This window comes from Erythrobacter sp. 'gip.4 top 5', assembly GCF_056495765.1.
This window is the reverse complement of record NZ_CP200270.1, coordinates 1,386,760-2,294,532: the sequence shown is the minus strand read 5'-3', so window position 1 is coordinate 2,294,532 and position 907,773 is coordinate 1,386,760. Positions and strand designations below refer to the sequence as shown.

Below are 907,773 nucleotides of genomic sequence, written 5' to 3'. Positions count from 1 at the left end.
TCGGTGGCGATGCTGGTGATCGTGATGAGCGTGATGAACGGCTTTCGCGGCGAACTGCTCGACAAGATCGTTGGGCTCAACGGCCATGCAGTTGTGCAGGGTTATGATGGCAAGCTCAATAACTGGCAGAGCGTCATCGCGGATATCGAACGCACGCCGGGCGTGGTCAAAGCCTCCCCAATGATCGAGCGGCCCTTGCTGGTCAGCTATGACGGCCGGGTGGAAGCCATCTTCCTGCGCGGCCAGTCCGACGAGGATATTGCGGCGCTCGGCGAAAAGGTCATCCTCGGCGATATCGGCACGCTTCAAGACGGATCTGAGCGGGTCGCTATCGGCAGCCGGTTGGCACAAAACCTCGGCATCCGCGTGGGCGACAGCATCACCATTATCAACCCCCAGGGGCGCTCGACACCGTTCGGCACTACGATCCGGCAGCTCCCTTACGAGGTAGGCGTGATCTTCGAGGTCGGCATTTACACCTTCGACGAAAAATTCGTGATGCTGCCGCTGAAGGACGCGCAGTCGCTGTTGCTGATGGGCGATTCGGTAGCGCAGATCGAAGTCACTGTGGACGATCCGGACAAGGTGGGCGAAATCCTCAAGCCCGTTGCCGAGCGACTGACGGGCCGGGCGCTGATTTCCGATTGGAAGGCGATGAACTCGGCGTTGTTTGAGGCTTTGCAGGTGGAACGGGTCGCAATGTTCTTCGCGCTGAGTTTCATGGTGCTGGTGGCAGCATTCAACATTCTGTCGAGCCTCGTTATGCTGGTGCGCGCCAAGACTCGCGACATCGCGATCATGCGCACCATGGGCGCAACGCGCCGGTCGCTCCTCAAGATCTTCGTCACCACCGGCACCACGGTCGGCGCCATAGGCACAGCCGCCGGGCTGCTGCTGGGCGCGATCGTGCTGTTCTTCCGTGAGCCGATCGTCGATTTCATTGCCTATGCCACAGGTCAGGAAATCTGGGATCCACAGGTGCGCTTCCTTTCAACACTGCCGTCGCGCACCGATCCGTGGGAAGTGCTTGGCATCGTCGCGCTTGCGCTGACCATGAGCTTCCTGGCGACGCTTTACCCTGCGCTCAAGGCAGCGAACACCGATCCTGTGCAGGTGCTGCGTTATGAATAGCGGCCTGGTTCCCGGCGCGCCGATCGTGCGCCTGAGCGGTTTGAAGCGCGCCTTCGAACAGGGCGGACAGCGGATCGAAGTGCTGCGCGGGGTCGATCTGGACATCATGCCCGGTGAAATCGTGGCGCTACTGGGGCCATCGGGTTCGGGCAAATCGACCATGTTGCAAGCCGTGGGCCTGTTGGAAGGCGGTTTCGAAGGGTCGATCAGCATCGCAGGACAGCAGGCCGAGGCGCTGGCTGGGGACGAGCGCACGCAGCTTCGGCGGGACCATCTGGGCTTCGTTTATCAATTCCACCACCTGCTGCCCGATTTCAACGCCCGCGAAAACGTGGTGATGCCGCAGATGATCCGCGGCGTGCCTCGCATTGATGCCGAAACGCGGGCCGATAGTCTGTTGACCAGCCTCGGCTTGGGTGCGCGCCTGACCCACCGGCCCAGCCAACTTTCAGGCGGAGAGCAGCAGCGCGTAGCTGTGGCCCGCGCACTGGCCAACCGGCCCACACTGGTGCTGGCGGACGAGCCCACCGGCAATCTCGACGAAGCCACCGCTGATAACGTGCTCTCTGAGTTTCTCGCCTTGGTGCGGGGCGAGGGCAGCGCGGCGCTGGTGGCGACGCATAATGAACGTCTCGCCGCGAAGATGGACCGCGTCGTCCGGCTCAAGGAAGGCGTGCTGACGTAAAACGGAACCTTCGCCGTGTGTTGCCGCTTACGTCCGCGTGAAGGAGTCCATTTCCATGACAGATCATCCCAGCACATTTCAGGGCGATACCACCCCATCGGGCGAACTTGCCTGGCAAGACCGTGCGTCAATTCTTCCGACGGGTCAGCCGTCTCTGATTCCGGGCGGCGGCACGCCGCTTTTGCGCGGGTCGTTTGCGGACATGGTCCGGCACTTGGCCGCCTTGCCCGACAAGGTGCGCCAGGGCTACGTCATCGCCAAGGCCGGAGACCGCGAATATAGCGCACAAGAAGCGATGGAGCTTGCCTCCCACCCTGATTTCCCGCCACAACATCCCGGTTGAACTGAACAGCCACAGGGGGGCTCATGACCACGATTGCCGATTTCACCGTCACCACCAATCGCGGCCAGGCGCTTGATCTGAAAGACAAGCTCGGCACTGTGTTGCTGGTGGTCAACACCGCCAGCAAATGCGGTTTCACACCGCAATATGACGGGCTGGAGAAGCTTCATCAGCAATACAAAGATCGCGGTTTTGAAGTGCTGGGCTTTCCCTGCAACCAGTTTGGTGGGCAGGAACCGGGCAATGCCGATGAGATTGCCGAGTTCTGCAAGGTCAATTTCGGCGTGACCTTCCCGTTGATGGCCAAGGTGGACGTCAACGGCACCCAAGCTTCGCCACTTTACGATTGGCTGAAAACCTCGGCCAAGGGGCTGATGGGGTCGACCTCGATCAAGTGGAACTTCACCAAGTTCTTGATTGGCCGTGATGGCAAGGTGGTGAAGCGCTACGGTCCGACCGATGCGCCCGATCGGATCGCCAGAGATATCGAAGCGCTTTTGTAAAGCGAGGCTCGGCATTTCGGACCGCCGCCTTGCGCGACGATATGCCGGAAAAGCGCAGCGTGAGCGCTTGGCGAATCCGCGGCTGACCCGCATATTGACGTTATGCCTTTTGCTCCCTTCGTTCCGCTGCGCGTGCTGTCATCTTTTTCGATGCTGGAAGGCGCGATTGATCCCAAGGACATCGCCAAACTTGCAAAAGAGCGCGGCTACCCCGCCATCGCGATCTGTGACCGCAACGGGCTTTACGGCATCATGCCCTTTGCCGCTGCCTGCAAAAGCGAAGGCGTCCAACCGATTATTGGCGCACTTCTGGGCGTGGTTCGGGATGGTGAGCGCGGCACCGTCGATTACCTGCCGCTGTTTGCGCAAGATGATGCGGGTTACGACAATCTGTGCCACCTTGTCTCGTCCGCGCACCTTGATCGCCCGCTGGAACGCGAGCCGCATGTCACGCTCGCCGATCTGGAAGGCCGCACCGCTGGTCTGATCGCGCTGACCGGTGCGAATGAAGGTGGGCTGACGCGGTTGCTCGCCGAAGGGCAGCATGACGCCGCAATGCGCCTTGCTGATCGTTTGGAAGCATTGTTCCCCGGTCGTCTCTACGTCGAACTTGCACGTCACGGCGATTCTGTTTGCGAGCAGGCCGAACAGGCTTTGATCGATCTCGCCTATGTGCGCGACTGGCCGCTGGTCGCGACCAATCCTGCCAATTTTGCCGAACCGCATATGCACAAGGCGCATGACGCGATGCTGTGCATTGCCAATTCGACTCAGATTGACGCGGATGATCGCCCGCGTTCAAACCCGCAAGCCTTCGTCAAATCGGCCAGCATGATGGCGGAGGCCTTTGCTGATTTGCCTGAGACAACCGCCAACACGCTGGTGATCGCCCAGCGTTGCGCCTTCGCGCCGCCTTATCGCAAGCCGATCCTGCCCAGCCTTGCCGGTGATCTATCGGGCGAGGCGCAGATGCTGGCGTCGGATTCGCGCAGCGGACTGGAAGCCCGTCTGGCAGCCTATCCCGATCTTTCGGATGATGAGCGCAAGGTCTATTTTGATCGGCTGGAGTTCGAGATCGACGTTATCGCCGGCATGGGCTTTCCCGGCTACTTCCTGATCGTGGCCGACTTCATTAAGTGGGCCAAGGAACAGGGCATTCCGGTGGGGCCGGGGCGCGGCTCTGGTGCGGGTTCGGTGGTCGCCTGGGCGCTCACCATTACCGATCTTGATCCGATCAAGCTGGGGCTGCTGTTTGAACGGTTCCTCAACCCTGAACGTGTGTCGATGCCCGATTTCGATATCGACTTCTGCGAAACCCGGCGGGGCGAAGTGATCCGCTATGTGCAGGCCAAGTATGGCACCGACCACGTCGCGCAGATCATCACCTTCGGCAAGCTGAAGGCCCGCGCGGTGTTGCGCGATTGCGGGCGCATTTTGCAGATGAGCTACGGTCAGGTTGACCGGCTGTGCAAGATGATACCCAACCACCCGACCGACCCTTGGCCGCTTCCGCGCGCGCTGAATGGCGCAGCGGATTTCCGCCGGGAATATGATAACGACAAGGATGTGAAGCGCCTCGTCGATTTGGCGATGCAATTGGAAGGCCTGCCGCGCAATTCCTCCACCCACGCGGCGGGCGTGGTGATCGGTGACCGGCCGTTGGCGCAATTGGTGCCGCTGTATCGCGATCCGCGATCGGACATGCCGGTGACGCAGTTCGACATGAAATATGTCGAGTCAAGCGGCCTGGTGAAGTTCGATTTTCTTGGCCTGAAGACGCTGTCGGTGCTGCGTAAGGCGGTCGATCTGCTGGAAGCGCGCGGGATCACGATTGATCTGGGCGCGCTGCCGCTGGACGATGCGCAGGTTTATAACCTGATGCAGACCGGCAATACCGTCGGCGTGTTCCAGCTGGAATCCGAAGGGATGCGCCGCACGCTCAAAGCGGTGAAGCCCACGAACTTTGGCGACATTATCGCGCTCGTTTCGCTTTACCGTCCCGGCCCGATGGACAACATTCCCCTGTTCGGTCAGCGCAAGGCGGGTGTGGTGCCGATCGAATATCCGCACGAAAAGCTCGAAGGCATCCTCGCTGAAACTTACGGCATTTTTGTCTATCAGGAACAGGTGATGCAGGCAGCCCAGGTGCTGGCGGGGTATTCGCTTGGGGATGCAGACTTGCTGCGCCGCGCCATGGGCAAGAAGGTGCAGGCCGAAATGGACGCCCAGCGCGGGCGTTTCTGCGATGGCTGCAAGACCAATTCCGGCATCGAGGCCAAGCGCGCCAATGAATTGTTCGACCTGATCGACAAATTTGCAGGCTACGGTTTCAACAAATCGCACGCGGCGGCTTACGCGCTCCTCGCCTACCAGACCGCATGGCTGAAGGCGCATTACCCCGAGGAATTCTACGCCGCGTCGATGTGCTTTGACATGCACCAGTCCGAAAAACTCAACGTCTTTGTCGACGATGCACGGCGGTATCCCAATGGTCAGGGCGGTGTCGAAGTGCTGGCGCCGTGCATCGTAGCGAGCGAGGCCGAGTTCACGGTTGAACAGACTGATCACGGCTATGGTGTGCGCTACGCTCTCGCCGGGATTCGCAATGTCGGTGAAAAGGCGATGGAGGCCATTGTTGCTGAGCGGCAGGCGAGCGGGCCGTTTGCCAGCCTCAAGGATCTGTTCGAGCGGGTGCCGCAGGGCACCATGAACCGCCGCCAGTTGGAAGGTCTGATCTGCGCGGGCGCTTTTGATACGCTGGAGCCGAACCGTGCTGTGCTGCTTGCGAATGCTGATCTGCTGATGGCGGTGGCCGACGCGGCGGCCCGTGAACGGTCAAGCGGGCAAGCGGCGCTGTTCGGCGGTGACGCAGGGCCTGCGGAAGACCTGCGGTTGCAAGCGTGTGAGCCATGGTCGCGCACCGACCGGATGGCCAAGGAACGCGAAAACTTCGGGTTCTATTTCTCGGCGCATCCGGTGCACCAATATCGTGATGCCGCGTCAGCAAATGGCGCGCGTACGTACCAGAGCCTGATGGAAGCGGGCGGACCAGCCGGTGGGCGCGGATCGGCGGTCATGGCTGTGCTGGTTGAGGGAATCACCAAGGCGCGCACGCGCAAGGGCGGAACCTTCGTGCGGGCCGATTTTTCTGATTCCTCCGGTCAATTCTCCGCCGCTTGCTTTGAAGAGACACTGGTGCCGCAATTTGAACGCTGGGCCGCTGATGGAGAATGCCTGCTGCTGACGGTTGAACTGGATTCGCCAAGCCCGGACGAACCGCCTCGGTTGACCGTGCGCGGTGCCCGTCCGCTGGCGGCGGTGAGCGGGGCGACGGCGATGGAATTGACGGCGGAAATCGCTTCGGTCGCGGCCTTGCGCGAACTCCAGATTGAACTCCAGGCCGCAAAAGGCGAGCGCCCTACGGGTACAGGCGAAGTCGTGGTGCGCTTGATGCTCGCTGATGAAGGCGAAGTGGACGTGCGGCTCGGATCAAATTTCGTTCTCAACGGCGAACTGGCCGAACGTCTCGCCGCAGTCGACGGCATTGGCCAGGTCGCGTTGGTGCCATTGAAGAAGCGCAGCAACTTGCGATTGGTGGCCTGACAGCGTACGGCCAAACAGCGCCCAAGCAAAAAGGGGGCGGATTGCTCCGCCCCCTCGCTTAGTCGTCAGACCGTCAAGTCTTGTGACGATTACATGCCCGAACCCGGACCGTAGGTCACTTCGACGCGGCGGTTCTGTGCTTCACGCACGCCGTCGGCGGTCGGAACGCGCGGCTGGCTTTCACCAAACGCTTCGCCCGAAATCTGGCCCGAAGGCACGCCGCGGCCGGTCATGTAGCTGCGAACGGCTTCGTTACGACGCTGGGCGAGGCCCATGTTGTACTTCGCGCTGCCCGACGTATCGGTGTGCCCGGCCAACATCACGCGTGCCATGCCGCAATTGGCATAGGCAGTGACTGCGTTGTTGAGGATGGTGGAGGCTTCCGCCGAGATGTCCGAACGATCAAAGTCGAAGAACACGATGTACGGACCGGTGTTGCAGGCCGGACGCGGCGGCGGCGGCGGAGCAGCAACCGGCGGCGGGGGCGGCGGGGGAGCAGCAGCCGGCGGCGGCGGCGGCGGTGCCGGCTGTGCGGGGGCACCGAAGTTGTAGGTCAAGGTTGCCAGAACCGAGTGGGTTTCAAAGTTGTCCTGGTAAAGGTTGCCCTGCGAATTCACGAGCGACAGCTTGTCGATCACGAAATAGCGATACTTGACGCCGAAATCGACGTTTTCGCTGAGCGGCAGACGCGCTTGTGCGATGGCCTGGTAGGCAAGGCCGCCATCCTTGTCGATGACAATGCCCGGACCGGCGTTGTTTGCAGTCAGGTTAGCATCATAGATGGCATAACCAACACCGCCACCGGCGCTGAAGCCAATGCCATCATTCCCGCCGATGTCGAACAGCGCATTGACCATGCCGCTGGCGATATCGATGTTGCCGCCGATGTCATCGTAGAAACCGGGGACGCTCACGCCGGTGGCAAGGGGGATGCCAACGATCGGTGCATTGACGGTCTTCACGCCGAACTGCTTATAGGCACCTTCGGCTTCAAGGCGAAATGCGCCAAAATCGTAACCGAAGACAGCGCCGGCTTCCCAGCCATTCTTGTTGTCGATGAAGATTTGTTCTTCAACGCCGTTAACGTCGATCTGGTTGTCATTCGGGAAGGTCATGCCGCCTTCGATGCCGATGTAAGCTTGGCCGTCGCGTGCGTTGGCGGGCACAGCGATGATCGTCGCAGCCCCCAAGAGAAGAATTGCTGTTTTTTTCATTTTATTTTCCTTCAAATGCAATTTCGTGATCGCAGCCTGAGCAAGCGACACGCCTACGGGTCAGGCTGTTCCGGCCCGTGGCAAAGGGGGAGAGTGATTTGACAGCGTAATGTTCAATGCCATGCGGCAGGCCGTGTAAATATTGCGATGAAGGGAATTATGGACAAAGAAGCCGGCGACGTTAGCGGTTAAGCCACCGTAGAGCGCAAGATTAAGACGCTAACATTTTGGGAGAAATGCAACATGAGCGGAACCAAGCACGGAGCAATGCAGGAATGGACCATGCGGGTAACCGCTGTAATCGATCATGCGGCGCGCGAAGCGCCGACCCGCGAGATTGTTAGCCGCTGGGCGGACGGCAGTGAAACCCGCACTGACTGGGCAGGGGTTCGCCGTGATGCGCTAAAGATGGCCCAAGCGCTTCAGCGGCTGGGCATCAAGCCGGGCGACAAGGTCGCCAGCCTGGCGATGAACCACGCGCGCCATCTGGTCAGCTGGTACGGTGTGGCAGGGATGGGCGGGGTGCTTCACACCGTGAATCCGCGCCTGTTTGACGACCAGCTCGAATATATCGTCAATCACGCGGAAGACCGCGTGCTGTGCTACGATGCAGCGTTTCAGCCGATCGTTGATCGGATGCGCGACCGTTGGCCAATGGTTGAACATTACATCTGCTACGATTCGGGCGCGCATTCGCCAGCTTTCGAAGACTGGATTGGCGCCGAAGATGGCGATTTCGAATGGGTCACAGGTCCGGAAACCGATCCTTGCATGATCTGCTACACCAGCGGGACCACCGGTAATCCCAAGGGCGTGCAATATGAGCACCGCTCGACCGTGCTGCACGCCATCGCGGGGCTGCAACCGGCCAGCTTCAATTTCAGCGCGGCGTCCTTGATGCTGCCGGTGGTGCCGATGTTCCACGCAGCAAGTTGGGGCTTGCCCTATGCCGGCGCGATGGCGGGCATCAAGTTCGTGTTTTCAGCAGTCAATGATCCGGCGGTGCTGCACGATCTGATGCTGCGCGAAGGCGTGACCGATAGCGCGGGCGTTCCCACCGTCTGGCTTGCGCACTTCCAGTATTGTGATCGTGAGGGCCTTGACCTGCCACCCCTGAAGGCGGCGACCATTGGCGGGTCGGCGGCGCCCAAGTTCATGATCGAACGCCTGCTCAGGAACGGCACCCGCGTCCAGCACGCCTGGGGCATGACCGAAACGTCGCCCATCGGAACCGTTGGCGGGCCGACGTGGGATTGGGACACGCTGACCATGGAGCAGAAGATCGAAAAGACCGCGATGCAGGGCCGTCCGATTTTCGGCGTGCAGCTGCGCACGGTCGATCTGGACGACATGACGACCGAGCTGCCGCGCGATGGAAAAACCTCGGGCGCGCTGCAGATCCGCGGGCCGTGGGTGATCAAGCGGTATTTCAAGGCGGAAAAGGACGCGGTGGGCAATGACGGCTGGTTCGATACCGGCGACGTTGGCATTCTGCACCCTGATGGTACGCTGCAGCTGACCGATCGCACCAAGGACGTGATCAAGTCCGGCGGCGAATGGATCAGCTCGGTCGAGCTCGAAAACGCCGCCTGTGGTCATCCCGGCGTCGCAGAGGCCGCCTGCATCGGCATCACACACCCCAAGTGGGACGAGCGCCCGGTTTTGTTTGTGGTGAAGAAGGAGGGGACTGATCTTACGGCGGATGATGTGATCGAACACCTCAAGCCGATTGTCGCCAAGTGGTGGCTGCCCGATGCGGTCGAGTTTGTTGACGACATCCCCCACACTGCGACCGGCAAGATCAGCAAGAAGGATCTGCGGGATCGCTTTGCGGACTACACGCTTGGTTGATCTGACAATCCGGCCTGCGCGCGAGCAGGACGCGCAGGCCGTGTGCGACATTTACGCCTTCCACGTCGCACACAGCACAGCAACCTTCGACACGACTGCGCCCGATGCAGTGGCGTGGGCTGAAAGGATTGCGGCAGTTACGGTGCGCGGCTGGCCGTTTCTTGTGGCTGAGCGCCAAAGGGCCACGCTTGGCTATTGCTACGCCGCCCAATTCCGCGACCGCGCGGCTTATGCGCGAACCTGCGAGAACAGCATCTATGTCGCCGATGATACCCGCGGCGGCGGAATCGGGACAGCGTTGCTCGCGGCGCTGATCGGGGCAGCACGGGCCAGCGGCTTCGAGCAGATGATCGCAGTGATCGGCGGCGGCGAGCCGGGCTCGGTCGCACTGCATGCGAAGAGCGGCTTTGTCCACGCGGGCCGGATGCGCAATGTCGGCTTCAAGCTCGGACGGAGGCTTGATACCGTCTATATGCAATGTGATCTAACGAAAGACGCCGCCGCATGACTTGTGAAACCTATATTGAGCCATCCTTGGCGAACCTTCAGGCTTGGAAGGATCCCGCGCGGGTTGCCGATCAACATGCCCAATCTGCTGCTGTATCGCGACGTGGCGGAGTACTCCGAAGGTGAACAAGCGTGACGCCCTGATGTTGCTGGCCGGGCTCTTATTCGGCATCAGCGCCGGGTGGTAGTTGCAGGAGATGAACCTGGTCGACGCCTGCCTCGATGCGGGTGGACAATGGCAAAGCGGCGGCAGCTATTGCGAGGGCGTTAGTCCCAAAGCAGCCGCATCTGCCCGCCCACCTCTGGCGCCCTGAACCGCGAGCTATCCAGTTCGAACCGCGCTTTCCCAATCCCTGCCTGCTTGCACGCCAGCGTGAAGCGCGCTCGGATCAGATCGGCCCATACGCCTTTGGGGTTGAAGCGGCTGTGGAAATTGGGATCATTGTCCCGCCCGCCCCGCATTGCGCGCACGATGCTCATCACCTTGCCAGCGCGCTCGGGATAGTGAACGGCGAGCCATTCGCGGAACAGCGGCGCGACTTCGTGGGGGAGGCGCAAGGGTATCCAGTTTATGCTGGGCACGCCCAAAGCCCCGACTTCAGCCACAATGCCTTCGATGAATTCGTCGGTGATTGCCGGGATGATCGGCGAAATCGAACAGTGCACCGGCACGCCGAGCTCCAGCAGCTTGCCCAAGGCTGCAATCCGCTTGGCAGGCGCCGCGCAGCGCGGTTCGAGCTTGCTCGACAGCACCGGATCGAGGCTGGTTACAGAGATCGCCACCGCCACCAGATTCTGGCGCGCCATTTCCGCCAACAGATCAGCGTTGTCCAGCACCCGGTCCGACTTGGTGGTGATGGTGACAGGGTGACGCGTTTCGAGGCACACTTCGAGAATTCCACGGGTGATCCGATAATCTCGCTCGATCGGCTGATAGGGATCGGTGTTGGTGCCAAGCGCGATCGGCTTGGGCGTATAACCCCGCTTCGCCAGTGTCTTGCGCAACAGCGCCGCAGCATCGGGTTTGGCAAACAGTTTGGTTTCGAAATCCAATCCTGGCGACAGGTCGTGATAGGCGTGGGTCGGCCGGGCGAAGCAATAGACGCAGCCATGTTCGCACCCGCGATAGGCGTTGATCGAACGGTCAAACGGCACGTCGGGTGACTGGTTGAAGGTGAGGATCGACTTGGGCCGCTCTTGCATCACCGTGGTGCGCAGTTTGACAGGCGGGCCCCCGTCTTCTTTGGCCAGCGCCTCGACATGATCGCGCCAGTCCCCGTCAACCTCGCGTGCGGCGAGGCCAAAGCGGGTAGGCACCGCGTCTGACTGCGCGCCGCGTCCTTTGATCGGCAAATGTTTCACGTGGAACATTTACGGAACAAACGCCGCTTCGGCAACCCTTGGCAAGGCCTGATCAAAAGCGGGCGAGAGGGGGTCTAAGAAGGGTCTAGAATGGGTCTGGCATAACCCAAAATCACACCTCGCGCAGCCGCGGCATCAGGTCCACGAAATTGCAGGGGCGATTGCGGCTATCGAGCTGTTCGGCAAGAATGCCGTCCCAGCCATCCTTCACCGCGCCATTCGATCCGGGCAGCGCGAAAATATAAGTGCCGCGTGCCACCACCGCGCAGGCGCGCGACTGCACGGTGCTGGTGCCGATGGTCTGGAAGCTAAGCCAACGGAACAGCTCGCCAAAGCCGGGGATGGCACGGGCATCTGCGATCATCGCCAACGCTTCGGGCGTCACATCGCGGCCTGTAAGCCCGGTGCCTCCGGTGCTGACCACAGCGTCAATGGCGGGATCGTCAATCCACGCCTCGAACTGTGCGGCAAGCGTTTCCGCATCATCCTTGACGATTAAACGGGCCGCCAGACGGTGCCCCGCGGCGGTCACGCGGGCCACCAGAACGCTGCCCGAGGTGTCAGTCGCCGGCGTGCGCGTGTCCGATACGGTCAGGACGCCGATGTTGATTGGCTTGAAAACCAGGTTTTCGTCAATCGCCACAGGCATGCGCTCCCTTACTTCTCCAACCGTGCCGAGCGGGTGGTTGCCGCACGCGGAAACTCCGGCCAGCGCCCTTGTGCCAGCGCGCGGCGGCTGGGGGAGGTTGCGCCCGCGGCGCGCTCATACATCCAGTAATTGCGCATCACGATCGCGACATAGCCGCGGGTCTCCCAGTAGGGAATCGATTCCATCCACAGCAGCGGATCGTTCTGATCGTTGATCTCGGTGTTCCAGCGTTGAACCGGGGTGAGGCCAGCGTTGTAGGCCGCCATGATCTTGGGCAGCGTGCCCCCGGTCGCCGCGGAATCGCGCAGCATCTCCAGATTGCGCTGTCCGAAGGCGAGGTTCACCTGCGGATCGTCCAGATTGACATAAGACGCGCTCATATTGAGCCGCGGGGCGTGTTCGCGCACGGTGATCGGGGTGATCTGCATCAGGCCGCGGGCATTGGCCGGGCTGACGGCAGAGGCGCGAAAGTTTGATTCCTGCAAGGCATGGGCAAAGGCGAGCGCGGGATCGACCTGCCAGCCGCCCACCGGCTGCCAATGCGCCACCGGAAAGCGCAGCGCAGGATCACTGCTGGTGCCGTAGGGCGCGTTGTGCGCCATGAACAGCTGGGTCGCGGGCAGCCCCATTTCCCGCGCGAGCCGGGACAGGGCACCGAACTGATAGGCGGGGCCGATCCGCGCTTCATGCCTGAGCACGTCATCGGCAAGCGAAGGGCGGCCGATTTCTGCAAGGGCAACGGCAACGCGGACATTGGGTCGCTGCGCCACTTGTGCCCAGTCATCGCGGCTGAACGGCGGCGGCGGCGCGTGTGCGGGCAATTCGGCACCGAGCTGATCGGCGGCCAGCATTCCGTACAGCGTTTCATCCAGCTGCGCGGCTGCCGAAAGGTGAAGCTGCGCCTGCTGGGGTTCCCGGCACCGCACCAGCGCGCGATGCGCCCAGTAATGCCCGGCGGCGGACAATTCGACGTTGGATGCGCCGCTGGCGACCCGGGCAAAGGCTTCGGCGGCAAGCTGGCAATAGCCCATCCGCCATGCCGCAAGCCCTTCGACCCAGGCGCCTTCCGCAACCCACGCGCCGGTCCCTTGGGCAACCGTGCGCGCCAGTTCCAGAGCGGAAGCATCATTGTTTTCGATGTAGTAGCTCCACGCGACTCGTTCGCGCCATTCGGCGCGTGCATCGCTGGAAAGCATGGGATCAATCTCGGCCAGCAGGCGCTGGGCTTCGAACGGGTTATCCGCCTTGATCGCGCCCAGGATCAGCTCGGCTGTGGTGCTGGGCATCGTGCCGTCCGTCACGGACCGGGGCAGGATGCGCTTGGGCGCATAGGGTTGGCGTGCAAAGCCCTGTTCGGTGGGCAGCGGGGGAATGTATGCAACACCGCGCTTGGCACCCATCCGGGCCAGTTGTTCAGCTTTGGGCAGATCGGTCCCGGCGGCAAACCACCCGGAAATTTGTTCAGCCGCAATCTTCGGGCTGTTGGCATGGGTGTAATATTCGGCGCGCGCGGCCTGTGTCAGCACGCCATCGGGGCGCTGGGCAAGGAGATTTTCGACCACATCCCACTGCTCGCCGTCAATCGCAGCAAATAGCTGGCGGTAATGGGCGCGTTCCTCGCTGCCCAGAACCGGGGCTAGGGCAGAGCCTTCGGGCACCGCCCCATTCCACCGCGCCACAAGGTCGCTCGATTGCGCGGCGACCGGGGCAGGCACGGCTGCGGTGACAAACACCATGGCAGACAGCAGTTTCAAACGGGACTTCATAAGGGGGGCGACCATTCCATCCATCTCTTCCAAAACCGGGCCTTGAGCCGTGGCATTTCCAGCAAAGCATCGAGTGTTTCGCTCACGATAACCGGAACCTTGCCACCGGGATGGTTGATTTCACGTAAAGAATGATCGAGAGCTGCGCCGAGCATCGGGCCAAGGCCAGTACCAAACGCCAGCAACCGCGCCGGGCGCACGAGCGCGATGTGATGCGCGGTAACGCGGTCCATGCCGCCTGCCGCCAGAGCGGCAAGGTCGGCCATCGGCGTATGACAGGGCAGGGCCGAGGCGAGGTAGACGGCGCTTTCGTCCAGCCCCGTTGCCGCCAGAATATTGGCGAGCAGGCGTCCTTGCGCGCCGGAAAGCAGCGCATCGCGGTCGGCCTCTTCAGGCTGCGGCACCAGGATCATGAGCGCGGCAGCTTCTTGCCCGCGCGGAGCGATCCGTGGAAAGGCGCGCGCGGTGTCGATACCCGGCGCCGTCATCCACCAGTCCCGAAACGCCGCTAGATCGCGCGGCGGCGATTCGCCCAGATAGTCATGGCGCACAGGTGCAGCGGGCTGCGATAGAGAAACTGGCGCAGCGCGCACGCCCGATGTTTCGCCGGCTTGGCTGGCCTCGTTTTGCGACTCCAAGCCAGAAGACGCGGGCTTGCGGGAGTCTTGCGCGGACAAGGCTGCGGGTGGCTCGGCCAACCACGCCGTAGCGTCATCGGCGTAATCATAGTCGACCCCGGCCGCCTGCCACCAGGCAAGCGCGGCTGTACATTCGCGTGCTAGGGAAAGGTCGGGCTCGCTCATTGTGGGGTCATGCTATCCAACGCAGGCCTTGACTGTCCACGGTGGTGTTATCAAGTGGATAGTCAACGAAAACGTCAGACTGTGCGGTCTTCGCGCCAGACCAACAAGGATCAGGAAAGCTTCGATGAGCGAACGTGAATCAATGCCCTGCGATGTCGTGATTGTCGGCGGCGGGGTGGCGGGCCTTGCAGCGGCAATCCGGCTCAAGCAGATCAATGCCGAGCTGGAAGTGATCGTGCTGGAAAAAGGCTCCGAGATCGGGGCGCACATCCTGTCGGGCGCGGTGGTCGATCCCCGGTCGCTGGATGAATTGCTGCCCGAATGGCGCGACATGAAGTGCCCGATGGCCGAAACGCCCGTGACCGATAACTGGCACTGGGTCTTGTCGAAAGGCGGGAAGACATCGCTGCCCCACGCGCTGATGCCGCCGCTGATGGGCAACCACGGCTGCTACACCGGTTCGCTCGGCAATCTCACGCGCTGGCTGGCCGAACAGGCCGAAGGGCTGGGCGTGATGGTGTTCCCCGGCTTCCCGGCCGCCGACGTGATGATCGACGAGGACGGCCGCGTGGCGGGCGTCATCACGCAGGACATGGGCGTTGCCGCCGATGGCAGCCACAAGGGCGAATATCAGCCCGGCATGGAAATCCACGCCAAGTACACGCTGTTTGCCGAAGGCGCGCGCGGCAACCTGACCAAGCGGATGAAGGCGCGCTTCGATCTCGAAGCGAACTGCCAGCCGCAGGTCTATGGCCTTGGCATCAAGGAATTGTGGGACATTGATCCGGCGAAGCACAAGCCGGGCCGTGTGATCCACACGCAGGGCTGGCCGCTGACCGAAAGCGACAGCTGGGGCGGGGGCTTCCTGTACCATCAGGCCAATGGTCAGGTGGCTTTGGGCTTCGTGACCGCGCTCGATTACAAGAATCCCTGGGTCTCGCCTTATCAGGAATTCCAGCGCTGGAAACAGCACCCCGCGATCCGCGAATATCTCGAGGGCGGCAAGCGCGTCAGCTACGGCGCGCGCGCGATCAACGAGGGCGGCTGGCAGTCCGTGCCCAAGCTCGCCTTCCCTGGCGGCGCTCTGATCGGCTGCGCGGCGGGCTTTGTGAATGTGCCCCGGATCAAGGGCAGCCACACTGCGATGAAAAGCGGGATGCTGGCGGCCGAAAGCATCGCGGCGGCTGTGGCGGCAGGTCATGAAAAAACCGAATTGTCCGATTATGACGCAGCGGTGCGCTCAAGCTGGATCGCGGACGAATTGAAGAAGGTGCAAAACGCGCAGCCCGCGGTTGCCAAATACGGCGCCGACATCGGCACGGTGCTCGCTGGCGTCGATATGTGGATGCGCACACTCAAGATCGGCCTTCCGATCACGATGAAGCACAAGAAGGATTACACCTACACAGGCCGCGCCGATCTCTACAAGAAGATCGCCTATCCCAAGCCCGATGGCGTGATCACCTTCGATAAGCTGACCAACGTCGCCTACAGCTACACCAATCATGCCGAGGATCAGCCCTGCCACCTGCAGGTAAAGGATCTCGAGCTTCAGAAGGAAAGCGAGCTGGCGGTCTACGGCGGGCCTTCGGCGCGGTACTGCCCGGCGGGGGTCTATGAATGGCTGGTCGATGAGAAGTCCGGCGAGCCCAAGTTCCAGATCAATTCGCAAAACTGCGTCCACTGCAAGACCTGCGACATCAAGGACCCCAATCAGAACATCAACTGGGTCACGCCGGAAGGCGGCGGCGGGCCGAACTATCCGAATATGTGATCGGCGCGTGGATGCTCGGACTCCTCAGTTCAGGACACAGCTCATTCGTGCGCTGAAGAACGCGTATCCCGGGCGGGATTTTGACGTCAGGATCGTTACGACTGACGGGCTTCCCATAGGTAGAGAAGCCAAGTTTCTGGGTTCGAGGACCACCGACTTGAGCAAGTCGGCGCTGGAGCGTCAGTTTGGCATCGAGCCGGGTAAAGTGTGACTTTGATCGAAACCGCCTACGCCAAGATCAACCTCGCGCTGCATGTTCGCAGTCGGCGAGAGGACGGGTATCACGAACTTGAAACCTTGTTCGCCTTCGTCGATGCGGGCGATGTGCTGAGCGCCTCGCCTGACGCGCAGGACAGCGTCACCACGCTCGGCGAGTTTGCGGGCGGGCTGGACAATCCGTTCGACAACCTTGTGGCCAAGGCGCTCACCGCGCTCCCGCGTCCGCAGGGCCTCGCGGTGACACTGGAGAAGAACCTTCCCGTCGCGGCTGGTCTCGGCGGTGGATCGGCGGATGCAGGCGCGGTGTTCCGGATCGTCGAGGCTCTGCATGGCCTGCCGGACGGCTGGCAGGCGAGGGCGGCAAAACTTGGCGCGGATGTGCCCGCTTGCGTCCTCAATCGTACCCATATCGGCCTTGGCACCGGCACCGAGCAAGTCGAGGTGGAAGACGACCTCGCTGGGACCCCGGTGCTGCTGGTCAACCCGCGCGTGCCGCTCTCGACCGGGCCGGTGTTCAAGGCGTGGGCCAGTGTCGGGGGCGGTGAGGATCGCGGCGCATTGCCGGAAGGCCCCGCGAGCCGGATCGCAAGGGAAGGGCGCAACGATCTCGAAGGCCCTGCCATATCGCTCTGCCCGGTGATTGCCGAGGTGCTGACAGCGCTGGCGGAAACAAAGCCATGGCTCGTCCGCATGTCCGGCTCAGGCGCGACGTGTTTTGCGCTTTACGACACCCCCGAGGCCCGCGATGCGTCAGCGGCTGCGATGCCGAAAGCATGGTGGACCATGGCGGGGCGTCTGCGGTGAGCGCAGCCTTCCGCCAACTCGGCAGCCCGAAGCCCGGCCACATCGTCTGCACCGCCGACCACGCCAGCAACCATGTGCCCGCCGACATCGCCCTCGGCATCCCGGCCCACCTGCTGGATGACCACATCGCGGTCGACATCGGAACGCAGGCGATCGCGGAAATCCTCAGCCTAGATCACGCGATCCCCGCCCACATCGCCGCTGTCAGCCGGCTCGTGTGCGATTTCAACCGGGAGGAAACCGCCCCCGGCCTGATGCCCGAAATCAGCGATGGCCACCCGATCCCCGGCAATGCGGGCGCGGATAGCGAGGCGCGGCTGAACCGCTTTCACCGTCCCTATCATACCGCACTTGCCGAATGGCTGGCGGCGGCGGAGCCTGCGCTGATCCTCTCGCTCCACAGCTTCACGCCGCAGCTTGCCAGCCGTGATGAACCCCGCCCATGGGAGGTCGGCGTATTGTACAACGCGGATGACCGCGCCGCCCGCATCGCCATTGCACTGCTCTCGGCCGAGGGGCTGCATGTCGGCGACAATCTTCCGTATTCCGGGCGCGATCTCAATTACACGATGAACCGCCATGCCGAAGCGCATGGCCGGGCTTATTTCGGTATCGAATTGCGCCAGGACCTTTGCCAGGCGCCCGAAAGCCATGGGCGCTGGGCGGCATTGTTGGCGGATGTTGCGCAAAGGGTTGCCTCAAGCCTCGCCTGAAGGCAGGGAGCGTTTCACAAAACGGCCTTTTCAGGAAATCTTATGTCGCCAAAGTTTGACAAGTCAAAGCTGCCCAGCCGCCACGTCTCGGTCGGCCCGGAGCGCGCGCCGCACCGCTCCTACTACTACGCGATGGGCATGACCGAAGAAGAGATCGCTGCGCCGTTTGTTGGCGTGGTCAGCGCAGGCAACGACTCCGCGCCGTGCAACACCACCCTGAACGCGCAGGCTGATATCTGCCGCGAAGGTGTGATCGCCGGCGGCGGCACGCCGCGCCGGTTCAACACCATCACCGTGACCGATGGTATCGCGATGGGCCACCAAGGAATGAAATCTTCGCTCATCAGCCGTGAAATCATTGCAGACTCGATTGAGGTTTCGGTTCGAGGTCATTGTTATGACGCGCTTGTCGGCTTTGCAGGCTGCGACAAGAGCCTGCCGGGCATGATGATGGCGATGCTGCGGCTGAACGTGCCGAGCATCTTCGTCTATGGCGGATCGATCCTGCCCGGCACCCATCGCGGCGCGGATGTTACCGTGGTCGATGTGTTCGAAGCGGTGGGGCAATATGCTGCCGGAAACTGCCCCCTTTCCGAGTTGATCGCGCTCGAAAAGGTTGCTTGCCCCGGCCATGGCGCCTGCGGCGGCCAGTTCACCGCCAACACCATGGCCTGCGTGGGCGAGGCTATCGGATTATCGCTGCCAAACAGCAATATGGCGCCCGCGCCTTACAGGTCCCGTGATGATATTGCGGTAGCCGCAGGCAAGCAGGTGATGGAACTTGTCGCGCGCAACCTGCGCCCGCGCGATATCTGCACCCGCGCCGCCTTCGAGAACGCCGCGCGCGTCGTCGCTGCCACCGGCGGATCGACCAACGCCGCGCTCCACTTGCCCGCCATGGCGAGCGAGGCAGGTATTGAATTCGATCTTTTCGATGTGGCCGAGATCTTTAAATCAACGCCTTACATAGCGGACTTGAAGCCCGGTGGTAAATATGTGGCCAAGGACATGCACGAGGCTGGCGGGGTCTACATGGCGATGAAGACACTGCTCGACGGCGGGTTCATTGATCCAAATCCCATCACCGTCACTGGCAAGACCATCGGCGAAAACCTTGAAGAGATCACCTGGAACCCTGACCAGAAGGTGTTTTACGACGTGAAGACCCCGATCACTCCGACCGGCGGTGTCGTGGGCCTTAAGGGCAGCCTTGCGCCTGATGGCGCGATCGTGAAGGTCGCCGGCATGGCGCGGCTGCAATTTTCAGGGCCAGCGCGTGTGTTCGATTGTGAGGAAGATGCCTTCGCCGCCGTTGAACAGCGCGATATTGCCGATGGCTGCGTGATCGTGATCCGCTACGAAGGCCCCAAGGGCGGCCCCGGCATGCGCGAGATGCTCTCCACCACCGCCGCGCTTTACGGGCAGGGCATGGGCGAAAAGGTCGCGCTGATCACCGATGGCCGTTTCTCCGGCGCGACCCGGGGTTTCTGCATCGGCCATGTCTGCCCCGAAGCCGCTGACGGTGGCCCGATCGCGCTGGTAGAGGATGGCGACATCATCACCATCGATGCGGAAAGTGGCACAATTGAACTCGATGTGCCCGAGAACGTGCTCACTGCGCGCCGCGCTGCATGGCAGCCTCGCACCAATGATTACCAGTCCGGCGCTCTGTGGCGTTACAGCCAGGTGGTCGGCTTGGCGCGTTACGGCGCGATCACCCATCCCGGAGCAAGAACGGAAACTCATGTTTTTGCGGACATCTAGTACGCTTGCGGGGCTTGTGCTGCTGACAGGATGCGGACAGGCGGAAAGCCCGCCGCCGCCCGGCGAAAAGGTTGAATGCGCAATCGGTGCAGGGGCGGCGCTCTCGCCGGTTTGCACGCTGGAGCGGGCGGGCAGCGATATCATTGTGCACCACCCCGACGGGGGCTTCCGCCGCTTGATCCGCGATTCTGCGACAGACGCGCTTGCCACGCGTGACGGTGCCGAAACGCTGGTGCCTGAACAGGGCGGGGCAGAGGCCATCGCCTTTGCTATCGGCGCTGACCGCTACCTGATCCCGCGCAGTCTGCTCGGCCCGCCTGCGCAGTGAGCGCGGCGCAGGTTCTCACTGCGGCCCAGATGCGTAGCGCCGAGCAGGCGCTGTTCGATGCTGGTGTGGATGTGAGCGAGCTCATGGAGACCGCAGCCGGCGGTGCGGCCCAGTGGGTTCGGCGAGTTGCAGCAGGGCGACCGGTAACAGTCCTGTGCGGACCGGGGAACAACGGCGGCGATGGCTATGTCATCGCCCGCCGCCTGCGCGAGGCGGGCACCGCGGTAACAGTGATCGCGCCTCTTCCACCCCAAACCGATGCCGCACGCGAAGCGCGGCGGCGCTGGGACGAAACGGTCTCGACAGCGGCTGCGGGCGAGGGCGATGTGTTTGTCGATTGCCTGTTCGGTTCGGGCCTGTCGCGCCCCTTGGTGGCTGAACACGCGCTGCTCCTGCGCGATCTGGCGGCGCGGCACCGCTTCACGGTCGCGATTGATTTGCCGTCGGGCATCGCCAGCGATAGCGGCGCCGTTCTCAATGATAGGTTGCCTGCCTGTGATCTCACGCTGGCGCTGGGCGCGTGGAAATTTGCGCATGGGAGCTTGCCGGGCCGCGAATTGATGGGGCAGATGCGGCTTGTGCCTATCGGGATCGGTAAGGTTGCAGGCGCCGCGCAACGGATCGTGCGGCCGCGCCTGCGCGCGCCGGCGGTTGATAGCCACAAGTACCGCCGCGGTCTCCTCGCGATTGTCGCGGGCGCCATGCCGGGCGCGAGCCTGTTGGCTGCTGCCGCCGCCCAGCGATCGGGCGCGGGCTATGTAAAGGTGCTGGCGGACAAGCCCGATCTGCGCACGCCGGTCGAGGTGGTGACCGATACGGCGCCGCTGGCCGAGGCCTTGGCCGATCACCGGATCGCCGCGGTCCTGATCGGGCCGGGACTAGGGCGAGATGAAGCCGCAAGGAAGATGCTGGTCGAAACGCTTGCGCAAGCGCCCGCGCTGGTGCTCGATGCCGATGCGTTGATCATGCTCACGCCGGCGATGCTCGGGCGGGATGTCCCCATGCTCGCCACTCCGCATGATGGTGAATCGGCAACGCTGTGCCGCCATTTCGGTATCATCGCCGAATCTCGCCGTGACCGCGCCTTGGCGCTGGCGAAGCTGAGCGGGATGGCCGTGATCGCCAAGGGACCGGATACGATTGTCGCCGCGCCCGATGGACGTTTGGCGCTGGGCACGCCTTCATCAAGCTGGCTTTCGGTCGCAGGAACGGGCGACGTGCTCGCCGGTATTGCTGGCAGCCGGGTGGCGACGGGCGTTGATCCGTTCACGGCAGCTTGCGAGGCTGTATGGCTGCACGGCGAGGCGGCCAGGCTGACGGGACCCGCTTTCACGCCTTCGCAGCTTGCCCAAAGGGTGTCCGAGGCGCTAGCGGCCTGCCTGTGACCACATCTGAACCCATTATCCGTCTCGCCGCCAAGGGCGACGGCGTGACCGCCTCTGGCCGCCATATCGCACGCGCCGCACCGGGCGACATCGTCGATGAGGCTGGCGTTATCACGCCGGGTCCGCATCACATTGCCCCTGTGTGCCGCCATTTCGACCGCTGCGGGGGCTGCCTTTTGCAGCACGTGGACGATACGGCGCTGACAGCGTTCGTTGAGAGCCGGGTGCTGAATGCGGCGCGGGGGCAGGGGCTGGAACCTGCAGAGCTGCTGCCCGTCCACCTCTCGCCGCCGCACACGCGTCGCCGGGCCGGGCTGCATGGGCTTCGCACCGGCAAAAGTGCCGTGCTTGGCTACCGCGAGGGGGGATCGCACCGCGTGGTCGATCTGGCGGAATGCCCTGTCCTGCATCCTCGCCTCGCGGCGCTGATCGCCCCGCTGCGGCGCTTTGTGGCAGCATATGGCCCAAAAGGCATGGTCGGGATTGATCTGACGCTTGCCGATCAGGGCGTCGACGCCAGCTTCACGCAGTTTCCGATTGAAGGGCTCGGACCGACCGAGGCTGCGCTGGATTTCGCGCGCGAACACGAGCTTGCCCGGCTCAGCATCGATCAGGGCTATGGTCCTGAAACGCTATGGGAGCCCGAGCCTGCCACCGTGACGCTGTCGGGCATGCCAGTGAGCCTGCCGCCGGGCGCCTTCCTGCAGGCGACGGCCGATGCGGAAGCGATCATGACCGCCGATGCGGTACAGTGGCTGGCCGGCGCACGCGTTGTCGCCGATCTGTTCGCCGGGCTTGGCACCTTCGCCTTCGCGCTGCGGGAGGGACGCAAGGTTCTTGGCGTGGAGGCCGAGCGGGCCGCGCATCTTGCCTGCAAATCCGCTGGCGCGATGACGGGAAGCGGCGTGCTGGCGCTGCACCGCGATCTGTTCCGAAGCCCGCTTGAGCCTGCGGAACTCAACCGCTTCGATGCCGTGCTACTTGATCCCCCACGCGCTGGCGCGCGTGCGCAAATTGCTGAAATTGCTTCGAGCACCTTGTCGCGGGTGGTTTATGTCAGTTGCAACCCGTCAAGCTGGGCGCGTGACGCGGGCGTGTTGGTCGAGGCGGGCTTCCGCCTCGTCAAACTCCGCCCGGTCGGTCAGTTTCGCTGGTCCACCCATGTGGAATTGGTCAGCTATTTCGAGCGTTAGGCGCGCAACGCGGCGAGCAGTTGCGCTTCCAGCCAGTCACGATGGACAGGCTCGACATAGGCGTGACCTGCGCCCTCGCAGCGCGCGATGCGCGGATCGTTAGTGTCCCACGATGCTTCGAATACCTGCGCCGTGCGGTCAGCGGTTGCGAGCAGGATCCGAACGGGCCCCGCGAAACCAGCGAGGCCTGCGGCCATCTCCTGCGCTAGATTGGATGGCGGCGCAGGCGGGCGCAGCGCATGGGAGATGCCACGCGCAAGTTTTGAAAGGTTCACACCTCCGCTTATCAAGCGCATGACTTCTTTTGGATTTGTCAGCTTCTCAAGATAGCGCGTGCGGATCGCTGCCGGGGGCAGGGTGTCCTCCGCATCGCCGTTGCCTGCGCCGTCTTCAATGGTCCAGGGATTGGACAGCACCAGACCATCGCACCCCGCACCGTTCGCAAGCATCAGGGACGACGCGGCGTCGCAATTGCCAAAGGCGATCACCCGCGACAGGCGCGGTGCCATGGCTCTAAAAGCATCAATTGCGCATCTTATGTCTTTGGATGAAGACCGAAAACCTCGATTTTCACCCTCGCTGTCGCCGATCCCGCGGCGATCGAAGCGAAACACGGGAAATCCTGCGCGGGCGATGCGGGCCGCCATATCGGCCTGACCGCCAAACGCGCCTGAACGGATCTCGTTGCCGCCGCTGACGATCAGCAGTCCGGTGCGGCCCGGCGCGGTATCCAGTGTCCCGGCCAGTGTCAGGCTGCCGCAGCCAAATGTGTGAGAAAGCCGCGTCATGGTGCTGGATTTCGCAGACTTTCGACGATGACGGCGGCGAGCCTGTCGGCCTGACCAGCGTCATGATCAGGCTCGGCGCGCAACCACAGGCCTGCGCCACCGATGGCGCTCTGAGGAATGTCGGATTGCCCGGTGGTCAGTGCAGGTTCGGCGGCTTCGAGTTCACCGAACATCGTCGCCCCGATTGACCACCCGCCAAGGACGAGGCCTGCTTCCCGGCCCAAGGCACCAAGTATTTCTGAACTTTCGGCAATTCCGGCCTCTCGGGCAGCGATGGTGCGGGCACGGATCATGCCGCGCAGCAGCTTCGCCCCGGATTGCGGGGCATAGTGCCAGCCGGGCAGGCTGTCCGGTGCCACCAATGCGCCTGCGCGAAGGGCCAGCACGTGGGTTGCGCCCAGCAGGTCCGCTGCGGCGGCCATGCCAGCGCGCCAGTGTGCAAGTGTCTGCTGTTCAAGCGGAACGAGGCTTTCGTTGCAACCCGGTAGATCGGGTAGCAGGCTGTCGATCCCGGCGGCGTCGAGCCGTCGCATCACCTCGACTGTAAAGCGCCGCAGCTTGTTTGCTTCGTCAAACCAGGCCGGACACACCAGCACCCGCACTGCGCGGCTCCGGTCAAAGGCGACCAGCAATTCCTCGGTCGGCGGACTGTCTTCAAGACCCGGATTGTTCCACGTGAAAATCACCCGAGAGATGCTCTGCGGGGGGCCAAGACCAGCCTAGCGGGGATCAAGCTTCGCCTGCGCAAATGCCAGCAATCCGCCGTATGTCTCGAGCATCTCGCCGTCGACATCGTCATCTTCGATCACGATGTGGAGACGGTCTTCCATTTCGGTGAGCAAACCGGCCACCGCCATCGAATCGAGTTCGGGGAGGTGGCCGAACAATCCCGTTTCCGGACTGAAGGCAGCGGCCTGCGCCGGGTCCAGCCCCAGCACATCAGCGATCAACGCCTTAAGTTCGCGATCAAGGGCGGCGCTGTCGGCAATGCCCTTGGTGGTCGGAATGGTCGTCATCGGCCATGAAGTCCCTATGCTACGCCGTGGCGGCGGGGCTTAGCCATGCGCGGGGCCGGGTGCAAGCGCCGCAACGGTTGTGGGAGGCTTCAGACGGCGCTGCGGCGCAGCGCCCGCTTGGCCAGCGGCGCCCAGCTTCGTGGCTGTGCCGGGTCGAGACAATCCACGCGAAAGCGCGGGCGCACCTCTTCCATCCAATCCGCCTTGTAAGGCTGATCGCCGGTGCCGAAGTCGACGAGATCGACCCGATCATTGTCAATCACGTGCGCGAACAGAGCGGCGGTAAGAGTGGTGCCGGCAGACAGCGGCTTGTGGCTTTCAAGGTGTGCGAGCTTATGAATATAAGCAATTGAATTTTCAACCGTCCAGCATTGCGCGGCGACCGCAATGCTATCGGCCCGCGCCACACCGAGCCGCAAGCGTCCCGCAGCGCCTTCGGCTTGCGCAAAAGCGCGCAGCATGGCGGGTTGGTCTTCAGCCGGTTTCCAGCTGGCGGCGTAAATCGCTTCGTATTCAGCCCACACGTCTGCGTCGAAATCGTCAAGGATCTCGACTGTCACCTTCTTCGCCTTCCGCTTCAAGGTCGTGCGCAGCGGGCCGGGGCGGCTTTGCCAGTATTCGGCAAAGCTGCGGCCCTGCACCGGCAGGATATGATTGATATCGCAAGGTTCCACCACGACATTCCAGCCCGCCGCCCGAAATGCCCGCGCCAAGCGCACGGCGGAACCGTCCTCCCCCGGCACAGGCTCAAGCGTCACGCGATAGCCCCGGTTTTTCAATTGCTGCGCGATCGCTTCAAGCAGACGATCGCCCGCTGCGCCGCCGGGCGCAAGGTCGCGCCAGGTGAAGCTATACCAGTTGCGCAACGGCGTGATCCGTCCGGATTCTTCGGTAAGCGCGAGGGCGGCGCTTGCATCAGCATCGCTTGCGATGGCAATCAAGGGCACGAGCCCCGAGCCGGCCAGCAGCGCAAACCACTCCGCCCGGTCGAAGGGCGCGGTGGCCGCTTGCGCAGTGAGTCCTTGCAAGACGTTAACGCTATCGTGATACCGCGCTTCGATCACGTGAAAGAATGCTCCCGTCCATGCCGCACCAGCCCGATCCTCTCCCGCGTCCGCTCGATCATCTGGCCGAACTGGCCGGAACGGCGGGGCGTGGGGAAGACCCTGCGCTGGTGCTTCGCGAGGGAACGCTTAACCACAATGAGTTAAGACAGCGTGTTGCTGTGCTGGCAGGCTGGCTTGCGCAATTGGTGCCGGAACGCGGCGCGCGGGTGGCAAGCTGGGCGGCCAAGGGCGAGCTGACCTGTGTGTTGCCACTGGCCGCTGCGCGCGCCGGCCTTGTGCACGTGCCGATCAACCCACTGCTCAAGCGCGCACAGGCCGCGCATATTCTCGCCGATAGCGGCGCTGCCTTGCTGATCGGGACAGATGCACGGCTTGCGTCGCTTGCGCCGGATGACCTGCCGCCCGGCTGCGCGGCTCTGGGCGAGGCCGAGGCGCTCGCGGCAGCCGTCGCGGCGGAGCGCGAACGGGGTCCGTCCACGGCCGATCCAGCGGAATTGGCCGCGATCCTTTATACGAGCGGCTCAACTGGGCGGCCCAAGGGTGTGATGCTGAGCCATGCGAATATGTGGCTGGGTGCAGTGAGTGTGGCGCAGTATCTGGAGCTGGCACGCGACGATGTGACGCTGGCAGTGCTGCCCCTGTCGTTCGATTACGGTCAGAGCCAGTTATTCAGCACGTGGGTTTCAGGCGGCTGTGTGGTGCCGCTCGACTTCCTGTTTCCCAGGGATGTCGCCAAGGCCTGTGCCAAGCACGGTATAACGACATTAGCCGCTGTGCCGCCGCTATGGGTGCAACTTACCGAAATCGAGTGGCCCGCAGACGCAGCCAAACCCTTGCGGCGGCTGACCAATAGCGGGGGCGCGCTGACGGTTGATCTCGTGCGATCCTTGCGCGGCCTGTTTCCCGATGCGCAGATGTTCCCGATGTATGGGCTGACCGAGGCGTTTCGTTCGACGTATCTTGATCCTGCAATGGTAGATTCGCGTCCCACCTCAATGGGTAAGGCGATACCCTTCGCAGAGATTCTCGTTATCAATGATGCCGGGGACCCGGCTGCGGATGACGAAGAAGGCGAGTTGGTCCATTGCGGCCCGCTGGTGGCGCAGGGTTACTGGCAGGATCCGGAGCGCACGGCGGAGCGGTTCAGGCCTGCGCCTGTGTCCTCGTCCTACGGCGGCGTAGCTGTGTGGTCCGGGGACCGGGTCAGACGTTCAGCCAAAGGCCTGCTTTATTTCGCCGGTCGACGCGATGCGATGATCAAGAGCGCCGGCAATCGCATCAGCCCGCAGGAGATGGAGGAGGCGGCGCTTGCCACTGGCCTCGTTGCCGAAGCTGTGGCGCTGGGCGTTGCGCACGCGCGGCTCGGGCAGGCGGTGCATCTGGTGGTGCGCGGCGTTGGCGATGAAGCGGCACAGGCAGAACTGCGCAAACAACTTCAGCGCGATCTTCCCAATTTCATGCAGCCACAGCATATCCACTGGCGCACCGCGATGCCGCTCAACCCGAATGGCAAGATCGATCGCACGGCGTTGCAGGCTGAGCTTACGAAGGAATATGGCGAATGAAGCCCGTCGGCCCGATCCCTGCCGGATACGAGACCATTGAGGGCGAACTCGCTATTGGTGGCAGACGTGCGAGTGCGCTGGTGGCCGAGGCGGGGCGCACGCCGCTGTTTGTCTACTCCCGCGCGCATCTGGACGCCCGCGTGGCCGAATTGCGCGCCGCGCTGCCTGCCCGTGTGGAGCTGAATTTTGCTGTGAAGGCCAACCCGCATCCTGCTGTAATTGCGCATATGGCATCGTTGGTGGACGGGTTTGACATCGCTTCCTCGGGCGAGCTGGCGCTGTGCCCGGCGGCGGGGATTGATCCCCGGCGGATCAGCTTTGCCGGGCCGGGCAAGCGTGATGACGAGCTGGAAGCGGCGATTGCGGTGGGCGTGACTCTCAATTGCGAAAGCGAGGGCGAGGGCGCACGTGCGCTTGCGATCGGCCAGCGATTGGGCATCGCGCCGCGCATCGCGGTCCGTGTCAATCCGAGCTTCGAAATGAAGGGTTCGGGCATGAAGATGGGCGGCGGGGCCAAGCAATTTGGTGTCGATGCCGAACGCGTGCCCGCACTCGCCCGCCTGCTGATTGCCGAAGGGGCTGAATGGCGCGGGCTGCATATCTTTACTGGCAGCCAGACGCTAAGTGCCGATGCAATTATCGAAGCGCAGGGCAACGTGCTGGATTTGGCCGCAGAACTGACAGATGCCATCGGCCATGGCTGCCCTAAGCTTAATATGGGCGGCGGGCTTGGCATCCCTTATTTCCCGGGCGACACGCCCGTTGATCTGGCGCGGGTCGGCGCGGCTTTGCGCGATCGCGTGGCCGATCTGCCTGCCGCGCTGGCTGACACTGAATTGTGCATCGAGCTGGGGCGTTACCTGGTGGGCGAGGCGGGGGTGTATCTGACCCGCATCATTGATCGCAAGGTGAGCCACGGCGTCACCTACCTTGTCACCGATGGGGGGCTGCATCACCAATTGGCTGCATCAGGGAATTTCGGAACGGTTGTGCGCCGCAATTACCCATCTGCCATTGCAACGCGTTACGGGATGGAAGCGACAGAGGCGGTCAATATCGTCGGCTGCCTTTGCACGCCGCTTGACCGGCTTGCGGACAATGCCGCGATGCCGGAGGCTCAAGTCGGCGATCTGGTCGCAGTGTTCTGCGCCGGAGCCTATGGCGCTACGGCGTCGCCAAGCGCGTTCCTTGGCCACGGTCCGGCGGCTGAACTGCTGGTGTGATCGCGCAGACGACCGCTCGACAGCCCGACAGCAGGTGAGGCGTTAATCCCTGAAAAACCGGTGTCCCATAGCGGGAAGGGTCCTCATTTGGCCCTGTATGACTAACCCATTGTTCACCATTTCCTGCGACAAGAACCCGGATATTCGGACGCCTCATGGCGCAGGGTGCTCCTGCGCCGATGCGGGCGGCCCAGCGTGAACTGACCAAGGATCTTCGACAAATGTTGCACCGCCTGCCTTTTTTGCGCCCCGCGGTTCTCAGTTTGAGCGTCGCTATGCTGGCGGCCTGCACGACCACGGGCAAGGAACTTCCGACGGCGAGTTACGGTGACGGCAGCGTTGCGCCGTCGGAAGAATACACCATCGGTCCGCTCGACGAGATTACCATTCACGTATGGCGCAACCCGGAACTCAGCGCGGACAAAGTGCGCGTGCGGCCTGATGGGCGCCTGACGATCCCGCTGGTGCAAGACATCCCGGCGGTCGGCAAGACCGCGACCGAACTGCAGGATTATATCGCGGGCGAGCTTGCCAAATATATCGAACAGCCGATTGTTTCGGTGATCGTCAACACACCTGAAGGCAATTTCACGCAGCAGGTGCGCATCATTGGTGCGACCGGCCAGCCGGCCTCGCTGCCCTATCGCGCCAATATGACGGTGCTCGATGCGATGATCGCGGTGGGCGGCCTCAACGAATTTGCTGCCGGAAACCGCGCCAAGCTGATCCGGCTGAACAACGATACCGGCACGCAGGCCGAATATCGGCTGCGATTGTCGGATCTTATCCGCAAAGGCGATGCGTCGGCCAATGTCATGCTGAAGCCGGGCGATACGATCATCATCCCCGAGAGCCGGTTCTAAGGGGCGGCCCGGGGGATGAACGAAATTTTCGACGAATTGCGCGCGGCGCTGTGGTCGGTGTGGCACCGGCGCTGGATCGCGATTGCGGTTGCCTGGGGCGTGTGCGTGCTTGGGTGGCTGGCCGTCAGCATGATCTCCAACACCTACGAATCCAAGGCGCGCGTCTATGTTGATGTGCAGGATGTGCTGTCCAAGCAGCTCGGCATTGCCGGCGACGGCAAGGAAGAGATGATGCGCGTGCGGCAAACGCTGTCGAGCGCCAAGAATCTCGAAAAGGTCGTCACTTCTACCCGTCTGGGCGAAGGCATCACCGAGCGCGGCGCGCTGGATACGATGATTGGCGAGCTGGAAAAGAAGGTGAAAGTGACCAGCGAGCAGGACAACCTGTTCGAAATCACCGCCGTGATCGGTCGCGGCGATCTGACCGATGCCGAGAACGCCGTGCTGGCGCGCGATGTGGTGCAGAAACTGCTCGATATTTTGCGGGAAGAGCACGTCATCGGCAATCGCACCGGGATCAGCACGGCGATCGGCGATCTTGATCGGCAGCTTGATGAGCGCAAGCTCGAACTGGAACAGGCCGAGCAGCGTCGCCTGACGTTTGAAGCGCAATATCCTGACCTCGCTGGCGGCTCGGACAGCCTTTCCAGCAAGGTCCAGCAGGCGCGTACCGAACTGCGCAATGTCGATGCCGATCTGGCGGCGGCGGAAAGTGGGCTGGCGGCGATTTCCTCGCAGCTTGCCGGAACGCCGCGTACGATCGCCGGAGGGCCGCAGGCAACGGGACCGCGTGCGGCGCTGCAACAGGCGCAGACCCAGCTTGCCGAATTGCGCTCGCGCGGGCTGACCGATAGCCATCCCGATGTGGTATCGACCAACCGACAGGTCGCGATCCTCGCCAAGCAAGCTGCCGCAGCAGGTGACGACGCAGGCGGCACGCCCAATCCCGCTTACGCGTCGTTGATCGCCATCAGGAGCGAGCGGCAGGCCTCGGTTGAAGCCTTGCAGGCGCGCCGTGCGGCACTGCAAAGCAATTTCGCGGGACTGATGGCCAGCCAGGCGAGTGAGCCGACAGTTGCGGCCGAAGCCAACCGCATCAGCCGCGACTATGATGTGCTGAGCCAGAATTACGAAAAGCTGCTGCAAGACCGTGAACAGCTGCGCACCCGCGGCCAGGTCGAGGACAAGGCCAGCCAGTTCCGCTTTGACATCATCCAGCAACCCGGTGTGCCGCAAAACCCTGCTGCGCCCGACCGCCCGCTGCTGTTGTTTGGCGTGTTGATCGCCGGCCTCGGAGCCGGGGTGGCAGTGGCCTATGCCTTGGCACAACTCAAATCGAGCTTTGCCACGCCGCAGAAACTTGAACGCGCTTTCGATCTGCCGGTGATCGGTTCGGTCTCGTTGACGGTGTCGCAAGCCGCCCGCGTGATCGAACGGCGCCGCTTGAAGCAGTTTGCCGGAGCCTGTGGCGGGCTGGGCCTGATGTTTGTGATCCTTGTCGCCATTGAGGTCGTCTCGATCGGAACGATTGCGTGAGGATGGGGGCCAAAGCATGACCGAGCAAGGCAAGATCAACCGCGAAGGCGCACGGCCCGTATCGCTGTTCGAACGCGCTGATGCCGCCTTTGGAATCGGCCCGGTGCGCGTGCCTGCGGTGCCTCCGGTGCCCCAAGCGGTTCGCCGCGCGCCTCCGCAGGCGCAGCCGCAGCCTGGACCAACAACCCCGATGGCTACGGCAAGGTCTGCGCCGGTGCTTGAGCCTGTCGTGGCAGAGGGAGAAACGCCGCGTCCGGTGGCTTTCTGCGGGCCGTTTGCGCCGATCGACCGTGAGCACCTGCGCGAAGGCGGGCTGATCGTGCCGGAAGATCCCGTGACCGGGCTTCTGGAAGAGTTCCGCATCGTCAAGCGTGAGCTGCTGGCCGATGCCCGCGCAGGGGGCGTGGCCGGTCACGGGGCGCTGTCGCGGCGCATTCTTGTGTGTTCGCCCCATCAGGGCGAGGGAAAGACCTATTGCGCCATCAATCTCGCCATTGCCCTTGCCGCTGAACGCGGGCTTGAGGTGCTGTTGGTGGATGCTGACGTGGTCAAGCCATCGGTGGCTCTGCGGCTTGGGATCGAGGCCGAACAGGGCCTGATGGATGCCCTTGCCGATCCCGCGATTGCGCCGGAAAGTTTGGTGATCCGTACCGATATCGAAGGCCTGTTTGTGCTGCCTGCGGGCGCGGCGTCCTCGCTCGATGCCGAATATCTTGCCAGTGCACGGACGGGTGACGTGCTGGACCGGCTGACGCAAGGCGCGCCGGACCGGATCGTGATTTTCGACACACCGCCTGCGCTGGCCGCGTCGCCCGCTGCCGAACTGGCCCAGCATGTCGGACAGGCATTGTTGGTGGTGCGTGCGGATGAAACCAGCCGCGCCGCGCTGGAGGATGCCCAGCAGCTCCTGTCGGCCTGCGGCGATATCAAGCTTTTGCTGAATGCCGCGCGCTACAGCCCCTCGGGGCGGCGTTTCGGCACATATGGCACCAAGGGGAAATGACGATGCGTGCCCGCACATTTGCGACCGCACTGATGGCCGCCGGCTTCATCGCCGCTGCGGCCCCGGCGCTCGCGCAATCGCAAGATCTGGGGCAGGGGGGCGATGCGCCCGGCCAACGAGCCAATCGCGTGGTGCAGCCTTACATCGAGGTCGGGCAGATCGTTTCGGCCGAGCTCACCCCCGGCAATGATGTCGTCACCTTCACGCAGGTGGCCGTTGGCGTCGATGTCAATGTGCAGGGCCGCAACAGCGGCGCGGCTGTATCGGTGCGCTATGAGCGCAATATCGGCTATGGTGACAATAGCATCGATACCGATACGATCAGTGGGATTGCGCGCGGCACCCTGGCGCTGGTGCCGAACACCCTCAGCCTGGAAGCAGGCGCGCTGGCGTCGCGCAGCCGGATTGATGCGGGCGGCGGCACCACGGCCAATCCGTTGGTGCGGAACGATGGCGAGAGCCGCCTGTACAGTGTCTTCGCCGGCCCCAGCCTCAACACCCGCGTCGGCGTGGTTGATGTGCAAGGGTTGGCGCGGGTTGGCTACAACCGTTTCGAAGCTGACGACGCACTGGTGACGCAACAAGGTGCGGTGGTTGATGTGTTCGATGACAGCGTGACCTATCTAGGCCAGCTGCGCGCCGGGGTCCGTCCCGGCGACGTGCTGCCGGTGGGCCTGGCGGTGACGGCAGGTGGTTTTCAGGAGGACATCGGCAATCTCGATCAGCGCGTGCGCGATCTCTACGTGCGCGGCGATGTGACCGTGCCGTTGACCCGCAGCCTCGCCTTGGTAGCAGGCGCGGGTTACGAGGATGTGGAGATTTCCAGCCGTGATGCACTGCGCGATGCCAATGGCGCGCCGGTGATCGGCGCCGATGGCCGCTTTGTAACTGATAGCACCGCGCCGCGCCGGATCGCCTTTGATGTTGACGGGTTGCTGTGGGATGTCGGCGTGTTGTGGCGTCCGTCGTCACGCACCAGCCTGCAGGCGGCGGTCGGGCGGCGCTACGATTCCACCACCTATTACGGCACCTTCACCTATGTCCCCAATGCGCGCAGCGCTTTTGCCGTGTCAGTTTATGACGGGGTGAGCGGTATCGGCGGCACGCTGGGCAACGCACTCGCCGGGCTTGGCAGCGATTTCGAAGCAATCCGCAATCCTGTGACTGGCGATTTCGGCGGATTGGTCAGCGGGACCGAAGGGCAGGCCTTGATCGGCGGGATCGGTTCCACCCGTTCTGCTGTCTTCAGAGGCCGCGGAGTCCTCGCATCCTATCAGCGCACGATGGGCCGCACAGTGGCGGCGCTGGGCGCAGGCTATGACCGGCGCACCTTCATCGCAGCGGCGGGAACCGTGCTTGCTCCGGTAAATGGCCTCACGGATGAAAGCTATTACGTGATCGGCGGCCTCACGCGCGAAGTGGGCCGCAACGCCAACATCACCGCCAATGCCTATGCCAACTGGTTCGATGCGGCGGGCAGCAACAACGATGTGACGGCCTACGGCGCGTCGGCGGCCTATAACCAGTCGATCACCCAGCGCCTGACGGGACGGGCTGCGATTGCGGTTGATTACTTCGACAGCGAATTCAGCGCGCAGGATTTCGCCTTTGCGACCGCGCTGGTCGGCCTGCGTTACGATTTCTGACGGGGATACTCGGCTTATGTACGAACAATTCTACGGCTTCAGCGGACGGCCCTTTCAGCTCACCCCCGATCCGCAATTCTATTTTGAAAGCACTAGCCATAAAAAGGCGATGAGCTACCTTGGCTATGGCCTGGCGCAAGGTGAGGGCTTCATCGTCATCACCGGCGAAATTGGCGCGGGCAAATCCACGCTGGTGGCGCATTTAATGGAGCGGATCGATCCGGCGGCGCTAACGGCGGCGCAGGTCGTCACCAGCGCATTGGACGGCGAAGAGATCGTCCATATTGTGGCGCAGGCCTTCGGGTTGCAGGTCGAAGGACATGACAAGGCCACCGCGCTGGGCGCGATCGAACGGTTCCTGCAAGACGAAGCGCGTGCCGGACGCCGCTGTCTTCTGGTGGTGGACGAATGCCAGAACCTTGATCTCGAAGCGTTGGAGGAGCTGCGGATGCTGTCCAACTTCCAGCTTGGCGCGCATCCCTTGCTGCAAAGCCTGCTTCTGGGCCAGCCCGAGTTTCGGCGCACGCTCGCCCATCATCCGGGGCTGGAGCAGCTGCGCCAGCGGATCATCGCCTCGCATCACCTAGAAGCGTTGGATAGCGGTGAGGTGGAACATTATGTCCGCCACCGGTTGAATCATGTTGGCTGGACCGATCGCCCGCTGTTCGATGACGGGCTGCTGGACGCGCTCTATCGCCACAGCGATGGCATCCCGCGCCGGGTCAACCAGATTATGAACCGCCTGCTGTTGCTTGGCGCAATCGAGGAACGCGATACGCTCAGCCCGGCGATGCTTGACGAGGTCATCGCGGAAATGGCGTCGGATCAGAACCGCGGCGCGCGCGGGCAGAGCGATCTGCGCACGGCGCCTGCGGCTGTGCCCTTCGCCAGCCCGCCGGTGGAGCAAGGACACCTGCCTGCCACCGAAGTTGCCGCCCTGCTGGCCGAACGCGATGCCCGAACCGCTGAACTCGAAGCGGCGATCGGGGAACTGCAGGCTGCCGGGATGGACCAGACCGGCGCGGATGGCGAGAGCCTTTCGCCTGAAGAAATGCGCATGGCCGAGGCACGCTTCGCTGCCGCGCTGGCCCGCATCGAGAGCCGGCTTGAGGAGCAGGAGCAATCCTTCCGTCACGTGCTCACCATGCTGATCGAATGGCTTGAAGAAGACCCGTCGCGCGAGGCGGCGTAGATCATGAACGGTTCTTTTCCCTATCAGCCCGCAGGCGCGGCGCCCTGTATTGTCAACGGCCTGTCGGTCGATGTCGAGGACTGGTTCCAGGTCGGCGCCTTCGAGAACGTGATCGCGCGCGGCGAGTGGGACAGCATCAAGACCCGCGTGGAGGACAATGTCTACCGCGTGATCGACCTCTTCGCCGAGGCCGATGTCACCGCGACCTTTTTCACGCTGGGCTGGGTGGCGCAGCGCCATCCGGAGATGATCCGCCGTATTGCGGACGCCGGGCATGAACTGGCCAGCCACGGTTACGACCATGCGCGGGTGTTCACCTTCAGCCGCAAGGAGTTCGCAGACGATATCCGCAAGGCCCGCGCCATCATTGAGGATTGTTCGGGCCATGCGGTCACCGGCTATCGCGCGCCCAGCTTTTCGATCGACAGCCGCACGCCTTGGGCCTTCGCTGAATTGGCCGAGCAGGGCTATGTCTATTCCTCCAGCGTCGCGCCGGTCGCGCATGACCATTATGGCTGGCCCGAAGCGCCGCGCTTTGCCTTCAAGCCGCTGCCGTGGTCGCCGCTGATCGAGCTGCCGGTGACCACTGCGATCCTTGGCGGGCGGCGCGTGGCGGCGGGCGGAGGCGGGTTCTTCCGGGTGCTGCCCTATGGTTTTTCACGCTGGGCCATCCGGCAGGTGAACCGCGCCGAAGGCCGCCCGGCAGTGTTCTATTTCCATCCGTGGGAAGTTGATCCGCAGCAACCGCGCGTCGGCCACGCGCCGCTGCGCTCGCGCTTCCGGCATTACACCGGGCTGGCGCGCATGGCCGATAAGCTGCGCGGACTGGTGCAGGATTTCCGCTGGGGCCGGATGGATCTGGTCGCCCACCGCGAAGCGGCACGGGCCGAAGATCTGTACCTGCCCGCCGCCGGCCCGTCGGCGGCGGATATTGCGGCATGAACGCGCCGGTGAAGGCCGGGACACGTGTGCGCGCCGCCGACCTGCGCGATCCACTGGAGGTGCGCCGGATCGAGGGCTTTGTTGCCGATGTCGGCGCAAGCCTGTTCCACCGTCCGGCTTGGTTACAGGGTATCGAAGCTGGCACTGGCCAACGCGCCGGCGGGCTGGTGGCCGAGCGTTTGGGCGTGGTGACGGGCTGGTTGCCGCTGACCGAAGTGCGTTCGCCCCTGTTCGGCAAGGCCTTGGTGTCCAGCGGCTTCGGCGTCGGCGGCGGGATCATTGCTGATAGCGCCGAAGCTGCCGAGGCACTGGCCGACGCGGCGCAGGACCACGCGGTGCGCGGCGGTTTTTTCGGCATCGAACTTCGCGGGGGAACGATCCCGCAAGGTTGGGAACAGTGGAGCGATAAGCATTGCGGCTTTGAACGCCTGCTCGCCGCCGATGATAACGCCGAATTGCTGGCGATCCCGCGCAAAGCCCGCGCCGAGGTGCGCAAAGGGCTGGGTTTCGGTCACCGGGTGACAATTGGCCGCGGCGCCAGTGATGTTAGCGCGCATTACACCTGTTACAGCCAAAGCGTGCGCAACCTTGGCACGCCGGTGTTCCCCAAACGCCTGTTCACCGCAATGTTGACAGCCTTTCCTGATAACAGCGATATTCTGACCGTCTGGCAGAGCGATACGCCGCTCGCGAGTGTGCTGAGCTTCTATCACGAGGGGGCGGTGCTGCCGTTCTGGGGCGGGGGCGCGTTCGCCGCTCGCGCTGCCCGCGCCAATGACGTGATGTACTACGAACTGATGCTTCATGCACGGCGCCAGGGAGTGCAGCGCTTTGATTTCGGACGCTCCAAAACCGGCAGCGGGCCATTTGCGTTCAAGAAGAATTGGGGCTTTGATCCGCTGCCCCTGACCTATGGCGCATGGACCGCGCCGGGCCGGCCGCCGCGCAATATCGACCCGACCGACGCCAGCTATTCCCGCAAGATCGATCTGTGGAAGAGGCTGCCGCTGCCCATCGCGAATACACTGGGGCCGTGGATCGCGCGCGGGCTGGCGTGATGGGCGACATCCTGTTCCTTGCCCACCGGGTGCCGTTCCCGCCGGATCGCGGCGACCGGATCCGCTCGCACAACCTGCTGAAGGCGCTCGCGGGCCTCGCGCCTGTGCATGTCGGGTGCTTTGCCGAAGGGTCTGGTGCGGGTGCAAATGTGGGTGAGGACGCTTTGGCAGCGTTAGCGTCATCACACTGCATCGCCCAGCGCACCAAGCCTCTGCCGCTCGCCGGGATCGAAGCGGTGCTGACGGGAAAGCCGGTCAGCGTGACTGCGTTTCATTCCGGCAAGCTGGCCGATTGGGTGCGGCAAACCATTGCAACGCGCAACATCACGGCCATCGTCGTGTTTTCGGGCCAGATGGGGCAATATGTGCCCGATGATTTCGCGGGCCGCGTCGTTATCGACCTGTGCGATGTCGATAGCGCCAAGTTTGCCAGCTACGCCGCCGCGGGCGAGCGGGTCTGGCTCAACGCGCGCGAGGCACGACTGCTGGCGGTAGAGGAAGAGCGGCTCGGCACACGCGCCGATGCGACGATCCTGATTTCTGAAGCCGAAGCGGCGCTGTATCGCAGCCGTCTGACGGCGCCGGACAAGGTCAATGTGCAGGTGATCGGCAACGGTATTAACGCAGCGTTCTTCGATCCTGCGGCCACGACGCCCGATCCGGTGATGGCCGGCCTGCCGGGGCCGCATTTCACCTTTACTGGGCAGATGGATTATCGTCCCAATGAACAGGCCGCGCTGTGGATAATCGCGGCGCTGCTACCATCCTTTCGCGCCCGCTTCCCGCAGGCGGTCTTCCATGTGGTCGGTCGCAATCCCACCGCCCGGCTGATGGCGTATCATGGCACGCCGGGCGTCCGGATCTGGGGCGAAGTGCCCGACGTGCGCCCCTTCATCGCCGCTGCCGATGCCGTTCTCGCGCCCCTGCTGATCGCGCGCGGGGTCCAGAACAAGGTGCTCGAAGCGATGGCGATGGCCAAGCCCGTGGTGCTGACGCCAGAGGCCGCAACCGGCATCGCCGCCCGCGATGGCGCCGAATGGCTTATCTGCCCGCCCGATCCCGATGCCATGTCGGCCCGCATTGCGGATTTGCTTGGCTGTCCTGAGACCCCCACCCGCATTGGTGCCAATGCGCGCGCCTTCGTGCTTGAACATCATGGCTGGGAAGCAATGCTCGCGCCGCTTGCAGGCCTTTTGGCCAACCGCACAGAAAGCCACCGCCATGCCGCCTGACACGGTAACTCTGCCCGCTCCGGCAAGCGCATCGCGCATCCCTGCCGCATGGCGCGCACCGCTTGGCGCGCTTGCAGTGGCAGCCATGGCGCTTATCGCGGTTACGGCGCAAAGCTGGGGCGCGATGTTCCACCAGTGGTGGAATATCGACACCTATAACCACCTGCTGCTTGTCCCCTTCATCGCCATCTGGCTGGTGGCGCTGAAAGAGGATGAACTGGCCGCGATGACCCCGCAGGCCTTTTGGCCCGGCCTTGGGTTGGTCGCTGTAGGGCTTGGCATTTGGAGCGCGGGCGAGGCGACGGACATCAATCTGCTGGCGCAGGCAGGGGCCGTTGGCGCGCTGCAGGCGGCGGTCGTCACTGTGCTGGGCTTACGCGTCAGCCTGCTTCTGGCGTTGCCGCTCGCCTATACCAGCTTTCTGGTTCCGTTCGGCGACGAGATCATTCCTCCCCTGCAAGCGATCACCGCGGCCATCGCGATCACGCTCACGCACGCAAGCGGTGTCCCGGCGCAGATCGAGGGGATTTATATCGACACGCCGGCGGGCCTGTTCATCGTTGCCGAGGCGTGTTCTGGCGTGAAGTTCCTGATCGCGATGGTGACACTGGCGGTGCTGGTGTGCTTCACCCGGTTTGAACGCTGGCGCCGCCGTGTGGCCCTCCTTGCGGCCTGTATCATCGTCCCGATCCTCGCCAATGGGGTGAGGGCCTGGGCGACGATCTATGTCGCGCAATTTATCGGGGCAGAGCGGGCAACGGGCTTTGACCATATCGTCTATGGCTGGATTTTCTTTGCCCTTATCGTCGCGGCACTGCTGGGCGCCGCATGGCGGTTTTTTGAACGCGAACCAGAGGTCTATGGCTGGCGCGCCGAGACAATCGCCGGTTGGTCTTTGGTCACCCGCGCCGAACGGTTCCGCGTCGCGCCCGCAACAGCGGCGCTCGCGATCATTGCGCTTGCGGCAATTGCCGCGCTGACCGCGCTGCTCTAGGCGGCAAGACCATGTGCGGGATTGCCGGGATATTTCATGCCGAAACACCAAAGCCGGTCGATCCGTTACGGGTTGAGCGGATGTGCGACGCGCTGGCCCACCGTGGGCCGGACGGGGCAGGGGTGTGGACCGATCAGGGCGTAGGCCTCGGCCATCGCCGCTTGTCGATCATCGACGTTGCCGGATCGCCCCAGCCGATGCATTCGGCCGATAACCGCGCCGTGATCGTCTTCAACGGCGAGATCTACAATTTCCGTGAATTGCGCCGGGATCTGGAGCAGTCAGGCTTCACCTTCCGCACGTCGGGCGATACCGAAGTGATCCTGGCCGAGTGGCAGCGCTGGGGGCCGGATTGCCTCAAGCGGTTCGACGGGATGTTCGCCTTCGCGCTGTTTGACCGGGATAAGCGGCAACTGTTTCTGGCCCGCGACCGTTTCGGGGTAAAGCCCCTGTTCCATGCCGCACTGTCTGACGGCAGTATCGCCTTCGCTTCGGAACTGAAAGGCCTGCTCTCCCATCCGCTGCTGCGCCGTCGCGTGAACCCGCAGGCCATCGAGGCTTACATGACCTGGGGCTACGTGCCCGATACCCATTCGATCCTCGCGGGCGTTGAAAAGCTGCCTGCGGGCCATTTCTGGCTGCTGGAGCAGGGCAAGGCGCCGGGTCGTCCGCAGCGCTGGTGGGACATTGACTTCACACAGCGCGAGCGCGGGAGCGAGGCAGACCTGTCAGCGCAACTCATCCACCTGCTGCGCGAAGGCGTGCGGTCACGCATGGTGTCGGACGTGCCATTAGGCGCGTTTCTATCGGGCGGCGTGGACAGTTCAGGCGTCGTCGCGCTGATGAGCGAGGCGAGCGCTGCGCCGGTGCAGACATGCTCGATCGGCTTCGATGTCGCCGCCTACGACGAAACCAGTTACGCCCGTCAAGTCGCCGCCAAGTTCGGCGCGGATCATGCCGAGCGGATTGTGGCGACCGATGATTTTGGCGCGATCGACAGCCTGGCGGCGATGTTTGATGAGCCCTTTGCTGACGCTTCGGCGCTGCCAACCTGGCGCGTGTGCCAGCTTGCGCGCGAGCGGGTGACCGTCGCGCTTTCGGGTGATGGCGCGGACGAGGCTTTCGGCGGATATCGGCGGCAAGTGTTTCACCATCACGAGGAACGGGCACGCTCCGTTCTGCCCGCAGGCTTTCGCGCCCCGCTGTTTGGCGCATTGGGCCGCGCCTGGCCCAAGGCTGACTGGGCGCCGCGCCCGCTGCGCGCCAAATCGACCTTGCTCGCGCTCGCGGAAAGCGGCGAGGAAGGGTATGCGCGTGGCCTTTCCGTAACGCTCCCCGATGCCCGCCGGGCGCTCTACTCCGACGCTTTCACGGCCAGCCTCGAAGGCTTCCGGGGCGAGGATGAACTGATCGCACTGATGCGCGCCGCACCGGGCCGTTCGGGGCTCGACCGCGCACAATATGCCGACCTTGCGTTCTGGATGCCCGGTGACATCCTCACCAAGGTGGACCGCACCAGCATGGCGGTCAGCCTCGAAGCGCGTGAACCGCTGCTCGATCACCGTCTGGTGGAGTTTGCTGCACGGTTGCCTGAAGCGATGCGGGTAAAGGGCCGTACGGGCAAATATCTGCTCAAAAAGTCGCTCGAACGCTATCTGCCGCATGATATTCTTTACCGGCCCAAGCAGGGTTTCGTGACCCCGATTGCCGAATGGTTGCGCGGGCCGCTTGCGGGCGCGGCTCGGGGGATTGGCACAAGTGGCGGACTGGCGCAGACCGGGTTCTTCGACCAGAAAGCGATCAGCACTATGGCCGAGGCCCATATTGCGGGCCGCGCGGATCATTCGCGCACCCTGTGGCAATTGCTGATGCTGGAAAAATCGCTCACCCAGCTCGGGCCGAGTGCCTAGCCTTCCGTGCCGTGGCCCTGTGCCATGTATTCGGCGCTCTGCATTTCATTGAGACGGCTGACCGTCCGTTCGAACTCGAACGTCCCTTCGCCCGATTGGTACAACTCTTCCGGCACGGCCGCCGCAGTGACAAACAGCTTCACGCGGTGTTCGTAAAGCGCGTCGATCAGCTTGGTGAAGCGGATCGCCTCGTTGCGGTTCTCCGGTCCCATCTTCGGGATGCCGACGAGGATCACGGTGTGGAACGCCTGCGCGATGGCGAGGTAATCCGCCGCTCCGCGGTTTTCGGCGCACAGCTTCATGAAACTGAACACGCCCACACCTTTCAGGCATTTGGGGACATGCAGGCTGCGGCCTCCGCCCAGATCGAGCGCGCCGCTGGGCACATGGGCAGCATCCTCCGGTTCGAAGTCGGTCAGGCGGAAGAACGCCTCGCGCACCTGCGCCGTCGCAGCGTCGCCGAACGGTGCATGCCACGTCGCCAGATCGCCGATGCGGTCAAGCCGGTAATCGGTCGGGCCGTTCAGCGACACCACGTCCATTTCGCGCGTCACCAATGCGATGAAAGGCAGGAACAGCGAACGGTTGAGACCGTCCTTGTAGAGATCGGACGGGGGCCGGTTGCTGGTGGTGACGATCACCGTGCCGGCTTCCATCAGCGCGGCAAAGAACCGCCCCATGATCGCGGCGTCCGCAGTGTTGTTGACCACCATCTCGTCAAACGCGAGGCAGCGCACCTCGTCGGCAAGCTGATGGGCCACGGCAATCAGCGGGTCCGGTACGTGCGCCTTGCGGGCCGCGGCAATGCGGCGGTCGATATCGAGCATGAAGGCGTGAAAATGGACACGGCGTTTGGCCGCTATGCCGAGCGTTTCGTGGAACAGATCCATCAGCATCGACTTGCCGCGCCCGACTCCGCCCCAGATATACAAGCCACGCGGTGTCGGCAGCTTTTTCCCAAACAGTTTTCCCAGCAACCCGCCCGATGGTGCATCAACTTCGAGCTCAGTCTGGAGCGCCGCGAGCTTCTCCACCGCAGCGCGCTGATCGGGGTCGGCGCGCAGCTCTGCGCTGGCGATCAGCGCGTCATAACGGTCGAGGAGACTGGACATCAGGGGCTTGCGTCAGCCGCGCGGCTGCATCTTGCGCACGATGCCCGAATAGCTGGCGACCACGTTGCTCGCCTGCTCCACCATCCCGCGCACAAATACCAGCTTGCCGGTTTCCCGCACGATTTCGGTAACGGCATCCAAGGGCAATGTGGTATCGCCCCCGCCCACGAACTGCGTCGAAAGCTCCAGCGTTACGGAAGGCCCGGCATCGCCCGTTCCCAGCGTATGCATGGTGGTGAACAAAGAAATGTCGATCAATGACAGGGTCACCGCGCCGTGGATAATGCCTTGCAGGTTTTCATGCCGCCGCTGGGGAAACATCCGCAGCCGGGCCTTACCGTCAGGATCGACGCGGGTGATGAGCCTGCCCATCACCGCGCCGTTGAACAGCGTGGGGTCTTTCAGATTCCAGTGGTTCCAGCCGGGATTGTCCGGATCTGGTCCGTGATCAAAAACGTCGTCTTTCAAGCTCACCGGATCAGAACGCCCAATACTTAGATGGCACGTTCGGCCATCATCTTCTTGGTTTCGGCAATCGCCTTGGCCGGGCTGAGACCCTTGGGGCACACGTTGGCGCAGTTCATGATGGTGTGGCAACGGTACAGGCGGAAGGGATCTTCCAGATCGTCCAGACGCTCACCGGTCATCTCGTCACGGCTGTCCGCCAGCCAACGGTAAGCCTGCAACAGGATCGCCGGGCCAAGGAACTTGTCGCTGTTCCACCAGTACGACGGGCAGGAGGTCGAGCAGCAGGCGCACAGGATGCACTCGTACAGGCCATCGAGCTGTTCGCGCTGTTCGGGCGATTGCAGCCGCTCCTTGCCCGAAGGCGTCGGCGTGACAGTCTGAAGCCACGGACGGATTGACGCATATTGCGCGTAGAAATGCGTGAAGTCCGGCACAAGATCTTTGATCACGTCCATGTGCGGCAGCGGGGTGATGCGAATTTCGCCCTTCAGATCCTCCATCGCCGTGGTGCAGGCGAGACCGTTCTTGCCATTGATGTTCATGGCGCACGACCCGCAAATGCCTTCGCGGCACGAGCGACGGAAGGTCAGAGTGGGGTCAACTTCGTTCTTGATCTTGAACAGCGCGTCCAGAACCATCGGCCCGCATTCATCAAGGTTGATCTCGAATTTGTCATAACGCGGGTTCTGGCCGGAATCGGGATCGTAGCGATAGACCTTGAACGCCTTTACCCGGCCGCCGCCTGCATCCTTGGCAACTGTGTGGACCTTGCCTTTGGCATTGATCTTGGAATTCTTGGGAAGAGTGAAGGTCGCCATGGAATGATCCCGTTTGGTGTTGGGACCTATCTAGCGTCATTGTCCTGCGGTGCAAGCGGGGGCTGTTGCGCGCTTTCGCACAAGGGTTGATCGCGCGTCACGTGCCGGAACCATGCGGCGCGCAAAACGCTTGGAACCATGATGACAGATGCAACACACATATCGGATAATCCGGCTCAGTTCCCGCGCGTCGCCGCCGTCTTCGGAGCGAGCGGGGGCATTGGGCGTGCTTTGTGCGAGGCCCTGGCTGCGGGCGGCACGCAGATTATCCAAGCCGGATCACGCAGCGGGCATGCGCCCGACGCTGCGGGCGTTCGCCCGTTTGCCTTCGATCTCAAAAACGAAACCAGCATCGCCGCCGCCGCTGCCGCCATGCGCGATGATCCGCCCGCGTGGGTGATCGTGGCAACGGGTGTTCTGACCCTGGAAGAGGGGGCAGGGCCGGAGCGAACCTTCAAGCGGCTTGATCCTGCCACGATGGCTGAGGTGCTGGCGCTCAACACCATCGGCCCGGCCCTGATTGCGAAGCATATGCTGGGCATCATGCCGCGAAGCCGACCGTTTAAGTTTGCCGCCCTTAGCGCCCGGGTCGGGTCAATTTCTGACAATCGGCTCGGCGGATGGCATTCCTACCGGGCCAGCAAGGCGGCGCTCAACATGTTGCTACGCAATTTCGCGCTTGAGATGAGCCGCACCCATCCCGAAAGTGTGATCGCCGGCTTGCATCCCGGCACGGTTGATAGCGCGTTATCGCAGCCCTTTCAGTCAGGCCTTGCCGAGGGGCAGCTGACCGCGCCGCAGGATGCCGCCAACAATCTGCTGAGCGTTATGGCGTCCCTGACACCGGAGCAATCGGGCAAGGTGTTCGATTTTCGCGAACAAGAAATTCCCGCCTGATCGGGTTTCGCGTCGCTTTTCTTCTCTGCGCTTGCCGCTAAGCTGGAGGGGAGGGAGGCGCGAGCACATGGGCATTGCACGCTGGTACGAGGCCACGATCATGCCGCGCCTGATTACCTGTGCCTGCAGTCAGGGGCAGGTGATGAAACGCCGCGCGGCTGTTGTCCCGCTGGCCCGGGGCGACGTGTTCGAATTGGGCTGCGGGGGCGGGATCAATCACGCATTCTACAACGCAGGCGCCATCTCATCTTACGCGGGGATCGACCCGCATGAGGGCCTGCTGGAGGGCGCAAGAACCGCGGCGCGCCACAAGGGCTGGTTGGCGGACCTCAGGCAAGGGCAGGGCGAAGCGATCCCCTTTGACGATGCCAGTTTCGATTGCGTGGTCTGCACTTTTACGCTGTGTTCGGTGAGTGACCCCGCGCAGGTCATGCGTGAACTGCGCCGTATCCTGCGCCCCGGCGGACAGGTGCTGTTTCTCGAACATGGCCGTGCACCAGACAGTACGGTGCGCCAATGGCAGGACCGGATTGAACCTGTCTGGAAACGGCTTGCTGGCGGGTGTCACCTCACCCGGCCCATCGCCAGTGCGCTTGATGGCGCGGGCTTTACGGTCGAACCCCTGGGGGAGGGCTACACACCCAAAGCTCCCCGTTTCGCCGGTTGGATGGAGTGGGGCATCGCCCGCAAGCCCGCATAGCAAGGGGCGGAAACGGTTGCCCGCTTCCGCCCCTTGAATGTCTGCTAGATCGGCGTTTAATTATTCGCCGAAAGTGCGCTGCCACCAGCCCCGGCGCGGCTTTTCGCCGTCCGTGGGCGTTGCCGTTTCGGTCGGTGCAGGTGCCTTGTCAGCCACAGCGTCCTTGGCCGCTGTTGCTTCGGCAGTATTGGGTACATCGTCCGGTCCGGCGATCACAGCCATGTCTTCCTTGACCTGATGCGACAGGGACTCGCTGGCCTCGGCGACCTTTGCCTTGCGCGGTGCGCGCTTACGCTTGGGCTTTTCCACCGGTGGCTCAGGTTCAGCCGGGGCGGCATCCGCGGCATCAGCAGCGAGTTCCGGCGCGAGTTCGGTTGCCACTTCAGCAACCGGCGTCGGTTCCTTCTTCTTGCGCGGTGCACGCACGCGCTTGGGCTTTTCGACCGGCGCAGCTTCAACCACTTCGGACACCACGGGAGCAGCTTCCGGTTCTGCTGTTACGTCTGCGTCGGCGGCAGCGTCGGCTACCTCCTTGGCATCCGCGGCAGCATCGTCAGCACTGCCATCTGCTACGCTGTCTGCATCGCCATCATTGCTGTCATCCGTGCCATCGCGGCGTTTGCGCCCACGGCCACCACGACGGCGGCGCTTCTTGGGGCGGCCTTCGCTGTCAGTGGCATTGTCGCTGGCGTTGTCATTGGCGCTGTCATCATCACCTTCGTCATTGCCATCGGCATTCTGGGCCTCGCCATCATTGCCGTCGCTGTCGCGATCATTGTCGTCGCCATCCTCGGCGTTTTCGCCCTCGGAGCCGTCGTCCTGATCCCCGCGATTGCGATTGCGACCGCCACGACGCCGGCGGCGCTTTTTCTTGTTGCGGCCCGCCTCGTCATCGGTTTCCGTGCGTTCACGGCGCTGGCGGGGCGCGCGTTCCTCGGCCTCTTCCTCGTCGGAGCCCTCCTCCTCCTCGGGCAGATCTTCCTCTTCATCCTCGTCGATGATCGGCTCGAACTTGGGCGCGAACTCAGGCCGCGGGCCTGCACTCGACACATTCATCTTCGCGCCTTCGTCTTCGCCTTCGGGGAGGACTTCGACAACAACGCCGTATCGCTGTTCAATCTCGACCAGATCGGCGCGCTTGTCATTGAGCAGATAGATCGCCGCTTCGGTGCTGGCGGATAGCCGGATAATCGTACCCTTGCCGCGCGCGGCTTCGTCTTCGATCAGCCGCAGCGCCGAAAGTCCAGCAGACGATGCGGTGCGGACAAGGCCGGTGCCGTCACAATGCGGGCAGGGACGGGTGGTCGCTTCAAGCACGCCGGTGCGCAGGCGCTGGCGGCTCATTTCCATCAACCCGAACGAGCTGATGCGGCCCACCTGAATGCGTGCGCGGTCATTCTTGAGCGCGTCCTTCATCGCCTTTTCGACTTTTCGGACATTGCCCGAATATTCCATGTCGATGAAGTCGATCACGACCAGCCCCGCCATATCGCGCAAGCGCAACTGGCGAGCGATTTCCTTTGCCGCTTCAAGGTTCGTGTGCAGCGCGGTCGCTTCGATCCCGTGTTCCTTGGTGGAACGGCCAGAGTTGATATCGATCGATACCAGCGCTTCGGTCGGATTGATGATGAGATAGCCGCCGCTTTTCAGCTGGACCATCGGATCATACATGGCGCGAAGTTGGTCTTCCGCGCCGTAGCGCTGGAACAGCGGCACAGGATCGGAATAGGCTTTCACCCGGCGCGCATGGCTGGGCATCAGCATCTTCATGAAGGCCTTGGCCGACTTGTAGCCGTCCTCGCCTTCAACGACGACTTCCTCGATCTCCTTGTTGTAAATATCGCGGATGGCACGCTTGATCAGGTCGCTGTCCGAATGGATCAGCGCAGGCGCGACCGAGGCGAGAGTATTTTCGCGAATTTCGTCCCACACGCGGGCAAGATAATCGAAGTCGCGTTTGATCTCGGGCTTGGTGCGGCTCATGCCCGCGGTCCGCACGATTAGGCCCATACTGCGTGGCAGCTTGAGATCGGAAACCATGTCCTTCAAACGCTTGCGATCGCTGGTTGAACTGATCTTGCGGCTGATCCCGCCACCGCTGGAGCTGTTGGGCATCAGCACGGTGTAACGCCCAGCGAGGCTGAGATAGGTGGTCAGGGCTGCGCCCTTGTTACCGCGTTCTTCCTTTACAACCTGGACGAGCAGCACTTGACGGCGCTGGATAACGTCCTGGATTTTGTAACGGCGGCGCAGCGCCATGCGCTTGGCGCGCACTTCATCAACCTGCTTGGCGCGTGTGCGGCCGTTCTTGTTGGGGGTGGTGTCTCCGCCCTTGCTGCCCTGACGGCGGCGCCCACGCCGACCGCGGCCACGGTCTTGATCTGACCCATCGGCGTTTTCTTGACCGTTCTGATCGTCATCGCCGTCGTCATCTGCGTCGTCGTCCTCTGATGCACCGCCTTCAAAGGTGGAAACATCGTCTTTGTCGGACGTGTCGACTTCTTCGACGCCGTTTTCAGCAAAATCTTCGGCGAGCGATTCACCGCTGTCATCATCGGCGTCATATTCGTCGCCGGGAGAAATGCCTTCATCCTCGTCTTCTGAGCGAAGACGCTCTTCTTCCTCAGCCGCTTCGGCCTCTTCGGCGAGCAGCGCGTCGCGGTCAGCCTTGGGGATCTGGTAATAGTCGGGGTGGATCTCACTGAAGGCGAGGAAGCCGTGGCGATTGCCGCCAAAGTCGACAAAGGCCGCCTGAAGCGACGGTTCGACCCGGGTTACCTTTGCAAGATAGATGTTGCCTTTAATCTGCTTGTGTTCGGCAGATTCGAAATCGAATTCCTCAATCCGGTTGCCTTGAAGAACCGCCACCCGTGTTTCTTCCGGGTGGCGCGCATCGATAAGCATGCGCGTTGCCATTAAATCGTCTCCATGCGCCCGTCCTCGTCCGCAAAGGGACGTCAAGCGAGCGCGTATATTGTGGGGAACCGGCGTTCCAGTAGGGTATGCCGGAAGGGGAAATCGCGCATTGGCCGCCAGCGGCGCACAGCGCGAAGCTCGTGTCTGCAGAAAGGAACGTGCGGCCAGGTGCCGCGTCTTGACCCGCGAAGGCACGCACGCGCGGACTGCGCATTGTGCTCATCGAGTGGGAAAAACGTCTCGTCACTGCATCAACCTGTACTGTGCCGGGTGCGAAAATTGCATCGGTCCCGGCGAGAGAATGGCGCATTCGGTACGCAACCTGCGTGTTTATGCAACCTTTCTGCCGTTATCGCTAGCACTGTGGGGCAAACCCCGCAACTCTATTGCGTTGGCGGCAAACGAGACCCTAAGCACTTTATCATCATGAGCTTTCGCACTCTTCTGCTGATCGTGGTTCTGGTGCCCGTCGCGTTTTTGGGCGGTGCGATGGCACTGGGCGTGAAGGTGCCGGTGCCGGAGTGGGGGCGTGGCTATGTGCTGCGGTTCGATTTGACCGAAGCGCAGCCGCCGCTGTCGCTTCCACCGATTGCCGGGCCGGACGATCTCTCGCGTCCGCTGGTCGTGATCGACGCAGGCCATGGCGGGCGCGATCCTGGGGCGATCGGCACAGACCCGGAAGGGCGCGAGGTCAATGAAAAGGATATCACGCTGGCCTTGGCGCTGGCTTTGCGTGACGAATTGTTGCGGCAAGGCGGCATCAGGGTGGCGCTGACGCGGGCGGATGACCGCATTCTACCGCTCGCTTACCGCCCTGAGATCGCCCGCCTGCTTGAAGCGGACCTGTTCATTTCAATCCACGCCGATTCTGCCGGTGAGCGGGCCGATGTCAGCGGCGCGAGCATTTACACCCTTTCGGACGCCGCATCGAGCGAGGCGGCGGCGCGCTTTGCTGCGCGGGAGAATGATGCAGACCGTCTGAACGGCGTGACGATCGATGGACAAAGCGAGGCCGTGAGCGCGATCCTCGTCGAGTTGTCGCAGCAGCGCACGCAGGAAGAAGCGTTGGCGTTTGCGGGGCTGGTTTTGCGGGAAGGTGAGGACCGGCTTGCATTTGTGCCGCAGCCCAGACGGGCCGCTGCGCTTGCAGTGCTGCGGGCGCCCGATGTGCCTTCGGTCCTGTTTGAAAGCGGCTTCGTGACCAATTTAAAGGATCGTGCGCGCCTGACTACGGCAGAGGGTAGGGCGCAGTATGCTGCCGTCCTTGCGCGTGCCATCAAGGTGTACTTCGCCCGTCGCGCTGCGCCGACCACTAGCGGCGAATAGGATGGGAAACCGGCTAGCCTTGTTCAATCTTCGCGTGCTAATCGCCTTGCGTCCATGACTGAGCCCACCACCTCGCCCGCAGCCGAACCCGGCGCCGCTTCCACCTGGTCCTACCTGCGCTACCGTGTGAACCGCGACATCAGCGGCGCTTTCGTGTGGTTCCGCGACCGCTGGCGGCAGAGCCTACTGTTCAAGCTGATCGCCGCCGCTGTCGGCTTGGCGCTCGTGCTGTGGATTTCAGTGTTCGTTTGGTTGGCAAGCGACCTTCCTGAGGCGGACACATTGCTCGTCTATGAAACGCCGCTTCCCACAGTGGTGCGCGGCATAGATGGGGCTATCGTTCATTCATACGCGCGTGAACGGCGTGTGCAGTTGCAATATGCTGATTTTCCCGAGCAGTTGATCGCCGCGTACCTTTCGGCCGAAGACAAAACATTTTTCACCCACGGCGGGGTCGATGTGTTCGGCACCGCCAACGCCGTTTTCGATTATGCCAGCAAGTTCGGGTCTGGTGAGCGCGCCGTGGGCGGATCCACCATTACGCAACAGGTCGCCAAAAACCTTTTGTTGGGCGATGAATACTCGGTGACGCGCAAGCTCAAGGAAATGATCCTGGCTGGCCGTATCGAACAGGTGCTGACCAAGCAGGAAATCCTTGAGCTGTATCTCAACGAAATTCCTCTGGGGCGGCGGTCTTTCGGCGTGCAGGCCGCTGCGCGCGCCTATTACGACAAGGATGTCCACGATCTCGCATTGCACGAGATGGCGTTCCTCGCGATCCTGCCCAAGGCGCCAGAGCGCTACGGCCGCAAAGGCCAGGAAGACATGGCACTTGGTCGCCGCAATTTTGTGCTCGGTCAGATGGAGGCCAACGGTTTTATTACCGGGTCTGATCGCCGCGCCGCCGCCGCTCAGCCACTCGGGCTTGTCACACAGCGCAGCGAACGCAGTGTCGATGCGGGCTATTTCCTTGAAGAAGTGCGCCGTGAGCTCATCGATCGGTTTGGTGAGACGGCGGAAACAAGCCCCAATTCGGTCTATGCAGGCGGCTTGTGGGTGCGCACGTCGCTTGATCCCGACATGCAGGCAGCAGCGCGTGATGCGCTGCGTGAAGGGCTGCTGCGCTATCACGGCGGGCGGGCGTGGGCAGGGCCCGTGGCGACGCTCGACGTCAGCGAAGGTAACTGGGCTAGCCAGCTACAAAGTTCGCCTCTGGGTATCAATTATAAGGACTGGCGCATCGGCGTGGTGACAAGCCGGAGTGGATCATCCGCGCAGATTGGTTTCTCCGACGGTCAGGAAGCATCGCTCAGCGGCTTGCCCAATGCCTTAAAGGCGGGAGACGTGATCGCGGCCAGCCCTACCGGCAGTGGCTGGCAGGTGCGCACCATCCCCGAGGCACAAGGTGCATTGGTGGTCGAAAGCGCGCAGACCGGACGCGTGCTGGCGATGCAGGGCGGGTTTGATTACCGCCTGTCAGATTTTAACCGTGCAACCCAGGCGATGCGTCAGCCAGGTTCGACCATCAAGCCGTTCGTCTATGCCGCAGGGCTGGACAGCGGCATGACCCCTTCAACGCAGGTCGATAACAACCGTTTTTGCTATTACCAAGGCGCCAATCTGGGTGAAAAATGCATCCGCGGTACGGGCCGGGGCGGGCAGTTCCCGATGCGTTACGGGCTGGAACAATCGCAAAATATCATGACCGTGCAGATCGGCATGACCGCTGGCATGTCCAACGTGGTCAAGGGCATCGAAAAGCTCGGAATCGGCAAGTTTCCCTCCTATCCTTCGACCGCGCTGGGTGCAGGCGAGACGACGCTGGTAAAGATGGTTGCGGCTTACAGCGCGCTTGCCAATCATGGGCGGCTCAATCCGCCGACGGTGATTGATTACGTGCAGGATAGGCGGGGCAAGTTGCTGTGGCGTGCCGACAATCGCGATTGCCGCGGGTGCAACATGGCCAAGTGGGATGGCCAACCCATGCCGCGCTTTGGTGTGCGCGGCACGCAAGCCATGGATGCCCGCACTGCGTTTCAGGTGATGCATATGCTGCGCGGGGCCGTCAGCCGCGGGACGGCCACTGTGCTCAACCCGCTGAACTTGCCGTTGTTCGGTAAGACCGGGACGACCACTGGCCCCAAGGACGTATGGTTCATCGGCGGCACCCAGCAGTTGATCGCGGGCGCCTATGTCGGCTTTGATCAGCCCCGCAACATGGGGGGCTATGCCTATGGCGGCACGATTGCCGCGCCCATTGTCAAAAGCCTCATCGAAAAAACCAAATCCAAGTGGTCCGATCTTCCGGCGGTGGCGCCAGCAGGCGTGCGGATGGTGCGGATCGACCGCCGTTCGGGCAAGCGGGTGTTTGATGGCTGGCCAGCGGATGATCCGAAATCCGCGATTATCTGGGAAGCCTTTAAGCCAGACACCGAGCCAGAGCGCTTCACGCGGCAGGACGCGATTGCAGCTAAGCGTAACGAAATTCTCGCCTTGGTGCGGGCAGGCCGGCAAAGCGCGGAGAGCGCCGTTGTTGACGTGCCTGAACCCGAAACCATCTCATTTATCGAGGGTAACGGGATTGACTAGGCCGGTTTGGAACCGGTGGCGGGTTTGAGTGGTTGACCATCCATGAACCGCGCCCGCACCTATCTCGCCCCGCTTGCTGGCTTTGCCGTAATGGCCGCTGCCGCGATGACGATCAGTTCAGCTTCGGCCGAGTTGCCAAAGCGTGCCAAGGCGCCCGGCTTTTCGACGCAGGCGGCGCTGGCGGGCAAAGAATTCAGCTTCTCGCTCAAGGCTGCGCTCGCAAAGGGGCCGGTGGTGCTGTATTTTTATCCCAAGGCATTTACCGGCGGCTGCACATTGGAAGCCAACGCCTTTGCCGCTGCGACGCCGCAATTCAAAGCGGCTGGCGCGAGCATCATCGGCATGTCGAACGATACCATCGCGACCCTGAAGCGCTTCAGCCGTGAAGAATGCCGGGATGCTTTCCCTGTCGGCGTTGCCTCCCCCAAGATCATGGCAGCCTATGACGTTGATGGCGGCGGGTCGGCCTATGCCAGCCGCACATCTTATGTCATCGCGCCCAGCGGCAGTATCGTCGCGGTGCATTCGAACCCGGATTATCGCGGGCACGTCGAAAAGACGCTTGCTGCGGTTCGCGCGTTGAAGAAGTAGTGCGACTTGCCCGCTGCGAGGCTGCTTTACAATTGCGCCGCCGACGCTAAGCGGAGCGGCCTTGTCAGCATTATGATGAAGGATCGATCATGCGGGCCGAGGGCCAGGCTTACATCAACCGGATCGAAGCAGCGCTAGGCCTTGTACGCCTGGCGCTCGACTGGGATCGTGCGTTGCGCCGGCTCGATGAATTGAACGCGCGCGTGCAGGACCCTAATCTGTGGGACAATCCCAAACAGGCGCAGGCGATCAGCCGCGAACAGAAGGCGCTCGAAACGGCGGTGAACACGGTCAACGAAATTGCCGCCGAAATGGCCGACGCCATTGAATTCATCGACATGGGTGAGGCCGAAGGCGAGGACAGCATCGTCAATGATGGCCTGCGCACGCTGGAGCGCCTTGCGGACCGGGCTGATGCTGACAAGGTTCAGGCGCTGCTTTCAGGCGAGGCCGATGGCAATGATACCTACCTTGAAATCCACGCCGGCGCGGGCGGGACCGAAAGCCAGGATTGGGCCGAAATGCTGTTTCGCATGTACGGCCGCTGGGCCGAACGGCGCGGCTTCAAGGTCGAAACGGTTGAGTACCAGGGCGGCGACCAGGCAGGCATCAAGTCTGCCACGCTCCATATCAAGGGCGAAGGCGCCTACGGCTACGCCAAGACAGAAAGCGGCGTGCATCGTCTCGTGCGGATCAGTCCCTATGACAGTTCGGCACGGCGGCACACCAGCTTTTCGAGCGTGTGGGTCTTTCCGGTGATCGACGACAGCTTTGAAATCGATATCAACCCTGCCGATCTGAAAATCGACACCTACCGTGCTTCGGGCGCGGGCGGTCAGCACGTCAACACGACAGATTCTGCCGTCCGCATCACCCACCAGCCATCGGGTATCGTGGTCGCCAGCCAGCAGGATCGCAGCCAGCACAAGAACCGCGAGATTGCGATGAACATGCTGAAGGCGCGCCTGTACGAAGCCGAGATGCGGTCGCGTGAGGAAGCGGCCAGCGCGGAGCATTCCGCCAAGAGCGATATCGGCTGGGGCCACCAGATCCGCTCCTACGTATTGCAGCCCTATCAAATGGTCAAAGACCTACGCACCGGCGTTGTTTCCACCTCGCCCGATGCCGTTCTTGACGGTGCGATCGATCCCTTCATCTCGGCCGCGCTGGCTCAGCGCGTGACGGGTGAGAAGGTCGAGATTGAGGACGTGGATTAGGTTTTATGCTTCGCCGCTTGGTCCTGTCCGGTTTAACGGTTGGAGCCGCCCTGACTTTGTCGGCGTGCGATGGGTTCTTGCCATTCGGCGCTAACAGGCAGGTCAGTGCGGTCTTCCCCAAGCCCGACCGGCCGGTGGCCAAAGTCGTTTCTACGCAGTTTTCCAACGAGGACGCGCGGGACGAACGCAACGAAGCGCAGGTCGTGATGAACCTCGCTGATATCCGACCCGGAATGACCGTTGCCGACATCGGCGCGGGCGAGGGTTACTACACGGTCCGCCTTGCCGAACGCGTGGGTGCGGACGGGCGGGTCTTGGCGCAGGATATCAGTCGTGAAGCGCTCGACCGGCTGGGCCGCCGCGTTGAACGCGAGCGGCTTGAAAACATCTCGATCAAGTTTGGCGAGGACGACAATCCGCAGCTTCCGGCAGACAGTTTTGACCGCATCTTGATGGTCCACATGTATCATGAGGTAACTGAGCCCTACGCCTTCTTGTGGAACATGTGGCCCGCCCTGGCGGCCAATGGACAGATTGTCGTGGTTGAAAGCGAAAGACCCGTGGGTCGCCACGGCCTGCCGCACAGGCTGCTGTTCTGTGAGTTCGAGGCGATCGGCTATGTCCTGGTCGAATACACCGAGCGTCCCGATATCCAGGGCTATTTTGCGCGCTTTCAGCGGGGAGAAAAACGCACCGCGCCCGAAGCTATCCAAGTCTGCAATGCAAGCTGAAGCGTAAAGCAGTAAGGTTGCGACGCGCCGTCAGCCACCTTATGTCCGAAACACGAAAAAACGCGCGAGGTTTGCGCAGAGGGGATTTTCATTGTTCAAGGGATTGAGCCCGATCGTTTATGCGGGACGTGAAGTTTGGCCGCTGGTCGAAGGCGGCAAGGGTGTTTCAGCGAGCAATCACGCCAGTTCAGGGGCTTGGGCCGCTGCGGGAGGGATTGGGACCGTAAGCGCTGTCAACGCCGACAGCTACGATGCGGATGGTCATCCCATCCCGCAGGTCTATCATGGCCGCACCCGCGAAGAACGCCACCAGGAGCTGATCCGCTACGCCATCGACGGCGCCACCACGCAGGTCAAAAAAGCCTATGAAATCGCGAACGGCAAGGGCGCGATCAACATCAATGTGCTGTGGGAAATGGGCGGGGCGCAGGCCGTGCTCGAAGGCGTGCTGGAAAACACCCGCGGCATGGTTGCCGGCGTGACCTGCGGGGCCGGGATGCCTTACAAGCTGGCCGAGATCGCGGCGCGTTTTGATGTCTGCTATTTGCCGATCGTCAGTTCAGGCCGGGCGTTCCGCGCGCTGTGGAAGCGGTCCTATCACAAGGTGCCCGATTTGATGGCCGCTGTGGTCTATGAAGATCCGTGGCTGGCTGGCGGTCACAACGGCCTGTCCAATGCCGAAGACCCGACCAAGCCGGAAGACCCCTATCCGCGCGTCAAAACCCTGCGCGACATGATGCGCGCCGAGGGGGTTGCTGATAGCGTTCCGATCGTGATGGCGGGCGGGGTGTGGGCCTTGCGTGAATGGAACAATTGGATCGATAATCCGGAACTGGGCACCATTGCCTTCCAGTTTGGCACGCGGCCGCTTTTGACGCAGGAAAGCCCGATCCCGCAGATCTGGAAAGACCTGCTGCGCACTGTCGAGCCGGATGATGTTTTGCTGCACAAGTTTTCGCCCACCGGCTTTTATTCAAGCGCAGTCAAAACCCCGTTTCTGTATGACCTGATGCATCGGTCGGAACGTCAGATCCCGTTCTTCAAACGCGGCGCGGAGGAAGGCACGGTACAGCTTGGCGAAGACGGCAAGGCCCGCAATTTCTGGGTCAAACCCGAAGACAAGGTGCGGGCCGAGATGTGGATGCGCGCAGGGCACACCGAGCCGCTCAAGACCCCGGACGATTCCATCGTTTTCGTGACGCCCGATGCGCGCGATACGATCCGCAAGGATCAGCAAGAATGCATGGGCTGTCTGTCCCATTGTGCGTTTTCCAGCTGGAAAGACCACGATGATTACACCAACGGGCGCCTTGCCGATCCGCGCAGCTTCTGCATCCAGAAGACCTTGCAGGATATTGCCCACGGTGATGACCCTGACAACAACCTCGCATTCGCAGGACACGCGGCGTATCGCTTTAAGCAGGATCCGTTCTATTCGAACGGTTACACGCCGAGCGTGGGCGAATTGGTCGAGCGGATTTTGATCGGAGATTAAGCGCGCGGCGCTGGTGCGGTGGTTTTCAGTTCCGCACCAGCGCCGTTAGCACCTGATCGGGTGGGCGGTGCCCGTCGGCCCACATGCGGATATTGGCGATGACCTTGTGGCCCGAATCCTCGCGTCCTTCGGCGGTGGCGCTGCCGATGTGTGGGAGGGTCATGACATTGGGATGCGCGATCAGGCGCGGATCGACGTGGGGTTCGTCCGGGTACACGTCGAGCCCCGCGCCAGCTAAGTGCCCGGATTCCAGCGCTGCGATCAAGGCTTCATGATCAATCAGCTCACCGCGTGCGGTGTTGATGATGCTGCTACCGGGCTTCATCAAGGCAATCCGGCGCGCATCCACCAGATGCCGTGTGTCCTCCGTCAGCGGGCAGTGCAGGGTGAGGATGTCTGCCTCCGCCATCAGCGCATCGACATTGGCGACATAACGCGCGCCCAGCATCCGTTCGAGCGCTTCGGGCAGCGGCTTGCGATTGGTATAGGCGATCTCAAGCCCGAAAGCGCGGGCGCGGTGGGCAACGGCCTGACCGATACGTCCCATGCCGACGATGCCCAGCACCTTGCCTGCCAGCTTTCTTCCCAGCAGGCCCGAAGGCGCCCAGCCGGTCCATTTGCCGCTGCGCACCAGCCCCGTACCTTCCCGAATCCGGCGCGGCACGCCGATGATTCCGGCCATCGCAATATCGGCGGTATCATCGGTAAAGACGCCAGGCGTGTTGGTGACCAGGATCCGACGCGCTGCGGCTGCGGCCAGATCGATATGCTCGGTGCCAGCGCCGAAATTGGCGATCATCCCGAGGCGTTCGCCTGCGCCGGCGATCAAATCGGCATCAATTGTGTCGGTGACCGTCGGCACAAGAACGTCGCAATCCTGCATTGCTTGCGCCAGCTGTTCGCGGGTCAGCGGAACATCCGGCTCGTTTAGCACCACATCAAACAGTTCGTGCATCCGTGCCTCGATCTCCGGCATCAGATGGCGGGTTACGATCACGCGCGGAGCATTGGCGAGCGGGCGGGGAAGGCGCTGAGTCATGGCCGATGGGCTAATGCCACAGGGGCCGCGCGGTCAAGGCGCGGATGCATACGTGCTGCTTGAATCCGCAGAGATTTAGGCGCTATCGTTTTTATCATGCAGGGAACCCGATTTATTGCGACTCTTGGCGTTGTGCTGATGCTGGCCGCAACATTTGTTATCGCGCCGCTCAGTGCGCAGAACCGCACGCTGCCTTACTGGGCAAGCTTGCGCTATGAACGCGTCAACATGCGTGTGGGGCCGAGTGCGGAGTACCCTGTCAGCTGGGTGTACCTGCGAAAAGGTATGCCCATAAAGGTCGTGCGTGTGCGCGAAGGCTGGCGATTGGTTGAAGATCACGAAGGCACACAGGGCTGGATTGCGTCAAGCCAACTCGATCCCAAACGGGGCGCCTTAGTCATCGGCAGGGGCCTTGCAGAGGTACGGGCCGAACCGAGCAGTGCCTCGCCACTGAGTTGGCGGGCGGAGGCCGGGGTCGTGAGCCGGATCAAGAGATGCCGCACAGGTTGGTGTGAGGTCGATATTGCCGGGCGCAAGGGCTGGATCAGCGCGACGCGCCTGTGGGGCTCCGATCCGCTGCCGGGCGACGAATAACGCCGCCCGGCGCGGCCGGATTAAATCAATTCGACCGCAACGGCGGTTGCTTCGCCGCCACCGATGCACAGCGATGCCACACCGCGGGTCTTGCCCTGCTGCTTGAGCGCGTTGAGCAGCGTCACGATAATCCGCGTGCCACTTGCCCCGATGGGATGGCCCAGTGCAGTGCCGCCGCCGTTCACATTGATCTTGTCGTGGCCGATGCCAAGATCGCGCATCGCGAACATCGCCACGCACGCAAATGCTTCGTTCACTTCGAACAGATCGACATCGTCAACGCCCCATCCGGCGCGGGCGAGCACTTTCTGGATCGCCGGGATCGGTGCGGTGGTGAATTGCGAGGGTGCCTGTGCGTGAGAGGCTACCGCCACGATGCGAGCGACGGGCGCAAAGCCCTTCGCCGCGGCCACGCTGGCGCGGGTCAACACCACCGCTGCGGCGCCATCAGAAATCGAGCTTGATGTCGCTGCGGTGATCGTACCGTCCTTGGCAAAGGCAGGCTTTAACTGCGGGATTTTGTCAGGGCGGCCCTTGCCGGGCGCTTCGTCATGCTCGATCGTCACTTCGCCTGCGCGGGTTACGACTGTGACGGGAACAACCTCATCGGAAAATGCGCCGCTGGCAATCGCACGGTTGGCGCGGGCCAGCGACTCGATGGTGTAGGCGTCCATGTCCTCGCGGGTCATCTGGTAATCATTGGCGGTGTCCTGCGCAAAGGTGCCCATGGCGCGGCCCGCTTCGTATGCGTCTTCCAGTCCATCGAGGAACATATGGTCATAGGCGGTATCGTGACCCATGCGCGCGCCCGAACGGTGCTTTTTCAGCAGGTAGGGCGCATTGGTCATGCTCTCCATCCCGCCGGCCACCACGATGTCGACGGTACCGCTGGCCAAGGCTTCGCTGCCCATGATGACGGTCTGCATCCCGGAGCCGCAGACCTTGTTGACGGTGGTGGCTTCGACCGAAAGCGGCAAGCCTGCCTTGATCGCAGCCTGACGTGCAGGCGCCTGGCCAAGGCCAGCGGGAAGAACGCAGCCCATGTAGGCACGGTCCACATCCTCACCCGCAACGCCCGACCGATCGATTGCAGCTTTGATCGCAACGGCCCCAAGATCGGTCGCGGAGGCATCGGCCAATGCGCCTTGCATCGCACCCATGGGCGTGCGGGCGAAGGACAGGATCACGATCGGGTCGGCGGGAGAAAGATGGGTCATGGCAAAATCCTTGCGTGACGAAAGGGGTTGGCTTGCGCGCGATGTAATGTTGCCATGCGTCAAAGGCAATCACGCCGGCTATCGCTGGGGGCGAGGGGAAGCGTCTTGCCATGGCGGTGCCTTTGCGCAAAGACAGGTCGCAAATGAAAACGCATCCGCCAAGATGCGACCAGGTTTTAATGGGAGAACAACATGGCCGATGACCGCCGCGATGAACTCGAAACTTTGCTAGCGCGCCAACGCGCCGCTTTCACCGGTTCGCGGCCTGAGCCGATCTCCCTCAGGAAAGACCGCATCCGCCGTGCGATGGCGTTGATCAAGGATCATGCCGAGGAATTCGCCAAGGCGATGAGCGCCGATTTCGGCAACCGTTCCTACGCGCAGTCCATGCTCACCGATATCGCGACTACGGTGGGTGCGGGCCATCACGCCCTGAAGAATATCGACAATTGGGCCAAACCGGACAAGCGCAAGGTGCAGTTTCCGCTGGGGCTGCTGGGGGCCAGGGCCGAGGTGCGTTATGAACCCAAGGGCGTAATCGGGATACTCTCGCCGTGGAACTTCCCGCTCCAGCTCGCCTTCGGCCCCTTGATGCAGGTTCTGGCTGCGGGCAACCGGGCAATGATCAAGCCTTCGGAATTCACCGAGCGCACCAGCGAATTGATGGCGCAGTTGACTGCGGAGTATTTCGCGCCAGAGGAAGTTGCCGTTGTTACCGGCAGCCCCGAGGTCGCCGCCGCCTTTTCTTCGCTGCCATTCGATCACCTCGTCTTCACCGGTTCGACGGCGACCGGGCGCCGGGTGATGCAGGCTGCCGCGGCCAATCTGGTGCCGGTAACGCTTGAGCTTGGCGGCAAGTCGCCGGTCATCCTTGGCCGCAGCGCAGACTTCGCCAAGGCGGGCGAGCGCATTGCCATCGGCAAGATGATGAATGCAGGGCAAATCTGCCTCGCGCCCGATTACCTGATGGTGCCAGAGGACAAGCAGGACGAAGCCGTCGCCGGCGTGGTCAGCGCCGCCAGCGCGATGTATCCCCGCTTGCTGGACAATGACGATTATGCCTCCATCGTCTCTGACCGGCACTTCGAGCGGTTGCAGGGTCTTGTCGCGGACGCCAAGGACAAGGGCGCCGAGGTGATCGAGGTGAACCCGGCAGGCGAAGACTTCGCCAATGCCAACCAGCGCAAGATGCCGCTTACCATCCTCAAGAATGTGAACGACGGCATGGCTGCGATGCAGGAGGAGATCTTCGGTCCCATTCTGCCGGTGATGACCTACAAGGCGGTCGATCAGGCGGTGGACTACATCAATGACCATGACCGCCCGCTCGGTCTGTATTATTTCGGCGAGGACAAGGGCGAACAGGAGCGTGTTCTTACCCGTACGATCTCTGGCGGTGTGACCACCAATGACGTGGTGTTCCATGTTTCGATGGAAGACCTGCCATTCGGCGGGGTGGGGCCATCAGGCATGGGCAGCTACCATGCGATTGAAGGCTTCCGCGAATTCAGCCATGCCCGCGCGGTCTACCAGCAACCCAAGATCGATATCGCCAAGCTGGCCGGGTTGAAGCCACCCTATGGCAAGGCGACGGACGCGGCGGCGGCTCGCATGATGAAGTAGACGCCGGCGACCACGGCGGCGCTTCGCAACCTTTGTTCGATTTCATGCAACAGGCGTAGGGGGTTTTGCCCGAGTCGCAGGCTTGCACCCCGGGCGGGAGAGGCTTAGGGCGGCGTCGGGATTAACAAGTTGGACACCGCCGTGATCGATCTCAGCCAGTATCTTCCGATACTGTTATTCGTGCTCGTTGCTTTCGGGCTGTCGGTGCTCTTCGTTGTGGCACCGATGGCGGTCTCGCGCCTGACCGGTACGCACAATCCGGGCGCTGACAAGCTTTCCGAATATGAATGCGGCTTCCCTGCGTTCGAGGACTCGCGAAGCCAGTTTGACGTGCGCTTTTATCTGGTCGCCATCAGCTTCATCGTGTTCGACCTTGAGGCGGCCTTCTTGTTTCCTTGGGCCGTGAGCCTGGATGTAACCGGCTGGACTGGTTGGGGCGGGATGATGGTGTTCCTGTTCATCCTCGCGGTCGGGCTGGCCTATGAATGGAAGAAAGGGGCGTTGGACTGGGAATGAATACCATCGTTACTCCTCCCCAAGGACTTCCGGATATCTCTGCGCTGACCACCGCGAAAGGCGGTGAGGTGCGCCAGCCCGATGCATCTTACTTCACCGCGATGCAGACCGAAGTTAATGATAAGGGCTTCCTTGTTACTTCGACCGAAGATCTGTTTCAGTGGGCGCGCACCGGCTCGCTGTGGTGGATGACCTTTGGCCTTGCGTGCTGCGCGGTCGAGATGATCCACGTGAATATGCCCCGCTATGACATGGAGCGGTTCGGCGCGGCGCCGCGTGCGTCCCCGCGTCAGTCTGACGTGATGATCGTCGCCGGCACTTTGTGCAATAAGATGGCTCCGGCGCTGCGCAAGGTCTATGACCAGATGTCCGATCCCAAATATGTGATCAGCATGGGCAGCTGCGCCAACGGTGGCGGCTATTACCACTATTCCTACAGCGTTGTGCGTGGCTGTGACCGGATCGTTCCGGTTGACATCTATGTCCCCGGCTGCCCGCCGACCGCAGAGGCGTTGCTGTATGGCGTGATGCAGTTGCAGCGCAAGATTCGCCGCGTCGGCACAATCGAACGATAGGGGCAAGGCCTGTGGCAGTACTCCATTCCGCCCCGAAATATGCGTCCAATGACGGCGTCTCTCAGCTGCTGAGCGAGAGCATCAGCGTATGGTTGATCGAGGCGCATGAAGCGCATGGCGAACTGATCTTCCGGGTTCAACGCGACGCGATTGCGCGTGTGCTGGAAATCCTGCGCGATGATCACGCTTACCAGCAGCTGATGGAGATCGCCGGCGCGGATTACCCTTCGCGCGCGGAACGGTTCGAAGTGGTCTATATGCTCCAGAGCCTGACCAAGAACCATCGCATCATGGTCAAGTGCTCGGCGGACGAGAACACGCCTGTGCCGACGGTGACGACGCTGTGGCCCAATGCTGGTTGGCTTGAGCGTGAGGTGTTCGACATGTTCGGCGTGACCTTTGCGGGCAACCCGGACCTGCGCCGCATCCTCACCGATTACGGCTTTGAAGGGCACCCGTTCCGCAAGGACTTCCCGATGACGGGCTACACCGAACTGCGTTACTCCGAAGAGGAAAAGCGCGTGGTGTATGAACCTGTCGAGCTTGCGCAGGAAATGCGCAGCTTTGACTTCCTGTCGCCGTGGGAAGGTGCGGATTACGTGCTGCCGGGTGATGAGAAATCACGCGGGGAGTCGACTGTCACCGAAGTGAAGGTCACCGAAAAGGCGACTGAAACGGGTGCGGGCAAAGAAGCGAATAAGGCGGCCGCCAAGCGGGTCGCGCCCGGCGCGCCCGATCAGAAGGAAACGGGCAAGCCCGCTCCCGGTGCCCCCGATCCCACCTCGAAGGAGGGCGGACGATGAGCATGCAACGCGAAGATTCCCTCACCACCACCGGCGAGGTGATCTCCAACTACACCATCAATTTTGGCCCCCAGCACCCGGCGGCGCACGGCGTGCTGCGCATGGTGATGGAACTGGACGGCGAAGTGATCGAGCGGATTGATCCGCATATCGGCCTGCTGCACCGCGGCACCGAGAAGCTGATCGAGCAAAAGACCTATCTTCAGGCGCTCCCCTATTTCGACCGCCTCGACTACTGTTCGCCGATGAGCATGGAGCACACCTGGGTGCTGGCCATCGAGAAGCTGCTGAATCTCGAGGTGCCGCTGCGCGCTCAGTATATCCGTGTGCTCTTTGCCGAGCTCACGCGTATCATGAATCACATGCTGAACATGGGCGCGCATATCCTTGATGTCGGTGCGTTCACGCCGAACCTGTGGATCATGGACCTGCGTGAAGATTGCATGAATTTCTACGAGCGAGTCTCGGGCTCGCGCATGCACGCCGCCTATTTCCGCCCCGGCGGCGTGCACCAGGACGTGCCGGAAAAGCTGCTGGTGGACATCGGGGACTGGCTCGACAACCGGTTTTTCCAGCTGTTCGAGGACGCCATGAGCCTCGTGCTGGACAACCGCATCTTCAAGCAGCGCAATGTCGATATCGCTATCGTCGGTCGTGAAGACGCGATTGCCTGGGGCTTTAGCGGCCCGATGATCCGCGCGGCGGGCATTCCATGGGATCTGCGCAAGAGCCAGCCCTATGACGTGTATGACCGCATGGAGTTCGACATTCCGGTCGGCACCAATTCGGATTGCTATGATCGTTTCATGGTGCGCGTGAAGGAAGTTTACGAAAGCGCCAAGATCATCCGTCAGTGTCTGCGCGATATGCCGACCGGGCCGATTGCCAGCACTGATGGCAAGGTGTCTCCTCCCAAGCGCGGCGAGATGAAGCAGTCGATGGAAAGCCTGATCCACCACTTCAAGCTCTATACCGAAGGCTTCCACGTGCCGGCGGGCGAGGTTTATGTGGCGACCGAAAGCCCCAAGGGCGAGTTCGGCGTCTATCTGGTCAGCGACGGTACCAACAAGCCGTACCGCTGCAAGATCCGTCCCACGGCCTTCAGTCACCTTCAGGCGATGGACTTCATGTGCAAGGGCCACATGCTGCCCGACGCGACCGCCATTCTGGGCGCGATCGACGTGGTGTTCGGGGAGTGTGACCGGTGAGTATGTCGGCTAAAGAAAAAACCTGGCTGGTCGCTGTGATCGCTTTCATTTGCTATCCGGTCGGTGACATCCTTGGTTATTGGGGCATTGAGGCAATTGCTGTCTTGCTGTTCTCGGTTGTGCTTCTTTTCGCAGGCCGGAATTTGGGTCAGAGGAAGGGCCTCGATCATGGCTGACCGCACCCCCGCTCCCGACACCCCTGAACTGCGCGCCCGCTGGAGCGCGTTCGAATGGACGCCGGAAAACAAGACAACTGCCGATTGGCACATCGCCAAGTATCCGGAAGGCCGCCAGAAATCGGCTGTGATGCCGCTGCTTGATCTTGCCCAGCGCCAGGTTGGTGCGGAGACTGATACGCAGGGCTGGCTGCCGCTGCCGGTGATCGAATATGTGGCGCAATATCTGGGCATGCCGGTGATCCGCGTGCTCGAAGTCGCCAGCTTCTACTTCATGTATAACTTGAAGCCCGTGGGTAAATTCCACGTGCAGGTGTGCGGCACCACGCCCTGCATGTTGCGCGGCAGCGACGACATCATCGCCGCCTGCAAGCAGCGCGGGATGGCAAAGGGCCATGTTTCGGCAGACGGCCTGTGGACCCTCACCGAAGTCGAATGCATGGGCAATTGCGCCACCGCGCCAATGGTCCAGATCAACGACGACAATTACGAAGACCTGACGCCCGAACGTCTGAACGCGGTGTTGGATGCGCTCGCAGCGGGCGAGACGCCGAAAGCAGGCACGCAGGAGCCGGAACGGCATACGTCGGAACCTTCGGGCGGGCCGACCACGCTCAAGGACATGGTCAGCGCCAACCACGATTACCGGGGTGAATGGTGACCGGAGTCGTCTCCCTCCTCGGCGCGCTGCTGTTAGCGTTTATTGCCTACAAGCTGCTGATGGGCCTGGTCCGCGTGGGCGTGATCTTGCTCATCATCGCGGTGCTGGCGGGGCTGTGGCAATCGGGAGCGATCGGATGAATTCGGTGACACTGGCCTTTGCCGTGCTCGGCCTGTCGGGCTTCGCCTTGGGGGCGATGGTGACCGCACTTGGGCCGTTCGAAATGGGTGTGATCCTGATGGGTCTGGGGCTCGTATTTCAAGTGGTATCGCTGGTGCGGTTGAAGCGCGCCAAGCACAAGGCCAATAGCGAAGGACGCAATGATGCTCGCCGATAAGGATCGCATCTTCACCAATGTTTACGGCTTCCAGGACTGGGGGCTGAAGGCAGCGCAAGCGCGCGGCGATTGGGATGGAACCAAGGCGCTGCTGGAACGCGGGCCGGAGGCGATCATCGAAGAGATGAAGGCGTCAGGCTTGCGCGGGCGCGGCGGGGCGGGCTTCCCTACGGGTTTGAAGTGGAGCTTCATGCCCAAGGAATCGCGCGATGGCCGCCCCAGCTTCCTCGTCATCAACGCTGATGAATCCGAACCCGGTTCCTGCAAGGATCGCGAAATCCTGCGCCACGATCCACACAAGCTGGTCGAAGGCGCGCTGGTCGCCGGCTTTGCCATGCGGGCAAGGGCGGCCTATATCTACGTGCGCGGTGAATATATTCGCGAGGCCGAAACGCTGCAAAAGGCCATCCTCGAAGCCTATGACGCGGGCCTGATCGGCAAGAACGCCTGCGGGGCGGGATACGACTTCGACGTGTTCATGCACCGCGGCGCGGGCGCCTACATCTGCGGCGAAGAAACCGCGATGATCGAAAGCCTGGAAGGCAAGAAGGGCCAGCCGCGGCTCAAGCCGCCATTCCCGGCGGGCGCTGGGCTTTATGGCTGCCCGACCACGGTCAATAACGTCGAGAGCATCGCGGTCGCGCCGACGATCCTGCGGCGCGGCGCGTCGTGGTTTTCGTCCTTTGGACGTGAAAACAACAAGGGCACCAAGCTGTTCCAGATCTCGGGTCACGTGGAAAAGCCGTGTGTGGTCGAAGAAGAAATGGGAATCAGCTTTGAAGAGCTGATCGAAAAGCACTGCGGCGGCATTCGTGGCGGATGGGACAATCTGCTCGCAGTGATCCCCGGCGGTTCTTCTGTGCCGCTTGTTCCGGCTGCACAGATCCGCTCGGCACCGATGGATTTTGACGGGCTGAAGGAGCTTGGCTCGGGCCTCGGTACGGCGGCGGTGATCGTCATGGACAAATCCACCGACATCGTCCGCGCGATTGCCCGCCTCAGCTATTTCTACAAGCATGAAAGCTGCGGCCAATGCACCCCCTGCCGCGAGGGCACGGGCTGGATGTGGCGCATGATGGAGCGTCTACGCACCGGCGATGCGGCGATTGAGGAAATCGACATGCTGCACGAAGTCACCAAGCAGGTCGAAGGCCACACCATCTGCGCGCTCGGCGATGCGGCGGCGTGGCCGATCCAGGGGCTAATCCGCCATTTCCGGCCCGAGCTGGAGCGGCGGATTCACGAGCACAACGCGCAGTTTGCGGAGGCCGCCGAGTAATGCCTAAAGTCACCGTAGACGGCCTCGAAATCGAAGTCCCGGCGGGGGCGACTGTGCTTCAGGCGTGCGAGCTGGCGGGCAAGGAAATCCCGCGCTTCTGTTATCACGAACGCCTCTCCATCGCGGGCAACTGCCGGATGTGTCTGGTTGAAGTGAAGCCGGGGCCGCCCAAGCCGCAGGCCTCCTGTGCGCTGCCGGCCAGTGATGGCCAGGAAATCCGTACCGACTCGCCCATGGTCAAGAAGGCTCGTGAAGGGGTGATGGAGTTCCTGCTCATCAACCACCCGCTCGATTGCCCGATTTGCGATCAGGGCGGCGAGTGCGATCTGCAGGATCAGGCCGTCGCCTATGGTCGCGGCGGATCACGTTACGGGCGTGAGCACAAGCGCGCAGTGACCGAGAAATACATGGGCCCGCTGATCAAGACGATCATGACCCGCTGCATCCACTGCACCCGCTGTGTACGCTTTTCCGAAGAGATTGCGGGCGTGGACGAAATCGGCGCGCTTTACCGCGGCGAGGATATGCAGATCACGACCTATCTGGAACAGGCGGCTTCGCACGAACTTTCGGCCAACGTAATCGACCTGTGCCCGGTCGGCGCGCTGACCTCACGGCCCTATGCGTTCGAGGCGCGGCCGTGGGAGTTGAAAAAGACATTCAGCATCGATGTGTCGGACGCGGTGGGGGCGAATATCACGCTGCACTCCAAGGGCCGCGAAGTCATGCGCGCGCTGCCGCGTATCAATGACGACGTCAACGAAGAGTGGCTGTCGGACAAGGGCCGCTATCAGGTCGATGGCCTGACCAAGCGTCGTCTGGACCGCGTGTGGGTGCGCCGTGATGGCCGGTTGCAGCCTGCCGAGTGGACCGAAGCCTTCGGCATGATCGCGGGCGCGCTTGAGGGCAACACAGCCAGCATCGCGGCGGTGGCGGGCGATTTGCTCGATGCCGAAACGATGTTTGCCGCCAAGGCTTTGGTGAACGCCTGCGGATCGCAACTGACCGAAGCGCGCCAGACCGGCATGACCTATGACGTGTCGAACCTTGCGGCGGTGAACTTTAACAGCACCTTTGCAGGCATCGAGACGGCCGATGCGATCCTGATCGTCGGCAGCAAGGTCCGCTGGGAAGCCGCACTGCTCAACGTCCGCCTGCGCAAGGCGGTCAAGGCGGGGGCCAAGGTTTTTGTCGTCGGGCCGGAGTGGGAAACCACCTTCCCGGCAACTTTCCTCGGCTCCGATCTCAAGCTGCTCAACCGCATCCCCAAGGAGTTGGGTGACGTCATGAAGGCAGCCAAGCGCCCGGCGGTGATCCTCGGCGCGGCGGCGCTAGCCAAAGGTGCGCTTCCGGCGGCGCTCAAGCTGGTCGACAAGTTCGGCCTCGTGAAGGACGATTGGAACGGCTTCAATGTGCTGCACATCTCGGCAGCGCGGATGGCTTCGCTGATGCTCGATTTCACCCTTCCGGGCGGAATGGCGGACATCGCCGACGCTGCGCCCAAGGTGCTTCTAAGCCTCGGTGCGGACGAGATGGATTACGGTGCGTTTGGCGGCAGCCTCAAGGTCTATATCGGCCACCACGGCGACAAGGGCGCGCATCACGCGGACATTATCCTGCCGGGCGCATCCTATGCCGAGAAGGACGGAACCTACGTCAACACGGAAGGCCGGGTGCAGTTTGCAGAAAAGGCCGTCTTCGCCCCCGGCGATGCGCGCGAAGACTGGACGATCCTGCGCGCACTCGCAGATGCCCTGGGAGTAACCGTTGGCTTCGATAGCTTCGGAGCGTTGCAGGCCAAGATGATCGCCGCCGTGCCCGCGCTGGGCGAAGAGGGCCTCGCGGATTACGGCGCGCTCGCCAAGGCCGACAGCGGCGCCAAGGCCGAAGGCGAGATTGCGGGCTACCCCATCAAGGACTTTTACCTCACCAACCCCATCGCCCGCGCCAGCGAGGTGATGCAGTGCTGTTCGGATGAACTCCTGCACGGTGTGGAAGTGAAGGAGGCGGCCGAATGAGTAATCCCTCTGAAGTGCTGATCGCGATTGGGCTGATCGCAGTTTTCGCTGTGATCTTTATCGGGCTGATGCGCCTCCATAAAGCAACCTACAGAATGGATATGCACCGCAGTGCGGGCGATGGCGGCGGTGAAATCGGGATGTTCGGCGGAGATGCTGGGTCCTGTGATGGTGGTGGTTGTGGAGGCGGAGACTGATGACCGCTTTCTTCCAATCACTCGGTCTCAGCTACGAATGGGCCTGGACCGTCGCGACGCTGACCGGGATCATTGTGATCTCGCTGCTCGTCATGTTCAGCGTCGCCATGGTGATCTACGTCGACCGCAAGGTGCTGGGCGCGATCATGATTCGGCGTGGGCCCAATGTGGTCGGGCCATTTGGGCTGCTCCAAAGTTTTGCTGATGGTTTGAAGGTGTTTCTGCAGGAAACCATCATCCCGAGCGCCGCGAACAAGGGCATTTTCCTGCTCGCGCCAATCATCACGTTCACTGTGGCTTTGGCGGCCTGGGCAGTAATCCCGTTCTCTGCGGGTGTGGTGCTAGCAGACGTCAATGTCGGCTTGCTGTACATCCTCGCGATTTCCTCGATGGGGGTTTACGGGGTGGTGATGGCGGGATGGGCGTCGAACTCCAAATACCCGTTCTTTTCGGCGATGCGCGCGTCGGCGCAGATGATTTCCTACGAAGTCTCGATCGGCTTCGTTTTGGTCTGCGTGGTGCTGTTTGCCGGCACTTTTAACATGAGCGGGATTGTCGAGGCGCAGCGCGGGTTCGGGCTTGGCATTATCAACGGCTATGTGGTGCATCCGCTGCTGTTTCCGATGTGGGTGGTGTTCTTCATCTCCTCGCTGGCCGAGACCGCGCGCGCTCCGTTTGACCTGACCGAGGCGGAAAGCGAGCTCGTCGCGGGCTACCAGACCGAATATTCTTCCATGAGCTTCGCGCTGTTCTGGCTTGGCGAATATGCCAACATCCTGCTGATGTGCTCGCTGAATACGTTGCTGTTCTGGGGCGGGTGGTTGCCGCCGCTTGATTGGGCGCCTCTCTACATGGTCCCGGGTATCGTGTGGTTCCTGCTCAAGACCTTCGCGTTCTTCCTGATGTTCAGCTGGATCTGGGCGACCGTGCCGCGCTACCGTTACGATCAGCTGATGCGCCTCGGTTGGAAAGTGTTTTTGCCTATGAGCCTGCTGTTTGTCGTGGTCACCAGCGGGTGGCTGATGGCGACGGGGCATTTCGACACAAGAGCGCCAACTGCGCCTGCAAATACCACTGATTTCGTTCAAGCCACTCCCGCACAGCCGACCGCTGTGAGAGGACAGTCATGACCACCGTCTCCCACCTCATCAAATCCTTCACCCTCTGGGAAATTCTCAAGGCTCACGCCTTGACGCTGAAGTATTTCTTCAAGCCCAAGGTTACGATCAACTATCCCTTCGAGAAGGCCCCGCTCTCGCCCCGCTTCCGCGGTGAGCACGCGCTGCGGCGTTATCCGAATGGCGAGGAACGCTGCATCGCGTGCAAGCTGTGCGAGGCTGTGTGCCCGGCGCAGGCAATCACCATTGAAAGCGAACCGCGTGACGACGGCAGCCGCCGCACCACCCGGTACGATATCGACATGACCAAGTGCATCTATTGTGGGTTTTGTCAGGAAGCCTGCCCAGTCGATGCCATCGTCGAAGGGCCGAATTTCGAATACGCCACCGAAACCCGCGAAGAGCTGCTCTACGATAAGGCCAAGCTGCTCAGCAATGGTGACAAGTGGGAACGGGCTATCGCAGCCAACCTTGAAGCCGACGCCCCCTACCGCTAGGGCGCGCCGGTCGAAGGACACGGGGTCAGACTTATCGATATGTTCCGATGCCACGGGATCAGGCAGCGGGATCACACTTGGACTAGGGAACACATTGCCGCTTTCTGAACCTTGGCCTCGCGCCGGGGTGGCTGATCGGCGGAGTCATATCATGATACAGGCCATCGCCTTTTATTTCTTCGCGACGATCGTTGTTGCCAGCGCCGTGATGGTCGTCATGGCGCGCAACCCGGTGCATTCGGTGTTGTGGCTTATTCTGACGTTCTTCAATGCTGCTGGCCTGATGGTGCTGGTGGGTGCGGAGTTCATCGCGATGCTGCTGGTGATTGTTTATGTCGGCGCTGTCGCGGTGTTGTTCCTGTTCGTGGTCATGATGCTGGATATTGATCTTGCCGCGATGCGCGCAAGTTTTAGCCGCAATGCGCCGCTAGGACTGCTGATCGCGGTGGTGCTGCTGGCCGAATTGCTGCTGGCGGTGGGCGCATACAGCGCTGGTGGTATTTCGCTGGGTTCTCCCGATGGCGCCGCCATGCAGGCAGCGGACAAGTCCAATATCGAAGCCCTGGGCGCGCTGCTCTATGGCCGCTACATCGCGCTGTTTGAAATTGCTGGGATCATCCTGCTGGTCGCCATGATCGGCGCGATCGTATTGACCTTCCAGCCACCCAAGCCCGGCGCGCGCGCGCGGCAGGACGTGGGCAAGCAGACCCGGCGCCGCCCGGAAGATGCAACCGTCATGAAGAACCCGGAGATCGGGCAGGGGGTCGAGCTGTGATGAACGCTGGTGGCATCGGCATCGAACATTACCTCACCGTGGGCGCGATCCTGTTCGTGCTTGGGGTGCTAGGGATTTTCCTCAACCGCAAGAACGTGATCGTCATCCTGATGGCAGTGGAATTGATCCTGCTGGCCGTGAACCTGAACCTCGTCGCGTTCAGTGCCTTCATGCAGGATTTGGTGGGTCAGGTTTTTGCGATGCTGGTTCTGACCGTGGCTGCGGCCGAAGCGGCAATCGGGCTTGCGATCCTGGTGATCTATTTCCGCACCCGCGGCTCAATTGCGGTTGACGATATCAACCGGATGAAGGGGTAAGCGTTCGTGTCCACGCAGATCCTCATCATCGTCTTCGGGCCGCTGCTTGCTGCCTTGATTGCAGGGCTGGGCAACCGGATGCTCGGCAATGTGGCATCCAAGTCGATCACCACTGGCGCGCTGATATTGTCCGCTGGCCTGAGCTGGCCCATCTTCCTGGGCTTTTTGGGCGGTACCGAAAGCGCTGTGGTGGTGCCGGTTCTGAAGTGGGTCGAAAGCGGCACGCTCAGCTTTGATTGGGCGTTGCGGGTCGATACGCTCACCGCAATCATGCTGGTCGTGATCAATTCGGTGTCGGCGCTCGTGCACCTCTATTCGTGGGGGTACATGGAGGAAGACCCGGATCAGCCGCGCTTCTTTGCGTATCTGTCGCTGTTCACCTTCGCGATGCTGATGCTGGTGACGGCTGACAACCTCGTGCAGATGTTCTTTGGCTGGGAAGGCGTGGGCCTTGCCTCCTATTTGCTGATCGGGTTCTGGTTCAAAAAGCCAAGCGCGGGCAAGGCTGCGATCAAGGCGTTTGTGGTCAACCGGGTGGGCGATCTGGGCTATATGCTCGGCATTTTCGGCACCTATCTGGTGTTCCAGACAACCTCGATACCCGAAATCCTGGCAGCTGCTCCGGGAATGAGCGGATCGACGATTACCTTCGTCGGGATGCGCCTCTACACGATGGATATCCTGTGCATCCTCCTGTTTATCGGGGCGATGGGCAAGTCGGCGCAGCTGGGCCTGCATACGTGGCTACCGGATGCGATGGAGGGGCCGACGCCGGTCTCCGCACTAATCCATGCGGCGACCATGGTGACGGCGGGTGTGTTCATGCTCTGCCGCCTGTCACCCATGTTCGAAACCGCGCCGACGGCTTTGACGATCGTCACCATCGTGGGCGCGGCAACCTGCTTCTTTGCCGCCACGATCGGCACGACGCAGTGGGACATCAAGCGGGTGATCGCTTATTCGACCTGCTCGCAATTGGGCTACATGTTCTTTGCCGCGGGCGTGGGCGCTTATGGTGCAGCGATGTTCCATCTGTTCACGCACGCGTTCTTTAAAGCGCTGCTGTTCCTTGGCGCAGGCTCGGTGATCCATGCGATGCATCACGAACAGGACATGCGGTATTATGGAGGCCTGCGGAAGGTGATCCCCTTCACCTTTTACGCCATGCTGGCAGGCACGCTCGCGATCACGGGTTTGGGTGTTTATCATCTCGGTGTCGGCTTTGCGGGTTTCTGGTCCAAGGACGCAATCCTTGAAGTCGCCTTTGCGCGCGGCAACGGGGCTGGGCAGTTCGCGTTCTGGGCAGGGGCGATCGCTGCGTTGCTGACGAGCTTCTATTCCTGGCGCCTGATGTTCCTGACCTTCTGGGGCAAGCCGCGCTGGATTGAGAGCGAGCATATCCAGCACGCCGTTCACAAGACACGCGAACAGGCGGGCGCCGACACCACCGGCGGTTATCATCCGCATGAAAGCCCGGTCTCGATGCTGATCCCGCTTGGGCTTCTGACCATCGGCGCGATCGCGGCAGGCCAGGTGTTCGCGCCGGCGTTCCTTGATAGCGCCGCGTTCTGGGATGGCTCAATCTTCTACAACGAAGATCTGATCCACGCGATGCATGCCGTGCCTTACTGGGTGAAATATACCGCGCTGGTCGTGATGCTGATTGGTTTTGCAGGTGCCTATGTCGCCTACATTGCGAAGCCCGATATTCCGGCTAGGTTCGTCGCGACCTTCTCGGCTCTGCACAACTTCGTGTATCGTAAATGGTACTTCGACGAGCTGTATGATGCGATCTTCGTGAAGCCTGCCTTCTGGTTTGGTCGCAAGTTTTGGCAGCTCGGCGATGTCGGCACGATTGATCGCTTCGGTCCCAACGGGATTGCCTGGGTGGTCGAGCGCAGTGCGGGCGCCGCCAAGTCGATCCAGTCGGGCTACGTTTACACCTACGCACTGATCATGCTGCTCGGCCTGGTCGCTGCCGTCACCTTTGTTCTGCTTTAGGAGCGCGCTTCGTAATGGAAGGCCTTCCCATCCTGTCGCTGATGATGCTCGTGCCACTGGCCGGTGCGGCGGCGTGCCTGTTCTCGGGCGCAGCCGCTGCGCGCTGGATTGCGCTTGCCGCGACGCTCGTCACCTTTGTGCTTGGTGTCATGCTGTGGTCCACTTACCAAATTGGTGGCCCGCAGTGGCAGTTCACCGAGCGGGCCGAGCTATTCGCAGGCTTCAGCTACGCATTGGGAATCGATGGGATTGCACTGATGCTGATCATGCTCAGCGTCTTCCTGATGCCGGTCTGCATCCTCGCCAGCTGGGAGTCGGTCACCAAGCGCGTCGGCGAATACATGGCGGCCTTCCTGTTCATGGAAGTGCTGATGATCGGCACCTTCGCGGCGCAAGATCTGTTCCTGTTCTACGTTTTCTTCGAGGCGGGCCTTATTCCGATGTATCTGATCATCGGCGTGTGGGGGGGGGACAATCGCATTTACGCGAGTTACAAATTCTTTCTCTACACGCTGTTCGGATCGGTGCTGATGCTGATCGCGATGTTCTGGATGGTAGCCGAGGCCGGCACGTCCGACATCCCGACGCTGATGCAATACAGCTTCCCGGCCGAAGCGCAGACGTGGTTGTGGCTGGCCTTCTTTGCCAGCTTTGCAGTGAAGGTTCCGATGTGGCCGCTGCACACCTGGCTGCCTGACGCACACGTTCAAGCGCCCACGGCGGGATCGGTGATCCTTGCCGGCGTGCTGCTGAAGCTCGGCGGCTACGGCTTCATCCGGTTCAGCCTGCCGATGTTCCCCGAAGCGTCCGCGCAGTTTGCCTGGTTGGTCTTTACCTTGTCGATGATCGCGGTGGTTTACACCTCGCTCGTCGCACTGGTGCAAGCCGATATGAAGAAGCTGATCGCCTATTCCTCGGTCGCGCACATGGCGATTGTCACGGTGGGTTTGTTTGCCTTCAACGTGCAAGGGATTGAAGGCGCAATGATCGTGATGCTCAGCCACGGGCTTGTGTCGGGCGCGCTGTTCCTGTGCGTGGGCGTGATTTACGATCGTCTGCACACCCGCGAGATTGCACGGTATGGCGGGCTGGCGATCAATATGCCCTATTACGCGCTGTTTTTTCTGCTGTTCACCATGGCGTCGATTGGCTTGCCGGGCACCAGCGGCTTTGTGGGCGAGTTCCTGGCGCTGGCGGGGATTTACCAGACATCTAGCCTGGTCGCATTGATCTCCACCACCGGGATCATTCTGGGTGCAGCCTACATGCTTTACCTTTATCGCCGCGTCGCCTTTGGCGGCCAGGTGAACGAGGATGCTGCTGCCATGCGAGACATTTCGGCCCGCGAATGGGTGATGATGGCTCCGATTGCTGCAGCGGTCTTGTGGATGGGCGTTTACCCTGAAAGCTTCCTGTCGCCGATGCGTGCTGACATTGCGGTTCTCGATGCGCGGCTTGCTGCAGCGGCTCCGAAAAGTGATGCGGCACTGGCTCCGGGCGCGCCGCGCGCCGAAGCGGCCAATGCGATGCCTGAGCATTCGAGCGCCGAGGAGGGCGTGCACTGATGGATTTCGCTGCTTCTTTCGCGCTTGTGATGCCGGAACTGGTATTGATTGCCGCCGGCCTCGCCCTGCTTCTGGTCGCTGCCTGGGGCGGTGACAAGGCTGCGCGTCCCATTGCCATCGTCGCTGCCGCTGCGTTGTTTGCTGCGGGCTTTATGCTAGTGCCGGGTCTGCATACCGGCGGAAACGGTCCGTCGACTCTTGCCTTTGGTGGCTTGTTCAAGATCGACAGTTTTGCGCTGTTCGCCAAGGCACTGATTTACCTTGCCGCCATCGGCGCTCTGATGATCGCCCCTGCGTTCTTCGACGGACCCGCTGCCGGGGCCGAGCGCGGAATGCGCGCGGAATACCCCGTGTTGATCCTGTTCGCCGCGGTCGGCATGAGCATCATGGTGTCCGCCAATGATTTCATGAGTCTTTATCTTGGCCTCGAACTCAACAGCCTCTCGGCCTATGTCCTGGCGGCGATCCTGCGGCGTGATGCACGTTCGGGTGAGGCCGGTTTGAAATATTTCGTGCTCGGTGCGCTGGCCTCTGGCATCCTGCTTTACGGGATGAGCCTGCTTTACGGCTTTACCGGCGGCACGACGTTCACTGCGGTTCGCGCCGGATTGACCGGGGAGATGGGCACCGGCGCGTTGTTTGGCGTGATCTTCGTGCTTTCGGGTCTCGCGTTCAAGATTTCCGCCGTGCCGTTCCACATGTGGACCCCGGATGTTTACGAAGGCGCGCCAACACCCGTGACGGCCTTCTTCGCCACCGCGCCCAAGGTGGCGGCCGTGGCGCTGACCGCGCGCGTGGTGTTTGAGGTGTTCGGCGGACAGGTCGCCGCCTGGCAGCAGATCGTGATGTTTATGGCTCTGGCCTCAATCATTTTCGGTGCGTTGGGAGCGATAGGGCAGGAAAACCTGAAGCGCCTGCTCGCCTATTCGTCGATCAACAATATCGGGTTCATTCTGCTGGGTCTGGCGGTCGCCAATGCTGATGGCGCTTCGGCAATGCTGGTTTACCTGTTCATCTACGTTGCGATGAGCCTTGGCAGTTTTGTCGCCTTGCTCATGCTGCGCGGCCATGACGGTACGCTGTTCGAGACCTTCGCGGACATCCGGGGACTTTCGGTAACGCAGCCCGCGATCGCATGGGCGCTGCTGCTGTTCATGTTCAGCCTCGCTGGCATTCCGCCGTTGCTGGGCTTCTACAGCAAGTTCGTGGTGTTCCAGGCGACGATTGAAGCGGACCTCGTAGTGTTCGGCGCCATCGCCATCGCGGCGAGCGTTATCGGAGCGTTCTACTACATCAAGTTCGTGAAGGTGATGTTCTTCGATGAGCCTGCAGGTGTGGTTACGGGCAAGAGCGGCGCGGCGCATTGGGCGCTTTTGGGCATGACTGCGCTGATCGTGTCGCCGCTCGGCTATCTTCTCACACCGCCTCTGACCGATCTGGCAGACAAGGCCGCCGCCTCGCTGTTTCTCGCGGTTTGACGGATCTTGCGCACATTCAGCTGGTCGAGCAAACCGGATCGACCAATGCCGATCTGGCCGCTGCCATCCGCTCCGGCGAAGGGTGGAGTGAAGGGCGATGGCTTGTGGCGCGGCGCCAGATCGCTGGGCGGGGACGGCAAGGGCGCGAATGGTTCGATGGCGCCGGAAACTTTATGGGCTCGACAGTGGTCGCAGCGGGCGAGGGCGGACCACCCGCTGCGAGCCTTAGTGTGGTTGCGGCGCTCGCTGTGCATGACGCGGCTGCTGGAGCCCTGAATGGAGGCGCCGAACTTGCGCTCAAATGGCCCAACGATGTTTTGATGAATAACGGCAAGCTGTCGGGTATCCTACTGGAGATGGTTCGCGGCCACATCGTTGTTGGCATTGGCGTAAACCTCGCACGCGCGCCGAACTTGCCCGACCGAAAGACAGCCGCCATCGGTGATGTGATGCATTCGCCGCCGGTGATGGATTTTGCTGCCAGCCTCGCAAAGCATTTCGCTGATCGGCTCGATGCCTGGCGCAGCGATGGTCTTGGTCCGACGCTCCACGCGTTTCTTGGCCGCTCCATCCACGCTCAAGGTTCACCCGTAACTGTCCACGACATTGATGGATCGATCGTGTCAGGTTCCTTCGCGGGCCTTGAGGAAAGTGATGGCGCATTGCGGCTGCGCTTGGCGGATGGCAGTGAACGTGTCATTCGCGCGGGCGATATTTCGTAAGGAAGGACCGTCACAATGCTGCTCGCCGCTGATGTCGGGAACACCAATGTCGTCTTTGCCCTGTTCTCCTACAGCGAGGACGGCACCCATACCATCCGCGCGCGTTGGCGCATCGCGACTGATCCGCGCCGCACTGGTGACGAATACGCGGTCTGGCTGCTGCAATTGCTCAAGATCGAAGGGGTTGAGCGCGACGCGATCACGCAGATCATCGTCGCCTCGGTCGTGCCGCGTGCGGACCATAACCTGACCGTCCTGTGCCAGAAATACTTTGGCATCACGCCGATGTTTGCAGGGCAGGGCAAGGCAGCCTGGCAGTTCGAAATCGACGTGGACCAGCCCTCAACACTGGGCGCAGACCGGGCGCTCAACATCCTCGCTGCCCATCAGAAATATGGCGGCGATCTGATCGTGGTCGACTTCGGCACGGCGACCAAGTTTGAGGCTGTCGACTTTACCGGCGCGTACAAGGGCGGTTCGATCGCGCCGGGCATCAACCTCTCGCTCGACGCCCTCGTGGGTAAGACCGCAAAGCTGCCGCGCATCGCGATCCGCGCGCCAGCCAGCCGCAGTGTAATTGGCCGCAACACCGAAGACCAGATGCTGATCGGCGTGTTCTGGGGCTATGTCGCCATGATGGAAGGCATGGTTGCCAAGATGAAAGTCGAAATCGGACGGCCTGCGAAGGTTGTAGCTACGGGCGGGCTCGCCATATTGTTCGACGACGCAACCGAAATTTTTGATCACGTTGATGCCGATCTGACACTGGACGGCCTCGCTATTCTTGCCAGGCAGGCAGACGCCGCCTGACTCCTCTCACAGAACCGGAAATCCCTTGAAGAACGATTTTACTCCCGAAAACGAACTCCTGTTTCTTGCGCTGGGTGGCTCAGGGGAGATTGGCATGAACGTCAATCTCTATGGGTGCCAAGGCAAGTGGATCATGGTTGATCTGGGCATGACCTTTTCGGGCAATGAATATCCCGGCGTCGAACTGGTCTTTGCCGATCTCGATTTCATCGAGGAGCGTCGCAAGGATCTGATTGGCATCGTTTTGACTCACGCGCACGAGGATCACATCGGTGCGGTGCCCTATTTTGCGGGCGAACTGGGTGTGCCGCTTTACGCAACGCCGTTCACCGCCGATCTGGTTTCGCGCAAGCTGGAAGAGGCAGGGCTTCTCGGCAAGATTGAACTCAATATCATTGAGGAAGACCACGGCGAGATTGAGCTTGGACCATTCACCATCACCTACCTGCCGCTGGCGCACTCGATTGCGGAAGGCAATGCCCTGCTGATCGACACGCCGCATGGACGGATCTTCCATACGGGTGACTGGAAGCTCGATGACGAACCGATCATTGGCGAGCCGACGACGGAAGAAGAACTGCGCGAAATCGGCGATGAAGGCGTGCTCGCGCTGGTGTGCGATTCCACCAATGTCTTCAATCCCAACGCCTCAGGCTCGGAAGGCGCCGTACATCGCGCGTTGATGGACGAAGTCGCTCGCCATAAGGGTAAGCGGGTTGTCGTCACCACCTTCGCCAGCAATGTGGCGCGCCTGCAAACTCTGGGCGAAGTGGCGCGCGAAACAGGTCGGCAGATCTGCGTTGGCGGTCGGTCGCTCGACCGGATCATCGAAGTGGCGCAGGACAATGGCTACCTCGAAGACTTTCCTACCCCGGTCAATTTCGACACCGCGATGGGTCTCCCCCGCGGCGAGGTGCTGATTATCGCGACGGGCGGGCAGGGCGAACCGCGCGCTGCACTGGGCCGCATGGCAGACAAGAACCACCCGATCGAGTTGGTGGCTGGCGACGTCGTGCTGTTTTCATCGCGCCAGATTCCGGGCAATGAGATCCCGATTGCCAAGATCCAGAATCAGCTCGCCGCGCGCGGCATCCAGATGGTTACCGATAGGCAGGCGCTGATCCACGTTTCGGGCCACCCCGGACGCCCCGAGCTGGAAGCGCTCTACAGCTGGCTCAAGCCTGAAATCCTGGTCCCGGTGCATGGGGAAATCCGCCACATGGCCGAACAGGCCCGCGTCGGCAAAGAAAGTGGTATTCCGTCTCAAGTGGTCCAGAAGAACGGCGATCTCGTTCGCCTTGCGCCTGGCAAACCGGGCAAGGTTGCCGAGGTGCGCGCCGGGCGATTGGTGCTGGATGGCGACATCATCACGCCCGCTGATGGCGAAGCGGTCACCATGCGCCGCCGCGTTTCGGTCGATGGTTTGCTGGTCGTGGTGCTTGCCCGCGGCAGCCGGCCGGTGATCGAAGCGATCGGACTTCCGCTTGACGAGGATCTTCCTGATTTCCTCGAGGAAGCGTCAGAAGATGTGCTCAACGCGATCAAGCGGCTCAAGGGCAAGGACGCCCGTGATCAAGTGGTCATCCGCGAGGCCGCGCGCCTTGCCGCCCGCCGTGCTGCACAGCGCTGGTCAGGCAAGAAGCCGCAGGTGCGGGTGGTGATGCCGGGGGCGCCTGCCTGATGCAGATCACGTCGATTGCGGCGATCTACTTCCTGTTCTGGGTTATCAGCGCGTTCTTGATGCTGCCCTTCGGTGTGCGCACTGCAGAAGAGGTAGGGGAGGCGACTGTTCCCGGACAGGCGGAGAGCGCGCCAGTCGATTTCCGACCGAAAAAACTGATGCTACGCGCAACGGCGTTCGCCGCAATCGCGACCACGTTGTTTGTCGCCAATTACGAATATCGCTGGGTTACGGTCGCGGATATCGACATTCTGCCCAAACCGCCGTCCGCCGCCAATTAAGCGCGAAGGCGCTGGATTGCTTGCGCAAGCGCCACATAGAGCTTGCCCATGTCCGAACCCAACATTGTCACGCTCAAGACATGACCGTCACGGGTCGAGAGCGTTTGACGCAGTAACCCCTCAAAATCGTGAATGTAGCGGCTGACATTAGCCTTGAACATTTCATCGCCAGAATAGAGCGCGGCGATATCTTTGGCGGTACCGTTGTCGATCAATCGCACAGCGCGGCGGGTGAAGATCCCGCGATCGCCCTTGAGATACGCCTCCCACGCGGTATCGGCCACTTCGGATGACAGGGCGCTGGAGATGTCGATTGATGCGGAATTGAGGCTGTCGGTAATCAACGCCATGCGCCGCGTGAAGTCATTATTGACCTGTTCCTCGGCCAATTCGCGGGCGCGCGCCACGCGCTGTTCCAGATTGCCGGTGAGTTCGTTCACTTTCACCAACTGATCGCGCAATTGGATGGCGGCTTCGCGCCCGACGCCCGATGCGTGGGCAGCGGACTGTTCAAGTTTGCCGAGCGTCGAGGCTGTTTCGTTCCGAAGTGCCTTTTCAAGGACGTCTACGGCCTCGGTGCCAAGCCCTGTTGCCAAAGCCAAGATCCTGTCACGCGCGCCTTCGTCAAGCGTGTCGAACGCCTGGTTGATCGCGGTTTCAAGCGCCGCCAGCGATCCGCGCAGACGATCCTGTGTCTCACCAGCCAGCGTGCCACTTTCCTCCGCCAGTCGGGCAAAGCCGCCTCGCAGGCCCTGCAGCCGTGCAAGGGCATCATCAGTGTCGTCAGCGAGATGCGCTTTGAAGCCAGCTATGGCAACTTCAGCCGCGTCGATGTCGGACCGAGTCTGCAACAGATAACCGGAAAGATCGCTGCCTTGCTGCGTGCTGCGCATCATTAAGGCTTCGACCTTGCCAGCTCTCACCTCTATTTCATGCAATGCTGCATCAGCGCCGCTGATTGCTGTGTTCAGATCCTCGCGGCACGTGTGCGCACCGGACTGAAGAATTTCGAGCAATCGCACACTGCTATCGGTCAACCTGACGAGTTGGTCCTCGGTTGCAGCCAGCACCGCGCGCTTATCGTTCAGTTGCTGACCCAGCGTACCTAAGCCCGCGCCAAGGCTTTCGCGCGCCGCATTTCCTGTATTGCTGACATCGGCCAGCACGCGCCCAAGTTCCGCCACGCGCTCGGTCATCACTTCGCCTTGCAGGATCAGCTTCTCGATCTCGGCAACCTGCGCGTCGCGGCGTTGAGCGAGCGCATCGTCGAGCGCCGCCAGTCGCTGAGCCAAGACTTCGCTTGCCTGCGCCTCGTGCGTTTCGACGGCCGCCCGGCGCTGTTCAATCAACTCGTCAAACTGCCGATTGCGATCAGATAGTTGCGCGTCAAACCGCACGGCTTCTTCGCGCAGAAGTGTGATCCGCTCGCTCGCTGCAGTACCGGTGGTCCGATCGATCTGGTCAACGAGTGTTAGTTTTTCGACCAGTGTTTCATGCAGCGCCGAGATCGCAGCCGCAAAGCTTGTGCGGGCGGTGTCGCCCGCTTCGCGCAGCTGTTCTGCCAGTGTTTCGCTTTGATCGGCGAGGGTTTGCGTGCGGTCGGCGTGCGAAGAAAGTGCCTCGTCCTCCAGAGTTGCCATGCGTGTGCGATAGGCGTCGGCTTCGTTGCGCAAAGCGACAAAGCGTTGCGTGACCAGGGCCTCGACGTGATTGAGTTGCGTTTCATAATGACCAAGCGTGGTGCCGATGTGGTCACTAAGCCGCGTGACCTGCGTTTCGCTTTCGGCGCCAGCATTGCTCAGGCGTTCAAACCCGCCGGTCAGCCGCGCAAGCTGATCCTCGGCAACGCGTCCCGCACTGCCGATCTGATTGGCGACGTCACGCGCGGCGTTGGCGATCACGGGGAGGTCGTTTCGCAGGCGCTCCATATTCCCAAGCGCGGTTTCGCTGGTGGAACCGATGGCTTCGATCTGCGCGCTATTGCTTGTAATCAATGCCTGCAATTCACCCGCATGGGCAGACAAGCGTTCGGCAGCGATTCGGCCGAGAGCTTCGAGATCGCGGGCTTGCGCGGCCAGAAATTCGCGGGCGAGGCTCAATTCCCGGTTCACTACCTTGAGCCGCGTTTCCAGCGCTGCGCCTTCGCGATTCATGATCGCCGCGGTCGCTGCAAAGCGCCGCCCCTCGGCGTTCGAGGATCGCATCGCCAGCAGCCAGATGATCCCGACCAAAGCCACCGGAATGGCCCATTCGACAATCCAACTGGTCCATTGTGCGGGCAGGGCTGCGGCCTGCATTTCGCCAAGCTGGGCCCAGAGAAAGAACCCCGTCCATCCGACGATGATCAGGCTGGCAAGGCTCGGTGCGATCCAGCCGCGCTGTGCGGCGGCGGGCTCATCTGTGTCTTCGGTCCAGATTTCCGACAATTCCAATGCATCGTCGCCCGCGGCGTTCTGCCCCAGCGGCTCTTCGCGAGGCGTATTGTCCGCGCCGTCATTGCCGGTCTTGCGCCCCAAAGCGCGTATCTGGTGCCGTCCTGTCATAGCGCGATACATACCACAGCCAAAATCCGGATAAACCCCGCATTAACCCAATTCGGTTTATCGCGTTGTGATGGCTTTTAATCACGGTGCTCTTGATGCGACACTTGCGGCAGCGGCCGGCGGCGACGCTGCACTGCTGCGCGAGTTACGCGGAGCATTTCTTGAAAGCGCAGCGCGCCAACTCGATTTGCTCAAACGTTCGCGTTGCGACGGCAACTGGCACATGGCGGCGATGCGGTTGAAAGGTCTTGCAGCGAGCTTTCATGCCGAAGATCTGCTTCAGGCGGCCGAGATTGCGCTCCAAGCCGCGCCGGGTGAACCCATGGCAATCCGTGAAGTTGAAGCCGTGCTTGCTCGCTTTACCCGCGCCCAAATTCGCGAGCAGAACGCAAGACACCGCTAATCATCAGCCCCATCTGTCGGACTGCGGCAAAATGCGTGGTCTTGCTTGAAGGCCCGTGTTGAAACGGCCAATCCCCTGTCGACGTCGCCATCGTGGCTGCGGCGCAGCGTGGGAGCGAGACAAAAGATGCGCATCGGCTTGATCTCCGCGATCCGTCGCAGCGAGGACGGATATCTTCGCGCTGAGTTGCCACTTGCGGGACGCAGCATGCTTGCTTGGCAAGTGGCACTGCTCCTATCACTCGGTGTGCAGCGGATTGTTTGTCTGACTCAAGCTGCAACCGGCGAGATTTTGGCCATGCAGCACAATGCCGAAGCGGGCGGGGCAACTTTTCATGCCTTGCAAGGCTTTTCGGCGCTTGCCGGATTGGTGCGAGCTGAAGATGATCTCATCGTCCTGGCCGATGGTCTGATGCCTAATCCATCCGTGACCCGAACGGTATTCGCCAGACAAGAAACTCTGCAGCGTGTGGTCGCTGCGATCCCAGCCGATCATCCGCTGGCCACCACTTTTCCTGAAGATTTCGAGCGGATCGATGTCGCAAGGCATTGGGCAGGCATGCTTGCGATGCGCGGCGCCGCCGTACAGCGACTTGCAGATTTTCCCGCCGACGCCGATGCGGTGTCGCTGCTTCTACGGCTCGCTCTGCAAGCGGGAACGCCCTGCCATGATCTGCGTACCCGCGACCTCGCGCCGGAAAGCTGGCTTCTGGTCGATAGCGCGGAGGTTGCCGGCCATGCGGAGCGGGCCATGATCGAGGCAGCTGCGGTAAAATCTGATTGGCGTGCGCCTTCGTCAAGATTGGCCACAAGGTTGGTGCAAGAACTCGCTCCCCGCGGCCTTGTGCAGGGCGCGAATGTGGCAGGGGCGCTGGCACTGACACTGCTGTTGGCGGGCGTGATTACCGCTGCGTTGGGACCGGCCACGATTGGGCTGCTTCTGGTAGCGACCGGTGCGTTCTTTGCAGGTACTGCTAACGCGTTCAGCACCATGGCAAGTCGGCTGCGGCACGAGGCCGATGCCTTATCTAGCAAGGCGTTTTTGACATGGGTCGTGGACGGGTTTTCAGCCTTGGCCACTTTTTTCGTGTTGGCACCATGGCCTTTATGGCAACCGCTTGCGGCGCTCGGGCCCCTCGTTATCGGCCTCGTGCGTATTGTTTCCCGACAGGGGAATGGCGCGCTTGCGGTGATGGCCTCTGATCGGACAACTTTGTTGCTTGTACTGGCTTGCGCTGCCGCTTTCGGATTTCTCCCCGAAATCTTCGCCTGTCTCGCCTTGGGGCTACTTACAGCTTTGCTGCTGCGCCCCGATCCGCTTTGATCTAACGCCGTCTTAACTATGCCGGCACTATGCCTTGCAAGTATGGACGAAAAGATGGTGGACTTGGACGCCGACGTTTCAGTCGAGGCGATCCTCACGGACGAGCTTGCGTGCGAAACCCGCGCGGCGGCTGCGGTCGTCCCCGTTTTACGTCATCTGCTTGGTTGCGATGCCGATGCTTTGGTAAGTGAAGCAATCTTGGCGAAAGTGCGCGGAATGATCCTGGATCTTGCCGCGCAAGTGCTGACTGCTGAGGCCGGACAAGACCCGCTCATCCGTGCCTTTGCGGATGTAGAGCCTTTCGCCCTCGATAGACTTGCCCGGGACATGATGGTGGACGAAGCGCTGCTTGGCTTCTGCCATACCCTTGCTGTAGAGGGATTGATTGCCGAGCGATTGCAGATCCGCAGCGGGGTGGATCCTGTGTTGAGCCCGCTGCTGCAGGAACTGATCGCATCGCAGGATGCTGCAATTGCCAGCGTCGCCATGAGCACATTGGCAGCGCAATCGCGCTTTTTGCAGGCGCAGCGGCGGATGGAGTTGCCGCTGGGTGAATTGCCCGCCGAGCTTTTCCATCGTTTGATCGCGCGCGCCCATTTTGAAGCTAACGACAACGTCGCTTTGGAGCGCCTGCAGGCTGACTACGACGAGGCAACCAATCGGTTAGGCCTGCTGAACAGGCTGATTTCGGCAATGCGAGGCGGCGTCGTCGCTGCGCTTGGGCTGGATCACGCCGGATTGGCCCTATTTGTGAGCGCGCTCTCCACATCTGCGCGCCAGCAACGCAAAGATGCGGTGATGGCCTGTCATGAAGGGCAAAGCGTGCGACTGGCCTTGATGCTACGTGCAGGCGGCCAAAGCGTTGCCGCAATCGAGCATAATATCCTTCTTGTTCAATCGTCAGGCCGTTTGCCACGCGGTTTTGAGGCGCTCTCGGCAAATCAGGCTGCTGCGCTACTCGCCAGCAGCGGCGCGATGTGAAGAACGCCTTGGACGCGAACACCACCCTCGTGGGCGCTTATGGGCTGACCGACGCGCATGACCGGCTGATGAGCGCTGATGCGCCGCTGGCAGAGTTGCAGGAACATTGCGGCGGCGATTTACCCGGTACTCTTGCGGTTCCCGAATTGCTCGCGCTGGTGCAGCAGGCGCGTCGCATGGGGCTCAAGATTGCACGGGCGTTCAGCGCATTTGATGGCGATGCTGAGATTTCCGGATTTGCTCGCATCCATCCGCTGTCACAAGCTGAAGGCGGTGGCTGTGAAGTGCTGGTGGAAAACTGGCAGCGTAGCCTGAAGGCGCCGCCGAACGCACGGGAGCTTGCCGAAACAATCGACGCTATCGACCGCGCCACGGCCGAAATCACCGCCCGCCTCGATCCCTCTCAGCGCCTCCTGGTTCTGAGCGCCCGCGCGTCCGACGCTGGATTGCTTCAGGTCGCTGCGCTTTCTGCCCCCAGTACGCTATGGAGCGAGCTGGTCGAACTGACAGGCATCACCCATCACCAGCCGCTTCATTGGCGGCTGCTTGACGGGGCCACGTGTCGTTTTGCCGGCTCGGAGCGGCAGTGGCGCGTGCGGTTGATCCCTTTGGGTCAGGATCTGCAAAACCCCGCCGGGTTCGAGTTGCTTCTGATTGCCGAGGAGACTCTTGCCTTTCCGTCCTTGGCGGAGCTGGCAGAAGTCGAAACCCCCGATACTGCGCCCACACGCCTTGTCGGCACGGCGCTGACCCCGGTGCTGCGTCAACCTGTTGCCCGCATCATTGCCAATGCCGAAACGATCCGCGCGCGTCTTGCTGGGCCGTTGCGCGATGAATACAGCGAATATGCCGGGACGATCGCCAGCGCCGGACAGCACTTGGCAGCCATGCTCGATGATCTGGCAGACCTTGAAGTGGTCGAGACCCCCGATTTCGCTACAGCCAAGGAAGCGGTCGACCTTGCCGACGCAGCGGTGCGCGCTGCGGGTATTCTGGGTGTGCGCGCCCAGAATCGCGAAACGATGATGGTCGTAAATGGTGAGCCTGGCACAGCCGTCGCGCTGGCGGAATTCCGCCGCGTGCTCCAAATTCTCATCAATCTGATCGGTAATGCAATTGCATATTCGCCCGACGCCAGCACTGTCACCATAACGACGATTTCTTCAAGCGAAGGCCGCGTCGCCGTGACTGTTGCCGATGAGGGAGCCGGGGTTACTGCCGAACAGGCTGAGCGGATCTTTAATAAGGGCGAACGTCTGGGCCGTGGAAGCGAAAGCGGTATGGGTGGCGCCAAAGAGGCAGGGTCGGGCCTTGGGCTATATATCTCGCGGCGTCTGGCGCGGGCGATGGACGGTGAATTGACGGTGGAGAGCGCCCACGGCGGTGGCGCGTTGTTCAAGCTTGAGCTACCGCGCGGGTAACTGATCCGAGATCACATTTGTCGCGCGGGTTCTGTAAGCATTGGCTTTGTAAGATCGGCAATAGGCCACCCCCACCGCACGCGCATCACTGCCGTTTGTAGTAATGAACAAGCCCTAGCAGTGCAGCGCCGAGCGCTGCCGTTACAAGACCGAGCCGCACCCAAAGGTCTTGTCCGAGCATAAAGCTGCCCGCCGGCCAGCGCAGCCATTGCGCACCCTGTAGAGCCCAGATGATGCCCATTGCGATCAGAAAGAACCCGATCACGCGGAGCATCATCATGGGATTCAATGCCGTCAGCGCTTATCGAGCGGGATGTAATCGCGCTTCGTCGGGCCCGTGTAGAGCTGGCGCGGTCGACCGATCTTCTGGCCGGGATCGCTGATCATTTCGTTCCATTGCGCCACCCAGCCAACGGTACGCGCCAGGGCAAACAACGCGGCGAACATCGTGGTCGGAAAACCGATCGCCGAGAGGATAATGCCCGAATAGAAATCGACATTCGGAAACAGCTTTTTCTCAATGAAATAGGGATCGTTCAGCGCGATCTCTTCCAGCTGCAAAGCGGTCTCGAACAGAGGATCGGTTACCTTCAGCGCGTCGAACACTTCGCGTACCGTCTTCTGCATCACTGCAGCGCGCGGATCGTAGTTCTTGTACACACGGTGGCCAAAGCCCATCAGGCGGAACGGATCGTTCTTGTCCTTGGCACGCTCGATGTAGTGCGGAATCCGATCAGGCGTGCCGATTTCACGCAGCATGTTGAGCGCCGCTTCGTTCGCGCCGCCATGCGCGGGGCCCCACAGGCAGGCGATACCCGCCGCTATGCAGGCAAACGGGTTCGCGCCGGATGAGCCCGCCAGACGCACGGTCGAGGTGGAGGCATTCTGTTCGTGGTCGGCATGAAGGATGAAGATCCGGTCCAACGCGCGTTCGACAACCGGGTTCACCACATAGGGCTCGGCCGGGACTCCAAACGTCATATTCAGGAAATTGCCCGTGTAGCTCAGCGAGTTATCGGGATACACAAAAGGCTGCCCAACCGAATACTTGTAAGCCATCGCAGCAATTGTCGGCATCTTGGCAATCAGGCGGTGGGAACTGATCGTGCGGTGCGTCGGATCGGAAATATCGGTGCTGTCGTGATAAAACGCTGACAGCGCGCCAACCACGCCGCACATGATCGCCATCGGGTGCGCATCGCGGCGGAAACCGCGATAGAAGGTCATCAGCTGTTCGTGCAGCATTGTGTGCCGCGTGATGGTGTAGGTAAAGTCGTCCAGCTCGTCCTTGCCCGGCAGCTCGCCGTTCAGCAGAAGGTAGCTGACTTCCATGAAGCTGGAGTCTTCGGCCAGCTGCCCAATCGGGTAGCCGCGGTGCAGCAGCACGCCTTCGTCACCGTCGATGTAAGTCAGCGCGCTTTCGCAGCTGGCGGTCGATGTGAAGCCCGGATCGAAGGTGAAGGCGCCGGTTTGCGCATAGAGCTTGCGGATGTCGATCACATCCGGGCCGGTGCTGCCTTCAAGCACGGAATAGTCGAAGGGCTTGCCTCCAAATTCGAGTTTCGCCAGCTTGTCTGCCACGATGTGTCTCCTGTCCAAGTTTTTGTGCCCCTCGCGGCGGTGCCTCTATGCCGCTTGAGCGTCGAGGCGAGCGAGAGCTTCGTCCCGGCCCAGAAGGACCAGAACGTCAAAGATACCGGGTGAGGTGGTCGTCCCGGTCAGCGCCGCGCGCATTGGCTGCGCCAGCTTGCCAAGTCCCAATCCCTGCGCCTCGGCGAGCGCCTTCGTAGTGGCTTCGAGCGCCTCGCTTGTCCAGTCGTTTTGCGCTGCAAGTGCGTTGCAAATGGCGCGCAGGATGGTGCGGGCCTCGCCTCCCAGCAGAGCACCAGCCTTATCCGTCATTTCAAGCGGGCGCTTGGCGAAAAGAAAGCCAGCGCCATCAACGATTTCATCAAGGTTCTTGGCGCGAACTTTAAGAACGGGCATGGCGCGGGTAAGCAAAGCGGCATCGGCGTTCTCACCGATCCGGGCGGCAACTAAGGCGGCAAGCCGAGCATCGTCGGCTTCGCGTAAGTAGTGACCGTTCAGGTTCTCGAGCTTCTTGATGTCGAAACGTGACGGGCTTTTGCCGACGCCATTCAGATCGAACAGCGCGACAGCCTCTTTGCGGGTAATTTCCTCGCGATCACCGTGACCCCAGCCCAGGCGCAGCAGGTAGTTGAACAGCGCTTCGGGCAAAATGCCGAATTCATCGCGATAGGCCTCAACGCCCAGAGCGCCGTGCCGCTTGGACAGTTTCGCCCCATCCGATCCATGTATCAGCGGGATGTGGGCATAAACCGGATCGGGCCAGCCGCCTTCGATGGCATTCATCGCGCGGATGATCGGGAGCTGGCGGAAGGCGTTGTTCAAATGGTCGTCACCGCGGATCACGTGAGTCACACCCATGTCGTGATCGTCCACCACCACCGCAAGCATATAGGTGGGCGTGCCGTCAGCACGCAGGATGATGTAATCGTCAAGCTCAGCATTGCGGACGGTCACGTCACCCTGCACCTGATCAGGGATTGTTGTTTCACCGTCGGTGGGCGTCTTGAGGCGCACGGTAAACGGCGCGCCCTCCTGTGCCTCTGATGGATCACGGTCGCGCCAGCGCCCGTCATAGCGCATGGGCTGCTTGTTCGCGCGCTGCTCTGCACGCATCGCTTCAAGATCTTCCGGCGTTGCAAAGCACTTGTAGGCGTGGCCTGCCGCCAGCAACTGGTGCGCGACTTCGGCATGGCGTTCGGCCCGGTCGGATTGGAACACCGGCGGCGCATCATAGTCCAGACCGAGCCAAGCGAGACCGTCGATGATCGCGTCGATTGCGTCCTGATCGGAACGCTTGGCGTCGGTATCCTCGATTCTCAGCAGGGTTTGCCCGCCGTGGTGGCGGGCATAAAGCCAGTTGAACAACGCGGTGCGCGCGCCGCCGATATGCAAAAAGCCCGTGGGCGACGGGGCAAAGCGTGTCACGACTTTCCTTGGCGTGGCCGCGTCGGGGATGCTGCTTTCGCTTGCCATGGGCTTTGACTTCCTGTTCACTTTGAGCGGCTTGGACGCCTGCCAGGCCGGTCGGGGGGACAAGCCGATGCGCGATGTGCCGATCATTCCGATGGGGGACGATCCGGGTGGCCGCAAAGGCCCCGGAGAACCTGTGCCGCGCCCTTGGCAAACCATACGGGTATTGTCCAGCACGCGAGGCACATGCGCAGTAGCGCTGGACGCAGCGGAGCGGTTTCTGGACGAGGCAGGATTTGACCGCGCGCCGTGGTTGGCGGTGATTTTTGCGCTTGGGATAATCGCTTGGTTCATGCTGCCCGGGGCGTGGCATTGGGGCTTTGCGATGGCCGGGGGCGGGGCGCTGGCGCTGGGCGCGTTGATGATCTGGCCGCCAGGAACCGCCGCGGACGAAAGCCGTGCGAACTTGCGTCTCGCAATTGCCGTGTGTGGGCTGGTGTTTGCAGGCGGGATCGCAGTGATCTGGGCACGCTCGGCCGTTGTCGGGGCGCCGCCTATTCCGGCGCCGATGGTCGTTTTGCTTGAAGGACATGTGCTGGCCCGCGAGGACCAGCCTGCCGATGAGCGCCTGCGCCTGACCCTCGCGGTGCGTTTGCCGGATCAGCCGGCTGCGCAGAAGGTGAGAATAAATGTACCCTTTGCGGCCTTGAGTGAGAGCGGGGTGCCGCCGGGGCTTGGCGAAGGCGCGGTGGTGCGGCTGCGCGCGCGGCTGATGCCACCGGCGAGCCCGATGTTGCCCGGAAGTTATGATTTCGCCCGAGCGGCGTGGTTCAAGGGGTTGTCTGCGACCGGCACCATGGTCGGCCCTCTCACCATGGTCCGCGCCGCGCCCGCGCAAGGCGGGATTGCCAGCCTTCAGCGCTGGCTTTCGGCGCACGTTCGCGCGCGTGTCGATGGTTCGCCCGGCGCAATCGCGGCGGCATTTGCCAGCGGCGATCGCGGCGGGATTTCCGAGTCCGATGAGATCGCGATGCGCGACTCTGGCCTCACGCATCTCCTTTCGATCAGCGGGCTCCATGTGAGCGCGGTGATTGCGGCGGCTTACATTGTCACCCTGCGATTGCTGGCGCTTTGGCCGGCACTTGCCTTGCGCGTGCGCCTGCCGGTGGTGGCCGCAGGGATCGGCGCGCTCGCAGGGGTTGGCTACACCCTTCTGACCGGGGCGGAGGTGCCGACCGTGCGCAGTTGCGTGGCCGCGCTGCTGGTGCTTGGGGCGCTCGCGCTGGGGCGAGACGCGCTTTCGTTGCGGATGGTGGCGGTCGCCGCAGGGTTTGTGCTGTTGCTCTGGCCCGAGAGCGCAATCGGACCCAGCTTTCAGATGAGCTTTGCCGCTGTGCTGGCGATTGTCGCTCTGTCGAACAGTGACCCGGTGCGCGGCTTTCTCGCTCCGCGCGAGGAGCCGTGGTGGGCGCGCACCGGGCGGCGCGTGGTGATGCTGTTTGTGACGGGCGTAGTCATTGAGCTGGCGCTGATGCCGATCGTGCTGTTCCATTTCCACCGCGCCGGAATTTACGGCGCGGTTGCCAATGTGGTCGCAATACCGTTGGTAACATTCCTTTCCATGCCGCTGATTGCGCTGGGTTTGGTCCTTGATGTGGTGGAATTGGGCGGCCCTGCGTGGTGGCTGGTCGAGCAATCGCTTGCGCTGCTGCTGGCCATCGCTCATTTCACTTCGGCCCAAGCTGGCGCAGTGACGGTGATGCCGCAAATCAGCGGATTTGTTGTGGGCATGTTTGCTGCCGGTGGTCTATGGCTCGGCTTATGGCGGGGGAGGGTTCGGCTTGCGGGGCTTGTCCCTGTGGCTTTGGCGGGCGTGCTTGTGGTGTTTACCCCGATTCCCGACCTTCTGGTAGCGGATGATGGGCGGCAGGTCGGCATCACTGTCCCTGGCCGCGATGGAACACCGCGCCTGCTCTCCTTGCGTGACAGCCGCTCCTCCTACACCCGCGACAATCTGATGGAGCTTGCGGGCGTGGCGGCTGAGCCGGTGCCGCTTGCCCAATGGAACGGAGGCCGCTGTTCGACCGCCTTTTGTACGCTGGTGTTGAATCGCGGCGGGCGTGACTGGGTGTTGCTGCTAGGACGCGGGCGTGCGCAGGTGGAGGAACGCGCTTTGGCTGCGGCTTGCGCCCAAGCGGATGTGGTTGTTTCCGAACGGTTCCTGCCACGCTCTTGCCGACCACGGTGGTTAAAGGCGGACCGGCGCTACCTGCGGCAAAGCGGGGGGCTGTCCATCAACCTCGCCCACCAGCGCATCACCACTGTCGCCGCGGGGCAGGGATCGCATGGTTGGTGGCGGATCGAGCCTGATCGTCCGCGCCTGAAAAGGCACACCAAGCCACCGGCAAGCGCGGGTCTGGACGGATCAAGCAGGGGTCAAGCGTCACCAAGGCGGCATCTGGACGAGGCAAGGCCGCCTCTGGGTGCACCCTGAAGCGGCCTCATATTTACCTAAGCAATTGGAATACAGCGGAAATCATATTCACAGATGCACACCACAGCAGTGATGTACCCAAGCGTCTCAGTGATAGCGCCGCAGCAACCCTGCGAGCTTGCCCTGAACCTCAACTTCGTCGGGACGATAGAATTGTGGATCGTAGGACGCATTGGCGGGATCGAGCCGCACTTGACCCCCTTCGCGGCGCAGATATTTGAGCGTCGCTTCCTCGCCGCGCACCAGCGCCACCACGATTTCGCCATCGCGCGCCGTACTGGTGCGCCGCACCAGAGCAAAGTCGCCATCGAAAATCCCGGCTTCAATCATCGAATCTCCGGACACTTCAAGCGCATAATGCTCGCCTGGACCGAGAAGAGCCGCGGGCACTGGCAAGGTCGAATGTTCCTCAAACGCCTCAATCGGAGCGCCGGCTGCAATGCGGCCATGCAAGGGCAATTCGACCACGTCATTCGCCGCAACGGCTTGCGCAAGGCGCGGCGCTGGCGGAACCATCGGCACGACATTGCCGCCCGGCGCTGCTGCGGCGCGTGGTGCAGGCGTTGCGTCTTCGGGCTGACGGATCACTTCCAGCGCCCGTGCCCGGTTGGGGAGGCGCCGCAGAAAACCGCGCTCTTCCAATGCCGAGATCAGCCGGTGCACGCCCGACTTGCTCTTCAGATCGAGCGCTTCCTTCATTTCTTCAAAACTTGGCGAGATCCCGGTTTCTTCCAGACGCTGCTGGATGAAACGGATTAACTCGTGCTGCTTGGCCGTCAGCATGGATCAAATCTCCCTTGGTCGCATTCACACCAACCCCGATCGGGCCAGCGCCAGTCCCATCAGTGCTCCAAGAGGCACCGGCGCGGCAAAGCGCCAGGTGCGTTGCGTGCACGTCCCGTTCGCCATAGAGTGAACGAACAAGGAACAATTAGGCAACTGACATGATCGTGTCAAGCGCGCCACGCGGCAAACCCAAGGATTTCAGCCATTTTGGAGACTGAATACCTGGATCGGGGCGCCGCGAGGCACGGCGGGGGCGTGGGCCGGGCGGTCAATCAGGCAATCGGCCTCGGCCAGTGCCAAAAGCGCGCTGGAATCCTGCGATCCTGCAAGCCGCGCCGCATCGCCCCTGCGCACCGCCCGCAGAAATTCACGCCGTTGGCCGGTGGCCGGAAGATTCTCCCCTGCGTGCAACGTCTTGGACCGGGGAAGAGGTTCAGGATCACCTTGGCTGGCCCTCACCAGCGGCAGGGCAAACAGGTATGCCGTGACGAAACTGGACACCGGATTGCCCGGCAGCCCCAGCACCACCTGCGCGCCGCGGGTGGCCACCAGCAGCGGTTTTCCCGGTTTGATCGCGACTTTCCAGAAGGCGATCTGCGCGCCCCAATCGGTCAGCGCTGGCTTGATAAGATCATGATCGCCCACCGATACGCCGCCCGAGGTGATCAGGATGTCTGCGCCCTCAGCCGCCATCAGCGCCGTTGCCAACGCTGCCCGATTGTCGGGGACGGGGCCGATCCGCGTCACGTCGCATCCCAGCGGCGCGAGCATGGCTGCAATCATCGCTGCGTTGCTGGCGGGGATCTGGTGAGGCAGGCAATGGCCGGGATCGCGCGCCAGTTCATCGCCGCAATCCATCACTGCGACACGGACGGGGCGGGTGACAGTAACCGCGCCGTGTCCGGCTGCGAGGGCGAGCGCCATGCGCCCTGCTGTCATGCGGGTGCCGCAGGCCAGCAGACGATCCCCACGGTTAAAATCGAACCCGCGGGCGCGGATGTGGCGGCCGGGCGGTGGCAGGTCTGTAGCGGTTACGGCATCGCCGCTGCGGACCGCATCCTCTTGCAACAGCACACGATCTCCGCCTTCGGGCACGATCGCACCAGTGGATATGCGCACGCATTCTGTGGGGCCAAGATTGCCTGCAAAGGGCGCGCCCGCACGGCTTTCGCCCACCACTCTCCACGGCCCGTCGCCGGGTGCAAGCGCATAGCCATCCATTGCCGACAGATCGGCGGCAGGCTGTGTGCGCGCAGCGCGGATGTCCTCAGCGATGATGCGCCCGAGCGCGGCTTCGGTAGGAACGGAGATGAGGGGCAGCAAGGGAGCCAGAGCCAGCAGGCGGGCCTGTGCGTCTTCCAGGTCCAGCAGCTCGCTCAAAGCGGCGCGGCCCAATCGCCTGACTTGCCGCCGGACTTGGCGATCAAGCGGATTTCGGAAATGATCATGCCCTTGTCGATCGCCTTTGCCATGTCATAGATTGTCAGAAGTGCGATGGAAGCCGCTGTCATCGCTTCCATTTCCACTCCTGTACGCCCTGTCAACGAGGCCGTGGCAGTGACGCGGATGGCGCCTTCCTCGAACGCGAAATCGACGCCGACTGCTTCAAGCCCGAGGGGATGACATAGCGGGATCAGATCGCCAGTGCGCTTGGCGGCCATGATCCCTGCGATGCGCGCCGTTCCCAGAACATCGCCCTTGGGTGCGTTACCGGTGCGGATTGCGCCCAGCACTTGCGGCGCCATCGTGATCCGCCCTGATGCCACTGCGCAGCGGGCCGTCGCAGGCTTTCCGCCGACATCGACCATACGCGCCGCGCCGCTTTCATCCAGATGCGTAAGCCTGCTCATTGAGCCATTTGTGCGCCCAGCAGGGTGGCTGTGGCAATCGCAATATCGTCAGCCCGCATCAGGCTTTCGCCCACCAGAAAGGTGCGCACGCCCGCCGCTTCCAGCCGGGCGATGTCAACCGGCGTGTTGATCCCGCTCTCTCCCACCAGCAACGTGCCTTCCGGCGCGAGCGGCGCGAGGCGTTCAGTAACAGCAAGGCTGGTGGTGAAGGTCTTGAGATCGCGGTTGTTCACCCCGATCAGGCGCGATTTCAGATGCGTGGCGGCGCGCTCCATCTCGCTTTCGTCATGCACTTCGATCAGGACGTCCATGCCCAGTTCGCCAGCCGCCGCTTCGATCTCGGCCATGGCGGTATTGTTCAGCGCGGCGACGATGATGAGGATCGCATCTGCGCCGATGGCACGCGCTTCAAGGCACTGCCACGGATCGACCATGAAGTCCTTGCGGAGCACCGGCAAGGTGCAGGCGGCGCGGGCGGCGACGAGGTAATCCTCGTGCCCCTGAAAATAGGGCGCATCGGTGAGTACAGAGAGGCAGGTGGCTCCCCCTGCCTGATAGGCCGCAGCATGATCGGCCGGACGGAAATCGGCGCGGATCAGCCCTTTGGAGGGGCTGGCCTTCTTGATTTCGGCAATCAGGGCGTAGCCTGCGGCGGCGCGGGTGCGCAACGCCGCTTCAAAGCCGCGCGGGCTGGTTTGCGTGCGCGCCGCCAACGTGAGTTGCGCGTCACTGACCGCCTGCTTGCGGGCAGCCACGATATCACGCTTGGCGGCGCAGATTTCTTCGAGTTTGTTCATCGTCTCACTTTGCTAGCGCGGTAATTTATCGGGCGAGGGCAATCCATTGGTTAAGCAGGGCCAGCGCGCGGCCGGAATCGAGCGCTTCGCCTGCCATGGCGGCGCGGGTTTGCCAGTCTTCGCCGCGCCCCGCCACCGTAAGCGCGCCTGCCGCGTTGAACAGCACCGCGTCGCGATAAGGGCTGAGGGCGCCCGTCAACAGCGCTTTCAGAGCAGCCGCATTATGCTTGGCATCATCGCCGCGGATCGCCTCGATGGGTGCGTGGGGCAGGCCGGCTTCGCTCGCATCCAGCCGCGCCATGGTAAAGGCGTTGCCGGTGACTACCGCTACCTCGTTGCCACCTGCCAGGCTCAATTCATCGAGCCCTTCATCACCCGAGACAATCAGCGATGTGCCCGTGCCCAGCCGCGCCATCGCGCCGGCATAGATCGGCACATAGGCGGGTCGTGCAATGCCGATCAACTGGCTGGAGACCTTGGCCGGGTTCGACAGCGGGCCCATCAGGTTAAAGATCGTGCGCTGGCCGATCTTGAGGCGGATGGGCTGGATCCGTGCCATGGCCGGGTGATGGTTCTTGGCAAACAGGAAACAGATGCCGATGTCCGCAAGCGTCTTTTCCGCCGTGCGCCCGGCGGCGTCCATGTCGAGGCCCAGCGCTTCAAGCGTATCGGCTGCGCCAGCCTTCGAGGATGCCGCACGGTTGCCGTGCTTGGCGACCGGCACGCCGCAGGCTGCGACCACGAGGCTGACCGCGGTCGAGACGTTGAGCGTGTGGTGCCCGTCGCCTCCGGTGCCGCAGACATCGATGGCATTGTCCGGGGCGGTGATCGGGATCAGCCGTGCCCGCAAGGCCCGCGCTGCGCCGGCGATTTCGTCTGCCGTTTCGCCGCGGGCGGACAGGGCGACCAGAAAGCTTTCGATCTCCGCCTCGGACGGTGCGCCATCGAGCAGGACGCCGAAGGCCGCTTCGGCTTCGGCTTCGGAAAGCGGCGCGGATACATCGGGAAGAGCGCTCATGAATCAAGCCTCGCGGGCATCACCGGCTCCAGCCCGCACACGCGCGCGAAATTCGCCAGCAATGCGTGACCGTGTTCGGTGGCGATGCTTTCCGGGTGGAACTGCACCGAATGGATCGGCAGGCTGGCATGGCGGAACCCCATCACACTCGGGTGATCGGCACCCGGCGTTTCGGCATGGGCATTGGCAATCAGCTCGGCCGGCACGTTCACCACCTCAAGGCTGTGATAGCGCGTCGCGATAAAGGGCGAGGGCAGGCCGGCGAACACCCCGGTGCCGTCATGCGTCACGGGCGAGGTCTTCCCGTGCATCAAGCCGCCGCGTTGCACCGTTCCGCCGAAATACTGGCCGATCGCCTGATGGCCAAGGCACACGCCCATCAACGGTTTGCCCGCGTCCGCACAGGCCGCCACAAGGTCGAGGCTGATCCCGGCCTCGTTGGGTGTGCAGGGGCCGGGCGAGATCAGGAACCCTGCCGCGTTGGTGCGCAGCGCGTCTGCGGCGGTCAGCGCGTCGTTCCGCTCCACGCGCACCTCGGCCCCCAGTTCCATCAGGTAATGGACGAGGTTGAAGGTGAAGCTGTCATAATTGTCGATGACGAGGATCATTGTGCGGGCGCCTTTTCGCGGTTTGTCACGACGATGATCGGGCCAACGCGGGCTTTGTCCAGGCGTCCGCTGGCGGGATCCCAAAGGCTCGACACCTGGCCATCAAGGTAAAGCGCATTTGCGACATTCACTTCATCGCGGAAATAGCGCGCCAGTTGCCCAAAGCTGACCGGCGCGTCCGAGATCACGAAATGTGCCTTGCCCGCGCTGTCCACGCCCACGCCGTTGCGGATCGCCTTGGAAGGGCCGTCGTCCTGGATGTCCGGGTGCAGCTTGCCGTCAATCAGCAGCAGCGGGCCTGACTGGGTGCCGAATGCCGGGCGGTCACCCACGGTTTCGAAGAAGGTGTTGCTGCCCAGCACCCGCCATTGCCCGCCCGTGCCGAAAAACACGCCGTTGGGCTTCATGTAGAAATTGCCTGTTCCCTCGCCACGGTCGAGTTCCGACAGGCGCTCGCCCTGCTCGACGTAATAGCCGATCGCCTTGAGGTCATCGCCATACATCCCGCCATTGAGGGCAAAGGCGATGGTGGCGGAATCGACGCTGGCAGCAAACGCTGAAAGCGAACCGAAGGGCTGCTTGTCGGCACCGAGGTTTGCCATGGTGATCCGGTGCGTGGCGGGATCGGCGGTGCAATGGGTGAGAGTGACTGTCTCGAACGTCACGGCGCGGCATGCCGAAGGTCCCGCCGCTGCCATCGCACTGGGCGTAGGCGTCGGCGAGGACACGTCGGTGTTCTTCGACCCATCGAGATTGACCGTCACCACCGCCTCGCCCGCAGGCGCCTCGGAACAGGCACTCACACCGAGCATCAGGCCGGCAGCGAAAAACGCAGGGCGCATCACTGGCCGTATCCCGGCTCGCCAGCGACCCGCACGGCTTCGCGCGCGGCAGCGATCAGCGCGCCTGACTTGGCGCGGCATTCCGCGAGTTCATAATCAGGATCGCTGTCGGCCACTATGCCTGCGCCAGCCTGTACATGCATCACACCGTCTTTCACGACCGCCGTGCGCAGCACGATGCACGAATCCAGGCTGCCGTCCGGCGCGAAATAGCCGACGCCGCCAGCATAAGCACCGCGGGTTTCGGGTTCGAGCGCAGCGATGATTTCGCACGCGCGGATCTTCGGCGCGCCCGAGACGGTTCCTGCTGGAAAACCCGCAAACAGCGCATCGAGCGCGTCTTTTTCAGGCGCGAGATCGCCGACGACATTGCTGACGATGTGCATCACATGGCTGTAACGCTCGATCGTGAAGCTATCGGTCACGGCGACGCTACCTGCCGCCGCGACTCGGCCCACGTCATTGCGCCCCAGATCCAGCAGCATCAGATGCTCGGCCCGCTCTTTGGGATCCGCCAACAGGCTGGCTTCGTTGGCTAGGTCATCGTCCCGCGTTCCCCCACGCGGACGGGTGCCGGCGATGGGTCGAATGGTGACTTCGTTTGCGCCCTTGTCATTTGGGCGCACCCGGACAAGGATTTCCGGGCTCGATCCTACCAGCGCAAAGCCGGGCAGATCGAGAAAATAAAGGAAAGGCGAAGGGTTCACCCGCCGCAGCGCGCGGTACAGCGCAAGCGGTGGCAGGGTGAAGGGACAGGTGAACCGCTGCGCCAGCACGACCTGGAAGATGTCGCCCGCAAGGATGTAGTCCTTGGCCTTGAGCGCCATCGCCTTGTAATCCTCGGCCGCGATGACAGGCGTAAGATCGGGCAGGCCGTCCGGCACGGTATCGGCCGGGGCAGCAGGCATTGACCAACCAAGCTGGCTTAGTGTTGCATCGATCCGCTCACCAGCGCGCGCGACGGCAGCATGGGGATCGCTTGCTTCCCAGATCGGAGCAATGGCAAACAACGCGTTGGTGAGGCCGTCGAACACCAGAATGACAGTGGGCCGCACGAACAGCATGTCCGGCAGATCGAGCGGGCTGTCGGCGGCGCGCGGCAAGTTTTCCACCAGGCCGATGGTTTCATAGCCAAGATAGCCCACGAGGCAGGCAAGCGCCGGGGGCAAGCCTTTTGGCATCGGATCGACGCGGCACGTGGCCGCCAAGGCCCGCAATTGCGCCAGCGCATCACCGGTACAGGGGGAAAAGGCCTCTCTGTCGGTGCGCCAGTCACGGTTGATCTCGGCGCTGTTGCCTGTGGCCCGGAACACCAAATCGGGGTCCAGACCCAACAGGCTGTAACGCCCGCGCACTTCGCCACCTTCGACCGATTCGAGCAAAAAATCCCCGCGTCCCGGCACGATCAACCGCCGCGCTGCGCCCACGGGCGTATCGCTATCGGCAATGATCCGGCGCCACACCAGCGCAGCACGGCCTTCCGCCAGCATCGCAGCAGCGTGGGCGGCGTTTTCGGGCAGGTCTGTGGCAGCGCCAGAGGGAGAATCGGTCAGCAAGACATCACGCCTGTCGCTTATTGTTCGCCGGTGAGCTGCTTGCGCACCGCCGCGATCGTGGGCTCATTGCGTGTCACACCCAGCGATGCACGCATCGCAGCGGTCGCCTGATCGCGATATTCCTCGCTGAGCGCTGTTCCTAGCTGCTGACGGGTCTGCGCGACGAGTTCGCCCTGATTATCGAGCGATTGTGTGGTGATGTCGTCCAGCGCGACGACATACCATCCCAGTCCACGTGGACCTTCGAGCGACTTCACGGTGCCTTCGGCCATGCTGAACAGCAGCACCAGCGGCGGCGCAATCCGGTCGCGCTGGTTGGCGAGCAGCTGGCGGCGCTCCAGATCAATCGCCTCGCGCTCAAAACCCCGCTTGTTCTCGGCCGCCATAGCCGCCGCGAGCGGCGTTCCGCCGCGCACCTTGGCTATGATCCGTTCAGCCGCCTGCTTGGCCAGGATCGCGCCTTGTGCACGCTTCCAGCCGGCAATGGCCGCATCGCGAACGTCTCCCAGCGGCGGAGCGGTGGCTTCTTCGACCCGGGCGACTTCGAAAATCACGAACTCTTCGCCGCCGCCGACTTCGGCCAGCTGAGGCTCACTTTCCTCCATCTGGAACGCGGTGGGCAGGATTTCCGCAAGCTGCGGGACGATCTGGACCTGCGGTTGCCCAAAAGCACGCCCATCAGCCAGCAGGGCCGGCGTGGTTTCAACGGTGAGGTCATACGCCTTGGCGACGTCTGCCAGCGCGGTACCACCGTCAATCTCGGCCTCGATCTCCGAGGTCAGATCGGCAATGGCGACAGCGCGCTTTTCGATCGTGAGCTGCGCGGTGATCTCCGGGGTGGCTTGCGCCAATGTACGCGCCGGAACCCGCTCGACCGCGTCAACCCGCGCCACGTACCACCCAAGCGTGCCTTGCGCGGGATCGACGATTCCGCCCTGTGCGGCCTTGAAGGCGTTCTGGGCAAAGGCAAAACTGGTCGCACCCGCCATTGCTTCGCGATCACGCGCTTCGGCCTTCGACGCAGTGAAGTTTGCCTCCCGCGCAACGGCTTCAAGCGAGGCTCCGCCGCGGATACGCGCGGAGAGCGCCTTGGCTGCATCCTGAGTAGGAACAACAAAGCTGGTGACAACGCGGCGTTCTATCGCCTGGTACTTAACAGCATCGCGCTTGAAACGCTCGGCGATTTCAGCCGGGGTGGGGGTCGCATTGACCTCAAGCGCTTCAGGACCGAACACGGCGAAGCGCAAAGTGCGTCGCTCGGGACGAACAAACTGCGCGCGATTTTCGCTGTACCAGGTCGTCAATTGCGCGTCGGAGGGATTGCTCGCGGGCGCAAAAGATTGGCTGGGGATCAAAGCGATTTCGCCTTTGCGCTTCTCCAGCACTAGCGCGGCATATTGACGCGCGATTTTTTCGGGCAACTGCGGCGCGGCGACGGCTGAACGCAGCAATTGCTGTTCGATCAGCCCGGCCTCAAGATCCCGGCGGAATGTCGCGTCGGTCAAGCCGCGCTGACGCAGCGCACCCAGATAGGCTTGCTGGTCGAATTGACCGGTAAGACCTTGGAAAGCAGGGATCTTGAGAATTTCGCTGTTCACGAGGTTTTCGCCAGCGCGCAAGCCATAATCCTTGCCATATTCGCCCACGGCAAACCGGTCGATCAGCTGCTTGAGCACGGCGTCAAAGCCGCCTTCGGCCACGAATTCGGGCATGGTGATCGTCGGGTTCTGCTGGCGTACCTGATCAAGCGCGGTCGTGGCCGACACGGTCAGATCGGATGCCGGGATCGCTTCGTCACCGACAACCGCGATCCGATCGGAATTACCGACCCCGCCAAAGCTTGTGCCGGTGAGGTCAGCAGCCACAAAAGCCAGCGCCATCAACGCCAGAAACGCAAGAAAGATCGGGAGCCCGATCTTCGACTGAAAAAAACGGCGGAAAAACGAAATCATGACCTGATTGACCCATCCGAGGCTGGCTGATGGCAAGACGCAAGCGTGGCGTACCTACAATACGACAACGCGCAATGCGTTGGCGCTTTAGAGGCCCTGCGACCGCGCGGCAACAGGTTCGCGTGCGTTTTGACTAGCTGCGCTTCCTCAGCTAGCGGACGTGGCATCGGGGCACTACATAAACCTCGGAATCATCGCTTCCCCCGGGTTATCCATCTCCCTTATGAAAAGTGCAGGACACGACATGGCCCGCCGACCCTACATCGTCGGAAACTGGAAGATGCACGGCACCCGCGCCATGCTGTCAGAAGCGCGTGCGATTGACCGCGCCGCACAACGTCACATGAAGGTCGAGGTGGCCTTGGCGCCGCCTTATACGCTGATCCATCCCATCCACCGTGAAGCCGAACAGATTGGCGTTGGTGCACAGGATTGCCACCATGCCGAAGGCGGCGCGCATACCGGCGATATTTCTGCCGCAATGATTGCGGATGCGGGCGCGAAATTTGTAATCCTGGGCCACTCCGAACGCCGGATTGACCATGATGAGAACGACGCGTGCGTACGGGCGAAGGCGGAAAGCGCGCTGGCAGCGGGCTTGCGTATCATCATGTGCTGCGGTGAAAGCGCAAGCACCCGCGAAACCGGGAAGGCCGTTGCCTTTGTTAAGAAACAGCTCAAGGCCTCGCTCCCGCTGGCTGAACAGATGTCGGTTGAAGTCGCTGATAAGCTGACCGTAGCCTACGAGCCGATCTGGGCGATTGGCACCGGAACGGCTGCCACCACCGATGACATCGCCGAAATGCACGGGGCCATCCGTGCACTTTTGGTGGAATTGTTCGGCGAAGAGCAGGGGCGCGAAGTGCGCATCATTTATGGTGGCTCGGTCAAGCCCGAGAATGCTGCGGCCATTTTCGCGGTGCCCGACGTAGGCGGCGCGCTGGTGGGCGGAGCAAGCCTCACTGCAGATAGCTTTATGGGCATCGCACTAGCCGCAAGCGAGCCCTTCGACAGCTAGGCTCACCGAAGGTGCGGGCTTGCCGCGAGGCTGCTTGCGCCTTACATGGCGCGAAACCTATGCAACCGGGCGTTTGCGCGCCCCCGGCCACGAGAATCATTCATGTCCCTGTTCCTCTTCCTCACCGTGATACAGGCCCTCGTGGCTGCAGCGCTCGTCGGCGTCGTGCTGATGCAGCGTTCCGAAGGCGGTGGACTTGGCATCGGATCGAGCCCGGGCGGCGCTTTGGGTGCACGCGGGGCCGCAGATTTCCTGACGCGGTCGACTAAGTGGCTGGCCGTGGCTTTCGTGGCGCTCTCGATCGTGTTGGCTGCGCTTGCGGTGCGTGAAAGCCGCGTTGCCGGGGTGACGACGACACTGGATCGCGATGCGCCCAGCGCGGTTGCTCCGGCACGGCCGGATCTGCTGGCCGATCCGGTTCCAGTTCCTGCTCCGGCGACGGCGCCGGCACAAACTGATGCGGCACCGGCTGCTCCCGCTGAAGAAGGCGCGCAGTAATATTTCGCGTGGAGTGGCTTTGACAGCCCTTCACGTTTCGCAGAACACCGGCATTGTGGATGGGGCGGCAAAGCGTCCGCAATTCGCTTGCCCCGAATCCCTCCTGTTGCTTAAGGCCCGGATCCCATGGCGCGGTACATTTTTATCACCGGCGGCGTGGTCTCCTCGCTCGGCAAAGGTCTTATGGCAGCCTCGCTGGCAGCCCTTTTGCAGGCGCGTGGATACACGGTCCGAATTCGCAAGTTCGACCCCTATCTGAATGTCGATCCGGGCACGATGAGCCCGTATCAGCACGGCGAAGTCTATGTGACGGATGACGGGGCCGAAACCGACCTTGATCTGGGACATTACGAACGCTTCACCGGCGTATCGGCGCGGCAGAGTGACAACATCACCAGCGGCCGCGTTTACCGCGACATCATTGCGCGCGAACGGCGCGGCGATTATCTGGGCGCGACAGTGCAGGTGATCCCGCACGTCACGGACGAGATCAAGGCGTTTGCGCTGGCCGATCAGGACGATCATGATTTCATCCTGTGCGAAATTGGCGGCACGGTGGGCGACATCGAATCGCTGCCCTTCATGGAAGCGATTCGCCAGCTGCGGAACGAGCTCGAACCGCTCCAGACGCTCTCGGTGCACGTTACACTGGTGCCCTACATCAAGGCTGCCGGCGAGCTGAAGACCAAGCCGACCCAGCATTCGGTGCGCGAGCTTGCCAGCCTTGGCATCAAGCCCGACATTCTGCTGTGCCGCGCCGAGCATCCGATTCCTGACAGCGACCGGCGCAAGATCGCGCAGTTCTGCAACGTCCGGCCCGAAGCGGTGATCCCGGCGCTGGATGCACCCTCGATTTATTCGGTGCCGCAGCAGTATCACGCCGAGGGTTTGGATCGCGAAGTGCTGCGCGCCTTCGGGATCACCGATGCGCGAGAGCCTGACCTTGCCGCGTGGAATGATGTTACCGACCGCCACTTCAACCCTGAAGGTGAAGTGACCATTGCGGTGGTCGGTAAATATGTGGGGCTGCCTGACGCCTACAAAAGCCTCAATGAAGCATTGGTTCATGGCGGCCTCGCCAACCGGGTGAAGGTCAACATCAAGTGGATCGACGCCGAGATTTTTGAAGGCGAAGACGATTCGCAGATCATTGCTGCGCTGGAACCGATGCACGGCATCCTCGTCCCCGGCGGTTTTGGGACACGCGGGTCGGAAGGAAAAATCGCCAGCGTGCGATTTGCCCGCGAGCGCGGCGTGCCTTTCTTCGGGATCTGTCTGGGAATGCAGATGGCCTGCATCGAAGGCGCCCGCGCTGCCGGTTTTGCCAACGCATCATCGACCGAATTCGGTCCGACCGAAACCCCCGTTGTCGGCATCATTACCGAATGGATGAGCAAGGAAGGCTTGCAGGAACGCGCCGAGGACGGCGATCTGGGTGGCACTATGCGGCTTGGCGCCTATCCGGCCATGCTCAGCGCCAACAGCCATACCTCGCAAATCTATGGCGGCGCCGAGCAGATTTCCGAACGGCACCGCCACCGCTACGAAGTCAACAGCGCCTTTATCGAGCCGCTGGAAAAGCAGGGCCTGATCTTTGCCGGCATGTCGCCCGATGGTTTGCTGCCTGAAATTGTTGAGCGGCCCGATCACCCGTGGTTCGTCGGTGTGCAGTTTCATCCTGAATTGAAATCGCGGCCCTTTGATCCGCATCCGCTGTTCGCCGGCTTCATCGCGGCAGCACTGGAGCAATCGCGACTCGTCTGAGGCTAGAGCGGATCTTCATTTGGTGTAGACCTGCCACGCCGCGCCACGTGTGCGCCAAATTGAACCACATTTCCTTTTGGGCGCGCAGTTTTATTCTGAAGATACGCGGCATTGGGTTCGGATCGCATCAAACGCCGCAAAATGATGTTGCGCGTTGTTACCCTTACGCATTAGACGAAGGGTGTATTTCATGAATTTCTAGTGACCACCGCGCTAATTCCAATCCATCGCTGCTCCCTGAACAGTGGTGTTACCCGCGCGTTTCCTTGGTCATGAAACAAGCTTGTCTGGTCTTGTCCGTCTTCTGCGACCCGGACGGATAGGTTCAGACGAGGCGGCGAAAGCCGCGGGGGCGGATCGCAAGACCCGCCCCCTTTTATTTCAGTAACAATCCAATGTGCGCACGCGTCAGGCGGCGCTGGCGGCATCTTCACCGTCGGTGGCGGGCACCGCGGTCAGGGTGGCCGTGCCGCCGATAGCGATCTTGCGCGGTTTCATCGCGTCGGGCACTTCGCGCACCAGATCGATGATCAGCAGACCGTCGGCAAGATCGGCGCGTTCAACCCGGACGAAATCGGCAAGCTCAAACCGCCGTTCAAAACCGCGGTTGGCGATGCCGACATGGATCAATTCAGACCCGTCCTCGCCCTCGTCGCGCTTGCGACCCTGAACCACCAGCAGGTTTTGCTGGGCAGTGATGTCAATATCGGGCGAACGGAAACCGGCCACCGCAAGGGTGATGCGGTAATTGTCTTCGCCCCGGCGCGAGATGTTGAAGGGGGGGTAATTGTCACCTGCATTGAGCCGCGCCTGGTTTTCGAGAAGGTCGAACAGGCGATCAAACCCGACGGTGGAGCGGCGATAGGGGGTGAAATCAAAACGTGACATTGTGCAAATCCTCTTGTCTGAGCAATCTGGTTTGGTTGCGGGCCTGCATATTGCAGCACCCGCCTTGTCGCCGTTGCCGTTTCCCAAGACTGGCGAAACGTGGCGACAAAGCCTATCTGGTTTGCGCGTTCACGCTTTCAAGACCATCTTGTACGAGGGATTTATGGCTAGCCCGAAGATCGACATCTACACCAAGTTCGCCTGCCCCTACTGCGTGCGCGCCAAGCGCCTTCTTTCTCAAAAGGGCGCTGAATTCACCGAGCATGACATCACCATGGGCGGCCCTGCACGTGACGAAATGCGCGCCCGCGCGCCTGATGCGATGACGGTGCCGCAGATCTTTATCGGCGATACCCACGTGGGCGGGTCGGACGATCTGGCCGCGCTGGAACAAGCGGGCAAGCTTGACGCGTTGCTGGCGGGCTGATGCCGACAATTGCGATTTTGCAGATGTGTTCGGGGATTGACCCGGGCCGCAACTTCGACGTGATCCGCAACGCCGCCTTTGCCGCGCGCGATGGCGGGGCGGACATGCTGTTCACACCGGAAATGTCGTTGCTGCTCGATCGCAATCGGGGGCGTGCCGCTCAGCACATCGTGCGGCAGGACGAATCGCCTTTCGTGACGAAGCTTGCAGATGTGGCGCAAGAGAGCGGCGTGATGATCGCGCTCGGATCAATGGCGGTGGCGGTGCCGGGTGGTTTGAATGCCAATCGCTCCATGCTGTTTGTTCCTGGCGGGGAAAATCCCGTCACCTACGACAAAATGCACATGTTTGATGTTGATCTGGCAAGCGGCGAGGCATGGCGTGAAAGCGCGGCCTATCGTCCGGGCGAGGACGTGGTGAGCCTTGACAACACGCCTGTCGGGCGGCTTGGCCTGACGATCTGTTACGACCTGCGCTTTCCGGCTTTGTTCGGGGAGCTTGGCAACCGGCGTTGCGACGTGATTGCGGTTCCGGCTGCCTTCACCCGGCCCACGGGCGCCGCACACTGGCATGTCTTGCTGCGCGCCCGTGCAATCGAGGCGAGCGCGTTCGTCATTGCGGCGGCCCAGGTTGGGCAACACGAAGACGGGCGCAAGACCTATGGCCACAGCCTCGTGGTCGATCCATGGGGCGAAATCCTGCTCGACATGGGTGGAGCGGCAGCGGAGCTTGGTTTTTGCGACATCAATCTTGAACGCGTGGCCGCCGTCCGGGCGCAGGTGCCCGCGCTTGCCAACCGCCGCCCGATTGCGACATTGTGATTTGCCATGATCGTGTTTGACCTCTCCTGCGCACAAGGCCACCGTTTCGAAGGATGGTTCGGTTCTTCGGCTGACTACGAGGATCAGCGCAGCCGTAACTTGCTTGCCTGCCCTTTGTGCGGCATTGGCGAGGTTGCGAAAGCGCCAATGGCCCCTGCCGTGCCGGCAAAAGGCAACACGCGGCAGGAGGTGCTCCCGCCCGAACCCGCCAGACCTGTCGCCAATACGCCGATGCCGGCCGAAGTGCATGAGGCGCTGACCACGCTCGCTAAGGCACAGGCGGCTGCGCTTAAAAGTTCGACCTGGGTGGGTGACAAGTTCGCCGAAGAAACCCGCAAGATGCATTATGGTGAGCGTGACGAAGCGCCTATCCACGGGCAGACAAGCCTTGCCGAAGCCAAGGCGCTGATTGAAGAAGGCGTGCCGGTCGCGCCACTGCCATTCCCGGTCGCGCCGCCCGACAAACTCAATTGAAACGGCGGCCTGCGCTGCTAAGACATGCAGCGGGACCCCGTAGCTCAGCCGGATAGAGCACCAGATTCCTAATCTGGGGGCCGCGCGTTCGAATCGCGCCGGGGTCACCACCGTTTTCGATCTGCCATGTAAAAGGCAAAAGACGCTCGGCCTGACCGCAGTGACGATTGCCCTTCATTCGGTATTTGGCCGTAGCGCCTTTCGCGGATTTGTTTACCGGATTATCCTTAATAAACCGTAAAACAATGCCCGTACGCTGTCATATAGGCTGGGCGGCGGCCATCTGCTGCCAGCGCCGCTCGGCGTAAAACGATAACGCCAGCACGCCCAGCGACATGATCAGCATCAAAGTGCAGGTACCGCCCCATCCGGCAAAATCATAAACCGATGTGCCCAGCGCGCTGCCAATCGCGCCGCCAACAAACATCACCACGATGTAGGATGTGGTAAGCCGTGTGCGGATTTCAGGGGCGAGGGTGAACATCGTCATCCGGCCCGTCACGTCGATGCTCGGCCCGACCATGTTGACCACGAGCAACGGCACGAGCAATGCCCAGATGCTGAAGCCTAGCGGATAGAACAGCGCGATGCCGATGATCTGCACCGCCGCCGCTTTAAGACGAGCGTTGCGCGGGCCGATTGTGTCCGCCCAGCGCCCCAGACGCGGGGTGGTGAAGACGCTGATCGCGGCCACGCCCGCAAGGTAACCGACATCGTCAGTGCCGTATCCCATTTCAGGGCTGGTCAAGTAGAGCGCGAGCCCCAGCCAGCTGGCGGTGAAAATTGCGAAGTTCAGACCCTGAATTACAGCAGAAATCCGCATATCCGGATGCTTTGCAGCGAGTGTAAAGACCGACGCAATCAGCGCGCCATAGCGCGCTTCCGGCCGCTTGGGCGCCACCGGCTCGGTGCGCATGGCGATCGGCAAGAAGGCCGTCACCGCTGCCATCAGGCCGAGCGCGCCGACATAGACCGCGTGCCAATCGGCGTGTTCGGCAATGATCCCTGCGCCCACCCGTGCGACCAAGATGCCGAAGATCACCGCGGCCGTTAGCTGCGCCGTGACCAGGCCCAGCCGCTCGGGCGCGACGCGTTTGGACGCGAAGGCGGGGATCAGGTAGGGCGCAATGGTGACAAATCCCAACACGGTCGAGGCGGCCGTGAACAGCACCAGATCCTGCGCCAGCACCATCCCGGCAAGGCACACCGTCTGCGCGGTGACGAAGATCATGCACAGGCGGCGGTTCGAATAGAAATCGCCCAGCGGCAGCAGCAGCAAGATGCCCAGCGCCAGCGCCAGCTGATTGAGCGCCGGCACCAGCCCGATTTCCGCCTCGCCTACATCGAAAGCGCGCGCGACCTCTCCGATGATCGGATGAATGTAATAGGCATTGGCCGTCACCACCGCGATGGTGAGCGCGAGTGCCCGCTCCTGTGCTCGGGTCAACAAGGGCGGGCTGTGAGGGATGGGCGCAGCGGGGCTCATACGGAAAGCGCGTAGCAGATTGAAACCGGATTGCCATGGCCCGCGTCTTGCCCAAAAGCACGGGTATTGATGTGGTGGACTTGGTCGCGGCAAACCGGCAAGCCGCCGCCTGTCAGCAGAAAAGAGAGCTAGTGGATGTCCCGTCACGAACCCGAAGAACTCGCCGAAATCCGCCGTGCGGTGCGCGGGTTGTGCGCGGATTTTCCGGGCGAATACTGGCGCGCCAAAGACGCGGAGCGGGCTTATCCGGCGGAATTCGTAGATGCCTTGACCAAAGCGGGCTTCCTCGCCGCGCTTATCCCGGCCGAGCACGGAGGCAGCGGCCTCAGCCTTGAGGCGGCCTGTGTGATCATGGAAGAAATCCAGGCATCGGGCTGCAACGGCAGTTCAGCCCATGCGCAAATGTACATCATGAATACGCTGCTGCGGTACGGCAGCGAGGGGCAGAAGGCGCATTACCTCCCCCGCATCGCCAGCGGTGAATTGCGCTTGCAGGCCTTTGGCGTCAGCGAGCCCACCAGCGGCACCGACACGCTCAGCCTCAAGACCCGCGCTGTCAGGGATGGGGACGAATATGTCGTAACCGGCCAGAAGATCTGGACCAGCCGGGCCGAACATTCCGATCTCATGCTGCTGCTGGCGCGCACCACGCCGCGTGAGGAAGCGGCGAGCAAGACCGAAGGCCTTTCGATTTTTCTCGTCGACATGCAGGCCGCGTTGCGCAGCGGCATGACGGTCAAGCCGATCCGCACGATGATGAATCATTCGTCCTGCGAGGTCTTCTTCGACGATCTGCGCATTCCGGCATCGGCGCTGGTGGGCGAGGAAGGGAAGGGCTTTCGCTACATTCTTTCAGGCATGAACGCCGAACGCATCCTGATTGCAGCGGAATGCATCGGGGACGCCAAGTGGTTCATCGAGAAGGCCACGGCCTATGCCAAGGATCGCAATGTGTTTGCGCGGCCCATCGGCCAGAACCAGGGGGTCCAGTTTCCGATCGCCCGCTGCTATGCCCAGATGCGCGCGGCCGAATTGATGGTCCTGCACGCGGCGCGGGTTTACGATGAGGGCGGCAATCCGGGCGAAGAGGCCAACATGGCGAAACTGCTCGCCTCGGAGGCCAGTTGGGCAGCCGCAGACATGTGCGTCCAGACCTTTGGTGGCTTCGGATTTGCAGAGGAATATGATGTCGAGCGCAAGTTCCGCGAAGCGCGACTCTATACCGTCGCGCCGATCTCGACCAATCTCATTCTCTCCTACCTCGCCGAACACGTGCTGGGGTTGCCCCGCAGCTACTAAAAATGGCAATCGGCAGGGATAAATACCCAACGCGCCGCATTGTCCTTGCAGCAACGCAGCAAGTATGATTCTAAAGCGATTATCGGACGAGGGACCATTCGCGATAATGCGCAAGCCGGTATCAGAAAACAGGTTTAAGCGGTTTGGCGCCTTGGGCGCTCTGCTGTTGATGACGGGCGTGGCGGTGGCCGGTCCGACGGGCCTGCTTGCCTGGAGCGAAAACGCCGCTGCGCTTGAAATTCGCGAGGATGAAATCGCCAAACTCACGGCCAAACGCGATGCCTTGCGCAACCGTGTGATGCTGCTCGATCCCGAGGCCGCCGATCCCGATCTCGCCAGCGAGCTTGTGCGCAAACAGCTGGGCGTCATGCGTGAAGACGAAGTCGTCATCACGCTTGATGATGAATAGCACGCAGAAGGCCTGCCATTAGGCTGATTTCGTATGCGTGATGGGTCTTCCGTTACGCCTTGGCGTTGCGCCCCTCCTGTCTCCCTGCCTATAGAGCCCGTGATGCGCTTCTCCTCCCCATGAGTGCGCCACAGAGAGGAACCACTGTCTTGGCCAAGCAACCTGCCAAATCGACCGCACAGGCGAAAAACGACGTCACCGCAGGCGACGACACCGATTTTCTGCTTCACTCCCTGCAGGACGCCTTTGAATCCAAGAAGTGTTACGCGGCGAGCGATGCAGAAATGCTCGAATTCTACCGCCAGATGCTGCTGATCCGCCGTTTCGAGGAAAAGGCGGGCCAGCTTTACGGTCTCGGCCTGATTGGCGGCTTCTGCCACCTGTACATCGGTCAGGAAGCGGTCGCGATCGGGTTGCAGAGCGCGCTCGACAATGATCGTGACAGCGTCATCACCGGCTACCGCGATCATGGCCATATGCTTGCCTATGGGATTGATCCCAAAGTGATCATGGCGGAGCTGACCGGGCGCGAGGCTGGGATCTCGAAGGGCAAGGGCGGGTCGATGCACATGTTCTCGACCGAGCATAAGTTTTACGGCGGCCACGGCATCGTCGGTGCACAGGTGGCGCTGGGCGGGGGGCTCGCGCTGGCGCATCAGTACAACGAGGACGGCGGCATCTGCCTCGCCTATTTTGGTGATGGCGCGGCCAACCAGGGCCAAGTCTATGAAACTTTCAACATGGCGGCCTTGTGGAATCTGCCGATCGTGTTTGTTGTCGAGGATAATCAATACGCGATGGGCACATCGACCAAGCGTTCCTCGGCCGAAACCCGGTTCTATCGCCGCGGCACGTCGTTCCGCATCCCCGGCATGGAAGTCAACGGCATGGATGTGCTCGAAGTGCGCGCTGCCGCCGAAATTGCCTTTGCGCATGTCCGCGAAGGCAAAGGGCCGGTGCTGATGGAGTGCAACACCTATCGGTTCCGTGGACACTCGATGTCCGATCCGGCCAAGTATCGCACCCGTGAAGAGGTGCAGGACCAGCGCGATCACCACGATCCGATCGAACGGCTCAAGAAGACTCTGATCGAAGGCGGCAAGACCGAGGATGAATTGAAAGCCATCGACAAGGCGATCCGCGCCGAAGTGGCGCAGGCGGCCGATTTCGCCGAAACCTCGCCTGAGCCAGCTCCGGACGAACTCTACACCGATGTTCTGGTGGGGGAGTACTGAGCCATGGCCATCGAACTGAAGATGCCCGCGCTGTCACCGACGATGGAGCAGGGCACGCTCGCTAAATGGCTGAAGCAGGAAGGTGACCGGATCGAACCGGGCGATATCATTGCTGAGATCGAGACCGACAAAGCGACGATGGAATTCGAAGCCATCGATGATGGTGTGCTGGAAAAGATCGTGGTCCCCGCGGGAACCGAGGATGTCGCGGTGGGCGCGGTGATCGCGCTGATTGCGGCGGATGGGGAGGAGTCTGCTGAGAAAGTCGCGGCAGAGCCCGTTGAGACCGCAAAACCCGCACCTGCGCCCCAGGCTGATGCGCCCAAGGTTGAAAAGCCTGCTCCTGCTGCTGCCGCGAAAGACCCTGCCGTTCCTGAAGGGACCTCGCTTACCATCACGACCGTGCGCGAAGCCCTGCGCGATGCCATGGCTGAAGAAATGCGCCGCGATGGCCGTGTCTTTGTGATGGGCGAGGAAGTTGCCGAGTATCAGGGCGCTTACAAGGTCACGCAAGGCCTGCTCGCCGAATTCGGCCCCAAGCGTGTGATCGACACCCCGATCACTGAATATGGCTTTGCCGGGATCGGCACGGGCGCAGCGATGGGCGGGCTTCGTCCTATCGTCGAGTTCATGACGTTTAATTTCGCAATGCAGGCGATTGACCACATCATCAACTCGGCTGCGAAGACCAACTACATGTCAGGTGGCCAGATGCGCTGCCCGATCGTGTTCCGGGGCCCCAACGGTGCTGCAAGCCGTGTGGGCGCTCAGCACAGTCAGAACTATGGCCCTTGGTACGCCAGCGTTCCGGGTCTGATTGTGATTGCGCCCTATGATGCAGCCGATGCCAAGGGCCTGTTGAAGGCAGCGATCCGGTGCGAGGATCCTGTGGTCTTCCTTGAAAACGAGCTTGTCTATGGTCGCAGCTTTGATGTGCCGGACATGGATGATTACGTGTTGCCCATCGGGAAAGCGCGGATCGTGCGCGAGGGGAGCGATGTGACGATCGTGACCTATTCGAACGGTGTCGGCATGGCGCTGGAAGCTGCCGCGACACTGTCGGATGAGGGGATTGACGCAGAGATCGTCGATCTCCGCACCCTGCGCCCGCTTGACCGGGCCACTGTGCTCGAAAGCCTTGCCAGGACCAATCGCCTGATCGTTGCCGAGGAAGGCTGGCCAACCTGTTCAATCGCCAGCGAGATCATCAGCATCTGCATGGAAGACGGCTTCGACCATCTCGATGCGCCCGTGTTGCGGGTGTGTAACGAGGATGTTCCGTTGCCTTATGCTGCCAACCTTGAAAAACTGGCGCTGATTGATCCGGCGAGGATCGCTGAAGCCGCACGCAAGGTTTGCTATCGGTAAATTCGGTCAGCGCATCCGCCCTGGCTTTGGTCAGGTCGGACGCGCTGCTGAATACACGTTGCACCGGGCCACAGGCCCACCCGCGTAAATAGCTGTCAGATCGCGATTATCGCGGATATTGAAGGCGGCGGTGTAGGTGATACGCTTGCCTTTAAATATCGTGATCGGCGTAAGTGGTTCGTAATCATAGGCGATTTCGACAAACATGACCGCTGTTCCCTGCGAGGCGGTGATGTAGCGTCCTGGAACGCCCATGCCTGGAAATCCTGTTCCTGTCTTTCCATTGCCTTCAACACCGTAACTCGAATCATGTTTAAGGGCCCCGCGGCAGCGCTGCCAGGCGATCCATTGTCCGTCATTCGCATTGCGCTGCAAGCTTGAAATAATGATCCGCCCTTGGTCGAAGATATCGATGCTATCGCCGAGCTTTTCAGCGCCGATCAAGGTCTCGGCCATATCGCGTTCGTAAACCTTTCGCGCAGCCAGCACTTCCTGTTCACCCACCCGTGATGCGTTGTCGGCAACTTGCATGGCGATTTGGCTGACCTGCAAATGGGCGATGACCAGATATGCCGTGTCTGTGCCGAGCATCCCCATGCCGAGCACCAGCGGCGCGGCCAAGGCGAACTCGATCAAAGCAACGCCTGACGTGTTATCCCGGAGACAGGTGGCAAGCGAGCTAGCCGCTGCCGGTAACTTTAAGTGCGTATTACAGGTCATGGGCAAGACCTTTGCGTGGTGTTGCGATTTTTTTGTTCTTTGAACGGCTGGTTGCGAAGAACTGTTGATGCTTCGATCGTCACGTCCTTCGGCAATCCGGCGAGCCCATACATCGGGAAGAGCCGAGGGTATTTCACCTCTGCTGTGTAGAGGACCACGTTGCGGGCGCTGCCGATCCCTGCCGTTCCGCGGACCGCATCAAACCTGCCATTGTTGTTATCGTCGATGTAATTCTCGCCCTTGGCGCCTTCGCATTTCCCGTGACCTGGCTGCCCTACCGGGTCATCTCCGAGGATAACCTCTGACTCGCCAACGTCCGCAAAATCATAGTGCGACAGCGGGATAAAATTGATCTCTGCACCTTGCGGTATCACGATGGAAATCTGGTCACGCACCAGCTTTTCCAGATTGGCTTGTTGGTTCCCGGCGCTTTCCAATGTCAGATCGCGACCGGCTTTCTGCATTGCGCCGTGCAAAACCGAACTGGCATATTGCGTGTGGGCCATGTCCATCAATCCCATGATGATCAGCACCAGAACCGGGAAGACCATTGCGAACTCAATCAAAGTGGCGCCTTCGCGGTCGCTTTTCAGACGGCGGGTCAAGTCTGCGGATTTCACCAAATCACGGATCATGATGTGAGCCTTAAGGCAGCGATTTTCTGGGCGATTTCCTGGAAGCGGGCATTCAGCGTGATATTGTCAGTTGCCTCAAACGCGCGGCCGGGGTCAGCACAATTTCGCAAGCTATCGGTCAACGCCGTGCCGAATGCCACCACCCACACGGTGATGCCCTCTTGTTTCGCGGCGCGGCAGGCAGCCTGGAAGCGCGCTTCGTGACGGGCTCTGGCGTCCGCAATGACGCGAGCACCGTTTTCAGTAACGATTGCTCCGGCAGTTACACGGCGATCCCATGGTTCGACACCGTAGGTTGAATAAACAAACGGGCTGGGGGCTAATTGGCCGTCAGTCATGAAAACGATGTGCCGCGCGATGGAAAAGCCGTTGGGTGCGGTTGAATTATCTGCGGCAAAAATACCGTTTGGTGATATGTAATACCAAATCCCGATGAGGCTGACTCATGGGGGATTTCCAAGGCGCTGATTTTCTGATTCACCGGAGCAAGCACGAGGAGGCTTGCGATGGCGACGGCGATTGGTGTTCGATCAGATTTCACTTCGCGGGATTTGAGCCGATTTTCCCGACGATGTGACGATCCGGATCAGGTACGGCGGTTGTTGGCGTTGGGCTTGATCCTGGACGGCAGCAGCCGGAGCGAAGCGGCCAAAGCGGCTGGCGTGACGCTGCAGGTCGTGCGGGATTGGGTGATCCGCTTCAATGCTGATGGCCCGGACGGGCTGATGTCACGCAAGGCCCCCGACAAAGTCTCGATTCTGAGCGATGAGCAGCGCCGCGCTCTTGCGCAGCAAGTTGAAGCAGGCCCGATTCCTGCGGCGCACGGGGTTGTCCGCTGGCGTCTCATCGATCTGGCGCAGTGGGTGTGGGATGAGTTTGGCCTGTCGATTACCAAACAGACGCTGAGCCGTGAGATGCGCGCGCTGGGCTTCCGCAAGCTCTCGGCCCGCCCTCGTCATCGTGGCCAGAAAGCGGATGACATTGCCGATTTTAAAAAAACTTCGCAGGCCAGTTGGCAAAAATCCGACTATCCTTGCCGCACGGCACCGCGATAGAACTGTGGTGGCAAGATGAGGCGCGCATAGGCCAACAGACCAAGCTCACCCGCCGCTGGGCCAAGCGCGGAACCCGGCCCTGTGCGCCCAAAGACCAGCGCCGGGCCTCAGCCTGGATCTTCGGGGCCATCTGTCCCGCCGAGGGCAAGGGTGCTGGCATCGTCATGCCCCGTTGCAACAGCGAGGCCATGAGCATGCACCTCGAAGAGATCGCCTTCCACGTCGCGCCGGGGGCGCATGCCGTCTTGATCCTCGATCAGGCCGGATGGCATGGCTCGGCGGAACTGGTCGTGCCCGCCAACATCACTCTCATGCCGCTGCCGCCCAGGTGCCCGGAGCTCAACCCCGTCGAAAACGTCTGGCAGTTCATGCGCGACAACTGGCTCTCCAACCGCATCTTCTCATCCTACGACGACATCGTCGACCATTGCTGCTTCGCTTGGAACAAGCTCGTCGATCAGCCCTGGCGCATCATGTCCATCGGCATGCGCCAATGGGCGCATGGGTTCTGATCAATGGGACTTGGTATAACGTGCGCCCCAGATCATGCCGATGTCATGATAGGTGCCACCCAAGGCCTTGAGTGATGTTACATAATTGAAGAGGTCAGTCCGGGAAATTTTCGACAGTCGGCGCGCAGGCTGTACACACAGGTCCCAGGCCGGTTCTCTCGCCATGTTCCAGTTGGTTATATCAAGCGGTGTATTTACGGTGTTTGTGTTGGGAGTTCCGAAATTGGCTGTGGTCGTATAGCGCTGCCATACAGCGGCATTTAGCTGCGGCTTCCAACGCTGTGCTTCGTTGGCAGGTTTCAAATTGATATCGAGGTCGAAGGCGTTTGTCGGAATAGGGCTGAAAACGCCTGTGTTGACGGTTTGTGCCTCTTCGATACAACCCTTCCATGTCACTGTCTGCATGGTGCCATCCGTACCGATAGGCAACTGGATCGAGTTGTTGTTATAGATCGTGCTGAAGGCGACCGTTTCCCACCCGGCTGGGCTGCCGGCGGGATTTGAGACACCACAGGGCGTCGGGTCATTTGTATCGACTGTGCAATAGCGATAATAGTCAAACTCGATCCGCTGCTCTGTTCTGTCGGGGATCACATCGGCCGACGTAGCCGGCCTTGTCTTGCGGACCGTGCCACGGCAGCCAGCGCGCGAAGAGGATGGCGCGCTACCGTATTGGTTCAGCACATATTGCGTTGCGCTGATCGTCCAAGTCTGTGGGCCGACGTTGTAGGTGCCGCGATTGGAGATTTGGCAACGATCCCGGTCGGAACTGTCGACCCGGCTCGGATCATTGTTGCGGTTATTGTAGTAAAAATGGCTTGTGGTCGACGATCCCAGATTGCTGGTAAGGCGTGTGATCCATTCCGTACCTTCGGAAATAACGATCGGGTCGCCGAGCTTCACACCATTTCCGGGGATGACGTAATTCACGGTTTTGAAAACCGGTACACGCGACTGGTAGGTGTGATTGTTGGCCAGATACTGGCGTGGAAGATCAAAGCCGACATTGACCGAGTTGGCGTAGGGTACCACACCAAATCGAACCTGAGCATTAGGCGATGTCGCTGAATTTACTGTGTCATAGAAGTTCATAACCGCAGTGCGCAAACCTCGGATCAAGGAGTTGCTGACTTCGACGTTGTTGTTGTTTCCGGACGGACACCCGGCGATGTTGTTGTCAGGACAATTCATCGAACCTGTCGTGTCGAGCACAAACATGACGTCGGTGTTCGAAATATTGATTTCCGCCGAACAGGACACCGCAATATTGAACTCTTCAAAGCCGAAAGCTCTCATGATCGTTGTCGGCAGCCGCGAACTGGCTGTGCCTTGCACAACGCCCTGACCATTGCTGGTGTAATTGCGCGCGCGGTTTGCGCTGCCGAACATGTCGCTGGGGAAATTCTGATCGAAAAAGTTGAGACCAACCTGGCGTTGCGCCTCTGTAAACGTATCATTTGTCATCGCGCGCCGGGCGGCCAGCGCGCCAGCGTCGCAGGCGGCCTGCATGCGCGAAGCGGTCATGTAATAGCGACTTGCGTCAATCCCGCTGCCGACCATCGCCATGATGGGTACCATCGCTGCTGCGCAGATCACCAGCGTGTTGGCTGCGGTATCATGCAACAATGAGCGCATGAATGATGCGTTGCCCTGGTTTTCTCGCCCCATGTCTTTGCTGCCCTTCTTCCGATGCCCGCGGAATACTATCGCGCACAATCCAGATGCAGCCTTCTCCCCTAGAGTGTCCTGGTTAGCGGATTGCCAAAAGGTATGGTTAGCAAAGTCCTAAGCCGTCGCCCCGATCTGCTTCATTGGTGTGGTGTGCCACTGTCAGACAGTTTGCTTGCCAAGTGTGCAGGGTGGCGGTTAGGCGCTGGGGGCGTGACCGAGAACCTTCATGAAAAGCTGCCGCCCGAAGCGGAACTCGCTCTGGCTTGGTGCAGTCCTGACGCTCGTTGTTCATTACGCATTGCCTTCCAGCTAGATCGGCGCTTGGCGCGGATCGTGATGCGCACAACAGAGCCGATGCTCGGTCAGATGCGGCTGGCATGGTGGCGCGATGCACTGGGCAAGTCCGTCGCCGAACGTCCGCGTGGTGATGTGGTGCTCGATGGCATCGGGCGTCATTGGGCCGGCAACGAAGCTGCGCTTGTTGCGATGGTCGATGGGTGGGAGATTTTCGTCAGTGCACAGACCCTCGGCCAAAGTGATGCGGCGGACTTCGGTATGTCGCGGGGCGCTTTCTTTGCGGCGCTGGCGCCTGAGAATGCCAAGCGATTGGCCGTTGCAGGTTCCCGCTGGGCACTGGCCGATGCTGCGGCAGCAGTATCGGACGACGACGAACGTGCGGCGATCATCGCGGCAGGGCTTGCGACCATGAGAATGACAGTGATTAAGTCCATGCCATTTCCGAGAGGCTTGCGCGGCCTTGCCGTGCTCGATGTCTTGGCCCGGCGCGCACTTGAGCGTGGAGGGCGGCCATTGATGGAGGGGCGGGGGGCTTCGCTCGCCGCGTTCAAGGCTGCTATCTTTCCGAACTAATTGGGTATATTTACAAAGTCTACGCAGCAAATGGGGGCAGACCATTGCGACAGGCCGTGTTGGGAGCGTTCGGGGGGCTCGCCCTTGCCGGCGTCGGAATGTTCTGGTGGCAAGGCCGTGCTGCGGTCGAACAAAGCGCGCCGCCGCCGCCGGTCGCTGAGCCAGCGCCCGACCCTGATGCCCTTCCACTAGCCGACCCTGGCACCATGACCGGCCCGGCACCGCCCGAAGTCAGCGGCCTCAGCCGGGAGGAGCAGCGGTTTTTCCGCTATGATCGCAACCGGGACCGGCTCATCACGCGCAACGAAATGTTGTCTACGCGCACGGATGCGTTCCGCGCCCTCGACAAGGACGGCAACAATCTTTTGACGTTTGAGGAATGGGCCGTCGCAACCGTGAACCGCTTCGAGAAGGCCGATAGCGATGGTGACGAACGCCTGACCGTGCGGGAATTCGCCACAACGGCGCCCAAGCCAGCGGCGAAAAAGCCCGCCTGTAAATGCTGATCCTTTAGGCGGGCACTGCTTCACGCGTTTCGCTGATCCAGTGTGCCAGATCGGCTTTGGCCCTATCGGTATAGGCTTCCTTGCGCACCTTCTTGCCGACTTCGTGCAGCGGCGGAAACAGACCGAAATTGACGTTCATCGGCTGGAAGGTCGCCGCGTCGGCATCGCCGGTGATGTGACTGAGCAGGGCCCCCATTGCGGTGGTGGCGGGCAGGGGCTGCCAATCGCGCCCGGCAAGTTCTGCTGCAGTCATCATCCCGGCGACCAGGCCGATCGCCGCGCTTTCGACATAGCCTTCGCAGCCGGTCACCTGCCCCGCAAACCGGATGTGCGGCGCTCCGCGCAAGCGCAGCTGACGATCGAGCACTTCAGGCGAATTGAGGAACGTGTTGCGGTGCAGCCCGCCCAACCGCGCAAACTCCGCGTTCTCCAGCCCCGTTATGGTGCGGAACAGCGCGATCTGCGCGGCATATTTCATCTTGGTCTGGAAGCCGACCATGTTCCACAGCGTACCAAGCTTGTTGTCCTGACGCAGCTGGACCACGGCATAGGGCCAGCGCCCTTGGGGGAATTCAGGAGTGGTATCAAAGGGATTGTCCAGCCCCACACCCTTCATCGGGCCATAGCGCAGCGTTTCGACCCCGCGTTCGGCCATCACTTCGATCGGCATACAGCCATCAAAATAGGGTGTGTCCTTTTCCCATTGCTTGAATTCGGACTTCTCGCTCTCGATCAGGCCCGCGTGGAAGGCAAGATATTGCTCCTGGCTCATCGGGCAATTGATGTAATCGCCACCTTCGTTCGATGCCTCGTTGCGCTTGTTCCAGCGTGACTGGATCCAGCATTTGCTCATATCGATGCTGTCGTGGTGGATGATGGGCGCAATGGCATCGAAAAAGGCAAGCCGTTCGGCCCCGGTGGCGCGCACGATGCTGCCCGCCAGCGCTTCGGCAGTAAGCGGCCCGGTCGCGACGATGGTCAGGCCGCCTTCGGGTAGTGTGTCGACCCGTTCACGCACGATGGTGACATTGGGATGGGCCCGAAGCGCCTTTTCCACTTCGGCAGAAAAGACATCGCGGTCGACGGCCATGGCGCTGCCGGCTGGCACCCGCGCCGCTTCGCCTGCGCGCATGATGAGGCTGTCAAGCGCACGCATTTCGTGATGCAGCAAGCCGACCGCATTTTTGGTGTCATCGTCCGAGCGGAACGAGTTGGAACAGACCATTTCGGCGAGGCCATCGGTCTGGTGTGCAGGCGTCATCTCACCACTGCCGCGCATCTCGGACAGACGCACCCGGACCCCGCGTTGGGCAAGCTGCCAGGCTGCCTCGCTCCCGGCGAGGCCACCCCCAATGATGTGCACATCGTGCAAATTCGCTTTTGCGGTCATGGCAGGGCAGGTAATTCGGTGTTAGCCCACCTGCAAGCCCTGCGCGCACGGTATACGGGCGGTATCGGCCACAGGAATAGAGCAAGACATGGCAAAACAGGCGCTTATGCAACAAAGGCCGTGGCTGCTGGCAAGCATCACGGCGGCGACAGCCTATTATTTTCTGCGCGACAATCCCGTGGGCGAGGGCACCTGGGGTCTGATCGCCAAGGGCGCAAGCGTCGCATTATTAGCGTTGTACGTTCTGATGCGCGTTCCCCACACGCGCCGGGGCATTGATGGCGTGCTGCTGGTCATAGCCCTCGTGCTGGCGTCAGCAGGCGATATCGCGATTGAGCTCGATTTTGTCATTGGTGGTATCTTCTTCACGGCTGCGCATCTTGTGGCATTGGCGCTGTATCTCAGAAACCGCCACAAGCGGCCCTCGCCCACACAAAAGGCTATGGGCGCCGGTCTTTTGATCGGCACGCCTTTGATAAGCTTTGTGCTAAGCGCAGACCCACAGATAGCGCTATACGCTGCGTTCCTTGGCGCTATGGCTTCGGCCGCGTGGATGAGCCACTTTCCGCGCTACAGGGTCGGCACAGGCGCCGTCCTGTTTGTGCTGAGCGACTGGTTGCTCTTTTCGCGCATGGGTACGATTGACCTAGCGCCGCTGCCCGACGTGCTGATCTGGCCGCTTTACTACGCCGGGCAGGTCATGATCGCCACTGGCATCGTGCAATGCTTGCGCGGAGAGCAGCCCATCAGGTGACGGGCGGCTCGCCCGCGTCCGCTTCGGCACCACGTTCGGCAGCCACGGCTTCTTCTGCCGGATTTTCCGGTTCGGTCGTCTCGTCGATCAGGGCCGCGCCGACGATATGTTCGCCCTTGGCAACGTCGAAGATGCGCACGCCCGAAGAACCGCGTCCCGAGACCGAGAAGCCCTTGTGTTCGTCGAACCCGCCTTCAATCAGATGGCGGAAATCGATCCCCAGCCGGATAAGCTTGGCCTGATCGGTCACCAGCATCAGTTGCGATCCGTGCTTCACCGGGAAGCTGGCCACCACAGGCCCGTTGCGTTCCGGATTGCTATCAGGCGTGCCGATATTGGTAATCCCCTGCCCGCCGCGCGACGTGGTGCGGTATTCGTAGGCGGAAGAAATCTTGCCGTAGCCGTTGGCGGTGAGCGACAAAATGAACTCTTCGCCGTCGGCCATATCCGTCATCTGATCGTCGGACAGGGTGGGGGCGGTGTCATTGTTCTTCCACGCTGCGGCGCGAAGGTAAGCCTCACGGGTTTCCATATCGGCCGTGAGCGGGTCGAGCACCGCCATGCTGACGACCTTGCTGCCTTTCTTGAGGTTCATGCCGCGCACACCGATGCCGGTGCGGCTCTTGGTTTCGCGCGCGTCCGTGGCGGCAAAGCGGATCGCCTTGCCAGAATCGCTGGCGAGGAAGATCTGCTGCTCTTCCGTCAGCAGTTCCACCCCAATCAAACGGTCACCCGAACCTTCGACGAAGCCCATGGCATACTTGCCGGCAGTCGGCACGTTGGTGAAGGCGTCCATCGAATTGCGGCGCACCATGCCCTGTTCGGTCGCAAAGACGATGTTGAGATTGGCCCAGGTCGCCTCGTCTTCAGGCAACGGTAGCACGTTGGTGACGCGCTCTTCGGAGGCGAGCGGCAGCAGATTGACCATTGGGCGCCCTTTGGTTTGCGGGCCGCCTTCGGGCAACTTCCACACCTTCATCCGGTAAACGCGGCCTGTGTTGGTAAAGAACAAGACCGGATTGTGAGTTGAGGTAACAAACAGCTCAACCACGGCGTCCTCGTCCTTGGTCGCCATGCCCGAACGCCCCTTGCCGCCGCGTGCCTGCGCGCGGAAGGTGCTGAGCGCCGTGCGCTTGATGTAACCATCATGGGTGACCGTGATCACCATGTCCTCACGCTCGATCAGATCCTCGTCTTCAAGACCATCCCAGGCAGGCGCGATTTCGGAGACACGGGGGGTGGCGTAAGTGGCGCGAATTTCCGCCAATTCGTCGCGCATGACACCATAAAGCTTCACACGGTCTGCAAGGATCGAAAGATATTCTTCGATCGCAACCGAAAGCCCCTGCAATTCGCCGCCGATTTCGTCCCGTCCGAGCGCGGTCAGACGGTGGAGTCGCAGTTCGAGGATGGCTTTGACCTGGCGTTCCGACAGGCGATAGGTGCCGCCTTCCTGATCTGCGCTCGGCTCGATCGCTTCGACCAGCCGAATGTACTGCGCGATATCGCCAATCGGCCATTCTTTGCCAAGCAATCGCGCGCGGGCTTCAGCCGGGTTGGGCGCGGTGCGGATCATCACCACAACTTCATCTAAGTTGGCCACCGCGACTACGAGGCCAATCAAAATGTGTGCCCGTTCACGCGCTTTGGCGAGTTCGAACTTGGTACGGCGCGTAATCACCTCCTCGCGGAAGGTGATGAAAGCGGCAATGAAATCGCGCAGGTGCAGCGTTTCGGGGCGTCCACCGCGGATAGCCAGCATGTTCGCTGGGAATGATGATTGCGCCGGGGTGTGACGCCAGATCTGATTGAGCACGACGTCCGCCGTCGCATCGCGCTTGAGGTCGACCACCACCCGCACGCCCTCGCGCGAGCTTTCGTCACGGATGTCGGAAATGCCTTCGATCCGCTTTTCCTTGGCCGCATCGGCGATCTTTTCGACCAGGTTGTTCTTCCCGACCTGATAGGGAATCGAGGTGAACACGATGCTTTCGCGGCCCTCGCTCTTGGCACCGCGGGTGGCTTCCACTTCGTGACGGCAGCGCATCAGGATCGACCCGCGCCCGGTGGTATAGGCCTGCCGTGCGCCATGCGTGCCAAGGATCAGCGGCGCGGTCGGAAAATCAGGGCCGGGAATGTATTCGATCAGTTCTTCAGACGTGATTGCGGGATTGTCCATATAGGCAAAACAGGCATCGATCACTTCGCCCAGATTGTGCGGCGGCACGTTGGTCGCCATGCCCACGGCGATGCCGCCCGCGCCGTTAACCAGCAGGTTGGGATAGCGTGCGGGCAGAACGGTCGGCTCGCGTTCGGTCCCATCATAATTGGGCTGGAAGTCGACGGTATCCTTTTCGATATCGGCTAGCAGCGCCTGTGCGACGCGTTCGAGGCGTGCTTCGGTGTACCGCTCGGCGGCTGGCGGATCGGGGTCCATTGAGCCAAAATTGCCCTGACCATCAATCAGCGGAACCCGCATCGACCACGACTGGGTCATGCGCGCCAGCGCATCATAGATCGCACTGTTACCGTGAGGGTGGTACTTACCCATCGTATCGCCGACGATACGGGCGGACTTGCGATAAGCCTTGCCCGCAACATATCCGTTTTCCTGGCAGGTCCACAGGATCCGGCGGTGCACCGGCTTCAGGCCATCGCGGACATCAGGCAAAGCGCGACTGACGATCACGCTCATCGCGTAATCGAGGTAGCTCGACTTCATCTCATCGACGATATCGATGCGGTCAAAGCCGCCCATCGGTGAGGGGGCGGGGGAATCGAGAATGTCGCTGTCGTCGCTCAAGATCTGGGCCGTTTCTGCTTGTGGTTTGGTGCCGCTGCGGCACTTCAGGCCCTATCGAGCCCGATACAATACCCCTATCTAGTCCTCCGCTGTCGTTTGCGCCACCTTGTGCTCCGAACGTAGGGGGAACAGCGTGCATTTTTCCACATTTGCAAGCATATCGCTTTGACCATCTGGCAACGCCATTCAAAGCTCGTTCAGCACGGTACGCCTACCAAGATTTGCAAATGTCGTATGAGCCGTTCTAAGGCTCGGACGAAATTTCGGCAGCGTATGGGCCACTACTGGCGCGACGCCCCGCTTTATATCTGGAGGATGCAGTGACCTATTTGTCTTCGCCCCGTCGCCCCCGCCTTTTGGCTGGCAATCTGACGCGCCAGTTGGCTTTGGCCGTTGCGCTTGCCGGAGGCACAGCCGTGCTTACGGTTCCGGGTTTCACTGAGGCAGCTTACGCCCAGAAAAAGAAAAAGGACGCGTCGGCTGAGAAGGCTGCGCCTGCCTATTCAAAGGAATTCGTTGAGGCATACCAGCCGATCGAAGCTGCGTTGAAAGACCCAGCGGCCGATGTCACCGCGCTCAAAACCCAGATCGAAGCCCTTGCAACTAAGGCGTCGTCTCCCGACGAGAAACTTGCAGTGGGCAGTATGCTGTTCAATGCGGGGATCACCGGTAAGGACAACGCGCTTCAGATGCGTGGTGCCGAAACGATGTTGGCCAGTGGCAAAACGCAGCCAGAAGACACCGCCCGCTTTGCCTTCGTCGTTGCCCAGATCGCAACGTCGCTCAAGCAATACGAAAAGGCTGATACCTATCTGCAGCAGGCGATTGATCTGAATTACAGCGCACCCAATCTCACCGCCGCTGACGTGAAGATGAACCGGGCCGAACTGCTATTTGCCCAAGAACGCTACGCCGAGGGCCTTGATTACGTCAACACGCTGATTGCTGAGACCAAGGCCGAGGGTCAGCCGGTGAACCCGAAGTGGTATGCTCGCGGCGTACAAATTGCCTACAACAACGAGATCGAGCCGCAAATCTATGAACTCGTTCAGAATTGGGTGATGGACGTGCCCACCGAAAATAACTGGCGCGATGCGGTGAATATCACCCGCAACCTCAACGACTATGATGGCCCGGTTCTGCTTGATCTGCTGCGCCTTGGCCAGCGAGTGGGCACGCTCAAAGATAAGAATGATTACATCTTTTATATCGAGGCAGCCGATTCGCGTCGCCTGCCCATGGAGGTGAAGTCGATTATTGAAGAAGCCAATGCTTCTGGCGCGATCCCCAAAGGCAGTGATCCTTGGGTCGACGAACAATTCAAGACAGCCAGTGGCCTTGTTGCTGAGGACCGGGCAGCGCTTCCATCGTTTGAGCGTGATGCCAATTCGCCTTCGGCCAAGCTTCGTACGATTTTGGCGGCAGGAGATACTTTCCTAAGCTACGGTGAATATACCAAGGCAGCCGGTTTTTATGAACGTGCCCTTGGGATGCCCGAAGTGGATCGTAATCTTGCCATGACCCGCTTGGGCATTGCCCAGATCGGCGCTGGCGATGTTGCTACGGCGCAAGCTACCTTTGCAAAGGTGGATGGCACGCGTGCGCCGATTGCGAAATTGTGGAGCGCCTATGCCATGCAGACTGCAGGCAGTGGCGCGGGCACCGCGACCGCAACTGGCGGTTGATGGTTTGCTGACCTGATCGGCAAAAAGACGGGCGCCGGGCGGTTTAACCTCCCGGCGTTCTTTTTTGGCAGGGGCAATGCCGGAAATGCAACCAGCGCTGCGCTTGCGGGAGCAGGAATGCGCGCCTAAATGACGCCTCATGAATGATCTTTCAAGCACGCCGCAGCCCGCACTTCCTTCGAAGGACGCTGCCGACCGGCCCGCCCGCCAGCGCAAGCCTGACTGGATTCGCGTGCGCGCTCCTGTAAGCCAAGGTTACAATGAAACGCGCAAATTGATGCGCGAACTGAACCTTCACACCGTTTGTGAAGAGGCCGCCTGTCCGAATATCGGCGAATGCTGGACCAAGAAGCATGCGACGGTGATGATCCTGGGCGATGTGTGCACGCGGGCCTGTGCGTTCTGCAATGTCAAAACCGGGATGCCGAAGGCCGTCGACCCGTTCGAGCCGGAAAATACCGCGATTGCTGCGGCCAAGATGGGCCTTCAACACATCGTCATCACCAGCGTCGACCGTGACGATTTGCCCGATGGCGGTGCCTCGCAATTCGTCAAGGTAATCGAGGCGCTGCGCCGCAACACCCCAGACACCACGATCGAAATTCTCACGCCTGATTTTCGCGGGAAGATGCGCCGCGCGGTGGAGATGATCTGCGAGGCGGGGCCGGATGTGTACAATCACAATCTCGAAACCGTGCCGCGGCTGTATCCGACCATTCGCCCCGGTGCGCGCTACTACGCGTCGCTCCGGCTGCTGGAGGAGGTGAAGGCGCATAATCCGCTGACATTCACGAAATCGGGCATCATGTTGGGGCTCGGCGAACAACGCCTCGAAGTGCATCAGGTGATGGACGACATGCGCTCGGCCGAGGTCGATTTCATCACGATGGGCCAATATCTCCAGCCCACACCCAAGCACGCCGCCGTTGATGAATTTGTGACGCCCAAAGCGTTTTCCGCTTACGGTGCCATTGCGCGGGCCAAGGGGTTTCTTCAGGTCGCCTCCAGCCCGCTGACGCGGTCGAGTTATCACGCAGGCGACGACTTTGCGAAGATGCGGGCCGCGCGAGAAGAAAAACTGGCGCGAGCCGGAGCAAAGGCTGCCGTCTGATGCCTGGCATCCGCGAAACCCGTCGCCTCCCGTACAGCGCTGAACAGATGTTTGATCTGGTTGCGGACGTCGGCCGCTATGGCGAGTTCCTGCCGTGGGTGATCGCCACGCGCGTGCGATCAAACACCGAAACGGAAATGGTCGCAGACATGGTGGTGGGCTTCAAAGCGATCCGTGAAAGCTTCACCTCGCGCGTTACCAAACAACGCGCAGAGGAAATCGCAGTTCATTACGTTGACGGCCCGCTGTCTGATCTCGACAATATCTGGACGTTTCGGGTGGTGGATGATCACACCTGCGAGATTGATTTTCTGGTCGAGTTTACCTTCAAGAACCGTCTTTTCGAAAGGATTGCTGGGCAATATTTTGATCGCGCATTCCGCAAGATGGTCGAGGCATTTGAGACGCGTGCGGCGCAGCTCTACGGTAACAGCAATTCCAGCGCGCATAGCGTAGCCTGACGGCGAATTTCAGCGCGGCCTTCTGGGCCTTCGCCACCATCGAAAAACCGCAGTTCGCCTTCGGGATCGCCAGCGCCGTTGCGAACGACGCGGGCAAAGACCACGGTGCCGACCGGTTTGTGCGGTGTACCGCCGCCCGGACCTGCGACGCCGCTAATGGCCACGGCAACATCGGCTTTTGAACGGTCAAGCGCACCCTTGGCCATTGCCCACGCGCAGGCGATCGAAACGGCGCCGAAGGCTTCGATTATATCGCGAGCAACGCCCAGCATCTCCATCTTGGCTTCGTTCGAATACGTCACGAATCCGCGATCGAAGACGGCTGACGAGCCTGCGATTTCGGTCAACGCGCCTGCTACCAGCCCGCCGGTGCAGCTCTCAGCCAGAGCAACTTGCCGCCCGGCGGCGGCATTTTCGGCAATCACGCGGGCGGCAAGGGCGGCAATATCATCAGGCAACAAGGACAGGGGCACAGCAGACCTACTTCCGCGCCGGATCGGCAGGAGTAATAGCGCCGCAGATCGGTGGGCTTTTCATCTCGGTCATCGCAGCGATCAAAGCGACGAGACCGCCAAGGTTTTGCGTTGGCAGAGGGCTGATCAGTTCCAGCCCGCGCTCGATCTTGTCGCAGGAATCGCCTTTGATCCCATCGGCAAGCATTTGTCCAACAAGAGCATCGACGAAAGGACGCAAGGACTCTTCAGGCATGGCACTGAGCAACGCGCCCATCTCCACCGGCGCGCCGCTTTCGCCTGCGCTATCGGACGCCATGAAAGTCTTGAGAGTGCGAAACGCACCTGGCCACGCCTGGTTCTGCCCGGCGCGAAATTGTCCGATATAGGCTTCGCCACCGGTCGCCATAAAGCCGTTGGCCGAAAGGCGATTTGCGCAGGCCGTACGGGTCGCATCGTAAGCGATTGGCATGGCGTAAACTACGGCGTCCGACAGATCGGCCGGGGCGACGCAGGCCTGCGCCTGAGCAACGGCATTCTGCGAGGTGGCCAGCGCGGCCAAGGCAATGGCGGCAATCATCCGGTGAGTCATGTGGCAGTTCCTTCAACGGCAAGGGTGACGCATACGATGGCCTGTGCGGCAATGCCTTCGCCGCGGCCCGTAAAGCCGAGTTTTTCGGTGGTGGTGGCTTTGATGCTGACAGCGCCTTCCTCAATTCCCATCAGCCGGGCGACCTCAGCACGCATGGCCGGACGGTGAGGTCCGATCTTGGGTTCCTCGCAGATCAGTGTGAGATCGAGATTGGCGATCGCGTAGCCGGCCTTGCGCGCAAGGCTGACAGCGTGCTGGAGAAACTGCCCAGACCGCGCGCCGCGCCATTGCGGATCGCTTGGCGGGAAGTGCGTGCCGATATCGCCTTCGCCAACCGCGCCGAGCACGGCATCGGTAATCGCGTGGAGAGCAACATCGGCGTCGGAATGGCCTGCAAGGCCTTTGTCATGGGGGATTTGTACGCCGCCCAGCCACAATTCCTCACCCGGTTCCAGCCGGTGGACATCAAAGCCTTGACCGATGCGGAAAGCGGGAAGGGGGGCGGTGTTCACAAAATCCTCCGCAAAGGTGATCTTCTTGAGGCATTCATCGCCTTCGACCAACGCGACTGAACCTGAGCTTGCCATCAACACCTGCGCGTCGTCACCCGCATCTGTTGTGCCAATCCAGGCGCGGTGCGCGGCGAGGATGGCAGGGAAGCGGAAGGCTTGTGGTGTTTGCACACGGCGCAGGGTTTCGCGATCGGCCTTGCCCGCCATGACGGTGCCGCTGGCGATCGCAAGACTGTCGACCACCGCCAGCACCGGAATCGCTCCGGCGTGCTCGCCCAACGCCCTCAGCAGTCGGTCAACGACCGCGTGGGGCAGGTCGGGGCGTGCGGCGTCGTGGATCAGCACATTTTCGGGCGATAAAGCGTCAAGCGCCTCAAGCCCGCACCGAACCGAATCCTGACGGGTCACGCCGCCGATAACGAATGTAACGCCCGTTATGCCGGCCAAGGCTTGCTCGGCATGATCGCGCGCATCCGGCGCAATCACCACCACCAGCGGGTTGGCGCTAGCAGCTGCCAGGGCCTCGACGGATTGGCGGATCAACGGTTTGCCGTGCCATGCGCGAAACTGTTTTGGCATCTCGCCGCCCACGCGCAGGCCCTTGCCAGCGGCCACGACAATCGCGGCGAACGGGGGGAGGGAAGCAGAGCCAGCCATCGCGGCGTTCGCTTAGGGTCTGGACGCGCTTTCGGCAATCCACTAAGCGCTTGCCCAATTATTAGGCAATCATCGTGATATGACCACGCTTCCTCCTCCGCCGGCCCTGAAGCCGATTGCCATCGGCCCGGTCACGGTTGCCGAGCCGGTGGTGCTTGCGCCAATGACCGGCGTGACTGACATGCCGTTCCGCACGCTGGTGCGGCGCTATGGCTCGGGCCTCAACGTCACCGAAATGGTCGCCAGCGAAGCCGCGATCCGCGAGACCAGAGTGAGCACGCAGAAGACCGCTTGGGACCGGATCGAGGAGCCGGTGTCAATGCAACTGGTCGGCTGCGATCCTGCCAGCATGGCTGAGGCGGCGAGAATTCAGGAAGGCAACGGGGCGGCAATTATCGACATCAATTTCGGCTGCCCGGTGCGCAAGGTGGTCGGCCAGATGGCTGGCAGCGCCCTGATGCGCGAAGTTCCGCTTGCCGTCCGGCTGATGGAAGCCACGGTCAAAGCGGTGAAGGTGCCGGTAACAGTCAAGATGCGGATGGGCTGGGATCACGATAGTCTCAACGCACCCGATCTTGCCCGCATGGCCGAGGATATCGGCGTGCAGATGATCACCGTACATGGCCGCACCCGCAACCAGATGTACAAGGGCAGCGCCGACTGGGCGTTCGTCCGCAAGGTCAAAGACGCGGTGAACATCCCTGTGATCGTCAATGGCGACATCTGCACCATCGCGGACGCGTCCAACGCGCTGGAGCAATCGGGCGCCGATGGCCTGATGATCGGTCGCGGTGCTTACGGCAAACCGTGGTTGCTGGGGCAGGTGATGCACTGGTGGCGTACTGGTGAAGAACGCGCAACGCCCGGCATCGACGAGCAGTATCGTTTGGTGGTCGAACACTACCGTCGGATGCTCGACCACTATGGTCACATCACCGGAGTCAAGATGGCGCGCAAGCATCTGGGCTGGTATACTAAAGGGCTGCATGGTTCGGCCGAGTTCCGCAACATGGCCAATTTCATCGATGATGCTGATCAGGTGCTGGGTGAGATTGAGCGCTTTTACACGCCCTTCCTGATGCAGCAGGCCGCCTGAACTGTGCCAGCAATCCCGACTGAGGGAGTTGGTGGCGATCCGCTTGTGGCTCAGGCCCGTCCGGATCCCCGTTCGCAGCTGTCAGGGCTTATCTTCGCACTGCTTTTGATCGATTGCGAAGGACGGATAGCGGAAGTCAATCACGCCACTGAAGACCTGCTGGGGACCAGCGCAAGCCGGCTTTTGGGCACGTGCTTGGTGGACCGGATCGGACCGCTTGATCCACGGGTTGAGGCTCGTCTTCTCGCAAGTGATGAAGCGCTTGTAGCGCGCGATCTGTTGATCGCGGTTGGCAAGGCGCAGACCCGCATCAATCTTACAGCCTCACCGCTCGGCGGTTTTCCAGGCTGGCGCGTGGTGACATTGTCGCAGATCGGCCATGAGGAAGCGGCCCCCGGCGGAGAGGCGCTGCTGGGTGCGCCAGCCGTGCTCGCACACGAGATAAAGAATCCCCTTGCCGCGATCCGCGGTGCCGCGCAGCTGGCTTCGCGCAAGCTTGCACATGCGGACAAGAAGCTGGCCCGCATGATCACCGACGAGGTTGACCGGATCGCGCGGTTGATTGACCGGATGCAACAACTTGGTAGCACCCGCACAGGACCAGTGGATGCTTGCAATCCGCACGAAGCAATCCGCGCCGCTATCGCAACCATGCGCGCGGCGGGATCAACGCTTGGCGAAGTGGAAATCCGCGAAGAGTTTGACCCATCGCTTCCGCCGATTTTGGCCAATCGCGATGCGCTGGAACAGGTGCTGATAAACCTGATCTCGAATGCACGCGATGCGGCCTTGGGGCCGGGCGGGGCTGGCGCACAAAGCTTTGTGATCGTCCAGACCCGGTTTGTCAGTGGACTTGCATTCAGCGCCATTCGCAATGGCCGCGCGGTGCCGCTCCCGATCGAGATTACCATTTCCGATAATGGCCCGGGCATTGATCCCACCTTGCAGGGCCACGTCTTCGAACCCTTCGTCTCGTCCAAGCCCTCCGGCCAGGGCCTTGGCCTGTCGCTGGTGCGTAAACTGGTGCGCGATATGAACGGCAGTGTTAGTCACGAGCGCGATCCGCGCGCCGGGCTTACGCATTTTCGCCTGCATTTGCCGCAGGCTTAGGACCTTTTCGGCTTATGCCCACAACTGCAACCGATCTCATCCTGCTGGTCGAGGATGATGCCGCCATCGCCACGGTTATCATTGCCGCGCTGGAAGATGAAGGCTTTGCGATTGCCCACTGCAGCAGTATCGCAACGCGCGACAAGCAGCTTTCCGCGCGCAAATTTGCGGTGATGCTGACCGATGTGATCCTTGAAGACGGCGACGGGCTTGCCAGCCTTACGGCGGTACGTGACCGTGCGCCGGATATGCCGGTGATTGTGCTTTCGGCGCAGAACACGCTCGATACCGCCGTGCGCGCGAGCGAAAGCGACGCTTTCGAATATTTCCCCAAACCTTTCGATCTTGACGATCTGGTTCATGCTGTCCGGCAGGCTGCCGGCAAGCGCTCGCCTGCGGCCGAAGAACTTGGCCATGCGATGACCGGGAGTGAAAGCGAGAAAATGCCGCTGGTCGGGCGCAGCCAGGCAATGCAGGGCGTCTACCGGATGATAACGCGCGTGCTGCGCAATGATCTGACTGTTCTGGTAACCGGTGAAAGCGGCACCGGCAAAGAACTGGTGGCTGAAGCGATCCACGAGCTTGGCAACCGCCGCAGCGGGCCGTTTGTTGCGGTCAATACCGGCGCGATCCCTACAGATCTCGTCGAAAGCGAGCTGTTCGGCCACGAAAAAGGCGCGTTTACTGGTGCGATTGCGCAGGCCATTGGCAAATTTGAACAAGCCAACGGCGGCACGCTGTTCTTGGACGAGATCGGCGATATGCCGCCCGAAGCTCAGACACGGCTACTGCGTGCGCTGCAATCGGGCCGCATCCGGCGCGTGGGCGGACGGCAGGAAATTGCGGTTAATGTCCGAATCATCGCTGCGACCAACCGCGATCTGACCCCGATGATCGCCGCGGGCACTTTCCGCGAAGATCTGTTCTACCGCCTCAACGTGGTGCCGATTGTGCTGCCGCCGTTGCGCGATCGGCGTGAGGATATTGCCGCGTTGGTGCAGCACTTCCTGGTGCTGGCCGCCGAGGATGGTCTGCCGCGTCGATTGCTCACTCCTGAAGCGATTGAGCGGCTTGAACGGCGGGGCTGGCGCGGCAATGTGCGTGAGCTGCGCAACGTGGTCTATCGCCTAGCGCTTATGGCCCGCGAGGAGCGGATTGACGCTGACAGCGTCGACGACATCATCGGGCCGGAAAATACGCCAACAGCGCTGCCCCACTTGAGCGGGGAGGTCGGTTTCGGGACAGCGCTCTTAAGCTGGCTCGCAACTGAGAGCCCGCCTTCAGGCGCGGTCTACCACCGCGCACTGGCAGCGTTTGAGAGGCCTCTGATCGAATATGCGCTGGGCCGCACCGGCGGTAATCAGTTGCGCGCTGCGCAATTGTTGGGGATTAATCGGAACACGTTGCGCAAACGGATCGGCGAACTCGGGCTTGAGCCAGAGCGTTTCATCGCAACGTAACGCCGCTGGCGCGGGGCAGATCATCAGAATGATCTTGCATGTTTACCACACCATTGTTGTAAAGCGGCAACGATGGAGCCATCCCCACCCCATTCGCTGAGCATTTCGTTGCGCCACCCGCCGCGCTGGTGGCGGCGTTTTATGATTGCTGCGCGGCGGGCGAATGTTTTTTTGTGGCTTGAGGTCCTCGCGGTCATCGCATTGCTGACCGCCATCTGGGGGACATGGTCCGCCTACAGCCAGAGTGGCGAGCCGGACAATCTCTTGCCGACGATGTGGGTTTCGGTGCTGCTTATGGCGACGCTTGTGCCGGCGATGACGCTGCTCGTTTTGATCGGTCGTCGTCTGGCGCTGCGGCGCGCAGCAGGCAGCACAGCGCGATTGCATGTGCGGCTCGTTTTCTTTTTCTCGATGGTGGCGGCGATCCCGACCTTGTTGGTGGCGGGTTTTGCGGCCTTCCTGTTCCAGACCGGTGTCGATTTCTGGTTTTCCGATGAATCGCGCGGGCTGATGGAAAACGCCAATGCCTTGGCGCAGAACTATTACGACGCCAATCAGCGCAACGTCGAACAGAACACCGTGATCATGGCGACGGACATGCGCGAAATCCTTGCGCGGGTGCCGATCACCGATCCCGACTTTCCCGATTTCTATGCCTATCAGGCACAAGGCCGTGAGATTTCCGAAAGTGCGATCCTGCAACGCATGACCGACGGATCATTCCGGACGGCGGCTGCACTCAACCTGACGTTGGAAAGCAACCCGCTGACTTTCAGCCGGGATGCGGTGCCACAGCTCGATAGTGGCGCGCTGGCTGTCGTTGTCGGCAGCCCGGAGCGGATCGAGGCGCTAGTGCCGATCGATCCGCAGTCGGGTGTGTATCTCTATAATGCTCGAACCACCGAAGAGACTATGTTCAACTCATGGTCGCGCGCGCAGTCGATCGTGACCGCCTATGATCGTCTTACCGGTAGCGCACGCACGCTTCAGCTGCGATTCAACATTGCCCTGGTCGGGGTGAGCCTGCTGCTGGTGAGCCTCGCAATCTGGTTTGCGCTTCGCTTTGCCGATCGGCAGGTTGAACCGCTGACAAATCTCGTGGGCGCGGCACGCAAGGTGGGGCAGGGCAACTTTGCATTGCGCCTCGAAGGGCGCACCGGGGCGGACGAAATCGGCCTGCTCAACCGCGCGTTCAACCGCATGACCGGGCAGCTGGAAAAGCAGACGCAGGCACTGGTAAGCGCCAATCGCCAGATCGATGATCGCCGTGCTTTCACCGAAGCAGTGCTTGAGTCGGTGACCGCGGGCGTGGTGTCGGTCGATGCAGACGCGTGCGTGACGCTGATGAACTCTTCCGCCCAGGCCCTGCTTGGGTCGGAGGGCAATGGCGCGAGCGGCGTAGGCATGATTGGCCAGTCGCTTGAAATGATCTCGCCTGAATTGCGCCGCATGATCACGGGGCGCAAGGAGCGTGCGATCATAACTCACGCGAAGGGAACAGAGCTTCTGACCCTTGCGGTCAAGGTTGCGCCGGGGACCAGTGGCCATGTGATCACCTTTGAAGATATCACCCGGCAATTGCTGGATCAGCGGCAGGCTGCATGGTCTGACGTGGCGCGCAGGATCGCGCACGAAATCAAGAATCCGCTGACCCCGATCCAGCTGGCGACCGAGCGGCTCAAGCGCCGTTATCGCAAGCAGGTGAGCGACGAAGACCGCGAGCTGTTTGACGAATTGACCAGCACGATCGTCCGGCAGGTTGGCGGGCTTCGCAAGATGGTCGACGAATTTTCGTCCTTTGCGCGGCTGCCCAAGCCGGTGTTTCGCGATGAGGACGCCCTCGATCTGGTTCGGCAAGCCGTGTTCCTGCAAGAGGTTGCCCATTCCGGAATTGCCTTCAGCGTCGCTTCATCGGATCTGAGTGACCGTGAAGTTCATTGTGATCGCCACCAGTTTGGTCAGGCGATGACCAATGTGCTCAAGAATGCGGTCGAAGCGGTCGAGGCGCGCGCAGTTGAGGCGAAGGGCGCTTATGCTGGCGAAATCGCCGCCATTCTGCAGGACGCCGGCGATGCGATTATGGTGATTATTGAAGACAACGGCATCGGATTGCCCAATGATCGGGACCGGATCACCGAGCCTTACGTGACCACCCGTGAAAAGGGCACCGGCCTTGGCCTTGCCATCGTCAACAAGATCGTCGACGAACATGGTGGGGACATGAGCTTTGCCAGCACGCCCAGTGGCGGCACCCGTGTCTGCCTGCGTTTTGCACGCAACCCCAAACCTATCGAAGACAGGCCGCTGTGACCCTGCTTTCGTTTCCCCCTGAACTGACAGCCGAAGGACCAGCTCCATGGCGATAGAAATCCTGATCGTTGACGACGAACGCGACATTCGTGAACTGGTGGCCGGCGTGCTGGGTGACGAAGGCTATGAATGTCGCACCGCTGCCGACAGCACCGAAGCGCTCGCCAAGATCGACGAGCGCCGCCCCAGCTTGGTGCTGCTCGACGTGTGGCTTCACGGTAGCCAGATGGATGGGCTTGAACTGCTGGACGCCATCAAGGCACGCGAGCCGAACCTGCCGGTTATTATCTTTTCAGGCCACGGCAATATCGACACCGCGGTCGCCGCAGTCGGGCGCGGGGCGATGGATTTCATTGAAAAGCCGTTCGAGGCCGAGCGACTGTTGCTGCTGGTCGAACGTGCTACCGAGACGGAACGGTTGCGCCGCGAGAACAACCGTCTGCGCGAAGGTAGCTGGGGCAGCGCGGAATTCACCGGCAATTCGCCCGCAATTAACGCTGTGCGTGCAACCTTGAAGCGGGTGGCGAACACCGGCAGCCGGGTGCTGATTTCCGGGCCTCCGGGGGCGGGCAAGGAAGTTGCCGCACGGTTGCTCCACGCTTGGAGCTCACGCGCCAACGGGGCCTTTGTCCTGGTCAACTCTGCGCGCATCACGCCCGAACGTTTTGAACAGGAACTGTTTGGTGAAGAGTCGGGCGGCAAGCAGATGCGCCCCGGACTGCTTGAAATGGCGGATGGCGGCACGCTCTATCTCGACGAGATCGCTGACATGCCGTTGTCGACGCAGGCCCGCATTCTCCGGGTGCTGACCGACCAGAGCTTTGTGCGTGTTGGCGGAACTCGGCAGATCGGGGTGGATGTCCGGGTGGTGTCTTCGACCACGCGCGATCTTACCGTCGAAATGGCCGAGAAGCGTTTTCGGGAGGACCTGTTCTACCGGCTGAACGTGGTGCCGGTCGTGCTGCCGGCATTGTCGCAGCGGCGCGAGGATATTCCCGCGCTCGCCGAACACTTCTTCACCCGTTACTCAAATGATCAAGGTCTTGCTCCACCGGAGATATCCACCGAGGCGATGGCTGCGTTCCAGGCCTATGACTGGCCGGGCAACGTCAGGCAGCTTCGTAACGTTGTGGAACGCACCATCATCATGACCCCGCGTGAAAAGCTCGGCATTGTTGAGCCCGACATGTTGCCACCCGAAATCATTGGCGGTCAGATCGGCCTTGCCAGTGACAGCCTGTCAGCGATCATGGGCGTGCCGCTGCGCGAGGCGCGGGTGAGCTTTGAGCGCGAATATCTTGCCATCCAGATTCGGCGCTTTTCCGGCAATATCTCAAAGACCGCGACGTTCATCGGCATGGAACGCTCGGCATTGCACCGCAAGCTCAAGCTGTTGGGCATGGCCGACAGGCGCGATGACGAGGATTGACCGTAAGCCATGCTCGGTCATTTTTCCGTGAAATGAGTTCTTGTCGTCCGGCGGTCCAATCGCCATTATGAGCGATGTAGGGCGTTATGCCTCGTTTTTACGACGACCTGCTACCTGCGGCTCTCAGACCAGCCGCCAAGAACAAGGAGCCACGACCATGTCCAGCGGGCGAACGCTCTCTCCCCGTCCTGTTACGCGGCCCTCTGTGCCGAGCGAGCAAGGCGGCAATGATGCCAGCGGATCAGCGCCGCGCTTGGCAGGCAACCTCCAGGACGCGTTTCTCAACCTGCTGCGCAAGAACAAGATTTCCGTCACCATGTTTTTGGTGAAGGGCGTGAAATTGCAGGGGATCATTACCTGGTTTGACAATTTTTCGATCCTTCTGCGCCGCGACGGACAATCCCAGCTGGTTTACAAGCACGCGATCAGCACGATCATGCCGGGGCAAGCACTCGATCCTGCGCAATTCGGTAGCCAGTCCGGTAACCGCAAGCAAAAGCAGTTGCAGGACGTGTTTCTCAGCCGCGTGGCGGAAGCCAACGTGCAAGTCACCATGTTCCTTGTGAACGGGGTGATGCTTCAAGGCCGCATTGCGGCCTTTGATCTGTTTTGCATGTTGCTTGAACGCGATGGCGCTGTGCAACTTGCTTACAAGCACGCGGTTTCGACAATCCAGCCTGCCAGCCCGGTCGACCTTAGCGTTGGCGATGAGGATGGCGATGATTTTGGGGCAGACGACTGAGTTTTGATAGCGATCTTCAAGACGAGGTAACCCGCGGCGCGCGGGCCCTGGTCCTGTGCCCGGACATCCGGTCGCTACGTTATGATCTCGACTCAGGCGAACGTCTTGCCGAAGCCGAAGGTCTGGCGCTCGCCATTGGCGTTGTGATTGCGCATTCGGCGATATTACCGGTGCGCCAGATGCAGCCCAACACTTTGTTCGGCTCGGGCCAGGTCGAAAATATCGCGGTGTGGTGCGAGCAATATGAGGTCGAACTGGTTGTCGTTGATGGCGCGCTTACGCCAATCCAGCAGCGCAATCTCGAAGACAGGCTGAAGCGCAAGGTGATCGACCGCACGGGCCTGATTCTTGAAATCTTTGGCGAACGCGCGGCCACGGCTGAAGGGCGCCTTCAGGTCGAACTGGCGCATCTCGATTACCAGCAGAGCCGATTGGTGCGCAGCTGGACGCACCTTGAACGCCAGCGCGGCGGCTTTGGCTTCCTGGGCGGTCCGGGGGAAACCCAGATTGAGGCTGACCGCCGGATGATCCGCCAGCGCATGGGGCGACTGCGGCGAGAACTCGATCAGGTCAGAAAAACCCGCACGCTTCACCGTGAACGCCGCGGCCGCGCACCATGGCCCGTGGTGGCGCTGGTGGGCTACACCAACGCCGGCAAATCGACCTTATTCAATCGGTTGACCGGTGCTGAGGTGATGGCGGAGGACTTGCTGTTCGCAACGCTTGATCCGACGATGCGTGCCATCGGCCTGCCCGGCGTTGAAAAGGCGATCCTATCCGATACCGTAGGCTTCATCTCCGACCTTCCGACCCAGCTTGTAGCAGCGTTCCGTGCCACCTTGGAAGAGGTGACCGCTGCCGATGTGATCTGCCACGTGCGCGATATGGCGAACCCCAGTCACGCGGCTCAGAAAAAGCAGGTGCTCGACGTGCTGGCCGATCTCGGCGTGGTCGATGCTGAAACGGGAACCAGCATGGTTCCAATCCTGGAAGTCTGGAACAAGTGCGACCTTCTGGACGCGGATGATTTTGCAGAATTGCATGAAGCGTCCGAGGGGCAGGGGGCTGTGATCCTCTCGGCGGTGACGGGCACAGGCATTGATTTGCTTGAGAGTGAACTGGCCCGGATGCTCACCAGTGCGGCGCGCGAAGTCAGTTTTGTTCTGCCGGTGAGCGACGGGCGGCGGATCGCCTGGCTGCACGCGCATGGTGACGTCTTGGCCGAAGACGATGCCGAGTTCAGTGATGACGGGCCCATGCGGCGTCTGACTGTGCGGCTCAACCCCAAGGAACTGGGGCAGTTCGCCAGCCTTTCGTAGGCGTTTACTCGCCTTTCTTGACACGTTGCCAAAGCGCTTCCTTGGCCTCCAGTGACAGCGCGGGAAAGGCAGGTCCAGCGAGTGCTTCCATTCCTCGGAAGCGGTTTTCGAACTTCGCATTTGCGGCGCGAAGGGCGTCTTCGGCAGAAATGCCGTGTGCGCGGACGAAATTGACGACTGCAAACAGCAGATCGCCAGCTTCCTCGATCTTATGCTCTTTCGTAACTGCGGCTTTAAGTTCTTCGGTTTCCTCCGTTATCTTGGCTTCCGAACCTGACGGATCAGGCCAGTCGAACCCTGTGCGGGCAGCACGTTTCTGAAGCTTTTCAGCGCGCATCAGGGCGGGAAGTGCAAGGGCAACGCCCTCCAAAGCGCTTTCGGTCCCTTTGGCCGCGCGTTCCTTGGCTTTGAGATCCTCCCAGCGCGCTTCATCCATCCTTCCTCCGGCGTCGCCAAAGACGTGTGGGTGGCGGGCGATCATCTTGGCGTTTATTGCGGCCGCTACATCGTCAAAGCTGAAGAAACCTGCTTCTTCAGCGATGCGCGCGTGGAACACGACCTGGAACAGCAAGTCGCCCAGTTCATCACAAAGGTCACCCATGTCCTTGCGCGCGATAGCGTCCGCAACCTCGTAGGCTTCTTCGATTGTATAGGGTGCGATTGTAGCGAAGTCCTGCGCGAGGTCCCATTCGCACCCGCTGGTCGGATCGCGTAATTGGGCCATAATGGCGCGCAGGCGGTCGATAGGGGTCTGTTCAGAGGTCTCGGTCATATCGGTCCTCAAGTTTGATAATATATATTATGTAAAACTTAGAGCAAAGCGCTCGTGGTTCCCTGGGCCACAAAGAACCACTCCACGATGAGAAACAGCCCCAGAAAGATTGTTAGCCAGATCAGCGCCAATTTCGCCACCCGGCTCCATTGCAATCGGTAGGACGCCAACGCCGCAACGCACACGATCAGCCAACCCAGGCTCGTCACGATCGGCAACAGCAACTCGGGACTCATGCCATCATTTCCAGGCCATCGAAGCCAACGGTCACGAACGCAGGAACTTCCTCACACAGCTTGCGATAATCCATGCTCTTGTCGAGATGGCTCAGGACCACACGATCAGCTCGGGCTTTTTCGCCAAGCTCCATCGCCATCGCCAGATGCGCGTGAGTTGGATGCGGTTCACGTCGGAGGCAATCGCTCACCAAAATGTCGACGTTGTGGAACAGATCGATCATCTCATCGGAAATGGCACTAAAATCGGTGGCATAGCCGATACTCTTGCCGTCCGCTTCGAAGCGATAGGCGGTCGTTTCACCCGGACCATGTGCCATCTGGCACCAGTCCACGCCAAAGCCTGCAATCATTCGCAGCCGGTCAAGCGTTTCGAGCGTGCAGATGGTTGGATAGCCTTCTTGCCCTGCAAAGACATAACCAAAGCGCTGGCGCAAACGCCGCACAGTTTCCGTCTCGGCAAAACCCGGAATTGGTCCGCCACGACCATAGCGCAAGGTGCGCAGATCATCGATGCCGTGGCAATGATCGGCATGGTCATGCGTCCAGAACACTGCGTCGATGTGACCGACATGATTTGCCAGCAACTGCGCGCGGCAATCCGACGAGGTATCGACCAGCAGTCGCTTGCCTTCGTCGCTTTCGACCATGATGGACACGCGGGTGCGGCGGTTGCGCGGCTCGTCGGGATCGCAGTTGCCCCAATCGCCGGCGCCGTCGGGCCCACCCAGCCGCGGCACCCCTGTCGAAGTGCCTGAGCCGAGCATGACCAGCTTCACAGGCGCGCCTTGTTGAAAAGATTGAAGAAATTGGCGGTGGTTTGCGCCTTTAAATGTTCCACGTCTGTTCCACGAAGATCAGCGATGAACGTGGCGGTGTCAGCGACATAGGCCGGCTCGCACACCCGTCCGCGATGCGGGACCGGCGCCAGAAAGGGGCTGTCTGTCTCAACCAGCAAGCGATCCTCAGGAACGGTCTTTGCAACCTCTTGCAAGGCTTTGGCGTTCTTGAAGGTTACGATGCCCGACAGCGAAATGGTGAGACCCAGCGCCAAGACCTTTTCGGCAAATTCAGCCGACGCGGTGAAACAATGGATCAAGGCGGGGTAAGCGCCCTTCCCCATTTCCTCGGCGAGGATCGCGTGGGTATCATCCTCGGCATCGCGGGTGTGGATAATCAGCGGCAGCTGCGTTTCGCGAGCAATATCAATATGCATCCGAAACAAGGACTTCTGCACGTCTCTGTCCGACTTGTCGTAATAGTAATCAAGGCCGGTCTCACCAATCGCGATCACGCGGGGATGCTGCGTTGCCTCAAGCAGAGCAGCTCGCCCGAGATCGTGGTGTGCATCGGCTTCGTGCGGGTGAATGCCGACACTGGCGAACACGTCCGGTTCGCGCGCAGCGGTCGCAACCACCTGATCCCATTCGCTCTGCCGGGTCGAAATGTTGAGGAATGCCCCCACCCCCGCTTGCCGCGCGCGGTCCAGCACGTTCGCCTGATCTTCGACCAAGCCTTTGTGTTCAAGGTGGCAGTGGCTATCGACCAGCATCAGGCGGCTTCGCTCTTGTCAGCAGGCAATTCGAGGCGTGGGAACAGCGGTGTCGGCGCGGCAAGTCTGTAACTACGGGCAACGAGACGGGTAAACCAATCGCTATCGCTGAACGCGTCGTAGTCTCGTTCGTCGTCTGGAATACCAAGCTGATCGAGCAATGCTGCCGCTTTGTTCGGCACAACAGGCTGGATCGCGATGGCAAGATCGCGCAGCGCCACGAACAGCGTTTGCAACACGGCCTTCATTCGCTCCGGATCGGTTTTCTTCAATCCCCAAGGCGCCTGTTCGTCGACATATTGGTTGCAGGCATAGACCGCGCGCAACCACGCCTCAATCCCGGTCGAGAAGGACAGGGCTTCAAATTCGCGGGGCAGTTCTGTTCGGCAAGCAACCGCGACAGTCGTGAGAAGTGCGGTATCCGCTTCGGTCTGCTCAAAAGCTGAAAGCGTCCCGTCCATGTTCTTGACGATCATCGACAACGTGCGCTGCGCGAGGTTGCCGAAACTGTTGGCCAACTCCGCATTTGTCCGCAAAACAATCGCTTCAGGCGAATAGCTGCCATCCTGTCCGAAGGCGACGTCCCGCATCAGGAAATATCGCAAGGCATCCACGCCGAAGGTATCTGCGAGCGCCAGGGGATCGGTGACATTGCCGAGCGACTTCGATTCCTTCTGGCCGCGGTTGAGCAGGAAGCCGTGACCAAACACCTTTTTGGGCAGCGGCAAATTGGCGCTCATCAGAAACGCAGGCCAGTAAATCGTGTGGAAACGCACGATGTCCTTGCCGATCAGGTGCAGGCTGGCCGGCCAAAAATCGCCCATTTCGTCGGGATAACCCAACCCCGTCAGATAATTGGTGAGCGCATCGACCCACACATACATGACGTGGGCATTGCTGCCGGGCACCTTGACCCCCCAGTTAAAGCTGGTGCGGCTGATTGAAAGATCGCGCAAGCCGCCTTCGACAAAGGCGACCATCTCGTTGCGGCGGCTCGCCGGTTCGAGAAAGCCAGGTGTCTTCAGCAATTCGAGCAGCTGGTCCTGATGCTTTGAAAGCCGGAAGAACCAGCTTTCCTCGACCGTCCATTCGACCGGCGTGCCTTGCGGCGACAGCTTTTCGCCGCTCTCGCCTTCCACAAGCTCGCTGGCGTCATAATAGGCTTCGTCACGAACGGAGTACCACCCTTCGTAACGACCAAGGTAGAGATCGCCTGCAGCCTCCATTGCCTGCCAGATCGCTTGGCTGGCACGGTGATGATCGGGTTCCGACGTACGGATGAAGCGATCATAGGAGATATCAAGCGCGTCGCACATCGTTCGGAAATATCCGGACATTTCGTCAGCAAGGTCGGACGGCGTGCGGCCCTGCTCCTCGGCCTTACGCGCCATTTTCAGACCATGCTCGTCCGTGCCGGTCTGGAACCGCACGCGGCGGCCCTTTAGGCGTTGAAATCGCGCAATCACGTCGGCAGCGATAGCCTCGTACGCATGGCCAATATGCGGGCGCCCATTGGGGTAGCTAATGGCGGTGGTGATGTAGAAAGGGGTGTTGTCGGGTTCAGCCATGGGCCGGTTCGCTAGCGGGGGCAGCGGCGACAAGCAAGCTGCCGATCTCGAAGGGAAGCATCCCGGGATCGAAATTGGCAGTGGGCGCTTCGGCCGCAAGCCGCACAAGCGCGCCATGCGTTTCGATCAGACGCACGCGGGCGTTGTCATCGTCAGATGTGCGCGCAGCGCGGGCGACCAGCGATTGGGCGAGGTCGAGCACGGCCTGCACGCGATCACGATCTGCGCGCAAACCGATGAGACGAGCGAGCTCACCTCGCCCTGCAAGCCCTGTGTCGCCCGCGCGCAGAAGCCCGGAAATCACGCGTGCGACAGGTGCGAGATCTTGGGCGGCGAACCGCTTGGCTACACCAAAGGAACCTTCAGCCGCGGCAATAGCCTGCGGATCGGGCGCGAGCCCTTCGTCCGCCAGAAGCGCAGTCAGCTGGCTTTCGGTCAGCACCGGGAAGCGCAAGGTGCGGCAGCGTGAGCGGATGGTTGGTAAAAGCCGCGCTGGGCGGTGTGTGACAAGCAGGAAGAAGGTGCCGACCGGAGGCTCCTCAAGGCTTTTGAGCAGCGCGTTGGCGGCGGATTTCTCCATGTCGTCTGCCGGATCAATAATGATCGCGCGGCGGCTGCCAAGCGTTGGGCGGGTGATCAGCCGGCGCTGCATCGCACGGATCTGCTTGATGCGGATCGAGCGCGCACGCTCGAACGGCTTGCCATCGGCCTGCGCCTTTTCGCCCTTGTCGTCCTTGGGCCCGTAGGTCAGCGTAATGATGTCGGGATGTTCGCCAGTGGGCTCTGGGATGCCGGGTTCGGCGACAAGTTCGTGTGCGGCTGCAAGAGCGAAGTCGCATTTGCCCAGCCCGGCTTTGCCGGCAAGCAGCCAGCCATGGTGCATTCGCTCTCCCGAAAGCGCGTCGCGCCATTGGCGCCAAGGTTCCTCGTGATTGGGCCAGCGGATCATGCAATCAGGTTTTCAAGCGCGGCAAGGATGCGTTCATGGACGAGCGCCGGTGCGCCTATGCCATCAACCCGGCAAAAGCCATCCGGATCGGCGTCGGCAAGTTCGCGGAAGAACGCGACGACGGCGCGATGATAGGCAGCAGAACGTCTTTCGATTGCGTCTGTCGTTTGGCCGCGTTTGGCGAGTCTGTCGGCAAGAACAGTCTCTTCCCCTTCCAGAAGGATCACCCGATCAGGCCGGAGACTGTCGCTGCCAAAGGCGTGGATCGCAGTAATCGCCTGATCTCCTAACCCACCTGCTGCGCCTTGGTAAGCGCGGCTTGAATCGACAAAGCGATCACAGATGACCCATTCGCCGCGGTCAAGCGCGGGACGGATGAGATGCGCGACATGATCGGCGCGGGCAGCGGCGAAAAGCAGCGCTTCGGCTGAAGCAGGCCAGCCGGTCGGCCCCGGCGGATGAAGCAAAAGATCACGGATCGCTTCGGCACCTGGCGTTCCCCCCGGTTCACGCGTTATGACGACGGTCAAGCCGCGTGCCTTTAATGCTTCGGCCAGCAGTCGGGCCTGGGTCGATTTGCCAGCGCCCTCGCCACCTTCAAAGGCGATGAATCGGCCGCGCAGGGCGCTCAAGAGAACACCGCCGCGATGGCATTGATAATCCGGTCGAACGGGCGCGCAGTGCCGACGGCTTCAGCGGCATAAAGCGGTACACGCGCGGGCGCGACACCGGGGGCCGTTACTTCAAGCACGGCGATTTGCTGTCCTTGCGCGATCGGCGCACGCAGCGGCCCTTCGTAGCGGATCGTCGCTGTCAAGGCACCGTTACTTCCGCTTGGCAAGTTGATCGCTACCGGCCCTGCGGCCTTCAAGCTTACGCTTCGCGCGCTGCCATCCTGCACTCGCGCTGCGCCGATAACTGCGCCGGCCGCAAACAGGCGCCGGCGTTCAAAGGCGTTGAAGCCCCACTCGATATAGGCTTTGGCCAGCCGCGCCCGCAGCCGGCCGTTTTCCACACCGGCCAGCACCATGACCAGACGCTGCCCATCGCGCCGCGCTGTGCCAAGGTACGAAAATCCCGATTCGTTGGTGAAGCCGGTTTTGAACCCGTCCGCGCCAGGCACGCGCCCGATCATCGGATCGTGATTGATCTGCGCAATGCCTTTGTAATCGAAGCCGGAGCGACCGATGTAATATCCAAACTTGTCCGGGTGCCGGGTAATCACCGCCCGCGCCAAGGCCACCAGATCATTGGCAGTGGTGAATGTGCGCCCCTCGTCGGGCCAGCCATTCGGCGTGCTGAAATGGCTCCCCGTCATTCCGAGACCCTGCGCTGCGGCGGTCATGGCTGTCGTCCAGGCCGCAACCGAACCCGCTTGGCCCTCGGCCAGCACCGCCGCCGCATCATTGCCCGAAACATTGGCGATGCCGAGCAGCAGGTCATCAACACGGACCTGTTCGCCGCGATCCAGAAACATGGTGGAGCCTCGGCGGCGCCATTCGCGTGCGACGTTCGGACTCATCGTGAAGACCTGCGCAGGATCAAGGCGACCCGCTTCAATCAGTTCGAAGGCGAGATAAAGCGTCATCACCTTCGTTACTGAAGCGGGCATGAAGCGCGCATCAGGCCGACGGGCGTGAAGCACTTGTCCACTGCCAAGATCGACCAGCAGCGCCACGGGCGCCTCGGCGGCGCTGGGAACAGCGGGTGGGACCGCACCGGGATCCGGCACCCGCGCAAGCGCAGGCAACGCCATTGCGGCAAGGGTTAGGGCACATAGTCGAAGGATTTGCGGCAGTATCACGGCCCGGCCTATATCTGCCCCCTTCTCGCTTGGCGAGGCATGGCGATGTCTCAGTTCACGATTTCGTCAGCCAGCAGCCCCACGCTCATCGCGTAATAGCTTGAGCAATTATATTCGAGAATCGCGCGGTAATTGCCGGTTACCAGCCAAGCGGGTGCGCCAGGTCCATCTGGCTGAAAGAATGAGGCCATGACGTCATCGGCCAGACCGCGTTGTGCGATGACGCCCGCTGCGCGCCATTCCGCCACAGTCATCCAGCGGCTCAGGCGTTCATGCACGCGAGGACAGACCGGTGACACCAGCCGGGTGCGATAGGCCGAAACATCAAAGCCCGCAGGGACGCTTGCGCGAACACCCCAAGGCTGCCCCTGACGCCATCCAGCATCACGAAAATAATTGGCGATCGAGGCAAAAGTGTCAGCACGGTTGGAGAAGATGTCCGCGCGCCCGTCTCCGTCACCGTCCGTTGCAAGGCGAAGATAGACGCTGGGCAGAAACTGCGGATTGCCAAAGGCGCCAGCATAGCTGCCCACCAGTTGTGAGCGGTCAAAGCCCCGATCCGCGATCTTCATCAGCGCCACGAATTCGCCTGCAAACAGCTCGCGCCGCCGTCCTTCCCAGGCCAGCGTTGCAAGGCTACGGGCCAGATCGAAGTCACCCTTGACCCGGCCATAGCTGGTTTCATGCCCGAAGATGGCAACAATGATCGGCCCCGGCACGCCATATTCCGCTTCGATTCGGGCAAGCAGATCGCGATGCTGGCTGTAAACAGCACGCCCGCCTCCGATTCGCGACGCATCGACATGGGTGGCGATGTAGTTCGACATCGGCGGATAGCCGCGCGACGTTCCGCTGCCGGGCTGGTTGTTATCAAGCGCGATTACGCGAGAATTGGGTGTCAGCCCTGAGGTCATGCGCGCCACCGTAAATGGGCGCACACCTTCGCCCAGCGCGCGCGCTTTGAGAACCTCAAGATAGGCATCAAAGGAAATGCCATCAGCGCTTGCTTGCGCCGCCGCCGCCGGAGCAGCAGCTGGCGGCGCGCCAAAGATTGCGGCCAGGCTGAGTACCAGCGCTGCAGCGGGAAAAAGTCGGTTCATCATGTCCATACGGATGTCATACTCTACATGAATTCCCAACAACCGAACGGGGGATGACTTGAACAAATCTCTCGGCTAGAGGGCGCAGCGTCGCAGGTGAATGCACGATGCGCGCATGACATAAGCCGGATGCGATCGCGGACAGGTGGCCGAGTGGTTTAAGGCAGCGGTCTTGAAAACCGCCGTAGGTGCAAGCCTACCGTGGGTTCGAATCCCACCCTGTCCGCCAATCAAGCAAAAAAACCCCAAAATACCGTGGATTTTTGCAGTTTTGGGATTGGACTGCTAACCAATCTGATAACCAAAATTTGACCGGCTATGACGTTTCGTGACGTCTTCACCGTGCTTTTAGGGTGGAAAAAAGCCCCGGCGTTTTGAGTCTGGTTCATTCCCGGCTGAACCATGTCCCGATTTTAGGGGGGTAGGGCGGTCCAATCCCCAAGGGGGTATGGGGGGAGAGAGCGCACAGGGTTTTTGAGTGGGATTTGCGGGGGTTTTGAGGGGGTTTTCAGCGTTCTAATCGACCGAAAAAATCACCCAACCGGGGGTTTTCTCCGTCCCTACATTTCGATTTTCGATTTTGTTGGTCGTAAATAGTCGATCCATTGCCTGTTTAAATTTGGCTTTTGTTTGCCGACGCCGCCCGGTGCGACCCGCAGGCCTACATCAGCAAAATACATATCTGTCACAATGCAGGTAGGCGTCAGCGCGTCGGTATCGGCCCATTCTGCATCTGTGATCGGTGCAGGATCGAACACAGCATCATTCGCAGCGACGGGCAACGCAGCGCCCACTGGCCGCGCACCGGCTGGCATTGGTGGCATGATACCCCCGAACCAGCGCCAGCCCTTTACATTTTCGCAATCGGACAGCTCCGCAAGGGTGTGCCAATCGCCGCCGGTGCCAGCGGTTATGAAATTGGACCACGTGCGAGCGTTTGCCGCCGGATCGTTCGTTTCGCCGTGAGGCGCGTTCCATGCCTGCCAATCCGCAAGCCGCTGTTCGTCCGGTGCAAGGCCTTCCGACGCGGTGTAGAATGCGCCACTCACCAGTAGCCACTTGCCACGGTCCGCATCTGGATCGATTGTCTGCAACGCCTCCAGTGCCAGAGCATAGGACTGTGCGCGGTGGCCCTCACCCGGCTTGATGCGCTCCGAAGCCCCAGCCCGCCCGCCTGTGAGCGACCATTCGGGGGCCACCGCGCGGGGTGCCGTCAAAATCGCCGGATCGTAGAGCACTATGTGCCCACCATCGCCGCGACGATCCACACCGGACCCCAGCACGTCCCCATCGGTCGGTGCATGTGTTCCGGGCATCAGGTCCACGATGCAATGCCACCCGCCAGACTTGGTGCGCTGTGTGGCGGTTGGTGGCACGATCCAGCCGTTCGCTTGCAATGTGCCGGTATCTGATTTGCCGTTTTTTTTCGTCCAGATCGATAGCCATGCGACCGGACCCCATCGCCAACCCTATCCATGCGCCAGCCCGCTCACCGGCCCACATTCGCCGGATTGTCGCAGCGTCGGTAGTGGCATGGTGGACGCCCGCAGGCGCATCGGCTGGCAAGCCTAGCAGCTCATTCATGGAATCTTTGCTGTAACCCGTGCCGTTGTTCGGGACGATCGGGAACACGGGTCAGCCGCATGATGCAGCATGTAACGCCGCTTCCACGCCGGACGGGATGACTTGTCTTTTCGGCACATTTTGGGTAGCGCTTTCCATGAGGTAACTCGTTCCGCTCCGCACGCCCTGACCGGCGTTGCGGGACATCTTTTTGGGCCGTACGGAAGTAGTCTCCGCCGTTTCAATTGTTTTTATTCAAGAATTGTGCACGTTTCACGATGCCGCTCACCAATGGTGACGGTTTACGGCGATTTATGCCGTCAACGCCGCTTCGCGCTGCCGCGCCAGATACGCTTCGATGTCCGCACGCAAATAGCCGACGCGACGCGCGCTTAGTTTGATCTTTCGCGGGAATCTTGGATCGGATGCAGCTCGGCGGCGCATGGTCGGTTCGGACAGGCTTAGATCGCGGCACGCCTGTTCAACGGTCAAAATTGTGATGTCGGTCGTCATGGGATGGCCTCATGGGCTGGAATGTTTTTGGGAGCGTCCGGCATCCACCTGCAACGCACCGGCCCCTCCCCGGCACAGGGTCATCCAACCCTACCACCGGGCTTCCCGCGGTTTTTCCGGCATCCACCTGCAACGCCTTTGGTTATTAGACCTCAGGCCTGCCAACAACGTGGCATCGCCCAAGAATATGCGTTAGGCGTCAAAAGTCTTCAAGCGGAGAAGTGCAAATGATCGATTTTAAAAACGGGGTGCTATTCAAACTTAAAGAAAATGCTGAGTATGCAAGCAAGGTTCGAGACCTACTTTTGCCGGATGAAACTGTGATCGGATCGTTCAAGGCCATGCGTGACGGGGTTGTTTTTACCGATAAGCGTATCATTGCTATCAATGTTCAAGGTATCACTGGCAAAAAATATAGATTACTCATCGCTTCCATATAGCAAAATTATTGCATTCTCTGTTGAAACTGCTGGATCGTTTGACCTAGAATCTGAGCTAGAATTGTATTTTTCAGGCTTAGGAAAAGTGAAGTTTGATTTCACCGGCGGGTCTAACATCATTGAAATATCGAGAATGATTGCAGGATTCGCGCTCACTAATACCAAATCCCGATGAGGCTGACTCATGGGGGATTTCCAAGGCGCTGATTTTCTGATTCACCGGAGCAAGCACGAGGAGGCTTGCGATGGCGACGGCGATTGGTGTTCGATCAGATTTCACTTCGCGGGATTTGAGCCGATTTTCCCGACGATGTGACGATCCGGATCAGGTACGGCGGTTGTTGGCGTTGGGCTTGATCCTGGACGGCAGCAGCCGGAGCGAAGCGGCCAAAGCGGCTGGCGTGACGCTGCAGGTCGTGCGGGATTGGGTGATCCGCTTCAATGCTGATGGCCCGGACGGGCTGATGTCACGCAAGGCCCCCGGCAAAGTCTCGATTCTGAGCGATGAGCAGCGCCGCGCTCTTGCGCAGCAAGTTGAAGCAGGCCCGATTCCTGCGGCGCACGGGGTTGTCCGCTGGCGTCTCATCGATCTGGCGCAGTGGGTGTGGGATGAGTTTGGCCTGTCGATTACCAAACAGACGCTGAGCCGTGAGATGCGCGCGCTGGGCTTCCGCAAGCTCTCGGCCCGCCCTCGTCATCGTGGCCAGAAAGCGGATGACATTGCCGATTTTAAAAAAACTTCGCAGGCCAGTTGGCAAAAATCCGACTATCCTTGCCGCACGGCACCGCGATAGAACTGTGGTGGCAAGATGAGGCGCGCATAGGCCAACAGACCAAGCTCACCCGCCGCTGGGCCAAGCGCGGAACCCGGCCCTGTGCGCCCAAAGACCAGCGCCGGGCCTCAGCCTGGATCTTCGGGGCCATCTGTCCCGCCGAGGGCAAGGGTGCTGGCATCGTCATGCCCCGTTGCAACAGCGAGGCCATGAGCATGCACCTCGAAGAGATCGCCTTCCACGTCGCGCCGGGGGCGCATGCCGTCTTGATCCTCGATCAGGCCGGATGGCATGGCTCGGCGGAACTGGTCGTGCCCGCCAACATCACTCTCATGCCGCTGCCGCCCAGGTGCCCGGAGCTCAACCCCGTCGAAAACGTCTGGCAGTTCATGCGCGACAACTGGCTCTCCAACCGCATCTTCTCATCCTACGACGACATCGTCGACCATTGCTGCTTCGCTTGGAACAAGCTCGTCGATCAGCCCTGGCGCATCATGTCCATCGGCATGCGCCAATGGGCGCATGGGTTCTGATCAATGGGACTTGGTATAAATAGGCTCATGCAATAAGTTTTGCCCATTGCGCCGCATACAATGTGGCATCCATTGTTAGATAATCTGCCCATTGCTGCCCGCAGCGACGTTCAAATGCGTCGCCGCGACGATATGCCCGCTCCACTTTGTTATCGATCGTGTGCGCCAACGCTTATTCTGCAATCGCGTCCGGGTGCAATGTTGTTTCCGTGATCCAATCGCAGAATGCGGACCTAAAGCCGTGCACAGTCAGCCCATCGCCGCGCATCCCGCGCAGCATTTGCAGCATCGCCATATTCGACAGCGGACGCTTTGCGCGTGCGCCCGGAAAGACATAGGAACTGCCCTCTAGCCGGGGTGTGCTGCACAGTAATTGCACCGCATGTTGGGACAGCGGAACGCGGTGTTCCTTTCCTGCCTTCATGTGTTCCGCCGGGATCGTCCACGTCGCGGCGTCCAAGTCAAATTCTAACCATGTCGCCGCTAGGGTTTCGCTCGTGCGGGTGTCGCACAGGATCGTCAGCAAAAGCGCCCGCGCTGAATAGTCCGGCTTGGCCTCCAGTTCGGACACGAATGCCGGAACGTCCTTCCAATCCATCGCGCGATAGTGCGAGCGGACCTGTTTGCCGTTCAAGCCCGAATATCGCAGTGTCTGACGTTCAGCCGGGTTGTGATGATTGGCGAACAAGGCCTGCCGCGCTGGATTGCTGTTGTCGGCCATTGCCGCCGCCTTGGTGGAATTGATGACCGTTTCAATCCGGCTGCGCAGCCAGGATGCAGTCTCCCGTGCGCCGCCCCACAGCGTGCCAACATATGCGCCGCGAATGTAGGGTTGCTGGAGCACGCCCTTCACGTCCTCCAGCGTGATTTCATGCGTCAGTTTGTCGCCAATCAGCGGGTAGGCATAGGACTCTAGGCCGTGTTGACAGAAGGGATTCCCAAATCCGCTTTGTTCTGATTCAAGACTGCTTTTTGAGGAGCAGTCATGGGTCGCGGAGACTTGTCGGATGCGGAAATCGCGGCGCTTAGCATGATGTCCGGCCACGCGGTCGAATGGGGCTTTCTTAGCATGTTTGCACTGCTGTGGCTCGCTTCGGCATGGTGCTTTCACCGTGCCGTGACTTCATGAATCAGCCCGCCCAAAAAACGTGGGCGAGCAGCCTCATGCGGTCGCTGGCCAAGGATTGCGAGCATGCGCACATTCCACTTCTGTCGGTGAGCGCAGCACTTGCAACCTGTCAAAATGCCATGCGATCAGCCCCATCCGAGCGAACCGGTCCAGCCAGCCGCTCATGGGCCAGAAGCCCCACTTGTGCCGGAACTCGCCCGCATTGAACACGATGTCGTGAAAGTGCTGGAGCGGCGGATCGAAACTATCGTGGTACTGGTGGCAGGCCAGCGCGCCGCCCAGAAAGTACAATGGCACGCCCGCATCCCGGGCCGCGAAGCCGAAGTCCGTGTCCTCTGCGCCGTAGCCTGTGAACCGCTCGTCGAAGCTGCCGATACGGTGGAAGGTATTGCGCCGGATCGCAAAAGCCAAAGACCAGAACAGGCCCGGTTCACTTACCGCTGCCAACCCCTGCTTCGGAAAGGGACGAACGGGATGCGGTTTGCCTTTGTCCAGCAGAGCAGCCTCATCCCAATCACTCGCCGCATCGCCTGGCCCTAAATAGCGTACCTCTGCGCAGATCAAAGCGTCATGATCGGTACAGGCCGCCGACAGGTGCCCGATGCAATCGCGCATTGGGATGCAATCGACATCAAGGAAGATGAGCCGCTCGCCCTGCGCACACGCTGCCGCGCGGTTGCGGGCTTCCGCCAACGGCAGGCCGTTGGTCACCAGTCGCTCGATCCGCACGGGCAGATCATTCAGCGCGACAGACACGGGGGTGTCGCTCATGTCGACAATAACCACCTCGTCAGGCTGCACGGCACTGCGGCGAACCCCTTCGAGGAGATTGGCAAGATGAGCCGACCGATTGCGGACGATGGTAAGCACCGAAAGGCTCATAGCCGTTCCCATAGGTCGAGCCTGTAACCTTCATGCTGCTCGGCGGCTGCGCACCTGAAATGGCCTGCCGAAGCGAGTGCAAGAGCGCCCGTCGCCTCATCCGCGGTGCAGGGGTAAGTAAGCGCTGTCCCGAGCCCACCTTGCGCGGTTGATGTGAAGCGCCGAGTTTCTGCACCCTGATATTGGGTGAGGCGCTGCTCCTATGATAATCTCTGGTGATGATCCTGTGAGCAAGGGCGCTCAGCGGTTCGAGGTATTCACTGGCGCCGGCAAGCGCCGCGACTGGTCCGACGCGGAGAAGGCTTCGATCATTGCGGAGTGCTGGCCTGGCGGCGAGCCGGTCACTGCAGTTGCTCGCAGGCACGCAGTGGATCCTTCCCAGATATACGGATGGCGCAAAGCGCTGATCAGGCGGTGCAGGGATCACGGTGTGGCTGTTTCAGTTGCCTTGGAACGGCAAGACCCTGCATTCGTGCCGGCGGTGATCGCGCCTGACCCTGTCAGACCACGTCGACGTCGGCGGGCCGAGCCCGCGGCGATCGAGCTGGAGATCGGCGGCGTGCTGGTCAGGGTCGGCAGCAGCGCTGATGCAGATACGATCGCCGCGGTAATCACCGCCCTTCGAGCATCACGATGATCGGCCCGGCGCCCGGCGCGAAGGTGATGGTGGCAACGCGTCCTGTGGATTTCCGCAAGGGAGCAGACTCGCTCGCCGCGCTGGTGGCAGCAGAGTATGGCGGCAAGCCCTATTCCGGCGTGATCTATGTCTTCCGCGCCAAGCGCGCGGACCGGATCAAGCTCGTCTGGTGGGACGGAACAGGCCTATGCCTGATGGCCAAGAGGCTAGAGCAAGGTGCTTTCAAGTGGCCCCGGATCCAGGAGGGCGTGATGCGGCTGACTGCGGCGCAACTGGGCGCATTACTCGAGGGTCTGGACTGGCGCAGAGTGCACGGCGGACGCCGCCCGATCGCACCCCAGATTGCTGCTTGACGGGGTGCACCGAGCCTGATTCAACCTGCATATGCTGATGGAAGCCGACCTTCCCGATGACGTTGATGCGCTGCGTGCGCTCGTCCTCGAACAGGCCCGCGCATTGGCCGATCTCAGCGATGCCATCCTGCAGGTCGATGGCTATGGCGCCTACACCGCGCTTGCCCGGCGTCATCAACAGATCCGCCTCGCCTTCTGCTGGGCGCACGTGCGCCGCAAGTTCTATGAGCTGGCCGAGAGCTCGCCCGTGGCCGCCGACGTGCTGCGCCACATTGCTTCCCTCTACGCCATCGAAGACGATATCCGCGGGCTACCTGCTGACGAACGTCGCGACGTCCGCGATCAGCGCAGCCGTCCGATCATCGACGACCTGCACAGGTTCCTCGAAGCACGCGGTCGGCAGGTCAGCGCCAAGGCGAAGCTCGGCGAAGCGATCAGCTACGCCCTCAAACGCTGGGATGGGCTGACACGCTTCCTCGACGATGGCCGCATCGATCTCGACAACAACGTCGTCGAGCGCGCCATCCGCCCGCTGGCTCTCAACCGCAAGAACGCGCTGTTCGCCGGCTCCGACGAGGGCGGCGACAACTGGGCGGTGATCGCCACGCTGATCGAAAACTGCAAACTCACCGGCATCAACCCGCACACCTGGCTGACCGCAACGCTAACCAGCCTCGCCAATGGTCATCCCGCATCGCGCATCGAAGAGCTCCTGCCGCACGCTCACGTGGGCTGAAAACACCGCTTACGAGCATAAGGCCGAATATCGCCCCCAATTGCATTACTCGGCAATTAAACGCTGCCTACTCCGCTACTGCCCGATCTGTGATGGCAACGAGTTGAGGCGATCAATGTATTCCAGTAACCGTGTGGCCGTCATCAAGTACATCTGAAGCGGGCGCCGAGAGGCTGTATTGGAAGCCGCTAGGTTCAAATAGCGCATCCACCTCCGCATGCAGGGCATAGCGAGGCTGATCGATGATTAGTGCTGATCCAAAACCGTTTGCGCGCGGCTCGACGACAGGAGGGCCACCGCGTTCCGTCCAGCCGAACCGGAACATCTTCCCATTTTCGTCGAGCGACCAGCATATCTTCAGGGTTCCCAAATCATTGGAGAGGGCGCCGTATTTGATTGCGTTCGTGGCGAGCTCATGAATTGCCATACCGAGGACTTGCGCCGCAGTGGCTTGCAAGCGCAAATCCGGCCCCTCGATCACGATCCGCTGGTCAATCAGCGGTTTCAGAAAGCCGAGTTGTGACAATACCAGGTCCTGCGTCGGTATACTGCGCCAGGTATTATGAACCAAGATATCCTGATTGGCGGCCAGCGCCGCAAGCCGCCGTCCAAGCCTCTGCGCCAGATCTTCCGGATTTCCGGCTGCTGTCTGTGCCGCAATCGACTGTACGATACTGAGGAGATTTTTTGAGCGATGGTTGATCTCATTGATCAGTATCTTTTCCCGACGTTCCGCCTCCTTACGGTGTGTCACGTCATTTATTGACGCGAAAAACAGATTGTCGGGTTCGGCGAAATATTGAATCCGAACACTTACATCGTATCGAGAACCGTCCTTGCGACGATGCTGGGTTTCCAGCTCCAAACTCTCGATCTCCCCTTGGAGCAGCGGCTCGACAAATGTGCGAAATGCCCGTTCGTCATAATCGGGCTTTAGATCCCACGGCGTCATTCTCCGCAATTCGTCAATCGAATAGCTAAGATTTTCGCGGGCGCCCCGATTGACAGTCTCGAAAAGGAAGCCTTCGCAGAAAAGGCATAGGCTTCGCTCACCGATTCTTCGACGATCTTGCCGAGTCTTTCGTTGAGTGAGCGGGCCATCAGCCGTTCAAGCTCCGCTCCCGACCTGTTGGCTAACAGGGCAATCACCTCGGATATCCAATCCGAATTCAGTATAGGCTTGTCATCCAGGATCGTGAGAAAGCCGATGACAGTTCCGTCTGACGCCTTCAGCGGTGTGCCGATGCAACCCTCGGCACACGTCGTTTCTCCCAAAACGCCTTCTTTCGAAAATGTGTTATGCAGCTGTTCCGGGTAGATACAGTCCCCGCTCTTGAGAAGATGCTCCCATATCGAATTGCGCCACGGCAACCGCATGTTCGGAGCGATCCCCTTGTCGTCCCGGAAAATTATCGTCTGCGCAGCGTTTTCGTTTCCCAATTGGTATTGCCCGAACAGCACCCAGCGGACGCCGAGGACCCTTGCTAAGGTTTCGGCTGCCTCGGAAAAGAAAGCTTCCCCGACCACTCCAGCCGTCTCAAGGATGATCTGGACCGTCAATACCTCACGGTGAGCCTGGGGATCGGCCAAGCTTTCTAGCTGGGGCACTCAATTCACTCCTTGCTCGCTGGACTCGACCTAGGCTCACGCCTTGAAACACCATTTTCTTCTGATCCGACCGGAAAGCTCAGCCAAACAGAACAATGCACGCGTCCTCGACCGCCATCGGCTTCTGGCAGTGCGGAACATTTCTAAATCGCTCTGGGATGACGGCTCGATCATAGCCGGTTACAAACAGGAAAGGGACGTTGCGCTCCGTCAGCAAGTCTGCGACCGGAAAGGCCATGACCCCGTGCAGGTTGAGATCGACGAAAGCGGCATCGATGCAATCCGACTGAGCAATTATCCCGAGCGCGTCATCAACTCGTCCGACCGGGCCAAGGACCTGCACCCCTTTGGCCACAAGCGAGCGACACAAATCTGTAGCGATAAAAAAATCGTCTTCCACTACCAGAATGTTCTTACCTTCAAGCCGCTCCAAATCTTGTAGCCTTTCCTTTGCGGAAAGTTTGCCGGATAAAACCACTTCACGCAACAGCCACATCACATTTGATTCAAGAACTTTGCCTAATCGACGAAAATTCCGATTACGCTGCCAGGCTGATGGCGAGTCTTTCGCAATATATGATTGTGTTTGAAAATTAAATTTATCGCAGGCAGCGTTTACAACTGAAATTGGCAAAAAAGTTCAATATGTTTTATTCGTTGTCTGCTCGAAATGATCGATGATTTGCAAAGATTAGCAGTAATTCAAGCATATTTTCGAATGCGTTCGTGAAGATAATTTCCGTCAAACCCAGCGATTTCTGCCAGTTTTCGTGAGTCGATTATCTTGAGTGACCCTTGGCTCAGCTCCATAACCTTAGCCGTCTTAAGGGCCTTCAGAACCCGATTTACATGGACCGGGGTTAAGCCGAGCGCATCGGCGAGTACCAGCTGGGTTAGTGGCATGTGGCATTCGTCATCTGATGCTAGATCGATATTTCGCATGCGGATGTATAATTCGCACATGAGGTGCGCCACTCGCTCGACACTTTTGCGCCGCCCCATGCTCGCAATCCACGACCGCAAAATGCTCTGATCGACGAGCTGTGACCACCAGAAAGCCCGCGTAAGCGTTGGCTTTGTTTGGATCAATGACTCCATTTCGGCACGCGGTAACGACGCGACGCTTGCGGTGGTCAAGGTCATTATACTGTGATCAATCGCGTGAAGAACAGCGATATGAATGTCACAAAAATCACCAGGCAGGATAAATGAAATGATCTGCCGGCCGCCATCAGGCAAGATCTTATAGCCACATGCCCAGCCCTCAAGGATCACGAAGACTGGATCCGGATCATCTCCTTCACAAATAAGGTGGTGGCCTGCGGGAAGCTCGCGCACATTGCGACAGGCAGCCGAAAGCAGCGCCATCTCGGCCTCCCCCAGGCAGCTATATCCACTCAGATGTTTGATAAATGCGTTCGACATATTTCCTTAATGGCAAACTATCCGAAACAATCAGCAACCATGTTGATCTACATTGTGCTGGGTCCAAAAAATCCGAGCATAGTGAATATCGTAAATTTTTTTGAAAATATTTCAAGAATATCCTACAAAACAGACAAATATAATATTTAATGGGTAAAATCTCATGAATGAAATGATCGTCAACGAAGAGGGCGCTCCGGCCCCGCCGGAACCCGATGCCCATGGCCAAGCGGCACTCTTGCTGGCCGAAAGCATTCTGCATGCGTTGGTAGAGACAGATACGCTTTCGTCGGCGGAGGCGCTCTCCGTCATTGACACTACTTGCGAGGTCAAAATCGAACTGGCTCAACGTACTGGCGAATCAAATACGCGAATGAATGAGTCGCTATCTCTGTTAAGGCGAATTTCAAATAGTTTCAAAGCTGGAGTGATTTAAACCGCTAAAATGAAATTAAGATAAATAAATCAAATAAAAATTGAAATTCGATAGCAAGCGGTATTTCTGGTTGAAATTAATATAGATCAATCGCACGAATGCATTTTATGAAACAATCGCCTTTCAGATTATGAAGGGGATAATCCATGGGAAATTCATTTGTAAGGCGGTTGCGAAATATTACAAATTTACAAGAAGCAGATCGATGGATTTTAGAGGACATGTGTCAGATTCCACGAAAAATTTTGGCGAAGCAATTTATCTCTCGTCAAGGTATTGAAGTTTCCAATTTTCCTGTTTTGATAAGTGGTTGGGCGGCGCGATACCAAATACTACGGGATGGCGGAAGGCAAATTACTCAACTCCTTTTGCCTGGTGACGCACTTTACTTCGGATCACGTTCTAATGGAAAGATTGTAGATGAAGTGATTGCTCTTAGTGATTGCCAGGTTGTCGATATTTCGCATGCTGAAATAGAGCGCGCAATTGATGGTTCTCCCCCAATCTACAAAGCTATGCGAAACTACGGTTGTTTGGAGAATGCAATCCTCGCCTCTTGGATTGTGAATTTGGGGCGGCGCGATGCGCTTGAACGAATGGCTCATCTAATTTGCGAATTGCGCTATCGTCTTTCTTTGAACGACGACGTGACCACGGAGGGCGAATTTGTTTTTCCATTGACCCAAGATGATTTTGCTGATGTCCTTGGACTAACACCGGTTCACATAAATCGTAAGCTGCAGCAATTGCGACAAGGTAATTTGATTTGTCTGAGATCAAAGAAGATGCGAATACTTGATTTACCTGCGCTTGAATCGGTTGCTGGCTTCAATATTAAATACATGGTTTACCGAAACGTAAATAAAGATCGAATGCTGGCACCTGTTTGTTGAGGAGAAATAATTCTTTTAAAAATTTGACAGGCATTTTCAATCTGTCGGTTTTTGGATTTTCGCTGGCTCTCTGGCCTTCGGTTTTGAAAAAACCTACTTGGAGGCTCGTAGAGACGGTAGGTTTTTGGGACGTGTGTGTCCTCGGTTAAGCGTTATGTGCCTGACATGACCATTCCCTTATACCAAATCCCGATGAGGCTGACTCATGGGGGATTTCCAAGGCGCTGATTTTCTGATTCACCGGAGCAAGCACGAGGAGGCTTGCGATGGCGACGGCGATTGGTGTTCGATCAGATTTCACTTCGCGGGATTTGAGCCGATTTTCCCGACGATGTGACGATCCGGATCAGGTACGGCGGTTGTTGGCGTTGGGCTTGATCCTGGACGGCAGCAGCCGGAGCGAAGCGGCCAAAGCGGCTGGCGTGACGCTGCAGGTCGTGCGGGATTGGGTGATCCGCTTCAATGCTGATGGCCCGGACGGGCTGATGTCACGCAAGGCCCCCGGCAAAGTCTCGATTCTGAGCGATGAGCAGCGCCGCGCTCTTGCGCAGCAAGTTGAAGCAGGCCCGATTCCTGCGGCGCACGGGGTTGTCCGCTGGCGTCTCATCGATCTGGCGCAGTGGGTGTGGGATGAGTTTGGCCTGTCGATTACCAAACAGACGCTGAGCCGTGAGATGCGCGCGCTGGGCTTCCGCAAGCTCTCGGCCCGCCCTCGTCATCGTGGCCAGAAAGCGGATGACATTGCCGATTTTAAAAAAACTTCGCAGGCCAGTTGGCAAAAATCCGACTATCCTTGCCGCACGGCACCGCGATAGAACTGTGGTGGCAAGATGAGGCGCGCATAGGCCAACAGACCAAGCTCACCCGCCGCTGGGCCAAGCGCGGAACCCGGCCCTGTGCGCCCAAAGACCAGCGCCGGGCCTCAGCCTGGATCTTCGGGGCCATCTGTCCCGCCGAGGGCAAGGGTGCTGGCATCGTCATGCCCCGTTGCAACAGCGAGGCCATGAGCATGCACCTCGAAGAGATCGCCTTCCACGTCGCGCCGGGGGCGCATGCCGTCTTGATCCTCGATCAGGCCGGATGGCATGGCTCGGCGGAACTGGTCGTGCCCGCCAACATCACTCTCATGCCGCTGCCGCCCAGGTGCCCGGAGCTCAACCCCGTCGAAAACGTCTGGCAGTTCATGCGCGACAACTGGCTCTCCAACCGCATCTTCTCATCCTACGACGACATCGTCGACCATTGCTGCTTCGCTTGGAACAAGCTCGTCGATCAGCCCTGGCGCATCATGTCCATCGGCATGCGCCAATGGGCGCATGGGTTCTGATCAATGGGACTTGGTATTAGTCATAGACCGGACGTTTGGGAATTTTCACCGATCTTTCAACCGGTGCTGCGGATTTTAGTCAGACTTTGGCGGCGGACCGCTTGTGAAAGACCAGGCGGCTGAAGTTGTAGGCGAGGTTGGTAAGCGTCAGTTTGGCCAACACGCGTGCCGGCCGATGATCCGGATGAACAGGCCATCGCGTTTTTTCTTCAGCGCAAAGACAGGCTCGCCGTCAGGCTGGGTGAGCATGGCTTATACCAAATCCCGATGAGGCTGACTCATGGGGGATTTCCAAGGCGCTGATTTTCTGATTCACCGGAGCAAGCACGAGGAGGCTTGCGATGGCGACGGCGATTGGTGTTCGATCAGATTTCACTTCGCGGGATTTGAGCCGATTTTCCCGACGATGTGACGATCCGGATCAGGTACGGCGGTTGTTGGCGTTGGGCTTGATCCTGGACGGCAGCAGCCGGAGCGAAGCGGCCAAAGCGGCTGGCGTGACGCTGCAGGTCGTGCGGGATTGGGTGATCCGCTTCAATGCTGATGGCCCGGACGGGCTGATGTCACGCAAGGCCCCCGGCAAAGTCTCGATTCTGAGCGATGAGCAGCGCCGCGCTCTTGCGCAGCAAGTTGAAGCAGGCCCGATTCCTGCGGCGCACGGGGTTGTCCGCTGGCGTCTCATCGATCTGGCGCAGTGGGTGTGGGATGAGTTTGGCCTGTCGATTACCAAACAGACGCTGAGCCGTGAGATGCGCGCGCTGGGCTTCCGCAAGCTCTCGGCCCGCCCTCGTCATCGTGGCCAGAAAGCGGATGACATTGCCGATTTTAAAAAAACTTCGCAGGCCAGTTGGCAAAAATCCGACTATCCTTGCCGCACGGCACCGCGATAGAACTGTGGTGGCAAGATGAGGCGCGCATAGGCCAACAGACCAAGCTCACCCGCCGCTGGGCCAAGCGCGGAACCCGGCCCTGTGCGCCCAAAGACCAGCGCCGGGCCTCAGCCTGGATCTTCGGGGCCATCTGTCCCGCCGAGGGCAAGGGTGCTGGCATCGTCATGCCCCGTTGCAACAGCGAGGCCATGAGCATGCACCTCGAAGAGATCGCCTTCCACGTCGCGCCGGGGGCGCATGCCGTCTTGATCCTCGATCAGGCCGGATGGCATGGCTCGGCGGAACTGGTCGTGCCCGCCAACATCACTCTCATGCCGCTGCCGCCCAGGTGCCCGGAGCTCAACCCCGTCGAAAACGTCTGGCAGTTCATGCGCGACAACTGGCTCTCCAACCGCATCTTCTCATCCTACGACGACATCGTCGACCATTGCTGCTTCGCTTGGAACAAGCTCGTCGATCAGCCCTGGCGCATCATGTCCATCGGCATGCGCCAATGGGCGCATGGGTTCTGATCAATGGGACTTGGTATTAGATGAGCGCCAAGTACAGCGAAACCGGCAACCAGCTTTACGTGGGCGCAGGCGACCGTGAGCATGACTGACCTGCGCAAGGCCTTGGCGCGGGCGGGTGCGGTGGCGCTCGCCGTGCCCGCTCTGCTGCTGACCGGCTGCATCACCGCGCCCGAAGCCCCTGCGCCCATCGCCCGGGCCGAGGCACCGCTGTTCGACCCCTTCACTTTCTTCCTCGGCACCAGCCGCGGCGAAGGGGTGCTGACCAAAGCCTTCACCGATCCGGTCCCGGTGCGGGTGGAAAGCCACGGCACAATAGTGACTGAGGGTTTTCGCGAGTCCAGTTGGGCCGCGCCGCCGCGCCGGGTCATGGTGCTCGTTCAGGTGGTGCGTGAAGGGGACAAGCCTCCGCGCAAACGCCAGTGGCGCCTCACTGAAATCGCGCCCGGGGTTTACGAGGGCACCCTGTCCAGCGCGATCGGGCCGGTGACGGGCCATGTCGACGGCAACCAGCTGGTGCTGGAGTTCCCGGTCAAAGGCAGTTTCAGGGTGCGTCAGGAACTCACCGTGTCACCCGATGGTCGCCGCGCCCATAATGTCATGCGCGCCCGCCAGCCGGGCGTGACCGCGGCGGTGTTTGTAGAGAAAATTTGCAAGCCAAACTCTCAGTTTCAACACAGTAGGAGAAACTTGCCGCGCTTTCAAAATCAAACCTTTTTACCTCACTTGGTTTAGCGCACTTTCGATTGAAGTAGCGCACAAGAACTCCGATGTTGTTTTGTGGCAATCGTGAAAACTTGAATTCGTGAGCGATTCTTTACGCTCTGGTGCCGTCGCAGACTGCCGTTCATCGCGCACAGTTCGCCGCTTTCGGCGAAATGCGCTAATAGATAAGGACAAACATCATGACCAACTTTGGCAAGATCACGCATTACAACACGATCAAAGGCACCGGCATGATCTCCCCCGAGGATGGCAGTGATGCGCTTGCGTTTGACCGGACCGGTTTGCAGCAGCAGGCACAAGAGCCGCGTTCGGACCAGCTTTACACCTACGGCACGCAGATGGGCGCCAATGGCGAGACGCTGGCCGTGAACCTTCAGATGGAGCAGAGCCGCAGCGCCGATCCGCAGCACAGCGGCCAGAGCGGCAATGACGGCGGCTTTGATCAGACCGGGCAGAGCCAGGCCCGCGCCAATCAGGATGCCGCCCGTCGCCCCGGCGTGGATGCGCAGCGACCCGGCGTGGAGACGCAGCACGGCGAAATCAAGCGCGATCTTCCCAACGTCGGCGCCAGCGAATTTCAGCCGCTGCGTGCGGACGCTGGCGATATGCGCCAGAGCCAGCAGAGCCAAAGCCACAATCCGGGTCAAAGCGATGACACCACGAGTCACGCAGAAGCCGATCACGTAGGCGTAAGCCGCGCCGGGGTTCAAAACCCTGACACCGGCGGGATGCGCACCAATCAGGTGAACCACACAAGCAGCGTCTTCCAGCCGCTTGAACAGGGTCAGGGTCAAGCGCGCGTCAGTGATCCGATCAGCCAGGATATGCAGCACGGCAACGAGCCCGGCCAGAACCAACAGGGCTTGAATACGCAGAACCCGAAGCAGCAGGGCCAAACGCAGCAGAGCCCAGCCCCGCAGGCCCCAACCCCACAGGGCCGCGACGATCGGGACCACAACGACACGATTCAGTACAACCGGGACGGCGATCCGGTCATTTCGCAGAAACCGCGCGGCAACGCGCCGAACCTCGACAATCGCCGCTAATGGCAGCGGCGCTGATATCACGGGGCAGGCTCACGCCTGCCCATTCATGAACAGGTCGATCATACTGGCAGATACCGAGGTGTCCCATGTGATCATCCTGTTTAGAAAGATATACTTATCTACTGTCCCACCATTGAGATCGAGCTATCTTAGGTGACAGGATCGGGCGTTCGCTTCGCGCAAAATTGTGACGCGTTCCATACTTATTGCGAAGCGGCCGTCGTATCGGTTCCGGGCTTTTCCATGATCGTACTCCGGCGACCGCAATCATCGTCGTAAAAATGTTTGGTGGCCTGAAGATGGAAAATGCTGAGGGCCATATGACTACACCCAGGCTTCGCCAGACCCATCATCGCTGTTTCACGATCCGCCGGTTATGACCAAGTCGGTCGTTCCAGCCCACGGTGCCGGCTAGCAGGAATGTCCGAAACTCGGCCATCGTGGCCGATTGGCAATTTTGTCCGATTTAGTGTTATCCGCAGGCGCTTGGCGATGACCGATTTTAGGGCGCCTTTCGGGTCAGCAGTTTCATCCACCGTGGTTGACTACTTTCGGCTCGAATAGACATTGATCAGCGGGGACGGCATCCACTGGCTCTGGGTTGACCACGACTTTAGGGCCAGTCCCATGCACGAGCGGCAGCGCCGGTAGTATCAAAGGTGATCGGCGACTTTAGAGCCCTAGCAAATTTTGCTGGGGTATCTCTGGGGGTATACCCTAGCCACATGGCGCACCAAATTGGCGGAAGACGGGCATTATCTGCCGCCCTCGTGACTGCCACCCTGTCCGCCACTATCCATCCTGCCAAAGCTTCGTGGCCACTCCGGACCTAGATCTTGCATCGGCACACCTCTGGCTTTGCGTCAGTTCGCCTGTGTGTGGGCTGTCACCAACCACGCCTTGCTGGCGAGCATGACGCCTTCGCCAGCGCGGTGGTGGCGGGCGAACATCGCGCCAAGATCAGCGCGGGCGGCATTCTGTACACCCTCGCCATGATCAGCCAGCACCCTGCCAACCGCCATAGACGCCAGAACAAAGTCGGTGGCATCTTCGGGTGTTGCGCCGGCTCCGCCCACGGCCTGAAGCCCCTGATAGGTCGAAATATCAATGCCCGAAAAGCCCGCAAGGGTGAACACGTCCTCAAGATACGCAAGGTCTTCAAAAGCGAAAGGGCCGGGCGCGCGGGGAATGGCTGGGGGGATTTCCACATGGCGGCGCACCACGCCCATCACCTCCATCATCCACAGATTGTCGCGCGGGTTGGCCCACACCGCGAGGTCGATCCGCGCCTTGGGTGTGAGCAGACCGCGCAAGTTGACAAAGGCCGAGACAGGATCGTCGAAAAACATCGATCCGAAACGCGAGAACAACCGGTCGAAGAGCGGTTCGTCGACACGAGCGGTAGCCGCATCTGCGCAGACAAAGCGCGCGGTGCTGCCCGCGTCGGCTGCGCGCTCCTCAGCCCGCGCAATCAGCATCGGTGCGACATCGAGGCCAAGCGCTGCGCCCTGCGGTCCCACAATCTGCGCAATCGCAAGCGTCGTCGCCCCGCCGCCGCAACCCAAATCCAGCACGCGCTCGCCCGGTTGGAAATCTGCGCGCTCCAGCAGCGCGTTGCCAATCGGCGCGATCATGCCTTCAAACCGGTCGAGATTGGCAAGCCAGCGCGCACCCATCTCCCCGGCCCAGTCCTCGCCTTTCATCGTTTCAGGTCCGGTCTGGGTCATGGCTTGTGTCTCTGGTCTAGAAATGGATCGCCCGCCCGTAAGCGTCGAGCACGCTTTCGTGCATCATCTCGCTCAAGGTCGGGTGGGGAAACACGGTCTGCATCAGTTCGGCCTCGGTCGTCTCGAGTGTCTTGCCCACGGTGTAGCCCTGGATCAGTTCGGTGACCTCCGCGCCAACCATGTGCGCGCCCAGAAGTTCGCCGGTCTTGGCGTCGAAGATCGTCTTGATAAAGCCTTCCGCCTCGCCCAGCGCGATGGCTTTGCCGTTGCCGATGAAAGGGAAGTTGCCAACGCGGAGTTCGTATCCGGCCTCTTTCGCTGCGGCTTCGGTAAGCCCCACGCTGGCGATTTGCGGGTGGCAATAGGTGCAGCCCGGTATGTTGTTGCGGTTGAGCGGGTGCGGATGCACTTCGGTGTTGCCGAGTTCCTGCGCGATCGCTTCCGCGCAAGCCACGCCTTCATGGCTGGCCTTGTGCGCCAGCCACGGTCCGGGGGTGCAATCACCGATGGCCCACAAGCCGGGGGTTTTGGTGCGGCCATAGGGGTCGATCTGGATGAAGCCGCGTTCCATCTCAGCGAGGTTATCAATGCCGATATTCTCGGTGTTGGGGACGATGCCGATGGCGACGATTACGTGGGTGAAGTCGCGGGTTGCAGCCTTGCCAACCTTATCTTTGATGGTCGCGGTGATGACCGCGTCGGAAACCGTGATATCCTCCACCCCGGCGCCGGTCAGGATCGCGATGCCCTGCTTCTTGAGCGATTTTTCAAGGAAGCTTGAAACGTCGGCGTCTTCCACCGGTACGATCCGGTCGAGCATCTCGACGATGGTCACTTCGCTGCCCAGATCGTTGTAGAAGCTGGCGAATTCGATGCCGATTGCGCCCGATCCGATCACCAGCAGTTTTTCCGGCAATTCTGTGGGGGTCATGGCGTGGCGATAGGTCCACACGCGCTTGCCGTCTGCCTTGGCGAAGGGCAGGTCGCGGGCGCGCGCTCCGGTGGCGACGATGATGTGTTTGGCGGTGAGCGATTCTTCGCCTTTGTCTGATGTCACCATCAAGCTGTTTACGCCTGTCAACGTGCCCTCGCCCATGTGAACGGTGATCTTGTTCTTTTTCATCAGGTGACCGATGCCCAGATTGAGCTGTTTGGCCACCCCGCGGCTGCGCTTGACGATGGCGGCGAGGTCCGCTTCGATCCCCTTGGCGACGAGGCCGTAATCCTTGGCGTTCTGCATATAGTGGAAGATCTCGGCCGAGCGCAGCATCGCCTTGGTCGGGATGCAGCCCCAGTTGAGGCAGATGCCGCCCAGGTTCTCGCGTTCCACGATGGCAGTCTTCAGGCCCAGCTGCGCGCAGCGGATCGCCGCGACATAGCCGCCGGGGCCTGAACCCAGCACGATCACGTCATATTGATTAGCCATTATCGTTTTCCTTGGGGAGGAGCAGCGCTTCACTGGCGGCGATGGCACGCGGACGATTATCCTCACCGATCAGCACGAATTTGAAAGTGCCCTTGGCGACCAGCGTGGTGGCCTCGCCGTTGCGTTCCCGCGCGATGGCTTCGGCGGCGATGGTGAGCGAGGTGGTGCCGGTAGCGATCACATTAGAATAGACGCTGAGTTCGTCCCCCACGGCCATCGCGCCGGGAAAGGCGAAGTCGGTCGCGGAGACGACCACTGCCTTGCCCTGCCCCACACGGCTTGCGAGGCTGCCTGCGCCAAGCGCCATCTGCGCCATCAGCCACCCGCCGAACACCCCGCCATAGGGGTTGGTGTCAGCGGGCATGGCAGTGACGCGGATTTGGGGCGGACGGTCAGTCATATGCCAGCCGTTTTTCTTCGAGCTCAAACCAAAGGGCTGCTGCCAGACCGCCCCCTATCGCGCCCAGAGCGATAACAATCGGGACAGCTACTAGCCCAAGCCAGCCAAGCAGTATCACTGATGCCGCAACGGTGCCGACGCTCGTCCCGGCCGCAATCAGTACAGCGCGTTTATGTGCCAAGCCAAACTTCCGAAGGCTCAAAAGGGCAGGCAGTCCGAATGCTAGCCCGCCGGCAAAAACGAAGAGCGCATAGAACGGCGCTACTAAAAGCGGGTCCAATAAGAACTCGAACGGAGAGGGTAACCTGCGGTTGTCGGCCCAAGAGATAATGCCGCCGACGTAAGCGAGCGCAATCGAAACCAGAACTGCAATCAGCAGAAATGAGGCGATTGGACGAAACGTCGTCACACCACCAGCCCCATCGGGTTCTCGCACAGCTGTTTGATCGCCTCCATCAGCTGTGCGCCATCGGCCCCATCAATGGCGCGGTGGTCGAAGCTGCCGCTCGCGTGGAGCACCGTCGCCACCTCGATCTTCCCATCTACCACATAGGGCGCCTGCTGCCCTGCCCCGACCGCGAGGATCATGCCCTGCGGCGGGTTGATCACCGCGTCGAACTGCTTGATCCCGAACATGCCGAGGTTGGAAAGGCTTGCAGTGCCGCCCTGATATTCGTGCGGTTGCAGCTTGCCTTCGCGCGCCTTGCCCGCAAGCGTCTTCATCTCGGTCGCGATCGCGGCGAGGCCCTTGGTGTCGGCGCTGGTGATCACCGGTGTAATCAGGCCCGAAGGCGCGGCCACGGCCACCGACACGTCGGCGCGCTCGTAACGGCGCAGCGTGTCACCGTGATAGCTGACATTGCACTGCGGCACGCGGATCAGCGCGCGGGCCAGCGCCTTGATCAGCAGGTCATTGACGGACAGCTTCACGCCATCGGGTTCGAGCGACTTGTTGAGCTGCGCACGCAGTTCCAGCAGCGGATCGAGCCTGATGTCGATGGTAAGGTAGAAGTGCGGGACGGTCTGCTTGCTCTCGGTCAGGCGGCGAGCGATGACCTTGCGGACTTTCGACAGCTTCTCTTCGGCAAACGGCGCGCCGCCTTCCACCGCCGGAGCAGGCGCGGGTGGCGCAGCCGTGTCCGGGGCAGTACTGATTTTTGTCGCTGCCGCAGGTGCCGTTGTACCGGCGGTGGCCTTCTCGACATCATCCTTGACGACCCTGCCGTTCGGTCCGGTGCCCTTGATCTGCGCCAATTCGATCCCCTTGTCCGCAGCAATCCGCTTGGCGAGTGGCGAGGCGATGATGCGCTCGCCGGGATCAGCTGGGGCAGGTGCAGGTGCGGGCTTGGCGGCAGGGCTTTTCGCAGCGGACGGTGCGGAGGCCTCACTCTTGACCGGCGTCTTCTCGGCAGGCGCGGATTCCGGCTCCTTGGCCGCCGGTGCCTTTGCAGGGGCCTCTTCCTCGCCCTCCACCGTCAGCCGCGCGATAACGGCGCCGACTTTCACGTTTTCCGTGCCCGCTTCGACCAGAATCTCGGCGATCATGCCTTCATCGACCGCTTCGAACTCCATCGTCGCCTTGTCGGTCTCGATCTCGGCCATGATGTCGCCCGAGGATACCGTGTCCCCCACCTTCACCAGCCACTTGGCAAGCGTGCCGTCTTCCATGGTAGGCGACAATGCCGGCATCTTGATGTCCAAGGCCATGATCCGCGATACTCCCGTCATCGATCCTGCGTTGCGTCTCTGGCCAATTCCCCGGCAGCGGGCAAGGCCCAGCGTGGGCTTTGGCGCACAGGACTTGCCAATCCATACGAATGCATTGATACCTTCGCGCCAAACGGGGCGTCAGAACATGCGTACATTCCTGGTCATTATCGACGAGAGCGAAGAGGCGACCTGGGCGCTTCGCTATGCGGCGCGGCGCGCAGTCGCGGTGGGGGGCGCTGTGCATTTGCTGGCGCTGGTCCCGCAACAGAACTTCAGCGCGTTTGGCGCCGTGCAGGCGACCATCGAGGAAGAGGCGCGTGACCGGGCGGAGATGCTGGCGCATGGCGTCGCAGGCAATCTGCTGGCCGAAAGCGGGATCATGCCGACGATTTCGGTTAAGATCGGCCAGGGCCAACGGATTGTCAGCGACTTCCTGGCCGAGCATGATGAAGTCGCCGCGCTGGTGCTGGGCGCAGCCAAGGGCGCTGCCCCCGGACCGCTGGTTTCGCATTTCTCCACCGCGGCGGGCAATCTGCCCTGCCCGCTCTACATCATCCCCGCCGACTACGACGAGACCGCCAGCGATCATCACGCCTAGGCGCTATTTCTTGCGACCCTGATGGCGGATATTGCCCGGACGACCGCGCTGTCCAACGGCAAACTTGCCCGCCTTCCGTGGCCCACCCGATCCGCTCTTGCGATCATCCGGCCGCGCGCCGCGGGTCTCGATCGCCCCTGCATCAGCATCCGGCAGCACAAACTTGAGCGCGCCGGTGAGCGGATTGGCTTCGGCCAGCTTCAATTTCAGACGGTCGCCGCTGGCGTAAGTGGTTCCGCTGTCGGTGCCGACCAGCGCGTGCGCGGCATCGTCATGGCGGAAATACTCGCCCCCCAGCGTCGAGATCGGAACCAGACCGTCGCCGCCCATGCCGATGATGGTCGCAAAAAAGCCAAAGCTCTGGACGCCGGTGATGCGGGTTTCGAACACCTCACCCACCCGCGCCGATAGCCATGCCGCGACATAGCGGTCGATAGTGTCGCGTTCGGCCTCCATCGCGCGGCGCTCGGTCTGGCTGATCGCGTCGCTGACCTGTTGCAAACTGGCGCGGTCGCGGTCGGACAGACCACTGGTGTCGGGGATAGATCCCGGCGGAGCGGGCTGTTCCAGCTTATAGGCATCCACCAGCGCGCGGTGCACCAGCAGATCGGAGTAGCGGCGGATCGGTGAGGTGAAGTGCGCGTAAGACCCCAGCGAAAGCCCGAAGTGCCCGGCATTGGCGGAGCCGTAATAGGCCTGCGTCTGGCTGCGCAGCACGGCTTCCATCACCAGCGCCTTTTCCGCCTCGTCGGTCACGTCTTTCAGCATCCGGTTGAACAGACCGGGTGTGATGACTTGCCCCATCGCCAGCTTCTTGCCCATCGTGGCGAGGTAATCGCGAAGCGCGATCAGCTTCTCGCGGCTTGGCGGTTCGTGAATGCGGTACACCACCGGGGCGGTCTTGGCTTCCAGCGCCTTGGCCGCAGCGACATTGGCGGCGATCATGAAATCTTCGACCACACGGTGCGCATCGAGCCGTTCACGAACGGCAATCTCCGCGATGTCGCCTTTTTCATTAAGCACGACGCGGCGTTCAGGCAATTCCAGCGCCAACGGATCGCGCGCATCGCGGGCAGCGGAAAGCGCCTTCCACGCGTTCCATAAATGGCTGAGATATTCCGGCGGATTGCCGCTATCGACGGCCTTCTGGGCACCTTCGTAAGCGATGTTATGCGCAATCCGCACCAGCGCGCGGGTAAAGCGGAAACTGGAGATCTTGCCATCGGCGTTGATGTGCAGGTGGCAGGCCATTGCGGCGCGGTCCTCGCCCTCTTTCAGCGAGCAGACATCAGCTGACAGGATTTCGGGCAGCATTGGCACGACGCGGTCGGGGAAATAGACCGAATTGCCGCGCTTCCGCGCCTCGCGATCGAGCGCGGAGCCCGGGCGCACATAGAAGCTGACATCGGCAATCGCGACCAGTGCGTTAAAGCCGCCCTGCCCGTCAGGCTCGGCCCAGATCGCGTCATCGTGATCGCGCGCGTCGGCGGGGTCGATGGCAACGATGGGTAGATGCCGCAGGTCTTCGCGGGTCTTTTCGGACAGCTTAAGCTTGGCGGCGCGGGGCGCTTCTTCCAGCGTTTCTTCGGGGAAGACATTGGGGATGCCATGCTTGGCAATCGCGATCAGGCTGAAGCTGCGCGGGGCGAGCGGATCGCCGACCACTTCGACCACTTTCACGCCCGCCCGGTCTGACCGGCCGACGCGTTCGGCAATCACCAACTGCCCTGCCTCGGCCGCGCCGCGATCGGCAATCGGCGTGGACTGGCGTACGCGCTTGTCCACCGGGGCGAGCCAAGCCTTGCCGGTCTTGTCGATCTCGACCACGCCCATCAGCCCCTCGGTGCGCGAGGGCAGCTTTTTCATGACGTGCGCGCGCAAGCCTTGCTCGGTTTCCTCGGTGCGGGCCAGAACGCGGTCACCGCGCTTCAAGGCAGGTGGCCGCTTCATGCCGGGCTTGGGGCGTGGTTCGCGGATGGTGAGGCGCGGGGGCTTTCCCGGGGCTTCGGGATCCCAGTTGTCAGGCTCGGCGATCAGGTCACCGTCTTCAATGGCGACGATCTTCAAGGTCGTCACCTTGGGCACCCCGCCCAAGCGATGGAAGGCAGATTTCTTCCCGTCGATCAGCCCTTCTTCGGCCATGTCCTTGAGCAGGGCCTTGAGCTTGATTTTCTCCTGCCCTTTCAGCCCGAACGCCTTGGCAATCTCGCGCTTGCCAGCAGGAATGTCAGAGGACTGGATGAAGTCGAGCACCTGTTTTGCGCTCGGCATACCTTGGGGGAGTTTGATGGGCTTGGGCATATCCCCCCCCTACCCGTTCACCATAAGCTTGTCGAAGGGATGCACTTCACTTTTTGCCACTCTGAGGAAGAAAAACAGTGGTTGGCCTTTGGCCAGCTTCGCTTCCGACAAGCTCAGTACGAACGGAAGGCGGTTATTCCTTCGCCACTGGCTCAAACGCCCCGCCGGGGACAGCGCTGGAGACGGGCGAGCAGTATTCGCCGGCGCAGGCTGCAACGCCAAACATCCAGTCATCGCCGCGAAGGGGGATGGGAAGCGCGATTTCGTCAGGCTGCTCAAACTCGTCGCCAGCCTCCACCAACGCCTGCCACGTCTCGCCCTTGCTTCCTGCCGGCTGTTCCTTGCGCCAATCCGGTTCGTCAGGACGGCGGACGCGGATCCTGTAGCTTGCAGTGCCTACGGAAACCCATTGCAGCAAACTGTCCACCCGCACCGCGGCATCCACTGTCACCTTGGGTGGCATTGGCGCACGAGCCAACGCGTCGAGCGCGCGAACATTCAGCGCCGTCACGCCTGCAAGATAGGCGAAATCCATCTCCTCAATGGTGTCACCGTAGAACACCCCATCCTCGGTGCGCAGGTCCTGATGCTGGTGATCGTAATCCTCGACCCCCACGGAGAAACGGATCGCGGGGTAGCCCTTTTGCAGGAACGGCACCTGATCCCCGCCCCGCCCCATGCGGTCGGTGCGCCAGATCTGGCGGACCTGCATTTCGTCCGGATGCTTCTCGGCCAAATCGGCCACCCAGCGCGACAGGTTACGTCCTGGCGAATCGTTTTCGCCGCCATAGCGCGTTTGCGACGCACGCAGGCGTTCCGTCAGGTCGGCACGCGGACCTTCGGAAAAGACGCGCACCACCTTGGGCTCGCAATAGCCGTCTTTGCCGCAGGAATTGCCGATGATGTCGTTGTTGAGCACCGCCTTCACGGTGAAGCCCTGCGCCGCGGCCCAATCGGCGAGGATGCGTCCGCCATGCAGGCCCTGCTCCTCGCCCGATAAAAGCGCGTAGATGATGGTGGTAGGGTATGTGGTGCCGCTGAGCACACGCGCCGCCTCGATCACCAGCGCGGTGCCCGATCCATCGTCGTTCGCACCCGGCGCGTCGGAAGTCGCGTCCATCACGTCCGTTACGCGGCTGTCGATATGGCCTTGCACAATCACCACTTCGTTGGGTCGGTCGGTCCCGCGCTGGATCGCCACGGCATTGCGCACCAGTGTTGGCACAGGGATGCGCGGACCAGTGACGGTATCGCCCACCGGCAGCACCTCTAGGCATCCGCCGCACGTCGCGCCGATCCGCGTGAACTCCGCCAACCCCCAATCGACCGCCGCACCGATACCGCGCTTGGGATCGTCCTGCACCGAAAGCGTGTGGCGCGTGCCGAAGCCGACGAGCGTTTCGACATCGCTCTTCAGCCGGTTTTCCGAAACCTGTTCGGCGGGATGGGTCTGGGCAGCGATGGGAGCGGCGACGAGGGCGGTGAGCAGCAGAGCGTGTTTGATCATGCCCGCCTGTCTGCCCGCCTGCCGATGCCGACGCAAGCCCCGGCGCCGGTCTTTAGTACGCGCGGGCAATCAGGATGCGTTCGCTCGCCGGCTCGCCCGTAAAGATGCAGGTGCCGCCGGCCGGCTTGCCGCCGCGGGGCACGTTGCGGATGGTGAGCTTGAGCGCCTTCAGCTTCTCAACCACGGCGTCTAGCTCCGCGCCCGTTGGCTTGGCCCACTCGACTTCAACCCAGCCCGGATATTTGCCGCCCTTTTCGAAATGATCGGCCACGGCCTGCCACTCTGTCACATCGCGGGTGATATTGGCATCGCGGCGCGCGCGGGCTTCCTCGTAGAGGCTGGACTGGATCGCTTCGAGAAGTCCGCCGGCCTCGGCCACGAAATCGCCCTGAGCGGGGTAGGTGAAAGCAGGCTTGCCGTTGACGGTGTTCCACAGCTGATCGCGCCGAAGCATCGCGACCTTGCCTTCGGCCATGTCGCGGGGGCCGACCTCGATGATGATCGGCGCGCCCTTGCGCACCCAGTCCCAGCGCTTGGCCGCTGCCTTGCCAGGCTTTGTATCCAGCAGCACGCGCACCCGCTCACCCAAGGCTGTCTGGCCTGCCAACGCGACGCGCAATTCGGCGCAATAAGCAATCAACTCAGCATCTTCGGGAGCCTCACGCAACATCGGAATGATGACGATCTGCTGCGGGGCGATGGCGGGCGGCACACGCAAGCCGTCGTCATCGCCGTGGGTCATGATGACCCCGCCGATCAGCCGCGTTGAAACGCCCCAACTGGTGGTGTGGCAGAATTGCTGCGCGCCTTCGCGGTCCTGGAACTGGATCCCGGCAGCGTGCGCGAAATTGGTGCCGAGGTAGTGCGATGTGCCGGCCTGCAAGGCCTTGCCGTCCTGCATCATCGCCTCGATCGACCAGGTTTCGACCGCGCCGGGAAAGCGTTCATTCTCGGGCTTCTCGCCAGCGACCACTGGCAAGGCGAGATCATCTTCGGCACAGGCCCGGTACATCTCCAGCGCACGGTGAGTTTCTTCTAGCGCCTGTTCGCGATTCTCGTGCGCCGTGTGGCCCTCCTGCCAGAGGAATTCGCTGGTGCGCAGGAACATCCGCGTGCGCATTTCCCAGCGCACGACATTGGCCCACTGGTTGGTGAGCAGCGGCAAATCGCGCCAGGACTGGATCCAGCGTGCCATCGCATCGCCGATGATCGTTTCGGAGGTCGGGCGCACCACCAACGGCTCTTCCAGCTTGGCCGTAGGATCGGGGACCAACCCGCCCTTGCCATCGGAAATCAGCCGGTGGTGGGTGACGACCGCCATTTCCTTGGCAAAACCTTCGACGTGTTCCGCCTCACGGGTGAAATTGGCGAGCGGGATGAACAGCGGGAAATAGCAGTTCTGCACGCCTGCCGCCTTGATCCGGTCGTCCATCAGGCGCTGAATGCGTTCCCAGATGCCATAGCCCCATGGCTTGATGACCATGCAACCGCGCACGCCCGATTCTTCGGCCATATCGGCGGCGCTGATGACTTCCTGATACCACTTGGCAAAGTCGTCTTCGCGCTTGACGGTGAGCGCGTGGCGGATCTGGGACACGGGATCGATTCCTGTTTGAACGGGCACGGCGTCACGCCTGCGAAAGCGCGCCGCTTCGCGTTATTTGCCCAGTTCGTCCAGCTTCTTTTGCATCGCGGCCATTTGCTCGCGCAAGACGGCCAGTTCGTCGCTGTTTTCGCTCGTTTGCAGCTTGGCCTTGGGTTTGGCGACTCCGGGCAGGAAAACATCGGCGGCGGCGCGCATCATCGCCATGTTGGTTTCATGAATTGCAGCGAACGGGGTTGCACTGATGCCCTTGTCAAACGCCTCGCGGATCTTGGTCTGATTGTCGCGGAAGTTTGCCATGCTTGCTTCCAGATAAGACGGCATCATCGCCTGCATGGAATTGCCATACATGCCGATAAGCTGCCGCAGAAAACTGACGGGCAGCATCTGTTCGCCATTGGCTTCTTCGTCCATGATGATCTGGGTCAGAATCGAATGGGTGATATCATCGCCGCTCTTGGCGTCCAGCACCTGAAACTCGACATTCTCGCGCACCATCCGGGCAAGATCGTCCAGCGTGATGTAGCTCGACGAGGCGGTGTTGTAGAGCCGCCGGTTGGCGTATTTCTTGATCGTGATCGCATCGCCTGCTTGACCCGATGCTGCCTTCGCCCTGCCGACCATTGGTTTTTCGTCCCGTTAAATTTACCCGGATAGTCGGCCTTAGCACCTGCACAAGCTGCGGTGCAATAACCACCGCGCAAACAATCAGGTACGCCGCAGGCGTGCGCCGATAACCGTCAGCATTTCATAAGGTGACAGCGCGTTTTGCCGCGCAGCATCGGCAATGTTCCAGGGCACCTCCAGCCAGTCTGAAGCGGCAAGGTCTGGCGCGGCGGTGAGATCGACCACCACCATATCCATCGACACCTTGCCCAGGATCGGCAGGCGGCGCCCCTCGTGCCACAGGGCATTGTCCGGACCGCGGCTGCGCAAGAAGCCGTCGGCATAACCCATTGAGACGGTTCCAACCCGCATATGGGTGTTTGCGATGAAGACCGAATTGTAGCCGACGCCATCGCCGGGCCCGAGCTGGCGGCATTGCAGGACCTGCGCCTCGACGCGCGCGACCGGGAGGATAATGTCGGCCAGTTCTGCTCGGGGAACACCGCCATAAAGCGCAAGGCCGGGCCGGGTCACATCCAGCGCAAACCTGCTTCCCAGTGCAATGCCTGCGCTGTTGGCGAGACTCAATCGCTGGTGCGGTATCGTATCGGCGGCTTCGCCCAGCAGTTCCGCCTGCATCCGGTTCATCGCCGTGTTCTCGTCCGCGCTGGCGAGATGGCTCATCAGAATATCGACCTCAAGCGCCGCAATCGCAGGATCGCCAGCCTCTCCCGGTGCAATGCCAAGGCGATTGATCCCGGTGTCGATCATCAGGTGACACCGCCCCCCGCCGGAAGCCGACCACAAAGCGGCCTGTTCCAGCGAGTTGATGACCGGCACCGTCCCCACCGCCCGCGCATAAGCGCATTCAGCCTCATTCGATATGCCGTGGAGGACAGCGATCTGTGCGCCGGGCACATGGGTGATCACATCGGGCACCTCGCTCCAATGAGCGACGAAAAACGTTTCGCACCCCGCATCACGCAGCACAGGCACGCAGGTTGCCGTGCCGAGACCGTAACAATCCGCCTTCACCGCCGCCCCCGCGCTGGCACTGCCTGAGAGCTTGTCGAGCGCCCGCCAATTGGCGGCAAGCGCCGCGTTATCGACCGTCAAGCGCAAGCTGGGAGGGGGCAAAGACGGGCTGATACGTCCGGCCTCGTCACCCAAGATATTATCAGTCATCAGCAAAATCTTTCGGAGGCCCGCTTGGGATGCCCCACCAGGCCACTACCAACCCGAAGGCGACCACCGCGAAGGTGTACCACAGCCCGGCATAGATATCCCCGGTGCGCGCTACGATCACCCCGGCGATCAGCGGCAGGAAGCCACCCAGATAGCCCGCGCCAATATGGTAGGGAATGGACATCGAGGAATAGCGGATTCGCGGCGGAAACATCTCTGATAGCAGCGCTGCAACCGAACCATAGGTCAGCGCCGACAGCATCCCCAGCGCAAGCAACACATCGACGATCCCGATGATGTTGGCCAGTGGTGGCTGCTGCTTGGCAAAATCGAACCCGTACGCGCCCAGCGCTGCACGAAGCCCATCACGCCGCGCCGCGCCATCGGCGAACCACGCGGGATCAATTGCAATCGGATTGCCGCCTGCGGTGACTCGCAAAGCCTCGCCCGCTGTCAGCGCATAGGGCACGCCTGATGCCGTCAGCGTCTCCAGCACCTTGCCACAATCGGTTTGATCGCGCTGGAACAGCTCGGCAAAGGGATCGGTTTCGCAAGCCGGGCCGCTGACCACCACCGGCGCACGCTCTGCAGCGGCGGCAAGGCCGGGATTGGCGAAACTGCCCATCAGCCAGAACAGCGGGAACAGCAGCGCCAGTGATGCTGCCGCGCCGATGATGATCGGCTTCTTTCGCCCCACGCGGTCAGACCACTTGCCGATGATGACGTAAAAGCTCATCGCGATCAGGCCCGATACCAACAGCACCAATTCCACCGTCAGATCATCGACATGCATCGGCCCGCGCAAAAAGCTCATGCCCGAGAAGAAGGCCGTGTACCAAATGGTCGTCAGGATGCCGGTGATCCCGAACAGCGCGACAAACAGCCGCTTCGGGTTGCCGGGATAGGTCAGGCTTTCGACAAAGGGGTTAGACGAGGTTTCACCCGCCGCCTTCATCGCCTGAAACACAGGGCTTTCCGACAGTTTCAACCGCATCCACAGCGAGATTGCCAGCAGCCCGATCGACAGCAAGAACGGCACCCGCCAACCCCAGGCGGCAAAGGCGTCTTCCGGGATCAAGGCACGACAGGCCAGCACCACGATGATCGACAGCACGAACCCGCCCGCCACGCTCGCCTGGATGAAGCTGGTATAATACCCGCGCTTTTCCGGCGGGGCGTGTTCCGCGACATAGATCGCCGCCCCGCCATATTCGCCGCCGAGCGCGAGGCCTTGCAGCACCCGCAGCGCGATCACGATAATGGGCGCGGCGATGCCGATGGTGTCGACCGTGGGGATCAGACCGACGCCCGCCGTGGCAATTCCCATGAGGGTGACAGTGACAAGAAAGGTGTATTTGCGCCCCAGCCTGTCTCCCAGAAAGCCGAACAGAACGGCGCCCAACGGGCGAAAGGCGAAACCGACCGCAAAGGTCGACCACACCAGCAGCAGGCCGAGAGTTTCGTTATCGGTGGCGTAAAAGGCATCCTTGAGGATGTAGGCAAGCGTGCCGTAGATGAAGAAATCGTACCATTCAAAGATGGTGCCCGCGCTCGACGCGCCGATGACCAGCCGGATTTCCTTCTCGCTCGGCTCGCGCAGCGCGAGCGCCTCGGCTTCTGCCATGTGTGTCACATCCCCTTTGCGCCGCCGGCCCCTGACCGTGTCGGGTAAACTCTCATGGTCACCCCTAGCGTGCGCCTGACCCTTGGGAAAGCGCCTCGCACGCGGACTTCCACGGCAACAGCAGCGCGCCGTGGCGACCGGGGTGGGCAAGCGCGGGCGCGATCAGTTCAAGACCCGGCCAATCAGGCAGGTTGCCCTCACCTGCGAGCCATTGGCTGATCGCAGCCTGCGTGATGATGATCGTTGATGGCGCTGCACCGATCGCGCCTCGGGCAAGCAAGGCGGCCGAAGCCTGGCCGATAGCGCAGGCGCTAACCTGCATGCCGATCTGCGAAACCGCGCCGTCGCTACCAAGTGTCAGGCCCATCGCGATTACGCTGCCGCAGCTGCGCGACCGCGTCTCGGCGCGCAATTCGAGCGCCTGAGTCAGCGGAAATTGCGATAGCTCAGTGGCAAGGCCAAGCAGTGCGGGCGAATAAAGCTTCGCCGCCGGACGATTGGTCATGGCGATCAGCGCGTTGCCCGTCTGGCTGCGGCTTCGCGAGCAACCTGCTCGCTACGCAACCTGTCCCGTCGCACAGCAATGGAGGGAAGCAATTGGCGTGAGAACGCATCAGCGGCGGCGTAGGTGCGCGCTTGCGTGATCCACAGCGGTCGGCCAGCGTAACCCCAGCTCTGGTCAAAGCCGGTCACGAGCAGTGCGAAAGCAAAGATCGCGATCAGCGCGCCTTTGACGGCACCAAAGCCGAACCCCAGCACCCGATCAATCGGCCCGAGGACAGCCCCTTCGGACACGCTGCTGGCGTTGCCGATGATGACCTTCATCGCGGCATAGGGGATCAGCAGCAACAGCGCAAAGGCCAGCAACGACACGGCAGGTTCAGCCTGATAAAGCGTCCGCAACCCCGTGGTCAGATCGGAGTGAAGAAAGCGAACCGCTAAGGCGGCCAATACCCAGGATGCCAACGACAGCACTTCTTGCACCAAACCACGCATAAAGCCGCCAATGGCCGCTACGCCCACAATGATCGCAATGAGGATGTCGAGAAGTGCCATGGGGCTGAGGATTATGCGCTGCCCATCACCTGGTCAACGACGTTCGCAAGTGCGGCGAGCCCGCGATAATCGGAGCCTGCGCTATCGGTCGCCGCGCCTGCGGGCCCGTAGCACCGCGTAAAGCCGAGCTTGGCAGCTTCACGAAGCCGCAAGGGCGCGTGGGCGACGGGGCGGATTTCTCCGGCGAGACTGATTTCTCCAAACCACGCCGCCTTGTCTGGCAAGGCCCGGTCGGCCAGCGCGGAAACCAGCGCGGCCGCCACCGCAAGATCCGCGGCAGGGTCTGTCAGACGGTAGCCGCCCGCGATGTTGAGATAGACTTCGGCGGACGAAAAGTTCAGCCCGCAGCGCGATTCCAGCACCGCGAGCAGCATGGCAAGCCGCCCGCTGTCCCATCCCACCACCGCACGGCGGGGTGTTGCGCCCGATTGCAGGCGCACGATCAGTGCCTGAATCTCTACCAGAACCGGGCGCGTGCCCTCCAGGGCTGGGAATACCGCACTTCCCGCTAACGGCGTATCGCGCCCTGACAGGAACAGCAGCGATGGGTTGGCCACTTCCTCCAGTCCCTCGGTGGCCATGGCGAACACCCCGATTTCATCGACAGCGCCAAACCGGTTCTTGAGCGCGCGCAGGATACGGTATTGGTGGCTTCGCTCGCCTTCAAAGCTCATGACGACATCGACCATGTGTTCCAGCACACGCGGGCCGGCGATGGTGCCATCCTTCGTGACATGGCCGACAAGGACGACAACGCAGCCGGTTTCCTTGGCGTAACGGATCAGTTCAAGTGCGCAGCCGCGCACCTGGCTGACTGTACCGGGCGCGCCTTCGATCGTGTCGGAATGCATCGTCTGGATCGAATCGATCACCAGCAGCGCCGGCGGCTCGCCATTGCCCAGCGTTGTCAGAATGTCGCGGACCGAGGTTTCCGACGCGAGCCGGATCGGTGCGTCGGCCACGCCCATGCGGCTTGCGCGCAGGCGCACCTGCCCCGCGGCTTCCTCACCACTGACATAGACAACATCGTTCCCGCCGCGGGCGATGGTGGCTGCGCATTGCAGCAGCAGCGTTGATTTGCCGATACCCGGATCACCGCCGAGCAGCACCGCCGAACCCGGCACCAGGCCGCCCCCCAAAGCGCGGTCGAACTCGGCCATCCCGGTCGATTTGCGCACCGGCAGCTTGGTCGGGGCGTTCAGCGGCTCGAACGCCACAGCCCGCCCGCCGCTCGACAGATCGTGCTTTTGCGAAAACACTGTCGCCGGCACATCCTCAACCAGCGTGTTCCATTGCCCGCAATCAGCGCATTGGCCCTGCCAGCGCGGGGACACCGAGCCGCAGTCCTGACACACATATCGCCGTTTCGCCTTAGCCATAATTATGCGCCATAATGAGAACAGATGTTGAACGCAATTGCATCTCTTGCGTCTTGCCCGCTAGACAGTGGGGATGCGTCAAAAGGAATTACGGCTCGCTTTGGTGTGTTACGGCGGGGTCAGCCTTGCCGTCTATATGTACGGCATCACGAAGGAAGTCTGGCATCTGGCGCGGGCGAGCCGTGCGTTCCATCACACCTCTGCCACGACGCTTGGCGGTGTAGCGGCGGCCTATCGCGATTTTCTGCAGGCGCTGAGGCAGGATCACGGGCTCAGTTTGCGGGTGCTGCCTGATGTTCTGACCGGCGCGAGCGCAGGCGGGGTCAACGCGGTCTTCCTGGCGCAGGCGATCCATGCCGGTCACAGCCTGGAGCCGTTGACCGATCTGTGGCTTTCCAATGCCGATGTAAGCGAACTGACCGATCCTGACGCCGAACCCATGTGGCGCTTTGCCAAGCTGTGGGCGCAGCCGATTGCCGAATGGTTTCTCAGCCGCCCCGGCAATGCCGTCAGTGCGACCGTATCCCTCGAAACCCGCTCCGAAGTGCGCGCCAAGGTTTCGCGTCTGGTGCGCGGGCGCTGGTTCAGCCCGCCCTTTTCGGGCGCGAAGTTTTCCGCGATGCTGTTGGAGGCGCTGGGAAAGATGGAAGCGGAGGGTGATGGCTTTCCCTTGCTTCCTCCCGGTTATCCGGTCGATCTGATCGTGACCGCCACGGATTTTCGCGGGCATCCCAACCGGCTGCGGCTGAATTCGCCCCCTCATGTTGAGGAAACCGAGCACCGCTTGCCGATCACCTTTCGCGCAAGGGTGGGGCAGCGCGGCGCGGCGGGGATGTTGGCCGATCCGCTTGAACTGGTGCTGGCCGCCCGCGCTACGGCAAGTTTTCCGGGCGCCTTCCCGCCACTTACAGTTGCCGAGGTTGACGCGCTCGCCGCGGATGAAGGGCGCGAATGGGCTGGCCGTGATCGCTTTCTTACCCGCACGATGCCGATCCATGCCGCCAACGGAAGCCTGGATGAAGTCGCTTTGATTGACGGCGCGCTGCTGGTGGGCGCGCCCTTCGGCGCGGCGCTGGCCGCGCTCCACGGACGCCCAGCCCAGCACGAGGTGGACCGCCGCTTCGTCTATCTCGACCCACGCCCTGACCGTGGCAGCCCCGCGCCCGGCAACCGCACGCGCGACGTAGGCTTCTTTGGGGCTATTTTCGGCTCGCTCTCTACCATCCCGCGTGAACAGCCGATCAGAGATGATCTGGAGCGGATCGATCAGCAATCACGCGATGCAGCGCGCCTGAAGCGGGTCGTCATGGACTTGCAACCCGATATCGACCGTGCGGTGGAAAAGCTGTTTGGCTATACCTTCCTGCTCGACCGGCCGACGCCAAAGCGCCTTGCAGGCTGGCGTTCCAAGGCGCAGCAGGCCGCAGCCGAGCGCGCAGGCTACGCTTTTGGCGCCTATGCCTTGACCAAGTTTGACGGCATCTTGAACCAACTTGCGCGGCTGACGCTGAAGGCTGCCGGGCTGCCCATGGTGGATAGCGTCCCGCTGATTAACGCCTTGCGCAGAGAGCTGGAGTCGCGTGGCCTCGATCAATTGACCGATACGCAAAGCGGCGCAACGGCCGCTGCGATCGGTTTTTTCCGCGCCCATGATACGGGTTTTCGCATCCGCCGCTTGCAGATGCTGGCGCGCAAGCTGGCGCGGGATTGGCAGGTGGACCCCGACATTTCGCCGGATGCACTCGACCGTGCGCGGGACCGGCTGTACGAGATTCTCGCGCTCTACACCCACGCCGATGACGGCGTGCTGCAATCCTCCGCGTTCCGCAAACTGGCGGCGAACGCGGTCAATGCGCCGGGTGCGTTGCTTGATTTCCTCAGCGCCGAGCGTCTGCTCCCCGCAACCGATCTTGCCGCTGAGGAATTGTTGATTGATGCGCTGGAAGACATGCCCCGGCTGCTAAAGCGGCGGATGTTGCTGACCTACCTCGGCTTTCCCTTCTACGATGTGGCCACCCTTCCCCTGTCCCGCAGCGAAGGTTTTGACGAATTCAATCCGGTTAAGATCGACCGTATCTCCCCCGACGATGCGTTAAGCATCCGCGAAGGCGGCACAGCGGCGACCTTGCGCGGGATCGAGTTTTACAATTTCGGTGCGTTCTTCAGCCGCGATTATCGTGAGAACGACTACCTGTGGGGACGCCTCCACGGTGCGGAGCGGATGATTGATCTGGTCGCATCGACCGTGTCCGAAGGCGTCGCTGCGGATGCAACCAAAGCCGCCAAGCGTGCAGTATTCCTGGCCGTGCTGGAAGAAGAGGAGGCGTTGGGACGCTGCCAGAGCAGGCTTATCGACCAGATTCGCCGTGAGGTGCATGAGCGCATGGGGTGAACCCTTGCTTGCGATCATACCGGATCATAGCATCATCACGAGATTCAGCTTCCAAACACGTCCTTCAGCTTGTTGAAGAAGCCGCGGCTTTCGGGGCACTCGTCCCCGGTTTCAGTCGCCTTGAACTCTTCCAGGATTTCCTTCTGACGGCGTGACAGCTTGGTGGGCGTTTCCACCACAATTTCCGCCACCAGATCACCCCGGCCGCGCCCTTGCAGCACCGGCATCCCGGCGCCGCGAATTCGCAGCTGCTTGCCCGACTGGATCCCGACCGGGATTTCCAGCCGATTGGTCGTCCCATCGAGATCGGGGATTTCGACAAAACCGCCCAGCGCCGCCGTGGTAAAGGTCACCGGCACGCGGGTCGCCAGCGTGGTGCCTTCACGCTCGAACACCTGATGGGGTTTGACGTGGAGGAAGATGTAGAGATCTCCGGAGGGCGAGCCGCGCTGGCCGGCCTCGCCCTTGCCTGACAGGCGGATGCGGGTGCCGGTGTCGACACCTGCGGGAATATCGATCTGGAGCGTCTGGGCCTTGTCCACCCGGCCCTCGCCCCGGCAATCGCGGCAGGGATTCTCGATCACAGCACCGCGACCATTGCAGGTGGGGCACGGACGTTCGATCACGAACAGGCCCTGCTTGGCACGAACGCTGCCCATGCCGTTGCACAGGTTACATTGGCGCTCCGAGGTGCCGGGCGTCGCGCCGCTGCCATCGCAGGTATCGCAGGCCTGGCTGACCTCGATCTCGATCTCGGTGGATTTGCCGTGGAAGGCTTCCTCCAGCGTGACCTGCATATCATAACGCAGGTCCGCGCCGCGCCGCGTTTGCGGGCGCTGCGCACCGCCACCAAATGCACCGCCAAAAATGGTTTCGAAGATATCGCCGATATCGGCAAAATCGCCGCGACCGCCAAAAGGCCCGCCGCCGCCTCCGCCGCCACTCATGCCCTGCGTAAACGCCTCATGGCCGTAACGATCATAGGCGGCGCGCTTTTGCGGGTCTTTGAGCACGTCGTATGCTTCGCTGATCGCCTTGAACTTGGCTTCAGCACCGGCATCGCCCGGATTACGATCCGGGTGAAACTTCATCGCAAGCTTGCGGTAGGCGCTCTTGAGCGCGGCGGCATCGGCATCGCGCGCGCATTCAAGCGTGGCGTAGTAATCGGATTGTGCGCTGGACATGGTCTTGACCTATTCCCCGTTCCCACCGCCCGCCGCCGCGCCGGATCTGTGATCCGGTCGCTGCGGCGGTACGTTGGATTGCATCGAGGCGTTAGCCCTTCTTGTCTTCGTCGACCTCGGAAAACTCGGCGTCGACGACGTCTTCCTGGCCTTCGGGCTCGGCAGCGGCTGCTTCAGCATCTGGGCCTGCGGCCTGCTGCTGTTCGTAGATCTGCTGGCCCATCTTCATGGCCGATTGCGTCAGCGTCTGTGCCTTGGCGTTGATGTCATCGGCATCGCCGCCTTCAAGCGCAGACTTGACCGCCGCGATGGCTTCTTCAACTTCGGTCTTGATCGCAGCGTCGATCTTGGTGCCATGCTCTTCAAGCTGCTTTTCGGTCGCGTGCACCAGGCTGTCAGCCTGATTGCGCGCTTCGGCAGAAGCCCGGCGCTTTTTGTCCTCTTCGGCAAACTTCTCGGCGTCCTTGACCATCTGATCGATGTCATTGTCGCTAAGCCCGCCCGAAGCCTGGATCTTGATCGTCTGCTCCTTGCCGGTGCCCTTGTCCTTCGCCGCCACGGACACAATGCCATTGGCGTCGATGTCGAAGGTCACTTCGATCTGCGGCACGCCGCGAGGGGCCGGCGGGATACCGATCAGGTCGAAATTGCCGAGGATCTTGTTATCGGCCGCCATCTCGCGTTCGCCCTGATAGACCTTGATCGTTACCGCGTTCTGATTGTCTTCGGCAGTCGAATAGGTCTGGGTCTTCTTGGTCGGGATGGTGGTGTTGCGATCAATCATGCGCGTGAACACGCCGCCCAGCGTTTCGATGCCCAGCGAAAGCGGGGTCACGTCAAGCAGCAGCACGTCCTTCACATCGCCCTGCAAAACGCCGGCCTGAATGGCCGCGCCCATGGCAACGACTTCATCCGGGTTTACGCCGGTATGGGGCTTGGAGCCGAAGAACTGCTCCACCACTTCGCGCACGCGGGGCATACGGGTCATGCCGCCAACGAGGATCACTTCATCGACCTGATCCTTGGAAATGCCGGCATCGGCCAACGCCTTCTTGCAAGGGTCAAGCGTGCGCTGGATCAGCCCGTCGACCATCTTTTCCAGATCGGCGCGGGTGATGGTTTCCACCAAATGCAACGGGGTGGTGCTGCCACCTTCCATGCGTGCGGTGATAAAGGGCAGGTTGATTTCGGTAGTGGCCGCGCTCGAAAGCTCGATCTTGGCCTTTTCTGCCGCTTCCTTCAGACGTTGCAGCGCAAGCTTGTCGGTCTTGAGGTCCATGCCTTCCTTCTTCTTGAAGGCATCGGCCAGGAACTCGACGATCGCATTGTCGAAGTCTTCACCGCCAAGGAAGGTGTCCCCGTTGGTCGACTTCACTTCAAATACGCCATCGCCGATTTCAAGGATCGACACGTCGAAGGTGCCGCCGCCAAGGTCATAGACGGCGATGGTCTTGCCATCATCCTTGTCCATTCCATAGGCGAGCGCCGCCGCGGTCGGCTCGTTGATGATGCGCAGGACTTCAAGACCGGCAATCAGGCCGGCATCCTTAGTGGCCTGACGCTGAGCGTCGTTGAAGTAAGCCGGCACGGTGATGACGGCCTGCGTCACGGTCTCGCCAAGATAGCTTTCGGCGGTTTCCTTCATCTTCTGCAGAATGAAGGCGGAAACCTGCGACGGGCTGTATTCTTCCTCGCCGGCCTTGACCCAGGCATCGCCATTCTTGCCCTTGGTGATGGTGTAGGGGACGAGGCCCATGTCCTTCTTGGTCAGCGGATCTTCAAACCGGCGGCCGATCAGGCGCTTGATCGCGAAAAGGGTGTTGTCGGGGTTGGTAACCGCCTGACGCTTGGCCGGCTGCCCGATCAGGCGCTGGCCATCTTTGGTGAAAGCGACGATCGAGGGCGTCGTGCGCGCGCCTTCGGAATTTTCGATGACCTTGGGCTTGCCGCCATCCATGACAGCAACGCAGGAATTGGTGGTGCCGAGGTCGATACCGATAACTTTAGCCATTTTTACCCCATCCATAGGACAATTGTTGGACACCGCGCCGGTAGGCCTCCCCGATCCGGGCAAGGCGCTTTGGCGGCTCGTTTGTGAACGCGATATAGGTGTGGTTTCGCTTGGCACAAGAGATCGCACGCCCTAGTTTTCCGGCATAATCCACAACGGAGATCCTTTATCGTGATCAAGTTACCCAATGCCGCCATGGCGATATTCCTATGCGCCAGCGTGGCGGGCCTCTCCGCCTGTTCCGAAACATCCAATGAACCCGCCAGCGAAGCGGCAGCAGCCGGCCTAGCTGTGAGCAACCCGCGCATCGTGCTGGCCCCGGTCGCGGGAAACCCGGCGGCAGTCTATTTCGATCTTTCCTACAGCGGAGATGCGCCTGTAACTCTCACGCGCGTGGAGGTTGAGGGCGCAGGGATGACGATGATTCATGACTATGCTGAAAGCGCTGGCACCATGCAGATGAAGATGGCTGACGCCGTGCCGCTTGTTGCAGGAACGCCTGTGACCTTTGCGCCGGGCGGTCTTCACGTAATGGCGATGGAACCGACGGATGTGCTGCAGGTGGGCGCATCTGCCACTGTCACGCTGACGTTGTCGAATGGGACCACCGCGACCGTAGACGCCCCGGTGCGCGCTGCAGGCGAAGAACGCTAATGCTGCATGACCCGGCGCCCACCGGGTCGGCTGCTGTGCTGCACGGCGCCTGCCCGGTAGGCGGCGAACGCCTGTTAACGCAGGGTGAGATCGCGCTGGCTCGTAGCGTTTTTGGTGAGGCTGTCGAATATGCGACCGTGATGGTGAAGCGGCGAAAGTTTTTCCCGTTGCAACCGCGCGGGGTGACGATGGCGCCCATGGGCCATCTGCACTTTCATCCGAGCGCTGCGCATTACTGCGATGATTTTTCCGCTGCGCCACTGCACCTGCAAGCGCATTTCATCCACGAGATGACGCACGTGTGGCAATCGCAAATGCTTGGGCGCTGGTACCTAGTCCTGCACCGCCATCCTTGGTGTCGCTACGACTACGCCTTGCGGCCAGGGTGGAAGCTTGGGCGCTATGGCATCGAGCAGCAGGCCGAAATCGTGCGGCATACGTTTTTAATGCAAAACGGCGCGCCCGTTGCGGGCGCGCCGTCGTTGTTAGCTTATCAGGCGATCTTGCCGTTCAAGCGCGCCTGACGCGAGAAATTAGCGGCAGCGAACACGGCGTTCACGGCCACGGTTGTCCACGCGGTAGCAGTTTCCATTCTTCCGGATCAGCGATCCACCGGCACCGCCCACTGCGGCACCCACGGCTGCGCCGGTCGCAACATCACCACCGGTCACGGCAGTGCCTGCCGCTCCAGCAAGCGCGCCACCCAACGCACCTTCGCCAGCATAGTTGCCGGCGCACGCGCCAAGGCCAAGACTGGCGGTGAGCGTTAGGGCGGCGATCTTGAGACGGTTTGTCATGAAAAAACTCCTTGTTGAAAACACAAGGAATTAACCGGACAAAAGCCGTGATGTTCCACCGCCCACCGTGCGAGCGGTGGCATTCACCGCGTCAATCGACCGACTTTGCCACCGCCACCATGGCAGCCCGCAGCAATCGATCCTTGATCATCCAGCCCGCCTGCATTTCGGAAACCACGGTGCCGGGCTCCTGTTCGCTTGTGGGGACTTCAAGCATGGCCTGATGCTGGTTCGGATCGAGCGGCAGGCCCACCGCAGCGATGCGCGTGATGCCGTGGCTGGCAAAAACCTTTTCCAATTCGCGCCCCGTTGCCTCTATCCCGGCCACAAGACCCTTCATGCTGTCATCAGCACGCAGGCTTTCCGGGATTGCCTGCACCGCGCGGGCCAGATTATCGGCCACGCTCAGGATATCGCGGGCAAAACCGGTCGCGGCGTAGGCGCGCGCTTCGTCCTTTTCGCGCTCCAGGCGCCGGCGCACGTTTTGCGTTTCGGCCTGCGCGTAAAGCACCTCCTGCCTCGCCGCATCAAGATCATTCCGCAACGATTCAAGCGCTTCGGCCATCTGATCATCGGCATCTCCGCCTTCGCGCAGTTCCTCGGGCACGCCCTTCAATTCGTCTTCGGCCGCCTGATCGAGCGGCTTGTCATTCGTCATCATGATTGTCTTGGCTTTCCATTCAAGCGATGAGCTTGCCCAGGGAGCGGGCGGTCATATCCACCATGGGGACAACCCGCGCGTAATTCAACCGCGTGGGGCCGATCACTCCCAGCACGCCGACCACCCGGCCTTCGCGATCACGGTAGGGAGAGGCGATAACGCTGGAGCCCGAAAGCGCAAACAGGCGGTTTTCCGAACCGATGAAAATGCGCGTTGCATCCGCCTCCCGCGCCGAATCGAGAAGCTCGGCCACGGACTGCTTGTTTTCGAGATCTTCGAGCAGACTGCGCACCCGCTCGATATCGCCGAGCGCGCTTTCATCGAGCAGGTTGGCCGCACCGCGCACGATCAGGACGGGGCGGGCCGCCGCATCCTGGCTCCACACGGCAAGCCCGCGCTCGACCAAATCGCGTGAAGCATCGTCAAGCTGCGATTGCCCGGCATTGATCTCGGTCCGCATCGCTTGCGCCGCTTCAACCAGCGTCCGGCCTGCAAGCCGCGCCGTCACGTAATTGCTGGCCTGATCCAGCGCGCTTGGGTTCAGCGCGCCCCCGATCGTGACAATGCGGTTTTCCACCCCGCCGTCCTCGCCCACCAACACGGCGAGCGCCCGGCCCTGCCCCAGATCGACAAGGCTGAACTGGGCCAGCCGCTGCTCACGCGGCGCGACCAGCACCATACCCGCGGCGCCTGACAGATCGGAAAGGATTGCGCTCGCCTGCTTCAGGGCAGCTTCGACCGGCCCCGCTTCCGCCAGCCGCGCTTCGATCGCCGCCTTTTCCTGCATCGTCGGCTCGGCCACGCGCATCATGCCATCGACAAAGATGCGCAGGCCCGCATCGGTCGGCAATCGCCCCGCGCTGGTATGCGGCGCGGCGAGCAAGCCGGCTGACTCTAAATCGGATAGCACCGAGCGGATCGAGGCAGGCGAAAGATTCAACGTGCCGTCCGCCGCCAACGTCTTCGACCCCACCGGCTGCCCGCTGTCGATATATTCCTCCACCACCCGGCGGAAAATCTCGCGGGCGCGGGCAGTGAGTTCGGTGACGGGGAGCGCGGTCATCTGTGTATGTGTAGTCTTTGCGCTTGCGGCGGCAAGTGGCCCGCGCCTATTGGCCCCATCTTGCCAACGGAGACCTTCATGCGCCCTTCAGGACGCGCGCCCGATGAAATGCGCGCCATCACGATTGAAACCGGCTTTACCCGCCACGCCGAAGGATCAGTGCTGATCGGGTTTGGTGACACCAAGGTGCTGTGCACCGCCAGCGTCGAACGCGGCGTGCCGCCCTGGCTGCGCGGCAAGGGCGAAGGCTGGGTGACGGGCGAGTATTCGATGCTCCCGCGCGCGACCCACACCCGCGGCCAGCGCGAGGCAGCCAAGGGCAAGCAATCGGGCCGGACACAGGAAATTCAGCGGCTTATCGGGCGTTCTTTGCGCGCTGTGGTAGATCTGCAGAAGCTGGGCGAACGGCAGATCACGCTCGATTGTGACGTCATTCAGGCCGATGGCGGCACTCGTACAGCGGCAATTTCGGGCGCGTGGATCGCGCTGCGACTGGCGATCAACGGATTGATGGCCTCGGGCGATATCAAGCATGATCCGATCACTGCGCAGGTTGCTGGCATTTCTTGCGGCATCTTCAAAGGCACCCCGGTGCTCGATCTGGATTACGACGAGGACTCCAACGCCGAGGCGGATGGCAATTTCGTGCTGCTGACCGGCGGCAAGATCGCTGAAGTTCAGGCAACCGCCGAAGGCGCGACTTACGACGAGGAAGCGTTGCTGCGCCTCCTGCGCCTCGCTCGCATCGGCTGTGATCGGATCTTTGCCGCGCAGCTGGACGCGACCAAGGGCTGAGCCTTGCAACCGGTAAACTACTACATCGATGAAGAAACCTTCATTGCTTTTCAAAAATTGATCGCGGTTCAAGGGGTACCGCGATTAGCCGCGTTCATGGCGGTCTTGGCCGGCGTGATCTCAGTGATTGCGCTCTTATTGGAGAGGCCTGAAGCCATTATCGGTGCGGCGATCGGCGCGCTGATCGGGGCATTGTTGCTGCCTTTGCTCGCCCGCTGGTTTGTTATTCCCAGACAAGCGCGCAAAATCTTTAATGAGTATGTTTTGCTGCGCGAGGAAATGAGCTTGAGTGTAAGCGACGACGGCTTCTCCATCACGCAACAATCCGGCCATGTCAGTATGCGTTGGGATGACATTGTTCTGTGGAATGAGAACCAGACTTTGCTGGCAGTCCAGCCCAGCCGGCAATTGGCCTACATCTTGCCAAAACAGCCAATCGGGGAAGATCGCATTGCATTTATCAGGCAGTGTCTGGCAATGCATGGGCTTCCAAGACGGGGGAAACGTCGCAAATGAGAAAGCTCGTCGAAGGCTCACTGGTGATTGCAACGCATAACGCGGGCAAGCTCAAAGAGATTAGCGCGCTGCTTGAGCCTTACGGGGTGAGGTGCCTCTCGGCCGGATCGCTCGGCCTTGCCGAACCGGCTGAAACCGGCACCACCTTTGCCCAGAACGCGCTGCTGAAAGCGCGCAGCGCAGCGGAAGCTTCGGGGCTGGCGGCGCTGGCGGATGACAGCGGGCTGAGCGTCGCGGCGCTGGGAGGCCGCCCCGGCGTCACCACCGCCGACTGGGCCGAGCGGCAGTGGTTCGAAGGCGCGCCGGGCCGCGATTGGTATATGGCGATGGGCAAGGTTGAAGGCTTGCTGGCGGAAAAAGGGCCGGATGTTGATCGCTCCGCAGCCTTCCACTGCGTGCTCGCGCTCGCATGGCCTGATGGCGATTATGCGATTTACGAAGGCCGGTGTGAAGGAAGCCTCACATGGCCGCCGCGTGGGACTTTGGGCTTTGGCTATGATCCGGTGTTCGTGCCTTCGGGCGCTGAACAGACCTTCGCGGAAATCGCGCCGGAGGAAAAACACGCCATCAGCCACCGGGCCGACGCGTTTGCCAAGCTCGTCGCCGAACAGTTCGGCCCATAGTCACCGGCGCGAGCGGGCTTGGGCCACCTCAACCCGCTGGCCCCACACATTGCCGGCCGGCCAGTAACGGCACACCAGCACCTCATCGGCCTGCGTCCGGGCGATGGCGCAGCCGACCTCACGGGTCTCGGGCCAGATGATCTGGGTGTAGTGCCCCACATCGCTCCACTGGCCGGTGCGCGAGACATTCGGGAAGTCGCCAGGGCGGAAATTGCGCTTTTCCTCAACGAAGAAACCCACCATTTCCCAGGGCGACCACCGCCCACGCGTGCCGCGCCACAGATTTTCGCCCTGTCCCTTGCGCTGTTCGGGTGCGGCGTGCTGGTACAGATTGCGCGCAGCAAGCGTATCGGCCCAGCCTTGCGCGTCGCGGGCAAGGCGATCGCTCCACACCAGCATCGGCGCGCCAGCATCAACGCGGGCGATATTGTGCGCCCTCAAAAAATCGCGCTCCACCGGATCGGGGTAGTGCGAGGCTTGCGGATGAGCGGGAACAGCCGTGATGACCAGCATGACAGCAAAAGCTTGGGCAATGCGGGATCCAAGGCTAAAACGGCGCATTACGACAATCTATTCCACGATTATTAAGCGAGGCTGAAACCGGACCTGTGGCGCGCGCGCTTTATATTCACTGGCCGTTTTGCGCCAAGAAATGCCCCTATTGCGACTTCAATTCGCACGTGCGCGATGGCGTCGACGTGGCCGCGTGGCAGGCGGCCTTGATAGCCGACATGCGCACCGAGGCGGCGCTTGCCGGGGGCGAGGTGCTGACCTCGATCTTCTTTGGCGGCGGCACGCCATCGCTGATGCCGCCCGCGCTGGTCGCCGCGCTACTGGCAGAGGCCGAACGGTTGTGGGGCTTCGATCCTGAGATCGAGATTACGCTGGAAGCCAACCCTTCGTCGGTCGAGACCGCGAAGTTTGCCGCCTTGGCCGCTGCGGGGATCAACCGCGTGTCGCTCGGCGTGCAGTCACTTGATGATGCCGAACTGCAATTTTTGGGGCGGCTGCATGGTGCCAAGGAGGCGCTGGAGGCGCTCGACACCGCGCAGGCGCACTTCCAGCGGGTCAGTTTCGACCTGATCTATGCCCTGCCCGGACACACGCCTGAATTGTGGCATGATCGTCTGACCCGCGCGCTTGGCTTTGGTACCGGACATCTGTCGCTTTATCAGTTAACGATTGAACCCGGCACGCGCTTTGCCACCGATGTGCGACGCGGGCGTTTGGTGCCTTTGGATAATGATGCGGCGGCAGATTTGTTCGATATCACGCAGGCGCTCACGGGCGCTTCAGGGCTGCCGGCTTATGAAACGAGCAATCATGCCCGCAGCGGCGAGCAAAGCCGTCACAACCTCGCTTATTGGCGCTATCAGGATTACGCCGGGATTGGCCCCGGCGCGCATGGACGGCGCGGCGGGATGGCGACAGAGCGGCACAAAAAGCCCGAGAACTTCCTCACTGCGGTCGGCCGGCAGGGTGACGGCATCGCGCAAGCCCGCGTGTTGCCGGTGCCTGAACAGGCGGCTGAAGCGCTGCTGATGGGCCTGCGTCTGACCGAAGGCGTTGATCTTGCCGTGATGGGCGAACGGTTCGGATTAGCGCGGGCGGGATTGGTGGATGAAGCCGCCCTCGCCCGCTTGCAGAGCCTTGGTCTGGTATGGGCCGAGGGAACGCGGATCGGGGTTGCGCCTCCGGGCCGGGGGCTGCTCGATGCACTGCTGGCTGAACTGGTGGCCGATACTTTGGTTGCCGCATGAGCGCGTTTGCCGCGCTGATTGCGCAATGGCGCGCATACCTTGCCGACAATCGCCGCCGTTCGCCCCACACGGTACGCGCCTATGTTGCGGCAGCCGAACGTCTGGTGATCGCCAACCAGCTAGGCGATTGGCCCGCGGTCGCCCGCACCGAAGCGCACGCCCTGCGCGCTCATCTTGCCACGCGCCGCGCCGAAGGCCTGGGCAATGCCAGCACCGCGCGCGAGCTTTCGGCGCTCAAGGTGTTCATCGCTTTTGCCCGCGTGCAGGCGGGCGATCCCGAACCCGCCGCCCCGCGCCTGCGCGGCCCACGCATCAAGAAGGGCCTGCCGCGTCCCGTTACGCCGGACGAAGCGGTGAACCTGACCGAACTGGTCGATGCGCTGGCGGCTGACGATTGGATTGGCGCACGCGACCGGGCGGTGCTGCTGCTGATGTATGGTTCCGGCCTGCGCATCGCAGAGGCGCTTTCGCTGACAGGGCGCGAGGCGGCTTTGGGTGAGGTGCTGCGCGTCATCGGCAAGGGTGGGAAACCCCGCGTGGTGCCCGTGCTGCCGATCACGCGCGCGGCCGTCGCTGAATATGCGCGCCTGTGTCCCTGGCCCATCATGCCCGACGAACCACTGTTTCGCGGGGCCAAGGGCGGGCCGCTGTCACCGGCAATGGTGCAGCGGGTGATGGCGCAGGCGCGTCGCGCGCTCGGCCTGCCGGACACCGCAACGCCCCACGCCCTGCGGCATTCCTTCGCCACACATCTCCTGAGTGCGGGCGCGGATCTCCGAAGTTTGCAGGAATTGCTTGGCCACGTATCGCTCGGGTCGACTCAAATTTACACCCGTGTCGATGCGGCCAGCCTGCTAGAAAATTACCGCAAAGCGCATCCGCGCGGCTGATAGGCCTCAGGCTCGATCATCCGCCTCATGCGCTTTCACAGGCTTCCATGTGACCACGCGGTAAACGTAGAATGCTACGCCTGCGAGCACGAAGACGACGATCCCGTAACCCGCGAAACTTTCAAACCGTTCGACCAGCGGTTCGATGGCCTTCCCGCCGAAGATCAGGATCGCGTTCCATACGCCCGAGCCAAGGAAGGTAAACAGGCAAAAGCGCCACAGCTTCATGTGCGCCAATCCGGCCGGCAGCGAAACGATAGTGCGCAAGATCGGGGAGAACCGCAGGGCAAAGACAATCCCATCACCGTACTTGCGGAAGATATTGCGCGCTTTGGTGAATTCGTCCCACTCGAACGTCAGCCAGCGGCCCCAACGGTCGATGATCGCCTTGAGCTGTTCCTCGCTCCAGCGCCCGCCGATCCAGTACCAGAACAGGTTGCCGACTACCGTGCCCAGCGTGGCGACGATCCAGACCGCGCCGAAGGTCATTTCGCCCCGTGCAACCAGCACGCCGGCCCCGCCCATAATCACCTCGGACGGGATCGGCGGGAACACATTTTCGGCCATCATCAGCAGGAAAATGCCGAAATAGCCGCCTTTGTTGAGCAGTTCGAGCAGGAATTCGGTCATGGATGCGGCTATTCCGATTGATGGGTCAGGCGGCGGTGCGACGTTCGGCCAGTCGCCGTTCGATCGCATCCCAGATCATGCCCGCCGTATCAGTGTTGTTGAAGCGGTCAATTGCCACGATGCCGGTGGGTGAGGTCACGTTGATTTCCGTCAGCCATTTACCGCCGATCACGTCGATGCCAACAAAGGTGAGGCCGAGCCGTTTCAGATCCGGGCCGAGCGCCGCGCAAATCTCGCTTTCGCGCGGCGTCAACTGGGTCGCCTGCGCCGATCCGCCCATCGCCAAGTTGGAGCGGAACTCGCCTTCTCCCGGCACGCGGTTGATTGCGCCTGCTACTTCGCCATCGATCAGTACGATGCGTTTGTCGCCCTCGGCCACTTCGGGAAGGAAAGGCTGGACCATGTGCGGTTCGGGCCAGGTCTGGTTGAACACCTCGAACAGCGCCGTGAGATTTTCGGCATTTTCGCCAATGCGGAAAATCGCCTTGCCGCCATTGCCGTGGATCGGTTTGACCACAATCGCGCCATGCTGCGCCATGAAGCGCCGCACTTCGTCCACCGAGCGCGTCACGAGAGTGGGTGGCATGAACTGGCGGTAGTTCAGCACCATTACCTTTTCGGGCGCATTGCGGACATTCGCGGGATCGTTGACCACCAGCGTTTCATCGCTGATCCGTTCGAGCATATGCGTGGCGGTGATGTAGCCCATGTGAAACGGCGGATCCTGCCGCATCAGCACCACATCGATATCCTTGCCAAGATCGAGCCGAGCCTGTTCCCTGCGGGTGAAATGATCGCCCACAACGCGCTGCACCGTGACCGGGTAAGCATGGGCGAACAGGCGATCCTCTGCGTCAAGCGTCAGGCTTTCGACGTGATATTCATACAGCGCATGGCCGCGTGCCTGCGCGGCCAGCATCAGCGCAAAGGAGCTGTCGCCTGCGATATTGATGGTGTCGATGGGGTCCATCTGGACAGCGACGCGCAAGGTCATGGGTTCAACTCCGTGGGGGGATCAGCCGAAGGGCATCCAGGCATTTTCGATGTGGGTCGGCTTGTGGCCGGGCGCAAGCAGGATCACGTCGATGCGGATGTCTTCGCCGTTCGTCGCGTAATCCTGCCACACGATGGCGACCGCTGCGGCCACGCGGGCAAGGCGGCGTTCGTCGATGGCATCGCCCAGACTGGCGGCACGCGCGCGCCATTTGACTTCGACAAAGGCGACAAGCCCGGTGCGCTTGGCGATAAGATCGATTTCGCCCGCTTTGGTCTTGACGCGTTCAGCCACGATGCGCCAGCCTTGCTGGGCCAGGAACATCGCCGCCTCGGCCTCGCCTTCGCGTCCGCGCCGGTCAGCCTCTTGCCGTTGCCTGGGCGTGCGCGGGTTCATTCGCCCTTCAATTCCAGAGCGCGAGAATACAGCGTCGCGCGGTCGATCCCGGTCGCCTTGGACACGATGCCCGCCGCCTTGCCCGGCCCGGCATCGGCCAGTGCGGCGCGCAGCATCTCATCGGCATCCAGAACCGGAGCCTCGGCCTCGGTCGGCGGGCCGATCAGCAGCACGATTTCTCCCTTGGGTGGGTGCGCGGCGTAATGCGCAGCAAGGCTGGAAGCGGTGCCAGACCGGCATTCTTCGTGCATCTTGGTCAATTCGCGCGCGACGGCGACTTCGCGGTCCGGCCACAATTCGGCAATGGCAAGCAAAGAGCGTTCAAGCCGCGGCGCGGTTTCATAGAACACCAGCGTCGCCGCGACAGGAGCCAACCCTGCCAGTGTTTCGCCCCGCGCCTTGTCCTTGGCCGGCAAGAAGCCTGCAAACAGGAAGCGATCGCTGGGCAGACCAGCGATCGACAGCGCCGATACGGCGGCGCAGGGGCCGGGGATGCTGATGACGTTGATCCCGGCGTCGCGGGCTTCGCGCACCAGTCGGTAGCCGGGGTCGGAGATCAGCGGCGTGCCCGCATCGCTAACCAGCGCAACCGGCGCCCCCCTCGCTTCGTCGATGATCCGGGCGCGCACTTCGGGCGGGGCATGATCGTCAAGCCGCTGGAGCCGCGCCTTGATCCCGTAATGTTTCAACAGCTTGCCTGTGACCCGCGTATCCTCGCAGGCGATCACGGCAGCGCCTTGTAAGACATGCAATGCCCGCAATGTGATGTCGCCAAGATTGCCAATCGGCGTGGCGACGATATACAGCCCCGCCTCGGGAATGTTTGCGGGAAGTGATGGAAGCTCCACGGTCATCGCCACGTCCATGGAGCACGACTGAGGGGTCGGCAAGAATGAAGCTTTCGAACACATGGGATTGGGCGGCAGGCCTTGGGTCTGCGGCGGGCTGGCTGACGGGGCGTAATCTTGCGCTTGCTGGTGCGGCGATGCTGGCGGCGGGCTGTCAGGTGATCCCGAAAGGCGATGTGGCGCGCCCGGCTTTGCCACCCGCGCCTGCGCCTGAACCGTCCGCAACGGCGCTGCCGACCGATACCGGCCGCCACCGCATTGCACTGCTAGTACCGATGACAGGCGATACCGGCGCGGTTGGTCAGGCCATTGCCAATGCGACCACCATGGCGCTGTTGGATACCTCCGCCGATAATCTGCGGATCACCACCTACGACACCTCCTCCGGTATCGCGACAGCGGCGCGCAAAGCAGTTGCCGATGGCAATGCGCTGATCCTGGGACCGCTCACCGCTGACGCCGTGCCTGCGGTGCAGGCGGCGGCGCGGCCTGTCGGAGTGCCGGTCATCGCCTTTGCCAATGATCCTTCGGTCGCCAGTCCGGATGTGTTCGTGATTGGTCACATGCCCGAACAATCGATCCGCCGCTCGGTCGAATTCGCGCGCGGTCGCGGCGCGACACGCTTTGCCGTGCTGGCACCAGAAGGGGACTACGGCACGCGCGCTGTCTCAGCCTTGGAGAACGCGTTGCGCGATTATGGCGGCGCGATTGCTGGCAGGCAGACCTATGCCCGCGGCAACACCTCGATCGTCAGCGCAGCAGCGCGGCTGCGGGCGGCAGGCGGCTATGACACCGTGCTGATCGCCGACAGCGCAAGGCTGACTATTGATGCGGCGGACGAATTGCAACGGGGCGCGCGCAACCGTGCGCGGATCCTCGGCACCGACTTGTGGAGCGGCGATGCGACCCTCGCCCGCGCACCGGCAATGGATGGCGCGCTGTTCGCGGCCGTTTCGGACCAGCGCTACCGGCGCTTTGCCGAAAGCTATGCCGCACGCTTCGGCGGACAGCCGTATCGGGCAGCGACGCTGGGTTATGACGCGGTGCTGCTGACCTTGCGCGTTGCGCGCGATTGGAAAGTCGGCACGCCCTTTCCCAAGGGTGAACTTTATGACCGGGGCGGTTTCCTGGGCGTCGATGGCGCGTTCCGTTTTGGCCGCAACGGCGTGGTGGAACGCGCGCTTGAGGTGCGCGAAGTGCGCGGCGGCGAGATCACATCGGTCGATCCGGCTCCAACTGGTTTCGGTCGTTGAGTAAAACAACCGGGGGTGGCTTGTGAGGGCGTGCGCTGAGAGCTTATAACCCGCCCATGGCTGATACCACCCCCGAAGATCTCTTCGCCAATACCCCCACATCGAGCGGTGATTACAACGCCGCGTCGATCGAGGTGCTTGAAGGGCTGGAACCGGTCCGCCGTCGCCCCGGCATGTATATCGGCGGCACGGATGACCGCGCCTTTCATCACCTCGCCGCCGAAGTGCTCGACAATGCGATGGACGAAGCAGTGGCGGGTCATGCGACGCGGATCGAAGTGAAGCTGGAAGAAGGCAACCGCCTCAGCATCGCGGATAATGGCCGCGGCATTCCGGTTGACGAGCATCCCAAGTTTCCGGGCAAATCGACGCTGGAAGTGATCCTGTCGACGCTGCACTCGGGCGGCAAGTTTTCAGGCAAGGCCTACGCCACCAGCGGCGGGCTGCACGGCGTGGGTATCAGCGTGGTCAATGCGCTGTCTGTCCATACGCGGGTGGAAGTGGCGCGGGACAAGCAGCTCTACGCGCAGGAGTTCTCCCGCGGGATCACGCAAGGCAAGATCCAGAATCTCGGCCCCACGCCCAACCGGCGCGGTACCACGGTCAGCTTCGTCCCCGACGAGGAGATTTTCGGCGATCGCAAGTTCAATCCCAAGCGGTTGTTCAAGCTGGCACGGTCAAAGGCTTACCTGTTTGCCGGCGTGGAGATCCGCTGGAAATGCGCCGCCTCGCTGGCGAGCGAGGACGTGCCTGCCGAGGCGACCTTCAAGTTCCCCGGCGGCCTTGCCGATCACTTGGCCGAACAGATTGGCGCGCGCGAATGTGTCACCGCGCAGCCCTTCACCGGGATGCAGGAGTTTCCGCAGATCGACGGGCTAGGCCAAGGCCGGGTCGAATGGGCGATTGCCTGGCCGCTTTATTCCGACGGGGCGACAAGCTGGTATTGCAACACCGTGCCCACGCCCGATGGCGGCACCCACGAACAAGGCTTGCGCACCGCGCTGACCCGCGGCCTTCGTGCCTTCGGAGAACTGGTCGGCGCCAAGAAGGCCAAGGATCTGACCGCCGATGACGTGATGACGGGCGCAGAAGTGATGCTGTCCGTCTTCATCCGCGATCCGCAGTTCCAGTCGCAGACCAAAGACCGCCTGACCTCGCCCGAGGCCGCCCGCATTGTCGAAAACGCGGTGCGCGACCAGTTCGACTTGTTCCTCACTGACAATATGGACCGCGGCAAGGCGCTGCTGGGCGAAGTGATGGAGCGCATGGATGAGCGCTTGAAGCGGAAAGCCGAGCGCGAGATCAAGCGCAAGACGGCGACCAACGCCAAGAAACTGCGCCTGCCGGGCAAGCTGACCGATTGCAGCGGCGAAGGGACCCGCGAAACCGAACTGTTCATCGTCGAAGGCGACAGCGCGGGCGGCAGCGCCAAGCAGGCACGCGATCGCAAGAGCCAGGCGATCCTGCCGATCCGGGGCAAGATCCTCAACGTCGCGAGCGCCACTGCCGACAAGATCCGCGCCAACAGCGAAATCGCCGATCTGGCGCTGGCGCTCGGCTGCGGCACCCGCAAGGACTGTGATGCCGCCCATCTGCGGTATGACCGCATCATCATCATGACCGACGCGGACGTGGACGGTGCGCACATCGCCACGCTGCTGATGACGTTCTTCTTTCAGGAAATGCCTGACATTGTGCGCAAGGGTCATCTGTTTCTGGCCCAGCCGCCGCTCTATCGGCTGACCGCGGGCAAGGAGAGCCGCTATGCCCGTGACGAGGCTGCGCGGACGCAGCTGGAAGCGACCGTGTTCAAGGGCAAGAAGGTCGAGATCGCCCGCTTCAAGGGCCTGGGTGAGATGAACCCGCAGCAATTGCGCGAAACCACGATGGCGCCCGAAACCCGCGGGCTGATCCGCATCACCCTGCCACAGGAGTTTGAAGGCCGGGCCGGCGTGGCGCGTCTGGTGGACGAGCTGATGGGCCGCAACCCCGAACACCGTTTCAATTTCATCCAGAACCGCGCCGGCGAGATTGACCGCGATCTGATTGATGCCTGACCGCCAGTATCCCGATCCGCGCAAAGAAGACATCATGGCGGGCGACCGGCGCGTGTCTCGCCCGGACAGCGCCTTGCCGGATTCAATCATGCCGGACGCGTCCTATCGCCCCATCCCGATCGCGTGGTTTGCAGGCGCGCTGCTGGCGCAGATGGGGGCGCTGTTTGCGCTTTTCGTGGTGCTGATCAACCGGCCCGGTTGGGTGACAATCGGGCTGTCTGTGGCTGTGACGGTGGGTCTTGCCTCATGGACGTGGGAGCGGGGGATGAAGGATGCCGGCCAAGGCTGGCAGGTCGCCACCGCGTTGATGCTGGCGGGACAGCTCGCCTTCGTCTGCCTGGGCGCGGCGGCGCGGGGTTAGACCTTTTGCCTGCGATGGAGTGACCACACCATGATCCGCACCGCCTTGCTTGCGCTTGCCCTTGTGACCACCACCCTTTCTGGCGGACCGGCAGCGGCGCAGCAGGAAGAGCCAACCATGACCGCCCAAATCAGCCCGATGGAGACGCGCGCCGATCAGGTTGTGGCTTTGCTGAACAGCAAAGTGGAGCCCGCCGATATTTTCACACCCGGCTTCCGCGCCGCCGTGGCCGATGCACAGATCAAGGCGCTGAGCGCCAGCCTGACCGCGCAATTCGGCTCAGCCGAGGCTGTCGCTCTGCTCGCCCCGCGCGACGGCACGCGCGCCACCCTGGAAATCCGGTTCGCACGCGGCATTGCCAAAGGCGGGATTGCCATTGATCCGGCGCAGGACCACCGGATCAACGAATTACGCTTCACCTCGGTCGAGGCGCTTGTGATCGCTGACGATACAGCGGAAAAAATTGCCGCCGATCTTGCCGCGCTGCCGGGAAGCGTCGCCGCATGGTTCGGCCCGCTCGATGGCGGCGAACCGGTTATCAGCATGGGTACGGACACGTCCCTCGCGCTGGGATCAACCTTCAAGCTCTATGTCCTCGCCGCGCTGGCTGAAGACGTGAGGGCCGGGCGCCGGCAATGGACCGATGTCGTGCCGCTGACCGAGAAAAGCTATCCCAGCGGCCAGTTGCAGGACTGGCCCAAGAGCGCGCCGGTGACACTGCACACGCTCGCCAGCCTGATGATTTCGATCAGTGACAACACCGCGACCGACCAACTGATAAAGGTGCTTGGTCAGGATCGCATTCTCAAGCTGATGGGGGATAGTGGCCATAGCGATCCGGGCGCTAACGATCCGTTTCTGACCACGCGCGAATTGTTTCTTCTCAAAGCCAGTGATGATGAAACGAGAGCGGCCTGGCGCAGTGGTATCGCTGCGTCGATGGCGGATGTCGCATCTGCACTGTCTTTGGAAGACCCCTCGCTCGATCAGATCAATGCCGCCTTTGGTAATGGGCCCAAGGCGCTCGACATTGAATGGTTCGCCTCGCCGGCAGACCTTGCAAAGCTGTTCGCCCATATGCGCCGCACTGCTGACGCCAAACTATTCGACATCATGGCGATCAATCCTTCGGCAACGCAGGAGATAAAGGCCAATTGGGACTATATCGGCTACAAGGGCGGCAGCGAACCCGGCGTGCTCAATCTGACGTGGCTGCTTACCGACAAGGCGGGGCGCGATCATGTGCTGACGCTGGGCTGGAACAACGCGGATGCGGTGCTTGATGAAGGCAAACTGCAAGCGCTCTCCCAGCGGATTTTGCTGCTGGCGCGCTGAAGGCCCATCCGCCACCCCCTTGCGTCACTGCCGGGGGTTCCTTATCGCTTCGGCATAAGGATCAGTCTCACAAGGAAACCCGATGTCCGATCAACAGCGTTTCGAAGGCACCAAGGCCTATATTGCGACCGAAGACCTCAAGGTCGCGGTCAATGCCGCCGTGATGCTGCGCCGCCCCTTGCTGGTGAAGGGCGAACCGGGCACCGGCAAGACCGTGCTGGCGCATGAGATTTCCAAGGCGCTGGGCGCCCCGCTGATCGAATGGAACGTCAAGTCCACCACCAAGGCGCATCAGGGCCTGTATGAATATGATGCGGTCGCCCGCCTGCGCGACGGCCAGCTGGGCGAGGAACGCGTCCACGACATCCGCAACTACATCAAGAAAGGCAAACTGTGGGAAGCCTTCACTGCGCCTCAGCTTCCCGTGCTGCTGATCGACGAAATCGACAAGGCCGATATCGAGTTTCCCAACGACCTGTTGCAGGAGCTCGACCGCATGAGCTTCGACGTTTACGAAACACAGGAGCGGATCGAGGCCAAGGAACGCCCGATCGTCGTCATCACGTCGAACAACGAAAAAGAACTGCCCGACGCTTTCCTACGCCGGTGTTTTTTCCATTATATCAAGTTCCCGGATCGTGACACGATGCAGGAGATCATCGATGTGCACTTCCCCGGCATCCAGAAGATCCTGGTCAAGAAGGCGATGGATATCTTCTACGACTTGCGCGAAGTGCCCGGCCTGAAGAAGAAGCCCTCGACCAGCGAATTGCTCGACTGGCTCAAGCTGCTGCTGAACGAGGATATGCCGCTGGAGGTTTTGCAAAACAGCAACCCGGCCAGCGCGATCCCGCCGCTGCATGGCGCGCTGCTGAAGAACGAGCAGGACATCATGCTGTTTGAACGGCTCGCCTTCATGGCGCGGCGCAATCCGGGCTGAGGCAGGCGGTTTTTGAGCCGGTCTAGGTCAATCTAGACCCCTCCTAGGTCGCGCTTGCCCCCCCTTAGGTCGTTCTAGAGGCGCGTTTGGCCTGTGTTTCACGTGGAACATGGGCCGAACGCTGCCAGATCAATCGAAGCTATACGCCAGCTCGAAATCGCCCCAGCGCCGCCCGCCGATGATCAGCGGGACATAGACGTTGCGGACCACGTGATAGGTCTGCCCATCGCCCTCCTGGCGATAGACCGCCATCATGTAGGGGGCGTTTGACACCTTGGCCTTGCGGTCGATGGCTTCGAGCATGATGCGCCCGTTGCGGCAAAATTGCGTGTCGTGATTGATGTCCCCTGTCGGGGTGCGGGACCGGTCGGTCAGGTGGGTCGGCAAAAAGCCGTTCATGTCGGTGCAGGCGGCGGCCAGAACGCGGGGATCGCTCGCCCTCGCGCGGTCGAGGAAGGGGCGCCATTCGGCATGGGCCCAATCGGTCAGGCGGGTGCGGAAAAGCTGCGGATTGGTGCCGGGTACGGGCTGGTATTCGGTATCGAACAGCGCCGACACCGTGACCGCGCCCCGCGCCAGCGCGGCTTCGGTATGGGCTGAGATTTCCTGCATCATCGCCTGCGCCTGGGCCACCATCGCGCTGTCTTCGGGGCTGAGGCCTGCGTTGACAATCCGGTCGAACATTTCCGAAGCGGTGATTTCCAGCTCTTCCATCTTGCGATGGGCGCCGTGAAGCTGGTCTTCGTTGCTGCGCGCGGCAATATCGAAACCGGTCAGCACCCGCTGCACCTTGTCGACGTGACTGCTGATGGTGCCGGTTGACCGGGCGATGACATCGTTTTGCTTGTCCACCTCTTCCACCAGCGTGCCGACATTGGTGATCGTGCTTTCGATCTGCGCGACCGAGGCGCGGGCATCGCCGCTGGCCTTGGCGCCGGTTTCGATTCGTCCGATCATGACTTCCGCTTCACCGCCCAGCGCATCGATAGTGGCCGCAATCTCTTCCGTCGCTTTGCGCGTGTCATTGGCGAGGCTTTTGACTTCAGCGGCAACCACGGCAAACGTCCGTCCCGCATCCCCTGCCCGCATGGCCTCGATCGTGGCATTGAGCGCGAGGATGTTGGTCGTTTCAGCGATATTGTCGATGTCCTGCGCCGATCGGCGCACCTGCTCCATTGCGGCAGAAAAGCTGGTGACGTGCTGGCCGAGCGTGTCGACCAATTCGATCAGCGATGCGATCTGGCCGAGCGAGGACTGGATCAGCGCAGTCCCTTCAGACAGGCGCTCGATGGCGCGCTCTGACAACAGCCGGGCCTCGTCGCTCGCTTGGGCCACCTTGCTCTGATCGGTTTCGAGCGCGCGCACAGTTTCCGCCAGTGCCTCATGCTCTGAACGTAATGTCTTGGATGAGGCAATCACCGCTTCGACCACGCCCGCCACATCGGTGCAGCCCACCGTGACCGCGCCGCAGCTTTCCGGGATCATCCCCAAAGCATGGGCATTGGCGGTGTTGATGGCGAGCTGGTTCATGTGCGGAGGCGACCCTTTATTGCGTGCGAGCCCCATCTAGCGCGAAGATGGTAAGCGAAGCGTAAAGGGCGCCAGCAACCCCTCGCTAGATTGGGGACTGGTCAGGCCGACAGCCGCGGGTTAAACGTAGGTCCATGTTCTTCAACTTCATCGACGAGCTGCGAGCGGCCGGGATCAAGGCCAGCTTCAAGGAGCACCTCACCCTGCTCGAGGCGCTCGACCGCGACGTAATCGACCAGACGCCCGAGGCGTTTTATTACCTCAGCCGCGCCACCTTCGTGAAAGACGAAGGCCTGCTCGACCGGTTCGATCAGGTGTTCCACAAGGTGTTCAAGGGGATCATGTCCGATTACGGCCAGAACCCCGTCGACATCCCCGAAGACTGGCTGAAAGCGGTTGCCGAGAAATTCCTGACGCCCGAGGAAATGGAAGCCATCAAGTCGCTCGGCGATTGGGATGAGATTATGGAGACGCTGAAAAAGCGGCTCGAAGAACAGGAAAAGCGCCACCAGGGCGGCAACAAGTGGGTCGGCACCGGTGGCACCAGCCCCTTTGGCAACAATGGCTACAACCCCGAAGGCGTACGCATCGGCGGCGAGTCCCGCCACGGCAAGGCAATCAAGGTCTGGGAAAAGCGCGAGTTCAAGAACCTCGATAACACCAAGGAGCTTGGCACCCGCAACATCAAGATGGCACTGCGGCGGCTCAGGCGTTTCGCCCGCGAAGGCGCGCAGGATCAGCTGGATATTGACGCCACGATCAAGGGCACGGCCAAGCAGGGCTGGCTCGACATCCACATGCGCGCCGAACGTCGCAATGCGGTGAAGCTGCTCTTGTTCCTCGATGTCGGCGGATCAATGGATCCCTTCATCAAGCTGGTCGAAGAGCTGTTCAGCGCCGCGACGACCGAGTTCAAGAACATGGAGTTCTTCTACTTCCACAACTGCCTGTACGAAGGCGTGTGGAAGGATAACAAGCGCCGCTGGCAGGAACGCACCAAGACCTGGGACGTGCTCCACAAATATGGCCATGATTACAAGATCGTCTTTGTCGGCGATGCGGCGATGAGCCCTTACGAGGTCACCCATCCGGGCGGCAGCGTGGAGCACATGAACGAGGAAGCGGGCGCGGTGTGGCTGCAGCGCGTGGCCAACACCTATCCTGCCACCGTGTGGCTCAACCCGGTGCCGGAAAAGCAGTGGAACTATTCGCAGTCGACCAAGATGATCAAGCAGCTGGTGGGTGACCGGATGTATCCCCTGACTTTGGATGGTCTGGATGATGCGATGCGGGAGCTGAGCCGGAAGCACGGAGCTTAGACGACGACCGAGGAGAGGAGAGACGTGATGCGAATGATCATTCTACCAGCTACCGCTTTGGCACTTATGGGCGCAACCAACGCTGATGAACCCGCCATGCCCATTTCGGACGCAACCGAGAGCATCGTCCTGCCCCTGGACAATCCGACCTATTTGCGCACCCCGGCGCAAGCTAAGCTTATCGAACGCGCGCAGAGTGAGGCTCCGCCGTCAGACGAGCAATGCCGGGACCGGATCACGCAGGCGCGCAAGGATGCAGGCAAGCCACCGCTGCTCGATCGCGAACCCGCCTCGCCTGACAAGCCTTACCATATCTATGCTGTCGACCGGCGGCAGGATGGCTGTGCTGTGATGGTCATGAAGGGCGATGTACAGGACATACGGCCTTTGCCGGCGCCTGCTGAAGAATCTTCACTCATCATACCCGCTGACGTCGCCGATGCCGATGAATAGACTGTTAGTGCGGCGCCTTTAGAGACGCGCGGCGTGACTGTTGGCCTCACATGCTCGTCACACCGGCTCCGTGCGGCCAGCCAAAATCCGGACTACCCTTTATGGTCCAACTCTTCATCAAGGCGCAAACTGCACCGCCAGAAAAAGAACGCTGGCACTAATCCTAGCATCGCCGCGCCGTAGAGCACATAGCGCACGCTGTCCTCGCCATAGGTCGGTTGAAGCCAGTCCGACAGCATCCCGAAGAACAGCGGTCCCAGCCCCAGCCCGATCAGGTTCTGGAAGAATAACAGCGCGGCCGCTGCAATCGCCCTCGCCCGCAGTGGAACGAGGCCTTGTGCGGCCGAATAGGTCGGGCCGTAATACAGCGAATTGAACACGGTCGGCAGGAACAGTAGCGCCAGCGCCAACGGCCAAGTCGGCGCCTGATAAGCAGCAATAGCCAAGGGCACGGCCAACGCCATCCCGATTGCGGGCGCGCTCAAAACATGGCGCCGGTTCTTGGCGCCGAAGCGGTCGGCGAGATAGCCCCCTCCCCATGTACCAAGGATGCCGGCGGCTCCGCCCAGCAGCCCGAACCATAACCCCACCTGACCTGGTGAGAGGTTATGCGTGCGCTGAAAGAAAATCGTGGTCCAGGTGGTCTTACCGTAGGATAGAAATGCCGCCGATGATCCGGCGCACAGCAGGAGAACGAAGGCGCGTGAACGCATGACTTCACTCACCGCCTGGCCGATCGGCAGCACGGGCGCCGGGTTCTTTGCGCGCAGGATGGCGGCAGCATCACTACGACGCGGATCGCGCAGCACGAACCAGACCACGAACGCGAGAATGACACCCGGCAATCCGACAATCACGAAAGCCTCGCGCCAGCCCACAAAGTCAGCCAGCGTGCCGCCGATGATCATGCCAAGCAAGGTGCCAATCGGAATGCCGAGCGAGTAAAACGCCAGCGCTGAGGAGCGTTTTGCCGGCGGCACCATGTCACTGATCAGCGAGTGCGCAGGGGGTGTACATCCCGCCTCGCCCACGCCGACACCGATGCGGGCCAGCAGCAATTGTGCAAAGTTCTGAGCCATCCCGCACAGCGCTGTCATCGCCGACCACAGGCCCAGCGAAACGGCGATCAGGCGCGGACGGCTTGTCGTCGGGCGGTCAGCGAAGCGCGCAATCGGAATGCCCAGAACCGTGTAAAACAGCGCGAAGGCCAGCCCCGTCATCAGCCCGATCTGCGTGTCGGAAAGGTTCAAATCCTTCGCGATCGGTTCTGCGAGGATATTGACGATCTGGCGGTCGATGAAGTTGAAAATGTAGACCGTGAGCAGGATCCACAAGGTCAGCCTGACGGATTGCGACTGGGACGCTGTGTCCGCCGTGGTTGCCATGGTGTTCTCTCTCCCAATGGTGGCGGTTGCTCCGCCATCCTGTGTGGTGATTTGGCTGTGTGCGTTCGTGTCGAAGTGATGTCAGTCAGTAAAGCAGGTGCGGCCGCACTGCGGCAACCCATGCGGCCTCATCATGTGACGTCATGGCGTCAAGCTGGTCCGGTGTCGCGGCGGGATTGTCGACCCATTCGCGCAAGGCCGGCCCACCGTTGATGACGTCAATTGCCAGACGATCATGTTCGTATTCGTAAGCGAAATCACGCCACAGGGCGTAATCGGGATAAAGCAGCCGGATCGCCTTGAATGCGAGGGCTTGAAGACGCCAGGGCTTGAACGCTTCATGATCGTAAAACGTGCTTTCCGCATGGATCATCAAAGCATTGCACAGCTTACCTGCATGCTTGTGAAAGGTGGGCTCAAACCAGCATTCGCGAAGGGCGCATCCCTCCAACCAATCGGGCGCAAGCTTGCGCATCACCTTGAGCACGCCGCCTGCATCAATATCCGGCGCGCCAAACAGAACCTCAAGCGGGCGCGTCGTGCCGCGACCCTCTGACAGCGTGGAGCCTTCCAGCATGACAGTGCCGGCGTAGCAGCGCGCCATATTGACGTTGGCGGCGTTGGGCGAAGGGTTGATCCACAACCGTGACGTCGGCCATCCGAACCCGTCATCGTCAGGCCGCCAACGCTCCATCGGCACAACCTTGTAGGCGACGTCGAGACTGAAATGTTCGATGAACCAATGGCCCATCTCACCCATGGTCAGACCGTGGCGCATTGGCATTGGGGCAGCGCCAACAAAACTTTCCTGTCCCGGCACCAGCAGCGTACCTTCAACCGGCCGGCCGGCGGGATTGGGTCGATCAAGCACCCAAACCTCTTTGCCTGCCTTGGCGGCTTCTTCGAGCAGATAAAGCAGCGTGGTGACGAAGGTGTAGATCCGGCAGCCGAGATCCTGCAGGTCGAACAGGAACACATCCGCGCTCGACATCATTTGCCCCGTCGGCCGGCGCACTTCGCCATAGAGCGAGAAAATCGGGATGCCGTAGCGCGGGTCCATCTCGTCCGCGGTTTCGACCATGTTGTCTTGCTTGTCGCCCTTCAGCCCGTGCTGGGGGCCAAAGGCGCTATTCACCTCCACACCTGCAGCAATCAGCGCGTCGAGACTGTGGGTGAGGTCTGCTGTCACGCTCGCCGGGTGAGCGATCAGCGCAACGCGGCGCCCTTTGAGTTGGTGGAGGAGTTCGGGGTCGGCCAGCAGCCGGTCGATACCTGTTTTCATGGTGCAACGGGTGGAACACGCAGCCATCAATGGCAATGGTATTTGCACATTTCGTCGCTATATCGACAGCCATGGATTGGAACACTGCACTTATCGCAGCCGCGTGGGCTATCATTCTGGGGGGCGCGGGCGGCGTATTGACTGATATCGGCCCGTGGTACCGCGAGCTGAAAAAGCCGCATTGGCAACCGCCAGATTGGTTGTTCGGCCCGGCCTGGACCATCATCCTCGGCCTGTCGGGTTGGAGTTTCTACATCGCGATGATGGCCGCCCCGTCGCCTGAGGCCCGGTTCATCGTCTATGGTCTGTTCGGCGCGAACTTCCTGTGGTCGCCGCTGTTCTTCAAGCTGCGCCGGCCCGATTGGGCCCTGGCGGAGAACCTGTTTCTGTGGCTTTCGGTGACGGCGTTGATGGTTGTCCTGCCCCGCGTAACCGGTGACCGGTTCACGGGCTGGCTCAACGTGCCCTATTTTATCTGGGTCAGCTTCGCTTTCGCGCTTAACGGAATGATCGTTCGATTGAACGCGCCCTTTGGTGACGAAAAGGCCGCAGCTTAACGCTCGATTATCAACGTCCGGCATGCCTCGGAGTGAAATTCGGGCCTGCCGGGCGGGAACGCCATTGCCCAGAATTGCATAGCCCCGCCGCGATGTTCGACAATGGCGTTCAACGCCACCTGAGCGGGGTCAGGCAGATCAGCGGTAATGCTGGCCTTCAACACCAGTCCATCATCATTGTGCGAACAGGCGATGGCGATGGCCCCCACAGGCGCATCGCGCATCCCTTCGCGGAACGAGTCGAACTCATATGCCGCCCACTGACCCGAGGGCGAAAGGTTGAACTCGCGGTAGTATGTGCCGCCAATAGGCTGCCAGAAAACCTCGAAACACGTGGTCTTCCAGAGGTTGTCCGTCCGCTCAGTCGGCGCGCTCGGCGGCGAGAAAATGGCCGGGATATGGCCATCGAGACGAAATTCAACCTCGCACCCTTGTGCTGTCGCGGTGACGGACGCGGTGACGGCACGAATGGGGCCAAGATCGCAAGTTCGATGAAGCATGAGCGGGTGCATCCTCAATTCATGCCTGCGCTCCAGCAGCCGGGCAAGTCCCTTCCCGTCCTGCACCCTGGCTGTTAAGCGCGCACGCTATGAACACCTACGATTCCGCTCTCCTCCGCCTGCTCGACGAGCGTGGCTATATCCACCAATTGACGGATGCGTCCGGGCTTGATGCCTTGGCTGCAAAGCAGATCGTGCCTGGCTATATCGGCTTCGATGCCACTGCGCCTTCGCTCCATATTGGCTCACTGGTGCAGATCATGATGCTGCGCCGCCTTCAGCAGACCGGGCACAAACCTGTTATCGTCATGGGTGGCGGCACGACCCGCATCGGTGATCCCACGGGCCGTGACGAAAGCCGCAAAATGCTGACAGACGAGACGATCGAAGCGAACATTCGCTCGATCTTCACAGTGTTCGACAAGCTCCTGACCTTCGGCGACGGGCCGACCGATGCCGTGATGGTCAATAATCACGATTGGCTCGGGCAACTGGGATACATCGAACTGCTGCAGCAGGTGGGAACGCACTTTACCATCAACCGAATGCTGACCTTCGATTCGGTTAAGCTTAGGCTGGATCGCGAACAGCCGATGACCTTCCTTGAATTCAACTACATGATCCTGCAAGGCTATGATTTCAGGTACTTGTCGCGGACACGTGATGTGCGATTGCAGATGGGGGGGAGCGATCAGTGGGGCAATATCATCAACGGGATCGAACTTGGCAGGCGCATGGACGGGGCCGAGCTGTATGGCTTGACCACGCCATTGCTGACCACCGCAGACGGAGCCAAGATGGGAAAGACGGCGGCCGGCGCGGTATGGCTCAATGAGGACCAACTCCCCGCGTATGATTTCTGGCAGTACTGGCGCAATGTCGATGACCGCGACGTTGGCAAGTTCCTGCGGCTGTTCACTGATCTGCCACTGGATGAGATAAAGCGTCTCGATACTCTTGAAGGCGCTGAAATCAATGCCGCCAAGACGGTTCTCGCCAATGAGGTAACAAAACTCGTGCGCGGCAACGAAGCCGCGACCCGTGCCGAGGCTACAGCGCGGGAGACCTTCGCAGGCAGCGGAGCGGGCGAGGATCTTCCCACGCTGTCCGTGGGTGCAGAGGGGATGCGCATGGCGGCCCTGCTCACCGCGATCGGGCTCACCGCGTCAGGCGGCGAAGCCAAGCGCAAACTGGCCGAAGGTGCTGTGAAGCTGGATGGGGAAACAGTGACGGATCCGACGCATCTTGTCCTGCCTGCCAAAGGCGAAACGCTCAGGCTGAGCCTCGGTAAAAAACGTCACGCACTGGTGTTTCACTAAGCTTCCGCATTTTTACCAATTGTCAGCCTTTGTGCTGCATTTCCGATCGGGGCCCAAACCGACGGAAGGATCGCATCGCGTGACGGGTGGAGCTAATCTCAGCGTAACCGATTTGCGGCGTGCAGCGCGGCATCCGGTCGATTTCCCCGCGATCGTCGAGCACTTCGTGCATGGCGATCTGCATTTGCACGTCTGCAATTTGTCGGCGCATGGGTTCATGGTCGACGATGCAAAGCAATTGCAGCGCGGGGATCGCATTATCATCCGCCTGCCCGTGGTCGGCCGGATCGAGGCCTATGTCATTTGGACCCGCGATAACCGTGCAGGCTTCCAGTTTGAGCGGATCATCCGAGTTGATGATTTCGTGACAATTATCGACCAACTGCAACCCAATCCACGCCTGCGCCGCCAGCGATAGCGCAATCTTGGTCCGCGCAAGTTTCCCCTGCTTGGCAGCGGCGCAATGCCCTGCCATGGCGCGCAGGTGATTGAACCAACCTCTCCGCTTCAGATCGGCGATTACAGGCGCTATTGGATGGCCCGTTTCATGGCGGTCTTCGCCACGATGTCGATGGTGGTTCTCCTTGGCTATCAGCTCTACGAGGTCGCGCGCGACGATTACGGGATGAGTGTGGCTGAAGCCTCGTTCCAGCTGGGCCTGCTGGGGCTCGTGCAATTTATTCCTTTGTTTGTGCTCACGCCTGTTGCGGGTCTTGCCGCCGACCGGTTTGACAGGCGCCATGTCGCGGCCTTTGCCAATGGCATCGACGCATGTGTGGCGGTCGCGCTTGCGATTGCGACCTGGCAAGATGCCTTGACCATCCCGATGCTGTTCACGCTTGCCGCAATGCATGGCGCAGCGCGGGTATTTGTCGGCCCTTCGATGAGCGCGATTGCGCCCAACATCGTCCCGCCATCCTTCCTTCCTCGTGCCATCGCCTTGTCCTCGATCGCATGGCAAACGGCGAGCGTAGCAGGCCCGGCTGTCGGCGGGTTGATCTATGCAGAGGTCATTTGGCTACCGCACGCCATTTCCGCCGTAATGCTGGCGGGTGCGATGGTGTTGATCCTGACCGTGCGTCCGATCAAGGCAAAGCACGAAGGCCCGCCGCTCAAGCCGTTCAAGCAGATCATCGAAGGCATGATTTATGTCTGGCGTGAACGGTTCTTGCTGGGGTGCATCACGCTTGATCTCTTTGCTGTGCTGCTGGCGGGGGCAACTGCGCTACTCCCGGTATTTGCGCGCGATATTTTGTTCGTTGGACCCGAAGGCCTTGGGCTGATGCGTGCCGCTCCGGCGCTGGGGGCGGCGAGCGTGGCTTTGATCCTGTCATTCCGTCCGCTTGAGCACGAAGTCGGGGTCAAAATGCTCTGGGCGGTCGCGGCTTTTGGGGCCTTGACGATCATTTTCGCCTTTTCGCGCAGTTTCGCGCTGTCGCTGGCGATTCTGGCGATGATGGGTGCGGTCGATATGGTGTCGGTCTTCATCCGTTCGTCGCTAGTGCAATTGTTCACACCCGATGATCGGCGCGGCCGTGTCTCTGCCATTTCCGGCCTCGCCATCTCCGCTTCGAACGAACTTGGCGAAATGCAATCAGGCCTCGCAGCTGCCATCCTGGGAGCGACCGGCGCGGTTGTATTCGGCGGCGCGGGTGCGATATTCGTGACATTGATCTGGGCGTGGTACTTTCCAGAATTGCGCCGCGCCAAGAGCTTCGAGCCAGCTGCGCTCAAACGAGAGGTATCGACATGAAGGCTGACAACATTCTCGCCACCATTGGCAGCACACCGCATATTCGCCTGTCACGGCTGTTCCCGGACCATGAGGTTTGGGTGAAGTCGGAACGGTCGAACCCTGGTGGTTCGATCAAGGATCGTATCGCGCTGGCGATGGTCGAGGATGCGGAAGCTTCGGGCAAGCTCCTTGCGGGCGGTACCATCGTCGAGCCGACTAGTGGCAACACGGGCATCGGCCTTGCGATGGTCGCCGCGGTCAAGGGTTACAAGCTGGTGCTCGTCATGCCCGAATCCATGTCGATCGAGCGGCGCCGGTTGATGCTCGCCTATGGTGCGAGTTTCGATCTCACTCCGCGCGAACGCGGCATGAAGGGCGCCATCGAGCGTGCACAGGAATTGGTCGAGCAAACCCCCGGTGCATGGATGCCGAGCCAGTTCGACAATGCTGCCAACCCCGCAATCCATGCCCGTACGACTGCCCAGGAAATTCTTGCCGACTTTGCCAATTCACCGATTGATGTGATGATCACCGGGGTCGGCACTGGCGGGCATTTGACCGGCTGCGCAGAGGAATTGAAAAAACATTGGCCGGGCATGAAGGCTTTTGGGGTGGAGCCTGCACTCTCGCCAGTCATCGGCGGCGGTCAACCCGGCCCTCACCCCATTCAGGGAATCGGTGCGGGCTTCATTCCAGGCAATCTCCACACGAACGCCATTGATGGCGCGATTGCCGTTGATGCCGAGGAATCGAAAGAAATGGCGCGCCGCGCAGCGTCCGAGGAAGGGATGCTGGTCGGGATTTCGAGCGGCGCGACCCTTGCTGCCATCGCGAAGAAGCTGCCTGAGATGCCGCAGGGCGTGCGGGTGATGGGCTTCAACTATGACACGGGCGAGCGTTACCTCTCGGTGCCGGACTTCCTGCCGGTGGAATAGAGCGATTCCTTAACCGTGGCGGGCTAGGTTCAGGGCAGAATATTTGCGCCATTTTGCGTAGCTACTCGGGAACCGCCGCCCATGAAATTCGTCAAACTCCATTCTCGCGGCGGCAATTACCTTGTCGTTGCCAGCAACATCGCATGGCTGCGGACCGCCGAGAACGGCCAGACCAGCGTCGGCATGGTCGGCGGGCAACCGCTGCTGGTGGTGGGTTCGATTGAGGAGGTGGCGGAGCAGATCCTCAATTCAGCCGTCGAACAGGAAGCGCCTGTCGTCGTCCCTGTTCTTGCGCCGCAAGCTACCCCTCAGGCAGAGGCACCGGAACCGGTACCACCTGCCCCTGAACCCGCTGCCGCTATCCCGCCGCCCGCGCCGGTTGCAGTCGCGCCTGAGCCAGAACCGGAGCCTGTCGCAGTTTCCGCCGAACCCGAGCCGGAGCCGTTCGCACCGAATCCGGCTCCCGTGCCTATAGCGCAGCCTCGTGCGGCAAGCCCTGTGCCGCCGCGTCCGCTGCCTGTCGCGCGCAACGCGGCCTCGCTGTGGGAGCGCCCGGTGGCCGCCCCTGCCAATGGCCTTAAGGTCAAAGCCGGTTCACAGCGCATGATGGGCGCGCTCGACTAGCTACAATGCGAAAACGGGCCGCCATGCCACTGCATAACGACCCGCCTTACCTGTCACTTGTGAAGCGCGCCTATGCCGCTGTCGCGAAAGCCTCGGCAGGAAGCTTCATCATATATTCGCTGCCCGCCTCAAGCTTGCGTCGCAGCGCGCCGGCATCAGGCAAAAAACGCTCGGCATAGTAATTGGCAGAGACCAGTTTGGCTTCATAAAACGCCTTGTCCTCCGGCTCGTCCGCCAGCTTGGTCAGCGCAACCTTGGCCATCTTCAGCCAGAAATAGCCGAGCGTAACGATGCCCATGATGTGCATGTAGTGGTGCGCGCCGGCGCCCAGGTGGTTGGGGTTCGCCATCGCGTTCTGCATGAACCACATGGTGGCGGCCTTCTGTTCGCCCAGCGCCTTCTCAAGCCGTTCAGCAACGTCCTTCAATTCGGCAACCTGCTTGGCCGCAGCGATTTCCTCGTCGATCATCGCGAAGAAAGCCTGAATTGCCTTGCCGCCGTTAGACGCCAGCTTGCGGCCACACAGATCCATCGCCTGCACGCCGTTGGCGCCTTCGTAGATCATGGCAATACGGCTATCGCGAACGAACTGCTCCATGCCCCATTCCTTGACGTAGCCGTGCCCGCCATAAACCTGCTGCATGTTGGTGGCGATGTCATAGCCCTTGTCGGTGCCGTAGCCCTTGATCACCGGCGTCATCAGCCCGATCAGCAGGTCCGCGGTTTCGCGCTCCTCCTCGGTTTGGGCCTTGTGAGTCAGATCGACCTGCAGCGCGCCCCATAGGCACAGAGCCCGCATCGATTCCGTAAACACCTTGGCGTCCATCAACATCCGGCGCACATCGGGGTGGACGAAGATCGGATCAGCCTTGGCTTGCGGCTCCGCCGGACCACCCAGCGCACGACCCTGGCGGCGATCAAGCGCGTAAGTGACGGCGTTCTGATAAGCGACTTCAGCTTGGGCATAGCCCTGAATGCCAACGCCGAGGCGTGCGGCATTCATCATGATGAACATCGCGGCGAGGCCCTTGTTTTCTTCGCCCACCAGATACCCAGTGGCTCCATCATAATTAAGCAGGCAGGTCGCATTGCCGTGGATGCCCATCTTCCTTTCGATCGACCCGCAGGTCACGCCGTTGCGCGACGCCGGTTCGCCATTCTCATCGAGCGTGAATTTGGGCACGATGAAAAGTGAAATGCCCTTCGTGCTGTCAGGCGCGCCTGGCGTCTTGGCCAGCACCAAATGGATGATGTTGCTGGTCAGGTCATGCTCCCCTGCGGAGATGAAAATCTTGGTTCCGGTGATCGCATAGGAGCCATCGCCGTTCGGCACAGCCTTGGTGCGGATCATGCCCAGATCGGTGCCGCAATGCGGCTCGGTCAGGTTCATGGTTCCCGACCATTCGCCTGAGATCATCTTGGGGAGAAAGGCAGCCTTCTGCTCGTCCGACCCCTTGGCAATGATCGCCGAGATCGCCCCGGCGGTCAGACCGGGATACATTGCAAAGGCCTGATTGGCGGTGCCGTTGTACTCCTCCAACACGAAGCCGAGCACATGCGGCAGGCCCTGCCCACCGAATTCTTCCGGCTGCGCAAGCGTGCCCCAACCGCTTTCGACGTAAGCCTGATAGGCTTCTTTGAAGCCCGGAGGAGTGGTGACAGAGCCGTCTTCGTGACGGGTGCAGCCATGCTCGTCACCTGCCTGGTTCACCGGCGCAAGAACTTCGGCGCAGAATTTGCCTGCCTCGTTGATGACCGTATCGATCATGTCGGGCGTGGCGTTTTCAAAGCCCGGCAGGTTGCCGAAGCTCGCAAGATCAAGCACGTCGTTCAAGATAAAGCGCGTATCGCGGGTGGGTGCGGTATAGGTCGGCATCACATATCCCTTTGGTAAACGGTCTGAAAAGTTGGGCTATCGGCTCAACTCAAGTCAAGCTTCTCAATTTCCGCCACAAAATCGGTGAGTTCCTTGATCGAAGAGTCAATATCGTCACGCTGGGCCTTCAGTTTGGCAATGTGCGTGCGGCATTTGGCAATCGTCACGCGACGCTGTTCGACCCGGCCATCATCAAGATCATAGAGATCGATCATTTCGCGGATTTCCGTCAGACTAAAGCCGACATTCTTGGCTCGCATGATCCAGGCAAGCCGAGCGCGGTCGCGCTTGGAATAAACGCGGCTCAGTCCGACGCGGGCTGGATTGATTAACCCCTCATCTTCGTAAAAGCGCAAGGCGCGCGCCGTGCAGCCAAATTCTGTCGTCAGATCGGAAATGGTGAACTGTTCGCGCTCATACACATCCGGTCTGTCGAGATGCGCGCCAGTGCGTCGCGGTGCGTTGTTCGCGTCCTTTGCACCGTGTGCGGGGGCGCTTGAAGCGGTCGTAGATACAGAAACACTTGCCATGTCGTCTGCATACTTTCCGTTTACGTGAGCGTCAAGTTCCGGCGGGTTTCAGCTTTGGTTTTCCTTCACCCACCTCAACGAGCCGGTAAAAGCAGCTGTGCGCGCCCGTATGGCACGTAGGCCCGTCAGGCCTAGCCCTGATCAGCAGCGCATCCTGATCGCAATCGACCCTGATATCGACAACATTTAAAATGTTTCCAGAACTTTCGCCTTTCATCCACAAGCATTCACGCGACCGCGACCAGAAGTGAACCTTCCCGCTTTTGAATGTTGCATCGATCGCGTCAGCATTCATGTGTGCAATTACCAACACCTCGCCGCCAGCATTGTCGATCACCACTGCTGTTAGCAAACCAGCTGCATCGAATTTCGGCGCAAACACAGCGCCCCGTTCTCGCTCTACGGTGGTGAGACCTGACCCGTTCACACTCTTCTCCAGCTACGAATTAGACATGCGTCCAGAAGCTTTCCGGCACGCGAAAAATGTCGTCAATTTAAAACTCTTGCGACGATTGTTGCACGCACACAACAGCTCGCTGCAAAAAGTGCGCAATTGCACGGTTTGGTCTTCCGCTTGGCGCAACTCAGTGGAACAGGGTTATCACAACTTCTGCAAGGGGGTTTGCGTCCGGAACACTGGCATCGCCCGATGCCAAGTTCAGGGGGTCATCGGGCCGCAGGCTGGCTGTGGGGCGCCAGCGCGACCGATGGAACGATAGGGATTGAGCCCCGGCAGCCAAGTTAGGGGGTGGTTGCCACGGCCCGCAAGGGTGGGTTCACGCCGTCTCGTCACGTGGCGCCCGAGGTCGTAAGGCCTCGGGCGTTATGCTTTACTGGCGGGTGAGGCGATGATCCTGATCAGCCAATGCAAAACATGCGACGCTGATCGACGCAACATCGGCGTTGCCCAAGGCGGCGATACAAGCTCGTGTCGTCGCGCCGCTTGTCAGCACATCATCGACAAGTATGATATCACGACCTTTAATGTGGTCTGCAATCACTGGATTGATCCTGATCGCCTGGGAGAGCGCCTTTTCGCGCTCCACGCGACCAAGTGCGCCAAGGTTGGGAGTGCGCTTATACCGAACAAGGGCAGAAAGCTCGGCCTCTCCCTTTTTCATACGCTCAAGCTCTTGCACCAACAGCGCGGCCTGGTTGAAGCCACGCTGCCACAATCGCCATCGGTGAAGCGGCACTGGCACCAGTACAGGAAGGCTCTGCCCGGCGGCACGTTCCGGAATGCGCACTGCCATAAGCCGGGCGAGGAGCCGCGAAAGCGCGATCTTCCCGCCGTGCTTGTAAGCCAATACAAGTTGCCGCGTGATATCATTGTAGTACGCCGCAGCGTACACCGGCACCGCTCCGCCGCCCTGATCGTTCACAGGGGGAACTTCAATCGCGCTCCAGCAGCTCGTACATAGCCCATCTTGGCTGGCAATGGCCGTGCCGCAGGCAGGGCAGCGTGGCGGATACAGCATATCCACCACCGGCAGGAACTGTCTGGCAAACTCTGAAACCGTCACCACAACATGCTTAGTCGCACAGCTTGCGCTGGTCTTGCAAGCAAGGCAGAGCCCAGCGAATGAACTCCCAAAAAATTCCGACGATCTTCAGTTCACAACGCCGCGAATTGCGGCTGAAGCGTGCACGAAGTCGAGCGACTGCCAGCGGTTCTGCGCGTTTCATCATTGATGACATGGTCGATGATACGCGCGAACGCCTCGCCTTTTTGCGGCACAAGCCAACCCGTGCGTTAGTGCTGGGTGACTGGACAAGAAGTCTTGCACCCGCTTTGCGCACCGATGGAGCGTTGGTTGAAGAGCCGGAAGCGCTTGATCTTGAAGCTCCTCATCCGGCAGGAGGATTTGAGCTTATCGCTGTGCTGGGTTTGCTCGATGCAGTAAACGATCTGCCCGGTGCTCTAATCCATTTGCGTTCGGCCTTGGCGCCCGGCGGCCTCGTAATGGTGCACTTTGTCGGTGGACGGAGCTTGCCTGCCCTGCGCGCGGCCTTGATTGCCGCGGAACCGGATCGGCCGGCTGCTCGCATTCACCCTCTGGTTGATCCGCGCGCAGCGCCCGGATTGCTGCAACGCGCCGGTTGGAAGGACGCAGTGGTCGATACGCATGCACTTACCGTGCGCTATTCATCGTTTGATCGGGTTGTGTCCGATCTTCGCGATCACGGTCTGGGAAATGCCTTGGCCAAACCGGCCACTGCGCTCGGCAAAAACGCGCTCGCCCGCGCACGGACCGCCTTTGCCATGCAGGCCGATGCCGATGGCAAGACGGCTGAGACGTTTGAAATCATCACGCTGACGGGGCGCCGATCTCTGGCGGGCACTTAAGCATTCTTCAGGGCCGCCTGGGCTGCGGCAAGCCGCGCAATCGGCACGCGGTAGGGTGAGGCACTGACGTAATCGAGGCCAACCTTCTCGCAAAATGCAATGCTGGCCGGATCACCGCCGTGCTCTCCGCAAATGCCAAGTTTGATATCGGGCCGGGTCGCCCTGCCCCGTTCAGCTGCGAGTTCAACCAACTGACCGACGCCCTCGATATCAAGGCTGACGAAAGGATCGCGCGGGAAAATCCCCTTGTCGACATACACGCTGAGGAAACGCGCCGCATCGTCGCGTGACACGCCCAGAGTGGTCTGCGTCAGGTCGTTCGTGCCGAAGCTGAAGAATTCCCCTTCTTCCGCGATCTCGCCTGCCATCAACGCTGCGCGCGGCAATTCGATCATGGTGCCGACGAGGTACTCGACCCGCGTGCCGACTTCAGCGAACACAGCTTCGGCCACCCGGTCAATAAGTGTGCGCAAGATAGCAAGTTCACGCTTCGTCGCGACCAGCGGGATCATGATCTCGGGCAGCGGCGCTTCTCCACTCGTGATCTTTACAGCGCACACTGCTTCAAAAATGGCGCGGGCCTGCATTTCGTAGATTTCGGGGAAGGTGATGCCCAATCGGCATCCGCGATGGCCCAGCATGGGATTGAATTCGTGCAACTCGCCTGCGCGCCGTTTGAGGTGATCGACCCCAAGCCCGGTTGCATCGGCGAGTTCGGCGAAGTCCTCGTCGGCATGGGGCAGAAATTCATGCAACGGAGGATCGAGCAGCCGGATCGTGCAAGGCAGACCCGCCATAACCTCGAAGATCGAGGTGAAATCCGCGCGCTGTTCAGGCAGCAGCTTTTCGAGGGCACGGCGCCGACCGGCCTCGTCATCGGCGAGAATCATCTGTCGTACCAGCGAGATACGTGACGCTTCGAAGAACATATGTTCGGTGCGACACAGCCCGATGCCCTCGGCGCCAAATTGTCGCGCCATGCGGCAATCTTCAGGTGTCTCGGCATTGGTCCGCACGCCCATCCGGCGCAGCTTGTCAGCCCACACCATCAGCGTACCAAAATCGCCCGCCAGTTCCGGCTCCACCGTTGCGACAATACCCAGCATAATCTCACCGGTTGCCCCATCCAGGGTAATGGCATCGCCCTCCGCAAGCTCGGTCTGGCCGATCCGCAACGTGCGCGCCTTGCGGTCGATGGAAACACCGCTTGCCCCCGATACGCAAGGCCGACCCATACCGCGCGCCACCACCGCCGCGTGGCTGGTCATGCCGCCACGCGCTGTCAAAATGCCTTGCGCTGCGTGCATCCCGTGAATGTCCTCTGGCGAGGTTTCAACCCGTACCAGGATCACCTTTTCGCCGCGTCCGGCCCACTGCTCGGCCGTGTCAGCATCCAGCACGATCTTGCCCGCAGCCGCTCCCGGCGAGGCCGGTAGACCGGTGGCCAGGACATTGCGTTCCGCTTTCGGATCAAGCGTCGGGTGGAGAAGCTGATCCAACGCCATGGGATCAACTCTACCCACAGCCTCGCGCTCGTCGATGAGGCCCTCTTCGACCATGTCGACCGCCATTTTGAGCGCAGCCTTGGCCGTGCGCTTGCCCGAACGCGTCTGAAGCATCCACAGCTTGCCACGTTCTACCGTGAATTCAATATCCTGCATGTCCTTGTAGTGGAGTTCCAACAGGTCGAACACGCGGGCGAGTTCGGTGTAGGCGTCGGGCAGAGCCTCTTCCATCGACAGTGGCTTGGCACCTGCTGTTTCGCGCGCAGCCTTGGTCAGATATTGCGGGGTGCGGATGCCCGCGACCACGTCCTCGCCCTGGGCGTTGATCAGATATTCGCCGTAATAGGCCCGCATCCCGGTCGCCGGATCGCGGGTGAAGGCGACGCCGGTGGCGCTGGTGTCACCCATGTTGCCGAACACCATCGCCTGCACGTTGACTGCGGTGCCCCAGTCGCCCGGTATGTCGTTCAAGCGGCGGTAGACCTTGGCGCGGTCGCTGTCCCAACTGTTGAACACAGCGCGAATGGCGCCCCACAATTGCTCATGGACGTCTTGCGGGAACGGGCGGCCCAGTTCTTCTTCGACAATGCCATTGAACTGGGTGACGAGCGCCTGCCAATCTTCAGCCGTCAACTCCGTATCGCTGTAGAAGCCTTTGTCTTCCTTGACGATCTCCAGTGCTTCTTCGAACAACCCGTGATCGAGGCCGAGGACCACGTCGGAGTACATCTGGATGAACCGGCGGTACGAATCCCACGCAAAGCGCGCATCCCCGCTCGACTCGGCCAACCCTGCGACGGTCGCATCGTTCAAGCCGAGGTTGAGGACTGTATCCATCATCCCGGGCATCGACACCCGCGCGCCCGAGCGGACCGAAACCAGCAGCGGATCGGCGGCGTCACCAAACCGCTTGCCCACGGTTGCTTCAATATGCGTCAGCGCAGCGACCACCGCGCTTCGCAGACCTTCAGAGAAGTCCGCGCCATCTTGCAGATAACGCACGCATTCTTCGGTCGTGATTGTGAAGCCCGGCGGCACCGGCAGGCCGATGCTAGCCATTTCGGCAAGGTTGGCGCCCTTCCCTCCCGAAACGGTCTTGTCCTTCTGGCGGAGATCGTCGTGCGCGGCGCTGCCGCCAAAGGGATAGACTGTTTGCACGTCACTTCATCCTGTTAAGTTTCGCCATGGGAAGGCTGAACCGTGAGACACATGAGACACAGTCCAGGAAACGGAAAATCGCTACCCCTCAATCCGGCTGAAATCGGCAACCCGGTGCACCGCATCACGGAAACGCGCCAGCAAAGCAAGGCGCGCCTGCCGCTTGTTCGCATCCGCGTCATTAACGATCACCGCTTCAAAGAACCTGTCGATCGGCGCGCGCAAGGTGGCCAACGCAGCCATTGCATCGGCGAACCGCTCGTCTTCCACCGCCGCAGCGGCGCGCGGGGCCGCGGTATCGAGCGCATCAATCAGCGCCTGTTCGGCCGGTTCGGGCGTGTAGGAAAGGTGCTTTTCGGCAGCGTGACGGTCGGCCATCTTGGCGGCGATCACAGCTGTCATCTCGGGATCATCGACCATCGCCAGCGGATCTTCCTCGCCGGTCTGCGCGATTTCGCCTTCGATCCCGCGCCAGTCTTCCTTCTTGAGGATATTGGCCGCGCGCTTGTAGCCGGCGAGCAGGTTCGTGCCGTCTTCGGTGGTGACGAAAGCCTGCAGCGCATGGACGCGGGCGAGCAGGCGGACGAGGTCTCGCTCTCCCTCAATGTCGTCGTCGCCGCCCATATTTGCGACAGCGTCAATAAGATCGTGCCTTGTGCCCTCTTCACGCTGTTGAACCTTCAAACGCTCAACAAAGAAATCATTCAAGTAGTCCACTGCGACGATGCGCCCCATATCCTGGCCTTCAATGACCGGAGTTGCGGCGTAAAACATGTCGTACATTGATGCCCGAAGTGTGCTCGAACGAATGAGCGCAATTACCCCCAGCGCGGCTCGCCGCAGAGCGAAAGGGTCTTTCGAGCCAGTCGGCCGCTCACCGATTAAGAAAAAACAAGCTAACGTATCTAGCTTGTCCGCCAGCGACACCGCCACCGTCACCGGCGCGGTCGGCACCTCATCGCCCTGCCCGACCGGCTTATAGTGATCGCGAATCGCGTCCGAAACTTCCCGCGGCAGACCTTCCTTGGCAGCGTAATAACCGCCCATAAGCCCCTGCAATTCTGGGAATTCGCCGACCATTTCGGTGACCAGATCAGCCTTGCACAACCGCGCGGCCTGTTCGGCCAGTGCGGGATCGCCTGAAACAATCCCTTCCTCGCACAGCCACCGCGCCAGCTTGGCGACGCGCTCGACCTTGTCGGCAACGGTTCCCAGCTTCTCGTGAAACGTGATCCGCGATAGCTTTTCCGCATGAACGGCAAGCGGAGTCTTCTGATCCTGCTCCCAGAAGAACCGCGCATCGGACAGCCTTGCGGCCAGAACCTTGCGGTTGCCGTCCACCACCACTGCCGGATCGTTCGCGGCGATATTGGCGGTGCAGATGAAGGCGTTGGCGAGCTTGCCGTCGGGTCGTTCACATACAAAATATTTCTGGTTCACCCGCGCAGTCAGCTGGATCACTTCGGGCGGCACATCGAGAAAGGTCTCGTCAAAGCGGCCCAGCAGCGGCACGGGCCATTCGGTCAGGCCCGCATTCTCGATCACCAGGCCTTCGTCAGCCACCAGCGACAAGCCCGCGTCAGCCGCAGCCTTGGCCGCGCCGTCGCGGATGATGGCGGCGCGTTCCTCGTGGTCGACGATCACATGGCAGGCGCGCAGCTTTTCGGCATAGTCGCCGGCGCTGCCGATGGTGATCGGACCTTCGTGGTGAAAGCGATGCCCCATTGTGGCAGCGCCGGAAACGATGCCGTCAACCTCGCACGCCACCACTTCGCCATCCAGCAGCGCGACAATCCCCGAAAGTGGCCGCACCCAACGCAAGGAGTCCGTGGTGATCGAAGCGGCGCCCCAGCGCATCGACTTGGGCCAGCTGAAGTCGCGGATGATCGCCGGGATCGCGGCGGCCAGCACATCGGCCAAGGCCCGGCCCGGCTGCGCGATCACCGCAAAGTAGGTCATACGGCCCTTGACGTCACGCAAGGTCAAAGCATCGCGGGTAATGCCAAGCTTGCGGCAAAACCCGTCAATCGCGGCATCGGGCGCGCCTTCGGGCGGGCCTTTGGCCTCTTCGCTTACCGCCTCGGTCGCCAGCGGCAGCCCGTGTGCAATCAGCACAAGGCGGCGCGGGGTCGACCAGATGGTGAGATCGCCAAGGGTGATGCCCGCCGCGCTCAATTCGCGGCGGAACAGCTTTTCAAGTTCGGCCCTCGCCCCGGCCTGCATTCGGGCAGGGATTTCCTCGCTGCGCAGTTCAAGCAGGAAGTCAGCCATCACACGAGGCTCCAGCCAGGATATTTCGCTTCCCAACCCGGCGTCATCTTGGCTGCGTAAGCCTCGCACGAGGAACGCGCCAGATCGCGCACCCGGCCCATGTAGCTGGCGCGTTCCTGCACGCTGATTACGCCCCGGGCCTGCAACAGATTGAACACATGGCTCGCTTCGACCGCCTGTTCATAAGCGGCAATCGGCACGCCCGCGTCCAACGCGTTGCGGCACTCAGCTTCGGCCTTGGCGAACAGGTCAAACAGCGCGTCGGTATCGGCAACCTCGAAGTTCCATTTGGACATCTGGCGCTCGTTTTCGAGGAATACGTCGCCGTATGAGGTTCCCGCAGAATTGAATGCCAGATCATAGACGTTGTCCACGCCCTGAATGTACATGGCGAGACGTTCCAGCCCGTAGGTCAACTCGCCGGCGACCGGTTTGCAATCAAACCCGCCCATCTGCTGGAAATAGGTGAACTGGGTGACTTCCATACCGTCGCACCAGACCTCCCAGCCCAGCCCCCATGCGCCGAGTGTGGGCGATTCCCAATCGTCTTCGACGAAGCGGATGTCATGGGCCAGCGGGTCAATGCCGATCGCGCTCAGGCTTTTGAGATACAGGTCCAAGATGTCGCCGGGTGAAGGCTTCAGGATCACCTGATACTGGTAATAGTGCTGCAGCCGGTTGGGGTTTTCACCATAGCGCCCGTCGGTGGGGCGGCGGCAGGGCTGCACGAAGGCCGCGTTCCACGGCTCAGGACCGAGTGCGCGCAGAGTGGTCGCGGTGTGGAAGGTGCCTGCGCCCATGCGCATATCATAGGGCTGAAGAACCACGCAGCCCGCCTCGGCGCTCCAGAAGTCATGGAGCGTCAGGATCATATCCTGAAACGAACGCGCCGGATCACGCGGTGCGGGGGTATAAGAAGGGACGGCAATCATGGCTGCTCGCAATGGCTGAACGCCCTGCGAGCGTCAATGCCGCAGCGCAGCAACGCCCGCAGACCCACACATTGGTCATGTAGGTGCGACACAAAGTAAGGTCATCTTGACATAGTCAGCGAATCACGACATATAGTCATGCATACCTGACATATCGTCAGGTGGACCTGATGGATGAAAGACATGAAACCGGATCAAGACAATCAGCAACAATGCGGCAACACCATGACCCGTGATGATGAGATCGTGTTCTGGCTCCTGATGGCCGTCTGCCTTTTGACCGTTCTAAATTGAAAGGAAAGACCATGAAATCCCTGAACGAAGCGATCTGCCTCCGGACATGGCAGGCCATGGCCTTGCTGGGCGCGTCCGGCTTTGCGTTTCGCACAATCATGTCCAAAATCGCCATCGCACTGGGCTTTTGAGCGTATGGCCAGAACCCGTATCAGTAAGGCCAGCACCTTCATGGCAGCCAGCTGGGCCGGGCTGGCTGGTTTGCTGATGTATGGCGCCGCAAAAGGCCTATCAGGTTTTGCGGGTCTCGACGTGTTCGGGACAATCCTGCTTGTGGTCGCCAGCCTTGGACTGCTTTGGACACGCAAGGCTGATGAATATACCGAAGGCCTGTGGAATTCAGGAGCAAGCGCCGCCTTCGGGTCGATGCTGGTCATTGCCTTGGGCCTGTCCTTTGCGGCCGGCTTCATCGCCGGGATCACGGATAGCGAGGCCAAGAACCCTGTTTCTGCCGATGCGGTGCTCACGCTCGAAATCACCGCTTTCTATATCGGCCTGTTCGCCAAGCGCCTGCTGGGAGACCGATAATGCCTCTCAAGCCCGGTGCGATCGACGAGAACGACCGCAGCAATCAGTATCGGATGATGTGGGTTGGCGCAGGCGGGGCGATCTTCAGTTTTGCCAACCTGTTTATCGGCATGGATAATCTGCTCTCGGCTATGGCTTACGGGGCGATTGCAGGAGGGCCGCTAGGTGTCGCCTTCGGATCGCGCGCGGACGAATATCTCCGAAGCCTGATGGATACAGGGCTGCGCCGGATGAGCGCGATCCTTGCTGCCTACCTTATGGCGCTGTTTCTTTTGGCTTCCGGAGATGTGGCCGGCAGGCTGGGCTATATCCTTGGCAGTGGCGAAACGCGCGAACCATCGGGGGTTACAGCCTTGATCGCGACCGATGGTCTTGTGGTGGCTTTTTCACTCAGCCTCGCCTTTTACGCCGGTTTCGCCTTTCAATGGCTGCGCGACAGGGCCGGAGCGGCTGACGAGGTATGAAAAACCGCCTCAAAGTCCTGCGTGCCGAACGCGATTGGTCACAGGCGGAGCTTGCCGGGCGGCTCGACGTGTCGCGCCAGGCCGTCAATGCCATCGAGACCGGCAAGCATGACCCTTCCCTCCCCCTCGCCTTCCGCATCGCGCGTTTGTTTGACATGCGCATTGAGGAGATTTTTGATGACGAAATCTGATCTCGAGCAATCTTCCGGCGAGCCATCCGATGGTGTCGTAATTCTCAAGCGGGCTTTGTTAGGGATTGGCGGTGGCATCACACTGGTGATCATCGCGGGCATGATCGCGGGCCATACAAGCGTGTTGATCGAGCAGGACGATCTGCAACTGGTAGATTTCGCCATTCTCGCAGCGATGCTGTGTGCAGGGGCGCTGGTGGGCTACGGCATATGGCGGTTTTGGCCGCGCGGGATCGATGAACCACTATCGCCCCGCGTCAAAGGCGCCCGCAATCTGTTTGGCGCGGCCGCATTGCTTGGTGTGGCTTTAGCGATTGTTTTGATTTCGGCGGACGAGGGTTCGCGCGATATCTTGGCCAACACGCCGATCCAACCCGGCCTTGCGATCTTTGCCATTGTCTTGTGGATGATCGTTGGCCCGTTGCTGACATGGTTATGGTGGCGCAAGATCGACGAGCACGAAGCCGGTGCCTATCGCGATGGCGCGATGATCGCAGTCCATGCTTATATCTTCTTGGCTCCAGCGTGGTGGATCGCGAGCCGCGCAGGCTGGGTTGCGCCGCAAGAGCCAATGCTGGTCGTATTGGCCGTGTGCGCTGTGTGGTGCATCGTTTGGTTTATCAGGCGCTATTTCTGAACCGCCTTATGTCTTTACGCATACTTTTTCCGTTCCCTATGACACACTGAGGAGAATACGAATGAAACTTGCCAAATTGCTTTCGCTGACCGCGGCTCCCCTTGCCTTGTTCGCTGCGAGCCCGGCGATGGCCGACGAACATGCTGGTCACACGACAACCGCTGTCCAGACCAACGGGCCAGCCTTGTGGAAAGTCGCCGACGCAGACACGACCATTTACCTGTTCGGCACTGTGCACGTGCTGCCCAAGGAGATCGAATGGTACGATGCCACAATTGCCGAAGCGCTCACCGGGTCGGACACCATCGTCACCGAAATTCCCATGGACCCCGAAAGCGAAGCCGCGCTTCAGCAGCTGACCATGGCCAAGGGTAAGCTCCCCGCTGGCACGACGCTGCGTTCGTTGCTCACCGCCGAACAGACCGAGGCCTATACCGCTGCGATGGCGAAGATCGGCGCTCCGGCGGAAGCTTTTGATCCGTTCAAGCCGTGGCTTGCAGGGCTGACCCTTTCGATCCTGCCGTTGATGCAGCAGGGTTACGACCCTTCAAGCGGCGTGGAAAAGATCCTGCTGGCCAAGGTGCCGGAGATGCCGAAGGACGCGCTTGAAACCGCTGAATTTCAGCTCGGCATTTTTGACGGGATGGAACAGGACGCGCAAGTCGCCTTCTTGATGGAAGCTGCAACCGGGATCGACGAGGTCAAGCCGATGCTCGATCGGATGGTCGCCGAGTGGGTCAAGGGCGATGCCGATGCTCTGGCGGAAGTCATGAACGAAGGCATGACCGACCCGGCTGTGGCTGAAGCTCTGCTCTACAGCCGTAACGCCAACTGGGCCGAGTGGATCGGCACCCGTCTCGACACGCCTGGCACGGTGTTCATTGCGGTAGGCGCAGGCCACCTGGCCGGCACCAAAAGCGTGCAGGATTACCTTGCAGAAAAGGGCATCACCACGAGCCGGGTCAAGTGATCCGCGGTTTGGCACAATGACCTTGAAAGGGCGGGCGGGATTGGCCGGAATTAAACGCTTAATTGCGGCCGGGCTTCTCGCCTCCCTTGGGGTAATAGTTCTCGCCGGATGCAGCGATGCATCCGGCGATGCATATGATGGCCCTGCGCCCGATCCGCTGCTTTACGAAATTGCATCGGCCGATGGTACGGTTGAAGGCTGGATGATGGGCACCATCCATGCCCTCCCCCAAGGTGTTGACTGGCAGACGAGCGAGGTTGCGCGGGTCATTGCCGAGGCCGATTTGCTGGTCGTCGAAATTGCCAACCTGGACGATGGCGAAAATGTTGCTTCAACCTTTGCGACTCTCAGCACCACGCAAGGCCTGCCACCGCTCGCGCAAAGAGTGCCACAGGATCTTGTCACACCCTTGGGGTTGTTGATGGAACGTGCCGGGGCCAGCGCGCAACGCTTTGCCACGCTGGAGACGTGGGCCGCCGCAATTGTCCTGGCACGGGTCAGCGCGGTCGGCGATCCGGCCAATGGCGTAGACCGTGCGTTAATCCGCGACTTCGCCAGCCGATCGGTGCTGGAACTGGAAGGGGTGCGGGCGCAACTTTCGATCTTCGATCGATTGCCCGAAGCGCAACAGCGCGCCATGCTAGCCGCTGTGGTTCGCGAGGCAGGGGATACGGGCCGGGATCCCGCGCGCCTTCAGCGTGCCTGGTTGGCCGGTGACGTCGATACCATTGAACAATCGAGGCGCACCGGCATCTTGGCCGATCCGGCCGTTCGTGAGGCGCTGTTGGTGGCGCGCAACCGGCGCTGGGCTGCGACGTTAAATGCGACACTTGCCAAGCCACCACGTCCGTTGATCGCAGTGGGCGCGGCGCATCTGGTGGGCTCGGATGGCCTCGTAAGCCTGCTCGCCGCACGGGGATACCGCGTCAAGCGCCTGCCCTGAATCGGTTGCAAATCCGGAAAGGTGTCTCTATTGGCTCACGCTTCGTAGCACCGGTCATCCCTGGAGGCGGTGCGCGCGATGACACACAATCAACCTGCATTCGAAAGGCACGATAATGAGCGACGCTCTGAACCTGCCGGCTGAATCGCGCGAACGGGCTGGCAAGGGAGCCTCCCGTGCACTTCGTCGCGATGGTCGGACACCTGCAGTCATTTATGGCGGCAAGGAAGAACCCACAATGATCCATCTCGAGCAGAAGGAACTGGTGAAGCTGTTGAACACCGGTCACTTTATGAACTCGATCGTCAATATCGAGATCGGTGGGAAGACCGTTCGCACGTTGCCCAAGGATGTGGCGTTCAACCCGGTGACAGACCGCCCGGTTCACGTCGATTTCCTCCGCATGACCGGCGATAGCATGGTGCAAGTGCAGGTTCCCGTGGTCTTCATCAACGAAGATGCATCACCCGGCCTCAAGAAGGGCGGCGTGCTGAACGTTGTGCGTCACGAGCTTGAGCTGCTCTGCCCGAACGCCAGCATTCCCGATGACATTCAGATCGATGTCACCGGCAAGGATGTTGGCGATGCGATCCACATCAGCGAAGTGACCTTGCCCAAGGGCGTTACCAGCGCGATCACGGACCGCGATTACACTATTGCGACATTGGTTGCTCCGTCTGCGCTCAAGAGTAGCGGGACCGATGCCGAAGAAGAAGCACCGGAGGAAACCGAAGCCGAATAGGCGGCTGGTTTTTCTTAAGATCGTACGGCGCCGGGCTTCGGAAGAAGTCCGGCGTTTCGTTTTTTGTCTGTCGCAGCTAGGAACATGCCATGCAGATCTGGGTCGGCCTTGGAAATCCCGGTCCGCGCTACGCGCTTCATCGCCACAACATCGGGTTTATGGCGGCTGATGTCATTGCAGACATGCACGGATTTGGTCCGGTCCAGACAAAGTTTCAGGGATGGGTTCAGGAAGGACGCATCGGCAGCGAGAAAGTGCTGCTGCTCAAGCCCGCGACATTCATGAACGAAAGTGGCCGTGCGGTTGGTGAGGCATTGCGGTTCTACAAACTTGGAACCGACGCTCTGACTGTATTTCATGATGAGCTTGATCTTGCGCCCTTCAAGGTCAAGGTGAAGCAAGGCGGCGGTCATGCCGGGCACAATGGCCTGCGCTCGATCGACCAGCATTGCGGCGCCGACTTTCGTCGCATTCGCCTGGGCATCGGCCATCCGGGACACAAGGACCGCGTAACCGGCCACGTGCTTGGCAATTATGCCAAGGATGAACAAGACGATCTGATAGCCATGCTGGGTGCCCTTGGCGCGGAAGCCGGTTGGCTGGCACAAAAAGACGACGTACGCTTCATGAATGACGTGGCGCTTCGAATGCAAGGCTAACCATGCGGCGCGCGGATGCACCAATTAGGGACACCACTGGCCTAACCCTGCGACAAGATACTGCGTTTCTTGTAAACATCTCGCCATAGGTTTCGAACAGCGACAGGGGCTGATGATGACGGCGTTGATAAAGCAAGCATGTGGTAAGGCGTTCTCGGGAATGACCGCGATCGTACTGTTTGGCGCCGCCTTTGCGGTTCCGGCGCAGGCGATGAAAGAGCCCCCGACCGAGCCCGGCAGCAGTTCTTCAGGTGGATCGTCGAGCGGCGGAACAGCTGTGCCCGAACCCTCCAGCATCGTTCTGTTTGGGGCGGGTGCGGCTGCCTTCATGATGGCTCGTCGTCGTCGCAAAACGCAGGACTGACGCACATATCGAAGCTCGGGGCGGGAAACCGCCTCGGGCCCTGCACGCCCCGCATGATCGCCAATGCAGTGTTGCACTGGCTTGCACATTAGCGTGAACCCAATATCCTTGGACGGACCAGCCACCGCTAGGGATATCGACATGACCCGCCTCGACCGTCGCTCGCTGCTTGCAGGCGCCGCCGCCACCGCCTCGCTTGCCGCGACTGTGCGAGTCCGTGCTGCTGACCCGGTTTATTCGCCCCGGCATAGCTTTGAAGGCAAAAGCGTCCTGATTACGGGATGCTCCTCCGGCTTTGGAAGGCTGGCAGCCGAATTGCTGGCACGGCAGGGTGCCAAAGTGTTCGCTACGCTGCGCAACCTGCCCCGGCCCGAAGCCGATGAGTTGCGGGCTCTCGCATTGAACGAGCGGCTCGATCTGCACGTCCTTGCGATCGACGTCACATCCGAAGATCAGGTAAGCAAGGGCGTTGCCGAAGCGGAGCAGATTGCTGGCGGCGGCATCGACGTCTTGGTGAATTATGCCGGAATCGGCATCACCTCGCCCGTCGAGGTGCAGGACATGGAGGCCACCCGGCTGATGTTCGAAACCAATGTCTTTGGCCCGCACCGCATGGCGCGTGCGGTGTTGCCGGGGATGCGGGCCAAGGGCGCCGGACAGGTCATCCAGATTTCGAGCCAGCTGGGACGAGTCATCGCGCCCTATTCCGGGCATTATTCCGCCACCAAGTTTGCTCTCGAGGCCATGAGCGAACAGCTCGCCTACGAACTGGTGCCGCACAATATCGACGTCTCGATCATCGAACCCGGCGGTTATCCCACCAAAGTGTGGGTCAACCGCAACGCCTATTCCTTGGACCTGAAAGCGCGGGCAGCCGCCGTGCATACCAATGGCTACCCGCAACAGGTTGCCCGCATGGGGACCGAAGACGGATCGGGCCGCAGCAATGACCCGATGGACGTGGCACGCGCGATTGCAGGTTTGATCGCGCAGCCCCCCGGCACCCGCCCGCTGCGCCTGCCGGTATCGCCGGGCAACAAGCCACAGGTGCCGATAAATGATCTGACGTCGCGGGTGCAGACTGAATGGCTCGGCGCGTCACCTGCGGTTGGCCCATTAATCCGCGCGGTGCATCAAAGGTGAGGCTCTAGCCAGCGCCCCGCTCGCCCGCTAAGGCCCACCGCTTTCCAGCTAGTGAAGAGTACACATCATGGGTTTCCGTTGCGGAATCGTCGGCCTGCCCAACGTGGGCAAGTCCACCTTGTTTAATGCGCTTACCGAAACGCAGGCTGCACAGGCCGCGAACTATCCGTTCTGCACGATTGAACCCAATGTGGGGCAAGTCGCGGTGCCCGATGATCGGCTCCAGAAGATCGCGGCCATCGGCAAAAGCGCCAAGATCATCGAAACGCAGTTGGGCTTTGTCGACATCGCCGGCCTTGTGAAAGGGGCGAGCAAGGGCGAAGGTCTCGGCAACCAGTTCCTCGGCAATATCCGCGAAGTGGACGCCATCGTCCATGTGCTGCGCTGCTTCGAGGATGGTGATATCCAGCACGTCGCCAACAAGGTCGATCCGATTGCTGACGCTGAAGTGGTCGAGACCGAACTGATGCTCTCCGATCTGGAGAGCCTCGAAAAGCGCGTGCCGGCAGCAGCAAAGCGCGGCGCGGCGGGCGACAAGGAAGCCAAGGCCATGGCGAGCGTGCTCAGACAAGCTCTGGAACTCCTGCGCGAAGGCAAGCCTGCGCGGCTAACCGTGCCAGGCGACGAGGAGGAAGAGCGCCTGTTCAAGCAGGCCCAGCTGCTTACCGCCAAACCGGTGCTCTATGTGTGCAATGTCGCGGAAGAAGATGCGGCGCAGGGAAATGCGCTGTCCGCGCAAGTCTTTGCCAAGGCAGCGGCAGAAGGCGCCGAAGCCGTGGTCGTATCGGCGGCGATAGAGGCGGATCTGGTAACCATGCCGGTTGAAGACCGTGGTGAATTCCTCGAAGCCCTCGGCCTGAGTGAAAGTGGCCTTGCCCGCGTGATCCGGGCCGGATATAAGCTGCTGGTTTTAAAGACCTTTTTTACCTGCGGCCCCAAGGAAGCCCGCGCCTGGACCTTTCCGGATGGCGCGAAAGCGCCGCAGGCGGCTGGCGAAATCCACTCCGATTTCGAACGCGGGTTCATTCGCGCCGAAACCATCGCTTACGAGGATTATGTTACACTCGGCGGCGAAGCCGGTGCAAAGGAAGCGGGCAAATTGCGACAAGAAGGCAAGGAATATGTGGTGCAGGACGGTGACGTGCTGCTGTTCAAGTTCAACGTCTGACCGTCACAAGACGCGTGGTCGCGCAATTGTCGCGCAACGCGATTAAGGGTTCTGCCATGCATCGTTTCCTGCTTTTGCTCGCCGCGCTATTGCTGCCCGCGCCGCTTGCGGCTGACGACACCAGCCCTGCTCCACCGCGTGCGGTTACGATCCTGATCGGGATCGACGGCTTTCGCCCTGATTACCTGGAGCGTGGCATAACTCCGCGTCTCAGTGCCCTGGCCGCGAATGGTGCCAGCGGCGACATGCGGCCGAGCTTTCCAACCAAGACTTTTCCCAATCACTACGCCATCGTGACCGGGAAGCGGCCCGATCGTAATGGCATCGTGGGCAATTCGATGATCGATCCGCGCCGGCCTGGTCAGATTTTCAGTTTGGGCAACGCCCGGCAGGCGCTTGATCCGTTCTGGTGGAACGAGGCGGAACCTATCTGGGTAACGGCCGAGCGCGCAGGCATCAGAACCGCGACCATGTTCTGGCCGGGTAGCGAAGTGCCGATCAACGGCGTCCGACCCAGCGACTGGCTTCGGTTTGACCAGAATGTGAGCAACACCCAGCGGGTCAACACGATGCTGGACTGGATGCGGCGACCAGCAGCAATCCGCCCGGTTTTCGCAACGCTGTATTTCGATACCGTCGACACGCAAGGCCACCGCTTCGGCCCGGGTAGTGCAGAAGTGAACACCGCCATTGCCGAAATCGACGCGCGGATCGGCGATCTGGTGGACGGTCTTGCGGACCTCGACGTAACGGTAAATCTCGTAATCGTGGCTGATCACGGGATGCGTGAGGTTGACGCGGGGCGTGTCATCCGACTCGACGAACTGATCGATCGTGACAGCTATATCGCGGTCGAGACTGGTCCCTACGCTGCGGTTGAGCCGGTTACCGGCACCGACACCCGTGTTGCCGAGGCGTTGTTGGTGCCACACGAACACATGACCTGCGCTCGAAAAGAAGAATTGCCTGAACGCCTCCACTACGGAAGCAATCCGCGCGTGGCGGCGATCATCTGTATCGCCGAAAATGGGTGGACGATCCTTTCGGGTGAGCCAAACTACCCCGTCTCTGGCGGTGCGCATGGTTACGACAATGCCGATCCGCAAATGTTGGCGCTGTTCATCGCCACTGGTCCCGCGTTTTCGCAAGGTCACCGCATGGCCGTGTTCGACAATGTTGCGGTTGCGGCTTTGTTGCGCGCCGCGATTGGCTTGCCAGAAGACCCCGACGCCGATGGCACGTTGGCTGATGTAAGCGCCGCTCTGCGCCGCTAACATGGCGGCATGAGCTTGCGTGATTAACATGAAATAGCAAGCCTCAGGCGGATCTGTGGCTCAACCTCGATAAACCCTTCGGCTTTGCGCGCAGGTTAAGGGAACATCGACGCGTTCGATTCAGTTTGCCTGCTTAATGCTGAACCAGGGAAATGACCGTGATCGATAAATCCGAGAAATTCGAATGGTTGGTGCGTGCCGGATATCTTTCGCGCGCGTTGCTTTACGTAATGCTCGGAATGATCGCCCTCACGAACGCGAGCGCCATCAGCGAAGGCACCGACTGCATCTTTCAGGCGATTGAGAATTTTCCTGCCGGCACAGTTGTTCTGTGGATAATGGTGGTTGGCCTTCTGGCTTACGCTCTGTTCCGATTTGCCTCGCCCGTATTCGATATCGAGAATAGCGGTTCTGATGCGAAGGGCTGGGGCAAGCGGATTGGCCATGCAGGCTCGGGCATCGGTCATCTTGCGCTCGCCTGGACGGCTTACAAGTTTGCCACGAGCGTACCGGGGGGTTCGGGCGATGGCGCACAGACCGCAGCCGCAGGGGTGCTCGGCCTGCCGCTTGGCGAGCTGGCTTTGGGTGTCCTTGGCCTCGCCTTTTTCCTGACGTCCGTTTTCCAGTTCAAAAAGGCGGTGACGGGCGATTTCATGCAACGCATTTCCGGTGCGGCCCCGTCTTTCACGCGAATGTTGGGTGGCGCAGGCTTTGCGGCGCGCGGCGTTGTCTATGCCGTGATCGGATGGTCGTTGGTCAAGGCAGGCTTCATGGCAAGCGGCGCCGGCGGGGTTCGCTCTTTGGGAACGGCACTGGCGGATCTCGCGGGCACGGGGACCTTGTTCACACTTACGGCGCTGGGCCTGCTGATCTTTGGCGCTTTCAGCCTGATTCTGGCGCGTTATCGCATCATCCCGGAAATCGATCCCGATGCCGGTATTCCGAAATTCCGATTGGACTAATGCCGACCGAACAGTTTTTCGACGTCCTCCATCGACAATTTGACCCATGTCGGGCGTCCGTGATTGCATTGGCCCGATCGCGGCGTCACTTCCATTTCGCGTAGCAGAGCATTCATTTCTGTAACGCTGAGGGTGCGCCCTGCCCGCACAGAACCGTGGCAGGCCATGGTCGCAAGAACCAGTTCGAGCCGCTCTGCCAACAACAGCGCGCCGCTGTCTTCTTGCTTGCCGTGCTTCGCGATGTCATCAGCAAGATCCCGCAACAGCGCCGCGCCGTCCGCCTTGGGAAGGGCAGCGGGCAGCGCGCGCACAAGCATGGCCGATGGTCCGAATCGTTCAATCACAAGGCCGTAGCGCGCCAAGCCCTCGGCGGCATCTTCCAACCGGTCGCAATCGACCTCGTCCAGTTCGACCATATCGGGCACCAAAAGGGCCTGGCTTCGACGGTTGGCAGCGTCGGCCCCGGCGGCGCGCAGACGTTCGAGAACCAGCCGTTCGTGCGCCGCGTGTTGATCAACCAGCACCAGGCCATCTGCCGATTCTGCAACAATGTAGGTGTTGGCAACCTGCCCGCGGGCAACTCCCAAAGGGTATCGCTGTGCATCATCGGGGACAGACACAGCTTCCTCGGCGCGACCGTGCGGTTCAGCGAGCGGGCCATTCCAAGCTGATCGCGCATCGCTGAAACGCGGCTGTTGCGCGCTCCAATCGCGGCCCGAAAAGATGCTTTCGAGCGCCGATGATGCGGGAGGCGTCGGCACCGCAGGTTCGCTCACCCAGCGCCCCATGGCACCGCGATCCGGCCCTTGCGCACTGCGCCGATCACCTGTGTCCAATGCCTGCCGCAAGCCTGAGACAATGAAGCCGCGCACCCCGGCACTGTCGCGGAAGCGAACTTCGGTTTTCGCAGGATGGACGTTCACGTCGACATCCTGCGGTGGCAGATCGAGGAACAGCGCCAACACCGCGTGGCGATCCCGTGCCAGCATATCGGCGTAGGCTCCGCGCACCGCCCCGACCAGCAACCGGTCCTTCACAGGCCGTCCATTGACGAACAGATATTGGTGATCGGCAACCCCGCGATTGTAGGTCGGCAAGCCCGCAAGACCGGTCAGACGCATCACCCCGTGGGGCGTATCGCGTTCCTGCTCGATCGCGACCGAATTGTCTTTCAATTCATGCGCAATGATCCGCGCAACACGGGTCGCCAATTCTTCGCCGGGCTGCAAGGACAACACCGTTCGCTTGCCCGCTTCGGTGCTGGTTTCGAACGTGAAGCCAATATCCGGCCGCGCCATTGCGAGCCTTCGGACCACATCCAGACAGGCGGCATATTCGCTGCGCGCCGTGCGCAGGAACTTGCGGCGCGCGGGAATCCTGGCGAACAGTTCTTCCACCCGCACACGCGTACCGGGCGGTACGGCGGCGGGTTCATCGGCGAGCACGGAACCGTGATCGACCACCCGCCTCCACCCTTGCGATGCGCCGGCTTCGCGGCTTTCGATCGTGAGGCGCGCAACACTGGCAATCGACGGCAGCGCTTCGCCCCGAAACCCCAATGTCGTTACAAGCTCAATCGCGCCTTGGGGACCGATAAGCGAGTCAGGCAGTTTGGAGGTGGCATGGCGTTCAAGCGCCAGCGCGATACCGTCGGGCTCCATTCCGCAGCCATCATCGACCACCTCAATCCGGGCCAACCCCCCATCGGATACTGCGACGCCGATTCGGTTGGCGCCTGCATCAATGGCGTTTTCAATGAGCTCTTTCAGCGCAGCCGCAGGTCGTTCGACCACCTCACCCGCAGCAATACGGTTCACAAGCACAGAAGGGAGGCGGCGGATTTCGGGCATTTGTCGCACGCTAGCCTTCAGACATCGCAATTTCGAGGGCGCACCGCCGGAAATCGCCATGGCAGTGGACAAATATTTTGGCCTTTTGTCCGCGAATTGGCTAGGCGCGCGCTGTCATGTCATACACGGGCCGGATTTCTTCGTAGCCGTCTCGAAAACACCCGCCCGCGCCCTCTGCTTCGCCTTCATTGGAACACCACCACAGATGAGCTTCTTGTCCAATCTCTTCAAGTTTCGTTCGCAAAACATGGCGATCGATCTTGGAACCGCCAACACGCTGGTCTATGTGCAGGATCAGGGCATTGTCCTGAATGAGCCGTCGGTGGTTGCAATCGAGACAATCAACGGAATTCGCCGGGTGAAAGCGGTTGGCAATGATGCCAAAATGATGATGGGCAAGACACCCGACAGCATTGAAGCAATCCGTCCGTTGCGTGATGGCGTGATCGCCGACATCGAAGTGGCCGAGCAGATGATCAAGCACTTCATCCAGAAGGTGCATGGCAAGAAGAGCATGTTCCGCTACCCGGAAATCGTGATCTGCGTGCCTTCAGGCTCCACCTCGGTGGAGCGACGTGCGATCCGTGATGCGGCCTCCAACGCTGGTGCATCGGACGTGCATCTGATCCTTGAACCGATGGCTGCAGCCATTGGCGCTGACATGCCCGTAACAGAACCCGTCGGTTCAATGGTGGTCGATATTGGCGGCGGCACGACCGAAGTTGCGGTACTGTCATTGCGTGGGCTTGCCTACACCACTTCGGTACGCACCGGGGGCGACAAGATGGACGAAGCGATCGTTTCTTATGTCCGCCGCCACCACAACCTGCTGATCGGTGACGCCACGGCTGAACGAATCAAGAAGGATTACGGGATCGCCATGATCCCCGAAGACGGCGTTGGTGAGACAATTACGCTGAAGGGCCGCGATCTGGTCAACGGCGTGCCCAAGGAGATCACCATCAATCAGGCTCATGTTGCCGAGGCGTTGAGTGAGCCGATCGGCGCCATCGTGGAAGGCGTCCGCATTGCGCTGGAAAACACGGCGCCTGAATTGGCGGCGGACATCGTCGATCAGGGTATAGTGCTCACTGGCGGCGGTGCCTTGATCCGGCGGCTCGACGAGCATTTGCGTGAAGAGACCGGCCTGCCAGTTTCGGTTGCCGAAGATCCGCTTCTGTGTGTCGCCATCGGCACGGGACGGGCGATGGAAGATCCGATCTATCGCGGCGTCCTGATGACCGCGTGACGCGACCGCATGTAATCCAGAAGGGACTTTAAGCCATGGCGCCCCCCTCTTCGCGCCGATCGGGCTTTTCGAAGAAGGCGCAATATTCCGCGTTCACCGGCTATGTGCTGGCGGGCGCGGGTGTTGTGCTTGGTCTTGCTTTGCTGGCGCTATCGCTCTGGCAACCGACAGCATTTGCGCCCTTGCGCGGCGTGGCCAGCGATGTGGTTGCGCCGGTCGGGTCGGGCACCGCGGTTGTGCGTTCTGAGTCCCAAGGCCTTTTCGCCAACATTTCGGGCTATTTTCAAGCGGGTCAGCAAAACGCAACTTTGCGCCGTGAATTGGAAATTGCGCGGATCCGCCTGGCAGAAGCCGATGCGGTCCGGGCTGAAAATCTGCGCCTCAAAGGCTTGCTGGCGCTCAAGGAAGGCGCAGCAAAGCCAGTTGTCACAGCACGTCTCGTCGGTTCAACAGCCACCAGCGGGCGGCGGCATGCTTACCTCAGTGCAGGGGCAAACAACGGCGTCGAGCCTGGAATGGCGGTTGTGTCTGAACGCGGCGTCGTTGGCCGCGTGCTTGAAACCGGACGCAGATCGGCACGCGTCCTTTTGCTCACCGACAGCGAGAGCGTTCTTCCGGTGCGGCGTGCCAAGGATAATATCATCGCCTTCGCCGAAGGACGCGGAGACGGCCTGTTGCGGATCCGGCTGGTCAATCTTGGGGTCAATCCGCTGAAGGTCGGCGATATGATGGTCACAAGTGGAGCAGGCGGATATTACCGGCCCGGGGTTGCGGTGGCGGTGATCGCCAAAATAACGCCCGACGGCGGGATCGCGCGGCTCGTGGCGGAGCCCAGCGCCACCAATTTTGTGGCGGTAGAACCTGTTTTTCAGCCCGCCGCCGTGGCTGAATTGGATGAACCGAACGCGTCCGGTACAGAAGCTTCAGCCAGCGCTTCTGCAACGATCACCCAGTCGCCCGGTGCTGCGGATGAGGACGAATAATGGAGCGGCTTGATCCCCGCGCCCATGCGGATGTGTATGGTCGGCGGATCAATCGTGCGCCCTCCCCGCTGCGCGCGCTCAGCGTGCCTTATCTCACAATCATGCTTGGTTCCCTGCTGCCAGTGCTGTTGATCGCCGATGTGATGCCGCTGCTGCCATCGCTCGGCTTTTTGCTGCTATTAACCTGGCGTATGCTTCGTCCCGGATTGTTGCCTTTATGGGCTGGCGCACCGTTGGGTGCGTTTGACGATCTTGTGAGCGGCCAGCCCTTTGGCAGTGCGATCATGCTATGGTCCCTTGCCATGATCGTGATTGAGATGATTGAAACCCGCTTTCCATGGCGGGGACTTTGGCAGGACTGGTTCACGGTCGGGATCACGGCGGTGGTTTATTGGTTCGCGGCCCTGCTTTTTTCAGGTGCGGCCCTGACCCCGGAAATGCTTGTCATTAATCTGCCGCAGCCCTTGCTCTCAGTGCTGCTCTACCCGATTATTGCGCGCATGGTTGCCGGCCTCGATCGCTTTCGTCTCGCACGCGCGCGAAAGATCGACTGATGAAGATCCCGTTTTTACGCGATGGACCAGAGCGCGCGCCGCGAATGATCAATGCCTCGATCCTGCGCAGCAGTTTTGAGCGCAGGGGGCTTATCGTCGGCGCTGTGCAGGGCGGGATTGGCGTGCTGTTGGCGCTTCGGCTTGGATATCTCGCGATTGCCGAGAACGAAAAATATCGACTGCAATCAGAGAGCAACCGGGTCAACCTTACGCTGATCCCGCCACGGCGCGGCTGGGTTCTCGATCGCAATGGCGCACCGCTTGCCTCGAACCGCGCTGACTTCCGGGTCGATCTCATTCCAGAGCGCCTACAAGACGCCGATGCAACGATTGATCGGCTGGGTGAGTTGTTGTCGCTTGAACCGTCTCGCATCGCCGACATCAAAGATAAGGTGTCAACCTCGCGCGGGTTTCAACCAGTCGAGGTCGCAAGCGGCCTCGGTTACGAACAATTCGCAGCGTTGAGCGTGCGTCTGCCTGACCTTCCCGGCGTGGTACCGCAGCGCGGATTTTCCCGCTTCTATCCGACCGCCTCAAGCGTAGGTCACCTCATCGGCTATGTTGGGCCCGCGTCATCGGAGGAATATGAAAAAGAGCCCAATCCCCTCCTGATCACACCGGGATACAAGATCGGCAAGGACGGGCTTGAAAAGCAATTCGAAAAGGAATTGCGCGGGGTTCCGGGCGCGCGGCGGGTGGAGGTGACGGCTTCGGGCCGGATCGTGCGCGATCTTGAAACCCGGGAGGATATTCAAGGCCCACCTGTCCGGCTGACCATTGATGGGCCGCTGCAAGACTACGCTGCGCGCCGGATCGGGCTTGAAAGCGGTTCCGTGGTGGTGATGGACTGCCGCACCGGCGATCTCATGTGCATGGCATCAATGCCCAGCTTCGATCCCAATTCATTTTCCGACGGGATTGGCGGCGTTGAATACGCAATGCTGCGCGAAGACGAACGCGTACCGCTTCGTAACAAGGTGCTGAAGGGCCTTTATCCGCCTGGTTCAACCGTCAAACCCATGGTTTCGATGGCATTGATGAAAGCGGGGGTCGACCCCAAGGAAACCGTGTTCTGCGGCGGCGGTCTGCGCGTCGGCAATCGCGTATTTGGCTGCTGGAATCGGCGTGGCCATGGCGCGGTCGACATGGCCAAGGGCATTTATCAAAGTTGCGATGTGTACTTCTATTCCATGGCGCAGCGCGTGGGCATGGATCCGATCGCTGCCATGGCGCGGCGTTGCGGAATGGGGCAAGAATTTCCGCTTCCGGTCACCAGCCAATTCTATGGAACGGTGCCAGACCCCGACTGGAAAATGAAGAAGTGGGGCCGTGAATGGCAAACCTTTGACACAGTCAATGCGACAATCGGTCAGGGGTACATGCTTTCAAGCCCGCTGCAGCTTGCGGTTATGGCATCGCGGATTGCCACGGGCCGGCACGTGATGCCGCGCCTGACACTGGAAACTAAGCCAAAGGGCTTCGACGACATCGATTTTCCGATGGAGCAGGTTGAATATGTGCGCCAGGCGATGAGCGATGTGGTTAACGGACCTGGTACTGCCGGGCGTGCCCGGTTGCCGATTGATGGCGTACAGATCGCTGGCAAAACCGGTACGGCCCAAGTTGTCTCGCTCAGCAAATCCAACGGAAAGACGGGGCCTTGGAAATATCGCGACCATGGCCTGTTCATCTTTTTCGCGCCCTATGACAATCCGCGCTACGCCGGAGCAGTGGTTATCGAACATGGCGGCGGGTCAGGCGCGGCCTATCCGATTGCGCGGGATGTGATGACATTCATGTTCGACCCCGCCAAGGGTCTAGAAGCGCTGGATACGCTGGAAAAGCAATGGGGCGGGACCGCTCAGCAAAGGCTTGAAAGGCGATATGCTGCTTATGCCGCAGAGCGTGGGGCTGCCGTCAAACGTCCACCGCGCCGCGAGGAAGAGATCTTCGACCGCGTTGAGGCTGAAGCCCGGCGCGCAGCCACCCTGCCTGAAGCTATCGCTGACGAGGTGATTGCCCCGCGGCCCGAAGCCAACCCTTCGGGCACCCCGCCCGGTGCAGCCGTACTGCCGCAAGCTACACCATCTCCGCCCTCTGCCACGGCGACACCGCCTGTGGAGGTCAGCGAATGAACAGCCTCTCTGCGCGCGGTATTGTGCCCGAACCGATCGCACGCCAGCCCTGGGAGATGCTGATCCCGCTGGTTTTGCTGACCTGTTTTGGCGGTCTGGTCCTCTATTCTGCCGGTGGCGGTGCGATGCAGCCCTTTGCCCTGTCGCACTTCATCCGGTTTTCCGTTTTTGCTGTGATGACCGCGATCATTGCCATGCTCCCGCGCGAGGCCGTGCGGTTATTGACCTATCCCGCCTATCTGGTCGTCCTTCTTATGCTGCTCGCTGTGGAGATCGTTGGACAGGTTGGCGGAGGGAGCCAGCGCTGGCTTGAATTTGGACCGATCCGTATTCAGCCATCAGAACTGATGAAGCCTGCAGTGGTGCTGGCGATGGCGCGCTTCTACGAAACGTTGCCTTCCGGGATGATCGGGTCATGGCGATCAGTTGTTCCTGCAGGAATGCTTATTTTCCTTCCTATTGGGCTTGTGCTGTTGCAGCCAGATCTGGGGACATCCGTCGCTATTGCCTTTGGGGGCGTGGTGGTCATGTTTCTTGCCGGTCTGCCCTTGTGGTGGTTCCTGACTGCCGGAGGGCTGGGCATTGCTGCCATGCCACTGGTCTATTTCTTCGCGCTTCATGATTATCAGCAGGCAAGAGTGACCACCTTCCTTGATCCCGAGAACGATCCTTTGGGTGCCGGGTATCACATCGCGCAATCAAAGATCGCGATCGGATCGGGCGGGATCTTCGGCAAGGGCTTCAACAACGGCACTCAAAGCCACCTCAATTACCTGCCAGAGCCGCACACCGACTTCGTCTTTGCCAGCATGGCCGAGGAATGGGGCCTCGTCGGCGGCCTTTTCGTCCTGGCCATGTATTCGCTGATCCTGCGATGGGGCTGGAAGGTCGCAAATCAGTCGCAGGACCGCTTTTGTGCTCTGCTGGCAGCCGGAGCCACGGCAACGATCTTTTTTTATATCGCAATTAACCTGCTGATGGTGATGGGCATGGCGCCAGCCAAGGGCATCCCGCTTCCGTGGATGAGCCACGGCGGCTCGTCGATGATGACGAACATGATCTGTATCGGCCTTCTCATGATGGTGAATCGTTGGAACCAGGTCGCTCCGCGGCGGGGCCTAACGGTCTGAACAACGCTTTCTGAGAATATCCGCTTGCCATCAGACTCAGACGCGCTAAACGCAGCCCCTCACGCGAATCGAGGCACGGCATCGCCGCTCGGACGCGGAGACCGGCCCTTCGCGGGAATGCCGGAATGGACGCATAGCTCAGTTGGTAGAGCAGCTGACTCTTAATCAGCGGGTCCTTGGTTCGAGCCCAAGTGCGTCCACCACCTTCCCAGATCGATCTCCGTGTATTATCCCGCCAGAGGCTCATACGCCAGGAGGCGAACCGGAATCCTGAGTTGCGGGTGGTGCGATCGGCGTTGCCGCGCACACGGTGCGGAGTGCTTGTTTGAGGCCCTCTTCTATAGTCGGATGATAGAACGGCATCGTCAGCACTTCGGTGGCGGTCATTCTGTTTTGAATGGCCCATGCGAGCAGATGCCCCAAGTGTTCGCCAGCTGGGGCAACAAGGTCTGCGCCGATTAAAACTCCGTCTGGTGCCGCAGCATAAAGCGTCAGCGCCCCCTCGCCCCGAGCTTCAACCCGCGCTCGGCCTTGATCGGAAAAATCGGCCGTGCCGCTGACAGCACTGTCAGCTTCTGACGCGCCGATGCTGACGACTTGCGGATCGGTAAAGGTAATGCTGAACGGGACATAGCGATCGGTCTTGATAGCGACGGGATAGGCAGCCGCATTGCGCCCGGCGATTGCGCCATCATGTGATGCTTCGTGCAAAAGAGGCAGGTCGTTGGCAACATCGCCAGCCATAAAAACATTGCTATCGCCGCACCGCATGGTCGCGCGATCATGATACGGCACGCCGTTGTCATCGAGCGAGAGGCCTGCGTGTTCAAGGCCTAGCCCTTCTAGCACCGGGGGGCGCCCCACCGCGACAAGGACACGGTCAAAAATGGCCTCACCAGAACTCTTCCCCGTCCAGCGGACCCTGACCTGATCACCTTCACGCGAGGCCGTGACCTCGACACCGAGATGAATGTCAATTTCCGGCGCAAGAATGTCGTTAAGCGCGGCATGAACACGCGGGCAACGGACATTGGCCAAGGTTTCGGACCTGTCGAATACGGCGACCGACACACCTAGGCCCGCGAAGGCCTGAGCCATTTCCAATCCAATCGCCCCGGCCCCGACAACGGCAAGACGGCGCGGCAAGGTCTCAATTTCGAAGACGCTCCGATTGGTAAGCGCCAGCTCTCCCAGCGCCGCAAATGGCTTGGGCACCGACGGCTGGGAGCCTGTCGCAATAATGATTGTGTTGGCGGCAACGGTGCGACCATCGTCAAGCTTGAGCAGGCCCGTGCCTGCAAACTGCGCCTTTGCCGTGATGCGGATCTTGGCGGGGATTTCTTCGATTGAGTCTCGGGTCAGTGACGCGAAGCGGTCCCGTTCTGCGCGAACGCGGTCTAACAGCTTGCCTTCATCAACTGCAACGTCGCCAACATTTATGCCAAACACTTCGGCACGCAATACGGCGCGCCGCGCTTTCGATGCTGCGATCAGAAGTTTCGATGGCATGCATCCGACGTTGGCACAGGTCGTGCCGGCGAAATGCGGATCGATCAAAAGCGTCGACGCGCCATTGGCACGAGCCGCGCGCTCTGCTGCGAGACCCGCTGTCCCTGCCCCGATCACCGCGACATCACAGGAAAGCTGCTTGTCCTCACTCATACAACAAGCACGTGTTCATTGAGTTCAACTTCACTCACGTGCGGTGTCGTTTTATTGCTTTGGTTGATCATGATTGATGCTTAAGTCCGGTGTGTTGGTGGTTAGCCGAATTTAGCGCGGTGCGCTGCGAGCGTGTCTTCAACGTTATCAAGCGCGCCGAGGATCTCCGCTTCCCATTCCCCCAAATCCAGATCGCGGACGGCCGAGTGTGCCGCGCACACCGCTGGCGTTCCAGCCCATTCTTGCGCCAGATTACGCGCCCAATTGGCATAATCATCGGCAGCGCCGCTTCGCTCTTGAAGCGCCTTTTTCAGCATTGGATGAAAACGAAGGCGGGGTTCGGGGAAAAGGGATTTGAGAAGCGCGGGCGGCATCAGCACATTGATCGTGTCGTCGGCATGGACAATCCCGCTTGCCCGGTGGCGAACCAAAACAGAAGCAACGTGGACGCTCTCATCGGCGCTGACAAAATCAACACCGCGGGGTACCGAGAAGTCCAGTGCGTCAGCAAAAAGGCTTTGCGTTGCCTCATCCTCGATTGCAGCAGGGTCCCACTCAAGATCGGGTAGCTCTTTGCGGTGGCGGCGCGTGCCGATCAATTTTGCGTGCGGCAAAGCGCTTCGCAACGCTTTGCAGTGTACCGTGTGGAACGGGTGGACATTCAGGATCGCGTCGATCGCCGCACCATTATCGGTCGTCGCCAAAAGCTCCGCCAACGCATCGTCAGCAAGCTCGTAAGAGTCGATGACAACAGATCGCCCGTTAGGCCGCCGGACCAATGACATGTGCGTGCCGATGTCGATGACTTTCGCGATTTTGAATGATCCGCGAATATTCCAGAAATCGTCATGCAACCTGATCACGGGCGCTCCTGCCATTTATGCGAGTGAATCGTGCAAGGTTAAGGTTGACAGGGCACGGAAAGTTCCGCCCGGCCAGCCTGCCGAAGCTCGTGCATTCCACGCTGTTCCGCAGCCTCAGCACCATGATGAGGAAACATGTGGGAATGGCGGCGCTGAGCAATTTCAGCACGTATATTGATTTCACACTCCGATGTGATAATTGGGAGGCATGGACACATCGATCATCACACGCGTTCGCGACCTCGTCACATCGGCAACCATCACCCGCGCCGGTCTTGCCCGCGCTGCAGGTCTTCATGCTAACACGCTGAGAGATTGCACTGAGGACAGCTGGAATCCCACCGCCGAAACGCTATCGAAGCTGGAAGCGTTTCTTGAGGCCAATGCTGGCAAGCCCGTTCTGGCAACGATCGAGGAGATCATCGACGAAGCTCGCAACGGCAGGATGTATATTCTTGTCGATGACGAAGATCGTGAAAATGAGGGCGATCTCATCATTCCAGCGCAGATGGCCACCCCGCAGGCGATCAATTTTATGGCGACCCATGGCCGGGGCCTCATCTGCCTGGCGTTGACCAAAGACCGGGTCGATCACCTCGGATTGCAGCCTATGAGCCGCAACAACAAGGAATCGATGCAGACCGCCTTCACCATTTCGATCGAGGCGAAAGAAGGTGTGACCACAGGTATATCGGCTGCCGATCGTGCGCGTACAATCTCGGTTGCAATTGACGCTGCCAAGGGCGCAGACGATCTGGTTACGCCGGGTCATGTCTTTCCATTGATGGCGCGTGATGGTGGCACGCTCGTGCGTGCCGGCCATACCGAAGCTGCGGTCGATATCTCGCGATTGGCGGGGCTGAACCCTTCGGGCGTGATTTGCGAGATCATGAACGAAGATGGCACAATGGCTCGGCTTGATGATCTGATGACGTTTGCGCGCCGTCATAATCTCAAGATCGGCACCATTCGCGACCTCATCGCCTACCGGATGCGCAACGATCATCTGGTTGAACGCCTGGGTGAACGCGCTTTCACGTCTGACTACGGCGGTCAGTGGCGCATGATCACCTATCGCGACCGCGTTGCGGGGAACGAGGCTTACGTGCTGCAAAAGGGCCACGTGGTTCCGGGTGAGCCCACCCTTGCCCGCGTTCACCCGATTTCGGTGTTCGATGATGTTCTGGGCGCCCCCGGCGTTCGTAAGCGAACGCTCCAGCGCGCGATGCAGGCGATTGGTGTGCATGGTTCGGGTGTGATTGTGATCCTGACCGGGCGGGTCGGAACCGGAGAATGGAGCGCTGACGAAGAGTTGCGCAATATCGGCATCGGCTCACAGATCCTTGTGGATCTCGGCGTGAGCGAGATTGTCCTGCTGTCGAACAGTCGTCCCGATCTCGTCGCGCTTGAGGGCTATGGCCTGACCATTACCAACTTCCATCCCATTCCGGAGTAAACCTTCATGGCCGATATCCTCATCGTGGAAGCACGCTTCTATGCCCATCTCAACGACATGCTGGTTACGGGCGCTCGCGCCGCGCTGGAAGCCGAAGGTCACTCTGTTGAGGTAATTACAGTTCCAGGCGCGCTCGAGATTCCGGGCGCAATTGCGCTTGCAGCAGAAAGCGACAGGTATGACGGATTTGTCGCGATCGGCGTCGTGATCCGTGGAGAGACCTACCATTTCGAAATCGTCGCGGGCGAAAGCGCGCGCGCCATCATGGCGCTCACAATGGACGGCATTGCGATTGGAAATGGCATCCTGACTGTCGAAAACGAGGCGCAGGCGCTCGTGCGCGCCGATCCAGAGCAAAAGGACAAAGGGGGCGAGGCTGCCAAGGCTACCCTTGCGCTGATGGCATTACAGGCGCGTTTCGCCGGTTGAAAATTTTGAGCTCCAATGTCCCGTAATGGGCCTGGCCCTGAATTACGTAGTTTCCCTATGTATCTTTCGGTAGGGCGTTGACGCGATAGCCGCGCTGCTATTGCCGCTATCCGTGGGTCGGGTGCGATGGCGGTTGAAATAGCGACATCTTGGGATCTGACATTGGAAAACCTTCACCCGACCGCCGCGCACAATGTGCGCATCCTCGACGTGCTCGCTGCACTAGAACAGCAGCTCGCCGCTCTCGACCAGCTTGGTGCACACATCGCCGCTGCTCACGTGGATGCCGCGATCCAGCAGTTACGCCGGGATCAGGTCACGAACGGATAGAGGGTTAGGGCTGCGGCATTTCTTTCGGGAAAAGAGCAACCTGCGTATTTCCCCGTAAAGCCAGCTTGGCTGACTTCACCTATCATCGCACCCTCAGACACGCTTTGCCATTACGCGCAAAGCATTCCTGAAGGCGGATGCATGAGCGATACATCGCGCGGTTCTACCCGTGAATTAGACGACGTGAACCTCTATGAATCGGTTTCGATGCTTCATCCGTTTGCCGATGAGTTGATGGAAATCGCGGTGCGACTGCGCAAAGCAGCGCAAGGGCGACTGTCCGAGGACGCTGCTGACGCCGCTACAAGAGCTCGTTCCACGAAAGACTATCTTGTGATGGCACGAAAAGCCTACACTTTGCGCCGCAAGCGGGATGCCATTTTCGGCAATCCAGATCTGTTCGGTGAGCCAGCGTGGGATATCTTGCTCGATCTTTACATTGCTCAAGGTGAAGGCAAATCGGTGTCTGTTTCCAGTGCCTGCATCGGATCGGCCGCTCCAGCCACGACGGGTTTGCGCTGGCTAGGTGTGCTGGCCGACGAAGGCCTGGTGGCGCGTGAAAACGATGCTGACGACCACCGCCGTGTCCTGGTACGGCTGACAGGTGACGGGCGTACCGCCATGGAACGTTTTTTCGACGTGGTCGCCAGCGTTTAGATCCGCTCACCAAAACACGCCTTACCGGCATAATCCGCACTCGTTCCAAGTTCTTCCTCTATGCGGATCAACTGGTTGTATTTTGCGAGCCGGTCCGAACGGGCAAGCGATCCGGTCTTGATCTGCCCGCAATTGGTGGCGACCGCCAAGTCAGCAATCGTCGCATCTTCGGTTTCGCCTGAACGGTGGCTCATGACGCATGTATAGCGCGCCCGGTGCGCCATATCGACGGCGGCAAGCGTTTCGGTCAGCGTGCCGATCTGATTGACCTTGACCAGCAGCGAATTGGCAAGTCCTCGCGCAATTCCGTCCGAAAGGCGCGCAGGGTTGGTTACGAAAAGATCATCGCCAACCAGTTGCACCGTATCGCCTAGCTTGGCAGTCAGTGCGGCCCAGCCGTCGAAATCGTCTTCGCTCATGCCGTCCTCGATCGATCGGATCGGGTATTCAGCCGCGAGCTTGGCAAGATGATCCGCCATCTCGTGCGGGGTAAGGCTTAAGCCTTCGCCGGAGATTTCATAGCGGCCGTTTTTGAAGAATTCTGTCGCTGCGCAATCCAGCGCCAGCACGATGTCCTCACCTGGCGTGAAGCCTGCCTTGGCGATGCTTTCCATGATAAAATCAAGTGCCGCGCGGGTGCTGGCGAGGTTGGGGGCAAACCCCCCTTCATCACCGACGCTGGTGGCAAGGCCCTGCTGCGCCAAGCCCTTCTTCAAGGTGTGGAATACCTCCGCGCCCCAGCGTACGGCTTCGGCGATGCTGTCTGCGCCAACCGGCATGATCATGAATTCCTGAATGTCGATCGGGTTGTCAGCATGTTCGCCGCCATTGATGATGTTCATCATTGGGACCGGTAGCATATGGGCCGATACGCCGCCGATGTAGGAATAGAACGGCAATCCGCGTGCATTGGCTGCCGCCTTTGCCACCGCGAGGCTGGTGCCGAGTATGGCGTTTGCACCAAGTCGAGCCTTGTTTGGTGTCCCATCAAGCGCCATCAGCGCCACGTCGATATCGCGCTGGTCCTCGGCATCGAAAATGTCGGTCAGCAGTTCGCGGATCTCGGTGTTGACGGCATCAACCGCCTTCAGCACGCCCTTGCCGAGATAACGGGCGCTATCGCCATCGCGCAATTCCACTGCTTCATGCGCGCCCGTCGACGCGCCCGATGGCACCGCAGCGCGGCCAAAACTGCCGTCTTCAAGCAGCACATCGACTTCGACAGTCGGGTTGCCGCGGCTATCGAGGATCTCGCGGCCGTGGATGTCGATGATGGCGGTCATGGTTGGCTCCCGCAGGAATGTGTTGTAGATACATAATACACTCGGTTCGCCGTGATTCTGGCCGTTCCAAGTCGTTCGGCGGCCCTATGCCGTGGAACATTCCTGTGCAAGCGCACTTCCACCCAGTGTTCAACCACGAGAAAAATGGAAGCATGAAAATGGTAGACGACACCCCCACCGGTTCAGCCGCTCCCAAGACGCGCAAGACCCCGGCAAGCCCGATCAAGGGCGGGGCCGAGGCCACTGGAGCGCTGACCAAGACCGCATCGCGCAAGACTGGCGCCGTGATGAAAGGCGCGGAAACAGCACCTGCTTTTTCCCCCACCGCCACTGCGCCTGTCGCTGAAGCAAAAACCCGTTTCAATGCTGCTCTTGAAGAAGCCAAAGCGGGAGCCGCCGCTTTGCGTACCGAGGCTGAAAACCGCCTCACCGCTGTAAGCGGACAAGCCAAGGGCAAAAGCACCGATCTGGTTGCAGAAGCGAAAAACTATGGCGACCAAGCAAAGGGCAAAGCCGGAGAGCTGGCTGTAGAAGGCAAGCAGGTCGCCAGTGACGCGATTGCCTCGCTTGGCAAAGTTGTTGGCGATACCGCTGTGCAGATCGATGAAAAGCTTGGTGAGCAATATGGTGATTATGCTCGCAAGGCATCACGCACGCTTCAGGAAACATCGGCCAAGCTTGAATCCAAGAGTGTCGAAGAACTGAGCGAGGATGCTCGGTCCATGGTTCGCAAGAGCCCCGGTGCTGCGGTAGGTATTGCGGCGGTTGTCGGCTTTTTCCTTGCACGGATGCTCGGCGGAACGCGGCGCTGATCGGGCCAGAAAGGCACGCTCATGTATGATACCGAGCCGGGCCTCCCGCACACGCCGGACGGCACGATCACTGATCCGGCGTTCGCGCCGGATCCAACCCTCCCTGAAGAAGACGAAACAGATTTCGCGTCGCTGCGTGATGACATTCAGACTCTCGTGGATGACGCGAAGATCTATGTCGAAGCGGAAGTCGCTTTCCAGAAGACCCGCGTCAGCCTTGCCGGTAAAAAGGTCGGGCGCGTGGTGGTGCTGTTGGTGCTGGCCCTCGTCCTGCTCCACATCGCGCTCATCGCCCTGGCGGTCGGCGTCGTTACTGCGCTTGCGCCATACGTGACGATCTGGGGCGCCATCGCGATCGTTGTTGGCGTCATGCTGGTTGGCGTTGCAGCGCTGGTTGTCAGCGCGGCGGGCGAAGGCAAAGTTCTTTCAGCGATGTTCGGCCCAGGAGATGACAATTGACCCATCTTCCCCAGCGTTTCGTAGAAGATCGCCGGATGCGCGACGCGGCGCGCGCAGTGCTGACTGTCGATGTCGATCGGCTGCGGGCCAGCCTCAATGAAGAAGGCATCGCAAGTCGCGTGTCTTCCGGCGTTGGCTCAACCATTACCGGCCGCCTCCGGACAGGCGCACGTGACGTTTTAGCGCAAGCCAAAGTGCAGGTGGGTGATCAGAAAGGTGTGCTGGCAGTTCTCGTTGGCGCGATCATTCTCTGGTTTTCAAGAGGTTCGATCCTCGCCTGGTTTGATGGCAGCGCCGATACTGAAGCCGATCAAGAATACGAAGACGATGATGATGCCGCGCCCCCTGCTGCGGCTGCACAAGGAGATAATGCATGACTAACTTAACCCCCGTTGCAACGACTGATGGACGCGATGCGCTGCGTGCCCGGATTGAATCTGCTGAGCGCCGTAATGCCGAGCGCACCTTGGCCGATCAGGCCCGCGACGCTGCAAGCACGGCGGCCGATTACACCCGCGCAAATCCGCTAACAGTAATCGGTGGTGCCGTCGTCGCCGGCGTCGTCATTGGCCTGTTGACCCGTCCGGGCCGTGAGGTTGCTGGCAGAGCCATCCACTCGGCCAGCGACGCAATCTCGAGCGCTGGATCCAACGCGAAAAACTTTGCCAAGCGCCGCACAGGGATGGGCCAATCCATTGGTGATGCCGTGGTAGCCTATGGCATGACAATGATGGACGAGATCATGGATGCTGCGCGAGCCGGTCAGGACCGCGCCGAAGAGTTGGGCGATGTTGCCGGGTCGAAGGCGAAAAAGCTGTCGGCCAGCGCATCTGATGCGGCCGATTCGGCAGCAAGCAGCACGCGCGCGATGGCCCGCAAGACCCGTGCGGTCGCGGCTGACACGTTCAACGATCTCAAGCGCAAGGCTAAGCTGTAATCTAGACCTTTGGCGTGCGGGACTTGTCCTTGGCGCCGCACGCGCTAAGGGGCGCGCATCCTTCCTCCCCAAAGGCACAGCACATGGCAGAAACCACTCCCGCTCAGCGTCTCCACCTCGTGATGGGGGGGCGGGTTACCGATCCGCAGGGCATCGAGTTTCAAGATCCCGAAAGCATTCACGTTGTCGGCGTTTACAGCTCCTATGACAACGCGGTCGAAGCTTGGCGCGCACAGGCGCAGCGCACTGTCGACGATGCCGAAATGAAGTATGTGGTTGTTCCCATTCACAAGCTTCTGACGCCTGAGGACTGAAGGGTTAAAGTCTAACGGGTTGTGGCAGACCGACGCGTTGGCCGCTTCGTATCCGATGATGGCGACCCATGGCAGCATTTATGCTGGCAACGGGTTCTTGTTGATCCGCCAATTCAATGTTTTGACCAAAAGCCGCGCCGGTTGAACCCGGCGCGGCCTTTGGCATTGTAATGCGAATGAGCAGGAGCACGCCACACAGGACCGAAGGAGCACCGCGCGTTTCACGTGAAACACTGGCTAATGCCCGTCTAGAGGGGGTCTAGCAGGGGGCTGAACAGACCTAGAAGCCGCCTGCGAGCCGATCAATCGCTACAGTGCTCACGTAATTTCAACCGAGTTGATCGCACCCATGCCATCAGACGACAACGTGCATGCGATGCGCCGGTGCCGCCCTTTACGAACCCCTCGCCCGTCACCGGCGCGACCGGTTCGTCAGATGAATTCGATCTTGTCGACGTGGTAGAACTTTTCACCCGACGGCACCGTAACCTCGATGTCGTCGCCAACCTGCTTGCCAATCAGCGCACGGGCGAGCGGCGACGTGTAGGAGATCCGCCCCTGGGCGGCATCCGCCTCGGTCTTGCCGACGATCTGGTAGCGGATCGGCTTGTCACTCTCATCAAGCAACGTGATTGTCGCGCCAAACACGATCTTGTTGCCCGAAAGCGTCGTGGGATCAATGATCTGCGCGCGGCTGACCATGCCTTCGATGTCACCGATCATGGCCTCGACCTGGCCCTGACGCTCCTTCGCGGCGTGATATTCGGCGTTTTCCGACAGATCGCCGTGCGCACGCGCTTCCTCGATGGCCTCGACGATCTTTGGGCGTTCCTCGCGCAGCATCTTGAGGTCAGCCGTCAGCCGCTCATACCCCTCGGCCAGCATCGGCACCTTGTCCATCGTCGCCATCTATCTGTTCTTTCTATTTCTTGTGTCTGTCACCCGGCCCGTATTGAGAAAGAAATCGATCGCGGCAGTTCGATCCAAACGACGCCAATCACTTTCATTCTGTCGGGGGGAGACCTCAATCAAGTATTATAATAGTCCTGCATTGAGCGGACTTCAAGCTGGTCCGGCCGGATCGCCGAAATCGAGAGCGCCGCCGCAACCGATCCGGCGGCGGTTGTGTAGTAGGGCACTTTGTTTGCCAGTGCCGCCTGACGGATCGATCTGGAATCCATCAGCGATTGCCAGCCTTCGGTGGTGTTGAAGATCAGCGCGATTTCTCCATCGATGATTTTGTCGACGATATGCGGCTGGCCCTCGGCGACCTTGTTGACCCGTTCGATAACAAGCCCCTGTTCGGCAAGGTACGTTTGCGTACCGCCCGTGGCGACAATGCGGAAACCATGTTCGATCAGCTGGCGCACGCCGGCGACGATCACAGGCTTGTCCGTATTCTTGACCGAGACGAACACCGTGCCCGACTGCGGTGGTATCATCCCTGCGCCGATCTGCGACTTCAGGAACGCCGCCTCAAAGCTTGCATCAATCCCCATGACTTCGCCTGTGGACTTCATCTCGGGGCTGAGCACAGGGTCGGCACCGGGGAAGCGGGCCCAAGGGAAAACCGCTTCCTTGACCGCCATGTAGGGCAGCTCGCGCTTGAACGGCGGGAAAGTGGCGAGCTTCTCTCCCGCCATGATCCGCGCAGCGATCTTTGCCACCGGCTGGCCAATTGCCTTGGCGACGAAGGGCACCGTGCGACTGGCGCGGGGGTTGACCTCGATCAGGTAAACCTCGCCGTCTTTCACCGCGAACTGAATGTTCATCAGCCCGACGACACCCAGCGCATGGGCCAGCGCCTCGGCCTGCCGCTCCATCTCGGTGATGATCTCGCCCGGAAGCGAATAGGGCGGCAGGGTGCAGGCGCTGTCGCCCGAATGCACCCCCGCCTCTTCGATGTGCTGCATCACGCCTGCAATGCTCACCTGCTCGCCATCGCACAGCGCATCGACATCACATTCAATCGCATCGCGCAGATATTGATCGATCAGCACCGGGCTATCGCCCGACACATTGACGGCCGTGGCGATGTAATTGTCGAGCTGCGCTTCGCTGTCGACGATTTCCATCGCCCGTCCGCCGAGCACGTAGGACGGGCGCAAAAGAACGGGGTAACCGATACGTGCGGCCACAGCAGCGGCCTCGTCACGGCTGCGGGCGATGCCGTTGTCCGGCTGCTTCAGCCTCAGTTTGCTGACCAGCTTGGCAAAGCGTTCACGGTCTTCCGCCAGGTCAATTGCATCGGGTGATGTGCCTAGGATCGGGATGCCCGCATTTTCCAGCGCCTGCGCCAGTTTCAGCGGAGTCTGCCCGCCGAATTGCACAATCACGCCCACCAACTCGCCGCTTTGTTGCTCCACCCGCAGGATTTCGAGCACGTCTTCATCGGTCAGCGGCTCGAAATACAGCCGGTCCGAGGTGTCATAATCGGTTGAGACGGTTTCGGGGTTGCAGTTGACCATGATCGTTTCGAAGCCTTGCTCGGCAAGCGCGAAACAGGCGTGGACGCAGCAGTAATCGAACTCGATCCCCTGCCCGATCCGGTTCGGCCCGCCACCCAGGATCACGATCTTGCGCCGGTCGCTTGGCATGGCTTCGCACTCGGGCTCACCGAAGGTCGGGGCTTCGTAGGTCGAGTACATATAAGGCGTGATCGCATCGAACTCGGCGGCGCAGCTGTCGATCCGCTTGAACATGGGGTTCACCCCCAGCTTGCGGCGCAGGTCACGCACTTCATCCGCGCTGGTGGCCCCCGCCATCGCGACAAGCGCATCGTGGAGCAGACCGGACCGCTTCGCCTGCGTCTCGCCCATGCCGCCTGCAACACCCACGGAACGCACCGCCAGCGTGGCGAGGCGCTTGTCCGAAAAGCCCATCGCCTTCAGCCGGCGCAAGCCTGCGGCATCACGCGGCAACCCGTTGGCCTGCACTTCGGCTTCAGCGGCGATGATCGCCTCGATCTGGCGCAGGAACCACGGATCGTAGAAGGTGACTGCGGCAATATCGGCCACGCTCATCCCTTCGCGGAACGCCTGCGCGACTTTCAGCAGCCGGTCAGGCGTGCGGCGCGACAGCGCAGCCACGATCACGTCGCGGGGCTGGCCTTCAAGCTCGGGTATGCGGTTGAACCCGTCCAGCCCGGTTTCCAGCCCGCGCAGCGCCTTCTGCATCGATTCGGCAAAGCTGCGGCCAATCGCCATGACCTCGCCGACTGATTTCATCGCGGTCGAAAGATCGGTCGCCGCGCCCTTGAACTTTTCAAAGGCGAAGCGCGGGATCTTGGTGACGACGTAATCGATGGTGGGTTCAAAGCTGGCGGGCGTTGCGCCGGTGATCTCGTTGGTCAGTTCATCAAGGGTGTAACCCACCGCCAGCTTCGCCGCGACGCGAGCGATGGGGAAGCCGGTCGCCTTGGACGCCAGCGCCGAGGAGCGCGAAACGCGCGGGTTCATCTCGATCACGATCAGGCTGCCATCTGCCGGATTGACTGCGAACTGCACGTTGCTGCCGCCCGTCTCCACCCCAATCTCGCGCAGGCACGCGATGCTCGCGTTGCGCATGATTTGGTATTCCTTATCGGTCAGCGTCAGTGCCGGGGCGACCGTGATGCTGTCCCCGGTGTGGACGCCCATCGGATCGACGTTTTCGATGGCGCAAATGATGATCGCGTTGTCCTTGCGATCGCGCACCACCTCCATTTCAAACTCTTTCCAGCCCAGAAGCGATTCCTCGATCAGCACCTCGGTGGTGGGCGAGGCATCGAGGCCTTCGCGCACGATCTGGTCAAACTCGGCCTTGTTGTAGGCGATACCCCCGCCGGTGCCGCCGAGCGTGAAGCTGGGACGGATGATCGAAGGCAGGCCGGTGCGCTCAAGGATCTCGCGGGCTTCTTCCAGCGTATTGGCCACGCCCGACCGCGCGCTTTCCAACCCGATCGAGGTCATCGCATCGCGGAACCGCTGGCGGTTTTCGGCCTTGTCGATGGCGTCGGCCTTGGCCCCGATCATCTCGACGCCGTATTTGGCGAGCGTGCCATCGGCATCCAGCGCCAGCGCGCAGTTCAGCGCCGTCTGCCCACCCATCGTCGGCAGCAGCGCATCGGGGCGTTCCTTGGCGATGATCTTGGCGACGATATCGGGCGTGATCGGCTCGATATAGGTCGCGTCGGCGAACTCCGGATCGGTCATGATCGTCGCGGGGTTGGAGTTCACCAGGATGACGCGGTAGCCCTCCTCCTTCAGCGCCTTGATCGCCTGCGTGCCGGAGTAATCAAATTCGCACGCCTGCCCGATGATGATGGGGCCAGCGCCAATAACGAGGATGGAGGAAATGTCGGTTCTTTTGGGCATCAGGAATCCCTGTCGGCAAAGGCAAAGGTGAATTGGGTGTAGCGGTTGACCAGCGGCAGCACGTCGGGCTTGGACGCGGCTGCGCCGAAGATGAAGGTGCAGTTGCGGCGGATGTCGACCAGGCGCTCGCCATCGCGGGCCATGATGTAGCTGAGCACGTAGTAGGATCGCGGCGCATTGCGGCGACCGATCACATCGAGCTGCTTGATGCCGTCCGTGCCCGAAGCGAGGCGCTCTGTATCGTTGAAGCCTTCGTCCTTGCGCGCATCACGCACGGCGGCATGGCGGGCGGCAGGATCGAAGGTGGCTTCGTCAAACGGACTTTCCGCCGCAGCGACGCGGCAATCCATGCGGCCCGCGACGGGATAGCGGGTGCCCTCGTCATGCAACACCGGGCGCCAGAAGCTCAGCACCGGCAGGCCGGTTTCGGCTGACGCTTCGAGCGTGACGGAGCCATCGCCCTGAAATGCCACGCCCTCCGCGATCTCCGCACCGGGCCATTCAGCGAGCGGAGGCGGGGTCATCGCAGGGTTTTGGGCAAGAATCGGAGTTGAGATTGCTGCCAAAGTGGCGGCCGAACCGCACATCGCCGGAACAAATCTGGACGTTACGCAGATCACTTGCGCGCCTTGATGGCCTGCCTGCCAGAGTAACCGATCTCGCACGCTTGCCCGATAATAATCGGGGCAGCGCCAATGACGAGGATGGAGAAAATGTCGGTTCTTTTGGGCATCAGGCAATTGATCTCACAGAAAGCAATAACGATGTGGAATGACGAAAGACATTTCAGATGAACATATCGAACAGCAGCTGGATGAGACGTTTGGCCGCCTCTCCAATGGCCCCCCCTGCGAATTTTTCTGAAAGGTATTTGAGCGCGGGGGATATCCAACCCCAGAGGCTCAATAGCCTGAAGCGTTCCTTCTTCACGACTTCTTGCGCTATCGAAAATTCTTCTGCGATAATTAATCTCTCATCAGAAAGTGCAGAGCCGACTTCATTGTCAGAGCGAAGCAACTCAGCCACTTCATCAATAGCTGCGGCGATCTCATCAACTTCCCGTTGATTGTCGGTACGAGTTACGATCCTATCTGATCCTGGCACCTTCTCCTGTTCGAGATGCGAGGTGTCCAGCATGTTGACAGGGTCAAGCTTATGATCTTCATCGACCACCCAGCCAAGCTCTTTTGCGGCCCTAGTGATCGCGTTCACACGAGCTGCTGCTCCAAGCGTAACTAATCGCTGTGCTTGTGCGGTCTCGCCGCGCCAACCCATTATGAAACGGTCTTTGTCCGTTGAGTTCAAACGCACCCAGCTACCCGTGTATTCGTCTCCGGCTCTTTCAAATGCCGGTGAGGTCATGATGAATTCTACATCTGATTCCATGTCGGCACTGTTGGCTGGAACGTAAAAGCCCATACTGCCAAAACAATTTCGATAAACAGACTTTAGACTTTCATTTACCTCGTCGATTTCAACCCAATCTTTCGGGAAATTGTCATCGAACTCGTTCGAATAGACCTCTTCGAGGAAAAATGCTCGAACGTAGATTTGAGCACTCATTGCCCCAGCCCCCCCACAAACTTCTCGAACAGGTAAAAGCTATCCTGCGGCCCCGGCGATGCCTCGGGGTGATATTGCACCGCGAAGGCCCGCTTGCCCTTGATCGCAATCCCGCAATTGGTCCCGTCGAACAGGCTCACATGCGTCTGCTCCACCCCCTCCGGCAACGTATCCACGTCCACCGCGAAACCGTGGTTCATCGAGGTGATTTCGACCAGCCCGCTGGTCTCCCCCCAGCCTTCGCCCACGCGCTGGACGGGGTGGTTTGCGCCGCGGTGGCCCTGGTGCATTTTGATCGTCTTCGCGCCGGCTCCGAGCGCCAGGAGCTGGTGGCCAAGGCAAATGCCGAACAGCGGCACGTCCGCATCCAGCAACGCCTTGATCACAGGCACGGCATATTCGCCGGTCGCCGCCGGATCGCCGGGGCCGTTGGAGAGGAATACGCCATCGGGTGCGAGCGCCACTACATCGTCAAATGAGGTCTTGGCCGGCACCACCGTCACCCGCGCCCCGGCCTTCACCAGATTGCGGAAGATGTTGTCCTTCGAACCATAGTCGATCGCGACCACATGGGGCTTGGCATCCCGCGCTGCGCGGCCATAGCCCTTGCCGAGCGTCCAGTAGCCGCCCTCCCAGCCCTCATGCTTGTCGCGGGTGACGCGAATGGCGAGGTCCATGCCTTCCAGCCCCGGCCATTCCTGCGCACGCTTGACCAGAGCAGGAATATCGAACTTCCCATCGGGCGCATGGGCGATCACCGCATTGGGCGCCCCGCTCTGGCGGATGCGCCGCGTAAGTGCACGGGTATCGACACCGGCAAGACCGATCTTGCCGTTGCGCGCCATCCAGTCGGCAAAGGTCTCGATGCTCCGGAAGCTCGACGGCTCGGTCACGTCTTCGCGCACGATGCAGCCGACCGCGCCTTCCACTCGGCTTTCCACATCTTCGCTGTTTGCCCCGACATTGCCGATATGCGGGAAGGTGAAGGTCACGATCTGCGCGGCGTAGCTGGGATCGGTCATCACCTCCTGATAGCCGGTCATGGCGGTGTTGAAGCACACCTCGCCCACACTGGCGCCTGCCGCGCCAAAGCCGCGACCCCACACCACCGTGCCATCAGCCAGAACGAGGCAACCAGTTGCGCCGGAGGGTTGCGCACGGGAAGAAGCGGGGTCGGCCATGGGGCGCTCCGTTTGGGATAAAAACCAGCGATGTTGCTAAGTTTTGTCCGCTAAGCGCGGCGGCGGCCCGCGTCAACCTAGGCGTGTCGCCATATTTGCGTTAGGGGCGCGCCGAAGAGTTCAATCCACAGGAAACATCCGAATGATCCGTGACGATATCAAGGCCGCTACCATCACCGCGATGAAGGCGGGCGAGAAAGACCGCACCGCCGCGCTCCGCCAGATCAGCGCCAAGATCAAGGATCGCGATATCGAGGAGCGCACCTCGGCCAAGCCGACGCCCGACGATGAGCTGGTGGTCAGCGTGCTCCAGAAAATGGCCAAGCAGCGCCGCGAATCGATCGAAATGTACGACGCCGGTGGCCGCACGGAACTGGCTGCCATCGAGCGCGCCGAACTTGCCGTGATCGAGGAATTCCTGCCGCAGATGCTCAGCGAGGCAGAAACCGCCGCCGCCATCGATGCGATCAAGGCGGAGACCGGCGCGTCCACGATGAAGGACATGGGCACCGTGATGGCCGAACTGAAGGCGCGGCACGGCGCAGTGCTGGATGGGAAGCTGGCGAGCACGCTGGTCAAGGCAGCGCTTTCCTGAAAGCAACGTCGCGCTTGAACACCGCCGCGTTCGGGCGCACCTAACGCACTATGGCTATTACCCCGCAATGGAAGGACGAGCTGCGCGCGCGGATCACGCTGTCGACGCTTGTTCAGCGCTCGGTGAAGCTGACCCGTGCAGGGCGCGAATGGAAGGGCTGCTGTCCGTTCCACGAGGAAAAGACGCCGAGCTTTTACGTCAACGACCAGAAGCAGTTTTACCATTGCTTCGGCTGCGGCGCGCATGGCGATGCGATCAGCTGGATGGTTGATAACCAGGGCCTGCAATTCATGGATGCGGTCAAGGAATTGGCCGCAGCCGCCGGGATGGAGGTGCCCGCGCCCGATCCCGTTGCGGCGCAAAAGGCGGAAGCCCGCGCCAGCCTGATCGACGTGACCGAGGCAGCGCAGCGATTTTTTGTCCAGAGCCTTGCCGGGCCAAGCGGTGGTGCAGCGCGCGATTACCTCAAGCGACGCGGGTTTTCGACAGAGGTTATGCAAGAGTTCGGCTTTGGCTGGGCACCCGATGACCGTCAGGCGCTGCCCCGTGCCCTGATGCAGTTTGACGAGGGGATGCTCGAAGGCGCCGGCATGCGGGCCGCAAACGATCAGGGCGAGCATTATGATCGCTTTCGAGGCCGCGTCATGCTCCCTATTCAGGACGCACGCGGCCGGGTGATCGCATTTGGTGGCCGCATCCTCGACAAGCGGGACGGCGTCGCCAAATATCTGAACTCACCCGACACGGACCTGTTCGACAAGGGACGCACACTTTACAACCTGCACCGCGCTGCCCCCGCCGCCCGCCAATCGGGACGCGTGGTGGTGGTCGAAGGCTACATGGATGTGATCGCGCTCGCCAATGCGGGGATCGCGGATGCTGTGGCGCCGCTCGGCACAGCGCTGACGGAAATGCAGCTGGAATTGCTATGGCGCATGGTCGAGGTTCCGGTGCTGTGCTTCGATGGCGACGCGGCAGGCCAGCGCGCCGCCATGCGGGCTATCATGCGCGCGCTTCCGCTGCTGGCGCCGATGCGCTCGCTCAGTATCGTTCGCCTGCCGGCTGGCCTCGATCCCGATGACCTTATCAAGGCGCAAGGTAAAGCGGCGATGGAGGCGTTGCTGGCGCAGCCGGCCAGCCTGATCGAGACCTTGTGGACGTTCGAGCGCGACGCCCAACCGCTCACCACACCCGAGGCGAAGGCAGGTCTCAAGGCGCGGCTGATGGCCCATGTTGACACAATCGCGGATGCGGACATCAAGAGCCTCTATCGTCGCGAGCTGGGTGACCGGTTTTCCGCCTTCGCCTACCCGCCGCGCCCGCCCCGTCCGGCATTCCAGCCCGGCAGGTCCGGGCAGCGCAGTGACGTCAGAGCGTTCGGTCGCGGAGCCGCGATTGCGCAACAAGGCCTCTCCGAAGGCGCGCGCATACAACTGTCAGGCATGATGGCGGGCGGTCAGCGGCAAGGCTTGTTAAGTGCTGTTCTCACCGGCCTGGCGCGATTTCCGCAAGAGATCGCCCGCCATACCGAAGCCCTCTCAAGCCTGGCCAAACTCGACCCCAAAGCTGCTCAGTTGATCGAATCCCTGTTCGAACTTGCAGAAACGCTTGATTCGCGTGCGCCAAACGCCATATGCACCGTGCAAGGCCAACCTCCCCCGCCGGCAGATATCCGCTACGCCTTTCTCATCGAAGAAGGCAACGATCCCGGCACTGCGTGTGAGGAACTGGCCGAAGCTGTGTCGCTGCTGGTTGAAAGACCGGCGTTGGAGGTTGCGTTGGCAGCCACGATTGCGCGTTTCGAGAACGATCCTGAGGGCTCGTTTGCGGAGCAGTCGCGCTTGCGTGCACAGCTCATGGCAGTTGATGAGCGACTCAAGGCTTTCGGGCGCCGCAAAGCAGGCGCGGCGGCCCTGGGTGACGACACCGTCTGATCGGCGGTTATGGGATTAATTGGCGGCACCGTGCAATCTGCGGACCGCCCGGCAACGGATAGATAACAAAAATATGGCCGAGAAGGAAGACGCGCCGCTGATCGACCTCAATGAAGCTTCGATCAAGAAGCTTATCAGCAAGGCGAAAAAGCGTGGTTATGTCACCTACGACGAGCTGAATGAGGCGCTGCCCTCTGGCGAGATGAGCCCGGATCAGATCGAGGAGATCCAGACAGCTCTGTCCGAGATGGGCGTCCAGATCGTCGAAAGTGACGAGGACGCCGAAGCTGAAACCGAGGGCGAGGGCCGCGAGGTTGAAGAGGTGGTCGCTGACGACGACGACGAGGATGAGGATGATGACGAGAAAAAGAGCCCGGCCAAGGACGCCCGCGCCGGAAATCGCAAGCTCGTAACTGGCGAGCGCACAGATGATCCGGTGCGCATGTACCTGCGCGAAATGGGTGCGGTGGAGCTGCTCAGCCGCGAGGGCGAAATCGCTATTGCCAAGCGCATTGAGGCCGGGCGCGACATCATGATCATGGGGCTGTGCGAAAGCCCCATCACCTTCCACGCGATTATTCAGTGGTCCGAAGCCCTGAACAACGGCGACATGCAGCTGCGCGAAATCCTCGATCTCGACGCGATGTTGTCCAAGGAGCCGCCGGCTGACAAGATGGCTGAAGGCGCTGAAGACGAAGACGACGACGGCGAAATTTCCGAAGCCACCGCCGGCCCGACGATTCGCGAAGACGACGAAGTCAAGGACGAGCCTGATGCGGACGGCGACGATGACGAGGATGGCGAAGGTCGTCCCAAGCGCGATGAGGAAGAGGAGGAGGACAACACCCTCAGCCTCGCCCAGATGGAAGCTGCGCTGAAGCCTGAGGCGCTTGAAACCTTTGCACGGATCACCACGCTCTTCCTCGCTTTTGAAAAGCTTCAGGGCGAGCGGGTCGATACACTCGCGCTCGGCAATGCTTTTCCGGCATCCAAGGAAACCAAGTATGAGAACCTGCGCGAAGAGCTGACCGCAGAAGTCGAGAGCGTGCAGTTCCACGCCACCAAGATCGAATTTCTGGTCGACAATCTGTACGCCTTCAATCGCCGTCTGACCACGCTAGGCGGGCAAATGCTGCGCCTGGCCGAGCGCCATAAGGTCAAGCGCGTCGTCTTCCTCAACGCCTACATGGGCAATGAGATGGACGACGCCTGGATCAAGGAGCGCGCCAAGAAGGACAAGAAGTGGGCCGCCTTCGCCGAGCGTGAAGAAGATGCGATCGAGTGCATCCGCGCCGAGATTGCCGACATCGCCGCACAGACGGGCATGAGCCTTCCCGAGTTCCGGCGCATCGTGAACATGGTCCAGAAGGGCGAGCGCGAGGCGCGGATCGCCAAGAAGGAAATGGTCGAGGCAAACCTGCGTCTCGTGATCTCCATTGCCAAGAAATACACCAACCGCGGCCTGCAATTCCTTGATCTTATTCAGGAAGGTAATATCGGGCTGATGAAGGCGGTCGACAAGTTCGAATATCGCCGGGGTTACAAGTTCAGCACCTATGCGACATGGTGGATCCGTCAGGCGATCACGCGTTCAATCGCCGATCAGGCGCGCACCATCCGTATTCCGGTGCACATGATCGAAACGATCAACAAGCTGGTGCGCACGTCTCGTCAGTTCCTGCACGAGGAAGGCCGCGAGCCGACCCCTGAGGAAATGGCGCAGCGCCTTTCCATGCCACTCGAAAAAGTGCGCAAGGTCATGAAGATCGCCAAGGAACCGATCAGCCTCGAAACCCCCATCGGCGACGAGGAAGACAGCCATTTGGGCGATTTCATCGAGGACAAGAACGCGATCATCCCGGTGGATGCCGCGATTCAGGCCAACCTCAAGGAAACTGTCACCCGCGTGCTTGCCAGCCTTACGCCACGTGAAGAACGCGTGCTGCGGATGCGCTTCGGCATCGGGATGAACACCGATCACACGCTGGAAGAAGTCGGCCAGCAGTTCAGCGTGACGCGCGAGCGCATTCGCCAGATCGAAGCCAAGGCGCTGCGCAAGCTCAAGCACCCGAGCCGGTCTCGCAAGATGCGGTCATTCCTCGATCAGTAATATGCGAAAGACCCCGCCTTTGGCGGGGTTTTTCTTGGCCGACATCCCCTTGGTCGAAAAGCGATGTCCTAGGGGTGGAGAATCGTTGCTTGCGCGCCTATAGGCTGCCTATGCGCATTGCGATTGCCTCCGATCACGCCGCCACCGATTTGAAGGCGGAGCTTGCCGAATGGCTGGTCGAAGACGGCCACGAGGTCGCGGACCTTGGCCCGGCGCCGGGCGTAAGCGTCGATTACCCTGACTACGGTTACCGCCTCGCGGAAATCATCGCTGAAGGCTCGGTCGAATTCGGCGTTGCGCTGTGCGGCAGCGGGATTGGCATTTCGATCAGCGTCAACCGCCACCCGCAGGTGCGCTGCGCCTTGGTTAGCGAGCCGCTCTCCGCTGCGCTCGCTCGCGAACATAATGATGCCAATTGCATCGCAATGGGCGCGCGGCTCGTAGGGATTGAGATGGCCAAATCCTGCATCGCCACCTTCCTAGACACCGAATTCGCCGATGCCGGCGATCCGGCAGGGCGCCACCAGCGCCGCGTCGGCAAGCTCGGCAAGCCTCCGTTTCAGCCCGACCATATCGAGACCCACCAATGAGCACAGCCCCGATTGATTTCGCCGCCCGTACCCAGAACCCGATGGATGGCTTCTGGCATGACGATCTCGCCCATGCCGATCCAGAAATCGCCGCAGCGGTCGCCAAGGAACTCGCCCGGCAGCGCGACAAAATTGAACTGATCGCGTCCGAAAACATCGCAAGCCGCGCCGTACTGGAAGCAGCCGGATCGGTGTTCACCAACAAATATGCCGAAGGCTATCCGGGCAAGCGGTACTACGGCGGCTGCGATTATGCCGATGTGATCGAAACCCTGGCAATTGACCGCGCTAAGCAGTTGTTCGGTTGCAACTTTGCCAACGTGCAGCCCAACTCTGGCAGCCAGATGAATCAGGCGGTATTTCTCGCTCTGCTCAATCCGGGCGATACCTTTATGGGCCTCGATCTGAACTCGGGCGGGCACCTGACCCACGGATCGCCCGTGAACATGAGCGGGAAATGGTTCAACCCGGTGTCCTATGGTGTGTCGCAGGACACCGAAGTCGTTGACATGGAAGAAGTCGCCACCAAGGCGCGCGAACACAAGCCGAAGATCATCATCTGCGGCGGAACCGCCTATTCACGCACCTGGGATTTCCGCGCCTTCCGCGCCATTGCCGATGAAGTGGGCGCAATCCTCCTGTGTGACATGAGCCACATCTCCGGCCTTGTTGCCGGCGGCGCGCATCCCTCACCCTTCCCGCATTGCGACATTGTCACGTCGACCACACACAAGTCTCTGCGCGGTCCGCGCTCAGGCATTATCTTGTGGAATGACGAGAAGTTTACCAAGCCCCTCAATATGGCCGTCTTCCCCGGCCTGCAGGGCGGTCCGCTGATGCATATCGTCGCCGCAAAGGCTGTGGCTTTCCTTGAGGCGCTCCAGCCCGAGTTCAAGACCTATGCACACCGCATCGTCGAAAATGCCCGCGCGCTGGCTGCAAGCCTGGAAGACAGCGGCCTGCGGATCGTCAGCGGCGGGACTGACAATCACTCGATGCTGGTCGATCTTACCGCGATGAATGTTACCGGCAAGGACGCCGAAAAAGGCCTCGATCGCGCTTGGCTCACCTGCAACAAGAACGGCATTCCGTTCGATACGCGCTCGCCGTTTGTGACCAGCGGTATCCGCCTCGGCACGCCTGCGGGCACCACCCGTGGGTTTGGTCCTGACGAGTTCCGCACAATTGGTAAGCTCATCGCCGAAGTGGTTGAAGGTCTATCCAAAAACGGCCCTGAAGGCGATGCGCAGATCGAGGAGAGTGTGCGCCAACGGGTGAGCGAACTTTGCGCTGCGTTCCCCGTGTATCCGGGCATGTAAGGAGCCGCGACAATGAACGATCAAGACCCCCGCCAAGGCCCTGACTGGGTCGAGGACGTAAAGACCGAAGTGAGCGGCATGGCGAAGGAAGGGATGCAGCATCCTTCCACCAAGCCTGTCCTGACCGGCGCCGCGATTGGCGCTGCGGCCGGATTTATCCTGCCGGTCATTTCCATCCCCGTCGGGCTTATCGCCGGCGCTGGCTTCGCCCTGTATCAGAGGATCAAGAAGTAACCTTCTGAATGCGCTGCCCCTTTTGCGCCCATGATGACACCCAGGTCAAAGACAGTCGCCCGACAGAGGACAATGCCTCCATCCGGCGGCGGCGCCAGTGCACGTCCTGCGGGGCGCGCTTCACCACATTCGAACGCGTGCAATTGCGCGAGGTTGTGGTGGTAAAGTCCGGCGTGAACGGTGAAAACGCCCGGCGCGAACCGTTCGACCGGTCCAAACTCGAGCATTCCGTTGCGCTCGCCAGTCGCAAGCGCGGTATTGATCAGGAGAGACTGGACCAACTGATTTCGGGAATTCAGCGCCAGGTCGAAACATCGGGTGAGGCTGAGGTGCCTTCATCCCACATTGGCGAATTGGTTATGGATGGCCTCCGCCAGATAGATTCAGTCGCCTACATTCGCTTCGCATCTGTCTACCGCGACTTCTCCGAGGCACGTGACTTCGAAGAATTTGCCAGCACCGTTCAGCAAGCCGCGAAAGAATAACTGCAAAATGGCCGATCTCAACAAGCCGGTGATCGTGCTCGTGCGCCCGCAGCTTGGCGAGAATATCGGCAAGACGGCGCGGGCGATGCTCAATTTCGGGCTGACGGAATTGCGGCTTGTGACCCCGCGCGATGGCTGGCCCAACCCGTCGGCCGGCCCGGCTGCGGCGGGTGCAGATAGCGTTCTCCAGCAGGCCAAGGTCTATGCCACCACCGCCGAGGCTGTGGCCGATTGCGCCCACGTTCACGCCACCACCGTGCGCAAGCGCGGCGTGACCAAGCCGGTGATCGGTGCAGACGAAGCCGGGCGCCTGGTTCACACCCACGCAGGTCGCCATGCGATTATTTTTGGCCCTGAGCGGTCCGGGCTTGAGACTGAGGACGTGGCGCTGGCGCGCAATATCCTCACCATTCCGATCAACCCTGAATTTCCCTCGCTCAACCTTGCACAGGCAGTGATCTTGGTCGCCTATGAGTGGTCGCGGATCGGGCGTGAGATGGCAGAGGCTGATGTAGGCCTTGTGCAACCGTCGGTGGAGGAAATCCTGCCCCCCGCCCCGCAGGAGGAGCTCGAAGGGCTGATTGGCCACTTTGAAAAGCTGCTTGAACCGCGAGAATATTTCCTGCCTGAAGGCCGCGCCGATGCCACGCGCCGCACGCTGCGCAGCGTTTTGACGAAGCCGGGCTGGAATCATCTGGAAGTGCGCACCTTGCGCGGCGTTCTCACGACACTTGCCCGCAAGATCCGCGACTGAACCGCTTGCGCAAGCCGTCATCGGCTTGACCTCCACGTCCATCCTGCTATGCGCGCCCCTTCGCAATTGGCCCCGCACCCCGGTGAAGCGGTGGCCGCATCATGATCTTTCGTGGTGGTGCGATGCCGGGTTTGATGGCTGCCCAATGGGGGTGGCCCTGCAATTTGAAGGAAGACGTATGTCGAAGCGCAAAAGCGCCAAGTACAAGCTTGACCGCCGGATGGGCGAAAACATCTGGGGTCGTCCCAATTCCCCGGTGAACAAGCGTTCCTACGGCCCCGGCCAGCACGGTCAGCGTCGCAAGGGCAAGATGAGCGATTATGGCCTGCAGTTGCGCGCCAAGCAAAAGCTCAAGGGCTATTACGGCGACGTCACTGAAAAGCAGTTCAAGCGCACCTATGCCGAAGCATCGCGCATGAAGGGCGATACCAGCCAGAACCTGATCGGCCTGCTCGAACAGCGCCTGGACATGGTCGTGTACCGCGCCAAATTCGCGCCGACGATCTTCTCGGCCCGTCAGGTTGTCAGCCACGGTCACATCTATGTGAACGGCGTGAAGTGCAACATTGCCTCGCGCCGCGTGATGATCGGCGATGTCATCAGCCTCGGCAGCAAGGCCAAGGAAATGGCTTTGGTGATTGAAGCGCAGAGCCTGGCAGAGCGTGACATTCCCGATTACGTCCAGCCCGATGGTACGGACAAGACCACCTTCACCCGCGTGCCGAAGCTCGACGAAGTGCCCTACCCGGTCACGATGGAACCGAACCTGGTGGTGGAATTCTACTCGCGCTGATCCGGCATTCAAACAACCAATACAAAAAGGGCGGCCTCATCGGGCCGCCCTTTTTTGTTGGTAAATGGTGCTTTGCGTCAATCCCGCGTCCGGTCCCACTCGGCAAACTCATACGCAATCGACCCTTCGACGAGGCGCTCCCAGATGTCAGCAACGACGTCAGTCGGTATGCTACGGGCGTTCGCTTCGGCTACGGCTGCGGCAATCACACTCGCCTTTCGCGCTTCATCGCGCACCGCATCGCGCGTAGGCTTGATGCGGGCGGCCGCGCGCATATAGCCAAAGCGCGTGGCCAGCAACGCAACCAGCTCACGGTCGAGCGCATCGACCCCGGCGCGCACATCAAGCATGGTTTCGCAAGCGTCCGGGGATTTTACGGCAGTATCGGACATCAATCAGGAACTTCCAAGGTAATCGCGCCGGAACGTGGCGGCAAAATCAGCAAAACGTGCGGCCGCAATGGCATCGCGCATCCCTTGCATCAAGGCTTGATAGAAGCTCAGATTGTGCTCGGTCACCAGCATCGCGCCCAGCATCTCGCCTGATTTCACCAAATGATGGATATAGGCGCGGCTGTAAGTGGTGCAGACCGGACACACGCAGCGATCATCCAGCGGGCCGGTATCTTCCGCAAAGCGCGCATTGCGCACATTCATCGGGCCATTCCAGGTGAATGCCTGGCCATTGCGGCCGGACCGTGTCGGCAGCACGCAATCAAACATGTCGATGCCGCGCTCCACCGCACCGACCAGATCATCGGGCTTGCCCACACCCATCAGATAACGCGGGCGGTCCTTGGGCAGCATATCGGGCGCATAGTCGAGCACACCGAACATCGCCTCCTGCCCTTCCCCCACAGCTAGTCCTCCCACCGCGTAGCCATCAAAACCGATCGCCGTGAGTTCATCGGCGCTGATCTGGCGCAGGTCTGGGTGCAATGCGCCCTGCTGGATGCCGAACAAGGCGGCACGGTGTGCGTGATCCTCACCGCTGTCGAAACCTTCGCGGCTGCGTTTTGCCCAGCGCATCGAGAGTTCCATCGAAGCGGCGATCTCGTCCCGCGGCCTGTCCGCACGGGGGCATTCGTCAAAGGCCATCACGATATCGGAACCCAGCAGCCGCTGGATTTCCATGCTGCGTTCCGGCGTGATCATGTGCTTGGAGCCATCGATATGGCTGCGAAATTCGACGCCGTGTTCGGTAAGCTTGCGCAGATCGCTGAGGCTCATCACCTGATAGCCACCACTGTCTGTCAGGATCGGGCGCGGCCAGTTCATGAAGGTGTGAAGCCCGCCAAGCCGTGACACACGCTCGGCGCCTGGGCGCAGCATCAGGTGATAGGTATTGCCCAGAATGATGTCGGCGCCGGTCGCCCGCACTGCTTCGGGCTTCATCGCTTTGACGGTGGCCGCCGTGCCGACCGGCATGAAGGCGGGCGTGCGGATCTCGCCGCGCTGCATGGCAATCGTGCCAGTGCGCGCCTTGCCGTCGGTGGCGTGAAGGGTGAAGGAAAAGCGCGGTGTGGTCATTGGCCCCGCGCGCTAGCGAGGCGCGGCGCCCCTGTCACCCCCAAAGCAAACGGGCCGCCTGCCATGATGACAAACGGCCCGATGATATTCTCAATTCCGATCAATCGATCAGAACTTGAAGCCTACGCCGACTGTGCCGCGCAGCGTGTCGAACGCGATGGTATCGACGTTGGCGCGCAGGACAACCGAGCTGATCGGAACTTCAACGCCGACGCCGACCAGATAGTCACCCGCGACATCATCGACGTCAATGTTGTTGGCATTGAGGAAATCTTCGCTGATGCCGGTCAGGTTGCCGACATCGAGGTCGACCCACTGGTAGCCACCGCGTGCGTAGATCTTGGCTCCGCTGTCGGTGCGGAAGCCGAGGCGCGCCGAGACACCATACTCAGCGTCGATTGGGCCCGTACCAAACGAGGCGTTGCCTTCAACGCCTGCGAAAAGGTTGGTGCTGAGCGGGAAATCGACTGCAACGAAACCACCGTAGATTTCGCCGCTGTCGTCGATGTTGAAGTTGTTGAACTGGCCGTCATCGGCGTCGAGATCGCCAAGGTCGATACCGAGATCGTGAAGACCAACGGTGGCGCCAATGGTTACGTCGGGCTGCGTTGAACTTTGCGCCTGGGCTGCTGCTGGAAGTGCCACTGCGCCCATCGCTGCGCCGAGCGCCGCGAGCTTGAAGATTGCGATCTTTTTCATTCTTTTTATCCTTCGTTGCACCTGCCGCAATAGGGGGTACGGCGGGTTATCGCTCATGTAGGAATGCGCATCTTTCTGCGCAATGAACGAACGCAAAGGTTTTCATTAATGTCGGGCAGGCGGTGCATATGGTCCGACAAACAGGCGATGCCATCTGACCTGCGCTATTCGCGCAGACGCCATCCTGTTCGAAAAATCACTGCGATTACAATGATGCAAAGCGCAAGGAAGCCAAGCGTCAGGCCGAGCGATACAGCGATCGGCACATCGGCCACACCATAGAAGCCAAATCGTAATCCGCTCACCAGAAAGGCAATCGGATTGGCCAGCGCGACTGCGTCCCATGGCGCGGGCAGATCGCGGATCGAATAGAACGTGCCGCCGAGGAAGGTCAGCGGCGTGAGAATCAGCAGTGGTATGATGCCGAGCTTCTCGAAGGAATCGGCCCAGATTCCCAAAATGAACCCAAATAGCGCGAAGCTTGAAGCCACGAGCATGATGTAGACTGCGGCAAGAAGCGGATATTTTATCTCGTAGTCGACAAAAAACGTCGCTGTGCCCAAAATGATCGCGGCCAGAATGAGGCCTTTGGTAGCCGCCGCGCCGACGAAGCCTGCCAGCGTTTCCGCCACGCCGACGGGCGCCGACAGCAGTTCAAAAATAGTGCCGGTAAAGCGCGGCATATAAATGCCGAAGCTGGCATTGCTGGTCGTCTCACCCAGCAGAGTCAGCATCAGCAGGCCGGGAATGATGAAGGCGCCGTAGGGAACGCCGCCAATCGGCTCCATCCGCGCGCCGATGACTGTTCCGAACACCACGAAATACAGCGACGTCGTCAGGACGGGCGAGAGGATCGATTGAAACGCGGTGCGGAAGGCGCGGCCCATTTCCCGGCGGTAGATCGCATAGGCGCTGCGGATATTGAATGGCATCAAGCCGCCTCCTTCTCACCAAGCAGGCCGACAAAAATGTCCTCAAGTGAGGAATCATGAATATCGAGACTGGTGTAGGCGATGTCCGCACGGGTCATGGCCTGCGCAAGCTGCGCAACCTGTGCGCGGCCTCCACCCTGCCCGTTCCCGCCGCGGTAGACGATCTGCATTCCGCCTTCGGCAATCTCGATCGGGAAAGCGGCAAGTTCCGGCGGGATCGCGGTTAAAGGCGCGGCGAGCGTAATCACCGCCTCGGTCGTGCCAAGCCGGTCCATCATCGCCGCCTTCTCGTCCACCATCAGGATGCGTCCACCGCGTATGATGCCGACGCGGTCGGCCATTTCTTCGGCCTCTTCGATGTAATGGGTGGTGAGGATGATGGTGACACCGCGCTGCTTGAGCCGGGCAATCTGCTGCCACATATCCTTGCGCAGTTCGACATCGACGCCCGCAGTGGGTTCATCAAGGAACAGCAACTCCGGCTCGTGCGCCAGCGCCTTGGCGATCAGCACGCGACGCTTCATTCCGCCTGAAAGTGAGCGGATCTGCGCATCCTTCTTGTCCCACAGCGACAGGCTTCTGAGAATTTCCTCGAGCCGTGCCGGATCGCTAGGCTGGCCGAACAGACCCCGCGAATAGGAAATGGCCCGCCACACGGTTTCAAACATATCGGTGGCCAGTTCCTGCGGCACCAGTCCGATTCGCGCCCGCGCCGAACGCCAATCACGCGACAGATCCTGTCCGAAGGCGGTGATGGTGCCACCGGTGGGCCGCACCAGCCCGCATACCGCGCCGATCAGAGTCGTCTTGCCCGCGCCGTTAGGGCCCAGCAGCGCAAAAATCTCGCCCGAGCGAATATCCAGATCAACATTGTCGAGCGCACGCGTGCCGCCCTTGTACGTCTTGGTGAGGCCGCGGATCGACAGGATCGGTTCGTTCATGAAACCGATTTAGGGCAGCAACAGCGAGGAGTCACCATAAGAATAGAACCGATATTCATGCGCGATCGCATGGGCATAGGCCGCCATCATCCGCTCGCGCCCCATCAGCGCGCTCACCAGCATCATCAGCGTCGATTTGGGCAGGTGGAAATTGGTCATCAGCCCATCCACAGCGCGCAGTTTGTAACCGGGCGTGATGAAGATCGCGGTATCACCGGCAAAGGGTTGGATCTTGCCATCTGCGTCCGCCGCACTTTCGAGTAAGCGCAGTGACGTGGTGCCAACGGCGATGATCCGGCCACCTTTGGCACGGGCTTCATTCAATTGCGTTGCGGTTTCAGGCGCGATGCGGCCAAACTCGGCGTGCATCTGGTGATCGTCGGTATCGTCGGCCTTTACGGGTAGGAAAGTGCCCGCGCCCACATGCAATGTCAGCATCGCCCGCCCGATCCCGGCCGCGTCGATGGCATCAATCAGTCGTTGGGTGAAATGCAGGGAGGCGGTAGGTGCGGCCACTGCACCTTTCTCGCGGGCGAACATGGTCTGGTAATCCTCCAGATCCTGCGCATCGACACCGCGCTTCGACGCAATATAGGGCGGCAGCGGCATCGTGCCGGCGCGGTCGATCAAGACTTCGACTGGCTCTTCGCCCTCAAACATCAGCGTGATGGACCCGTCAGAAAGGCGTGCTTCGGCAATTGCGGTAACGCCTCCGCCAAAGATGATCTGATCGCCATCTTTCACCCGCTTGGCGTTGCGAACGAAAGCCTGCCAGCGCCGCAGATCAAGCCGCTTGTGCAGCGTCGCACCAATTTTGGCCTCGCCGCCGGCACGGCGGCCTTCGAGCTGGGCGGGGATTACGCGGGTATCGTTGAACACCAGCACATCACCGGAGTTCAGAAGACTAGGCAGATCGCGCACACCGCAATCTTCAAATGCCGCATCACCGCCTCGAACCACCAGCATTCGTGCCGAATCGCGGGGACGCACCGGACGCAAAGCAATCCGCTCTGACGGCAACTCGAAATCGAACAGATCAACCTTCATAGCGCGCGCCTAGCGGGAAGCGCCATCGTAGCAAAGCCCCCTAACCGATCGGCGCGCTCAGCATATCGGCGGAAATGGGCGCTTCCACGGTCGGCGCGGGCGGCGGGGGCGGAGGCAGATTGTCACTGGCAAGCGACGCCTGGAGGATAAAGGTCGGCTCGGCGGGCGGCTCACCCCGGTTGATCGCGTCGACCGCTTCCATATTTTCGATCACGCGGCCGAAATTGGTGTATTTCTTGTCGAGGCTGAACCGCGGGTAAAACACGATGAAGAACTGGCTGTTGGCGCTGTCTTCTTCGGCAGCGCGCGCCATGGCCAAACTGCCACGGACATGCGGCATCGGATTGAATTCAGCCTTCAGGTCAGGAAGCTCGCTGCCGCCTTGCCCGGTCCCGGTGGGATCCCCGCCCTGCGCCATGAAGCCTTCAATCACACGGTGGAAAACCACGCCATTGTAAAACCCTGCGCGGGTCAGTGTCTTGATGCGTTCAACATGGGCTGGCGCCCATTCATCCTGAAGGCGGATTTTGATCCTCTGCCCATTGGACAGATCCAGAACCCAGACGTCCTCCGGTTCAACCGCCGGATCGAAATTGATCGGCGGATAGGTGCGCGCCGCTACAGGAACAGCATCCTCGTCGGCCTCTTCGGCATTGTCACCGAAGGCCTGAGGCGGTGTGTCATCTTTTTGGGCCTGAGCGAAGGCCGCCTGCGGCGCGGCGAACAGCAAAAGGGCGGCAATGGCAGGAGCAATTTTTGTGATGATCATGGTTCCATCCGGATTTCAACGCGCGTCTAGCCGCGCCCGCCTGACACTGCAATGAATGAGAAGGGCAATGAATGAGAAGGGCAATGAGTGAGAGGAACGATGTGTGACCCGGGCGATGCGCCTCAGTAATCGCCCTTGAGGCCCACTTCGCGCACCCGTACATTCACTTCGTCGCACACCGGCGCGCTTACAAAGCGGGCGATGTCGCCGCCGTACATTGCGATTTCCTTGACGAGCTTGGAGGCAATCGGCTGGAGCGAGACATCGGCCATGAGAAACACGGTCTCGATATCGTCATCAAGCTGCTGGTTCATGCCCGCCATTTGATATTCATACTCAAAGTCCGCGACGGCGCGCAGGCCACGGATAATGACATTGGCGCGTTGCTTCTGTGCGAATTTCACCAGCAGCGCATTAAATCCCACCACTTCGACATTGGAAAGGCCCATGTTCGCCACTTCGCGCTCCACCATGCGAAAGCGCTCCTCAGTAGAAAACAGCGGGTTTTTCGAAGGGTTTGTCGTCACCCCGATGATCAGATCGTCGACCAGCTTCGACCCGCGCCGGATGATGTCGGCATGGCCCAGGGTTATGGGATCGAAGGTTCCGGGGTAGATGCCAATGCGGCGGGCTGACCTCACCTGTCTCGCTCCACAATATACCGGGCCAGCGCGCGCAAGATATCGGCCTCAGCGCCATAGGAAGCGAGCCGCAGCACGGCTTGATCGACCAGCGCCCGCGCTTGTTCGCGGGCCTTGTCGGCGCCCATAAGCGTCACAAAGGTCTGCTTGCCCTGGCTTTCGTCCTTGCGCAGGGCCTTTCCTGCCTTCGCGACATCCCCTTCGACATCGAGAAGATCGTCAGCGATCTGAAATGCGAGACCGATGTCGCGGGCATAGGCACGCAAATGCGCGCGACCCTGCGGTGCGACCTTGCCGAGGATGGCGCCCATCTCGACACTTGCGGCCAGCAACGCGCCGGTCTTGAGCTGTTGCAGGCGGGTGATGGTATGAAGGTCGTAGGTCACCCCTTCTTCGTCAGCGACCATATCCATCATCTGACCGCCAGCCATACCGTGCATCCCGGATGACTTGCCTAGCGTCAAAATCAACTCGCTGCGCGTAAAAGGGTCTTCGCTCGTTTCATTGTCAGCGAGGATTTCAAATGCCAGCGCGTGAAGCGCATCGCCCGCCAGCACGGCGGTTGCCTCGTCATAGACCTTGTGCAGGGTCGGCTTGCCGTGGCGCAAGTCGTCATCGTCCATGCACGGCAAGTCGTCATGGATCAGGGAATAGACGTGGATCGCCTCGATTGCCGCCCCCGCCCGCAGCGCCGCATCGCGCGCCACGCCGAACAGGCTGGCGGTGCTGACCACCAGCAGCGGGCGCACCCGCTTGCCCCCGCCGATCGCAGCATAGCGCATAGCCTCGACCAGACGCGCGCTGGTGTCGTCCGGTACCGGAAGGATCGCATCGAACAGCGAATCGATCTCCGACTGGACGCGCTTGATTTCCTCGCTAAGCGCACTGCTCTTGGTTTCGGCCAGCATCATTTCAGCCTTCCGTATCGAATGCCTGGGTGCCGATTGCCCGCCCATCTGCGGCTGTGACAATCCGTTCGATCCGCGCTTGCGCTGCGTCAAGCCGCTGCTGGCAGGCCGTGCGCAACGCCTCACCCCGTTCATACAGACCAATCGATTGATCGAGCGGCACGTCCCCTCGCTCAAGCGCCTGTACGATCTGTTCAAGTGCAGCCAGTGCCGCCTCGAAACTCATGCCTGCGATATCCTGCGCGCTGGTCTGTTCAGCGGCCATCGGTAATGCTTTAGCCTCGTCCATGGGTTGAGCATTGACGAGCCATGCAGGCGCGGTCAAGGCTAGGGATCACGGGCGGGAACATCCAAAACAGGAATTGCACGCAACATGCTTAAATGGATCATCGCTTATGGCGTGGCAGCGGTCGTTTTTCTGGCGATGGACGTGGTGTGGCTGCGCTGGGCAGCAGGTAATCTCTACCGCCCGGTCATCGGCGAGATCATGGCAAAGAATTTCAATGCCGGTCCTGCGGTTGCGTTTTATCTCATCTATATCGCTGGGATGATCTGGTTCGCGATCCGGCCAGGCATCGAAAGCGGCACGGTTCAGGCCGCGGTTCTCAACGGAATTGTTCTGGGCGCGCTGTGTTATGCTACCTTCGACCTGACATCGCAGGCGGTGCTGAAGGTGTGGTCGACACAAATCAGTGTTCTGGACATCCTGTGGGGCGCCTTCGTCACCGGCTCGGCCAGTGGCATCGCAACCTGGGTGGTTTTGCGTTTCGCACCCGTTTCAACCTGACTCAGGCGCCACATTCATGTTCATCGGCCACTTCGCCCCCGCCTTTGTCGCAGCAGCGGTTAGCCCCGAACGCCCACGGCTAGGTCTGATGTTCATGGCGGCGCAGTTGATCGACTGGGGCTTTTTCATCTTGGCCGCCATTGGGGTCGAACAGATGCGCATAGACCCCGATGCCAGCGTGATGGTGCCCTTCGACCTTTACGACATGCCCTATACCCACAGCCTGATTGGCACTGCGCTATGGGCGGCGGCGTTCTTTGGCGTCGTGGCCATCCACCAGCGCAACCTGCACCTCGGCGCGCTGGCTGCGTTGGTCGTGATCTCTCATTGGCTGCTCGATTGGATCGTGCATGTCCCTGATCTGACAATCGATGGCACGCCGCCCAAGTTTGGCCTTGGTCTGTGGAACTTGCCTTGGGTCGCGATCCCGCTTGAGCTCGCCTTGACGTTCGGCGCTTTCGCTTTTTATTTAAGGCGCACCCGCGGGCCGGCCGGCCCTCCAGCGGTGCTGCTGGGAACGCTACTGCTGCTTCAGGCGATCAACTGGTTCGCGCCTCACCCAGAAAACGCCGGGCTGTTTCTTTATCTCCAGGCGCTCGTCGCCTTTGCCATTCTGACTGCGCTGGCGATGTGGGTGGGGGAGAATCGCTGGTTCCGCAAACGCGGAAACTTGGCCTTCGCGCTCCAGTGATCTAGGGCGCGCTGCAAGGAGTTTCGCCCCATGACTATTACCTCCGCCATCACCCCCGAGATCGTCGAACAGCACGGCCTTTCGCCCGAGGAATATGCCCGCGTCCTGTCCGCGCTGGGCCGCGAGCCGAACCTTGTGGAGCTCGGCATTTTTTCGGTGATGTGGTCAGAGCATTGCAGCTACAAATCCTCGCGTCTGCATCTCAAGAAGCTGCCGACCGAAGCACCATGGGTGATCTGCGGCCCCGGCGAGAACGCGGGCGTGATCGACATTGGCGACGGTCAGGCGGCGATCTTCAAGATGGAAAGCCACAACCACCCCTCCTACATCGAGCCTTATCAGGGCGCGGCGACAGGCGTCGGCGGTATCCTGCGCGATGTATTCACCATGGGCGCAAGACCCATCGCCAATGCCAATGCGCTGCGGTTCGGACGGCCTGAGCATCCCAAGATGAAGCATCTGGTGCAGGGCGTGGTTGCAGGCATCGGCGGCTACGGCAACTGCGTCGGCGTGCCCACGGTGGCGGGCGAGACGAACTTCCACCCCGCCTATGACGGCAATATTCTCGTCAACGCGATGACCGTTGGCGTAGCCGATGCGGACAAGATTTTCTATTCCGCTGCCACCGGCCTGGGCAATCCGATCGTCTATGTCGGCAGCAAGACCGGGCGTGACGGCATCCACGGCGCAACGATGGCGTCGGCCGACTTCGGTGAGGATGCGGAAGCCAAGCGTCCCACCGTCCAGGTCGGCGATCCCTTCACTGAAAAACTGCTGATCGAAGCCTGCCTTGAACTGATGGCGACCGATGCCATCGTTGCCATTCAGGACATGGGCGCAGCAGGTCTCACCTCGTCCAGCGTGGAAATGGCGACCAATGGCAAGGCCGGCATCCGGCTCAACATGAACAAGGTGCCGTGCCGCGAAACGGGAATGACACCCTACGAAATGATGCTGAGCGAAAGCCAGGAGCGGATGCTGATGGTGCTGAAGCCGGGCCGTGAGCCCGAGGCCGAAGCAATTTTCCGGAAATGGGAACTCGATTTTGCGGTAATCGGCGAAGTCACCGACACGGGTCTCATGGTGCTCGAATTCAATGGCGAAGTGGTGTGCGATATCCCGTTGGGGCCGCTGGCTGCCGACGCGCCGCTTTATGATCGGCCCTATCTGTCAAAGGAAGACTACAGGGTCTGGGCAGGCGTGAAGCCGCTCGCCGAAGTGCCTGCCTGTGATGACATTGCGGCGGATCTTATCACCATGATGGCCTCGCCCGATCTCGCCTCGCGGCGGTGGATTGCGGAACAGTATGATTCGCAGGTCGGCGCAGACACGCTCCAGACCGGCGGAGACGCGGGCGTGGTGCGGGTACACGGCACCGGCAAGGCGCTGGCCATCACCACCGATTGCACCCCGCGCTATGTGTTCGCCGATCCCTACGAAGGCGGCAAGCAGGCGGTTGCCGAGGCTTATCGCAACCTATGCGCGGTCGGCGCCCGCCCTCTGGCGGTGACCAATTGCCTCAACTTCGCCAATCCCCAGCGGCCCGAAATCATGGCGCAGATCGTCCATGCGCTGGAAGGCATGGGCGATGCCTGCCGCGCGCTGGACTTCCCGATCGTGAGCGGCAATGTCAGCCTCTACAACGAAAGCAAGGCAACCGGCGGAGGGTCTGCGATCCTCCCTACCCCGGCGATTGGCGGCGTCGGCATCATCAATGATTTGTCGAAGATGATGACGATGCATTTCAAGCGAGCGGGCGACGCCATTTACCTTGTCGGGCCGGAATTTTGGGCCAAGCCTGATCCGACCCGTTCGCACCTTGGCCAATCGCTGTGGCTCCGCGTGGTCAAAGGCCTGGAAGCCGGACGCACCCCGCCGACCGATCTGGTAATCGAACGCACGGCAGGCGAAATTATCCACGAATTGATCGCTGATGGACTAGTGAACGCCGTGCACGATCTCAGCGATGGCGGACTTGCCGTGGCGCTGGCCGAAATGGCGCTGGCTGGTGGCATCGGGGCCGAGGCCGATCTGGCCGGCAACCCCGACTACACGCCCGCGCAGTGGTGGTTCGGTGAGGACCAAGGCCGCTATCTTGTAACGGTGCCCGATGTTGCGGCGCTTAATGCTGCGCTCGCCAAGGGCACGCGCGATGCCGATACCGCGCAGATCGGGTTCCAGCGGATTGGCACAGTGGGTGGCGATTCGGTGCTTGGCGTGCCGCTTGCCGAACTGCGCGCTGCCAATGCACGGTTTTTCGACGAGTGGATGGAAGGCTGAATAGTGGCCTCAGGCACCCCGCTCGTAAAGCAACTGACCCTGCGTGATGGGATGCGGGTGTGGTTCGATGCCATGCCCGAGAGCGTGATCGACGAGATCGACGAATATGCGCTTGAGCTGTTCTTCGTCGCCGATCCCTCCGAAATCATTGATGCGGCGCACATCTTTGTGACCGAGCGCGCTGATCTTGAAGCGAAGCTGGATTCGCTTCGCCATCAAATCACGCCCGATGGTCAGATCTGGGTCAGCTGGCCATCTGCGGTAGGCAATCAGCCGACCGAACTGTGCGAAGACGCAATCCGTGAAATCGCCCTGCCGCTGGGGCTGCTCGGTACCAAGCTCTGCGCGATCGATGAGCTCTGGTCTGGCCTCAAGCTCGTCATCCGCAAGGATCTGCGTTGAACGCCTAGGCGGCCTGCGCGCTTGTGCCGCCCAGTGTCAGCTGTTCGCGGAACGTGCCTTCGCTTTCGAGAATGGCAAGACACTGTCGATAGACTTCGGGCGTCCCGATCTTCATCCGTGCGCGCGCTTCGTTGATGTCTTCACGCATCAACGCTTCGATGTCCTGATGCGCAATCCTCGCCGCCGTGTGGCCCAGCCTGCGCCCTTCCCTGATCGCTGCAAAGACCGGCGCCTTCGTGCCACTGATCTTCTTGATCTGCCGTGCGCCCGCATAGGCGATAAAAAGAATGCCGCTGTTCAAATTCTGCTCTTAGGAAAAGGCAAGCAGGCTGACCTCACCCAACGCATCGCGGCCATAGCCGGTCAGTACATGAAACAGGTCATGCGTGTCGCGCAGACGATCAAAATACCACTGCGTCTGGTCGCGGGGCAGGCTTTCGGGCGGCGCCCAACGGTGACTTTCGGTAACCAGGCCAGCTGCTGACAGCCCTTCGCGCTTCATGAAAGCGAGGTAATGCGCCGCAACGCTGTTCGGCGCACAATCGGCCCAGCGTGCGTGATCATCGAGCATTGCCGGAATGTCGACGCTTTCAGCAAGAAGTCGCTGGCCTTCGGGCGAGCAGGCAAAATCGCGCGCCAGTGCAAGACTGCGGCGCCCCTTGGTGGCTTCGATGATATGAAACACCTGTTCGGTGTCTTCCTTGTTTTCAACCAATTTGCCAAAATGGTGCAGCACCTTGAGCGGGCGGAGTCCGGAAGTTCTGCGTTCAGGGGCGACCAACGGAAGTTCAATGAAGGCCATGGCGTCGGGTCCTTTGCGCATCTTGCAAATTAGGTTCAAGAAACGCCACTTACATTGATGTCAGTAAGTGGTCAATTGCGCTCGCGATAGACAGCAAACCCGATCCGACAAATGGGGAACCAATATCTAACGAAGATGATCATCAGCAGGCGCAGTGACGCACGGATTATGCGGCCAGCAATTCCGTCTCGGCAGGCTTGTTGGCGAGCAGATCATAAGGATTTAGTCCTTCAGCCTGCCAGACCCGATGACATTCGCGATACTGGGTTGGTTCGGGAATGCGCATCTCCGCCCTCACGTCAGCAAGCGGCCGTGCCAGCAATTCGCGAATCGGATAGGCCATCAACTGCGGCGCACCCTTGCCGGTGCGATGGGCCTGGCGCACGGCACCAAATACCGGCGCTGCGCTGCCTTTGACCATCTTGCGGATATTCGCTGCGCCCGCGTAGCCGATCAGCAGATGGCCTTGGCTTGGTGCCTGTCCGTGGGTGAACAACAACACGCATTGCTCGCCCAGTGCATCGCGGCCGTACCCCGTCAGGATGTGGAACAGGTCATGCGTGTCGCGCGAACGTTCAAGGAACCATTGCACGAGATCGGGATATTTCGGGCGACCGAGCCGCTCGGCTTCGGCCACCAAACCGGCCGCTGACAGGCCCTCGGCTTCCATGAAGTCGCAATAGGCATGAGCAAGGCTGCCCTGCGGGGTGCGGCGCAGAGAGCCGTGATCATCGAGGATTTCAGCAAGCGAAGGCTCGGTCGCACGGAGCATTTCGCCACGTTCGGAGAGAGAAAGATTGCGAACCCGATCTATAAAATTCGCAGCAGGAAGCGATTCGAAAATCTTGAAGACGAGGCTGGTGTCTTCCTTGTCCTTGATCAGCGCCTGAAAGCTCCGCACGGCGCGAACCGGTCGATAACGCGGCGTTGGCCGGTCCGGATGTCGCAAGACTGTCCCGTCTGCGGCGAACATCTGGCTGTAGGCTTCGTGATGCGATCCGGTCATGCGTTTGCTATCCTTCAAGATGAGCTATCGATAGCCCGACTTGCTTACACGAATGTTAATAGCATAATCCGTGACGCAATCGATACCTATTTTACGACCCGACCCCCAACGAACCGGTCAACACTCTCGCCACTGCTCACGCGGAATACCCAATAATTGCAAAACTGCGGTCAAATCGCCCGAATCGATACGGCCATTGGCGGCGGCACGCGCCTTGGGTTTGGCGCGAAAGGCGAAACCGTATGTAGCCTCCTCGATCATTGGAATATCGTTTGCCCCGTCGCCAGTAGCTAGGCTGTGCGCGCCTTCGCTCATACCGCCCAATTCGTCCCGAAGCACCGCTGCCTTGACCGCGCTGTCCGTGATCGGGCCAATCAGCCCACCGGTCAGCTTGCCGCCTTCCACACCCAAACGGTTACCCACGACGCGGTGAAACCCCAGCATTTCTGCGACCGGATCGGCAAAATGGTGAAAGCCACCCGTGACCAACACTGTGCGCGTGCCCAGCCCGGCAAGCGTGGCCACCAGTGTCGATGCGCCCGGCGTTGCAGTGATGCGATCGGCGAGGCAGGCGTGGATGGCATCCTCTGCCAAACCTTCCAGCAATGCCACCCGTTCGCGCAAAGCCGATTCAAAATCGAGTTCACCCTGCATCGCCCGCTCCGTAATCGCGGCGATTTGCGGTTTGAGACCGGCGTAATCAGCCAGTTCGTCAATGCATTCCTGACCGATCATGGTCGAATCCATGTCCGAGACGAACAGGCGCGGGACAGCGATGCTATCGCGCGCAACCAGCATGTCGGCACCTTCGAACGCAGCATCAATCGCTGCCAGAACCGCGAATGGCTCGCCGTGATCGAAGCGAAGTTCAAGAACGCCATGATCGTCTTGAACCGAAGTGGATGGATGATGTGGCACATCGCTTTGGGACAATGCCTCCGACAACGCATCGAGACGCGTTTCACATTCCTCCGTCTCTGCTATCAGCCGCGCAATGAGCATCGCCGTATCTCCATCAGCACCGCTCGCGCTCATTGCAGGGCCAACCGCCAGCGGCAAGAGCGCGATTGCAATCGCCTTGGCCCATCGCCTTGCCGAAACCGGGCAACGCGGGGTCATTATCAATGCCGACAGCGCGCAGGTTTACGCCGACCTGCAAGTATTGTCCGCACGTCCGTCTCAAGAGGATATGCAAGGCATCGAACACCGCCTGTTCGGTGCATGGGACGGCAACAAGGCTTGTTCCGCCGGCGCCTGGGCTGCTCGTGCCACAGCCGAGATCGACGCTTGCCACGCTGAAGGCATAGTTCCCATTCTTGTTGGTGGCACCGGGCTTTATCTCAAGGTGCTGCTCGAAGGGATTGCGCCAATACCTGAGATTGATCCGGCGGTTCGGGCCGCGGTGCGCGCTTTGCCGGAGGATGCGGCCTACAAACTGCTCCAGTTGGAAGACCCGCTGCGCGCCGCAGAGCTTGACCCCGGCGACCGCCAGCGCATCGCTCGTTCCCTTGAGGTCAAACGGTCAACCGGCGTGACGCTGGCAGATTGGCAACTGGCCAAGGTCGGCGGGATCGGAGACGACGTTACGCTTCATCCATTGATCCTGGAGCCAGACCGGCCCTGGGTTTATGAACGATGCGATCGGCGCTTTGAAGCTATGCTGGAAAGCGGCGCGCTTGCCGAGGTGGAAACCTTACTCGCGCGCGGTCTTGATCCAGACCTGCCGGTGATGCGTGCGATCGGCGTGCCAGAAATTGCCGCGTACCTGGAAGAAATCCTCAACCACGATGAGATGGTGGCAGCTGGGCAGCAAGCAACCCGAAACTTTGCCAAGCGCCAATTCACGTGGTTCCGGCGGCAACCACCGCCGCATTGGCCCCGCTTGCAGATCTTGGGTGAGCACGAAAACGTCAATTTGAACGACTATTTTGCATCTTTATTACGTGAATAAGCCTTGACCTATCATATTGTGACGGGTAGCGGCTGTGCACGGCGGTCCGATGCATCCTTTTGCATCGGGCCAGTTTCTTTTATTGTCGCCCCAAACCCTGTGGCTGCCCGTGTGGCCCAACGTGATCAATCAAATGGAGAGCCCCGTGCCCGGCATGCCGGAACCTGCCTCGAATAATGCTGCGCTCGTTAGCAAGAGCTCGGATAACGCCGCCGCCATGAGCGGCGCGGCCATTCTTGTGCAGTGCCTGATTGAACAGGGCGTTGAATATGTCTTCGGCTACCCCGGCGGCGCGGTGCTTCCGATTTATGACGAATTGTTCGGCAACGACGAGGGCCCCGGGGGCATTCGTCATATTTTGGTGCGTCACGAAGCGGGCGCAGCGCATGCCGCCGAAGGTTACGCCCGCTCAACCGGAAAGCCCGGCGTTGTCCTAGTGACCTCCGGCCCGGGCGCGACAAATGCGGTCACCGGCATTGCGGATGCATGGATGGACTCGATCCCGCTGGTCGTCATCACTGGACAAGTGCCGACCGCTTTGATCGGTACGGACGCGTTTCAGGAAGCGGATACTGTCGGCATCACGCGCCACTGCACGAAGCACAATTATCTGGTGAAAGACCCGGCCGACCTGGCCGCGACGGTTAAGGAAGCTTTCCGCATTGCCACCACCGGCCGGCCCGGCCCGGTCGTGATCGATATACCCAAGAACGTGCAGATTGCGGTCCCCTCGGAACGCCGGGCGCTCACCCGCGCGGGCGCACATCGCTACACGCCCCAGACTGTCGCCCCGCCCGAACAAATTATCGAGGCGATCGAGATGATCGCAACCGCGCAGCGTCCGATTTTGTACACCGGCGGCGGCGTGATTAATTCCGGGCCGGAGGCGAGCTGCTTGTTGCGCCAGCTTCAGGACATGACCGGCGCGCCTGTCACGTCGACCCTGATGGGTTTGGGTGCCTTTCCCTCGCAGCATCCCGATTGGCTCGGGATGCTGGGGATGCATGGCACCTATGAAGCCAACATGGCGATGAACAAGGCCGATGTGATGGTCTGCATCGGCGCGCGCTTTGATGATCGCGTAACCGGGCGCCTTGATGCGTTTTCACCAGACTCGACCAAGATCCACATCGATATCGACCGCAGCTCGATCAACAAGGTCGTGCCGGTCGAACTCGGTATCGTGGGTGACTGCGCAACTGTGCTTTCGCAGTTGATCGAGGCTTGGGGTTCGCGGCAGGCACGCGATCTTGGTGAGTGGAAAGCGCGGATTGCGGGTTGGCGGGCGCGGCAATGTCTTTCTTATCCGGAACGTTCGGTAAAGCATCCGGGCATGATCATGCCGCAAAAGGCGGTGGAGCGCCTCCACGCCCTTACCCATCACCGCAGCCCGATCATCACCACGGAAGTGGGCCAGCACCAGATGTGGGCGGCGCAATATTTCGGTTTCGAAGACCCGAACAAGTGGCTGACCAGCGGCGGACTTGGCACGATGGGCTATGGCTTGCCGGCTGCGATCGGCGCGCAGCTGGGCCATCCTGATGCGCTGGTGATCGACATTGCGGGCGAAGCCAGCATCCAGATGAACATTCAGGAACTTGGCACCGCCAGCCAGTATCGCCTGCCGGTCAAGGTCTTCATCCTCAACAATGAATACATGGGCATGGTCCGCCAGTGGCAGGAACTGACCTATGAAAGCCGCTATTCGAACAGCTATTCTGACAGCCTGCCCGATTTTGTGCGGCTTGCCGAAGCCTATGGCTGGAAGGGTATCCGCATCCATGAAGCAAGCGAGCTCGACGAAGGCATTGCCGCGATGCTGGCGCACGATGGCCCGGTTATGGTCGATTGTCTGGTGGCGCAGGATGCCAATTGTTTGCCGATGATCCCATCGGGTGCAGCGCATACTGACATGCTGCTCTACGGCGACACAGTCGAAGGCACGATGGACGACGAAGCCAAGGCGCTGGTGTAAGCCACCGCTTCACGGGAATACATGCCATGAAAATCACCGAAGCGGCTTCAGAGCGTCACGTTCTCACTGTTACTGTGGACAACGAGCCGGGTATTTTGGCCAAGATCACCGGTCTGTTCACCGCGCGCGGCTATAACATCGACAGCCTGACTGTGGCCGACATCACCGAAGATCATGCGGTCAGCCGCATCACCGTCGTCACCAATGGCCCGCCGCAAGTGATTGACCAGATTGAGGCGCAGCTTGATCGACTTGTGCCGGTGCACAAAGTTACCGACCTCACCACCGCAGGCCCGCATGTCGAGCGCGAACTGGCGCTCATCAAAGTCGCCGGGACGGGTGATAAGCGAGTCGAAGCCTTGCGCGTTGCGGAGATTTTTCGCGCGCATGTGGTCGACACGACCACCACAAGCTTCGTATTCGAATTGACCGGCGCACCCGACAAGATCGACAGCTTCGTCGCGCTGATGCGCGATCTGGGGCTGGTTGAGGTCGGCCGGTCGGGCGTGGTCGGGATGATCCGCGGGGCCCAAGGGGTCTGATCGAAAGTTTCAAAAATTCAACGCACAAGAGAGAACAGTGATGAAAGTTTACTACGACGCCGATGCCGACCTTGATCTGATCAAGCCCAAGAAGGTCGCCATTGTTGGCTATGGCTCACAGGGTCATGCGCATGCGCAGAACCTGCGTGACAGCGGCGTTGCCGAAGTCGCCATCGCGCTGCGCGAAGGGTCGGCCACTGCCAAGAAGGCACAAGACGCCGGTTTCAAGGTGCTTTCCAACACCGAGGCTGCGCAATGGGCTGATGTGCTCATGATCCTTGCGCCCGACGAGCATCAAGCTGGCATCTGGGAAAACGATCTCAAGGGCCACATGAAGCCCGGCAGTGCGCTCGCATTCGCACACGGTCTCAACATTCACTTTGGCCTGATTGAGCCAGGCGCGGATATTGATGTCATCATGATCGCACCGAAGGGGCCGGGTCACACCGTTCGCAGCGAATATGTGAAGGGTGGCGGGGTGCCGTGCCTTATCGCTATCCATCAGGATGCGACAGGCAGCGCCCATGACGTCGCGCTTGCCTATGCCAGCGCCGTTGGCGGTGGGCGATCGGGCATTATCGAAACCAACTTCCGCGAAGAGTGCGAAACCGATCTGTTCGGCGAGCAGGCCGTGCTGTGCGGCGGGATCACACACCTCATCCAGGCCGGTTTCGAGACATTGGTCGAAGCGGGGTACGCGCCCGAAATGGCTTATTTCGAGTGCCTCCACGAAACCAAGCTGATCGTCGATCTGCTGTATGAAGGCGGTATCGCCAACATGCGCTATTCGATCAGCAACACCGCAGAATATGGCGATATCACCACCGGCCCGCGCATCATCACCGCCGAAACCAAGGCTGAAATGAAGCGCGTGCTGGCCGACATTCAATCTGGGCGGTTCGTGAAAAACTTCGTGCTCGATAACCGCGCGGGACAGCCCGAATTGAAGGCCGCGCGCAAGACCGCGCAGGCGCACCCGATTGAACAGACCGGCGAAAAGCTGCGCGCCATGATGCCATGGATCGCCGCCAACAAGCTGGTCGACAAGGCAAAGAACTGACGGAACGACGGCCTGCTGCGGCCAATTGAGGAACATTACCGGGTTTTCGGGGATTGAGCCACCTGAACAAACAGGAGGCCAATCCCCGATGAACCGTTTTGCTTTTGCCGCCGCCGCTGCTGTGACCCTTGCCGGAGTGACCGGCGGGATCGCAGCGGCGCCTGCGATCTTCGCACAGGATGCTGCGCAACTGGCCGGCGCCAAAGATCCCGCGCGCGTCACCGCAGGCACATACACGCTCGACGCTGCCCACACGCTGGTCAATTGGCAGGTCAACCATTTCGGATTCAACGATTATTTCGGGCTGTTTGGAAACATCACCGGCACGATGACGATGGATCCGGCGAACATCGAAGCCGCCACCTTCGAAATCATGGTTCCGATTGCTGAGGTTAGTGTTGCAAGCTCGGGCCTTAAGGATCATCTGCTGCGGGCGGGCAAGGACGGCGCAGCACCTGATTTCTTCGGGCCATCGCCGGGCATGGCAAAGTTTACCTCGACGAGCGTAACGCGCACCGGTGCCAGCACTGCCAGCGTGATTGGTGATCTGACCATGAACGGCAAAACCGCGCCGGTCGCCATGGCGGTCGAATTTATTGGCGCAGGTGCTAATCCGATGAGCAAGAGGGAAACCGTGGGCTTCCATGCTCGCGCCATGATTGATCGCACTCAATGGGGCGTCAACTATGGCGTTCCGATGGTGGGCAAGGATGTGACCATGACAATCAGTGCGGCGTTCGAGAAGCAGTAAAGGCCTCTCGACACATATTCGGCAATCGGGCAGGCGTGTTGTACGATGCGCCTTTCCGATTGCCACAATATCGATGACTTTCGCAGGCTCGCCAAGGCACGCCTGCCCTTCCCCGTGTTCGATTACATCGACGGGGCAGCCGATGACGAAGTGACAAAAGCGCGGAACACATCCGCGTTTTCGGACGTCGACCTCGTGCCAGAAGTTTTGGCGGATGTGGCCGAGATCGATACCTCTTGCGTGTTGCTGGGCCGCAAATCCGCACTTCCGCTGATGCTTTCCCCGACCGCGGTGCAGCGCGCCTTCCACTGGCAAGGCGAAATTGCGGTCGCCAAGGCCGCTGAGGCATACGGTTTGTGGTTTGGCATATCGAGCCTCGCCACCCGGAGCATCGAGGAAATCGCCGCGCTCACCAGCGGGCCAAAGCTGTTCCAGCTTTATGTCCATAAGGACAAGGGCTTGAACACCCACATGATAGAACGCTGTCAGGCGGCGAAATTCGATGCGCTGGCGTTGACAGTGGATACGATTGTTTCGGGCTAGCGCGAAAGGTGCTTGCGCAGCGGTTTCACAACCCCGCCCCGCTTCACCCCGTCGAGCATTTTCAGCTACGCGACCCGGCCCCGGTGGACGCTCGATTACATGCTGCGCGAGAAATTTCGTCTGCCCAATCTTGACACGCATGTCAGCGAGGGGAGCGGTAAAGCGGTCAGTATTGCGGAATATTTCAATACGATGCTCGACACCTCGATGAACTGGGACGCTGCGGCGCAGATCCGCGAGCAGTGGGGCGGCACTTTTGTCCTGAAAGGTATCATGAGCGCCGGCGATGCCCGCCGTGCGGTCGCTATCGGGGCGGATGCGATCATGATCTCCAACCACGGTGGCAGGCAGTTGGATGGATCGCGTGCGCCGTTCGATCAGCTGCCTGAAATCGTTGATGCCGTTGGCGGCGAAATCGAGATCATTTGCGATGGCGGTGTCCGGCGCGGGACGCACGTAATGAAAGCGCTGTGTAGTGGTGTGACCGCAGCATCGGGCGGTCGGCTCTACCTCTATGCTCTGGCTGCGGCAGGTCAGGAAGGGGTCGAACGTGCGCTAGGCATTCTCAAGGATGAGCTGGAGCGCGGTATGCGGCTGATGGGCGTGACCCGCATCGACCAGCTGACACCGGATCGCTTGCGGCAAAGCCGGTAAAAGCGGCAATGTCATAAACCGGTAACGCAAAGCGGGTTTTGGCAGAGCAACCCAACTTGATGGATCTCGACACCATGATCGCTGCCCTTCGCGTATTCACCTTCGCCTCAGCCGCCCTTGCCCTGTCCGCTTGCGGCGCTGAGACGGAGCAGCCCGGCAAAGAGGCCGAAAGTTTTGCCGCCAGAATTGGTGGCAGCGATGCAACCGCGGCACCGGGAACCGCGCCAGCACCCGCCGCGACGGTAATCCCCACCGACGCTACCCCGCTCCCCGGCGCGGCTCCCGGTCCTTTCGCCAGGGGAACCCTGACCGATCCTGCCGCCAAGACCTGCGGCGCGCCTTTGATGGGAGGCTTCATCGGTAAGCTTGCCGATCAAACGACCCGCGCCGAGATCGCGCAAATTCTGGGCCGCACGGACAATCTGCGCTTCGTGGCCTTCGGCAGCGGGCTTAACGTCAACCCGGATTCCACAAACCCGCGCCTGTCGATCATGCTCGATGCGCAAAACATCATCCGCGACGCGCGTTGCGGCTGAACGGGTGACGGTTGAAATGCGGGCCATTCCCGGCTTGCACCGCACGTAATAATCGGCAAAGACTGCCGCCATGACGCGAAACGGACTTACGCTGCTTCGACTTATGCGCCCTTGGGCGTAGGCGACTGCGCGCACCGGACAGCGCGGCACCGCTCCCAAGGGTAACGGCCGCAGCTTCCCCATTCCTTTTCGCGATGAGCCTTTCACCATGCCCATGCTCAAGCAGCCTTCCTCCAAGTATCGTCCGTTCGGCCAGATCAACCTGCCCGATCGCCAGTGGCCTACGCGCCTGATCGAAAAGGCCCCGCGCTGGCTTTCAACCGATCTGCGCGATGGCAACCAGTCGATCATCGATCCGATGGACGCCGTGAAAAAGCGCCGCTTTTTCGATCTGCTCGTCGAAATCGGCGTGAAGGAAATTGAGGTCGGCTTTCCCAGCGCCGGCGCAACTGAATTCGATTTCATCTCCGGCCTCGTGAAATCGGACGCAATTCCTGACGATGTCATCGTGCAGGTTCTCACACAAAGCCGCGAAGACCTGATCCGCACCAGCTTTGCCAGCCTCGAAGGCGCGCGCGCTGCGATCGTCCATCTCTATAACGCCGTTAGCCCCGCATGGCGCGACATCGTGTTCCGGATGAGCAAGGACGAGGTGAAGGCCATCGCTGTCGCGGGTGCGAAGGTGATGCGGGACGAAGCGGCGCGGTATCCCGACACCGCATGGCATTTCCAATACAGCCCTGAAACCTTCTCCACGGCCGAGCTCGACTTCAGCATTGAGGTATGCGCTGCGGTGATGGACGTTCTTCAGCCCTCGCCCGATCATCCAATCATCCTGAACCTTCCCGCAACCATCGAAGCGGCCACGCCAAACATCTATGCCGACCAGATCGAGTATTTCGGCCGCTATCTGCCCAACCGCGAAAGCGCTGTATTGTCATTGCACACCCATAATGATCGCGGCACAGGCGTTGCGGCAGCGGAACTTGGCTTGATGGCGGGCGCCGACCGTGTAGAAGGCTGCTTGTTCGGTAATGGCGAACGCACCGGTAACTGCTGCCTCGTGACAATGGCCCTCAATCTCTACACGCAAGGGATTGATCCTGAACTCGATTTTTCCAACATCGACCGGGTGATCGAAACGGTCACCTATTGCAACGATCTGCCCGTTCATCAGCGGCATCCCTATGGTGGTGAGCTGGTTTACACTGCGTTTTCTGGCAGTCATCAGGATGCGATCAAGAAGGGCTTTGAAGCCCGCGAGACCCAGAATGACGAGGCTTGGCGCGTTCCCTATCTTCCTATTGATCCAGCCGATCTCGGGCGCAGCTACGAAGCGGTCATCCGCGTCAACTCGCAATCCGGCAAAGGCGGCTTTGCCTGGGTGCTGGAGAAAGACCAGGGCCTCAAGCTTCCCAAAAAGATGCAGGCCGATTTCTCCCGTCATGTGCAGGCAATGGCGGATGATCTGGGCCGCGAATTGAATGCGTCAGATATTTGGGATGCCTTCCGCAAGGCCTACCACGTAAAGACCCGTCCCAAGCATTTCCAGCTCGTCCGCTACGAGGAAAGCCGCGCCTCCGATGGAACCCGCATCTTTGCGGGAACCATCGCGGTAGATGGCGCCGAGCAAAGCGTTTCAGGCCGCGGCAATGGTCTCATTTCCAGCGTCATGGGCACTTTGCGCGAAGCGTTCGGCGTGGAGCTTGAAGTGGTGGACTACACCGAACATGCGTTGGGCGCTGGCACCGATGCGCGCGCGGCGGCCTATCTCGAATGCCGCACACCTGATAGGCGAACCATCTGGGGTTGCGGGATCGACGAGGACATCGCAACGGCCAGTGTGCGCGCGGTGTTAAGTGCTTCCAACGGAGCTGTGGCGCCAATCGCAACCTGACATAGGCTTCTCTTGCGCGCCGCCAGATTTACGCGCAACTTGCCGATGACGGAGGAGGAGTGTGGCCATGACCAGTTGGGAGCAAAACCCGCCTGTACCTGCAGCACAAGCCGGCTCTAAGATGGCCGAAAATCTGGCGTGGAGCGACCTGTCGACAGCGTTGGTAGCAGGGTGGCGGGATTTTCTCGCCATGCCGCGCTTCGGCCTGTTTTTCGGCGGTGTTTATGTCCTGTCAGGCCTCGGGATCGGGTGGCTCACGGTGACCGGCGGTGAACTCACGTGGCTGATCCCGGCGATTGCAGGCTTCCCGTTAATCGCGCCCTTCATTGCTGTTGGTTTGTATGAAGCAAGTCGCCGCCGCGCTGCCGGTGAGCCCTTATCGTGGCGTGGGTGCTGGGCGCATTGAAGGGGCATGACGACGACCAGATCCTCTCTATGGGCGTGATTGTGTTTGTGGCGTTTTCGTTCTGGATGATCGTCGCCCATGCGATCTTTGCGGTGTTCATGGCGGAAAGCGGGATGAGCGCCGCGCGCGGAGCAGATATGCTGGCGGCTTTCCTGATGCCCCAGGGGCTTGCTATGCTCGCGGTGGGAACCGCAGTAGGCGCAATGATGGCCTTCGCTTTCTATGCCATGACCGTCATCAGCCTGCCCTTGCTGGTAGACCGCAAGGTCGATTTTCTCACCGCGATCATCGCCAGCCTGACCGTGGTGCGCCGCAATGTTGTCGTCATGCTCGGATGGGCGGCCATCATTGCTGCACTGCTGTTCGTGGCGATGCTGCCGGGGTTCCTCGGCCTGCTGGTGGCGTTGCCGGTGCTGGGCCATTCGACTTGGCATCTTTATGTTCGGGCGTCTGATTAGCGACGCTTTTGGCTTTACACTTTTCTCTTTGCGGCCGGAAGCTTGCCGGGCTTAGGATGCGCACAAGGGAGAGAAACATGACCGCCACCACGCATCAGTCCGAAGCGATTCTTGAGCCAGAACTGCCGATCATCGACCCGCATCACCATCTTTGGGATTTGCGGCCGATGCTGCCCATGTTCCCTAAACCGCACCATCCCTTCATTGCTGCCCTGGTCGACAATGCACACTACACATTTGATCAGCTTCACGCCCACCTGAGCGGGGGCCACAACATCGTCGGCACGATCTTCATGGAGTGCGGGGCGTTCTACAACGCCGCCTATGGGGATGCGTTGAAACCGGTTGGCGAGGTCGAGTTCGTAAATGGCGTTGCCGCACAGTCGGCAAGCGGGCTTTACGGCCCTTCACGCTATTGCGCCGGGATCGTGGGCCATGCCGATCTGATGCGTGGGAGCGAGGCTGGCGACGTGCTGGATGCCCTGCACGCTGCGGCTCCACGCCGCTTCAAGGGGATCCGCCATGCCGGGGCATGGGACGCCGATGCCGAAGTGCTCGGCCCGCCCTTCCACCATCCCGAGGGCTTGTACCGCGATAGCACGTTCCGCGCTGGCTTTGCAGAATTGGGCAAGCGGGGCATGACGTTTGATGCCTGGGTGCTTGAGCCGCAGTTGCCTGACGTGATCGATCTTGCCCGCGCCTTTCCCGATCAGCCAATCTGCCTTGACCATTGTGGCACGCCGCTGGGAGCAATGGGCTACAAAGGCAAGCTACCCGAACGCTTCGACATTTGGCGAGACAACATCCACGAACTTGCACGCTGCGAAAATGTGGTCGTGAAACTCGGCGGCCTTGCCATGGCATTCTGCGGCCTTCCCGAAGATGGCCCCTGCGCAGGCCATGGTTCAGAATACCTCGCCGCTCTGTGGCGTCCTTATATCGAAACCTGCATTGAGGCTTTTGGACCGAACCGCGCCATGTTCGAAAGCAATTATCCCGTCGACCACTGGGGCGCGGATTACACTGTGCTGTGGAACGCCTTCAAACATCTTACCCATTCAGCCAGCGCCGATGAGAAAGCGGCGCTTTATGCTGGAACCGCGGCGCGCTTTTACGGGCTGGAAACCTTGCTGGAGCCTAGCTTGTCAAATTGACACTTGGCAGGCCCCCAGCCCGCGTTAGAGATGCAGACGCAAAACAAAGTTTTTTGGAGAAACCGATGCCGCTTCCCGCCCACTTTGATCGCTTGCGTTTGCCGCTGATCGGATCGCCGCTGTTCATCGTTTCGGGGCCGGAACTGGTCATCGCACAATGCAAGGCAGGGATTATCGGCAGCTTTCCGGCGCTGAACGCGCGGCCGCAATCGCAGCTTGATGAATGGCTCCACCAGATCACCGAGGAATTGTCGGCGCACAACCGCGCACATCCCGACCGGCCGGCCGCGCCCTTTGCCGTCAACCAGATCGTCCACAGGACCAACGACCGGGTCGATGCCGACATGGCGACCTGTGAAAAGTGGCAGGTGCCCATGGTCATCACTTCACTCGGGGCGCGGGAGGACATCTACACCGCTGTGCGCAACTGGGGCGGGGTCACCATGCATGACGTGATCAACAACCGCTTCGCGCGCAAGGCCATCGAAAAAGGCGCGACGGGTTTGATCCCCGTGGCGGCAGGCGCAGGCGGTCATGCCGGCGCGCTTTCGCCTTTCGCGTTAATGCAGGAAATCCGCGAGTGGTTCGACGGTCTCGTCGCGCTATCGGGTTCCGTCGGACATGGGGCGACGATCCTAGCCGCGCAGGCCCTTCGCGCCGATTTCGCCTACGCCGGCAGCGCCTTCATCGCGACCAAAGAAGCCAATGCCGACGAAGCCTACAAGAATGGCATCGTCGAAGGATCATCGGAAGGGATCGTCTACACTAACCTGTTTACAGGCGTGCATGGCAACTACCTGCGCTCCTCGATCGAAGCGGCAGGCATGGACCCAGACAACCTGCCAGAAAGCGATCCCAGCAAGATGAACTTCGGTAGCGGCGGCAACACCAAGGCCAAGGCATGGAAGGACATTTGGGGTTCTGGCCAAGGGATCGGCCCGATCAAGGATGTGGGCACGGTCGAGGATCTGGTCTCACGGATGGAGCAGGAATACCACGCGGCCAAGGCACAACTGCTTGCCAATTCCGGCTACGCCGCGTGGGGCGCGTTCGCTGAAGCTGCCGAGTGAAGGTTACTGCGCGCCCCATAGCGTCTCTGCCATCGTGTCGAGTTCGCTGAAGTTGTAGCCCGTGCCTAGCGGGTCTTTGCGATTGAGCAGAACCCGCCGGTGCTCGGCAAGCAACTGTCGCCTGAGCGCGCCTTGCAGAAGATGAAGACGCAGCAGGGCTTCGTTCAGCGCCCCCTCGGCGTCCTCATGGCGGGCAGCCGACCAGTGTGCTTCGATTTGCCCAACGCGCGCGATGACGACTTCGTTGTAGCGCGGGTGTGGACCGCGGTGCAGCGGCATTCCGGTGTTGACGCTTGCCGCTTCAGTAGCGGGAAGCAACAGCCCATTGCGGCGGAAGTCATCAAAGCCCACCCGCTTGCGCCCGACATCGACAAACATGGCGCCAAAACATTGCCGCGAGAGCAATTGGCGCGGCAGCAGGTGATGACGTTGTAGACCGGCGTTGTAATCGGGCGCGCCCGGCGTATTGACCGAACGAAAGGCGATCACGGTCCGGCTGACGGTGCGACCCCAAGGTGGCATCTATTCGCGCCACACGCCTATGATTGCACGATCGCTTGACGGGCGCAGCACCAGGCGCGTGCCATCCGGCGCGGTAATGTGATCTTCTGTCGCCAGACCTCCTGCAAGAACAAGGTGGTTGACGATGCGGATCGCCAGCCGCGTCGCTGCACTTCTGTTTGCGCTTAGCGGAGGTTCGATCCACAATTCCTGCCCGATCCAGAACGACAGCCCAACACTTTGCAACGCTGCATCCGCTGTTTCGACAAAGGCGGTCAGGCCCAACGCCGGGAATGGCCCGCCATCGAGCCAGGCAGCCGTGACTGATTCGAAGAAACGCCGCCCTATCGCGGTTTGTGCTGGACCCCATCCAACTGCAGCGAGCTGATCAAAATACCGCACCAGATCGCATGCCAGCGCCAACATCATGCGGGTCACGGGAAGACTGTTTTCGGACGTAGCGAGATGCGGCCCCGGACGAAGCGTCATAACCTCATATTCGCCTGGCGCCGGCAGTTCGGTCATATCGAACCGGTGGATAATTTCGGGAAAGGGGCATTCAGGCCCCGGCGCCAGGCCGCTTAGATCGAAGGTCAGCCCATCGCGCAACAACTCCAGCCAGTGTTGCTGGCCAGGCCACAACGCCTCGTGGTGGGCCGCGTCCGTACCGAAAGGGTCATGACTGATGCCAACCGACGGCCAGCGCGCTGCAAAGGCGCCGATCGCACTTCGATCGGGCCGTTCGCCACGGGCAAACAGCAGGTGCAGCTCAGCGTCATGAGCGCGCTGCGACTGTGAAATCTTTTGGCCCCTTACCTTTGCCAGATACAAGCAACTCAGACGCATACTGAATGACGTGTTTGGTTGACATCGTCGAGTCCCCAAAGGCGAGACCAGTCCCGTTTTGGAGCAATCTCTAGAACACGCCCAGCCGCAGTCCCTCAGCCAATGTTCTCCCGATTTCGCGACATTGATCCAAGGCTTCAAAGGGGACTGTTTTGGGTGCCAAAATCACTTTGGGGGCTTGTGCAGCGAGATTGACGATCATTGGCGCGGCCACCCGCTTCAATCGCCATCCGGTCACGATCCGGTCGATCTGCCGCTGGGCGCCCTCGCCGTCCGATCCTGCGGCAATAAGGGTTGCGTAAGGACGGCCTTCGATCCGGTTCAGTAGGGGATAATAGGCACGGTCGAACATATCCTTCATCAGCCCACTCATGCTGCCAAGGTTTTCGGGACAGCAAAAAAGGTAACCATCAGCGCCGAGCAGCATTTCCGGCTGCGCGTCTTCCGCCATGACAAGAGCGCCTGTGGCCCCTGCCCCTTCGAACGCAGCCTGCGCCATCGCTTCGGTTGCACCAGTACGGCTGTGCCAGATGATCAAAAGGCTAGGATCGGAAACCGTGTTGTTCATACAGACAAGCTCTGCCGCGCGCCTGTCGATTGTCAATCAGGCGTCCCTGTCAGTGAAGCAAGCTTTCCGCTATCAGGCACCATGGCCACCAGCACTCTCCCTCCGCCCGGTTTTGCTCCCGTCCTCGGCGTCGCCATCTCGCTATCAGGCAAGGCGTGGCGCTGGCGGGGTGGGAACATGGAGCTTGGCGAGGAACAGGCCGGCGGGCAGCACAGTCTCAATCATGCGATCCTCGATCAATTGCTGCTGACCCGAGGCGTTGCCGAAGATGACCTGGCGCGCCATGCCCAGCCCACGTTGCGAGCCTTTCTGCCCGATCCGTCGAGCTTCCGTGATATGGACACCGCTGCCGAACGCCTTGCGCACAGCGTAATGACCGGCGAACGCGTCACGATCTACGGTGATTATGATGTCGACGGCGCGACCAGTGCTGCGCTGCTTGTGGAACTGCTCCGCCAGCTAGGGCTTGAAGCGGGCTATTACATTCCAGACCGTTTGCTGGAAGGCTACGGCCCCTCGGGCGAGGCGCTGGTGCGCTTGGGCGAAGCAGGATCGAGCCTTGTCGTCACAGTCGATTGCGGAGCGATGGCACACGAAGCGCTCGGCATGGCGCGCGATGCCGGAATCGATGTGATCGTGGTCGACCATCACAAGTGCTCCCACGATCTCCCCCCCACCACCGCGTTGGTAAACCCCAACCGTCTCGACGAGAGCGACCTCGGAGCAGCACACGGGCATCTTGCCGCCGTCGGTGTCGCGTTCTTGCTGGGTGTCGCGCTGGTTCGTACTTTGAGGGAGCGGGGCTGGTTTGGAAACCGGGCCGAGCCCAATTTGATCGCACTGCTTGATCTGGTGGCCCTTGGCACAGTGGCCGATGTCGCCGCGCTCCATGGTCTTAATCGCGCGTTCGTGGCGCAAGGTCTGAAGGTGCTCGCACGGCGCAACAGGATCGGCATGGCCGCCTTGATGGACGCAAGCCGTCTGACACGCGCACCGCAGGCAAGCGATCTCGGCTTTGCCCTCGGTCCGCGCATCAATGCAGGCGGGCGGATCGGCGAATCGACCCTTGGCGTGCGATTGCTCACCACCAATGATCCCGAAGAGGCCCGTGCTATTGCCGCCCAGCTTTCACAACTGAATGAAGAGCGCCGCGCAATCGAGGCCGAGGTGCAGGAGGCGGCAGAGGCGCAGCTGGCCGGGCAGCACGACATGGCGGTGCAAGTGCTTAGCGGTTTCGGCTGGCATCCCGGCGTTATCGGGATTGTGGCCGGACGCATCAAGGAGAAGACCGGCAAGCCCGCGGTCGTAATCGCCCTCGACGATGTGCACGGCAAGGGCTCGGGCCGGTCGATCAGCGGCGTGGACCTTGGCGCGGCCATCATTGCTGCGCGCGAGGCCGGGTTATTGGTTGCAGGCGGCGGGCATGCGATGGCCGCAGGGCTGACGATTGATCCGGTGCGCCTTGCCGACTTTGCCGGGTTTCTTGACGAACGGCTCGCCCGCGATGTCGAACGGGCGCGGGCAGGCGCTGCGATGCTGCTCGATCTGGCGCTCGCGCCAGGTGGGCTGACGCCGGAATTGGTCGAGACGCTGGAGGCCGCCGGCCCCTATGGCGTCGGCTGGCCCGCGCCGCGTATCGCCGTGGGGCCGGTGCGGATCATCAAGGCTGATATTGTGGGCAAAGATCACCTGCGCCTTGTCGCCAGCGGCAAGGATGGGCGCAGCTTCAAGGCGATTGCCTTTCGCGTGGCCGAAACCGAAATGGCGCAGACCCTGCTCCACCGCAGCCAGGGCCGTCAATTCTATCTTGCGGGGCGTGCGCGCATCGATGATTGGGGCAATCGCCCGGCAGCAGAATTGCAGTTGGAGGACGCAGCATTCGCCGATTGAACGCAGGCGTGACGAATTTTTGCAGTGTAGCGCGCAAAAGGGTGTTGACCGATCCGTTTCCCCCCCCTAACTGCGCCCTCTCGCAATCGCGACGGCCCCTTCGTCTAGCGGTTAGGACGCGGCCCTTTCACGGCTGAAACACGGGTTCGATTCCCGTAGGGGTCACCACTTTTAAGGTGGCTGAAAAAGGTGGCAGGCTTCGGTCTTGCCGCCTTTTTTCATGTTCTGCGAACGTCGATCAATATCGCTCTTCGCTTCCCACGAACGCTGACTGGTTGTACAGGCCGTGCCATGGGCAGCGGCCAGAACATTCCGATCGCAGGCATCATGTTGGCGGCAGTGACCTTCGTGGCGCTGCTGCTGCTGGGGACCGAGATTGTCATTGCGCTCGCGGTTTTGACGGTTTGGGTCGGATCGCTTTTGGTCGCGGCAGGTCGTCCGCCCGAACCACCACGTGCCAAGGTGAAGCAGCGTCTCACCCTCGATTCGATCCGTGATTTGATCGAAGGCTCCAACACGCCGCTGGTCATTACAGAACGCAGCATCATCGCGATCGCCAATCGTGCGGCGCGCCGGATCCTGGGGCCGCATGTGATCGGTCAGGATGCGCGGGTTGCTCTGCGCCAGCCAGAGGCAATTTCGTTGCTCAACGAAAGTCGCCAGGGTGAGGCGATTGTGCGCGGCCTCGTTCGGCGAGGAGATATCTGGCAGATCAATCGCCAGATGATTGACGAACGCCTCGCGATGCTTGAGTTCATCAACCAGACGGCAGAAGCCGATATCAGCCGCGCGCATACTGATTTTGTCGCTAATGCGAGCCATGAATTGCGCACACCTCTCGCTGCGATCCTTGGCTATGTTGAAACTTTGCAGGAAGGCGATGCCGGCTTGGACACGCCCACGGCGCACAAGTTTCTTGGCATCATCGAACGCGAGGCGCAGCGGCTGCACGCATTGGTAAGTGATCTGATGAGCTTGTCGCGGGTGGAAGCGGAAAAGCACGATCTGCCTACCGCAGTGATCGACTTTGCCTCGCTGGTCGAACGCGCTGCGTGCGATGCGGCGGGACCGGCTAGGGGCGATCGGCTGAACCTTAAAATTGCCGTCGAACCGCTGGTGCTGGGCGATCGGCAACAGCTTGAACAGGTGGTTCGCAACCTCGTCGACAACGCACTGAAATATGGTGCATCCGATACCCCAGTGAACCTGGTGCTTGATCTTGCGCAAGGCGATCTCGCGCGGCTCGCGGTTGTCGATCAGGGCGAAGGCATCGCGCCTGAACAGATCCCGCATCTCACACGGCGATTCTACCGCACCGATCCGGGGCGCAGCCGCGCCTCGGGCGGCACCGGACTTGGTCTTGCGATCGTCAAGCATATTGTCGAACGCCATCGCGGACGGCTCGACATCACCAGCGAGCTTGGAAAAGGCACGCGGGTTGTGGTGCGCCTTCCGCTTGCCGAGGCTGATCCGCCGACGCAATCCTGTCCGCCTGACAACGATGACGCCACCATCCACCCAACGGAAGCACAACAACTGTCATAGCAGTGTCTTATTTCTTCAACATGCGGCCTTCATGCCATTTGGGCCGATTCCGGCGCCTGATCTCGTCCGGAGATTCGGCGAACTTTTCGCCTAAACGATTCTCCTTCAGGGAACACAGGTCACTTTCATGTCGCCGATCACGCTGATCCTGATTGCTCTGGGCCTTGGCCTGCTGGGCTGGCTAGCGGGCCGCGCCAAGGCTTGGGGCTTCCAGTCCAGCGATCCTGCGCTGCGACCCGCCTCTCGCCCGATCTACCATGCTTGGTATGTCGCGCTATGGGTGGTGATCCCAGTGCTCATGTTTGTCGTGGCATGGTCGGTTATCGCGCCGCAACTGGTCATGCAGACCGTTCTCGCGTCACCGGCGACCAGCGGTCTGCCCGCCTTTGGATTTGAACGCGATGCTTTCCTCGGCGAAGCACGGGCCGTGGCGCTCGGCCAGGCGCCCGGTGTATTCAACGACGAAGCAGAGCCGCTGATCGCGCCCTTCCGCGAGGCTTTTTCCTATTACAACACGATCGGCATCATGGTGACCGTGCTGATCGCAGTGGCGGGCGGGGCGCTGGCCTTCCTGCGGCTGCGCCCGCAATTCGGTGCGCGAACACGGGTTGAGCGGACGGTGATGATGATCCTGCTGCTGGCGTCGATGGTGGCAATCCTGACGACGCTTGGCATTTTCGTCAGCCTGGTGTTCGAAACCGTACGCTTCTTCGGAATGGTATCCCCGATCGACTTTCTATTTGGCACCAAATGGGGCCCGGATACGATGGGGAGCCCCGATGCGGTCGACCCGTCACGATACGGCGCAGTACCGTTGTTCTGGGGCACACTTTTCATCGGTGCGATCATCGCCATGATCGTGGCGATCCCGTTGGGGCTGATGAGCGCGGTTTACCTCACCCAATATGCCGATCCCAAGGTCCGCGCCTGGATCAAACCGCTGCTTGAGCTGCTCGCGGGCGTGCCCACCGTGGTGTATGGCTATTTTGCCGCGCTCACGCTGGCTCCGATGATCCGCGATGCGGCGGTGTCCATCGGCATCACCAGCGCGTCCACCGAAAGCGCGCTTGCGGCTGGAATCGTGATGGGGGTGATGATCATTCCCTTCGTGTCGTCGATGGCGGACGATTCGATGGCAGCGGTACCGGGCGCCATGCGTGACGGCAGCCTTGCGATGGGCGCAACCAAATCCGAGACGATCCGCCGCGTCCTGTTTCCGGCCGCGCTGCCGGGTATCGTTGCTGGCATCATGCTGGCCGTCAGCCGTGCAATCGGCGAGACAATGATCGTGGTCATGGCCGCATCGCCGGCGGCCAACCTGACTGCCAACCCGCTTGAGCCAATGTCGACCGTGACCGTGCAGATCGTCAAGCTTCTGACAGGTGAGCAAAGCACCGATCACCCCGCAACATTGAGCGCCTATGCCTTGGGCTTTGTCCTGTTCATGGTGACGCTGGCGCTCAACTTCATCGCTTTGCGCGTCGTCAAACGTTTCCGCGAGGCTTACGAATGAGCAGTTCTGCCTTTCCCCACGCTAAGGATGCCGAAGCGCCATCTCTCGGCCCCACGCGCACCTCCGCATTCGAGCGGCGTCTCGCAAAGCGTTACCGCGCCGAGCGCAATTTTCGGCTCGTTGGCATGAGCGCTGTTATATTCTCGGTCGCCGTGCTGGTTTTCCTGCTTGGCAATATGCTGATCAACGGCATCTCCGGATTTCAGCGGGCCGAGATTGCCGTCACCATCGATTTTGCCGAAAGCGGCGTGACGGGCGATGCGGTATCCTTGACCGCGCCCAGCGCGATGCAAACGCTCGAGATGCAGGGCCTGCCCGATGTCGTGACATTCTTCGCTGAAGAACAGCTTGGAGGGGATGCCGCCGCCGAAATTTCGCCAGAGGCTTGGCGCGATCTCGCCAATGCGCTGGCTGAAGATCCTTCACTGGTCACGGGCAGCAAGACATTCCACTTGGCGACAAGCTCGGCTCTGGCAGCCGGTCTGCAGGGCGAAGGCGCTCCCGAAACGCAAGCCTTGGCCCAGCGCCTGGCCCAGGACGGGAAGCTGTCACGCAATTGGGACTGGGGATTTCTTGCGCGATCAGACGCCACGAACCCGCGTTCGGTTGGCATTTGGGGCGCGCTCAAGGGCACTATGCTGACCATGCTGGTGACGCTGGTGCTGGCCTTTCCGATCGGTGTGCTTTCAGCGCTCTACCTTGAAGAATATGCGCCGCGTAACCGCTGGACCGACGTGATCGAGGTATCGATCAGCAATCTGGCAGCCGTGCCCTCGATCATCTTCGGTCTGCTAGGTCTTGCGGTTTTCCTTGCCCTGTTCCCCAACCTGCGCTCCGCGCCGTTGATCGGTGGGATGACGCTGGCACTGATGACTATGCCGGTGATCGTGATTTCGGGGCGCAATGCGATCAAGGCGGTGCCACCTTCGATCCGCGACGGCGCGCTTGCCATCGGTGCCTCGCCGATTCAGGTGGTGTTCCACCATGTGCTGCCACTGGCGTTGCCGGGCATGTTGACGGGCACCATCATCGGCATGGCCCGCGCCTTGGGCGAAACCGCGCCGCTCTTGTTGATCGGGATGCGCATTTTCGTAGCAACGCCGCCCGATGGCTTTACCTCTCCGGCCACGGTGCTGCCGATGCAGATCTTCTTGTGGTCCGATGAAATCGATCGCGGCTTTGTTGAGCGTACCAGTGCCGCCATTATCGTGTTGCTGGTGTTCCTGCTCGCAATGAACGGTCTCGCCATTTACCTCCGCAACAAATTCGAGAAACGCTGGTGACTGTAATCCATCCCAATATGACTGACGAAAGCGCCAAGATCCGTGCGCGTGACGTCTGTGTCTACTACGGCGACAAGAAAGCGATCGATGAGGTGTCGATCGACATCTCGCCCAATTACGTCACAGCGTTCATCGGCCCTTCGGGCTGCGGCAAGTCGACGTTTCTGCGGTGCTTCAATCGCATGAATGACACCATCGGTGCCGCCAAGGTGACAGGCCTGATCGAACTCGATGGCGAAGACATCCACGGCAATCAGATGGATGTGGTGCAACTGCGCGCTCGCGTCGGCATGGTGTTCCAGAAGCCCAACCCTTTTCCCAAGTCGATTTACGAAAACATCGCCTACGGGCCAAAAATCCACGGGTTGGCCGAAAAAAAGGCCGATCTTGACGTTGTTGTCGAACGCTCACTGACCCGCGCCGGGCTGTGGGACGAGGTCAAGGACAGGCTTGACGATTCAGGCACAGCGCTTTCGGGTGGCCAGCAGCAGCGGCTTTGCATTGCGCGGGCCATCGCGGTAGACCCGGAGGTTATCCTGATGGATGAGCCCGCCAGCGCGCTCGATCCAATCGCAACCGCCAAGATCGAGGAATTGATTGATGACCTTTCAGGTCGCTATGCCATCGTGATCGTGACCCACTCGATGCAGCAGGCTGCGCGTGTCAGCCAGCGGACGGCATTTTTCCACCTTGGCAAGATGGTCGAATATGGCCCCACTTCGGAGATTTTCACCAATCCGATTGAGGAGCGGACTAAGGATTATATCACCGGAAGGTACGGTTGATGGCTGAGCATACTGTCAAAGCCTTCGATGAGGACATTACCCGGCTGCGCGGTCTGATCGCCGAGATGGGCGGGCTCGCCGAAGTCGCCATCGCTGAGTCGCTTGATGCCCTGGTGAGGGGTGACGTGGCGCTGGCCGATCAGGTGGTAGCGCGTGACAAGCGCATGGACGTGCTCGAAATGGAGGTCGACAAGCTTGCGGTGCGGATCATCGCTCTGCGCGCGCCGATGGCTGACGACCTGCGCGAGGTGATCGCTGCACTGAAGATCGCCGGTGTATTGGAACGTATCGGCGACTATTCCAAGAACATCGCCAAGCGCGTCGGCATGATCGAAGGCCGCGCCCGGTTCGAGCCGCTCACGCTGCTGCCAACAATGGGTGAACTTGCAGGCGAGATGGTGCATGATGTGTTGACCGCCTATGCCGCGCGTGATCCCGATCTGGCCCGCGAAGTGATTGCGACCGACTCCAAGGTCGACGCCTTCTACAACAGCATCTTCCGCAATCTTGTCAGCCATATGGTCGAAAACCCTTCGACCATTTCGAGCGCCGCGCAGTTGCTGTTCGTCGCCCGCAATATCGAGCGGATCGGCGATCATGCCACCAATGTTGCAGAGATGGTCCACTTCGCCGCTACCGGAGTCTATCCGCCAGAAGGTGACCGGTAGTATCATGGCGCAGCGGCTCTTTGTCGCGCTGCGAATGAAAACCGTTTGGGTTTCATCAAATTGTCGCTCAAGTGACACATAGGCTCAGCCATCGCTCGCGTTTGCGGGCTTGAGGAGGCATCTTGCGCATGTCCGCTGCCAAACTGTTGCTGGTCGAAGACGATCCCGCCCTGTCCGAACTGCTCGAATATCGCTTCCAGAACGAAGGCTATGCCGTGCGCTGCACCGGCGATGGTGACGAGGCACTGGTCCTGGCCGCCGAAGAAGTGCCCGATCTCATCATCCTCGACTGGATGATCGAAGGCACCAGCGGCATTGAAGTGTGCCGCCGCTTGCGCCGCGATAAGGAAACCGCGCACGTCCCCATCATCATGCTGACTGCACGAGAGGCTGAGGATGATCGGGTGCGTGGGCTGGAAACGGGTGCGGATGATTACCTGACCAAGCCCTTTTCTCCGCGTGAACTGTTGGCGCGTGTTGCTGCCGTTATGCGCCGAATTCGTCCCGCGCTGGCGGGAGAAACGATTGAAGTCGGTGATTTGAAACTCGATCCGGTCGCACACAAGGTGCAGCGCCGGGGCCGCGCGCTCCAGCTTGGGCCGACTGAGTATCGCTTGCTTAAGTTCTTCATGGAAAGCCCAGGCCGTGTGTTTAGCCGCGGTCAACTGCTTGACGGCGTGTGGGGTACAGGCTCGGATATCGAGCTTCGCACCGTCGACGTTCATATCCGTCGCTTGCGCAAGGCGATCGGGGTGGAGAGTGCGAAGGATCCGATCCGTACGGTCCGTTCAGCCGGATATGCGCTCGAAGCCAGTTAACGGCAAACGCCTGCCCAGCGATCGTCCTGATCCAGATGAAAGTGATCGGCGTGGGCAGCGTTATAATCGGGCGAAAGCACTGTGGCGAAGCTGTCGCAGGCGCCTTGGCGGACCTGACGCAGGAAAGTAGCCTCTTCATCGCTTCCGTCCCAGTCACCAAGCACGCTGATCCGCCGTCCGTCTTCCAGCACAAAGGCTGCGATGTCGATGGCGTTGGCGGTGGCGTGCTCGCTCCATGCACCTTCCGCGCTGCCATACATCCGGCGGCACGAATAGGCGCCGAGATGCTCGATACGGGCGATCTCGCTCCCTAGGATTGAGCGAGCGGCCGGTGCAACGCTCTCACGCCGCCACAATTCGAGCGCAGCGGCGACCGGGCAAGTGACCGCCGGGGTATCGGGCGCCAGTGGATAATCGCCGAGCCGGGTACGGTCGGGCCTGGCGCACTCCCCTTCTCCTGTCGGCGGTAACGTAGTAAAAGCGATGTCGCTGCGACCGAGGATGGCGCGGCACTCCATCACATCGCTGCGCAACGCGATCAGTTTTGTACGGGTCGCCCAGCCTGGCGGATCGCGCAAATCGAGCGGAGCCAGGGGATTATGCTCCGGATGGTTTTGTAGCCACTGCCACCCCGCGATGGCGCCGATCAGCAGCACAAGCAGCATCATCGCCCGGCGCGCTGCAGCGTAATGAGGATTGGTCCGGCCCTTCTGATGTGGTCGGTTGTAGCGGTTCATGTTGTAACCCTAGTGAAAATCGCGTGACTTGGGTAGGATCCGATGATCGCGCGGATGTCCCGTGACGTTGGGGACAGGCGCAAGCTCGCTCGCCAAATCATGCGGCGCTGAGGGGCGCCGTCCGGAAAGTGGTGCGTTGACATGGTCGGCGCGCGCAAGCGGGGCATCAAGCAAATCGTCTGAGAGCGCATGAAGGCGCTGTGTTGCATCAGTCATGGACTGGGCAATCACATGGATTACCTCGTCATCATATTCCACCCGCCCGCGCACCTCCATCAGCCGCGCGCCCATCACCACTTTGCGGTTCTTCTCCTTGAGATCGGGCCAGATCACGAGGTTGATGACGCCTGTTTCATCTTCCAGCGTGATGAAGGTGACGCCCTTGGCGCTGCCCGGTCGCTGGCGAATCAGCACCACCCCGGCAACCTGCACCATCGAACGGAACTTGCGATGGCGCAGATCGGCGGCACGCACAAAGCCGCGCGCGGCCAGATCGGCCCGCAGGAAAGCCATCGGGTGCGCTTTCAGACTCAGACGGGTGGTCTGGTAATCAGCGACCACTTCTTCGGACAGGGGCATGGCAGGCAGGCCAATGCGCGCGCGCTCTGCCCCCTCTTCTCGAATTCCGGCGGCGCGGAACAGCGGCAGATCTGGCGCGGCGACGAGGCTGCGCGCATCCCACAAGGCTTGGCGACGGGTGAGATTCAGCGAGGTGAAAGCATCGGCGCTGGCAAGCCGCTCGATATGCGCGGGGCTGAGGCCGGCACGGGCCCGCAGGTCAGCAATATCACGGTAAGCCCCGGCCGCCTCGCGCGCAGTCACTAGCGTTGCGGCGACGTGTTCGGGTAGGCCGTCAATCTGGCGCAGACCGAGCCGCAGGGCCAGCGGCTCCCCCTCACCCTCAAGCGTGCAATCCCAGCTTGAATGGTTCACATCCACCGGCAACACCTTAACCCCGTGCTCGCTCGCATCGCGCACGATCTGGGCCGGCGCATAGAAGCCCATCGGTTGCGAATTGAGCAGCCCGCAGGCGAAGGCGGCGGGGTAGTGGCACTTAAGCCAGCTCGACACATACACCAACTGCGCAAAGCTCGCCGCGTGGCTTTCAGGGAATCCATATTCGCCAAAACCCCGGATTTGGTTGAAGCAGCGTTGGGCGAAATCGCGGTCGTATCCGCGCGCGACCATGCGTTCGACCATCATGTCCTGCAATTCATCGACCATCCCCCGGCTGCGGAAGGTCGCCATCGCCTTTCTCAGCCGGTTGGCTTCAAGGCTGGAGAATTTCGCCGCATCTAGGGCGATTTTCATCGCCTGCTCCTGAAAAATCGGAACGCCCAAGGTGCGCCCCAGGATGCTGGTCAGTTCATCTGGGGGTCCGTGTTCAGGCGCGGGCGCGGGAATCTGGACGGGTTCAGCCCCTCTGCGGCGCTTAAGGTAAGGGTGCACCATGTCTCCCTGTATCGGCCCCGGACGCACGATCGCGACCTGGATCACCAGATCGTAGAACTCGCGTGGGCGCAGGCGCGGCAGCATGTTCATCTGCGCCCGGCTTTCGACCTGAAACACGCCCAGCGAATCGCCCTTGCGCAGCATCGCATAGGTTTCCGGGTCTTCGCGCGGGACAGTAGCAAGCGTCAGGGCGCAGCCATGATGCGCGCCCAACAGATCAAGGCATTTGCGGATGCAGGTCAGCATCCCCAGTGCCAGCACATCGACCTTGAGGATACCCAAGGCCTCGATATCGTCCTTGTCCCACTCGATAAAGGAGCGCTCCGGCATCGCACCGTTGCCGATAGGCACCGTCTCAGTCAGCGCGCTTTCGGTAAGGATAAAGCCGCCCACATGCTGGCCCAGATGACGCGGCATTCCAATTATCTGCTCGGTGAGCTTGAGGACACGCCTGAGGTGGGGGTCGGTGATGTCGAGCCCGGTTTCAGCGGCGTGCTTCTCGCTGATCTCACGTCCCCACCCGCCCCACACGGTGCGAGCGAGCGCACTGGTCACATCTTCTGACAGCCCCATCGCCTTGCCCACTTCGCGGATCGCCATGCGTGGGCGGTAATGGATCACGGTGGCGCACAACCCGGCGCGGTGGCGTCCATACCGGCGATAGATGTATTGGATCACCTCTTCTCGGCGCTCATGCTCGAAGTCGACGTCGATATCGGGCGGCTCTTTCCGTTCCTCGGAGATGAACCGGTCGAACAGCAGCTGATGCTTGGCCGGATCGACGGATGTGATGCCGAGGACGTAGCACACGGCGGAATTGGCGGCGCTGCCCCGCCCCTGGCACAGGATCGGCGGATCACACCCGCGCGCGAAATCGACGATGTCCTTGATGGTCAGGAAATAGCGCGCCAGATCGAGCTTTGCGATCAAAGCGAGTTCCCGGATCAGCGTGGCGCGGACGGTTTCGGGCAGGCCTTCAGGGTAACGCCGCCTTGCCCCCTTCCAGACTTCGCTTTCGAGAAAAGCCTGCGGGGTCTGCCCGTCCGGATAGATCTCCTCGGGATATTCATACCGCAATTCGTCGAGGCTGAATTGACATCTGTCTGCCACCGCGCGCGCGGCGCGGATCGCGTGGGGCCAACGGGCGAAGAGGCGCTGCATTGCCTCGGGAGACTTGAGATGCCGCTCGGCATTGGGGTGCAGCAGATGGCCTGCTGCTGCCACAGGTGTCTTGTGCCGGATCGCAGTCATCACGTCCTGCAGCGCGCGGCGTTCGGCTGCGTGGTAGTGGACATCATTGGTGGCCAGCAGGCCGAGACCGTGCGTGCGCGCAAGACTATCAAGCCGCTCGATCCGGGCGATGTCGTCGCCGCGGTAAAGATAGCTGGCGGCGATGTGGCGCAGGGTTGGCAACTGATGGATGAGATGCGGCAAAAGATCGGCGAACGGCATCTCCCTTTCCTCATCCCGGCGAAGGCCAGGATCGCTTTCGGCAAGCGGGTCCTGATCAATCCCAGGACGACGGAAGGGGACGACATTGCTCGGCACTTCAATGCTGAACGCGACCTCCAGATCATCGGGCGGCAGCAGGATCAGTTGCACGCCTTCCGAATGCTCCGCCAGCATCGCCAGCGTGATCTGGCACACCCCCTTGTCCTGCCACGCGCCATTCGGGGTCTGCATCCGTCCGGCGCTGATCAACCGGCACAGGCGCCCATAGGCTGCGCGATCTTCGGGGTAAGCGAGAAAAGCCAGCCCTTCGACTGTCTCGATCCGGCAACCGATCACGGGGCGCAGCTTCAGCGTTCTGGCTTCGGTGTGCAGCCGCACCACGCCGGCCATCGAATTGACATCGGCGATTCCCAGCGCGTCATAACCGTGGCCGTGTGCGGCCAGCACCAGATCGACAGCATCCGATGCGCCGCGCAGGAAGCTGAAACAGCTTGCCATCCCCAGTTCGACAAAAGGCGCACGCACAGGCGCGGTGATGCCATCAGGATCAACCTCCAGGGTGCGCTTGTCGGGGGTGAGCGGGGCGTCGGGCATCAGGCCGCCTCCAACCGCTCCCGCACCCGCGCCAGATCGGCAGCGAACAGCATCGTCTGTTCCTCACGCGCCGCACCATCAAGCCGGAGCAGATAGGAAGGATGCACCGTCACCCACAACTCGGCCCCGTCATCGAGCATGATCGGCGCACCGCGTGCTTTGGACACGCTGACCGTGCGCCCCAGCATTCCGCGTGCTGCGCTCGCCCCCAGCGCCAGCACGATACGGGGCTGCACGATTGCGCGCTCGGCTTCGAGCCACCAGCGGCAGGTGTCGATCTCCTTGGCGGCAGGCGATTGGTGCAGGCGATGCTTGCCCTTCCAGGTAAACTTGAAGTGCTTGACCGCGTTGGTGACGTAAGCTGCGCTCCGGTCGATCCCGACGCGAGTCAGCGCCTGATCGAGCAATTGCCCCGCCGGACCAACAAACACGCGCCCGGCCAAATCCTCCTGATCGCCCGGCTGTTCGCCAACGATCATCAGAGCAGCTTGCTGCGGCCCTTCCCCCGCCACGGCGCGGGTGCCGCAATCGGCGATGGCACAGTCGCGGCAAGCCGCAGCCCCTTGCGCCACCTGTGCCAGCGTCGCAGGACGCACACGTTCCTCGCGCTCCCCTGCCGCCACCATCGCCGCTTCCCGCGCCTGTGCGCCTGCGATCAACTGCGGGATCAGCGCAGCCTCAGGCAAGTTCTTCCAGTATTTCTTCGGCATTTCCGACAGCATCGCGCCGACCTTCAGCCGCGCCGGATTGAAGATCGAGGCATAGTAGGAGCGCCACAGATCCTCGACCGGATCATCCCCCGGCGCATCCTCGCGGCGCGCAGGCGGGCCTTCGCGCATCACTTCCCCATCCCAGTGAATGGTCCCGCGCGGGGTCAGGATCGACCAGCGCATATTGGCGAAACGACGCATGAAAAACGCAGCCTCGGTGCGGACAATGTGGTGATCGGGTTCAAACCAAGCCACAAAATGCGGCGTGCCGTCGTCGTCTGCCACCTCGCGGAAGCGGACAAAGGCGTGCATCTTATGCGCATCACGGCGCACCGATTTGGCGAGCTCCTCGATCCGACGCACTTCGGGATCAGCCTTGTCTTCCATCAGGCGCGGGTTGCGCTGCAAGCGCCACAACATCCGGTAAAGCAGCCCGAAGCGCGCCGGATCGGTGTGAAGCGCGGCGCTGCGGGCAAGCGTGAGGAACCGCTGGCTGGCACGCACCGGAGGCGCATCAGCACTAGGGGCGGGCAACCGCTTGTCCCCACGTGACGGGCCTTCGGAGGCGAACAGATCGCCGGTTCCGCCCGGCTCGACCCATGACACACGGTCGGGCGGCACATCGCATTGGATCAGCCCACGTGCCTGCTCACGCCAGAAAGCGAAATCATCGGGCGCAGGCAGATATACAGCATAATGCGCGCCGAGGCTCACGTTCTGCATCACACTCATCAAAACAGCTCTAGCTGTTCCTGCTTTGGCGCAAGCAGGCGGCGCAGGTCAGCGCGGTCAGTCAGCAAAGTTGGTCGCCAGTCGAGCGCGCAGATGAAGGGGCGCACCTTGGCAATCGAGGCGGTCAGCCGCGCCACATCGTCCAACCGCAGCGTCCGGTGCCGCCGGGCGGCCAGGATCCGGCCCACGGCCTGCGTGCCCAGCCCCGGCACCCGCAGCAATTGCTCTTTTGCTGCGCGGTTCACATCGACCGGGAAGCTTTCGCGGAACTTGAGCGCCCATGCGAGCTTCGGATCAATATCAAGCGGCAGATTGCCATCCGCCTCGGTCGCATCAGCAACTTCGCCGGGGGCAAAGCCATAAAAACGCATGAGCCAATCGGACTGATACAAGCGGTGTTCGCGCAGCAGCGGCGGGCGCTTCAAGGGCAGAACCGCCGACGCATCGGGAATTGGCGAAAACGCGCTATAATAGACGCGCCTGAGCCCGAAGCTACCGTAAAGCCGGCTCGCCTTGCCGATGATCGCGGTATCATTGGCATCATCCGCGCCGACGATCATTTGGGTCGATTGGCCGGCCGGAGCAAAGCGCGGCGCGTGGCGAAAGCGTTTGCGTTCGTCCTTCGCCTCAATAATCCGCGCCTTGGTACGCCCCATTGCGCCTTCGATCTGGCTTTCATCCTTATCGGGCGCAAGCCGGTTGAGGCCGGCGCGGGTCGGCAGCTCGACATTGATCGAAACGCGGTCGGCATAAAGCCCGGCCTCATGAATGATCTCGGCATCGGCTTCGGGAATAGTCTTGAGGTGGATATAGCCGCGAAAATCGTGCTCTTCGCGCAGGATCCGGGCAACCTCGACCAATTGTTCCATCGTGTGATTGGCGCTGCGCACGATACCGGAGGACAAAAACAGCCCTTCGATATAATTGCGCCGATAGAAATTGAGCGTGAGATCGACCACCTCCTGCGGGGTGAACCGCGCCCTCGCCACGTTGGAACTCTTGCGGTTGATGCAGTAGTGGCAATCGAAGATGCAGTGATTGGTCAGCAAAATCTTCAATAGCGAAATGCAGCGGCCATCAGGCGCATAGGCATGACAGATGCCCATCCCTTCGGTTGACCCGAGGCCCTTCCCGCCCAGTGAATTCTTCTTCGCCGTGCCGGAGGATGCGCAAGAGGCATCGTACTTCGCTGCATCAGCGAGGATTTCGAGCTTCTGTCTGAGAGATTGCTGGGCCATGGATTAAGGGACGCCTTTCAACGTTCCTTATATGTTCACATGATCCCAACACCAAATGCAAAGCTTGCAAGCCAATGCCAGCGCAAGGTTAGCCGATGCGGCGCAGCCTCGGCCCGCTATCGCGTTCGTCTTGCTGATTGCACAAAAAGTCGATCACGGCTGGGTGCATCGCGCCTTCAAAGGCGACACCGGCGGTCGGCCCTTCGACCCAGGCAATCAAGCCCAGCGGCGCGTTGATCCCGTTCACCTTCATCGTTACCCGGTCGCCTACCTCGGCAAATCCGGCTTTAGCCTTGATCTTGCAGCCCCCTTCGGAAATGTCGATCAGGTCGACAAACACCACGCGTGAGCGCACGAGGCTTTTCACGGTGAGACTCATCGCCCGGCGTTCGGACGCGCGCGAGATGGAGTGCATGTTCATGACTGCAGACCTCGCACAAATCTGTAAAGGAAAGCTAACCGTGCCGGGGAAACGGGATAGATATAATCCCGGTCAGGCATAAAGCCCTTGCAGGAACCAGTCAGGCACGCCGCCGCGCCCGTCGCCTGCGATCCCCTGGCGGTAGATCCAGTAACGCCGTCCGGCCTCGTCCTCGATGCGGTAGTAATCGCGCAGACGCGTGGTGGAGCGTTCGCGCCACCATTCGGGTGCGATGCGCTCCGGCCCTTCCACCCGCGCCACCTCACGCACGCTCCCCCGCCAGCGGAACCGCTGCGGCACGCCATCGGGCGAGGCATAGAGCACCGCGATAGGTTCTGCCCGGTCAAGCAGCTTTAGCGGGCGGGTGTGGAAGGCGAGCGCGCCTTGGGCAGGTGGCACCAGCTCCATCGGCGGCTGCCAGCCCTGCGCGCGTTCGGGAATGTGGCTGGCACGCAGCACCGGGCGGGTGACGGCCTTGGCCCCCAAGCGCACGGTCAGGCGGTCGATGCAGGCGGCCAACGCGGTGCCGTGATGTTCGGCCGCCGCATCAAGATCGGCCTGCGCGATCTCAAGCGGCTCGCTCCAGCTGGCGCGCAGTTGCACTGCTTCAATCCCGAATCCGGCTTCGATATCATCAAGCCGCGCGGCGAACAGGCGGGTGATATGCCCCGCCTCGCGGGTGGCCGCTGCGAGTTCGACGCGGCGTTGCAACACCTCGCCATCGACCCGCCACAGCGCCAGTTCGAGCCGCCGTGCACCTTCGCCGCGCGCTTCGAGCGTGCGCACCATATCGGCGGCAAGGTCTTCCACCACCCGGTCAAGCAAATCGCGATGCCGCAGGGGCTCCATCAAGCGACGCTGCACCATCGGCATCACCTGCGCGATCACCGGCAGCAATGGCTCGGGCACGCGGCCGAGCAGTTGGTCAAGGCGCAGCAGCGGGTTGGCTGCGGGCGAACGGTGGTTACGGAAGCGGCGGCGCAGCGAATCGCGGGCGGCAGCCTCTGCAGTGGGATCGTCACCCATGCCGCTGACCCCGGCCAGTTCGCCCAGACGCTTGATCCCCAGACGCCGCAGCACCGTCAGCACATCATCGTCGAGCCGCAGCGCGGCCACCGGCAGATCGCCCAGCATCCGCAGCGGATTATCGCCCGGCGCAAGGATCGCACCCGGTCTTGCAGGGTGTGACCCGAAATGCGCGAGCGCCCAGGCCGCACCTGCCGTTGGCGCAAGCGCAGCGCGTGCCGTTAGCCCGCGGTGCGTAAAAGCCCGCGCAACATCGCCCAACAGCGCCTCTTCGCCGCCGTAAAGGTGAGCGACGCCGGTGACATCGATCAGCAGACCATCGGGTGGGTCAAGCGCGCTCCACGGCCCCCAACGCTGTGCCCACAGGGCAAGTTTTTCGAGGCTCGCCAGGTCGCCGGCAGGATCGCCCGGTACGGCGACAAGCTCGGGACACAGCGCCCGCGCGTCCGCCAGCAGCATTCCAGCCCGCGCCCCTGACGCCAACCCCGCATCATTGGCAGCGGTGATCCGAGGACCATGCGCGGTTTCAAGAATTAGCGCAGTGGGCGCAGAAAGTTCAGGCGCGTCAGGCGCGTGCCCGCGCTGCCAGCGATCGACCGACAGTCGGGCGAGCCAGACGGATAAAATCCGGCGCGGCGGCGAAGTCGGTGTCGGATTCAAGGGCGCTCGGCTCGGTGTGGAAGCGCAGGGTTTCGGTATCATCGCTCAACATCCATTCGCCCGGCGCATGGGCACGTGCACGAAACAATTCAGCATGCCAGCTGGCGGTGCCGGGGGCGGCCGCATTCCAGCGCGGTGGTGGCGACGGCGCGGCGCGTGCCTGCCAGCGCATCCGGGCCGAAGACAGGTCAGGCTGAGCATCAAGCCGCACCAGCCACAGTCGCACCCCGTGGCGTTCCGCCATCAGGCTGAGACGGCGTGAGGCGGTGAATGACAGCGCGCGCGGATTGCCCACGATCTCCCCGATCACGCAGGCAAGATCACGGCACTTCAGGCCTTCCTCCAGCGCAAACAGCGCGTCTTCGGGCGTGGCGGCTGAAACATGGATCACTCGGTGACGCCATTCGAGCGGAAGTCCAGCAAGGCAGGGCCGCCCCCCCAGTTGCATCGCCTTACGATCCTGCACCCACAGCAGCTGCCGAGTGTCCTGCGCCGAGTCTGCATCCGATGACGGACCCTTTGACACCAGGGCGTCACGCGCCAGCGCCAGCGCCAGCCCCGCCCCGCTCGCCTCTCCTGCCGGAGCGAAGATTTCCGAATGAAACGGTTGCGCAGACAGGCCCGGTCGCCAGCGCGTTTCAGCGAGGTGAGCAGGCAGAACACGGGCGGGTGACGGTTTGGATGACATAGGAGAACGACTCATTTGTTCGCATTATGTTCCAAGATATCCGGTTTAGCAATCACTGCTGCCAGACAATAAAAAAGGGGCGCCCGCTGCGGGGCGCCCCTCCACATGTCCGCGAAAGCGGGCGATCAGGATTTGGGTTTGTCGATCGGAATAATCGTCTCGTTACCGAGAACATCATCCACCACTTCCACAACCCCGCGCCCCAGATGACTGCGGCCGCGTCCGTAAAAGGCGTAGATCGCCACGCCGATCAGGGTCCACACCGGCAGAACGATCATTGCTTCGGTCGGCAGATTGACGAACAGGAACAGACAGCCTGCGATTGCCGCCGGAGCGATGATCATCAGGCCAGCGACCCTGAAAGGACGCTTCACATCGGGCCGCGTCCGGCGCAGCACCATCACCGCCAAGGCGACCAGCGCAAAGGCGTAAAGCGTACCGGCATTGGCAATATCCGCCAGCTTACCCACTGGCAGGAACGCCGCAGCCACTGCCACAACCACGCCGGTCATCGCTGTCACAATGTGGGGCGTCTGCCACTTGGGGTGCACCGTGCTCAGCACTTCGGGAAGCAGGCCGTCACGGCTCATCACGAAGAAGATCCGCGTCTGGGCATAGAGCAGCACCAGAATGACCGAAGGCAGCGCGATGAAGGCGGCATAGCCCAGCGCATTGCCGATGCTCGAATAGCCTATCTGGCGCAGCACGTGGGCCAGCGCCTCATCCGAACACACCAACGCCGCCGAATAGGCCGGCATGGCGCACTGGCGGGCAAGTTCTTCCGAACCGGCCGGGAATGGGACGCCGCCCGGGCCCATGATCGGCTGACCGCCGATGGTCCCGATCGCGCCAGCGGCCACCAAAATGTAGAACACCGTGCAAAACAGGAGCGATCCGACCAATCCGATTGGCACGTTGCGCTGAGGATTCTTGGTCTCTTCGGCAGCGGTCGAGACGGCATCGAAGCCCACGTAAGCGAAAAAGATCGTTGCCGCTGCGCCAACCGCGCCGACGCCCGACCCCAAGCTGCCAAAAACCCCAGCAGGAAGGAACGGGTTAAAGTTGGCGGAATCGATTTCGGGCAACGTCAGCACAATGAACACGGTCAGCGCGGTCACCTTGATGACGACGAGGACAGCATTCACCTTAGCGCTTTCGCTCGTCCCGATCATCAGCAGCCATGTGACGAGCAAGGCGATTATCAATGCTGGAAGGTTGATGATACCGCCTTCAACGCCGCCAAACGCCAACGGTCCGCCCGATAACGCCGCTGGAAGACTTACACCAAAAGTCTCATTGAGGATTGTACCGACGAAATAGCCTGACCAGCCCACCGACACCGCACTTGCTGCAATGGCATATTCAAGCACCAACGCCCACCCGACCGTCCAGGCGAGAAATTCGCCCATCGTGGCATAGGTATAGGTGTAAGCCGATCCCGAAACCGGGATCGTCGAAGAAATCTCGGCATAGCAGAGCGCTGCAACAATGCAGATCAGACCCGCAATCGCAAAGGCCAGCATCAGACCTGGCCCAGCCTTCTGCGCTCCGGCTGAAGTCAGCACGAAAATACCGGTCCCAATAATGCAGCCGATACCAAACAGCATGAGCTGCACAGCGCCAAGGGAGCGCTTGAGTGATTTCTTTTCCGCCGCTGCAAGGATCGCGTCGAGCGGTTTTACTCTGTCGAGAAACATCTGAAATAGGACTCCCCTTGATCGCAGGCAGATCCCCTGCGCGACCATCAGGGCATAACGCTAGCGCAACACGCTCGCAAAACAAGCGGCAAAGCACAGGCTTTCCCCCGAAGCGCGCACCCGCTAGAACGCGTGCCCATGTCCACAACCTTCCAGCTCGACACCGGCACCAGCCGTGCAAACCCCACCCCGCAGCCGATGCGGCGCCTAACGGTGCCTGCAATCCGCGCGCGCAAAAAAGACGGTGTGACGGCGCAGCCGCTGGTGATGCTGACCGCCTACACTGCGCGTCAGGCGCAGATTCTCGACAGCCACTGCGATTTGCTGCTTGTGGGCGATTCCCTCGGGCAGGTGATTTACGGACTGCCCTCAACCGTACCGGTGACATTGGAAATGATGGCCAATCACGGCGCCGCCGTGGTGCGAGGATCGTATCATTCGGTCGTGGTGGTCGACATGCCTTTCGGGTCCTACGAGGCTTCGCCCGAACAGGCTTTCCAGAGCGCGGCGTTTCTGATGAAACAGACCGGCGCGGCGGCCGTGAAGCTTGAAGGCGGCGCAGCCATGGCGCCGACGGTCGCGTTCCTCAATAGCCGCGGGATCCCGGTTATGGGCCATGTCGGTCTTACACCGCAGGCCGTCAACGTGCTCGGTGGCTATGGCGCACGCGGGCGCTCGGATGCTGAAGCGGACAAAATTGTGTCCGATGCCAAGGCGCTGGATGATGCAGGTGCCTTTGCGATCGTGATCGAAGGCGTGGTCGAACCCATTGCTATTGCCGCAACACATGGCGTCAGCTGCCCAACGATCGGCATTGGCGCGTCAGCCCAATGTGACGGGCAGGTGCTGGTCACAGACGATATGCTCGGAATGTTTGAGCGCGTTCCGCGCTTTGTGAAGCGTTATGAAGATATCGCAGGTGTGATCGACCGCACCGTCGCCCGCTATGCCGAGGAAGTGCGCGATCGCAGTTTCCCGAGCGCAGAACAGACCTACCAGCCTAAAGCCTAAGCTTCGGCCGTCTTGGCAAGGCGCGCGGCGAGCGGGGCAGCCAGCACCAATTGGGCCAAGTGATAAAGCAGCAGCGGCGCGATCACGAATCCGGCGCTTTCCAGAGGAAACAGGATCGCGGCAAGCGGCGCGCCAATGACGACGCTTTTTTGCGATCCGACAAACAGGAAAGCGATTTTATCTGCACGTGGCAGGCCAAGCAGACCTGCGCTCGTCCAGGCACCTGCGAGCGCCACCCCCAACATTGCCAACACCAGCACGATCAGCGCCGCCCAATTGCCCAGCGAAAACATCGCGCCCAAACCTTGCTCGACCGCGCCCGAGAAAGCGACATAGACCGCAATTCCGATCACCGCTCTATCAAGCCAGGCGATCTTTGCGCGATGGGCCGCGATCCGCTCGATCACTCGGCCCTGCACGATCTGTCCGATCACGAAGGGCAGCACCAGAATAAGACCGATGCGAACAACAGCTTCGCTGCCGATCTCTCCAGCCGCGCCACCACCCAACAGCGCAAACAGCGGCGCACTGATGAAGACGCCAAGGATGTTGATGACCGCCGCGCCGACGATTGCCAGACCCACGTTGCCTCCGGCTAGGCTCGTGTAGCTGGTGGATGACTGCACGGTTGATGGCAGACAGCCCAGATAGACAAAGCCCAAAGCCACTATCGGCGGCAGGACATTCTGCGCAAGACTGGCAAATCCAAGCCCACCAAGCGCCATTGCGCCGAACACAAACAGCAGCAACGGCCCGAAATACCGCCAATTGGCAAGGCCTCGCACGATCTCCGCACGGCGGATGCGCATCCCGTTCACCAAAAACAAAAGAAAGATGCCGGCATTGGAGGCAATGGTCGCAACGGTACGCGCGCCTCCCGTTGCGGGAAGTACAGTTGCAAGACCCGTTGCGAGCACCAGCACGGCAATCATGGGGTCGGTCAGGAATGGCAGGCGAGACGCAGGTTTGGACATTAGGCGCGCGCCCTGCCCTGCTGCATAACGCTTGTCGAGGGGCAGCGCGCCTAACGCTGCGCTAGCGTGCGTGGGCGTATCTCTGCCAATAGAGCGGCAAAGCGGCGTGACTCGCCTTCCCGTCCCATTGCCTGTGCTGCGCGCAATCGCAGGCCAAGCAAGACCGGATCATGCCCCGCGCCCATCGCTATGGCATGGTCGAGCAAAGGCGCCGCGCGCGCCCAGTTGCCGCGTTGGCTCAACCGCTCGGCGAGCGAGATCACGGCGTTTGCGTTGTTACGCTCGCCCGCTGCGTGTTGGGCTAACAGCGCATCGGATGCATCAATCTCGCCAGCCTTCGAATAAGCGAGAACCATTTTGCGCGTCAGCGGCCAAGGCCGCTTGACCCTTACGGTCATTGCATACGCGGACAAAGCATCTTGCAGGTCACCTGCACCCAGCGCGGCATCGCCTGCCAGCACCGCGACATCGGCGCAATCCGGGAAACGTGCTGACAACATTTTGGCATCTTTGCTCGCCTTGCCCCAATTGTCAGCAAGCCCAGCTGCACGAAGAGCCGTCGTCGGCAGCGGCAAGCCTTCACGCAGCGCCAGCACTCTTGGATTGTGACGCGTGCCCTGCATCGCTCGTTGCAGCAAAGGCGCCGCGCTTGCCCTATCGCCGCGCTGTTCATGAGCACGCGCCACCAACATCATGAGATAAGGCGATGCTTCCGGGCGGTTTGCATCAAGGCCAAATCGGGACGCAAGTTCGTCGACCCGCCCTGCATCAAACAGTGCCTTGGCTAGCAGTTCTCGCAGCCGGGCATTGGCCGGTTGGCGCGCGCAAAGATGTTCGAGGATCACAGCCGCGCTGTCGGCATTTCCCTCGGCCAGGCTGATGATCGAATCTAGTTGCAACGCCGCCGACATACCGCGATCTGTCATGCCACTACGCGACAATAGACTGCGTGCGAGCGGGTACTCGCCGCCGCGCGCTGCGAGAACCGCTTGCAAATACGGCACACGGGGATCATCCGGCGCGATTTCAGCAAGCCTGCGGACCGCCTCCAGCATGGTACCCGCTTCGCCGCCGTCGCCGAGTGTTGCAGCATATTCCGCCCATGCGTCGACATAGAACGGATCGGCCGTCAGTGTGGCGCGGAACCACGGCAAAGCTGCAGCATATCCATGTGCATCGCGCACCATGAGCGCCCGCAGCAACAATGCTGGGGGATGATCTGGACCAAGTGCCAGTGCACGATCAGCAGCCTCCAGGGCTGTTAGATTTTCTCCGCTGCGAAGGCGCATTCGAGAAATGGCAACCCATACAGCCGGATCGCCGGGCGCGATGCGGGCCGCCTCGTCCAGCAACCGTTGCACATCGGCCGATTGGCCGGCCGCCATTGCATTATCAGCGTCATTGATCAGTCGAGCCAATCCAGATGGGGGGGAGTCGGCCCCGTCGTGCGCCGCATCGTCACCACCAGAACAGCCCGCCAATGACAAAAGCATAGCGCACAAACAGGCGGTTGCATCATGCCTGAAGGTCATATTGCTTGAGCAAATCGTACAAGGTCGGACGGCTGATACCGAGCAGCTTGGCGGTACTGGAGATGTTGCCTTCGCTGCGAGACAGGGCGTGACGGATTACCCGGCGATCGGCCGCCTCACGCGCGGATTTGAGATTGAGTACATCGGAATCCTGATCTTCTCCCATCTCCAGATCAAGATCGTCCGCGTTCACGAGCTTGCCATCCGCCATGATGACGGCGCGTTTCACCCGGTTTTCCAGCTCGCGCACATTGCCTGGCCATTCGTGTGCATCGATTGCCGCCAAGGCATCGGCAGCAAAGCCGGATACGGAAGGATTCATTTCGGCAGAAAAGCGTTTGAGGAATGCCTTGGCCAGCAGCACAGGATCGCCATGCCGCTCGGCAAGCCCTGGAATCCGTACGACGATTTCGGCAAGGCGATAAAAAAGATCTTCGCGGAAACTGCCGGACGTGATCATGCTTTCCAGATTTTGATGGGTTGCACAAACGATCCGGGTATTGACCGCGATCGCCCGGCGACCGCCGACCCGCTCGATCGTGCGTTCCTGCAGAAACCTCAGCAGCTTGACCTGAAGCGGCAGCGGTATGTCACCCACTTCGTCCAAGAACAACGTGCCGCCGTTAGCACTTTCGATCTTGCCCTCCGTAGTTTTGACAGCTCCGGTGAACGCGCCCTTTTCGTGCCCGAACAACTCGCTTTCGAGCAGAGTTTCCGGGATCGCAGCACAGTTGATCGCCACAAATGGCCCATCAGCCCGATCGCTGGCGTCGTGCAAGCCCTTTGCGAGCAATTCCTTGCCTGTACCGCTCGCACCGAGCAGCATGACCGACACGCTGGTCTTTGCGACCCGCTCAATCGTCCGAGCGACTTTGACCATTTCCGGCGCGCCAGTGATCAATCTGCCGAGCACGGTTTTATCGGCACTGCTGGAAGCGACGAGGCGCCGATTTTCCTCTTCGATAGCGCGCAGATTGAAAGCTCGCCGCACAATGAGGCCAAGCGCGTCGATATCGATTGGCTTCTGGTAAAAATCGTAAGCGCCGCGCGCGATGGCGGCGAGCGCGCTTTCACGGGCACCGTGACCACTCGCAACAATCACCTTGGTATCGGGTTTCAACGCCATAATTGCGTCAAGCACGGCAAAACCTTCGGTCGTGCCATCGGGATCGGGCGGCAAGCCAAGATCAAGCGTCACCACACCCGGCACGTCAGATCGCAGCGCCGCCATCGCACTGTCCCGGTCGCCCGCGATCACGACCTCAAAATCATCGTAAGCCCATTTGAGCTGCGCTTGCAGGCCCGGATCATCTTCGATCACCAGCAGAACGGGTTTCCTGTCGGCCATTACGCGACCTCCTGCGCCGTCATATCGTTAGCGCCTTGCGCACCCAAAAGCTGCACGGCGTTGGCCAAGGGCAGGGCCACCGAAAAGCGCGTGCCCAATCCTTCCCGGCTCTCCACAGCGATCCGTCCGCCCATGGCCTTGACCAATTCCCGTGCCTCAAAGGCACCGATGCCGAACCCGCCTGCCTTTGACGAAATGAAAGGCTTGAAAAGGCCCGTGCGAACGAAGGCCGGGCTCATGCCAATGCCAGCATCAACGACATCGATGGCACCATGCAAACCCTCCGACGTAACGTCCAGAAAGACCGGCATTGTCGCTTCGCTGGCATCAATCGCGTTTTGGACAAGGTGGATCAACGCCTGTTCCAATGCCTCGCGATCGCCCATCACTCGGACCGGGACCTCGCGGGTGAGCGCCACGGGATGCCCGCCCTTGAAGCGATCAGCGATGCTGCGCGCCACATCGACCAGATCAATGGGATTAGGCGCGTTGACGTGCCCCGCGCCATAGCGACCGAGCCGCGTCAAAAGCGCTGAAAGCTTGTCAGCGGAATTGCGCAACGTCACCAACATATCGGCGCGAAACGCTGGGTTGTCGGCGTGTCTCTCGGCATTGCTCGCCAGTAAAGACAGCTGGCTCACAAGATTTTTGATGTCGTGCATCACGAAGGCCATACGGCGGTTGAATTCGTCAAACCGGCTTGCATCCATCAATGCCTGCTGCCCCGCTTGTTCAGCCAGGTAGCTTGCGAGCTGCTGTCCGGCGACGCGCAGGAGATCGAAGTCCTCCCAATCAAGCTGGCGCGGACTGCGCGGGCGGGCCAGCAGAATGACACCCACCAGCCGGTCAAAATGGATCAACGGCACTAATGCCCAGGCGTCCTCAGCTTCCTTGAGCCATGGCGGCACATGGGCCGCCTCGCCATAGTGATCGACCCCGCTGCGCACCTCATCAAGGGAGAGCACAAGATTGTGCTGTTCAAGCAGGTTTGAAAGCCCAAATGCGCCACCTGCCGCAGGCACCGTCATGGTTGGCCAGTTCCAGCGAGCCCTAAGCTCCAATTGCGCGTCTTCGCTAGGCATAAGCAGCAGACCGGCGGGGCTTTCGGTAATATCGGCAAGCGCCTTGACCGCGCGTTCCTCAAGGCTGGCATTGCCTGCGCCACTGAGCCCGATGGTGCGTGTGAAGCGCAGCCACTCCTGCCGGTAATCATAGCGATGCTGGAACAGATGCTTCGTTGCGCTAACGCGGAGCCAGCCCCGCAAACGCGGTGAAGGTAACGCCAGTGCAGCGCCGATCACGGCAATAACCAAGAAGACCGATTGGCTTGCGCGAGCCATCTCACCGCCTAGCAGCGCGAGTGATTTGGTCACTACCACCATTCCGACCAGATAACTGCCGATCAATAGCAGTGATAAGGTTCGAAAGGCGACCGCGCGTGACGGGCTGAATTGAACGCGTGGTCCGGGTGCATTCATACCCAGCGCGAAGATTGCCGTCATAATCCCGGCAAAAAGTCCCCGCAGATCTCCAAGTGCGCCGGCAGAGCTGCCGATCAAACAAGTCAGCGTGTGCAGATTGAGGTCGTAGGCAAAAATCCCGGCAAGCCCTATGCCCGTCCAGCGCAAGACCGGACGCAGCGCATTTGCAGCGCCCGCATAAAGATTGTGCAGCAACATCAGCGCGCCAATCGCCACCATCATGTCGATCAGAGCACGCACCTCAAGCACTGTATCCTGGATGTCCGCGACGCGAATCTCGACAAACAGGACCATCATCTGGAGCATCTGCACAAGCACCAGCGCAATGATCACCGGACGGATCGGCTTGAGGCTAGCCGTGCGGCCGTCAGCGGAAAAAAGGCACAGGATCGTCGCGATAAGCGCAAGATTGCGCAACATTGCAGCCATCGCGACTGCGCTGTGCTGTGCCCCGAGTCCGGCCGCCATTGCGCACCAGATGGCGCTGAGCCCCGCTGCGATCATGAGTGCCGTCCGATCGGGCCGCGTGCGCTCACCATGCTGCCACATCCATACCACTGCACCTGCACTCAGCACGGCGCCCGCCACCCAAGCCAGGAAGCTTGCCAGATGCACAATTCCGCTGAGCCAGATCATCGCGCACCCTCCGGCCAAAGGATCACGCGCAGGGTCTGGAGCAGGATCACAAAATCAAGAAACGGGGTGTAGTTTTTGGCATAATACAGGTCATATTCGAGCTTACAGCGGCTATCTTCGACCGACGCGCCATAGGGAAAATTGATCTGCGCCCACCCGGTGATACCGGGTTTGACCATGTGGCGTTCACCGTAAAAGGGGATCTCTTCTTCTAGGCTTTCGACAAAGGACGGGACTTCCGGGCGCGGTCCCACAAAGCTCATTTCGCCCTTGAGCACACTCCATGTCTGCGGAAGTTCGTCCAACCGCACCTTGCGGATGAAGTGGCCCAACCGCGTGATCCGCGGATCATTTTTTTCGGCCCATTTGGCCCCGTCCTTTTCGGCATCGGTGCGCATGGAGCGCAGCTTAATGAGCGTGAATGTTTCTCCGTACAGACCCACACGCTTTTGGCGGAAGAACGCCGGCCCTTTGCTATCAAGCTTCACCAGGCCCGCAAACAGTACAATCAGCGGTAATGTTAGCGCCAGAAGGATCACGCTCGCCGTGATATCGAAAATGCGCTTCACTGCGCTCGAGAACATGCGCGAACTTGAAAAGCCATCGGAGAAGATCAGCCAGCTGGGATTGATCGTATCGAGATCGACCCGGCCGGTCTCCCGCTCGATAAAGCTCGAAAAATCATTGACGTGCACGCCCTTGGTCTTGATCCGCAGCAGGTCCTTCAATGGCAACGCATTGCGCCGCTCTTGCAACGCCAGCACAACTTCGGACACACCGAGGTTTTCGACGAACCTTCCGAGATCGTGGATCGCGGCCCGCGGGATTGCCTCTTCAACTTGGCGCTGGTCCTCGCTCATGGCGATGTAGGCCACAATCGCAAAGCCGGTCTCGGGCTTGTCACCCAACTCGCGCAGCCGCTGGGCCCGGTCGCCTGCACCCAGCACCATCACCCGGCGGCGGAATGCAGAAGAGCCGAGGAAGGAATTGAGCAGCAGGCGGTCTGCCACAAGCACGACGATCGCCAGCCCCATGGTGTAAAGCAGGGTTGAGCGCCAAAACATGTCGTTCGGAAAGAGAAAGTCGACCACCGCCAATGCAATGATGCCCAGACTGATCGCCACAAGCACGCGCGCTCCGGCGAAACGCAAGCTTCGCAGCGCATAGGGGCCGTAAACCCCCACAGCGATCATCGCCAACCAGATCACCAACGCCGTCCCGACCAGTGCAACGCCGCGGCCGCTGAAATCGCCGGGGTTCATACCAATCTGATGCGCGCGCCATTGCCATGCGACCTCGCTGGCCAGCACCAGCAAGCCAAGGTCAAGCAGGCCGAGCAAAAGTACGGCATGGGGGATGTAATGCTTGAACAGGCGGATCATGGTTTGCGGTCCGGTTAACCTTCTTGATCCGCCGAACTACGCGCAAGAAATGAAATGTCGGTAAACTTTACACTTCAAGCCAAAACGTCCGTCAGTGCCGAATCACCTACGTCTGGCGCCTGCTGGCAAGCCGGAGTGTTGCAGGGGTCAAGCATTCCGTCCGCCCACAGCGCCCGCAAGGCGTGCCAAGCGACACCGCATCTTCGCGGTCAAGCGACACCCCGCGGGCATGGGCAAGGTCGCCAGCGAACCGTGCTTCGATCCCCAGCACCACGGCGCGCCGCCCGGAACACATCACGCCATCACCGTCCACGGTGCGCGTGATTGTAAACCAATGCCGCGCCGCTGCATCACCCTCGCCGAAAGTGACGGCTTGTGTCAGAACCGTGCCGGGCCGTTCAAAGGCGGCATAGGGCACCCAGGCAGGCCAACGTGCACTTTCTAGCGGATACAACGCGCCGCTGCCGCCGGCTGTAAATTTAGTCAGCCGCCCGGCCCGATCGATCGTCGCGATGAAAAACGGAAGCCCTCGCTCACCGATCCTGCCCAAGGTGGTGAGCCGCTCTGCAATCTGATCGAAGCTGGCGGCGAAGCGACGTTGGAGCACGGCCAGGTCGTAGCCGGTTGCCTCGCAAGCTCTCAGGAAGCGGCGATAGGGCAGCAACAGCGCGCCTGCGAGATAATCGGTAATGTGTTCGCGAAAAGCCTCGCGCGCGTCTGACGCAGTCAGATTAGCGCCCGCTACGAGTGTATCGATACCCTCCCGCATCTCGAGCGCGCCGACCTGCCGCGCGATTTGGAAACGGCGGGCGGCGCCGGGCAGCATCTCGGACAATTGCAATTGCCGAGCGTGAAGATCGAGCCGGTGAACTTGTCCGGGCATCACTTCGGCGGGCAGGATGCGGACAGAAATCTGGTGCTTTTCGCGCAGGCGCTCTGACAGCGCGGCGCTGATTTCCCCGCGTGAGAGGCGCAGTTCGTCCGCCAGATCCTCAGCCGCGTGGTCAAGATCGGCAAAATGGTTTTGCCAGCGTTCAACCGCACGGCGCGCAGCAGCGGCGGTGTCTTCAACCGCCAACCGCTCACTCCCGGCGGTGTCATAGAGGCGCACAAAAGCAGCCGCGATTTGCGGTGCCGCCGCGAGGAATTCCTGCACCTCTTCGCGGTCAATGCCAAGATCGCCAAAACGCTTGTCAGCCAAGCGCCGCACCAATCCGTCGATCCCACCGATGGCGTCGTCTTCCCGCAAAGTTTTCGGATCAAAATCGAAGCGCTCAATAACCTGCACCAGCACCCGCGCTGAAAGCGGGCGCTGATTGCGTTCAATCAGGTTGAGATAGGACGGCGAAATCCCGAGCATGCCTGACATTGCAGCTTGGGTCAGGCCTTCGCGTTTACGCAAACGCCGAATCGCGGGACCGGCGAGGAGGTTGGTATCTGACATGGGACTTTTGTAAATAAATTGACTGATTGACACAAGTTCGCGCAGGAATGTCTGCATGACGACACGATTTTCTGTAATTTTTCCTATCATGCTGCGTCGCAACACGCCAAGGACGGTTCATCCAGCGGCGCTAAGCCCTCAAGGCGGGCGCCACTCCCCAGGATGGACAGGAGATGCTCATGACTTATCAAATCACCATCACCCGGATGCACGATGTGGTGACAGCAAATGGGCCAAGCTGGGGAGCGATCGATCCGGAAAGCGCAGCCCGCATGGTTATCCAGAACCGCTTCAAGACCGGTCTCGACATCGCCAAATATACCGCTGGGATCATGCGCGCCGACATGGCGGCTTACGATGCTGATCCAGCGCAATACACGCAGTCGCTGGGTTGCTGGCACGGCTTTATTGCACAGCAGAAGCTCATCGCGATCAAAAAGCATTTCGGCACAACCAAGCAGCGGTACCTGTACCTGTCGGGCTGGATGGTTGCCGCGCTGCGCAGCGAATTCGGCCCCCTCCCCGATCAGTCGATGCATGAGAAAACTTCGGTACCTGCGCTGATCGAAGAGCTTTACACCTTCCTCAAGCAAGCCGATGCCCGCGAGCTGGGCGGCATGTTCCGCGCGCTCGACGCGGCTCGCGAAGCGGGTGACGCTGTCGAAGCCAAGCGCCTCGAAAACGCCATCGACTCGTACGAAACCCATGTTGTGCCGATCATCGCCGATATCGATGCGGGCTTCGGTAACGCCGAGGCGACCTATCTGCTCGCCAAGAAGATGATTGAAGCGGGCGCCTGTGCACTCCAAATCGAAAATCAGGTTTCCGACGAAAAACAGTGCGGCCACCAGGATGGCAAGGTCACTGTGCCGCACGAAGATTTCCTCCAGAAGATCCGCGCCTGCCGGATGGCGTTTCTCGAAATGGGTGTGGAAGACGGGATCATTGTGGCCCGCACCGACTCGCTCGGCGCCGGCCTGACCAAGCAGATTGCGTTCTCGAAGGAGCCGGGCGATCTGGGCGACCAGTACAACAGCTTCCTTGATGCCGACGAAGTTGATCCCGCCAACATCACCAATGGTCAGGTGTTCATCAGCCGCGATGGCAAGCTGCTTTCGCCCAAGCGTCTGCCGTCAAACCTGTTTCAGTTTCGCGCTGGCACGGGCGTCGACCGCGTCGTGCTCGATTGCATCACGTCGCTCCAGAACGGCGCTGATCTATTGTGGATCGAAACGGAAAAGCCCCACGTGGAACAGATCGCCGAGATGGTCGATCGCATCCGCGAGGTCGTGCCGAATGCCAAGCTGGTCTACAACAACTCGCCCAGCTTCAACTGGACGCTGAACTTCCGCCAGCAGGTGTTCGATGCGTGGGAAGCTGCGGGCAAGGACGTAACGTCCTACGACCGCGCAAAGCTGATGAGTGTCGATTACGACACAACCGAATTGGCCGTCGAAGCCGATGAAAAGATCCGCACCTTCCAGCGCGACGGCGCAGCGCGGGCGGGAATCTTCCACCACCTCATCACGCTGCCGACCTATCACACGGCGGCGCTGAGCACCGACAACCTTGCCCGCGAATACTTCGGGGAAGCGGCGATGCTCGGCTACGTCAAGAACGTGCAGCGCGAAGAAATCCGCCAGGGCATCGCCTGTGTGAAGCACCAGAACATGTCTGGCAGCGACATTGGCGATGACCATAAGGAATACTTCGCCGGTGAAGCCGCGCTGAAGGCTGGCGGTGCGCACAACACCATGAACCAGTTCGAAGCAGTATAAGCTCTGGGAGAGCGCCGGAAGGCTGCAATTTTGTGGCCTTCCGGTTGCCCGCAAAGCCGCCTAAGGACTGCGGGTAGGCACCCTAGGAGAGTGATAATGACCGAGAACGAAGCCCCAAATCCCGAGCCCGCCCGCGCCCGCGCGTTGCTTTCGACTGCGGATATGAAGCTGCTGCGCCGCGCGCTTGAAAGCCATGCGCGCAACACAGAAGACCGTGAAGAGCTGGCCAAGATCAACGCCTTGCATCACCGTCTGGGCACTTACGTCCCCTCGTAAGACCAACCTGTTTCACAGTTCTCCTGGGGAGGAGAAACGGCCGCCGGATCGCTCTTCGAAAAGGGAGCGGTCCGGCGGCCGAATTTTTTTGCGTTCGTTGTTCTGACGAGCTTTTTGCGAAGAACGCTCAGCCGCCCTTTTTAGCCATCAGATCAAGCGTCGCCGCCGTCAGCGCCTCGGTCGCCGTCGCAATCACAACCGGGGCATCAGGCGCCCAAAACGGGGAGTGCAGCGAGGGCAAGGTGATCTCCCCCTTTTCGGCCCTTTCCCATTCTGCCGCTTTCACGCCGCCCACCCAAAGGATCAGCGATTCCACGTTCTCGCGATCGGCGCGGTAGAACTGGCTAAAATCCTCGCCCCCCATCACAGGCGGTACTTCAAACACCCGCCCTTCAAAACGCGGCGTGAGGCCGGCAATTACACGGTTGGTCAATTCAGGGGTGTTGTAGGTCGCCGGGGTATAGGGATCGGCAACAGTGACTTTTGGAAGCTTATCCTCCGGCATCCCTGCGGCAAGCGCCTCGCCTCGGGCAATCCGGGCGATGCCGTCGAGCAGCGCTTTTCGCGTTTCGTCCGAATAGCTGCGAACCGTGATCTGGAGGCGGGCTTCGTCAGGAATAATGTTGTGCTTGGACCCGGCCTGGAAACTGCCAACCGTGACAACGGCGGAATCGGTCGGGTTGAGTTCGCGGCTCACCAAGGTCTGCAACCGCATCACGATGCTCGATGCCAGCACCACCGGATCCTTGGTCGTATGCGGATAGGCGCCGTGCCCACCCACACCCGGCACAACAATGTCCACGCTGTCGACATTGGCGAGGGCAAAGCCCTTGGCGTAGCCGATCATCCCTGCGGGCGACTGCGCGGCATCATGGAACGCGAGCACGTAATCAGGCTTGGGGAAACGGGTGTAGAGCCCGTCGTCCAGCATCGCCTTGGCGCCTTCGCCGATCTCCTCGGCGGGCTGGAGGATCATCACCAGCGTGCCTGACCAATCCTTGCGCCGCTCTGCCAGCTGCTGGGCGGTGCCGATCCATGCCGCCATGTGCGTATCATGGCCGCACGCGTGCATCACCCCGGTCTCGATCCCGGTTGCCGGCACAGCCCGCCGCTTGGAGGCATAGGGCAGTCCGGTCTGCTCGATCACCGGCAGCCCATCCATATCGGCGCGCAGCATCACCGTGGGGCCATCACCGTTTTTCATCACCGCCACCACGCCGGTCTTGCCAACGCCCTCGGTCACTGCAAACCCCAGCGCCCGAGCGCGGATAGCAAGTTTCTTCGCGGTTTCGACTTCCTGAAAACTGAGTTCAGGATTGGCGTGCAGGTCTTGGTAGAGCTCGACCAATTTGGGCAAATCAGCCGCGACTGCATCGCGCAATTCATCGGCCTGCGCGGGCACTGCGGCCAGCGCGAGAAAGCTTGCTCCTGCCCATGCTGTCGCTGTTGCCGTTGCCAGTTTCATGCCGGTACTCCCCTCAAATGATTTACAATCCGTACCATATCACCAGCAAGATCGAGAGCACGGTGACCATCAAAGCCACCAGCGGCACCCCTGCACGCAGATAATCGCCAAACTCATATCCGCCTTCCGACATGATCAACATGTTGGTTTGATAGGCAATCGGCGTAGCGTAACACAGGTTGCAGCCGAAGAGGACAGCCAGCACCAGGGGTTCGGGCGGCAGGCCGAGCTGCGATGCAATGCTGAAGGCGATGGGTGTGCCGATGGTGGCGGCGGTGGCGTTGGAGGCGAAATTGGTGACAATCGTTACGAACAGCATGATCGCAGACAGGATCAGCGCAGGCGGCAGATAGGCCAGCCCCAGCGAAAGCGCCTGTCCCAACCAGTCTGCCGCACCGCTTTCGTCAATAACCCGGCCAATCGCCAGACTGGCGGCGATCAATACGATCACCTTGGCCGAAAGCGCACGGCCAACGCGGTCAAACTTGACGCAGCCTGTAACAAACATGACGATCGCACCTGCCAGCGCCGAAATTGCGATGGGCAACTTGATCGGAGCGTAACTGCCGCCGTCAAACCAGGGCAGACCGATCGAAGCCGTTGCAATGGCACCCAGCATGATCGCGCCTGCCAGAACCGCTTTTGATCGGCGCGGCAGTTCGCGCGCGCCTTCAAGCCGCAGCAAGCCATCATTGCGGGCGAAGGTTTGCAGGTCGTCGTCAATGCCCATGACCAGCAGCACATCGCCTTCCAGAATGCGCAAATCACCAGCTTCGGAATAGATGTCCCGTTCGCCCAGCAACCGATCGGGCCGGTGAATGCCCAGCACGGCAACGCCGTACAGATCGGCAATTCCCGAGCTGGCTAACGTCCGGGTGATCAGGCGCGAATCCGCTGTCACCGTCATCTCAACCGCGACCACATCTTCGCCATGGACTTTGGAAACCCGGCGAATGCGATCAAGCACCCAGCTGGGCGCCAGTTCGCCCTTCATCACGCGCGCCGCTTCCTCAAGCGCTTCATGCGTTCCGGAGATATGAAGGCGCTGCTCGGGCTGGAGCAGGCCACTAGGCCTGTCATGGAAGGTGATGCCGTCTGGCAGTTTGGCAGTGATCGCTGACAGTTCGGCGCCTGAAAGCAGGCTGCTGGTGCCGACCCGCAGGCGGGTGTGGAAGGTCCGCCGAATATTGTCAGCCACCACGCTGTTATCCCGCAGCAATCGCGGCATCACGAGCCACAGATAGGGTAGCGCAAACATCGCAGCAATCAGCACAATCGGTGTGAATTCGAACACGCCCAAGGGCCGCATTCCGATGTCCGACGCAATGGATACCACCAGAATGTTGGTCGACGTGCCGATCGTGGTCGCCATCCCGCCAATCAACACGGCGGCATTGATCGGCATCAGTGTCTTGGAGGAGGCCATCAGTCCCTTGCCTGCCAGCGCCACAAGAATCGGCAGCAACAGGACCATCACAGGGGTGTCATTGATGAACATCGACAAGGTCAGTGCGATCAGCAAGGCCGCCAACAAGCCGATCTGGCCATTGATTCGAAAGACGCTTTCCAGCAACCGAGCAAAGGGCTCTAACGCGCCGGTCACCACCAGCCCTCGCCCCAAGATCATCAAGGCGCAGATCGTGATCAAGGCCTGGTGCCCGAAGCCGCCGAATGCCAGAGCCAACCCGTCTGTCGGCTTTGAACCTTCTAACGGCACGAAATACAGGCCCACCCCGATCACCGCGATGATGACGAGCGAGATAATTTCCTCAGGGTATCGCCCCCTGGCAAAGCCAATAAACATCGCGATTGTCACCGCCATGGCCGCTATTGCGTGATAGGATGGGGGTTCCAACATGGGGTGGTCTTAGGGGCTAGCCAATCGGAAGGGCGACCGGCAAGCGTTATCTGCAAGCTGCCGCGATTGCGCGTGGCGCACTGCGTAATGCCAGCACAAAACCCGGGCTGTATCGGCCCTCAATGCGTTATGATCGCAGATGGCCGGCACCCGCCTGATCTGGCGCTCTTCGCTGCATCCGCTTCGCATAGAAAAGGAATGGTGCCCCTGGCCAGACTCGAACTGGCACTTCTTTCGAAACTCGATTTTGAGTAGGTCGAGACTACCTTAACTGTTTGATATTAAACGATAAAATCTTAGCAATTGGATTTTTGTGTAAGGTTTTGTGTAAGTGTGTAAGACATGTGTAAGGGTTTCCCACAAATAATCGGATGCGGCTGACACCGTTCAACACCGTTAGTCGGTCCCGCCCTTGTAGTCCATATTTCGCTGCTTGGACCTCGCTCCTTTCGGCTTGTCCGCAGTGTTTCCCCCGCGCGCAATTTGAATTCTGCGCAGACAGTTGCTTCGGATGCGTTGGGAGCCTCTGGGCATAACGACGAGCTTCCCGAATTTTCGAGATTTAGGACAGCCGAAACCTGAAAAAACGAGACTTAAGCATTGCGAGTGACGGTCGGCGGAACTGGTCGGCGGAGGCTGTCAAACGCTCCAATCTTCGACCTTGAGGATATCGATCATTAAAAGCGCCTGATCGGCGCTGACAAGCGTGGCATCCAGCGCCAACGCATGAGCCGCAATCATCAGATCGAGCGGAGCGATCGTGATGCCTTCGGCTTCGAGCGCAGCTCGCAGGGTTCCGTAATGCGGCGCAATTGCATCGCTCCAAGGCAGAATGTCGGCATAACGCAAAAACTCGCGCACCAACTTGGCTAGTGACGTCGCCTCCGGGCGCTTCGCTAAGCCATAGTGCATCTCAGCGGCTGTGACTGAGGAAATTGCCAGGGCCGAAAGCGGCACCGATGCGGCGCGCGCGCAAACAGGCTCTCGCTGTCGCAGGATCGCGCTGGCTGCGTTGGTGTCGAGCAAATAGCGCCCGGTTTGCGCCGAACTCACGCCCCGTCCTTATCCTCGGTCGGCCAATCCTCGAAGGGATCGCGATCTTGCGGTGGCGTCAGCCGCTCATCGTTCCCGAGAAAGTCGTCGGGAATGTCGGCCTTCAGCTTTTGCGCAAAGGCAAAAAACTCGGCAAGGCTTTCTGGCTTGCGCGAGAGAATCACGTCGCCGGTCTGCTCATCGCGTCGGATACTGACTTCGCTCCCCTCAAAGCGGTAGCTAAGCGGCAGGCGCACGGCTTGACTCTTGCCATTCTGAAATAGCTTGGCGGTTTGACCCATGGCGAAAGCTCCTTGATATATACTATAGTCTATCACAATGAGCCTTAGGCAGCAAGCGAATCAGCGTGAACGTCTGCGGTGTGATCGCCAGTGAATTGGTGTTGGTGGGCATATCCATATTCATACCCATAAATATCCAAAGATCAGTGGTTGTCGTCTCCAGCCAAGCCATCGCCAATTTGGTGGCGCAGTCTACAGTTTTGGAAGCCGACGAACCACCGGCGTGGACTGGATGATGGCGGTGTCGGTCGAAGCCAGAAGCACAAATCGTCCAACTACCGCCTCAAGCTCCTGCACATCGCGAACCACCACCCTGACCAAGAAGCAATCCTCGCCCGTGACATGGTCGGCTTCGACAACCTCGGGGGTGTCGATCAGCAATTGCTCCAGACGCTTTATCTGACCGGGCAAGGCCCGCATTCGCACAAAGGCTGCGGTGTTGAGTCCGAAGGCCTTGGGATCGATGATCGCCGTGTAGCCCTGAATGGCCCCTGCGTCTTTCAGCTTCTCGATCCGATCGGTCACGCTGGGGCTTGACAGGTCAATCACTTCGGCAAGTTCGCGGAGGGTCATCCTACCGTTTTCGAACAGTGCCGAGATAATGGCTCGATCGGTTTTGTCGATTTGCCGGATAACATAACGGCTTCGATTCATTGCTCAGGCCTAGCTGGTTGACACCGGCGAGGCCTTGAGATTGCAAAGGCGAATGCTCGTTTTTGCCTTAGATATCTAAAGCCAGGCTATGAATCGGGCAGACAGCGAACCCATCCGGCGGCGACCACACAGTCCGCACGGATCAGGATTGAAGGTGAAAGACCGTTACGGCTTTCGATAGACGCATCGAAACACCGGAAACGCCTTAGCGAGTCCATGGCCGATCCAATCGCTGAACAGCTAACAATGGTGGCATAGTCGCGCAGAGTAATACTGCGCCAACTTGTAGCTTTGGGAGTATTTCAAAGTGATCGGGCAAGCACATCCGCGCTCAGATACCGCTACAAGGGGTGGTGCCGCATAATGGCCTACTCTGCGGCTGCCTTGCTTGCACTGGCGTCGCAATGCGCACCAAGCGTCGCACCCGAAACGGTGCTGGCGATCATTCAAACCGAAAGCAGCGGCGAGCCATTCGCCCTCAATGTCAACGGCGGACGACAACCCGCGCCCCAAGGTAACGCCGCTGATGCTGCCGCAATTGCGCGGCGCTATGTCGCGGCAGGCTATTCGGTCGATCTTGGCCTTAGCCAGATCAACTCGCGCAACATGCGGTGGCTCGGTCTGACATGGGAGACGGTGTTCGACCCCTGCACCAATGTCGCCGCCCTTGGCCGCGTTCTCACCAGCAACTACAATGCCGTCAGTGCCGGACGACATCCGCAAAATGCCCTGCGGGTGGCCCTCTCGATGTATAACACGGGCAGCCTGACGCGCGGTTTCCGAAATGGCTATGTCGCCAAAGTCGAGCGCAACGCGGGCGTTGCGCAGACCGTCACCAGCGCGCCGTTGATCTTTGCGACGGCTGCATCGGCTTCGGTCGATCAACGCGCCGTGTTGATGGCAGAAAACACCACGCCGGAAGCGCCGTCGGTCCAGACGCGCCCTGCACCGCCGCCAAGCTGGAACGTCTTCGAGCGTGCCGCTTATGACCGCGAGGCCCGATCCCTTGCCGAAAACGAAAGGCCCAGCACATGAACGTCATCCTGAGAGCCGGGCGCGGGGTCGGCACGTGGCGCGCCGCCTGCACCGCGAGATTCAACCGCTTGCCCAAGACCTGGCAAAACACGATCATCTGGAGCATCGCCCTAGTGGCGGCGATGGCCGTAACGCTTGCCAGTCCCGATCCAGCCTATGCGCAAAATCTGGAGAGCTTCGCCAGCAAGGTCCGCGCCCTGCTGTCGTCGACTCTGCTCCGCACCCTGGCCGTCATTGCCGTCATCGTTACCGGCCTACTCTGGTTCACGGGGCGCGCTTCGACGGCGGTGCTGGTCACCGTGATCATCGGCATTGCCATCGTGTTTTCCGCAGACGCCATCGTCGGCGCGATTGCCGGATAGCGCCATGACGGACGACGCCGAAACCCTGGCCAAGAACACGCTGTTCCTCGCGGTGACGCGCCCGGCGCTGTGGGCGGGCATTCCGATCGAGGCGGCGGTGTTGCTGCTGATTTCGAGCGCGTCGGTGCTGATCTGGAGCAACAGTCCGATCTATGCGGCACTGATCGTGGCATTCGGCTATTCGATCTCGCGGCTGATCGTGCGCCATGACGTCAATGCCTTCCGCCTGCTGTTCCTCTGGGGCCGTACCAAGGCGGGCAATCGCAACCGGGCGTTCTGGGGCGGAAGCAGCTATTCGCCGCTGCCGCTCTCGGGCCTGCGCCGCAAAGGCTTTGGCCGTCATGGCTAGGCTGCTCGCCCCAAGCGCCCTCATTTCTGGGGCGGTGCCGCTCAAGGTGGCACAACGCGAGGCGAGCCCGGAAAAATTCCTGCCCTATGCGCGCCACGTCAACGAGGAGATGGTGGTGCTCGATTCCGGCGACATCATGCTGACCTTCGAGTTGCAAGGCCGGGCCTTCGAGACCGCCGATGTCCGCGATTTGAACGACTGGCATACCAAGCTCAACGGGATGCTTCGCAACCTGCACGACGAACGGCTGTCGATCTGGACGCATCTGATCAGGATGCGGGTCGATCAATATCCAGGCGGTGCCTTTAAATCGGGTTTTGCCGCCGATCTCGACCGCGCCTATTTCGGGCGGGTCAACCGCGAGCGGATGTTCATCAACCGCTTCTTCGCGACCCTGGTGATCCGTCCGGCCGCCACTGGTGGCGACAAGATCATCCAGTTGTTCAAGCGCAAGGTATCGGGAGAGGCCAGGCAAGGCGCGTCGGCGGGTATTGGGATCGACGAGTCGCTGATCGAGCTGCTCGACGACAAGGCCCGCGATTTCGAGAAACTGATGGCGCGCTGCGAGCCGCGCCGCTGCGCGATCTACGAGCATCGCGGCCTCATGTTCTCAGAGACGATGGAAGTGGCCGACATGGTGATGACCGGACGTCGCCGTCGTGTCCCCGTTGTGCGCGGTCATTTGGGCGGTGCGCTCTACCGCTCGCGCACGATCTTCGGTGCGGAAACCATCGAAGTCCGCGACGCCGATGCGTCGGCGTTCGGTGGCATCTTCGGCATTCGCGAGTATCCCGCACAGACCACCCCGCGCCAGTTCGAGGCGCTGCTGTCAGTCGATTTCGGGTTTGTGCTGACACAGAGTTTCACTTTTCTCGGCCGGGCGGCGGCAACCGAGAAATTCCGGCTGCGGATGACGCAGATGGAAAACGCGGGCGATCGGGCTGTCAGCCAGGCCGATGCGCTGATCGATGCGGGCGATGACCTGATGTCGAACCGCTTCGTGCTGGGCGACCACCATTTCACGCTCGCGGTCTATGCCAATTCGATGAAGGCGCTGCGCGACCATCTGTCGGTCGCCCGCGCGGCGCTTGCCGACACCGGCATGGTCGCGGCCCGCGAAGGCGCTGCGCTCGAAGCCGCTTACTGGTCGCAGCTCGTCGGTAATTTCGCATGGCGCGCTCGGCCTGCGCCAATCACCTCGCTCAATTTCGCCGCGTTCGCGCCGTTCCATACGATTCCGGCAGGCAGTGCTACCGGCAACCACTGGGGCGACGCTGTGGCGTTACTCAAAACCAATGCCCGCAGCCCGTATTTCTTCAATTTCCACAAGGGAGACCTTGGTCATACGCTGATCATCGGCCCGTCGGGCGGCGGCAAGACTGTGCTGCTTAACTTCCTGATGGCGCAGGCCGAAAAGACCGGCGCGCGACAAATTTTCATCGACAAGGATCGCGGCGCGCAAATCTTCGTCCAGGCCAGCGGCGGCACCTACCTTGCACTGCATAACGGCATCGCCACGGGCTTTTCGCCGCTCAAAGCCCTGACCGACCGCGCCGAAGACAAGACGTTCCTGTCGATCTTCATCCGCCAGCTCGTCCGCGCCGACGGGAAACCGATCTCTGTCCAGGAGGAACGCCTGATCGAGGACGGCATCAACGCCGTGATGAAACTTCCGGTCGCCGACCGTTCCTTGAGCGCGCTCCGCTCGATGCTCGGCATGAAGGATTCGAGCGGGGTCGGCGCGCGGCTCGAAAAATGGACCTCGGAAGGCGCGCTCGGCTGGGTGTTCGATAACGCGGACGACAGCATGACGCTCGATGCGCGGTTCATCGGTTTCGACATGACCGATTTCCTCGACAATGCCGACATCCGCACGCCGGTCATGCTCTATCTGTTCCACCGGATCGACCGGCTGCTAACCGGCGAACGGATGATCATCTGCATCGACGAATTCTGGAAAGCGCTGGGCGATGACGCCTTCCGGCGCTTCGCACAGGACGGCCTCAAGACCTACCGTAAGCGCAACGCGGTGCTGGTGTTCGCGACGCAATCGCCCGCCGATGCGCTGAAAAGCGACATCAGCCATTCGATCCTCGAACAGGTCGCCACCAAGATCATGCTGCCGAACCCGTTCGGGGCGCGACGCGATTATGTCGACGGGTTCGCGCTGTCCGACGCCGAATTCAAGCTGGTGCGCGAAGACCTCGCGCCCGAAAGCCACAAGTTTCTGGTCAAGCAGGGCCATGACAGCGTGGTGGTCGAACTCGACCTCTCCGGCCTTGATGACGCGCTCGCGGTGCTGTCGGGCCGCGCCGAAACCACGGCTGTTGCCGATGACGTGATTGCCGAGGTGGGACGTAATCCCGCCGTCTGGCTCCCGCTCTTCCACCAACGGAGGCGTCCAAGTTGACCTGACAGCGAAAGGAAATCCGATGAAGACGATAGCCAAGATTATGAGCATGGCGCTGCTGGTCGCAGCCCCGATACCCGCATTCGCGCAAGGTTTGCCGGTCCATGACAGCGCCAATCTGATCCAGCAGATTAACGCCGTGCGCCAGGCTCTCCAGATCGTCGCGCAAGGCAAGCAGCAGATTGCCGAAGCGCAGAAGCTCTATCAGGATTTGAACCGGCTCACCGACATTCCGCAATTGGCGCAACAGCTCAAATCCGATGCCTTGCGCCAGCTCGATATCTCGGGCGGATCGCTCGAAGGGTTCGGCACCGGTAATCTCGGAGTCGTCGGTGCAGGCCGCGCCAAGGCCGATTCGGTCTACCGCGACTTGCTAAAACAGCTTGGTCTTTCGGGTTCGGACAGTGCCCGCGCCGCCTTCGATCTCAACGCCCGCAATATCGGCATTCAAGCCGGACTCGCTGAGAACATCGGTGCCGCCGTCACGTCGCGGACGGACGGCCTCAACCAGCTCCGCAGTCGCCTGACCACGGCGACAACCGCCAAGGAAGTCGGCGATCTGACCGCACGCTTGCAGCTCGAATCGGCGGCCATGCAGAACGACCAACTGCGGTTGCAGGGCATCGCGTTGCAGCAGCAGGCCCAGGAACGGGCGCGCGCGGCGGCGGGACAGGCGGCACTTGCCCAAAAGCTCGACACGGCCAGTCGCTATTATCAGGGCCAGTGAGAATGCGCGCCGCCGCCATGCTGGCCACGATGCTCGTGGCGGGGTGCAGAGAGATGGCACCTCAAGCCGACATGCCTGCGCGAAGCTGGCAATATTTCGTCGCGCACCCTGGCGAGATCGAGCCGATGCAGAAAATCTGTCGCGAGTGGTCGGGATCGAGCGCCCCAACCGCATCGCAGCCAGCCGTCGTGACGACCAATTGCCGGGCAGCGGCTTTCGCCAAATCGCAGCTCCAGATCGCCCGATGAACGCAACCCGAGGGAATTGAACGCCGCCATGGATTTCAGCGATCACGTCTTCACCACGATGTTCGAGGCGCTGAACACTGCGCTGGGGGCGATCGTCGGCAAATATGCGGCGGTGATCGGCATCGTCGCACCCGCGCTGCGCGTCGGAATCGTGATCTACATCTCGCTGCTCGGCTACGCGATCATGCGCGGCGCGGTGCAATATCCTTTCCGCGAATATACCTATCGCGGCTGCCAGCTCGCGTTCCTTTATTTCGCCGTGACCTCGCTCTACGGCACGCAGATCGGCATGTTTGCGCTCGGCGGACTACCCAGCCAGTTTGCCACCGCGCTCGGCGGGGCCGATGTCGGCGGGCTTGGCGGCTTCTACGACAAGCTCGCTGGCACCGGCTTCGAGACCGCCAACACGATGCGCAAGATCGCGGCTGAATATCAGCAAACCCAAGGCACGCTGCCCGACATTGGCTATGCGGTGTTTTCAGGTTTCCTCGTGGTCATGGTCATCGTCGCGACGCTGCTATGTGCGGCCATCGGGTTCGTGATCAGCGCGTTCGGCCTGTTCGCGCTGGCATTGCTCGCGGTGGTTGGGCCTCTGTTCGTCGCAGCACTGCTGTTCGAGTCAACACGCGGCTATTTCTTCGCCTGGCTGGGCGCCTGCATCAACTATCTGATGCTGATCGTGTTCGCGCTCGTGCTGACGCTGTTCCTGACGCAAACCGGCGATACGATCATCGCCACCATCTCCGAAAATGACGAAATCGGCATAGTCGCGATCAAGGCACTGGCCTTCTACGCGCTCGGCTTCTTCTTTTTCTTGCAAATTCCAATGCTCGCCGCGTCGCTCGGCGGTGGCGGTCCCGCGCTCGCCAACCAGTTCGCGTCGGCCATTGCGGCGGCAGGCGGGTTCGTCGTCGGGCGCGGCGCGACCGGCGCCCAGGCGACCAGCCGCGCCATCGAACGCGGCATCGCCCGGATGCGGACTTCGGGATCGATCAGTCGCGGCACAACACAAGGATAGGGCGATGCGTAAGGCAGTGATGAGCATGTTGGTCGGGCTGGCGCTGATCGCGCCGGATGCGACACTGATCGCCGCCCCGAAATCGCCTAAACTCGCCAGGTGCGACGGCAAGCAGCGGCGTCCGGCCAATCCCTATGGCTCGATCCTGCCGACCGTCGATCCGCTCACCGGCACATCGACGCCCGCGAGCCAACCACCAGGCCAAGGGCAAGCCCAAGGGCGCAACGGTTTAGATGTGTTCCCCGAGAAGGCGCCACCCGCGCCCAATCCCCCGAAACCCGGCGCCAAACCTGCCGCTCAAGTGCCGCCGATCAGCAGCGCCACCCCGCCAACCCCTTATCGGAGCTGCTGAAGGTCATGGCGAGCGGTGTCACCGACAGGCAAGATCTCAAAGCCTATTTTGCCGAAGCCGCGAGCTGGGATCACGACCGGCTGATTGCGGCGAACCGGTCGAAAAGACTGGCATGGACGGTCGCGGGCGTTGCGAGCGCGCTGGCCATTACCGGCGTCGCGGCGGTCGCGACGCTGACCCCGCTCAAGACCGTCGCCCCTTATGTCATCACGGTGGACCGGGCCACGGGTGCCAGCGAGATCACCTCGGGCATGACCGGCGATCGGCAAGTCTCCTACAGCGAGGCCGTCACCAAATACTTCCTCGCCGATTACGTCCGCAATCGCGAGGGCTGGATACCGCAGGCACGCCAGGAGTTTTTTGAAGGCGTTCTGGCGATGTCGTCGCGCGACGAACAGGCGCGCTGGACAGCATTTTACAGCAAGGACAATCCCAAGTCGCCGCAAGCGGTCTTCACAGACCTCGATACGGTGTTCGTGGCGATCAAGTCGGTGACCTTCGTTTCAAAAAATGTCGCGCAGGTGCGCTTCACCAAGACCCTCCAGCGCGGCACGTCCACGACTGACACCCCGGCCATTGCCACCATTACCTACGACACCACCGACACCCCGACGACCGAACAGCAGCGGTTCAAAAACCCGCTCGGGCTGGAGGTGCAGAGCTACCGCGCCGATCTGGAGGTGACGCAATGACGAAGAGCAACCGCGTTGCGGCCATCGCCCTGATGTTCGCCACCAGCCCGGCACTCGCCAGCGAAACGCCGCGCCCGACCGCGCAGGACAGCCGCATTCGCGAAGTCATCTACAGCGATGTTCAGGTCTATCGCGTCGTCGGCGTTTTTCGTTCGGCGACGCAAATCGTGTTCTCGCCCGGCGAACGCGTCGAGCATGTCGCACTCGGCGACACCGTGTCGTGGGAAGTGGCTCCAGCGGAAAACTCGCTGTTCATCAAACCGCGCGAACTGGCCGGAGCGACCAATCTGATCGTGATCACGCGGTCGAATGCGGGCAACCGCACCTATACGTTCGAGCTTTCGGCGCGACGGGGCGGGATCGGCCCGCACGCAGTCGATACCTTCTTTAAGGTCGTGTTCCGCTATCCACGCGAGGAAGCGGCTGCTGCACAGGCAGCGGCGACGCAGGCAGCTTACGCTCAGGCGGTCGCGCTGCAATCGGGCGCGATCCGCTCGGCACTCGATCTGGCTGTTCTCGAAGGCAAGCGGAACCTCGCCTACAGCGTGCAGGGCTCGTCAGCGATCCAGCCTTCCGAAATCACCGACAATGGCCAGTTCACCGCGCTGCGTTTCCCGAACCAGCGCGAATTGCCAGCGTTCTTCGCGATCAATCCCGATGGCAGCGAGAGCATCGTCCCGTTCGATGTCCGCGATGAATTCGTCGTGATCCACGGCGTGTTCGCCCAGCTTCGCCTGCGGCGCGGCAAGGAAGTGCTGTGCGTCTTCAACGAAGCCAGGGATTTCTACGGACGTGATCCCAAGACGGGCACCGCGTCGAGCATCGTCGAACGCACCGCGAGTCCCGCTGACGGGGAGAGAAAATAATGGCCGAGGCCACACCGCCACCGCGAGCAGCCGTCGATCAGACGCCCGATCCCGACGAAATCGACCGCGCCCCCGCCACCGAACGCGCCAGCAAGATGCCGTCGATGCCCGGCACGACGATGGACCCCAAAAAGATGATCGGCTTTGCCGCCGCCGCTGGCGCGGTGATGTTTACAGTGCTCGCGCTCGGAACGAGTCTAACCGGCAATGCCGACCTGCCGCCAGTCAAGCCCAAGCCCGCGCTCGAACCCGCGAAATATGACCCGAACACAGTGATCGCACCGACGCTCGCCGGTGCGGCGACCGATCCCAATGCCCCGATACCGCTGGGCGGGCCAACGGTCCCCGCAATCGGCCCGCAAGGCACGGCGGCACCGCCGCCTGCTGGCGCGACGCAGCCCCGCCAACCTTCACAAGCCGAGGCGCTGCGCGAAGCGGCGCGCCGGTCGTCACTGATCGCTTATGGCGGCGAGCGCGGAAACGGACTCGCTAGCGCGCTTTATGGCGATGCGGACGGTCTAGGTCGCACCGCGACACCTGCCACACGAGAGCCGACCACGCTCGATACGCTGCGGCGTGGTTCGGTGATCGGTCAGACGCAGGCGCGCCCGCTGCCCGACCGCAATTTCCTGATCACGGCAGGCAGCTTCATCCCGTGCGTGCTGCAATCGGCAATGGACTCAAGCCAGCCCGGCTATGTGAGCTGCATCGTCCCGCGTAATGTCTACTCGGACAATGGCCGTGTCGTCCTGATGGAAAAGGGCACCAAGATCGTCGGCGAATATCAGGGCGGCCTCAATCGCGGCCAATACCGGCTGTTCGTGCTGTGGACTCGCGCGGTCACCCCGCGCGGGATCGCCATCGATGTCGGGTCACCGGCAACCGATGCACTCGGACGCAGCGGGGTGGATGGCCGCGTCGACAACTTCTTCTGGCAGCGGTTTGGCACGGCGCTGCTGTTCAGCCTTGTCGAAGATGCCGCAACGGTCGGCGCGCAAGCGATTGGGAACACTGCCCCCAACTCCACCCGCGTCCCGTCGGATGCGGCTTCAACGATTTTGCAGCAGAATTCACAAATCAGGCCGGTGCTGCGAAAGAACCAGGGCGAGGATGTCGGTATCACCGTCGCGCAGGATTTCGACTTCTCGACTGTCTACGGTCTTGCGCTGAAATAATGGCCGCGCCCGGCAAAAATACGGCGGTTCTCGACAGCGTGACAGCGCCGTTACGCAGATATCTCGATGACGCGACCGTCACCGAACTCGTCATCAACGTGCCGAAAGAGGTCGGCATCGAACGGCGCGGGTGCTGGACATGGGAGAGCGAGCCGTCGCTCGATTTCAAGACGCTGATGGCATTGGCGACCGCCGCTGCCGCGTTCACAAGCCAGGACGTCACCCGCGAAAATCCTATTGTCTCGACGATCTTCCCGACCGGCGAGCGCGTGCAGATCGTCGTGCCGCCTGTCGTGCCGGATGAAACCGTCTCGATCACCGTGCGCAAACCATCGTCGGTGACGATGACGCTCGCCGATTTCGAAGCGGCGGGCTTGTTCCGAGATACACGGATTGCCGAGAAACAGGTCAGCGCTCAGGAGCTTGAATTGCTCGCGCTGCTCCGCGCCGGTCGCCACGTCGAATTCTTCGACCGCGCGGTCAAGGCGCGGCTCAATATCCTGATTTCAGGCGCGACCGGTTCAGGCAAAACCACGCTGTCGAAAGGTTTGATCCACCTCATCCCGCCCGAAGAACGCTTGCTGACGATCGAGGACACGCGCGAACTGGTGGTCGCTCAAAAGAACGTCGTCCACATGCTCTACGCCAAGGACGGCCAAGGCACCGCCAATGTCACCGCCAAGCATCTGCTCGAAAGCGCGCTCAGGATGCGCCCCGATCGCATCCTGCTCCAGGAACTGCGCGACGGGACGGCGTTCTTCTATCTGCGCAACGTCAATTCCGGCCATCCCGGTTCAATCACCACCATCCACGCCGATTCCGCCGAACTGGCGTTCGAGCAACTGACTCTGCTGGTGAAGGAAAGCGAAGGCGGCTCCGACCTCGCGCGCGATGACATTCGCGCGCTGCTCAAGATGCTCGTCGATGTCGTGGTGCAAACCAAGAAAGAAGGCGGCGAATTTCGCGTGACGGAGATCTATTATGACCCAGAGGGCAGGCACGCCGTCTGAGGGCGGCGCGGCGAGATTGCTGATCGGCATCCCGCTCGGGGCGCTGATCGCGCTCGCCATTGCCAGCATGATCGGCTGGCTGGTTCTCGGCCTGCCCGTCGCGGCCTATGACCCGATCAAAATGCCAGCGTTCATCTGGTATTATCGCGGTGACCCGCAAGTCATCCGCGCGATGGCAGGCGGATTGATCGCCGGCGGCCTGCTCCTCGGTGTCCTGATCTATGCCCTATGGGCGCGCGCCGCGCCGCTGCATGGGGCCGCGCGCTTCGCCAATGAGCGCGAGATCAAGCGCCACGGCTTCCGCGCACGGGACGGAATCGTGCTTGGCCGCAAGCGCGTTCGGTTTCTGACCTTTGGCGGGAGCGAGCATGTTATGGTCGAAGCTCCGACACGCTCGGGCAAAGGCGTCGGCATCGTCATTCCCAATCTGCTGACCTGGGCGGGATCGGTTGTGGTTCTCGACGTAAAGCGGGAAAATTACGATGCGAGCGCAGGGTTCCGCGCGCACTACGGACAGGCAGTCTATCTGTTCAACCCGACCGACCGCGACGGGCGCACCGCGCGCTACAACCCGCTCGCTTACATCGACCGCAGCGACACCGACGATGTGATCATCGAATTGCAGAAGATCGCGACGATGCTGTTCGTCGCGCCCGACCACGGCGAAGCCTTTTGGGCGAACGGCGCGCGCACCGGCTTTGCTGGTGTCGGCGCGTGGCTCGCCGAAACGAGCAACGAACCGCTGACAATGGGCGCGATCTATCGGTATCTGACCGACGGCGATGCGCGAACCTTCTTCAAGAAGGAACTCGCCAATACTCGCCTGAACTTGTCGATACCGTGCCGGACGGCGCTCGCCGACTTTGCCGGTGGATCCGACAACAGCTTTGCCGACATCAAGAAGACGATCACCAACGTCCTAGGCCTCTGGCTCAATCCGCTGGTCGATGCTGCGACGGCCACCAGCGACTTCGATCTTCGCCAGCTTCGATCGCGCCCCATGTCGATCTATCTCGGTGTCTCGCCCGACGAACTCGACCGGATCGCGCCGCTCTACAATCTACTGTTTCAGCAGCTCATCGACCTCAATGTACGCGCATTGCCCTGTGAGAACACCGCTGTGCCGGTGCTGGTCATTCTCGATGAATTTGCCCGGCTCGGCCGCGCCTCGGTCATCGCCAGCGCCTTTTCCTATGTCGCGGGCTACGGCATCCGCCTGCTCCCTGTGATCCAGTCACGCTCGCAACTGCGCGGCGTTTACGGCGAGCATGTCGCCGATGAAATCGTCGCCAATTGCGGAGTGGAAGTCGCCTTCACGCCCAAGGAACTGCGCGTCGCCAACGACCTTTCTGAGCGGCTGGGCTATGTCGGGCAGGCGAGCATCACCAAGTCGCTGACGATCAACGGGTTGCTCGCCAACCGCTCGAAATCGATCTCCGAGCAGCGCCGCGCGCTGCTGTTGCCGCAGGAACTGATGCAGTTTCCACCCGACAAGCTGATCCTGCTGCGCGGCGGCATTGCACCGATAATCGGCACCAAGATTGCCTATTTCAGCAACCGCTTCTTCAAGGCGCGTGCCTTTCCACCCCCGACGGTGAAATCCATCGCCAAACCGGCGCTCAATGCCGAACCCGTCCCTGCGTTCCGCGACATGACCGACGAAGAGGCTTCCGGACATGAAACCCGGCCGATGTCGCAGGACGATATTCTGACCGAGGACTGCCCGAGTTTCTTCGCCGACATGCTGACGCTGGATCGCGGGGGCAATGTCTGCGGACTTATCGAGGAAGGTGACGAACATGGCTGAGAAACACGAAGGGACCGCACCTTCGGGAAGCAGCCGCACGGCATCGCCGAAGGCGGACAAACCGAAGACCGAAACGGCCAAGCCGAAGCGCAAAGCGGAAACACCGACTCTCACCGACGACCTTACCGGCAAATTCCTGCGCGTCGGCAACAAGCTCTATCGAAACTCAGACGAGACCAAGCCGATTGTCCGGCTCGAGCCCGATCGGCTGAAGACGAGCAATATCGACGCGCTTCCTGACATCGTGCGGATCGCCAAAGCCAATGGCTGGACGTCGATCCGGATCAACGGCGGCGACACGTTCAAAAAGGCAGCCTATCTCGCTGCCGCCGCTCAGGGGCTAACCGTAGAGAATTATACGCCGTCGAAAGTGGTCCTGGCCGATGCTGACCGCTTGCAAGCACGGATCACCGAACGCGAGAAGCGCCGCGAAGCCAAAAGCACGACGGGCAAATCACCCCAGCCGACCGAAAAGACAATCACGCTCAAAGCCCTGTCGGAACGGTTCCTGAGTCAGACACACGAGCAAAATGCCCGCGATCCCGAACTGCGCCGCGCCCAAAGCCTTGTCGCCCAAACCATTTCGATCACGCGTGCGAAATACCCCAAAAATCCCACCAAGGCGTCGAAGGAAGTCGAGACCAGAAAGCAGGAGGTCGCGCGCCGCATTGCCAATGGCGACAAGATCGCAACGATACAGGTGCGCAACCAGCAAGCGCAACGCGTCCGGGAAGTCACACAGCATCAGGCAATGAGCCGCGAGGGGAGAGCGCGCTGACACGGGCAGATGATTTGAACACATATAAACCCGCCAAAATGTGTCAGCATTGAGCAATCATCGGAATATCCGCGGTTGGAATTTACGTGTGACTGCTTCCGACCAACTCACGCCGTTCCAACGCGCTAGTGGGAATGTCCGCTTACGCCGGAACCAGCCACTCGGAACGCTGACATTTGCCTGACAGCAAAGCGCCCTAAAGCCGGTCGTTGGCGGTGGCCTGTGCGTTTCCCAAAACCCGCCGTTCCTCATCCTGCTGACTACTCGCCACGAAGCTCGAATTTGGGTCGGAAACTTTCGAGCGCGCAAGCCCTAAAGCCGGTCGTCCCGGCGATTGTGCGCCGCGCCCGAAAGCAGGCTCAATCCTTCGGTGAGCGCGTCTATAAGCTGCTCGCGACAACAGCATGAGTAGGGCATGGTGAGCAAGCGGTTGATCCTTCTCGGTGCGGGCCATGCGCATCTGCTTCTTACCGGGCGGCTGGAGGCGTTGCGCGGGGCGGGGATCGATCCGCTGCTGATCGCGCCGCGGTGGTTCGACTATTCGGGGCTGGCGACAGGCGTGCTTTCGGGCGCCCTGCCGCCGGATGCGAACCGGATCGATGCCGCAAGCCTGGCAAGCAGGCGTGGGCTGGCCTTTGTCGAGGGCATGGCGACGGCAATCGACCGTGCCGAGCAGGTCGTGACGCTGGCGGATGGCAGCCGACATGGCTTCGACCTTCTGTCGCTCAACATCGGCAGCGTGGTCGGGGCGCATGTTACCGGAAGCCATGTTTGCCCTGTCAAACCGCTCGCCGGGCTGACCGCACTACGCGCCAGGATCGAATCGGCACGCGAATTTCCGCGCGTCGTGATCATCGGCGCCGGTCCGAGCGGGATCGAGGTCGCGGCGGCTCTGCTGGGGCTTGCGGAACGGATCGGCACCCAGCCGCGCGTCACGCTGGTTGCGCGCAGCGCGGACGATGCGCGGGGGTGGCATTCGCTTCTGGCCCGTCTTCAGCGGCGTGGCCTGATCATGCATCCTAATGGGGAACCGCTACCTGTTCACGATGTAACGATCGCCGCGACGGGCCTCCGCGCACCCGCCCTGATCGAGGAGGCAAAGCTAGCAACGCGTTGCGATGCTGGGGCCGTTGTAACCGCAACGCTGCGATCGACGGTCGATCCGGCGATCTTCGCAGTGGGGGACTGCGCGGACTTTCAGCCGCGCGCATTGCCGCGCCAGGGCGTTTTCGGCGTTCGTCAGGCACCGGTGCTCGCCCGCAATCTTGCTGCGGTCGCGCGCGGGCTGCCGCTTCAGCCCTATCGCCCGCAACGTCGCTGGCTGGCGATCATGGACCTTGGCGACGGCACCGGCTTTGCGACTTGGGGGCCGCTGGCTTGGCGGGGGCGCGCGATGTTGCGCCTAAAAAGGTACTTGGACTTTTCATTCGTGCGCCGGTTCCAATGACGGGCAGCGCCGGTATCAGCCCCATATTTCCTCGATGCGGGCATCCCTGCCGCAGGACAGCCGATAATATCGATACCGGATCGGGTTCTTGCTGTAGTAATTCTGGTGATAGTCCTCCGCCGAATAAAAGCGGGTGCGTGGCAAGATTTCGGTCGCGACCGGCTTGCCGATCACCCTGGCCGCTTCGGCCTTAGCCGCCAGCGCGGCTTTACGCTCGCCCTGATTGCCGACGAAGATCGCCGGACGATATTGGTCGCCGCGGTCACAAAACTGGCCGCCGCCATCGGTCGGGTCGGAGGTGCGCAGGGCGTGCCGGGCGAGCGTCGCATAGGTCACGCGCGACGGATCATAGATTACGCGCACCGCCTCGATATGGCCCGTGCCGCCCGCCGATACCTGCTCATAGGTCGGGTTGGCGGTCTTGCCGCCGATATAGCCCGATGTCGTCGCAAGCACGCCCGGCACCTTGTCGAAATCGGATTCGGTGCACCAGAAACAGCCGGTCGCAACCACGGCGATGGCCTGTTTCTCCTTTGGGGTCTGCGCCGGTGCCTGATCGGGCGTCGCCGCGGAACAGGCAGCGATGCCCGCCACGGCAAGCAATATCGATGGCATCCGCATCAATTTTCGTCCTCCAAAGGAAATGTCATCGCCATGCCACCATGCATGGATGCCGGCTGGTCATTCCATTCGCCATAACGCGCTGCAAGGTTACAGGATTGCAGATGGGAAGGATGCGTGGCGCCCGGCCGAGGCCGGCAATGCCCGACATGGACGGTGTAACTTTTTACGGTGCGGCGCGAACCGGATATTGAAGAGGGGAAGAGCATGCCCAGCGTTCGATTGGCCACCCTGTCGGCCTTTGCAGGTGTTGCCGGTGTGCGGCGGGGTGCGGACGGCCATCATGCGCCGGCTCCACGGACTCGTCCGATTGGCCGCTCCAGCCGTATCTTTTGCGCGGTCGTCACTGGGTAATTCTGCGCACTGGACTATCACGATCATTCGGCGGGCGATTGTCGGCCTGACCATATCGCAACAAAGGGGGTTTGACGATGAACGAAGGCGGGGCACTCAAGGCCGGCTCTCTTCTCGCGCTGCGCGCCGGCACCGGTTTATTGCTGGTGTTGTGGGGGGCCTTGCGGCTTGTCTCTCCGAACACCGGACCGGGCCTTGCCGACAAATATTATTCCGGTCTGCTCAACATGCAGGCGTTTCAGGTCGCCTTTGGTGCCGCCGAAATTGCGCTAGGGCTGCTCGTCGTGCTCGGGCTGTTTCGCCGTATCACCTATTTGCTCCAGGCGCTGATCCTGGTGCCCGGCGCCCTTATCATCTGGCGCTATCTGCTCGATCCGATGGGCGTCTGGCTAATGTCGCGCGAAGACAGCCAGATCCTGTTCTTCCCATCGATCGTAGTGGCCGCGGCAACTGTCGTGCTGATCGCGTTCCGTGATGAAGACCGCTGGTCGCTCGACCGGCGGCTTGGCCGCGGTGGTGCCCCGCGATGAAGGGCAAAGGCGGGAAGATCGCGCTGCTGCTATTCATTGCCGCCGGCATCGCCGCCTTCTTCTGGTTCGATCTTGGCCGCTTCCTGACGCTTGAATATCTCAAGGACCAGCAGGCGGCGCTGGCGGGGCTGCTCGCTCGCGAGCCATTGCTGGTGATCGGCGGATTCTTCCTCGTCTATGTCGCGGTGACGGCGTTCTCGCTGCCGGGGGCGGCGATCATGACGCTGGCGGCGGGCGCGGTGTTCGGGCTGCTGGTCGGGACGGTCATCGTCTCGTTTGCCTCTGCGATCGGCGCGACGCTGGCGTTCCTGTCGGCGCGGTATTTGCTGCGCGACTGGGTGAAGGGCAGTTTTCCAAAGGCGGCGCGATCGGTTGATGCCGGCGTCGAGAAGGACGGCAATTTCTATCTGCTGACGCTGCGGCTGATTCCGGTTTTTCCGTTCTTCCTCGTCAACCTCGTCATGGGGCTGACGGGGATGCGACTTGCCCCGTATTTCGTCGTCAGCCAGATCGGGATGCTGGCGGGCACCATCGTCTATGTGAATGCGGGCACCCAGCTCGCCGCGATCGAATCGACCGGCGACATAGTGTCGCCTGCGCTGATCGGATCGTTCGTCCTGCTCGGCATCTTCCCGCTGATCGCCAAATGGGCGATCGACGCGTGGAAGCAGCGCAAAGTCTATGCCGGATGGAGCCGGCCCAAGCGGTTCGACCGCAACCTGATCGTCATCGGCGCGGGCGCAGGCGGTCTCGTCACCGCCTATATCGCCGCGACGGTCAAGGCCAAGGTGACGCTGATCGAAAAGGCCAGGATGGGCGGCGATTGCCTGAACACCGGCTGCGTCCCGTCCAAGGCCCTGATCCGGTCCGCGCGCCTCGCGCACGAAATGCGCACCGCCGATGCGTATGGCCTGACCCCGACCGACACCCCCGTTCCCTTCGCCCAAATCATGGCGCGGGTGCGTGAGGCGATCCGGATCATCGAACCCGCCGATAGCGTCGAACGCTATGCCGAACTCGGCGTCGATGTCCGCCGGGGCCATGCCACCATCGTCGATCCGTGGACGGTGACGATCGATGGCGGCGAACGACTGACCGCGCGCGCGATCGTCATCGCGGCTGGCGGCGAACCCGCCGTGCCCGATATTCCCGGCATCGTGGACAGCGGCTATCTGACCAGCGATACGCTTTGGGATGCGCTCGGCGACCGCGAAACCGTGCCCGATCGGCTGGTCGTGATCGGCGGCGGACCGATCGGCATTGAACTTTCGCAGGCCTTCGCGCGGCTTGGCAGCAAGGTGGTTCAGGTCGAGGGCGGCGACTGCATCCTGCCGCGCGAGGACGCCGAGGTCTCCGCCTTCGTCGCAGATGCGCTGCGTGCCGACGGCGTCGATCTGCGCCGGGGCAGCCAGGCCGCGCGGGTCGAGGGCAAGACGCTGATCCTGAGTGACGGCAGCATCATCGCCTTTGACGAACTGATCGTCGCGGTCGGTCGCAAGGCGCGACTGGAGGGTTATGGCCTGGAGGCACTCGGCATCGAGACCGGAAAAACCGTGACGATCGATGATTTCCTGCGCACGCGCTTTCCAAATATCTTCGCGGTCGGCGACGTCGCCGGGCCGTATCAGTTCACTCATTTCGCGGCGCATCAGGCGTGGTTTGCGGCAGTCAACGCGCTGTTCGGCCGGTTTCGCAAGTTCCGCGCGGATTATTCGGTGCTGCCCTGGGTGACCTTCACCGACCCCGAAGTCGCGCATGTCGGCCATAACGAGCAGTCGGCAAAGGAAGCGGAGGTCGCCTATGAAATCGTCCGCTACGATCTCGGCCATCTCGACCGCGCCGTCGCCGAAGGGACCAATGCCGGGTTCGTGAAGCTGCTGATCCAGCCCGGCAAGGATCGCATCCTGGGCGCCACCATCGTCGCGCATAATGCCGGCGAGATGATCGCTGAGTTCGTGCTGGCGATGAAGCACGGCATCGGCCTCAACAAGATCCTCGGCACGATCAAGGCGTATCCGACGATGGCAGAGGCCAATAAATACGCCGCCCGCGAATGGAAGAAAGCGCACAAGCCCGAACGCTTGCTGCGCCTGGTCGAACGCTATCATGACTGGATGCGGACATGATCCTCGCGCTGTTCATCGTCGCTCAGGCATCGGTCGGCCAGTTTCAGGCCGAAGGACCGCCGCCCGCGCCGTGGCGCGTCGTCCGCATCGGCAAGAAAGTGCCGCCGACGCGCTACCGCATCGGTCGGATCGACGGCGTTACCGCGATCGAGGGCATTGCCGACAAGAGCATGGCGCTGCTGGCGCGCCCGCTGGCCGTCGATACCGACGCCACGCCGATTCTGTGCTGGCGGTGGCGGATCGACACACCCGTGGCCGCCGCCGACCTGCGCACCAAGAAAGGCGATGATTATGCCGCGCGCGTCTATGTCGCCTTCGATATTCCCGACGACGCAATGAGCGGGGGGACGCGGTTCAAGCTGGGCATCGCGCGCCGATTGTTCGGTTCGGCGGTGCCCGATGCGGCGATCAACTATGTCTGGGACAATCGCAACCCGGTCGGCACAAGGGTGCGCAGCGCCTATACCGATCGCGCCCACCTGATCGTCGCCGAGACCGGCGCGGACCGGGCGGGTCGCTGGGTGACCGAGCGCGCCGACGTCGCCGCCGATTTCGCCCGCGCTTTCGCAAATGTGCCGGGCAAGCCGATCCAGCTCGCGGTCGCGGTCGGTACCGACAACACCGGCTCGAGCGCCCGCGGAGCCTTCGCCGATCTGCATTTCGTGGCGCGCGACAAGCCTTGCACATTTTGACCGGGATGATGCGATAGTGAGTTACCGGGGGGAATTCTGCGCCGCCGCTGCAGTGCTGGCGATCACGCTCAGCGCGCCGGCGATGGCCCAGCAGGCCGGCATCCAGGTGGCGGTAGTGGATGCCGCCACCGGTGCCCCGGTGGCGGATGCCGAGGTGACGATCCGCAACGCCGAACACGCGATCCTGCGCGGCGTCCGCACCGATGCGCGGGGGCAGTTCCGGCTCGAACCGCTACCGACCGGCGGCAGCTATGTCGTCGCCTTCGCCGGATCGGCTGCCTTCGCAGCGGCCGAATCAGCCCCGGTGCAGTTGCGCTCCAACTTCACCCGTTCGGTCACGCTGCGGCTTGCCCCTGCCGACAGCGCGACGATCATCGTCACCGGCCGCCGCGCGGTGACCGGCATCAACACCGTCAACGCCGAGATTTCGGGCTCGTTGAGCGAGCGCGAACTTCGCGATCTGCCAGTGGAGGGCCGCGATGTCATCGGCGCGCTGGTGCGGCTGCCCAACGTCGTGCCATCGACCGGATTCTTTCCCGAATCGCCCGCCATCTCGATCAACGGAGCGAACGGGCTCGACACCAATTATCTGATCGACGGCCTCGACAATAACGAGAACTTCCTGGGCGGCCCCAAATTCCCGGTGCCGCTGGGCTTCACCCGCGAAGTCACGGTGATCGCCAACAGCTATTCGGTGCTGTACGGGCGCACGCCCAACGGCCTGGTCAACTACACCACCCCATCGGGTTCGAACGACTGGCGCGGCGAGGCCTATGCCCTGATCCGGCCCGGTCGGCCGTTCGACGCCACATCGGCCTTTCCCCGCCGCGATCTCAGCGGCAATTCGGTGGGCGAGAGTTTTGAGCGCTACCAGGCGGGCGGCGCGATCGGCGGGCCGATCGTCACCGATCGCACCTTCTTCTACACGAACTTCGAATATACGCGCGATCGCAACGTCCAGATCGTCGATGCGCCGGCGCTAGGCGTGGTCGAGAACGTGACCGGCAACAACCAGTTCGTCCTCGGTTCGCTGCGGCTCGATCACCGCTTGTCGGACGACTGGACCGCGACGCTGCGCGCCAATGTCGGCCGAGTGACGATCGACCGGCCCGGAGGCGGGCTGGGCGGCGGCAACGTCACCTTCCCCTCGGCGGGATCGGACCAGGACCGCTTCTCCACTCTCATCGCCGGTTCGCTCAGCTATGCCGGGGCAGACTGGAGCTATGACGGCAGCCTCCAGTTCAGCCGGTTCCGCTGGGATTATGGCGAAGCGCGCGGCGGGCCGGGACCACAGGTTGCGATCCGCGACCAGACCGGGCTGACCGTCGGCGTCGTCGGCCATCCCGGCTTCGTGTTCGACGATCTCGAGGAAAGCTGGCAGACCGTTCACCGCGTTCAGCGCCGGTTCGGCGATCACCGGATCAGCATCGGCACCGATCTGCTGCATTCGCGGTTCGCGCTGGCGGGCGGCGGAAATCCCGACGGCAATTTCACGGTCGCGCTGACCCCGGCGCAGCTCGCCACGCTCAACGGGCTGGGGCGCGGCCTCGAACTTTCGGCGGACGACGTGCTGGGGCTGAACCCGCAGGTCATCGACTATGCGGTCGAGCTGCGCCCCGCCACCTTCGGTCGGGACCAGAACCAGCTTGCATTCTATGTCGAGGACGAGTGGCGGCTGTCGCCGACGCTGACCGCGACGCTTGGCCTACGGTGGGATTATGATTCGCTGACCGCGCAGGGCGGCGGCGGTGGCGATTACGACAATGTCGCGCCGCGGCTGGCGGTCAATTTCCGCCCCGATGCGCGGTCCTCGATCCGGTTCGGGGCCGGGATTTTCCACGGCAAGCTGCTCTATTCGGTGATCTCCGACGCCTTGCAGCGCAACACTACCGCGCCCGCGCTGCTGGGTCAGCTCGACCGGTTGCAGTCGCTCGGGGTCATCCGCGCGGGGGTGCCGCTCGCACCGCTTACCTTTGACGGCAATCTGGCCGTGTCGGTGGCCTGCGCGACCGCCAGCGCCTGTCCTTCGCCAGAGGCGGTCCAGGGGCTGCGCGACACCGCAACGATCAACGAAGTGCGGATCCTGAACCCGGAGGGCTATGACAATCCGTACAGCCTGCAAATGAGCGCGGGCTATCAGTATCAGCTGACCGATGCGATCACGTTCGGGGTCGATGCGATCTACAGCCGATCGCGCAATCTGGTGCGGCTGCGCGATCTCAACGCACCCGCGCCGTTCACCCCCAATGCCGCCGCGCTGACCGATGCCAACATCGCGTTGCTGCGCGCCCAGCTCGACAATACGGCGCGTTTTGCCCTGGCCAGAAGTCTGGGGCTGGTCCGTAGCCAGGCCGATGCCGACGCCACCCGCCCGGTCGCGCTGGTCCCCGGTGGCGGGCGTCAGATCACCGTTTCGGAAACCGAAGGTCGGGCGCTCTACCGCGCGCTCAATTTCCGCGCTGAGAAGGCGCGCGGAGCGGACGATTACGCCTTCACCCTGGTCTACACGTTGTCGAAGCTCACCAACGATACCGACGACATCAATTTCCGCGCATCCGACGCCAATAATTTCGCCGACGACCTTGGGCCGTCGGCGAACGACCGGCGGCATGTGATCTCGGCGGTCGGCTATCTCTATCCGTTCGACGGCTTCACCTTCACCGCCGCCGGGCTGTTCCAGTCGGGCCAGCCGATCAATTTCGTCCCTGACGCAAGCATATTCGGCACGCAGGATCTGAACGGCGACGGCCAGTCGTTCGGCGAAAACTTCGTCGGCAATTCCGATCGCTACCCCGGCGCATCGCGCAATTCGGGGCGGCTCGACTGGTCGGCGAGCGTCGATCTCGGCGTGCGTTACGCGCTGCCGGCCGCGTTCGGCCGGGTTGAGCTTTCCGCCGATGTCTTCAATGTCTTCAACACCAACAACGAATCGGGTTTCGCCAACGCGGCGACGACCTCGAACCAGGTCCAGTTCGGGGGCGGCGCGCCCTTCATCCAGCGCAATGCCGGCCCGCCGCGGCAATTCCAGTTCGGCGCGGCGTTCAAATTCTGATCGAAAGGGGCCGGGTTGGCGATCATCCAGCAATTCCAAGGGCTGATCGGCATCACCTTGCTGCTGCTGCTGGCGTGGGGACTGTCGGAGGACCGCGCCGGGCGGCCGTCCTGGCGCTGGATCGGCGCGGCGCTGCTGCTCCAGCTCGGCCTTGCCCTGCTGTTGGTGCGCGTGCCGCTGGTCTGGAACGTCGTAACCCTCGCCAATGGGGCGGTCAGCGCGATCGAAAAGGCGACTTTGGTCGGGTCCAGCTACATGTTCGGCTATACCGGCGGCGCACCTTTGCCCTTCGCGCTTGCCCCCGGCCAGGCAGCGCCGGTTATCATCGCGTTTCAGATCCTGCCGCTGATCATCGTGTTTTCCGCGCTATCGGCGCTGCTATGGCACTGGGGTATCCTCTCTCGCATCGTGCGCGGCCTCTCGTGGCTGCTCCAGCGCAGCCTTGGCGTCAGCGGCGTCGTCGGCCTTGGTGCCGGTGCCAATCTTTTCCTGGGGGTGGTCGAAAGCCCGCTGGTGGTGCGCGCCTATTTCGAGCGGATGAGCCGCAACGAATTGTTCGCGATCATGGTGCTGGCGATGGCCACGGTATCGGGCGCGGTGCTGGTGCTCTATGCTTCCACGCTGTCGCGCGTGGTGCCGGATGCAACCGGGCATCTGATCTCCGCCTCGATCATCTCGCTGCCCGCCGCCCTGCTGATCGCCCGACTGATGATCCCCGGTAAAGGCGAAACAGGGACCGACGACGACGACGACCAACCCGCGCTGAAATATGATAGCAGCATCGACGCGATCGTCCGCGGGACGATGGACGGCGTGCAGTTGTTTCTGGCGGTGATCGGCGTCATCATCGTCATCTTCGCGCTGGTCGCGCTGGTCGATCAGATGCTGATCGCCCTACCCGTCATCGACGGCGCGCCGATCACCGTGCGGCGCGTGTTCGGCTGGCTGTTCGCGCCGCTGATGTGGACGCTGGGCGTGCCCTGGGATCAGGCGCCGCAGGCGGGCGCGCTGATGGGCACCAAGGCGATATTCAACGAATATGTCGCCTATCTCGAACTGGCGGCGTTGCCGGCGGGAGTGTTCAACCCGCGGAGCCAGTTGATCGTCACCTATGCGCTGTGCGGCTTCGCCAATCTGGCGAGCATCGGGCTGCTCGTGTCCACCATCGGCAAGCTGGCCCCGTCGCGTCGCGCCGAAGTCGCCGCGCTGGGGATGAAGAGCTGGGTCGCCGGGAATTGCGCGACCGCGATGACCGGCGCGGTCATCGGCCTGGTCACGTTCTGAGGCCGCGATGTTCGATGCCCGTCTCCGCCCGCTCATCGACCCGCCGCTGAACCGCGCGGGCCGTGCGTTGGCGGCGCGCGGGGTGCCGGCCAACATGCTCACGTTGATCGGGCTGGCTATCGGCCTCGCCGCCGCCGTCGCGATCGGGGCTGGCGCGTTCGGCTGGGGGCTGGCGCTGATCGTCCTGAACCGTCTGCTCGATGGCCTGGACGGAGCGGTCGCTCGCGCCGCCGGACCGAGTGATCTCGGCGGCTATCTCGATATCGTCGCGGATTTCGCCTTCTACGTCTCGGTGCCGGTCGGGTTCGGTTTCGCAGCGAGCGAAAACCTGCCCTACGCCCTGGTCCTGGTCGCGACCTTTGTCCTGACCGGGGTCAGCTTCCTCGCCTTTGCCGTGATTGCTGAGAAGCGCGGCAAGGCGACGCTCGCCCATGGCCAGAAGAGCTTCTTCTATTCGACGGGCATCGCCGAAGGCGGTGAAACGATCGCGGTGTTCATCGCCATGTGCATGCTGCCGTGGGCGTTCCCAGTGATCGCGACCGGCTTCGCGATCCTGTGCATCCTGACCGTGTTTCAACGCACTCTATTGGCTGCCAAATCCTTTCGATGAGGTCGGACGATCGCTTGCTGTCGGATCGCCGCCAAAGCAAGGTGAACAGGGCGAGCCTGCCGACCCACAAGCGTGTCGCAGAGATATTCGTCAGGCAGACCATCGCGAGCGCAGCCACGTTGCCATTTCCTTTTCGGATACGGGTTGCGGGGCGTCCGACTGAGATGTGACGGCATGTCTGCTACCAATCAGAAGCTCGCGCAAAGGAGACATACCGCTATCGGCCCAACCAACCTCGCTTACCCTAGACGTTGTGCTCTCGGCCAATGCTGGCCGAGGAGATGAACCATGGGATACTCACGATTTGACCCGGCGATCCAAGGCCGGACTGCTTGGAATGCTGGCAAGAATGTCGGGACGAAGCGTCCGCTGACACAGAAGCAGATATGGGCAGTCCGCTTTCATCTCGATCGCGAGGGACGGTTGCGAGACAAGGCCCTCTTCGACCTCGCCATCGACAGCAAGCTACGCGGCTGCGATCTGGTGAAGATCAAGATCGGTGATGTCATTGCGGGCACGGACGTTCGTAATCGGGCGATTGTCATTCAGCAAAAGACCAATCGGCCCGTGCAATTCGAGCTGACGGCGGACGTCCGCGCAACACTGCTATCGTGGCTGGAGAGACGGGGCGGCTCGACCAGCGATTATGTCTTCCCAAGTCGTGTAGACCATGCAGGCCACATGAGCACGCGCCAGTACGCCCGCCTGGTGGACGAGTGGGTCACAGCGATTGGATTGCGGAAATCCGAATACGGGACGCATTCGCTCCGGCGGACGAAGGCCGCGATGATCTATCGCGCTACCGGCAACATCCGCGCCATTCAAATCTTGCTTGGCCATACCAAGATCGAGAACACGGTCCGCTATCTCGGGGTCGATGTAGAAGACGCGCTGCTGCTGGCTGAGCGAACAGAGATTTGACCTACCTAAGCGGTCGGCCGTCAGCACCGGTCGACCGCTTTAAGCGCCGGGCTAGAGCACTATGTTCGGCTGAGATTGGGTGGAAGGCGGATTCGACCGCTTCAGTCCGACGACTGATCAAAGCAGACATTCGTTTCATTAAGGCGCAGCGACGACTAAGCGCCCCAATTTCCGCCGTTCGTGGCGATTGACAGTTGGCCCAAAAGCCGTCGTTCAAGTAGGCTATGCTATCGATCGAGAACAAGGACAGCGCCCATCACCGAGACTGTAAAGCCCGACTATTCCGGTCTCTCGGCGGTGTTCATCAACACCACGCTGACACCCTCGCCGCAGCAGAGCCATACCGACACCCTGATGGAGGTCGTCCGCACCATCATGCGCGGAGCCGGCGTAGCGGTGCAGTGCTTTCGCAGCGTCGATCATGATATCGTGCCGGGTGTCTATCCCGACATGACCGAGCATGGCTTCAAGACCGACGCCTGGCCGGAAATCGCCAAGGCGGTGCTGGCGGCGGACATCTTGGTTCTTGGCACACCGATCTGGCTGGGCGAAGTATCGTCCGAATGCCGCAGGATCATCGAGCGGCTCTATGCCCATTCGAGCGACATGAACGACAAGGGTCAATATGTCTTTTACGGCAAGGTTGCAGGCGCGATCATCACCGGCAATGAGGACGGAGTGAAGCATTGCGCGATGGGGATGCTCTATTCGCTTGCCCATATCGGCTATACCATCCCGCCCCAGCCTGACGCGGGATGGATCGGCGAGATCGGCCCGGGACCGTCCTTCGGCGACAAATTGGAGGATGGCTCGCGGGCGGGAGTCGACAGTGAGTTCACCGCGCGCAATTCGACCTTTCTTGCGTGGAACCTGATGCACCTTGCCCACCTGCTGAAACAGGCGGGCGGGCTGCCCGATTATGGCAATAGCCGGCGGGCCTGGGACGATGGTGCGCGTTTCGATCATCCTAATCCCGAATATCGGTAACAGGTGCCCGCCTGGCAGCAGCTGTTTCGCGGCCAGGGCCGAAAGGAAGTCGCGGATCAGTCTCCAAGGTCGCGCACGCCCACGCGGCTGACCGAGCGCATATCGACGATGCTACCCGGTCCACTGTGTGCTGAACCGGATTGATGTCGCGGCGTTGGCGAAATAGTGGGGAGTGATGTTCGTCGAGAGTTTCGCGACCGTGATGGATCAAGCGGCGCGCACCACGACACTGGCCAACAGCCACAATTTCAGCGTCGAACGTCTTTCACTCAACTTAGCCGGCACAGTCTCGGAACCTACCCCGGGAATGATGCTCGGCCGGTCAAGGTCGGCGAGGGCGAGATGGCCGCGGCTGACGCATGGATCAATTGCTGCCGCAGCGGCCGCGCGCTCCTGCCCCGCACGACGGGGTGATAAGGGATGTTGTCCCGGCGCAGCACCTGGTCAAATTCCAGCATACCATTGGTAGCCCGCCGAATCCTCCCAGTATCCCCCCTTGCCAGCGCCGACGCGCGCAAGGCCGTCGACGAGTTCGATCCGCATGATGTACTTCGCCTGCTTGTAGCCGAGCTGGCGTTCGACCCGGAGCCGCAGCGGTGCGCCGTGGCCGATCCCCAACAATCGGTCGTTCATCCCCCAGGCGAGGATTGTCTGCGGGTGATAGCCGTCGATCAGGTCGATGCTCTCGTAATAGGTATCGCCATCGAAATCGTCGGCGCAGTGGAACACGATGTAGCGCGCCGCAGGCAACACGCCGGCCGCATCGAGCGCCAGTTTCAGCGGCAGACCGGTCCATTGGCCGATCGCGCTCCAGCCCTCTACGCAATCGTGGCGCGTAATCTGGGTCCGCGCCGGCAGCGCACGGATCTGCGCGAGCGACAGCGCCAACGGGCGACGGACCAGCCCATCGACAACAAGCCGCCAGTCGGCAAAACGCCCGGCGGCGTGCGCTTGATAAGCCTCGCTTGCCGGCATGGTATTGCCGTTGGTGCGGAAAACGGGCGACATGTCCGAGGCAGCAAATTCGCGAGCAAGCGCGGTGCGATCGATGACGACGCTCTGCGCACTGCGCGTAAGCGCCTCGCCGGCTCCGAGCACATGCTTCACACTTGGTGAGGCGACGATGCGGTCGCATCCGGACAGCAACAGCCCGCCGGCCCCGATGCCGAGCGATCCGACCAGGCGACGGCGCGTGAAGATCGTCACGCCGCTCGGTCCTTGGGAAGCCTATACCAGCCGGTGATAATTGAACGAATTTCGTTTAACGGCCCGGCGATCACCACCATCGCGAGGTGGACGACGATGAAGCCGACGAGCAGCGCGGCGCAGATGAAATGGATCGACCGCGCCGACTGGCGCCCGCCGAACACGTCGAGCAGCCAAGGCCAGGCGGCGTTCATGCCCGGCGACATCGTCAGCCCGGTCAGCACGACCAGCGGCAGCAGCCCGAAGATGACGCCGACATAGCTCAACTTCTGGAGGATGTTGTAGTGGCGCGCGGCCTCGCCGGTCGGGAAGCGCAGCCGGGCATGATCCTTGATGTCTTGCCACAGGTGACGCGGCGCGAGTTCGTCGCGGGTCGGCGCCAGATCGCGCTGGACATGGCGCGCGACGAAGCTCCAAAGCCAGAAGGCGAGTCCGGGAACGACCAGCAGCCATGCGAAGGCGAAATGCCATTGCCGGGCCGCGGCCAAGTCGTAGCTCGACGGAATCGTGACCAGCGCGGGAAAGGCCCGTTCCTCGCCACCCGATATTCCCAGCACGCCAGTGGTGGGGATCGTCGCCGCCCCAAGCCGCAGGAACCCGGCGTCGTCGGCGCTGCCGATCTCGAGCCAGGGCTGCTCGTGATTAGCGCCATACTGGCCCCAGTATAGGCGGGGATGGGCGTTAAAGATCATCAAACCGCTCATCAGCATGACCAGCACCGCGAGCGCGTTCACCCAATGCCACAGGCGCACCGGACGGGGTTGCCGGTAGACGAGATCATCCCGCGCCAGCGAACCCGGCCGATCCGCCGGAACAGCGCCGTCGTCGTCCGGCAGCGCAACGGGCGGGCGCGAACGCGGAGCGCCCGGCACCGCGTCCGCGCCCATGGCCTAGTTGCCCTTCTTCATCATCGCGTCCTGCTTCATCATCTCTGGATGCATCTTCATCATCTTCACGCAGCCGGCGTTCTTCATCATCCGATTATGCGACATGGCGTTGCACGCCTTCATCTTCTTGGTGTCGGCCGCGGACATCTTCATCATCGAATCGGACTTCATGCCGTCCTTCATCATCGCATCCTGCGCCACGGCGGGCACAGCGACGGCGATCGACAGGGCGGACATCGCGATCAGGGTAGTCATTCGCATTTGATCTCTCCTTGTGGCGCCTTAGTTGGAAACGTGCCGCGACGCCGGCGGCAAAGGTGTTATCAAATCTTCAGTGCGGCCGTGATCGGCCCTCCGGCACCGCGCTGGACGATGAAGGCGGTGGCCAGACCGGCCCCCCCGGACACGGGGATCGCGAAGCTGGTGGCGGGTCCGCTCCAAGCACCGAGCTTCACCAGCTCGCGGACGATGCCGCGGTGCGGCAGTGTCTTGCCGCCGTTCTCGCCGGCGCGGATCGGCACCTGGCGGATGCGAGGATCATAGCGAACCAGCCAGACAGTCGACGGGGCAGCCACCGAGCCGGCACCGATCCGGAGCGTGCCGCCGGTGGCGGACAGCGTAGGGCCACCGCGCGGTGCGCCCGCCCGGGCGATAGTGGCGTCGAGCTGCTGGCGGTTGCTGCCGACGATCGCGGTGTTGCCGTTCACGATGACCTGCGGCGTGGCAACGTTTGGCCGGCCGGCATGGTTCGCATATTCCCACTGTCGAGCGGTCCAGCGCGGCGAGCCGAACGTGTCCTTCCACCCGAGCCGATCCCAATAGGTAACCGCAAACGACAGCGCGAGGACATCGGGCCGATCGGCGATCGCGTTGACGTTGGCGTTGGCCGGCGGGCACGACGAGCAGCCCTGGCTCTGGAACAGTTCGACCACCACCGGGTTCACCTTGGTCGCTCCCGGTGCCGCCGCGCGCTGAGCCTCGATCGATTGCGACAGTCCAAAGGCGGAAACTGCCGCCGTGCCGCCGATCAATGAAAGTATGAGGTTACGACCGATTGCCATGGTGCATCTTCCCGAGGGTTGCGGCTGCTGCTCGCTGCCGTGCTTGGACTACAGCTCCAGTACGGCCCGGCCTTCGCAGCGGTTACACTTCGACCCTGTGCCATCGCTCGCGACGGCGTTTGCCTTTAGCTTTTCGTCGGCTTTGTCTTACGCGCTCAACGCGCAATGCGCCCGGATGCACCCATACTGAGTTGATGCATCCTGCTGGAAACCCTGTATTCTTGCGAAAATCGTTATTGGGAGCGTCCGCCGGATTGTATGGATTGCCCATTGCGGCGCACGCTGCGGCGATTTCCGATCCCGCACGAATCGTGACATCCTGCGAAAGCGGTGGAAGCGAATCAAAGGATCGCTTGGCTGTAACGTTCTCGTTCCCGCGCGCGAACGAAGGAATTGGAGCGTGATGCGGGCGAGTGAAGAACAGCTGTGCGCATGGATGGTCGGTGGCCTCGACGGCGACCCGGCCGCCCATGCGGCTTTGCTGGGCGCATTGGTCCCGCTGCTACGCGCCTTTTTCACCCGCCGGCTGAACGACGGCGGCAGTGATATCGAGGATCTGGTGCAGGAAGTGCTGATTGCCGTCCACACCCGCCGCGCGACCTATGACCGCAACCGCCGCTTTACCGCTTGGCTGTTCGCGATCGCGCGTCACAAGATGATCGATCACTATCGCAAGACCCGACGCTTCACCACGATCGAGGGTCTGGAGGAGGTGCTCGCAGTCGAGGGTTTCGAGACGGCGTGCAACGCACAGATCGACGTCGAGCGACTGCTCGACACGCTGCCGCCCAAACAGGCGCGCGCGATCCGCCGCACCAAGCTCGACGGGCTGAGCATTGTGGAAGCGGCAGAGGACGCCGGGATCGGCGAGTCCGACGTGAAAGTGTCGGTCCATCGCGGCCTCACGGCGCTGGCGGCGCGCGTCATGGGCGCGCGGCGATGAACACCGACCAGCTGATTGCCGCGCTCGCCGCCGACGTGAAACCCGTTTCCCGTCACGCGGTCGGGCACCGGCTGCTGATCGGAATCGGCGCCGGCGGCGTGATCGCATTGGGGCTGGTGGCCGCCTGGCTCGGGCTGCGCCCCGATCTGGGTGCGGCAATGCACGGCTACGCCTTCTGGATGAAGTGGACCTACACGCTCTCGCTCGCCATCGGCGCCAGCGTGATGGTCGCGCGGCTGGCGCGTCCCGAGGCGGTCAGCCTGCGGCGCTTCTGGCCGGTTGCGATCCCGTTCGGCCTGCTTGCAATATTGGCCTTCGTCGAACTGGCATATATGCCAGCCGCCGACTGGCTGAAGATGTGGCTGGGCAACACCTGGAAGAAATGTCCCTGGGCGTTACTGGCGCTCTCGGTGCCGATCTTCGTCGGCCTGCTCTGGTCGTTTCGCCGGCTGGCACCGACCCGGCTGCGCGCCGCCGGTGCCGCGGCGGGCCTCGCCGCCGGCGCCTGGGCCGCGACGCTCTACTGCCTTCATTGCCCCGAGGTGTCGGCGATTTTCGTCCTTACCTGGTACACCCTAGGCATCGCCCTCGCTGCCGCCGTCGGTGCGTTGCTCGGACCGCGGCTGCTGCGCTGGTAACGTAACGGAAACAGCATTCTGCCGAAATTCTTCCGGTCAGTGAGGTTGGAAGTCGGGATCGTAAGCACGGCTAGTATTCCGGCGCAATTCCGGCGCTTGGCGTGCTGTTTGACGGCTACGTCCTAGGCAGTTTGTAATTGCAGAATTTAATGGCGGTCGGGTCGGGATCTGTGCCTGGCGCAGCGTGGCTTCTGACGGCAGCTAACGATGCTTCACACCCTAAAGCCGCCGGTCTGTAACCGGCCCAGCTTCAGTCGAACCACGATGGCATCCGACTGAGCCTAGAGCGTCTGCTTTCGCTGAAAGCGGCCATCCAAGTGGCGAGACGGGAACGACGGCTTCGTCCCAAGACCTGCCGGCAGCAGGCGACCAACTCACGCCGTTCCCCAATCGGCGCACGAAAGGCCGCTACTGCCAAGACCGGTAATTGGCTTTCCACCGAACCGCCCTTGAGTTCGAAGCGCAATATTCTTGAGAGGATGCGCTGTTGCCCTCGCATTCTCCCGCGCCCCTTCGCTTTGGAGTTTGCCTATCTTGCCGGTTTGGTTGGCGCTTCGATGAGGCCACGAGATTGCATCCACCACAGCAGTTCCGCGAACCAGTGGTCGCTCGTGGCGCCCTTCGGGTTCAGGTCGAAGCCGTGCCCACCGTGCTCGTAGATGTGGAGTTCGGCAGGGGCTCCTGCCTTCCGCCACGCGTCGTAAATAAGGGATGCATCATTTGGCTGGAACTCGTCATCCGCGGCCGCTGCAATGAAAGCCGGCGAGGCATCAGCGGGCACAGGCGTTCGCAGCCCGCCGTAGATCAGTGCGACAAAGTTCGGTCGTGATGCCTCGGCTCCGATCGCGAGGTCGGCGGCGAGGTAGGCTCCTGCGGAAAAGCCGATGAAGCCAACTCGCTTGGGGTCGATGTGCCAATCTGCGGCGCGTTGCCGCACGATCGTGATGGCGCGGGCGCCATCCGCTATCGCTTGCGGCTCGCCGGCAAAGGGCGGCACCTCGGCGGGCAGGCCAGTCTTGGCCCGCGCCATGATTAGCTCCATCTCCTTCATATGGACTGGCGGCAGTTGCATGGGATCAGCGGCGCTGCGGATCGTTCGGTATTTGAGCACGAAGGCGGTAATCCCGCGCTGTGCCAGCGCCCTTGCCACTTCGGTGCCGCCTGAGGCATAGCCGAGCCCGACAAACCCGCCTCCCGGCGCGACGATGATCGCGGTGCCGGTTTCATGCCCGGGGGCTGGGCGGAACATTTCCAGCGTGGGCTCGCTGACGTTGAAGATCATCGTCTCGCCGTTGCTCATTTGCGTTCGGCTTTCCGCGACACCGAGCGAGGCCGGTGCCCCGTTCGCCGTCTATCTGTTCAATCCGACTGACCGCGAAGGCCGCACCGCTCGATATAATCCGCTGGCCTATATCGACCGCCACGACCCGGATGATGTCATCATCGAATTGCAGAAGATCGCAACGATGCTGTTCGTTGCGCCCGAGCACGGTGAAGCCTTTTGGGCCAATGGCGCGCGCACCGGATTTGCAGGCGTTGGTGCCTGGCTCGCCGAAACCAGCAACGAACCACTGACGATGGGTGCCATCTATCGCCATTTGACCGATGGCGATGCGCGCAGCTTTTTCAAAAAGGAACTCGTCAATCCCGGACTGAACCTGTCGGTCGGGTGCCGGACGGCGCTGGCCGATTTTGCCGGCGGCTCTGACAACAGCTTTGCCGACATCAAAAAAACGATTACCAACGTCCTCGGCCTGTGGCTTAATCCCCTGGTCGATGCCGCGACGGCGGCAAGCGACTTTGATCTTCGCCAGCTTCGTAAAGTCCCCATGTCGATCTATCTCGGGGTGTCGCCCGATGAACTTGACCGGATTGCGCCGCTCTACAATCTCCTGTTCCAGCAGCTCATCGACCTCAATGTGCGGGAATTGCCCGACGAACAGACGCCAGTGCCGGTACTGGTCATTCTCGATGAATTTGCACGGCTCGGCCGGGCATGGGTCATCGCCAGCGCCTTTTCCTACGTCGCGGGCTACGGGATCAGGCTCCTCCCCGTCATCCAGTCACGCTCGCAATTGCGCGGCGTTTACGGCGAGCATGTCGCCGATGAAATCGTCGCCAATTGCGGTGTCGAAGTGGCGTTCACGCCCAAGGAACTGCGCGTCGCCAACGACCTTTCGGAGAGGCTGGGCTATGTTGGACAGGATAGTGTCACCAGATCGCTGACGATCAACGGGCTGCTCGCCAATCGGTCAAAATCCATATCGGAGCAACGCCGCGCCCTGCTGTTGCCGCAGGAACTCATGCAATTTCCAACCGATAGGCTGATTCTCCTGCGCGGTGGCATGCCGCCGATCATCGGTACGAAGATTGCCTATTTCAGCAACCGCTTCTTCAAAAGCCGCGCGTTTCCACCACCGCAAGTGCCAGCCGCTCCAAAGCGAACATCCACCACCGCGCTGCCCGCTCTGTTCCGCGACATGACCGACGAAGAGACAGCCGGACACGATACCCGGCCAATGTCACAGGATGATGTCCTCACCGAAGATTGCCCGAGTTTCTTCGCCGACATGCTGACGCTGGATCACAACGGCAATGTCTCCGGGCTTATTGAGGAAGGTGACGAAAATGGCTGAGAAACAAGACGGCACTGCCTCATCGGGAAGAAGCCGCACGGCAAGACCAAATCCAGACGCGACCAAGACCGTGACGGCGAAACCAAGACGCAAGGCCGAACCGCCTACCCTGACAGACGACCTTACCGGCAAATTCCTGCGTGTCGGCAACGCGCTCTATCGGACCTCGGATGATAAAAAGCCCATCGCTCGGCTCGAACCCGACCGGCTCAAGACGAGCAATATCGACGCCCTTCCCGACATCGTGCGGATCGCCAAGGCCAATGGCTGGACCTCGATCAGGATAAACGGGGGCGACACATTCAAAAAGGCAGCATTTCTTGCTGCTGCTGCCCAAGGGCTGGCCGTCGAGAATTACACGCCGTCGAAAGTTGTCCAGGCCGAAGCCAACCGTCTGCAAGCGCGCGTCGCGGAACGCGATAAGCGCCGGGAACCCAAAACTACCCCGAGCAAATCCCGCCAAGCACCTGACGTGACAATCACGCTCAAAGCCCTGTCGGAACGGTTCCTGAGCCAGACCCACGAGCAGAACGCTCGCGATCTCGAACTGCGCCGCGCACAAAGCCTTGTCGCCCAAACCATCTCGATCACTCGCGCGAAATACCCCGATGATCCTGTCAAGGCATCAAAGGAAGTCGAGACCAGACGACGGGATGTGGCGCGCCGCATCGCCAACGGCGACAAGATCGCAACGATTCAGGTGCGTAGCCAACAGGTGCAGCGGATTCGGGAAGTCACACAGGATCAGGCGTTGAGCCGTGAAGGCCGAACGCGGTGACTCGGGGTCATATTTTCGAATCACAGAACTCATGCGATTTGCGACGTTTACGCGCGACACCAGAAGCTGCAGTCGGAATTTTCTTGCGACTGCTTCCGACCAATTTAAGTCATTCCGGGTTCGAGGTTTGAATGTCCGCTCCAAACGAAACCGGCCGCTTGCTTGTCCAGTCGGTGACGCAACTCACTCTTTGCCGTTCACGACGGTCCGCCGCGTTTCTGAAACCATTCGTTCTTTTGCCCAGCAGACCTGGGCAGAAGGCGTGACAAGTTGCAGCGGGTGCGAGCCATCTCGGCTGGAGTAAGCCGGAGGGAAGCGGCTTGTTGACACGATATGCATAATTGCACATATGCGTTGACATGCATATTGATTCCTTTCAGACCTTGGCCGATCCGACCCGCCGCCGGGTGGTCGACGCACTCAGCAATGGCGAACGGCAGGTAAATGACCTCGTTGCGGAGGTCGGAATTCACCAGTCAGGCGTTTCCCGCCACCTCCGGATCCTACACGAAGCCGGTTTCGTCACGATGCGGCCTGAGGGCTCGCGGCGGCTCTATTCGCTGAGGCCAGATCGTTTCCGCGAACTTGACGAATGGCTCGCCAAATATCGCGAGCTCTGGGAGGCGCGGCTCGACCGCTTCGGCGTCGCGCTCCAGGCCCGCCAAAAACATCGCAAGAATATAAGGAGCACTCGCAATGACTGATCAGATTGAATCGAACCTCGTTATCGAGCGGACCTACGCAGCGGATGTCGATGATCTCTGGCAGCTCTGGACGACGAAGGAAGGCTTCGAATCTTGGTGGGGTCCCGAACAATTCCGCGCCGCCGTTTACACGATCGAGGCGCGTCTTGGCGGTGCCCTGCACTACGACATGGTTGCCAATTCGCCGGAGGCGATCGCAGCCATGAAGAGTATGGATGCGCCCACATCGCAGCCCTGCCGGGGCTTGTTCAGCGAGTTCAAGCCGAACGAGCGCCTGGTCCTCACGCAGGTCATCGATTTTCTGCCTGGTGTTGCCCCCTACGACAGCACGATGGCTGTTGACTTCCTCCCTGCTGCGGACGGTCGGGTGCGGATGGTCGTCACGCTGAGCCAGATGCACGATGCGGCCACGACAGCCATGCAGAAGGAAGGTTTCACCAGCCAGCTTTCTAAGCTGGATCGTCGCTTCGAAAACACCGCTCATAGTGGAAGCGAAGCGGGCGACTAACCGGTTGAATCTGCCCTGCCGATCAAGCGCAGCTCGATCGGCAGGGTGCTTCGGTCATCGCCAACTTGTGGGCGCCATACTGATTTACCGATAACTCAGCCGTCCAGCCAGGCGACGAGCCCATCCAGGGTCTGAAGACCGTACTCCACCGCGCCGAAGCCGATAACCTCCTGACGCCGCTCGCGGCTCCTGTGGAGCTGGCGCATCGTCAGCACCGTCTTGCCGTCGGCCTGCTCATCGAAGGTCACCGTGGTGCGGAAACGATTCGGGTCGTTGGGCTCGGGCGTGCCATAATCCATCACGATCCGCTCATTTGGCACGATCTCAAGAAAGCGCATTAGGTTCGGGAAGCGCTGCTCCTGGCCCTCGAATTTGCCCACCATATCGAAGAGCCAGACACCACCCTCGCGGATGTCTGCCTCGTGGCTCTCGATGCTGAGGCCGGCCGGGCCGTACCATTCGGCCAGTGCCTTGGGGTCCATCCAGGCGGCAAAGACCTTTTCACGTGGATGGTTCAGCAGCTTCACCAGCACGATCTCACGATCGAGCGACCAGGTATCAAACAGATTTTCCATGTCCTTCATCTTCCTCTTCAGTCTTGTCCAAATAGACTTCCAGCCGATTCAGCCGCTCGGCCCACCGACCGCGCTCTGCTTCCATCCAGTCCGCCGCCTCGTCGAAGCGCGCATGCACGAGCCGGCACCAGCGACTGCGCCCGCGCTTCTCGCTGACGATCAGCCCGCAATCTTCCAACACCTTGAGATGCTGGGCGAAGGAGGGCAGCGCCATGTCAAAAGGCTCGGCGAGGGCGCTGACTGGCAACTCACTTTCGACCAGCCGCGACAACACCGCGCGACGGGTGGGGTCGCTGAGAGCGTGAAATGAGAGGTCGAGCGGACTCGAATGGTAAGGCATGTGCCTCAGTAAGACAGGTCAGGGCTCTGGTCAATGGCACAAAGGTACTTGCCTTAGTATCTTGCTCCAGAAACGCGGAGTGCACCTCGCTCCGAAAAATGAGGTATGCACCTTGGCGTTCGGGAGGCCGGTCCACCGGGCCGGCGATCGGGCAATTCTTTGCTGATTGACTTGCCGGCATACACAATAGATACTTCGCCATATGGCGAAGCATTACATCTCGGGGATGGATCGTACGTTCTGGGCGCTGGCCGATGCCACCCGGCGTGGCGTCCTTCAACGGCTCATGGATGAGCCGGGGCTCTCCGTCACCGAGCTCGCCGGATCCTTTTCGCTGAAGCTTCCGGGCATGACCAAGCATCTGGACGTCTTGTCGGATGCCGGCCTGATCACTCGCACCAAGACCGGTCGAACGGTGGCAGTGTTCGTCGCGACCGCTCCGATGCAAGAGGCGATCGCCTGGCTCAACCGGTATCAGCGCTTCTGGTCGGTCAGCCTAGATCGATTGACAGCGCTCGTGGAAGAAAGCGACCCGCAATGACTCTACCGAGCGTGACCATCGTGCGCCGGATTAATGCACCTCCTGCCAGGGTCTGGGCAGCGATTACCCAGCCGGACCTGATGTTGGAGTGGTGGGGGCCTGACGCCGGCCCCACCCTGAGCGTGGTGGCCGATGTCCGCCCCGGCGGACAGTTCAGTGTCGTCTTCCGGTTGCTCAACGGCGAAGAGCACAATCCGACAGGAATCTACCGGGAGGTGGTTCCTGAGGCGAAACTCGTCTTCACCTGGGACCTCCCCGGCGAGCAGGAACCGAAATCGCTGGTGACCTTCCGGCTGGAACCGTTCGATGGTGGCACCGAGCTGACGCTCACCCACGAACATTTGCCAGACGAAAATGCCCGCGCCAGTCACGCGGAAGGTTGGAGCGGACTGCTCGACAAGCTTCCCGTTTTCCTTGGAGATTGCGAATGAGCGAATTGATCCTCACCACCTACGATTGGGTGCCCGAAATGCCGCGCGGGCTCGTGCGCGACCTACGGGTGCGCTGGGCTCTGGAAGAAGCCGGACTGGCCTATCGGGTGGAAAGCACGCCGTTCCGAGATCGCGGCCCCGACCATTTCGCGGCGCAGCCCTTCGGCCAAGTTCCGTGGCTGACGGATGGAGAGCTCACCATATTCGAGAGCGGCGCGATCCTGTTGCATCTCGGCGAGAAGAGCCCGGCGCTCATGCCCACGGACCTGCGCGGCCGGGCCGAAGTGTTGGAGTGGGTCATCGCTGCACTCAACTCGGTCGACCTGCCGTGCCAGCCGTGGGCACTGTTCCGCTTCATGGGTTATCCCGGCGAAGCGCCCGAGGCCAAATTTGTTGACGACTTCCTGAAGGCGAGGCTCGAACGGATGGAGGCGGTGCTGGCCGGCCGCGACTGGCTGGTCGCCGGTCGCTTCACCGTGGCCGACCTCCTGATGGTGGACGTGTTGCGGCAGGTGCATCGCTTCGATGGCCTCGCAGAATACCTCGCTTGCCGCGCCTACGTCGTGCGAGCCACAGCGCGACCGGCCTTCCTAAAAGCATATGACGATCAAATGGCCCATTTTGCCGCAGCAGACACAGCTTGATTCATGCGCCAAGGAATACCCCATCGCGCGAATTGAATCGAAGGGAAGTCGCGGTTGAGGGTTTTCGAGCTGGGTCGGCGGTTGCCCCCCAGTTCGACACCATAGCGCCAGCCGAGGTGTTGCATCCCTCTCATTCTGGAAGACGTGATTCAAGAATCTAGGCGGGAACGGCTGTTAAGTTTGACTTCCCGCCGGCAGGTCGCGACCCAGGCTATGCAAAAACCCGCCAGCAGGCTTCGCTCAAAAATGGTGGGAAGGGCTGGGCCGCGGCTTGGATTGGCATAAATCCTGGCCTCCATGCGGTCGAGCGCACCCTTCGTCACTTTCGCGTGGCCGATGATCATCCTTGATCCTAGCCTAAGACGTCGTTCAAGCAGCAAGGGCCTTCGATAGGACGAGGTGGTTTCGACGAGTGGATTCCCTCGATCTCACGCAACTTTTTAGTTGCGTCATAAATCGCATCATGCAAATTAGGCGCAACCCGGAGGTTGCTTATGAGTACCGATCAAATCCAAAAGACGATCATTTTACAGGCGACGCCTGAACGCGTCTGGAAAGCGGTCAGTGATCACACCGAGTTTGGAGCATGGTTCGGGGTGGAAATGGACGGCCCGTTTGTTCCCGGCCAGGAGGCTGTGGGCAGGATCGTACCGACCCAGGTTGACGCCGAAGTCGCTCGCTTGCAGGAGCCCTATCGCGGCACCGCCTTCCGTATCAGGGTCGAGCAGGTCGACCCGATGCGGCTTTTTTCATTCCGGTGGCATCCCTTCGCCGTCGACCAAACCCAAAACTACGACGCCGAACCGATGACGTTGGTCACCTTCGAGCTCGCGACCGTCGATGCCGGCGTTCGCCTGACGATCACGGAGACGGGCTTCGATCAGCTTCCTGTTGGGCGGCGCGAGATGGCGCTGAAGGCCAACGACGGGGGATGGGAACATCAGACGCGACTGGTTGACCGCTATCTCGCCCTGCACGACCAAACGAGCAGACCATGAACGGCAGTGCGCAGATACAATCGCGCATGCCGAGAACCGCGCCCATCTTCGCGGCCTTGGGCGATCCGTGCCGGTTGTCGATCGTAGAGCGCCTTTGCCAGGATGGCCCGCTGCCAACGATTGCGCTGAACGACAATGGCATGAGCGGGTCGCGCCAGGGCCTTACTAAGCACCTGCGCGTGCTTGAGGGAGCTGGTTTGGTGGATAGTTTCCGCGTCGGCCGGGATCGCCACTGGCAAATCCGTACCGAGCAGCTGGCAACTGTCCGCACCTACCTCGATCAGGTGGCCAAGGAGTGGGACGCCCGCCTAAAGCGCCTACAGGCGCTCGTGGCCGAGGGCGGCAGCGAGCCTGGCACGACCGGGTAAGCCTGACGTATCCCGTCTCGGCTAACGGCCAGAACCTCGTGGCGCAGGGACGATTAGAGGCGTGCCTTGGCGCCTCCATGCCAGCAATGGCTGGGTTCTTCGTCTACTTCCCGAGCTGTGCGCAGATGCTGCCTAAGCTACGCGGGTTTGTGGATTTTTGCACCCGGACCAACGCAGCTTACGCCTCAGAATCTCACCAGCACCGCGATTAGCACATCCGCCTAATCACGGCGGATACACGAAAGCGGACGGACGGCTGACCAGCAGGCGCGAACTTTTGCCCTCCTCCCGTGCAACGCACGTGAACGACAGCATTTAGGAGAAGCCGCCATTCGCCCCCGCCGTGGGGAATGACCGAAATGTCCCAATAGCGGGTATTTGAAGTCATTCGTTCAATTTTCGCTTCTGCCTGTCTCAGGCCAAACGAAAGCAAAGCTTATCGCCCGCGATCAGGCGGTAAAATTTCCTGCACTGACAAGTCAGACTTTACTCTCGCCGCCGACAGATTTCGGGCATGGTGCACGGCAAAGATTTCGGGTGTCGCGCTCATGTCGGGATGCTTGTCGAGGAAGCCGCGAACGTCGCTGGCTAGTATCAAGTCTTCGGGCTGTCCGGTCGCATCCAGCCAGGCCGCCACTTGGGTGTAGGCATTGCGTATCGCTTGCCAGCGCGTTTTGCCGCTGGCGATAAAGGGCGGAAGCTCGGCCTGACCGCGCGCGACGGCAATGGCCTGTTCGTTGGTGCGCCGGTCAGCATTAGGCATCACGCGACTTGTCCCGCTCGCCAGACGCGCGCGAAGCTTGACCAGCGCCATACTTGATCCGGCAACGCCTTTGCCTCGCGCACGTCTCGGGGTGGCTTCCGCCGCGACACCACGCGCGCGCAACTCGCGGGCAAAGCGTTCGCGGAAACGATTGAGCTGGACCGGACGCGGATTGAACCGCGTCCGATCAAGCCCTTCAGCCTGCACCGTTAAATGCACATGGGGGCGCGGCGTGTCGGTATGGAGCGCCAGGACATAATCGTGATTGTCGCTGAGTTCGGCGTGAGCCAAAGCGCGGACGGCTCCCAACACCTTGTCGGGGTCGGTGCCTTCGGGCATCGAGAAAATCAGCGACACCGATGATACGGTTGGCCGCGACCGCCATTCGAGCGTGTCGCTCCACTCGGCGGCACGCTCGGCAATATCGTCCTTGGTGGTCAGGATTTCACCGTCGCGGGTTTCGATGTCCACGGCACCTTTGCGCCCGATATAATCGAGATGGGCTTTGACGTGGCTGCCGCCCCGCTGGCGACCCGTGACCTTGACCACCACCTCGGGCGCACCGCGCACGATCCGCGCCAGCTTGGCGCGCGCCGTCTTCGCATTGGCAACACCGTAGCTGGCATAAAGCGGGATACCCGGCTGTCCGCCCGGATCATGGATATAGCGCACCCGGAACGACGGACGGCTCGCTTCCCACAGGGCCGATTCAAGGCCCATCAGTCTGCTACCGCCCAATAGCTCGCATCGCCGTGCATGGCATCGCCCACGGCCGCCACCTGCTCCGAAATCTCCAACCGCATATCGGCGATCCGTTGCAGCTCGGGTTCGATCTGCTTGTCGCCGGTTTCAAGCATCGAGGCATTGGCGGCCTTCATTGCCTGATTGAGATTTCGGCCGATGCGCAGCAACTGCATCCGGATGGGCGCGAGCTCGGCAAGCAAGCCATCATCGACACGCGACTTCAGCCCGATGTGACGCCGCACGAGCGCCTTGATCCAGCCGGCGCGATCAGTCGAACGCTGCGACGCGCGGTACGCGATCACGGCAATTTCGACCTCGGTAAACCGCAGCGAAACCCGATTGCGGGCCGCACCCTCGGGGCGGTCGATATGGGGGCGGTCGGCACTCTCTTGCAGCGTCCGTTCGATCATCTGCCGCACCAGCGCGCTCCGACCACCCCGGCCGACAGCGAAGCGGTCAAACGCCGTGAGCGCATCGGAATCGACGCGGAGCCTTAACATCGCAGTGGCCGGTCGGGAATTTGTCGCCATCTATCATGCCCGGTGAAGCAACGCTGAAATCATGGGGCAATGTAAGACAACACGCGCCGCTAGGCATATCCTGCAATAAAGACAAATCAGACAAACCCCCTAAGACAAGCGCACCCAAAGCGGGTTTCTACTTCTGACAATAAGGAGCTTTGGGTGCGCTTGGGGGTTTGAGGTTTCAGGCTGGATGGGAAGCCGGGCTTCCCATGCGGGCCGAAGATCGCCGCACGATTTCGTGCTGGCGGCTGGCGGTCGCGAGTCCCCATTCGGCGATCTCGCCAAGCGTGCGACCGCAGCCGGTGCAGACGCTAGCGCTGGTATCCAGCGTACAAACCGCTTTGCATGGGGATGGCGGGCGCTCGGTCATGGACTTGTCCAGCCACATGCCCAGCCTTTTCGCAAGGTCACAAATGCACCATAATTCGATAATCGTCGAAATATGGATTGACGTGTTCTTTCATTTTGATATTTCCATGATTATCGAATCATTGGAGTCGCCAATTTGGAACCCCAGTCTGTCATCAAAGCCCTGAGCGCGTTGGCACAGGAGCATCGCCTTGCTGCCTTTCGCCTGCTGGTTCAGGCGGGAGCCGAAGGTATGGCAGCCGGGGCGCTGGCAGAAGCATTGGGCGTTCCCAATTCCTCGCTGTCCTTCCACCTGGCCCAGCTCAGCAATGCCGGGCTGATTGTGCAGCAGCGGCGCAGTCGCTCACTGATCTATTCGGCGGACTATGCCGCGATGAACGGGCTGGTCGGCTATCTCATGGAAAACTGTTGCGGCGGCGGCCTTTGCGCGCCTGCCACTGATTGCATCGTTGAAACGGAAAGGAATGTCGCATGAAGCGGTTTCACGTCCACGTCGGGGTTGAAAACCTCGACCAGTCTATCGCCTTTTATTCAACGCTGTTCAGCGCCACACCGACCGTCACCAAGCCCGACTATGCCAAATGGATGCTCGACGATCCGCGCGTCAATTTCGCAATCTCGTCGGATAATCATGCCACCAAGGGGGTCGAGCATCTCGGTATCCAGGTTGAGGACAGCGCAGAACTTTCCGATGTCTATACCCGCCTCAAAGCCGTTGACCGCCCGATCATCGAGGAAGGTGCTACGACCTGTTGCTATGCCAAATCGGAGAAAAGCTGGGTCGCCGATCCTGATGGGGTGATGTGGGAGACATTCCTGACCTCGGGCGAAGCCACCGTTTATGGTGACAGTCCCGCACTGGAAAAGCTGGTTTCGGACAATGCCGCCGCTGGCCAATGCTGCACACCGCAGACCGCTCAGGGCGTATGCTGCGATCCCAAGCCCGAACTAGCCGCCGATGCGGCCTGTTGCGGGTGACATGAGATGAGCGACCGCATCTACAACGTCCTGTTCCTTTGCACCGGCAACTCGGCGCGAAGCATCCTTGGCGAGTCCATTCTCAACAAGGATGGCAGTGGCCGGTTCCGTGCGTTTAGCGCGGGCAGCTTTCCCAAAGGGTCTGTGCATCCAATGGCCGTCCAAGTGCTTAGGAGCCTCGGTTTTCCAACCGATGGCCTCCGCTCCAAAAGCTGGGACGAATTTGCCGCGCCCGGTGCGCCGCAGATCGACTTCATTTTCACGGTCTGCGACAATGCGGCGGGTGAAAGCTGTCCCTTGTCCCCCGTCAGCACCAATGGCACAGATTTGAGGTTGTGATTTAAGGAGGGTTGGGGCTTCGTCGTAGTGACGAAGGAACGAAGATGAAGACCCAATCCTCCTTGAAAAAATCCCCTCCCAAGAAGGCCCCTGCTGAGCGAGTGGTGAAGGACATCCGGCGTGCAACCCGCCGACACTTCTCGGCCGAAGACAAGATCCGCATCGTGCTGGACGGCCTGCGCGGCGAAGACAGCATTGCCGAGCTGTGCCGCAAGGAAGGCATCGCTCAGAGCCTGTATTACACTTGGTCGAAGGAGTTCATGGAAGCCGGCAAGCGCCGGTTGGCCGGCGACACCGCCCGTGCCGCGACCACCGGCGAGGTGCAGGATCTGCGCCGCGAAGCCCGCGCCTTGAAGGAATGCGTAGCTGACCTGACGCTCGAGAACCGCCTGCTTAAAAAAAGCATGATCGCGGATGGGGGCGACGACGAATGAGGTATCCTGCTTCTGAAAAGCTGGAGATCATCAGGATCGTCGAGCAGTCGCACCTGCCCGCCAAGCGGACGCTGGATAAGCTCGGCATTGCCCGTCGGACGTTCTACCGCTGGTATGACCGCTACCTCGATGGTGGCCTGGAGGCGCTCGCGGATCGACCGTCAGCGCCGAGCCGGGTGTGGAACCGCATCGCGCCCGAGGTGCAGGACCAGATCATCGAAATGGCGCTGGAGCAGTCCGAGCTGTCACCGCGCGAGCTGGCCGTGCGATTTACCGATGAACGCCAATACTTTGTGTCCGAAGCCACGGTTTACCGCCTGCTGAAGGCCCATGATCTGATCACGAGCCCGGCCTACGTCGTGATCAAGGCTGCCGATCAGTTCCACACCAAGACCACCCGCCCGAACGAGATGTGGCAAACCGATTTTACCTACTTCAAGATTATCGGGTGGGGCTGGATGTATCTATCGACCGTCCTCGACGACTTCTCGCGCTACATCATCGCCTGGAAGTTGTGCACCAACATGCGGGCAGAGGATGTGACCGACACGCTGGACATGGCGCTCGCCGCATCAGGATGCGACAGTGCAACGGTGCTGCACAAGCCCAGACTGCTCAGCGATAACGGCCCCAGCTACATCGCGGGCGAACTGGCGGAATACATCGAGGCCAACAAGATGAGCCATGTGCGCGGCGCTCCGATGCATCCGCAGACCCAGGGTAAGATCGAGCGCTGGCACCAGACCCTCAAAAACCGCATCCTGCTGGAAAACTACTTCCTGCCCGGCGACCTTGAGACCCAGATCGAGACGTTCGTCGAGCACTACAACCACCAGCGCTACCATGAAGCGCTGTGCAACGTGACGCCCGCCGACGTCTACTTCGGCAGGGCACCGGCCATCATCAAACAGCGCGAAAGGATCAAGCGACAGACCATCGAACATCGGCGCTTGCAACACCGCAAGCTCGCCGCCTAAAACCAAACCCCAGACGAGGCCCGCACTCCGCTAATCTACGCCGCACATTGCGCCAAATGTTCTGACGACGGACACGCGGGGGACAAGCGATAGCCCTGAACCGCGCGGGCGAGGACGAGGGTGACGGCTGCGTTGCCGCGCAGCAGGATGCGCAGCACGTCGCGCTCGACGGGGGTGTGAAAGCCGCTGATGACGGGCGCATCCTCCGGCCCGCGCGCGTTGGCCCAATCCTGCGTTTTCAGGATCACATCGCCGGGGCAGGAGCGTGAGCAAAAGAAAGCCAATGAGCGACCTAAATCACGACCCATAAGCGCCCTGACACCCACAACGGGTTTTTGGTGGTCCTCAGTTCCTTGTCTAGGGCTTTGAACTTGGAGTTGGTTGGCCCGACAACGCGATAGTCGTAACGATTCAAGCCAACATACCAGACTTCTAATATCGCTCCTGGCACAGCTTCGGGGATGTCCAAGGTTATGACTTTGGCGTGCCTGACAACCTTACGATCAAAAACTTCGCCACTTTTCAAATTTCGCAGTCGCAAGGTCGGCATTTCAATATCATCAAGCCCGACGCCGAAAAACTCCCTCCACGCGCCAGATGTTGGCTGAACCTGATGCCCAGAATACCCCTGCTGATCCGATGGCATAATCTGCGTGAGCAATCGTGTGTGCGTTTCCTTAGAAATGCTGGGAATTACGAACTTGGGTGGTTTGTAGCGCGCTTCCAGCCAGTCAAATGCTTCGTCATCAAGGCAATCCGTGGACAGACGCCTGACAAAGTTCCGAATGCCTTTCAGCGTTTGGGAGTCGGCAACTGCGACATTGGCCTCAATCAGCCGATTTGCAGAATTAGCAGAAGCATTGGTGGAGCCAACAAACCCAACGGAATCAAACGCAAACGCTTTGGCATGAAGCAAAGGCATCGAAAACACTTCTACACCACCGTTGTGAAGCCGACGAAGCGCTTTGGGATCGGTGATACCTGTCGTGACGGCACCTAAACTGGCGTCGACTACCAACTTGCTACCTTCCCTCAACGGAAGAAGCTTATCACCTTTGCTGCCAAAGTAGGCGACCGCCGCAAATGAAGGCATTTTCGCGTTCGACGCTGCCGCAGTGATCTTTTTCCACGCTCCATTTACGATCAACTGATTCATTTTTTCGCCTACTTATTCAACCAACAGGGTCTCGTCGTCGCCCTGTTCATCAAAATTTGTTTTCACGATCTGGCAATACGCGAGTTCCAAATCTGACACGCAATCTGCCAGATCCATATTTCGTGTCCAAATCATGTCTGACTGGTTTGTTGTCTCTCGGCAAAGCGCAAGATTGTAATTGCCAATCCGCTTTCCGGCGTTGAGCTTGAAAACGGTATTATCGAGCATTTTTTGACTCAGCTCAGCCGACAGAGCGACAAGCCGTTGCTTGTCGTCGGCAGGCAGGTTGGAAACGAATGGAATAGTCTCGAAGTTTGATTTGGTAACGTGAAAATCATCCCCAACGATTACCCACCAAATGAACGCGATTTTTCCATTCAAAAGGGTGTGAGCAAGGGTTGCTGACTCGCTACTGCCAAACGAAGTTTGGCCTGACTCGGTCGTAGGAAGCAATTTCCCATTGGCACCATATGCAGGTGCTGGTTCATGGGCGAATGACACCCAATTATAAGCCGATTTCTTGAAATGGAGCTGATTGCGGTTGGCTTGGTTCGCAATCTGGGCGTCGAGTGGATCAAATTTCTGCTTGGCACGCTCAAGCGCATTCAACAGCCGTTGGTTCCCCAGCTTAGGGATTAAACCATCCCAAACCGCTTCATCGAATTTGGCATATTCAATGCGTTCGACAAGATGCGGGCGCGCCTCTTCAAACCAGCGATGTGTGATTGTCGTATAGTGGCCGGAGCCGCCCGATTTTTGCCCGATGTGTATCGTGTTACGAACACGCACATCCGCGCTGAAAAGCGCTGCCGGAATGCGGGCAAATGACGAGAACCAGTTTGCAGAGAACTTATCAAGCAGGTAATCTCGAAGGGATTGGAAATTCCCTGAAAACGTCAAACTCAAAGGCACGATCATGCCGTAGTGGCCTTTTGCGGAAGTTAGCGTGGCAGCACGTTCCATAATCCAGGCATACATATCGGAACATCGATCAGTATCGTAGCCACGAATGGCGTAATCCTCCCGAACGTCGGACGCTTTGACGTAGGGCGGATTCCCGACCACCACATCGAACCCGCCGCTTTTGATAATCCCATAAAACTCGATCAGCCAATGGAATGGCTTGTGGCTGGATTTCCACGTCAGGAATTTGGCAGACGCGGCTAGTTCATCGCCGGTATCGACGCCATAATCCTTGGCCAGAAAGCGGTCGAGCTGGCTTTCCAGCGCACCTAAGCGGCTGCGCAGTTCTGATTTGTGATCGGCCTGTATTCCGCCGTGCAGCGTCGTTTGCTGTTCGCGGAATAATCGGAAGGCCTGGTCAAGGTCTTGTGCAGCCGCCTCGATCTTCCCGGCGCGGTCATCGAAATCAAAGCCGGTGGCCTCGGTTGCCTTTTTCACGTCCGCAATGGAGGTGTACCCGATCAGCGTGTTGCCAGCGCGGATATTGAAATCAATATCCGGCAACGGCTCGATCTGGTCGGCGCTTTCAAGCTGTGACGCAAGTTTGAGGAACAGGCGGAGCTTACAAATCTCCACCGCTTCATCCATAATATCGACGCCATATAGATTGGCGATGATGATCGATTTGGTGATGAAATAATCGCGGTTTGGATGCTGCGCCACCTGCGCCAGCACAGTGCGGAAATCGGAATAGAGCTGCCCGCGCCCGCCGCCGCTATCGGGGGCAGAGGCGACGAACTGCTCCATCCGTTCAAGGCAGGCGTCATACAGGTCATACTGGATATTGAGTGCCGCGAACAGGAACGCGCCCGATCCGCAGGCCGGGTCCAAAATCTTTATCGCCGATATGCCTTTCCAAAAGGCCCGCACGAGATCGGGGCTTTCGGCGTATTGGATCACGTCACGGGCAAACTGACGGATGTCGAGATTGAGGGTGATGAAATCTTCAATCCGGGTGATCTCGCCGCCCGCTGCCTTGGCGCGGATGGCCGCGTAGCGTTCGCGCCGCGCCACGACCTCACGCCAGGTTTCGGTGGGCAGGCCGTATTCGCGTGGGGCGGTCTTGTTCCAGTCGGTGCGCTTGGCAACATCATCGATGCCTGCCGCGATATTGTCGGGCAGTGGGTTTTCGGTGCCGTGGCGCACCGATTTGTAGATGTAGGTATCGGGGCTGTCAGCCAGCAACCGCCAGACATAGCCGCCCGGCTCAAACGCCACCTTGTCATGCCCGACCGCATTCTGAAACAGCCAGGGGACAACAGTGTTCTTGGTGATGTAATCGGTAATATCTTCCTTGGTGTAGTAAGCCCCCATCTGCTTCTGATTGATGTATTTTTCAAAGATGTGGCCGAGAACGTCGGGGTTGATTTCCTTGCCATCGGCCTGCTCGATGGGGCGGGTATCGAGCGTCCATTCATATTGGTCGAAGAAGTTGAACACGCTTTCAAACGCAGCATCGGCGATCTGCATAGTGTTGCCGTCGGCCTCAAGCGCATGAGGTTCAAACAGCCCGCCGTTGAGATAGGGGATACGCCCCAGCATCGCTGCCGTATCAGGATCGCGGGCGTCCCCCGCCGTCGCGAGCCCGCCGTGGAACAGCTTGAGCAGGAAGACCCGGTAAAAGCTGTGGAACTGGTCCGCGCCCTTGGCCGCGCGGACTTGGGCAAGGCGGTTTTTCAGATAGTCGATGTCGTTATCGAGGAAGCGCTTCTTCTGGATGAAATATACGAACATCAGCCGGTTGAGCATGAGCGAGGCATACCATTGCCGGTCGGTCGCGCTCGCTAGCCCTTCGATAAAGCCCAGGAAATGGTCATGCTGCTGCTTGAACGCTTCGTAAAACCGCTTGGTGATCTTCTCGCGGTCAAACGCATCGCGCATCCGCAGCGTGGTTCCGGCGAGGGTCAGCCCTTCCTCTTCGCTGAGCGCGAAGGCGATGTGATCGAGCTTCTGGATCAGCGCGTCGGGCGCGCTGCTGGCGAGCCAAGTGTGTTCGCGGAACGCGGCGGGTTTGCCTTTTTCGCGGGCAACCCACTGCCAGATTTGCTTGGTTTGCGCAGGGTCGGTGAAAATGATCAGATGTTCATAAGCGCGCTTGGTAATCTCGCGCTCAATCCGCTGGCGCGTGTAGCGCTCGGGAATGGTGTTGCAGTGGAATATGCGGACGCCGCGCTTGTCGGCCACCGGGGTAAGCATATGCTGCACGCCACCGGCTTCGATGGTTTCCGGCTGGCGTGATCCGGGGCGATCCCAGCCCAGTTCATCGATGAACAATTTGGCGAAATCGAATGCCTTCAAGTGGATGGCAGCACGGGCCTTGTCGATTGCCATAGTCAGCCCTTCAATCCCATTGAACAGATGATCCGCATTTCATTCTGCGCGTCGTCCTTGTCCTGCTTCATGATCAGCCGCCCATCCTCACGGAAGGCGATCACCATTTCGGCCAGCTTTATGTCGTTGATCCCGGTTTTCAGGTGACGATTGAGCGCGTCGATGGTCGATTGGAACAGTGGGTATTCGTATATATCGCCCATCGCCTTTTCGACATTACGGACGAAATGATCAGTGACGAACAATGTGCGCTCGTTGCCCAGATTTTCGAGGAAGCGCTTGAGGCGGTCATAGGTTTTGAAGCGCGCACCTGAGGGGCGGCCGAGCGCACCGTGGGTGGTGCGTTCTTCCTGCATCAGATGTTCAACGCCCGCGCGCACGATGTCGTGGTGGAACGCGGTGCGTTCCAGCGCGGGTTCTTCGGGCGCGCATTCGGCAGCGCGGAGAATGGCGAGAGGGGATTGGGTGAGGATTTCGCCTTCGCGGCTCATCCATGCCAGTGCATCGTTGTCGTCGGGCGTGCGGATATAAACGAGCGCGCCTTCCTTGGCATCGGGGACGGAAGGCGTCGCCTTGGTTGCGAACACAACGTCGGGCAAATCCTCGACTAGCTTTTTGAGCTTGGGGTCGGCGGTGATGGCGTTCTGCCAAATCTGGAAGGCGTATGAGGCGAGATCAACTTCGCCATCATCATCGCCATCAAGGATGCCAGACTTTTCACTGTAAAGGTCCTGGATCGGGTTGTCCTTGTCGTCATCCTCAAAGAAGGCCTCGTCAGAACCCACGACTTCCTGATTTTCCTTCAACCTTGCCCGGACGCGGGCGCGAAGGCGGATGATCCGCTCCACGCCGTCAGCGGGCAGGAAAGAATAGCAATTGATCGTGTCGGCCTGCTGCCCGATGCGGTCAACACGGCCGGCGCGCTGAATCAGCCGGATGATCGCCCACGGCAAATCGAAATTGACGATAGTGGCGCAATCCTGAAGGTTCTGGCCTTCGGAAAGGACATCGGTAGCAACAAGCACGCGAAGCTCGCCCTCGGCCTGCGCGACTTTCTCCTTCTTGTTCGACCTTGGGCTGAATCGCCACGCAAGGCGCGTGGGGTTTTCCGATTGGCCGGTGACGGCGGAGATTGAAGTGATCCCGGCTTGCACCAGTGCCGCCTCAAGGTAGCGTGCGGTGTCGGCAAATTGGGTGAAGATCAGTAGTTTGTCGTTTGGATGATCGACCCGAACGAGATCGATCAACGCCTTCAATTTGGTGTCGCGAGCCTCATCCCAAGGGCCGCAGATACGGAGCACTTCGCGAAGAGCATCGACATCAGATTGTAGGTCGGTCTGCAATGCGCGCTTGAATAGAGCTGCTTTGAGCCATTTGAAGCGGCGTTTTTTGGCATTGCTGTAAACGCTATAAATCAGAGCGGCCTGTTCCCGCTGCTTTTCGATTTCGCTGGTTATGATCTCAGCTTCGGCATCGTCGCCACCGTATTCGCCATTGGCGAACAGCGTTCCCGCCGCCTCGGAGTCTGCGTCTTCATCCGATACGTCGAGCAATTCGGCGTCCTGCGTTCCGATTGGCACTGGTAAATCATTTTCGAGCGCGTGGAGATAAACTAGATTGCGCATGATGTGGCGTTGCAGCGATTGAATGAAGGCAGGGCCACCGCTTTCGAGCCGCTTGAACAGATTTGTTTTGCAGAATCCCATGAGCCGGATTCCGGCACGGCCCAGCCCGTCCATGATCGTGTTTTCGGCGGGCGTTGGCGGATGCGAGGGGTCGGGGTTCAAATAATTGGCCAGCCCGTAACGCGGCAAGGTCAGCCCATCGACGGCCGATACCACGGCATCGGAATAGGCCTTGGCATAAGGATCGTTAGGGTCGGTGTCGTTGATTTCAAACTTGACTGATTTTGGCTGGCGCACAGGAAAATAAGACCGGGTGCCATCGGCGAAGGTGATGAACTTTCGTCCATTGGTGTCATCAGTCTGCGCGTAATTCTGAAGGATGAAGCCGCGCGTCCGGCGGATCATGTAAAGGCGCATTAGCTCGCGCCAATCGTCGGTCTGGTTGCTCTTTTCAAAGGCGGGAATCGAACGCACAGCGCATTGGTGCTTGCGAACAAATTCGGTTTCGCCACCGATGGCACGAATCATCGCCTCGGGGCGAACGCCTATGTCCTGGTCGTCCTCGATGAACAACCGAAGCTGCGAGGACAGGTCGATGAACGATTTGTTATAGGGTGTGGCGGAAAGCAGGATGCACTGGCTGTCATTGGAACGGATGTAATCCTCGATGACCTTGTAGCGCTTACCTTCGCGGTTACGCAGGTTGTGGCTTTCGTCGATCAGGACGGTTCGGTAGCGGCGAAGATCTGGCAATTCGCTCTCGACCCGCGAAAGCGAAACGATCTTGGCCGATAGATTGTAAGTTTCGACGTAATCGTCCCACATTTCGACAAGGTTCTTTGGGCAAATTATGAGGCTGCGGCCGTCGCTATCTTCCAATATCTTCAACAACGCTGATGCCATGATCGACTTGCCCAAGCCAACCACGTCGCCAATTACGACGCCGCCGCGCTTGTTGAGATGATGTGCTGCAACTTTGACCGCGCTGGTCTGGAAATCGAATAGCTTGTCGCCAAAAATGGCCGGTATCCTGAACTCTGATTGCCCAAGTCGCGCTTCTTGGGCGAGGTGATAGGCGATTTTCAGATACACATAGTAGGGTTGAACCAGCGTTTCACCCGCCCAGCTTTCTTCGATGATCGTCGCAAGTTCTTCGGAAATGTCGATGCACCAGCGATCGTTCCAGCGATCTTCGAACCACGCTGCCAGCTTGTCGCAAGCGTCGTGATCCATCACATCGACATTCAACTCGCCCTGGAAGGCCAAGCCGGCAAAAGTGAGATTGCTGCTGCCAACGAAACCAACCTTGGGATTGATCGGGTCGGGCCGGTGCAAAAGATACAGTTTGGCGTGAAGTGGATGGCGAAGGAACAGTTTGACGACAACTTTCCCCGCGCGGATTTGGCGTGCCAGACGCCGCAATCCGGCTTCGTCGCTGTTGGTCGGCGTGCCAAGCGCAAGCTGCGCCTTGAATTCCTCCGCCAGTTCTTTTTTGAGTTCGAGCGCACGGGCATTGTCTATTCCGTCATCATGGAACGCAGTTGCCAGTTTTTCCCGCAAACCTTTTTCAGGTGACTTGTGCATTCCGACTAGAAGGCGACAAGCATTACCATCCTGACCAGACCAACCTTCGATGTGTTCGTCAATTTTGCTCCAACCACGCAAATTGAAGTAACCGACACAAAAGTCAGCACGCTCTGAGACTGACAAGACTTTGCTCAGTTCAGGCAATAAAGCATTGTCGATGTTGTCAAAAATTCTCGGCATAGATTGCTTACTCGGGATTTAGCGGTGATTCCCTGCCTAACAGCAGCGGCTGGATTGGAGAAGCGAGATGATAACGCGCATAACGACGCTCGCCGGTGCGGATCAGCGCTCCTTTTTCAACTAGGTCGGCAAGATCGCGTGTCGCGGTCGCCAGGCTGGCTCCGGTGATTGTCCGGTAGTTTCCGGCGCTCAAACCGCCATCGAAGCCATCCGGCCCTTCACGAAACATGCGGATCAACGCCTTTTCCTGCCGTTCGTTGATCTCGCCCCGCAATCGATCGAGCAGCCGCGTCTTGTCGATCAGGAAACGGATGCGAGTAATCGTCCGTGCCTGCGCCTCAATGACAATATCGGCAAACCATGCCAGCCAGGCATCAATGTCGTTGTTCTGGCTGCCAAGCTGAAGCGCGGTGTAATAGGCTTTGCGGTGCCGGTGGATCGTTTCCGCGAGTGCCGTCAGCGTCGGGGCGGACAGGCTTTGCGCCAGTGCCTTTTCCGCAATGGCGCGCCCGATCCGGCCATTACCGTCTTCAAACGGGTGGATGCTCTCGAACCACAAGTGCGAGATGGCGGCGCGGGTGATCGCCGGAAGCGGGTTCGGTGACGAAGGCGCGCTGTCGTTGAACCATGCGATGAAGCGGGACATTTCTATCGGAATGACATCCGAGGGCGGAGCCTCGAAATGGACACGCGGCGCGTGGAGCGCGCCCGAAACGATCTGCATCGCGTCTTCATGCGTCCGGTAGCGCCCGAAATCTGCAATATCCCGACGTCCGTTCATCAGCATCGCGTGCCACGAGAACAGGGTCTGATCGTCGAGCGACGCAGCATGGTTGCGATAGACATCGGCCATGAGTTCGGCGGCCCCGGCCTCCGCTGCACTTGCGCGGCGCTGGTCGGCGGCAAAGCCGAGGTGCCTTGCGAGCGACGACTGGACACTGGCGCGGTCGAGGATTTCGCCCTCAATGGCGGAGCTATCGACGACCTCCTGCGATATAAGTTCGATGGTCAGGCCATCGCGCTCATCGGCGTCAAGGTGATGCAGCGCACCGACGACAACGCCGGAGCCTTTCAGAAATTGCTCTTCTGCCGCGCGGATGCGATCCGCGTCGAAGCGGAAATCAGGCCAGTCGGGAAGTTGCCAATTCCAGCGCATGATCGATAGACTACCTTTCTATCGATCACGATATAGGCCAATTATGATGGATAAAGCGATAGCCAATCAATCACCAAAGGCATATTGTCGCTTCGCTCGGTCAATTTGTGGCGATGGCCGCAGCCCGGACGGGCTGCAAAGTGCCAGCATGACAATTTCGTTCGATTGTCATTTCGCGCAGCGGAGCGCGGGACGTGCGACCCCAGGCGATCCGCTGATGCAGGCTCCTGTCCCTCGTGCGGTGGACTTTTCGGAGCCTGCTATCATGGATGGTGCGGGCGGTGGGAATCGAACCCACACTCCTTGCGGAACGGGATTTTGAATCCCGCGCGTCTACCAATTCCACCACGCCCGCGCTGCGAGAGGCCTATAGCGAGCCGATCAAAATGTGCAATGTCAAAAGCGAACTACTCACCCTATTTCGTTGGTTTCACAACCTTCTTCCGTGCGGCAACTGGTGCGGGTCGGGCTTTCCGAACATTGACAGCAGACGCGTCAATATTGTTCTTTAGATGACGCCCGTAGTATTTTTCGATCATTTCAACACTTGTTCGGCAGTTCTTCGCGACCTGATAAATGTCTGCGCCTTCGAGCAAGCGAAGGCAGATATAGGTATGCCGCAAACTGTAGCAGGTGCGGATATGCCCATCGCGGTCGAATTTCAGATTCAGTTCGTCTAGAACAGTGTTCATCAACTCGCGCGGTGATTTGCCGAACACGCGGTCGGTCGGTTTGAGCTGTTTGCGCTTGCGAACCCGCTCGAACGGCAGGATCGCACCCGGCATCGACTTGCAATAGCCTACGCCGCGCTTGCCGCGCACTTCAATCTCCAGGATCCGCTCGCCCGTCGATTCGTCGTCCACGATCTTGACGTCGCGCAGCTCAAGCCGCGACGCCTCATCCGGACGCAGGCCGGTGTTCCCCATGAACAGAACATAATCGTGGAAGGTCTCACAGACTTCGCGCCAGCGCGGCTTGGGCGGGTTTTTCGCCCGCTCGCGCGTCGCCTCGTAAAGCATCCGGTATTCCTCGGGCGAGAACCAGGCGCGATGCTCCAGCTTGCCGGAGGTCTTGTAGGGCGCGGACATATCAGGGATCGCCGGAATCCAGCCCTTGCGATTGGCGGTCTTCAAAATCTGGCGCAGCGTCACGATCTCGTGGTGCAGGGTCGCTCGGGCGGGCCGCTTGGGTTTGCCGGTCTTCACATCCATCCGCGACGACTGACGGTGCAACCGATACTCCTGCACCTTGCCAGCGGTGATGTCCTCAAGCGCGGTCTCGCCAAAGAACGGCATGAGATGCACCCGGATGATGTCGGACTTCGATTTCACATATCCGGCGTTGCGCTCGCCGAGGGTGATGACCTCGAACTCATTGGCGAAGGCGGTCGCGGCATCCTCGAAAGTTGGGCCGGTCGGCGTGCGGGGTCGCCCAGTTCTGGCCGACCGGTCGATCGGCAAGTCGGGTTCGACATTTTGTGGCTGGGCGGGAGCGCCAGCCAAGCGGACGCCACCGCGTCGGCGTTGGCGATCTTCGACGCACCGCTCCATGTACCAGTCGCGGGCAAAATCCTTGGCAGCGGCGAGGCTGGTTTCCTTGGTAGTCTGCCGATGATTGCGGCTGCCAAGGTAGGTCGCGCACTGCCAGAAACGGCTGCCCTCACGCCGGTAAACGTGGAGCGCCCCATCCATCAAAACATGGCTTTCAGCGGGCATTTCGAAAACTCCAAAATGTGTAAGACTTGTGTAAGTCTTTTTCGGAGTCTCGACCTTAGCTAAACCATTGGTTTTGCTGGATAATTGCCTACTTTTCTTAGGTATAACCCAATTTTGAGTCGAGCGCGTCTACCAATTCCACCACAGGGGCGCCGGATCGGGTGCGCAGGCTGTTAGCGAGGTGTGCGGCCTGCATCAAGCCTGCTGATGCACAAACCGTAGCAATGTTTCACGCGAAACATTGGCCTAAAGGGGGTCTAGCAGGGGTCTAGCAGGGGTCTAACCACAAGCTAGACCCGCCAAACCGGGGTCTGACAGCGCGTCAGCCCCGCCTGATCCCTATCGCAGTGCGCCCGCCAGAAGCTTGTGCAGCTTGGAATGCAGCGCATCATTCGCCGCCAGGACCTGCCCTGAATGGATCGGTTCGGACCGGCCCCGGAAATCGGTGACAAATCCGCCAGCCTCGCGGACGAGCAGGCAGCCTGCCGCTGTATCCCAGTCGCTCAGACCGCTTTCCCAGAACCCGTCAAACCGCCCTTGCGCCACATAGGCCAGATCAAGCGAGGCTGCACCGAACCTGCGGATCCCGGCCACTTCAGGGCCGATCGCGCCAAAAATTCGGCTCCATTCGGCAAAATCGCCGTGACCAAAGAACGGCACGCCGGTCGCCACCAAGGCATCGGCCATGCGTGAGCGGGCCGAGACGCGCAGCCGCGCATCCTGCAACCATGCGCCGCGTGACTTTTCGGCCCAGAAGGTCTGGTCGGTGATCGGCTGGTAAACCACGCCCGCGACCACATCGCCCCATCCGCTGCCATCAAGCTTGGGTTCCTGCGCGGCGATGCTGATCGCAAAATGCGGGATCCCGTGGAGGAAGTTGGTGGTGCCATCGAGCGGATCGACAATCCAGCGGGGCATACCGGGATCGCCTTCGATCACGCCCGCTTCTTCCATCACGAAGCCCCAGCCCGGACGGGCGGCGAGCAATTCGTCATAGAGCATGCGCTCGGCGCGGATATCCGCCTTGCTGACAAAATCGGCCGGGCCCTTGCGGCTGACCTGCAAATGTTCGATTTCACCGAAGTCGCGGCGCAAACGCCCGCCCGCTTTACGCGCGGCGCGTTCCATGACGCGGATCAGACCGGAAATAGCTGCCATGATCCGCGCTCAGTTCGCTTTGCCAACATAGGCTTGCTCGTACACATCGACGATGATGCGCGTGCCGCTGCCGATATGCGGCGGCACCATGATGCGCACGCCGTTGTCGAGGATCGCGGGCTTGTAGCTTGACGAGGCGGTCTGCCCCTTCACCACCGCGTCCGCTTCGACGATCACGGCTTCGATCTGCGACGGCAGTTCGACAGAGATCGGCTTTTCGTCCCACAATTCCAGGTTCACCTGCATCCCGTCCTGAAGGAACGGGCGGGCATCGCCGAGCAGATCGCCGGGCAGCGAAATCTGTTCGTAGGTGTCGTTGTCCATGAACACGAGATCGTCACCCTCGGCATAGAGGAACTGGTGTTCCTTGGTGTCGAGCCGTACGCGCTCGATCGTATCGGCGCTGCGGAAGCGCACATTGGTCTTGCGGCCATCCTGCAGGTTCTTCATTTCGACCTGCATGTAGGCCCCGCCCTTGCCCGGCTGGGTGTGCTGGATCTTGGCGACCTTCCAGATGCCCTTTTCATATTCGATGATATTGCCGGGGCGGATATCGACGCCGCTGATCTTCATGGGGCTGTGGGCCTTCTGCTTGACGATAAATGGATTAGCGGGCGCAGCGCCTGCGAGGCGCGGACCCGGAAATGATGCGCGCCCATAGCCGAGCCCGCCGGTCCGGGCAAGCGCAGGCACATGTGCCACAAATGGGCACTTCCATGCCACCGTAGCCGAAAGGCGTGGCCAGTTCGCGTGCTGGCTGGTAAAGGCCGCGCCATCATGAAGACGCGTTACGTATTTCTGCTATTTGTCAGCGCCGCAGCGGCAGCGGCGTTTCTGCCGGGCAGCGCGCAAGGGCAGGATCGCAACGCCTCACGCCCGCGAGGAAGCCCGACTAGCGGCACGCTCGGTATTCTGCAGCACGGTGAGTGGCAATGCGCGCTGCCGGGCGATGCCGGCGGCGAGGCCTTTGTCGAGGTTCCGGCAGAAGCCTTCCGGATCGGCACGGCCTCAAGCTACGAAAATCGTGACGGCAACGGGATCTACCTGCTGCGCGGCACCGAACTTGTGTTCACGCGCGGCCCCAAAAAGGATCAACGCTTCCGGGTGCGCGGCGAGAACACCATTCAGAAACTGAACCCAGACCGAAGCCTCAGCAAGCTGATCTGCACGCGGGTGGGCACCAGCAGATAGAATTTTGGTGCAGACGGGGATCGTGGCCGACCCGCTGCGTCCGCTAAAGCTGCTGCTAATTTAAAAGCCGCCGTTCGGCAATCGACCCCATTGTCGCCATTGATCGCGATTGGTAAAACATTGGAATGGAACCCATAGGTTACAATATTCGTGATCCGCGTCCGATAGCGCGTGAAGCCCCCTACACCTACTTTTTGCCGTCACCGGCTGAGATTGCCGCTGTGAGCAAGGGCGACATTGTGATGCTGATATTCAACTATCCCCATCAGATTGAAAAATGGGGGACGGAACGCATGTGGGTGATCGTTGACGAAGCCAATGACGAGGCACTTCGAGGTTCTCTCGACAATGACCCTGATGAGCCAACATCTCCTCTCAAGGCTGGCGATGAGGTAGTGTTCTGGCGCCACCAGATTATCAGTATCAACTGGAAACACCCGGATTCGTCCCCGCCATCAGCCGAATATCGGCAATACTGGGATCGCTGCCTCATCGATCAATGCGTGCTGGACGGACTAGAGCCAGTTGAATACCTATATCGCGAAGAACCAGACATGGCCGCCATTGGCGATAAGTATCCTGACAGTGGCTGGCGCATTCGCGGTCGAATGGGATCAGCGACTGACGTTGAGATCGAAGAGCGCGAAGCTGCCTATGTTGCTATCGGTGCCGTGCTAAATTGTGATGATAGCTGGATAGCATGGATCGACTCGCCCGTAGGCACCTCTCTGGTGCGTGATTTCAGCACTAACGAATACGTTCTGGGCGACTAAAGACTATAAGCCGCCATTCAGCAATCCACCCAACTCCGGGCATTCGTGTCGGAACGCAAACCGCCCGAAAGCCGGCAAACCGCGCGCCGAAGCCACCTAGGGAAGCCCCGGTCTCTACTCCCGCATCGCTTTCGCAAAAGCTTCAACCGCAGCAACCTCATCGCCGTTCCACACCGCGCCTGACACGGCGAGGAAATCCACACCGGCTTCGATCAGCGGCTTGCAATTGTCCGGCGTGATCCCGCCGATGGCGACGCAGGGGATTTCAAAGATCGACGTCCACCACTGCAACAATTCCAGATCGGGCACCTCGGCGTCCGGCGCCTTGTCCTTGGTGGTGGAGGGGTAGAACGCGCCGAAGGCGACGTAATCCGCCCCCGCTTCGCCTGCGTCCATCGCCATGTGGCGGCTGGCGTGGCAGGTGACGCCGATCTGCGCCTCGCGGCCCAATTCCTCGCGCGCGTCCCGCGGTGAGCCGTCGTTCTGGCCCAGATGCACGCCGTCCGCCTTCAACCGCTTGGCAAGCGACACCGAATCATTGACGATGAACGCCACATCATGCGCCGCGCAGATCGCCTGAAGCGGCTCTGCCAGGGCGGCGGCTTCGTGGCTGTCGATGCCCTTCACCCGGAACTGGAACGCGGTGACAAGCTGGCTTTTGGGCCCCTTGCCCGCCACCAGCGCCCGTTCAAGCCGTTGCGGAAAATCGCCATCCACTTTGAGTGGGGAAATGAGATAGAGCTGTGTTTGGATCATGGCCGCGCTCGCTAATCCTTCCGAGCGGTGCTGTCACCTGTTCACCTGCGCAAGGCCGCCTTCAGACGCTCGCGCTGGCGATCTGTTCAATGGCCTTGCCCAGCACCGTGTCGAACTCCGTATCCGACTGGGTCTTGCGCAAATCCTGAAGCAGCCCGCGGCTGAAGCTGGCGATCATGCCGGGGTTCTGGGCCAGGCGAGTGCAGGCATCGTCGGTCGAAAAGCCGCCGGACAGCGCGACGACGCGCAGCACTTTGGGATGCCGGGTCAGCGGCGTGTACAGGCCCGCCGTAGCCGGGATCGACAGCTTTAGCATCACCTGCTGGCCTTCGGGCAGCGCATCAAGATGCGCGTTGATTTCAGCGAGCAGCATCGCCTCGCCTTCCACCCGGTCTTCGGCGGTGATGTCGTATTCCGGCTCGATGATCGGCATCAGGCCAGCGGCGATGATCTGCTGGGCTACCGCGAACTGCTGGGCGACCACGGCGGCGATACCGGCGGTGTTGGCGGACGTGATGACCGAACGCATCTTGGTGCCGAACATGCCGTGCGCGGCCGATTTTTCCAGCAGCGCGGCCAGCTTCACTATCGGCTTCATCAACTGCACGCCGTCCGCTTCATCGGCGAGGCCTTCGTCCACCTTGATGAACGGCACGATCCCGCGCGCCTTCAAGGCGTTCGCGGTGGTCTGGCCGTCCACTTCGCCGTCCATCGTGCGTTCGAACAGGATCGCTCCGATCACCTTGCCACTGCCAAAGCAGGGCGAGGTGATGACGCGGGCGCGCATTGCGTGGATCGCCTGAAACATTTCGTCTTCGCCCGACCACTCGCCGTCGTCCACGCCGTAACCGCGCAGCGCCTTGGGCGTGGAGCCGCCCGACTGGTCTAGCGCGGCAATGAAGCCCTGCCCCGTGGCGATGCGATCAGTCATTTCACGGGTGTTCATTGCGGCGTTCTCCAATGGCGCGAAAGCGGTGCGTGATGCGGCCCTTTGGGGAGCGATGCATAGGTATGCAAATCCCCCTTCCCGAGCCTTTAGCCAGCCATTGCGAATGCTGCAACCGCGAAGGCGGACACAAGGCTGTCAGCGTTTGGAAAGACGCCGGATGATGCCGGTAAAGCTCAGGGCCGGTTGACCATCGCCCGTGACGATCCCGCGAACGAAAATCGTCTTCCCGCCGCCCCGCGTCACCTCGCCCCGCGCCTCGACCAGTGCGCCATCGGCCACCGAACCCAGGAAATCCCCAGAAAGGTTCATCGTCACCGCGTGATCGCCATTCAGAACATCGGTCGCAATCGCGAACAGCGCAAAATCAGCAAAGGTCATCAGGCATCCGCCGTGCATGAAGCCGCCGCCGTTCATGTGACGCGCCTCGGCACGGAAGGCGCTCGTGTAAGAGCCATCATCCTCGCGCCGGTAAAAGAACGGACCGGAGCGGGACTCGAACGGATCGCCCTGCCAGTAACGCCACCCGGCAAATTCACCGCTCTGCATGACGCTCAACGGCCCGTAACTGGTTTCGACGGCCTCGCTCATGATTACTTCCACAATTGCAGGCGGCTGAGTGACGCTGCCAGTCCATCCGTTTGATCCAACCGCCCAAGGCTGCACTCGGCCAGTTTCCATCCGCCGATCGCGCCTTTGCGCCACAGGTCGGTCACCAGAAAGCCGCCGCTCCAGACTTTGGGACCGAGCGCCAGTTCGAGTTCCGCGCCGGCCACGAACCATGCGCTTTTTCCGTAAGGGCGCACAATCACTTCGCGGAACGTAAAGCGCGTGCAGGTGAAGCCGCGCTCCATCGCTGCAAGAAAGCTTGGCCGATCAAGCAATTGTGGTGGCACGCTGCCAACCAGCATCATGAAATCGCGGGCGATCAGCTTCTTCATCGCCTTGGCATCGCCCGCCACCCAGGCGCGCATCATGCCGAGCGAGAGCGCCTCAATTTCCGCAGAAACCTCCGCCACGCTATGCTTCGAGAGCGGCCACGCCCGGTAGCTCGCGACCTTCCATCCATTCGAGGAACGCGCCACCAGCGGTTGAGATATAATTGAAATCATCGGACGCACCGGCCTGCGCCAGCGCCGCCACCGTGTCGCCGCCGCCCGCTACGCTGATGAGCGATCCTTCGAGGGTCAATGCCGCCGCGGTGCGCGCCAAGGCGACTGTCGCCGCATCGAAAGGCTCGGTCTCGAACGCGCCCAGCGGCCCGTTCCATACCAGCGTCCGGCAAGTTTTGAGCACATCGGCAAGCGCTTCGACCGCCTGCGGACCGAGATCGAGGATCATTTCATCGGCCTCAACCTCATGGACGTTGCAGGTGCGCAAGCTCGCCGGATTGGCGGCGAACTCCTTGGCCACCACGACGTCATAGGGCAGGTGGACGGTGCAGCCTGCCTTGTCGGCTTCATCCATGATCCGCGACACCGTGTCGGCCAGATCATGCTCGCACAGTGATTTGCCCACATCGACACCGCGCGCGGCAAGGAAGGTGTTGGCCATGCCGCCGCCGATGATGAGATGCTGCACCTTGCCCACCAGATGTTCGAGCACGGCCAGCTTGGTCGAAACCTTGGCCCCGCCAACAACGGCCGCGACTGGCTGTTCCGGCGCGCCAAGAGCGGCATCCAGCGCTTTCAACTCGGCTTCCATCGAGCGCCCGGCATAGGCGGGCAGGAAATGCGCCAACCCTTCTGTGGTCGCATGGGCACGGTGCGCCGCGCTGAAGGCATCGTTGACGTAAAGCGTGCCATGCGCGGCAATCGCTTGCGCCAGATTGGGGTCGTTCGCTTCCTCGCCCGGCCAGAACCGGGTGTTATCAAGCAACCCTATGTCCCCGGAGCGCAAGATGGTGCCGACCGCCTGCGCCACCACCGGCCCGGTGATCTCAGGGATGAACATCACTTCCTTGCCCAGCACCTCTTCAACATCGCCCACCACCATGCTGGTGGACAGCATGGACGAACGCTGTCCGCCCGGCCGCCCGAAATGCGCCAGCATCAGCACCTTGGCTCCGCGCCCCGAGAGTTCGAGGATCGTCGGCTTCACCGCCTCCACCCGCGTCACATCGGTTGCCGATCCATCTTTCATCGGCAGATTGAGATCGACACGCACCAGTGCCACCTCGCCGGTGAGATCGGCGGGCAGATCATCAAGGGTTTTGAATGTGGCCACGGTCAACTCCGCTGGTGAAATCGGATCAAAGGAACTTCGCCATCACTCCAGCGGTGTCGATCATGCGGTTGGAGAAGCCCCATTCATTGTCGTACCAGCTGACCACGCGGGCAAGCTTGCCGTCCATCACGCTGGTTTCGAGACTGTCGACAGTAGAGGACGCCGGGTAGTGATTGAAATCGCTGGAGACCAACGGTTGATCGGTGAAATCGAGCACGCCCTTCATCGGCCCGTCAGCCGCCGCCTTCAGCGCGGCGTTGATTTCCTGCGCCGTGGTATCGCGCGAAGGGGTGAACACCAGATCGATCAATGACACATTCGGCGTGGGCACACGCACCGACGATCCATCGAGCTTGCCCTTCAATTCAGGCAACACCAGCCCCACCGCACGCGCAGCGCCAGTGGTGGTTGGGATCATGTTCTGCGCGCCTGCACGGGCACGGCGCAGATCGGAATGGATCTGGTCAAGCATCCGCTGATCGTTGGTGTAACTGTGAATCGTGGTCATGAAGCCACGTTCAATCCCGATGGTGTCGTTCAGCACCTTGGCAACCGGTGCGAGGCAGTTCGTCGTGCAGCTCGCATTGGAAACGATCATGTCTTCGCCCGTCAGCGTTTCGTGATTCACGCCATACACGATGGTTTTGGAGACGCCCGTGGCCGGCGCGGAGATCAGCACACGCTTGGCCCCGGCCGCCAGATGCGGACGGCTCGCTTCGTCAGACTGGAAGAAGCCGGTGCATTCCAGCACGATGTCCACGCCCATGTCGCCATGCGGCAGTTTGCCGGGATCGCGTTCCTTGGTCACGGCGATGCGCTTGCCCTTGACGATGATCGCATCACCATCGGCGGTCACTTCGCCGTCGAACCGGCCATGGACCGAATCATAGGCAAACAGCAGCGCGTTTGATTTGGCATCGGCCAGATCATTGATCGCGACCAGTTCCAGATCGTGATCGGTGCGTTCGAGAATTGCGCGTGCAACAAGCCGGCCGATACGGCCAAAACCGTTGATGGCAACTTTGGTAGCCATAAGAAGTGCTCCTGTTTAGCTGTTCAGTTTGTTCAGGATTTGCGGGACGATTTTGTCGACGGTAAAGCCGAAATGGGCAAACAAATCGCTCGCCGGAGCCGAAGCGCCGAAGGTGTCGATGCCGATAGTGAGGCCGCCGGTGCCGGTGTACCGCTGCCATCCAAAAGTGCTCGCCGCCTCAATCGAAACGATCAGAGCGTCGGACGGGAGCAGGTCCGCGCGGTAAGCGTCCGGTTGTTCGTCAAACAGTTCGGTGCAGACCATTGATACCACATCCGCCCCGATGCCTTTGTCTTCGAGCTTCGCTGCACAGGCAAAAGCGAGTTCGACTTCCGATCCGGTCGCCACGAACACCACCTTGCGCGCCGCACCGGCTGCCTTGATCCGATAGCCGCCCTTGGACGACAGGTTCTCACCCGGCTCCAACCGCAGCTGCGGCAGGTTCTGGCGGGTGAGCGCCAGCACAGTCGGCCGGTCGTTCTGACGCAGGGCAATGTCCCAGCACTCGGCGGTTTCGACAGCATCGGCGGGGCGCATCACCAGCAGGTTCGGCATGGCGCGAAGCGAGGCAAGATGTTCGACCGGCTGGTGAGTCGGCCCATCTTCGCCCAGTCCGATGCTGTCATGCGTCATCACATAGATCACGCGGTCGTGCTGCAAGGCGGAAAGACGGATGGCACCGCGAGCATAATCGGTGAAGACCAGGAAGGTGCCGCCATAGGGGATCACGCCGCCGTGCAGCGCCATGCCGTTCATGGCCGCAGCCATGCCGAATTCACGGATGCCGTAATAGACATAACGGCCCGCATAATTGTCACGGTTGAAGGGGCCGATGCCGCCCGCCAGCGTGTTGTTCGATCCGGTCAGGTCGGCGCTACCGCCGATGGTGTCGGCCAGCATCGGGTTGAGCGCACCTAGCGCGATTTCGGACGCCTTGCGGGTGGCAATCTTCTGCGGCGCGGCCATTAGACCGTTGATATGCGTTTCCAGACTGAAGTCTTCGGGCAGGTCGCCCGCCATGCGGCGTTCAAAGTCCGCCTTGTGTGTGCTGGCTTCAAGCCGTCCGGCCCAGGCGCCGTGGGCGGTGCGCCCTGGCTCTCCTGCCATGTGCCAATCAGCGGCGATTTCGGGAGGGATCTCGAAAGGCTCGGCGCTCCAGCCCAGCGTTTCGCGGGCTGCGGCGATTTCCGCCCCGCCCAGCGCCGCGCCGTGCGTGGCGCTGGTGCCCTGCTTGTTGGGCGCGCCCTTGCCGATGATGGTGCGGCAGGCGACCAGCGAGGGGCGCGGATCGGCCTTGGCTTCCTGCAACGCCCGTTCGATATCCACAAAATCATGGCCATCACATTCGGTCACGTGCCAACCGGTTGCGACGTAGCGCGCCTTGATGTCTTCGGAGGTTGAGAGGTTGGTCGCACCATCGATGGTTATGCGATTGTCATCCCACAACACGTTCATCCGCCCGAGACCGAGGTGTCCGGCAAGGCCAATCGCCTCGTGGTTGACGCCTTCCATCAAGCAGCCATCGCCTGCGATCACCCAGGTGCGGTGATCGACCAGATCGTCGCCGTAGATCGCATTAAGGTGCCGTTCGGCCATCGCCATACCGACCGCCATCGCAAGCCCCTGACCCAAGGGGCCGGTGGTGCACTCGACGCCTTCGAGCATGAAGTTTTCCGGGTGGCCTGCGCACGGGCTGCCAAGCTTGCGGAAGTTGCGGATGTCATCGATCGTAGGTGCGGCATAGCCGGTGAGGTATAACAAGCTGTAGATCAGCATTGAGCCATGACCGGCGCTCAGCACGAAGCGGTCACGATCAGCCCAGTGCGGCGCCGCCGGATCGAACTTGAGATGCCCGGTAAACAGCACTGTCGCCACGTCGGCCATGCCCATCGGCATGCCGGGGTGCCCCGAATTGGCCGCTTCGACCGCGTCCATCGAAAGCGCGCGGATGGCATTTGCCATCGGTTGAAGGCGGGCGGGATCCAGGCTAATCGGCACGAAATTCTCCTGCTTCAGCGGCATTCCTCGCAAAGTGCGGGGCGCTGGCCGATCCGGTTTTCCGGTGAGAGCCGCGCAAGAAGCGCGCGATTCGACCCCGGTCGCGGTGGGCAGTGCCATTGCCGAGCCCAAGGGGGAGGTCAACCATGCGCACGCAAAGCGTCGCTCTATCTCGCCCGCGAAGGCGCCGCCCACTTATCAACAGCCCTGCCCAAGCCTTTGCGTGCCATGCATTCTGTTGGTATCGCTCAAGGCCATGAACGCCGACCGCATCGCCACCGCGCTTGCCCGCATCGAAGCTGCGATCACCCGCATTGACGCGGCGCGCAATGCAGATGCCGGCATCGAAGGCAAGACCGCCGCTGGCCCTGCACGGGTGGTCGAGCTGGTGAATGTGCACGAAAAGTTGCGCGAACAAGTCGCGGAAAGCCTGCGCGAACTTGATGACATCCTTATCAAGCTGGAAGACTGACCCGCGATGAGCACTGACCCGCGATGAGCAACGTCACGCTTGGCATCGGCCCCAAAACTTATATCGTCGCCTGCGCCGATGGCGAGGAAGCGCATATCGAGGGTCTTGGCGCGATGATTGCCGAAAAATATGCGCTGCTTGGGGCGGCGCGCGCGCCGTTGGAAGCGCAAAATCTTCTGTTTGCGGCGCTGTTCCTGGCCGATGAATTGGCAGAGGCGCGCAAATCGGCAGTGCGCGCGACGGATGCATCTTCGTCGGAAGCAGACACGCACGAAACCAATGTGCTGCGGGCAACGATTGCCCAGCTTGAAAGCGATCTCGAAACGGCACGCAAGAACGCCGCGAATATTACGCCCGATACGTCAAACCTGGCCGTGGATGAGTGCTCCGATGGCGCGGCTTTGGCCGAACAGCTTGAAGCGCTGGCGGCCCGTATCGAAGCCAGTGCAGCGGCGCTTGAAGCCGGGGCCACAAACGCCTAGATATGTCTGTGGCGGGACTGCCCGGCACGAGCCGATTGAACATCCCTGAGGCTATAAGTAATCCAAATGGGAGCTGTCCCTGCCCTTGTTTGCTGGTTCGTCCGGAAAACTTGGGCATATGGCGCCCACCTGACGTAAAACGCGTCAGAGGATTTCTAGCGCAAACGACCCATGGTGGTTCCGTCACACCTTTTCTTGAAGTTCCTCGCTCACGCGGCCTACGGGCCGCATCGCTGCGGGCGCCCGGTCGGGCTTGCGGCCCTGTAGGCCGGTCACCGCTTTAACACTGAGGTTGCAGAGCGCGTGCCCACAAAATCCGAACTCCGCGCCACATTGCGCGCTGCCCTCAAGACGCATGTCGAAGCCCTGCCCGATCAGATCCGCGGGTTGCTGTTTCATCGCCCCCCTGCGCCTGTCCTTACCCGCATCGCGAAAGATGCGGTGATCGGCCTTTATCACGCAGGGGCATGGGAGGCGCCGACGGGCGCCTATGCACGGTTTTTCCATGAAGCGGGACACATTATCGCCCTCCCCCATTTTGCTGCGCGCGATGCGGCCATGACCTTTCGCCAGTTTGATGATCCCCACGGTGAAAGTGATCTTGAGGTCGGCCCTTTTGGAATGCTGCAACCTTCGGCCAAGGCTGACGCTGTGATCCCCGATGTCGTGTTCGTGCCGCTGATCGGTTTCACCCCGGCGCTGGAGCGGCTTGGACAGGGCGGCGGGCATTATGACCGCTGGCTTGCGGAACATCCGCCCAGGCTGTCCATTGGGATGGCGTGGGACAGGCAAGCCTGTGACGTCCTGCCGACAGAACCCCACGACGTGGCGCTAGATGCCATTGTCACCCCCACACGGATTTACGGAAGCCTCTGATGCGCGAAACCCCGACCTGGCGAATCCCTTTTGGCATCATCGGCCTGTTCGTCCTGCTGATAATCTACGGCGTAGTGATCGCGCGCTATGCCCCCAGCATCATAGGAAACTGGTCGGGCGGCGCACAGACGGTGGTCTATGTCGTCCTCGGCCTGATCTGGCTGCTGCCGTTGAAGCGTTTTCTGATCTGGATGGAAACCGGCCACTGGAGCGCGGCGGCTGCGCTGCAGGCAAAGAAAAAGGCGGACTAAAGCCCGCCTTGATCTGTGCCGTAACGGCGTTCCTAGGGACAAGTGGCGCGAGTGACGGGACTTGAACCCGCGACCTCCGGCGTGACAGGCCGGCGCTCTAACCAACTGAGCTACACCCGCACATCTTGTCCTTTCGAGCGTTCCGGCGTTGCCGTGCCGCTCGTGGAGCAGCGCCATTAGGGCGGTCGCTTCGGGCTGTCAACGCCCTCAAAACCCCCCTGGCCCAATATTTTTCCTCAATCCACCAACAGCAACGCCGGGGTCTCGATCAGACGCTTGATCCCTTGCACAAAGCTCGCGGCATCATGGCCGTCAACCACACGGTGATCGCACGAAATCGAGATGTTCATCAGCTTGCGCTTGGCGATTCGCTCGCCCCCCACACCGTCGGAAATGAACATCGGACGCTCGATAATGCGGTTGGGGCCGATGATCGCGACCTCGGGCCGGTTGATCACCGGCGTTGTCGCAACACCACCCAAGGGGCCAAGCGACGTGATCGTCAAGGTCGAGCCGGAAAGCTCTTCCGACGTTGCCTTGCCGGTGCGTGCGGCCTCGGCCAGACGGCCGATTTCGCGGGCAAGCTGCCACAGGTTGCGGCTCTGCGCATCGCGGATCACGGGCACCATCAACCCTGCATCGGTCTGCGCCGCCATGCCCAGATGCACCGCGCCGTGGCGAGTCACCACACCGGCCTCGTCATCATAGCGCGCGTTGATCATCGGAAAATCGGGCACCATCTTGCAGATCGCAGTGATCAGCAGCGGCAACAGGGTCAGCTTGGGCCGGTCGCCGCGCGCGGCGTTCAATTGCGCGCGCAGTTCTTCAAGCGCGGTGACATCGCATTCTTCCACATAGGTGAAGTGCGGGATGTTGCGCTTGGCGGCGGCCATGTTCTGGGCAATGCGCTTGCGCAGGCCGATTACTCTGATCGCTTCGTCTTCGCGGGCTTTACCTGCAGCGCCAAAACCGCTTCCCGCGTTGTAAGCGAGGAAGGCGTCGAGATCACCATGACGCACGCGGCCATCTTCGGCTGCCTTTACCTCCGCCAGATCAACCCCCAAATCGCGCGCGCGCTGGCGCACGGCGGGAGAGGCCAGCACCTTCGCACCGGGTTTCGGTTCGGGTGCAGGAGTTGGAGCGGGGATCGGCTGCGGGTGAGGATCGGCCGCATGCGCGTCATCCGCATCCGATGCGTCAGGGTTTTCAACCTCAATGCGTTCGGCCACGGTTTCCGGCGTCGGCGCAGACGCACCATCGGCGCCATCGGCGTCCGACATGTCGTCCTCGATCTGCCCGGCAGCCGCTTCGGCGTCTTCTTCCGAGGCTTCACCCTCGCCTTCGACCTCGATTACCAACAGCATCGCGCCGATGGCGATGGTGTCACCCACCTCGCCTGCAACCGCAATCACCGTACCGGCAACCGGGCTTTCGATGTCGATCGTGGCCTTGTCGGTCATCACGTCGACCAGATGCTGGTCTTCCTCGACCCGGTCACCGACCTTCACGTGCCATTCGACGACTTCCGCCTCGGCAACGCCTTCGCCCACGTCGGGCATATTGAATGTGAACTTGGCCATTGTCGGGTCAGTCCTTCAGAAGCTTGTCGATCGCCTCGCCGATGCGGACGGGGCCGGGGAAATAGGCCCATTCGAGACTGTGGGGATAGGGCGTGTCGAAACCGGTGACGCGTTCAACCGGCGCTTCGAGGTGGTAAAAACAGCGTTCGGTCACGAGCGCGGAGAGTTCGGCACCGAACCCGCTGGTGCGGGTGGCTTCGTGGACGATCAGACAGCGTCCGGTCTTTTCCACCGAAGCCTCGATCGCCTTGATGTCGAGTGGCACCAACGTGCGCAGATCGAGGATTTCGGCATCCACGCCCTTCGCCTTGCACACGGCTTCGGCCACATGGACCATCGTGCCATACACCAGCACGGTCAATTCCGCGCCCTCACGAACGGTCCGCGCCTTGCCGAGCGGGATCTTGTAATACCCTTCCGGCACGACGCTGCCTTCATGCTTCTTCCACGGTTCAACCGGCTTGTCATAGAAGCCAGAGAACGGCCCGTTGTAGATCCGCTTGGGCTCGAAGAAGATCACCGGATCATTGTCTTCGATGGCCGCAATCAGCAGCCCCTTGGCATCATGCGGCGTTGCTGGGATCACCGTCTTGAGGCCAGCAACGTGGGTAAACAGCGCCTCCGGGCTCTGGCTGTGGGTCTGACCGCCAAAGATGCCGCCACCAAAGGGCGAGCGCACGGTGAGCGGCGCAATGTAATCACCCGCCGAGCGGTAGCGCAGGCGCGCCGCTTCCGAGATCAGCTGATCGAGTCCGGGATAAATGTAATCGGCAAACTGGATTTCCGGCACGGGGCGCAAGCCATAGGCCCCCATGCCCACAGCCGCCCCGATGATCCCACACTCGCTGATCGGCGTATCAAACACGCGGTTCTTGCCGTGTTTCGCCTGAAGGCCAGCCGTCGCACGAAACACGCCGCCGAAATAGCCGACATCTTCGCCCATGATCACCACATTGGGATCACGGGCGAGCATGATGTCGAGCGCTTCGTTGATCGCCTCAATCATGTTGATGCGGCGTTCTGTCACAGCCGGTTCGGTCACGGGTGCCATATCCTCGCTCATCCGAAGGGCCTTTCGCTACCGAATTTCGTGATGCGTTCACGGATCGCCTGGTCGGCTTGTTCTTCGAGGTTCCAGGGCAACTCTTCGTAAACATCTTCAAACATGGTGTGGAACGGGTGGTGGAGGCCGTGGCCGAGGATGCCGTTCTTTTCGGCTTCCTTGGTGGTCGCCTTCACCAGTTCGGCGCAATCGAGATCCATCGCCGCCTGACGCTCTTCGTCCCATTCGCCCAGCGCGATCAGATGATTCTTGAGACGAGTCACCGGATCGCCCAGCGGCCACTCCTCGCGCTCCTGTGCGCTGCGGTAGCCGGAAGGATCATCGGAGGTCGAATGTCCTTCCGCGCGGTAGGTGAAGTATTCGATCAGTGTGGGGCCATGATTGCCGCGGGCACGGTTCGCGGCCCACTGTGCGGCGGCATAGCAGGCCAAGGCGTCATTGCCATCCACCCTGAGCGCGGCGATCCCGTGACCCAGGCCGCGCGCCGCAAAGGTGGTCCGCTCGCTTCCGGCAAAGCCTGAGAAGCTTGAAATCGCCCACTGGTTGTTGATGACATTCAGGATCACCGGCGCATTGTAGACGGCCGCAAACGTGCAGGCGGCATGGAAATCACCCTCGGCCGTGCTGCCCTCACCCACCCAGGTCGCGGCGATGCGGCTGTCGCCCTTGATCGCCGAAGCCATCGCCCAGCCCACGGCTTGGGGGCATTGGGTGGCAAGGTTTCCGGAAATGCTGAAGAAGCTGTGCTCGCGGCTCGAATACATGATCGGCAGCTGACGGCCCTTCAGCTTGTCAGCCTTATTTGAATAGATCTGGTTGATCATTTCGAGCAGCGGGTATCCGCGCGCGATCAGGATGCCCTGTTGCCGGTAGGACGGGAACACCATGTCATCGCTGGCCAGCGCCATCGCGGGTGCGATCGAGGTCGCCTCCTCGCCCGTGCACTTCATGTAGAAGCTGGTCTTGCCCTGACGCTGCCCGCGGAACATGCGTTCATCAAATGCGCGGACCATCGCCATGTGGCCCAGCATCGTGCGCAGGGTTTCGGGATCAAGCCGCGGATTCCATGGCCCATGCGCCTGATTGTCATCGCCAAGAACACGGATCAGACCGTAGGCCAGATCGGAAATCGCAGAGGGGTGCACACTCTCATCGGGACGCGGCGAGGCGCCCGGTTCACCAATGTCGATATGCGAAAAGTCCGCAACATCGCCCGGCCTGTAGCGCGGTTCGGGAACATGCAGCGCAAGCGCTGGCTGATTGCTGTCCGCCGGTTTCGCTGGTTCGGCCATCCATGTGCTCTCCGCTTGCGCGCACCGGGCCGTGCCGGAGCGATCATTGCTTGAATACGTATTTTTATTTCAACACCGGGTGGTGGTCAAGCGCGGCAAAGGCCGCTTCATCAAACCGCAACAGGTGCGCTGATCGGAGGCATCGGGGCGTAATCATGCACCACAAAATCTTCGATTCCATATCCGAATATTGTTTCGGGCCGGCGCAGGATCTCCAACCGGGGGTGTCCCTGTGGCTGGCGACCAAGCTGTTCTTCAATCAGATGCGCGTGATTGAGGTAAAGGTGCACGTCCCCTCCCACCCAAACCAGCTCGCCCGGTAACATGTCAACCTGCTGCGCGATCATGCGCGTGAGCAGCGCCGCAGACCAAAGGTTGAACGGCAGGCCAAGCGCAACGTCACAACTGCGCTGATAGAGCAGGCAATTGAGCCGTGCCTCGGCCCCTTCACCGGTGACATGAAATTGATAGGTCTTGTGGCATGGGGGCAGCGCCATGCGGTCAAGCTCGGCCACGTTCCAGCCTTCGATGATATGGCGGCGGCTGCCGGGGCTGGTGCGCAGCGATTCGATCACCTGTGTGACTTGATTGATGCCCTCGCCCTTTTCGTAAAGCCCGTCGGACCGGTAACGGAAGGTCGGCCAATCGACCCACTGCTTGCCATAGACCGGGCCCAGATCCCCCCACCGGGATGCAAAGGCTTCATCGTCAGCAATCCGCGCCACGAAGTCTTCAAGACTGAGGGCATCGCCGGTTTCGCGCACATACGCTGCGTGCGGCCATTCATTCCAGATCTTGACGCCTTGCAGCACCAGCGGGCGGATGTTGGTCGATCCTGTCAGGAACCACAGCAATTCTCGTGTCGCGGTTTTCCAATAGACCCGCTTGGTGGTGAGCAACGGCATCGCGCCGCCTGCCAGGTCAAACCGCAACATCGCGCCGCACATCGATCGCGTACCGACACCGGTGCGATCAGCGCGCTCGCTGCCGGTCTCCCAGATGGTCCGCATCAGATCGAGATATTGCTGCTCGGGATGCGGCGTGGTGGAATAAGGATGAGGAATCGCGGTGCTGGCCATGGCGGCCACTATAAGCCGCAATTGCCTGCTTGCCACTGTGCTCATCCACACCTATAGGGCGCGCCTTGCCTCGATCCGCAGGGGGATTTAAGCCCTACGGAGCCGACACGGTCGGGGAGTAGCTCAGCCTGGTAGAGCACTGTCTTCGGGAGGCAGGGGCCGGAGGTTCGAATCCTCTCTCCCCGACCAAATTTTTTGCGCGCTGCTCCTCATGCGCCAGCGCTCGCCGTGGAGGCGCTGGTTCCAGCACCGGGATCAAAAGCTTCAACGGGTCGGTCATTGTAACGCGCGCGGCAATGCTGCGTGTAACCGCACCAAGTTTGTAAGGTACAATGACGAACTGTGTACACGGGCCGTGTACCTTGTACCGAACCAGGTGAAATGATCCTTTACGTTTCTGGACGAAGAGGCACGCTTATTGCCCGATGACAGCAGCAAATTGCTGAGCTAGGGGCTGGCCGAACATGTCTCCGCCCCGCTCCCTTAACCGCAAACGCGCACGGCTGATGCTGCTGTTGCTTTCGGTTGCCCTGGCCATAAAAGCGCTGGTGCCGGCAGGGTTCATGATCTCAGCAAGCGATGAGCGGTTTTTGACCGTGACGATCTGCGCCGATGCCTCCGGCGTGCCAATGCAGATGCAAATCGCAATTCCGGACAATCGCAAGGCCAGTGGTGAGCATGGGCAGGAGAACACCAACGGCCAACCTTGCGCGTTCTCCGGCCTAGGACACCTGGCAATTGGCGGCGCCGATCCGGTGCTGCTGGCAACGGCGCTTGTTTTCATTCTGCTTATTGGCATGGCGCCGTTACCTGTGCTTCCCATCAAGGACGTAAGCCATTTGCGCCCGCATTTGCGCGGGCCGCCCCTCCCCTCCGTCTGACCGCTGCGATCCACCTACCCGCCCAATTGGCGGGTACGCGGACCCATTTTGCTCAGGCGCTGCGCCCCAGTTGCGGGCCGCGCTGACGGATATACGGAAATTTACCATGCAATACATCGCTTTGCGGCGCTCGCTCCTGAGCGCCACTACGCTTGCTGCTGCCAGCATCGCATTCCACGCACCGCTTCAAGCGCAGGGCATTGGCCAGCGCCAAGACGAGATCATCGTCACCGCCAGCATTCAGGGCACGCCCACCGCGCCCACACCGGAGGCCGCGCGCCGCGCGCTTGAACGCGTCCCCGGTGCCACTGGGCTGGTCGAGGACGAAGGCTTTGCCGATATCTTCGCCCAGTCGATCGGCGATGTGCTGGAACTAACCCCCGGCGTGTTCGCTGACACCAGCGCCCAGCGCGAAAGCCGCATCTCGATCCGCGGCTCGGGCCTCAACTCCAGCTTCGAGCGGCGCGGGCTGACCGTGCTGCGCGATGGTGTGCCAATCAGCCGCGCATCGGGCGCAACCGAGTTTCAGGAGGTTGACCCGCTGACCATCCGCTACCTTGAGGTGTTCAAGGGCGCCAATGGCTTACGTTTCGGCGCGGCATCGCTCGGCGGCGCGGTCAATGTTGTCAGCCCGACCGGGCGCACAGCGCGTGCACCCGTTGCCTTGCGCGCCGAAGGCGGCAGCTTCGATACCTTCCGCGCCAATGCCTCGGTCGCCGGCACCACCGGCGATGTCGATTACTGGGGCGGGATTACCGGCCTCACCAGCGATGGCTACCGCGAGCACAGCGACGTGCGCAGCCTTTATGGCCATGCAAACCTCGGCTGGCGGGTGTCAGACACCATCGAGACCCGCTTCTACGCCACAGCATTGTCGGACAATTTCGAGCTGGCAGGCAGCCTTCGGTTGGCCGATGCGCTCGCCAATCCGCGCGCTGCCGGACGGCCGGTAACGGCGGGACCGGTCATCATCGATCCTGGCCCGGTGGCCGACGACTGGGACCGCAATCTCGACGTCTATCGCGTTTCAAACCTTACGGTGATTGAATTGGGCAGCACCGCCTTGGAACTGGGTGCATGGTATGCACGCCGCAATCTGGACCATGCCATAACGCGGTTTGCCGGGATTATCGTGCAGGGTGAGGATGAGGTCGGGGCTTCGGCGCGCCTTTCCGGCGCGTTGCCGTTTCTGGCCGATCAAAGCCGCTGGCAACTGGGTACCATCTACGCCGCGTCCAGCAACGATGCGAAAACCTTCGTCAACGATTCCGGTCAGCGCGGGGCGCTGCGCACCCGGTCGGATCAGGATGCCGATACGCTGACCATTTATGGTCAGGCTGATCTTGGTCTGACCGATGCGGTTACGCTGGTCGCAGGCGGGCAATATGTCCGCGCCACCCGTGATGTTACCGCAGTCCTTAACGCGGTAACGGGCCGGGGCGAATATGACCAGTTCAACCCCCGCATCGGTCTGCTGGTGGATGCTGCCCCTGATGTGCAGATTTTCGGCAATATCAGCCGCAGCTTCGAAGCGCCGAGCCTGTCCGATCTGACTTCGGGCGGCGCCTTCCCGTTTGCCCCCCTTGACCCCCAACGTGCGACGGTGTTCGAGGTCGGCACGCGCGGACAAGCAGGCATCGTCTCCTGGGATATCGCACTTTACCGGGCGGAACTGGAGAATGAATTTCTCGACCTCGCCGTCCCGGGTGCGCGCGGGCTTGTGACGGTGACCACCAACGGGGGCCGCACCATCCACCAAGGTCTTGAATTTGGGCTCGACGTGCGGCCCTTCAAGGCGGCACTGGAAGCAAATGGTCAGGCGCTACGGTTGAGTGCAGCCTACACCCTCAACGACTTCACCTTCAACGATGACGCGGTCTATGCCGACAACCGGCTCGCCGGGGTGCCGCGCCATGTGCTGATTGCCGAGGCGCGGTTTGATAAGGTGAACCGGTTCTACCTCTCCACCACTCTGCGTTGGATACCTGACGGGCCGTGGGCAGACTACGCCAATACCGAACGCGCGCCCGGCTACGAAACCGTCCAGATCACCGCCGGGGTCACGCTGACCGATGGTATCGAACTGTTCGGATCGGTCGAAAACCTGTTCGATACGGTGTTCATCTCCAACGTGACGACCAACGCCAATCAGCGCCTCACCAACGAAGCGATTTACACCCCCGGGCAAGGGCGCGCCGTATTCGGCGGCCTGCGCGCACGATTTTGAAGGAGGGCGCGATGAGCATGAAAAACAAAACGGCGCGTTGGTCCTACTCCAAGCATCAGTGGTTGGGGTTGATTGGCGGGATCAGCCTGCTGGTGTGGGGTCTTTCCGGGCTCACCCACATTGCGATGGTGCTGTTCGGCCCGCAGCAGGCGCAATTCATGCCACCGCCGGCGGCGGTCGCGTTGGAAGGGGCGCGGCCGATTGCCGAGACGCTGGCTGAACAGGGCATCCGTCAGGCGGTGGCCGTCAAAACCGTGCCTGCCGCCGATGGCGGCGTGCTGTGGCAAGTGACCGGCACCACTCTGACCGAGCGGCGCTATTTCCGCCCTGCCGATGGCAGCGAGGTGGCCGGCGGGGACCAAGCGCAAGCGGAATTCCTTGCCCGCCATTACCTGGCGACCGAAAGGCCGATCACTTCGGCCAGATTACAGACTGAATTCGACGCCGATTACCCATGGGTCAACCGCCTGCTGCCCGTGTGGAAACTCGAGTTTGCAGGTGATGACGGCTTAACCGCCTTCGTCCACACTGAGACCTCAAGCCTTGCAGCGGTCAACAATAGCACGAAAGAACGGCTGCAATCCGTGTTCCGCGCGCTTCACACTTGGGAATGGGTGCCGAGCGGTATGGATTGGCTGCGGGTGGTGGTTATCGGCCTGATGGTAGGCAGTTTGCTGGCGCTGGCCCTGACCGGTATCGCCATGTTGGTGACAGTCCGCCGAAAGAAGCGCTTGCCGGGTAGCCGGGGGTGGCATCGGATGGCAGGCTATGTGCTGGCCTTGCCGCTGATCATGTTCTCGGCTTCGGGCATCTATCACCTTGTCCAGTCGGCCCTCGTCCCGCCGGTAAGCCAGTTCACAAGGGGCAAGCCCGTGAATGTGGCCAGCGGCAAGTGGCCGGTCGAGGACGACTGGGCGCTGATCGCGAAGGGGCGCGACGTGGCCTCGGTTGCGCTGGTCGAGGGCGCCGATGGACAGCCGCTTTACCGCATTGGTCTTGCGCCACCGAAAGGTGCGATGGGAGGCGGCGAACACGATCATGGCCCTGCCGCGGCAAAGTCCGCTGACGGTATGGACGGACACGACCATGCCGCGATGATGGCTGCGCAGGCCGTAGCGAATGTCCCAACCACCGATGCGGAAATCCGCGAGGCGCGGTTCGCCGGGATCAAGCCCGATGGCCCGGCAATCTACGTCAATGCGGCCACCGGCGACGTGGCGCAGTCCGGTGACAAGGACCTCGCCCTTGATATCGCCCGGCGTTTCACCGGCGAGTCTGACAGCACCGTGACGGGAACCGAACTGGTCACCCGCTTCAGCCACGAATACGATTTCCGCAATAAGCGCCTACCGGTCTGGCGGGTCGATTATGGTGCGCCGGTCAACGCCAGCCTGTTCGTCGATACCGGGACGGGGGTGCTGGTCGACCGCGTGGCCGATCGCGAGAAGCCCGAACGTCTGGTGTTCAGCTTCATTCACAAGTGGAACTTTCTCTTTCCGATCGGGCGGCTGGGACTGAACCTTGTTGTGGGCACCTTTGTCATCGCCCTGATTGGCTTGATGGCGGTGTTAGGGCTCAGGATGGATATCGTCCGTCGGCTTCGCACGCGCCGATTTGGCCAGAAACGGCGCGAACAATAAGGCACCACGCCCGCTGGCAAATGATGTATCGCGTTCCTTTTTGCCGTTATTCGGGACAGCCTGCTGCGAATAGCGGCAAAGGGATCGCATCAAGATTTTCCGATGAGAGCGAAATTGGTGCGATTGCTGCCCATCCGGTATCGGGATCGTAGAGCGACTTTGCTTTTTACGGGAGATGAGTGGGAACACGACTGTCTGCTTTCCGCGCTTAAATCGTTGCGGCCAGAGGTCCGTAGCTCTTCCAATTACGTCATCGGGGCATCGATCAACTCTTCAAGGAACAAGGCAATCAGTTCCGTCTGTGCTTCGACCCCTGCCTTGGCATAGACCCGCGCAAGCTGCGCACGCACCGTCCCATGTGCCGATCCACGCAGGCCCGCAATCTGGGCAATGTCACAGCCCTTGAGCGCAAACAGCGCCACATCCGCTTCCGCTGGTGTCAGCCGCCATTCGTCAAATCGCAGCCGGATTAGGTCAGCCAGCGCACCTTTGGCGGCGGCGATTGCAGCTTCATCCCGGCGTGCTGCCGCAATCAAACCGCGCACCTGGAGCGCGCCGAGCACCACGGCAGCGATCAGGGCGAAGGCGGCCAGCGCCTCAACGATGATGTGAAAACCAAGCTCACCGCCCAGCAGGTCACCAATCAGGTCAGCGAGGAAGAAGGTTGCTGCCAGGGCTTGCAAGGCGACGAGGATCGTCATCCCCGTGGCCTTCCGCTCCAGCTTGCGTGCTCGTGTGTCCATCGGTTTTGCCTACCGGTGCACGGGCGACATCGCCACCAGAACCTGTTTGCCACTGCGCCGGGTTTCGAACACCACGCCGGCCAGATGCAGCAGGATGAGGATATACAGCAGATTGGCAGCGGTCTCGTGAACTTCGCCCAATATGCCTTCCTCTTCGCCTTCACCGCCCTCCCCGTGATTGTCGTCGCGCTCGTCACCGGTCACTAAGGCCGAAGCTTTGCCATGGGTCTCGGTGCTCTCGCCGGCGCTCATAGGCGGCACGCCTGCCATGGCGATTCCCGTGGCGATGATGGTGAGGAGGCAGCCCCAGATCGCATAGACCATGAACGCGCCCAGCGGATTATGCGACTTGTGATGGCTCGGCGTGCCGGAGCGGATTTCGTGCAGGTGGGCCAGCGCCTTGCGGGGGCTTGGCCAGAACGCGCCAAAGCGCGCTTCAGCCGGACCGATCAATCCCCACAGCAGGCGCAAGCCCAGAATGGCGGCAAGGCCGTAACCGACCCAGATATGCGGGCCGGATCCTTCCTCTGTGAAAACAGCATTGGCCAGCACGGCGGCCGCTATCGACCAATGCGTGATCTTGACCACGAGGTCCCAGCGGCGGCGGTGGACAGGCGGAGCGGTGATCGTCATGGCGGTGCTTCCTTTTTGCGGCGCGCGCCTATTGTCGGATGACGGAAGGCTATTGCGCTTGGGCACCCGGGATGTTGGTGATCACGCCAAACTTCGCGATTGGCGGATCGCTTATACAGGTCGCGATAAGCAGTTGCTTACACGTTCAATGTGCGGCGCCGCGCCTCAGACACTCACGCCAAACAGCCACCCGACCGCAGCAGTGATGGCCATCGCAAAGATGCCCCAGCCCACCACGCGCAGCACCGCTGGCACAATCGGCGCCGCCCCGGCCCTTGCACCCAGCGCGCCAAGAATGGCGAGCGCCGCGACAGAAACGATGAGGACTGCCAGAATGATCGCTGACGCTGGCGCAAGATAGGCCGCCACCACCGGGACTGCAGCCGCCACGCTGAAGGTGACGCCCGATGCCAGTGCGGCCTGCAACGGTCGGGCCGCAAGATGATCAGTCAGGCCCAGTTCGTCGCGCACGTGCGCTGCCAGCGGATCGAGCGCAGACAGCTCGCGCGCCACGATGTTCGCGGTCTCGGCGCTCAGACCGCGGGCCTGATACAGCGCGGCCAGTTCCTCAAGCTCGTGTTCTGGCGTGTCGGCCAGCGCCTGCTTTTCACGGGCAATATCGGCCTGTTCGGAATCGCGCTGCGAGGATACCGAGATGTATTCGCCCGCCGCCATCGACATCGCGCCAGCCACTAGCCCGGCAACTCCAGCCACGAGGATCGCCTGCGGATCGGGCGTGGCCGCCGCCACCCCGAGAATAAGTGAGGAGACCGACACGATCCCGTCATTGGCCCCAAGCACCGCTGCGCGCAGCCAGCCGGTGCGGTGGACGTAGTGAGGATCGTCGGGATGGGCACTTTCAAGCTCCATGGGTAAGCTCCTCCTCTATTTCCAAGCCGAGTGGTAAGGTGCGGATGTTGTAATGTACTGGCCCGCTGCAACCCAGCGCTGCTTTGCAGGCCAGGTCAATCATTCAGCTAAAGGTCGTGCGCATCGATCCGCAGCCTTGCAATTGCAAGCACTGCTCCTGTTCGGGCCTCGGCCTCGATCCGGGAGGCGCCGTGGACCATCTGTTCGCCCAGCAGCAGGTCAGCCAGATCGATCTCGCCAAGCTGAAAGCCGCGGCGCAGTTTTTCGAGTGCTGCCATCTGCTCTGCGACGCTGTCTCGCGCCCGCTGCCTGATCGACCTGTGCCTGGGACGACGCAGACAACCAGTCAAACCAATGACCCGCCAGCAAGAGGGCGGCCCCGTGCTTGGCATCCTCGGCGACGTTTTCAGAGACGGCGATGCCTTGTTCACCAATGGTCCGATCCAGCCGCGCCCTGCCCGAAATACGAATCGGGCGGCTCAAATGCCCGTCATATTCATTGAAGGCAGTGCCCCCGCTGACATCACAACGGGTGTAGCTGCCTTGCACGGTAAACTCGTTAGGGCCCCTGCGAAGGGCATCCCCGAGGGGTTAATCGAAAGCGCTCTCGCGGTCGGAACGCGGCTTGACGCCAACGTGAACGGCTCGGGACTGGACCTCGCATTTGCGCGAGATTTCAGCGCTGCAATGGGCATCAATCTCACTTTGCGCAGAGGCGCTAGCGGTTTGATCGCTGAACTACGCCATTCTCCCGTTGAGGCCGGAACACCTAAGAGCAGTCATGGCTGCTTGCGATGGACGTGCATCGCCTGAAAGGTTCAGCGGTCTCCGCCAGAGGACCCTCGGTTTCGGGCAATCTCACCCTTGACGTGTTAACCGCTAGAGCAAGATTTACGGCGTATCGCACCACTGATTTTCAACACTACTGCGAAGCCGAGGGCTTGTAGCGTCGCGGTTCACATGCACGATTGATCGCGATCCCACCAGCGGCGTTCAGCGCGCCACTAAAAGTCGAAAAGCGCACCTACCTTCTGCGTCGCCGACCATGGCGAAACTTGCTGGTTTCCAATTTGCAAATGAGCTTGGGCCGGCGCGTACGCGGTTTGAATCATCACGGTGCCGCGCGGGGTACGAAAACGGACAAAGACACGCAGGTCAATAAAAAAGCCCCGGTTTCCCGGGGCTTAATGGATTGAAGGCACTCAGGTTTAGCGGCTGCCAAACAGGTGCGACATATATCCCCACATGCTCCACATGATTTTTCTCCTATCAGCGCCAAAGGCTGTAGGATCTGTTTAACACTTTATTAACCTTAATCAACCGTAAATTGCAGTCCGCCCTCCCCCCATCATCGCGAGCAGTTCGGGCATGGCGATCGCTGGAGAGAACAGATAACCCTGCGCCTGGTCACACCCCATCGCGCGCAATGTGGCTGCGACCGAGATGTCCTCGACGCCTTCAGCCACCACGATTTTTCCGAGCGAATGGGCAATTTCGATCGTCGCCCGCACCACGGCACGGCTTTCCTCAGAGGTCGCCATGTGCTGCACGAAACGCTTGTCGATCTTGAGCTCGGAACTCGGCAATTTCTCGATGTAATCAAGGTTCGATTCACCGGTGCCGAAATCGTCGATCGAAAGACTGATGCCGCGCGCCTTCAGCGCAGCAATCGCCGGGGCGATCCGGTGGTCTTCGAGCTTTGCGGTCTCCGTCAGTTCGAGCGTCAGGTTCTCCGGCGGAAAATTGTGCCGGCCGAGCATCGTCATAATGTCGAACAAAAGGTGCGTGTCCGACAGGCTCTTGGCTGACATATTCACCGCCAGCTTGAACCGTGGGTCCAGCGCAAGCGCCTGCTTTCCGTCAACCAGCGCGCTTTCCATCACGACGAGGGTCAGTTCGTTGATCCGGTCGCCCGCCTCTGCGGCCAGCACCAATTCCTGGGGATTGATATAACCTTCGCCCTTTGGCTGCCACCGGATCAGCGTTTCGGCACCAACAATCCGGCCCGAGGCCAAATCAATCTTGGGTTGGTAAGCAACGCCGATATCCCGATCGCGCAGTCCTTTTTCCAACACGCGAAGCAGCTGCAGACGCGTGTTTCGCGCTTCCAGGTGCGCAGCGTCATTGATGATAAATCGAGCCCCGCGGTTCGCGGCCTCTTCCGCTGCCTGCATCGCTTTCTTGATCCGCAACGCCACTGACAGATCGTAATTGGTGTCAATGCCGAGCGCGGGGGCGCTGTTGGACGATTGCCAATCGTAATTGATTGCGGTCTTCAGCATCAAGGCCAAGCCATCGGCGTGACGTTCCAAATCATCGGTGTTCATGCGCGGAGAGAACCAGACCAGAATGTCACGCTCAAAAGCAATATCGCCCGCTTCGCCGGGGCCTTTGACATAGGTGATCAGCGTATTGACGAACTCCCCGATCTCGCGGGCCGACCAATCTTCCGACATTTCCGCCAGATTGGCGATCTTGAGCGCGTAGACATCGCGCTCCTCGTTCGGATTGTCGGAAGCAATCGCATTGGTTGTCATCGCGTCGACATCGCTGCTGTAGTATTTTTTATTGATTTTTTGAAAGCCGAACAGAGCCCAAGCCAGCACCAGAAGAGCGGGCATAACGTCAACATTGATACCAAATTCATCCAGCACAAGCGGTATCACAAGCAGCCCTGCGCCAGTCGCAACAATCAATTGGACCGACCGCGTTCGCCCCAATACCATTGCGCCCATTGCAAGGCCGGCGATGACAAAGGCAGGATACCACATCAGATCTATGGGAACGCTTCGCTCCAGTGTATGTGCGCCCATTATATGAAAATATGCCCCCGGGATTTTCCCATCTCTCAATGGCATCCGGAGATAGTCGGAGGATGCATAAAACGCTTTTCCGACGACCACTTTCTTTCCTGCAAGCAGGTCTGCTGACACCTTGCCACTTACGACATCGATGTAGCTAAAAGTAGGCACAGTACGTGGATCGTAGGCATAATCTGGTCGGTATCCGGCTTCCGGCCCGTCGTAATCGGCTAGCGCCGCAGAAATCGAAGGATACGTAATCCCGTCAAGCTGGACGCTCGTGCGGAAGCGAATTGATAAGCTGAAAGGACTTACGACGCCATTCATGGCGGCAAGCTCAGCATGATGCCGAAATTCGGGACGCGGAACGATTTCCTCAATAACTTGCATCCCCATTTCATGCCTGGGGGCTACACCGAGCCAAACCTTGCCTTTGTGGCGCGCAAGTGTCTGAGCGAAGATCGCGTCAGCCTCGGCACTTTCTGGATCGGCATGGGCACGATCAAACACGATTTTCTTGACGCCAGACTTGATAAGAATGTCGATCAAAGCACTGTCATTCATGCGCGTTGGCTGATTGCGGTCAAAAGTATTAAGCGTCCGGTCGTCGATCGCAATCATCGCAATATCTTGCGGCGCCGGGCGTGATCGAAGCTCAGCGCGAGCGGCGCGATAGAAATCCTCCGCTGGCAGAGGCAATTCGATCACCACAGCAAATGCGCCGAAAAGCAACGCGAATACAACCACCTTGATCCGCTTGCGGCGCAGCAGCGAAACGCCCGAGCGCAACACGTTTTCTTGCGGCGCGCCAGCGACTTCGTCACCAGCAGAGCCGAAAACGCGCCGTATCCTGTCGGCCCATGACTGTAGCGTTCTGTTTATCAAGCGTACGTTCCCGAGGGTAAACCCAAGGGCGAACGTAGTGTGCTTTGGTTAATTCATCGCAAACGAATGGCAGCAGCGAAGCTCTAAGTCCGAAGGCAGACCCGTAATCAGATGATGCGGCCAGCCAGGAATCCCAGAATGATCGTCAGGCCGCCAAGCCCAATCGACAGGTGCCAGCGCAAGCGCAGAAAATCGGGCGCCGCAAAACCGAGCGCTCGGTCGATCAGCGGTGATCCGAGTATCAATGCACCAAGGTAAAACAGCGCCGGTCCGGGCCATTCCCAACCGAGGGTCCAAGGCAAAAACAACGCCACAGCCAGAAGACTGGGCATGACGGCCAAAACATAGGCGCCTGTCGAGGCACGGCCATTGGCCAGTGCCTGGCCCCACCAGACACCGCCCAGGAAGCTGAAGATCGCAGCCGAATAAACAAAGCCGCCAGCCAGCGCCGTGTAGCGCCATTCATGACCCATCAGGATCAGCGCAATGCAAATGGCCTGCGGGATCAAGCCGGCATATCCAAGCAAGCGCGCGGCAGGCGAGAGAGAGGGAGTTGCGTGGGGAGTTTGTCCGTTCATCACGGCACAAGTCGCGGCGACCCCGCCCGGTTCCCGCTGCGCTAAGGAGTATTGACTGGTTCGCCGGGTGTACGAGGTCTTCAAACCCATCCAACGACATCGCACGGGCAAACGGTGTGGCTTGCAAGGGCCACCTGTAAATGGTTCGTCGTGGATAGCGACAATTGCTGCCGCTGCAACGCTTGCCCGTTTGTGAAATCGCTGAGCATTTCCCGGTTGCGTTACGGGCCGCCCGCCCCATTTCTGGTGAAACGCAGGGCAGTGCTGGCCGTTATCTGCAAAAGCCTCTTATAACCGGAAACCTTTGCCCGTGGCTGACAAAGACGACATCCCTGATTTCGACACCCTTCCCGAAGACCGCAATCGTCAGCGCGCTGTCCCATCGGGCCGTATCGCGCGGTTTGGTACGTTTGGACGATTGGTTGGCGGCGTCGCCAGCGGCATGGTGGCGGAGGGTGCACGGCGGCTGGCGAGCGGCGAGGGCATCAACGCACGCGATCTGATCCTCACCCCCGGCAATGTCCAACGGATGACCGACCGCTTGTCCCACCTGCGCGGGGCGGCCATGAAGATGGGGCAGATGATCAGCTTGGATGCCGGCGATTTCTTGCCGGACGAGTTGTCGAAAATTCTCGCGACCTTACGCGATCAGGCCAATTTCATGCCGACCAAGCAACTTGATGCCGTGCTACGCGCCGAATGGGGGCCGGACTGGCGCAAGCAGTTCCGCTGGTTCAACCCCCGCCCGATCGCCGCGGCCAGCATCGGTCAGGTCCACAAGGCGCTGACCCGTGATGGTGAAGAACTGGCGATCAAGGTGCAATATCCAGGCGTCGCCAAGAGCATCGACAGCGATGTCGACAATGTGATGACCCTGCTGAAGGTCGCCGGTTTCGCACCGCCCGAATTGGAAATGGAAAAGCTGATGGCCGCCGCCAAGCAGCAACTTCACGAGGAAGCCGATTACGCCCGTGAAGGCGCGCAAATGGCGCTGTATCGTGAACGGCTGACGGGCACGCCCGGATTTGTCGTTCCCAAGCTGCACGAAGGGCTGACGCGCGGATCGATCCTTGCCATGAGCTTTGAAGACGGCGTTTCGATCGAAGATCTCGGTAACGAGGCACCCGAACGGCGCGACGAGGTGTTCGGTCGGCTAATCCGGCTGGTGACGCGCGAATTGTTCGATTTTGGCGTCATGCAGACCGATCCCAATTTCGCCAATTTCCGCTATCGACGCGAGACAGGCGAGATCATTCTGCTTGATTTCGGCGCCTGCCGTCCGGTCGATCCGGCAGTATCGAATGGCTACCGCAAAATGCTGGAAGCTGGTTTGCGGGGGAACGCGTCTGAAGTGCAGGCTGCCACGATTGAAGCCGGGTTCATGATGCCGATCGTCGCGGAAAAGCATCCTGAACGGGTCAAGAAGATGATCGAAATCGTGATCGGCGAAATGCGCGAGGACGCGCCCTTCGACTTTGGCGACCGGGCGTTCATCCCGTTGCTGCGCGAAGAAGGCTACGCGATCGCGCAGGACAAGGACACATGGGCTTTTCCGCCGATCGAAACATTGTTCGTACAGCGCAAGGTTTCGGGCATCGCCTTGCTCGGGGCACGGCTCAAGGCCAAGGTCAATGTTCGGCGGATCACCGAGGATATTCTGGCGAGCACGGCGCCGCTCCCGCTCGCTGCTGCCTGACCCGCGCCTGACACTGTGAAGCCATTGTTAGACCCCCGCCGGATGCTCCCAAACCTACACCGCGCAGGTTTGCACCAGTGTCGAGATATCTTTTCCGCGAAACCAATACCATAGACGTGGACAGCTTCAGTATTTTCGACTAGCCGGGCATTATGCATGGGGGGTCAAGCAATAACATCAGAGTGCTGTTCGTGTGTCTCGGCAACATCTGTCGGTCACCGATGGCAGAAGGTGCGTTCCGCGCTGTCGCGTCGGAACGCGATCTGTCGTTTGGAATCGGTTCTGCCGGCACGGCGTCCTTTCATGTCGGCAGCCCACCTGACACACGGGCGATCACCGTGGCAGGTCAAAAGGGTATCGACATCGCCGGACAATCGGCGCGGCAGATCGAACGTGATGATTTCTTCAATTTCAGCCATATCATTGCGATGGACCGCGCCAATCTTGAAGCATTGCGGGCTCGCGAACCTCGTGGCGCCACAGCCAAAATGGCCATGCTGCTAGACGCTGTCGATGGCCGCCACGGAGAACCTGTGGCGGACCCCTACTACGGCGATATGGCCGCTTTCGAAGCGGCATGGAACGTCATTGAACTGGGCGCGCATGCCTGGGCCGATCGTCTCATGCGCGAAGCAGCAGCTCTCAGGGTCTGACACACTAGCCCCCGCGAAGTAGTTGTACCCCCCAATCGCGTTCAAACAGATAAAGTAGAAGCCGCGCCGCCTCTCCGCGGGAGCTGGTAAGACCGCCATCTCGCTCCATCAGCAGCCGCGCGTCACCATGCGCAATCGGCAGAAGCTTCTGCATTTGTTCAAGATTGGCGATTCTAAAAGCGGCTTCGCCCGATTGCCGTGTGCCGAGCAGCTCACCGCCGCCCCGCAGCGCCAAATCTTCCTCGGCGATCCGAAATCCGTCCTGCGTCTCACGCATCAATGCCAGTCTGGCCCGCCCGGTTTCAGACAGGGCACCGCCTCGCAGCAGCAGGCAGGTAGATTTCTCCGCGCCCCGGCCCACCCGGCCGCGCAGCTGATGCAGCTGGGCAAGCCCGAACCGTTCAGCCTGTTCGATCACCATGAGCGTGGCCGACGGCACATCGACCCCGACCTCGATCACCGTGGTCGCCACCAGCAGCCGCGCCTGCCCACTGGCAAACCGTTCCATCGCGGCGTCCTTGATCTCGGGACGGAGCTGACCGTGAACCAGCGCAACCGCTTCGCCAAAACGCTCCTGCAACGCCGCATAGCGCGCTTCGGCCGCAGCAATGCCGGCCAAATCGGGAGCACCATCCATCTCGCGCACCATCGGGCAGACCCAGTAGGCCTGCTGGCCGCTGGCAAGATGCCGCTCCACCCCCGCGACAATCTCGTCCATGCGCTCCTGCGGCACCACGCGCGTATCGATCGCCTGCCGTCCGGGGGGGAGCTCGTCGAGGCGGCTCACATCCATCTCGCCATATTGCGCCAGTGTCAGCGAGCGGGGAATCGGGGTTGCCGTCATGGCAAGTGTGTGCGGCGCACGGCGGCCCTTTGCCGCCAAGGCGAGCCGCTGCGCCACGCCAAAACGGTGTTGTTCGTCAACCACAACTAAGCCCAGATCGCGGTAATTGACGGTGTCCTGAAAGATCGCATGGGTGCCGACAAGCACCTGGATCGAACCATCCATCAGCCCCATCAATAGTCCCTCACGCTCGCGCCCCTTGGCCCGCCCGGTCAGCAGCGCGATGTTGACCCCCGTGGGGGCAAGCATCTTGCGTAAGGTTTCGAAATGTTGGCGCGATAAGATCTCGGTTGGCGCAAGCAGCGCGGCCTGCTTGCCTGCTTCGACCGCGATCAGCATCGCGTTCAACGCCACGACCGTCTTGCCTGCGCCCACATCGCCTTGCAGCAACCGCAGCATCGGAGCGTCCTGCGCCATATCGCCCGCGATTTCGGTGATCGAACGGGCCTGCGCACCCGTCAGCGCGAAAGGCAATTGCAATTTCGCCCGCAAGCTTCCGTCACCGCTCAGCGCCTGCCCCTTGCGCCGCCGCCCCTCTGCCTTGACCAGCAGCAACGCAAGACTGTTGGCCAGCAACTCGTCATAGGCGAGGCGATCATGCGCTTTGGTGTCAGTCGTCTCATGCCCCAGATGCATCGCAGCGCGCCACGCCGGCCATCCTGCGCGTGCAAGCTGGCCGGGTTCAATCCACTCGGGGAGTTCCGGAAGCCGTGCGAGGGCCTGGCGCGCAAAATCGCCGATGCGCGGCTGCGTGAGGCCATCGGACAGGCGATAAACCGGCTCGCTCAGACGCCCCATGTTGGCCGCACTGTCGGCCTCGATATGATCGGGATGGACGATCTGGAGCATATCCCCATACCGGTCGAGCCGCCCGGCAACCCAGCGCTTCTCGCCCACTGGCACCAGCTTCTTTGCAGCAAAGGCAGCCCTGCCGAACCATGTCAGCGCGCAGATATTGCCAATCTCGTCCTGTGCCAGCACGCGGTACGGTCCGCGGCTTCCGGCCCGCGGCGCGCGATGCTCCACGGCTGTCAGCGCGATAATCACCTGTTCGCCTTCACCGGCCGAATCGAGATCAGCAATCGCCGTTCGGCTCACGAAACGTTCGGGCAGGTGGTAGGCAAGATCCTTGATTCGGGTCAGCCCGAGCTTTTCGAGCGGCTTCATCAGCTTCGGCCCGACGCCATCAAGCGTCTGGACTTCGGCAAACAGCGGATTGAGAGCCTCGGGGCGCATCGCGCTTCGCTATCACTGCGTCGCCTGCATTGCGAGTTGAAGCAGCGCAAGCCTGTGGCTAGGTGGAGCTTATGACCGACACACCCTCCTTCGACCAACGGCTCGCCCGCGCAAAGTTCCGCAGCTGGCACCGTGGCACGCGTGAAGCCGATTACATGATCGGCGGCTTTTACGATCGTTATCATGCCACTTGGACCGAGGCGGAACTGGTCTGGTTTGAAGCCCTGCTTGACGAAGACGACGTTGATATCATGGCTTGGGCGTTGTGCAGCGCCACGCCGCCAGAGCATTTGGCGGGTGACCTTCTGGAAACTATGCGGCGCCTCGATTACGTCGATATTCCGCGCTGAACCACAGCGTCCTGCGGGAACCGTTTGGTCCCGTGCCGCTTGACTGGAAACCTATGCCCGATCTCAACCGCATCCTCGCGGCCCGTGAACCGCTGACCCTTGCCTCGCTTCCGCGGGGCGGCCTGCCATTGGTGCTGTCCGATCTGGCCCGCGCGGCAAAGCAGCGGGCTGTGTTCATCGCGCCCGACGATGCCGCCATGCGCGCCGCCGCCGAAGCGGCGCACTTCTTCGCGCCCGAGATTGAAGTGGTCGTCTTCCCCGCGTGGGACTGCCTGCCCTACGACCGCGCCAGCCCGGCCCTCTCGATCAGCGCCGAACGCCTCGCCGCGCTGCATCGCTTGCAACAGCCCGGCTCTGCCCAGCAATTGCTCGTCACCACGGTGAATGCCGTGTTGCAGCGCGTGCTGACCCCGTTCCGGGTGCGCGAGAGCGTGCGCGAGTTTCGCGTCGGCACGTCGATCGGCCACAAAAGCCTTGCCGCATTGCTGACCCGGCAGGGTTACGGGCGCACCGACACCGTGATCGACCATGGCGAATTTGCCGTGCGCGGATCGATTGTCGACATCTTCCCGTCCAGTCTCGATGCTGGCCTGCGGCTCGACTTCTTTGGGGACGAACTGGAAAGCCTGCGGCTGTTTGACCCCGCGACGCAGCTCACCGTGGAACGGATCGACGAGCACCTGCTGCTCCCGGCGTCCGAGGCGCTGCTGGACGAAGACAGCATCAAGCGTTTCCGCACCCGTTACCGTGAACTCTTCGGCGCCAACGCCACGCAGGATCCGCTTTACGAGGCGGTGTCCGATGGGCGGCGGCTGGCGGGCATGGAGCACTGGCTGCCGCTGTTTGAAGAGCGGATGGCAAGCCTGTTCGATCATCTGGGCAAGGATGACGTGGTCATCATCGACCAGGGCGCAATCGGCGCCGCCGAGGAACGACTGACGGACATTGCCGATTATCACCAGCAGCGCGGCAGCATCGCCGGCGAGAAGAAGGGCAGTTACCGTCCGCTCAAGCCTGACGCGCTCTATTTGACGCGCGGCGAATTCGACACTGCGCTCGCCGCAATGCCCGCTCACCGCGCCACTGGCTTTGCCGCCGACGACAGCGCGAACGTGCTGGATTTCGGTTTCCGTTCGGCCCGTGACTTCTCGCCCGAGCGCGGGCGCGGCGAAAACGTCTACGAAGCCGCAGCGGGGCATTTCAAGTCGACGGCCAAATCGGCGCGCAAGTCGCTGATTGCGGCCTATTCCAAAGGCAGCGCCCGGCGGATCGCCGCGATTCTTGAGGAAGCCGGTGCGCCGACCGCGCTGGCTGACAGTTGGCAGCAGGCCTTGGGCCTGGCGGCCAAGAACTCAACTGCGGTTGTGGTGCTCCCGCTCGAAACCGGGTTTGCCAGCGACACGATGGAGCTGGTCACCGAAGCCGATATGCTGGGTGACCGGCTGGTGCGGCGCAAGAAGAAGCGCAAGGATTCCGACGCCTTCCTCGCTGAACTGCAGGCGCTGGCCCGCGGCGATCTGGTGGTGCACATCGAACATGGGATCGGACGTTACCTCGGGCTTGAACCGATTGCGGTCGGCAAGAGCCAGCACGATTGCGTCGCGCTTGAATACGCAGGCGGCGACAAGCTGTTCATCCCGGTCGAGAATATCGACGTCCTCAGCCGCTATGGCTCCTCCGAAATTGCCGTTCAGCTTGACCGGCTCGGCGGTGAGGCGTGGCAGCGCCGCCGTGCAAAGCTGAGGGAACGGATTACCGCGATCGCGGGCGAGCTAATGCAGGTCGCCGCCGCGCGGGCCTTGCGCCAGGCCCCCGCCCTCCCCGCCGATCCCGCCAGCTTCGGGCAATTCACCGATCGCTTCCCATGGTCGGAAACCGAAGATCAGGAACGCGCCATCGCTGACGTTCTGGGCGATCTGGATAGCGGGCGTCCGATGGACCGGCTGGTGTGCGGCGATGTCGGCTTCGGCAAGACGGAAGTCGCCTTGCGCGCAGCCTTCGTTGCGGCAATGAACGGCCAGCAGGTCGCAGTCGTCGCCCCCACCACCTTGCTCGCCCGTCAGCATTACCAGAACTTTGCCGAGCGCTTCGCCGGCTTCCCGTTGCAGGTTGGCCGCCTTTCGCGGCTTGTGACATCAAAGGAAGCCGCAGAGACCCGTGTGGGGCTGGAAAACGGCCAGGTCGATCTTGTCGTCGGCACCCATGCGATCTTGTCCAAGACCACCCGCTTCAAGAACCTCGGCTTGGTGATCGTGGACGAGGAACAGCGGTTCGGTGTCAACCACAAGGAAAAGCTGAAACAGCTGCGCGCCGACGTTCACGTCCTCACCCTCACCGCCACGCCGATCCCGCGCACGCTGCAAATGGCGATGAGCGGCCTGCGCGAACTCTCCACCATTCAGACCCCACCGGTCGACCGCCTTGCGGTGCGCACCTATGTGATGGAGTGGGACGACATGGTGATGCGCGAAGCCCTGCTGCGCGAACATCATCGTGGCGGACAGAGCTTCATCGTCGTGCCCCGCATTTCAGACATGGCCAATGTCGAGGAATGGCTGCGCGAACACGTGCCCGAAATCAAGTCGGTCTCCGCTCATGGCCAGATGTCACCCAGCGAGGTCGAGGAGCGGATGAGCGCATTTTACGACCGCAAGTATGACGTGCTGCTATCGACCACCATCGTCGAAAGCGGGCTCGATATTCCTTCCGCCAACACCATCATCATCCATCGGGCTGACCGGTTCGGCCTCGCCCAGCTCTACCAGCTGCGTGGACGTGTCGGGCGGGCCAAGCTGCGCGCTTATGCCTATCTGACGCACGAAGCGGGTACGGCCCTTTCGGAAGTCGCGCAAAAGCGGCTGAAGGTGCTGGGCGATCTCGACAGTCTGGGAGCTGGCTTCCAGCTTGCCAGCCATGATCTCGACATTCGCGGCGCAGGCAATTTGTTGGGTGACGAGCAATCCGGCCACATCCGCGAAGTGGGCTTTGAACTCTATCAGGCAATGCTTGAAGAGGCGATCCTGGCTGCAAAGGCCGGCGAAATGGGCCTCGCGCCGGCACGCGACAAGATCACCCCGCAAATCACCGTCGATGCGCCGATCATGATTCCCGAGGAGTATGTTCCCGATCTCGCGGTGCGCATGGCGCTCTACCGGCGCCTGAACCAAGCCGAGGGGCAGAACGAGATTGAAAGCCTTGCCGCCGAAATGATCGATCGCTTCGGTGATCTGCCGCAGCCGACCAAGAACCTCATTCGCCTGATCGAAATCAAACATCAGGCGATCGGTGCCAACGTCGCCAAAATCGATGTCGGTGCACGCGGGACGCTGGTGACTTTCCACAAGGACGATTTCCCCGATCCGCTGGGCCTTCTCGCCTATGTGGACCGGCTCAATGAAGGCGGCAAAGACACAGCCAAGCTGCGCCCTGACATGAAGCTTGTGATCAACCGTGCCTGGGGCGATCCGCAAAGCCGCCTTAACGGTCTGTTTCAGTTGACCAAAGGGCTGTCAGGCATCGTAAAAAAGGCGGCGAAGGTGAAAAAGGCGGCCTAGCGCCAGATGCCCTGCGTTCAGGAAGGATCGGCGGCTGACACTGAGACGGATTGCCCCTTCATCTCCAGCGTTCCAAATGCTGTCAGAAAGGCGACATCGCCAATATCGCGCCCGACTCCAATCAAGGCCGTTGCGCCGACATCGGCCATGCCGGTAGCATCGACCATGTGCCACGCGCCGCCCAGAAACACCTCGGCAACTGCGTGAAAATCGGGGGGCGTGACGCCCAAAGCGTAAACACTCGCGATCCGGGCCGGAATATCGCTCGCACGGGCCAGCGCGATCACCAGATGCGCGTAATCACGGCAGATGCCTTCCTTGTCTGCGTAGGTATCGAGCGCGGTTGTTTCGGCATTGCTCGATCCCGGCACGTAAGACAGATGACCGGCAACCCAATCACAAATTGCTGCAATCAAAGCGCCGCCTTCGAGCCCGCTGAATTGTTCTGCAGCAATGTCCGCGAACTGGTCCGAGGGGCAATAGCGTGACGGCAAAAGATAGGGCACGGCGTCACCCGGCAATTCGTGCAGAGGAACGGCCAGTAAGGCCTTGTAATCCACCTGTTGCCGGTCAATCGCTATGATCGCCTCATAATCCACTATCACCCGCCCTTGGGCCTGAAGCCAGATACGCTCACCGATGTCATCCTGAGCAGAAACCCGCGAGAAATGCTCGATCGGCGCAACATTGATGTGCGCGTGTTCAATCACCTGTCCCAAGGCAGCGGCGGCTTCAATTTGCATAAGGACATCGCAGGTTTGCTCGAACCAGTAGTCGAGCTGGACGTTGATTTTAAGCTTCACGATTATCGATCCATTCGGGAGAGGTTGCGCGCGAGGCGTCACGCACTGCAAAAACCGCCCGAACACCGCTTTGTTTCGTGGCAGATCGTGAAATCGGCGGCGTTCTCATCTGTGCTGCCGTAATGAGCGGTTGAGCGCTGGTTTAGCACAGCGATCAACCGTGCCCCATGCCCCGGGCGGTCCGTGCAAGCGCAAGCACGCTTTCACTCGGCATCGGTTGTGCGCGAAGGAAACCCTGCCAGAAATCACACCCTTCTGCCGTGATCGCAGCGCGTTGGATTTCGTCTTCGATCCCCTCGGCATAGACCGCGAGGCCCAAGGCCTTAGCCAAGGCAATGATCGCGCGCAAAACGGCCAACGCCGTGGCGTCTGCAGGCACACCTTCAACCATCGCCATGTCCAGTTTCAACGCATCCAGAGGAAGCTCACGCAAGTACCGGAAATTGCAGAAGCCTGCGCCAAAATCGTCCAGCGCGGTGCGAAAGCCCAGGCCCCGAAGCGCCTTCAGCGCGCTTGCCGCCTGCGGCAGATTGCGCAGCAAAAGATCTTCGGTGATTTCCAGCATCAGGCGATGCGGAGCGATGACAGAGCGGCCGATCAACGCAGCAAAATCGGCCGCAAACCGGGGATCGCCAAGTTCTTCGGGGGTGATGTTAAGCGAAAGCGTCAGGTTGGCGGGCCAAGTCGCCGCATCTTCCAGCGCGCGTGCAACCACATGGCGCGAAAGCGGGGCGACCAGCGACGCTCGCTCAGCCACGGCGAACAAATCACGCGCGCCCACGGCCCCCAGGGTGGGATGCCGCCAGCGCGCCAGCGCTTCGGCTCCGGTCAGCGCGCCTGTCACGCACGAAAACTGCGGCTGGAACAGCACTTCGATCTCGCGCCTGTCGAGGGCCCGTAGCAAATCCGCCTCCAACACCTCCGGGCTGACACCCGGAAAGCGTCCGCGCGCCGAGCCACGCAACGATGTTCGACCCTGTTCCATCCTGTTCCTTTTACATCGTTGCCTCTTTATCACTGAATACAAACCTGCCCCGGATCAATTGCAATCCGCCCGAAACTGGCACATCAGGACGAACGCCTAGCGATACGCCGGGGATAAAGCGTAACGGCGACCGGAGGGGAAAACGTGGCGACCAACGATACGGGGTTTGAGCGGCTGGCGCTGCTCGCGTCGGATACACCTCGCGCAATAGAAGGCTACGAGGCACTTCGAAGTCAGGGGGACTGGGTGCCGCTGGAAGAGGCCGATGCTGTGGTTGTGCTGGGCGGCGATGGGTTCATGCTCCAGACCCTTCATGCGATGTTGGATGCAGGACGCGTGATCCCCGCTTATGGGATGAATCTTGGCACGATCGGCTTTCTGATGAACCGCTATGACAAGCGGGCCGCCATCGCTGCGCGCGTCAACAAGGCCCGTCATTGGTCGATCGCGCCGCTACGCGTTGAAGCCGAGACACAGGATGGCGCAATTCATGTGATGAACGCGATCAACGAAATCTCGCTGCTGCGCGAAACCCGCCAGACCGCGAAGATCGAAGTCAGCGTGGGCGATCGTGTGCGGATCCGCGAGCTGGTGTGTGACGGCGTTCTGGTGGCGACACCGGCGGGATCGACGGCCTATAATCTTTCAGCGCATGGCCCCATTCTGCCGCTGGGCAGCAAGATGCTGGCCCTGACCCCGATCAGCCCCTTCCGTCCGCGGCGCTGGCGCGGTGCGATTCTGCCGGACCGGATGAAGATCGTTTTGCGGGTGCTCGATCCAGCCAAGCGTCCCGTTTCCGCCGTAGCCGACCAGAAAGAGCTGCGCGATATTGGCGAAGTGCGGCTCGAAATCGCGCAGGATACTGCGCTGACATTGCTGTTCGATCCCGGCCAGAGCCTGGAAGAGCGGATCGTGGCCGAACAATTCATCACAGCGTGATGGATCGGTCAAAACCCCCTTGCAATCGCGCAGCACCCCCCATATACGCGCCTCTCCGCTCTTCCTGAGACCGCTTGGAAGAGTTGCTCCCCGATAGCTCAGCGGTAGAGTAGGTGACTGTTAATCACTTGGCCGTAGGTTCGAATCCTACTCGGGGAGCCAATTTTTACCAAAAACCGTAGATTGATAGGATCGGCGCGTCCGATGGCGCTGGGCATTGGTTGCGACGCCAACCTTACAAAGGTAAGGTCATCCTGCCATCAACCATTGGGTCGATCCATCAATTCGCTGCGGACAACAGGTACGATGCAAACGCGTTGATCCGCGTCCATTCCTACCGAATAGGCGTCAACCGCCGTATTTCACCATTCTCGCCGTCTGTGATGACAAACAGCCCGCCGTCTCGCGCAAGTGCAATGGAGCGGATGCGTGCGCCTAGATCGATCCGCTGCATTTCCTGCGCTTCGATCCCTCGCGTCCGGACCCGAACAATACCGCGCTGTTGCAAACCGGTCAGCAGAAAATCGTTATTCCAATCGAAAAATTCGTTTCCGACATAGCGGAGCATGCCAGCAGGCGCGATGGCGGGCGTCCACGTAATAACAGGCGCAATAAAGCCGTGGTCCGGTGCGTGTCTGCCGATGGTTGAGCCCGAAAGCGTGCCATTCGTTACTGCGGGCCAGCCATAATTCACACCTGACGCGATCACGTTAAACTCATCGCCACCTGTGGGCCCATGTTCAGACGACCACAAAAAGCCGTCAGCCGAGAAAGCCAAACCATACGGATTGCGGTGCCCTCGTGACCAAAGCTGTTGCGCTGCGCCTAGTACATTAAACCAAGGGTTGTCCGTTGGGATCGTGCCATCCGGAAAGATACGAATAATCTTCCCGGTGCCGTTGGCCAAAGAGAACAGATAATTAAAGTCCTCTTCCTGCCGATCCCCAAGTGTCATAAACAGATATCGCCCGTCTGGGCTAAATACGATGCGGGCACCGGGTTGGCCAATCCTGTTCGGCGAAACAATTGGCGCACTGCGGTAGATCGTCTGCACTGTTGCTAGCTGATTGCCGCTCGGCACAATTTGCCGATCGCTACGCCCTCAGCAAAATTGTTTGGGTCGTCAGCACCTCTGCCGATGCGCGGTGCGTTGATATCGCGATACATGTAGCTGAAGTATACAACCCGAGACGCCGCGAAGTCGGGGGCCAATTCGATGTCCAGCATAACAACGGAATCCGGCAAGCCAGACAGACTTGCCTTTGCGCCATCAGGAGAAACAAGCGTCATCGTGCCCGGCACCGTCCGGCTGCTTGCCAGAACACGTCCGTCATCCAGCACAACCAAATCCCATGGCAGAGGAACCTCGGCAATGGTTGTCTGCGACAGTCCAGTGATAGGCGCGGGATTAGGGGGCGTTGGCGTTGGCGTTGGCGCCACAATCATGGGCGGCGGCGGCGCACTTTCATCAGAACCACAGCCCGACATTAGCACCGCGACAAAAAGAAACGCACCCGAAGAGATTTTTTTTATTTGAATTTACTGGTATTTCCACCTCCGAGCGCAACCTGATCCGGATCCACTCAACGCATAAAGTTGTCGGGTGGCCGTTTCGAATCCGATCTCGTTCCGAAGCATTTCAGCGGGGGGGGCGACCTCATGAAATAACCACAGCCCTGCCACCTGTCCGGAACGGCCAGAGGATCCTAGCGCAGGCTCACCACATTGTCGGTCGCTTCGCGCACGCGCGTACCGTTGAACAGGCTCATCATCGGCTCGTCCGCAACCATCACGACCTGAGCGTTGCCATAGCCGTTAAAACCGGTCTTCATCGCCGCGCCATATGCGCCGAGCATTCCGATCTCAATGTAGTCGCCCGCCTGAATGTCCGCAGGAAGCGCAAACGGGCCCTTCATGTAATCGGCATCGTCGCAGGTCGGCCCGTAGAACGCGAAGTCTTCATCGTCCTGGATGAGATCATCCTCAAGCGCCTTGACGGGGAAACGCCAGGCGACATGGGCGGCATCGTAGAGGGCGCCATAGGCGCCGTCATTGATGTAAAGTTCTTCGCCGCGGCGCTTGTTCACCTGAACGATCATCGAGGAGTACTCGGCCGACAATGCCCGGCCGGGCTCGCACCACAACTCGGCATTATAGGCAATCGGCAGGCTCTCGAAATGCTTGGCGATGATCGCGAAGTAATCTTCCATCGGTGGCGGTTCGAGGCCGGGATAGGCGCTCGGAAAGCCGCCGCCAACGTCGATCATGTCGATCACCACCGAAGCCTCGGCAATCGCTGCGCGGGTGCGGTCGAGCGCCTGAACGAAGGCGAACGGCGTCATGGCCTGGCTGCCAACGTGGAAGCAGACGCCCAGCCAGTCGCAATGCTGACGCGCTTCGCGCAGCAGCGCGGGCGCCTCGATCAGATCACAGCCAAACTTGGAGGCGAGACTGAGTTCCGAATACTCGCTCGAAACGCGCAGGCGCACGCACAGCCGCAGATCGCGCGGCGCTTCGCCGGTTTCAGGCGAGCGGCAGGCGTCGATGATCTTCTCAAGCTCTTCAACCGTGTCGAGGCTGAAGGTGCGTACGCCGTGTTCGAAATAGGCTTCGCGGATCGCGGCCGGAGTCTTTACCGGATGCATGAAGCACAGCACGGCCGCAGGCAGAATGCCCCGCACCAGGCGCACTTCGGTGATCGAAGCCACGTCGAAATGGGTGACGCCGCCCTCCCACAACACCGAAATCAGATCCGGTGCGGGATTGGCTTTCACCGCGTACAGCACCTTGCCCGGAAACTTCTCAACGAAGTAACGGGCGGCGCGCCGCGCGGCATGCGGGCGGTTAAGAATTACGGGTTCGTCCGGCGAAAGAGCGCGAACTACAGCCTTAGCGTCAGGAAAAATGTGCAACTCAAGGGACCCCCGAAACGGTTTGATGAAACCATAAAACGACAAGCTGCCTTGCGGTTAGGAAGTCCCCTTGGGGCAGCGGGAGAGGGGCAACTAAGGCCTTGTGGCAAAATTGCAAACGAAAAATGCCCTGAGCCGGGGTGAAATGTTTCTTTTTGAAGACGATGACGTCTGCGCGACCGGAGTATGACGAACATCTGAAGAATCCAGCCGTTCAGAACCCGATTTTCGGCATGTGCTCCACAATGCGATACTCGCTCGCATCAAGCCGGTGAAGATCGGCATCGGCAAAACGGTGGGCGCCTGCAATCACAATCGCAGGGAAAGACACGCGCGCGAGAAGTTCTGACGGGCCACGGCAGCGTTGAGCGCCCGGCGCGCGGCAGCCAGCTTGTCCTCGATATCGCCAAGCTGATTCTGGAGCAATTAAAGCTTCGCGGTGGCCTTCAGATCGCGAAAGGCTTCGTCCAGAATTGGCAGATTATCGAGCGCGCCGGGCAATTGCACATCGTTATCGGCGACACCGTGCCGTGCGCTCTGCCTTTGCCCGGCAGTTTGTCAGCATCGCGGCCGGCACGCTGATCGCGTGGCCGGGTTTGCCCTCGCGATCAGTCAGAACGAACGCGGGCAGGTGCTTGAAAGTCACCTGCCACGCCCGGGCGACTTCAGCTAAGCCGGTCGCGGAAGTCGGAATACTCGAACCGCTTGATGCATTCGAGTGCGTCGGTTTCGGAATCCCACATCCAGATCGACGGCAAGGCGACTCCGTTGAAGGTGTTGGTCTTGACCATCGAATAGTGCGCCTGATCGAGAAACGCGAAGCGCGCACCCGGTTCGGCGGGCACCGGCAGACGGTAATCGCCGATCACGTCGCCTGCGAGGCACGACGGCCCACCCAGCCTAATCGGGATAACGTCCTCGCCAGCCATCTCGCCCAGCATGGCGGGACGATAGGGCGCTTCAAGCACATCGGGCATATGGCAGGTTGCGCTGATATCACTGATACCGATGGGCACTTCATTGAACATCGTATCGAGCAGCGTGCCGACCAGAATGCCGGCATCCAGCGCGACCGCTTCGCCGGGTTCCAGAATGATCTGGCAGCCGGTATCCTCCGCCGCGTCCTTGAGAAACTCCACCAGTTCCGCGCGCTGGTAGTCGGCGCGGGTGATGTGGTGACCGCCGCCCATGTTAATCCATTTGAGCTGACCGAAGAACGGCTCGATCACGTCGAACACCCGGTCCCACGTGGCCTTCAAGGGCTCAAAATCCTGTTCGCACAGATTGTGGAAATGGATGCCTTCCACCCCCTCCATATGCTCTTCAGTCAGCTGGTCGAGCGGGAAGCCGAGGCGTGAGCCGGGAGCGCTGGGATCGTATTTGGCGACCTCGCCTGTGACGATTTGCGGATTGATCCGTAGCCCTACGCTGACGCTCGCACCATTCGCCACCGCGTGTTCAAGGATCAGCCGCGCCCGCTGGTGCTGGAACGGCGAGTTGAAAATCACGTGATCCGACAGGCGGCAGACCTCCTCCAGATCCTCGGGCTTGAAGGCTGCGGAATAGGTCGCGATCTCGCCATCGTAGAACTCGCTGGCGAGCCGCGCTTCCCACAGGCCGGAGGTGGAGACGCCATCGAGATATTCGCCGATGATGGGCGCAGCCGACCACATCGAAAACGCCTTGAGCGCCGCGAACACCTTGATGTCCGCGCCATCAGCCGCTGCGGCATCCCGCACGCCCGCCAGCACGCGGCAATTGTCACGCAGCTTGGCCGCGTCCACCACGAACGCAGGACTATCGACACGCGACAGATCGAAATGGGCAAAGGCGCCCGGATCACCGGCTTTCGTTTGCATCAGAACGCGACCGGCCCGTCCATTTCCTCAACCGTCCAAGGCAGGCCGTGGGCGTTCAGCATCTCCATGAAGGGATCGGGATCCATCTGTTCGATATTGAATACGCCCTCCCCGCGCCAATCGCCGCGCACCATCATCGCTGCGCCGATCATGGCAGGCACGCCGGTGGTGTAGCTGACGGCCTGATTGCCGGTTTCCTCGTAAGCGGCCTCATGCGAGCAGATGTTCTTGATGTAGAATGTCTTTTCGCCGCTGCCATCCAGCGCCTCGCCCGTGGCGATCACGCCGATATTGGTGTTGCCCTTGGTCGTCTCACCCAGCGATTCAGGCTTGGGCAGCACGGCGGCAAGGAATTGCAGTGGGATGATGTCGCGGCCCTGATATTTGACCGGCTCGATCGAAGTCATGCCGACATTCTGCAGCACGGTGAGGTGGGTGATGTACTGATCACCAAAGGTCATCCAGAACCGCGCGCGCTCCAGTTCGGGCACGAATTTGGCGAGGCTTTCCAGCTCTTCGTGGTACATGAGGTAAGCGTTCTTCTTGCCCACCGCTTCGAAGTCGAACTCGGTCTTCACCTGCATTGCCGGCGTTTCCACCCATTCGCCATTCTCCCAATGACGCGCAGGCGCGGTCACTTCGCGGATGTTGATTTCCGGGTTGAAGTTGGTGGCGAAATGCTGACCGTGATCGCCGCCGTTGCAATCGAGAATGTCGAGCTGGCGGATGGTCTTGAGCTTGTGCTTCTTCAGCCACATGGTGAAAACGCTGGTCACGCCGGGATCGAAGCCGCTGCCCAGCAACGCCATCAGGCCTGCTTGGGCGTAGCGATCCTGATAGGCCCACTGCCAGTGATATTCGAACTTGGCCTCGTCCTTGGGCTCGTAATTGGCGGTGTCCATGTAATCCACGCCCGCTTCCAGGCAGGCGTCCATGATCGGCAGATCCTGATAGGGCAGCGCGAGGTTGACGACGAGGCTTGCGCCGGTCTTGCGGATCAGGTTGACCATCGCCGGGACCTCCTCGGCATCGATCTCGTAGGTCACCACATCGCGCCCGCAGCGTTCTTTCACGCTGGCGGCAATCGCATCGTACTTGGATTTGGTGCGGCTGGCGAGGTGGATTTCAGGGAAGATGTCCGGGTTGAACGCCATCTTGTGGACGCAGACCGAGCTGACCCCGCCGGCACCGATAACGAGCACCGTAGTGGATTTTGCAGCCGACATGATAGGAGCCTTTCGTAATGCGAATCTTGCGTGCGCCTTAGGGCAACGCGGACCGGGGGACAAATGATCCAGACAGATGTCAGAATGCCGACCGCCGATGGCGTGCGGGCCGCAGCCGAGGCCGTGGCCGCGATCTTGCCCCCCACCCCACTTCTGCCGGTAGAAATTGGCGGTGTGCGGGCATGGGTCAAGGCCGATAACCTGCAACCTATCGGCGCATTCAAGATCAGGGGCGCGTGGTGGCGGCTCGTCAGCCTTTCGCCCGAGGAACGCGCCGGCGGCGTGGTTGCGGTGTCATCGGGCAATCATGCGCAAGGCGTGGCGTGGGCGGCAAAGCGGCTTGGCATCCGCGCGACGATCGTCATGCCGCACGATGCGCCCGCGGTGAAACTTGCCAACACCAAGGCGCTGGGGGCCGAGGTGGTGTTGTATCAGCGCGCTCCCTTAGAACAGGGGGGAGAAGACCGCGATGCCGTCGCAGCGGCGCTGATCAAGGAGCGCGGCGGAACACTGGTCCATGCCTTTGGTGATCCGTGGGTCATTGAGGGACAGGGCAGCGCCGCCATCGAAATCACTGCGCAATTGGGCCACGCCCCTGCCCGCATCATCGCCTGCTGCGGCGGCGGGGGACTGGCGGCGGGTCTTTCGCTCGGCGCACCCGATAGCGCGATCTATCCGGTCGAACCAGAGGGCTGGGACATGGTCGGGCAGGCCATGGCGACCGGCGCCATCGTGCAGGCCGCGCCCGATGCCCCCAAAACAATCTGCGACGCACTGCAACCCAATGCGACCAAGCCGGTCAACCTCGCCGTGCTGAAAGGCCGCGCCGAATCCGGCGTTGCCGTTACTGATGCCGAGGTGCGCGTGGCCCAGCGCTTTGCCTTTGCCCAGCTTCGGCTGGTGGTCGAACCGGGCGGCGCGGCGGCGCTGGCGGCGGCACTGGCGGGCAAGGTGCCGGTGGACGCAGACACGGTCATCATGCTCACCGGGGGCAATGCCGATCCGGCGGCTTTCGCAGCGATGCTGACGGGCCCGGATTGAGCCTGTGGATACCGTCACATAGCCGACATTCTCCGGCCATATGACAGACGCCTCAAGTAACGGGAAAAAGGTACCCCGGTCACATGGCGACACAGGCAAAAGGCATCATTGAAGATGCGGTGATCCGCAAGGACGCAAAGGTCAGCGATAAGCTGCTCGACAAGGCTTTCGCGCTGGCCTTCAAGGGCCTTGTCTATGCCCAGATCTGGGAAGACCCGGTGGTGGACATGGAAGCGCTTGATATTCAGCCCGACAGCCGCCTCATGTGTATCGCCAGCGGCAGCTGCAACGCGCTGTCCTATCTCACCGCGAACCCTGAAAGCGTGACCGCGGTGGACCTGAACCACGCGCACGTCGCACTGGGACAGCTCAAGATCGCGGCCATCAAACACCTGCCCAATTACGAACGCTTCCACCGTTTCTTCGCGCACGCCGATCACAAGGAAAACGCCGAGGTCTACAAGACCATGATCGCGCCGCATCTTGATCTGGTCAGCCGTGCCTATTGGGAAAAGCGCGACATTCACGGTCGCAAGCGTATTTCTTACTTCACGCGCGGGATTTACCGCAAAGGTTTGCTTGGCAATTTCATCGGCTTGGCCCATGTTTTTGCGAAACTTTACAAGATCGATCTTTCCAAGGTGCTCGAAGCGCAAACCCTGGAAGAACAGCGCGCTGTGTTCGAGCGTGAGCTTGCCCCGGTGTTCGAGAAAAAGTTCATCCGCTGGCTGACCGATCAGCCCGCCTCGCTGTTTGGCCTTGGAATTCCGCCGGCACAGTTCGAACATCTCGCCGGCGATGAACGCATGGCCGAAGTACTGCGGCGGCGGCTGGAAAAGCTCGCCTGCGATTTCGAGGTGAAGGACAATTATTTCGCCTGGCAGGCCTTCGGGCGCGGATACAGCCGCGCCGAAAATGCGCCGCTGCCGCCCTATCTTCAGCGCGCCAACTGGGAGGCGATGAAGGACCGGATTGACCGGCTGGATGTGACCCGCGCCAATATGGTCGACTGGATCGGCGCACGCGAGGAGGCCAGCATGGATCGCTTCGTGCTGCTCGACGCGCAAGACTGGATGAACAACTCGCAGCTGGATGATCTGTGGAGCAAAATCACACGTGCCAGCCGCCCCGGCGCCCGCGTGCTGTTCCGCACTGCTGCCGAACCGAGCCTGCTGACAGGACGGTTGGACGATGCAATCCTTGGGCGGTGGCGCTATCTGGAAGAAACCTCCGCTGATTGCACCCGCCGCGATCGTTCGTCGATCTATGGCGGCGTGCATGTGTATGAGCTGGCCTGATGACGAGCCTCAACCCCTCCCATGCCGCGTTGATGGACGAGGTCTATCGCGGGCAACGCCATATCTATGACCTGACGCGCAAATATTACCTGTTCGGGCGCGATACGCTGATCGGCGGGCTAAATGCGCGGCTCGGTATGCGTGTGCTTGAGGTCGCCTGCGGCACCGGGCGCAACCTTGCCAAGATCGGCAAGGCGTGGCCGGACGTGCGCCTCTTCGGTCTCGATATCTCCGCCGAAATGCTGAAAAGCGCGCGCGCGGCGCTGGGGGCTGAGGCGCGGCTGGGTGCAGGCGATGCCTGTGCGTTCGACCCGCTCAGCCTGCTGGGCGAACCTGCGTTTGAACGGATCGTACTGTCGTACTCGCTATCGATGATTCCCGATTGGGAAAGCGCGCTTAATCACGCGGCAGGCCAGTTGACCGATAACGGCCAGCTGCACGTGGTGGATTTTGGTGATCTCCAGGGCCTGCCCAGACCGCTCCAGACCCTGCTCAGGGGGTGGCTTGCAAAGTTTCACGTGAAACCCCGCGCCGCCTTGCCTGCCGCCGCCACCCGTATTGCCCATGCACGGGGGCTGCGACTGGAAAGCTGGCGCGGCCCGCTGGGATACTATCAGCTTCACGTGCTGAGCGCCTGATCACAGGTCGAATCGCTGGATAACCCGGCATCGTACCTTTGCCTCACGGCCCCGCCGCCCTAACCCCATGGCGTGAACGCGCATATCGACATCGGCCAGGACGCAGGGCGGCACACGGTTGCCATCGACCTCGAGGAACTGCTCGCCACGCGCCTGCTGGTGCAAGGCAACTCGGGGTCCGGCAAATCGCACCTGTTGCGCCGCTTGCTGGAGGAGTGTGCCGGGCAGGTCCAGCAGGTGGTGATCGATCCGGAAGGCGATTTCGTCACGCTGGCCGATGCTTTTGACCATGTGGTGATCGACGGCGCGGCCTATTCACCGCGCGAGATCGAAGAACTAGCCGCCCGTGTGCGGCAGCACCGTGCTTCGGTGGTGCTAACCCTTGACGGACTTGAAGTGGAGCAGCAGATCCGTTGCGCTGCGCTGTTCCTGACTGCGCTGTTCGATGCGCCACGGGAACACTGGTATCCCGCCTTGGTGGTGGTGGACGAAGCCCAGATGTTTGCGCCCGCTGCGGCAGGCGAGATGAGCGATGACACCCGCCGTCTGACGCTTTCGGCAATGACCAATCTGATGTGCCGCGGTCGCAAGCGCGGGCTGGCCGGGATTGTCGCAACCCAACGCCTTGCCAAACTGGCGAAAAACGTCGCAGCCGAAGCGAGTAACTTCCTGATGGGGCGCACGTTTCTGGATATTGATATGCAACGCGCCGCAGACCTGCTGGGCATGGATCGGCGCCAGGCTGAACGCATCCGCGACCTTCAGCGTGGGCAGTTTCTGGGGCTGGGCCCCGCGATCAGTCGTCGTCCGGTGGCCGTCAATGTTGGCCCGGTGCGCACCGGAGGACGGGGTGGCGGCGCGGGCCTACTTCCTCTGCCGGACGCCGATGGCGATGCGATGGAGGCTTTGCTGACAGATCGGTTATCCGAGGCGGCCAGTGATACCGTAATGCGGCGACCTCCACCCCCGCCGCCGCGCCCCGCAGTCGACCTCGCGCAGGCTTTGCGCACGGCGAGGCCCTTACCGCCGCCACCTGCGCCCAGAGATGAGCCATCAGCGATTGCCGCGCCAGCGCAACCCTCGCCCTCGCCCTCGCCTGCGTCTACCCCTTCCGCGCCAGCCGCAAGCATCGAAGACATCGTGCGAGACATTGCCGCCAGCGAAGGCGCGACCTTTCGCCCGGCAACCGCGCTGTTCCGTGACTTTGCCATCCGCTGCCGTCAGCAAGGTGTCGCCAGCGCGCAGGTTGACCTTGCCCGATTCCGGCGTCTGTTTGCGTGCGAAATCGGCGGATTGTCGCGGCTCAGCGGCACACGGCGCTCACAGGTAGAAGCCATGATTTCGGCAGTCGATGACGATGTGCTTGCGCCCTATGTCGCGATGGTGATCGCCGAAGTGCTGCGCGAACCCATGCCGGACGAAGAGGAGCTGGCACGACTTTACGGCAGTTCCTCCCCCAGCCGAATCCGCCGCCTGCTCGATCATCTTGAGCGCAGTGGATTGATCGTGATCCGAGAGGAGTTCGGCGGCGACCGCATCATCATGATCCCCGGAATCCCGGATCCTGACGAAGCCACCAAGGTCGCCTGACCTCTTCGCAGAGGCAGCCGTGCGCGTCAGGCTTGCCGGACGCTTTCCATCCGCGTTACCCCGCCCGCCCATTCCGGGTCTTGCACCGCGTCAGCCAGCAATCTTGCAACATCGCCGCGTGCAGCCTCGCCCTGCGGATCGACAGCGTCACCCAAGCGAACGTCCCCGCCACCGTCAGCACTCGTCAGCGCGACGGGACGCAAGATGGCATATTCGAGGGGGGCTGCCTTCAGGTGTTCGTCGGCCGCGTGCTTGGCCTGGAGATAATGCGCCAGATCGCTGCCGGGAGCGGGATCGCCGGCGCCTACGCTGCTGAGCATAACGAAGCGGCGCACACCCGTTTTGGCGGCGATATCGATCAGATTGATCGCACCATCACGGTCAACCTTGTCGGTCATCTCTTCGGATGAACCTCCGCCGGCACCCGCGGCAAAGACCACCACGTCACAGCCTTCGGTTACGTTGTCATTCAAGTCGGTCAGATCGCCTTCGCGCTGTTCCACCATCTCAGGCAGGCCCGAGGTGTCCGAGCTTTTGCGCACAAGCGCGATGGGTTTGTGGCCGCGGGTATGCAGCTCTTGCACAAGCCGGGTTCCAGTCTGGCCGGTGGCACCGGCGATGAGAATGTTCATGGATTATCTCCGAATTTGTATTGTGGGGGTGTGGCCGGGGGCCGCACCTCAAGACGGAAGGAAGATCGCCTTGGCGTTCACGAATTCCATCATCCCAAATCCACCATGTTCGCGCCCGTAGCCCGAGTTCTTCACGCCGCCGAAAGGCATTGCGGGATCAGCCGCACCGAAGGAATTGATGCGCACCATGCCCGTGTCAAAATGATCGCGCGCAAGGCGGACGGCCTTCTTCTCATTACGGGAGAAGATACCGCCGCCAAGGCCATAGCGGCTGGCATTGGCGATCCGCAGCGCGTCCTCGTCATCCTTAGCGCGGATGATGGCGGCGACGGGGCCAAAAACCTCATCATCGTGTGCTGGCATACCCGGCTTGCAATCGGCAAGGACGGTTGCGGGATAATAGCAACCCTTGCCGCCCTCCGGATCACCGCCACACAGCCAGGTTGCACCTTTTTCGAGGCTCTGCTGCACTTGGCGTTCGATCGTCTCGAACTGCTCACGGCTTGCGAGCGGACCCAGCTGCGTGTCATCAGCCGTGGGGTCACCCATCTTGATGGCCTTCATCTGCTCCACAAAGGCCGAAACAAAGTCATCATAGACGGCAGCGGTCACGATAAAGCGCTTGGCCGAAACGCACGTCTCACCATTGTTGAACAAGCGCCCTTGCACACTGGTCTTCACAGCAAGCTCAATGTCGGCGTCTTCCAGCACGAGATAGGCGTCGTTTGATCCCAGTTCGAGCACCGTTTTCTTGAGGTTCTTGGCCGCAAGCTGACCGATATGGCTGCCTGCACCATCGCTGCCTGTCATGGTGACAGCGCGCACAAGATCATGCTCAATCACCTTGTCTGACAAATCATGGGACGCAAGAATGACATCGAACAAGCCCTTGGGCAGACCTGCTTCCAGGCACACATCCCGCAACAACAACCCGCTGCCGGTGCAGATTGAGGCGTGTTTCAGGATGACCGCATTGCCCGCCATCAGGTTTGCTGCGAGCACGCGCACCGGTTGATAGACCGGGAAATTCCACGGTTGCACTGAATAGATCACGCCGATCGGGGAATAGGTCACGATCCCCCGCTTCTTTCCGCCGCTGTGCGTGCGCTCTTCATCGGCGAGCATCTTGGGCCCGTTGTCCGCCGTGTATTCAAAGATGCGCGCGCACAATTCGATTTCCATCTTTCCGTCGCGCAGCAGTTTGCCCATTTCGCGGGTCATCAGATCCGCGAACTTATCGGCATTTTCGCGTAACGCCGTGGCGATCTTGCGCAGGGAAGGTGCGCGCTCTTCATGCGATTTGTGGCGCCAATCGAGATATGCAGCCTGCGCCGCTTCGATCTTGGCGAAGACCTTGGCTTCGTTATCAAGCGGATAGGTTTCAAGCTGTTCGCCTGTGGCGGGATTGCGTGTCGTGATGACTGACATATGTCGTCCTCTTGCTTTTTGAAAATTGAGCAGCTGCGAAGACGCGTTGGCGTCTGCAGCGCGGCTGCGACGTGCAGCTTGATAAGAAGAGCGTGAAAGAAGGATCGATGTTCCATCGCCAGGCACGATGATTCGACTGGCTAAGCCGAGCCGTGCGTCAATCAGGATGCGTCCGCAAAGGAGCCCGAAAAACCAAGCTGGGCCGCGCTTTCAGTCTCGCCCGCCGCAATGGCGTAGTGCCAGACCAGCGCCGACAGGCTGAGCCACGCCGTGAACATGATCAGATAGGGCCACCGACGCGGCAACAGCCTTCTGACAAGCAACGTCGCGGCGGCAGTGCCGCCAAGGGCAAGCAGAACCGTAATGGCCGCGCGGGTGCCCGTACCGGTAAGCGCCATCTGGATCGCCACACTGGCCCATTGTGCAGGAAGCAAGACCAGAAGCCACCTCGGCAAGGCGCCCGGAATTGCTAAGGCCGTTGTCAGCATGGCCGCCTCACCCGCAACCACTGCGACGGCGATCCACCATCCTTTGTCAAATGCGCTGCGGGCGAACAGAGCGCCGCGTGCGGCGAAACTGAGACTAGCGATAACGACGGCAAGCAAGAGCGAGAGCGGATGCCTCACCGGCGACACGTCCAAGCCATAGGCGACGACAATGGCGCCCGCGCCTGACAAAAGGGCCAGTAGTACGCCAACCCACAAGCGCCCGGCCGCTGCCGCGCCGATCATGCCAGCCCCCATCATCCCGACCGACACAATCGCGCCAATAAATGAAGCCTGCGCGGTCGAACCGTGCGACGCAGCGACCATCACGCCCCCGATTGGGAGCGCCGCCCCAATCATCGCCGCGACAAACCATGCGAAATATGCCTGTGCAGGCCTCTGCAACTCGGAAGCGGGCGTCATAGTGGCGACAGTGGTCCAAGGGCTGGTCCATGTCGAGAAGCTAAGGCCTCCTATTTTCACCAATCGTGCCGCAGGTTTGCGCGGAGGACTCACAGCCCTGCCAGCAGGCGTATCCCGACCACCAGAACCAGCAGAGCTGTCAGCCACCGAATCCATTGCGGCGGAAGCAGGCGCGCTGCCATCAGGCTGCCGATCTGTCCGCCAATCACAACCGCAAGCATTAGCGGCAGTGCCGCACCGATGGCCTGGCCGAACAAGCCAGGGCCATTCTTGAGCAGTTGCCCAGCCAGCCCGAACAGCGAATTGACGAGGATGAACAGGCTCGCCGTGGCCGCGATCCCGCGTGGTTCGCTCCACCGTGCCAAATGCAGCAAGGGTGCCAGAAATATCCCGCCACCGATTCCCACAAGCCCCGCAAAATAGCCAAGCGGCGCTGCGGCGATCGGCATCCAGCGTGCGAGCATCGTTGGCGCGCCGTCCATGTTTTTGCGCAAGGGGATAAGCATCGACAGGCTCGTCAGTACGAGACTGGCACCAAGCAGGGAGAGGAATGTCACCTCCTTGATAGGCGTTAGTCCGCCCACAAAGCTGGCCGGTGCGCCAAGGGCCACGATCACAAGCGCCTTTTTCCACGGGACCAGCCCCGCACGCGCAAAGCGGATCGAACTGCCGACCACCACCAGAATGTTGCACGCCAGCGAAACCAGCGGCAACAACCGATAATCGAGCCCCGATAAAGCGAGGAGCGCCGAGTAGGTCGAACCGCCGCCAAAACCCACGCTGGCATACAGCAAAGCGGTGACAAGAAAGGCGAGCGCCAGAAGCGCCGGAACCGCCCCGATCATCACCGCCCCATCCTAGCGCGCCTCAGCGCCCGTCAGGCGATTTGCGGTGCGCTGATTGCGCCATGGCAATGCTTGTACTTGCTACCCGATCCACATGGGCACGGCGCGTTGCGGCTGATTTCCATGTTTGCATATGGATTGTCCGTGTTTGCCCCTCCCGGCCCCGATGCGGCGCGGGTGCTGCCCGCAAGCGAGCCGAACAGTTCTGGCCGCAGTTCCGAACCATCACCATCAGCCGAATTGTCGAGCCCAGTGAACGGATCAATGTGGCCGGTGAGAAAGTCAGGCAGATCGGGCAGGTTCTCCGTCTGGGGCGCTTCGATCCGTAATTCGGCCCGGAACAACACCTTCGTCACTTCCTCGCGCAGGGTTTCGAGCATCGTCTCGAACAGCGCGAACGCTTCCTGCTTGTATTCGTTGATCGGCTGCTTTTGCGCGATGCCGCGCATCCAGATCACCTGGCGCAGAGCATCAAGCGTGGCGAGGTGTTCTTTCCAGTGGTGATCAAGCTGGCGCAACAAAACATCCTTTTCGACCACGCGCCAGATCCCCGGATCGGATCGCGAAACCTTGGTCTCCGTCAGCTCGTCGGTCAGCGTGCGCAGCTTTTCTTCGATCAGATCGGGTTCGACTTCATCCTCGCCAAGCCAATCGTCAATCGGCGGCTCAAAGCCGAAAACCTCTTCGCTGCGCGCCTTGAGGCCAGCAACGTCCCACTGTTCGGGGTAGGAGCCGGGCGGGCACGCGGTGCCGACGATGGCATTTACCGTATCATGCCGCATATCAACCACCACATCGTCAACCGCCTCGGCGTCCATGATTTCGGCGCGCTGTTCATACACGACCTTGCGCTGGTCATTCATGACATCATCATACTGCACGACCTGCTTGCGCATGTCGTAGTTGCGCGATTCGACCTTCTTCTGCGCGGTTTCGATCGCTTTCGAAAGCCACTTGGACCCAATCGCCTCGCCATCGGCGAGGTTGGAGTTCATCATCTTGGAAAACAGCGTGTCCGGGCCAAAGATGCGCAGCAAGTCGTCTTCAAGGCACAGGTAGAACCGTGACAGGCCCGGATCGCCCTGACGACCCGAACGGCCGCGCAACTGATTGTCGATCCGGCGCGATTCGTGACGTTCGGTGCCCAGCACGAACAGCCCACCGGCCTGCTTGACCTGTTCCTTCTCCGCCGAAATCTCGGCCTTGATACGCGCTTCGGCTGCCTCGCGTTCGGGGCCTTCGGGCATATCGCCAAGTTCATCGAGAACGCGGTATTCTAGGTTGCCGCCCAATTGAATATCCGTCCCGCGGCCCGCCATGTTGGTCGCGATGGTCACCGCGCCCAACCGGCCAGCCTGCGCCACGATGCGCGCTTCCTGTTCGTGGAAGCGCGCATTCAGCACGGAATGTTCAACGCCTTCCTTGTCGAGATACTGGCTCAGCAGCTCGGACTTCTCGATCGACACGGTGCCGACCAGCACTGGCTGACCGATCAGCTGCTTTTCCCTGATCGCCTTGGCAATCGCGCCGAACTTGTCAGCGATGTTCTTGTAGAATTCGTCTTCATCGTCGATGCGCGCGACGGGAAGGTTGGTGGGGATCTCGACGACGCCGACCTTGTAAATGTCCCAGAACTCCGCCGCTTCTGTCGCGGCCGTTCCGGTCATGCCGGAAAGCTTGGGATACATCCGGAAATAGTTCTGGAAGGTGATCGATGCGAGCGTCTGGTTTTCCGGCTCAATCCGCACACCTTCCTTGGCTTCGACCGCCTGGTGAAGCCCGTTGGACCAGCGCCGCCCATCCATCATGCGGCCGGTAAATTCGTCAATGATGACGACCTTGTCATCCTTGACGATATAGTCGGTGTCCCGCTTGCGGCCGAAGTTGGCGACCAGTGCTTGATCGAGATGGTGGACGACCTGCGTGTTCTCCACATCGAACAGGTTTTCGGTGGCGAGCAAGCCCTTTTCAAGAAGCAGCTTCTCCACCTCTTCCATGCCATCTTCGGTCAGCTGGACGCGCTTGACCTTCTCGTCGATGTCGAGCCATTCGACCGGGATTTCGCGTGCCACCTGATCGAGCGAAACATACAGGTCAGACTTGTCCTCAGTCGGGCCAGAGATGATGAGCGGCGTGCGCGCTTCGTCGATCAGGATCGAGTCCACCTCATCGACAATCGCGAAGTTGAATGGCCGCTGCGCCATGGAGGCGCGTTCGTGCTTCATGTTGTCGCGCAGGTAATCGAAGCCGAATTCGTTGTTGGTGCCGTAAGTGATGTCGGCATTATAGGCATCGCGTTTGTACTCTTCTGGCATACCCGGGACGATCACGCCCACTGTCAGGCCAAGCCAATTGTAAAGCTTGCCCATCTCGGCCGCGTCGCGCCGGGCGAGGTAATCATTGACCGTGACGACGTGTACGCCCTTGCCTTCCAATGCGTTGAGATACACGGCCAGCGTCGCCATCAGGGTCTTGCCTTCGCCAGTGCGCATTTCGGCAATCTCGCCGCGATGAAGCACCAGGCCGCCGATCAACTGCACATCGAAATGCCGCATCCCGAAGACACGCACCGATGCTTCGCGCACGGTGGCAAAGGCCTCGGGCAAGATCTCCTCGAAGCTCGCACCCTTGTCGATCAGGCCGCGCAGCTTGACGGTCTGGTCTTGAAGTTCAGCATCACTCAGCGCCTGAAGCTGCGGCTCCAGCGCGTTGACCTGCGCGATCACCTTGCGCGCTGACTTGATGTAACGATCATTGGACGATCCAAAAACCGATTTGACGAGGTTGTTCAACATGATGGCAAACCTTTGATGCGGACGGCAGCCCGGCCAGCGGGCCCGAAACGGAGTATGGGGGATCGGCGCGCTGCCCTGAGGCACGGCGCGCCGGAAATCACGAGGCGATCACGAACAGCGCGCCTATTCGAAGGCGCGTTCGATCCCCATCAGGACTGGCAAGCGCAGCGATCCTGACTTGGCTGGCAAGGAGCGTGGCACTTCGATCGCACGCGAAGCGCTGATCGTGGCAGGCACTCGCTGCACCGCAACGCTTTCGCTCGCCGACATCTGCTCTCCGGCAGCAGCAGCAATACTCGACCCGCACGCCAGCGCCTCGGCCAGCGACGCCTGTGCTGGACTGCCGAACGCAGTCAGACCAGAAAGCAAGGCCAGAAAAGCGAGAATGTGCCGGGTCATCGCCAACCCAAATAGGCAATTTTGCGCGTTTCGTCCACCAGCTTTGCCGATTTACTGCGCGCACTCTCGGGCCTAGAGGCGTCCGCCATGCAGATTGATCGTTCACCGCTGGCCCGTCCCTTTCCTGAACTGCCCGCAATTGCAGGCGTAACTTTGCGCATCGCCCGCGCGCACTACAAAACCTGGGACCGTTGCGACCTCACCTTTGTCGAGCTTGCCGAAGGCACCAGCGTTGCGGGCGTCTTTACCAAAAGCGCCTGCGCGTCCTCCGAGGTTGAATTGGGCCGCGTGGCGGTCAAGCAGGGCCGTGCAAGGGCGCTGATCGTCAATGCGGGCAATTCTAACGCCTTTACCGGATGGCGCGGGCGAGAAGCTGTCGAAGCAATCCAGGCGCAGGTCAGCGATGCTTTGAATTGCCCACATGATGAGGTGTTCGTTTCCTCAACCGGTGTGATCGGCGTGCCGCTGCCCATCGACAAGGCCCGCGCCGGGATCGTCGCAGCCCTCGTAGCCGCACCGTGCGGCTGGGAAGAGGCCACCAACGCCATCGGTACCACGGACACCTTCGCCAAGGGCGCGGGCGCATCGGCGATGATCGGCGATACCCGCGTCGAATTGGCCGGGATCATCAAGGGAAGCGGCATGATCGCACCTGACATGGCCACGATGCTGGGCTACATCTTTACCGATGCCAATGTGGCGCCAGCGTTTCTGCAAGAGGCGCTGGAGCGCGCCAATGCCGCCACGTTCAGTTGCATCACCGTCGACGGCGACACCTCTACCAGTGATACGGTGATGGCGTTCGCTACGGCCAAGACAGGCCATGCCCGGATCGAGAGCTGGGACAGTCCCGGCGCCGATGCCTTTGCTGCGGCGCTGGCCGATGTATGCCGCAATCTGGCGCAACTGGTAGTACGGGACGGCGAAGGTGCGACCAAGTTCATCACCATCCGCGTGAGCGGCGCGTCAAGCGATGACAGCGCCCGCCGCGTCGGCCTTAGCATCGCAAACTCGCCGCTGGTGAAAACCGCGATTGCGGGCGAAGACGCCAATTGGGGCCGGGTTGTCATGGCAGTCGGCAAAGCAGGCGAGCCGGCCGACCGCGACACGCTTTCCATCGCGTTCGGCGGCGTCTGGGCCGCTCGCAATGGCCTGCCCGTGGAAGGATATGACGAAACCCCCGTCGCTGCGCATCTGAAGAGTGAGGAAATCGACATTGCGGTCGATCTGGGCCTTGACGCTAACGGACAAGAAGGAGGGCGGACCACGGTCTGGACCTGCGATCTTACGCACGGCTACATCGCGATCAATGCGGACTACCGGTCATGAGCCTCTCCGCGCTCGACGCCGAGATTCACGATCTGATGCGCTTTGCCGCGCAGCGTTCAATGCTGCCGCGCTTCCGCAACCTTGCCGCAGGCGAGGTGGAAATGAAGGGCATGGATGATCCCGTCACCATCGTCGATCGCGAGGTCGAAGCCTTCCTCACCGAAGCTCTGACGAAGCTTGCTCCCGGCGTGGCGGTCGTGGGTGAGGAAGCGGTTCACGCCGACAAAGCCGTGCTCGATCATCTCTCCGGCTCGTGCTGGATCATCGACCCGCTGGACGGCACCGCCAACTTCGCAGAAGGCAAAGCGCCGTTCGGGATCATCATTGCGCTGGCCGATGCAGGCGAAGCGGTCGCGGGGTGGATCTACGATCCGCTCAAGGCGCGATTTTGTCACACCCGGCGCGGCGAAGGCGCTTTCGTAAACGGCGATCCGATTGCCGCGCGCACCACGGGGCACCAACCGCCCGTCACCGCTGTAAGCCGCATCTTCCTCACCCCGGAGGAATCCGCGATGGTCGATGCAAAGCTCGCTCCGCATTACACGCTGGTCGATATCCCGCGCTGCGCCGCTGAACAATATCCGCGCCTCGCCTTGGGCGAGAATGATGTTTCCAGCTTCAAACGGACATTGGCGTGGGATCACGCAGCCGGCGTCTTGTGGCTTAACGAAGCCGGCGGGAAGGCCGCGCGGCTCGATGGCAGCGCCTACCGGGTGGATCAGCATGGCCGCGATGACACCCTAGAAGGTCTCGTCGGCGCGTCCAGCCCGGCAATCTGGGACGAATTCGTGGGCCGGGCTTTGGCCTAGAACGCTTTCCTACAGGCGGCCACGCTGCCAGCGTCGCCCGCATGACCCGCCCTGCCCGCTTTCCTGCCCCGATCAGCGCCGCTGACCTGAGGGCAGGATTTCCGCTTCAGGACAGTGTCTCATGTGTCTCCAACAGCCATGCGGTCAGACACAAAAGGGCAGCCGCAGGTCATGATTCAGAGTTCGCTTTCGAGCCAGGCCTTCAGCTGGCCCTTGGGCGCGGCGCCGAGCTTGCGGGCCACGGCCTCGCCATTCTTGAACAGCACCATCAGCGGGATCGACTGCACGCCCATCTGCGCCGCGATATCGGTGTTTTCCATGATGTCGATCTTGGCAATCTTCACCTGACCCGACAATTCGTCGCTGATTTCCTCCAATGCAGGAGCGATCATTTTGCACGGACCACACCAATCGGCCCAGAAATCCACCAGCACGGGCGTGTCGCTGTCCAGCACATCGGCCTGAAAGCTTGCATCAGTTACGTTGACAGTTGCCATAATCGTTATCTCCTTGTCCCGGCGGCCATTGCAGCGCCAGTTGTCTGATTGCAACTTAATGCGCGTGCGCGATCACTCAACATCGGGCAGTGACAAGGATTGCTGCGTGGTCTGCAACGCCTGCTTGTGCACGCCAAGCTTATCGGGCGGCAGATCGAGCATCATCGGCGCATGGGTGTAGAGCACACCAGCGCGCACTTCGCGGCCCGGATAGATCGCTTCCAGCGCCGCGACATAGGCCGCCATCTGGCGCAATGTCGCGATGGGAACTTCGGCGAGGCTCGCAGGTGGACGGCGCGTGGTCTTGAAGTCGACAACCGTAACCCGTCGTTCCTCGATCAACAACCGATCGACCGTGCCCGCAACCACCACACCATCGACCGTCGCCGCAAGTGGAACCTCTGCCAACGCCATGGGCGAGAACAGGGCAGCGAATTTCGGATGATCGAGCACGCCCAGCGCCGCGGCCAGCATATCCTCGCGCATGGTTGGGCCAAGATCAGCCGCCTGTCGTTCGAGCCATCCGCGCGCCAAAGCCTCGCGGTCCGGTCCGGCAACATCGGGGAGGCGTTCCAGCAGCTTGTGGATCAGGCTTCCGCGCCGGGCGGCGTGACGCGCCGCCTCGGGCGGCAGCGGTGGGGCTGCGCCGCCGTCTTCGCCCGCGCTCGACGGCGCGAGCGGGCGCGGCGGGCGCGGTTCGGGGCCAATCGGCGTTGTCATCCAGCGCGGCAGGACAGGTGTCACACCCTCCCCCACGGTGGCAGCATCATTCGGCACCAGCGGTTCGGCACGCTCGCCCCATTCCTTGCGCCAAGCCCACACGGGGTCGGCCAGTTCTTCGCCCTCGAACAGCGGTGCAAGGCGCGCATACCAGCTGTCATCATTCGGCACGCCCTTCTTGGCCTCGTTCTTGTTAAGCGAGCCGCCGATAAACAGTGCTTCTTCCGCCCGAGTCAGCGCCACGTAAAGCAGCCGCCAATGCTCCTGCAGTGCATCCGCCTTCTTGATCTCTTCCGCTTCGGCGATCCGGCCTTTCTTTTCATCCTTGCTGAGCGGCGGCAGCGGCACAGCGCGCTTGCGATCATTCGCGATCCCGAGCGGATCATCCTCCAACGAAAGGTCCCCCGGGTCACCCGGCGCACCGGTCGCATCGGCGAGGATCACGATCGGCGCCTGAAGCCCCTTGGAGCCGTGCACGGTCATAACCCGAACCTGACCGCGCGCACTGTCCGAATCACGCTTCAGATCGCCGGTTCCGGCATCGAACCACGTGAGGAAGCCGGCAAGGCTGGGCCAGTGTTCAGCTTCATAGGCGAAGGCTGCATTGATCAGTTCGTCAAGCGGGTCATTGGCTTCGGCCCCAAGCCGTTCGACGAGGCGCGCACGGCCCTCCCACGGACCGGTCAGCAGCCATGCAATCAGCGCCTGAGGAGTCTGATAATCGGCGCGGCGCAGCAGATCGCGCAGGCGTTCGGCGGTTTCGGCCACAAAAGGCGGCGCGTCACCGCGGCGCAGGTGATCCCACAGTCGGATCTTTTCCGGCCTTGGCACATGGGCGAGAATATCGTCTTGCGTCCAGCCGATCAGTGGCGAGGCCAGCAAATTGGCAAGCGAAAGATCATCCTGGGGTTGCGCAGCAAAGCGCAGCGCCGCCAGCACGTCTTTCACCACCAGTGGCGCGCCCAGTCGCAACCGGTCAACGCCCGCCACCGGCACGCCGCGCGCGTAAAGCTTGGCGACGATCTGAGCGGCAAGCTCCTTTCGCTGGCGCACCAGCACCATGATGTCGCCTGGCTGCGCATGGCGGCAGCTGCCCTTTGCAAGAACAAAGGGTTCCGCGCCGCTGACCCAGCGCTGCACCTGATCCGCGATGTTCTGCGCCAACAGCGTATCGTGACGCGGCAACCAATCACGATTGTCGCTATCGTCCGCGTCATCCGCATCCTCCGCCGCCTCGCCCTGCTCCGGGGCGACGGGAGGCCACAGCGTCACCAGACCCGGTCGATCGGCACCGACATGGCGTGCCGGCTCCTTATCGAGCCCGAATTCTGCGAAACCGAGCATCCCGATCATGCGATTGACGAAGCCGAGCACAATGTCGGCCGTGCGGAACGAACGACCCAGATCAAGATCCTGCCAGCCGGGCGCACGGCGGTTTACGCGGCCTTGGCGTATGCCGTCCTGCGCCGCTGTGATGCGCGCATGGACACGGGCCTTGGCGCTAGCGAAGTTTTCCGGGCTGGTGCCCTGAAAGCCGAAGATCGCCTGTTTGTAGTCGCCCACCGTGAAGATGGTGCGCAGCTTGTCCCCGCGCCCGCCTTCGCCTGCGAAAAAGTCGTCAATCAGCGCTTCGACAATGTCCCATTGGCTGCGATTGGTGTCTTGCGCTTCGTCGATCAGGATATGGTCGAAGTTCCGATCGAGTTTGTAGCGGATCCAGTCGGCTGCCTCGGACTGGTTGAGCAACGCGGCCGCCTTGCGGATCAGGTCGGAGAAATCGAGCAGGCCTTCGCGCGCCTTTCTCGCCTCCCAGCGGACGGCAAAGGCCCGGCCGATTTCGAGCGCGCTGGTCACGATTTCAGCGCAGGCGAGCAGAGAGCGCCGGTCTTCGTATTCTTGCAAAGCTTCGGCGATGTCACCCTGATGGCGCGGGAAATCCGGATCGTTCTTCGCCGCCCCCTTCATCTCGCGAGAAAGCCCATCCGCTTTCAGGATGGTTTTGCGGAAGCCCGATGCCGCCGCAACGCGCGCCGGCAGATCGAGCGGGAGCCATTGGCGGATGAATTTCGCGGCTTCCTCGCCGGTCTTGGCTTTCCAGCCATCGAGCGCGGGAAGCATCGCCAACAGAATATCATCAGGGAACAGGTCGGGATCAAGCGGGTCGCTCGCCCAAGACTCGTCCGCGTCGGCGGGCATTCCCAGGGTTTGGTGAACCCGCGACGCCATCGGCGATTGCCAGCCCGACGGCCCAGCCCACAGATCCTGCGCCTCGGCTGCGCGCATCAGCCACTTGTGCAGAGCCGCAGGGTCTTTGCGGGTAGTAAAGAGCGCAATGCCATCGAGAATGCGGACATCATGCGTGCGTTCAGCCTCTTCGAACAGATCGGTCAGCACGTCGCGCGCCAACAGTTCCCGGCTGCGATCGTCGAGCACCCGGGTGCCCGGAGCAAGGCCCGCTTCCTCGGGGAAATTGCCGATGAGGAATTGCGCAAAAGCGTGAATCGTATCGATCCGGAGGCCGCCGCCGGGGCAATCGAGCACGCTGGCAAACAGGCTGCGCGCCCGATCTTGCGTGGCTGGTCCGATGTCCGCACCCAGATAACCCAGCTCCTTGGCCAGCATCGTCGCTGGCAGCCGCACCCAGCGTGCCAGCACTGCGTTAATGCGGTTCGCCATCTCGGCGGAACCGGCCTTGGTGAAAGTCAGACACAGGATTTGCGACGGCGCGACATCCTCACGCAGCAGCAACCGGAGCACACGCGCTGACAGAACCTGTGTCTTGCCTGTCCCTGCCGAGGCTGAAAGCCAGACATTGTCTTCAGGGTCCGCCGCCAGCAGTTGGTTGTCCTGGAGCGGGAAAACGAGGCCACCTGCGCCGCTCATGTCGCGTCCTCGCCATGCTTGTCGGAACCTGTCATCCGCACCAGCCATTCGTCCAGCCGCATCAGTTGATCGTAATCGGTGTAACCCTTGTAATCGGGGTTTTCGCGGGCTTTGAAAGCGTCGGTGCCCTTGATGAAGCGACGGATGGCTTCGGAAAGCTTGGCGGTGTGATGCGGGAGGAACTGTTCGGGGAGGAGGCCCTTTTCCCTCGACGTGAGTTTCATGGGGCTCTGGCGCTTGCCGAACCCATCGTCCTTCTTCCCGAAGGACCAGTATTCGTATTCGCTCGACGCGCCTTGCACGATATCGCCCGTTTTCCTGTCAGCAAATCGTCCGTGCTGCGCAATGAGGCCTAGCAATCCAAGTTGCAGGGCAAAACCTGCCTCAACTTCGGCTTTGGTTGGGACGCGTCCTGTCTTGTAGTCAACCACGGCCAACGTTCCGTCGGCCATGCGATCAATCCGGTCCGCGCGGCCCTGCACTTTCACCCCGTCAAAGGTCATTTCCCCATCAATCTCGGTGGCCAGCACAGTCCGACCCTTGTCCGCGGCGTTCTCTGCCAACCAGTGATCGAACCGCTCCAGCGCCGCGATCAGTCGCGGTTGCCACAGTGCACGGAACAGGGGATGGACGCGCTCGTCAGCGAAATGTGCAGCGGCAAAGGGCACAAGCGCGAGGTGCGGGTCATCCCGCTTTGTCCTATGCCACTTGTCGAGAAGGTCGTGCACCAGCGTGCCGCGCAGCGCCGGATCGCTGAAGGGATCGGCGGCGAGCGGCTGCAATTGCCGCAGATTGAGGATTGCCTGCGCGTAAAACTGGTAGGGATCGCCCAGCAGCCGGTCGAGCGCCGTGACCTTGATCGGCACATCGCGTTGTCTTGGCGAAGGATCGGGCGCAGGACGGGGGTATTCCGGCGCGGCCGGGCGCATCCGATCAAGGTGCGGCAAAAGTGCCGAGATCGCGCGCTCGCGATGCTCTTTGTCCAGATCATCGCCAAGCAGCGCCTCGACCCGCAGCAGAAAGCGTGACGGCAGCGTCGGCCCTTCGGCATCGCGTGCCGCGCGGCTCAGCACCACCTCTGGCGCGCCCATGGCTCCGGCGAGATCGTGGGCGGCCAAGCCAATCCTGAACTCTGCTCCGGGTACGCCCAGCGCCCGCAATATTGCAGGCGCCAGCAACGCATCAGCGCCGGGCGGCTGCGGCCATGTGCCTTCGTTGAGCCCACCGCAGATCACCAGATCAGCGCGGGCCATGCGCGCTTCGAGCAAACCGTAGATGGCAACGCGTGGGTGACCGCCGTAGCCGGGACGCACCGCAACCGCCTCCATGCAATCGCGAAGTATGCCTGCCACATCGGCAGTTTCGATTGTCGTCCCCGCGGCTAAAGCCTGTCCGCGCAGTTCTTCGATCATCGCGCCGAGTGCGCGGCCATCTTCGCGCTCCCATACCAAGGTATGGGCGAAGGCCTCAGCCGCATCTGACAACGAGCTAAGCGCATCAGCCAGCGGTATGTCCTGCGGCCAGTCAAGCAGCGGTTCGAGTAGACGTTCAGCCTCAGCCCACCAATCGTCAATCCCGGCCTTTGCGGCAATCTTGCGCAAGCTGGCCATGCCGGGTGCCGGCGAAGGCCCGCGCAAACGGCGGTCAAAGGCACGTGCGCCCGTGAGCCACGCCTGCCTCGCCTCGGTATCGTGGCCGCGTACGAGCGGATGCGCAAAGGCCGCGACAAGATGAGAGGGATCCGGGCCGTTTGCAGCAATTTCGGCAAGCAAGCCAAAAAGCCGGCCAGCCGGGGTCAACGCCAGCGGGCGCCAGGCCGAATCGTCGGCGGTGATGTTCCAGCGTTCCAGATGCTGCCCCACGCGTCGGGCAAGACCGCGATCTGCCGTGACAACCGCGATGCGCTTTTCAGGTTGCTCCAGTGCCTCGCGCACGAGCAGCGCAATCGCCTGGGCTTCTTCCTCGATCGTGGCATTGGAAAGCAGGCGCACCCCGGCCAACCGCCGCCGATCAGATCCCAGGTCGATCCAGGTACGGCTCGCTTGCGGGGGAAGGAACAGCGAAGAAATTGCGCGAGTTCGTGCCGGTTCTGCCGCCGCGGCGCCGCGTCGGTGCCACGGCAGAACCTCGGCACGGTTCACGCCCATGCGATTGAGCAGCAATTTGAGATGATATTGCGGATGGCTGAGCGCATCGCCGGATGCGAAGACCGTGCCGCCGGGTTCCTCGGACGCCCCGGCAAGTCCAAGCTCGGCCCACGCGTCGTCATCCATCGCCAGATCGAGATCGGGCAGCACCACTGCGCCTTCGGGCAGTTCCGCGACCACCCGCAACAGCCGCGCAAGGGAGGGCGCCGCGCTGGTCACGCCTGCGGCAACAAGCGGGTGAGCCGGCGGCGTATCTCTCCATCGGCGCGCGGCGCGATCAAACAGGAGGTTACGCCGGGTTGCCGCATCGACTTCACCGCGATCGGCCAGCGCGGTCTGCCAACGGGCATTCACGCGCGCAAACAGGCGGATCGAACGCTTCCAGTGATCGGCCAGATTGCCGAGCTGATCGAGCACAGGATCGGCCCACAGATCGTCCGGAGCTTTTTCTTCAACCAGAAGACGATCCATCGTTCGCGCCATTTCACGCGCAAGATTAAGGCGTGCGCAGCCAGGCAGCGGGTCCATGCCCTCAGCGGCGCGCTCTTCTGCAATCAGCCGATCGAGCATAAGCCAGCGCGCCATGGGATCACACGCCGGCGGAATATCGCCCGCGCCCAGCGGATCGAGCGCCGCGCCCAGCTTTTCGTCCAGATCGAGATCGCCCACGGCAATCATCCGCGGCATCAGCAGGCCGCCCTCGCCCGTTTCCCCGGCGTGGCGAATGAAAGCTTCGGACAATGTGCGCGCGGCGCGGCTGGACGGAACCAGCAAGGTCAGCCGCGCAAGACCGAAGCCAGGTTCGCGGTATCGCGGCACAAGGCCTGCCACCAGCGCATCAGCGAAGCCCCGGTGAGCGGCGATGGAATAAACGAGCGGGCCAATCCTGCGCGGTTCAGCCACCTTGCAACGCCTCCTCGGTCGGCCGAATGGCCTGCGGCGTGCCGACTTCGAACCACCGACCGGTAAAGTTGAGGCCGTAAAGCCGCCCCTCATTGATGGCTCGGTCCCAAAGAACGTTGGTGGAGAACGGTCCATCAGGCGGATCGCGCAATAGGCGGTGGCTTACCAATTGAATGCCTGTGAAGATGAACGGCGCAATCCGACCATCGCTGCGGCGGGAAATCCGTCCGAGTGGGTCCATGTGAAAATCGCCAGGGCCATGGAAGTTGGCTGCGCGTGCATGGGGAACGACCAGCAACAGCGCATCCATCGCTTTAGGATCCCAGCGGCGCGACAGGTCGTGGAAGGCATTTTTTGGGCCGTCCAGCCAGATGTTGTCAGCATTCAGCGCGAAGAACGGATCGGGCAGGTGCGAGAGGGCCTTGACCATTCCAGCCCCGGTTTCCAGCAACACCGCACGCTCGTCCGACACGGTCACTTTCGGGGCAGCGCGGGCCTTCACGTGGGACTCGAGCGCGTCGGCGAGGTAGTGGACATTCACAACCGCGCGCGCCACGCCGGCTTCGTCCAGGCGGTCCAGCGCATGATCGATAAGCGCCTTGCCCGCCACCCGCACCAATGGCTTGGGCTGGCTCGCAGTGAGCGGACGCATCCGTTTGCCCATTCCCGCTGCAAGGATCATTGCCGTGTCAGAGGCGAGCTGGCCGGAACTCATGAGCCAAAGGCACCATTGGCGGTGCGAAGATCATCGGGGATATTGGCATCGAACCAAGCCGCAACCGGGGCAAGTGCGGGATGCGCCAAGTCGCGTTCAAGCGCAGCCCAGACCCTCGGGATCATCGTCAGATACTTGGGCTTGCCATCGCGGCGGTTCAACCTGGTGAAAATGCCGATAATCTTGGCGTTTCGTTGCGCGCCAAGCGTGGCGTAATCAGCGAGGAATGCAACGCCGACTCCTCCAGCCCCTTCGACATAATGCAACAGCATCGCGTCCTCGAGTTCAGCCGGCACATCGCGCCTCGCATCTTGCAGCAGCGACACCAGATCATAGGCCGGGTGTCCCACCATCGCGTCCTGAAAATCGATCAAGCCCTGCGGCGCGGTGGCTTTGCTGCCGAGCAACATGATGTTTTCGGCATGATAATCGCGCAGCACTGTGACGCCGGGCGTTTGGCGCGAAACAACCGGCAGCAGCACCTCGTTCCACGCAGCAGCGTAACCTACCGCATCAACCGCAAGCCCCTGCGCAGGGCAAAACCAGTCGGTGAATAGCGCCGCCTCGCGCTGATAGGTCGCCATATCATAGGGCGCAAAAGGTCCAGGTGGCAGCCGGTGCAATGCAATCAGCGCATCAATCGCGGCGGTGTAAGCAGACTCCTCATCGCTGGGAAAATCATCAAGCCAGTCGCGCATCCGATCATCACCGAAATCCTCCGTCAGCACCCATCCTTGGACTGCGTCTTCTGCCAGAATTGCCGGCGCGCGCATCCTGTTGGCATTGAGCCAATGCGCCACATCGAGAAAGGGTGCGGGGTCTTCATGCGGCGGCGGCGCGTGCATGAGCATCGCGGTGTCATCCCCGCGCGCAAGCCGGAAATAACGACGAAACGAGGCATCGCCCGGCAATGGGGCAATCTCGGCGTCATCCCATCCGGCTCGGGCAACAAACTCGATTAGGCCTTGGGGAAGTTCACTCATGGCATCCGCCCTACCCAATCCGCGCCCCCGCGGGCAATTGCAATCCGCCCGCCTTCCCCGCTTTCTCCAACGGGTTCAAGGCTGACAGACAAACACCCTGGCTCATGTGCAAAGCCGCCCGCGTGATCAGGCCATTCTGCCAGAAGCGCCGCGCCCTCGCGATAATCATCCAGTCCGATTTCAGCGAGTTCGGAAGGGTCTTGCAGCCGATAAAAATCGGCGTGAACAACCGGCAGCCTCAGCGACGGCGATTCATAGGTTTCGATAATGGTGAAGGTCGGCGAAGGAACCTCGCCATCATGGCCGAGAGCGGCAATGATCGCACGTGCCAGCGTGGTTTTGCCCGCCCCCAACCCGCCGGTCAGCGCCACCACATCACCGGCCCGCAACCGCTTGGCGATTGCTGCGCCGTAAGCCGCCATAGACGGTAGGTCGGGAAGGCTAGACTGCAGCTCCGTCACGGCAAGCGGATCGTCGCAGTAGTGCCCGCGCCCTTGCGGCTGTCGATCTCAAGCGTCCCGTCATGCGCGGCGATGAGTTGCCGGGCGAGCGGAATGCCAAGCCCTGTCCGGCGCTCAGGCGTGCCTTCGCTGATGGGCTTTACCCCGCCCTGCGCCCGAGCAAGCTCCTGCGAGGTCATGCCACGGCCATTATCGGCAATGCTGATTTCCATACCCCAATCGGTTCCTTCAGAGGCCTTCCTGATCTCGATCACAATACGTCCGCCTTGAGGTGTGCCGACCACCGCGTTGTCGATCAGATTGCCAATGGCGCGGCCCAATTGTCGTGGATCCGCCTCTATGACACGTCCCCGGCGGCCCTTGAGATCAAGGCTGAGCGCGGCCGCAATAATGGCGGTTTCGCGCTCACGCACCAAGGTCGTCAAGAAATCGAGAACATCGAGGCGCTCCTTGCGGATCGGCAGCAGCCCTGCCTCGCTTTGCGAAAGGTCGAGCACGTTTTCCACCTGTTCGGTGAGACGAACGACCGCGCTGAGGATCGCGTCGACGTATTCGCTGGCAGCTTGCGGATCGGCGGCAGCGCCGCTTTTCAGCAATTCGGCAAAACCGCCAATCGTCGTCAGCGGCGTGCGGAATTCGTAAGACATATTAGCGAGGAAGCGAGCCTTGACGGCATCGGCTTCCTCCAACGCCTCGGCGCGCTCGCGCAAGGCCTGCTCAGCTTTTTGCGAAGCGGTAATATCGAGCACTGTCAGAAGTCCGTTGCCATCGGGCAATGGAATACCGGCAAATCGCAGGGTCCGGCCATCGGCGAGTTCCACCTGCCCACCCTTTTCGCGGCGATCGAGCGTCGCTGCGCGCACAGCGGCACCGATCAATCCTGCATCGTCGGGACGCACCAGATTGAGCCCGATCGCACGCAGCAACTCATCTGCGCTCGGGTGGAGATCGAGAAATTCGGGCGTCAGGCCCCATGTGCCGGCAAAGCTGCGGTTCCAAAGCTGAACTGATCCATCGGGAGCGAAGATCGCGAGTGCTTCGAACAGGCTGTCCAGCGTTGCTGTGCGCGTACGCAACAGCGTGTCGCGCACAGCAGACAGGGCAAGGCTTTCTGTCCGATCTTCGGTGAGCAGAACAAGACCGCCATCAGGCATAGGCTGGGCGACTATGCGAAGGTGTGTGCCACCGGGCAGAGGCCATGCCTCTTCGAGAGTGTCCTGCATGCCGAACCAGGCGGTACGCTCACGCCGCCATTCGGGGAAATCGCGCACCTCAGGCGTACGCCCACGCTCACGCGCCTCGGCAAGAAACCTCTGGAACGGAGTATTGGCATCGACCGCTTCTTCGGCGAGAGAAAACAACCTTCGAAACGGGCGATTGGCAAAGGTCAGGCGTTCTTCGCTATCAAACAGCGCGACTCCGACCGATAACTGATCGAGAAGGGCTCGCTGCGCATCGCGGAACGCGCGAAATTCTCGTGCGACCTGCTGTTGTTCTTCAATGTCGATGGCGTAGCCTGCCACACCTTCCGGCCCAAGCGGAAGATCGCTCACTCTTAGCGTTCGGCGTGCGCCGTGGATGGTGGCGGCGATGATTCGTTCGGATTTATCTTGACTTTCCAAGGTGCCAAGGGCGACATCGGCGGGAGATTTCCCGTCTTCGGGCTCAAGCAATTCGATTTGTCCCTGTACGACTTCCGCGGCAGTAAGCGCACCGACGGCATCGACATAGGCTTGATTGACCAATTGGAGGGTCAGGTCCGAACCGCGAAACCACATAGGCATAGGCGCTGCCTCAATCAGTCCCACCAGCGCAGCAAAATCGCCGGTCGCGCGCGCGGCTGCCGAACGTAGGCGCGCCATTTCAGCATGACTGTCGGTAAAGTCGAAGACCCACACAAGCGCCGCGCCGCCAGGAGAGACCTGCGGATCCGCTAACGTACCGTACAGCGCCAGGCTGCGTTGCGCATCTGGGAGATTGATCGCCATACGAAAAGGCGTCGCGCTTTTCTGAGTGATTTGGACCTTGGCCCAAAGCTGATCGATCTGCGCCTGCGTGAGACCGCCACCTTTGGGCTTTCCCACAGGCGTGGCAAGCTCGGACAAATATCGTGGCATCGTGGCCAGACCGAGCATCCGTGCTAATTTATCAGGCGCTTCAAGACGCCCATCGACACGTACCAACAAAGGCAAAGCTGGCGCCACATCGAGCAGTACCTGCATCCGCTTGAGACTGGTCCTCATCGCCTTGGAACGCTTCACGCTCTGATTGGCGCGCAACACAATGATCGCCGCCCCTACCGCCCAGGCAGCCAGAACGAGTGCAAACAGCACCAATGAGAGAGGCGAAAGTTCCATCACCCAACCGCTATGCGGGCGCGGGCGGGAGTGCAACGGGGGATAGCATTGTCCGCCCCCAGCCCCGTGATAAATCGGGGTGGAAGCGGACAATGGACATCACTTAGTAGCGGTAGTGATCAGGCTTGAAAGGTCCAGCCTGCGGTACGCCGATGTAACTTGCCTGCTTGCTGCTAAGCTCGGTCAGCTTCACGCCAAGCTTTTCAAGATGCAGCGCTGCGACCTTTTCGTCGAGATGCTTGGGCAGAACGTAGACATCGTTCTGATATTCGTCTGCCTTGGTGAACAGTTCGATCTGCGCCAAGGTCTGATTAGTGAAGCTTGCGCTCATCACAAAGCTCGGGTGACCAGTGGCACAGCCAAGGTTCACCAAACGGCCTTTCGCAAGGATCAGGATCGACTTACCATCGGGGAATGTCACGAGATCAGTGCCTTCCTTGATTTCCTTCCAATTGTAATTGGAAAGCGCGGAAATCTGGATTTCACTGTCGAAGTGACCGATGTTGCAGACAATTGCCATCGGCTTCATGTTCATCATGTGATCAGCGGTGATCACGTCTTCATTGCCGGTGGCCGTGACGAAGATGTCAGCGCGCTTGATGGCGTCTTCCATGGTGACAACTTCAAAGCCGTCCATCGCTGCCTGAAGCGCGCAGATCGGGTCGATTTCCGTCACCATCACACGGGCGCCGCCGTCGCGTAACGAGGCTGCCGAACCCTTGCCGACATCGCCATATCCGGCAACGCAGGCAACCTTGCCGGCGAGCATGACATCCGTTGCGCGGCGGATCGCGTCGACCAGCGATTCCTTGCAGCCATAGAGGTTGTCAAACTTCGACTTGGTAACGCTGTCGTTTACATTGATCGCCGGGAAAGGCAGCTTGCCCTGCTTGGCGATCTGATAAAGCCGCATGACGCCGGTGGTGGTTTCTTCCGAAACGCCCTTGATCGCCTTGACGGTCTTGGTGAGGTAGCCCGGTCGTGCAGCCACAAAGGCCTTCAAGGCGCGCTGGAATTCAACTTCTTCATCGTTGGTGGGCTTGCCCATTTCCTCGCCCGCTTCAAGGCGCGCGCCCCACAGCGCGAACATGGTGGCATCGCCGCCATCGTCGAGGATAAGATTGCAGGTGAGGTCAGGATTTTCATCGGTGGCCCAATCGAAGATGCGGCCAACGTAATCCCAGTAATCGGCCAGCGTTTCGCCCTTGATTGCGAACACCGGAATGCCGCTTTCGGCGATCGCGGCCGCTGCATGATCTTGGGTCGAGAAGATGTTGCAAGTCGCCCAGCGCACTTCGGCGCCCAGCGCGACGAGGGTTTCGATCAAGACTGCGGTCTGGATCGTCATGTGAAGCGAGCCGGTGATACGCGCGCCTTTGAGAGGCTGAGCAGCGCCGTATTCGTCACGCAATGCCATCAGGCCGGGCATTTCAGTTTCAGCGATCTGGATTTCATCGCGGCCGAAACGAGCCAGCGCGATGTCCTTGATCACATATTCATGTGTGGGGGCGGCAGCGAGGGTAGCCATAAATCATATCTCCTTAGCGCAGCGCCGCACAAGTGATTGCAGCAGTCTGCTTACGACCCAGCTCCTAGCGGTAAGGGCAGTCCGAAGCAAATATAAACTTATCTTTATATGTCTAATTGTTGCCCGCACGGCAGCACCCGTTATAGAGATCGTCTGGCACATCGCAGATATGAGGATACCCAAACCATGACGATTTCCGTTGGCGACAAAATCCCCGAAGTCACACTTGTCAAAGCAACTGCCGAAGGTCCGCAGGCCGTCAAGTCGTCTGATTATTTCGCCGGAAAGCGGGTCGCGTTGTTCTCGGTCCCGGGCGCGTTCACCCCGACGTGTTCGGCTAAGCACCTTCCGGGCTTCGTCGGTAAGGCGGGTGACCTCAAGGCCAAGGGCGTTGACGAAATCATTGGGACTGCAGTGAATGATGCCTTCGTCATGGGGGCGTGGAACCAAGCCTCGGGCAGTGACGACATCACCATGCTGGCGGATGGAAATGCCGAATTCGTCGACGCGATCGGTCTAACCATGGACGGCTCGGGCTTTGGCATGGGCAAGCGCGGCCAGCGATTCTCGATGGTCATCAATGATGGTGTGGTCGAGCAGCTCAATGTCGAAGCGCCGGGCGACTTCAAGGTGTCAAGCGCCGATCACATGCTCGGGCAGCTCTGAGCCTCTCGACCTTTTGATTTTAAAGGGGGCGCTTTTCAAAACCGGAAAGCGCCCCCTTTTCATATTAGGTGAGCGGCGGCGCGCCGTATGTCAGCCACAGCGTAAAGCCGAGGGCAAGCGCAACGGCCAACGTCGCCCGCCCCCATGGTGTCGGCCCGATCCCTGTCACGTCTGGTATGGGGGGATGGTCGCCGCTGACCATGGGGCTCACGAGATCATTGCCCCTGATGGCATAAAAACTGATCGCCGCGAGGTGCAGCGCAATCAGTCCAATGATAACCCAGAAAAATGTCTCATGCAGTTCTGTAAGCGTATCAGCGGTCATCACGCCGACAAGCGGATTGAGGGGTCCGGTCATCCCATCATAGGGATCGCCTGCAAACAGTCCCATGCTGACCTGCAGTAGCATCGCGCCCAGCAGCGCAAGCGTGCTCCATCCGCCCAGAGGACTGTGTCCGATCTGCGGGGCCACATCGGTTACCTGCCTACGCAAATAGACAATGACTTCACCTGGCCCCTTCACAAAGTCCGAAAATCGCGCCGTTTGCGGGCCGAGGAAACCCCACAAGATCCGAAATGTCAGCAGACCAAACAGCACCAAACCGGTTTGGCGATGCAAGGCCCACTTCGAATTTTCCGCCGTCCACCACATCATCGGAATAATCAGTAGGAAGCTCCAATGCGTTATGCGAAGCATGGGGTCCCACACCCGAACATCGCGCGCCTTTTCGGCAGAGGGAATAAACGGCGCCGTCATCCTTGCCTACTTTTTGTCATCTAGCCGAAACTGATCGTGACAGCCTTTGCACGTGCCACCCATCGTCACCGCTTGAGCTCCGGTTGCGGTTTTGTCGCCCTGCCCGGCGACTGTCACCAACTTGGCGCTCTCATCGACAAGCTTTTGTGCAGCGGCTTTAAATTCTTCGGGCTTCTCCCAGATCGCAGGGAGAGCTTCGGTATCATAGCCATCATCTACGCTGGTGCCAGCAGGGAAATGGCCTTCGATATTGGCTGCACGAGCGTTGATATCGCTCGCCTTGGCAGCAATGAGAGTGAAATCAGGCGTACCTTTTTCAAGCTCGCCACGCACCGCTTTGAACGCAGCGCCGATCCCTTCATAATTGTCCTGTCGCTCCTTGATGATCGGCGGAACCTCGCCTGCCGATCCGGTGCCGGTGGCGCCTTCGCCCGAGCAAGCGGCAAGCACACCAGCCAACGTGGCGGCAATGAGGACACGGGTGACAGGGCTGCGCAACATCAGCAATCTCCTTTTGCAAGGCCATTATACTGGCCTGCGGTGAGACTATTCCGCTTTGCAGCTGATCGCAAACACGAAAAAGGGGCGCCTTCTATGCAAAAGGCGCCCCGCATTGATGCGCGTTATTTCAGTGATCAACCGTCACGACGGGTTTTCAACGCACTTTCAGCTTCAGCGACGATAATGGCGCGGTCCTGTTCAATAACCGCTAGCATTGTGTTGCGAAATGTTTCGCTGTGGTTCTCGACCAATCGATCAATTGCTTTGGTCTGTGTCTTGCACCATCCCGAGCGCGAACCGCTGGTAACATCGTCGCGCGTCAGGCTGCGACGCGACTGCATGACATCACCGACCTTGGCGACCCGTTCGACGTTCAGACTGGCGGTCCAGTTGCACCGCAGCGTATTGGGGCGGCCAGCAACCCCTGGGACACCGACCTGTTTTGTTTCGATTTCAACCGAGCCTTTGTAATCGGCGGCGATTGGCCCAGACGCGTGATCGATCACGACGTCGTGCTCCAACGCCACCGAAGGCGAAGCGAGTGCCGCGGTCATTAACCCGGCGAGGAAAAATTTTTTCATGATGGTATCTCCTGCATGATCCCGGTCGTTGAGACCGTTGATGGTGAAATTATACCATTAGACCGCGAGATTTCCAATCAAACATGGTGCAGAATTAACACATCCAAGGAAAAAATGTCACACTTTGGCATGCGCTGCAACTTTGTCGATCAGTAGCCCATCAGGCTCATCACTTCCTTACGGCTGCGGTGATCATCGAGAAAACAGCCGAGCATCCGGCTTGTGATCATGCCAACACCCGGGGTCTTTACTCCGCGACCGGTCATGCAGCCATGCTGGGCTTCAATCACCACGGCTACGCCTTGCGGCTCAAGGTTATCCCATATGCAACTGGCAACTTCCGCCGTCAGTCGCTCCTGAATTTGCAACCGCTGTGCAAACCCATGCAAAACCCGCGCAAGCTTTGAAATGCCGACCACCTTTTTGTTGGGCAAGTAAGCAATCGCCGCCTTGCCGATGATCGGCGCCATATGATGCTCGCAATGTGACTGAAACGGAATGTCCTTCAAAAGCACAATTTCATCATAACCGCCGACTTCTTCGAAGATTCGTGACAGGTGGATCGCAGGATCCTCCTTGTATCCTTCGCAATATTCCAGCCACGCACGCCCGACGCGCTTGGGCGTATCGCGCAGTCCTTCGCGCGCAGGGTCATCGCCTGCCCACGCGATCAGCGTGCGGATCGCATCTTGGACGTGATCGGGCACTTCGGGCTTGCCCATCGGGTTTTCCGGATCAAACGTGTCATCGTGATCGTGGGCCGCGAGATAATTCATGGTCTGTCGTCTTTCTTTACGCAATTGCCCTGTCAAAGGCGCTATCCTGTCGATCCGAAGATTGATGAACCCGCAAGTCAGCGATGGGTTCCGAACCGGCACGGTAACCGCGCCCGGGGTGCATCTCGTGGGCCTTAACACATGTAAGTATAAAAACCGGGAAATCACCCCCAAGGGCATCGGAAAGGACGTCAATTTTGCACACGCCGAGCACCGCCGAATTCGAAACTGCTGCCATTGGCGTGCTGTCTCGCATTCCGGCACCGTTTCGTGATCAGTTGCATGATGTGGTTTTGCGGGTCGAAGAATTTGCTGCGCCCGAGCAGCTGCACGCTGTTGGCATGACGAACCAATGGGAATTAACCGGTCTTTACGAAGGTGTTGCGCTGACGGAAAGATCCCAGTGGGAGAGCGACGGTCTCCCGGCGGTTATAACGCTGTTCCGTCAGCCGCTCTTGGCTGAAATGCAGGAGACTGGCGTGAGTTTTGCTGCGCTGATCCGGCATGTGGTAATCCACGAGGCAGGCCATCATTTCGGTTTGTCAGATGATGATATGCACGCGCTTGAAGACAGCGATGAAAACTGATCCTGCGCCAGAAACCAACAACGCCCGCCCCTTTTTCAAGGGACGGGCGATGGTGGTGCACCCGGAACGATTCGAACGTCCGACCCCCAGATTCGTAGTCTGGTGCTCTATCCAGCTGAGCTACGGGTGCGCGCTAGGAGGCGGCACATAAGGGGGTCCATCAGGCTTGGCAAGCGCCGTTTGGCGTGAATTCATTTTTTTGAAACAGGCGCTCTGCAAGGCGCACATCAAGCGGCGGTTTCGGCAAGGCCAAAGCTTCTGATACGGTGAACCAGCCGACACTGCCGCCCTCCTGCGATTGCGGTTCACCATGCCAATCGCGGACGGTGTATAGTAGAAGAACAAGACTTTGACCGCCGTGATCAACGGCACTCTCAGCAAAGGTTGCGGGATGGCACTGGCTTTCTGCGACCGCAATCCCGAGCTCTTCCGCCAATTCCCGGCGCAAAGCCTGAACGGGTAACTCGCCGTCCTCCACCTTGCCTCCGGGGAACTCCCACAAGCCTGCGTGGTGCTTTCCCGGCGGACGGCATTGCATCAGCCACCGGCCATCACTGCCTAGCAACGCGCCCGCAACTACCATCATCAGGGTGCTCGTCATGTCGGAATATTTTCCACTCTGGCCGTGGTCATAAACTTTTCTTTAACCCGAATGGCCGATTTCTAGTGTCGTCAGGACACAGGAGGTGGGGGATTTCCCAATGTCGACGACTTTGTTTCAGAACCTGGTCGACGACGATGCGGGGGCCACTGCCATTGAATACGGCCTGATCGTTGCTCTCATTGCACTTTCCATTATCGTTTCGTTTCAGTCTGTTGCTGGCGAAAGCTTCGAACTGTGGGGCATTGTTGAAGACGAAGTGACAACTGTGAGCGGCAACACCTTAAATACGCCGCAAGCGGATTAGGGAAATATCAATAGTTGCCGATTAATCACAAATCTGTCGGACGCCAGGGGGCGAACGGCTCGGGTACCAAAGACCATATTAGGAGACCATACATGACCTTTTTCAAGAACCTCATCCGCGACGAGCAGGGCGCAACCGCCATCGAGTACGGCCTGATCGCCGCTCTGATCGCTGTCGCTGCCATCACCGCGATGACCGCCGTGGGCGGTGAAGTTGCGGATACATTCAATGTTGTCGACACCAAGCTCGACGCTGCCAACAAGACCGAAACGCCTGACACTGATTAATCCGCGTCGCATTTTCAGACAAAGAACGGCGGGGAGCAATCCCCGCCGTTTTTGCATCTGCTGTCATCAACTTCGGCCACGCGGCCAAATAACCGTTCAAATGTTACCGCGCCCGCACGACCAGCTTGACCTTCTGCCCCGGCGTTAAGCTCGCGCTACTTCCCAGCGCGTTCAGCACCCGGAACCGCTCTTCCTGCGCCGCGGGATAGGCCATCCGGCGTGAAAGGCTCGTCACGGTATCGCCGCGCGCCACAGTCACAACCTGAACTTGCTTGGGCACCACCGATGTCGCTTCGGTCTGCGTGATCCGGCGCATCGACTGGAACATCGAATTGAACGTGCCTGCACGACCCGCAGGCGCAATCGCGGTGAAGTGATACGCACGATCACGCGCAAATTCGTACGCGAAAACAACGATATCAACCTGGCTTTGGCCATTATTGACCCGCGCCGTGCCGTAAACCGCAGGCAGGCCATTGACCGTCGTGCGTTCCAGCTGCGCAGGTGCCAGATTGTTGTTCTGTCCACCGGCGGCGGTAAACTGCTGGCGCACATAGGTTTCCAGATTGCCGTTGTAGGCCGCCAGCGTCATCTGCGCCTGGCCGCCCTGCCCGTTGATGCTGACCGCGCGGGTGCCATTCACCATGTAGAAGCCCTGGGGCGCGGTGAAAGCAAGGCGAAGTTCGGGGTGGATGAAGGTGCTGCCCTCGATCATGCCCTGCGCCGGATCGTCCCCGTACAAAAGGCCATCAATCCGCGAAAGGAAGGTGTCGCGATTCGTTACACCGCCCGCCGCGGCCTTAGAAAGCGCGCTTTGCACCCGGCTGGCGGGATCGGGGTGGGTCGACGCCCATTCCGGAACACTGGCATTGCGTCCTGCAAGCCGCGCATCGAGCGCGTTTTGCGCCGCAAGGCTTGCGAGCACCGTGCCCATCGCGCGCTGATCATATCCCGCCTTGGCAAGGTACTGGATGCCCAGATCGTCCGCTTCGAGTTCCTGCTGGCGCGAAAAGCTGAGAGTCAGCATCTGCGAACCCTGAAGAACCCCGCGTGAAATGGTGTTGCCGAGGCCCGAATCGCCCAGCAAGATCCCCGAAAGGATCGCCAATCCGCCGCCCAGAAGCGAGTTCTGCTGCGCGTTCTGCTGACGCCGCTGCGAATGGCGGGCGGCAACGTGGCCCACTTCATGCCCCAGCACGCCGGCCAATTCCGCCTCGTTGTTCATCAACGTGACAAGCTGACGAGTGGTGTAAATATAGCCCCCCGGCACCGCGAAGGCGTTGTGCACCGGCGAATTCAGCAAGCTGACGGTGAACGATTCACGCGCATTGCCGAGGCCTGACTGCACCGCGATGTTCTTGCCCACCTGCTCGACATATTGCGCGTGCGTGCCTGTCATCGCGCCGCCGAATTCGGCCAGCAACTGCGGATGATACTGCGCGCCTTGCTGCGCTTCGGTTTGCGTGATCGGCGTGGAGGCCGATGGGATCGGTCCACCCATCCCTGCGCATCCGGCCAGCGCGATCGGCGCGGCACCCAGCACCAGAAGTCTGCGTGAAATTCGAGCCATGTTGGTTTTCTCCCGCGAAGTGTGGCCTGTCGGCCAAATGATGTCGAACAACGTCGCGCATCACTATGTTGCGGGAGGCCTTAACCTCCGATGGCGAGGAAACGTTCCTCTCGGGCAGCAATTAGTTGCTTGGCGGTCTTGCTGGAGAGCGTTTCAATCTCCTCAGTCAACGCGGCGCCGAGCATTCGCGCCGCGGCTATCGGATCACGATGAGCGCCGCCAACCGGTTCCTTCACGATCCGATCAATCACATTGTCACGCTTGAGATGCTGGGCGGTGATCTTCATTGCCTGCGCCGCTTCGGGCGCCTTTTCCGACGTACGCCACAAGATCGATGCGCAGCCTTCCGGCGAAATCACGGAGTAGACGGCATGCTCCATCATCAGCACCCGATTGGCCGCAGCAAGCGCCACAGCGCCGCCCGATCCGCCCTCACCCACGACTGCCGCAATCATCGGCACTTCAAGCGCAAGACAGGCTTCGGTCGATCGTGCGATGGCTTCGGCCTGGCCGCGCTCCTCCGCCTCAATCCCCGGAAACGCGCCCGACGTGTCCACCAGCGTCACGACCGGCAGGCCGAATTGGCTGGCCATTTCCATCAGCCGGATCGCCTTGCGGTAGCCTTCGGGCTTGCCCATGCCAAAATTGTGGCGGATGCGGCTTTGCGTATCGTTGCCCTTTTCGTGTCCGATCAACATGATCCGCCGCCCATTCAGGCGCGCAAAACCGCCCATGATCGCCAGGTCATCCCCGTAGAGGCGGTCCCCGCCCAAAGGTATGAAATCGCTGAAGGCATGCGCGACATAATCGCGGAAATGCGGCCGCTGCGGGTGGCGGGCGACTTGCGTCTTCTGCCACGGCGTAAGCGACGCATAGGTTCGGTTGAGCAGTTCGATGCTCTTGGCCTCAAGCCGCCCGATCTCACTGGCAACATCAACATCATGCAGCGCATTCACGCTGCGCAGCTGGGCAATGCGCTCTTCAAGGGCGGCGACGGGCTTCTCGAAATCGAGGTAGGAAATCATGGGGTGGGGCTAGTCGGATGTTGGCCGGGTTGCAAGCGGGTGGCGGGAATTGACCAGAGCAACCAACCGCGCACTGTCCACATGGGTGTAGATTTGAGTCGTTGAAATATCCGCATGGCCGAGCAGGGTTTGGAGCACGCGCAGATCTGCGCCGCCTTCAAGCAGGTGGGTTGCAAAGGCATGGCGCAGCACATGCGGGCTGACAGTGGCAGGGTCGAGACCGGCACGCATCGCCAGTGCTTTCAACAGTTGGAACAGGCGTACCCGGCTGAGCGGCTGGCCCTTGCGAGAACAGAACAGGTAACGCGACGTCGGCTCCTGCGGCCGCAGCGCCAGCCAGCGCGTGAGGGCATCCAGCGCACGCCCGCCAACCGGCACCAGCCGTGAGGCTCCGCCCTTGCCCGTGACAGTCAAGAACGGCGCATCACGGGGCACCGCATGAAGCGGCAGCGTCACCAGTTCACTTGCGCGAAGGCCTGATCCATAAAGCAATTCGATCAAGGCAAGAAGCCGGACTGCCTTGGGATCATCGCTTTGCGCCTCGTCTTCTGCGCGGGCGAACAGTGCCGCGATCTCATCATAGGCCAGTACCTTGGGCAGCGGCCTGCGGGCGCGCGGGCGTGGCAGCGCGCCTGATGGATCGTCACCGCGCCAACCCTCATCAACAGCGAAGCCGAAGAATTGTCGCAACGCCGACGCTTTCCGAGCCACGGTGGATGGCGCAAGGTCGGTCCATTCCCCTGCGAGGCTGGCAACCCCATCGCGCGGTGCCGCAGCGAGATCGCCGATGGCTTCTTCCGCTTGATCGAGGTCGCGTCGGTAAGCAACAAGGGTGTTGGCCGCTGCCCCGCGCTCAGCGGCGAGCATGGCGAGGAAAGCCTCTGTCGCCGCAGACATCAGCGCATCTCAGCCGCGCGCCACGGCCTCGGCCGCGATCATCCGGGCCTCGGCCTGCATTCCCACCCGATTGAGCGCAGAAGTAATGTGATAAAGATGCAAGGGGGTCATCTGCTGCCAGCTGGAGCCCTGCATTCCTAGACCTGCAAGGAACACCACCATCGCCGGATTGCCCACTTCGGCCGCACGCGCGATTGTGCGGCTCCAGCGAGTTTGGCGCGCCAGATCGAAATTGAGACCACCAGCAAGCGAACGGGCATCGCCATCGCTCAGGCGTCCCAAACCGGCGAGACCTGCGACGAGAAATGCCGATTTGCGTGCGCCATCGCTTCGGTCATTCCCGGTGAAGCTTTCGACGGCGCCCTGCCCCACGTCACCACCGCGCGGATTAGCCACCGCAATCAGCGCCCACGCGAGCGAACCTTCCTCCACTACACTGGCCCAGCGCGCAGCATTGGCATCGAGCCCGGCCGTCAGCATCGCTGCGATCAGATCACCGGCGGCATCCGCATTGGCTGCATCGGCAGGAATGCGCGCTGCGGCAAAAGCGGTCAGCACCCGTGCACCATAGCCATCCCCACCACCCAAAGACGACCCCGCCGACCAGAGCCTTTCCATCGCGGCGATGCGGGCTGCGGGATCACTGGCCAGATAGGCTTCGCGCAGAGCGGTCGCATGGGTTTGAGGATTTCCGTTCGCGCCAGTGCCAGCGTAGATCTCGGAGTACAGATCAACCATCGCACTGGCTGACAAGATGCCTTCGCGTGCGGCGCGCCCGGCGAAGGCAGCGCGCTCTGCTGCGGGCAGCATGGGAAGCAAGGCGCCCGCTCGTGCGTAATAACCACCATCCGCAGCGTTCAACGCGCGATCAAGCAGCCCTTCAGGCAACGGCTCGCCCACCGCGGTCGCAAGGCCGAAACGCCAGGGGTTCAGTTCCTCAACACCCTGCCACTCAATCTGCACGCCGCGCTGGCCGCGCCCCGCAGACCCGGCAAGCCGCCGCGCCAGCAACACGTCGATACGGGGGGCGGCCCCGCGAAACAGCGCGCGATCAAGCTGAGAGGCGGCCAATGCGGTTTCGCCCGCATAGGCATTGCAGATTGCCTGCCACATCTGCCACGCGCCATCATTGCGCGAGGAGCCTTGCAAACGCACGGCGGGACAGGCGCCCGTTATATCGCCGCTGGCGAGGTAAGTGGTCAGAGCCTCTTGCGTCAGGCTCTGCGACCATTCGGCGCTGTCGATATCCTGCACTACCGCGCGGGCGAGCGCATATTCGCCTATGCCATTGAGCACGCCGACACGCAGCGCAGCAAATTCAATTGGGTCCATACCCAGCGGCGCGGCAAGGCGGCTGGCCAAAGCGCGGCGCAGCAGAATATGTCCCCACCGCGACACCATCGGCCTGCGCGTGCCCGCCAGCACCGCCCGGACCAGCTTTTCCGGTTGACTAGCCAGCGCGATCGGCGGCAATCCGCCCTCGTCGGTGGCCAGTACGCCTACCCGCGTGAGGGCGCGCTGCGCACCTGCAGGAATATCGGATTTCGGCTTGAGGCCGAGTAGCTGATCGAGCTCCTCGGTCGACATATTCTCCAGCTGATCCAGGGTCGGCAACCGGGCATATTCGCTTCGCGTGATGCTGGGTAAAGGCGGCAAGGCGACTGGCGCAGCGGGCACGCTTGGAAAAGGACTAATTCCCGGCGGTGCAGGTGCCAAAGGAGCAGCCGGCGGCGCAGATGACGGCGCAGCGCTGGGCCGGGGGCTTGGGGCAGGTGCAGGATCGTCAAACCCCGGCGGCAGGAGCGATTCGGGCTTCCCTTGCGCAAAGGCAAGTCCCGACAGCCCCGATCCGCCCAGCACGCCTGCGACACACAGTGCCAGAATGCTTACCGAAACCCGCTTCACATTCCTTGCTCCTGCTCGGGCAGCGGCACTGCCTCGGCAATCAGATGAAGCGGCTCTTCGCCGCCGTCGAACCATGCCAGCGCCAACAAACCAGCCGTAACGATGAACGCGAACGCCGCCCACCGCACTTTGCCCGATATCCGACGACCAGGCGTTTCCTGACGGCTGGATGGAGAGAGATGCGAGGGGCGCAGGTTTGCCATATTGCGTGTGCCCTAGCCCATCTATAGGCCGTGCGGCAATGTCCGCATCGCCCGCCCCTCCGCATGATCCCGACCTTTTGGCGATTGCTGCGCGCATCACGCGTCCAATCGTGCTGGTTGGCCTGATGGGCGTCGGCAAATCGACCGTCGGACGAAAGCTCGCCAACCTCTTGCAACGCGATTTTGTTGACGCCGATGATGCGATTGTCGCAGCCGCTCAGCGTTCCATTCCCGAAATCTTCGAGACCTTCGGCGAGGCCTACTTCCGCGACGGCGAGCGGCGCGTGATCGCACGCCTCATGGACCAAGCCCACGGCGTGATCGCTACCGGCGGCGGCGCGTTTGTCGACCCGTCGACCCGCGCGATCATCCTCGAACGGGGCGTCGCGGTGTGGATCGACTGTGACACCGACACGCTGGTCGAGCGGACGGCGCGGCGAAGCAATCGCCCCTTGTTGAAGAATGGCGATCCGCGGGAAATCCTGACCCGGCTGGCGCAGGAACGCGCGCCCTTCTACGCGCAGGCGCATATTCGCGTCGTCAGCGAGAACGGACCCCATGCGAATACAGCGCGCACCATTATCGAAGGTATTGAACAATGGCTGTAATTTCCGTCGCGCTGGCCGGACGCAGTTACGACGTCGCGATTGAAGAAGGCCTGATGGCCCGGTTGAGTAAAGCCGCTGCGCCATTCTTCGAAAGCTTCGGGACCGCGCGGCCCGTGCCATTTGTCGCCGACAACAACACCCATCGCCTCTTCGCTGCGGGGATCGACAGCGACCTGGCCGCGAATGGCATCGCTGCGACATGGTTCGTGGTCGAGCCAGGCGAGGATGCAAAGACCTGGAGCGTGCTCGAACGCCTGTGCGACTGGTTGCTCGGGCTGGGGATCACACGCAAGGATCATGTCTTCGCGCTAGGCGGCGGCGTGGTAGGCGATCTGGTCGGCTTTGCCTGCGCCATTCTGAAACGCGGCTGCGGCTTTGTGCAATTGCCAACAACGCTGCTGGCACAGGTTGATTCCTCGGTTGGCGGCAAGACCGCGATCAACACGCGCGCGGGCAAGAACCTCATCGGTGCGTTTCACCAGCCCAGCCTTGTGCTGATCGACCCGCTGGTACTGAACACCTTGCCGGCCCGCGAAATGCGCGCTGGCTATGCCGAGGTGCTGAAGTACGGCCTGCTGGGCGATGCCGCGTTTTTCACCTGGCTGGAAACCCATGGAAACAACGTCATGGCGCGTGATCCTGCCGCGCTGGAATACGCGATTGCCACCAGCATCGCGATGAAGGCGAAGATTGTAGCCGAGGATGAGCGAGAGACCGAGGACCGCCGCGCGCTGCTCAATCTCGGCCACACCTTTGGCCACGCGCTGGAGGCTGAAACCGGTTTTTCTCAACGTCTGCTGCATGGAGAGGCGGTCGCGCTCGGCATGGTGTTGGCCGCACGCTATTCCGCCCGGCGAGGGCAGATTTCCGGTGCCGATTCCAACCGCGCCGCACAAGCGATTGCGGCGGCAGGGCTGCCGGCCAGCCTTGCAGCGCTGGGACTAACGTGTGACGGCGCGGCACTGGTCGAGCACATGCGCCACGATAAAAAAGCGGAAAGCGCCACCCTCCCCTTCTTGCTGCTGCGGTCATTGGGAGAGGCCTATGTCGCGCGTGACGTCGATCTCGCAGATATTGCCGCGTTTCTCGACGCCGAACTGGTGGCGTAGCGCCTCCGACACACCCGGTCCGGGCCAAAGCCGGTCCAGCAGAGGTCTACAGAGGGCCTAGAAGGGGTCTGGAAGGGGTCTGGAAGGGGTCTGGAACGACCTAGACCATGCCTGAAAGCGCGCGTGTTTCGTATATTTATTCAATTTATCATAGAGTTCATCATTATCGGAGCGATTTCGAACAGAATATTGCCCTGCCCTGGCATTTTGCCCCTTATGCTGACCGTAGGAAAGCGTCTCAGGGCACCGTGGCCAGCCGCACGCTCACCACCTGCCGCACCGATCGTGCGCCCCGCATATCACCCGCAACTGCCACCCGGAATGGGCCGTCCGCTTCTCCAAGCAGCACGCCGTTGCAGCGATCAGCCAGCACGACCTGTGCCTTACCCAGCAGCGGATCAAGCTCCCCCAGCGTAAAAGCCACGCGGTAGCCATCGCGCGCTTCTATTACGACCGCCATTCGCAAGGCATCACCGCGAATATCGCTGCCTGCCGGCGCGCCAATCCTCGCCACCACATCAGCTAACAGCGGTCCGGTGCAAACCTGTGTTTCGCCATGAAAATCGAGCGTCACGTCATGGGTGGGCAAATCCGCGACCAACGCCGGTTCAACTGGCACAACCAAATTGAGCACAAGCGCTTCCAGCATCGCGTTATTCCAGCTCGAGAATCACGGCATCCACAGCCAGGCTTTCGCCCTCGGCAGCGTTGATCTTGGCGATCACGCCTTCCTTTTCAGCCCGCAGGATGTTTTCCATCTTCATGGCCTCGACCGTGGCAAGCGGCTGGCCGGCTTGCACCGTCTCGCCTTCACCTACGTGCAGCTTCACCAGCATTCCGGGCATCGGACAGATCAGGAACCGCGACAGATCGGGCGGCACCTTTTCAATCATCAGCGCTTCGTGCTGCGCCAGCCTGAGCGGAAGCACCAGCGCAGTGTGGCCTGCGCCGCGGGTGGTCACTTTCCACTGGTTACCGATCCGCTCAACGATCAAGCCGAAGCGTATTTCCTCGCCATCCTCGACCCGGCCCGTGGCTTCGGCCTGCACCATACCGGGCAACCAGTTGCAGGTGCCCTCCACGCGCACGCCGTCCACCATTGCATGGCCATCGCCGAGTTGGACGTTGAAGCGTTCATCACCCAGCTTCACCAGCCAGGCGCTGGTCACCGGCAAAGGCCCATCAAGCTGGCCCGAAATCTGCCGCGCGCGGCTCTGCAAGCTGAATTCGTTGCCGGCACACACCGCCGCCAGAACGCGCCGGAAATCCAACGTGGTCGCGGCGCCCTCGAATCCATCGGGATATTCTTCGGCAATGAAGCCCGTGGTCAACTCGCCCGAGCGAAAGCGCGGATGCTGCATGATCGCGCTGAGGAAATCGATATTGTGGCTCAAGCCCTTGATACGAAAATTGTCGAGCGCTTCGATCTGCAAATCTGCCGCTTCATCGCGGGTCGGTGCCCAGGTGATGAGCTTGGCAATCATCGGGTCGTAAAAGCGCGAAACTTCGCCGCCGTGATACACGCCATCATCCACCCGCACGCCGCCAGCGCCGCGGGCAACCCCGCGCCGGGCCTTGCCGCCGACGGAATCATCCGCGCTCCAGCCGGCAAGCGGCGGGGCGTATTCCACCAGCCTTCCAGTGCTGGGCAAGAAACCGCGATAGGGGTCTTCGGCATAGACGCGGTTTTCGATCGCCCAGCCGTCAATGCCGATATCATCCTGCGTGAAGGCGAGCTTTTCGCCATAAGCAACGCGGATCATCTGTTCGACCAGATCAATCCCGGTGATCGCCTCGGTCACGGGGTGTTCGACCTGTAGCCGGGTGTTCATTTCGAGGAAGTAGAAGCTCTCCCCCGTCGGGTCCGCGCCGCTGACGATCAGTTCGACCGTGCCCGCGCTGTAATAGCCCACCGCGCGCGACAGAGCGACGCATTGTTCGCCCATCGCCTTGCGCATTTTGGGCGTGACGAAGGGCGACGGCGCTTCTTCAACCACCTTCTGGTGGCGGCGCTGGATCGAGCATTCGCGCTCGTTAAGGTAGAGAATATTGCCGTGCTGATCGCCAAGGATCTGGATTTCAATGTGGCGCGGATTGAGGATGAACTTCTCGATGAACACGCGGTCATCACCGAAGGAATTGAGCCCTTCGCGCTTGGTCGCCTCAAACCCTTCGCGCACGTCGGCTTCGCTGTAAGCAAGGCGCATCCCCTTGCCCCCGCCGCCTGCCGAAGCCTTCATCATCACCGGATAGCCGATCTCGTCCGCGATCCGCACCGCGTGTTCGGTATCCTCGATCTCTCCGACAAAGCCGGGGACGACATTGACGCCCGCTTCCTTGGCGAGCTTCTTGGATTCGATCTTGTCGCCCATCGCGGCAATCGCGTTCACGGGCGGGCCAATGAACGCGATGTTTTCTTTCGCCAGAGCTTCCGCGAAGGAGGTGCGTTCCGAAAGGAAGCCGTAGCCCGGATGCACAGCTTCGGCCCCGGTCTGCTTGCAAGCAGCGATAATCTTGTCGGCGATCAGGTAGCTTTCCGCCGCAGGCGACGGGCCGATATGCACCGCCTCGTCCGCCATCGCCACAAACGGCGCGCGCGCATCGGCATCGGAGTAGACCGCAACGGTCTTGATCCCCATTTTCCGGGCAGTGGTGATGACGCGGCAGGCGATTTCGCCGCGGTTGGCAATCAGGATCTTGGAAAACAAACGAGGCAACCTCTCTCCAGGGGCGTGACGTACGGAAAGCTATGCCGCCGGATTGCGCCGCCTGCAAGCTATCGGAGTTGCGGCGTCAACCGGGGATTTCGACCAGTTCCTTGAGTTCCGCTGTGCGCAGACGCGTCAGCCGGGCTTTGCAGCTCAGAACCAACAAGGGCTCCATGCTGCCGCCGCGCGCGTTGTAGCCATCCACCCGGCACTGGGCATCGCGATACCGCAACCAGCCACGCTGGGCTTCGAGCAGGCTTTCGAACCAGCCTTCACGGGTGTCGTATTCATCCGCACCATAAGCGAGGAAATCGGCATCGCGCGCCTTCATCGCGGCGGCGGTGACCTTCCATTGCTGGTTCAATTCGGCGTCGGCCGCGTGATAATCCTGCCCGGCACACCAGTTCATTTCCTGCTGGAATTGCGGGTCGTCGCAGTTCCATTCAGGCACCGGCGGCTCGGCGGCCTGCGCAAGCAAGGGGAGGATGAACGTGGCGATCATGCAGCGCTCCTTTGCGCAAAAGCGACGAGGCTGTCAGCATAGGCGGGCGCGCCCCTGCGGTCACCCTCGCCCGCGACAAGGTGTTGCACGGCCTTGCCCAGCATGGCGATATTGGCGGGAGAGAGGTTGCCAAGCGGCTCGACGTAAATGCCGATCGTGAACAGGATCGCACCGGTCTGCGGCAACCGCCGGAGCGTCTGGCGTTCGGAGCGCACGAACAGGGTCTTGCCTGCATTGTCCGGCGTGACATGGCCGAAGGCTTCGTGCGGCGGCTGCTGCGGAAGCCAACGGCGTTCGTGCGTCGCGGCGATGAACCAGTTGCACCGCGCGTAGATCGGGCCGGGGCGCAGCGTCTCCATGAAGCGGTCGACCCCGGTGGCGAGTTGCTGCTCATAGCCCGCGATGGGCGCGTGGAGCGCGCGCAACGGCAAACCGATCTTTTCGGCGGGGTGCCAGTCCGAAGGCCAGGCGACCGCCGCGCCTATCAATCGGTAGACCTCTTCATCGTCACGTTTTGTGAGCAGGCATAGGTCTTCGTGCGTCGCGAGCGCGGCTTCGGGCAGCGCACCAGAGACGCCGAGCATTGCGGCAAGTTCACGGCCAGGCGCGGTGACTTGGGGCGTCAACTGCACGCCTTGCGGCCAATCGGCGAAGCCCGCCGCCCGCGCCGCCAGATCGGGCGCTGGATCAAGCCAATCGCGCTCCTCCAGCTTGACTAGCCCCATCCGCAACTGCCCGCCTCCACGCGCCTTGGGCAGCAAAGCGTTGACGGAAAAGCCGAGGGTCAAGCCAGCTTCACTCCGCCGCCACCGCGCTCTTGCAAGCGCGCGCCGGTTCCTCGCCCTTCAGCGCAGTCAGACCCAGTTTCGCAAACAGCGCCCCGTCGCTGTCATCGCCGGCATTGGGTGCGGTCAGCAGCTTGTCGCCGGTGAAAATCGAATTCGCGCCGGCAAGGAAGCACAGCGCCTGTGTCGCCTCGCTCATCGACTCGCGCCCGGCCGACAGCCGCACCATTGATCGCGGCATGGTGATACGGGCGACCGCGACCGTGCGGACAAATTCGATATCGTCGATCTTGGCCAGCGGCGTATCGGCCAGCATATTGCCGAGCACCGTGCCCTTCACCGGCACCAGCGCGTTGACCGGCACGCTTTCCGGATGCTGCGGCAAGGTGGCGAGCGTGTGGATGAACCCCACCCGATCCTCACGCGTCTCGCCCATGCCGACGATCCCGCCCGAGCACACGTTGATCCCCGCCTTGCGAACGTGATCCAGCGTATCGAGCCGGCACTGGAAATCGCGGGTGGAGATGACGCGCTCGTAATATTCAGGGCTGCTGTCGATATTGTGGTTGTAGTAATCGAGGCCCGCTTCCGCGAGCATGGCCGCCTGATGCGGTTCGAGCATCCCCAGCGTCATGCAGGTCTCCAGCCCCATGTCGCGCACGCCCTTCACGATCTCGACAATCGCGGGCATGTCGCGATCCTTGGGATTGCGCCACGCCGCGCCCATACAGAACCGCTGGGAGCCTGCATCCTTGGCCTGCGCCGCGCGTTGGAGCACGGCCTGCACGTCCATCAGCTTGGTAGCTTCCACGCCGCTATCGGCGCTGACCGATTGCGAGCAATAGCCGCAATCCTCCGGGCAACCGCCGGTCTTGATGCTGAGCAAGGTGCAGAGCTGCACCTGCGTGGGCGGGTGATATTCGCGGTGGACGCTGGCGGCCTGGAACAGCAGCTCGGTGAAAGGCAGGTCGAAGAGCCCTGCGATTTCGGGGCGGGTCCAGGTGGTGCGGGGGTGGGTCAATCTTTATCTCGCATGAAGTGTCGGATCATCAGTATCCCAATGCCGACAAAGAGGATCGGAACACCGGGCAGAAGAATGAATTGAACGACGGGGTTAGGATCGCATTCGGGGCAAGAGCCAAGAGCCGCGAGAACTGTAGCAACGAAGGTGACAAGTATCCCGATAGCCGCAATAATCGCGCATCCGAATTTCTGACGTAAGATAACCAACGGTCGATCGCTGAAACTCACGCTACCCTCCCCTTTCGTCATTGCGCGGAGCCGCAGGCGACGCGGCAATCCAGAACAACCCGATAACCGTTCGGGCTGAGCTTGTCGAAGCCCTGTTCTTTCTTCTGGCGCAATCGGAAAAAAGGAAGTGCGGCCCTTCGACAAGCTCAGGGCGAACGGAGTTGGGGAAACCCTACTCCGCCGCCTCGTCCAGCCCCTCGCCCAGCGGCGGCATATTATGCCCGAGCAGCACCAGAATATCCGCCGCGCATTCCACCACGTTCGATCCCGGCCCGTAGATCCCCTGCACCCCGGCTTCGCGCAGATATTCGTAATCCTGCGGCGGGATCACACCGCCCGCCGTCACCTTGATATCGCCGCGCCCAGCTTCCCTGAGGAGACGCACCAGTTCCGGGATCAAGGTCTTGTGGCCCGCAGCCAAGCTGGATGCGCCCGCCACATCGACATCATGTTCCAGCGCCATCGCGCAGGCTTCCTCGGGCGTCTGGAACAGCGGGCCGGAAATGACGTCAAAGCCCATATCGGAGAACGCGCTCGCGATCACGTTGGCGCCGCGATCGTGGCCATCTTGACCCATTTTGGCGACCATGATGCGGGGCGTACGGCCCAAGCGGCGGCCCACGGCTTCGACCCCGTCGGTCACCTGTTTCCAGCGCCGGTCGAATTCATAGGCGCTGGCATAGACACCGCTGACCGGCGCAGGCTTGGCATCGTGGCGGCCGAACACCTCTTCCATGGCCGAGGAAATCTCGCCCAAGGTCGCATCGTGGCGCGCAGCTGCGACTGCGAGCGCCAGCACGTTTTCGCCCGCACTGCACCCGGCCGTCAAAGCCGCCAGAGCCGCACGGCACGCCGCCTCGTCACGGCCCTCGCGCACTTTCGCCAATCGCGCGATCTGGCCGGTGCGCACCATCTGGTTATCGACCTCCAATGTCTCCATCGGGTCTTCGCTATCCTTGCGATACTTGTTGACGCCGACGATCACGGTCTCGCCCTTGTCCACGCGGGTCTGCTTTTCCGCCGCCGCACGCTCAATCGCGGCCTTGGGCGCGCCGGTGGCGACATAGGCGGTCATGCCGCCCACCGCATCAACCTCGGCCATCATCGCCTCGGCCTCGGCCACCAGCGTGGCGGTCAGCGCCTCGATATAATGCGAGCCGCCGAGCGGATCGACGACGTTGCAGATGCCGCTTTCCTCCTGCAGCACCAACTGGGTGTTGCGGGCGATACGGGCGCTGAAATCGGTGGGCAGCGCAATCGCTTCATCCAGCGCATTGGTGTGCAGCGACTGGGTGCCGCCCAGCACCGCCGCCATCGCCTCCACCGTGGTGCGGATGACATTGTTGTAGGGGTCTTGCTCCTGCAACGACACACCGGAGGTCTGACAGTGGGTACGCAACATCTTTGAGCGTTCGTCCTGCGCCCCCAGATCGTCCATCACCTTGTACCACAGCGTGCGCGCGGCGCGCAGTTTAGCGATCTCCATGAAGAAGTTCATGCCGATACCGAAGAAGAAGCTGAGGCGGCCAGCGAAAGCGTCGATATCCAGCCCCGCCGCCATTGCGCGCGCCGCATATTCCTTGCCATCGGCGATGGTGAAGGCGAGTTCCTGCACCGCCGTCGCCCCGGCTTCGTGCATGTGATAGCCGCTGATCGAAATGCTGTTGAACTTCGGCATGTCGGCCGAGGTATATGCGATGATGTCCGAAATGATCCGCATCGATGGCTCGGGCGGGTAGATGTAAGTGTTGCGGACCATGAACTCTTTTAGAATGTCGTTCTGGATCGTGCCTTCGAGCTTGTCCTGCGACACGCCCTGACGTTCCGCCGCGACGATGAAGAACGCCAGCACCGGGATCACGGCACCGTTCATGGTCATGGACACGGACATGGCATCGAGCGGAATGTCGCTGAACAGGATCTCCATGTCCGCGACCGTATCAATAGCGACTCCCGCCTTGCCGACATCGCCCACCACGCGCGGGTGATCGGAATCATAGCCGCGGTGGGTGGCGAGATCGAAGGCAACGGAAAGCCCCTTCTGCCCCATCGCGAGGTTACGGCGGTAGAAGGCGTTGGATTCCTCGGCGGTGGAGAAGCCCGCATATTGCCGGATCGTCCACGGCCTCCCTGCATACATCGACGCTTTCACACCCCGGGTGAAGGGCGCGAAACCGGGCAGGCCGGGGTCGAAGCCGGCGTGATCTTCAGCCGTGTAGAGCGGTTGGACTGCAATACCTTCGGGCGTGTGCCAGGTGAGGTCGCGCCCCTTCACTTCCTTGGTGGCGAGGGCTTTCCAATCGGAGACGGTGGGTTTTTGGGTCATGTGCACAGCCTAATCCGTTCGGGCTGAGCTTGTCGAAGCCCTGCCTTTTATATTGAGCAACGCACCTGACGAAAAAACAGCCCTTCTACAAGCTCAGGTCGAACGGGTGCGAGGTTGTCGGGGCGCTTACGCCCCCTTGAACTCTGCCTTGCGCTTCTGGAGGAAAGCCATGCCGCCCTCCATGGCGTCCGCCGTCGCGCCCGCCGTGCGCTGGGCCTCAGCCTCGGCCAGCAGCACCATTTGCAGGTTGGTATCGAGCGCGGTGGCCAGATTGCGTTTCATCTGGGCGTAGGCAATCGTCGGGCCGTTGGCCAGATTTGTCGCCAGCGTGCGAGCCTCGGTCATAAGGTCGGCATCATCGACGCATTTGTAGATCAGGCCCCAATCCTCGGCCTGTTCGCCCGAAATTTTCTCGCCCAGCATGATCATCCGCGTGGCACGGGCGCGGCCGATGGCGCGGGCCAGCAGCCAGGTCGATCCGCCATCAGGCACCAGGCCGATGTTGACGAAGGCTTGTAGAAAATAGGCGCTGCGGCCGGCGATGGTGAAATCTGCCGCCAGCGCAAGCGAGCAGCCGACGCCCGCCGCAGGACCGTTGACCGCGCAGATCACCGGCACTTCGGCCCGGATCAGCTGGCTTATGGCAGGATTATAATGATTGATCAGCGCCTCGTGGCTACCGCCCTTGCTGCCGAGCGCGCTCCCCGCACCCCGCGCCGAAAGATCGGCGCCTGAACAAAAACCCTTGCCCTCGCCTGTGATCAGCACCGCGCGCGCATCGCCCAGATCATAGAACGCCTGCCCCAATTCGTCCGCCATCTGCGGCGCCATCGCATTGAGCCGCTCCGGGCGGTTGAGGGTGATGGTCAGCAGCGGGCCTTCGCGCTGGGCGCGGATGGTTTCGTAGGACATTTCTCTCTCCGGTATGTGGCGTCAGTTCGACCAATGCGCATCCTCGCGCGGGGTCTCCATGATCTCGGTAAGCATCCCGCCCATGTCCTTGGGATGGACGAAAAAGATAGGTGTACCGTGCGCGCCGATGCGCGTGGGGCCGAGGATGCGCTTGCCCTGTTCTTCAAACGCGGTGCGCGCTTCCGCGATATCGGGCACTTCGAAGCACAGATGGTGCTGCCCGCCCAATGGGTTCTTGGCGAGGAAGCCGGCGAGCGTGGAGCCTTCCCCCAGCGGCTCGATCAGCTCGATCTGCGTTCCGTTCATCGCGCCATCGGCTCCCGGGGTGTCGACGAAGCAGACCTTCACGCCCTGCTCCTCAAGATCGAACGGCGTGTGGATTTTCGTCGCGCCCATGACGTCGCGATAGAACGCGATCGAGTCCGCGATAGAGGGCGTGGCGACCCCGATGTGGTTGAGACGGCCGAGTTTCATTTTGAGTTCGCCTTTTCTATCTTGAACTCTGAGTCAGGTGGACACCACAAGGACGCGTGATCGTCTTCAAGATAGACCTCGAAATCCAGCGGATTAACCAGATCTATGAGTTCCTTGACGCTGGCAGTCCATTGCAGCACGTCACCCGGCTCAAGTTCAAACTCCTCACACCAAGGCTCCGTCAAAATGTGGAGCTTCCGGTTGCTCCGGTTCGTCAATCGAAACGCCATGCGCAACGGTTTAGAGCGGAATATTGTCATGCTTCTTCCAAGGGTTCTCCAACTGCTTCGTCCGCAGCTTGCGTAGCCCCAGCGCAATCCGCCGCCGCGTCGAGTGCGGGTGGATCACCTCATCGATATACCCGCGCGAGGCCGCCACAAACGGATTGGCAAAGCGGTCTTCGTATTCCTTGGTCTTCTCCGCGATCTTTTCCGCATCGCCGCGATCTGAGCGGAAGATGATCTCCACCGCGCCCTTCGCGCCCATCACCGCGATTTCGGCCGTGGGCCAGGCGTAGTTCAAATCGCCGCGCAGGTGCTTTGATGCCATCACGTCATAGGCCCCGCCGTAAGCCTTGCGGGTGATCACGGTGATCTTGGGCACGGTCGCCTCGGCATAGGCGAACAGCAGTTTCGCGCCGTGCTTGATGATCCCGCCCAGTTCCTGCGCGGTGCCGGGCAGGAAGCCGGGGACGTCCACAAACGTCAGGATCGGGATTTCAAACGCATCGCAGAACCGCACGAAGCGCGCGGCTTTCTTCGAGGAATTGATGTCGAGCACGCCCGCCAGCACCATCGGCTGGTTTGCCACCACGCCGACGGTGCGGCCTTCCACGCGGCCGAACCCGCACAGGATATTGCCCGCGTGCATTGGCTGGATCTCGAAGAAATCGCCTTCGTCCAGCACCTTGGCGATGACTTCGTGCATGTCATAGGGCTGGTTGGCATTATCGGGGATCAGCGTGTCGAGGCTCATGTCGATCCGGTCCCACGCATCGCTGGTGGGCAGGATCGGGGCGTCGTCACGGTTGGACAGCGGCAGGAAGTCAAAGAACCGCCGGGTCGCCAGCAATGCCTCGACATCGTTCTCGTAGGCCAAGTCCGCCACGCTGGTCTTGGTGGTGTGCGTGATCGCCCCGCCCAGTTCTTCCTGCGTGACCACTTCGTTGGTGACGGTTTTCACCACCTCCGGCCCGGTGACGAACATGTAGCTGCTATCCTTCACCATGAAGATGAAGTCGGTCATGGCGGGCGAATACACCGCACCCCCTGCGCACGGCCCCATGATGAGGCTGATCTGCGGCACCACGCCGCTGGCGAGCACATTGCGCTGGAACACCTCGGCATAGCCGCCAAGGCTCGCCACGCCCTCCTGAATCCGCGCCCCGCCCGAATCGTTGAGGCCAATCACCGGCGCGCCGACCTTCATCGCGGCGTCCATCACCTTGCAGATTTTCTCGGCATGGCGTTTCGACAGCGAGCCGCCGAACACGGTGAAATCCTGGCTGAACACATAGACCAGCCGCCCGTTGATCGTGCCGCTGCCGGTCACCACCCCGTCACCCGGAATGCGCTGCGTCTCCATGCCGAAATCGGTGCAATCATGCTCGACATAGGTGTCGACCTCTTCGAAGCTGCCTTCATCGAGCAGCACGTCGAGCCGTTCACGCGCGGTCAGTTTGCCCTTGGCGTGCTGGGCTGCGATGCGCTTGGCCCCGCCGCCCATCCGGGCAGCTTCACGGCGGCGTTCCATTTCGGCGATGTTGGCGGACACGGCGTCGCTCCTCTCTCAGCAAGTCTTCTTGCCCCCTGCGTTGCCTTACCATGCCCGCAGCGTCAACGTGGCAAAAGCGGCCGTCAGAACCCCAGCGTCATCCGTCGCGCCAAGGCAGGCGAGATCGAATCGACGATGCGCAGCAGCTTGGTCATGCCGATATTGGCTTCGTCGCGCCCCTGCGTGATCGCGGCAATGATCTGACGTGCACATTCTTCGGGCGACATCTTCTTCATCGCGGTTCCATCGTTCATCTGGGTATCGACCACCGGCGGGAGCGCCTCGATCACCTGCACGCCGGTACCCTTCATCTGCTCGCGCAGCGCCAGCGTGTAGAACCGCAAGCCTGCTTTGGTCGCGCAATAGACCGGCTGGCGCGCCGCGGGCGAAATCGCAAGACCGCTGGTGACATTGACGATCGCAGCCTCGGGGCGCGCGCGCAGTTGCGGGAGCAACGCGGTGATCAGCCGGATCGGCGCGGTGAGATTAGCATAGATCCCGGCATCCGCTGCATCGGCGTCAGGCGCGGCCTTGCGAAAATCGTGATCGACCAGTTGCCCGGCGTTGTTGATCAGAATGTCGATCGCCTTGTCAGCAACCTGCGCCACCAAAGCATCGACCCCGGCTGCGTGGGACAAATCGGCAGACACCGTTTCTAACCCCTCTGCCCGCATGGCAGCAAGTCTTTCCGGATCGCGCCCCGTCAGGATCACCCGCGCGCCCTGGACCTGCAACTGCCGCGCCATGGCACGCCCGATCCCGGCGCTGCCGCCGGTGAGCAAAACCGTTTTTCCTGCAAGTTGCATGACACACCCCCTATCGCTGACGGGCGTATGGAGACATTGTCCCGCCCGCAATGCAATAGGCGAGAACGGTGGGGATGGAACGGGCCGATTTTCTGGTGATTGGCGCAGGGATCGCGGGGCTTTCGCTGGCTGCGCGGCTTGCAGCGCATGGCCGGGTGGTGGTTCTGGAAGCGGAAGGCGCCCCGGGCTACCACGCTTCGGGCCGCAGCGTGGCCTTTGCGCATTTCGGCTTGGGCGAAGAGCGCGTGCGAACGCTGACCGCGCTGAGCCTGCCCGCCTTGGCAGAATTTGGTGCGCGGCACACGGCGCTGCATATCGCGTCAGCGGGGCAGGCCGAGGCACTGGATGCGCTGGAGGCGGTGCATCGGCAATTCGGTTGTGATTATGCGCGGATTTCCGGTGCGGATGCGCAGGCGTTGCTGCCGGCGTTGAAGATCGGGCCCAAGCATTGCGATGCTGCGCTGATCGATCACGGGTCGCTCAAACTCGATACCAACGCGATGTTGCAGGCGCACCTTGCCACGCTGCGCAGCGCAGGCGGCGTGTTGGTGAAGGGGGCGCGAGTTAGCGCGATTGCCCGGATGGGCAATGGCTGGCGGGTCGAGACCTCCGCAGGGGACTTTACCGCGCCCATCATCGTCAATGCCGCGGGCGCCTGGGCCGATACCATCGCACGCCTTGCCGGCGTCACCCCGATCGGCATCACACCGCGCCGTCGCACCATTATCAGTTTTGCCGGACCGGAGGGACAGGATGTCCGTTACTGGCCCTTCACCAAGACAGTGGGGGAAGGTTTCTACCTGCTGCCCGAAGGTCGGGGACAAGTGCTGGCGTCGTCGATGGATGAAACGCCTTCAGGCCCTTGCGATGCCGCGGCTGAAGAACTTGATATCGCTGTCGCCGCTGAACGAGTGCAGAAGGCGACCACCTTGCCCATCCGCCGGATCAGCCACAGCTGGGCAGGCCTGCGCAGCTTCGCGCCCGACGAATTGCCGGTTATCGGCCACGCGGCGGGTGCGCCGGGTTTTGTGTGGTGCGCAGGGCAAGGCGGCGCAGGGTTTCAGACCGCCCCCGCCCTGTCACGCATCGCCGCAGCGGCAGCGCTGGACCACCCCTTCCCCGAAGATTGCGCCGCGGCGGGACTTTCGGCGTCGATGTTCAGCCCTGCGCGGCTTGGGGCCTGACCGCTATTTGAACAGAACCAGTTCTTCCGCCATCGTCGGGTGGATGGCGACGGTCGCGTCAAAATCCGCCTTGGTCAGCCCGGCCTTCACCGCGATTGCCGCAGCCTGCATGATTTCCGGCGCTTCGGGACCGATCATGTGAATGCCCACAATCCGGTCATTCGCCGCATCGACGATCATCTTGTAAAGACTGCGCTCGTTCCGGCCTGCCACCACGTTCTTCATCGGGCGGAAATCGGATTGGAACACCTTGATGTTGCCAAGCGTGTTGCGCGCCTCGCCTTCGGTCATACCGACAGCGGCGATGGGCGGGTGGCTGAACACGGCGCTTGGCACGCAGGAATGATCGACCGCGTAGGGTTCGACATCTCCGAACACACTGTCGGCAAAGGCCTGGCCTTCGCGGATCGCCACCGGGGTTAGCTGCACACGGTCGGTCACATCGCCCACCGCATAGACATGATCGACATTGGTGCGACTGAAGGCATCGACCACGATCTCGCCCCGCTTGCCGATTTCGACACCAATGGTCTCCAACCCAAGCCCTTCGACATTGGGCATCCGGCCTGTCGCCACCATTACGGCGTCGTATTCGCACGCGTCCTGCCCCGTCAGCTTGACCAGCAGCGTGCCATCCTCCTGTTTTTCGACGTTTTCGAATTCGGCGTGGAACAGGAAGTTGATGCCCTTCACCATCGAGATCTGAAGCAGCCGGTCACGAATGCTGGCATCATAGCTGCGCAGGATTGTGTCAGACCGGTTGGCAATCGTGACCTTGCAGCCGAATTCGTTGAAAATGCCGGCAAACTCGTTGGCGATGTACCCGCCGCCCGCGATCAGAATGCGGCGTGGTAGGGTTTCTAGATGAAACGCCTCGTTCGAGGTGATGACATGCTCGTTGCCCGGAAAATCCGGCACGAAAGGCCGTGCGCCCGTCGCAATCAGGATGTGTCCGGCGGTGACCACCTTGCCACTCGCCAGCGTGATCTCATGCGCGCTGGTGATGGTTGCCCGCTCGTTGAAAATGGTGACATCGTGATTGCCGAGGGTTTGGCCATACAGGCCTTCGAGGCGCGTGACGTCAACCTGCACGGAATCGCGCAAGGTCGCCCAGTCAAAGCTCTTTTCCCCGATGGTCCAGCCGAAATGCTGCGCGTCGACCAGATCTTCGGCAAAATGCGCGCCATAGACCAGCATCTTCTTGGGCACGCAGCCGCGAATGACGCAGGTGCCGCCGACGCGGTATTCCTCGGCCACAGCGACCTTGGCTCCATGGGCCGCCGCGACCCGGCTGGCGCGTACGCCGCCGGAACCTGCGCCGATGGTGAAGAGGTCAAAGTCGTAATCGTCGGCCATCATACGCTCCCGTGGTGTCGGCCACGCATATGGCGGCGCGCAGCAGGGGCGACAACCGTGCTGGCACGAAAAGACTGAATTCGGACAAACAAAAGGCGGGGGTTTGTCGCCCCCGCCCTGCTGTTGTTATTCTGTTTTGGCTGTCAGACGCTGGCAGCGCGCGGACGCCCGCCGCCACCGCCGCCGCCGGGACGGCCGCGGCCACGACCGCCGCCGCCGCCATTACCGCCGGGACGTGCGCCGCCGCCGGGGTGACGACGATCACCGCCGCCATTGCCGCCGGAGCGCGCCTGTCCACCGGACTGACCCTGAGCATTTTGAGGCTTGCGATCACCCTGCGGGCGACGTTCGCCTTCGGGGCGACGCTCACCGCGATTGTCACCCTGCGGCCTGCGCTCACCCTGAGGGCGCTGGCCGAGCGGGCGCGGATTGACGCGCTTCATCGGCGTACGGGCAGCGGGCTTGGTCGGGCCTTCGCCTTCCACCACGGCACGGAAGTTTTCCGGCAGTGCCAGACGCTCAAGCTCGGCGCCGGTGACCTTGCGGATATCCTTGAGGTAGGCGCGTTCGTCCTCGGCACAAAAGGCAATCGCGATGCCGCTTTTGCCCGCACGCGCAGTGCGGCCGATGCGGTGTACATATTGTTCCGGCACGTTGGGCAGCTCGTAATTGATAACGTGGCTGACACCGGGAATGTCGATTCCGCGTGCGGCCACGTCTGTGGCGATCAGCACCGGCACGCGGGCCTTGCGGAACTCCTCCAGCGCGCGCTGGCGCTGCGGCTGCGACTTGTTGCCGTGGATCGCATTGGCCGGAATGCCGGCCTGTTCCAGCTTCTTCACCACGCGGTCTGCGCCATGCTTGGTGCGGGTGAAAATCAGCACACGTTCGACCGCGCCGGGGACTTCGTGGCGACCCTTGAGGACCATTTCGAGCAGACTCAGCTTTTCGTCCTGCTGGACCATGAAGAGATACTGGTCGATCCGTTCCGCGGTGGTGCTTTCGGGTGTGACCGAAACCTGCACGGGATTGTTGCAGAAGCCGCTGACCAGCTCCTTGATCGCCTTGGGCATGGTGGCGCTGAAGAACAGCGTCTGGCGATCCTTCGGAGCCAATTCGCGGATCTTGCGCAGCGCGTGGATGAAGCCGAGGTCCAGCATCTGGTCGGCTTCGTCGAGCACGAGCACTTCGATGCCGGAAAGGTTCAGCGCCTTCTGGTCGATCAGATCGAGCAAGCGGCCCGGCGTGGCCACCAAAATGTCGGTGCCACGGTGCAGCTTGTTGCGATCCTTGCCGACCGATGTACCGCCAACGATGCATTGCACCTTGAGCCCGGCAAGCGCGCCGTAATCCTTGGCGCTATCAGAAATCTGGACCGCAAGTTCACGCGTGGGGGCGAGTACCAGCATCCGGCAGGATTTGAACGGTATCTGTTTGTCGGCTTCGCGCAAACGATCAATGCTGGGAAGCATGAAGGCAGCGGTCTTACCGGTGCCTGTCTGCGCGATGCCGAGCAGATCCCGGCCCTTGAGCACGGCCGGGATGGCCTGTTCCTGGATCGGCGTGGGCGTGGTGTAACCTTTGAGGTCAAGCGCTTGAAGAACGGGCTGCGACAGTCCGAGTTCGGCAAAAGTTGTCATAGAAAAAACTCGCAAAAAGTTGCGACGCGCGCTGCCCAATCCCAAACGGATGGCACGCGCGGCGCGGGGGTTGAAACCACCCGCGTGAAAAGGGAAGTCTTGAGATAGAACCGAAGTGCGGCCGGGGCGGATGTTTTAGAAATACCGCCGCTTCACGCATGGCCTGCGCGCTTCGAAGCATTGGCAGTGGGCGGGAATTGCGGGAAAGTCAAGCTTGATCCGCCCTACCCCAGCCCTGCTGCCGCCATCAGCGCCCGCGTGCTCGCATCGAATTCGCCCTCTCCGCTCTCGATCTGCTTGGCAATCGCCTTACCCAGCTCCACCCCGAACTGGTCGAACGGGTTGATCCCCATCAGCACCGCATTGGCAAAAGTGCGGTGTTCGTGGAAGGCGATCAGCGCGCCGAGCGTCTCGGCGTCGCAATCGTCGAGCAGGAAGGTAGTGGACGGGCGATCCCCGGCATAGGCGCGCGCGGGATCGTCTGCTGGCTTGCCTGCCATCAGCGCCGCGCCTTGCGCAAGACAGATCATCAGCAGGATGCGGTGATGCGCCGGATCAAGCTGATCGCCGGGCGCGATGCTGACAAGGAAATCGACCGGGATGAGATGCGTACCCTGATGCAGGAGCTGAAACACCGCATGCTGCGCGTCCGTTCCCACCCCGCCCCACGTAACCGCCGCTGTCGGTCCGTCAACCGGCGCGCCGGTCACCGTCACGCTTTTGCCATTTGACTCCATTTCGAGCTGCTGGAGATAGGACGGCAACAGTGCGAGACGTTCGTCATAGGCAAAGACTGCGCGGGTCTGGCAACCGCGCAGGCGCGTGTAATATTGGTCAGCAAAGGCGGCCAGCAAGGGCGCATTGGCGCGGCCTTCGGTTTCGCGGAAGTGATCGTCCACGGCCTTGGCGCCCGCCAGCATCGCGTAAAACTCGTCCATGCCAATGGCCAGCGCGACTGGAAAGCCGATCGACGAAAACAGCGAGTAGCGCCCGCCGACGCTGTCAGTGAAAGGAAGGATGCGGGTTTCGTCCACGCCCCACTCCACCGCCTTTTCGGGTGATGCCGTGAGAGCGATGACCCGGCCGCCGGGGTCCTCCACACCGTTATCGGCCAGCCATTTAAGCGCGCTGTTGGCGTTGGTCAGCGTCTCGATCGTGGTAAAGGTTTTCGACGCGACCGCGATCAGCGTCGTGGCCGGATCGCAGGCGGCAAAGGCCTGCTCCAGCGCCAATCCGTCAATGTTGGACACCACGTGGACATCGACCATCGCCCCGTCCCGGGTCAGCGCGTCGATGGCCAGTGCCGGGCCAAGGGCCGAGCCACCAATGCCGATGGCGATACAATGCTTCACCTCGTCCAGGGCGCCTTCGTGGATCGCTTCGACCAGCATTCCCATCCGGGCGAGCAGTGCCTCGGCCTCTTCAACCTGCGCAGGCGTGCCACTGCCCCGCAGCGCGCCGTGGGTTGCAGCGCGGCCTTCGGTGACGTTGACGATCCCGCCATCAAACAAGGCATCACGCGCCGCGCCAAAGCCGGCCGCTTGCGTCAATGTTTCAAAGGCCACCAGCAGGTCATCGCTCAGGTGGGTCTTGGAAAAGTCGATCAGCATTCCGGCCTGCGCCGTGCTGCCGGGTTCAACTGGCCAACCGATGCGCCGGGTCAGTGCCGCAGGGCGACCCGCGTCCGCCCCGAACAGGTCCGCCAAGGTGGGCTGCGGTAAGGCGCGCAAAGTGCGCCACGCGCTCGCAACGGCAGCTTCGCCTGATTGTCCGTCTGCAGTGCTCATCGCCGTTCCCCTTTGCGCAAGTGTGCGGCTGCGAGTAAGGGCAGAGACAATGGATGTTAAGACCCAATCGTTTGAGGGAACCCAGCCCGCCGCAGATGACGCACGCACGCGTGAAAGCTGGGGGGGGTTCATCTGGTTTCTGGTCAAGCTGTTGGTGGCGGTGCTGGTGTTCCGGATTTTTGTCTTCTCGCCCTTTTCAATCCCCAGCGAGAGCATGTTGCCGCGCCTGATGAACGGCGATTATCTGCTCGCGGCCAAATGGCCTTATGGCTATTCGCGACACTCCCTGCCCTTCAATCTGCCGCTGCCCGATGGGCGGGTGCTGGCGCGTACGCCGGAGCGCGGCGATATCGTGATTTTCAAGCACCCGGTTGACGGGCGTGAATACATCAAGCGGGTGATCGGCCTGCCCGGTGATCGCGTCGCGGTTGTGGACGGCGCCGTCATTTTGAACGGTGTGCAACTGCCACGCGAACGCTTGGCCGATGTGGCGCTGCGGCAATCGGCCAATACCGGCTGCGCCTGGGGCGGCAATCTTGGCCCGGCGCCGGGGATTGCCAATGCCTGCCGTTACACGGCTTTTCGTGAAACCCTGCCCGGCGGCAGTTCTCACACCACGCTCGATTTCGGCATGACCCCCTATGACAGCTTTGCCGAACAGGTCGTGCCCGAGGGGCGGTTATTTGTGATGGGCGACAACCGTGATTCGTCGCGTGACAGCCGCTTCGCCGCCGTGGCCGGTGACGGGGTCGGCATGGTGCCCCAAGACCTGCTGGTCGGGCGCGCAGCGATTATCGTCTGGTCGACCAACGGGAATTCCGATTGGGGCAAGCCCTGGACGTGGTTCACCGCTGCGCGCTGGGACCGCATTGGAGACACGCTGTGAGCGGGCTTGCGCCGCCAGCGCGCGACTGGCTCGAACGACAAGGCTTCGCCATCGTCAATGAGGCCACGTGGCTCGAAGCGCTTACCCACGGCAGTTTCAACGGCTCCGGCGCTGAAGCGGCCGATTACCAACGGCTTGAATTCTTGGGTGACCGGGTGCTGGGCCTGTCGGTTGCCAGTTGGCTATTTCGCGCCGGTGACGCCCCGGAAGGACGGCTTTCGCAGCGGTTGAACGCGCTGGTCAGCGGGACGACCTGTGCGCGGATCGCACGGGCGGTCGACCTCCCGGCCCACATCCGCCTTGGCAAGCAGGCCCGCGATGATGGCGGGGCGGACAGCGACAAAATCCTCGGCGATGTGATGGAGGCCCTGATCGGCGCCTGCTTCATCGAAAACGGTTTCGACGCAGCGCAGGCCATGATCTACCGGCTATGGGCGGACGAGCTTGAAGGGGATGAAGGCAAGGCCAAACACCCCAAGAGCGCGCTGCAGGAATGGGCTGCGGGCAATCGCCGCGCGCCGCCGCTGTATGAAGTGATCGACCGCAGCGGCCCGGACCACGCTGCCCGCTTCACCGTGCAGGTCAGCGTGCGCAATATCGGCGCGGCCGAAGCCACCGCTACCAGCAAGGGCGAGGCCGAACGGTTGGCGGCCAAGGCATTTCTGGAACAGTTCGGGTAACACCCACGTCAGACATATTGTTACCGATGTTCTTGCAATGTTTCACGTGAAACACGGCAATCCAGACGGCAATTATGAGGCTGGAGGGGGTCTAAAGAGGGTCTAGCCGGGGTCTAAACCGCATGTGGAGCCTATCTGATCAAGCCGGGCGCGCACCAAATCGCCGCCAGACCCACGCGGGGCTTCGACAAATGCGAGGCTGATCGCTATGCGCGTGGCATGACACAAACACCCCCTACTCCGTCTGCCGCAACCCGCTGCGGCATGGTTGCCGTGATTGGCGCGCCCAACGCGGGCAAATCGACGCTGGTGAACCAGCTTGTCGGTCAGAAGGTCGCGATCACCTCGGCCAAGGTGCAGACCACCCGCGCGCGGATGCTCGGCATTGCGCTGCATGAACTGGCAGGTGTGCCGGTGCAGATGGTGCTGGTGGACACGCCCGGTATCTTTGCGCCCAAGCGGCGGCTTGACCGCGCCATGGTAAGCGCCGCGTGGGAAGGCACTCAGGCAGCCGACGCGGTCGTGCTGCTGGTCGATCCGATCAAGCAGCGCCGACATGAACTGGAGCCGCTGCTGGAGGGCCTTGCGGGCCGCCCGGAACGCAAGATCCTGGTCATCAACAAGGTCGATCGTTCCAAGAAGGAACCCATGCTGGCGCTGGCGCAGGATCTGGCTGGAAAGGTCGATTTTGCCGAGATCTACTTTGTCTCGGCGCTGAACGGCGAAGGCGTTGACGAATTGAAGGATCACCTCGCCGGCATGATGCCGGAAGCGGAATGGATGTATCCCGAAGATCAGGTCTCCAACGTCTCCGAACGCCTGCTGGCCACGGAAATCACCCGCGAACAGCTGTATCAGCAGCTTCACGAAGAACTGCCCTATGACAGCGCGGTGCGACCTGAATCCTACGAAGTGCGCGCGGATGGCAGCATCGAAATCCACCAGCAGATCGTGGTCGCCCGCGAGACGCAGCGCGCCATCGTGCTGGGCAAAGGCGGATCACGCATCAAGCAGATCGGCGCCGCCGCCCGCAAGGAATTGAGCGAAGTGCTGGGCGTGCCGGTGCACCTCTATCTCCACGTCAAGCAGCTGGAGAACTGGGCCGAGGACAAGGAGATTTTCGAAGAAATCGGGCTCGATTGGGTGCGGTGAGGGAGTCCGCTATCCGAATTTTCGCGCCGAAAGCTGCCGTTCGGGAAGCGACGCCTTTGAGGACATCAGCGCCTACCTCGTCGTCCCGCGATTTTAGTCGATTTCAAAGGCTACCAACACGTATCAATCTTACAGTACCATTCACATGTTGAATTGCCGCAGGCTAAGTTCTCTGACATTTTCCGGATCATGAGAAACCAGCGACAAATTGAAAGTTCACATCGCGCACCATGGCCGATGGACGAGTTCCAGGGTGAATTTGACAAGATAGTGCACGAAGCCCGCGAAGCCGGTAACGCGCTGACTGAGAGGCAATTGTCGAAAGTTGCCGAAAGTGTAATTAGCAGTTCAGGAGCGGCAATCTATAAGACGTTAAATGAAACAGCATCGGATATGCTCGCAGAGCGGCGGAAATTACAAAATGGATTTGAACTGCGAAACTATCGGCGCTGGAAAAAAGCATTTGATTTATTAGAAATGATTTGGGTGTCCTGCGAAGAAGTTGGGGCTTCTTTCAATGGCCATTGCCGCTCACAAGCTGCCAAAGAGCAAGACTACGTTTTTGAGGCGATGACTCATCTTCATGCCAAAGCGTTGCTTGTCACATCTGAAATCATCTGTTTGCTTAGAGGCGGATTTGCCGACGGAACACTAACGCGGTGGCGTACTCTTTTCGAAACGAACGTCGTTGCAGCCTTGATCCACCAAGAAGGACAAGAGCTCGCCCTAAGGTATCTCGCTCACTCACGTGTTCAAACTTGGAACAGGATGCGCGATCAGGCTGAAAAAGATGAGGAATATGAAAACATTAAGGCGCGCGCCGAGTTTGCAATCGAAAAATTCGGAGACGAGTTGAACCGACGAAATGGATGGGCTTGTGCAATTACAGGTCAAAAGCGCCCAACCTTCGAGAAATTAGCTGAGCTTGCCAACAGGAAGTATAGCAAATCTCTATATAACCACGCATCGCTTCATGTGCACAGCAACCATCGTCCCTTGGATGATCTATTGGGCATGTGTGAAGCCCAAGAGGATGTATTGCTTGTGGGGCCAAGCAATTCGGGAATGGTTGGGCCGTTGACGCTTTCGGCCATAAGCATCGCCGAAGCGACATCATTGCTTCTTTTGACCAAACCGAATCTAGATCGCATAATACTTGTAAATACGATCTGGCGCTTGGCAAAGCGGATGGAAAAACTCTCAAAATCAATTGAGAGGCGAGCGTTCGAAGCCGCCAAGAAGCGAAAACAATAGAAGTAAAAATTCCGGCATCAGTTTTACAGAATGACGCTTCTGACCTAGGCTGGTCGAGCGGTTGGAACCTCGTGACAGCAATCCACCCATTACCGGTCGTTGACCCAAGCACGAGCAAGTCCTGAAAGCTGACATTCCCAACTGAGATAACGCGCAGCAGGTTGAAGCCCATTCATCAGAACTACAGTCATGGATTGCTTCGTCGCCAGCGGCTCCTCGCAATGACGAAGGGATCGATTCCCTGCTACCACCGCTTGCAACCCGCCCTCAAACTCGGCACATCATTGCCATCAATCCGGGGGTATATATCCATGCGCTTTGCTCTTGCCTTTGCGGGCCTCGTTCTTGCTTTTGCCCCGCCGGTAATGGCCCAGACAGCTTCAAGCCGTGCGCCGGTCGCGGCCCAAGGTCCGCAGCCGGTCGCCACGCTCGAAAACCGCAACTTGTCGACGAGAGAGCTCAACGAGAAGCTGCGCGCTGGTGGCCTGGTCATCCTGATGCGGCATGAACGCACCAATGTGCCCTCCCGCGGAGATGACTATTCGCGTCCGGCCAATGATTGCAACGCGCAGCGCAATCTCTCGCCCGCAGGCGTGGCGGGCGCGGCCGAGACCGGCGCAGCCATCAGCGCCATCGGCTGGCCAATCGGCCGCGTTCTTTCCAGCGAAATGTGCCGCTCGACCGAGACTGCGCGCTTCATGTTCGGCCGCTACGAAATTGAACCGCGGCTGATGCACCATGATAACACCGCCGAACGGACAGTGACGGTGTCAGGGCAGGAATTGAACGCTCTGCTTGCCGACATCCCGCGTGTCAGCGGCGAGAATACGGTGCTGGTCACCCACATCGGCAACATCTATTTCGCCATCGGCCTGCGCGTAAGCGAAGGCGAGTTTGCCGTGCTTGAGCGGCAGGAGGACGGCAATTACGTCATCCTCGGCACTTTCGATCCCGGCTACATCAGTGCCCATGCACGCCAAGCGCAAAGTGAGGCCGAGCAAGCCGCGAAAAGCGCGCCGAAGTAACGCGATGCCATGATATTGGGCGCGGCGGTCGAGGGCTTAGCCCCGCCCCAGCTTCTCCAGCTTCGCCTTCAGCGCCGCTTCGTCGAACGGCTTGACGATATAATCATCCGCCCCGGCCGCGATGCCATCGTGGATGTCCTTCGCTTCACCGTTAGACGTGCAGAACACCACCACCGGCTCCTTGGGCGTAGGAATGGAGCGCAGCTTCGTGACGAATTCGATGCCGTCCATTTCCGGCATGTTCCAGTCCGTCAGCACCAGATCGGGCATCGACTTCTTGCAGCGGGCCAGCGCTTCCTCACCATTTTCGGCTTCGACCGGTACGAAGCCCAGGCTTAACGCGATTTTGGAGGACACCTTGCGGATCACGCGGCTGTCATCGACAATCAGGCAGGTCTTTGCCGTGGACGCCGGCGCAGCCTGCCCGGCATAGCGATCTCGCATCGCCTTGGCCGCAGCCACGATGGCGGCGGTATCATCGGATTCGGCTACGGGAGAAGGCGCGGGCGGAGCCGGCGCGGCTTCAGCGCCGAACGTGACATCTTCCGCCGCCAGTTTCGCCTCGTTCTGCGCCAGCTTTTCGGCCAGCGTCTTGCCTTGCATGCCGGTGCGGCGGTTGGGACCGGAATTGCGCTTGATCAGATTCTGCATGATTATCGCGCTCCGCCTACAGACGAAAAGCTTGATTCGTAGGATCTTGCGGCGAAATCATCTGAAAAAGGATCAGCTTCGTCCAGCGTGCCGACCGCCTCGCCCGGCGTCATGCGGATATGCAGGTACGGCATCCACACATCGCCAAATTCGGCCTTCTGATACCACACGTCGAGCACATCATAGCTTGCCCACATGCCGTCCGGCTCGCGCAGGCGTATCCCTTCCCCGATGCGCGGCACCGCAGCAAAGCGGATGCGGCTCTGGGTCTGATGGGTCTCGTTCTGGATTTCGATTTCTATCACGGCGGGCGCCCTTTTTCCGAGTACCGTGGTAGAGACCAAATGCTTTATTATTTACAAACGAACGCGGCCCGGCGTGGCATTTTGCACCGCGCCGGGCCTCGGTTCGTCGTGTTGTCAGGCCTTCGCGGCGGGCGCCTTCGCCTTGGCGGGGGCTTTCTTGGCCGCTGGCTTCTTGGCGGCAGCCTTTTTGGCAGGCGCTTTCTTGGCCGCAGGCTTCTTCGCCGCCGCTTTCTTGGGCGCGGCTTTTTTCTTGCCCTTTTTGGCGGGCGGGCCCTTGGCGATGCGTGCGTCGATCAGTTCGATGGCCTGTTCGATCGTCACCTCTTCAGGCTTGGCATCGCGCGGAATCGTGGCGTTAGTGGTGCCATCGGTGACGTAGGGGCCATAGCGGCCCGGCATGACCTTGATCTCGCCCCCGCTGGTGGGGTGTGCGCCCAGCGTGGCGATGGGTTCGGACGCGGTGCGCGTGCCCGGGCCGCGATTGGCGGCCTGGGCCAGCAGATCAACCGCACGGTTCATCCCCACTTCGAACACCTCGCGGGTGTTGGTGAGTTTGCCATACTTCCCATCATGCCGCAGATACGGCCCGTAACGCCCCAGATTGGCTTCGATTTCCAGCCCTGTGTCCGGATGCGCGCCGACGATCCGGGGCAGATCCAGCAGCTTGATCGCCCAATCCAGATCGAAATCGTCCAGATCCTTCGGGATCGAAGCGCGCTTGATGGTCTCGCCTTCGCCCATCTGGACATAGGGGCCAAAGCGCCCCGTCTTGCGGTGGATGTCCTCGCCCGTTTCGGGGTGCTGGCCCATGACGCCATCATCCGCGCCGTCCGCACCATCCGCGCCCGGCTGGGCGAAGCGGCGGGTAAATTTGCACTCGGGATAATTGGCGCAGGCGACAAACGCGCCGAACTTTCCGCCACGCAAGGCCAGCCGGCCGCCTTCCCTGCCCTCGTTTGCGCACAGCGGGCACGCCCGCGGATCAGCGCCATCGGCCTGTGGCGGGAAAAGGAAATCGGACAGGTATTCGTCCAGCGCCTCGGTCACTTCCGAAGGCAGCTTTTCCATCACCTCGTCAGCCTTGGGCTTGAAGTCCTTCCAGAACCGGGCGAGCAACAGCTTATAATCCTCGCGCCCATCGGAAACGACGTCGAGCTCGTCTTCCATTCCGGCGGTGAAATCATAAGCGACGTAAGTGGGGAAGAAGCGTTCGAGAAACGCGGTCAGCAACCGCCCCGACTCTTCGGCAAAGAAGCGGTTCTTTTCCATCCGCACATAGGCGCGGTCCCGCAGGGTCTGGATGGTCGAGGCATAGGTGGAAGGCCGCCCGATGCCCAGTTCCTCCAGCCGCTTGACGAGGCTGGCTTCGGAAAAGCGCGGCGGCGGTTGAGTGAAGGACTGGGTGGCATCAACGCCGTGTTTGGCCGGCAGGTCACCTGCCTTCATCGCCGGGAGCAGGCTGCCATCTTCATCGTCGGAGTCGTCAAAGCTCTCCTGATAGACTGCGAGAAAGCCGGGGAATTTCACCACCTGCCCCGTGGCGCGCAGTTCGTGCTGGCCAGTGGCATCGCGCAAGGTGACAGTGGTGCGTTCAAGTTGCGCGATTGCCATCTGGCTGGCCATCGCGCGCTTGAAAATCAGGTCATACAGCTTGCCTTCGTCGCCTGCGCCCACACGGTCACGGGTGAAATCGGTCGGGCGGATCGCTTCGTGGGCTTCCTGTGCGTTCTTGGCCTTGGTGCTGTACATGCGCGGCTTTTCGGGGCGGTTATCCTCGCTGAAGCGTGCCGCAATGGCATCGCGTGCAGCGTGGATCGCGCTCATATCCATCTGCACGCCATCGGTCCGCATGTAGGTGATCGCGCCTGCTTCATACAGGCTTTGCGCCAGCCGCATGGTGTGCTGCGCCGAATAGCCCAGCTTGCGCGCGGCTTCTTGTTGCAGGGTCGAGGTGGTGAATGGCGGCGCCGGGTTGCGCTTCAACGGCTTGGTTTCGACGCCTTCCACGGTGAAGCGTCCGGCTTCAACTGCCGCCTTGGCCTCCAACGCAATACCTTCGGCACCGAGGCTCAGCTTTTCCAGCTTATTGCCGCGGAACCGCACCAGCCGCGCATCGAACGCGGTGCCATCGTGCTGCATCCGCGCAACGACGCTCCAGTATTCATCCGCCCGGAACGCCTCAATCTCGCGTTCGCGCTCGACGATCAGACGCAGTGCGACCGATTGCACGCGCCCCGCGCTCTTGGCACCCGGCAGCTTGCGCCACAACACGGGCGAAAGCGTAAAGCCGAACAGGTAGTCCAGCGCACGCCGTGCCAGATAGGCATCGATCAACGGCTGATCCAGCTCACGCGGGCGGGCCATTGCTTCAGTCACGGCCTGTTTGGTGATCGCATTGAAGGTCACGCGCTGCACGTTGGCAGGGACGCTCTTTTTCTTCTTCAGCAATTCCAGCACGTGCCAGCTGATCGCTTCACCTTCGCGGTCAGGGTCAGTCGCCAACACGAGGCGGCTTGCCCCCTTGGCCGCGTCGGAGATTTCCTTGAAGCGGCTTTGCTTGTCGCGGTAGAGTTCCCACTCCATCGCGAAATCGGCATCGGGATCGACGCTGCCGTCCTTAGGCGGCAGATCACGGACATGGCCGTAGGAGGCCAGAACCTTGAAGTCCTTGCCGAGATATTTTTCAATGGTCTTCGCCTTGGCTGGCGATTCTACGATGACAAGCTGCATGGTGGTGCCGTGGTGTCCCTTACGTGTGTACGCGCGAGGGTGGAGCGCGTGGCGTTCTGGCGTCAAGCAATGAAATACGCCTCTCCGTGGCTGACAGGCGGTCGCAAGGCAATGGCAAAGCCAAAAACACAAGCGACATTGGCGTCCTTGAATAGGCTGACAAAGGCGCAGGCCCCGCCGCCGCTTTCGGAACAACCGCATGCCCAGCGGCTTATACCGTGCAACATCAAGGAGAATCCCGATGAGCTCTTCCCATCTGATCCGCGCCCTTGGCCTTCCCGCCATCGCCCTGCTGGCCGCGGCACCGATTGCAGCGCAAGCGCCTGCTGAGTCCCGGACAGCAAGCATGACAACAGCCGATGGCAAGGATGCCGGAACTGCCATTTTCACCCAGACGCTGCATGGCGTGATGGTCGTGCTTGATCTCAAGAACCTGACGCCGGGCCCGCACGGGCTGCACCTGCATGAAAAGGGCATGTGCGCGCCCGATTTCAAGGCGGCTGGCGGTCACTACAACCCCTTGGGCGCCGAACATGGCTTCATGACGAAAGGCGGATACCATGTGGGCGACCTGCCAAATGTCGAAGTGACCGCTGACGGCACCGCCAAGGCCGAAATCTTTGTGCCGCAGATCAACGTGGGCGGCGCGGATAACAAGCGTTATCCCTACACCCTGGCCGATGCCGATGGCACGGCTGTGATGATCCACGCAGGGCCCGATGATTACATGGCCATGGCGTCAAGCGGTGACCGGATGGCCTGCGGCGTCGTGGTCCCGCCTGCCTCGTAAAGGCCTGAATGCGGCGAGGCGGCGCTTACGCCCCTCGCCGCACCAATCCGCTGCCTTCGCGCTCAATCTCGCCGGCGAGTTCCAGCTCCAGCAGTGCCATGTGAACCTCAGCGGCGCTCGCCCCTGATTGCCGGATCAGTTCGTCAACCGCGATGGGCGCCTTCGTCAACAGGTTGGCAATATCCCCGCTGAGATCGGCGCGCGCCTCGCCCCATTGCAGTTTGCTCAATTCCGCATAGTCGAAATCCGCGCCTCCGTCTGACACGCGAAAGCGGGATCGCGGCGCTCCGGTGAAGCCTTGCAGCAATTCGATCACTTCGTCGGGTGTTTGCACCAGCACCGCGCCTTCGCGGATCAAATGATTGCACCCCGCTGCGCGGGCATCCAGCGGCGATCCGGGGATCGCCATGACCTCGCGCCCGGCCTCTGCCGCCAGCCGCGCGGTGATCAGGCTGCCCGATTGCGGCGCGGCTTCGACCACCAGGGTTCCCAAAGCAAGGCCTGCGATAATGCGGTTGCGTGACGGGAAGTGCCGGCCCCGCGGCTCGGTGCCCGGCGGCTGTTCCGCGATCAACAAGCCTTGAGTGGCGATGCGTTCCTGCAGATCGGTGTGCTGCGGCGGATAGGCGATGTCGATGCCGCTGGCGATCACGCCGATGGTGGCGGGAAACGCGCCTTCATGCGCCGCTCCGTCGATACCTCGTGCAAGACCTGAAACAACGGTAATACCTGCCTCAGCCAACGCGCTGGCGAAATCGCGGGCCAGCTTGACCGCTGCGGCGCTGGCGTTGCGCGCCCCGACCAGTGCAACGCAAGGCGCGCTCGCCAAAGGCAATCGCCCGCGACACGTCACGATGGGCGGCGCTGAGTCCAATTCGGCCAGAAGCGTCGGGTAATCGGGCTGGTCATGAAAAAGGTAACGTCCACCCGCCTTGCGCAAGGCAATCACCTCGCGCTCGATACTATCGGCGCTGGCCGGGCGATACGACCCCCGCCCCCGGCTGACGAGGTCGGGCAGCGCGTCCAATGCCACCGCCGCCGTGCCGAAGCGCGCCATAAGCTGCCGATAGCTCACCGGGCCGATGTTGGGCGAGCGCAGCAGGCGGATGCGTGCGAAGGCTTCTTGTTGGCTGAGCACCGGCTGCGACCCCTGCTGCTCCATCAGATGCCCCTCTGCATTACGGCTTGCCGGAGGAGCCGATGCGCGGCTCCTCTCCTCGCATCAGCCGGCCAATATTGGCGCGGTGCTGAATGATAACGATGGCGGCAATCGCAATCAGAGGCGCAATGACGTGCGAATAGCCCAAGCCCCAGGCGACCAGGGGCGCAGCGATGACAGTCACCATTGACGATACCGAGGAAATCCGGCTGACAAACAGCGTGATCGCCCATATCGCGGCGCAGGCCAGCATCGCGGGCCAGGCCAAGGCGGCCAGTGCCCCGGCGGCGCTGGCAAACCCCTTACCCCCTTTGAAGGCAAGCCACGGCGTGAAGCAGTGTCCAGCCACCGCCGCAACGCCCGCCACGCCTGCGATGCCTTCCGTCCCTGGCCACACAGCCCCCGCCACCAGCACCGGCACGGCGGCCTTGGCGGCATCCAGCAGCACTGTCGCCGCCGCCAGCCCCTTGTTCCCGGTGCGCAGCACGTTGGTCGCGCCGATCGAGCCACTGCCGATATTGCGCACATCCCCGAGGCCCGCCGCGCGTGTCAGGATCAGGCCAAAAGGGATCGAGCCGAGGGCAAAGCCAAGCAGCGCGGCCAAAACCAATTCCATCAAAACCCCATTCCGTTTGCGCTGAACGTGTCGGCAGCGTCGCTGGGCATTGCCCAACCTCGGCAGTTCTTCTAACGCCCGCTATGCCAAAAGGAAGACGACCCTTCGGCAAGATCAGAATGAACGGAGGTTTTTTTGTCGGATAACCCGTCCTCCCCCATTCTGCTGTTCGATTCCGGTGTCGGCGGACTGACGGTTTATGACGCGCTGCGCCGGGTGCTGCCGAACGCGCCGGTTGTTTACGCGGCCGATCTTGCCGGCTTGCCCTACGGGACCAAGACCGAAGCCCAGATCGCCGCGCGGGTTTCTGGCCTGCTTGGGCGCATGGCCGAACGGTTTCGTCCGCGGCTTGTCTGCATTGCCTGTAACACCGCCAGCACGATCGCATTGGGCATGGTGCGCGATGTGCTGGAAATCCCGGTGGTTGGCACGGTGCCAGCGATCAAGCCCGCCGCCGCCCTGACGCAGACCGGCACCATCGGCCTGGTCGGTACCGAGGCAACCATCCGGCAGGCCTATGTCGACAGCCTCGAAGCCAGGTTTGCGGGCGACAAGCGCCTGTTGCGGGTCGCGGCCCCCCGCCTTGTCGCTGCCGCCGAAGCCAAGTTGCGCGGCGAGGCCGTTGATCCGGCGCTGTTCGCGGATGTTCACGCGCGGCTTGCCGCGATGCCGGGCGGCGAGGCGATCGATACGTTGGTGCTCGCCTGTACCCACTTCCCGCTGCTTTCCGCAGCAATTACCGCTGCTTTCGGAACTGACGTGCGGCAAGTCGACGGCGCGGAAGGGATTGCTCGCCGGATCGCCGATCTGCTCGAAGGGCAAAGTTTTGGCAGGCTTCAGGCCAATCGCTTTGTCGTTACCGGTCCGCTCGCCGGCACCGCCGGGCTTGAGGCCGCGCTCGCGCAGCGCGGCTTTGGAACTGCCGAAGCGTTCTGATTAGGCACTCTGACAGGCAACGCCTTGCGAAGCGCTCGCAAACATCGCTGTGGCAAATGCGATTACCCTGACCTAAAAACACACGAAACGTTTAGGCGCTTTGTGGGTTAAGAGCGCAGACGTTCGGAACAAATGCGCGGGTCAGGATCAGACATCCCCCGCCCCAGTACAAAGAGTCGCGAGTGAACTACGACCAGATCTTCGATTCCGCGATCGACCGTTTGCACGAAGAAGGCCGCTATCGCGTCTTCATCGACATTCTGCGAAACAAGGGCGCCTATCCCAATGCGCGCTGTTTCCACGGTCACAACGGACCCAAACCGATCACCGTATGGTGCTCGAACGATTACCTGTGCATGGGACAGCATGACAAGGTGATCGGCGCGATGGAAGCCGCGCTGCACGATGTGGGCGCAGGGTCCGGCGGCACCCGCAATATCGGCGGCAATACGCATCTGCATATCCAGCTGGAAAACGAACTTGCCGACCTGCACGGCAAGGAATCAGCGCTGCTGTTCACCAGTGGCTATGTTTCGAACGATGCGACGCTGTCTACGCTCGCCAAGCTGTTGCCGGGCTGCGTCATTTTTTCGGACGAATTGAACCACGCCAGCATGATCGCCGGCATCCGCAATTCGGGCTGCGACAAGCGGGTGTTCCGCCACAATGATGTCGCGCACCTTGAAGAACTGCTGGCTTCGGTCGACATCGACACGCCCAAGCTGATCGCCTTTGAAAGCGTCTATTCGATGGAAGGCGATGTCGCCCCGATCCACGCGATCTGCGACCTGGCCGACAAGTACAACGCACTGACCTACATCGATGAAGTCCACGCGGTCGGCATGTATGGCGCACGCGGCGGCGGTATTTCCGAACGCGATCATGCCGCACACCGGATCGACATTATCGAAGGCACGCTGGGTAAGGCCTTTGGCGTCATGGGCGGCTATATCGCGTCGAGCAGCAAGGTGGTGGATTGCATTCGCTCCTACGCGCCGGGCTTCATCTTCACGACCTCGCTTTCGCCAGTGCTGGTGGCGGGCGTGCTCGCCTCGGTTCGGCATCTGAAGGGCTCATCGGTCGAGCGCAACGCGCAGCAGCGCGCCGCGGCGATGCTCAAGCTGAAATTTGCCGAAGCGGGCTTGCCGGTGATGGACAGCGTCACGCACATCGTCCCCCTGATGGTGGGCGATCCGGTGCGTGCCAAGAAGATCAGCGATATCCTGCTGGCCGAATACGGCGTTTACGTGCAGCCGATCAATTACCCCACCGTGCCGCGCGGCACCGAGCGTTTGCGCTTTACTCCCGGCCCGCACCACACCGATGCCATGATGGACGAATTGACGCTGGCGTTGGTGGAGATCTGGGACCGGCTGGAAATGAACCTCGCCAAGGCCGCCTGAGCCGCCTGCGAAGCTGTAACGGACTTTGAGGCGTGCCCGCCCTGCGCTAACCCCTTCCCGAAACCAGATTCGGGAGAGACATCATGGGCGGCACGCCTGACCAGACTTACGCCGAGATCGTCCGCGGCCGGCGCAGCATCCGCGGATACCTCGACAAGCCCGTACCGCGCGCGCTGATCGAAGAGGTGCTGAGCCTCGCCATGCGCTCGCCCACGTCGATGAACACCCAGCCTTGGCACTTTCACGTCATCACCGGCGAGCCGCTGGACCGCATCCGCAAGGGCAACACCGACAACATCCTCGCCGGCGCCCCCGACAGCCGCGAATTCCGCCGGGGTGAGGCCTTCGCCGGCGTCCACCGTGATCGGCAGGTCGAAGTTGCCAAGCAACTGTTCGGCGCAATGGGGATCGGACGCGAGGACAAGGACGCGCGGCAGGACTGGGTGCTGCGTGGCTTCCGCCAATTCGATGCGCCAGTGTGCGTGATCGTCACCTACGACCGCGAGCTTTCCGGCAGCGACGATACCGCGTTCGATTGCGGCGCGGTGACCACGGCGCTGGTCAACGCGGCATGGTCACGCGGGCTTGGCTGCGTGATCAACTCGCAAGGCATCATGCAATCGCCGGTGGTCCGCGAACATGCTGGCATCCCGGAGGATCAGGTGATCATGAAAGCGGTCGCGATGGGGTGGCCCGATCCCGACTTTCCGGCCAATGCGGTGGTGTCGTTGCGCAGGCCGGTGGATGAGACGGCGCGGTTTGTGGGGTTTGATTGAGCGGTGACCGTCCGGTTTTAGGGACGACTGCAGACCGCTTGAACGTCCGATAGTGGGTGGAAAACGGGCATTAAATATCGAAAGTAGTTTTCGTGCTGATGAGTGTTGCATGAGGAGGTTGGCACCAATCATTTAGGCTCTTTGCTGTTCGATGCCCGCATATATTTTCTAACGCGTCAATCGGTGAGCGAGGCAGATATACCTGCACGAATTTCGACGCTTTTGGCCAAGCCAAGTTTTGCTCTTCCGCTCGCGATTTGATTTCTTCGAATCCGACGCGCTCATCGTTGATAGCAAGCCATAGCCTACAGTATCTGGCCACGTAATCGTCGTCTGCGCTTTCTTCGGGCTTCGCGATTTCCAAACATTCCTGAAAGCGGGCCATAGCGGGTTGAAGGCGATCTTCTTTGATCATCAGGTTGCCGTCAAAGGCGAGAATGAGAGCTTCTGGTTTGGCTGTGGAAGCGAGGGCCAGATCCATTCGCTTCCTTGCTTTGCCCACCCTTCCTTTCCCCCTGTGGAGCCAAGCCAGATAGAGGTGCAACGACTGCTTTAATGTGCCAAAAAAGGAACTCTCGACCATGGCGCCAATATCGACATCTAGCGTAGCGTGACAAGTCTCATCGGCGCATCCAGCACCGAAATCATCATGGCAGCTATGGGGTCGGTAGCTGAAAGGCAGGAATTTTGCAGTAGGGAGGCGAAGCTGCCGTGCCGCTTCCAGAATCGCGAACTGGTCTTGCTCATGACTGGTGATGGGTGGATTTCTGCCGCTAGAGGATCACGCCTTGGCGATAAGCCAGCTTCGCACTCCCACGTATCTTTGTGCCACGTTTAGTGACTTCAAGGCTTATCTGCCGTCGATCGATGCGGGTTAGGAGCACACCGAGACAGTCATACTTCCGCATGTCCATTTCCGCGTCAGTCTCAACGTGAAGCTCTAATCGATCTGCATGAGGCCCATAGTTGCGGACAATAGCGTCAAGTCCGTAGAAACGTTCAACCGCTTCCTTGATGAACTCGCGTTCACCAGCACGGAGAGGCGCGGGTGTTCTTTCAGGAACCGGCGGTGAGGCAACAGGCATGGCGCCAAATAGCGCTTTCACGAATGGCGGCAAAGGGGTCGCTTCCCGAACGGCAGCTTTTGGACAAATTTTCGCGGAAGCGGACCCTACTCCCCTCACCGTGGAAGTTCGCTGACCCCCATCAGCGCCTCGTCCACCGCCCTCGCCGCCTGACGGCCTTCGCGGATAGCCCAGACCACAAGGCTCTGCCCGCGCCGCATATCGCCGCAGGCGAAGACGCCCGGTTCGCTGGTGGCGTAGCGTTCGGTGTCGGCATCGACATTGCCCCGCGCCGTCAGCGTCACGCCTGTCTGCTCGAGCATTCCGGACTTTTTCGGCCCGACAAAGCCCATCGCCAGCAGGATCAGATCGGCCGGGATCACGAATTCGCTGCCCGCCATTTCCTGCATCTGACCGCCTGCCCATTCCACCCGGACGCATTCGAGGCCGGTGACTTTTTCACCATCACCCATCACCCGCTTGGCCAGCACCGCCCAATCGCGCTCCACGCCTTCCTGGTGGCTTGACGAGGTGCGCAGCTTCATCGGCCAATCGGGCCAGGTGAGCGCCTTGTCTTCCTTTTCCGGCGGCTTGGGCATGATTTCGAGCTGCGTGACGCTTGTCGCGCCCTGCCGGTTCGACGTGCCGACACAGTCGCTTCCGGTGTCCCCGCCGCCCAGCACAACCACATGCTTGCCCGTCGCGGTCAGGCTACCGCGCGGCGCGGCGCGCACTTCATCGTCGCCCGCCACACGCTTGTTCTGCTGAGTCAGGAACTCCATCGCCAACCGCACGCCGTTCATTTCCGCGCCCGGAATGGCCAAGGCCCGCGCATCTTCCGCGCCGCCCGCCAGCACCACAGCATCGAAATTTTCCTGCAGGGACTTGAACGACACGTCGACGCCGACTTCCTTCGATGTCTTGAACGTCACGCCTTCGGCTTCCATCTGCTGAGCGCGGCGGTTGATGAGGTGCTTTTCCATCTTGAAATCGGGGATGCCGTAACGCAGCAACCCGCCCAAACGGTCGCTCTTTTCAAACACCGTCACGGAATGGCCCGCCCGCGCCAATTGCTGCGCGCACGCAAGGCCCGCCGGACCGGACCCGACCACCGCCACAGACTTGCCCGTCTTCTTCGCCGGGATCTGCGGTGTGACCCAGCCCTCCTTCCACCCGCGATCAATGATGGCACATTCGATTGACTTGATGGTGACCGGCTGATCGATGATGTTGAGCGTGCACGCCGCCTCGCACGGTGCGGGGCAGATGCGGCCAGTGAATTCCGGAAAATTGTTGGTGGAATGCAGCATCGCCAGCGCGCGCTTCCAGTCCGCCTCGTAAACGAGGTGATTCCAGTCCGGGATCAGGTTGTTCACCGGACAGCCGTTATGGCAGTACGGAATGCCGCAATTCATGCAGCGCGATGCCTGACCTGCCAGCGTGCCTTCATCCGGCTGGAGGATGAATTCGCGGTAGTTCTGCAGTCGTTCCTGCGGATCGAGATAATCCCGCTCGCGGCGATCCAGCTCGAGAAATCCGGTTTCCTTACCCATGGTTCAGTCTCGTTCCTGACGTTCTATTCGGCAGCGACGCTGGCGGCTTCGTGGCGCTCGGCCTCGAGCTTTCGTAGCGCCGTTGCGTAATCGCGTGGCATCACCTTGATGAAGCGGGTGAGCGCCGTGTCCCAATCGGCCAGCAACGCACCCGCCAGCGCGCTGCCGGTGTGAAGCTGGTGGAGTTCCACCAAGATACGCAACCGCTCGGCATCGTGACGCAGCATGTCACCCATGCCGAAATCATTGACACCGCGGGCACGCTGAGCAGGGCGTCCGGTTCCCTCGTCCGTATCGGGCGTGCCCGAAATCGACAGCAGGTCGACCTGCGCGTGGTTCACCAAGTCAGTGAACTGCCCATCGGGGTCATAGACATAGGCAACCCCGCCGCTCATCCCTGCGGCAAAGTTGCGTCCGGTTTTGCCCAGCACCACAACCACGCCGCCGGTCATGTATTCGCAGCCGTGATCACCGGTGCCTTCGACCACCGCGATGGCGCCCGAATTCCTGACGGCGAACCGTTCGCCCGCGACGCCGTTCAAATAGGCCTCGCCCGCAATCGCGCCGTACAGCACGGTATTACCGACGATGATATTGTCCTGCGATGCACGCGGGGCTTCGGCCGGCTGGCGCAGAATAATGCGGCCTCCCGAAAGGCCCTTGCCCACGTAATCATTGGCATCGCCGACGAGATCGAGCGTCACGCCGTGCGCAAGCCAGGCGCCGAAGCTCTGGCCAGCCACGCCGGTGAGGTTGATGCGGATCGTGTCGGTCGGCAGACCTTCATGCCCATGCGCCTTGGCGATTTCGCCCGACAGCATGGCGCCAACCGTGCGGTTCACGTTCCGCACCTCGTAGGCGAGTTGTACGGGCTGCTTGGTGTCGATCGCGTTGCGGCAATCGGCGATCAGCCGGTTGTCGAGCGCGCCTTCTAGCCCATGATCCTGGATCCCGCGCTGACGCAGCGAAGCACCCTCTTTCAGTTCGACCCGGTGCAGGATCCGGCCTAGATCGATGCCCCGCGCCTTCCAGTGACGCTCCATCCGGTGGGTGTCGAGCAGATCGACGCGGCCCACCATTTCGGCAACGGTCCGGATTCCCATTTCGGCCATGATCGCCCGCAGTTCCTCGGCGACGAAGAACATGTAATTGACCACGTGTTCAGGCTGACCGGTGAAGCGTGCGCGCAGCACCGGGTCTTGCGTCGCCACGCCGACGGGGCAGGTGTTGAGGTGGCATTTGCGCATCATGATACACCCGGCCGCGATCAATGGCGCGGTGGCAAAGCCAAACTCGTCCGCGCCCAGCAGCGCGCCGATGGCGACGTCGCGCCCGGTGCGCAGGCCCCCATCAACCTGCACCGCGATCCGTTCGCGCAGATCGTTGAGCAGCAGCGTTTGCTGCGTTTCGGCAAGGCCAATCTCCCACGGGCTACCCGCGTGCGTCAACGACGTCAGCGGCGAAGCGCCCGTGCCGCCGTCATAGCCTGAAATCGTTACATGATCCGCGCGCGCCTTGGACACGCCCGCCGCCACCGTGCCAACGCCGACTTCGGACACCAGTTTCACCGAAATCCGCGCCACCGGGTTCACGTTCTTGAGATCGTGGATCAGCTGCGCCAGATCCTCGATCGAGTAGATGTCGTGATGCGGCGGCGGCGAAATCAGGCCCACACCCGGCGTGGAATGCCGCACCGCGCCGATGCGCTTGTCGACCTTGTGCCCGGGCAACTGGCCGCCTTCACCAGGCTTTGCGCCCTGCGCCATCTTGATCTGGATATCGTCCGAATTGACGAGATATTCGGTCGTCACGCCAAACCGGCCCGAGGCCACCTGCTTGATCCGGCTGCGCATCGAATCGCCGTTCGCCATCGGCGTGAACCGGAACGTCTCCTCCCCGCCCTCGCCTGTGTTTGAGCGGCCACCGATGCGGTTCATCGCAATCGCCATGGTCGAGTGCGCTTCGTGGCTGATCGATCCGAGGCTCATCGCGCCGGTTGAAAACCGCTTCACGATTTCTGCCGCCGGTTCAACCTCTTCGAGCGGGATCGGCTCGGCGGCCTTCTTGAACTCCAGCAAGCCGCGAATGGTCAGCAGCCGTTCGGACTGCTCGTTGATACTAGCGGCGAACTCAGCGTAGTTTTTCGGGTCATTGCCGCGCACCGCGTGCTGCAATTGTGCCACGTTCTGCGGCGTCCAGGCGTGCTCCTCTCCGCGCAGGCGATATTGGTAGATCCCGCCGACATCGAGCATCCCGTCGTACAGCGGATTGTTGCCATAAGCCTGCCCGTGGCGACGCAAGGCTTCTTCGGCAACTTCGGCAAGGCCGATGCCTTCAATGGTGGTGGCCGTGCCGGTGAAATACTTTTCGACAAAGGCCGTCGACAATCCGACAGCGTCGAAAATCTGCGCCCCGCAGTAGGATTGGTACGTCGAGATGCCCATTTTGGACATGACCTTGCGGATGCCCTTGCCCACGCCCTTGATGAAGTTCTGCTGCACCTTGGCAGGCGCCATATCGGCGTGGCGCTTGACGCGCAGGGCTTCGATCGTCTCGAAGGCGAGGTAGGGGTTGATCGCTTCGGCGCCATAGCCTGCCAGCACACAGAAATGATGCACCTCGCGCGCTTCGCCGGTTTCGACAACCAGGCCGGACTGCATCCGCAGGCCTTGCCGCACAAGATGATGATGCACCGCTGCCGTTGCCAGCAACGCCGGCATCGGCACCCGCGCCTCGCTTTGACCGCGGTCAGACAGGACAAGGATGTTGTGATCCTGCAGCACCGCTTCGGTCGCAGCCCAGCACATTTCCTTCAGCGCCATTTCAAGGCCCTCGGCCCCGGTACTGGCATCCCATGTCATGTCGATCGTCGCGCAACGGAATGCGCCGTCAAGCGCTTCTTCCACCGAACGGATCTTGGCCAGATCCTCGTTGGTCAGGATCGGCTGGTGCACTTCAAGCCGTTTGTGCGTTCCGGCATCGCGGCCCAACAGATTGGGACGCGGCCCGATCATGCTGGTGAGGCTCATCACCAATTCTTCACGGATCGGGTCAATCGGCGGGTTGGTGACCTGCGCGAAGTTCTGCTTAAAGTAGTCGTACAGCAGGCGCGCCCGGTCCGAGAGAACGGCGATCGGCGTGTCGGTGCCCATAGATCCAATCGGATCATCGCCATCAACCGCCATCGGTTCCAGAAACCGGCCAATATCTTCCTGCGTGTAGCCAAAGGCTTGCTGGCGTTGCAGCAGCGTCGTTTCCTGATCCGGAATCGCGGCGAGTTCAGGGACGATGTCGGTGATGTCTTCCAGCTTGTACTGCGCCTGATGCAGCCATTCCGCATAGGGTTCGGCTGCGGCCAGATCGGCCTTCAACTCGTCATCCTCGATGATCCGGCCCTGATCGAGATCAATCAGCAGCATCTTGCCCGGCTGCAGGCGCCATTTGCGCACGATGTCTTCTTCGGCAAACGGCAACACGCCGCTTTCCGAAGCAAGGCAGACAATATCGTCTTTGGTGACGCAGAAACGTGCCGGACGCAGGCCATTGCGATCCAGCGTCGCGCCGATCTGGCGCCCGTCGGTAAAGCACACCGCTGCCGGGCCGTCCCACGGCTCCATCAGCGCGGCATGATATTCGTAAAAGGCGCGCCGGCTAGCGTCCATCAACGCATTGCCGGCCCAAGCCTCGGGGATCAGGATCATCATCGCGTGGGCGAGCGAATATCCACCCGCGATCAGCAGTTCGAGCGCGTTGTCGAGGCAGGCTGTGTCCGATTGCCCGTGCGGAATAATCGGCCACATCTTGTCGAGATCGGGGCCGAGCAGTTCGCTTTCCATCGTGCGGCGCCGCGCATTCATCCAGTTGACGTTGCCGCGCACCGTGTTGATTTCGCCATTATGCGCGATGAACCGGAACGGGTGCGCCAGCCGCCAGCTGGGGAAGGTGTTGGTGGAAAAGCGCTGGTGGACGAGGCCCAATGCCGACACGCAGGCCGGATCGCGCAGATCGTCGTAGAAGCTGCCCACTTGCGTCGCCAGCAGCAGGCCCTTGTAAACGATGGTGCGGGTCGAGAAGCTCGGAATATAGGTGTCAGTGAGGGCGGGCAGGCCATGCTTTGCAGCAAGGCTCGCCAACGGGTTTTGCACTTGTTTGCGGATGGTCAGAAGCTTGCGTTCAAACCCATCCTGGCCCGCACAATTCACGCCGCGCGCAATCACCGCCATCTGGATCACCGGCATCGAGGCGATCACTGCCGCGCCGAGGCCATCCATGGTGGTCGGCACTTCGCGCCAGCCGATGAAACGCTGGCCTTCCTTGACGGTGAAGGCCTCCATGCGCGCTTTGACGAAATCGCGTGCGGCCTCGTCCTGCGGCAAGAAGCACATGGCGATCCCATATTCGCCGGGTCCAGGAAGATCATGGCCCTGCGCCTCAGCCCAGCGGCGAATCAGAGCGTCGGGGATCTGGATCAGGATGCCCGCGCCATCGCCCAGTAGCGGATCCGACCCCACCGCGCCGCGATGGTCCAGTTTTTCAAGGATCTCCAGCGCCTGCGCAATAATCGCGTGGCTTTTCACGCCCTTGATGTGCGCAACCATGCCCACGCCGCAGGCATCATGTTCATTGGCGGGGTCGTAAAGACCCTGGGAGGAGGGGTATCCCATGGCAAAGATCCGATCTGTCAGATGCCGACAGGCGCGCATCTTGCGGCAGACAGGCTCACGCAAGGGACACGCCTGAAGGCAGGTCACTCAGGCGTGCTTAACCCTTTTCAGGTTTGCTTTCGCCCGATTTCGGCCTCTCATGCCGACAGGAAGCAGATTTGGCAATGGGCTTGCGCGAAGCAATATTTCTTGCAGACCTATTCAGACTATCGTTACATTGCGTGCCATGCATCCCAAACCCGATTGGGTTGCACGATTTGCGTCGGATCGACCGGTCAGGCTGCGCCGCGCCGGGGTTGCAAACCGGCCAAGGCGGACCGCAGGGGTTCACGCGCATTATCGCCCAGACTTTCTCCGCTCAACGCAGCGAGCGCTTTGAGAGCTTCAGCCAGCGCGGCCTCACGCGCAGCCAGATCGGCCGCAGACACCGCCTTTGAAGGCGGGCTGCTGCGATGTTCGTGAAGTGCGCCTGCAAAGCGTTCAACCATTTCCACAATGCTGAGTTCGCTGGGTGCCACCGCACGAAGCCGGGCGAGCGCTGCCGTTCCGGGATCGGGCAAAGGAGCAGATTTGCGCAGCGAAGCAACAGGCGTGCCGCGTGTCGCCATCTCGGCAGCGCGCTTCTCCGTAGAGTTCTGATACGCACCGGGGATCATGTGCGTCTCAGGCTCGCCCTGAACCCAGACGGCATCGCGCCCAGGCAGTTCAGCGAAAGCCGCAAGATCCAATTCAAGTGGGGCCGCATCGGGCTTCTGCACCGATTCGGCATTGCCGGCCTCGGCGTCGGTGCCGGTGTCGGTGTCGGTGTCGGCGTCCAACTCGGCTGAGGCGACAAAGGGCATCGCAACAAGCGGGTCATCAAGGCTGCGGCTGCCCAGATCGCGGACAGGATCGATCGGACGCATGGAGCGGATCGTCCATGCGGCCAGAGATGGCGTTTTGATGGCGCGCCGTGCGCGGCGATGCACGCTGGTTGCGAGGATATACAGCCCGCCGCCAAGCAACAGCGCCGCGAAGCCCGCAGCCATAGCCTGTATCGGGAGGCCGCCAGTCGCCATCCCCGCTGCGTTGATAGCCCCAGTCACCAGCGTCGCCGGAAGCACGATGACCGTCAGGCCGCCGAGCATCGCACCCCACAGCCCCAGCATAGGTGGAAAGGCCCGGTGCCCTGCAAGCGACCGCGATGTCCGCCGCGGCGCGTTACCAGATTTGCGCTGTTCCGCCCGATCATGCCGTTCGAACTTCATGTGTCCGTTATCCTGCCCTTGCCGCCGCACGCCCCTTTGCGCCGCCCTGTGTCGGCGCTAGCAACAGATGGTAAACAGAGAGATAATCGCGGGCGTTCTTCGCCCAATCGTGGCGTGCTCGCACATGAGCGACAGCGCGATCCTTCATCGCGCCCCATTCCTCGCGAGAATCGAGCAGCCCGGCGAGCGCAGCCGCGCAGGCGGCGGGATCATCGGGCGCAAACAGCGTGCCGGTGTCGCCATCGGTCATCAGTTCACAGTGCCCGCCCACACTGGACGCTGCGACCAGCCGCCGCTGCGCCATTGCCTCCAATGGCTTTAATGGCGTGACAAGATCGGTGAGGCGCTGGGCCTTGCGTGGGTAAGCCAGCACATCAACCAGCGAGTAATAGCGTTCTACCGCCGCATGCGGCACGCGTCCGGTGAAGATCACAGCGTCAGGTTCAGTCAACCCCGCTGCCGCTGCACGCCAGCTTGCCTCCATCGGCCCTGCCCCCACCAGCAAGAGCCGCGCATCGGGGTGCGAGCGCCTGAGCAGCGGCATCGCAGCGATCAGGTCATCAACGCCTTCATAGGCATAGAAACTGCCGATGTAGCCAATTACCGGCGCGCCCGCAGCAAGGCCCAGTTCGGCTGCCAGGGCTGCATCGCGCGGCGGTGGATCACCAAACAGTTCCAGATCGACGCCATTGCGCATCACGTGGATGCGATCGGCCGGAATACCGCGCTGCGCGAGATCGATCTTGAGACCCTTGCAGATCGTGAACAGCGCGTCGGCGCTCCTGGCGACCTGCGTTTCGAGAGCGCGGGTCAGGCGGTATTTGATGCTGCCTTGCGTGCCGGTCAGATTGCCAACCGCTGCGTCCTCCCAAAAAGCGCGAATCTCGTAGACGAAGGGGATGCCCAACGCCCGCGCCGCACGCTGAGCTGCTGCGCCGCACAACGCCGGCGAATGGGCGTGGATGATGTCGGGTCGCCACTCTGCCGATAGCGCGTGGATGGCCGCTGTCAGCGCCTCGATCTCGCCCATTTCGCGCAAAGGAGGCGGGCCAGATGGCGTGCCGGGCGTCCGGTGGAAGATAAGCCCGTCTGTTTCCTCAGCCGAGCCGTTCAGTGCAGCCTCACGATTATGCCGCTGCCCGGTGATCCCGCGCACCTCCAACCCCAGCCCCTCTTGCGCCTTTAAAATGGCGCGGGTGCGGAAGGTGTAGCCGCTGTGGAGCGGCAACGAATGGTCGAGCACATGCAGAACGCGGGTCATGTCCTGCTATCTATCGCAGGCGTGCTTAACGCCGCGTCAACTCGCTGCGGGTAAAGCTGCCCGCCAGTATGATCGATCACATCGCACTTGCTATTGGACACGGCCTCATGGCCATCGCTTTGCTGCGGCTCGTGATGCGCGCTGGGCTGGACGATGATCCGCTGATCGGCACCCTCAAGTCCGAAGCAGATAACAAGCGTAAGGCGAACAGCAGGGCGGGCCGGAATGCTGCACGTCGGCGGGGAACCGACAGCGGTATCAACGGTGACGAGCACGAGCCGGTAGCGCACAAGAATGCTTGATCTCGCCTTCCTTGCTTTTATCGGATTCGTGCTGGCTCTTGGGCTTAAGCGCCCATTTTTATGGGTGCTGCTGTATGTCTACATCGACATTCTGGCGCCGCAGCGGATCGGCTACGCACTGATTACCAGTCTGCCGCTGTCCATGATCGCCTTTGCCGCCGCATTCGGAGGCTGGTTTGTGCTTGATCGCAAGGAAGGCGCACGGTTTACCCTGCGACAGGGGCTGATGGTGCTGTTGCTGCTCTACTGCTTTTGGACCACCAGCAGCGCCGATTTCCCCGAGGATGCGCAGACCAAGTGGGAATGGGTATGGAAGGCGCTGCTGTTCGCCATTTTCCTTCCCCTCACCCTAACCACCCGCGCGCGGATCGAAGGGCTGGCGCTGGTGCTGCTGCTATCGGTTGCGACCATTGTAATCGGCACAGGAATGAAGACGGTACTGGGCGGCGGGGGGTATCAGAACCTCAAGTTTTTCGTGAACGACAATAGCGGCATCTATGAAAGCTCGACGTTGGCGACGGTAGCGATCGGGCTGGTCCCGATGCTGTGGTGGTTCGTCAAACACGGCACGATCTTCCGCCCGCACTGGCTGGTGACGGGGTTCGCCGTGGCGCTGACTTTCGCCTGCCTATTGGTGCCAGTGGGCACCGAAGCGCGCACCGGCCTGCTGTGCATTGCCACGCTGGGCGGTCTGATGCTGCGCTACACGAAGCGCCGCATCCTGTTCATCGCGGGCGCGGGCGTGCTGGGGTTGACCGCCCTGCCCTTCCTGCCGCAATCTTTTTATGACCGCATGTCCACCATCGCCCAGCCTAGTGGCGACGAAAGCGCCTCGACTCGGATGGCAGTGTGGCAATGGACGCTCGATTATGTCGCAGACAAACCTTTTGGCGGGGGGTTTGATGCTTATCGCGGCAACCGGTTCAACTATGTCATGCCGATCACCCAGACCGATGGGAACACCACCACCATCACCTATCAACCGGTCGAGGACCGGGGCCGCGCCTACCACTCCTCGTTCTTTGAAATGCTGGGCGAACAGGGCTGGCCCGGGCTGATCCTGTGGTTGGCGCTGCACGCTGTGGGTCTTTGGCAGATGGAGATGATCCAGCGCCGCTGGCGGGCCGCCCAGGACGAGGCGACCCGGTGGATCACGCCCTTTGCAGCGGCCTTGCAGATGAGCGCATTGATCTATCTGGTGGGGGCGGCGTTTCAGGGGATCGCCTATCAGCCGGTGATGCTGATGCTGGTTGGCCTACAAATCGGGCTCAACACCTACTGCGCGCGGATCGATTCGGCGCGCGGGTCGCTGGCGCGCAGCGCTGGGCGCAAGGCAGCTATCGCAAACACAATGCGCGGTGCCGTAACGGCATAGCTGCGGGCGTTGCACTGCCCCTGCTGATGCGCCATGTAGCCCGGTGAAACGAGCGCGGCGGGCACGGGATTCCGCCGGCAAAAACGAGGAGGAGCCCCCATGACACCGCAGGAATTGGCCGCCAAGGTCGGCGAAAATATCGGCACCAGCGAATGGGCCGAAATGAGCCAGGAACGCATCAACCAGTTCGCCGAGGCGACCGGTGATCACCAGTTCATCCACATCAACGAAGAAATGGCCAAGATGACCCCGTTTGGCGGGACCATCGCTCACGGATTTCTGACGCTCTCGATGATCCCCTATCTCGGTGCAAACGGCGGCGCGCCGCGCATCGACGGCGTGAAAATGGGCGTCAACTACGGCGGCAACAAAACCCGCTTCATCGCGCCTGTACGCGCCGGCAAGCGCATCCGCGGCCATTGGAAGCTCACCGAAATGGTCGAAAAGCGCCCCGGCCAATGGCAGCAGACCTGCGAAATCACGCTCGAGATCGAAGGCGAGGATAAGCCCGCCCTGATGTGCGAGTGGATCACGCAATACTTCGTGTAATTCCGGTTTTATCTTGAGCGTCACCCCGGCGAAGGCCGGGGTCCAGAGACATCAGCTCCGCCCTCGCGATCTATGGGTCCCGGCATTCGCCGGGATGACGGGATGGGGCGAAACACAAAGGATACCCTCAATCATGGCACGTGACGCCGTTATCGTCTCCACCGCCCGCACGCCGATTGGCCGTGCATACAAGGGCGCTTTCAACGCCACACCCGGCGCAACGCTGGGCGCCTACAGCCTTGCTCCCGCGATCGAACGCGCCGGTATCGAAGCCGGCGCCATTGACGACGTGGTGTGGGGCGCTGTCCTCAACCAGGGGACGCAAGCCGGCAACATTGCCCGTCAGGTAGCCCTGCGGGCCGGTTGCCCTGTTACCGTGTCGGGCCAGACCATCGACCGCCAATGCTCATCGGGCCTCATGGCGATTTCGACCGCAGCCAAGCAGATCATCGTCGACAACATGGATATCGTTGTCGGCGGCGGTCAGGATTCGATCTCGATGGTGCAGACGCCCGAAATGCGCGTGTCGATGGATAAGTCGCTGCTCGCCATGCACGGCAACGTCTACATGCCGATGCTGCAGACCGCCGAGACCGTGGCCAAGCGTTACAGCATCAGTCGCGACGCAATGGATGAATACGCCTACCAGTCGCAGATGCGCACTGCCGCGGCGCAAGCCGCCGGCAAGTTCGACGACGAAATCGTTGCCGTCACCACCACCATGAACGTGATGGACAAGGAAACGAAGGAAGTCAGCCAGCGCGAATTCACGCTGACCAAGGATGAAGGCAACCGTCCCGAAACCACGCTTGAAGGCCTGCAAAGCCTCAAGCCGGTGATGGGGCCGGACATGTGCATCACCGCAGGCAATGCCTCGCAGCTGTCTGACGGATCTTCGGCATCCGTACTGATGGAAGCCAAGCTGGCTGAACAGAAGGGCTTGCAGCCGCTTGGCCGCTATGTCGGCATGGCCGTTGCCGGCACCGAGCCTGACGAGATGGGCATTGGCCCGGTCTTCGCGATCCCCAAGCTGCTCAAGCAAACCGGCCTCAAGATGGATGACATCGGTCTGTGGGAACTGAACGAAGCCTTCGCTGTGCAGGTGCTATATTGCCGCGACAAGCTGGGCATCGATAATGATATCCTCAACGTCAACGGCGGGTCGATTTCGATCGGCCACCCCTATGGTATGACCGGCGCACGCTGCACCGGCCATGCTCTGATTGAAGGCAAGCGCCGCGGCGCGAAGTATGTGGTCGTCACCATGTGCGTTGGTGGCGGCATGGGGGCAGCCGGTCTCTTTGAAGTCTTCTGATTCGGAACATTTTTCCGCGTCGGCACTATGGCTTCATGCAATTAAGCAAGGAGAAGACCCATGGCGACCGACGCGGAAATCCGGACCAAGTTCTGGAAGGCTCTCAACAGTGACAGGACCATGTTCCTGGGGATCGCCGAAGGGGAAGGCGGCCATGCGCGGCCGATGACGGCGCAGCTCGACGATGACAGCTATGATGGCGGCGAATATCACGGCCCGGTGTGGTTCTTCACCTCAACCGACAGCGGTCTTTATAACATGATCCAACAAGCCGAACTGGCGAACACCGCGCCCCGAGCGATGGCGCATTTCGCATCGAAGGGTCACGATGTTTGGGCTACGGTGAACGGCACCCTGTCCACCACACGCGATCCGGCAACGATTGACCGATTGTGGAATCGTTTCGTAGCCGCCTGGTTTCCCGGCAAAGATGACTCCAAGGTCGCCCTGATCCGGCTCGATCCTGAAACTGCCGAAATCTGGATTGACGCATCCTCCATCGTGGCGGGCATCAAGATGCTGCTCGGCCTCGACCCCAAGGGCGACTACGAGGACAAGGTGGCTGAGGTTCGGCTCTAGATCCAACATCTCTCTATGACGACCAAGCGGCGCGGGAACATTGTTCCTGCGCCGCCTTGCTTTTGCAAAGCAACAAATCCATCCCCCGGCGCATGTCCGCCGTTAGCAATCGATTTTGATGAAAAATGGTAGCGGAGGAGGGACTCGAACCCCCGACACGCGGATTATGATTCCGCTGCTCTAACCAGCTGAGCTACTCCGCCCCGTGGGCATCCGGCGCTTCAATGAAGACCGGATTCGACCCCGGGTGTCGGCCCGGGCGAAGCGCGCAAATACGGCGAGTGCGGCGCAGGGTCAAGCCCTGTTGATACACCTTTCAGAGCCGCGCACGCCCGCGGAATGTGAAGGTTTTAACGGGCTCCCATGGCCCGCCGCAGTAGCGATGCAGTTCAAGGGCAGGAAACGCAAACCGCCCCTTGGCGATCCATGGCCCAAGTGCTGGCAAAAGGCTGGCCTGAAGCGCCCTCGCCTCAGCTTTTGTGACTTTGTTCTGGATGGTAATGTGGGGTCGCGGATCGTGGAGGTCCTGCGATGTCAGGCTGCCGTGGAAATGATCGGCAATGAGAACGCGCAGGGCTAGAAGTTCAGGTGCCTCAAGCGCAATGGCCGTGCCCTTGCCCAGATCCATCACGCCCTTCACGGTGCCGTGGGGCGCGGCAAATTCGCCCGCCAGCTTCGGAAGAAAGGCGCGCAGATCCTCAAGCAGCGATGGCGCAAAGGCGTGGAACAGCGTCACGTGGGCGTGGAGATGGTTCCTCTCGGCCGGAAAATGCGCACGGCGCAGGCCTTCGGCATAGCCTGCCAGATCGGGCGGCAAAGCCGCGGTGAGGATAAAGGGGTTCGCCACGGATACCCGGTTACATCTCGCCTCGTTCGCGCCGGATTGCATACCACTTGGCCACATTGGCATTGTGCTCGGCAAGGGTGTTTGCAAACCAGTGTCCGCCGGTGCCATCAGCGACCATGAACAGCGCTTGCGTGGCTTCCGGGTTGAGCACGGCGGCAATGCTGGCGCGCCCCGGATTGGTGATCGGCCCTACCGGCAGACCGATGCGGGTATAGGTGTTGTAGCCATTGACCGCTGCAATCTCGGACTGCTTGATCCGCCGCCCTAAAGGTTTTCCCTTGGTCACGGGATAGATGATCGTCGGATCGGCCTGAAGTTTCATGCCGGTGCGCACGCGGTTGGAATAGAGGCCGGCAACCATCCGTCGCTCCTCTGCCTTGCCCGTTTCCTTTTCGACAATCGAAGCAAGGGTCAGCGCATCGCGCATGGTGTCCACCGCAATACCGGGTTTGCGCGCAGCCCATTCCTCGGCCAGCGCCTTGTCCATGGCGGCTTGCATCTGTTCCACCAGGCTCTTGCGTGTCTGGCCGCGTTCAAAGGCATAGGTATCGGGCAGAATTGAGCCTTCGGGCGGCACGTCGACGGTGCCGATCAACAACTCCTCGGCCATCAACCGCTCCCACACGAGGATCGAGGGCATCCCTTCAGGGATCGTGACAAATCGCCGAATGACATCGCCAGACTGGAACGCGGCAAGGATATCGCCTTGGCTCATGTCGGGCGTCAGCAAAAACTCGCCTGCCTGGATCGGGCTCTCGGAGCCAAAGATGCGGGCCTGAAGGACAAAGCCGGATGCCGAGGAAACCAGTCCTTCGGCCTCAAGCTTGTCCGCAACCGAAGCCACCGATGCGCCTGCGGGAATGGTGAAGCTAGTATCCTTGGACACTGTTGCCGAACCCATAAACATCCATGCCAGCACAACGGCTGCCAGGATGGCGACCAGGCCCGCCAGGGCAAGCCTCACCATTCTCACCGGATCAGTCGACCTTCTGCATGATGATGGAGGCGTTGGTGCCGCCAAACCCGAAAGAATTGTTGAGCACGGCGCGCACTTCGCGCTTGCGGGCCTTCAGCGGCACAAGGTCGATGCCCTCCGTGCCGTCATCGGGATCATGCAGGTTCAGGGTCGGGGGGACGACACCGTCGCGCATGGCGAGGATACAGAAGATCGCCTCCACCGCGCCTGCGCCGCCCAGCAAGTGGCCGATGGCCGATTTGGTCGATGACATTGACGCGCCGCCCAGATCATCGCCCAGCACGCGTTTGATCGCGGCCAATTCGATGGTGTCGGCCATGGTCGAGGTGCCGTGGGCATTGATGTAGTCGATGTCGCCCGGACCAAGGCCCGCCTTCTTCAGCGCCATGCGCATCGCAAGTTCCGCGCCGCGGCCTTCGGGGTGCGGCGCAGTGACATGATAAGCATCGCCCGACAGGCCGTAGCCTGTAACTTCGGCGTAGATCTTTGCGCCGCGGGCCTTGGCACGCTCGTATTCCTCCAGCACGATCACGCCCGCGCCTTCACCCATAACAAAGCCATCGCGGCCCTTGTCATAGGGGCGGCTCGCTTCGGTCGGGCGGTCGTTCATGCTCATGTTGAGTGCGCGTGCCTGCGCAAACCCGGCGATGCCGAGGGGGCAGATCGTGCCTTCCGCGCCGCCTGCCAGCATGACGTCAGCATCATCCGCCATAATCATGCGCGCCGCGTCACCAATCGAATGTGCGCCGGTCGAACAGGCGGTTACGACAGAATGGTTGGGGCCCATGAAGCCATATTTGATCTGTACCTGACCAGTGATGAGGTTGATAAGCCGCCCATGCACGAAATGCGGCGACACCCGCGAAGGGCCGCGTTCGTGGAGGTTGACGCTTTCCAGCTCGATCCCCGGCAAGCCGCCGATCCCTGAACCGATGGAACAGCCGGTGCGCTCCTTTTCGGCCTGAGTCATATCTGTAAGGCCTGCATCTTCCAGCGCCTGCCCAGCGGCGTCGATGCCGAACACAATAAAGGGATCGACCTGCCGCTGAACCTTGTGATCCACGCGCTTGTCCGGGTCGAACCCCCAGGGATGATCCTTGCCCTTCACCTCGCAGGCGATGGTGCATTTCTGGTTGGAGGCATCAAAACGGGTGATCTGCCCCGCTCCGCTCTCCCCAGCGATCAGGTTGGCCCACGTCGTTTCGACGTCGCCTCCGAGCGGGGTAACAAGACCAAGCCCGGTAACAACCACACGGCGCATTCAACTTCTCCCAAAACGCAAGACAGGCTCAACCCGCTGGGCTGAGCCTGTCAAAATCCCGAATTTCTACCGTCGCCATGCAAGCACAATGAACGGCCCTAGGATCCTTCGACAGGCGCAGGACCAGGGACAGACGGGATGGCCGGGCCTTAGCCCTTGTGTTCTTCGATGTACTTGGTTGCATCGCCCACGGTGGTGATCTTCTCGGCCGCATCGTCAGGGATTTCGACGCCGAATTCCTCTTCGAACGCCATAACCAATTCGACGATGTCGAGGCTGTCTGCACCGAGGTCGTCGATGAAGCTCGCATCCTGAGTGACCTTGTCAATTTCGACGCCGAGATGTTCTACGACAATCTTGGCCACCCGGTCGGCAGTATCGCTCATAGTATTCCCTCTTGAACTGGGGTTAAATATCTCGCCTCCGCCCTAAAGAAGGCCGTGGGCAAGTGCAAGTGGGCTTGAGGCACGCTGCCCACAAGGGACATGACGCGCCGCAGACCCGGTGAAAAAATCAGGCGCTGTCCTTCTTGGGCGGCTCGACCACGCGCATATGAAGTTCGCGCAAGGAGCGGGGCTCAGCCGGGCTGGGTGCCCCCATCAACAAATCTTCGGCGCGCTGGTTCATCGGGAACAGCGAGATTTCGCGCAGGTTTTTGGCACCGCACAACAGCATGATGATCCGGTCCACGCCCGCAGCCATACCCCCGTGCGGCGGCGCGCCGTACTGGAACGCGCGGTACATGCCGCCAAACCGCTCCTCCACATCCGCCTTCGACAGGCCGACAATCTCGAACGCCTTGACCATCGTTTCGGGCATGTGATTGCGGATCGATCCGCTCGCGATTTCAAAACCGTTGCACACCAGATCGTACTGGAACGCCTTGATCGTCAAGGGGTCTTGCCCGTTCAGCGCATCGATCCCGCCCTGCGGCATCGAGAAGGGGTTATGGCTGAAATCGACCTTCTTTTCGTCCTCGTTCCATTCGTAGAAGGGGAAATCGACGATCCAGCACAGCGCAAAGCGGCTTTCGTCGATCAAGCCCAGTTCCTCGCCCACGCGAATGCGCGCTGCGCCCGCCAGCTTGGCGGCTTCGGCCTCCTTGCCGGCAGCGAAGAACAGACCGTCGTTTTCGCCAAGGCCGAGTTCGGCGTAGAGTTCCGCCATCCGCTCGGGCCCGTGATTTTTCGCAATCGGTCCACCAAATTCGCCGCGCTTGCGGGTGACATAGCCAAGGCCAGCATAGCCTTCCCGCCTCGCCCAATCGTTCATCTCGTCGAAGAACTTGCGGCTCTTTTCGTGGGTGGCGGGCGCCGGAATCACCCGCACCACGCCGCCGCCGCCGACGATCTTCTCGAACAAGCCAAAGCCCGACTGCGTGAAGTGTGACGACACATCGCTGATGACCAGCGGATTGCGCAGGTCGGGCTTGTCGCTGCCATATTTGAGGATCGCCTCGTCATAAGGGATGCGCGGGAACTCTCCCGCCGGGGTCACAGCCTTGTCCCCTGCGAAAGCAGCGAAGGTGCCCTGGATCACCGGCTCCATCGTCTCCCACACTTCTTCCTGCGTGACGAAGCTCATTTCCAGATCGAGCTGATAGAACTCCCCCGGCAGGCGGTCAGCGCGGGGGTCTTCGTCGCGGAAGCACGGCGCGATCTGGAAATAGCGATCAAAGCCTGCGACCATCAGCAATTGCTTGTACTGCTGCGGCGCCTGCGGGAGCGCATAGAACTTGCCCGCATGAATGCGGCTCGGCACCAGAAAGTCGCGCGCACCTTCGGGCGAGGATGCGGTCAGGATTGGAGTCGAAAACTCGTTGAAACCCACCGCGCCCATCCGCGCCCGCATATCTGCGATCACCGCCACGCGGGTCATGATGTTCTTGTGCAGCGTCTCGCGCCGCAGGTCGAGGAAGCGGTACTTTAGCCGCACGTCCTCGGGATAAGGCTGCTCGTCGGCCACCGGCATCGGCAGTTCTTCAGCGGCGCTCTGCACCGTAATGCCGCGCGCAAACACTTCGATGTCACCGGTGACAAGACGCGGGTTCACTGTTTCGGCAGCGCGCGCCTTGACCTCACCTTCGATGGTGATGACGCTTTCCACCCGCAGCCGATCAAGCACCGCCAAGGCGGGCGAATCCGCGTCGGCCACGATTTGAGTGATGCCGTAATGATCGCGCAGATCGACAAATAGCACGCCGCCAAAGTCACGCTTGCGATGGACCCAGCCCGATAGGCGAACGGTCTCGCCTACATTGGCGGAAGAAAGCTGTGCGCAAGTATGCGTGCGATAGGGGTGCATCTAAACTCTTGTCCTGTTCACGGCTATGACGCTAGTGCGCATTCGCGCGGCGCCTTCGGAAGCACTGCTTCGCCGTCGGCGCGCTAACAGGGGAAGCCTTGCGCTTTGTCAAGCCGCGCTTGTCAAAGAAGGCAGGCTCATCTGGGTTCAAGCCCGAGGGCGGCACTCCGCCCGCAACGCGAAAAGATGACATGAAAATCCACCCGCTGATTACCACCACCGAAGCCCTCTCCGACCTCTGTGCGCGTCTCGCCAAATCCGAATTCGTGGCGGTCGATACCGAATTCATGCGCGAAAACACCTATTGGCCCGAATTGTGCCTGGTGCAGATTGCCAACACCGAAGAAGCCGCCGCGATCGATCCCATGGCGGATGGCATCGACCTTACCCCGCTGCTCGATCTGATGTGCGAGAATGAAGACGTGCTCAAGGTTTTCCACGCGGGCGGGCAGGATGTCGAAATCATCGTCAATTTGACGCAGAAGACCCCGCATCCCATTTTCGACACCCAAATCGCAATGATGGCGATCAGCCAGTCCGAACAGATCGGCTATGCCAATCTGGTTGAAACGTGGATGGGCCTCACCATCGACAAGGGCGCGCGTTTCACTGACTGGAGCCGGCGCCCGCTGACCGACCGTCAGATTGAATATGCCATTGGCGACGTAACGCACCTCGCGACGATCTTCCCCCGCATCCTGAAAAAGCTGATCAAGACCGGGCGCGGTTTGTGGCTGAACGCCGAAATGGAAAAGCTCGCCGATCCGTCCAATTTCATCACGGATCCCGGTCAGGCATGGAAGCGCATCCGTCAATCGGGCCGCAATCCGCAGGTACTCGGGCGGATGAAGGCGCTTGCTGGCTGGCGCGAGAGCGAGGCGCAGCACAAGAACATTCCGCGCGGCCGGATTATGCGCGACGAGACGCTGGCCGATATCGCTGCACATCCGCCAAAAAATCAGGCCGATCTTGCCAAGGTGCGTGGGCTAAGCGCTGCGTGGCGCGATAATGATATTGGCAAACGTCTGATGAAGATCCTTGCCGAGGCGGAACCGCTTCCCAAGAGCGAGATGCCCGAAAAAGCCAAGCAGGGAGCCCCGCTTGGCAAGGAAGGCGCGCTTGTGGCGGACCTTCTGAAACTGCTCTTGAAAATCCGCGCCCGCGAGATCGACGTTGCGCCCCGCTTGCTGACCCGTGCGGACGAGATGGAAGCCCTCGCCGCCGGAGCGCGCGATCTTCCGGTACTGCAAGGCTGGCGGTTCGATGTGTTCGGAAAAGACGCGCTCGATCTGGTCGAGGGAAAGCTCGCATTTGCGGTCGAACGCGGGAAGCTCAAGATGACCCATATCGACGATGTCGCGGTGCCCGCCTCCCCGTCCGAAGCCGAGACGCCGGGCGAGGCGGACAGCGGTCCTGACGTGTTGGCCGCAGAATAGAGCGACCCGGTGTCCACCTATCTCCCCACAATCAAGCAGCTGCAATATCTCGTGGCGCTTCACGAGCACGGCCATTTCGGTAAGGCCGCTGTTGCAAGCTTCGTGTCGCAATCGACGTTATCGGCGGGCATCCGCGAGTTGGAATCGCTGCTGGGCGTGACGTTAGTGGAACGCTCGCGCCGGGTGGTCCGCTTCACGGCCTTGGGCGAACAGGTGGTGGCCAAGGCCAACCGGCTGCTGCGTGAAGCAGAGGAACTGGCCGATCTGGTTCAGGCCTCGGGCAAACCGCTGTCAGGCGAATTGCGCATGAGCGTGATCCCCACCATTGCCCCTTTTCTCTTGCCCCGAATGTTGCCGCGGCTGAAGCGCGAGCGGCCTGACCTCAAGCTGCTGCTGCGCGAAGAGACCACCCACGATGCGCTCGAATCGCTGAGCCATGGCCGGGTCGATTGCGTGCTTTTGGCTCTGCCCTTCGATACCGGCGATGCAGCTTTCGCGCACATTGCTGACGACCGGCTGTTTATTGCCTTTCCCAAGGACGATCCGCGCGATCCTCCTGCCAGTATCAAGCCCGAGATGATCGATCAGGGCCGGTTATTGCTGCTAGAGGATGGCCACTGCTTGCGCGATCATGCGCTGGCGGCCTGCAACCGCGCCGAACTGCGTGCGAGTGCCGCCATGATCGGCACGTCGTTGCACACGCTGGTGCAATTGGTCGACAATGACTTGGGTCTCACGATGCTGCCTGAAATGGCACTGAATGCAGGCATTCTGGCTGGAACGCAGGTGGTGGCACGCCCGGTGGACAGCCCAACCGCCAAGCGCGAGATCGTGCTCGCCTGGCGCCGAAACTCTCCGCGTGAAGCCGATTTCCAGCTGCTCGCCGAAGAACTGCGCGCAGGATAATTGCAGCCGTTGGGTCAGGCGGCCTTAGAACTCCGCCAGCGCGAGGCTCATAAACAGGCTCGCGCCCAGCGCCATGCGCACCCGGCGTGATGGCAGCGCAATGCGCGGATGATAACGCGGCGATTCCGGTAGTGGCATCGCTCTGACATCGTAAGCGGTGATGGTGGCCAAGCCACCAATTTCGTGTCGCTCAATATCACTGACGAGGCTGTGGACATCCTCGGCAAGTAGCTCGGCATCGCCGATCAAGGCCGAAGCACGGGTGTAATGGCCCTGTTCAAAAGCGCCGCGCGCCTCGTTCTGAAGCCGCTTCGCTTCGTCAGCAAGCAGACGGACGTAAGCACCCGACGGAGGCGATTCCAATGGTCCCATTGGATAACATTGTATAGGAACCAAAAGGCACGTTCCAGCCTTAATCCATGTGTTTGAGACCAACACGCAGGTAATCCCAGCCGGTCACACAGGTCAGCACCGCGGCGGTCCACAAGCTGACAAGTCCCAACAGATGCACCCAGGATTGCCCCACCGTCCTGCACATGTCTCCGACAGCTTGACACGGCGGCCCATGCACAGCCCCGCCCAAGATCAAAGCGCCGAGCGAGACGAGTTGAAAGGTCGTCTTCCATTTGGCCAATTTTGACACCGGTACCGATACCTGTACCCCGCCCAGAAATTCTCGAAGGCCCGATACCGCGATCTCGCGCACGAGAATCACAAGGCCCGCTATGACATGGACATCGCCTGCGTAGGGCCCCCGCAAAAACCCTTGCGCGGTGAGCACGAGGATCACGGCAGCCACCATAATCTTGTCCGCAATCGGATCCAGGAACGTGCCCATCTTCGACACGGTTCCTTGCGCACGGGCAAGATAACCATCGAGGTAATCGGTCAAGGCGATCACGCAATACAGCCCGAAGCCGACCAGATAGCCTAGCCGCCATTCCGGCCACCACAGAAAGAACGCCAGAAGTGGCACCGCGAAGATGCGTGACAGGGTGAGGATATTGGGCAGACTTGACATTTATTCCCCTTCCCTAGCGCCAGATATGAGGCGACAAAAGCCCTGCTCGGCCAAGTCCCCGACAATGATACAACCGGTTTGCGCTCTTGTGAAAGCGCCCCCTCTCGCTATGTGCCGATCAACCACAGGGAAGCACCAGCGCGACATCTGCATGACAACATCAACCCACTTGATGCGCCAGCGGCGGTTTCTGCCTCTGTTTCTGACCCAGCTTCTCAACGCGCTGAACGACAATCTCTACAAAAACGCGATGGTGCTGTTCGTGGTCTATCAGGTCTACGATTCGCCGGAAATGGAGACACTGATCAGCGGGGTCGCCACGGGCCTGTTTGTTTTGCCGTTCGTGCTGTTTTCGGCGACTGCTGGCCAGCTTGCCGATATGCGTGACAAGACCACGATCATCCGCTGGATCAAGTTTGCCGAAATCATCATCATGGCTGTGGGTGCCACCGGCCTGTTGCTAGCGGCGCGTGGCGTACAGATCGAAGGTCTTGCGATCCCTTTGATGTTTGTCGCGCTATTTGCGATGGGGGTGCACTCCACGTTTTTCGGGCCGATCAAATACGCAATTCTTCCGCAGCATCTCCACAAGGACGAAGTGCTGGCTGGCACTGGCCTCGTGGAAGCGGGCACTTACGTGGCGATTCTTGTCGGCATGATGCTCGGCGGCGCAATGCCGATTATGTATTCGATTGTCGCGGTAATCGTGATTGCGCTGATTGGTTACGCCACTTGCCGCTGGGTGCCGCCTGCACCTGCACAGGCCGCCGAGACCAAAGTGGACTGGAACCCGATCCGGGCATCCAGAGCATTGATCGCGTTTTCAATGAACAATCTGGAACTGCGCTATTCGGTGCTGGCAATCAGTTATTTCTGGGCCATTGCCGCGATCCTTTCGGTGCAGTTCATTCCGCTCGCCAAGAATGTGCTACTGGCCGATAAGCAGGTTGCCGCTGCTTTGCTGGTGGCGTTTTCTGCGGGGATTGCGATCGGCTCGGTTTCAATCAATACGCTGCTGAAGGGCGATATTTCCGCGCGCTATTCGGCGCCTTCCGTGCTTGTGCTGGGTGCATTGCTCATCACCTTTTACCTGCTCTGCCGCATGTGGAACCTTGAACCTGCCGGCGAACTGTTCACGGTCTGGGAGTTTCTGGCTCAACCGCTTGCGCTGCTGCTGACCGCCAATCTGCTGTTGATCGCGGTGGCAGGCGGAATGTTCGTGGTGCCATTATATGCTTTCCTGACCACTCGTGTCGACAAGTCAGAAGCATCGCGTTCGGTCGCAGCAAACAACTTCATTTCTTCGGTCTTCATGGTAATCGGCGCAGGAACTGCCGGAGCGCTCGGCTTCTTTGGCATTCCGTTGGAAGAACAGCTTTTGTTCAGCCTGGCCCTGTGCCTCGCCTCGGCCAGCGTCGCACGTAAACTGCACCGGGTCGAAGCGCTGCGTTCGCCCGATTTCCGTTAAATGATAAAGGCAAATATCGCTAAGGTCATTGCAACATAAGTGCTGGCAACGCCGCGGACATCGGCAAGCGTAAGCTGCCACAACGCTTCGGCTGGAATAGGAATGAGATCGTGCTTCACATGCGGCGGCAGAGTCGCCCGAAACCAGTGGCGTGCGGTTTCATCGGTCAAAACCAGGCTGCGACGCATCTGCGATTCTCCTTCGTCAGAACGTCAGACTTTAAGACTTTCTTAACCTTTGAAAATAGTTTGCGGCCAAGCTGTCGCAGCGTGGGACAAGGCGAGTGTGTGTTGGAACACTGACGCATTTGCACGCCAGCACGCCCGCCTGTAGGGGCGCGTCGTGCGATGATGCGAGAGGTACAAATGAACGATTTCACCCGTAGCGCCGCCGCCCTGCTGGTCGATTGCCTCGCCGCGCAAGGTTGCGATCGAATTTTCACCGTGCCCGGCGAAAGCTTTCTCGCCGTGCTCGATGCCCTGCCTGATCGCCCCGAGATTGATGTGGTCACCTGCCGGCAGGAGGGCGGGGTCGCCTTCATGGCCTGCGCGGATGGAACCATGAATGCTGCAGGGTCCGGGCGCCCCGGTATTGCTTTCGTCACGCGTGGACCGGGCGCTACCAACGCGAGTATCGGTGTTCATGTCGCCCAACAGGATTCGCAACCGATGATCCTGTTCGTGGGCGATGTGGCGCGCCCGATGCAGGGACGCGAAGGCTTTCAGGAGGTCGATTTCCCGGCCTTCTTCGGCCCGATCTGCAAATGGGCCGCCCGGATCGACGATCCGCTGCGCATCCCCGAATATATCGCCCGCGCTTATGCGGTCGCCATCAATGGCCGGCCGGGCCCGGTTGTGCTGGCCCTGCCCGAAGATATGTTGGTCGAGCAGGTATCCGCTGCCATTCAGCCCCGCCCCTTCGTCACCCGCGCCGCGCAGGCCACCTGCCCCGATGCGATGCAGGCCCTGTTCGATCTGATCGCCGATGCTGCCAGCCCCATCGCCATTATCGGCGGCGCAGGATGGAACGCCAAGGCGCGAACGTATTTTCAAGCGTTTGCCGAGCGCATCGGGCTTCCTGTAGCGACAGCTTTTCGACGCCAGGACGCGGTCGCACCGGATAGCCCTGTCTACGCCGGAAACCTCGGCTACGGCCCTAACCCCAAACTGTTGGAGCGGGTGAGAAACGCCGATCTCATCATCGCAGTGGGTGCGCGGCTCGGCGAAGCGACGACCGACGGGTATCAGGTGCCGACGCTTGAGCACCCCGGCCAGCGCCTAGTCCACATCCATCCCGATCCGGAAGAATTGGGCCGTGTCTATCGCACCGATCTGGCGCTGTGCTGTTCGATGGATGAATTTGCCGAATGCGCTGCGCTGTGGGAGGATTCACACATCATTCCCTTCGATGCGGGGGTCGAAGCCCACCGTGAATGGCGTGACTGGGCCACTCCTGATTCTAGCGATGCAGTGCTTGATCTTGCCGCCTGCGTCGCTGCAATGCGCGCAGATCTTCCCTCCAACACGATTATTGCCAACGGCGCGGGCAATTTTGCCGGATGGTGGCATCGCTATTGGCAATACGCGGCCTACCCTGGGCAATTGGCTCCAACCTGCGGCGCAATGGGATATGGCGTTCCTGCGGCGGTGGCTGCGGCGCTGCGTTTTCCTGATCGCATGGTCATTGCGGTGGCAGGCGACGGCGATTTCCTGATGAATGGTCAGGAACTCGCAACTGCTGCGCAATATGGCGCCAACATGCTTGTCGTGGTGGTCGATAATAGCGCTTATGGAACTATCCGGATGCATCAGGAGCGTGAATATCCCGGCCGGGTGTCGGCCACGTCCCTTACCAACCCTGATTTCGCCATGCTCGGCGCAGCCTACGGGGCGTGGAGCACGCGGGCCGAAACCACGCAGCAGTTCATAGCAGCACTGGAGGACGCCAAATCCCGTACCGGGCTGCGGCTCATCCATGTGCTCACCGATCTTGATCGGATTGCGGCCAGCGGCGCCACCATTACCAATCTTCGGGCCCGCGCGAGTGCTGGAACCTGATACAAAAAAGGCCGCCCCTAATGGAGCGGCCTCTTCTTAAATGTCAGCAAACAGTACGATCAGATGTCGTCGCCCAAGGCGCCCTGCACCTTGCCCTTGACCTTCTGCGCTTCACCCTTGAGTTCCTGCGCCTTGCCTTTGGCCTGGGTTTCAGGATCGTTCGACTGCTGCTTAACCTTGCCAATGGCTTCATTGGTGGTGCCTTTGATGTTTTCTGTGAGCTTACCCATTAGATTTCTCCTTTAAATCAACGGCTACATGCACGCTGCTTGCAGGGGATAAGCGAAATGGGGAGGCGATGTTCCGTCTTGCCATCTGGTGACCGTTGAAACGTTGTTTTGCTGCGACAAAAGGCGAACAGCATCCTCATTCGACTTTCGATGAGACTGTCATCACTCTTTTGCTAGGCCACCTGCCATCTCGCAGATCACCTGCCATTCGGTCGGCGAAACTCCGCACACCGAAAGGCGTGACTGTTTGACAAGCTGCATCTCATCCAGCCGCGGTTCGGCCTTGATTGCAACCAGCGTCACCGGCTGCGCCAATTTCGCCTTGGGCTTTATCTTGACCGCCGCCCATTTACCGGACTCGTCGGTCGGGTCGGTTATTCCTGCGACGCTGATGGTGCAGACACCCACAACCTCCAGCCCTTCGCGTGAGTGATAAAAGAACGCTTCGTCTCCCACCTTCATCGCTGCGAGATTGTTGCGCGCCTGGTAATTGCGCACGCCATCCCATGTGCCCTCACCCTCAGCGACGAGATCGTCCCAGCTGTACTTGAACGGTTCGGATTTCATCAGCCAGTAGGCCATGCGGACGGCGTGCTCCCTTTAAGCCAAACAAAAACATCCCGTAGCCCGCCCCGGCCAGCCTCGCCAACCCCTGATCCGTTTCCGCCCGCACGTGCAACCGATTAACCCGATCTTTAGTGCGTTATGCGAAAGATCGCGGGACGGCGCCAAGGGCATTATATCCAATTGATATGCGCCAAACGGACGAGGCAACGATTTTGACTGAGCACAAGCCCGACAACCCACTGCAAGCTGCGGATCGCGATATCGTTGCGCTGGGCATTGCCGTGGCAGCCATTATCCTGCTGATTGGCACGGGTGGTGCGGTGCTACCCAAAATCATGGACGCAACCTTCGGCAATGGGCAGCGCCCCGATATCGTCCTTACCAATGCTTTGTTGTTGAACATTGCGTTGATCATTTTCGGATGGCGACGCTACCGCGAATTAACGCGCGAAATCATTGAACGGCGCCGGGCAGAAGAGCGTGCGCATCTGCTCGCCGCCACCGATCCGCTGACGCATTGCCTCAACCGACGCAGCATGTTGAGCGCCACAGAAGATCTGCGCGCGCGGGCGGCAGTGCGCGGCGAGGCTGTGGCTTATTGCATGATTGATCTCGACAACTTCAAGCAGATCAATGATATGCACGGGCACCCCGTAGGCGACGCGGTGCTTGTTATGCTGTGTGATCGCGTGCGTGCGCAACTGCCGCGTGATGCCCGTCTTGCACGTCTTGACGGCGATGAATTCGCCTTTGTCATGCCATTTCCTGCCGGTCACGCCGAACGAATTGACGATCTGGTCATCCGGCTTTTCGAAAGTCTTGCACAGCCGTTTTGCCTACCTGATTTGACGGTTGAACTGACGTTGTCGATCGGCCTTGCTGCCGACCACGATCCTGACGGGACCATCGGCGTCGTGGTCGATGCCGGTACCTTGATGCAACGCGCCGACATGGCGCTGTATCACGCCAAAAAACAGGGACGGAACCGCTACTTCTGGTTTGAGCCGAGCATGGAAAGCGAATTGCGGTTTCGCAACCAGTTGGAGACCGGCATCCGGCGCGGGCTCTCGCAGGGAGAATTTGTACCGTACTACGAACAACAGGTCGATGTCGACAGCGGTGAGCTGGTTGGGTTCGAAATGCTGGCCCGCTGGCGTTCCCCCCAACTTGGCGTCATCAGCCCCAGTACGTTCGTTCCGATTGCCGAGGAAATCGGCCTGATTAACGAAATGTCCGAGCAACTGATGGAACAGGCTTTCGCTGATGCGAAGGAATGGGACGACAGTTTGACACTGTCGATTAATATTTCACCGGTTCAGTTGCGCGACCCATGGTTTGCTCAACGCCTGTTGAAAAAACTGGTCGCGGCAGGTTTCCCGCCGCAGCGCCTCGAAATCGAAATCACTGAAAGCTGCCTGCATGAGAATATCGGCCTCGTTCGTTCGATGATCATGTCACTGCGCAACCAAGGCGTGCAGGTCAGTCTCGATGATTTTGGTACCGGCTATTCCAGCATCGAACAGCTGCGCAACCTGCCGTTCGACCGGATTAAGATTGATCGCAGTTTCGTGAGCGAACTGAGCGAACTCGGAGGCCGATCACGGCTGGTAGAAGCGATCATTTCGCTGGGCCGAGGTCTCGATTTGCCGCTGACAGCAGAAGGCGTGGAAGACGAACAAATTTTGCAGGCGTTGAAATCGATGGGGCGGCTGAAGGCCCAAGGCTATTTCTATGGCCAGCCCGAAGACGGCGAAGCCGTGCGTGCACGGCTCAAGGCGGCAGGGCGGCTGACAGGGCTACCGGGCCAGACCCTGCCCCCGCCGCATACCGACACAGACGGCAGTTCAGACGTCTACCGTCTTTCACACAACTGACCTTTATCGCTCACGCCGCGTGGGACTGGACGCGAGGGCCTGACGGGCATAGACGCGCACCGGTGACGCAGGCTGTTTCCTTCATCAAGATGCATGGGCTGGGCAACGATTTCGTCGTGCTTGATGCGCGGACGGCGTCACTACCAAACATGACGCCGGACATCGCGCGAGTCTTGGGTGACCGGCGCACCGGGATTGGCTTTGACCAACTGGTTCTGTTGGAACAGAGCGAAACGCATGACTTTCGCATGCGGATCTTCAATTGCGATGGCAGCGAGGTCGAGGCCTGCGGTAACGCCGCGCGGGCGGTTGCGCTGCTGCATGGCGCTCCAGCCGTGATCGAAACCGGCGGCGGTCCGATTGCGCTGGAGCCGCATGACGGGGGCGCTCAGGTCGATATGGGTGCGCCGCGTTTTGATTGGCAGGCGATCCCGCTGGCCTTTACAATGGATACTGCAGCCATGCCGGTCGGATGGGTCGAAGGCGAATGCAATCTTGAATCCCCGATGGCGGTAAATGTCGGCAATCCCCACGCGGTGTTTTTCGTGGATGATGCTGATGCGATCCCGCTCGATATAATCGGCCCCGTGATCGAGCATGACCCGCTGTTTCCTGCGCGCGTCAACGTCAACGTAGCCAGCCTCGTCGGACCGGATCACTTACGCTTGCGGGTGTGGGAACGCGGTGCGGGGCTAACGCGGGCGTGTGGAACCGGCGCTTGCGCGACAGCGGTTGCAGCGATCCGGCGCGAGCTTGTGCAGAGCACTGTACGGGTGACGTTGCCCGGGGGCGATCTCGAAATTGCATGGTCTCCTGGCGGAACCATACTGATGCGCGGCCCTGCTGCGGAAAGCTATCGCGGCACCTTTCTGTGGGACGATTACGCAGCAGGAGCGCCGGTTTGAACGCGGCCCGGATTATCAGTCTCGGCTGCCGCATGAACATCGCGGAAAGCGAACGGATGCGCGCCATGCTGGCAGGTGAGCGCGATCTTGTGGTGGTCAATTCCTGCGCCGTAACAGGTGAGGCGCTGAGCCAGACGCGCAAGGCGATCCGCCGTGCGCGGCGTGATTATCCGGCGGCCCGGCTGGTCGTGACCGGATGTGCAGCGGAGATCGATCGCGCGGAAATCGGCGCAATGGACGAAGTCGATGCGCTGATCGGCAATGCGGTCAAGCTTGACCCGAAAGCCTGGAACGTCTCTGCAGATGCTCCGCCGACAGCCCCTGCCCGCACCCGCGCCTTTGTGGCGGTGCAGAACGGTTGCGATCACGACTGCACCTTCTGCGTCATCCCGCAAGGGAGGGGGCAGAGCCGTTCATTGAGCATCGCCGGAGTCCTACAGGAGGTTGGAAATCACCTTACGGCAGGCGCAAAGGAAATTGTCCTTACAGGTGTCGATCTTACAAGCTGGGGACATGATATTGCGAATACTCCGAGTCTCGGCACGCTTGTTCGGGCCATCCTAGATGAGTTTCATCAACTAACCCGCCTACGCCTGTCTTCGGTCGATGGGATCGAGATTGACGGCGGGCTATTCGACCTGCTGGCACACGAAATACGCGTCATGCCGCATCTGCACCTGTCACTTCAGCATGGTGCCGATCTGATCCTCAAGCGCATGAAGCGCCGCCATCAGCGCCGCGATGCGGTGGACCTGGTCGCACGGCTGAGGGCGCAGCGGCCCGGCATCGCCATCGGCGCAGACCTGATCGCCGGCTTCCCGACCGAGACCCCGGCGCACCACGCCGCAAACCTTGCCATCATCGATGATCTCGACATCGTCCATGCCCATATCTTCCCGTTCTCGCCCCGTCCCGGCACGCCTGCGGCGCGGATGCCGCAAATAGCGCGAGACGTGGTGAAAGACCGTGCGGCCGAGCTTCGGGCCCGCGCTGCTGCGCGCCGCGCCGCGTGGCTTCAAAGCCTTGTGGGCGAAACGCTTCCCGTCCTCGCCGAACAAGACGGCACAGGCTATGCCCCCAACTATGCCCGCGTCGCGTTGCCTGCACAGGCCGCAGCAGGCAACGTCATCGAAGTAAATATTCGCGAGGTCAGGGAGGGCCTGCTCGTATGAGTGAAACCAGCTGGAGCCAGCGACTGCTGGGCGGCTTTGCCAAGACGTCCGAACGCCTCACCGCAAACCTTGCCAGCGTCGGCGGAAGCGCGAAACTTGATGATGCGACCCTAGATGAGGTCGAAGATGCGCTGATCATGTCGGATCTTGGCCCGGCGGCAGCGGCGCGCATTCGCACGCGGCTTTCGGACAAGCGGTTCGGGCTTGAAATTACGACCCGCGAACTGAAGGAAGCTGTGGCGGAAGAAATCGCTGCAATCCTGCGTCCGGTGGCAAAGCCTCTGGAAATCACAGCCTTTCCGCGACCGCAGGTAATTCTGGTGATCGGTGTGAATGGCAGCGGCAAGACCACCACCATCGCCAAACTCGCTAACCTGTTTCAGGAAGATGATTATGGCGTGTTGCTGGCCGCTGGTGACACCTTCCGGGCTGCAGCCATCGGGCAACTCGCCACGTGGGCAGAACGCATCGGCGTTGATCTGGTGCGCGGCCCGGAAGGCGGCGACCCAGCGGCCATCGTGTTCGATGCGGTGAAGCAAGCGACGGATACCGGAATTGATGCCCTGATCGTCGACACCGCAGGGCGCCTCCAGAACAAGAAGGAATTGATGGAGGAGCTGGCAAAAATCCGCCGCGTCCTTGGCCGGCTCAATCCCGAGGCACCGCATGATGTCGTGCTGGTCCTCGATGCAACCAATGGCCAGAATGCGCTCGCTCAGATCGATGTCTTCAAGGAAGTCGCGGGCGTCACCGGCCTCATCATGACCAAGCTTGATGGGACCGCACGCGGCGGTGTGCTGGTCGCAGCGGCCGAGCAATACGGCTTGCCGATCCACGCCATCGGCGTGGGCGAGAAAATCGAAGACCTGCGCCCGTTCGACCCTGATTTGGTCGCCCGCGTGATTGCCGGAGTGGCGTGATGAGTGACAATGAAACCAAGAAGGCCGCATCCAGCTGGCTCAATGTCGCAGTCGATTATGGGCCGCTTGCGGTGTTCCTCGGCGTCTATCGCTGGAGCGCGCCCGAAGAGACGAGCGCAACCGGCGAGATTGGCGCGATCATCAATGGCACGGGCGCCTTCATGGTGGCCGCCGTGATCGCGCTTCTCGTGTCCAAATGGCGGCTGGGCAGGGTTTCTCCGATGCTGTGGTTTTCGACCGCGCTGATTGTCGGCTTTGGCAGTCTGACGATTTTTTTCGGCGATCCGACCTTTGTGCAGATTAAGCCAACAATCATCTATTCGACCTTCGGGGTCGTGTTGCTGGTGGGGTGGTCACAAGGCCGCGCTCTGCTGAAAATCCTGCTCGAAGCCGCGTTCGAGGGCCTGTCGGATAAAGGCTGGCTCAAGCTGTCGCGCAACTGGGGGATGTTCTTCCTGGCACTGGCGATCCTCAACGAGGTTTTGCGCGCGCAGATGGATTTTGAAGGCTGGCTATGGGCCAAGCTGTGGGTGTTTCTGCCGCTAACCTTCCTGTTCACCTTCAGCCAAATCCCGATGCTGCTGAAGAATGGACTCAGCTTTGAGGATAAGGGCGAAGTCCTCAAGGACGAACCGCCAACGTCATAAGGCAGCACCCAAGGACAAAGCGGAGCGGATCAGATTTCCACTTGGCTCCCTAGCTCCACCACCCGATTGGTCGGAAGGCGGAAAAATGCCATCGCGCTTGCTGCGTTGCGCAGCATCCAGGCAAACAGCTTTTCACGCCAGATGGCCATACCCGGCTTCGATGACGGCAGCAGGGTCTGGCGCGAAAGGAAAAAGCTCGTGTGCATCATGTCAAACTTGCCCCCGCAAAGGTCGAGCGTGCCGAGCAACCGAGGCACGTCGGTTTCCTCTAAGAAGCCACAATTAATAGTGACCCGGTAGAACCCGTTGCCCAAATCCTTGCATTCGTATCGCTCTGCTTGATCGACATAGGGCATCCCCTGTACCGCCACGGTCAGGATCAACACGCGTTCGTGCAGTACCTTGTTGTGCTTGATATTGTGTAGCAGCGCAGACGGAACGCCCGAGTTTGTCGAGGCCATGAACACCGAAGTGCCCAGTACGCGGGTCGCCGAATTCTGGGCGCTTTTGGCGAAAATTTCGATCGGAAGGGCGCTTTCGGTCATGCTTGCCCGCATCAGCTCGCGCCCGCGCGACCAGGTGGTCAGCAGCGTGAAAATGACAAAGCCAATCAGCAACGGCACCCACCCGCCCTGGGGCACCTTGATGAGGTTTGCACCGAAGTAGGCGATATCCACGATCAGGAAGACGATCACCAGCGGCAACGCCTTCCAAACAGGCCAGCGCCATAGTGCGAACAGCACGGCGGCCAAGAGCAGCGTATCGATGAACATCGCGCCCGTCACTGCGATCCCATAGGCCGCGGCCAGATTGCTCGATGACTGGAAGAACAGCACCAGCAGGATCACCATGACCATCAGGCCCCAGTTGATTGCCGGGATGTAGATTTGCCCTGCAGCCGATGCGCTGGTATGGTGAATTTCCATGCGGGGAATAAAGCCCAGCTGGATAGCCTGCTGGGTCAGGCTGAACGCGCCTGAAATCACAGCCTGGCTGGCGATGATGGTTGCAAGCAAGGCCAGAATAATCACGGGCACCCGGACGATATCGGGGATCATCAGGAAGAACGGATCCTGGATCAGCGCCGTGGCCGCTTCGGGCGATGTCTGCGACAATATCAGGGCGCCCTGCCCCATGTAATTTAGCATCAAGGCCGGAAAGACAAAGCTCAGCCACGACAACGCGATCGGCTTGCGCCCGAAATGCCCCATGTCGGCATAGAGCGCCTCAGCACCGGTCACCGCCAGCACGACACTGCCCAGAGCGATGAAGGCGACAAGTCCATCTGTGGCAAAAAAGCGCAGCGCGTTAAGCGGATTGATGGTTTCCAGAATGATCGCGGGATTGGCGCTCAGGTGCATCACGCCCAAGACTGCCAACATTGCGAAATAGGTCAGCATTACAGGACTGAACAGCTTGCCTACTCGTTCGGTCCCACGCGATTGGATCGCGAACAGGCCGAACAGGATCGCAACGGCAGTTGGCACGATCCACGGCTTAAAGCCCGGCACGATGTATTGCAGGCCCTCAGTCGCGGAAAGAACCGAGATTGCCGGCGTGATCATGCTGTCGCCATAAAACAACGCCGTTGCGAATACACCGAGCAGCACCAGCGGCGCTGTCCATCCGGCCTTGTCCGAGGTGCGCTTGATCAAGGCGAGCAACGCCAGACTTCCGCCTTCACCCTGGTTGTCAGCGCGCATGATCGTGAGAACGTATTTCACCGTCACCACCATCATCATCGACCAGAAGACAAGGCTCAATACACCATGGATGTGCTCGGCATCGGGCGTAATGCCCGGAACCCCGTTGTGCGAAGCGAAGGTTTCACGGAAAGCATACAGCGGGCTGGTGCCGATATCGCCGAACACCACGCCAACAGCGCCGATCGCGAGGGCACCTGTCGACGCACGGCGCCCGGTTGCGTGTCCATTCCCAACGGGCGGGTCAGCGGGGTCGGCTGTGCTGTTCATGTCGATCGGATTTCCCGTATCACGCGATACCACCCGTCCTGTCAGAACGATTTAGACCGGTAATGCGGCGCGCCTAGCACTGCGCGTTCGCACCTGCAACAATACCGGCATACGCAGCGCGTGCCGGCGACGGGTCATCACTGCCCTTGCAACATCGGTGCGCGCGCAATCATGTCATCGAGCCGCGCGACCTCGCCTTCAAGGCCTGCCCGCCAAGGCGCATCGAGAGGCGAATTTTCGAGGAGATTCGCCCAAACACTGCGTGCTGCAGCAATTTCACCGCTCTGAAGATAGGCGAAGCCCAGAAAATATTCAGCGCCAGGATGGCGCGGATCAACCGCCTTTGCCCTGCCAAAAGCTTGTACGGCCGCAGGCGTAACAAACCCATCGGCATGGCCAACCAACGCAAGACCCAGCGCAAGCCAGCTTTCGGTATCACGCGGGTTGGTGATCAGGCCCCGTTGCAGCATCGCGGCAGCATCGGCAAACTGCCCACGGCGGGCAAAGGCATCGGAGGTAACCAGATAGTCGGGCGCTGGAAGCGTGCGGGAAAAGAGCGCGGATCGGCCCTCAACCATCGCTTCGCCTTGACCGGAGGTTTGGGCCAGCGAGGTCTTGGGCGCTGAGGCCTGTCCTGGCGAGCCTTGCCACGTATACCCTGCAAGGCCGATTGCCAACACCGCGCCAAACAAGCCCATGCCTTCGCGCGGCAATTTCAAAGCCAGCAAGGCCAGCGCGAATGCCGCCAGTGCCAAGGCGCCCACGGCCAGCCAGCCACCGATCATGCCGCGTCTCCTGCATCGCTGCGCCGCTTGCCCAGACGCCGCAAAAGGACGCCTGTTACGATCAGCAACAGCAAGACAGGCCCGGCAAACAGCGGCCATGTCGTCGCACTGACTTCAGGCTCGTAGCTCACGTAATCGCCGTAACGAGCAATCAGCCAGCTGCGAATTTCGCCCGGGCTTTCGCCTGCGAGAATGCGGCTGCGCACCTGATGACGCATATCGCCAGCCATTGGCGCGTCGGAATCGGCAATGCTTTGCGACTGGCACTTTAGGCAGCGCAAACTGTGCATCAGCTCTGTGGCTTCAGCCTCCAAACGGGGATCGTCGAGCTGATTATAGGCATAGGGCGCAGGCGGCAGCGAATCTTGCGCCCGCAGCGGAACGACCAGCACGCTAGCCAGAAGAACCAAGATCCATCCGATCACACGTTGGAGGATCATCGCGCCTTCTCCAGTTCGGCAAGCAGCATGGGCACATCATCCTGCCGGATATCGCCGATATGCTGATAGCGGATCACACCGCTTGCATCGATGACGAATGTTTCAGGCACGCCTGAAGAACCGATCGCCAACTGTACTTCGGAAATCTTGTCACTACCGATGGCGGCGTAGGGATTGCCATATCGACCTAGGAAGTTTGCAACGTCTTCGGGGCGATCACGAATGGCGATGCCGATGATCTCGATGCCCTCGGCCTCGAGAGCCTCCAACTGCGGCGCTTCGGCGATGCACGGCAGGCACCAGCTCGCCCAGATATTGAGCAGCCTTGGCTTGCCTCCGACGAAGTCTGCCTTGGTCGCACCTGGAAGGCTTTCGACGGCTGGCTCAAGCGCAAATTGAGGCAGCATTTCACCGATCATCGTGCTTTCAACGAATTCGGCCTTCTCTTGGGTCAGCATATATCCTGCAATGCCCGCAAAGAAAGCGAACAGCGCAAGCGGCACCCAAAGAAATACCCGAGAACGCATCATCCTACTCCGCCGGGACCGGCGAGGCAGCATCCAGCGCCTCTAGATCGGAACGACGGACCGCTCCCTTGGCAACCGCCCTGCGGCGGCGGACATCAACGTTTACGCGTCCTGCAATTGCCAGAATGCCGCCCAGTCCGATCAGCAGGCCGCCGTACCAGATGAATGTCACAAAGGGTTTCCACCAAACGCGGATCTGCCAGCGACCATCTTCGGCCTGATTGCCGATGACGGCGTAAAGCTGCCCATCCCAGCGCGTGAGCAGCGCGCTTTCGCTGGTGGCTTGCGCCGGTGACCAGAAGCTGCGCGCCTGGGGGCTCAGGATGACAGGCTCGCCGCCATCCTTGCTGATTGCCAGCCGCGCTTCGATGGCCGTCCAATTCGGCCCTGCGACAGGTGTAACGCTTTCAAGCGTAAAGCTGAAATCGCCAATTTGCTCGGTTCCACCAGGTGCCACCGCGGCAAGACGCTCCTGCGAAAACGCGCCTTCGCAAGCCATGCCGAACAGCGAAACCGCAACACCGAAATGCGCGATGACCATGCCCCAGGTTGCGACGGGTACGCGTGAGATCGCACGTCCGCGCAAGGGCAGGAATGCCGCCACGCCTAAGGCTGCTGCGAGGCCAAGCCCAAGCAACGGCAAAAGCGGGAATTGCCCGAAGAAGCTGACCGCCGCGATAACGCCAATGAAAAGCGCTCCCATGAGAGCCAGCTCGAACTGTAGCCGAGCGGGCTTATCGCTCTTCCAGCGCAACAACGGGCCGACTGCCATGACAAGGAACATCGGCACCGCGAAGATGGCCGAAGCCGGATTGAAGTACGGCGGCCCAACAGAAACGCGCACATCGAACATTTCGGTCAGCAAAGGATAAAGCGTACCGAGCAAGACGATCGCCAAAATCGCCGAAAGCATGACATTGTTGAACACCAGTGCGCCTTCGCGGCTGCTGACTGCAAATCGTTTTCCTTCTGACACTGCACCGGCGCGCAGAGCAAAAATTGTAAAGGCCCCGCCGATATAGAGCGCCAATAAAATGAGGATGAACGCTCCACGTTCAGGATCTACGGCGAAGGCATGAACGCTGGTCAACACGCCGGACCGAACAAGGAAGGTTCCCAACATCGACATCGAGAACGCCAGAACGCCCAGCATGATCGTCCACGTCCGCAACGCATCTCGCGCAGCCAGAACGCTCACCGAATGCATCAGCGCTGTCGCTGCAAGCCACGGCATCAACGAGGCGTTTTCGACCGGGTCCCAGAACCACCAGCCGCCCCAGCCCAATTCATAATAGGCCCAGTAGGAGCCTGCAGTAATGCCCAGAGTCAAAAGTACCCATGCCCCCAGAACCCACGGGCGCATCACACGGGCAAAAGATGGATTGACTTCGCGGGTCAGCAAAGCTCCCATCGCAAGGCTGAAAGCGACCGATAACCCGACATACCCGGCGTAAAGCGTTGGCGGGTGGATCGCGAGGCCGATATCCTGCAGCAGGGGATTGAGCCCAGTGCCTTCCGCTGCTGGGACAGGCAACCGCTTAAACGGGTTAGAAGACAACAGGAGAAACGCATAGAAGCCCAGCGCCACGAAGCCCTGGACAGCAAGCGTTGCCCCCATCGTCTTCTCAGGCAACCGCCTTTCAAATGCAGCGAGCATTCCACCCGAAAGCGCCAGCACACCAACCCACAGAAGCATTGACCCTTCATGGTTTCCCCATGTCCCGGTCAATTTATAAAGCATCGGTTTCATCGAGTGCGAATTGCTCGCCACAAGCTTGATCGAAAGATCAGTGATCGCGAATGCCCAAAGCAGCATGAGAAAGGCCAGCACGGCAAGGAATGCTTGCACAATGGCTGCAGGCCGCGCGTACATCGCTAGCGGATTGACTTCACCATCTGCGGCCTTGAGCGCAAAAGCGCCGGAGGCGATTTGCAAAACCGCCAGTGCGGCGGCGAGCCACAAGGCAGCCAAACCGATTTCGGGAATCATGACTTGGCCCTCATTTGTGCCACAAGGCTAATTCAGCCCCACCGTTGTTTCTGCAGCCATCTTGGCCGCCTGATCCGTCCCCATACCCTCCAGTTCCCTGGGTACGTAATTCTCGTCATGCTTAGCCAGCAGGTTTGTCGCGAGAAACACGCCATCGGAGCCAAGACTACCCTCCGCCACGACGCCGGAATTTTCCACGAACAGATCGGGCAAGATACCACTATACTTTACAGGGACCGCATCGGCCGTGTTGCCGGTCACCATGAAATTGACGGTGATGCCATCAGCCTCGGTCTTGATTGAGCCAGCCTGCACCATCCCGCCCAAGCGCACCGCCTGACCCACTTCGGGCGGCTCGGAAGCCATCTGCTCGGGCAGGTAAAAGTAGTTCGCCTGATTACGCAGCGACCATGCGGCAAGCAATCCCGCCCCGACAATCGCAACGAGGGCGATAATCACCAGGACCAGGCGTTGATGTTTTGCTTTCATCGCACGATTTCCGTTCAACGTCGCCGCGTCGCATCGCGCCGCGCTTCAGCGCGCGCCATGGAGCGCCACGCCCAGATAATGAGGAGCGCCAGCGCAATGCCGCCGACGCCATAGGCGAGCCATACAAAGTCCCATTGGTTCAGGTCTTCACGCATTACGCCTGCTCTATCGCTGGAGCTACTTGCGGCACATCGTCATCAAGAGCGCGACGACGCAGACGCGCTTCGATCTGGCTCTGCGCAATCAGGGCGCGCATCCGCATCAATACGATCGCGCCAAACAACAACGAGAACCCTACGACTGCAACCAGCATCGGCACAAGAAACGTCGCCTCAATGGCGCTTTTTCCAGCTGTGATGCTCGGTGGCTGATGGAGCGAGTTCCACCAGACGACAGACCGATTGATAATCGGAACATTAATCGCTCCAACCAGCCCGAAAATCGCAGCAATCTTGGTCGATGACCGTTCGTGCTGAGCTGCTTCGGTCAGCGCAATGTAGCCCGCATAAAGAAACAATAGCACCAGCATTGAAGTCAGGCGCCCGTCCCACTCCCACCATGTTCCCCAAGTAGGCCGACCCCAAATAGAGCCCGTAGCGAGACAAATTGCGCAAAACACCATCCCCGGCACAGCAATCGCGCGTGCCGAGAGTGCTGCAAGAGGATGCTTCCAAATGAGGAGCATCGCAGATGATAGCGCAATACCTCCCCAGCCGCCCATTCCGAGCCAAGCGGCGGGCACGTGGATAAACAGTATCCGCACGGTATCACCCATCAGGCGGTCGGGTGGAACCATGAACAGGCCCCACGCAACTGCGCCTAACGACAGCACAAGGCCGCTCCAAAACAGAAGCGGCATGAGCCATCGTGCAAGGCTCAAAAAACGGGTAGGGTTCGCATAAACGTGCATGGTTATATGTATCCAAGCGGGCTTGTAGCCTGACACCCACTCTGGACAAGACTGCAATTCATGCAACGGGGCTTTCGTTCCAGGCCATGCACCTGCCTCAGCCGCGCCCGATCAGCTTCTGCGCCATGCGATCAGCCACCACATCCGAAGAAATGCCGGTGCTTTGGCTTTGCTGCCAGATCGATTCCAGGCGCTCGGGGATCCTCTCGACCAGCGTGTTTACCTCGGCAACGTCTCCTGAGTTACCCTTGCGACGCGCGAGATATTCAGTCGCGACCGAGATAATTCCGCCAGCGTTAATGACATAATCGGGCGCGTACAGAATGCCGCGTGCGGCCAGCGCTGCACCATGCTCTGGACGGGCAAGCTGATTATTGGCACCTCCTGCGACAATTGCGCAGTCGAGCGCCGCAATGCCGGCATCATCAAGCACAGCTCCCAATGCATTTGGGCTGAACACGTCACACGGCGTTCCCATGATAACATCTGATGAAACCGCCGTGCCGCCAAGCTCTGCAGCCAACCCTGCAGCACGTTCAGCATTGATGTCGGCCAGCGTCAATTTTGCACCGTCACGCGCCAGCAGGCGCGCAACGCCGCCACCGACGGAGCCTGTGCCCTGAACAGCGATACGCACACCAGCCAGATTATCCTGACCCAATTTGTGCCGCACCGCGGCTTTGATGCCGAGATAGATGCCGTACGCCGTGAAGGGCCCCGGATCGCCGCCCGCCCGCCCTTGGCCCGTAACAGGAAGTCCCGACACATGAGCGGTACGCTGCGACACGGCAACCATGTCAGCTTCTGAAATGCCAACATCCTCGGCAGTAACGTAACGTCCGCCCATGCCTTCCACAGCGTCACCGAAAGCCGCAAGCATTTCCGGTGTTTTGATGCGTTGTTCGTCGACAAGGATCACGGCTTTACCGCCACCCATCGGCAGACCGGCCATCGCGTTTTTGTAGCTCATCCCACGCGAAAGACGTAAGGCATCGCGCATGGCAAGGGCCGGAACGTCATAATGCCAGAACCGGGTGCCACCGGCTGCAGGCCCGAGGTGGGTTGAATGAACCGCGATAATCGCGGTCAGCCCGCTCGCCTGATCGTGAACCACCTGCACCAATTCGTGCGCGTCAAAATCAGGCTCAGCCCAAAAAGCTGTCATGTCATCTCCCCTGTCAGGCGCGGCACTGCCAAGCAGCAAGGGGGAATTGGGGCGACCAACGGGGTTCGAACCCGCGACCTCCGGTACCACAAACCGGCGCTCTAACCAACTGAGCTATGGTCGCCACACGCCCCTGCTCGCATACCACCATTTCGGTCGCTGCCAAGCCCGCGCGAAGAAGCGCGGTTTACGCATGGCAGACACTCCGTCAAGCGCGCTAACGAGGACGGCCGGCCTCTTGCACAAAGACCTGCCGTGGGGAAGTGAAAACTGCTTCACGGGATCACACACGCAACAATATTACGCAGCCCAGTGGATCTTTTATAAGCCCCCTTCCGCATCTATCGTCACACCCACCATGAAAAGCTTATGCGACTCAATCGCCGCGCGGATCGCGGGTCACCCAAACGTTCAACGCGTTCCCACGATCAAAGCGACCGTCTTCCAGTGTAAGCGTTTTGTACCCGCCACTCTCGCATCGGCTCTCATAACACTCATCGATGCAGGCCGCCGCCCGTCGACCATCGCGGACGACAATGGCGATGCCTATTTTCGGACCAGCGAAACCTGCGATTTGCCACCTGATGCGTTGCCTGTGCAGAGCATAGAAGCACGACTCGCCGAGCTGTCCGGCATCGACCCATCTTACGGCGAGCCGCTACAAGGCCAACGCTACGCCGAGGGGCAGGAATTCAAGCCGCACACCGATTACTTTGCCCCCGATGGGCGTGATTTCCAAAAGTTCTGCGCGCTATCGGGCAACCGCACGTGGACGTTCATGGTCTATCTCAACGATGTCACCGCTGGCGGTGCGACGCGCTTCAAGCTGCTCAACAAGACGTTTCAGCCGGAGCTCGGCAAGCTCTTGTGCTGGGACAACCGCCTGCCGGACGGCGGGATCAACCATGCGACACTTCACCATGGCATGAAGGTCAGGCGGGGGGTCAAATACGTCATTACCAAATGGTATCGCGAGCAGCCCTGGCAGGGCTAACCTTGCAGGAAAAGGAAAAGGGCGACCCCGTCAGGCCGCCCTCCTAACGCAGCCCGAAGGCCGCGAACTATAAGGCGCGACCACCCGGCCGCCCCTGATCTGCAATCACTTCTTGAGGCTGAGACCACCAAAGCGCTTGTTGAACTGGGCCACACGACCGCCTTCCTGCACCTGCTGCCGGCCACCAGTCCACGCAGGGTGGCTCAGCGGATCGATTTCGAGCGCGAGCACATCGCCTTCCTTACCCCAAGTGGAGCGAGTCTGGAATTCCGTACCATCGGTCATCTTGACCGTGATCATGTGGTATCCGGGGTGACCTTCGGCCTTCATGGTTATGTCCTTTGCAGCATGGTGCCGGTACCGACCGGCGCAGCTATGAATGGGAAGCGGCGCGGTTAGGCGGGAACGCTACGCAATGCAAGCTTTGATCGCTGCCCGATCGATCAAGCTGGGGGGTCTGTCATCATCGCGGTGAATTCCACTTCGCAGGTGGTCTTGCCTTCAACGCTCGCGACACCTTTGAACTTGTAAACGCGGCTGCGCTTCTGCGTAAATTCCACGTGAAGATCCAGCAGGCATCCGGGCGTCACAGGAGCGCGGAACTTGGCGCTTTCAATTCCCATGAAAATCACCAGCTTGCCGGTGCCGGCCAATTCCATCGTTTCAATTCCGAGGATGCCGGCCGCTTGCGCCAGCGCCTCGATTTGAAGAACACCGGGCATGATCGGGGCGCCGGGAAAATGCCCCTGAAAAAACTGCTCGTTCATGCTCACAGCCTTCACCGCATGAATGCGGTCACCAAGCATGATCGACTTAACCCGATCAACCAGCAGTAGCGGGTAACGGTGCGGCAAGGCCTTGAGGATCTTGACGATGTCGTAATCCAGCACCTCGGCTGACACGTTACCCGCTTCGGTCATTGTTTAATCTCCGCGAAAAATCAGCGACCAACCGGCGCGGCAGTATTGTCCGGCTGCGCAGCTTGCTGCTGCTGCGCCTGCGCGTATTGCGCGGCGAGCAGACGCTGCTGGATCTCTTGATACAGCTGGGCACCTTCACGGCTCGGTTGCCAGCCCGCAGGCGGAACCACACCAACATTCGGCACGCGGGTATTCAGCGCGGCTGTCACCTTTTGCGTAATGTCGGCTTCGGGAACAGCGTAAAGCACCGTTGCGGGATCTAGGATAACCTTGATCTGATTAGTGGTGGCCACCTCCTGCAAAGCCGCACCATACTGAACAATGATCTGCTCGATCGCATAAACGCGTGCGCCATCGATCTGATTTGAGAGTCCCTGAATTTCCTGCTCAAGGGTTTGCAGCTTGGGCATGTCAGATGACGCCTGCATCGCTGCCTGCTCGGTTTCGTCGACCTGCTTGTCACCATTCTTGTCAAACTTGGCGAGCATCGCCTGCCGCTCCTGCACCTTGGTGCGTCGCAGTTCATTCTGCTGAGCATAAGTTGTGTTGACCTGCTCGTACGCGGTCTGAAAGGCGGTCGTACCAATAATCGTCCGCGTAACGTCAACTGAAGCCATCCGGCCATCAACTTGGGCCTGAACAGGCAGCGCGACGGTGGCAGCCAGCACAAGGCCAACCGGTGCGAGAAGCTTTGTAAGACGTGTCATCAGAATTGGGTTCCTACGTTGAATGTAAAGCGTCGCTCATCGTCGCCCTCAACCTTGCGAATGGTCTGGGCAAAGTCGATGCGGAACGGTCCGAAGGGCGAGTTCCAGTTCACGCCGATCCCGGCGGTGATACGTGGGCTTGGCGAATTCCCCAGGAACAGTTCCTGAATATTGGTACCGCCCTGAATTTCCCGGCAGTTCGGTGAACCATCCGCTTGGGTCGGGCTGGTCGTAACGACACGATTGGATGAACTGCAAGATCCACCCTCAGGCGGCGTCGTGAAAAGGGGCAGCCCGGCTTCGTTGACCAACTGCGTTCCACCAGGATTAACAGTCAGCACCGGCGTCTCCACGCCCCACAAAGCCCCCACATCAGTCCAGATCGATGGTCGCAACCCGAGTTCCCGAGCCCCCGTGCCAAGCGGAATTTCAATCTCCGCACGGCCAAGGTAGTAGTTACGCCCACCAATTGCATCGTCACGGACGTTCCGGCGTTCCGTGATAAAGGTTGGGTTGCCGGCAGCATCCAGTACGGGACGATTGAATTCGTCTAGGATCGACTGCTGTGTCAAGATACGCGGACCGACGCCGCGGATGGCAAAGCCACGAAACTGAGGTTCGCCAAGGAAAAAGCGGTCAGTCAGCAAGACGTCGTCGACGCCAATTCCGGGGCGCTCTTGCAGCGGAATGATTGTACCGCCCTCGGCGAGGATCGAAAAAATGAAGCCCGAATTGCCGAGGTTCCAGAACTGCTGTGCACGTCCACGGAACCGCGCATATCGCACATCCCCGCCAAGTCCCGCAAATTCGCCACTAAGCGCGATCGTCTTGCCCCGCGTTGGACGAACGCGCGAGTTCAACGAATTATAATTGAGGCTGAGGCCTACAATCGAACTGAGCCGGGTGCCAATGGCATCGCAAAGAAAACGGCCAGCGCGAATCGGATCGCACTCACGGATGCCGTCGCCGTTTGTATCCGAGAAAAACAGATTCTCGTCGAGCGACACATCTTCATAGTTGAGCGTGTAGCTGCCGACCAACGACATGTATTCGGTCAGTGGCACGCCCGCACGCATCGAAAAGCCCGTCGTGGCCTGTTGGAATGTCGTGTTGCGATCGTTGCCCGTGAAGTTGAAGCTGTTGAAGTCCCGGCGATAGATATCGATGCCGCCTGAGATGTTGCGGTCGAAGATGTAAGGGTCAGAAAAGCTGACCTGCGCCGAACGCGAAAATTGCGAGTAATTGAGGCTTAGCCCAATCGTTTGCCCGCGCCCGCGAAAGTTACGCTGACGAATGCTTCCAGCAAGAATGAATTGCTCGATCGAAGAGAAGCCGGCCGAGAATTGCAATTCTCCCGTCGGGCGTTCTTCAACATTGGCCTGAAGAATGATCCGGTCTGGCGCACTGCCCTCGACCTGTGTGACCTCGAAGTTTTCTTGGAAATAGGCGAGCGAATTGATGCGCGCGGTGGTCCGCAAGACGCCCAGCGAATTGAAGGCATCACCTTCTGCCAGACGAAACTCGCGCCGGATCACCTTGTCTTGTGTCAGCGTGTTACCGTTGATATCGACCCGCTCGACATACACGCGCGGTGCCTCGCGCAGAACGAACGTCACGTTCATCTTGAGATTGTCGGGATCGCGATTGAAGCGCGGCTGCACGTCGGCGAACGCATAGCCGTATCGGCCCGCCAGCTCTGTCAGCTGTTCAACCGTGTCTTCGACCGTTTTCGCGTTGTAAAAATCGCCCTCTTTCATCGGCAGCTGCGTGCTCATCACGTCGCTGTCGAAGTCACGCAACTGGCTATCGACCTTGACGCCACCAAAGGTGTACCGCTCGCCCTCCTCCACCACATAGGTGATGATGAAGTCCTTTTGATCAGGCGTAAGTTCAGCCACCGCCGAAACGACGCGGAAATCGGCATAACCTTCGGTCAAATAAAACTGCCGGAGTTTCTGTTGATCGAATGCCAGACGGTCAGGATCGTAGCTAGTGTTGGAGCTGAAAAAGCTGGTCAGCCGCGCCTGTTTGGTCACCATTTCACCGCGAAGATCGCCGTCAGAGAATTTCTCATTGCCGAGAATGTTGATCTGGCGAACCTTGGACTTGGGTCCTTCCGTGATTTCGAAGACGATATCGACCCGATTTTGCGGCAGCTGCACCATCTTCGGCTCGACCTGTGCGGCAAATCGACCCTGCCGCTTGTAAAGCTCGATAATGCGGGCAACGTCAGCGCGAACCTTCGACCGGGTGAAAATCTGGCGCGGCGAGAGTTTGATCTCGGGCAGGATCTTATCGGGTTTGAGGCGCTCGTTACCTTCAAGCACGATGCGATTAATCACCGGATTTTCGGTGACGGTAATCACAACACTGCCGTTTCTGTTGTCGATTGCGTAGTTGGCGAACAATTCCGTCGCGCCAAGATCCTTCAGTGCTTCATCGGCAGCAACGGCTGTGTATTCTTGTCCTACCCGCAAGCGGATGTAACTCAGGATCGTGGTCGGCTCGAGCCGCTCGGCTCCAACCACAGCGATGCTGCGTATGGTATTGGAGCTCGGTGCTAGTGCAGGCGCGTCAGCAGGCGCAGCCGTTGATTGCGCTGCTGGTGCTGCGACAGCATCCTGCGCGCTTGCCATAACTGGAATGCCTGCGAGGATGGACCCGCAACATAAGACTGTCGCCAGTCGCATAGGAGCGCGCGACAAGGAAGGGGTGCAAATGACCGGCACCAGGCCAGTCTTGCTCAATCGGTTCATGCAGTAAAAATCCCGTTTCCAACCCTGCGGCCCACGTCGTCAAGCCTTACCAGTCATCACTTGCGCCGAATTCAATCGACCCTAACCCCGCGAAACCGCATCTGCCCTATGTCCCCACCGCAATCAAGCCGAGTGGTCGCTGCAACAGCGCACCCCATCGCGCTGTATCGCCCAAAATGCCGCATTAGCGCGCAAAAATGTCGGTTCCGCGCTCAGCTGCCAAAAATCGGGAGTGAAAAGACATCATTCACCGTCACCACCACCATCAGCATTAAAACCAACGCGATGCCTGTTTTATACGCCCATTCTGTCACCTGCGGGCCTACCGGCTTCCTGCGGATCGCTTCGGCCGCATAGAACATCAGGTGACCACCATCGAGCGCCGGGATTGGCAAGAAGTTGATGAATGCCAAATTAAGCGAGATCAACGCCGCAAAATGAATGAACGCCGCGGCGCCCATACTCATCTGCTCGCCCGAGTATTTCGCAATCTTGAGCGGGCCGCCAAGCTCATCAACTGATCGCTCCCCCGTGACGATCTGCTGGATGCCGGTAATCATCATCCCCAAAAAGTCCCAGCTCTGCTTCACACCGAGCGGGATCGCCTCAAAGATACCAACTTTTTCAAGCTCGTACTTGCCGCCTGCAGGCGCTACGCCGATCAATCCTTCGGTGCTCACATTGCCGAAATTGTCCGTGCGTTCGATCCGCGCGGTTGTCACCGGATAGTCGATCGTATCGCCAGCGCGCTTGACCGTGAAGACCATTTGCTTGCCGGGGTGAAGAGCAACCCTGGTCTTGAGGTCGGTGAAATCGCGGATCGGGCGGCCGTCAATGGATACGACAATGTCACCGATTTCTAGCCCCGCCACTTGCGCAACACTGTCTTCGGTAAGCGCGCCGATGGTCCGCGAATCCTGTCCGCCGACGATTACAGGCTTGCCGATTATAGCGAAGAACGCTGCAAAGATCGCGATGGCGATGACCAGATTTGTGATCGGCCCAGCCGCAACGATCAACGCCCGCTTCCATAATGCGGCGTTCTGAAAGCTGCCTTCCTCTACCGGTGCATCGGCGTCAGGCACGCTTGCAGGGTTCATGTCGCCTTTGAATTGAACATATCCGCCAAGTGGCAAGGCCGAAAGCTTCCAACGGGTACCTCGCTTGTCAGTGAAGCCTGCCAGTTCCTTGCCAAAGCCAACCGAAAATGCATCAGCTTTCACGCCGAACAAGCGGCCGACCAGCAAATGTCCTAGCTCGTGCAACGTGACGAGCGGCCCCAAAAGCAACATGAAGCCAACGACGTACATCCAGAAAGGGGGCGATTCAAACAAGGGCGTTGGTCTCCAACAAGTTCATCGCCTGCATCCGGCCGGACTGGTCGACAGCCAGTACTTCTTCAAGATTGGCAGGACGCGGGGCATCATTCGTACGCGCTAGCGTCTCTTCCACCAATGCAGCGATCCGGGTGAACGTGATCTGACCGGCGAGGAAAGCCGCGACGGCGACTTCATTGGCGGCATTGAGAATAGCGGGGGCCGAGCCACCCGCACGAATCGCTTCACGCGCAAGGCGCGTTGCCGGAAAACGCGTCTCGTCGGGCGCCTCGAAGGTCAACGTACCGATGGTTGCCAGGTCGAGCGGACTGAGAGGCGTTTCCATCCGCTGCGGCCAGGCCAGACACGAAGCGATCGGTACGCGCATATCCGACGGCCCAAGCTGCGCCAACGTCGACCGATCACGAAACTCGACCATGGAATGGATCACGCTTTGCGGATGCACAACAATGCCAAGGCGGTCGAGGCCGACCGGGAAAAGGTGGTAGGCCTCGATGTATTCGAGGCCCTTGTTCATCATCGTGGCGGAATCAACGCTAATCTTGGCCCCCATCGACCAGTTGGGGTGTGCAACCGCTTCGGCGGGCGTGGCAACGGCGAGGCGCGCGGCGCTCCATGTGCGCAATGGCCCGCCGCTTGCGGTCAGAGTGATCCTGGCGACATCGTCTATCCGATTTCCGGACAGACATTGGAAAATTGCATTGTGCTCGGAATCCGTCGGCAGCAGCGTCGCGCCATGCTTGGCAACTGCCTGCATGAGAACCTCGCCTGCGGAAACCAGCGCCTCCTTGTTGGCAAGCGCAATCGTGCCACCGCGTTCCACCGCCGCCATAACGGGCGCGAGGCCCGCACAGCCGACAATCGCCGCCACTGTCATGTCCACCGGTCGCGATGCTGCCTCGATCAACGCCGCACGGCCACCTGCAGCCTCGATTCCGCTTGTGCCAAGGGCTTGGCGCAGTTCAGGCAAGCACGCCTCATCGCCAACCACGGCCAGCTTTGCGCCGAATTCAATCGCCAGCGCCGCCAATTCCGTAGCACTGCATTGCGCGGTCAATGCATCCACCTGCCACGCATCGCGATTGCGACGCACCAGATCGAGCGTCGACGCGCCAATCGATCCGGTTGCGCCAAGCAGAGTAATCGAACGGGTCATTACCACATCATCCCAGCAAAGTGGTTGCCGTGGCAATCACAAACAGCACAAAGAAGACCGAGATAAACCCGTCGAGCCGGTCAAATAACCCGCCATGGCCCGGTATCAGGCGGCCTGAATCCTTGACACCGGCCCGCCGTTTCATCCAACTTTCGAAAAAATCGCCGCTCTGCGCGAGGACCGCAATCAACAGTCCCCCCACCAAGGCCGTCACAAGGCTGATCCAGTTATAACCGGGCACGGCGGCTGGTCCGAAGTCAGCCATCTCCACGCCAATACCTACGACCCCTGCGAGAAGTGCGCCGCCGCCGAGCCCCGCCCAAGTTTTGGATGGACTTATTCGAGGCGCGATCTTGGGCCCGCCAATGGCTCGCCCCGCAAAATAGGCACCAACGTCGACGGCTACGACGGGAAGAACAAAGCCGACCAAGACCTCAAGCGGGCCATAACCTGACAATTCAGGATCAAGTGGAAGGACCTGCCGCCCGTTGCGCACAGCCATAATCGCAGTCGCGGCGCCGCCGATATAAAGCACGCCAGCAAAAAACCAGATTGTTTCGCCCAAACCTGCCATGCCGAACTGCTCGATCAGCCTGTTCCATTCCCATATGATACCGCAGGCGATCAGAACCACAAACACGGTCCAGAACCATCCGCCCAGCCACAAGGCTAACCCTGCCAAAACAAGCATCACGATTGCGGACGCCATCCGTACCGGCAGATCGGTTATTCCCGCCTTGGGGTCGCGCACCCGCGCTTCACCGTCCGCCATATCGCCGCTCCCTCCGGGCAAAATCGTCGAGGGCCTGATTGAGATGCGCAGGTTCAAAATCGGGCCATAAGGTATCCACAAACAACATCTCGGCATAAGCTGCCTGCCACAGCAGGAAGTTCGACAGCCGAATTTCTCCGCTTGTGCGGATCAGCAGGTCGAGCGGTGGCAAATCGGCCGTGTCGAGCGCGGCCGCGATGCTTTCTATCGTAACGTCACCAACAGCAGCTGCTTTTGCCGCTGCCCGCGCGATTTCGTGCTGTCCACCATAATTGAGCGCCACCGCCAAGGTCTGCTGGCCATTAGCCGTCTGGGCCAACGCATCTTCAAGCATGGCGACAATATCAGGCGCCAGCGATTGCCAATCACCGATAATCTTCAGCTTGACGTTATTCGCTATAAATTCGGGCAAGTCGGTTTTGATGAACCGGCGCATCAGGTTCATCAAATCATCGACTTCATCTTCGGAACGCTTCCAGTTCTCCGAGGAGAACGCATAAAGCGTAAGGCATTCAAGACCAGTCGGCGCAAGGCTGCGTACAAGGCGCCGCACCGCCTCGACGCCGCGCTGATGGCCGACTGCTCGCGGTAAGGCCCGCTTCTTGGCCCAGCGGCCATTGCCATCCATGATGATAGCCACGTGTCTGACGCGCGATTGATCCAAGCTTGTTTCCTAACATCCCGAACCGGAAGTCACTGCGTCAGGATTTCCTGTTCTTTCTTGGCAGCGGCCTCATCGGTTTCCTTGACGTACTGATCCGTCAGTTTCTGCACCTGCTCTTCGGATCGCTTGCGATCATCCTCGGAGATTTCCTTTTTCTTTTCGTCAGTTTTTAGGCTTTCCATCGCGTCACGGCGCACGTTGCGGATCGCGATCTTGGCCTTTTCGGCATATTGGCCCGCCAGCCTGGCAAGTTCCTTGCGGCGATCTTGAGTGAGATCGGGGATCGGGAGGCGCAGAGTCTGGCCATCAATGATCGGATTGAGACCGAGGTTGGCGTGGGCAATACCCTTTTCTACCGCCGTCATGTTCGATTTGTCCCACACTTGCACGCTTAGCATTCTGGGCTCTGGTACAGTCACATTGGCGACCTGATTGAGCGGCGTCATCGAACCATAAACCTCGACCACTACGGGATCGAGCAGGCTGGCATTGGCACGGCCGGTGCGCAGGCCTTGCAGATCGCTTTTGAGAGCTTCGACAGCACCCTTCATCCGGCGTTCGACATCGGCCTTGTCATATTGCGGCATGGCTTAGGTATCCTTCGATTTCAGCTATCTTGAACAATGGTCTGCACGCCCTCACCCGCTAACACGCGGGCAAGATTGCCCTTCTCGCGAATAGAGAACACCACAATCGGGATTTTATTATCACGGCACAAGGCCACGGCAGAAGCATCCATGACCCTGAGATTATCGGCAAGCACGCGGTCATAGCTGACCGTGTCGAAGCGAATGGCCTTGGGATTATATTTGGGATCGCTGTCATAGACCCCGTCAACGCTGGTGCCCTTAAGCAGCGCGTCACACTTCATTTCTGCTGCGCGCAATGCGGCGCCGCTATCCGTCGTGAAATATGGTGCACCAACGCCTGCAGCGAAAATTACCACGCGACCTTTTTCAAGGTGACGTTCAGCACGGCGCCGGATCACCGGCTCGCACACCTTGTCCATCTCAATCGCGGACTGCACGCGGGTCTGAACGCCAAGCTGTTCCAGCGCGTTCTGCATGGCAAGCGCATTCATCACGGTTGCCAGCATGCCCATGTAGTCCGCTTGCGCCCGGTCCATCCCTTGCGCAGCCCCTGCCATGCCGCGAAAGATGTTACCTCCCCCGATGACCAGGCAGATTTCAAGTCCGGTTTCTTTGGCCGACTTCACCTCTTTGGCAAGATCGGCAACGAAGGACGGGTCGATCCCGAATTGCTGGTCTCCCATCAGCACTTCACCCGAAAGTTTCAGGAGTACGCGCTTGATTGTGGGGAGGGACATGTCGGGGGCGGCTCCGGATGGAATCTCGGGAAAGTGATCTGGAATGGGCGCACTTAACGGGCAAAGTGCTATTCCGCAAAGGGTAAGCTGGCAGAGCCCCCAAGGAAACAGCCGCCGCGGCAAAGTGCTGCGACGGCCGTATCAGGATTACAGTTAGAAAATCAGCCTTTGACAGCTGCAGCCACTTCTGCAGCAAAATCGACCTCTTCCTTTTCGATGCCTTCACCGAGCTGGAAGCGCGCATAGTCCTTAAGCACGATCGACGTGCCTGCCGACTTGCCGGCCTGCGCCACGAGATCGGCGATGACTGTCTTGTTATCCATCACAAAGATCTGACTCAGCAGTGCGTTTTCCTTGGCAAACTTCTTCACCGCGCCATCAACCATCTTGGCTTGCACGTCTTCGGGCTTGCCAGTTTCAGCAGCCTTTTCGGCGGCGACTTTGCGTTCACGTTCGATCACGTCGGGATCAAGCCCTTCAGCGTCGAGCGCCATCGGGAACGCGGCAGCCGCATGCATGGCCAGTTGCTTGCCCAACGGCTCGAGTACGTCGACACCGGCATCACTTTCGAGACCGATCAGCACGCCGATCTTGCCAAGACCTTCGGCAGCGGCGGTATGCATGTACGAAATCACCGCACCCTTATCGACCGCAACAGTCTTGATGCGACGGATCTGCTGGTTTTCACCAATGGTAGCGACATTGTCGGTCAGCTTGTCAGCCACGGTTCCGCCATCCGGATAGGGCGCAGCCTTCAGCGCTTCGACATCGTCGGCGCCGAGTTCGAGAGCTACAGCGGTCGCATTGCGGACAAAGTTTTGAAACTGGTCGTTCTTGGCGACGAAATCGGTCTCCGAGTTTACTTCTACCGCCACGCCGCGGGTGCCCTGTACCAGCACGCCAACCAAGCCTTCGGCGGCTGTACGGCTTGACTTCTTCTGTGCAGTGGCGAGACCTTTGGCGCGCAGTGCATCAACCGCAGCTTCAATATCGCCGCCGGCTTCTGTCAGCGCCTTCTTGGCGTCCATCATACCAGCACCTGTGCGCTCGCGCAGCTTCTTCACGTCTGCGACGGAAAAATCGGCCATGAGATAATCCTTTTCATCTGGTGTTCGGGCGCCCGGCTTGCCGATCCCAAACGGGAGGGCAACGCCGGGCGCGCTAAAGCATTAATGTGACGGGTCTTTGACGAGAATGACGGCCTATCAACAGCCATCCAAGAGCCCGCGCGAGATCAGGCTTCGGCGGTTTCCGCCGCTGGACCATCAGCAATAACGGCTTCGGCTGGCGGTTCGGCCATCGCGCCAAAATCGCTCGATACGTCAGCCTGGAACTTGCCCTTACCAGCCATCGCAGCCTCGCCAACTGCCTGACAATACAGGCGAACAGCGCGGCTCGCATCGTCATTACCCGGGACCGGGAAGGCGATGCCGGAGGGATCGACGTTGGTATCAAGGATACCGATGACCGGAATGCCAAGAACATTGGCTTCCTTGATCGCCAGATCTTCCTTGTTGGCATCAATCACAAACATCACGTCCGGGATGCCGCCCATATCGCGGATGCCGCCGAGCGACGCTTCAAGCTTTTCGCGCTCGCGCGTTAGCTGGAGAACTTCTTTCTTGGTCAGACCCGAGGTGTCGCCCGAAAGCATTTCCTCAAGCGCTTTCAAACGCCGAATCGAACCCGAAATCGTTTTCCAGTTAGTAAGCATCCCACCCAACCAACGATGGTTGACGAAATGCTGGCCTGCCATGCGCGCAGCTTCCGCAATCGGCTCCTGCGCCTGACGCTTGGTGCCAACGAACAGCACCTTGCCGCCCGAACGAACGGTCGATTCGACAAAATCGAGCGCGCGCGCAAACAACGGCACGGACTGCGACAGGTCAATAATGTGAACACCGTTGCGCGCGCCGAAGATATACGGCTTCATCCGCGGGTTCCAGCGGTGGGTCTGGTGGCCGAAGTGTGCGCCGGCCTCAATCAATTGCTGCATCGTGACGACAGGTGCCGCCATAAGTAATTCCTTTCCGGTTGTTCCTCTGGAAGGCTGGAACCGCGTAAGCGGACATCCCGCAAACGGCACCGGTATGAGCGCCTTCCATGTGAATTTGCTTCGAACAAAGACAAAAGCCCGGCCCCGAAGCAAGCGGTCCCTTAGTCGCCACGCAGGCAGAAATCCACCCTTGATTGCGCGCATCCAGCAAAAATCCATTCACACATGCCGGAATGCGCGCTTGACAGGTCGGAACATGTGGTGAACAAAATGGCGGAACAAACAACGAACGACTGCGGAGGTTACGTCATGTTCACTCTCACCATTGCTCTGCTGTTCACGCTGACCGGCGTGGTTGCTGTCACGACAATCACGCATTGCTTGCTAGGCGCACGTACTGCGTATGCGCAGCTGTTGCAGGAACGCGATAGAATTCGGGCAAACTACAGTCCCCAAGTAGCCGCATTGGACTTGCAGGCGCGTCCGTTTACGCGATCCGCTTCCCTAGGTGTCACACCGATACTGCGCTCGGCTCCATATGAGTGGTGTCTCGATCAAGTGCGCGCCGCCGCTTGATCCGCCCGTATCTGACAAGACCGTACGGCATCAATGCCAGATAGAATATGCTGATGGCCGCCATGGTCCACCACGGTTCAACTAGCAAAGCAGCAAACGCCAGCCCGGTGAAAGCAATTAACGGCAGCCTGATCGAGCGACGCGGGCGCAGGGCGCCCCAACTTAGCGTTGCCATGTTCGAGATCATTAGAATCGCTATGATCGTTAGCCAGGCTGCCATCAAAATGGGTTCACGAAAAAGGGCAATGTTTGTTTCTTGCCACAGATAAAACGGAGTGAAAGCCAGCCCTGCCCCGACAGGCGCCGGCACGCCTGTTAGAAAGCCTGCTGATTTGTGCGGTTGCTCATCAGTGTCGATCTGTGCATTAAAACGTGCAAGGCGTAATGCGCAGCAAATCGCGAAAGCAAGCGCAGCAAACCAGCCGAACTGCGGCCAGTCCTGTAACGACCACATGAATAGGATCAATGCAGGAGCCACTCCGAACGATAGCGAATCCGCCAGACTGTCAAGTTCCGCGCCAAAGCGCGATTGCGCGTTAAGCATCCGCGCTACCCGTCCATCCATTGCGTCGAGCACACCGGCCAGCAATACCAGTGCGATTGCGTAGCCCCACAGCCCCTCCGTCGCGAAGCGGATGCCTGTCAGACCCGAACACAAAGCCGCAGCCGTGATGGCATTGGGCAGCATTGCCCGCAGGCTAAGTCCGCCCCCGAGATTTCTCGGCGCAGAAACAACATCTTCGTCCTCGGCCGCCTTTGGCCCGAGACGCGCGGGAAAAAATCGCGCGCCGGGAAGTTTGCGCCCACTACGTTGCGCCGGTTTATCATTCATTGGGCAATTCCTTCGATCAGCCCGCGCTGGCCGATCTGAGCGATCACGGTCTCGCCTGCTATTGTGGTCTGGCCGATCATCACACTGGGATCAGTGCCAGTTGGCAGGTAGATATCGACGCGACTGCCAAAGCGTATCAGGCCAACGCGTTGGCCCTTGGCAACCATATCGCCGGGCTTGACGAAGGGGACGATCCGGCGCGCAACAAGACCTGCGATTTGTGTGAACCCGATTTTTATGCCGTCGGCGCGCTCGATGAGAATGTGCTGGCGCTCATTCTCATTGCTTGCCTTGTCGAGTTCGGAGTTCATGAAACGTCCGGGGATGTAGACCACCCGCCGCACCGTTCCGCCGACCGGCGTTCGATTGATGTGGACGTCGAACACGCTCATGAAGATCGAAATACGGGTCACCACGCCTGCTGAAAGACCGGGGAAGCCGGAACCATCGTCAACCTGCAATTCCAGAGGCGGCTCCACCTCTTCAATAAGCGTAACAATCCCGTCGGCGGGCGCGATGACTGACGCGTCATTCTGCGGCACAATGCGCTCTGGATCACGGAAAAATGCAAACACGCCGATGCTCAGAAAAAGCAACGGCCAGCCGATGATCTGCCATTCGAGAATGAAAAGAAAGAACAGGCTTGCAGCAACTGCGATCAAGCCGAACTTGCGGCCCTCTGGATGGATCGCTGGCAATTCCCAGCTAGCCACGCCACGGCCTTTGTTATCGAGAATTTCGCCTGCCATGCCCGCGCTTCTAGGTGGTGATCCACGTGGCGGCAAGCGACACGGCCCTCACTTTGCCCTTCGCACAAACACCGTACCCGCGGAATAGCCCGCGCCAAAACTGCAAATCAGACCCGTATCACCTGCTGCCAAATCGTCGTGGTGCAGATGAAAGGCAATTATTGAACCAGCGCTTGAAGTGTTGCCATAGGTATCGAGCACGGTCGGGCTTTCGTCCTCGCTTGCCTCGTGGCCGAGTACCTTTTGTGAAATCAGCCGGTTCATCCCGGCATTGGCCTGATGCAACCACAATCGCCGCAGGGCGTGCGGATCGAGGCCCAGTCGCGCTGCTTCTTCAAGAATCATTTGCGCCACCATCGGCACAACCTCTTTGAAGACCTTTCGGCCTTCTTGGACAAACAGTTTGTCAGCGGTGCCCTCGGTTTCAGGGGATGCGCGATTGAGGAAGCCAAAATTATTACGGATGTTGTTAGAGAATACGGTCTTCAGTTTCGTGCTCAGGATCTCCCAGTGCTGAACCGGCGCAATGGCTGCATCTTCGACGAGCACAGCCGTTGCCACGTCACCAAAGATAAAGTGGCTGTCCCGGTCGCGCCAGTTGAGATGGGCTGACGTAATTTCGGGGCTTACCACTAATACCGAACGCGCATGGCCAGCGCGAATGTAGTCTGCCGCTGTCTGGATACCGAAGGTAGCTGACGAACAAGCGACGTTCATATCAAAGCCAAAGCCATCAATCCCCAAGGCCTGTTGTATCTCAATAGCCAATGCCGGGTAAGCGCGCTGCATGTTTGACGCCGCACACAAGACTGCGTCGACATCCTTAGCGTCACGACCTGCGCGCTCCAGTGCCTGCCGTGCCGCTGCGACGCCGATCTCGGCCATGATTGATAATTCATCGTCCCTGCGTTCAGGCAGGCGCGGGCACATGGTTGCCGGATCAAGAATGGCTGCCTTGCTCATCACGTGACGCGCCTTGATCCCGCTCGCTTTTTCGATGAACTCAGCCGAGGATTGAAGCATTGCCTCCATGGTCCCTGAAGCAATCGCATGCGCGTGATCCGCGTTGTATTGATCTGCGAAGGCGTTGAAGCTGGACACAAGTTCCGCATTCGAAATGCTTTCTACCGGCGTAAACAGTCCGGTGGATGTGAGAACGGGACGCCCGGTTAGCGAAGCTTGAATTTCCTGCATGGCTCTTTCTTATGTGGAAGGCGGGCCTTACTGCCCAGTCGTCACCGCCGCAACCCCGCCGCTTCCCCGCCGCTTATGGATCACGATCGAGTGCCCTTATCATGCCAAATGAACAGCAAGGCTGATAACACGGGATTGCAGCATGCATCAGATTTCCTCCACGCACGCACTATCGTCGAGGGACAGGCCGCGCTGCCCTTGCAATCCTTCCAAGAAGGCGCTGGTTTGCTTTTGGTCACACAACCTGCAGCAAGGAAATGTTACGCAGCGGACAAAATCGGGTCTGTTGATTGTTGGCATTATCGACTAGAGGCTTGCGCCGCGTGTCGAACCCGCGCCCGCAAAGGGTGCGCACGTCATCGGCGCCAGGGCCCGGATGCCTCTTTTGAGCCCGGCCTCTGACCATTACCCACACGCGCCGATTTGCGATACGCATTTTGGCAGGAGCAAAGACACATGAAGGGCTACAAGCCGCCAAGCTTTCAGGACCGGGCTACAACATCTGCCAAGGCAAAGGACAAGGCATTGGCCAAGTTAAAGGCCGTGCCACAGCTTACTGAAGAGCAGTTGGCCGAACAGACGGCCCGTCGCGCCGAGCGTGAGGCCGCTGCTGAGGCCAAGGCGGCCAAGGCGCGTCAGGCGCGCGAAGAGAAGCAGCGGCTGGCCGAAGAAAAGAAGGCCGAGGCCAAGCGCGAAGAGGCTGCTCGTCTGGAAGCCCTGGCGCCACCTCCGAAGAAAAGCGAAGCTGAATTGAAAGCCGCTCGCGATGCGCGTTACGCCGCACGCAAGAAGCGCAAGTGATAACTAAGGGGCTTACGTTGCAGGATTTTAATCCTGCGGCATTTTTGCGGGATTATTGGCAAAAGAGGCCACTTCTGATCCCGTCCCCGTGGGCTCAATGGTCCAATCCGGTCAAACCAGACGAGTTGGCCGGCTTGGCGTGCGAACCGCTGGTCGAATCGCGCATCATCACGCGACGCGATCATGCATGGGAGCTGGAACACGGCCCGTTGCCGGAAACCCGTTTCGCCCAGGAAGCCCGCGATCCGTGGACTTTGCTGGTGCAATCGGTCGACCACCATTTTCCTGCAGTGGCTGCCATGATTGATCCGTTCCGGTTCGTCCCCAATTGGCGGATCGACGACGTGATGGTCAGCTATGCCGTCGACGGCGGCGGGGTCGGCGCGCATTTCGATCACTATGATGTATTTTTGGTGCAGGGACTTGGCCAGCGCCGGTGGGAACTGGGCGCGCTTTGCGATGAAGACACGCCTTTGCTTCCGCATGATGGTCTTTGCCTGCTTGCGGATTTTGAAGCCACTGAGGAATGGATCCTCGAGCCTGGTGACATTCTCTATATTCCACCACGCTATGCCCATCGCGGCACGGCCGTTGGCGATGATTGCATGACGTATTCGATCGGCTTTCGTGCGCCGTCGCGCGCAGAGCTGGTCGAAGCTTGGGCCGACGACATGGTGCCCGATCTGACCGACAGCGACCGCTACACCGATCCGCATCTTGCCCAGCAGGACAATCCCGGCGAAATCAGCGCTGACGCAATCACCAGCTTGCAGGACATGATCGCCGAGACACTTCTTGACCGCGCTAGATTCGCCCGCTGGTTTGGGCAATTCAACACATCTCCGAAGAACCCCGAGATCGATTGGAGTCCGGAGCACGCAGCCGAGGCCCGCGAGATCAAACAGCTACTGGCGGCGGGTCACTCCTTGATACGCAACCCCGCAAGTCGGTTTGCCTACCTGCGCGAAACGGACACATCTCTCATGCTGTTCGCAGACGGAAACTGTTTCTCATGCACGGCTGACGAAGCCACCTTTGCGCAAGCAATCTGTCACAAAACGGAGCTAGCGCTGGATGACGACATTTCCTCCGAAACGCTTGAGTTGATCGCAACGCTCTACAACGCAGGAGCTTTGGGCTTCGACACTGATGCGTGACACGTAGCACTGTAGTCAGGCGGAGATTTCCACAAACTGGCCGGATGCGATGGCGGCGACGGTCCAATCCCCGATTGACCATCGCACCAGCCGCAAGGTGGGCAAATTTACCGCCGCCGTCATCCGCCGTACTTGTCGATTTCGTCCTTCACGGATTGTTATCTTCAGCCAATTGTCAGGGATTAATTTGCGCTGACGAATCGGCGGGTCGCGCGGCCACAAATCCGGTGGATCAATCGGCTCAACGGTCGCTGGTAATGTCATACCGTCCTTCAGCCGCAATCCATTGCGCAGAGCCACGAGGGCGTCTTTGTGTGGATCGCCCTCCACTTGAACGAGATAGGTCTTGGGCAGCTTGAACCGGGGATCAGAAATCCTGGCCTGAAGCTGCCCGTCATCACACAAGATCAGCAGGCCCTCGCTATCACGATCAAGGCGTCCAGCCGGATAAACTCCCTTCTCTTTTATGAAGTCTGATAGAGTCGCGCGCGCAGTTGGTGATCCGCGATCGGTGAATTGCGAAAGAACGCCGTACGGTTTGTTAAACAGGATCAGGCGTGCCATCGGGTCGTCCTTATCGCGCCGCAAGCGCCACGTCTTTCTGCGTCTTACCGCGAGGATGGCCGCTTAAACAGAAGCTCGCCAATTGACCAGCACATGCCTGCGCAATCCGATAGTCGGGGGAGCGAGAGAGCGAGAACGCAAAGGTCAAGCGGCTACTGGCTGACACAATTCTCGGCAACGTGGCACTTGCGGAGCTTCTTTCAAAAAAGTGGTGACGCCCGCCGCTATGGGGGGAACGTGCCTGTCGTCCGCGTATATATCGGGCTTCGCATTTTTGCGCCGTTTCGTAACGTGGTGCCCTTCATCCTCGCCAATATCATCGACCCGTAGGCCAGATGCCTCGCCGTTTCGAAGCCCATGGAACAAGCAGAGCAATGGAACCCAGAAATCTCCAGCCTTGCGCTTGTCGTTCTCCCATGAACTCGCCCTTGAGAAAAGAGGCGACGTCAGTCGGCCAACGCTTCCGCACCTGCCATTTGGCGGACCCGGCCCTGCGGGACCGTTTGAACATCTCTTCCATGCCTTCCGTGTAGCACTTTTGTGTAGCAGTCGGAAGGAATAAACCGTTGTTTTTCAGGCTTTTCAGCGTCCTAAAGGGGCGTGGTGGCAGGGCTTGTATCGAACCAGAATACTTAAATACTGATAAGTAGCGTGATTTCTGATTGATAACTCTTTTGCCCCACATTTTACCCCACATAATTACAACTCGATCAAAAATTCGATGGCTTTGGCAAAAAGACAAGCGATCAACATTTTTCAGCGCAAGGTTGCCTTCGGGGTATGGGCACAGACAATCAGTCAGTGAGCTTCCGATGTGGCATTGAATAGACTGAGTCGGTCGCCTCGGCGATCCGCTGTTGCACCTCTAAAGCGAGGTGAACAACAGCGCTCGCCAAAGAGACCGGTTCGATCATCGCACGCCAGATGTGATCATGAGATTTGTCAAGTCGACCATTTTCGACAAACATTTGCTGATGCGCCCACCATAACCAATCGCTATTTTTTCCCTCTGCATGAAAAATTTCAGCGTGAAGCACTTTCCAGATCCTCTGGGCATTTGCTTCAGTCAGGTTCGAACCACGGCGGCGACAAACACCAATGGTAGCTGCGTTTTCGCGCCCCGCTATTTCAAACGCAAAGACGACCGGAAATCGGCTGCCAAAATCAATCGTAAGGTAATGATAATTAGCGATCTTATTGCCGGGCCGCTCGGACGGATCTGTCGAAACGGTCCAGTCATCTGGTGCGAGACTAGTCATAGCCTTTGCGAACCTCACGTAGAGCTCCTCTTCAAGCGCTCTCGAACCGTCTCGAATGACTAATGCCGCATCCATTTTATCAGTATCATCGCGCACTAGGCTGAGCAGCATTTTCTGCGTTTCCATATCACCCTCTCCGATAACATGCGTGGCCATGTGATCTCGCATTTGCTCGATAAAACGCCTCGATACGCAGTTCGTGGTCTTCTTCGCACATGCATCAAGCCATGTTACAAGAACGCGATAATCGGTGTCGACAAAGCCAGCGTCGTCAGCAGCCGCGACTCGTTGATCAAACGGGACCGAACCGACCCAACCCTTCAACGCAACAAGCACAAATGGCTTACACGTTTTGGCGAGATGCGCGTGGTAATGTGGAAGCTGTTCGAAGCCGAACGCTGCGTAAGGCTTGTTTTCAATCGCAAGAGTAAAGCCGCCACAGCTGACCACGATATCGATGCTGCGGTTTTCAAATGTCCGCACTTCACATTGCGCTTGGACCAGATCGAATTCTATTTCCTTTTCGATCCCGAAAATATCGAAGAACAGGCGAAGGAACGTATCGCCTTCCCCATGGGTAGCGCTTGTCCGTCGTCAGAACATTTGGCGCAATGTGCGGCGTAGATTAGCGGAGTGCGGGCCTCGTCTGGGGTTTGGTTTTAGGCGGCGAGCTTGCGGTGTTGCAAGCGCCGATGTTCGATGGTCTGTCGCTTGATCCTTTCGCGCTGTTTGATGATGGCCGGTGCCCTGCCGAAGTAGACGTCGGCGGGCGTCACGTTGCACAGCGCTTCATGGTAGCGCTGGTGGTTGTAGTGCTCGACGAACGTCTCGATCTGGGTCTCAAGGTCGCCGGGCAGGAAGTAGTTTTCCAGCAGGATGCGGTTTTTGAGGGTCTGGTGCCAGCGCTCGATCTTACCCTGGGTCTGCGGATGCATCGGAGCGCCGCGCACATGGCTCATCTTGTTGGCCTCGATGTATTCCGCCAGTTCGCCCGCGATGTAGCTGGGGCCGTTATCGCTGAGCAGTCTGGGCTTGTGCAGCACCGTTGCACTGTCGCATCCTGATGCGGCGAGCGCCATGTCCAGCGTGTCGGTCACATCCTCTGCCCGCATGTTGGTGCACAACTTCCAGGCGATGATGTAGCGCGAGAAGTCGTCGAGGACGGTCGATAGATACATCCAGCCCCACCCGATAATCTTGAAGTAGGTAAAATCGGTTTGCCACATCTCGTTCGGGCGGGTGGTCTTGGTGTGGAACTGATCGGCAGCCTTGATCACGACGTAGGCCGGGCTCGTGATCAGATCATGGGCCTTCAGCAGGCGGTAAACCGTGGCTTCGGACACAAAGTATTGGCGTTCATCGGTAAATCGCACGGCCAGCTCGCGCGGTGACAGCTCGGACTGCTCCAGCGCCATTTCGATGATCTGGTCCTGCACCTCGGGCGCGATGCGGTTCCACACCCGGCTCGGCGCTGACGGTCGATCCGCGAGCGCCTCCAGGCCACCATCGAGGTAGCGGTCATACCAGCGGTAGAACGTCCGACGGGCAATGCCGAGCTTATCCAGCGTCCGCTTGGCGGGCAGGTGCGACTGCTCGACGATCCTGATGATCTCCAGCTTTTCAGAAGCAGGATACCTCATTCGTCGTCGCCCCCATCCGCGATCATGCTTTTTTTAAGCAGGCGGTTCTCGAGCGTCAGGTCAGCTACGCATTCCTTCAAGGCGCGGGCTTCGCGGCGCAGATCCTGCACCTCGCCGGTGGTCGCGGCACGGGCGGTGTCGCCGGCCAACCGGCGCTTGCCGGCTTCCATGAACTCCTTCGACCAAGTGTAATACAGGCTCTGAGCGATGCCTTCCTTGCGGCACAGCTCGGCAATGCTGTCTTCGCCGCGCAGGCCGTCCAGCACGATGCGGATCTTGTCTTCGGCCGAGAAGTGTCGGCGGGTTGCACGCCGGATGTCCTTCACCACTCGCTCAGCAGGGGCCTTCTTGGGAGGGGATTTTTTCAAGGAGGATTGGGTCTTCATCTTCGTTCCTTCGTCACTACGACGAAGCCCCAACCCTCCTTAAATCACAACCTCAAATCTGTGCCATTGGTGCTGACGGGGGACACATAATTACGGGCTTCTGCTCCGTACGTGGCGAAGAGCTTTTGCGCGGCTCGCCAAGACTGGGTGTCCTTACTAAGGTAACCAAGAATGAATGCGAACTTTCGTGCCAATGCTAAAGAATGGCCGTGCTTTTCTAAGAGTATCGACGACGCCGCTAGTATCCCAACGTCGTCTCCGTCTACGATCTTTCTGTTAAGATTATCGAGACAGCGCAGAGCCTCGCAGACCTGTTGATGACACCGCTCGGCGCGCATGACCACGTAATCGACCCGCGCCGCCTTTCCCGGTATTGGGACGAATACGCCTGCCTCTAAAAACGGGGGTGCCTCTCGCGGAAACTCGGGAGAAAGCGTTAAGTGAGCGAAGAGCGGGTTGTGTCTGAGGTTGTCATCGAGCGCCACAATGTCTCGCTTGTCCGCGCTCTCCATAAGGCGAAGAAAAGTCGCACGCGAAGCAGTGCCAGCGTTCTTCTGGAGTAATCCCCGCAAAAGATCCCTGCTTCTGGTGTTGGTGATGTCTTGCAGTTTGGGCGTGCGAGTTGTCATAGGATCTGGCACTGCGGGACCTCAAGCGTTGAATAAGAGTTGGAAACTAGGGGGCAAGCCGCCGATTGGCTAGCGCATGGCACGACTTTATCGACACCAACAAAATACAGTTGCCAATTAAAGTCGAAATCACGTGTCTTTACCCGCAGACAGCAAAGAAAGTCTTTGAAGTGGCGCGGCTGCGTGCTAAAAAAAGTCGAACGCTACATGCCTCACTTTGCCGTTAGACCGCACGGCTGGTGCCTCGGTAAGCTGTGGGCAGTCGCCAAAGGCTTCCAGCATGTAAACAGCACCCGCAGAGTCCGGAATCGAGTGGTGACAGTTTGCTACAAATGGGCCGGGTTGGGGCGCCGCCAATTGACCCGCAAACGCCAGCATACAGTCATGCAGCGCCGTGCATGTCAGCCTGGCTCAGCACCTGGAACATCTTCGTCAGGTAATCCCATCCATTGCTATCCATGAAGAGCACGTTGCGTGCTTCGAGGTCGGCGCGGTTTAATCGACGTAAATTTAGCAGGTCCCCAACCTGAGTTTCGGATAAGATAAAGGCATTTAGGCTCAGAGCGCCGCCACCGATCTCATCCTGAAGCTTTTTCACCTCCTTCGATAGGCCGAACTTTGGGTCATCAAGGTCGAGGTTGCGGATGCCCTTGGGATCCACAAAGCTAAGGCTCTGGTGGCCAGTTTCATCATCGACCAGCCAAAGCAAAAAGTCCGGGTAGAAATTTCCAGCTAAAGCGAAGCCTAGGCCCTTTGCCTTGGAGTCGGCATTGCGCAGCAAGTAGAGGCTCCGTGTCCCGATTGCCTCGCGACCCGCGTCGGTCTGGTAGAAAGCCATCAGGTCCTGCACGAACCTTATTTCACTCTCCGCGCCCAGCCCGAGCGGCCGCATTTTCAACGGCAGCGCCGCGTCTTTCACCGGGCAAAGCAGCGGGTAAAACAGGTGCTGATCGAAGCTGATCGCGACCATATTGGCCGCTTGCCACTTGCTAGCTTCGCCGATGTTCCCCGCCGCAACAATCTCCTGCAGCGCGGTCAAACGGTTCAGGTAGGTTTCGCCATCGTCGCTGTTCTCAACCTCGAACTGGTATAGCTTGAGCATTGAGCCATGCTCTTCCGTCACCTCGTCGAGATCAAAATACTGGCCCTCATAGGCCGCTTTCAGACCCTGATAGAAGCGGTCGGTGTAGTCACACAACAGTTGAAGCAGCACGTCCTGAAGCTTAAGGATTGTCGTAAAGCCCGAGAATGTCAGCTCGCTCGCTGGCATGAACAGGGTGTACCAGTCATCGTGGCTCTCGCAGAATTCGCGAAGCTGGCCCTTCTCGAGGCGTAGGTTGCTCCAACTCTTCTGTAGCTTGTACTGCTGCAGTGACAGGAAAAGGCGATCCCAATCGAACATGGCCATGATGGCTCGGTCGATCTTGCCGGCGTGGCGCGCATTACGGTCATCTGCCTGGCCCTTGCCATCTGAGGCCATAGCCTCAACGCGTGGGTAAAGGTCCAGCGAGACATGCGGCGGCTTGATCTTGCCTTCGAATTCCGCGGGCACTTCGTAGAGCCATGGGAAATGGACCCGCTTGAAGCCTTTGGCCTGATTGTCCTTGTAACCATCGCGAAGCTTGAGCGTTTTCAGGCGCCGGCCAGTCGGCAAGTTGCTGCGGGTCGTGAAATCCAGAGTGATGATCTCATCGCTCGGAGTGATGCCTTCCTCGATGAGGTATTCGCGGAAGGTGGCCATGTAGTCGGCGCGCACCCCGAAGATGTTGAGCGCCTCCAGCTTTTCGAGGTGGCTTCCCTTCGGCCGTTCGATCGGCAGCGACCGCTTCAGCGACATGCCGCGCCCCTTTAGGCGAACGCCGCGGCCGAACAGCTGGATGATCTGGGAGCCCTCACCCCGCCCCATATTGAGCAGGCCCATTGTCGAAACGCGCCAGCTCGACTATCCACCGTCAGATAGGGCTGTGCTTTCAGCTCCGCGACCGTTCCGGGCGCTATGCCATCGCGCATCCCCAGATCGTGCCACTGCGCCCATTGGGCGGGGTTCGCCGCAATCCGGTCATAAAGCGCCTCCGGAACGCGATCGAGCGTGACGCAATAGTGCGCCGCCACAACGAACTTCTTCTTGAGCCACAGCTTCTTCTGAAAATCCTCGATGCTGGCAAGGAAGGTGATCAGATCCCGCGCAATGGCGCGCAGGCACTGGATCATCCGCAGATTGGTTTCAATCGCGGCAAAGCTCATCGCATCCTGCACATCATCGAGGTTCATCACCTCGTTCTTGATGTAGAAATCCAGCTCGCGGCGCAGGAATGTGCCGAGGTCTTTGTGGACGAAATAGTCGGCCGTGTTCTTCTGGGTGTAGGTCGTCAGGTGCTTTTCCAGCACGGTGCGCTGCGGGTTCTTGTCGGTCGGTGCGCGGGTGGTCAGGTCCAGCCAGCTCGTCTTGACCGCCTCGTCGGCCAGCACCGCTTGCACCGCAGCATCGACCATCGTCTCCTGCTTGGTCTTGGCCGGGAACGCCCGGTATTCGAAGCGGATGACCAGATCGCCGTTTTCTTCCGCGATGGGGACGATCTCGTCCTCGAAAGGCTCGCCCTCATCATCGATGCGCGTGACGGTCCGGGCCTCGGCCAGCGCGAAGCGGCGGTCTTTGTCGTTGTCCTTGCGGTTATCCTTGGCGGTATCGGCGGCGATCAGCTGGAACCGGACGGCGCGGGGCTCCTCACCATCTCTGGCTGGCAGCTTGAAGCCATAATTGCTGAACGCCTCGCCGGACTTGGTGTAATACTGGTCCTTGTTGGCCCAGTGCAGCACCACCTCTTCCCCGGCATAGGGAATGGCATAAGTATCGCCTTTGTACCGGCGCTGGCTGATGAAATCGCCCTTGTCATAATAGCGCGAAAAGAACGCCAGCAAGTGCGAAAACACCGCGTTTTCGTGATCCGACGTGCCCGTTGATGCGGCGGCGATGGCCGCGCGCAGGTCTTTCACCTTGGGCGCGGCTTCGGGATCGACGCCTGCCGAGGTCAACGCCTTGACCGTCTCATCCAGCTCGCGCTGCTGCGCTTGCGTGTTGGCGGCAGAACCGCTGGCCAGCGCTGCTTCAACTTGCGCCTTCAGCCGGGTCGACAGATATTCGTTGATCTCGTCCGCGCGGGCATTGAGAATGCGGTAGACGCCGAAATCCAGCTCCGGCCGGTCAATCTGGAAAATCTCGCGCAGCTTGGTGACGAGTTCGTCGAATTTAAGCGCTGGACATCACTCTTCTCCAGCACCCTCGCGGGTTGCCGTGCCATTCAAAATTCCAATGCCATGATAGGGCGCACGCCAATAGCAGCGCGCCACATAAGCATAGCCACAAAACGCGGCTTGTCAATTTATATCTATTTTTCAGTGTTTTAGATGATTTATCGGCTCACTCAAAATAGACCGTTTTTGCAGTCGATGCCCGCGATGTATTCCCCCAGCCTACCTGCGCGTGGGCGCTCGGCATCCGAAGGTTCAAAGACCCGTGCTAGACTTCGTTTTATGTGTTTCGGTTTTTTTGCAGTAGGCGCGTAGTACTGGCCAGACCGGCCGCGCTGCCCACGCAAAAATGCCCCCAAGCGTCCATTAGCTTGACGCGCGCGCCAGGCTGCCCTGGTGTGCCAAGATAGGTTGTCCGCCGATAGGCCGCTTGCACAGCGTCGGGCGTCTTGTGAGCCAGCGCCGCTTCCACTACAGCATCGGCAAAGCCTTCATTAGCGGCCCAATCGGTTAGGGCGGAGCGGAAACCATGCACGTGGAATGGCTCACTCATATCACGCAGCACCTTGAGCAACGTCATGTCTGACATCGGCTTGCCAGCCATGCCAGGGAACACGACATCACTCTCAGGCATCCGCAAGGCATTTGCCTTCGATAGCACCGCGACAGCGGCTTCAGATAGCGGCACGATATGCGCCTTTCTCCGCTTCATATGATCAGCTGGGATAGTCCACAGACGCACCTCCAGATCAAATTCGACCCATCTCGCCAGCCGGACCTCCTGGCTGCGAACACCAGTGAGTATAAGAAGCTCAAGCGCTAGCCGACCATAGGATGGTTTGCGCCGAAGTGCGGTGATGAAGCCAGGCAGGGCAACATAAGGCATAGCTTTGCGGTTCTCGCGCGCCTTCACTTGGCGCGGAAGGCCTCGTCCCGCTTTGAGGCTGCCATTGCCAGACGGAGCCTCGCGAGAGCGCCAGCCCTTGGCATGGGCATAATCGAGCACCGCGCAAATCCGATTGCGCACTTGCCGTGCGGTTTCGGGAATTTCCTGCCAGATCGGCGTCAGTACAGTAATGATGTCGGATGTGGTGATACTGCCTGTTGGCATGTCACCCAGTTTCGGAAAGGCGTAATTTTCCAGACTGGCGAGCCACTGACGCGCATAAACCTTACTCTTCCAACCAGACTCATTCTCTGTGTGATACTGACACGCGGCATCGCGGAACGTCACCTTGGCCGCGGCATCGTCCTTGCGTTCCGCCAAAACGTCGCGCTTTTCCACCTTCACGGCTTTGCGCAACTGCCCCGCCCTTTCACGCGCCTCTGCCAGCGTAAGCAGTTTTGCGCTGCCCAATCCGATATCGCGCCGCTTGCCATCTTGTTGGACCCGCACCAGCCATGAAGCTGCACCACTTTTCCCCACCTTCAGAAACAGCCCGTCCCCATCCTGATAGGTGCCTGGATTCGCAAATGCGGCCTTGACCGCGACTGCTGTGAGCTTGCCCATTTCATTCCCCACACTTTCGAAGCGCAAATCAGAGCACCTAAGTGTGGGGAACAATGATGCTGTCCCCACACCTTCCCCACATTCGCTGCCAGCTGCACGCGAACGACAGCGAACCCAGGCAACCCTTAAGGGGCACATTACACGAGGGAAAAGGACAATTCTACGGTCATTCGCGAACGCCGACGAATAAGGAATTGGTGGACAGGGCTGGATTCGAACCAGCGTACGCTTGCGCGGGCAGATTTACAGTCTGCTGCCTTTAACCACTCGGCCACCTGTCCACACAGTCCCCTCAGTCGAGGGGGGCATTCTAAGTGTAATACACTCTGAAATTGCGCGTGTCCGTTTCCAGACCCGTTCCGAGAGGCGCCCCTTTGAAGAAGCACTGCTTGCCTGTCAATGCCCCTGCTGGCAGGGGGCGCGCTTGATGCTGCCATGAAGGAGCAATGATGGCCAAGGTTGAACGTAAACGTGCCCTGCGAGGCCGCGCGGGGCGCATGAAGGGCGGCCGTGGTTCTGGCCGCGGCAGCGCAGGACACGTACGCCTTTGGGGCCGCCATGCTGTTGAGGCTGCTCTCAAGAACTCTGAACGCCAGCATCGCAAGCTGTGGGCCACGCCAGAGGGCCTCGAAAGCCTCGATGGCGAGCTACCCGCTGGTTTCCCGGTCGAGCACGCCCAGGCAGCCGATCTTGCGCGCCTCGTTGCTAAAGATGCGCCACACCAAGGGCTCGTATTGGAGTGCGCCGCACTGGAAGACGTGTTCCTTGATGAAGTCGCAGATGGCGACGCGGCACGTCCGATCGTCGTGCTCGATCAGGTTACGGATCCGCACAATGTCGGCGCGATCTTGCGTTCGGCTGCCGCTTTCGGCGCCGCAGCAATCGTTACGCAAGACCGCCATGCGCCAACAGAAGGCGGCGTGCTGGCAAAGGCTGCTTCGGGCGCGCTTGAAACTGTACCGTGGGTGCGGGTCGTCAATCTGGCACGCGCGCTCGAAGAATTGGCAGAGGCCGGATATTGGCGCATTGGGCTCGCGGGCGAAGCCACTGCGGTCCTTGCCGACGTTATGCCCACTGGACCGCTGGCCATCGTGGTGGGCGCTGAGGGCGAAGGCCTACGCCAGAATATCGCAGCCCATTGCGATGTCCTCGCCAAATTGCCGATTTCGTCGGCAATCGAAAGCTTGAATGTTTCTAACGCTGCGGCAATTGCGCTTTATGCGGTGGCGACGCGAGCTTAGATGCTCGGGCAAGGGGTGCGTTTCCATGTCCACCCCTTCAATTATTCGCGTTTGCGCCATGCAGTGCTGACTGGCTTTGCGCTGGCATTGCCCGGCTGCTTCAGATCGTCAGGAAAGTTCAAGTCCGAACTTGCCGTTACCGAGCCAAACGGCTTTACCTCTCGCCCCAAAAGGGAGACCTTTTTAGCGGTCAAATAAACCTTGCGCAAATGAGCACGGGCATTTCGCCAGTTGCATCGAAAAATACAATGATAACTTGGCCCGTCTCGTCGCTGAAGCGCCAAGTCCCGACCAATCTGACTGCCGACACGCCCGGATATCGAGGGCAAAGGCAAAGAAAAACCCGGCCAGCCACAGGGCAGACAGGGTTTCCTTGCCTTTTCGAACAGGCAGCCGATTGGAGAACGGTTTAGTTGACTGCGTCCTTCAGACCCTTGCCGGCCTTGAACTTGGGCTGGTTCGAAGCCTTGATCGTCATCGGTTCGCCGGTGCGTGGGTTGCGTCCGGTCGATGCCTTGCGCTTGGCAACCGAAAAGGTGCCGAAGCCGACCAAGCGCACTTCGTCACCCCCCGAAAGAGCCTTGGTGATTGCGTCAAAGACGCTCTCTACGGCATTCGAAGCATCGTTCTTTGACAGACCGCTCGCGGCTGAGACTTCGCTGATCAGGTCGTTCTTGTTCATCTGGGAACCCCCTCACTTCAGGATTTCATTGATCGTGATGAATCGCGCATCTTGGAAACGGACAGACTGAAACGTTTTTTGACGGGCTGTCAAAGGCAAATAGGCGAGCCGATCAGGCCTTGCAGACAGCCGAAATTGTCTGAGCGCCCAACGTGAGTCAAACGCTCCTCAGTATGATGAATGCCGTCTCCGGAAAGGCGTGACCCTGCCGCGAATCACGGCAAGTGGACGCCTTCTAGCGGCTCAATGCGCAGTTGGCACCTCTGAGCTTGCCGGATTTACTGCGGGCTGAGCAGCTACAGGCTGGCTCGCAAGATCATCGGCTTCGGTCCATTCGATTGCCTCAAGCGGCTCGACCAATGCTCGCGCGAGCACCTCGTCAACATGAGACACGGGCACGATTTCAAGCCCCTCTTTGGCATTGGCGGGGATTTCGGCCAAGTCCTTCACGTTATCCTCGGGAATGAGAACGATCTTTATGCCGCCACGCAGCGCGGCCAGCAGCTTTTCCTTCAATCCGCCAATAGGGAGCACCCGGCCTCGCAGTGTGACCTCACCAGTCATCGCCACGTCCGGGCGTACCGCGATCCCGGTGAACGTTGACACAATCGAGGTAACCATCCCGATCCCGGCGCTTGGCCCGTCCTTGGGCACCGCGCCTTCGGGGAGATGGATGTGCACATTCTTACGATTGATCAGGCTGGGCTTGATGCCATAGGCGGGCGCCCTGGCCTTCACAAAACTGAATGCGGCCGAAACGCTTTCGTTCATCACCTGGCCCAGCTTGCCGGTGGTCTTCACCTCACCCTTGCCCGGCGTGGTGACGCTTTCGATAGTCAGCAATTCGCCGCCCACCGATGTCCATGCAAGCCCGGTCACTGCGCCAACCTGCGCCTCCTCCTCCGACACACCGTGCTTGAAGCGACGCACGCCGGAGAAATCACCCAGATTATCTGCCGTGATGGTGACACTGGTCGCTTTCTTTTCAAGAATCTGGCGCAGGCTCTTGCGCGCCAACTTGGCGATTTCGCGCTCAAGCGTCCGCACACCGGCTTCTCGGGTGTAGTAGCGGATAAGGTCGCGAAGCGCCTCTTCCTCCAGCGTAAACTCCGATTTTTTCAAACCATGGGCTTCGACCTGCTTTTCAACGAGGTGACGCTGGGCGATTTCGACCTTCTCGTCTTCGGTGTATCCTTCGAGCCTGATGATCTCCATCCGGTCAAGCAGCGGCTGCGGCAGATTGAGGCTGTTTGCCGTGCATACGAACATGATGTCCGACAGGTCGAGATCGAGTTCGAGATAGTGGTCCTGAAACTTGGAATTCTGTTCCGGATCAAGCACTTCAAGCAGCGCCGACGCCGGATCGCCGCGGAAATCCTGACCAAGCTTGTCGATCTCATCGAGCAGAAACAGCGGGTTTGACGTGCCGGCCTTCTTCAGGTTGGCAACGATCTTGCCCGGCATTGAGCCGATATAGGTCCGGCGGTGGCCGCGAATTTCGGCTTCGTCCCGCACCCCGCCCAGCGATTGGCGCACAAATTCGCGCCCGCACGCCTTGGCAATCGATTTGCCAAGCGAGGTCTTGCCGACGCCCGGAGGTCCGACGAGGCACAGGATCGGTCCCTTCAGTTTGTTCGTGCGCGCCTGAACAGCAAGATATTCGACGATCCGATCCTTCACCTTCTCCAGCGCGTAGTGATCGGCATCGAGCACCGCTTGCGCCTGGGCGATGTCCTTCTTCAACTTCGACTTCTTGCCCCACGGCAGGCCGAGCAGCACGTCGAGATAGTTGCGGATCACGGTTGCCTCGGCGCTCATCGGCTGCATCGACCGCAGCTTCTTGAGCTCCGCGTGAGCCTTGGCCTTGGCTTCCTTGGAAAGCTTGGTCTTTTCGATCTTCTCGGTCAGCTCGGCAATCTCGTTGCCCTCACCTTCGTCCCCTCCGCCAAGCTCGGACTGGATCGCTTTCATCTGCTCGTTGAGATAATACTCTCGCTGAGTTTTTTCCATCTGGCGTTTGACCCGGCCGCGGATCTTGCGTTCGACCTGCAAAACCGACAACTCACCTTCCATGAACGCCATGACAAGTTCCAGGCGCTTCAAGGGGTTACCTTCCGTCAACAACGCCTGCTTGTCTGAAACCTTGGCACTAAGGGCCGCCGCGATGGTATCCGCCAGTTGCCCGGCATCATCGATGTCCGAAAGATCAATTGCGGCATCTTCTCCCAGCTTCTTGTTCAGCTTCGCATATTCGCCGAATTGCTCCGTGACCTGACGCATCAATGCGGTTACTTCGCTGCCCGAAACAGTTTCGGGATCAACGTCCTCCACCTCTGCCAGCAGATACGTGCCAACATCTTCAAGCGCCGAGAGCCGGGCTCGCGACTTACCTTCGATCAGCACGCGCACGGTTCCATCGGGCAACTTCAGCAACTGAAGCACCTGCGCAATTACGCCCACATCATAGAGATCGTCGCCGTCGGGATCATCACAACCCGGATCAAGCTGAGCAAGAAGAACGATATCCTTGGAAGCCTCCATGGCCGCTTCGAGCGCTGCGACCGACTTATCGCGTCCTACGAAAAGGGGAACGACCATGCCGGGGAATACAACAATATCGCGCAGCGCGAGGAGGGGGTAAGTCTGAGTCATGTTTCTGTATCCGCGGTGCTCCCCGTTATCGGGTGAACGAGAGCGCCTTTGCGCAGAATATGGGGAGGGCCTCCGAACCCCGCAATGACTTTTTCGGAAGAAGCTGTGGAGCAAGAGGCGAGGCGTTAACGCTCGTGCGTTATCCTCTGCCATGGATTGATTGAGGCAAACTATGACGACCGCAGTTTGGATTCTCAGCGGGCTTGCTTTGACCGGCTTGGCCGCGCTGCTCAGCCAGTCCGAAACCGCGGGAATCGGCATGAACTTCGGCTTGTCGGGCTATCTTCCAGTACTGATCATTGGAAGTCTGGGACAATATTGCTTCTGGCGTGCCTTGCGAAGCGCAATCGGCGATGTCTGGGTGGTGACTAGGGGCCGAAATCGCAAGGTCGAAACACCCCCGGCCGCTCCGAGCGCCAGCGTTCCATCCGGGACAAAGGAATTGCCTCCGCTATCGGACTTCGATGCCGACGCGGCATTTGCGCGTTACATGGCGCGACGCGAGGGCGGCATGGCGCAGGCACAGAACGATGCAGCGACAGGTCTTATGCCCCGTCATAACCGCGCCCGCACACACGGCGGATTTGGCCGTAAGGTGGTCTAGCATTCGCCGGACCACCCAGACGCTTCCTTTCAACCAAGTCCCGGCAAATTGAAGCCTGGCGGAAGACCCATCGAGCCTTGCATCTCGCGCATCTGTTGCTCCGAAACCCGATCAGCCCGGTCGCGCGCGTCGTTGAAAGCGGCTGCGACGAGGTCCTCGAGGATCTGCTTGTCGTCAGGCACTATCAGGCTGTCGTCAATCGCAACTCCAAGGATTCGGCCCTTGGCGCTGGCACGGACCTTCACCAAGCCGCCACCCGCCGAGCCTTCGACCTCGATCGAATCCAGCTTCACCTGCATATCGTTCATCTGCTTCTGGATGGTCTCTGCCGCCTGCTGGGCGGCTGCCATCATTTCTTCCATCGATTTCATCGCGGGGGAACTCCTCAATTCCAGGGGGGATTGCCAGCGCCGGCACGTGCGGCGCGGCTGTGGGTTGTGATCAATTCGGCATCGGGAAAGGCCTCGAACGTGGCCTTGACCAATGGGTCGGAGCGAATTCGGGCGTCCTTTGCGGCGACTTCGGATTCCGCGATCTCGCGCAAGGATGGCCGGGCCTCTCCGGTGCCACGCTCAATCGACCAACGCTTGCCCGTCACCTTGAATAGCGCCTCACGAATGTCGGGCGCAGGGTCATCGGGAAAATTGTCAGCTTGCTGATAAATCAGGCGTTCCGGAGCGATCTCGATAACCCGCACCCGATCTCGCATCATCTGCGCAACGCGCAATTGGCCGGCCGCATCAACCGCATCGACAAGCTTGGTCCATTCTGGCGCGGGTGACGCTGCGGCGGGCGTTGGGTTAGCCGCAGCGCTTTCGTTTGAAGCGCCAGCCGCCGCGGGGGCCGGACCGTTTGCGGCCAACTCTTCGATCCGCCGGGCAAGCTTGCCCGGATCGGGCATTTGCGCCGCGTGAAGAATACGCAGCAAGGCCATCTGGAGCGACACCAGCGGATCAGGGGCGGTGCGCACCTCGTCATGGCCCTTCAGCAACAATTGCCACAGCCGGTGCAGCTCTCCCGCGCCGAGCCTCGTGGCAAAGTCACTAAGCGCAGTACGTTCATCCTCTGCCGGCACGTCCGGCTCACTACCCGAGACCTGCGACAACGTCACGCGGTGGGTCAAATCCATCAGCGCGCGCATCAGCGCCAACGGCTCCACACCTAGAGCATACTGCTCGTCAACGGCAGCAAGCAACGCCTTGGCATCGCCGGACAAAAGATGTCCGAGCACGCGCCTCTGCGCGCTTTTGTCGGCAAGACCCAGCATGTCACGCACCCGGCTGCCGGTCACCTGGCCCTCACCGTCTAGATCAGCATGCGCGATGGCTTGATCGAGGATCGAAAGCCCATCGCGGACCGATCCCTCAGCCGCCGCAGCGATGATGCCGAGCGCCTCCCCTTCGGCTTCGACACCTTCCAGAGCGCAAATCCGTGCAAAGTGTTCGGCCAGCATCGGTGCAGGGATGCGGCGCAGATCAAAACGCTGCGTCCGGCTCAACACCGTGACCGGCAGTTTGTCGACTTCGGTCGTAGCGAACAGGAACTTCACATGCGGCGGCGGTTCCTCAAGTGTCTTAAGCAAAGCATTGAAAGCATTACGCGACAACATGTGAACTTCGTCGATAATGTAGATTTTGTAACGCGCCGAAACGGCAGTATAGCGCACCTGCTCGATGATCTCGCGCACGTCATCGACGCCGGTATTGGACGCGGCGTCCATCTCGATAACATCGATATGGCGCCCTTCCGCGATAGCCACACAGGGGCCACATACGCCGCAGGGATCGATGGTCGGCCCGCCTTGCCCATCCGGCCCAATGCAATTCAGCGCCTTGGCGATCAGCCGCGCAGTCGAGGTTTTGCCGACCCCGCGCACACCCGTCATCAGAAACGCATGTGCCAGCCGGTCCCGCGCAATCGCGTTGGCAAGAGTACGCACCATCGCTTCCTGCCCGATCAGTTCGGAAAAGGTTTGCGGGCGATATTTGCGCGCCAAAACGCGATAGGGTTGCGCTGATGCGGCGGTCTGGGCCGGGTCTGGCTTGAGCAAGGTCGGGTCTAACGGCGTCAAAGCGGGGCCTGGCTGAGGCAAGACCGGGTCTGGCGCGGGCTGCGCGGGGTCATCAAACAGCGCATTCTGACCTGCCGATTCCAGTTCGACCGCCGTGGGGGCATTGCCAGTCTGCTCAGGCAGTTCGGGATCGGAATCGGTCATCTCGACAAGCTAGGCGCTCGGTGACGTTTTGTCATGGTGCGCGAGGCTGCGAATACGTGCAAAAGAGGAGCCGAGCGACCCGCCGCAATTCACCTGGGCTGCTTCCTTCCGGACCTGACCCGGTGAGCGAACGCAAACGTCCACCCGACTCCCGGCGTATCCTATGGCGCAAGGATAGGCGGAAATCAACTCAGCGAAAATTATCCGCGTAGGCCTGCAGCTTCAGCCGCTTGGGCGGTGTCGCGTAAACGCGCGCGGCTATGCCATATTTTTCGGCATAGGCTTTGGCCGCGTCCTTCGAGGGAAAGGTCAAGTGCACCTGCGACTGCGTATCGCCCGATCCGGTCCAACCCATTAAGGGGTCAGCAAAACGCGCCTCGGAATGTTCAAATTCCAGCACCCACTCATCCGTGTGCGCCTTGCCGGACTGCATGGCGTGCTTGGGCTTCTGAAAGATGCGTGCGCTCATGCTTTATCCTTTAGATCACGAATGGCTGCGGTTGAAGGCGTTTTTGGTCTTCATGCTCGGCTTTTCCAACCACGGCTGATCTGGCCAGCGGTGCCTAGGATAGCGGCCCTTCATGTCCTTGACCACATCGCGCCAGCTACCGCGCCAGAAACCGGGCAGGTCGCGAGTCGACTGGACCGGACGCCCGCCGGGGCTGGTCAGCTTAAGCAACAGCGGAGTCATGCCGATCATCGGCTGCATATCCAGCCCGAACAGCGCCTGCACCCGCACCTCGACACTCGGCGCATCGTCGCCCGCATAGTCGATGGCATGGCGCGTATCAGCGGGCGAGGTAAAATGCATGGGCGCAGCCCGATCAAGCGCCGCTTTGGCATTCCAGTCAAGCAGGCCCAGCGCGGCATCCGCAAACCGGTGCGGCGGCAAATCGCAGTCGCGTCGCCCGGCCAGCACCGGCGCGAGCCACTCCCCCGCCCGTTCCCGCAAAGCCTCAGGTGAAAGCACTTCGACCCCGGCGAACCGCGCGCGCGCAAGAAAGCCGTCCGGCAAAATCGTCCCCAGCCGCTCCACAGCCTTGCCCACAAGGATATCCACAAACAGCGCAGGGTCTGGCGCGGGTTCCGGAACGCTGGTCAGCACGATCGCGCCGAGCCGCCGTTCGCGCCGCGCTTCGACACGATCCTTGTCATTATTCCAGCGGGTTGAAATGCGTTCCTGCAATTGCTTGGCAAATAACACCGCAATGCGATCGGCGGCAATTTTAGCCCCTGCTGTGATGCGCGCGCCCTTGGCCTGCCCCTGTGCGTCGCCAATCACGATCCATTCTGCGCGGGCAAGCGGTGAGGCTGGATCGAGCACATAGCCCCGCCCGCCTGCACTGACCCAGTTCTCCCCAGCGGGGTCGCGGCGGCGCGCGACAAAGTCCGGGCGGGCAAGCGCCAGTGCTTCGGCTGCATCGTTGGCAGGACTGGAACCGATGACGCTTGTCAGCTTTGCCGCTTGCTTGGCCCACCCCTCGGCGATGCGCTGTGCTGATATGCTGCGCGGCGCGCGATCACCGCGCCAGCGGCTGAGGCGTTGAACCAAATCCTCGCTCCGCCCGCCTAGCCCGCGTTCCTGCAACAGCATCACCAATCGCGCCGCATCCGCGCCGCAGCCTGCCTGCGCACCGTGGAGCACGGCGGCGGCCTGATCAGGCGCCATCGGCAGCGCGGCAATCGCCTCGCCCAGCGGCGTGATCCGTGCGCCTGCATCCAGCGCGCCCAGCGCCTCCAGCGCGGTCCGCGCCGCTGCCAGCGAGGCTTCGGGCGGCGGGTCTAACCATGGCAACGCCCGCGGATTGATCGAGCCCCACTTGGCCAGCCGCAGCAGCAAGGGTGCAAGATCAGCCTGCAGAATTTCAGCCGGTGAGAACGCCGGACGGCCAGCATGGCCTGCCTCCTCCCACAAGCGATAGGCCACCCCCGGCCCCTGCCGCGCCGCACGCCCGGCCCGCTGCGCCGCCGACGCCTGCGACGCGCGCCGCGTGACAAGATGCGTGGTGCCTGCCGCACGATCAAACTCCGCCAGCCGCGCCAAGCCGGAATCGACCACCACGCTCACCCCGTCGAGCGTCAGCGATGTCTCGGCGATGGCGGTGGCCAGCACGATGCGGCGGCGGCCTTGCGCATCGCGGCGAATGGCAGCGCGCTGGGCTGCCGGTTCGATCTGGCCGTGGAGCGCGTGGATCGGCACGTCGGTGAGGCGCGGCTCCAGCCGTTCACGAAGCCGCTCGATTTCGCGAACACCGGGCAGAAAGGCGAGAATGTCGCCGCTTTCCTCACGCCATGCGGTCAGCACGGCAGCCGCCATCCGGTCTTCGATATTCTGTGCCGCATCGCCGCCAAGCCATTTGATCGACAATGGAAAACTGCGCCCCTCGCTTTCGATCACCGCCGCGCTGTCCCCCAAAAGGTGCGAAAAGCGCGCACCATCGATGGTGGCAGACATCACCAACACGCGCAGATCCTCGCGCAGCACGGCGCGGGTTTCGAGCGCCAAGGCCAGACCGAGATCGCTATCGAGGCTGCGTTCATGCGCTTCGTCAAACAGCAGCGCAGAAACGCCGGGAAGCTCCGGATCGTCCACCAGCCTATTCACCAGGATCGCCTCGGTCACGATGAGGATGCGGGTGCGCGCTGAAACCTTGCTGTCCAGCCGGGTCATGTAGCCCACGGTTTCGCCCGGCTTTTCGGCCAGCACTTCGGCCATGCGCTCCGCTGCGGCCCGCGCAGCAACGCGCCGCGGCGAGGTGAGAATGATCTGGCCTGTGCACCATGGCTGAGCCAGCAGACCGGGCGCGACAGCGGTGGTCTTGCCGGCCCCCGGCCGCGCAATCAGCACGCCTGCGCCCTGCCCTGCGAGCGCGGCGCGGATCGCGGGCAGGACGGCGTGGATGGGGAGGTCTTGGCTCACACCAACCGGCTAGAAGAAGGGCAGCCTTTGCACAACGCCCCGGTTCGCTTCCGACAAGCTCAGGGCGAACTGAGGGTCGGTCTAATGCCCGCGCGCTACGGCGAATTGCGCCGCTTCGGCCATGGCCGAACGGGCCTTGCCGTCAGGGAAGATCGAAATGGCATCGATTGCCCGCTGCGCGAAATGACGAGCGCGCTCGCGGGTTTCTTCGAGCGCATTGTGCTTGCCAATCAGCGCGATGGCGTGGGCAAGGTCCGCGTCTGACGTGCGATGCCCGATGATCGCGTCTTGCCAGAACTTGCGTTCGTCCTCGTTCCCGCGGGCATAGGCAAGGATCACCGGCAGTGTCATCTTGCCTTCGCGGAAGTCGTCGCCCTGGTCTTTGCCCATTTCGGCGGCATCGGAATCATAATCGATCGCATCGTCGACGAGCTGAAAGGCGACGCCCAGGTTGCGGCCATAGGCTTCGAGCGCGCGTTCCTGATCGTCCGAACATTCCGCTACCACGGCGCTGATCTGGCTCGCGGCGGCGAACAGGGCCGCGGTCTTGGCACCGATGATGTGGAGATATTGTTCTTCGCTCGTGGCGATCTGGCGCTGGGCGGAAAGCTGCGAAACCTCGCCTTCAGCAATGACCGCGCTGGCGCGGCTGAGGATGGCGAGAACGCGCAACGATCCGTCCTCTGTCATCAGTTGAAACGCGCGGCTGAACAGGAAGTCGCCCACCAGCACGGTGGCCGGATTGCCAAAGATAATGTTGGCCGCCGCCTTGCCGCGCCGCAATTCGCTGCCATCAACGACATCGTCGTGTAGCAATGTGGCAGTGTGGATAAACTCGACCGCCGCCGCCAGTTTGTGATGGCGCGTGCCCTTGTAGCCCACCAGTTCCGCGCCGGCGAGCGTCAGCATCGGCCGCAACCGTTTGCCCCCGCCCGAAATCAAGTGCCCGGCCAGGCGTGGGATCAGCGGGATTTCGCTCTGCATCCGATCAAGGATCACAGCGTTGACGGCATTCATGCCGTTAGCGGTCAACGACAGCATCGGATCGAGTGTCGGCGCCTTGCGCGGCAGGGGGAGAATGTCGGCACTCATATCCCGCAGGCATTAGGGGGTGGCCGACATGCTTGGCAAGCGCAGAATTGCTGCTAGCTTTGCGCATTATGCAGCATGATCCGCACGCCCACCTGGCACCTGATCCGGTGCTCACCGCTTTCCGCAAAAGCATCGACAACATCGATGCCGCGCTGATTCATATCCTTGCCGAGCGGTTCCGGATCACGCAGGCGGTAGGGGAGTACAAGGCGAAGGCAACCTTGCCTCCGGCCGATCCCGATCGCGAAGCGCGCCAGATCGCGCGGTTGAGAAAGCTTTCGGAGGAGGCTGATCTGGACCCGGAGTTCTCCGAAAAGTTTCTGCGCTTCATCATCGAGGAAGTGATCCGGCACCACGAACGCGCAGCGGCGGGTTAAGGCTTATCATGATCTGGTGTGGGAAGCGTCGGCTCCGATGGCGGTGGTAGTGGCGGCGAGGTCCGCGCAGCTTCGATTAACTCGGCGCGTTCGCGCAGGATCCGCGCCTGTGCTCGGGTAAGACGAACATTTTCACCTTTGCCAAGCGAAGCCTGGCGGCCCTGTCCGGAATAAATCAACGATCCGCTCAGACAGGTCGCATCCCGGCCAAAATTGACATCGCATTGGGGCCCGATACCGCGCCGGTCGATTTCCGGCAGAACATGGGGATTACTGAACACGGTGCGCTGACCATCTAGGCTGTCACCTGAAGCGCATCCCCCGACTAAGGCTGCGACAGCGACAATGCTGGTTCGGAATAGGATCATGCCGGAGTTCCTCAAAAAACCAAATCATATTAATCACTTGACCATCCACCAGACGCCTGCTGCGTTGCAGATGAACGATGGCGAGATTGGCCACCACCCAGCTTGTCCAGCCTCCGAATCGTACGTTTGGCGCCGCCGGACTACCAATCAGATACCTTTCGGCAAAAACCGCGGCATGGCGTATCATCGCCCAGCGTACAGCTGAGCTCTCCCGCGCGGCCAACCGATCCGCCACCGTTGTGGCATCGACCGGGCAGAAAACGGGATTAGCGGTGGTCAGAGGCGCGCCATTTACAGTCATCTTGCGTGTCGGAAATGCCCTGCCTGCGTGAGACTCAGGCCTAATTGTTGCACATCCAACGAACAGGAACGACAAACCCTTCGCGAGATGTCTGTCGTCAATTTACGCGCGGCAGTCGCAGTTCGACCAGCAGGCCGCCCAGATCCTCGCTGGTGCCAAGCGTGACGCTGCCGCCATAGATTTCCGCCACATCGCGCACAATTGCGAGGCCAAGTCCGGTCCCAGGCTTGTCGGTATCCAGCCTCGCTCCGCGATCAAAGATGCGGACGCGCTCGGCTTCGGGGATTCCGGCGCCGTCATCTTCGATCCAGATGAGGCACATTTTGGCATCACGCGGCGCCTCGCACTCATCGGGGTCAATGGTGACAAAGACGCTACCACCGCCGTATTTGGCGGCATTTTCTATGAGGTTGCCAAGCAGTTCGTCCAGATCTTGCCGCTCCAACGCAACGGTGGCGGCCTTGCATCCGGCAATGTCGAGCCGGCCTTCGGGATAGAGCCGCTCGACAGCGCGGCGTACGGCCTGCGCGCTGTCCATCACATTGGTGCGCGCATGGCCCACCGCACGACGGCCCACGGCGCGCGCACGGGCAAGATGGTGGTCGACATGGCGCTGCATCGTGCGGGTTTCGCGCATCACCGCCTCGCCCAGATTGGGCGCACGGGCGGTGGCGGCATTGGTGAGCACAGTCAGCGGAGTTTTCAAAGCGTGAGCGAGGTTGCCTGCATGGCGCCGGGCCTCCTCTGCCTGACGCTCGGAATGTTCCAGCAGGGCGTTCAATTCCTCCACCAGCGGCTGCACTTCGAGCGGCAACGGCTCGGTGATGCGGTTTGCGCCGGTTGTGCGCAAATTCTGGATTGCGGCGCGTACGCGGCGCAGAGGCGAGAGGCCGTAGCGGATTTGCAGCAACGTCATCACCAGCAGGCCAAGGCCCAGCACGGCAAAGCTCCAGATCAGGATCAGGCGCACTCGCCCGACCTGCGTGTCCATCTGTTCCGTCGCGCTGGCAACGGCAAAGGTCCAGCGGGTTTCGCTGCCGGGAAGGATCACCGTGCGTTCGGCAATGCGCAACCGCTCGCCAGCGAACTGGTCCGAGTGGAAGAAGTTGACTTCGCTATCGAATTGCTCGCCCTGTGACGCAGCGCTCTGCAACGTCAGCGTGCGATCCCACAGACTGCGCGACGGCCAGGGCTCGTAATTTCCGCCGCTGATCTGCCAGTAAAGTCCGCTGCCTGGCTCCAGAAACCGTTGATCGCCAAGCGTACGGTAGAAATAGACCTCACCGCTCCCATCGATCTCGGCCGAAGCGATCATGGCGGTGAGGATGTAATCGAGTTGTTCGTCGAAATTGGCCTCAACCTGCGTGGTCAGCGTGCGTTCAAGCGCAATACCGCCACCAAGCAGAAGGACGAAAATCCACCCCGCCGCAATGATCCCCATACGCCGCGCAAGGCTGGCGCGTGGTTGTTTGGCATCAACACTATCGGCCAGGTCGCCAGGCACTGCTCCGCCCTCACCCGCAGGCAGGAGCGTAGGCGCGTCGCCGCCTTGAACCGCTGCCTCAGGCGCGCGGTTGGTCGGCAGGGTCGTCGAGGCTGTAACCGAGGCCACGGATGGTCGTTATCACGTCTGCGCCAAGTTTCTTGCGGATGCGGGTGACAAACACCTCGATCGTGTTCGAATCGCGATCGAAATCCTGATCATAAATGTGTTCGATCAACTCAGTGCGGCTGACCACCTTGCCTTTGTGATGCATGAGGTAGCTCAACAGCTTGTATTCCTGCGCCGTGAGCTTGACCGGTTCACCATCCAGCGTGACCCGGCCCGAACGGGTGTCCAGCCGGACATCGCCTGCGGTCAGTTCCGACGAGGTGTTACCCGAAGCGCGGCGGATCAGCGCACGCAGACGAGCGATCAGTTCTTCAGTCTGGAACGGCTTGGCAAGATAATCGTCGGCGCCGGCATCCAACCCAGCAACTTTGTCTGACCATGAATCGCGCGCGGTCAGAACCAGCACCGGGAAAGCGCGCCCCTCGCGCCGCCACATGCCAAGCACGGTCAACCCGTCGATTTCCGGCAGGCCCAGATCGAGCACGACAGCATCGTAATCCTCGGTCGAGCCCATGAAGTGCCCGTCCTCGCCATCGACAGCGAGATCGACGGCATAGCCCTGCCCTTCGAGTGTCGTTTTGAGCTGCGCGCCAAGGGTCGGTTCGTCTTCGACGATCAGAATGCGCATGATCCACCATTTCCAAGCATTGTTTCGTTGGGGGTCGTGCGCTTTTGACGGGCCAGCGTCAAGCAACCGGGCCAACCTTGAATAAGGGCTTTCCCCCGCGAAACACGCATCCCAGCCGGTCCGTCAGCGCGAACGGCCGATGACACGCCCTGTGCGTGCATCGACATCGACATGGGTGACACGGCCTTCTTTGATGAACTTGAGCCGGTAGGCTCGTGCGGTCGAATCATAGGCAAAACCCAGATATTCAGCGCCCTTCATCATCGGCAGGATTTTGGCTTCAATCTCGCCAGAGCGCATGATGTTACCCGCCTGCGCCTCACGCCGCGCCTCGCCCTGATCGCCGCGCACCTGTTCCTGCGCCGCAGCGGGCGCATGGGTCAGAACGAGTGCGGCAGACAGGCCAAGAGAGAGCGAAAAGAAGCGTTTCATGACAACATCATGCCTAGTCCGGTTCCATTGAACAAGCCGTGAATGGCTTTATTGCGCCGGCTCAGCGCCGTTGCTGACCAGCTCGTATGTGATTGCGACGTTCACCCCGGCCTGCACCATGCCGGGCTGCACCGGCGCGGCATCCGCTGACTGGAGCACGATCCCGCGACCCTTGGCCATTTCCGGCATCGGCCCGTTTCCGGCCATGCTTTCATTGATGGCAAGCACCTTTACCCCGTCGTAGCCAAGCATGGCAGCATAGGACTGGGCCTGCGCCTTGGCCCGCTCAACTGCGCGCGTGCGGGCCGCAGCCTTGGCGACCGTATCATCGTCGATGCTGAAATTGGGCCCGCTGATATCATTCGCTCCGGCCGTGACCAGCGCATCCAGGACGCGGCCCGTATCGTCAATCTTGCGCAGAATCACGCTGACCCGGTTCGATGCCTGATAGCCACGGAACACCTGACGCTGCGTCGCCTGATCGTAATCATAGCGGGCGTTCACGTTGATGCCGGTCGTCTGAATATCCTTCTCGGCAATCCCCAGCGCCTTGATCCTTGCAATCACCTTTTGCATCTCTGCCGAATTCTGTCGCAGCGCCTCGGTCGCCGTTGGCGCTTCGGTGGAAACGCCTGCACCAATGGTAGCAGTATCCGGGGCGACATCGACGCTTTCATAGACGTTGAGTTCAACCACCGGGCCGCTCGAATCGATCTCGATGTTGGCGGCCGCAAGTCCGTTGGCAGGCAGCGTGAGTGCCGAAGCGGCCATAAAAACGAGTGCAGGTTTCATCATGTGGGTCGTCCTCCAATTGGTCGCGCCTCTGGACCTGTTCAGCTTTCGCGGGACTGAACAGTTGCAGGCATTGCATCACACCCCGATGCTGCGTGGGGCTTGTGGCGCGCAAGCTCTGCCCTTACTTGCCGCGCTCCATGGCACAGCCCCCTATCTTTTCGCTTGAAGGCATCTCCCTGCAACAAGGTGGGCGCTGGTTGTTTGGCGGCCCGAAACCGGCAAGCGGCGCGACCCCGATTGATCTGCACGTCATGCCAGGCGACCGGCTGGCGCTGATCGGCCGGAACGGCGCGGGCAAGACCACCTTGTTGCGGATCATCACCGGCAAGATCGAAGCGGACCGCGGCCAGCGGCGGGTCAAGCCGGGAACGCGGATTGTGTTCCTCGAACAAGATCCGGATTTCTCGCGCCATGCGACGCTGATGGATTGGGCGCTGAGCGGCGAAGATGCGCCGGCCGCGCATGAAGTCGATGCCATCGCTGGGCAGCTCGGCATCGAAATGAACCGTGAAGCCGAGACCGCCAGCGGCGGGGAACGGCGCCGCGCCGCCATTGCTCGCGCTCTGGCGCAAGACCCCGATCTCATCCTGCTGGACGAGCCGACCAACCACCTCGATCTGGCCGCGATTGATTGGCTCGAAGACTGGCTCTCGCGATATCGCGGTGCTTTCATCACCATCAGCCACGACCGTACCTTTCTCACCCGTCTCACCCGCGCAACCCTGTGGCTCGACCGCGGGACGATCCGCCGCAAGGAGGTGGGCTTCGGCGGGTACGAGGCGTGGGAAGACCAGGTCTACGCCGAAGAAGCCCGCGCAGCAGAGCGGATGGATGCCAAGTTGAAGCTGGAAGCACATTGGCTCGAACGCGGGGTGACGGCGCGGCGCAAGCGCAACCAGGGGCGGCTGGAGAAGCTTTATCAAATGCGCGCGGCGCGTGCCTCGATGATCTCGGGTGCGGGGACGGCCAAGCTGAAGCTGGCGAGCGATGATGACTTCAAGTCGAAATCGGTGATCGTCGCGGAAGGCATTTCCAAGTCCTATGGCGACCGCCCCATCATCAAGCCTTTCACCCTGCGCATCCAGAACGGTGATCGCATCGGCATCGTCGGATCGAACGGCGCGGGCAAGACCACCTTGCTGCGGCTGCTCACCAAAGAGCTGGAGCCTGACACCGGCACGGTCAGCCATGCCCGCACGCTGTCAGGCGTGATGATCGATCAGCAAAGATCGCTGCTCGAACCCGGCGCGACCGTGCGGCAGATCCTTGCCGAAGGGGGCGACTGGATCGACGTTCGCGGGGTCCGCAAGCATGTTCAGGCGTATCTCAAAGACTTCCTGTTCGATCCCGGCCTGGTCGATACCAAGATCGGCATTCTTTCGGGCGGCGAACGATCACGCCTGCTGCTCGCGCGCGAGTTTGCCCGCACGGCGAACCTGCTTGTGCTGGACGAGCCGACCAATGACCTTGATCTTGAAACGCTTGATCTGCTTCAGGAAGTCATTGCCGATTTCGATGGCACCGTATTGATCGTCAGCCACGACCGCGACTTTCTCGATCGCACGGTCACGGTAACGCTTGGCCTTGATGGGTCGGGCAAGGTGGACATCGTGGCGGGCGGATATGCCGATTGGGAGGCCAAGCGCAAAGCTCCGCTTACGCCGGGCAAGACCGGGTCTGGCGGGGGTCAAGCGCGACCAAGCGACCTGCAAACAGACACCGGCAAAGCCCCTTTGGCCAAGCCCGCAGCCGCCGCCAAACTCACCTACAAGGACCAGCGCGATTACGAAATCCTGCCTGACAGGATCACGGAACTCGAAACCGCCATCGCCAAGGGCGAGGCCTTGCTGAACGACCCGGAACTATACGCCAAAGACCCGCAACGCTTCGCGACGATCAGCAAGGGCATCGAAAATGCACGCGCGGAAAAGGACGCGGCTGAGGAACGCTGGCTTATGCTGGCCGAACTGGTCGAAGGGTGAGCGCCCCCGCACTGGGGGACACGATCGAATCCTTGCGGGCGCGGATCGCCGCCTGTACCCTGTGCGCCGAAAACTTGCCACTTGGCCCGCGCCCCATTGCCCTGTTTTCGGCCACCAGCCGGTTGCTGATCATCGGTCAGGCACCCGGCACCAAGGTTCATACCAGCGGCGTGCCGTGGGACGATGACAGCGGCGATCGGCTGCGCGATTGGCTGGGGCTCGACAAATCCACCTTTTATGATCCCGCACAGGTTGCGCAGATGCCGATGGGCTTTTGCTATCCGGGCAAGGCGAGCGGCGGCGATGCCCCGCCCCGCAAGGAGTGCGCCCCGCAGTGGCACGACGCGGTGCTCGACGTGCTGCCCAAGGATCGCCTCACCTTGCTGGTCGGTATTCATGCGCAGGCCCGCTATCTGCCCGCAACACGGGAATGGTCGATGACCGAGCGCGTGCGCGCCTTCGGCTCCTTCGACAAGGCCATCGCCCTGCCCCATCCGGCGTGGCGATCGCGTATCTGGATGGGGAAGCATCCTTGGTTCGAGCAGGACATCCTGCCTGGCCTGCGGGCGCGGATCGCGGCAATGTTCGGGTCTGTTGGAGACACATGAGACACTGTCCAGAAAGCGAAAATCACACCGTCGGCATCAGGTGATCCGGTAAAACTCCGCCACCCGTTCCAGCGCGATGCGCAGCACAAGCTTGCCGCTGCGTGCTGGCCAGCCGAGGGTCTTTTCCGCTTCGGGCAACGCCTCGCCTGCACAGACCACGCGCCATAGTATGTCCTCAAGCCCCCTTCCCGCAGCCATGATCGCCCCGTCGAACCGCTGGCGCGCTGCAACCTGACGCTCGCTCGGAGCCAACCCCCGATCTCCCGTCGATTTCACACGCACCGGATCCCAGCGCATCGTGACATTGGGTGAGAGCTGTGCGCGTTCATAATCGGTTCTGATACCAAATCCCGATGAGGCTGACTCATGGGGGATTTCCAAGGCGCTGATTTTCTGATTCACCGGAGCAAGCACGAGGAGGCTTGCGATGGCGACGGCGATTGGTGTTCGATCAGATTTCACTTCGCGGGATTTGAGCCGATTTTCCCGACGATGTGACGATCCGGATCAGGTACGGCGGTTGTTGGCGTTGGGCTTGATCCTGGACGGCAGCAGCCGGAGCGAAGCGGCCAAAGCGGCTGGCGTGACGCTGCAGGTCGTGCGGGATTGGGTGATCCGCTTCAATGCTGATGGCCCGGACGGGCTGATGTCACGCAAGGCCCCCGGCAAAGTCTCGATTCTGAGCGATGAGCAGCGCCGCGCTCTTGCGCAGCAAGTTGAAGCAGGCCCGATTCCTGCGGCGCACGGGGTTGTCCGCTGGCGTCTCATCGATCTGGCGCAGTGGGTGTGGGATGAGTTTGGCCTGTCGATTACCAAACAGACGCTGAGCCGTGAGATGCGCGCGCTGGGCTTCCGCAAGCTCTCGGCCCGCCCTCGTCATCGTGGCCAGAAAGCGGATGACATTGCCGATTTTAAAAAAACTTCGCAGGCCAGTTGGCAAAAATCCGACTATCCTTGCCGCACGGCACCGCGATAGAACTGTGGTGGCAAGATGAGGCGCGCATAGGCCAACAGACCAAGCTCACCCGCCGCTGGGCCAAGCGCGGAACCCGGCCCTGTGCGCCCAAAGACCAGCGCCGGGCCTCAGCCTGGATCTTCGGGGCCATCTGTCCCGCCGAGGGCAAGGGTGCTGGCATCGTCATGCCCCGTTGCAACAGCGAGGCCATGAGCATGCACCTCGAAGAGATCGCCTTCCACGTCGCGCCGGGGGCGCATGCCGTCTTGATCCTCGATCAGGCCGGATGGCATGGCTCGGCGGAACTGGTCGTGCCCGCCAACATCACTCTCATGCCGCTGCCGCCCAGGTGCCCGGAGCTCAACCCCGTCGAAAACGTCTGGCAGTTCATGCGCGACAACTGGCTCTCCAACCGCATCTTCTCATCCTACGACGACATCGTCGACCATTGCTGCTTCGCTTGGAACAAGCTCGTCGATCAGCCCTGGCGCATCATGTCCATCGGCATGCGCCAATGGGCGCATGGGTTCTGATCAATGGGACTTGGTATGAGTGCCTCTCCTGCATCAAGCAACCGGTCGGACAGGTGTCCGCGCGAATGGAGCCAGACCAGCGGGCTTTCAGCAAGATTGACCGTCACTGTGCGCCGCGGCGTGGCAGGACCCTCGCTGCCACCTCGGCGCGGGCCTTCAGGGGTAAGTTCGCGTTCGACCAACTGGCGTTTCATGCTGATTTCCTTCGCTGGATGAGAAAAGGCGACTTGCCAAGCGCGCACATCTGTAGGAAAGAAAAAACCAATACGGTTAAATTGAGCGAGACTCCATGATCAATCGCATCCGCGACATCCGCAAGGCCAAGGGGCTTACGCTGGCCGACCTGGGGGCCGCCTGCGATCCGCCCACCACCGCGCAGACCATCGGGCGGCTGGAGACCGGAATGCGGCAGCTTTCGCTGACGTGGATGAACCGAATTGCTGCGGCACTCGGCGTCGAACCTGCCAGCCTGATGCGCGCCGACTCCGCCGCGGCGGCGCAAATCGTGGCCGAACTCACCGCCGCCACCGGGCCGGAAGCCCTCACCATGCCACGCGAGGCGGTGATGCCGAATGAGTTGAGCCGCGAGGACGGCCCTGTTCCGATGGTGCTGACAGTGAAAGACAGTGTCGGAGAATACCGACCGGGCGATCTGGTCTGGTTGCGCCCGCTTGATCCCGCAAACGCTTCGGGCGCGATCAATCGCGATTGCCTGTTGCCCCGGCCGGGCGGACGTTTTGCCTTTGGACGGCTGATTGACCGGCGCGGAAAGCTTGTCGGCCTGCTGCCACCAGGTGCAGGGCAAAAGCAGGTGGTGGTTGATAATCCGGCCTGGATTGCGGTTGCCTTCATGCTGGTCAGGCCGCTTTAATGGCCTCGGTTTAAGGCAGATCGCCATGAAGCACGTCCTTGCCCTCTCCACGCTCTATCCCAACCCGGTCAATCCGCGGTTCGGCACCTTTGTCGCCCGCTCGCTGGAGGCGCTGGCCAAGCGCGGCGATTGGCGGGTCACAGTGGTCAGCCCGATCGGCCTGCCGCCGCTTGCGCTGGGGCGGTACCGCCCGCTGGCTGACCTGCCTGCTCAAAGCGAGGATGGCGACGTTCGTATCCATCGGCCGCATTTCACTCTGATCCCCCGCATTGGCGCACGCCGCAATGCAAGCGCGATCGTCCGCGCTGTCTTGCCCTTGGTCAGCCGCATCCACGCAGAAACGCCGATCGATGTTCTCGACGCGCAGTTTTTCTTCCCGGATGGGCCGGCTGCTGCCGAGCTCGCCAGGGCCACCGGCCTGCCACTGTCGATCAAGGCCCGTGGGAGCGACATCAGCTTCTGGGGCGATCACGAATTTGCCCGGCAGCAGATCCTCGCAGCGGCGAGCACAGCCACGGGCTTGCTGGCTGTCAGCCATGATCTCGCCGGGCAAATGGCGGCGATGGGCATGGATGCCGCAAAGATCACGGTGCATTATACCGGGCTGGACCGAGACCGTTTTCGCCCCTTTGAACACACCCAGTTACGCGCCCAACTGAGCCGAGAACTTGGTTTCGACATGCCCGACAATGCGCCCTTGCTGGCCTGTGTGGGCGCACTGATCCAGCGCAAGGGGCAGGACATCGCCATCGCCGCGCTGCGCGACATTCCCGGCGCGCGATTGGTGTTGATCGGCAAGGGTGAAGACGAAGCACGGCTGCGCGCCTTTGCCGCCAGCGAAGGCATGGCGCACCGCGTGCATTTTGCCGGCTCGATCGATCACAATCTGATGCCGCTGATCCTGTCCGCCGCCGATGTGATGGTGTTGCCCACGGTCAGCGAAGGACTGGCCAATGCCTGGGTCGAAGCGCTGGCCTGCGGGACGCCGGTGGTGACGAGCGATGTCGGCGGCGCGCGCGAACTGATTACGAACGATACCGCCGGACGCCTGGTGGCCCGCACCCCCCATGCCGTGGCCGCCGGGATTAACGCTGTGCTGAACAACCCGCCAACGCGCGAAGCTGTCGCGGCGCTGACTGAGCATTTCAGTTGGGACGCCAACGCAGAAGCGCTGGCGGCGCATTACGAAAGGTTGGCGGCCGGCGGGGCATAAGCGCCCCGCCCTGCCAATTCGACCCCGCGCTTACGTCTGACCGCGGGCAATCTTTTCCTGCCGGTCCGCCGCGCTTTCAGTCGGCACGAAGCTGTTCGACGTGACCCCCATCCAGATCAGCAGCGGCCCTGCCATGTAGATCGACGAATAGGTGCCGATAAACAGGCCGGCGGTGATCGCGGCGACCATGCCGAACAGGCTCGGTGGCCCGAAGATCAGCAGCGGGATCAGTGCGATGAATAGCGTCAGCGATGTCATCACGGTGCGTGCCAGGGTTTCGTTGACCGAAAGATCGAGCAGCTCTGGCAGCGGCATCTTGCGGAACTTTTTGAGGTTCTCGCGGATACGGTCATAAACCACGATGGTATCGTTGAGCGAATAGCCGATGATCGCCAGGATCGCCGCGACGATCTGCAGGCTGAACTCCAACTGCGTCAGCGCAAATAGGCCCACAGTCACCGAAACGTCGTGCACCAGCGCAAACATCGCGCCGACACCGAACTGCCATTCAAACCGGACCCAGATATACAGCGATACCGCCGCCATGGCCGCCAGAAGCGCGAGGATCGCCTGATTACGGAACTCGCCGGCAACCTTGCCCGAGACGGTGTCGTTCCCGTCCTTGCGTGCATCGGGATATTGCTGCGCAATCGCGTTGATGACTGTGTCGCCGATGGCGGTGGCCGCGCCGGGGGTGTCCTCAGCCCCTTCGGGTAGCGCAACGCGGATCGACACCTGGTTGGGCGCGCCGAATTCCTGCACCACCGGCTCGCCATAGCCAAGACCGCCGACCAGCTCGCGCAGCTGCGGGATCGGCGCGATGTCGCGCTGCGCAAAGGTCATGCGCACTTCCTGTCCGCCGGCAAAATCGACTCCGAAATTGAGGCCGTTGACGGCGACCGCGGCCCAGCTTCCCAGGATCAGCACAATGCTGAGCACGAAAAACGGCACGCGCAGTTTCAGGAACTTGATGTTGGTGTTGTCGGGAACGAGCTTCAGGAGTTTCATCGTCTCGTGCCTTTCAGATTGTGATGTCGTTGGGCCGCGCCTTGCGGAGCCATCCGGCGACCATCATGCGGGTCAGCGTCACCCCGGTGAACACCGACGTGATGATGCCGACGACCAGCACCACGGCAAAGCCCTTGACCGGGCCCGAACCGAAGGCGAACAGCGCCAGCCCGGATATGACGTTGGTGAGGTTGGCGTCAAAAATCGCGCGGCTGGCTTCTTTGTAGCCGGTCTCGACCGCGGCGATGACTCTGCGGCCCCGTGCGCGTTCTTCGCGGATCCGTTCGTTGATCAGCACGTTGGCATCAACCGCCGCGCCGATGGTGATGACGAAGCCTGCAATCCCCGGCAGCGTCAGCGTGAATCCACCCAGCGCCATCAGACCCAGCAGCATCAGCACGTTGAACACCAGCGCGATGGTCGCATAGACGCCGAAACGGCCATAGGTCGCCATCATCAGCGCGATCACCGCAATGCTGCCGATCGCCATGGCGAGCAGCCCTTTGCGGATCGAATCCGCGCCGAGATCCGGACCGACCGTGCGCTCCTCAACGATGGCCAGCGGCACCGGCAAAGCACCGGAGCGCAGGGCAATCGCCAACTGGTTCGCGCTCGCCGGCGTAAAACTGCCGGAAATCTGCGCGCTGCCGCCGATGATCGGCCCATTAATGTTGGGAGCAGACAGAACCTGACCATCAAGAATAATGGCAAAAGGCTTGTTTACGTTTTCCGTCGTCAATTTGGCAAACTTGGCCCCGCCTTGCGCATCGAAACTGATGTTGACGACGCTCTGATTGGTCTGGGGATCGACCCCGGCTTGCGCGCCGGTCAGGTTTTCGCCGCGAATACCGCCGAGGCGGCGGACAGTGACAAACTGCCCTTCAAACGGCGTCCCGGCCGCATAGGGGAAAATCTCGGTGCCAACCTGCGATCCGGCGGGATCGGCCACCAGCTTGAATTCGAGCTGCGCGGTCTGACCCAGCAGTTCCTTCAATGCCTGCGGATCCTGTAGGCCCGGCACCTGCACCACGATGCGGGTATCGCCCTGCCGAATGATCGTCGGCTCACGCGTGCCCAATTCGTCAATCCGGCGGCGCACAACCTCGGTCGCGCTGGTCATGGCATCATCGATCGCCTGTTCGACCCCGGCCTCGTTCTGGGACAGCACCACGCGCTGGCCATCCACCACCTGAAGATCCCACTCACGCACGGTGGTCTGGCCCTGCATCACAGGTTCGATCAGTCCGCGGGACCGATCGATATCGGCGGCGTTTTCAAGCATGAAAGACAATTGCCCGCCTGCGGTCGACACATCGCCAATCCGGATACGGGGGGTGGCGCCGCGCATCAACTGGCGCACGGTTTCTTCCATGTTGTCCAGCCGTTGGCTACGCACGTCGTCGGCGGTCGCTTCCAGCAACAGGTGCGATCCGCCAGCCAGATCCAGCCCGAGATTGACCTGCGGGTTGGGCAAAGCCGAAGGCCAGTCCATCCCCGCGACATTGAACAGCGAGGGCAGCGCAAGCAGCGAAGCGGCCAGGGTCAGCCCCCACAACCACAGCTTTTTCCAGAGCGGGAATTCGAGCATTGCGTCAGGGTCTCACGCGCAAAAGGTCAGGATGATCGTAGCCTTGCGGCGCTGATCAGTCGTTGGCGGGCTTGCCGCCCGGCAGGATGATGTCACCCAGCGTCGCCTTGACAGCCTTAACCCGGACATTGGTGCCAAGCTCCAGTTCGACGTAAGTTTCGTCGACTTTCATGACCTTGGCCACAAGGCCCCCAGCCGTGACGACCTGATCGCCCTTCTTGACGGCGGCAATCTTGGTCTGATGCTCTTTTTGTCGCTTCATCTGCGGGCGGATGATCAGGAACCAGAAGATCGCGATCATGCCGATGATCGGCAGAAAGCTGATCCAGGCTGGCGGCGCACCGGCGGCGCCCGCTGCAGCGGCGGCAAGAAGGTCGAATGTCATGCGATAAAGCCTGTCAGGATCTTGTTGAAGATATGCCAGGGGCGCGCCCGTGGCCGTTCAAGTGGGCGCGCCTAGCAGCATTGCAAGCGCCCCGCAATTGCGTGGGCACCGGGAGGCGGAAAGGGGGCAGCAAGACTTTGTCCCAAACCGGCTTGCCAGCCCCAAATGCTCCCCCTATAGGCCCCACTCCACTGGTGTCGGGACGTAGCGCAGCCTGGTAGCGCATCACACTGGGGGTGTGGGGGTCGGAGGTTCGAATCCTCTCGTCCCGACCAGTGGACCCTCTTCCTCAGAGCAAGACCGCAGAATTCCTCAACTTTTGAGGAATGATGCGATGCCGTTCGGAGCCTTGAGTCCCAAAGCGTGCACCAGCCTGTGCACCTTTGTGTGCACCAGTGTTCGTGCCCAGCCTAAAGGTCGTTCACAAAACTCGCACGAGAGATCGCAATCAAGTGGCAGCGGCCGATGAGTATCTATCGGCGCGGTGCCGTGTTCTGGTGGTGACGCCGGCTCTCCGTGAACAATCTTGATGCGCGATGTGTGCCAGCGGCGCCCGCTTTGGTTTCGCCTACTGCGCGATCTAAAATGCTCCGCATATCGCTACGGACCGCTGACCGGCTCGAGGCGAGACGCAGGGGATTGTCCCTCGACGTGGAGTTGGAAATGGTAGCCATTACGATGCCCGAGAGGGCAAGGGATACGACGGTGATCGCTTCCGGGAGACCTTGCTGGTCCGGGGCATCCTGCCGATCATCCCGCCCCGTTCGAACCGCAAGGTGCCCGAGCATCCCGACTATCGCCGCTACCGGGACCGCAACCGCGTCGAGCGCATGTTCGGAAAGCTCAAGCAGCAGCGCCGGATCGCCACCCGCTAAGACAACACCTTCCTATCGTTCGCAAGCTTCCTCAACATTGCCGCCATTCGCCTATGTTAAATCTTTTACCAACACGGCCTAGAGAGTCAGAGCCCTAAAAGATCTGCTTATTGGCTGTGGCCACCTCGCTCATTCTCTCACCCGATCGCTAACGACCACGCCTGCTGAGATTTTATTCGCAATTTCAACGCAGAACCTGGGACTTAGCCGCCACTCCTAAACGGCACGTCAAACGTCGTGTCTCGCCAGAAGCCGACAATCAGAGTTCGCTCAACCGGACCGGGAAAGCGACAAGAACTGTGCTGTTGGCGGATGGCGGCATCTGGCAGCTTTTCTAAGGAAGGCGTGTCTCTCTGTTCTTAATTCCGATTGGCCGGGGCAGCGCAAATTACGCAGTCATGCAAGCCCTACTCTGCTAAGCACTGTAGAAGGTGTTGAGCGGGTGAGGTCTCGGAGCTATCCCGTCACGATGAACATACTGGTTTTCCTCGGATCTGCCCGTGACAGCACTCCGCCCCACCCGGCCCGCCTTGGTGCGCGGGTCAGCGCGATGTGCCGCCGTCTGCTCACAGCCCGCGAACACGAGGTGCACCCGGTCGACCCGCTGGATTTCGAGACGTCCGGCGTTTTCAAACCCCACTTCGCCTATGCCGAGGGCCGTGCGCCGCAAGCGCTTGATGATCTGGCCAAAGCGATCACCAGTGCCGATGGCTATGTGATGGTCAGCCCCGAGTATAATCACTCCATGTCGCCCGCCCTTGCGCATCTGCTCAATCATTTCGGAGCCTCGCGGTTCGCCTGGAAGCCGAGCGCAATCGTCACCTATTCGGCAGGGCAATGGGGCGGCGCGCGGGCGGCAATGGGGATGCGCGGGTTCTTGTCGGAATTGGGATGCCTGCCCGTGTCAGCCATGGTGCACCTTCCCAAGGCGCATGAAGTGATCAGTGAGGAAGGCGCATGGATCAGTGATGCGGAGCGCTGGGACGGTTACGTGAGCCGCACTTTTGCGCAACTGGAATGGTGGGCAGAGGCTGCCCAGCGCCAGCGGGCCTTGTCATCCAATGTTACACCCGCTTTTGATCGCGATCCATCCGAGCGAAACGCGCCCTGATCATTGGGAGACGAAGCGGCCACGACGCCATTTTGTCGGCTGCCAACGTAGCCCCGTCTAAGCCGTGTATGGGGACTATCCTAAGTTCGTTCCTCCAGACCTGAAATTCGCAAACCGACCCCATGCCAGCCACTCACCAAGGTCAAATCTCAATCCTCGCCAAACCGCAGCCGAAACCCAGCGTTCAGGATGAACCCTTCGAGCGGTGCCCATGCGTCGACGGTCCATTGTCCGCTCGGCGCACGTCGGGGGAGCAGCAGCGGGTCGGTGCGCGATTGGCGGACATCCAGCAGGTTTTCGGCGTTGGCGAACAGGCTGAACCGCCCAAGCACTATCTCACCGAGCGCGCCGAGGTGCAGATAGGGGCGTGAGCGGGTGCGGAACGGGTTGTCTTCGAGCGACTGGCGGCCAGTGTAATAGGCTTCGATCCCGATCCGGCCTTTGCCGTGCTCCTCCCACATGCCGATCAGCCCGGCTGTGTGTTTGGGCGTGAGTGGCACTTGCCGCCGGCCCAAACCGGAGGGATTTGGCTCGCTTGAAGCCACCAAAACGTAGCTTCCGGTCACTGTGAATCCATCCTGCCGCCAGCGCAGCAGCAATTCGGTGCCGCGTAGTCGGATGGTCCCATCAATATTGACCAGCCGCACCCGGTCGGGCGCGATCGGCTCGATCCGCGTGGCGTTGCCGATGTCCGAACCGAACAGCGTCAGGTTCGCCTCCCACGGACCCCTTGCATAGCCAATGTCGAGCTAGGCTGTGGTCGCGGTTTCGGCCTCAAGATCGCCAAGCGGCTCGAGCCGCGACAGACCCGCCGCCTCGATCTCGTCCACGAACGGCGTCGGGCTAAAGTATCCGCCGCCAACAGAGGCTCGGATCGTCCACAAGCCCGGCTTGTAGAGCGCGGAGACACGCGGGCTGAACTGCGTGCCGAAGGTGTCGTGGAAATCGACCCGCGCACTGGCCGCAAGGGTGAGGTCGAGCGCCGCCTCTTGCTCCACCTGCGCGAAGACGCCGGGCACAGTGTAGGTGTAATCGAAAGCGGGGAAGGTTTCTGACCGGAACCCGTCAGACTGGAACGCCGCACCTGCCACCCATGCGGTCGTGCCGCTTGCTCCCGCCAGTGTCGTTTCGGCGAATAGGCTGGTGTGGCGGTCAGCCCTGATGCGGCAGGCGGTAGAACAGCACGTAGGCGGCAAACCCCCGCGCTGCCAGCCAACGGGCCATTTCAAACCCTTCCTTGTCGATCACCACATGGGAATAACCACCGCCCGGCGTGATCAGCACGCCAGCACCGTTCGGGCGGGCGGGCCGGAATACCACGATGCGTGGGCGGGCAATGGCCTGCATGATCCGGTCGGGGAATTGCGGATCGGCCGATCGTTCGACAATGCGCTCGGCAGGCATCAGGCCTGGCGCACCCGGCGGAACACCGGGCCACAGGTCGATCCACTCGGCCGGCTCTGCCATGCTAAGACCTACCCCACCCTGAACCGCTGCGCCAGCCAGAGTGGGAGCGGCAACGCCGATCCCCAATCCGGCCAGGGCAGTACGGCGATCGAGCATGGGTAATTCCCGGGCAGGTTCGATGAAAACGCAAGGCCTTGCGCCCCAATGCGGCGGCGCAGGGCCTTGGGCGGTTAAAGCGAGAAGCGCGCGCCGACCATGATCACCCGGCCAAAGTGATTGTTCTCGTAATTGCGGCGGCTGGGATCATTGACCCAGCGTTGGCGATAATCGTCGGTCAGGTTGGTACCTTCGAGCGCAAGTTCGATCCCTTCGGTGACGCGGTAACGGATCGTGGCATCAAGATTAAGGCTGCTGCCAAACCCTTCGAAGATGTTGCGGGTTGCGCTGACGCCGTCGATGAAGCCATCACGATACGCCACTGACGCGCGCGCTGAAAACTTGGCGTCCTCGTAATACACGGTCGCGTTGGCGGACTTTTTGGCAAGGTCAAACAAAGGGCGCGTGAAGGTCTCGGGCGTCCCGCCGGTGGGATTGCCGCTGCTGTTGATCGCGGGCGCCGGGCCGAGCAGCAGATAGTCCGCGTCACTGTCGATGAGGGTCACGTTGCCCAGCACCCCAAAGCGGCTGAGGAAGCCTTCGGAGAAAACGCTGAAGGGCAGGTTGAGCTGGAGCTCGACGCCCTTCAGGCTGCCGCCTTCACCATCGATCTGAGTCCGGAATTCGATCGGAACCGCCGGATTTTCGCCGCCAACGACGGCGGTGTGCAACGGTGTGCCGGGAACTAGCAGCGAGGTCGGCAGCTGGCTGTTGGCATAGGTGCCGTAGAAGCTGCTGGCGATCGGGAAGCTCTTGATGTCCTTTGCGAAGAACGCGACCGATGCAATGGCGCCGGGCGCAAAATACCATTCGAGGGCGGCATCGAAAGCATCCGCCCGGAACGGCGAGAGGAACGGGTTGCCCGATGTGATGCGGAAATTGAACGGGTCGATGGTGCCGCCCGGCGTGAGGTTGCCGAGGCCGGGGCGGGTGATCACCTTGCTCCAGGCACCGCGCAGCACAAGATCATCGGTGATGAAGGCGTTGAGGTTTATCGCCGGCAACCAGTCATCATAGTCCCGCACGACTTCGACTTCGGTTCCGGAAACCAGCCCGGTGGAGGCCTGATCGGTGCGGACATAGCGCAGGCCCGCGTTTCCGGTGACCTTCATTCCACCAATTTCGGTGTTCCAGTCGACCTGCGCATAGCCGCCCTTAACCTCTTCCGTCACGCCTCGGTCAGAGCCTTGGTTCAGAACGGCGGGACGATCAAACAGGCCTACCGCATTCGCAGCCGCTTCTATGCTGGGGATCAGCCAAGATGTGGTGGTGCCGGCCGGCTGGCCAGCATTGCCGAGGTTGAAGATTTCGGAAATGGCATCGTTAACCTGCAGGCCCACCTGACCCGGAGCGCAGGCAAAGGCTGCGCAATAGGTGGTGTCACGCTGGAACTGGGCCGTGTCGAAGGTGAACTTGCGATACAGCGCGCCGACCTCGAAGGTGATTCCGTCGAACGCCTCCCATTGAACGTTGCCCGAAATGGTTTCGAACGTGTTGGTGACGTTGCTTGGACGGTCGCGCAACTCTGCCAGCTGGAACTGCGCCGGGTTGCTGATCCCCGCACCACCGAAGGTGATCTGCGGCGAGAACATGTCGGTGTAGTCGTAGCTAAAGCCGTTAAATCTACGATCATCGAACACGATCGTGGCTTCAACCGGGCTATCGGCATCGGATTTCGAGGTACCGGCCAGCAGGGTGACGTTCACCCGGTCTGAGAGCCGCTGCTCCAGGCGGCCTGAAATCTGGTAGAATTCGGTATTGAGCTCGCGGCGGAAACTTTCCGTGCGCACCCACGCATTGTTGAATGTGCCGGAAATCAGATTGTTGTTCTGGTCGATTTTGTAGTCGACCACATCAATGGTGCGCTCGTTCGACCGGAACAGCACTTCGCCCCAAAGCTCGTTGCGAGTTTCGTTGAAGGTTGCGTACAGACCGTCGATTGAAAGCTTGGTGTTCTCGCTGGGCGCCCATTGCACTGCGCCGGTAAGGCCAAGGCGTTCACGATTGTGTTCGATCAGACCATAGCGCGGAATGCGTGGGTGGAAGGCGAGCGCAACTTCGTTGCAGCCCGCACTCGGCACGTAGGTATTGCCCGAAAAGCACGGCGTCCCGGCAACCGAGCGAAACGCGCCCTGCGTCCAGCGAACGGTATTATTGCCGAGCTGCGGGGTGACATATTCGCTGTAAGCGGCCGAAACCGAGGCACCAAACGTGCCATCGGCATTGGTCCACCCCAGCAAGCCCGAAAGGCGCGGGCCAGCATCGTCATTGAGGTCATTGTATCGCATCTGCGCTGAGGCGACGAAGGTAATGCCGGAATCCAGCGACAGCGGATTGCCCGTGTTCAGATCGATAACTGCGCCAAGCGAGCCTTCGTCCAGCCCGGCTTCGGCGGTCTTGTTAACGACGATCGAATTAAACAGCTCCGAAGCGAAGATGTTGAAATCGAAGCCGCGCCCATTGTTGTCCGGCGAGGTCGCGATGGTTTCCATGCCATTGACGCGCACGCGGGTAAACTGCCCGCCAAGGCCGCGCACGACGACCGTGCGCCCTTCCCCGGCATCGCGCTGAATGGCGATGCCCGGAACGCGCTGCAGCGATTCGGCAAGGTTGGTGTCGGGAAATTTCGCGATGTCTTCAGCGACGATCACGTCGACCTGGTTGTTGGAATTGCGCTTGGCCTGGATTGCCGCAGACAGCGAGTCCCGGAACCCCTGAACGACGATCGCCTCGCCTTCATCTGTCACAGCAGCGTCTTCAACGGTGATCTGCGCATCCTGTGCAAACGCGGCTGCAGGCATGAACAGCGCGCTAACCAGCAGCGCCGACTTGAAACGATACAAATTGGAAATCTGTGACACGCCGCCTTCTCCCTCTTGATCCCCAGGAAGACTGACACCGGTTTCCGCTGACGCCGCAAAGCATCAAACGCACCCCTGCTCACTCTCCCGCCCCGATTTTTGGTAACCGGTGTCATTGCGAATTCCCACTTGCTGCCCTTTCTGTCAAGCAACTAGCCTGGCTTTGGGAGTGTGACAGAAATGCTCGGATTTTTCGCTTGGATTGCAAGTATCGCACTGCTGATTGTGGCCTTGCCGCAACAGGCTTACGCCCATCCGGTTGACCCGACGCAAGGTGGAGCGGGCGGGCAAATCATCCGGGTGACGACCTTGGCCAAATCCGGCCCCGGCAGCCTGACCGAAGCGCTTGAGGCTGAGGGTCCGCGCATCATCGTGTTCGAAGTCGGCGGTATGATCGACCTCGGACTTGAAACCCTGGCCATCAGCAATCCCTATGTCACGATAGCGGGCCAAACCGCGCCTTCTCCCGGCATCACGATTATTCGTGGCGGGATTGATGTCCGAACGAATGATGTGAAGATTTCGCACCTGCGGGTTTTGTCCGGCGTTTCCGGACAGACAGTGAAGAGCGGCTGGGAAGCGGATTCTTTCTCGACCGTGGCCGCACACAGTGTCGTCATCGAAAACAGCACGCTTATGTGGGGCGTAGACGAGAATATGTCCGCCAGCGGCCCGCGCTTTACGGGCAACACCGTCGAGGAATGGCGCAATGGCACCAGTCGCAACATCGTTTTCCGGCTGAACCTGGCGGCGGAAGGTCTGGCCGAAGCCAGCCATCCCAAGGGCGAGCATTCCAAAGGATCGCTGGTGCATGACAACGCGACCGGCATCGTGTTCGACCGCAATATCTGGGCCCACAATGTCGAACGCAGCCCGCTGGTGAAGGGCGGCGCGCAGGTGCTGATGGTCAACAACCTGATCTACAACCCGCAAAAGCGCGCGGTGCATTATAACCTTATGGACCTGGAATGGGCCGGGCAAGCGCCGGTGACCGGCGAGATCACGGCGGTCGGCAATGTAATGCGCGGGGGCGAGGATACCGATCCCGGTCTGCCGTTCCTAATGCTGGGCGGGGTTGGCGATCTAGCTTTTTTCGGGCGCGACAACATGGCCGTCGACCGGATGGGCAATCCGCTGCCGATGTTCGGGCGTTATGGGGTGACGGGGGCCAAACTGATCGAAGCCGCAGCGCCGCTCGCCAGCCTTGATCGGTACGACATCATCCCCACCCGCGACGTGGAAACCACTCTACTCGCGACAGCCGGGGCGCGCCCGTGGGATCGCGGTGCGGAGGAAATCCGGGTGCTGTTCTATATCGCTGAAGGGCGCGGCCAGATCATCGATTCCGAAGACGAGGTTGGCGGCTATCCGAAGCTTAAGCCGACCGCTGCACCCTTTGTCGACGCGGAGTGGAATCTGGCCACCATGACCCCGAATTCGGGCGTCTATCCGAGCCAGAAGCCGGGGGCCCAGGAGCACCTTTCGCCGCGCGACCGGGCGATGCGGGCGAGCGGGCAATGATGATCGCTGTGGCGGCGGCCGCGCTGCTGCTGAGCACGGGGACGCTGGTCGATGATACACCCACGCCAGCCCCGCCCATACCAGCTCCTCCCATGGTCGTGATCCGCGAGGCCGACACGATGCGCGAGGAGCCCCCGCCGCACGGCGCAATCGGCATGAGCACCGCGTTCCGCATTTCCGACGCCGTGCCCGCCCCGCGCGCCATGGAATTCCGCCGCCGCGTGCTGCACATCGGTGCTGCTATCGGCGAACACCCGATCAATCATGACGAGGTTTACTACGTCCTCTCCGGGCGCGGCGAAGTGGTGTCGGACGGGGTGAAAGCCATGCTCGAATTCGGCATGGCAGCCTATCTCTATCGCGGTGCGGTGGTCGGGATTGTGCAGCTTGGTGAAGCCCCACTCGATCTGATTATCAGCTACCCCAACCCGCCGATACCGTAACTCAGGTGCCGGGCTGCACGTAAGGCGCGCGGGCAAACAGCTCGCGCTCCCACGCGCGCGGACTATCGACCACCCGGCTGTCGGTATCAAACACCATCGTTGCGCGGCGCGTAAGGTCATAGGCGGGCCATCCTGGATCGCCGGTCCGGGCAAAACGGACGAAGGCGTCCATCACCACCGCGCTCATTGCCGCCTGCGCCCGGCTGGGATCAGGCACGGTGCCGAAGGCCAGACCGATATCGTCGGTATGGGCCGCGTTTTCGAAATCGAGCTGATAGACGAAGGTGTTCGCGCCGCCGCTGCGCGCCCGCGCCTCAGCCTCTTCGACCTGCCCGCGCCAGCTGCGCGCAGGCGTCACAATGCGGTGGAACAGGTCAAGCGGAGCGGCGTCTGGGTAGCGCGCACGGAACTGCGCCACGACCCAATCAGGCGCAATATCGACCTTCATTTCCGGCGCGATCCGGGCGGCGAGATTATCCCACGCCAGCCCGCCCAGCACCCGGCCATCGGCGGGATAGAACGCCCGCGTTTCAGCCACGGTATTGCCCAGCAGCAACGGGATCTGCGACGATTGCGGCGGCGCATCGGGCCAGAACGGATGACGCGGCAGGCTGCGCATATCCAGCACCGGCCCCATATAGACCCGTCCACCCAGAACTGGATCTTTCGCGTCGAGCGCTGCAAGTAACGCCTCCACCGGCGCAGTGGCAGGATCGACGCCCTCGCCCAGCGCCGCCAGAAATGCCTCGGTGCGCTTGCCTGCATTGACCGGCCCGGAAGCGGTCACCTGCTGCCCACTCATGGTGATCGCCTTGTGAAACAATCCCACTGCCGCTGGCATCGCCATCAGCGTCGCAATCTTCGCCCCGCCGCCCGATTGGCCGAACAGCGTGACATTGCCCGGATCGCCGCCAAAGCTAGCGATGTTGCGCTGTACCCATCCCAGCGCGCAGATCAGATCAAGCTGCCCGGCATTGCCGCTGTCGGCGAAGCGATCGGGCAGGTAGAGATATCCCAGCGCGTTCAGCCGGTGGTTGACCGTTACCACCACCACATCGCCCCGCGCCGCCAGCGCTGCGCCGTCATTCAGCGGGTCGGTGACGCTGCCGTTGGAATAGGCCCCGCCGTGAAAATAGACCATCACCGGACGCGGTGCGGCTGCCGGTGCAGGCGGTGTCCAGACGTTAAGGAACAAGCAATCTTCCGACTGCGGCTGGTAGGCTTTTCCCGGTTGCGGGCACGCTGGACCAAAGCCGGGAGCCTGCTGGGCCATAGCCACGCTTGCAATGACCGGAACTGGCGGTTCAAACCGTGCGGCACGGGCATAACGAATGCCGACATAACGATGGGCGCGCACCGTTACGCGGTCGGTCGGATCATAGACGACGCTTCCGACATATTCGCCCCAGGCGCTGCGCACTTGCGGCACGCATATTGTGGTTGCGCCCATCGGCAGCGCGATCGCGCCAAGCGCCCCCGCGCCGCCCGCCAGAACAGCGCGACGGCTCCAGCGGTCAGCGGAGGACATCACCTGCACCAATCCTGAAACTGTCGAGCATATGCCGGCTGACCGGGGACATATCGCCTACGATCGTGTGCTTGAGCGCTGCCAGCGCCAGCCCACGCTGCGCCATCAGCGTCAGATCGCCACCTTCAAGCCAGCCATCAAGCACGCCGGCGGCAAAAGCATCCCCAGTGCCGATCCGGTCGATGATCCCAGTCACGTCGACCTCCTCGGTCTGATGATAGCCTTTCGTGCTATCAACCCGCGCCGAAATCCGGTGGTGAGTGCTCGTTACCAGATGTCGCGCAGTCGATGCGATCAGTTTGAGGTTTGGGAAAGCATGGAATGCAGCTTCGGCCGCTTCACGCCGTCGCGTTTCACCCTCGCCCGAGAAGTCGCGGCCCAACAGCAGCGAAATGTCGCGGTAATTGCCGATCAGGATCGTTGCATCAGCAACCAACTCGCACAGGATCGTACGGGGGTCGCTATCCCACGCCGACCAAAGTTGCGCACGGTAATTACCGTCGAAACAGATGGGCACCCCCACTGCGCGGGCCGCCGCTTGCGCCGCTTTGGCCAGTGCAACGCCATTGGGGCCGAGTGCGGGCGTGATACCTCCGCAGTGCAGCAGCCGCGATCCGGCCAGCGCGCTGTCGAAATCGATGACGTCCGGACTGGCGCAGGCAAAGGCGCTGCCCGTCCGGTCATAAGTGATCGCCGCAGGCCGCGGACCAGAACCGGTTTCGAGGAAATAGAGCGCCATCCGGCCCGGTGCTCGCGTGACGGAAGCCGTATCGATCCCGCAACCGCGCAAAGCCGCCAACGCACGTTCGCCGAGCGAATTGTCGCTCACCACACCCGCAAACCTCACCGCATGACCGAGCGTCGCCAGCGCCGAGCCAACATTGGCCTCCGCTCCGCCGACCGCGAGATCGAACCCGTCTGCCTGCACCAGCAACCGCCGGTCAGGAGGCGAGAGGCGCAGCAGCACCTCGCCAAAGCAGGTGATCGTCATGCGCGAGGTCTACCGCGCCAGCCAGCCGCCGTCGACCGCCAAGATCTGGCCGGTGACATAGTTTGCCGCGCCCGAAGCGAGGAATACCGCTGCTCCGGCGATATCGTCTGGCCTGCCCCAGCGCCCGGTCGGGATGCGTTCCAATATCTGGCGATTGCGCACCTCGTCCGCCTGGAGCGCGGCGGTGTTGTTGGTGGCAATGTAGCCCGGCGCGATGGCGTTGACCTGCACGCCTGTGGGTGCGAGTTCATTTGCCAGCGCTTTGGTCAGCCCTGCCACGCCCGATTTTGCCGCAGCATAGCTCGGCACGCGGATACCGCCCTGAAAGCTGAGGAGCGAGGCGATATTGATGATCTTGCCCGATCCTTGCGCCACCATCACCTTGGCTGAGGCCTGGCTAAGGAAGAACAGCGTCTTCAGGTTGGTATCCACCACCGAGTCCCAGTCTTCTTCAGTGAAATCGGCCAGATCGTTGCGACGAATGATTCCGGCATTGTTGACGAGGATATCGAGCCCGCCCAGCGCCGTGACTGCCTGATCGACCAGATGCTGTACCGGCGCGATGGTTGACAGATCGGCGCGCAGATCGACCGCGCGGCGCCCGGTCGCGGCAATCAGCGCCAACGTCTCATCCGGCGCACTGCGCCCGGCCAGCGCCACATCCGCCCCCGCATCGGCGAGCGCGACGGCAATCGCCTGCCCGATCCCGGTATTGGCCCCGGTGACCAGCGCGCGCTTACCGGTCAAATCAAAGGAAATCGCCATGTCAGTCGCCCCTCTGGATCACAGCGCCTTCAGGTAAGCGGCGATGCCATCGTCCTGGCAATTGGGGTAGAAATATTCGGCGAACTTCTCGCCTGCAATCGCGGCGCGCAACAAGTCCTGATCAATGGCCCCGAGCACGCTCAGCATATCGTGGCAGCTCGCCGCCTTCAGATCTGCCAGTTTGCCGCGATTGGTCGCCATAATCGCGGCGCGTTCCTTGGGATAGCCAGCGCCTGGCTCGCCTTCGAACAGCTTGCGGTAACAATCCTGCAGGTTCAACTCGGCCGCCCAGCCAAAGCCCTTGGCATAGGGCATCGAAATCGCATTGCCGGCATTGATCTGGCTGAACAAGAACGCGTCGGTCGGATCGATCACCAGCCCGCAGAACACGCCGGGCATGGCGTTGCAGGCCAGCATCGAGCCCATGCCCGTGCCGCAGCCGGTGACGACGAAATCGGCGGCCTTGCTGTTCAGCAGAATGCCGGTCAGCACCCCGTTCATGACATAGGTCAGCGAGGCGGAATCTTCAGCCGAATACATCCCGTAATTGAACACCTGATGCCCCAGCGGCTCGGCCACGGCGGTCAACGCTTCATGGATGATGGCGTTCTTGGCGGCTTGGCTGTTTTCGGTAATCAGCGCGATCTTCATATGCTCTCTCCGGCGCGGGTCCGGCCCATTAGGAAACCGGTGTCATGAATGACATAGCCGCAATGGCCCCAAGGTTTCAACCATAGTCTTCATCCGTGTGGCGGAGCGACAGACAGTCGCTTCACCAGCTTGGCGGGGAAGCGGAACGCCTGCGCGGCCGGATCATCGGGCGCGATCAGTTTCAGCGCGGCGGCGCGGCCCATTTCGCGCACCGGCCAGCCGACCGTGGTCATCGGCGGCCAGATATGCGCGGCAATCGGCGAATCATCGAAGCCGATAATCGACAGGTCATCAGGCACCTTCAGAGCGCGCAGCCGTGCGGCATGGAAAGCCCCGGCGGCCATTTCATCATTGCTGGCAAAAATCGCCGTCGGGCGGTCCGCCGCTTCCAGCAAGCGAGTCGCTGCCGCCATGCCGGATTCGAAACGATAGGTGCCCTGCGCGCGCCATTCGGGCGGCACTGCCAGCCCATGCGCCTGCATCGCAGCCATGAACCCTTCACGCCGTTCAAAAGCAGACCGGAAGCCGTCGGGCCCTTCGATCAGTGCAATCTTGCGATGCCCTATCTCGACCAGATGATCGACCGCCTGGCTCACCATCTCGCGATCATTCGACGCGACGATGTGATCCTCGTCATCCAGCATTGCCGAACCCATCCGCACATAGCCACAACCCATTTCCAGACAGAGCTGCGCCAGCGCATCATTCTCGGAAATCGGCGGCAGGATCAGCACGCCGTACAATCGCTGCAATTCCAGAAACCGGCGAATATCATCGAGCAACGTCGGCGAATGCCGATCGACCGGACGTACCACCAGTGCAAATTCGGTTTCTCGGATCGCGTCGAGCACGCCTTCCTGAAAATTCAGCACGGTCTGCGCGTTGGGGTTGTCGTGCAGCAGTCCAAGCAGGAAGTTGTGCCGCAAGGCCAGCGCTCGCGCCTGCGGATTGGGGACATAGCCCAACTCGGCGATCACCTGCTCAACCTTGGTACGGGTATTCTCGGTCAGCAAGGGCGAGCGGTTGATCACCCGGCTCACTGTCTTTTTCGAGACACCCGCCAACCGGGCCACATCATTGATCGTTGGCGTCTTGTTCGATTTGGGCATCGCTGGCTTTGTACATCTTTCCTTGAACCGCGTCCCTTCTAGAGAGCAATTGCGCGAATGCAAAAGCACGACACCCGAAGCCACGCGTCCATGTCCAACAAAGCTTTTGACACCGGTTTCCTTTTTCGCCAAGGCTTAGCCGCGTGGGGCCTAAAGACGAGAGGGAAACTGTGCTTTCGGAAGCTTGCGAGATCGCCGGTGCGTTTGTCGCTGCGCGCCGCAGCGGGGACGCAATCAGCCAATTCCCAGGCCGCCATCCCCAAGATTTGACCAGCGCCTATGCCATCCAGGATTGCGCGCTATCTCTTTGGGATCGCAAAGTCGGTGGCTGGAAGGTCGGACGGATTAACCCTCCGGGCGATGCGCTGCTGGGGGCGGATCGGCTGGTTGGTCCGGCGTTTTGCGATGCCATTATGTTTGACACTGATGCGCCCTGCCGGTTCGCCATCTTCCACGGTGGATTTGCGGCGGCGGAGGCTGAGTTCATGCTGCGCCTGGCGCCGCAGGACGGGCCGCTGCCCACCAGCCATGCTCAGATGATGGACTGGATCGATGAAGTCCGCATCGGCATTGAGATCGCCTCCTCCCCCTATGACCGGATCAATGCCGATGGGCCGTGCGTGACAATTGCTGATCATGGCAATAATGCCGGGCTGTTGTTGGGCCAGATCGTCGAACGCGACGACTGGGCGCGACTTGATGAGATTGAAGTATCCCTCGCCATCGAGGGCCGTGAGGCGGGCCGGGCAACAACCGCGACGATGCTCGATGGCCCGTTTGGCGCGGCGCGTTTCTTGATCAGGAATCTCGCGAGCCGCGGCATCGCGCTTGAACCAGGCTGGTGGATTTCCAGCGGCGCGATTACCGGTGTTCACGAAGTTGCACCGGGCTGCATGGTCACGGCCAGCTTTGCCGGGATCGGCTCGGTCGAAGCACTGATCACTTGAACCGGCCATAAAACCTCTGCGCCTTACAGCGCCTGCATTTATGCGTTCGAACGATGGATCATGCGACGCGGTGTAGCGCAACGGGATTGCGTGCGACGGATCATTACCCTAGTCCACGCTCCAATTTCTTGAACTTTCGGTGTTTGGGTTATGCGGTTTCTGATCACGGGCGGCGAAGGGATGCTGGGGCGTGCGTTTGCTCGGCTGACCCCGCAATTGGAACGATCATCGGTATACGCACCCGGCAAGGGTGAACTCGATGTCCGTGATACTGACGCGATGTTGGAGGCGGCAGTACACGCGCAAGATGGGTGGGTGGTGCACTGCGCCGCGATGGTCAATGTCGAAGGCTGTGCGCGCGATCCAGACAACGCGCGAGACATTATCGTCGGCGGTACCAAGAACGCCATAGCCCTCGCGCGGGCGGCAGGTGCCCGGCTGTTTTATCCGCAGAGCTTTCTGGTGCACGACGGGCAGCACAATCCCATCCCCGAAGACGAGACGCCCCGCCCGCTCGCGCTGTACGGCGAACTCAAATATGAATGCCAGCGCCTGATCGAAGACGCGTTTGATGATGCGCTGATTGTGACCATGGCTGGTTTTTTCGGTGGTGAAGAAGCCGACAAGAACTTCGTTGGACGGATCATTCCGGCAATGCATGCCGCGATCCTGCGCGGCGAAACCCGATTCTCGGTTGGAGACCGGGTCTGGCAGCCCACCTGGACTGACGATCTAGCCTTCAATGCCCTGCACCTGATGCAGGCCGGCTGCAACGGACGCTACCAGATGGCCTGCCATGGCGAAGCAAGCTTTGCTGCAATCGCATCCGAGATCGTGATGGCGCTCGGCTGGGCTGATCGCCTCACGATCGATCCGGTTGATGCAACGACAGTCTCAGCCAATGAACTGGGTCGCCGGCCCGATCGAGCAGTGCTCTCTTGCGATCGACTTCGCGCCGAACGGTTTGATCTACAACGCGATTGGCAAGCGACCTTGCACGCCTATCTGCGCCATCCTTTCTTTGATAAATACCGTTTTTCCTGAGAGACCCTGCATGACCAAGCTGTTTCAGCCGCTAGAAAACCCTGCTTTTATTCGCTTGCGCAACCGCACTGTGATGTCGGCAATGAGCCGCAGTTTCGCCGATAGCGAACGCCGCGCGACCGACGATATGGCCGCCTATTACACCCGGCGGGCCGAAGGTGGTGCCGGTCTCATTCTGACAGAGGGCACCTTGATCCATGCTTCGGGTGATGGATGGGCCAACGCGCCCTACATCGCCGAAGCCAAACATGCTGACGCGTGGCGCAAGGTTGTTGACGGCGTCCATGCCGAAGGCGGGGCGATCGCCTGTCAGCTTTGGCACATGGGTCGCATCAGCCACGAGGACTTTACAGGTGATGCACCTGTCAGTTCCACTGACCGGGCAGCGGCGGGCATGAACCGTCAGAACAACAAGCCTTATGGAACCCCGCGCGCGCTCTCGGCAGACGAAATGCCGGGGATCTACGACCTGTTCGCCGACGCGGCCGAACGTGCGCTGGACGCCGGCTTCGATGCAGTAGAACTGCACGTGGGCCACGGATACCTGCCCGATCAGTTCCTTGACGGCCAAGTCAACGATCGCACCGATCAATACGGCGGATCTGTCGAGAACCGCTGCCGGTTTGCGCTCGAACTGGTCGAAACGGTGACCCGTCGCGTACCTGGCAGGCAGGTCATGGCACGCATTTCGCCCTCACGGATGATGGGGGGATTATACGAATGGCCCGATCTTGATGCGATGATTGCCCACCTGATTCCGGCACTTGGTCAGCTTGGCCTGGGTGCCCTCGATGTCAGCTGCGCCAATTCGCCATATGCCGAGACCGCGGGGCGCATGGTCCGCAAGATCAGGCCGCTGTTCGATGGCGTCATCGTGGCTGGCGCATCGCTCACCCCGCAAGAGGCGGAAGCAGAGCTGGAAAGTGGTTTCGTGGATGCGATCACGTGGGGCCGCGCGTTCATCGCGAACCCCGATCTTCCCCGCAAAATTGCGGCGAACGAAGACCTTGCGCCGTTTGAAGACACGATGCGCAACACGCTGGTGTAGCGCGAAACGAAGTGACTTTTCCCATGAAACCAATCGCCGCGCCAAATCCGATGGGGCGGCGCGGCAAAGGTGCCATCCTGCTTGTGGTGCTGGCCTTTGCAGCGGCGATAAGATGGTACGGCGCTGATTTCGGACTTCCCGCGCTTAACGATCCTGATGAGTTGATGTTTGAGCTCGGCGCGGTGCGTATGCTCACCACCCAAACTATCAATCCAGGCTGGTTTGGCCACCCTGCGACAACGACCATGTACGTGCTCGCGTTCGTCAACCTTGCGGTTCTTGGAATCGGCGTGTTGACGGGACAATATGGTGGGCCGGCGGATTTCATGCAGGCGGTCTATTCCAATCCGGAACTGTTGATACTGCCCGGACGCGCCGCGATGATCAGTTTCGGCGTTCTTGCGGTTTGGCAGACATGGCGCATCGGCAGATTGCTGCGCCCCGGTGAGCAAGGCTGGCGGATCGCTTTGTTTGCCAGCCTGGTGCTCGCTGTAAGCCCTGTGTTTGTGCAATATTCGCAGATCATTCGTTCAGACATGATGGGCACTGTATTCACGCTCCTGTGCCTTGGCGCAGCCCTGCGGATTGCAGATGAAGGGCGGCGTGCCGATTTTGCGTGGGCCGCGCTGTGGCTGGCGCTAGCAGTCGCGTCAAAATGGCCCTTTGCCATTGCTTCCCTGTCGGTTGCGGGGGCCTGGTTTCATTTTCTACGCACACATGGCACGGGCGATTGGCGCAGGCAGTTTGTGCATATCCTAAGCTTTGCAGTACTCGCGCCGCTGCTGCTTATCTTCATCTCGCCATACCTGGTTCTTGCCTTTGATACGGTACTGGTAAACCTGAGCGGTGAAGCGCGCCCTCGCCACCTCGGTTCAACGGGTACGGGTTTTATCGGTAACGTTGCTTGGTATTTTGGCGGGCCTTTGCACGCCGGGCTTGGAACCGGAGCGTTTGCTCTTGCCGTCGCAGGACTGGTCATGATGGTGCGCGATGCGCGGACCCGTTGGGTGCTGCTGCCCTTTCTTGCTGTGCATTTTGTGATCATCTGCCAACATGATCTTCGCTGGGAACGCTGGGTCGTGCCAATGCTGCCAATCGTGGCGCTCGCCTTTGGAATGGCCGCAGCGCGGGCCTTAACGGCCATGGAAGCGCAGCCTCGTTTTGCGCGAGGTTTTGCTTGGATAGTTCTTATTGGTATCCCGCTTTCGCTCGTCCCGGCGACCGTCAACGAAGCGCAAGCGCGGATGAATGACACTAGGCAGCAGGCATCCCGCTGGCTGGACCGCCGCGCCAACCCAACCGCAACAATAATGATTGAGAACTTCGCGTTCGACATGGTGCACCGCGCACCCACTGTCTCGTTCCCGCTGGGCGACATTGGCTGCGTCAATGCCCAAGCGATGATCGATGGACGGATTGATTATTCGCTAGTGGAAGGCGCGCGCAAAGGTCGTTCCAAATTCGATTATGGCACGATGGAAACGGCGGTCCGGCCAACGTGCATCTCGGATTACCATATCGTGACCGAAATGAACCGTTACGCCGCCGAGCGGACAGACTTTGCGAAGGAATATGCCGCCTACGCTGCCCTTCTGGAGGACGGCGACATCATCGCCACCTTCCGGCCCGAAGACGGCGTCAGCGTAGGGCCGGTGGTGAACATAATCGCCCGCCGTCCTCAGTAATGGTATAACGCCATACCCAAAGGGCTAAGCGGCTGGCGGGTCGAAAACCAGCAAGGGTACATCGGAACCGAGCTGTGGCACTTCACGGTGCGTATAGCCAAATTGCTGCAAATCCCTCGCAACCTTCCCACTGCTGAGCTCGCCATCGACAATATGCGGCTCCATCACGATCTTGGGTCGAAACCGCGCAAAAAACACCTGATCGCCGAAAATGAAGGCTTCACCGCCTTCAATGTCTGCCTTGATATAGTCCACTTTCTGCAGGCCAAGTCGATCGGCCAGAGTTGCCAGCGTAAATGACGGGACCTGCACCGTTTCCCCTCGCCCCGCACCGACAATGTCGGCCGCAGACGATCCCACGCTACCTTCGGCCGAAAAGGTCAGTCCATCGTCGTCCTGCCAGACTGCACCGAACACCAGTTCGACTGTCTGCGCGGTAATGGAATGATAGAGCGCCAGATTCCGCTCAACTGCGGCCAGGTTCTGCCGGTCAGCCTCGACTGCTACCACGCGTCCTTCACTTCCTACGACATCTTTGAATGCGATCGCGCTCAGGCCGGAATAGGCACCCAAATCAATCGCGACATCGCCATGCTTAATTTCGCCGAGTTCGATGTATTGGCGAGTGGTCACAAACGGCTCTGACAGAGACGGAAACAAGATCGGATGGCGATCATACTCGAACACTTCATGAAACGAAGGTCGTGAGTAATCGACAATCTGGTCTCCACCGACCTGCGCAGGCTTGATGGAATCGAAATAATAATCAAAGGACCCGATAACGTCGAAGGCATAAAGAATATGACGTCGCGATAGTCTAACGACTTTGTGGCCCCTTCTGATTTCAATAAGTCCACCAAATGTTTTGGCACTTAAGTCATGCTTGCTCGCAGCCATCTTTATCGCAAGGCCTCCACCGATCGCGAGACTTGCTGACCGCAATTGCGGATTTCGTCTCAAAGCGTCCTTAAGACGCTCTGCAAGACCGGAAGACGAGGCAGACATTACAAAAACTCCATTTTTCAATACCAAACGCAAGATCATTTAGAACTGTTCAAAGCCATAAAGTTTTCAGCATTTCACGATTCTAAACTGCATTTGGCAACGGTGCAGACGTATTTACCCTATCCATCACCCTGACGCCGCTGCGCCAGAGATCCGCAATCGTTACCAGCGACATTGCCCACGCAACCGACATAATGAGCAAGGGCCTTACTAATGGGCCAAGCGAAATATCGAACGAAATCAACGTCACGGTTTCAAAAAAATAGGTCGTTCGGGGCACTTCAGGAAGGCTATCCAGTGGAATATCAAACGGCATTCCAAGGATATAACACGCAACAATGGCCCACTTTCGGCCAAACCCCCTCCACGGTTCAGTCAACACAAAAATGATGAAAAAGACTTGAGTATACATACCGGACTCGGCTGAAATCAAAGCCATCAATGTGCCCAAGCAGACTGCACGGTAATTGGTGAAAAGGCCTGGGCGGTACCAGATGGCAACCGCAGCCGCGATTATCAGAAATTGCGTAAAGCGGAGTAGCAACGGCAAAACGACCTCAAGGATCTGCACCCACCTTGACCCGATTATCGAACCTAAAGGGAAGGTACCAAGTTCAATCACCGAAAGCAGAGCACCATAGGTCATGGCATGCCAAGCATCGAGGATCTGTGATGGCGCGCCTTGGGAGAAGGTACGGATGTTTGCCAAGATCTCAAATGGCGTACCATATCCAAAGATTGCCAAAGACACGAGATAAACAAGTATTGTAGAAATAACGAAACCCTCAAACCATAACCACTTTTTGCGGAGAAGAAGGGCAACGAAGGTTCCAATGAGATAGACTTTAAAATTTATGGCAAGAGCACCGAAAAACCACCTCAAACGCGCCGACTTCAAAATTGGACCCAGAGCCAAAAGCATACACGTGAACGCAATCATCAATAGATTACCGCGCTCCAGCGCGTCTAGCATCGGCATTCCCAGCGCTACACAAATGGTGCGCGGAATAGCCGTTGTTTTATCCAACTGGCGTAACATCTTTAAACTCAGAAAGAGATTAAGGCAAAAAATCGCCAGCATTGATGTCAAAGAAAGCCAATCACACCCACGCGCATCCAGTCCCGCGCTTGGGTCAAATGGACGTATTTCGGGATAACAGTAACCGAGGCTGAAAAGTCGAACAAACAGAAAGGAGAGCGGCGGATATATGGTGCCCCACGTGTCGAAGGCACCTTCCTGACGTGACCAAAAGGCCGTATTGAACCAGTCTGCAAACGTATCGGAAGGCTCGTAGAAGAACGGCGCAGGAAGGTAGCCGTTGCGCATCACGTGGATAAAGCAATATCCGATGCCCAGCATGATCGTCGCTGCGAGCAGCGACTCCAAAATCGGCAGACGTCCCTCACCTCTATGACCTGTCATGAGGCGTTCACGCCTTCCGGCTCAGCAAGATACCGGAACACCCATTTATTCAGCACGAAGAAATTGAAGATCGAAAGGACAACTGCGGCCGCAAAACCTGCAATATAAGGCGATGACACGATTTGCATCGCCAACCATAGCAGCAGAACACCCACGCCGTAATTCACGATATACGACACAACAAACAGCAGCTTGCGGCCACGCCTTTCCGAAAAAGCGATGCGGTCGTATGTTACGAAATTGAAGGCCACACCAATCACGTATCCGATTGCCTGGGCAACAAACACTTGCAGGCCGAGCCAGATCAAGCTTGCAAACAGCAAGTACCCAAACGCCAGATTGAGCGCCGCAGCCGAATAATAGCGCGCGAGTCGAAGCCACTCACTGCGGGGCGGAAGACGCTCCATAATCATGCTTCGGGCGGGAAATTCACCCGTTCCCGTTCCAGCACCAACGCCTGGTTACGAGTTCGCTCAGAAATGAGTTTTATCTGCACGCCGATCAAACCGAGAAAACCGAAGATCATGCAGAATTGCGCCTCAATGGCGGCAGCGAATAGCCAGAGCTGCACCGAGCGGCCGAAGACTGCAGCAAACACTGCGCCACCAAGGCAAACCAGGGTCAACAGTCCCATGAAAAAGGCCACATACAATGGGGCGCGCAGCAGTTTCTTTGATGACCCCGCAAGGCCGTTGAGCGCGAAGTCGAGCAGTGTAAAAAAATTGTTGTTCGACTTCCCCCCACCACGCGGCGGGCGCGCGTAGGGGATCGTTTCGATATCGAAGCCAGTTTCGACCAGCAAGCCGCGGAAAAACGGCTCGGGCTCGTTCATGGCCTTGATCGCCTCCACAACCTTGCGATCATAAAGGCCAAAGCCCGTTGCGTTGGGGATTGTCTGATAGTCGCCAAAAGTTTTTTGGAGCAGATACGACAGTTCCCGTACGCCGGTTAAAATTAAGCCCGATTTTTCCGACTGGCGTACGCCCAGCACGATTGGTGTACCGCTCCGCCAGCGTCGGACGAACTCCGGCAGAAGTTTGGGGGGATCCTGAAAATCAGCACACATCCCGATCACGGCTTTCCCGCGTGCTGCGTAAATCCCATGTGTGGGCGATCGCATTTGCCCGAAATTTCGACTGTTGACGATCAGCCGGATGCGCGGGTCATTCGCGCACATCGCACGGATCACCTCGACGGTGCGATCGGTTGACGCATTGTCGATGAAAATGATCTCGAAACTTTCGGCATTCAGTTCGAGCTGTTCAATAACCGCGTTGGCAATCAGCGGCGCGTTACTTTCTTCATTGCGGCACGGAATCACCACCGAGATTTCGGGCACCGTCAGATCAAGCTCGATGCGCTGATCAAGCACTTCCGGGCTCCTTGAGACGCTCAGACCGCGGTGCCCGTACACGATAAGCCTCCATCGCCATCCAAAGCAGAAAAAAAGCAATGCCGGCAGCCAGGGCCGGCAGCCAATATTGCCGCTTGGTAATCACGTGCGGCACCTCGATGATCCGCATATTGGCGTCGGCAGTAAGGTCTTCCACCGTGGTGCCCCGCAGAAATCGCAGATAGCCGTTATAAAGCGACTTGGCGATTTCAAGATCACGTTCCAGCCGGTAGAGCTTGCTGGAATCTTCAACAACCTGCCGCACATTCTGCTCGCCATTGACCGCAACCGACCTGTCATCAGCCAATTGCCGACGCAGCGCGCTGAGTTCGGCTTCGATTTGGCGGACGTTCAGGTTGCCGTCAGCAAAGATTGCGCGTGCCTTTGAAAGATCAATTTCTTTCGCACGGATAAGGCTTTCCATAGAGTTGACCCGGCTTCCAATGGAATCAATTCTGCCGCGAGGGTCGGGGTAGCGGTTCTGTAGGCGAAACGCATCGTAAGCAGCTTCAGCCACGGCCAGCTCCTCGGAGGCATCCTTGACCAACTTCGTCAGGATCTCGCGCTTATATGCCGTTTGCCGCCGCGCCACGCGCGCCAATTCCGATTCGATCGAGATTTCGAACGCGCCAACAATCTTCGTGGCGAGTTCCGGATCGGTGGCCTGCATCTCAATCAGAATGATGCCGCCTCGCAGTGATCTCACTTCGACCTTACGGCGCAAGTAGCGCTGTAATTCGACACGATTTTCGATCCCCAGATCGTCCGCCAAGGATGTCTTGCTTATCACCAGATCGCGCACAGCATCGCTATTGCCAATCCGAAGTGCGACCTCGACTGCGGCCTGATTGCCAAAAATATTACCCGCCGCCCCAAGCTGACCCAATGTCCCCGCAAGTCCCAGCGCCTCACGATCACTTGGCGTAAAGGACGCTGTAGCCAGATGGCGTTCAGGAAACAGCGTAAGAAACGCTGCAACTCCCACAAGGCTGCCGAATACAGCCGCCCGCCCGCCGAATGTCCGGAAGACGCGCAGATTCACAACGCGGCCCATCAAGCTGTGCGGACGGTTCATCGAAGCGACTCAATAACTGCTGCGGTCAGGCCAAGCTGGAAAACCACTCCGGCGATATCACGGATCTGCGCCCAGATATCATTGGTCCGGGTCCGCACAGGCATGAACACCACATCACCAGGCAGTGCCGGTTGGTTCAGCATCCCACTCGAACGCGTCACGACCTCGCCATTTGCTCTAACAACAAAAACGCGGCGGCGATCCGCCGAACGCAGTGGACCGCCAGCCTTATCGATATATTCGCGCAGCTTGAGCCCGTTTCCCTCGACAAGGAATGATGCTGGCCGATACACGGCGCCAAACACTCCAATCGTGCTGGGGCGTGCGGGTACGACAATGCGGTCATTCTGTTCGAGAAGCGTCGCTGTTGGCAGCACGGTGGATTGCGGGGTCAGATCAAGGACAATTCGACCATCGGGTTCGCGCTCTTCAAGCAAATCGAGCACCTGCTTGGCGCTCTCCGTTTCGGCCGCGCGGCGCGTTGCACTTTGCTCTGTTCCACCTTCAAGTGGGGCAGCGGCCAGAGCGAAACGGAATTGCTCCAATGCCTCGGTGTACCCTCGACGCTGCTGCTCGCGCACGGAGTAACGCTCCAGCCGGGTGCCAAACAAATAGCCGCGCTCTGTCAATCCGCCAGCCATCTGAAGCACTTCATTTAGCGAGGTGTTGGGCGCTACGTAGTAGTTGCCCGGCCGCGCAACTTCGCCTTCAATCCGTACAACCAGGGATTGTTGTGCGATCGGCTGGATGAGCGACCCAACGGACAAAACCTCGATTATGTCGCCGCCAATGACGGGCTGAGAGCCGGAGTCAGTAAAGTTGACCGCAACAGGGCCGGCATTTTCCGGACCGGAATTGCGGTACAAGATCAACCGGTCCTTTTCGCCCAGGACATTCGCGCCGCCTGCGAAGCGCAGTGCATCGGCCAAAGTTTCCCCGGGACGCATTTCGTAGATTGCTTCTTCCGAGACGCTGCCGATAACGGCGACCTGTTCTCCGGCTGGCGAGATGAACAGCACATCCTCATTCTGAAGCACGATGTCGCCATCGCGGTTACCGCCGCGCAGCAACCGATAAAGGTCGAAATCACCGACCTCACGCCCGTTTCGATAGACCTTAACCGAACGGAAACTTCCGCCGGCGTTCGGGCCACCTGCCTGCAGCACCGCATTGGTGACTGTTCCAAGACTGGACAATGAGAAGGCGCCCGGATTATTCGCAAATCCGGTCACATAAACGCGGATGCCCCGCAAAGCGGCAATCGTGACGTTGACATCAAAGAAACGATATTCAGAGCCTATCGCCCTGAATAACGTGGAGCGTAGATCGGCATAACGCACACCGGCAACCTTTACGGTACCAACACTCTCAAGATATATATTGCCATCATTGTCGATTTCACGCTCAACAGCACCATCAACGGCTCCGGTGAGGTACAATACCACGGTATCCCCTACGTTGAGACGATAATCGGGAGGAACGGTGGCCGTGGCCGGCGCTGCAAAATCCCGGCTCGCATCGAGAAGCAGTTCCTGGCCAAAAGGGCGCAATTCGCGCCCGGTGACACTCTGCACGTAAATTTGAAATTCGTTGGGTTCAGGCGGGGGACGCAGCCGATTGTTGCGTCCTAGCAAATCAGACTCGCGATTCTCTCGGTCTCGTTCTTTGCTGGACTCTAGCCGTAAAGGATCAAAAAGCGGCGACTGCCGTATTTCGGATTCACGGGAGTCACGGTCTTCTCGATTTTCGCGAGAAGGTGGCGCTGAATTTTCTTCATCGCGAGGTTGTTGAGTTTCACTGCCTGGAAACTGTTGTGCATTAGCAACATCGAAAATTGGCAACAGCGCCAGCAAGACCATTGCCGAAGCAATAACAGATAAACTTCCGATAGTTCTTAAAAATCTGGTCATGGAGCTTCTTACTAAAATTCAACGTCTTACGCGACTAATTGAAATGATTTTGCAAAATCCGAAACTAAGTCCCTCGTTGGTACCATGGGGCATGGCGAGCAACAAGCAAGCCACTCAAGCGTTCCTTGCAGGCCACATCAAATTACCGGCTCTGCAGCAATTCTCACCAATCCGCGGGCCAACGCGCCGAAATCATTGTGGACGCTACAATTCCGCGGCTTCCACCCTGCCGCAGCATAGCCATACGTGAGGAAATGGAACGGTATGCCGCGGGCCGAAGCAGCCTGATGATCGACCTCACTATCTCCGACAAAGACACAACGTGATGGATCAGCGCGAAGCTGGAGCAGAACCAAATCAAGCAGATCTGTTGCAGGCTTTGGATTAAGCCCGGCTCGACCGCCAACCACTACGGTAAAAAACCCTTCTAACCCGATATCGTTGAGCACCTTCTCGCACAATTGCTGCGGCTTGTTCGAGCAGATCGCCAAAGTGCAGCCTTCGGCTACCAGCATAGCCAGACTTTCAGCAACATTCGGATATAACGCATCCACGCAGGTTGTTGTCGCAGCATACCGTTCGCGAAACTCGAGCAAGTCCTGCGCGGGGTCAATGCTAGCCGCGCCTAACAGGCTTGTAACCATCGCTTCCCCACCGCGATTCATGTAGCCGCGCGCATAGTGGATATCGATCACATGATCGTGCCCGCGTGCGATGATCATGTCTTGCAGGATCGCGCTACAAACGCCGCAGCTGTCGACAAGCGTGCCGTCCAGATCGAATATGATCGTCTTCATTTCCGAAGAGTCTCACATGGCTCCATTGCCTCTGACAATTCTTCGTCGCTAAGAAACGGCAAGAGATCCTCAAGCGGCGAGGACACCATCGACCCATCCTCCAAGCGTCGCGACGAAAGCTTCGGTGCAAATTGCTGACGTTTGTCGATGATGACCTCGCACAAATGCGGGCCGTCACTATCAAGGGCCGCGCGAATGGTGGGCGCCAGTTCGTGATCCTTTCCAGCAAACGAGGACGGGATGCCAAAACCGGCGGCGAGCCGCTGGAAATCGGGGAATGTCAGCCCACTATCGGGGCCGCAACCCACTATATTATCAGCAAAATGGTTCTGCTGCGCCTGCCTGATCGAGTGATATCCGTCATTGTTTAGGACGAAGATCTTGATCGGCATATTGATGCCGACAATGGTCTGCAATTCCTGAAGGTTTTGCATGATCGAACCGTCGCCAGCAAGGCAGATGATGCGTTTGGCACCCGCGCCGCTGGCATACCAAGCACCAATCGCTCCTGGTAAGTCATACCCCATCGAGGCACAGCCCGAATTGGTATAGAGACGCTGCCCAAGCTTGATCCCGGCAACCTGGAAAACGGTAACGCAGGCTGTACCATCACCGGTTACGATGATGTCGTCTTCGTCCAGTTCTTCAAACAGCACATGACCGAAAGTGTAGGGATTGATCGGCCCCTCGGGCGCGGCATATTCGGGCAAAAGCACGGGATATCTAGCCGCACGAGCCTTGCTCCGATCCAGATAAAGCGCGCGCGCATCGGCGCGATCCTCACTTGGAAGAAATGTCTTTGCAGCCGCCACAAAAAAATCGCGCAGATCGGCATGAACCGGACGATGCAAGGTCAGAGTAGGCTTGGCAAGTTCAGCGCTGTCGATGTCCACCATCGCAACCCGCGCATTGCGGGCAAAGCTCTGCCAGTTGTAGCTGACCTGCCGGACATTGCAGCGGCAGCCAAGCACTAGCACGTAATCAGCAACTTGGACCGCGAAGTTTCCGCCGCGATCACCCACCGATCCGGGACGTCCGATGTAAAGCGGGTGCGAATTGGGCAATACGTCGTGCGCGTTCCATCCGGTGACCACCGGCACCCCCAGACGCTCTATAAAAGCGAGGAACGCCTCGTGCGTACCTGACAAACGAATCCCGGTGCCTGCGAGCACCACCGGCCGTTCTGCCGAACACAATTCGGCAATCAGTGCCATCACCTCGGCATCTAGCTCATCACCCGAGAGCGCTCCGGTCTCAGCTCGGGTGTTAGGTGCCTCACCAGCGTCGTCATCCGCATCAGGATCGTAGGGCGCGAGATCATCCCATTCTACCGGCGCCGCCTGAACATCAATTGGCACATCAAGCCATACAGGGCCAGGCCGGCCACGCAGCGCCAGCGAAAGCGCCTTTTCGGTCACTTTTCGCACGTCGCGAGGATCATCGAGAACTACGGCATATTTGGTGATGGGCTTCACCATTGCCACAATATCGACTTCCTGATCGCCAAGCTGGCGCAGCGGAATATCATATCGGAATGCGCAGGTTTCGCGCTTAACCTGTCCTGAGACGATAACCATAGGAATGGAATCGACGTAGGCACCATACACACCGTTAAGTGTGTTAACTCCGCCTGGCCCAGTCGTGACGTTCACGAGCGCAGGGCGCCCGCTCAATCGTGCAAAGCTTTCCGCTGCGATCGCCCCACCCTGTTCGTGGTGCGTGTAGACCTTCCGCATTCCGGTCTCCCGGCCAAACGCGTCGTTGAGATACATTGCGCCCCCGCCCGTAAGCATGAAACACGTATCCACTCCACCTTCGGCCAGGATTTTGGCAACTGCATCGGCTACACGCATCTTCGCCATGCTCAAGCTGCCTTCGCGCTCTGGCGCTTTTCCATCATGGCGATGCGCTGTTCATCTTCAGAAGCGATCGTCTGATAGTAATCGCGCTTATTCTTGAGCCAAAGCAGCTCAAACTCGATCGCGAGTTCAATGCCGTGCGCGGCGTCATCGCCGTCAAGGATCGCGGCATCGAAAATCACCTTCCGGGTCTCGAATCGATCAAGGCGGACTTCGCGGACCTTGCGCAATGGATTGATTGAATCTGGGCTCACACCGCCGCCAACAACCAGTTCAAGATCGTGGCGCTTAGCAACGCTAGCAACATCGCAAACGTAAGAAATCATCTCGTCCGTATTCACGAAATCGCGCTGACGGCCCATGGAACCTGCAAAGTCGACCCGGCCAAAAACCATGCCGACATTGCCCTTCCGAGCCACTTCGCCCAGCGCCTCAAGCTCGTCATAGGTTTTGCGAGTTTCAACGTTGAACAGGAAACTGACGTCGCCTTGTTCGTCCTTCGGATAGAACTTGTCCTTGCCAGCCACATATTTGCTCAACGCATAGGGCGTTTCGATCATTGGAGCGATGATGTAATCCGCGCCATACAGACGGCATTCGATCAGATCCCGGATTGCCTCGCATCCGCCAATCTTGATACCTACCTTGACGTTGGCCTTACGTGCAATTTCCAGCAAACGAAGCAGTTCATCGACTCTGGTGCCTTCCGCTTCAAATTCCGCCTTCACGGCAACAACTCCGTAATCAGCGCGGGCACGGGAAAGTATATCCAGCATCTGCTTTTCGTAGGAATTCACTGTACTCTCCTTTTGGTACTACGCATTGGCCAATTCACGGGACCCAAACATGATTCTGTATAATTTCTGGTCGATTATCAGAATTCTACAATGATTGCCGGATCCATTCGACGGTATCGCAAACTTGTGTCGCTGGATCCGCGAGTGCGAGATCAAGTTGCATGGCAAGCACCTTGGTGTCTTGTGGACAGCCAAGATAGTCGGATCGGCTGGAAAAGTTCAATTCCGGCCGACGTATCGACACATGCGATCCGATTTGAGCTGCAACCAACTCTGCAATATCGGTCATTTCCAAAACAATGTTCCCACACAAATCTACCGGTGTAGCCTTGCCATAACGACCTCGTGACGCTCGCAGGATCAAACGGCACAGATCGGTCACGTGCAGCAATGAACGAAATACCGGTTGACTTGCCTCAATCTGAATCGCGCCTTGCGTTAGGGCTTGCACCGCGAAGTTCGAAACAGCGTAAGCGTGGTGTTTGTTGATATGCGGACCGGTGACATTAAAAATTCTCCCGCATAGCACGGGCACATTACGGGTAGCGCCATAGCCTAAGAACCGCACCTCTTGCTCAAGCTTCATCATCCCATAAGGATGCAAGTCAGAACCGACTTCAGCCATGTGTGCAGCGCCCGACGAAGCGATGAACAAGCTTGCCGGAGCAACCGCATCGATGGCTTCAAACAACGCCTGGTCAATCGCATCATTACCAAATCGGAACGCAGCTTCTCCAAGCTCTGTCACCTTGTCTTTGGTAAGATAGGCCAGATGAATCACGTGCGAACCAGCAACGTCTGCAGGGCCAATCTCGCTGAGAGGCCGCACCGGGAGTGACGGGCCGTTTTCGACCGCCATAATGCCGGTGCGAGAGCCGAACAGCAAGATTTCCTGCCCTGTTTGCTGCCCATCGCGCGCATCATTGCTGGTCAGCAGATCGAGCAATGCTCTGCCGATCCAGCCGGTTGGCCCGGTGATGACCCAGCGTTCCATACGTTGCGCCTGATTGCTCACTCTGATCAGTTTAACGCCGAACGAACTTGGCAATCGTCTCAGCTGTATAACCGATCTGGCTCTCGGTAAGGCCCGGATAGATACCAACCCAAAAACACCGCTCTGTGATGATATCCGCATTGGTGAGTTCGCCGACCACGCGATAATCGCGGCCCTTCATATAGGGCTGCCGAGTGAGGTTGCCGCCGAACAGCAGGCGGGTGCCGACCTTCATGTCGTTGAGATGGGTCACAAGATCATCGCGCGAGAACTTGGTCCCTTCGCGCAGGGTGATCGGATAGCCGAACCAACTCGGTTCGCTGTTGGGGGTCGCTTCGGGCAGAATTAGCACGTCTTCCAGCGGGCGCAGCAATTCAGTCAGCAAGTCGAAATTGCGACGCCGTGCGGCGACGAATTCGTCCACCCGGTCCATCTGTGCCAGACCAACCGCAGCCTGCATGTCGGTAATCTTGAGGTTATAGCCGCAGTGACTGTAAGTGTACTTATGGTCATAGCCGAACGGCAGATCGCCAAGACGGCGGCAGAAACGCTTGCCGCAGGTGTTGTCGACGCCGGGCGCGCACCAGCAATCGCGGCCCCAGTCGCGCATCGATTCCATCACCCGCTTCAGCCGCGGCTTGTCGGTGAACACCGCGCCGCCTTCACCCATGGTGATGTGGTGTGCGGGATAGAAGCTCAGCGTTCCCATGTGCCCCATCGTGCCAACATGCTGACCGCCATAGGTCGCGCCGAGCGAATCGCAGCAATCCTCGACCACGAAGAGATTGTACTTTTCCGCGACCCGCATCACTTCTGCGAGGTCAAAGGGATTGCCGAGCGTGTGGGCCAGCATGATCACTTTAGTCCGTTCGGTGACCGCAGCCTCGATCATTTCGGGCTTGATGTTGTAGGTCGGGATATCGACGTCAACGAACGCCGGGACAATGCCGTATTGCAGCGCGGGGTTGACCGTGGTGGGGAAGCCGGTCGCCACAGAGATCATCTCGTCGCCCGGCTTGACCGCGTCGTTGCGCAGGTAATGGCTGGTGAGAGTCGAAAAAGCGACGAGATTGGCCGAAGATCCCGAATTGACCGTCAAGGCGTGCTGGACGCCGACGTAAGAAGCCAAACGCTTTTCAAATTCGTCATTGAAACGGCCAGTAGTCAGCCAGAAATCGAGGCAGCTTTCCGCAAGATACTGCATCTCTTTGGCGCCATAAACCTTACCGGATACCGGAACGGCACCGTGACCAGGCTCAAACGCGCTAGGCACGTGATGCGCTTCGGCGTACTGGCCAACAAGATCGACAATCAGTTTACGGAACTCAGGCTCACCAAGTGCGCGCAGCTCTTCCGGGGACGTAGGCAGAGGACGGTTCATGTTCTTTCGCTTTCCTGAAGCGCGGCATTCATCCGCAAGTGGTACTCTGAGAGTTGATCACGCGACACGCCCAAGGCGTCCCTCCCTGCCGCGTGGGCTTTGTGCCAATCGATAATTCTATCGATTGTGGCATTTAAATCGAAGGCCGGGCGCCATCCAAGCTCTGCCTGGGCCTTTGAACAGTCAAGCTTCAATAAACCAGCTTCATGCCGCCCGTCATTTCCGGTCAATTCGTAAGAACCGCTACCCCAACGCGCAATCATCCGCTCGACAATCCAGCTTACTGGGCGCGCATCCGAGGGCGAGGGGCCGAAATTCCAGGCGGTAGCAAAACGGGCTTTCCCTTGTGCTAAATGTTGGGCGATCAGAAGATATCCCCCTAGTGCTTCGAACACGTGCTGCCACGGCCGCACCGCATGGGGTGAACGGACCATGACGGGTTCGCCTGCCACGATGGCACGCACGATATCAGGGACCAAGCGATCTTGCGCCCAATCGCCCCCACCGATCACATTTCCAGCCCGGACAGAAGCCAACAGCGCCGCGCCCTCCTTCGAGAAAAACGACTGGCGGTACGACGCGATCACGAGCTCCGCCGCCGCCTTGCTGGCACTATACGGATCGTGCCCGCCCAGAGCATCGGTCTCCCGGTATGGCCAGTCCCATTCGTTGTTGTGATAGCACTTGTCGCTTGTCACCGCGACAATTGCCTCAAGCCCGGCAACACGCCGGCAGGCATCCAGCACGTGCGCTGTACCCTGCACATTCGTCGCGAAGGTTTCTCGCGGTTCGTCATAGGACAAACGCACAAGCGGTTGCGCGGCGAGATGAAATACCGTCTGCGGTTGTGCCTCAGAAATAATTGAGTCTACCAATCGAGCGTCACGGATATCGCCCTCATTGTGACGGACAAGGCTTTCGCCCCCGATTTGGCGGAACAGGCTGGGGTCTTCAGCGCAAAGCGAAAAACCTGTCACATCGGCGCCCATTTCAGACAACCACAGTGACAACCAGGTCCCCTTAAAGCCTGTATGGCCTGTCACAAACACCCGGCGACCGGCCCAAAATTTACGGTCTACCAGCATTTCCACGGCGCACCTTGACTCCAGAGTTCCTCAAGATGGATCTTATCGCGCAGGGTGTCCATCGGCTGCCAGAACCCATCGTGACGATAGCCATGCAGTTGGCCCTCTACAGCCAGCCGCTCCATCGGCTCGCGCTCCCAAGTGGACTCGGGACCGTCAATATAGTCGTCAAGGACAGAGGGATGCCCAACAAAGAACCCGCCATTGATCAGGCCGCCATCACCCGCAGGCTTTTCGCGAAACCCCATCACAGTTGTGCCGTCAAACTCGAGAGCACCAAAACGCCCCGGAGGCGCAACCGCGGTCACCGTCGCCTTCGCCCCATGTGAATGATGGAAATCAAGCAGGGCGCCGATGTCGATATCAGCGACACCATCACCATAGGTGAAGAAAAATGGCTCGTCGTCATTGAGATACGATCGAACCGCCTTCAGCCGGCCTCCCGTCATCGTATCGGCGCCGGTATCAACCAATGTAACCTTCCAACCCTCGTTGCGGTTCCGATGAACCTCGATGCTATTGGCCTCAAGATCAATGGTCACGTCGGCAAGGTGAAGGAAGTAGTTGGCAAAGTATTCTTTGATGAGGTAACCCTTATATCCAAGGCATATCACAAATTCTTTGACACCATAATGAGAATAAATCTTCATTATGTGCCAAATGATCGGCATGCCGCCGATCTCCACCATAGGCTTCGGCTTTATCGCGGTTTCTTCCCCCAAGCGCGTCCCAAGGCCGCCCGCCAAAATCACTGCTTTCATAATGCTTTCACGCTCAAATAGAGATCGGCATTCTACCGATACCGCCGCCCCCAGGCGGTCAGCCCAAATGTCCGATTGTGAGTGGATGTTTGAGTTGCGCCCTACATTCCGTTGCCCGACGCGCTAACGCACTGGAACCTGGAGCACAAGATCAATTTCTGAAGTCCGGCAAGGCGTTTTTTTGAAGCGATAAACCGCGAATTGACAGCCGCGTTTTTACAACAGACTAGCAAAATTTAGGTCTGCGAATGGCTTAAGATTGAATGAACAAAAAAGCCGCAATTCTGAATCAAGTGGCAACGAAATGAGGATGGTGAGGTTATGAGCGGAGATACGCCTTTGATATTCGCAAAAATATGACCTCTTTGGCGGCCTTGTGTCGAAAGGACGCAGCATTGCGTGCGATGTTCACGTCGACTACGTGCGGCAGCGTCATTTTTTAAAGAAGTATTTGCATATGAGCTGCTGTCACCTTTCCTCATCAGCCGATGATATTCGCGCGGCATTGCTAGCCAACAACCCGCTACCCAAACGCATAGCACTTGCCACCTTAGTCCAGGTCGACGGACCATCTCCGCGCGATATTGGAGCACAGATGCTCGTCACAGACGCCGGAGAATGGGGGTTTTTGTCCGGTGGCTGCATTGAAAGCGATGTGGCGGCCCATGCTCGCGAGGCGCTGATTAGCGGTCAGTCACGCCTCCTGCGCTATGGTCAGGGCAGTCCATGGATCGATATCAAGCTCGCTTGCGGATCAGGGATCAGCGTCCTGGTCGAGCCTGTTGCTGTGAATGAAGCGGCCGTCACCACCTTGCTGGATGGCTGGCGAACGCGACAGCCGATATTGTGGTCGAGCGACGGGCACACGCGCTCCGCGGCCGTCAGTGATGAGGCGCACGCCGATCGCTGGAACGGAAAGCACTACACGCGATTGTTCGCACCGCCCCTGCGATTGGTGGTAATCGGTGAAGATGGCGCGGCGCTGACCGCAGCCGCGTTGGCGCGGACGATGGGCTGGGAAGTAGTGTTGATTGCGCCGGGTGGGCGGGAAGCACCGTCATACCCTGATATCACCTACCATAACGGCGATCCTGTTGGTGCGCTTACCTCCATCGGGATCGACCGCTGGACCGCCATTGCCGTGCTTTCGCACGACCGCGAAGATGAAGAGCGCGGACTGGCAGCCGCTTTGCAGAGCGAGGCGTTCTATGTCGGCGCGATCGGCGCGCGCACGCGGATCGAAGCGCGCATCGGTTTGCTGCGAGGGCACGGTGTCAACGAAGCAGCGATTGCTCGCCTGCACGCGCCAATAGGGCTTTACGGGTTCGGCAAGGCCCCGCGCGATGTGGCGCTTTCGCTGGTGGCGGAAGTCGCGCAAGGCTTCCACGCGCGTCTCGCAGCGGCAAGATCATCCGGCGTATCAATGTCGAGCAGCGCGCCGCTGTCTTCGGTGTCGCAGTAAGCCACGTCCCCATCGCGCTGGCGCATCAGCGCGGTTGCGCCTTGATCGCCTGTCAGCATAAGCAGATCGGGGTAGGCTGCGCGCATGAAGGCGACCGGGTGGCAGGGCTTGCCATCAAACCTCGGCCGCGCAGCATAACCGGCCAGGCTCGCTGCCTCGGCAAGCCGCGTGCAAAGCCCCACGGGCACCAGCGGCATATCCCCGAGGAACACGCATACGCCGATCGTCTCGGGCAACAGCGCAGCAATACCGCAGCGCAAACTCGCGGCCATGCCTTCGGCCCAGCCGGGCGCATTGATGATGCGGGCATCGATACCGGAGAGCGCCGCGCGGATCCGGGCGTCTTCCGCGCCAGTCACAACGATCACTTCAGCGAAGCCCGCCACAGCAACCGCCTCGGCCACGCGCCGGATGACGGGTGCGCCCGCCAGATCAGCCAGCAGCTTGCCTCCGCCAAAGCGCCGTCCCGCACCCCCGGCCAGGATCATCGCCGACCAGCCGTGCAAATTTATGCCTTCGTCTGAGTCAGCATGGGCAGGTTGCGGATGCGCTTCCCAGTCGCTGCCGCAAGAGCATTGGCTAGGGCCGGCGATGCAGGCGGCAGGCCCGGCTCCCCGATGCCTCCGGTTTTGGCCCCGCTTTCGATGAAGTGAACGTCCACTTCGGGCGGCGCGTCAGCGAGCTTGAGGATCGGGTAATCGGGGAAATTGCTCTGCACCACGGCGCCTTTGTCGAGCGTGATCTGTTCGCCAATGGCGGAGGACAGCCCCATGATCAGACCACCCATGATTTGCGCGTCGGCATTCAAGGGGTTCACCGTCGTGCCGCAATCCACCACCGCCCAGGCCTTGAGCACCTTGGGGCTGCCATCGGCCTTTACGGTGGCCTCGATCACTTCGGCGACGATCGTGCCGAAACTCTCGACAATGGCGATCCCGCGCCCGACGCCTTCGGGCACCGCCCCGCCCCAGCCTGAACGCTTCGCCACCATGTCGAGCACGGCCACATGCCGCGATCCAGCGGGCAGATGCTTGCGCCGGAACTGGTACGGGTCTTCGCCCGCGGCCGCTGCGAGTTCATCCATGAAGCTTTCGGTATAAAACCCGATCTGGGTCGCATTCACGGAACGCCACGGCCCGTCGATCTGGTTCGACTGGTAAGCAAAGTGGCGGCGCGCGGTTGCAGGAATGGCGTAAATGAACGGCACCTCCCCTTCGGCATTGCCGCTTTGGGCGTAATCCATCTGAAACGCCGTGATCTGACCGTCTTTCAGTGAGGCCTTGAGCCCTGCCGAGGACTGCGGACGATACGTGCCGTGGCGAACATCCTCCTCACGGCTCCAGATCAGCTTGACGGGATAGGGAAGCTGCTTGGCGAGCACCGCCACCTGATCGATAATTTCAACCATATCGGGGAAACGCCGGCCAAAGCCGCCGCCCATGATCATCGGGTTAAACACGACTTTATCCACCTCCAGCCCCGCCGCCTTCGCCGCCTTGGCGCGGGTGCTGAGCGGATCCTGCAAGCCGCCCCACAGATGCAGCGTTCCGTCTCTGAAGTGGCCTGTGAGCGCGAAGGGCTCCATCGTCGCGTGGTGGAGGAAGGGAACGCGGTATTCGGCCTCGACCATTTGGACGCCGGCTGCGCCAAAGGCGGCATCGACATCGCCTTCACCACCTTTGTTATCCGGCTTTTCGGCGGTTTGACGCAGCTTCGCCTGGGCCGCGTAAATCGCCGGAGTGGAAACGGCCGTATGTCCGCCGTCGGAGAACGTCGGGGAAAGCGCGGCAAGCCCTTTTTGCGCAGGCCAATAGCCTTTGGCGACCACGATCACCGCATCGTCAAGCTTCACGACTTTTTCGACGCCCTTGATGGCCAGTGCGGGCGCTTCGTCCACCGATATGAGCTTGCCACCGCGCACCGGCGCTGCCGCAATGGTGGCGACGCGCATGTCGGGCAAGGTGAAGTCGATACCGTAAACGGCGCTGCCATCCACCTTGGCGGGGATGTCACGGCGAGGCACCGGCTGGCCGATCAGCTTCCACTGGTCGCGGGTCTTGAGCACGGGATCGCCGCGCAGCGAACGCTCTGCTGCGCCTGCCGCCAGCGCGCCGTAACGCAGCGATTTTCCTGATGTGGCGTGGATGACTGTGCTGTCCGCCGTGGTCAACTCGCTCGCCGGAACGCCGAGCCGGTCGGCCGCTTCCTCAATCAGCGCCATCCGCACCGCCGCGCCGGTCTTGCGCATCCCGACCTCGCCTGTGAAGCGGATCGCGGACGAGCCGCCAGTGATCATCAGCGGCAATGTGCGCGCCATCATGCCGATAATCGCGTCCGGCAGCAGCCCCGCGACAGTCTCGCCGACCATTTCGGGCAGAAAGCCCTTGGCCAGCGCCGCATTGGCGAAGGCAAGATCGGCCGGCGCCTGCTCGATCCTGACCTTGTCCCATGCGGCATCCAATTCATCTGCCAGCATCTGGCCGAGCGCCGTGTGTGACCCCTGCCCAAAGTCGATATGCGGGGAGAATAGCGTGACCGTGTCATCCTCGGCGATCTTCATCCACGTGAGGAAGCCATGCTCGCCTTCACCCACGGTGAGCGCCTTGGCCTTGGCTTTGACACTGCTGTCGGTCCACCATACGCCAAAGATGCCGCCGCCCACCAGCAGCGCGCTTCCGGCAAGAAAGATGCGCCGCTTCACGCCCTTCTTCCTGGGTTTAGTCTCGGGCTGGGCGGTTTCGGGGAAATCGAGATCAGGATTGGGGTTGTCGGCCATCAGGCGTCTCCCACTTGCGTCGCTGCGCCGGTGGCAGCAAGAATGGCCTTGCGGATGCGCGGATAGGTGCCGCAACGGCAGATATTGGTCATCGCCTCGTCAATCTGGGCGTCGCTGGGCGTGCCGACCCGCTCGATCAGCGCCACGGCGGCCATAATCTGGCCCGACTGGCAATAACCACATTGTGGCACTTGCGCCTCGATCCACGCGGCTTGCACCTTGTGGAGCACGCCATCGGCGCTTTTGAGGCCCTCGATCGTGGTTACGGCCTTGCCCGCAATATCGCTCAACGGAACGCTGCAAGAGCGTGTGACTGCACCATCGACATGGACCGAACACGCCCCGCAGGCCGCGACGCCGCACCCAAACTTGGTGCCGGTCATGCCGAGATCGTCACGCAAGACCCACAGCAGCGGCGTGTCGGTCTCTGCCTCCACGCTCACCGGCTTCCCGTTGACTGTAAATGCCGTGGCCACAGGCGGCTCCCCAAAAATTGCTTACACCTCGTTATATAGCAACCCGTCGGCGCGCCTCCTAACGGAAAGACAAGGCGGTGCGAGGCATCGGGCAAATGACGCAGGCTTGCAGGTCGCGGTGGCGCTTCGTAAGCGCACAGCAACGACGAGAGGAATGTTTCATGGCTCATACCGTCCCTGCCCCGCTCCGGATGCGTTCGTGGCTGTTTGCGCCTGGCGATAGCGAGAAAAAGATGGCCAAGGCGATCGCCGGTTCGGCGGATATTGCGTTGCTGGACCTCGAAGATTCTGTCTCGCCAGAGAACAAGCCTGCGGCGCGCGCGCTGGTTTGCGAACAGATTGCCGCGTCGGACAATCGCCAACGTCTCTGGGTGCGAATCAATCCGGTTTCCACCAGCGATTGCATCGCTGATCTCGCGGCGATCATTCCCTCCCGGCCCGGCGGCGTATTTCTGCCCAAGGCGGAAGGCGCAGCGGATATCACACAGCTACACTATTATCTGACCGCACTGGAGGCTGCGAACGGCTTGCCGCCGGGTCGCACGCTGATCGCGGCCTTGGTGACTGAGACTGCCGCCGCCATGTTTCGCACCGGCGAATATGCCGGCGATTATCCGGGTCGCCAGCGGCTGGTAGCGATGAGTTGGGGGGCAGAGGACTTATCCTCTGCGCTCGGTGCGCGCGAACAGCGGGGCGCAAACGGCGAATATGCGCCTACCTATGAATTGGCGCGCAGCCTGTGCTTGATCGGCGCTGCGGCAGCAGGCGTCGCGCCGATCGAGACCGTGCAGCCCGAATTCCGCGATCTTGCGGCCTTGGAGCATCGCGCGAAGTCCGTGCGGGCACAGGGCTTTCGCGGGATGCTGGCGATCCACCCCGCGCAGGTCGATCCGATCAACACCGCCTTCACGCCGAACGCCGAAGAATTGGCTCACGCGAGCGCAGTAGTGCAAGCCTTTGCCGAACATCCGGGGGCCGGCGTGGTGGCGCTGGACGGCGCCATGCTTGATCGGCCGCATCTGGTTCTAGCACAGCGGTTGCTGGCAGAAGCGGGTGAGCAATAGGTTAAATCGCTTTCCTACTTTAACCTGATTGGTCATCTGTGGGGGACTCGAGCCTTCAGGAGCGCACTATGTCCCTCGTTGATGTCCTCATCGGTCCCCTCGCCTCAATCATCGACAAGATCATTCCCGACAAGGAAGCCCGCGCCAAGGCCAAACTAGAGCTGATCGCGCTCGAAGGCAGCCAGGAAATGCGGATGATCGAGGCGCAATTGCAGGCCATCGTTGCCGAGGCGAGCTCCGCCGATCCCTGGACCAGCCGCGCCCGGCCAAGCTTCCTTTATGTCATGTACATCCTGCTGCTCGCCGCGCTGCCGATGGGGGTGCTTAGCGCGTTCAATCCAGCCGCCGCGCGGGACATTGCGGCTGGGATGAACGCTTATCTCGCTGGGCTGCCGGAGCCACTTTATGCGCTGTTTGGTACGGGCTACCTCGGTTACACCGCCGCGCGCCAATGGGGTAAGGTGAAGGGCGTGGATCGGTAGGCCTTTCGCCATGGGCGCAGCAACGCTAAGCCCGCTTCCATGACGAACCTTATCTACGTCCTCAATGGCCCCAACCTCAATCTGCTCGGCACGCGCGAGCCTGAGATCTACGGCACCACCACGCTTGATGATATTGCCGGGATGCTCGAAGACCGCGCCCGCGAATTGGGGCTCGAAATCGAGATGCGCCAGACCAATCACGAAGGGATGCTGGTCGACTGGCTCCATGAAGCGCAAGCCGAAGGCGCGCGCGCGGTTCTGCTGAACGCGGCAGCCTACACCCATACCTCGGTCGCATTGCTGGACGCGATAAAGGCGATCCGCACGCCGGTGATCGAAGTCCACCTCTCCGATCCCAAGACCCGCGAGACCTTCCGCCATCTCTCCTATGTCGGCATGGCCGCTGCCATGACCGTTGAAGGCCACGGCGCGGATTCCTATCGCATCGCGCTCGAAGCCGTAGCGTCGGGACAAGTCTGACCGTAGTTTTTTATCGTCACCCAACTTTCACATTTTGCACCCTTGCCACTTGCCAGCCGCAATTGGTGTGAATAGGTCGCGACAGGTAACGGGATACCAATCACCAAGGGGCTTTCATGTCGAACGACGACGGACACGGCAAAGACGGCAATAAGCGCAAGCCGGGGGGCATGAATATCGACACCGCACTGGTGCGTGAGCTTGCTGAATTGCTTAACGAAACCGGCCTGACCGAAATCGAGGTCGAAGATGACGACCGCAAGATCCGCGTGTCACGCGCAGCCGTTGCGGCGGCTGCGCCAGCCTATGCCGCGGCGCCCGCTCAGCTCGCCGCCGCGCCTGCGCCGATGGCCGCGGCGCCAGTTGCACCCGAAGCTGCAGCTGGCTCTGACATGACGAATGCAGTCAGGTCACCGATGGTCGGTACCTGCTATCTCACCCCGGAACCGGGGGCTGCGCCGTTCGTCACCGTCGGCCAAGCGGTTAAGGAAGGCGACACGCTGCTGATCGTCGAAGCGATGAAGGTAATGAACCCGATCACCGCGCCGCGCGCCGGCACCGTCACCGCAATCCTGATCGAAACCGCCCAGCCGGTCGAATTTGATCAGCCCTTGGTGATGATTTCCTAAACTCATGGCCATCAAACGCATCCTGATCGCCAATCGTGGCGAAATCGCCCTGCGCATCCACCGTGCGGCGCATGAAATGGGGATCGAGACAGTCGCGGTGCACTCCACCGCTGATGCTGATGCCATGCACGTGCGGCTTGCCGATCACGCGGTGTGCATAGGCCCGCCGCCTGCCGGTGAAAGCTACCTCAACATCGCCAACATAATCTCGGCAGCCGAAATTGCGCAGTGCGATGCGATCCATCCAGGTTACGGCTTTTTGTCCGAAAACGCCAAGTTCGCTGACATCGTCGAAGCACATGATATCATTTGGATCGGCCCCAAGCCCGAACACATTCGCACAATGGGCGACAAGATTGAGGCCAAGCGCACAGCGGGCGCGCTCGGTTTGCCGCTCGTCCCCGGCTCAGATGGCGCTGTTTCCGATATCGCCGAAGCCAAGGCGATTGCCGAAGCCGCTGGTTATCCGGTGATCATCAAGGCTGCCAGCGGTGGCGGCGGGCGCGGTATGAAAGTGTGCAACGGCCCAGATCAGCTCGAAACGCTGATCCAGCAGGCCGGCAGCGAGGCAAAAGCTGCGTTCGGCGATGCCACCGTCTATATCGAGAAATACCTCGGCAATCCGCGGCACATCGAGTTTCAGGTGTTCGGAGATGGCAATGGCAACGCGATCCACTTAGGCGAGCGCGACTGTTCGCTCCAGCGCCGCCACCAGAAGGTGCTCGAAGAAGCGCCATCCCCCGTCATCACGCCCGAAGAACGCCACCGTATGGGTGAAATCTGCGCGCAGGCTATGCGCGACATGGCCTATCGCGGCGCAGGCACGATCGAGTTTCTGTGGGAAAACGGCGAGTTCTACTTCATCGAAATGAACACTCGCCTTCAGGTCGAACACCCCGTGACCGAAGCGATCACCGGCGTCGATTTGGTACGCGAACAGATCCGGATCGCGGAAGGCAAGCCGCTATCGGTGACGCAGGACGAGCTTGATTTCCAAGGCCATGCGATCGAGTGCCGGATCAACGCCGAGGATCCGTTCAATTTTGCGCCATCGCCCGGCCTCGTCACTTATTATCACGCAGCAGGCGGGATGCATGTGCGGGTCGATTCGGGACTCTATGCGGGATACCGGATCCCGCCTTACTACGACAGCATGATCGCCAAGGTCATCGTCTACGGACGCACCCGTGAAGGCTGCCTCATGCGTCTGCGGCGTGCACTTGAGGAAATGGTCGTCGAGGGCGTCAAGACCAATATCCCGTTGCATCGCGAATTATTGCGGCAAAAGGATGTGATCAATGGCGGCTATTCGATCAAATGGCTGGAAAATTGGCTTGAGGAGCGCGAAGTCTGAGCGCGCCTGAACTGAACCGCGACGGGGCCCAATTGTTTTGGGGCGCCGCCAAGACAGTTCTGCAAACCTTGGCGAAATGGTACGACAGCAACTTGCCTGCGCCGAGGATACGGCTTCGCGCGCTTGGCCCCTTTGCTCGTTTCCTGACAGGCGAAAGCCCTATTTCCCTAATTGCCAAGCAACACCTTGGAGCGTCGGCTCGCCCCGTGCGTGCTGTGGCCTTCAACAAGTCAGCAGCCACAAACTTGGCATTAGGCTGGCATCAAGACCGGACGATCAGCATCGTCAGTTGCGCAGAACTAGAAAGATTTGGCCCCTGGACCGTAAAACAGGGCCAGAATCACGTAGAGCCGCCCTTCACACTGGTCCAACGAATGTTGACCCTGCGTGTCCATCTTGACGATGTAGCCCATAACAATGCCCCGCTCGACATCGCCCTCGGCTCGCACTTGCTCGGCTATATCCCTGAGGCGAGCGTGCCTGAAGTGGTCTCAGCGAGCGAGGTTTTTTCCTGCCGAGCGCAGGGAGGCGATGTGTGGGCCTACGCGACGCCGATCCTTCATTCCTCGCGCCGTTGAAACAGTGATAGCACCCGCCGTGTCCTCTAAATAGACTATTGCGCAGAGCCCCTGCCCTTCCCGCTGAATTGGGCGCTGAGCCTTTGATCTAAAACGAGCATAACCGCTCTGGCCTTTGTGCGCCGCTCGTTCTATGTTGCACTGCAGCACACTGCGATCGGTTTGCATGATTTGGCGCGATTTTGTTCTGCGATCTGGCTAACAGAAGCGCAAAATTGCGCAGCGCAGTTGCGCAGAGGAGTATTGGATGGACCGCAAAACCCAGATCGTTGTTGTCGGCGGCGGCGCAGGTGGGCTGGAGCTGGTTCGTAGGCTAGGCGCAAAATACGGGCGCAAGGCGCATGACATCATCCTGGTCGACAAGAATCTCAGCCATATCTGGAAGCCGTTGCTGCATGAGGTTGCCGCAGGATCGCTGGATGCCAATCTCGACGAGGTCGGCTACCGCGGACACTGCTACCGCTGGGGCTATCGCTTCTTCCAAGGCAGCCTCGACGGGATTGACCGAACTGCCAAAACCATCAGCCTGGCGCCGGTCAAGGACGAAGATGGCAGCGCGTTGATCGAAGCGCATACCATTCGTTATGATATTCTCGCTTTGGCATTGGGGTCGGTGTCAAACGATTTTGGCGTGCCCGGCGTCAAAGAGCATTGCCTCTATCTCGACAGCCGCGAGCAAGCCGATCGGTTCCGCACCCGACTGCTTAACCACTGTCTGCGTGTCAGCCGTGCCATGATGAACGATCCGGGCGCGAATGAACAAGTTCGCATCGCGATTGTCGGTGGCGGAGCGACGGGCGTGGAGCTCGCTGCGGAACTTTACAACGCAGCCGGTGCGCTCAGGCACTACGGGCTCGAAGTGTTCGACGAAAGCCGGCTGCATGTCACCTTGCTAGAAGCTGGCCCCCGCATCCTTCCCGCGCTGCCTGAAAAACTGGCAGCGGCGGCGAAGCATGAACTTGGCGTGCTGGGCGTTCAGGTGCGCCCAGACGTGCAAGTGATAGAGGCCCGTCCGCGCCAGCTTATCACCAAAACCGGTGAAGTGATCGAGGCCGATCTGATCGTCTGGGCGGCAGGCGTAAAGGGTGCGGAGTTTCTGTCAGGTCTCGATCTTGAAACAAACACGAGGAACCAGATTCTCGTCACCGATACGCTTCAAACCACGGTCGATTCATGCATCTATGCGCTGGGTGACTGCGCCAGCTACACCCCGCCGGGTGAGGATCGCCCCGTCCCCCCGCGTGCACAGGCCGCACACCAGATGGCCGAGACCGTGTTCACCAACATCTGCCGGATGCAGAAGAACCTTTCGCTCCGGCACTTCGTCTATCGCGACAAGGGTTCACTCGTTTCGCTCAGCCGTTTTTCAACCGTGGGCAGCCTGATGGGCAACCTTGTGGGTGGTCGCATGGCAGTTGAAGGGCGGCTGGCGCGGCTGATCTATGCGTCGCTCTATCAATTGCATCTTATAGGCATCCACGGCTGGATCAAGGCGACCTTCCTGATGCTGGTAGGCCGCGTGAACCGCATTGTGCGACCACGCCTCAAACTTCATTAAAAGTCGATCGTCAATCGCACGTGTCCGCCATTGGCATTGAAACCGCCAACGGGCATGTTGTGAACATTGGCTTCGGCGGCAGCAGTCTCGGACAGCTTGATACGTGCCCGGGGGATGGCGCTGCCAAGCCCTCATCCCGCTGGCCGACGACCGAACCGAGGCGCTGGTTTGTCGCGCTTGGCGCACACACCACGATTTCGGTAATGAGCGGATTTGGGGCATCTGCGCCACAATCGGACACAAGAGGCGGCACGAGTTGCGTCAAGTCGATCACGGTTGGCCCGTCGGCGCCTATCTGGATTAGTGGTGGCGACGGGACTTTAGCGTCTGGCGCAACAGGGGTGGCTTCCAAGGGCTGCGCAGGCGGCAAGTCAGTCATCAGCAGTCCCTCACACCGGAAAGATCAATCGAAGCTGAACCCTTGCGCCATTGCCTCAGCGATCACCTCAGGCCCGGTCAACTTCGAACTTTCCTGAGCAATATCATACCAATCGGGCTTTTCGTCGACAAAAATCTGTTGTTCAATCCCAAAGCCCGGCGGCAGATCGAACAAACCCGCGAGAAAGCTGCGGTTGCCGTTGGGAAGAAAGCGATACCACAAGTTGCTACCGCAGGTTTTGCAGAAGGCTCTCTCGGCCCAGGGGCTGGAACGGTACAGGGTGATCGTATCTTCGCCGTTCACTTGTGAGTGCTCACCCTTCACGCCAGCATAGAAAGCTCCACCCCACCGCTGGCACATTGCACAGTGGCATATATCGACTTCGGCCTGCATTGCTTGCACCGTGATTGTCACCGCCCCGCACAGGCAATGGCCAGTGACAGGATCGGCAAGGCGCAATACGTCTTTCACAGCGGAACGCCGGGTTCCTGCTTAGCCGTGCGGATCGTGAGCGATGTCTTTACGCTTTCCACATTCGGCGCAGGCGTCAACTTACCAGTGAGAAACTCTTGAAAGCTTTGCAAATCCTTGCTGACAACCTTGAGGATGAAGTCAATCTCGCCATTGAGCATGTGACATTCGCGCACTTCGGGCAATTCGCGCATGTGCTCCTCGAATTCGCGCAAGGATGCTTCGGCCTGGCTTTTCAGACTTACCATGGCAAACACCGTGATCGCAAAGCCAAGCTTCGAAGGGTCGAGATCTGCGTGATATCCACGTATGACCCCGTCCTCTTCAAGGCCCCTAACACGGCGCAGACATGGCGGCGCAGTGAGACCGACGCGCTGGGCAAGTTCAACATTCGTCACTCGGCCTTCCGCCTGCAATTCTGCCAGCAAACGGCGATCGATATCGTCAAGATTGGCCACTTGGTTGAAGCTCCCCTGCACGGCCCCATTTACCCGGCGGCAGCGCATGCAATACAGTCTTAATGAAACATGACGCGCGCCGACTGGCTCGCTAGGCTAATATAATTAGGTCTGCCAGCAATTGTCCCGCTTTGCAACGCGCCTTTAGCGTTAGGCAGTGACTATTGCGTCATCGCCATAACACGCACATGTCGATGTGTAGTTTACGCGTGTTCAGTTCACGCCGCTCGGCACGATTCGGTCCATATCAACCTGCTTAAGGAGACGTTTCTGTTCTTCGATGACCGCCTTGCCACCGTGCTGCGCCAGCGCGCCATTGGCGAGGTGAGCTTGCGCACGCAGTACCGGCAACTGCTCTATCTGTTGGGTAATGACCGCATGCGTTCATTTGGCACCGACCATAGCCTTCTGGCTGCCGCTTGGCTGAAGATGGATGCTTTGGCGGAGGCAATACCCGCTGCCGCACGCGCGCGCATGATTCGTGAGCCAGGGTGGCGCTTTCGCAGTCCTGACCTTGCTACTCATTTGTGCGATCACGAACCTGAAGTTGTGTCGGCGACGCTGTTGCGGGCGGAGCTTTCCTCGGAAGATTGGATCGCGCTGATCCCGCGCATTCCTATGCGCGCCCGCGGCTTCCTGCGGTTGCGCCGCGATTTGCCGATTGATGTAGAGGCGCTCTTGGCGCGACTTGGCGTCCACGATCGTGGTCTGCCGGCGCCTGCGCATGCTTCTATTGCTGTTATTTCCGACGAGGCTCTTCCAATTGTCGCTGACGCTATACCTGACTCCAGCACCAGCCAGCCCGTTGCCTTCCCGACGCTTGTAACGGCATCACCTCGCAAGGTCTCTGGCGCGAGGGAACCGCATCGTGCCCGTGACGACAGTGGTCGCACCGAGATTTCTGCCTTGGTTGAACGGATCGCCCAATTCCGTCGAACGCGCGGCGACAGCCCACTTGATCTCGAAATATCGCCCCGTTTGCCGCTTGGTGAAGTACCCGAACGCTCAACCCGGTTCATCAACAGCTTCGGTTTCACAGCTGACGCGGCAGGGCGAATCGGCTGGGCCGTCAGCGACGTTGCGGCAATGGTGGTCGGTACCCGTCTGTTCGCCAACGATGCACGACTTAACGAAGACGCCAGCCGCGCCACGCGTGATCGTGCTTTCGCTCGCCGGCAGCCAATCAGAGGCGCAAAAGTGAGCTTGCTTGGTGCCCCCGCCATTGCCGGAGACTGGATCGTCAATGCCGAGCCGCGATTCAGCGAAGAGGGTCACTTCGTTGGCTATTTCGGGCGCTTCGTCCGCGTACCTGATCCTGCTGCAGCTGCCCTCGGCAATGAAGCACGTGAAGCGGACCGCATCCGCCAGCTTCTCCACGAACTGCGCACACCCGTGACTGCGGTGCAAGGCTATGCTGAAGTGATCCAGCAACAGTTGTTCGGCCCCGCTCCGCACGAATACCGCGCGCTTGCTGCGGCCATTGCTGCTGATGCCGCACGCATCCTTGCAGGATTCGAGGAACTCGACCGGCTGGCCCGTCTGGAAACCGGGGTGAGCCGTATGGAGCCGGGCGAAGCTGATTTTGCAGCCCTGGTGCAGCGAACAGCAGCCAAGCTCGAACCGGTACTAGATTCTTTTGGCGCCGGACTATCGCTCAACGGCTTGAAAGAAGCTCCGCTGCTGATCGGGCTCGATCCCGAGGATGCCGAGGGACTCGTTTGGCGGCTGCTCGCAAGTGTCGGTGCGGCCTGCGCCACCGGGGAACGTATCGCCATTACGCTTCATGAAGTGACAGGCACGAGCTCCGAAAATGCACAACTGACTTGCACCCTGCCGCCGAGCCTGGCTGTTAAAGATAACATCTTCGCTGCTACCACCCGCACGGCTGACAGCGCAATCAACGCCGGGCTTTTCGGGACGGGCTTTGCGCTGCGCCTTGCGCGGGCCGAAGCGCGCGCAGCGGGCGGCACCTTGCTACGCAAAGGCGACGCTTTAATACTAACTTTGCCACTCTTGTTGCAATTTTCGTCCCTGCCTAGCGCCGCTGAAGCCTAGGGCAAGGCGCACAAGGGACGCCGGCAGATTATGACCACAGCATCGATGCTCGACATACCCCGTGCCAGCCGTGCGGCGGCCTTCTCCGCCGACTTCGGCCAACGTGTGCTCTTGACTGTAGATACTGAGGAAGAATTTGACTGGACCGGCCCCTTCCAGCGCGCGGGGCATGGGTTGAGCCATGTCAAAGAGATCCCGAAGTTTCAGGCATTCTGTGAAACGCTTGGCGCACATCCGGTCTATCTGGTAGACTGGCCAATCGCCCAGGATGAGCGCGCCGTTGAGAACATCGGTGACGCTGTGCGACGCGGGACGGCAGATGTTGGCGTGCAACTCCATCCCTGGGTAAATCCACCGTTTGACGAGGATGTATGCGTGCGCAACTCCTTCGCTGGTAACCTGCCGAGAGGTCTTGAGGCGGCAAAGTTCATGGCCTTGCGAAATAGAATTAAGGAGGCCTTCGGTGCAGCTCCGCTTATTTACCGAGCCGGCCGCTATGGTGTTGGCCCCTTTACCGCCGAGCTGCTCAAAAGCGCAGGAATCCGGATAGATACTTCTGTGCGACCGCTGTTTGATTATAGCAATCAAGGGGGTCCCGATTACAGTCGACACCCTCTCAATCCTTATTGGATAGACGGTGCGATGCGCCTGCTCGAATTGCCTGTCACCTCCGTGCATACCGGTTTAATTCGTAGCGCAGGGCGACATGTGCAACGCGCGACTTCACGTGTTCCACGTGGCATGGGCGCATTGGCACGGTTGGGGCTTTTGGAACGCATTGCCCTTACGCCTGAAGGTGTTTCCATTGAAGAGGCCATGCGCGGCATCGACATCGCACTCGGTTTGGGCCTTCCGGTATTGGTCCTTTCGTTTCACAGCCCGACACTTGCGCCTGGCCACACGCGCTACGCACAGACCGATGCGGGCGTAGCGGCGCTCTATAGCTGGCTAGATGCGGTCTATACTCACTTGGCGGCCCGCGGTGTAAGAAGCTGCAGCGTTGCCGACATCATTGGTGCAACCGGAGGTTAGATCAAGGATCAGATTGTCTGCTTGTCTCGCACGCAGTGGCAGAGTAGGGGCAGGGCGTCGCGTCGCTTTCCGGTGTCTTGCTTTCACGGGGCCTGTAGCTCAGCGGTTAGAGCTGGCCGCTCATAACGGCTAGGTCGCGGGTTCGAATCCTGCCGGGCCCACCGGAGGCATGGGCGGAATCGGCGAGACAGAAAAAGAGTCGGGGAGTAGCGCAGCCCGGTAGCGCATCTGCTTTGGGAGCAGAGGGTCGCAGGTTCGAATCCTGTCTCCCCGACCAATTTTTCAAGCACTTAGCCGGATTTTCCTGTTGGACTTCCAACACGGCTTTTGTTGGAATTCCAACAGCTATTCTGGCGATAGCCGCTCCCGGCGCTCGGTCGACGTTTCCCCGCACGCAAAATCGCCGCCCAAATCATTCAGGCTTCGGCACACCCGCACGCTCGCATCGGCAACCCGGTCGCCCCAGCTTTCGACCGCGGCGTTGTGCTGCGCGCGGAAAACCGGATCTGTGACGATCGCCACACCGGGCCGGGGCTTGTTGGTGCCAGCGTTGTACGTTGCGCCGCTGCCGATGCCGTCAATCAGGGCGAAGTATGCCGCGTCGATGACATTCGGGTTGGAGATTGCAGCCTCCCATCCGTAAATCACATGGCCCGTAACCACGGCCTCACCGCTTGCCCCCTTGGCAGTGGTAAAGTTCCGCAGTGCCTCAAGATCGGACCAGTTGCGGCTTGTGTCAGCATCATTGATTAGCGCCAGCGGAGACGTGCCGGAAACGGCATTAGCGCGGACCAAGTAGGAACGCTGCGTCTTGCTGCGGATGTAATTGATGACGCCCGATGTTCCATCCGACAGCCAGCCCGTTTGCTCCTGCGCAACGTAGAGGTGCTTTTCATTGTTGATCGCACCGAAGTCTGCGAACACCAAGGTTTCGGAATTGGCTGGCAAGGTATAGCCCAGCGTTGGAACAACACCCTGAAGCGTTGCCCCTTGGCGAAGCGCGTAAACCCCTTCAGACTGCGCGTGCACCTCGACAATCGGGCCTGCCTGCGCATCGCTGTCAGACGTGGCAATGATGTCGGGGTTGCCAGAGAAGCGTTCCTGCAAAGCAGCTTTGCCGACAAATTCAGGGCAGGACACGTAGCCCACCACAGCACCGCCTGAAGGCGTGATGCCACTTTTTGCCCAGCCCGTCACCTCGTCGCCGTTGCGCCTGACGAAGCGCCATTCGTGATCGCCGGTCATGTCTGCAAAGGTAGTGTTTATTCGAACACGCGCGTTTGTCTCCCCATTTTCAACAGGGAAATGCTCGGGATGCGAGCGTTGCGCAGGGACAATCCAGCGTGACGCGCTTTGCCGGTGCATCGTTTGGCCGGGGAAGATCGCGCCTTGCTGCGTCAGGCTGATGCCGGTGAAGCTTTGATTGACCGTGGTGCTAATCGCGCCGCCGCTGGTCATCGGGATGTGAACGTGAACCGTCGCGCCTGCAAGGGCGCGGACGCGCCCGCGAAGGGACAAAATCCCCATGGCTAAATTCACGATCCCTTTCCTCGTAACGAAACGCCACAAGAACGGCACCGCCTCCTACTACTGGCAGCCCAGCGCCACGCTCGCCCGCGAAGGCTGGCGTGCGCAGCCGCTTGGCAAGGATGAAGCCGCCGCGATCGACGCGGCCCGTGCGATCAACAAGCAGGTGGAACAGTGGAAGGCCGGGCAGGCGCAGCCTGATGTGCGCCCCCATCGCCCTGGTGACACCTTCGGCGCGCTGATCGCCCGCTATCGCCGCGAATGGCTGGAGGGCAAGAAGCCCAGCGGCGCCCCGCGCCTGAAACCCAAGACAGCAGCGGTCTATCAAACCGGGCTCAAACGGCTTGAAGAATGGGCGGGCAAGCATCCCGTCGCCTTCATCACGCCCGCACGGGTCAAGGCGCTGCGCGATCACACGGCCAAGCCGATCGACAAGGGCGGGCTCGGCCACGCCGCTGCGTTCAACCTGCTGCGCGTGCTGCGCCAGGTGCTGGCCTTTGCCGAACGCGAAGGCGTGATCCCGCGCGGATCGAACCCGGCCGGCCAATTCGATCTGCCCAAGCCGCCGGCCCGCCGCGCGGTGTGGACGGTGGAGGATGAAGCCGCCTTCATCGCCAGCGCCTATGAACTTGGCCTGCCTTCAATGGCGCTGGCGTCCGAGCTGGCGCTTTACACCGCCCAGCGCGAAGGCGATCTGATCGCCTTTACCGAACCACAGCTGGTGCAGCTCGATATCTTTGATCGCAGCCTGCATGATCGGCTTGCCGATGCGGATGGGATTGTATGGGGCTGGTCGCTGGAACAGGCCAAGACCTCCACCGAATACGCCGCCCGCGCGCTGGAAATCCCGCTGGAACCCAGGCTGGCGGCCAAGGTCCGCGATGTGCTGCGCGTGAACCGCGCCCGCGATCGCGCCGCCAAACCGCCGCGCCTGATAAGCTACGTCCTGGTTGACGATCGCACCGGCCTGCCCTGGAAACAGCGCGCCTTCATCGAAGCTGTCACCAAGGTGCGCGATCACGCGGCAAAGCGCACTGGCCGGGAGAACATGAAGGCCCTCGTCTGGCACGATTGGCGCCGCACCCGCGTCGTCCGCCTGCGCCGGCAGGGAATGCCCAAGGAAATGATCGCTGCCATCACCGGCCACGATCCCAAATCGATCGACGAAATGCTAAAGGTGTACGGCCCGATCGACGCCACAATAACCGCCGCCGCCCTGGCCAGCGCCTTAGACGCAGACCGCGCGGCCGAGGCACGAGCCGAGAAGAAGGAGCGCGAAGCGTGATCTACGGCAAAAGCTACCACGAGGTGCCGGCCGACGCTGACGAACACCGCAACTACAATTCTGTCCACGTCACCGTATGCGGGCAGTCGACCAGTATTAAGCAGGGCAATGATTTGATCCAGCTATCATGGGGCCAGATCAGCGTACTCATCGAAGCGCTCGCCAAAGGCATGATCGAACTCGAAAACAACCCTCTCAACTTGGGCAAAAACGGCGTGCCGATCCGCAACCCCGGCGCTTGCATCCTCAACGACGACTGCGGGAACCTAATGCTGCTGAATGCCTATGAACGCGCCATGATGACTTCCAACAAGCCCGCCTAAAACTGCGCAAGTTTGAAGGATCATGCGGCAAAAAACCGCAGAAAACCGTCAATGGCTAGGCTTTGGGAGCAGAGGGTCGCAGGTTCGAATCCTGTCTCCCCGACCAATTTCGGCACTTTAGTCCACCAAAATCACGCGATTCCCCCGCCTTCCTCCACTTGAGGAAATTGGTTGGGAATCAATCTACACAAATTGTGCCACAGATTGTGCAAGACTGTGACCACCAAGACCCTCCCAAACGGGGCTAGGCTGCCGTGGCAATCTATCGGCGAGGAAACGTCTTCTGGTGGAAGGCCCGCTTAAGTTTCTCTTTTGTTCCTCTGCAGGCTATAATGATCAGAATGTCGCTGCGCACAGCAAGCCCGAGTGAGGCTCGCTCGCGCAGCACCCGACTCGATCTGGTCAGGAGTGCAATGATGGAACAGCTGGCCGTTCTTCGCCGCCAAGTGAAACCCAAGGACCTGCCGGCGCTGTTCAAGCGCGCCTTCGAGCGAGAGCTGGAGCGTATCACCTTGGCGCAGTTCCTCGAGCCCAGCGCAATCGGGAATATCCCCCCGATCATGCTGGTAAACTCAGCCGGTGCAACCAGCCCACCGGATCTGGGAAAGGCGGAAAACTCTAGACCCGCGTGGTCCGAGGTTGGGTAGCAGTGCAGAAGGAGCGAGACTCTACCTCTGACTAGGCCGTGTTGACAGTAAGCGGTGTTTTCAGCCCACGTGAGCGTGCGGCAGGAGCTCTTCGATGCGCGATGCGGGATGACCATTGGCGAGGCTGGTTAGCGTTGCGGTCAGCCAGGTGTGCGGGTTGATGCCGGTGAGTTTGCAGTTTTCGATCAGCGTGGCGATCACCGCCCAGTTGTCGCCGCCCTCGTCGGAGCCGGCGAACAGCGCGTTCTTGCGGTTGAGAGCCAGCGGGCGGATGGCGCGCTCGACGACGTTGTTGTCGAGATCGATGCGGCCATCGTCGAGGAAGCGTGTCAGCCCATCCCAGCGTTTGAGGGCGTAGCTGATCGCTTCGCCGAGCTTCGCCTTGGCGCTGACCTGCCGACCGCGTGCTTCGAGGAACCTGTGCAGGTCGTCGATGATCGGACGGCTGCGCTGATCGCGGACGTCGCGACGTTCGTCAGCAGGTAGCCCGCGGATATCGTCTTCGATGGCGTAGAGGGAAGCAATGTGGCGCAGCACGTCGGCGGCCACGGGCGAGCTCTCGGCCAGCTCATAGAACTTGCGGCGCACGTGCGCCCAGCAGAAGGCGAGGCGGATCTGTTGATGACGCCGGGCAAGCGCGGTGTAGGCGCCATAGCCATCGACCTGCAGGATGCCTGCGAAGCCCCGGAGATGCGCTTGCGCTCGCTCAGCCTTGCGATCGGCGGCATAGACATAGGCAACCATCGGCGGGTCAGCGCCGCCCCATGGCCGATCATCGCAGGCATAGGCCCAGATCTGGCCGGTCTTGGTCTTCTTGCGCCCCGGCTCGAGCACGGGCGCGGTGGTCTCGTCGGCGAATAATCGCTCGGATCGTCGCAATCGCTCAAGGATGTGATCGCGGATGGGCCGCAAATACCACGCCGCCCGTCCGGTCCAGTCTGCAAGGGTGGAACGGTCTAGCTGGATGCCCTGCCGGGCATAGATCTGCGCCTGCCGGTAGAGCGGCAGGTGATCGGCATACTTGGACACCAGCACTTGCGCGATCAACGCTTCGGTGGGGATGCCGCCTTCGACGATCCGTGCTGGCGCTGGAGCCTGCACGACCGCGCTCTCGCACGAACGGCAGCCATAGCGCGGACGGCGGGTGACCAGCACGCGGAAGGTGGTGGGGACGACATCGAGGCGTTCAACCACATCCTCGCCGATCTGGTGGAGCGCGCCGCCGCAGCACGGGCAAGCCTTATCTTCGACATCGACGATATGCTCGATCCGCTCAAGATGGGCGGGCAGCGATCCGCGGTTGGTCTTGCGCGGGCGTTCGCCCTTGGACTTGGGCACTGCGGCATCACGCGCAGCCTGCGCGCTGCCCAGCGCGGTCTCGATATCCTCCAGCGCCAGCTCGAACTGATCAGGATCGAACTGCTCAGACTTGCGGCCGAACCGGTGCCGCTGGAACGCTTCGATGATCGCCTGCAGCCGTTCGATCCGGGCATCGGCCTTGCCCTTGGCATCGCTGAGATCGGCCAATGCGCGGGCCTGTTCGAGGACGAGCGCACGCAGCGCATCAACGTCATCGGGAAGGTCGGCTTCCATCAGCATATGCAGGTTGAATCAGGCTCGGTGCACCCCGTCAAGCAGCAATCTGGGGTGCGATCGGGCGGCGTCCGCCGTGCACTCTGCGCCAGTCCAGACCCTCGAGTAATGCGCCCAGTTGCGCCGCAGTCAGCCGCATCACGCCCTCCTGGATCCGGGGCCACTTGAAAGCACCTTGCTCTAGCCTCTTGGCCATCAGGCATAGGCCTGTTCCGTCCCACCAGACGAGCTTGATCCGGTCCGCGCGCTTGGCGCGGAAGACATAGATCACGCCGGAATAGGGCTTGCCGCCATACTCTGCTGCCACCAGCGCGGCGAGCGAGTCTGCTCCCTTGCGGAAATCCACAGGACGCGTTGCCACCATCACCTTCGCGCCGGGCGCCGGGCCGATCATCGTGATGCTCGAAGGGCGGTGATTACCGCGGCGATCGTATCTGCATCAGCGCTGCTGCCGACCCTGACCAGCACGCCGCCGATCTCCAGCTCGATCGCCGCGGGCTCGGCCCGCCGACGTCGACGTGGTCTGACAGGGTCAGGCGCGATCACCGCCGGCACGAATGCAGGGTCTTGCCGTTCCAAGGCAACTGAAACAGCCACACCGTGATCCCTGCACCGCCTGATCAGCGCTTTGCGCCATCCGTATATCTGGGAAGGATCCACTGCGTGCCTGCGAGCAACTGCAGTGACCGGCTCGCCGCCAGGCCAGCACTCCGCAATGATCGAAGCCTTCTCCGCGTCGGACCAGTCGCGGCGCTTGCCGGCGCCAGTGAATACCTCGAACCGCTGAGCGCCCTTGCTCACAGGATCATCACCAGAGATTATCATAGGAGCAGCGCCTCACCCAATATCAGGGTGCAGAAACTCGGCGCTTCACATCAACCGCGCAAGGTGGGCTCGGGACAGCGCTTACTGTTGACAAAAGGGATTCCCAAATCCGCTTTGTTCTGATTGTGCTTTGCACAGCTTCGCTTCCAAGACTGCTTTTTGAGGAGCAGTCATGGGTCGCGGAGACTTGTCGGATGCGGAATAGGAACTGATCGGGCCGCTGCTGCCGCCTGAGCGGGGACGCTGGGCGCGTCCCGCCGGGGATAATCGGCGCTTTCTCAATGGTATGCTCCACGTGCTGCGGGTCGGCTGCCCTTGGCGCGACATGCACGAGCGCTACCGCAAGTGGAACTCGGTCTATGTCCGGTTTCGGCGCTGGGCCGAACAAGGCGTCTGGGATGCGCTGCTGGCGGACAAGGGATACGACGGTGATCGCTTCCGGGAGACCTTGCTGGTCCGGGGCATCCTGCCGATCATCCCGCCCCGTTCGAACCGCAAGGTGCCCGAGCATCCCGACTATCGACGCTACCGGGACCGCAACCGCGTCGAGCGCATGTTCGGAAAGCTCAAGCAGCAGCGCCGGATCGCCACCCGCTACGACAAGACCGTCCTATCGTTCAAGAGCTTCCTCAACATTGCCGCCATTCCCCTATGGCTGAAGTCTTTTGTCAACACGGCCTAGTAACAATCAGGGGAACACGTCACCATCAGTCGTTATTCTCCCAAAGGCGTTAGCTGACATGATGACTAGCGAACGCCGAGGATGCAATTGGCTGAGTGGATGGTTCGCATTGGGTCCAAATTCAGGCACTCAATCACGCTGCTTCAGGCGCGGCTTCTATTCTGAAGAGCGTCGGTGTCGTATCTGAATGCCGCAACTCTATGTCAGCTCTCATCGGGCTGATCCTCGCTGTCGCAATCCTCACAAATCCTGAGGTAGCCAGAGTCAAACAGCGCTTGCCGCTTGAGCTCTCGCAGGTCCAGGATCGTAAGCTGTCGCCCGTCCAGCTTGATCAGACCGTCGCGACGGAGTTCCTGCAACGTTCGATTTACATAAACCTGGGTCATGCCCAACGCCTCTGACAATTCCGACTGTGTCAGAGGAAAAGGGCACGATGCGCCATCCGACATGCCTGTGTTTTTCAGCCTGACGACAATTTCACACATCAAGTGCGCCAGACGCTCTCTCGCGTTGCGCTGCCCCATGGACACAGTCCACTCGCGCTGCGTGGCTGCTGCTACGTGAAGGTCGCACCACAGATTTTTCTCGAGCTCGGGGTAATTGCCCCGCACGACGTCCATGAAGTCGTCTTCAAGCATCGCAATTTCGACATTGGTGAGCGATGCGATGCTGTGATCCATATACTCGGCAGAAAATCAGTTCAGATCAAAAAGATCGCCCGGCAAAATGAGGCCGATAATCTGCCGCCTGCCATCCTCCACAGTTTTGTAGCGGATCGCCCATCCCTGAAGCAAAATATACATCGGACCAGAAGGCCCACCTTGGCGCAAAATGTCCACGCGCGGTGGGAAAGCTTTGATTGAGCGTGTCAGATCAGCCAGCCACTTGTCGGTTTCCTCCGAAAAATCGCCGTAATTTCGCAACTTCAGCGCAATGCTTACCACGTAATCCTCATTAATTGCCGGGAAGAGTGTCGTGCGCCTCAGCACGAAACTCTCGCTCTGCATAGATCGACAATAACGATCTTCCGATACCCCACCGGAAAGAACGGATTATAAACTAGTATATCGACTACATCGGAGGGACATGTGAAGTCAAATTCCGACAGTGGAACTTGCAATCTTAGAGCGTTTCTATGTGAGCGACCAAAATCATGGGCTGTCGTATTTTCAATGGGATCAAGGATTTTAAAAAATGAATAATTCTCATGATATTTCGACACTTAACTCGCTGATCGCCACCACTATTGATAGTGTAGACGGCTACGCTGAAGCTGCCAAAGATGCCGATAGCAGCCGATTTTCCACGATCTTTTCCGAACGCTCCGCGGAGCGTCGTTCCGTGTTGACGATGCTTCAGGCCGAAGTGTCCCGTCTTGGCGGTGATCCAGAAGATGACGGAACCGTTCTTGCCGGCGCGCACCGGATGTTTCTCAACCTGAAATCGGTCGTGACAGGCAACGATGATAAGGCCATCGTCGACGAGGTCGAGCGCGGCGAGGACCATATCAAGGCCAAGTTCGAAGAGGCCTTGAACGATCAGGCATTGGCACCGGAAGTGGCAACTGTGATCCGCGAGTGCTTTGTTTCAGTCAAAACCGGACACGACCAAATGCGCGATATCAAGCATTCGATCGAAGGAAAAATTTGATCGTTTGATCGGTCAACGCCAATGTTTCACACTTTCAGATAGGAGAAAAGAATGAATACCAGAGGAATTATTGGTCTTGTTGTGACCGTTGTGATTATCGTAATTGTCCTGCGGGTCTTGGGAGTTTTGTGACGGGCGATCCTGCTTCACGAAATCCGACACTACGATATGAGTTTATAATCAAGGGCGCCGCTGCCGCGGCGTCCTTTTTTGTGGAGTTTCATGAAGCTTTAATCTTGACGCCACGAACCGTACTTTTCCGTCGGCTCACAGCTTTCCGCTTTTCCAGTGGAAACCTACAGCGTCAAAAGCGGTCGCCCTTGCCTAAAACCGCATAATGATACTATATAACATCTGTCCAGCACTCCCTTCCCGTGGTGCATAGGATCAGGGGCGGCGCAGCGCCCCAGTTTCAGCGCCGCCCCGTTTCGCCATTCCGATAAATTCCCTCAACACCCACGGCAAATTTAGGTCAGCGGGGTATCAACTGGTTTATAGCGAATCGTGTGGAGACTTATGAAAAGAGTAAGCCCTTGACCCAAGGCTTCTCACAGCAGGCCGCCAGTTCGTCCCCCGATTTGCTGGCGGCCTTTTTTCAACCTCGTCCATCTTGGCACGTACCTTCAATCTGACCGTTTGCCCACCCTGACGCCGAGCTTCTGGCAACTCAGCAAAACGCCGCAGGTCCGTTGTACCAAATCACGTTAAAATTCGTCTGATACCTTGGAAAAAACCATCATGAAGATTCACGTTTTTGTAACTGCAGATGAAGAAGTCACCCGGTTTGAATTTGTAAGTGACGTGGTTCCGCCCGTCGGATCGGATTTTCGACTTCGTGAAAAAGCAAATTTAGATTTCGCGGTCGAGCGGGTTATTTATTTGGCTGAAGATGGCATAATCGTGCCGCAAGTGTGGCTCAAGGAAACAGGACCGCAGGACGTTGCTGGCTGGGTTACGTCTTGGACCGATAAACTTTAACCTCCCAAGGCCCAGCCTTATCCACCACGGTTTGTGCCGATATTTTTCGCGTCGCAGCCGTCAAGCGTCATCACACAGCTTGTAGCTAATCTTGCGCGCTTGGCGGCTTGGGAAATCTTGGGCGGATCGGCCAGCATTACGTGCGCGCAGCCATCAAACTGTCATGCAACTTCAATTGCTTGATCGCCAAAGCCGGACGTGCAGAAGGCGGCTGTGAAACTGCAACCCTCTAAGGATCTAAGGCTCCATTTTGTTGGGGATGGACGAGCACTTTGATAACCGCCAACGGTGAAAATGTAATAATCATGCAGATTACTTTGGATTGATCCGTGACGACCAAAGCCGAAACACTCAAGCCGCTGCTGTGGCATCCGGAAAATCTTGTCCGTGCCATCGATGCCGCTGGCGTGACGCTGTGGTCTTGGAATGTGGAAACCGACGCTCTGGCCATGGACGATCGCGCCTATGACCTGTGGGGAATACCACGAAGCACTGAAATTCGTTTCGAAGATCTGTCAGCCCATATCCATCCGGCCGACCGCGATCGCGTGCGTGCTGCCTTCAATGCCACCCGGGCCATCATCGGGCCTTACGAAATTGATTTTCGCATTATGATTGGTGACGAACTGCGATGGATTTCCACCCGCGGTCAGGGCGATGATGAGGGGATCGTTCGGGACGTGATGTTCGGCATTTTCATCGATGTGACCGGGCGCAAGCAGGCTGAAGAGGGCCGTGAATTGCTCGCAGGAGAGATGAGCCACCGGGTCAAAAATATGCTGGCCATCGCATCGGGCCTCGCCCACATTACGGCGCTTTCCACCAAAACCACAGGCCAAATGGCGTCAGAACTCACGCGGAGGCTGATGGCGCTCGGCCGCGCACATGACCTTGTGCGACCTGTCCCGGGACAAACCAAGGCGCCTGCCTCGCTGCTCGGCGATTTGCTGTCTGTCTTGCTGGCCCCCTATGACGACCTGGGTGCATTCAGCGGTCGCATTCGCGTGTCTGTGCCCCGGATGCGGGTTGGCGATACCGCGACGACCATCTTTGCACTTATCGTCCACGAACTGGCGACAAATTCTCTCAAATATGGCGCGCTATCGGTCGACAATGGCACGTTGGATGTCTCCAGCACGGCGCGCGATGAAGCGGTCACGATCGTCTGGACAGAAAGTGGCGGGCCCAAGGTAAAGCCGCCAACGCACGAGCCGGGATTTGGCACCAAGTTAATCGAGCAAAGCATCGTGGACAATTTGCACGGTTCTATCGAATACGATTGGGTGGAAACCGGACTTGTCGTCACAATGAAGATCAGTCCCCCTCGTCTCGTTTTCTAACGTCCCGAATTTTCGTATTGAAGCCGGACCGGTCCTGATTGCAGGTAATCGATGTTCTATCCGCAATCAGTTACGAGCTAGGTCGCTGCATGATCCTGAAAGGTATATGACGGCTTCAGGCAAATCCGGACGTTCAATCTGTCGATCATGAACGACCGCCTTTGGTCGACAGCTGCCCCCGGCATACTCTGGCCGCAGATGATGGCTTTGCGAAGTTCATTTCGTAAAGTCCGGCATGCTGGAGTCGACTTCAGAACAATCATTCGACAGAGATGCGAAAGGTGCTCACGGTCATTCTACAGGGTGAACTCTTCAACCGCGCAAAATGATTATTTCTCTCTCGATTAACGGAACCAAAGCGCCAAGCTTACGATCGTGGCTCCTGCCAAAATGGCCCCTGCAGTCCAGTGCGCCTCGGAGGGCGAAGCGGTCGGTGCAGACGGGCATGACACTTGAGGTGATGATTGGTTTTCCAGCCGCTGGATTGCCGCCCGGATGAGCCGAGGCGCGTCGTCGCCGATCTTCATCAGTTTCCAGGCCACCGATTGCAAAACTGGCGCCCAATGCTCGGGCGATAGCCGCGCGCTAGCAATCCGGAGCGATGAGTGCCGAATTGCCTGCGTCAAGTCAAAGTCGGGCTCGATCCTCGACAACACACCGTCAATCGTGACCAACGCTTTGAAGATCAGCAAGAGGTCAGCCCGCAGCGTCATGTGTTCATCACGCACTAGAGTGAAAATGTCGTAAGCGCTGTCCCGAGCCCACCTTGCGCGGTTGATGTGAAGCGCCGAGTTTCTGCACCCTGATATTGGGTGAGGCGCTGCTCCTATGATAATCTCTGGTGATGATCCTGTGAGCAAGGGCGCTCAGCGTGTCCCCCGTCAGCACCAATGGCACAGATTTGAGGTTGTGATTTAAGGAGGGTTGGGGCTTCGTCGTAGTGACGAAGGAACGAAGATGAAGACCCAATCCTCCTTGAAAAAATCCCCTCCCAAGAAGGCCCCTGCTGAGCGAGTGGTGAAGGACATCCGGCGTGCAACCCGCCGACACTTCTCGGCCGAAGACAAGATCCGCATCGTGCTGGACGGCCTGCGCGGCGAAGACAGCATTGCCGAGCTGTGCCGCAAGGAAGGCATCGCTCAGAGCCTGTATTACACTTGGTCGAAGGAGTTCATGGAAGCCGGCAAGCGCCGGTTGGCCGGCGACACCGCCCGTGCCGCGACCACCGGCGAGGTGCAGGATCTGCGCCGCGAAGCCCGCGCCTTGAAGGAATGCGTAGCTGACCTGACGCTCGAGAACCGCCTGCTTAAAAAAAGCATGATCGCGGATGGGGGCGACGACGAATGAGGTATCCTGCTTCTGAAAAGCTGGAGATCATCAGGATCGTCTAGCAGTCGCACCTGCCCGCCAAGCGGACGCTGGATAAGCTCGGCATTGCCCGTCGGACGTTCTACCGCTGGTATGACCGCTACCTCGATGGTGGCCTGGAGGCGCTCGCGGATCGACCGTCAGCGCCGAGCCGGGTGTGGAACCGCATCGCGCCCGAGGTGCAGGACCAGATCATCGAAATGGCGCTGGAGCAGTCCGAGCTGTCACCGCGCGAGCTGGCCGTGCGATTTACCGATGAACGCCAATACTTTGTGTCCGAAGCCACGGTTTACCGCCTGCTGAAGGCCCATGATCTGATCACGAGCCCGGCCTACGTCGTGATCAAGGCTGCCGATCAGTTCCACACCAAGACCACCCGCCCGAACGAGATGTGGCAAACCGATTTTACCTACTTCAAGATTATCGGGTGGGGCTGGATGTATCTATCGACCGTCCTCGACGACTTCTCGCGCTACATCATCGCCTGGAAGTTGTGCACCAACATGCGGGCAGAGGATGTGACCGACACGCTGGACATGGCGCTCGCCGCATCAGGATGCGACAGTGCAACGGTGCTGCACAAGCCCAGACTGCTCAGCGATAACGGCCCCAGCTACATCGCGGGCGAACTGGCGGAATACATCGAGGCCAACAAGATGAGCCATGTGCGCGGCGCTCCGATGCATCCGCAGACCCAGGGTAAGATCGAGCGCTGGCACCAGACCCTCAAAAACCGCATCCTGCTGGAAAACTACTTCCTGCCCGGCGACCTTGAGACCCAGATCGAGACGTTCGTCGAGCACTACAACCACCAGCGCTACCATGAAGCGCTGTGCAACGTGACGCCCGCCGACGTCTACTTCGGCAGGGCACCGGCCATCATCAAACAGCGCGAAAGGATCAAGCGACAGACCATCGAACATCGGCGCTTGCAACACCGCAAGCTCGCCGCCTAAAACCAAACCCCAGACGAGGCCCGCACTCCGCTAATCTACGCCGCACATTGCGCCAAATGTTCTGACGACGGACACCCAAGCGTATGTCGGTGATCATGTTCGATCATGCCCAGCTTAAGGGGGCCAGCCTCGGTCAGGTGGCCGATTTTGCCTCACTTTACATTCTGGGCATGCCGCGGCGCCAAATCGATTTCGATAATGTCGCAGTTACTTCGGTTCTGTCGCTATTCGCCGATAGTCCGCAATCGGCTCCAACGCAGATGACAGAGTTCGACAGCGCCTACCTCGCCGGTCTTTACAAGATGCCGCGCAACAACCGCCGCACCGGGCTCTACTCGGCGGTGGTGCGCGCCTACGAGAAAGAATGCGCCAATCGCGATGTGGCATGTCAGGTGCGGTTGACGAAGTAAGACGACAGAACGCAGGCCACCAGTCGTTCAATCTAGCGATCGTGAGAGACCGGGTCGGGGGCGGAACCTGAAGGACAGGAATTTTTTGGCAGCTGGCGATGGGAAACATGGCTGACCGCCAAGGCTGGGCACCGTAAAAATGGACACACAGTGGCCGTCTGAGACTACGCAGTTGATGATGCGCTGATCCACCCAGCCTTCAGTTTCTGGACAAGCCTGACCGCCCCGCCCGCTTGGAAATTCGACCTTGCACCGGGATGTGTGGCGTGTCACCTGCTGGTTTACCCGCTCATCCGGGCGTGCGCAAAGCCGCGGTTTTCTGGGCTATGTAGGTGGTCGAAAAAGTGGACTCGCATCCTCTCTCCTCGACCACTTTTTTGATGACTTGGGAAAAGCCTCTTTCGTAACGGACAGCAGAGGCCGTGCTGTCCGTTCAACTTCTTTTTTGCTCAAGCAGCTTTCTTTGTTGCGATCTCAGCGAGCATGATGGTTCGCGGGCATTAGCTAAAGCGCCACGGGCATTTAAGTCCGCAAAATGTCTTTATCGAGGGAGAGATCAGTTTACTCGTGGCCGAGTGTCGACAAGTCGGCAGAAGCAAGATGCGCAAGAATTCGCGTCAACGCCGCGATGCTGCTTTCATCATCTGCGGTTTCGAGCGCCTCTTGCAGCACTGATCGAATGTCGTCCGCCTCAACGTGCTCCATTTCCCAATGCGGGTAAAGTCGCTCCCGTTTCTCAGTATTTCGATCAAGAGTTACAATGTCGTGATGCCGCCCATCGCTGTAAAGGTTTGAAATCAAATCCTCAACCTCCGCAGGCGGACCTTCGATCCATTGGAAAAAAACGCCGCTGCCGAACACCAGAACGCCGGTAATGCCCCGAGCCACGTTGCGCGCCTGCGAAAATTCAATGATGCGACTGACTTCCGCAGCATCAATGCTCTCTGCTGCACGGCTGCAATACACGAAAGTTTCCAGTGTGATCGCTTCAGGCTCGAGATCATCGTCATGAGAGGGGTTCATTTCATCAAACATAGGCAACTTCAATTTTCCTTCAAAGATAGGCGTAATTAATGCCGGACAGTCCGGCTTGCCGAAGCTCGCATACCCTACCGAGCACCATCAACCTGGTTCTAGCACCAACGCAAACAAGTCGTCGAGGTTGGCTTGTATATCCTGAACGTGCAAATTTTCAGCATATTGGGGCAACCCCAGGGGTAGGCTCATACTTTCGTGAACTGCGGACACGTCGGCATCATTCAAAAAACCGCGCTTACGCAGGATGTTGGCGATACTGACGATTCCGTTGATCGCGGAAATGTCAGATGCCTTGTGCGCCTCAAGGAGGTCGCGTGCGTCGATGCTGCCGGCGTCGATCATGTTGTATCCTTTGGTGATGTCACCTCGGCTGGCGCGCGCAGTGGCGTCGATCGGGCCAGACAAACGCTGTCGCTCATGCGAGGCGGATAGGGGCGGTAACGTAATTAGCGTTCGGAAATCATCATGTTTTCAACCGGCATCGATCCGACCGAAAGACACCGTCACTGTGCGGCTATTTAGGTCGACACTTTCTTGCTATTTGTCAAACTCTAACGTTTTGGCTTTGCGTACGAGAACAGCGGCTATTTGGTGTTTGGCGCTTGGTCGAATTTCCCGCCGGTCAGACGTGGGCGATTGCAAAGCTATCAACATTTGTGATTTCGGTACGTCGCGTCTGTCGCCAATAGCCCAGCCAGATCATTACGAATTGCCGCGACTTCCAAGACGCTCGGTCAAGACAAAGGGGCCCTCGGGTTAATGCCGATTGCATGCTTGTCACTTGACGGACTCGCGTGAATCGAGGATATTTCCATAGAGCGACCGAGTGAAAAAAAGGCCGCGTAATGCAATGCCTCCATCCCGTTTTTTACGGGAGCGTTGCACTTATAGTGGCGGATGGGGATCATCTGCCTGGTGTTGCTGGCCGTGTTATCTCCCGTTCAGACTTGCCGTTGATCCCCGCCCCTTTCATCGAAGGGACATGAGGATGTTGCAAAACTCGCCAAACAATTCGACCAGCGAGGGCTGGATCGCCTGCCTAACCTACAAAAGCCTCGCGACCGCCTCGCCCAGCACATCCGACTTGCAGGTGCTGGTTCAAAGAGCACGGTCACGTAACCGACAGCTCGGCGTCACAGGAATGCTGATTTACGAAGGGGGCTCCTTTCTCCAGACACTCGAAGGTCCGACGGACAAATTGAATGGCTTGTGGTCCTCGATTAAAAAGGACACACGCCATGACCATATCGAAGTTTTGAGCGAGCATATCGTCCCGTCCCGATTGTTTTCGGACTGGGATCTGATGCTCCACAGCCGTACAGACGATGCGCCCGCCGGCACAAAAGCAAAACGGCAATCGCCGCGGGCGATCAAATCGCACATCGAAAATCTGATCGGTCTGGCGCTGAATGCCGACGATATTCGCATCAACACCTTCATCGCTTCGCTTCACGATGAAGGATGGACCAGCGATGCCATCGTGTTGCTGCTGATAGAGCCGACCGCACGGGCGCTTGGGGACGCATGGTTAGCTGATGAATGCAGCGAGTTCGATCTTACGATTGGCCTCAGTATGCTGCAACTGGCTGGTCATGCAGTGCGTCACTACAAGAACGCAAATGCGATTCAAAACACGCAGTACAAGATCCTTCTGGCAACCGCACCCGGCGAACAGCATATTCTCGGCACAACCATGCTTGCAGACCAGTTCACCGACGCCGGTTGGCGTGTCGACATGGCCTTTCCCGACACAAAGGAAGCCCTAGCCAATCAGCTGAGCGCGCAGCACCCTGACGCGCTCGACATCGGTCTTTCGGATGCCATGCCGCGGCACCACGTTGTGCCGCGCCTGCGCGCAACAATTGATTACACGCGGCTGGTGGCCTCCGATCATCCCACAGTCATCTCCGTAGGCGGGAGACTGTTTGCCGAGGCCGCCGCAACGGCTGGCTCGGTCGGTGCCGATCACGCGCGCTTGACCGCTGCAGGTGCCAGCATCCGTATGGCCGAGCTGGTACGCCAGAGCCGGGCGCGACGGGCAATGTCTGCGCAGGCCTAGCGAGATCCGCATCACGCCTCCTTTGCTGCACGGCACGTTGCGCGGTAGCTTGCCGCAATCAGTTCGATTTCACTAGGCCCCTGCGATCGATTTCTCGCGCATCATGCTCGGCGATACGCAACACCTGCGCTGCCCACTTGATGGTCGGTCCTTGTAGCAGACTGGACAGCAGCACGACAAAAAACACGATATTGAAAATGGCAAATGCGCCCGGCACCCCGGCCACCATCGGGAAAGTGGCAAGCACGATCGGTACTGCCCCGCGCAGGCCGGCCCAGGAGACAAACAACTTTGCACGCCAGCCGAATTGACTGAAGGGCGCAAGGCATAAAAACACGCTAACCGGGCGGGCTACGAAAAGCAGAACCCCGGTCGTCACCAATCCAGGGATGATTACAGGCTCAAGCTCTGAAGGGGTTACCAGCAGGCCGAGGGTCAGGAACATCGTAACCTGTGCCAGCCACGCCATGCCGTCCTGAAAGCTGGAAATGGTTCGCTTTGCGGCATAGCTGCGATTGCCCGCAACCAATCCTGCAAGGTAACTTGCAAGAAAGCCGTTGCCTGACAAAAGATGCGCAGTGCCGAACGCGATCAGCGCCGCGGCGATTGAGATCACGAACGCCAGCCCGCCCTGGCGATACCCACCCCGCTTGAGGAGCAATGGCATTGCGAAGCCGATGGCGAGGCCAACCACAGCCCCCATCGCCATTTGCACCACAAACTCAGGGACAAGAGCCAAGGGTGATGCATCTTCGGTGGTGATGAACATCAACACCGCACCGACCAGAAAAATGGCCATGGGGTCATTGCAACCGGACTCGACTTCAATCAGAGCCGGCACATCACCGTGCAGATCCAGCCCGGTCGAACGCAAAATTGCAAAGACGGCGGCTGCATCGGTCGATGCAATGATCGCGCCCAGCAGCGCTGCCTCATAAACGCCCAGGCCCAACAGCCAAATCGCCGCGACAACCACGATACCCGCACTCACCAGAACGCCAACCGTTGCCAAGGCCAGGGCGGGCGCAGCGACACGGCGAACATCTCGCCACGAAGTATCCATACCGCCGGAAAACAGGATGAAGATCAACGACGCGGTTCCCACAGACTGGGCTGTCGAAAAATTGCTGAAGGCAATACCTCCAGGCCCTTCCACGCCTGCCAGCATCCCAAGGCCGAGAAAGCCGATCAAGGCCGGAAGCCCGAAACGGCTGGAGAGGGTTCCAGCCAAAACCGTGGTCAACAGCAGTATGCCAATCAGGAGCAGCGTCGCTTCGGTATCGAGAAACATCATCGACGCCCATTAGCATGGCAATTTAGCCAGTCAGTCCCTCCTAGGCGAAAACGTTTGAGGGCCTCCCAGTACTCTTGCCTGCCGTACGACATGTGTTCTTGTGCCAACGCGCCGCTCGACGGATTCGCAGCCTATAGCTTCACAAGCCCGGCAGCCTCCGTAGGCGTTTCTACCGGCTCGTCTCGCTCCTTGCGCTCGGAATAGCGATGAACCAATTGGGCGGCGTGCGGGCGCGTCAAAACGGTGAATCGTACCAACTCCTCCACCACATCGACGATCCGGTCGTAATAGCTTGATGGCAGCATACGCCCTGCTTCGTCGAACTCCTCGTAGGCCTTGGCGACCGAGGACTGGTTCGGGATCGTAACCATCCGCATCCATCGCCCCAGAATCCGCAGGGTGTTGACGGTGTTGAAACTTTGCGATCCGGCGCAGACCTGCATAACCGCCAGCGTGCGCCCCTGCGTGGGTCGCTGGCCTTTATAGGCTAGCGGCAGATGGTCGATCTGGGTCTTCATAAGCCCGGTGATGGTGCCGTGGCGTTCGGGACTGCACCAGACTTGGCCCTCCGACCACAGCGAATGCTCCCGCAATTCGTGCACAGCCGGGTGATCATCGCCCGCGACTGCGTCAGGCATCGGTAGCTCACGCGGATCAAAGATGCGGGTCTCGCATCCATAGAATTGCAGCAGCCGCGCGGCTTCCTCAACCACAAGGCGCGAGAAAGACCGTTCTCGCAGCGAACCATACAACAGCAAGATGCGCGGTGGCGGATCCATCGGACCCAAGCCAAGCGCAGGACGAGTATGCACGTATTCCGGCTTGAGCGCGGGCAGATGATCCGCATCAAACAGCGTGCGTATGTATTGAAACTGCGGCATTCTAGGATGGTTCCTTCACGTGGCTCGCGACGCGAACAGGATCACGGCTGCGCCAACCAGACTGGTCGCCGCGCCAAGCATGTCCCAACGATCCGGCGACTGGCGTTCTACCAGCCACAGCCACAACAGTGACGCCGCGATATAAACACCGCCATAGGCAGCATAGGCACGCCCGGCTGCGTCTGTCGGCGCGAAGGTCAGCAGCCACGCATAGAAGGCGTAGCAACCGGCAATCTCGAAAAAGGCAGCCGCACCGAAGATCGCCAGGCCCCCCATGGCTGGCACTGTCACATCGCTTCTCCAGCAAAGCGGTTGCGCGTGCGGTTGGCGAAAGCCACCAGAGACAGCATCACCGGCACCTCGACCAGCACGCCGACAACCGTCGCGAGGGCGGCACCACTCGACAACCCAAACAGGCCGATAGCAACCGCGACAGCCAGCTCGAAGAAGTTGGATGTGCCGATCATCGCGCAGGGTGCCGCGATATTGTGTGGCACCTTCCAGGCAAACGCCCAGGCATAGGCAATCGCGAAGATGCCGTAGGACTGAATAATGATCGGGATCGCAATCAGCACAATCAGCAGCGGATTGGAAATGATCGTGCCCGCCTGAAAGGCGAACAGCAAAACGACAGTCGCCAACAATCCAATAACCGACCACGGCTTCAGGCGCGCCGTGAAGGCATCGACTGCCGTGTCATCCCCGCCATGCGCCGCGATGACACGGCTTCGCGTCACAGCGCCCGCGATCAGAGGGATCACCACATAAAGCACCACCGATAGCAGCAGGGTTTCCCACGGCACGATGATGTCGGTGACACCCAGCAGCAGCGCCACAATCGGCGCAAAGGCGATGATCATAACCAGATCGTTCACCGACACCTGCACCAGCGTATAGGCCGGGTCGCCTTTGGTCATCTGTGACCAGACGAACACCATCGCCGTGCAGGGCGCCGCGCCCAGCAGAATCAACCCTGCGATATATTGCTGCGCATCGCTGCGGGGCATGATCCCCACGTAAAGATAATCGAAGAATAACACCGCAATTGCCGCCATCGTGAATGGTTTGACCAGCCAATTGATCACCAGCGTGATCACAAGGCCTTTGGGTTTGCGGCGTCTGTCACGAATGCTGCCGAAATCGACACCGACCATCATCGGGAAGATCATCGCCCAAATCAGCACGGCCACCACCAGATTGACCGAAGCCACCTGCAGAGAGGCAAGCATGCCGATGGCACCGGGCACGAGATTGCCAAGCACGATGCCTGCCGCAATCGCCAGTGCGACCCAAAGCGATAGCCAGCGTTCAAACAGCCCCAGCGGCGATGCGGCCTGCGTCTCTTGCGTCATGGTTCAGCTTTCCAACGCAATGCGACTGCCAGTCGCATCAACGATCTGTTCGCCGTCTTCCTTCGCAAATGCGCCGCGCTGTTCGGCCGGGATCAGATCGAGCACCTCCTCGGACGGGCGGCACAGCTTCACGCCGAGTGGCGATACCACCAGCGGGCGGTTGATCAGAATGGGGTGCGCGATCATGGCATCAATCAGATCGGCATCCATTAAATCGGGGTTATCCAGCCCAAGATCGGCAAAGGGCGTGCCCTTTTCGCGGAGCAAGGCGCGCGGGGACATAGTTGCGCGGTCAATCAGACTTTCCAGCAGGGCACGTGATGGCGGGGTTTTGAGATATTCGACGACATGCGGTTCGATCCCTGCATTGCGGATCATCGCCAGCGCATTGCGCGATGTACCGCATTCAGGGTTATGGTAGATCACGATATCGGTCATGCGCTTGGCCCTTTATTTGGCGACATGTTTGCTCGCGATTTGAGATTGCCGGGGGGCGCACTCAAGGCTGGCGAGAAGATCACCGCACATTTCCGGCGCCCCCTGGCAGCAATCCTGCATCAGGAACGTCAGCAGGCGGCGCATACCCGGAAAATCGGCGCGGTAATGGATCAAGCGGCTTTCCCGCTCGGACTGAACCAGGCCAGCGCGTTCGAGGGTAGCCAGATGATGCGACATGGTGGACGGCGGCACACCCTGACGCTCGGCGATGGCGCCTGCTATCATGCCGTCATGGCCGGCCACGACCAGCATTCGAAACACACCCAGCCGCGTTTCATGCGCAAGTGCTCCCAGCGCATCGACGGCCCAGATTTGTGTAGTGGCCTCACCCATTTCGCTACCTTTCGACAATTATCGAAATAGCGGCAGCGTGGTCTCAGTCAATCGACAATCTCAAAGGTTTCGAAACAGCCGCAAACAACGTCCTTTTCAAATCCGCTAAATGGTGACGGCGTTTGTCTGTTCGAGAACCCATTCGGGAATGGCCTCCTGCCGAAGATCGGCGAGTGCGAAGCCTTGTGCGCGCACAGCGTCATAGCGGTCGCGCGGCGCGTAGTCGGCGGGGCGCTGAACAAACACCTTGCCCTGCGTCTCGGCCAGGATCGCAAGGCCTCGCACGCCATCGGTGCCAATGCCGGTAAGCAGGCCGCCCAGCGCCGGCAGACCACTGCGCGCAAGGCTGCCCAGCAGTAAGTCTGCAGAAGGCCGGTACCCATTGATTGGATCGCGATCCACCAGTCGCAGGCGCGGCGGATCTCCCGCTTCTACCACCACATGGCGGGTCGAATCATGGGCTAGCCACACCTTACCGATTTCCAACGAGACGCCGTCCACCGCGTCGCCTAACTGGCAGGCAAGCGAATGACGCATGGCACGCACCGCGTTTTCCACCACAGCGGGCTCGGCATCGAGCAGGACGATGGTGGGCGGACAGGCAGCATCATAAGCGGCCAGCACCTGACGCGCCCCTTCAATGCCGGCGGCTCCACAAGCTAACACCACGATTCGCCCGTCGCTGCGATAGCGCGCCCCGCCCTCGCCTTCGCCAGCGTCCACACCGCTGGCCGCCAATTCGCCCGCCGCCGCCCTGATCACAATATCGCCCAGCTGCCGCACGGTCGCGTCAAACTCTTCGCGTGAGGTGTGCAAAGGTTTTGGAAAGCAATGCACCGCGCCCAGCTCGAGTGCTCGGCGCGCTGTGCCAGTTCCGGCCTGGGTAATGCTGGAGAGCATGATCACCGGCATTGGCCGGGTTTCCATCACCTCTTCGAGAAACTCCATTCCGCTTTTTCCCGGCATTTCGACATCCAGGGTCAGCACATCGGGCTTGAGCTTTTCGAGTTGCTCGCGCGCGTCATCGGCGTTCTTTGCCGTTCCGCACACGGTCACACCTTTGGCATTGTCAAGAATGTCGCAAAACAACGCCCGCATCGCGGCGGAATCGTCGACCACCAGTACTCTCACGTTGGCCATGATGCGCTGAGCCTTTCATTATTGATCGGGATGGGGCCTTGGAAAGCCCGGCACGCCTGCCCACGCGCGCTCTGCCGCTGTTGTAGAGTGTGAGGCGCAAACAAATTCGCGCCTGCAGATTAAGGGCTTGCGCATAGGCGCGTGGCCGATTGGTGCGGTGCGTCATTCATGCTTTGCGATCGTAAGCGACGGCGACCCCTGCTGGTTTCCAGATCAGTGAAGTTCATACCGGTTCCGACCGGATACCTCGCATGAGCGGCCTGAACGCCTGGGTAAGGGCTTGCTCCTAGTCCTTCGGCAAACAGCCTTTCAGAACCCGCCGCTACTACGCTCAACCAGACCGCTTTCGAGGATTGCGCCATGATCACTTGGTTCCAGAAAAACGCTCCGATCCGCCAGAAGTTTACCGTACTGATTGCTGTAACAGGCATCACGGGCCTTGCGAATCTAATCGGAACCTCTCTGTTGCTGTTCGGGCTAATCAGTCCAACCTTGATGATTGGGGTTTCCCTTGTTGATCTGCTGATAACAACTGCGCTGATGGTGAAGGCCAAGGAACTGATTTGCGCGCCTTACGTCAACACCGTGGTGCGAATGGAGCGGCTTGCCGCGGGCGATATGACATCGCCGATCAAACACACCGATCATTTCGATTGCTTGGGGCGAATGACCAAGGCGATGGACACTTTCCGCGCCAATGCGCTGCGGGTGCAGGAAGCCGAGTCCGATCAATCGACCAAGGTGGTGGAGACACTCAGCGCCGCGCTTGACCGGTTAGCTGAGGGCGATCTCACGCATCGCATTACGCTCATGCCCGCAGGCGAGCATGAGCGTTTGCAGCAGGCTTTCAACGCGTCTGTCGCACGGCTTGAAAGCATGATCGGCGCTGTGCGGGCGACCGCCACCGGCGTACGCACAAGTTCCGACGAGATTCGCGCGGCTAGCGAAGACCTGGCCTTGCGTAACGAACAGCAAGCGGCCAGCCTTGAAGAAGCGGCCGCCTCGGTGGGCCAGACCACAAATCTCACGCGCCGATCTGCCGAAAGTGCTATTTCTGCCCGCACCGCGATTGCGCAAACGCACCAGCGCGCCACCGAAGGCGGGGCCGTCGTAGGCAAAGCCGTCGCTGCAATGGGCGCGATTGCGCAATCGGCGCGGGAAATCACCCAGATCATCGATGTAATCGACGGGATCGCCTTTCAGACCAACCTGCTCGCTCTGAACGCAGGCGTCGAAGCGGCGCGCGCGGGCGAGGCCGGTAAGGGCTTCGCCGTAGTTGCCAACGAAGTCCGCGCCCTCGCCCAACGATCGGCCGACGCCGCCCACGACATTAAAACACTTATCGACAAATCCACCGCTCACGTCGGCGACGGCGTTAATCTGGTGGGCGAAACCGGCACGCTACTGGCTGAAATCGTCGCGCAGGTCGGTGCCGTAACGGAGCAGGTCAACGAAATCGCCGAGACGACGGCCACGCAGACCAGTAACCTTGAACAGGTCAATATCACCGTCGGCACGATTGATCGGATGACTCAGCAGAACGCTGCAATGGTCGAGCAATCAACTGCTGCCACCCGTAGCCTTTCAACTGAAGCACAGCGGCTCGGCGAGATGGTTACGCAATTCCGGGTCAGCGGTGCCGAGCAGCCGGCAACATCACCTGCTTTTGTCGCGCCGCGGGTGCTCCAGAACATCGCCCCGAACACGGTCATAAATACGGCCCCGAGCAAACCGGCAAGCAAGCCAGCGCGTGAGCGCAAAACCGCGCTTCCCCAGCCTGCCTCACCTCCGCCAATGATCGGTAATCTTGCGCGGAAAACCGCACCGGTTCCGCTTCCAGCTTCGCTCACTGATGAAGACGACTGGAGCGAATTCTGATTCCCTGCCGCCGTCGCTGCTCGCCCGCCCATTCGCAAGAGGTCTGCCTCAATGATCACGCTACCCCCTAACTGCGACCGCAGCGCAGCTATCGCAATGTATCCCGAATTTGCCGAATCGTTGGGACCAACGCCCCTGTCGGTTGATGCGAAGCGTGTCGAACGGATCGGTCAGGCCATGTTGCAACTGATCGTCTCGGCCGCACGCAGCGAAGGCGGGATCGCCATCTACGAACCCAGCCCTGCCTTCATCGCTGCCCTTGCGTTGGCCGGGCTCAATCATGTCGTTATGGAAGGCGTAGTTGCATGACCGAAGACGATATCAAGCAGATCTTCTTCGTCGAGTGCGAAGAATCGCTCGAAGCTGCAGAGAGCGGCCTTGCGGCCTGCCGTGAAGCCACCCACGATGCCGAAACGATCAACGCGATCTTCCGCGCGGTGCATTCGATCAAAGGCGGCGCGGGCGCATTCGGACACACGGCGCTGGCCGCCTACACCCACGGTTTTGAGAACCTCCTGGGCGAGATCCGCGAAGGCAAGGTGCCACTCGAGCCGGAACTGGTCGATCTCTTGCTGCTGGCGCTGGATTGCCTGCGCGATCATGTCGAGGCAGCGCGTGGCGAAGGTAGCTCCCCTGACGATGCAGACCTGTTGGCGAAGCTCGAAGCCGCGCGAGCGGGCGGCAACGGCGGTGCGACCGCCGAGCACGTGCATGCGTGTGCGCCCCTGGAGAAAACACCCCTTGATGATCTCGATGCGCTGCTCAACGAATTCGCCGTTCCCGCCCCTGACATCGCACATACGCCTGCATCTGAAAGCTGGCTGGTCCATATTCGGCCCTATGCCGACGCAATGACAAAGGGCACCGAGCCCTTGTTATGGCTGCGTGAGCTTACCGATCTCGGCGGCACCTGTGAGGTGTGCGATATCGCAGCGATCCCCACGATTGAGCGCATGGCCGTGGCGCAAGGTTATCTGGGCTGGACCTTCCGAATGCCCGGCCATGTCTCACGCGAGGCGGTAGCCGAGATCTTCGACTTTGTTGGAGAAGATGTCGGCATTGCTTACGGCCCCGATGGCGTCATGCCGCCGGCGCGGATCGCAGCCCCCTTTACCGCCCTTGGTGCGGCCGAAGCACCAGCTGACCCTGTCAAAGTCAAACCTGAGCCTATCATCGGTGCGTCCCCGCACCCTGCCGCCCCTGTTGCGGCTGCTGGTGCCTCGGCGGCGGCTCCCTCGAGTCAGTCGGTACGGATTGATCTGAGAAAGCTCGATATGCTGATCGATGGCGTGGGCGAGTTGGTGATCGCGCAAGCCATGCTGGCTCAGCGGCTTACCAACGAAAACCTCGCTCATGTGGAGGAGCTGGCGCTGATAGACGGTCTGGTTCGCGACATTCAGGAACACGCAATGGCGTTCCGCGCCCAGCCGATCAGCTCTGTGTTCGGGCGCGTGCCGCGGCTGTTACGCGAACTGGGCACCAGCACCGGAAAGCATGTAAAGCTGGCAGTCGCCGGTGAGATGACTGAGCTAGACAAGACCGTGATCGAACGCCTGTCCGAACCGATGACGCACCTCATTCGCAATGCAGTGGATCACGGGATCGAGCCTCCGGAAGAACGCCGCGCTGCAGGTAAAGACCCCGAAGGCACGCTGTCACTAACGGCCGAACAAAAAGCCGGGCGCATAATTATCCGCATTGCCGATGACGGGCGCGGGATTGATCGTGACCGCGTACTGGCCAAAGCCATCGCTAACGGCCTTGTCGGTCCAGATGCGCAGCTTTCCGATGAAGAAATCAACCTCCTGATCTTCGCCCCCGGATTTTCTACTGCGGCGCAGGTTTCCAAAATATCGGGCCGCGGCGTCGGCATGGATGTGGTCAAGCAGAACGTGAAGGAACTCGGCGGGCGTATCACCATCGTAAGCACACCAGGAAAAGGCACGACCTTTGCGCTGGCCCTGCCGCTCACACTCGCGATTTCTGACGGGATGATTGTGCAGGTTGGCGATCAATCGCTGGTAATCCCACTGACTCACGTGATCGAAAGCCTCAGGCCCACCTCGACCGATGTGAAAGGGATGGGAACATCCGCGCAAGTGCTTAACACCCGGGGCAATTTCGTGCCGATCATCTCGCTTGGCCAGCTGACCGGCGCGCATGAACCGGTAAGCAATCCATGCGAAGGCGTGCTGGTGCTGGTGGAAACCGAAGGCCACGGCCGCGCCGCGCTGTTGGTGGATGCAAACACCGATCAGCGCCAATTTGTCATCAAGGCGCTCGATACGCATTACCGCCAGATCGATAGTGTGGCGGGCGCGACGATCCTAGGTAATGGCAAGGTCGCTCTAATCGTCGATGTCGATTTCATCGCCAGTACGGCCGCGCGAGCTTCTGGGTTTGCGGCGCTGGCTGCAGCTGCCTGATCATGCGCGCACCGTCTTCTGACATTACCACCGAAAACATGGTGCCCGGCGTCAGCCCTGTGATCTACAACGAGGCCGACTTTCGTCGTATCGCCGCACTGATCTATTCCGAAACCGGCATCGTGCTCGATGAACGCAAGCGAATGCTGGCCTATTCACGCCTTGCCCCTTTGGTGCGACGCAGCGGGCTGACCACCTTCGGCGCCTTTCTCGACACACTGGAATATGATGCCGAGGCGCTGACAGAGGTGAGGACCGCGCTTACTACCAATCACACCTACTTCCACCGCGAGCCGCATCATTTCGATCATTTTGAGTCCGTCCTGCGGGCTGATCTGGTGGCCCGTGCGCTGGCGGGTGATGCGGTGCGCATCTGGTCGGCAGGCTGTTCAAGCGGAGAGGAAATCTGGACGCTGTTGATGGTGCTGCTGGGTACTGATCGCGATGCGGGTCTGAGGATCGCCCGCAGCAAGATGCTAGCACTGGCCAGCGACATTTCCGTCACGGCGCTGGCAGGCGGACGAGCGGCGACCTATCCGGTAAGCGCGCTTGACGCGCTGCCAGAATCCTTGCGTCGGCTATGGTGCATGCCGGTGAACGATAGCGGCGAGCAGCGCCTCGTTATCGATCCTGCGCTCCAAGCTATGGTGCGGTTTCGCACGCTTAACCTGCTGGGCGATTGGCCGATGCGCAGCGCCTTTGACGTCATCTTCTGCCGCAATGTGATGATCTATTTCGATGGTCCTACCAAAGACCGATTGGTGGAGCGGTTCGCGCGGCATCTCGTCCCAGGTGGCTATCTTTACATCGGCCACTCCGAACGGGTCAGTGGGCCTGCCACCGCCCTGCTCGAGCCGGTTGGCCCGACCATCTACCGCAGGAGAGTGGCGTGAGCATACGCGTGCTAATCGTCGATGATTCCGCGTTGATGCGCGCTTTGCTTCAGCACCGGCTGGAGCGCGAAGGCGATATCACAGTCATCGGCACCGCCGCCCATGCGGCTGAGGCACGGCAACTGATGAAGGCGCTCGATCCCGACGTCGTGACGCTCGATATCGAGATGCCAGGAATGGACGGCCTCTCCTTTCTCGAAAAGATCATGCAGCTTCGCCCGACGCCGGTGATCCTCGTTTCCGGCGCAACCGAGGCCGGTGCAACCGCAACTGCGCGCGGATTGCAACTGGGGGCAGTCGGCTGCATTGCCAAATCCCAGCTCAGCATGGCCCCAGGTGCCAGCGATGACGACGCCTTGATCGAGTTGGTGCGCGAGGCGGCCAGGGTCCGCCCAGGCCGCACCCAACCCCGCCCTGCCCCGCGTTCGCGGGCGTATGGGACTGCCTCAGCCTTCATCTCATCGGCACTGCCCGAGGTAATCGTCATCGGCGCCTCGACCGGCGGCGTGGAGGCGCTCCACACGGTGCTTGGCCAGTTTCCGCGAGATTGCCCACCGACATTGATCGTCCAGCACATCAACGGCTGTTTTGCGGGCGCCATCGCGCAATCTTTCGATCGTGCCGTACGCCCGCAGGTAAGGCTGGCGGAGAGCGACATGCCATTGGAGCAAGGAACTGTGGTGTTTGCACCAAGTAACGACCGCCATCTTCAGGTCGCCGGAGGCGGGGCGCTCGGCTTGAGATGCGTTCTGCGCGAGGGTGATCCCGTCAGCGGCCACCGCCCCAGCGTGGATCGGCTGTTTGCCTCGCTTGCCACGACGCTCGGCGCGGAGCGAGGCAGCCGGGCGACTTGCATTCTGCTGACAGGTATGGGGCAAGACGGGGCACAAGGTATGATGCAGCTTGCCAGCATTGGGGCGCGCACCATTGCGCAGGATCAGGCCAGCTGCGTCGTTTTCGGGATGCCGCGCGCTGCCATCGAACTGGGTGCCGCCCGCGAAGTACTTGCGCTCGACCGGATCGGCGACGCAATCTTTGCGCCCGCCAAGGTGGCCCTATAATGACCGCTCTGCCCTCGCGCGGATTAGGCTTCGGCGCTCCACCCGAAATGGTGCGCATGACCATTGTTCAAGGCGAGGCCAAAGCCAGCGCCGATCCGCGCGTGGAAATGAGCACCATCTTGGGAAGCTGCGTTGCCACCTGCCTGTTCGATCCGGTTGCGCGCGTGGGCGGCATGAACCATTTTCTTCTTGCCGAACCCCCGGCGCACGTGCGCAGCGAGGCTTTCGACAGCGATTATGGCCTGTTCCTGATGGAATTGCTGATCAACGAGATGCTCGGTCTTGGCGCGCGCAAGAACCGGATGCGGGCCCGACTATACGGAGGGGCCAATCTCAACCCCGATCTCAGCCCAATCGGCACCGCCAATGCCGCCTTTGCGCGTCAATTCCTTGATCGCGAAGCCCTTCCTTGCGTGTTCGCGGATCTCGAAGGGACGCAGGCACGCCGCATCCAGTTTCGTCCCGTCAGCGGGCAGGTCCGTGCCCGGCTGGTCCCATCCGAAACTGCCCCTACGCAAAAACCTCTGGGGCGACCGCAATCGGCGCTTGGGACAGTCGAGCTATTCTAGACTCAAATGGAGCACATCATGGAAGCCTGCAATTTCGCCACCATCCGTGTCCTCACGGTCGACGACAGCGCCAGCATGCGCGCCTTGCTACGCGGCGCACTGACTTCGCGCGGGTTCGCGGTCGAGCAATGCGAGGACGGTCAGGAAGCGCTCGAATGGCTCGCATCGAACGAAGTCGACGTGATCATTACCGATATCAACATGCCGCGGCTCGATGGTTTCGGCTTGATCGAGAAGCTGCGCACCAGCGCGCTTCATGCCGAACGACCCATCCTCGTGCTGACCACAGAAAGCTCTGACGAAAAAAAACAACGCGCCCGCAGCGCCGGAGCGACCGGCTGGATCGTCAAGCCCTTCGACGCTGACAAGCTGACCGCCGCGTTACGCCGCGTGATCCACTGACCCGACCCGCCAAGCCCTGAAGCAACGGAACCCGTCCCATGCGCCACGAACTCATCACTTTCGGCATCGCTAGCCAACGCTTCGGCATCGACATCATGACCGTACGTGAAATCCGCGCCTGGTCGCCCGTCACCCGCCTGCCGCGCGTGCCGGATTATGTTGCGGGCGTCGTCAATCTGCGCGGCGCGGTGCTGCCTGTCATCGATCTGGCCGCGCGGCTCGGCTGGACGCCAACCGACGCGACCCCGCGCAACCCGATCATCGTGATCGAGCACGAAGGCCAGATGCGCGGGCTGATCGTGCACGACGTGGCCGACATTGTCTCGATCGAAGCAGGTACGCTCCAGCAGCCTGATGCGATGGGCCACGAAAGCATCACCCATTTCCTCGTAGGCATCGCACCTTTGGGTGAGGACATGGTAATGGTGCTGGATTTGGCGCGCCTGATGGCGGACGAGCCGATCGAACTGGCGGCCTGAGTATGGATTATCCCGCTCCGCGATCCAGCGCATTTCATTCGACCGTACTGCTCGCAGGTATCGCCAAGCAATTGGCGAACCTTGCTGAAGAGGCAGAGGATTTCGGTTTCGTCCTATGCAGCGATGCCGAGGTTGCAGGGCGGTATCTTGTGCAGTTGCAGCAGATCGACAGACTGGCGCAATCCTTGCGCGAAATCGCGGCGGTGCTGTCTGCCAGCAATCCGGACGCTGCCGTGTCGGCGATTCGTCTCGGGGAATTGCGCGAAGCCTTGGAGAACGGCGATGCTGGGTGATCGGGCTATGATCGGTCTGCATAGCGGGGCCACAGCGCTCGCACTGGTCGCGGCGCTTGCGTGGCCGCGCACAGGCGAAGCAGCCGTGATGGTGCCTCTTCGCAGCCATGATCTTAGCGCTGCGCTGCACTGGGCCGACCGCGAAGGCGCCCGGCTCGTCACCATCGATACAGTCAGCGGACGAGTCGTTGCCCGCGCACCTTCGCACCGCAGCCTCATCAACGCGCTGAACGCCGGGCTGGTCCCCATAGCTGTGGGTTCAAGTGGCTGCCAGCCGAACCGTAGAAAGGTGATGCCGTGATATCTGACGAAATCCAGATTCTGCGCGATAAAGGGATGCGCTTGCTTGCAGCGTTTGCGGGCGCGCTTGGCGTGATCCTGGTCACATGGGGCGCAGCAACGGGCGAACCTCTGATCGCGGTCAGCGCGGTCCTGCTGGTGGCGGCGCCTATTGGATTTGCGCTTCAGCGCCGGTCCGACCATACGGCGCGCATGATAATCGCGGTCACTTTCCCGTTGTTGGCGGGACTGTTGCTCGCGATGGCACGATCAGCCGACTGGTTGATTGATGTGCACATGCTGTTCTTCGCGTTTCTCGCGGTGCTGGCGATCATGGCCGATTGGCGTGTGATCCTGGCCGGCACTGCAACCACAGCCTTGCATCACGTGCTGCTTAATTTCATCGCTCCGGCTTATGTTTTTCCTGACGGTTCGGATTTGTGGCGGGTCATCTTCCACGCGGTGATCGTGCTGGTAGAAGCAAGCGTGTTGATAATCTTGTGCGTTAGGTTCGAAACGCTGATCCAACGCCTAAAGGAATCGTCCAAGGCTCAGGCCGTGCTCGATGCCGAACGCCATGCCGAGCGTGAAGCCGTCGCGGCCGAACAGCAGGCGGTGCTGACCGCCCTTTCAAACCGTCTGCGCGCTCTTGCATCGGGCGATGTGGCAAGCCAGCTGCACGCGCCCTTTCCTGGCGAATACGAAGCGGCGCGTACGATGCTCAATCACTCCTGCTCCGAGCTCGATCAACTAGTCGGTGCCGTGGCGCAAACCGCGATCCGCGTTGCAAATGGTGCGCATGAGCTGCGCGAGGCGTCGACTCATCTCGCTAGCAAGACCGAAGAACAATCGGCCGCGATCGAAAGCGTCGCACGCACCGCCGGCACCATGGTGCGCGCTATCGAAACCGACGCAAACCTGTGGGCCGCCACACGCAGCACCGCCATCGAAGCCAAGGCCGATGCTGACCGCGGCGCCGCCGATATCGCTGGCGCAGCCGAAGCGATGACCCGGATCGAGGCATCTTCGGCCAAGATCGGGGAAATGATATCCTTTATCAATGACATCGCCTTCCAGACCAACCTACTTGCTCTTAATGCGGGTGTTGAAGCTGCCCGCGCAGGCGAAGCCGGCAAAGGGTTTGCGGTGGTCGCGGGCGAGGTGCGGGAACTGGCCCAGCGTTCGGAGCAATCGGCCAACGCGATCAAGCAGCTGGTGGCCAATTCAAAAGATGAAGTGGCTTTGGGCGTTGCCCGTGTGCAGCACCTCGTCAACCTGCTCGAGTCGTTGGTCGCTCGGTTTTCCGACATTGCCGGGCAAGTGGATCGCATCACATCGGGATCGCAAGGGACGCTTGATGCTGTCCGCCAGATTGATGCCGCGATGACTCTGCTCGATCAGGCAATGCAGCAGAATGCGGCAATGGCCGAACAGACCAGCGCTGCCGCTGTCGAACTTCTGCGCAGCGCCAGCGATCTTGACGGTCAGGTCGCTCCCTTCCGTCACGATGACTCCCGTACCTTTGTTCCGTCAGTACGCCGCGCCGCTTAAGAATTCCGGCGTTACATCAATCGATTGAAATCCCTGCTCATCCCCCTTTGCTCAAGAGCATCATCATGTCTGCCAACCCGTTAAAGGAGCGTCTGGATTACTACGGTCTGGACCATATTCCCCAGGACACACTGACCGGCGTCAGCCGGGCACTCGGGCGTCAGCTCGATCCTGCGCTCGATGCGTTTTACAAGGTCATTGCCCAGCGGCGGGAGCTTTCGTCCCATTTTGAAAGTCCGCAGCAGATGGCACGGGCCAAGGCCATGCAGGCCGAGCACTGGACTGCGGTATTCCGGGACGGGGTGGATGATCGCTTTTATCAGCGCGCCACGCGGATAGGAAACGTTCACGCCCGGATCGGTCTGGAACCGAAATGGTATGTGGGCGCCTATGGATTGGTGCTCGAAGAGTTGATTGCAGCAATTATTGCGCCGGGCTGGCAGCGTTGGTTGCCGTGGCGGAGGTCCAAAGCGCGGCAGGTTACGACGCTGGTCAAGATCGCGCTGCTCGACATAGACTTGGCGCTATCGGGCTATTTCCAGAATTCCGAAGAACGCGTGCGCGCCATTGTCAGCGACAAAATGGGGACGGCGCTCAAGCAGGTGTCGGCCGGCGATTTAACTACCCGGATCAATGGTTTTCCAGCAGAATACCAGCAGGTCGAAACCGATTTCAATGCGGCCTTCTCGATCCTCTGCCAGACGCTCGGCAATCTGATGGCCGGGATGGAATCAATGAGCAGCGGTGCAACCGAAATCCGCTCTGCCGCAGATGACCTGTCGCGCCGGACCGAGGAGCAGGCCGCCAATCTGGAGGAAACCGCCAGCGCCATCACCGCAATCAATACCAGCGTGCAGGATAGCGCCGCAACCAGCGCGAGTGCACGCAAGACCATTACCGAAACTACCACGCGCGCAAATGACGGAGCGCAGATCGTGTCCGAAGCGGTCGGTGCGATGCAGCAGATCGAAAGCTCCTCGCAGGAAATCACATCGATTATTGCTGTAATTGAATCGATCTCGTTCCAGACCAACCTGCTCGCGCTCAACGCTGGGGTGGAAGCAGCGCGGGCTGGTGAGGCGGGTAAAGGCTTCGCTGTGGTCGCCAACGAAGTCCGCGCACTCGCGCAGCGCTGCGCCGATGCGGCGGAAGAGGTAAAGGCGCTGATCTCTGCCAGCTCAGTTCAGGTCAGCCGCGGGGTGGACCTTGTGGGACGCAGTGGCGAAGCATTCGCAGCGATCACGCGCGATGTCACCGCGCTATCGGGCGCAATCCAGACGATTGCGACGTCAGCCGCAGCGCAGGCAGAGAACCTGTCACAGATCAATGCGGTCGTGGGCGAGCTTGACCGCTCGACGCAGCAGAACGCAGCTATGGCCGAACAGTGCACCGCCGCTGCCACGTCACTCACTCGCGAAGCGAGCCTGCTCAACGATGCCTTAGCGAGCTTTTCGGTCCATGAGGGCACGAGGTCAGTCGGCTCTCCGATGGATCTGCGCTTTGGGCAGGCCGCCTAACGCGCGCCTATTGGCTCTGCATGATCGGCGGCGCCGAAGGGATCGGGCCGCCGGTCAGTATCGATGTGCTTTCGCCCGCAAGGATGCCGACCACCTGCGTCCAGACGGCGACGTTCTGGCGCAGCTGGGCAATGTCGATCTTGTCGAGCGTGTCGTCAGGCGTGTGGTGCAGGTCGAAATACCGGGTACCGTCCTGCTGCAGATCGACCAGCGCGCCTTTCTGATCACGCACGACATTGAGATCCGCGCCGCCGCCTGCGACATCGGTGCCGCTCGACACACCGAAGCGGGCAATCGCTGCAGCAATGCGTTTGTGCAAAGCGGGGTTGGTCTCTCGGAAGTTCGAATCGAAGCGCCAGATTCTGTCCGCACCGAAATCGCTTTCAAGACCGACGGCGATCGGCTCGTCGATATGGGCCTCGCTGTAGGCCTTGCTGCCCCACAGTCCGGTTTCCTCAGCGCCCGCCATCAATACGCGGATCGTGCGCAGCGGTTGACCAGCCTTAGCCGCGTTCAGCGACGCTGCAGCGATGATCGCGCAGCCCGCGCCATCATCGAAAGCGCCGGGCGAATTCCACCAACTATCAATATGGCAGGCGAGCAACACTGGCGGGAGCATCGGATTGCTTCCAACAATCTCACCCACCACGTTGCCGCTGCGCATCTGGCCGATCTGGCGCGGGTTCATCTCTAGCCTCAACGTGATCGGCCGTCCGTCTGCGCGAGCGAACATACGTTCGAGATTCTCGGCATCGGGCAGGCTTAACGCACCGGCCGGGATCGGCGTGACGCCGGCAGGAAAGCTGGTGCCACCTGTGTGCGGGTTGCGATGGTGATCGGTGCCGACCGACTTGATGACCGTTCCGATTGCTCCCTTGCTCGCCGCGATGCCTGCGCCGACCCAGCGTGCGGGGCCTGCAAATCCGTAATGCGAACCGTCCTGCGCGGGCCGCATCTGGTGGCTAATATATACGATCTTGCCCTTGAGACTGCCCGCGGGCGCTGCACGCAAGTCATCAACCGTGCGGAAAAGCACGACCTCAGCCTCGATCCCGCCTTTCGGGGTTGCGGCAGAATTGCCCAGCGGCAGCACCGTCAGATCCTGCGCAAACGGGGCAGTCACGCGCGCGCGCGCGACGTCGCCCGGAACCCACGTGTCCATCATAAAGGCTTCGTCTGCGACATTGGCAAAGCCGTGTTCCTGCAACCACGCCATCGCCCAGGCGCGCCCGCGTTCCTCAGCCTCGGTTCCCGCCTGACGTGGGCCGACTTCAGTCGTAATTCCCTCGACAAAGTCCCAAGCGAGTGTGTCATTATGCAGTGCCGCGTCTGCCTGGGCTTCGAGCGATGAAGTCTGGGCCGATGCGGCGGTTGAAAGAAGAGCGAGCGAAAGCGCGGCAAGCGCGGGTCTGATGCGGTTCATGCACGCGGTGCTATCCCTGCCATGCGCGCAAGTCTAGCCGCTTGCCCTGAAGTCTTACCTTCCCTATCTGCGCACCCAACTTCCAGACCCATACTCCGATCCCAAAAGGACTGATCCGATGGCCGCGCAATATGCCTATGTCATGAAGGACATGACCAAGACCTTCCCCGGCGCCCAGAAGCCGGTGCTCAGCAACATATCCTTGCAATTCTATCAGGGCGCCAAGATCGGGATCGTCGGTCCCAACGGCGCAGGCAAATCGACCCTGATCAAGATCATGGCCGGGATCGACAAGGATTACACCGGGGAAGCCTGGCCGGGCGAGAACATCACCGTTGGCTATCTGGAACAGGAGCCGGAGCTCGACACCAGCAAGACCGTGCTCGAAAACGTCAAGGACGGCGCACGCGAAGTCGCCGATCTTGTCGATCGCTTCAACGCGATCTCAGCAGAAATGGGCGAGCCCACTGACGACACCGATTTCGACGCGCTGATGGAGGAAATGGGCGACCTTCAGGCCAAGATCGACGCGGTCGATGGTTGGACGCTCGACAACCAGCTTGAAGTTGCGATGGAGGCCCTGCGCTGCCCGCCCGGCGACATGGGCGTGCAGAGCCTGTCAGGCGGGGAAAAGCGCCGCGTCGCGCTGACCCGGCTGCTGATCCAGAAACCTTCGATCCTGCTGCTGGACGAACCGACCAACCACCTTGATGCAGAATCCGTGCAGTGGCTGGAAAACCACCTTAAGGAATATGCCGGCGCGGTGCTGATGATCACCCACGATCGTTACTTCCTTGATAACGTCGTGGAATGGATCCTCGAACTCGATCGCGGGTCGTATTATCCGTACGAGGGCAACTATTCGACCTATCTGGAAAAGAAGGCCAAGCGGCTTGAACAGGAAAGCCGCGAGGAGTCCGGCAAGCAAAAGGCTCTGCAACGCGAGCTTGAGTGGATCAGACAGACGCCCGCCGCCCGACAGACCAAGTCCAAGGCCCGCGTCCGCAAATTCGAAGAATTGCAGAACGCACAAGATAATCGCGCTCTCGGAAAGGCGCAGATCGTCATTCAGGTGCCCGAGCGGCTGGGCAGCAAGGTTATCGAAGCCAAGGGCCTGACCAAATCTTACGGCGACAAGCTGCTGTTTGAAAACCTCAGTTTCATGCTTCCCCCGGGCGGGATCGTCGGCATCATCGGCCCTAACGGCGCGGGCAAATCCACGCTGTTCAAGATTATCACCGGTAAGGAAGTGCCCGACAGCGGCACGATCGAGATCGGCAGCACGGTGCACCTCGGTTATGTCGACCAGAGCCGCGATCACCTGAACCCAGCCAACAATGTGTGGCAGGAAATCAGCGACGGGCACGATTACATGACGGTCAACAAGCAAGAAACCTCGACACGCGCATATGTGGGCGCGTTCAACTTCAAAGGCGCAGATCAGCAGAAGAACGTCGGCAAGCTTTCGGGCGGGGAACGTAACCGAGTCCACATGGCCAAGATGCTCAAGCAGGGCGGCAATGTACTGCTGCTTGACGAGCCGACCAACGATCTCGACGTGGAAACGCTCGCCGCGCTTGAAGACGCGATCGAAAACTTTGCAGGCTGCGCTGTGGTCATCAGCCACGATCGCTTCTTCCTCGATCGGCTCGCTACCCACATTCTTGCCTTTGAGGGCAACAGCCATGTCGAATGGTTCGAAGGCAACTTCGAAGCTTATGAAGAGGACAAGCGCCGCCGGTTGGGCGACGCGGCAGACCGTCCGACCCGCTTGGCCTACAAGAAGCTGACGCGCTGACGATGCAGCGATTTCGGCATATTTCGAGCATGAAATCGAAAGGTGGGCGTCGACTTTTACGATCCCTTAAGTAGAATTACGTCAATCTTCCTGAAGATAAAGTGGTCGCACAGGGAATCACGGGGCGTGATAATGGGGATTGAGATACCGCTCGAATGGGCGGTGCTATTAAGCGCGGCTTGTGTTGCTGTGGGGATGTGGGTCGGTCAAAGTCGCGCAAGACGTACGCTTGGCTCGCAGCACGTCCCGAAGCGCAAGGTGGCGCAGCCCACGGCCCGCGAAGACGCAATTGACATTGCCACCCGCCGCGATGCTCGGCGCCAAGGGTCTTATGCGGTGCTGCATGGCCAAATCGATCAGCTTTCCGGACGAAATCCGGGATGGAGTGCCGACACCCGCGATCAGGTGCGTGAGCATGTCGCCGCTGTGATGCGCGCTGGCCTGCGTCGCGGCGACAGGGTTGTACTGGGCACATGCGATGGTGGGAACGATGGATTTACGATCCTGATCCCCGGCGCGGATGAACGCGCGGCTGTACGCATTGCTAACCGGCTTCGGACGATCCTTACCCGTTTTAGGATGCCGCAATTGGGCGACGATGGGCGCCTGACAGCCAGCTTCGGCGTTGCTGCGGATCGCTTTGGAGAAACCGGGGCAGGTCTTGAGTTTCGCGCGCAGGCAGCGCTTGGAGCGGCGGTGGAAAAGGGACTCGATCATGTCGTCCCGGCCAGCGAGATTGAAGATGTGCTGTTCTTGCCCGCCCCTGCGCTGCCCGCTGCTGCCACGGCTGCGTGAAAGCAGTACTTGCGCTTAGGGGGAAACCCAGCGCCCAACCCATTCTCCTGGTGCCTCCCGCGCAAACTGCGCGCGCACATGACCAGTGTGCGCCAAATAGAGCCAGTCGAACGCCGTCAAGGTGATCCGCAGCAACGCGAAATTGTCACGGGCCGGCACGAGTTGCGAGTCATCGGGTTCGGCGCCCTCAAATTCGGGGGGCAAGCCTGACGTGGGTGCGTCCGATCCTGTCCCCGGCCCTTCCCCCAGATAGCAGCGCCGCGCGAAATTGGTGCCGGCAGACCATGCGGTATCGACCTGTTCGCCGGCCGTAAGGATCGCACCCGTACCGCGCGCGCGGATCTGTATCTTGGATCCTTTGTCGTAAAACAGCACAGCGATGCGCGGATCGGCGGACACTACCTGCGCCTTGGGCGCACGCGCATCGGTATGGAGCCGCAGCGCCCAATTCTGACTGTCGAAGGCGCGCAGCACCATCACACGCGCATCGACATCGCTGGTCACGATCACCGGCGTATGCATCGGCGACTTTCGATCGCGGGGCGCGCGGATCAGACGGTTGCGGCAATCGGTCAGGACATCATCAAGCGTTTCGAACATGCTCCAAGCCATTGGCAACAATGCTCTAGGCGTCAAGCATCCGTATGCCTGTTCATATTTTACGCAATTTTTATGAATGTCGATGGGTTGGTTCATGCCTGCGACAGTCTGCCCGGCCTAACCAATCTCCTATCAACAAGCAGCTTGTGGTGGGCTGGCGTTTTGGAGGCAGTTACAATGATGACCTTCTTTTCAAGAGGCGGATCGCTGGCGGCTTTGGCCGTTGCGCTTACGCTCTCCCTGCCCGCCGCACCTGCTGCCGCGCAGGATTATCAAAGCGGTCGTAGTGAAGCCCGTTCGCAGGCCACGATGGAGCGTCAGCAGACGCGGACCCAAAACCGCGGTGGTCAAGCGCGTCAGCGGGTCGAACGGACCGCATCTCCGCGTGCGCAACGTGTGAACGCACCGCGCCCTGACCGGGCCATCGCCGTCCGCGCGCAAGCCGCCAACCGCCCTGATCGCCGCAACGATATCCGCGCTGAAAGGATCGATCGGCGCAGCGAAGTTCGCGCCAATCAGGTAGACAGGCGCAGCGAACGCCGCGCAGACGTCATTGACAGGCGGAGCGAACAGCGCGCCAACCGCGTTGAGCAACGCGGCGATTTCCGCGCAGGCCAGCTTGAGCAACGTGGGCGTGATGCCGCCGCTGTTCGGGTGGACCGTCGCACTGAGGCGCGTGCGAACCAGATTGAGAACCGCGGCGATCGCCGCGCGAATCAGATTGAAAATCGTGGTGACCGCCGTGCCAATCAGATTGAGAACCGCGGTGACCGCCGGGCTGACCGGGTGAGTGGTCGCACCGAAAATTGGCGTAATGGCCGGGATGTCCGGAATGACAATCGCGGCGGGGTCTTCACCAATCAGGTTGGCGAAATCAGACGCGATCTGCGTCGCGCAGGAGTGCGCGATGACTTCCGCGGCCAGGCGATCCGAAACAATCGTAATTGGCGCCAGAATGATTGGCGTCACGGTTGGAATGGCCGGCCGGGCTGGGACAATCGCGATTTCCGCCGGTGGAATAACGGCTGGCGCAATGACAGGCGCTATGGTTGGACAGACTTGCGGCGCACCAACCAGTTCTTGTTTCGTCCCGGTCCCTATTATGCCCCGTTCCGCTCGCATCGGTACAGCCGTCTGCAATCAGGCTTCTTTCTCGACAGCCTGTTCTTCCAACCGCGCTTCTTCCTGAACGATCCGTTCCAGTACCGCCTGCCCCCGGTTTATGGACCGTATCAGTGGGTTAGGTATTATGACGATGTCGTGCTGGTGGATATTTATACCGGCGAAGTGGTTGACGTGATCCACGATTTTTTCTGGTAGGTCTTCGCCAGAAACATCGAGCCCCGTCGGAGCAATCCGGCGGGGCTTTTTCGTCTGTGTGGTCGCAGCTTGGCCCTCGATCGGCGGATTGCTACAAAACCCCGGATGATCGCGGACATTCCTGATATGCAGGCGCTTGCGCAGTTTGGCGCGCACGTACGCAAGCGCCTGGCGGGCAATGCCGCAGTCTACCGGGTGCCTTCCGACGCGGTCGAGCTCTTCGCGATCGGTGACTTTCTTAGCGGTGATGAATGCGTCCGGCTTTGCGCCATGATCGATGAGGTTGCGCGGCCGTCCGCCTTGCACGAAGTTGATTATGAAAGCGGATTTCGCACATCCTATTCAGGCGACCTTGATCCACATGATGCGTTTGTGGCGGGTATCTCTGGCCGCGTTGACGATGTGCTGGGCGTGGAACCGGCATTCGGAGAAGCGGTGCAGGGCCAGCGCTACCACCCGGGCCAGCAATTCAAGCCGCATAATGACTGGTTCTACACTTCGGAAGGCTACTGGCCGCAGGAAGAAGCGCGCGGTGGACAGCGCAGCTGGACCGCAATGGCCTATCTCAACACTGTCGAAGCGGGCGGCATGACAAATTTCACGGCGCTCGGCATTCAGATTGAGCCCAAGCCTGGCGTTCTCTTGCTATGGAATAACGCCCTGCCTGATGGCCGCCCGAACGAGGCGACCCTTCACGCAGGGATGCCGGTGGAGCAGGGCGCGAAATACGTCATTACCAAGTGGTATCGCACCCGGCAGTGGAGGTAAGGCTGCCGGCTCAAGCCTTGGCCAGCGCCTCGGCAATCAACGTGCGGGTTGGTGTAATACCATACAGCGCGATGAAACTGCCCATCCGCGGGCCTTGTTCACTCCCGAGCAAAGTTTCGTAAAGCGCTTTGAACCAATCGCGCAGCGATACAAAACCGAACGCTTCGACCTTACCGATCTCGTAAACGAGTGTCTGCAAATCTTCTGCGCTAGTGCCGGGGTCAGCGTCGGCCAGCAGTTTATCAAGCGCCTGTAACGCCGCAACCTCATTCTCTAAAGGAGCGCGCTTCATCAACGTCGGTGCAACGAAATCGCGGTTATACGCCAGCGCCTTGCCCACCAGTGCATCAAGCGCCGGATGCGCGGTGGGATCGGCGCCTTCGATATAATTGCCAAGATAGGACCATACCGCATCGCGCGTCGCGCCTGCGCCCAACACGCCCACCAGATTAAGCAGCAGACTGAAAGGCACAGGCAATCTATCGCCCGCGCCCGGAGCCTCGGCGCCGTCATGGCGCTCATTGGTGCGCAGCAGGTGCCACACCGGGTTGCCGAGCTGCTTGTCGATCGCCTGCTCCGGCAAAGCGGCGCGGAACTGCCAGTAATCGTCCACCGCCTTGGGGATTACGCCGGCATGCAGCTGCTTGGCGCTGCGCGGGTTGGCGAAGATGTAATAGCCAAGACTTTCCTCGCTGCCATATTGCAGCCAGTCTTCGATCGATAGGCCATTGCCCTTGGACTTGGAGATCTTTTCGCCCTTCCCGTCGAGGAACAGCTCGTAAATCAGACCTTCGGGCTTCGCGCCGCCCAGGACGCGGGCAATCTTGCCCGACTGGATGCCGGAATCGGTCAAGTCCTTTCCGTACATTTCGTAATCGACGCCCAGCGCGACCCAGCGCATCGCCCAGTCAACCTTCCACTGGCACTTTGCCATGCCGCCCAGGGCTGATTGTTCGACTGTGCTGCCATCTTCATCGGTGAAGCGGATAATGCCGGAAGCGGCATCCACCACCTCAATCGGCACCTGAAGCACCGCGCCGGACGTGAGCGAAATCGGCATGACGGGCGAATAGGTCTTGCGCCGTTCCTCGCCCAGCGTCGGCAGCATGATGTCGAGAATCGCCTGAAAGTTTCCAAGGACACCCTTCAGCGCCGCATCGAAGGTGCCGCCGCTGTAGCATTCAGAGGAGCTGACGAATTCATATTCAAAACCGAAGCGATCCAGAAAATCGCGCAGCATCGCGTTGTTGTGTGCAGCAAAGCTATCGAACTTTTCGAACGGATCGGGGATACGCGACAGCGGCTTGCCAATGTGCTGGGCGAGCATTTCACGGTTCGGCACATTGTCAGGCACCTTGCGCAGGCCATCCATATCGTCGGAAAACGCCACCAGCCGCGTCGGCGCGCCGCCGGTCAGGGTTTCATAAGCGCGGCGAACAAGCGTGGTGCGCAGCACTTCCTGAAACGTGCCGATATGCGGCAGGCCAGAGGGACCATAGCCGGTTTCAAACAACACGCCGCCCGGCTTGCCTTCGGGCAGGCGCTTGGCAAGGCGCTGCGCCTCCTGAAAGGGCCAGGCCTTGGAGGTTTGTGCTGCGGTGATGAGGGCGTCGGTCATCATGGTCATGGTCCCTGCGCTATTAGGGATGGCGGACAGGCATGCAAGCGTGCGTTTACAAGTGCGCCGCCCTCCCCCATCTATCGCGCTGTGATCCTCCCCCCGCCTCTGCCCGACGCCCTGCCCCTCCCCGCGCTCCATGCGAGCCACGGCGGGCACTGGCTGCGCGATGGATCGGACCGCACCACCGCCGTGTCAAAGGGCGACGCGATCATGGCGGCCGCCGATACCCCGGTGCTGATGATCAACGCCCCGCTCGTGGCGAACCGGTTGGGCTATCCCGATCTGTCGGGGCTGGATCTGCTGGAGGCTTTCGCCTTCATCCACCCGGCGCGCTTTTGTGTGCCGACCCCGCGCGGGCTGGCCGAAGCGCTGGGCCTGCAAGTGCCGGAAAATGACGCCGATGTGCCAGAGATGCTCCAACGCGCCGGCGGGGCGCTAATCGCGGCCTGTCAGGATCCCGAATGGTTTGAGCGTGAAGGCGCGTGGAGTGCAGTGCAATCGCTGGAACGTCTACGGTGGCCATGGGCGCAGGTGCTACGGCCGCATATCGCGAAGCCTGAAAAAGCCGAACGTTGGCTGTTCGCCAAGCTGCCCGAATGGGAGGAGACAGGCGAGCGCCCCGCGCCGCGTCAGGTAGAATTGCCCGCCCCCGCGATCGCAGCGCAGCTGGCGCGGCTGACCGGCGAAGGTTCCGAACAGCGCGATGGCCAGCGCGCCTATGCCAAGGATGTGGCCCGGATCTTTGCTCCGCGGCAACGCGAAGGGCGTCCGCATCTGGCGCTGGCGCAGGCGGGAACGGGGATTGGCAAAACCCTAGGCTACCTCGCCCCGGCATCGCTGTGGGCGGAGAAATCGGGCGGCACGGTGTGGGTTTCAACCTTCACCAAGAACCTGCAACGGCAATTGCGCGCGGAAAGCCGCCGCGCATGGCCTGCCCGGCGTGCCGATGGCTCGCCCCCGGTGGTGGTGCGCAAGGGACGGGAAAATTACCTCTGCCTCCTCAATCTGGAAGATGCACTGCAAGGCGGCTTTGCCGGACGCGCCGCGATTCTGGCGCAGCTGGTGGCGCGCTGGGGCGCCTATACTCGAGATGGCGACATGGTGGGCGGCGACCTTCCCGGCTGGCTGGGCACGCTGTTCCGCAAGCGCGGGATCGCCGCCCTGACCGACCAGCGCGGCGAGTGCGTCTATGCCGGGTGTCCGCATTACCGGAAATGCTTCATCGAGCGCGCAGCCAGAGACAGCGCGCAAGCCGATCTCGTGATAGCCAACCATGCGCTGGTGATGATCAACGCTGCCCGTGCCCGCGATCCGAATCAGCGCCCCACCCGGTTGATCTTCGACGAAGGCCACCATGTGTTCGATGCGGCAGATTCCACCTTCGCGGCCAACCTGAGCGGCCAGGAAACCATCGAACTGCGCCGCTGGATCATCGGCCCAGAACGCGAGGCGCGCGGGCGCAGGCGTGGTCTTGCTGCGCGGCTTGCGGATATTGCCAGCTATGACGAGGCCGGCGCGGAAGCCATCGCCGCCGCGTGCAAAGCGGGGCAATTGCTGCCGTCAGACGGCTGGCTGCAACGCCTTGGCGAAAACGCGCCCTTCGGCCCGGTTGAAGCGCTGCTCGCGGCTGTGCGCGTGGCAACCTATGCGCGCGACGAAAGCGGCGGGATTGATGCAGGCTACGGGATCGAGACCGAAGCTGCTGGCCTGCCCGGCGAGGTCATCGAAGCCGCCAACACCGCTGCCGAGGCGCTAGCCAGCATCCGGGTGCCGCTGATCCGGCTGGGCGGGCGGCTGGAAGCGATCCTGGCCGATCCGCCCGATTGGCTCGATGCGCAAGGCCGTGCACGGATAGAAGGCGCACGGTTCTCGCTGACATGGCGGATTGATCTCATCGCGGCGTGGGAAGCGCTGCTGACGCGGCTGGGCGGACCGACAGACCCCGATTTTGTCGACTGGCTCGCGGTCGATCGCTCCGACGCACGCGAATTCGACGTGGCGATCCATCGTCGCTGGCTTGACCCGATGAAGCCCTTTGCCCGCGTAGTGCTGGAACCCGCGCACGGCGTCATGTTGACCAGCGCCACCCTGACCGATCGCACCACCACGGATGACGTATGGGCCAGCGCAATCCAGCGGTCGGGCGCCGCCCATGTCGAGGTTGACCCGCTGCTATCGGCGGCGGAAAGCCCCTTCGATTACGCAACCCGCGCCGAAGTGCTGATCGTCACCGATATTGCCAAGGGCGATCTGCCCGCGCTGGCGGGCGCCTATGCGCGGATCATCGAGGCGAGCGGCGGCGGCGTGCTGGGGCTGTTCACCGCGATCCGGCGTCTGCGTGCGGTGCACGGTCGCATCGCCGACCGGCTCGCACGGGCTGGCCTGCCGGTCTACGCCCAGCATGTCGATCCGATCGACACCGGCACGCTGGTGGACATCTTTCGCGACGATCCCCGCGCCAGCCTGATCGGAACCGACGCGCTGCGCGATGGCGTGGACGTGCCGGGCCATTCGCTTCGTTGCGTAGTGCTGGAACAGGTGCCGTGGCCGCGGCCCGATATACTCCACAAGGCACGCCGGCTGGCAGGTGGCGGCAGCCAGTATGACGACCGCATCATCCGGGCCAAGCTGGCCCAGGCTTTCGGGCGTCTGATCCGGTCGAAAGATGATGCGGGGCATTTTATCGTGCTTTCCCCTGCCTTCCCCTCGCGCCTGCTCAGCGCCTTCCCACCCGGTACGCCAGTACTACGCGTCACACTTGATCAGGCTTTACAACGCGTCGCGGCTGGTGTTTCGCGAGGGGATACCGTTCCATTGCAAGGTGCCCTGTTGCCATGAAGATTCTCGGCCTGTTGCGCCACGCCAAGTCCGATTGGGACGACACCAACCAGCGCGATTTCGACCGCGGATTAAATGCGCGCGGGCGCAAGGGCGCCGAGGTGATTGGCAAGCATATCCGCAGCCACGGCGTGAAATGGGACCGCCTGATCGCTTCGCCTGCGGTGCGGGTAAAGCTGACATTGGAAGGCGCGCTACCCGATGTGCCCGTGATTTATGACCAGCGGCTCTACCTCGCCAGCTTCGACACGATCGTGGAAACGATCGAGGCCCATGCCGGCAGCGGCGCGGATGAGGCGAAGTCCATCCTGATTTCCGGCCACAACCCTGGGCTTCAGGACGCGCTGCTGGAGCTTGTCGCGCCGGGCAAGGAAAACGCCCTGTTCAAAGAGGCGGTCGTGAAGTTCCCGACCGCCGCCTATGCCGTGCTGGAATGCGAGATTGAACATTGGGCCGATCTCAAGCGCTACTGTGCGCAACTCGTCCACCTCGCCCGCCCACGGGATCTCGATCCTGAACTGGGGCCTGAAAGCTGACATGACAGCTTCGGACTGATCCTCACGTTAGAGCAGTCCTCTCTGGCTTGCCGACCCCTTGGCCCAAGGCTGATCGGTACGGTCGATTGACAGCGGCCCGCTCCATGGTCGGCACACGGCTAGCGCCGCGTCGGAAGGCCCGCTCAGCCACGCTGCCTGCCCCTCGGCTGTCAACAGCACCGGCATTCGGGTGTGGACAGCGGCGGCATCCGATCCTTCGCTGTCCGTCATCACCATCGCATAGGACGCGCCCCATTCCTCGCTTTGCCGCCACACCCCGGCAACGGCGAACAACGGTGCATCAGGCACACAAAGCCAAGTCCGCGTCATGCGCCCCTTGGCACCCTCAGCTTCGGCCCATGCGTTCAGCGGTATGAGGCAGCGGCGTTCCTCGAACGAAGATCGCCAGAAGAACGTCGCGAGCTTGTCGGTGCGGGCATTATTGACCGGCTTGGGCTTCAGCGGCTGACCCTTCGCGCCGTTCAGTACCAGCGGGAATCCCCAGGTCATGGCTTTCAGCGCGCCGTCTGCAACCACCAGGCCGGGGTAGCCCGGATAGACCTGTGCAGCACAGTTGGCCCCTTCCACCGCTTCCACCGCATTGAACCACGCAGCCACCTCACTGGCGGGCATCGTCATGCGATAAAGATTGCACATCAGGCGTTGCCCACCACAAAACACGCCGCCGCCATCAGCGCCCCGGCCCAGCGGTTTGACCGGAAGCGGGCGAGCGGATTGTCGGGATCGCTGGCGTTCAGGGTCGCCACTTGCCACGTCAGATGCCCCGCGACCGGCAGCAGTGCCAGCAAGGCCAGCGGATCGGAACGATAAAGCCAGAAGCCCAGCCCCCACAGCCCCACTGCACCCGCATAAAAGCCCGCAATGCCTGCCTGCACCCGGGCGCCCATGGCCAGCGCAGACGACCGAATTCCGACCATTGCGTCATCTTCGCGGTCTTGCAGCGCATAGATCGTATCGTACCCGATCACCCAGCAAATACATCCCGCGTAAAGGCAGGCTAGCGCCGTCCAATTATCATACCGAAGCTCGGTCCAGCCGACCAGCAGACCCCAGTTGAACACCATCCCCAGCCACGCCTGCGGCCACCAGGTGATGCGCTTCATGAAGGGATAGGCCGCCACAAGCGCCAGACTGCCAAAAGCGACCAATTGCGCCTCCCACCGAAATTGCAGTAACACCACCAACCCGATCAGGCACAGCGCCAGGAGCCAGCCCCACGCGACGCGCTTCGACACCCGCCCGCTCGCCACCGGACGCAGCGCGGTGCGAGCGACCTTTGCATCCAGCTCGGCATCAACGATATCGTTGTAAACGCAGCCCGCCCCGCGCATCGCGATGCTGCCAAGCAACATCCAGCCGAGCAAGGCCCATTGCGCTCCGGCCCCAGCCAGCCACACGCCGAACGCGCAGGGCCAAAACAGCAGCCACCACCCGATCGGCCGGTCAAACCGCGCCAGCAACGCCAGATCACGCGGAAGCTGCGGCAGGTGGGCTACCAGCCCGCGGTGCTCACTATCAGGGACGATGTGTTCGCTCATGACTTGCTCCCTAGCGCCCGCAGCGCCTAGAGCAAAGTCATGCCCGCTACCCCCGCCTGGCCTCCGAAAAGCGCGCCGCGCCTGTTTGTCGCTGAAACGCTGGCCGCAGGCGCGCTTGTGCAGATTGAAGGGAACGCCGCGCATTATCTTGCCCGCGTCATGCGCGTTGCGTCTGGTGATGCGGTGGTCTTGTGCGACGATGTCACCGGCGAATGGGCGGCGCGGGTCAGCGACGCGGGCAAGCGCGATGTCATGCTGGAGGTCGTTAAGCAGCTTCGCGCGCGCGAGGCGGTGCCTGATCTGTGGCTCTGCCCCGCCCTGCTCAAGAAAGACCGCTTCGACTTGATCCTTGAAAAGGCGACCGAGCTTGGCGCAGCCTGCATTCAGCCGATCATCACGCGGCGCTGCGTCGCGGACAAACTCAACCTCGACCGTGCCCGAGCGATCACAACCGAGGCCGCCGAACAATGCGCCCGCACCGCCCTGCCCAGGCTGGGCAAGCCGGTAAAGCTCGACGCGCTGCTGGCGAATTGGCCCGAAGATCGCGCGCTGTATTTCGCTGACGAGAATGGCGGTAAACCCGCAGCCGCCGCTTTCGCTGCTCATAAAGGCGCAGCGGCAATTCTCACCGGCCCAGAAGGCGGCTTTGACGAGGCTGAGCGCGCTGCGATCCGCGCCCACCCGGCTGCGCGCCCCATCACGCTCGGCCCGCGTATCCTGCGCGGAGAGACCGCCGCGATCGCGGCGCTGGCTGCATGGATGGCGACCGCCGGAGACTGGTAGACGGACCTCGGTGCAGACAAACGCGTTTTCGCTTCCCACCGGCATTTGGGTTTTCTAAGGCAACCGGCCAGAGAGGGCCCCTTTGCGATGAGCACACGCGACGCTTCCACTGCCGACGATCCGGTGATCGAAAGCATCGACCAACTGGTCGCCCCCATGGTCGGCGGCGAAAAACCGCCCGAGCGTTGGCGCATCGGCACCGAGCACGAAAAACTGGTCTACAAACGTAGCGATCACCGCGCCCCGTCTTATGACGAACCTTGCGGCATCCGCGATCTTTTGGGCGGGCTTGAGCAATTCGGCTGGGAGCCAGTCGAGGAAGGCGGGAACGTCATTGCGCTAAAGGGCGAAGACGGCGCGGTCAGTCTTGAACCCGCAGGCCAACTTGAACTGTCGGGCGCGCCGCTGGAAAATCTGCATCAGACCTGCGCTGAAACGGGCCGGCATCTGGTGCAGGTCAAGCATGTCGGCGAGACTTGCGGGGTCAGCTATCTTGGCCTTGGCATGTGGCCCGACAAGTCCCGCGCAGAGCTGCCGATTATGCCCAAGGGCCGTTATGACATTATGCTGAGGCATATGCCGCGTGTCGGCACGATGGGCCTCGACATGATGCTGCGTACCTGCACGATTCAGGTCAACCTCGATTACCGTAGCGAAGCCGATATGGTGAAGAAGTTTCGCGTCGGTCTGGCGCTGCAACCGCTGGCGACCGCGCTGTTCGCCAATTCGCCCTTCACCGAAGGTAAGCCCAACGGGTTCCTGTCCTACCGGTCACATATCTGGTCAGACACCGATCCGGCGCGCACGGGTATGCTGCCCTTCGTATTTGAAGACGGTTTCGGATACGAACGGTGGGCGCGGTACATGCTTGATGTGCCGATGTATTTCGTCTTCCGCGACGGCAAATATATCGATGCAGCAGGGCTTTCGTTCCGCGATTTCCTTGATGGCAAGCTGTCGGTTTTGCCCGGCGAACGCCCGACGCAAAGCGACTGGTGGGATCACCTTTCGACGGCCTTTCCCGAGGTGCGGCTCAAGAGCTTCCTTGAAATGCGCGGCGCAGATGGCGGGCCGTGGAACCGGATTTGCGCGCTGCCCGCCTTCTGGGTCGGGCTGCTGTATGATCAGGGCGCGCTTGATGCAGCGTGGGATCTGGTCAAAGCGTGGACGATGGAGGAGCGCGAACGGCTCCGGAATGACGTGCCGCGCCTGGCCCTTGCCACCCGGTCTCCGGATGGCGGAACCTTGCAGGATCTAGGGCGCGAAGTGCTCAAGATCGCGCATTCAGGGCTCAAGGCCCGTGCGCGGCTCAATGCCAGCGGCGACAATGAAACCGGCTATCTCGAAATTCTCGATGAAATCGTCGCCAGCGGCAAGGTTCCCGCGCAACGCCTGCTTGATGCCTATCACGGAGAATGGAACGGCGATATTACAAGGGTGTACGAGCAGTCGTTCTGACGCACTATTCAGCTGGAACCGCTTGCGCCTCAGTCACGCGGGGCGCGGGATTGCCGATGACCATTCGCTTCAGCCGAGCCAGTGGCGCCGTGATCAAGCCGTGCTCTTCCATCCAACCGTAATACGCACGATACTTCGGGTCTTCGGCAAGCAGATGCGCTTCTTCGGTGCGGGCGCGCCAATAATATATGCCGTTGACTACCAACAGGAAAACGCTGTTGCGAATGGCATCGGCGGTTGATCCGTTGCTCACCATGAAGGGCAGTACGGACGCCCACCAGAACAGGTTTTTCGACAGGTAAGCGGGGTGCCGGGTGAAGCGGTACGGTCCGTGGGTCAGGACGCCGCGATAGGTGAGGTTGGAAAAGCGGATGCCAAACACGACCGTCGCCCAAGCGTAAATGGCTGTTAATACAACCAAAAACCCGCCCCACACCCAGATCAGCGCCGCGTTCCCCTCCAGCCAATATGCCCAGCCCGGTGTCGCGGTCTCGTAACTCAGCACTGAATTGTCTGGCCCGATAATCCCCCACACAAAGGGTGGATAGCACAGCAATGCCGCAAGCCAGCCCGCCAGCAGCGGGTTGCCTGAGCGGATGTGCGAATCCAACGGGCGCAGCGTCAAAAGGTAGCCCACGGTTCCGATCTGCACATCGATCACGAACAGCAGCGTCACCAGCAGCATGATAAAATCAATTGGATTACCAATGATCTGCGCGGGGTCAGCCTCGACAATCTGCGCAAATCCCGGCGGCAGGATCGAAATCATAAAGGCCCCGAAGAAGCCCTTGATGGCCCAGGCCCGCCAATGCCTGGCCAGCCCCGCACGGTCCCATTGCTCGCGCCCGATCACCCCGGCACCAAGCACGAAAGCGCCGAATTGGAAGCACCCGTCGCGCAGGTCCACCAGATAGCGATCCAGCCAAATTACATAGGGAACTGAAAGTATTACCAGCGGCAGAATGGCAACGCTGAGCACCTCCATTGCGAACAGATAGTTGCCATTCCAATACCACCGCGCCAGCACGTAGAAGGCCGACAGCAGCGCCCAGGTCGCCCACAGTCCGCACAGTTTGACGACGGAAACCGGCAGCGTTTCGGCCAAGGGCCGGGCGCATTTCCAGTCGATGCCGGTTGAGGGGCGCAGGTGAACCTTGTCGATCAGCACCGACCACGCCGCCATCGGCAGCGCGGTAAACAGCATCGCGGCCAGCGCCGCGTAAGGGCCGGAGAGAACGCCCCGCTCCCCTGACAAACCACCGCTCAATCTGAGTGCGCTGGCGATGTCGGGGTAGGATCGGCAGACAGCAATCCATACAAACAGGCCGATAAGACCCACCAGCCCGACGCCCGTCGAAACGTCGCTTTCCGGGCGGCACAGCGGCGGCGCGGGGCGCTCAGTTGGAACGGGCAAAGGCGGCGCAATCATGACCGCACTGCCCTACAGCAGAAGGGTTAACAGCTTCGCAAAACGCCGCCACCGACCGTCTAACCGGGGTCTAAAGCAGGCTAGAGGGGGTCTAGGACGGGGCTAAACCCCCTCTGCCGCAAACCCCCGGTTGGAACCTACCTCCAGGCGTGAATGGTGCCCGCATCGTCCAACAGATACAGCATCCCGTCCGCCACCACTGGTGGCAAGCTGACCGGCTGACCGACATCGGCAAACAGTGAAGACGATCCTTCACCGGTGCTCACCTTCCACACTTCGCCGCGTGAGCTTGCCACCCACAGATGGCCGCCTGCCAGCACAGGGCCTGTCCAGAAGATCGGGCCTTTCTTGTCTTTTTCATCTCTGTAACGCTGCAGTTGCGTGATCCAGCGCACGCGGCCCGAGGAGCGGGCGATGGCGAGCAAGCGCGCGTCATCGGTCAGCGTGAAGATCCACTCGCCCGCAATGGCCGGTGTGGAAATGCCCGCAAGGTTCAATTCCCAGATGCGCTGGCCCGTGACCAGTTCATAGGCTGCCATGCGGCCGCCCTGGCCCAAGGCATAAACCCGGCCCGAATCAATGATCGGATCGGCGTCGATGTCGGTGATAGAGCCGACCGTGGTGGAGATATTGGTGCGCGCCAGCGCGTCCGACCACAAGGTGCGGCCATTTTCATAGCGATAGGCCGACAGTTCGCCGCTGGAATAGCCGGCGACAATGCTGCCCTGCCCGGCTGCCGGCGCGGCGACGCCGAACACGCCGGCTTGCGTGTTGGAGCCCGATTCGTCCCACACCAGTGAGCCATCAGTGATGTTGAGCGAGATGATCTGGTTGTCCTGCGTCATCACGAACAATTGACCAAAGGCAATCGTGGGCGATCCGCGCAAGGGACCAGCAGGCTTCACCCGCCACATCAGCTCGCCGGTCTCGGCGCGCTTGGCCTTGACGTAGCCGGCACCGTTGGTGGCATAGACCACGCCGTTGTCGTAGCTGACCCCGCCGCCAAAAGCCGAAGGCATTTCATCCTTGGTGATTTCAGTGTCGTTGCGGGTCCAGACTTGTGCGCCAGTCTTTTTGTTAAAAGCATGAACCGTTCCGTCAGTGCCTTCGACGTAAACTTGGTTGCTGCCGATGACAGGCGCTGCGGCCAGCCGTACCCGGTTGGTCGAACCCGCGACGCGGGCGGTCCAGACCTTTGTCGGATTTTCGGACAATGCCAGGTGACCATAGGATTTGCTCGCCGATCCGCCGGCCTGGCCCCATTCGGCATTGGCGCGGGCGGGCGGCATAACCACTGAAATCGCTGCGAGCGCCGGATCGACCTCGGTGCCCTTTTCGATCTTTGAAAGGATCGGCATTCGATCGCCCACGGTGGGCGTGGTCTTATCATCCCCGCCGCCGAACAAGCCGCCTTTGCAGCCCGTCAGGCTCGCCGCGACAAGACCGGCCATCAGGGCCGCGCGTGCAATTTTCATATTGGTCATTCCCGTCCGTCCTAAACTTCGCAGCCTATTCAGCTGCACTGGAGCCGGGGCGTGCGCCATCAGCCGCGATAACCCCTTGGTCCTTCAAAAGCTGTTCGACATCGACCACTGCGTCGACACCCATCAGACCTGCCATCTGGCGCGCACGGCTGCGCAGGCTTTCGGGCAGGTCTTCATCCTTGGCGATATTGGCAAACAGCTTGCCCGCTTCGGCGCGATTGCCCGCTTCGAGATGCGCCATCGCCACCAGTTCCCCCGCCGAGCCGAACCAGGCATTGTCAGGCGTGGCCAGCGGGCCGAGCTGCGCGATCACATCGGCAGGCTTCATGCTGTCAAAATTGATGGTGACCTCGCGGATGCGGGCCAGATCGCGCAGCGCCGGCGGCGTGTTGCTGTCTGCAGCGATGTCCTTGTAAAGACCGGTGGCCTTTGCGGTATCGCCCTCTTCCAGAGCCGCGCCCGCCTGAAGGAAGCGCGCCGCCGCGCGGGCACCAGATGATGCATCACCTGTCAGCAGCGGAGCAACCTTCTCGGCCGCCGTCTTGAAATCGCGCTGATCAGCGTAGTCGAGCGCGGAGATCAAGGTTTCTGACTGCTGCTCCAATGCGGCTTCGGCGTAATGGTCCCACACCAGATAGGCGGCCAGCCCGGCCAGCCCAAGCAGGATCGCGGCCAGAACCTTGATCCCGTGATCGCGCATGAAGGAATAGAGCGCATCTTCGCGGACAGCCTCGTCAATCTCGCGGATGAGGACATCGTCCTCGGCCGAGGGTTTGGCGTTGGCGTTGGCCGGGGCCAGGGTTGTCTTCGGCGTGCGCGCCATGGGGCCTCGTAATCCTGATGTTAGTTTTGCACCGCGTGTTGCGGCGGGAAGCGCGCTCTTTAAGCAGGTGAAGCCCGCCGCGCAATGGGAGGGCGAATGCAGCCGTAGCGCGTGAAGGCACCGCATGGCCGCGGCGGATTGAACGGGGGATGAAGCGCGCTGCTATTAAAACCCGCGCCGCATCGCGCCAGCATAGACGGCGGTGTAGCGCGCCAGCATGGCCACCAAATCGAAGGCGTCACGGGCGCGGGCCTGATTAGCAGTGCCCAATCGTCCGCGCAAAGCGGAGTCCCCCGCCAATTGCACCAGCGCCGCTGCCAGCGCCGGCGTATCGCGCGGGCGGGTGATGAAGGCGCGGTTGGGTTCTGACAGGATCGCGGCAATATCCCCCACATCGGGCGCGGCTACCGGCAGGCCCGCGGCCATCGCTTCCACCACTGAAAGCGGAAATTGCTCCGATGCCGATGACAGCGCGAAGATATCGAACAGGCCAACGACACTTGCAGGATCGACTGCGCCTGGCAGGTGCAGGCGATCGGCCATGCCGTGCCGTTCAGCCGCGGCCAGAATCGCGCCGCGTTCCGGCCCGTCCCCGCAGATGACGAGGTGCCAGTCCGGCGGCAGCGCGGCGCACGCCTCGACCAGCGCCGGAAGCTGCTTGACCGCACGCAGCCCGGCCAGCGTGCCAACCCAGCGCTGCCCTTCGGCTTTGGCAAAAGGCAGCGCGCCAGGCTGCGGCGGGGCGGCAAAGGCGGCGGTATTTATGCCGTTGGCGATGCGCTCGACCTTGGCTTGCGGCTGGTGCCAGTCCTCATGTGCGATCCGCTCCAGCCCCGTCGACGGCACGATCACCCGCGCCGCTGTCCCCAGCGCGACGCGGCGGTAAAGGTTGCGCGAGGACTTGAGACGCGCAGCCTCATCCTCGTTGAAGCCGTCCTCGTGATGGACCAGAGGCGCAAGGTGCAGGCTGCGGGCAAAGGTACGGTGCGCCATTACGCCATCCATTGCGCCCCAGTTGTAGGTGCAAATGAGGTCAAAGCCCTGCATCGCTCGCGCAAGACGGGCCAGCCTTCTAGGTGTGGGCCTGCCTTTGAGCGACGGGAAGTCGTGCGGAAAAGCAACGGGAACGTCGGCGTCGATCAGCGCCGCTGCGGCCATGGCTTGCGGCTCGGCAGAGATAATGGTGTGATGCAAGCGCGCACCCCATGCGTTCATCAGCCGCGCGCAGCGCACCTCCTTGCCGCCGGCACTGAAGGTTGAATGCAAGTGCAGTACACGCGGCGCGCGCGTGTCCGCCGGCTGGCTCACTCCACCTTGTCCAGCAGCGCGTGGATCGCGGCGCGCACGTCGGGCTCGTCCAGCGTCGGCGCATGGCCCACCCGCGGCACGGTGATGGTGGTCATCCCCGGATTGCGCACGCCCATCTGCTTGACCGTGTCGGCGCTCAGCAGATCGGACAGGGCGCCGCGCACCAGCAGCATCGGCACCCCGCGCAAAGCCTCGAAGGCGAGCCACAGATTGGCGGGCGCCGCGTTGCCGGGTTTGGCGAAAGGTTCGGCAATGGCCATGTCGTAATCGAAGCTGATGCGCCCGTTCTGCGTGACGGTCATCGTCCGCTTGGCCAGATCAAGCCATTGATCGAGATCATAATCGGGGAAGGCCGCGCCATGCGCCTCGCATAGCCCGCGCGCCGCATGGACCCACGTGGGATAACTGCGCCCCTGCCCGACATAGCCCGAAATGCGCGCCAGACCCGCCGCATCGACCTCCGGCCCGATGTCGTTCATCACCACGGCTGCCATGCTTCCGGGCGTGGCTTGTGCCATCAGCATTGTCATCAGCCCGCCCATCGACGTGCCGATCACCACGAAGCGCCCGATCCCCTGTTCGGCCAGCAACTTTTCCACATCCCTGACGTAAGTGACCGGCGAATAGGTGTCTGAGTCCGGAGCGTAGTCGCTCTCCCCACGCCCGCGCATTTCCGGGACGATCACCCGGCGCGTGGTCGCCAGCGCCTCTGCCAGCGCCGCGAAATCCCGGGCGTTGCGGGTGAGGCCATGCATGCACAGCACCGGCAGCTTGTCCGAACCATCAGGTCCGGGATAATTGCGATAATGCAGATTGAGCCCATCGCTGCTGGTCCAGAAGCGATCTTCGTAAGTGGCGGCCATAACCGGCGATATTCCCTTTGATGCAATTGGCGCGCCGCTTGCGCTGGCCCGCGCTTGTCCCCACTATCGCGGGATGAACGAGCCTGTGCAACCATCGCTTTCGTCTGTCCCCTATCGCGGCGATCCGGCGATCCTTACGCTGGCGGATTGGTTGGGTGATCCCGTTGCGCCCGCTGACTTTCCGAAGACCGCATTGCGCTGGCGCAATGATCGCGCGGCGGAAAGCGTCGGGCTGGCGTATCTGACTGACGACGAATGGACAGCGCATTTCGGGCGCTTCCAACCGCTGCCCGATAACCTGCCTCATCCCCTGGCACTGCGGTATCACGGGCACCAGTTCCGCGTGTACAATCCCGAGATCGGCGATGGGCGCGGGTTTCTGTTTGCCCAGATGCGCGATGCGCAGGCGCGGTTGCTGGATCTGGGCACCAAGGGTTCAGGCACCACCCCGTGGAGCCGCGCGGGCGACGGGCGGCTGACGCTGAAGGGCGCGGTGCGCGAGATTCTGGCGACCGAGATGCTCGAAGCGCTGGGCGTCAACACCTCCAAGACCTTCAGCGTGATCGAGACAGGCGAAAAACTGTGGCGCGGGGACGAACCCAGTCCCACCCGCTCAGCCGTGATGGTGCGCCTCAGCCATTCGCACATCCGCATCGGCACCTTCCAGCGGTTGCTGGCACTGGAGCAGGCCGACGAGATGGAGGCGCTGATCGATTACTGCCTCGCCCACTTCCCCGGCCCGCCCCCGCCCGAAGACGCGCCCGCGCGTGACGAGCCCGCGATCCGGCTGATGCACTTGTGTGTCGAGCGCATGGCCGATCTGGCCGCGAGCTACATGGTCGCAGGCTTCGTCCACGGCGTGCTCAACACCGATAACATGAACGTGACGGGCGAAAGCTTCGATTATGGCCCGTGGCGCTGGCTGCCCGAATGGGAGCCGGGCTTCACCGCCGCCTATTTCGACCACGCGGGCCTCTATGCCTTTGGCCGCCAGCCCGAGGCGCTGCACTGGAATTGCGGGCAGTTGGCTGTCGCGCTCCGGCTCCATGCCGATACCGCGCCGCTGGTCGCGGCGCTCGAACGCTTCGGGCCGCTCTATATGGAGAATGTCGCGCGGCGGTGGTGTTGGCGGCTGGGGGTTGTGCCGCAGGGCATCGAAGCGGATACGCAGCTTGTCGCCGCGTGCGAGGCCGCGATGCGCGACAGTCATGCGCAGCCCGATGCGTTCTTCTTCAAGCATCGCGGCGGCCGCAGGCAGGCGGACGGGGCTTTGGGCGAGGCTTTGGCGGCCTACCAGCCGGTGTACGACACCCACCCCTACTGGAGCGACCCTGCACCCCAATCCTTGCTGATCGAAGAGGTCGAAACGATCTGGACAGCTATCGCGCAAGAGGACGATTGGACGCCGCTCCATTCCAAGATCACCGCGCTGCGCCGCATCGCGGATGCGCATGGAACCGCGCCGGTACCCGCCGGACATGCGTAGTCACCCCCGACTCTTTCCTTTCCGTCCTTGCCGCGATAGGGCCAACAGGTGTCGCGGCGACACGACAAAAAGGCAGTCAGCATCATAATGGACGGCGACGCGACCGACAATTTCCTGATCTCCACCGCCCCGGCGAGCGGCGAGGAATTATGGCGCGGGCCGATCAGTGATGTCGAGGCGGCCGTCAGTACCGCACGCCGCGCCTGGGCCGCGTGGGCTGCGCGGGCACTGACCGACCGGATCGGTGTGATGCGCAACTTTTCCAACATCGTGCGCCGCGACGGAGAAGAACTGGCCGAACTCATCGCGCGCGAAGCGGGCAAGCCGCTGTGGGAAGCCCGCGGCGAAGTGGACGCCGTGGTCAACAAGGTCGACATTGCCGTGCAGGCCTACGCCGAACGAACCGGCAAGAAGAAGTTCGACGCCGGGATCAACGGCAGCGCCGCGTTGCGGCACAAGCCGCATGGGGTGATGGCGGTGCTTGGCCCCTACAATTTCCCCGCGCACTTGCCCAATGGCCATATTGTCCCCGCTCTGATTGCCGGGAACGCGGTGCTGTTCAAACCGTCGGAAAAAACCCCGGCTGTGGGCGAGGCGCTGGTATCCGCCTTTCACCGCGCCGGCGTGCCCGAAGACGTCATCCAGCTGGTGATCGGGGGGCCGGATGAAGGCCGCGCATTGGTGGCCCATCCGGGGATCGATGGCGTGCTGTTCACCGGGTCTGCGCAGGCCGGGATCGCGATCAATCGCAAGCTTGCGAGCAATCCGGGCAAGATCGTTGCGCTGGAAATGGGTGGCAACAATCCCATCGTGGTGATTGACACGCCCAAGCTGGCCGACGCCGCCACACTGATTATCCAGAGCGCCTTTACCAGTGCAGGCCAGCGTTGCACCGCTGCGCGCCGCCTGATCGTGAAGGACAGTGTCTATGACGATCTGATGGCCGAACTGGTACCGATGACGCGCAAGATCATGGTCGGTGATCCATTGGGAGAGCCGCAGCCCTTCATGGGGCCGGTGATTGACAATGACACCGCCGATCGCCTGTCGGAAAGCTTCCTTGCGCTGATTACGGCAGGCGGCCGCGCCCTGCTGCATATGCGCCGCACCGTGCACGATCTGCCGTTCCTGAGCCCCGGCATCATCGATGTCACCGATATCCCTGACCGTCCCGACATCGAGCTGTTCGGCCCCTTGCTGCAAGTAATCCGCGTGCCCGATCTCGACAGCGCGATTGCCGAAGCGAACAACACCCGCTTCGGCCTTTCGGCTTCGCTGATCGGGGGCAGCCCCGATGATTACGGGCTGTTCTGGGCCAATATCCGCGCCGGGATCATCAATTGGAATTCGCCCACCAACGGCGCATCGTCCAAGGCGCCATTTGGCGGGATCGGGCTTTCAGGCAATCACCGCCCAGCAGCCTATTACGCCGCCGATTATTGCGCCTATCCGGTCGCCAGCACCGAGATGGACCAGCCGCGCGCAACGATCATGGTCGGGATGCGGTCCTGATTGAAGGACGCCGAGGCGCGCGGTAGATCAGCGTCACGCCCGTCAGACCGTGCGCCGTCGTCCGCAGATGGACAAGCAGCGTCTCACCCCCTGCTCCGGTCGCTGCAATACTGTCTTCCGGCGCATCATAACGCCGCGCACGCAAGCCTCCGCGAAGGGCGCGCACATAGTGATATTGCAGCACGTCCTCGCTTGGCGCGGGGGTGTGATAGCGGATGATGCGCAAGCCGCAGCGCGGCGTATCAGCGCCGCCTGCCTGCATAACCATGCCGCGTGGCGGAAGGGCGGCGACAGACGGAAGGTCCACCGCAAACGCGAAGTTCTGCCGCAGCGCAGGAAGGCAATCCGCAGGAGCCCCTACTGTAGTCAGCAGATCGGCAGGGCTCGTCAGCGGGCTTAGCGCGGGACCGCCCGTACCCTCATGCGGTGGCGGCAGGTCGAGGATCGGACCGGTTTCGAGCAATTCCAGCCGCATCTCCTGCCGGGCGAGACTGGCGGTTTCGCGTGTGGCGGCGATCACCGGAAGCGCCGACGAATCGGGAAAACCGATGACAGCGTTGGCCTCGTTACGGCTGGCAAGATCGGGATCACTCATCAACGGATCATTCAGCGCACGGGCCAAGACCGGGTCTTGTGCGATCAGCGCCGCATCGCTTGCCTGATCACCTTCCGGATCCGAACAACCCACCGCCATGAGGCACATCAACAGGATAGACTTGCCACGCATCGGCCTCGCTGTGCCACAGGATGGTTAACGCCTGCCTTAGCTACACATGAAAACGCCTCCGAGATCTTGCGATCCCGAAGGCGTTTTCCACGGCGGCGTATTGCCCCCGCGCTGGCGGCCACTTGGTGGGAATGGCCGCAAGTCCGATGAAACCTGTCCCCGTGCCATTGGGCCGCAAGTCGGTTTCCAAAATGCTGTTCACATATACGATGTCGAATCTGAACAGAATGATGGCAAATCCGACAGCCGCCATTCATTCGCGAGGCCATGTCCAGGCCGCTTGCGCAGGAACGCCGCGGCCCCTAACGCGGCCGGACCATGAACAGCTCCGCCCCTGCCCCAATATCCGCGCCGGCTGTCTCAGGCCTTGCACCGGCTTTGGGTGCCTACCTAATCTGGGGCTTTTTGCCGCTTTATTTGCTGTTGGTGAAAACCGTCCCGGCGTTTGAATTTGTCGGCTGGCGGATTATCTGGACCCTGCCGCTGTGCCTCGCCATCGTCGCCGTTCGCAGGCAATTTCCTGAATTGCTGGCCGCGCTTAAATCACCGCGAACGCTGCTGGCCTTGTTGGCAAGCGCGCTGCTGATCGGGGCCAACTGGTTCGCCTATATCTGGGCGATCATGGCGGGCGAGGTCTATGCAACCAGCATCGGCTACTATCTCAACCCCTTGCTCAACGTGCTTCTGGGGACACTGGTGCTGGGAGAGAAACTGTCCCGCCGCCAATGGATTGCGGTGGCCATCGCGGCTGTGGCCGTGGCTATTCTGGCAGCGGGCGCCATCACCAGCTTGTGGATCAGCCTGACACTGGGTTTCAGCTTTGCGCTTTATGGCCTTGTGCGCAAACAGGTTGCAGTCGGATCGCTGCCCGGCCTGACGATCGAAAGCGCGATCCTGCTGCTGCCCGCCATCGGCATTGCCGCATGGTATGCCGCCAGCCCGCAAGGGTCGGCCTTCGGGCAGGACGCGTGGATAAGCGGTCTCATCATCTTTTCCGGCGTCGCCACCGCCGTCCCGTTGCTGCTGTTCGCCATTGCGGCGCGGCGGATGGACTATTCGACGCTCGGCTTCCTGCAATACATCGCGCCGACCATCGTGTTCTTCCTGGGGCTGTTCGTGTTTGAACAACCGCTGGCGCCGGTCAAGCTGGTGAGCTTTGTGCTGGTGTGGGTCGCTGTTGCGATCTTCGCTTCGGATCTGTGGGCAAAACGACGCGCACCGGCCCTAGCCTAGGAATGCCCAGCCTAGCGTTTGCCCGCCGTGCCACGGCACGATCTCTTCGCCGGTGACGTGCAGGCACGCCGGAACCGCCACCGCGGCGCGTTCCAGCGTCACGGTGTCTTCGTTGACCGGCAGTTTGTAGAACGCAGGCCCATGGAGCGAGGCAAAGCCTTCGAATGCGTCCAACGCGCCTTCTTCGTCGAACACCGTGATATAGCTTTCCAGCGCATAGGGCGCGCCGAAAATGCCTGCGCAGCCGCACGCGCTTTCCTTGGCGCTGCGCAGATGCGGCGCGCTGTCGGTGCCAAGAAAGAACTTGGGGCTGCCGCCCGTCGCCGCCGCGCGCAACGCCAGTCTGTGGCTTTCGCGCTTGGCCACGGGCAGGCAATAATTGTGCGGCTGAATCCCGCCGACCAGCATGGCGTTGCGATTGATGTGAAGATGCTGCGGCGTGATCGTGGCAGCAACCTGCGGCCCTGACTCCATCACGAAGTCCACCGCATCGCTGGTGGTGATGTGTTCAAACACCACGCGCAAGTTCGGAAAGGTCGCAACAATGTCGCGCAAATGCCTGTCGATGAACGCCTTTTCGCGGTCGAAAACGTCGATCTCGTGATCAGTCACCTCGCCGTGGATGCACAGCACGATATCCGCGGCCTCCATCCGCGCCAGCACCGGATAGAGGTTTGCGATATTGGAAACGCCCGCAGCCGAATTGGTGGTGGCGTTGGCGGGATAGATCTTGGCGGCAGTAAACACACCATCCGCCGCGCCGCGCACCAGATCATCGGCGTCGGTATTGTCGGTGAGATAGCAGGTCATTAGCGGGGTAAAGCGGACGCCTTGCGGCACGGCCGCCATGATCCGGTCGCGGTACGCAGCCGCCAGCGCCGCCGTCGTCACCGGAGGCGTAAGGTTGGGCATCACGATCGCGCGGGCAAACTGGCGGGCGGTATAGGGCACCACCTCGCGCATCACCGCGCCATCGCGGAAGTGCAGATGCCAATCATCGGGGCGGCGGATCGTGAGGCGGTCGGTCATGGGTTCCCCTTAGCTTTGCGCGTGCCTATCTGTCACGCATGATGGCCACCCACCTGACCGCCCGTGCGCTCATTCGCCTGTCCGCTCTTGACGAAGGCGAGGATATCGCCGCCTTCATCCAAGGACTGGTGACCAATGACGTGAAGGGCCCGCTTCCGTGCTACGCGGCGCTGCTTTCGGCGCAGGGCAAGCACCTGTTCGATTTCCTGGTGTGGGAAGACGCCGCCGGGCTGCTGCTGGATTGCGAAGCGGCCCTGGCCGATGACCTCGCCAAGCGCCTGTCGATGTATCGCCTGCGCCGCAAGATCGACATCCGGCGAGACGATTCGCTGGGCGTTCACTGGAGCCCCGTCGAACAACCCGGCGCCGAACCCGATCCGCGCCTTCCTGACCTTGGCTGGCGCTGGCTGGCACCTTCGGAAGAGGGCGACAGTGCCGACACCGCATGGCGTGCCCACCGCTTGTCGCTGGGCGTACCGGAGGGCCGCGCCGAACTTGGCGATATCCTGTGGCTGGAAACCAACGCGGTCGAACTGAACGGCGTCAGCTTCACCAAGGGTTGCTATGTCGGGCAGGAAAACACGGCGCGGATGAACTGGCGCCAGAAGGTCAACCGGCGGCTGGTGGTGGTGGCGCTTGCCACGTCGGACGAAGCGCGGCGCGTGGCTGCCTATCCTGACCTTGATCTCGCGATAGACCATCTGCGGGTCGATAGTCTTGATCCCGATGCCCTGCCGCCCTGGCAGCGCGCAGGCGTCCTCGCGCCCGAGGCTTAAGGCGTCAGGTGTTCGGCAAGGCTCGCTTCGAGCATTGCCGTCGCCCGTTCACGCGCTGCATCACGCGGCAGTTCGAGCGACTTTGCCAGCGCTCCGCCAATCAAGGCATCGCCTAGCGCCATCAGCACCAGACTGAGCGTTTCGCGGTGCAAGCGTCGTTCGGCAATGCGCTCGGGCGGTTCAGTCGGAGTCAACTCGTCGAGCAGATCGTGGATCGTCGAGATGATCGGATCGAGCGCGTCTTCATTGCCGGTCAGCAGCATCCAACTGGTGAGCGCGCCCGCCCCTTCCCGGTCGAAGGCATCAAAAGCCAGATCCACCACCTCGCGCGCCGATCCCAACCCGGCGCGGGTCGCGTGGACCGCTTGCAAGATCGTTTCACATACCGAACGCGCAAGGTGCTCAGCCAGCGCCTTCTGCAACCCGGAGGCCGAGCCGAAATGGTGCAGGAGATTGGCATGGGTGCGCCCGATCCGGGCGGATACCGCTTTCAGTGTCACCGCCTGCGGCCCTGTCTCGATCAGCAACTGGCGCGCAGCAGCGAGCGCGGTGCTGCGGGATTCCTCGGGCGTTAACCGTTTGCGACTGACCATAGGAACGCGGACGTAGTCGGTTTTGCAGTGGCGAACAAGCGGCCCCGCCTGCCCCGGATCGTCACGCGGCGTGGGCGATCGGGGCAGGATCCACATCAATCGCCAGATCGCACACATATTCGACCGATTCGACCGCACATCCCCGCGCCAGACTGGTGCGGCGACCCATGCGTCCAGTCGGAAGAAAACCGAGCTTGCGCAGGACTTTGCCGGACGCGGGATTATCGATGAAATGACCGGCCGTCAGCCGACCGTGGCCCAATACCCGTGCCATCTGTAGCACCGCGCCTGCTGCTTCGGTGGCGTAGCCCTGCCCCCAGTGCTGGCGTGCGATCCAATAGCCGAGTTCGGGCGCGCCATCATGTTCGCCAAGGCCTGCAGCCCCGATCACGCCTGCGCCGGGCAAAGTGACAAGAAAACGGGGCAACCGCAGATCCTGCGGCAGCGCGGCAAAGCGGCGCGCATCCTCGATGCCATAGGGCCACGGCGCACGCGCCAGATTGCGCACCACGCCTTCATCCTGGATGCCGGCCAGGATCGCCTCGCTATCCTCAAGGAATGCGGGCCGCAGAAACAGTCTTTGTGTGCGATGGAACACGAGAGTTCTCCCTACCTCGCTGCGCGCACCTCTAGGGTCGACGCATGACAATTCCATGGCTGCGAAACTATATGATTCAACAACCTGTGAGGGAGAAACGAAAAAGGGAGACGGACCCCCTCAATTGAGGACGGTCCTGTCTCCCTCTGATGGCAGGTCTTGCACCTGCCGGGACCGTCCTTGCCGGACGACCCCTTGGATGAGTCGTCCGCTTATTCGGCGGCTTGCGCCACGGCGTCGACCGATACGTATTTGCGACCGAGCTTGCCCGAATGGAAACGCACCACGCCTTCGCTGAGCGAATAGAGCGTGTGATCGCGGCCCATGCCGACGTTGACGCCCGGATAGACGCGGGTGCCGCGCTGACGGATGATGATGTTGCCGCCGATCACTTCCTGACCGCCGAACTTCTTCACGCCAAGGCGACGACCGGCCGAATCACGGCCGTTACGCGACGAACCGCCTGCTTTTTTATGTGCCATGATTCAATCGCTCCTTATTCAGCCGATGCGGCGGCTTCTGCCGGCGCTTCGTTCGTGGTCTTCTTGGCAGCCGCCTTCTTGGCGGGCTTGCTGTCTTCTGCGCCAACGGCAGTGATGCGCAGCAGAGTCATCTGCTGGCGATGGCCGTTCTTGCGACGATAATTATGGCGGCGACGCTTCTTGAAAACGATCACCTTCTCGCTCTTGGCCTGAGCAATGATTTCCGCCGAAACGGTCACCTTGGTTGCGTCGGCGAGATCGTCGCCTTCGCCCGCCAGCAGGATGTCACCCAGCGTGATGGTATCACCGGCTTCGCCAGCGAGCTTTTCAACGGCAATCTTATCTCCGGCGGCAACGCGGTACTGTTTGCCGCCAGTGCGCACTACAGCGAACATGGCTTTATACTCTCGTGTCTGTGCAGATCCGGTTGAGCGAGGAAACGCCAAGCTTACCGAACGGCAATGCGAGGCGTGCGACGATGCAGCCCCGGAAAGATGTTGGCCGGTAGGGGAAAGGCGGTGCCAAGTCAACGCCCGCTTGATCGGAAAGCATCGCAAAAAGCATGACGGCGAACGGCGGTGCGCGTCTTTGCCATTGCCCGCCATCATGCTAAAAGCGCAATATTCTTATGCAGGAAAACTCAAAAAATTCACTGGGCATCGTGCTGCTGATTGCGGCGCTGGGAGGCTGTGCCGGAGATTCGGGACGCTATCCGTCCCTCGCCATTCGTCCGTTTGAAAGCGGGCCGATTACGCAAACACCGGCGCCGTCTGTTCCGATTCGCCCCGCAACATCGGCCACCCGCCTCGCAGAACTGCGCGCGGCCGCCACGACTGCGCATACAGCGTTTCTGAGCAAGGAAGAGGCAGCCGCGCGGCTCGTTCGGGCAGCGTCCGGCCAATCGTTCGAAAGCCGGTCGCGCGCAGCAGCCATTGTCGCGCTCGCCGATCTCGATGCCAGACGCGGCGCGACGGCAGGAACGCTTGCCACAGTCGACGCGCTTGCTGCCGAAGCAGCCACCGCGCTCAGCGCAGAACCGGCGCTTGTTGCCACGCAATCCGACATTGCGGCTCTGCTTGCTAGCGAAGATGCGAGCATCGCACGATTGTGGGAAACGATGGGATCATGAACCTCGCGTGCCAAACCTGCCCGGTCAAGGAAACCGCCGCCTGCGCGGTTCTGACGCCCGAGGAGCGCGACGCAATGGCCGCGGCCGGACGCACCCGCGTCCTGAAACGCGGCGAAATGCTGTTTGCGGCAGGTGACGAGGACGCGTCGTGCGCGACGCTGTTGAGCGGCGCGCTGAAAGTGTCAGCCATAAATGTGGATGGCAACGAGCAAATCCTTGCGCTGGTGCACCCTGCGGGCTTCATCGGCGAATTGTTTGCGCCCTTTGCCCATCATGATGTGGTGGCTTTGACGGAAAGCAGCCTGTGCACCTTTGCCAAGCGCGATATCGAGCGCGCGATTGAAGACTATCCGGCGCTGGCCCGCGCGCTGCTGCGACGTAGCCAGGCCGACCTTCTGGCGACGCGCAATCTTCTGGAATTGACGGGCCATGCCAGCGCTGAAGCCCGGCTAGCTGCGCTGCTTCACGATTTCGCCGTCGCTGCGAGCGAAAGCTCATGCCATCTCGCTCAGCACTTCGAACTGCCGCTAACCCGTGGTGAAATCGGCAATATGCTCGGCCTGACCATCGAAACCGTCAGCCGCAAGCTTGGCGAGTTGGAGGATCTCGGCGCGATCCAACGCAGTGGCAAACGCGGCATCATTTTGCGCAACCCGGAAATGCTGCACGAGATTTCGGGGCGTTAGGCCTGCGCTCACCGGTCCGGCCCGTCTGGAACCAATCAGACAACTACCGCTGCGATGACCGCTACAGCGAGGCCCCACACCACCAGCAACACCGGCAGGATCAGCACCTGAATGGTCGCATCGCGCGGCGCCAGGCGTCCGGTGCTGGTCATGATGCCGTTGCGCTCAAATTCGCCCAGGGTCTGCGGCGCCGTGGTGTTGCCTGCCAGCCGTGTCCAGATGGCCGGGACGCCAAAGCCGGCCACGATGAACAACACAAAAATCGCCATGGGGATGGCAAGGACGGGATTGGCAAAGGCGGTGCCAACGATCACCAGAAAGCCGAGATAGCACCCTACGGTTGCCCCATAGAGCGCGGTCGGCAGACCGAAATTGCGGTCGGTTTCGTGCGGGATACGCGGCGGTGCGACGACGGGAACAGCAACGGCAACGGGCTGAGCAACGATGCGGGCATCACCGCGGGCGATAAGGTCGTTAGCAATGTGGCGCATGGGTAATCCTCCTTGATGATGGAGGCATGATTACGGCCAAATGCACTGCGCGACTTTGATGCCGATCAAATCAGCTGTGCCAGCGCGCCAGATCGCGGTGGTCGTCGCTGCGCGGCTCGATCCAGTGCCACGCGCTCCCGTGGGAGCCGGCCCGCTGTTCGCGTTTCCAGAACCACGCCGCGCTTTTGAGATGATCCATGCAGAAATCCACCGCGTCGATCGCGTCGCGGCGATGGCGGGCGGCGGCCGAAACGCAGACGATCGGCTCGCCCGGACGCAGCATGCCGACGCGGTGAACCATCAGCAGGCCCATCAGATCAAATCGCGCAAAGGCCCGGTCGGCCAAAAGATGCATTCCCGGCAAGGTCAGGGGTTCATAATGGGTGAGTTCCAGCGCTTCCACGCCTTCATCACAGCGCACTTCGCCCACGAAGGTGCACACGCCCCCCAGCCCCGGATTGGCCTGCGCGAACGGCCCGATCAACGTGCCGGGAATGAACATCCGGTCAAGCAGGCGAATGTCGCGCATCACCCCCCCGAGACGGGCGGCAGCAGCGCGATTTCGTCACCTGCGCCCGCTTGCAACACCGATTTGTCCGCCAGCAGCGCGCCGTTCAGCGCGACATGGTTGCGCGGATCATCGAGGGCGTTCGCAAGCGATGCGGGCAATGCCGCCTTGAGCCCCGCCCAGTCGAGCGGCGCCGCAAGGTTCAGCGATGGCGCCCCGCCAAGATCGGCAAGCTTACCCAACAGGACGACCGTGATCATCTCACCCCCCCGTCATCGACATGTGGCGCGCCGTCGCGGGACCAGCCCCGCGTGCATCCATGCGAAACTGGTGCTTTTCCGGCTTGATCCGCAAGGCTTCGTCGAGCGCCGCGGCAAGGTTCACGTCCGGCGCGTCAGACCGCAGCGCGGCGCGCAGATCAACCTGCTCACCCCCGCCGAGGCAGGGATAAAGCTGTCCGGTGGCCGTCACCCGCAAGCGATTGCAGCTTGCGCAGAAATTGTTGGTGTGCGGCGTGATGAGGCCCAGCCTACCGCCGGTTTCAGCGACCTCCAGATAACGCGCCGGGCCGCCGGTCGACACCGCAAGCGGCGTCAGCGTCCAGCGCTGTTCCAGCGCGGCCTGAACGGCATTCAGCGGGAGATATTGGTCAAGCCGCTCTTCCTCGACATCGCCCAGCGGCATCACTTCGATCAAGGTCACATCGTGGCCCTGCGCGTGGCCCCAGGCGATCAGGTCGGGCAATTCGTCTTCATTGACGCCCTTGAGCGCCACCGCGTTCAATTTGACCTTCAGCCCTGCTGCGTGGGCCGCCGCGATGCCTTCGAGCACCTGTGGCAACAGGTCACGCCGGGTCAGCTGCGCAAACTTCGCCCGGTCGAGCGTATCGAGCGAGACGTTCACCCGCCGCACCCCGGCGCGGGCCAGCGCCTCGGCATGGGCGGCCAACTGCGTGCCGTTGGTGGTCAGCGTCAGTTCGGCCAATCCCCCGTGGCCTTTGAGACCCAGCTTGCGCCCCAGCGCCGTGAACAGCTCGATGATGTCACGCCGCACCAGCGGCTCGCCGCCCGTGATGCGGATTTTGGTGACGCCGCGAGCGATGAAGCTGGAGGCGAGATCATGGAGCTCCTCAAGCGAAAGCACATCTTTCTTCGGCAGAAAGGTCATGCGTTCGGGCATGCAATAGGAACAGCGCAGGTCGCAGCGGTCCGTGACCGACAGGCGCAGATAGGTGATCCGGCGCTGGAAGCCGTCGACCAGCGGCGCGGGACGTGTCGCCCCGGCCCGCGGCTGGATCAGATCGGGCGTTCGGGGTGGCTGGATCGGCACGCCATCATTCATGGCACATGAGATACTGCCCTGTCACGCCGGGCGCATCAGACACGAAGCGTAATGTCGATTCCCGCGACTCGCCCGGCAAGCCGGCAATCACATTCACCCGCTTGGGCGCGGCCTCCCGCGCCAGATCGCGGGCCAGCGCCAACCGCCAATCGCGGTGGTCATGCGCCGCTGGAGGCAAGATGATTGCAAGCGCGCTGCAATCCGCCTCGCCCAGCAGCGTTCGTGCAACTTCGAGATGGAAGGCCATGAAAGCGGTGCTTGCGTCCAGCGCGTTATCCGGCAGCCGCCCGACCTCGATCCGCCGCATCATCGCGTCAACCCCCGTGAGCCGCGGGCCGTTCACGGTGGAGGGTGATGCCGATCTGTTCATTCGCTTCGGCAATGGCGAGCTTGACGATCTTGACCGTCACCGCCTCCACCCGCACATCCTGCACAAACAGGGTTTCGCAGATATGATCGGCCACCGCTTCGATCAGCTTGAAATGCACGCCCTGCGGCAAGCCGCCACTGGCAGCGAACTTCAGGTCCATGTAATTCTTGCTCGCATCAAGCGGCGTATCGGGATCGTAAAGATCTGCCATTTTAAGGCGCGCTGCGATAGAAATGCGCAGCGGTTGGGGCTTGCCGGTTTCCTCGGAATAGATGCCGGTCAGGACATCGACCGCAAGATCGTTCACTTCAAGGGTAAGGGTATCGTGCATCCCGAGGCCGTTGACAGGATGGGACGCACAAGTCCAGCACTGCCGCGCCCCCTGCCCTGCCCCACGTCGTGCAGCCCTGTGCCTAGCGGCTCCAGCGCGCAAAAATCGCGGTGGGGAGCAGGCGGCCGCCGCCATTCTCCTTTGTGCCTTCCTCGCGCACGGCGAGGTCGCCATGTTCGATCCGGCCCGGCAGATGCGACAGTGCCTCCTCCAGCAGACCCGCAATCGCAAGGCTGCTCATCCGCACGGCATAGACAGTGAGGAACAGGAAGCGGCTGTCATTGTCGAGCAGCCGGGCGCAATCAGTGACCAGACCTGCCAGGTGTTCTTCAAGCCGCCACACTTCCCCGTCGGGCCCGCGTCCGAACTTCGGCGGATCGAGGATAATCCCATCATACCGCTTTTGCCGGCGCACTTCGCGCGCGGTGAACTTCGCCGCATCGTCGGTGAGCCACCGGATCGGGCGGTCATCCAGCCGGGAGAGCGACGCGTTCTCCCGCGCCTGCGCCACGGATTTCTTCGAGGCATCCACATGCGTCACCCGCCCGAACCGCGACAGCGCCAGTGTGCCAAGACCGGTGTAGCCAAACAGGTTCAGCGTCTCGGCATCGGTCATGCCATCCAGTTGCGCGCGCATCCATTCCCACACCGGCGCCATATCAGGGAAGAATTGCAGGTGCCGGAACGGCGTGGGCCGCACAGTGAAGCGAACCTCATCCCATGCCAGAGGCCAGCCATCATCCGGCAGGCGTTCGCGAAACTGCCAGCGTCCGCCGCCATCCTCGTCAGAGCCGGGGACAAACTCACCCGCAGCGGGCCAATCGGGCAGGCGCGGATGCCACATGGCCTGGGGTTCGGGGCGAATGAAGCTGCGCTGGCCAAATGCCTCCCACTTGCGTCCCAGGCCGCTATCTAGCAGGCGATAGGAATCCCACCCGGCACATTCCATCACCAGCGGCTGCTGGACGAGATCGGCCATTACCCTGCGCCCATATCCACCGATGCACCCGCCGCATTTTCGAGCACGTGGTCACGAGAGGTGGCGTAATCACCGGCCAGCTCGATAAAGCTTTCCTTGCGCCCGAACAGATCACCCACCCGCGAAGGGAGCGAAGGCCGCACGCCGATGGCACGTTCCACAGCGTCAGGGAACTTGGCGGGATGCGCCGTGGCGAGCGTGACAATCGGCACGCCGGCTGGCAGGCGAGCCGCCACCGCCTGTGCACCGTGGAGGCCCACGCCGGTGTGCGGATCAATCACCTGCCCCGCAGCGCGATAGGCCCATTGCAGTGCGCGAGCGGTTTCGGTTTGATCGGCACGGGCGCTGATGAACAGGCCCGCGGCGCTCGTCGCCTGCGCGTTGGTGAGTTGCATCGCCTTGGTCGCTTCAAAGGCGTGCATCTGTGCAGCCATTGCCACCCCATCACGCCCGCCTGCATCAAACAGCAGGCGTTCAAAGTTCGACGACACCTGAATGTCCATCGAAGGCGTGATCGTGGCCGTCACCCCGCCCGCCGAGTAATCGCCGCTGGACAGCGCGCGATGGAGGATGTCGTTGATATTGGTGGCAACGATCAGGCGCTCGATCGGCAAGCCCATCCGGGCTGCGACATAGCCTGCGAACACATCGCCAAAATTGCCCGTCGGCACGCTGTAAGCCACCGTGCGGTCCGGCGCGCCGAGTTGCAGCGCGGAGGCGAAGTAATAGACCACCTGCGCCATCAGCCGCGCCCAGTTGATCGAATTGACCGCGCCGAGGTTCAGCGTGGCGGTTACGTCATCATCGTTGAACATGCGCTTCACATGGGCCTGCGCATCATCGAAGCTGCCTTCGATGGCGAGGTTGTGGACGTTTGGCGCACGCACCGTGGTCATCTGGCGGCGCTGCACGTCGCTCACCCGGCCCTTGGGGTGGAGCATGAAAATCTCGACCCGCTCGAGCCCGGCGACGGCCTGAATGGCGGCGGAGCCTGTATCCCCGCTGGTCGCACCGACGATGGTCAGGCGTTCGCCGCGGCGCTCAAGGAACGTCTCGAACAGTCGGCCCAGCAATTGCAGTGCCACGTCCTTGAAGGCGAGCGTGGGGCCGTGGAACAGCTCCAGCAGCCAGTGTTGCTGATCGAGCTGGACCAGCGGTGCGACCACCGCGTGGCCGAAATCGCCATAGACCGTGTGGCACAGCGCCAGAAGCTCGTCCTCGGTCAGGCTGGGCGTCACGAAGGGCGCCATGATCCGCGCAGCGAGATCGGGATAGGAAAGACCGCGCATTGCACGGATCTCTGCCGCGCTGAAGCGTGGCCAAGTGGCGGGCAGATACAGGCCGCCATCGCTGGCGAGGCCCGCCAGCGTAACCCCTTCGAAATCGAGCGCTGGTGCGCGCCCTCGTGTCGAGACGTATTGCATGGGGACGCCGCCTAAACCCGCCGCCGCCGTAATGCCAGCACGTAGATGATGAAGGCAGTAAGCGCGAAGAAGAACCACTGCCCCGCGTAAGCCAGGTGATTGTTGGGCAGATCGCCGGGATCAGGCTTGGCGAGAGGTTCCAGGCCGGCCTGCGGGGTTTCAGCCACCAGGCGCACGGTCTCGCCATAATTGGCAAGGCGTCCGGTCACCGGACCGCCGGCCCATTGCGGCGAATCGGGTGAACGCGACCAGCCAATTGTGACATCGGCAACCCCGCCACCGGCATGACTACACCGTGCGATGTGCACCCAGCCCGATCGGCCCGTCGCAGACTTGCCGCCAATCGGATCGATCCCGCGCACGTCCAGGCAATCGACTGTAGTACGTCGGAACAGATCGCGCTCATATTCTGCCGGCATCGGCCAGGGCACAACCGTGCTGTCGCCAAGCGCCGTTTCATAACGCGCGATCAGCGCCTCTTTCTCAGCCTTGCGTCCGAGCTGCCACACGCCCAGCGCAATCATCGTCGCCACAGCCGCCAGTACGATGATGGTGGCGAGGATCGGCACACGGCGGGTCATGGTTGCTGGCGTTCCTCGTATTGGTGGTAAACCCACATAGTCTTGTACAAGCGCAGCCCGCTGACCACTGCGCCCACAGTGAGCGGTGCCCAGATCAACAGCGACAACCACAGCGGAGGACGCAGCCATTCGTCCATACCCATCGCGGCCAAAATCAGCACCAGCGCCAGCAACATCGTTACCACGCCAACAAACCGCCCGCCGCGCTCCAAGGCGATGATGTCCAGACCGCAGGCGGGACATTCATCGGCAAGCGCCGCCGGCGCCGCAAACAGCGTCCTGGCGCCGCAACGGGGACACAAACCGGAAAGGGCAGCCGAGACAAGTCCCGGCTGCCCTTTGTTTTGCGTCGGACTTTCGCCCGGAAGCATCAGTGGTAATCAGCGCCCCACCCGCCCCACACGTAGATGGTGACGAACAGGAACAGCCACACCACGTCGACAAAGTGCCAGTACCATGCAGCGGCTTCGAAGCCAAAATGCTGGCGCGGGGTGAAGTGGCCGAGATAGGCGCGGTAAAGACAGACACCGAGGAAGATTGTGCCGATCACAACGTGGAAGCCGTGGAAGCCGGTCGCCATGTAGAAGGCCGAAGAATAGGTGTTGCCGCCAAAGCCGAACGGCGCCGCCGCATATTCGTATGCCTGAATCCCGCTGAACAGCACGCCAAGCGCGATGGTGGCCCACAGACCCTGCTTGAGCCCTACGCGGTCGCCGTGGATCAGCGAGTGATGCGCCCACGTCACCGTCGTACCCGAACACAGCAGGATCAGCGTGTTGAGCAGCGGCAGCGCGAAAGGATCGAGCACTTCGAGACCTGCGGGAATGAAGGCTGCTACCGCGCCCGCTTCGCCAAACAGGCTGGTGGTGGCGCCGGTCGCCTCGTCATAGGTCAGCGCGGTCGGGAACAGCGCAAAATCGAAGAAGCTCCAGAACCAGCCGACGAAGAACATCACTTCAGACGCGATGAACAGGATCATGCCATAGCGCATGTGGAGCTGCACCACCGGGGTGTGATCGCCGCGCTCGGCCTCGACCACGATGTTCTTGAACCACATGAAGAAGGTGGCGATTAGGCCCGCAAGGCCGGCCCACATCACGATGCTGGCTGCACTGCCGAACAGATCAGGGTGGAAGCTGAGCACCATCCCGCTGGTGAAGGTCAGCGCCGAAGCCGAACCGACCAGCGGCCAGATATCGGGCTCAAGAATATGATAATCGTGGTTTACTTTGCCAGCCATTGGTCGTTCCCGTCCCTGGGTTTTGCGTCAAAGGTTCAATTGGTGCGCGGACTGGTCGGGGTTACCGGGTCTTGTGCGCGGTGGAAAGTGTAGCTGAGCGTGATCTGCTCCACGCCCGCCATGTTCGGATCATCCAGCATTGCCGGATCGACATAGTACAGCACCGGCATGGTCACTTCCTGCCCCGGCTGCAAAGTCTGCTGCGTGAAGCAGAAGCACTGGATCTTGTTGAAATACTTGCCTGCCTGCTCCGGCGTCACGTTGAACGTCGCCATGCCGGTGATCGGCTGATCGCTGTTGTTGCGGGCGACATAGGTCGCAATATCGCGCTCCCCAATGGCGATGGTGTCGGTTGGCTGACTGGGTTGGAACGTCCACGGCATATTTGCGGGGACCGAGCCATCAAAGCGGATCGAGATGGTCTCGCCAGTCGCAAGTGACGCCGCGCGGGCCGCCTGGCTTTCGCTGGCAACCATCGTGGTGCCACCAAAGCCTGTGACCTGACAAAAAAGCCGGTACAGCGGGACCGAGGCATAGCCCAGCCCCAGCATCGCCAGTGCGCCCGCGAACGCCAGCAGCCCAACCCGCAGATTGCGGCGGGCGGCATCGTCCGAAACAGGCGGCATTGTGGCCATCAGCCGGGGTCTCCGATGCGCACGATGGTGATGGCGTAGAACAGCACCACAAAGAACAGCAGCGCACCGGCCACAACCCAGTTGCGGGCCTTGCGGCGGCGGAGAAATTCGCGTTCTTCCTGCGGCGTCATGTGATCAGTCCCTGATAGGCGGCGACACGATCGGCCACCAACGCAGCGAACAGCACGAAGAGATAGACGATCGAGTATTTGAACAACGCCTTCTCGGGCGTCATGGCATCCACATCAGCGCGGGTTCGGGTTGCAACTGGAAGAGCCAGAACAACGAACAGCGCCGAAAGCACCACGGCAACCGAACCATAGATCCAGCCTGTCCCACCAATGTACCACGGCGCAATCGCGATGGGGGTGAGCAGCAGCGTGTAGATCATGATCTGGCGGCGCGTCACCTTTTCACCTGCAACCACCGGCAGCATCGGGATACCAACTTTGGCGTAATCAGACTTTACGAACAGCGCGAGCGCCCAGAAATGCGGGGGCGTCCAGAAGAAGATAATCGCGAACAGCAGGATCGGCATGGCGGTGATCTCACCCGTCACAGCCACCCAGCCGATCAGCGGCGGAAACGCGCCCGCGCCGCCCCCGATCACGATGTTTTGCGGTGTGCGCGGCTTGAGCCACATGGTGTAAATAACCGCGTAGTAGATGATCGCGCCAAACAGCAGTGATGCCGCCAGCCAGCCAATCGCCACGCCCATCATCCCCACAGACACCGCCGATAGGAAAATCCCGAAATCGCGCGCATCTTCGCGCCGCATCCGGCCGCCGGGCAGCGGCCGGTTCATCGTGCGTTTCATCCCTGCGTCAAGATCGGCTTCCCACCAGTGATTGAGCGCGGCCGAACCGCCTGCCCCCATCGCGATGGCGAGGATCGCGGTAAAGCCCAACACCGGATGGATAGACCCCGGCGCTGCGAGCACGCCGCAGATCGCGGTGAAGATCACCAGCGTCATCACTCGCGGCTTGGTCAGCGTGAAGAAATCACGCCATTCCGTGGGCAGCATCGCTGTGGTCTGGGGTGCGGTTGAGGCCATGTGTGTCTTGGTTTCCATCGGCAAGGAGCGCGGCTCTTGCAAAGCCGCGCCCCCGCTTGTGTGTTCGTCCGGTCTATGCGGCGTGGCTGTCATCAGCTTAGCCGACGAGGCACCATCAGGCCGTGACCGGACGATGATCGTGATAGTCGTGCGCGTCGGTGATCACCGGCAGCGTTTCGAACTGGTGATAGGGCGGCGGGCTTGGCAAGGTCCATTCCAGCGTCGTCGCGCCTTCGCCCCACGGATTGGCTGCGGCCTTCTTGCCGGCCAGCAGCGCGTAAGCGATGTTGACGAAGAAGAACACCATCGAACCGGCCATGATGTAGTACCCGTAGGTGCTGACCTGATGCCAGAAGGTGAAGGCTTCCGCGTAATCGGGGTAGCGACGCGGCATCCCCTGCATCCCAAGGAAATGCTGCGGGAAGAAGATCACGTTCACGCCGACAAAGAAGGTCCAGAAGTGGATATGGCTGAGCAGTTCGGAGTGCATCCGGCCGCTCATCTTCGGGAACCAGTAGTAGAAGCCAGCGAACATCGAGAAAACAGCGCCCATCGACAGCACGTAGTGGAAGTGTGCGACCACATAGTAGGTGTCGTGCAAGTTATCGTCGATCCCGCCATTGGCCAACACCACGCCGGTCACGCCGCCCACGGTGAACAGGAAGATGAAGCCCATCGACCAAACCATCGGCGACTTGAAGCTGAGGCTGCCGCCCCACATCGTCGCGATCCAGCTGAAGATCTTCACACCGGTTGGCACCGCGATGACCATAGTGGCTGCCGTGAAGTACATCTTCGTATTCACGTCGAGACCCACGGTGTACATGTGGTGCGCCCAGACGATGAAGCCGACCACGCCAATCGCAACCATCGCATAGGCCATGCCGAGGTAGCCGAACACGGGCTTCTTCGAGAAGGTTGCAATGATCTGCGAAATCATGCCGAAGCCCGGCAAGATCATGATGTAGACTTCCGGGTGACCGAAAAACCAGAACAGATGCTGATACAGCACCGGATCACCGCCGCCGGCCGCATTGAAGAAGGTCGTGCCGAAGTTGCGATCGGTCAACAGCATGGTGATCGCAGCGGCCAAAACCGGCAGCGCCAACAACAACAGGAACGCTGTCACCAGCACCGACCACACGAACAACGGCATCTTGTGCAGGGTCATCCCCGGCGCACGCATGTTGAAGATCGTTGTGATGAAATTGGTCGCCCCCAAGATCGAGCCTGCGCCTGCAAGGTGCAGCGAGAAGATCGCGAAATCAACCGCCGGACCAACCGATCCGCTGGTCGAAAGCGGGGCATAGACCGTCCAACCCGTACCTGCACCAGGACCCGTGCCACCGGGCACAAAGAGCGAGAAGAGCAGGCTGAAGAAACCGGCAACCGTCAGCCAGAAACTGACATTGTTCATGCGCGGGAACGCCATGTCGGGCGCGCCGATCATCAGCGGCACGAACCAGTTGCCAAAGCCACCGATCATCGCCGGCATCACCATGAAGAACACCATGATCAGGCCGTGCGCCGTGATGAACACATTCCACATATGCAGCGCGGTGTTCAGATCATTGGCACCGCCCATGAACTGCGCCCACCACTGAAGGTACTGGATGCCAGGCTCGGCGAGCTCGACCCGCATGATCCCCGAAATTGCGCCACCCACAATCCCTGCGATGACCGCAAAGATCAGGTACATCGTGCCGATGTCCTTGTGATTGGTCGACATGAACCAACGGGCGAAAAAGCCCGGCTTGTGATCCGCGTGATCGTGGGCATCGTGCCCATGATCCTGATGGATGTCGAAGCCTTCTGCGGTGGTTGCCATGGTCAGCTACTCTTCTGCTTCTGTGTCTTGTTCAATATCAGCGCGCTGAAGCCAGATCGGCAACAGCAGCGTCGGCGGTGGGTTCGGGAGCGGCAGGAGCCGCGTCTTCACCCGGCATCGTGCCGCCCTGCTCCCTCACCCAAACGGCAAACTCTGCCGGGGGGAGCGCTTCAACAGCGATCGGCATATAAGCGTGCCGCGCGCCGCACAGTTCCGAACACTGGCCGTAATAAACGCCCGGTTCAGGGATGGTCAGCATCTTTTCGTTCAGACGGCCCGGCACGGCGTCCATCTTGAACCACAATGACGGCACGGCGAAAGCATGAATCACATCGCTTCCGGTGGTCTGAATGCGCAGCGGCACGCCTGCAGGCACAACCATGCGGTTGTCCACGGCAAGTTGCCCCGGTTCCCCCCGGCGCACAGCTTCGCCTTCGTCCAGCATGTTCGAAATCACTTCGAAGTCGCCGTGATCGGGATAGTTGTAACCCCAATACCACTGATAGCCCGTCGCCTTGATCGTGACGGCATCAGCCGGCGGCGTTTCGTACTGGCGGGCCAACAACGTGATAGAAGGCACTGCGATGATCACCAGAATGATGACCGGGAGAATCGTCCAGACGACTTCGATCGCCGTGTTGTGCGTAGTCCGCGACGCGACCGGATTGCGGCGGCGATTGAACCGGAACACCACGTACAGCAGCAGACCCAACACCAGCACGCTGATGGCCGTGATTACCGGCATCAGGATCGCATCATGCATCCACTGGGCATACTTGCCGTTTTCGGAATACTGATCCTGGAACGTCATGCTCTGGAGCGCGCCGTCCTCATAGGAAGTTGGCATGCCTTTGCCCTTGGTCGGAGCCATCGGCGTGTAGGCGCCTTCGGCGGCAGGTGCGACCGACGCTTCGGCAGGCGTAAGATTGCCCGCTCCAGCCTCTGCACCCGGCGCGGTCTGCGCGCCTTCGACCTGACCGGCTTCCGTTGCAACAGGTGCCGGCGCAGCCACATCCTGCGCCGCTACGCTTAGCGGTGCGAAAGCCGCGAGACCGGCAGCAAGTGCCGTCAGGAATACTTTTTTCATACGGGTGTTCTGACCCATCACATGTGTCCAAGTGGTTCTAATCTGATCCCATACAGCCCGTCGCTTGGTCTATGTAGACCCGCTTCAGACTGCGTTCGCCTAACCTTAGGGTTGGCTTCGATCCTGCCTTTAGCCCTGCTTGCCGAGGGCCTCAAGCGCTTCTAGGGAGAAAATTATGCAAGGCGCCATGTCTGAGGCGCAAGTCGGCGCTTTCTTTCATGTTTTCTGGGGGTTTTTGCACGTGACACAAGACGAGGTTCTGGCCGAATTCCGCCATTCTGGAGCGTTACTGGAGGGCCATTTCAAGCTCTCTTCCGGTCGGCATAGCGGCCACTACCTCCAATGCGCCAGAGTATTGATGAACCCTGCCCGCGCTGCCCGATTGGCGCACGCGGTGGTGGCTGGCATCCCGGCGGAAGTGCTTGATCAGGTTGACCTTGTTGTCTCTCCGGCGATGGGCGGAATCATCATCGGCCACGAAGTCGGACGTGCGCTCGGCAAGGATGCGCTGTTCCTCGAACGGCCCGACGGTGTATTCCACCTGCGCCGCGGCTTTGCACTAGCAAAAGGGGCCACGGTGCTGATGGTGGAGGATGTCGTCACCACCGGCCTTTCGAGCCGCGAAGCCATTGCAGCAGTTGCGCGCGAGGGCGGTCACGTCATCGCTGAATGCGCCATAATCGACCGATCTTGCGGCTCGGTCGATCTGGGCGTGCCCTTCTACCCGCTGCTCGCCATTGATTTTCCGACCTATGCCGAAAACGACATCCCTGACGGTTTGAAGCGCGTAGAAGTGACGAAGCCCGGCAGCCGCAAGGAATAGCACAGCATGATCCGCATTGCCGTTGCACTCCTTGCCTTGGCCACTCCCGCTTGGGCCGCGGCACCGGACGATTTTTCCGAAGACAGAGTGCGGACTGTGATCGCAGACGCCAAGTTTGATGGCGACATTGCGATTTCGACCAGAATCGATGCCGCACAGCCACCGCGCTTCCGCCACGTTGGCGCATTGCCGCAGGCCTATCGCGGCAGCGATGATGGGCTGACCTGGCGCTGGGCCTCGATCACCAAGCAGATCGTGGCGATCCTTGTGATGCAGCAGGCTCAACGCGGCGTGATTGACCTGGATGCCCCCATCGCAACCTATCTTCCCGCCTTTCGATCGCCCAATGCAGGCTCCGCGACGGTCCGCAATCTTCTTCAGCACCGCGCTGGCTTGCCCAATCCCGAAACTGATGACGGCGCCTTCTATTCCACCGATTTTTCGGGCAGCCGCGATCCCATCACCGGCTTTTGTGCCGGCCCCGGCACATCCGCGCCCGCTGGCAACTGGGCCTATAACAACTGCGACTACATGGTGCTGGGCGCGGTTCTGGAAGCGGTAGCGGGGCTTGGCTGGGACAAACTGTTCCTGCGCGACATCGCAGGACCGCTCGGATTGGAATACGCCGGCGCTTACCCAGGAGAGCCGTTTACCCGCTGGGGCACGATCGATGGCCTGCGCGAACCGGAGATTGATCTTGCCACGTTCGGCGCCTCGGCAGCCCTTTATGGCAAACCCGACGATATTCTTGCTATCGACAATGCCCTGATGCGCGGAGAACTGCTCGGCCCGGAAGCCTTGGCGGAAATGTGGAGCGGCGATCCTGCGCTGGGCTTCATGGCGCTGGGCCAATGGGTGTTCACAGCACCGCTCGAAGGCTGCGCAGCGCCGGTACGGATTGTCGAACGGCGCGGGGAAATCGGCGCAATCGAACTGCGCAATTTCATCCTGCCTGACAACGAGATGGCAGTGGTCGCCTTCTCGCAATCCAAACCGTTCGATTTTGGCGAGGTATGGATGGGGCGCGGGTTTTCATACGATTTGCTTTCCGCTGCTGCCTGTCCACAAGGAACACCATGAACCAGACCCCCCACCCGCGCCCGCTTCGTCTCGGCGTGAACATTGATCACGTTGCCACCATTCGCAATGCCCGCGGCGGGGATCATCCCGATCCCGTGCGTGCCGCGCAGATCGTTGCCGCTGTCGGCGGCGATGGCATCACTGCCCATTTGCGCGAAGACCGTCGTCACATTCATGACGAGGATCTGGCACGCATCCAGCAGGCCACCAATCTGCCGCTCAACTTCGAAATGGCAGCGACCCGCGAGATGCTCGAAATCGCGCTCAAGCATATGCCGCATGCCGCCTGCATCGTGCCGGAAAAGCGCGAGGAGCGAACCACCGAAGGCGGTCTTGACGCGGCGGGGATGCACAACACGCTTGCCCCGATTGCGGAAGAATTGCGCAGTGCTGGCATCCGCCTGTCATTGTTTATCGAAGCGGACGAGCGGCAATTGGACGCGGCCCTTCGGCTGGGCGCGCCGGTTGTGGAATTCCACACGGGCGAATATGCCCATGCCATGCTTGATGGAGACCGTGACCGGGTTGAGCGCGAACTGCGCCGCATCACTGATATGGCCGCGCTCGCCGCCAAGAACGGGATCGAGCCGCACGCGGGCCACGGCCTCACCTTTGAAAACGTGCAGCCCATCGCCGCGATCCCGCAAATCGCAGAACTCAACATCGGGCACTATCTGATCGGGGAAGCGGTATTCGTCGGCCTTGAAAACGCGATCCGGCGGATGCGCGAACTGATGGATGACGCGCGCTAGGCATGACCGAACCGGATCTCCCCACGCTGACCGGCGCGCAGAAGCGCTGGGCGTTTGCGGCGGCCGCGCTCTTCCTCGTGGCCATCGGGTTTCTGGGTTTCGCGCTGAACACCCGGGTGATGGTGGTGTTTGCGGTGGGCTGGATCACCTTGCAGATTTTCGGATATGTCGGCGCGCTGAGGATCGCCAAGGGTGATTTTGCGCATCCCTTGTTCAAAAGCCAGGTAATGCTGCACGTCACGGCGCTGATCTTGCTTGTCGCTGTCGGTATGAAGGCGCTGAAATGATCATCGGGATGGGTTCGGACCTCTGCAATATCGAACGGATCGCAAATTCGCTTGCCCGTTATGGCGAGCGGTTCGAGAACCGCGTGTTCACACCCACCGAAATCGCCAAGGCGCGGCGCCGGCCTTTCACCATTGCCGGCACCTACGCCAAACGCTTTGCCGCAAAGGAGGCCTTCAGCAAAGCGGTCGGCACCGGGTTCCGGCGCGGCGTGTTCATGAAGGATATTGGCGTGGTCAACGCCCCCTCGGGCGCGCCCACGCTGGCGTTGACCGGCGGCGCGGCTTTGCGGCTTGAAGAAATGATCCCGAACGGCCATGAGGCGCGCATTCATCTCACTCTCACCGATGATCACCCGTGGGCGCAAGCCTTCGTGATCATCGAAGCCCTCCCTGTGTGACAAGCGCCCCTGTGGCCCGCATCGAAAGCCCGCACGTGACCGACAGCAACGCCTCTGAAAAGGTCAATTGGCTTGCCGAAATCCGCGGTCTCGGGCTGATGCTGCTTGCCGTGCTGGCATTCCATAGCCTTGTCGCCAAGCCTTTCTACATTCCCTCAACGTCAATGATGCCGGGTCTTTGGGTGGGTGACCGTCTGGTGGTGAGCAAGTATCCCTATGGCTGGTCCTGGGCCTCGGCCAGCTTCCACATTCTGCCACGCGCAAACTGGCGCGTGCTCCCATCGACCCCGGAATATGGCGATGTCGTGATCCCCGTCCATCCGGATCAGGATGTCGATTACATCAAGCGAGTCGTGGCGCTGCCGGGCGACACGATCGAAGTTCGCGGTGGGCAGATAATTTTGAACGGCCAGGCGATCCCGCGCGAAGTTGTGCCGTCCGTCCGCCTGCCGTTCGAGCCTGAACTGATGTGCAGCAGTTACAGCGGTGAACAACCCTGCCTTCAGGCGTTCGAAGCCTATCGCAAGACCGGCCCTGATGGCGCGCTCTATTTCGATCCGCCAACCTGGCGCGAGACCCTGCCGAATGGTGCGACCTATCTCACCATCGATTACCGCGATCAGGATCTCGACAATTATGGCCCGGTTACCGTGCCCGAAGACAGCGTCTTCGTGATGGGTGACAATCGCGATCTATCGGCTGACAGCCGTGCACTGGCGATTGCCGACGGGCTTGGCGGACCGGTGCCAATGGCCAATATCGGTGGGCGCGCGGAGTTCATCACCTTCAGCCTTGACGGATCGACCACCTGGAACCCGGCGAGCTGGTTTACCAGCTTGCGCGGTGACCGCGCCTGGACCACGCTGCGTCCCGCTTTGGCCGAAGGCGCCGGAACCAACGCGAACGCCAAAACTGGCGCCCCATAATTTAAGGTAGCGAAACACGAATGGCTCGCAAGTTTCTCTATTTCGTCGCTTTCTGCATCGTTCTGGTGATTGGCGGGCGCATCGCGTACGAGCTGTTTCAAGATGAACTGGCGGAAATCGCCCTGGTGCCCTCCGCCGCCTTCGCGCCGGTCAGGCCGCTTGAAGCCAACGCCTATGAAGACACTGCCCTATGGTATTCGCGGCCTGGGATCGGTGTGAACGATCCCGCACGCTGGCAGCCGACCTATGCCGGCGAGGACGTCCCATCGCCCGTGGTGGCCAAACCACCCCAACCCTTTGCCGTCTTCTTCGTTCATCCCACCAGCTACCTCAACCGCACCCAATGGAACGCCCCGCTGGACGACGGCGGCGATCCGGATGCCGAGCGGATCGCACGGATTTACCTTCGCGGTATGGCGAGCCCCTTCAACGCAGCCACGGAAATCTGGGCGCCGCGCTACCGGCAAGCGACTATGGGCGCGTTCCTGACCGATCAACCCGAAGGCAGGCAGGCGATCGACGCAGCCTATTCCGATGTGCGCGAGGCGTTCCGCTTCTTCCTCACCAGCGTCGCGCCCGATACGCCGATTGTACTGGCAGGCCATTCGCAAGGCGCGCTGCATCTCAAGCGGCTGTTGGCCGAGGAGGTCAAAGGCTCGCCCGTCGCAACGCGGCTGGTGGCGGCCTATGTCATCGGCTGGCCCGTTTCGGTCGAACATGACCTCCCCGTTATCGGTGTTCCGCCGTGCCTCGCGCCTGACCAAGCCGGCTGCCTGATCAGCTGGTCAAGCTTTGCCGAACCTGCGGACCCTTCTTCCGTGCTGGAAGCTTACGGCAAGGCGAGCGCGCTCGATGGCAAAGCGCCCGGCAAGACTCCGATGCTGTGCACCAACCCACTGACGGGTCTTGTTGGCGGCACTGCACCCGCCAGCGCCAATCTGGGCACGCTGGTGCCCGAAGACAGCATGGAAAACGGGGAGCTAATGCCAGGCCTGGTGCCTGCGCGCTGCGATGCCCGCGGACTGCTGTTGATCGGCCCGCCGCCTGAAATGGGCTCCTACGTGCTGCCGGGCAATAACTACCACGTCTATGATCTGCCGTTGTTCTGGGCCAACACCAAGGCTGACGTGATCCGCCGGGCCGAGGCATGGAGCGCCCGTTGAGCCCCGTGGGCGCGTTGATTTTCGAGGACGCGCGCGGCTTTGTGGATGCACTGGGTGAAGGCGGCGTGTTGCTGGGCCTTGATCTTGGCACCAAGACATTGGGCACGGCAACCTGCGATGGCGGCTGGCGGTTTGCGACCAACGGAATCACGATCCAGCGCGGCAAATGGGGCCGCGACCGGGAAACTCTTGCGGCGTTGATCAAGAGCCGCAGCATCAAGGGCATCGTCCTTGGTCTGCCCCGCAACATGGACGGCTCGGAAGGGCCGCGCGCGCAAGCAAGCCGCGCCTATGCCCGCAATTGTGCCGACGCGTTCGTCCTGCCCATCCTGTTGTGGGACGAACGGTGGTCCACGCAGGCTGCCGAAGCGGCCATGATCGGACAGGACATGAGCCGCGCCAGGCGTGCCGCCGCCATTGATGCCCACGCCGCCGCCATCATCCTGCAAGGCGCGATCGACCGGCTGGCTGGCGGCGTGCTTTAGAACCGGCGAAAATCTCCGTTGCAAGGCAGCAGCGCCCGCCCCTATGGCGCGCAGCATGAACACACCCCCTGCCCGCTTCGATGCACGCGAAGCATCGAAATGGTTTTTCAGCCACGGCCATACCGGCTGGCTCGGCCTCAAATATGCCGATCAGGGCGACAACTGGGTCGAGCTGGAACTGCCGTGGCGTGAAGACCTGCTGGGCGAAGCCAGCCGCCCGGTGCTTGCCTCGGGCCCAATCATCAGCCTGATGGACATGGCAAGCGGCATGGCGATCTGGCAGGCCAGTGGCCATTTCACGCCCGTGGCAACGCTCGACCTGCGCGTCGATTACCAGCGGGCTGCCCGCGAACGCGCCAGCGTGCGCGGCCGGGTCGAATGCTACCGCCGCACGCGATCCGCTGCCTTTGTGCGCGGCATCGCGCATGATGGCGATCCCGATGATCCGGTGGCCCATGTCGCCGGCGTGTTCATGACCATCGGGGCCGATCCACGCGCCGGCAACCCGGCCCTGAAAGGCGAAGCAAATGGCTGACCGGTTGGAACTGCCCGCCTATGCCCGCTCGCTCGGCATCGCGATGACCGGAGAGGACGCCGGAATGCCGGTGCTGTCCGTTGATTTCGGACCCACGGTGGAAGGGCGTCCGCAGCATTTCCACGGCGGCGCGACAGCCGGTTTGCTGGAAAACGCAGGCTACGCTGCGCTGCGAACGGCTTTGCTCGCCGCCGGGCGCGATCCGCAATTGAAGCCGATCAACATAACCGTGCAATATCTCGCTGCAGGCAAAGCGAAACCCACTTTTGCACTGGGCCGCATCACCCGGCTGGGGCGGCGCAACGCCAATGTCGCGGTCGAAGCGTGGCAGGATGACCGCAGCCGTCCAATCGCGACCGCCGTCATGAACATCCTGATGGTTTAAGGCGGGGACGCCGGCGCAGGGGTTGGTGCTGGCTGAACCACCAGCCCCCCTTCGCCCAACCGCATTTCAACCGGCACGCCTTCCTGCCGCAGGATCACCCCGTCACTCTCGATTGTAAGCGTCGCCCCGTCCTGACCCAGCGGGATTTCTTCGCCTTCCAGAACATCGAGTGGCTGCACCGGACCTTCGGGATCGGGCGAGGTGTCCGCCTTTGGCGCAGGCGCAGCCTCGATCCGCAGCGCGCCGCGCATGAAATCGCGCCAGATGCGCGCGGGCGTGCTGCCGCCCGTGACACCACCCAGCGGGGTGTTGTCATCATTACCGACCCACACGCCCACCACCAGATCGCCCGCATAGCCCACGAACAGCGCATCACGGTAATCCTGGGTCGTGCCGGTCTTGCCGTAATTGGCGATTGGCAACACCGCGTTGCGCCCCGTGCCCCGGTTGATCGCCGCACGCAGCATATCCTCCAAGTCCTCGTGCGTGCCCGACGACATGGAATCCTTGGCCGTCGTCAGCCATTCCCACCAGCTCTGCTCGCCGCGCGCGAACGCATGAGGCTCGACCGGATAGTCATTCGCCGCGATCCCGGCATAAGCGGCCGTCAACTCCATCAAAGTCAGTGATGAGGTGCCAAGGGCAAGGCTGGGGTCGCCCTCGGTCATCGGCGCCGTGATGCCTAGGGCCCGCGCGGTGCGGATCACCTTTTCGCTGCCCACCGCCTGAAACAGGCGGACAGCTGCGACATTGCTCGATTGTGCGAAGGCATCTTCAAGCGTGATCTGTTCGGAATATCGTTCCCGTCCGTTCTTGGGGCGATAGCTGCCTTGCGTGATCGGCGTGTTGGGGATCGTATCATCCGGCTCCCACCCGGCTTCCAGCGCGGCAAGATACACAAAGGTCTTGAACGTCGATCCCGGCTGGCGGCGGGCCTGCGTCACCCGGTTGAAGGGCGACGTGCTGTAATCGCGCCCACCGACCATCGCGACCACTTCGCCATTGCGCCGCATCGCCACCAGCGCCACCTGCGCGCCGCCCAGGGGCGCACGGGCAACGATCCGGCCGGCAAGCGCCTGAAGGCGCGAATCGAGCGTGGTGGTGAACACTTCACGCGAATAGCTTGCCTCCATGCCCTCGCGCGCCAGCGGCAAAGCCCAATCCGCGAAGTAGGTGCCGGTCGGCAGGTTATCACCGCGGTTGCGCACGTCGATGCGCGGATCGGGCAAGGCAGCAGCCTCGGCGGCGGTCAGATAGCCGACATCGACCATCGACTGGATCACCAGCTCCATTCGCTTCTTGGCCCTGTCGTAATGCTTCGTGGGCGCATAGCGTGACGGTGCCTGCAGCAAGCCGGCCAGCATCGCGGCCTGTTCGGGACGCAGCTTTTCGGGCTGGCGGTAAAAATAGTGCAGGGACGCTGCCCGAAGGCCATACTGGTTGTCGCCGAAATAGGCGTTGGAAAGGTAGCGTTCGAGGATTTCGTCCTTGGTCAGCCATGTCTCCAACCATACCGCGATCAAGGCTTCTCGTGCCTTGCGGGTGAGCGATTGTTCGGGCGTCAGAAAGGTGAACTTGGCCAGCTGCTGCGTGATGGTCGATCCGCCGCCATAACCCGTCCATGCCGCCCGTGCGATGCCGCGCGGATCGACGCCCCAATGCGAATAGAACCGCCGATCTTCGATGGCGATGAAAGCCTCGACCACGTGAGGCGGCAGATCGGCGACCTTGACTGGAGCCTCAACGACGGCGCCCTGCCGTGCAATCGGCGTGCCATCGCTGGCCAGCAACGTGACCTGCGGCGGAGCAATGGGTTCAAGGCTTTTGGACAGCGGCGCAGTGAAGGTGAGCCATCCGATCAACAGTGCAAGCACCGCCGCTGACGCCATGACCCCGCGCCCCGTCCACCACAATTTGGAGCGCGAACGCCAGTAATCGCGCTGCCACCACCGGAAGCGGCGCTTTTCCGTCGCTTCAAGCGCGTCGTCGATCTGGCCAAGCTGCGCGTCCCATGCGTCGAAATCCGGCGTTCGCGCTGCGCGGGGGCGCGCGATGTCGTCATCGTCGAGTGGGCGGCTCGATTCGTAAAGCGGGTAGAACCCGCCTGGCGACGCGTCGCCGGCGGCTCCGTCACCGGTGCGTGAGCCTTTCCAGAATCGATCAAACAGAGCCATGATGGCAACCGTATTACCAGCCTAAGACACTTGGTAGCAAGGTCAAGGATGCTCGCTGCGTCAATAGGGCTGGCCAGTTGCAGGGGGCACGGTCATCAACTCGCCCGCATCGAACGCCGCCATACAGAGCCGCGAAATCACGGAGTCGCTGGTGCCTTCTCGGTGCGTACCAATCCTGATGCCGACGCCATTGTTGTGGAGGTCCATCGCCCGCTCGCGCGGCGGGTTGGCCGAATAGGCCTCATGCGCGTTGGTGAAAGTTCGTGCATTCTGCGCGCCCAGATCGCGCGCGAGCAGCGCCGATGCAAAGCAGTGGCGGAAAGCATCGCCTTCCCCGTTATGCTGGCCTTCGCGAGGAAAAAGGCGGCGCGCCTCGGCCGATGCCTTATCCCTGACCTCCATTATCGTGCCAACGTGATGCGGATGCGTCATCAGGTAGAGCTTTTCGGCTGGCGTCAGGCCTGACAAAATTCCGCGGATAATCGGTCCATCGGTCATGACCTTGCCCCCTTCAGTCCGTCACGATTTCCGAATTTTCGAACGTCCCGTCGGCATCGAAGTCTATGATCAGCCACTGCGAATCCACGGCCGAAAATCCCTCTTCTGGCCCCAACCAGTACACAAGATCATGATCTGCGAAATACGGGGTATCCGTCGGCGGTCCAAGCAGAGCGATCACGTCCGCCCGTGACATTGACGGCACGAGCAAACGCGCGCGCACATCCTCAACCATCTGGCGGCGCGGGTATGGTGCCTCGTACCAAGCGTCTTCATCAGACCACACCTTTGGATCGAAGGTCATCGCCGTTCCATCGCCTCTGTAAGATTGCGCATCAGATGCCGGATAGTCACCAGGCGTGCACGCGATCGTGCAGCCGAGCGCCACAAGAGAAAAGCTGAGGCTTGATATGAAGCGTTTTAACAAGACCATGGCCCTGCAACCTCCTGCGGGCCGAGCGTGTGCCGAATTGCTTCAATTGTAAATCGAATTACCGCTTCTTCGCAGCGCCTTCAGGCAAGTCCTCACCAAAAACGCGCTGATAATACTCGGCTACCAGCGTACGCTCTGCCTCATCACACTTGTTGAGGAAACTGAGTCGGAACGAAAAGCCTGTCGATCCGAAGATCGCCGCGTTCTGCGCCCAAGTGATGACTGTACGCGGGCTCATCACGGTCGAAATGTCGCCGTTGATGAAGCCCTGTCGGGTCAGTTCCGCGACCTTGACCATATCGGCAATCAGCTTGTCATCAGCCTTCGGCGTCTTCGACTTCACGATCTGCTGTTCGACTTCAGGCGCAAGGTAATTGAGAGCGACCACGACATTCCAGCGGTCCATCTGTGCCTGATTGATCGCCTGCGTGCCGTGATACAGGCCCGATGTATCGCCAAGACCGACCGTATTGGTGGTGGCAAACAGCCGGAACCACGGATTGGGCGTAATCACCCTGTTCTGATCGAGCAGGGTCAGCCGACCATCAAATTCGAGGATGCGCTGGATCACGAACATCACGTCCGGGCGGCCCGCGTCATATTCGTCAAAGGTCAGCGCCACCGGATGCTGAAGCGCCCATGGAAGGATGCCTTCCTTGAATTCAGTGACCTGCAGCCCGTCTTTCAACACGATCGCATCGCGCCCGATCAAGTCGATCCGGCTGATATGCGCGTCAAGGTTCACACGAATGCTCGGCCAGTTGAGGCGCGCGGCGACCTGTTCGATGTGGGTCGATTTGCCCGTGCCGTGATAACCCTGCACCATGACCCGGCGGTTGTGCGAAAAGCCGGCAAGGATCGCCAGCGTCGTATCCGGATCGAAGACGTAAGACCCGTCCGTTTCGGGCACGTGTTCATCGCCGTGCGAGAAGGCAGGCACTTGCCAATCGACATCAATGCCGAAGACCTCGCGGACATCGACCGTCGTGTCGGGCTGGTTGGGCATGGCGTTATCGCCGGTGACATTTTTGTGTGAAGCAGAAGTCATCGCCGTTTCGGTTAAAGCGCAGACGCCGCATCTGCAAGCGGTGGTTTGGCAATATTCGCTCGCAATTTTTGCATCCCCGTTCCCCTCGGCCCGGATCCTTCCTATATCGGCAAACATGGCCGATCCCGTTGAATCCCTGCGTCTCAAACTGGTGTCCCAGGTGCGCGGGATGTTCAACGACACGGCGGGCGGCGAGCAACCTGTTCCCCCTTCGGATGATGCACTGTTTGCCCGCGATACGCCGATCCGCCAGGTCCACGCCGATATTGTCGGGATGATGACCGGCGGGGTGCGCGCGCTGCTGCTACAGATGCTCCACCCCCATGCGCTGCAAGGCGTGCTCGATCATTCCAATTTTCGTGAAGATATGCACGGGCGGCTTCGGCGGACCGCGCGATTCATTGCCATCACGACCTTTGGCCACCGCGATGATGCAATGAAAGCGATTGACCGGGTCAATCGCATCCACGCCAAGGTGGGCGGCACCTTGCCCGATGGCACCCGTTACGAAGCTACCAATCCGCGGACACTGGCCTGGGTTCACGTGACCGAAGCACAAAGCTTCTTAGCGGGATACATCCGCCATGTGCGGCCCGATATGCCGCTGGCCGATCAGGATGAGTATTATCGGCAGTTTGCCGTGATCGCCCGCGCTTTGGGCGCCGATCCGGTGCCAGAAACCCGCGCCGAGGCCGAAGCAATTATTCGCGAACTGCGCCATGACCTCCAAGGCTCTGTAGCAGCGCGTGAAATTGCGCAACTGGTGTTGAGCCAGCGGCCGAACGGCTCCCCGCAGGCGGTTCAGACCATGATTACCGCCGATTCGGTCGCCATGCTACCCGACTGGGCGCGCACGATGTTGCGGTTGCAACGCCCGAGACTGACCGCTTTGCCCGCCCGTGCGGCGACTTGGGGCATGGGACGTACGCTGCGCTGGGCCTTCCGCCAGGACGCCCCGACGCCACGTCCTTAGGGAGGCGTCGGCGCCGCGCTGATGAAACGCGCGCCAGGTCAGGTCAGCGCCCTGCTGTTCCTGAGCAGTTGGTAGGCATCTACCACCGCGGTCAGCCTGTCCTCGTGCCGCCGATCGCCGCCGTTGCGGTCGGGGTGAAACCGGCGCACCAATTCGGAATAGCGGCGCCTGAGCCGTGTGCGGTCGGTGTCGGAACCCAACCCCAACGTTTCGAGCGCCTGCGCTTCCTCCCGCGAAAAACGCCCCGTGGATGCCATTCGCGCTTCGCGTTCGGCGCGGCTGCGAATGCCCCGCGCACGCGCAGCAATGGCATCGAGCGGATCGGCATAATCGGCCCAGCGCGGAATGCCATCAATCCCGGCATCGGGGCGAAACGCGCGGGTCTCAGGGCGCCACCCTGCAATCGGTGACTGTGCGGCGAGGATTTCCTCGTCGCTCATTCCCTTGAACCAATTATAGCCGGCATTGAATTCACGCACGTGCTCAAGGCAGAACCATCGCCAATCGCCCGGTCCATCGGCGCCATTAGGCCGCCCGCCGGGCGCACGGAATTCCCCCGCGTCGCCGCAGCCCGGCGCCTCGCATTGGCGCCCCGCGCTCTCGACGCGGCCGTGAAATCGTGGTGAACGCATAGCCTTTGCAAATGGCGATTGGGCTCCCAAGTTCCAACCCTGAATTGCCTTTGCCAGACTGCAAAAAAGGAATGCCGTGATGACTGGACGTGTTGCCGAAGAAATGCAGGCCCTGTTGACCGAAGCGTTTGCGCCCACGCGGTTGGCCATCATCAACGATAGCGCCAAGCATTCCGGCCACATGGGCGACGACGGATCAGGCGAATCGCATTTCACCATCGAGATCGACGCACCAGCCTTTGCCGCCATGAACCGGCTGGCCCGCCAGCGTGCAGTGATTGCAGCGCTGGGTGACATTGTCGGCGGGCGGGTTCACGCGGTGGCGATCAAGGCGGGCGTGCCGGCAAAATGAGCCTCAACCCCTCCCCTCTCAACCCCACGCTGCGCCTGCGCCGGGCGGCGCGGCTTATCGTGCTCGATCCTCAGGATCGCGCGCTGATGTTCCGTTTTGATGTGCCGGGCCGCGACCCTTTCTGGGTAACCGCAGGCGGCGAGTGCGAGCCGGGGGAGAGTTTCGAGGATGCGGCACGGCGCGAATTGCTGGAGGAAACCGGCATTGTTGCTGATCCCGGCCCCCAGATCGCGCAGCTCACGCCCGAATTCATCACGGTCGAGGGCGAACCGGTGCAGGCAGACGAACGCTTTTTTCGCGTTCGCGTGTCCGAGGCCGTCATCGACACCACGCGGCACACCGCAACCGAGCAACGGCTGATGACGCAGCACCGCTGGTTTACCCGCGCAGAGCTTGCCGATTGGCACGAGGCGGTGTTTCCCGAAACCATCCTCACCATGATCGATCAGGACAGCGGCACATGATTACCCAGACCATCACCCCGGTCACCCACGACCTTGGCGAATTTACCGTGCGCCGCGTTCTGCCTTCCAAGGCGCGCAGCATGGTTGGGCCATTCATCTTCGTCGACCAGTTCGGGCCCGCCGATCTGACGGGCGAAGGCGTGGCGGTCCGTCCGCATCCGCATATCAATCTGGCGACAGTGACGTGGCTATTCGATGGCGCGATCGATCACCGCGACAGCTTGGGCACCTGTGCCACGATCCGTCCCGGTCAGGTCAACTTGATGACCGCCGGGCGCGGGATCGTGCATTCCGAACGCAGCCCCAAAGGCGAATTGGCCACCAATCCGGGGCTATTCGGAATGCAGACGTGGCTCGCGCTGCCCGATGGGCGCGAGGAAATTGACCCGGCCTTTGAAGCGATTACCGATCTGCCCGTCATAGCGGACAAGGGCGCCAAGGCCTGGGTCATCATGGGCGAATTGTGGGGTGCCAAGGCGCCGACCACCACCCATGCCGCCACGATCTATGCCGAAATCCTCCTTGAACCGGGCGGTTCAATCCCGCTGGACGCTGAAGCGGACGAGCGGGCGGTGATGCTGGTGAATGGGAATGCGCAGGTCGATGGCATCGCCTTGGAGCAATACCAGCTTGCGGTGCTAGCACCCGGACAGGCGATGCGTCTTGCCAGCCAGATCGGCGCGCGGGTGATGCTGCTGGGCGGAGAGGCCTTCACTACCAAGCGGCACGTGTTCTGGAACTTCGTCAGCTCTGATCGTGATCGCATCAATCAGGCCAAGGAGGATTGGCGCGAGGGCCGTTTCCCCATAGTGCCGGGCGACGAGCACGAATTTATCCCCTTGCCCGACAAGCCCAAGACCGTCAGCTATCCCTGAAATCATATTCGGGAGAGAGTAATGGATTACGCCAACAGTTTTGGGGGCAAGGTGGCATGGATCACCGGGGCATCATCAGGCATCGGCGCGGCACTGGCACAGGAATTGGCGGCACGCGGCGCCCATGTGGTGCTGTCGGGACGCGACGAGGCGCGGCTTGCCGAAGTTGCCGCGACCTGCGGGGAGAGCCTGCTGCTCCCCTTCGATGTACGTGATGACGCTGCGCTGGCCGACGCGACGGCGAGAGCCATCGCGTGGAAAGGCGGTGTGGACATCGCCTTTGCCAATGCCGGTATCTCACAGCGCAGCCGCGCGCTCAAGACGTCCATGCAGGTCTATCGCGATATCATCGATGTCGATCTCACCGCGCAGATTGCATTCAGTCAGGGGCTGATCGGGCACATGGCCGAGCGCGGGTCAGGTGCGCTTGGGTTCATTTCCTCGATCGCGGGCAAGGTCGGTGTGCCGATGCGCACGGCCTACTGCGCGGCCAAGTTTGGCCTCGCCGGCTATGCAGATGCGCTGCGGGCCGAACTGACGCAGAACGGCGTCAGCGTCCACACGATCTACCCCGGATCGGTCGCCACCAATGTTTCGAAAAACGCACTGACCGCGCAAGGCACTGCACGCGGGCGCTCCGACAAGGCGATCGACGAAGGCATTCCCGCCAATGTCGCCGCACGGGCCATGCTGGATGGTATCGCCGCGGGGACGCGCGAGATCATTGTGGCGGAAGGCGGCGAATTGGCCATGGGCGAAGCGCGCCGCACGCCCGAGGCGCTGCTGGATCAGATGGCGGGCATGGTGGCCAAGGGCTACATGGAAAAGCTGGAGCAGCAGTGATGGACCTCGATCTCAAACGGGTGCAACTGCCCAATGGCATCAGCCTGAATATCGTCGATGAAGGTCCGGTCGATGCGCCGGTGTTGATTTTCCTGCACGGCTTTCCCGAAAGCCACCGCACCTGGCGGCACCAGATCGCGCATTTCTCCGATCGCTTTCGCTGCATCGCACCCGATCAGCGCGGCTATCGCGGATCGTCCAAGCCACAGGCGGTTGAAGCCTACACGCCTGACAAGCTGATCGGTGACGTGTTCCTGCTGGCCGATGTTCTCGGGATCGGCAGCTTCACCATTGTCGGGCACGACTGGGGCGGCGCGTTAGCTTGGGGCGTGGCGCTGGGCGGACAACACGCACGGGTTACACGCGCGATCATCGCCAATGCGCCGCACCCGTCGATCTTTCAGAAACTGCTCTACACTCACCCCGGTCAGCGCGAGGCGAGCCAGTATATCCGAGGCTTCCGCGATCCGGCCAATGATGCGCTGGTCAAGGAGCATGGCCTGACGGGTCTGCTGCTGAAGGAGGTCAAATGGGACCGCCCTAACGCGATGGAGCCGGAAGAGCGTGATGCGCTGCTGCGCGACTGGCAGAACCGCGATGCCGCCTTCGGGATGCTCAACTATTACCGCGCCAGCCCGATCGACGTGCCGCTGATGGACGCGCCGTTCGAAGTGCCTGCAGGTTACTCCCCTCCGCAGTTGCCCAAGCTGACAATCCCGACGCTGGTGATCTGGGGCTTGGACGATCTGGCCTTGCCGCCTGAAAATCTCGATGGGCTGGACAACATCATCGAACCGCTGACCATCGTGCACGTGCCCGATTGCGGGCATTTCGTGCCGTGGGAAGCGCCCGAAGCCGTTAATGCGGCGATGGAGGCGTTTCTGGCGAGCTGATCCCGCCAATCCCATTGCCCTTTTGGCCTGCGATCCTTAAGTGCGCGGCCAATCATGAGCAGAAGCGGTATACAAGACAATCCCGGACAGCTGACCTTCGCTGTCCCCAAGGGGCGCATCCTCGACGAGGCGTTGCCCGTGATGGCGCGCGCCGGCGTGGAACCTGACGCCGAGTTCCACGATCCCAAAAGCCGTGCGCTTGCCTTTGCGTGCCTGCGGCCTGACATGCGTCTGATCCGGGTGCGCGCCTTTGATGTCGCAACCTTCGTGGCCCACGGCGCGGCGAAAGTCGGGATCGTCGGTTCGGACGTGATCGAGGAGTTTGATTACGCCGATCTTTACGCGCCTGTCGATCTTGGCATCGGGCTGTGCCGCCTGTCGGTTGCCCGGCTCGCCGGCGACGCAGAAGAGCCCGGCAGCGTCAGCCACCTCAGGGTTGCAACCAAGTATCCCAGCCTCACCCGCCGCCATTTCGAAGCGGCGGGCGTGCAGGCCGAATGTGTCAAACTGAACGGCGCCATGGAGCTTGCTCCCTCGCTCGGCCTTGCACGACAGATCGTCGATCTTGTTTCGACCGGCCGAACCCTCAAGGAAAACGGCCTGGTGGAAACCGAGGTGATCCTTGAAATCTCGGCCCGGCTGATCGTCAACCGCACCGCGCTCAAGACCGATGCCCGCGTGGTCGCCTTGGTCGATGCTTTCCGGCGCGAGGCCGACATGCGCAGCAAAAGGGCCGCCTGATGATCAATATCCTCTCCACGCTGCAACCCGATTTCGCGGCCAAGTTTGACCGGATTGTTGACGCCCGGCGGGAATCGGACAGCGATGTTGCTGGCCAGGTTGCTGACATTCTCCGAACGGTAAAGCTGCGCGGCGACGGGGCATTGGCCGAATATAGCAAACGGTTCGATGGCTACACATTGGCGCAGGACGCCGATTGGTTCATCCCGCGTGAACAATGGGAACAGGCCTATAATGACCTCGCCCCCGACTTGCGCGACGCGCTCGAACTCGGTGCGGCACGCATCCGCGCCTATCACGAAGCGCAGCTCCCGCAGGATCGCGATTACGTGGACTCAGCCGGCGTGCGGCTGGGTGCGATCTGGCGCCCGGTCGATGCGGCGGGCCTGTATGTGCCCGGCGGCCGCGCCGCCTATCCGTCCTCGCTGCTGATGAACGCGATCCCTGCAAGGGTTGCGGGGGTCGAGCGGCTGGTGGTGGTGACGCCGACGCCCAAGGGTGTTTCAAACCCGATGGTGCTGGCCGCCGCGCACATTGCAGGCGTGGATGAAATCTGGCGCGTAGGCGGCGCGCAGGCGGTGGGCGCTCTGGCCTATGGCACGCAGCGCATTCGCCCCGTCGATGTCATCACCGGCCCCGGCAATGCCTGGGTGGCAGAAGCCAAGCGCCAGCTTTACGGCGTGGTGGGCATCGACATGGTGGCCGGCCCTTCGGAAATCCTCGTAATTGCGGATGGCAATAATGATCCGGACTGGATCGCCGCCGATCTGCTCAGCCAGGCTGAACACGACCCGACCTCGCAATCCATCCTGATCACCGATGATGCGGGCTTTGCACGGCAGGTGGAAGATTGCATCGACTTGCAGATCGGGCAGCTTTCCACTGGCAAGACCGCGCGCACCAGCTGGGACGCGCACGGGGTGATGATTGTGGTGAATGATCTGCTGGCCGAGGCCCCTGCCCTCGCCAACCGCTTGGCCGCCGAACATGTCGAGATCGCAGTCGATGATCCCGAACCCTTTCTGAAGGCGATCCGCCATGCCGGGAGCATCTTCCTTGGCCGCATGACGCCCGAAGCCGTGGGCGATTACGTCGCCGGGCCGAACCACGTGCTGCCCACCGGGCGGCGCGCCCGCTTTTCGAGCGGGCTTTCGGTGCTCGATTTCATGAAGCGCACCAGTTTTCTGGGGCTGGATGCGGCGTCCTTTGCCGCCATCGGCCCCGCCGCTGCAACCCTGGCCCATGCCGAAGGGTTGCCTGCCCACGCCAAGTCCGTGGAACTGAGGATCAGATGAACCAACCCGCCCGCTCAAAAGCCCGGTCTGCTGCGCGTCTCGCCGCCGTGCAGGCGCTGTATCAGCAGCACATGGAAAACACCGCGCTGGCGCGGTTGCTCGATGAGTTTCACCAGCACAGGCTGGGTCGCACCATCGATGACGATGATTTCGATGATGCCGAGTATGCCGATGCCGAGGTACCGTTCTTCGACGACATCGTGCGCGGCGTCGATGCGCGGCGTGACGAGATCGATGATCTAGTTGGCGATAAGCTCGCTTCCGGATGGACCATCGCGCGGCTCGACAAGACCATGCTGCAAGTGCTGCGCGCGGGCACTTACGAATTGATCGCCCGCGCCGATGTGCCGCCCGCCGTCACGATCAACGAATATGTCGAGGTCGCCAAGGCGTTCTTCGATGATGGTCAGGCCAAGTTCGTGAACGGCATTCTGGATGCCGTGGCCAAGGGTGCGCGCGCAGGCTAGACCATAGCCTGCACCATGACCGAAACCGATTTCATCACCGCCTTGCGCGCCCTGCCGCTGCACCCTGGCGCGCGCGGGCTGGCGGATGATTGCGCGGTGCTGACCATCGGCGCCGAAACCCTCGTCATCACGCATGACATGATGGCCGAGGGCACGCATTTTCGTGCCGATGCCGATATGGCGGATGTGGCGTGGAAGCTGGTCGCCACCAATCTGTCCGATCTTGCAGCCAAGGGCGCCGAACCTGTCGGTGTGCTGCTGGGCCATGTGCTCGGACGTGATGATGCGCGCTTTCTGGAAGGGCTGCGCGAGGCGCTGACCGCTTTTGGCGCACCGCTGCTTGGCGGAGACACGATTGCCGCACAAGGCACGCGCAGCTTTGGCCTCACCGCCATCGGACGGGCAGTTCATGTGCCGGTGCCGTCACGTTCGGGCGCGCAGGCGGGGGATGCGATCTACCTCACCAGCCCGGTCGGCCGCGCGATGCTTGGCTTTGAGGGCGAGACTGAACATCTCACCGCCTTTAATCGCCCCATGCCGCGCCTTGCCGAAGGACAGGCGCTCGCCCGCCATGTCAGTGCGATGATGGATGTCTCGGACGGGTTGCTGCTCGATAGCTGGCGCATGGCCGAGGCGAGCGGCGTGACCTTCGCCATCGACCCCGCAGCCGTGCCAGTCGCCGACCATGGACGGCCGGACGCCTGTATGCGCTGGGGCGATGATTACGAACTGCTATTCACCGCATCGCCTGGCGTCCGCTTGCCGGTCGAGGCGCACCGGATCGGCACCGTCCTGCACCGCGCTGCCGCCCCGCTGTTGCTGGGCGACGCGCCGCAGGCAAGCGCCGCCACGCTCGGCTATCAGCACGGCTGATGATTTCCGGTTTCTTGGCCGCTAGGCGGTGCCGGGAACTTTCGTAGACGGGCGTCTTTATTGATGGCTCAGGGGCGATGGCGCAATCACTGGCGAAGGCTTGCGCTGGCCACCTTTATCTTTGCCGCTGCTCCTGTCCCTGCATCGGACAGCGCCCTGCCACGCTGAGGCTTTCTTAAGCGCCTTATGTCATGACCATGCCCCGGCGCCTGGATCAGCGCTGCATGGCAAGGTCAATGGTAATGGAAATGGGACGTGCGGACAGCTTTCGCATCGGCGGCACGCCCCTTGCTCCGGCCCCGTGTGCGCTGGGCGAATTGCATCTGCTTGATTTTGAGCAGGTTTCCGCGCCAGCCTTCATCACAGCTTGGGAACGTCTCGTCACCCGCGCGACCGAGCCCAATCCGTTTTTTGAACCGTGGTTCCTGATCCCTGCGCTCCGCCAATGGGGTGCAGACAAACGAGTCATCATCAAGGCGTGGTATCACGACGGGCAACTGGCAGGCCTGCTTCCGGTGGTTCGTCGTACCCGATATTACCGCCACGTCGTCACGCACGCCAGCGGCTGGCTCCATGCCAATGCCTTTTGCGGCGTGCCCCTGATTGCCGCCGGGCATGAAGAGGCGTTCTGGCGCGACATCCTCGCCCATTTTGACCGCCAGGCGCGGCGCGCGCTGTTCTGGCACCTGCCAATGCTGCCAGAAGGCGGCCCGGTTAACGCCGCGCTCGACCGAGTGCTCGCCGACCGGCCCCGTGCCAATTACGCCGTGGCTGAACAAAACCGCGCGCTGCTGACCGGCGACGCATCTGCCGAAGCCTATTTCGAAGCATCCATGAGCGCTAAGAAGCGCAAGGAACTGCGCCGCCAGCACAACCGCTTGGCCGAAGAAGGCGTGCTTGTTTTCGAACGGCACCACAACGCCGCCGATCTGGCGGATTGGGCCGCCGAATTTCTGGCGCTGGAAGCCGCCGGATGGAAAGGCGCGGGCGGCTCCGCCCTCGCCAGCGCACCCGATACGCATGCCCTGTTCGAACAATCGCTGGCAGGCGCTGCCGCCGCCGGTCGGCTGGAACGTCTTGCGCTGCGCCTTGATGGCCGCGCCGTCGCCATGCTGGTGAACTTCATCACACCGCCCGGTGCCTATAGTTTCAAGACCGCCTATGACGAAGCCTATGCCCGCTTTTCGCCCGGTATGCTGCTGCAATTGGAAAACCTCAGCCTGCTGGAACGGGTGGACATTCAATGGGCTGATAGCTGCGCGGTGGAAGGCCATCCGATGATCGAACGTCTTTGGCGCGACAAGCGCCGCATGATCAGCCGCAATATCGCCATTGGCGGCCCCATCAGGCGCGGTCTGTTCCGCCTGCTGATGGCTTACGAGACCCGCCCAAGGAGCCCCCGATGAACGCCCCTGCCCGCTTTGCCGACGCGCACGCCGCTGGCGTTTTCGCAGAACCGGCGCGCCGCCGCTTTGCCGCGAATTATCCCGAAACGCCGCATATCCTGACCCACACCTTGACCAGTCACCCGCTGCTGGAGATCGAGGCGCTGGCGCAGTTAGCCGAGCGTCTGCCCATCACATCGGTTGAATATAATCGCGGCGATCTGCCTATCGGTATCGATGGCAAGCCCGGCTCCAACGGTCTGACCATTGCTGAAACCATCCGCAAGGTAGCCGAGTCGGAAAGCTGGGCGGTGCTCAAGAATATCGAGCAAGTGCCCGCCTATGAAGATCTGCTGCTGAGCCTGCTGGATGAAATCCGCCCTGAAATCGAAGCCGCGACGGGCGCGATGCTGACCCCGCAGGGGTTCATCTTTGTCTCCAGCCCCAATTCCGTCACGCCCTTTCACTTCGATCCGGAGCACAACATCCTGCTGCAAATCCGCGGCACCAAGGTGATGACTCAGTTTCCCGCAGGCGACACCCGCTTCGTTCCCGACGAAAGCCATGAAACCTATCATTCGGGCGGCCCGCGCGAATTGAAGTGGGATGATGCTTTCATTGCTCACGGAACCGAATGTCCGCTCAGTCCGGGCGAGGCGCTGTTTGTGCCGGTGATGGCACCGCATTTCGTGAAGAACGGCCCCGCGCCATCGGTGTCCCTCTCGATCACCTGGCGCAGCGAGTGGAGCTACCGCGAAAGCGATGCACGCATCTTCAACGCAATCCTGCGTGAGCGTGGCTTGGCCCCCGCCGCACCGGGCCGCTGGCCGCATCAAAACTTTGCCAAGGCCTATGCCTTCCGGATCATGCGCAAGCTGGGATTGACGGGGACGTAACCCCGCAGCATGGCCTTGCTGTATGAGCGAGACACCCACGAAAAAGGAATTGGTCGCCGGCCTTGTCGGGCTGCTGACCGTGGAGAAACGCGCGGCTGACGTTTTTGCCGGGCCACCGCAGGTCGACGGGATCGGCCGTGTCTTCGGCGGTCAGGTCCTCGCCCAGGCGTTGCAGGCTGCGCAAGCCAGCGTGGCAGATGGCAAGCGCGCCCATTCGCTCCATGCCTATTTCCTGCGCGGTGGGCGCGAAGGCGCACCGATCGAATACCGCATCGAACGCGACTTTGACGGGCGCAGCTTCGCCAATCGCCGGGTGGTCGCCGCGCAAGAGAATGATGACGGCATCGCCATGCCGATCCTCAACCTCACCGCCAGTTTCCAACTGCCCGAGGATGGTCTGGAACATATCGATTCGCCAATGCCCGATGTGCCGCGACCCGATGATCTGCGGTCCGACATGGAGCAGCGCCGCGAGATTGCCGAACAATGGGGCGACCGGCTCAGCGATGCCCAGCGCCGTTTGATGCTGCGCCCCCGCCCGATCGAGATGCGCACCACCGATCGCCTGCACTGGATGAGCAGCGAACCACGCGAACCGCGTGCGCATTCGTGGTTCCGGGTTGCCGCCCCCATCACCGGCGCGGACGATACGCCTGAACTCCACCGCGCCATTATCACCTACGCCAGTGACTACACCTTGCTTGGCACCAGCGCGCTACCGCATGGCCTCAGCTGGATGCGCAACGAACTGGTCGGCGCGAGCCTTGATCATGCATTGTGGTTTCACCGCGATGCGCGGGCGGACGAATGGTTGCTCTACGCCACTGATGCGCCGTGGTCAGGCGGTGGGCGCGGGTTCAATCGCGGGCGCATCTTCAACCTCGCCGGCGAACTGGTCGCCAGCGTCGCGCAGGAAGGCATGATGCGCAAAAGGGTCGCGAAGACCTAAGGCACCACGATGCGCAGCGCCGCAAGCGCGACCGCGCGCCCGCAGCGACGCGACCTTCAGGTCGCGTGAGCGAGGACACCGCAGCCCGGAGGGGCTGCGAAAATCATCAATGCCCCAGCAAGATCGGCATCTGTGGCACGCTCAGCATCCGCCGTGTCACTCCGCCCAGCAGCAATTCCGCGAGGCGCGAATGGCCATAGGCGCCCATCACCATCAACCCGCATTCGCGCATCTGCGCGGCCGAAAACAGCGTGTCGGCAATGCTCGCCTGCCCGCGTGGGATTTCCACGATCTCGCAGTCGATCCCGTGGCGGCTGAGATACTTTGCACCATCGGTTGACGGCAGATCCGCTTGCGCCTTATCGCTGTCCTCGGTAATGCTCGCCAAGGTGACCTTGCAGGAACATGCCAGCAGCGGCACCGCAGCACGCAACGCGTGGGCGGCTTCTGCCGAGCCGTTCCAAGCGACCAGCATTGGCGCGCTGACGTCAAGGCTGGTCGCACTTTCCGGCACCACCAGCACCGGCAGTGATGCCTTCAACACCACATCGCCCACCAAAGCCGACGGCCCGTGCCCATCGGCCCGCGCTTCGGCCGGGCCGAGGATCACGACATCGGCCATCGGCGAAGCTTCAAGCAAGCGGTGCGCCGCGACGCCATAGACAAACCGCCAGTCCCACACCGCGCCTTCATGCTCCAGCTCTGTCTCGATCTGGCGGCGCAGCTTTTCCGCGTTCTCCTTGATGATCGGCATCGCCGCCGCGATCGCTGAACCGTAAATATCACCCGGCGCGAACACGTCGTAGCTGACCGCCTGAAGGCAGGTGATGTGGCCATTGGTGGCACGGGCAATATCGAGCGCGACCTGCAAGCGAGCGCGCATGGCGGTGTCGTGATCAATGTGCAGCAAGATGGATTTCATGGCGTGTCTCCCAATCATGATACTTGTCATCGGCGCAAAGCGCCTCGTTTGCTTTGATCGGGATCAAGTTTGCGCGCCGCAGCTTGCCACCCTGCCCGCTATCGCGCATCTTGGCGGCAGGGAGAGACCGTCATGCAGATCACGCGCCACCCACCGGTAAAGACATCGCTGGAGCCGTCGAACCATCCTTATCTGACAGGGCCTTGGACGCCGCTGCATGAGGAGATGGATGTTGCCGAGCTGCCGGTGATTGCAGGCGAAATCCCTGCCGACATCGACGGCATCTACCTGCGCAACACCGAAAATCAGGTGCACCAGCCGCTGGGCCGCCATCACCCATTTGATGGGGACGCGATGATCCATCAAGTCAACATCAGCGGCGGCAAGGCAAGTTATCGCAACCGCTTTGTGCGCACCCATTGTTTCGAGGCGGAACAGATCGCGGGCCGCAGCCTGTGGGGCGGGCTGATGGATCCTTGGGGCACCAGTGTGCGTCCCGGCTTTGGCGCACATGGCGGGCTGAAGGATACCGGCTCCACCGACATTATTGTTCACGCCGGCACCGCCTATGCGACGTTGTACCAATGCGGGGAGGCGTGGATGCTCGATCCGGTCACGCTGGCCAGCCGGGGCAAGGCGCCGTGGGTGCCGCTGGACGGCATCTCGGCCCACCCCAAGGTCGATGAGGCGACCGGGGAGCTGATGTTCTTCAATTATTCCAAGCACGCGCCGTTCATGCATTATGGTGTGGTCGACCGGACGGGGAGCCTCGTGCACTACACGCCGATCCCCCTGCCCGGCCCGCGCCTGCCGCATGACATGGCGATCACGCCAAACTGGTCGATCCTCAACGACATGCCGCTGTTCTGGGACGAGGAACTGCTGGGGCGCGACATCCACGCCGCGCGCATTCACGAAGGCCTGCCGACGCGCTTTGCCTTGATCCCGCGCCACGGGAGCGCGCAGGACATTCGCTGGTTCGAGGCATCGCCAACCTACGTGCTGCACTGGACCAATGCGTATGAAGTCTCTGGGTCAGAAGGCGACGAGGTTATCCTCGAAGGCTATCACCAGGCCAAGCCCATGCCCGATCCGTTGGAAGCCATGGGCCGTTACAGCCATATGATGGCCTATGTTGACGAACACTCCTTCCAATCCCGCTTGTACCGCTGGCGCTTCAACCTCAAGACCGGCGAAACCCGCGAGGAACGCTTGACCGACCGGATCGTCGAATTCGGGATGATCAACCCGGCCTACGCCATGAAAAAGAGCCGCTACGTCTGGTCCACCACCACGCGGCCGGGCTGGTTCCTGTTCAACGGCTATGTCAGGCATGACACCGAAACGGGCGCGGAACAGGTCTTCCAACTGCCCGAAGGCGTCTACGCCAGCGAAAGCCCGATGATCCCGCGCAAGGGCGCCACGTCCGAAGATCACGGGTATCTGGTGACCTTCCTGATCGATGAGAACGCCGGCACCTCGCAATGTGCAATCCTTGACGCAAGCGACATCAGCAAGGGTCCGATCTGCCGTCTCGCCCTGCCGCACAAGCTGTGTTCGGGTACCCATTCGGTCTGGGTCGAACACGATCAATTGCGCGCGGATGCAGCCTTCCACGCGCGCCGGTTTGCGCAAGGCTGACGTCTCCGGTCGAGCTGGCTTGATCGCTCGTCACCAGCACGCTTGCGCCAAAAGTGTCTGAAGCCTAGCGCCCGGCCGTTGGCATCTTGCCTCTGGGGACCGTTTACATGACCTTGCGCCTTGCCCTTGCTGCATCGACCGCACTGCTGCTGACCGCCGCACCTGCCTTTGCGCAGACTGCTACCCAGCCGGTGACCGCCGCCGTCGAGACATCGGAACACGACAGGCTGTTCGCTCTGTTCGCTGATGCGGACGCGCGCGAACTGGCGCTCAATCCGCTGTCGCGGCTGTTCCGGGGCGAGGAAGAAAATGCCGACCGCCTGGGCGATCTGCTAACCGACTCCGCCTTCCTTGCCAGCCGCACCGACATCAAGCTCAATCTGGCGCTGCTCGCCGCGATCGACCGCGCCAAGCTCTCTGAAACCGACCAGCTGGCCTATGACGTGTTCAAATACACGCAGGACAACACGCTTGAAGGCTACACCGATGAAATGCGCGCCCTGACCGAAGTGCGCCCGCTCAATCACTTCTTCGGGCTGCACACGTTTTACCCGCAATTCGCCAGCGGCACCGGGGTCGCCCCGTTCAAGACGCTTGCGAATTACGAGGACAACTTGTCGCGCCACGATGACTACATCGCCTTCATTGACCGTGCGATCGGCAAGTTTCGGGAAGGCATGGCCAGCGGGGTTCTGGAAACCAAACTCACGGTCGGCATCATGGTCACCCAGCTCGACACGCAGCTGAAAACCCCGCTGGCAGATTCGCAGTTCATGGCGCCGACCAAGGCCTTCCCTGACACCATGTCCGATGCCGACGAGGCGCGGCTTGCCGCCGAATACGCCGCCAAAACCGCTGACATTTACGAAGCCAACACGCGTCTGCGTGATTTTCTGCGTGACGAATACCTGCCGGTCGCTCGCGACAGCATCGGCCTTTCCCAGATGAAAGGCGGGGCCGAACTTTATGCTCGCCTGGTCGAGGATTCGACCACGCTGCCGCTCGATCCCGAAACGATCCACCAACTTGGCCTATCGGAAGTGGCGCGGATCAAGGCGGATCTGGAAAAGCTGAAGACTGAAGTGCGGTTCAAGGGCACGCTCAACCAGTTCTTCGATTATGTCCGCACCGACCCCAAATTCCAGCCCAAGACTCGCGAAAGCTTGACCCAATCCTATTACGACATCGGCAAGCAGGTCGACGCCAAGATCGGCGACTACTTTTCGCTGATCCCCAAGTCGCCGCTGGAAATCCGCCCCTATGACACCTCGACCGAGGAGTTTGAGGCGGGCGGTTCGTATCAGTCAGGCTCGGCTGACGGGGAGCGTCCGGGGGTGTTCTATTTCAATGCGTATGACCTGCCCAGCCGCCTGACGCCGGGCAATGTCACGCTGTACCTCCACGAAGGCGCGCCGGGACACCATTTCCAGATTAGCCTTGCGCAGGAAAACGAGGCTCTGCCTGCCTTCATGCGGTACGGCGGCACCACGGCCTATGTCGAAGGCTGGGCGCTGTATGCCGAGACGCTGGGCTACGAGATGGGCTTCTACAAGGACCCTTGGAACCGCTACGGTACCTTGCAGGACGAACAGCTTCGCGCGATGCGTCTGGTGGTCGATACCGGCATCCACGCCAAGGGTTGGAGCCGCGATCAGGCAATCGACTTCATGATGGACAATTCAGGCATGACCCGCACCGAAGTCGTGGCCGAGGTGGACCGCTACATCGCCATCCCGTCGCAGGCGCTGGCCTACAAGATTGGCGCGCTGAAAATCCAGGAACTGCGCCAGCGAGCCGAAACGGCGCTGGGCCTCAGGTTCGACATCAAGGCTTTTCATGCGGAGGTGCTCGATACCGGCGGACTGCCGCTGACGGTGCTGGAAGCCAAGATTGATCGCTGGATTGCGAATCAGACCTCGGACTGACGACCGCCGCAGGCCACGATTTTGCCTCAATTCGTCGCATCTTGCGCCCCGGTCGCCCAATCATCGGGTAACCGGGGCTTCGTCGTTCATCTGCGAGCAAGGCGCCGATCAACAACCACGCGGCGCGACGCATAGAAATCACGGGCCACCTCACGGGATCGCGGCCCAAAACCGGAGCAAAACCACTGTGACCAACACCATCCGCACGGCGCGCAAATTCGCGCTGATCGCTCTTCTGGGCGCTGTTTCTGCCACAAGCCTTTCGGCGCAGACGCAGGTTCCTGCCAATGACCAAGGCGAGGTCCTGACCACCGTCTACAGCTCGCTCCCGCCGCTCGCAGAAATGACAGAAGGCGCCAAGATCACCGGGATCATCTCGGCACGCAGAGGCTCACGCTTGCAAGTGACCGCCGATGATGGCACCACCACCATGATCACGCTCCACCCCGAAACCGAAATCCGCACCCGCGGCGGCTTCCTGGGGATCGGCAACAAGGCGTTCGATCAAAGCGCGCTTATCAACGGCCTGCCGGTGATCGTGAAGACCGCGCAATATGGCGAAGGCCTTGTCGCCAGCGAAGTGCGTTTCACGAACGATGATCGCCAGATCGCGGCGATGATCCGCGGTGGCACGCAGCAGCAGTTTGGCGAACAAGGCGCGGCCATCCAGCAGAATGCCGCCGCCACCGAAGCGCTTCGTGGTCGCCTTGGCGATATCGACAAGTACAATCTGAAAAGCACCACCAATGTCTATTTCGACACCGGCAGGTCGATGCTGACGCCCGCCGCCAAGGCCGAACTGTGCGCAGCGGCGCAGAACGCCAATGCGAACGAAAATTCGCTGATGCTGGTGCTCGGCTACACCGATTCGACCGGCTCGCAGGAGGTCAACCAGACCTTGTCCGAAAAGCGCGCCGCCGCGGTGGTCAATCACTTGCAGCAGGTGTGCAAGTGGAAGCCCTACCGGATGCTCACCCCGACCGGCATGGCCACCGCCGATCCGGCAGCCGACAACACCACCGCCGCGGGCCGCGCACAGAACCGCCGCGTTTCGGTGAATGTGCTGGTGAGCAAGGCCCTCGACGGGCAGTAACCGGCCTGCCAGCCAGAGGCGCTACCCGCCCGCGTGATAGAAATCATAGACCTTGCGCGCCACCAACGCGCTGACACCGGGCGCGCGTTGCAGATCTTCCAGCGCGGCGGCGCGCACCTTGCTGGCGGTGCCGAAATGTAGCAGCAGCGCGCGTTTGCGAGCCGGGCCGACGCCGGGGATTTCATCCAGCGGGCTGGCCGTAATCGCTTTGGACCGCTTGGCGCGGTGCGCGCCGATGACATAGCGGTGCACCTCGTCGCGCAGGTTCTGCAAGTGGAACAGCAGTGGCGAATTGACGGGGAGCATCTTTTCGCGCCCATCGGGGAAATGAAACACCTCGCGCCCGTCGCGCCCGTGATGCGGCCCCTTGGCGACACCGACCACGGCGACCTCGTCTGCGATGCCGATGTCCTCCAGCACGCGCATCACGCTGGAAAGCTGGCCCTTGCCACCGTCGATCAGCAGCAGATCGGGCAGCACCGTTTCGTGCCCGCCCGCTTTCGCCTCCGGATTTTCCTCACCCGGCGCAAAGTTGCGGAACCGGCGCGCCATCACTTCACGCATCATCGCAAAGTCATCATTGGTTTGCGCTTCGCGGATATTGAATTTGCGATATTGGCCCTTCTCGAACCCGTCCGGCCCGGAAACGACCATCGCGCCTACCGCCTTGGTGCCCTGAATGTGGCTATTGTCATACACTTCGATCCGCTGCGGCGGGGTGTCGAGCTCAAGAAACTCCGCCAGCTCGCGATTGAGCCGCGCCTTGGTGCCGGTTTCGGCCAGCCGCCGCTCCAGCGCCTCTATCGCGTTGCGCTGCGCCTGCGCCATCAGCTTGCGCCGGTCGCCGCGTTCGGGGATGGTCACACGCACCTTGCGGCCGGCAAGCTCGCTCAAGGCCGCTTCGATCAGCTCGCGCTCCGGCAGTTCACGGTCCACCAGAATGGTGGGGGGCGGCGGCACTTCTTCGTAGAATTGCAGCATCACATCGGCGAGCACTTGCGCTTCGTCGACATCATTGGTGTGACGCGGAAACAGCGCACGGTGGCCCCAGTTCTGCCCGCCACGGATAAAGAAGGACTGCACGCTCATCTGCCCGCTCTTGGCCGCCAGCGCGAAAATATCAGCGTCACCCAGCCCCTGCGCATTGATTGCCTGCGACCCTTGAATGAAGGTCGCCGCGCGCAACCGGTCGCGCAGCATCGCCGCGGTTTCGAATTGCAGGTTCTGCGCCGCATCCGCCATCTGCCGCTCCAGATCGGCTTGCACCGCGCCCGATTTGCCCGACAGGAAGTCCTTGGCCTGCCGCACCAGCGCTTCATAGCCGCCCGCGTCGATCCGCCCCACACACGGCGCCGAACATCGCTTGATCTGATACAGCAGGCACGGCCGGTCGCGGTTGTTGAAGAAGCTGTCGGTGCAGGACCGCAGCAGAAACAGTTTCTGCAGCGCGTTCAGCGTGCTGTTCACGCTACCCGCGCTGGCAAATGGCCCATAGTAATTGCCTTTGGCCCGGCGCGCACCGCGATGTTTCTGGATGCGCGGGAAGGCGTGATCGGCGCGCAGTAGGATGAAGGGGAAGCTTTTGTCATCGCGCAGCAGCACGTTGAACGGCGGACGGAACCGCTTGATCAACTGCGCTTCGAGCAACAGCGCCTCGGCCTCGGAGTTGGTGGTGATGATCTCCATGCTGCGGGTCTGGCTGACCATGCGCTGCAACCGGCCCGAAAGCCCGGCAATCTGGGTGTAATTGGCGACGCGGGCCTTCAGGCTGCGTGCCTTGCCCACATACAGCACCTCGCCGCGGGTATCGAGCATCCGATACACACCCGGCACGGGTTTAAGCACCTTCACCGTATTACGGATCGCCGCGACCCCGCCTTCCAGATCGGGCTGGGCGCTGGACACGGTGTAGGCGGCACGCTCTTCGTTGAATCGCTCTGATCCCCCAGGGCCTTGGGGCGGATAACCGGGAGTGCCTGCGGGGGTCTTGGCCATGGCTGCCAGATAGGGATTGCGCCGCCATCTGTCCAAGCCGGAAAGCTCGCTCATCGACAGGCATGATGGGTCAGCATAACGAAAAAGGGGCGCGGGTGTTTAACCCGTGCCCCTTTTGTTGAGAGCTACGAAGTGATCAGGCCGCTGTAATGGACTGTTCGATGTCTTCGATAGAGTGACTCGTCAAAGCCTTGCCGACTTCACCGACAAGACGCTTTTCAAGCTCGCCATGATAATGCTTGCGAATTTCGCCAAGCGAACGCTTGTCCGCCACCACGATCAGGTTGTCGATCTTGTTGGTGAGCACCTGATGGTTCAGCCATTCCGCCACCGCTGCGACATGCGCAGACTCGTCGAGATCGCTTTCGTTGCCTTCTGCGTTGTTGCCTTGGCTGCGATTGGTCGGGTCAAGTTCGGGCGTACCAATCAGGTCAAGCTGCGGGTGCGTTGCATCACCCTTGTTGCGCAACCAGATGAAGCGTTCGCCATCAACAACGGCCACATGCGTGCCTTCGGGAATATCCATGCATTGTCTTCCTAGATTTGGGGATTGCTTAGCCGCGGTGACGGTCGGCTTTGCCGAAAACCGAATCGAGGCGCTCGACCAGAGTGCCGAGTGCGGCGTTGACTGCATCAAACGGTTCGGCAGCCCGGCCGGAAACCGCAATCGGCGCTCCGTTTTTGGGGCGCGCTTCCAGAGTAGCTTCTACGCCATCGCTGCGATTGCTATCGCCATCGACGTCGCGGACGTGCACTTCAACCCTCGTCAGACGTTCACCAAACCGGGTATTTAACCGTTCCGTGATCCGTTCGCGGACCTGTTCGGCCATTTCGGCCGTACCTTCGATAGCGTTGTCGGAATTAAAGCGGATATCCATAATCAGCGCGCCTTCCTGCTGCGTTCCAGAACAGGGCGCTGACCTTCAGCATCGAAAGCACCCGACACGGGCTCGTTCTGATTGCGTTCGGCAATCGGACCGTCGCCTGCGGTGTCTTCCTGGCGGTTCAAATGATCCTGCGCTGGCGCGTTGTCGGTTTTGAGTTGCATGGCCTTGTCGGCGATGTCTTTCTGAGTCTTATCGGTCATGTTGCCACGTCCTCCTTCTTTATCATTATCGTCCCGGGCGCTCAGGCTGAGCGCTCGGGCTTAGGTTATTCAACAGCAAACGATAGGCTTATGTTCCATCTGCGCTGCCCAAGGCGGCAGGCTGAGCCTTTCGCGGCGACGGGGCACCAACACCGGACATGATTGGCAACGGCGCACGCAGGCCCTATCGCGGCGTGGTGATTATGCATGATGTCATCATTCTCGGCGCGGGCGCGGCGGGGCTTTTTGCTGCCGGACAGGCCGGACAGCGCGGGTGCAGGGTTGCTTTGCTGGAAAAGGCCGATGCGCCGGGGAAGAAAATCCTGATTTCGGGCGGGGGGCGCTGCAACTTCACCAATCTGGGTGCGGGGCCTGACAATTACCTTTCGGCCAACCCCCATTTCGCCAAGAGCGCGCTGGCGCGCTACACGCCAGCCGATTTCATCGCGCTGGTCGAAGCCTATGGGATCGCGTGGCACGAAAAGACGCTGGGGCAATTGTTCTGTGACGGATCGGCCAAGCAAATCGTGGCGATGCTGTTGGATGAATGCCCGCCTGACACAGTGGCACTGACCTGCGAGGTTGATGTGGCGCAAGTGGCGCGGGATTCCGTTGGCATGTTCACCGTCACCGCCGCAGATGGCCGCGTATGGCGCGCACCTGCGCTGGTGATTGCCACTGGTGGCCCCTCGATCCCCAAAATGGGGGCGAGCGACTTTGCCTATGGCCTTGCGCGGCAGTTCGGACTGAAGGTTGTGGAACCTCGCCCCGCCCTCGTCCCGCTGACACTGGGGGGCGAGGATGCGCTGTTTCGTGAATTGTCGGGCGTCGCTGCCCCGGTGCGAGCGCGGGCCGGTGCGGGCAAAGCGAAGGCCGAGTTCGCCGAGGCTGCGCTGTTTACGCACAAGGGGCTATCGGGTCCGGCCATCCTGCAAGCCTCGTCCTATTGGCGCCGTGGCGAGGAGGTCGGCATCACGTTCCTGCCCGATGCTTCGACCGATTGGCTGCTGGAGGCCAAGCGTGACCGCCCCCGCACACACCTGCGCACGCTCCTTCGCGAACGTCTACCAGCGCGCCTTGCCGATGCCTTGGCCGATCGGCTGGCCCTGGAGCGCGAGCTTGGCAATGTTTCGGATAAGGATCTGCGCACGGCACAGTCGCGCCTTTCCGATTGGCGCTTCGCCCCCAATGGCACCGAAGGGCTTGCCAAGGCCGAAGTCACCGCAGGCGGCATCGCCACGGCGGAACTTTCCAGTCGGACGATGGAAGCCACCAAGGTTCCAGGACTCTATGCCATCGGTGAAGCCGTGGATGTTACCGGATGGCTTGGCGGCTACAACTTCCAATGGGCCTGGGCGAGCGGCTTTGTTTGCGTCGAAGCGCTCGCCCAGGCGCGGGATTAGAACAGCTTTCTAAGGTCGATCCCAAGATAGAGGCCCAAGGGATCGATCACGAAGGGCTGATAATTGACCGGCGTTATGCCCGCCGAATCCTGCACGTTGCGCTGTGCGTCGAACAGATTGTCGGCCACAAGCGAAACGCGGAAGTCCTTGAGGACGCCTTCGTTCTTGCCCGTCACTTCGCCCATGTTAGCAAAGATGCGCAGGTTGAAAGTGGCGATATCATCAAAGAACAGATCGCTGGTGCCAACGGCGCCGTCGAGCCGGGTTTTGCCCGTGTAGATGCCCGAGAGACGGAAGCCGACACCCTTGCCGAACAAGCCTGCCTCCAGTCTGCTGGAATGGCGCGGCTGGCCAAAGGCACCGGTGGCCTGCCCGTCAAGCTGATCGAGCGGCGCGAGGCCTGGCGCAATCAGGATCTCGTTGGCAAGTTCGATCGTGTGCGTCAGGTTGAAGAAATACCGCCAGCCGGGGAAACTGCGCTGGGCCAAGGGATTAAACGCAGGTCCACCCGCAGGCGCGCCGCCGCCAGCCGCCGGGGGACCGCCTGCGCCGCCCGCGGCGGGCGTGGCTGCACAAAAGCGCTGCTGGAATTGCGCCAGTGCTTCGGGTGGGATTGTCCCGTCGGGCAAGCGCGACCGGTCCAGCGCCATCTTGATGAAGGCAGGATCAATTCCCGGAAGATCGGCCGAGACATCTTCGCCGCGGTCAATCCTGGCGACGAGGTCGGCAATCACGGCCACGCCGTCCGGCCCGCACGCGCGCTCTCGAAATGCCGCAAATTGCGGCGGGAGGGTTGCCGGAGTACCGTTACCGCCCGCAGCCGCAGACATTGTCGCCGGATCAATGGCGCAGATGCGTGTGCGGAACTGCGCCAAACGTGCCGGATCGATTGTCCCGTCATCACCCCGCAAGCGCGCGAGCATTGGGGCAAGGCGCGCCGGATCAATGCCGGGAAACTCGGCCGAAATGTCCGCGCCGCTATCGATCGCGGCAACCAGCTTTTCAAGAAACGCCTGTCCGTCGTCGGCGCACAAGCGTGTGCGGAAGGCCATGAACTGCTCGCGCTGTTCGGGTGTGGTTGCACCGCCTGCGCCAAAGCCCATGCCGCCCGCTGGCCGTCCGCCCAGCGCTGCTGGCCCAGCGGGGACGGCATCAGGGGTTGTGCCGGTGGTCGGGGGCGCGGGAACAGGTGCGGCCGATGGCGTGGCTGCCGGAGCGCCGCCGCCAAATCGCCCGCCACGACCGCCGCCCTCGCCCCCGGCCGGGGCACCGATGCTGCCGTTGGTGGAAAAGGTGAACTGGATCCGGTCTGCTCGCGTCTCGGCAAAGCTGACCGAACGCCGGTCAATCGCGATCAGTCGGCCATCGGCGTCGCGCGTCACACGGCCCGGAAAGGCTGCCTCGATATCGGACGTGATCTGCGGGAATCCGCTCACCACATTGTCCGATCGGTTGCGGATGTAATCCACCCCCAACCGCGAATTTTCCCAGAACGGCAATTCCCAATTGGCCGAGAACTTCCAGTCGCGCTGGGTTTCGGCCGGAAGATCAGGATTGCCGCCGGTCAGCACATCGGCCAACACCGTCTCGCCGCGCACGAAATCGAACACCGGCACGTTGAAATTGGTGATCTGTGGATTGCCCAGCGTTGCCAACCCGGGCGCGACTTCGCGCAAGATATAGGTCGCCGAAAGGTCGAGCCCGTCGAAGGGCTGCCACGTGATGCCTGCGTTCCAATCACCCAGGAGACCGAAATCGCTGAGATCCTCGATCCCTGCCTGAAGGTTGAGCGTGAATGTGCCGAGCGCGTCAGCAAATTCCTCTCGCCGACTGGTCAGCGGTATGACAAGATTGGCGCCTGTCGAAAGCTGGCGGCGGGTTAAAGCCACGTCGGTCAATGAGCGCGTGTCCGCACTTTCGATTCGCTGCCAGTTCAGGCCGACATCGAAGGTCGCGAGCACTTCGCCCGCAGGAAGCGAAGCGACCGGTCCTTCCAGCGTGGTCAGCGAAGCGCCATTGAGCGAGCGGCTGCGTGCCACGTCGAAACCGTTGGCCGTATCGCTGGGCAACGGCCCATCGACAGCCAGCGTTCCGGCAAGCGCCGCGTTTTCGAAAACCTCAAGCTGATCCGGTCTCAGACGCCGGTCGATCTCTGTCTCACTTTCGGCAAACGATCCGTCGAACGTCGTGGTGAGGCGGAAAGCGTTCACCGGCTTTGTCAGCGAACCTGCGGTCGAAATCGTGTCCGTCGAAGAGCGCCGGGCTAGCGGCGTATCGCCGCCGAAGGTGCGGAAGGTTCCGGCGCCCGTGTCATCGGCGCTCAGCACGATGCTGTTCAACCCATCAAGGCTGCGGTTTTCGCTGCGGTCATAATTGAGGTTGGCGCTAAGCGACGTGCCGCTGTCGATGATGGCCTTGGCCCACGATAGGTTCGCTTCCAGCCCGAAGGTATCGGCCAACAGGCTGCGGAACTGCGCGGGATTGGGATCACCCGGCACCTCTGAAACCGATCCTTCGGTTTGACGGATATTACGCTCATCCTCGGTCAGAATAGAGGTATCCTGCACCTCAATACTGGCGTTGATGCGTCCGCCATCGGCAATCTTGAGAATGCCAAGCTGTTGTTCCGTGCGGGCGTAGCCCCCGCGTGAAGGCGCCTGAAACTCCAGATCGACCTGACGATTGGAGTAGTTGTCTTTGAGGATCAGGTTGATGACCCGCCGATCAGGCGCAAAGCCGAACCGCTGGGCGACTTCTTCGGGGAAGACTTCAACGCGCGCGAGTGCTTCGGGCGGATAATTGGCGAATTCGCGGAATGATCCGATTCGGATGCCATTGACGAGGATCACCGGCTGGCCGCCGCCGCCGCGACCACGTGCCGATCCGGTACGCGCGCTGATCTGGGCAATGAGATCGGTGATCGACGTGACCCCTTCGGCGGCAATCGCAGTTTCATCGAGCTCAAGCAAAGGTGCCTGATCCACGAACAATTGCCCGCGCAGCCGGCCCGACCGGACGATGATCTCGTCTCCTGCGATGTCGCTAGCGCTATCTGCCTCTTCCTGTGCAGGCGCATCTGCCGGATCGGGCTGCGGCTGCGTAGAGGCGCTCGCCGTTGCCGACAGGGGCCCGGCAAGAACAAAGGCGATAGCGCACGTGCCAGCGCGCAAACCGGCGCGGGAGAGCGGGGAGAGGTTCATGGAGTCCCTTTGTTTACAAGTCGTACCGAAGAGCGGCATCTTACCGCTTCTTCGGGGCCGGGCGTTTTCGCAGATTGGCGTTGCCGAGATGCACGATGCACCCTGAACCAGGCCTGCAAATACCCGCTTATCCTGCGCCTAACGCACGAGCCTTCCCTTTTGGTTCCCGCATCGCTAAAGCGCCTCCCCACATCGACGGGCGTATTGTGCGCCGCAAAATATCCAAAGGAATTACATGGCCAAGGAAGAACTCCTCGAAATGCGCGGGCGCGTGGTTGAATTGCTGCCCAATGCGATGTTCCGGGTGGAGCTTGAAAACGGCCATGAGGTGCTCGGGCACACCGCCGGCAAGATGCGCAAGAATCGCATTCGTGTGCTGGTGGGTGATGAAGTGCTTTGCGAGCTGACACCTTATGACCTCACGAAGGCGCGGATCACCTACCGCTTCATGCCGGGTCGTGGCGGCCCCGGCCCGCAGTAAAGGCTGGCGGCCCCGATGGGCGCCCCAGACACTTCTGCGCAACTGACATTGGCGTCAGCCTCGCCCCGCCGGCGCGAATTGCTCGCACGGCTTGGGTTGATGCCTGACGCAATTGTTCCTGCTGACATCGACGAAACCCCGAACAAGGGTGAGCTTCCCCGTGCCTATGTCATGCGGATGGGCCGTGAAAAGGCGCTTGCGGTGGAAGCACCGGGTCATGTGCTGGCAGGCGATACGGTTGTGGCCGTCGGACGCCGGATCCTGCCCAAGACCGAAACGGAAAGCGAGGCGCGCGCCTGCCTTGATCTGATGAGCGGACGGCGGCATCAGGTGCTCACCAGCGTCGTGCTGCTTGCACCGGATGGCACCCTTCGCGAACGCCTTTGCGAAACCATTGTCCATTTCAAGCGGCTCTCTGCCGAAGAAATCGCCGCCTATCTCGCCAGTGGCGAATGGCAGGGCAAGGCAGGCGGATACGCCATTCAGGGTGCGGCCGAGGGACTAATCGAATGGATCAGGGGCAGCCATTCGGGCGTTATGGGTCTGCCGCTTTATGAAACACGTGCATTACTGAAGGCGGCAGGGTTTCCCATTGCCTGACTGGCTGATCGAGGAAGGCATTGGTGAGACCCGTGCCTTGCTGATCGAAGGCGAACGGGTCTTGGCGGCCAAGGTGTTCTGGCCGGGCGAGCGGCGCGCCGGGCAACCCGCAAAGGGCAAGCTGACCGCCAAGCTGAAGGGATCGCGGCGCGGCGTCGTGTTGCTGGAAAGCGGTGCGGAAGCCTTGGTGGATCACCTGCCGCCGACCGCAACTGAAGGGCAGACGCTCAATCTGGTCGTCACCCGCGCCCCAATCGCCGAGCGGGGCCGGCTGAAACGTGCGCAGGCTCGGGTGATGGCAGCTGATGCCCCTTTGACAAATCCCCCCTTGCAAGGTGGCATGACGGTCCGCCGATTCGCGTCAGGTCTGTGGGAGGATGTGTGGCAGGCTGCTGCTTCCGGCAGTCTCGATTTTCCCGGCGGAGAGGTGCTGGTCAGCGTCACGCCGGCCATGACCGTGATCGACATCGACGGAATCGGTGCCCCGCGGGACGTGGCGCTGGCCGCGGTCTCCGCGATTGAACGCGCCTGCGCGTGGTTCGAGATTGGCGGGAACATCGGGATCGACTTCCCCACGCTGACCGCCAAGGCTGATCGCCGTGCGGTGGACGCGGCGCTTGATGCGGCGCTGGCAGGCTGGCCGCATGAACGCACCGCGATGAACGGCTTCGGCTTTGTCCAGCTGGTCGCGCGACTAGAAGGCCCATCGTTGCTGCATCGTTTTGCGGCCGACAGACTGGGCGCAGCGACGCGCATGGCGCTACGGCGGGCGGAACTGGCAACAGATAGCGGCACGGGGCGAACGCTGCTGCTGACGGTTCACCCTGCCCTCAAACCCAAGCTCAAGCCGGAATGGCTGGGTGAACTGGCGCGCCGGACCGGGCGGGTGGTAGAAATAGCGGTCGATCCGGCCCTTGCGATCGAGGCTGCAAGTGCCCAACTTCTGTTATTATGACGTTCGCCGCAACCAAGCCCTGCCCCATCTGCCGCAAGCCGCGTGCCTCGCAATTCCACCCCTTCTGCTCGCAGCACTGCAAGGATCGCGATCTGGCGCGCTGGTTCTCGGATTCCTACGCTGTCCCCGGCCCGCCTGCCGACCCGGAGACGCTGGCCTCGGAAGACTGGCGCGAGCAGGATTGACCAAAGCGCAATTATCTTGCGCGCGGGACGCAAAAGTCCCTTGCCAACCCCCGCCGCCTTCGCCATAGGGCCGCTCTCATTTGCTCGCCGGGGCGGCCGACAGGCTCAACCCCGTCGCTGGCAGCGAATGCCCGAGTAGCTCAGGGGTAGAGCAGCGGATTGAAAATCCGCGTGTCGGTGGTTCAAATCCGCCCTCGGGCACCATTCGCTAAAAAAGGGCCATTAGTCTAAAGGGAAAGTGCCAATGTCCCGCCGCACCAAAATCTATGAAGGCAAGGCCAAGATCCTTTATGAGGGTCCGGAGCCCGGCACGCTGATCCAGTATTTCAAGGATGACGCGACCGCCTTCAATGCCGAGAAAAAAGGCACGATCAACGGCAAGGGCGTGATCAACAATCGCATCAGCGAACATGTGTTCACCCGCCTCGCCCATATCGGCATCCCCACCCACTTTATCCGCCGCCTGAACATGCGCGAGCAGTTGATCCGGCAGGTCGAGATTATTCCACTGGAAGTGGTGCTGCGCAATGTCGCCGCCGGTTCCATCAGCAAGCGCCTCGGCATCGAAGAGGGTGAGCCGCTCCCCCACACGCTGATCGAATATTACTACAAGGATGATGCGCTGGGCGATCCGCTGGTATCGGAAGAGCACATCGCCTGCTTCAACTGGGCCACCAACGAGGAAATGCACGACATTTCATCGATGGCGATCCGCATCAACGATTTCCTGTGCGGAATGTTCGCCGCGATCGACATTCGCTTGGTGGACTTCAAGCTGGAGTTCGGGCGGCTTTACGATGGCGATTACAGCCGCGTGATCCTGGCCGATGAAATCAGCCCCGATGGCTGCCGCCTGTGGGATATGGTGACGGGCGAAAAGCTCGACAAGGATCGCTTCCGCCGCGATCTGGGCGGGGAGGAAGAGGCTTACCGTGAAGTCGCCCGCCGCCTTGGCCTGCTGAACGCCGAGGACAATGGACCGGGTGAGGTTTTCGACCTGTCCCACGCCCGCTCACGCCTGCGCGGGACCCCGCCCCTGAAGAAATGAATGGCGCAGAAATAGGCTGACAGACGGGATCGACGCGCTAATCTTGCAGCGCTCATCAACGATCCAAGAGATGTCTGATATTGATCCGGAATTTCCCTGTCGCTGCCGGCCTTCTCCTGGCCTTATCGCCGCTTGCCTTTACCACTGCCCTCGCTGCGCAGGATGCGCCCTCCGTCCAGGGACCGGCTGAACCGCCCGCACCGACGTGGGCTTTCGAGGAAAGCGATGTTCCGGTTGATACCGGCTACACATTCGGGCAGCTCGACAACGGGATGCGCTATATCATCCGGCGCAATGCCACGCCTGCTGGCACGGCGCTGGTGCGGATGCGGATCGATTCGGGCGCGCTGGAAGAAACCGACACCGAACGCGGTCTTTCCCATTATCTCGAACATATGGCCTTCAACGGATCTAACGGCATCCCCGAAGGCGAGATGATCAAATTGCTCGAACGCGAAGGGCTGGCCTTTGGCGCGGACACCAATGCCTCGACCGGGTTCGAAGCGATCACCTATCTGCTCAACCTGCCGCGCAATAACGAGGCGTTGCTGGGCATCGCGCTGATGCTGATGCGCGAAACGGCGAGCGAGCTTACGATTGCGCAGGACGCAGTCGAGCGCGAACGCGGTATCATCCTGGCCGAGCGGCGCGACCGGGCCGGTTTCCAGCAGCGCAATTACGAAGACAACGCCGCCTTTGTCGCGCCGGGTGCGCGCTATACCGAGCGTTTGCCGATCGGCACGATCGAGGTGCTTGAGGGCGCGACCGCTGCGCAGATTCGTGCGCTTTACGAGCGCACCTATCGCCCATCGAACACCGTAGTGGTGGTTGTCGGCGATTTTCCGGTCGACGTGGTCGAAGCTGCAATCCGAACGCGCTTTGCCGACTGGGCCCCTGCCTCAGCCCCGGTAAAGCCTGTCGCCGGACCGATCGATGTGACCCGCAAAGGCCTGACAGATATTCACCTCGACCCCGCCTTGCCAGAGAGCGTCACCATCAGCCGCCTCGCACCGTGGCGCGAGGAGCCGGATACTATCGCCAATCGCAGGGCCGGGTTGTTGCGCGGTGTTGGCTATGGGGTCATCGGCCGTCGCCTTGCACGGCTTGCTCGCGGTGCCGATGCGCCATTTCGCGGAGCGCAGTTTGGCTCGGGCGACATCTTCGAAGATGCGCGCATCACCAGCCTTTCGGTCAGCAGCGCTGATGGCGAATGGCAAAAGGGCGTGCTGGCCGCGACGCGGGAGGTCAATCAGGCGCTGGCTTTCGGTTTCACCCAGGCCGAAGTTGACGAACAGCTCGCCAATATCCGCACCTCGCTGGAAAACGCGGTGAAGTCCGCAGACACCCGCAGCAACAGTGCCTTTGCGAACGCGGCGCTTGCGCTTGTCGGCAATGAGCGTGTCCCGGTGACACCCGAATGGCAATTGGCCGAGTTTGAGCGGCTTGCTCCTGAGATGACCCCGCAGGCGCTGTGGGAGGCTGTCAAAGCCGATGCTGCGCCGCTGGAGAGCCCGCTGATCCGCTTTGTAGGTCGCTTGGCACCCGAAGGCGGAGAGGCGGGCTTACGCGCTGCCTTTGAAGACGGCATGGCGCTTGCGATCGCTGCCCCGGTCGATACCGGGCCCTTGGCCTTTGGCTACAGCGATTTCGGCACGCCAGGCACGGTGGTATCTGACAGCGTTGAGGAGCGGCTCGGCATCCGGCGGATCGTCTTTGCCAACGGCGTGCGGCTTAACCTCAAGCGCACCGATGTGCGCAAGGACCGCATTTCCGTCGCCTTCGCGATGGACGGCGGCGATCTGATGAACACCCGCGATGCACCACTTGCCACCTACCTCACCAGTTCATTGGCGGCAGGCGGGCTTGGCAAGCATAGTCAGGATGAGATTGCGAGCGTGCTGGCAGGCCGCAGCGTCAGCTTTGGCTTGGGCAGCGCAACCGACGTCTTCACCGCATCCTCCCTTACCACCCCGCGCGATCTGCTGCAGCAAATGCAGGTGCTGACAGCGACACTGACCGATCCGGGCTACCGGCCCGAAGGCGTGGAGCGGTATCGCAAGAATATCGACAACTTCTTCAACACGCTCGATTCCACCCCCAGCCGAGCGCTGTCTTTGGCAAGCGGTGCGATCCTTTCGGACAATGATCCGCGCTTCAGCCTCCAATCCAAGGAGGCGTTCTTCGCGCTCGATTACGATGGCTTACGGGCTGCCATCAGCGATCGTCTGGCGCGCGGCGCAATCGAAGTCGCACTGGTCGGCGATCTTGATGAAGACACAGCGATCGCCGCGGTCGCCGCCACGCTGGGTGCACTGCCCCAGCGAGAGGCCGCGTTTAATCCGCGCACCGAGAACCGCATTCGCACGTTCACCGATACAAGGGGTCAGCGCATCCTGACCCACAAAGGCGAGCCCGATCAGGCCCTGCTGCAATGGTACTGGCCGACCACTGATGACAGCGATCTTGGCGAAACACTGCGGCTCGATCTCTTGTCGCGCATCGTGAGGCTGGAACTGACGGACCGTCTGCGCGAGGAACTTGGGCAGGCCTATTCGCCTTCTGCCGGCTCGCAACCCAGCCGTTATTACCCCGGTTATGGCAATTTCATCATCAGCACGTCCGTGGCAGCCGACCAGGTCGAAGCGAGCCGCGCCGCGCTGCAGGGGCTGATTGCGGATCTGCGCAAAGGCCTGCTCGATGCCGATGTGCTGGAGCGGGCGCGCAAGCCCTATCTTGAAGAATATAACAATGCGCTCAAGGATCTGGGCGGCTGGACCGCGCTCACCGCACGCGCCCAAAGCGAGCCGCAACGGCTGGATCGCTTTCTTGCGATACCATCGGTAATGGCCGCGATCACACCCGAAGACATCTATCGAACCGCGCTTGAATACCTCGCGCCCGAGGACGCGGTCGAATTTAACGTCCTGCCCGAAGCGAAAGCGGAATAGCGATCAAAGAAAAAGCCGGCAGGTCGCCCCCTGCCGGCTTTTTCCCCTTCGGTTTTTCCTTCGCGAGGAAGGCTCGCCCTTAGTACTTAACGCCGAAACTGACGCCGATGATCCGCGGATCATTGACGAAGGCGGTGTTATTATTGAAGTCGATGACGCCTTGCACGTTGTCTTCATTGGTGATGTTGCGCGCAAAGGCAGCCACTTCCCACTGCCCGTCGGCGCCCGAATAGCCGACCCTCAGGCCGCCTTCGATCCGGCTCTTGGCGTTGAATTCGCGGCTTTCATACAACAGGAAATTGGTGTCCCCCAGGAACACCCAGTCTGTGAAGACGAAAAACTCGCCCGCGCTGCCCACCGGAATGGCGTAGCGGGCGGTGAAATCGCCGCTCCATTCCGGGGCATTGGGGAAGGGGTTTCCGTCAATCGCAGCAAATGTGACCGGACCAAAGGCCCCGGCCACTGTGCGGGTCGGATCGGTCACAGTGCATTGCGCACAGGTGCCGACTTCGAGATTGCGATCCTTGATCTCGGTATTGTTATACGCAACGCCCAGCGTCACCAGAAACGCAGGCGTAATCTGGAAGGCGCCATCAAATTCGACGCCGTATCCCTCACCCTTGTTGGCGTTGATAAGCTGCACGAGGTTGCCCGCCCCGCCAACGGCCGTGAACTGCGGATTTTCGACCGTGTAGTAATAGACTGCCCCGTTCAGACGCACCCGGCGATCAGCCAATTCCGTCTTGTAGCCCACCTCGTAGGAGGTGATATTCTCCGATTGCGCCACTGACGGCGGGTTGAAGAAGGCCACGTCGCGGCCCTGAATGGTCGGCCCACGGAAGGAATTGGCGATCTTGCCGTAAACGCTCACGTCAGGCGACAGGTCGGCGAACAGGCTGACATCCCAGTCGAACTGGTCATCCTGCACGCTGCGCGGCTGCGGCGCGGCGCCCGAACGAACGAAAAAGTCCTTCTGATCATCGGTGTAACGGATGCCCCCGGTGGCGCGCAGCGTATCGGTCAATTGATAGCCCACCTGACCGAACAGCGCCCATGCTTCGTTGGTGTGGTTGACGGTCACCGGCGGGGGGAAGGTAAAGCCCACCGTGGTCACATCAAAATCGCTTTCGAAATAGAACCCGCCAACCTGCCAGGTGAGCGGTCCGCTGCCGTTTGAGGCCAGCCGTACTTCCTGTGTGGTCTGCTTGAGATCGATCGAATCCTGCGTGTCCGATGCGAACGGAATGAATCCCGGACCCGCCAGATTGCCGCCATCGACATCGCCGCGGCTTGACCCTTCGCTGGTCCAGCGGCTGGTGATCGAGGTCAGCGTTGCGCCGTCGAATTCATAGGCCGCTGTCAGCGTGGCGCCAAACTGCTGATATTGTGCCACGTTGCCGCCGCCGGCGTCATAAAAGACGGTGTTGCGATCATAATTGTTGTTGAGCCGGTTATTGCCGGGCCCAAGAATGTTGGCGCGGAAGATGGTGGACGAGCCATCAAGATCGCGGAAGTTGACCGCGGCCAGAACGCTCGCACGCTCGGTTGGCGTAAACAGCAGCTGCCCACGCATCGCGATATCGGTGAAGCCGCCGAGGGCGTCATCCTGACCGGTGAAGCCGTTGTCAATCCAGTCGCTGCGGCGCTGAAGCTGCGCCGAGGCGCGGAACGCCACCACGTCCTCAACAATTGATCCGCCGACCGCACCATTGAGCGACACCGTGTCGAAGCTGCCATATGAAAGCCCCGCAACCACGCTTGTATCATGGCTCGGTTTGACCGATTCGATCTTTACGATACCGGCGGGTGTGTTGCGGCCAAACAGCGTGCCTTGCGGACCGCGCAGCACTTCAACCCGCTCGACATCAAAAATCGGGAAGCTTTTGAGCGTGACGTTTTCCAGCACGACATCGTCAAGCAGCACCGAAACCGGCTGCGATGCGGCCAGATCGAAATCGGTGTTGCCAAGCCCGCGGATATAGAACCGCGGCGCAACGCGGCCGTTGGAACTTTCGACATTAAGGCCCGGCGCAGTTCCGGCCAGCGCGGTGATGTCAGCCGATCCGCTGAAGATTGCCGCGACGCGTTCAGCATCGAGAATGTCGGCAGATACCGGCACGTCCTGGAGGCTCTCCTCACGCCGGTTAGCGGTGACGATGATGGTGGCAAGCTGCCCTTCGCTCGCCTCAGTGGTTTCGCTGTCCTGCGCGGCGGCAGGTGCGGCGACACCGAAAGCTACAGCCGCCGCGAGCGCCGTAGAACAGGAATAAAGCGTACGAAATGCATCGAGGCGGAGAGACATCGGACAACCCCTTCAGGTTTGAACGGACCAAGCATGTGTTCGCCGCGCCGGTGACAGTATTGTCCGATTCGCGCGATAAGGGGTTTGTCCAATGTTGCGCCAAGATGCCGGTTTGAAGGCGTTATTGGGACAGTTGTTGCATCCAAGTTACAATCATGGGCAATTGACGACCGCAATGTGACAGGAACGCTGCGCCCGGGCTTGGGGCGCAGGAGCGAACAGCGTGATTGCACACGCGCACCGGAACGTTATAGCGGCCTGAAATCGCGCCCCCCTGCGGTGCGGACCGAAATGGAGTACCAATCATGCAAGTGCGTGTTCTTGTCCGATTGAAACCCGGCGTGCTCGATCCGCAAGGCCGCGCGGTCCGTCACGCGCTTGAAGGCCTGGGCTTTGCAGAGGTCGAAGACGTGCGGATCGGTCGGCTGATCGAGCTTGATCTGGCCGACGGCACTGATCACGACACGATCACGGCAATGTGCGAAAAACTGCTCGCCAACACGGTCATCGAAAGCTTCACGATTGAAACGGGGACCGCAGGTTGATGGCGTTCCGGGCGGCGGTCATCACCTTCCCCGGCTCCAATTGCGACCGGGACATGGCGACAGCGCTGGAGGCAGTATCGGGCCAGCCTGCGCTGCGCGTATGGCATGGCGATGCCGATCTGCCAGACCGGCTTGATCTGATCGCATTGCCGGGCGGCTTTTCCTACGGCGATTATCTGCGTTCGGGCGCGATGGCGGCAAACAGTCCGATCATGCGCGCAGTTATGGCCGCATCCCAGCGCGGTGTGCCGGTGCTGGGCGTGTGCAACGGCTTTCAGGTGCTCACTGAAGCGCGGATGCTACCAGGGGCGCTGCTGCGCAATGCCGGTCAGCGCTTCATCTGTCGCACCGTCGATCTTACGGTCGCTAACACCACATCACCTTTCACAGCTGGCTTTGCCGCGGGCGAGACGCTTCGCGTGCCGGTCGCGCATCATGACGGCAATTACTACGCCGATGCCGAAACGCTCGACCGGATCGAAAGCGAAGGCCGTGTCGCTTTCCGATATGCGACTGCTTGCAATGGATCAGCGCGCGATATTGCCGGGGTTTTGAGCGCCAACGGCCGAGTACTGGGCATGATGCCGCACCCTGAACGCGCTATTGAACCTGCTTCGGTGGAGGCACTGGGCGGGGCTGACGGGCGGCGTTTGTTCGCCAACATCGTAGAAGCCTTCGCCACCGTGTGATCTGGCACCTGATCTGGCGCGTTATGCGCGCTGCTGCTGCATCACGCGGAACAGGCCGCGGGCATCGTCGGCAGGCATCGGCCGACCAAAATAGAACCCCTGAATCTTGTCGCAACCCAGATTGCGGATCAGTTCGGCTTCCTCCGCCGTTTCGACCCCTTCTGCGGTGGTCGTCATCTTCAGGCTCTGAGCCATCGCCACGACGGCGTTGATAATGGCGAGACTTTCGGCACTGTTCTGTGCCGCGCCTTGCACGAAGGTCCGATCGACCTTGATCGTCGAGAACCGCAGTTTGCGTAAGTAACCCAGCGATGAATAACCCGTGCCAAAATCATCCAGCGCCACCGAACAGCCAAGCGCCATGACCTGCTCCAGCGCGTTGCGCGCCACGCTGGCATCGCGCAGGAAGATGCTTTCCGTCACTTCGATCTCAAGACGTTCGGGATTGAGCCCGGTTTCAGCCAGGGTGCGCACCACATCTGCATGGAAATCGGGTTCAAGCAGCTGTTCGGGCGAGACGTTGACATTGACCTTGATGTGTTCCGGCCAATGGCACGCCTCCTCGCACGCCTTGCGCAGCACCCATTGACCAATCGGAATAATCAGGCGGGTGTCTTCAGCCAAGGGGATAAACTTGCCCGGTGAGACAAAGCCGTGCTCTGCGCTGTTCCAGCGTACCAATGCTTCGAAACTGACCACGCTTTCGCTGCGGGCATCAACCACAGGTTGATAATGCAGCACCAGCTCGTCGCGTCCTAACGCCTTGCGCAAGGACGCCTCCAGCGAACGGCGTTCTTCTGCTGTGGCGTGGAGTTCAGGCTCAAAGCGGTGATGCTCGCCACCGCCGTCATCTTTGGCCTGATACAGCGCAAGGTCGGCGTTGCGCATCAATTCTTCCACCGTTGTGCCATCGCGCGGACCATCGGCAGACCCGACGCTGGCTCCCACATAAAGCGTGTGATGATCGACTTGGTAGGGCTCGGACAAACGCTCGATCACGCGGCGGGCCAAACTCCGCACGCAGCCAGGTGTGCTGGCATCACGGATGACGATAGCGAATTCGTCGCCGCCCAGGCGTCCGACCAGTTGGTTTTCGCCCATCAACGATTGCAGCCGGGCCGCAACCTGCCCCAGCAGCTTGTCACCCGTCATATGCCCCAGCGAATCATTCACCGACTTGAACCGATCAAGATCGACCATCAGCAATGCGCAGCGGGTGCGCCATTGCACAGCGTAGCGCAGCGCTTCGCCCAAAGCCTCGGTCAGATGCAATCGGTTAGGCAGTTGCGTCAACGTGTCATAACGCGCGAGATAGGCAATCTTCTCCGACGATTTGCGCTGTTCAGTCACATCCGAACCCACGCCGCGAAAGCCGATGAACCGCCCTTGTTCATCGCGCATCGGCGCGCCGGACAGCTCCCACCAGCGCTCTTCACCCAGAATCTGGACCTGTACCAACATGGTCGAAAAGTTTTCGCGATTCTTCAAACGCTCAGCCAGATCGTGGAGGCTTGGGGGAAACTGCCCGCTTGCCCAGTTGCGGCCAGAGATCATCTCCAGCAGGGGTTTGCCTTCGATATCGGCCTGCGCACGGCCCAGTGCAAAGGCGAAGCGCGGTGAAACCGAACGGAGCCGACGGGCGGGATCAACTTCCCACAGCCAGTCGGCCTCGTTCTCCTCGAATTCGCGCAGCAGCAGGGACACCACGGCGTCCTTTTCGATCAAAGCAGCTTCAGCCAACCGCGCCTTGACGAAGGTTGATCGCACCTGAATCGTGGCGACAAGACTGGCAATGGTGAACAGGATCACGCCGCACGCCGCGTGCCATTCGCCCTCGATTGCCAATGCGCCTGCCGCGCCCATTCCGAGGATACCGATGTAGATCAGCACACTGAGCGGTGAGGTGGAGAACACAAAGGTTGATGAAATCATCAACACCAGCACAACCAGCAACATTGTCAGCGCCTGCGCGCCGTCGGCCAGCCAAGGAAACACTATCAGCGCCGCGATCCAGCAGACGGAACTGGCAACGGCGTTCAGGTTCTGCGACCGTTCAACCGCGGCGGGCCCGGCCCGGTGGCCCGGATCGACCAGCAGCAGATCGGTTTGCCGGGATTTGTAAAGGATAAGGGCCAATGTTCCCGCCCAAGGCGCGACATATGCCAGCCCGATCAGTGGCACGAACACAGCGGCGACGAAGACCGCCACAATCGCATTGGCCATCATCCGATTGCGGCTGGCCTGCGCCAGTTCGCCATATTCGTCCCTGCGCAAGCGGGTAGGATCAAACGCCGGTTTGCGCGACAATCCCAGAATGTCGGACAACGGCAATTGAGCCACTAGCGGCGTCGGCAAGGAGGCGGGATGATTGACCACGCCCGATGGCATACATGCCAATGGTTAGGTTGCGGTAAAGGAACGCTGCCGCTTGTCTGCTGAATAAACCAGATCTGGCGCCTCTATTCTTGCCCGCACTTTCGGCTATTCCACGGTCACGGATTTCGCGAGATTACGCGGTTGATCAACATCGGTGCCTTTGACCACCGCCACGTGATAGGCCAATAGTTGCACCGGAACAGCATAGACCATCGGCACGATCAGCGGATGAACCACCGGCATCTCGATCGTGGCGATACAGCCCTCGCCCGCTTCGGCAATGCCTTTGGCGTCGGAAATTAATACCACCTGCCCGCCGCGCGCACGCACCTCTTCCATGTTGGACACGGTCTTTTCGAACAATGGCCCTGACGGTGCGATGACCACCACAGGCACCGCATCGTCGATCAAGGCAATGGGGCCGTGCTTCATCTCGCCCGCTGCATAACCTTCAGCGTGAATATAGCTGATTTCCTTGAGCTTCAGCGCCCCTTCCAGCGCGAGCGGATAATCCTGCCCGCGGCCCAGATACAAAACGTCGCGCGCCGGGGCGACGAGGTGCGCCATCGCGGCGATATCGTCATCATGCGCAAGCGCGGCGTTGAGCGCGGCTGGGGTCTCGAGCAGATGCCGCACAATCTCGGACTCCGCCTCGCGCGACAGACGACCCTTCTTGACCGCCATGTGCGCGGCCAGCGCGGCCAACACGGCGAGCTGGCAAGTGAAGGCCTTGGTCGACGCCACGCCGATTTCCGGACCGGCATGGGTTGGCAGCAGAAGGTCTGCCTCGCGCGCCATGGTGCTGGTCGGCACATTGACCACCACGCCAATTGTCTGGCCGTTGGCCTTGCAGTGCCGCAGGGCGGCAAGCGTGTCAGCCGTCTCCCCGCTCTGCGAGATGAACAGGGCCAGCCCGCCATCTTCCAGCACGGGATTGCGATACCGGAACTCGGATGCAACATCGATATCCACCGGCACGCGGGCGAATTGTTCGAACCAATATTTTGCCACCATCCCGGCGTAAAAGCTGGTGCCGCAGGCCACGATGGTCAAGCGACGGATGCTCGACAGGTCGAAATCAATCTGCGGCAGCGCCACCGAATTGTCGGAACGCCGCAAGTAGGAGCTGAGCGTCTGCGCCACCACAGTGGGCTGCTCGAAGATCTCCTTTTGCATGAAGTGGCGATAATTGCCCTTTTCCACCGCCGCTGCTGAAGCGCCCGACGTGCGGATTTCGCGGGTAACAGGGTTATTCTGCGCATCGTAAACCTGCGCAATATCGCGGCGCACCACGACCCAATCGCCTTCTTCCAGATAGGCGATGCGCTGTGTCAGAGGCGCAAGCGCCAGCGCGTCAGAGCCTAGATACATTTCGGCGCCTTCGCCTTCCGGCCCGTAGCCCAGCACGAGCGGCGATCCGAGACGCGCACCGATCAGCAAATCGGGATGCTGGCGAAAAGCAATGGCGAGCGCAAACGCACCGCGCAGGCGCGGCAGCGCGGAACGGACGGCAGCGACCGGGTCGGCCCCCGCCTCAACCTCGGCAGAGATAAGGTGGGCAACCACTTCGCTATCGGTCTCGCTTTCAAAGGTGCGACCATTTGCGACGAGTTCGGCGCGCAATTCCTTGAAGTTTTCGATGATCCCATTGTGAACGATGGCCACATCCCCCGTGGCGTGCGGATGCGCGTTGGCCGCGGTTGGCGCGCCGTGGGTGGCCCAGCGGGTGTGGGCGATGCCAACCAGGCCCGGCGCAGGGTCATCGACCAGCACCTTCGCCAGATTGACCAGCCGCCCCTCGGCCCGGCGCCGCACCAGCGCCCCATCATGAAGCGTGCAGATCCCGGCGCTGTCGTACCCGCGATATTCCATCCGCTTGAGACCATCGACCAACCGATCAGCGACACTGCTGTTGCCCACAATCCCGATGATGCCGCACATAGTATGGAAATTCCCTCGATAACCGTCCCCTCGCCCGCTCTAGCCGACCGCACATCAACGGCAAGCCCCCCGATCACACGTCGCATTCCGTTTTGTCTCTGATACGATCCGCCCCAGCGTTTTGGCCGGGATCAGCGCGAGGCCAGTGCGGAAACAGGGCCGTGGGCGGGGCCGCCGCGCTTAAGAAAGAAACAACCTTTCCATTCTATTCACCATGCTTCGAGACGTACCCTTCGCATGATTGCGCCGAGGTACGCACATAAATTGAAAGCCTCGGGGGCTGGGAATGAGCGCATTCGGCAAAAAGGGCAATGCAGGCGGACTAGGGCCGGGCGGAAGGCCCGCGTTTGGTGTCGCACGCCCGATGAAGGGCTCTGGCAGCTCCGCAGCGCGTGGCGGCGAACAATTTCCACCAATCCCCGGTGAAGGCGCTGCCGCGCCCGCGCCATCATCATCCAGCCGCCCGACCTCCACCGCCGACGCGATGGACCGCCTCAACGAACGAATGACCGCCATCAACACCGGCGATTCCGAAGTCGGCGGATTTGAAGCCAGTGTTCACAAGATCAAGGAACAGGTGCTGCCGCGCCTGCTCGAACGCGTCGATCCCGAAGCGGCAGCAACCTTGTCCAAGGAAGAGCTGTCCGAGGAATTCCGGCCCATCATCCTGGAAGTGCTGGCCGAACTGAAGGTCACACTGAACCGGCGCGAACAGTTTGCACTTGAAAAGGTGCTGATCGACGAGCTTCTCGGCTTCGGTCCGCTCGAAGAATTGCTCAACGATCCGGATATCACTGATATCATGGTCAACGGCCCGGACCAGACCTACATCGAAAAGAAGGGCAAGCTGATCCTCGCTCCGATCCGGTTCCGCGATGAACAGCATCTGTTCCAGATCGCCCAGCGGATCGTGAACATGGTCGGCCGCCGCGTTGATCAGACCACGCCCCTGGCTGATGCCCGCTTGAAAGATGGCTCACGTGTCAACGTGATCGTGCCGCCACTGTCCTTGCGCGGCACGGCGATCTCGATTCGTAAGTTTTCCGAAAAGCCGATCACGCTCGATATGCTGCGCGACTTTGGTTCGATGTCGGACAAGATGTGCACCGCGCTGAAAATCGCGGGCGCGTGCCGGATGAATATCGTCATTTCAGGCGGTACGGGTTCGGGTAAGACCACCATGCTCAACGCTTTGTCGAAGATGATCGACCCGGGCGAGCGCGTGCTGACGATCGAAGACGCGGCGGAACTCCGCTTGCAACAGCCGCACTGGCTGCCGCTGGAAACCCGCCCGCCGAACCTGGAAGGTCAAGGCGCGATCACCATCGGGGACCTCGTGAAGAACGCCCTGCGTATGCGTCCTGACCGCATCATCCTCGGGGAAATTCGCGGCGCGGAGTGTTTCGATCTTCTGGCCGCGATGAACACCGGTCACGATGGTTCGATGTGTACGCTCCACGCCAACAGCCCGCGCGAATGCCTTGGCCGTATGGAAAACATGATCCTGATGGGCGACATCAAGATCCCCAAGGAAGCCATCAGTCGCCAGATCGCCGAATCCGTCGACCTGATCGTGCAGGTGAAACGTCTGCGCGATGGTTCACGCCGCACCACCAACATCACCGAGGTCATCGGGATGGAGGGCGACGTGATCGTCACGCAGGAATTGTTCAAGTTCGAATATCTCGATGAGACCGAGGACGGCAAGATCCTCGGCGAATTTCGCGCTTCGGGATTGCGCCCCTACACGCTCGAAAAGGCGCGCCAGTTCGGCTACGATCAGGCGTATTTGGAGGCCTGCCTGTAAGGCAGGCGGATCGCTAACCAGCCCGGCGAGCGTGCAGGTGTGCTTCGCACGTCTGCGCCTTCGGCTTCGACTCCGTGCTTGTGACGCCTGCGGCATCGTTCACGTGCGTGTGAAATCCTAGCCGGCTGCCAACCCGCCGATTACAACCGGCAGGCTCATAGCCAGACATCCGCCGCCCGCAATCGCGGCGAGCATGAACAGGCCGGTCCACGGCACCCAGCCGACCTGTTCAAGCCGGGCAACATCGCGCCGCTTGCCGCGACGGCGCTCCATAATGCCTGCGAACGCCGCAATGACCCACAATGCGGCGCCCGCCCACGCAAGCTGCGCGGCATCGCTGAGCAGGGCGAATTGGGCGATCATCTCCATGAAGCCTCGCCTGTACCTGCGCAGGCGGCTTGCGCAATCCCTGCCGCTCGGCCAAGCGAACCTGCGATGGATGGCTCGATCGCTCGCCCCCGCCCTCTGCTTGCGCTCGGCGTGCGACTGCTCGCTGCGCTGGCGCTGGCGACGATGGGAATGCTGGTGAAACTGGCAGGCGATCGGGGCGCGCATCTGATCGAGCTGATCTTCTGGCGACAATTGCTCACGGTCATGCTGCTGGGAACGGGGCTGGCGCTGACCCGGCGGCTGGCCATGCTCAAAACGCAGCGCCTCCCCGCCCACGCCCGGCGCGCCGCTACCGGACTGGTCGGCATGCTGTTCACCTATGGCGCCGTACTGCTGCTGCCCTTGACCGAGGCGACGACACTCGGCTTCACCGCGCCTGTCTTTGCCGTACTGATTGCCATCGTGCTGTTCCGTGAACGGATCGGGCCATATCGCTGGGGCGCGGTTGTGATCGGTTTTGCGGGCGTGATCGTGGTGATGCAGCCCTTTTCCGGCCTGCATGAAGGCGTGACGCTGGCGGGCGTGGCGGTGGGCCTTGTTGCGCCGTTTATGGTGGCGCTGATCAGTTTCCAGATCCAGGATCTGAACACGACCGAAAATCCGTGGAGCATCGTGTTCTGGTTTGCCGCGTTGAGCCTGCCCGTCGCCGCCATTGCGCTGCCGTTCGTTTTCGCCGCGCATGATCCGCTAACCTGGGCGCTGATCCTCGGGATGGGGCTGGTTGGCGCGGCGGCGCAAATGCTGCTGACGACATCGCTGCGCTTCGGCTCGGCGGCGGTGATCTTGCTGATGGACTACACCGCGCTGATCTGGGCAAGCCTGTATGGGTTCTATGTGTTTGACCGCGCTGCACCCGCTAGCCTGTGGGTCGGTGCGCCCCTGATTATCGCCGCTGGATTGTTGATCGCGTGGCGGGAGCGGCAACTCGCCCGATTGAGGGTGCATTCCGGCGAGTAGAATGGACCTTTGATGCAGGTGAGACGGTACTTGGCCACGTGACAATACCAAGGAATATCACCATGATGACACGAACTTTGATCCTCGCTCTTGCTGCCGTGCCCGCCATTCTGGCCGCAAGCGCCTGCAACACCGTCGAAGGTGCGGGCGAAGACCTCCAATCCGCCTCACGCGAGGTTGAAAAGGAAATCTGATTTCTTCGGGGAGGTCGGTGCTTCACGTCATTGTCAGGAAAGATTATGCAGAACCACGCGTTGATCGAACGCGATCGACAAAAAGGAACTGATAAATGATTCGCAATGTACTTGTTGCTGCCGCCCTTGCCGCACTCACGCTGACCGTTTCGGCCTGCAACACAGTCAAGGGCGCAGGCGAAGACATCAAGTCGGTGGGCCGCGCAGGTGAACGCGCCATCGACTAATGTGATCAATAAAGCGGCATAATATTCTTGGCCGGTACCGGGTGGCGTGCGTTGCGGGCCACCCGGTACCGGGTAAAATCCTATCCGCGTGCCTGATGATTTGCGTCCCCACTGGCGTTACTCCGCCTAGAAACTGACGTTATATTCGCGGCTTAGGGGCGCAGTTTTCCAACCTTGCCCAAGCAATAGGCTGCGCCATTTCGAGACATCGCGTTGATGCCCATTAAACGGGCAGCTCTCCGGAAAGGCCCTTAAAGGCTTTCCACAGGATAGCCTGGCTACGCTCACACGAGGCAGGCAGAAACAGGTCCGCTCTCCGGCCCCCGCCATTGTGATCCGCAGAAAGTAGCTGCCTTTCGTGAGCACGGTTGTGCCGGCTGCGCGTTCTTGCGACTTATGTTAATGTGCGCCCTTGATGAGCGCGTAACGCTTCATCACACAGGAGTTTATTATCGACCTGGGATTTGGAGAGAGCCGACATGAAGAAAATTAATGCAATCGTCGCGGTATCATTGGCAAGTCTTGCGCTGATGGGTTGCGGTTCCGGCTCCGACACGGCCAGCGAACCGACCACGCAGCAGGACGGTGGAACGTCCGAGATGATGGGCGGTGATAATGAGCAGGATGTCGAAAATCTGGGCACCGCAGAGGGCCAAAGTGTCGATGACGTTGACGTCAAGACGAACCCGAACATGCAGTTTCCCGAAGAAAAAATGACCGGTGCTGACGAAGTTGAGGAACGTCGTCCCGAGCAAGAATGAACGGGTCTCGCGCGGCCGGAAGCACGGACGTCGATGGATCGCGTTCGGGTAGGCCGCGCAAGACGTTACGTCTGGCGCCGGATGGTTGGCAACGCGGCCAACCCGCTATGACGAGCCCTTGCGATAGACCAGCATGAGATTGTTGGCGGGCATCTGGTATCGGCTGGCGCGCACAAATCCATGATCGGCTGCCACGTGGTCAACAGCATTGAGGTTGCGCAGGCCCCAGGCCGGATTGCGCGCCTTGAGCGATCGGTCAAATTCAAGATTGGACGGTGCTGTTGCAACACCGTCCTCCAGATACGGCCCATAAAGGATGATCGGTGCCGCCTGCGAAAGCACGCGGGCGCACCCTTTGAATACTCCGATGGTGGCGTCCCAAACGCTGATATGGACCATGTTGATGCAGACACAGGCATCAAAATCCCGAATGCCAGCGAACGGCCAGGTATCTGGCGCGGCAGCATCGAGCATCAGCGGCATGGCGAGATTATCGCCCGCATAATCCTGCCGGTAGGCGGCGATCGACGCAACAGCTTCCGCCGAAGGGTCGGTCGGCTGCCAACCCAGCGCAGGGAATTCGCCCGCGAAGAACACCGCATGCTCCCCCGTGCCTGCTGCAATTTCGAGCACAGTGCCGGATGACGGCAGCTCGCGCGCGAGCACCTCGGCGATGGGTTCGCGATTGCGTTCGGTTGCGGGCGCGTGTTGTTTTGCCGTCACGAAAGCGCCCTCATGAAAGCATCGTCATGAAACTTGGCGCTCCTGCCCTTCCCAATACGGCCCGCGCAGTTCGCGGCGCAGGATCTTGCCGCTGGCGTTGCGCGGCATCATCGGGATGACATCGACGCTTTTGGGCGCCTTGAACCCGGCAATCCGCGCGCGCGCCCAGGCGATCACATCGTCAGCGTCGATCTCATGGCCCGGTTTGGGCACCACGCACGCCTTCACCTCTTCGCCCCACTTGGCGCTCGGTATGCCAATCACGGCGACTTCCGCGATGGCGGGGTGGCCGTAAATCGCGCTTTCGACTTCAGCGGGATAGACGTTTTCTCCGCCAGAGATGATCATGTCCTTGATGCGATCCTGGATATAGATGTAGCCATCATCGTCCATGATCCCGGCATCCCCGGTGTGGAGCCAGCCATCAGGATCGATGGTGTTTGCCGTGGCTTGCGGCAGGTTCCAGTAACCCGGCGTGTTCGAGGGTGAAAGCACGCAAACCTCGCCAATCTCGCCGCGTGCCAACTCCTGATTGTCAGGCCCGCGCACTTCGATCCGTACGCCCGGGCACGCCTTGCCCGCTGAACGCATCCGCCGGTTGCCTTCCAGCGCGTGGTCCTCTGCCGGAAGGTAGGACACCGTACCTGTCGTCTCGGTCATGCCATAGGCTTGCAGAAACCCCGATTTCGGCATCGTTCGCACTGCTTCCTTGAGCAGTTCGAGCGGCATCGGCGCAGCGCCATAAAGGAGGTATTTGAGTCGGCTGAAATCAGTGCTGGCCGCCCGCGGATGCTGCACCACCATCTGCAACGCAGCAGGCACGATGAACATGTGCGTCGCCCCTGCGTTGACCGCGTCGATCACACCATCAGGCGTGAACTCGGCCAGCACCAGCGAACGCACGCCGTTGGCAACCGCGATGTTGACCAGGCCCGTGCCGCCGATGTGGGCGCAAGGCATGGCCACCAGCATGCAATCGTCCGGCTCATAAAACTGCCATTCCAGTCCTGCTGCCAGCCCCGCAGCGCGCAGCCCGAACAGGTTGGTGTTGGTCAGCATCGCCCCCTTGGGATTGCCCGTGGTGCCCGAGGTGTAAAGCTGCAGCACCGGATCGTGTGGCCCGGGCGGCGTGTAATCGGCCGGCGCAAGACCGGCGGCTTCAGTGCGTGCGGTTTCGGCTTCGATCACTTCGGGCTTGGCGGGCAGATCACCCGCGACCTGCCGGGCCATGTCCATCAATTCGGAATCGGCAAACAGCAGCTTTGCCCCGGTATCCCCGAGGATATAGGCGATTTCGGGCGGCGCCAGCCGCCAGCCGATCGGCACCATCACGGCGCCCATGCGCGCCGCAGCGATATAGATCATGTAATAGATGTCGCGGTTCTTGCCGAGCCATGCGACCCGGTCCCCCTTGCCCACACCGCGCCCCTGAAGCAGCGCGATGATCTGACGGGTCAGAACATCTGCTTGCGCATAGGTCGTCACCCGTCCGTCCTGATCGAAGGCGGGGCCATCGGGCCGCGCCGCGGCCCAAAAATGCAGGATCGCATCGAAGGTCGTGTGATCGTGGTGAGCGGTGTGCGCCATGGTGTGCTCTCTCCCAAAAGCTGTTTGGCGAGGAGAATAAGCCGATGCGCCCGTGCGGGTCTAGCGAAACCGCCCCTGCCGCCGCGCAATCGGCTCACGCAGGCCCAGCCACACCAGCAGACCCAACGGCCCCGCCATGAACGTCGCCAGCAAAACCGGCGCCTGAATCAACCGCGAAATGTTCTTCGCATCGCCATCGCGTGCGATCCACAGGCCCACAAACAGGTCGAAGGCCAGGTAATGCGTCCAGCCGATCGTCACCCCGGCATCGCTGCCAAAGATCGCGCGTACGCCCGCAATCGTGGTAAAATCAGCCCCGCCGCCGCCGTCATTGGGGATCAATCCAGTCAACAGCCCGATCAGTCCGGTGGCGTAGATCAGGCACAGCAGGCCCACGCCCAAATACAGAATGGCCGATAGCAACGCGGGCCAGCGCGGCAGCAGGATCAAAGCTACCCACGCGATCAGCGCCAGCAGGTTCACCGCGCTGAAAACAAAAGCCCAATCCATTATGCCGCCTCTCCTGTCTCGCCCACGCGGCGCCATTCACGGGCCGCACGGCGCATCGATTCGCTGTCGTGCGTAAAGCGCCCGCCCGCACGGCGCAGCGCAAGGCCCAGCGCAGCCTCGGCCACCAGCCCTGCGTCGATCGAACGGTACCGCGTCCATGATCCCGACAGCAGCGGGTCGATCAACGGCGCGGCCAGAATGGCAGCGCGCTCGGCAAAGCGCAGATCGCCCTCACGCTCGCCGCGCAGCAGACCGGGATGGAGGATATCGAGCCGCTTGAAACCGATCCGCGACAGCGCGTTTTCGGTCTCGCCCTTGACCCGCATATACAGCGTCTTGGACTGCGCATCGGCCCCAGCGGCGCTCACCAGCACCATGTTGGGCACTCCGGCGCGCTTGGCCGCTTCGGCTGTGGCGATCACCAGATCGTGATCGACTGCGCGAAAGGCCGCCTCATCGCGTCCGGCCTTTTTCCAGGTGGTGCCGAGCGCGCAGATCAATGCCCGCGGGCGCACGGCATCGAACACATCGCCCCACTTGTCCGGCTCGGACACGAACATCTCCATCCGCGCTCCCGGTGGCAGGGCGGCTTCACGCCGGGCGATGCCGACGATCCGCACGTCATCGCCCGTGCTGGACACCTCGATAACGCGGCGCCCGACCAGCCCTGTTGCACCAACCAAGGCGACACGCACCGGCCCGATGGGGCGCGGGTCAGACATTGGTGAGACCCAGGGGACGTTCGCCATAAATCTGGTTGACGGTCTGCATCGCAAATCGATCGCTCATCCCTGCGATAAAGTCGGCGATCACGCGCGCGCGCTCCGGATCGCGCCCGGGCAGGCGAGCCTGCCAGTCAGCGGGCATCAGGGTCGCATCCTGCGCGTAGGCTGCATAGAGCCGCGCCACCACATCACGCGCGCGGGTAGCGGCGGCGACCTGTTCGGGATGGTAGTAAAGCCGTTCGTACATGAAGGTCTTGAGCCGCCGTTCCTGGGCAGCCATCGCGGGCGAAAATCCCGCAAGCTGCTGCCCTGCCCCGCGCACGTCGGCCACCGACACGCAGCCTTTGGCCTGCGCTGCCGTGTGTTCAATCACATCATTCACCATCAGGCCGATCTGGTCGCGGATCATCTCCCGCAGCAGACGCTCACGCGGGGCCTGAGGAAAGCGCTTTTCGACACTCCGCCATTGGTCTGCGAGGAAATCGAGGGTGAGCAGGTCATCAAGGCTGAGAAAGCCTGCGCGCAGGCCATCATCAATGTCGTGATTGTCGTAGGCAATGTCGTCCGCCACGGCGGCAACCTGCGCTTCGAGCGAAGGCCAGGTGGCAAGTTGCAGCGGGAACGCCGCGTCCAGTTCCGCCAGCGCCCAATTCGGCGCGATGACCGGGCCATTGTGCTTGGCAAGGCCTTCCAGCAGATCCCAAGTGAGGTTCAGCCCGTCATGCTCGGGGTACGGGCACTCGATCCGCATCACCGTGCGCAGCGCCTGCGCGTTGTGATCGAAACCACCGTGACGCTCCAGCGAGTCCGACAGCGCCGCCTCGCCTGCATGGCCGAAGGGCGGATGGCCCAGATCATGCGCAAGGCACAAGGCTTCGGTCAGATCCTCGTCAAGGCGCAAAGCGCGGGCGATCACCCGGCCAATCTGCGCGACTTCAAGGCTGTGGGTCAGGCGGGTGCGGTAGTGATCGCTATCGGGCGCGATGAACACCTGAGTCTTGGATTTCAGCCGCCGGAAGCTCATCGAATGGATGATGCGGTCCCGGTCACGCTGAAAAGCGCTGCGGGGGCCGCGCTGCTCGCCGTCGCTTGCTCTGGCAAATTCACGCGGGCCGTGAGCCTCGGGGTCGGCGGCATAGGGAGCGCGGGTCATCACAACCCAGGCGATTAGGGGAGCGAGGCCAGGTTCTCAACGGGAACGGGGCAGGAACACCGCACAAATCGTGCAAGATACCGACACTTTAGCATGATGAGATATGGGGCCGCCCTCCGGTGATTGGGGGGGAGGAGAACGGCCCCAAGGGCCCATCGGTGCGACCCGAAGAACCCGGATAATGCCTGATACGTTTCCGTGACAAAATCCTCGTGCTCCGTAGACGCGACATTTAACAACATGCACCCCTTGCGGTGCCACAACGCGGCAAAGTGCCCGCATGAACGGATGAGTGGAGGATTATCCCACCGCGTCCTGTTCCAGGATCCAGTCGGCGGCGGCCTCACAGTGGATTCGCGTGCTGTCAAAGATGGGTAGCACGTTCGCGTTCACATCCACCACCAGATCAAGCTCGGTGCAGGCCAGAATGATCGCTTCGGCCCCCTCCTGCGCCTTGTTGGTGATGATAGTCTTCATCGTGCGTTCGGCCTCGCGGGTGACTTTCCCCACCATCAGTTCGTCATAGATGATCTTATCCATCATCTCGACGTAGTCGAGATTGGGCGGCAGCAGGTCGATCCCGTGCGCGACCAGACGTTTGCGGTAGAAGCTTTCGGTCATGACATTGCGGGTGCCGAGCACGGCGGCATTGTTTATCTCAAGACGCTTCACCGCCAGACCGACACATTCAGCGATGTGAAGGATCGGAATGTCCACCGCCGCGGCAACATCATCATACAGGCGGTGCATGGAATTGGCACCGATGATCAACGCTTGTGCGCCGGCGGCCTCAAGCCGGCGCGCGCTGTCGGTCAGCACGCCGGCGGCACGCTGCCAATCGCGTTCCTCGCGCAGCGCGTAAAGCTGGCAGAAATCGAGGCTTTCGATCAGCAGCGGCGCGCTGGCCATTGGGGCAGCGCGTTTCTGGATGATGCGATTGATGCGTTCGTAATAGGTCGCGGTCGACACCCAGCTCATGCCGCCGATGATCCCGAGTTTGCGCAAAGCCGCGGCCCTTTCGATTTGGTGTGCAGATGCGAACGACTGTAGGGCAGCCGCGTTCCGGGCGTCCAGTGCGCGAGCGGGTGCGGGCGGGAATTACCGGGGTTTTGTTGCCGATGCGTGTTCGGCAAGCCACGGCACGAGATCACCAAGAGTCGCCGCCACGGCCTCCTCATGCGGCAGATGGCCGATGCCCGGATAGACCGCCAGCGTGGCATCGGGCATCGTCTTGGCCAGCCATCGCCCCGCCTGAACCGGGATCAGGCGGTCTTCCTGGCCCCACAGGATCAGCGCCGGGGTAGCGATCGCGGCAATTTGTGCCTCGGTCAGCGGATCATAGGGATAGCCAAAGCGCTTCAGGGTCGCTCGCCGGTTGCCGGGATAGCGCAACAGCTCCCAGTACCGATCCACCGCCGCTTCGCTTGCCACCGATTTGACCGAGACCGATTGTTCAAGGCTCTGCGCGATCAGGCTGCGCGGCGTGATCTGTTCGACCAGCCGGTTGATCCCTGGCGTCTGGGCGATGGCAAAACCGATATTGCCGCCGCCGCTATCCTCGGCAGTGTCCACCTCGTCCGTGAGCGTATCGCCTTCCATCTTCAGCATCGGCCCGCCGCTGGCATCCACCAGGACCAAACCGGTCAACCTCTCAGGGTGCGCCACGGCAAAGGCCAGCGCGTGCTTGCCGCCCATCGAATTGCCGGCGAGGATGAATTGCCGCAAGCCCAGCGCATCGGCCACCTCAAGGATATCGGCCACATAATTGTCGCGGCTGTAATCATGACGGGGGTCAGGCCCGGTCAGGCCATGGCCGACCTGATCGAATCGGATCACCCGGTATTGCCCCTTCAGCGCCGCCACCCACGGCTCCCACGTGTGCAGATCGGCGTTGGACCCGTGGAGCAGCAGAATCGCAGGCGCGTCCTTTGGCCCCTCGTCACGCAAGTGCACGGTTACACCATTGCCAATGGCCACGAATTGCGATGGCGGCCCGCCATATTTGGCGCGCATTTCATCCGCATCGGTATCGGGCGTGCGGAAGATCAGGAAGGCGATCACAACGATGCCGAAGAGCGCGAGCAGCCCGCGCCAGACCCATTTCATGGCGTATCCATCTCCGCAATCCAGCGTCGCACCACGGCAACGCCCTGTTTATCAACGCTCGATTTGCCGAGTTCGGGCATGGCGATGCCCGGCTCTGCGCTGTTCATCCGGTAGAGCACGATGGATTTGTCCGGCTGCCCCGGCAAGACCGAGAATTCATGCCCGCCCGCCCCGCGGCCCGCCGCGACGGGGCGTTTCATGATGCCGAGCGCGGGCGCGCTGTCCTGCTCCCAGCGCAGATCCAGCCCCGAATTGGACGCCGCCCCGCCCGGCTGGTGGCAATGCGCGCAGTTCACATCGAGATAGGCGCGCGCCAGCGGCGCAGCAGGGCCGCTGGCGTGGGTGCGCCAGTCCGGCAAGCGGTCACCGCCGGCGATGTCCCCCGCAAGCCAGCCCTTGCGCTCCATATCGCCGAGCCACGCGCGCGAAAGATTGCGCGCTTTGGGGCCAATCGGGATCACCGCACCATCCTTGGCATGGCAGCCCTTGCACTGGTTCTTGTTGGGGATGGCATAGGAAATCGCTTCACCCGCCGGAGTGACGAGATCCACCCTGCCGCCCGTCAGCGCCAGTGTCGCCTCGGTCTGTTCGTCATTCCAGCGATAGGGCAGCGCGGTCCAGCCATCGGCACGGTGCAGCAGCACGCGGGTTTCGATCAACCGGCGGTCTGCCCCTGTCCCATAGGCAAAGGTCTTGATGATCGCCGCGCCCACCGGGAATTGCAGCAAGCCCTCTCCATTGGCGGTCAATTGCGTGCCTTGCGGCAGGTAGATGAAGCGCAGCTTGTCTGCGCCGTCTGACCACAAGGGCGTATTGAGCGCGTAAGGCGTCACCCCGACCGCAGGCGCCTGTGCGCGGGCATCGTGAAAGAAGCCATAATCGCTCAAGCGCTTGGGAAAACTTGCGTCCAGCACCGCCGCATCATGGACCAGCGCAGGCGGTGCCACCGTGGCATGGGCGAGGACCGCGCCAAAGGTGGCGCAAGCGCCCAGCAGAAGGCCGACACTGCGCCTCATTGCAACCGCGCTTCCATCTCCGCTGGCGCGCCGGGATTGGCGCGGGCGGCGCTTTGCATCGGCACGCCGAGCTGAAGCGGCGCCGGGTTGGCTTTGTCAAAACTCGCGCCTTGCGCGGGCAGGTTCAAGGACCACGCGCGCGCATCCTCTGATCCCAACGCCGTCGGCGCATCACCCAGCCCGTCCCACATCATCGGCGGCAGCTGCCCGCCAAACGCCGCAAGCAGCATCGGGGCGCCCGCCAACTGCGGATCATCGCCGTTCCGGCCAAAGGCGTTGTTGCTGATGAACACCTTGCGCGGTGTGGGATTATAGCGCGCATCATCAAAGGCGTTGGGGTAGCTGATGACCATCACGGCCGCGGTCGGATTGCGATCAATCCGGTTGCGCGCGATCACGACATTCTCGTTCGCCATGACCATGATCCCCGTGCCCCGCCGCACGCCGGCAACGATATTGCCCGGAGGAGCAAAGTTGGTGGTATCATTGTCGACCACCACATTATCGGTGATGACGACATTGCCCCCGTTCATCACGGGCAGGCCGGGCAGATCGAACACCAGAATGCCCCCAGTGTTGCGGGTCGCCAGGTTGTGATGGACGATCGCATCCCGGCTGTTTTCGATCTCGATCCCGGCAACATTATAGTCGACAACGGAATAACGGACCGTGATGTCCCTGGACTGTCCGACATAAATACCGGCATCCGAAGCGCCCGAAACCGTGCAACCATCGATCAGCACGCCGGTGCTTTCGACAGGGTAAATGCCGTATGCCCCATTCTCGGCTTTGGGCCCGCCGGTCCACGTCACCCGGACGCGGTAATAGATGATGTTGTCCGCGCCCTTGGACTTGATCCCGTCACCCTTGGGGTTCTCGACCGCGAAATCGCGCAAGGTGACGTTGTCGGAGGTGACCAGCAGCCCCTCGCCCGCGCCCGCCTGCGTGGTGAAATCGAGCACGGTGGCGCCCATGCCTGCGCCCCGCACGGTTACGCCATCGACATCAAGACTGAGGCCGTCGGTCAAGGTGAAGCGCCCTGCGCCCAGTTCGATCACATCACCCGGCGCGGCCAGGATCAGCGCCTCCTGCAATTGCTGGCTCGCGCCCTCGCCCGGCTCCACCCGGAGCGTTTCAGCGGCGAGCGGCGCTGCGGCCCAGCCTCCCACGGATGCGAGCAGCGCGGCGGACGCCCAGGTATGCAGGGCCAATCGGTTCATAATCTTCTCCCTCTCCGTGCGCAGTGTGGCGCATCGCGGGGAGAAATAGCAAGTCTCAGCCTAGCCCCACGGCGCACAGCGCGGCGGAACTGCTGGTCACGGCCAGCACTTCGGCATCGCCCACCCTCCGAACGCGGTCGATATAGCCATCCAGCGTTGTGGGCCGGGCCGCTTCACCATTGCGCGCCTTGAGCCCTTCAAGCTTGCGCAATTGGCTGATGGTGAGCCGGTCGACCATCCGTTCTGCCATACAGGTGGCATTCTTTTCGCCCAACCCGGCGTCGACCAGCGCGCTTTCGACCCGGCTTTTGGCGATGGTCTGCGCGCAGGCAGACAGCATGACCGCGCCCAGGACCAGCGCGCCAATTCTGCCCCCTGCACGAGTTCGGTTGCGCAATCCCATCATCTTCTCCTGTCGTTTGCTGTCCCGAACGCGAAGTGAGTGCAATCAATCGAGCGACTTGACGATTTCCTCGACCATCTTCTTGGCGTCGGCCAGCAGCATGACGGTCTGGTTCATGTAGAATACGTCGTTATCGACGCCGGCATAGCCCACCCCGCCCATTGACCGCTTGATGAAGAACACCTGCTTGGCCTTTTCCACATCGAACACCGGCATCCCGTAGATGGGTGAGGATTTGTCGGTCTTGGCGGCGGGGTTCACCACGTCGTTCGCACCGATGATGAAGGCGACATCGGCCTGCGCGAATTCAGAGTTGATGTCTTCCAGTTCGAACACGTCATCATAGGGCACGCTGGCTTCGGCCAGCAGCACGTTCATGTGCCCCGGCATCCGGCCCGCGACCGGGTGGATGGCATATTTTACCTCGACACCCTTTTCGCGCAGCTTGTCACCCATTTCACGCAAGGCGTGCTGGGCCTGCGCCACGGCCATTCCGTAGCCTGGGATGATGATGACCTTTTCGGCCTGTTCCAGCATATAGGCCGCGTCTTCGGCGCTGCCCTGCTTGTAGGGCCGCTGTTCGCGTGCGCCGCCGGCACCAGCCGCTTCCGGTGCGGCGCCAAAGCCTCCTGCGATCACCGAAATGAAGCTGCGGTTCATGGCGCGGCACATGATGTAGCTGAGGATTGCGCCGGACGAGCCGACCAGCGCCCCGGTGATGATCATCGCCGAGTTGCCCAGCGTGAAGCCCATCGCCGCTGCCGCCCAGCCCGAATACGAGTTCAGCATCGAGACGACCACCGGCATATCCGCCCCGCCGATGGGAATGATCAGCAGGAAGCCGATGATGAAGGCCAGCAATGCGATGACAATGATCATCCAGCCTTCGCCAGCGCCGCCGTCGGGTGAAATGGTGTAGAGCCCGATCAGCGCCAGAATGGCGACCAGCGTGCCAAGATTGAGGATATGCCGCCCCGGCAGCATGATCGGCGAGCCACCCATGCGGCCCGAAAGCTTGAGAAACGCAATGATCGAGCCAGAGAACGTGATCGCCCCGATGGCGATACCGAGGCCCAGTTCCACACGGCTGACCGCCATGATCTGCCCTGCGGTGTCGACAATCCGGAAGGATTCAGGGTCAAGCCACGCGCCAAAGCCCACCACCACAGCCGCCAGGCCGACAAGGCTGTGGAAGCCCGCGACCAGTTCCGGCATCGCGGTCATCGCGATGCGACGGGCGATCACGACGCCGATGGCACCGCCGATGCCGACCGCAATCAGGATCTCGGTCATGTTGGCGATGTCATGCGTGATCAGCGTCGTGGCGACCGCAATCGCCATGCCGATCATGCCGTTGCGGTTGCCCGTCTGGCTGGTGGCCGGGCTGGACAGCCCGCGCAGCGCAAGGATGAAGAACACGCCCGAAACCAGATAGGCGAGCATCGCCCAGGCCGGGGTGGCCGAGGCGCCTGCAGCGCCCGAGGCAAGGATGGAGAAGCTCATCGCTTACTTGCCCTTCTTCTTGTACATCGCGAGCATACGCTGCGTCACGGCGAACCCGCCGAAAATGTTGATGCTGGCCAGCACCACCCCGAACAGGCCGAGATACTTGGCGGCCGGGCTGTTGGCCTCGGCACTCGCAATCAGCGCGCCCACGATAATCACGGAGGAAATCGCATTGGTCACCGCCATCAGCGGCGTATGCAGCGCCGGGGTGACCGACCAGACAACGTAATAGCCCACAAAGCAGGCCAGTACGAAGATCGAGAGAATCGCAATAAAATCCATTTGCTTACGCATCCTCGAACATAAAGGAGAACCGATACTTTTTGAGTTTCAGCGAAGGAATTGCACGAACACCGCTTTGGCAGCTTTTGTCAAAATCAGCCGCAACAAGAAATCCTCGGACCAAAGTTTCGGGCTCTTCCGCCATCAAATCAACCATATAGCCAGCGACTTGGCCAATTGCTTCGCGTTTGGCTATTCCTGCTTTGAGCTCAATGACGACTAATGCCCCGGTCGCGTCGCGGGCTAGAATATCTATAAAGCCTGACTGAACGCTGCGCTCCATACCATCGTCTATAATCGTGAGATCAGGCTCAAGCTGTTTGATCTCCTTCCGCAAACTATCTTGCAAATGGCGTTCAAGTTCAAACTGCTTGGCTTCTTTCTTATCTGATAATGCGGCAGCGGCGATCTCAATCGCGGAATCCGCGACGACCTTACTCTCACCACCCTCGTCACGAAAAAGGCAGTACGTGCGAGCGCCTGTCCGAAAATTACTCAGTTGATTATATCGGGGACCGACTATTCCAAGTTTGCTCGGATCTGGCTTGTCGGCTCGTGCATCTGCGGTCGAATATTCCATATTTGCGATCGCTGTCGCTAAACGATCCCTGTCAAAGAGATCATCTAAGTCGCCGTAGGCTTCTTCTATGCGCCGTGCATAACCGAGATACGAGGCAGCCACGCTCGGCTTGGGGTATCGTTCCGCTAACCAAGCCCTAAACGCCTGCTCCTTCATCCCAGCAGCCGTTCGTTCACAACCTTGCCGCCCTGCGTCAGGCGGATCGCATTGCCGATTTCCTCATCGAACACGGGCTTGCCCTGCTCCTTGTCCCAGAACGCCTGGAACATGATGAAATGGTTGCGCGCAAACAGCGCCGAGGCATCGGCAGGCAAGTGCGCGGGCGTGTTGGAAAAGCCGATGATCTTGACGCCGTGGCGGTCCACGACCTGATCCGGCACCGACCCTTCAACATTCCCGCCCTGCGCCACCGCGAGATCGAAGATCACGCTGCCCGGCTTCATCGTCGCAATCTGCGCGTCGGTGATCAGGCGCGGCGCGGCGCGGCCCGGGATCAAGGCCGTCGTGATGACAATATCCTGCTTGGCGATATGGCTGGACACCAGTTCGGCCTGCGCTTTCTGGTATTCCTCACTCATTTCGGTGGCATAGCCGCCCGAACCTTCGCCTTCGATCCCGGCGACATTTTCGACAAAGATCGGCTTGGCGCCGAGCGACTGGATCTGCTCCTTGGTGGCAGAGCGCACATCGGTCGCCGAAACCTGCGCGCCCAGACGCCGCGCTGTCGCAATTGCCTGAAGGCCGGCAACGCCCACCCCCATGATGAAGGCGCGCGCGGCCTGCACCGTGCCCGCGGCCGTCATCATCATCGGAAACGCGCGGCCATAGGTATCGGCGGCGGCCAGAACGGCCTTGTATCCGGCGAGGTTGGATTGCGAAGACAGCACATCCATGCCTTGCGCGCGGGTAATGCGCGGCATGAACTCCATACTCAGCGCTTCCAGCTCGGCAGCGGCATAGGCATCGACCACATCGCGCCGCGTAAAGGGATCGAACAGCGCCGCCACCATCGCGCCCGGCTTTGCCCCCGCCAGCAGGGCTGTGTCCGGCGCCTGAATCGCGATCACGATATCGGCGTCCTTCACTGTCGCGGCGGCATCGGCCACCTGCGCGCCGGCTTCGGCATAGGCATCATCGGGGATCGAAGCGATCACCCCCGCCCCTGCCTCCACCGCGACCGAGCAACCCAGCGCAGCAAACTTCTTCACCGTTTCCGGCGTGGCGGCAACGCGCGTCTCGCCAGAGGCGCGCTCCTTCAAAATGGCGATTTTCACAGGGACGGCGGCTTAACTGGCGATCAGCGCGACAACGATGAACGCGATGACCGCGATCACCGGCACAGCCCATTTGAGCGTTGCCATGAAGCTGCCATAGGTGGCTTCAGCCTTTTCCATGTCGTGAACAGTCATACGTCCTCATTCCCCTTGGGCTCTCGAACGCGGCCTTGCGCGTTGGGTTGCGCAGTGGTTGCCGCAAAATTGCCGGGGCCGCAACCCGGCTGTGCCGTCGTTCCGTATCGAAGCCCCAAGGCGATCTCAAGTCACGTTGCGCGTGGGGCGCGCATGGGGCGCGCATGGAGCGCGGATGATCGCGGTCTGGGCCTGCGAAAACCACCTGTCCCGGTCCGGCACAGTCTTAATCCCGTTTTTACCTTCCGCCGCTATGCCTACGGCTTGTGCTGGACCGCTGCGGCTGTCCGGCAATTCAGGTGAAAGCGAGCGGCAGGACCGATGGCGGATATTGATTGCCTTCCCGAAGCGCAGAATGATGCGCGGATCGTCATGCTCATCGATGATGAGCCAGCGCAGTCGCGCCTCATCACCGCGATTGCTGCGCGCGATGGCTGGCGCACGATCGTCGCCCCCGATGCCGAAACCGCCATTGCGATGCTTGGCACGCATGAAGGGATGCAGTTGTCCGCGATCCTGCTCGACCAATGGGTGCCGGGGGATGATGCCTGCCAGCTGATTGCGGAACTCAAATCGCGCCGGCCGGCGCTTCCGATTTTGATGCTGACCACCAGCGCATCGCCCTTGCTGGCGGTGGAAGCGATGCGCGCAGGCGCTTCGGATTATCTCGTCAAACCCGTCTCGCCTGACCGGTTGATGGAGGCGCTGCGCACTGTCACCACCCGCGAATCGCCGCGCAATGAATTGGCGCCGCTCACTGAAAAAATGTCCGCTCAGCTCGATTTCGATGCGATGATCGGCACCGCCCCGCAATTCCGCACCGCGCTGGCGCAGGCGGCCAAGGCGGCGCGCGGCCACGGCCATGTGCTGATCGAAGGCGAAACCGGCACCGGCAAGGAAATGCTGATGCGCGCCATGCATGGCGCCTCGCCGCGGTCGAAGGAAACCTTGCGAATCATCAACCTCGCCAGCGTGCCGCCTGCGTCGATCGATTCGGTATTGTTCGGGCATGAACCCGGCAGCTTCCCCGGCGCGTTCGATCGTCAGATCGGCGCCTTTCAGCACTGCGACGGCGGCACGCTGATCCTCGACGAGATTGACCGCCTCAACCCCGTACTCCAGCAACGCCTGGCCGAAGCGCTCGACACCGGGATCATCCGTCCCGTCGGCGCCAGCTATGGCTTTCGCGTCGATGTGCGGCTGCTGGTGACCAGCAATGTCGGGCTGGACCGAATGGTGCAGGCCGGACAATTCGATGCCAGCCTCGCCGCAAAGCTGGGCGCGACGCGGATCGTGCTGCCGCCCTTGCGCGAGCGCAGCGGCGATATTCCCGCCCTGACCCGCCATTTTCTGGCCCGCATCGGCGAACAGCCGGGCCTTATCCACCTGTCTGTCTCAGATAGTGCCCTTGCGCTGCTGGCGGCTTACGATTGGCCGGGCAATGTCCGCCAACTGCAATCAGTGCTGTTTCGCGCCGCGGTGTATTGCGAAAGCAATTCGCTGGGTGCCGACAGCTTCCCGCAATTGTCCGAACTGCTGGGCGAACAGGGCAGCGTCACCGTGGCCAGCGCGCATGAAGGCGTGGGCGTCATGCTCTACACCCCCGATGGCAACCTGCGCCCGCTCGAAGAGATCGAAGCCGATGTGATCCGCCTTGCCATCGGCCATTATCGCGGTCGCATGACCGAAGTGGCACGCAGGCTGGGGATCGGGCGGTCAACGCTGTATCGCAAGCTGTCCGATCTGGGGATTGATAACGCGGCTTGATCGGCACAGCCTGCGGGCTTAGCCACAGCGCCATGACACACAATCAGGATTTCGCCGGGCGCACGGCGCTCGTCACAGGGGCGGCATCGGGTATCGGCGCGGCCTCTGCCAAGGCGCTGGCGGCACGGGGGGCTTCGCGGCTGTTTCTGGTCGATATCGATGCTGCAGGGCTGGATCGGCTGGATCTTCCCAAGGGCTCCGAAAGCGAGGTTCACCGCATCGTCGGCAGCGTCGCGGACGAGGCGCTTTGGCACAGTCTAGAGCCCCGCTTGACCGGTCTAGACCACGCCGTGGTCAATGCAGGTATTGGCGCAGGCGGGCCAATTGCGTCGATTTCGCTCGCAGAATGGCGCCGAGTGATGGCGGTCAATCTTGATGGCGCGTTCCTGACGCTTGCCACCGCGCTCAGGGCAATGGGCGATACCGGCGGCAGCGCGGTGGTGGTCGCCTCGGTCACCGGATTGAAGCCCGTACCCGGTATCGGCCCCTATGGTGTGTCCAAGGCCGCGGTCGCCCACATGGCGCGGATCGCGGCGGTCGAGAATGCCGGAAAAGGCATCCGCGTCAATGCGATAGCCCCCGGCGGGGTCGATACCGCGATCTGGGAAAGCGGCGAGGATTTCCAGCGCTCGGTCGCCGCAATCGGGCGCGAAGCGACGCTGAAGGCGATGGCGAAAACCACGCCCTTGGGTCGTTTCGCCTCGTCCGAGGAGATGGCCGACAGCATCCTTTATTTGCTCAGCGACGCTGCTTCCAACATTACCGGCCATGTGATGGTCTCAGACGGCGGCTTTACTCTCTGATTTTCCGCGACATTTTCGCGCAATTCCAACCCGGCCAAAAATGTTTCACGTGAAACATACGCAGAACATCCTTGGCCGGGTGGAAATCCGTTCACCAGTTATACGTCTGGCTCGCCAGTGTCGCGCTGGTATTGCCCTTGAGCGTCATGGTCAGCGCTTTGGCCTTCCAGTCGATATCGACCAGACCGTAGTTTTCTTCCGAAAAGAACTTCGTCACCCGCGCCGCATCGGGTTCACGCTCAGTGCTGCGATCATTGTCATTGCCGAAAGCGAGGTTGAGCGAGGAACTGGTCAGCTCCCACATTGTCTCGCCCTTATGCGCGGTAGTGTAGATGCCCGCAGCGTGGCGATCACCCGACAGAATCACCATCCCGCTCGCCTCACGGCGGCGCAGCATTTCGAGCAGCCGGTTGCGCTCGACCGGCATGTTGGTCCAGCCTTCAAACTGGTGCGCGGTAGTGATCACCTGCGTTGACGATACCACGATCCGCAAGTCCGCCGGCTTGGCCAGTTCCTGTTCCAGCCATTGCCACTGCGTCTCGCCCAGCATCGTCTTGTCGAGGTTTTCATCCGGCAGATAGCTGCCGAGTGGCGGGCGATCCTTAGTCCATTCCGCCCGCTTCAGATCCGAACGGAAGTAGCGCGTATCCAGCATAATGACCTGCACGCGGCGCCCCTCCGGCCCGGTGATGCGGCTTTCATAAACGCCGGGGCGCGAACGGACCGCGTCGGACGATCCCCAGAAGGTTTCGAACAGCGTCTCGCCCCACTGCCGGAACGGAAAGCCGCCGCCGGCATCATTGAGGCCGTAATCATGGTCGTCCCACGTCGCCATCATCGGCACCTTGGCACGGAACCCTGCGAATTCCGGATGCGAGGCCTGCAGGGCATAGGCGCTGCGCAGGCTTTCGAGACCCGCGTCAAAATCCCAGCCGCTGTCCCCATAGACATTGTCGCCGATCATCAAGAACAACTGGGGCTGCTGAGCCGCGATCTGCGCCCACATGTGCTGCGGCGCGCTCTGGTGATTGCAACTGCCCACCGCGATTCGAGTCAGCGTGGTGGTGGCGGCCAGCGCTGGGTTAGGCCCCGCCACCGGCATCTCGACCTGCTGGGCGAGCGCCGCGTAATAGGGCGCGAGCAACTGATCGGGCGTCAGGCTCACCGCGACAGGCGTGGCCTTGACCGGCGTCGGTTCATCCTCATGCGCCATGGTCGGTGCAGCAAAAGCGGTGGCGGCAAGGATAGTGGCGGCAAGCAGCGAAAGGCGCATGGGTTGGCTCCTTGAGGGGGCAGATCGGGGGTTTTGTGGCGATGCTTCGTGACACAAGCATGGCAACAGGGAAAGACTGTCAGAGCGGTGCCAACGCGCTGAAATCGGTTAGCGCCGCATCGCGCAGGCCCCGCCACACATTGCGCGCCTGCACCGTCTCGGCCACGTCATGCACGCGCAGCAAGTGGACGCCCGCCTCCATCCCCTTGATGGCGAGCGCGACCGAGCCGGCGAGGCGCTGATCGGCGCTTTCCTCTGCGGACAGCGCGCCGATCATCCGCTTGCGGCTCACGCCCAGCAGCAGCGGACTGCCGAGCGCGTGGAACAGCGGTAGGGCATTCAGCAAAGCGAGGTTTTCGCTCAAGGATTTGCCAAAGCCGATACCGGGATCAAGGATGATCCGGTCTTCGGCAATCCCTGCGGCGACAGCGCGCATGCGCGCGGCCTTCAGGAAATCAAATACCTCGCTGACCACATCGGCATAGCGGCCACCCGCATGCAGGTCCTCGCCCGCGCCCGGCGCATGCATCAGGACGACCGGACAAGCCGCTTCGACCACCACCTCGATCGTGCGAGGGTCATAGCGCAACGCAGAGACGTCGTTCGCCATCTGGGCGCCCGCCGCAAGGCCTGCGGCGAGCACGCCTGCGCGCCGTGTATCGAGGCTGATCGCGGCGCCCATGACAGCGCAATATTCAATCGCCGGAACGACCCGGCGGATTTCCTCGTCCTCGAACGTGGCAGAGGCGCCCGGACGGGTGCTTTCCCCGCCGATGTCGATAATGGCCGCCCCGGCTTTGAGCATGGCGGCGGCGTGTGCGCGGCCTGCCTCTGCGGCGTCATGCTGGCCCCCATCGGAGAAACTGTCGGGCGTGACATTCAGGATGCCCATTACCTGCGGCTGATCAAGGCGGATGGTGCGCGCGCTAAGGTTTAGCGGCGGGTGGACCTTGGCGAGGTTTGCCCATTGCACCGCAGCATCTTGCGCCAAATCGTCCGGCAGATCGGCAATCGCAGCGACGATTGTTTCCGGCAGGCCGACCACCCGCTGGAGGACCGCCCCGCCCCCGCGCACCACCAGCGCGAATTCGCGGGCATAGACCATGCTGCCGCCGAGCCGCACTGCGTCGCCCTCCACCGCTTGCGGACCGGACACAAGGGTGATCGGATGGAGATAGACGCTGTCAGCCATGTCTCATGGACTACCCGCCCGCGCTGTTCGCGCAAAGCCCTTCCGGCCCGTCTGCCAACAACCGCGCCCATAAAAAAGGCCGCGCCCGATCACGGACGCGGCCTTCTGCGGTCAATCAGTCGCAAACCAGCTTATTGGCCAAGCTTGATCCGCACCCCGGCCGAGACAATCGACTGGCCGGTTTCCACACCGAGATTGGCGGGCAGCAGGTTCAACGGCACGGTGGCCGTATCCGTGCGGTCGCGCCAGGTGTATTGGCCAAACACCTCCGCCCGTTCGGACAAGGCGAAACTCGCACCCGCCATCAGCTGATAGGCGAAGCCGCCATCATTGGCATCGGCCACATCCACGCCAGACGGGCGGTACTGAATATCGGCCCACTGGTATCCAAGCCCCGCGCCAACGAAGGGCTTGAAGCTGTTCCCGGTATTGAGGTCATAGAAGACATTGCCGAACAGACCGAAGTTCGTAACACGGCCCTGTCCGTCGGCGAGCACCGCGCCGACAGTGGGGTTGCCCGCTGCCGGTGAACCACGGGTCAACACGGCCACGTCCACCCCATCAATATTCGCGCCACCAACCGTCAGCCCGGTATGACGATCAACGTCATAACGGGAGTAGGCGCCTTCCAGTTCTACCCGGAAGCCATTGTTGAAGGCGTAACCGACCTGGCCGTTGATTGCGTAACCGGTATCGAATTCTGTCTTCCAGCCCAACGAGGTATCGGCCGGGATCGCGCCGAAATCATCGGTTGCGGGAACCGTCGCATCAAAGGCACCGCTGTTGTTGCTGTCGTTCGGGAACGCGAGGCCCCCGCTGACGCCGATGTAGGGTCCTTCCTGCGCCGCTGCCGCTGCGGGGAGCGCTGCCAGAGCGGCAGTGCCTGCTGCGACCAGGGCAAATCTATTCTTCACGTTCATGCTGTTTCCTCATACTTATGGGGCGAGCCGTTCATAGGGAACGGACAACCAGCCATGGTACGAGGGGGGCGCGAAACGGTTTCCGCAAATTGCGACAGATTGTGGCGGTGATGCGACTACCTGAAAGTCAAGGTAAGCCGTTCATTTTGTAGCAATGTTTAGCCCTTGCAGGCCTTAATCTTCAGAGGCCAGCAGGTACAACTGGCGGGCAGCATCAATCGGCTTCACCTTGCCCGCATTTTCGTAATGCCAAAACAGCCAGCCATTGCAGGAAGGCGCGTCTTGCAGATCCTTGCCCAGCCCGTGGATCGAACCGGTTTTGCTTTCGCACTCAAGGCTACCATCGGCGCGTACCGTGGCGATCCAGCGGCGCTTCTTGTCGAACACCTGACTGCCGGGCGGGATCAGCCCGCCTTCGACCACCGCGCCAAACGCCACCTTCGGCGCAGAACGCGCGCTTTGCATTGTGGTCAGCGCGCTTTCATCGAGCGGCAGTTCTTTGGCGATGCGCCGGGTGGCGATCTCGCGGTAGGCATCCTCGCGCTCGCAACCAATCCATTCGCGGCCCAACCGCTTGGCCACCGCGCCGGTGGTGCCGGTGCCAAAGAAGGGATCGAGCACGACGTCGCCCTTCTCGGTCGTGGCCAGCAACACGCGGTACAGCAGCGCCTCGGGCTTCTGGGTGGGGTGCGCCTTCTTGCCGTTTTCCTTCAGCCGCTCTCCGCCAGAGCAGATCGGCATGACCCAGTCCGAGCGCATTTGAAGTTCATCATTCAGGGTCTTCATCGCGCGGTAATTGAACTGGTACCGCGCCTTTTCCCCCATGCTGGCCCAGATCAGTGTCTCGTGTGCGTTGGTGAAGCGGGTGCCCTTGAAATTGGGCATGGGATTGGTCTTGCGCCAGACGATGTCGTTCAGGATCCAGAAGCCCAGATCCTGAAGGATCGAGCCGACGCGGAAGATATTGTGATAGCTGCCGATCACCCACAGGGCGCCATCGGGCTTCAGCACGCGGCGTGCTTCGGTCAGCCATGCGCGGGTGAATGTGTCATAGGCCGCCATGCTGTCGAACTGATCCCAGTGGTCAGTCACAGCGTCGACGTGGCTGCCATCCGGACGGTTAAGATCGCCGCCCAGTTGCAGGTTGTACGGCGGATCGGCGAACACGAGGTCAACACTGGCAGTGGGGAGCGAGCGCATGGCCGCGATGCAATCCCCGGGCAGAATGCGGCCCAGCGGCAAATCATGCGTGCGCACGGTTTCCGGCGCTTTAACAACGCTTTTTGCCCGCGACTTCACCTTTTCTATCACGCCCACTGCTTTGGTCCCGCCTGCTATGCATTCCACTTATCCACAGGCATGAGTCTTTGAAGAGTCCCCGTCAAGCGCCTAATTTCGCGCATTTTATGGTTGACAGGGAGTCAGGAGCACAAGGCTTATGCGGAACGAAACAAGACCGGCACAAGATGTTGAGTCCTGTGGTCGCAAGGGGACTCGATATGCAGCGGTGTGGCGCGCAGGACTCACCTCGCACGCCATCCTTCTCGCATAATTCCGATTACAGCAGGCTGGCCTGCGCAACCGGGGCGCAGCTGCGGCGATGCAGTGGCGTTGGGCCATGCACCCGGAGCGCCGCCATGTGCTCGGCCGTGCCATAGCCCTTGTTGCGCTCCCACCCGTAATGCGGATGGTCCTGCGCCGCTTCCAGCATCAGCCGGTCGCGCCATTCCTTCGCAACGATGGAGGCAGCCGAGATGCACGGTTCGATCCCGTCCCCGCCGACAATCGCACGTGCAGGCCAGCACCATTCGGCGCAGCGGCTCTGCGGGGTCATGTTGCCATCAATCAGCACGTTGCAGGCTTCAACGCCCAGTGCGGCGGTCAAACGGCCAACAGCGCGGGTCATCGCCAGCATGGTCGCCATAAAGATGTTCACACGGTCAATCTCGTCAGGCTCGACCACCGCGACCGCCCAGCCGCAGGTGCCACGGATCGCTTCGTCCAGAACGGCACGGCGCTTGGCCGAAAGGCGCTTGGAATCATCGAGCCCGGCAGGTATCGCCACTCCAAGCACAACTGCCGCGGCCACCACCGGCCCGGCGAGCGGCCCGCGCCCCGCCTCGTCCACCCCGATGACCAGCGGAGCGCCTGTGACCGTAAAATCTGGAGCAACCCCAAACATGATGCGTTCTGCCCGTTTCCTCATCACTCTTTCCCTGCCTACGCTGATGCTGGCAAGCTGCACCAACGCGCAAATGGGGGAAACCACCCAGGCTTCGGGAGAGATTTCGGCGGCCAATGGAGCGGCCACCCCGTTCCGTTCAAGCGACGTTGCCACGTTCGAAGAACCCTGGGCGCTGGCCTTCGCGCCCGGTACCGCCATGTTGTTCGTCACCGAAAAGTCTGGCGCGTTGAAGCTTGTCGATACCGCCACCGGACAGATCGCAACGGTCAGCGGAACGCCGACGGTTGATTACGGCGGCCAGGGCGGTCTTGGTGACATTGCCTTCCTGCCATCCGAAGCAGGCGCTACAATTGGCAGCCGGACGATATATCTGAGCTGGGCCGAAGCGGGCGAAGGTGACACCCGCGGCGCGGCCGTTGGCAAGGGCACGCTGAACTGCGCCCAGCCCACCACCTGCACAATCCAGGGCCTCAACGTCATCTGGCGCCAGACGCCGAAGGTCTCGGGCCGGGGTCATTATTCCCACCGCCTTTCGATCTCGCCCGATGGCAAGTATCTCTACGTTGCCAGTGGTGAGCGGCAAAAGATGCAGCCGGCGCAGGATACCTCGAACACGCTGGGAACGATTGTCCGCCTCAATCTCGATGGAACGCCCGCCGCTGGTAACCCGATGGCCGACAAGGGCGGCGCCACGGCGGAAATCTGGTCTTACGGTCACCGCAACATCCTCGGCATGGACTGGGATGCGCAAGGGCGCCTTTGGGAGGTCGAGCATGGCCCGGCTGGCGGTGACGAATTGAACCTCGTCCAGCGCGCAGCCAATTATGGCTGGCCGGTCCGCTCGAACGGAGAGCATTATAACGGCGATCCGATCCCCGATCACAGCGCGGATGATGGCTTTGCCAAGCCCGCCGCCTTCTGGAACCCGGTTATCGCGCCGGGCGACATGCTGATCTACACCGGCGATATGTTTGCAGGTTGGAAGGGCCATGCCCTGATGCCGGGTCTGGCCACAGAGGCCCTGATCGACGTGGCGATTGATGGCCAGAACGCCCGCGAAGTTGCGCGCCATGGCTTTGACAATCGCCTGCGTGCCATAGCGCAGGGACCGGATGGCGCGATCTATATCGCCGAGGATGGCAAGGGCGCCAAGCTGCTGAAGCTCACCGCCCGCTGATGGCCACCACGACGGCGACGCTGATCCCGCTTGAGGCTGTCGACCCCGCTATGATTGAGGCCGTGCTCGACCGCGCGTTCGGCCTCGATCGCCACGCGCGCACAGCTTACCGCATCCGCGAAGGCATGGACTGGCTGCCGGGCCTGAGCCTTGCCGCGCTGGACGAGGACGAGATGCTGGTCGCCACCATCCAGTGCTGGCCGATCGCCTTGCAGACCAAGGCAGGGCAGGTGCCGCTGGTGATGGTGGGGCCGGTGGCCGTGGTGCCTGAAAGGCAGGGTGAAGGCTTTGGCGTCGGACTGATAAGTGCAATGATTGCAGAGGACGCCCGCCTTGCCGCTGCCGGTGGCCGTGCTTTGCCGCAAGTGCTGATCGGGGACGCGGACTATTACGGGCGCTGGGGCTTTTCATCGGCGATGACAGGCGGTTGGCGTTGCCCCGGGCCTTATGAAGCGCACCGCCTGCTGGCACGCGGATCGGCACTTGCTGCGCTGCCGTCCGAAGGGATGCTGGCGCCGTGGGAAGGTTAGCCTCTTCACCTTCGGCGCTTCATCTGCCAACGGTGCCTTTATGCCTTATGAACCACCGCCCTATCTCGCCAGCCTGACTCTCGCCCAGATCGCGGAACTGGTGGAACAGCGCAAACTCCCCCCGGTCGAAGGCTGGGCACCGCAGCAGATCGGCGAAAGCCACATGGTGATCACCGCTGACGGACGCTGGTTCCACGAAGGCGGCGTGATCCGCCGGGAAGCGATGGTGCGCGCTTTTGCAGGCCTGCTCACCCGTGACGGTGAAGGCCATCACTGGCTGGTCACCCCGTTCGAAAAGCTCAGCATCGAAGTGGAAGATGCCTGCTTCATCGCCACAGACTGCGTGCGGGCGGATGATGCGCTGGCCTTCCGGCTGAACACCGACGACCTCGTCATCGCCGGATCGGATCATGCCTTGCGCGCGACCGGCGATCCGGAAAATCCGGCGATTTACCTCCACGTTCGCCGGGGCTGCGAAGCGCGTCTGAACCGGTCGACCTGGGCGCAGCTGGCCGAAATCGCCCTGGCCGAAGGTGCGGACAAAAACGGCTGGCAAATCGCCAGCAAGGGCGAGACCTTTCGCCTCCTCCCATGACCCCGCCGCCTGCCGCCAGCATCCATGATACGCTCGCGCGGGCCTTTGCCGACGGCCATGCGCGCACGATTCCCGACTTGCTCAGCGATGCGCATTTTGCTCGCGATGGCCGCGCCACCCCTGCCGCGGTGCTGATTGCGATCACCGATGTGCCGCATGATCCGCAGGTGATTCTCACCCAGCGCCCCCGCGCCATGCGCGATCATCCGGGGCAGGTCGCCTTTCCGGGCGGAAAAATCGATCCGGGCGAGGATGCGATCACTGCTGCGCTGCGCGAGGCCGAGGAGGAACTTGCCTTGCCGCGTGAAGCCGTCCGCGTGATTGGCACCAGCGACCTCTACCACACCGGCACCGGCTTTCTGGTGACGCCAGTGGTGGGCGTGGTGCCGCCCGGTCTCACCCTCATCCCCAACCCCGCCGAGGTTGACGCGTGGTTTGAAGCGCCGCTGGCGATGCTGCTCGATCCATCGAGCTGGACCAGCAACGAAGTGTTCTGGCGCGGCGCCAACCGGCGCTATCTTGAACGCGAATGGCAGGGCTTCCGGATCTGGGGCGTAACCGCCGCGATCATCGCCAACCTGTCGCGGCGGATCGATTTGGAGGCTTTGCGCAATGCTGCGTGATCTTGCTGAGGCCGATTGGACGCGCCGCGCAGGACTAGCCGCGCTGACCGCTGCGCTGGGCGCGGACAATATCCGCTGGGTCGGCGGCGCGGTGCGCGATGGGCTTTTGGGCGTTGCAGTTCATGATGTCGATTGCGCCACCCGGTTGCTGCCTGATGAAGTAATCGCGGCTTGCGACCGGGCGGGCATTCGCACTGTGCCAACCGGGATTGACCACGGCACCGTCACCGCGATCCTGAAGGACGGCCCGGTCGAAGTTACCACCTTGCGACGCGACGTGGCCACCGATGGCCGGCGCGCCACCATCGCCTTTGCGCACGACTGGCACGAGGATGCCGCACGGCGCGATTTCACTATCAACGCGCTTTATGCGCACCCTGAAACGCTCGAAATCCAGGATTATTTCGGCGGTCTGGATGATCTGCGCGCAGGCCGCGTGCGGTTTATCGGGGATGCACGCCAACGGATTGCCGAAGATCACCTGCGCATTTTGCGCTACTACCGCTTTCAGACCCGCTTCGGCGCGGCGTTGGATGACGAGGCAGAAGATGCCTGCGCGGACCTCGCCCACACACTGAAGGGTCTCAGCCGGGAACGGATTGCGGCGGAACTCCTGAACCTGCTGGCCCTGCCCGATCCCCACGCCACGCTGGCCCGGATGAAAGCGCGCGGCGTGCTGGGCGTGATCCTGCCCGAAGCCTGCGCCACGCAACTGGTCGCGCTGGGTCGCCTGATTGCGGCGGAAAGCGCGCAACGTATCGCCGCCGATCCGGTGCGCAGGCTTGCAGCACTGCTGCCGCCCTCGCCCGAGGTTGCCGAGACGGTCGCCGCCCGCCTGCGCCTGTCAAAAGTCCAGCGCACCCGGCTGGTCAGCGCCGCCGAGCGCAGCGCCAGCGACGCTGCCGATCCCCAGGCGCTGGCCTACCGGTTGAGCCTATCGCTGGCGATCGACCGGCTGTTGCTGATCGGTGCAGATGCAAGGGTGCTGAATGACTGGAGCGTGCCGGTGTTCCCGCTGAAAGGCGGCGCGATCGTCGCGCGCGGGATCACCGCCGGGCCGCAAGTCGCACGGCTGCTCCACACTATCGAAGGGCGCTGGGTCGCCGAAGGCTTCCCCTCAGCCGACCGCGTCAACCAGATGCTGGCCGAGGAACTGGGCACCAGCGCCTTCAATTTCGATTAGTCGAAGCGGTTGTCCTTGGGGAAGCCCTGGGGTGGCATCCGCCCTGCGGCGCCTCTTGCCACCTTCCACATGCGGATTTCGGTTTCGGTCCGGGTCCGCTCACCCGATCCGCCCATCTGCCAGCTAAGGCCATCAGCCAGAACAAAAGTGGTCGCGTCGGACATGCCGCCATCGCGATAACGCTGCAATTGCACCCCCTGGCCGCGGGTCATCACCGGCATCTCTTCCAGATTGAAGACCACCAGTTTCCGATTGTCGCCCACGCAGGCGACATGATCGTGCTGTTCGGGGATCGGGCGGATCACCTGTAACCGTGCCCCATCCTTCAGGTTCACCACCTGCCGCCCCTTGCGGGTTTCAGCCAGCAGCTCGGTCATTTCCGCGACAAAACCCTTGCCGTGGTTGGAGGCCAGCAGCAGGCGCCCACCGGGGCGATGCACCATCATCGCGCTGACATTGGCATCGCTTTCCAGGTCGACCATCGTGCGTACCGGCTCGCCAAAGCCGCGTGCGCCGGGAAGCTTGTCACAGCCCAGCGTAAAGAACCGCCCGTCGCTTGCCGCCAGCAGCAGCTTGTCGGTGGTCTGCGCGTGGAGGATGAAGGCGAGCGCATCGCCTTCCTTGTATTTGAATTCCTGATCCAGCGGCACGTGCCCGCTCGCCGCACGGATCCAGCCTTTCTGACTAAGGATTACAGTGACCGGCGCTTTTTCAATCATCGCGTCCATCGAGAACTCAACCGTGGCGGCAGCTTCAGCAATCAGCGTGCGGCGTGCGCCCAGCGGCGTGTCTTCGGCATAGGCCTTGCGTAGGGCGCGCAGGTCGCGCTTCAGCCGGGTGCGCTGCTTGGCCGGGCTTTCGAGCAGCGCGTTCAGGTCGGCTTCTTCGGCCAGCAGCGCGTCCTGTTCCTTGCGCAGCTGCATTTCTTCCAGCTTGCGCAAGGACCGCAGCCGCATGTTGAGGATGGCCTCGGCCTGCATATCGCTGAGGTCAAATTCGGCGATCATCACCGGCTTGGGCTCGTCCTCGGTGCGGATGATTGCGATCACCCGATCGAGGTCGAGGTAGGCAATGATATAGCCGCGCACCAGTTCCAGCCGCTTGGCAATCTGCGCCAACCGGTGCCGCGCGCGGCGCTGAAGGATGTCGATCTGGGCGAAGGTCCAGCTTTCCAGCAATTCCTTCAGCCCCATCACCATCGGGGTGCGCCCAAAGCCAGGGCGTTCATCCAGCACGTTGAGATTGAGGCTGAACCGGGTTTCCAGATCAGTCAGCTTGTACAGGCTTTCCTTGAGCAACTCGGGATCCACGTTGCGACTTTTGGGCACGATCACGATGCGGATCGCCTCGTCGCTTTCGTCGCGCACGTCTTCAAGGATCGGCAGCTTGCGATCAGCGATGGCGGCGGCGATCTGTTCGATCAGCTTGCCCTTGGGCACCTGATACGGGATTTCCGAGATGACCAGCTGCCACTGCCCTGCGCCCAGCCGCTCGATACCGGCGGCAATGTCATCCGCCTCCTTGGCTTCGGGCGCGTGGAAGCGACCGCGCAGGCGGAAGCTCCCGCGCCCGGTGAGGTAAGCCTGTGATATGGCAGCCGCGCTGTCGATCACCTGTCCGCCTGTGGCAAAATCCGGGCCATGGAACAGCGCCATCAGTCGTTCATGCGTGACTGCGGGATTGTCGATCAGTTCCAGCGTTGCATCGATGATTTCCGCGACGTTATGGCTGGGGATGCTGGTTGCCATACCCACGGCAATCCCGCTGGCGCCATTGGCAAGCAGATTGGGGAACAAGCCGGGGAAGATGACCGGCTCTTCTTCCTCGTTATTATAGGTCGGGATGAAGTCGACCGTGCCTTCATCCAGCCCCGCCATCAGCTCCATCGCGGTGCGGGTCAGGCGGCATTCGGTGTAGCGATCGGCCGCAGCGTTATCGCCGTCGATATTGCCGAAATTGCCCTGCCCTTCGATCAGCGGATAGCGCAGCATGAACGGCTGGGCGAGGCGGACGAGCGCGTCATACAGCGCCAGATTGCCGTGCGGGTGATACTTGCCCATCACATCGCCCACCACGCGCGCGCATTTCTTGAAGGCGCTGTCGGGCGTTACCCGCAGTTGGCGCATCCCCCACAACAGGCGCCGGTGAACCGGCTTCAACCCATCGCGCAGATCGGGCAGGGAGCGCGCCGTGATGGTGGACAGCGCATAGACCAGATACCGCTCGGACAAGGCGGCATCGAAGGGCGCATCGACGATCGCGTCAAAGCCATCGTCCGGCGCAGCGGTGGTCACAGGATCGGTCATCGTTGTGGTCTAGCAATCCGCTGGCTGGGCTGGGAGAGGGGTTTCCACAGAGTTTAATTTGGTGCGCGCGTGATTGCTTGGGCAAGATCGGCCAAGGCACACGTCTTGATCGCCTCGCACTGTCCGCTCAGGTGCAGAAACTTCACCGCAGACTGGCTCAACCGCATCTGCACTTGCGCGCTTCCGCCGCCTTCGAGCAACAACGCCGACGGATCGAGCGGCACAGGAAAGGCGCGCGCCGACGCCGCATCGAAGGCGGGATAGTTGCCCGCGTACAAGGCAAACGATTCGCCGCGCCAGACCATTTGATAGGTGGTAGAGTCCGCAGGCTGTTCAGTGCCAACAATCACCACATCCTCAGGCAGGCAGAACCCGTCCATGCATTGCGCTTTCTCGCCCGCGCTGCATCCTGAAATGATCGCCACGCCAGCAGCCAGCGCAAGAAGCCGACTACATCCGCTGGGCATCATGGGCCTCACCCGGCACATTGACGGTCAGGCCGTCCATGTCACCGGTCAGTTCGATCTGGCACGAAAGCCGGCTGGTGCGCCGCACCCCTGCGGCGAAATCGAGCATGTCTTCCTCCTCGTCAGTCGCGGCGGGCAAGCGGTCGAACCATTCCGGCGCAACGATGACGTGGCAGGTCGAACAGGCCATCTGTCCTTCGCACGTACCTTCCAGCGGCAATCCTGCCGACTGCCCCACCCGCAGCAGCGTATCGCCTGGCTCAGCAGCCGCTGAGACAGGGTTCCCGCGTGGATCGACAAAGGTGACGGTGATGCTCAAAGGCCCTGCTCCCTGGCGGCGGCAATGATCACTTCCGCGGCGGTTTCGATGTCCTGACGTGTTGTATAGCGCCCAAAGCCGAGGCGGATAGAGGACTTTGCCTGAGCGTCCATCAGGCCGATCGCTTTTAGAACATGGCTGGTCCGGCCTGACCCGCTGGCACAGGCTGACCCTGCGGAAAACATGATCTGCCGACAGTCACTCATCAGTCGGGCGACGTCCAATCCCTCTCGCCGAATGTTGAGATTGCCTTTCCAGCGATCATCTGCGCTGCCGTTCAAATCCCAGTCCGCAAACGCTGCCCGCCCTATGTTCCATAAATGTTCCACGTGAAACAATTGCTCGGAAAAGCATTCTGCCGAAAGCTGCGCGGCTGCGCCGAAGCCTGCGCAAAGGGCGGGCGAGAGGGTGCCTGACCGCAGGCTGGCCTCCTGTCCACCGCCATGAAGCAGGGCAACCGGGGGTCTGGCGTCGCCGGCGATCCACAGCGCGCCGATGCCTTTGGGGCCGTGGCATTTGTGGGCCGAGATCGCGATGTAATCCGCCGCCACCTCCACGGGCACTCTACCATAAGCCTGGACGGCATCTACCAGCACCCTGGCCCCGACCTGCCGTGCACAAGCGACGACCGCGTCAAGGGGGTTGCGAACGCCAATTTCGTTGTTGATGGCCATCACTGCGACCAGTCCGGTTTCGGGCGTGATCGCCGCTTGCAGCGCCTCCAGATCGGCGCGCCCATCGGACTTAACCGGCAGCACGGTAAAGCGCCGCCCCTGCGCCTCGACCGCTTTTGCGCAATCGAGCACGGCGGCATGTTCGGTGGCAAAGGTGATGACATCTCCCGGCGTGCCCAGCAGCACCATGTTAAGCGCTTCGGTGGCGCCAGAGGTGAAAACCACCTGCCCGCCTTCAGGCAGCAGCGCCGCAACGCGTTCACGCGCCGTTTCCACCGCGGCAGCAGCCATGCGGCCCATGCGGTGAGGTGCGTGGGGATTGCCAAAGGTGTCGCTGTCCGGCCCGCCGAGCCAGCGCAGCATGGCTTCGCGCGATTCGGGCGCGAGCGGCGTGGTGGCTTGGTAATCGAGGTAGATCATGTGAGCAAAGCCCACGCTTTTGCAAACCGATCCAGTTCCTCGGGCGTGGTGTTCCACCCCAAACTCACTCGGATTGTGCGCGCCGCCACATCATCGGGGACGCCAAAGGCATCAAGTACCCGACTTTTCTTGAGCGTGCCCGAAGAACACGCGCTGCCCGCCGACACGGCAAAGCCTTGACTGTCGAGCCGGATCAGCAGGGCCTGGGCCGAAATGGTGGGGTGGGCGACCGCAAAAATATGCGAAGCCTGCGCCCCCGGCGCAATCAGTTCGCCCGACTGGGCCAGCACGTCACGTAAATTGAGCCGTTCGGCTTCAGTCGTGGCCCAGTCTTCTGCGCCTCCGGCCTCCAGCGCTTTGGCCATACCCAGCGCGCCGGGCAGATTCTCGGTCCCCTGGCGATAGCCGCGCTCGTGCCCGCCGACAGGTTCCAACAGATGGAAATCGCGCACCAGCAAAGCCCCGATACCAATCGGACCGCCAAACTTGTGAGCGGAAACCACCACCATGTCGGCATCGGGCAGCGCCAGCTTGCCCGCACTCTGGGCGCAGTCAGACAGCACCAGTGCGCCGGTTTCCTTCAAGGCTGCAGCCATGTCGCTGACCGGATTGATCGTTCCGGTTTCAGAATTGACGTGCTGGACGGCAATCAAGGTATCGGCATCCAGCGCCTCTACGCCAGTAAATATGTCCGCATCAGGCGCAGCCCGAAACACCGCGTCATGCTCGACCGCGCTTACGATCCGGCGCATGGCTTTGGCCCGGTTCAGCGCAATCCACAGCGCCTCGCTCGCGCCGCTGGTAAAAATAAGTTCCCCTTCCCACCCCAGCGCCGCCCTCACGCGCTCGCGCGCATCCTCCAGCGCGGCCTTCGCCTTGCGGCCTTCCGCATGGGGCGACGAGGGGTTGGCCCATAGCCGGAACCCCTCCTCCATCGCGGCCTTCGCCTCGGGACGCAGGGGCGATGTGGCAGCGTGGTCGAGGTAGATACGGTCAGGAATGGGAGTGCCTCACAAAAAATTGCGAAAATTGCGTCGCCCCGTATATAGAGACCGCTTTCGCACGCGCCACCCGGCGTGGTGCGGCTCCTCATTCGCAAGGTTTGCCCGATGCCCTCAGTCATCTTTCCCGGCCCTGAAGGCCGCCTCGAAGGTCGTTTCTCGCCCCCGCCACGTGCCCGTGCGCCCGTGGCGATGATCCTGCACCCGCACCCCGAAGGCGGCGGCACGATGAACGACCGGATCGTGCAGCGGATGTACAAGACCTTTGCCGACCGCGGCTTTGCCACGCTGCGGTTCAACTTTCGCGGCGTGGGCCGTTCGCAGGGCAGCTTCGATAGTGGCATCGGCGAATTGTCCGATGCAGCTTCGGCGCTGGATTGGGTGCAATCGATCCACCCTGAGGCGCAAAGCACGTGGATCGCAGGCTATTCGTTTGGCGCGCTGATCGGGATGCAGTTGCTGATGCGCCGCCCCGAAGTGCGCGGCTTCATCTCTGTGGCGCCGCCGGCCAATATGTATGACTTCAGCTTTCTGGCTCCCTGCCCCGCCAGCGGCATCTTCGTGCAGGGCGCGGCCGATACGGTGGTGCAGCCCAATGCCGTGCAAAAGCTGGTCGACAAGCTGCGCACCCAGAAGCACATCACCATCCATCACGAAGAAATCCCACGCGCCAATCACTTCTTCGAAAACGAGCTCGATGAATTGATGAAGTCGGTCGATAATTATCTGGATTTCCGCCTGTCTCCGGAATGCCCGATCAAATAACGCCGCCGCTCTAACCTTCTTCGGCGGCCCTGATCTGCGTGATCGGGGCCTCGCCATCGGCTTGCGGCAAGGTCCAGATCAGCACATTCACCACTGCGATCACGGCGAGCAGTACCATCAGCGCGGGCTGTTTCAGCACCCCCGTGCGCCGCCACAGCACAACGGCCCCTGCCGCCAGCAAAAGCGCAGCCAGCATCACGATCGACAGTACGATATCGGTCATGGCGGTGTAAGGCTCCAAAGCAGCAAGCAACAATTCCCACCCACGTCATCGCGATGGAACATCGATGACGGTAAGGCGGTATGGCTGATGCTATCAACAGGAGCCTCTTATGGGAATTTTTTCGTCGATCAAGAATGCGATCTGGGGCTCGGATGAAGACGAAGCCAAGACCGCCGCGCCCGCAACCCCTGCGGCAGCGCGTGCTGCGCCGGTGACCGCCCGTGTCGCCCCTGCCGCGCCCGACCCGATCAGCGAAGCCGACATGAAGGCCCGGATCGCCAATCTGCCCGGCGCCAATGATCACAACTGGCACACGTCGATTGTCGATCTGATGAAGATGGTCGGCGTCGATCCCAGCTATGCCAATCGCAAGGAACTGGCCGAAGAACTCGGCATCACCGATTACGAAGGCACAGCGGAGCAGAACATCGCGCTCCACCATGCGGTGCTGAACATGCTGGCCGCCGAAGGTGGCACGATGCCGGGCATGCTCAAGGATTGATCGCGCGCGCGTGATTGACACGTGATTTGCGCCCCGCCACACCGGGGCATGCAAGAGAACCAAGCCCAAATCACCCGCCGCCGGGCCCTTCAGGGTCTTGGCGGCGTGTCCGCCTTCGCGCTGTTGCCCGCCTGCGCGACAAGCAAGCCCGCGGTCGTTTCCCCCGGCATTCCACTTGGTTCAGACGCCCAGCAATATGCGGACGTCAAGCTTCAGGACATTGCTTACCGGATGCTCGCACATGAACCGGGCCGTGCCACCGGTCTGGGCGTGGATACCGGCAAATATGCGGCTTGGCGCAGCACCTTCGGCACGCCGGTTGAAGCGGGCCGTGCGGCCTATGCTGCCAGCCTGAAGGACATGATTGCCGAGGTTCGCCGCCATCCCAAGGATGGTCTGACCAGCGATCAGCAAATCGGGTTCGAAGTGGTGGAAACCGCTTTCACCCGCGCGGTCGAAGGCATGGCCTTCCCTTATGGCGATGTGGCCGTGGGCAGCTGGCGCAACGCGCCTTATGTGGTGATCCAGAATGTTGGCGGCTACATTGATCTGCCGCGCTTTTTTTCCTCGACGCAGCCACTGGCGAGCGCCGATGATGTCGGCGCCTATATCGACCGACTGACCGAGGTGCCCGCGTTGCTGGATGGCGAGCGCGATCGGGTGCGCGCCGCGCGCGGCATGGGTGTGGTGCCGCCTGCCTTCCTGCTCGACAAAGCAATTGCGCAGATGGAAGCCAGCATTGCCGAGGCCACGGCAAGCTATGCCGGCCCGCTTGAAAAATCGGACATGGCGGAGGCCAAGGCGGCCGCCGCACAGGCGAACCGGACTGCTGCCAGCGGTATCATCCCCGCCTTGGAACGCCAGCTGGCAGAGCTGCGCACCCAGCGCGCAAGTGCCGGGGACAAGGCCGGCATCTGGGCACAGCCGATGGGCGAGGAATACTACGCTTGGGCACTGGGCGCTTCGACCACCACCAACCTTACGCCCGATGAAATCCACCGTCAGGGCCTGGCCGAGCTCGACGAACTCCACGGGCAGATGGACCCGATCCTGCGCTCCATCGGCTATACCAAAGGCAGCGTAGGCGAACGGATGCGCGGGCTGGCCGAAGATCCCCGGTATCAATTTGCTGAAGGCGATCCGGGGCGCAAGGAGATCTTCGCGTTCATTGATGAACGCCTCACCTGGATCAAGGCGCAGATGCCCCGCGCCTTCACGCAGGTGGTCAATCCGCGGCTTGAGGTCGTGCGCCTGCCGCTCTCCGAAGAACCCGGCGCGCCGGGCGCTTACGGCGGGGCAGGCAGCAAGGATGGCAGCATTCCGGGGCGGTTCTGGATTAACCTGCGCACCACCGATCTGCACCGCAAGTATGATCTGGCCGACCTCACCTTTCACGAAAGCATCCCCGGCCACGTGTGGGAGGGCGAATTTTCCAATCGGCTTCCGCTGATCCGCTCGATCCTTGCCTTCAACGCCTTTTCCGAAGGCTGGGCGCTGTATGCCGAACAGATCGCGGATGAACTGGGCGCGTATGAGGGCTTCGAGGTCGGACGGCTGGGCTTCCTGCAGAGCCTCGCCTTCCGGGCCTGCCGCTTGGTGGTCGACACCGGCCTGCATTCCAAACAATGGACCCGCGAACAAGGGCGTCAGTTCTTTGTCGAACGCAACGGATCGAAGGTCGAGGAGGTCGCCTCTGAAGTTGACCGCTATTGCAGTTGGCCGGGACAGGCCTGCGGTTACAAGATCGGCCATTCCCAAATCCTGCGGCAACGCGAACGCGCCCAGAGGGAATTGGGCAGCGAATATGATTTCCGCGCCTTCAACACCGCGCTGGTGCTGGGCGGCAATGCACCGCTTTCGGTGATGGCCAACACCGTCAGCCGCTATATCGCCAGCGCAAAGGGCTAAACCGCTAACCTGCGCCCTTCCCGTGCAGATGCGGCGGGGGTAGCCAAGCGCCGAATTGCAAAGCCCGGCACCTGATCCCATGTTGCCTTCTGCCGACGCAAGGAGGGCCGCATGGAAACGCTGGGACAAGACCTTGAAACGATGCGCCGGGTGCCGCTCGCGCCCGAACACGTCGCCGCCATATGCGAAATCGGCGAAGAGCGGCGTTACGCGGCGGGCGATATTGTCATGGACATCGGCGAGCCGATGGACCGCTTCGTCTATGTTGTGGAAGGCGAGATCGAGGTGGTCGATCCCGCCACCGGCGAAAGGCTGCTCCCCTCCAGCCTCGGGCCGACGCAGTTTCTGGGGGAAATCGGCTTCCTCAATGGCGGCACCAACATCATGCGGATGCGCGCGGCGGTCGACACCAAGGTGATCGAGGCCCCGCGCGCGCCAATGCTGGCACTCATGAGCCGGGTGCCGGAACTGTCGGATCACCTCATTACGGTGTTTGCCGCAAGACGCCGCAAGCAATTCGACAACCGCAATGACACGATCAAGGTCATCGGCGCCGATCGCGACGGCGCCGTGCAGGCGGTCGAACGCTTCCTGTCGCGCAACCGCATCCCGTTCCAGAGTTACGACATGGACGCCCCCGACCGCGAGACGGCAAGCCTGTGCGACCTCACCGGCCACGAACCCGGCGTCATCCTTGCGACCAAGACCCGGATGATCGACCCCACCCCGCGCAAGGTGGCGCAATATCTCGGGCTTGATCTGGATGTCTGTTCCCAACGGACCTACGACCTGCTGATCGTCGGCGGCGGGCCTGCGGGCGTGGCGGCGGCGGTCTATGCCGGGTCTGAGGGGATCGAGGCACTGGTAATCGAGGATACCGCTGTGGGCGGACAGGCCGGCACGTCGAGCCGGATCGAGAATTACATGGGCTTTCCAACCGGCATCAGCGGCACCGACCTCACATTCCGGGGTCAGGTGCAGGCGATGAAGTTCGGCACGCGCTTTGTCATGCCACGCCGGGTGGAGGGCCTTTCGCGGCGCGAGGACGGGGCGTTTTGTGCGACGCTGGACGCCGGTGACACCGGGGCTGATGAAATCTGCGCCCGTGCGGTGCTGGTAGCGACCGGCGTGCAATATCGCCGCCTGCCGCTTGCCAAATTGGAGGCACTCGAAGGCGCCGGCATCTTCTATTCGGCAACCGAAATGGAAGCGCGTTTCTGCGGCAAGACCGACGCTGTGGTGATCGGCGGCGGCAATTCGGCGGGGCAAGCGGCGATGTTCCTCAGCCGCGCGGCGACCCACGTGCATTTGGTGGTGCGCGGCGACAGCCTGGCCGCGTCCATGTCAAGCTATCTGTCGCAGCGGTTGGAGGCCGATCCGCGCATTACCATCCACTACCACGCCGAAGTCACCGCGCTGCATGGCGACAAATGGCTTGAAGCGATCACGTTGAAGGCGGGCGATGGCGCGCAGCAGATCGTCACCCGCGCGCTGTTCATCATGATTGGCGCGGCGCCCAACACTGGCTGGCTTTCAGGCCTTGCCGAAACCGACGCGAAAGGCTTCGTGCTGACCGGCGCTGCCGCGGGGCAGGCGGATGATTACGCCACAACCGCGCTCGGTATCTTCGCAGTTGGCGATGTGCGGGCCAATTCGGTCAAGCGGGTGGCCAGCGCGGTGGGCGAAGGATCAGTGGTCGTCAGCCGCATCTGGCAATATCTGGAAGAGACACGCCCTGCGGGCGATTGAATTTGCTCTTCTTTTTTTCGCAAACCTATGGTCAAGCGCAAGAACTTCGATAATCTGAACCAGATTTGGCGTGCCGTCGCACGAAACGCAGTAGGGTGTTCGACATGATTTCCGGGATTTTTCGCCTTGTCACAGCAGGCCTCATCCTGGTCGCAGCGCAGCCTGGCTGGGCCGAATGGCACGAAGCGTCGAGCGATCATTTCGTGATCTATGCCGACGACAAGCAAGCTGACCTGCACAAATTCGCAGAGAACCTCGAACGCTATCACAGCGCGATGGCAGTCCTGACCGATCAGAAAACTGAAAAACCCAGCCCGTCCAATCGTGTGACGATTTTCGTTGTCGGCGATCAGCGCGACATGCGCGCTCTGAGTGGAAGCCGCAACATCGGCGGCTTCTATATTCCGCGCGCAGGCGGCAGCCGTGCTTTCGTGCAGGAAATTCGCAACCAGAAAGGCTATCCGCACTTCTCCACCATCGTGATGCTGCATGAATATGCGCACCATTTTATAATCTCCGCATCGCGCTTTCCCATGCCGCGCTGGTGGAACGAGGGTGCGGCGGAGTTTTTTGCCGCGGCGACTTTCAACGATGACGGCAGCCTGCTGATCGGGCGCGCAGCGCAACACCGAGGGAATGAGCTGGCCTTTGCCGATCCGGTCCACGTGCGCGAGTTGCTCGACCCGGAGCTTTATGAAAAGCAGAAGGGAAAGAGGTACGACGCCTTCTACGGCAAAAGCTGGCTGCTCTATCACTACCTGACCTTCTCCGACGAGCGAGCCGAACAGATGGGGCAATATCAGCTCAATCTTATCAACGGAATGGAGCCGCTGGCTGCCGGGGAAGCGGCTTTCGGCGATCTCAATGTGCTGGAGCGCGAGTTGAAGGCATATGCGCGCGGCCGGATGTATTCCTTTGCCCTCACGCCTGACAAGCTGACAACCGCACCGATCACCTTGCGCAAACTGCCAGCTGGCGAAGCCTTGGTAATGCCGCTCGTGATCCGATCTCAGCGCGGGGTTGATGCCGAAGAAGCCGCAAAACTTTTGCCAGAAGTCCGCGCCGTCGCGGCAAAGTACCCTGATGATGCAGGCGTGCTCGCCGCGCTGGCCGAGGCGGAGTATGATGCGGGCAATAACGCTGAGGCCATCGCTGCTGCTGACCGCGCCATCGCCGCTGAACCTTCGCGCACCAACCCTTATGTCCAGAAAGGCTTTGCCCTGTTTCGCGAAGCGGCGAGCGCCGAGGACAAGCAAGCAGCGTACGAGGCGGCGATGATGCCGTTCGAAGCGCTAAACGCCATCGAAAACGATCATCCGCTGCCGCTGATATACTATTATCGCAGCTTTGCTGAGCGCGGTGTGACTCCGCCCGAAAGCGCCCGCGCCGCTCTGGAGCACGCCTCGCGGCTCGCGCCCTTTGATCAGACCTTGCAGCTCAACACGGGGATGATGCTGATCAAGGAGGGCAAGCTGGACATTGCGCGTGACTTTCTATTGCCGGTTGCGGCCAATCCGCACGGAGGCGGCGCAGCGGAGCGGGCCAAGCTGATGCTTGACCTGCTCGCCAAGACTCCGTCTGGGGAGACGATCACACTCGATGTCGAGACGGGTATTGATGCTATGTCCGGCACGCCTGAAGCAGGGGAGTGATTTCCCCCGCTCCCGTGCCCGCCTGTCTGAACCTGCGTCAGCTCTTGCCGAAAAGACCCTTGGCCATGCCCATAATATCATTGACCGGACTGCCATCGCCGTCGCGGTCAAGGATCGACGCGAAGTTTGCCACGGATCCCTCGCCGCCAATCGCGGTGACGATCTGATTGAGAATATCGGGGCTCATCCCCGTCTTCTCTGCCGCCAGCGTGACGGTGTCGCCGTCCATCGTGTGCGTCTTGCCAAGCGTGGCAATCGCCTGCTCGACCAGCTTGGGATCAATGCCGATCTTCGCCGCAAGGTTCACCACATCGTCCGGCGCGCCGCCAATGTTCTTCAGGATACCGTCGAGAATGCTCATGGTGTGTCTCCTCCGACTCGGTACGGGCCGGTCTGTCTAGTGAGGCTAGGCCATTTCATGGAAAAAGCCCCGCTCCGATCTTACGCCGGGCGGGGCTTCCCTCTCCAACGGGTTTGGCGCGAGTCAGGCGGCGACAGGCGCGGGCGCGGCTTGCAGGACGCCTTCGTCGACATAAGCCTCAAATTGCGCGAAATTGGCGATGAACAATTCGACCAGCTTCCTTGCGGTCGCATCATATTCGGCAGCGTCGGCCCAGGTGCTGCGCGGGTCGAGGATGGTTTGATCTATCCCGGCGTCGGCCAGCACCGGCACGTTCACCGGCACGTCAAAACCGAAGTTCGGATCCTTGCGGAATTCGACATCGTCCATCTTGCCATCCAGCACGGCGTTGAGCAGCGCGCGGGTCGCCTTGATCGGCATCCGGTTACCGGTGCCATACTTGCCGCCGGTCCAGCCGGTGTTGACCAGCCAGCATTCGGCGCTGCCCTTGGCGATGCGATCTTTCAGCAGATTACCGTAGACGCTGGGGTGACGCGGCATAAAGGCCGCGCCAAAGCAGGTGCTGAAGGTCGCTTCCGGCTCAGTCACGCCGATTTCCGTGCCAGCGACCTTCGCGGTGTAGCCAGACAGGAAGTAATACATCGCCTGATCGGCGGTCAACCGCGCAATCGGAGGCAACACGCCAAAGGCATCCGCAGTCAACATGATAACGTTTGACGGCGCGGGGCCGAGGTTTTTGTCGGACGTGTTCGAGATGAACTCAATGGGGTAGGCGCCGCGGGTGTTCTCGGTCTTCGATGAATCCGTGAAGTCGAGTTCGCGGGTATCCTCGTCCATGCCCACGTTTTCGAGGATCGTGCCGAACATCTGCGTAGTGGCGTAAATCTCCGGCTCGCCCTCGGCCGAAAGGTTGATCATCTTGGCGTAGCAGCCGCCTTCAAAATTGAAGACGGCGGTGTCCGACCAGCCGTGCTCGTCATCGCCGATCAGCGTGCGGGTGGCGTCAGCCGACAGCGTCGTCTTGCCCGTACCCGAAAGACCGAAGAAGATCGCGGATCTGCCATCCGCGCCGATATTGGCCGAACAGTGCATTGGCATCACGCCTTGCGCTGGCAGGAGGTAATTCAGCAAGCCAAACACGCCCTTCTTCATCTCGCCCGAATACTCAGTGTTGCCGATCAGAATCAGTTTTTCGGTGAAGCTGACCGCGATCACCGTGTCACTGCGGCAGCCGTGGCGTTCGGGATCGGCCTTGAAACTGGGCAGGTTGATAATGGTGTATTCGGGCGCGAAGCTGGCGAGTTCCTCAGGCGTGGGGCGCACCAGCAGCGTGCGCACAAACAGGCTGTGCCATGCCATCTGGGTGATGACCCGCACATTCACGCGATATTCGGGCTGCGATCCGCCGAACAGATCAGCGACGTAAAGCTCGTCCTGGCCCTCGAGCGCTTCGAGGAAATCGGCCTTCAGCGCGGCGAAATGCTCCGGGCTCATCGGCTGGTTGATCGGGCCCCAGTTGATCGTCTCCTGCGTGGAGGCATCCCGCACGATGTACTTGTCCTTGACGCTGCGGCCGGTGAACTTGCCGGTCTCCACCAACAATGCGCCGTGCTTGGTCAGCTTGCCCTCGCTCCGGGCCAGCGCATGTTCGACCAGTGCTGCGGTGCCCAGATTGCCGTAAAGGCGCGCACGAGTGACAAGGTTCTGAGCGGACAGCGGGGTTGCGAGCGAGGTCAACATACGTCTCCTGGGCGGGGCAGCAGCAAGATAGGCGGCAGCGTTCTATTCAGCAGGGACGGCCCGGCGAGCACCGGCGAATCCTGTTCCTTGCCTGTCACCCCGTAGCACCTGCGCATACGTATGCAACCTTGGGTCGTGTTCGTTTGCTCCATCGGAAAGCTTACGGCGCATGCGCTGTCATTCACCACTTCCGCGCACCTGACCGCGGTCATCCCAAACCTCGTCGTCTTTGGCTGCCATTGCGGTCAAGGCGGGTTCGCGCTACCGCTTCGCATCATGCAGATCACCGGGGGAGAGAGGATTGAAACCGTGTCCGACAGTATCACCGAACCGGCTGCTTCGCTCGTGCCGCCCCTTGCACCGACATCGTCACTCGCAGGAAATGGCGAAGGCGATGCCCGCAAGGTCCAGATTGCGTTGGTGGACGATGATCGTAACATCCTGACCACTGTATCAATCGCTCTGCAGGCAGAAGGCTTTGCCACGCGGCTCTATTCCGATGGCGACACTGCGTTGAAAGCCTTGCTTGATAATCCGCCTGATCTTGCGGTGTTCGACATCAAGATGCCCAACATGGACGGGCTGGAACTGTTGCGCCGTCTGCGCGCCCATTCGCCAATGCCGGTTATCTTCCTAACCAGCAAGGACGATGAACGCGACGAGGAAGCGGGTCTTGAGCTAGGGGCCGATGATTACATCGCCAAGCCGTTCAGCTTGCGCTTGCTGATCGCCCGCATCCGCGCGATCCTGCGCCGGGCCGAGCCGCTGGTTGCCGGTACCAGTCCCGACGCAGCGCCTGGGCCAGCGCCCGCCACACTCTCCCGCGGACGCCTGTTCATGGACCCAGCGCGGCATCAGGTGACATGGGACGCGCAGGCCGTGAGCCTCACGGTGACCGAATTCCTGATCCTCGAAGCCCTCGCCATTCGGCCCGGTGTCATCAAAAGCAGAAACCAGCTGATGGACGCTGCCTACCCGGACGATGTTTTCGTGGATGATCGGACAGTCGACAGCCACATCAAGCGGATGCGGCGTAAGTTCAAGGTGGTCGATCCCACCTTCGATGGCATCGAAACGCTCTATGGCGCAGGTTACAGCTTCACCGATGGCTGAAGGCGCACGCGCCGGCGCCAACAGCGAACAGCTGATCAAGACTGGCCGGTTCGCGCTGACTGCGCGCATTCTGGTGGTCAACATCCTGCCTTTACTGATCCTGGGCGGGGGCTTGTTCTATCTCGACAGTTATCGAACGCAGCTGATCAATGAGCGCTTTAAGCTTGCCCGGATCGAGGCACAAATCACCGCCGAGGCGCTCGCGGGAGCGACCCGTCAGCGGCAGGAGGCTTTGCTCGTCCAGATCGGGAAGGAACAGCGGATGCGCCTGCGGCTGTTCGATATCGAAGGCAAGCTGACCGCCGACAGCTTTGCCCTTGCCGAACCCGCGTTCCGTTTCAACGACATCAACGATGATGACTGGGAGCAACGCTTTGCCCGCTGGATTGATCGCACCGTCGATGCCATCGTCAGCGCTGAAGCTGTGCAGGATTATGTCGAACCCGAAGCACAAGAAGCCGACGCTTGGTCAGAGCTTGCTCGTGCCCGAGAACTCGGCCTCAGCCAGGTACGGCTTTACGACTGGGCTGACGGCACCCCTGTCATCACTGCCGCCGTACCGGTGGGTTTGCAGGGCGCAACATTGTTCACGGTACGCAACGCGGTCGACATTACTGAAAGCGTGCGTGCGGCGCGCTCGACTCTGTTCATCGCAATGCTGCTGGTCATGGCCGCTTCGGCGCTGCTGTCACTGTTTCTGGCGCGCACGATCGTGACGCCGCTGCGCCTGCTGGCGCGGGCCGCAGTGCGCGTGAAGCAGGGGCGCGATCGTGAGGTTGAAGTGCCGCGCCTGCCGCAACGCAGCGACGAGATCGGCCTGCTCGCCCGCGCTGTTTCGGACATGACCGGCGCGCTGCGGCAACGGATCGACGCGGTCGATACCTTCGCGGCTGATGTTGCGCATGAAATCAAGAATCCGCTCGCCAGCTTGCGCAGCGCGATTGATACGCTGCCGCGTGTCGAAGACGCGAACCTGCGCACAGAATTGATCCAGATTGCCACCCATGACGTACGCCGAATCGACCGACTCGTCACAGAAATCGCCACCGCAAGCCGGGTCGATGCCGAGATCAGCCGCGCTACGCTGGAACGGGTCGACCTCGCGGATCTTTTTGCCAATCTCGTCCGCAGCCGCGAAGAACGTGCAATGAACGCAGGACGCCAGATCATTCTCGACAGCGCGCCGGGCAGCCACACAGTCATGGGCGTACCAACCCAGCTCGAACGCGTCGCCGAAAACCTGATCGATAACGCCGTATCGTTCTCGCCTGCAGAAGGCATCATCAGTGTCTCGATCCGCCGGGCTGAACGCCAGATTATCACCGATGTTTGCGACGAAGGCCCCGGCATCATGCCTGAACGGCGCGAAGATGTGTTCCGGCGCTTTCATTCCGATCGGCCCAAGGAGGAAAGCTTCGGCAATCACTCTGGCCTCGGCCTCGCCATCGGTCGTGCGATTGCCGAAGCGCATGACGGTACGCTCACGGCAGAAAGCCGCCCTGATGCCGCTATGGGTGCCTGTTTGCGGCTAAGCCTGCCCGCTGCGTCATGAAGCCGACTGAGCCTTTGGTGATGCAGGCAACCGCAGTGGAAATCGCTGGGCGCGCCTTGCTGATCGAAGGGCCACCGGGCAGTGGCAAATCCAGCCTCGCGTTGGCACTGCTTGATCGCGGAGCCGGTCTGATCGGCGATGACGGCGTGACACTGGCAGCCCAAGGTGACCGCCTGATCGCCGCCCCACCCCCGAACATTGCAGGCCTTCTGGAAGTGCGCGGCGTCGGTCTTGTAAGACAACCACTCGCTGGCCCAGCGCCGGTTGCGCTGATCCTGACCCTCGGCGGTCCAGCGCCGGAACGCCTCCCGGCAACGCCCTTGCTGCCGCGGGCGATCGCGGGGATCGCTGTGCCTGTCCTAGCCTTTGATCCCGGCACGATGGCCCCCGGTCCTCGGGCGGAATGGGCGCTGGCCGTGCATGGCCTCACATTCAAACCGGCTTCCCTTTGCCGTGCAGACACGTCAGATAATGAGGCATGACCGAGCCCCAAGCCCCGCCAGCGCAACGCGAGTTGCTCCTTGTCACCGGCCTCGCTGGCGCGGGCAAATCGACCACGCTAGCCGTGCTCGAAGATCTCGGCTGGGAGACAATCGATAATTTTCCCGTGCGAATGCTGAAAGGCCTCGTCACTGCGCCTGATGACGCGCGCGGGCCCCTTGCTATCGGTTTCGATTCGCGCACCCGCGGCTTCGTGCCAGCGGCCATCATCGCGCTGGTCAAAGACCTTGCAACGCGGCCCGATATCGCGCTGACTTTCCTGTTTCTCGACTGCGCAGGCGGCGAGTTGGAGCGCCGCTTTAACGAGACACGGCGCCGCCACCCGATGGCGGATGGGCGTCCCGTGATGGAAGGCATTGCAGCCGAGCGCGAGTTGCTTGAACCTTTGCGGCGCTGGGCTGAGGTGATGATCGACACCACAGCGATGACCAGCAATGAATTGCAAACCCGGATCCGCGAACTCTTTGTGCGGACCGCCGGCGATCCGGCACTCACACTGACACTTTCCAGCTTCGGCTTCGCCCGTGGAATGCCGCCGCTGGCCGATCTGGTTTTCGACATGCGGTTTCTGGACAATCCACACTGGGTTCCGACCTTACGCGAACAGACAGGGCAGGACGCGCAAGTCGGTGAACATATCGCGCGCGATCCGGCTTTTGCCGAGGCGTTTGATCGTATCCGCGACCTGCTGGTTGCACTGCTTCCGCGCTATGCGGCGCAGGGCAAGCCCTACGTCCACGTCGCCTTCGGATGTACTGGTGGGAGACACCGGTCGGTCTACACCACAGAGCGGATGGCTCAGGCCTTGCGCGACGCGGGGTTTTCGCCCACTGTCAGACACCGCAATCTGGGTTCGCGCGCGGCCGATACCATCGAACGGGATCGTCGCTAGCGCCAGTCTTCGGCAATTGAGCGTCATGATGTAAGCGCATTGTTCCTCACGGTATAAACGCGTAAGCCGCCATTTCGGCTCGCAGCTAACGGATCCCTATTTTCGCATGATCGGTTTGATCCTGGTAACCCATGGCCGCCTCGCGGACCAATTTGTCGAAGCCATGGAGCACGTTGTCGGCCCACAAGAGGGGATCGTCACTGTGTGCATTGGTCCCAACGACGATATGGAGCAACGCCGCGACGAGATCGCCGACGCCATTACGTCGGTGGATGCAGGCCATGGTGTCATCATTTTGACAGACCTATTTGGCGGAACGCCCTCTAATCTGGCGATCTCCTTGCTCGAAGCGGGCCAAGTCGAAGTTATTGCAGGGATCAATCTGCCAATGCTTATTCGCCTCGCAGGCGCACGAAAGGTTATGCATGTGACCGCCGCCGTCCATGCAGCACAGGCCGCAGGGCGCAATTACATCACCATCGCGAGTGAACTGCTCGGACAGGTCGCCGTACCCCCGGCACGTGCCAAAGCGTAAAAGCAGGGCCGCAGCATGGAAGAAGCACGGCACAGTGTCACCATCGTCAATCGCCGGGGATTGCACGCAAGGGCAAGCGCGAAGTTTGTCGGCGCGGTTGCAGCACTGCCTGATGGTATCAAGGTGACTGTCACAAAGCCGCCACATAGCGCGGCGGGCGGCTCGATCCTCGGCTTGATGATGCTAGGCGCTGCCAAAGGTGACACGGTCGAGATTGCGGTCGAAGGCGAAGGAGCGGAAGCCGTGCTGGCCGATCTGGTCGCGCTGGTCACGGATGGTTTCGGAGAGGATTGACGCTGGCGCCTGAAACCGGCAGCGCTTCACCATGCGCAAGCACATCACCGGCTTTTCCAACCCCACCGTCAAATATCTGCGCAGCCTGCGCGACAAAAAGCACCGCCGGCGTTCGGGCCAATTTTTGGTTGAAGGACTGCGGTTGCTTGAAGATGCGCGCGCATCGGGCCGGGTGCCGCAGACGCTGGTCATGGCCGAACACCGCATAGCGCACGATCTGCTGGCGCGCCTGGAAAACGATGTGCTTTCCTCCGGCGGCGAGGTGATCGTCACCGCCCCCGACATTCTGTCCAAGATCACCGGCAAGGACAATCCGCAGAGCGTTGCGGGCGTGTTCGAGGAATGGGACACCTCACTGGCCACTGTGGATCGCAGCGCCGCGCCGATCTGGCTGGTTGCACAGGCGCTGCGCGATCCCGGCAATCTGGGCACAATGCTGCGCACCTGTGACGCAGTGGGCGCCGGCGGCCTGATCCTGATTGACGATTGCGCCGATCCCTTCAGCGCCGAGGCCGTGCGCGCCAGCATGGGCGCAGTGTTCACCGTCGGCCTTGCGCAGGCGCGGTGGGATGAGTTTTTGCCATGGCTGCGCGGCGGACCTGGGCAGTTGGTCGCAGCGAGTTTGCGCGACGCAGTGCCCTATCGCGGCGGCGCCTATGCTGCGCCGTGTTTCATCATGGTCGGCAACGAGTCGCAGGGGTTACCCGAAGCGTATGAAGCGGCCTGCGACCTGCGCGTCACCATGCCCATGCGGGGCCGGGCTGACTCGCTGAACGTTGCAGTGGCAGGCGCGGTGCTGGCGTACGAGGTGCTGGCAGGGCTGGAGGGGTAGCTATTCTGCGGCGTCCTTGCGGATTTCGAGCGCCGGATACTCCGCCTCGACCGCATCGCCATCGGCGGCGTTGTACCGGGGTGCCGACTCAACCAGCGGGACCGCTTCGATTTCACGTTTGCCGATTTCGACGCCCTTTTCGGCGAGCCGCCGCCCGGACGACAACACATTGCGTTCAAAGCTGCCGACGAACTTGTTGTAATTGTTGACCGCGCTTTCCAGGCCCCCGCCGACTCGCTTCAGGTGCTCAGCAGCAGTGGCAAGCCGATCATACAATTCCGCGCCCATCCGCCCAATTTCGGCGGCCTCGGACGCCATCTTGTCCTGCCGCCACACCTGCGCCACCGTTCGGGCGATCGCCACAAGATTTGTGGGGGTCGCCAACAGCACCTTGTTGCGGAAAGCAAAATCCCACAATTCGGGATCATGTTCGAGCGCAGCGGCGACGAAATGCTCGCCCGGCACAAACATCACCACGTAATCGGGCGCGTCCTCGAACTGGCTCTGGTAGCTTTTCGATCCCAAGGTCTGCACGTGATTGCGCATGGATTTGGCATGGAGATCGAGATGCCGCTTGCGCTCCCCTTCATCGTCCGCCTCGAACGCGGCCTGATAGGCGTTCAATGACACCTTGGCGTCGATCACCAGCTTCTTCTGGCCGGGCACATTGACGATCGCATCGGGGCGGAGGCGCCCTTCATCCGTGTCCAGCGATTGTTCAAGATGAAAATCGGTGTGCTGCGCCAATCCGCATTGTTCGAGCACGTTCTGCAAGGCCCGTTCCCCCCAGCGCCCCCGTGCCTTGGGGGCATTGGTCAACGAATTGCCAAGCCGTCGCGCTTCCTTGCGGATTTCCTCCTGCCCTTCCCGCATTGACTGGATCACGCCGGTGAGTTGCCCGAACGCATCGGTGCGCTTGGCTTCAAGTTCGGCGACCTGCCGCTCGTAACTCGCCAGCCGATCACCCACGGGGGCGAGCAGCGCTTTCAGCTTTTCCTCGCTTGCCTTTTCGGAATGGCCCAGCCGTTCCTCGGCACGGCGGAGGAATGCTTCCTGCGCCCTGCCCAGCACGGCCGCACCGGCGTTTTCGAACTCCTTGCGCAAGGACTCCTGCGCCACCAGCAAGCCCGCCTTCTGTTCGGTAAAAGCCTTTTCACGCTCAGCCGATGCGCTCTCCAGCGCAGCCAAGCGTTCGGCCAGTGCCGACCGATCAGCCTGCACAGCGTCGAGCCGGGTCAGCAGACCATCGGCTTGCCCCGCCCGCTCCTTCAATCCAGCAACTTCGATCCGCGCTTCGCCCAATTCGGTAATGGCGCGAGCAAACTTCACCTCGCCCTCAGCCACGGACGCCTGAGCATCTCCAAGTCGGGTGCGCAGATCCGCCAGCGGTCGCGATGCGAGAAACCACGCTGCCATACCGCCCAACACGGCACCAGCGATCAAAGCGATAAGCGGGAGAATCGATATGTCCATCGCGTCAGCCTATACAGAACGTATGGTGAACGCCAGCGTCGTTGCTTTGCTCTCGACGATTTTCGCGGGATCCCGACCTTCGCCAGAACGTCAAAGGCTGAAGGCGATGCGGTCGGCGATAGCGTAGCAGAGGCGACGGGCTTCACACCACTGCATTTGCTCGGCATGAAACGTCGCAAGGACGGCCCCGCAGACGCGGGTCTGAAAGGCAAGTTACGCTGCTTGCCGGATCTTCTTCAGCTTCTTCAGCGCCATCGCCTTTTTCAGGCGGCTGAGGTGATCGATGAACAAGATGCCTTCCAGATGGTCCATCTCGTGCTGCAGGCACGTCGCCATCAGTCCTTCGAGCGCCTCTTCATGGGTGTTCCCGTCCAGATCCTGATAGCGCACCCGGCACGTCGCCGGACGGTCGACATCGGCGTAGATTTCGGGGACCGACAAGCAGCCTTCCTGATAGGTCGAAAGCTCCGCTGCCGGATCGAGGATCACCGGATTGATGAACACGCGCGGATCGTTTTTGGTCGCAGGGTGTGTGTGCGAATGGCCATCATGCGCGCATTCGACCGGCTCGGCATCCGGGTCATCGGGTTGCAGATCAATTACCAGCACCCGCTTGGGCACGCCGACCTGAATTGCGGCGAGGCCGATGCCGGGCGCATCATACATCGTTTCAAACATGTCCCCGACAAGCGTACGCAGCTCGGCGTTGAACTCGTGCTGTTCGACCGGGGTCGAGATGATTTTCAGCCGGGGGTCCGGCACTTCAAGGATTTCGCGGATTGCCATGCGCGCTACTTAAGCGAGCGCAACACGGATTTCAACGCGCCGCGTGCTATCCCACCGGACGACGTGCGCGCAAAGCCTGTGCCAGCGTGCCTTCGTCAAGGTAATCGAGCTCGCCCCCCACCGGCAGCCCGTGGGCCAGTTGGGTCACCCGCAACGGATATGCCTCCAACCGTTCCGCGAGGTAGTGCGCGGTGGTCTGGCCCTCCAGCGTCGCGTTCATGGCCAGCACCACCTCGTCAATGCCGCCAGCTTCGACCCGCGCGAGCAGGCTGGCGATGTTGAGGTTTTCCGGCGCGATGCCGTCAAGCGCGGACAGTTTGCCCCCCAGCACGTGATAGCGCCCCGGAAACAGTCGCGCCCGATCAAGCGCCCAGACATCGGAGACTTCCTCCACCACACACAGTGACCGCGCATCACGGCGCGGATCGGCACAAATAGCGCAAGGGTCCCGCGTATCGACATTGCCGCAGGTCTGGCACTCGACGAGCGTTTCAGCCACGCCCGCCAAGGCTTCAAGCAGAGCCGGGAGTGCGCTTTCGCGGTTCTTGACCAGCCACAGCACAGCGCGGCGCGCCGAACGAGGCCCCAGGCCCGGCAGACGGGCCAGCGCGGAACTCAATGCCTCGATCTCTTGCGATGCCATGGGGGGCAAGATAGGGGCTGCGCATCGCTTAACAAAGGCTGCGGGTCACGCTTATGCGCATCATCTTCATGGGAACGCCCGATTTTGCGGTGCCGGCCCTGCGTGCGCTGCATGCAGCGGGGCACAAGATTGCGTGCGTTTACACCCAGCCGCCGCGGGCGGCGGGCCGGGGCAAGCAGTTGCGTGCATCGCCCGTGCAGGCGGCGGCAGAACAACTGGGCCTGCCAGTGCGCTCCCCCGCGTCACTCAAGAAAGCTGAAGCACAGGCCGAGTTTGCCGCCTTGAAGGCGGACGTGGCTGTGGTCGCAGCTTACGGCCTGATTCTGCCGCAACCCGTTCTCGACGCGCCGGTGCACGGCTGCCTCAACATCCATGCTAGCCTGCTGCCGCGTTGGCGCGGGGCGGCACCGATCCACCGTGCGGTGATGGCGGGCGATGCCGAGACCGGCGTCACGATCATGCAGATGGAAGCAGGGCTGGACACCGGGCCGATGCTGCACACCATCACAGTGCCGGTGGGCCGCAAGACGACGGGCGAACTGACAGACGCTCTGGCCGCGATGGGAGCCGACGCGATGGTCCGGGTGCTGGCCGATCTTCCTGCATTCGCGCCCGAACGTCAGGACGACGCGGCGGCGATCTACGCGCCAAAGATCGACAAGGCCGAAGCCAAAATCGACTGGACTGAAAGCGCCGAGGTGATCGAGCGAAAGGTGCGTGGCCTCGCGCCCTTTCCTGGCGCATGGTTCGATCTGGAGGCAGAGCGGGTCAAGCTCCTGCTTGCTGAAGGGGTGGACGCAAGCGGCGCGCCCGGCGCGGTCCTGGACGACGCCTTCACCATCGCCTGCGGGCATGGCGCGATCCGGCCCATTACGCTCCAGCGCGCAGGCAAGCCTGTGCTGGAGCGGGCCGAATTCCTTCGCGGACGCGCAGTCGTGGCGGGGACAATGCTCGCTTGACCCGTTTCGCGCTTACCCTTGAATTTGACGGCACGCCGTTCTTCGGTCTGCAACGCCAGTCCCACGGGCCGAGCGTGCAGCAAGCGGTTGAGGGCGCGCTGGAACGGATCACCGGAGAAAAAGCGATATTACATAGCGCCGGGCGCACTGATTCAGGCGTGCACGCCTTGGCGATGCGCAGCCATGTCGATCTTGAAAAGGACATTGCCCCGTCCCGGCTGATGGCTGCCATCAACGCGCAGGTCAGGCCCGAGCCCGTTGCCGTCATCGCCTGTGAGGTGGTGCCGGACGATTGGCACGCGCGCTTTTCATGCACCGGGCGGCGCTACCTGTATCGGATCGCCAATCGCCGTGCGCCGCTGACACTCCAGCGCAACCGCGCATGGCATCTCGCGCCGCCGCTGGACGAAGGCGCGATGCACCGCGCCGCACAGGCGCTTGTCGGCCGGCACGACTTTACCACCTTTCGTTCGGTGCATTGTCAGGCCGCCGATCCAGTCAAGTCGCTCGATCTGCTCGACGTCGAACGGGTCGGCGAAGAGATTCACATTCACGCCGCAGCCCGATCGTTCCTGCATCATCAGGTACGATCAATGGTAGGATGCCTCAAGCTGGTGGGTGCAGGGGCTTGGACCGAAATCCGAATGGCCGAAGCACTGGCCGCACGCGACCGCAATGCGTTGGGGCTTAACGCGCCTCCCCACGGCCTCTACTTCGTCGAGGCAATCTATCCCAATTCACGAGAGGAACCATAATGACCACCACCGGAAAACAGCTGTTCACCACCCTCACTGACGACGGCAAATTGACGCTGGAGGTATCGGAGAGCACCTTTCCCGTCCCCACCGGCAATCAGGTGCTGGTCAAGATGGAAGCCGCCCCGATCAACCCTTCGGACCTCGCGATCCTCACCAGTGCGGCCGATTTCGACAGTGCCGAATACACCCCTGGCAAAGTCGTCGCGCAGATGCCCGAACCCTTCCTGAGTGGAAACCGCGGTCGTCACGGCCAGCGTTTGCCTGCCGGTAACGAAGGCGCGGGCACGGTGATCGCCACAGGTGACGGCGACATGGCCAAGTCGCTGATGGGCCAGCGCGTTGCCTGCGTGCCGGGCAGCGCCTTTTCGCAATATGCCATCGCCGATGCAATGATGTGCCTGCCGCTGGGCGAGCATTCGTCCGAAACCGGCGCGTCGAGCTTCGTCAACCCGATGACCGCGCTGGGTTTTGTCGAAACCGCCAAGATGGAAGGCCACTCTGCCATCGTCCACCTCGCCGCAGCATCCAACCTTGGCCAGATGCTCAACCGCATCTGCGTGGAAGACGGGATGAAGCTGGTCAATATTGTCCGCAAGGACGAACATGTCGAACTGCTCAAGTCGCAGGGCGCGACCCACGTGGTGAACTCGTCTGCAGAAACATACATGGCCGACCTGCGCGCCGCGATTGCCGAAACCGGCGCCTTCCTTGGCTTTGATCCGATTGGCGGAGGCAAGGCCTCCGACAGCGTGCTGAAGGCGATGGAACAGGTCGCTGCCAGCCAGATGGGCGAGTTTTCGCGCTATGGATCAAACCAGCAAAAGAAGATGTACATCTACGGTCGGCTTGACCTGTCAAACACGATCCTGACGCCGTCCTACGGCCTGCAATGGAGCATCGCGGGATGGCTGCTGACGCCATTCTTGCAGCGCGCCGGTATGGAAACCGTTGGCCGGATGCGCGGTAGGGTGCAGGCGAACCTCACCACCACCTTTGCCAGCCATTACAAGGCCAAGGTATCGTTGGAGGGAATGCTGGAGAAAGACGCAATCTGCGATTACCGCCAGATGAAGACCGGCGAAAAGTATCTGGTTACGCCTTGGGCATAGGTCATGTGTGCGCCCCCGCTCAGGCGGGGGCCGCCATCTGACTTGGTCGGAAATCCCGTCTTGCAACGTGGAACTTCGGCACGAATTGCGGCAAGTGGGTGCGAATGCGATTGACCGCTTGCGCAGGTTCGCTGACCCTGTCAGCAGCTAGATCGTCGAGCTTCCGAACGACTCTTTTTAAGCTGCACACTTTCATTTCGATACTGGCCACACTTTAGTCCGAGATCACCAGTGGATGCGTTCAATCTCTACAAGTTCATCCATTTCCTTGGGCTTGTGTTGTTGATAGGAAACATCACGGTAACAGCCGTGTGGAAGGTCTTTGCTGATCGAACGCATGACGTTTCGATTATCGCTTTTGGCCAGCGGTTGGTCACGGGCACGGATTTCGCCCTCACGGTTCCCGGAATCGTGCTGACGATGGTCGGCGGGTACGGCGCGATGTATGAAGCACAATATGACTTCCCCGGCCCTTCCTGGCTGCTCTGGAGCCAGGTCTGGTTTGTCGCTGCCGGTGTGATCTGGTTATTTATCCTGATCCCCATCCAGATAAAGCAAGCCCGGATGGCGCGCAAATTTGTCAGCGGAAGCGAAGTCCCTGACACGTACCGGATGTTGGCCCGCAAATGGATTACGTGGGGATTGATTTCGACCGTGCCCTTGGTTTCTTCGCTGTATCTGATGATCTTCAAGCCCGGTTGACGCCGTTTGTGGGCAGCAATTACGCCTCGTCAAACGCTGCCTGCAACGCCGCTGCATCGGTAATCCCGTTCGCGATCAGCACCATCAGCAGGACCCTTGCGCGGGCCGGACCAAGTGCGCGGGCAGCAACCAGTCCCAGGGCATCATCGTCAACCTCAACATTGCGGTCGACCAGCCCTTCATCGACGCGGGCAGAGCGCACCACGGGCACACCCCGCGCTGCCGCTTGGGACAGGGCCGAAAGGACGCTGGCGGGCGCGTTTCCTTGTCCCATTCCGGCAAGCACCACGCCCTTGCAGCCAATTCCCAGCAAGGCCTCAACCGGCTGCGCATCCATCCCCGCCCCTGCCGTGAGGATCGCTACACGCGGCAGGCTTTGCGGAAAGGCGTAGCGCGCCGCTTTGCCGGAGCGGTGCGACGGGCCGAACCAGTCGAGCGTGGCCGGCGTCACCCGGGCCAAAGGCCCACGCGGGAAACTGCGGAAGGCGTCAATCGCCGACGTCGCGGCCTTGCGCGCATCGCGAGCCGAGAGCACCGCGTCGCCCATCACCAGCATCACGCCGCGCCCGCTTGCCTCTGGATCGCTCACCACGTTCACCGCATTGGCGAAGTTGCGCATCCCGTCCGCGCCGACCGCATCGGCGGCGCGCATCGCACCGACCAGCACGATCGGTTTGGCCGTCGGGAGCGTCAGATCGAGCAGGTAGCCGGTCTCCTCGGCTGTATCGGTGCCATGGGTGATGATGATTCCATCCACCGACGGATCCGCCATCGCCGCCGTGCACGCTGCATGGAGCGCCCGCCATTGTGTCCAGCCGATATCCTGCGATCCGATCCGCGCTACGTCCTGCGGCACCAGATCCGCCGCCAGCCCCAGCGCATCGAGGTGCGCAATCAGGGTGCCCAGCGCGAGGTCGCCCGGGCGATAGGCGGCGCCGGTCGCACCGCTGCCTGCACCAGCAATCGTACCGCCGGTGCCGAGCACGAGAATGCGAGGGCATGTCATGTCTCACGCTCTAGCCGCTGGCGCCGCGCACGCCTAGCCCGCGGCAGCGTCGAATCTAGCCCGCCGCAGCGTCGAATTGCGCGAAGACCGATGCCAATCCCGGCACATCCGGATATTCCCGCAGCGCCTTCAGTGCCTCGGCAATGTCGATTTCAAGCACCGAAACCCCGGCATCGTAACCGACACCCGCCGCACCGAGCGACCGGGCAAAGGCCAGCGCCGGACGGTTTTCAGGCAGGATGTGAACGGCGAACTGGGCCAGTCCTTCGCGCGCGCAATCCAGCAGCAACACCGCGGTCAGCAGTCTCGCCAGACCGCGCCCATGATACGCATCGACCACTGCCACGGAAAACTCCGCTGTTTCCGGATCGTCGGCATCGCGAAACGCATGAACTACGCCCAAGGCCGGAAGGCCGGGCAGATCGGACCGCAGTGCACCCCATGCGATATGATCATGTCCGTCAACTCTCACCAATGCAGCCAACACCTGCGGCGGCGCTTCCCGCATTCCAGAGAAGAATCGCAAATAGCGCGACTGCGGCGAAAGCTGCGCAATGCCCTCGCGCAACCGTTGTTCATCTTCGGCGCGAACCCGGCGGATGCACACTTGGGTGCCATCGTTTAGCTTCGTTTCGATCATCGCGGATACCTCGGGGTCGCTACGGACGCGGCCAACCTAACACCACCAATGGGTTACGATCAAATGGACAAAGGCCGCTTGACCGCCGCCCGTTCGCCGCTAAATCCGCAACACGACGCGCCGTGGGGCGGTTAGCTCAGTTGGTAGAGCATCTCGTTTACACCGAGAGGGTCAGCGGTTCGAGCCCGTTACCGCCCACCACATTCAGCCACAGCCGGCCAACTACGGAGTGGCTTTGCTTCGGAACGTATTTGTGCATGCAAAGGCACGACGCTTGCACCGCTGACCTCAGCCTGACACAGCTACGCCCATGTCCTCAGCCTTCATCGCGCTTCAGCATATCGTCCCGCAACATGCGCTTTCGCGCTTTGCCGGGAGGCTGGCAGCTAGCCGCCAGCCATGGCTGCGCGATCAGTTGATCCGGCGCTTTGTTGCGGCGTTCGACGTTGATCTGTCGGAGGCCGCGCGCGGCATGGGGGAATTTGCCAGCTTCAACGACTTTTTTACCCGCGAGCTGAAACCCGGCGCCCGGCCGCTGGCCGATAGCAATACCTTCATCCTCTCGCCCGCCGATGGCGCGGTCAGCCAATTGGGGCCGGTCGCGGGCGGGCGTATCATCCAAGCCAAGGGGCGCGATTACAGCGTCGGCGAGATCCTCGCGTGTAGCGCAGCCGAGGCCGCGCGCTTCGAAGGCGGGCGGTTCATGACGATCTACCTCAGCCCCAAGGACTATCACCGCGTCCATATGCCCGCTGCTGGCACCTTGGCGGCGACGAGCTACATTCCGGGCGATCTCTACTCGGTCAACGTCGCAACCGCAGGCGGGGTCGACCGGCTGTTTGCCCGCAACGAGCGCCTGTCCTGCCGCTTTGACGGGCCCGATGGGCATTTCGCCAGCGTGATGGTGGGTGCGATGATTGTCGCAGGCATCGACACAGTATGGCCCAACACCTTCCGCACACATGGGGCCAGCGTGGTTCAGGAGGATTTCCATCGCGATCCTCACGCTTTCGCCGCCGGGGACGAAATGGGCCGGTTCTACCTCGGCTCGACGGTGGTGCTGCTGCTCGAACCCGGCCGGATCGAATGGCTTGATGGCTTCAAACCCGGCGATACCCTGCGCATGGGTCAGGCGATTGCGCGGCGACTGACCGCCTGAGGTTACTTGGCTGCCAAGCTGTCACGCACCAGCGCGGCGGCCGCAGGCTTTCCCCAGTCGTAACCGCCTTGCACCCGCAGCACCTCCATGCCGGCCGCATCAAACAGAATTGTCAGCGGCAGCACGCCTTCGGGCGTGAACTGAGCGGAGAGCTCGGCATCGGGATCGAGCCAGGGTTCGAGCCGCGCAAAACTGTTCTTGACGAAAAACGGCGTCACCACCTCGGCCCCGCGCACATCCTGACTGATGGTGATGACTCGCACCTCGCCTTCCAATTCACCGGCCAGGGCATCGAGCTGCGGCATTTCCTTGACGCATGGCGCGCACCATGTGGCCCACAGATTGATCAGCACCGGCCCGTCCTGCGCGGCCAGATCGAGCGTGCCACCTCGCGCATCGGCAAACTGCATCGCGGGCAACGCCGTTCCGGCAAAGGTCCGCACCACTGCACCCGCGGGCGTGGGCGCTTGGGCCTCAACCGGTTGCGCCGGGGGCTCGTCCGCCCTATCGCAGCCCGCAAGCAGCAGGAGCGGTAGTGCCAGAATGAGCGATGATCGGGACATGACGGGCTCCGGAACAGGGGCTGCGACCAACGCGATGTGGGGCGGGCGCTTCGCTGACGGCCCTAGCGCGATCATGCGTGAAATCAACGCTTCGATCCCCTTCGACAAGGCGCTGTGGCGGCAGGATATCGCCGCGTCCAAGGCGCACGTGGCGATGCTGGGCACAGCCGGGATCATCGCGGCAGACGATGCACTGGTAATCGCCAATGGCCTTGACGCTGTTGCCGCTGAATACGAACGCGACGGCGTGCCCGAGGATTGGGACCGCGAAGACATTCACATGACCACCGAAGCCCGGCTGGCCGAGCTGATCGGGCCCGTGGCCGGACGGCTCCACACAGCGCGCAGCCGCAATGATCAGGTGGCAACCGATTTTCGCCTGTGGGTGCGCGATGCAATTGTGCAGATGGATGATGGCCTGGCGGCCTTGCAACGCGCGCTCGTCACTCGCGCTGGCGAGCACGCGGACAGCATCATGCCCGGCTTCACGCACCTGCAAACCGCACAGCCGGTCACATTGGGCCATCACCTCATGGCTTATTACGAGATGTTCCGGCGTGACCGTGCACGGCTGGCCGATGCGCGCACGCGGATGAACGAGTGCCCGCTGGGCAGTGCGGCGCTGGCTGGCACCGGGTTCCCGATCGACCGCGAGGCAACCGCTGCCGCGCTTGGATTCGACCGGCCCACCGCCAATTCGCTGGACGCTGTCTCCGACCGCGATTTCGCGCTGGATTTCCTGTGGTGCTGTTCGACCACCGCACTCCACCTGTCGCGACTGGCCGAGGAGTTGATTCTGTGGGCAAGCCAGCCGTTCGGCTTCATTCGACTGCCCGACAGCCTTTCGACCGGGTCGTCGATCATGCCGCAGAAGAAGAACCCCGATGCGGCCGAACTGGTGCGGGGCCATTCCGGCAGGGTGATCGGCGCGCTGACCAGCCTGATGATCACCATGAAGGGCCTGCCGCTGGCCTATTCGAAGGACATGCAGGACGATAAGCCCCCCGTGTTCGAAGCCGCCAGCCTGATGGCGCTGAGCATCGCGGCAATGACCGGCATGATTTCAGGTGCCACCTTCCATACCGATCGGATGCGCGCTGCCGCCGAACTTGGCTATGCCACCGCGACTGACCTTGCCGACTGGCTGGTACGGGCCGCAGGCATCCCATTCCGTGAGGCGCATCACATCACCGGAACGGCAGTGAAAATGGCAGAATCGCGCAAGGTTGCGCTCGATCAGTTACCCCTCGCCGATCTCCAGGCGATTGATGCGCGGATCGACGAAGGCGTCTATGCTGCGCTTTCGGTCGACGCGTCGGTAGCGGCGCGGGTCTCTTACGGGGGAACCGCGCCCGCGCAGGTCCGTTTGCAAGTTGCTCGCGCCGCAAGTGCGCTGGGCATGGAGGAATGATGCGAAGATTCGCTGCACTGGGATTGGCTGCCGTGCTCTCGGCGTGCGGGACGGTGTCCCCCCTCACACCCCCCGAAGGCGCAAGCCTGCCCGACACGCCTTACGGCGCCGCCGACACGCCGACTGCTAACGACTTGCTGCGCCGCGATGCTCTGGCTGCGCCCGAACGCAGCGTGGAATTGCGGCGCCGCTCGGAAGAGCGCGCAGATGATCCTTTCGACCTGCCCCCTGAATAGAAGCGAACACCGTGGACCATTTTGCCTATCGTAATGGCGTGATGCACGCCGAGAATGTGCCGTTGCCGCACATCGCCGAAGCTGTCGGCACCCCTGTCTACGTCTATTCCCGCGCCACGCTGGAACGTCACGCCCGCGTGTTCCGCGAGGCACTGGATGCCGTGTCCGACAAGCTGATCGCCTTTGCGGTGAAATCGAATCCCAATCTGGCCGTGCTGAAAGTGCTGGGGCGGCAGGGCATGGGCGCAGACGTGGTCTCGGTGGGTGAAATGCGCCGCGCGCTGGCCGCCGGGATTGCGCCGGGCATGATCGTGTTCTCAGGCGTGGGCAAGACCGCCGACGAAATGGTTGCCGCACTGGAAGCGGGCATCGGCCAATTCAATATCGAGAGCGAGGAAGAAGGTGTCGAACTGGCCGCGACTGCCGCTGAACGCGGTATGACGGCGCAGTGCACCTTGCGGATCAATCCCGATGTCGATGCCGGCACGCATGACAAGATTTCAACCGGCAAGGCCGATAACAAATTCGGCGTGCCGATCAGCGAAGCCGGGCAGATCTTCGGTGCACTGGCCAGCTTGCCGGGGGTGAACCTGCGCGGCGTTGCAGTGCATATCGGCAGCCAATTGGCCGATCTTGCGCCCTTGGAAACCGCATTCGAAAAACTTGGTACCCTGATCACGGCGTTGCGCGGCGCGGGCCATACCATCACCCACGTCGATCTGGGCGGTGGGCTGGGTGTGCCTTATCGGGTCGGCGAAGTGCTGCCTGCTCCTGCCGAATATGGCGCGATGGTCGCACGGGTGACGAAGGACTGGGGCGTGAAGCTGATCTTCGAGCCCGGCCGCGTCATCGCCGGCAATGCCGGCGTGCTGCTGACCCGCGTGGTTCGGGTCAAGCGCGGGATCAAGGATCCCTTCGTGATCGTCGACGCCGCGATGAACGATCTGGCCCGGCCCGCGCTGTACGGCGCCTATCATCATTTTGAAGCGGTGGCGCCGTCTGGGGCTCAGATGACGGCCAATATCGTCGGCCCGATCTGCGAAACCGGCGATACCTTTGCGATGGGCCGCGAATGCGATGCGTTGGAGGCGGGCGCACTGGCAGTGTTTCGCACCGCGGGAGCCTACGGCGCGACCATGGCCTCGTCCTACAATTCGCGCGGGTTTGTGGCCGAAGTGCTGGTCGATGGCGACAAGTTCGCGGTGGTTGCCGACCGCATCGAGGCAGGCGCCATCATGGACGCCGAACGCGTGCCCGAATGGCTTTCCTGAGCGGTCAATGATCCGATCATGAGCACCATCGCCAGCTTGCCATTGTTTCACCAGATCACCGGCCAGAACGTGCTGGTTCTCGGCGATGGCCCGGCAGCGGAGCCCAAGCGCCGACTGGTCGAACGGGCCGGCGGCGTCATCATCGACGAATTGGCGCGCGCGGTGGATGAAGGGGTGAGGATCGCTTTTATTGCCTACGACGATGCCCGCGCTTGCGAAGTGGCGGCGATCAATGCGCGCTGCGCAGGGATGCTGGTCAATGTCGTCGACCGCCCGGAATTGTGCGATTTTACAACGCCTTCCATCCTGGATCGTGACCCGCTGCTGGTGGCGATTGGCACAGGCGGCGCTTCGGCAGGGTTGGCGAAGCATGTGCGGCTGCGGCTTGAGCGGGTGCTGCCCGCCACGCTGGGCCAGCTCGCCAAGGCGCTGGAAACTGCGCGACCGGATTTGCGGCGGCGGTTTCCCGATGGTGCTGATCGGCGCCGGGCTGTGGATGCTGCCCTGCGTGAAGGGGGCGTACTTGATCCTTTGAATCCTTCATCCTTTGAAGAGGTTGATAGCTGGCTTGAAGGCGCCGATCGCCCTGTTTCTGGCGCGACTTATGCGATCACGCTGTCCAGCAAAGACCCTGAAGATCTGACCCTACGACAGGCGCGGTTACTGGGCGAAGCGGATGTCCTGTTGATCGATGGCGCCGTTCCGCGTGCCATTCTGGCGCGTGCCCGGGCCGATGCGGTCCGTGAACCGTTGCGCGATCAAGTGGCCGATCTGGAGGGGGTCAAGGCGGGGTCTGGCGCGACCAAGGCAGGGGCAAGTGCGACCAAGACGGCACCTGAAACGGGCAAAACCCCACCTGGAACAGGCAAGGCCGAGTCGCGCGAGCAAGCCGCTACGCCGCCGATCACTGGCCTGACCCTGATTCTGCATTGGCGACCCGAAGCCGCAGCCTAGGCGGTCTGAAACGCGGGTGCGCGCAGGCTGGCGAAATACCCTGCCATCGCCGCAATTGCCTTGTCGCTCAGCGCGATGAAAGCGCGACGACGGTCAGCCGGATCGGGAACGCGACGGAAAATGCCGGTTTCCACCATCTGGGTGAGCCAGCGCAGCGCGGTGGTCGCCGGAACGCCAGCGGCAATGCACAGCGATGTGACCGAAACCTGCGCGCCTTCCCCATGCGCGGCGGTCAGATCCAGCAGCATGTCCCACGCGGGATCGCCGAACAATGCCGAATCGAAGAACCGGCCACGGGCCTGACGGTTGGCGATAATCTGGCGCACGATCTGGGGGTCGGGCAACGGCGTACCCGCAGTCCCGAAATTGCTGGAAAACGCAGATTCCGGCCCATGATAATCACGCTTGTATTCGCCAAGTGCAGGCGCGTTTGAGGCTGTGGTTTGGCCAAGCCGATCAAGCGAACTTGCAATGGCCTCGACCTGTTGCGACAGCCGCAGCAAGGCCACCCGGTCTTCCTCACCCATTTCGCGCAACCGCCCCGCGCTCGCTTCACCCATTGCGCGCCCGACCGCAATCACACGTTCGGCGCGGCTAGGCGACACCAGTATCTGCGGGTTGGACTGATCGAGCACCGCAAACACATCATTCAGGCCATCAAGACTGGTTGCCACGATCAATTTTGCGCCCGACCGCGCCACCCGCATATCGAGCCGCGCCAGCCCTGCCAGCATCATGCCGTCAATCCCACGCTTTCCCGTGACCGCGCAATCGACCACCACGACATCACCCAGCAGCGCAATCGGCCCCTCAAGCAGCGCACGCAAACTGCCGCCATCAATGCAGCGGAACCCCGCACCATCAAGGTCTGCGCCGATCTGTCCGCGTACCCCTTCATCTTGGGCAAAAATAGCCACCCGCGCCGGCAGGCCCGCGCCGTCATCGACCATGTCGTAGGAAAAATCAGCAGGAGGGAAAGCATCGTTCAGCATCGAATCGACTCCAACAATGTTGGAACGATAATAGAACAAAACCGGATCAGGTCAAGTATACTTACCTATGTGTGTCAGAACATCTGCCGCCCGCCTCTTCATCAGGGCCGTATTTCGATAACCGTTCCATCGGGGACGATCTGCCACAACTCTTCGATTTCCGCGTTGGAAAAGGCAATGCAACCGTCGGTCCAGTCCCCCGGCACCCGTCCGGAGACCAAGCCATTGGGCTGGCCATGCAAAAAGATATCGCCGCCCGGCGACCGTCCGAACTGGCGCGCAAAAGCGCGATCCTGCGCGTTGGGGTATGAGATTTTCAGGCTCAGGTGAAACTTGCTGCCAGGGTTGCGGCCTTCTATCACATAGCGGCCTTCGGGCGTGCGCTCGTCGCCTTCGAATTGCTTGTGCCCCAGCGGCGCATCGCCGAATTGCAGGCCGCGCCATGCCTTGACCGGTTGGCCCCCGGCATAGGCGATCATCAACCGCTCGGACTTGTCGACGATCAGGTAATCGACAGTGCTTAAGCGCCGCGGCGGCACGATCCGCGCCGCCTCGCGCGCCAGCGGCGGTTGCGCAGATGGCGCCCCGGTCTGCTTCACCGACGGCGCGGCGCAGCCAGCCAGAGCGATGAGCGGCAGGAGAGCGAGGCGTTTCACAGGTGTGAAGATAGCCTTGCCCTGCCCCAGCAATCAATCCACGAAAGGATCACGCATCAGGATCGTGTCGTCGCGCTCCGGCGAGGTCGAAACCAGCGCCACCGGGCATTCGATCAATTCCTGGATACGCTGGATATACTTGATCGCGTTGGCCGGAAGGTCGGCATAGCTTCGCGCACCTGCAGTGCTTTCGTGCCAGCCGGGCATGTCTTCATAAATCGGCTCGCACGCGGCCTGATCGGCGGCGTGGCTGGGGAGGTAGTCATAGACCTTCCCGTGCAGGCGGTAGCCGGTGCAGATGCTCACCCGGTCCATCCCGTCGAGCACATCGATCTTGGTCAGCGCGATGCCGGTCACGCCGCTGATCGCGCAGGACTGGCGCACCAGCACGGCATCGAACCAGCCGACCCGGCGTTTGCGGCCTGTTACCGTGCCGAATTCATGGCCGCGCTCGCCCAGTCCCTGGCCGATGGCGTCCTCCAGCTCCGTGGGAAACGGGCCGGAGCCGACGCGGGTGGTGTAGGCTTTAACGATGCCCAGCACGTAGCCGGTGGAATTGGGGCCGAGGCCGCTACCACTCGCCGCCGTACCGCTGACGGTGTTTGACGAGGTCACGAACGGATAGGTGCCGTGATCGACATCGAGCAGCACGCCTTGCGCGCCTTCGAACAGGATCTTGGCGCCTGCGCGGCGGACCTTCTTCAGACGCTTCCACACCGGCTGGGCAAAGCGCAGCACGAAAGGCGCAATTTCGCGCAATTCGTCGAGCAGTGCCGCGCGGTCCACCGGCGGCTGGCCAAACCCGGCACGCAGCGCATCGTGATGCGCGCAGAGGCGATCAAGCTGCGGCTCGAGGCTTTCGAGATGCGCGAGGTCGCAGACGCGGATGGCGCGCCGCCCGACCTTGTCCTCATAAGCAGGGCCAATGCCGCGCCCGGTCGTGCCGATTTTGCCTTTGCCCGCCGCCGTTTCGCGCAGGCCATCCAGATCGCGGTGCAGCGGCAGGATCAGCGGGCAATTGTCCGCCACAGCGAGGTTTTCCTCGGTAATGCTCACCCCCTGCCCTTCGACCTTGGCGACCTCATCGCGCAAGGCCCACGGATCCAGCACCACGCCGTTGCCGATTACGGACAAGGTGCCCGACACGATACCCGAAGGCAGCAGGCTGAGCTTGTAGGTCTTGCCGTCGATTACCAGTGTGTGGCCGGCATTGTGCCCGCCCTGGAAGCGCACCACGGCATCGGCGCGGCTGGCGAGCCAATCGACAATCTTGCCTTTGCCTTCATCGCCCCACTGGGCGCCGATAACGGTGACGTTGGCCATTTGCTTCCTTACAATGCTTGGGAGAGACCGCCGGGACGCCTAGGCGGTTGGGCCTGTCAGGGCAAGGGCGCGAAAACAGGCGACGCGGGGGACCAAGGGTCGAAATCGGCAGCACCTCCCGGCACCTTCCCGCGAGGGCACGCTGAAATCAACTGCAAGCTGGGCAAGCCTGCTTACCCGGCGCCCCTGTTATGGACGCGTGGCTAAAGAAGGTGTTCGCAGGGTAGCGGGTGCAACTTAGGAACGGCGGCTTTCGGCACACGCACTGCTACGCGCCATGACCGGTCTTGGGTGGTATCCAGATAACTGAAGTCTACGGGCTTGCTTCGTATTCGACCCGCTCCGCGATCCAGCAATCATCGCCCGATAGGTTTTCTTTCATGCACTTGTCGAACAATTCGAAAGTGACCTGATCGCGATGTAGCTGCCCTTCTTCAGAACTCTCAGCGATCGACCAGAGTGCCTGATGAAACGCCCAGTTCGCTAGGTTCGTCCACTCATCCTCTGGAGTCCAATCCTCTGTTGGCTCACCGTCGGCTTCGATGTTGCCATAAACGTCGACCAAACATGGGTTCGCCTCGAAGCATGGCACCCCATCCTTGGGACGGATGTGCACGTTAAGCGGCCAACGGTCGCGCGTCCGCTCAAATAGTTTGATTTTCTCAAGTGCCATCGCGGCGAATGAACATCAAAATGCTTTGTATGGAAAGGGGTCGTTTCCCGAATGGCAGCTTTTGTCGCGCAAGCACGGCAAAGCCGCCGCTTGGCGCATCAGATCGGTTTCGGCTCGTCGCCGTCCAGCACCCAGCCGCAGCCCAGCCCCGCCGGATCCTCGCCCTCGGCCAGTTGCGCAACGGTGCGCCAGCCTTCAGCCCGCAGCCGCGCCGCTGCCGCGCGGTCATGGCCTTGCGGCAGATACACCATCCGCGCCGCCTCGGGTTGAGGCGCGGCATCGGCGAGGCGATCTAGGTAAAGCGTGAAGCCGGTGGCCGGCTCGTCGCTTCCGGCAATGCGATAGGTGCCGCCACGCCCTGCCGCATGGCGTAGGCCCTCTGCGTACAAAGTGAAGCCGAACCATGACTGATATTCAAACCCGTGCCGCTCGGTCGGGTCGAGTGTGATCCGTGCTGCATCGCCGATATGGGCGGCGATCTGCGCCAACCCGTCCAGCCGTGATTTCAGCGCGCCGCCTGCGTCAACATCGCGCAGCGCCACCAGTGCCGTTTCAAACGGCCCGGTCGCGTAAAGCAGCGGCAGATAGGCTGCGCCGCCAGCGGCCTTCAACCCGCCCGCATCCTTGGTATCGAGTTCGCTACGCACCGCTTCGATCCGGTCCGGCGCAAGCGGAAAGGTCTTGTCTGCAAGCGTATCGACCAGATCGGGCAGCGTGAAGTCCACCGATATGCCGGTGAGGCCCGCCGCAGTCAGCGCTTCGACCGCCAGCATCACCATCTCGCTCGCAGCTGCGACACTGTCCGCGCCGATCAGTTCCGCACCCAATTGCAGACGCTCACGCGCCGGATCGAGCTGGCTCGCCTTGATCACCACGGTGTCGCCGCAATAGCCGAGCCGTAGCGGGCGCGGCGCGGTCTTGAGGCTGGTGGCAGCAATCCGCCCGACCTGCGGGGTCATATCCTGCCGCAACGCCAGCGTGCGAAGGCTCGCAGGGTCGACAAAACGGAACATCGTCCGCGCCTCGCCTGCAACCGCACCCGCCATACGCCCTGCCAGCGAACCTTCGAATTCGAGCAGCGGTGGGCGCACCCGGTCATAGCCGTGAGCGTCCAGCACATCCAGGCAGGCGCGCATGGCCGCTGTGATGCGCGCCGCTTCTTGCGGCAGGCGGTCCTCGAGGCCTTCGGGGAGGAGATCGTTGGCCAGGATATTGTTGGATGTTGTCATTGTTTCTCGCGCGTCATCCCGGGGCAGGCCGGGATCAAGTCCCGACCGCGTCTCTAGGCCCCGGCCTTCGCCGGGGTGACGAAAAAATGCAAGGTCGGTTCGCACAACGAACCGCAAGCGCAAATGCGCGTCGGCCGAAAGGCCGCCCCCTCGGCAGGGAGGCTGGCAACGCCAGCCTCCCGCGAGAGATTAGAACGCCAGTGCCTTGACCAGCTTCACGCCATCAAGCTTTTCCGCCTCGGCGATCACCTCGGGCGTCAGGGCTTCGTCGAGGCTGAGCAGCAGCACCGCTTCCCCGCCCGCTTCGCGGCGGCCGAGGTTGAAGGTGCCGATGTTGATCCCATGGCTACCCAGCAGGGTTCCGATGCGGCCGATGAAGCCCGGCTTGTCATCGTTGACGATGTACAGCATGTGGCCTGCCAGTTCCGCTTCGATCCCGATCCCGAAGATTTCGACCAGACGCGGGGTTTCGGTGCCAAACAACGTACCGGCGACCGAACGCGGGCCTTGTGCCGTTTCCACCGTCACGCGCACCAGCGTGTTGAACGCGCCATCGCGGTCATGACGGATTTCGCTGACATCCAGCCCGCGCTCCTTGGCGAGGAACGGCGCGTTGACCATGTTCACCGTGTCCGAATAGCGGCGCATGAAGCCCGACAAAACGGCTGCGGTGATCGGCTTGCCGTTGAGGCTGCTTGCTGCGCCTTCACGCTCGATGCTGATGTGGGTGAGGTTGCCGTGGGCCAGCTGACCGACAAGGCTGCCAAGCCGTTCCGCCAGCGCCATGTAGGGCCGCAGCTTGGGCGCTTCCTCGGCGCTCAACGAAGGCACGTTCAGCGCATTGGTGACGCCGCCGTTGACGAGGTAGTCGGCCAGCTGCTCGGCCACTTGCAACGCCACGTTGACCTGCGCTTCCGTGGTCGATGCCCCCAAGTGCGGGGTGCAGATGAAGTTGGGCGTACCAAACAGCGGATGATCGGCGGCAGGCGGCTCGGTCTCGAACACGTCGAGCGCAGCGCCAGCCACCTGGCCGCTGTCGAGGCATTCTTTCAGGGCCACTTCGTCAATCAGGCCGCCGCGGGCGCAATTGATAATGCGGATGCCTTTTTTGGCGTTTTCCAGCCGTTCGCGGTTGAGGATGTTGCGGGTCTCATCAGTCAGCGGTGTGTGCAACGTGACGAAATCGGCCCGCGACAGCAGCGTGTCGAGATCGACCTTCTCAACACCCATTTCGACCGCGCGTTCTTCGGTCAGGAAGGGATCATAGGCGATCACCTTCATCTTCAGGCCAAGCGCGCGGCTCGCCACGATCGAGCCGATATTGCCTGCGCCAACCAGCCCGAGCGTCTTGGCGGTAAGCTCCACGCCCATGAACCCGGCTTTGGGCCACTTGCCCGCTTGCGTCTGTGCATTGGCTTCCGGGATCTGCCGGGCCAGCGCAAACATCAGCGCAATTGCGTGTTCGGCGGTGGTGATCGAATTGCCGAACGGGGTGTTCATCACCACCACGCCCTTGGACGAGGCATAGGGGATGTCGACGTTATCAACGCCAATGCCCGCGCGGCCGATCACCTTGAGGTTGGTGGCAGCATCAAGGATCGCTTTGGTCACCTTGGTCGAAGACCGGATGGCAAGGCCATGATAGTCGCCAATGCGCGCAATCAACTGTTCGGGCGTTTCGCCGGTGATGACATCGACATCGCAGCCGCGCTCTTCGAAAATGCGCGCAGCGTTGGGATCCATCTTGTCGGAAATCAGAACTTTGGGACGGGTCATTGGAAAATACCTTCCGGTCGTCATCCCGGACGTGATCCGGGATCGCGCGCAATATGCGCCGAGCAATTGGGGAGAGCGGCCCCGGCCAGGTGGCCGGGGCAACGCCATCACGAATGATTCAAATCAGCCGTTCTTGACCTTGTCATAGGCCCATTCGATCCACGGCAGCAGACGCTTGATGTCTTCCTGCTCGACCGTGGAGCCGCACCAGATACGCAAGGACGGCGGCGCATCGCGGTAGCCATTGAAGTCGAAGCCGATATTGCGTTCTTCGAGCAGCTTGACGATCTTCTTGGGCACAGCGGCCTGATCGTCATCCGAAAGGCTGTCATACCATTCGCCCTGGAACACCATGCAGACGCCGGTATTGGTCCGCTGCGCCGGATTGGGCACCATGTTGCGAAGCCACGGGGTGGTCTCGATCCAGTCCTTGACGAGGTCAGCATTGGCATTGGCGCGTTCCACCAGCGCCTTGCGTCCGCCGATCGACTTGGCCCATTCCAGCGCCGCGATATAATCTTCGGTCGCCAGCATTGACGGCGTGTTGATCGTCTCGCCCGCAAAAATCCCGAGGTTGAGCTTGTCGCCCTTCTTCATGCGGAACAGCTTGGGCATCGGCCACGGCGGATCGTAGCTTTCGATCCGGGCGACCGCCTTGGGACTGAGGATCAGCATCCCGTGCTGCGCTTCGCTGCCCATCACCTTCTGCCACGAATAGGTGGTGGCATCGAGCTTCGACCAGTCCATTTCCTGCGCGAAAATCGCGCTGGTGGCATCGTTGATGGTGATGCCTTCGCGGTCCGGAGCGAGCCAATCGGTGTCGGGGATCATCGCGCCACTGGTCGTGCCGTTCCAGGTGAACACCACGTCATTGCGCTGCGGGATGGTGGAAAGATCGGGGATCTCGCCATAATCGGCAGTGAGGACTTGCAGGTTCGGCAGCTTGAGCTGCTTGACCGCGTCCTGGATCCAGATGTTGCCGAAGCTCTCCCACGCAGCAACCGTCACCGGGCGCGCCGGATCGAGCATCGCCCACATGGCGGCTTCGATCGCGCCGGTGTCGGACGCAGGCATGATGCCGATCAGGTAATCATCGGGGATGCCGAGCAGTTCGCGCGAAAGATCAATCGCGTACTTGAGACGCGCCTTGCCCAGCGCCGAACGGTGCGAGCGGCCAAGCGATTCGGTTTTGAGCTTATCCAGCGACCAGCCGGGAAACTTCGCCGTGGGGCCCGAAGAAAAGAACGGGCGGTCAGGCTTGTGCGTAGGCTCGTGCTGGAGCCCGCGTGTGTACTCAGTCATGTATTCTCTCCTTGCAGAGAGCTCGCGCGGCGTTGGGACCGCGTGGCCCGCTCGCCGCACTAGAGTTGCGCCACGAAGAGTCAACGCGAAATGCCACGGATACGACCGAATGCTTCACCGCTGGGTTCAATTGGGTCATCTGCACCACTCGCCAAGTGACGCGAATGTTACTAAACGGGCCATTCCATGGAAACCTCAGACCTCCGCATCGCCCTGTTCAGCGGCAACTACAATTACACCCGCGATGGGGCCAATCAGGCGCTCAATCGGCTGGTGGGATCGCTGCTGGCCAAGGGCGCAGCGGTGCGGGTGTACGCGCCCAAGGTCGCCAACCCCGATTTCGCCGCCACGGGCGACCTTGTCGGCCTGCCCAATGTGCCCATGCCGGTGAAGGGGCGCGGGGAATACCGGATGCCCACCCACCTTGGCGCGGCGGTGAAGCGCGATCTGGAGGCTTTTCGCCCCAACATCGTCCACCTGTCGTCACCCGATCCCGCCGCCCACGCAGCGCTTCGCTGGGCGCGCCGCAACAGCATTCCGGTGCTCGCCAGCGTCCACACCCGGTTCGAGACCTATCCGCGCTATTACAACATGGCCTTCCTGGAACCGCTGATCGTCAAGGGCCTGCGCCGGTTCTACAATCGCTGCGATGCGCTTGTCGCGCCATCGCAATCGATGATCGACGAATTGCTGGCGATGGGGATGCACGACCATATCGGGCTCTGGAGCCGGGGGGTGGATCGTACGATTTTCTCGGCCGCGCGCCGCGATCCCGAATGGCGCCAAAGCCTTGGTCTTGCAGACGACGATGTCGCCATTGTGTTCCTTGGCCGACTGGTGATGGAAAAAGGCCTCGATGTGTTTGCCGAAACCATCGTGCGGCTGCGACAGACAGGCGCGCCGCATAAGGTGTTGGTAATCGGAGACGGCCCTGCGCGTGGCTGGTTCGAAGCGAACATGCCCGGCGCGATCTTTGCCGGTTTCAAGACCGGCGAGGCGCTGGGCCAGTCGCTCGCCAGCGGTGACGTGTTTTTCAACCCTAGTGTCACCGAAACTTTCGGCAACGTCACGCTGGAAGCGATGGCAAGCGGGTTGCCCGTAGTTGCCGCAGGCGCAACGGGCAGCGCCAGTCTGGTCGCCGACGGTGTCACCGGACGCCTTGTTGCGCCTTCGGAAAGCAAGGAGAGCGACGCCGCCGCTTTCGCCGCGGCGTTAGCACCTTACTGCACCGATCGGGCGCTGCGCACCGCGCATGGCGCGGCGGGAGAAACACGGGCCTGCGATTATAGCTGGGAGGCTATCAATCAGGTGGTCGCCGACACCTACGTCCAGCTGATCGGAGAACGTGAGCGAGCCGATGCGGTCATCGGCAAGGCCGCGTAACGCGCTGACCCGATCAACGCAGCACCCCGGCCTGCGCCATCTGACTGGCATAGAACAACAGGAACAGCGTCACCGCCCAGATCGCGATATCGAGCGCCGGGGACCGCATATCCGCAGGCAGCGTAATCAGTACGTGATTGTAAAGCGTCATAACGGCGAGCCCGACCAATGCGACCACCATCGCCGCCACCGCCCATCGGGACCGCAGCAGTAGCAGCAGCGACCCTGCAAACGCGCCCCACACCCCCAGCGCCCAGAAGGCAATGGCCCAGGCGGGATAGCTTTCCATGAACGCGATCTGGGACTGCGTCATCCCCATGTCGCCCAGCATACCCAACTCAGTCGTCGTGTAGCTGATGATGCCCATGGTGTTGAACAGTAGCGTCAGCGCGCCCACCACCCATAAATGCAGCGGTGCTTTGGTAGTGCCAACTAGCGGTTTCGTCATGGGTGCCCTCCCCCGTCCGGTGCGACCCGAACGGGGACGGCATATTCCTAACTTAGATTAGCTGCAACCGGCCTGTGCGATCACAGGCGTTCGATGCGCTTGGCCATCTCGTCGATCATATCGACGATTTCATTGATGGTGCGTTCGTCCAGCTTGCCGCTGCGTGCACGGTTCTTGAGCACCGATCCCAGATTGCCCATCGCCCGGAATAGATCCGGCGAACGGACATTTTCCGCGCGCGTCGCATGGCGGCCCAGACGGCGCATCAGCGCTTCGACTTCATCGGTGCGGGTAGCGAGTTCCTCGCGGCCCTTGTCGGTCGCGGCGAACGGCTTCTTCGCGCCTTCGGCCTCAGCCTCCTCGATCACACCTTCATCTTCGAGCAATTGCAGCGTCGGATAAACCGCGCCGGGGCTCGGGGCATAATCGCCGCCGGTCAGTTCCTCGATTTCCTTGATGAGTTCGTAGCCGTGGCTGGGCTTGTCCGCGATCAACGCCAGCAGCGCGAGCCGCAGTTCGCCCGAAGCAAACATCCGCCCCCGGCGGCCGCGCCGAAACCGACCCGCTTCCGCGCCGCGATCGTCGCCGTCTTCGCCTTCATCACGCCAGCGCGGGTTCATGCCGGGCTTGTCGAACTTCGAACCGGCGAAGTTCATGTTTCCGTTCATGGCCATCATCGCCATCGTTTCGGCAAACTTTTCCCAGCCGCCGCCGCGCCCATATCTATTCCAGGTCATTGCAGGTCTCCTTCGTCTTTCGATACATCCAAGATATATCTTAGACCTATCTTCGCAAGAGGCGCACCTCCCCGATCTTTCCTTTTCCGCCGACAAGCCTATCACGCCCGACGAATGACGGATCTGTTCGGACAAGATGCAACCCCGCCCCCGCAGGCGGCCCCATCGGCTGACGCGCCGCTGGCCGATCGGTTGCGCCCGGCAAGCCTTGCCGAGGTTGTCGGGCAGGAACACCTCACCGGACCCGAAGGCGCGATCGGACGGATGGTGGCGGCGGGCAAGCTCGCCAGTATCATCCTGTGGGGGCCACCTGGCACCGGCAAGACGAGCATTGCACGGTTGCTGGCCGATGCCGTGGGAATGCGCTTTGCGGCAATCAGCGCAGTGTTTTCCGGCGTAGCAGACCTGAAGAAAGCCTTTGCCGAAGCCGAAAAGATGGCCAGTGCGGGGCGCAAGACGCTCTTGTTCGTGGACGAGATCCACCGCTTCAACCGCGCGCAGCAGGACGGGTTTCTGCCCTATGTCGAACGCGGCGTGGTCACACTGGTCGGCGCGACCACCGAGAACCCCAGTTTCGCGCTCAACGCCGCGCTGCTCAGCCGCGCACAGGTGTTGGTGCTCAATCGGTTGGACGCGGCAGCGCTGGACGCCCTGCTGGCGAAGGCAGAAGGCCTCGAAGGCGCCCTGCCCATCACGCCGGAGGCGCGCACAGCGCTGATCGCGCAGGCTGATGGCGACGGGCGGTTTTTGCTGGGTCAGGCCGAGACGCTCTACGCCGCAGAGCTGACCGATCCGCTCGATCCCGCAGCGCTCGGCCACTTCCTGCAACGCCGGGTGGCGGTGTATGACAAGGACCGCGACGGGCATTACAACCTGATCTCGGCCCTGCACAAAGCGGTACGCGGCAGCGATCCGCAGGCGGCGCTTTACTACCTCGCACGGATGCTGACCGCAGGGGAGGAGCCGCTGTTCCTCGCGCGGCGGCTGGTGCGCATGGCGGTGGAAGACATCGGTCTGGCTGATCCGCACGCTCTGCCGCAATGCATGGCGGCGATGGAAGCCTATCGCTTTCTCGGCTCTCCCGAAGGCGAATTGGCGCTGGCGCAAGCGTGCCTGTATCTTGCGACCGCGCCCAAATCCAACGCCGTCTACAAAGCGCAAAAGGCCGCATGGACGTCCGCCAAGGAGACCGGCAGCCTGATGCCACCGATGAACATCGTCAACGCCGCGACCGGGTTGATGGAAGATCTGGGCTATGGTCAAGGCTACACCTACGACCATGACACGCCCGAGGGCTTTTCCGGTGATGATTACTGGCCGGCGGATCTGGAACCCCAAACCTTCTACGCGCCGGTCGAACGCGGGTTCGCACGCGAGATCAAGAAGCGTCTCGATTACTGGGACAAATTGCGAAGCGATCGAGCATGAGCCGCTTTGCCCGCTTCCTCGCGGTCGATTGGTCGGGCGCCAAAGGTGCGCGGCAAAAGGGTATTGCGCTAGCTCTCGCGCAGGCTGATGGCGGCCCGCCGATATTGCTCCCCCCACCCGATCCCAAGGGATGGGCGCGATGCGAGGTGCTGTCCCTTCTCAACGATCTTGAGGTGCCGACACTGGTGGGCCTCGATCTCGGGATTTCGCTGCCATTTGCCGATGCGGGCGCATTCTTTCCCGGCTGGGACCAAAGCCCTGCTGATGCGCGCGGCTTGTGGGCGCTGATCGAAACCCTGTGCGACGCTGATCCGCATCTGGAGGCCGGCGGCTTTGTCACCCATGCGCAGGCCTCGCGCTATTTCCGGCACGGGAAAGGCTACGAAGGTGACCGCTTTCTGCTTCCCGGCGCAGCGACGCGAGAGGGCCGGTTTCGGAAAGCCGAGGCGGCGCAGCGCCAGCAGGGCGTGCGCCCGGTGAGCAATTTCAACCTGGTCGGCGCGGCGCAGGTCGGCAAATCAAGCCTTACAGGGATGCGGATGTTGCACCGCCTCGCTGGGTGCGTGCCTGTCTGGCCCATCGATCCGCTGCCTGACGCAGGTTCGGTCATCACCGAAATTTATACTTCGATGGCGGCACGACTGGGGGGAGTATCGGGCATGGCCACGAAAATCAGAAGTTTTGAAGCGTTGAACGATGCGCTCGACACGATCGGTTCGGCACCGGTCGCCGGCACAGGCGCAATGGATGACCATTCCTCCGACGCGCTGCTCACCGCGGCATGGCTGCGGCGGGTGCATGACAACCGGGATTTGTGGAACCCGCCAAGCCTCACGCACGATATCGCCCGCACCGAGGGGTGGACGTTTGGCGCGCTTTAATGGCTGATGGTGCGATGTGATTACGACCCTTGAGGACGGCCACAAATAAAGCTAGGGCGAAAAATATTGGGCCGGCTTAGCTCAGTTGGTAGAGCACCTGATTTGTAATCAGGGGGTCACGAGTTCGAATCTTGTAGCCGGCACCAGATTTGCGTTGCAGCAACGCAGTCCGAACCCATCGTGGGGACCCTACCCGCCAAACAAAAACGGACGGAACAGTAAGTCCCGTCCGCGTTGGTGTTCGGTGGCCGTTCAGATCGTCGATTTCGGCGGCGTCATGGACGCGGGGGTTGTCGACTGCATCGGTACCGCGCTGCCCGTTTGCGGCGCAGTCTGCTTGTCGCGATAACGCTTCAGCAGGTAACCGCCGGCACCGAACGCGACCATTGTCGGCAGGCTCATCCGCGCGATAACCATGGGTGCAAGCGAACCAAGCACGGCGCCCGTTCCGTTATCAATCGTGGATGTTTTCTTGGCAAGCTGCGCGCCGAGTACGGCGCCGAGGACGTTCTTGATCATTACATGTCTCCTTTGCCCGGGTTTAACCGGGGAAGGATCGCAAATGTTCCTTCGGACCGGATAACGCGATCCCGTCCGCTCATTCCAAACATTCATTCCATGCGGAAATGCAACGTGGCTCGCGCGCCGCGCGCCCCGTGTCCCAAGCCTTCCAGTTCGAGCCTTCCGTTCAGCCCCGAGGCAAGTGCTTCCATCACCTGTGTGCCGAGCCCTGTGCCCTTGGCGGCGCCATCATCCAGACCGACGCCATCGTCCTCAACCTCAAGCCGCGCGGCGCCGTCGTCGTCGCAGATTATTCGGACACGCACCTCGCCCTTCAGATCGCCCGGATAGGCATATTTGCTGGCATTGGTGATGAGTTCGGACAGGATCACGCCGAGCGATATGGCCCGATCAATACTCACGGCCATCTGAGGCGATTGAAAGGTGATACGTGTCAGCGCCTTCTGGCTGGAAATACTGCGGTGCAGATCGCGGACCAGTTCTTCCAGATAGGTGTCGAGCCGAACCGTCCGGATGTCCTGCGAGGTGTAGAGCCGTTTGTGCACCTGCGCGATGGCGTAAACCCGGTTGGAAAAATCTTCCATCGCCGCTCGCGCCGCGCCCTCCGGCAAAACCGCTACTTGCAAATGGGCCATCGAAACCACCAGTGTCAGGCTGTTGGCGACGCGGTGATTGACCTCACGCAAGAGCACTTCGGCCCGTTCGCGCGCGATGACGACTCCGGCCTGCGCTGCTTCTTCGGCGCGTTTCAGCCGGTTGGCTTCAAGCGATTGCTTGAGGATCGCAGCCAGCAGTTCGAAGAACCCCTCGCTCATGTCCTTGATGACGTAGTCGGCCGCACCCGATTTGAGCGCGGTGACCGCAACCTGACATTCATCAGACGCCGTCACATACACCACCGGCGGCGGTTCGGGCATGCTGACGATCCGGGCCAGCGTTTCCTCTCCCGACATACCGGGCATATAGTGATCAAGCGCGATGATATCGAAACTCGCATCATCAAGCTTGGCAAGACCGCTGGCGCCTTCGCTGGCGAGGACCACATCGAAACCCAGCCGCTGCATGTTGCGGCTCAGCAACCGGGCAAAGCCATCGTCATCGTCGATGTAGAGAAGCCGGAGCCGAGCCGGATCATCGGTCACGCAAAATCGTCCGCACCCGGTACCTGCATAACCGCCAGAAACAGTCCCAACTGCCGGATTGCGGTGGTGAAGGCTTCGTAATCCACGGGCTTGGTAATGTAGACATTCGCCCCGAGATCATAGCAGCGCTGGATTTCGCGCTCGTCGTCGGTGGTCGTCAGCACAATCACCGGAAACCGGCGCAGATGGGGATCGGATTTCAGATGCTCGAGGATGGTGATCCCGCTCATGTCAGGCAAATTGAGATCGAGCAGCACGAGGAACGATTTTTGGTCGAGCGTCTGCCCGTGCGCAAGATGTGCGAGCGCGGTTGTTCCATCGATCGCGTGGATCACTTCGTTCATCACACCTGCGCGGCGGATGTTCTTTTCGATCAGCCGTGCATGGCCCAAGTCGTCCTCAACCATGAGGATCGTGACTTGTTGATGTTCCTTTGGCGCCATTGCCGCCTTCTCCTATTGTGCCGCAGGCGACATAGATATCGGCAATGTCACCGTAAAGCAGCTTCCTTCACCAAGCGTGCTGGTAAGTTCGATCTTTCCGCCCATCCGCCGTAGGAGGGCCTGTACGTGCGCCAGGCCGATGCCTTCGCCTGGCTGGTCCTGCTGTCCGGCGCGACGGAACAATTCGAAGATGCGTCGCTGATCTACAGGAGCCACACCGCGGCCATTATCCTTGATCTGGATGATGGCCTTGGTGCCCTTCTTCTCGCCGCTCACCACGATGCGGCCCGGAACACCCGGCTTCAGATACTTGATAGCGTTGTCGAGCAGATTTCCAAAAACCTGTTCCAGCGCAAGAGGATCGCTGTGCACCACTGGCAGCGGCGCGACCGTGATTTCGGCGTTCACCGTATCGAGCTGGCCCGACAACGTATCGTGCAGATTGCCGAACATGGCGCTGAGATCGACTTTTTCGGCCACCATCGACCGGCGTCCCTCACGCGAGATCTGAAGGATTGCCTTGATCAGGCGATCCATCCGCCCGGTTGCCGCGCGGATGAAATTCATCGCTTCGGGCATATCCTCGTTGACGGCGGTACGAACGTCTGCCGGAACTGTGGACGGGTCGGACTGCGCGAGCGTGGCAAGATACGACGCTGCAATTTCCTGCGCATCCTTCAATTCGGCGGTGAAGCCCATGACGTTGACCAACGGGCTGCGCAGGTCATGGCTCACAATGTAAGCAAAGCGCTGGATTTCTTCATTGGCTTCGGCAAGGTCTGCGGTTCGTTCGGAAACGCGTTGCTCCAGGCTTTGTGCAAGCGCAGAAACCTCGGCATTGGCACGTTCGAGATCGGCGGACCGGCGAGCAAGGAAGATGGTCGCGATAACGATGAGCAAGGCGGCGCTTAGCAGTCCGGAAATCACCAGTGTCAGCGCGCGGCGCCCGGTGCGCGACGCGTCCGCCTGCTGCTTTCGCAATTCGGTATTGGCGTAATCCTTGACCGCGTCGATCACGCGCCGGACATCATCAGTCCGGGTTCGCCCAGCCACCGAGATCGCACCTGCACCGGCCACATCGCCCAGCGCAATGCGGCGTTCAATATCCACGAATGTCAGCTTTCGTGCACGGAGCTCGGTTTCAAGCCGGTCGGCTAATTCTGTCGCGCGTGGATCGTCGGAAAGCTGTGCGACAAGCTCTGCCTGCCGGGTCGCCAGCAATCGGCTTTCGTCAGCGAAGCGATCAAGGAATACGCGATCCCGGCTGAGGATGTAGCCGCGCTGCGCGCTGTTCATCTCCAGAATTGACAGCATCAAGGCATCGGCCGTGCCAATCGTGATGAGGGAGCCACGAACCTGCTTGCTGTAATCATCTGACCGGATCACCGTTTGTGTGGTCACGATCCCTACACCCAGCACGATCAGCAAGCCGGCGATCAGCGGGAGCCACGGCCGCGACAGGGACAGCGCCTTGAGAAGTTGCGCTGCCTTTTCGAACGTCAGCGGGCCACGCAGGGAAATCGCCGGGGTCATTGTCACGCAATTCTGTCAGATTGATGGGAAAAAGGACTGCCCATGTCAGTGCCTGCCATGCGCAGGACGCAATCGAACCAGGCATTGTTTCTGTGATCAGGGCAGCCGATGCGAACCTGCATTGGCTGCCCTTTCTTCACAATCAGGCGCACTCCGACATAGCTGCCGTTTCGCGTGCGACGAGCAACGCCTGCCACACGGTCGCAACGACATCGTCGGGGTTGAACGGCTTGCTGATGACGTAAGCCGGCTCGTCACGCTCACCGGTCAGCAACTTTTCGGGGAACGCGGTGATGAAGATCACCGGGATCGTCATGTCTTGGAGGATCTCGGCCACCGCATCAATTCCGCTGGAACCATCGGCCAGATTGACATCGGCGAGGATCAACTCGGGCTGAAGCTCGGACGCAGTCGCAACAGCTTCGTCTTTGGTGCGAACGATGGCGCCCACGTCATTGCCCATCGACATCAACAGTGACTTGAGGTGCAGCGCGATGATCGCCTCGTCTTCGATGATCATGACCTTGGCCGAAAGCATCGAATGGATGGCCTCACGCGCCTGCGTCACAAAATCGTGCACTTCGTTCTGTTCGATTTCGAGAATATACGCGGCCTCGTGCTCGCTGAATCCCTCGATCGTGGTCAACAGCAGTGCCTTGCGCAGCCGCCGGGGCAACGACCCGACGATCGCGCCGGGCGTGTCCATCGGGCGCAAGGACGAATCGGTCCAGATTTTGTGGAAGATTCGATAAAGCTCCTGACGAACATCAGCGTCTGCGCTGAACTCCTCGGGGGCAGCAATCATGGCCTGGAGCGTTTCGCGAACAGCCGCGTCGCCAACGGACTGCGATCCGGTCAGCGTACGAGCGTAACGGCGCAGGAAGGGAAGCTCATGCGCAACAGCGGCTTGGAATGTCATTGGGGTCTCCTAAGTCCGAAAGTAATCGGGGCCGGCAATAAAAGTTCCACGAGCCTTGGAACATTTCTCGCAAGCTTGCGCTATAGCGGTGCCTCCCGTGCAGTCGTGCCCTACTCCTGGCATGTGGCGAGGTCTACAGCTTTACCTTCGGACACGCGCAGAACAGGAAATGACATGACTGATCACAAGCACCAGAAGGATGGGGCAAAAAGCCCCCCAATGGCGTTTGATCCCGTCGACGCGGCTCTTCGTCAGATTTTTGACGATCTAGCCTCGGAAGAGATTCCCGAAGATTTCGCGGACCTGGTCTCCAAACTGACTATGGAACCGCGTACGCCGAAAGCGGATGATAAATAAATGGAATCGCAATTGGCGCCCGACCTCACAGAGGACGAACTCGATCAATTCAAGAAGGACATGGTGAAGCTGGTTCCGGCTCTTCGCGCCTTTGCGCGCGGGTTGTGCCGGGACCGCACCTATGCCGATGACCTTGTGCAGGAAGCCATGATGCGGGCCTGGGCCTCACGCCGGACGTTTCAGCAAGGCAGCAATTTTCGCGCTTGGATGTTTCGCATCTTGCGCAACCATTTTTACTCGAACGCGCGCAAACGCGGGCAGTTTGCCGTCTGGGATCCCGAAGCGGCGGAACGCATCCTGATACAGGAACCCACACAGGAAGCTGGGCTTCACGTCGAAGACGTGAACAGAGCGATGCTCAAACTCCCCGCACAGCAGCGCGAAATGTTGCTGCTGATCGCAGGTGCCGGAATGAGCTATGAAGACGCGGCATTGGTAGCAGGGTGCAATATCGGCACCGTGAAGAGCCGCCTCAACCGCGGTCGCGCTGCGGTCAAGGCTCTGGTCGACGGTTCACCATCCGAAACGGCTGCCTGACACAAGCGCAACGGCCGCCCATTCGTCGGCGGCCTTTGCCACCCCGCAGCGCAGCTAACCTGATTGCCATGAGTCTAGATGGTTTGCATCGTGGGCGCCAAACAAATCGCGTATGGTAAGTCTCGCTGCCCTGCACGGCGATCTTCGACACCCGAACACAAAATGGGCCCGCTTTTTCAAGCGAGCCCATCGGGAAGGGTGACACAATTGTGCCTCGTATTGCGTCACGCCTTCGATGCTGATCAGCGTTTCCTTTCAGCGCCTCACCAAACCCACTTGTTGCAGATTTAGCAGCGCCGAAAGGTCGCTTTGCCAAACGTCGGCCGAATTAACGGACGCGACCGCGGCGAAACAGATTGATCACTGCAAGCAGGATCAATGCGCCGACGAATGAGGTCAGCAACGACATAATATCAAACGATCCGCTTGTGATCGGAGCACCGCCAAGAAGCGGAGTGACCAAGAAACCAGCGATCAAAGCACCAACAATGCCGACGACAACGTTAAGAAAAATGCCTTGCTGCGCATCAGTCTTCATAACAATGCTGGCAAGCCATCCCAGAATGCCACCGACGATAATAATAATAATCAGATTCATTTACCATCTCCTGAGTAAGTACGATGGATAAGCTGATCCTGAGAACATTGTTCCAAACGCAACTGCGATATTTTTTCTTACTTCATATTTTTGACGGCTGCTTTTGCCTTGAGCTTTGGCAAATTTGTCAAGCCACGGCAGGGGCGTTGCGCGTGTGGCCAAACGTAAAATAAAGATGCCCTCACCGAGCGTCTCGGTGAGCGCAAAGTTGAGGGGGCACTGCGGGTCAGTTGCAGATGCGTCGAGTATAAGAGCAACCGCACGCAAATGTTTCACATCGATGGAAAATTTTTTAGAGCGTTATAAACGCACAGCTTTTCTGTGGGCCGCCATCAATTTCACGTGACTGCGCGATCAGCCAAGGGTCAGGAAGAAATCCTCACGCTCCCGCCTAAGCCGTGCCGGGGAAAGGTTTTCAAGTGCGCCCAACTCCCCGCGCAATGCCAATGCCAGCCGCTTGACCGCTTCGTTCGGATTGCGGTGCGCGCCGCCGGTGGGTTCATAGACGATGCGGTGGATGACGCCGAGCTTGAGCAGATCGCCCGCTGTCACCCGCATCGCCTCGGCCGCCGTCGCGGCTTGGGACGCGCTGCGCCACAGGATCGACGCACAACCTTCCGGCGAAATCACGGAATAGACCGCATGTTCAAACATCAGGACCCGGTTCGCCGCTGCCAAGGCGACTGCGCCGCCCGATCCGCCTTCACCGATAATGACCGCGATCAGCGGCACGCCAAGGCTCAAGCACGCCTCGGTCGAACGGGCGATCGCCTCCGCCTGCCCGCGCGCTTCGGCATCGACGCCGGGGAAAGCGCCAGGCGTGTCGACCAGCGTTATCACCGGTAGGCCGAAGCGGTCAGCCAGTTCCATCAGGCGGATCGCCTTGCGGTAGCCTTCGGGCCGGGCCATCCCGAAATTGTGGCGCAATCGGCCCGGCGTATCCTCACCTTTCACATGGCCGATGACCACGATCTTGCGTCCTTCGAAGCGGGCGAAGCCGCCGATGATCGCCTGATCCTCGCCAAAGGTTCGGTCCCCTGCAATCGGCAGGAAATCCGTAAACAGACCCGCCACCAGCCGCTCGAACCGGGGTCGCTGCGGATGGCGGGCAACCAGCGTGCGCTGCCACGGGGTCAAGCGCGCATAGGTGTCAGCCAGCAGGCGATCAGCCCGTGTCGCCAGCATCCGCGCCTCCTCCGTGCCTTCGGCATGGGCGGAAAGCTCCGCCACATGCCGGTCGAGCGCCTCGATTGGCTTTTCGAAGGGCAGATACTGGATCACTGACGCCGCCCCGGCCTCAGACCGTCATCGACATGCCGCGATAGATCCGCGCACGGTACCGCGAATCCTCGGCATCAGGCAGTGGCGCGCCGAGCAGAAGCACGGCTCGCGAGAAGCGCCGCACCTCTTCAAGGTGCTCATCAAGGTCGCGGGGTTCTTCGGATTGAACTCGGCGGGTCAGATTGATCTGGTTGACCGGCACATCGTGCACCAAACGCTCGTTCTCCACCGCCAGCGTTGCGGTGAAAGCGTGCAGCGTGGTCTTGATGAAATTGGCCAGCGCAAAGGCCGGGGACTTGTCACCCATCGGCACATCGGGCGATGTCAGCACTAACTGGCAATCGTCATAAAGCGATGCACGGCGCGACACGCGAAAATGGTGGGTGAGATTATCGGCCACCACCGTGCGGAATTCGTCCGGGGTGAGTGGATCGTCTTGCCCGAACAGCTTACCCGGCAGCGCGGCAAAGGGCGTTGACAGGATCGTGGTCGGCTTGCCCCACAAGGTCAGTGCTTCGTCCATCGCAGCTTCGATGTCGGTGGTCTTCACCAGCGACGTGAGCGAGGCAGCAGTGTCGGAATCAAGCTGCGACTTGATCGCCGCAAAGCCTTCAGCCGTGCGGGTGATCAGCACCACGTTGGCGACGTGCGCGTCCTCAATGAAGGCGCGTGCCGTTTCGGCGAGATAATCGGTAAGATGTTCGCCGATGACCCACACCGTCCGTCCGCGCATCTGGTCGAGCCGTTCCTGCTTTGGCGAGCCGAACAACTCGCGCTCGGTCGTCGACCGCTCCACGGAGAGACCGCCCGAAGGCATGAAGGTCTCACCACTGACCGCCCGGTCAGCCAGAAAGAACACCGTCGCCTGCGCAACGTCGTGCTCGGTCGGCATCTTGCCAAGATAGAGTTTGGACAGAACGCCTGAACCGACCTTGCCCGCTTCCACCGCGATCTTGTCGGCGGGCAGGAACGGCGCGTCTTCGGGCGGCACGCGCATCAGCCAGTCAGCATCGGCCTCGGGCGTGGCGGGCCGATCATTCCATTCGGGCGCGTCAAGGAACAGGCCGGCCTGGCGCAGGCGCGACACAAGCGCTGCAGCGATGGTCGGCGTGAAGAGGTACTGATCCCAGGTGCAGGCACCATCGCCCTCGCGCGCGCACGCCAACGCCAGGTCGCGCAATTCGCGCGGGTTGTTGGTGTCGTGGCTCATCTTGACGGTGTCATTGCGGGCCAAGCGCGCCAGCACCGCTTCAACCCGCACGCCGCGCCGGATTGCCTTGATCGCGGCGGCGTGAACAGCGTTCAGCCGCTTGTTCTCAAGAATCAACTTGCCGCGCCGTTCGAACAGGCCGGGCTTGCCGCCGGTGCCAGACAACCGATCCCCATCGACCGGGCCGGGAGCAATCGCATTGAACTGCACTTCAGGTCCAAGATAGCGCGCCATGCTTTCGACCATTGCACGCTGGCCAGCCTTGGACACCGCGTAATCGGCGCGGTTGGGATAGGCTACCGCCAGATATTTCTCGCCGCCGAAATAGGACGAGACGTTGAGGATATAGCCCGATCCTTGTGCCTTCATCAGCGGCGCGACGTGATGCATCAGGAAGTAGTTCGACACCAGATTTGCATCGAGCGTGTAGTTCCAGGCATCGACTCCCATGTCGACCACCATGTCCTCCGCGCCCGCAACGCCTGCATTGTTGATGAGGTAGTCGATCCGCCCGAAGGCCTTCAGCGTCGCATCGACCGCACCCTTGAGGCTTTCGAAATTGCTGACATCAACGTTGGCGAGGGTCTGCACGCGGCGTTCGACACCGGCAAAGCCGATATCCTCCAATTCACTGACGATCCGCGCACGGGCGACAGCGAGTTCACTCTCGCGCCGGGCGACCATCATCACTTTCGCGCCCGCCAGCGCGAGCAGCCTTGCAACCTGCCCGCCGATCCCGGCCGAACCGCCAGTGATCAGCGCGACCTTGCCCAGATGCAGGCCGGTGATGTTTTCCGAGAAGCCCGGCATCGCCTTGCGCGCACCGGTGGCTTCACCGATGTTGGCGGGGACATAGAGCGTGATCTCGCCAAGCTTGCTTTCCTTCAGCAGGATGCGCGCAGCGTGTCCTGCGGTGAAACGGATGTTCTCCGCCTCGGTATTGGTGAAGCGGACGATCTGGTTGCCCCATTCCGCCTGCCGACGACGCCCGTGGGCGGTGTCGATCTCGGACTCGTCGCGCCAGATGCGGATCAGTTGTTCGGTCGCTGCGCGCAGGATGTGGCCATAGACATCGCCCTTCCCATCACTCGCGTGGCTGACAAAGACGAAGCGCGGGGCCTGCAGCAGATTGTCGTGGCGCTTCCAGTAGCGGCTGAGTGTCCGGGCCAGCGCCATGTTGCCTGCCAGTTCGGCATCCATCAGCGCTTCGACCACGCTATCATCCGCCTCGGTGATGGCACCTGCCAACTCGCCCGCGCTGAGGGCGGGCAGGAACAACGCGCCGCTGACGGGCGTGCCGGCCTTGGTGTAATCTTCCAGCGCTTCTTCCATGCCCGCCGGGTCTTTCCGACTGAAGCGGATGATCGCCAGCTTGTCCGAAAGACCCATCGCCTTGCAGCGCTTCTCGGCGATAGCAACGTCGGCGGCGCGTGGCAGGCCAAGCACAACCTCGGCCCCGCAGGCGAGTTGCACTTGCGCGATTTCCAGCGCCTCATCGAAATTGTCGCCTGCTGCGATCAGCACGGAAAGACCGGTGCCGTCCATCGAGCGCATCGTTGGGCGCGCAAGGTACGTCGAGCGCTGTTCCTTGCGCACGCTCATCCCGTGGGTCACTTCGAAGTCGTGACCATTGTAGGCCGCGCTCTCGTCACTGCCGAGAAACACGCAGGTCGTCGCGATATCGGTCGGCGTGGGGAAAGTCTTGGCCTTGTCGTTGCCGCCAGTCGCCCGTTCCAGGCTCATCATGTCGAAGAACTGCGTAGCGGTGGTACCAGCCTCGTCCCCGCGGGCCGAGTCCATCGCGGCGAAGACATTTCGGATGCGCTCGCTCTCAATCGGACCGGGATAGACGAGATTGACGCGGATACCCTTGGGGCCGAGCTCAAGGCTGAGTTCACGGCTCCACGCGTTCATCGCCGCCTTGGGGACGACATAGGCGGCGCGCGCATAATAGGGCGTGCGGCTGAAAATGGTCGAGACGTTGATGATCGAGCCGCCTTCGGGGATGTGCTCTGCCGCGACCCGCGCAACGTTCCACGCGACACCGAAGATGTTGCGCAGCGCGTCGCCTACCGTTTCGCTATCGGTCGAGCCTTGTTTCTGCAGCGTGGCCAATTCATCGGCGGAGAGGGGCAGGTTTTCAATCGGCTGCTTAGGGCCTGCGCTCCCGGCGTTGTTGACGAGGATGTCGATCCTGCCGAACTTCGCGATCACTTCGGCCATCGCGGCGCGCACCGAGGCAATGTCCCCGCCATCGAGCGCCACAGTGGTAAGCCGTGCCGGATCAGCTCCGGTAGCTTCAAGCAATGCCGTAGCGGCGGCCTGCGTGCGGTCCGGCGTGCGGCCCGTCATCACCACGGTTGCACCTTCTGCAAGGTAGTGCGTGACGATATGCCCGCCAAGGTTCCCCGCCGCACCAGTGACGACCGCGATCTTGCCGGCCAGACGGCCAATTGCGGACTCGCCCGTTGCGGACGCAGGGGTAGCGGCTTTCGACTTGGCCATAGCTCGGCTCCTCATAAAATTGCAGCGAATCACAGTTTCGCTTGCCTGATTGTTCAAACCCTGGGGAGGAGAGCGCAGAACGTTTCAATTATTGCATTGCACGCGTCAAGCCTCTGGTTCGGCAGAACCTTGCTCCGCGCCCGATGCGGCCCACGCTTCGAGCAGCCCATCACGGCTGCGCAGGCCCATTTCCGGCAGTGCGTGGTTGACCACATAGGTCGAACCTGTGTGGCGATTGTCCCACATCGCCTGGTGCGCTTCGGGCAATCCATCCCACGGAACGACTTGCGGTTCGGTCACTTCAAGCAGCCCGGCTGCGATCATGTCGTTCATCCGCGCCACTTCGTAGGCATTGCAGAGGTGCGTGCCGAAAATGTTGGCGGTCGGCATCAGAATCTTGCGCTGCCGGGTCCAGACCTGCGGAGCGTAGAAGGTGAAGCGCGAACCTGCCAAATCCTCAGCAAAGATTACCCGCCCGGTGAAGGGTTTTACCAGTGAGGTCGAGATTCCCAGCGTGTCCTGCCCGGCCCGTTCGAACACCAGATCGGGGTTGCCGCGCGGATTGTCGGAGGAGCGCAAAATCTTGCCCACGGCCGAGCCAAAGGGCTTCATCACCCGGTCCTGATAATCGCGCACCGCCGCCTTGAAGACCTCGATATCGGCTTTGGCATCAGGCAGACGCGGCATGGTGTCGGGCCACAGGAAATTCGCGCCTTCGCGCCGACGGATGGCTTCAAGGCTGACGATCCCTTCGATCGCGTCTTCCAGCCCCAGCGATTGCAGGAACTCGCGCTGGCCATCGGTGGTGGTGGCGATCACCGAGCGGGCGTTGAACCGGCGTGCGGCTTCGATCATTTCCAGACCCGTCTCGTCGAGCAATTCCTTGCTGCCCGGCCCATAATAAATCAGCACCGCTTCACCGCCGCGCAAGGCGGCACGCCGCAGCATCTCTTCGGGCGTAGCCGTTCCCGGCTTGCCCATGAAGCTGAAGTGATAGCCGGACGAGGCACCGTAAAACGCCAGCGTACCGCCCTCGGCCAGCAGCTGGAACGAGCGCGGGAAGGCCGTTTCGCCTGCATGGCTGACGACATAATCGGCCAGCTTGCCGCCATTGAGCGCCTTGTAGGCCTCCACGAGCGGCGCGCCTGCGGCCTCCCAGCTTTGCGCTTCGGCCTTATCTTCCGGCACCACGCCGTAAAGCCCGGCGAAACGCGCATCCTTGCGATTGATCGCACCGACTGCGCCTTGCACATCGGTGATGAAGCCGGCGCGTTCTTCCGAGGACACAAGGCCTGTCACCTGCAATCCGGTGCGCACCGACGAGCGCAACGCATCCAGTCCCGTCCCCGTCGCCGCACCTTCGACGAACAGCGTCCGGCCCGGCGCGATCTGAAGCGTGGTGAACAGGCAACGTGCGATGGTGCCCAAGTTCAGCACATAGCTCCCTGCCTGCTCCAGAGTCAGGTCAGGCGGCACCTTGTGCATCTGCGGCGCCTGCACGGTCAGGAACTGGGCATGGCTACCAGTTTCGGTCTCGTAGCCCTGGATCGAGAAATCGGCATACATCGGATCATTGCCAACCAGCGGGCTGAGCAAATCGTTGGTGCCGGAATAGACCGTCACCAGATCGCCGACCTTGATCCGCCCTTGCGCCCGCGTTTCGGACCCCAGGGCCGCGACCAGCGCGATCCCGCCCGATCCGGTGATCTGCACGTCTTCCTCATGGCTGTCGAACGGGGAAACCGGAATGCCGGTCAGCGCCCAGATGTCGTTAAAGTTGACCTCGCTGGTCAACATATAGAGCAGCGCCTCGTTGGGTGCAGGCTCGGGCACCTTGACGATCAGCTCCTTTTCGTGGCTCGCAGGCGGACCGAAACGCGGATGCCCGGTGTCGGGATCGCGGGCGATTCCGAACGCATATTGATGGCCCGGGATCGGCGTGACGCCGGGGTAGAAGGGCGCGCCCACGGGCAGAAGATCGCCTGCTTCCTCAAGCGCCTGTGCGCGCATCTCGTGCTCCGCATCGATCCACACGCCATCGCGTCGCACCGGGAGCGGCGGGGCAACCTTGTCCATGAATTGGCGGATGCCGGTCTTACCGCCTTCGGGATCGACGATCGCATCGGCAAACAGCGCCGCTTCGCGGGCCAAACCTGCGGTCATCCCCTGCTCAAGGCCGACGCGCACCGCTTCCAGCGCCCGCTGGCCCGCGCCCCCGCGCCCGGCCCAGTCAAGCTGGCGCAGGATGCGCTGGAGGAAATCGTCTGCCATCACCGCGTCGAGCGAAACCTCCGCCGCCGTGTCCCAGCGTTCCGCTGCTGCCTGCCGTTCAGCAAAGGCTGCGCCCAGCGGGCTATCCTCGCCATGTTTTACATAATCGCGCACCGCCGCATGGGCCGCTGACAGCGCATCCGCCGCGCCGTCCACCAGTTCGTCGACAAAGCCAATGGCTTCGGCGGCTTCGGCATCGATGCTACGCCCGCCCAGGATCAGGTCCATCGCATCGCGCAAGCCTTCTTCCCCGCGCCGGTCAATCAGCAGCCGCGGAAGGCGCTGCGTGCCGCCGTATCCGGGCAGCAACCGCAGGCGGATTTCGGGCTGACCGAACCGCGCCACCGGCTCGGCAATGCGGTAATGGCAGGCGAGCGCGAACTCCATGCCCCCGCCCAGCGCCACGCCCTGCACCGCCGCAACGCAGGGCTTGCCCATACGCTCGATCGTGCGGAAGGCGAGGTGCGCGTTGTTAGGCAGCACCAGCGCTTCTTCGCGGGAGTGAATTTCCTCAAGCATCTGGCGAATGTCCGCCCCCGCGACGAAGGACGACGTGCCCTGCCCGGTGAACACCACCGCGGCGACGTTCGGATCGCGGGCCAGCGTGGCGGTGACCAGCACCAGCTCGTCAATCGCGCGCTCGTTCAGCGCGTTGACTGGCGGGTTGGTGACGGTGACGGTCGCCACCTGCTTGCCCGGCGCAACCGTGTTGTATTGCACGAGGAAATAGCGGTGCCGATCAAACAGCGCCTGTTCGTCCGACAGGCGCTGCTTGCGCTGCCAATCGCCGATGACAGAGCGCAATTCGTCCAGCGCTTCCGGGTTGCGCAGCGTGGTGACGTCTCCGACATCATCGCCCACCACCAGCGCGCGCACCATACGGCGCATATACTTGCCCGAGCGGGTTTCGGGGAATTGCGAAACTTCGATGAAGTCTGCAGGCACCGCGACCGCGCCTTTCTCGGTGCGGACGAGATCGAACAGCCGGCGCTTATCCTCGATCGTCAGCTTGCGCCCGGCAACCGGCACGACGAAGGCGAGCGGGGTCAGCCCCTTTTCACGGTGCGGTGCGCCAACCACCAGCACATTGCCGACCGGCGAATCGGGCGCAAGCGCCTTATCCCGCAGCACCGCGCCTTCAATCTCCTCGGTCCCCATGCGATGGCCGGAGACGTTGATCACATCATCGCTGCGCCCGTGGAGCGAGAACGATCCATCTTCGTGCTGGATCGCAAAATCGCCCTGGGTGTAAGCCCATGCACCCTTCCAGCGCCGCCAGTAACCGTCCTGCCACCGCTGGGCATCACCGCGCCATGCGGGATCAACCCGGCCATCATCGACCTTGAAGCCCGCAATATCGCCCCAGATCGTGCGGGCGAGATAGGGATAGGGCGCGGCGATGACGATTTCGCCTTTCTCGCCCATCTCCGCCCGGCGCCACGGCACGCCGCCATCGGCATTGCGCGCAAACGGCACATCGGACACCGCCGCTGCATCGGCATCCTCAATCCAAACGTCGCCCATGATCCACGGCAGCGGATAGGCGTGGGCATCGGGCCGCAGCGGGAAATCCGCGTTCCCGTACATATGCGTCCAGGCGATCCCGCCGTGCTCGGTCGCCCAGTAGGAGTTGATGTAGCGCGGGGTAACGTGCTCCATCCCGTAGGCCTGCACGCTCGGGCTAACCGGCTCGGCACAAAAGGTGGCGACGCGCAGTCCGTCCATGTCGTAGCGTTGCAATTCGGACAAGTTGTCCGGATCGGACATGATCGCTTTCAAGAAGGTGACACCTGCCTTGAAGATCGTGACATTGTGCCGCTCGATCATCGAAGCAAACCGGCCCGCGTGCGGGAACACCGGCGAACCTTCAGCCACCAGTGACGTGACGCGGGTCATCAGAGGCGCGCAGATCAGATAGCTTTGACCGGTGATCCAGCCGGGATCGGCGACCACGAACAGCGTGTCGCCAGGTCGCGCATCGAAACTCACTGCCATCGTCTCGGCCACGCCAGCGGCATAACCATGCGAATGGACGATGCCCTTGGGCTTTCCAGTGCTGCCCGAGGTGTAGATGAAAAACATCGGATAGTCGGCGTCGACCGGCATCGGCTTGGAAGAAGCCCAGATTGCGCGGACAAAATCCGCATCGGGCAGCGCTAGAAGATCAGCGGCGCTATCGACCGCAAATCCGGTTGTGCGCGCCTTTTCCAGCACCGCTTCCAGCGCGGCATCGGTCAGTTCGTGGCTCCAGCGATCACGCTCCTCGCGCCAGATAATGTCTGGCTGCGCGGTGTGGCGACATACAATGACCGCTTCGACACGCGGTGGCAGCGTGACGAGGCTGGAGGCAATGGCAATCCGCACCCGTGCGGCGTCAGCGGTGCTGATCCGCCCCTCGGCACCCAGCGTAATCAGCGCCCGGCCCACGCCGCGCATCACATCCGAACGATCCACCGTAATTTCGCCCGCCAGCGCCTCACGCACGGTCGCGATGATGGTGTCCTGATCGTCCTGCGGCAGTTCCAGTTCCAAGCCGCCAAGAATTTCCAGCGCGGTCGTGACCGACACGAAATTGTCGAGCGCCGGATCGGTGTAGGCGTTCTTGAACGCGGCAACCTGCGCATTGCGGTAGCTGCCATCGGACGTCACGATCACCCGTGCGCCGGTATCGGCGATGCGATCAGACAGGGTCTTGTCGGAGAAACCGCCGAACACTGCGGTATAGACCACGCCCATCCGCTTGGCCGCTTCGGTCCAGTAAATCTGCGGCATGATGTTGGGCATGTTGAGCGCCATGCGGTCGCCCGGCTTCAGGCCCAAAGCATCCAGCGCCACGGCGCACTTGGCGACCTCCAGCAACAACCGCTTGCGGCTGACCGTGAAGCAGTCGATCGGTGCGCCCTTGCCGCCAAGGGCTGACATGTCCCAACGGTCACCTTCGAACACCAGCGCGGCTTCATCGCCGTGGCCTGCCAGCACATGGCGATCGAGCTCGGAGAAAGCGGCATTGGTGCGCCCACCGACAAACCAGCGCCAGTGGGGGGCATCGGAGCCGTCAAATCCGGTGTGCCACGGCATGAAATCATCCGGCAGATCGGGGCTGACGGGGGCCGCCGTTGCGGCATCCCATCCGTGCCAGCCGCCGTCAGCATCCTTGGCGATCCACGCGCCCGCTGCGCCGACATCGCTGACAAACCAGTGCATGTTCCGAGCGGCAATTCCGCCGTGGAAGGCGCCGGGATCGGCCACAGCCGCAGACCGCATGGCGTCCCAGTCAGCGCGGTTGCGCACAGGATTGGTAAGCGCCGGCAGCGCATTCGCAGGCAAAGTATTCACAGAAATGATGCCATCCCCCATCGTCGCATAATCTCGAAGCGCGCGATCCCTGACGCCCGGCGGTCATGCATCAAAATTACACAGCAGCGCGCCTTGGGCAAGACCATGCCCTGGCGCGCCATCCTAACGATCTCGACGACCACTCATAGCGATAAAGCTACGCTTGCCAAACGGTTCCGCACCTTTTCGCGCAATAATCTGCTATCTGCTGGCAGATGGAATATGCAATTGTTAGCGGCGCCCGATTACCGTTCCCCTGCGGCAAGGGCGGGTCAGGCAGCGTTTGGTAAGCCAAGATCGCCGCAGGCAAACGGCATCTTTCCGCTCACCCACTGGTGCGAGCCGAAAATGCAATGCCCAAATCTGTTCTGACCAGCCGCGCGACAAGGAGCCGGAATGCTTCACGTGAAACATCAGCGAAAGCGGGGCTAAACCCACCTAGGAGGGGTCTGGAGCGGCCTAGCCGCGGCCGCGATAGGGGGCCACGCCCTGATCGGGCAGCCACAGATCGACCGGCGGCGCGCTGCTCTGCCAGAATACGTCGATTGGAATCCCACCGCGCGGATACCAGTAACCGCCGATGCGCAGCCATTGCGGGCGCATTTCCTCAAACAACCGCACGCCGATACCCACTGTCACATCTTCGTGAAAGCCGTTGTGGTTCCGGAACGACCCGAGAAACAGCTTGAGGCTCTTGCTTTCGACAATCGTTTCGCCCGGCACGTAATCGATCACCAGATGGGCAAAATCAGGCTGGCTGGTCACCGGGCAGAGCGACGTGAACTCCGGGCTGACAAAGCGCACCAGATAGGTCAGGCCCACCCGGGGATTGGGCACGTAATCGAGCACCGCCTCTTGCGGGGAGGCGGGAAGCGGCGTGTCGCGGCCCAGGAATTGCGGAGTGCCGGCTGGCGTTACGGCGGAGTTTTCGGGTGTGGTATCCATGCCGCGCTGTTGCCCCGATCCGTCGCCTTGCGCAAGCGTTGAACTGGACGCAGGGGCGCGCCCTTCCCTATGGCGACAGCGCAGGTTCACCCAGCACCCTGCACGTCGCCACCTATCTTGCCGCAATCCACCGCTTTACAGATCGCTATCGCGCCATGAACCGCCTGCCCGCTCTCCTTCTGGTCGCCCCGCTCGCGCTGGCTTCGCTCCCTGCCGCAACTTTGGCCGCGCAGGCGCAACCGGAAACCTTCACGCTTCCACCGGCAACCCCATCACCCACGCCCACGCCTGCCGGCCCGGCCGATGAAAGCGCTGGGATCGCAATTCCGCCGCGCGCAGTGCCCACGGCGACCCCTTCGCCGCGCCCGACGGCGGCACCGACTTTGGCGCCGGTCCCTGCCCCGACCCCCTCAGCGCGCCCGAGGCCGCTGGCTACACCGATCCTGCGGCCTCTGCCTTCGGCTTCGCCCACCGCCTCTGCGCCGGTCGCCGCTGCCGCCGATGAGCCCAATCCGAACGATACAGCCGCGCCGCCCGAGCCCGAACCGGCTGAAGTGGCACCGTCCAGCGATGCGCCTCCGCCGCCTCTCCCTGCTGAGGACATTCCTGCTCCTGCATCCGTAACGCCTGACAGCCGACTTAGCCAAACCACCACCTTGAGCTGGTGGCCGTGGGCCGCCGGCGGCCTTGCTGCGATGGGGCTGCTGGTCGGCGGCGCGTTGATCTGGCGGCGGCGCAAGCCCAAGGCGTTGCGTCTCGCCGCGCCGATTGCTGCAACCGGCGCCCCGCCGCCCGCCGCCGACCTGCCCCGGCTCGACCTCACGCTGGACGTCACCGGCGCAACCCGCAGCGTGATGATGTTCACGCTGCAATACCGCCTCACCATCGCCAACCGGTCAGAGCGAGCCGTCACCGATCTCAATCTCGCCGTTCACCTCGCCTGTGCGCGGGCAACAGCCAGCGAGCGCACGGGCAATGCCCCATCCCCCGGCGCGACCCAGGCCTTGGCGACGATCACGCGGGTCGGCCTGCATCAAGCGCGCAGCATCACGGGTGAAGTGCGATTGCCGCTGTCTGCGATCCAACCGCTGCGCCAAGGCAAAACCCCGCTGTTCGTGCCGCTGGTCCACATCACGTTGGAGAGTGCCGGGGAAAGTGGCGCCGATAATGGGGGGCAGCGCGCCATGACGCGCAGCTTCGTTATCGGCACGCCGAGTGCGAATGGCACCGGTCGCCTTCATCCGATCCTGCTCGATCAGCCGCCCGGCAGCATTGTCGGATTGGCGGCACAAGCCATCGCGATCCCGCCCTTTTCGGCGGCAGCATAGCGCGCCCTTGGCAGCGGGGGATTCCGCAGGCTAAAGCACCCGGCATGACCATGCTTCCTTCCGCGCTCGTATCGTGCCAGTGGCTCGCCGAAAACATGGATGCACCGGGGCTGGCGGTGCTCGATGCCTCGCATCACCTGCCCGCCGCCGCGCGTGATGCTGGTGCAGAGTTTGCCACCGGGCATATTCCGGGCGCACGGTTTCTGGGCCTCGCCAACCTGTTCGATGCCGGTTCCGCCGCGCCTTATGCCATGCCGACACCCGAACAGCTTGCAGCGCGCCTCGCGCTACTGGGGGTGGCACCTGAAGATTCAATCGTTCTTTACGATGACAGCGCGATCCGCACGGCGGCCCGCGCCTGGTTTGTGCTGACCGCGATGGGCTGGGACCATGTTGCCATCCTTGATGGCGGGCTTGGCATGTGGCGCGATCAAGGGCTCCCGATTGTGGGCGGCGCGGCGCAAAGCATATCTGCCCCTCCTGCGGCGCTCGCGCCGGCTAGGCGGGTGCGGACCAAGGCCGATATGCTGGCCAATATCACGGCTCCGCGTGAACAAGTGCTCGACGCACGCGGTGCCGACCGGGTTTACGGTACCGGTATCGACCCAGTTCACGGTGGACCCAACGGGCGCATTCCGGGCGCGCATAACCTGCCCTTTGGCGGCGTGCTGAACGCAGACGGCACCTACAAATCTCCCGATGAAATCCGCGCCGCGCTAACCGCCGCCGGAATCGACCTCAACCAGCCCGTGGCCACCACCTGCGGCAGCGGCGTCACAGCCAGTGTGCTGATGTTTGCGATGCACCTGATCGGCAAGGACGACACAGCGCTGTATGACGGCAGCTGGAGTGAATGGGGCGCCGATCCCGATACGCCCAAGCAGCAAGGCCCCGAGGCGTGAGTGGCAGCGGGGGCGATGACAAGCATCTGAAGCCCGCTACCCGGCTGGTGCGCGGTGGACGGCGCAAGGAATGGACCGGCCCGGTGGTCAATCCCCCGGTCTGGCGGGCCTCGACCCATCTTTACGAAAAAGATGCCGATCGCCAAGCGGCGGGCGACAACAATGCCGACGGACAGTTCTTCTACGGCAGGCGCGGCGCGCCGACGCAGTGGGCATTGGCAGAAGCGCTGACCCAGATCGAACCGGGCGCCCACGGCACGCAGCTTTACCCCAGCGGCGTGGCCGCGATTGCTGGGTGTCTGCTAGCGGTGCTGAAACCCGGTGACCGGCTGTTGATGGCCGACAACGCCTATGATCCTTCGCGCAGCATGGCGACCGGGCTGCTGGCGCGAATGGGGGTTACCACGACCTTCTTCGACCCGCGTGACCTGGGCGCCTATGCCGCGCTGTTCGCCGACCCGGTGAAAGCCGTCTGGCTTGAAAGCCCCGGAAGCCTCACCTTCGAGGTCTGCGATGTCCCCGCTCTTGCCGCAATCGCCCGCGAACATGGCGCGGTGAGCCTGATCGACAACACCTGGGCCAGCCCCTTGGGCTTCGCCGCGCTGGAACATGGCTGCGACATTGTGATGATGAGCCTGTCGAAACATGTCGGCGGCCATTCCGATCTGATGATGGGCGCTGCCAGCGCGGGCAAACGCTGGTACAACGCGCTGCGCCGTACAGCGCAGGATCTGGGGCAGGTGGTTTCACCCGATGATGCGGCGCTGGCGGCGCGAGGCTTGCGCACCATGAATATCAGGCTGGAGGCGCAGACTCGCTCGGCCCTCGCCATCGCAGCGTGGCTCGAACGCCGGCCGCAGGTGGCTCAGGTGCTGTGCCCGATGCTGCCCTCTGCCCCCGGCCACGCGTTGTGGGCGCGCGATTTCACCGGCGGATGCGGATTGTTCGCTGTCGTTCTGGCAAGCGACGATCCGGGCGCGGCCGTACGCCTTGCTGATGCGCTGGACCTGTTCGGGATCGGCTACAGTTGGGGCGGGTTTGAAAGCCTGGCTCTGCCGATCACGCCCAAGGTGCACCGCAGCCTGATGGCCTGTCCGACACAGGGCAAGCCCGCGATCCGGCTCGCCATTGGGCTTGAGGATACCGGCGATCTCATCGCCGATCTGGCGCAGGCGCTGGAGCGTGCGGCATGACGATACCGGCGCCGACGCCTGAATCCACCGCGACCGAAGGCGAGATCGCGATCGAAACGCCGGACGCTGACGCTTCGGCGATCCCGACCGACGCACCGTCTGCTTCCCCACCCGCGCCCCCCTCCCCTGCGCCGACCGAAATCGTCAGCGGCGCGGATACCGTGCGCGAGGATCTTTCTGGGCGCAGCGAGACGGTCGGCAGTGTTCTGGACCAGCTTGACAGCTTGGCCATCGCGGTCGGCGATTGGCGCATTTCCGCCTTCGACGTGATGTTCGCGCTTGTTGCCATCGTCATGGTGCTGGTCTTTGCAATCGTTGCCACGCGACTGACGCGCAGCGCGCTGCGACGAATAAGCGGCATCGATAGTACGCAACGCCTTCTTGCGGAGAAGATTGCGCAGATCGTCATCTGGCTAATGACCTTCTTTCTTGGCGTCGATCTGCTGGGCATCGATCTCACCGCGCTGGCGGTATTTTCCGGCGCCTTTGGCCTTGCCATCGGCTTCGGTCTGCAAAAGACCTTCGGCAACCTGATCTCCGGCATCATCCTGCTGATGGACAAGTCGATCAAGCCGGGGGATGTGATCGCAGTCAACGATCCGACCGGGCAGCAGACCTTCGGCCAGATCCGCAAGATCGGCATCCGCGCCATCTCGGTCGTGACCCGCGATGAACGTGAATACCTGATTCCGAACGAAAACCTGATGATCAATCAGGTCGAAAACTGGTCCTATTCCTCGCGCAATGTGCGGGTGCAGGTGCCGGTTGGGATCAGTTACAACGCCGATATGGTGCTGGCAGAAAAGCTGATGCTGCAAGCCGCCGAAAAGGCCAAGCGCGTGCTCGCCACGCCGCCGCCAACCGTGTGGTGGGGCGGGTTTGGCGACAATTCGGTCGATTTCACCATCCACTGCTGGATCAACGACCCCGAAGAAGGCGTGGGCAATATCCGCAGCGCGGTTCTAAAGAACCTTTGGGGCCTGTTCAAGGAACACGGGATCGAGATTCCCTATCCGCAGCGCGACATCAACCTGCGGGACAATGACCAGATGCAGGCGCTGATTGCAGCGCTGCAAAGCCGTGCAGCCCCACCGGCAGACCAAGGCGAATAGTTCCGCTTCGCTGCGGTCAAACCATTCTCGCTGGAACGGATCGGCGCGCTGCCCCATCTGTGCTGGTATGAAGCAAACTGGCACTATCTATCTTGTCGGCGCAGGGCCGGGTCCGGTGGACCTGCTGACCCTGCGCGCCGCCCGCCTGATCGAAACAGCGCGCGTGATCGTGCATGATGGCTTGATCGGCCCCGACATTCTGAGCCTGGCCCGCTCTGACGCCCGGCTCATCAGCGTCGCCAAACAGCGCGCCCGCCACACTTTGCCGCAAGATGAGATCAACGACCTGCTCGTGCGGGAGGCCCTGGCAGGGCATGATGTCGTGCGTCTCAAAGGCGGCGATCCGTTCATTTTCGGGCGCGGCGGCGAAGAGGCGGAAACCGCGCGCGCAGCGGGCGTCCGGGTGGAAGTTGTCCCCGGCATTTCCGCAGCCAATGGCGCCGCCGCCGCCAGCGGCATTGCGCTGACCCATCGCGATGCGTCCAGCATCGTCAGCTTCGTCGCCGGCCAGTGCAAAGGCCTGGCCGAGCAGAACTGGTCGGGCCTCGCAGGCAATGGCCGCACGCTGGTGATCTACATGGGCTTATCCACTGCGCAGCAGATCGCGGAAAAGCTGATGGCCGATGGTCTCGCGCCGGACATGCCCATCGCCGTGATCGAGAACGCCGCCCGCCCGGAAATGCGGGTGCTGCGCGGATTGCTCGCGGCCCTGCCTGATCTGGTGGAAGCCGAAGCGGTGCAAAGCCCCGCGCTCATCATCATCGGCGATGTGACGGCCCGCGACACCATCACCCTCGCCGCGCTTGCCAAGGAAGTCGCAGAATGAAAATCCTCACTGGCAACGATCTGCGCACAGGCGCGGTAACATGGTGGAGCGGCACCGGCTGGTCGCTGTTCGTCGATGACGCTATTGATGTCGGCGACGACGCCGAGGAGATCCTCGCCCGCGAAGTCGCCACGCGCCGGGTCAATGTACCCTATGCCATCGAAGCCTCCATCGACGCGGGCGGCCATGTCCGCCCTGCACACATCAAGGACCGGGTGCGCGCACTCGGCCCGACCGTGCGGCGCGATCTCGCCGTGCCGACCGCCGACAAAACCGGCTGGGACTGGGTGATCTGATATGTATCGATATGACCAATATGATCAGGCGATGGTGGACGCCCGCGTGGAAGAGTTCCGCGACCAAGCCCGTCGCCGCCTCGATGGCAAGCTGACCGAAGACCAGTTCAAGCCCTTGCGGCTGATGAACGGGCTGTATCTGCAACTGCACGCCTACATGCTGCGCGTCGCGATCCCCTATGGCACGTTGAACGCGGGCCAAATGGAGGCGCTGGCGACAATCGCGGAGAAATATGACCGCGGCTATGGACACTTCACCACGCGCCAGAACATTCAGTACAACTGGATTAAGCTGGAAGACGCCGCCGATATTCTGGCCGACCTTGCGAAGGTCGAAATGCACGCGATCCAGACCAGCGGAAACTGCATCCGCAATATCAGCGCCGATCACTTCGCAGGCGCGGCAGCGGACGAGGTTATCGATCCGCGCCCCTATGCCGAGCTGATGCGCCAGTGGTCGAGCTTCCACCCGGAGTTCACCTACCTGCCGCGCAAGTTCAAGATCGCAGTGATCGGCTCCGAGACGGACCGCGCCGCGATGCGCCTCCACGATATCGGTATCCGCATTGTGGAGCGTGCCAATGATACTGGGAGCGAAGTGGGCGCGCAATTCTATGCCGGTGGCGGCATGGGCCGCACCCCGATGATCGCCCCGCTGATCCGCGACTTCGTGCCACTCGATCAGCTTATCACCTATGCCGAGGCCTGCCTGCGGGTCTACAACCGCTATGGCCGGCGCGACAACAAGTACAAGGCGCGGATCAAGATCCTTGTCCATGAACTTGGCGCGGCGGAGTACACGCGGCAGGTCGAGGAAGAATTCGCCCACATGCTGACCGTGGGTGTCGAGTCTCCGCGCGAGGAACTGGCGCGGATTGCGACGTTTTTTGCCGATCCGGCATTTGTTGATGGGCCCAAGACGCTCGACCGTTCGGACCCCGATTTCGCGCTGTGGGTGGATCGCAACACCCATCGCCACAAGCATGACGCCTATGTCTCGGCCGTCATCAGCCTGAAGCCCGCAGGCGGAATCCCCGGCGATGCGACCGCCGATCAGATGCGGCTAATGGCGCAATTGGCCAAGCAGTATAGTTTTGACGAATTGCGCGTGATGCACACGCAGAATGTGCTGCTGCCCCACGTGCGCATCGCCGATCTGCACGCGGTGTGGAGCGCGCTCGATGCTGCTGGTCTCGGCAGTCCGAACATGGACACGATCGAAGACATCATCGCCTGCCCCGGCCTTGATTATTGCAGCCTTGCCAACGCGCGTTCGATCCCGCTGGCCCAGCGCATTTCCGAACGCTTTGCCGCGTCGGGCCGCACCGCAGAATTGGGCGAATTGAAGCTGAAGATCTCGGGCTGCATCAACGCTTGCGGGCACCACCATGCCGGCCACATCGGCATCCTGGGCGTCGACAAGAAGGGCACCGAGAACTTCCAGCTCTCGCTTGGCGGGTCGGAAGCCGAAGACGTCAGCCTCGCCAAGATCACCGGCCCCGGCTTTGACGAAGACGGCGTGGTCGCTGCGGTCGAAACGGTCACCGACGTGTACCTCGCCACCCGCACCGATGGGGAACGCTTCCTCGATACCTACCGCCGCATCGGCATGGAGCCGTTCAAGGAGGCCCTGTATGGTTGAAAACGGCCTCAGGACCGCCGCGTGTTCAGCGGCGGCAGTTCATTTCAACAACGTGATCGCGGGCAGCAACGCCCTGAACGGAGGCCGGGATGACCGATAACCTCGGCACCTCGCCTGACGAGGTGCAGTTCCGCTTCCGCGATGATGAGCCGGTCGATCATGGCACGGTGACAGTCGATTCCGCACTGGAACAGACCAACGCCAATGCTGTTCGAATCGAGCCGGGGGACGATGCGCGGCTGCTGCTGCCGTTTCTGGATCGCCTCGCGCTGGTGGAGGTCAACTTCCCCAGCTTTGGCGATGGGCGCGGCTATTCGGCAGCCCGCATCCTGCGCGAAGCGGGCTATTCGGGCGAATTGCGAGCCGTGGGCGATGTGCTGATCGACCAGCTTTCGCACATGCGCCGCTGCGGGTTTGATAGCTTTGCCCCGGACAAGCGCCTCGATGAAGACGATGCGGCTCGCGCCTTTGCGACGTGGGACAATGTGTATCAGCACGCAGCCGATGCGCGCCGAACGATCGCGGATAAGCGCCATGAAGCCTGAAATGACAACCACCAGCGAGCCGCGCACCCGCGATGCGCTCGATCTGGCCCCGCGCTTTACCGAGCATGATGCCGTGCGGCTCAATCGCCTTTTCCGGGGCGCCTCGACGCAGGATATGCTCGAAGCCGTGATCCGTGACGGATTGGCAGGCGATCTGGCCGTGGTTTCCAGTTTCGGCGCGGAAAGCGCGGCGCTGTTGCATCTGGTGGCGAGCGTTGACGCATCGGTGCCGGTTCTGTTCCTCGACACGGGCAAGCACTTTGCCGAAACGCTGGCCTATCGTGACCTGCTGGTGGAGCGCCTCGGTCTCAATCTCGTGGTGCTGACGCCGGATGCGGAAGAACTCGCAAAGCGGGACGAGACGGGCCTGCGCTGGTCCTACGACCCCGATGGCTGCTGCGAAATCCGCAAGGTCCGTCCGCTGGAAAAGGCGCTGGCGGGCTTCGATGCGACCTTCACCGGGCGCAAGTCCTTCCAGTCTGCGACCCGCGCCAATTTGCCGCGGTTCGAGGTGGATACTTCGGATGCGCAGGGACGGCTCAAGATCAACCCGCTGATCGATTGGGATGCGAGCCAGATAGAAGGCTATTTCATCGAACACGGCCTGCCGCGCCACCCGCTGATCGCGCAAGGCTATCCCTCGATCGGCTGCTCACCCTGCACCCACACAGTGAAGCCGGGCGAAGACCCGCGTTCAGGGCGGTGGAAAGGCTGGGACAAGACCGAATGCGGCATCCACAAGCCGGGCGAGGAACCGTTCCTCTAGTCCGTCAGAGCCGCCCCTCGCGGCGATACCATTGTGCTGTCGCCTTCAGCCCTTCGTCGCCTTCGATGCGGGGTTGCCAAATGCCGGGCGGCACCTTGCGGTCCGACCGTGACACCCAGTTGGGGTGCGCCATATAGCCCACCCGGTCAGCGGTCAGCTTGGCCTTGTCACCGCGCAGCATCCGGTCGGCGGTGGCGGCAGCGTCAAGCACGGCGCGGGGCAGGTGGGGGGCAAACACGCTGCGCTTACCGACCGCATGCCCGATCGCTTGGGCCAGTTCCTTGTGGCTCCAACCACCTTCGCGCCCGTCGTCAGGCTCGTAAACTTTGTTCTTCGTCGGCGCAGCGTTGCCTGTCGCAAGCGCAACCAGCAATGCTGCCAGATCATCGGCATGAATGATCGAGGTCGCACCCCCTGGCGGCAGCGGCACCACGCCCCATTTGGCGGCCCGGAACAAATCAAGCATGTCGATGTCGCGCGGGCCATAGACGGCAGGCGGGCGCACGGTGGTCCAGTCCAGCCCGCCAAAACTTCCGGCAGCCTCTACCAGCGCCTCGGCCCGCGCCTTGGACTCGCCATAGGCCGACAGTCCTGGCATCCGCGCCGCAAGTGAGGAGACAAACACCAACCGCGCCGCGCCCGCCTGCTGCATGGCAGCAATGACATTGGCTGTGCCCACAACATTGGCGGTGTCGAACTGCGCCGGGTCCGGCGTGTTGGTGAGGCCGGCGACATGGAGCACGGTGTCGGCTCCCATGACCAGCGCTTCCAGTGCCGCTGCATCGCCCAGATCGCCGCGCACCCAGTCCACCTGCGCACGCACAGGCTGATCGCGGCGCGTGAGCGCCTTGACCTGATGCCCCTGGGCCAGTGCCTCTGCCAGCACCGCGCTGCCGACAAAGCCAGTCGCGCCGGTGATGGCGAGACGAGTCACACCATCACCATGTGATCGCGGTGGATCACGCAGGACCGCGGCAGGTGGCCCAGACGTTCGGCCAGATCCTCGCTGCGCAAGCCCTTGATCGCGTCACATTCGTCCCAGTCATATTCGACCAGGCCCTTGGCAATGACCCGCCCGTTCGGCCCTTCCACCTTGATCACATCGCCGCGTTCGAAATTGCCGTAAACGCCGGTGATCCCCGCAGCGAGGATGCTCTTGCCGCGCCGGAGTGCCGCAACGCAGCCCTTGTCAACCTTGATGCCGCCGCGAAACCGCAGCCTCCCGCCGATCCAGCTTTTCCAGGCATTGTCATCGCGCGTCGGTAGAAACACGGTCCCAAGGCCGGTCGCCATTGCACAGGCAATAGGCAGATCGTCGAGCCCCTTGATGATCGCCAGCGCGATGCCCGCGCGTTCGGCAATCTCGGCGGCGAGCAGCTTTGATGTCATCCCGCCCGAACCCTTGCCCGATGATGATTTGCCAGTGGCCATCTGATGGATTTCATCGGTGACGCCGTGCACCTGGGGCAGGATTTCCGCGTCGGGATGGGCAGGATCGCGATCATAAAGGCCATCGACATCGGTCAGTAACAGCACGCCATCGGCTGAAGCCGCCTGCGCCACGCGCGCGGCCAGCCGGTCGTTGTCACCGAACCGGATTTCGGAGGTGGCGATCGAATCATTCTCGTTGATGATCGGCACTGCCCCGCGCTCAAGCAATTCGCGCAGCGTTTCCGATGCATTGAGATAGCGCCGCCGCCCTTCCAGATCATCAAGCGTCAGCAGCATCTGCCCCGCGACCAGCCCATATTCTGCGAGCAATTGCGCCCAGGTGGCAATCAGGACAACCTGCCCGGTCGCTGCCGCCGCTTGCGCGTGGGCGAGGGTTTCGCGTCCACCGCCCGGCAGGCCGAGCTTGGCCGCCCCGACCGCCACGGCGCCAGAACACACAACGATGATTTCCTGGCCGCGCTCGCGCGCGCCAGCCACTTCGGCGGCCACCGTGCGCAACCATTCATAGCGCAATTCGCCATCGGGGTGGACCAGCAGTGCCGATCCCAGCTTGATGACGAGGCGTGGACATTTCTCAATGTCGCGGAAGTCGAGCAGGGACTCGATTTTCATGGATTCCCCCTTTCTTCAGATCTGTGTGAATGGCTCTGCGATCAGAGCGGCGACCATGCGGCAGCCTCGTCCTCGTTTTCGACTTCAACCGTCTTGGTTTCGGTCGACGTGCGATCCGGCAGGTAGCCCAGCACGGCATCGAGCAATTCGGGAATACCGGCGCCGGTCGCGCCGGACACCGCAAACACCTTGTCAGCGCCAGCGGCCAGCAATTCCTCGCGGAAGTTTTCGACCAATTCGGCATCGGCCAGATCGAGCTTGTTCAGCACAACCAGCCGCGCCTTGTCTTCCAGCCCTGCGCCATATGCCGCCAGTTCGTCCTCAACGACGCGCATGGCCTCGGCGGGATCAGCGTCTTCGGTGCCGGTGATGTCGATCAGGTGGATCAGCACACGGCAGCGTTCGATATGGCCAAGGAACCGGTCGCCGATGCCGACGCCTTCCGCTGCGCCTTCGATCAGGCCGGGGATGTCAGCCAGCACGAATTCGCGGCCCTTGTGGCGCACCACACCCAGCTTGGGCACCAGCGTGGTGAAAGCATAATCACCCACCTTGGCCTGCGCATTGCTGACCGCGTTGATGAACGTCGATTTGCCCGCATTGGGCAGGCCAACGAGGCCTACGTCGGCCAGCAACTTCAGCCGCAGCCACAGCCAGGCTTCGGTCCCAGGAATCCCGTCCTGATGCTGGCGCGGTGCGCGGTTGGTCGAGGTCTTGTAACTCGCGTTCCCACGCCCGCCCATGCCCCCTTCGAGGAAGGTGATGCGCTGGCCGACCTGCGTGAAGTCGGCCAGCACGTCTTCCTTGTCCTCGGACAGAATCTGCGTGCCGACCGGCACCTTGATGACCAGCGGCTTGGCCGAAGCGCCGGTGCGGTCCTTGCCCATGCCGTGCCCTCCGCGCGGCGCCTTGAAGTGCTGCGCGTAGCGAAAATCTATCAGCGTGTTGAGGCCCGCGACCGCTTCGAACACGATATCGCCGCCGCTGCCGCCATTGCCGCCGTCGGGGCCGCCATATTCGACATACATCTCGCGCCGGAACGAGACGGCACCGGGGCCGCCGCCGCCAGACTTTACATAGATTTTGGCTTGATCAAGAAAATGCATGGGCGGCGCATAGGCAATTTTTGCTGCAATTGCGAGGGGAATGGCATTTTACAGCCGCGTTATGAAATCTGTCAGGTGTTCGGGCACTGTGTCAGGCGTGTGGACCAGGCAGGCGAGCACCTCGGCGCTTTCCACCAGACGCGGGCCGGGGCGATTGAACAGGTGGTGCCCGTCAACCGCAAACACCCGGCCGCTCCGCACCGCTTTGAGGCCTTGCCAGCGCGGCTCGGCCAGCAGCGCGCGCGCTTCAGGCAGGGTTTGCGCGAGCTGGTAGCCGCAGGGCATCAGCGCAATAATGTCGGGATCGGCGGCGGCAATGGCCTCGAAGGTGATCCAGTGCGAATGGGTGCCGGGATCGGCCAGCACGGGATCGGCCCCCGCGGCGCGCACCAGTTCAGGCACCCAGTTGCCCGCGACCATCAAGGGCTGGATCCATTCGATGGCCAGCATGGCGGGGCGTGACGCCGGTGCCTCGGGCAGCGCATCCAGTCCAGTCATCATCCGGGCCACCGCCGCAGGCGCGCGTTCGGCTACGCCGCAAGCCTCGGCCACACGGGCAAGATCGCCGAACACGTCCGACAGATCATCAGGCGCAAGCGAGATCAGCACAGGCGGCGTACCCACCCACGCCGCCAGCGCATCCTCCAGATCAGCCGGTGTCACCGCGCAAACCGCACATTGGGCCTGCGTCAGTATCACATCGGGCTTCAACCATCGCAGCAAGGCGGCATCGACATCATAGACCGACAGGCCTTTTTCAACGATTGCCTTCACCCGGTCTTCAATCGCTTGCGAGGTCAGGCCCTTTTCCAGCTTGGTGGAGGTGCATACGGGAAGCGCCTTCACCGCAGGCGGGAAATCGCATTCGTGCGAACGGCCAACGAGGTTCGCCTCCAGTCCCAGCGCCACCGCGATTTCGGTGGCGCTGGGAAGCAGCGAAACGATGCGCAACGGCGCGGTCATTGTGCGCGCTGCCCGTTGGCCAATGCCGGGATACGGGCCAGCACCTGCCAGCCGAGCCACAATCCAGCGAACCACACCGCATCATTAAAGGCGATCTGTGCGATAATCTGCGGCGTGAACATCGCTAGATCACCGAAGGCCAGGGCATAGGCGAGCAGGCTCACTTCAAATGCGGCAAAAGCGGCGAGGAACGCCAGCAGTGGCCCGCCCCGATGGGCCAATCCCCGCACGGCGCCAAAAGCGATGAGGCTGGCTGCCAGCAAGGACAGCCCGGCGGCAAATGTCGGCCCGTCCCATGGAAACCCCATCAGGCCAAAGCCGAGCACCTGATTACCGACCCAGCACAGCGCCACCGCCGCCAACCCGCGCCGCAGCGGCATCGCCAGTGCGGCGATGGCGGCAATTGCAGCGAAGGGCATCATGCACGCGAGCATTACTGTGCCCGACAACGTGGTCGCCGCCAGCACTGCAGGCAGTGCGATAGCGGGGAGTAATTTGGTCATATCGGTCATCATCCAACCTCCTCAAAACCGGGCTTCGACACCCACGACCGCCGAGCGGCCGGGGGAAACAAAGCTGAACACTTGCTCGTATTCCTCGCCCAGCAGATTCTCGACGCGGGCAAAGCCGCTGATGCCATCGGCCAGTCGCGCTCGTACGTTGAGATTGACGAGGGTGTATTCGTCCAGCCGTACCCGCACCGGGACAAAGCTGGGGTCGATGAAGGCATCATCCAGCGCTGCACCATTGTGGCGGACGACCAATGTGGCGGACGCGGCATCACCCGGCGCGGTCCAGGTGAGGCCTGCGCTGGCGATATGGTTGGGGCGGCGCACTTCCTCGACGCCGTTTTCTTCGGCATCGAGATAGGTGTAGGCTGCATCAAGGCTCCATTGCGGACCGATGCGGGCTGTCAGCGAAGCCTCGATCCCGCGCTGCTGGCTCGTCGTGGTGCGGTTACCGGGAGTTGCGATGAAGGTCGGCGGGGGGAAGGTGGTGAAGATTTCGCCTTCCAGTTCACTGTCGAAATAGGTCAACGCGATCCGGGCCGCATCGCTGATGTCCTGATCCAGACCCACTTCCCAACCCGTGGATTTTTCCGGTGCAAGATCGGGGTTGCCGATAAAACGCCCATCAACAAAGCCGTAAAGCTCGAAGAAGCCAGGGTTCTTGACGCCCGATCCTGCTGCTGCCCGCACCCGCGTCGTGTCAGTGACACGATAGCCGGCACCGACGCGGAAAGTGGTGGCATCGGCAAACAGATCATTGATGTCATGACGCAGCGCCGCCGAAAAATCGAAAGCTGCGCCGGCATACCGATATTCGCCGACCAGCCCGACCTGCTCGATTTCGCGCCGCCCGTTGAAGGCGAAACCGCCCGGCGTGGTGTTGCGGAAGCCTTCGACCTCGTAATCAGCGGCGAAAGTCAGATTGTGCGCATCGGCTAGGCGGAAGGCTGAGACATAAGACGCCTTGATCCGATCGCCCTCGCTCCCGCTGGAGATGCCGAAGGGGCCAAAGGTTTCGCGGGTGACATCGGCGACTTGGGCCGAGAGATCGTGCGTCCAGCGCCCTTCCAGCGTCTCGGCCCGTGCGCCGATAAGGGCGTAGCTGGCCTCGTTGGTGAACCCGGTGCCGGGGCTGTCGATGATGAAGCCGAAGGTGGGGCTGGTGGTGTCGAAATCGCTGTCGTTGGACTGACCTTCTGTGCGGATGAAGCGGGCGGCAGCACGCAGTTGCACGGCGTCGGTCAGATCAACGCTGCCCTTGCCCGAAAGGGTGTAGCTATCGCGTCCAATATCTCGCGAACCGCTCCGGGCATTGGGCTGGCCATCGGTGCTGACGACCACAGCGGAAAGTGCAGCGTCCCACGCATCACCTGCCGCGCCATAACGTAGCGCGCCATTGATGGTGCCTTGGGTGCCGCCTTCAAGCCGCGCGGAGATGCCGGGGACATCGCGCCCACTCGCGCTTTGATAGGCGACCACACCGCCGATCGCATCGGGGCCATAGAGCGCAGATTGCGCGCCCCGCAATACTTCGATCCGTGCACCGATGTCGGCCTGCAATGTGCCAATATCGAACTCGCCCGAGAACGGATCGGACACTTCGATCCCGTCAACCAGCACCAGCACGTGATTGGCCTCGGCGCCGCGCAACCGGATCTGCGTCTGCCCCGCCACCCCTGCGACCGCGACACCGGGCACATCGCGCAAGATGTCGGCAATCTCGCGGGTCTGGCGCTGTTCGAGCTGTTCGGCGGTAATGACCAGCGCCGATCCGGTGAAGCTGCCCTGCTCTAATGAACCGTCTCGACTGGCAGAAACCAGGATGAGCGCGTCTTCAGCGCCCGCGTCTACCCCTTGCGCCGTTACCGGCACAGCACACGCCAGCGCCGCTCCAGCGACGCTGCCCAACAATTTCAGATTTATCACGGATTCCTCCCGTCGTTAGCAACATGATGACCGCGAGAAGTTCCCCTCCCCCGGCCCAACGATGTCGCTCACAACGAAAGTGGTTCCGCGCCTGGCCAATCCCTGAGCCGGGCTAAGAGCGACACGCCCCGGTCGGTCTCCTGGCTCGCGGATCAACGCATCCGGCGCTCACCTTCCCAGAGCGTTCCCGCTCCAGTGGCTGCCTCTGCAAACAGAGGCGCGCTACCTGATACTCACCGCTTACAGTTGCAGGGACAGCTGCGGCATCAAACCGCATTCCCGTTACCTTGGCGCGTTTTTGCTTTAGGCGCTCGCCTGCTCCAGCGCAAGGCGCAGCACGCGGTCGCGGTTGCGGCGCCTCGTGCCGTTACAGCGCAATTAGGGAAGTGGGATGGCAACGCCCGGTCTTCGCGGACGATATCAAATATTCCTGGTGGAGCCGAGGGGGATCGAACCCCTGACCTCGTCATTGCGAACGACGCGCTCTCCCATCTGAGCTACGGCCCCGTTCCAGGACTTGACAGCGGACGCTCGCAAGAGATCGTTCGCCGCGCGATTTAGCGAAAAGCGCGGCCCTTTGCAACGGCGGATCGCCGCGCGCGAGCCGCGCCTTTCGTGGTCATTGCCCCGCTTTGGGCTCAGATTGCCCGGCCATCGGCTCAACAATTGGTTGTGAAACAACGCCTTCATTCACTGGAATGATCGGCACCGGCAATCCTGTAACGGGATCAATCACAGTCTGCGTCGCGACCGTCGGCACAGTAACGCCGCTGGCGCGAGCCTGCTGCACAGCGACCCAGCCCGGCTGCGAGGCGCCATACATCGCGCCCCACTTGTCATCCCACGCCGCAGAAACCTGCTGATAGGCCTCGTATTCATTAAAGAACGATTCAAACGGGGCCATCAGCCCGTCGAAATTGGCACGCGCGAAGGCGAGCAAATCGGTCGGCGGAGCGACCAGCGCTCGGTTCGAAAGATCAAGCGCAGCGCGGCAGAACCCGGCGCGGGCGGCCGGCTCGGCGAAGAAGTTGTAGACCCGCGTGGTGTACCCATCGCGCTCAACGATGGCATCGCGCCGGACCCGGAAGCGGCTTGTATAGCTCTTTTCAAGTCGGTCATTCACCGCCTTGAGCGATCGCGTATTCTTCGTCAGTAGGGCTTTGTAACCTGCCAAGATCGGCTCATATTCCGGCGTCAGGCAATTGAGTGCAGCGACATTCCAGGCCGAACGCAGATTCCAGATCAACTGGTCGTCAGACAGGTCGCTGTTCACGGTCACATGCAGACCGTCCGGCCCGCGCGAAGGAATGTCCATGACATAATGTGCGCCGCCCGGCGGAAGCGGACGATAGGGCACGGCTTCGACCACGGCGGGCGGCGGTGGCGGAGGGGGCGGAGGCGGCGGCGGCGCGGGTGTGGCGCAGGCTGCAAGCAGCGCGCCACTGATCGTCAGCGTGGTAATCGACAAGCCAGATGGCTTGCGCATGGTGATGCGATGTTGCGTCGATTGTGGGGATGAAGGCGTGTTAGGGGCCGCGTTCATTAAGGTAACCTCTCCTAGTGCGGGCTGTGCTGCCGTTGGCAAGACGAATGTGTCCGACGCCGGCTTACTGCAGCCTGAAGCATCCCCGATAGCCGCACCGGATAACAAAGCAAATGCCCGAGGCCTATGGAAAGGCCCCGGGCATCTGATATTTCAACATTTCTGCGACAGGGCGTTAGCCCATGCTGCACAATTACTCGCGGTTACCGAGGAAGCTGAGCAGGAACGTGAACATGTTGATGAAGTCGAGATAGAGCGAGAGCGCGCCAAGGACGACAGCCTTGCCTGCGAACTGCGTGCCGCGCAGATATTCGTACTCATTCTTCAAACGCTGCGTGTCATATGCGGTAAGAGCCGCAAAGATGAGCACACCGATCAGACTGATCGCGTAATGAAACGCAGGGCTCTGCAGGAACATGTTGATCACCATCGCCACCAGCAGGCCGATCACACCCATGATCAGGAAGCTGCCCATGCCGGACAGGTTCTTCTTGGTGGTGTAGCCGAACAGCGACAGACCCGCGAAAGCGGCAGCCGTGGCGAAGAAGGTCGTGGCAATCGATCCGCCGGTGTAAACCAGGAATACGGACGACAGCGAAAGACCCATCAGCGTAGCAAAGCCCCAGAACATCAACTGGAGCGTTCCGGTGCTGAAGCGATTGGCACCAAAGCTCATCGCGAACACGATCGCCATCGGTGAGAGCGCCACGATCCAGCGCAGCGCGCCGCCTGTGAAGATGGTTTCGGCCACGCCGCTGGTGAACGCCAGCAAGGCGACAATCCCTGTCAGAAGGATGCCCGAAGACATATAATTGTAAATCGAGAGCATGTGCTTGCGCAGGCCCTCGTCATAGCCCGCGCGGCCAGCGACGTCGCCTCCGGCGCGGGGCACGGAGCCCAAACGCTGCGCATTGCGCGAGGTGTCATTCCAGTCAGCCATTGCGAAACCCTTAGCCTTTCTTAGCGGAGCACGGAAACGCCCGCGCCTTCCAATATTGGGAATATCGGTGTTTCGGCCCCAATTTTCAAGCAAAACCGGATTGCAAACGGTGCAATCGGTTCAGCTTAACCAATGTTAATCTTAACTTCCCTGCGAAAGCGCCGCACCTTTATCGCGTGTTGCGCGCAAGGTATCGGAAAGCAGGCGACGAAGGGCCTGATCTTTGTCAAGCACATCAAGGCCTTCTCGCGTCATGCCGCCGGGGCTGGCAACGCGATCGGCCAGCGCCGCCGGGCCAACATCGGCGCGCGCCGCCAAGGCGGTCGCACCTTCAACGGTGGCCAGAGCGAGACTCGCAGCGGTGGTATCGTCCAGCCCCAGATCAATCGCTGCACCAGCAAGCGCATCGATGAAACGATAGACAAATCCCGGACCCGACCCTGCCAGCGCGGTCACGAGATCGAACTTGCCCTCGTCCGCAAGCCAAATTGCGCTGCCCAGCTTGTCAAACAATGACAGAGCAGCCGCACGGGACGACTCGCCCATACCCGTTTCGCAAAGAATCACCGGTGATTTGTTGATGCGTGATGCCAGGTTCGGCATCACCCGGACATGCGCGGAGGCTGCCGAGAAAGCCTGCGCCAATTGGGGAAGCGTGATCCCGGCAAGCAGCGAATACACCGTCACGCCCGAACCCGTGAGCGGCTGCAAGCCGGGCCCAAGCGCGCCCAATTGCTGCGGCTTGATCCCCAGCATCACGCCGTCATGTCCGGTCGCCGCCGCTTCATCGGCACTGCGATACAGCGCCACGCCATCGTGGGTTTCAGCAAGGGCGGGGTCAAGCACGGCAAAGCGCGAAGGCGCTTCGCCCGCCGCCAGCCATCCCGCCAGCATGGCGCCGCCCATATTGCCGCAGCCGATGATAAGAAGTTTCTGTGTCATGGCTCTAAGCCTTTCAGGCCTCGCCCGCCGCGTCAACCATTGCGGCGTCCAGCGCGGCCCGCGGGCTCTTGTCCCCCCACAGCACGAATTGGAATGCGGGGTAGAACCGATCGCATTCGTCAATCGCGCTTTCGACCAGCGCCTGCGCCATGTCGATGCTGAGCCGCCCATCATCTCCCAACAGCGCGCCGTGGCGGTAAAGCAGCACGTCCCCGCTCGACCAGATATCGAAATGGCCGAGCCACATCTGTTCATTGACGAGGCACAGCAATTCATAGGCGGCTGCACGCTTATCCTCGGTAACGCGAATATCGGGCAGGCACAGGAACTGGAGCACGCCATCTTCCGGCCGCCAAATAGCGCGCAACTGATAATTCGCCCAGCTGCCCTGCACTTCGCCGGTCATCTCGTCATCCGAGACCAACTCGCACGGCCAACCACGCGCTGTAAACAAGCTGGCGAGCATTTCGACGGGGGCGGCATCGTCCTCGGCGGAATAGTCCATGTTTTGCACTCTCACGGCCGGGCGTTCACGGGGAAGGGGGTCGATTGCACCATTGGCGCAACGAATGAACGGTTAGCGGGGCGGTTGGCAATCGCACGGACCAGAGCGGCTGGGGAGAACCATACAGACCTGTGCAAAGCCTGTGCATAGATCGTCGAGGATGACCCGAAATATCTACTTAACCGGCTGAATTTCCTCGCCATCCGGACTGACGTACAAGAAGCTGTCAACGCCGTTGGCTTTCAGTTCGCGCACGAGCGCCTGCGCCTTGTCCCGGTTTTCGACCGGCCCCGCGAGCAGACGGTTTGCCTCCCCCCAAGGGGTGGTGTGCGGTGTGAACTTGGCGAGCGGCGCGCCTGCCTCTTTTGCGATGCGGCGCCAGTCATAGCCAAAGGCCTTGACGTTCTTGCCCGTGGCGACCTGTACCCACACACGGCTGGGATGCACAGGCTTGGGCGGCTCTTTCGGCTTCGCCTTTTCAGGTGGCGGCGCGGGCAATTCTCGCTTCACGGCGATTCGCGTGATGTCGACCGCATCGCCACTCACCCGTGCATCGGGAAGCGGGGCGGTGACCAGGTCGGCAAAAGCATCAGCCACGCGCAGCGGTGCGGCGGGCGGCTGTGCAGGAGGCGGCGACAGAGGCGCAGGCGGAAGCGCGGCAACCTGCGGCAGCGCGGGCGCTGCTGCTGCTGTTGTTGTGACGTTGACCGGCGCCACGGTCGCGACGCGAGCCGGGGCGGATGCGGCTGTGGGCACCGGGTTCGCCGCAGCGGGAACCGGCCGCGCATTGAGCGGCGGCCCGGACGGCGCAAGCCGGCTATCTGCCCGCTCTTCATTGGCAAACCGGGCCAGCCGGGGATCATCACGGCCGATATCAGCAGCGCGAGGGAATATTCCCAAATTGGCGGCGGCGGCCTGCTGCGGCTTGGTCAGGCGCGGCATATAGCCCAGATAGGGCACCAATCGCGTCGACAGATCACGAGGCATAATCTGCTCGACGATCGCGGTCGCACGGTCGCCATCGCCCAGGATTGCCAGGCCAAAGGCGCGTGACCGCTGAGCGGCTGTATCGCGCTGGTCGAGCAGGGGGCGCAATGTCTCTTCAAACCGCGCACGGTTGCCGGAAATCGCAAAGCTGATGGCGAGCCTGCGGCGGGCTTCGTCATTGGCCGGATCAAGCCCGAGCGCCCGCGTGTAAGCTGTCTGCGCGGCCGCTTGATCACCGACCAGGTCGAGCGAAAGCGCCTGATCGCTCAAAATTGTACGCTCATCAACGCCGCCGGACAGCGCGCGCTCGAACTGGAGCAGCGCCTCACCGGCCCGGCCTGCACGCAAATAAACCGATCCCAGCCCCTGCGCGACCGCCGGGTGGCCCGGATCAACCTCTGCTGCGCGCCCGAAAAACCCGATGGCGGCTTCGAGATCTTCGACGCTAAGTGACGCCCGGCCCGCTTCGATCAGCGCATCCCGATCGCGCGGCGTCTTGGCAAGTGAGACGAGTGCACGATTGAGCCGCTGAACCTCCGGCGCGGGAAGTGGTTGAACGACCGGCTGAGCAATCATCTCCTGCGACGCTGCGCCAGTGGAAGCACCGGCAAGCAGCACGGCACCAACAGTGGGCAGAATGGGCGCACGCAACATCATCACGTTACTCTAACGGGCCTGCCGCCCGCCGCCAAGGGCCCGGCAAAACGGCGCGGCGAACAGCACCGCGCACGCGCCGGACGGCATTACGGCGGCGGCCTTACTGGTTGTTCTGCCGTCCAAGAAACCGCGGAATGCTGAGGGCCGGACCGTCATCGCCATCATCGTCTTCCTCATCATCGCGCGCATTGCTGCGTGACAGGTTGGCCATCCGTTCAAACAACGTGCTTCCGCCACCATTGGCGCCTTCACTGGCCGACCCGCCCAGCAACGTGCGTCTGCGGCCACCACCAAGCTTGGCTTCAACCGGGCGATCTTCCGCCGCAAGACGGTCGGCATTGGCAAGCAGATCATCCTGTTCAGGCGCGTATTCGTAGGCGGTGTAGCCTTCACCCAGATCAAGCATTCCAGGATCGTCCTGCGACACCGGAGCGCCGGCGGAACCAAAGCCACTGCCTTCGTCGGCGCCACGCAGTCCGGCCAGCGGATCGACGATGTCATCGACGTCCTCGTCATATTCGCTGCTGTAGCCGTCACCCGCCTGCATCCCGCTGAGTTCAAACGGCGCGGCAGGCGGATACGCTGCATCGGTTGCCTCATCCGAAAGATCGAGCGCGTCGTCATCATAGCTCACGGAAGTAGCGGCAGGCGGGGTCGGTTCAGGCGCTGGGGCCGCAGGTTTGGGCGCCTCGGCGACCGGTGGCAGTTCCATCAGGCCTTCATCTTCCGAAAGCTCGAGAACCGGACGCTTGGGCGCACGCGACTGGCCGAGCGAGACCGATTGCGAGCGATCGACATGACCGATCGCGCTCTGTTCGATCCCGGTGGCGACCACCGAAACGCGAATCTTGCCCTTCAGATCAGGGTTAAAGGCACTGCCCCAAATAATGTTGGCGTCTTCATCCACCAACTCGCGGATGTGATTGGCGGCCTCGTCGACTTCGAGCAGGCGCATGTCTTCGCCGCCGATGATCGAGATGATGACACCCTTGGCGCCCGCCATCGAAACACCATCGAGCAGCGGGTTGGCAATCGCCTGTTCCGCCGCGTCAAGCGCGCGGTTCTCGCCCTCGCCCTCGCCGGTGCCCATCATGGCCTTGCCCATTTCGCTCATGACCGAGCGCACGTCGGCAAAGTCGAGGTTGATGAGACCCGGCATCACCATCAGGTCGGTGATCGAGCGCACGCCTTGCTGAAGCACTTCATCGGCAAGCTGGAAGGCTTCCTTGAAGGTCGTCTCCGCCTTGGCGACGAGGAACAGGTTCTGGTTGGGGATCACGATCAGCGTGTCGACCTGCGTCTGAAGCTCGTCGATCCCGGCTTCGGCTGCGCGCATGCGGCGGGTGCCTTCGAACAGGAACGGCTTGGTCACGACACCTACGGTCAGCACGCCCATGCGGCGCGCAACTTCTGCGATGACAGGCGCGGCGCCCGTGCCAGTGCCTCCGCCCATGCCGGCCGCGATAAAGCACATATTGACGCCTTCCAGCGCCCTTTCGATCTCCGCGACGGTTTCTTCCGCTGCAGCCTTGCCCACCTCGGGGCGCGCACCTGCGCCAAGACCGCCGGTGATGTCCGGGCCAAGCTGGATGCGGCGTTCAGCCGGAGACGTGCTGAGCGCCTGCGCGTCGGTGTTGGCAACGATGAACTCAACACCCTCAATCTCGGCGGCGATCATATTGGCAATCGCGTTGCCACCGGCTCCGCCAATCCCGATCACGGTGATGCGTGGGCGTAGATCGTCGCTCGCTGCGGGTCCGATATTGATGCTCATCAGCTGATCCTCCAGGCGCGGGAATTACGGTTTGCCACCTCTAACCTCGCAATATTCGTTTTTGACATAAACAGGCCACACATTTTATCGCGGCAAAGCCCTTATCCACAACGCTGGGGCGCATTTCTGCGGTGTTGGGCCCGCTTAAGGCGATTATAGGCCGTCAGAAATACTCTTTCGCCGCCCGAACCAGCCGCATCAACAGCGCCATGACCCCGGTTTCACGCGCAAGCACCCGGTAAGCGCCGCCCCGCCCAGCACCCACAGAGCGGATATCGATCGGATCTTCCGCAGCATAAAGGCACAGGCCGGCCAGTGTTGCAAAACCAGGAGCGTGATGCGCTTCTGGCATTCCGGAAATCTGCGGCGGCCGACCGAGCCTCACCGGCTGTCCCAGCGCGCCTTGCATGAAATCCGCCAATCCGGCAAGCTCTGCGCCGCCACCGGTCAAGACCACCTGCCCGGCGCGGCTGCCAGCAAAGCCCATGCCCTTCAAGGCCTTGCCAACCTCACCGGTCAGCACGGCCAATTGCTGCGTCACCACCGCGACCAATTCAGCCCGCAAAATGCGGTTCTTGTCATCCGCGCCGCGGGCCAGGGGACCGGCAGACGCGCCCTCCCCGCCGTCACCGGGGCCGTTGACCGGGATCAGCTCGCGGTGATCCGCCGGACTGGCTACGGCTGACCCGGCGACGCATTTGAGGCGCTCGGCCTGAGAGCGGCGGATGCCAAAGCTGCTGGCAATCGCGTCGGTGATATCAGCGGAGCCCATCGGTACCGCACGCAGCCCCAGCAGCATCCCGCCCGCAAACACCGCAGCATTGGTGATATCTGCACCGATCTCAACCAGCGCAACGCCAAGTTCGCGCTCTTCTGGCGTCAGGCAGGCATGGCCCGCCGCCAAGGGCGCTGCGACCACGGCTTCAACTTCAAGATGCGCGTTCTGCACCGCTTCGGTCAGGTTGCGAACCGGTGCACCATCGGCCAGCATCACGTGGATATCCACGCCGAGCCGTTCGGCGTGAAGCCCGCGCGGATTGGCAACCCCGTGTGCGCCATCAAGCGTGTAATGCGCAGGTCGGGCGTGAAGCACCTTGCGACCGTCCGGCTGGATCATGTCCTGCGCCTGGATCAACAATTGCTCGACATCCTCATCCTCGATCCGTCGGCCGCCGATTTCAATGTCGACCGCAACCACATGGCTGGCAAGACCCGCTCCGGCGCAGGCGATCCACACGCGTCGTACTGGCGTGTTGGCGCTTTTCTCGGCACGCTCGACCGCGTCCCGGATTGCGTGGGCCGCAGCGGTCATGTCGGTGACATAACCCCGCTTGACCCCGGCGCTGGCCCGATGCCCGGAACCCAGCACCTGCAATTCACCGGTCTCGGTTTCACCCATGATCATGGCGGAAATGCGGAACGAGCCGACATTGACGGCAGCATAGGTGCGCGCAAGGCGACGCGGCGCGGCGGCGGGACGGGGCGGAGAGGGACGACTGGTCATCAGGTGGTCTTCCCATCAACGGACTTGGGCTTGGCTACCGCCTCGGGCAGGCGCAGATACAGCCGCGGCGGAGTACGCATGTCGAAGGCCAGCACCTTGCCGCCCAGCAGACGATTCTGCCCGTCAAGCCGCGCAAACTTCACCAACGCGCTTGCTGCGGCGACCTCGCCTTCGGGCAAGGCGAGCAATTGCCCGGTAGCAAAGGTCAGATTCCAGCGGCGATTGCCGACCCATTCAGCCGCCTCGACCTTGGGCGCGAGAGCTGGTGCAGCGGCAAGAAGCGTTTCGAGGTTGCGTGCCTGCTTGCTCGCGCCCGGCCCGGCAAGCCGCAGCATCCCTTTGGCTGTTTCCGCCGAAACCGGCTCCAGTTCGATCCCGGCCGGATCGATCAGCACCAACCGATCCGCCTTTTCCAGCACCGCGTGCGGCGTACGCTCGACAATGTCGATCGCCAGCGTGTGCGGCAGCTGGATCGAAACGCGCGCATCCTTGACCCATGGCAAAGCCTGCAATTCCGCGCGCAGCTTTTCCACATCAACATCCGGCATGGCCTGATTGCGGGTGGCGAGCGCACGGGCATAGACCTGCTGTTCGTCCATCCGCGCTGTGCCGGTCACGCGCACGTGACGCACCTCGAAACCGGCGTCAGCGGCGATCCGCGCGACCTGGGCGTGCGCCAGAGCCGGTACGCCAGCCAGACTGGCAATCACGAAGGCCACGCCGACGCCTGTGCCGATGATCACGGCAAGCCAGATGCGGCTCCATTGGTCCTCGGTAAAGGGCAGAATGCCCATCGCCTTGTCAAGAATGCCGCTCGCCTGCCCTCGCGCGCGCCGCGCGGTCTGGTTGCGGCTCTGCACCTTGGCCGCGCGGCGGACGCCGGAGGTGCCGTTACGCCGGATTTGCTGCGCCATTGCCGCCCCCCTTTGCCTGCCGGGCCGCATGGACCCGCAATGCCTCGGATAACAGCATCTCGACCAGATCGGCATAGGCAATACCACGGCCTGCCGCCTGCTCGGGCACCAGACTGAGCGGTGTCATGCCGGGCTGGGTATTGGTTTCAAGCACGAACAAGCCGTCCTCGCCCGCCTCCTCGTCCCAACGGAAGTCGGTGCGGCTGGTGCCGTGGCAACCCAGAACCTGATGCGCCTTGACCGCATATTGCTCGCACAGCGCGGTGATCGCGGGCGGAAGCTGTGCGGGGAAGATGTGCTCGGTCCGCCCGGCGGTGTATTTGTGTTCGAAATCGTAAAAGCCGCTGTCGATGACGAGTTCGGTCACGCCGAGCGCGCGCGGGCCATCAGGACCATCGAGCACCGCGGCGGTGAGTTCGCGGCCCTTGATAAAGGGTTCGGCAAGCAATTCGGCGAATTCCTGCCACGGGCCTTTGGCTTGCGAAGAGATGGGATTGCCGACATTGCTGCCGTCGGTCACGATGGCGACGCCGACCGATGAGCCTTCGTTGACAGGCTTCAGCACATAGGGGCGCGGCAGCGGATCGCGCTGGTAAAGCTCCTCGCGCGTCACGATGCGTCCGCCGGGCATGGGGATGCCATAGGGCACCAGTGCCTGCTTGGTCAGCTGCTTGTCGATTGCGATCACCGACGTGGCGAGCCCGGAATGGGTATAGGCCAGCCCCATCAGATCAAGCATCCCTTGCACGGTACCATCCTCGCCGGGAACACCATGGAGCGCGTTGAAGACGACATCGGGCTTGGCCTCAGCCAGCCGCAGCGCAACGTCGCGGCCCATGTCGATCCGGGTGACGCGGTGGCCCTTGTCCTCCAGCGCATCGGCGACGCCTGCGCCGCTCGTGAGCGAAACCTCGCGCTCGTTTGCCCAGCCGCCCATCAGGACGGCGACGTGCAAAGGCTTGTCAAAACTCACGGCCGTCCCACTCGCTGGATTTCCCATTCAAGACTTACGCCGGTTTGCGCATAGACCTTGTCACGCACCAGTTCCCCCAGCCCTTCGATATCGGCGCTGGTGGCGGTGCCGGTGTTGATAAGGAAGTTGGTGTGCTTCTCGCTCACCTGCGCCCCGCCCAGCGTCAAGCCGCGGCAGCCGGCTTCGTCTACCAACTGCCACGCCTTCTTGCCATCGGGGTTCTTGAAGGTCGAACCGCCGGTCTTGGTACGCAGCGGCTGGCTGGCTTCGCGGGCGGCGGCGATGCGGTCCATTTCTGCGCCAATCTCGGCCGGATCGCCCGCGTGCCCCGCAAACCGCGCCGAGACGACGATGGCTCCATCCGGCAGCGCCGAGTGGCGATAGCTGTATTCAAGTTCGGCGGCGGTGAGCGTGACCAGTGCACCATCGGGCAGGATCACCGCGCAATCGCGCAGCACATCGGCCACCTCGCGCCCATAGGCACCGCCGTTCATCCGCACGAAGCCGCCCACGGTGCCGGGAATACCGCGCAAGAACTCCAGCCCTGCAATGCCATTGTCCCGCGCAGTGGAAGCCACCAGAATTCCGCTCGCGCCTGCGCCGCAGGTGATTTCATGCGCGCCCGAAACCGCGCAACCTGCAAACGCCTTGCCCAGCCGCACAACCACGCCGGGAACTCCGCCATCGCGCACGATCATGTTCGAGCCGAGGCCGAGCGCCATCACCGGCGTTTCCCCGCCAAGCCGTTCCAGAAAGCTCTTGAGGTCAGCCAGATCGGCCGGTTCGAACAGCCAGTCAGCCGGCCCGCCCGTCTTGAACCACGTGTAAGGCGCAAGCGGCGCCTTGCATGTCAGCCTGCCGCGAATGCCCTCCAGCGGGACAAGCGTGGAAACGCCACCTTCGACCGCGCATGTTGGCGCTGCGCCGTTATCAAATTCATAGCCGTCGCCAGGCTGGTTCATGCCGCCTCCCGCCTGGCGGTGATGGCCGGGGCAAGCGCGGCGGCCCAGCGGGTGATGTCGCCGGCTCCAAGGCACACGACCATGTCGCCGCACACGATTTCATTGGCCAGGGTTTCCGCCAAAGCGTCCTCTCCGGCAATCTCGTGCGCAGCGCGATGCCCACGGGCCTTCATGCCGGCTACCAATGCAGCGTGATCGACACCCGGCAGCGGATCTTCGCCAGCGGAATAGACCGGCGCGACATAGGCGATGTCCGCATCATCGAAGCACGATTGAAAGGCGTCCATCAGATCATTGAGGCGCGAATAGCGGTGCGGCTGCGCCACAGCGATCACTCGGCCATGCGTTCCCGCGACCGCTTCGCGTGCGGCGCTCAGCACCGCGCGGATTTCGACCGGGTGATGGGCGTAATCGTCGATCACGGTCACCGCGCCGCCATCCACGGCGATGCTGCCAACCTTGGTAAAGCGCCGCCGCACCCCGCCAAAACGGGCAAAGCCAGTGCGGATTACGTCATCGCTACATCCCATCTCTACCGCCACGGCAATCGCGGCGAGGGCGTTCTGCACATTGTGGCGGCCCGGCATCGGCAAATGCACGCTTTCGATCCGGCGATCTTCCAATCCGCGCTGGCGCACGATCACATCGAATGTATTGCCGCCTGCGCTGCTGTGCACATTCACACCGCAAATGTCGGCCTGAAGCGAAAAGCCGTAGGTCACGACCTTGCGATCGCGGACCTCGCCGATCACCATCTGCACGACCGGATGATCCACACACAGCACCGCGGCGCCATAGAAGGGGACATTGTGGATGAACTCCACAAACGCCTTCTTCACACCGTCAAAATCGCCGTAGTGATCTAGGTGTTCGGGATCGATATTGGTGACGACCGCGATGGTGCCGTCAAGCCGCAGAAAGCTGCCGTCGCTTTCGTCGGCTTCCACCACCATCCAATCGGAATCGCCGAGCCGTGCGTTCGAGCCATATTGCTCGATGATCCCGCCATTGATGACCGTGGGGTCAATGCCGCCGGCATCCAGCAGCGTGGCGATCATGCTGGTGGTGGTGGTTTTGCCATGCGTGCCCGCCACCGCGACCGTGGATTTCAGCCGCATCAGTTCGGCCAGCATTTCGGCGCGGCGCACAACAGGAATGCGGTTTTCCAGCGCTGCGGCAACTTCGGGGTTGGTGCGACGTACCGCGGTTGAAGTGACGACCACAGCGACGCCCTCCACATTCTCACGGGCATGGCCGATATGCACAGTGATCCCGCGCGCGCGCAGCCGTTCAACGCTGGCACTTTCGGAAATGTCGGAGCCTTGGACCGTGTAGCTAAGATTGCGCATCACTTCCGCGATGCCGGACATGCCGATCCCGCCGATGCCGACGAAATGAATGGTTCCGATGTCGGTGCCAACGCCCTTCATGATGCGGTGTGCTCCACTGCATCCCTGGCGGCCTTGCGGGTCGCGGCCTGTGGGCGGGTGGCGGTTTGAGCGGAGCTGCGTGCGCCCTCCCCCACCCGGATCACGTCCATCAGATCGATCCCGCTCATGCTTTCCACCAGATCGGCAAGATCGCTGGCCGCATCGGGGCGTCCGCAATTGAAGGCGCAGTGCGCCGCATTGGCGAGGCTGGCCGGGTTCATCGCCATCGCCTGGATTTGCTTGGCGAGTTCCTTGGGCTGAAACGCCTCCTGCCGGATCATCCGCGCACCGCCCGCCTTGACCATTTCGCGGGTGTTCACCGCCTGATGATCATCGGTCGCGATGGGCAGCGGCACAAGGATCGCAGGCCGGCCCACAGCAGTCAGCTCCGCAATCGTCGAAGCGCCCGCGCGCCCGATGAACAGGTGCGCATCGGCCAGCCGTTCGTGCATGTCTTCAAAATAGGTGCCCAGTTCCGCCGGAATGTCGTGGCTGGCATAACGCGTCCGCACGGCTTCCAGATCTTCGGGACGGCATTGCTGGGTCACCTGCAACCGCTGGCGCAGGGCAGGCGGGAGCATGGCAAGACCATCGGGCACCACGTCGGACAACACGCGCGCGCCCTGGCTGCCGCCGGTTACCAGAATGCGCAGCAGGCTTTCATCGGTGAAGGCCGGGAAGTCCTGATCGCGCAAGCCCAGCACCTCGGTCCGCACCGGATTGCCGGTCAGGCGCACCTTGCCCGCGTGCTTGGGGTTGAGCCGGTCAACTTTGTCATATGAGGTCGCGATCGCGTCCACCCGGCCTGCCAGCAGCCGGTTCACACGGCCAAGCACCGCGTTTTGTTCATGCACAACGCTCGGCAATTTGACAGCGGTGGCGGCAAGCAGAGCCGGCAGTGCCGGATAGCCGCCAAAGCCGACGATGGCGGAAGGCGCGAAGGTGTCGAACAGGCGCAGCGCCATGGCGCGGCCTTCCAGCACCGCGCTGATCCCCGCAGGCCAGCCCAACGGATTTTTGCCAAAGCGTCCGGCGGGCAAGACATGGGCGGTCAGAAAGTCAGGCTTGCCGGGGATCGCCGCGCCGCGCTCATCCGTGATCAGCGCCACGTGATGACCGCGCGCGTGCAACTCTACGGCCAGTGCGAAGGCCGGGATCAGGTGCCCGCCGGTGCCGCCTGCCGCCAGCACGAAATGGCGCGTGGCCCCCTTGGGCGTGCCGGTTGGTGTGGGACTGTTCATGCGGGCGTATCCTTGCGTTCGATCAGATCGCGCAACGTCCCGCCCTCACGGGCGAGGAAGGGATTGCGCCGAGTGATCGCCAGCAATAGCCCAAGCGTGAAGCACACCGCCAGTGTCGATGAGCCGCCATAGGAGATCAGCGGCAAAGTCATCCCCTTCGACGGGAACAGCTTGAGGTTCACCAGCATGTTGATGAAGGCCTGCCCGCCAAACTGGGTGATAAGGCCGGTGGCCGCCAACAGCGCGAACAGATTGTCTTCCCCCACCAGCCGCACCAGCACCCGGAGCACCAGTGCGCAATAGAGCAGCACGATCAGCGCGCAGGTGATAAGGCCGAACTCCTCACCAATTACCGAAAAGATGTAATCGGTGTGGGCCTCGGGCAGGTTCATCTTTCGGATACCCAGCCACAGGCCAGTGCCAGTCCATCCCCCGGCCGTGATTGTGCGTTGCGCCAGGTCGACCTGATCGAAAGCCGTGCCGCCCCCCAGAAAGCCGTCAATGCGGTGGCGGGCGTTATCATAAAAGACGTAGGCCAGCGTCAGGCCCGCCACCACCACGCCGCCGAGCGCCGCCAGCCGCTGCCATGGCATCCCGGCCAGCAACACCATCACCAGCCAGATCCCGCCGAACAGGATCGCATCGCCAAGGTTGGGTTGCAGCATCAGCAGCGCGGCGATCAACGCCATCAAGCCGCTGACATACAGCACCACCGGCAGGCCCGGATCGCGCAGCCGCCAGCTCAGGATCCAGGCGCAGATAATCGCGAAGCCGGGTTTCAGAAATTCGGACGGCTGCAAGCTCATGCCGACATTGATCCAGCGTTTGGCGCCGTTTTTCTCTTCACCGATCAGCGGCACCACGAACAACAGCGCGAGCATGATTGCGCCCACCAGAATGCCCAGACGGCGCGCGGAATCGCGGCTGAGGAACGAGAGCCCGATCATGATTGTCAGCCCCATCAACTGAAAAACGATGTGGCGTTGAAAGAACATGAAGTCGGCAACCCGCTCCTTCGAGGTCGAAAGCTGATCGGCGCTGGCGGGCGATGCAGCGGCGACCGCGACAATGCCGACCGCCATCAGCAGGCCGATCAGCAGCAGCAGCAGCTTGTCGATCTCACGCCACCAGATGCGCAACACATCACGCCAGCGGCGCTGCAGGGGTACAGGCGGCAGGTAATTGCCCGCACCACGCGGCGCGGACGTGTAGGCCGGTGCGGTCATGGTAAAATGCTCCGGTCTGCGGTGTCATCGCCGGTATCGCAGCCGGTGATGGCTCTGACCATCTGGCGGAAATGATGGCCGCGCTTTTCATAGTCGCGGAATTGATCGTAGGACGCGCAGGCAGGCGACAGCAGAACGATGTCGCCCGGACGCGCCGCTTCCGCGGCACGGCGCACCGCTTCGCTGATAAGTTCGCAGCGGTGGGTCAGCACCTGTCGGTCCAGCAGGCCGGCGAACATCGGCCCGGCCTCGCCCACGGTATAGGCTGCGGCGACATGACCGAGGTGGTCGGCGCAGGCACCCAGTCCATCATCCTTGGGCAATCCGCCGACGATCCAATGGATACGCGGCGCGCCCCCGTTGATGGCCGGATCAGGCGGGAACGCCGCAAGTGCAGGCGCCGCCGACGCGGCATTGGTGGCCTTGCTGTCGTTAATGTAGGTCACGCCATCAACATCGCATACCCGCTCCATCCGATGCGGAAGGCCGCGATAGGTCGCCAGGCCCGCCGCGATCTGAGCGTGGTTGAGGCCGAGCTGCCGGCAGATTGCCACGGCAACCGCAGCGTTCTGGGCATTGTGTGGGCCAGCAAGCGAAGGTGAGCGCCCGTTAGCCAGATCCTGCGCTTCCAGATCGGCGGTGACAACCCGAAGGATCGGCTTGCCCTTTGCTGCCAACCGGTCCGCGATCGCGCAGGTCGGCGCATCCTCAGCGCAGATCAGCGCGGTCCCCTTCGCCTGCATCTGGAACAGACGCTCCTTGGACGCTGCATAGGTGTCGAAACTGGCGTAGCGGTCAAGGTGGTCGGGCGTGATGTTGGTGAGCGCCGCGACATCGCAATCGAGCGTGAAGGTGAGATCGATCTGAAAGCTTGACAATTCGAGCACATAAACGCCGCCTTCGGGAAGTGGCGCCTGCCCCAGGATCGGATCACCGATATTGCCGCCCATCACCGCCGGCACGCCCGCTTCGACGAGGATATGATGCACCAGTGCGGTGGTGGTCGATTTACCGTTCGTGCCCGTGATGCCGACCACGCGGTGCGGCGGCAGACTTTTGCGGGCATTGGCGAACAGTTCGATATCGCCGATCACAGGCAGGCCAAATTGCCACACGTGCGGGCCAATGGGATGGGTGTTGAGCGGCACACCGGGCGACACCACAACGCCCGCAAAGCCGGTGAGATCAAGCTCCAGCGGATCAATCAACCGGCAGCGCCCCTCAAAATGCTCGCGCGCATGGGGCTGCCGATCCCAGGCGATCACCTCTGCGCCGCTCGCAATCAGCGCATTTGCCGCCGCCTCGCCGGAACGCGCAAGGCCGAGCACAGCGTAACGTTTGCCAGCGAAGACAGGGGAGGTGATCATCGGCCCCAGTGCCCTACCGCAGCTTCAGCGTGGAAAGGCCGATCAGCGCCAGCACGATGGCAATGATCCAGAACCGGATCACGACCTTGCTTTCACTCCAGCCCAATTGCTCGAAATGGTGGTGAATCGGGGCCATCTTGAACACGCGCCGGCCGGTGCGTTTGAACCAGAACACCTGCACGATCACTGATACCGCTTCGAGCACGAACAGTCCGCCAACGATTGCGAGCACGACCTCGTGATGCGAGGCCACGGCAATCGCGCCCAGCGCGCCGCCCAGCGCCAGCGAGCCGGTGTCGCCCATGAACACCGCCGCCGGCGGCGCGTTGAACCACAGGAACGCAAGGCCCGCCCCCATGATCGCCGCGCAGAAGATCGCCAACTCGCCTGCACCGGGCACATGCGGGATGCCCAGATATTCGGAAAAATCCGCGCGCCCCACCAGATAGGCAATGATCGCAAAGGTACCGCTGGCAATAATCACCGGCATGATCGCCAGACCGTCTAGCCCATCGGTCAGATTGACCGCATTGCCCGCCCCCACAATCACGAAGGCCGCGAAAACATAATAGGCCGGCCCGAGCGGAATGCTGACGCCGGTCAGGAAGGGCAGGTAGAGATTGGTGTTGATCTGGCTGACGATGATCCACGAGGCAACACCGGCCACCACGAATTCGCCCAGCAATCGCACCCGTGCGGACACGCCCGCATGGCTGTTCTTCGTCACCTTGTCATAATCATCCAAGAAACCGATGATCCCGAAGCCGATTGTGACTGCAAGACAGGCCCACACGAATGGGCTGGACAAGTCCATCCACAAAATCAGCGACAGCGTCAGCGCCGTCAGGATCATCAGCCCGCCCATTGTTGGCGTGCCGCGCTTGGCAAGGTGCGTTTGCGGACCATCAAGGCGGATCGGCTGCCCCTTGCCCTGCCGCACGCGCAGCAGATTGATGAAGCGGGGGCCGATAATCAGGCCGATGAGCAATGCCGTCATCAGCGTCGCACCGGCACGAAAGCTTTGGTAGCGCACCAGATTGAGGATGCCTTCGAAGCCAAGCCACTCGGCGAGAAGATAGAGCATGGAATCGTCCTTTGGCGTCCTTCGGCCTGGCCTCAGCCTCCGGTGACGCTTGGTGCACAGGCAACTTCGGTAAAATGCGATATCAGTCGGCCAAGGCCCACCGAATTGGACCCCTTGACCAGTACCGCATCGTCATGCGCAAGTCCGAATTGCCCGAGCGCCGCAATCGCTTCGGCAGGTCCTTCGCAATGCGCGAAGGTGACAGCCTTGCCAAGCGGCGGCGATGCGGCTTTCCCCAACTCGTCTGCAAGGGCGCGCATCTCGGGTCCAACAAGGATCGCGTGAGACACGCCAGCCTCTGCAATCGGTTCGGCCAGCTGGCGATGGAAGCCTTCGGCAAAATCGCCCAGTTCCTTCATGCTGCCAAGCACCACGATCCGCCGGGTGGCGGGCGTTTGCTTGAGCGCTTTGAGGGTTGCACGCATCGAAGCGGGGTTGGCGTTGTAGCTTTCATCGATCAGCACAGCCGCACCACCGCCGGGTAGAATGATGGTGTGGCGCGCGCCGCGCCCTTTCAGACCGCCCATTTCCGCCAGCGCAAGGCCCGCGCTGGCCAGATCGGCACCTGCTGCACGCACAGCGGCCAGCACGCCCAGCGAATTGACGATCCAATGCTCACCGGGTTCGGCAATGGTGTAGCAGATGCGCCGGTCGCCCAGATCAGCCGTGACGAGCGATCCGGAGCCTCCTGCGGCTGGGATCGCATCGAGCAGTCGCACATCGGCGTTTTTCGCGCGGCCGAACGTGACAACCTTCGCCCCGCAAGCCGTGGCATGGCCGATCATGCGCTCGGAAAATTCGCTGTCTGCCGGAATGATCGCAATCCCGCCGGGGACGAGGCCTGTGAAAATCTGCGCCTTTTCATCGGCAATCGCCACGAGGCTGCCGAGGTTCTCGATATGCGCTGGCGCGATGGTGGTGATAAGCGCCACGTGGGGCTGCGCATGGGCGGCCAGCGGCGCGATTTCGCCTGCATGGTTCATGCCCATTTCAAACACGCCGAACTTCGCGCGCGCCGGCATCCGCGCCAGGCTGAGCGGCACGCCCACGTGGTTGTTGTAACTGCGCACGCTGCGGTGTGCTGCGCCCCGGCTCGCCCGGTCGAGACAGGCAAAGACCGCCTCTTTCACACCGGTCTTGCCGACCGATCCGGTGATCGCGATCCGCACCGCGTCCACCGCCCGGTCGCGCGCGGCGTGGGCCAACGCGTAGAGCGCTGCGGTCGTATCGGTGACCAGCACATGCGGGTAATCGACCGGACGGTCCACGATTGCGGTAACCGCGCCTTTTGCAAAAGCGGCATCAATGAAGCGGTGCCCATCCATCGCCTCGCCCTGCAGCGCGATGAAGACATCGCCGGGCTTCACGTCACGCGAGTCCATTTCGATGCCGGCCGCTTCAAAATCGTGGCTGGCGATGCCGCCGGTGGCGGTTTCGATCTCCCCGGCGGTCCACAGCGCCAGACGCAAGCTGTCGCGCAGCGTGACCGGCCATTGGTGCAGCATGGGATGGGCAATCGGCGCGTTCATCAGCACTGGCCTCCCGCACACTCGCGCGCGACTTCGACATCGTCGAAAGCTTCGATCCGCATGGTATCTCCTGACCCGAATATTTGTCCCTGTTCGTGGCCCTTGCCTGCAACCAGCACAATATCGCCTGATGCTGCATCCCCAACTGCGGCGGCAATCGCGGCGCGGCGGTCACCGATTTCGCGGGCGGTCCCGCCTGCACCGGCCAGGATCGCGGCGCGGATGGTTGCGGGATCTTCGCTGCGGGGATTGTCGTCAGTCACGATAGCAAGGTCAGCCGAACGGGCCGCGACTTCGCCCATTTGCAGCCGCTTGCCCCCATCACGGTCCCCGCCTGCGCCAAACACCACGATCAGCCGCCCACCATCCGCCACATGCGGGCGCAGCGCGGCAATCGCGGCTTCGAGCGCATCGGGGGTATGGGCATAATCGACATAGACAGGGGCGCCTGCGGGATTGAGCGCGGCCCGCTCCAGCCGTCCGCGCACTGGCTGGAGCCGGGTGAGCGCATCTAACACGATTGCCGCCGACACACCGGTCGCCAGCGCCAGCCCTGCCGACACCAGCGCATTGGCTGCCTGATAGGCGCCAATCAGCGGGAGGTTGACCTTGTGCGTATCGCCTGCGTGTTCGATGGTAAGCGTCTGGCCAAGCTGGCCGGGTTCACGCGCTGCAAGGCGGAGGAAGGCCCCGCCCTCGCCCACAGTCAGCACCTTGAGGCCGCGTGCCTCGGCTTGCGCAATCGCCTTGGCGGTCCATTCCGATCCGTCGCCCGCATCATGGATCACCGCCGGACTACCGGGCGCGACCACTTGCATGAACAGCCGCATCTTGGCCGCGAAATAGTCTGCCATCGTACCATGATAATCGAGGTGATCGCGGCTGAAATTGGTGAAGGCGCTGGCGACGACGTGCAGGCCTTCGTTGCGATATTGCGAGAGGCCGTGGCTCGACGCCTCATAAGCGACATGGGTCACGCCTTCACGCGCCAGCCCGCTCATATTGGACAGGAACGTGACGATGTCCGGCGTGGTCAATCCGGTCGATACCGAGCCATCGGGCGTCGTCACGCCGAGCGTGCCGATGCTTGCTGCGCGTTCGCCCGCCATGCGCCAGATTTGCCGCGTCATCTCAACGCAGGAGGTCTTGCCGTTGGTGCCGGTCACCGCAACGATGGTGGCAGGAACCGGGCTGAAAAACCCTGCGGCCAATTGCGCGAAAGCCCGGCGCGGATTCGCATCGGCAATGTGGAGCGCGCCTTCGACGGCGGCCTCGGGCCGAGCCACCACGGCAATCGCGCCTGCAGCAACGGCAGCGGGGATGAAACCCTCTCCATTAACCGCCGCACCCTGAAACGCGCCGAACACCGTGCCGGGAGCAACCTTGCGATGGTCGATAGCAAAACCTGTGACGGACCGATCGCCAGCGCTGCCGGGAGCGAGCCCGGCGCTTTCCAGAAGGTCCGCCAATCGCATCAGTGCTTATCCACCAGATAGCGCAGATCGGAGATGTCGACATCGCGGCTCTCATCGGGCTGCACGCCCAGCATCGGGCCGATGCGTGGCACCAGCCGACCGACAACCGGCGCGGCGGTGTAACCCGCCGTGCGCTGGAAGCTGCTCGCCACCGTGCCTTTGGGCTCGTCCAGCACCACCACCACCACGTAACGCGGCGCATCCAGCGGGAAGGCGGCCGCAAAGGAGGACACCAGTGACGTCTTATTGTACCCGCCTGCGCCTGCCTTTTCCGCCGATCCGGTCTTGCCACCCACCCGGTATCCCACCGCGTCGGCGTTCTTGCCCGTGCCGTAGAGCGAGATCATCCGCAGCATCTGACGCATCCGGTGCGAGGTCGATTCCTTGAACACCCGCCGCCCGCGCGGCACATCGCGCGCCGCGATCTTGCGCAGGGTTGCTGGACGCCAGATGCCGCCATTGACCATCGCGGCATAGGCGCTCGCCAAATGCAGCGGCGTGACAGCAAGGCCGTGGCCATAGCTGACGGTCATGTTGGTCACACGGCTCCACGGACCTTGCGGCCAGATCGGCTTGCCCTTGGCGGGCAGTTCGATGAAGGGGCGACGATCCATGCCCAGATCAATCATCACCTTGCGCAGGCGTTCCGGACCAAGCGAATCAGCTACCCGCGCCGTCACGGTATTGGACGAATAGACCAGCGCCTGCGGCACATTCAGCGTTGCGCCTTTGGATTTCAGATCCTTGATGGAACGGCGCCCGACCGCAATCGGAGTCGCATCCCACGCCTTGCCCAGATCGCGCACCACGCCTGCGTCGATCGCAGCGGCGACGCTCAACGGCTTGAAGGTAGAGCCCAATTCGAACACGCCGTTGGTGGCGCGGTTAAAGACGTTCTTCGCCCCGGCCGCCCCGGCGGTGTTGGGATCGAATTCGGGCAGGCTTGCCAGCGCCATGATCTCGCCCGTGTCCACGTCTAGCACGATGCCCGCGGCACCGATCGCATTGGTGGCCAGCATCCCGCGGCGTAATTCGTCTTCAAGCGCACCTTGGGCCCGTACGTCGATGGACAGGGCCACAGGCGCGCTGCGCGTGTCGGGATGGCTGAGCTGCTTTTCGAGCACCTCTTCCATTCCGATCTTGCCGCCCTCGTCCTCGACCACGTAGCCCAGCACATGCGCCGCAAGCGTGCCTTGCGGGTAATAGCGATCCGTCTCCCGCGGGATTTCCAGCGCGATTTCACCAAGGCCAAACACGCGGTTGGCTTCTTCGGGGAGGATCCTGCGGCGCAGATAGCCCGGACGGCCCGAGGCCAGGCGGCGCGCCATGCGCGCTTCGTCAATATCCGGGAAAATGCCTTTCAGATCGCGGGCAACATCGCCGGGCGAACGCACCAGCGGCGCGCCGGTATCGCCCATCGCGCGCGGTTCGAACCACAAGGCATAGGCTGGAAACGCGCGGGCCAGCGGCGCGCCGTTGCGATCCGTGATCTCACCGCGTGGCGGCAACAGCGCATCTTCCATGCTCGTGCGCTGCGGGGCCTGCCCTGCGAGACCGAGCGATGCGATCCGCAGCAGCGCGATCAGGGCAATCAAGCCAAATCCGCCGAGCAGCCACAGCACCCGCATCCGCGCTGTCCACAGCAATTGCTGGCGCAGCCCAATGCTGGGCAGGCGACCAACGGGGATGACAGGGGTGGCGACACGTGCGGCAAACGAGGCCGCCATCATGTTCATTCGCCGGTTCCAGCCGCGTATGTCTTGGCGGGGGGCCTAGGCGTCTCAGCCCGCGCCGGCCGGATCGGTGAGGCTTCGATCAGGAAGTCTCCGAAGGCTTCGGCAAACACTTCGCCCGCGTCTTTCTCGCTGGATGCCGAAGCGAGCGTGACCGTCGCGCCCGACACCGGCGAGCGCATCGGCGCATCGCTGACGACGTCAGCCACATCGGCGGTCTCGGCGCGGGCCAAGCGGATCGGCGAAGGCGCATCGGGGCCAAGCGTCTCACCAAGGCTGGCAAGCTGCCGTTCGGCTTCCAGAAACTGCCCGGCGCGCGGGGCTTCGTAACCGAATTCCACCGTGTTCCATTCGGCCAGTTGACGCTGGCTGGAGCGGGTTTCAAATTCGGTTTCCAGCAGCAGCGTCTCACGCTGAAGCGAAATCAACTGACGCTCAGCCAGCAGCACCTCACTGCGCACCGCATGCACCTTGAAGCTGAGCACCACCACCAGCGCAAAGCAGATCGCCAGAACAGCGGCCCAGCCGAGCGATCGGGCCTGAGAGCGGTTCATCATGCGGCTTGGCTCCTGGGGGAAGCGCCAGTGCGGGTCGCATGGCGCAAGGTTGATGAACGGGCGCGGGGGTTGCGGGCAATTTCGGCGTCTGATGGACGAATAGCCTTGGACACTTGCGCGAAGGTAGGCGGAGGACCGGGGATTTCCCCGGGGAGGTGCCGCGAGACAGAGCGGCCCGCGCCGCTGGCGGTACGCAAAAACTGCTTCACGATCCGGTCTTCAACACTGTGGAAGCTTACCACGGCCAGCACGCCGCCCTCGGGCAGCAAGGCTTCAGCCGCGGCCAGCCCTGCGTCCAGTTCCCCCAGTTCGTCGTTCACATGGATGCGCACCGCCTGGAAGGTGCGGGTCGCCGGATCCTTTTTGTCATGCGGCTTGTGGCCCAGCGCGCGGCGCACTACGCGGGCCAGCTCGCCCGTGGTGGTCAAGGGACGCGCCGCGACAATCGCACGGGCCACGCGGCGCGACTGGCGCTCTTCACCGTAAAGATAGATCACGTTGGCGATGGCTTCCTCGTCCGCGGTGTTGAGGAAATCGGCAGCGCTTTCCCCATCGCGGCTCATGCGCATGTCAAGCGGGCCATCGTGCATGAAGGCAAAGCCGCGCTCGCCCTGATCGAGCTGCATGGAAGACACGCCGATATCCATGACCACCGCGTCGACGGTTGTGATGCCAATGGCGGCAAGTTCAGCGCGCATGGCGGAAAAGCGCGCAGGATGCAGCACAAGGCGGCCTTCGAACCGCTGGACTAGCGCCTGACCTGCGGCAATCGCATCGGGATCGCGGTCGAAGGCGTGGACGGTCGCGCCTGCCTCCAGCAACGCAGCGGTGTAACCCCCTGCACCGAAGGTCGCATCAACGATGGTCATACCCGGATGCGGCGCGAGCGCGGCGACCACTTCATCGAGCAATACGGGAATGTGCGGAGCGCCCTGCATCATGCCGCGCCCTTCTTGGCGGCGGCGACCAGCTTGGCGCAGGCAGCCTGCGCGCCGCGCCATTCAGCGCCCAGCCGGCCGAGCTGTCCAGGGTTCCAGACAAAGAAAAACTCGCCCGCGCCCTGAAAATACAGCCCGTCGTCAATCATGCCGAGATCGCGCAAATGCTCGGGCATGACAAAGCGGCCACTGTCATCGAAGGGCAGCATTTCGTAACCGAACAATTGCCCCGCGCGCACATCGCGGTCAAAGCTGGTGTCGCTCAGGCGGATGGCGCGCTCTTCCTCGCGATCGAGGAGTTCGTTGAGCTTTTCGATGCGGGCGGTGCCGAAGCCGATCAGGCAATCGAACTTGCCATGCGCGGCAAGGCACAGCGTGCGGTTGCCGCCGGAGCTTTCCTTCACGGCCTTGCGGAAGGCGGGAGGCAGGACAAAACGGCCCTTCTCGCCCGCGGGCGAGTAAGCTTGGCCGTTATATCCTCCAAAAGCAGACACGTGCCTGCAACCCCCTCTTACCCCGTGGCAGCCCACCCACATGGGCGCACTGCGTGATGAACAGACACGCCTTCCCTGCCCCGGCCGCAAGCATGCGGAACCGGTGCGCCGACCCCACCAGTCGAACGCAAAACAAACAGGCATATCTGATGGACCCCGCTAATATCGGGGATGAGGCGGGTTTGGAAGGGAATTTTCGGGGAAAGTACGGGAAAACTTGTTAATTACATGATTTAATTACATTTTGCAGTTTTCCTTAGGGCGAATACCCACGTGCAAGTCATCGGAAAAGCATCAGGTTTTCCTGCAAACCGCGGCAATTCCCGCAGAATCCCCGCAGATTCCCCGGTGCGAGCCGACCCCGAGTCCCGCCCGTCCCGTGTTTTCCCGTGCCGGGTCATTCAAGCGCCTGGCCGATCACGGCGCGCAAAGCGTCCCCGCCCTCACCGGCGAGTTCACGGTGTTCGAAGATCGCGGCATCGGCGATCAGCGTGACCTGGCCCTTGCCCACGCCGCAGCGCGCCGCCGCGCCGGACGCAAGCAAGGTGCATTCAGCCGCTGCCGGATCGATGATCGTCACCTCGCCTCCCAGCAGCACCGGAAGCCATGTTCCGCCCAGCGATGCGTCCACCGGCTTGCTGCTTTGCGCATCGTCAAACCTGATTGCCATGCCCCAGCGTGCCACCACCGGCGGGATCAGCGCAGCTTGACTGGGCAGGCGCGGATCGCCCAGCGGAAGATCATAATGTCCCGTCAGCGCCGGATCGAGCACCAGCAGCAATCGGCCACCTTCCCGCACCCAGGTATCCAGCGCGACATTATCGGCCGGCGAAAGCCCGCGCGGCTGAATGATCGCAAGCCGTGTGAGGCTGGCGAGCGGATCTAGGTCGGGCTCGTCCGGGGACAGCGCGGGAATGGGCGATAGCGTATCGAGCGGCTCCAGCGCGAAGCCTTGTTCCAGCGCGTCACGCTGCCACGGCATCTCAGCGCGCCCGGCGGCTATGTCCTGCACCGCAGCACCCAGCGGCCAGTAAAGCGGCAGGCTGGTCATCAACCCCAGAGTGGGATCAACAGCGGCGCTTTCCTGCGCAGCGGGCGGATCTACCGGGGCCGACGCGCTTCCGCAGGCGGTCAAACCCAGCGCCCACGCCGCACGTGCGGCGGCAGCGTATCTATTCCTTGGGCGCAACATTGCCGGAAGGTTTGGGTGACGGCGCGGGCGATGCGCTGGGTTCAGCGGCGATATCGGGCACCACGCCTGCATCGGCGAGCGGGTTGGCCTGGGAGGGCGCGGGCTTGGGTTCCGTGGTGGGGGCGGCTTCGGGAACGGCGAGTTCCTCGTTCATGTCCGCCTGCCCGCCGATGACGCTCGCCAGACCCACGAGCAACACCATCGTCCCGATGCCGAACATCCCGACCTGAAGCCGCTGCACAGCTTCGCTGCGGGTCTGGCTGGCGGTGGAGATTTCCTCGGCCTCGCCCGGATTCTGCGCCGAATTGACGAACCGGCGCACGCCGGGACCGAAGAGACTGCGCTGGTTCAGCCGGCGCAACCGGTCAATCATCGAAGGCTGGCTCATGCGGCGCCTGCTGCCGCAGGTTCATCCGCGCGAACTAGCCAATCGAACACCGGCAGGCCTTTGGCGGCGAGCCATTCGGCATTGTAGAGCGTCGACAGGTAACGGAACCCCGTGTCGCACAAAATCGTCACCACCTGCGGATTGGCGCGGCCTTGCGCGACCAGTTCCTTGCCCAGCGCGATAGCGCCCGCGACATTGATGCCGGATGACAGGCCAAGGCACAGCCCTTCGTCCTTCAGCAACCGCTCAACCCAGTGCAGGCCTTCGGTGTCGCTGACGCGGTATTGCGTGTCGATCGGCGCACCTTCAAGATTGGCGGTAATGCGGCCCTGCCCAATGCCTTCGGCGACCGAGGAGCCTTCCGCCTTCAACTCGCCGTGGGCGTAATAATTGTACAGCGCCGCGCCGTGCGGATCGGTGAGCGCGATGCGGATATTCTCGTCGAAAGCCTTGAGGCCCAGACCCACGCCCGCGATCGTTCCGCCGGTGCCCGCCGCGCAGGTAAAGCCGTCAACGCGGCCACCCAGCTGCTCCCAGATTTCCAGCGCGGTGCCTTCGATATGGGCGCGGCGGTTGGCGATATTGTCGAACTGGTTGGCCCACACCGCTCCCGGC

At 61.3% G+C, this 907,773-nt stretch carries 870 protein-coding genes, 19 tRNA genes, 2 other RNA genes, 15 pseudogenes and 1 riboswitch (2 of these 907 cut by a window edge); of the genes and pseudogenes, 433 read left to right on the top strand and 473 right to left on the bottom strand.

The genetic code is table 11. The features are described from left to right. The 5 genes from ACRANW_RS11055 to dnaE all read left to right on the top strand — a co-directional run. A protein-coding gene (locus tag ACRANW_RS11055; RefSeq protein ID WP_479431840.1) for a lipoprotein-releasing ABC transporter permease subunit crosses the window boundary here: on the top strand, positions 1-1,131 show its 3' portion. The gene continues 108 nt to the left of window position 1, outside the view; 1,131 of the gene's 1,239 nt are visible here — the last part of the coding sequence; its start codon lies off the left edge, out of view; the stop codon is at positions 1,129-1,131. Beyond that, positions 1,124-1,816, top strand: a complete 693-nt coding sequence (locus ACRANW_RS11050; protein WP_479431839.1) for an ABC transporter ATP-binding protein — start codon at positions 1,124-1,126, stop codon at positions 1,814-1,816. The genes ACRANW_RS11055 and ACRANW_RS11050 overlap by 8 nt, the downstream gene beginning before the upstream one ends. Positions 1,817-1,871: 55 nt before the next feature. Next, positions 1,872-2,159 carry a hypothetical protein gene (locus ACRANW_RS11045; RefSeq protein WP_479431838.1) on the top strand — a complete coding sequence of 96 codons (288 nt, stop codon included), beginning with the start codon at positions 1,872-1,874 and terminating at the stop codon, positions 2,157-2,159. 23 nt (positions 2,160-2,182) lie between these two features. Then, positions 2,183-2,662: a glutathione peroxidase gene (locus tag ACRANW_RS11040; RefSeq protein ID WP_479431837.1), complete on the top strand. Its 480-nt coding sequence runs from the start codon at positions 2,183-2,185 to the stop codon at positions 2,660-2,662. A 102-nt stretch (positions 2,663-2,764) separates the two neighbouring features. Continuing rightward, positions 2,765-6,265 carry a DNA polymerase III subunit alpha gene (gene dnaE, locus ACRANW_RS11035; RefSeq protein WP_479431836.1) on the top strand — a complete coding sequence of 1,167 codons (3,501 nt, stop codon included), beginning with the start codon at positions 2,765-2,767 and terminating at the stop codon, positions 6,263-6,265. Between the two features lie 89 nt (positions 6,266-6,354). Here dnaE and ACRANW_RS11030 read toward each other — a convergent pair whose 3' ends face one another. Further along, positions 6,355-7,479 carry an OmpA family protein gene (locus tag ACRANW_RS11030; RefSeq protein ID WP_479431835.1) on the bottom strand — a complete coding sequence of 375 codons (1,125 nt, stop codon included), beginning with the start codon at positions 7,477-7,479 and terminating at the stop codon, positions 6,355-6,357. A gap of 243 nt (positions 7,480-7,722) precedes the next feature. Between ACRANW_RS11030 and ACRANW_RS11025 the strand changes: the two genes are divergently transcribed. Then, the gene (locus ACRANW_RS11025) at positions 7,723-9,330 is read left to right on the top strand and encodes a long-chain fatty acid--CoA ligase (protein WP_479431834.1); all 1,608 of its coding nucleotides are present in this window, start codon (positions 7,723-7,725) and stop codon (positions 9,328-9,330) included. Beyond that, positions 9,323-9,838: an N-acetyltransferase family protein gene (locus ACRANW_RS11020; protein ID WP_479431833.1), complete on the top strand. Its 516-nt coding sequence runs from the start codon at positions 9,323-9,325 to the stop codon at positions 9,836-9,838. The genes ACRANW_RS11025 and ACRANW_RS11020 overlap by 8 nt, the downstream gene beginning before the upstream one ends. 266 nt (positions 9,839-10,104) lie before the next feature. On the opposite strand, the gene ACRANW_RS11015 is transcribed toward ACRANW_RS11020, so the two are convergent. The 4 genes from ACRANW_RS11015 to ACRANW_RS11000 form a co-directional block, all read right to left on the bottom strand. After that, on the bottom strand, positions 10,105-11,208 hold the full coding sequence (locus ACRANW_RS11015; protein WP_479431832.1) for a PA0069 family radical SAM protein: 1,104 nt from the start codon (positions 11,206-11,208) through the stop codon (positions 10,105-10,107). A 103-nt stretch (positions 11,209-11,311) separates the two neighbouring features. Further along, positions 11,312-11,842 (bottom strand): molybdenum cofactor biosynthesis protein B, encoded by a 531-nt coding sequence (gene moaB / locus ACRANW_RS11010; RefSeq protein ID WP_479431831.1) that lies wholly within the window; start codon positions 11,840-11,842, stop codon positions 11,312-11,314. Positions 11,843-11,856: 14 nt separating this feature from the next. Next, entirely contained in the window at positions 11,857-13,614 is a 1,758-nt protein-coding gene (locus ACRANW_RS11005) for a lytic transglycosylase domain-containing protein (RefSeq protein ID WP_479431830.1), read from the bottom strand. Further along, a complete protein-coding gene (locus ACRANW_RS11000; protein WP_479431829.1) occupies positions 13,611-14,417 on the bottom strand; it encodes a uracil-DNA glycosylase family protein in 807 nt (268 codons plus the stop codon). The genes ACRANW_RS11005 and ACRANW_RS11000 overlap by 4 nt, the downstream gene beginning before the upstream one ends. Before the next feature lie 124 nt (positions 14,418-14,541). Here ACRANW_RS11000 and ACRANW_RS10995 point away from each other — a divergent pair, with 124 nt between their 5' ends. The 7 genes from ACRANW_RS10995 (at position 14,542) to ACRANW_RS10965 (ending at position 22,597) form a co-directional block, all read left to right on the top strand. Next, positions 14,542-16,191 (top strand): electron transfer flavoprotein-ubiquinone oxidoreductase, encoded by a 1,650-nt coding sequence (locus ACRANW_RS10995; protein ID WP_479431828.1) that lies wholly within the window; start codon positions 14,542-14,544, stop codon positions 16,189-16,191. A gap of 207 nt (positions 16,192-16,398) precedes the next feature. Further along, on the top strand, positions 16,399-17,214 hold the full coding sequence (locus tag ACRANW_RS10990; RefSeq protein ID WP_479431827.1) for a 4-(cytidine 5'-diphospho)-2-C-methyl-D-erythritol kinase: 816 nt from the start codon (positions 16,399-16,401) through the stop codon (positions 17,212-17,214). Beyond that, positions 17,211-17,927, top strand: coding sequence for an N-formylglutamate amidohydrolase (locus ACRANW_RS10985; RefSeq protein WP_479431826.1), 717 nt, complete (start codon positions 17,211-17,213; stop codon positions 17,925-17,927). Before ACRANW_RS10990 ends, ACRANW_RS10985 begins: the two co-directional genes overlap by 4 nt. Positions 17,928-17,969: 42 nt before the next feature. Further along, positions 17,970-19,691, top strand: coding sequence for a dihydroxy-acid dehydratase (ilvD, locus tag ACRANW_RS10980; RefSeq protein ID WP_479431825.1), 1,722 nt, complete (start codon positions 17,970-17,972; stop codon positions 19,689-19,691). Further along, positions 19,672-20,019 (top strand): hypothetical protein, encoded by a 348-nt coding sequence (locus ACRANW_RS10975; RefSeq protein ID WP_479431824.1) that lies wholly within the window; start codon positions 19,672-19,674, stop codon positions 20,017-20,019. The genes ilvD and ACRANW_RS10975 overlap by 20 nt, the downstream gene beginning before the upstream one ends. Beyond that, positions 20,016-21,404 carry an NAD(P)H-hydrate dehydratase gene (locus ACRANW_RS10970; protein WP_479431823.1) on the top strand — a complete coding sequence of 463 codons (1,389 nt, stop codon included), beginning with the start codon at positions 20,016-20,018 and terminating at the stop codon, positions 21,402-21,404. Before ACRANW_RS10975 ends, ACRANW_RS10970 begins: the two co-directional genes overlap by 4 nt. Beyond that, complete coding sequence (locus ACRANW_RS10965) at positions 21,401-22,597, top strand: class I SAM-dependent RNA methyltransferase (RefSeq protein WP_479431822.1); 1,197 nt, start codon at positions 21,401-21,403, stop codon at positions 22,595-22,597. Before ACRANW_RS10970 ends, ACRANW_RS10965 begins: the two co-directional genes overlap by 4 nt. Here the strand turns inward: ACRANW_RS10965 and ACRANW_RS10960 are convergent. The 4 genes from ACRANW_RS10960 to ACRANW_RS10945 all read right to left on the bottom strand — a co-directional run bounded on the left by ACRANW_RS10960 (position 22,594) and on the right by ACRANW_RS10945 (position 25,465). Continuing rightward, positions 22,594-23,385, bottom strand: coding sequence for a hydrolase 1, exosortase A system-associated (locus ACRANW_RS10960; RefSeq protein ID WP_479431821.1), 792 nt, complete (start codon positions 23,383-23,385; stop codon positions 22,594-22,596). The genes ACRANW_RS10965 and ACRANW_RS10960 overlap by 4 nt on opposite strands. Beyond that, positions 23,382-24,071 carry a hypothetical protein gene (locus ACRANW_RS10955; RefSeq protein WP_479431820.1) on the bottom strand — a complete coding sequence of 230 codons (690 nt, stop codon included), beginning with the start codon at positions 24,069-24,071 and terminating at the stop codon, positions 23,382-23,384. Before ACRANW_RS10955 ends, ACRANW_RS10960 begins: the two co-directional genes overlap by 4 nt. Positions 24,072-24,104: 33 nt before the next feature. Continuing rightward, positions 24,105-24,401 carry an acyl carrier protein gene (locus tag ACRANW_RS10950; RefSeq protein WP_479431819.1) on the bottom strand — a complete coding sequence of 99 codons (297 nt, stop codon included), beginning with the start codon at positions 24,399-24,401 and terminating at the stop codon, positions 24,105-24,107. Positions 24,402-24,490: 89 nt separating this feature from the next. Next, a complete protein-coding gene (locus tag ACRANW_RS10945) occupies positions 24,491-25,465 on the bottom strand; it encodes a GNAT family N-acetyltransferase (RefSeq protein ID WP_479431818.1) in 975 nt (324 codons plus the stop codon). Positions 25,466-25,485: 20 nt separating this feature from the next. Between ACRANW_RS10945 and ACRANW_RS10940 the strand changes: the two genes are divergently transcribed. The 12 genes from ACRANW_RS10940 (at position 25,486) to ACRANW_RS10885 (ending at position 40,632) form a co-directional block, all read left to right on the top strand. Next, positions 25,486-27,033 (top strand): acyl-CoA ligase (AMP-forming), exosortase A system-associated, encoded by a 1,548-nt coding sequence (locus tag ACRANW_RS10940; protein ID WP_479431817.1) that lies wholly within the window; start codon positions 25,486-25,488, stop codon positions 27,031-27,033. Beyond that, complete coding sequence (locus ACRANW_RS10935) at positions 27,030-28,256, top strand: pyridoxal-dependent decarboxylase, exosortase A system-associated (RefSeq protein WP_479431816.1); 1,227 nt, start codon at positions 27,030-27,032, stop codon at positions 28,254-28,256. Before ACRANW_RS10940 ends, ACRANW_RS10935 begins: the two co-directional genes overlap by 4 nt. A 221-nt stretch (positions 28,257-28,477) precedes the next feature. Then, positions 28,478-29,119 (top strand): XrtA/PEP-CTERM system exopolysaccharide export protein, encoded by a 642-nt coding sequence (locus ACRANW_RS10930; RefSeq protein WP_479433926.1) that lies wholly within the window; start codon positions 28,478-28,480, stop codon positions 29,117-29,119. A gap of 15 nt (positions 29,120-29,134) precedes the next feature. Then, positions 29,135-30,655: an XrtA system polysaccharide chain length determinant gene (locus ACRANW_RS10925; protein ID WP_479431815.1), complete on the top strand. Its 1,521-nt coding sequence runs from the start codon at positions 29,135-29,137 to the stop codon at positions 30,653-30,655. Positions 30,656-30,671: 16 nt separating this feature from the next. After that, a complete protein-coding gene (locus ACRANW_RS10920; protein WP_479431814.1) occupies positions 30,672-31,658 on the top strand; it encodes an AAA family ATPase in 987 nt (328 codons plus the stop codon). A gap of 2 nt (positions 31,659-31,660) precedes the next feature. Continuing rightward, positions 31,661-33,304, top strand: coding sequence for a porin family protein (locus ACRANW_RS10915; protein ID WP_479431813.1), 1,644 nt, complete (start codon positions 31,661-31,663; stop codon positions 33,302-33,304). A gap of 16 nt (positions 33,305-33,320) precedes the next feature. Next, on the top strand, positions 33,321-34,496 hold the full coding sequence (locus tag ACRANW_RS10910) for an XrtA/PEP-CTERM system-associated ATPase (protein WP_479431812.1): 1,176 nt from the start codon (positions 33,321-33,323) through the stop codon (positions 34,494-34,496). A 3-nt stretch (positions 34,497-34,499) separates the two neighbouring features. Continuing rightward, positions 34,500-35,438, top strand: coding sequence for an XrtA system polysaccharide deacetylase (locus ACRANW_RS10905; RefSeq protein WP_479431811.1), 939 nt, complete (start codon positions 34,500-34,502; stop codon positions 35,436-35,438). Then, positions 35,435-36,496, top strand: coding sequence for a FemAB family XrtA/PEP-CTERM system-associated protein (locus ACRANW_RS10900; RefSeq protein WP_479431810.1), 1,062 nt, complete (start codon positions 35,435-35,437; stop codon positions 36,494-36,496). The genes ACRANW_RS10905 and ACRANW_RS10900 overlap by 4 nt, the downstream gene beginning before the upstream one ends. Next, a complete protein-coding gene (locus tag ACRANW_RS10895) occupies positions 36,430-37,728 on the top strand; it encodes a TIGR03087 family PEP-CTERM/XrtA system glycosyltransferase (RefSeq protein WP_479431809.1) in 1,299 nt (432 codons plus the stop codon). The genes ACRANW_RS10900 and ACRANW_RS10895 overlap by 67 nt, the downstream gene beginning before the upstream one ends. Further along, positions 37,718-38,722 (top strand): exosortase A, encoded by a 1,005-nt coding sequence (gene xrtA, locus ACRANW_RS10890; protein WP_479431808.1) that lies wholly within the window; start codon positions 37,718-37,720, stop codon positions 38,720-38,722. Before ACRANW_RS10895 ends, xrtA begins: the two co-directional genes overlap by 11 nt. 11 nt (positions 38,723-38,733) lie before the next feature. Continuing rightward, a complete protein-coding gene (locus ACRANW_RS10885; RefSeq protein WP_479431807.1) occupies positions 38,734-40,632 on the top strand; it encodes an XrtA/PEP-CTERM system amidotransferase in 1,899 nt (632 codons plus the stop codon). Here ACRANW_RS10885 and zapE read toward each other — a convergent pair. Genes zapE through ACRANW_RS10870 form a run of 3 tightly spaced genes read right to left on the bottom strand, consistent with a single transcriptional unit; the run spans position 40,629 to position 43,030 of the window. Continuing rightward, positions 40,629-41,744, bottom strand: coding sequence for a cell division protein ZapE (gene zapE, locus ACRANW_RS10880; RefSeq protein WP_479431806.1), 1,116 nt, complete (start codon positions 41,742-41,744; stop codon positions 40,629-40,631). The genes ACRANW_RS10885 and zapE overlap by 4 nt on opposite strands. 12 nt (positions 41,745-41,756) lie before the next feature. After that, the gene (locus ACRANW_RS10875; RefSeq protein WP_479431805.1) at positions 41,757-42,218 is read right to left on the bottom strand and encodes a PaaI family thioesterase; all 462 of its coding nucleotides are present in this window, start codon (positions 42,216-42,218) and stop codon (positions 41,757-41,759) included. Positions 42,219-42,238: 20 nt separating this feature from the next. After that, entirely contained in the window at positions 42,239-43,030 is a 792-nt protein-coding gene (locus tag ACRANW_RS10870) for a succinate dehydrogenase iron-sulfur subunit (RefSeq protein WP_479431804.1), read from the bottom strand. Positions 43,031-43,171: 141 nt separating this feature from the next. Here ACRANW_RS10870 and ACRANW_RS10865 point away from each other — a divergent pair, with 141 nt between their 5' ends. Continuing rightward, positions 43,172-43,927: an SDR family NAD(P)-dependent oxidoreductase gene (locus ACRANW_RS10865; RefSeq protein ID WP_479433925.1), complete on the top strand. Its 756-nt coding sequence runs from the start codon at positions 43,172-43,174 to the stop codon at positions 43,925-43,927. Between the two features lie 67 nt (positions 43,928-43,994). Next, complete coding sequence (locus ACRANW_RS10860; protein WP_479431803.1) at positions 43,995-44,627, top strand: class I SAM-dependent methyltransferase; 633 nt, start codon at positions 43,995-43,997, stop codon at positions 44,625-44,627. 60 nt (positions 44,628-44,687) lie between these two features. Here ACRANW_RS10860 and ACRANW_RS10855 read toward each other — a convergent pair whose 3' ends face one another. Beyond that, complete coding sequence (locus ACRANW_RS10855; RefSeq protein WP_479431802.1) at positions 44,688-47,543, bottom strand: Rne/Rng family ribonuclease; 2,856 nt, start codon at positions 47,541-47,543, stop codon at positions 44,688-44,690. A 426-nt stretch (positions 47,544-47,969) separates the two neighbouring features. Here ACRANW_RS10855 and ACRANW_RS10850 point away from each other — a divergent pair, with 426 nt between their 5' ends. The 6 genes from ACRANW_RS10850 to ACRANW_RS10825 all read left to right on the top strand — a co-directional run bounded on the left by ACRANW_RS10850 (position 47,970) and on the right by ACRANW_RS10825 (position 55,492). Beyond that, complete coding sequence (locus ACRANW_RS10850) at positions 47,970-48,869, top strand: N-acetylmuramoyl-L-alanine amidase family protein (RefSeq protein WP_479431801.1); 900 nt, start codon at positions 47,970-47,972, stop codon at positions 48,867-48,869. A gap of 54 nt (positions 48,870-48,923) precedes the next feature. After that, a complete protein-coding gene (locus ACRANW_RS10845) occupies positions 48,924-51,458 on the top strand; it encodes a penicillin-binding protein 1A (RefSeq protein WP_479431800.1) in 2,535 nt (844 codons plus the stop codon). A gap of 42 nt (positions 51,459-51,500) precedes the next feature. Next, the gene (locus tag ACRANW_RS10840) at positions 51,501-52,049 is read left to right on the top strand and encodes a peroxiredoxin (RefSeq protein ID WP_479431799.1); all 549 of its coding nucleotides are present in this window, start codon (positions 51,501-51,503) and stop codon (positions 52,047-52,049) included. Between the two features lie 89 nt (positions 52,050-52,138). Then, complete coding sequence (prfB, locus tag ACRANW_RS10835) at positions 52,139-53,266, top strand: peptide chain release factor 2 (protein ID WP_479431798.1); 1,128 nt, start codon at positions 52,139-52,141, stop codon at positions 53,264-53,266. Between the two features lie 5 nt (positions 53,267-53,271). After that, complete coding sequence (locus ACRANW_RS10830) at positions 53,272-53,997, top strand: class I SAM-dependent methyltransferase (RefSeq protein WP_479431797.1); 726 nt, start codon at positions 53,272-53,274, stop codon at positions 53,995-53,997. 91 nt (positions 53,998-54,088) lie between these two features. Continuing rightward, positions 54,089-55,492 carry an NAD(P)H-dependent flavin oxidoreductase gene (locus ACRANW_RS10825; RefSeq protein WP_479431796.1) on the top strand — a complete coding sequence of 468 codons (1,404 nt, stop codon included), beginning with the start codon at positions 54,089-54,091 and terminating at the stop codon, positions 55,490-55,492. Between the two features lie 25 nt (positions 55,493-55,517). Here the strand turns inward: ACRANW_RS10825 and ACRANW_RS10820 are convergent, their stop codons facing one another. Next, a complete protein-coding gene (locus ACRANW_RS10820; RefSeq protein ID WP_479431795.1) occupies positions 55,518-56,531 on the bottom strand; it encodes a 2-hydroxyacid dehydrogenase in 1,014 nt (337 codons plus the stop codon). Between the two features lie 96 nt (positions 56,532-56,627). Here ACRANW_RS10820 and ACRANW_RS10815 point away from each other — a divergent pair, with 96 nt between their 5' ends. After that, positions 56,628-57,125 (top strand): SH3 domain-containing protein, encoded by a 498-nt coding sequence (locus ACRANW_RS10815; RefSeq protein WP_479431794.1) that lies wholly within the window; start codon positions 56,628-56,630, stop codon positions 57,123-57,125. A gap of 20 nt (positions 57,126-57,145) precedes the next feature. Here ACRANW_RS10815 and ACRANW_RS10810 read toward each other — a convergent pair whose 3' ends face one another. Continuing rightward, on the bottom strand, positions 57,146-58,342 hold the full coding sequence (locus ACRANW_RS10810; RefSeq protein WP_479431793.1) for a thiolase family protein: 1,197 nt from the start codon (positions 58,340-58,342) through the stop codon (positions 57,146-57,148). A 192-nt stretch (positions 58,343-58,534) separates the two neighbouring features. Here ACRANW_RS10810 and ACRANW_RS10805 point away from each other — a divergent pair, with 192 nt between their 5' ends. The 23 genes from ACRANW_RS10805 (at position 58,535) to ACRANW_RS10695 (ending at position 78,980) form a co-directional block, all read left to right on the top strand. Then, positions 58,535-59,965, top strand: a complete 1,431-nt coding sequence (locus ACRANW_RS10805) for a coniferyl aldehyde dehydrogenase (protein WP_479431792.1) — start codon at positions 58,535-58,537, stop codon at positions 59,963-59,965. 141 nt (positions 59,966-60,106) lie between these two features. Further along, positions 60,107-60,481: an NADH-quinone oxidoreductase subunit A gene (gene ndhC / locus ACRANW_RS10800; protein ID WP_479433924.1), complete on the top strand. Its 375-nt coding sequence runs from the start codon at positions 60,107-60,109 to the stop codon at positions 60,479-60,481. 101 nt (positions 60,482-60,582) lie between these two features. Next, positions 60,583-61,056, top strand: a complete 474-nt coding sequence (locus ACRANW_RS10795) for a NuoB/complex I 20 kDa subunit family protein (RefSeq protein WP_237440826.1) — start codon at positions 60,583-60,585, stop codon at positions 61,054-61,056. 11 nt (positions 61,057-61,067) lie between these two features. Continuing rightward, positions 61,068-61,859, top strand: a complete 792-nt coding sequence (locus tag ACRANW_RS10790; protein WP_479431791.1) for an NADH-quinone oxidoreductase subunit C — start codon at positions 61,068-61,070, stop codon at positions 61,857-61,859. Then, positions 61,856-63,067 carry an NADH-quinone oxidoreductase subunit D gene (locus ACRANW_RS10785; RefSeq protein WP_479431790.1) on the top strand — a complete coding sequence of 404 codons (1,212 nt, stop codon included), beginning with the start codon at positions 61,856-61,858 and terminating at the stop codon, positions 63,065-63,067. The genes ACRANW_RS10790 and ACRANW_RS10785 overlap by 4 nt, the downstream gene beginning before the upstream one ends. Further along, positions 63,064-63,243: a hypothetical protein gene (locus tag ACRANW_RS10780; RefSeq protein ID WP_479431789.1), complete on the top strand. Its 180-nt coding sequence runs from the start codon at positions 63,064-63,066 to the stop codon at positions 63,241-63,243. The genes ACRANW_RS10785 and ACRANW_RS10780 overlap by 4 nt, the downstream gene beginning before the upstream one ends. Beyond that, a complete protein-coding gene (gene nuoE / locus ACRANW_RS10775; protein ID WP_479431788.1) occupies positions 63,236-63,904 on the top strand; it encodes an NADH-quinone oxidoreductase subunit NuoE in 669 nt (222 codons plus the stop codon). Before ACRANW_RS10780 ends, nuoE begins: the two co-directional genes overlap by 8 nt. Beyond that, the gene (locus tag ACRANW_RS10770; RefSeq protein ID WP_479431787.1) at positions 63,898-64,044 is read left to right on the top strand and encodes a hypothetical protein; all 147 of its coding nucleotides are present in this window, start codon (positions 63,898-63,900) and stop codon (positions 64,042-64,044) included. The genes nuoE and ACRANW_RS10770 overlap by 7 nt, the downstream gene beginning before the upstream one ends. Continuing rightward, positions 64,041-64,241, top strand: a complete 201-nt coding sequence (locus ACRANW_RS10765; RefSeq protein ID WP_479431786.1) for a hypothetical protein — start codon at positions 64,041-64,043, stop codon at positions 64,239-64,241. The genes ACRANW_RS10770 and ACRANW_RS10765 overlap by 4 nt, the downstream gene beginning before the upstream one ends. Further along, positions 64,228-65,520 (top strand): NADH-quinone oxidoreductase subunit NuoF, encoded by a 1,293-nt coding sequence (gene nuoF, locus ACRANW_RS10760; protein ID WP_479433923.1) that lies wholly within the window; start codon positions 64,228-64,230, stop codon positions 65,518-65,520. Before ACRANW_RS10765 ends, nuoF begins: the two co-directional genes overlap by 14 nt. Then, a complete protein-coding gene (gene nuoG, locus ACRANW_RS10755) occupies positions 65,520-67,538 on the top strand; it encodes an NADH-quinone oxidoreductase subunit NuoG (RefSeq protein ID WP_479431785.1) in 2,019 nt (672 codons plus the stop codon). Before nuoF ends, nuoG begins: the two co-directional genes overlap by 1 nt. Then, positions 67,535-67,735, top strand: a complete 201-nt coding sequence (locus ACRANW_RS10750; RefSeq protein ID WP_479431784.1) for a hypothetical protein — start codon at positions 67,535-67,537, stop codon at positions 67,733-67,735. The genes nuoG and ACRANW_RS10750 overlap by 4 nt, the downstream gene beginning before the upstream one ends. After that, on the top strand, positions 67,735-68,865 hold the full coding sequence (gene nuoH, locus ACRANW_RS10745) for an NADH-quinone oxidoreductase subunit NuoH (RefSeq protein ID WP_479431783.1): 1,131 nt from the start codon (positions 67,735-67,737) through the stop codon (positions 68,863-68,865). The genes ACRANW_RS10750 and nuoH overlap by 1 nt, the downstream gene beginning before the upstream one ends. Continuing rightward, positions 68,862-69,350, top strand: a complete 489-nt coding sequence (nuoI, locus tag ACRANW_RS10740) for an NADH-quinone oxidoreductase subunit NuoI (RefSeq protein ID WP_479431782.1) — start codon at positions 68,862-68,864, stop codon at positions 69,348-69,350. The genes nuoH and nuoI overlap by 4 nt, the downstream gene beginning before the upstream one ends. A gap of 151 nt (positions 69,351-69,501) precedes the next feature. Continuing rightward, positions 69,502-70,125 carry an NADH-quinone oxidoreductase subunit J gene (locus tag ACRANW_RS10735; protein WP_479431781.1) on the top strand — a complete coding sequence of 208 codons (624 nt, stop codon included), beginning with the start codon at positions 69,502-69,504 and terminating at the stop codon, positions 70,123-70,125. Next, positions 70,125-70,442, top strand: coding sequence for an NADH-quinone oxidoreductase subunit NuoK (gene nuoK / locus ACRANW_RS10730; RefSeq protein WP_479433922.1), 318 nt, complete (start codon positions 70,125-70,127; stop codon positions 70,440-70,442). The genes ACRANW_RS10735 and nuoK overlap by 1 nt, the downstream gene beginning before the upstream one ends. 6 nt (positions 70,443-70,448) lie before the next feature. After that, positions 70,449-72,443: an NADH-quinone oxidoreductase subunit L gene (nuoL, locus tag ACRANW_RS10725; RefSeq protein ID WP_479431780.1), complete on the top strand. Its 1,995-nt coding sequence runs from the start codon at positions 70,449-70,451 to the stop codon at positions 72,441-72,443. A 14-nt stretch (positions 72,444-72,457) separates the two neighbouring features. Then, on the top strand, positions 72,458-74,008 hold the full coding sequence (locus ACRANW_RS10720; protein ID WP_479431779.1) for an NADH-quinone oxidoreductase subunit M: 1,551 nt from the start codon (positions 72,458-72,460) through the stop codon (positions 74,006-74,008). After that, positions 74,008-75,486, top strand: a complete 1,479-nt coding sequence (gene nuoN, locus ACRANW_RS10715; RefSeq protein WP_479431778.1) for an NADH-quinone oxidoreductase subunit NuoN — start codon at positions 74,008-74,010, stop codon at positions 75,484-75,486. The genes ACRANW_RS10720 and nuoN overlap by 1 nt, the downstream gene beginning before the upstream one ends. Further along, positions 75,483-76,208: a biotin--[acetyl-CoA-carboxylase] ligase gene (locus ACRANW_RS10710; RefSeq protein WP_479431777.1), complete on the top strand. Its 726-nt coding sequence runs from the start codon at positions 75,483-75,485 to the stop codon at positions 76,206-76,208. Before nuoN ends, ACRANW_RS10710 begins: the two co-directional genes overlap by 4 nt. A gap of 15 nt (positions 76,209-76,223) precedes the next feature. Next, entirely contained in the window at positions 76,224-77,018 is a 795-nt protein-coding gene (locus ACRANW_RS10705) for a type III pantothenate kinase (RefSeq protein ID WP_479431776.1), read from the top strand. A 25-nt stretch (positions 77,019-77,043) separates the two neighbouring features. After that, entirely contained in the window at positions 77,044-78,699 is a 1,656-nt protein-coding gene (locus tag ACRANW_RS10700; RefSeq protein WP_479431775.1) for a ribonuclease J, read from the top strand. Beyond that, the gene (locus ACRANW_RS10695) at positions 78,699-78,980 is read left to right on the top strand and encodes a DUF1467 family protein (RefSeq protein WP_479431774.1); all 282 of its coding nucleotides are present in this window, start codon (positions 78,699-78,701) and stop codon (positions 78,978-78,980) included. The genes ACRANW_RS10700 and ACRANW_RS10695 overlap by 1 nt, the downstream gene beginning before the upstream one ends. On the opposite strand, the gene ACRANW_RS10690 is transcribed toward ACRANW_RS10695, so the two are convergent. Then, positions 78,977-81,523 carry a coiled-coil domain-containing protein gene (locus ACRANW_RS10690; RefSeq protein ID WP_479431773.1) on the bottom strand — a complete coding sequence of 849 codons (2,547 nt, stop codon included), beginning with the start codon at positions 81,521-81,523 and terminating at the stop codon, positions 78,977-78,979. The two genes, ACRANW_RS10695 and ACRANW_RS10690, sit on opposite strands and share 4 nt — an antisense overlap. 70 nt (positions 81,524-81,593) lie before the next feature. On the opposite strand from ACRANW_RS10690, the gene ACRANW_RS10685 reads away from it, so the two are divergent. The 4 genes from ACRANW_RS10685 to ACRANW_RS10670 all read left to right on the top strand — a co-directional run bounded on the left by ACRANW_RS10685 (position 81,594) and on the right by ACRANW_RS10670 (position 85,651). Continuing rightward, positions 81,594-81,926 (top strand): Hpt domain-containing protein, encoded by a 333-nt coding sequence (locus ACRANW_RS10685; RefSeq protein WP_479431772.1) that lies wholly within the window; start codon positions 81,594-81,596, stop codon positions 81,924-81,926. A gap of 222 nt (positions 81,927-82,148) precedes the next feature. Continuing rightward, positions 82,149-83,249 (top strand): hypothetical protein, encoded by a 1,101-nt coding sequence (locus tag ACRANW_RS10680; protein ID WP_479431771.1) that lies wholly within the window; start codon positions 82,149-82,151, stop codon positions 83,247-83,249. A 54-nt stretch (positions 83,250-83,303) separates the two neighbouring features. Then, positions 83,304-84,230, top strand: a complete 927-nt coding sequence (locus ACRANW_RS10675) for a hypothetical protein (protein WP_479431770.1) — start codon at positions 83,304-83,306, stop codon at positions 84,228-84,230. Then, on the top strand, positions 84,227-85,651 hold the full coding sequence (locus tag ACRANW_RS10670; RefSeq protein ID WP_479431769.1) for a sensor histidine kinase: 1,425 nt from the start codon (positions 84,227-84,229) through the stop codon (positions 85,649-85,651). Before ACRANW_RS10675 ends, ACRANW_RS10670 begins: the two co-directional genes overlap by 4 nt. An 85-nt stretch (positions 85,652-85,736) precedes the next feature. Here the strand turns inward: ACRANW_RS10670 and ACRANW_RS10665 are convergent, their stop codons facing one another. The 3 genes from ACRANW_RS10665 to gltX are packed head-to-tail and all read right to left on the bottom strand — an operon-like array spanning position 85,737 to position 88,714. Beyond that, positions 85,737-85,931, bottom strand: a complete 195-nt coding sequence (locus tag ACRANW_RS10665; RefSeq protein ID WP_479431768.1) for a hypothetical protein — start codon at positions 85,929-85,931, stop codon at positions 85,737-85,739. A 14-nt stretch (positions 85,932-85,945) separates the two neighbouring features. Beyond that, positions 85,946-87,232 carry a citrate synthase gene (locus tag ACRANW_RS10660; protein WP_479431767.1) on the bottom strand — a complete coding sequence of 429 codons (1,287 nt, stop codon included), beginning with the start codon at positions 87,230-87,232 and terminating at the stop codon, positions 85,946-85,948. 45 nt (positions 87,233-87,277) lie between these two features. Then, positions 87,278-88,714, bottom strand: coding sequence for a glutamate--tRNA ligase (gene gltX / locus ACRANW_RS10655; protein ID WP_479431766.1), 1,437 nt, complete (start codon positions 88,712-88,714; stop codon positions 87,278-87,280). Here gltX and ACRANW_RS10650 point away from each other — a divergent pair. Then, positions 88,641-91,145: a ComEC/Rec2 family competence protein gene (locus tag ACRANW_RS10650; protein WP_479431765.1), complete on the top strand. Its 2,505-nt coding sequence runs from the start codon at positions 88,641-88,643 to the stop codon at positions 91,143-91,145. The two genes, gltX and ACRANW_RS10650, sit on opposite strands and share 74 nt — an antisense overlap. Positions 91,146-91,232: 87 nt before the next feature. Here ACRANW_RS10650 and lexA read toward each other — a convergent pair whose 3' ends face one another. From lexA to ACRANW_RS10605, 9 genes are all read right to left on the bottom strand, one after another. Then, positions 91,233-91,928: a transcriptional repressor LexA gene (lexA, locus tag ACRANW_RS10645; RefSeq protein ID WP_479431764.1), complete on the bottom strand. Its 696-nt coding sequence runs from the start codon at positions 91,926-91,928 to the stop codon at positions 91,233-91,235. A gap of 201 nt (positions 91,929-92,129) precedes the next feature. Continuing rightward, entirely contained in the window at positions 92,130-93,311 is a 1,182-nt protein-coding gene (locus ACRANW_RS10640) for a molybdopterin molybdotransferase MoeA (RefSeq protein ID WP_479431763.1), read from the bottom strand. Then, positions 93,308-93,781, bottom strand: coding sequence for a cyclic pyranopterin monophosphate synthase MoaC (moaC, locus tag ACRANW_RS10635; RefSeq protein WP_479431762.1), 474 nt, complete (start codon positions 93,779-93,781; stop codon positions 93,308-93,310). The genes ACRANW_RS10640 and moaC overlap by 4 nt, the downstream gene beginning before the upstream one ends. Further along, a complete protein-coding gene (trpC, locus tag ACRANW_RS10630; RefSeq protein WP_479431761.1) occupies positions 93,778-94,578 on the bottom strand; it encodes an indole-3-glycerol phosphate synthase TrpC in 801 nt (266 codons plus the stop codon). The genes moaC and trpC overlap by 4 nt, the downstream gene beginning before the upstream one ends. Before the next feature lie 25 nt (positions 94,579-94,603). Continuing rightward, entirely contained in the window at positions 94,604-95,596 is a 993-nt protein-coding gene (gene trpD, locus ACRANW_RS10625; protein ID WP_479431760.1) for an anthranilate phosphoribosyltransferase, read from the bottom strand. Next, positions 95,593-96,204 carry an anthranilate synthase component II gene (locus tag ACRANW_RS10620; RefSeq protein WP_479431759.1) on the bottom strand — a complete coding sequence of 204 codons (612 nt, stop codon included), beginning with the start codon at positions 96,202-96,204 and terminating at the stop codon, positions 95,593-95,595. Before ACRANW_RS10620 ends, trpD begins: the two co-directional genes overlap by 4 nt. Next, positions 96,201-97,046 (bottom strand): phosphodiester glycosidase family protein, encoded by an 846-nt coding sequence (locus ACRANW_RS10615; RefSeq protein ID WP_479433921.1) that lies wholly within the window; start codon positions 97,044-97,046, stop codon positions 96,201-96,203. The genes ACRANW_RS10620 and ACRANW_RS10615 overlap by 4 nt, the downstream gene beginning before the upstream one ends. Beyond that, positions 97,046-98,536 carry an anthranilate synthase component I family protein gene (locus ACRANW_RS10610; RefSeq protein ID WP_479433920.1) on the bottom strand — a complete coding sequence of 497 codons (1,491 nt, stop codon included), beginning with the start codon at positions 98,534-98,536 and terminating at the stop codon, positions 97,046-97,048. The genes ACRANW_RS10615 and ACRANW_RS10610 overlap by 1 nt, the downstream gene beginning before the upstream one ends. Positions 98,537-98,619: 83 nt before the next feature. Beyond that, positions 98,620-100,554, bottom strand: coding sequence for a peptidylprolyl isomerase (locus ACRANW_RS10605; protein ID WP_479431758.1), 1,935 nt, complete (start codon positions 100,552-100,554; stop codon positions 98,620-98,622). 244 nt (positions 100,555-100,798) lie between these two features. Here ACRANW_RS10605 and tpiA point away from each other — a divergent pair, with 244 nt between their 5' ends. The 3 genes from tpiA (at position 100,799) to ACRANW_RS10590 (ending at position 103,834) form a co-directional block, all read left to right on the top strand. After that, positions 100,799-101,572, top strand: coding sequence for a triose-phosphate isomerase (gene tpiA / locus ACRANW_RS10600; protein ID WP_479431757.1), 774 nt, complete (start codon positions 100,799-100,801; stop codon positions 101,570-101,572). 102 nt (positions 101,573-101,674) lie between these two features. Next, on the top strand, positions 101,675-102,070 hold the full coding sequence (gene secG, locus ACRANW_RS10595; protein ID WP_479431756.1) for a preprotein translocase subunit SecG: 396 nt from the start codon (positions 101,675-101,677) through the stop codon (positions 102,068-102,070). Between the two features lie 126 nt (positions 102,071-102,196). Next, positions 102,197-103,834, top strand: coding sequence for a CTP synthase (locus tag ACRANW_RS10590; RefSeq protein ID WP_479431755.1), 1,638 nt, complete (start codon positions 102,197-102,199; stop codon positions 103,832-103,834). Between the two features lie 408 nt (positions 103,835-104,242). Here the strand turns inward: ACRANW_RS10590 and ACRANW_RS10585 are convergent, their stop codons facing one another. Beyond that, positions 104,243-104,722 carry an Hsp20 family protein gene (locus tag ACRANW_RS10585; protein ID WP_479431754.1) on the bottom strand — a complete coding sequence of 160 codons (480 nt, stop codon included), beginning with the start codon at positions 104,720-104,722 and terminating at the stop codon, positions 104,243-104,245. 163 nt (positions 104,723-104,885) lie between these two features. Between ACRANW_RS10585 and grxC the strand changes: the two genes are divergently transcribed. From grxC to ACRANW_RS10565, 4 genes are all read left to right on the top strand, one after another. Next, a complete protein-coding gene (gene grxC, locus ACRANW_RS10580) occupies positions 104,886-105,149 on the top strand; it encodes a glutaredoxin 3 (protein ID WP_479431753.1) in 264 nt (87 codons plus the stop codon). Beyond that, positions 105,149-105,970: a carbon-nitrogen hydrolase family protein gene (locus ACRANW_RS10575; RefSeq protein ID WP_479431752.1), complete on the top strand. Its 822-nt coding sequence runs from the start codon at positions 105,149-105,151 to the stop codon at positions 105,968-105,970. The genes grxC and ACRANW_RS10575 overlap by 1 nt, the downstream gene beginning before the upstream one ends. A 6-nt stretch (positions 105,971-105,976) precedes the next feature. Beyond that, a complete protein-coding gene (locus ACRANW_RS10570) occupies positions 105,977-106,444 on the top strand; it encodes a DUF1178 family protein (protein ID WP_479431751.1) in 468 nt (155 codons plus the stop codon). 33 nt (positions 106,445-106,477) lie between these two features. Continuing rightward, positions 106,478-106,554: transfer RNA gene (locus ACRANW_RS10565), tRNA-Arg, on the top strand. Positions 106,555-106,703: 149 nt separating this feature from the next. Here ACRANW_RS10565 and ACRANW_RS10560 read toward each other — a convergent pair. After that, positions 106,704-107,894, bottom strand: a complete 1,191-nt coding sequence (locus ACRANW_RS10560; protein WP_479431750.1) for an MFS transporter — start codon at positions 107,892-107,894, stop codon at positions 106,704-106,706. Between the two features lie 171 nt (positions 107,895-108,065). On the opposite strand from ACRANW_RS10560, the gene ACRANW_RS10555 reads away from it, so the two are divergent. From ACRANW_RS10555 to ACRANW_RS10540, 4 genes are all read left to right on the top strand, one after another. Then, complete coding sequence (locus ACRANW_RS10555) at positions 108,066-109,229, top strand: acyl-CoA dehydrogenase family protein (RefSeq protein ID WP_479431749.1); 1,164 nt, start codon at positions 108,066-108,068, stop codon at positions 109,227-109,229. Positions 109,230-109,335: 106 nt separating this feature from the next. Beyond that, positions 109,336-109,638, top strand: coding sequence for an FtsB family cell division protein (locus ACRANW_RS10550; RefSeq protein ID WP_479431748.1), 303 nt, complete (start codon positions 109,336-109,338; stop codon positions 109,636-109,638). A 119-nt stretch (positions 109,639-109,757) separates the two neighbouring features. Further along, positions 109,758-110,873 (top strand): pyruvate dehydrogenase (acetyl-transferring) E1 component subunit alpha, encoded by a 1,116-nt coding sequence (pdhA, locus tag ACRANW_RS10545; protein ID WP_479431747.1) that lies wholly within the window; start codon positions 109,758-109,760, stop codon positions 110,871-110,873. Positions 110,874-110,876: 3 nt separating this feature from the next. After that, complete coding sequence (locus ACRANW_RS10540; protein WP_479431746.1) at positions 110,877-112,241, top strand: pyruvate dehydrogenase complex E1 component subunit beta; 1,365 nt, start codon at positions 110,877-110,879, stop codon at positions 112,239-112,241. 30 nt (positions 112,242-112,271) lie between these two features. On the opposite strand, the gene ACRANW_RS10535 is transcribed toward ACRANW_RS10540, so the two are convergent. From ACRANW_RS10535 to ACRANW_RS10525, 3 genes are all read right to left on the bottom strand, one after another. Continuing rightward, entirely contained in the window at positions 112,272-112,877 is a 606-nt protein-coding gene (locus tag ACRANW_RS10535) for a TadE/TadG family type IV pilus assembly protein (protein ID WP_479431745.1), read from the bottom strand. A gap of 80 nt (positions 112,878-112,957) precedes the next feature. Beyond that, positions 112,958-113,596, bottom strand: coding sequence for a TadE/TadG family type IV pilus assembly protein (locus tag ACRANW_RS10530; protein ID WP_479431744.1), 639 nt, complete (start codon positions 113,594-113,596; stop codon positions 112,958-112,960). Further along, a complete protein-coding gene (locus ACRANW_RS10525) occupies positions 113,593-113,934 on the bottom strand; it encodes a hypothetical protein (protein ID WP_479431743.1) in 342 nt (113 codons plus the stop codon). The genes ACRANW_RS10530 and ACRANW_RS10525 overlap by 4 nt, the downstream gene beginning before the upstream one ends. A gap of 168 nt (positions 113,935-114,102) precedes the next feature. Here ACRANW_RS10525 and ACRANW_RS10520 point away from each other — a divergent pair. Beyond that, positions 114,103-115,163 (top strand): IS630 family transposase gene (locus ACRANW_RS10520; protein WP_479431742.1). Its coding sequence is split into 2 segments (ribosomal slippage): positions 114,103-114,595 and positions 114,595-115,163, totalling 1,062 coding nucleotides; the frame shifts between segments, so codons are not numbered across the junction. On the opposite strand, the gene ACRANW_RS10515 is transcribed toward ACRANW_RS10520, so the two are convergent. Next, positions 115,164-116,831: a TadE/TadG family type IV pilus assembly protein gene (locus ACRANW_RS10515; RefSeq protein ID WP_479431741.1), complete on the bottom strand. Its 1,668-nt coding sequence runs from the start codon at positions 116,829-116,831 to the stop codon at positions 115,164-115,166. It lies immediately after the preceding gene. 213 nt (positions 116,832-117,044) lie between these two features. Between ACRANW_RS10515 and ACRANW_RS10510 the strand changes: the two genes are divergently transcribed. Both ACRANW_RS10510 and ACRANW_RS10505 read left to right on the top strand, forming a co-directional pair. Then, entirely contained in the window at positions 117,045-117,704 is a 660-nt protein-coding gene (locus tag ACRANW_RS10510) for a hypothetical protein (protein ID WP_479431740.1), read from the top strand. 44 nt (positions 117,705-117,748) lie between these two features. Continuing rightward, positions 117,749-118,210 (top strand): EF-hand domain-containing protein, encoded by a 462-nt coding sequence (locus ACRANW_RS10505; RefSeq protein ID WP_479431739.1) that lies wholly within the window; start codon positions 117,749-117,751, stop codon positions 118,208-118,210. Between the two features lie 4 nt (positions 118,211-118,214). Here the strand turns inward: ACRANW_RS10505 and trmFO are convergent, their stop codons facing one another. Beyond that, positions 118,215-119,600: a methylenetetrahydrofolate--tRNA-(uracil(54)-C(5))-methyltransferase (FADH(2)-oxidizing) TrmFO gene (trmFO, locus tag ACRANW_RS10500; RefSeq protein ID WP_479431738.1), complete on the bottom strand. Its 1,386-nt coding sequence runs from the start codon at positions 119,598-119,600 to the stop codon at positions 118,215-118,217. An 88-nt stretch (positions 119,601-119,688) separates the two neighbouring features. Between trmFO and ACRANW_RS10495 the strand changes: the two genes are divergently transcribed. After that, positions 119,689-120,354, top strand: a complete 666-nt coding sequence (locus ACRANW_RS10495) for a lysoplasmalogenase family protein (protein ID WP_479431737.1) — start codon at positions 119,689-119,691, stop codon at positions 120,352-120,354. Here ACRANW_RS10495 and gyrA read toward each other — a convergent pair. Further along, positions 120,347-123,157 (bottom strand): DNA gyrase subunit A, encoded by a 2,811-nt coding sequence (gene gyrA, locus ACRANW_RS10490; RefSeq protein ID WP_479431736.1) that lies wholly within the window; start codon positions 123,155-123,157, stop codon positions 120,347-120,349. The two genes, ACRANW_RS10495 and gyrA, sit on opposite strands and share 8 nt — an antisense overlap. Positions 123,158-123,477: 320 nt before the next feature. On the opposite strand from gyrA, the gene ACRANW_RS10485 reads away from it, so the two are divergent. The 3 genes from ACRANW_RS10485 (at position 123,478) to ACRANW_RS10475 (ending at position 126,414) form a co-directional block, all read left to right on the top strand. Continuing rightward, on the top strand, positions 123,478-124,842 hold the full coding sequence (locus ACRANW_RS10485; protein WP_479431735.1) for a hypothetical protein: 1,365 nt from the start codon (positions 123,478-123,480) through the stop codon (positions 124,840-124,842). A gap of 139 nt (positions 124,843-124,981) precedes the next feature. Further along, positions 124,982-125,953, top strand: a complete 972-nt coding sequence (gene lipA / locus ACRANW_RS10480) for a lipoyl synthase (protein ID WP_479431734.1) — start codon at positions 124,982-124,984, stop codon at positions 125,951-125,953. Next, the gene (locus ACRANW_RS10475; protein ID WP_479431733.1) at positions 125,953-126,414 is read left to right on the top strand and encodes a type II toxin-antitoxin system RatA family toxin; all 462 of its coding nucleotides are present in this window, start codon (positions 125,953-125,955) and stop codon (positions 126,412-126,414) included. The genes lipA and ACRANW_RS10475 overlap by 1 nt, the downstream gene beginning before the upstream one ends. Here the strand turns inward: ACRANW_RS10475 and ACRANW_RS10470 are convergent. From ACRANW_RS10470 to ACRANW_RS10460, 3 genes are read right to left on the bottom strand one after another with little or no spacing between them, the layout of a single operon-like run. Further along, on the bottom strand, positions 126,375-126,887 hold the full coding sequence (locus ACRANW_RS10470) for a CinA family protein (protein ID WP_479431732.1): 513 nt from the start codon (positions 126,885-126,887) through the stop codon (positions 126,375-126,377). The genes ACRANW_RS10475 and ACRANW_RS10470 overlap by 40 nt on opposite strands. A gap of 7 nt (positions 126,888-126,894) precedes the next feature. Further along, entirely contained in the window at positions 126,895-127,458 is a 564-nt protein-coding gene (locus ACRANW_RS10465) for a hypothetical protein (protein WP_479431731.1), read from the bottom strand. Beyond that, entirely contained in the window at positions 127,455-128,627 is a 1,173-nt protein-coding gene (locus tag ACRANW_RS10460) for a bifunctional 2-C-methyl-D-erythritol 4-phosphate cytidylyltransferase/2-C-methyl-D-erythritol 2,4-cyclodiphosphate synthase (RefSeq protein ID WP_479431730.1), read from the bottom strand. The genes ACRANW_RS10465 and ACRANW_RS10460 overlap by 4 nt, the downstream gene beginning before the upstream one ends. 79 nt (positions 128,628-128,706) lie before the next feature. Between ACRANW_RS10460 and dusB the strand changes: the two genes are divergently transcribed. The 7 genes from dusB to hflX all read left to right on the top strand — a co-directional run bounded on the left by dusB (position 128,707) and on the right by hflX (position 138,093). Continuing rightward, positions 128,707-129,723 carry a tRNA dihydrouridine synthase DusB gene (dusB, locus tag ACRANW_RS10455; protein WP_479431729.1) on the top strand — a complete coding sequence of 339 codons (1,017 nt, stop codon included), beginning with the start codon at positions 128,707-128,709 and terminating at the stop codon, positions 129,721-129,723. Between the two features lie 45 nt (positions 129,724-129,768). Continuing rightward, positions 129,769-130,833: a two-component system sensor histidine kinase NtrB gene (locus tag ACRANW_RS10450; RefSeq protein WP_479431728.1), complete on the top strand. Its 1,065-nt coding sequence runs from the start codon at positions 129,769-129,771 to the stop codon at positions 130,831-130,833. A 14-nt stretch (positions 130,834-130,847) separates the two neighbouring features. Beyond that, on the top strand, positions 130,848-132,293 hold the full coding sequence (locus ACRANW_RS10445; RefSeq protein WP_479431727.1) for a sigma-54-dependent transcriptional regulator: 1,446 nt from the start codon (positions 130,848-130,850) through the stop codon (positions 132,291-132,293). A gap of 141 nt (positions 132,294-132,434) precedes the next feature. Further along, entirely contained in the window at positions 132,435-134,603 is a 2,169-nt protein-coding gene (locus ACRANW_RS10440) for a sensor histidine kinase (protein ID WP_479431726.1), read from the top strand. A gap of 46 nt (positions 134,604-134,649) precedes the next feature. Then, complete coding sequence (gene ntrX, locus ACRANW_RS10435) at positions 134,650-136,032, top strand: nitrogen assimilation response regulator NtrX (RefSeq protein WP_479431725.1); 1,383 nt, start codon at positions 134,650-134,652, stop codon at positions 136,030-136,032. 157 nt (positions 136,033-136,189) lie between these two features. Then, positions 136,190-136,774 carry an RNA chaperone Hfq gene (hfq, locus tag ACRANW_RS10430; RefSeq protein ID WP_479431724.1) on the top strand — a complete coding sequence of 195 codons (585 nt, stop codon included), beginning with the start codon at positions 136,190-136,192 and terminating at the stop codon, positions 136,772-136,774. Then, the gene (gene hflX / locus ACRANW_RS10425; protein ID WP_479433919.1) at positions 136,771-138,093 is read left to right on the top strand and encodes a GTPase HflX; all 1,323 of its coding nucleotides are present in this window, start codon (positions 136,771-136,773) and stop codon (positions 138,091-138,093) included. The genes hfq and hflX overlap by 4 nt, the downstream gene beginning before the upstream one ends. A 4-nt stretch (positions 138,094-138,097) precedes the next feature. Here hflX and mazG read toward each other — a convergent pair whose 3' ends face one another. The 9 genes from mazG to ACRANW_RS10380 form a co-directional block, all read right to left on the bottom strand. Next, a complete protein-coding gene (gene mazG / locus ACRANW_RS10420; RefSeq protein ID WP_479431723.1) occupies positions 138,098-138,865 on the bottom strand; it encodes a nucleoside triphosphate pyrophosphohydrolase in 768 nt (255 codons plus the stop codon). A gap of 38 nt (positions 138,866-138,903) precedes the next feature. Then, a complete protein-coding gene (locus tag ACRANW_RS10415; protein WP_479431722.1) occupies positions 138,904-139,101 on the bottom strand; it encodes a hypothetical protein in 198 nt (65 codons plus the stop codon). After that, positions 139,098-139,880 (bottom strand): MBL fold metallo-hydrolase, encoded by a 783-nt coding sequence (locus tag ACRANW_RS10410; RefSeq protein WP_479431721.1) that lies wholly within the window; start codon positions 139,878-139,880, stop codon positions 139,098-139,100. The genes ACRANW_RS10415 and ACRANW_RS10410 overlap by 4 nt, the downstream gene beginning before the upstream one ends. Then, a complete protein-coding gene (locus ACRANW_RS10405; RefSeq protein ID WP_479431720.1) occupies positions 139,877-140,653 on the bottom strand; it encodes a TatD family hydrolase in 777 nt (258 codons plus the stop codon). The genes ACRANW_RS10410 and ACRANW_RS10405 overlap by 4 nt, the downstream gene beginning before the upstream one ends. Beyond that, the gene (metG, locus tag ACRANW_RS10400; protein ID WP_479431719.1) at positions 140,653-142,221 is read right to left on the bottom strand and encodes a methionine--tRNA ligase; all 1,569 of its coding nucleotides are present in this window, start codon (positions 142,219-142,221) and stop codon (positions 140,653-140,655) included. The genes ACRANW_RS10405 and metG overlap by 1 nt, the downstream gene beginning before the upstream one ends. Next, complete coding sequence (locus ACRANW_RS10395) at positions 142,214-143,170, bottom strand: DNA polymerase III subunit delta' (RefSeq protein WP_479431718.1); 957 nt, start codon at positions 143,168-143,170, stop codon at positions 142,214-142,216. The genes metG and ACRANW_RS10395 overlap by 8 nt, the downstream gene beginning before the upstream one ends. Further along, positions 143,167-143,793, bottom strand: a complete 627-nt coding sequence (tmk, locus tag ACRANW_RS10390) for a dTMP kinase (RefSeq protein WP_479433918.1) — start codon at positions 143,791-143,793, stop codon at positions 143,167-143,169. Before tmk ends, ACRANW_RS10395 begins: the two co-directional genes overlap by 4 nt. A 5-nt stretch (positions 143,794-143,798) precedes the next feature. Continuing rightward, the gene (locus ACRANW_RS10385) at positions 143,799-144,926 is read right to left on the bottom strand and encodes a D-alanyl-D-alanine carboxypeptidase family protein (RefSeq protein ID WP_479431717.1); all 1,128 of its coding nucleotides are present in this window, start codon (positions 144,924-144,926) and stop codon (positions 143,799-143,801) included. Positions 144,927-145,024: 98 nt separating this feature from the next. Continuing rightward, positions 145,025-146,074 carry a lytic murein transglycosylase gene (locus ACRANW_RS10380; protein WP_479433917.1) on the bottom strand — a complete coding sequence of 350 codons (1,050 nt, stop codon included), beginning with the start codon at positions 146,072-146,074 and terminating at the stop codon, positions 145,025-145,027. A gap of 139 nt (positions 146,075-146,213) precedes the next feature. Between ACRANW_RS10380 and ACRANW_RS10375 the strand changes: the two genes are divergently transcribed. Next, positions 146,214-146,303 (top strand) — tRNA-Ser (locus tag ACRANW_RS10375). A 331-nt stretch (positions 146,304-146,634) separates the two neighbouring features. Here ACRANW_RS10375 and ACRANW_RS10370 read toward each other — a convergent pair. The 3 genes from ACRANW_RS10370 to ACRANW_RS10360 all read right to left on the bottom strand — a co-directional run bounded on the left by ACRANW_RS10370 (position 146,635) and on the right by ACRANW_RS10360 (position 148,150). After that, complete coding sequence (locus ACRANW_RS10370; RefSeq protein WP_479431716.1) at positions 146,635-147,273, bottom strand: hypothetical protein; 639 nt, start codon at positions 147,271-147,273, stop codon at positions 146,635-146,637. Beyond that, positions 147,209-147,658, bottom strand: a complete 450-nt coding sequence (locus ACRANW_RS10365) for a bifunctional DNA primase/polymerase (RefSeq protein WP_479433916.1) — start codon at positions 147,656-147,658, stop codon at positions 147,209-147,211. Before ACRANW_RS10365 ends, ACRANW_RS10370 begins: the two co-directional genes overlap by 65 nt. Positions 147,659-147,949: 291 nt before the next feature. Next, entirely contained in the window at positions 147,950-148,150 is a 201-nt protein-coding gene (locus ACRANW_RS10360) for a helix-turn-helix transcriptional regulator (RefSeq protein ID WP_479431715.1), read from the bottom strand. A 227-nt stretch (positions 148,151-148,377) separates the two neighbouring features. Between ACRANW_RS10360 and ACRANW_RS10355 the strand changes: the two genes are divergently transcribed. From ACRANW_RS10355 to ACRANW_RS10345, 3 genes are all read left to right on the top strand, one after another. Next, entirely contained in the window at positions 148,378-148,590 is a 213-nt protein-coding gene (locus ACRANW_RS10355) for a PH domain-containing protein (RefSeq protein ID WP_479431714.1), read from the top strand. Beyond that, the gene (locus ACRANW_RS10350; RefSeq protein WP_479431713.1) at positions 148,538-148,765 is read left to right on the top strand and encodes a PH domain-containing protein; all 228 of its coding nucleotides are present in this window, start codon (positions 148,538-148,540) and stop codon (positions 148,763-148,765) included. Before ACRANW_RS10355 ends, ACRANW_RS10350 begins: the two co-directional genes overlap by 53 nt. A 70-nt stretch (positions 148,766-148,835) precedes the next feature. Next, positions 148,836-149,896, top strand: a protein-coding gene (locus tag ACRANW_RS10345) for an IS630 family transposase (protein WP_479431320.1) whose coding sequence is annotated in 2 segments (ribosomal slippage) — positions 148,836-149,328 and positions 149,328-149,896 — 1,062 coding nt in all. Because the reading frame shifts where the segments join, the coding sequence is not laid out codon by codon here. A 25-nt stretch (positions 149,897-149,921) separates the two neighbouring features. Here the strand turns inward: ACRANW_RS10345 and ACRANW_RS10340 are convergent. Genes ACRANW_RS10340 through ACRANW_RS10330 form a run of 3 tightly spaced genes read right to left on the bottom strand, consistent with a single transcriptional unit; the run spans position 149,922 to position 151,907 of the window. Further along, a complete protein-coding gene (locus tag ACRANW_RS10340; protein ID WP_479431712.1) occupies positions 149,922-150,065 on the bottom strand; it encodes a hypothetical protein in 144 nt (47 codons plus the stop codon). Positions 150,066-150,068: 3 nt separating this feature from the next. After that, positions 150,069-151,007, bottom strand: a complete 939-nt coding sequence (locus tag ACRANW_RS10335) for a tyrosine-type recombinase/integrase (RefSeq protein WP_479431711.1) — start codon at positions 151,005-151,007, stop codon at positions 150,069-150,071. A 51-nt stretch (positions 151,008-151,058) separates the two neighbouring features. Next, positions 151,059-151,907 (bottom strand): glycosyltransferase family 2 protein, encoded by an 849-nt coding sequence (locus ACRANW_RS10330; protein WP_479431710.1) that lies wholly within the window; start codon positions 151,905-151,907, stop codon positions 151,059-151,061. Between the two features lie 202 nt (positions 151,908-152,109). Between ACRANW_RS10330 and tnpA (ACRANW_RS10325) the strand changes: the two genes are divergently transcribed. From tnpA (ACRANW_RS10325) to tnpC (ACRANW_RS10315), 3 genes and pseudogenes are all read left to right on the top strand, one after another. Next, complete coding sequence (tnpA, locus tag ACRANW_RS10325) at positions 152,110-152,544, top strand: IS66-like element accessory protein TnpA (RefSeq protein WP_479431268.1); 435 nt, start codon at positions 152,110-152,112, stop codon at positions 152,542-152,544. After that, the gene (gene tnpB, locus ACRANW_RS10320; protein WP_479431269.1) at positions 152,541-152,897 is read left to right on the top strand and encodes an IS66 family insertion sequence element accessory protein TnpB; all 357 of its coding nucleotides are present in this window, start codon (positions 152,541-152,543) and stop codon (positions 152,895-152,897) included. The genes tnpA (ACRANW_RS10325) and tnpB (ACRANW_RS10320) overlap by 4 nt, the downstream gene beginning before the upstream one ends. Positions 152,898-152,994: 97 nt before the next feature. Continuing rightward, positions 152,995-153,633 (top strand): annotated as a pseudogene (tnpC, locus tag ACRANW_RS10315) (IS66 family transposase); the annotation flags it as partial. A 112-nt stretch (positions 153,634-153,745) separates the two neighbouring features. Here tnpC (ACRANW_RS10315) and ACRANW_RS10310 read toward each other — a convergent pair. The 4 genes from ACRANW_RS10310 to ACRANW_RS10295 all read right to left on the bottom strand — a co-directional run bounded on the left by ACRANW_RS10310 (position 153,746) and on the right by ACRANW_RS10295 (position 156,666). Beyond that, on the bottom strand, positions 153,746-154,690 hold the full coding sequence (locus tag ACRANW_RS10310) for an HWE histidine kinase domain-containing protein (protein WP_479433915.1): 945 nt from the start codon (positions 154,688-154,690) through the stop codon (positions 153,746-153,748). Next, positions 154,582-155,241, bottom strand: coding sequence for a hypothetical protein (locus tag ACRANW_RS10305; RefSeq protein WP_479431709.1), 660 nt, complete (start codon positions 155,239-155,241; stop codon positions 154,582-154,584). The genes ACRANW_RS10310 and ACRANW_RS10305 overlap by 109 nt, the downstream gene beginning before the upstream one ends. Before the next feature lie 79 nt (positions 155,242-155,320). Beyond that, positions 155,321-155,737: a response regulator gene (locus tag ACRANW_RS10300; RefSeq protein ID WP_479431708.1), complete on the bottom strand. Its 417-nt coding sequence runs from the start codon at positions 155,735-155,737 to the stop codon at positions 155,321-155,323. Positions 155,738-155,943: 206 nt separating this feature from the next. Continuing rightward, entirely contained in the window at positions 155,944-156,666 is a 723-nt protein-coding gene (locus ACRANW_RS10295; protein WP_479431707.1) for a Crp/Fnr family transcriptional regulator, read from the bottom strand. 163 nt (positions 156,667-156,829) lie between these two features. On the opposite strand from ACRANW_RS10295, the gene ACRANW_RS10290 reads away from it, so the two are divergent. From ACRANW_RS10290 to ACRANW_RS10265, 6 genes are all read left to right on the top strand, one after another. Next, positions 156,830-157,102, top strand: coding sequence for a hypothetical protein (locus ACRANW_RS10290; RefSeq protein ID WP_479431706.1), 273 nt, complete (start codon positions 156,830-156,832; stop codon positions 157,100-157,102). 146 nt (positions 157,103-157,248) lie between these two features. Then, a complete protein-coding gene (locus ACRANW_RS10285) occupies positions 157,249-157,995 on the top strand; it encodes a Crp/Fnr family transcriptional regulator (RefSeq protein ID WP_479431705.1) in 747 nt (248 codons plus the stop codon). A gap of 266 nt (positions 157,996-158,261) precedes the next feature. Continuing rightward, positions 158,262-159,322, top strand: a protein-coding gene (locus tag ACRANW_RS10280) for an IS630 family transposase (protein ID WP_479431320.1) whose coding sequence is annotated in 2 segments (ribosomal slippage) — positions 158,262-158,754 and positions 158,754-159,322 — 1,062 coding nt in all. Because the reading frame shifts where the segments join, the coding sequence is not laid out codon by codon here. 341 nt (positions 159,323-159,663) lie between these two features. After that, positions 159,664-160,724 (top strand): IS630 family transposase gene (locus tag ACRANW_RS10275; protein ID WP_479431320.1). Its coding sequence is split into 2 segments (ribosomal slippage): positions 159,664-160,156 and positions 160,156-160,724, totalling 1,062 coding nucleotides; the frame shifts between segments, so codons are not numbered across the junction. Positions 160,725-160,805: 81 nt separating this feature from the next. After that, on the top strand, positions 160,806-161,456 hold the full coding sequence (locus ACRANW_RS10270; RefSeq protein ID WP_479431704.1) for a hypothetical protein: 651 nt from the start codon (positions 160,806-160,808) through the stop codon (positions 161,454-161,456). A gap of 170 nt (positions 161,457-161,626) precedes the next feature. Continuing rightward, positions 161,627-162,493: a hypothetical protein gene (locus tag ACRANW_RS10265; protein ID WP_479431703.1), complete on the top strand. Its 867-nt coding sequence runs from the start codon at positions 161,627-161,629 to the stop codon at positions 162,491-162,493. 863 nt (positions 162,494-163,356) lie between these two features. Here ACRANW_RS10265 and ACRANW_RS10260 read toward each other — a convergent pair. Genes ACRANW_RS10260 through ACRANW_RS10240 form a run of 5 tightly spaced genes read right to left on the bottom strand, consistent with a single transcriptional unit; the run spans position 163,357 to position 167,753 of the window. Further along, on the bottom strand, positions 163,357-164,220 hold the full coding sequence (locus ACRANW_RS10260; RefSeq protein ID WP_479431702.1) for a class I SAM-dependent methyltransferase: 864 nt from the start codon (positions 164,218-164,220) through the stop codon (positions 163,357-163,359). Between the two features lie 16 nt (positions 164,221-164,236). Further along, entirely contained in the window at positions 164,237-165,646 is a 1,410-nt protein-coding gene (gene lpdA, locus ACRANW_RS10255) for a dihydrolipoyl dehydrogenase (protein ID WP_479431701.1), read from the bottom strand. Continuing rightward, positions 165,639-166,046 carry an acyl-CoA thioesterase gene (locus ACRANW_RS10250; protein WP_479431700.1) on the bottom strand — a complete coding sequence of 136 codons (408 nt, stop codon included), beginning with the start codon at positions 166,044-166,046 and terminating at the stop codon, positions 165,639-165,641. The genes lpdA and ACRANW_RS10250 overlap by 8 nt, the downstream gene beginning before the upstream one ends. After that, the gene (locus tag ACRANW_RS10245) at positions 166,039-166,455 is read right to left on the bottom strand and encodes a hypothetical protein (RefSeq protein WP_479431699.1); all 417 of its coding nucleotides are present in this window, start codon (positions 166,453-166,455) and stop codon (positions 166,039-166,041) included. Before ACRANW_RS10245 ends, ACRANW_RS10250 begins: the two co-directional genes overlap by 8 nt. Beyond that, positions 166,452-167,753: a pyruvate dehydrogenase complex dihydrolipoamide acetyltransferase gene (locus ACRANW_RS10240; RefSeq protein ID WP_479431698.1), complete on the bottom strand. Its 1,302-nt coding sequence runs from the start codon at positions 167,751-167,753 to the stop codon at positions 166,452-166,454. Before ACRANW_RS10240 ends, ACRANW_RS10245 begins: the two co-directional genes overlap by 4 nt. A gap of 148 nt (positions 167,754-167,901) precedes the next feature. Here ACRANW_RS10240 and ACRANW_RS10235 point away from each other — a divergent pair, with 148 nt between their 5' ends. After that, positions 167,902-168,354 carry a universal stress protein gene (locus tag ACRANW_RS10235; RefSeq protein WP_479431697.1) on the top strand — a complete coding sequence of 151 codons (453 nt, stop codon included), beginning with the start codon at positions 167,902-167,904 and terminating at the stop codon, positions 168,352-168,354. A gap of 3 nt (positions 168,355-168,357) precedes the next feature. Here the strand turns inward: ACRANW_RS10235 and rnr are convergent, their stop codons facing one another. From rnr to radA, 9 genes are all read right to left on the bottom strand, one after another. Continuing rightward, positions 168,358-170,655 carry a ribonuclease R gene (gene rnr / locus ACRANW_RS10230; protein WP_479431696.1) on the bottom strand — a complete coding sequence of 766 codons (2,298 nt, stop codon included), beginning with the start codon at positions 170,653-170,655 and terminating at the stop codon, positions 168,358-168,360. A 133-nt stretch (positions 170,656-170,788) separates the two neighbouring features. After that, complete coding sequence (locus tag ACRANW_RS10225) at positions 170,789-172,162, bottom strand: M20/M25/M40 family metallo-hydrolase (RefSeq protein ID WP_479431695.1); 1,374 nt, start codon at positions 172,160-172,162, stop codon at positions 170,789-170,791. Positions 172,163-172,214: 52 nt separating this feature from the next. Continuing rightward, entirely contained in the window at positions 172,215-173,759 is a 1,545-nt protein-coding gene (locus ACRANW_RS10220) for an aminoacyl--tRNA ligase-related protein (protein WP_479431694.1), read from the bottom strand. Positions 173,760-173,819: 60 nt separating this feature from the next. Beyond that, positions 173,820-174,389, bottom strand: a complete 570-nt coding sequence (phaR, locus tag ACRANW_RS10215) for a polyhydroxyalkanoate synthesis repressor PhaR (RefSeq protein ID WP_479431693.1) — start codon at positions 174,387-174,389, stop codon at positions 173,820-173,822. 84 nt (positions 174,390-174,473) lie between these two features. Next, a complete protein-coding gene (gene alr / locus ACRANW_RS10210) occupies positions 174,474-175,556 on the bottom strand; it encodes an alanine racemase (RefSeq protein ID WP_479431692.1) in 1,083 nt (360 codons plus the stop codon). Next, the gene (locus tag ACRANW_RS10205) at positions 175,549-177,180 is read right to left on the bottom strand and encodes an MFS transporter (protein ID WP_479431691.1); all 1,632 of its coding nucleotides are present in this window, start codon (positions 177,178-177,180) and stop codon (positions 175,549-175,551) included. Before ACRANW_RS10205 ends, alr begins: the two co-directional genes overlap by 8 nt. 64 nt (positions 177,181-177,244) lie before the next feature. Further along, the gene (locus tag ACRANW_RS10200) at positions 177,245-177,685 is read right to left on the bottom strand and encodes an iron-sulfur cluster assembly scaffold protein (protein ID WP_479431690.1); all 441 of its coding nucleotides are present in this window, start codon (positions 177,683-177,685) and stop codon (positions 177,245-177,247) included. Positions 177,686-177,690: 5 nt separating this feature from the next. Further along, entirely contained in the window at positions 177,691-178,236 is a 546-nt protein-coding gene (locus tag ACRANW_RS10195; RefSeq protein ID WP_479431689.1) for a CvpA family protein, read from the bottom strand. An 11-nt stretch (positions 178,237-178,247) separates the two neighbouring features. Then, positions 178,248-179,615 (bottom strand): DNA repair protein RadA, encoded by a 1,368-nt coding sequence (radA, locus tag ACRANW_RS10190; protein ID WP_479431688.1) that lies wholly within the window; start codon positions 179,613-179,615, stop codon positions 178,248-178,250. Positions 179,616-179,688: 73 nt separating this feature from the next. On the opposite strand from radA, the gene ACRANW_RS10185 reads away from it, so the two are divergent. Beyond that, the gene (locus tag ACRANW_RS10185; protein WP_479431687.1) at positions 179,689-182,007 is read left to right on the top strand and encodes a patatin-like protein; all 2,319 of its coding nucleotides are present in this window, start codon (positions 179,689-179,691) and stop codon (positions 182,005-182,007) included. A 44-nt stretch (positions 182,008-182,051) separates the two neighbouring features. Here the strand turns inward: ACRANW_RS10185 and dnaJ are convergent, their stop codons facing one another. Both dnaJ and dnaK read right to left on the bottom strand, forming a co-directional pair. After that, a complete protein-coding gene (gene dnaJ, locus ACRANW_RS10180) occupies positions 182,052-183,191 on the bottom strand; it encodes a molecular chaperone DnaJ (protein ID WP_479431686.1) in 1,140 nt (379 codons plus the stop codon). 91 nt (positions 183,192-183,282) lie between these two features. After that, positions 183,283-185,202: a molecular chaperone DnaK gene (dnaK, locus tag ACRANW_RS10175; RefSeq protein WP_479431685.1), complete on the bottom strand. Its 1,920-nt coding sequence runs from the start codon at positions 185,200-185,202 to the stop codon at positions 183,283-183,285. Between the two features lie 171 nt (positions 185,203-185,373). Here dnaK and ACRANW_RS10170 point away from each other — a divergent pair, with 171 nt between their 5' ends. Continuing rightward, positions 185,374-185,856 (top strand): copper chaperone PCu(A)C, encoded by a 483-nt coding sequence (locus ACRANW_RS10170; protein WP_479431684.1) that lies wholly within the window; start codon positions 185,374-185,376, stop codon positions 185,854-185,856. Positions 185,857-185,891: 35 nt separating this feature from the next. Continuing rightward, entirely contained in the window at positions 185,892-186,380 is a 489-nt protein-coding gene (locus ACRANW_RS10165; RefSeq protein WP_479431683.1) for a vgr related protein, read from the top strand. Between the two features lie 9 nt (positions 186,381-186,389). Here the strand turns inward: ACRANW_RS10165 and ACRANW_RS10160 are convergent, their stop codons facing one another. The 3 genes from ACRANW_RS10160 to hrcA all read right to left on the bottom strand — a co-directional run bounded on the left by ACRANW_RS10160 (position 186,390) and on the right by hrcA (position 188,377). Continuing rightward, complete coding sequence (locus ACRANW_RS10160) at positions 186,390-186,653, bottom strand: hypothetical protein (protein WP_479431682.1); 264 nt, start codon at positions 186,651-186,653, stop codon at positions 186,390-186,392. Between the two features lie 91 nt (positions 186,654-186,744). After that, positions 186,745-187,314: a nucleotide exchange factor GrpE gene (locus tag ACRANW_RS10155; protein WP_479431681.1), complete on the bottom strand. Its 570-nt coding sequence runs from the start codon at positions 187,312-187,314 to the stop codon at positions 186,745-186,747. A gap of 19 nt (positions 187,315-187,333) precedes the next feature. After that, complete coding sequence (hrcA, locus tag ACRANW_RS10150) at positions 187,334-188,377, bottom strand: heat-inducible transcriptional repressor HrcA (protein ID WP_479431680.1); 1,044 nt, start codon at positions 188,375-188,377, stop codon at positions 187,334-187,336. Positions 188,378-188,455: 78 nt separating this feature from the next. On the opposite strand from hrcA, the gene rph reads away from it, so the two are divergent. From rph to rdgB, 3 genes are read left to right on the top strand one after another with little or no spacing between them, the layout of a single operon-like run. Then, a complete protein-coding gene (rph, locus tag ACRANW_RS10145) occupies positions 188,456-189,172 on the top strand; it encodes a ribonuclease PH (RefSeq protein WP_479431679.1) in 717 nt (238 codons plus the stop codon). A gap of 3 nt (positions 189,173-189,175) precedes the next feature. After that, a complete protein-coding gene (locus ACRANW_RS10140) occupies positions 189,176-189,688 on the top strand; it encodes a YcxB family protein (protein WP_479431678.1) in 513 nt (170 codons plus the stop codon). Continuing rightward, positions 189,685-190,311 carry an RdgB/HAM1 family non-canonical purine NTP pyrophosphatase gene (gene rdgB / locus ACRANW_RS10135; protein ID WP_479431677.1) on the top strand — a complete coding sequence of 209 codons (627 nt, stop codon included), beginning with the start codon at positions 189,685-189,687 and terminating at the stop codon, positions 190,309-190,311. The genes ACRANW_RS10140 and rdgB overlap by 4 nt, the downstream gene beginning before the upstream one ends. Here the strand turns inward: rdgB and ACRANW_RS10130 are convergent, their stop codons facing one another. After that, positions 190,312-190,824, bottom strand: a complete 513-nt coding sequence (locus tag ACRANW_RS10130) for a CAP domain-containing protein (RefSeq protein ID WP_479431676.1) — start codon at positions 190,822-190,824, stop codon at positions 190,312-190,314. Between the two features lie 95 nt (positions 190,825-190,919). On the opposite strand from ACRANW_RS10130, the gene hemW reads away from it, so the two are divergent. Continuing rightward, a complete protein-coding gene (gene hemW, locus ACRANW_RS10125) occupies positions 190,920-192,071 on the top strand; it encodes a radical SAM family heme chaperone HemW (protein WP_479431675.1) in 1,152 nt (383 codons plus the stop codon). Then, complete coding sequence (locus ACRANW_RS10120) at positions 192,068-192,961, top strand: tyrosine recombinase XerC (RefSeq protein WP_479431674.1); 894 nt, start codon at positions 192,068-192,070, stop codon at positions 192,959-192,961. Before hemW ends, ACRANW_RS10120 begins: the two co-directional genes overlap by 4 nt. 6 nt (positions 192,962-192,967) lie before the next feature. Here ACRANW_RS10120 and ACRANW_RS10115 read toward each other — a convergent pair whose 3' ends face one another. The 4 genes from ACRANW_RS10115 to rsmI are packed head-to-tail and all read right to left on the bottom strand — an operon-like array spanning position 192,968 to position 195,835. After that, entirely contained in the window at positions 192,968-193,591 is a 624-nt protein-coding gene (locus tag ACRANW_RS10115) for a DedA family protein (protein WP_479431673.1), read from the bottom strand. A 25-nt stretch (positions 193,592-193,616) separates the two neighbouring features. After that, complete coding sequence (gshB, locus tag ACRANW_RS10110; protein WP_479431672.1) at positions 193,617-194,585, bottom strand: glutathione synthase; 969 nt, start codon at positions 194,583-194,585, stop codon at positions 193,617-193,619. A 21-nt stretch (positions 194,586-194,606) separates the two neighbouring features. After that, positions 194,607-194,981, bottom strand: coding sequence for a YraN family protein (locus ACRANW_RS10105; RefSeq protein ID WP_479431671.1), 375 nt, complete (start codon positions 194,979-194,981; stop codon positions 194,607-194,609). Continuing rightward, complete coding sequence (rsmI, locus tag ACRANW_RS10100; protein WP_479431670.1) at positions 194,978-195,835, bottom strand: 16S rRNA (cytidine(1402)-2'-O)-methyltransferase; 858 nt, start codon at positions 195,833-195,835, stop codon at positions 194,978-194,980. The genes ACRANW_RS10105 and rsmI overlap by 4 nt, the downstream gene beginning before the upstream one ends. Before the next feature lie 38 nt (positions 195,836-195,873). Between rsmI and ACRANW_RS10095 the strand changes: the two genes are divergently transcribed. The 5 genes from ACRANW_RS10095 to ACRANW_RS10075 all read left to right on the top strand — a co-directional run bounded on the left by ACRANW_RS10095 (position 195,874) and on the right by ACRANW_RS10075 (position 201,775). After that, a complete protein-coding gene (locus ACRANW_RS10095; RefSeq protein WP_479431669.1) occupies positions 195,874-197,082 on the top strand; it encodes a penicillin-binding protein activator in 1,209 nt (402 codons plus the stop codon). A 56-nt stretch (positions 197,083-197,138) separates the two neighbouring features. After that, positions 197,139-199,139: a DNA topoisomerase IV subunit B gene (gene parE / locus ACRANW_RS10090; protein ID WP_479431668.1), complete on the top strand. Its 2,001-nt coding sequence runs from the start codon at positions 197,139-197,141 to the stop codon at positions 199,137-199,139. After that, complete coding sequence (locus ACRANW_RS10085) at positions 199,132-199,500, top strand: hypothetical protein (RefSeq protein ID WP_479431667.1); 369 nt, start codon at positions 199,132-199,134, stop codon at positions 199,498-199,500. The genes parE and ACRANW_RS10085 overlap by 8 nt, the downstream gene beginning before the upstream one ends. Positions 199,501-199,530: 30 nt before the next feature. Next, positions 199,531-200,835, top strand: a complete 1,305-nt coding sequence (locus ACRANW_RS10080) for a serine hydrolase (protein ID WP_479431666.1) — start codon at positions 199,531-199,533, stop codon at positions 200,833-200,835. 82 nt (positions 200,836-200,917) lie between these two features. Then, positions 200,918-201,775: an AAA family ATPase gene (locus tag ACRANW_RS10075; protein ID WP_479431665.1), complete on the top strand. Its 858-nt coding sequence runs from the start codon at positions 200,918-200,920 to the stop codon at positions 201,773-201,775. Positions 201,776-201,904: 129 nt separating this feature from the next. Here ACRANW_RS10075 and ACRANW_RS10070 read toward each other — a convergent pair whose 3' ends face one another. Further along, positions 201,905-203,305: a methyl-accepting chemotaxis protein gene (locus tag ACRANW_RS10070; RefSeq protein WP_479431664.1), complete on the bottom strand. Its 1,401-nt coding sequence runs from the start codon at positions 203,303-203,305 to the stop codon at positions 201,905-201,907. Positions 203,306-203,439: 134 nt separating this feature from the next. On the opposite strand from ACRANW_RS10070, the gene ACRANW_RS10065 reads away from it, so the two are divergent. Both ACRANW_RS10065 and ACRANW_RS10060 read left to right on the top strand, forming a co-directional pair. Further along, the gene (locus tag ACRANW_RS10065) at positions 203,440-204,624 is read left to right on the top strand and encodes a vWA domain-containing protein (protein WP_479431663.1); all 1,185 of its coding nucleotides are present in this window, start codon (positions 203,440-203,442) and stop codon (positions 204,622-204,624) included. Positions 204,625-204,651: 27 nt separating this feature from the next. Beyond that, positions 204,652-205,077, top strand: coding sequence for a hypothetical protein (locus ACRANW_RS10060; RefSeq protein ID WP_479431662.1), 426 nt, complete (start codon positions 204,652-204,654; stop codon positions 205,075-205,077). A gap of 92 nt (positions 205,078-205,169) precedes the next feature. Here ACRANW_RS10060 and ACRANW_RS10055 read toward each other — a convergent pair whose 3' ends face one another. Continuing rightward, a complete protein-coding gene (locus ACRANW_RS10055) occupies positions 205,170-206,462 on the bottom strand; it encodes a spinster family MFS transporter (RefSeq protein WP_479431661.1) in 1,293 nt (430 codons plus the stop codon). Positions 206,463-206,547: 85 nt separating this feature from the next. Then, positions 206,548-207,744, bottom strand: coding sequence for an exo-beta-N-acetylmuramidase NamZ family protein (locus ACRANW_RS10050; protein ID WP_479431660.1), 1,197 nt, complete (start codon positions 207,742-207,744; stop codon positions 206,548-206,550). Positions 207,745-207,815: 71 nt separating this feature from the next. Between ACRANW_RS10050 and ACRANW_RS10045 the strand changes: the two genes are divergently transcribed. Continuing rightward, positions 207,816-208,301: a TspO/MBR family protein gene (locus ACRANW_RS10045; RefSeq protein WP_479431659.1), complete on the top strand. Its 486-nt coding sequence runs from the start codon at positions 207,816-207,818 to the stop codon at positions 208,299-208,301. Here the strand turns inward: ACRANW_RS10045 and ACRANW_RS10040 are convergent. Continuing rightward, positions 208,298-208,801 carry a DOMON domain-containing protein gene (locus ACRANW_RS10040; RefSeq protein ID WP_479431658.1) on the bottom strand — a complete coding sequence of 168 codons (504 nt, stop codon included), beginning with the start codon at positions 208,799-208,801 and terminating at the stop codon, positions 208,298-208,300. The two genes, ACRANW_RS10045 and ACRANW_RS10040, sit on opposite strands and share 4 nt — an antisense overlap. An 89-nt stretch (positions 208,802-208,890) precedes the next feature. On the opposite strand from ACRANW_RS10040, the gene tyrS reads away from it, so the two are divergent. The 5 genes from tyrS to ACRANW_RS10015 all read left to right on the top strand — a co-directional run bounded on the left by tyrS (position 208,891) and on the right by ACRANW_RS10015 (position 213,414). Next, positions 208,891-210,120: a tyrosine--tRNA ligase gene (gene tyrS / locus ACRANW_RS10035; protein WP_479431657.1), complete on the top strand. Its 1,230-nt coding sequence runs from the start codon at positions 208,891-208,893 to the stop codon at positions 210,118-210,120. Positions 210,121-210,199: 79 nt separating this feature from the next. Further along, on the top strand, positions 210,200-210,538 hold the full coding sequence (locus ACRANW_RS10030) for a PilZ domain-containing protein (RefSeq protein WP_479431656.1): 339 nt from the start codon (positions 210,200-210,202) through the stop codon (positions 210,536-210,538). 117 nt (positions 210,539-210,655) lie between these two features. Beyond that, entirely contained in the window at positions 210,656-211,873 is a 1,218-nt protein-coding gene (locus ACRANW_RS10025; protein ID WP_479431655.1) for an MFS transporter, read from the top strand. After that, entirely contained in the window at positions 211,870-212,790 is a 921-nt protein-coding gene (gene cysK / locus ACRANW_RS10020; RefSeq protein ID WP_479431654.1) for a cysteine synthase A, read from the top strand. Before ACRANW_RS10025 ends, cysK begins: the two co-directional genes overlap by 4 nt. An 81-nt stretch (positions 212,791-212,871) precedes the next feature. Continuing rightward, on the top strand, positions 212,872-213,414 hold the full coding sequence (locus tag ACRANW_RS10015; RefSeq protein ID WP_479431653.1) for a hypothetical protein: 543 nt from the start codon (positions 212,872-212,874) through the stop codon (positions 213,412-213,414). A 70-nt stretch (positions 213,415-213,484) separates the two neighbouring features. On the opposite strand, the gene ACRANW_RS10010 is transcribed toward ACRANW_RS10015, so the two are convergent. From ACRANW_RS10010 to ACRANW_RS09990, 5 genes and pseudogenes are all read right to left on the bottom strand, one after another. Continuing rightward, the gene (locus ACRANW_RS10010) at positions 213,485-215,290 is read right to left on the bottom strand and encodes an acyl-CoA dehydrogenase C-terminal domain-containing protein (RefSeq protein WP_479431652.1); all 1,806 of its coding nucleotides are present in this window, start codon (positions 215,288-215,290) and stop codon (positions 213,485-213,487) included. 44 nt (positions 215,291-215,334) lie between these two features. Continuing rightward, the gene (locus ACRANW_RS10005; RefSeq protein WP_479431651.1) at positions 215,335-215,820 is read right to left on the bottom strand and encodes a MerR family transcriptional regulator; all 486 of its coding nucleotides are present in this window, start codon (positions 215,818-215,820) and stop codon (positions 215,335-215,337) included. A 31-nt stretch (positions 215,821-215,851) separates the two neighbouring features. Continuing rightward, positions 215,852-216,247 (bottom strand): phosphoribosyl-AMP cyclohydrolase, encoded by a 396-nt coding sequence (gene hisI / locus ACRANW_RS10000; RefSeq protein ID WP_479431650.1) that lies wholly within the window; start codon positions 216,245-216,247, stop codon positions 215,852-215,854. Between the two features lie 403 nt (positions 216,248-216,650). Further along, on the bottom strand, positions 216,651-217,202 hold the full coding sequence (locus tag ACRANW_RS09995; RefSeq protein WP_479433914.1) for a ComF family protein: 552 nt from the start codon (positions 217,200-217,202) through the stop codon (positions 216,651-216,653). 21 nt (positions 217,203-217,223) lie between these two features. Then, positions 217,224-217,298: pseudogene (locus ACRANW_RS09990) on the bottom strand (double zinc ribbon domain-containing protein); the annotation flags it as partial. A 104-nt stretch (positions 217,299-217,402) separates the two neighbouring features. On the opposite strand from ACRANW_RS09990, the gene ACRANW_RS09985 reads away from it, so the two are divergent. Next, positions 217,403-218,167, top strand: a complete 765-nt coding sequence (locus tag ACRANW_RS09985; RefSeq protein ID WP_479431649.1) for a class I SAM-dependent methyltransferase — start codon at positions 217,403-217,405, stop codon at positions 218,165-218,167. Here the strand turns inward: ACRANW_RS09985 and ppdK are convergent. From ppdK to ACRANW_RS09970, 3 genes are all read right to left on the bottom strand, one after another. Further along, positions 218,164-220,830, bottom strand: a complete 2,667-nt coding sequence (ppdK, locus tag ACRANW_RS09980; protein WP_479431648.1) for a pyruvate, phosphate dikinase — start codon at positions 220,828-220,830, stop codon at positions 218,164-218,166. The two genes, ACRANW_RS09985 and ppdK, sit on opposite strands and share 4 nt — an antisense overlap. 81 nt (positions 220,831-220,911) lie before the next feature. Next, positions 220,912-223,101 (bottom strand): glycine--tRNA ligase subunit beta, encoded by a 2,190-nt coding sequence (gene glyS, locus ACRANW_RS09975; RefSeq protein ID WP_479431647.1) that lies wholly within the window; start codon positions 223,099-223,101, stop codon positions 220,912-220,914. Then, the gene (locus ACRANW_RS09970) at positions 223,101-224,033 is read right to left on the bottom strand and encodes a glycine--tRNA ligase subunit alpha (protein WP_479431646.1); all 933 of its coding nucleotides are present in this window, start codon (positions 224,031-224,033) and stop codon (positions 223,101-223,103) included. Before ACRANW_RS09970 ends, glyS begins: the two co-directional genes overlap by 1 nt. 429 nt (positions 224,034-224,462) lie before the next feature. Between ACRANW_RS09970 and ACRANW_RS09965 the strand changes: the two genes are divergently transcribed. The 13 genes from ACRANW_RS09965 (at position 224,463) to ACRANW_RS09905 (ending at position 234,372) form a co-directional block, all read left to right on the top strand. Continuing rightward, positions 224,463-224,855, top strand: coding sequence for a hypothetical protein (locus ACRANW_RS09965; RefSeq protein WP_479431645.1), 393 nt, complete (start codon positions 224,463-224,465; stop codon positions 224,853-224,855). Further along, positions 224,855-225,319 (top strand): hypothetical protein, encoded by a 465-nt coding sequence (locus ACRANW_RS09960; RefSeq protein WP_479431644.1) that lies wholly within the window; start codon positions 224,855-224,857, stop codon positions 225,317-225,319. The genes ACRANW_RS09965 and ACRANW_RS09960 overlap by 1 nt, the downstream gene beginning before the upstream one ends. Then, positions 225,316-225,510, top strand: coding sequence for a helix-turn-helix transcriptional regulator (locus ACRANW_RS09955; protein ID WP_479431643.1), 195 nt, complete (start codon positions 225,316-225,318; stop codon positions 225,508-225,510). Before ACRANW_RS09960 ends, ACRANW_RS09955 begins: the two co-directional genes overlap by 4 nt. Further along, a complete protein-coding gene (locus ACRANW_RS09950) occupies positions 225,497-226,147 on the top strand; it encodes a hypothetical protein (protein ID WP_479431642.1) in 651 nt (216 codons plus the stop codon). The genes ACRANW_RS09955 and ACRANW_RS09950 overlap by 14 nt, the downstream gene beginning before the upstream one ends. A gap of 61 nt (positions 226,148-226,208) precedes the next feature. Beyond that, a complete protein-coding gene (locus ACRANW_RS09945; RefSeq protein ID WP_479431641.1) occupies positions 226,209-227,117 on the top strand; it encodes a TraB/GumN family protein in 909 nt (302 codons plus the stop codon). A 40-nt stretch (positions 227,118-227,157) separates the two neighbouring features. Beyond that, complete coding sequence (locus ACRANW_RS09940) at positions 227,158-228,060, top strand: TraB/GumN family protein (RefSeq protein ID WP_479431640.1); 903 nt, start codon at positions 227,158-227,160, stop codon at positions 228,058-228,060. A gap of 115 nt (positions 228,061-228,175) precedes the next feature. After that, entirely contained in the window at positions 228,176-228,802 is a 627-nt protein-coding gene (locus tag ACRANW_RS09935; protein ID WP_479431639.1) for a 50S ribosomal protein L25/general stress protein Ctc, read from the top strand. Positions 228,803-228,891: 89 nt separating this feature from the next. Next, positions 228,892-229,461 carry an aminoacyl-tRNA hydrolase gene (gene pth / locus ACRANW_RS09930; RefSeq protein ID WP_479431638.1) on the top strand — a complete coding sequence of 190 codons (570 nt, stop codon included), beginning with the start codon at positions 228,892-228,894 and terminating at the stop codon, positions 229,459-229,461. A 160-nt stretch (positions 229,462-229,621) separates the two neighbouring features. Then, a complete protein-coding gene (locus ACRANW_RS09925) occupies positions 229,622-229,825 on the top strand; it encodes a PEP-CTERM sorting domain-containing protein (RefSeq protein WP_479431637.1) in 204 nt (67 codons plus the stop codon). 141 nt (positions 229,826-229,966) lie between these two features. Next, positions 229,967-230,968 carry an SDR family oxidoreductase gene (locus tag ACRANW_RS09920; protein ID WP_479431636.1) on the top strand — a complete coding sequence of 334 codons (1,002 nt, stop codon included), beginning with the start codon at positions 229,967-229,969 and terminating at the stop codon, positions 230,966-230,968. A gap of 67 nt (positions 230,969-231,035) precedes the next feature. After that, on the top strand, positions 231,036-232,136 hold the full coding sequence (ychF, locus tag ACRANW_RS09915; RefSeq protein ID WP_479431635.1) for a redox-regulated ATPase YchF: 1,101 nt from the start codon (positions 231,036-231,038) through the stop codon (positions 232,134-232,136). A gap of 56 nt (positions 232,137-232,192) precedes the next feature. Further along, positions 232,193-233,410 (top strand): alkaline phosphatase family protein, encoded by a 1,218-nt coding sequence (locus ACRANW_RS09910; protein WP_479431634.1) that lies wholly within the window; start codon positions 232,193-232,195, stop codon positions 233,408-233,410. A 152-nt stretch (positions 233,411-233,562) separates the two neighbouring features. Continuing rightward, positions 233,563-234,372: a DUF1206 domain-containing protein gene (locus ACRANW_RS09905; RefSeq protein ID WP_479431633.1), complete on the top strand. Its 810-nt coding sequence runs from the start codon at positions 233,563-233,565 to the stop codon at positions 234,370-234,372. Here ACRANW_RS09905 and mutL read toward each other — a convergent pair. Further along, positions 234,369-236,222 (bottom strand): DNA mismatch repair endonuclease MutL, encoded by a 1,854-nt coding sequence (gene mutL, locus ACRANW_RS09900; protein WP_479431632.1) that lies wholly within the window; start codon positions 236,220-236,222, stop codon positions 234,369-234,371. The two genes, ACRANW_RS09905 and mutL, sit on opposite strands and share 4 nt — an antisense overlap. Before the next feature lie 205 nt (positions 236,223-236,427). Here mutL and ACRANW_RS09895 point away from each other — a divergent pair, with 205 nt between their 5' ends. The 6 genes from ACRANW_RS09895 to ACRANW_RS09870 all read left to right on the top strand — a co-directional run bounded on the left by ACRANW_RS09895 (position 236,428) and on the right by ACRANW_RS09870 (position 242,476). Next, complete coding sequence (locus tag ACRANW_RS09895) at positions 236,428-237,471, top strand: rod shape-determining protein (protein ID WP_479431631.1); 1,044 nt, start codon at positions 236,428-236,430, stop codon at positions 237,469-237,471. Positions 237,472-237,506: 35 nt separating this feature from the next. Beyond that, entirely contained in the window at positions 237,507-238,454 is a 948-nt protein-coding gene (locus ACRANW_RS09890) for a rod shape-determining protein MreC (protein WP_479431630.1), read from the top strand. A 128-nt stretch (positions 238,455-238,582) separates the two neighbouring features. Then, positions 238,583-239,008: a rod shape-determining protein MreD gene (locus ACRANW_RS09885; protein ID WP_479431629.1), complete on the top strand. Its 426-nt coding sequence runs from the start codon at positions 238,583-238,585 to the stop codon at positions 239,006-239,008. Continuing rightward, positions 239,008-241,143 carry a penicillin-binding protein 2 gene (gene mrdA / locus ACRANW_RS09880; protein ID WP_479431628.1) on the top strand — a complete coding sequence of 712 codons (2,136 nt, stop codon included), beginning with the start codon at positions 239,008-239,010 and terminating at the stop codon, positions 241,141-241,143. The genes ACRANW_RS09885 and mrdA overlap by 1 nt, the downstream gene beginning before the upstream one ends. Continuing rightward, complete coding sequence (rodA, locus tag ACRANW_RS09875; RefSeq protein WP_479431627.1) at positions 241,140-242,273, top strand: rod shape-determining protein RodA; 1,134 nt, start codon at positions 241,140-241,142, stop codon at positions 242,271-242,273. Before mrdA ends, rodA begins: the two co-directional genes overlap by 4 nt. Positions 242,274-242,400: 127 nt before the next feature. Continuing rightward, positions 242,401-242,476: transfer RNA gene (locus ACRANW_RS09870), tRNA-Lys, on the top strand. Positions 242,477-242,516: 40 nt separating this feature from the next. On the opposite strand, the gene ACRANW_RS09865 is transcribed toward ACRANW_RS09870, so the two are convergent. Together ACRANW_RS09865 and ACRANW_RS09860 are read right to left on the bottom strand one after the other, a co-directional pair. Continuing rightward, the gene (locus ACRANW_RS09865; RefSeq protein ID WP_479431626.1) at positions 242,517-243,935 is read right to left on the bottom strand and encodes a dihydrolipoyl dehydrogenase; all 1,419 of its coding nucleotides are present in this window, start codon (positions 243,933-243,935) and stop codon (positions 242,517-242,519) included. Between the two features lie 101 nt (positions 243,936-244,036). Continuing rightward, positions 244,037-244,798, bottom strand: a complete 762-nt coding sequence (locus ACRANW_RS09860) for a hypothetical protein (RefSeq protein ID WP_479433913.1) — start codon at positions 244,796-244,798, stop codon at positions 244,037-244,039. A 208-nt stretch (positions 244,799-245,006) separates the two neighbouring features. Here ACRANW_RS09860 and ribB point away from each other — a divergent pair, with 208 nt between their 5' ends. The 4 genes from ribB (at position 245,007) to ACRANW_RS09840 (ending at position 247,670) form a co-directional block, all read left to right on the top strand. Then, positions 245,007-246,254 carry a 3,4-dihydroxy-2-butanone-4-phosphate synthase gene (gene ribB, locus ACRANW_RS09855; RefSeq protein ID WP_479431625.1) on the top strand — a complete coding sequence of 416 codons (1,248 nt, stop codon included), beginning with the start codon at positions 245,007-245,009 and terminating at the stop codon, positions 246,252-246,254. A 6-nt stretch (positions 246,255-246,260) separates the two neighbouring features. After that, on the top strand, positions 246,261-246,683 hold the full coding sequence (gene ribH / locus ACRANW_RS09850) for a 6,7-dimethyl-8-ribityllumazine synthase (protein ID WP_479431624.1): 423 nt from the start codon (positions 246,261-246,263) through the stop codon (positions 246,681-246,683). A gap of 126 nt (positions 246,684-246,809) precedes the next feature. After that, positions 246,810-247,013, top strand: a complete 204-nt coding sequence (locus tag ACRANW_RS09845) for a hypothetical protein (RefSeq protein ID WP_479431623.1) — start codon at positions 246,810-246,812, stop codon at positions 247,011-247,013. A gap of 141 nt (positions 247,014-247,154) precedes the next feature. Next, positions 247,155-247,670, top strand: coding sequence for a MarR family transcriptional regulator (locus tag ACRANW_RS09840; protein WP_479431622.1), 516 nt, complete (start codon positions 247,155-247,157; stop codon positions 247,668-247,670). Here the strand turns inward: ACRANW_RS09840 and eno are convergent. After that, on the bottom strand, positions 247,667-248,953 hold the full coding sequence (eno, locus tag ACRANW_RS09835; protein WP_479431621.1) for a phosphopyruvate hydratase: 1,287 nt from the start codon (positions 248,951-248,953) through the stop codon (positions 247,667-247,669). The two genes, ACRANW_RS09840 and eno, sit on opposite strands and share 4 nt — an antisense overlap. A gap of 158 nt (positions 248,954-249,111) precedes the next feature. Between eno and ACRANW_RS09830 the strand changes: the two genes are divergently transcribed. From ACRANW_RS09830 to ACRANW_RS09810, 5 genes are all read left to right on the top strand, one after another. Next, a complete protein-coding gene (locus tag ACRANW_RS09830) occupies positions 249,112-249,765 on the top strand; it encodes a hypothetical protein (RefSeq protein WP_479431620.1) in 654 nt (217 codons plus the stop codon). Positions 249,766-249,786: 21 nt separating this feature from the next. Beyond that, positions 249,787-250,224, top strand: a complete 438-nt coding sequence (locus ACRANW_RS09825) for a phage holin family protein (protein ID WP_479431619.1) — start codon at positions 249,787-249,789, stop codon at positions 250,222-250,224. Positions 250,225-250,259: 35 nt separating this feature from the next. Beyond that, positions 250,260-250,601, top strand: a complete 342-nt coding sequence (locus ACRANW_RS09820) for a hypothetical protein (RefSeq protein WP_479431618.1) — start codon at positions 250,260-250,262, stop codon at positions 250,599-250,601. Next, the gene (locus tag ACRANW_RS09815) at positions 250,598-251,161 is read left to right on the top strand and encodes a hypothetical protein (protein ID WP_479431617.1); all 564 of its coding nucleotides are present in this window, start codon (positions 250,598-250,600) and stop codon (positions 251,159-251,161) included. The genes ACRANW_RS09820 and ACRANW_RS09815 overlap by 4 nt, the downstream gene beginning before the upstream one ends. A gap of 83 nt (positions 251,162-251,244) precedes the next feature. Next, complete coding sequence (locus ACRANW_RS09810; protein WP_479431616.1) at positions 251,245-251,475, top strand: DUF4170 domain-containing protein; 231 nt, start codon at positions 251,245-251,247, stop codon at positions 251,473-251,475. 432 nt (positions 251,476-251,907) lie between these two features. On the opposite strand, the gene greA is transcribed toward ACRANW_RS09810, so the two are convergent. The 6 genes and pseudogenes from greA to carA all read right to left on the bottom strand — a co-directional run bounded on the left by greA (position 251,908) and on the right by carA (position 258,574). After that, positions 251,908-252,384 carry a transcription elongation factor GreA gene (greA, locus tag ACRANW_RS09805; RefSeq protein ID WP_479431615.1) on the bottom strand — a complete coding sequence of 159 codons (477 nt, stop codon included), beginning with the start codon at positions 252,382-252,384 and terminating at the stop codon, positions 251,908-251,910. A 119-nt stretch (positions 252,385-252,503) separates the two neighbouring features. Then, positions 252,504-255,830 (bottom strand): carbamoyl-phosphate synthase large subunit, encoded by a 3,327-nt coding sequence (carB, locus tag ACRANW_RS09800; protein ID WP_479431614.1) that lies wholly within the window; start codon positions 255,828-255,830, stop codon positions 252,504-252,506. After that, complete coding sequence (locus ACRANW_RS09795; protein ID WP_479431613.1) at positions 255,830-256,354, bottom strand: carbamoyl-phosphate synthase large subunit; 525 nt, start codon at positions 256,352-256,354, stop codon at positions 255,830-255,832. Before ACRANW_RS09795 ends, carB begins: the two co-directional genes overlap by 1 nt. A gap of 95 nt (positions 256,355-256,449) precedes the next feature. Further along, a pseudogene (locus ACRANW_RS09790) lies at positions 256,450-256,563 on the bottom strand (carbamoyl phosphate synthase preATP-grasp domain-containing protein); the annotation flags it as partial. A 53-nt stretch (positions 256,564-256,616) separates the two neighbouring features. Further along, the gene (locus ACRANW_RS09785; protein WP_479431612.1) at positions 256,617-257,393 is read right to left on the bottom strand and encodes a hypothetical protein; all 777 of its coding nucleotides are present in this window, start codon (positions 257,391-257,393) and stop codon (positions 256,617-256,619) included. Further along, positions 257,390-258,574, bottom strand: a complete 1,185-nt coding sequence (gene carA, locus ACRANW_RS09780; RefSeq protein ID WP_479431611.1) for a glutamine-hydrolyzing carbamoyl-phosphate synthase small subunit — start codon at positions 258,572-258,574, stop codon at positions 257,390-257,392. The genes ACRANW_RS09785 and carA overlap by 4 nt, the downstream gene beginning before the upstream one ends. Positions 258,575-258,716: 142 nt before the next feature. On the opposite strand from carA, the gene ACRANW_RS09775 reads away from it, so the two are divergent. From ACRANW_RS09775 to rpsD, 9 genes are all read left to right on the top strand, one after another. After that, positions 258,717-259,169: a GatB/YqeY domain-containing protein gene (locus ACRANW_RS09775; protein ID WP_479431610.1), complete on the top strand. Its 453-nt coding sequence runs from the start codon at positions 258,717-258,719 to the stop codon at positions 259,167-259,169. A gap of 50 nt (positions 259,170-259,219) precedes the next feature. Then, positions 259,220-261,103, top strand: a complete 1,884-nt coding sequence (gene dnaG / locus ACRANW_RS09770; protein ID WP_479431609.1) for a DNA primase — start codon at positions 259,220-259,222, stop codon at positions 261,101-261,103. A 73-nt stretch (positions 261,104-261,176) separates the two neighbouring features. Further along, entirely contained in the window at positions 261,177-263,213 is a 2,037-nt protein-coding gene (gene rpoD, locus ACRANW_RS09765) for an RNA polymerase sigma factor RpoD (protein WP_479431608.1), read from the top strand. Positions 263,214-263,323: 110 nt separating this feature from the next. Beyond that, entirely contained in the window at positions 263,324-263,803 is a 480-nt protein-coding gene (locus tag ACRANW_RS09760; RefSeq protein ID WP_479431607.1) for an RpiB/LacA/LacB family sugar-phosphate isomerase, read from the top strand. Next, on the top strand, positions 263,800-265,122 hold the full coding sequence (gene glyA, locus ACRANW_RS09755; RefSeq protein WP_479431606.1) for a serine hydroxymethyltransferase: 1,323 nt from the start codon (positions 263,800-263,802) through the stop codon (positions 265,120-265,122). Before ACRANW_RS09760 ends, glyA begins: the two co-directional genes overlap by 4 nt. Before the next feature lie 12 nt (positions 265,123-265,134). Further along, positions 265,135-265,356: a hypothetical protein gene (locus ACRANW_RS09750; protein WP_479431605.1), complete on the top strand. Its 222-nt coding sequence runs from the start codon at positions 265,135-265,137 to the stop codon at positions 265,354-265,356. Positions 265,357-265,364: 8 nt separating this feature from the next. Beyond that, positions 265,365-265,841, top strand: coding sequence for a transcriptional regulator NrdR (gene nrdR / locus ACRANW_RS09745; RefSeq protein WP_479431604.1), 477 nt, complete (start codon positions 265,365-265,367; stop codon positions 265,839-265,841). Positions 265,842-265,848: 7 nt separating this feature from the next. Next, entirely contained in the window at positions 265,849-266,595 is a 747-nt protein-coding gene (locus tag ACRANW_RS09740; protein WP_479431603.1) for an RNA methyltransferase, read from the top strand. A 178-nt stretch (positions 266,596-266,773) separates the two neighbouring features. Further along, a complete protein-coding gene (gene rpsD / locus ACRANW_RS09735; protein ID WP_479431602.1) occupies positions 266,774-267,388 on the top strand; it encodes a 30S ribosomal protein S4 in 615 nt (204 codons plus the stop codon). 77 nt (positions 267,389-267,465) lie between these two features. On the opposite strand, the gene ACRANW_RS09730 is transcribed toward rpsD, so the two are convergent. From ACRANW_RS09730 to ACRANW_RS09685, 10 genes are all read right to left on the bottom strand, one after another. Further along, positions 267,466-267,780 (bottom strand): chorismate mutase, encoded by a 315-nt coding sequence (locus tag ACRANW_RS09730; RefSeq protein ID WP_479431601.1) that lies wholly within the window; start codon positions 267,778-267,780, stop codon positions 267,466-267,468. Positions 267,781-267,783: 3 nt separating this feature from the next. Further along, complete coding sequence (gene tgt / locus ACRANW_RS09725) at positions 267,784-268,917, bottom strand: tRNA guanosine(34) transglycosylase Tgt (protein WP_479431600.1); 1,134 nt, start codon at positions 268,915-268,917, stop codon at positions 267,784-267,786. A 108-nt stretch (positions 268,918-269,025) separates the two neighbouring features. After that, positions 269,026-269,616 carry an outer membrane beta-barrel protein gene (locus ACRANW_RS09720; protein ID WP_479431599.1) on the bottom strand — a complete coding sequence of 197 codons (591 nt, stop codon included), beginning with the start codon at positions 269,614-269,616 and terminating at the stop codon, positions 269,026-269,028. A gap of 164 nt (positions 269,617-269,780) precedes the next feature. Then, positions 269,781-270,548, bottom strand: a complete 768-nt coding sequence (locus ACRANW_RS09715; RefSeq protein WP_479431598.1) for an ABC transporter permease — start codon at positions 270,546-270,548, stop codon at positions 269,781-269,783. Beyond that, positions 270,548-271,489 carry an ABC transporter ATP-binding protein gene (locus tag ACRANW_RS09710; protein ID WP_479431597.1) on the bottom strand — a complete coding sequence of 314 codons (942 nt, stop codon included), beginning with the start codon at positions 271,487-271,489 and terminating at the stop codon, positions 270,548-270,550. The genes ACRANW_RS09715 and ACRANW_RS09710 overlap by 1 nt, the downstream gene beginning before the upstream one ends. A gap of 9 nt (positions 271,490-271,498) precedes the next feature. Next, positions 271,499-272,536 (bottom strand): tRNA preQ1(34) S-adenosylmethionine ribosyltransferase-isomerase QueA, encoded by a 1,038-nt coding sequence (gene queA, locus ACRANW_RS09705; RefSeq protein WP_479431596.1) that lies wholly within the window; start codon positions 272,534-272,536, stop codon positions 271,499-271,501. Positions 272,537-272,576: 40 nt separating this feature from the next. Continuing rightward, a complete protein-coding gene (locus ACRANW_RS09700) occupies positions 272,577-273,305 on the bottom strand; it encodes a peptidylprolyl isomerase (protein WP_479431595.1) in 729 nt (242 codons plus the stop codon). Between the two features lie 122 nt (positions 273,306-273,427). Further along, positions 273,428-273,946 (bottom strand): pantetheine-phosphate adenylyltransferase, encoded by a 519-nt coding sequence (gene coaD / locus ACRANW_RS09695; protein ID WP_479431594.1) that lies wholly within the window; start codon positions 273,944-273,946, stop codon positions 273,428-273,430. Then, positions 273,943-274,854: a polyprenyl synthetase family protein gene (locus ACRANW_RS09690; RefSeq protein WP_479433912.1), complete on the bottom strand. Its 912-nt coding sequence runs from the start codon at positions 274,852-274,854 to the stop codon at positions 273,943-273,945. The genes coaD and ACRANW_RS09690 overlap by 4 nt, the downstream gene beginning before the upstream one ends. 4 nt (positions 274,855-274,858) lie before the next feature. Beyond that, entirely contained in the window at positions 274,859-275,143 is a 285-nt protein-coding gene (locus ACRANW_RS09685) for an exodeoxyribonuclease VII small subunit (protein WP_479431593.1), read from the bottom strand. Positions 275,144-275,227: 84 nt separating this feature from the next. On the opposite strand from ACRANW_RS09685, the gene ACRANW_RS09680 reads away from it, so the two are divergent. Genes ACRANW_RS09680 through ACRANW_RS09665 form a run of 4 tightly spaced genes read left to right on the top strand, consistent with a single transcriptional unit; the run spans position 275,228 to position 279,014 of the window. Next, entirely contained in the window at positions 275,228-275,641 is a 414-nt protein-coding gene (locus ACRANW_RS09680; RefSeq protein WP_479431592.1) for a DUF2177 family protein, read from the top strand. A 16-nt stretch (positions 275,642-275,657) separates the two neighbouring features. After that, the gene (locus ACRANW_RS09675) at positions 275,658-276,332 is read left to right on the top strand and encodes a hypothetical protein (RefSeq protein ID WP_479431591.1); all 675 of its coding nucleotides are present in this window, start codon (positions 275,658-275,660) and stop codon (positions 276,330-276,332) included. Between the two features lie 30 nt (positions 276,333-276,362). Then, entirely contained in the window at positions 276,363-278,612 is a 2,250-nt protein-coding gene (gene purL, locus ACRANW_RS09670) for a phosphoribosylformylglycinamidine synthase subunit PurL (RefSeq protein WP_479431590.1), read from the top strand. A 3-nt stretch (positions 278,613-278,615) separates the two neighbouring features. Beyond that, complete coding sequence (locus tag ACRANW_RS09665) at positions 278,616-279,014, top strand: DUF3052 family protein (protein WP_479431589.1); 399 nt, start codon at positions 278,616-278,618, stop codon at positions 279,012-279,014. Between the two features lie 4 nt (positions 279,015-279,018). On the opposite strand, the gene ACRANW_RS09660 is transcribed toward ACRANW_RS09665, so the two are convergent. The 4 genes from ACRANW_RS09660 to serB form a co-directional block, all read right to left on the bottom strand. Further along, positions 279,019-279,315 (bottom strand): hypothetical protein, encoded by a 297-nt coding sequence (locus ACRANW_RS09660; RefSeq protein WP_479431588.1) that lies wholly within the window; start codon positions 279,313-279,315, stop codon positions 279,019-279,021. Positions 279,316-279,324: 9 nt separating this feature from the next. Beyond that, the gene (locus ACRANW_RS09655; RefSeq protein WP_479431587.1) at positions 279,325-279,816 is read right to left on the bottom strand and encodes a Coq4 family protein; all 492 of its coding nucleotides are present in this window, start codon (positions 279,814-279,816) and stop codon (positions 279,325-279,327) included. 166 nt (positions 279,817-279,982) lie between these two features. Then, the gene (locus ACRANW_RS09650; RefSeq protein WP_479431586.1) at positions 279,983-280,822 is read right to left on the bottom strand and encodes a Coq4 family protein; all 840 of its coding nucleotides are present in this window, start codon (positions 280,820-280,822) and stop codon (positions 279,983-279,985) included. Positions 280,823-280,939: 117 nt separating this feature from the next. After that, positions 280,940-281,824 (bottom strand): phosphoserine phosphatase SerB, encoded by an 885-nt coding sequence (serB, locus tag ACRANW_RS09645; protein ID WP_479431585.1) that lies wholly within the window; start codon positions 281,822-281,824, stop codon positions 280,940-280,942. On the opposite strand from serB, the gene miaA reads away from it, so the two are divergent. The 11 genes and pseudogenes from miaA to ACRANW_RS09590 all read left to right on the top strand — a co-directional run bounded on the left by miaA (position 281,817) and on the right by ACRANW_RS09590 (position 293,819). Continuing rightward, on the top strand, positions 281,817-282,773 hold the full coding sequence (gene miaA, locus ACRANW_RS09640; RefSeq protein WP_479431584.1) for a tRNA (adenosine(37)-N6)-dimethylallyltransferase MiaA: 957 nt from the start codon (positions 281,817-281,819) through the stop codon (positions 282,771-282,773). The genes serB and miaA overlap by 8 nt on opposite strands. Positions 282,774-282,990: 217 nt before the next feature. Then, entirely contained in the window at positions 282,991-284,748 is a 1,758-nt protein-coding gene (ilvB, locus tag ACRANW_RS09635) for a biosynthetic-type acetolactate synthase large subunit (protein ID WP_479433911.1), read from the top strand. A gap of 26 nt (positions 284,749-284,774) precedes the next feature. After that, entirely contained in the window at positions 284,775-285,290 is a 516-nt protein-coding gene (gene ilvN, locus ACRANW_RS09630; protein ID WP_479431583.1) for an acetolactate synthase small subunit, read from the top strand. 40 nt (positions 285,291-285,330) lie between these two features. Further along, on the top strand, positions 285,331-286,350 hold the full coding sequence (gene ilvC, locus ACRANW_RS09625) for a ketol-acid reductoisomerase (protein WP_479431582.1): 1,020 nt from the start codon (positions 285,331-285,333) through the stop codon (positions 286,348-286,350). Positions 286,351-286,438: 88 nt separating this feature from the next. Then, entirely contained in the window at positions 286,439-287,101 is a 663-nt protein-coding gene (locus ACRANW_RS09620) for a YceI family protein (RefSeq protein WP_479431581.1), read from the top strand. A 45-nt stretch (positions 287,102-287,146) separates the two neighbouring features. Continuing rightward, positions 287,147-288,298: pseudogene (locus ACRANW_RS09615) on the top strand (alpha-hydroxy acid oxidase). 74 nt (positions 288,299-288,372) lie between these two features. Next, positions 288,373-288,834: a hypothetical protein gene (locus ACRANW_RS09610; protein ID WP_479431580.1), complete on the top strand. Its 462-nt coding sequence runs from the start codon at positions 288,373-288,375 to the stop codon at positions 288,832-288,834. A gap of 208 nt (positions 288,835-289,042) precedes the next feature. After that, positions 289,043-290,731: a 2-isopropylmalate synthase gene (leuA, locus tag ACRANW_RS09605; RefSeq protein ID WP_479431579.1), complete on the top strand. Its 1,689-nt coding sequence runs from the start codon at positions 289,043-289,045 to the stop codon at positions 290,729-290,731. A gap of 67 nt (positions 290,732-290,798) precedes the next feature. Continuing rightward, positions 290,799-291,595: pseudogene (locus ACRANW_RS09600) on the top strand (DUF2189 domain-containing protein). Positions 291,596-291,672: 77 nt separating this feature from the next. Next, positions 291,673-292,749, top strand: coding sequence for an amidohydrolase family protein (locus tag ACRANW_RS09595; RefSeq protein ID WP_479431578.1), 1,077 nt, complete (start codon positions 291,673-291,675; stop codon positions 292,747-292,749). A 65-nt stretch (positions 292,750-292,814) separates the two neighbouring features. Beyond that, complete coding sequence (locus tag ACRANW_RS09590; RefSeq protein ID WP_479431577.1) at positions 292,815-293,819, top strand: NAD(P)H-dependent flavin oxidoreductase; 1,005 nt, start codon at positions 292,815-292,817, stop codon at positions 293,817-293,819. Positions 293,820-293,822: 3 nt separating this feature from the next. Here the strand turns inward: ACRANW_RS09590 and ACRANW_RS09585 are convergent, their stop codons facing one another. The 3 genes from ACRANW_RS09585 to ACRANW_RS09575 form a co-directional block, all read right to left on the bottom strand. Then, entirely contained in the window at positions 293,823-294,341 is a 519-nt protein-coding gene (locus ACRANW_RS09585) for an AHH domain-containing protein (RefSeq protein WP_479431576.1), read from the bottom strand. Further along, positions 294,342-295,166: a hypothetical protein gene (locus ACRANW_RS09580; RefSeq protein WP_479431575.1), complete on the bottom strand. Its 825-nt coding sequence runs from the start codon at positions 295,164-295,166 to the stop codon at positions 294,342-294,344. It abuts the gene before it with no gap. A gap of 70 nt (positions 295,167-295,236) precedes the next feature. Continuing rightward, a complete protein-coding gene (locus ACRANW_RS09575; RefSeq protein ID WP_479431574.1) occupies positions 295,237-295,734 on the bottom strand; it encodes a flavodoxin family protein in 498 nt (165 codons plus the stop codon). An 81-nt stretch (positions 295,735-295,815) separates the two neighbouring features. On the opposite strand from ACRANW_RS09575, the gene recJ reads away from it, so the two are divergent. From recJ to phoB, 8 genes are all read left to right on the top strand, one after another. Next, on the top strand, positions 295,816-297,624 hold the full coding sequence (recJ, locus tag ACRANW_RS09570) for a single-stranded-DNA-specific exonuclease RecJ (RefSeq protein ID WP_479431573.1): 1,809 nt from the start codon (positions 295,816-295,818) through the stop codon (positions 297,622-297,624). A 93-nt stretch (positions 297,625-297,717) separates the two neighbouring features. Next, positions 297,718-297,792, top strand: a tRNA-Glu gene (locus ACRANW_RS09565). Between the two features lie 123 nt (positions 297,793-297,915). Beyond that, positions 297,916-299,169 carry a sensor histidine kinase gene (locus tag ACRANW_RS09560; RefSeq protein ID WP_479431572.1) on the top strand — a complete coding sequence of 418 codons (1,254 nt, stop codon included), beginning with the start codon at positions 297,916-297,918 and terminating at the stop codon, positions 299,167-299,169. 127 nt (positions 299,170-299,296) lie between these two features. Further along, positions 299,297-300,682 (top strand): phosphate ABC transporter permease subunit PstC, encoded by a 1,386-nt coding sequence (pstC, locus tag ACRANW_RS09555; protein ID WP_479431571.1) that lies wholly within the window; start codon positions 299,297-299,299, stop codon positions 300,680-300,682. Beyond that, positions 300,679-301,965, top strand: a complete 1,287-nt coding sequence (gene pstA / locus ACRANW_RS09550) for a phosphate ABC transporter permease PstA (protein WP_479431570.1) — start codon at positions 300,679-300,681, stop codon at positions 301,963-301,965. Before pstC ends, pstA begins: the two co-directional genes overlap by 4 nt. A 17-nt stretch (positions 301,966-301,982) precedes the next feature. After that, positions 301,983-302,750, top strand: coding sequence for a phosphate ABC transporter ATP-binding protein PstB (gene pstB, locus ACRANW_RS09545; protein WP_479431569.1), 768 nt, complete (start codon positions 301,983-301,985; stop codon positions 302,748-302,750). Further along, a complete protein-coding gene (gene phoU / locus ACRANW_RS09540; protein WP_479431568.1) occupies positions 302,750-303,418 on the top strand; it encodes a phosphate signaling complex protein PhoU in 669 nt (222 codons plus the stop codon). The genes pstB and phoU overlap by 1 nt, the downstream gene beginning before the upstream one ends. Positions 303,419-303,546: 128 nt before the next feature. Then, positions 303,547-304,236 (top strand): phosphate regulon transcriptional regulator PhoB, encoded by a 690-nt coding sequence (gene phoB, locus ACRANW_RS09535; protein WP_479431567.1) that lies wholly within the window; start codon positions 303,547-303,549, stop codon positions 304,234-304,236. Here the strand turns inward: phoB and ACRANW_RS09530 are convergent. The 8 genes from ACRANW_RS09530 to ACRANW_RS09495 form a co-directional block, all read right to left on the bottom strand. Further along, positions 304,233-304,973 carry an extensin-like domain-containing protein gene (locus ACRANW_RS09530; RefSeq protein ID WP_479431566.1) on the bottom strand — a complete coding sequence of 247 codons (741 nt, stop codon included), beginning with the start codon at positions 304,971-304,973 and terminating at the stop codon, positions 304,233-304,235. The genes phoB and ACRANW_RS09530 overlap by 4 nt on opposite strands. Before the next feature lie 9 nt (positions 304,974-304,982). After that, positions 304,983-308,471 (bottom strand): error-prone DNA polymerase, encoded by a 3,489-nt coding sequence (locus tag ACRANW_RS09525; RefSeq protein ID WP_479431565.1) that lies wholly within the window; start codon positions 308,469-308,471, stop codon positions 304,983-304,985. Continuing rightward, positions 308,471-309,913 carry a UdgX family uracil-DNA binding protein gene (locus ACRANW_RS09520; protein ID WP_479431564.1) on the bottom strand — a complete coding sequence of 481 codons (1,443 nt, stop codon included), beginning with the start codon at positions 309,911-309,913 and terminating at the stop codon, positions 308,471-308,473. Before ACRANW_RS09520 ends, ACRANW_RS09525 begins: the two co-directional genes overlap by 1 nt. Then, entirely contained in the window at positions 309,913-311,151 is a 1,239-nt protein-coding gene (locus ACRANW_RS09515) for a putative DNA modification/repair radical SAM protein (RefSeq protein ID WP_479431563.1), read from the bottom strand. Before ACRANW_RS09515 ends, ACRANW_RS09520 begins: the two co-directional genes overlap by 1 nt. An 88-nt stretch (positions 311,152-311,239) precedes the next feature. Continuing rightward, positions 311,240-311,572 carry a PilZ domain-containing protein gene (locus ACRANW_RS09510; protein ID WP_479431562.1) on the bottom strand — a complete coding sequence of 111 codons (333 nt, stop codon included), beginning with the start codon at positions 311,570-311,572 and terminating at the stop codon, positions 311,240-311,242. A gap of 72 nt (positions 311,573-311,644) precedes the next feature. Continuing rightward, positions 311,645-313,258 carry a DUF6504 family protein gene (locus tag ACRANW_RS09505; protein ID WP_479431561.1) on the bottom strand — a complete coding sequence of 538 codons (1,614 nt, stop codon included), beginning with the start codon at positions 313,256-313,258 and terminating at the stop codon, positions 311,645-311,647. Next, positions 313,164-313,961: a recA-like protein gene (locus ACRANW_RS09500; protein WP_479431560.1), complete on the bottom strand. Its 798-nt coding sequence runs from the start codon at positions 313,959-313,961 to the stop codon at positions 313,164-313,166. Before ACRANW_RS09500 ends, ACRANW_RS09505 begins: the two co-directional genes overlap by 95 nt. A gap of 110 nt (positions 313,962-314,071) precedes the next feature. Further along, on the bottom strand, positions 314,072-315,643 hold the full coding sequence (locus ACRANW_RS09495; RefSeq protein WP_479431559.1) for an amino acid permease: 1,572 nt from the start codon (positions 315,641-315,643) through the stop codon (positions 314,072-314,074). A 138-nt stretch (positions 315,644-315,781) separates the two neighbouring features. Between ACRANW_RS09495 and panB the strand changes: the two genes are divergently transcribed. After that, entirely contained in the window at positions 315,782-316,654 is an 873-nt protein-coding gene (gene panB / locus ACRANW_RS09490; RefSeq protein WP_479431558.1) for a 3-methyl-2-oxobutanoate hydroxymethyltransferase, read from the top strand. On the opposite strand, the gene ACRANW_RS09485 is transcribed toward panB, so the two are convergent. The 6 genes from ACRANW_RS09485 to ACRANW_RS09460 all read right to left on the bottom strand — a co-directional run bounded on the left by ACRANW_RS09485 (position 316,651) and on the right by ACRANW_RS09460 (position 325,451). After that, on the bottom strand, positions 316,651-317,628 hold the full coding sequence (locus tag ACRANW_RS09485) for a bile acid:sodium symporter family protein (protein WP_479431557.1): 978 nt from the start codon (positions 317,626-317,628) through the stop codon (positions 316,651-316,653). The genes panB and ACRANW_RS09485 overlap by 4 nt on opposite strands. A gap of 50 nt (positions 317,629-317,678) precedes the next feature. After that, positions 317,679-319,013 carry a tetratricopeptide repeat protein gene (locus tag ACRANW_RS09480; protein WP_479431556.1) on the bottom strand — a complete coding sequence of 445 codons (1,335 nt, stop codon included), beginning with the start codon at positions 319,011-319,013 and terminating at the stop codon, positions 317,679-317,681. A gap of 130 nt (positions 319,014-319,143) precedes the next feature. Continuing rightward, positions 319,144-320,508 (bottom strand): PEP-CTERM-box response regulator transcription factor, encoded by a 1,365-nt coding sequence (prsR, locus tag ACRANW_RS09475; protein ID WP_479431555.1) that lies wholly within the window; start codon positions 320,506-320,508, stop codon positions 319,144-319,146. Next, positions 320,508-322,625 (bottom strand): XrtA/PEP-CTERM system histidine kinase PrsK, encoded by a 2,118-nt coding sequence (gene prsK, locus ACRANW_RS09470; RefSeq protein WP_479431554.1) that lies wholly within the window; start codon positions 322,623-322,625, stop codon positions 320,508-320,510. Before prsK ends, prsR begins: the two co-directional genes overlap by 1 nt. After that, positions 322,622-324,007, bottom strand: a complete 1,386-nt coding sequence (locus tag ACRANW_RS09465) for a TIGR03013 family XrtA/PEP-CTERM system glycosyltransferase (RefSeq protein ID WP_479431553.1) — start codon at positions 324,005-324,007, stop codon at positions 322,622-322,624. Before ACRANW_RS09465 ends, prsK begins: the two co-directional genes overlap by 4 nt. 106 nt (positions 324,008-324,113) lie before the next feature. Next, a complete protein-coding gene (locus tag ACRANW_RS09460; protein WP_479431552.1) occupies positions 324,114-325,451 on the bottom strand; it encodes a helix-turn-helix domain-containing protein in 1,338 nt (445 codons plus the stop codon). Between the two features lie 179 nt (positions 325,452-325,630). On the opposite strand from ACRANW_RS09460, the gene ACRANW_RS09455 reads away from it, so the two are divergent. Both ACRANW_RS09455 and ACRANW_RS09450 read left to right on the top strand, forming a co-directional pair. Beyond that, positions 325,631-327,229: an isocitrate lyase gene (locus tag ACRANW_RS09455; RefSeq protein WP_479431551.1), complete on the top strand. Its 1,599-nt coding sequence runs from the start codon at positions 325,631-325,633 to the stop codon at positions 327,227-327,229. 96 nt (positions 327,230-327,325) lie between these two features. Next, positions 327,326-327,505, top strand: a complete 180-nt coding sequence (locus ACRANW_RS09450) for a hypothetical protein (protein WP_479431550.1) — start codon at positions 327,326-327,328, stop codon at positions 327,503-327,505. Positions 327,506-327,632: 127 nt separating this feature from the next. On the opposite strand, the gene ACRANW_RS09445 is transcribed toward ACRANW_RS09450, so the two are convergent. From ACRANW_RS09445 to ACRANW_RS09425, 5 genes are all read right to left on the bottom strand, one after another. Continuing rightward, the gene (locus ACRANW_RS09445; RefSeq protein ID WP_479431549.1) at positions 327,633-328,970 is read right to left on the bottom strand and encodes an amidohydrolase; all 1,338 of its coding nucleotides are present in this window, start codon (positions 328,968-328,970) and stop codon (positions 327,633-327,635) included. A 22-nt stretch (positions 328,971-328,992) separates the two neighbouring features. After that, positions 328,993-330,792, bottom strand: a complete 1,800-nt coding sequence (locus ACRANW_RS09440; protein ID WP_479431548.1) for an SLC13 family permease — start codon at positions 330,790-330,792, stop codon at positions 328,993-328,995. Positions 330,793-331,467: 675 nt separating this feature from the next. After that, on the bottom strand, positions 331,468-331,881 hold the full coding sequence (locus ACRANW_RS09435; protein ID WP_479431547.1) for a PIN domain-containing protein: 414 nt from the start codon (positions 331,879-331,881) through the stop codon (positions 331,468-331,470). Then, a complete protein-coding gene (locus ACRANW_RS09430) occupies positions 331,878-332,162 on the bottom strand; it encodes an antitoxin (RefSeq protein ID WP_479431546.1) in 285 nt (94 codons plus the stop codon). Before ACRANW_RS09430 ends, ACRANW_RS09435 begins: the two co-directional genes overlap by 4 nt. Before the next feature lie 192 nt (positions 332,163-332,354). Next, the gene (locus ACRANW_RS09425; RefSeq protein WP_479431545.1) at positions 332,355-332,816 is read right to left on the bottom strand and encodes an Lrp/AsnC family transcriptional regulator; all 462 of its coding nucleotides are present in this window, start codon (positions 332,814-332,816) and stop codon (positions 332,355-332,357) included. A 363-nt stretch (positions 332,817-333,179) separates the two neighbouring features. Here ACRANW_RS09425 and ACRANW_RS09420 point away from each other — a divergent pair, with 363 nt between their 5' ends. From ACRANW_RS09420 to ACRANW_RS09350, 15 genes are all read left to right on the top strand, one after another. Beyond that, positions 333,180-333,851: a lytic transglycosylase domain-containing protein gene (locus ACRANW_RS09420; protein ID WP_479431544.1), complete on the top strand. Its 672-nt coding sequence runs from the start codon at positions 333,180-333,182 to the stop codon at positions 333,849-333,851. Beyond that, positions 333,848-334,213, top strand: a complete 366-nt coding sequence (locus ACRANW_RS09415) for a TrbC/VirB2 family protein (RefSeq protein WP_479431543.1) — start codon at positions 333,848-333,850, stop codon at positions 334,211-334,213. The genes ACRANW_RS09420 and ACRANW_RS09415 overlap by 4 nt, the downstream gene beginning before the upstream one ends. A 4-nt stretch (positions 334,214-334,217) precedes the next feature. Then, the gene (locus tag ACRANW_RS09410) at positions 334,218-334,562 is read left to right on the top strand and encodes a VirB3 family type IV secretion system protein (RefSeq protein WP_479431542.1); all 345 of its coding nucleotides are present in this window, start codon (positions 334,218-334,220) and stop codon (positions 334,560-334,562) included. Next, complete coding sequence (locus tag ACRANW_RS09405; RefSeq protein WP_479431541.1) at positions 334,555-336,972, top strand: VirB4 family type IV secretion/conjugal transfer ATPase; 2,418 nt, start codon at positions 334,555-334,557, stop codon at positions 336,970-336,972. Before ACRANW_RS09410 ends, ACRANW_RS09405 begins: the two co-directional genes overlap by 8 nt. 22 nt (positions 336,973-336,994) lie before the next feature. Further along, positions 336,995-337,699 carry a type IV secretion system protein gene (locus ACRANW_RS09400; protein WP_479431540.1) on the top strand — a complete coding sequence of 235 codons (705 nt, stop codon included), beginning with the start codon at positions 336,995-336,997 and terminating at the stop codon, positions 337,697-337,699. A gap of 53 nt (positions 337,700-337,752) precedes the next feature. Beyond that, positions 337,753-337,947 (top strand): hypothetical protein, encoded by a 195-nt coding sequence (locus ACRANW_RS09395; RefSeq protein ID WP_479431539.1) that lies wholly within the window; start codon positions 337,753-337,755, stop codon positions 337,945-337,947. Positions 337,948-337,975: 28 nt separating this feature from the next. Then, entirely contained in the window at positions 337,976-338,965 is a 990-nt protein-coding gene (locus ACRANW_RS09390; RefSeq protein ID WP_479431538.1) for a TrbL/VirB6 family protein, read from the top strand. Positions 338,966-338,969: 4 nt separating this feature from the next. Continuing rightward, the gene (locus ACRANW_RS09385; RefSeq protein ID WP_479431537.1) at positions 338,970-339,317 is read left to right on the top strand and encodes a hypothetical protein; all 348 of its coding nucleotides are present in this window, start codon (positions 338,970-338,972) and stop codon (positions 339,315-339,317) included. Between the two features lie 5 nt (positions 339,318-339,322). Beyond that, a complete protein-coding gene (locus ACRANW_RS09380; protein ID WP_479431536.1) occupies positions 339,323-340,009 on the top strand; it encodes a VirB8 family type IV secretion system protein in 687 nt (228 codons plus the stop codon). Beyond that, positions 340,006-340,875: a P-type conjugative transfer protein VirB9 gene (gene virB9, locus ACRANW_RS09375; RefSeq protein ID WP_479431535.1), complete on the top strand. Its 870-nt coding sequence runs from the start codon at positions 340,006-340,008 to the stop codon at positions 340,873-340,875. Before ACRANW_RS09380 ends, virB9 begins: the two co-directional genes overlap by 4 nt. Then, entirely contained in the window at positions 340,875-342,050 is a 1,176-nt protein-coding gene (gene virB10, locus ACRANW_RS09370; RefSeq protein ID WP_479431534.1) for a type IV secretion system protein VirB10, read from the top strand. The genes virB9 and virB10 overlap by 1 nt, the downstream gene beginning before the upstream one ends. Further along, positions 342,050-343,060 (top strand): P-type DNA transfer ATPase VirB11, encoded by a 1,011-nt coding sequence (virB11, locus tag ACRANW_RS09365; RefSeq protein ID WP_479431533.1) that lies wholly within the window; start codon positions 342,050-342,052, stop codon positions 343,058-343,060. Before virB10 ends, virB11 begins: the two co-directional genes overlap by 1 nt. Next, entirely contained in the window at positions 343,032-344,867 is a 1,836-nt protein-coding gene (locus tag ACRANW_RS09360) for a type IV secretory system conjugative DNA transfer family protein (protein WP_479431532.1), read from the top strand. The genes virB11 and ACRANW_RS09360 overlap by 29 nt, the downstream gene beginning before the upstream one ends. Next, complete coding sequence (locus ACRANW_RS09355; RefSeq protein WP_479431531.1) at positions 344,860-345,645, top strand: LPD7 domain-containing protein; 786 nt, start codon at positions 344,860-344,862, stop codon at positions 345,643-345,645. Before ACRANW_RS09360 ends, ACRANW_RS09355 begins: the two co-directional genes overlap by 8 nt. Before the next feature lie 415 nt (positions 345,646-346,060). Beyond that, entirely contained in the window at positions 346,061-347,092 is a 1,032-nt protein-coding gene (locus ACRANW_RS09350) for an NAD(P)/FAD-dependent oxidoreductase (RefSeq protein WP_479431530.1), read from the top strand. Positions 347,093-347,107: 15 nt separating this feature from the next. Here ACRANW_RS09350 and msrA read toward each other — a convergent pair whose 3' ends face one another. After that, positions 347,108-347,707, bottom strand: coding sequence for a peptide-methionine (S)-S-oxide reductase MsrA (gene msrA, locus ACRANW_RS09345; protein WP_479431529.1), 600 nt, complete (start codon positions 347,705-347,707; stop codon positions 347,108-347,110). Between the two features lie 437 nt (positions 347,708-348,144). Between msrA and ACRANW_RS09340 the strand changes: the two genes are divergently transcribed. From ACRANW_RS09340 to ACRANW_RS09305, 8 genes are all read left to right on the top strand, one after another. Further along, complete coding sequence (locus tag ACRANW_RS09340; protein ID WP_479431528.1) at positions 348,145-348,597, top strand: hypothetical protein; 453 nt, start codon at positions 348,145-348,147, stop codon at positions 348,595-348,597. Further along, positions 348,594-350,723, top strand: coding sequence for an FAD-dependent oxidoreductase (locus tag ACRANW_RS09335; protein ID WP_479431527.1), 2,130 nt, complete (start codon positions 348,594-348,596; stop codon positions 350,721-350,723). The genes ACRANW_RS09340 and ACRANW_RS09335 overlap by 4 nt, the downstream gene beginning before the upstream one ends. Continuing rightward, positions 350,720-351,415 (top strand): DUF3047 domain-containing protein, encoded by a 696-nt coding sequence (locus ACRANW_RS09330; protein ID WP_479431526.1) that lies wholly within the window; start codon positions 350,720-350,722, stop codon positions 351,413-351,415. The genes ACRANW_RS09335 and ACRANW_RS09330 overlap by 4 nt, the downstream gene beginning before the upstream one ends. Positions 351,416-351,431: 16 nt before the next feature. Next, positions 351,432-354,467 carry a TonB-dependent receptor domain-containing protein gene (locus ACRANW_RS09325; RefSeq protein WP_479431525.1) on the top strand — a complete coding sequence of 1,012 codons (3,036 nt, stop codon included), beginning with the start codon at positions 351,432-351,434 and terminating at the stop codon, positions 354,465-354,467. 15 nt (positions 354,468-354,482) lie between these two features. Continuing rightward, positions 354,483-355,751, top strand: a complete 1,269-nt coding sequence (locus ACRANW_RS09320) for a NupC/NupG family nucleoside CNT transporter (protein ID WP_479431524.1) — start codon at positions 354,483-354,485, stop codon at positions 355,749-355,751. Between the two features lie 7 nt (positions 355,752-355,758). Then, entirely contained in the window at positions 355,759-356,361 is a 603-nt protein-coding gene (locus ACRANW_RS09315) for a CDP-alcohol phosphatidyltransferase family protein (RefSeq protein ID WP_479431523.1), read from the top strand. A gap of 288 nt (positions 356,362-356,649) precedes the next feature. Continuing rightward, a complete protein-coding gene (locus ACRANW_RS09310; protein ID WP_479431522.1) occupies positions 356,650-357,282 on the top strand; it encodes a tyrosine-type recombinase/integrase in 633 nt (210 codons plus the stop codon). A 297-nt stretch (positions 357,283-357,579) separates the two neighbouring features. After that, on the top strand, positions 357,580-358,269 hold the full coding sequence (locus ACRANW_RS09305; RefSeq protein ID WP_479431521.1) for a flavodoxin family protein: 690 nt from the start codon (positions 357,580-357,582) through the stop codon (positions 358,267-358,269). Between the two features lie 444 nt (positions 358,270-358,713). Here the strand turns inward: ACRANW_RS09305 and ACRANW_RS09300 are convergent, their stop codons facing one another. From ACRANW_RS09300 to ACRANW_RS09285, 4 genes are all read right to left on the bottom strand, one after another. Further along, a complete protein-coding gene (locus ACRANW_RS09300) occupies positions 358,714-359,475 on the bottom strand; it encodes a molybdopterin-binding protein (protein ID WP_479431520.1) in 762 nt (253 codons plus the stop codon). Continuing rightward, complete coding sequence (locus ACRANW_RS09295; protein ID WP_479431519.1) at positions 359,472-360,362, bottom strand: cytochrome b/b6 domain-containing protein; 891 nt, start codon at positions 360,360-360,362, stop codon at positions 359,472-359,474. The genes ACRANW_RS09300 and ACRANW_RS09295 overlap by 4 nt, the downstream gene beginning before the upstream one ends. A gap of 3 nt (positions 360,363-360,365) precedes the next feature. Beyond that, entirely contained in the window at positions 360,366-360,623 is a 258-nt protein-coding gene (locus ACRANW_RS09290; RefSeq protein WP_479431518.1) for a hypothetical protein, read from the bottom strand. Between the two features lie 62 nt (positions 360,624-360,685). Continuing rightward, positions 360,686-361,423 (bottom strand): DUF1223 domain-containing protein, encoded by a 738-nt coding sequence (locus ACRANW_RS09285; RefSeq protein ID WP_479431517.1) that lies wholly within the window; start codon positions 361,421-361,423, stop codon positions 360,686-360,688. Between the two features lie 403 nt (positions 361,424-361,826). Here ACRANW_RS09285 and ACRANW_RS09280 point away from each other — a divergent pair, with 403 nt between their 5' ends. Together ACRANW_RS09280 and ACRANW_RS09275 are read left to right on the top strand one after the other, a co-directional pair. Continuing rightward, positions 361,827-362,366, top strand: coding sequence for a sigma-70 family RNA polymerase sigma factor (locus ACRANW_RS09280; RefSeq protein WP_479433910.1), 540 nt, complete (start codon positions 361,827-361,829; stop codon positions 362,364-362,366). Next, positions 362,363-363,004 carry a DUF1109 domain-containing protein gene (locus tag ACRANW_RS09275; RefSeq protein WP_479431516.1) on the top strand — a complete coding sequence of 214 codons (642 nt, stop codon included), beginning with the start codon at positions 362,363-362,365 and terminating at the stop codon, positions 363,002-363,004. The genes ACRANW_RS09280 and ACRANW_RS09275 overlap by 4 nt, the downstream gene beginning before the upstream one ends. Before the next feature lie 529 nt (positions 363,005-363,533). On the opposite strand, the gene ACRANW_RS09270 is transcribed toward ACRANW_RS09275, so the two are convergent. Next, entirely contained in the window at positions 363,534-364,304 is a 771-nt protein-coding gene (locus ACRANW_RS09270) for an alpha/beta hydrolase (protein WP_479431515.1), read from the bottom strand. Positions 364,305-364,350: 46 nt separating this feature from the next. On the opposite strand from ACRANW_RS09270, the pseudogene ACRANW_RS09265 reads away from it, so the two are divergent. The 4 genes and pseudogenes from ACRANW_RS09265 to ACRANW_RS09250 all read left to right on the top strand — a co-directional run. Then, positions 364,351-365,640, top strand: a pseudogene (locus tag ACRANW_RS09265) (type IV secretory system conjugative DNA transfer family protein); the annotation flags it as partial. Continuing rightward, the gene (locus tag ACRANW_RS09260) at positions 365,633-366,418 is read left to right on the top strand and encodes an LPD7 domain-containing protein (protein WP_479431514.1); all 786 of its coding nucleotides are present in this window, start codon (positions 365,633-365,635) and stop codon (positions 366,416-366,418) included. The pseudogene ACRANW_RS09265 and the gene ACRANW_RS09260, both read left to right, overlap by 8 nt. Before the next feature lie 359 nt (positions 366,419-366,777). After that, on the top strand, positions 366,778-367,122 hold the full coding sequence (locus ACRANW_RS09255; protein WP_479431513.1) for an ArsR/SmtB family transcription factor: 345 nt from the start codon (positions 366,778-366,780) through the stop codon (positions 367,120-367,122). Then, on the top strand, positions 367,115-367,630 hold the full coding sequence (locus ACRANW_RS09250) for an SRPBCC family protein (RefSeq protein ID WP_479431512.1): 516 nt from the start codon (positions 367,115-367,117) through the stop codon (positions 367,628-367,630). The genes ACRANW_RS09255 and ACRANW_RS09250 overlap by 8 nt, the downstream gene beginning before the upstream one ends. A gap of 95 nt (positions 367,631-367,725) precedes the next feature. Here ACRANW_RS09250 and ACRANW_RS09245 read toward each other — a convergent pair whose 3' ends face one another. Both ACRANW_RS09245 and ACRANW_RS09240 read right to left on the bottom strand, forming a co-directional pair. After that, positions 367,726-368,205, bottom strand: a complete 480-nt coding sequence (locus ACRANW_RS09245; RefSeq protein WP_479431511.1) for an SRPBCC family protein — start codon at positions 368,203-368,205, stop codon at positions 367,726-367,728. Further along, positions 368,189-368,545, bottom strand: a complete 357-nt coding sequence (locus ACRANW_RS09240; RefSeq protein ID WP_479431510.1) for an ArsR/SmtB family transcription factor — start codon at positions 368,543-368,545, stop codon at positions 368,189-368,191. Before ACRANW_RS09240 ends, ACRANW_RS09245 begins: the two co-directional genes overlap by 17 nt. A 202-nt stretch (positions 368,546-368,747) precedes the next feature. On the opposite strand from ACRANW_RS09240, the gene ACRANW_RS09235 reads away from it, so the two are divergent. From ACRANW_RS09235 to ACRANW_RS09225, 3 genes are read left to right on the top strand one after another with little or no spacing between them, the layout of a single operon-like run. Continuing rightward, positions 368,748-369,086, top strand: coding sequence for an ArsR/SmtB family transcription factor (locus ACRANW_RS09235; protein WP_479431509.1), 339 nt, complete (start codon positions 368,748-368,750; stop codon positions 369,084-369,086). An 11-nt stretch (positions 369,087-369,097) separates the two neighbouring features. Further along, entirely contained in the window at positions 369,098-369,517 is a 420-nt protein-coding gene (locus ACRANW_RS09230; protein WP_479431508.1) for an SRPBCC family protein, read from the top strand. Continuing rightward, positions 369,514-370,161: a glutathione S-transferase family protein gene (locus tag ACRANW_RS09225; RefSeq protein WP_479431507.1), complete on the top strand. Its 648-nt coding sequence runs from the start codon at positions 369,514-369,516 to the stop codon at positions 370,159-370,161. The genes ACRANW_RS09230 and ACRANW_RS09225 overlap by 4 nt, the downstream gene beginning before the upstream one ends. A 149-nt stretch (positions 370,162-370,310) precedes the next feature. Here ACRANW_RS09225 and ACRANW_RS09220 read toward each other — a convergent pair whose 3' ends face one another. Further along, positions 370,311-370,505 carry a hypothetical protein gene (locus tag ACRANW_RS09220; protein WP_479431506.1) on the bottom strand — a complete coding sequence of 65 codons (195 nt, stop codon included), beginning with the start codon at positions 370,503-370,505 and terminating at the stop codon, positions 370,311-370,313. A 150-nt stretch (positions 370,506-370,655) separates the two neighbouring features. Between ACRANW_RS09220 and ACRANW_RS09215 the strand changes: the two genes are divergently transcribed. Continuing rightward, positions 370,656-371,159 (top strand): SRPBCC family protein, encoded by a 504-nt coding sequence (locus ACRANW_RS09215; RefSeq protein ID WP_479431505.1) that lies wholly within the window; start codon positions 370,656-370,658, stop codon positions 371,157-371,159. A 26-nt stretch (positions 371,160-371,185) separates the two neighbouring features. Then, complete coding sequence (locus ACRANW_RS09210) at positions 371,186-371,527, top strand: ArsR/SmtB family transcription factor (protein WP_479431504.1); 342 nt, start codon at positions 371,186-371,188, stop codon at positions 371,525-371,527. Positions 371,528-371,963: 436 nt separating this feature from the next. Here the strand turns inward: ACRANW_RS09210 and ACRANW_RS09205 are convergent, their stop codons facing one another. The 3 genes from ACRANW_RS09205 to ACRANW_RS09195 form a co-directional block, all read right to left on the bottom strand. Continuing rightward, entirely contained in the window at positions 371,964-373,010 is a 1,047-nt protein-coding gene (locus ACRANW_RS09205; protein ID WP_479431503.1) for a relaxase/mobilization nuclease domain-containing protein, read from the bottom strand. Next, entirely contained in the window at positions 373,010-373,534 is a 525-nt protein-coding gene (locus ACRANW_RS09200) for a hypothetical protein (RefSeq protein ID WP_479431502.1), read from the bottom strand. Before ACRANW_RS09200 ends, ACRANW_RS09205 begins: the two co-directional genes overlap by 1 nt. Positions 373,535-373,739: 205 nt before the next feature. Then, complete coding sequence (locus tag ACRANW_RS09195) at positions 373,740-373,928, bottom strand: DUF1289 domain-containing protein (RefSeq protein ID WP_479431501.1); 189 nt, start codon at positions 373,926-373,928, stop codon at positions 373,740-373,742. 135 nt (positions 373,929-374,063) lie between these two features. Between ACRANW_RS09195 and ACRANW_RS09190 the strand changes: the two genes are divergently transcribed. The 4 genes and pseudogenes from ACRANW_RS09190 to ACRANW_RS09175 all read left to right on the top strand — a co-directional run bounded on the left by ACRANW_RS09190 (position 374,064) and on the right by ACRANW_RS09175 (position 376,655). Continuing rightward, positions 374,064-374,402 carry an ArsR/SmtB family transcription factor gene (locus ACRANW_RS09190; protein WP_479431500.1) on the top strand — a complete coding sequence of 113 codons (339 nt, stop codon included), beginning with the start codon at positions 374,064-374,066 and terminating at the stop codon, positions 374,400-374,402. Continuing rightward, positions 374,399-374,905 carry an ArsI/CadI family heavy metal resistance metalloenzyme gene (locus tag ACRANW_RS09185; protein ID WP_479431499.1) on the top strand — a complete coding sequence of 169 codons (507 nt, stop codon included), beginning with the start codon at positions 374,399-374,401 and terminating at the stop codon, positions 374,903-374,905. The genes ACRANW_RS09190 and ACRANW_RS09185 overlap by 4 nt, the downstream gene beginning before the upstream one ends. A 6-nt stretch (positions 374,906-374,911) precedes the next feature. Next, positions 374,912-375,211, top strand: a pseudogene (locus ACRANW_RS09180) (arsenate reductase ArsC); the annotation flags it as partial. Positions 375,212-375,288: 77 nt separating this feature from the next. Beyond that, positions 375,289-376,655, top strand: a protein-coding gene (locus ACRANW_RS09175) for an IS3 family transposase (protein ID WP_479431339.1) whose coding sequence is annotated in 2 segments (ribosomal slippage) — positions 375,289-375,639 and positions 375,642-376,655 — 1,365 coding nt in all. Because the reading frame shifts where the segments join, the coding sequence is not laid out codon by codon here. 35 nt (positions 376,656-376,690) lie between these two features. Here ACRANW_RS09175 and ACRANW_RS09170 read toward each other — a convergent pair. The 3 genes from ACRANW_RS09170 to ACRANW_RS09160 are packed head-to-tail and all read right to left on the bottom strand — an operon-like array spanning position 376,691 to position 380,655. After that, the gene (locus ACRANW_RS09170; protein WP_479431498.1) at positions 376,691-376,903 is read right to left on the bottom strand and encodes a hypothetical protein; all 213 of its coding nucleotides are present in this window, start codon (positions 376,901-376,903) and stop codon (positions 376,691-376,693) included. Positions 376,904-376,947: 44 nt separating this feature from the next. Then, a complete protein-coding gene (locus ACRANW_RS09165) occupies positions 376,948-377,811 on the bottom strand; it encodes a phospholipase D family protein (RefSeq protein WP_479431497.1) in 864 nt (287 codons plus the stop codon). A 12-nt stretch (positions 377,812-377,823) separates the two neighbouring features. After that, positions 377,824-380,655 (bottom strand): Eco57I restriction-modification methylase domain-containing protein, encoded by a 2,832-nt coding sequence (locus ACRANW_RS09160; protein ID WP_479431496.1) that lies wholly within the window; start codon positions 380,653-380,655, stop codon positions 377,824-377,826. Between ACRANW_RS09160 and ACRANW_RS09155 the strand changes: the two genes are divergently transcribed. Further along, positions 380,590-381,012 (top strand): hypothetical protein, encoded by a 423-nt coding sequence (locus tag ACRANW_RS09155; protein ID WP_479431495.1) that lies wholly within the window; start codon positions 380,590-380,592, stop codon positions 381,010-381,012. The two genes, ACRANW_RS09160 and ACRANW_RS09155, sit on opposite strands and share 66 nt — an antisense overlap. Before the next feature lie 95 nt (positions 381,013-381,107). On the opposite strand, the gene ACRANW_RS09150 is transcribed toward ACRANW_RS09155, so the two are convergent. The 7 genes and pseudogenes from ACRANW_RS09150 to efp all read right to left on the bottom strand — a co-directional run bounded on the left by ACRANW_RS09150 (position 381,108) and on the right by efp (position 389,099). Further along, positions 381,108-383,963, bottom strand: a complete 2,856-nt coding sequence (locus tag ACRANW_RS09150) for a DEAD/DEAH box helicase (protein ID WP_479433909.1) — start codon at positions 383,961-383,963, stop codon at positions 381,108-381,110. 9 nt (positions 383,964-383,972) lie between these two features. Then, positions 383,973-384,314, bottom strand: a pseudogene (locus ACRANW_RS09145) (phospholipase D-like domain-containing protein); the annotation flags it as partial. 190 nt (positions 384,315-384,504) lie between these two features. Beyond that, positions 384,505-385,653, bottom strand: coding sequence for a Fic family protein (locus ACRANW_RS09140; protein ID WP_479431494.1), 1,149 nt, complete (start codon positions 385,651-385,653; stop codon positions 384,505-384,507). Positions 385,654-385,923: 270 nt separating this feature from the next. Then, a tRNA-Leu gene (locus tag ACRANW_RS09135) sits at positions 385,924-386,008 on the bottom strand. A 61-nt stretch (positions 386,009-386,069) separates the two neighbouring features. Beyond that, entirely contained in the window at positions 386,070-387,368 is a 1,299-nt protein-coding gene (locus ACRANW_RS09130) for a site-specific integrase (protein ID WP_479431493.1), read from the bottom strand. A gap of 339 nt (positions 387,369-387,707) precedes the next feature. Then, on the bottom strand, positions 387,708-388,526 hold the full coding sequence (locus ACRANW_RS09125) for an inositol monophosphatase family protein (protein WP_479431492.1): 819 nt from the start codon (positions 388,524-388,526) through the stop codon (positions 387,708-387,710). Between the two features lie 9 nt (positions 388,527-388,535). Beyond that, complete coding sequence (gene efp, locus ACRANW_RS09120) at positions 388,536-389,099, bottom strand: elongation factor P (RefSeq protein ID WP_479431491.1); 564 nt, start codon at positions 389,097-389,099, stop codon at positions 388,536-388,538. 204 nt (positions 389,100-389,303) lie between these two features. Here efp and ACRANW_RS09115 point away from each other — a divergent pair, with 204 nt between their 5' ends. Beyond that, entirely contained in the window at positions 389,304-389,717 is a 414-nt protein-coding gene (locus ACRANW_RS09115) for an elongation factor P (protein ID WP_479431490.1), read from the top strand. A gap of 125 nt (positions 389,718-389,842) precedes the next feature. Continuing rightward, positions 389,843-390,490: an immunity protein Imm33 domain-containing protein gene (locus ACRANW_RS09110; RefSeq protein ID WP_479431489.1), complete on the top strand. Its 648-nt coding sequence runs from the start codon at positions 389,843-389,845 to the stop codon at positions 390,488-390,490. A gap of 114 nt (positions 390,491-390,604) precedes the next feature. On the opposite strand, the gene thiE is transcribed toward ACRANW_RS09110, so the two are convergent. The 7 genes from thiE to tkt form a co-directional block, all read right to left on the bottom strand. Next, positions 390,605-391,246: a thiamine phosphate synthase gene (gene thiE / locus ACRANW_RS09105; RefSeq protein ID WP_479431488.1), complete on the bottom strand. Its 642-nt coding sequence runs from the start codon at positions 391,244-391,246 to the stop codon at positions 390,605-390,607. A 61-nt stretch (positions 391,247-391,307) separates the two neighbouring features. Beyond that, positions 391,308-392,192, bottom strand: a complete 885-nt coding sequence (locus ACRANW_RS09100) for a fructose bisphosphate aldolase (protein WP_479431487.1) — start codon at positions 392,190-392,192, stop codon at positions 391,308-391,310. A gap of 138 nt (positions 392,193-392,330) precedes the next feature. Further along, complete coding sequence (locus tag ACRANW_RS09095) at positions 392,331-392,783, bottom strand: PaaI family thioesterase (protein WP_479431486.1); 453 nt, start codon at positions 392,781-392,783, stop codon at positions 392,331-392,333. A gap of 2 nt (positions 392,784-392,785) precedes the next feature. Further along, the gene (locus ACRANW_RS09090) at positions 392,786-393,211 is read right to left on the bottom strand and encodes a nuclear transport factor 2 family protein (protein WP_479431485.1); all 426 of its coding nucleotides are present in this window, start codon (positions 393,209-393,211) and stop codon (positions 392,786-392,788) included. Position 393,212: 1 nt separating this feature from the next. After that, positions 393,213-394,418, bottom strand: a complete 1,206-nt coding sequence (locus ACRANW_RS09085) for a phosphoglycerate kinase (protein ID WP_479431484.1) — start codon at positions 394,416-394,418, stop codon at positions 393,213-393,215. A gap of 25 nt (positions 394,419-394,443) precedes the next feature. Continuing rightward, positions 394,444-395,451, bottom strand: coding sequence for a type I glyceraldehyde-3-phosphate dehydrogenase (gene gap / locus ACRANW_RS09080; protein WP_479431483.1), 1,008 nt, complete (start codon positions 395,449-395,451; stop codon positions 394,444-394,446). A 15-nt stretch (positions 395,452-395,466) separates the two neighbouring features. Next, positions 395,467-397,413: a transketolase gene (gene tkt / locus ACRANW_RS09075; RefSeq protein WP_479433908.1), complete on the bottom strand. Its 1,947-nt coding sequence runs from the start codon at positions 397,411-397,413 to the stop codon at positions 395,467-395,469. 292 nt (positions 397,414-397,705) lie between these two features. Here tkt and ACRANW_RS09070 point away from each other — a divergent pair, with 292 nt between their 5' ends. From ACRANW_RS09070 to ACRANW_RS09050, 5 genes are all read left to right on the top strand, one after another. Beyond that, on the top strand, positions 397,706-397,921 hold the full coding sequence (locus ACRANW_RS09070) for a hypothetical protein (protein WP_479431482.1): 216 nt from the start codon (positions 397,706-397,708) through the stop codon (positions 397,919-397,921). 23 nt (positions 397,922-397,944) lie between these two features. Then, positions 397,945-398,403, top strand: a complete 459-nt coding sequence (locus ACRANW_RS09065) for a cell division protein ZapA (protein WP_479431481.1) — start codon at positions 397,945-397,947, stop codon at positions 398,401-398,403. Positions 398,404-398,414: 11 nt separating this feature from the next. Continuing rightward, positions 398,415-398,588: non-coding RNA, 6S RNA (ssrS, locus tag ACRANW_RS09060), on the top strand. Between the two features lie 118 nt (positions 398,589-398,706). Next, positions 398,707-399,279: a 5-formyltetrahydrofolate cyclo-ligase gene (locus ACRANW_RS09055; RefSeq protein WP_479431480.1), complete on the top strand. Its 573-nt coding sequence runs from the start codon at positions 398,707-398,709 to the stop codon at positions 399,277-399,279. Then, positions 399,279-399,530 (top strand): DUF2842 domain-containing protein, encoded by a 252-nt coding sequence (locus ACRANW_RS09050; protein ID WP_479431479.1) that lies wholly within the window; start codon positions 399,279-399,281, stop codon positions 399,528-399,530. Before ACRANW_RS09055 ends, ACRANW_RS09050 begins: the two co-directional genes overlap by 1 nt. A gap of 43 nt (positions 399,531-399,573) precedes the next feature. Here the strand turns inward: ACRANW_RS09050 and ACRANW_RS09045 are convergent. From ACRANW_RS09045 to thyA, 5 genes are all read right to left on the bottom strand, one after another. After that, positions 399,574-399,650 (bottom strand) — tRNA-Asp (locus ACRANW_RS09045). Between the two features lie 116 nt (positions 399,651-399,766). Then, the gene (locus ACRANW_RS09040) at positions 399,767-401,110 is read right to left on the bottom strand and encodes a dihydrolipoamide acetyltransferase family protein (protein ID WP_479431478.1); all 1,344 of its coding nucleotides are present in this window, start codon (positions 401,108-401,110) and stop codon (positions 399,767-399,769) included. A 7-nt stretch (positions 401,111-401,117) separates the two neighbouring features. Beyond that, on the bottom strand, positions 401,118-402,173 hold the full coding sequence (locus ACRANW_RS09035; RefSeq protein WP_479431477.1) for an alpha-ketoacid dehydrogenase subunit beta: 1,056 nt from the start codon (positions 402,171-402,173) through the stop codon (positions 401,118-401,120). Beyond that, the gene (locus tag ACRANW_RS09030; protein ID WP_479431476.1) at positions 402,170-403,465 is read right to left on the bottom strand and encodes a thiamine pyrophosphate-dependent enzyme; all 1,296 of its coding nucleotides are present in this window, start codon (positions 403,463-403,465) and stop codon (positions 402,170-402,172) included. The genes ACRANW_RS09035 and ACRANW_RS09030 overlap by 4 nt, the downstream gene beginning before the upstream one ends. Before the next feature lie 110 nt (positions 403,466-403,575). Beyond that, the gene (gene thyA / locus ACRANW_RS09025) at positions 403,576-404,544 is read right to left on the bottom strand and encodes a thymidylate synthase (RefSeq protein ID WP_479431475.1); all 969 of its coding nucleotides are present in this window, start codon (positions 404,542-404,544) and stop codon (positions 403,576-403,578) included. Between the two features lie 112 nt (positions 404,545-404,656). Here thyA and ACRANW_RS09020 point away from each other — a divergent pair. From ACRANW_RS09020 to ACRANW_RS09005, 4 genes are all read left to right on the top strand, one after another. Then, positions 404,657-404,733: transfer RNA gene (locus ACRANW_RS09020), tRNA-Pro, on the top strand. A gap of 317 nt (positions 404,734-405,050) precedes the next feature. Next, positions 405,051-405,425, top strand: coding sequence for a hypothetical protein (locus ACRANW_RS09015; RefSeq protein WP_479431474.1), 375 nt, complete (start codon positions 405,051-405,053; stop codon positions 405,423-405,425). A gap of 106 nt (positions 405,426-405,531) precedes the next feature. After that, positions 405,532-407,652: a TonB-dependent receptor family protein gene (locus ACRANW_RS09010; protein WP_479431473.1), complete on the top strand. Its 2,121-nt coding sequence runs from the start codon at positions 405,532-405,534 to the stop codon at positions 407,650-407,652. Positions 407,653-407,669: 17 nt separating this feature from the next. Beyond that, positions 407,670-409,292: a PepSY domain-containing protein gene (locus ACRANW_RS09005; protein WP_479431472.1), complete on the top strand. Its 1,623-nt coding sequence runs from the start codon at positions 407,670-407,672 to the stop codon at positions 409,290-409,292. Between the two features lie 245 nt (positions 409,293-409,537). On the opposite strand, the gene ACRANW_RS09000 is transcribed toward ACRANW_RS09005, so the two are convergent. The 6 genes from ACRANW_RS09000 to ACRANW_RS08975 all read right to left on the bottom strand — a co-directional run bounded on the left by ACRANW_RS09000 (position 409,538) and on the right by ACRANW_RS08975 (position 415,802). Beyond that, a complete protein-coding gene (locus ACRANW_RS09000; RefSeq protein ID WP_479431471.1) occupies positions 409,538-410,035 on the bottom strand; it encodes a helix-turn-helix transcriptional regulator in 498 nt (165 codons plus the stop codon). Between the two features lie 9 nt (positions 410,036-410,044). Next, positions 410,045-410,668 carry a cytochrome b/b6 domain-containing protein gene (locus ACRANW_RS08995; RefSeq protein WP_479431470.1) on the bottom strand — a complete coding sequence of 208 codons (624 nt, stop codon included), beginning with the start codon at positions 410,666-410,668 and terminating at the stop codon, positions 410,045-410,047. A gap of 165 nt (positions 410,669-410,833) precedes the next feature. Continuing rightward, positions 410,834-411,538 carry a VIT1/CCC1 transporter family protein gene (locus tag ACRANW_RS08990; RefSeq protein WP_479431469.1) on the bottom strand — a complete coding sequence of 235 codons (705 nt, stop codon included), beginning with the start codon at positions 411,536-411,538 and terminating at the stop codon, positions 410,834-410,836. 107 nt (positions 411,539-411,645) lie between these two features. After that, positions 411,646-411,816 (bottom strand): hypothetical protein, encoded by a 171-nt coding sequence (locus tag ACRANW_RS08985; RefSeq protein WP_479431468.1) that lies wholly within the window; start codon positions 411,814-411,816, stop codon positions 411,646-411,648. A 1,038-nt stretch (positions 411,817-412,854) separates the two neighbouring features. Next, entirely contained in the window at positions 412,855-415,047 is a 2,193-nt protein-coding gene (locus tag ACRANW_RS08980; RefSeq protein ID WP_479433907.1) for an EAL domain-containing protein, read from the bottom strand. A gap of 284 nt (positions 415,048-415,331) precedes the next feature. Further along, the gene (locus ACRANW_RS08975; RefSeq protein ID WP_479433906.1) at positions 415,332-415,802 is read right to left on the bottom strand and encodes a DUF3429 domain-containing protein; all 471 of its coding nucleotides are present in this window, start codon (positions 415,800-415,802) and stop codon (positions 415,332-415,334) included. Between the two features lie 310 nt (positions 415,803-416,112). Here ACRANW_RS08975 and ACRANW_RS08970 point away from each other — a divergent pair, with 310 nt between their 5' ends. Beyond that, positions 416,113-417,498 carry an ABC1 kinase family protein gene (locus ACRANW_RS08970; protein ID WP_479431467.1) on the top strand — a complete coding sequence of 462 codons (1,386 nt, stop codon included), beginning with the start codon at positions 416,113-416,115 and terminating at the stop codon, positions 417,496-417,498. A gap of 152 nt (positions 417,499-417,650) precedes the next feature. Further along, the gene (locus ACRANW_RS08965; RefSeq protein ID WP_479431466.1) at positions 417,651-418,151 is read left to right on the top strand and encodes a low molecular weight protein-tyrosine-phosphatase; all 501 of its coding nucleotides are present in this window, start codon (positions 417,651-417,653) and stop codon (positions 418,149-418,151) included. A 4-nt stretch (positions 418,152-418,155) separates the two neighbouring features. On the opposite strand, the gene recG is transcribed toward ACRANW_RS08965, so the two are convergent. Further along, positions 418,156-420,231 (bottom strand): ATP-dependent DNA helicase RecG, encoded by a 2,076-nt coding sequence (recG, locus tag ACRANW_RS08960; RefSeq protein WP_479431465.1) that lies wholly within the window; start codon positions 420,229-420,231, stop codon positions 418,156-418,158. 71 nt (positions 420,232-420,302) lie between these two features. Here recG and ACRANW_RS08955 point away from each other — a divergent pair, with 71 nt between their 5' ends. Both ACRANW_RS08955 and mfd read left to right on the top strand, forming a co-directional pair. Further along, complete coding sequence (locus tag ACRANW_RS08955) at positions 420,303-420,581, top strand: FAD assembly factor SdhE (RefSeq protein ID WP_479431464.1); 279 nt, start codon at positions 420,303-420,305, stop codon at positions 420,579-420,581. A gap of 53 nt (positions 420,582-420,634) precedes the next feature. Further along, positions 420,635-424,135, top strand: a complete 3,501-nt coding sequence (gene mfd, locus ACRANW_RS08950) for a transcription-repair coupling factor (RefSeq protein WP_479431463.1) — start codon at positions 420,635-420,637, stop codon at positions 424,133-424,135. A gap of 17 nt (positions 424,136-424,152) precedes the next feature. Here the strand turns inward: mfd and ACRANW_RS08945 are convergent, their stop codons facing one another. Together ACRANW_RS08945 and ACRANW_RS08940 are read right to left on the bottom strand one after the other, a co-directional pair. Then, a complete protein-coding gene (locus ACRANW_RS08945) occupies positions 424,153-424,938 on the bottom strand; it encodes a transglutaminase-like domain-containing protein (RefSeq protein ID WP_479431462.1) in 786 nt (261 codons plus the stop codon). Between the two features lie 154 nt (positions 424,939-425,092). Then, positions 425,093-425,923, bottom strand: coding sequence for an EAL domain-containing protein (locus ACRANW_RS08940; protein WP_479431461.1), 831 nt, complete (start codon positions 425,921-425,923; stop codon positions 425,093-425,095). A 144-nt stretch (positions 425,924-426,067) separates the two neighbouring features. Here ACRANW_RS08940 and ACRANW_RS08935 point away from each other — a divergent pair, with 144 nt between their 5' ends. After that, a complete protein-coding gene (locus ACRANW_RS08935; protein ID WP_479431460.1) occupies positions 426,068-426,862 on the top strand; it encodes an NAD kinase in 795 nt (264 codons plus the stop codon). An 87-nt stretch (positions 426,863-426,949) separates the two neighbouring features. Then, a tRNA-Asn gene (locus ACRANW_RS08930) sits at positions 426,950-427,024 on the top strand. Positions 427,025-427,196: 172 nt separating this feature from the next. Here the strand turns inward: ACRANW_RS08930 and ACRANW_RS08925 are convergent. From ACRANW_RS08925 to ACRANW_RS08905, 5 genes are all read right to left on the bottom strand, one after another. Then, entirely contained in the window at positions 427,197-427,916 is a 720-nt protein-coding gene (locus tag ACRANW_RS08925; RefSeq protein ID WP_479431459.1) for a PQQ-dependent sugar dehydrogenase, read from the bottom strand. A 5-nt stretch (positions 427,917-427,921) separates the two neighbouring features. Then, positions 427,922-428,209, bottom strand: a complete 288-nt coding sequence (locus ACRANW_RS08920; protein ID WP_479431458.1) for a PQQ-dependent sugar dehydrogenase — start codon at positions 428,207-428,209, stop codon at positions 427,922-427,924. Positions 428,210-428,568: 359 nt separating this feature from the next. Further along, positions 428,569-429,774, bottom strand: a complete 1,206-nt coding sequence (locus ACRANW_RS08915) for a type III PLP-dependent enzyme (RefSeq protein WP_479431457.1) — start codon at positions 429,772-429,774, stop codon at positions 428,569-428,571. A gap of 665 nt (positions 429,775-430,439) precedes the next feature. Further along, positions 430,440-431,633: a carboxynorspermidine decarboxylase gene (locus ACRANW_RS08910; RefSeq protein WP_479431456.1), complete on the bottom strand. Its 1,194-nt coding sequence runs from the start codon at positions 431,631-431,633 to the stop codon at positions 430,440-430,442. Next, positions 431,633-432,859, bottom strand: coding sequence for a saccharopine dehydrogenase family protein (locus ACRANW_RS08905; RefSeq protein ID WP_479431455.1), 1,227 nt, complete (start codon positions 432,857-432,859; stop codon positions 431,633-431,635). Before ACRANW_RS08905 ends, ACRANW_RS08910 begins: the two co-directional genes overlap by 1 nt. A 63-nt stretch (positions 432,860-432,922) precedes the next feature. On the opposite strand from ACRANW_RS08905, the gene ACRANW_RS08900 reads away from it, so the two are divergent. The 4 genes from ACRANW_RS08900 (at position 432,923) to ACRANW_RS08885 (ending at position 437,426) form a co-directional block, all read left to right on the top strand. Further along, positions 432,923-433,900 carry a threonine ammonia-lyase gene (locus tag ACRANW_RS08900; RefSeq protein WP_479431454.1) on the top strand — a complete coding sequence of 326 codons (978 nt, stop codon included), beginning with the start codon at positions 432,923-432,925 and terminating at the stop codon, positions 433,898-433,900. An 83-nt stretch (positions 433,901-433,983) separates the two neighbouring features. Next, on the top strand, positions 433,984-435,198 hold the full coding sequence (locus ACRANW_RS08895; RefSeq protein WP_479431453.1) for a BtaA family protein: 1,215 nt from the start codon (positions 433,984-433,986) through the stop codon (positions 435,196-435,198). After that, positions 435,198-435,836, top strand: coding sequence for a class I SAM-dependent methyltransferase (locus ACRANW_RS08890; protein ID WP_479431452.1), 639 nt, complete (start codon positions 435,198-435,200; stop codon positions 435,834-435,836). The genes ACRANW_RS08895 and ACRANW_RS08890 overlap by 1 nt, the downstream gene beginning before the upstream one ends. 72 nt (positions 435,837-435,908) lie before the next feature. After that, the gene (locus tag ACRANW_RS08885) at positions 435,909-437,426 is read left to right on the top strand and encodes a helicase HerA domain-containing protein (protein ID WP_479431451.1); all 1,518 of its coding nucleotides are present in this window, start codon (positions 435,909-435,911) and stop codon (positions 437,424-437,426) included. 26 nt (positions 437,427-437,452) lie between these two features. Here the strand turns inward: ACRANW_RS08885 and ACRANW_RS08880 are convergent, their stop codons facing one another. The 6 genes from ACRANW_RS08880 to ACRANW_RS08855 form a co-directional block, all read right to left on the bottom strand. Further along, positions 437,453-438,058, bottom strand: a complete 606-nt coding sequence (locus tag ACRANW_RS08880; protein ID WP_479431450.1) for an SDR family oxidoreductase — start codon at positions 438,056-438,058, stop codon at positions 437,453-437,455. Between the two features lie 48 nt (positions 438,059-438,106). Continuing rightward, a complete protein-coding gene (locus tag ACRANW_RS08875) occupies positions 438,107-439,486 on the bottom strand; it encodes an NAD-dependent succinate-semialdehyde dehydrogenase (protein WP_479431449.1) in 1,380 nt (459 codons plus the stop codon). 161 nt (positions 439,487-439,647) lie between these two features. Then, positions 439,648-440,394 carry a hypothetical protein gene (locus ACRANW_RS08870; protein WP_479431448.1) on the bottom strand — a complete coding sequence of 249 codons (747 nt, stop codon included), beginning with the start codon at positions 440,392-440,394 and terminating at the stop codon, positions 439,648-439,650. A gap of 89 nt (positions 440,395-440,483) precedes the next feature. Beyond that, positions 440,484-441,239, bottom strand: a complete 756-nt coding sequence (locus ACRANW_RS08865) for a sulfite exporter TauE/SafE family protein (RefSeq protein ID WP_479433905.1) — start codon at positions 441,237-441,239, stop codon at positions 440,484-440,486. A gap of 32 nt (positions 441,240-441,271) precedes the next feature. Next, a complete protein-coding gene (gene secA, locus ACRANW_RS08860; RefSeq protein WP_479431447.1) occupies positions 441,272-444,034 on the bottom strand; it encodes a preprotein translocase subunit SecA in 2,763 nt (920 codons plus the stop codon). Positions 444,035-444,157: 123 nt separating this feature from the next. Further along, entirely contained in the window at positions 444,158-444,433 is a 276-nt protein-coding gene (locus ACRANW_RS08855; protein ID WP_479431446.1) for a hypothetical protein, read from the bottom strand. Between the two features lie 87 nt (positions 444,434-444,520). Here ACRANW_RS08855 and argJ point away from each other — a divergent pair, with 87 nt between their 5' ends. Together argJ and ACRANW_RS08845 are read left to right on the top strand one after the other, a co-directional pair. Beyond that, positions 444,521-445,762, top strand: coding sequence for a bifunctional glutamate N-acetyltransferase/amino-acid acetyltransferase ArgJ (argJ, locus tag ACRANW_RS08850; RefSeq protein WP_479431445.1), 1,242 nt, complete (start codon positions 444,521-444,523; stop codon positions 445,760-445,762). Then, positions 445,759-446,571 (top strand): inositol monophosphatase family protein, encoded by an 813-nt coding sequence (locus tag ACRANW_RS08845; RefSeq protein WP_479431444.1) that lies wholly within the window; start codon positions 445,759-445,761, stop codon positions 446,569-446,571. Before argJ ends, ACRANW_RS08845 begins: the two co-directional genes overlap by 4 nt. Before the next feature lie 176 nt (positions 446,572-446,747). Here ACRANW_RS08845 and trxA read toward each other — a convergent pair whose 3' ends face one another. The 8 genes from trxA to ahcY form a co-directional block, all read right to left on the bottom strand. Then, positions 446,748-447,068, bottom strand: coding sequence for a thioredoxin (trxA, locus tag ACRANW_RS08840; RefSeq protein WP_479431443.1), 321 nt, complete (start codon positions 447,066-447,068; stop codon positions 446,748-446,750). A gap of 72 nt (positions 447,069-447,140) precedes the next feature. After that, a complete protein-coding gene (gene addA, locus ACRANW_RS08835) occupies positions 447,141-450,671 on the bottom strand; it encodes a double-strand break repair helicase AddA (protein WP_479431442.1) in 3,531 nt (1,176 codons plus the stop codon). Further along, complete coding sequence (gene addB / locus ACRANW_RS08830) at positions 450,668-453,721, bottom strand: double-strand break repair protein AddB (RefSeq protein ID WP_479431441.1); 3,054 nt, start codon at positions 453,719-453,721, stop codon at positions 450,668-450,670. Before addB ends, addA begins: the two co-directional genes overlap by 4 nt. After that, the gene (locus ACRANW_RS08825; RefSeq protein ID WP_479431440.1) at positions 453,714-454,436 is read right to left on the bottom strand and encodes a nucleotidyltransferase family protein; all 723 of its coding nucleotides are present in this window, start codon (positions 454,434-454,436) and stop codon (positions 453,714-453,716) included. Before ACRANW_RS08825 ends, addB begins: the two co-directional genes overlap by 8 nt. After that, positions 454,433-455,419: an aminoglycoside phosphotransferase family protein gene (locus ACRANW_RS08820; protein WP_479431439.1), complete on the bottom strand. Its 987-nt coding sequence runs from the start codon at positions 455,417-455,419 to the stop codon at positions 454,433-454,435. The genes ACRANW_RS08825 and ACRANW_RS08820 overlap by 4 nt, the downstream gene beginning before the upstream one ends. Continuing rightward, the gene (gene tsaE / locus ACRANW_RS08815; protein ID WP_479433904.1) at positions 455,416-455,871 is read right to left on the bottom strand and encodes a tRNA (adenosine(37)-N6)-threonylcarbamoyltransferase complex ATPase subunit type 1 TsaE; all 456 of its coding nucleotides are present in this window, start codon (positions 455,869-455,871) and stop codon (positions 455,416-455,418) included. Before tsaE ends, ACRANW_RS08820 begins: the two co-directional genes overlap by 4 nt. A 5-nt stretch (positions 455,872-455,876) precedes the next feature. Next, positions 455,877-458,237, bottom strand: a complete 2,361-nt coding sequence (locus tag ACRANW_RS08810; protein ID WP_479431438.1) for a PAS domain-containing sensor histidine kinase — start codon at positions 458,235-458,237, stop codon at positions 455,877-455,879. 103 nt (positions 458,238-458,340) lie between these two features. Further along, positions 458,341-459,765 carry an adenosylhomocysteinase gene (gene ahcY, locus ACRANW_RS08805; RefSeq protein ID WP_479431437.1) on the bottom strand — a complete coding sequence of 475 codons (1,425 nt, stop codon included), beginning with the start codon at positions 459,763-459,765 and terminating at the stop codon, positions 458,341-458,343. A 186-nt stretch (positions 459,766-459,951) separates the two neighbouring features. Between ahcY and ACRANW_RS08800 the strand changes: the two genes are divergently transcribed. Further along, a complete protein-coding gene (locus tag ACRANW_RS08800) occupies positions 459,952-460,431 on the top strand; it encodes a redoxin family protein (RefSeq protein WP_479431436.1) in 480 nt (159 codons plus the stop codon). A 64-nt stretch (positions 460,432-460,495) separates the two neighbouring features. Here the strand turns inward: ACRANW_RS08800 and ACRANW_RS08795 are convergent, their stop codons facing one another. The 4 genes from ACRANW_RS08795 to folE form a co-directional block, all read right to left on the bottom strand. Then, on the bottom strand, positions 460,496-461,188 hold the full coding sequence (locus ACRANW_RS08795) for a cytochrome b/b6 domain-containing protein (protein WP_479431435.1): 693 nt from the start codon (positions 461,186-461,188) through the stop codon (positions 460,496-460,498). A gap of 6 nt (positions 461,189-461,194) precedes the next feature. After that, positions 461,195-461,689, bottom strand: coding sequence for a c-type cytochrome (locus ACRANW_RS08790; RefSeq protein ID WP_479431434.1), 495 nt, complete (start codon positions 461,687-461,689; stop codon positions 461,195-461,197). A 134-nt stretch (positions 461,690-461,823) separates the two neighbouring features. After that, positions 461,824-462,270: a hypothetical protein gene (locus ACRANW_RS08785; protein ID WP_479431433.1), complete on the bottom strand. Its 447-nt coding sequence runs from the start codon at positions 462,268-462,270 to the stop codon at positions 461,824-461,826. A 149-nt stretch (positions 462,271-462,419) separates the two neighbouring features. Further along, on the bottom strand, positions 462,420-463,046 hold the full coding sequence (gene folE / locus ACRANW_RS08780) for a GTP cyclohydrolase I FolE (RefSeq protein WP_479431432.1): 627 nt from the start codon (positions 463,044-463,046) through the stop codon (positions 462,420-462,422). Positions 463,047-463,243: 197 nt separating this feature from the next. Between folE and ACRANW_RS08775 the strand changes: the two genes are divergently transcribed. Further along, positions 463,244-463,633, top strand: coding sequence for a metallopeptidase family protein (locus tag ACRANW_RS08775; RefSeq protein ID WP_479431431.1), 390 nt, complete (start codon positions 463,244-463,246; stop codon positions 463,631-463,633). 53 nt (positions 463,634-463,686) lie between these two features. Here the strand turns inward: ACRANW_RS08775 and ACRANW_RS08770 are convergent. Together ACRANW_RS08770 and ACRANW_RS08765 are read right to left on the bottom strand one after the other, a co-directional pair. Then, positions 463,687-463,763 (bottom strand) — tRNA-Arg (locus tag ACRANW_RS08770). 30 nt (positions 463,764-463,793) lie between these two features. Next, positions 463,794-464,234 carry a (deoxy)nucleoside triphosphate pyrophosphohydrolase gene (locus tag ACRANW_RS08765; protein WP_479431430.1) on the bottom strand — a complete coding sequence of 147 codons (441 nt, stop codon included), beginning with the start codon at positions 464,232-464,234 and terminating at the stop codon, positions 463,794-463,796. A 100-nt stretch (positions 464,235-464,334) separates the two neighbouring features. Here ACRANW_RS08765 and ACRANW_RS08760 point away from each other — a divergent pair, with 100 nt between their 5' ends. After that, positions 464,335-464,541, top strand: a complete 207-nt coding sequence (locus tag ACRANW_RS08760; RefSeq protein ID WP_479431429.1) for a Flp family type IVb pilin — start codon at positions 464,335-464,337, stop codon at positions 464,539-464,541. A gap of 92 nt (positions 464,542-464,633) precedes the next feature. Continuing rightward, a complete protein-coding gene (locus ACRANW_RS08755; protein WP_479431428.1) occupies positions 464,634-464,828 on the top strand; it encodes a Flp family type IVb pilin in 195 nt (64 codons plus the stop codon). Positions 464,829-464,931: 103 nt separating this feature from the next. On the opposite strand, the gene ACRANW_RS08750 is transcribed toward ACRANW_RS08755, so the two are convergent. From ACRANW_RS08750 to ACRANW_RS08730, 5 genes are all read right to left on the bottom strand, one after another. Beyond that, complete coding sequence (locus ACRANW_RS08750) at positions 464,932-466,398, bottom strand: M48 family metalloprotease (RefSeq protein WP_479431427.1); 1,467 nt, start codon at positions 466,396-466,398, stop codon at positions 464,932-464,934. 80 nt (positions 466,399-466,478) lie between these two features. Beyond that, positions 466,479-467,423 carry an acetyl-CoA carboxylase carboxyltransferase subunit alpha gene (locus tag ACRANW_RS08745; protein WP_479431426.1) on the bottom strand — a complete coding sequence of 315 codons (945 nt, stop codon included), beginning with the start codon at positions 467,421-467,423 and terminating at the stop codon, positions 466,479-466,481. A gap of 9 nt (positions 467,424-467,432) precedes the next feature. After that, positions 467,433-468,320, bottom strand: coding sequence for a tyrosine recombinase (locus ACRANW_RS08740; protein ID WP_479431425.1), 888 nt, complete (start codon positions 468,318-468,320; stop codon positions 467,433-467,435). Between the two features lie 9 nt (positions 468,321-468,329). Then, positions 468,330-470,225 (bottom strand): hypothetical protein, encoded by a 1,896-nt coding sequence (locus ACRANW_RS08735; protein ID WP_479431424.1) that lies wholly within the window; start codon positions 470,223-470,225, stop codon positions 468,330-468,332. Beyond that, positions 470,222-470,428, bottom strand: a complete 207-nt coding sequence (locus tag ACRANW_RS08730; RefSeq protein WP_479431423.1) for a hypothetical protein — start codon at positions 470,426-470,428, stop codon at positions 470,222-470,224. Before ACRANW_RS08730 ends, ACRANW_RS08735 begins: the two co-directional genes overlap by 4 nt. Positions 470,429-470,466: 38 nt before the next feature. Here ACRANW_RS08730 and ACRANW_RS08725 point away from each other — a divergent pair, with 38 nt between their 5' ends. Further along, positions 470,467-471,036, top strand: coding sequence for a shikimate kinase (locus tag ACRANW_RS08725; protein WP_479431422.1), 570 nt, complete (start codon positions 470,467-470,469; stop codon positions 471,034-471,036). Continuing rightward, positions 471,027-472,145, top strand: coding sequence for a 3-dehydroquinate synthase (gene aroB, locus ACRANW_RS08720; protein WP_479431421.1), 1,119 nt, complete (start codon positions 471,027-471,029; stop codon positions 472,143-472,145). The genes ACRANW_RS08725 and aroB overlap by 10 nt, the downstream gene beginning before the upstream one ends. 238 nt (positions 472,146-472,383) lie before the next feature. Here aroB and ACRANW_RS08715 read toward each other — a convergent pair whose 3' ends face one another. From ACRANW_RS08715 to ACRANW_RS08660, 12 genes are all read right to left on the bottom strand, one after another. Next, positions 472,384-472,794, bottom strand: a complete 411-nt coding sequence (locus ACRANW_RS08715) for a hypothetical protein (RefSeq protein ID WP_479431420.1) — start codon at positions 472,792-472,794, stop codon at positions 472,384-472,386. 4 nt (positions 472,795-472,798) lie between these two features. After that, a complete protein-coding gene (locus ACRANW_RS08710) occupies positions 472,799-474,853 on the bottom strand; it encodes an ATP-binding protein (RefSeq protein ID WP_479431419.1) in 2,055 nt (684 codons plus the stop codon). Between the two features lie 85 nt (positions 474,854-474,938). After that, positions 474,939-475,355, bottom strand: a complete 417-nt coding sequence (locus ACRANW_RS08705; protein WP_479431418.1) for a lysozyme inhibitor LprI family protein — start codon at positions 475,353-475,355, stop codon at positions 474,939-474,941. Continuing rightward, entirely contained in the window at positions 475,352-476,143 is a 792-nt protein-coding gene (locus ACRANW_RS08700) for a heme-dependent oxidative N-demethylase family protein (protein ID WP_479431417.1), read from the bottom strand. Before ACRANW_RS08700 ends, ACRANW_RS08705 begins: the two co-directional genes overlap by 4 nt. 7 nt (positions 476,144-476,150) lie before the next feature. Next, a complete protein-coding gene (bioB, locus tag ACRANW_RS08695) occupies positions 476,151-477,161 on the bottom strand; it encodes a biotin synthase BioB (RefSeq protein ID WP_479431416.1) in 1,011 nt (336 codons plus the stop codon). Further along, a complete protein-coding gene (locus tag ACRANW_RS08690; protein ID WP_479431415.1) occupies positions 477,158-477,391 on the bottom strand; it encodes a hypothetical protein in 234 nt (77 codons plus the stop codon). The genes bioB and ACRANW_RS08690 overlap by 4 nt, the downstream gene beginning before the upstream one ends. A gap of 172 nt (positions 477,392-477,563) precedes the next feature. Then, on the bottom strand, positions 477,564-479,717 hold the full coding sequence (scpA, locus tag ACRANW_RS08685; RefSeq protein WP_479431414.1) for a methylmalonyl-CoA mutase: 2,154 nt from the start codon (positions 479,715-479,717) through the stop codon (positions 477,564-477,566). Between the two features lie 126 nt (positions 479,718-479,843). Next, positions 479,844-480,629, bottom strand: a complete 786-nt coding sequence (locus ACRANW_RS08680; protein WP_479431413.1) for an enoyl-CoA hydratase-related protein — start codon at positions 480,627-480,629, stop codon at positions 479,844-479,846. A gap of 21 nt (positions 480,630-480,650) precedes the next feature. Then, positions 480,651-481,103, bottom strand: coding sequence for a methylmalonyl-CoA epimerase (gene mce / locus ACRANW_RS08675; RefSeq protein ID WP_479431412.1), 453 nt, complete (start codon positions 481,101-481,103; stop codon positions 480,651-480,653). After that, entirely contained in the window at positions 481,100-481,363 is a 264-nt protein-coding gene (locus ACRANW_RS08670; RefSeq protein WP_479431411.1) for a hypothetical protein, read from the bottom strand. Before ACRANW_RS08670 ends, mce begins: the two co-directional genes overlap by 4 nt. Further along, positions 481,344-482,876 carry an acyl-CoA carboxylase subunit beta gene (locus ACRANW_RS08665; RefSeq protein WP_479431410.1) on the bottom strand — a complete coding sequence of 511 codons (1,533 nt, stop codon included), beginning with the start codon at positions 482,874-482,876 and terminating at the stop codon, positions 481,344-481,346. The genes ACRANW_RS08670 and ACRANW_RS08665 overlap by 20 nt, the downstream gene beginning before the upstream one ends. Positions 482,877-482,959: 83 nt before the next feature. After that, positions 482,960-483,682 (bottom strand): SDR family oxidoreductase, encoded by a 723-nt coding sequence (locus ACRANW_RS08660; RefSeq protein WP_479431409.1) that lies wholly within the window; start codon positions 483,680-483,682, stop codon positions 482,960-482,962. 74 nt (positions 483,683-483,756) lie between these two features. Here ACRANW_RS08660 and ACRANW_RS08655 point away from each other — a divergent pair, with 74 nt between their 5' ends. After that, a complete protein-coding gene (locus ACRANW_RS08655; RefSeq protein WP_479431408.1) occupies positions 483,757-484,866 on the top strand; it encodes an NAD(P)/FAD-dependent oxidoreductase in 1,110 nt (369 codons plus the stop codon). Between the two features lie 3 nt (positions 484,867-484,869). Here the strand turns inward: ACRANW_RS08655 and gorA are convergent, their stop codons facing one another. From gorA to pgi, 3 genes are all read right to left on the bottom strand, one after another. After that, positions 484,870-486,222: a glutathione-disulfide reductase gene (gene gorA, locus ACRANW_RS08650; RefSeq protein WP_479433903.1), complete on the bottom strand. Its 1,353-nt coding sequence runs from the start codon at positions 486,220-486,222 to the stop codon at positions 484,870-484,872. 143 nt (positions 486,223-486,365) lie between these two features. Next, positions 486,366-487,862, bottom strand: a complete 1,497-nt coding sequence (locus ACRANW_RS08645) for a DEAD/DEAH box helicase (protein WP_479431407.1) — start codon at positions 487,860-487,862, stop codon at positions 486,366-486,368. Between the two features lie 224 nt (positions 487,863-488,086). Beyond that, positions 488,087-489,649, bottom strand: coding sequence for a glucose-6-phosphate isomerase (pgi, locus tag ACRANW_RS08640; protein WP_479431406.1), 1,563 nt, complete (start codon positions 489,647-489,649; stop codon positions 488,087-488,089). Between the two features lie 49 nt (positions 489,650-489,698). Here pgi and lepB (ACRANW_RS08635) point away from each other — a divergent pair, with 49 nt between their 5' ends. From lepB (ACRANW_RS08635) to ACRANW_RS08615, 5 genes are all read left to right on the top strand, one after another. Next, complete coding sequence (gene lepB, locus ACRANW_RS08635) at positions 489,699-490,535, top strand: signal peptidase I (RefSeq protein ID WP_479431405.1); 837 nt, start codon at positions 489,699-489,701, stop codon at positions 490,533-490,535. Continuing rightward, the gene (gene rnc / locus ACRANW_RS08630) at positions 490,532-491,215 is read left to right on the top strand and encodes a ribonuclease III (RefSeq protein ID WP_479431404.1); all 684 of its coding nucleotides are present in this window, start codon (positions 490,532-490,534) and stop codon (positions 491,213-491,215) included. Before lepB (ACRANW_RS08635) ends, rnc begins: the two co-directional genes overlap by 4 nt. Before the next feature lie 219 nt (positions 491,216-491,434). Next, complete coding sequence (gene era, locus ACRANW_RS08625; RefSeq protein WP_479431403.1) at positions 491,435-492,367, top strand: GTPase Era; 933 nt, start codon at positions 491,435-491,437, stop codon at positions 492,365-492,367. A gap of 237 nt (positions 492,368-492,604) precedes the next feature. After that, positions 492,605-493,621 (top strand): DUF5677 domain-containing protein, encoded by a 1,017-nt coding sequence (locus tag ACRANW_RS08620; RefSeq protein ID WP_479431402.1) that lies wholly within the window; start codon positions 492,605-492,607, stop codon positions 493,619-493,621. Positions 493,622-493,986: 365 nt separating this feature from the next. Continuing rightward, entirely contained in the window at positions 493,987-494,646 is a 660-nt protein-coding gene (locus ACRANW_RS08615) for a histidine phosphatase family protein (protein WP_479431401.1), read from the top strand. 36 nt (positions 494,647-494,682) lie between these two features. Here the strand turns inward: ACRANW_RS08615 and ACRANW_RS08610 are convergent, their stop codons facing one another. The 3 genes from ACRANW_RS08610 to topA form a co-directional block, all read right to left on the bottom strand. Continuing rightward, positions 494,683-495,297, bottom strand: coding sequence for a response regulator (locus tag ACRANW_RS08610; RefSeq protein ID WP_479431400.1), 615 nt, complete (start codon positions 495,295-495,297; stop codon positions 494,683-494,685). 2 nt (positions 495,298-495,299) lie between these two features. Then, complete coding sequence (locus tag ACRANW_RS08605; RefSeq protein WP_479431399.1) at positions 495,300-495,602, bottom strand: hypothetical protein; 303 nt, start codon at positions 495,600-495,602, stop codon at positions 495,300-495,302. 114 nt (positions 495,603-495,716) lie between these two features. Then, positions 495,717-498,332 carry a type I DNA topoisomerase gene (gene topA / locus ACRANW_RS08600; protein ID WP_479431398.1) on the bottom strand — a complete coding sequence of 872 codons (2,616 nt, stop codon included), beginning with the start codon at positions 498,330-498,332 and terminating at the stop codon, positions 495,717-495,719. Between the two features lie 241 nt (positions 498,333-498,573). On the opposite strand from topA, the gene ACRANW_RS08595 reads away from it, so the two are divergent. Further along, on the top strand, positions 498,574-499,122 hold the full coding sequence (locus ACRANW_RS08595; RefSeq protein WP_479431397.1) for a superoxide dismutase family protein: 549 nt from the start codon (positions 498,574-498,576) through the stop codon (positions 499,120-499,122). A 25-nt stretch (positions 499,123-499,147) separates the two neighbouring features. Here ACRANW_RS08595 and dprA read toward each other — a convergent pair whose 3' ends face one another. Next, the gene (gene dprA, locus ACRANW_RS08590) at positions 499,148-500,284 is read right to left on the bottom strand and encodes a DNA-processing protein DprA (protein WP_479431396.1); all 1,137 of its coding nucleotides are present in this window, start codon (positions 500,282-500,284) and stop codon (positions 499,148-499,150) included. Between the two features lie 16 nt (positions 500,285-500,300). Further along, positions 500,301-500,897, bottom strand: coding sequence for a glycerol-3-phosphate 1-O-acyltransferase PlsY (plsY, locus tag ACRANW_RS08585; protein ID WP_479431395.1), 597 nt, complete (start codon positions 500,895-500,897; stop codon positions 500,301-500,303). A 135-nt stretch (positions 500,898-501,032) separates the two neighbouring features. Here plsY and murI point away from each other — a divergent pair, with 135 nt between their 5' ends. The 3 genes from murI (at position 501,033) to ACRANW_RS08570 (ending at position 504,012) form a co-directional block, all read left to right on the top strand. Next, positions 501,033-501,833: a glutamate racemase gene (gene murI / locus ACRANW_RS08580; RefSeq protein ID WP_479431394.1), complete on the top strand. Its 801-nt coding sequence runs from the start codon at positions 501,033-501,035 to the stop codon at positions 501,831-501,833. A gap of 182 nt (positions 501,834-502,015) precedes the next feature. Then, a complete protein-coding gene (gene hemA, locus ACRANW_RS08575) occupies positions 502,016-503,236 on the top strand; it encodes a 5-aminolevulinate synthase (RefSeq protein WP_479431393.1) in 1,221 nt (406 codons plus the stop codon). An 83-nt stretch (positions 503,237-503,319) separates the two neighbouring features. Next, entirely contained in the window at positions 503,320-504,012 is a 693-nt protein-coding gene (locus ACRANW_RS08570; protein WP_479431392.1) for a nitroreductase, read from the top strand. 70 nt (positions 504,013-504,082) lie between these two features. Here the strand turns inward: ACRANW_RS08570 and ACRANW_RS08565 are convergent, their stop codons facing one another. The 5 genes from ACRANW_RS08565 to ACRANW_RS08545 form a co-directional block, all read right to left on the bottom strand. Continuing rightward, positions 504,083-504,493 carry a hypothetical protein gene (locus ACRANW_RS08565; protein ID WP_479431391.1) on the bottom strand — a complete coding sequence of 137 codons (411 nt, stop codon included), beginning with the start codon at positions 504,491-504,493 and terminating at the stop codon, positions 504,083-504,085. A 699-nt stretch (positions 504,494-505,192) separates the two neighbouring features. Beyond that, positions 505,193-506,629 carry a glutamate synthase subunit beta gene (locus tag ACRANW_RS08560; protein WP_479431390.1) on the bottom strand — a complete coding sequence of 479 codons (1,437 nt, stop codon included), beginning with the start codon at positions 506,627-506,629 and terminating at the stop codon, positions 505,193-505,195. Positions 506,630-506,652: 23 nt separating this feature from the next. Continuing rightward, a complete protein-coding gene (gene gltB / locus ACRANW_RS08555; RefSeq protein WP_479431389.1) occupies positions 506,653-511,293 on the bottom strand; it encodes a glutamate synthase large subunit in 4,641 nt (1,546 codons plus the stop codon). A 275-nt stretch (positions 511,294-511,568) separates the two neighbouring features. Beyond that, complete coding sequence (locus ACRANW_RS08550) at positions 511,569-512,540, bottom strand: hypothetical protein (protein WP_479431388.1); 972 nt, start codon at positions 512,538-512,540, stop codon at positions 511,569-511,571. A gap of 7 nt (positions 512,541-512,547) precedes the next feature. Beyond that, positions 512,548-513,801, bottom strand: coding sequence for a TIGR04063 family PEP-CTERM/XrtA system glycosyltransferase (locus ACRANW_RS08545; RefSeq protein ID WP_479431387.1), 1,254 nt, complete (start codon positions 513,799-513,801; stop codon positions 512,548-512,550). Positions 513,802-513,869: 68 nt separating this feature from the next. Here ACRANW_RS08545 and ACRANW_RS08540 point away from each other — a divergent pair, with 68 nt between their 5' ends. From ACRANW_RS08540 to ACRANW_RS08520, 5 genes are all read left to right on the top strand, one after another. Beyond that, a complete protein-coding gene (locus tag ACRANW_RS08540) occupies positions 513,870-514,103 on the top strand; it encodes a hypothetical protein (RefSeq protein WP_479431386.1) in 234 nt (77 codons plus the stop codon). Further along, on the top strand, positions 514,096-515,478 hold the full coding sequence (locus ACRANW_RS08535; protein WP_479431385.1) for a putative O-glycosylation ligase, exosortase A system-associated: 1,383 nt from the start codon (positions 514,096-514,098) through the stop codon (positions 515,476-515,478). The genes ACRANW_RS08540 and ACRANW_RS08535 overlap by 8 nt, the downstream gene beginning before the upstream one ends. Positions 515,479-515,577: 99 nt before the next feature. Then, positions 515,578-516,027 (top strand): MaoC family dehydratase, encoded by a 450-nt coding sequence (locus ACRANW_RS08530; protein WP_479431384.1) that lies wholly within the window; start codon positions 515,578-515,580, stop codon positions 516,025-516,027. Positions 516,028-516,160: 133 nt separating this feature from the next. Then, positions 516,161-517,342 carry an acetyl-CoA C-acyltransferase gene (locus ACRANW_RS08525; RefSeq protein WP_479431383.1) on the top strand — a complete coding sequence of 394 codons (1,182 nt, stop codon included), beginning with the start codon at positions 516,161-516,163 and terminating at the stop codon, positions 517,340-517,342. 60 nt (positions 517,343-517,402) lie between these two features. Then, complete coding sequence (locus ACRANW_RS08520; RefSeq protein WP_479431382.1) at positions 517,403-517,921, top strand: pyridoxamine 5'-phosphate oxidase family protein; 519 nt, start codon at positions 517,403-517,405, stop codon at positions 517,919-517,921. A gap of 126 nt (positions 517,922-518,047) precedes the next feature. On the opposite strand, the gene ACRANW_RS08515 is transcribed toward ACRANW_RS08520, so the two are convergent. The 6 genes from ACRANW_RS08515 to aspS all read right to left on the bottom strand — a co-directional run bounded on the left by ACRANW_RS08515 (position 518,048) and on the right by aspS (position 523,309). After that, positions 518,048-518,124 (bottom strand) — tRNA-Met (locus ACRANW_RS08515). A gap of 113 nt (positions 518,125-518,237) precedes the next feature. Beyond that, positions 518,238-518,768 (bottom strand): 2'-5' RNA ligase family protein, encoded by a 531-nt coding sequence (locus ACRANW_RS08510; RefSeq protein ID WP_479431381.1) that lies wholly within the window; start codon positions 518,766-518,768, stop codon positions 518,238-518,240. 10 nt (positions 518,769-518,778) lie between these two features. Then, complete coding sequence (gene mltG, locus ACRANW_RS08505; protein ID WP_479431380.1) at positions 518,779-519,735, bottom strand: endolytic transglycosylase MltG; 957 nt, start codon at positions 519,733-519,735, stop codon at positions 518,779-518,781. A gap of 10 nt (positions 519,736-519,745) precedes the next feature. Beyond that, positions 519,746-521,005 (bottom strand): beta-ketoacyl-ACP synthase II, encoded by a 1,260-nt coding sequence (gene fabF / locus ACRANW_RS08500; RefSeq protein WP_479431379.1) that lies wholly within the window; start codon positions 521,003-521,005, stop codon positions 519,746-519,748. A gap of 149 nt (positions 521,006-521,154) precedes the next feature. Further along, positions 521,155-521,391 (bottom strand): acyl carrier protein, encoded by a 237-nt coding sequence (locus ACRANW_RS08495; protein ID WP_479431378.1) that lies wholly within the window; start codon positions 521,389-521,391, stop codon positions 521,155-521,157. Between the two features lie 127 nt (positions 521,392-521,518). Beyond that, positions 521,519-523,309 (bottom strand): aspartate--tRNA ligase, encoded by a 1,791-nt coding sequence (gene aspS / locus ACRANW_RS08490; protein WP_479431377.1) that lies wholly within the window; start codon positions 523,307-523,309, stop codon positions 521,519-521,521. Positions 523,310-523,500: 191 nt separating this feature from the next. Between aspS and rnd the strand changes: the two genes are divergently transcribed. Both rnd and ACRANW_RS08480 read left to right on the top strand, forming a co-directional pair. Continuing rightward, entirely contained in the window at positions 523,501-524,745 is a 1,245-nt protein-coding gene (gene rnd, locus ACRANW_RS08485) for a ribonuclease D (RefSeq protein WP_479431376.1), read from the top strand. A gap of 9 nt (positions 524,746-524,754) precedes the next feature. Further along, positions 524,755-525,651 carry a hydrogen peroxide-inducible genes activator gene (locus ACRANW_RS08480; RefSeq protein ID WP_479431375.1) on the top strand — a complete coding sequence of 299 codons (897 nt, stop codon included), beginning with the start codon at positions 524,755-524,757 and terminating at the stop codon, positions 525,649-525,651. A gap of 24 nt (positions 525,652-525,675) precedes the next feature. Here the strand turns inward: ACRANW_RS08480 and ACRANW_RS08475 are convergent, their stop codons facing one another. Continuing rightward, the gene (locus ACRANW_RS08475) at positions 525,676-526,014 is read right to left on the bottom strand and encodes a hypothetical protein (protein ID WP_479431374.1); all 339 of its coding nucleotides are present in this window, start codon (positions 526,012-526,014) and stop codon (positions 525,676-525,678) included. 49 nt (positions 526,015-526,063) lie between these two features. After that, positions 526,064-526,672 (bottom strand): CDP-diacylglycerol--glycerol-3-phosphate 3-phosphatidyltransferase, encoded by a 609-nt coding sequence (gene pgsA, locus ACRANW_RS08470; RefSeq protein WP_479431373.1) that lies wholly within the window; start codon positions 526,670-526,672, stop codon positions 526,064-526,066. Between the two features lie 151 nt (positions 526,673-526,823). Here pgsA and ACRANW_RS08465 point away from each other — a divergent pair, with 151 nt between their 5' ends. Further along, complete coding sequence (locus tag ACRANW_RS08465; RefSeq protein WP_479431372.1) at positions 526,824-528,140, top strand: MFS transporter; 1,317 nt, start codon at positions 526,824-526,826, stop codon at positions 528,138-528,140. Here the strand turns inward: ACRANW_RS08465 and ACRANW_RS08460 are convergent. Continuing rightward, positions 528,137-528,328, bottom strand: a complete 192-nt coding sequence (locus tag ACRANW_RS08460) for a hypothetical protein (protein WP_479431371.1) — start codon at positions 528,326-528,328, stop codon at positions 528,137-528,139. The two genes, ACRANW_RS08465 and ACRANW_RS08460, sit on opposite strands and share 4 nt — an antisense overlap. Before the next feature lie 177 nt (positions 528,329-528,505). Here ACRANW_RS08460 and ACRANW_RS08455 point away from each other — a divergent pair, with 177 nt between their 5' ends. Then, positions 528,506-530,197 carry a thiamine pyrophosphate-binding protein gene (locus ACRANW_RS08455; protein WP_479431370.1) on the top strand — a complete coding sequence of 564 codons (1,692 nt, stop codon included), beginning with the start codon at positions 528,506-528,508 and terminating at the stop codon, positions 530,195-530,197. A gap of 59 nt (positions 530,198-530,256) precedes the next feature. Here ACRANW_RS08455 and ACRANW_RS08450 read toward each other — a convergent pair whose 3' ends face one another. Together ACRANW_RS08450 and ACRANW_RS08445 are read right to left on the bottom strand one after the other, a co-directional pair. Continuing rightward, a complete protein-coding gene (locus tag ACRANW_RS08450) occupies positions 530,257-530,427 on the bottom strand; it encodes a CsbD family protein (RefSeq protein WP_479431369.1) in 171 nt (56 codons plus the stop codon). A gap of 162 nt (positions 530,428-530,589) precedes the next feature. After that, positions 530,590-531,009: an EVE domain-containing protein gene (locus tag ACRANW_RS08445; protein WP_479431368.1), complete on the bottom strand. Its 420-nt coding sequence runs from the start codon at positions 531,007-531,009 to the stop codon at positions 530,590-530,592. A gap of 197 nt (positions 531,010-531,206) precedes the next feature. Between ACRANW_RS08445 and ACRANW_RS08440 the strand changes: the two genes are divergently transcribed. The 5 genes from ACRANW_RS08440 (at position 531,207) to ACRANW_RS08420 (ending at position 536,512) form a co-directional block, all read left to right on the top strand. Next, complete coding sequence (locus ACRANW_RS08440; RefSeq protein WP_479431367.1) at positions 531,207-532,868, top strand: putative bifunctional diguanylate cyclase/phosphodiesterase; 1,662 nt, start codon at positions 531,207-531,209, stop codon at positions 532,866-532,868. An 89-nt stretch (positions 532,869-532,957) separates the two neighbouring features. Further along, the gene (gene dapF, locus ACRANW_RS08435) at positions 532,958-533,773 is read left to right on the top strand and encodes a diaminopimelate epimerase (RefSeq protein ID WP_479433902.1); all 816 of its coding nucleotides are present in this window, start codon (positions 532,958-532,960) and stop codon (positions 533,771-533,773) included. Continuing rightward, positions 533,770-534,945, top strand: a complete 1,176-nt coding sequence (locus tag ACRANW_RS08430; protein WP_479431366.1) for a MiaB/RimO family radical SAM methylthiotransferase — start codon at positions 533,770-533,772, stop codon at positions 534,943-534,945. The genes dapF and ACRANW_RS08430 overlap by 4 nt, the downstream gene beginning before the upstream one ends. Next, on the top strand, positions 534,942-535,865 hold the full coding sequence (ftsY, locus tag ACRANW_RS08425) for a signal recognition particle-docking protein FtsY (protein WP_479431365.1): 924 nt from the start codon (positions 534,942-534,944) through the stop codon (positions 535,863-535,865). The genes ACRANW_RS08430 and ftsY overlap by 4 nt, the downstream gene beginning before the upstream one ends. Continuing rightward, entirely contained in the window at positions 535,865-536,512 is a 648-nt protein-coding gene (locus tag ACRANW_RS08420) for an inner membrane-spanning protein YciB (protein WP_479431364.1), read from the top strand. The genes ftsY and ACRANW_RS08420 overlap by 1 nt, the downstream gene beginning before the upstream one ends. A gap of 29 nt (positions 536,513-536,541) precedes the next feature. Here ACRANW_RS08420 and ACRANW_RS08415 read toward each other — a convergent pair whose 3' ends face one another. From ACRANW_RS08415 to ACRANW_RS08370, 10 genes are all read right to left on the bottom strand, one after another. Then, positions 536,542-538,485 (bottom strand): potassium transporter Kup, encoded by a 1,944-nt coding sequence (locus tag ACRANW_RS08415; protein WP_479431363.1) that lies wholly within the window; start codon positions 538,483-538,485, stop codon positions 536,542-536,544. A 137-nt stretch (positions 538,486-538,622) separates the two neighbouring features. After that, positions 538,623-539,270, bottom strand: a complete 648-nt coding sequence (locus tag ACRANW_RS08410; protein WP_479431362.1) for a tetratricopeptide repeat protein — start codon at positions 539,268-539,270, stop codon at positions 538,623-538,625. Beyond that, positions 539,267-539,710: a cytochrome c-type biogenesis protein gene (locus ACRANW_RS08405; protein WP_479431361.1), complete on the bottom strand. Its 444-nt coding sequence runs from the start codon at positions 539,708-539,710 to the stop codon at positions 539,267-539,269. The genes ACRANW_RS08410 and ACRANW_RS08405 overlap by 4 nt, the downstream gene beginning before the upstream one ends. Beyond that, a complete protein-coding gene (locus ACRANW_RS08400) occupies positions 539,707-540,240 on the bottom strand; it encodes a DsbE family thiol:disulfide interchange protein (protein WP_479431360.1) in 534 nt (177 codons plus the stop codon). Before ACRANW_RS08400 ends, ACRANW_RS08405 begins: the two co-directional genes overlap by 4 nt. A 1-nt stretch (position 540,241) precedes the next feature. Beyond that, the gene (locus tag ACRANW_RS08395) at positions 540,242-542,227 is read right to left on the bottom strand and encodes a heme lyase CcmF/NrfE family subunit (RefSeq protein ID WP_479431359.1); all 1,986 of its coding nucleotides are present in this window, start codon (positions 542,225-542,227) and stop codon (positions 540,242-540,244) included. Between the two features lie 27 nt (positions 542,228-542,254). Next, the gene (gene ccmE / locus ACRANW_RS08390) at positions 542,255-542,716 is read right to left on the bottom strand and encodes a cytochrome c maturation protein CcmE (RefSeq protein ID WP_479431358.1); all 462 of its coding nucleotides are present in this window, start codon (positions 542,714-542,716) and stop codon (positions 542,255-542,257) included. 14 nt (positions 542,717-542,730) lie between these two features. Next, positions 542,731-542,871: a heme exporter protein CcmD gene (locus ACRANW_RS08385; protein WP_479431357.1), complete on the bottom strand. Its 141-nt coding sequence runs from the start codon at positions 542,869-542,871 to the stop codon at positions 542,731-542,733. Next, the gene (gene ccmC / locus ACRANW_RS08380) at positions 542,871-543,626 is read right to left on the bottom strand and encodes a heme ABC transporter permease CcmC (protein WP_479433901.1); all 756 of its coding nucleotides are present in this window, start codon (positions 543,624-543,626) and stop codon (positions 542,871-542,873) included. The genes ACRANW_RS08385 and ccmC overlap by 1 nt, the downstream gene beginning before the upstream one ends. 97 nt (positions 543,627-543,723) lie before the next feature. Beyond that, positions 543,724-544,791 carry a Leu/Phe/Val dehydrogenase gene (locus ACRANW_RS08375; RefSeq protein ID WP_479431356.1) on the bottom strand — a complete coding sequence of 356 codons (1,068 nt, stop codon included), beginning with the start codon at positions 544,789-544,791 and terminating at the stop codon, positions 543,724-543,726. Positions 544,792-544,838: 47 nt separating this feature from the next. Next, positions 544,839-544,915 (bottom strand) — tRNA-His (locus ACRANW_RS08370). 234 nt (positions 544,916-545,149) lie between these two features. Between ACRANW_RS08370 and ACRANW_RS08365 the strand changes: the two genes are divergently transcribed. Beyond that, positions 545,150-545,785, top strand: a complete 636-nt coding sequence (locus ACRANW_RS08365) for a prolyl hydroxylase family protein (RefSeq protein WP_479433900.1) — start codon at positions 545,150-545,152, stop codon at positions 545,783-545,785. 105 nt (positions 545,786-545,890) lie between these two features. Here ACRANW_RS08365 and rpmE read toward each other — a convergent pair whose 3' ends face one another. From rpmE to ACRANW_RS08290, 15 genes are all read right to left on the bottom strand, one after another. Next, a complete protein-coding gene (gene rpmE, locus ACRANW_RS08360) occupies positions 545,891-546,115 on the bottom strand; it encodes a 50S ribosomal protein L31 (protein WP_479431355.1) in 225 nt (74 codons plus the stop codon). Positions 546,116-546,228: 113 nt separating this feature from the next. Next, complete coding sequence (gene fabZ, locus ACRANW_RS08355; protein ID WP_479431354.1) at positions 546,229-546,705, bottom strand: 3-hydroxyacyl-ACP dehydratase FabZ; 477 nt, start codon at positions 546,703-546,705, stop codon at positions 546,229-546,231. 20 nt (positions 546,706-546,725) lie between these two features. Continuing rightward, on the bottom strand, positions 546,726-547,373 hold the full coding sequence (locus ACRANW_RS08350) for an OmpH/Skp family outer membrane protein (protein ID WP_479431353.1): 648 nt from the start codon (positions 547,371-547,373) through the stop codon (positions 546,726-546,728). A 38-nt stretch (positions 547,374-547,411) separates the two neighbouring features. Further along, positions 547,412-550,102, bottom strand: coding sequence for an outer membrane protein assembly factor BamA (gene bamA / locus ACRANW_RS08345; protein ID WP_479431352.1), 2,691 nt, complete (start codon positions 550,100-550,102; stop codon positions 547,412-547,414). Between the two features lie 278 nt (positions 550,103-550,380). Further along, positions 550,381-551,478 carry an RIP metalloprotease RseP gene (rseP, locus tag ACRANW_RS08340; protein WP_479431351.1) on the bottom strand — a complete coding sequence of 366 codons (1,098 nt, stop codon included), beginning with the start codon at positions 551,476-551,478 and terminating at the stop codon, positions 550,381-550,383. Positions 551,479-551,494: 16 nt separating this feature from the next. Continuing rightward, complete coding sequence (gene dxr, locus ACRANW_RS08335; protein WP_479431350.1) at positions 551,495-552,661, bottom strand: 1-deoxy-D-xylulose-5-phosphate reductoisomerase; 1,167 nt, start codon at positions 552,659-552,661, stop codon at positions 551,495-551,497. 7 nt (positions 552,662-552,668) lie between these two features. After that, the gene (locus tag ACRANW_RS08330) at positions 552,669-553,433 is read right to left on the bottom strand and encodes a phosphatidate cytidylyltransferase (RefSeq protein ID WP_479431349.1); all 765 of its coding nucleotides are present in this window, start codon (positions 553,431-553,433) and stop codon (positions 552,669-552,671) included. Then, positions 553,420-554,061, bottom strand: coding sequence for a polyprenyl diphosphate synthase (gene uppS / locus ACRANW_RS08325; RefSeq protein WP_479433899.1), 642 nt, complete (start codon positions 554,059-554,061; stop codon positions 553,420-553,422). Before uppS ends, ACRANW_RS08330 begins: the two co-directional genes overlap by 14 nt. A gap of 65 nt (positions 554,062-554,126) precedes the next feature. After that, a complete protein-coding gene (frr, locus tag ACRANW_RS08320; RefSeq protein WP_479431348.1) occupies positions 554,127-554,684 on the bottom strand; it encodes a ribosome recycling factor in 558 nt (185 codons plus the stop codon). A gap of 20 nt (positions 554,685-554,704) precedes the next feature. Continuing rightward, a complete protein-coding gene (gene pyrH, locus ACRANW_RS08315; RefSeq protein WP_479431347.1) occupies positions 554,705-555,424 on the bottom strand; it encodes a UMP kinase in 720 nt (239 codons plus the stop codon). A gap of 161 nt (positions 555,425-555,585) precedes the next feature. After that, a complete protein-coding gene (gene tsf / locus ACRANW_RS08310) occupies positions 555,586-556,512 on the bottom strand; it encodes a translation elongation factor Ts (RefSeq protein ID WP_479431346.1) in 927 nt (308 codons plus the stop codon). Positions 556,513-556,658: 146 nt separating this feature from the next. Further along, a complete protein-coding gene (gene rpsB, locus ACRANW_RS08305) occupies positions 556,659-557,441 on the bottom strand; it encodes a 30S ribosomal protein S2 (RefSeq protein WP_479431345.1) in 783 nt (260 codons plus the stop codon). A gap of 490 nt (positions 557,442-557,931) precedes the next feature. Beyond that, positions 557,932-558,828, bottom strand: coding sequence for a CDP-diacylglycerol--serine O-phosphatidyltransferase (gene pssA / locus ACRANW_RS08300; RefSeq protein ID WP_479431344.1), 897 nt, complete (start codon positions 558,826-558,828; stop codon positions 557,932-557,934). Then, a complete protein-coding gene (locus tag ACRANW_RS08295; RefSeq protein ID WP_479431343.1) occupies positions 558,825-559,577 on the bottom strand; it encodes a phosphatidylserine decarboxylase in 753 nt (250 codons plus the stop codon). The genes pssA and ACRANW_RS08295 overlap by 4 nt, the downstream gene beginning before the upstream one ends. A gap of 48 nt (positions 559,578-559,625) precedes the next feature. Next, positions 559,626-560,771, bottom strand: coding sequence for a beta-ketoacyl-ACP synthase III (locus ACRANW_RS08290; protein ID WP_479431342.1), 1,146 nt, complete (start codon positions 560,769-560,771; stop codon positions 559,626-559,628). A 456-nt stretch (positions 560,772-561,227) separates the two neighbouring features. On the opposite strand from ACRANW_RS08290, the gene ACRANW_RS08285 reads away from it, so the two are divergent. Next, the gene (locus ACRANW_RS08285) at positions 561,228-561,572 is read left to right on the top strand and encodes a DUF6481 family protein (protein ID WP_479431341.1); all 345 of its coding nucleotides are present in this window, start codon (positions 561,228-561,230) and stop codon (positions 561,570-561,572) included. Continuing rightward, a complete protein-coding gene (locus tag ACRANW_RS08280) occupies positions 561,572-562,729 on the top strand; it encodes a JmjC domain-containing protein (protein ID WP_479433898.1) in 1,158 nt (385 codons plus the stop codon). The genes ACRANW_RS08285 and ACRANW_RS08280 overlap by 1 nt, the downstream gene beginning before the upstream one ends. A 15-nt stretch (positions 562,730-562,744) precedes the next feature. Here the strand turns inward: ACRANW_RS08280 and ACRANW_RS08275 are convergent, their stop codons facing one another. The 5 genes and pseudogenes from ACRANW_RS08275 to ACRANW_RS08255 form a co-directional block, all read right to left on the bottom strand. After that, entirely contained in the window at positions 562,745-563,293 is a 549-nt protein-coding gene (locus ACRANW_RS08275) for a pseudouridine synthase (protein WP_479431340.1), read from the bottom strand. Between the two features lie 794 nt (positions 563,294-564,087). After that, positions 564,088-565,119 (bottom strand): annotated as a pseudogene (locus ACRANW_RS08270) (PD-(D/E)XK nuclease family protein); the annotation flags it as partial. Positions 565,120-565,211: 92 nt separating this feature from the next. After that, positions 565,212-566,578 (bottom strand): IS3 family transposase gene (locus tag ACRANW_RS08265; protein WP_479431339.1). Its coding sequence is split into 2 segments (ribosomal slippage): positions 565,212-566,225 and positions 566,228-566,578, totalling 1,365 coding nucleotides; the frame shifts between segments, so codons are not numbered across the junction. Between the two features lie 1,011 nt (positions 566,579-567,589). Next, positions 567,590-569,128, bottom strand: coding sequence for a hypothetical protein (locus tag ACRANW_RS08260; protein WP_479431338.1), 1,539 nt, complete (start codon positions 569,126-569,128; stop codon positions 567,590-567,592). Further along, positions 569,056-570,240 carry a hypothetical protein gene (locus tag ACRANW_RS08255; protein WP_479431337.1) on the bottom strand — a complete coding sequence of 395 codons (1,185 nt, stop codon included), beginning with the start codon at positions 570,238-570,240 and terminating at the stop codon, positions 569,056-569,058. The genes ACRANW_RS08260 and ACRANW_RS08255 overlap by 73 nt, the downstream gene beginning before the upstream one ends. A gap of 36 nt (positions 570,241-570,276) precedes the next feature. Here ACRANW_RS08255 and ACRANW_RS08250 point away from each other — a divergent pair, with 36 nt between their 5' ends. Continuing rightward, complete coding sequence (locus ACRANW_RS08250; RefSeq protein ID WP_479431336.1) at positions 570,277-570,612, top strand: hypothetical protein; 336 nt, start codon at positions 570,277-570,279, stop codon at positions 570,610-570,612. Between the two features lie 124 nt (positions 570,613-570,736). Here the strand turns inward: ACRANW_RS08250 and ACRANW_RS08245 are convergent, their stop codons facing one another. Beyond that, positions 570,737-571,966, bottom strand: coding sequence for a tyrosine-type recombinase/integrase (locus tag ACRANW_RS08245; RefSeq protein ID WP_479431335.1), 1,230 nt, complete (start codon positions 571,964-571,966; stop codon positions 570,737-570,739). Between the two features lie 195 nt (positions 571,967-572,161). Further along, positions 572,162-572,247 (bottom strand) — tRNA-Tyr (locus ACRANW_RS08240). A gap of 168 nt (positions 572,248-572,415) precedes the next feature. Here ACRANW_RS08240 and rlmB point away from each other — a divergent pair. After that, a complete protein-coding gene (gene rlmB / locus ACRANW_RS08235) occupies positions 572,416-573,207 on the top strand; it encodes a 23S rRNA (guanosine(2251)-2'-O)-methyltransferase RlmB (RefSeq protein WP_479433897.1) in 792 nt (263 codons plus the stop codon). A gap of 409 nt (positions 573,208-573,616) precedes the next feature. Here the strand turns inward: rlmB and ACRANW_RS08230 are convergent, their stop codons facing one another. After that, positions 573,617-573,889, bottom strand: a complete 273-nt coding sequence (locus ACRANW_RS08230) for an HU family DNA-binding protein (RefSeq protein WP_479431334.1) — start codon at positions 573,887-573,889, stop codon at positions 573,617-573,619. A gap of 243 nt (positions 573,890-574,132) precedes the next feature. Continuing rightward, on the bottom strand, positions 574,133-576,541 hold the full coding sequence (lon, locus tag ACRANW_RS08225) for an endopeptidase La (protein WP_479431333.1): 2,409 nt from the start codon (positions 576,539-576,541) through the stop codon (positions 574,133-574,135). A gap of 172 nt (positions 576,542-576,713) precedes the next feature. On the opposite strand from lon, the gene ACRANW_RS08220 reads away from it, so the two are divergent. Further along, positions 576,714-577,145: a hypothetical protein gene (locus ACRANW_RS08220; RefSeq protein WP_479431332.1), complete on the top strand. Its 432-nt coding sequence runs from the start codon at positions 576,714-576,716 to the stop codon at positions 577,143-577,145. Between the two features lie 29 nt (positions 577,146-577,174). On the opposite strand, the gene ACRANW_RS08215 is transcribed toward ACRANW_RS08220, so the two are convergent. From ACRANW_RS08215 to ACRANW_RS08190, 6 genes are all read right to left on the bottom strand, one after another. Continuing rightward, positions 577,175-577,516, bottom strand: coding sequence for a YbaB/EbfC family nucleoid-associated protein (locus tag ACRANW_RS08215; RefSeq protein WP_479431331.1), 342 nt, complete (start codon positions 577,514-577,516; stop codon positions 577,175-577,177). 14 nt (positions 577,517-577,530) lie between these two features. Further along, positions 577,531-579,360 (bottom strand): DNA polymerase III subunit gamma/tau, encoded by a 1,830-nt coding sequence (locus tag ACRANW_RS08210; protein WP_479431330.1) that lies wholly within the window; start codon positions 579,358-579,360, stop codon positions 577,531-577,533. 60 nt (positions 579,361-579,420) lie between these two features. Next, positions 579,421-579,515, bottom strand: an RNA gene (gene ffs / locus ACRANW_RS08205) — signal recognition particle sRNA small type. Between the two features lie 35 nt (positions 579,516-579,550). Next, complete coding sequence (locus ACRANW_RS08200; RefSeq protein WP_479431329.1) at positions 579,551-579,829, bottom strand: ETC complex I subunit; 279 nt, start codon at positions 579,827-579,829, stop codon at positions 579,551-579,553. Between the two features lie 15 nt (positions 579,830-579,844). Continuing rightward, on the bottom strand, positions 579,845-582,280 hold the full coding sequence (gene hrpB / locus ACRANW_RS08195) for an ATP-dependent helicase HrpB (RefSeq protein WP_479431328.1): 2,436 nt from the start codon (positions 582,278-582,280) through the stop codon (positions 579,845-579,847). Positions 582,281-582,361: 81 nt separating this feature from the next. Further along, positions 582,362-583,372, bottom strand: coding sequence for a polyprenyl synthetase family protein (locus ACRANW_RS08190; RefSeq protein ID WP_479431327.1), 1,011 nt, complete (start codon positions 583,370-583,372; stop codon positions 582,362-582,364). A gap of 68 nt (positions 583,373-583,440) precedes the next feature. Between ACRANW_RS08190 and ACRANW_RS08185 the strand changes: the two genes are divergently transcribed. Next, positions 583,441-583,749, top strand: coding sequence for a chorismate mutase (locus ACRANW_RS08185; RefSeq protein ID WP_479431326.1), 309 nt, complete (start codon positions 583,441-583,443; stop codon positions 583,747-583,749). Positions 583,750-584,515: 766 nt separating this feature from the next. Here the strand turns inward: ACRANW_RS08185 and ACRANW_RS08180 are convergent. The 4 genes from ACRANW_RS08180 to ACRANW_RS08165 form a co-directional block, all read right to left on the bottom strand. After that, entirely contained in the window at positions 584,516-585,922 is a 1,407-nt protein-coding gene (locus tag ACRANW_RS08180) for a sensor histidine kinase (protein WP_479433896.1), read from the bottom strand. 58 nt (positions 585,923-585,980) lie between these two features. Continuing rightward, positions 585,981-586,658, bottom strand: a complete 678-nt coding sequence (locus tag ACRANW_RS08175) for a response regulator transcription factor (protein ID WP_479431325.1) — start codon at positions 586,656-586,658, stop codon at positions 585,981-585,983. Positions 586,659-586,781: 123 nt separating this feature from the next. Further along, complete coding sequence (locus ACRANW_RS08170; RefSeq protein ID WP_479431324.1) at positions 586,782-587,090, bottom strand: PepSY domain-containing protein; 309 nt, start codon at positions 587,088-587,090, stop codon at positions 586,782-586,784. Between the two features lie 48 nt (positions 587,091-587,138). Next, positions 587,139-587,885, bottom strand: a complete 747-nt coding sequence (locus ACRANW_RS08165; protein WP_479431323.1) for an SIMPL domain-containing protein — start codon at positions 587,883-587,885, stop codon at positions 587,139-587,141. Positions 587,886-588,022: 137 nt separating this feature from the next. Here ACRANW_RS08165 and ACRANW_RS08160 point away from each other — a divergent pair, with 137 nt between their 5' ends. Both ACRANW_RS08160 and ACRANW_RS08155 read left to right on the top strand, forming a co-directional pair. After that, positions 588,023-589,867 carry an ABC-F family ATP-binding cassette domain-containing protein gene (locus ACRANW_RS08160; RefSeq protein WP_479431322.1) on the top strand — a complete coding sequence of 615 codons (1,845 nt, stop codon included), beginning with the start codon at positions 588,023-588,025 and terminating at the stop codon, positions 589,865-589,867. Continuing rightward, entirely contained in the window at positions 589,864-590,475 is a 612-nt protein-coding gene (locus ACRANW_RS08155; RefSeq protein ID WP_479431321.1) for a uracil-DNA glycosylase family protein, read from the top strand. The genes ACRANW_RS08160 and ACRANW_RS08155 overlap by 4 nt, the downstream gene beginning before the upstream one ends. Positions 590,476-590,511: 36 nt before the next feature. Here ACRANW_RS08155 and ACRANW_RS08150 read toward each other — a convergent pair whose 3' ends face one another. Beyond that, positions 590,512-590,865, bottom strand: a complete 354-nt coding sequence (locus ACRANW_RS08150; RefSeq protein WP_479433895.1) for a DUF6456 domain-containing protein — start codon at positions 590,863-590,865, stop codon at positions 590,512-590,514. A gap of 37 nt (positions 590,866-590,902) precedes the next feature. On the opposite strand from ACRANW_RS08150, the gene ACRANW_RS08145 reads away from it, so the two are divergent. Then, positions 590,903-591,963, top strand: a protein-coding gene (locus ACRANW_RS08145; protein WP_479431320.1) for an IS630 family transposase whose coding sequence is annotated in 2 segments (ribosomal slippage) — positions 590,903-591,395 and positions 591,395-591,963 — 1,062 coding nt in all. Because the reading frame shifts where the segments join, the coding sequence is not laid out codon by codon here. A 17-nt stretch (positions 591,964-591,980) separates the two neighbouring features. On the opposite strand, the pseudogene ACRANW_RS08140 reads toward ACRANW_RS08145, so the two are convergent. Further along, positions 591,981-592,157, bottom strand: a pseudogene (locus tag ACRANW_RS08140) (DUF6456 domain-containing protein); the annotation flags it as partial. 95 nt (positions 592,158-592,252) lie between these two features. Here ACRANW_RS08140 and ACRANW_RS08135 point away from each other — a divergent pair. Continuing rightward, positions 592,253-592,834 carry a helix-turn-helix domain-containing protein gene (locus ACRANW_RS08135; RefSeq protein WP_479431319.1) on the top strand — a complete coding sequence of 194 codons (582 nt, stop codon included), beginning with the start codon at positions 592,253-592,255 and terminating at the stop codon, positions 592,832-592,834. A gap of 25 nt (positions 592,835-592,859) precedes the next feature. Beyond that, on the top strand, positions 592,860-594,047 hold the full coding sequence (locus ACRANW_RS08130; RefSeq protein ID WP_479431318.1) for a glycosyltransferase: 1,188 nt from the start codon (positions 592,860-592,862) through the stop codon (positions 594,045-594,047). Positions 594,048-594,077: 30 nt separating this feature from the next. Here ACRANW_RS08130 and secF read toward each other — a convergent pair whose 3' ends face one another. The 3 genes from secF to yajC are packed head-to-tail and all read right to left on the bottom strand — an operon-like array spanning position 594,078 to position 597,028. After that, positions 594,078-595,055: a protein translocase subunit SecF gene (gene secF, locus ACRANW_RS08125; protein WP_479431317.1), complete on the bottom strand. Its 978-nt coding sequence runs from the start codon at positions 595,053-595,055 to the stop codon at positions 594,078-594,080. Between the two features lie 13 nt (positions 595,056-595,068). Further along, positions 595,069-596,643, bottom strand: coding sequence for a protein translocase subunit SecD (secD, locus tag ACRANW_RS08120; protein WP_479431316.1), 1,575 nt, complete (start codon positions 596,641-596,643; stop codon positions 595,069-595,071). Between the two features lie 55 nt (positions 596,644-596,698). Continuing rightward, positions 596,699-597,028 (bottom strand): preprotein translocase subunit YajC, encoded by a 330-nt coding sequence (yajC, locus tag ACRANW_RS08115; RefSeq protein WP_479431315.1) that lies wholly within the window; start codon positions 597,026-597,028, stop codon positions 596,699-596,701. 198 nt (positions 597,029-597,226) lie between these two features. Between yajC and ACRANW_RS08110 the strand changes: the two genes are divergently transcribed. The 3 genes and pseudogenes from ACRANW_RS08110 (at position 597,227) to ACRANW_RS08100 (ending at position 599,014) form a co-directional block, all read left to right on the top strand. After that, positions 597,227-597,303, top strand: a tRNA-Pro gene (locus ACRANW_RS08110). 417 nt (positions 597,304-597,720) lie between these two features. Further along, a pseudogene (locus ACRANW_RS08105) lies at positions 597,721-597,900 on the top strand (transposase); the annotation flags it as partial. 472 nt (positions 597,901-598,372) lie between these two features. Then, positions 598,373-599,014, top strand: a complete 642-nt coding sequence (locus ACRANW_RS08100) for an NADPH-dependent FMN reductase (protein ID WP_479431314.1) — start codon at positions 598,373-598,375, stop codon at positions 599,012-599,014. 149 nt (positions 599,015-599,163) lie between these two features. On the opposite strand, the pseudogene ACRANW_RS08095 reads toward ACRANW_RS08100, so the two are convergent. The 3 genes and pseudogenes from ACRANW_RS08095 to ACRANW_RS08085 all read right to left on the bottom strand — a co-directional run bounded on the left by ACRANW_RS08095 (position 599,164) and on the right by ACRANW_RS08085 (position 603,438). Beyond that, positions 599,164-600,105 (bottom strand): annotated as a pseudogene (locus ACRANW_RS08095) (TonB-dependent receptor plug domain-containing protein). 61 nt (positions 600,106-600,166) lie between these two features. Then, on the bottom strand, positions 600,167-600,577 hold the full coding sequence (locus ACRANW_RS08090) for a hypothetical protein (RefSeq protein WP_479431313.1): 411 nt from the start codon (positions 600,575-600,577) through the stop codon (positions 600,167-600,169). Between the two features lie 74 nt (positions 600,578-600,651). Next, complete coding sequence (locus tag ACRANW_RS08085; RefSeq protein WP_479431312.1) at positions 600,652-603,438, bottom strand: TonB-dependent receptor; 2,787 nt, start codon at positions 603,436-603,438, stop codon at positions 600,652-600,654. A gap of 180 nt (positions 603,439-603,618) precedes the next feature. Between ACRANW_RS08085 and ACRANW_RS08080 the strand changes: the two genes are divergently transcribed. Together ACRANW_RS08080 and ACRANW_RS08075 are read left to right on the top strand one after the other, a co-directional pair. After that, positions 603,619-604,959 (top strand): pectate lyase, encoded by a 1,341-nt coding sequence (locus tag ACRANW_RS08080; protein WP_479431311.1) that lies wholly within the window; start codon positions 603,619-603,621, stop codon positions 604,957-604,959. Between the two features lie 92 nt (positions 604,960-605,051). Then, a complete protein-coding gene (locus ACRANW_RS08075; RefSeq protein ID WP_479433894.1) occupies positions 605,052-605,402 on the top strand; it encodes a cupin domain-containing protein in 351 nt (116 codons plus the stop codon). Position 605,403: 1 nt separating this feature from the next. Here ACRANW_RS08075 and ACRANW_RS08070 read toward each other — a convergent pair whose 3' ends face one another. The 5 genes from ACRANW_RS08070 to ACRANW_RS08050 form a co-directional block, all read right to left on the bottom strand. Further along, positions 605,404-606,930, bottom strand: coding sequence for a carboxylesterase/lipase family protein (locus ACRANW_RS08070; protein ID WP_479431310.1), 1,527 nt, complete (start codon positions 606,928-606,930; stop codon positions 605,404-605,406). Continuing rightward, the gene (locus ACRANW_RS08065) at positions 606,917-607,921 is read right to left on the bottom strand and encodes a sugar kinase (RefSeq protein WP_479431309.1); all 1,005 of its coding nucleotides are present in this window, start codon (positions 607,919-607,921) and stop codon (positions 606,917-606,919) included. The genes ACRANW_RS08070 and ACRANW_RS08065 overlap by 14 nt, the downstream gene beginning before the upstream one ends. Before the next feature lie 9 nt (positions 607,922-607,930). After that, positions 607,931-608,686: a 2-dehydro-3-deoxy-D-gluconate 5-dehydrogenase KduD gene (gene kduD / locus ACRANW_RS08060; protein WP_479431308.1), complete on the bottom strand. Its 756-nt coding sequence runs from the start codon at positions 608,684-608,686 to the stop codon at positions 607,931-607,933. A gap of 18 nt (positions 608,687-608,704) precedes the next feature. Next, a complete protein-coding gene (locus ACRANW_RS08055) occupies positions 608,705-609,337 on the bottom strand; it encodes an RpiB/LacA/LacB family sugar-phosphate isomerase (protein ID WP_479431307.1) in 633 nt (210 codons plus the stop codon). Between the two features lie 89 nt (positions 609,338-609,426). After that, on the bottom strand, positions 609,427-610,446 hold the full coding sequence (locus ACRANW_RS08050; protein ID WP_479431306.1) for a LacI family DNA-binding transcriptional regulator: 1,020 nt from the start codon (positions 610,444-610,446) through the stop codon (positions 609,427-609,429). Positions 610,447-610,616: 170 nt separating this feature from the next. Here ACRANW_RS08050 and ACRANW_RS08045 point away from each other — a divergent pair, with 170 nt between their 5' ends. From ACRANW_RS08045 to ACRANW_RS08030, 4 genes are all read left to right on the top strand, one after another. Beyond that, the gene (locus ACRANW_RS08045) at positions 610,617-611,393 is read left to right on the top strand and encodes a 2-keto-4-pentenoate hydratase (protein ID WP_479431305.1); all 777 of its coding nucleotides are present in this window, start codon (positions 610,617-610,619) and stop codon (positions 611,391-611,393) included. A gap of 150 nt (positions 611,394-611,543) precedes the next feature. Further along, on the top strand, positions 611,544-612,437 hold the full coding sequence (locus ACRANW_RS08040; protein WP_479431304.1) for an SDR family oxidoreductase: 894 nt from the start codon (positions 611,544-611,546) through the stop codon (positions 612,435-612,437). Positions 612,438-612,447: 10 nt separating this feature from the next. Beyond that, positions 612,448-613,485, top strand: coding sequence for an oxidoreductase (locus ACRANW_RS08035; RefSeq protein ID WP_479431303.1), 1,038 nt, complete (start codon positions 612,448-612,450; stop codon positions 613,483-613,485). Positions 613,486-613,508: 23 nt separating this feature from the next. Beyond that, complete coding sequence (locus tag ACRANW_RS08030) at positions 613,509-615,170, top strand: glycosyltransferase family 39 protein (protein WP_479431302.1); 1,662 nt, start codon at positions 613,509-613,511, stop codon at positions 615,168-615,170. 24 nt (positions 615,171-615,194) lie between these two features. Here ACRANW_RS08030 and ACRANW_RS08025 read toward each other — a convergent pair whose 3' ends face one another. From ACRANW_RS08025 to rfbF, 13 genes are all read right to left on the bottom strand, one after another. After that, a complete protein-coding gene (locus tag ACRANW_RS08025) occupies positions 615,195-616,214 on the bottom strand; it encodes an FkbM family methyltransferase (protein WP_479431301.1) in 1,020 nt (339 codons plus the stop codon). A gap of 43 nt (positions 616,215-616,257) precedes the next feature. Next, on the bottom strand, positions 616,258-617,598 hold the full coding sequence (locus ACRANW_RS08020) for a hypothetical protein (protein ID WP_479431300.1): 1,341 nt from the start codon (positions 617,596-617,598) through the stop codon (positions 616,258-616,260). Next, on the bottom strand, positions 617,595-618,011 hold the full coding sequence (locus ACRANW_RS08015; protein WP_479431299.1) for a GtrA family protein: 417 nt from the start codon (positions 618,009-618,011) through the stop codon (positions 617,595-617,597). Before ACRANW_RS08015 ends, ACRANW_RS08020 begins: the two co-directional genes overlap by 4 nt. Further along, positions 618,008-618,970 (bottom strand): glycosyltransferase family 2 protein, encoded by a 963-nt coding sequence (locus ACRANW_RS08010; protein WP_479431298.1) that lies wholly within the window; start codon positions 618,968-618,970, stop codon positions 618,008-618,010. The genes ACRANW_RS08015 and ACRANW_RS08010 overlap by 4 nt, the downstream gene beginning before the upstream one ends. Continuing rightward, positions 618,963-620,066 (bottom strand): GumC domain-containing protein, encoded by a 1,104-nt coding sequence (locus ACRANW_RS08005; RefSeq protein WP_479431297.1) that lies wholly within the window; start codon positions 620,064-620,066, stop codon positions 618,963-618,965. The genes ACRANW_RS08010 and ACRANW_RS08005 overlap by 8 nt, the downstream gene beginning before the upstream one ends. Beyond that, a complete protein-coding gene (locus ACRANW_RS08000; RefSeq protein WP_479431296.1) occupies positions 620,063-621,976 on the bottom strand; it encodes an SLBB domain-containing protein in 1,914 nt (637 codons plus the stop codon). Before ACRANW_RS08000 ends, ACRANW_RS08005 begins: the two co-directional genes overlap by 4 nt. Positions 621,977-622,113: 137 nt before the next feature. Further along, positions 622,114-622,773 (bottom strand): HAD family hydrolase, encoded by a 660-nt coding sequence (locus ACRANW_RS07995; RefSeq protein ID WP_479431295.1) that lies wholly within the window; start codon positions 622,771-622,773, stop codon positions 622,114-622,116. After that, entirely contained in the window at positions 622,770-624,635 is a 1,866-nt protein-coding gene (locus ACRANW_RS07990; protein WP_479431294.1) for a thiamine pyrophosphate-binding protein, read from the bottom strand. The genes ACRANW_RS07995 and ACRANW_RS07990 overlap by 4 nt, the downstream gene beginning before the upstream one ends. Before the next feature lie 2 nt (positions 624,636-624,637). Then, complete coding sequence (locus ACRANW_RS07985; RefSeq protein ID WP_479431293.1) at positions 624,638-625,429, bottom strand: aldolase/citrate lyase family protein; 792 nt, start codon at positions 625,427-625,429, stop codon at positions 624,638-624,640. A gap of 85 nt (positions 625,430-625,514) precedes the next feature. Beyond that, the gene (locus tag ACRANW_RS07980; protein ID WP_479431292.1) at positions 625,515-626,423 is read right to left on the bottom strand and encodes an NAD-dependent epimerase/dehydratase family protein; all 909 of its coding nucleotides are present in this window, start codon (positions 626,421-626,423) and stop codon (positions 625,515-625,517) included. A gap of 31 nt (positions 626,424-626,454) precedes the next feature. Beyond that, complete coding sequence (rfbH, locus tag ACRANW_RS07975) at positions 626,455-627,804, bottom strand: lipopolysaccharide biosynthesis protein RfbH (RefSeq protein WP_479431291.1); 1,350 nt, start codon at positions 627,802-627,804, stop codon at positions 626,455-626,457. Beyond that, positions 627,801-628,889, bottom strand: a complete 1,089-nt coding sequence (gene rfbG / locus ACRANW_RS07970) for a CDP-glucose 4,6-dehydratase (protein ID WP_479433893.1) — start codon at positions 628,887-628,889, stop codon at positions 627,801-627,803. The genes rfbH and rfbG overlap by 4 nt, the downstream gene beginning before the upstream one ends. Continuing rightward, positions 628,880-629,650 carry a glucose-1-phosphate cytidylyltransferase gene (rfbF, locus tag ACRANW_RS07965; protein ID WP_479431290.1) on the bottom strand — a complete coding sequence of 257 codons (771 nt, stop codon included), beginning with the start codon at positions 629,648-629,650 and terminating at the stop codon, positions 628,880-628,882. The genes rfbG and rfbF overlap by 10 nt, the downstream gene beginning before the upstream one ends. A gap of 457 nt (positions 629,651-630,107) precedes the next feature. Between rfbF and ACRANW_RS07960 the strand changes: the two genes are divergently transcribed. Continuing rightward, positions 630,108-631,112, top strand: a complete 1,005-nt coding sequence (locus ACRANW_RS07960) for an XdhC family protein (protein WP_479431289.1) — start codon at positions 630,108-630,110, stop codon at positions 631,110-631,112. A gap of 26 nt (positions 631,113-631,138) precedes the next feature. On the opposite strand, the pseudogene ACRANW_RS07955 reads toward ACRANW_RS07960, so the two are convergent. The 3 genes and pseudogenes from ACRANW_RS07955 to ACRANW_RS07945 form a co-directional block, all read right to left on the bottom strand. Further along, a pseudogene (locus ACRANW_RS07955) lies at positions 631,139-631,600 on the bottom strand (nucleotidyltransferase family protein); the annotation flags it as partial. Between the two features lie 20 nt (positions 631,601-631,620). Further along, positions 631,621-633,888 (bottom strand): xanthine dehydrogenase family protein molybdopterin-binding subunit, encoded by a 2,268-nt coding sequence (locus ACRANW_RS07950; RefSeq protein WP_479431288.1) that lies wholly within the window; start codon positions 633,886-633,888, stop codon positions 631,621-631,623. After that, on the bottom strand, positions 633,888-634,364 hold the full coding sequence (locus ACRANW_RS07945) for a (2Fe-2S)-binding protein (protein WP_479431287.1): 477 nt from the start codon (positions 634,362-634,364) through the stop codon (positions 633,888-633,890). Before ACRANW_RS07945 ends, ACRANW_RS07950 begins: the two co-directional genes overlap by 1 nt. 161 nt (positions 634,365-634,525) lie before the next feature. On the opposite strand from ACRANW_RS07945, the gene ACRANW_RS07940 reads away from it, so the two are divergent. From ACRANW_RS07940 to ACRANW_RS07910, 7 genes are all read left to right on the top strand, one after another. After that, positions 634,526-635,428, top strand: coding sequence for an HpcH/HpaI aldolase/citrate lyase family protein (locus tag ACRANW_RS07940; RefSeq protein WP_479431286.1), 903 nt, complete (start codon positions 634,526-634,528; stop codon positions 635,426-635,428). A gap of 68 nt (positions 635,429-635,496) precedes the next feature. Continuing rightward, positions 635,497-635,910 (top strand): holin family protein, encoded by a 414-nt coding sequence (locus ACRANW_RS07935; protein ID WP_479431285.1) that lies wholly within the window; start codon positions 635,497-635,499, stop codon positions 635,908-635,910. Positions 635,911-635,949: 39 nt separating this feature from the next. Then, positions 635,950-636,390 carry a type II 3-dehydroquinate dehydratase gene (locus ACRANW_RS07930; protein ID WP_479431284.1) on the top strand — a complete coding sequence of 147 codons (441 nt, stop codon included), beginning with the start codon at positions 635,950-635,952 and terminating at the stop codon, positions 636,388-636,390. Between the two features lie 116 nt (positions 636,391-636,506). Further along, the gene (gene accB, locus ACRANW_RS07925; protein WP_479431283.1) at positions 636,507-637,019 is read left to right on the top strand and encodes an acetyl-CoA carboxylase biotin carboxyl carrier protein; all 513 of its coding nucleotides are present in this window, start codon (positions 636,507-636,509) and stop codon (positions 637,017-637,019) included. Between the two features lie 4 nt (positions 637,020-637,023). After that, complete coding sequence (gene accC / locus ACRANW_RS07920; RefSeq protein ID WP_479431282.1) at positions 637,024-638,373, top strand: acetyl-CoA carboxylase biotin carboxylase subunit; 1,350 nt, start codon at positions 637,024-637,026, stop codon at positions 638,371-638,373. 374 nt (positions 638,374-638,747) lie between these two features. Beyond that, entirely contained in the window at positions 638,748-638,951 is a 204-nt protein-coding gene (locus tag ACRANW_RS07915; RefSeq protein WP_479431281.1) for a hypothetical protein, read from the top strand. Between the two features lie 247 nt (positions 638,952-639,198). Next, positions 639,199-640,509 (top strand): NAD(P)/FAD-dependent oxidoreductase, encoded by a 1,311-nt coding sequence (locus tag ACRANW_RS07910; protein WP_479431280.1) that lies wholly within the window; start codon positions 639,199-639,201, stop codon positions 640,507-640,509. 403 nt (positions 640,510-640,912) lie between these two features. Here the strand turns inward: ACRANW_RS07910 and ACRANW_RS07905 are convergent, their stop codons facing one another. The 3 genes from ACRANW_RS07905 to ACRANW_RS07895 all read right to left on the bottom strand — a co-directional run bounded on the left by ACRANW_RS07905 (position 640,913) and on the right by ACRANW_RS07895 (position 642,168). Continuing rightward, positions 640,913-641,359, bottom strand: a complete 447-nt coding sequence (locus tag ACRANW_RS07905) for a GFA family protein (protein ID WP_479431279.1) — start codon at positions 641,357-641,359, stop codon at positions 640,913-640,915. Then, positions 641,356-641,817 (bottom strand): Lrp/AsnC family transcriptional regulator, encoded by a 462-nt coding sequence (locus tag ACRANW_RS07900; protein ID WP_479431278.1) that lies wholly within the window; start codon positions 641,815-641,817, stop codon positions 641,356-641,358. Before ACRANW_RS07900 ends, ACRANW_RS07905 begins: the two co-directional genes overlap by 4 nt. A 213-nt stretch (positions 641,818-642,030) precedes the next feature. After that, entirely contained in the window at positions 642,031-642,168 is a 138-nt protein-coding gene (locus ACRANW_RS07895) for a hypothetical protein (protein WP_479431277.1), read from the bottom strand. Between the two features lie 198 nt (positions 642,169-642,366). Here ACRANW_RS07895 and ACRANW_RS07890 point away from each other — a divergent pair, with 198 nt between their 5' ends. From ACRANW_RS07890 to ACRANW_RS07875, 4 genes are all read left to right on the top strand, one after another. Beyond that, positions 642,367-643,872, top strand: a complete 1,506-nt coding sequence (locus ACRANW_RS07890; RefSeq protein WP_479431276.1) for a histidine kinase dimerization/phospho-acceptor domain-containing protein — start codon at positions 642,367-642,369, stop codon at positions 643,870-643,872. A 30-nt stretch (positions 643,873-643,902) separates the two neighbouring features. Next, the gene (locus ACRANW_RS07885) at positions 643,903-644,904 is read left to right on the top strand and encodes a polysaccharide deacetylase family protein (protein ID WP_479431275.1); all 1,002 of its coding nucleotides are present in this window, start codon (positions 643,903-643,905) and stop codon (positions 644,902-644,904) included. Positions 644,905-644,992: 88 nt separating this feature from the next. Further along, a tRNA-Ile gene (locus ACRANW_RS07880) sits at positions 644,993-645,065 on the top strand. 39 nt (positions 645,066-645,104) lie between these two features. Continuing rightward, positions 645,105-645,181 (top strand) — tRNA-Pro (locus ACRANW_RS07875). A gap of 68 nt (positions 645,182-645,249) precedes the next feature. Here the strand turns inward: ACRANW_RS07875 and ACRANW_RS07870 are convergent. Beyond that, a complete protein-coding gene (locus ACRANW_RS07870) occupies positions 645,250-646,431 on the bottom strand; it encodes a hypothetical protein (RefSeq protein ID WP_479431274.1) in 1,182 nt (393 codons plus the stop codon). On the opposite strand from ACRANW_RS07870, the gene ACRANW_RS07865 reads away from it, so the two are divergent. The 3 genes from ACRANW_RS07865 (at position 646,430) to ACRANW_RS07855 (ending at position 648,686) form a co-directional block, all read left to right on the top strand. Beyond that, positions 646,430-647,716, top strand: coding sequence for a hypothetical protein (locus ACRANW_RS07865; protein WP_479431273.1), 1,287 nt, complete (start codon positions 646,430-646,432; stop codon positions 647,714-647,716). The genes ACRANW_RS07870 and ACRANW_RS07865 overlap by 2 nt on opposite strands. Beyond that, positions 647,713-648,039 (top strand): hypothetical protein, encoded by a 327-nt coding sequence (locus tag ACRANW_RS07860; RefSeq protein WP_479431272.1) that lies wholly within the window; start codon positions 647,713-647,715, stop codon positions 648,037-648,039. The genes ACRANW_RS07865 and ACRANW_RS07860 overlap by 4 nt, the downstream gene beginning before the upstream one ends. Positions 648,040-648,380: 341 nt before the next feature. Then, positions 648,381-648,686 (top strand): hypothetical protein, encoded by a 306-nt coding sequence (locus tag ACRANW_RS07855; protein WP_479431271.1) that lies wholly within the window; start codon positions 648,381-648,383, stop codon positions 648,684-648,686. Positions 648,687-648,746: 60 nt separating this feature from the next. Here ACRANW_RS07855 and tnpC (ACRANW_RS07850) read toward each other — a convergent pair whose 3' ends face one another. Genes tnpC (ACRANW_RS07850) through tnpA (ACRANW_RS07840) form a run of 3 tightly spaced genes read right to left on the bottom strand, consistent with a single transcriptional unit; the run spans position 648,747 to position 651,104 of the window. Beyond that, positions 648,747-650,285: an IS66 family transposase gene (gene tnpC, locus ACRANW_RS07850; RefSeq protein ID WP_479431270.1), complete on the bottom strand. Its 1,539-nt coding sequence runs from the start codon at positions 650,283-650,285 to the stop codon at positions 648,747-648,749. A 31-nt stretch (positions 650,286-650,316) separates the two neighbouring features. Further along, positions 650,317-650,673: an IS66 family insertion sequence element accessory protein TnpB gene (gene tnpB / locus ACRANW_RS07845; RefSeq protein WP_479431269.1), complete on the bottom strand. Its 357-nt coding sequence runs from the start codon at positions 650,671-650,673 to the stop codon at positions 650,317-650,319. Then, on the bottom strand, positions 650,670-651,104 hold the full coding sequence (gene tnpA / locus ACRANW_RS07840) for an IS66-like element accessory protein TnpA (protein WP_479431268.1): 435 nt from the start codon (positions 651,102-651,104) through the stop codon (positions 650,670-650,672). Before tnpA (ACRANW_RS07840) ends, tnpB (ACRANW_RS07845) begins: the two co-directional genes overlap by 4 nt. A 208-nt stretch (positions 651,105-651,312) precedes the next feature. Here tnpA (ACRANW_RS07840) and ACRANW_RS07835 point away from each other — a divergent pair, with 208 nt between their 5' ends. After that, complete coding sequence (locus tag ACRANW_RS07835) at positions 651,313-651,786, top strand: transposase (RefSeq protein WP_479433892.1); 474 nt, start codon at positions 651,313-651,315, stop codon at positions 651,784-651,786. Positions 651,787-651,989: 203 nt separating this feature from the next. Here the strand turns inward: ACRANW_RS07835 and ACRANW_RS07830 are convergent, their stop codons facing one another. Then, positions 651,990-652,466 carry a Crp/Fnr family transcriptional regulator gene (locus ACRANW_RS07830; protein WP_479431267.1) on the bottom strand — a complete coding sequence of 159 codons (477 nt, stop codon included), beginning with the start codon at positions 652,464-652,466 and terminating at the stop codon, positions 651,990-651,992. Positions 652,467-652,481: 15 nt separating this feature from the next. Next, complete coding sequence (locus ACRANW_RS07825; RefSeq protein ID WP_479431266.1) at positions 652,482-652,793, bottom strand: cyclic nucleotide-binding domain-containing protein; 312 nt, start codon at positions 652,791-652,793, stop codon at positions 652,482-652,484. A 187-nt stretch (positions 652,794-652,980) separates the two neighbouring features. Here ACRANW_RS07825 and ACRANW_RS07820 point away from each other — a divergent pair, with 187 nt between their 5' ends. From ACRANW_RS07820 to ACRANW_RS07810, 3 genes are all read left to right on the top strand, one after another. Beyond that, positions 652,981-653,436, top strand: a complete 456-nt coding sequence (locus ACRANW_RS07820; protein WP_479431265.1) for a PA2169 family four-helix-bundle protein — start codon at positions 652,981-652,983, stop codon at positions 653,434-653,436. Positions 653,437-654,174: 738 nt separating this feature from the next. After that, complete coding sequence (locus ACRANW_RS07815; RefSeq protein ID WP_479431264.1) at positions 654,175-654,414, top strand: hypothetical protein; 240 nt, start codon at positions 654,175-654,177, stop codon at positions 654,412-654,414. 329 nt (positions 654,415-654,743) lie between these two features. Beyond that, on the top strand, positions 654,744-655,754 hold the full coding sequence (locus tag ACRANW_RS07810; RefSeq protein WP_479431263.1) for a sensor histidine kinase: 1,011 nt from the start codon (positions 654,744-654,746) through the stop codon (positions 655,752-655,754). Positions 655,755-656,098: 344 nt separating this feature from the next. On the opposite strand, the gene ACRANW_RS07805 is transcribed toward ACRANW_RS07810, so the two are convergent. Further along, positions 656,099-656,467 carry a hypothetical protein gene (locus tag ACRANW_RS07805; RefSeq protein ID WP_479431262.1) on the bottom strand — a complete coding sequence of 123 codons (369 nt, stop codon included), beginning with the start codon at positions 656,465-656,467 and terminating at the stop codon, positions 656,099-656,101. A 244-nt stretch (positions 656,468-656,711) separates the two neighbouring features. Here ACRANW_RS07805 and ACRANW_RS07800 point away from each other — a divergent pair. Both ACRANW_RS07800 and ACRANW_RS07795 read left to right on the top strand, forming a co-directional pair. Further along, a pseudogene (locus ACRANW_RS07800) lies at positions 656,712-658,078 on the top strand (IS3 family transposase). 83 nt (positions 658,079-658,161) lie between these two features. Continuing rightward, entirely contained in the window at positions 658,162-658,488 is a 327-nt protein-coding gene (locus ACRANW_RS07795) for a hypothetical protein (protein ID WP_479431261.1), read from the top strand. 561 nt (positions 658,489-659,049) lie between these two features. Here ACRANW_RS07795 and ACRANW_RS07790 read toward each other — a convergent pair. Together ACRANW_RS07790 and ACRANW_RS07785 are read right to left on the bottom strand one after the other, a co-directional pair. Further along, on the bottom strand, positions 659,050-659,511 hold the full coding sequence (locus tag ACRANW_RS07790) for a BLUF domain-containing protein (protein ID WP_479431260.1): 462 nt from the start codon (positions 659,509-659,511) through the stop codon (positions 659,050-659,052). A gap of 99 nt (positions 659,512-659,610) precedes the next feature. Then, positions 659,611-659,868: a hypothetical protein gene (locus tag ACRANW_RS07785; protein ID WP_479431259.1), complete on the bottom strand. Its 258-nt coding sequence runs from the start codon at positions 659,866-659,868 to the stop codon at positions 659,611-659,613. A gap of 640 nt (positions 659,869-660,508) precedes the next feature. Here ACRANW_RS07785 and ACRANW_RS07780 point away from each other — a divergent pair. Then, positions 660,509-661,585, top strand: coding sequence for a BLUF domain-containing protein (locus tag ACRANW_RS07780; protein WP_479431258.1), 1,077 nt, complete (start codon positions 660,509-660,511; stop codon positions 661,583-661,585). Positions 661,586-661,643: 58 nt separating this feature from the next. Here ACRANW_RS07780 and ACRANW_RS07775 read toward each other — a convergent pair whose 3' ends face one another. From ACRANW_RS07775 to ACRANW_RS07745, 7 genes are all read right to left on the bottom strand, one after another. Then, on the bottom strand, positions 661,644-662,879 hold the full coding sequence (locus tag ACRANW_RS07775; protein ID WP_479431257.1) for a potassium/proton antiporter: 1,236 nt from the start codon (positions 662,877-662,879) through the stop codon (positions 661,644-661,646). 131 nt (positions 662,880-663,010) lie between these two features. After that, entirely contained in the window at positions 663,011-663,760 is a 750-nt protein-coding gene (gene arsH, locus ACRANW_RS07770; RefSeq protein WP_479431256.1) for an arsenical resistance protein ArsH, read from the bottom strand. Between the two features lie 15 nt (positions 663,761-663,775). After that, on the bottom strand, positions 663,776-664,036 hold the full coding sequence (locus ACRANW_RS07765; RefSeq protein WP_479433891.1) for a YnfA family protein: 261 nt from the start codon (positions 664,034-664,036) through the stop codon (positions 663,776-663,778). Between the two features lie 11 nt (positions 664,037-664,047). Further along, complete coding sequence (gene arsB / locus ACRANW_RS07760) at positions 664,048-665,112, bottom strand: ACR3 family arsenite efflux transporter (protein WP_479431255.1); 1,065 nt, start codon at positions 665,110-665,112, stop codon at positions 664,048-664,050. 3 nt (positions 665,113-665,115) lie between these two features. Continuing rightward, positions 665,116-665,550: an arsenate reductase (glutaredoxin) gene (gene arsC, locus ACRANW_RS07755; protein WP_479431254.1), complete on the bottom strand. Its 435-nt coding sequence runs from the start codon at positions 665,548-665,550 to the stop codon at positions 665,116-665,118. A gap of 12 nt (positions 665,551-665,562) precedes the next feature. Continuing rightward, on the bottom strand, positions 665,563-665,943 hold the full coding sequence (locus ACRANW_RS07750; RefSeq protein WP_479431253.1) for an ArsR/SmtB family transcription factor: 381 nt from the start codon (positions 665,941-665,943) through the stop codon (positions 665,563-665,565). A gap of 105 nt (positions 665,944-666,048) precedes the next feature. Continuing rightward, entirely contained in the window at positions 666,049-667,083 is a 1,035-nt protein-coding gene (locus ACRANW_RS07745; protein ID WP_479431252.1) for a response regulator, read from the bottom strand. A gap of 360 nt (positions 667,084-667,443) precedes the next feature. On the opposite strand from ACRANW_RS07745, the gene ACRANW_RS07740 reads away from it, so the two are divergent. From ACRANW_RS07740 to ACRANW_RS07685, 12 genes are all read left to right on the top strand, one after another. Further along, positions 667,444-668,961, top strand: coding sequence for a methyl-accepting chemotaxis protein (locus ACRANW_RS07740; protein WP_479431251.1), 1,518 nt, complete (start codon positions 667,444-667,446; stop codon positions 668,959-668,961). 51 nt (positions 668,962-669,012) lie between these two features. Then, positions 669,013-669,270 (top strand): STAS domain-containing protein, encoded by a 258-nt coding sequence (locus ACRANW_RS07735; RefSeq protein WP_479431250.1) that lies wholly within the window; start codon positions 669,013-669,015, stop codon positions 669,268-669,270. After that, complete coding sequence (locus ACRANW_RS07730) at positions 669,267-671,387, top strand: chemotaxis protein CheA (RefSeq protein ID WP_479431249.1); 2,121 nt, start codon at positions 669,267-669,269, stop codon at positions 671,385-671,387. The genes ACRANW_RS07735 and ACRANW_RS07730 overlap by 4 nt, the downstream gene beginning before the upstream one ends. Before the next feature lie 2 nt (positions 671,388-671,389). Then, positions 671,390-672,280 carry a CheR family methyltransferase gene (locus ACRANW_RS07725; protein ID WP_479431248.1) on the top strand — a complete coding sequence of 297 codons (891 nt, stop codon included), beginning with the start codon at positions 671,390-671,392 and terminating at the stop codon, positions 672,278-672,280. Next, the gene (gene cheB, locus ACRANW_RS07720) at positions 672,277-673,341 is read left to right on the top strand and encodes a chemotaxis-specific protein-glutamate methyltransferase CheB (protein ID WP_479431247.1); all 1,065 of its coding nucleotides are present in this window, start codon (positions 672,277-672,279) and stop codon (positions 673,339-673,341) included. The genes ACRANW_RS07725 and cheB overlap by 4 nt, the downstream gene beginning before the upstream one ends. Next, positions 673,341-673,910: a chemotaxis protein CheD gene (locus tag ACRANW_RS07715; protein ID WP_479431246.1), complete on the top strand. Its 570-nt coding sequence runs from the start codon at positions 673,341-673,343 to the stop codon at positions 673,908-673,910. Before cheB ends, ACRANW_RS07715 begins: the two co-directional genes overlap by 1 nt. A gap of 18 nt (positions 673,911-673,928) precedes the next feature. After that, positions 673,929-674,312, top strand: coding sequence for a response regulator (locus ACRANW_RS07710; protein ID WP_479433890.1), 384 nt, complete (start codon positions 673,929-673,931; stop codon positions 674,310-674,312). A 38-nt stretch (positions 674,313-674,350) separates the two neighbouring features. Next, a complete protein-coding gene (locus ACRANW_RS07705) occupies positions 674,351-674,791 on the top strand; it encodes a chemotaxis protein CheW (protein ID WP_479431245.1) in 441 nt (146 codons plus the stop codon). A 2-nt stretch (positions 674,792-674,793) separates the two neighbouring features. Beyond that, a complete protein-coding gene (locus ACRANW_RS07700) occupies positions 674,794-675,084 on the top strand; it encodes a hypothetical protein (RefSeq protein WP_479431244.1) in 291 nt (96 codons plus the stop codon). Between the two features lie 7 nt (positions 675,085-675,091). Further along, the gene (locus ACRANW_RS07695; protein WP_479431243.1) at positions 675,092-675,385 is read left to right on the top strand and encodes a hypothetical protein; all 294 of its coding nucleotides are present in this window, start codon (positions 675,092-675,094) and stop codon (positions 675,383-675,385) included. Then, positions 675,382-676,914 (top strand): methyl-accepting chemotaxis protein, encoded by a 1,533-nt coding sequence (locus ACRANW_RS07690; RefSeq protein WP_479431242.1) that lies wholly within the window; start codon positions 675,382-675,384, stop codon positions 676,912-676,914. The genes ACRANW_RS07695 and ACRANW_RS07690 overlap by 4 nt, the downstream gene beginning before the upstream one ends. Before the next feature lie 65 nt (positions 676,915-676,979). After that, a complete protein-coding gene (locus ACRANW_RS07685; RefSeq protein ID WP_479431241.1) occupies positions 676,980-678,431 on the top strand; it encodes a globin-coupled sensor protein in 1,452 nt (483 codons plus the stop codon). Positions 678,432-678,438: 7 nt separating this feature from the next. Here the strand turns inward: ACRANW_RS07685 and ACRANW_RS07680 are convergent, their stop codons facing one another. Next, on the bottom strand, positions 678,439-679,854 hold the full coding sequence (locus ACRANW_RS07680) for a M20/M25/M40 family metallo-hydrolase (RefSeq protein WP_479431240.1): 1,416 nt from the start codon (positions 679,852-679,854) through the stop codon (positions 678,439-678,441). Between the two features lie 118 nt (positions 679,855-679,972). On the opposite strand from ACRANW_RS07680, the gene ettA reads away from it, so the two are divergent. Beyond that, the gene (ettA, locus tag ACRANW_RS07675) at positions 679,973-681,652 is read left to right on the top strand and encodes an energy-dependent translational throttle protein EttA (RefSeq protein WP_479431239.1); all 1,680 of its coding nucleotides are present in this window, start codon (positions 679,973-679,975) and stop codon (positions 681,650-681,652) included. 258 nt (positions 681,653-681,910) lie between these two features. Next, on the top strand, positions 681,911-682,447 hold the full coding sequence (locus tag ACRANW_RS07670; RefSeq protein ID WP_479431238.1) for a GGDEF domain-containing protein: 537 nt from the start codon (positions 681,911-681,913) through the stop codon (positions 682,445-682,447). A 15-nt stretch (positions 682,448-682,462) separates the two neighbouring features. Here the strand turns inward: ACRANW_RS07670 and ACRANW_RS07665 are convergent, their stop codons facing one another. Next, positions 682,463-683,047, bottom strand: coding sequence for a flavin-binding protein (locus ACRANW_RS07665; RefSeq protein WP_479431237.1), 585 nt, complete (start codon positions 683,045-683,047; stop codon positions 682,463-682,465). A gap of 192 nt (positions 683,048-683,239) precedes the next feature. Next, positions 683,240-684,016, bottom strand: coding sequence for a hypothetical protein (locus tag ACRANW_RS07660; RefSeq protein ID WP_479431236.1), 777 nt, complete (start codon positions 684,014-684,016; stop codon positions 683,240-683,242). A 111-nt stretch (positions 684,017-684,127) separates the two neighbouring features. On the opposite strand from ACRANW_RS07660, the gene ACRANW_RS07655 reads away from it, so the two are divergent. Both ACRANW_RS07655 and ACRANW_RS07650 read left to right on the top strand, forming a co-directional pair. Continuing rightward, the gene (locus ACRANW_RS07655) at positions 684,128-684,367 is read left to right on the top strand and encodes an RcnB family protein (RefSeq protein ID WP_479431235.1); all 240 of its coding nucleotides are present in this window, start codon (positions 684,128-684,130) and stop codon (positions 684,365-684,367) included. A gap of 105 nt (positions 684,368-684,472) precedes the next feature. Then, positions 684,473-685,135, top strand: coding sequence for a prolyl hydroxylase family protein (locus tag ACRANW_RS07650; RefSeq protein ID WP_479431234.1), 663 nt, complete (start codon positions 684,473-684,475; stop codon positions 685,133-685,135). 10 nt (positions 685,136-685,145) lie between these two features. On the opposite strand, the gene ACRANW_RS07645 is transcribed toward ACRANW_RS07650, so the two are convergent. Beyond that, positions 685,146-686,756, bottom strand: a complete 1,611-nt coding sequence (locus tag ACRANW_RS07645; protein WP_479431233.1) for a lysine--tRNA ligase — start codon at positions 686,754-686,756, stop codon at positions 685,146-685,148. Between the two features lie 87 nt (positions 686,757-686,843). Here ACRANW_RS07645 and ACRANW_RS07640 point away from each other — a divergent pair, with 87 nt between their 5' ends. Together ACRANW_RS07640 and ACRANW_RS07635 are read left to right on the top strand one after the other, a co-directional pair. Next, a complete protein-coding gene (locus tag ACRANW_RS07640; protein WP_479431232.1) occupies positions 686,844-689,594 on the top strand; it encodes an ATP-dependent DNA helicase in 2,751 nt (916 codons plus the stop codon). Continuing rightward, a complete protein-coding gene (locus ACRANW_RS07635; protein ID WP_479431231.1) occupies positions 689,591-690,130 on the top strand; it encodes a SixA phosphatase family protein in 540 nt (179 codons plus the stop codon). The genes ACRANW_RS07640 and ACRANW_RS07635 overlap by 4 nt, the downstream gene beginning before the upstream one ends. 27 nt (positions 690,131-690,157) lie before the next feature. Here the strand turns inward: ACRANW_RS07635 and ACRANW_RS07630 are convergent, their stop codons facing one another. Next, a complete protein-coding gene (locus ACRANW_RS07630; RefSeq protein ID WP_479431230.1) occupies positions 690,158-690,787 on the bottom strand; it encodes an SOS response-associated peptidase in 630 nt (209 codons plus the stop codon). Further along, on the bottom strand, positions 690,787-691,689 hold the full coding sequence (gene ubiA / locus ACRANW_RS07625; protein ID WP_479431229.1) for a 4-hydroxybenzoate octaprenyltransferase: 903 nt from the start codon (positions 691,687-691,689) through the stop codon (positions 690,787-690,789). Before ubiA ends, ACRANW_RS07630 begins: the two co-directional genes overlap by 1 nt. A gap of 39 nt (positions 691,690-691,728) precedes the next feature. Between ubiA and ACRANW_RS07620 the strand changes: the two genes are divergently transcribed. Further along, complete coding sequence (locus ACRANW_RS07620) at positions 691,729-692,472, top strand: 16S rRNA (uracil(1498)-N(3))-methyltransferase (protein WP_479431228.1); 744 nt, start codon at positions 691,729-691,731, stop codon at positions 692,470-692,472. Between the two features lie 87 nt (positions 692,473-692,559). After that, positions 692,560-693,930 carry a glutamate--cysteine ligase gene (locus ACRANW_RS07615; protein WP_479431227.1) on the top strand — a complete coding sequence of 457 codons (1,371 nt, stop codon included), beginning with the start codon at positions 692,560-692,562 and terminating at the stop codon, positions 693,928-693,930. 4 nt (positions 693,931-693,934) lie between these two features. Here the strand turns inward: ACRANW_RS07615 and ACRANW_RS07610 are convergent, their stop codons facing one another. From ACRANW_RS07610 to ACRANW_RS07590, 5 genes are all read right to left on the bottom strand, one after another. After that, complete coding sequence (locus ACRANW_RS07610; protein ID WP_479431226.1) at positions 693,935-695,359, bottom strand: methyltransferase family protein; 1,425 nt, start codon at positions 695,357-695,359, stop codon at positions 693,935-693,937. Positions 695,360-695,496: 137 nt separating this feature from the next. Continuing rightward, a complete protein-coding gene (locus ACRANW_RS07605) occupies positions 695,497-696,843 on the bottom strand; it encodes a PQQ-binding-like beta-propeller repeat protein (protein ID WP_479431225.1) in 1,347 nt (448 codons plus the stop codon). 25 nt (positions 696,844-696,868) lie between these two features. Beyond that, positions 696,869-697,666 (bottom strand): tetratricopeptide repeat protein, encoded by a 798-nt coding sequence (locus ACRANW_RS07600; protein ID WP_479431224.1) that lies wholly within the window; start codon positions 697,664-697,666, stop codon positions 696,869-696,871. Positions 697,667-697,831: 165 nt separating this feature from the next. Then, the gene (locus ACRANW_RS07595) at positions 697,832-698,881 is read right to left on the bottom strand and encodes a glycosyltransferase (RefSeq protein WP_479431223.1); all 1,050 of its coding nucleotides are present in this window, start codon (positions 698,879-698,881) and stop codon (positions 697,832-697,834) included. Between the two features lie 89 nt (positions 698,882-698,970). Further along, positions 698,971-699,837 (bottom strand): alpha/beta fold hydrolase, encoded by an 867-nt coding sequence (locus ACRANW_RS07590; RefSeq protein ID WP_479431222.1) that lies wholly within the window; start codon positions 699,835-699,837, stop codon positions 698,971-698,973. A 73-nt stretch (positions 699,838-699,910) separates the two neighbouring features. On the opposite strand from ACRANW_RS07590, the gene ACRANW_RS07585 reads away from it, so the two are divergent. Then, positions 699,911-701,323, top strand: coding sequence for a protein adenylyltransferase SelO family protein (locus tag ACRANW_RS07585; RefSeq protein ID WP_479433889.1), 1,413 nt, complete (start codon positions 699,911-699,913; stop codon positions 701,321-701,323). Between the two features lie 87 nt (positions 701,324-701,410). Further along, positions 701,411-702,835 carry a succinylglutamate-semialdehyde dehydrogenase gene (gene astD / locus ACRANW_RS07580; RefSeq protein ID WP_479431221.1) on the top strand — a complete coding sequence of 475 codons (1,425 nt, stop codon included), beginning with the start codon at positions 701,411-701,413 and terminating at the stop codon, positions 702,833-702,835. Here astD and ACRANW_RS07575 read toward each other — a convergent pair. Continuing rightward, the gene (locus ACRANW_RS07575; RefSeq protein ID WP_479431220.1) at positions 702,813-703,562 is read right to left on the bottom strand and encodes a hypothetical protein; all 750 of its coding nucleotides are present in this window, start codon (positions 703,560-703,562) and stop codon (positions 702,813-702,815) included. The two genes, astD and ACRANW_RS07575, sit on opposite strands and share 23 nt — an antisense overlap. Before the next feature lie 318 nt (positions 703,563-703,880). Here ACRANW_RS07575 and rarD point away from each other — a divergent pair, with 318 nt between their 5' ends. Beyond that, positions 703,881-704,795, top strand: a complete 915-nt coding sequence (rarD, locus tag ACRANW_RS07570) for an EamA family transporter RarD (RefSeq protein WP_479431219.1) — start codon at positions 703,881-703,883, stop codon at positions 704,793-704,795. Here the strand turns inward: rarD and pyrC are convergent. After that, a complete protein-coding gene (pyrC, locus tag ACRANW_RS07565) occupies positions 704,787-705,824 on the bottom strand; it encodes a dihydroorotase (protein ID WP_479431218.1) in 1,038 nt (345 codons plus the stop codon). The genes rarD and pyrC overlap by 9 nt on opposite strands. 38 nt (positions 705,825-705,862) lie before the next feature. On the opposite strand from pyrC, the gene ygfZ reads away from it, so the two are divergent. Beyond that, positions 705,863-706,600 (top strand): CAF17-like 4Fe-4S cluster assembly/insertion protein YgfZ, encoded by a 738-nt coding sequence (gene ygfZ, locus ACRANW_RS07560; RefSeq protein ID WP_479431217.1) that lies wholly within the window; start codon positions 705,863-705,865, stop codon positions 706,598-706,600. Here ygfZ and ACRANW_RS07555 read toward each other — a convergent pair. From ACRANW_RS07555 to rplU, 4 genes are all read right to left on the bottom strand, one after another. Next, positions 706,597-707,193, bottom strand: coding sequence for a TetR/AcrR family transcriptional regulator (locus tag ACRANW_RS07555; RefSeq protein WP_479431216.1), 597 nt, complete (start codon positions 707,191-707,193; stop codon positions 706,597-706,599). The genes ygfZ and ACRANW_RS07555 overlap by 4 nt on opposite strands. A 61-nt stretch (positions 707,194-707,254) precedes the next feature. Next, positions 707,255-707,791: a GNAT family N-acetyltransferase gene (locus tag ACRANW_RS07550; protein ID WP_479431215.1), complete on the bottom strand. Its 537-nt coding sequence runs from the start codon at positions 707,789-707,791 to the stop codon at positions 707,255-707,257. 212 nt (positions 707,792-708,003) lie between these two features. Further along, positions 708,004-708,273, bottom strand: a complete 270-nt coding sequence (gene rpmA / locus ACRANW_RS07545) for a 50S ribosomal protein L27 (protein ID WP_479431214.1) — start codon at positions 708,271-708,273, stop codon at positions 708,004-708,006. A gap of 14 nt (positions 708,274-708,287) precedes the next feature. Further along, entirely contained in the window at positions 708,288-708,668 is a 381-nt protein-coding gene (gene rplU, locus ACRANW_RS07540; protein ID WP_479431213.1) for a 50S ribosomal protein L21, read from the bottom strand. 233 nt (positions 708,669-708,901) lie between these two features. On the opposite strand from rplU, the gene ACRANW_RS07535 reads away from it, so the two are divergent. Together ACRANW_RS07535 and ACRANW_RS07530 are read left to right on the top strand one after the other, a co-directional pair. Next, positions 708,902-709,402 (top strand): hypothetical protein, encoded by a 501-nt coding sequence (locus ACRANW_RS07535; RefSeq protein WP_479431212.1) that lies wholly within the window; start codon positions 708,902-708,904, stop codon positions 709,400-709,402. Continuing rightward, positions 709,399-710,088, top strand: coding sequence for a Crp/Fnr family transcriptional regulator (locus tag ACRANW_RS07530; protein WP_479431211.1), 690 nt, complete (start codon positions 709,399-709,401; stop codon positions 710,086-710,088). Before ACRANW_RS07535 ends, ACRANW_RS07530 begins: the two co-directional genes overlap by 4 nt. Positions 710,089-710,123: 35 nt before the next feature. Here ACRANW_RS07530 and ACRANW_RS07525 read toward each other — a convergent pair whose 3' ends face one another. The 16 genes from ACRANW_RS07525 to coxB all read right to left on the bottom strand — a co-directional run bounded on the left by ACRANW_RS07525 (position 710,124) and on the right by coxB (position 721,975). Continuing rightward, complete coding sequence (locus tag ACRANW_RS07525) at positions 710,124-710,579, bottom strand: hypothetical protein (protein WP_479431210.1); 456 nt, start codon at positions 710,577-710,579, stop codon at positions 710,124-710,126. Positions 710,580-710,649: 70 nt separating this feature from the next. After that, positions 710,650-711,108 (bottom strand): molybdenum cofactor biosynthesis protein MoaE, encoded by a 459-nt coding sequence (locus ACRANW_RS07520; RefSeq protein WP_479431209.1) that lies wholly within the window; start codon positions 711,106-711,108, stop codon positions 710,650-710,652. Then, positions 711,108-711,347 (bottom strand): MoaD/ThiS family protein, encoded by a 240-nt coding sequence (locus ACRANW_RS07515; protein WP_479431208.1) that lies wholly within the window; start codon positions 711,345-711,347, stop codon positions 711,108-711,110. The genes ACRANW_RS07520 and ACRANW_RS07515 overlap by 1 nt, the downstream gene beginning before the upstream one ends. Before the next feature lies 1 nt (position 711,348). Then, positions 711,349-712,428, bottom strand: a complete 1,080-nt coding sequence (gene moaA / locus ACRANW_RS07510; protein ID WP_479431207.1) for a GTP 3',8-cyclase MoaA — start codon at positions 712,426-712,428, stop codon at positions 711,349-711,351. Then, a complete protein-coding gene (locus ACRANW_RS07505; protein ID WP_479431206.1) occupies positions 712,421-712,771 on the bottom strand; it encodes a Rossmann fold domain-containing protein in 351 nt (116 codons plus the stop codon). Before ACRANW_RS07505 ends, moaA begins: the two co-directional genes overlap by 8 nt. Then, the gene (locus ACRANW_RS07500; protein WP_479431205.1) at positions 712,743-713,129 is read right to left on the bottom strand and encodes a dihydroneopterin aldolase; all 387 of its coding nucleotides are present in this window, start codon (positions 713,127-713,129) and stop codon (positions 712,743-712,745) included. Before ACRANW_RS07500 ends, ACRANW_RS07505 begins: the two co-directional genes overlap by 29 nt. 82 nt (positions 713,130-713,211) lie before the next feature. Continuing rightward, entirely contained in the window at positions 713,212-714,108 is an 897-nt protein-coding gene (locus ACRANW_RS07495; RefSeq protein ID WP_479431204.1) for an RsmD family RNA methyltransferase, read from the bottom strand. Beyond that, entirely contained in the window at positions 714,108-715,532 is a 1,425-nt protein-coding gene (gene thrC, locus ACRANW_RS07490) for a threonine synthase (protein WP_479431203.1), read from the bottom strand. Before thrC ends, ACRANW_RS07495 begins: the two co-directional genes overlap by 1 nt. A gap of 11 nt (positions 715,533-715,543) precedes the next feature. Next, positions 715,544-716,113, bottom strand: a complete 570-nt coding sequence (locus ACRANW_RS07485; RefSeq protein ID WP_479431202.1) for an SURF1 family protein — start codon at positions 716,111-716,113, stop codon at positions 715,544-715,546. Beyond that, a complete protein-coding gene (locus ACRANW_RS07480) occupies positions 716,110-716,484 on the bottom strand; it encodes a DUF983 domain-containing protein (RefSeq protein ID WP_479431201.1) in 375 nt (124 codons plus the stop codon). Before ACRANW_RS07480 ends, ACRANW_RS07485 begins: the two co-directional genes overlap by 4 nt. Next, positions 716,484-717,353, bottom strand: a complete 870-nt coding sequence (locus ACRANW_RS07475; protein ID WP_479431200.1) for a cytochrome c oxidase subunit 3 — start codon at positions 717,351-717,353, stop codon at positions 716,484-716,486. The genes ACRANW_RS07480 and ACRANW_RS07475 overlap by 1 nt, the downstream gene beginning before the upstream one ends. Positions 717,354-717,388: 35 nt before the next feature. Next, complete coding sequence (locus tag ACRANW_RS07470) at positions 717,389-717,988, bottom strand: cytochrome c oxidase assembly protein (RefSeq protein ID WP_479431199.1); 600 nt, start codon at positions 717,986-717,988, stop codon at positions 717,389-717,391. Beyond that, on the bottom strand, positions 717,988-718,119 hold the full coding sequence (locus ACRANW_RS07465; RefSeq protein WP_479431198.1) for a hypothetical protein: 132 nt from the start codon (positions 718,117-718,119) through the stop codon (positions 717,988-717,990). Before ACRANW_RS07465 ends, ACRANW_RS07470 begins: the two co-directional genes overlap by 1 nt. Then, on the bottom strand, positions 718,116-719,060 hold the full coding sequence (locus ACRANW_RS07460; RefSeq protein WP_479431197.1) for a heme o synthase: 945 nt from the start codon (positions 719,058-719,060) through the stop codon (positions 718,116-718,118). Before ACRANW_RS07460 ends, ACRANW_RS07465 begins: the two co-directional genes overlap by 4 nt. A 97-nt stretch (positions 719,061-719,157) precedes the next feature. Then, a complete protein-coding gene (ctaD, locus tag ACRANW_RS07455; RefSeq protein WP_479431196.1) occupies positions 719,158-720,870 on the bottom strand; it encodes a cytochrome c oxidase subunit I in 1,713 nt (570 codons plus the stop codon). Positions 720,871-720,907: 37 nt separating this feature from the next. Beyond that, the gene (gene coxB / locus ACRANW_RS07450; protein WP_479431195.1) at positions 720,908-721,975 is read right to left on the bottom strand and encodes a cytochrome c oxidase subunit II; all 1,068 of its coding nucleotides are present in this window, start codon (positions 721,973-721,975) and stop codon (positions 720,908-720,910) included. Positions 721,976-722,198: 223 nt separating this feature from the next. Between coxB and pyrE the strand changes: the two genes are divergently transcribed. The 10 genes from pyrE to ACRANW_RS07400 are packed head-to-tail and all read left to right on the top strand — an operon-like array spanning position 722,199 to position 728,791. Next, positions 722,199-722,780 (top strand): orotate phosphoribosyltransferase, encoded by a 582-nt coding sequence (pyrE, locus tag ACRANW_RS07445; protein ID WP_479433888.1) that lies wholly within the window; start codon positions 722,199-722,201, stop codon positions 722,778-722,780. 6 nt (positions 722,781-722,786) lie between these two features. After that, complete coding sequence (locus tag ACRANW_RS07440) at positions 722,787-723,860, top strand: serine hydrolase domain-containing protein (protein WP_479431194.1); 1,074 nt, start codon at positions 722,787-722,789, stop codon at positions 723,858-723,860. Further along, the gene (locus ACRANW_RS07435; protein WP_479431193.1) at positions 723,857-724,612 is read left to right on the top strand and encodes a pyridoxine 5'-phosphate synthase; all 756 of its coding nucleotides are present in this window, start codon (positions 723,857-723,859) and stop codon (positions 724,610-724,612) included. The genes ACRANW_RS07440 and ACRANW_RS07435 overlap by 4 nt, the downstream gene beginning before the upstream one ends. 2 nt (positions 724,613-724,614) lie before the next feature. Next, positions 724,615-724,899, top strand: coding sequence for a pyridoxal phosphate biosynthetic protein (locus ACRANW_RS07430; protein WP_479431192.1), 285 nt, complete (start codon positions 724,615-724,617; stop codon positions 724,897-724,899). Further along, on the top strand, positions 724,896-725,297 hold the full coding sequence (acpS, locus tag ACRANW_RS07425; protein WP_479431191.1) for a holo-ACP synthase: 402 nt from the start codon (positions 724,896-724,898) through the stop codon (positions 725,295-725,297). Before ACRANW_RS07430 ends, acpS begins: the two co-directional genes overlap by 4 nt. Beyond that, positions 725,294-726,223 (top strand): signal peptidase I, encoded by a 930-nt coding sequence (lepB, locus tag ACRANW_RS07420; protein ID WP_479431190.1) that lies wholly within the window; start codon positions 725,294-725,296, stop codon positions 726,221-726,223. The genes acpS and lepB (ACRANW_RS07420) overlap by 4 nt, the downstream gene beginning before the upstream one ends. 20 nt (positions 726,224-726,243) lie before the next feature. Then, positions 726,244-727,386, top strand: a complete 1,143-nt coding sequence (locus ACRANW_RS07415; RefSeq protein ID WP_479431189.1) for a DUF3089 domain-containing protein — start codon at positions 726,244-726,246, stop codon at positions 727,384-727,386. Further along, positions 727,383-727,871 (top strand): Holliday junction resolvase RuvX, encoded by a 489-nt coding sequence (ruvX, locus tag ACRANW_RS07410; RefSeq protein ID WP_479431188.1) that lies wholly within the window; start codon positions 727,383-727,385, stop codon positions 727,869-727,871. Before ACRANW_RS07415 ends, ruvX begins: the two co-directional genes overlap by 4 nt. 55 nt (positions 727,872-727,926) lie before the next feature. Next, on the top strand, positions 727,927-728,406 hold the full coding sequence (locus ACRANW_RS07405) for a PaaI family thioesterase (protein ID WP_479431187.1): 480 nt from the start codon (positions 727,927-727,929) through the stop codon (positions 728,404-728,406). Beyond that, on the top strand, positions 728,399-728,791 hold the full coding sequence (locus tag ACRANW_RS07400) for a PaaI family thioesterase (protein ID WP_479431186.1): 393 nt from the start codon (positions 728,399-728,401) through the stop codon (positions 728,789-728,791). Before ACRANW_RS07405 ends, ACRANW_RS07400 begins: the two co-directional genes overlap by 8 nt. Here ACRANW_RS07400 and ACRANW_RS07395 read toward each other — a convergent pair. The 4 genes from ACRANW_RS07395 to ACRANW_RS07380 all read right to left on the bottom strand — a co-directional run bounded on the left by ACRANW_RS07395 (position 728,788) and on the right by ACRANW_RS07380 (position 732,944). Next, positions 728,788-730,965, bottom strand: coding sequence for a transglycosylase domain-containing protein (locus ACRANW_RS07395; RefSeq protein WP_479431185.1), 2,178 nt, complete (start codon positions 730,963-730,965; stop codon positions 728,788-728,790). The two genes, ACRANW_RS07400 and ACRANW_RS07395, sit on opposite strands and share 4 nt — an antisense overlap. Positions 730,966-731,025: 60 nt before the next feature. After that, positions 731,026-731,463: a DUF6973 domain-containing protein gene (locus ACRANW_RS07390; RefSeq protein ID WP_479431184.1), complete on the bottom strand. Its 438-nt coding sequence runs from the start codon at positions 731,461-731,463 to the stop codon at positions 731,026-731,028. 13 nt (positions 731,464-731,476) lie between these two features. Further along, a complete protein-coding gene (gene bamE / locus ACRANW_RS07385) occupies positions 731,477-731,890 on the bottom strand; it encodes an outer membrane protein assembly factor BamE domain-containing protein (protein ID WP_479431183.1) in 414 nt (137 codons plus the stop codon). Between the two features lie 64 nt (positions 731,891-731,954). After that, complete coding sequence (locus ACRANW_RS07380) at positions 731,955-732,944, bottom strand: AAA family ATPase (RefSeq protein WP_479431182.1); 990 nt, start codon at positions 732,942-732,944, stop codon at positions 731,955-731,957. Between the two features lie 115 nt (positions 732,945-733,059). Here ACRANW_RS07380 and ACRANW_RS07375 point away from each other — a divergent pair, with 115 nt between their 5' ends. Continuing rightward, positions 733,060-733,917, top strand: a complete 858-nt coding sequence (locus tag ACRANW_RS07375) for an oxygenase MpaB family protein (RefSeq protein ID WP_479431181.1) — start codon at positions 733,060-733,062, stop codon at positions 733,915-733,917. A gap of 38 nt (positions 733,918-733,955) precedes the next feature. On the opposite strand, the gene ACRANW_RS07370 is transcribed toward ACRANW_RS07375, so the two are convergent. Continuing rightward, positions 733,956-734,549, bottom strand: a complete 594-nt coding sequence (locus tag ACRANW_RS07370) for a DnaJ domain-containing protein (RefSeq protein ID WP_479431180.1) — start codon at positions 734,547-734,549, stop codon at positions 733,956-733,958. A gap of 79 nt (positions 734,550-734,628) precedes the next feature. Here ACRANW_RS07370 and ACRANW_RS07365 point away from each other — a divergent pair, with 79 nt between their 5' ends. From ACRANW_RS07365 to ACRANW_RS07310, 12 genes are all read left to right on the top strand, one after another. Further along, a complete protein-coding gene (locus ACRANW_RS07365; RefSeq protein WP_479431179.1) occupies positions 734,629-734,901 on the top strand; it encodes a BolA family protein in 273 nt (90 codons plus the stop codon). After that, positions 734,898-735,365, top strand: a complete 468-nt coding sequence (locus ACRANW_RS07360) for an NUDIX hydrolase (RefSeq protein ID WP_479431178.1) — start codon at positions 734,898-734,900, stop codon at positions 735,363-735,365. The genes ACRANW_RS07365 and ACRANW_RS07360 overlap by 4 nt, the downstream gene beginning before the upstream one ends. Further along, complete coding sequence (locus ACRANW_RS07355) at positions 735,362-736,240, top strand: pirin family protein (protein ID WP_479431177.1); 879 nt, start codon at positions 735,362-735,364, stop codon at positions 736,238-736,240. Before ACRANW_RS07360 ends, ACRANW_RS07355 begins: the two co-directional genes overlap by 4 nt. Positions 736,241-736,261: 21 nt before the next feature. After that, positions 736,262-737,083: an SDR family NAD(P)-dependent oxidoreductase gene (locus ACRANW_RS07350; RefSeq protein ID WP_479431176.1), complete on the top strand. Its 822-nt coding sequence runs from the start codon at positions 736,262-736,264 to the stop codon at positions 737,081-737,083. Further along, positions 737,083-737,976 (top strand): alpha/beta fold hydrolase, encoded by an 894-nt coding sequence (locus ACRANW_RS07345; protein WP_479431175.1) that lies wholly within the window; start codon positions 737,083-737,085, stop codon positions 737,974-737,976. The genes ACRANW_RS07350 and ACRANW_RS07345 overlap by 1 nt, the downstream gene beginning before the upstream one ends. A gap of 54 nt (positions 737,977-738,030) precedes the next feature. Then, a complete protein-coding gene (hisG, locus tag ACRANW_RS07340) occupies positions 738,031-738,717 on the top strand; it encodes an ATP phosphoribosyltransferase (protein ID WP_479431174.1) in 687 nt (228 codons plus the stop codon). Further along, positions 738,717-740,012 carry a histidinol dehydrogenase gene (gene hisD, locus ACRANW_RS07335; protein ID WP_479431173.1) on the top strand — a complete coding sequence of 432 codons (1,296 nt, stop codon included), beginning with the start codon at positions 738,717-738,719 and terminating at the stop codon, positions 740,010-740,012. The genes hisG and hisD overlap by 1 nt, the downstream gene beginning before the upstream one ends. Then, positions 740,009-740,479, top strand: a complete 471-nt coding sequence (gene nusB, locus ACRANW_RS07330) for a transcription antitermination factor NusB (protein WP_479431172.1) — start codon at positions 740,009-740,011, stop codon at positions 740,477-740,479. The genes hisD and nusB overlap by 4 nt, the downstream gene beginning before the upstream one ends. Before the next feature lie 15 nt (positions 740,480-740,494). Further along, a complete protein-coding gene (gene thiL / locus ACRANW_RS07325) occupies positions 740,495-741,352 on the top strand; it encodes a thiamine-phosphate kinase (protein WP_479431171.1) in 858 nt (285 codons plus the stop codon). Between the two features lie 191 nt (positions 741,353-741,543). After that, entirely contained in the window at positions 741,544-742,758 is a 1,215-nt protein-coding gene (locus ACRANW_RS07320) for a GNAT family N-acetyltransferase (RefSeq protein WP_479431170.1), read from the top strand. Next, positions 742,755-743,633 carry a cupin-like domain-containing protein gene (locus ACRANW_RS07315; protein ID WP_479431169.1) on the top strand — a complete coding sequence of 293 codons (879 nt, stop codon included), beginning with the start codon at positions 742,755-742,757 and terminating at the stop codon, positions 743,631-743,633. The genes ACRANW_RS07320 and ACRANW_RS07315 overlap by 4 nt, the downstream gene beginning before the upstream one ends. 22 nt (positions 743,634-743,655) lie before the next feature. Further along, on the top strand, positions 743,656-744,582 hold the full coding sequence (locus ACRANW_RS07310) for an acyl-CoA thioesterase (protein ID WP_479431168.1): 927 nt from the start codon (positions 743,656-743,658) through the stop codon (positions 744,580-744,582). A gap of 106 nt (positions 744,583-744,688) precedes the next feature. Here ACRANW_RS07310 and ACRANW_RS07305 read toward each other — a convergent pair whose 3' ends face one another. After that, on the bottom strand, positions 744,689-745,504 hold the full coding sequence (locus ACRANW_RS07305; RefSeq protein ID WP_479431167.1) for a universal stress protein: 816 nt from the start codon (positions 745,502-745,504) through the stop codon (positions 744,689-744,691). A 132-nt stretch (positions 745,505-745,636) separates the two neighbouring features. Between ACRANW_RS07305 and ACRANW_RS07300 the strand changes: the two genes are divergently transcribed. The 3 genes from ACRANW_RS07300 to ACRANW_RS07290 all read left to right on the top strand — a co-directional run bounded on the left by ACRANW_RS07300 (position 745,637) and on the right by ACRANW_RS07290 (position 750,163). After that, positions 745,637-747,145: a carotenoid oxygenase family protein gene (locus ACRANW_RS07300; RefSeq protein WP_479431166.1), complete on the top strand. Its 1,509-nt coding sequence runs from the start codon at positions 745,637-745,639 to the stop codon at positions 747,143-747,145. Positions 747,146-747,252: 107 nt separating this feature from the next. Further along, on the top strand, positions 747,253-749,070 hold the full coding sequence (locus tag ACRANW_RS07295) for a DUF885 domain-containing protein (RefSeq protein ID WP_479431165.1): 1,818 nt from the start codon (positions 747,253-747,255) through the stop codon (positions 749,068-749,070). Positions 749,071-749,257: 187 nt separating this feature from the next. Further along, positions 749,258-750,163, top strand: coding sequence for an OmpA family protein (locus ACRANW_RS07290; protein ID WP_479431164.1), 906 nt, complete (start codon positions 749,258-749,260; stop codon positions 750,161-750,163). A 21-nt stretch (positions 750,164-750,184) separates the two neighbouring features. Here the strand turns inward: ACRANW_RS07290 and uvrC are convergent, their stop codons facing one another. From uvrC to ACRANW_RS07270, 4 genes are all read right to left on the bottom strand, one after another. Then, the gene (gene uvrC, locus ACRANW_RS07285; protein ID WP_479433856.1) at positions 750,185-752,158 is read right to left on the bottom strand and encodes an excinuclease ABC subunit UvrC; all 1,974 of its coding nucleotides are present in this window, start codon (positions 752,156-752,158) and stop codon (positions 750,185-750,187) included. A gap of 136 nt (positions 752,159-752,294) precedes the next feature. Beyond that, complete coding sequence (locus tag ACRANW_RS07280; RefSeq protein ID WP_479433855.1) at positions 752,295-752,684, bottom strand: baeRF12 domain-containing protein; 390 nt, start codon at positions 752,682-752,684, stop codon at positions 752,295-752,297. A gap of 28 nt (positions 752,685-752,712) precedes the next feature. Further along, entirely contained in the window at positions 752,713-753,036 is a 324-nt protein-coding gene (locus tag ACRANW_RS07275) for an HPF/RaiA family ribosome-associated protein (protein WP_479433854.1), read from the bottom strand. 2 nt (positions 753,037-753,038) lie between these two features. Then, positions 753,039-753,245, bottom strand: a complete 207-nt coding sequence (locus tag ACRANW_RS07270) for a hypothetical protein (protein ID WP_479433853.1) — start codon at positions 753,243-753,245, stop codon at positions 753,039-753,041. Positions 753,246-753,403: 158 nt separating this feature from the next. Here ACRANW_RS07270 and ACRANW_RS07265 point away from each other — a divergent pair, with 158 nt between their 5' ends. Continuing rightward, entirely contained in the window at positions 753,404-754,648 is a 1,245-nt protein-coding gene (locus tag ACRANW_RS07265; RefSeq protein ID WP_479433852.1) for a BaiN/RdsA family NAD(P)/FAD-dependent oxidoreductase, read from the top strand. Here the strand turns inward: ACRANW_RS07265 and ACRANW_RS07260 are convergent. After that, entirely contained in the window at positions 754,645-757,848 is a 3,204-nt protein-coding gene (locus ACRANW_RS07260) for a TonB-dependent receptor (RefSeq protein ID WP_479433851.1), read from the bottom strand. The genes ACRANW_RS07265 and ACRANW_RS07260 overlap by 4 nt on opposite strands. 235 nt (positions 757,849-758,083) lie before the next feature. On the opposite strand from ACRANW_RS07260, the gene infA reads away from it, so the two are divergent. From infA to ACRANW_RS07225, 7 genes are all read left to right on the top strand, one after another. Then, positions 758,084-758,329 carry a translation initiation factor IF-1 gene (gene infA, locus ACRANW_RS07255; protein WP_007163491.1) on the top strand — a complete coding sequence of 82 codons (246 nt, stop codon included), beginning with the start codon at positions 758,084-758,086 and terminating at the stop codon, positions 758,327-758,329. Between the two features lie 99 nt (positions 758,330-758,428). After that, positions 758,429-758,929: a Maf family protein gene (locus ACRANW_RS07250; RefSeq protein WP_479433850.1), complete on the top strand. Its 501-nt coding sequence runs from the start codon at positions 758,429-758,431 to the stop codon at positions 758,927-758,929. Then, positions 758,922-759,884, top strand: a complete 963-nt coding sequence (locus ACRANW_RS07245) for a ribonuclease (RefSeq protein WP_479433849.1) — start codon at positions 758,922-758,924, stop codon at positions 759,882-759,884. The genes ACRANW_RS07250 and ACRANW_RS07245 overlap by 8 nt, the downstream gene beginning before the upstream one ends. Then, positions 759,881-760,069, top strand: coding sequence for a DNA gyrase inhibitor YacG (locus ACRANW_RS07240; protein WP_479433848.1), 189 nt, complete (start codon positions 759,881-759,883; stop codon positions 760,067-760,069). Before ACRANW_RS07245 ends, ACRANW_RS07240 begins: the two co-directional genes overlap by 4 nt. A 129-nt stretch (positions 760,070-760,198) precedes the next feature. Then, positions 760,199-760,273 (top strand) — tRNA-Phe (locus ACRANW_RS07235). Positions 760,274-760,313: 40 nt separating this feature from the next. Beyond that, positions 760,314-761,117 (top strand): phosphoribosylaminoimidazolesuccinocarboxamide synthase, encoded by an 804-nt coding sequence (purC, locus tag ACRANW_RS07230; protein WP_479433847.1) that lies wholly within the window; start codon positions 760,314-760,316, stop codon positions 761,115-761,117. An 80-nt stretch (positions 761,118-761,197) separates the two neighbouring features. Next, a complete protein-coding gene (locus ACRANW_RS07225) occupies positions 761,198-764,065 on the top strand; it encodes a M16 family metallopeptidase (RefSeq protein ID WP_479433846.1) in 2,868 nt (955 codons plus the stop codon). 79 nt (positions 764,066-764,144) lie between these two features. On the opposite strand, the gene ACRANW_RS07220 is transcribed toward ACRANW_RS07225, so the two are convergent. Continuing rightward, a complete protein-coding gene (locus ACRANW_RS07220; protein ID WP_479433845.1) occupies positions 764,145-766,367 on the bottom strand; it encodes a TonB-dependent receptor in 2,223 nt (740 codons plus the stop codon). Positions 766,368-766,672: 305 nt separating this feature from the next. Between ACRANW_RS07220 and purS the strand changes: the two genes are divergently transcribed. Both purS and purQ read left to right on the top strand, forming a co-directional pair. Next, a complete protein-coding gene (gene purS, locus ACRANW_RS07215) occupies positions 766,673-766,912 on the top strand; it encodes a phosphoribosylformylglycinamidine synthase subunit PurS (RefSeq protein ID WP_479433844.1) in 240 nt (79 codons plus the stop codon). Beyond that, the gene (gene purQ / locus ACRANW_RS07210) at positions 766,912-767,601 is read left to right on the top strand and encodes a phosphoribosylformylglycinamidine synthase subunit PurQ (protein ID WP_479433843.1); all 690 of its coding nucleotides are present in this window, start codon (positions 766,912-766,914) and stop codon (positions 767,599-767,601) included. The genes purS and purQ overlap by 1 nt, the downstream gene beginning before the upstream one ends. A gap of 21 nt (positions 767,602-767,622) precedes the next feature. On the opposite strand, the gene ACRANW_RS07205 is transcribed toward purQ, so the two are convergent. Then, entirely contained in the window at positions 767,623-769,989 is a 2,367-nt protein-coding gene (locus tag ACRANW_RS07205; RefSeq protein ID WP_479433887.1) for a putative bifunctional diguanylate cyclase/phosphodiesterase, read from the bottom strand. 93 nt (positions 769,990-770,082) lie between these two features. Continuing rightward, on the bottom strand, positions 770,083-771,918 hold the full coding sequence (glmS, locus tag ACRANW_RS07200) for a glutamine--fructose-6-phosphate transaminase (isomerizing) (RefSeq protein ID WP_479433842.1): 1,836 nt from the start codon (positions 771,916-771,918) through the stop codon (positions 770,083-770,085). 286 nt (positions 771,919-772,204) lie between these two features. Between glmS and ACRANW_RS07195 the strand changes: the two genes are divergently transcribed. Further along, positions 772,205-773,725 (top strand): CpaF family protein, encoded by a 1,521-nt coding sequence (locus tag ACRANW_RS07195; protein WP_479433841.1) that lies wholly within the window; start codon positions 772,205-772,207, stop codon positions 773,723-773,725. A gap of 117 nt (positions 773,726-773,842) precedes the next feature. On the opposite strand, the gene ACRANW_RS07190 is transcribed toward ACRANW_RS07195, so the two are convergent. Next, positions 773,843-774,094, bottom strand: a complete 252-nt coding sequence (locus tag ACRANW_RS07190; RefSeq protein ID WP_479433840.1) for a hypothetical protein — start codon at positions 774,092-774,094, stop codon at positions 773,843-773,845. 66 nt (positions 774,095-774,160) lie between these two features. On the opposite strand from ACRANW_RS07190, the gene ACRANW_RS07185 reads away from it, so the two are divergent. The 4 genes from ACRANW_RS07185 (at position 774,161) to ACRANW_RS07170 (ending at position 776,254) form a co-directional block, all read left to right on the top strand. Beyond that, positions 774,161-775,072 (top strand): DMT family transporter, encoded by a 912-nt coding sequence (locus tag ACRANW_RS07185; protein ID WP_479433839.1) that lies wholly within the window; start codon positions 774,161-774,163, stop codon positions 775,070-775,072. A gap of 62 nt (positions 775,073-775,134) precedes the next feature. Beyond that, positions 775,135-775,266 (top strand): hypothetical protein, encoded by a 132-nt coding sequence (locus tag ACRANW_RS07180; RefSeq protein WP_479433838.1) that lies wholly within the window; start codon positions 775,135-775,137, stop codon positions 775,264-775,266. A gap of 95 nt (positions 775,267-775,361) precedes the next feature. Further along, positions 775,362-775,493: an entericidin A/B family lipoprotein gene (locus ACRANW_RS07175; RefSeq protein ID WP_479433837.1), complete on the top strand. Its 132-nt coding sequence runs from the start codon at positions 775,362-775,364 to the stop codon at positions 775,491-775,493. 479 nt (positions 775,494-775,972) lie between these two features. Further along, positions 775,973-776,254 carry a hypothetical protein gene (locus ACRANW_RS07170; RefSeq protein ID WP_479433836.1) on the top strand — a complete coding sequence of 94 codons (282 nt, stop codon included), beginning with the start codon at positions 775,973-775,975 and terminating at the stop codon, positions 776,252-776,254. A 105-nt stretch (positions 776,255-776,359) separates the two neighbouring features. Here ACRANW_RS07170 and ACRANW_RS07165 read toward each other — a convergent pair whose 3' ends face one another. The 15 genes and pseudogenes from ACRANW_RS07165 to ACRANW_RS07095 form a co-directional block, all read right to left on the bottom strand. Then, positions 776,360-776,977, bottom strand: coding sequence for a DUF938 domain-containing protein (locus ACRANW_RS07165; protein WP_479433835.1), 618 nt, complete (start codon positions 776,975-776,977; stop codon positions 776,360-776,362). Positions 776,978-777,001: 24 nt separating this feature from the next. Beyond that, positions 777,002-778,564, bottom strand: coding sequence for a long-chain-fatty-acid--CoA ligase (locus ACRANW_RS07160; RefSeq protein ID WP_479433834.1), 1,563 nt, complete (start codon positions 778,562-778,564; stop codon positions 777,002-777,004). A gap of 60 nt (positions 778,565-778,624) precedes the next feature. Beyond that, entirely contained in the window at positions 778,625-779,074 is a 450-nt protein-coding gene (locus ACRANW_RS07155) for an ABA4-like family protein (RefSeq protein ID WP_479433833.1), read from the bottom strand. 278 nt (positions 779,075-779,352) lie between these two features. Then, a pseudogene (locus ACRANW_RS07150) lies at positions 779,353-779,796 on the bottom strand (NAD(P)H-binding protein); the annotation flags it as partial. Further along, positions 779,789-780,952: a deoxyguanosinetriphosphate triphosphohydrolase gene (locus ACRANW_RS07145; protein ID WP_479433886.1), complete on the bottom strand. Its 1,164-nt coding sequence runs from the start codon at positions 780,950-780,952 to the stop codon at positions 779,789-779,791. The gene ACRANW_RS07145 and the pseudogene ACRANW_RS07150, both read right to left, overlap by 8 nt. Positions 780,953-781,252: 300 nt before the next feature. Continuing rightward, positions 781,253-781,957 (bottom strand): aspartate/glutamate racemase family protein, encoded by a 705-nt coding sequence (locus ACRANW_RS07140; protein ID WP_479433832.1) that lies wholly within the window; start codon positions 781,955-781,957, stop codon positions 781,253-781,255. Between the two features lie 93 nt (positions 781,958-782,050). Then, positions 782,051-783,058, bottom strand: coding sequence for an alpha/beta fold hydrolase (locus ACRANW_RS07135; RefSeq protein ID WP_479433831.1), 1,008 nt, complete (start codon positions 783,056-783,058; stop codon positions 782,051-782,053). Beyond that, positions 783,055-784,074, bottom strand: coding sequence for an SO2930 family diheme c-type cytochrome (locus ACRANW_RS07130; RefSeq protein WP_479433830.1), 1,020 nt, complete (start codon positions 784,072-784,074; stop codon positions 783,055-783,057). The genes ACRANW_RS07135 and ACRANW_RS07130 overlap by 4 nt, the downstream gene beginning before the upstream one ends. Then, positions 784,071-785,294, bottom strand: a complete 1,224-nt coding sequence (locus ACRANW_RS07125) for a parallel beta-helix domain-containing protein (RefSeq protein ID WP_479433829.1) — start codon at positions 785,292-785,294, stop codon at positions 784,071-784,073. The genes ACRANW_RS07130 and ACRANW_RS07125 overlap by 4 nt, the downstream gene beginning before the upstream one ends. Before the next feature lie 55 nt (positions 785,295-785,349). After that, on the bottom strand, positions 785,350-785,700 hold the full coding sequence (locus ACRANW_RS07120; RefSeq protein ID WP_479433828.1) for a hypothetical protein: 351 nt from the start codon (positions 785,698-785,700) through the stop codon (positions 785,350-785,352). Positions 785,701-785,742: 42 nt separating this feature from the next. Continuing rightward, complete coding sequence (locus tag ACRANW_RS07115; protein WP_479433827.1) at positions 785,743-787,200, bottom strand: NAD(P)(+) transhydrogenase (Re/Si-specific) subunit beta; 1,458 nt, start codon at positions 787,198-787,200, stop codon at positions 785,743-785,745. A 3-nt stretch (positions 787,201-787,203) separates the two neighbouring features. Then, on the bottom strand, positions 787,204-787,485 hold the full coding sequence (locus ACRANW_RS07110; protein WP_479433826.1) for an NAD(P) transhydrogenase subunit alpha part 2: 282 nt from the start codon (positions 787,483-787,485) through the stop codon (positions 787,204-787,206). Positions 787,486-787,489: 4 nt separating this feature from the next. Continuing rightward, positions 787,490-788,221: an endonuclease NucS domain-containing protein gene (locus ACRANW_RS07105; RefSeq protein ID WP_479433825.1), complete on the bottom strand. Its 732-nt coding sequence runs from the start codon at positions 788,219-788,221 to the stop codon at positions 787,490-787,492. Beyond that, positions 788,218-789,339, bottom strand: coding sequence for an NAD(P) transhydrogenase subunit alpha (locus tag ACRANW_RS07100; protein ID WP_479433824.1), 1,122 nt, complete (start codon positions 789,337-789,339; stop codon positions 788,218-788,220). Before ACRANW_RS07100 ends, ACRANW_RS07105 begins: the two co-directional genes overlap by 4 nt. A 12-nt stretch (positions 789,340-789,351) precedes the next feature. Beyond that, positions 789,352-789,474, bottom strand: a complete 123-nt coding sequence (locus ACRANW_RS07095) for a hypothetical protein (RefSeq protein ID WP_479433823.1) — start codon at positions 789,472-789,474, stop codon at positions 789,352-789,354. 321 nt (positions 789,475-789,795) lie between these two features. Between ACRANW_RS07095 and ACRANW_RS07090 the strand changes: the two genes are divergently transcribed. After that, the gene (locus ACRANW_RS07090) at positions 789,796-791,241 is read left to right on the top strand and encodes a sigma-54-dependent transcriptional regulator (RefSeq protein WP_479433822.1); all 1,446 of its coding nucleotides are present in this window, start codon (positions 789,796-789,798) and stop codon (positions 791,239-791,241) included. Positions 791,242-791,273: 32 nt separating this feature from the next. Next, positions 791,274-792,044 (top strand): SDR family NAD(P)-dependent oxidoreductase, encoded by a 771-nt coding sequence (locus tag ACRANW_RS07085; protein WP_479433821.1) that lies wholly within the window; start codon positions 791,274-791,276, stop codon positions 792,042-792,044. Positions 792,045-792,135: 91 nt separating this feature from the next. On the opposite strand, the gene ACRANW_RS07080 is transcribed toward ACRANW_RS07085, so the two are convergent. The 5 genes from ACRANW_RS07080 to ACRANW_RS07060 form a co-directional block, all read right to left on the bottom strand. Beyond that, complete coding sequence (locus tag ACRANW_RS07080) at positions 792,136-793,317, bottom strand: alkaline phosphatase D family protein (RefSeq protein WP_479433820.1); 1,182 nt, start codon at positions 793,315-793,317, stop codon at positions 792,136-792,138. Positions 793,318-793,396: 79 nt separating this feature from the next. Further along, positions 793,397-794,509: a dihydropteroate synthase gene (gene folP, locus ACRANW_RS07075; protein ID WP_479433819.1), complete on the bottom strand. Its 1,113-nt coding sequence runs from the start codon at positions 794,507-794,509 to the stop codon at positions 793,397-793,399. Positions 794,510-794,640: 131 nt separating this feature from the next. Next, the gene (locus ACRANW_RS07070) at positions 794,641-795,429 is read right to left on the bottom strand and encodes an outer membrane beta-barrel protein (RefSeq protein WP_479433818.1); all 789 of its coding nucleotides are present in this window, start codon (positions 795,427-795,429) and stop codon (positions 794,641-794,643) included. Positions 795,430-795,603: 174 nt separating this feature from the next. Continuing rightward, positions 795,604-796,728 carry a DNA methyltransferase gene (locus ACRANW_RS07065; RefSeq protein WP_479433885.1) on the bottom strand — a complete coding sequence of 375 codons (1,125 nt, stop codon included), beginning with the start codon at positions 796,726-796,728 and terminating at the stop codon, positions 795,604-795,606. Between the two features lie 259 nt (positions 796,729-796,987). After that, the gene (locus ACRANW_RS07060; RefSeq protein ID WP_479433884.1) at positions 796,988-797,611 is read right to left on the bottom strand and encodes a ribonuclease HII; all 624 of its coding nucleotides are present in this window, start codon (positions 797,609-797,611) and stop codon (positions 796,988-796,990) included. Between the two features lies 1 nt (position 797,612). Between ACRANW_RS07060 and ACRANW_RS07055 the strand changes: the two genes are divergently transcribed. From ACRANW_RS07055 to ACRANW_RS07035, 5 genes are read left to right on the top strand one after another with little or no spacing between them, the layout of a single operon-like run. Beyond that, the gene (locus ACRANW_RS07055) at positions 797,613-798,791 is read left to right on the top strand and encodes a PQQ-dependent sugar dehydrogenase (protein WP_479433883.1); all 1,179 of its coding nucleotides are present in this window, start codon (positions 797,613-797,615) and stop codon (positions 798,789-798,791) included. Beyond that, on the top strand, positions 798,791-799,321 hold the full coding sequence (locus ACRANW_RS07050; protein ID WP_479433817.1) for a GNAT family N-acetyltransferase: 531 nt from the start codon (positions 798,791-798,793) through the stop codon (positions 799,319-799,321). Before ACRANW_RS07055 ends, ACRANW_RS07050 begins: the two co-directional genes overlap by 1 nt. A 40-nt stretch (positions 799,322-799,361) precedes the next feature. Next, positions 799,362-799,916 carry a DUF1285 domain-containing protein gene (locus tag ACRANW_RS07045; protein ID WP_479433816.1) on the top strand — a complete coding sequence of 185 codons (555 nt, stop codon included), beginning with the start codon at positions 799,362-799,364 and terminating at the stop codon, positions 799,914-799,916. Further along, positions 799,913-800,539 carry a CoA pyrophosphatase gene (locus ACRANW_RS07040; protein ID WP_479433815.1) on the top strand — a complete coding sequence of 209 codons (627 nt, stop codon included), beginning with the start codon at positions 799,913-799,915 and terminating at the stop codon, positions 800,537-800,539. The genes ACRANW_RS07045 and ACRANW_RS07040 overlap by 4 nt, the downstream gene beginning before the upstream one ends. After that, positions 800,529-801,722 (top strand): CCA tRNA nucleotidyltransferase, encoded by a 1,194-nt coding sequence (locus ACRANW_RS07035; RefSeq protein WP_479433814.1) that lies wholly within the window; start codon positions 800,529-800,531, stop codon positions 801,720-801,722. The genes ACRANW_RS07040 and ACRANW_RS07035 overlap by 11 nt, the downstream gene beginning before the upstream one ends. On the opposite strand, the gene parC is transcribed toward ACRANW_RS07035, so the two are convergent. Genes parC through ACRANW_RS07010 form a run of 5 tightly spaced genes read right to left on the bottom strand, consistent with a single transcriptional unit; the run spans position 801,719 to position 806,843 of the window. Beyond that, positions 801,719-804,028 carry a DNA topoisomerase IV subunit A gene (parC, locus tag ACRANW_RS07030; RefSeq protein ID WP_479433813.1) on the bottom strand — a complete coding sequence of 770 codons (2,310 nt, stop codon included), beginning with the start codon at positions 804,026-804,028 and terminating at the stop codon, positions 801,719-801,721. The two genes, ACRANW_RS07035 and parC, sit on opposite strands and share 4 nt — an antisense overlap. Positions 804,029-804,081: 53 nt before the next feature. After that, positions 804,082-804,498, bottom strand: a complete 417-nt coding sequence (locus ACRANW_RS07025; protein ID WP_479433812.1) for a hypothetical protein — start codon at positions 804,496-804,498, stop codon at positions 804,082-804,084. Next, positions 804,479-804,814 carry a 2Fe-2S iron-sulfur cluster-binding protein gene (locus tag ACRANW_RS07020; protein ID WP_479433811.1) on the bottom strand — a complete coding sequence of 112 codons (336 nt, stop codon included), beginning with the start codon at positions 804,812-804,814 and terminating at the stop codon, positions 804,479-804,481. Before ACRANW_RS07020 ends, ACRANW_RS07025 begins: the two co-directional genes overlap by 20 nt. Then, complete coding sequence (locus ACRANW_RS07015; RefSeq protein ID WP_479433810.1) at positions 804,811-805,908, bottom strand: cysteine desulfurase family protein; 1,098 nt, start codon at positions 805,906-805,908, stop codon at positions 804,811-804,813. The genes ACRANW_RS07020 and ACRANW_RS07015 overlap by 4 nt, the downstream gene beginning before the upstream one ends. Next, positions 805,905-806,843 (bottom strand): cysteine desulfurase family protein, encoded by a 939-nt coding sequence (locus ACRANW_RS07010; RefSeq protein ID WP_479433809.1) that lies wholly within the window; start codon positions 806,841-806,843, stop codon positions 805,905-805,907. Before ACRANW_RS07010 ends, ACRANW_RS07015 begins: the two co-directional genes overlap by 4 nt. A gap of 174 nt (positions 806,844-807,017) precedes the next feature. Between ACRANW_RS07010 and ACRANW_RS07005 the strand changes: the two genes are divergently transcribed. After that, positions 807,018-807,674, top strand: coding sequence for an alpha/beta hydrolase (locus ACRANW_RS07005; RefSeq protein ID WP_479433808.1), 657 nt, complete (start codon positions 807,018-807,020; stop codon positions 807,672-807,674). Between the two features lie 10 nt (positions 807,675-807,684). Here the strand turns inward: ACRANW_RS07005 and ACRANW_RS07000 are convergent, their stop codons facing one another. After that, positions 807,685-807,897 carry a hypothetical protein gene (locus tag ACRANW_RS07000; RefSeq protein ID WP_479433807.1) on the bottom strand — a complete coding sequence of 71 codons (213 nt, stop codon included), beginning with the start codon at positions 807,895-807,897 and terminating at the stop codon, positions 807,685-807,687. Positions 807,898-808,006: 109 nt separating this feature from the next. Between ACRANW_RS07000 and ACRANW_RS06995 the strand changes: the two genes are divergently transcribed. From ACRANW_RS06995 to ACRANW_RS06980, 4 genes are all read left to right on the top strand, one after another. After that, the gene (locus ACRANW_RS06995; protein ID WP_479433806.1) at positions 808,007-808,399 is read left to right on the top strand and encodes a DUF3597 domain-containing protein; all 393 of its coding nucleotides are present in this window, start codon (positions 808,007-808,009) and stop codon (positions 808,397-808,399) included. Positions 808,400-808,447: 48 nt separating this feature from the next. Continuing rightward, positions 808,448-810,307, top strand: a complete 1,860-nt coding sequence (locus ACRANW_RS06990) for a DUF885 domain-containing protein (protein WP_479433805.1) — start codon at positions 808,448-808,450, stop codon at positions 810,305-810,307. 111 nt (positions 810,308-810,418) lie between these two features. Then, entirely contained in the window at positions 810,419-812,056 is a 1,638-nt protein-coding gene (locus ACRANW_RS06985) for an FAD-dependent oxidoreductase (protein ID WP_479433804.1), read from the top strand. Between the two features lie 104 nt (positions 812,057-812,160). Beyond that, positions 812,161-813,708, top strand: a complete 1,548-nt coding sequence (locus ACRANW_RS06980) for a hypothetical protein (RefSeq protein ID WP_479433803.1) — start codon at positions 812,161-812,163, stop codon at positions 813,706-813,708. A 37-nt stretch (positions 813,709-813,745) separates the two neighbouring features. Here the strand turns inward: ACRANW_RS06980 and ACRANW_RS06975 are convergent, their stop codons facing one another. Both ACRANW_RS06975 and ACRANW_RS06970 read right to left on the bottom strand, forming a co-directional pair. Beyond that, positions 813,746-814,069, bottom strand: a complete 324-nt coding sequence (locus tag ACRANW_RS06975) for a hypothetical protein (RefSeq protein ID WP_479433802.1) — start codon at positions 814,067-814,069, stop codon at positions 813,746-813,748. A 123-nt stretch (positions 814,070-814,192) separates the two neighbouring features. Continuing rightward, a complete protein-coding gene (locus tag ACRANW_RS06970; RefSeq protein ID WP_479433801.1) occupies positions 814,193-815,809 on the bottom strand; it encodes a phosphoenolpyruvate carboxykinase in 1,617 nt (538 codons plus the stop codon). Between the two features lie 276 nt (positions 815,810-816,085). Here ACRANW_RS06970 and ACRANW_RS06965 point away from each other — a divergent pair, with 276 nt between their 5' ends. The 7 genes from ACRANW_RS06965 (at position 816,086) to ACRANW_RS06935 (ending at position 821,528) form a co-directional block, all read left to right on the top strand. After that, positions 816,086-816,922: a response regulator transcription factor gene (locus ACRANW_RS06965; RefSeq protein ID WP_479433800.1), complete on the top strand. Its 837-nt coding sequence runs from the start codon at positions 816,086-816,088 to the stop codon at positions 816,920-816,922. Then, the gene (locus tag ACRANW_RS06960) at positions 816,915-818,474 is read left to right on the top strand and encodes a sensor histidine kinase (protein WP_479433882.1); all 1,560 of its coding nucleotides are present in this window, start codon (positions 816,915-816,917) and stop codon (positions 818,472-818,474) included. Before ACRANW_RS06965 ends, ACRANW_RS06960 begins: the two co-directional genes overlap by 8 nt. Continuing rightward, positions 818,471-818,956, top strand: a complete 486-nt coding sequence (locus tag ACRANW_RS06955; protein ID WP_479433799.1) for an HPr kinase/phosphorylase — start codon at positions 818,471-818,473, stop codon at positions 818,954-818,956. The genes ACRANW_RS06960 and ACRANW_RS06955 overlap by 4 nt, the downstream gene beginning before the upstream one ends. Beyond that, entirely contained in the window at positions 818,953-819,867 is a 915-nt protein-coding gene (gene rapZ, locus ACRANW_RS06950; RefSeq protein WP_479433798.1) for an RNase adapter RapZ, read from the top strand. Before ACRANW_RS06955 ends, rapZ begins: the two co-directional genes overlap by 4 nt. A gap of 106 nt (positions 819,868-819,973) precedes the next feature. After that, entirely contained in the window at positions 819,974-820,402 is a 429-nt protein-coding gene (locus ACRANW_RS06945; RefSeq protein WP_479433797.1) for a PTS sugar transporter subunit IIA, read from the top strand. A gap of 15 nt (positions 820,403-820,417) precedes the next feature. Next, positions 820,418-820,696, top strand: a complete 279-nt coding sequence (locus ACRANW_RS06940) for an HPr family phosphocarrier protein (protein ID WP_479433796.1) — start codon at positions 820,418-820,420, stop codon at positions 820,694-820,696. A 31-nt stretch (positions 820,697-820,727) separates the two neighbouring features. Then, a complete protein-coding gene (locus tag ACRANW_RS06935) occupies positions 820,728-821,528 on the top strand; it encodes a TrmH family RNA methyltransferase (protein ID WP_479433795.1) in 801 nt (266 codons plus the stop codon). On the opposite strand, the gene ACRANW_RS06930 is transcribed toward ACRANW_RS06935, so the two are convergent. From ACRANW_RS06930 to recR, 3 genes are all read right to left on the bottom strand, one after another. Then, positions 821,529-823,001 carry a DNA recombination protein RmuC gene (locus tag ACRANW_RS06930; protein ID WP_479433794.1) on the bottom strand — a complete coding sequence of 491 codons (1,473 nt, stop codon included), beginning with the start codon at positions 822,999-823,001 and terminating at the stop codon, positions 821,529-821,531. Positions 823,002-823,214: 213 nt separating this feature from the next. Beyond that, complete coding sequence (locus tag ACRANW_RS06925; RefSeq protein ID WP_479433793.1) at positions 823,215-823,787, bottom strand: peptide deformylase; 573 nt, start codon at positions 823,785-823,787, stop codon at positions 823,215-823,217. A gap of 46 nt (positions 823,788-823,833) precedes the next feature. Continuing rightward, the gene (gene recR, locus ACRANW_RS06920) at positions 823,834-824,430 is read right to left on the bottom strand and encodes a recombination mediator RecR (protein WP_479433792.1); all 597 of its coding nucleotides are present in this window, start codon (positions 824,428-824,430) and stop codon (positions 823,834-823,836) included. A 53-nt stretch (positions 824,431-824,483) separates the two neighbouring features. Between recR and fmt the strand changes: the two genes are divergently transcribed. The 4 genes from fmt (at position 824,484) to ACRANW_RS06900 (ending at position 827,958) form a co-directional block, all read left to right on the top strand. Next, positions 824,484-825,389, top strand: coding sequence for a methionyl-tRNA formyltransferase (gene fmt / locus ACRANW_RS06915; RefSeq protein ID WP_479433791.1), 906 nt, complete (start codon positions 824,484-824,486; stop codon positions 825,387-825,389). Continuing rightward, the gene (gene truA / locus ACRANW_RS06910) at positions 825,386-826,144 is read left to right on the top strand and encodes a tRNA pseudouridine(38-40) synthase TruA (protein WP_479433790.1); all 759 of its coding nucleotides are present in this window, start codon (positions 825,386-825,388) and stop codon (positions 826,142-826,144) included. The genes fmt and truA overlap by 4 nt, the downstream gene beginning before the upstream one ends. Then, entirely contained in the window at positions 826,144-827,256 is a 1,113-nt protein-coding gene (locus ACRANW_RS06905; protein WP_479433789.1) for a zinc-binding dehydrogenase, read from the top strand. The genes truA and ACRANW_RS06905 overlap by 1 nt, the downstream gene beginning before the upstream one ends. A 231-nt stretch (positions 827,257-827,487) precedes the next feature. Beyond that, entirely contained in the window at positions 827,488-827,958 is a 471-nt protein-coding gene (locus ACRANW_RS06900; RefSeq protein WP_479433788.1) for a DUF2269 family protein, read from the top strand. Between the two features lie 19 nt (positions 827,959-827,977). Here ACRANW_RS06900 and ACRANW_RS06895 read toward each other — a convergent pair whose 3' ends face one another. Together ACRANW_RS06895 and ACRANW_RS06890 are read right to left on the bottom strand one after the other, a co-directional pair. Next, positions 827,978-828,964 carry an asparaginase gene (locus ACRANW_RS06895; RefSeq protein WP_479433787.1) on the bottom strand — a complete coding sequence of 329 codons (987 nt, stop codon included), beginning with the start codon at positions 828,962-828,964 and terminating at the stop codon, positions 827,978-827,980. 55 nt (positions 828,965-829,019) lie between these two features. Continuing rightward, positions 829,020-829,604 carry an N-acetyltransferase family protein gene (locus tag ACRANW_RS06890; RefSeq protein ID WP_479433786.1) on the bottom strand — a complete coding sequence of 195 codons (585 nt, stop codon included), beginning with the start codon at positions 829,602-829,604 and terminating at the stop codon, positions 829,020-829,022. 125 nt (positions 829,605-829,729) lie between these two features. Between ACRANW_RS06890 and ACRANW_RS06885 the strand changes: the two genes are divergently transcribed. Together ACRANW_RS06885 and asd are read left to right on the top strand one after the other, a co-directional pair. Next, positions 829,730-829,805 (top strand) — tRNA-Val (locus ACRANW_RS06885). A gap of 109 nt (positions 829,806-829,914) precedes the next feature. Then, positions 829,915-830,763 (top strand): archaetidylserine decarboxylase, encoded by an 849-nt coding sequence (asd, locus tag ACRANW_RS06880; protein WP_479433785.1) that lies wholly within the window; start codon positions 829,915-829,917, stop codon positions 830,761-830,763. Positions 830,764-830,765: 2 nt separating this feature from the next. On the opposite strand, the gene ACRANW_RS06875 is transcribed toward asd, so the two are convergent. Next, complete coding sequence (locus ACRANW_RS06875; protein ID WP_479433784.1) at positions 830,766-831,326, bottom strand: TlpA family protein disulfide reductase; 561 nt, start codon at positions 831,324-831,326, stop codon at positions 830,766-830,768. Between the two features lie 34 nt (positions 831,327-831,360). Here ACRANW_RS06875 and argH point away from each other — a divergent pair, with 34 nt between their 5' ends. Genes argH through ACRANW_RS06855 form a run of 4 tightly spaced genes read left to right on the top strand, consistent with a single transcriptional unit; the run spans position 831,361 to position 835,198 of the window. After that, positions 831,361-832,737 (top strand): argininosuccinate lyase, encoded by a 1,377-nt coding sequence (gene argH / locus ACRANW_RS06870; protein WP_479433881.1) that lies wholly within the window; start codon positions 831,361-831,363, stop codon positions 832,735-832,737. Beyond that, positions 832,734-832,973: a hypothetical protein gene (locus tag ACRANW_RS06865; RefSeq protein WP_479433783.1), complete on the top strand. Its 240-nt coding sequence runs from the start codon at positions 832,734-832,736 to the stop codon at positions 832,971-832,973. The genes argH and ACRANW_RS06865 overlap by 4 nt, the downstream gene beginning before the upstream one ends. An 11-nt stretch (positions 832,974-832,984) precedes the next feature. Further along, positions 832,985-834,244, top strand: coding sequence for a diaminopimelate decarboxylase (lysA, locus tag ACRANW_RS06860; RefSeq protein WP_479433782.1), 1,260 nt, complete (start codon positions 832,985-832,987; stop codon positions 834,242-834,244). A gap of 18 nt (positions 834,245-834,262) precedes the next feature. Further along, on the top strand, positions 834,263-835,198 hold the full coding sequence (locus tag ACRANW_RS06855) for a precorrin-2 dehydrogenase/sirohydrochlorin ferrochelatase family protein (RefSeq protein WP_479433781.1): 936 nt from the start codon (positions 834,263-834,265) through the stop codon (positions 835,196-835,198). Here ACRANW_RS06855 and ACRANW_RS06850 read toward each other — a convergent pair. From ACRANW_RS06850 to ACRANW_RS06820, 7 genes are all read right to left on the bottom strand, one after another. Next, on the bottom strand, positions 835,195-836,190 hold the full coding sequence (locus tag ACRANW_RS06850; protein ID WP_479433780.1) for a MarR family transcriptional regulator: 996 nt from the start codon (positions 836,188-836,190) through the stop codon (positions 835,195-835,197). The two genes, ACRANW_RS06855 and ACRANW_RS06850, sit on opposite strands and share 4 nt — an antisense overlap. 101 nt (positions 836,191-836,291) lie before the next feature. Continuing rightward, entirely contained in the window at positions 836,292-836,846 is a 555-nt protein-coding gene (locus ACRANW_RS06845) for a L,D-transpeptidase family protein (RefSeq protein WP_479433779.1), read from the bottom strand. Between the two features lie 33 nt (positions 836,847-836,879). Continuing rightward, positions 836,880-838,169, bottom strand: a complete 1,290-nt coding sequence (locus ACRANW_RS06840; protein ID WP_479433778.1) for an adenylosuccinate synthase — start codon at positions 838,167-838,169, stop codon at positions 836,880-836,882. A 313-nt stretch (positions 838,170-838,482) separates the two neighbouring features. Next, entirely contained in the window at positions 838,483-838,842 is a 360-nt protein-coding gene (locus tag ACRANW_RS06835; RefSeq protein ID WP_479433777.1) for a hypothetical protein, read from the bottom strand. Between the two features lie 98 nt (positions 838,843-838,940). Further along, positions 838,941-840,071, bottom strand: a complete 1,131-nt coding sequence (locus ACRANW_RS06830) for an ATP phosphoribosyltransferase regulatory subunit (protein ID WP_479433776.1) — start codon at positions 840,069-840,071, stop codon at positions 838,941-838,943. A gap of 189 nt (positions 840,072-840,260) precedes the next feature. Then, entirely contained in the window at positions 840,261-841,847 is a 1,587-nt protein-coding gene (gene serA, locus ACRANW_RS06825; RefSeq protein ID WP_479433775.1) for a phosphoglycerate dehydrogenase, read from the bottom strand. Between the two features lie 123 nt (positions 841,848-841,970). Continuing rightward, positions 841,971-843,149: a phosphoserine transaminase gene (locus ACRANW_RS06820; RefSeq protein WP_479433774.1), complete on the bottom strand. Its 1,179-nt coding sequence runs from the start codon at positions 843,147-843,149 to the stop codon at positions 841,971-841,973. A gap of 186 nt (positions 843,150-843,335) precedes the next feature. Here ACRANW_RS06820 and ACRANW_RS06815 point away from each other — a divergent pair, with 186 nt between their 5' ends. After that, positions 843,336-844,532: a glycosyltransferase family 4 protein gene (locus ACRANW_RS06815; protein ID WP_479433773.1), complete on the top strand. Its 1,197-nt coding sequence runs from the start codon at positions 843,336-843,338 to the stop codon at positions 844,530-844,532. Positions 844,533-844,545: 13 nt separating this feature from the next. Here ACRANW_RS06815 and ACRANW_RS06810 read toward each other — a convergent pair whose 3' ends face one another. Then, positions 844,546-844,980, bottom strand: coding sequence for a hypothetical protein (locus ACRANW_RS06810; RefSeq protein ID WP_479433772.1), 435 nt, complete (start codon positions 844,978-844,980; stop codon positions 844,546-844,548). An 80-nt stretch (positions 844,981-845,060) separates the two neighbouring features. Next, positions 845,061-845,717, bottom strand: a complete 657-nt coding sequence (locus ACRANW_RS06805) for a PadR family transcriptional regulator (RefSeq protein WP_479433771.1) — start codon at positions 845,715-845,717, stop codon at positions 845,061-845,063. A gap of 114 nt (positions 845,718-845,831) precedes the next feature. On the opposite strand from ACRANW_RS06805, the gene ACRANW_RS06800 reads away from it, so the two are divergent. The 3 genes from ACRANW_RS06800 (at position 845,832) to ACRANW_RS06790 (ending at position 848,172) form a co-directional block, all read left to right on the top strand. Then, positions 845,832-847,145 carry a replication-associated recombination protein A gene (locus ACRANW_RS06800; protein ID WP_479433770.1) on the top strand — a complete coding sequence of 438 codons (1,314 nt, stop codon included), beginning with the start codon at positions 845,832-845,834 and terminating at the stop codon, positions 847,143-847,145. Next, positions 847,142-848,026: a hypothetical protein gene (locus ACRANW_RS06795; RefSeq protein WP_479433769.1), complete on the top strand. Its 885-nt coding sequence runs from the start codon at positions 847,142-847,144 to the stop codon at positions 848,024-848,026. The genes ACRANW_RS06800 and ACRANW_RS06795 overlap by 4 nt, the downstream gene beginning before the upstream one ends. Positions 848,027-848,096: 70 nt before the next feature. Continuing rightward, positions 848,097-848,172, top strand: a tRNA-Thr gene (locus ACRANW_RS06790). Positions 848,173-848,278: 106 nt separating this feature from the next. Here the strand turns inward: ACRANW_RS06790 and ACRANW_RS06785 are convergent. The 5 genes from ACRANW_RS06785 to ACRANW_RS06765 all read right to left on the bottom strand — a co-directional run bounded on the left by ACRANW_RS06785 (position 848,279) and on the right by ACRANW_RS06765 (position 852,585). Beyond that, positions 848,279-848,545, bottom strand: a complete 267-nt coding sequence (locus tag ACRANW_RS06785) for a hypothetical protein (RefSeq protein ID WP_479433768.1) — start codon at positions 848,543-848,545, stop codon at positions 848,279-848,281. A 92-nt stretch (positions 848,546-848,637) separates the two neighbouring features. After that, complete coding sequence (locus ACRANW_RS06780; RefSeq protein ID WP_479433767.1) at positions 848,638-849,690, bottom strand: sensor histidine kinase; 1,053 nt, start codon at positions 849,688-849,690, stop codon at positions 848,638-848,640. Then, positions 849,687-850,097 carry a response regulator gene (locus ACRANW_RS06775; protein WP_479433766.1) on the bottom strand — a complete coding sequence of 137 codons (411 nt, stop codon included), beginning with the start codon at positions 850,095-850,097 and terminating at the stop codon, positions 849,687-849,689. The genes ACRANW_RS06780 and ACRANW_RS06775 overlap by 4 nt, the downstream gene beginning before the upstream one ends. A 48-nt stretch (positions 850,098-850,145) precedes the next feature. After that, positions 850,146-851,666 carry a sensor histidine kinase gene (locus tag ACRANW_RS06770; protein ID WP_479433880.1) on the bottom strand — a complete coding sequence of 507 codons (1,521 nt, stop codon included), beginning with the start codon at positions 851,664-851,666 and terminating at the stop codon, positions 850,146-850,148. Between the two features lie 142 nt (positions 851,667-851,808). Then, positions 851,809-852,585 carry a response regulator gene (locus ACRANW_RS06765; protein ID WP_479433765.1) on the bottom strand — a complete coding sequence of 259 codons (777 nt, stop codon included), beginning with the start codon at positions 852,583-852,585 and terminating at the stop codon, positions 851,809-851,811. Between the two features lie 174 nt (positions 852,586-852,759). On the opposite strand from ACRANW_RS06765, the gene ACRANW_RS06760 reads away from it, so the two are divergent. Further along, positions 852,760-852,942: a NepR family anti-sigma factor gene (locus ACRANW_RS06760; protein WP_479433764.1), complete on the top strand. Its 183-nt coding sequence runs from the start codon at positions 852,760-852,762 to the stop codon at positions 852,940-852,942. Beyond that, a complete protein-coding gene (locus ACRANW_RS06755) occupies positions 852,943-853,479 on the top strand; it encodes a sigma-70 family RNA polymerase sigma factor (protein WP_479433763.1) in 537 nt (178 codons plus the stop codon). It abuts the gene before it with no gap. A gap of 328 nt (positions 853,480-853,807) precedes the next feature. On the opposite strand, the gene ACRANW_RS06750 is transcribed toward ACRANW_RS06755, so the two are convergent. The 5 genes from ACRANW_RS06750 to queF all read right to left on the bottom strand — a co-directional run bounded on the left by ACRANW_RS06750 (position 853,808) and on the right by queF (position 865,625). Continuing rightward, a complete protein-coding gene (locus tag ACRANW_RS06750) occupies positions 853,808-854,077 on the bottom strand; it encodes a GlsB/YeaQ/YmgE family stress response membrane protein (protein ID WP_479433762.1) in 270 nt (89 codons plus the stop codon). A 354-nt stretch (positions 854,078-854,431) separates the two neighbouring features. Next, the gene (locus tag ACRANW_RS06745) at positions 854,432-855,358 is read right to left on the bottom strand and encodes an acetyl-CoA carboxylase carboxyltransferase subunit alpha (RefSeq protein ID WP_479433761.1); all 927 of its coding nucleotides are present in this window, start codon (positions 855,356-855,358) and stop codon (positions 854,432-854,434) included. A gap of 16 nt (positions 855,359-855,374) precedes the next feature. Further along, positions 855,375-859,073: an SDR family NAD(P)-dependent oxidoreductase gene (locus ACRANW_RS06740; RefSeq protein WP_479433760.1), complete on the bottom strand. Its 3,699-nt coding sequence runs from the start codon at positions 859,071-859,073 to the stop codon at positions 855,375-855,377. A 105-nt stretch (positions 859,074-859,178) separates the two neighbouring features. Then, complete coding sequence (locus tag ACRANW_RS06735) at positions 859,179-864,635, bottom strand: AMP-binding protein (protein ID WP_479433759.1); 5,457 nt, start codon at positions 864,633-864,635, stop codon at positions 859,179-859,181. Between the two features lie 504 nt (positions 864,636-865,139). Continuing rightward, a complete protein-coding gene (gene queF / locus ACRANW_RS06730; RefSeq protein WP_479433758.1) occupies positions 865,140-865,625 on the bottom strand; it encodes a preQ(1) synthase in 486 nt (161 codons plus the stop codon). A 38-nt stretch (positions 865,626-865,663) separates the two neighbouring features. Here queF and ACRANW_RS06725 point away from each other — a divergent pair, with 38 nt between their 5' ends. The 9 genes from ACRANW_RS06725 to ACRANW_RS06685 all read left to right on the top strand — a co-directional run bounded on the left by ACRANW_RS06725 (position 865,664) and on the right by ACRANW_RS06685 (position 874,235). Beyond that, entirely contained in the window at positions 865,664-866,953 is a 1,290-nt protein-coding gene (locus ACRANW_RS06725; RefSeq protein ID WP_479433757.1) for a hypothetical protein, read from the top strand. Between the two features lie 44 nt (positions 866,954-866,997). Continuing rightward, positions 866,998-867,855, top strand: coding sequence for a sulfurtransferase (locus ACRANW_RS06720; protein ID WP_479433756.1), 858 nt, complete (start codon positions 866,998-867,000; stop codon positions 867,853-867,855). Then, positions 867,807-869,048 carry a cystathionine beta-lyase gene (gene metC, locus ACRANW_RS06715; protein ID WP_479433755.1) on the top strand — a complete coding sequence of 414 codons (1,242 nt, stop codon included), beginning with the start codon at positions 867,807-867,809 and terminating at the stop codon, positions 869,046-869,048. Before ACRANW_RS06720 ends, metC begins: the two co-directional genes overlap by 49 nt. Then, positions 869,045-870,160, top strand: coding sequence for a mechanosensitive ion channel family protein (locus ACRANW_RS06710; RefSeq protein WP_479433754.1), 1,116 nt, complete (start codon positions 869,045-869,047; stop codon positions 870,158-870,160). The genes metC and ACRANW_RS06710 overlap by 4 nt, the downstream gene beginning before the upstream one ends. 67 nt (positions 870,161-870,227) lie before the next feature. Continuing rightward, positions 870,228-870,986, top strand: coding sequence for a uroporphyrinogen-III C-methyltransferase (cobA, locus tag ACRANW_RS06705; protein ID WP_479433753.1), 759 nt, complete (start codon positions 870,228-870,230; stop codon positions 870,984-870,986). Then, entirely contained in the window at positions 870,983-871,282 is a 300-nt protein-coding gene (locus ACRANW_RS06700) for a DUF2849 domain-containing protein (protein ID WP_479433752.1), read from the top strand. The genes cobA and ACRANW_RS06700 overlap by 4 nt, the downstream gene beginning before the upstream one ends. A 1-nt stretch (position 871,283) precedes the next feature. Next, a complete protein-coding gene (locus ACRANW_RS06695; protein WP_479433751.1) occupies positions 871,284-872,924 on the top strand; it encodes a nitrite/sulfite reductase in 1,641 nt (546 codons plus the stop codon). Positions 872,925-873,013: 89 nt separating this feature from the next. Further along, positions 873,014-873,469, top strand: coding sequence for a DUF934 domain-containing protein (locus ACRANW_RS06690; RefSeq protein ID WP_479433750.1), 456 nt, complete (start codon positions 873,014-873,016; stop codon positions 873,467-873,469). Then, entirely contained in the window at positions 873,459-874,235 is a 777-nt protein-coding gene (locus ACRANW_RS06685; RefSeq protein ID WP_479433749.1) for a phosphoadenylyl-sulfate reductase, read from the top strand. The genes ACRANW_RS06690 and ACRANW_RS06685 overlap by 11 nt, the downstream gene beginning before the upstream one ends. 4 nt (positions 874,236-874,239) lie before the next feature. On the opposite strand, the gene ACRANW_RS06680 is transcribed toward ACRANW_RS06685, so the two are convergent. From ACRANW_RS06680 to ACRANW_RS06530, 31 genes are all read right to left on the bottom strand, one after another. After that, the gene (locus tag ACRANW_RS06680) at positions 874,240-875,169 is read right to left on the bottom strand and encodes an NAD-dependent epimerase/dehydratase family protein (protein WP_479433748.1); all 930 of its coding nucleotides are present in this window, start codon (positions 875,167-875,169) and stop codon (positions 874,240-874,242) included. Further along, positions 875,166-876,299, bottom strand: a complete 1,134-nt coding sequence (gene proB, locus ACRANW_RS06675; RefSeq protein ID WP_479433747.1) for a glutamate 5-kinase — start codon at positions 876,297-876,299, stop codon at positions 875,166-875,168. Before proB ends, ACRANW_RS06680 begins: the two co-directional genes overlap by 4 nt. A 41-nt stretch (positions 876,300-876,340) precedes the next feature. Then, a complete protein-coding gene (gene obgE / locus ACRANW_RS06670) occupies positions 876,341-877,405 on the bottom strand; it encodes a GTPase ObgE (RefSeq protein ID WP_479433746.1) in 1,065 nt (354 codons plus the stop codon). Positions 877,406-877,453: 48 nt separating this feature from the next. Then, complete coding sequence (locus tag ACRANW_RS06665) at positions 877,454-878,368, bottom strand: ABC transporter substrate-binding protein (RefSeq protein ID WP_479433745.1); 915 nt, start codon at positions 878,366-878,368, stop codon at positions 877,454-877,456. Then, positions 878,365-878,883: a hypothetical protein gene (locus ACRANW_RS06660; RefSeq protein ID WP_479433744.1), complete on the bottom strand. Its 519-nt coding sequence runs from the start codon at positions 878,881-878,883 to the stop codon at positions 878,365-878,367. The genes ACRANW_RS06665 and ACRANW_RS06660 overlap by 4 nt, the downstream gene beginning before the upstream one ends. 9 nt (positions 878,884-878,892) lie before the next feature. After that, complete coding sequence (locus ACRANW_RS06655) at positions 878,893-880,803, bottom strand: TonB-dependent receptor plug domain-containing protein (RefSeq protein ID WP_479433743.1); 1,911 nt, start codon at positions 880,801-880,803, stop codon at positions 878,893-878,895. Positions 880,804-880,916: 113 nt separating this feature from the next. Further along, a riboswitch (cobalamin riboswitch) is annotated at positions 880,917-881,108 on the bottom strand. A gap of 126 nt (positions 881,109-881,234) precedes the next feature. After that, positions 881,235-881,310, bottom strand: a tRNA-Ala gene (locus ACRANW_RS06650). A 112-nt stretch (positions 881,311-881,422) separates the two neighbouring features. Then, the gene (locus ACRANW_RS06645) at positions 881,423-882,346 is read right to left on the bottom strand and encodes a hypothetical protein (protein WP_479433742.1); all 924 of its coding nucleotides are present in this window, start codon (positions 882,344-882,346) and stop codon (positions 881,423-881,425) included. Between the two features lie 193 nt (positions 882,347-882,539). Then, positions 882,540-883,286 carry a Bax inhibitor-1/YccA family protein gene (locus ACRANW_RS06640; RefSeq protein ID WP_479433741.1) on the bottom strand — a complete coding sequence of 249 codons (747 nt, stop codon included), beginning with the start codon at positions 883,284-883,286 and terminating at the stop codon, positions 882,540-882,542. A 141-nt stretch (positions 883,287-883,427) separates the two neighbouring features. Further along, on the bottom strand, positions 883,428-884,228 hold the full coding sequence (locus ACRANW_RS06635; protein ID WP_479433740.1) for a pyrroline-5-carboxylate reductase family protein: 801 nt from the start codon (positions 884,226-884,228) through the stop codon (positions 883,428-883,430). 13 nt (positions 884,229-884,241) lie between these two features. Continuing rightward, entirely contained in the window at positions 884,242-884,733 is a 492-nt protein-coding gene (locus ACRANW_RS06630) for a type III secretion system chaperone family protein (RefSeq protein ID WP_479433739.1), read from the bottom strand. 174 nt (positions 884,734-884,907) lie between these two features. Next, a complete protein-coding gene (locus tag ACRANW_RS06625; RefSeq protein ID WP_479433738.1) occupies positions 884,908-886,377 on the bottom strand; it encodes an SPOR domain-containing protein in 1,470 nt (489 codons plus the stop codon). Positions 886,378-886,477: 100 nt separating this feature from the next. Continuing rightward, complete coding sequence (gene ftsZ, locus ACRANW_RS06620; RefSeq protein ID WP_479433737.1) at positions 886,478-888,151, bottom strand: cell division protein FtsZ; 1,674 nt, start codon at positions 888,149-888,151, stop codon at positions 886,478-886,480. Between the two features lie 163 nt (positions 888,152-888,314). After that, on the bottom strand, positions 888,315-889,655 hold the full coding sequence (ftsA, locus tag ACRANW_RS06615; protein WP_479433736.1) for a cell division protein FtsA: 1,341 nt from the start codon (positions 889,653-889,655) through the stop codon (positions 888,315-888,317). Beyond that, complete coding sequence (locus ACRANW_RS06610) at positions 889,655-890,569, bottom strand: cell division protein FtsQ/DivIB (RefSeq protein WP_479433735.1); 915 nt, start codon at positions 890,567-890,569, stop codon at positions 889,655-889,657. The genes ftsA and ACRANW_RS06610 overlap by 1 nt, the downstream gene beginning before the upstream one ends. Next, the gene (locus tag ACRANW_RS06605; protein WP_479433734.1) at positions 890,547-891,569 is read right to left on the bottom strand and encodes a D-alanine--D-alanine ligase; all 1,023 of its coding nucleotides are present in this window, start codon (positions 891,567-891,569) and stop codon (positions 890,547-890,549) included. The genes ACRANW_RS06610 and ACRANW_RS06605 overlap by 23 nt, the downstream gene beginning before the upstream one ends. After that, the gene (murB, locus tag ACRANW_RS06600) at positions 891,539-892,504 is read right to left on the bottom strand and encodes a UDP-N-acetylmuramate dehydrogenase (RefSeq protein WP_479433733.1); all 966 of its coding nucleotides are present in this window, start codon (positions 892,502-892,504) and stop codon (positions 891,539-891,541) included. The genes ACRANW_RS06605 and murB overlap by 31 nt, the downstream gene beginning before the upstream one ends. Next, the gene (gene murC / locus ACRANW_RS06595; RefSeq protein ID WP_479433732.1) at positions 892,501-893,934 is read right to left on the bottom strand and encodes a UDP-N-acetylmuramate--L-alanine ligase; all 1,434 of its coding nucleotides are present in this window, start codon (positions 893,932-893,934) and stop codon (positions 892,501-892,503) included. Before murC ends, murB begins: the two co-directional genes overlap by 4 nt. Beyond that, positions 893,931-895,175, bottom strand: coding sequence for an undecaprenyldiphospho-muramoylpentapeptide beta-N-acetylglucosaminyltransferase (gene murG / locus ACRANW_RS06590; RefSeq protein WP_479433731.1), 1,245 nt, complete (start codon positions 895,173-895,175; stop codon positions 893,931-893,933). Before murG ends, murC begins: the two co-directional genes overlap by 4 nt. Next, a complete protein-coding gene (locus ACRANW_RS06585) occupies positions 895,172-896,401 on the bottom strand; it encodes an FtsW/RodA/SpoVE family cell cycle protein (protein WP_479433730.1) in 1,230 nt (409 codons plus the stop codon). The genes murG and ACRANW_RS06585 overlap by 4 nt, the downstream gene beginning before the upstream one ends. Then, positions 896,398-897,768, bottom strand: coding sequence for a UDP-N-acetylmuramoyl-L-alanine--D-glutamate ligase (gene murD, locus ACRANW_RS06580; RefSeq protein ID WP_479433729.1), 1,371 nt, complete (start codon positions 897,766-897,768; stop codon positions 896,398-896,400). The genes ACRANW_RS06585 and murD overlap by 4 nt, the downstream gene beginning before the upstream one ends. Positions 897,769-897,781: 13 nt before the next feature. After that, complete coding sequence (gene mraY, locus ACRANW_RS06575; RefSeq protein WP_479433728.1) at positions 897,782-898,852, bottom strand: phospho-N-acetylmuramoyl-pentapeptide-transferase; 1,071 nt, start codon at positions 898,850-898,852, stop codon at positions 897,782-897,784. Positions 898,853-898,884: 32 nt separating this feature from the next. Continuing rightward, positions 898,885-900,381 carry a UDP-N-acetylmuramoyl-tripeptide--D-alanyl-D-alanine ligase gene (locus ACRANW_RS06570; protein ID WP_479433727.1) on the bottom strand — a complete coding sequence of 499 codons (1,497 nt, stop codon included), beginning with the start codon at positions 900,379-900,381 and terminating at the stop codon, positions 898,885-898,887. Further along, positions 900,381-901,856 (bottom strand): UDP-N-acetylmuramoyl-L-alanyl-D-glutamate--2,6-diaminopimelate ligase, encoded by a 1,476-nt coding sequence (locus ACRANW_RS06565; RefSeq protein ID WP_479433726.1) that lies wholly within the window; start codon positions 901,854-901,856, stop codon positions 900,381-900,383. The genes ACRANW_RS06570 and ACRANW_RS06565 overlap by 1 nt, the downstream gene beginning before the upstream one ends. Then, positions 901,856-903,586: a peptidoglycan D,D-transpeptidase FtsI family protein gene (locus tag ACRANW_RS06560; RefSeq protein ID WP_479433879.1), complete on the bottom strand. Its 1,731-nt coding sequence runs from the start codon at positions 903,584-903,586 to the stop codon at positions 901,856-901,858. Before ACRANW_RS06560 ends, ACRANW_RS06565 begins: the two co-directional genes overlap by 1 nt. 2 nt (positions 903,587-903,588) lie before the next feature. After that, a complete protein-coding gene (locus ACRANW_RS06555; protein ID WP_479433725.1) occupies positions 903,589-904,146 on the bottom strand; it encodes a hypothetical protein in 558 nt (185 codons plus the stop codon). Then, entirely contained in the window at positions 904,143-905,087 is a 945-nt protein-coding gene (gene rsmH / locus ACRANW_RS06550) for a 16S rRNA (cytosine(1402)-N(4))-methyltransferase RsmH (protein ID WP_479433724.1), read from the bottom strand. Before rsmH ends, ACRANW_RS06555 begins: the two co-directional genes overlap by 4 nt. Further along, positions 905,084-905,578, bottom strand: coding sequence for a division/cell wall cluster transcriptional repressor MraZ (locus tag ACRANW_RS06545; RefSeq protein WP_479433723.1), 495 nt, complete (start codon positions 905,576-905,578; stop codon positions 905,084-905,086). The genes rsmH and ACRANW_RS06545 overlap by 4 nt, the downstream gene beginning before the upstream one ends. Before the next feature lie 397 nt (positions 905,579-905,975). Then, on the bottom strand, positions 905,976-906,713 hold the full coding sequence (locus ACRANW_RS06540) for a hypothetical protein (protein ID WP_479433722.1): 738 nt from the start codon (positions 906,711-906,713) through the stop codon (positions 905,976-905,978). Positions 906,714-906,750: 37 nt separating this feature from the next. Next, positions 906,751-907,158, bottom strand: a complete 408-nt coding sequence (locus tag ACRANW_RS06535) for a hypothetical protein (RefSeq protein WP_479433721.1) — start codon at positions 907,156-907,158, stop codon at positions 906,751-906,753. Further along, positions 907,155-907,773: the 3' portion of a cysteine synthase A gene (locus tag ACRANW_RS06530; protein WP_479433720.1), read on the bottom strand. The gene runs 422 nt beyond the window's last position; only the last 619 of its 1,041 coding nucleotides appear in the window; the start codon falls outside the window, past its right edge; it ends in the stop codon at positions 907,155-907,157. The genes ACRANW_RS06535 and ACRANW_RS06530 overlap by 4 nt, the downstream gene beginning before the upstream one ends.

Excerpts from the sequence above, each read along its gene's own strand:
- ACRANW_RS11050 (WP_479431839.1), top strand. The coding sequence starts at position 1,124 with ATGAATAGCGGCCTGGTTCCCGGCGCGCCGATCGTGCGCCTGAGCGGT.
- ACRANW_RS11045 (WP_479431838.1), top strand. The coding sequence starts at position 1,872 with ATGACAGATCATCCCAGCACATTTCAGGGCGATACCACCCCATCGGGC.
- ACRANW_RS11040 (WP_479431837.1), top strand. The coding sequence starts at position 2,183 with ATGACCACGATTGCCGATTTCACCGTCACCACCAATCGCGGCCAGGCG.
- dnaE (WP_479431836.1), top strand. The coding sequence starts at position 2,765 with ATGCCTTTTGCTCCCTTCGTTCCGCTGCGCGTGCTGTCATCTTTTTCG.
- ACRANW_RS11030 (WP_479431835.1), bottom strand. The coding sequence starts at position 7,479 with ATGAAAAAAACAGCAATTCTTCTCTTGGGGGCTGCGACGATCATCGCT.
- ACRANW_RS11025 (WP_479431834.1), top strand. The coding sequence starts at position 7,723 with ATGAGCGGAACCAAGCACGGAGCAATGCAGGAATGGACCATGCGGGTA.
- ACRANW_RS11015 (WP_479431832.1), bottom strand. The coding sequence starts at position 11,208 with ATGTTCCACGTGAAACATTTGCCGATCAAAGGACGCGGCGCGCAGTCA.
- ACRANW_RS11005 (WP_479431830.1), bottom strand. The coding sequence starts at position 13,614 with ATGAAGTCCCGTTTGAAACTGCTGTCTGCCATGGTGTTTGTCACCGCA.
- ACRANW_RS11000 (WP_479431829.1), bottom strand. The coding sequence starts at position 14,417 with ATGAGCGAGCCCGACCTTTCCCTAGCACGCGAATGTACAGCCGCGCTT.
- ACRANW_RS10995 (WP_479431828.1), top strand. The coding sequence starts at position 14,542 with ATGAGCGAACGTGAATCAATGCCCTGCGATGTCGTGATTGTCGGCGGC.
- ilvD (WP_479431825.1), top strand. The coding sequence starts at position 17,970 with ATGTCGCCAAAGTTTGACAAGTCAAAGCTGCCCAGCCGCCACGTCTCG.
- ACRANW_RS10975 (WP_479431824.1), top strand. The coding sequence starts at position 19,672 with ATGTTTTTGCGGACATCTAGTACGCTTGCGGGGCTTGTGCTGCTGACA.
- ACRANW_RS10960 (WP_479431821.1), bottom strand. The coding sequence starts at position 23,385 with ATGACGCGGCTTTCTCACACATTTGGCTGCGGCAGCCTGACACTGGCC.
- ACRANW_RS10950 (WP_479431819.1), bottom strand. The coding sequence starts at position 24,401 with ATGACGACCATTCCGACCACCAAGGGCATTGCCGACAGCGCCGCCCTT.
- ACRANW_RS10940 (WP_479431817.1), top strand. The coding sequence starts at position 25,486 with ATGCCGCACCAGCCCGATCCTCTCCCGCGTCCGCTCGATCATCTGGCC.
- ACRANW_RS10935 (WP_479431816.1), top strand. The coding sequence starts at position 27,030 with ATGAAGCCCGTCGGCCCGATCCCTGCCGGATACGAGACCATTGAGGGC.
- ACRANW_RS10930 (WP_479433926.1), top strand. The coding sequence starts at position 28,478 with ATGTTGCACCGCCTGCCTTTTTTGCGCCCCGCGGTTCTCAGTTTGAGC.
- ACRANW_RS10925 (WP_479431815.1), top strand. The coding sequence starts at position 29,135 with ATGAACGAAATTTTCGACGAATTGCGCGCGGCGCTGTGGTCGGTGTGG.
- ACRANW_RS10920 (WP_479431814.1), top strand. The coding sequence starts at position 30,672 with ATGACCGAGCAAGGCAAGATCAACCGCGAAGGCGCACGGCCCGTATCG.
- ACRANW_RS10915 (WP_479431813.1), top strand. The coding sequence starts at position 31,661 with ATGCGTGCCCGCACATTTGCGACCGCACTGATGGCCGCCGGCTTCATC.
- ACRANW_RS10910 (WP_479431812.1), top strand. The coding sequence starts at position 33,321 with ATGTACGAACAATTCTACGGCTTCAGCGGACGGCCCTTTCAGCTCACC.
- ACRANW_RS10905 (WP_479431811.1), top strand. The coding sequence starts at position 34,500 with ATGAACGGTTCTTTTCCCTATCAGCCCGCAGGCGCGGCGCCCTGTATT.
- ACRANW_RS10900 (WP_479431810.1), top strand. The coding sequence starts at position 35,435 with ATGAACGCGCCGGTGAAGGCCGGGACACGTGTGCGCGCCGCCGACCTG.
- xrtA (WP_479431808.1), top strand. The coding sequence starts at position 37,718 with ATGCCGCCTGACACGGTAACTCTGCCCGCTCCGGCAAGCGCATCGCGC.
- ACRANW_RS10885 (WP_479431807.1), top strand. The coding sequence starts at position 38,734 with ATGTGCGGGATTGCCGGGATATTTCATGCCGAAACACCAAAGCCGGTC.
- zapE (WP_479431806.1), bottom strand. The coding sequence starts at position 41,744 with ATGTCCAGTCTCCTCGACCGTTATGACGCGCTGATCGCCAGCGCAGAG.
- ACRANW_RS10870 (WP_479431804.1), bottom strand. The coding sequence starts at position 43,030 with ATGGCGACCTTCACTCTTCCCAAGAATTCCAAGATCAATGCCAAAGGC.
- ACRANW_RS10865 (WP_479433925.1), top strand. The coding sequence starts at position 43,172 with ATGACAGATGCAACACACATATCGGATAATCCGGCTCAGTTCCCGCGC.
- ACRANW_RS10860 (WP_479431803.1), top strand. The coding sequence starts at position 43,995 with ATGGGCATTGCACGCTGGTACGAGGCCACGATCATGCCGCGCCTGATT.
- ACRANW_RS10855 (WP_479431802.1), bottom strand. The coding sequence starts at position 47,543 with ATGGCAACGCGCATGCTTATCGATGCGCGCCACCCGGAAGAAACACGG.
- ACRANW_RS10850 (WP_479431801.1), top strand. The coding sequence starts at position 47,970 with ATGAGCTTTCGCACTCTTCTGCTGATCGTGGTTCTGGTGCCCGTCGCG.
- ACRANW_RS10845 (WP_479431800.1), top strand. The coding sequence starts at position 48,924 with ATGACTGAGCCCACCACCTCGCCCGCAGCCGAACCCGGCGCCGCTTCC.
- ACRANW_RS10840 (WP_479431799.1), top strand. The coding sequence starts at position 51,501 with ATGAACCGCGCCCGCACCTATCTCGCCCCGCTTGCTGGCTTTGCCGTA.
- prfB (WP_479431798.1), top strand. The coding sequence starts at position 52,139 with ATGCGGGCCGAGGGCCAGGCTTACATCAACCGGATCGAAGCAGCGCTA.
- ACRANW_RS10830 (WP_479431797.1), top strand. The coding sequence starts at position 53,272 with ATGCTTCGCCGCTTGGTCCTGTCCGGTTTAACGGTTGGAGCCGCCCTG.
- ACRANW_RS10820 (WP_479431795.1), bottom strand. The coding sequence starts at position 56,531 with ATGACTCAGCGCCTTCCCCGCCCGCTCGCCAATGCTCCGCGCGTGATC.
- ACRANW_RS10815 (WP_479431794.1), top strand. The coding sequence starts at position 56,628 with ATGCAGGGAACCCGATTTATTGCGACTCTTGGCGTTGTGCTGATGCTG.
- ACRANW_RS10810 (WP_479431793.1), bottom strand. The coding sequence starts at position 58,342 with ATGACCCATCTTTCTCCCGCCGACCCGATCGTGATCCTGTCCTTCGCC.
- ACRANW_RS10805 (WP_479431792.1), top strand. The coding sequence starts at position 58,535 with ATGGCCGATGACCGCCGCGATGAACTCGAAACTTTGCTAGCGCGCCAA.
- ACRANW_RS10795 (WP_237440826.1), top strand. The coding sequence starts at position 60,583 with ATGCAGACCGAAGTTAATGATAAGGGCTTCCTTGTTACTTCGACCGAA.
- ACRANW_RS10785 (WP_479431790.1), top strand. The coding sequence starts at position 61,856 with ATGAGCATGCAACGCGAAGATTCCCTCACCACCACCGGCGAGGTGATC.
- nuoE (WP_479431788.1), top strand. The coding sequence starts at position 63,236 with ATGGCTGACCGCACCCCCGCTCCCGACACCCCTGAACTGCGCGCCCGC.
- ACRANW_RS10770 (WP_479431787.1), top strand. The coding sequence starts at position 63,898 with ATGGTGACCGGAGTCGTCTCCCTCCTCGGCGCGCTGCTGTTAGCGTTT.
- ACRANW_RS10765 (WP_479431786.1), top strand. The coding sequence starts at position 64,041 with ATGAATTCGGTGACACTGGCCTTTGCCGTGCTCGGCCTGTCGGGCTTC.
- nuoF (WP_479433923.1), top strand. The coding sequence starts at position 64,228 with ATGCTCGCCGATAAGGATCGCATCTTCACCAATGTTTACGGCTTCCAG.
- nuoG (WP_479431785.1), top strand. The coding sequence starts at position 65,520 with ATGCCTAAAGTCACCGTAGACGGCCTCGAAATCGAAGTCCCGGCGGGG.
- ACRANW_RS10750 (WP_479431784.1), top strand. The coding sequence starts at position 67,535 with ATGAGTAATCCCTCTGAAGTGCTGATCGCGATTGGGCTGATCGCAGTT.
- nuoH (WP_479431783.1), top strand. The coding sequence starts at position 67,735 with ATGACCGCTTTCTTCCAATCACTCGGTCTCAGCTACGAATGGGCCTGG.
- nuoI (WP_479431782.1), top strand. The coding sequence starts at position 68,862 with ATGACCACCGTCTCCCACCTCATCAAATCCTTCACCCTCTGGGAAATT.
- ACRANW_RS10735 (WP_479431781.1), top strand. The coding sequence starts at position 69,502 with ATGATACAGGCCATCGCCTTTTATTTCTTCGCGACGATCGTTGTTGCC.
- nuoK (WP_479433922.1), top strand. The coding sequence starts at position 70,125 with ATGAACGCTGGTGGCATCGGCATCGAACATTACCTCACCGTGGGCGCG.
- ACRANW_RS10720 (WP_479431779.1), top strand. The coding sequence starts at position 72,458 with ATGGAAGGCCTTCCCATCCTGTCGCTGATGATGCTCGTGCCACTGGCC.
- nuoN (WP_479431778.1), top strand. The coding sequence starts at position 74,008 with ATGGATTTCGCTGCTTCTTTCGCGCTTGTGATGCCGGAACTGGTATTG.
- ACRANW_RS10705 (WP_479431776.1), top strand. The coding sequence starts at position 76,224 with ATGCTGCTCGCCGCTGATGTCGGGAACACCAATGTCGTCTTTGCCCTG.
- ACRANW_RS10695 (WP_479431774.1), top strand. The coding sequence starts at position 78,699 with ATGCAGATCACGTCGATTGCGGCGATCTACTTCCTGTTCTGGGTTATC.
- ACRANW_RS10690 (WP_479431773.1), bottom strand. The coding sequence starts at position 81,523 with ATGACAGGACGGCACCAGATACGCGCTTTGGGGCGCAAGACCGGCAAT.
- ACRANW_RS10685 (WP_479431772.1), top strand. The coding sequence starts at position 81,594 with ATGGCTTTTAATCACGGTGCTCTTGATGCGACACTTGCGGCAGCGGCC.
- ACRANW_RS10675 (WP_479431770.1), top strand. The coding sequence starts at position 83,304 with ATGGTGGACTTGGACGCCGACGTTTCAGTCGAGGCGATCCTCACGGAC.
- ACRANW_RS10665 (WP_479431768.1), bottom strand. The coding sequence starts at position 85,931 with ATGATGATGCTCCGCGTGATCGGGTTCTTTCTGATCGCAATGGGCATC.
- gltX (WP_479431766.1), bottom strand. The coding sequence starts at position 88,714 with ATGGCAAGCGAAAGCAGCATCCCCGACGCGGCCACGCCAAGGAAAGTC.
- lexA (WP_479431764.1), bottom strand. The coding sequence starts at position 91,928 with ATGCTGACGGCCAAGCAGCACGAGTTAATCCGTTTCATCCAGCAGCGT.
- moaC (WP_479431762.1), bottom strand. The coding sequence starts at position 93,781 with ATGAGCAGGCTTACGCATCTGGATGAAAGCGGCGCGGCGCGTATGGTC.
- trpC (WP_479431761.1), bottom strand. The coding sequence starts at position 94,578 with ATGAACAAACTCGAAGAAATCTGCGCCGCCAAGCGTGATATCGTGGCT.
- trpD (WP_479431760.1), bottom strand. The coding sequence starts at position 95,596 with ATGAGCGCTCTTCCCGATGTATCCGCGCCGCTTTCCGAAGCCGAAGCC.
- ACRANW_RS10620 (WP_479431759.1), bottom strand. The coding sequence starts at position 96,204 with ATGATCCTCGTCATCGACAATTATGACAGCTTCACCTTCAACCTCGTC.
- ACRANW_RS10615 (WP_479433921.1), bottom strand. The coding sequence starts at position 97,046 with ATGCGCCCTGCGTTTTTCGCTGCCGGCCTGATGCTCGGTGTGAGTGCC.
- ACRANW_RS10610 (WP_479433920.1), bottom strand. The coding sequence starts at position 98,536 with ATGCTGGCGGAAGGCCGTGCTGCGCTGGTGTGGCGCCGGATCATTGCC.
- ACRANW_RS10605 (WP_479431758.1), bottom strand. The coding sequence starts at position 100,554 with ATGATTTCGTTTTTCCGCCGTTTTTTTCAGTCGAAGATCGGGCTCCCG.
- tpiA (WP_479431757.1), top strand. The coding sequence starts at position 100,799 with ATGGCCCGCCGACCCTACATCGTCGGAAACTGGAAGATGCACGGCACC.
- secG (WP_479431756.1), top strand. The coding sequence starts at position 101,675 with ATGTCCCTGTTCCTCTTCCTCACCGTGATACAGGCCCTCGTGGCTGCA.
- ACRANW_RS10590 (WP_479431755.1), top strand. The coding sequence starts at position 102,197 with ATGGCGCGGTACATTTTTATCACCGGCGGCGTGGTCTCCTCGCTCGGC.
- ACRANW_RS10585 (WP_479431754.1), bottom strand. The coding sequence starts at position 104,722 with ATGTCACGTTTTGATTTCACCCCCTATCGCCGCTCCACCGTCGGGTTT.
- grxC (WP_479431753.1), top strand. The coding sequence starts at position 104,886 with ATGGCTAGCCCGAAGATCGACATCTACACCAAGTTCGCCTGCCCCTAC.
- ACRANW_RS10575 (WP_479431752.1), top strand. The coding sequence starts at position 105,149 with ATGCCGACAATTGCGATTTTGCAGATGTGTTCGGGGATTGACCCGGGC.
- ACRANW_RS10570 (WP_479431751.1), top strand. The coding sequence starts at position 105,977 with ATGATCGTGTTTGACCTCTCCTGCGCACAAGGCCACCGTTTCGAAGGA.
- ACRANW_RS10555 (WP_479431749.1), top strand. The coding sequence starts at position 108,066 with ATGTCCCGTCACGAACCCGAAGAACTCGCCGAAATCCGCCGTGCGGTG.
- ACRANW_RS10550 (WP_479431748.1), top strand. The coding sequence starts at position 109,336 with ATGCGCAAGCCGGTATCAGAAAACAGGTTTAAGCGGTTTGGCGCCTTG.
- pdhA (WP_479431747.1), top strand. The coding sequence starts at position 109,758 with ATGAGTGCGCCACAGAGAGGAACCACTGTCTTGGCCAAGCAACCTGCC.
- ACRANW_RS10540 (WP_479431746.1), top strand. The coding sequence starts at position 110,877 with ATGGCCATCGAACTGAAGATGCCCGCGCTGTCACCGACGATGGAGCAG.
- ACRANW_RS10530 (WP_479431744.1), bottom strand. The coding sequence starts at position 113,596 with ATGATCCGTGATTTGGTGAAATCCGCAGACTTGACCCGCCGTCTGAAA.
- ACRANW_RS10525 (WP_479431743.1), bottom strand. The coding sequence starts at position 113,934 with ATGACTGACGGCCAATTAGCCCCCAGCCCGTTTGTTTATTCAACCTAC.
- ACRANW_RS10515 (WP_479431741.1), bottom strand. The coding sequence starts at position 116,831 with ATGGGGCGAGAAAACCAGGGCAACGCATCATTCATGCGCTCATTGTTG.
- trmFO (WP_479431738.1), bottom strand. The coding sequence starts at position 119,600 with ATGACCGCAAAAGCGAATTTGCACGATGTGCACATCATTGGGGGTGGC.
- ACRANW_RS10495 (WP_479431737.1), top strand. The coding sequence starts at position 119,689 with ATGGCAAAACAGGCGCTTATGCAACAAAGGCCGTGGCTGCTGGCAAGC.
- lipA (WP_479431734.1), top strand. The coding sequence starts at position 124,982 with ATGAATGATCTTTCAAGCACGCCGCAGCCCGCACTTCCTTCGAAGGAC.
- ACRANW_RS10475 (WP_479431733.1), top strand. The coding sequence starts at position 125,953 with ATGCCTGGCATCCGCGAAACCCGTCGCCTCCCGTACAGCGCTGAACAG.
- ACRANW_RS10465 (WP_479431731.1), bottom strand. The coding sequence starts at position 127,458 with ATGACTCACCGGATGATTGCCGCCATTGCCTTGGCCGCGCTGGCCACC.
- ACRANW_RS10460 (WP_479431730.1), bottom strand. The coding sequence starts at position 128,627 with ATGGCTGGCTCTGCTTCCCTCCCCCCGTTCGCCGCGATTGTCGTGGCC.
- dusB (WP_479431729.1), top strand. The coding sequence starts at position 128,707 with ATGACCACGCTTCCTCCTCCGCCGGCCCTGAAGCCGATTGCCATCGGC.
- ACRANW_RS10445 (WP_479431727.1), top strand. The coding sequence starts at position 130,848 with ATGCCCACAACTGCAACCGATCTCATCCTGCTGGTCGAGGATGATGCC.
- ACRANW_RS10440 (WP_479431726.1), top strand. The coding sequence starts at position 132,435 with ATGATTGCTGCGCGGCGGGCGAATGTTTTTTTGTGGCTTGAGGTCCTC.
- ntrX (WP_479431725.1), top strand. The coding sequence starts at position 134,650 with ATGGCGATAGAAATCCTGATCGTTGACGACGAACGCGACATTCGTGAA.
- hfq (WP_479431724.1), top strand. The coding sequence starts at position 136,190 with ATGTCCAGCGGGCGAACGCTCTCTCCCCGTCCTGTTACGCGGCCCTCT.
- mazG (WP_479431723.1), bottom strand. The coding sequence starts at position 138,865 with ATGACCGAGACCTCTGAACAGACCCCTATCGACCGCCTGCGCGCCATT.
- ACRANW_RS10415 (WP_479431722.1), bottom strand. The coding sequence starts at position 139,101 with ATGAGTCCCGAGTTGCTGTTGCCGATCGTGACGAGCCTGGGTTGGCTG.
- ACRANW_RS10405 (WP_479431720.1), bottom strand. The coding sequence starts at position 140,653 with ATGCTGGTCGATAGCCACTGCCACCTTGAACACAAAGGCTTGGTCGAA.
- metG (WP_479431719.1), bottom strand. The coding sequence starts at position 142,221 with ATGGCTGAACCCGACAACACCCCTTTCTACATCACCACCGCCATTAGC.
- ACRANW_RS10395 (WP_479431718.1), bottom strand. The coding sequence starts at position 143,170 with ATGATCCGCTGGCCCAATCACGAGGAACCTTGGCGCCAATGGCGCGAC.
- ACRANW_RS10385 (WP_479431717.1), bottom strand. The coding sequence starts at position 144,926 with ATGGCGTTGCCTGCGCTTGCGCGGGTGCCGGATCCCGGTGCGGTCCCA.
- ACRANW_RS10380 (WP_479433917.1), bottom strand. The coding sequence starts at position 146,074 with ATGAACCGACTTTTTCCCGCTGCAGCGCTGGTACTCAGCCTGGCCGCA.
- ACRANW_RS10365 (WP_479433916.1), bottom strand. The coding sequence starts at position 147,658 with ATGAATGAGCTGCTAGGCTTGCCAGCCGATGCGCCTGCGGGCGTCCAC.
- ACRANW_RS10360 (WP_479431715.1), bottom strand. The coding sequence starts at position 148,150 with ATGACGACCGACATCACAATTTTGACCGTTGAACAGGCGTGCCGCGAT.
- ACRANW_RS10355 (WP_479431714.1), top strand. The coding sequence starts at position 148,378 with ATGATCGATTTTAAAAACGGGGTGCTATTCAAACTTAAAGAAAATGCT.
- ACRANW_RS10350 (WP_479431713.1), top strand. The coding sequence starts at position 148,538 with ATGTTCAAGGTATCACTGGCAAAAAATATAGATTACTCATCGCTTCCA.
- ACRANW_RS10330 (WP_479431710.1), bottom strand. The coding sequence starts at position 151,907 with ATGAGCCTTTCGGTGCTTACCATCGTCCGCAATCGGTCGGCTCATCTT.
- tnpA (WP_479431268.1), top strand. The coding sequence starts at position 152,110 with ATGATAATCTCTGGTGATGATCCTGTGAGCAAGGGCGCTCAGCGGTTC.
- tnpB (WP_479431269.1), top strand. The coding sequence starts at position 152,541 with ATGATCGGCCCGGCGCCCGGCGCGAAGGTGATGGTGGCAACGCGTCCT.
- ACRANW_RS10300 (WP_479431708.1), bottom strand. The coding sequence starts at position 155,737 with ATGTGGCTGTTGCGTGAAGTGGTTTTATCCGGCAAACTTTCCGCAAAG.
- ACRANW_RS10295 (WP_479431707.1), bottom strand. The coding sequence starts at position 156,666 with ATGTCGAACGCATTTATCAAACATCTGAGTGGATATAGCTGCCTGGGG.
- ACRANW_RS10290 (WP_479431706.1), top strand. The coding sequence starts at position 156,830 with ATGAATGAAATGATCGTCAACGAAGAGGGCGCTCCGGCCCCGCCGGAA.
- ACRANW_RS10285 (WP_479431705.1), top strand. The coding sequence starts at position 157,249 with ATGGGAAATTCATTTGTAAGGCGGTTGCGAAATATTACAAATTTACAA.
- ACRANW_RS10270 (WP_479431704.1), top strand. The coding sequence starts at position 160,806 with ATGACTGACCTGCGCAAGGCCTTGGCGCGGGCGGGTGCGGTGGCGCTC.
- ACRANW_RS10265 (WP_479431703.1), top strand. The coding sequence starts at position 161,627 with ATGACCAACTTTGGCAAGATCACGCATTACAACACGATCAAAGGCACC.
- ACRANW_RS10260 (WP_479431702.1), bottom strand. The coding sequence starts at position 164,220 with ATGACCCAGACCGGACCTGAAACGATGAAAGGCGAGGACTGGGCCGGG.
- lpdA (WP_479431701.1), bottom strand. The coding sequence starts at position 165,646 with ATGGCTAATCAATATGACGTGATCGTGCTGGGTTCAGGCCCCGGCGGC.
- ACRANW_RS10250 (WP_479431700.1), bottom strand. The coding sequence starts at position 166,046 with ATGACTGACCGTCCGCCCCAAATCCGCGTCACTGCCATGCCCGCTGAC.
- ACRANW_RS10240 (WP_479431698.1), bottom strand. The coding sequence starts at position 167,753 with ATGGCCTTGGACATCAAGATGCCGGCATTGTCGCCTACCATGGAAGAC.
- ACRANW_RS10235 (WP_479431697.1), top strand. The coding sequence starts at position 167,902 with ATGCGTACATTCCTGGTCATTATCGACGAGAGCGAAGAGGCGACCTGG.
- rnr (WP_479431696.1), bottom strand. The coding sequence starts at position 170,655 with ATGCCCAAGCCCATCAAACTCCCCCAAGGTATGCCGAGCGCAAAACAG.
- ACRANW_RS10225 (WP_479431695.1), bottom strand. The coding sequence starts at position 172,162 with ATGATCAAACACGCTCTGCTGCTCACCGCCCTCGTCGCCGCTCCCATC.
- phaR (WP_479431693.1), bottom strand. The coding sequence starts at position 174,389 with ATGGTCGGCAGGGCGAAGGCAGCATCGGGTCAAGCAGGCGATGCGATC.
- alr (WP_479431692.1), bottom strand. The coding sequence starts at position 175,556 with ATGACTGATAATATCTTGGGTGACGAGGCCGGACGTATCAGCCCGTCT.
- ACRANW_RS10205 (WP_479431691.1), bottom strand. The coding sequence starts at position 177,180 with ATGGCAGAAGCCGAGGCGCTCGCGCTGCGCGAGCCGAGCGAGAAGGAA.
- ACRANW_RS10200 (WP_479431690.1), bottom strand. The coding sequence starts at position 177,685 with ATGACCAATCGTCCGGCGGCGAAGCTTTATTCGCCCGCACTGCTTGGC.
- ACRANW_RS10195 (WP_479431689.1), bottom strand. The coding sequence starts at position 178,236 with ATGGCACTTCTCGACATCCTCATTGCGATCATTGTGGGCGTAGCGGCC.
- radA (WP_479431688.1), bottom strand. The coding sequence starts at position 179,615 with ATGGCTAAGGCGAAACGGCGATATGTGTGTCAGGACTGCGGCTCGGTG.
- ACRANW_RS10185 (WP_479431687.1), top strand. The coding sequence starts at position 179,689 with ATGCGTCAAAAGGAATTACGGCTCGCTTTGGTGTGTTACGGCGGGGTC.
- dnaJ (WP_479431686.1), bottom strand. The coding sequence starts at position 183,191 with ATGTCCAGCGCACAATCCGATTACTACGCCACGCTTGAATGCGCGCGC.
- dnaK (WP_479431685.1), bottom strand. The coding sequence starts at position 185,202 with ATGGCTAAAGTTATCGGTATCGACCTCGGCACCACCAATTCCTGCGTT.
- ACRANW_RS10160 (WP_479431682.1), bottom strand. The coding sequence starts at position 186,653 with ATGACAAACCGTCTCAAGATCGCCGCCCTAACGCTCACCGCCAGTCTT.
- ACRANW_RS10155 (WP_479431681.1), bottom strand. The coding sequence starts at position 187,314 with ATGATGACGAATGACAAGCCGCTCGATCAGGCGGCCGAAGACGAATTG.
- hrcA (WP_479431680.1), bottom strand. The coding sequence starts at position 188,377 with ATGACCGCGCTCCCCGTCACCGAACTCACTGCCCGCGCCCGCGAGATT.
- rph (WP_479431679.1), top strand. The coding sequence starts at position 188,456 with ATGCGCCCTTCAGGACGCGCGCCCGATGAAATGCGCGCCATCACGATT.
- rdgB (WP_479431677.1), top strand. The coding sequence starts at position 189,685 with ATGAGAAAGCTCGTCGAAGGCTCACTGGTGATTGCAACGCATAACGCG.
- ACRANW_RS10130 (WP_479431676.1), bottom strand. The coding sequence starts at position 190,824 with ATGCTGGTCATCACGGCTGTTCCCGCTCATCCGCAAGCCTCGCACTAC.
- ACRANW_RS10120 (WP_479431674.1), top strand. The coding sequence starts at position 192,068 with ATGAGCGCGTTTGCCGCGCTGATTGCGCAATGGCGCGCATACCTTGCC.
- ACRANW_RS10115 (WP_479431673.1), bottom strand. The coding sequence starts at position 193,591 with ATGACCGAATTCCTGCTCGAACTGCTCAACAAAGGCGGCTATTTCGGC.
- gshB (WP_479431672.1), bottom strand. The coding sequence starts at position 194,585 with ATGACCTTGCGCGTCGCTGTCCAGATGGACCCCATCGACACCATCAAT.
- ACRANW_RS10105 (WP_479431671.1), bottom strand. The coding sequence starts at position 194,981 with ATGAACCCGCGCACGCCCAGGCAACGGCAAGAGGCTGACCGGCGCGGA.
- rsmI (WP_479431670.1), bottom strand. The coding sequence starts at position 195,835 with ATGACCGTGGAGCTTCCATCACTTCCCGCAAACATTCCCGAGGCGGGG.
- ACRANW_RS10095 (WP_479431669.1), top strand. The coding sequence starts at position 195,874 with ATGAAGCTTTCGAACACATGGGATTGGGCGGCAGGCCTTGGGTCTGCG.
- parE (WP_479431668.1), top strand. The coding sequence starts at position 197,139 with ATGGCTGATACCACCCCCGAAGATCTCTTCGCCAATACCCCCACATCG.
- ACRANW_RS10085 (WP_479431667.1), top strand. The coding sequence starts at position 199,132 with ATGCCTGACCGCCAGTATCCCGATCCGCGCAAAGAAGACATCATGGCG.
- ACRANW_RS10080 (WP_479431666.1), top strand. The coding sequence starts at position 199,531 with ATGATCCGCACCGCCTTGCTTGCGCTTGCCCTTGTGACCACCACCCTT.
- ACRANW_RS10075 (WP_479431665.1), top strand. The coding sequence starts at position 200,918 with ATGTCCGATCAACAGCGTTTCGAAGGCACCAAGGCCTATATTGCGACC.
- ACRANW_RS10070 (WP_479431664.1), bottom strand. The coding sequence starts at position 203,305 with ATGAACCAGCTCGCCATCAACACCGCCAATGCCCATGCTTTGGGGATG.
- ACRANW_RS10065 (WP_479431663.1), top strand. The coding sequence starts at position 203,440 with ATGTTCTTCAACTTCATCGACGAGCTGCGAGCGGCCGGGATCAAGGCC.
- ACRANW_RS10060 (WP_479431662.1), top strand. The coding sequence starts at position 204,652 with ATGCGAATGATCATTCTACCAGCTACCGCTTTGGCACTTATGGGCGCA.
- ACRANW_RS10055 (WP_479431661.1), bottom strand. The coding sequence starts at position 206,462 with ATGGCAACCACGGCGGACACAGCGTCCCAGTCGCAATCCGTCAGGCTG.
- ACRANW_RS10050 (WP_479431660.1), bottom strand. The coding sequence starts at position 207,744 with ATGAAAACAGGTATCGACCGGCTGCTGGCCGACCCCGAACTCCTCCAC.
- ACRANW_RS10045 (WP_479431659.1), top strand. The coding sequence starts at position 207,816 with ATGGATTGGAACACTGCACTTATCGCAGCCGCGTGGGCTATCATTCTG.
- ACRANW_RS10040 (WP_479431658.1), bottom strand. The coding sequence starts at position 208,801 with ATGCTTCATCGAACTTGCGATCTTGGCCCCATTCGTGCCGTCACCGCG.
- tyrS (WP_479431657.1), top strand. The coding sequence starts at position 208,891 with ATGAACACCTACGATTCCGCTCTCCTCCGCCTGCTCGACGAGCGTGGC.
- ACRANW_RS10025 (WP_479431655.1), top strand. The coding sequence starts at position 210,656 with ATGGCCCGTTTCATGGCGGTCTTCGCCACGATGTCGATGGTGGTTCTC.
- cysK (WP_479431654.1), top strand. The coding sequence starts at position 211,870 with ATGAAGGCTGACAACATTCTCGCCACCATTGGCAGCACACCGCATATT.
- ACRANW_RS10015 (WP_479431653.1), top strand. The coding sequence starts at position 212,872 with ATGAAATTCGTCAAACTCCATTCTCGCGGCGGCAATTACCTTGTCGTT.
- ACRANW_RS10010 (WP_479431652.1), bottom strand. The coding sequence starts at position 215,290 with ATGCCGACCTATACCGCACCCACCCGCGATACGCGCTTTATCTTGAAC.
- ACRANW_RS10005 (WP_479431651.1), bottom strand. The coding sequence starts at position 215,820 with ATGGCAAGTGTTTCTGTATCTACGACCGCTTCAAGCGCCCCCGCACAC.
- ACRANW_RS09985 (WP_479431649.1), top strand. The coding sequence starts at position 217,403 with ATGAACTCCCAAAAAATTCCGACGATCTTCAGTTCACAACGCCGCGAA.
- glyS (WP_479431647.1), bottom strand. The coding sequence starts at position 223,101 with ATGGCTGACTTCCTGCTTGAACTGCGCAGCGAGGAAATCCCTGCCCGA.
- ACRANW_RS09970 (WP_479431646.1), bottom strand. The coding sequence starts at position 224,033 with ATGATTGCCGTCCCTTCTTATACCCCCGCACCGCGTGATCCGGCGCGT.
- ACRANW_RS09965 (WP_479431645.1), top strand. The coding sequence starts at position 224,463 with ATGGCCAGAACCCGTATCAGTAAGGCCAGCACCTTCATGGCAGCCAGC.
- ACRANW_RS09960 (WP_479431644.1), top strand. The coding sequence starts at position 224,855 with ATGCCTCTCAAGCCCGGTGCGATCGACGAGAACGACCGCAGCAATCAG.
- ACRANW_RS09955 (WP_479431643.1), top strand. The coding sequence starts at position 225,316 with ATGAAAAACCGCCTCAAAGTCCTGCGTGCCGAACGCGATTGGTCACAG.
- ACRANW_RS09950 (WP_479431642.1), top strand. The coding sequence starts at position 225,497 with ATGACGAAATCTGATCTCGAGCAATCTTCCGGCGAGCCATCCGATGGT.
- ACRANW_RS09945 (WP_479431641.1), top strand. The coding sequence starts at position 226,209 with ATGAAACTTGCCAAATTGCTTTCGCTGACCGCGGCTCCCCTTGCCTTG.
- ACRANW_RS09935 (WP_479431639.1), top strand. The coding sequence starts at position 228,176 with ATGAGCGACGCTCTGAACCTGCCGGCTGAATCGCGCGAACGGGCTGGC.
- pth (WP_479431638.1), top strand. The coding sequence starts at position 228,892 with ATGCAGATCTGGGTCGGCCTTGGAAATCCCGGTCCGCGCTACGCGCTT.
- ACRANW_RS09925 (WP_479431637.1), top strand. The coding sequence starts at position 229,622 with ATGACCGCGATCGTACTGTTTGGCGCCGCCTTTGCGGTTCCGGCGCAG.
- ACRANW_RS09920 (WP_479431636.1), top strand. The coding sequence starts at position 229,967 with ATGACCCGCCTCGACCGTCGCTCGCTGCTTGCAGGCGCCGCCGCCACC.
- ychF (WP_479431635.1), top strand. The coding sequence starts at position 231,036 with ATGGGTTTCCGTTGCGGAATCGTCGGCCTGCCCAACGTGGGCAAGTCC.
- ACRANW_RS09910 (WP_479431634.1), top strand. The coding sequence starts at position 232,193 with ATGCATCGTTTCCTGCTTTTGCTCGCCGCGCTATTGCTGCCCGCGCCG.
- ACRANW_RS09905 (WP_479431633.1), top strand. The coding sequence starts at position 233,563 with ATGACCGTGATCGATAAATCCGAGAAATTCGAATGGTTGGTGCGTGCC.
- mutL (WP_479431632.1), bottom strand. The coding sequence starts at position 236,222 with ATGCCCGAAATCCGCCGCCTCCCTTCTGTGCTTGTGAACCGTATTGCT.
- ACRANW_RS09895 (WP_479431631.1), top strand. The coding sequence starts at position 236,428 with ATGAGCTTCTTGTCCAATCTCTTCAAGTTTCGTTCGCAAAACATGGCG.
- ACRANW_RS09890 (WP_479431630.1), top strand. The coding sequence starts at position 237,507 with ATGGCGCCCCCCTCTTCGCGCCGATCGGGCTTTTCGAAGAAGGCGCAA.
- mrdA (WP_479431628.1), top strand. The coding sequence starts at position 239,008 with ATGAAGATCCCGTTTTTACGCGATGGACCAGAGCGCGCGCCGCGAATG.
- rodA (WP_479431627.1), top strand. The coding sequence starts at position 241,140 with ATGAACAGCCTCTCTGCGCGCGGTATTGTGCCCGAACCGATCGCACGC.
- ACRANW_RS09865 (WP_479431626.1), bottom strand. The coding sequence starts at position 243,935 with ATGAGTGAGGACAAGCAGCTTTCCTGTGATGTCGCGGTGATCGGGGCA.
- ribB (WP_479431625.1), top strand. The coding sequence starts at position 245,007 with ATGGACACATCGATCATCACACGCGTTCGCGACCTCGTCACATCGGCA.
- ribH (WP_479431624.1), top strand. The coding sequence starts at position 246,261 with ATGGCCGATATCCTCATCGTGGAAGCACGCTTCTATGCCCATCTCAAC.
- ACRANW_RS09845 (WP_479431623.1), top strand. The coding sequence starts at position 246,810 with ATGGCGGTTGAAATAGCGACATCTTGGGATCTGACATTGGAAAACCTT.
- ACRANW_RS09840 (WP_479431622.1), top strand. The coding sequence starts at position 247,155 with ATGAGCGATACATCGCGCGGTTCTACCCGTGAATTAGACGACGTGAAC.
- eno (WP_479431621.1), bottom strand. The coding sequence starts at position 248,953 with ATGACCGCCATCATCGACATCCACGGCCGCGAGATCCTCGATAGCCGC.
- ACRANW_RS09830 (WP_479431620.1), top strand. The coding sequence starts at position 249,112 with ATGGTAGACGACACCCCCACCGGTTCAGCCGCTCCCAAGACGCGCAAG.
- ACRANW_RS09825 (WP_479431619.1), top strand. The coding sequence starts at position 249,787 with ATGTATGATACCGAGCCGGGCCTCCCGCACACGCCGGACGGCACGATC.
- ACRANW_RS09820 (WP_479431618.1), top strand. The coding sequence starts at position 250,260 with ATGCGCGACGCGGCGCGCGCAGTGCTGACTGTCGATGTCGATCGGCTG.
- ACRANW_RS09815 (WP_479431617.1), top strand. The coding sequence starts at position 250,598 with ATGACTAACTTAACCCCCGTTGCAACGACTGATGGACGCGATGCGCTG.
- ACRANW_RS09810 (WP_479431616.1), top strand. The coding sequence starts at position 251,245 with ATGGCAGAAACCACTCCCGCTCAGCGTCTCCACCTCGTGATGGGGGGG.
- greA (WP_479431615.1), bottom strand. The coding sequence starts at position 252,384 with ATGGCGACGATGGACAAGGTGCCGATGCTGGCCGAGGGGTATGAGCGG.
- carB (WP_479431614.1), bottom strand. The coding sequence starts at position 255,830 with ATGCCCAAAAGAACCGACATTTCCTCCATCCTCGTTATTGGCGCTGGC.
- ACRANW_RS09795 (WP_479431613.1), bottom strand. The coding sequence starts at position 256,354 with ATGACCCCGCCTCCGCTCGCTGAATGGCCCGGTGCGGAGATCGCGGAG.
- ACRANW_RS09785 (WP_479431612.1), bottom strand. The coding sequence starts at position 257,393 with ATGAGTGCTCAAATCTACGTTCGAGCATTTTTCCTCGAAGAGGTCTAT.
- carA (WP_479431611.1), bottom strand. The coding sequence starts at position 258,574 with ATGGCCGACCCCGCTTCTTCCCGTGCGCAACCCTCCGGCGCAACTGGT.
- ACRANW_RS09775 (WP_479431610.1), top strand. The coding sequence starts at position 258,717 with ATGATCCGTGACGATATCAAGGCCGCTACCATCACCGCGATGAAGGCG.
- dnaG (WP_479431609.1), top strand. The coding sequence starts at position 259,220 with ATGGCTATTACCCCGCAATGGAAGGACGAGCTGCGCGCGCGGATCACG.
- rpoD (WP_479431608.1), top strand. The coding sequence starts at position 261,177 with ATGGCCGAGAAGGAAGACGCGCCGCTGATCGACCTCAATGAAGCTTCG.
- ACRANW_RS09760 (WP_479431607.1), top strand. The coding sequence starts at position 263,324 with ATGCGCATTGCGATTGCCTCCGATCACGCCGCCACCGATTTGAAGGCG.
- glyA (WP_479431606.1), top strand. The coding sequence starts at position 263,800 with ATGAGCACAGCCCCGATTGATTTCGCCGCCCGTACCCAGAACCCGATG.
- ACRANW_RS09750 (WP_479431605.1), top strand. The coding sequence starts at position 265,135 with ATGAACGATCAAGACCCCCGCCAAGGCCCTGACTGGGTCGAGGACGTA.
- nrdR (WP_479431604.1), top strand. The coding sequence starts at position 265,365 with ATGCGCTGCCCCTTTTGCGCCCATGATGACACCCAGGTCAAAGACAGT.
- ACRANW_RS09740 (WP_479431603.1), top strand. The coding sequence starts at position 265,849 with ATGGCCGATCTCAACAAGCCGGTGATCGTGCTCGTGCGCCCGCAGCTT.
- rpsD (WP_479431602.1), top strand. The coding sequence starts at position 266,774 with ATGTCGAAGCGCAAAAGCGCCAAGTACAAGCTTGACCGCCGGATGGGC.
- ACRANW_RS09730 (WP_479431601.1), bottom strand. The coding sequence starts at position 267,780 with ATGTCCGATACTGCCGTAAAATCCCCGGACGCTTGCGAAACCATGCTT.
- tgt (WP_479431600.1), bottom strand. The coding sequence starts at position 268,917 with ATGACCACACCGCGCTTTTCCTTCACCCTTCACGCCACCGACGGCAAG.
- ACRANW_RS09720 (WP_479431599.1), bottom strand. The coding sequence starts at position 269,616 with ATGAAAAAGATCGCAATCTTCAAGCTCGCGGCGCTCGGCGCAGCGATG.
- ACRANW_RS09715 (WP_479431598.1), bottom strand. The coding sequence starts at position 270,548 with ATGCCATTCAATATCCGCAGCGCCTATGCGATCTACCGCCGGGAAATG.
- ACRANW_RS09710 (WP_479431597.1), bottom strand. The coding sequence starts at position 271,489 with ATGAACGAACCGATCCTGTCGATCCGCGGCCTCACCAAGACGTACAAG.
- queA (WP_479431596.1), bottom strand. The coding sequence starts at position 272,536 with ATGAAGGTTGATCTGTTCGATTTCGAGTTGCCGTCAGAGCGGATTGCT.
- ACRANW_RS09700 (WP_479431595.1), bottom strand. The coding sequence starts at position 273,305 with ATGATCATCACAAAAATTGCTCCTGCCATTGCCGCCCTTTTGCTGTTC.
- ACRANW_RS09690 (WP_479433912.1), bottom strand. The coding sequence starts at position 274,854 with ATGCTGGCCGAAACCAAGAGCAGTGCGCTTAGCGAGGAAATCAAGCGC.
- ACRANW_RS09685 (WP_479431593.1), bottom strand. The coding sequence starts at position 275,143 with ATGGACGAGGCTAAAGCATTACCGATGGCCGCTGAACAGACCAGCGCG.
- ACRANW_RS09680 (WP_479431592.1), top strand. The coding sequence starts at position 275,228 with ATGCTTAAATGGATCATCGCTTATGGCGTGGCAGCGGTCGTTTTTCTG.
- ACRANW_RS09675 (WP_479431591.1), top strand. The coding sequence starts at position 275,658 with ATGTTCATCGGCCACTTCGCCCCCGCCTTTGTCGCAGCAGCGGTTAGC.
- purL (WP_479431590.1), top strand. The coding sequence starts at position 276,363 with ATGACTATTACCTCCGCCATCACCCCCGAGATCGTCGAACAGCACGGC.
- ACRANW_RS09655 (WP_479431587.1), bottom strand. The coding sequence starts at position 279,816 with ATGGCCTTCATTGAACTTCCGTTGGTCGCCCCTGAACGCAGAACTTCC.
- ACRANW_RS09650 (WP_479431586.1), bottom strand. The coding sequence starts at position 280,822 with ATGACCGGATCGCATCACGAAGCCTACAGCCAGATGTTCGCCGCAGAC.
- miaA (WP_479431584.1), top strand. The coding sequence starts at position 281,817 with ATGAGCATCGCCGTATCTCCATCAGCACCGCTCGCGCTCATTGCAGGG.
- serB (WP_479431585.1), bottom strand. The coding sequence starts at position 281,824 with ATGCTCATTGCGCGGCTGATAGCAGAGACGGAGGAATGTGAAACGCGT.
- ilvB (WP_479433911.1), top strand. The coding sequence starts at position 282,991 with ATGAGCGGCGCGGCCATTCTTGTGCAGTGCCTGATTGAACAGGGCGTT.
- ilvN (WP_479431583.1), top strand. The coding sequence starts at position 284,775 with ATGAAAATCACCGAAGCGGCTTCAGAGCGTCACGTTCTCACTGTTACT.
- ilvC (WP_479431582.1), top strand. The coding sequence starts at position 285,331 with ATGAAAGTTTACTACGACGCCGATGCCGACCTTGATCTGATCAAGCCC.
- ACRANW_RS09620 (WP_479431581.1), top strand. The coding sequence starts at position 286,439 with ATGAACCGTTTTGCTTTTGCCGCCGCCGCTGCTGTGACCCTTGCCGGA.
- ACRANW_RS09610 (WP_479431580.1), top strand. The coding sequence starts at position 288,373 with ATGATCGCTGCCCTTCGCGTATTCACCTTCGCCTCAGCCGCCCTTGCC.
- leuA (WP_479431579.1), top strand. The coding sequence starts at position 289,043 with ATGCCCATGCTCAAGCAGCCTTCCTCCAAGTATCGTCCGTTCGGCCAG.
- ACRANW_RS09595 (WP_479431578.1), top strand. The coding sequence starts at position 291,673 with ATGACCGCCACCACGCATCAGTCCGAAGCGATTCTTGAGCCAGAACTG.
- ACRANW_RS09590 (WP_479431577.1), top strand. The coding sequence starts at position 292,815 with ATGCCGCTTCCCGCCCACTTTGATCGCTTGCGTTTGCCGCTGATCGGA.
- ACRANW_RS09585 (WP_479431576.1), bottom strand. The coding sequence starts at position 294,341 with ATGCCACCTTGGGGTCGCACCGTCAGCCGGACCGTGATCGCCTTTCGT.
- ACRANW_RS09580 (WP_479431575.1), bottom strand. The coding sequence starts at position 295,166 with ATGCGTCTGAGTTGCTTGTATCTGGCAAAGGTAAGGGGCCAAAAGATT.
- ACRANW_RS09575 (WP_479431574.1), bottom strand. The coding sequence starts at position 295,734 with ATGAACAACACGGTTTCCGATCCTAGCCTTTTGATCATCTGGCACAGC.
- recJ (WP_479431573.1), top strand. The coding sequence starts at position 295,816 with ATGGCCACCAGCACTCTCCCTCCGCCCGGTTTTGCTCCCGTCCTCGGC.
- ACRANW_RS09560 (WP_479431572.1), top strand. The coding sequence starts at position 297,916 with ATGGGCAGCGGCCAGAACATTCCGATCGCAGGCATCATGTTGGCGGCA.
- pstC (WP_479431571.1), top strand. The coding sequence starts at position 299,297 with ATGTCGCCGATCACGCTGATCCTGATTGCTCTGGGCCTTGGCCTGCTG.
- pstA (WP_479431570.1), top strand. The coding sequence starts at position 300,679 with ATGAGCAGTTCTGCCTTTCCCCACGCTAAGGATGCCGAAGCGCCATCT.
- pstB (WP_479431569.1), top strand. The coding sequence starts at position 301,983 with ATGACTGACGAAAGCGCCAAGATCCGTGCGCGTGACGTCTGTGTCTAC.
- phoU (WP_479431568.1), top strand. The coding sequence starts at position 302,750 with ATGGCTGAGCATACTGTCAAAGCCTTCGATGAGGACATTACCCGGCTG.
- phoB (WP_479431567.1), top strand. The coding sequence starts at position 303,547 with ATGTCCGCTGCCAAACTGTTGCTGGTCGAAGACGATCCCGCCCTGTCC.
- ACRANW_RS09530 (WP_479431566.1), bottom strand. The coding sequence starts at position 304,973 with ATGAACCGCTACAACCGACCACATCAGAAGGGCCGGACCAATCCTCAT.
- ACRANW_RS09525 (WP_479431565.1), bottom strand. The coding sequence starts at position 308,471 with ATGCCCGACGCCCCGCTCACCCCCGACAAGCGCACCCTGGAGGTTGAT.
- ACRANW_RS09520 (WP_479431564.1), bottom strand. The coding sequence starts at position 309,913 with ATGAGTGTGATGCAGAACGTGAGCCTCGGCGCGCATTATGCTGTATAT.
- ACRANW_RS09515 (WP_479431563.1), bottom strand. The coding sequence starts at position 311,151 with ATGGCCCAGCAATCTCTCAGACAGAAGCTCGAAATCCTCGCTGATGCA.
- ACRANW_RS09510 (WP_479431562.1), bottom strand. The coding sequence starts at position 311,572 with ATGAACATGCACTCCATCTCGCGCGCGTCCGAACGCCGGGCGATGAGT.
- ACRANW_RS09500 (WP_479431560.1), bottom strand. The coding sequence starts at position 313,961 with ATGAGTCGTTCTCCTATGTCATCCAAACCGTCACCCGCCCGTGTTCTG.
- ACRANW_RS09495 (WP_479431559.1), bottom strand. The coding sequence starts at position 315,643 with ATGTTTCTCGACAGAGTAAAACCGCTCGACGCGATCCTTGCAGCGGCG.
- panB (WP_479431558.1), top strand. The coding sequence starts at position 315,782 with ATGTCCACAACCTTCCAGCTCGACACCGGCACCAGCCGTGCAAACCCC.
- ACRANW_RS09485 (WP_479431557.1), bottom strand. The coding sequence starts at position 317,628 with ATGTCCAAACCTGCGTCTCGCCTGCCATTCCTGACCGACCCCATGATT.
- ACRANW_RS09480 (WP_479431556.1), bottom strand. The coding sequence starts at position 319,013 with ATGGCGGCCGGCCAATCGGCCGATGTGCAACGGTTGCTGGACGAGGCG.
- prsR (WP_479431555.1), bottom strand. The coding sequence starts at position 320,508 with ATGGCCGACAGGAAACCCGTTCTGCTGGTGATCGAAGATGATCCGGGC.
- prsK (WP_479431554.1), bottom strand. The coding sequence starts at position 322,625 with ATGATCTGGCTCAGCGGAATTGTGCATCTGGCAAGCTTCCTGGCTTGG.
- ACRANW_RS09465 (WP_479431553.1), bottom strand. The coding sequence starts at position 324,007 with ATGATCCGCCTGTTCAAGCATTACATCCCCCATGCCGTACTTTTGCTC.
- ACRANW_RS09460 (WP_479431552.1), bottom strand. The coding sequence starts at position 325,451 with ATGTCAGATACCAACCTCCTCGCCGGTCCCGCGATTCGGCGTTTGCGT.
- ACRANW_RS09455 (WP_479431551.1), top strand. The coding sequence starts at position 325,631 with ATGACTTATCAAATCACCATCACCCGGATGCACGATGTGGTGACAGCA.
- ACRANW_RS09450 (WP_479431550.1), top strand. The coding sequence starts at position 327,326 with ATGACCGAGAACGAAGCCCCAAATCCCGAGCCCGCCCGCGCCCGCGCG.
- ACRANW_RS09445 (WP_479431549.1), bottom strand. The coding sequence starts at position 328,970 with ATGAAACTGGCAACGGCAACAGCGACAGCATGGGCAGGAGCAAGCTTT.
- ACRANW_RS09440 (WP_479431548.1), bottom strand. The coding sequence starts at position 330,792 with ATGGCGGTGACAATCGCGATGTTTATTGGCTTTGCCAGGGGGCGATAC.
- ACRANW_RS09430 (WP_479431546.1), bottom strand. The coding sequence starts at position 332,162 with ATGGGTCAAACCGCCAAGCTATTTCAGAATGGCAAGAGTCAAGCCGTG.
- ACRANW_RS09425 (WP_479431545.1), bottom strand. The coding sequence starts at position 332,816 with ATGAATCGAAGCCGTTATGTTATCCGGCAAATCGACAAAACCGATCGA.
- ACRANW_RS09420 (WP_479431544.1), top strand. The coding sequence starts at position 333,180 with ATGGCCTACTCTGCGGCTGCCTTGCTTGCACTGGCGTCGCAATGCGCA.
- ACRANW_RS09415 (WP_479431543.1), top strand. The coding sequence starts at position 333,848 with ATGAACGTCATCCTGAGAGCCGGGCGCGGGGTCGGCACGTGGCGCGCC.
- ACRANW_RS09410 (WP_479431542.1), top strand. The coding sequence starts at position 334,218 with ATGACGGACGACGCCGAAACCCTGGCCAAGAACACGCTGTTCCTCGCG.
- ACRANW_RS09405 (WP_479431541.1), top strand. The coding sequence starts at position 334,555 with ATGGCTAGGCTGCTCGCCCCAAGCGCCCTCATTTCTGGGGCGGTGCCG.
- ACRANW_RS09400 (WP_479431540.1), top strand. The coding sequence starts at position 336,995 with ATGAAGACGATAGCCAAGATTATGAGCATGGCGCTGCTGGTCGCAGCC.
- ACRANW_RS09395 (WP_479431539.1), top strand. The coding sequence starts at position 337,753 with ATGGCACCTCAAGCCGACATGCCTGCGCGAAGCTGGCAATATTTCGTC.
- ACRANW_RS09390 (WP_479431538.1), top strand. The coding sequence starts at position 337,976 with ATGGATTTCAGCGATCACGTCTTCACCACGATGTTCGAGGCGCTGAAC.
- ACRANW_RS09385 (WP_479431537.1), top strand. The coding sequence starts at position 338,970 with ATGCGTAAGGCAGTGATGAGCATGTTGGTCGGGCTGGCGCTGATCGCG.
- ACRANW_RS09380 (WP_479431536.1), top strand. The coding sequence starts at position 339,323 with ATGGCGAGCGGTGTCACCGACAGGCAAGATCTCAAAGCCTATTTTGCC.
- virB9 (WP_479431535.1), top strand. The coding sequence starts at position 340,006 with ATGACGAAGAGCAACCGCGTTGCGGCCATCGCCCTGATGTTCGCCACC.
- virB10 (WP_479431534.1), top strand. The coding sequence starts at position 340,875 with ATGGCCGAGGCCACACCGCCACCGCGAGCAGCCGTCGATCAGACGCCC.
- virB11 (WP_479431533.1), top strand. The coding sequence starts at position 342,050 with ATGGCCGCGCCCGGCAAAAATACGGCGGTTCTCGACAGCGTGACAGCG.
- ACRANW_RS09360 (WP_479431532.1), top strand. The coding sequence starts at position 343,032 with ATGACCCAGAGGGCAGGCACGCCGTCTGAGGGCGGCGCGGCGAGATTG.
- ACRANW_RS09355 (WP_479431531.1), top strand. The coding sequence starts at position 344,860 with ATGGCTGAGAAACACGAAGGGACCGCACCTTCGGGAAGCAGCCGCACG.
- ACRANW_RS09350 (WP_479431530.1), top strand. The coding sequence starts at position 346,061 with ATGGTGAGCAAGCGGTTGATCCTTCTCGGTGCGGGCCATGCGCATCTG.
- msrA (WP_479431529.1), bottom strand. The coding sequence starts at position 347,707 with ATGCCATCGATATTGCTTGCCGTGGCGGGCATCGCTGCCTGTTCCGCG.
- ACRANW_RS09340 (WP_479431528.1), top strand. The coding sequence starts at position 348,145 with ATGAACGAAGGCGGGGCACTCAAGGCCGGCTCTCTTCTCGCGCTGCGC.
- ACRANW_RS09335 (WP_479431527.1), top strand. The coding sequence starts at position 348,594 with ATGAAGGGCAAAGGCGGGAAGATCGCGCTGCTGCTATTCATTGCCGCC.
- ACRANW_RS09330 (WP_479431526.1), top strand. The coding sequence starts at position 350,720 with ATGATCCTCGCGCTGTTCATCGTCGCTCAGGCATCGGTCGGCCAGTTT.
- ACRANW_RS09315 (WP_479431523.1), top strand. The coding sequence starts at position 355,759 with ATGTTCGATGCCCGTCTCCGCCCGCTCATCGACCCGCCGCTGAACCGC.
- ACRANW_RS09310 (WP_479431522.1), top strand. The coding sequence starts at position 356,650 with ATGGGATACTCACGATTTGACCCGGCGATCCAAGGCCGGACTGCTTGG.
- ACRANW_RS09295 (WP_479431519.1), bottom strand. The coding sequence starts at position 360,362 with ATGGGCGCGGACGCGGTGCCGGGCGCTCCGCGTTCGCGCCCGCCCGTT.
- ACRANW_RS09290 (WP_479431518.1), bottom strand. The coding sequence starts at position 360,623 with ATGCGAATGACTACCCTGATCGCGATGTCCGCCCTGTCGATCGCCGTC.
- ACRANW_RS09285 (WP_479431517.1), bottom strand. The coding sequence starts at position 361,423 with ATGGCAATCGGTCGTAACCTCATACTTTCATTGATCGGCGGCACGGCG.
- ACRANW_RS09280 (WP_479433910.1), top strand. The coding sequence starts at position 361,827 with ATGCGGGCGAGTGAAGAACAGCTGTGCGCATGGATGGTCGGTGGCCTC.
- ACRANW_RS09275 (WP_479431516.1), top strand. The coding sequence starts at position 362,363 with ATGAACACCGACCAGCTGATTGCCGCGCTCGCCGCCGACGTGAAACCC.
- ACRANW_RS09270 (WP_479431515.1), bottom strand. The coding sequence starts at position 364,304 with ATGAGCAACGGCGAGACGATGATCTTCAACGTCAGCGAGCCCACGCTG.
- ACRANW_RS09260 (WP_479431514.1), top strand. The coding sequence starts at position 365,633 with ATGGCTGAGAAACAAGACGGCACTGCCTCATCGGGAAGAAGCCGCACG.
- ACRANW_RS09255 (WP_479431513.1), top strand. The coding sequence starts at position 366,778 with ATGCATATTGATTCCTTTCAGACCTTGGCCGATCCGACCCGCCGCCGG.
- ACRANW_RS09250 (WP_479431512.1), top strand. The coding sequence starts at position 367,115 with ATGACTGATCAGATTGAATCGAACCTCGTTATCGAGCGGACCTACGCA.
- ACRANW_RS09245 (WP_479431511.1), bottom strand. The coding sequence starts at position 368,205 with ATGGAAAATCTGTTTGATACCTGGTCGCTCGATCGTGAGATCGTGCTG.
- ACRANW_RS09240 (WP_479431510.1), bottom strand. The coding sequence starts at position 368,545 with ATGCCTTACCATTCGAGTCCGCTCGACCTCTCATTTCACGCTCTCAGC.
- ACRANW_RS09235 (WP_479431509.1), top strand. The coding sequence starts at position 368,748 with ATGGCGAAGCATTACATCTCGGGGATGGATCGTACGTTCTGGGCGCTG.
- ACRANW_RS09225 (WP_479431507.1), top strand. The coding sequence starts at position 369,514 with ATGAGCGAATTGATCCTCACCACCTACGATTGGGTGCCCGAAATGCCG.
- ACRANW_RS09220 (WP_479431506.1), bottom strand. The coding sequence starts at position 370,505 with ATGATCATCGGCCACGCGAAAGTGACGAAGGGTGCGCTCGACCGCATG.
- ACRANW_RS09215 (WP_479431505.1), top strand. The coding sequence starts at position 370,656 with ATGAGTACCGATCAAATCCAAAAGACGATCATTTTACAGGCGACGCCT.
- ACRANW_RS09210 (WP_479431504.1), top strand. The coding sequence starts at position 371,186 with ATGCCGAGAACCGCGCCCATCTTCGCGGCCTTGGGCGATCCGTGCCGG.
- ACRANW_RS09205 (WP_479431503.1), bottom strand. The coding sequence starts at position 373,010 with ATGGGCCTTGAATCGGCCCTGTGGGAAGCGAGCCGTCCGTCGTTCCGG.
- ACRANW_RS09200 (WP_479431502.1), bottom strand. The coding sequence starts at position 373,534 with ATGTTAAGGCTCCGCGTCGATTCCGATGCGCTCACGGCGTTTGACCGC.
- ACRANW_RS09195 (WP_479431501.1), bottom strand. The coding sequence starts at position 373,928 with ATGACCGAGCGCCCGCCATCCCCATGCAAAGCGGTTTGTACGCTGGAT.
- ACRANW_RS09185 (WP_479431499.1), top strand. The coding sequence starts at position 374,399 with ATGAAGCGGTTTCACGTCCACGTCGGGGTTGAAAACCTCGACCAGTCT.
- ACRANW_RS09165 (WP_479431497.1), bottom strand. The coding sequence starts at position 377,811 with ATGAATCAGTTGATCGTAAATGGAGCGTGGAAAAAGATCACTGCGGCA.
- ACRANW_RS09155 (WP_479431495.1), top strand. The coding sequence starts at position 380,590 with ATGCTGCTGCTTGAACGCTTCGTAAAACCGCTTGGTGATCTTCTCGCG.
- ACRANW_RS09160 (WP_479431496.1), bottom strand. The coding sequence starts at position 380,655 with ATGCGCGATGCGTTTGACCGCGAGAAGATCACCAAGCGGTTTTACGAA.
- ACRANW_RS09150 (WP_479433909.1), bottom strand. The coding sequence starts at position 383,963 with ATGGATCACGACGCTTGCGACAAGCTGGCAGCGTGGTTCGAAGATCGC.
- ACRANW_RS09140 (WP_479431494.1), bottom strand. The coding sequence starts at position 385,653 with ATGCGCTGGAATTGGCAACTTCCCGACTGGCCTGATTTCCGCTTCGAC.
- ACRANW_RS09130 (WP_479431493.1), bottom strand. The coding sequence starts at position 387,368 with ATGCCCGCTGAAAGCCATGTTTTGATGGATGGGGCGCTCCACGTTTAC.
- ACRANW_RS09125 (WP_479431492.1), bottom strand. The coding sequence starts at position 388,526 with ATGGCAGCTATTTCCGGTCTGATCCGCGTCATGGAACGCGCCGCGCGT.
- efp (WP_479431491.1), bottom strand. The coding sequence starts at position 389,099 with ATGAAGATCAGCGGCGTCGATATCCGCCCCGGCAATATCATCGAATAT.
- ACRANW_RS09115 (WP_479431490.1), top strand. The coding sequence starts at position 389,304 with ATGAAGACGCGTTACGTATTTCTGCTATTTGTCAGCGCCGCAGCGGCA.
- ACRANW_RS09110 (WP_479431489.1), top strand. The coding sequence starts at position 389,843 with ATGGAACCCATAGGTTACAATATTCGTGATCCGCGTCCGATAGCGCGT.
- thiE (WP_479431488.1), bottom strand. The coding sequence starts at position 391,246 with ATGATCCAAACACAGCTCTATCTCATTTCCCCACTCAAAGTGGATGGC.
- ACRANW_RS09100 (WP_479431487.1), bottom strand. The coding sequence starts at position 392,192 with ATGAACACCCGTGAAATGACTGATCGCATCGCCACGGGGCAGGGCTTC.
- ACRANW_RS09095 (WP_479431486.1), bottom strand. The coding sequence starts at position 392,783 with ATGAGCGAGGCCGTCGAAACCAGTTACGGGCCGTTGAGCGTCATGCAG.
- gap (WP_479431483.1), bottom strand. The coding sequence starts at position 395,451 with ATGGCTACCAAAGTTGCCATCAACGGTTTTGGCCGTATCGGCCGGCTT.
- tkt (WP_479433908.1), bottom strand. The coding sequence starts at position 397,413 with ATGGCAAATGCCATCCGCGCGCTTTCGATGGACGCGGTCGAAGCGGCC.
- ACRANW_RS09070 (WP_479431482.1), top strand. The coding sequence starts at position 397,706 with ATGAACGCCGACCGCATCGCCACCGCGCTTGCCCGCATCGAAGCTGCG.
- ACRANW_RS09065 (WP_479431481.1), top strand. The coding sequence starts at position 397,945 with ATGAGCAACGTCACGCTTGGCATCGGCCCCAAAACTTATATCGTCGCC.
- ACRANW_RS09050 (WP_479431479.1), top strand. The coding sequence starts at position 399,279 with ATGCGCGAAACCCCGACCTGGCGAATCCCTTTTGGCATCATCGGCCTG.
- ACRANW_RS09040 (WP_479431478.1), bottom strand. The coding sequence starts at position 401,110 with ATGGCCAAGTTCACATTCAATATGCCCGACGTGGGCGAAGGCGTTGCC.
- ACRANW_RS09035 (WP_479431477.1), bottom strand. The coding sequence starts at position 402,173 with ATGAGCGAGGATATGGCACCCGTGACCGAACCGGCTGTGACAGAACGC.
- ACRANW_RS09030 (WP_479431476.1), bottom strand. The coding sequence starts at position 403,465 with ATGGCCGAACCAGCGAAACCGGCGGACAGCAATCAGCCAGCGCTTGCG.
- thyA (WP_479431475.1), bottom strand. The coding sequence starts at position 404,544 with ATGGCCAGCACCGCGATTCCTCATCCTTATTCCACCACGCCGCATCCC.
- ACRANW_RS09015 (WP_479431474.1), top strand. The coding sequence starts at position 405,051 with ATGCTGCTGTTGCTTTCGGTTGCCCTGGCCATAAAAGCGCTGGTGCCG.
- ACRANW_RS09010 (WP_479431473.1), top strand. The coding sequence starts at position 405,532 with ATGCAATACATCGCTTTGCGGCGCTCGCTCCTGAGCGCCACTACGCTT.
- ACRANW_RS09005 (WP_479431472.1), top strand. The coding sequence starts at position 407,670 with ATGAAAAACAAAACGGCGCGTTGGTCCTACTCCAAGCATCAGTGGTTG.
- ACRANW_RS09000 (WP_479431471.1), bottom strand. The coding sequence starts at position 410,035 with ATGGACACACGAGCACGCAAGCTGGAGCGGAAGGCCACGGGGATGACG.
- ACRANW_RS08995 (WP_479431470.1), bottom strand. The coding sequence starts at position 410,668 with ATGACGATCACCGCTCCGCCTGTCCACCGCCGCCGCTGGGACCTCGTG.
- ACRANW_RS08990 (WP_479431469.1), bottom strand. The coding sequence starts at position 411,538 with ATGGAGCTTGAAAGTGCCCATCCCGACGATCCTCACTACGTCCACCGC.
- ACRANW_RS08985 (WP_479431468.1), bottom strand. The coding sequence starts at position 411,816 with ATGGCAGCACTCGAAAAACTGCGCCGCGGCTTTCAGCTTGGCGAGATC.
- ACRANW_RS08975 (WP_479433906.1), bottom strand. The coding sequence starts at position 415,802 with ATGAACGGACAAACTCCCCACGCAACTCCCTCTCTCTCGCCTGCCGCG.
- ACRANW_RS08965 (WP_479431466.1), top strand. The coding sequence starts at position 417,651 with ATGCATGGGGGGTCAAGCAATAACATCAGAGTGCTGTTCGTGTGTCTC.
- recG (WP_479431465.1), bottom strand. The coding sequence starts at position 420,231 with ATGCGCCCCGAGGCTCTCAATCCGCTGTTTGCCGAAGTCCAGACGCTT.
- ACRANW_RS08955 (WP_479431464.1), top strand. The coding sequence starts at position 420,303 with ATGACCGACACACCCTCCTTCGACCAACGGCTCGCCCGCGCAAAGTTC.
- mfd (WP_479431463.1), top strand. The coding sequence starts at position 420,635 with ATGCCCGATCTCAACCGCATCCTCGCGGCCCGTGAACCGCTGACCCTT.
- ACRANW_RS08940 (WP_479431461.1), bottom strand. The coding sequence starts at position 425,923 with ATGGAACAGGGTCGAACATCGTTGCGTGGCTCGGCGCGCGGACGCTTT.
- ACRANW_RS08910 (WP_479431456.1), bottom strand. The coding sequence starts at position 431,633 with ATGCAAACGAAAGCCGGTGATCCGGGCGCCTTTGCCCATTTCGATCTG.
- ACRANW_RS08905 (WP_479431455.1), bottom strand. The coding sequence starts at position 432,859 with ATGTCGGCTGCAAAATCCACTACGGTGCTCGTTATCGGTGCCGGCGGG.
- ACRANW_RS08900 (WP_479431454.1), top strand. The coding sequence starts at position 432,923 with ATGATCCAGACAGATGTCAGAATGCCGACCGCCGATGGCGTGCGGGCC.
- ACRANW_RS08895 (WP_479431453.1), top strand. The coding sequence starts at position 433,984 with ATGGCGACACAGGCAAAAGGCATCATTGAAGATGCGGTGATCCGCAAG.
- ACRANW_RS08890 (WP_479431452.1), top strand. The coding sequence starts at position 435,198 with ATGACGAGCCTCAACCCCTCCCATGCCGCGTTGATGGACGAGGTCTAT.
- ACRANW_RS08880 (WP_479431450.1), bottom strand. The coding sequence starts at position 438,058 with ATGAACATTCTCATCGCCGGTGCCACCGGCCAGACTGGAACCCGGCTT.
- ACRANW_RS08875 (WP_479431449.1), bottom strand. The coding sequence starts at position 439,486 with ATGTCAGTCATCACGACACGCAATCCCGCCACAGGCGAACAGCTTGAA.
- ACRANW_RS08870 (WP_479431448.1), bottom strand. The coding sequence starts at position 440,394 with ATGACGCCCGCTTCCGAGTTGCAGAGGCCTGCACAGGCATATTTCGCA.
- ACRANW_RS08865 (WP_479433905.1), bottom strand. The coding sequence starts at position 441,239 with ATGATCGGGGCGGTTCCGGCGCTTCTGGCGCTCGCCTTTCTTGTCACC.
- secA (WP_479431447.1), bottom strand. The coding sequence starts at position 444,034 with ATGTTGAACAACCTCGTCAAATCGGTTTTTGGATCGTCCAATGATCGT.
- ACRANW_RS08855 (WP_479431446.1), bottom strand. The coding sequence starts at position 444,433 with ATGACCCGGCACATTCTCGCTTTTCTGGCCTTGCTTTCTGGTCTGACT.
- argJ (WP_479431445.1), top strand. The coding sequence starts at position 444,521 with ATGCAGATTGATCGTTCACCGCTGGCCCGTCCCTTTCCTGAACTGCCC.
- ACRANW_RS08845 (WP_479431444.1), top strand. The coding sequence starts at position 445,759 with ATGAGCCTCTCCGCGCTCGACGCCGAGATTCACGATCTGATGCGCTTT.
- trxA (WP_479431443.1), bottom strand. The coding sequence starts at position 447,068 with ATGGCAACTGTCAACGTAACTGATGCAAGCTTTCAGGCCGATGTGCTG.
- addA (WP_479431442.1), bottom strand. The coding sequence starts at position 450,671 with ATGAGCGGCGCAGGTGGCCTCGTTTTCCCGCTCCAGGACAACCAACTG.
- ACRANW_RS08825 (WP_479431440.1), bottom strand. The coding sequence starts at position 454,436 with ATGAGTTCCGGCCAGCTCGCCTCTGACACGGCAATGATCCTTGCAGCG.
- ACRANW_RS08820 (WP_479431439.1), bottom strand. The coding sequence starts at position 455,419 with ATGAGTGAACTTCCCCAAGGCCTAATCGAGTTTGTTGCCCGAGCCGGA.
- ACRANW_RS08810 (WP_479431438.1), bottom strand. The coding sequence starts at position 458,237 with ATGGAACTTTCGCCTCTCTCATTGGTGCTGTTTGCACTCGTTCTGGCT.
- ahcY (WP_479431437.1), bottom strand. The coding sequence starts at position 459,765 with ATGGCTACCCTCGCTGCCGCCCCCACACATGAATATGTGATCAAGGAC.
- ACRANW_RS08800 (WP_479431436.1), top strand. The coding sequence starts at position 459,952 with ATGACGATTTCCGTTGGCGACAAAATCCCCGAAGTCACACTTGTCAAA.
- ACRANW_RS08795 (WP_479431435.1), bottom strand. The coding sequence starts at position 461,188 with ATGACGGCGCCGTTTATTCCCTCTGCCGAAAAGGCGCGCGATGTTCGG.
- ACRANW_RS08790 (WP_479431434.1), bottom strand. The coding sequence starts at position 461,689 with ATGTTGCGCAGCCCTGTCACCCGTGTCCTCATTGCCGCCACGTTGGCT.
- ACRANW_RS08785 (WP_479431433.1), bottom strand. The coding sequence starts at position 462,270 with ATGAAAAAATTTTTCCTCGCCGGGTTAATGACCGCGGCACTCGCTTCG.
- folE (WP_479431432.1), bottom strand. The coding sequence starts at position 463,046 with ATGAATTATCTCGCGGCCCACGATCACGATGACACGTTTGATCCGGAA.
- ACRANW_RS08765 (WP_479431430.1), bottom strand. The coding sequence starts at position 464,234 with ATGACGAGCACCCTGATGATGGTAGTTGCGGGCGCGTTGCTAGGCAGT.
- ACRANW_RS08760 (WP_479431429.1), top strand. The coding sequence starts at position 464,335 with ATGTCGACGACTTTGTTTCAGAACCTGGTCGACGACGATGCGGGGGCC.
- ACRANW_RS08755 (WP_479431428.1), top strand. The coding sequence starts at position 464,634 with ATGACCTTTTTCAAGAACCTCATCCGCGACGAGCAGGGCGCAACCGCC.
- ACRANW_RS08750 (WP_479431427.1), bottom strand. The coding sequence starts at position 466,398 with ATGGCTCGAATTTCACGCAGACTTCTGGTGCTGGGTGCCGCGCCGATC.
- ACRANW_RS08745 (WP_479431426.1), bottom strand. The coding sequence starts at position 467,423 with ATGATTTCCTACCTCGATTTCGAGAAGCCCGTCGCCGCCCTTGAAGAG.
- ACRANW_RS08740 (WP_479431425.1), bottom strand. The coding sequence starts at position 468,320 with ATGTCTGCGGCGACAGAGGCTTTCCTCGCCATGCTCGCCGCTGAGCGC.
- ACRANW_RS08730 (WP_479431423.1), bottom strand. The coding sequence starts at position 470,428 with ATGGCAAACCTGCGCCCCTCGCATCTCTCTCCATCCAGCCGTCAGGAA.
- ACRANW_RS08725 (WP_479431422.1), top strand. The coding sequence starts at position 470,467 with ATGTCCGCATCGCCCGCCCCTCCGCATGATCCCGACCTTTTGGCGATT.
- aroB (WP_479431421.1), top strand. The coding sequence starts at position 471,027 with ATGGCTGTAATTTCCGTCGCGCTGGCCGGACGCAGTTACGACGTCGCG.
- ACRANW_RS08715 (WP_479431420.1), bottom strand. The coding sequence starts at position 472,794 with ATGCTGGAAGCGCTTGTGCTCAATTTGGTTGTGCCAGTTGAACCGGCG.
- ACRANW_RS08705 (WP_479431418.1), bottom strand. The coding sequence starts at position 475,355 with ATGATCGCCACGTTCATCCTCCCCTTGCTTGCGCAGGCCGCCGAGCCG.
- scpA (WP_479431414.1), bottom strand. The coding sequence starts at position 479,717 with ATGACCCAAAAACCCACCGTCTCCGATTGGAAAGCCCTCGCCACCAAG.
- ACRANW_RS08680 (WP_479431413.1), bottom strand. The coding sequence starts at position 480,629 with ATGTCCTACGAAACCATCCGCGCCCAGCGCGAAGGCCCGCTGCTGACC.
- mce (WP_479431412.1), bottom strand. The coding sequence starts at position 481,103 with ATGAAACTCGGCCGTCTCAACCACATCGGGGTCGCCACGCCCTCTATC.
- ACRANW_RS08670 (WP_479431411.1), bottom strand. The coding sequence starts at position 481,363 with ATGACAATATTCCGCTCTAAACCGTTGCGCATGGCGTTTCGATTGACG.
- ACRANW_RS08660 (WP_479431409.1), bottom strand. The coding sequence starts at position 483,682 with ATGCAACTTGCAGGAAAAACGGTTTTGCTCACCGGCGGCAGCGCCGGG.
- ACRANW_RS08655 (WP_479431408.1), top strand. The coding sequence starts at position 483,757 with ATGGAACGGGCCGATTTTCTGGTGATTGGCGCAGGGATCGCGGGGCTT.
- gorA (WP_479433903.1), bottom strand. The coding sequence starts at position 486,222 with ATGGCCGACGATTACGACTTTGACCTCTTCACCATCGGCGCAGGTTCC.
- ACRANW_RS08645 (WP_479431407.1), bottom strand. The coding sequence starts at position 487,862 with ATGACAACTTTTGCCGAACTCGGACTGTCGCAGCCCGTTCTTCAAGCG.
- pgi (WP_479431406.1), bottom strand. The coding sequence starts at position 489,649 with ATGAGCACTGCAGACGGACAATCAGGCGAAGCTGCCGTTGCGAGCGCG.
- lepB (WP_479431405.1), top strand. The coding sequence starts at position 489,699 with ATGGATGTTAAGACCCAATCGTTTGAGGGAACCCAGCCCGCCGCAGAT.
- era (WP_479431403.1), top strand. The coding sequence starts at position 491,435 with ATGACACAAACACCCCCTACTCCGTCTGCCGCAACCCGCTGCGGCATG.
- ACRANW_RS08620 (WP_479431402.1), top strand. The coding sequence starts at position 492,605 with ATGGACGAGTTCCAGGGTGAATTTGACAAGATAGTGCACGAAGCCCGC.
- ACRANW_RS08615 (WP_479431401.1), top strand. The coding sequence starts at position 493,987 with ATGGCCCAGACAGCTTCAAGCCGTGCGCCGGTCGCGGCCCAAGGTCCG.
- ACRANW_RS08610 (WP_479431400.1), bottom strand. The coding sequence starts at position 495,297 with ATGCAGAATCTGATCAAGCGCAATTCCGGTCCCAACCGCCGCACCGGC.
- topA (WP_479431398.1), bottom strand. The coding sequence starts at position 498,332 with ATGCAGCTTGTCATCGTAGAATCGCCAGCCAAGGCGAAGACCATTGAA.
- ACRANW_RS08595 (WP_479431397.1), top strand. The coding sequence starts at position 498,574 with ATGAGCTCTTCCCATCTGATCCGCGCCCTTGGCCTTCCCGCCATCGCC.
- dprA (WP_479431396.1), bottom strand. The coding sequence starts at position 500,284 with ATGGAGCAGCAGGGGTCGCAGCCGGTGCTCAGCCAACAAGAAGCCTTC.
- plsY (WP_479431395.1), bottom strand. The coding sequence starts at position 500,897 with ATGGAATTGGTTTTGGCCGCGCTGCTTGGCTTTGCCCTCGGCTCGATC.
- ACRANW_RS08570 (WP_479431392.1), top strand. The coding sequence starts at position 503,320 with ATGGGCGGCACGCCTGACCAGACTTACGCCGAGATCGTCCGCGGCCGG.
- ACRANW_RS08565 (WP_479431391.1), bottom strand. The coding sequence starts at position 504,493 with ATGGATCTGGCCCTCGCTTCCACAGCCAAACCAGAAGCTCTCATTCTC.
- ACRANW_RS08560 (WP_479431390.1), bottom strand. The coding sequence starts at position 506,629 with ATGGGTAAGGAAACCGGATTTCTCGAGCTGGATCGCCGCGAGCGGGAT.
- gltB (WP_479431389.1), bottom strand. The coding sequence starts at position 511,293 with ATGGGATACCCCTCCTCCCAGGGTCTTTACGACCCCGCCAATGAACAT.
- ACRANW_RS08550 (WP_479431388.1), bottom strand. The coding sequence starts at position 512,540 with ATGAAGTTCGAACGGCATGATCGGGCGGAACAGCGCAAATCTGGTAAC.
- ACRANW_RS08545 (WP_479431387.1), bottom strand. The coding sequence starts at position 513,801 with ATGACCCGCGTTCTGCATGTGCTCGACCATTCGTTGCCGCTCCACAGC.
- ACRANW_RS08540 (WP_479431386.1), top strand. The coding sequence starts at position 513,870 with ATGATCGATCACATCGCACTTGCTATTGGACACGGCCTCATGGCCATC.
- ACRANW_RS08535 (WP_479431385.1), top strand. The coding sequence starts at position 514,096 with ATGCTTGATCTCGCCTTCCTTGCTTTTATCGGATTCGTGCTGGCTCTT.
- ACRANW_RS08530 (WP_479431384.1), top strand. The coding sequence starts at position 515,578 with ATGACACCGCAGGAATTGGCCGCCAAGGTCGGCGAAAATATCGGCACC.
- ACRANW_RS08525 (WP_479431383.1), top strand. The coding sequence starts at position 516,161 with ATGGCACGTGACGCCGTTATCGTCTCCACCGCCCGCACGCCGATTGGC.
- ACRANW_RS08520 (WP_479431382.1), top strand. The coding sequence starts at position 517,403 with ATGGCGACCGACGCGGAAATCCGGACCAAGTTCTGGAAGGCTCTCAAC.
- mltG (WP_479431380.1), bottom strand. The coding sequence starts at position 519,735 with ATGGTGAGGCTTGCCCTGGCGGGCCTGGTCGCCATCCTGGCAGCCGTT.
- fabF (WP_479431379.1), bottom strand. The coding sequence starts at position 521,005 with ATGCGCCGTGTGGTTGTTACCGGGCTTGGTCTTGTTACCCCGCTCGGA.
- ACRANW_RS08495 (WP_479431378.1), bottom strand. The coding sequence starts at position 521,391 with ATGAGCGATACTGCCGACCGGGTGGCCAAGATTGTCGTAGAACATCTC.
- aspS (WP_479431377.1), bottom strand. The coding sequence starts at position 523,309 with ATGCACCCCTATCGCACGCATACTTGCGCACAGCTTTCTTCCGCCAAT.
- rnd (WP_479431376.1), top strand. The coding sequence starts at position 523,501 with ATGAAAATCCACCCGCTGATTACCACCACCGAAGCCCTCTCCGACCTC.
- pgsA (WP_479431373.1), bottom strand. The coding sequence starts at position 526,672 with ATGTCAAGTCTGCCCAATATCCTCACCCTGTCACGCATCTTCGCGGTG.
- ACRANW_RS08465 (WP_479431372.1), top strand. The coding sequence starts at position 526,824 with ATGACAACATCAACCCACTTGATGCGCCAGCGGCGGTTTCTGCCTCTG.
- ACRANW_RS08460 (WP_479431371.1), bottom strand. The coding sequence starts at position 528,328 with ATGCGTCGCAGCCTGGTTTTGACCGATGAAACCGCACGCCACTGGTTT.
- ACRANW_RS08455 (WP_479431370.1), top strand. The coding sequence starts at position 528,506 with ATGAACGATTTCACCCGTAGCGCCGCCGCCCTGCTGGTCGATTGCCTC.
- ACRANW_RS08450 (WP_479431369.1), bottom strand. The coding sequence starts at position 530,427 with ATGGGTAAGCTCACAGAAAACATCAAAGGCACCACCAATGAAGCCATT.
- ACRANW_RS08445 (WP_479431368.1), bottom strand. The coding sequence starts at position 531,009 with ATGGCCTACTGGCTGATGAAATCCGAACCGTTCAAGTACAGCTGGGAC.
- dapF (WP_479433902.1), top strand. The coding sequence starts at position 532,958 with ATGCATGGGCTGGGCAACGATTTCGTCGTGCTTGATGCGCGGACGGCG.
- ftsY (WP_479431365.1), top strand. The coding sequence starts at position 534,942 with ATGAGTGAAACCAGCTGGAGCCAGCGACTGCTGGGCGGCTTTGCCAAG.
- ACRANW_RS08420 (WP_479431364.1), top strand. The coding sequence starts at position 535,865 with ATGAGTGACAATGAAACCAAGAAGGCCGCATCCAGCTGGCTCAATGTC.
- ACRANW_RS08415 (WP_479431363.1), bottom strand. The coding sequence starts at position 538,485 with ATGAACAGCACAGCCGACCCCGCTGACCCGCCCGTTGGGAATGGACAC.
- ACRANW_RS08410 (WP_479431362.1), bottom strand. The coding sequence starts at position 539,270 with ATGATCGGTGGCTGGCTGGCCGTGGGCGCCTTGGCACTGGCGGCATTC.
- ACRANW_RS08405 (WP_479431361.1), bottom strand. The coding sequence starts at position 539,710 with ATGATCCTCCAACGTGTGATCGGATGGATCTTGGTTCTTCTGGCTAGC.
- ACRANW_RS08400 (WP_479431360.1), bottom strand. The coding sequence starts at position 540,240 with ATGATGCGTTCTCGGGTATTTCTTTGGGTGCCGCTTGCGCTGTTCGCT.
- ACRANW_RS08395 (WP_479431359.1), bottom strand. The coding sequence starts at position 542,227 with ATGATTCCCGAAATCGGTTTGGCTGCCTTGTGGCTCGCCGCCGCACTG.
- ccmE (WP_479431358.1), bottom strand. The coding sequence starts at position 542,716 with ATGAAAGCAAAACATCAACGCCTGGTCCTGGTGATTATCGCCCTCGTT.
- ACRANW_RS08385 (WP_479431357.1), bottom strand. The coding sequence starts at position 542,871 with ATGCGTGAAGACCTGAACCAATGGGACTTTGTATGGCTCGCCTATGGC.
- ccmC (WP_479433901.1), bottom strand. The coding sequence starts at position 543,626 with ATGCACGTTTATGCGAACCCTACCCGTTTTTTGAGCCTTGCACGATGG.
- ACRANW_RS08375 (WP_479431356.1), bottom strand. The coding sequence starts at position 544,791 with ATGACAGCTTTTTGGGCTGAGCCTGATTTTGACGCGCACGAATTGGTG.
- ACRANW_RS08365 (WP_479433900.1), top strand. The coding sequence starts at position 545,150 with ATGAAAAGCTTATGCGACTCAATCGCCGCGCGGATCGCGGGTCACCCA.
- rpmE (WP_479431355.1), bottom strand. The coding sequence starts at position 546,115 with ATGAAGGCCGAAGGTCACCCCGGATACCACATGATCACGGTCAAGATG.
- fabZ (WP_479431354.1), bottom strand. The coding sequence starts at position 546,705 with ATGACCGAAGCGGGTAACGTGTCAGCCGAGGTGCTGGATTACGACATC.
- bamA (WP_479431352.1), bottom strand. The coding sequence starts at position 550,102 with ATGCGACTGGCGACAGTCTTATGTTGCGGGTCCATCCTCGCAGGCATT.
- rseP (WP_479431351.1), bottom strand. The coding sequence starts at position 551,478 with ATGTACGTCGTTGGCTTCATGTTGCTTTTGGGGCCGCTCGTCACGTTG.
- dxr (WP_479431350.1), bottom strand. The coding sequence starts at position 552,661 with ATGACCCGTTCGATTACTCTGCTTGGCGCAACCGGATCGATTGGCGCG.
- ACRANW_RS08330 (WP_479431349.1), bottom strand. The coding sequence starts at position 553,433 with ATGGCGGACGGTGAAGCGCGGGTGCGCGACCCCAAGGCGGGAATAACC.
- uppS (WP_479433899.1), bottom strand. The coding sequence starts at position 554,061 with ATGGATGGCAATGGCCGCTGGGCCAAGAAGCGGGCCTTACCGCGAGCA.
- frr (WP_479431348.1), bottom strand. The coding sequence starts at position 554,684 with ATGCCGCAATATGACAAGGCCGATGTCGAACGCCGGATGAAGGGTGCT.
- pyrH (WP_479431347.1), bottom strand. The coding sequence starts at position 555,424 with ATGTCCCTCCCCACAATCAAGCGCGTACTCCTGAAACTTTCGGGTGAA.
- tsf (WP_479431346.1), bottom strand. The coding sequence starts at position 556,512 with ATGGCCGATTTTTCCGTCGCAGACGTGAAGAAGCTGCGCGAGCGCACA.
- rpsB (WP_479431345.1), bottom strand. The coding sequence starts at position 557,441 with ATGGCGGCACCTGTCGTCACGATGCAGCAATTGATTGAGGCCGGCGCA.
- pssA (WP_479431344.1), bottom strand. The coding sequence starts at position 558,828 with ATGAATGATAAACCGGCGCAACGTAGTGGGCGCAAACTTCCCGGCGCG.
- ACRANW_RS08295 (WP_479431343.1), bottom strand. The coding sequence starts at position 559,577 with ATGGCAGGCGAAATTCTCGATAACAAAGGCCGTGGCGTGGCTAGCTGG.
- ACRANW_RS08290 (WP_479431342.1), bottom strand. The coding sequence starts at position 560,771 with ATGCAGGAAATTCAAGCTTCGCTAACCGGGCGTCCCGTTCTCACATCC.
- ACRANW_RS08285 (WP_479431341.1), top strand. The coding sequence starts at position 561,228 with ATGAAGGGCTACAAGCCGCCAAGCTTTCAGGACCGGGCTACAACATCT.
- ACRANW_RS08275 (WP_479431340.1), bottom strand. The coding sequence starts at position 563,293 with ATGGCACGCCTGATCCTGTTTAACAAACCGTACGGCGTTCTTTCGCAA.
- ACRANW_RS08260 (WP_479431338.1), bottom strand. The coding sequence starts at position 569,128 with ATGGGCCTGCTCAATATGGGGCGGGGTGAGGGCTCCCAGATCATCCAG.
- ACRANW_RS08245 (WP_479431335.1), bottom strand. The coding sequence starts at position 571,966 with ATGGGCAAGCTCACAGCAGTCGCGGTCAAGGCCGCATTTGCGAATCCA.
- rlmB (WP_479433897.1), top strand. The coding sequence starts at position 572,416 with ATGGCCAAGGTTGAACGTAAACGTGCCCTGCGAGGCCGCGCGGGGCGC.
- ACRANW_RS08230 (WP_479431334.1), bottom strand. The coding sequence starts at position 573,889 with ATGAACAAGAACGACCTGATCAGCGAAGTCTCAGCCGCGAGCGGTCTG.
- lon (WP_479431333.1), bottom strand. The coding sequence starts at position 576,541 with ATGACTCAGACTTACCCCCTCCTCGCGCTGCGCGATATTGTTGTATTC.
- ACRANW_RS08220 (WP_479431332.1), top strand. The coding sequence starts at position 576,714 with ATGACGACCGCAGTTTGGATTCTCAGCGGGCTTGCTTTGACCGGCTTG.
- ACRANW_RS08215 (WP_479431331.1), bottom strand. The coding sequence starts at position 577,516 with ATGAAATCGATGGAAGAAATGATGGCAGCCGCCCAGCAGGCGGCAGAG.
- ACRANW_RS08210 (WP_479431330.1), bottom strand. The coding sequence starts at position 579,360 with ATGACCGATTCCGATCCCGAACTGCCTGAGCAGACTGGCAATGCCCCC.
- ACRANW_RS08200 (WP_479431329.1), bottom strand. The coding sequence starts at position 579,829 with ATGAGCGCACGCATCTTTCAGAAGCCCAAGCACGCCATGCAGTCCGGC.
- ACRANW_RS08190 (WP_479431327.1), bottom strand. The coding sequence starts at position 583,372 with ATGAGTGCCGACATTCTCCCCCTGCCGCGCAAGGCGCCGACACTCGAT.
- ACRANW_RS08185 (WP_479431326.1), top strand. The coding sequence starts at position 583,441 with ATGCAGCATGATCCGCACGCCCACCTGGCACCTGATCCGGTGCTCACC.
- ACRANW_RS08175 (WP_479431325.1), bottom strand. The coding sequence starts at position 586,658 with ATGCGCATTCTGATCGTCGAAGACGAACCGACCCTTGGCGCGCAGCTC.
- ACRANW_RS08170 (WP_479431324.1), bottom strand. The coding sequence starts at position 587,090 with ATGAAACGCTTCTTTTCGCTCTCTCTTGGCCTGTCTGCCGCACTCGTT.
- ACRANW_RS08165 (WP_479431323.1), bottom strand. The coding sequence starts at position 587,885 with ATGATGAAACCTGCACTCGTTTTTATGGCCGCTTCGGCACTCACGCTG.
- ACRANW_RS08160 (WP_479431322.1), top strand. The coding sequence starts at position 588,023 with ATGGCACAGCCCCCTATCTTTTCGCTTGAAGGCATCTCCCTGCAACAA.
- ACRANW_RS08135 (WP_479431319.1), top strand. The coding sequence starts at position 592,253 with ATGATCAATCGCATCCGCGACATCCGCAAGGCCAAGGGGCTTACGCTG.
- ACRANW_RS08130 (WP_479431318.1), top strand. The coding sequence starts at position 592,860 with ATGAAGCACGTCCTTGCCCTCTCCACGCTCTATCCCAACCCGGTCAAT.
- secF (WP_479431317.1), bottom strand. The coding sequence starts at position 595,055 with ATGAAACTCCTGAAGCTCGTTCCCGACAACACCAACATCAAGTTCCTG.
- secD (WP_479431316.1), bottom strand. The coding sequence starts at position 596,643 with ATGCTCGAATTCCCGCTCTGGAAAAAGCTGTGGTTGTGGGGGCTGACC.
- yajC (WP_479431315.1), bottom strand. The coding sequence starts at position 597,028 with ATGACATTCGACCTTCTTGCCGCCGCTGCAGCGGGCGCCGCCGGTGCG.
- ACRANW_RS08100 (WP_479431314.1), top strand. The coding sequence starts at position 598,373 with ATGAACATACTGGTTTTCCTCGGATCTGCCCGTGACAGCACTCCGCCC.
- ACRANW_RS08090 (WP_479431313.1), bottom strand. The coding sequence starts at position 600,577 with ATGCTCGATCGCCGTACTGCCCTGGCCGGATTGGGGATCGGCGTTGCC.
- ACRANW_RS08080 (WP_479431311.1), top strand. The coding sequence starts at position 603,619 with ATGCTCGGATTTTTCGCTTGGATTGCAAGTATCGCACTGCTGATTGTG.
- ACRANW_RS08075 (WP_479433894.1), top strand. The coding sequence starts at position 605,052 with ATGGTCGTGATCCGCGAGGCCGACACGATGCGCGAGGAGCCCCCGCCG.
- ACRANW_RS08070 (WP_479431310.1), bottom strand. The coding sequence starts at position 606,930 with ATGTCCTCCGCTGACCGCTGGAGCCGTCGCGCTGTTCTGGCGGGCGGC.
- ACRANW_RS08065 (WP_479431309.1), bottom strand. The coding sequence starts at position 607,921 with ATGACGATCACCTGCTTTGGCGAGGTGCTGCTGCGCCTCTCGCCTCCT.
- kduD (WP_479431308.1), bottom strand. The coding sequence starts at position 608,686 with ATGGCGATTTCCTTTGATTTGACCGGTAAGCGCGCGCTGGTCACCGGG.
- ACRANW_RS08055 (WP_479431307.1), bottom strand. The coding sequence starts at position 609,337 with ATGAAGATCGCGCTGATTACCGAAAACAGCCAAGCCGCCAAGAACGCC.
- ACRANW_RS08050 (WP_479431306.1), bottom strand. The coding sequence starts at position 610,446 with ATGCCCAAATCGAACAAGACGCCAACGATCAATGATGTGGCCCGGTTG.
- ACRANW_RS08040 (WP_479431304.1), top strand. The coding sequence starts at position 611,544 with ATGCGGTTTCTGATCACGGGCGGCGAAGGGATGCTGGGGCGTGCGTTT.
- ACRANW_RS08035 (WP_479431303.1), top strand. The coding sequence starts at position 612,448 with ATGACCAAGCTGTTTCAGCCGCTAGAAAACCCTGCTTTTATTCGCTTG.
- ACRANW_RS08030 (WP_479431302.1), top strand. The coding sequence starts at position 613,509 with ATGAAACCAATCGCCGCGCCAAATCCGATGGGGCGGCGCGGCAAAGGT.
- ACRANW_RS08025 (WP_479431301.1), bottom strand. The coding sequence starts at position 616,214 with ATGATCTTGCGTTTGGTATTGAAAAATGGAGTTTTTGTAATGTCTGCC.
- ACRANW_RS08020 (WP_479431300.1), bottom strand. The coding sequence starts at position 617,598 with ATGACAGGTCATAGAGGTGAGGGACGTCTGCCGATTTTGGAGTCGCTG.
- ACRANW_RS08015 (WP_479431299.1), bottom strand. The coding sequence starts at position 618,011 with ATGATTATGGAGCGTCTTCCGCCCCGCAGTGAGTGGCTTCGACTCGCG.
- ACRANW_RS08005 (WP_479431297.1), bottom strand. The coding sequence starts at position 620,066 with ATGAACCGTCCGCACAGCTTGATGGGCCGCGTTGTGAATCTGCGCGTC.
- ACRANW_RS08000 (WP_479431296.1), bottom strand. The coding sequence starts at position 621,976 with ATGACCAGATTTTTAAGAACTATCGGAAGTTTATCTGTTATTGCTTCG.
- ACRANW_RS07995 (WP_479431295.1), bottom strand. The coding sequence starts at position 622,773 with ATGAAGACGATCATATTCGATCTGGACGGCACGCTTGTCGACAGCTGC.
- ACRANW_RS07990 (WP_479431294.1), bottom strand. The coding sequence starts at position 624,635 with ATGGCGAAGATGCGTGTAGCCGATGCAGTTGCCAAAATCCTGGCCGAA.
- ACRANW_RS07980 (WP_479431292.1), bottom strand. The coding sequence starts at position 626,423 with ATGGAACGCTGGGTCATCACCGGGCCAACCGGCTGGATCGGCAGAGCA.
- rfbH (WP_479431291.1), bottom strand. The coding sequence starts at position 627,804 with ATGAACCGTCCTCTGCCTACGTCCCCGGAAGAGCTGCGCGCACTTGGT.
- rfbG (WP_479433893.1), bottom strand. The coding sequence starts at position 628,889 with ATGCTGGTAGACCGTAAATTTTGGGCCGGTCGCCGGGTGTTTGTGACA.
- rfbF (WP_479431290.1), bottom strand. The coding sequence starts at position 629,650 with ATGAAAGCAGTGATTTTGGCGGGCGGCCTTGGGACGCGCTTGGGGGAA.
- ACRANW_RS07960 (WP_479431289.1), top strand. The coding sequence starts at position 630,108 with ATGAGCTGCTGTCACCTTTCCTCATCAGCCGATGATATTCGCGCGGCA.
- ACRANW_RS07950 (WP_479431288.1), bottom strand. The coding sequence starts at position 633,888 with ATGGCCGACAACCCCAATCCTGATCTCGATTTCCCCGAAACCGCCCAG.
- ACRANW_RS07940 (WP_479431286.1), top strand. The coding sequence starts at position 634,526 with ATGGCTCATACCGTCCCTGCCCCGCTCCGGATGCGTTCGTGGCTGTTT.
- ACRANW_RS07935 (WP_479431285.1), top strand. The coding sequence starts at position 635,497 with ATGTCCCTCGTTGATGTCCTCATCGGTCCCCTCGCCTCAATCATCGAC.
- ACRANW_RS07930 (WP_479431284.1), top strand. The coding sequence starts at position 635,950 with ATGACGAACCTTATCTACGTCCTCAATGGCCCCAACCTCAATCTGCTC.
- accB (WP_479431283.1), top strand. The coding sequence starts at position 636,507 with ATGTCGAACGACGACGGACACGGCAAAGACGGCAATAAGCGCAAGCCG.
- accC (WP_479431282.1), top strand. The coding sequence starts at position 637,024 with ATGGCCATCAAACGCATCCTGATCGCCAATCGTGGCGAAATCGCCCTG.
- ACRANW_RS07915 (WP_479431281.1), top strand. The coding sequence starts at position 638,748 with ATGTTGACCCTGCGTGTCCATCTTGACGATGTAGCCCATAACAATGCC.
- ACRANW_RS07910 (WP_479431280.1), top strand. The coding sequence starts at position 639,199 with ATGGACCGCAAAACCCAGATCGTTGTTGTCGGCGGCGGCGCAGGTGGG.
- ACRANW_RS07885 (WP_479431275.1), top strand. The coding sequence starts at position 643,903 with ATGACCACAGCATCGATGCTCGACATACCCCGTGCCAGCCGTGCGGCG.
- ACRANW_RS07865 (WP_479431273.1), top strand. The coding sequence starts at position 646,430 with ATGGCTAAATTCACGATCCCTTTCCTCGTAACGAAACGCCACAAGAAC.
- ACRANW_RS07870 (WP_479431274.1), bottom strand. The coding sequence starts at position 646,431 with ATGGGGATTTTGTCCCTTCGCGGGCGCGTCCGCGCCCTTGCAGGCGCG.
- ACRANW_RS07855 (WP_479431271.1), top strand. The coding sequence starts at position 648,381 with ATGTCGCTGCGCACAGCAAGCCCGAGTGAGGCTCGCTCGCGCAGCACC.
- tnpC (WP_479431270.1), bottom strand. The coding sequence starts at position 650,285 with ATGCTGATGGAAGCCGACCTTCCCGATGACGTTGATGCGCTGCGTGCG.
- tnpB (WP_479431269.1), bottom strand. The coding sequence starts at position 650,673 with ATGATCGGCCCGGCGCCCGGCGCGAAGGTGATGGTGGCAACGCGTCCT.
- tnpA (WP_479431268.1), bottom strand. The coding sequence starts at position 651,104 with ATGATAATCTCTGGTGATGATCCTGTGAGCAAGGGCGCTCAGCGGTTC.
- ACRANW_RS07830 (WP_479431267.1), bottom strand. The coding sequence starts at position 652,466 with ATGGATCACAGCATCGCATCGCTCACCAATGTCGAAATTGCGATGCTT.
- ACRANW_RS07825 (WP_479431266.1), bottom strand. The coding sequence starts at position 652,793 with ATGCAGAGCGAGAGTTTCGTGCTGAGGCGCACGACACTCTTCCCGGCA.
- ACRANW_RS07820 (WP_479431265.1), top strand. The coding sequence starts at position 652,981 with ATGAATAATTCTCATGATATTTCGACACTTAACTCGCTGATCGCCACC.
- ACRANW_RS07815 (WP_479431264.1), top strand. The coding sequence starts at position 654,175 with ATGAAGATTCACGTTTTTGTAACTGCAGATGAAGAAGTCACCCGGTTT.
- ACRANW_RS07805 (WP_479431262.1), bottom strand. The coding sequence starts at position 656,467 with ATGACGCTGCGGGCTGACCTCTTGCTGATCTTCAAAGCGTTGGTCACG.
- ACRANW_RS07795 (WP_479431261.1), top strand. The coding sequence starts at position 658,162 with ATGTCGGTGATCATGTTCGATCATGCCCAGCTTAAGGGGGCCAGCCTC.
- ACRANW_RS07790 (WP_479431260.1), bottom strand. The coding sequence starts at position 659,511 with ATGAACCCCTCTCATGACGATGATCTCGAGCCTGAAGCGATCACACTG.
- ACRANW_RS07785 (WP_479431259.1), bottom strand. The coding sequence starts at position 659,868 with ATGATCGACGCCGGCAGCATCGACGCACGCGACCTCCTTGAGGCGCAC.
- ACRANW_RS07780 (WP_479431258.1), top strand. The coding sequence starts at position 660,509 with ATGAGGATGTTGCAAAACTCGCCAAACAATTCGACCAGCGAGGGCTGG.
- ACRANW_RS07775 (WP_479431257.1), bottom strand. The coding sequence starts at position 662,879 with ATGATGTTTCTCGATACCGAAGCGACGCTGCTCCTGATTGGCATACTG.
- arsH (WP_479431256.1), bottom strand. The coding sequence starts at position 663,760 with ATGCCGCAGTTTCAATACATACGCACGCTGTTTGATGCGGATCATCTG.
- ACRANW_RS07765 (WP_479433891.1), bottom strand. The coding sequence starts at position 664,036 with ATGGGGGGCCTGGCGATCTTCGGTGCGGCTGCCTTTTTCGAGATTGCC.
- arsB (WP_479431255.1), bottom strand. The coding sequence starts at position 665,112 with ATGACGCAAGAGACGCAGGCCGCATCGCCGCTGGGGCTGTTTGAACGC.
- arsC (WP_479431254.1), bottom strand. The coding sequence starts at position 665,550 with ATGACCGATATCGTGATCTACCATAACCCTGAATGCGGTACATCGCGC.
- ACRANW_RS07750 (WP_479431253.1), bottom strand. The coding sequence starts at position 665,943 with ATGGGTGAGGCCACTACACAAATCTGGGCCGTCGATGCGCTGGGAGCA.
- ACRANW_RS07745 (WP_479431252.1), bottom strand. The coding sequence starts at position 667,083 with ATGGCCAACGTGAGAGTACTGGTGGTCGACGATTCCGCCGCGATGCGG.
- ACRANW_RS07740 (WP_479431251.1), top strand. The coding sequence starts at position 667,444 with ATGATCACTTGGTTCCAGAAAAACGCTCCGATCCGCCAGAAGTTTACC.
- ACRANW_RS07735 (WP_479431250.1), top strand. The coding sequence starts at position 669,013 with ATGATCACGCTACCCCCTAACTGCGACCGCAGCGCAGCTATCGCAATG.
- ACRANW_RS07730 (WP_479431249.1), top strand. The coding sequence starts at position 669,267 with ATGACCGAAGACGATATCAAGCAGATCTTCTTCGTCGAGTGCGAAGAA.
- ACRANW_RS07725 (WP_479431248.1), top strand. The coding sequence starts at position 671,390 with ATGCGCGCACCGTCTTCTGACATTACCACCGAAAACATGGTGCCCGGC.
- ACRANW_RS07715 (WP_479431246.1), top strand. The coding sequence starts at position 673,341 with ATGACCGCTCTGCCCTCGCGCGGATTAGGCTTCGGCGCTCCACCCGAA.
- ACRANW_RS07710 (WP_479433890.1), top strand. The coding sequence starts at position 673,929 with ATGGAAGCCTGCAATTTCGCCACCATCCGTGTCCTCACGGTCGACGAC.
- ACRANW_RS07705 (WP_479431245.1), top strand. The coding sequence starts at position 674,351 with ATGCGCCACGAACTCATCACTTTCGGCATCGCTAGCCAACGCTTCGGC.
- ACRANW_RS07700 (WP_479431244.1), top strand. The coding sequence starts at position 674,794 with ATGGATTATCCCGCTCCGCGATCCAGCGCATTTCATTCGACCGTACTG.
- ACRANW_RS07695 (WP_479431243.1), top strand. The coding sequence starts at position 675,092 with ATGATCGGTCTGCATAGCGGGGCCACAGCGCTCGCACTGGTCGCGGCG.
- ACRANW_RS07685 (WP_479431241.1), top strand. The coding sequence starts at position 676,980 with ATGTCTGCCAACCCGTTAAAGGAGCGTCTGGATTACTACGGTCTGGAC.
- ACRANW_RS07680 (WP_479431240.1), bottom strand. The coding sequence starts at position 679,854 with ATGAACCGCATCAGACCCGCGCTTGCCGCGCTTTCGCTCGCTCTTCTT.
- ettA (WP_479431239.1), top strand. The coding sequence starts at position 679,973 with ATGGCCGCGCAATATGCCTATGTCATGAAGGACATGACCAAGACCTTC.
- ACRANW_RS07665 (WP_479431237.1), bottom strand. The coding sequence starts at position 683,047 with ATGTTCGAAACGCTTGATGATGTCCTGACCGATTGCCGCAACCGTCTG.
- ACRANW_RS07650 (WP_479431234.1), top strand. The coding sequence starts at position 684,473 with ATGATCGCGGACATTCCTGATATGCAGGCGCTTGCGCAGTTTGGCGCG.
- ACRANW_RS07645 (WP_479431233.1), bottom strand. The coding sequence starts at position 686,756 with ATGATGACCGACGCCCTCATCACCGCAGCACAAACCTCCAAGGCCTGG.
- ACRANW_RS07635 (WP_479431231.1), top strand. The coding sequence starts at position 689,591 with ATGAAGATTCTCGGCCTGTTGCGCCACGCCAAGTCCGATTGGGACGAC.
- ACRANW_RS07630 (WP_479431230.1), bottom strand. The coding sequence starts at position 690,787 with ATGTGCAATCTTTATCGCATGACGATGCCCGCCAGTGAGGTGGCTGCG.
- ubiA (WP_479431229.1), bottom strand. The coding sequence starts at position 691,689 with ATGAGCGAACACATCGTCCCTGATAGTGAGCACCGCGGGCTGGTAGCC.
- ACRANW_RS07620 (WP_479431228.1), top strand. The coding sequence starts at position 691,729 with ATGCCCGCTACCCCCGCCTGGCCTCCGAAAAGCGCGCCGCGCCTGTTT.
- ACRANW_RS07615 (WP_479431227.1), top strand. The coding sequence starts at position 692,560 with ATGAGCACACGCGACGCTTCCACTGCCGACGATCCGGTGATCGAAAGC.
- ACRANW_RS07610 (WP_479431226.1), bottom strand. The coding sequence starts at position 695,359 with ATGATTGCGCCGCCTTTGCCCGTTCCAACTGAGCGCCCCGCGCCGCCG.
- ACRANW_RS07605 (WP_479431225.1), bottom strand. The coding sequence starts at position 696,843 with ATGACCAATATGAAAATTGCACGCGCGGCCCTGATGGCCGGTCTTGTC.
- ACRANW_RS07600 (WP_479431224.1), bottom strand. The coding sequence starts at position 697,666 with ATGGCGCGCACGCCGAAGACAACCCTGGCCCCGGCCAACGCCAACGCC.
- ACRANW_RS07595 (WP_479431223.1), bottom strand. The coding sequence starts at position 698,881 with ATGAACGCATGGGGTGCGCGCTTGCATCACACCATTATCTCTGCCGAG.
- ACRANW_RS07590 (WP_479431222.1), bottom strand. The coding sequence starts at position 699,837 with ATGGCCGCCACTTACGAAGATCGCTTCTGGACCAGCAGCGATGGGCTC.
- ACRANW_RS07585 (WP_479433889.1), top strand. The coding sequence starts at position 699,911 with ATGAACGAGCCTGTGCAACCATCGCTTTCGTCTGTCCCCTATCGCGGC.
- astD (WP_479431221.1), top strand. The coding sequence starts at position 701,411 with ATGGACGGCGACGCGACCGACAATTTCCTGATCTCCACCGCCCCGGCG.
- ACRANW_RS07575 (WP_479431220.1), bottom strand. The coding sequence starts at position 703,562 with ATGCGTGGCAAGTCTATCCTGTTGATGTGCCTCATGGCGGTGGGTTGT.
- rarD (WP_479431219.1), top strand. The coding sequence starts at position 703,881 with ATGAACAGCTCCGCCCCTGCCCCAATATCCGCGCCGGCTGTCTCAGGC.
- pyrC (WP_479431218.1), bottom strand. The coding sequence starts at position 705,824 with ATGACCGACCGCCTCACGATCCGCCGCCCCGATGATTGGCATCTGCAC.
- ygfZ (WP_479431217.1), top strand. The coding sequence starts at position 705,863 with ATGATGGCCACCCACCTGACCGCCCGTGCGCTCATTCGCCTGTCCGCT.
- ACRANW_RS07555 (WP_479431216.1), bottom strand. The coding sequence starts at position 707,193 with ATGGTCAGTCGCAAACGGTTAACGCCCGAGGAATCCCGCAGCACCGCG.
- rpmA (WP_479431214.1), bottom strand. The coding sequence starts at position 708,273 with ATGGCACATAAAAAAGCAGGCGGTTCGTCGCGTAACGGCCGTGATTCG.
- rplU (WP_479431213.1), bottom strand. The coding sequence starts at position 708,668 with ATGTTCGCTGTAGTGCGCACTGGCGGCAAACAGTACCGCGTTGCCGCC.
- ACRANW_RS07535 (WP_479431212.1), top strand. The coding sequence starts at position 708,902 with ATGCAGGAAAACTCAAAAAATTCACTGGGCATCGTGCTGCTGATTGCG.
- ACRANW_RS07530 (WP_479431211.1), top strand. The coding sequence starts at position 709,399 with ATGAACCTCGCGTGCCAAACCTGCCCGGTCAAGGAAACCGCCGCCTGC.
- ACRANW_RS07525 (WP_479431210.1), bottom strand. The coding sequence starts at position 710,579 with ATGCGCCACATTGCTAACGACCTTATCGCCCGCGGTGATGCCCGCATC.
- ACRANW_RS07520 (WP_479431209.1), bottom strand. The coding sequence starts at position 711,108 with ATGCGCGACATTCGCCTGCTTGACCGGATGTTCATTCCCGGCACGTTG.
- ACRANW_RS07515 (WP_479431208.1), bottom strand. The coding sequence starts at position 711,347 with ATGATCACGGTCGTCCTGTTGGGTAAGCTTGCCGATCTTGGCGGGGCG.
- moaA (WP_479431207.1), bottom strand. The coding sequence starts at position 712,428 with ATGAATGATGGCGTGCCGATCCAGCCACCCCGAACGCCCGATCTGATC.
- ACRANW_RS07500 (WP_479431205.1), bottom strand. The coding sequence starts at position 713,129 with ATGCACGATACCCTTACCCTTGAAGTGAACGATCTTGCGGTCGATGTC.
- ACRANW_RS07495 (WP_479431204.1), bottom strand. The coding sequence starts at position 714,108 with ATGGCCGATCTCGTCCAGCAGCCGCTGGTGATGGAATGTGCCGGGTGG.
- thrC (WP_479431203.1), bottom strand. The coding sequence starts at position 715,532 with ATGCAATACGTCTCGACACGAGGGCGCGCACCAGCGCTCGATTTCGAA.
- ACRANW_RS07485 (WP_479431202.1), bottom strand. The coding sequence starts at position 716,113 with ATGACCCGCCGTGTGCCGATCCTCGCCACCATCATCGTACTGGCGGCT.
- ACRANW_RS07480 (WP_479431201.1), bottom strand. The coding sequence starts at position 716,484 with ATGCTTCCGGGCGAAAGTCCGACGCAAAACAAAGGGCAGCCGGGACTT.
- ACRANW_RS07475 (WP_479431200.1), bottom strand. The coding sequence starts at position 717,353 with ATGGCTGGCAAAGTAAACCACGATTATCATATTCTTGAGCCCGATATC.
- ACRANW_RS07470 (WP_479431199.1), bottom strand. The coding sequence starts at position 717,988 with ATGGCCACAATGCCGCCTGTTTCGGACGATGCCGCCCGCCGCAATCTG.
- ACRANW_RS07465 (WP_479431198.1), bottom strand. The coding sequence starts at position 718,119 with ATGACGCCGCAGGAAGAACGCGAATTTCTCCGCCGCCGCAAGGCCCGC.
- ACRANW_RS07460 (WP_479431197.1), bottom strand. The coding sequence starts at position 719,060 with ATGGAAACCAAGACACACATGGCCTCAACCGCACCCCAGACCACAGCG.
- ctaD (WP_479431196.1), bottom strand. The coding sequence starts at position 720,870 with ATGGCAACCACCGCAGAAGGCTTCGACATCCATCAGGATCATGGGCAC.
- coxB (WP_479431195.1), bottom strand. The coding sequence starts at position 721,975 with ATGGGTCAGAACACCCGTATGAAAAAAGTATTCCTGACGGCACTTGCT.
- ACRANW_RS07440 (WP_479431194.1), top strand. The coding sequence starts at position 722,787 with ATGATCCGCATTGCCGTTGCACTCCTTGCCTTGGCCACTCCCGCTTGG.
- ACRANW_RS07435 (WP_479431193.1), top strand. The coding sequence starts at position 723,857 with ATGAACCAGACCCCCCACCCGCGCCCGCTTCGTCTCGGCGTGAACATT.
- ACRANW_RS07430 (WP_479431192.1), top strand. The coding sequence starts at position 724,615 with ATGACCGAACCGGATCTCCCCACGCTGACCGGCGCGCAGAAGCGCTGG.
- acpS (WP_479431191.1), top strand. The coding sequence starts at position 724,896 with ATGATCATCGGGATGGGTTCGGACCTCTGCAATATCGAACGGATCGCA.
- ACRANW_RS07415 (WP_479431189.1), top strand. The coding sequence starts at position 726,244 with ATGGCTCGCAAGTTTCTCTATTTCGTCGCTTTCTGCATCGTTCTGGTG.
- ACRANW_RS07405 (WP_479431187.1), top strand. The coding sequence starts at position 727,927 with ATGAACACACCCCCTGCCCGCTTCGATGCACGCGAAGCATCGAAATGG.
- ACRANW_RS07400 (WP_479431186.1), top strand. The coding sequence starts at position 728,399 with ATGGCTGACCGGTTGGAACTGCCCGCCTATGCCCGCTCGCTCGGCATC.
- ACRANW_RS07395 (WP_479431185.1), bottom strand. The coding sequence starts at position 730,965 with ATGGCTCTGTTTGATCGATTCTGGAAAGGCTCACGCACCGGTGACGGA.
- ACRANW_RS07390 (WP_479431184.1), bottom strand. The coding sequence starts at position 731,463 with ATGACCGATGGACCGATTATCCGCGGAATTTTGTCAGGCCTGACGCCA.
- ACRANW_RS07380 (WP_479431182.1), bottom strand. The coding sequence starts at position 732,944 with ATGACTTCTGCTTCACACAAAAATGTCACCGGCGATAACGCCATGCCC.
- ACRANW_RS07375 (WP_479431181.1), top strand. The coding sequence starts at position 733,060 with ATGGCCGATCCCGTTGAATCCCTGCGTCTCAAACTGGTGTCCCAGGTG.
- ACRANW_RS07370 (WP_479431180.1), bottom strand. The coding sequence starts at position 734,549 with ATGCGTTCACCACGATTTCACGGCCGCGTCGAGAGCGCGGGGCGCCAA.
- ACRANW_RS07365 (WP_479431179.1), top strand. The coding sequence starts at position 734,629 with ATGACTGGACGTGTTGCCGAAGAAATGCAGGCCCTGTTGACCGAAGCG.
- ACRANW_RS07360 (WP_479431178.1), top strand. The coding sequence starts at position 734,898 with ATGAGCCTCAACCCCTCCCCTCTCAACCCCACGCTGCGCCTGCGCCGG.
- ACRANW_RS07355 (WP_479431177.1), top strand. The coding sequence starts at position 735,362 with ATGATTACCCAGACCATCACCCCGGTCACCCACGACCTTGGCGAATTT.
- ACRANW_RS07350 (WP_479431176.1), top strand. The coding sequence starts at position 736,262 with ATGGATTACGCCAACAGTTTTGGGGGCAAGGTGGCATGGATCACCGGG.
- ACRANW_RS07345 (WP_479431175.1), top strand. The coding sequence starts at position 737,083 with ATGGACCTCGATCTCAAACGGGTGCAACTGCCCAATGGCATCAGCCTG.
- hisG (WP_479431174.1), top strand. The coding sequence starts at position 738,031 with ATGAGCAGAAGCGGTATACAAGACAATCCCGGACAGCTGACCTTCGCT.
- hisD (WP_479431173.1), top strand. The coding sequence starts at position 738,717 with ATGATCAATATCCTCTCCACGCTGCAACCCGATTTCGCGGCCAAGTTT.
- nusB (WP_479431172.1), top strand. The coding sequence starts at position 740,009 with ATGAACCAACCCGCCCGCTCAAAAGCCCGGTCTGCTGCGCGTCTCGCC.
- thiL (WP_479431171.1), top strand. The coding sequence starts at position 740,495 with ATGACCGAAACCGATTTCATCACCGCCTTGCGCGCCCTGCCGCTGCAC.
- ACRANW_RS07320 (WP_479431170.1), top strand. The coding sequence starts at position 741,544 with ATGACCATGCCCCGGCGCCTGGATCAGCGCTGCATGGCAAGGTCAATG.
- ACRANW_RS07315 (WP_479431169.1), top strand. The coding sequence starts at position 742,755 with ATGAACGCCCCTGCCCGCTTTGCCGACGCGCACGCCGCTGGCGTTTTC.
- ACRANW_RS07310 (WP_479431168.1), top strand. The coding sequence starts at position 743,656 with ATGAGCGAGACACCCACGAAAAAGGAATTGGTCGCCGGCCTTGTCGGG.
- ACRANW_RS07305 (WP_479431167.1), bottom strand. The coding sequence starts at position 745,504 with ATGAAATCCATCTTGCTGCACATTGATCACGACACCGCCATGCGCGCT.
- ACRANW_RS07300 (WP_479431166.1), top strand. The coding sequence starts at position 745,637 with ATGCAGATCACGCGCCACCCACCGGTAAAGACATCGCTGGAGCCGTCG.
- ACRANW_RS07295 (WP_479431165.1), top strand. The coding sequence starts at position 747,253 with ATGACCTTGCGCCTTGCCCTTGCTGCATCGACCGCACTGCTGCTGACC.
- uvrC (WP_479433856.1), bottom strand. The coding sequence starts at position 752,158 with ATGGCCAAGACCCCCGCAGGCACTCCCGGTTATCCGCCCCAAGGCCCT.
- ACRANW_RS07280 (WP_479433855.1), bottom strand. The coding sequence starts at position 752,684 with ATGGATATTCCCGAAGGCACGCATGTGGCCGTTGTTGATGGCGAACGC.
- ACRANW_RS07275 (WP_479433854.1), bottom strand. The coding sequence starts at position 753,036 with ATGGATATCCGCTTTAATTCCGACAACGCTATCGAAGGTACGGCCGAA.
- ACRANW_RS07270 (WP_479433853.1), bottom strand. The coding sequence starts at position 753,245 with ATGACCGATAAGACTCAGAAAGACATCGCCGACAAGGCCATGCAACTC.
- ACRANW_RS07265 (WP_479433852.1), top strand. The coding sequence starts at position 753,404 with ATGATTGGCAACGGCGCACGCAGGCCCTATCGCGGCGTGGTGATTATG.
- ACRANW_RS07260 (WP_479433851.1), bottom strand. The coding sequence starts at position 757,848 with ATGAACCTCTCCCCGCTCTCCCGCGCCGGTTTGCGCGCTGGCACGTGC.
- infA (WP_007163491.1), top strand. The coding sequence starts at position 758,084 with ATGGCCAAGGAAGAACTCCTCGAAATGCGCGGGCGCGTGGTTGAATTG.
- ACRANW_RS07250 (WP_479433850.1), top strand. The coding sequence starts at position 758,429 with ATGCCTGACGCAATTGTTCCTGCTGACATCGACGAAACCCCGAACAAG.
- ACRANW_RS07240 (WP_479433848.1), top strand. The coding sequence starts at position 759,881 with ATGACGTTCGCCGCAACCAAGCCCTGCCCCATCTGCCGCAAGCCGCGT.
- purC (WP_479433847.1), top strand. The coding sequence starts at position 760,314 with ATGTCCCGCCGCACCAAAATCTATGAAGGCAAGGCCAAGATCCTTTAT.
- ACRANW_RS07220 (WP_479433845.1), bottom strand. The coding sequence starts at position 766,367 with ATGTCTCTCCGCCTCGATGCATTTCGTACGCTTTATTCCTGTTCTACG.
- purS (WP_479433844.1), top strand. The coding sequence starts at position 766,673 with ATGCAAGTGCGTGTTCTTGTCCGATTGAAACCCGGCGTGCTCGATCCG.
- purQ (WP_479433843.1), top strand. The coding sequence starts at position 766,912 with ATGGCGTTCCGGGCGGCGGTCATCACCTTCCCCGGCTCCAATTGCGAC.
- ACRANW_RS07205 (WP_479433887.1), bottom strand. The coding sequence starts at position 769,989 with ATGCCATCGGGCGTGGTCAATCATCCCGCCTCCTTGCCGACGCCGCTA.
- glmS (WP_479433842.1), bottom strand. The coding sequence starts at position 771,918 with ATGTGCGGCATCATCGGGATTGTGGGCAACAGCAGTGTCGCTGATCGG.
- ACRANW_RS07195 (WP_479433841.1), top strand. The coding sequence starts at position 772,205 with ATGAGCGCATTCGGCAAAAAGGGCAATGCAGGCGGACTAGGGCCGGGC.
- ACRANW_RS07190 (WP_479433840.1), bottom strand. The coding sequence starts at position 774,094 with ATGGAGATGATCGCCCAATTCGCCCTGCTCAGCGATGCCGCGCAGCTT.
- ACRANW_RS07185 (WP_479433839.1), top strand. The coding sequence starts at position 774,161 with ATGGATGGCTCGATCGCTCGCCCCCGCCCTCTGCTTGCGCTCGGCGTG.
- ACRANW_RS07180 (WP_479433838.1), top strand. The coding sequence starts at position 775,135 with ATGATGACACGAACTTTGATCCTCGCTCTTGCTGCCGTGCCCGCCATT.
- ACRANW_RS07175 (WP_479433837.1), top strand. The coding sequence starts at position 775,362 with ATGATTCGCAATGTACTTGTTGCTGCCGCCCTTGCCGCACTCACGCTG.
- ACRANW_RS07170 (WP_479433836.1), top strand. The coding sequence starts at position 775,973 with ATGAAGAAAATTAATGCAATCGTCGCGGTATCATTGGCAAGTCTTGCG.
- ACRANW_RS07160 (WP_479433834.1), bottom strand. The coding sequence starts at position 778,564 with ATGGCGCACACCGCTCACCACGATCACACGACCTTCGATGCGATCCTG.
- ACRANW_RS07155 (WP_479433833.1), bottom strand. The coding sequence starts at position 779,074 with ATGGATTGGGCTTTTGTTTTCAGCGCGGTGAACCTGCTGGCGCTGATC.
- ACRANW_RS07145 (WP_479433886.1), bottom strand. The coding sequence starts at position 780,952 with ATGACCCGCGCTCCCTATGCCGCCGACCCCGAGGCTCACGGCCCGCGT.
- ACRANW_RS07135 (WP_479433831.1), bottom strand. The coding sequence starts at position 783,058 with ATGAAATGGGTCTGGCGCGGGCTGCTCGCGCTCTTCGGCATCGTTGTG.
- ACRANW_RS07130 (WP_479433830.1), bottom strand. The coding sequence starts at position 784,074 with ATGAGGCGCAGTGTCGGCCTTCTGCTGGGCGCTTGCGCCACCTTTGGC.
- ACRANW_RS07125 (WP_479433829.1), bottom strand. The coding sequence starts at position 785,294 with ATGAACCGATTGGCCCTGCATACCTGGGCGTCCGCCGCGCTGCTCGCA.
- ACRANW_RS07120 (WP_479433828.1), bottom strand. The coding sequence starts at position 785,700 with ATGATGGGATTGCGCAACCGAACTCGTGCAGGGGGCAGAATTGGCGCG.
- ACRANW_RS07115 (WP_479433827.1), bottom strand. The coding sequence starts at position 787,200 with ATGAGCTTCTCCATCCTTGCCTCGGGCGCTGCAGGCGCCTCGGCCACC.
- ACRANW_RS07110 (WP_479433826.1), bottom strand. The coding sequence starts at position 787,485 with ATGGATTTTATTGCGATTCTCTCGATCTTCGTACTGGCCTGCTTTGTG.
- ACRANW_RS07105 (WP_479433825.1), bottom strand. The coding sequence starts at position 788,221 with ATGAAGGAGCAGGCGTTTAGGGCTTGGTTAGCGGAACGATACCCCAAG.
- ACRANW_RS07095 (WP_479433823.1), bottom strand. The coding sequence starts at position 789,474 with ATGACTGTTCACGACATGGAAAAGGCTGAAGCCACCTATGGCAGCTTC.
- ACRANW_RS07090 (WP_479433822.1), top strand. The coding sequence starts at position 789,796 with ATGGCGGATATTGATTGCCTTCCCGAAGCGCAGAATGATGCGCGGATC.
- ACRANW_RS07085 (WP_479433821.1), top strand. The coding sequence starts at position 791,274 with ATGACACACAATCAGGATTTCGCCGGGCGCACGGCGCTCGTCACAGGG.
- ACRANW_RS07080 (WP_479433820.1), bottom strand. The coding sequence starts at position 793,317 with ATGCGCCTTTCGCTGCTTGCCGCCACTATCCTTGCCGCCACCGCTTTT.
- folP (WP_479433819.1), bottom strand. The coding sequence starts at position 794,509 with ATGGCTGACAGCGTCTATCTCCATCCGATCACCCTTGTGTCCGGTCCG.
- ACRANW_RS07070 (WP_479433818.1), bottom strand. The coding sequence starts at position 795,429 with ATGAACGTGAAGAATAGATTTGCCCTGGTCGCAGCAGGCACTGCCGCT.
- ACRANW_RS07060 (WP_479433884.1), bottom strand. The coding sequence starts at position 797,611 with ATGTTTGGGGTTGCTCCAGATTTTACGGTCACAGGCGCTCCGCTGGTC.
- ACRANW_RS07055 (WP_479433883.1), top strand. The coding sequence starts at position 797,613 with ATGCGTTCTGCCCGTTTCCTCATCACTCTTTCCCTGCCTACGCTGATG.
- ACRANW_RS07050 (WP_479433817.1), top strand. The coding sequence starts at position 798,791 with ATGGCCACCACGACGGCGACGCTGATCCCGCTTGAGGCTGTCGACCCC.
- ACRANW_RS07045 (WP_479433816.1), top strand. The coding sequence starts at position 799,362 with ATGCCTTATGAACCACCGCCCTATCTCGCCAGCCTGACTCTCGCCCAG.
- ACRANW_RS07040 (WP_479433815.1), top strand. The coding sequence starts at position 799,913 with ATGACCCCGCCGCCTGCCGCCAGCATCCATGATACGCTCGCGCGGGCC.
- ACRANW_RS07035 (WP_479433814.1), top strand. The coding sequence starts at position 800,529 with ATGCTGCGTGATCTTGCTGAGGCCGATTGGACGCGCCGCGCAGGACTA.
- parC (WP_479433813.1), bottom strand. The coding sequence starts at position 804,028 with ATGACCGATCCTGTGACCACCGCTGCGCCGGACGATGGCTTTGACGCG.
- ACRANW_RS07025 (WP_479433812.1), bottom strand. The coding sequence starts at position 804,498 with ATGATGCCCAGCGGATGTAGTCGGCTTCTTGCGCTGGCTGCTGGCGTG.
- ACRANW_RS07015 (WP_479433810.1), bottom strand. The coding sequence starts at position 805,908 with ATGATCTACCTCGATTACCAAGCCACCACGCCGCTCGCGCCCGAATCG.
- ACRANW_RS07010 (WP_479433809.1), bottom strand. The coding sequence starts at position 806,843 with ATGGAGGAGGGGTTCCGGCTATGGGCCAACCCCTCGTCGCCCCATGCG.
- ACRANW_RS07005 (WP_479433808.1), top strand. The coding sequence starts at position 807,018 with ATGCCCTCAGTCATCTTTCCCGGCCCTGAAGGCCGCCTCGAAGGTCGT.
- ACRANW_RS07000 (WP_479433807.1), bottom strand. The coding sequence starts at position 807,897 with ATGACCGATATCGTACTGTCGATCGTGATGCTGGCTGCGCTTTTGCTG.
- ACRANW_RS06995 (WP_479433806.1), top strand. The coding sequence starts at position 808,007 with ATGGGAATTTTTTCGTCGATCAAGAATGCGATCTGGGGCTCGGATGAA.
- ACRANW_RS06990 (WP_479433805.1), top strand. The coding sequence starts at position 808,448 with ATGCAAGAGAACCAAGCCCAAATCACCCGCCGCCGGGCCCTTCAGGGT.
- ACRANW_RS06985 (WP_479433804.1), top strand. The coding sequence starts at position 810,419 with ATGGAAACGCTGGGACAAGACCTTGAAACGATGCGCCGGGTGCCGCTC.
- ACRANW_RS06980 (WP_479433803.1), top strand. The coding sequence starts at position 812,161 with ATGATTTCCGGGATTTTTCGCCTTGTCACAGCAGGCCTCATCCTGGTC.
- ACRANW_RS06975 (WP_479433802.1), bottom strand. The coding sequence starts at position 814,069 with ATGAGCATTCTCGACGGTATCCTGAAGAACATTGGCGGCGCGCCGGAC.
- ACRANW_RS06970 (WP_479433801.1), bottom strand. The coding sequence starts at position 815,809 with ATGTTGACCTCGCTCGCAACCCCGCTGTCCGCTCAGAACCTTGTCACT.
- ACRANW_RS06965 (WP_479433800.1), top strand. The coding sequence starts at position 816,086 with ATGCAGATCACCGGGGGAGAGAGGATTGAAACCGTGTCCGACAGTATC.
- ACRANW_RS06960 (WP_479433882.1), top strand. The coding sequence starts at position 816,915 with ATGGCTGAAGGCGCACGCGCCGGCGCCAACAGCGAACAGCTGATCAAG.
- ACRANW_RS06955 (WP_479433799.1), top strand. The coding sequence starts at position 818,471 with ATGAAGCCGACTGAGCCTTTGGTGATGCAGGCAACCGCAGTGGAAATC.
- rapZ (WP_479433798.1), top strand. The coding sequence starts at position 818,953 with ATGACCGAGCCCCAAGCCCCGCCAGCGCAACGCGAGTTGCTCCTTGTC.
- ACRANW_RS06945 (WP_479433797.1), top strand. The coding sequence starts at position 819,974 with ATGATCGGTTTGATCCTGGTAACCCATGGCCGCCTCGCGGACCAATTT.
- ACRANW_RS06940 (WP_479433796.1), top strand. The coding sequence starts at position 820,418 with ATGGAAGAAGCACGGCACAGTGTCACCATCGTCAATCGCCGGGGATTG.
- ACRANW_RS06935 (WP_479433795.1), top strand. The coding sequence starts at position 820,728 with ATGCGCAAGCACATCACCGGCTTTTCCAACCCCACCGTCAAATATCTG.
- ACRANW_RS06930 (WP_479433794.1), bottom strand. The coding sequence starts at position 823,001 with ATGGACATATCGATTCTCCCGCTTATCGCTTTGATCGCTGGTGCCGTG.
- ACRANW_RS06925 (WP_479433793.1), bottom strand. The coding sequence starts at position 823,787 with ATGGCAATCCGCGAAATCCTTGAAGTGCCGGACCCCCGGCTGAAAATC.
- recR (WP_479433792.1), bottom strand. The coding sequence starts at position 824,430 with ATGGCATCGCAAGAGATCGAGGCATTGAGTTCCGCGCTGGCCCGTCTG.
- fmt (WP_479433791.1), top strand. The coding sequence starts at position 824,484 with ATGCGCATCATCTTCATGGGAACGCCCGATTTTGCGGTGCCGGCCCTG.
- ACRANW_RS06905 (WP_479433789.1), top strand. The coding sequence starts at position 826,144 with ATGACCACCACCGGAAAACAGCTGTTCACCACCCTCACTGACGACGGC.
- ACRANW_RS06895 (WP_479433787.1), bottom strand. The coding sequence starts at position 828,964 with ATGACATGCCCTCGCATTCTCGTGCTCGGCACCGGCGGTACGATTGCT.
- ACRANW_RS06890 (WP_479433786.1), bottom strand. The coding sequence starts at position 829,604 with ATGATCGAAACGAAGCTAAACGATGGCACCCAAGTGTGCATCCGCCGG.
- asd (WP_479433785.1), top strand. The coding sequence starts at position 829,915 with ATGTCCTCAGCCTTCATCGCGCTTCAGCATATCGTCCCGCAACATGCG.
- ACRANW_RS06875 (WP_479433784.1), bottom strand. The coding sequence starts at position 831,326 with ATGTCCCGATCATCGCTCATTCTGGCACTACCGCTCCTGCTGCTTGCG.
- argH (WP_479433881.1), top strand. The coding sequence starts at position 831,361 with ATGTGGGGCGGGCGCTTCGCTGACGGCCCTAGCGCGATCATGCGTGAA.
- ACRANW_RS06865 (WP_479433783.1), top strand. The coding sequence starts at position 832,734 with ATGATGCGAAGATTCGCTGCACTGGGATTGGCTGCCGTGCTCTCGGCG.
- ACRANW_RS06855 (WP_479433781.1), top strand. The coding sequence starts at position 834,263 with ATGAGCACCATCGCCAGCTTGCCATTGTTTCACCAGATCACCGGCCAG.
- ACRANW_RS06850 (WP_479433780.1), bottom strand. The coding sequence starts at position 836,190 with ATGCTGAACGATGCTTTCCCTCCTGCTGATTTTTCCTACGACATGGTC.
- ACRANW_RS06840 (WP_479433778.1), bottom strand. The coding sequence starts at position 838,169 with ATGGCCAACGTCACCGTTATCGGCGCCCAGTGGGGCGATGAAGGCAAA.
- ACRANW_RS06835 (WP_479433777.1), bottom strand. The coding sequence starts at position 838,842 with ATGGCACTTGAGAAAATCAAACTATTTGAGCGGACGCGCGACCGTTGG.
- ACRANW_RS06830 (WP_479433776.1), bottom strand. The coding sequence starts at position 840,071 with ATGACAACATCCAACAATATCCTGGCCAACGATCTCCTCCCCGAAGGC.
- serA (WP_479433775.1), bottom strand. The coding sequence starts at position 841,847 with ATGACCCGTCCCAAAGTTCTGATTTCCGACAAGATGGATCCCAACGCT.
- ACRANW_RS06820 (WP_479433774.1), bottom strand. The coding sequence starts at position 843,149 with ATGACTGAGTACACACGCGGGCTCCAGCACGAGCCTACGCACAAGCCT.
- ACRANW_RS06815 (WP_479433773.1), top strand. The coding sequence starts at position 843,336 with ATGGAAACCTCAGACCTCCGCATCGCCCTGTTCAGCGGCAACTACAAT.
- ACRANW_RS06810 (WP_479433772.1), bottom strand. The coding sequence starts at position 844,980 with ATGACGAAACCGCTAGTTGGCACTACCAAAGCACCGCTGCATTTATGG.
- ACRANW_RS06805 (WP_479433771.1), bottom strand. The coding sequence starts at position 845,717 with ATGACCTGGAATAGATATGGGCGCGGCGGCGGCTGGGAAAAGTTTGCC.
- ACRANW_RS06800 (WP_479433770.1), top strand. The coding sequence starts at position 845,832 with ATGACGGATCTGTTCGGACAAGATGCAACCCCGCCCCCGCAGGCGGCC.
- ACRANW_RS06795 (WP_479433769.1), top strand. The coding sequence starts at position 847,142 with ATGAGCCGCTTTGCCCGCTTCCTCGCGGTCGATTGGTCGGGCGCCAAA.
- ACRANW_RS06785 (WP_479433768.1), bottom strand. The coding sequence starts at position 848,545 with ATGATCAAGAACGTCCTCGGCGCCGTACTCGGCGCGCAGCTTGCCAAG.
- ACRANW_RS06775 (WP_479433766.1), bottom strand. The coding sequence starts at position 850,097 with ATGGTTGAGGACGACTTGGGCCATGCACGGCTGATCGAAAAGAACATC.
- ACRANW_RS06770 (WP_479433880.1), bottom strand. The coding sequence starts at position 851,666 with ATGACCCCGGCGATTTCCCTGCGTGGCCCGCTGACGTTCGAAAAGGCA.
- ACRANW_RS06765 (WP_479433765.1), bottom strand. The coding sequence starts at position 852,585 with ATGACATTCCAAGCCGCTGTTGCGCATGAGCTTCCCTTCCTGCGCCGT.
- ACRANW_RS06760 (WP_479433764.1), top strand. The coding sequence starts at position 852,760 with ATGACTGATCACAAGCACCAGAAGGATGGGGCAAAAAGCCCCCCAATG.
- ACRANW_RS06755 (WP_479433763.1), top strand. The coding sequence starts at position 852,943 with ATGGAATCGCAATTGGCGCCCGACCTCACAGAGGACGAACTCGATCAA.
- ACRANW_RS06750 (WP_479433762.1), bottom strand. The coding sequence starts at position 854,077 with ATGAATCTGATTATTATTATTATCGTCGGTGGCATTCTGGGATGGCTT.
- ACRANW_RS06740 (WP_479433760.1), bottom strand. The coding sequence starts at position 859,073 with ATGGCCAAGTCGAAAGCCGCTACCCCTGCGTCCGCAACGGGCGAGTCC.
- queF (WP_479433758.1), bottom strand. The coding sequence starts at position 865,625 with ATGGATACCACACCCGAAAACTCCGCCGTAACGCCAGCCGGCACTCCG.
- ACRANW_RS06720 (WP_479433756.1), top strand. The coding sequence starts at position 866,998 with ATGACCATGCTTCCTTCCGCGCTCGTATCGTGCCAGTGGCTCGCCGAA.
- metC (WP_479433755.1), top strand. The coding sequence starts at position 867,807 with ATGGGGCGCCGATCCCGATACGCCCAAGCAGCAAGGCCCCGAGGCGTG.
- ACRANW_RS06710 (WP_479433754.1), top strand. The coding sequence starts at position 869,045 with ATGACGATACCGGCGCCGACGCCTGAATCCACCGCGACCGAAGGCGAG.
- cobA (WP_479433753.1), top strand. The coding sequence starts at position 870,228 with ATGAAGCAAACTGGCACTATCTATCTTGTCGGCGCAGGGCCGGGTCCG.
- ACRANW_RS06700 (WP_479433752.1), top strand. The coding sequence starts at position 870,983 with ATGAAAATCCTCACTGGCAACGATCTGCGCACAGGCGCGGTAACATGG.
- ACRANW_RS06695 (WP_479433751.1), top strand. The coding sequence starts at position 871,284 with ATGTATCGATATGACCAATATGATCAGGCGATGGTGGACGCCCGCGTG.
- ACRANW_RS06690 (WP_479433750.1), top strand. The coding sequence starts at position 873,014 with ATGACCGATAACCTCGGCACCTCGCCTGACGAGGTGCAGTTCCGCTTC.
- ACRANW_RS06685 (WP_479433749.1), top strand. The coding sequence starts at position 873,459 with ATGAAGCCTGAAATGACAACCACCAGCGAGCCGCGCACCCGCGATGCG.
- proB (WP_479433747.1), bottom strand. The coding sequence starts at position 876,299 with ATGAAAATCGAGTCCCTGCTCGACTTCCGCGACATTGAGAAATGTCCA.
- obgE (WP_479433746.1), bottom strand. The coding sequence starts at position 877,405 with ATGCATTTTCTTGATCAAGCCAAAATCTATGTAAAGTCTGGCGGCGGC.
- ACRANW_RS06665 (WP_479433745.1), bottom strand. The coding sequence starts at position 878,368 with ATGACCGCGCCGTTGCGCATCGTTTCGCTGCTTCCCAGCGCCACCGAA.
- ACRANW_RS06660 (WP_479433744.1), bottom strand. The coding sequence starts at position 878,883 with ATGATGACCGATATGACCAAATTACTCCCCGCTATCGCACTGCCTGCA.
- ACRANW_RS06645 (WP_479433742.1), bottom strand. The coding sequence starts at position 882,346 with ATGAACGCGGCCCCTAACACGCCTTCATCCCCACAATCGACGCAACAT.
- ACRANW_RS06640 (WP_479433741.1), bottom strand. The coding sequence starts at position 883,286 with ATGGCTGACTGGAATGACACCTCGCGCAATGCGCAGCGTTTGGGCTCC.
- ACRANW_RS06635 (WP_479433740.1), bottom strand. The coding sequence starts at position 884,228 with ATGACACAGAAACTTCTTATCATCGGCTGCGGCAATATGGGCGGCGCC.
- ACRANW_RS06630 (WP_479433739.1), bottom strand. The coding sequence starts at position 884,733 with ATGGACTATTCCGCCGAGGACGATGCCGCCCCCGTCGAAATGCTCGCC.
- ACRANW_RS06625 (WP_479433738.1), bottom strand. The coding sequence starts at position 886,377 with ATGATGTTGCGTGCGCCCATTCTGCCCACTGTTGGTGCCGTGCTGCTT.
- ftsZ (WP_479433737.1), bottom strand. The coding sequence starts at position 888,151 with ATGAGCATCAATATCGGACCCGCAGCGAGCGACGATCTACGCCCACGC.
- ftsA (WP_479433736.1), bottom strand. The coding sequence starts at position 889,655 with ATGACCAGTCGTCCCTCTCCGCCCCGTCCCGCCGCCGCGCCGCGTCGC.
- ACRANW_RS06610 (WP_479433735.1), bottom strand. The coding sequence starts at position 890,569 with ATGGCGCAGCAAATCCGGCGTAACGGCACCTCCGGCGTCCGCCGCGCG.
- ACRANW_RS06605 (WP_479433734.1), bottom strand. The coding sequence starts at position 891,569 with ATGGGAAATCCAGCGAGTGGGACGGCCGTGAGTTTTGACAAGCCTTTG.
- murB (WP_479433733.1), bottom strand. The coding sequence starts at position 892,504 with ATGAACCAGCCTGGCGACGGCTATGAATTTGATAACGGCGCAGCGCCA.
- murC (WP_479433732.1), bottom strand. The coding sequence starts at position 893,934 with ATGAAGGGCGTTGGCACCGACATCGGAACCATTCATTTCGTCGGCATC.
- murG (WP_479433731.1), bottom strand. The coding sequence starts at position 895,175 with ATGAACAGTCCCACACCAACCGGCACGCCCAAGGGGGCCACGCGCCAT.
- ACRANW_RS06585 (WP_479433730.1), bottom strand. The coding sequence starts at position 896,401 with ATGACCGCACCGGCCTACACGTCCGCGCCGCGTGGTGCGGGCAATTAC.
- murD (WP_479433729.1), bottom strand. The coding sequence starts at position 897,768 with ATGATCACCTCCCCTGTCTTCGCTGGCAAACGTTACGCTGTGCTCGGC.
- mraY (WP_479433728.1), bottom strand. The coding sequence starts at position 898,852 with ATGCTCTATCTTCTCGCCGAGTGGCTTGGCTTCGAAGGCATCCTCAAT.
- ACRANW_RS06570 (WP_479433727.1), bottom strand. The coding sequence starts at position 900,381 with ATGAACGCGCCGATTGCCCATCCCATGCTGCACCAATGGCCGGTCACG.
- ACRANW_RS06565 (WP_479433726.1), bottom strand. The coding sequence starts at position 901,856 with ATGCGATTGGCGGACCTTCTGGAAAGCGCCGGGCTCGCTCCCGGCAGC.
- ACRANW_RS06560 (WP_479433879.1), bottom strand. The coding sequence starts at position 903,586 with ATGATGGCGGCCTCGTTTGCCGCACGTGTCGCCACCCCTGTCATCCCC.
- ACRANW_RS06555 (WP_479433725.1), bottom strand. The coding sequence starts at position 904,146 with ATGATGAACCGCTCTCAGGCCCGATCGCTCGGCTGGGCCGCTGTTCTG.
- rsmH (WP_479433724.1), bottom strand. The coding sequence starts at position 905,087 with ATGATGCAGGGCGCTCCGCACATTCCCGTATTGCTCGATGAAGTGGTC.
- ACRANW_RS06535 (WP_479433721.1), bottom strand. The coding sequence starts at position 907,158 with ATGAGCCAGCCTTCGATGATTGACCGGTTGCGCCGGCTGAACCAGCGC.